Below are 922,746 nucleotides of genomic sequence, written 5' to 3'. Positions count from 1 at the left end.
CCGCATAACGGAGTTTTATCTAGTTGGCAATTGAGTGAAAATTTGGCTGATCTCATGCCTAATAAAATAATGAATAGGTAGTACTTACAAAAAACTTTATATTTTTCGGTAAATTAACTATTCTAAACACATGCAAAAACGTCATATAACTATTTGTTGTGTACTGCTTTTCATAATAGGGGCATTATTTTTGATGCGTCCTATGATTGTTCCGTGTCTAATATCTGTTTTTGTTGCACATCTATTTAACCCGCTAGTAACCAAGTTTGAAAAATATAGAATACCGCGTTCATGTTCTGTAGTTTTTATAACACTTGCCTTATTGATAGCTTTTATATTAGTTATTACATTTGTTTTACCTATTATATATTTTCAAATTACTTTAATATTAAATTTCTTAGTAAATAAGATACCTTCATTAAAGCTTAAAGTGATTCCTTCTGTGCTAGAATTTCTTAATATAAAAACTGAAGATAGTTTATTTGATCATTTGTCTAAAAATCTAGTAGAAAATTACAGTGATTATATATCTTATTTTATAAATGCTCTTAGCATGGGCAGTAATCTTATAATTCAAGTGCTAAATTCAAGCTTTAATTTGATTTACATGGTATCATTAATAGCTATTACGCTTGTGGTGTTTTTTTATGTATTACGTGATTGGCCTGCAATTGTAGAAAAGGCTAATAAACTAATTCCCATTCTTTACAGAGAAAAAGCTGCAGGTTATTTTTCCAAAGTAGATTTCATTATATCTAATTACCTAAGGGGACAGTTAAACGTATGTATAATCATGATGATCTTTTACTCCGTGGGCCTTAGCATAATTGGGCTGAAGCATTCTGTAGCTATTGGAATTTTATCAGGAATATTAACATTTATACCCTATATAGGGCCATTATTATACACTATTATCGGATTTTTGAGCGCCATTACTCAATTTAGTGGATGGTTTGAAAGTGCTGCTGTCTTGCTATTATTTAGTGTTGGTCAATTAATAGATTCAAGCATATTAGTGCCTTTATTAATAGGAAAAAAAGTTCATATACATCCAACTATCATTATTTTAGGAGTTGTCATATGCACCTCATATTTTGGATTTATAGGTATATTATTTTTTATTCCAATAATAGCAATGTTCAGTGTATTAGTAGAATATGTAGTCAATAAATATTTTGAAAGTGAGCTTTATAAAAATGGCTAATTAGTTCACGATAAAAAAAGGATCTCTGATACATTTGAGAGATGGTGCGACCTGAAAGTCTTCGGTCATATTGTTTAAAAGGAGAGGAATTCATTCAGAAAGAAACTGAAAGGATTCTAAAACTTATTAAACCAGATGTTTTGCCGTCTGAGTCTACGCATCAGTGCGAATCGGGCAACCGGTTGGTGCCAAGCGATGCGGACAATGAACCTCCTCTTGAAAAAGAAGATGCTCAATCGTGAGAGGGGCATAAACTGCAAGCATCATGTGGTTGGAGGGCTAGGCTAGTGGTATGGTGAACGTAAGTGAAGCTTTATAAGTACCGATACGATGAAAGAGCTAAAGATGCTGATAAGCTCTGACCAAAAGGTAATGTGGATAAGTTACATTTTTCATTTCTAGATGTACGCAAATAATAACTCCACCGGTATAGAGAAGCCACCTAACCCACTGTTGTATGACTGGAGAAACAGGGTAAGCCTGTATTTTCGCCTACATGGCAAGCAAACCGCAAGGAATGCTGATGGAAGTGCAGGTAAAGGAGAATGGAGAAAGCGAATGCCATTTTGTAACGAAATGGATAGAATTTGTAACATTAATTCGCGTGAAAACGAGCAGACTTCCATTTGGTCCCTCGTGACAAGAAACTTTGTTAACCACTTAAGGTAGGAAAGCAGATGATTACAAGTAAACCTGTAAGTGCATCTACCGAAAGCTTTGAAGCATGGAAGCAATTGCCATGGAAGAAATGCCAGAAAGTTATTGTGAGGCTACAAAGACGTATTGTTAAGGCTGTCCAAGAAGGAAGATGGGGTAAGGTAAAAGCTTTACAACATCTTCTCACACGCTCTTTTAGCGGAAAAGCTTTGGCTGTTAAGAGAGTAACTGAAAACCAAGGAAAAACCACAGCAGGTGTAGATCGTCAACTATGGTCAACTTGCAATGCTAAATTTCAAGGAATAAAGCTGTTAAAACAAAGAGGATATAAACCTTCTCCGCTCAAACGAATTTATATCAGTAAATCTAATGGCAAAAGAAGGCCTCTCGGTATACCCACGATAAAAGATAGAGCGATGCAAGCATTATATCTGTTTGCTCTGGAACCGATAGCTGAAACGATCAGTGATCGTCACTCCTATGGCTTTAGACCTAAAAGATCCTGCGCGGATGCTATTGCTGCTTGTCACTTATTACTGGCAAGACGCAATCGACCACAATGGATACTAGAAGGTGATATCAAAGGGTGCTTTGACAACATTAACCATGAATGGCTTATGAAGCATATTCCTATGGAAAAGAAAATTCTTCATAGATGGTTAAAAGCTGGTTTCCTAGAATCGAAAACTCTGTATCCCACAACTGCTGGCACTCCGCAAGGAAGTATAATTTCTCCAATACTAGCTAACTTTACCTTAGATGGTCTTGAACAGTTATTAGAAAGTCGCTTTGGTAAATTAGGTAGCAAAAGAAGAGGAAAAATCAGAAGTGGAGTGAATGTAATCAGGTACGCAGACGACTGTGCGCCGTAGAAACACGGAAAGTGTTGAAGCTGTGCAGTAGATGAGGGAGGGCCCCTCGGAGCCGGTTTGCAAGAGCAGGCTTCAAACAGCCATAAGCTGCTTTGGTAAAGAGCTAAGGTAGTGAGCGTTATGGAAAAGGCACAATTATGTGTCATGTATGAAATAGAGAGACGAACGCAAGTGAACCACTGATGAAGTGTCGAAAGCGTAGAGACGACGTCAAAACCAGGGGGTAGTCGTTAACCTGGGATGAATCTACTGGGAGCTTGTTTACTGGGTAGGTGGCGTCCGGCATAAAAGTGGCGTGAATCTATTTTAGGCTATTGCATGGAACTACGGGAACCTGTCGTTTCGATGAAAAGGGAGAAGTCCAAAGAGCTGATCTCTGAGGATGAGAGTACCGATGCGAAAAACAGGGGCGGATTAGCTCGTAGTAGCGAAGAAGTTTCTGTAATGGAAATGGAGTGAAGGGGCTAAGTTATTTAGTTTTAATTATTTATCAACCGAAAGGGAGGAGTTAATGAATAAAACAAAGTCTTTTGATATACCGAAGCAACTTATTTGGAGAGCTTATAAACAAGTATCGAAAAATAAAGGTGCAGCAGGTGTAGATGAGGTCTCGATAACAAAGTTTGAAGAAAATCTAAAGGATAATCTATACAAATTATGGAATCGGATGTCATCCGGAAGTTATTTTCCAGAGCCGGTAAAAGCTGTTGCGATACCAAAAGATACAGGAGGGCAAAGAATTTTATGTGTGCCTTCAGTATTCGACAGAATAGCGCAAACAGCAGCTACAATGTATCTTGAGCCGTTAGTAGAACCGAAATTTCACGAAGATTCATATGGTTATAGACCAAATAAGTCTGCGCTGGATGCGGTATACACAGCACGGAAGAGATGTTGGAAAAATGATTGGACGGTAGATCTTGATATATCTGGATTTTTCGACAATCTGGACCACGATTTAGCACTGCAGGCTATCAAGAAACACACAGACTGCAAATGGGTCATACTGTATGTTGAGAGGTGGATGAAAGCCCCCATTCAGCAAGCAGATGGCAGTAGGGTAACAAGGGATAAAGGAGTTCCGCAAGGAGGTTCAATAAGCCCAATCATTTCAAGCATATTTATGCACCATGCGTTTGATATGTGGATGAAACAAAATTATCCAACAGTACCATTTGAAAGATATGTAGATGATGCGATAGTGCACTGCAGAACTAAAAGACAGGCAGGATTTATGAAAGTAATGATTGAAGAAAGATTGGCTAAGTGTAAATTGAAGTTACATCCTGAAAAGACACAGATTGTGTACAGTAAGGATGATGATAGAAAAGAACAATTTCCTAAACAAAGCTTTGATTTTCTAGGTTATACTTTTAGACCTAGAGTAGCAAAGAATAAGATGAGGAATTATTTCATCTCATTTCTACCTGCAATTAGTAACAAAGCCAAGAAGAAGATCAAGAAAACCATAAAGTCATGGAGAATACATCGGATTACATGGACCACACTAGAGGAAATATCGAAGAAGATAGATCCAATAGTCAGAGGCTGGTTTCAGTACTATGGCAGGTTTTATAAATCAGAGATGTATCCATCTCTTAGAAATATAGAGAGATACCTCATAAGATGGGTCAGGACAAAATATAAGAAACTTCGTGATCACGGAAGACTAGCAAAGCAATTTCTAGGAAAAGTGAGAAAGAGGTCTCCAAGTATTTTCTATCATTGGACACTTGGGTTAGGATCAAAAGGCTAAATAATGGGAGCTGTATAAGCCGAGAGGTTTCCGTGCAGTTCTGCGAGAGACTGGTGGGGAAGCTCCGCCGGTCTACTCTCCTTATTATTTCAGGTTTCACACATGAAGTACTGGAAAAGGAAGTTAAGCCTTTAGTATCATCTTTTCTTCATGAGCGAGGTTTAATTCTGTCAGAAGAGAAGACAAAGATTACATCTATTACAACAGGGTTTGACTTTCTTGGTTGTAATGTACGTAGATATAATAAGAAGTTAATTATTAAACCTTCGAAAGAAAGTATTAAAAGACTTCTTAATAAAGCACGTACATTGATAAAAGCAAATATAGCGAACACTCAGGCTATAGTAATTAAGTCACTCAACTCTCTACTGAGAGGATGGGGAAATTACTATCACCATGTGTGTGCTAAAAAAGCGTTTAGAAAGATCGACAATGAAATTTGGCATAGTTTATGGAAATGGGCAAAGAAAAGACATCCTCGTAAAGGATTACGTTGGATAAAGAATCGTTACTTCAAAGTAATGGGTCAACGCCAATGGGTTTTTGCTGCACCCATATGCAAGAACAAACCAAAAGAGATACGGTATTTAAGACTGCTTAAGCTGATTGATATACCTATCAGACGACATGTTAAAATCAGAGCGGATGCAAATCCCCTTGACTTAAAATGGAAAAAGTATTTTGATGAGAGAGTGAAACGAACAAGAATGTTAGCAAGCTCCTTTTCAAGAGAAGGTTCTCTACTGTTGGTGTCACCATTAAGAATGATGTTTCCTGAGGAATCATGAAGGACAAGCCGGTTCTAGAAAAGAAGAACTTAGATAAGGGGCTCAAGCGTAGTGTGGGGAAACCTGCATGCTGCGTTTCTAAGGGAGGGGGTAGTAGTAATACTGCTTCCTTACCTGACCAAGTAAATTTTTATGCAAAAATTATTATCAAAAAGTAGTAATGTAAGAGGCTTTACGTGCAATTAAATTTATTTAACAATAATCAAGTTGATTATTGTTGGCAAAATTATATCACCTTAGATGAAAATAAGCACGTATATAACTCAATAGTTAATGATTTATCTTGGAAATGCCTGATTCTTTTTGGACCTAACAGCTCTGGGAAAACTCACCTTGCTCATATCTGGCAATCAAAAAACGATGCTATTTTCATTGATGTAAATAATTTTGTAAGCGAAATGAGGTACAGCGATGCGTTTATTTTAGAAGATGTACAAAACATTAAAGATGAGGAAATGTTGTTACATTGTTATAATTACATGAAAGAAAATGATAAGAGACTGCTAATTACTTCTTCGATTTTACCGAAAAAGCTTAACTTCAAACTAAAAGATTTAAGCTCGCGAATATTATCAACTATCAGCGTAAAAATTTTACCTGCAAGCGAAGAATTATTAAGAATTATGCTAATAAAACAATTTTCAGATAAACAGTTAAAAATTGATCTAAAGGTAATTGATTATATTCTAGCAAGAATAGAACGTTCTTTCCACAGCATTAATAAAGTTATAGAAAAAATAGATAATGAATCTATAGGATCAAATGTAACCATTCCTTTTATTAACACTTTATTAAAAAAAAGTGCAAATTGATTCCTTTTTTTGTAAGGTATTTATTACATATATTAAAAATTTATTAATACCCATACAATAATGAAGTTGAAATCACTATTTCTTTATGTTAAAATTATAATAAATACTATGATATAATAAGAATAAACAGACATAGCTAAGGGAAATTTTATACGATAGTAAAACTTACTTTACAGGATGTTTTTTATAGACTCAATGTGATAATTGAAATATGGTAAAAATAAGATCAAATTTAAAAAAAAGGTTAAAACAAAGGTTTGTAGTACTTACTTTATTGATAAATGCTTTGTTTATCTCATATTTTCTTATAAAAAACACAAAAAATACTTTCAATCAAATTATAGTCAAAGAAATAAATATAGGAGCTGATAATGAAAAATAAACAACCACAAAATAAAAAAGAGAATCTTTACATCACGTATTACATAGATGCTTTGGTTTCTGAAAAATCCTCTACACAAAATACTTTGGAAAGTTATCGTTCAGATTTACACCAACTTGAAAAATTTTTATTAGAAGGAGGCACTACCTTAGTTGGTGCAAGTAAAGCTAATATTAAAGATTATGTAAACTTTTTACGTACACAAAAGAAATATAAAACTAGTTCTATATCAAGAAAAATATCTGCTATCAAAAATTTCTATAAGTGCCTATTTAATGATGGAATAATAGATTTTAATCCAGCACCGGCTAATGATAATGAATTAAGAAATCCAAAGGTTTCCCGTCCTTTGCCTAAGTATTTAAGTGTTCAAGAAATATTTTTGCTCATGGAAACAGTAAAAAAATCAGCAAGCGGATCGAATAAAGAGATAAGCAGTAAAAGGCTATGTGCAATTTTAGATATTCTTTACTCTTCCGGGATGCGTGTTTCTGAACTAATTAATATGAAGTTATGTGAAGTATTACATTTAGTAAACGGTAATGGTAAAGAAGGCTATATAATAATAAAGGGAAAAAGTAGCAGAGAAAGGCAAATCCTTTTTAATGAGCAAGCATTGCAAAGTCTTAAAAATTATTTATCAATTCGTGACAATCTGCTTCCTAACAACAAAAAATCTGATTGGCTATTCCCAGGTGATAAACCTAATAAACCCATTACAAGGCAAAGAGTTGGTCAATTAATAAAGGAATTAGCAAGAAAGTGCGATATTGATGAAAATAAAATCTCTCCACATGTGATTAGGCATTCTCTTGCTACCCATCTACTGAATAGCGGAGCAAATATTGTGCTGATACAAAAAATTCTTGGCCATACTAATCTTTCTACAACACAAATATATACTCATATTGCTAATGAAAAGTTAAAGGACAAATTAGCTGATTCTCATCCTATTACTCAGATGATCAATAATTAAACTTATTGCTTTTAGTTTTGTAGTAAAGTTAAATTCAAATAAGTTTACGTGTGTTTGTGATTGCAAGTTTATTGTTTAATTTACTCCTTATATTATGGGAAGTATTCTATACTTTAATTACTCTCCCTGTAATTTTCTTTCCTGAGTGTGTAATAACCATTTTCCTTGTTTGCTCGGTGAGAGTTGTATTATTCATGTTGCGTTTATTATGTGGCATTAAATATGAAGTGAGGGGAATGGAAAACATTCCTAAGCAACCTTTTATAATTGCATCTAAACACCAATCTCCATTTGAAACATTTATTTTTATACTACTCTTTAGAAAAGCAGTTTTTATTTTAAAACGTGAATTGAAATGGATTCCATTCATTGGTTTACATCTTATAGCGCTGAAAATGATTTTTATTAACCGTTCAGATGGTATCAGTTCTATACGCCATATAATTAAACTAGCAAAAATGCATATAAAAGAAAATAGAAGCATAATAATATTTCCTGAAGGCACAAGAACGACTATAAACCAAAATATAAAATATCAATCGGGTATTGCTGCTTTATATAGCGTATTATCTGTTCCTGTGTTACCGATTGCTTTAAACACTGGTTTGTTTTGGCCAAAAAGCATACTTTCTCTGAGAAAGAATCCCGGAAAGGCGGTAATAGAAATATTACCTCCCATATATCCTGGGTTAAACAAAAATGAATTCTTGCAAAGTTTAGAAAAAATCATTGAAGAAAGAAGTAGTAGATTAATTGCAGAAAAAACTGATATTGCAAATTAACAAAAAAACTTTATAATTAAAAGAAAAGTACAGGTATTAATATATGGCAAATCATAAGAGTGCTAAAAAAATGATGAAGGTAATAGCAAAGCGTACTTTAGTAAATAAGATGCGAAAAAGCAAAACTCGTACTGCTATTAGAAGATTAGTTGATATAATCAAGTCTGGTGACAAAGAGAATGTTGTCTTGGCATTTCGGAATGCTGAATCCAATTTACACAAATGTGTAAATAAAGGTGTCATTCATAGGAATACTGCTGCACGTAAAATAAGTCGCTTAAATGCAAAAGTAAAAGCATTGATGACCGCTTAATACGGTTAATGTAAAGTTAACTGTATTAATATATACTTTTCAGTTTGTATATTCTGTATAAAATTAAGTAGCTCAAGTGATGGATAAAAAAGCATTATTGGAACTAAGTAATGGGTCAAAAATTGATCTGCCCGTATTAAGTGGAACAGTAGGTCCTGACGTGTTAAATATTAAGGATTTATATAAGACGACAGGATTATTCACTTATGATCCGGGGTTTGTTTCCACAGCTTCATGCTCTTCCACAATTACATTCATTGATGGAGATGAAGGAGTTCTTAAGTATAGGGGACATGATATAGCTGATTTGGCAGAGAATAATAGTTTTACTGCTGTGATTTATTTATTGCTCTATGGTGAACTACCCAGTTCAGAGCAACACAAAAAATTTCTTCTCAAAATACAAGAATCATCCAAAGTATCAGAGCAAGTTACAAATGTAATCAAAGCATTTCCAAAAACTGCTCACCCTATGTCGATTTTAGTTGCATGTTTTGCAAATTTGTCAGCATCTTACCATGAAACACATGGCAACAATGTCAATGGTGAAGATTTAGATTTTGGAATTTCTGCAATAGCACAAGTTCCTGCAATTGTTGCAATGATTTATAGACATATCAACAATCAGGAATTCACAAATGCTAATAATAAATTAAGTTATAGTGAGAATTTCTTAAATATGATATTTGGCAGTGCTGTTAATAATACCCTTTTTGTAAAAGCTCTGGATAAAATATTTACTCTCCATGCTGATCATGAACAGAATGCTTCTACAGCAGCTGTCAGATTGGTAGGGTCAGCTGGTTCTAATCTATTTGCAAGCCTGTCTGCAGGAGTTGCTACACTTTGGGGTCCAGCACACGGTGGAGCTAATGAGGCAGTTATAAATATGCTAAAAGAGATAGAGCAAAGTGGAGATGTAGATAGATTCATTGAGAAAGCTAAAGATGATAAAGATCCATTTAAGCTAATGGGATTTGGACATCGTGTTTATAAAAACTATGATCCGCGCGCGCTTATATTAAAGGATGCTTGTCATGAGATTTTAAGCAAACTAGAGCAAAACAATGAATTACTTGAAATTGCAAAAAAACTTGAAGAAATAGCTTTAAAGGATGAGTATTTTATTACACGTAAGTTGTATCCAAATGTTGATTTTTATTCAGGTATAATAATGAATGCTATCGGTATCCCTTCAAGTATGTTTACACCCATTTTTGCACTTGCAAGAACCACTGGTTGGGTTGCCCAGTGGTATGAAATGGTAAACGATAAAGAAACCAAGATTTGTAGGCCAAGGCAGCTCTACCTTGGCAAATAACCTTTCATTCACAATTCATCTTTGAATAGCCTAATTTCCTTTAGCTATAAAATACAGCAAGATGATTTTTTACTAGTTGATGTCTGCTTTTTTGCAGAACATTGGTCAGGCTGTGATATAGAAGGTTGGTTAAATGTTGTTTTGGGCTTATTAAAAGAAGATCGTGCTGAAGATCGTGCTGAAGAAGGGCCAAAGCCACTATCTTTAGCCGAAGCATCATCCCCACCTTTACCTTCACCATAGTAGTCAGGCCTAAGGAATTTGCTTGTGTTTCCATTATGTGATTTACCTATAACTGAATTCTTAGGTGAACCAGCAAAACCACTATCTGCACTTGGTCCATCCGTCCCTACTTTTTCTTCAGAAGGGGCAAGAGTTTGTGGTTTCATAGCTGGCACACGCGCAGGATCAATGGACAGTTTATAATCCTTATTGATTACAGAGCTCTCCATGATCTTATCCATCACACAGTAAGCAATGTCTGGGTTACGAAAGTCTATTGCATATATTTGTTCGGCACCATATGTTGGAAGACCTCTTTCTGCAATATCATCTTTTACATCACGCAATACTTTTGTACCACCAAACACCTTATTATTAATATGATCAACTTCTTTTTCATTTAAAAACTCTATGTAATTACCACAATCAATAACAGGAGCCAAAATTGAATACTCATCTTTACTTTCTTTGTGAGAAGTATGCCACATAGAATCAATTGGTAGGTGCGGTAGTGCCTTACAAATAAAATCAACAACTGCGAGCTTCAGAGTGTCATTCATTTCATCCTCGGTACTTGAAACTTCCAAATCACGACACTTCGAGGATGCTTTATGCTTTGCTATATCTTTAATGAGCTTAGGATTATCAAAAATGCTTTTCTTTAGATATACATAATTTCCTTTCTCTTCTAAAAAATCCTTAGTTTTTTTAGGACCATTTTCATAACCTGTTATCCTCGATGAGAGCAAATCTACAAAAGAACGTTGCAAATTTCTATCAACACACTCCGCACCATATAGATAAGATCCCTTATCAAAGACTTCATCAATTATATTATAATCTACATGATTTTCTATCTCCTCCTCTATATCATCTGATAGATCCTCACAACCTAGTTCCGATTTTTTGTCTTCTTTTTTTTGCTCTTTAATAAGATCTGTTGTAAATCGCGCAAGTTCATTAGCTAGCAAAAACTTTAGATTAGAAACCACCTCTTTTCTCATTGGCACCAAAAATTTATTACCTACAGTCGATTTTCCTTGATCAAAGTTAAAAGGAAAAAACTTTGTATAAAAATTATCATCAAGAATACTTTCATCCGGACAAAATCTTTGTATTATTTTTTCTTTCATACTGCTCAGGTACTTTATGCGTCGATCAAGAGTCATATTATCATCAAACGAGATAACAATATGATCATCCTTTACAGTAAAATTAGTAACAACAGCATTACTGAAACGAAGAATACTATTAAACGCTTTTACTAATTCTTGATTTATTTTACTTTTATTAGGCATAACTCCACCTCTCTAATTAATTAACATAATTACTTGCCACCCATACTGCTGCTCTGACCACTCTTACTACTACTGGATTGATTTTGTTTCATTCGCTCTTGTTCACGCTTAATCCTATCGCTGAAATTATCTATTCTCTTTGGATCTAAATCTTTTTTATAAATCCTTGTTCTCCCTGAATCAGGTACTTTTTTATTTGGATCATTATTACCATCCATATTAGCCTCCGAATTAAATTATTATGTAATGAGTATATTAAGAATCAATTATCAGCACAAGCAGTTTTTTAACATAAATTTTATTCACCATTTTTATACTCCTGGATTCCAGACTGGGATGACAAGAGAGAGCTACTTGTCCGCCATGTCATTCCAGCACTTGATGCTGGAATCTAGAAGAAAAATGGATCCTAAACTGGAATGACAACTTTTTTAAACTAAGTTTTCTGGATCCCAGTGTCAGCTACTTGGATGACAACGGAGGGGCCACTTGCATGACAGCCTTTTAAAATTGGTTGACACCTTTTTGGTACACAACCTTTGGTGCATTATGCACTCAAGACAATGTCATTCCAGCACTTCCTCTCTTGTCATTCAAGTAGCCTCTTTGGTATCAAAGAATAGCCTCTTTGGTGTCATCAAGTAGCTCCTTTAATGTCATTCCAGTGCTTGACACTGGAATCTAGTAAATTTATTTATTATATATGAAAAGTTATTATATTTATATACTTGCAAGTGAACGCAATGGAACCCTATATACAGGTATAACATCAAATTTGACTAAACGAATTTGGGAACACAAAAGCAAAGCCATCTCTGGTTTCACGTCAAAGTACAATGTTTGTAAACTAGTCTATTTTGAAGAATTTCAAGAGATAAACTTAGCAATTAGTAGAGAAAAACTCCTAAAAAGCTGGCAGAGAAAATGGAAAATAAACTTAATTGAAAAAACAAATCAAGAATGGAAAGATTTATATGATGAAATTGTGTCTGGATGACAGTGTCTGAGTACACAACTGTACGAACATTGTAATATGGCGCATCGTTGGCACTGGCTTCCATTCAAGACGGTGTCATTCCAGTCTGGAATCTAGAAGAGAAAATGGATCCTAAACTGAAATAACAACTCTTTTAAACTAAGTTCTCTGGATCCCAGTGTCACGCACTGGGATGACAAGAGAGGAGGTAATGGGATGACATCAAAGGAGGCACTGGAATGAAAATGAAGGGCTACCTGAATGACAGACCGGTTTTCATTCAAATTTTATTCAAGACGATGTCATTCCAGCGCGTGACGCTGGAATCTAGAAGAGAAAATGGATCCTAGACTGAAATGACAACTTTTTTAAACTAAGTTCCTGGATCCCAGTGTCAAGCACTGGGATGACAAGAGAGGAGGCACTGAGATGACAACAAAGGGGCCACTTGAAGACAAGAGAGAGCTACTTGTCCGCCATGTCATTCCAGCACTTGATGCTGGAATCCAGATAAAAAACCAGTCTGGAATGACAAAAAAAAGAGAGAACCTTTACACACCTCTCTCTTTGACTGAAGAAGCATGGTTTTCAACTCTCACATCATCAGTTAATCCTCCTGGCAATTCCACAGCAGCATTAGACTTTTGCTGATCACCAAGCTTTCTCTCGCATGAAGATCCATTTAGCTCGTTTCTCTTTGTTATCCTTGTATCATCACTACATTTTTGTCTTTTAACTCTCCTGTGTTCCTTTCGCTCTGGAGCGGGTGGACAGACAGCTAATTTTGGTTTTTCATTTTTCTCTTCTTTTGCTTCTTTCTTTTCTTTATTCATTTTTTCCAGTTTTTGTACTTCACTATTTTTGTGACTTATAACAGGTTTAGGTAGAGTGTCTACTAATTTTTCTACAGGCTTTGGTAAAATAGCACGTTCTTGCTTATTCAGAGTGATTGGCATTGGAACTTGAGATGAAAAATTAAATAGGGAAATTGGTGTGATTTCATTCACTTTTGTTTCCATTTCTTGACGAACTTCTTTTGATTCTGTTTTTTCTGCTTTTTTGTCTCTTTTTTCCTCAGTTACATCTTGCTCTACTACTGCTGCTAAATCAACTGCAAAAATTTCTGCAAACATTGCAATGACTGAGCCCACGAGAAAAGTTTGAAGCTTCAATTTTAAATTTTGCAACGCTTGCAAACGTTCGAGTATTGCTATTTCTTCTTCAGGAGATAACTCACCGCTGAGTAATTTCTCCTGCAATTCTTTTATCTCTTTGTCTAGCCTTTTATCCCAACTTAAATCTAAATCTTTTTTGAAGATCTTTTTAACTAATTCCTTAAGCTTATCACGCAAAAACTTAATTATCGAAAGAAGCAGATTTTTCTCTTTCTTCTCCTTGAGCATTTTGTAGACTTTCGGATCTACATTTACTTCAAAAAGATTAAAGAGGGATTCAAAGAAATTTGCGAATACCCCTTGATTATCATCAGTAAAGTAATCCTCATTATCTTGTATCTGTAGCTCTACTTGAGATAATGTTTCATCAATGCAACTCGCAGCCTGACGCTCAAGCTCTATTCTCTTGAGCTCAGCTTTCCTAGCAAGCTCCTCCATGAATCCTTTTAATTCATTGAGCTTCTGCTCTGCAGAGAGATCTTGCTCTCTGATTCGATTAATGTAGATTGAGCTACCGTCCTCTTCGTTGTTATTGATTAAAAAATTTTTCATTGCTTTTTCTCCATTAATTGAATTACTGTTTCTATAATTGTTTAGAAGGCTTTTTACCATTTTATCTTAAGTCTATAAAATACAATAACTCAATCTTATAATATGAAGTATTTAATAAGTATTAATCTTAAAAAATATCAATAAATTATTGATATTTTTACATTCATACTATATACAGCCTAGCATATATTACGTAATTTTTCAAGAACATATTCACTATAACAGAAGACTTTCTTATTTGCCTCTAAAACACCTGCAAATCATATAATAAAAGAATATTATAATGTTTAATGTAATACTATACAATGTTATAAAATATAGTATAATACTAGCATACCACTGAATTAATGCTGAGATATTCCCTTGCTTGATCAGTTAAAACACGTCCTCTTGGTGTGCGCTTTACAAAACTGACCTTGATTAAATAAGGTTCTACTGTTTCTTCAATATTGCCAACATCTTCAGATAGTGCAATAGATATGGTGTCAATTCCAACAGGTCCTGAGGTGTTAAACAAAAATCTCAGATAATCCATATCTAATTTATTTAGTCCCATTTTATCTATACCCAATTTTGATAGTGCAGAACCGGCAATTTCACAGGTAATTTTTTTATCATCTTTTACTTCAACAAAATCTCTTATTCTTCTGAGTAATCTCAAAGCAATTCTTGGAGTACCACGGGCGCGGCAGGCAATTTCCTGCACAGCATCCTTTTCGATTTCAGCACAAAGAACTCTTGCACCTCTTTTTATAATATCAACCAGTTCCTCAAAAGAATAAAACTCAAGATGCAGGGGAATACCAAAACGATCCCTCAGCGGTGCAGAAAGCAGTCCAAGCCGTGTTGTTGCCCCAATCAGTGTAAATGGTGGTAAATCTATTCTTAAAGTTCTGGTAGATGGGCCCTCACCTACTAGTATATCTAGGCAAAAATCTTCCATAGCAGTATATAAAACTTCCTCAATGCTACGATTTAATCTATGAATCTCATCGATAAATAGAACATCTTTTGCATTTAAAGTAGTGAGCACTGCAGCTAAGTCCCCAGCTTTACTAAGCAATGGACCAGAAGTTGCACGAAAGCTAACCCTTAACTCCTTAGAGACAATTTGTGCTAAAGTTGTTTTACCAAGCCCTGGAGGACCATAGAGCAATACGTGATCCAAAGCTTCAGCTCTCGTCTGTGCAGCATTTATAAACACTTTTAAATTTTGTATTAAGTCTTTTTGCCCGACAAAATCATCAAGTTGCTCAGGCCGGATATTTAAATTACGTACATCTTCAGAGTATTCCTTACTACATGATATTGACTTCATATTGTTTTAAGCGCCATACGAATAATATCTTTAGTGTCCAAGTTTGGTGATTCATCTTCTATTTTTTTTATTGTATCATAAGCTTTTGTTCTTTCATATCCAAGATTGATCAAAGCTGAAAGAGCATCTTCACTAATTGAGTGAAAATGATTGTTATTTATCTCTAATTTACTTACTTTGCCATTCAGCTCAGTAATAATTCGATTTATGAGTTTCAGGCCAAGTCCACTCACCTTAAGTGCTAGTTTATCCTCATTTATAATTGCCAAAAACAGTTGCTCTGGAGTTAATTTGCTCAAAATTGACATTGCGGTTTTATAGCTGACACCGCTCACTTTAACTAATAAACGCAGACACTGCTGTTCTTCTTTACTTATAAAGCCATATAGCTGAGTAACGTTTTCTCTGCTATTTGCATAAGTGTCGATAAGTAATTTTACTCTACTTCCAATCGAACAAGCACTTAAAGTTTTGGCTGAAAGATATACTATGTAGCCAACATCATTCACATTCAGGATTATGTGATCGCTACACACCTCATCAACTATTCCTCTTAGATTTCCTATCATTTCTAGTACTTTATAAAATTCAGTTTAAATGCTCCTGAATCTTAGGTCAAGCAAACGAACATTATAGAAGTAGTTCCAGTTTCAATCATTGCAGACAAGTTTGCAGGAAATCTATTTTAATATGTTATTCCAGATCATTATGTAATTGAACCACAAGTTACTCCGATAGAAATAGAATTGCAGTCTCCTAACTTAGCTAAGTAATAGAAATTTCTATCTTTGGTGAAATAAAGGTAATTGTTTACTGTTTGCGAAAATATTTGCATAATTTAAGTAACATTACTTGATAAGAATTAACTATGGAGCTTAATAAGATTGCAGCATCGATTTTACTTTCTGGATTAATAATTATGATAGTTAGTAATGTAGTTGATATGCTCTACAACCCAGAGGATTATAAAATTGAACACCAAACAATAGTAGCAGCCAGCAATGAGCCTCAACAAAAGATTGAACAAGTGGCACTTGATATTGGAGAGCTCATGCAGAATGCTAGCTTTGAAAAAGGCAAGTCAGCAGCAAAAAAATGTATAGCTTGTCATAGTTTTGAGAAAGGTGGAATGAATAAAGTGGGGCCAAACTTATGGAACGTGGTTGGAAATAAAAAGGCCCATCTTGGCAGCTCATTCAATTACTCAAAAGCACTACTTGAAAAAGGTGGGAAATGGGAGTATGAGGAGTTATTTGCTTTTTTAAAAAATCCAAAAGCCTACATAAAAGGTACACGTATGGCATTTGCAGGCATTTCCAATCCACAAGAGATTGCAGATCTAGTCAGCTATTTGCGTTCGATGAGCGATAGTCCGGTTGCCTTGCCAAAGTAGTATGAATTATTGTAAATTACTCGATGGAAGTAATGGCCATATAGCATATCGAAAGCTACAAGGAAAGAAGGCTTCTATAGTTTTTTTTAGTGGTTTTGCATCCAATATGGATGGAACTAAAGCAACTGCCGTTTACAAATTTTGCCAAGAAAATGATATAGCACTTGTGCTCTTTGATTATTTTGGCCATGGTAATTCAAGCGGTGATTTTGCTGATTATACAATAAGTGATTGGCAAAAAAATTGTGCTAAAGTGATAAGTGAATTAACTAGCAATAAACAAATAATTATAGGTTCAAGTATGGGAGGATGGCTGATGCTGCTCACTGCTCTTCAATTTCCAGAAAAAATTGCAGCATTAATCGGCATATCGTCTGCTCCTGATTTTACTGAAGATTTGATATTCAAGCAATTGTCAGGCAAGCAAAAAGAAGAACTAGGTTCTAAAGGTGTAATAGATTTTACTTCGGAGCATTGTGCATACAAAATAACTAAAAATCTGATCGAAGACGGTAGAAAGAACCTTCTTTTAAACAGAGAAGCAATAGATATAAACTGTCCTGTGCGCTTATTGCATAGCATTAATGATAAAGATGTTCCTTATCAAACTTCATTGAATTTAGCTGAAAAAATTAAGTCAACAGACGTTGAAGTACACTTAATAAAATCAGCAGAACACAACATGTCTGATAATCATTCACTGAAAATTTTATTTAAGACCATCAGAGAATTTTTGCCAGGAGAAATATATAATTGAAGTAATTCAGATGTGTTTGTCGTAAGAGCTGCAGTTATAGCTTCAACAGTAGGCACTATTCTTGATCACCTCAACATTTTCTCTTGGCAATTCTTTAATAAATCGAGAAGTGCTCATTGGTTGCCACTGATTATTAATTTCCCTCCTATCTGCACATGAAATGATCAACCTTTCTTTTGCTCTAGTTATGCCAACATATGCAAGTCTTCTCTCTTCTTCCAAAGCTTTACCACTTTTATCTTCAAAAGATCTTTGATGAGGAAATAATCCTTCTTCCCAACCAGGTAAAAACACGCACGGGAATTCAAGCCCTTTAGCCGCATGAAGAGTCATAACATATACAGTGTCATCGCTATTCATATTATCCACTTCCATCACCAAACTAATATGCTCCAAGAAGGTTATAGTGCTGTCAAAATTCTTCAAAGATGAAATGAGCTCTTTAACATTTTCTATTCGCGCTAAACCCGTCACTCCTTCATTCTCAAGCATTTCCATATATCCTGATTGATTTGCTACGATTTTAACAAATTTATGCAGTGGTTTTACGCTTACTATTTCTTCCCAAGCTTTAATTTTATTTAAAAAATCATTTAGTGAGAGTTTAATTCTTTCGGTTACTTGATCACTATTAACCAATATTTTTGCTGCCTCAAAAAAAGAAATTTTGTTATCCTGAGCAGTCGTGTATATTTTCTTTAGAGTTGTAGCTCCTATGCTTCTTTTTGGACGATTTACGATCCTTTCAAAAGCGAGATCATCATTATTATTTGTAACAAGCCTCAAATATGCAATTATATCCCTTACTTCTTGACGTTCGTAGAATTTTACGCCACTTATAATCTTATAGGGAATTGAATATTTTATAAAATACTCTTCGAGAACTCTAGTTTGAAAAGTAGCCCTGACGAGCACTGCAATATCACTAAATCTGTATTTATTGAGTTTTAATATCTGTTCGCTTATGAACCTTGCTTCAGCCTTTCCGTCCCACAATTTGATTAGATTTACCTTTTCGCCTTCAATGTTTGTTGTCCACAATTTTTTTTCTAAGCGAGTCTTATTGTGATTGATCACATATGATGCAGTTGCAATTATGTGGGATGTTGACCTGTAGTTACACTCCAGTTTAACGGTTTTTGCATTTTTAAAATCATCGGAAAATTTCAAAATATTTTCAACTTCTGCACCACGCCAACTGTATATCGACTGGTCATCATCTCCTACACAGCAAATATTTGAATGCTCTTTTGCAAGGTATTTTAGCCAAAGATATTGTATTGCATTTGTATCTTGATACTCATCTACCATGACATACTTAAACTTGTTTTGGTAGTAGGACAGAACCTCGGTCTTTTTATTAAAAAGTTGTATGTTATATAACAATAAGTCACCAAAATCAACAGAGTTAAGGAATTTTAACCTTTCCTGATACTGGTAATAGACTTTAAGTGCAGTTACGTAAACTGGCCTAAATGATTGAACATCTTCCACTTCAGACGGCAATAAGCACTTCTCTTTCCATTGCTGAATAATATTCATAATGGTCTTATATTTTTCTGATAGGTAATCAGGATTTATTTCATTGATAATATTTTTTATTACCTGTAATTGGTCATCCACACCAATGATTGTAAAATTGGGGTTTAAGCCCACAATTTCTGCGTGCATGCGCAAAATTTTTGCTGCAATTGCATGGAAAGTGCCAAGCCATGGTATGTTTGTGCCCGTTAGCTCAAGTACCCTTGATACCATCTCATTTGCTGCTTTATTTGTAAATGTAACTGCTAATATCTCATCAGAATAAGCGTGAACGTTTCTAATTATGTGTGCTATTCTTGAAGTAATCGTTCTTGTTTTTCCGGTTCCGGCTCCTGCCAGTATCAAAACTGGCCCATTTATGTTAGTTACAGCTAATTGCTGTTCTGGATTTAACAGTGAGAGATAATCGTTCATTGAAGCTCTATAGATTATAACTTTATAAAGTTAAACCTATGATCCAAATATTGTAAAGGTCTTATTGAACATAACATTCAACTCATTCAAGTACTAGATATTTAAGCGTAGATCTATCTTGTTGGGGTAGCTTCAAGTGTATGGTGAGTAACAACAACTTGATTTGAGATATTGGCATCAAAACTTCTGCTTGTTTGATGAATAGGTGGAGTTTGAAATGGCTTAGGCTTACGATTCAGTTCCTTCATCTTTATTTCCTCAGCTTTAATAGGAAGTTTTTCTGGAACATAGAAGTTATGAATTTCAGCTCGTTCAGTGAAATTTTCATATGTTGCTTTCAACCAAGCTCCAATATCATATATAAAACCATATGCTTTTTCTTTAAATTCTATCAATGATCTACTGAAACTTGCTAATGTGTTATTAAAGTAAATTGTCATATAGTCTCTTGTGGTGTATTGATAACCTTCTCCATTTAATCTGCTATTTTGTGCGTTAGAACTATTGTTGCTTTTGAAGTAACCAAATATGTTGTACATTTTGAGCTACCGCTGACTATTAATATACATACATTATATATTAATAAATCAAGATTGTCAAGAGTGTTTATTGCATTACTGAGGAGTTGAAGCTTGTAGTACGATATTTTCAAATCTTTAATATAGTATTGACTTTACAGCAACAATTACCTTAAGTTAGTAACTATTGTTGCAGTTAAAGTATCGATGCCTTTTTTCTTTTATTTTTTTGCAATTCTCAGCATTTTATCTGCTGTATGCGTAATTAGTGTAAGAAATCCTGTGCATGCAGTATTATTTTTAATTTTCACCTTCGTTAACTCTGCAGTTCTTTTCATTCTCCTTGGAGCTGAGTTCATTGCTATGATGGTGATGATAGTATACATCGGTGCGGTTGCAGTGTTGTTCCTCTTTGTAGTTATGATGCTCGATATTGACTACATAAGGTTGCGCCAGGGTTTTGCGAAGCATTTCACTCCTGGTGCTATATTATGTGTTGTGTTTTTTCTGATTATCAGTTTTGTAATCCGCAGCTCAACGCTGAATATAAGTAATGTTATAAACTATAATGCCAATAACGTGAAAGCTATCGGTAATTTGCTCTACACTGACTACATGTACGCTTTTCATCTTTCTGGTATTCTGCTGCTTGTTGCAATTGTTGGTGCAATTGCTATTACTTTGCAGGACAAGAAAAAAGGAGTTAAAAAACAGAATGTATTAAACCAATTGACACAATCTTCATCTGTAAAATTGGTTAAGGCTAAATTTGGAAAAGGAGTAGAATGGAAATAGGATTAAATCATTTTTTGATAGTTGCTGCTATTTTGTTCACTATTGGAGTGTGTGGTATTTTCATCAACCGTAAGAGCATAATCAATATACTGTTATCAATAGAAATATTATTGCTGGCGATTAACATCAATTTAGTTGCTTTTTCTGCCTTTATGAATGATATAGTTGGGCAAATTTTTGTGATGTTTGTGTTGACTGTTGCGGCAGCAGAGTCAGGAGTTGGGCTTGCAATATTGGTTGTATATTATAGAAGTCGTGGCAATATAGATGTTGAACAAGCGAACTTAATGAAAGAATGAAAGTATGATGGATATACTGAAATTAATAGTATTTTTGCCACTCTTTGGTTCGCTATTTGCAGCACTTTTTAGAAAAAGTCAGTTAGTTACAACGGCGGGGATTGGAATATCTGCAGTTTTATCTTGGTATGTTTTTCTCACCTTCTCTGAAAATTATCACTTGAGTTTGTTTCCTCTATTTTCATTAAGTGTATTAAAAGTAAATTGGGCAATTAGTGTGGATGCTCTCTCATCCTTAATGCTTATTGTTATTACCACCGTTTCACTAGTAGTCCACCTCTATTCTATCGGTTATATGGAGCATGACAAAGGGAAGTCGAGGTTTTTTTCTTACCTATCGCTGTTTACGTTTTGCATGATTGTGCTGGTTGTAAGCGATAATTTCGTGCAGCTTTTTTTTGGCTGGGAAGGGGTTGGCCTGTGTTCTTATTTACTCATAGGATTTTGGTTGCAAAAATATTCTGCAAATAATGCAGCAATTAAAGCATTTGTTGTGAATAGGGTAGGAGACTTTGCACTATTGATTGGAATCTTTCTTATTTATTATACATTTCACTCTTTGAATTTTACTGAAGTTTTTGATACAACTGATCTTCTTGGCACGCAGAACATTAGGGCATTCTGCTGTGAATTCAAAGTAACTCATATAATATGCATATTACTTTTTATTGGCTGTATGGGTAAATCTGCACAGCTTGGTTTACATGTTTGGTTGCCAGATGCAATGGAAGGGCCAACCCCTGTTTCTGCACTCATTCACGCAGCAACGATGGTAACAGCAGGTATATTTTTAGTAGCAAAATGTTCTCCATTATTTGAGCTATCAAATGTGGCACGAGAATTAATAGTTATTGTTGGGGCACTTACTGCTTTCTTTGCAGCTACGGTTGCGATTACTCAGAACGATATAAAAAAAATAATTGCTTATTCAACCTGCAGTCAACTTGGTTATATGTTCATGGCATGTGGGCTTTCTGCTTACAATGTTGCTATTTTTCATTTAATGACACACGCTTTTTTTAAAGCTCTACTATTTCTTGGTGCTGGCAATGTAATTCATGCGATGCATCATGAGCAAAGCATTCAGAAAATGGGAAATTGCTGGAAGAAAATCCCTTGCACTTATACTCTCATGTGGATTGGATCTCTTGCGCTTTCTGGAATATTTCCATTTGCAGGTTTTTACTCAAAGGATTTGATAATTGAACATGCTTATAGCACGGATAGCTTTGCTTTTGTAATAAGCTTAGTTGTTGCATTCTTCACAGCGTTTTACTCTTGGAGGTTATTGCTTCTTGTGTTCCACAGCCAAAAACAAAGTAAAATTAATATACATGAGGCACCAAAGATTATGCTTATACCATTACTGATACTCGCTTTTGGATCAGTATTTTCTGGAATATGGGGAGCAAATATTTTGAACATAACTAGTAATGCGTTTTGGAAATCAAGTTTAGTAGTTATTGATGGGCATGGAGTTCATAATTTCTTTATAAAACTACTGCCAACCTTAGCAAGCCTAAGTGGAATAGCACTTGCGTGCCTAATTTACCAATATCAAGTAATTAGGCAAATTAAGAGTAAATTTTTACTTAAGTTTTTGCAGAATAAATGGTACTTTGATGAGGTGTATGAGTTTGTTATAATTGCACCGATAAGGTTTATATCTAGGCTTCTATGGAAGTTTGATGTTAAGGCTATTGATTCATTTGGACCAAATGGTGTTGTAAGGTTGGTTAATGAATGTTCAAAAAGTTCTATAAAGTTACAAACTGGTTATATATTTGATTATGCATTTATTATGTTTGTTACTTTAATAATCGGTGTTTTATATATTATTGGAATTAAATAGAAGGTGTTGTTACTTAGTATATTCTTGCTTCCACTGATAGGAGCGTTGATTTTATCCTCGATCAGGATTAATCATCAATCTATACACCTAAAATTCCTTGCCCTATTTTTTGCTATACTTCCATTTTTGCTTAGCATTGTAGCTTGTATAGAATTTGATTATAACAATGCGGACTTTCAGTTTGTCAGCTATCCAATCAAGAATGTAGGAATAGGGATAGATGGTATATCGTTGCTTTTCCTTCTGCTTACAACTTTCTTGTTTGTAATTTGTATACTCTATAACTGCAAAATGAGTTATACGACCCTAAAAGCCTATATGGCATTATTTCTACTGCTTGAGAGTTTTGTAGTCGGTTTTTTCGTTTCACTGAATGCTATAAGCTTTTATGTGTTTTTTGAAGCTGTTTTAATACCAATGTTCTTTATTATTGGCATTTGGGGAGGGAAGCAAAGGATATATGCGACGTTTAAGTTATTTCTTTATACATTAACTGGCTCATTATTATTTCTGCTTGGATTGGTGTATATCTATAGTACTTTTGGGACGTTTAATATACAAAAATTAGCTACATTAGTGCCAAGCCTTGATCTTGAAGTGCAGTCATTGCTGTGGATTACATTTTTTATTTCTTTTGCAATAAAAGTACCTATGTTTCCATTTCACACTTGGCTTCCTGATGCGCATGTGCAATCACCAACTTCTGGATCTGTGATTTTAGCTGGCTTGCTTATTAAAATGGGGGGATATGGATTTTTAAGGTTTTCTATTCCAATGCTTCCTCAGGCAAGTTTGTATTTTTCAAATTTCGTTGTTGTGCTGAGCATTATTGCGGTGATATATGCTTCTCTAGTTGCGTTTGCTCAAGATGATATAAAGAAGTTAATAGCTTATTCTTCAATAGCACATATGGGGATCGTTACTGCTGGCCTCTTTTCATTTTGTGAGGAAGGAGTACTGGGTAGCATATTTCAAATGATTAGTCATGGCCTTATTTCTGCTGCTTTATTTTTATGTGTTGGAATGCTATATACTCGAACTGGAACTTTGGAGATTGCAAAATATTTTGGCATAGTAAACACAATGCCAAAATTTGGTTTTATGTTCATTTTATTTTCAATGGCTTCAATAGGGCTACCTGGAACATCTGGGTTCGCAGGTGAGTTTTTGGCTATGGTTGGAATGTTTAAGAGCATAGGGTTTTTTACAGGATTTATCGCACTTGGCACTATTTTAAGCGCAGTTTATATGCTGAATTTATGTAAGCAAATAATATGGGGGGTTAGCTATTCTAAATTATTAAATAACCGTTTGGATAGCATAGAATTTTCTGTCTTAATTCTGCTTGCAGTGTTTGTTATTTTGCTTGGATTTTACCCAACCCTTGCACTGAATTATTTGAAGCCATGTATGGCAAATTTGTTAGTCAAATATAATGCGCTATGAATTATATACAGATATTGCCGGAAATGTTCTCTATTATCTCCTCGTTAGTGTTGCTACTGCTTGGGATTATATTTAACCGCAGAACTATCAACTTATTAGCACTTGGCTGCACAGTGGTAACTTTGATTATTTTAATTCTTTCGGCAGAAAACAATGAAATTTTTCTCTTTAATTCGTTGTTAAAACTCAATTTATACATCAGGTCAGCCCAAGGGTTAATTCTCAGCACAGGAATTTTAATACTTTTGATGCTGAATTTATCAAAATATGACTATAAATATGAATTTTCAATACTGATTCTTTTTGCGCTATTTGGCATGATAACTTTGGTTTCAGCAAATAGTCTGATTTCTTTTTATTTAGCTTTTGAGTTGATGAGTATATCTTTGTATGTTCTTGCGAGCTTTAATAAAGATTCAGCTTATTCATGTGAAGCAGGAGTGAAATATTTTACACTTAGTGCACTATCTTCCTGCATTATGCTATATGGAATGTCGCTGCTTTATGGATATACAGGACAAGTCAATTTCTCTGAGCTCGGTTCATTCTTGCAAAACCATCAGATAACTTATGGAATAGTTTTTGGGTTAGTTTTTATCCTTATTGGTTTGTGTTTCAAGCTTGCTATTGCTCCTTTTCATATGTGGGCTCCAGATGTCTATCAAGGTGCACCTACCATAGTAACTGCGTTTTTTTCTACGGCCCCAAAAGCTGCACTTGTAACATTTTTAATTCGATTGATGAATGAAGAGTTAGTAAATGTAAAAAGTTATGTTCAGCCTATTTTCTTATACGTTTCAGCATTGTCTGTGCTTATCTCAGCTTTTGGGGCCTTACGTCAGCAAAACTTAAAAAGGCTGCTTGCTTACAGTTCAATTGGTCACATTGGTTTTATATTTGCTTCACTTTCTATTTTTACACAAGCAGGAACAGATAGTGCCTTAATGTATTTGGTGATATATATCATCACAAGCATAGGGCTATTCTCATATCTCGTACAAATTGACGATGACGATTGTGATATTGCAAATTTATCTGGTATAGGGAATAAACACCCAATTGTAGCATGTCATCTTTCTGTACTGTTACTCTCGATGTCGGGAATACCTCCACTTGCAGGTTTTATCGCTAAATTTTTTATATTCAAAAGTTTAATAAATTCTGGCTTTATCAGCCTGTCTTTGATTCTTGTAACAGCGAGTGTGATATCATGCTACTATTATTTAAATATCATGAAAGTTATGTATTTTGATAAAGCTAGTGGTAATAAGGTTGCTTATTCTAAGGGTCTATTCATTATCACTTCAGTGGCTTCACTGATCAATCTCGTTCTTTTCTTGTATGTAGAAGATCTTGACTCACTCATTAAACTAAAGGGCTGACAAGGTGATCCTTGAAGGTTTTCATATTCATCATTACAAAGAAGTTCCAAGTACTAATAAAGAAGCATTGGGTTTAATTGAGAAAGGGATATCAAATGAAACTGTCATTATTGCTGATAAACAAACAGAAGGTAGGGGACGCACTGGAAAAAGCTGGATTTCTCCAGAGGGTAATCTCTATGCGAGTTTGATAATTAACCAAGAAACGGATGTCAGCAAATTGACAGAATTGACTTTTGTGACTGCTCTTGCTGTTGGAAATACTTTATTATCGTTAAATTTCTTGAATAATCAAACCCACTGCGGTGTCATTCCAGTGCGTGACACTGGAATCCATACTTTTTCTTCTGGATCCCAGTGTCAAAGCACTGGGATGACAAGAGATCAATTCATAAACGATCTCAATCTTCAACATAAATGGCCAAATGACATTCTAATCGATGGCAAGAAAATAAGCGGAATATTGGTTGAAAAAAAATCCAATTCAAATTGGCTCATTATAGGAATTGGAATTAATGTCAATCATGCGCCACTTCCAGGCACAACGTGCATTAGCAATTACGGTGAATCTGTGTCTAACATGGATCTATTAAAGGAATTAATAATAAATTTTAATAAGCTAAGAAAGCAATGGCTATTTGATGGGTTTTATGCTATAAGAGAAATGTGGTTAAAAAAAGCATTCAAAATGAATGAGCAAATCAGTGTAAAGTTAGCTGACAAATTGTATGAAGGAATTTTTGCTGATATAGATAAAAGTGGTAAATTGGTGTTGCAGCAAAAGGATGGAAGCTTAATTTATTTTGATGCAGGTGAGTTATTTATTGGCAGTGCATTATGAATACATATGTAATTTTTGCTTACCTTATTAGTTTCATACTGATTGGTGGAAATTTGATTTTTACCGTTTCTTGCTATACTAAAAGTAAAAAAATTCTAGAAAGCCTGAAAGATAATAATGAAGAAGAAACATAAGCGATTACTTATAACTTCAGGAATTTTCTGCTTTTTAAGTTGTGCAGTTTTTTTTATTTTAACAACGCTCAAAGAAAATATCTCATTTTTCTATACAGTAAGTGAGGCAATAGTTTTACCAAATAATCAAAAGCCAATCCGTGTTGGTGGAATGATTGTTGAAAATAGCGTGATACGGAGCGAAAGCGAAGTAATTTTTCAGATGACAGATTTTAATAAGAGCGTTATGGTGAAATATCAGGGAATACTTCCACCAATGTTTTCAGAAAAAAGTGGTGTTGTTGTACAAGGTAAAATGTTTGATAATGGTACCTTTCTTGCAGATACGGTGTTTGCAAAACATGATGAGAACTATAAGCCGAAAGTCCTAAAATAGATTTCCTAATTCAGTTGTATTGAAATGGTATGTGAAAGAAAGCAACAGCCTGCTAGCAAGCTGTTACTTTCCTAACTACCACAATATATCAGAGTGAGTTGGTGCTTCCCATTCTACGTCATTATGGTCAATTATTGCTGCTTTTAATCCTTCAACTTCGCCCCTTAGGTGATCAAGTTCTTCTGCCCATGTTCTATAGTTTTGATTATTATCAATAAATCCATCCTGCTGAATTAACTTATTCAAATGAGATAAACCTTCGGCCAAGTGTTGGTTCATATCAATAAACTCTCCTCTAAGTTGTGCTATGTTCTCCATAATTGAGACACGCAAGCCCGAAACAAACTTCTCGTTTAAATCGCAGACTAACTTATCCATAACTTGATAGACGTAATGAATTGTTGCAATTTTATCTTCAATGTCCTCAAAGTTTGTGGGCTTAACTTCAACTTCTATATTGTCTATTTCTTTAAAGTTGAAATCGCTCATTTGGTTTATTGCTTCAAAGTTATTTTCGCTTTCTTGTTTACTATTATTCATGCTAACTCCTATAAAATTTTAAAATCAACTCAGCTACATTGAAATGGTATGTGAAAAGAGGTAACAGCCTGCTAGCAAGCTGCTACCTTTTTTATTAAAGCAATCCGTTCTCTTCGCCAGTAAATGCAGGAGCTCCTCCAATCTCTGGTATATCATCAAGTCTAGTCTGAAGATCTTTAAGTTTATCGTCTATCTCGCTTGTCTTTGCGCCTATGTTTTCTATAGTTAATGACAGTGGTGTTACTACGCCATTTGTAATCGCCTCACTTATATCGCCGTTATATTTATTAATACTTTTCATCAGACCATCATAAAAATTTTTAAGATTCTTAACGCTTATCGTGATTGCCGGTATAGCATTAATCTCTTCTTCTTTCATGACCTTGGTTATATCAATCCCATCCGGTTTGCTTTTAGTAGTAATCTTCTTTATTTCTGGTGTTACAAAATCTGGTTTATTAAACGCCGGCTTCTGAAGTTGTAATGTACTATTTAATTCAACTCCTTCACTAGAATATAATTTTGTACTTTTACTCATAATAGTTACCTCCTATAAAAAAACTACTTATCTTTATAAATCACTACTATACAAATAACAGTGAGTCATTATTAATGTCTACTATTGTGAAGTCTGGGGCCTGTCCAATTTCTGGCATATCATCCTTGATTTGCTTGAGCATCTCCTTGATTTCCTCGTTATGTTTATTCTGTTCTTCAAGTTTCTCTTTCAATGCATCAATAATAGCATTGGACTGATCTTTACTGCTAAGATCACCAATCACAGACATGACTTTCTCGTGAGGCAATTTGTGAATAATATCTTTCAGCTCTCCTGCACCTAAATTATCCAAAAGTTCTTTAAACTGCTCATTAGACATATTGCGAGCAAAAGCTTGAAGTTTGTCTGGGTTGTCAGCTAAAGACTTAATGATAATCTGAATCTTATTAGAATCAGTTAAATCTCGAGCTACTATTGCAAGTTTATCGTGGTCTAGTTTATTAATTAAATTATGTAACCTATCTCCTTCTAAAGTGTGTACTAGGGCTGGAAGTTGCTCAGACCACAATTCCTTGGAAAGAATGGTCAAATGGTGCTCATCTAAATCTTTTGCTAATTCTACAAGCTGATAATCGTCTATATTATTGATAAGTGCCTTGAACTGATCGACTTTTAAATGAGGTAAAATTTCTCTTACTTGCTCTGGATTTAATTCTCTCACTAGGGCTCCAAGCTGATCATCATTTAAAATAGGAATAATTATTTGTAATTTTTCTGGATTTAGTTCATAAGCAAGAATATGTAATTGGTGATTGGTTAAATGACTCACCAAAGTTTTCCATTGATTATCTGTTAAGTGCTTTACTAAGTTCTCTATTTGGACTTCACTAAGAGTATGGGTAAGAGTTTCTAACTGATCTTCTGTTAGTCCCCCAACAAAAATTTTAGCAAACACCTTTGATAGTATTATATTCTCTGGTATTTTAGATAATATATTTTTTACTGTTTCTTCACTGACGTCCAGCCCAATATATTGTAATGCCTGATTGTCAGGTGAATTAACAATATTTCCTTGATAATCTGAGAAATAATATTTATAAGTATCAGACAATTCTTCCTGTGTTACATAAATGTACTTAGATCTCTCAGATTTAATATCATTACGCAAAGTACCAGAACAACCTTCTTCGCAGTCTACAAAGTACGATTTCATTGATAGCTTGACTAACATATCATTACAATATACAAATGCACAACTGTTTTTTGTATAACATGGTTTATCTCTAGAAAAACTACCTTTCAAAGTATTTCCCTCTTCGTTCCTTATGCAATAAAAGGTATCTCCAAGGATGTTATTGCCGCATAATCTTATTGGTAATTCTATCGTTTCATCTTCTTTTCCCAGTTGCACAAGCTTAACTTTTTTAACCGATTGAAAAAGAGAAAATTCAGGCCAATAGACGTTGTTACCAAATCCTTTTGATAATTCCTCTCCGGGTACCATCTTAAAAACGCGTTTCTTGCTACTCATAAGTATTTCCTAATCAACTTAATTATAGCTATTCTAACATTTATTGATTAATTTATTGTTAAGTTAGTATATATCAGAATTATAATAACACACATTACTTGCATAAAGAAAAGTTATAGAAAGAGGGATTTTTTAGGAAACTAGTATAAAACACTCCTAGATTAAAATAAGCTGACTTTATGATACGCTAGAACCTATATTGGTGGAGGCAAGCGGGATCGAACCGCTGACCTTCTGCGTGCAAAACAGATGCTCTACCAGCTGAGCTATGCCCCCAATTCTTGCTTAAAGCATAAATCACTCACGCTGAAATGCAAGAAATATTTATTTGTGAGGCTATTGCTAAATAGTGCACAAATTCTGCATTTATGTATAATTCTCTATCTTTTTAGAGTTGTACGTCAGCTTTACCAAAATGAATCTTTGAATTAACAAGAAGTTTTCCTTCAAAAATTTTTAATTAAATTATCACTAATGCAGTACATTATGTAATTTATTTAACCACACATGAAAATTTTAGTTTGATTAAAACGGATAAAAACTATATTACTGTTTAGTGTAGCTGAAAAATAAAATGATCCCGTAGCTCAGCCGGTAGAGCAACTGACTTTTAATCAGTGGGTCACGCGTTCGAATCGCGTCGGGATCACTTAGAATCTTAAAAGCATGCTAAAAGAACAGGATAAAATATTCATAAACTTAAATGGTAAAGAAACACCACTACTTGAAGGTGCAAAAAAACGTGGTAGTTGGCAAAAAACAAAGGAATTACTGGATTTAGGATCAGAAAAAATCATTGATGAAGTAAAGAAATCTGGCTTGAGAGGTCGAGGGGGTGCAGGATTTTCTACTGGCCTTAAGTGGAGCTTTATGCCTAAAAATCCTTTAAAAGCGTATTTAGTAGTCAATGCAGATGAGTCAGAACCTGGTACGTGTAAAGATAGAGATATATTACGATATGAGCCACATAAGTTACTTGAGGGAATTCTTCTAGCTGGCAGAGCGATCAGCGCATCAGTTGCATATATTTATATCAGGGGTGAATTTTATAATGAATATTTAGTTCTAAAAAAGGCACTTGAGGAAGCCTATAAAGAAAACTTAATTGGAAAAAATGCCTGCAAATCAGGTTATGATCTTGATGTGTTTATCCATAGGGGTGCAGGAGCTTACATATGTGGGGAAGAAACAGCTCAACTCGAATCCATTGAAGGAAAAAAGGGCTTTCCTCGCATGAAACCTCCATTTCCTGCAGGTGTTGGACTTTTTGGTTGTCCAACTACAATAAACAATGTTGAAACTATAGCCATGGTTCCAGATATTCTAAATCGCGGAGGAGAGTGGTTTGCATCTCTTGGTAAACCAAATAATACTGGCACTAAGGTCTTTTGCATTTCAGGGCATGTAAATAATCCATGTAATGTTGAAGAAGAGCTCGGAATTTCACTGCGTGAATTAATTGAAAAATACGCAGGTGGAGTGAGAGGAGGTTGGGATAATTTACTTGCTGTAATACCTGGTGGGTCTTCAGTCCCACTAATTCCAAAATCTATATGTGATACTATTGAAATGGATTTTGATTCATTAAGGGCTGCACAATCAGGGCTTGGTACTGCTGCTGTAATAGTGATGGATAAATCAACTGACATAATAGCTGCAATAGAAAGATTATCACATTTCTATATGCATGAGTCCTGCGGACAATGTACACCATGCCGTGAAGGCACTGGATGGATGTGGAGGATTATGAGAAGAATGGTAGCAGGAAATATTAAACCTGGTGAAGTAGATAAGCTACTTGACCTTACAACTCAAATAGAAGGGCATACAATTTGTGCACTTGGCGATGCTGCAGCTTGGCCAGTTCAAGGATTAATCAGACATTTTCGTCATATAATTGAAGAGAGGATAGTAACTTAACTTATACTTTTAAATGATTTTACTACTTAGCAGCTAAAGTTAAAGAATATTGATTTCCTTCCCTTTTAGGTGCTAATTCTACTTTTGCAATATCTTCAGCGTCTCTAATTAGCCGTTCTAATTTTTTCAGTCCAACTTCAGTGTTTACAAGCTCTCTCCCTCTAAATCTCATTGTGACTTTAATTCTATGTCCATGCACAAGAAAATCCCTTGCTTGACGCAATTTTGTTTCGTAGTCGTGATCACCAATATTAGGACCCAGTTTAATTTCTTTTATAGTTAATGTTTTTTGTTTCTTTTTTGCTTCACTTGCCTTCTTTTTTATATCATACTTTTGTTTGCTATAGTCCAGAATTTTACATACTGGAGGAGTTGAATCAGGTGCGATTTCTACCAAGTCTAAATTAACACTTTGTGCAACTTCCAAAGCTTTTTCTATTGGAACAATTCCGACCATTTCACCACTATGATCAACTAAGCGTACCTCCTTAGCTGTGATGAGTTCATTAATTCTGTTTTTATTGTTCTTTTTGACTTGCAAATTTTAGCTCCATTAATTCAAATTAATAATCTTTAACAGCAATTCAGTAGCATTCTCCAAAGAAAAAGACTCCTGTTTTTCCGATCCTAAATTTCTCACTGACACAGTTTTATTTGTAACTTCATTTTTGCCTATGATCCATAATATAGGTACCTTACTTGAACTATGCAAACGTATCTTATAGCTAATTTTTTCATTGGTCAAATCAGTTTTGATTCTCACACCTTGTTCTTTTAAAACGTTGCTGATTTCTGTAGCATAACCGTCAGACTCATTTGTAATGGTCAGAATAGCAAGCTGTGTTGGAGCAAGCCAAACTGGAAATTTTCCTGCATAATTTTCTATTAAAATTCCAATAAAACGCTCAAAAGTTCCAAGAATTGCCCTATGTAACATGACAGGGTGATGCTTGTGCCCGTCTGTTCCTATATAAAAAGCTCCAAGCCGCTCCGGTAAAATAAAATCAACTTGCAACGTTCCACATTGCCAATTTCTACCTATTGCATCTTTCAAAATAAACTCTAACTTTGGACCATAAAATGCACCTTCACCAGGATTAAGTTCATAACTAAGCCCTGCTTCTTTAACTGCTTCAAGCAGTGCTCTTTCAGCTCTATCCCACACTTCATCATTACCTGATCTAGTATCTGGACGGTCTGAAAATTTCACAGAAATTTCATTGAACCCAAGTTCTGAATATACTTCTTTTAAAAGGTCACAAAACTTTACAGTTTCAGAATTCACTTGTTTTTCCATACAAAAAATATGTGCATCGTCTTGCGTAAAACCACGCACTCGCATCAGTCCATGCAATGAGCCTGAGCTTTCATTTCTATGGCATGTGCCAAACTCTGCCATACGTATCGGTAAATCACGATAGCTTCTGATGTGAGAATTAAAAATCTGCACATGACAAGGGCAATTCATGGGTTTTATTGCTAGCTTTTTACTTTCAGATTCATCAATAATGAACATATTTTCACGAAACTTATCCCAATGTCCCGATTTTTCCCACAGCTCTTTGCTTACTAAAATAGGGGTTTTCACCTCAAAGTAGCCATTGTTCATTAACTTTTTTCTGATGTAAGACTCAAGAACATTATATAAAGTATATCCCTGTTCATGCCAAAAAATCTGCCCAACAGCTTCCTCTTGAATGTGAAATAAGTCCATATCCTTAGCAATTTTGCGGTGGTCGCGTTTTTCTGCTTCCTCCAGACGTTTAAGATAAGTATTTAATTCATCCTTATTTCTCCACGCGGTGCCATATATTCTTTGCAACATTGGGCCCTTAGAATCGCCACGCCAGTATGCACCTGCTACTTTCATAAGTTTAAACGCTTTAACTCTGCCAGTTGATGGTGAGTGCGGACCACGACATAGGTCTACAAAGTTGCCTTGTTTATAAACAGTTAGGTTTTCGTTTTCTGGTATTGATGAGACAATATCAACCTTGTATCTTTCACCTATATCACTAAAGAAATCAATTGCCTGCTTACGAGTCCAAACTTCTCGGACGAATCTGTGGTTACTTTTTATAATTTCCTTCATTTTTTTTTCTATTGCAGCAAGATCGTCCGTGGTAAAGGTACGATCTGTAGCAAAATCATAGTAGAAACCATCTTGAATTGTTGGCCCGATAGTAATCTGAGTATTAGGAAAGAGCTCTTTTACTGCCTGCGCCATTATATGAGCAGCATCATGCCTTATTATATCTAAACCCGCTTCGTCACTCAGTTGTATTACCTCTATCTCTGTATCAGATTCAATTTCACGTGAGAGATCATACAACTCACCATTTACCTTAAAGGCAATTGCTTCTCTCAAAGCATCCGGTTGTAATATATCAAAGCCAGTGACTCTACCACTGTATTCTTTTACTTTTTGTTCGGCTAAAAAGGTAACTTTTATCATTCATTAGACCTTTTATCATCCCAGTGCTTGACACTGGGATCCATGTTTCTTTCTTTTCTACATTCCAGCGCCACGCGCTGGAATGACACCAAAAGGTGAGCTACTGATCTTTCAGTTAAATAACAGTTGTACAAGAGATCTATTACATACTTGCTGTAAGAAATTTTAATTGTTGACATACCTAGTTAATAATACGGCCTATTCTTTTTTAACCTGAGTGCAATTGCTTCTTCCCAAACTTCACCATTACGCAATAGCTTTTCTTTATTGTACATTAGCTCCTCTCTTGTTTCAGTAGCAAATTCAAAGTTAGGACCCTCCACAATTGCATCAACTGGACATGCTTCTTGACAAAGTCCGCAATATATGCATTTTGTCATGTCAATATCATAGCGTGTGGTGCGGCGACTACCGTCTTCTCTTTCCTCTGCTTCAATAACTATTGCTTGAGCAGGGCAGATAACTTCGCATAACTTACAAGCTATGCATCGTTCTTCACCATTTGGATACCTACGCAGCGCATGCTCACCACGAAACCTTAGACTTAAAGGGCCCTTCTCCATAGGATACCTCAAAGTAACCTTTGGTTTGAACATATATTTTAATGTAATAACAAACCCTTTAATTAACTCTACAGAAGACCAATACCAAGCTAATTTCTTGAGCATAATATTTAAAACTTGTGTCAGTCATTATAAATCATATTATCAGTTTTCAAAATAAATATTTTCATCTGGATGACTTTTGTAGTTTTTCTATACAATATATTTACTAATACTGCATTAATATGAATAAGTAATATAAGCAAAAATTTTTTAGATTAGGTATTTCGATTTCTTAAATTGCTAAGTAGTTTATATAAATAATGACAAACACAAATGAAACTATTTTTGCTTTGTCGACCGTATTTGGTAAGTCAGGAGTTGCAGTAATCAGAATTTCAGGCAACTACACCCTTAAAGCTTTAAATCATTTTCATATTAAGAAAAAAATCAAACCAAGATTTGCTACTTTAGTTGATCTATATGATGATTCCAATCAATTGATAGATAATGGAATAATCATCTATTTCCCTGCTCCAAACAGTTTCACTGGCGAGGATGTTATAGAGTTACAAGTGCATGGAAGCAAGGCCGTCATAAAAATCATCTTGGAGAAATTATCAAAAATTTTCGTTATGGCCAGGCCTGGAGAATTCTCACTTAGGGCTTTTCTAAATGGTAAATTTGACTTAACGCAAATAGAAGGAATTGCAGACTTAATTGATGCTGAAACGAAAATGCAAGCTAAACAAGCGATTAAGCAAATATCAGGAGAATTGGAGAGACTATACAGCAATTGGAGGCAAAGATTAATAACGATACAATCCAAAATCGAAGCATATATAGACTTTCCAGAGGACATTTGGGCAGAAAAAAGTGAATTGGAAAAAATTAATAATGAAGTGCAATCTCTCGTGCAGTTGATACAAGAGCATTTAAATGATAATAGACGGGGCGAAAGGTTGCGTGAGGGTTTACATATTGTAATAACTGGTGAACCAAATGTCGGTAAATCAACTCTGTTTAATTTCTTAGCCAAGCGTGATATTGCTATTGTTTCTGAATATGCAGGCACAACAAGAGATATACTTGAAGCTCATATTGACATTGGGGGATACCCAATCATTCTCTCTGATACTGCTGGAATTCGTGAGAGTTCAGATCCAATAGAATCAGAAGGTATAAGTCGAGCGAAAAAAAGGTCTTTTGAAGCTGATTTAAGAATAGAACTATTTCCTTTTGAACAGCGTCATAATATCAATTGCAACGTTGTAAATAGCGATACTATTTATGTATTGAGCAAAGCTGACGATGCAATTAATGACAGAAATATACTGATTGGCGGTGTAGATTTTCTACCTATTTCTATTTTAAAGGGAATAGGTACAAACAAGTTGATCTCTCTCATAAAAAAGAAGGCAGAGGAAAAATTTGGGCATGATAGAGACACTCCTGTGATTACTCGGCAAAGACATAGGAGTCACATGCAGAAAGCACTGGAACATTTACAACGTTTTAATATCGATAATCCAATTGAGTTGATATCTGAAGACTTGAGGCTTGCTGCATTTGAACTTGGTGCAGTGATTGGAATTATTAATGTTGAGGAAATATTGGATAGTGTGTTTAGTAGCTTTTGTGTAGGCAAGTAAGATTTTTATAGATTGCTTGAAATTAAATATTGTGGTAAAAAAGAGGTGGACGGATGGCCGAGCGGTTTAAGGCACCAGTCTTGAAAACTGACGTACGGAAACGTACCATGGGTTCGAATCCCATTCCGTCCGCACTTACTTCTCAGATTTAAAATGTTAGTTAATTTTTAGAGCTTATTTAGATGGTTCATAACGCTGGAAATCTTATCTAATCTAGCCACATCTTTTAAAAATACATCCCTTTGTAAATTGACCTTGTTAGCAAAGAAAGCTAATATCTATAAATAGATCACCATCTGAATATGGAAACCGATATAGTAATAATAGGTGCAGGGCCTATTGGAATATTCACTGCTTTTCAAGCGGGAATGCTTGATATGAGATGTCATGTAATAGATGTTTTGGATCAAGCAGGAGGACAATGCACAGCTCTTTACTCAGAAAAGCCAATATATGATATACCTGGTTATCCTGTAATTACTGCCCAAAAATTAATTGAGCAGTTAATGGAGCAAGCTTCACCGTTTGAGCCTGTTTACCATTTAAGTCAAAAAGTGGAAAAGATTTCAAATAACGAAGGTGAAAACTTTACTATCATAACGAACATAGGTACAGAGGTAAAATGCAAAGCCGTTATCATTGCTGCAGGTAACGGAATGTTTGAACCTAACCGTCCACCCTTAAGTGGTATATTAGAATATGAAAATAAATCTGTATTTTATAGTGTAAATAAAATTTCTGATTTTCAGGACAAAACTATAGTCATTGCAGGGGGGGGTGATTCTGCGGCTGATTGGACTGTAGAACTTTCTAAAGTTGCGAAGAAAATTTATGTGATACATAGGAGAAAGGAATTTCGCTGCACTCCTGAAACTAGAAATAAATTAGAATCACTTGAAAATGACGGAAAGATAGAACTGGTAGTGCCATATCAATTACACGAACTAGCAGGAGGTAATGGGCAGTTGAGAGCAGTGATAGTAAAAAACATTGCCTCTAAGGAAGAAAGAGAAATATCCGCTGATTTTTTGCTGCCATTTTTTGGATTATCAATGAATCTTGGTCCAATAAACAATTGGGGTATAGAGTTAGAACATGGCCGCATAATTGTCGACCCAGCTACACTTAGAACCAGTAGAGATAGAATATATGCAATCGGAGATATAGCTACTTATCCAGACAAACTAAAATTGATACTAAATGGTTTTGCTGAGAGCGCCATGGCTTGTTATCACATATACAAAGTAATTCACAATTCTCCAGTTAATTTTCAATATTCAACTTCAAAGGGAATTCATCGAAATTAAAGAGTAAAGAGATCCATGAACCTGCATGCAGTTATCTCAAGCATAAGGGAATACAAACGAAAAAGATTACTTTACAAATTTCCCCAACTCCCTTATCATATCAATAAGAGTATTTATCCTTGTTTTTAATCTCTGCAGATTTAACAACAAAATTCAGTAAAAAACTCAGGTATATATTGGCAGATTACATAAAATTATAGCGGCTGCATGTCTTTTTTATTTTTTCTACATTCAGCCAAAATGCGCTTTAAATAAGCGTTAGCACATTATTACAATGCCAATTTACATTATTATAGGGTCAAAACTCGTTACACGGGGATTCTTTTGCCTTTTTTCTTCATTTGGTGAATTTCTTAATACTTGTAACTAAAGCTTCAGGCCAGCACTTGATGCTGGAATCCAGAAATCTTTTGAGCACAAAAGTTATGCTAGGTTTTGTTGGTAAGAAACCAGTGTCAGCTACTCGGATGACACCAAAGGGGCACTTGGATAGAGGCTACTTGAATAACACCATCATAAGGTGAACCAGTGTCAAGCACTGGAATGACAAGGAAAGGGCTACTTGGATGACAAGAAAAAGGACGCTGATATGACACCAAAGAGGCTGACACCACCATAAAGTAAATTCCACTAACACTATAGGAGACTAACATGAACTTTTTAAAATTTATCGAACTATGCTTTCAAACGGTGATGCCGGGATGTGAGTATAACAATTATCAGTATATAAAAATCATAGCAGACAGGCTTGAAGCAGCAAGTGTTGGTGAAGTGAAGCGAATAATATTCAATATGCCTCCGCGCTCGATGAAGTCTATGTGCGTGAGTGTTGCATGGCCCGCATGGATACTTGGTAATCAGCCAACCGCAAGAATAATAGTTGCAAGCTATTCTCAGCGGCTTAGCGAAAAGCATTCGCTTGACACCAGGTGCGTGATGCAGTCTAGTTGGTATAGAGTGCTATTTCCAGAGGCAGAACTATGCAAAGACCAGAACACTAAATATAAATTTCAAACAGTGCAGAGAGGATGTAGGATTGCAACATCTGTTGGTGGAACACTGACTGGTGAAGGTGGAGATTTTATCGTCGTGGATGATCCACTGAGTTCCTCTCAAGCTTTGAGCGAGACGTTTAGAAAACGTGCCACAAACTGGTTCGATCAGACTCTAATAACCAGGCTTAATGACAGGAAAAAAGGAGTTATCGTTGTTGTAATGCACAGACTACATCAAGAGGATTTGACTGGGCATCTTCTCTCCAAGCCGAAAAATATATGGCATCATGTTTGTTTGCCAATGATTTCTGAAAATAAGGAAATTATCTATTCAATCAAAAGATCAATTCTCCCTTCTCCTGTTCCTATTATTCAAGTAACTACAAATGAGTGCAAAAGCTCAACAGGCGCTACATCTTCAAGGATTTTATACTTAAAAAAGGAAGGTCAGCTGCTATATCCCCTAGATGTAGGAGAAATTGAAATGATAAAGGCTGAACTTGGGAGTTACGCTTTTGCTGCTCAATATCAACAAAATCCTCTGCCGCTTTCAAGTGGTATAATTAAGCAAGAATGGTTGAAACGCTATAGAAATTTTCCTGACAATCTCTCACATATAACTCAGAGCTGGGATACTGCAGTTTCAACAAACGATTCTAGCGGCTTTAGTGTCTGCACCACCTGGACAAAGGTGAATAATAAGTTTTATTTACTCGATGTATACCGTGCGAAGCTTGAGTATCCAAAACTTAAAGAACAAGTTCTATCACTAGCTGCAAGGTGGAAGCCACACGCAATTTTAATCGAAGCAAAAACAAGCGGTCAACAATTGATTCAAGAGCTAAAGACAATACCTGTTATTGAGATAGTGCCGCATAACAGTAAAATCGCTCGATTCCACCAGATTGTTCCGATAATAGAATCCGGCAAGGTTTTTCTGCCGCATCAAGCAATATGGCTCAGCGATTTTGAGTATGAAATTTTAATGTTCCCAGAAACCCGCCACGACGATCAAGTAGACAGCACTGTGCAATACCTTCAGTGGATGAGAGATAGTAGCTTCAGGGTTGCAGCTATACGAACATTGTGATTCAAGAGGCAATAATTTGCTACCCACAATTTCGATTATAAGCTCATTTAAAATAAATATTGATTTCTTATTTTAATTATTTAAAAATTAAATAAATTATTTAAGATTAGGGTAAAAATTATGACAATAAATTATCAGCAGTGGCGGGAAATATTAAGTACGGTTAATAGTGATAATAAATTAGATAAAAGGAACGTAATTGAAAAAGTAAAAGAAGAGCTAAAGGCAAGCAATGAAGAGGTATTTAAACAGTGGGAAGAGAGTAATTTTTATGTAAATTATAAATTTGAAGTTGGAGATAATGAATTCACATTATTACATTTAACTGCTAAGTTAGGCTATACGAGCTTGACAAAGGCTTTAATAGTAACAAAAGGGATAGATGTTAATATAAAAGATAAAAATAAAAAGACACCTTTACATTTAGCTGCTGAAAATGGTTATAAATAGGTAGTAGATGCTCTGTTGGAAAAAGATGAAATCAGGATTAATGAACAAGAAGATAAGGAGGGATGGACTCCTTTACATTTAGCTCTTATAATTGGCCATGCAGACGTGGTAGAATCTCTCGTAAGAAACGGTGCGGATGTTAATATAAAAGATGACTATAGAGTGACACCTTCATCTTTGGCTATTCAAAGAGATTATGTATTTACTCCGCCAAAAAAACGTGAAGGCTCCTATGTTAATGTGAAAAATCATGCTAGAACTGCTTCTAGGAATTTAGCTAAAGAGGAAAAACAACGCACATCAGCAATTGTGAAAGGTTTTTTTGCCGGTAGTGCAACTGCATTATCAGGTGTTTTAATAGCGAAAGCACTTTCTGCAACTGGAATAGTTACAGCTGAGTCAAAACCCTCTACACCAATAGCAGTGGTTGCAGTTATAGCAACAGGACTAGCAGTTGGTGGTGCTACATATATGATGTTAAAGCCCAGTACTAAAGTTGATGGAGTAGCAGTCTTAATGGATGGGCGTCAAGAAGCTGCTAGCACTAGTAGGGTTACCTAGCGCGTATTCGACCTAGCTGCATAAACTACTGATCATAGAAAATGACATTACAGGGACACTGGAATAACGTAGGAGAGAGCGCTGACAACTTTCGTTTAGGCAAGATTATATCTTGAAAAAATTAAGCTTTAGTGCTACTAAATATTGTAACTTCTATGCTGAAACCTGACTATGAATATGGAAAAAATACGCAATGCTAAAATAAAATTACCAATATTTCTCGATTATCAATCTACTACTAAAGTAGATCCTCGTGTTTTGGAGGTGATGATACCTTATTTTGGTGAGTTTAGTAATGCACACTCTCGTAGTCATTCATTTGGTTGGACAGCTGAGGAAGCAGTAGAAAAAGCAAGGAAGCACATTGCTGATTTAGTGAATGCAGACAGCAAAGAAATCGTCTTTACCTCGGGTGCAACCGAATCAAATAACATGGCTATCAAAGGTGTTGCTCATTTTTATAAGAATAAGGGAAATCATATAATAACTGTCTGCACGGAGCATAAGTGCGTTTTAGATTCTTGTCGACATCTGGAAAATGAAGGCTTTAAAGTTACATATTTGTCCGTTAAGCAAAACGGAATTATAGATTTGTTGAAACTTGAGGAGGCAATCACTGATAAAACAATTCTGATTTCAGTGATGATGGCAAATAATGAGATCGGAGTAATGCAACCTGTCAAAGAAATTGGTGCAATGTGTAGAAAGCATAATATATTTTTTCATACAGACGCTGCTCAAAGCTTTGGAAAAGTTCCAATAGACGTAAATGAAATGAACATTGATCTTATGAGCCTTTCTAGCCATAAAATTTATGGACCTATGGGAATAGGTGCATTATATGTCCGTAGAAAAAATCCTCGTGTTAGGTTGACGCCACTAATTAGTGGTGGTGGACAGGAGAGAGGCATGCGCTCTGGAACAGTTCCTACTCCCCTTGCAGTTGGTTTTGGTGAAGCGGCACGTATCGCTAAAGAAGAAATGGAAATAGAAGCAAGCAAATTAGAAGAGTTGAGAGATATTTTGTACAACAAAATAAAAGAGGCATTTCCTGATGTTGTTTTAAATGGTGACTACGAAAATAGGATTCCAGGTAACCTTAACTTAAGTTTTCCTTATGTTGAGGGTGAGTCTCTTATCATGGCAATCAAGGATTTAGCAGTAAGCTCTGGTTCTGCATGCACATCTGCATCCCTTGAGCCTTCTTATGTTATAAGATCACTAAACAATGGCCACGATCTTGAGCATTCATCAATTAGATTTGGCCTTGGCCGATTTACAACTAAAGATGAAGTTCTATATGCAGCAGATCTTGTTACTAAAAATGTTGGACGGCTAAGAGAAATGAGCCCACTTTTGGAAATGGTACAAGAGGGAATAGATTTAAGCACCGTAAAATGGGATTCTCATTGAAGAATAAGACGTTAACCATTAGCAGAGTGATGGTTGTCTAAGCTCTTTCTATGGGTGAAATCGGAAACTTAGCTTTAAGTTCTTTGTAGATGCCACGGAACTAAGTAGCAATCCTATACATATTAAGCTCGCAGCAGTTGTGCTTCCGCCATAGGATAGAAATGGAAGTGGGTCACCTATTATAGGTAAAAGGCCTATTGTCATTCCAATGTTTATAAAGAAATGAGCACCAAAAAAGGCGAAAACCCCGATAGATATTAACTTAGAAAAATAATTTTTTGACCTGTAAGCGATAGAGAATATTATAGCGAGGAATGTGGTATAGAGTAAAATCAAAGTTATGCTGCCTAAAAAACCCCATTCCTCACTCAGTACCGCAAAAGCAAAATCTGTGCGTTTCTCTGGCAAAAATCCAAGTTGAGTTTGACTCCCATTAACAAATCCCTTACCAAATAAACCTCCTGAACCAATAGCTATTTGAGATTGCTGTGCATTATAACCTATTCCAAGTGGATCTACTGATGAATCCAAAAATGATAATATCCTTTGCTTGTGATAAGGGCGCAAAAAAGGCCAAATAGCTGGTATTGCGAAAATGCCAAGCGCTCCAAAAATTATTAAATGAGGTCTTTCCATTATTGCTGTGAATATAATTGATGCTCCTATAAACAATATTATTACAGCTGTTCCTAAATTAGGTTGCTTCAATACAAGGAATACAGGTAAGAAAATAATTATAAGTGGCTTAAATAAACTTTGAAATTTCATCATTTTATACACACTTTGTTTATTAAAATAACGAGCAAGTGCAAGTATTAAGCCCACTTTTACAAATTCTGATGGTTGTAAACTAATTGACCCAATTCTTATCCATCTCGTTGCACCCATTATATGCGAGCCAAAAAAATTTACTGCTAACAGCGCAATTACTGCTGCTATGTAAAAAAAATAAGCGTGCTTCAAATAAAAATCTAGCTCTATAAATGACATAGCTATAGCAAGCAAAAAGAAGAAAGAGAATATGACCAATTGGTGAATTGCAAATGGAGCCCACTTTCCTCCAGCAGAAGAATATTGCACAACAATGCCAACGCAAAACAGAGCTATTACGTTAATGACTAATAATAAGTGAATCTTCTTCAGCTTATCCACAGCAAAAACTTTACAGACTTTGAGATACAATAAAACATAAGAAAATCAAAAAGCAAATTTATTAATTACCAACCGAATTGGACTACTATATATCCCAGTTATTACCGTTAAAATTGCCATAAATAATAGACAAAAGAGCATAAGCAATGGTACCTCATTAAGTGTCATTCCAGCGTTTGATGCTGTACTGTTTTCAAAATATATTTTCTCAACCATTCTCCACATATATATTAGTGCAAGAAAAGAGCCAGCAGCAAAAACTGCAAGGGAAATCCATGCATGAGATTCGATAATTGCTTTCATCATATACCACTTACTTACAAAGCCATTTGTCAAAGGTACACCGATTAATGCGAAACTAAGTAGAGTAAATGCAAGTGTTGTATAGGGCATTGACTTTTTTAGTCCTGATAAATTTTCTATTTTTGTCATACCAAACTTATAAGAAATACACCCTGCAGTCATGAATAAAGACGTTTTTATCATGCTATGATTTACTATGTGAAGAACTACTGAAAACAAACCTGCTTTTGAATTTAAACCCAGCATTAAAATTATATAGCCAATCTGACTGATACTGGAGTGAGCAAACAGTCTTTTTATATCTTTTTCGATCATTGCAGATATTGATCCAAATACAACAGCACAAAGCGCAAGGATGATCATCACGTTGCTTAGTGGTAAGAAAAAATTTTGCTGAAAAACAGTGTAAAAGATTCTAATAAAAACATATATCATCACTTTGGTTACTGTACCTGAAAAAAATATGCTAATGAAGCTAGGTGCTTCACTATATGCGTTAACCAGCCATCTGCTGAGTGGAAACAGTGCCATTTTGATTGAGAGACCAACAAAAATGAATAATGTACCAAGTCTTATGATGTTATTATCGTATAATGGTACTATTCTTTCAGCCATGTCAGACATGTTGAGCGTTCCGGTCATAGAGTATAAAAGGCCGATGCCAAACAAGTAAAATGTTGCTCCTACAGTACCACTAATGAGGTATTCAAATGCTGCAACTAAAGCTTTCTTATCCCTTCCCATTGAAACTAAAACATAAGAAGAAAGAGATGAAATTTCTAAAAAGACATAAAGGTTGAATATATCGTTTGTTACTAAAATTCCAAGTAATCCACTCAAGCACAGTAAAAATAGAGAATAAAAACCAATGATTTTGTTTTTGCTAATCTCTTTTTCATTAATATGAAAGCTATAAAGCACACTAATCAGCGCTATAAAATTCACCAAAGTTAGAATCAAGGAGTTCAATATGTCGATTCTCAACTCTATTCCGTATGGAGGAGCCCAATCTCCAAGATAATAAGTTATAATTTCACCATTGTATGTTTTCACTAGCAACATTAATGAAATAAAGAAAGTAGCTGCCGTTGTAAAAAAAGAGATAAACCAGGACACCTTATGTTTCCTGGTAAGAAAGCAGAACATCGATGCAATTATTGGTATAATAACTTGTAGAATTGGTAATTGCATTAAACTGTTGTTAATACATCGTTAAAGTATTAGTATATATAATACTTTTTGTTTTAATACCTTTATGTTATCTAAAATTTATAATGCAGTAACAAACTTATTAAGGAGAAAAGGTAAACTTATAGGTAGGGATGAAAACGTAAATTCTTACTATGAGTCAAGTAAAGGGAAAAGATGGGTAATATATGGTAATGTTTCTGAGCCCACAACAATTCCTCCAGAATGGCATATATGGCTGCATTATACTAATAATGAAGTACCAGTTAATAATAACAAAAGAAAAACTCCTAATTTAACAGGTACGAAAGGTGCATACTACCCAAATCAAAAGGTGAAAAACTACTATGAAAGCTGGAATCCTAATAATTAAAGATGCGAAGGTCAAATATACTTGAAATAATTGCTGGATCATTTGTATTAATTTTCACTATTTTTCTTGTCTTCTTCGCTATTAATAAGCTATCTTACATAAAGAGAAATTATAAGGATTGCTATAAAATACATGGCCTTTTTACTGATGCTAACGGTGTAGGGGTTGGTGATAGTGTCAAGATCTCTGGTGTAGAAATCGGAAGCATAACTGGTGTATCACTTGACAAAGCTACCTACATAGCACGAATCGATATGTGCATAAGCAGAGACATAAAGTTGCCAATTGATAGCTCAGCTCTAATCGCTAGTAGTGGAGTTGTTGGTAGTAAATTTGTTAATATATTACCTGGTGCAGATCCTAAATTAATTTCACACGGTGGTAAAATAGCGCATACTCAAGCTGAAGCAAATATGGGTGGAATAGTGGATAAAATTATTGGCATGTTTACAAAGTGAGAATAAGAACACATAAGCCAACTTGGCCTATGTACAATTAAGGGATTTTTCTATCAATAGCTTGAAGTTGTTCAGCGTTTGAATTATCAAGATTTCTGCTAGGTTTTACATTCCTAATAATCTCAACAAATGCTTGTACTTTCAGTATAGGAGTGTTTTTTTTACGTACTTAGGGAAGTGTTAAATAAACTGTATCAAACCGAGAAGTAATAATAAAATAGAAACAAAAAATGGAGGTTTGACAATGAGTCAAGCAAACAGAACTACCGGTTTGGTAGACTATAAAGAATTAGAAACAAATATCTTATCGTCTATACGAGAAGGAAGACCATTGACGGAAAGAGATGGTGCATTAACACCGTTTGTAAAAAGGCTACTGGAATCGAGTCTGGAAGGTGAAATAAAAAATCACTTGTCGGCTAAAAGCGAAGAAAATAACCGAAGAAATTGAAGAAATTCAAAGACTTTACGGACAAGTGTAGGTTCATTTGAGTTATTGACACCAAGGGATAGGGAAGGAAGCTTTGAGCCACAAGTAGTCAGAAAAAGGCAAACAACCGAACTTGAAGCAAAGGTTTTAAGTATATGCCAGTGGCATGGTATATAGAGATATAGCGTCGCATGTAGAAAAGATATAAAATATCTGTAGCAGAGATATCAAGTATTACTGATAAATTATTGCCTGTAATCAATGAGTGGCGTAGTCGTCCACTGCAATCAGTGTATCCAATAGTGTTTATGTTTTTTAAGGTCAAAGAAGACAGGCATTGCGTAAGTAAATACATGTAGAATATATTAGCAGAATGAAAGGAAAGAAGTTTTAGGTTTTTATATAGCAGAAAGTGAGGGAGCTAACTTTTGGCTAGGGATGTTAAATGACTTAAAAGAGAAAGGAGTAGAAGATATCCTGATTGTATGTGTAGATGGGCTAAAAGCTTTCCTACAGCAATAAACAGTGTATTTCCTAAAGCAGAAATACAACTATGTATTGTACATCAGATAAGAAATTCACTGAAATATGCATCGAGCAAAGATGTGAAAATTTTCATGAATGATTTGAAAAAAATATACCGTGCTGCAAGTAGAGAAACTGCCGAAAATTATTTGCTTGAGCTAGAGGAAAAATGGTGAGAAAAATATATAGCTCTTCTCATAATAGTGGAAACAGGATAAAATAGAGACTTAGGGTAATAAGAAGGTAAAAGTGCCAGCAGCATACAGTTATGACTTAGGGAAAAAAGCCATGAAGGAGAGAGTAAAACAGCAGTAGCAAAGAGGTTCAAAATCGGTAGAGTGACATTGTACAAATGGGAGAAAAGGCGGAAAGAAACAGGAATCGAAGAAACTGGGAAATAGAGGCTATAATCATAAAATCACCGATTGGAATGCATTTGTAGAATTTATAAAAAAGCACGGCGGTAAAACACAATCAGAGGTGGCCAAACTCTGGGGCAATATAAGTCGTCAAACGATTCATAGAGCTCTAAAAAAATTTGGATTTACACGCAAAAAAAGATTTATGGATATGAAGAAAGAAACGAAGAAAAACGAGCTGAATTTCTGAAAGTCATATCGGCAGAGTCCCCTAAAAATTTGGTATATATTGATGAATCTGGTATAGACAATACAGAAGATTACCCATACGGATATTGCAGAAAGGGAGAGAGGTTTCATGCACTAAAATCAGGCAAGAAAACTCAGAGAGTTAGCATGATTGCATCTTTAAATAAGGGAAAAATCGTTGCACCTATGACGTTTGAAGGCTATTGTGATACAGAGGTTTTTAATGGCTGGTTCGAGCAATTTCTGGCACCAACTTTATAGCCTGGACAAACAGTGATTTTAGATAATGCAACTTTTCATAAGTCTAAAAAGATTGTCGAATTTGCCAAAAGGGTTGGTGCAGACATTCTGTATCTGCCTCCATATTCTCCAGATTTCAATAAAATTGAGCATCATTGGTTTGCTATAAAAAACAGAGCCAGGAAAAACATTCCTCTTTTTAAATCTTTTCGTCAAGCTGTCGATTCTGCTTTTCTTCATTTGTTTCCACTATTATGAGAACAGCTATACTTTAGTTTTGGGAAAATAATTGGGAAAATCTGTCTAGTTATTTTAAATATTCCGGCCCTGTAAGAAAATTAATTTATACCACAAATCCTATTGAAGGGTTACATAGACAGATCAGAAAATTTACTAAAACTAAGGGCTCATTTACTAGCACAAATGCCTTCTATGAACAGGTATATTGTGCTATAAAAAAGTTAGGAGAAAAATGGGCTATGCCTATACATGATTGGGCTTTGACTATGTCTCAACTTGATATCTTTTTTTCTTGTAGGGTTGAATTAAAAATGCGGCTTGACACAGTTTATTTAACACTCCCTTTTTGAAAGTTACAGATCGCTAAAAATATTTAAACAACTAATTTTTATAACTTTATACCAAAAAAACTATTCCCACCTTAATTATCAAACAGTAACGTATAGAACTACAAACTTTTGTATATTAAGAAATTGTTTAAATTGCATACCTGGCTACTATGTCTCCTACTTCCAAGATAAAGTACCTTTCACTAAAAAATATTGAATTTAATTTTTGTAATCACTTAAGTCTAGTATTATTTTGTTAATGTATCGTTCATTTGCATCCTTGATGATAAATTTTATACCATTTTTATATCTTATAACTTCATCTACAGAAGGTACCTTACCAGCAATTGAAAGAACCAAACCACTAAGTGTGGCATAATGCTCTTCAGAGTCACACAACTCTATTTTTAGATTTTCCTCTATATCCTTTATAAGGGCCCTTGCCGATATTTCAAACTTATTTTGAGATAATTCAGTAATGGTGTGTTCTGAATTTACCTCATTCTCGTTATCAATATTTGGTATCAATTCTTCTATAAGATCATTTATCGAAATTAAACCATCAGTTCCGCCATATTCATCCAGTACAATAGCTAAATATGACTTGGAAGATTTCATTCTAACAAAAAGATTTGTTGCTTTCATTGAGGCTGGGACAAATATTACATTTTGTATAATATTTCTCAGATTAAAATCTTTATTCTTATTGAAAATGATATCTTTTACGTAAAAAAAGCCTATTACGTTGTCAAAGTTATTCTTATAAGTTGGTATCTTAGCATGGTAAGTGTTTTTCACCTTCTTTATTACCTCATCCTTGCTCGATTCAATGTCTATTGCACATATCTCCTTACGTGGAGTCATTATATCCATGATACTACAATCACGGAATTTTAATAGACTATTAAGTATGTCAAGACCTGACAGATCACCCATTAATGCCTCAGTCGCACATTTTTTTAACACAGAAGTTTTGTTGAAGAGAAAGAAAAAAATTTTGTATGCTATTTTTTCTACTAAAGTTCTTTTCTTATTCAATTTATTCCCTTTAATGGTGAAAATATCTTTAGATAAGGTCTATCAAGAAAACTGTTATTAAATGTTTAATAAGCATGTGAATAATGTCAAATTAATTTGTGAATTATTTGTTAATATAAAATACTAACAATTGATCAACAACTTTCTCAACGACATATACATAATTGTGTAACAATACATGATAGTAAAGTATTTTCCGTAAAAGAAAATTACTAACATTATAAATATCTTACTTATACACATAAATTACAAGGCAAAATCAATAGTATATAGAAGTTATTAACATATTTATCCACAAGTTAAGTAACAATAATTTTTACTGAATTTTAAGTTAATAACAATTTATTGATAGAACTATTATTACTACTATACTTTAGTATAGAAAAAAGTAGATAAAATAGATTGGAAAGCAACAAACCAGCGATAGTAAGAATTATTAAGCAGAATAAGCCAAATGAAAAAGTACCTATTTGGTTAATGCGCCAGGCTGGTAGATCTCTTCCTGAGTATCGCAAAGCCGTAGAAAAAACGAGTAATTTCATGGAGATATGCTATAGCATAGATTTAGTGGTAGAGCTGACGCTACAGCCAATAAAAAGATTTGATATGGACGCAGCCATAATTTTTTCAGACATTTTAATAATAGCTGACGTTTTAGGTTGTGATGTGAATTTTGTTCGCGGTGTGGGTCCAATAATAAAACCTGTGAAAAGCTCTGAGGAGTTAAAAAATTCACAAGAATTTGAAACTAAAACCTTTCCAATCTTAAATGCCATCAGGAAAGTAAGAAGCCAATTATCAGAGGAAAAGTCCCTTATAGGCTTTGCTGGAGGGCCGTGGACGGTAGCTTCCTACATCATAGAGGGTGGTAGTAGTAAAACTTTTTCTAAAGTATTACATTTCTGTTCCCTAGAACTAGAAGAAGTAATTAAAAAAATAACAGAAGCGACAATTATTTATCTAATCAAACAGATAGAGTTTGGAGCAGATGTTATTCAGTTATTCGACAGCAATGCTGGTATATTGCAGGGAGAACTGTTTGAAAGGTATGTAATCAAGCCAACAAAGGAAATTGTTTCAGCAATAAAGAATAAGTTTCCTGATTTTCCTATAATAGGTTTTCCACGCTCTGCTGGAAATCTTTATAAGGATTACTATGAGAAAACAGGTGTATCTGCAGTAAGTATAGATTATAATGTTCCAATAGAATGGGCGAAAGCAAATCTAAAAATTCCTCTGCAAGGGAACCTTAATCCTAGTCTTTTGGCCTACAATAAGGCAGAAGCAATTGAAGAAGCAAAGCGTATAATAGATTGTTTTAGAGGGTTACCTTTTATATTTAATCTTGGACATGGAGTGCTTCCTGATACTCCGGTTGAAAATATTGCTGCATTAGTGGACCTAGTAAGAAACTACTAAAACTCTTGTATGAAAAGCCTTTATGAGGGTGGAATGAAAACCTTACTTGACAAATCTTTACACTTTCCTTATTATGGCAATAAGAGTATTTATCCTTGTTTTTGGGCTCAACGACAAAATTCAGTAAAAAAACTCAGATATCTATTGGCAGGTTACAAAAAATTATAGCGGCTGCATGTCTTTTTTATTTTTTCTACATTCAGCCAAATCGCGCTTATTTTAAGCGTTAGCACATTATTACAATGCCAATTTACATTATTATAGGGTCAAAACTCGCTATACGGGGATTTATTTGCCTTTTTAAATTTATTAAGCTTTTTAATATCTATAGTTAATATATTTAAGAGTACAAAAATACCAACCTTTATGTAAAATAATAAAACTTCTAGCTTTTTTGTTGTGTAGAGTTTATCATTTTTATTTAACTTTAGTGAGATTATGTCAGACCTTGCAAAGAGGATGTCTCTGATAAAACCATCGCCTACAATCGCTGTGACCGATAAGGCAAACAGATTAAAAAGCGAAGGAAAGAAAATTTGCGTTTTAGCTGCGGGAGAGCCGGATTTTGACACTCCAGATCATATAAAAAAGGCAGCTATTCAATCGATAAATGAAGGCAAAACTAAATATACTGCTGTTGATGGAACGCGTGAGCTTAAAGAGGCGATAATCAATAAGTTAAAAAGGGATAACATTCTAGAATACACACTTAGCCAAATCTGTGTTGGTGCTGGTGCTAAGCAGGTGTTATTCAATTTGTTCATGGCAACAATTAACCCTGGGGATGAAGCTATAATACCAGCTCCTTATTGGGTTTCATATGTTGATATGGTAAGTCTTTTTGGCGGACTGCCAGTTGTTGTAGGGTGCAAACAAAACTTTAAGCTGATACCGGAGTTACTGGAAAGCAATATAACTGAGAAAACTAAGTGGTTAATTCTCAACTCACCAAATAATCCAGCAGGAATTGTCTATACATATGATGAATTGAAAAGCATAGCGCAAGTATTGCTTAAACATCCACATGTGAATGTTGTTACAGATGATATTTATGAGCACATAGTATACGACGAAAAGTTTTTTACCATTGCTCAGGTTGAGCCAAAACTTTATGATAGAGTTTTTGTGGTCAATGGAGTATCAAAAGCCTATGCAATGACTGGCTGGAGAATAGGTTATATTGCAGGTAGGAGTGATATAGTAAAAGCTATTTCTACACTGCAGTCTCAAAGTACTTCTAACCCAAATTCAATAGCACAAGCAGCAGCAGTTGAAGCGTTAAACGGTGATCATAGTTTTTTGAAAGAAAGAACAAAAATCTTTAAGGATCGTAGAGATTTTGTAGTAAAAAAGCTAAATTCTGCTTCAGGATTGTCAGCATCTATTCCACAAGGTGCATTCTATTTGTTTGTCGCATGTGAAGGTTTATTGGGTAAGAGCACGAAAAGTGGTAAAGTAATAAATAGTGATCTTGATTTTGCTGAATATTTGTTGGAAGACCATTTAGTTGCTGTTGTTCCAGGAATTGCGTTTGGTCTGAAAAATTTTATCAGAATTTCTTATGCAACCTCTCAGGAACAATTAGAAATTGGATGTAATAGTATTATTAAAGCATGTGAAATGCTAAGTTAACTTTTTAATATTCTTATGTATAATATTTCAGTAAGATAGAGTTGATTTATGGCGTGGGTATATTTGCTATTAGCTGGTTTGGTTGAAATAATATGGACCACAGCACTGAAATATAGCAATGGCTTTACTCGTGTTATACCTGTAGTAATTATTTTAGTTAGCGGTTCTGTAAGTCTTTACTGGCTATCGTTAGCAATGAAGTCTATCCCCCTTGGAACATCTTATGCAGTTTGGACTGGTATAGGCTCTATAGGTGCAGCGATAATAGGAATAATGTTTTTTAATGACCCAGTAAATTTTGGGCGTTTATTTTCCCTTGCTTTGGTAGTGCTGGGTATTATAGGATTAAAAGTATTTTCCAATTAGGAAAAGTTAAGTACGTCTATTTTACCATCTCAGGACTTTCTACTAAAGTTGCCTTGGATTTTTCGGTTCTTGAAGAGGGCATTCCTATTGATTTAGCAAGTACCTTTCTGATGTTCAATGTTTCATTTTTCTCATTTTGTTGAATTAAGTTAATATCGTTTATTTTATTCATTAAATCTTTTCCTTCCTTTAAAATTTTTAAATCGCTTTCGTTGATATGATGTTCATTTTTAAATTCTGCAACGATTTCTTTCTTCTTTGGATGAGTATTCAGAAATTCTAATATCTGGTGTTTAGCAACAGCTTGAATAAATTTCTTATCGTGAAATATTGAATTGTTATGTAGTTCTTCTAGGCTTTTATCATATTGTTTTGCTTCGTTTACAGTAAGTTTTATTATTTCTTCTGTGCTACTTAAAAGTTCCCTGTATAACTTGTCGTATCTATTGCCTGTGTGTGCGGCAAATGTTTGTTCAATGTATTTTGTTATGTAGTTTTGTAGCGTATTGTCTATTGTACCTATGTTCATTCACTCACCTTGCTTTTATATTATATTTTACACACAAAAAGGTTAATATTTAGTTAACTACAGCGTTTCTGATACTGAATTTCATTAAAAATTATATTATTTAAAGTATAATCGGTATCACGAAATAAAAGCGTAAGTAAAATGAATTTTGTAACAAAACTAAAACTTATAGTAAAAAAAATAAAGCTTAAGATGAACAAGGGTAAAATTATAAAAATCCTTATCATCTGTGGTATAATTTTTTTCATATACCTTATCCATGAACCAGTTATAGATATGCTAAAAGGTCTCTTTTAAGAAAGATACTCGGATTAGAGTAGCTATTTACAAAAGTGTTGCTCCTTGCTGATAAAATACCTATAATTCTGTTTTTTAGGTAATATTAGGATTGCAGAGAAACTTTTTCATATGGTTGCTAGCATCACTATTTTATGCATACCAGTATATATTGCGTGTAATTCCAAATATAATCGCGCCTGAATTAATAACAAAATTTAACATAAGTATTACAGATGTTGGTCAATTTGGTGGGCTATATTATATAGGCTATACGCTTGCTCACATACCTGTTGGTCTTGCCCTTGATAGATTTGGGCCAAAGTTTGTTTTACCTGCGTGTATTGTCTTAACATTTGCTGGAACATTGCCGCTAATATGCTTTGATCAGTGGTATTACTCAATACTTGGTAGAATGATTGTTGGAGTTGGGTCATCTGCTTCAGCAATTGGGCTTTTCAAAGTTGCAAGCATGTATTTTTCACAAGAAAAATCAGCAAGGATGGCTAGCTTATCTATAATAATAGGGTTACTGGGAGCTATTTATGGTGGATTACCTCTAGACTTCTTGCTCAATAAATTTGGTTGGAATTATGTTATATACACTTTCTCAGCGTTTGGTTGCTTGCTCGCCCTACTTTTATTCTTAATAACGCCAAATTCTAACATAGAGGAGAGTAGAAATGACAACATACTTCAAGATTTAAAAACTGTACTTTTCAATAAACATATCATTCTAATCAGCTTTTTTGGGGGCTTGATGGTTGGGCCACTAGAAGGTTTTGCTGATGGTTGGGCAAAAGCGTTCTTATGTGAAGCATATCAAATGACCGGAGATTTGGCATCTTCACTTTCCTCTCTCATGTTTATAGGTATGGGAGCTGGATCATTCTTTCTCGCTTATTTACTGGAGAAGTATCCAGACAAACATTACGAGGTGATTATTGCGTGTTCTTTTGCAATGATCGCTAGCTTCCTCTTGCTTTTTACACAATTTGGCGGTTTATATATTGCATTACCTACACTTCTTGTTATCGGCTTTGCATCTGGGTATCAGGTAATTACTATTTACAAGGCAATAAGTTATGTAAACAATAACTTGGTAGGCTTAGCCACAGCTGTATCAAACATGATAGTTATGGTTTTTGGCTATTTTTTTCATACTGGAATTGCAAAAATAATAGACTTATGTTGGAATGGAACGGTAATACAAGGAAATCCTGTGTATGGTACTGAGTTACTAGTAAAAGCAATATCAATTATTCCTGTATGTTTGCTTTTGGCTGTTTTTGGATTTATGTGGTTAAGGAAAAGGTCTTATGACAATTGCTTCAGAAAGGATTTGTAACTCTGAAAATAATTTAAAGTCTTGTGATAATGAAGTTTATCTCTCTATAGAGAAGGAACTGCAGCGTCAAAGATCGCAGTTGCAATTGATTGCATCGGAGAATTTTGCAAGTAAAGCAGTGATGGAAGCACAGGGTTCTTTTCTGACTAATAAATATGCAGAAGGTTATCCTGGTAAAAGATATTACTGTGGCTGTGAGTATGTAGATGAAGTTGAAAATCTGGCTATAGAAAGGCTTTGTAAGCTGTTTAATGTTAAATTTGCAAATGTTCAACCTCACTCTGGTTCTCAGGCAAATCAAGCAGTGTTTGCTTCACTACTTACTCCGGGTGATACAATACTTGGATTGTCACTGAACTGCGGTGGACATTTAACTCATGGTGCAGCACCAAACCTTTCTGGTAAGTGGTTTAAGTCGATTCAGTATACAGTTAATAGAGACACTTACCTGCTTGATATGGATGAGGTGGAAAGGCTAGCGCTGGAGCATAAACCAAAATTAATTATTGCTGGTGCTTCTGCTTATCCAAGAAAAATAGATTTCGAGCGCTTTCGTGAAATTGCGAATAAAGTTGGTGCATATCTGCTTGCAGATATTGCTCACTATTCAGGGCTTATTGCTGCAGGTTGTTACCCATCACCTGCTGAATATGCGCATATTATAACTTCTACAACTCACAAGACTCTACGTGGTCCTCGTGGTGGAGTGGTAATGACAAATGATGAAGCGTTACATAAAAAAATTCAGTCTGCAGTTTTTCCAGGATTGCAAGGTGGGCCACTTATGCATGTGATAGCTGCAAAAGCTGTTGCATTTAAGGAAGCATTAGCGCCAGAGTTTAAAACTTATAGTAAAAAAGTTGTAGAAAATGCGAAAGTGTTAGCTCAAGCGCTGCAAGGGCATGGGCTGAACATTATAACCGGTGGCACTGACTCTCATATAGTGCTAGTTGATTTAAGATCACGGAAATTGACTGGAAAAGACGTTGTGAATAGCCTTGAAAGAGCTGGCATTATCTGCAATAAAAACTCCGTGCCGTTTGACACAGAAAAACCAACCATTACTTCAGGGCTCCGTTTTGGTACCGCTGCTGAGACAACACGCGGACTTGAGAAAAAAGATTTTAAAGAGATAGCTGATCTGATAAATGAAATAATTCAGGGATTAATTGATGGAAATAGCCCTGATGTTGAAAAAGCAGTGAAAAATAAAGTTGAAAGTATTTGTAGTAATTTTCCTATTTATTAATTTATTTAGCATTGGAATTTCCTTCCTTTACTTTGGATTAAACTATTGTATAGTGATTTTATAGCTCTTTAATTTTATGATAAATGTACCTAGCATAGAGAGTTGTGATTTTCACAATAAAAATGTTCTGCTCAGGGTTGACTTCAATGTTCCTATAAAAAATGGAAGAATTTGTGATGCCACTCGTATTTTGAGAGCGCTACCTACCATTCAGTATTTGGCAAATGCGGGTGCAAAAGTTATTGTTATCTCACATTTTGGGCGTCCAAAAGCCAAAGACAGTAACTTATCGCTAAAAAACGTAGTTGAAACTTTATCGCGGCTGCTAAGCAAAGAAGTGAAATTTATTGATGATTGTATTGGTGAGAGAGTACAAAGAGCAATAAATGCGATGGATGGAGGAGATATAATATTACTAGAGAATCTGAGGTTTTATAAAGAAGAAGAGCAGAATGATTCAAATTTTGCTAAACAATTAGCATCTCTAGCAGATATATATATAAATGATGCGTTTTCTTGCTCTCACAGAGCTCACGCTTCTATTTCACGCATTACGGAATTTTTACCTTCTTATGCAGGATTTTGCTTGCAAGATGAGCTAAAGTATCTTGAGCAAGCTATATCGTTTGACGCTAAACCTATTACTGCGATAGTTGGTGGAGCTAAAATATCAACTAAAATAAAAATGCTTATAAAGCTAGCAGAAAAGGTTGATTACCTTATTCTGGGCGGCGCAATTGCTAATAATTTTTTGTTATTTAATAAAGTTAATGTAGGCAAGTCTTTTTTTCAAGATGGCGTTGATGATCTTCTGCACGATATTGTTGAGACGGCAAATAAAAACAATTGCAAAATAGTTGTGCCAGAAGACGTTTTGGTTGCAGTAAATTCTGATTATAGCACTGGCGTTTTAAGAAAAACCGAATCCGTTTTGGATGATGATATAATTTTAGATATCGGACCTCAAACTTTAAGCACAATAAGCGGTATAATAGCAAGCAGTAAAACTCTGCTGTGGAACGGACCTATTGGTGTTTTTGAACATTCAGCTTTTGCAAATGGTACAGTAGAGGTGATGAGAGTAGTAAGTGATTTGACACACGAAGGAAAATTAACCAGTGTAATAGGAGGAGGAGATAGTCTATCTGCAATAAATACTGCAGGTCTTGCCGATAAAGATTTTACATATATTTCAACTGGTGGGGGAGCGTTTTTAAGTTGGCTAAGTGGTGATGAGATGCCAGGACTGCGATCAACATTAGATTAAAACTTTTTTAAGTTGTTGCTTATACCCTAGCTTCTTTATGAATATGATTATGTCGAAAATAGCTAAGTTAATCTTGTGCTTAATAATACCAGTAATAGGATTTGTTTTTTACATTAAGGAGCATTATCTCAATGATGCAAATTCACAAATTGGCTTTGAGCCGTTTTTCAAAACAGATTCTTCAGATCCAGACTATATTCCACCACTTCCAGAGTTGACTGATTTTGATAGAGGAGTGTTAAGGGTTTGTGGAGATTGGGGAACACAGCCTGATGAAGAAGATTTCAGAATTTTGCTTGATTGTCCGCAGCATCAAGAAGTGGTGAAAAGGATATACGATAAGCTTGATCATCAGGTGATTACACCTAGTGCAGACTTGGGGTTGTTTAAAGATGAATTGACTAAGATTTGGTTTACAAATAGCGGAGTTGAGAAAGAAACTATAGGATTTGGACATATTTTTTGTGGTGAACCAGATAGATTGGGACTTGGTGGTATGCATTTTGTAGGTAGATATGTTGAAGCTCAAGAAAATAAGTGGGCGGGTGCAATTTGGGGTAATAAATCTCTGTGCAATAAATTAGATATTAAGCCACCTGTTTACACGTTTGGAATGAAATACTTAGGTAAGGGTGGAGAAGTAAAAGTTAAGTGCCCAAATGGGTATGCACATAACCTTCATGCTGATGATATTTTAGTTTCTGCAACTAAGGCGTTTAAGGAATTGGGAGAAGATGGAATGTGTCTGTATAAAATGGAAGATGCCAATTATCAATCAGTGTTTGTGAGAAAGAATGACGCTATACTCACATTCTATCCTGACTTAACACCAAAATGTAATGATAAGAGTATTAATTGTAGCTGTAGCAAGTCTTGATTGGCTGAAAAAAAGTAAACATTTTATGTGTGTTATGCTAATTTAGTTATATTAAGGGCAATTTGTAGAGCTACATGAAACTTATAGTAAAAAAATGTTTGTCTGTTTTATTTCTGTTGCTGCTTGTAGCGCCTCTTTTATATGGACAACAATCTTGTTTAAGTGATATTGAGAACGATTTTCAAGATTTGAAAACATCATTAAAAAATCCAATATTTTTAGATCCTGCACCGAGTTTAAATTATGATGATAGAGAAGGCAAAAAAGTGTTGATGGTGGTGGTGCACCATACCGAATCACCAACATTAAAAAGTACAAAATACGCATTAAATTCTTCAGGGATATCAGTACAGCTTATTGTTGATAGAGATGGTAGCATTACTCTGATGGTTCCACTTGAAAAACGAGCATGGCATGCTGGTATAAGTTATGCGAAAGTTCAAGTAGATAATGTGGTTGAAGAGCTACGAAAACTGAATGATTATTCTATAGGTATAGAGATTGTAAACACAGGGCTTGAGCCTTTTCCAGAAGAGCAAATGAAATCTGTCAAAGATCTGATTTTGTACCTCATGAAGCGCTTTAAGATTAGAAAAGATATGATATTTAGTCACGCTGAGATAGGCACTATAGTGTACAACTCAGCAATTGAAGGTTACGCAATGCGTAAGCCTGATCCACATAAGTTATTTGATTGGGAGTTATTAGAGAAAAGTGGTATTGGATTGCATATAGGTGATAGAATCAGTCCTCAAGACGCAGAACAAAAAGTAAATGAGGTTTTGTATAAGGTAGGTGATAAGAGTGAAAATATTTTGAAATTAAAAAAAAGGTTAAACGGTTTTTTTTATAAAATACTGCCTTGGAATGATAGGGAAGGTAATATGATTTTTCCTGACAATAATGCTAATTACTCAAATGAGTTTGATGAGAATTTTGCGTGGGTTATTAATCAGTTTTCAATGCATCATTTGCCGAAAGAGATTAGAAAAGACTTGCCTCTAAAATTAGAACAGGAAGATATTTTGCCTGAATTTTTAAGCGAATATGGCAATTGTATTTTCAACAGATTCACATCTTTTAATAATAAAATTGAATCAAGTTTACAACCACCATTTTTGAATGAAGAGGATTACAAGCATTTATTATCTTCTCTTGCAGAATATGAAAATAGTATTTCTTCTAGTGCATTTGCTACGCTCATGTACAAGATTAAGCTATATTACGACTCTTATCTAAGGTATAATATAAGATCCTCGCTTTATATTCCATTTAAGCTTAATTCATTTGAGAAGCTAGATGTTTTAAAGAATGAAATATTGTCTTTTAAGTCTATAAGCCCTCAAAAGGCTATAGAAGTTTCGAATTTAATTAATGGATTTAGGTCAGAAGTTTTATCTGATTTCCAAAACTTTGAGAAGCAGTGGTTTCAAGAATTTAAGGACACTTGGAAACAAAAATTTATACCGAATATGGAAAGGCAAATGTCTTGGACTGCGCTACATGAAACTGTGTTGGAATATTTAGAAGAGGCGAAGAAAGAAGTCTAATGAGTATTACGATGGCAAGATGAATGGGCAGAGAAAAATAAAGGCACATGTATCTGGAAGGATACAAAAATTTCTAAATGAGGATTAATATAGTATTGGGATGACAGAGTTTAAAAAATAAGTTACTTTTTTTATTTTTGGTAAAAAGTAGTCTATGGGTATTAAAATTGCACCTTCTATACTTTCAGCAGACTTTGCAAAATTAGGAGAGGAAGTAAAAAGAATTAGCGACTTGAATGTAGATTATATACACATAGACGTTATGGATGGAAATTTTGTTCCAAATATTACAATAGGTCCGAATGTTATCTCTGCGATACGTAAATATAGCAATCTTCCTTTTGATGTACACTTAATGATTAAATCTCCTGGTAACCATATTGAAAGTTTTATAAATGCTGGTGCTGATATTATCACTATACATGCAGAAGCAGAGATACATCTTGAGAGGCTAGTAAGAAAGATAAAATCATACAAAGACATAAATCATACAAAAAAAACAATACAAGTTGGAGTTTCAATTGTTCCTTCAACTTCTCCAAGCGTGCTTGAATATATAATACATGAGCTAGATATTGTACTAATTATGACAGTCAATCCTGGATTTGGAGGACAGGAGTTTATTCATTCGCAGTTGAGTAAGATATCTACCGTGAGGAAAATGATACAGAACCGTAATCTTAAAACACAAGTTTCAGTAGATGGTGGAGTTAACTTTTCTAACGCAGCTGATATAATAAAAGCAGGTGCAAATATATTAGTTGCTGGATCAGCAATATTTAAAGCTGAAGACATGAAAAAGGCTGTAAACGATCTTAAAAATCTTTCGTTATAACCCTACAGATAACACAAACCATTTTTGTTATCTTGTCAGTTTTAAAAATTCCTATTATCCCAGTGTTTCGACACTGAGATAATAGAAAGTAAGTTCAACCTCAATAGAAACCTGATGACGAGTCATTATTACCAAATTTTGGTCTGCTTCTATTACTAAAACCAGAACGAGGACGAGTAGGTCTATTACTATGATAATTATCTTCAGGTTTTTTATTAAACGAGTTGTTATAATAATTATCCCTATTATTTAAACCATCTCTCCTTTCTTCATTGTAAAGCTTACCTTCAAAAAATTCACCTGTTTCTTGATCAACACGACGTCTTGATAATTTTGGACATCCACCTTTTTCAAAGTCAATTATCAAAGCTTTGAAGGTATCACCCTGTTTAAGTATATCCTCAATGGACTCTACATGTTGATTAGCTACCTCGCTTATATGCATTTTTCCTTTTCTTCCATTAAGAAGTTCTAGCTCTACAATAGACTTCTCTATCTTTACAACTTTAGCATCAATTATAGAACCTTGTTCTAGCTCTGTTATTGAATCAATCATCATATTCTTTGCAGCTTCAGCTTCAGTACTACTAATGGCAAAAACAGAAACTTTACCGTCATCCCCTATTTCAATTTTTGCATTACTTCTTTCACATACACTGCGTATATTTTTTCCTTTAGTACCAATAGCTGCAGAAATTTTATCTTTATCTATATAAAACGATAACACTCTTGGTACATGATCTTTTATATCCTTACGATGTTCTGAAATTACTGCATTCATTTTTTCTAAGATATGTAATCTTCCGACTTTTGCTTGTTCTAAAGATTTTTCAACAATTTCAAAGCTTATACCAGGAATTTTCATATCCATCTGCAGTGCTGTAATCCCTTCGCTAGTTCCTGCTACTTTGAAGTCCATATCACCAAGATAGTCTTCATCGCCCAGTATATCAGAAAGTATTATATGCTCATTTTTGTCTTTGATGAGACCCATAGCAATTCCTGCAACGGGAGCCTTTATTGGCACACCTGTATCCATTAATGCAATGGAAGTTCCACAAACTGTTGCCATAGAAGAAGAACCATCAGATTCCATAATCTCAGATACTACCCTTATTGTATAAGGAAATTCAGATTTATCAGGTAAAACAGGATGAATTGCTTTCCAAGCAAGTTTACCATGACCAATTTCTCTCCTTCCTGGTGCGCGTATAGCAGAAGCCTCTCCAACAGCAAATGGAGGAAAATTATAATGCAACATAAAATGTTCACGTCTATCCCCTTCAATGTCATCCACAATTTGCTCATCTTGTGTAGTACCAAGAGCAGTAACAACTAGTGCCTGAGTGCTACCCCTTGTAAATAGCGCAGAACCGTGAGTCTTGGGTAGAATGTCAGCCTCAATTTCTATCTGGCGTATTTCATCATACTTACGGCTGTCTATTCTCACACTTTTCCTTCTAATCATTTCACGCACTAAAGATCTTTCAAAGCTTTTTACTGCATAAGTAATTAACTTTTCGTCTTTTCCAGCCTCTTTAAGAGTATTCAATATATTATTCCTGACTACTTCTAGAGCTTGGACTCGCTCTTGTTTTACTGTTTTTGAATATGCTTCTTCAAAGTCTTTTCGATATTTTTCAAGTTCTTGAGTTATATCTGATATATCAACAGGAGCAAAGCTTTCAGGTTTATTGCCAACTGTATCAGCAAATTCTTTTATGAGCTTAATAACAGGTTGAAGGTGTTCATGACCAAATTTTATTGCGTTTAAAACATTTTCTTCAGAGAGCTCTTTGACTTCCGATTCGACCATTAAGATCGAATTTTCATCACCAGACAAAAACAGATCCAAGTTGCTCGCTTTCATCTCTTGAACGGAAGGATTGAGTATATAATTGTTATTTTCATCACAACCGACCATGACTCCAGCTATAGTAAAGTGGAAAGGAACACCAGAAATTGCAAGAGCTGCGACGGTACCTATCAATGCTGGTACTTCAGGAGAATTGACCGTATCGTAAGTTAACAGATTACATACTACACTAATTTCATCATGAAAACCTTCAGGAAATAACGGCCTTATACTTCTATCTATTACTCTTGAAATTAAAGTTTCTCTATCAGATGGTTTTCCTTCTCTTTTAAAAAAACCACCAGGAATCTTACCCATGGCATAACTTTTTGCAATAAACTGCACATTTAAAGGGAGAAAATCAACACTTTCTTCCTTCTTTTTTCGTACAACAGTGACTAAGATAGAAGTATCTCCATAATTTACAACTACTGAACCATCAGCTTGACGTGCTATTTTCCCAGTTTCTAAAGATAAGGTACGCCCCTCCCAATCTATAGATTTTTTTATAATTTCAAACATACAAAATTCCTCGATTATTTTCTAATGCCTAACTTCTCTATTAACTCTTGATAGGCTTCATTACCAAATTTACGTTTTATATAATTTAAGTGCTTGCGCCTTCTACCTATCAATATAAGTAAACCGCGCTTAGAATTATGGTCATGCTTATGCGCTTTAAAATGCTCAGTTAAATTACTGATCCTCTCGGTTAAAATTGCACACTGTACAAAAGATGAACCTGTATCATCTTCTTTAATTGCATATGTACTAATCAAACTTTTTTTCTTTTGGGATGTTATTGACATCTAAACCTCATTTCAAAATATTAAAAACACGAATAGGCTTCACATAACCATGAGTAAAACTGCAAATTGCAATAGGTACATTACCCACTATCGTACAAAAAATATCATAATTCTTTAAATTACGCAAGTTATTTAATATAATTTCTTGACCTTTTCTGATTTTCTCCGCTTCCTCTAAGGAAATTTCAACTTTGAACATCGATTTTAAAGCCGATTCAATGGGGATGATGAAACTTTTTGTATTACCTCCATCATCTTCTGCCATCCCACCTCCCTCTGTCATCCCAGTGTCAAGCACTGGGATCAAGCTTATTGCATCACGAACATTGTTTTTGACATATGCTCCTAGAATCTTTTGTCCATTACATGATTTGTAAGTATTTGTATCCAGTGTCAAGCACTGGGGAGAGTAAGTTGTTGTGTTTTTTTTAGTAAGTTGCTCAATTGTCACTGATTCATCTTCCTTAAAATCACCTACCATCGTTCTTCTTAATTTTGTAATGTGTCCAAAGCAATTTAATGTGACTCCAAGATCTCTTGCAATTGATCTTACATATACACCGCTACCGCAGATCATAGAAAAATCAGCACTATTATTTATAGTGTCCAAGAATATCAGCTTCAGTTCATGTATTTTGACTTGTCGAGGTTTTATATTTACCTTTTGCCCACTTCTTGCTAATTTATATGCTCTTGCTCCCTTGATTTTCACTGCTGAAAATTGAGGAGGAGTTTGTGTTATCTCACCAATAAAATCCTTAATCGCACAGTTTATTTGGTTATATTCGGGTTTTATATCGCTAGTTCTAATGATATCACCACCCAAATCATCCGTAGTTGTTTGTTTTCCCCATTTTATTGTGAAATTGTATGCCTTTAAGTCACAAGATAAATACGGTATAGTTTTTGTTGCTTCACCAAGAGCGATCGGTAATATACCTGAAGCCAAAGGATCAAGTGTTCCCAAATGTCCGGCTTTTTTTATTCCAAAAATCCTTTTAATTTGAGTTACAGCTTGTGCAGAACTCATTCCTGTTGGTTTATCAAGATTCAGCCAGCCATTTACCATGTATCAATCTTACATAATTAGTAACAATTTAGAAAGTAGATAAAATATTAAGTTGTTAATAAAAATGCTTGACTAGTGTGCATTGTTAATATACAATTAACTTTTTATTAACCTTAATTAAGGAAGAAGTAATTATGACTACTATATGGAAATTGAAAAATATAGCACCCATAACAAAAATGAGTATTGAAAGTACAGTTGCAACTGCATCTTTAGCAGCAGCAATAACAACATTATTGATTGCTACTAAAGTAATTGCTGGACCTGCGTCTTTAGCACTTATTGCTAGCCCTGCTGGAATTGCAGTTCTGTTCATTGTCGCTGTATATTTTGCCGCAGCAGCTTATGCTTCATATCAGCAAATGCATAAGAATGAAGAAATAGGAGTGAATGTTAAAGATACAGATTTCTTTGTTCTTCTTGTTGATATGGTAAAGAGTGGTGAAGTTGTTGAAGAAACAACTAAAGACGAAAGTTAGCAGGATGTTAAGCAATTACATCTGAAACTTTCAAAAGATGATTATGAAGCATTAACAAATGGTAAAAATGTTGGTGATGAAGTAACTCTGAATGTGTTGCTAAAAAATAAATCAGTTGAAGTTAAATTTAAACACGTTGCTGTTGCTGACGATAATTATAAAGTACAATTAACTAGCGTAGATGGTGAAGGTCAGCTTGCTGAAATGAAAGGAAAGTTAGCTATGGCTCCTGATTCTAAGTCATTAACAGTTGCGGTAGGTGATAAAGATCTTGAAGCTTTAAAGAATGAAGTTCAAGCTAAATTAGGAGAGGTTGCAGTAAATGCAGCTCTATCAAAAATTGCTCAGAAGTAAGCAGTTTTAAATCGAGAAAAAAAGAGGTAGAGTTATCTCTACTTCTTTTCTCTATCATTTAGGTACGTAAGATCTATCCCACACCTCAACTACATCCTCACTGAACTCTATTATCTTTACTTTTTTGAATTTATGGCAGTTGTTTATGGATTGAATCCCTAGATCTCCTATAAAAGGAGTGGCATCATTGCCTAGAATTTTACCACTGCGACAGATTATTAATCTATCAATCAAATTATGCTTTAATAGCTCTGTAATTAATATTCCTCCACCTTCAACTAATAACCTTGTTATGCCAATTTCTGAAACAAGTTTTGATGCCATGTCTTTTAGGCAGACTTTATCGATAATGTCAGGCTCCGATGTCATTCCAGCGCGTGACCAGTTTTCATTATGCAATTGCTTGAAGTTTTCTGGATCCCAGTGTCTGGGCACTGGGATGACAGGAGAAGGTATTGGAATGACAGGAGAGTGTGTTGGGGTAACATCTGGAATAACAGGAGGTTTGTGATTTGAATTGACTATCAAATAATTAATGTTTTTTATTTTTTTCTCTATTTCTCTGTTTGTAATCACCCAAGTTGTTATTTTGTCTGCAGTTTTTGCAATATTATGCTCTTCCTTCAATTTCCCTTGGCTATCGATAATTAGCCTTATTGGCGACCTGTCTTCGAGTCCTGGTAATCTGCAAGTTAAGAGAGGATCGTCATTGATAAGGGTACTACTGCCAATCATAATTGCATCATATTTTGCTCTGAGCTCATGTACCCAATTTCTCGTATCTTCACTTGTTATCCATTTGCTATCACCTGTAAATGTTGCGATTTTTCCGTCAAGAGTTGTTGCGATTTTGCAAGCTATGAATGGTCTATGAAATTCTTTAGTGGTGAAAAAACCGACATTCAATACTTCTGCCTCTTTTTGCATAATACCTTGCTCAACTTCAATTCCTGCTTCTTTCAGAGCTTTAATTCCTCCACCTGAAACTCTACTATCTGGATCAATTGCTGCAATTACTACTCTTTTTATTCCTGATTTTATGATTTCTGCAGTGCAAGGTTCTGTAACTCCAAAGTGGCAGCATGGTTCAAGAGTGACGTACATAGTTGCACCATGAGTTAAATCTTTAGCATTTTGCAAAGCAACTACTTCTGCATGTGGGCGCCCACCAATTCCTGTGTAGCCTTCACCGATCACCATACCGTCTTTTACAATGACACATCCAACAGTGGGATTTGGTGCAACACTTCCAAGACTTTTTTCTGCAAGTTTTAATGCGATCGACATGAAATAATCTTCAGTCATTAGAAAGAAGTCATTTCGTATGAGGTATCAAAAATTCTTCTGTGCTCGTGTATGGCAAATCTATCTGTCATACCTGAGATATAATCACATATTATTACTGAACGCTGAGATTCACAAGCAAGTTTGTTCCACTCTGTGGGTAATAACCTTGGGTTTTCATAAAAACATTGAAAAAGCTCCTGTACTATACGTTTTGCTTTGTTCATTGTTCTGGCCAGTTTATAACTTCTGTATATTTTTTCCATGTTGAATTTTTTCATCTCTTTTGTGGCATTTGCAACTTCTGGTGAAAATGTGACTAGCATATTATTCAAGCTCCTTACATCTTCTACGCTTTTTATTTTGTAGTCTTTAATATTTCTTTCAGTCTGAAAAACGACATCATTTATCATAATTCCTATAGTTCTACTCAGTGATTCATGTATGAGTTTGCTTTGAGCCAATTCTGAATGTTCGCTTTTTACTTCTTTGAACATTTTGCCAATTAAAGGAACATCGAGCAAATCTGCGATGGTTACTAAATTTGCCCTGAGTGCATCATCAAGATCATGCACACTGTAAGCGATGTCATCAGCAATCGAAGCAACTTGTGCTTCAATGCTTGAAAATTCTTCAAGCTTTAGATCATATTTTTCATTGCATTCTAATAACAGCTGATTATTTGTTTGAGATACCGCATTTTGACCGAGTAAAGGACCGTTATGCTTTGCAACGCCTTCAATCACTTCCCAACTTAGATTCATACCATCAAAATCAGCATGTTTTTGTTCAAGATAAGTTAAAATCCTTATAGCTTGAACATTATGATCAAACTCATACTTCTCCTTATCAACTTGAACTAGAGCATTCTCACCTGTGTGACCAAATGGAGGATGACCAAGGTCATGTGCAAGCGCTATGCATTCGGTGATGTCCTCATCTAATCTGAGCCTGCGTGCGATGGATCTTGCAATTTGTGCAACTTCAAGGCTATGAGTTAGCCGAGTACGATAGTAATCATGCTCATAATTGATAAAAACTTGTGTTTTGTACCCCAATTTCCTAAACGCATTAGAGTGAATAATGCGGTCCCTATCACGCTGAAAGCAGCTGCGATTTTCATCTTCTGGCTCTTTAAAATTTCTTCCTTTTGTTTTATTTGGAAAGCACGCGTAACTTAATAGAAAATTATTGTTTGACATGTAAAATTTCTACTATAATAGGTTATCAATAATGAACGGTGGTTGTTATGTCAACAGATTACAATATTAGCTTAACTGACAATGCATTAAGGAAAATCCACTCCCTTGTAGAACAGGAAGGAGATGAGAGTTCTGTTTTGCGGGTTGCAGTTTCAGGTGGTGGATGCTCTGGCTTCAAGTATAATTTTCTTATGGATCAAATAAATAAGAAGATGTCTTTGGGTGACGATTTTGACGATGATGAAGACGACGATTTTGACGGTGACGAAGATAGCGAGGATTATAGAAGCCACTCCAGTTTTAGTGAAAAAGGTAAAGATATAGTAATTAATGATGAGAATGGAAACCCTGTGTTAATGGTTGATAATTGTTCAGCGAAATTTTTAAATAATTCAACTATAGATTATACTGAAGATCTAAGTGGTTCTGGTTTTCAAATCAAGAATGCTCTCGCTAAGTCTCGATGTGGGTGTGGTAACAGTTTCTCGGTCTAATTCTCCCTCCTGGATCTTTTTATAATATGGACAGTGATGTAGCACTAGAGCTAGCTTCTGTGAGTAAGAGCTTCAAAAAAAGTCCTGCTATTGTAGAAGATATCAATCTGAGTCTTACAAGAGGGCAAGTAGTTGCATTGATCGGCAGTTCAGGATCAGGAAAAACAACTATATTGCAAATTGCAGGCCTATTGGATAAGCCAACTTTAGGTGTAGTGACAATAGATGGAGTAAATTGTACGCAAGCCAGCAATAAATATAAAACTCATGTAAGAAGAAATTTTCTTAGCTTTGTTTATCAATTTCACTATTTATTACAAGAGTTATCAGTGTTGGAAAACGTTATGCTTCCTCAGCTTATTGCAAGAAGAAGCAAAGCTGAAGCAAAAAAAAAATCGCAAGCAATATTGGAAAAATTTGGTTTGGAAAGTAAAGCAAGTAGTATGGTATCTGAAATTTCTGGTGGAGAAAGGCAGAGGGTTGCAATTGCAAGAAGCATTGTAAACTCTCCAAAGCTTTTACTTGCAGATGAGCCAACGGGAAATTTAGACCCAACAAATTCTTTGAATGTATTTTTGCTGTTACATTCATATGTAAAGGAAAATAACAGCTCTATGCTTATAGTAACACACAACTATATCCTTGCAGAAAAAGCAGATCACATTTTTCAGTTAAAAAACCGATCATTAGTAAAGCTGTAAATGGAAGAAACAAGTACAATACAAAGCTACCTATAACTTGTACTTATTTAACCAATGGTCATTAACGGAGTATAATTCGCATGAAATGCTTTCATTATTTTTTATACACGGACTCTTTAACTTACGCTGTTTACTTAGAAAGCATCCTGACAGCATAAACATTGCTAAAACGAGAAATAATAATTGCCTAAACATAACAAGACTTTTTTTATTTATATTAATACGTTCATTTCTCTCATTTGTAAAGTTAGGCATATTCTTTTACCCTTATCTCTTTTTTAACTTTTTTGGAGGAAGTGACTGCACTGTTTAAGCGTAGTTTTATATAATTATCTATAATTTGAGCTACTTCCTCTTCTTTATCCCTTAAAAAGTGGTTAGTATCGTCTACTATATGGTATTCCATATGGTTATTTTTTACCGAATTTATTAACCTTTGTGCTAATTCTGTTACATCGCTTTCTTCTGAAATTGTATCATTATTACTTTGTATTATAAGTCCAGGAACTGGGCAAGGAGAGAGAAAAGAGAAATCGTACTTAGTTGCTGGAAGAGAAAGGGCAACAAAACTTACTATCTCTGGACGGCGCATTGTCAACTGCATAGCTACCCATGATCCAAAAGAAAAACCGACTATCCAAATTGGAACGTTGTTAGAGTTATGCTCCTGAAGCCAATCAATAGCTACTGCAGCATCAGTTAATTCTCCTATACCCTTATCAAAAGTTCCGGTAGATTTTCCGACACCACGAAAATTAATTGTCAATGCAGAAAAGTTATTATCGATAAAAGATTCATATATAGTATGTATAATCTTACTATCCATACTACCACCATATTGAGGGTGATGATGTAAAATTAGCACAACTGGTGCATTGGTATCTTTGCTTTGATGATATCTACCTTCTATCTTTTTTGTTGCATTATTTAAAAAGACTTCTACCATGATTGCTCCTAATAAAAACCTGTTTTGACAGGGCTTGATAATGTAAATTATTTATTAATTATGTATTAATTTCACTGTTTTTGCAATAAATTTTTTATCGTGTTAAAGTTAACATACATAATTGGTTAATGGTAAGTGACAAATAAGCCTGTGAGTTTATTCTCTCTGGAAGAAAGTAGTTGCGTGTATGCTGATTATAATGCAACTGCTCCAGTGAGTAAAAATGTAAAAAAAAGTATACTTGAGATTTTGTCAAAACAAACACTAAATCCATCATCTCTGCATAAAAGAGGACAAGAAGCGAGGAAGATTCTTAAAGAGGTAAGAGATAACGTACGTGATGCTCTTAGCATTCCAGATGATAAAGAAATAGTTTTTACGTCTGGTGCAACTGAAGCAAACAACCTCGTCATGAGAGGAATGAAAGGCTATCTGCATGTAATTTCAGCTACAGAGCATCCTTCAATTCTTAATTCTGCATGTAATCCACATATAATACCCGTTAATCAAGAGGGTATTGTTGACTTTTTAGAGCTAGAGAAAATTCTAAGCGAACTTGAAGGGAATAAAGTAATAATTTCAGTGATGATGGCTAATAACGAAACTGGAGTTATCCAGCCTGTTAAGGAAATAGCTAAAATAGCACATAAATTCGGGGCAATCTGTCACACTGACGCTGCTCAAAGTGTTGGGAAAATCAAAGTAAATATGGAAGATTTAGGAGTGGATTTACTTACTTTATCTGCTCACAAATTTGGTGGTATAGCAGGTAGTGGAGTTTTAATATTTGACAAAAAGCTTGTAATAGAACCTACTATAATAGGTGGTGGGCAAGAAAGAGGATTGCGTGGTGGTACAGAAAACATTGTTGCAATTGCAGGTCTTTCTGCTGCATTGCAAAACATTCCAGATCTTCTATCAAAAATGAATGAAGTGGAGAAGCTGCGTGATCAATTGGAGTGTGAATTATTAAGTCTTGTCAGTGATATCAAGATCTTTGGCAGAAATTCTGAAAGATTGCCAAATACAAGTTTTATTTATATGCCGAGGGTAAAGAATGATCTGCAGCTCATGCATTTTGACTTAAATAATATTGCAGTCAGCAATGGTTCTGCATGCTCTTCTGGAAAAGTTGGGCCTTCTCATGTTTTGCTTGCAATGGGAGCAACAAAAGAGCAAGCAGAATGTTCAATTAGAATCAGTATAGGTCCGGAGGTTAAACCGCGAGACATAGAAAAAATAGTGGATTGTTGGTATAGTATCTATAAGAAGAATGCTTTAGTAAATGCAAAAACTACTTTCACCATTCCCCTTAAATCATGATAGAGGGAATGGTGAAAGTAATTTCTATTGCCAGAGGTTGTTATAATAGTTAAATGCTGCTGAAAACCGATTTGCTTATAGTTATGGAAGAAATTCTCTAATTGCATACCACACCATTCAATTGTAGTATGTCATTTTATACTTGATAAAAACGCTGTATTGTATTATAATATATCATCAAGAGATAATAAGGAGTTACATATGTCTTATATGAAAAACGAACAGGATATTCGCTCTCAGGGCGTTTATTATAGTGCTGGACTCAGGAGTTACCTAACTAAAGTATACAATTATATGGCTTTAGCTTTAGGTGTTACAGGGCTTGTTGCGTTTTTAACAGTGTTTTCTGGTCTTTTCCAGGTGATTTATTCCAATCCTGTTCTATCGCTTGTGGTAATGCTATCTCCAGTTGCATTGGTGTTTTATATGTCTTTTAGGCTTCAACACCTAAGTGCTCAGTCAACACTTACTGTATTTTTTCTATTCTCAGTTTTAATGGGAATTTCTTTATCTCATATTTTTATAATTTATACTGCAGAAAATATAGCGAGAGCATTTTTCATTACATCGATCATGTTTGGTTCTATGGCTTTATATGGTAATACTACAAAAAAAGATCTTACCAGCATGGGTTCTTTTTTGATTATGGGAATCTGGGGGTTAATCATTGCATCTATAGTTAATCTGTTTCTTGGAAGCAGTCCTCTCTATTTTGCAATATCGTTTGTATCAGTGATAGTGTTTACTTTAATGACCGCATACGATGCTCAGAGAATCAAAGATGTTTATTATAGATATAATGATGGCTCAGAAGTTGCAACTACTAAGCTGGCAATACTTGGTGCAACTAATCTTTACTTTGACTTCATCAATATATTCCTCAATTTACTCAGGTTACTTAACTTGTTCAACAATAAGGATTAGATGATTTCCTTTTTAAGGGGAAACAATAAAAGTTCTATAGTTTTCCTCCTAATATCTTTAGTGGTATTGATGCTGTGTCTTGCATATGCTTCAGTACCGTTGTATAGCATCTTTTGTAAAGCTACTGGATATGGTGGCACAACGAGAAAAGTAACTAATGCAACAATAAATGCAACTGACCAAAAAATCAGGGTTCACCTTAATGCTGATATAATATCAGGTCTGCCTTGGGAATTTAAATCAGAAACTAACTACATCGATACAAATATAGGGCAACAAAGTTTAGTATTTTATTATGCAAAAAATTTATCTGATCAGCCTTCTTTTGGAATGGCAGTGTATAATGTCACACCTTTTAAAGCAGGTAAATATTTCAATAAAGTTGCATGCTTTTGTTTTGAAGAGCAAATGCTGCTACCAAAACAAAAAGCGGCTATGCCCGTATCCTTTTACGTAGACCCTGAAATAATGCGTGACAATAGTACAAAAGATTTAAGTGAAATAACACTATCATATACGTTTTTTAAGCTTAAATAACAAACCTTTTCCTATTGTAATCCGAACAAGGTTGTACGATACATCTATTGAATTGAGCAGGAGCTCTTATTTGCTTTTTGCACACTGACTACTTGTGTTTCAGTGTTCGTTGTTGCTAATTCCCATCCTTCATTATTTGCTTCACAAGCATTCCAACATTGAGCCAACTCCTTATTATTTTTTACAGAATCTGGTATTTCTATGTTGGGTTTTTTTTCTAATGTATGCTCAATTAGAATTTTACAGCAATCCTTGGATTTCGTTGACTTATCTCTACCATATAATTTAGCAACATAGTCTAAAGCGGTATTTCCACCATAGTTTTCATTTGGGTTATCATTTACTCCCGCTTTTATGAGAGCTTTTAATATATCTGGAGAACGAGCCAAAACGCAGGCATGTAAATATCCTTTTTCATTTTGCACATTAGCTCCTGCTTTTATTAAAACTTGCGCTAAATTTGTTAAAGTGTATAATTTATAATTAATGGCAATAGAAAAAAGACTATCTATTGGAAAGCCATCATAATCTTTCAAGTCAAATTGGTGATTAATATCAAATCCTTTTTTTTCCCAAGAAGTATATAAATATTTACAATAATCTCTTTTTTTATCTGATTTTTGTATTCTATATTCTAACCTTTCTTTTATTTTTTTTATTACATTGTTAACATCCAAATCATTATCTTCATCCACTTTGCACAACACATTGAATAAAACACCATAAAGCCAAATTTCTCTGTTCATGATAATTTGTGCCTCAAAACTATTAACAATACGCTTATGTAGTGTATAAACTCTAAATAACATTTTGCAAAAATATTAATTGCTAGATAACATAATTAAAGTTTTTGTCTTACATTTATCATGGTTAGAGCTATACAAATTAAAAAAACTGGGGGGCCAGAAGTATTAGAATTTGTAGATAAGAGCATAGGTGAGCCAAAAGATGAGGAAGTCTTAATACGTCATACAACTATCGGCTTAAATCGTTATGATTTAGAACACAGAAAAGGTACACGCAAAATTAAAGATCTGCCATCAGTACTTGGAGTAGAGGCAGTAGGAGTTGTTGAAAAGCTTGGTAAAAAAATTAGTGATGGACTTAAGGTTGGAGATAGAGTTGGATATTGCACAGCTCCTCCAGGGGCATATTGTGAAAAGCGCATTGTACACCAGAAATATTTGATAAAAATTCCGAATGATATACCTGATGAAGTTGCTGCTGCAGTATTGTTTAAAGGTATGACAGCTCACTATTTAGTTAATCAATCTTATAAAATCAGGCCTGGTGCTTTTGTACTAGTTCATGGAGCTAATGGTGGTTTGGGGCAAATAATATGCCAATGGGCAAAGGATAAAAAAGGTATAGTGATAGGTTCTATAAGCTCTGACGAAAAAATGAAGATAGCTTTACAAAGTGGCTGCACATACGCAATAAACTACAATGATAAAGACTTCGTTTCTAAAATCATGGAGATTACGAAAAATAGAGGAGTAGGTGCAGTGTATGACCCTATAGGTTACGCTACAAGCAAGCTCTCTTTTGAATCTTTAGGTAAGTTTGGCATATATGTTTCCTATGGGCAGATATCAGGTAATGCTCCTATTAATTTCTCTTTACTTAGTTCGCGTTCGTTATTTGCAGCTGGAACTTCGATATATCACTACAAGCACAATAGACTTACGTTAGTGCTTACTGCAATGGAAATTTTTGAAATGATAAGAAAAAAACTTTTAATTGTACGAATTAATAAAAAATATAAATTTGATGAAATAATAGAGGCTCATCGTGACATGGAAAATAGAAAAGTAAGTGGGCTAAATATTATCAAAGTTTCTTAAATAACTTAGTAACCTAAAATAATTATTCATTAAGTCATATCAACAAGAATTTCACATGGTTAATTTTCTTTTTGGGAGAGTTAAAAGCATACAGCTGTAGCTAAACTGACTGAGATTTTTATACCGGACTAGTTTGAAAAACTTGTCATTCTGCTACTCGTTAGTGGCGTGGTAATGCAATGTTTTATCTATAGATATTATGTTCACAGTAGTTTCAAAAGAAGCTAAGTAAATAAGTTATATTTCAAATTAGATTTGGTGTCACATCTAACATTATAAGTATTATCACTTCAATAGTATATGGAGCTGTTATTTTTCTTTTAAATGAATGCTTTTTTCTGTTTTACAATAGTTTTAGAGTTGAGGTTATAGTACTTAGAAAGTTTACATTGCTTTATGAATTGTCTCTGTTGTTCTGATATATCCAGTAATCATAAGTTCTCCTTTAATGGCATTTTGTTCTCATATTTTATATACCATTACACTCTGGGACCATACATATAAGGCTAAAGTGTGCTGAAAGTCAATTAAAATTACTTAATAAATTGACTATATAAACTAAAAATGCTATTATTATATTATTAATTTTAAATGGGGGTAAATATTATGGGCTATACAAGAACACAACTAAAACAGGCAAGGCAAGCAAAAAGTAACCTAGAAAAGAAAATTGAATCAAAACTGGAACTAGGATTAGTAATATTAACAGGAGGAGTAGTAGTAACACTAATACTAGGAATGGCAGCTGGTACCGGGGCTCTTGCAGGTTTAGCTCTAAGTTATGTTAACTTGCCACCTCTCATTGCAGGTGGAATCATTGGTTCTGCAATGTTATTAGTAGGCTTAATCAAGGCTTGTTTTTTCTCAAAAACTACAAATCTCAATTATATACCAAAAGGCATGTCCGAAAAACATGAACAAATTTTGAGAGAATATAGCAACAGCACTGAATATAAAATTAAAAATTATGCACATACTATCAGTAGTATTGGTGTTTCTTTTGGAGTTGGAGCAGGACTAGTTGCTCTTGGTTTTACATCACCAGCAGCTATAGGTGCTTTAACTTTTGTAGTGAGTGTGATTGCTTGTATTCCTTTAAATTTCTTAATTGATAAAGTAATTGAGAGCTTTTTTCCAGAAGGAAATAAACAGCCAGGTAGCTCAGTTGATAGCGATGTGAAAATTGTTGATGGGGAGATATACAAAGGAAATAAACAGTCAGGTAGCTCAGTTGATAGCGATGTGAAGATTGTTGATGGGTATATGTACAGGAGAGTATTTTAAGAAACGATAGATAGAAGTTTTTGAAGAGGATTTAGCCCATTTTTTTGTGTTAAGTATAATTGAATTATCCGCTCAAGTCCTAATCCTGCATAGCTAGTTGATTTTCCCATCCAAGAATCATTTTATTAGCTTGCCTTAATGTTTCAACAGAAGGCAAGTCTTCTGTGCTGAGTGGTAGGCGGACAGTTTTGTGTTCTATAAGCCCAATGTCATGCAAGAGTGCTTTAGTAGGTATTGGATTGCTGGCAGTAAATAGAGTTTTGCAAGCTTGTTGCCAACTGTCTGCCTGAGGGTTCTCGCCACTCATGCATTGCTTAACATATTCATGTACTACACGTGGCCAAACATTGGCAGCAACAGAAACCAGACCAGCCGCACCCTTAGCAGCCATATCGGGTATCATATTATCATCTCCGCAAAAGACCTCAATATTTGGTGCAACTTTCTTATACTGAGTTAAAGTATCAACGGTGCCACTTGAATCTTTGATAGCCCAAAATTTTTCGTGGCTGGATAAGTTGCGTACAGTTTCAGCGTGAAGACTCACTCCTGCTCTTGATGGAATATTGTAAAGCATGGCTGGCACATGTGCTTTTTCAAGCAGCTTTTCAAACCATAAAGTTTGCCCCATGATTCCAGGCTTTGCATAAATGGGAGTTGTCATTAGATAGCCATGAATAGGCATACCCTTGCAAAAATCAAGCCATTCAAGAGTCTGATATAGATTCACTCCTGGTACACCAATTATAATTTTCGTATTTAATTTTAGCTCACATACAAATTCAACTAATGTGCGCTTTTCAGAATCAGTAAGTGATAAGCTTTCACCTGTGCTACCTAGCAACACTACACCATTTTCAGTTTCAGCTTGCATTGTTAGTAAACGCTGCAAGCTTTGGTAATCTATACTATCTCCACTGCAATTAAAAGGAGTAACACAAGCAGTCCATAAAAATGTAGATTTCAATTGAAGTTATTAAAATGGTATTTCATCATCGATTAGTTCGTCTTTTATATCGTTGTCAAAACTTCCGTGTTTATCTTTTTGTTCTGTTTCATTTTGTTTGTATTCACTTGGCTTGTAATCAGAGTTTGACATACTGTTTCGTGAATCTAAAAGGGTAAGGGCACTATTAAAGTTATATAGCACCACCTCTGTCGTATACCTTTCGCTACCATTTTGGTCAGTCCATTTTCTAGTTCTCAGAGAACCTTCAACGTAAACTTTACTACCTTTGCGCGCAAAATCCTTAACAATTTTTACTAATCCTTCACTAAAAATTACAATATTATGCCATTCTGTCTTTTCAGAGCGCGTACCAGAAAATTTGTCAGTCCAACTTTCAGACGTGGCTATTGAAAAACTTGCCATCTCTTTTCCATTTTGTGTAGTCCTAATTTCAGGATCTTTTCCTAGATTACCAACTAATATGACTTTATTTATAGTACCACTAGACATAATTATGCTTTAAAATAAATCTCTTTATTATCTTATGTGAGAGTATTATTGTCAAATTTAATTAAAAACGCGCTTGGAGGGATTCGAACCCGCGACCTTTGCCTCCGGAGGGCAACGCTCTATCCAACTGAGCTACAAGCGCAGATGTATTAGATTATTTAATAGATAAACTATCTAAATCAAATTTTTGTTCTGGATAAAGCGTAAACATAATACCTCCATGTCCAAAATGTACATTTTTAGAATTGCTTATCCGTTCTTTTGTTATCTTTTGGTTTACAGCCCATGAAAAAGTTACATAATTTTCAGTTACTGAGTGCACTTTTAAATCCTTAGTATTTATAAACAACTTTCCATTTACCCATATTTTCCATGTATCGGGGGAAAAGTATAAAATTGAATCTAAACTGACTACTTTACAATTGAAATTTTCTTCCTCTGTAACTCCTGAAGACTGTAAGTTAAACTTTTCCATCTCACTAACTATTCTATTAACCTGCTCTTCATCAAAAAAAATGCTTTTTATGCTACCATATTGCGATAAAGTACTCTCTGCTGCCTCTTTTATTATATCGTCTCGATCTATATAATAATTGTTGATAAAAAAACACTCCTTCGCACGCAAATTTGCTATATCAATGAAGTCATTTATTTCTTGATTTCCAACTTTTAAAATACTTTTTAAGTACTTCTTTTCTATAATCATTCCATCATTAGAATGATGACAGACCATTTCATCATTGCCTTGTCTTTCTATATATACACATAAATTTTCACTATTTAACCCTAATATTTTATGCTCAATAAAATCTTCATTACTAATATGCTGTTGGCAAGAATATTTTTTACAAATCCCTATATTTTCTACAAGATCTTCGCAATTGCAATATGCACTAACATTAAAAAACAGCAGCGTAAAAATAAAAAACAACTTTATATTCATCTACTTAATATGGTATACCAATCAAAAACTATACTAGCTCTCACTATCTCTATCATATTACCACTTAAAATCTGGTTTATAACTTTAGCATCTATATTTCTCTGCTTATTCAAGGTAAGAGATCTGATCATAACATAACCAGGAAGATTTGGAATAGACTGTAGAAATAAAAAAATATGCTTATCGCTAATTGAGCTTAAACTTAGAACCACTTCACTTCTTATTACTTTTGTATGTTCACTTTTATTGTGGAGTTCAGCTTCTTCAGGTATAGAAATTGATATTTCAGGTTCTAACATGTAGTGTTTTTTATATAGCTTGTTAAGCTCAAAATTTAAATTTGTAATGTATCTGCTACTATGTAAATTTGAAGAAGAAATTCTTTTCCATAAATCTAGGTTTTTATTTAGAACGACTTCTTTCTTTTGAATTTCAATGATCTGTAAATTAATAGAGCGTATTTCTTCAGCTGCAGTTTGATTTTTATTATAAACCTTTTTGTTATAGATAATAAAACACGTTGATAACCCTATTAATACAACAGATAACAATAAGTAATATATGCACTGAATTGTAGCTTTTCTTTTTAGTTGAGAGATAGTCATCAATCTACATTGCCTCTCCTATTTCAACATCAATAGATAGATTTTTCTCTTTAGTAGTAGGTAAGCTAGAAATACTAATATCATGAGTACGGAAATTATCGTTTAAATTTTTCTGTAGTTTCTCGTATTGATAAGAAATGTCTTTACCAGATTGAAAATTAAACCTTAAAGTTGTGGTAATATAACTTTTTGCCTCATTATAATTCCACTCAAATAATTGAAGCTCTACATCTGGTACTTTTAGCTTTTCTACATACTTAACTTGTGTGAGAGGAGAGTACTCTATTTTTGATAAAATATTATTGATATTAATAAAATCGTAAACTTCATCTATCTTTTTTACATTATAGCTTTGGCTAAGTTTTATTAGTTTGTTATTTAAAGCACTCCGCTTTGCAGATAAATTATCAGCAATATTAAAATTCGAATACAAATTCCGCAAACAAAAGGTGTTAATTACAATTAAAGTCAAAAGGAGGTATAGAAAAATCCGAGGAGAGTTTAAATAAAGGTAATTGAATAGATAAAATTCTTTAGTTTCTTTTGTATTAAAAACATCTGTTGGCTTATTCTTAAAGCTGTGAAACAAAATTGTAGTATCACAAAAGCTATCTTTTTCGCTTATAGCTAATTCTGCCCCCAATAGTTTACCCAGCTCATATGGAGTCAATATGTTCACACTATTCTCTGAAAAATTTATAACTGATAAACTAGATTTAATAGCTTCTGATACTATAATGCAGAGGTCGACAGGGTCATTTTTTTCAAATCCAAACTTAGTTAAAGATTGAATTGTATTTTTCACTTCCTGATATATTTCACCAGCAATGATTCCTGGTAAATTATCATTAGTAAATGGTATTAAACGTGTAAATATCATTTTGTTCTCTTTAAGAACCACTTGTCTATAGCCACCTGTTTTAGTTGCAGCAACTATAATTTTCCAGTTACTAGGATCTTTGTGTAGAATCTTTTTTGCTATACTGACTAGTTCTATAGGAAACATTAATATTCCTTTAAAGTTAGAGCCTATTTCAACAAACACGTCCAACCAATATTCTATTAAATGATTTGCTTTTGATGAAACAAATAGATACCACCAGTTTTGATTAAATTTATTCGGCTTTTCGACCAAGAGAATAGAATTTATATCGTTATTATGAGCAAAATGCTCTACTTTTGTTTTTGCTGATAGATAAGCACTAATCCTATTTACTCTTGGGATAGACTGTAGCAAATAGTTCTGATCAGTGTGATTGAGAACCAGATATAAGGGTGCTTTTTTATCTGATGAAAGACATGAAATTAAGTCAGAAACAGCTTTATTATTTTTGTCCTTAGCAAAATATCTTTTATTTAAAGTATCATTTTTAAAATATAGTAACATTGTGCCTTCTTTTCCTATAGAAAGCATAAACTTACTTTTGGGTTTTGACCCAAACATATTAACAAAGTGTATACTCATCTAGAATTAAAAAGGTAATTTATTGAAATTCATTAAACATTAGATGACAATATTACTTATATTATAAGTTTTTGATAAAATTAGTAGTAATATTAACCCTTTTGTATGATGAAGGTTTTTTATATTTGTGCTAGACACAACTTAACCTGACAAACGAGGATTAATTATATCTCAGCTTGATATTTTATTCTCCAACAGACTGAAAATTGAATTAAGCTAAAGACTTGATTTGACGCACGTTGTTGCACATTACCATTTAGTATACTTGAACTGAACATTTTCAGTGAATCCATCTGGCATGACTGAAACTTTTGTATTCATATTTATTTTTAAGTAATTTACTAGCTCATCAACTAATATATCAGGAGCAGAAGCACCTGCAGTAATTCCTATTTTTTCTGCGCCCTGCAACCAATTTTTGTTCATACATTTATAATTATCAATCAAATAGGCTCTTTTTCCTGTGGAAATGCACAGGTCTAATAAACGGTTTGAATTTGAACTGTTTTTGCTTCCTACAATTAACACTACGTCTGTAATTTTAGCCAATTTTTTAACAGCGTTCTGCCTATTTTGTGTTGCATAGCATATATCTTTTAAGTCGGGGCCTGTAATGCTTGGAAATCTGAGCTTCAGTGTAGCAATAATTTCTTTGGTATCGTCAATACTTAACGTGGTTTGTGTTACATAAGATAAATTATCTGGATCTTTGATTTGTAAATTGTATACGTCTTGCATAGTTTGCACTAGAGATATAGGATTACTTACTCTTCCTATAATTCCTTTAACTTCTGGATGATTTTCATGTCCAATTAGAATTAATTCTTTACCACTATCCTCATACCTTTTTGCCTCTTTATGTACTTTGCTAACTAATGGACATGTTGCATCAATCACTTGAACACCCTTTCTTTTTGCCTCATCCTCTATACTTTTCGACACTCCATGTGCACTGAAGATCAATATTCCTCTATTGTCTTTAATGTCTTCTATGCTGCTTACAAAAACCACTCCTTGTTTCTTAAAGCCCTCTACTATATATTTATTATGAACGATTTCGTGTAGTACATAAACTTGGCGTTCATTTTTGTATTTCTCTAAAGTGATTGCTAATATGTCTACAGCTCTTTTAACACCTGCACAGAAACCGCGTGGTTCAGCTAAGATAATCTCCATTTTTTAAGTAAGTATGTAAACATTGCTAAAAAGTAAGCTCCGCTCACTATGTTTCATATCATGACTGCTTTACTATAATTTCAAATTTATCATTACCAAGATTCTTATTAATATACCAGGAACCGTCATCTTTAATTACAAATTCGGGACTCTTGAGGTCTCTTTTTATTGTCTTTCCATCTTGGCCATCCATAGCAATATGGATATCGAATGTAACGATGTCTATATTTACCATGGCTTTTTTCCCACTGTGTGAATTTAGACTAAACTTGCCCAACATGACATCATTAATACTCACTTCTCCTGCATAAGTATCACACTGACCATCTACACAACACTCACTTTCAATATAAAAAAGATCTGACATATTTATATCTATAAAAAAAAGAACTAAACTTACATACTAAATATAGCTTATCATTAATAAGCAATTACAGATTACTTTGGCTACAACAATAATGCAACAGACATAATTAATTGTATAAGAAACTACACTTTAGAGAAATGGTTGTTTGGTTTTTTTATTAATTTTTTTCACCATACTGTCAATCATGTGTTTTATTCCTTGATATACAGAGTGTGTACTTTCATCACTACGCATATAAGCAGAGCAGGAAAATATATTATGCTTTTCGTCTTCTATTGATAGCTTTGTATCGCATGTTATATGTTCGCCGCCGAGCTTCTCTATCAACTGGTCTTTGTCGTCTCCTATAGTTACCTTAATCTTACTTTCTTCTTTACCTATTTTGCTACTTAAAATTAAAACAATAATGGCTGGAGATATACATATAGTTCCTATTGGCTTTTTTGCAACAAAGAACTCTGAGACTAATCTTTCAAACTCAGGCATTACTGTTTTATTTTCAGCTAAGTCAGATAAATTTTTCGCAACTCCATATCCACCAGGTACGACTAGCATGTCAAAATTTTCAGCTTTAGCTTCTCTTAGGTCATATATCTCACCTCTTGCGATTCTTGCTGCTTCTACAAGTACATTCCTTTTTTCTTTTACCGCCTCTTTTGTTTTGTGATCCATAACTTGTGTGATATTGATATCAGGTGCAAAACATTTAACATCCACTTCCTGCTGATCAAGCACAAGCAAACTTAAAACTGCTTCTCTCACCTCTGTGCCGTCGAGGTGGCCGCATCCTGATAAAACCACAGCGGCTCTTAATTTTTTCTCACCCATAAAATACCTTGATTTCATATAATCTAGGTATTGTAATACAAATTCCATATTTGGAAAGGAGTAATTATTTTATGTTAATTATAATATAATTAATAATTAGTATATATAATTAGGCATATTTATAATTGATGGGAATTGAATATGGTACAAGGTGGTGCAGTAGATACTGGTAACAGCGAGTACCTTGCTCAAGGTATATTTGAAATTATTCAAGGAGATAAAGCTTTACAGGAAGAAGCAAGAAAGTTTTTGGATCAAAATGAAGATCTGAAAAATTTAGATTCAATTAAAAAGGCAGACATAATCAGTTTATTAGAAAATGAGAAAAGCGAAAAATTTTTTACAGCTGTGTCAAAAAAATTATCAGGAAGAGAAAAATTCAAAAAACTAGCTGAGCAAGTTGGTAAAAATCTAGTAATGGAGGAAAAACTTGAAGCTTTAGGCAACCAACTGTTAGTTCAAGGAGTTATAAGTGGAGCAGCATTTACAACATTGACAGGTGCATTAGTAGGTACATTAGCAATAGGGGGAGTGGCTGGTGCATTGTTGGGTGGTGGAATAGCGTTGTTAGGGCTTTTAGCAATAGCGGCTATAGCTGCTATTGGTTATGCCATATATCAGCATAGAGATGAAATAAAAGAAAATGCAGATAAAAGTATTGGTAAAGTAAAAAAGGGTGCAATTAAATGCGGAAAAGCAGTGAAAAGTTTTGTGAAAGATGTGATCGATGAATTGACTTGGGAAAAGATTAACTTCTCTAGATTAGAGAAAGAGTTCATTGATGATATGGTATACCCTGAAAACGCTGAAAAATCAAAAGAGGCCCAGAATAAAATAAGGATCATAAAAATGCTTAAAAATGAAGAGCAACGATCTGCTATACAAGAGTTAGTAAAGAATGGAAATATTCAAAATTTTTCAGAAGCTGATATGATCAGACTTCTGGAAAAAGGCCTCAGTACTCATGAGGAAGATATGCAGAAATTGCTAAATTTGATGGAAGATTTTCTACCTGCAATTATGGACAGTGGTAATAATAAAATAGAGAAAGTGGAAAAAATAGTTGGTGATAAAGTTAAACAAATGGAGCCAAATTCTGAAGTGAAGAATCCAAGTTCTGAACGAGTTAGTGAAGAAAGGAAAGGAGTGAATTGATACATTTGAAGAGCGTTTTAATGTATCTGTCTATCTTATTTTGCCACCCTGCTAAGCGGACACAAAAAATTACTTCCGCATATTTTAAATCTCATTATAATGACAATTAGAGATATCTTTAGAGCTCAAAAATTTATCTTTGTCTGCAGACTTTTTCTATTAAACAACAAAAAAATGTAGCGTATCCTCTTCAGCGTATGTGGGTGCACACACACATACTTAATTTCTGTCGTATGTGCACTGCATTTTTTCTAATCTTTTTTTCACAGGGGGATTTTATGTTCAGAATTCCAGATATTTGACCTTTACTTTAGCTAATAAAAACCAACTGGTACCTGCGGTTTTTATAGCTACGTTTCTCAAACAAGTTTCAAATGAATAGATTTCTTGCATAACTGGAATTTAAAAGTTGATGTCATTCTAGCGCGTGACACTAGAATCCAGTCCTTTTGTGCAAAAAACGTTGTAAAGTAACTTAGTTGGATCCCAGTGTCAGCTACTCTGATGACAAGACAGGTTTCAATATTTGCATGCATCTGAACAGATAAGCAATTACTATCAGAAAGAGGGAGACTATGCTACTCCTTTCTATCCACTTTTTTGAGCAATCCACTTCTACATCTAACACACATCTCAGTGATTATAATATCCAATTTTTGATCATGTTTTTCTACAGGTAAATTTTTACAATATTGCTTCTCATAGGCTACACCTATAAATATTTTTCCAAGTGGCCGTAATTTTTTTATCATTTCATCATACCAACCACCGCCAAAACCTAACCTATTAAAATGATCATCAAAAGCAATAACAGGAGTAATGATTGTATCGGGGATTATATCTTCATCTGCTTTATTCCATTCCTCAAATTTTAATAACTTATTTTTATTAGGAATTGCTACTTTATATCCTAAATCGAGTAAATGATGCATCAAAGGCACAACATTAATTTCTCCGTCTGTTGGAATGTACGCTGCTATTGTTTTACCTTTAACGTAGCTTAAGTTCTGATTAAAGAGATTAATAAGGGAACTTGCTGCATAACTGGAATAACTTTCATCAACATCTTTTCTTATGGTTCTATATTGCTTCCTTAGTTCCTCTTTGTGCTGTTTAGTGTCTTTGAACATGTTCTATCCATTTTGCAGTGAGCTTTTCTTGTAAACTATTTTGCTTCAAGCGCTCACTTAAAAAATCAAAGTCAACAAGCTCCATATCCTGGTCTTGATTACTGCAACTATAAACAAAACTTATTTCTCCTGTTTCCTTATTTATGTGTTGCTGAATACATTGAGCGCAGATTTCTTTCATCATGCACTGCATAGGAGAGTTAACTGATGATATTGCTATGTGTTTTGGTTTTAGATATGGCTTTAAAATTGTTTTTCTAGCTTCATTTATAGCTTTCATCATTTTATCAGAACCAATAGTGATGATTTTATCTATAGTGTTTAAATTAATAGTAATTTTACCTAACTTTCCTTGCTGATATGAGATTATTGCATCAACTATATTACCATGAAAGGATTTATCCTGTTCTCTGCTTGTTTCTATCAATCCTTCTTCACATGCCCAAATTACTGCACTTGATGCACGTTCTATCAGTGCTCGTTTAAATACATCACTTAATTTTTTATAGCCAGCGAAATATAAAACCTTATGATTGTTTTCAAGACATGCCTTCCCTATCGAAAATAACACTGCATTTCCAACTCCACCGCCAATGAGCATTATATTCTTCATAAACTTTTTATGGGGTAGAAAACCTCTCTAACTTCAATTAAACTGATAACTAACAGCTGCATTTTTACGCATATTATCCAATAACAGGTTGCTTTGTATCATAATCTTTTGTTGATACATTTCCTGTTTGATTGCTTCTATATCCATTGCATTATTTTTGATATCACATAACATCATCAACTTTGCAGTGCTATTTTCTCTTAATTCTACTATTTCATTCATATTTGTTTTACTAAATAAAATCTGTAAATCAGGATTTAAATTTCGCATTTTTATTTCAAACTCTTTTACGCTTGGCAACTTGAAATCATCTGCTAACTTGTCAAAATTTAAACAACTGACCTTTTGCTCCTTAAAACTAGAGAGTAAACTTTCTGAACCTTCAACTACAACCTGTTTCAGTTTTAAAGTACTTTTCAGCAGTGTATGATCGAGCTGTACCTTATCTATGACTTTTATAACAGAGTAACCTTCGCTTAAACTAACCGGACCTGCTACATCACTGATTTCTAATCCTTCCAAAACGTCCTTGAGTTTACCTTTTAGCTGACTTAAATTAACGGTTGCTTTGCTCATCTTTATTGAAGATTCTGGATTATTACTGGTACGTAATTTTTTTACTAAGTCTTCAGCTATCTTCTGATCGGGAATTATGAACTCCTGAAACGTAATAAGGTAATCAGACTTCTCTTTTTGCTTTCTTGCATCATCCACTTCTTGATCGCTGATATTAATAAGCGGTACAACTCCTACTTCAATAATCTTGTTCCACAGCAGCTGACACTTTATTTGTTTTTTTAGGGTATTGAGATCTATATTATGCTTTTTTACGTATTGATCAACTTCATCAGCCTTAAGTTTTAAACTTTGAGTTAAGAATAACGTGACAGCATTATTTAACTCCTCGTTACTCAATTCTATATTCATCTTCTGTGCTTCGCTGACAATGATAATTTCGTCTATTAACTGTCTTAGAATTTGAGATTTTACCTCTTTTTGATTAATCTTCTGAGTGCCAAGCAATGAATTTATGAAGTTTATACGTCTTTCGATATCTAAATTTGAAATTGGCTCACCATTTACATCTGCAACAATTTCAATCTCAGTTGCAAGTAACCTAAGCGGCAGCATTATTAATATCAAAATTAGTATTTTATGCATATAAAATTATTTAGCTAATAACTAATTCTATAATAAATACTGAATAAACGCTAGCTAACTTTTTAATAATTAAAAAAGAGGGTGAAATTACTGTAATGAATACCTAAACAATAATATACGGAAGGAGAGGGATTCGAACCCTCGATACGACTTTTCAATCGTATAACGGTTTAGCAAACCGCCGCCTTCAGCCGCTCGGCCACCCTTCCAAATTATTACTATAATATCAAGACCTTTACTGCCTGTCTAATGCTTTTAATTGCAATATTTGTATCTGTCCAGATGCATGCAAATATTGAAACCTGTCTTGTCATCAGAGTAGCTGACACTGGGATCCAACCAAGTTACTTTACAACGTTTTTTGTGCGAAAGGACTGGATCCCAGTGTCAAGCACTGGGATGACACCATTTGTTGTAAACTCACTTTTACTCTATGGTTATACTACCTTACCGCTATCCTGAACGGATACCAATATTTACCCATTAAAAACAACAACATTTTTCCGAATAACTGTAATTTAAGGCTAAATCAACGCAAACTAATTTCTACTTTTTTCAATGATTTCTTTTGCTTTTTCCACATTAGCCCATTCTCCAACTGTCACCGTTTTTCCCTTTTCTAAATCTTTATAATGAGAAAAGAAATGAGCTATTTTATCTAGTAAGTTTTTAGATAAATCAGAATAGTTTTTTATATTGTCATAATAGCTATCAACACTGGAGATAGGTACAGCTAATATTTTTTCATCCTCTCCTTTCTCGTCTTTGGTAAGTAATGCACCTACTGGACGCACCGATATCAAAACTCCAGGCGCTAAAGGAAATTGAGTTAGCACCAAAACATCCGCAGGGTCACCATCACCTGCGCAGGTATTTGGTATAAACCCATAATTGCAAGGATAAGTCATTGAGGTAGACAAAAATCTGTCAACTTGTAACAACCCAAGCTCTTTATTAAATTCATACTTTACAGGCTCAGCATTTGCACTTATTTCAATTACTACATTTATTTCATCTGGTTTTGTTGTTACTTTGCTTAAATCCATGGATTACCTCGTTATTCAAGAGAAGATATTATATAGCATACACTTTAAAAGTGCTACATTTATCATTCATAAGTAGAGATTCATGATTGAATAGGACCATTTGCAAAACTGTTAATAGTTGTATCATTGATCGTTGAATGTGGCGGTTCTTGAGGTGATTTTAGTAGTTGAAATAAAGCATATACTATTACGATAGTAAGTACTGCAGCAACTATGAAATTGATGAGATTATTTTGTGGCAAAATATTTGTTATTGAGTTGAATAACTTTTGCTCCATAAAGAAATAATCAGCAGTATATAATCCAATAGACAATATAAACATACCTAAAGCTAATTTACAAAATGTGTTTTTATGATTTTTGTTTTTTTTGTTACTGATACTAGAGTTTAGTCTGCATTCACTTTGTGGCACTGAGTAATACGTATTCTCAGGGTTTGTTACTAATTGTTCAAATGCATCACTATTTTGGTTTTTTAGTAGTTGCTCTAGAGTACGTTTGATATTTTTAGGATATAGAGAATCTTGACTGTCTTGCTCTCTTGCAGCTGTAAATGTCCCGTTCAATTCACTTATACCTCTATAATTAAGTGTATACTTGGTGAATCCATTTCTATACGGTAACTCAATTTTTCTTAATACCTTTATTAACTGTAAGATGTAACTGTAATACAGTGGTGTGTTGATTACTCTAGCTTTCTCATTAATATATTGATTGAGTGATAAAATATCTCCATTTCCAGTACATGTAGAAAATATACCATAACTAGAAAATAGTAATGCTATGTCTTTATCTATTTTTATACTGTGAATCGAGTAATAATGATTTATTACCTCTTTACATAAGCTAAACTCTTTATCAAATTCATTTGCATAGCTTATTTTGAGTAACTTTTTAATATTATTGAGTACTTGTTTCTCAAAGTCATCATTATTGTTAAATAGAGCTTCACCTTTCGGATTTGCTAGAATATTAAAAAGCTTTAGTTTTTTTTGATCTTCTGTCAATTCTACTTGATCTACAATTTCCCTTAGCAGTTTCTTCGAAGTGTCACAAAGAGTAGGTATTTTTTTACTTTCAACTGCAGCATATATTTTATCAATTACTTCTTGAGTATTGAACTGAGCATTTTCTGCAAGAACTCTATAAGCTTGAACATAAATTAAAAACAATCCTTGTAGACTAAATTTTAAGTTAAAATATTTATCTAATGGCTCTTGTTCTTTTTTATTAATGAATTCGAATAGACCTATATGATTTCTGTAATCCATGCAATGATGTAAGTCAGCATGTTGAAAACTGCCCAAACGAATAAATGCGGCTTCTAGTAAATTGCCCTTACCAACAATTTTTATTAACTCTTCAACTTCTTTAACCATCCCTCTAGTCCACAATATAATAATTATCTTTATAGTATAAAGAATATAGGATAAAACAGCAATAAATTTTATTGTATGTTTACATTCTGCATTAAAAAATTAAACCACCAAGTTAGGAGCATATCCAACCTCCACCTATAACTTGTTCGCCCTTATATGCTACACAGGCTTGACCTGGACTGATGCCAAAGTAATCGTCGTTTAAAATTACACAGGCTTTGTTCTTTTCGTCAGTTGAATATATTGTCGCTAAGCTTCCTGCATGTGATGACCTAAGCTTCACAGTTACTTCCATGCCTTCTTTTGGTTGTTCTAACCAATTTAACTCTTTGACCAATATCTTTTTTTGCATTAGAGCATTGATCGGGCCTACTACAACTTCATTATTTTCTGTATTAATTTTTATCACGTAAAGAGGCTCATTGTGTGCGATGCAGAGGCCTCTTCTCTGTCCCACTGTAAAATTTACTATGCCGCTGTGCTCACCTAGCACTTTTCCATGAATATCTACTATTTTACCTTTCTGCACAGATTGTGGAGCTAATTTAGCTATTGTTTTACTATAGCTTTCGGAAACAAAGCATATATCTTGACTATCCGGCTTTTCAGAAATTTGTAAGCCAAAATACTTTGCTAATTTTCTTATATCACTTTTATAGAACCCACCTAATGGAAATCGCAAAAGCTTTAACTGCTCCTCAGTAGTTGCAAACAAAAAATAACTTTGATCTTTACTTTTATCAATACTTCTGCACAACTTTACCTCACCATTTTCTTCTAATCTTCTTACGTAATGTCCTGTTACGAGTACATCCGCACCAAGATTTTTTGTAACTTGCAATAGATCGCGAAATTTTACTGTTTGGTTACACCTTACGCACGGTATGGGAGTTTCTCCACGCATATAGGTATTTGCAAAATCCTCTATTACTTCCTTTTTGAATATTTCCTCGTAGTTTAAAATATAGTGGGGAAAGCCAACACTTTCAGCCACGTATTTGGCATCATAAATATCCTGTCCAGCGCAGCATGCACCCTTTCTCGCATTACCATCACTGCCATAGAGCTGAAGAGTCACACCTATCACTTCGTACCCAAGGTTATACAGCAGTGCTGCAGCAACGGAGCTATCAACTCCCCCGGACATTGCAACAATAGCCTTAGTTTGATGCGGAGCTTTATCTTTTAATAAAGGTTCAATTTCAAATTCTTTTAGCATATAATTTATAAACACAAACCTGTGTCAAGCACTGGAATCCAGTTTCTATTACACAATTTCATCGAAACAGCATACTTATTTGTAGTCAAGTTCCAGTGTCAAGCGCTGGGATGACACCCCTTCCTGCTGGAAGTTGCCTTTAAATTACTTGGTGCGTGACACTGGGATCTCATTTATATTACATAATTCCATCAAAACAATTCGATCTTCAAAAACAATTTAATCTTGCTTGAATAAAACATGGCCAAAATAGTCCATGTTTTCAAGTACTTTTCCGCTACCCAGGGCAACACAACAAAGTGGATCATCTGCAACACGAACTGGTAATTTTGTTGTTTCACTAATAACTTTACTCAAGTTGCGCAATAACCCACCTCCACCAGATAAAATTATTCCTCTATCAACTATATCAGAAGAAAGTTCGGGTGGAGTACTCTCCAGTGCAGTTCTAATAGCAGAAATTATCTGATGTACAGGCTCTATTAGGCTCTCTGCAACTTGATATTCTGATAAAAGCATTTCTTTTGGCATACCACTCACTAAATCCCTGCCTTTAATTATCATTCCCTCTTTGTTGTTTTCAACTGGCAGACTGGCTGAACCGACGTTTTTCTTAATTTTTTCAGCAGTTGTTTCGCCAATCAATAACTTATGATTTTCACGAATGTATGACTTTATTGCCTCATCCATAATATCACCACCTACTCTGGCAGAACGTGAATAAACAATTCCACCTAAAGAAATAATTGCAACTTCAGTTGTACCACCTCCTATGTCAACAATCATAGAACCTTCAGGTTCGGTAACTGGAAGTCCAGCCCCAATTGCTGCAGCCATTGGTTCTTCAATTAAGAATACTTCATTTGCACCAGCACTTTCTGCTGCATCTTGTATAGCACGCCTTTCAACTGGGGTAGATCCAGATGGAACACATATGATAATATTAGGCTTATTAACAGTGAATCTTGTGTTTGCGCTGCGTATGAAATATTTTAACATTTCTTCCGCGCTTTTAAAATCAGCAATAACTCCGTCTTTCAAGGGCCTTATCGCTTCTATTTCTCCAGGTGTTTTTCCGAGCATCATCTTAGCTTTTTTGCCAAAAGCATAAGGAACGTAACTTCCTTTTTCTTTTACTCTTGCTACAACTGAGGGTTCATCAAGCACTATCCCCTGACTTTTCTGATAAACTAAAGTATTTGCAGTACCAAGATCTATAGCAATATCGCTAGCAAATAAACCTTTGAAAGTAAAAAAATTTCTGATTAAATTCTGAACAAAACTCATACACAACTCAAGAAAACCATTTATTGAGACAAATTATACTTTTCAGATAAGTAACTAGTGTAGCACTCAATATCTAAATCCCTACCTGTTACCTTTTTTAGCTGTTCCAAAAAGCCATAATTTGCACTATATACATTTTTAGAGAACCAATCGATAAGTAAACTGAAATCTCCTTTTACTATAGAATCTAAAAATTCGTAATGATTTTTCTTAATGAAAGAAAAAAACTGCACAGCAGCGATTAACGCTATGACTTTAATAGGAAAGTAGCCTATAACACCACTTATCCAATACTCATCTTGAAAATAAGTGTCTAGCTCATTTTTAGCTTTTACTGAAATCTTGTAATGCTTCATACCTTCCAGCCATTTATCGTGTAGATCTTTAACTTCTAACGTACCATTTATTAGATCTTGTTCTAATTTAGTTCTTAGCATAATGTGAGCCAATAAACTAAATTCATCCGCATTCTTCAAAAAAGATGAAAGATTTACTTTATTGAAAATCAAATACAAATTTTCAACACTACTATTAATTTTGCCTTTTGTAGAAAGTTTCTCCTTTATGTGTGGTTGAATGAACTCAATAAATTCTCTCGATGTTCCAATGATCTTTTCCATGAATAACCCTTGAGTTTCATACATAATATGTTTTGTAATTGAGCTCTTTATAGAATTTTGCGCTAAACATTTTTGATGAATTGCATAACCAGTATGCCGTAAAAGTAAAAATAAACCATAACAAAGGTCAGATTCATCATAATCGATAGAATCGTAATAAGAAATGGAAATCTCATTTGGTGTAACACTCATTTGCTGTAAGAATAAGGAACCAAGTTCAATCTGTCTCTGAACCGTAACTTTTTGTATATTAGTAACCTTATCCTTCTTCTGCTTTTGAGTTACTTTCTCTACATTTTCACTAAAAAATTTACCTAGCTTAGGAAATATTTCCTTTATGTTCTTTTCTGTGATATTAGAGTCATAGTCAGCAAGCAATGACTCATAGTTTGAGCGCTTTAATTGCTGCGATTTTATAGAAGCTGCTTCACGAGTAAGCTTAATTAGGTTAGTAAAGCATTCTTTCAGCTTTTCTAAGTTACTAATTTCAGAATTAGTTAGCCTCCATAAGTTTTGGCATTCAATCTTAGCTTTGGACAAAGATTTTACTAAATCAACAGGAATAGCACTGCTGCTTTTGTGTATCCCCTCTATTAACTTTAGCTGCTGAATATTAGCACTCTTTTTATTCCTAAGAGCATTCGCTAATGATTCCTTTATTGCATCATGAGAGATAATTTCATGTCTGATTTCCTCTAGAAGACACATTTGTTCAACTTTGTCCTCTACATTCAATTGGCTTTTGCTTAGTAGTTTTAGTGTGTTTTCGATATTCCTTACCTTATGTAATACTTCCTCTAAAAACTTATAAGATTCCATTTTTATCATTGCTTTGAAACATCTGCTTAATATCGTAATAGATTAATAATAAAGTTAAAAGTATATTTGCTTAAAGTACAATAAAAAATTGTATTTTATTCTTTTATTGTACCTCATTGCTAAGAACTGAGCATCTTATCAGAAAATTAATTATAAGATTGTAAAGAAAACATTTAGTATTTTATTTCCCTTGACTCTATTCTAGTATAGAGGGATTATTAGTACTAAAATTAAAATTACGCACTATATTTTAAATTTATGGAGGTTTAGTGATGTGGAGTAGACTGATTATAATGTGTTGTTTTTGTTTACTGCTTACTGGTGTAAGTTCTTGCCCTAAAAAAGGAGTAAATACGACAAATAAAATGAATGCTGTTGTTAAGCAGATAGGTGATAAAAGAGTTTTCTTTGGTTATGATGAATCTAGTATCGGTGAAGTGAGTGCAGATGCATTACTTGACGTGATGGAAGTGTTACAAAATAATCCTGACGCAAAGGTCACTTTAACTGGTCATACTGACAATCGTGGTTCTCACGAGTATAATCTTGCACTAGGAGCTAGAAGAGCAGATGCAGCTAAAAAATTTATGGTCAGCTGTACACCTTATCTAGAAAATAGAATAAAAACTGCTTCTAAAGGTGAAACTGAGCCTTTGGTTAATGTAAAAGATGATTCTAGAAATTCCAAATATGAAAAAGAGCATGCTAAAAATCGTAGAGTGGAATTTTCATTTTCTGGAATAAAGAAGTAGTTTCTTGCATTAAAACCTGGATCCCAGTGTCAAGCACTGGGATGACAAAAGAGAGCAATTCCGCTGCTTGTTAGCGGGATCTATATATACCACAAATAAGTCGCTGTATGACGTAGAGACTATCTGGCCATCAAGAAACATAATGAAATTAGAGTTATTATTTCAAAATATAGCTAATAGCTTTGCTTTCCATAACCAAATCGCAGTTGCAGTATCAGGTGGTGTAGATAGTATAGTCTTACTGCATTTAATGACTAACTGGGCAAAAAAAAACAAGCTTTCACTTCCTATAGCATTAACAGTAAATCATGGGTTACGTTCAGAGTCTCAAAAAGAAGCTGATTTTGTTATAAGTTATGCAAAAGAACTTGGAGCAAAGGAATCGTTCATATTAAATTGGGAGAAGCAAAATATTAAAGGTAATATTCAGTTACAGGCACGAAAAGCACGATATAAGTTACTAGCAGAGTGGTGTAAAAACAATAATGTTAAATGTTTGCTCGTTGCTCATCACAAAGATGATCAAGCAGAAACGTTCTTATTAAGATTGGAGCGAGGTAGTGGAGTAGATGGATTATCATCAATGGATTACAAATCTTTCTTAAATGGTATTTATATATTTAGGCCGTTGTTAAATTTTAGTCGTAGTGAAATAGAAAAGTACGCTAATCTTCACCGGTTAAAATGGATCGAAGATAGAAGCAATTATGACTTAAAATACAGACGAACTTTATACCGTAACTTACTTAAAGCAAGTGACAATCAAGAGATTTTAACAGAGCGAATATGCCTCACAGCCCTTCATATGAAAAGAGCTGCAAAAGCGTTGATGCACTACACACGCCTTGCACTTAATGACTGCGTTAATATTCATGATCTTGGTTATATTGAAATTAAACTAGATGAACTTTATAAACTGCCAGAGGAAATAGCTTTAAGACTTCTTCTTTATTCTATAATGGCAATTGTCAACAAGCACTATAAACCAAGGTACCGTAGCCTTATCGCAATATTTAATAGAATATTGCAACAAAATAGTGATGTTAATTGCACACTCTATGGATGCAAAATAAGAAAATATGGAGAAAGTATTCTGATAATGAGAGAATCGTCAAAGATACAGGAAATTACTGTACACTTACCATTAAATGGTTCTATTGAATGGGATAACAGGTTTAGCTGCACAATATTTGGAGATCAGGAGTGTTCAGTAACTATTGCTCCACTAAAGAAAACACAAAAAATCCCTGAATTTCTAAAAAATTATGATTATTGCTCTGAAGTTTACTATTCTTTGCCTACAGTACAAAAAGATGGAAAGATGCTTGCTTATCCTGATGTAAATTATAACGGAAAAAATACCGATGATGATAAGGTTCGATTCATTATTAATAGCACGATAAAACAAAATTTGGTAAGCTTGATTAGTATTTAATTAGAAATGTAAATGAAAAAATTTTTAGAAGGCTTATTGATCTGGTTAGTGATTATTGTTCTTATTTCAGTTGCTTATATTCAATTTAGCGGAAGTATAGGTAAGAGTAAAACAACCATACCTTTTTCAGAATTTTTAACTAGACTAGAAGATAATGATATAGAAAATATTACAATAAGAAACCAAAGCATCGAAGGGAAGTTTAGGGATGGGTCAGCCTTTAACTCAAGTGGTGTTATATATAGTGACTTAATAAAAAGTTTGCATGATAGGAAAGTGAAGTTCTCCTTTTCAATTGGAGACTCTGCAATAGGTATAATTGGTGGATTACTTATTCAATGGGTTCCGACGCTTATCTTTATCGGTTTATTACTTTTCCTTTTTAAACAAACGCAAGCAGGAGGTAATAGAACTATAAGCTTTGGCAAATCAAAAGCTAGGCTTATGACTACTGGAAAAAAAGTGACATTTGATGATGTTGCTGGGATTGATGAAGCAAAAGAAGAGTTGGTTGAAATTGTTGATTTTCTTAAACAAAGGCAAAAATTTCAAGTGTTAGGTGGGAAGATACCAAAAGGATGTCTTTTAATTGGTTCCCCTGGAACTGGTAAAACTCTACTTGCTCGTGCAATTGCAGGTGAAGCTAATGTACCGTTTTTTAGTATTTCTGGATCTGATTTCGTTGAAATGTTTGTCGGTGTTGGTGCAAGCCGTGTCCGGGATATGTTTGATCAAGGCAAGAAAAATGCTCCTTGTATAATTTTCATAGACGAAATAGATGCAGTAGGTAGGCATCGCGGCATTGGTCTTGGTGGCGGTAACGACGAAAGGGAACAAACATTAAACCAGTTACTGGTTGAGATGGATGGTTTCGAGCCTAATGAAGGTGTGATAATAGTTGCTGCAACTAACCGTCCAGACGTCCTAGATCCAGCACTACTTAGACCTGGTCGTTTTGACCGACAGATTACTATTTCTTTACCTGATATAAATGGGCGTGAGAGAATATTAAATACGCATATAAAGAAAATATCGATAGCACCAGATGTAAACGTAAAAACAGTTGCGAGGGGAACGCCAGGTTTTTCAGGGGCTGATCTAGCAAATTTAGTGAATGAGTCTGCGCTTATTGCTGCAAGAAGAAATAAGAAAATTGTTACCATGGATGATTTTGAGTATGCACGTGATAAAGTGATGATGGGCATGGAAAGAAGGTCCTTAGTCATTACAGAAGAAGAAAAAAAGCTTACTGCTTACCATGAAGCTGGTCATGCAGTAGTTGCAGTTAATATGCCTGCTTCTGATCCTATACACAAAGCAACAATTATTCCACGTGGTAGAGCACTCGGTTTAGTTATGAGACTACCAGAAACAGATAGAGTGTCCCTCACAAGAGAAAAGATGCTAGCAGATATAACTGTTGCAATGGGTGGACGTGTGGCAGAAGAGCTAATTTTTGGCTATGATAAAGTCACAAGCGGCGCATCTTCAGATATAAAACTAGCATCAGATTTATCACGTGCTATGGTGACAAAATGGGGAATGAGTGACAAAATAGGGCCAATATATCACAATCGTGAACAAATCACACATGATTCTGAGACAATTTCTGAAGATACGTTAAGACTTATAGATGAGGAAATAAAGAAAGTTGTATTTTCTTGCTATGAAAAAGCAAAAGACATTTTAACCAAGCGTAGGAAAGACTTGGAGCTCATTGCTGAAAATCTACTGGAGTTTGAAACTTTAACAGGAGATGAAATAAGAGACATATTAAGTGGAAAAAAAATTGTTAGAAATGAAAATGAAGGTAAGGAAGAGGTAAGGAGATCCTCTCTCTAATCAGATCTGGCTTTATTTAACCGCTAAAACAAAAATTTTTAATTAATTAGCTTAAGTTATAAGATCATAGTTAAGCCGATGTATTTTATAAATGGACTTTTTTGAACATTCTTCCAATTTTTTTCTAAATAACTCTTTGCCTATTTAAATAAGTATGTTCAGTATTAGAGCTTTCCAGACCGCTACTAGGAGAAAGATTAGGTTCTTGACCTTTAAACATCTCTATTAGCTTTAATACAGGAGCAGTTCCTGCTACAATAGCTCCTATAACAGCAGTAGCACCCATGATGAGAAGAATCGGTTCTGCAGTGGTGATTACACAAAGCTCAATACATAAACCAGCAATGACCATATCAACCATTATACCAATGAAAGCACCTACAATTATGGATGAAACTACACCAATTAATTCTCCTATTTTTGAACTAAGTGGTACTTCTCTTTCACGTCTAATACGCCTAATATAGCGTGACCTCATTTGTCCTCTCATTATTACATTTTCATCCCTGTTTCCAAAGAGATTCAATGACGCTTCTCTTTCTCTAATAAAATTTGGCCGCATTTGTTGTTCTCTTGCCCTTCTTCGCTCTCTCATTATTATGTTTTCCTCAAAGAGGTTTAGTGGTACTTCTCTCTCACCTCTAATTCTAACATGATTTAGCTGTGCTTGTTCTACTAATAACCTTATTGTACTTTTTATTTCATTTAGCGGTGCTCTTCCTCCAATATCCTTAATTGCCTTCTCAAATTTTAATAGCGACTTGTTATTTAGTCTGACATTATTCTGAGAATCACAAACAATAACCCAATCTAAAATTGGCTTTTTTTGACCACCATACTCTATATAATCATTAATGTGTTCCTTTAGTTTTTTAATTATCTCTACTGCTCTTGTTTCCATAGCTTCTATGGCGCTATCTTCACTTTCTATGAGTATATTGAAAACAATTCCTAATAACTCCTGTTGTAAATCCTTTCCTTCTTTAATATTCATAATTAGCCTCAACTTTTATATGCTATTTTGCCAAAATAATTTTACCAAATAAGTAATATATATACAATAATTCTCGTTTAAAAATTTTTTTACATTGGCTTATCTCAGTTATGTTTTAGGATGTAAAAGCTTCTTACTTTAATAATTTATTAAAGTAAACCATATATGGATTGCTATTTAGGAGCAGCTGTTGTACTTTAATCAGAAAGTACAGTAATGTAAGAAGGAGGTACTTTATGTCTTTAAAAAATGAAATTTCTGAATTGATAGAGCAACAGCTTGGCATTAAATATCATGACAATTGCTTAGCTTACACTATCCATAATTCGGCTGCAGGTGAAATATCCGATTCTATTGCTCTTTGCATAGTTGGCTGTGGCGATTGTGAGATTAAGTATCAAGGTATTGCTAATTCATTTAACATAACGAAAGAAGAAATTAACCAAAGTAATATAGAAAGCATAAAAAATAAGATAGAAAGTGAAGCTAGAAAAGAAGGTAGTGAATTTTCCGAGTTGATTTCTAGAATGGATCAATCGCTGAAAGAACAAAGTGAAAAGTCTATTATACAGATTTTAAATTCATCTGCTGAAGAGATGTTAAGGAGTTTTTGTGGTAGTTCTATACAGAGAACAGATGATAAAGAAGTTAGTCTGTCCTCTGCTTCACATGAAGAGCCTGCTACAGAAGATTCGGAAACTACTATTAATTCTGATCTTTTATCAATTTAACCAGCTCCTCATATAAATTTTTTCTGTACCCAAGCTATATGTTTGTGAGAGGATAGTAAGCACTACATTTTTCTATTTCCATTATAACAGATTCGTCTATTTTCATGATGATCTTACTATTTGTACTCTGTCTAGGACTAAGCAATAGAAATAGTAGGATAACAGTAGTCAACCAAGATTCCAGCATCACGTACTAGGATGATATAAGTATCATAATTTACGATTAGATTGACATAGGGTAAAGAGTAAATTAAAAATTAAATAGATCTTTTAATGCAGAATAAATGCCTATAGAAATATTGATGCCCGCTCTTTCCCCAACAATGAGTAAAACTGGAGGGAAAATTGTAAAGTGGTGTAAAAAAGAACAAGATAAAGTTGAAATAGGTGATGTAATCGCTGAAATTGAGACTGATAAAGCCATAATGGAGTTTGAATCTGTCGATGAAGGAGTTTTGGCAAAAATTTTAGTGTCGGAAGGAACAAGTGGCGTGCCTGTAAATCAACTGATAGCTCTAATGTTAGAGGAAGGGGAAGATAAAAGCGCACTTGATTTAGCTTCTGCCATCAATACCAAGGTTGAGAAGGAGGTTGAAGCCGATTTTTCAGTATCATCCAACCCTTCGATTTCATCTAGCTCTTCAATGTCATCCCAGTGCGTGACACTGGGATCTAAAAAAGAGGATAGAGCAACAGAAAATAGAATAAAAGTAAGCCCCTTAGCTAAAAAAATAGCTCAAAATGAAGGTGTTGATATAAAGCGATTAAAAGGTACAGGTCCATATGGTCGTATCATCAAAGCTGATGTATTAGAATTTTTAGATCAAACTAAAAGCTATGAGAGATTTGAGGAAAATACAACAGTTGAAGTAAGTAATATGCGCCAAGTGATAGCGCAGCGCCTAGTTGAATCTAAGCAAAATATTCCACACTTTTATTTAACTGTAGACTGCCACGTTGATAAGCTAATATCGCTCAAAAATGAGGTTAATTCAGCAAATGAGAACAATAAAGTAACAATTAATGACTTAATTATAAAAGCTGTGGCTTTCAGCATGAAAAAATTTCCTGACATAAACTCATCGTGGATAGATACTAAGATAGTAAAATATTCAAATATAGATATCTCAATTGCTGTAGCGCTTGAGGATGGACTTATTACTCCTATAGTAAAAAATGCTGATGAAAAAAGTGTTTTATCTATATCAAAAGAAGTGAAAGATTTAGTAAATAGAGCACGATCTGGAAAATTAAGGCCTGAAGAATTTCAAGGAGGAGGGTTTACCATTTCTAATTTAGGCATGTTTGGTATAAAAACTTTCAGTGCTATAATCAATCCACCACAGTCTTGCATTATGGCTGTCGGCGCATCTAAAAAACAACCAGTTGTCATAAGTGAAAAAATAGAGATAGCAGAGGTAATGACAGTTACTCTCTCTGTTGACCACAGAGCAGTTGATGGAGCACTCGGAGCAAAATTTTTAAATGCCTTTAAGTACTATATAGAAAACCCTACGGTGATGCTTCTTGAGCCTTTATTATTATAATAAAATTAATACCTCTTAGTTTATACTTTTATTAGTTAATAGGTTTAGAGGTAAAATATGACTTATAAAAAGATAGAAAAACGTAGTATATCTTTTGATGCTACAAAATCAAAATTTTCAAACGATAGGTTTCAAATAGATTCCTCATCTAATGAGTCAATAGATACCATTGGTAAAAAATTTAAGTATGAAGTGAAACTTCCAGGTGTTATTCACACTACAACAAGAAAAAATAATGTTGGAAGCGGATTAAATGAGTTGGATCTAAGAAAGAAAAATGAAAACTCTTTCAAGACACCAATAAAGAATATTGAAGAATCAGATAGTAAGAGAAACCAAAGTCATTTGCTGTTTCAGGAGGACTCATTTCCAGAACTACCAGCATGTGCATATAAGCCAGCACTGCTGCCAAAACCATCAAAAGAAAAAATAAAGGAAGCTGTAGATAAAATGCGCAATAATAGAAAAGCTCATAATTCTGCAAGTGTTGAAAATGGTGTTAGTTCAGACAGGTTCAAAGTGCGCCCGTTCTTATGTAGTGATATAGATGGATATGTAGCTCCTGACAAACGTGACCGTAATCTAGAAAGGTGTAGGGTTACACATGATAGCAGTAAGCTTGAAGCACAAATGGAAAGAAAGCATGGGTTTCAATCAGATCCAAGTGTTAAGCATGTAAAGGCTGATACTGTAGTATGTTCTATTACTAAAGGTCATGACAAAAAAGGCGTTAAATCTGATGTCTCATATACACAAGAGCCTACATCAGAAATGTCTAAGGTTAATGTGAGAGAATTAGCAAATAGGTTCCGTGGCTAATCATTATTGGATTTTTCGAATAACAATTGCTTAAGATTTTATAAACTGTGCATATAGTACTCTATAAGAGAAAGAGAGGTGTGACAACTTCTCTCTTTCTTAACCACTTGCTGAAGAACGTTTATCTTCTGTGGCATCTGGTGATGGAGCAACTAATCTACTCAAAATCTCATCTTTTGGTCCCATAGCATAAATAACCCCATCTGACATGACGATCACTGTATTGACTACAGATAGTAGCTGTAGCTTATGAGTGATGATAACAGTGGTAGTATTTTGCTCTCTTGCAACATTGATTGCATTAATCAAGCGCGCCTCTCCATTACTGTCTAAGTTAGCATTCGGTTCATCAAGCACTAAAAGCTTAGTATTACCATAAAAAGCCCTTGCAAGTCCAAGAAGCTGTTTTTGGCCACCAGAGAGTATTACTCCTCCAGGTCCTCCTATTGTTGTATCATACCCATTTGGTAAGCTCAGTATTAATTCATGTATTCCTGCAATTTTTGCTGCTTTGATTATTTCTTCAGGATTTGGATCTGGTCTCATGCGGGCAATATTAGCTTTAACGCTCGTGTTAAATAACTCAATATCTTGAGGTAAGTAACCAACATAATTACCAAAGTTCTCTCGATTCCAAGTATATACATCAGCGCCATCTAGTCTGACTACACCTGATATGGGTTTCCAAACACCAACGGTTAGTTTTGCAATGGTCGACTTACCAGAAGCACTTGCACCAATAACACCAACAACATCCCCTGGTTCTATTAAAAATGATATTCCTTTTACTGTTGGCTTATTACTCCCATAAGGAGTAAAGAATACTCTATCAAATTCCAACTTCCCTTCAGGCTCTGGTAGAGCCATAGTTTGCTCTCTTTTTGGTGATGTTAGGATAAGTCTTTGCAGCCTGCCATATGACATTTTGGCTTGATTTAAAAATTTCCAAGTATGAACTGCTGCATCAAATGGAGCCAATACTCTACCCATCAAAATTGAGGCAGCAATGATACTACCAGCAGTTTTGTGAGCTGTGATTGCGAGTAATGCACCTGTTCCAATTACTGAAATTTGGAGAGTCGAGCGTAAAAACTTAGTAATCCCAGTAATCACATTAGAACGATTCTGCGCTGTAACTTGCATTGCACGATTTTGATCATTCCGTTTACACCAATCAGAAACTATAAATTCTGACATACCCATAGCTTCAACCACCTCTGCATTTCGTGTTGCAACATCTATAGCATTAATATTACGTATAGTTTCTTCATTGGTTTCTCTCAATATACGCTTAGTAGCAAGTTCATTCCATACTGCCATTGAAACTAATATAATAATTCCGGCAATAGCTATAAACCCTGTAGAGGTATGTATCATAAAGATCACAACAAGGTAAATTAGCGACCATGGAGTATCGAACAGTGAAAATATACCATTTCCTGTAATGAAATTTTTTATTACTCCAAGATCTCGTATTGCTTCACCACTTGAAGTTGAGCTTTGTACTGATGTTAACCTGATTGACCTTACTATTAGATCTGGTGTTGCAGTTTTATCAATCCAATCACCAATTTTAGCCATAGCTAAATATCGACAAGTTTCAAGCATTGCAGAACATGCAAACGCAGATAAAGTAATAATCGTCAGCATAACTAGTGTTGACACACTCTCGCTCGATATCACTCGATCAAGTACCTGAGAGGTATAAAGTGGCAAAAATAACATTAACGCATTAATCCCTGAGCTAAACCAGAAAATGAACCAAAACGCACTCTTGCACTTCTCTAGACAAGTATATAGTATACTTTGCTTTAATTCCTTTTTTATTGACGGAGTGATTTCCACAATCTTCCTTTTATTTAATTATATGTACCATATATAGTTTTTATTTCAAAAGTATTAACAGTTATTGCCTTACCATATCATTAATGTAATAAAATATTAATGATATGCGAATATAAACTTTTTCATGGAAATTTAGCAAGGCTATCTAATTTCTTCTCTACTATAACCTTATACGATAGCCTTGCCAATTGTTCTACGTTTTTCTTATCTACTACTCAATGACAGTTCTTACTATCACTCCTCTGAAAGTTGATGCTATCAGAGTCAGTGACTACAATCTGCATCTATTTTCCTCTTTCTATATGATCAGGAAGTATTACATATTCCAATGATCTAGCTGTAATTGCTCTTTTTCTCACACAAGATGGACTTGAATATACCCTTGGTCTATATCTTTCGAATTTAAAACAGTCAACAGTAATCCCCTCCTCAAAGTTAGAAAGTATTAGAGATGGAGATTTACTAACTTCCTTATCACTCACAGGATTATTTGCACTACCATAACTCACATGACGCGCTGCACTATGATTGTTACCACACTCTTCTCTTGAGGTTGAACTGCTTGGATTAAAAGGAGTCGAAAATATTGAATACCCATTGGTATCACCAAATCGTTTTATCAACCCACAGTTTTCTTCATTCATTTTTGTAATATTCTCGTGATTAGCACCTTCTGATAAGCTTGATGAAGCGATAAGATCTTCTTTTTTCTTACTAAAGATATTGCCTATTTTTAGCTTAGTTGCAACATTCTTGAATTTGTTTTTCGGAGCTTTTGGTTTAATTTCTGAATTCTCATTTATAGTAATTACACATGATGGATTATCTAACTTGTCCATTGTATTTTGTACTCTACTGTTGCGTCTTGAACACAGACTAAGTTTTGCTGTTAAATCATTCAAAACAGGTGAACTTTTTTTACCTTCTAAAGACTTATTCGAACATAGTAGTGCACTACCACCCCTACTCATTTTCTGAGGAGAAATATTGAGTTTGTCTTTACTCTCTAATCTAGTTTCATGCGTAAACTTGTAAAGTTCATTTTCCAATCGTGAAATATCTTCTGCATTCTTTATTAATAGTTCCAATATTGAGTTGTATTCCTCCAAATCATGATCCCCTACTTTTGTCTTAGCTAACTTTCCTGTAGCCTCTTCAATTCTGTTCATTTTTTCAGTATAGTTTTCTATCTTACGTTTAACAGGTTCTTTTTGAAGGCCAATCACTAAGTTGTATAAGATAAGTAAAAATGATATCGAAGAAAATGCAATGGAAATCCAGGTAGGAATTTCTTCCTTTTCAGATTCTGCATTATTATACTTAATGCAAACAGAAATAATCACACTTGATATTGACATGGCCAGATTATAGTAGTCTAGAAGCTTTTTGCTTCTTTCTTGATCTTCCATGTTAAGTTTATCATATTTCCTTTTTTTGTTTTCCCTTATTTCATAAAAGAAATCTAAAAATAACCTCAAGATATTTGTGTCACCATGTTTAAAAGCATAATCTAAAGCTGTTTTTTTTGCATTATCCTTTATATCAAAATTTATCTTTTCATTTAAAGTTTTCTCTCCGGTGCTGATTGTTAGGTAGAATAAGGCTTTAATAGCTTTTTCCCTTAAGTGCTCATTTTGTTTACGCTTTTCTAAAACTAACTTTTTCAAAAATTGACCTTGCTTAAAATCCTCATTTATAGTTTTTTCAAAATCATTATCACTCATTACAAGATAGTGTAATGCTGTTCTTCCAGATTTAGATACAACATTTAACATTTTCTTATTATAGGGGTAATGATTATCTTTCATAAAATATTCTATTAACTCAGCATTAAGGCTCATGGCAGCTAAATGTAGAGGTATAAGCCCTTGACTGTTTGTGTTAAAAAGTGGTACTGTGTTCCTAATAGTTGACTTAGCAATACTTTCAATAACATACTGAGAGAATTCTATGTCGTTGGCAAGAGCAGCCATGTGTAACGGTGTATTGTCATTTTCATCATATAACACTTTGATGCTAGCAGCCACCTTTTTACCTACAAGTTCTTTTGACACAAATTCAAGACATTCCTTATTGCCGCTCAAAATAGCTGCAAATAACAACTTTTTTTGTGTATTTTGTTCTAAAAAAATACCCTTTGGGCTTTTTTTTACCAAATACTTAACGCATTCTACTCTTCCACTGAGGATAGATAAGTGTAGTAAAGTTTGTCCATCCTTATTTTTCTTACTTAATATTTCTCCCACTCTCTCTTTTTTAAAAAGGTGCTCAAGGCATGATTTATTACCAACACGTGCTGCCATATGAAAGACGGTGTCACCGTTGCTATTCTCACGCAAAACCTCTTGATAAACGTCAAATTTCTTCTCTTCCAACTTTTTTTCTATCATGCTTAAAAACGATAAATCAAGTTGGGCAGCAAAATGTAAAGGGGTGTTTCCTTCATTATTACTCTTATTTACTTGCATGCTTCTGTCTATTAATAGACTCACACATTTTTTTCTTAGTTCTGTTTCTGTATTACTCGATAGAGCTAAGTGTAGGGCCATATTTCCTTTGTGTGTTTCTGTGCTTAAATCGTAATCAGGAAATTTCTTGAGTAAAGATGTTAGACAATCATACTTCCCGTACATTGCAGCTAAATGTACAAGATCTCTTCCATAATCACCTTTGGATTGAAGTATGCTATTTCCTATATTTTCATAAAATAGGTCTATACAATATGAATTACCATGTATAATAGCAATATGTAAGGGGGTGTTACCTTGTTTATTCTGAACAATTTTTGCACCTGATTGAGTAAACAATTTCATTAGCTGGTTATTTCCATGTTTTGCAGCTATATGCAATGGGGTGTTACCATCTACATTTTCTTGATTAATTTCACTTTTTAGTCTACCTAAAAATTTTAGATGCTCTATAAGAAAATTTATGGCATTTTCTTGAGTTTCTGAGTTACCTACAATCTTATGAAAAGGATTCTCATTATATTTATTTTTTAAAAATTGTACTTGATTATCAATGAAGAATTTTATGCACTCAGCATTTCCAGATTGCACAGCATAGTGTAATGCGTTATTTCCATATTTATCTGTTTTAATTTTCTCCCTATCAAAAATTCCTTTTGCTGTCAATATTTCTTTTAAATATTCTAGGAGGTTAGGACTTCCGCTTCTGGCAGCATAGTGTAACTCGGTTTTATTATTGGTAGTGCAACTAAAATCTGCTTCATTTTCTATGAGAATTTTCAAGCATTCTTTATTGCCAGATTTAGCCGCATAGTGTAGTGGTGTTTTACCATCTCTATCTTTATTCCTTACTGCTTCTTTAATGTCAAAATTAGAATTTTCTATCACAAAACATAAAATATCTTCTTTACCCGACTCAGCTAAATAATGTAGAAGTGTTTTATCATTACTATCTGCAAAATTCTCCAATTTTATAATCAATTCTCTGCCCATACTAAGAATTAGAGATACAGCTATTTCAACATGAATATCATAATTCCTATTTTTCTTTTGTCCTTTCCTAATTCTTTCAATAGCCACTGTTAATAGCGAAGAACCATCATTACTTATTATATTCCATCCATCTTGACGAAATTTTTCAGCTAATGAATCACTTATATTTTCTGCTAAAATCCTGCTTTTTATACAATCAAGATTATTAGTACATATATTATAGTTTTCTTCTTGAGTTACTTTATTAATATAATCATATATGATTATTAGGTCTTGCTTATTGACTTTATCTTCTGAATTGCCTTGTAATGAAGAGAGGTCTATCTCACTAATTGCTCTGGCCATAACAACGTTTCCCGCAACAAATAAACCTGAACTGAGTGTCTTTGCGCTTGTACTAGATTTAGCTTTGAAAACACTAATAACTGTGTCAAATTTATTTTTGAACATACTGTACCTCATAAATAATAATGCCGGTAAGGCTTTAGTAGATACCACTGTAATTTTTAAGCCTACAAAAATTCACCAGCGGCCGCATTATATAGTAGATAATTTTTTGTGCTAGTAATATTTTTCTAATTCCCACTTTGGCCTTGGTGCAAAGTCAAGAGAGTCTACATAGCTTCTCTGTAACCTTTCAATTCCTGTCCATCCAACCATCACTGCATTGTCTGTACATAAATTGCTTGGAGGAGAAAGCACGTTCAAGTCTATGTGCTTTTTTAATCTCTCTTTCAGGAAATTATTTGCTGCAACTCCACCAGTAATTACAAAATCATTGATTTTAATATTTAAAGATACAGCGATACCAATAGCATTTCTGACTCTATCGAGTAATATGTCGCTAATACACTCTTGAAACGAAGCACACATATCACACACATCCTGTTCACTCATTACAAATTCTCGTGCTAAGTTTTTTACCGCTGTTTTAATTCCAGAAAATGAAAGGTCACATCCAGAACGTTTTATCATTGCTCTTGGCAGCTTAAATCTCATACCATCACCTTTTTTAGCTAACTCTTCAATTAATGGACCTCCCGGATAGCTTAGACCCAGCGTTTTAGCGACTTTGTCAAATGCTTCTCCTAATGAGTCATCAAGCGTTTCTCCAAGTTTGATGTATTTACCTACATCCTGTGCAATTAAAAATTGGCAGTGACCACCTGATATCAGCAGGACTAAAAACGGAAATTCAACCTCATATAGTAGCCTAACAACTAACGCATGTGCTTCTAAGTGATTAACTGCAATAAACGGTTTTTGTGTTACGTGTGCAATTGCTTTAGCCATCATTGTACCAATTATTAATCCACCTATGAGTCCTGGTCCTGATGTTGCTGCAATTGCATCTAGATCACAAAAGTTAAGGTTAGATTTTTCCATAGCACTTTTTATTAAACCACTTAAATGCTTCATATGAGCACGTGATGCTATTTCAGGAATCACTCCACCGCACTTTTTGTGCTCTACCTGAGAAAGAATTTCGTTAGCAAGCACTTGCTTATCACTATTTACAATCGCAACTGCAGTTTCATCGCAACTTGTTTCAATCGCTAAAATGGTTTTCATATATATTTGAACTCTTTAAATTGCGAGAACTATAACTTGAAATGTTGAAGAAGTGAACTTTGTTCTGCTGAGCTAATTATCATCTTCAAATATAGAACCAATTTTTTTGCTTCCAGGAGAAAATTTATTAGTCCAACTGCTTTGTACTTTGTTTATATCTTTAAAAGCAGTTTTATCGCTATATTCCTTTACTTCTTTATCTATTCTCTCCATTATTTGTAGATCCAGGTAGCTCTTTTTCCATTGGTTAGTAGCAAGAAATACTCTGTTTAAATCTTGAGTGCGAATTAGATATTCTTTATCTTTAGGATAAACTTCCTGAGCCCAAGCAAACAGCTCAAAATAGCGTGCGAATAACTCAGACGCACGTGATTTTGGAGTTTGGTAAACTTGTATCTCCTTAAATATAATTTGACCAATAATTTTTTGTACCAGAATATTTGACTGCTTTAAGTTCTGCTCAATATCCTGATAAACTTTATAGAGAAATTCTTGCTCTAAGCTTAAGTTCAGTTCATTTTCAACCATATGTGAAAGTTCATGTACTATGATGTAAGGATTTGACCTTCTTAGCACAATAACATACTTATTTAAACCAGAAGAACGAATTGTCTTACACACTCCCTCTTCCATATCCACTAATCCTTCTTGATATATTTCAAACGAGAGTCTAGTTTGCTTTATTATTGACAAAGTGAGGTTTAATGTATTTCTAAACTTCTCAAATTGATAGAGATATTTGACATATTGTATTACGTTTTCACTATTTCCTACTTGAGTTGCTTGTTTTATTAAGTTCCTGATTAGCATGCTTCATTATTAAAGGAATTTTCTTTATGCTCAAGAATTATAAAGTGTTTTCAGGAAGTATAGCTAAAAAAGTTTAATTTACTTACATTCCGCTACTTATTATTAGCCAAGAGGTATCACGTCAGTATGACTTAGGAATGTACTAGATATAAAAGTGCAATATCAAATATATTTTACTAAAAATCAATCAACTTTTCACATGTTTGCTCTTCATAAAAGAAGCTCAATGTTATCGTAGTACCAAGTTTTGCTTCACTTTGAATGTTGAAAGTCCCACCCATTAACTCTACTAATTTCTTGCTTAGAGGTAATCCGATACCTGTGCCTTCGTTTCTATATCCCGAATCTGCTTGGCCAAAAACGGACATAACTTTATATATGTCCTGCTGCATTATCCCTATTCCATTATCATGAAACTCAATAGTTAATAAATTTTTTTCTATATTCTCTTTAATAATCATTCTTATTAAACCACCTTGAGGAGTGAACTTGATAGCATTTGATAACAAATTTATTATAACTTGCTTCATTCTTTTGGGATCGGCGATAACTAATAATTGTTTATCAGATATCTCTTTCTTTAAACTAATCCCTGTTTCTTTTAGTTTAGGTGATAACATTTTTAAGCACGAATCTATTATCTTATTCAGATTAAACTTCACTTTCTCTACTGTTAAACTACTTGATTCAGCTTTAGAAAAATCGAGCACATCATTAATCAAAGCAAGTAAATGTGTACCAGCATTATATATATCGTCTACGTATTCCTTGTATTTAGAGTGATCTACCGAACCTAAAGTTTCATTTTTGATCAACTTTGCAAATCCAATAATAGCATTAAGAGGTGTACGCAACTCATGTGTAACACTTGCAAAAAATTTTATCTTATTTGCATTTTCTTGCTCTAATGCCTCTTTAACCCTTTGTAATTCAATATTAGTTTTATGCTGCTTGGCTAGCATTTGGGTATTGGAAAAGTGCAAATAAAGCATTATTAGTATTAAGATAACCAGTAATAAGCCCATTAATATTGAAAATAGACTATATACCATAATATAAGAGTCATTATAGCTTTGAATGATCTTCAAAAAAAATGAAGGCTTAATGTCATCTTCATGAAATATAGGGAAAGTAGAAGTTAATGTATTTCCTGTAGCGTAAAATATTTCTTGATTGCTTAGCAATTTATCAATTTCATCATTTGTAAGCAACTGCTCATAGTCATGACCTTGAGTATTAAAATTACTGAAAATTACTCTGGCATTTTGATCATACAGTATTAAGCTAAAATTTCTTACTTTGCTTACTGATTGTAACAATTCAGCACGCAATTTTACCAACTGGTTTATGTAATCAAAACTGTTATATTTAATATGATGTTTTTCTATTAGTAAATAATGATATTTTTTTATTATACTATTTTCCAATAGATCTTTTAAGTTTGCATTTGAATTACGGTAAAAAGAAAGAAAATTATTCTTTAATGAATAACTGCGGTATATTGTGCCCAATAAAACCACAAAAATTAATAAGAATAGCGAGATAATTTTTGTATATCTATTTGTTTTTAGTGTAGTAAAAATTAATTTACTTAATTTATACATATTCTTCTCATTGTGAAATAACGTCTTTTATGGTATTAATAAAAAATTAGCATATCATACTTTTATGACAATTTCTCCTATCTTGCCAGTTTATTCTCCTATTAACATAAATTTTTCTTATGGCAAAGGTATTTACTTGTATGATATCGATAATAAGCGCTATATAGATTTTCACTCTGGAATAGCTGTTAGCAGTTTAGGTCATGCCAACCCACGATTAACTGATGTCCTAAAATTACAAGGAGAAAAACTATGGCATATATCAAATACCTATAATATATCTACTGCCAACAAATTTGCAGAAAATTTAATAAACAACAGCTTTGCTAATACTGTATTTTTTGCAAATTCTGGATCAGAAGCAGTGGAATGTGGACTTAAAATCGCTAGGGCCTATCAAAATGGAAAAGGTAATAAAAATCGCTATAGAATTCTAACATTTCATGGTGCATTTCATGGAAGGACATTTTTAACTTGTGCAACAAACGATAGACAGAAATTTTCTGAATTACTGAATCCTTATATTGACTGGTGTGATAACATAGAGCCCAATATTGAGAGTGTAAAGAAAGCAATTTCTAATGGCATAGGTGTTATATTAATAGAACCAATACAGGGACAAGGTGGTATTAAAGTAATGAGTGAAGTCTTCATGAAAGAGCTAAGAGAACTATGTAACGAAAACGACATACTGCTATTTTTTGATTGCGTTCAGTGCGGTGCTGGCAGGACAGGAAAGTTATTTGCATCTGAACACATAGGAATTAAGCCTGACATATGTGCTCTTGCAAAAGGAATAGGAGGAGGTTTCCCTCTGGGGGCTTGTCTTGCAACTGAAAAGGTTGCTAAGTACATGGCGGTCGGTATGCATGGTTCTACTTTTGGTGGTAATCCACTTGCAACTTCAGTAGGTAATGCTGTATTGGATGAATTGCTCGGCCCTGGCTTCTTAGAAAATGTTGAAGTTAGAGGTAAGTCTTTAAAAAACAAACTAGAGGACTTAGCAAGCAAGTTTCCAATGATAGAAGAAGTGAGAGGAAAAGGGTTGATGCTAGGAATAAAAGTAAAAATGAATAACCAAAAATTTGCAGAAGAGCTAAGTCACCGTGGTTTACTCACTGTTGGAGTAACATCAGATAACGTTGTAAGAATCTTGCCTCCACTCATTATCACTGAAAAAGAGATTGATGAAGGCATTGAAATCCTCACTCAGTATTTATCTGAAAAGTTCTAGTTAAAAACTAAACCTTCCTGCTCACTAGTTGTTGGCTGTATCAAAATTGCAGATAAAGCAGTAGATACAACTTTATCAGCTACTTCATTTGTACACTTTGCCTTTTCCTGTTCTCTTATCAGTGTAAGCTCATTTATATCACTTAGTGAGTCAAATTTTGTTATATCCTCAAATATAAACGATTGCACGATGTCTTTCGGAATATTGAGAAAAGCCGAGTTACCAAGCGATAATGTTATATCTAACAAACTTTTCATTGAGCCGTTTCTCAAAACACATTTAGACAGTTCTCCTAAAAGAATTGGCACTCCAAAAATAAAAAATGCTCCTCTCACTAAATAGGTCGTTATTTCACATAACAATGCACCACACAAAAGTGCTAGTGGTCCAAATACTATAAAACCACAAAGTAAAGGCAATGGCATGTTCTCGCCTAATGATATTTTACCTATAAGGATCATAGAAGCCCAAAACCCAACGAATAGCATAGCTTCACCTAAGTATATCCTTTCTTTAGAGCGTTTGCTAAAGTTTTCATTACATAACTTACGAAGATCATTATTAACCCTTGCTCTAAAAATAGTATGGCTATTTTCTAACTGTGGTACCGACTTCACCTTTGTAAGCAAGGGAGTTCGATCATAGCGCTTTACTCCATGACGCCACTTATGGCACCTTACAATTTCATTAATTACCATACTAATTCGATCATTGATCTTGCATAATTTGCTTTCTTGATATAAATCTCCTTGATAATACTTTTCTCTAAATTTCACACAGTCTAATTTCTTTAAATCAGATAAAAAATCTTTAATTTCTTGTGCCATTTTATCAGTATCACCTCTGTAGCCTACAGCTTTCAAAATTGCTGCTAAGTGTTCATTTTCAATTTGAGCAATTGTTCTATCTAATGCACGTATATATTGCTTGGATTGAAAATATGAGATGATTTTTTCTTTACATCTATCCTCATTGCCTTCGTACAAACTATTTCTTTTGAAACTGCTGTCATGTTCTTTGGCAATTTCTAATGCATGGACCAATACATTTTGCGCCTTCACACTACTTTCACAGTGACAGTTTCTTATTATGTGTACATACGCTCTTGCACTGGTATCTCCAGATTTATCTATATTGTACGCTTTAGCCAAAAAGACTAAATAGTCAAACCCTGCCCAAAGATAATACATTACCTTTGTTATAGCACTCCCCACAGAAAATAAAGCTGAGCGTGTGCAAGATAATTTACCGTTGTTTTTAATTCTGTTCTCATATGAACGAAGGTATGCCTCTGTACTTTTTAAAATCCTATGTAAATCTTGTTCTGTCTTTTTGACATCAAAATCATTTATATCATGAACTTTTTCATACGTTTCTTTTATCAAATCACTAGAAAACTTCTTCAGAGGTGAATCATCAATATTTCCTAATGCATCAATATTTTTACTAATATAGATTTCTATTTTTCTTCCAAGTTCTTCTCCCATTCTATTTTTTAGCAACTTATTGTATTTATTAGTAGCTGGAAACAAAACTTTCTGACAAAATTTCTGTGGTTCCTTTTTAAAATTTGCTAAGATCTTATTCACAAATAGCTCAACTTCTTCACCTGCAGCAGCGAAAAACCATGATTGTCTGCTCTCATTACGTTCTCTATTTCTTCCAAGATTCTGTAGGGCTTCAGATGGATTATTGAACTGACTAACCGAATCTGCAAATATTGATGCAACATGATTATATTCACTATCAAATCCACGACCTTTCGATCCATCTATAACCGTTGTCAACGCATATTTAGCCAATGAATCAAAATCTCTTTTTTCATAATCACAATAAAGAGTTCGATATCCACCTATCTGATTACGTATTATCGCTGAAAAGAGTCTGTTTTCTCCAATATCAAGATCATTTTTCCCAATTCCTGCAAAGATACATTTATTTTGTTTGCAGAAATCAATGAGACTATGTAGTATACCTTCCTCTCTTTCCATGAGGTCATGGAGCTCTTTGCTTAAGCGCCAATTATCAACTATTAAGCTGCATTGCTCATTATCACTTTTACTCAGTGCTTCAATTACTGTCTTTATTTGCAGTAAGAGCTCATCTCTAGCAAATTGCTCACTAAAGCCTTTTTCCTCTAGGTAGCTTATAATATTATTATCATTAGTGGTGCTAACATTCTTTTTAACATCTTCTATCAATCCAATCAAACCTTCTCTTCTTTTTTTATCTAAGGTAATATTATCACACTTCATTAAATATAAGAGAGTAAGATCGATCATTGAATGCATTACTCTATATTTTAGATATTCAGCAGTACTACTGAAATCCACCTTTTCTTTTAATTCAGATATCTGCTCTTCTGTCAAACTAGGATGTTGCTTTTTAACGCAGCTTATAAAGTTCGCTTCGCGTAACTTGAGCCTATAGTCTTGATAAGAAATCCCTTCAGGCTGAAATTTATTATACACTTCATAACGTGTACTACCTTCATATACTAAATTATCTCTACCCTGCAACGCAAAGTTAAGATTAACTATACTATTTACATCATCAGCTAAAAGCAGAGCACTTTCTCCAATTGGGCTTTGCACATTCCATCTTATAGAAGTTAATAAATCATCGGTATCAACAAGCTTATTGTAATTAAAAACTTCTTCGCTCTCTTCAACATATTCATAAGCTGGGCTCGATTTTTCTCTAGTAAATAAGCTACGCACGTTAGCAAGAAATCTAGAAAGCAGTTCTTTTGACTCTACACCAGTTGCTTTAGTTAGTACCCACCAAATTGGCAACATTACTATACCAAATATAAACATAGAAATTGTATAATATAAGTTTCCAATCAAAGCAGAATACAGCCAATAATCTGAAGTTAGACCAATTACAGCAGCAACATTACTATTTATAACAGGAAATAATGTAATCATAGGTATTATAGTAACAGCAATATTCACTACAAATGCTAGAGTGAAATTTGTTCTCCTATTGGTTTTTGCAATAACACTTGCTGTTTCGATGGCGTTTGCAATACAACGTCTACTCAATCTTGTCGGGCTGATAACTTTTCCGCATCTATTTAAAATCCTTCTCTTTGGTGTTGCAGTGAGGTAAGTCGTAGGATATTTCTCATCAAGCTTGCACATGTTCTCAAAATCCTGCTGCTTATTAATACTGTCTGCTTCATCAACACTAATCCACAACTTGGTATTTTGGTCTTTTAATTTCCGATCATTTTCTTGCTGTAATAGCAGGTCATGTGTTATTATAATTATTGTAGGTTCAGTTTCCTGCAGTGCATTTTTAATTTCCTCAGCAGTTTTGGGTGTCCTAATGTTTACAGTAAATGCACTACTCATCATTTTTTTAGCTTGGTTTACTAGATCACTGTTTGGTACTGCAACCAGATGATGAAATCCTGCTTGGGTTAGTACATGACTCAGTATTCCAATGTCGTAAGTCTTACCAAATCCAGTTTCTGCATCGATCATAACATTACAGTTAGTAGTAGAAGGGTTGCGTAGATGTTCTAATACCCCTTCAACAACAGGTTTACGACGTGCTACTATTATAGATTCCTTTGTATCATCAAGTTTTATAGATTCACCTTTTAGCTTGCAGTTGATTTTTTCTAAGCTACTTATAATACTTTGCCTTTCTTGATTACTGATAGAACTCACACATTACCCGCTATAATTATTACAATATTAATTGTATGTTAATTCAGTAAATTGTCAATTCTATGGACAAAAAGCTGATTTCAACTATCATATTAATATGAATATATGCCTCGGAATAATTACTTCTCCCCATGGAATCAAAGGAGCTGTTAAGATAAAAACCTTTACTGAAAAGCCCGAAAATATTTTCCTATATGGTGAACTAATAAGCGGAAGTGAAAATTATAAAATAAGCTTGGTGTCTGTTGTCAGTAATAATTTAGTAATAGCAACAATTAGCGGTGTGAATTCCCGTAATGAAGCAGAGCTTTTAAGAAATAAAAAGTTATATATAGAAAGAGATAAGCTACCACAGTTAAATGATGAGGATGAATTTTACCAAGATGATCTTGTGAATATGGAAGTAAGACTAGAGAGTAATGAATTATATGGCTATGTGAAGTCTGTGAATAATTTCGGCTCGGGGGATATATTAGAAATTTTGGTTATCAGCACAAAAAAAAACATTATGTTATCTTTTACTAAAGAAGTATTTCCATACATCAACATGAAGGAAAGGTATATAGTAATCAACATGCCAGAATTCATTGGCCAATAAAAATTTTGATATTTGTATAAAGTTATTTATAATAATCAGACCAAATTAAAAGTGTAATTATGGCAGAAAGGGCTAATGATATCAGGCCAGGTCAGGTACTAGAACATAACGGTGGATTGTTTTCGGTTATAAGTATTATGCATACTCAACCTGGTAAGGGTGGTGCATATATACAAGCTGAAATGAAAAATATCCAAACAGGAGCAAAGTACTATGAGAGGTTTCGCTCTGATGCAACAATCAGAAGGGCAATTTTAGATGAAGAGGAATATGTTTATCTCTTTACTGAAGGGAATATCGTAAATCTTATGCATCCAAGTAATTACGAGCAGATTGTTATAAATTTAGACTTATTAGGAGAAAAGAAGTCTTATTTGCAAGATAATATGAAAATTAAAGTAGTAACTTATCAAGATAAAATAATTTCTGCACATGTGCCTGATCACGTTACACTAACTGTAAAAGAAACAGAGTCTGTTATCAAAGGGCAGACTGTTACTGCTTCTTATAAGCCTGCAATTTTGGAAAACGGAATACGCGTTAACGTGCCTCAATTTATAAAAGAAGGTGATAAAATTGTAGTACATACTCCTGATAACAGCTATTACGAAAGAGTGAAAGAGTAAATGGCAATTTCATCACCACGAATCAATGTGATGCTTGATTCTGTACGCAGTGCCTCCAAGCAGCTTATACGTGATTTTAATGAATTGCAAATTTCAAGCGTTAAGTCAGCAGACTTTATCAATAAAACTTATTCAAAATCCAAGCAACTTATATACGATTGCTTGAAAAACTACAACCAGAACTATGACTTTATTTTTGAAGACGATGTGGGCCAAGATCTAAAAGACGGCGGTTATACTTGGTTTATTATGCCTATAGAAGGCAAGGAAAACCTTTTTAGTTGTATGGTTTATTTTGCAGTATCAGTTTGTCTCATTCATAAAAACAGAGTTGTAGCAGCTGTGATTGATGCTCCAGCGCTTAGAGAAACTTTCTGGGCAGAGGAAAAGAAAGGAGCTTTTCTTGAAGATTTCAAATCTCGCCATGTAAAAATGCGGATGAAAGCTCGTGAAGGGGGAATAATAGACATAAGTGGTAATTTGTTAAATAAATTACCACTTGACAATAATAATCTACGCTCCCTTGGCTCAACGGTACTAGGTTTTGCATATCTTGCTGCCGGAAGATACAATGGAATAATTTACTCTGGAATTAATAAATATAAAACTTCACTCGGTAGGCTTTTTCTGCAAGAAAGCGGTGGGAGATTAAGGGAAGATAACGCGCTTGTCATTGCTGGAGATATAAACTAAAGTTCATTCAAAAGAGCAAAAGTCACGTAGTGAAAATAATAAATGGTCTTACCTACCCCTCATTGCAGCAGGGTGGCAAAATAAGATAGACGAGAAAAGACAACTATAGGAACAAATAGGTGTCATTCCAGCACGTGACACTAGAATCCAGATTGTTTAGACTGGATCCTATGGTCAAGCCATAGGATGACAAAAGAGTAAACTTTACCTGTGTGAGCTATAGATCCCAGTGTTAGCTACTTTCATGACAAGAAATAAAGCACTGATTTTGTACATTAACCATGCTTTTAAATAGATACCTTATTCTTGGCAACTTTAAACTCAACAACAGACACAAACAGATAATTTCTCAAAAACTTTTACAAGAGATTTTGTTAAATGCTCTATCATTTCATTTGTATGGTAAGGCGTAGGAGTAATACGGAAGCGCTCAGTCCCCTTTGAAACTGTTGGGTAATTTATATGTTGTACATATATTCCATACTCATCAAATAACAATTTTGATGCTTTTTTGGACAACTCAGGATTGCCAATTATGATTGGAATTATATGAGTTTCTGTTTGCATAAAATTCACTCCTGCATTTCTCAGTGAGTCTTTTACTTTCTCAACCACCTGCTTCTGCTTTTCTCTTTCAATGTTGCTTGATTTTAGATGCTCAACGCTTGCCTTTGCTGCTGCTGCTAAAACGGGCGACATAGCAGTAGTAAAAATAAATCCTGGGGCTGAACTTCTTATTACATCCACCAAGCTCTTTGAAGACGCTATATATCCACCCATCACTCCAAAAGCCTTTGATAATGTACCCTGAATAACAGTTATTCTATCCATCAAACCTTCTCTTTCTGCAATTCCGCCACCGCGCGGTCCATACATGCCAACTGCGTGTACCTCATCCAAATAGGTAATTGCATTATACTGATCTGCTAGATCACATATCGCTTCAAGCGGTGCTACATCACCATCCATTGAGTATACAGATTCAAGTGCTATTATTTTCGGCGTTTTTATATCTATAGACTTTAGCAACTGCTCTAAGTGATCAACATCATTATGCCTAAATATGTGCTTCGGTCTTTTTCCTGATTTTATACCTTCTATCATTGAAGAATGGTTTTTCTCATCTGAAAAAATTACCACGCCCGGAATAACAGACGATAAAGTACTAAGTGTAGTTTGGTTGGCAAGATAGCCACAAGCAAAAGTTAAAGCAGCTTCTTTTTGATGCAAGTCAGCCAAAGATTTCTCGAGCTCAACAACTTCCTTTGTTGTACCTGATATATTTCTTGTTCCTCCAGCACCAACAGATGAATTTTGAATAGCAGCAATGACACTATCGTTTTGTGACATTCCCAGATAATTATTACTGCACCAGACAATAACCTCTCTATTTCTTTCATAATCCATAATATAGGGAAGTTTGCCAGGTAATGACGCAAAATGCGTAAATTCACGATAGCGCCCTTCTTCTTTTATATCTTTGATTTTATTTAAGAATATTTTTTCGTAGTCTACCAAGTTTTTATCTATTAACAATCAATATAATTATAATAAATTATTAAATGATAGACTACTATATTTATTACTTAGACTGACATTCTTCTGTCTGCATAACCTTTGTGACCTGATTATCCTCAACTAAGCTTTTAGGCCTATAGCAGTACGTAATTGTAGCTGCAATAAGACAACAAACTGCAACTGCTATTCCTATTGCTAACATTTCCAAGTAAACTGCAACAGCTGCTCCTAAGGCAATAACAGTTATTGCAAGCGCAGAAGCAGCTACGACATACTTTTTTGTGTTTTGTGGATCATTCTTTGAATTGCTTGGTACGGTTGCTGAATAGCCTAAAGATGACATAAATTCCAAAAATCCCTTATTTCCTCGCTTTTTTGCCATATCTAAAGAGCTTCCTTTCAAAAGAGTATCTGATGGTTTATTAATAATTGGATCGTTTTCTAAATACGGGCTTGTACCATTGTCTATTAGCAATTTTGCAGATTTTTTATGCCCTTCATTTATTTTTCGATTATAAGCTATAACATGTAGCGCAGTACCAATATCCCTACTTTGTGTATTAACATACTTTTTTTTATCTTTTGCTGCACCTATCAAAATGGCAACTACATCAGAATGACCATTATCAGCAGCTAAGTGCAATGCAGTTTCACCATTATGATGTTGTAAATAAAGATCTGCCTTTTTTTTTAAAAGTAATTCCACCATTGCCGAATTACCTTCTGCAGAAGCATACATCAAAGGAGTAAGATTATATCGTTCTTTAGCATCAACTGTTGCGCCACGCTCTATTAGCAATTCTGCAACATCTGAATGTCCACTATATGCTGCTTCATGTAAAGGAGTTACTCTGCTGCCTGTACTGCTTACTGAATTAACATTTGCGTCATTATCAAGTAAAAGCTTCACAAAATCTTTATGACCACTCTTGGCAGCTAAATGAAGTGCAGTGTCACCACCTACTTTTGTTTTTGATTTAATCTCAATATTTGCACCACATTCTAGTAAATGCCTGCCAAGCTCAACATTACCTTTTTGTGCTGCAACGTGTAAATGAATAAATCCATCATTATCATAATCTGTGAAACGTTCATTAATATCGTCTAGTAAACTTTCCCTACCAGCTTTTAATTCCTCAGAAATGATAAGTGTTACTTTACCATTTTCATACTCTACTTCACCATTATGAAATTTAAGTGTGAACTCTAAAATAGCATCAACCCTGCATATTTCCCTATTTGTATCAAGTTTCCTGACAGGCATACTTGGACAATACTGAACATTGAGAGAACCTTGGCTATTATATACAATACTTATCTTTCTATCATTGGCATGAGGCAAGATTAGTTTATGCTTAGAGAATATAGGAGAGAGCTGCATTAACAAAGAGCCATCATACCCAGCTTGATTGCAACTAGTAATTAACTCTTCCAGTATATAGTCATTTGGAACCTCTGCTTTAGCATGTTTAAAAATTTCCGTAAAAACATACTTTGCAAACAGACGTTTATCATCTCCCTCATTATATTTATCATATAACCCTTTAATGAAACTATTATCTATAGTGCGATCATTGATTACAAAAAAATCCGTTCTATATAGGTCTTGATAAGCTGTGTTACCAGACTTTACATCTTCATTATTCTCATCTGCCTTTACTTGACCCAGCAGAGATTGTGTTAGCTGAAATTCTAACGTAGTTACTGCACTAGATTTAGTATCAGAATTATTAACGCCAGATTCCTCTTGACTTTCATTACCTGAATCCTCAGAACGACGGCGCTCTTTTTCCTCTCGTTCTAAAATTTCAAACCCTTCTTCAGTTCCCGAATCCCTAGAATCTGATTTCTTTAAAATTTTGTTTGATTCCTGTGATACAAAATCTGAACCTAACATGTTTTTCCTCACTAATTAGTAGCTAAGCTAAGTGTAGCATTAAATGGCAATTTTGTCAACTTAGCAAGCATCTCTTCGTAGTCTACCAAGTTTTTATCTATTAATAATCAATATAATTATAATAAATTATTAAATAATAGACTACTATATTTAGTATACAGACCTTTCCTTGAACACAATCTCTGCAGGCTCACCATTCTCAATTAAGCTTTTAGGTCTACAGCAGTATGTAACTGTAGCTGCAATAAGACAACAAGCTGCAACTGCTATTCCTACCGCTAACATTTCCAAGTAAACTGCAACAGCCACCCCTGAAACAATACCGGCTATTGCAAGCGCAGAAGCAGCTACAACATACTTCTTTGTATTTTGTGGATTTTTTTTGAGGCCACTTTTGCTGCTTTGCTCATTAATTCTTGGCAATTCTGTTTTTGGCTGTCCATTTCCGTTAGCAACTTGTTCTACATGCTCAGTAGGTTGATTAACGTTAATATCATTATTAACATCTTCAATTTCAATCGAAAGAAATTCATCTTCATCATCACTTGTTAATTCTACTCTTAAAGTACAAGGAACAGAATTACTAGAAACAGTACCATTAGCTGTTGCTTCAGCTTCCACTGTGTCAATTACAGATATTCTTGTTTCATGACCTTCTTCACTAATTTTTTCAAATGGAGAATTACTATTAGAGTCTGAGGAAGTTCCGGCAGAGCAATCACTTTTATTACCTTCAAGTTTAGAAAAATCATCCTCCTCAGAACTCAGTGATGGTGAGCTTTCTTTAGACTCTACCAAAGGAGCTTCTTGGCTACTTGCAGCAGCTGCTACATTGTTGTCTACTGGTAATGTAGCAGCAGTGTGCTTGAGCTCATTTTCAAGAAATAGTATTATTTGTTCAAGAGCCTCTTTTTGCTCACCCTCTTCCAAATTTGTAATTTTGTCATTTGCTTGGTCCAAGAGCTTCTGTACAGTAGGTTCATATGTGCTGACTTCTAATTTCTTTAATAAATGTATCAAACGAGTAAGATTGATTCTATCGACAGCATTAGACAATTTTTCTCCTATAATTTTTTCATTTCCAGGCATTTTACCCTCCTCACAATTATTACCTATAGCTTCTTCTATTGAAGCCTCTTCATTATTCATAATATTCTCTACTTTATCAACAATGTTTCTTTGCGGCTGTTGATTATCAATATTTTTGGATTCTGGATCTTTTTTAATATTTAAATGCAAAGGTGTTTTATCATCTAAACCTTCAAGAAATTTTGTGATTTTTGATTCACTAGAAGATTTTTCCCTGTTTTCTTCCCTTACCAAATATAAACTTTTCGTTCCTACCAGATCTAAAGCTGTTTTGCCATCTCTATCTTGAATGTTCCAATCAGCTCCCTTGTTTACAAGTAATTTTACTATTTCAAATTTATCATGGTAAGCAGCCCAATGTAAAGCTGTTCTGCCATGCCTCTCATCTTGAATATCAATCTCAGCGCCATTTCCAATAAGCAAGCCCATTAATTCTAAATTATTACGTGCCACAGCCCAATGCAAAGGTGCATGCCCTGAATTGTCTATACTATTAATATCAGCAATTTTATGATTAATAATAGTCTTTGCTACATCTATAAAATCTTGTTGTATAGCATAGTGCAAAAATTTTTCTGACATATCAGAAACTCTAGACCTGGCTTCAGTATCTTTAAATTTATCTAATACCGCTTTCACGCATTCTTGATTACGAATAGACAACGCCCTTCGAAGTTTTTCACATATGCTATGCCAAGGTAGAATAGTACTTCGATTTTTTTCCAAATCTTCTAATAAAAGCTTAGTATAGCGCTGTCCACCAACACCAATAAGTAGCCTATCGAGACCTTCATCTTGCGTAAATAATATACTTTTATGCGTTTCTGCATACCTTTCCACAAGTGTGTCATCAGCTGCAATGGCTAGTAGTGAAAGCTCTTTTACTGAATAATTATAATAACCATTTGTTTCATCATAGCTATTATTCAACAGCACATTGTGCATATGATCAGTCAAATTAAGCTGTTGAGAGCAAAAATCCTTCAAATTACCACAATTTAAATCAGTAATAAATCTATCGCTTTCCTCTATATTATTTATAGTTTTATCTAAATCTGCATAATCACCATAATTTTTTGCTTTATTTATAACGTCTATTAATCCATCAAAGGTTAAATTTTTAGGGGTAATGGTAAATTCTTCTTCATTATGCCTTGGTTCTATATTAACCTGATCTTGAGGCCAAAATAACTCTGTTGCTACAACTGCTGTAACTTCTGCAACACCTACCAATACATTCGCAACATTACCTAAAATGCCTGGATCAGTAACTACTTTGTTTGCTACTTCACTACTATCAGATGAACTCTCAGTAATAGACAAGTCTTCAGCAGCAAATGACTTAGGTCCTTCATTCATATTTTTCTCAAGAGTCTCTGTAATTCTATTATCCTCATCTTCGAAATGCCTATTTATTTCATCTAACAAACTTTTGCCATCAACTTTGTAATTCTCTAATTGTTCAGGAATAGCAAGTGTTACTTTGCCGTTTTCATACTCTACCTTACTATCTCGAAACTTAAGGGTGAACTCTAAAATAGCATCAACCCTGCATATTTCCTTATTTGTATCAAGTTCTCTAACAGGCATACTTGGACAATACTGAATATTGAGAGAACCTTGGCTATTATATACAATACTTATCTTTCTATCGTTGGCATGAGGCAAGCTTAGTTTATGCTTAGAGAATATAGGAGAGAGCTGCATTAACAAAGAGCCATCATACCCAGCCTGATTGCAATTAGTAATTAACTCTTCTAATATATTGTCATTTGGAGTTTCTGCCTTAGCATATTTAAACATTTCTGTGAAAACTTGCTTAGCAAACAGGCGGTAATTTGCATTTTCACTCGAAATTAAGTGATTGTGCTGGCAATATAACTCGTGAACATACGCTTTGCTTATTGTTTGCCCATTAATTACAAAATCCATTCTTTCCAAATCAAGTTGTGCTTGCTTGCCAGAATTTGCATTCCTATTATTCTCACCTGCCTTTACTTGACTTAGCAAAGATTGTGTTAGCTGAAATTCCAATTCAATTGCTCTGTTAGTATTTTGTCCTTCCTCAACCTCTGAACAATTGCCTGAATCTCCAGAATGACGATGCTCCTTAATTTCTTCTTGTTCTAAAACTTCAAATTCTTCTTCAGCACCTGAATCTCTGGAATGGCGACGCTCCCTTTCTTCTGCAGTATCTACTGCTGGCGGCATGAGCCCACCAAGTAAATTCCACCCCATGTTTTACCCCCTAATTATTAGCTAAACTAAGTATAGCATTAAATAGAAATTTTGCCAAGCAAGTTATTGAGCCTTTTAGCAAATAGACTTACGTCTTCCATCTCTTCACCTTCCACTATACAAGCTTGATAGAACAATAAGTAAATCATATCTCCAAGTGTTGGATTTTCACCATTTTTAGCGTGAGATTCCATTATGTTTCTTATCAAAGGATGCTTAATGTTAATTTCAAGTACTTTTGGCGTGCGGTAATTTAGCTGCTTCTGTTCACGTAAAAAACGCTCCATACGGAGGTCCATAGTTCCTTCATCAACTGCTAGACACACAGGACTATCGGTTAATTTCTTAGAGATCTTTACACTTTTTACTAAGCTTCCAAGAACCTTGGTGAAGTATTCGAGTATAGAATCCGCGTTTTCTTCGCTTTTGTTTTCATCTGATTTATTTTCTTCATCTTTCTTGCTTTCTTCTGAAGAAAATTTTTCTAAATCAACATCAGCGCGGGTCACAGACTTAAATTTTTGATCTTTATATTCATGAATCACGCTAGTCCAGAAATCATCAACTGGATCAACAAATAGAAGCACTTCCAATCCTTTGCTGACGAATCCCTCAAGTTGTGGACTGTTTTTTACTGAATCGAGACTATTACCTGTGAGATAGTAGATATGTTCCTGTTCAGGCTTCATTCTGCTTATATAATCATCAATGCTAACTAGCTTACCATCACTGGTGCTATGAAATCTGCAAATGGAAAGCAATGCTTCTCTTTCATCAGTTGGCATAGCTTCGCAAAGACCTTCTTTTAACACCGCACCAAAATTGCCCCAGAATTTTGTATATTCCTCTAAATTCTCTTTTGCTTTTTTGCCGAGCTCTGATATTATGCGCTTAGTTAAAGATTTCCTAATCTGCTCAACTACACGATTATTTTGCAGTGTTTCTCTGCTGATATTGAGAGGCAAATCCGGTGAATCAACCACACCTTTCAAAAAACGCAAGTACTGCGGTATAATCTGCACATTATCTTCAGTGATAAACACTTTATTTACATACAATTTTACAGAGCAGCGTCTATCTGGATGAAATAAATCAAAAGGCTTGATAGAAGGAACATAAAGCAAGTTCGTATACTCTATTGCACCTTCATTTTTATTATGAAATATCATCCAAGGCTCACCGCCCACATGTGCAACACCACGGAAGAAGTCGTTGTGCTCTTCTGGAGTAACGTCATTTTTTGGCTTAGTCCAAATTGCAGCTTTGCTATTTAATTTTTCACTTTTTCCTTCTTCATTTACAAACTCAACGGGAAAATTTATGTGGTCAGAGTAAGTAGTAACGATGTTTTCAATACGGAATTTGTCTAAAAATTCGCTTTCTTCAGGACGCATGATGAGCGTAATTTTTGTGCCACGAGAGATTTGACCATCTAATTTGCTGATTGAATACTCTCCATCTCCTTTAGATTTCCACACCCAAGACTCTTCTTCTCCGGCTTTCCTTGATTCTACTATAACTTCTGAAGCAACCATGAAGCTTGAATAAAAACCAACACCAAACTTTCCAATCAGCTCTACAGCTTGGCTCGAATCTTTATTATTCTTAATTGCATCCAAGAATTTTTGCGTACCAGAACTTGCAATCGTGCCAAGATTATCTATTAAATCCTGTCTGTTCATTCCAATTCCATTATCGGTTATATACAGCTCATTCTTATCTTTACTGGAGCTAATAGTAATCTTCAACTCATCACTTGAATCTAATAAATCAGCATTTAATTGTGATTCATAGCGCAATTTATCACATGCATCTGATGCATTTGATATTAACTCACGCAAGAAAATATCCTTATTAGTATAAAGTGAATGAATTACTATATTTAGTACTTTGCCTACTTCAGCGTCAAATTTTAAACTTTCAGTTTCTTGTATGTTGTGCATTTTGAGCTCCATTATTAGCCTACTAATCTAATAATTTAAGTATTGCACTGCGATCTTTCAAGGTCACACATGCTAAAATTTATGTGGGCCAACTTATGGTTCCAATGCTAAACTGGAATAAGTACAACCATTGTGTCATGCAAATTAAGAAGAAAGTGCTAGAATATAATATCTCTTATTTGCTTCAAAGATTTGTTAGTCTTTGATTCTTTTTTTTTAAAAGTAGTCTCAAGAGAGATTTTAAGCTTTTTCCATTCTTCTTGACCATTTGGCATTAAATCACTCTCAATCTTCTCCAGTACTTTCTGAGGTGATGAATATAATTCCTCGTACAAATCAGTGTTTACTGACTGTAGTATTACTAAAAATGTAAATAAATTCGGATCAAGTAATTCTTCTTTTGCATGGTTCAAAAAACATAGCTTTATTCTTCTTATACAGTATTGTATTGCCTGCAGTGATAATGAGAAGCTTTCTGCATAAAATATAAAGCTATCTATAATTAAGCTCTTTGATTTTTTCGGTAATTCAGAACTTTCAAACAGTTTTCTTATAAACTGCTCTGTTGGCTGTTTTGGCAAATGCAAAGAGAGATCAGTAAAAGATTTTAGGCTAAAATTTGGTCCAAGTATTGTGCTAATTGCTCTTTGCACATTACTCTTATCTTGGCTAACAGAGATAATGAAAACCAGTCCCTCAACATCAAGCATGTACTTTATGGATTCTAAAAAATCGACAATGAATTTAGGGCGACATATATCAAGATCATCCACCATTATATAAATGTTTTTGTCTTTCCTGATTTTATTAACCACATCTGCTAGTTGTATTTTAAAATCTCTAATGTTCTCTTTTCTCCTTTGGAGAAGATTTAACTCACCCAAGACAAAACCAATGTCTTTCTTATCAGCCTCTTTTGCAGCATCGAGAAATACTGAAAGCATAGCAAGTGGAGATTTACTGATCAGCTTTCCTAATGTATTGAGAGAAAATAGTTCTTGGTTTATGTTTTTGAACTGCTGTATAACACTCCTTTTTACTTTGTATGATGCGAATAGATCCTCAAACAGGAAATGCAAAAAAGAAGGTAATGGTTGATCTAGCGCACTAATATCCCATGCGCTGTAATAAGCTGCAATTTCATTTTGCTGCTCTAGATCCTTTACCCATTCTTTCAAAAAAAACGTCTTACCCCATTTATCATATCCTTCTAAGGATACAATAGAAAAAGACTTACCAATTGTCTTGATTATAGAACTAAATTTACTTGCAACTTGTTTATAGCCTAAGCAATCATTCTCCCAAGTTATTACCTTAGGTAATTGCTCGTCTTCTTTTTTTCTGAATCTTACTAATGATATAAGTTTTTTAAAGCACATAAGATCCTTATGCTATATTTTACTATAGTATCTTATAAGTTAAGGGTCCAGACAATCATTTGCTTAGTAATCCATGTTTTTCTAACACATTAATAGAAATGTTTTTCAAGCTACTTACAGGATCAAGCACACCACATGGATCATATGTGATAGTTTTTATTCCTGTTTTTTCTTCTATGCATCTTTCCATGTATTGCACGTAATTTTGTGTAAGATCGTCTATTACTTCCTGTGTTTCCTTTAAACTTTTACAATCTTTGAATTCAGTTACTAGTTGCTCAATTCCACTTTCATAGAGTCCAGAATAGTTTTGAATTATAAAACTCCTGTTTTTAATAGCTTTTTGTATTAAAGGAAACATCCCGTTTATATAAGCTAAGCTTCCTGCATCCAAACTGATATCTATTGTTAACTTTCCTTTTTCCTTCCATAAGTCTATTTTTTCCTCCATGATTTTCCTACTATCACAAGTTTTTATTAATTCTATTAGTGCAGAATTACCATACTTATCAGATACCCAGTCACTATGCACAAAGTTTTTATACACCAGCATTAATGGAAATATAAAGCTTAGGTTATCAATATATCGAACATATTCGTCTTGATTTAATTTTCTTATTATTTTGCTGAAATTAGGTTTAATAATAATATCCTTATATCGAGCATATTCGTATTCGTCTAGATTGAATTTTCTTGTTATTTCGCTGAAATTGAAATAAGGCTTAATAATAATATCCTCATATCGAGCATATTCGTCTTGATTTAATTCTCTTATTATTTTGCTGAAATCAGGATCCTTATATCGAGCATATTCGTCTTGATTTAATTCTCTTATTATTTTGCTGAAATCAGGTTTAATAATAATATCCTTTAATAAATCTGTATTGTGAAAATTAATATCGCTTTTTGTTAAGAGTAGATCATTTGATTTAAAATCAAACTCTTTTAATTTTTTCACTTCTAAATTAGGCACTTGTAGTCCTAAGTCAATCTTTATATCCTTTAATATGTATCCAATTCGTTTACTATCTGCGTATTCTTTGTTAAATAGCGCAATGAAATCAAGAGCGATTGATCTTGATTTTTTGATTAACCAACTATAAGTATCACGTACTCCATCTAGTACAAAAGTTAACATAACCCCTCATTTTTAAATACCATATTTAAATGTATAATATTTTCAATTAGCAAGCAAGTTTCTAGGCTGAAGTATGTTACAGTATTTTTAAAGTATGTTGCTCAGAAGAAATGGAATATTATTTAATATCCTGTCTTGAAGTAAGCGCTATCTTCAGAGTCCCTTCATCTAGGTAGTCAATTTCTCCACCTATCGGTATACCACAAGCAAGGCGCGATATTTTTACATTCGAATTCTTTAGCAATTCAATTATATATTGCGCAGTAACTTGGCCTTCTAATGTCGGATTGATTGCAATAATGACCTCTTCAATTTTAAATTCTGTAACTCTTTTGGGAATGTTATCAAGATTCAGTTCTTTTGGACCTATGCCATTTATTGCTGATAGCCTTCCACCCAAAACATGATACATACCTGAATATATATTCCCTTTTTCAAATGCCCATAGATCACCCAATTCTTCTACTACACACATTAACTTGGTGTCACGCTTTGGGTTAGTACAAATAGAACACGGCGATTTAGTATCTAGGTTTCCACAAATTTTGCACTCTATTATAAGATCCGCTAGCTCTCTAATCAAAGATGCAAGCGGTAGCATGACTTTCTCTTTATTTTGGAGCAAATGTATAACTAATCTTCGTGATGATGATGGACCTAAACTTGGCAATTTAGAAAAAGCATGAACTAAATTCTTTATATTAATGTTCATTTAATAAATTCAGGATATAGTTTATAAAATGATAACATCAAACCTTTCGTAAAGAAAGCTTAGTTTGATTGGCTATGAAAAAGATTTCCCACTTTTTTTAGAACTGTCTTGAAAAAATTAATGTAATCACAATCTACTGTAACCTAACTCTGATTCAGGTATAACTGAAATTATCTCACACATTTGCGTAGTTACTACGGTACTTCTTTTTTGAAAATGACGTAATTTATTTTTCAACATATTTCTTTCTTCTACATAACTGTCTGACTCTTTATTCAAACTAGAATTTTTTTCTTCATACTTGGAAAGTATTGTATCGATCAAATAATTAAAAAATAATATTAGACCTGTAGTGTTGGCAAGCAATGCAAGAGAATAATATAACATATCTTCACTCACTTCTTCATTTATTATGTCATGGGAATTTCTATACATTCTAAAACAAGAGCCGAAGGCTGCTAAGCATACACAAGTAAGTTTTGTTTTGTTTAGGACGCACTTAATTCGTGCTAGTTTTTTATTATTATCTTCTAATTTTATACGCAACTCACTAATTTTACTACTATAGTGCTGAATAAACAATTCTATGGCCTCTTTGTTATTAGCATAATTATATGCTTTGTAAGATTCCTTATCTATGAGTTCAGTATCTATATCCTTTGATTTGAGAAGCTCTTTGATTGCTTCATTTTTGTTAAGAAGCATAGCTTCGTGTAGAGGTGTGTACTCATTTTCAACATCTTTTCTTCTGTTAATATTTTCACGAGTTAAGTAGTTAAAAAGAGCTGAAATGCATTCTGAATTATTGCTTTCAATAGCCAGAGTAATTGCATCTTTTCCATCCTTGTTATTAGTATTAATAACTTTGAAAAGCGGCTTTTCATTCTCTTGCTTATGTTCAAAATATTTGCGTTTGTAAAACTCACTTGAACAGTATGGTTCCTTAAGAATACACAAAAGTTTTTCTACAAAACAAGTACGATTTCTTTTTATAGCTACATGTAAAGGTGTGTCATGATTCTCCTCGTCTTGCAACAATAAGACATCATACAAATAACCCTCTTTATATAAAAAATTAATCTCTTGATCAAAAGAGATATCTTCTTCTCCTTTACAGATATTTAGTAGCCGTAACCCTATACTTTCTGTAGTACTGTAATCAATTGCAGAGCTACGTTGCACTTTAGATTGATAAAGGGTTACGTCCATACTATTCCTACCTTTAAACAACCCAGCTATACCTCTAAATATTACAGCTATACCTGATTCACTCCGAGCAGCACAAGGTGTTTCATCTGGAATGTTAATCTCAACATTTTCACTAGAAAAAAGTTCTAAAACATGCGAGTTGCTTTTTCTACTGGAAAAAGGCACATCGTTCCTTTTATCTTTAATCTCAGCACTCTTTGCATTCAAAGAATTTAGAGAGTTAGCTAAACAATCAAGATCTGTAGCATTTTTAGACTCAAGGTCTTCTGCTTGAAAATTTGCTGCAGTGTTTATTTCACCTTTCATATTTCTTTTTTTACAGAAGTTGCATTTCAGGTAGGGTATCTCATCTTTAAAATTTTTCAACTCTATTTAAATTTTTTTAAAATAGTTTTTGATAAAAATACTTATGAAACTAACTTCTGTGTTAATTTTTTAGAAGATTTTATAGCTAAAAAATTACTTCCGCATATTTTAAATCTGATTACAATTACAGTTAGAGATATTTATTGAGCTCAAAAATCTATCTCCGTCTGCAGACTTTTTTATTAAACTCATTAAAAAATGTAGCGTATCCTCTTCAGAGCATATCTGTCGTATGTTCACTGCATTTTTTCTAATCTTTTTTATACAGGGGGATCTTATGTTCAGAATTCCAGATACTTGACCTTTAATTTAGCTAATAAAAACCAACTGGTACCTGCGGTTTTTATAGCTACGTTTTCTCAAATAAGTTTTAAATGAATAGATTTCTTGCATAATAAGATGTCATCCCAGTGCTTGACACTGGAATCCAATAAGAAAAATGCGCTGGAACTTTCGAATTCCAGTTATGCAAGAAATCTAATGTTAAAAAACTCACAGTTATCCTAGTACTGCTTTATTATCTGCAGTCTTTTCATGCTCGACAGAAGAGAGTTGAGGATTAACAGCTTCTTCTATTAATTTAGCCTGTTTATAGTCTTGACTTAGGAAATATATAGCCACTCCAACTGCTATTCCAGCAACAAGAGCAGATACTGCGAGTGCGCATAATATAATAGTCATTGAAGGGACTAAAGCACCACCAACACCGAGTCCAATGCCAAGAAAAACGCCAGGTATAATGCCAATCAAACTATTACATCTAGCACTTTCTTTTTTCGATTGAGCTTGGTCTTGCATGTATTTAATGAGTGCTTCTCTTGTTTTTTCTTCTTGAGCTAAATCTAATGGCATTTTGTCTTCTTTATTCCTTATCAAAGAATTTGCGCCATGTTTCAAAAGGGCTTCTATTGCCTCAGTGTTATTACTTATAACAGCTTGGTGTAATAATGTATTTTTACTACTTTGATCTTGAAAATTTATCAATTTGTAGAAATAGAAATACTGAGGAGTAATAAACCTATTCACAGTTTCATCTAAAATCTTCATCACGTCTTGAAATGATAATTTCTCTTTTTTCTCAGATATTGCACTATCGTGTTCAATACAGTAGTGCAAAATAAGATACACCATATCTTTTCTTATATCTACAGCATCCTCTATAGATAAAGCTGATTTAAATAACTCCTTGTCAATAGGTATTTTGATATTTTTATTAAGGAATTCCTTCAATTCTGTAATTTTTTCGTTATGCCTTATCCCTTTCCTACAGACGATTTCAAGTAAAGTATTCATACCATCTCCTTATTCTAGTTATATCAATAATATAATAAACTCTAATAAAAGTCAAATCATTGATTAAAAAATTAATATAATTAATTCTGTGAATGTCAAATAAATTCAAATAACATCAAAAAAAACTCACAGGGTCAACATCTATTGTTACTGCAATATTTGAATTCAAGTTGTAATTTTTAATCCAATGTTTCAGCTTTTTCTTTATGAATAGACTATGTTTACTATGTATCTTTAGTAACACTCTATAACGATATTTATTGTTTAAAAAATTTATTGCTGCTGGTGATGGGCCAAAAATTTCGAGTTCTTTTTTTCTAGTCACGCACTGGAATGACAACGCAGAAGGAATAGTAGCTGAACATTGATCATGCAAAAAGCTTGTTATCTCACTTGCTGCTTTCTGCGTTGCAAATTGATCCTTACCGAAAACTATAAGCGCTATTAATCTACTAAATGGTGGCATTTTAGCTTTGCGTCTTGACTCAAGTTCAATTTCATAAAACAAATCCCTTTTTTGCTGCTGCAATGCTTTTATTATCAAACTTTCAGGATTATTAGTTTGCACTATTACCGTTCCTTTTTCGTTGAACCTCCCAGATCTACCGGCAACTTGATGCAATAATTGATACGTCTTTTCTGCTGCCCTGAGGTCAGAATTTTCAAGGCCTAAATCTGCGTTTATCACTCCAACCAAAGTTAACTTAGGGAAATTATGCCCTTTAGCAATCACTTGTGTACCGATTATAATATTCACTTCTTCTTTGAGCACTGAGTCAATTACGCTACCAAGCGACTTCTGGTCGCTGCTAATAATCGCAGTCTTTGCGTTTGGTAATAGTTTTACTATCTCTTCAAGTAACCTCTCAATTCCTATACCACAAAGGGATAATGACTGCTCACTTTGACAATTCGAGCATTTTTCTGGAAGTTTTGATTGGTAAGAACAATGGTGACACAAAAGGACGTTCTTTTTCTTGTGGTACGTAAGCCATACAGTGCAATTTGAGCAGGAAATTTTATATCCACATTTTTTACAAACTGCAAGTTGCGCATACCCCCTGCGGTTTAGAAAGAGCATAACTTGCTGTTTTTTCTCTATGGTTTGTTTTATCCCTTCGAAAAGCTCATTTGAAATCCATTGTTTATTATTCACTACTTTTATGTGCGGCAACTCTGCACCACCGAATCGTTCGGTTAGCTTTACATGGTTGTAATTCCCTTTTTTAACATGATAAATTGTTTCAAGCAGCGGAGTAGCGGATGATAAAATAATCGGAATATTTTCGAGTTTGGCTAAGATAATTGCCATATCTCGAGCATTATATATAATTCCTTGTTCCTGTTTAAAGGATGAGTCATGCTCTTCATCAACGATGATCAATTTTAGGTTCTTATAAGGCAAAAAAAGTGATGACCTTGCCCCAATAATGATCTGCGCACTTCCATTTGCTATATTGAGCCAATTATTTCGGCGAGCTTTTGGAGTAAGTCCTGAATGCCACTCAGCTATATTTCCAGATATCTGACTGTGAACACGATTTACCAATTGTGAAGTTAGAACAATTTCTGGCAGAAGGATAAGGACTTGTGCATTACCCTCTTCTGGTGTTATTCCAGTGTGTAACCTTTTGGTGTTTGAACATTTGCAGGTAGTTTTAGTAGTAGATGATGTCATTCCAGTGCTTGACACTGGAATCCAGTCTTTATCGTACAACTGCTTAGTGTACTGATTTGAAATTAAGTTCCAGTGTCGGGGCACTGGCTTTTTGGTAAAAATTACTCTTATATTGTAACATTCGTCTAGTTGTGTATTGAACGCTGGAATGACATAACGTTTATTTTTGAAAGTAAATTGCATAGCAAATGGTGTCATGCAAGTAGTTGACACTGGAATCCAGTTTTTTGATTGAAAATGTTGTATAGTGTGCTGTTTACAATCAATTTTACTGGATCCCAGTGTCGGGGCACTGGGATGACAAAAGAAGGGGGTACCGGAATGACACCATAGGATGGAGTGACACCTTTTTGGTAGACAATGTTCGTAAATACTATAATTCTTAATTAACTGTGCAATCACAGAGAGATAAACTTCCGTTTTTCCAGACCCGGTTTCACCGTCAAGCAAAGTCACTGAATACTCATTCAAATTACTTATTATCTTATTGCGAGCTGCTTGCTGCTCAGGGCTTAATTGGCAATCTATTTCACTTATTTCCTGCTTTTGCTTAGTGAAAACTAACTTATCTATCTGATTTACCTTTAATACTCCTCCCATTATTACTTTGGCAAGCATACCGATAGGTATTACATTATACTGCGCAACCCACTCTGCAAATTCGATCAGTTTTGGTCTGATACTCGGTAACTCGATCTTTTGTTCAATGCATTTTAATTCTCGATCACTCTTGCCGCTATATTTCCAAACTATTCCAATCAAACGCTTTCTGCCAAACGGCACCACTACGTAATCTCCAATTGAAACTTCAGTATCTTCCTCAACTGCATATGAAAATAGCTGATCAATTGGAAGTGGCAGTAATACGTCAACTGTTTTTGTCATAAGTTAGCGCTGTTTTTAGATACATAGAGAAGCCTTAATGCTTTTTTCATAGTACACAATTTATAATCATAAATATTAGAAATGTGAGGAAATTCTGTATGTTTAGCGATAAAATAGTCCTAGACTTTGAAATAGAAAAAGGTGACCGAATAGATCGGTGTTACTTCTCTACACGCATCAAACTTACAGATAAGAGCAAGAGTTTTCTATGTGAAAAGCTCGGTAAACCTAACAATTTAGATGATTACTTTAATCTTAATCCTGAGAATTTTTATATTTATTACAACAAATATAGTGGGCACTATGGTATAAATGAGCTGTATGTCAGAGATAATAATGGTAGATATTTAGCTACTAAACTTCCACTTGATCAGAGCGGATTTTCGATAGAGTTATCATTCGACGAGGTGAATTATGGCTTTTATCCTATGTATGCAATCTATAACCCCACTCAATATGACAAAAAGCAGGAAAAGAGCTTTGAAGATAATGGTGAATTGCAGCCGTTTGTGTCAATTGTATTGGATTACTTTCTAAATGGCTTAACCGTTCAAGATATGTTTTTGCAAATACAAAATGAGCTTGTTGAAAAAGAAACAAAATTAGAAGAAGACAGAAGAAAAGCAGAGGAAGAATTAAATAAAAAGAATGAAAAGTTAAGGGAACTCATAGAAAATGATGAGATTAAAGTACTTAAAGTAATAAAAGGCCATAGTATTGGGAATGGATGTTCAGCGGCAATTTTGCAGCTTGATGGTGATCTTGATGCAAGTAAGTACTACATAGCAGAGTATGAAGGCAATGAATACTTACATTGCACGAGCTCTGGTTATGACATACTGCTTGACCAGAGCGATTTATTTTTTGTTCTCAATAGCAGCTCTTATCTTGAACTTGAAAGCGGTTTCTACTCAATACCTGCTGGCAACTATGCTAAATATCTCGATACTAAGAATCTGCTTTTTCGCGATGATCAACTATCTAAGCAGTTATGCAAAAACAAGGTAAAGGCTGAATCTACAGTTAACGCATTTTTCTCAAGACTTATTTATAGTGAAAATTTTTAAGAGGTGAATATGAAATTTAAAACAAATTCTGAATATGATAAATCAAAAAATTTAGATTTAGATGCTAAAGACTCTGCAGGCTATGCTGCTCTACATAAAGCTGTTTTTAGTAGGCGTTTCGATGAGGTCAAACTGTTAATAGATAAAGGCGCTAGAGTGGACGTGGAAGATAAACATAAGCTCACTCCACTTTTTTATGCTGTTATGAATAATGATGAGAAAATGATAAAATTTCTAGTCGAAATAGGTAATGCCGATGTTAACCTGGGTAAATATAATAATCCTCTTGGCATGGCTATTTCACTTGGACGTATGGAATTAGCAGAATATTTGATAGACAAAGGTGCAGATATAAACCGACAAGACAGTATCGGCAGAACCTTTCTGCATAAAGCTGCTGAAGATGGAAATTTAGCTGCAGTGAAATTTTTAGTAGAAAAAGGTGCTAGGCTTGATGTTTTAGATAAATGGAATGATACTCCTCTTCATGTTGCTGCAAATGTAAAAGTCAATAAAGGTCATACAGAAGTAGTAGATTATTTAATAAAAAACGGTGCAGATATAAATCTTACTCATAACTACACTCCGATACACCTAGCTATTACACGTGGAAATTTAGATATGGTGAAATGTCTGATAGATAATGGTGCTGATCTTTATATTAAAAGAGCATGCGATGGTACACCTCTTACTTATGCTAAACAGCAAGGGCAAGTGGAAATAGTAAATTACATGGATGGTGTAATGTCAAACCTTTCACGTAGCAAAACTGTATCCCTTGATAACACTAATATAAATATCAAGTATGACTTAGCTGCCAATAAGCTAGATACAATAGAAAAAAGCATTAAAGATGCTGTACGAGACTTTAAGGGTGCTTTTAATACCTCTGACCATGATATAAGGATCAATACTTATGTATTCAACACTCAAAATGAGTTTAAAGAGTACTTGAAAAAAGTTGGATTCGATGCTGGCGACGGTGTTAATGGCTACACAAGAATGATCGATCTAAATAAGGGAAATGCTGCTGACGTTTATGTCTACCTAGATAGTAAAGGGAATTTAAATCAACATACGTTAGAGCACGAGATAGGGCATGCAATGCACTTTGCAAATCTTGGTCTAAGCTATATCTTGCCAAAAGCAATGCACGAAGCTATTGCTAACTATGTTGCTGGTTTAGAAAATGGCAAACACATTAATGATCACGGAGATAAAGAAGCTTTAATTGCAATAAAAAATAAGAATCTTAAACTAGATGAGATATTACGTAATGATTATCAAGGAAATCACTACTATTCAGAAGCAGAGCAAGTAGTAAAGTTTCTTGAAAATAAACACCCGGACTTAATTGATAATTTACTAAAGAGCCTCTCCACTTATAAGAGATATCATGATAGGGATCAAGGTAAGAAATTAGTTGAGGATTTTTTGACTGAGCTGAAAGGTTATGATCAAGAATTTAAACAATGGGTTAAGGCTGAGCTGAGTGGTGAACAACATATGGAATATAATGTTGTTGAATCTAACAGTGTTGAAAGTTCAACAAGCCAACAAAGTGCAGGCAAGGGTCTATATGGTTATAGCCCAGTACATAATGTAAGTGGTGATAAAACCAAGATAGAAAGTGTCAGTAGAGAAGATTCTATGCAACCTGCTAAAAAAGTGAGTGAAGACGAACAAGGAAAAGCTGTTACAACAAAAGTTATGAAGTATAATAAACAGCCTTTCTTAAAGGTGAATATTGATGACAATAATGTAGAAAACACTATAGGAAAAGTAAACGAGATAAATAAGGTAACAGGTGCGACGAGTTTACATTTTGCTGCTTCATTGGGAGATTTAAGCAAAGTAGCAATGCTACTAAAACACAATTCATATACTGATACAAGAGACCATAATGGACAAACGCCACTACATTATGCCATTCAGTCAGGAAATACGGAAGTAGCAAAATATCTTATTGATCATGGAGCAAATCTTAATGTTCATGACAATTATTATCAGAAAACTAATACTAAATATGTGTATTATAAGACACCTTTACACTATGCTATTGAGTCTGGAAATATAGAGATAGCTAAATACTTAATAGATCGTGGTGCAAATCCTAATATTCAAGATGCTTATTCCAAAACGCCATTATACAGTGCTATTTATTCAGGTAATACAGAAATAGTGAAGTATCTATTAGATCATAACGCAGATCCTAATAGTAAAAGTTATTATACTTTTCCGTTACTTGCTGCTATTAAGCTAGGGAATGCGGAAATAGTTAAGAGTTTAATTGAGCATGGCGCAGATCTTGGTATCAAAAACACGTCAGCTCAAACACTGCTGCACTATGCAATTGAGCTAAAACATACGGAAATTGCTAAATACTTAATAGATCGTGGTATAGATGTTGATACCCGTGATATTAGCTCTGGTAAATCTCCACTACATTTTGCCATGTACATGAAAAATATGGAAGTAGTTAAATATCTCATAGAGCATAATGCGGATATTGATATTCAGGATAGCTACGGCTTAACACCTTTGCATCTTGCTGTTGATCTTGGGAATAAGAAGATGATAGAGCAGTTAGTTGAAAAAGGTGCGAATATTAATGCTCAGGATAATGATGGTTGGACACCTTTAGTTCATGCAGTGAGGCATGGAAAGTTAGATACAATAGAATATCTAATAAAAAACAAAGCTGACGTTGACGTTGTAGGCAAAGATGGCAGGACACTTGTTGAACATGCTGAGTTATGGGCAGAAGAGAAAGGACTAGCAAGAGATGTAATAGATAGCAAAGGCGGTAATGATTCTTATTATCGTGAGCTTTCAAAAGAAGCTGCAACTTGGGAAAAAGCTGGAAAGGATATGCTTAGCTATCTCAAAAAAATTACTATGCAAGAAGAAGAATCTAACGATATAGACCAAATGCCAGCAGATCAACCTGCGAGTGAAGAAAGGAGTAAAAGATCGATAAGAGGAGACGAAGAGAAGCAAGAGGAAACAATTGTTATAGATAATGTGAAACAACATCCTTTAAAAATCAAAGTGGGTGAGGCTGTTGAAATAGGGAAATATAAGGTAGAACTGCAAGTTACGTATGATGATGTAAGAAATTTTTATGACACTATACGTGGTAAATATCATGATGGTAGTGGATACAATTATGAGCAAGTAATGGTTTTGTACAATGAAATTGTTAGGCCAGCATCACAGCATCATGATGAACCATTTACTCTTGCTGAGTCCTATATTGCAGATGGGCATCTATTTATTAAAAATCAAGATTTTGGAATTTTGAATGATTTTAATGAGATGTTCTATAAAAGTGATGAGTTTATGTAATGTAAAAGGTGGATGAGAATTAATTGATATAAGGAATTAGATCTTTCACTGTCATCCCAGTGTTTCTTTCCCCTGCCATTCCGGCGTTTCCTTCTCCTGTCATCCCAGTCTGGGATCCAGTGTTCATATAATCTCATCACAAACGTTTATTTTAATTTTAGACCAATACCCAATTTAGAATCAAAATTCCTAGATTCCAGTGTCAAGCACTGGAATCTACTATGTAATTTACTTTTTTATATAATAAATAATATTAATTTATTAATTGACAGGTGGCGTGGGTTATACTATTATTAAGATATATAGTTAATATCTTAATAATCAATATGCCAAAACATGTTAATCGCATTGCTCAATCTATTGTATTAAAAGTCTATACTGATAAGGAACATCCTAGAGTTAAAGTGTTTTATAAAACTGAAGATAGAGAAGATGGACAAGTTGAAACAAGACTCTCAAAACAGGAAATTGCGGAGTTTTTAAATCAATTTGCCAATAAAGGAAAGCACCAAATTTCTATCAGTAAAAATGTAGAACAAGGTATAATTAAAGATATAGAAGGTATACGTAGAGAAAATGGTAGATATGTATACAAAGCACCGGATTTATCAGCTGAAGAACAATATAATAAATTATTTGAAAGTGAGAAAGCTATTCAATTTAATTTGAATACTTTTATGTCAGATAGTATATCTAAAATTGTACAATTAAAAGATAGATTTGAAGAAATTTTAGGTTTTTCTCTCGAAAGAGGGTTATGTCACTCATTAAATTACTTTGTTACTTTTCTAAAATTAGAGAATAGGCAAGATTTTGTTGGATTTCTCGAGTCTGATAATATTATATCTGAACAAGATTTTATGAATTATATTGATGGAAAAAAAGAACAAACGAAAAAGTTATTAATGATGCAGTTTTTATCGCAATTCTTACCTATTCTTGATATTCAGAGCATTGAAAAGCGAGAAGGAGATCCATTTTATTATGATGAGATAATATATAAGCAATTATGTAACGATCTATCTTCAACAAAAGTATGGGTCTATACTAACCAAGAACAAATCAAACGTTTCTTAAATGATGTGAAGATAGGATGCTACTTAGAATTTAGTTATTTTTGCTATGCTTGTAATGAAGAAGATGTCATTGAGGATGAGGGGCATTCTATGTTGGTGTATAAAGCAGAGAATGATAAATACATATTTTTTGACCCTAATAAAGGAGCGGTTGGCTTTTGTCCTGATACAGGAGCTGCTAATTTTACATTAGAGGAAGTTTGTAGGGTAATGGAACTTGCTGTAAACCATTATTCATATGATATGTATGTTGAAAATTTTGCAGATTATTGCGAAGTTCATATTGGACTTAGAAATGCAACACTGATTTCAAAGAAAGCTGAAAAACTTTATGAAACAACAGAAAGAACAAATTCAAAAATAATTGATATATCAGTTGATAAAGGTATGAATAAATTGTTGCTCACACCTGCAAGTCTGTGAAAGGACATAACTCGATCTTTTTGGCTATTTACCAAGTATAGACATCAGCTCATTCCATTCTCTTTTACCAATGCCACTTTCTTCTCTCGCAACATTTTCTCCTTTTATTAGCTTGCGAATTATTTCAAGACCAGTTTTTGAAATACAGGCTGATTTTAAGGAGTATTCAATGAAAGCATTATAGGCCAGCGGGACCCATTTCTTTACTATGTCCAACATAACTTCTGCATAGACTCTAATTTCATATTGGGCGTGCTGATCAGCTCTAAGCCTTAAAAAGTGAAGAAGGTTGTGTAAATCTATTTTCCAATAAAACTGAGTATAGTAATTAAGTGTTAGATTAGTTCGGGCAATTTCCCTTGCAAGGCCCTGTTCAATAAATTTCTCATAATGAGAATATACTAAATTAGAATCATTTATTAGAGAATCTATTATTTCTTTTGAAGTACTTGAGTCAAAAGCTTCACCGCTGCCTTGTTTATTATTATCAGATTGTTTTGCAACCTGTTCTGGTATATAAAATTCATTATCAAGTATCGAATACCTTCCGGAATATTCATTCACATTTGCAGTTCTGTGTCTTATCCACTGTCTTGCAATAAAAATTGGAAGTTTCACGTGAAACTTAATTTCACACATTTCAAATGGAGTTGTATGATGATGCCTCATCAAATACTTTATAAGCGCTTCATCTTGATTTATCTGTTTCGTTCCTTTTCCATAAGAAACGCGAGCAGCTTGAACTATGGCGCTATCAGAGCCCATATAATCAATTACTCGAACAAATCCATGATCTAATACCTTATGTTCTTCGTATAGAATGTCATCTATTTCTTTTACTGTAGTTCGCTTAGTTGTCTCATTCATAATATATCCTCAAGATGAAACGAAAATATCAGCCCCGCATGAATTGAGTTTTTCGTGCATTGCCTCATATCCTCTCCATAAATGATGTGAGTTATTTATTGTAGTTTCTCCTTTAGCTACCAAAGAAGCGAGAATTAAAGCTGCTGTTGACCTTAAGTCATTAGCATGCAGATTAGCTCCAGATAAGCTCTTTATTCCACTTATAGTAGCTTTATTTTTTTCGATGCTGATATTAGCACCTAATTTTCTTAGCTCATTTGCATGTGCAAATCTACTTTCAAAAACGTTCTCTTCAATGATTGATATTCCACCTGCAATTGACATAGCAGACATTAGTTGTGGTTGCATATCACTGGGAAAGTTGGGATATGGATTTGTTGCAACGTGAGCAGATTTAATAGAGCCATTTTTTCTAGAAATAATAATACCATCATCATGTAACTCAACTCTGGCTCCTATAGTCTTCAATTCATTTGCAATACATTCTATATCAGACAAACTTACTCCTTCTAACTTTAGCTCGCCGTCGGTAATGATAGCAGCCAAAGCATAAGTACCGGCCTCTATGCGATCTGGTATTATTTTATGCTCACACCCATTTAATGCTTCAACACCTTCTATTGTGATTTTTGTATTATTAACTTCAATATTGGCACCCATAATCTTCAGAAACTCTATTAAATCAAGAACTTCCGGCTCCGTTGCGGCATTGTTTATTGTTGTTACTCCTTCTGCAAGTGTTGCTGACATGATTATGTTTTCTGTTGCGCCAACACTTACTTTTTCAAATGTTATTTCTTTGCCTTGCAATTTTCCCTTTGTTGTTGCAGTTATATTACAGCTATCAATTTCAATTTTAGCTCCCATTGCTTCAAGTGCCTTGATATGAATGTCAACAGGACGTTTTCCAATATTACATCCACCAGGAAATACTGTTGAAACTCTACCAAATCTGCTGAGCATTGGACCTAGCATTAAAAAAGATGCTCGCAGTCTGCTTGCAATTTCATGTGATATTAAATGGTTATTGATATTGCTACAGTCAATTTCCAAAGTATGATTTGCTTTATAGTCTTTATTGCATATAAAATTTACTTCTGCACCAAGACTCTTAAGCAGCTCAGACATCAAATGCACGTCAATTAAATCAGGTACGTTATGCAAAGTTATTGAAGAATTACTAAACAAGCTTGCCGCCATTATTGGCAAGACTGCATTCTTTGAACCATTAATCTTGATTTTTCCAATCAAGGGCTTATGGTTACTTCTTACTAATATTTTATGCATTTAATCAAGCGATAGAACTTATCAAGTAAGTATAATAGGTTAGCGGTAAAAGGCAAAATTTTGCTTTTTCTTCTTCAGTCATTCGAGTAGCTGACACTGGGATCCATTTCTTCATCATCATCAAAATGTTATATTTCAACATTACTTTTATGCTGACCAATTTAACTGGATTCCAGTTGGCTTTGTTGCATCGCTATCTACGGCGGATTAAAGATAAAAAAGATGAAGAATATCAGTAGCTTATTATTCTAGCATTTATAGTAAGGACGGTCAGTGAATATCTAAATTTGAGTAAAAGAAATTTTACTACCATTCACTAATCTAGCTAAAATTCAAGAATTTCAATGCTTTAGCTATTTTAAGTAGAATTAAATTTACTAATACAAACAATAAATTACTATTCTTAAATTTGATCAGATTGACTGCAAAAAAAATAAGATTTTCAATAAGTTGCTTGTATAGTTAGCCTTTCATAGGTAGCGATGCAACAAAGCCATTCCAGTTTCAGCTACTCGAATGACATTTTCGTAGTCGATTCAAAATAGCATAATTAACTACACCTTTCCAAAGATGAGAGACGCGTTGGTACCACCAAAACCAAATGAATTAGAAAGCGCATATTGAATTTTATGCTCTTGAGCTTTAAGTGGTACAAAATTTAAATCACACCCTTCTGAAGGTTTGTGTAGGTTTAAAGTTGGTGGAACAATTCCATTGTTTAATGCAAGGATACTAAATATTGCTTCAACACTTCCTGCGGCACCAAGTAAATGTCCTATAGAAGATTTAGTCGAGGAAACAGGTATTTTATAGGCATAGTCACCGAATAACTGCTTCATTGCTATTACTTCAACTTTATCCCCAAGTTTTGTTGAAGTTCCATGTGCATTGATATACCCAATTTGACTTGGGCTTACTTGTGCACTCCTTAAAGCAAGTTCCATTGCCTTAAGTGCGCCTCTTCCTTCTGGATGTGGTGCTGTAATGTGGTGCGCATCTCCTGTGAGTCCATATCCAGTGAGTTCTGCATATATTTTTGCTTCCCTTTTTTTTGCATGTTCATATTCTTCCAGAACTAATATACCGGCCCCTTCGCCCATGACAAATCCATCGCGTTCTTCGTCCCATGGCCTTGAGGCCTCTTCAGGCTTATCATTGAATTTAGTTGATAGCGCCTTCATCGATGCAAAACCTGCAATTCCAACTCTGCATAACGCACTTTCTGCTCCGCCTGCAATCATAATGTCAGCTTCACCGAGTTTTATAGCTCTTGCTGAGTTTATAATCGCATGCGCACCTGTTGCACATGCAGTAACCGCTGAGTCATTTGGACCTATAAATTCGTATTTAATAGAAATATGACCAGATATCAAATTTATTAGACTTGCAGGAACAAAAAATGGGCTAACACGTCTAGGCCCCTTCTCCTGCATGGTAATTACATTTTCCTGAATTGATGGAAGACCACCTATACCAGAACCAATAGCTACACCTATTCGCTCTTTATTAATATTTTTATTTTCCAAAATTAGTGAATCTTCTACTGCCTGAACAGCTGCTGCAATTCCGTAGTGAATAAAACGATCTGTTCTTTTTAGGTCTTTTTCAGAAATATAATCTAGCGGATTAAAACAGCTTTCAGCGTTGTAGGATACCTGTCCTGCAACCCTGCAAGCAAGATCAGAAGAGTTGAACCTATCTGTACTGATTGCTTTTATGCCAGATTTACCTTCTTTCAGCTTTAACCAGGTGTTATTAACATCTGCTGCTAGTGGAGTAATTAAGCCAACACCGGTAACTACTACTCTTTTGCTCATTCAACATCAATTGTTTGCTTTGTTTACTACATATTCAACTATCTGTTCCATAGTTTCCATTTTTTGCGCATCTTCATCAGGAATCTCTATACCAAATTCTTCTTCAGCTGCCATGATTATTTCAACTGCATCTAAACTATCTGTGCCATGGTCTGAAAGCTTTGAAGAACTACTAAATCCCTCTACATCCTTACTGATGTGCTCTAGTATAATCTTCTTTACTTTTTCTTCTATATCTTCCCTAGTGCTTTTTGCCAATTCGCTCATTTCTTACTAAAAAATAACCTATTCTCTGATGTTATAAGAAATTTTGATGTTTGCAATAGCTTTTATGATTATATAAACTATTAAAAACTTCCTATCTCTTAGCACTCGATAGTTAATAAATTTAAAAATGCTAGACGAAACAACAAAAAATTTGCTTGTTGTAGAAGTGAATAAGCTCTTACCTGAAAATAGCGAGAATAAACTTATATCAGCTATGCGTTATGTACTTCTTGCTCCTGCAAAACATATACGTTCTTTTTTAGTTATAGCATCTTCGTCGATATTCAACATAAAGGTTGAAAAAGCAATAACAGCAGCAGCAGCAATTGAATTTATTCATGCTTACTCCCTAATTCACGATGATCTGCCATGTATGGATAACAGTGACACTCGAAGAGGCCAGCCAAGCTGCCACAAAAAATTTGGTGAAGCAACAGCAGTACTGGCCGGAGATGCATTACTTACCCTGGCTTTTGAGGTATTATCTTTGTTAAATTGTGAGATCATAAAAGTGCTCTCTCAAGCAATAGGAATGAAGGGAATGGTGGGAGGGCAGATTTTAGATATAGGTGCAGATTTTGACAAAATAAAAGAAATTCATTTGATGAAAACTGCAAAACTATTTGCAGCTTCATGTGAAATAGGGGCTATAATAGGAGGCGCTACAGACAAGGAGCGGGAAGCATTATATAACTATGGAATAAATCTAGGGCTTATTTTTCAAGCCAAGGATGATATCGAAGATTATGAGCAAGATAAAACAAACAATTTAATGTCCGTGCTTGGAAAAAATGAAATGGAAAACTATATAGATAGTCTCTTTAAACAGGCCTCAGATAATTTAAGTACGCTTTCAGGGAATACTAGTGACTTATATGATTTATTGAATCAAGTAAAAAAAGATGGTTAGAAAAATTATATTACAAATGTTTATCTCTGTAGTAATGATTCTCACTTTAGCTTCTGCTTTTATAATTACGATTGTTTATATAAACAAAGATAAACCAGAGAAAAGGGAAAAGCTTTACGAAATAAATGCTACACATGGTGGTTTGACACAGATGATAGCAAGTTATTTGGTCAGGCCGATACTTGAATCAGCTCTTGATCGTTATATTGAAAAGCATGGGTTAGCAGAATATTTAGAAGAAATAACACAGCAAAAAGAAGAAGAGATGATAAACTTTTATGAAATTACTGAAGGTAGTGGCAGTAAAGTTTTCTGTGGCCAAGAAGTTCTGCTACAAATGTACAAAGTCTCCAACAACCTAGCAACGCTACTTCCGACTGATGTCAATTTGAAAATAGGTCAGGATTACTTAAAAGAAGTGAGTTTAGGGGTAATAGGTATGAAAGAAGGCGGAGAGCGTGTAGTTACTATTGCTGCTGATGACAACAAAATGAGTTTTAACTCTTATTACATCAAACTGATTGAAGTAAAAGATAAATATCCCGATTCAGTAAATAACCTGATGATTTTTAATGACTTAATTAACAAAACTGGAAAGCGAGTAAAATGTGGCGATGAGATATCAGTTCAATATAGCATAAAGAGACATAATGGTGAGTATATAATCAAAGATCAAATAGTGCAGTTTAAGGTTGGTGACAAAAAAATACCACTTGCTATAGAACTTGGAGTTGTGGGAATGAGGGCTGGTAATAAAAGAACAGTTCTTTCTCCACCTGATCTTTTAACTGGTATATTAATAAAAGAAATAGATTTTGATGAAGAAAATATCTCAATAATTGATTTAAGCTTGAATTCTACTATTGAAAAATAGCTTAAAGAATTACGAAGTAAGAAAAAATAAAACCTCTTGAATGCTCTATATTACTTAAAGCAGGCTTCCTCTAAAGTATAAATTTAGATAAATCAAGCTGTTTTGAAATTGACTCTAGTTTATCTCTTACATATTTGCTATCTATAACAAATTTTTCACTATTTTTTTCAGAAGCGATAAAACTTATTTCATCCAAAAGCTTCTCCATGACAGTATGAAGTCTTCTTGCACCTATATTTTCCACTTCTCTATTAACTGTAAATGCTATTTCAGCTATAGTCTCTATACCATCATCAGTAAACTCAAGTGTTACATTTTCCGTTTTCATTAACGCTATATACTGTTTTAACAAACTAGATTCTGGTTCCTTTAATATTTTTATTAGATCCTCTTGAGTAAGCGCCTTAAGTTCCACTCTAATTGGCAATCTACCCTGTAATTCTGGTAAAAGATCAGATGGCTTAGATAAGTGAAAAGCACCAGATGCAATAAATAATATATAGTCTGTTTTTACGGGTCCATACTTAGTTGAAACAGTTGTTCCCTCAAGTAATGGTAACAGATCGCGCTGCACTCCTTCTCTGTTGACTTCACCTTTTATTTCTGTACGTGCTGCAATTTTATCTATTTCATCTAAAAACACTATGCCTTCATTGCTAACAAGATCAATCGCTTCTTTGATTATCTTGTCTTCATCCATTAACCTTTCGCTTTCTTCATTAATCAATATTTCACGTGCTTCTTTCACTTTAACTGTAATAGTTTTTGTTTTTTTGCTCCCATTAAACATCTTGCCCACGATTTCTGTTACGTTCATCACACCAATTTGCCCACCTGGCATGCCAGGTATATCAAAAGTGGGTAGCATACCCTTGCTCTCCCTGACGTTAATAGAAACTTCTCCATCTTCAAATTCCTTATTTCTCAGTCTTTCTCTGAAAACTTTTTTGCTTTCCTCGGTTGCATCTTCACCAACCATGGAGTTGACTATTATCTTTTCAGCCAAACCTAAAGCTTTTTTAGTTAAGGCTTTACGTGCTTTTTCCTTAACTAAAACTATTGCTGCATCAACTAAATCACGTATTATCGAGTCAACATCACGTCCAACATATCCTATTTCAGTAAATTTCGTTGCTTCAACTTTTATAAAAGGTGCACCAGCAAGCTTTGCTAAACGGCGAGCTATTTCAGTTTTACCAACTCCCGTATGGCCTATCATGAGTATATTCTTAGGTATAATCTCTTCACGTAGTGGAAGTGGGACTTTATTTCGACGCCAACGATTTCTGAGTGCAATAGCAACAGCGCGCTTTGCATCATTCTGCCCGATTATAAATCTGTCTAATTCTTTAACTATCTTCTGTGGTGGTAGATCATCTAATAAAGCTTGTGAGCTTTGAATGCTGCTACTTCCTGTACCTTCATTTTCATAGAGGCTATTTTTCTCATTATAGTCATCATTATTATCAAATTGACCTACTACAGATTGACTAGAAAAATTAGCACACAAAGTTCTTGACATATTACTCCTCTATTTTTTCGATAATTAGATTATGGTTTGTATAAACACATATATCGGCAGCTATCTTCATAGCCTTTTTTGCAATCTCCTCTATTGATATTCCTTCAACGTCAATCAAAGCTTTTGCTGCAGATAAAGCAAAATTTCCTCCAGAGCCAATGGCTGCAATGCCATCTTCAGGTTCAAGAACATCACCCGTTCCTGTAATGACCAATGAAATGGACTTGTCTGCCACGATCATCATAGCTTCTAATTTTCTTAGATATTTATCCATTCTCCAGTCTTTTGCAAGTTCAACACATGCCCTCATTAACTGTCCTGGGTGCTTATCAAGTTTAGATTCTAGCCTTTCGAAGAGAGTAAATGCATCAGCTGTTGCTCCAGCAAAACCGGCAATTACGGAATCACCAGAAAGACGCCTAACTTTTTTTGCTCCAGATTTTATAACGGTATGGCCTAGCGAGACTTGCCCATCACCTATTACTACTACATTTTTGTCTCTTCTAATTGACAGTATAGTAGTACCATACATTTTACTGCTGTCATGATGAATCATTTTTTTGTTATTTTAATTCGTGATATTATATTAAGATTATAACTTATAATATAGTACTTTTCTTATAACATTTAAAGTGTAGATGCAAAACATAATTCATCCAAATCTGGAAAAAGATATAAATAATTGGTTCGAAACAAAATTTAATGGTTTTACATTACCATTTTATAGCTCCATAGATCTTAGGAATTCAGGCTACAAAATTGCCCCAGTGGACGCTAATTTATTTCCTGCAGGGTTCAACAATCTAAGTGAGACATCAAGAGCAACAGCAGCAAAACTAATAAAAAGTTATTTTGAAACAAAACAATATAAAAAGACTCTTATAATACCGGAGAATTACACACGAAATAAAATGTATATAGAAAACGTATTTGTTATAGAGAAAGTACTGCAACTCGCAGGTTTTGAAACTAGAATTGGCCTCTTTCATAATGAAACGTACAATTTAATAGAACAGTATGAAACTGTTGTGAAAGAAAACTCTTTGCTGAAGACAACTTCAGGATTTGTGCCTGATGTGATTATACTGAACCGTGATATGACTAGCCACATTCCAGACACGCTAGAAAACGTAAAACAAGAGATAGTGCCAAGTCCATTATATGGCTGGCACAGTAGGCAGAAATTTCAATATTTTGAAATCTATCAAAAATTAGTGTCCGAATTTTGTGGCGAATTTAAAATGGACCCATGGCTTATTTCTGTGCTTACAGAAAGCTGTAATGGAGTTGACTTTAATGATGATTCATCACTAGGAGCAGTAGCGACTAAAGTTGACCAAATATTATCTCTAGTGCAAAAAAAATATGAGGAATATGAAATAAAAACACAACCTTACGTTTTTATCAAAGCAAGCAATGGCACATATGGAATGGGCATTATAACAGCAACAAGTGGAAAGGAAATATTAAATCTCAATAAAAAAAAGCGTCATAAAATGAAAAAGATAAAAGAAGGAATAGCAATCAATAGTGTTATTATACAAGAAGGTGTACCAACTATTGACATATTTAAAAGTAGTTCTGCAGAACCGCTAATATACTATATAGGAGATACTCCAACATGTTACTTATACCGATGTAATAGCAGGAAAGATGTATATTCTAGCTTGAATTCCACTGACTGTGAATTTTATGATATCAGCCAAGAAAATAAAACTTTGCCACTTTGGAATATTGTTAGCAAATTAGCAGTGCTAGCATTGGCAGTAGAAATTAAGTCTTTTCATCTCTAATAATTAATTTCTACAATGCTGCCATTATGCTGAATATGGTGAGCGTCATCAAGTCCAGTAGAAGGATCAGTACAATTATTAGGTTGATTGACAAACTTATCGATGTTTGATACTAGATATGCTATACTTAGTATCAAACTAACCGTAACAGTTAAGTTGAAATTATAGATTATGCCACCACCCAAGTCTATCGGTATAGTTGCAATTTCCATTCTTTTTAATATGAAGCTTAACAAGCCCAATGACAAAGTGAATGTGCTAAACATAACATTCTTCTTGCATTTAGCAAGCTCAGCTTCACATTTCGTAAGTTCGTCATCACCCTTTTTGTATTTTTTACATGCTTCTTGATATTTTTTATGCACTTCCTTATATTCTTCGCACTTATAATAACAGCTTACGAATTCTGAAAATAGAAATAGAACTGCTGATGTTAAGCTAATATAACTTATTACATCCTTGTTGTTTCTAGCTAAGAAATGAATGATTTTTGCCTGCATCAATATTCCTATGATACAGCTTGCCAAGTACGCTGAGTTACCTACAACCTGTATTGGTTTTTCAGGTTTATTTTCCTCTTCACCATTCGCAGGTTTCTTAGATTTATATCCAGCTAAATTGAGACCAAAATGAAGAGCAAATATTATTGATGTTGGTAGTTTTATGAACTTAGAAATATCTAATATAGTACAAATATTGGATCTGTTGTTATCAATAAACTCGCAACAGAATTGCAATGAAATTTTACACAATATGCCTGTTAAACCTACTGCAATACAATACATCTTTCTAATATCATGATTGTGAACATCATGTATACTTTCTATAAATGTATTTGGCTTACCTTTTGGCATAAGTAGATAATAAAATAATAACTTTTTAATATTATACTATAAAAATCTAAAAAGAAAAGTGGTATAAATCAGTACTTTGAGAGTGATCTAAACATAAATCGGCCAAGCACTTGATAAATAAGAGATCAGTACTGAGAGTTGGTACGCGAAAGTAATATCCGTCTTTGATAATTGCTTTATACTCTATATCAAGTTCAACCAGTGTTTCAGAATGCTCAGAAACAAAAGATATAGGTGATAAAACTACAGGTATATTATCGTCTTTCGCGCGTGATAGCTCACTTTCAGTGCTAGGCTCCAACCATTTTACAGGGCCAACCTTACTCTGATAACATATTCCCCAATCAAGATCTTCAATATTCAATTTTTTTACTATTAATTTTACTGTTTTTTCTATCTGTGAAGCGTAAGGGTCGCCTTTTTTAATGATACTAAGAGGTAAGCTATGAGCCGAGAATAGGACTCTTGGCTTACCGATTTTGCTAGCTAATTTATAATATTTAGACGTCAGATTAACATGAGCTTCAATAAAGTCTTCATTGTCATAATAATGGTGAATTGTTTTTGTGTTACATTCCAGTTTGGCATTTTTTTGCCAATTCTCGATGGATGATAGAGTTGTGGTGGTTGAATATTGCGGATATAGTGGTAACAGAATGATTTCGTCAGGGTCGAATTGCTTTACGCTTTTAACAACTTCATCAGCAAATGGATGCCAATAACGCATGCAGATGAATATCTTATATACATGGTTTCCATTTTCATTTAATTTTAGTTCTAAAGCATCAGCTTGTGCTTTCGTATTCTCCAAGATTGGCGATTTACCTCCAATGTGCTCGTATATTTCTTGTGCAGTACTTTCTCGCCTTTTGGAGATAAACTTTGCTAAAAGGAAGCGAAAAGGATTTGGTAGATTTATTATTCTTTTATCGTAAAAAAGATTAAATAAGAAAGGACGGACCGCACTTAGTGAATCAGGTCCGCCTAGGTTAAATAAGATTACTGCCTTCTTCACTGACAGCACCTTTCTTCAGGTTTGCCTATAAAATCAGCTACACACTCATCAAGTTTAGTTACAGGCACTAAATTTCTCACACTAGCATACAATAGATGGCCAGATCTCTTCACGTTACTCTGTGTAGATACAAAGTTTCTATCAAAAACCACATCAACACAAAAACTTGGCACTGCTTCAAAAAGTTCAACAGCAGCCAAAGATATCATTATGCAGCTTTGTAGAGCCTTCAGAAAAATCGTAAGGGGAAAAAGTAAAACCCTAACAAAGAGAGAGGGAGGAATTTCACTCATTAGTTGTCCTGGATTAGGAGAATTATACTCAATATGCTGTCTGTTTTTATCAAAGATAGGAAATTTTATAATGTCTTTCTTAAATTCCTGCTCTATTTGTTTCTCGGTATAATTTTCATTATTAGTCATTTTTTTCAATAACTTTTCACGCAAGTAAAAGGTTCTCACAACAAAACATGTTGCAACCATCAGTGCAGCACATATAAGCGCACAATGCATGAGGTTCATCCCACCTATCATAGATGGTAATGCAAGACAAACAAATGGCACTATGATAGCCATTTCGAAAAATGGAATAGTATTCCTTTTTATTGCAAAAACAGCGCCTTCTTTTAATTTTGTATTATTGTGTAAGCTATACTCTAAATAACTCAAAAATGCCAAATTAAAAGTTAAAAATCCTTTTGTCCCACAAAAAATTGATGACTTGAATTGATTAACCCATTCTTTAGCAGTAAGTGTAGTTTCAATTGATTGTTTAACATTAGGATCGACTGGTTTGTTGTTTTTTTTATTACAACACCCCATAAAACACCTCCTTGATGGTTTATTCTTAACTATAAGTGAAAAATTGCTTTTATCAAATCAAAGTTTATAATAAAATAAATCTATAAATATACGATCTTAACATAAGGAAATAATATGGCAATTGAGAGAACACTTTCAATATTAAAACCTGATGCAGTAAAAAATAATATTACAGGCAGTATAAATTCTTACATTGAAAAATCTGGACTAAAAATTATAGCACAAAGAATGATGATGCTGACAAAAAAACAAGCAGAGCTGTTTTATGAAATTCATAAGGATAGGCCTTTTTTTGGAGAGTTGGTGGAATTTATGACTTCTGGGTCTGTGATAGTTCAAGTTTTAATCGGTGAAAATGCAGTCAGTAAATACAGACAAATCATGGGTGCTACAGATCCAAAACAGGCAGATAAAGGTACAATTAGGGGTGATTTTGCTAATGATATTAGTGAAAATAGAGTGCATGGTTCTGATAGTCTAGAGAATGCTCGTAGGGAAATAGCTTTCTTTTTTGCTGAATGTGAATTGGTATAGCTTTACTTTTCTATACAGAATTAGACCTTCTAGGCTTTATGTTGAACTACGGAATATTAACTAAACTTTTAGTTATGAAGAAAAAGCTTTATGTCAATTTCATGAATAGCATAGATAATATTTAAAATGGATCATGTTGTTAATGCTTATAATAGATCTGAAGCTTCTATAGTTAGAGGAGAAGGATTATATCTCTTTGACAAGGATGGTAAAAAATATTTAGACTTTGCTGCGGGAATTTCTACAACCTCCCTAGGCCATTGTCATCCATACATTACAGACAAACTGAAAGAGCAATTAAGCTCATTGTGGCACTGCTCTAATATTTTCACTATTCCTGAGCAGGAAAGGCTTGCTCAGCGTTTAACAGAACTTACCTTTGCCGATAAAGTTTTTTTCTGCTCAAGTGGACTTGAAGCAACAGAAGCTGCAATTAAATTTATTCGCCGCTATTTCTACTTAAATGGACAAGAAAAGCGCAGTCACATCATTACAATTGAAGGAGGTTTTCATGGCCGCAGTATTGCTGCAATTTCAGCTGGGGGAAATGAAAAATCACGCGAAGGTTTTGCTCCACTCCTTTCTGGTTTTGATAAAGTTCCAAGAAATAACATTGAAGCATTAGAAAAGAAAATCAATAGCGAAACAGCTGCCATATTTTTAGAGCCCATACAAAGTGAAGGCGGAGTACATCCATTGGACGTAGAGTATCTTAAAAAAGTAAGAGAGATAACAAAAGCTCAAGGAATAATTTTATGCTTTGATGAAGTGCAATGCGGATATGGACGAATTGGCTCTCTATTTTACTATCAAAATATAGGAGTTGAACCTGATATGCTCACTTGTGCGAAGGCTATGGGTAATGGATTTCCTCTGGCTGCATGTTTAGTAAAAGATTATATAGCAGAAGCAATCACTCCAGGAACTCATGGGTCAACTTATGGAGGTAATCCACTTGCTATGACTGTTGGTAATGCAGTACTCGATATAATGCTAAAGGAAGGCTTTTTTGACCATGTTAAGAAGGTCAGTAAATATTTAAAAGAAAAGTTGTTGCCTTTGACTGAAGAATTTCCGAAGATCATTTCAGAAGTTCGTGGGGAGGGTTTATTGATAGGGATAGAGCTTAGAGTACCTTTGGCTGATAAAATTGTTAAACAATCTCTTGACAAAGGCTTAATAATGACTAATATTTTAAATAATAAGGTAATAAGAATAACTCCTCCACTTGTTGTTGAGAGTATGCATGTGAATGCAGTGTGTGATATATTTCATGATTTATTTTTTTATATTAAAGATATATAGACTTGCAAATGCTTCTTACAACATATAAAATCAACTCTGTTTCTATATCGCAATAACATCATACTTTAATGGATTGGTTATTGATTTCAGTATTGTCAGCAATTTTCTTCTTGTTGATCTTATCGTTTTTGTTTTCAGGAGCAGAAATAGGGTTAACCTCAATTAGCCGCTCCCGAGTTAATAAACTAAAGCTAGATGGCAATAAAAGAGCTAAGATAATAGACCGCTTGTTGAATACAAAAGAATTAACAATAGGAACAATATTACTGTGCAATACAATTATTAACATTACTTGTTCCGCTTTATTTACAGCAATATTTATACATTTCTTTGAAAGTGAAGGCATCTTTCTTTCAACATTCATGATGACGTTTTGTATTTTGCTATTTTGTGAAGTTTTACCAAAAACTTACGCCATGCAAAATCCTGAAAAATTTACATTGCTTTCTTCTTATTTTATGCTGTTTTTTGTCAAGATTCTTTCTCCATTGACATTAGGCATTCAGTTTATTGTCAATCTCATTCTGAAGTTATGTGGGCTTCATAAGAATAGGGAGGTAATATCTGCAGCAGATGCAATGCGTAACATGATTACTCTTCATCGCAGTGAAGGAACTATGTTACAACAGGATTTAGATATGCTAAGTAGTATACTTGATTTGGCTGAGACAGAAATATCACAGATTATGACTCACAGGAGAAGCTTATTTTCTCTTGATATAGATCGAAACAAAGAGGATTTAATAAGAGAGATTTTAACCAGTAGCCATAGCAGAGTACCTTTATGGCAAAAAGAACCAGATAATATTGTTGGAGTGGTTCACGTGAAAAATCTAATAAATGCCTTGCGTGAAAAGGATAATAAAATAGAGATTGCCAAAGTTATGTCAAAGCCTTGGTTTATACCAGAAAGTACGCCACTCAGTGTACAACTTCACAACTTCCGTAAAAACAGGAAACACCTTGCATTTGTTATTGATGAGTATGGAGCACTACAGGGAATCGTAACTCTTGAGGATATACTGGAAGAAATAGTTGGAGAAATTTCAGATGAACATGATTTGATCACAGAGAATTTTATAAAAAAGATATCCGATAATATGTATCACATAGAAGGAAAATCTACTATTAGGGATATTAATAGACAGTTACATTGGGATCTTCCTGATGAAGAAGCTACAACTCTAGCAGGTATGATTGTAAACGAGATAGAGCGCATTCCTGAAGAAAATGAAGAGTTTTCCATGTACGGTTTTTACTTTAAGATTTTAAAAAAAGATAAAAATATTATTACTATGATTGAAGTACAAGTAAAAACTGATAATACTGTAGTAGCAATTAATTAGTTGGGTTCTATGGAAGATACAGTAAAAATAACGGCTGAAGATTTGAAGAGCTATATAGAGAGAATCGAAAAACTTGAACAAGAAAAGAGGGATGTGCAAGATCACATTCGTGATGTATATGCAAAAGCTGCAGATGAAGGTTGGGATATAAAAGTGATGAAACAGATTATTAGGCTAAGAAAGATGGATGATGATGACAGGGAGGAACAGGAAATATTACTTGATACCTACAAACGTGCATTGGGAATGAATTACGAAGGTGAATAGTAGGATTGTAATTGGAATAAGTGGAGCATCTGGTTCTATTTACGGTGTACGGATTCTAGAGGCACTAAAAAATACCAATCATGAAACTCATTTAGTGATCAGCAGTGCTGGAAAAATAACTATAGCTCATGAGATTAAAGAAAAACTTGAAGATATTATATCGCTTGCAGATTTTTACTATTCTGAGGAAAAAATAGGAGAAAAAATAGCAAGCGGCTCGTTTAAAACCTCAGGTATGGTTATTGCTCCATGTTCTATGAAAACAATGTCTGAAATAGCATCGGGGGTGACTTCCAATCTATTAACAAGGGCTGCAGATGTAACTCTAAAAGAAAGAAGAAAATTAGTTCTTATGGTGCGAGAATCTCCACTACATCTTGGACATCTACGAAATATCTTAAAACTAACGGAGATGGGAGCAATTATTGCTCCGCCGATGCCTGCTTTTTATATTAAACCAAAATCTTTGGATGATATTGTAAATCATTCTGTTGGTAAAGTATTGAATTTATTTGATATTGCATTACCTGACTTCAAGGAGTGGCAAGGAAATGTCAATTATTATTAACGGTAAAAAAATAGCAAATGATCTCTGTGAGGAGCTATCAAAAAAAATTGATATTTTAAAGAAAGAGTATAATGTTTTTCCTTGTCTTAAAGTAATTCTTGTGGGTAGCAATCCAGCAAGTCAGGTCTACGTTCGTAATAAACAAAGAAAAGCAGAATTAATAGGCATAAGTTCTGAAACTATTGTTTTGCCTGATAGTATCTCAGAAGACGAATTGATTGAAAAAGTTAATACATTAAATGAAGATTCATCTGTGCATGGAATTTTAGTGCAGTTACCTTTACCAAAGCACATCAGTGCAAGCAGAATAATTAATACAGTAAGTGTTGAAAAAGATGTAGATGGCTTTCATGATGAAAATGTTGGCAGGTTAGTTAAAGGTGAAAAAAATTGTCTGATACCTTGTACTCCCAAAGGTTCTTTGCATTTAATTAAGTCAGTTGAAAATAATCTGTCCGGTAAAAATGCGGTAATCATTGGCAGATCAAATATTGTGGGTAAGCCAATGTTTCACCTATTGTTGCAAGAAAATTGCACTGTTACCATCTTGCATTCACAAAGTAGGGATTTAGCTGATTATTGCTCTAAGGCGGATATAGTAGTTGCAGCAGTTGGAAAGCCAAATTTTGTTCAATCAGATTGGATAAAAAAAGGTGCAATAGTGATTGATGTTGGCATAAATAGCATTAACATAGGAAGTCAAAGTAAGCTTGTGGGTGATGTTGACTTTGAGGGAGTAAAAGAAAAAGTCAAAGCTATTACTCCAGTGCCTGGTGGAGTTGGCCCGATGACAATAGCATTTCTTATGATCAACACTTTAGTTGCTGCTTGCTTACAGAAGGGAGTTGATCCTTCTGATTTTATTGCTTAAGGTTTAGCTTAATGTTAGCATAAACAGAATACCTTTGCAAATAGCACATATATAGCACCAAGCATACAACTGTGTATAGGGATTCAAAGTGTTCATAGCTTAAAAATTATAACGTATACCTACTTCTATGATTGCATCTGGTTTTTTCATCGGTGGTTTAAAGCCACTTAATTGACCGCTTGCAGCAATAGCAACTGTGCCAATTATCTGCGGAATAATTTCACAATCAACACCTAACTTTACTTTATAGGCAATAGTACCCAGTATTTTATCTAGTGTTTCATTTTGACCTGCGGCTGCGGCTACAGTTGCAGCTGAATTTGGAGTGTTAACTGCATTTGTATCCTCACCAAGACCAAAAGATGGCAATATTCGAATATATCCACCCAGTCCTATACTAGCATATAATTTAATGGGATCAATTTCAAGATCAGGATAGTAAAGGTAATTTGCCAATAAACTAGCTCCTACTTTTCTTTTTGCTTTATCAGTTATATCACTTATGTCAGCAAGAACCTCAAGTTCAAACTTAGAATTTTGGTTATGATGATAACCAAAAACAACGCTAGGTTTCAATTGAAAGCTTTCACCCCATCGAGTTCCAAAGTTTAAACCTACATAACCTACATAGTACTGATCTTCGTACTGATCTTCATATCGATCTTCGTATTGATCTTCACAATGATCTTTGTGTTGATCTTCATACTGATCTTTGTACTGGTCTTCATACCGATCTTTGTACTGATCTTCTAACTCACTTGTACCATTACTAGCTGTACTTGCTAAAGCAATCAACACAGCGAACACTTTCATCGTTCTCATATAATTCATACACATTACTTCCTTAAAACAGACTGGAATAAGTGTTCAAACATGCTAGCAGCAAGTTTTGAGCATTGCTTATGGTTACACCTAAACATGTACACAATGCCATCCAGCATTAAAAACTATAACGTACTCCTACTTCCAGCATAATATCCGGTACTGTCATTGCTTTTAAACCACTCAGTTGCCCGCCTACGGTTAAAGCAGCTGTACCAACTATCTGTGGAGCAACTTCATAATCAACACCAACCTTCAGTTTGTACGAAATAGCACCCAGTATTTTATCTAGTGTTTCACTTTGAGTATCAGCTGAACTTATAACTTCAGTTTTAGGGTTAGATTCTGCACTTTCAGGTTTAGGTGGTTTATTTTCAGCTGTACCAGAGCCAAAAGGTATTACTTGGAGATATCCACCTAAACCTCCACTGACATATAGTTTCACAGGATCAATGTCAACGTCAGGATAATAACGGTAATTAGCTAATAAACTAGCTCCCATTTTCTTATCTTCTGCACCAAACATATCACTTACGTCAGTGAGAATCTCAAGTTCAAACTTAGAGCTTTTATCATAATTATAACCAAAAACTAAGCCAGGTTTTATTTTTAAGCCAGCACCCCATCCACCACCAAAGTTTAAACCTGCGTAGTACTGCTCTTTTGCACTATTACTAGCTGCTTTATTACTAGCTGCACCTGCTAGAGATGAAGTGAGCAACACAGCTAAAACACACAATCCTTTTATTTTCATATAACTACCCATACAAAAAAATATATAATGCACAAGTATATATCCTTTATATTAAAAAAGATATAACCTCATATCAAAAAAAGTATACCTACGAAATTAGCGACATGCTACTCAAAATTTTTATATAACTATGTTTACTATCTTATTTGGTACAGCATATATAGTGCGAATTTTGCTTTGATCGATTTTGTTAGATACAGAATCTGTTGCTATTTTCTTCAATTTTTCTTGAGGTAAATCAGTTGCCACTTCAATGGTCGCACGTAACTTTCCATTGATCTGCACTGCTACAGTCACCATATTATCAATTAGTAGTGATTCATCAGCTTGTGGCCAAGGCTTTAGATATAGCATGCCTTCACCTCCTATTTCTTGCCATAAATTTTCAGCCAGGTGTGGCATGAATGGCTCAATTACTCTGATTAGTATGCATATACCTTCATCAATAAGAGATTTTCCAGTTTTTACGTCTATTTCAGCTATTAAATTTGTCATTTCACGAAACTTTGCTACCACACAGTTTAATCTGCAGTTTTCCAAGTCATCTGTAAGTCCGTGTAAGAGTTTGTGGATTTTTTTTCTGTACTCTAGGAGTTTACCTACAATGTTTTCATTATCATAGTGTATGTTTACGGTCCTAAGTTGCACTACCATACGCCACAATTTATTTATGTAGCGAAAACAACCTTCCACTCCATCATCAGACCATTCCATATCTTTTTCCGGAGGAGTGTCAGATAATACAAACAAACGAGCAGTATCAGCACCGTATTTTTCTATGATAAAGTTTGGGTCAACTGTATTCTTCTTTGACTTACTCATCTTTTCGACTTTTCCAACTTGGATCTTAGCACCCTTCGCAATCAACTCTTTTGCTTCTTCGGGAAAGAGCCATTTGCCATTCTCATCTTTATAAGTTATATGGCAGACCATTCCTTGAGTGATTAAAGTAGAGAAAGGCTCTTTAACGTCAAAATAGCCACATTTAGTTAAAGCACGGCAGAAAAACCTTGAGTAAAGCAAATGTAGAATTGCATGTTCTATTCCACCTATGTAATAATCAACAGGCATAAAACGATTACAAGTATCTTTATTAATCGATTTATTTTCACTGCAAAATGCAGCAAAATACCAAGAAGATTCAAAAAAAGTGTCAAATGTATCAGTTTCACGTTCTGCTTGCTTTCCGCACTTTGGACAATCAACAAATTTCCAGGTTGGGTGCTTATCCAGGGGATTACCACCACTTGTAAATTCTACATCCGTTGGTAGAACAACAGGGAGGTCTTTTTCTGGAACTGGAACAATTCCACAATCTTTACAATGTATAATAGGTATAGGACATCCCCAATAACGTTGCCTTGAAATTCCCCAATCGTGTAGACGATAGTTTATTGTTTTCTTACCTATTCCTTTTTCTTCAAGTTTTTTTATGATTACTTTTTTTGCCTCATTAATCATTAGTCCGTTTAAGAATTCAGAATTGAACATCACTCCATCACCGAAGTACGGTTCTTTTAAGATCTCTGTGCTCTCTTCACAAACTACAGGAATAATCGGTAAACCATACTTCTGTGCAAATTCAAAATCACGCTGATCATGTGCAGGGCAACCAAAAATCGCACCTTCTCCATACTCCATCAACACAAAATTCGCTATATAAAGTGGTAATTCTTTATCAAGAAATGGGTGTTTTACGTTTAATCCAGTGTAAATTCCTATTTTTTCATCATTCTCCCCCTTTGCCTTCATATTACCAATAAAGTCTCTTATTTCTTTGTCCTTAAGGTCTTGTACAATAGGGTGCTCTGCTCCTACTGCAAGAAAAGAAGCTCCAAATAAAGTATGAGGAGAAGTTGTAAAAATCTTTAACTTCTTATTCAAGCCAAATATTTCAAAATCTATAGTTGCCCCTTCAGATTTTCCTATCCAGCGCTCTTGCATAGTTTTGACTTTTTCTGGCCAATTTTTTAAACTTTGCAAACAATGAAGCAAATCTTCAGCAAAATCAGTAATCTTTAAAAACCATTGGAATAACTTACGTTTTTCAACAACTGCACCTGATCGCCATCCTTTTCCATCAACCACTTGCTCATTTGCAAGCACTGTTTGGTCCACTGGATCCCAATTAACCCACGACTCTTTTCGATAGGCAAGACCATGCTTTAAAAAATCCAGAAAAAATTTCTGTTCGTGTTTGTAATAATCAGGCTCACATGTGGAGAGCTCACGATCCCAATTGTATGAAAGACCTATAGATTTTAGCTGCGTGCGCATATTATCTATATTATCTTGTGTCCATGCTGCAGGGTTAATGTTATTGTCCCTTGCTGCATTTTCAGCTGGTAATCCAAACGCATCCCAGCCAATTGGGTGCAAAACCTCAAATCCACGAGCTCTCTTGTAACGTGCTATAACATCTCCTATTGCATAGTTACGCAGGTGCCCCATATGAATCTTACCAGATGGATATGGAAACATTTCCAACACGTAACATTTCTTCTTTTTACTATCTTTGCTTACAGAAAAATCCCACTTATTTTGGTAGAATTTTTCAACGTTTTTAAAATCATATTTCATAAATTCAATCACAGTTTATATGTACTAAAGGATCGACTGCTTGACCATTATGTCTTATTGTGAAACACATCTGCGGATCTTTATCTTGTGTGCTTGATTTACCTGCAGATCCAATTACTTGACCTTGTTTTACTTTATCACCAATTTCAACTTGTATGTTTTTTAAATAGGAGTACATAGTCATGTAATTATCTTTATGTTCCACTATAATTAAATTTCCGTACCACCTCAGGCCTTTGCCTACGTATATTACTTTGCCAGGTGCAGAAGCAATAACCTTTGTTCCACTTTGAGCAGTAATTTTTATGCCATCTTGACATATTTTATCAGAAGAGGTAACTGCACCTTTAACCGGTATTACAAATTTACACATGCTTTGTGCATTATTGTTATATACCTTATCTACAAAGGCTTTTCTACTTTCTTTTCGCAGCGAAGAATCAACATTTTCTTTAATCAAATTATACTCCCTTGTGTACTCTAGGTCTCTTTTCCCATAAAATTCTTCGCCTTTAAGTAGTACAGGTGCAGGTTTTTGCAGGCCACAGCTTATCAGTATTGCTGATAATATAAAGAACAAGGCTATACGACACATACACTTATCTCTAGATATATCAACTTTCACAAAACTTTATAGTGTTTTTCGTCTATTTATTACTTTCTTCATTTATTTTATCAGTCAAATAGTCTCTTAAATCGGTAAGTTCTTTCAACAAATTTCTTGAATAATGATCAATTCTTACATCGTTACCAAATTCCTTTTGTACTCCTTTTATTGTATATCCTTTGTCATATAGCATATATTTTATTTTCTTTATTGCCTCTATACACTTATGATCATATAGTCTTCTTCCCTTCCGTTTTATGGGTTTAATTTGATGGAATTGACTTTCCCAGAATCTTAAAACATGCTGCTCCAAATGTAGTTCTTCAGCTACTTCTCCAATTGTGTAAAATAATTTTTCCTTATTCATCGGTTGTTTATTAATTTCTTCATCATTTTTGAAGGTCTAAAAGAAATTGATTTTCTCGCTTTAATTACTACCCTTTCCGATGTCTTTGGTATATTTCCTGGTCTTTCTTTCTTGTTTTTAACCAAAAATGTTCCAAATGAAGATATTTTTACTATTCCATCCTTTGCTAAGCTCGTTTTTATCTCATCCAATATGTCATCTATTATTGCAATAGAGTCTTCTTTCGATAATCCAATTTCCTGGTTTATACATTCAGCTATTGTTGCCTTAGTTACTGTTGTGTCTTTTGTTGTCATAATTTATTACAGTATGTTAATATAATATAACAATCGACTCAAGATTCAGCTACTTTATTTTTATAGTATGTTTCTTTTGTAGCATAATTAAAAATACTAGCAAATGTTAACATTGCAAATATTGTGAAAAGCGCCATTTGATGATCTGAAAAAAGTGCTAAAATTGACACTAAAATTCCACTCATAACAAACATAAATCCATTGATAATGGATGATGATGTGCTAATATACTTCTGCTCAACAATCTCACTACCAACAGTAAAATTAAGCATATGTCCTCCTGCAAAAAAACCAAACATTAACATACAAAAGTATATAATATGAACTGTTAAATTACCGCATAGTAAAATAATAGCTGAAATACTTTGCAATGTGGCAAAAGCAGAGATTACGTGCCTTCTATTTTTAAATAGATTTGAGATTAGATCTGCAATTGGAGCACCAACTGCAAGACCAAGCCACAATATTGCAGTTGCCACACCTAACTCCATTGTATTGAGTTCTAAGTTGCTTAGTAACCTTGGTGCCCACAGCATATTAAGCGCTAAAAATGTTCCAAAAGTAATAGCACCCACTATTGAGGTTATCCAGATATCTCTTAATTTTAGCACTGTTAGTACAGAACATATTACTGTTTTTATAGAGCTCTTTATTGTGTATTCCCCCAAATTTTTTTTTGAAAGTCCTTTCGGATAAAAAAACATAAGTACGAATATCGATACGCCAAATAATATTACGCATACAATAAGATTTTTCCAATCTGCACCTTCGGCAAGCAAGCTAGAGAAGCACATTTGAATCATCAAAGCAGAAAGACTTGAAATTGTCTGCACTAGTGAGAACATCAGTCCAAATTGAGTAAGGGGAAAATATGTGCTACTTACATGAGCAGCGCCAACAAAACCAAACGATGCTCCAATTGCGATCAAAAATTGAGATAAAATTAAATGGGCAAAATTGTCACTCTTGATAAGGACAAAAAAACCAAAGAGCATGATTGACAATGAGAAAAAATAAATTTTTTTGCTGGAAAAAACATTAAACATTGCCCCACTAAAAAATTGTGAGATAGCAAAAGTCCAAGTATATGCTGAATTAGCTAGTGCAACTTGCGCAATCGTGAGCCCAAGTTCTTTTTCAAGATTCACGCTTATAAAGGTGTAGATTATCTGCATATTGCTGAATACAACAATCAAGTTACTGATTAGCCAAATGAACCAAGCTTTATTTTCCATAAGATTTTTTATAAATAGTCCATTGATAATAAACCTCTTTTAGGCTCTGATTATTGTTAAAACAGTTGCAATTATAGTATGATATAAAAGCTATGAAACAACAAATTTGTTGTGAGATTTAATTTGTTAGAGTCTGTACATAATCTCAAGAAAGAAATAAGTTCAACAATCATTACCTATAAGATAAAAGGTGAAAATCTGAAATTATCATGAACTGGCTCATTTTTCTGCCACTTAGATGATGTTTTTTCAAATTGTTGATAAATCAAAGTCAGTTTAGCTATTAATTATTCATCTTTTTTCTAATTATGCAGTGGATCTATTATTAAACCTTTCAATAATACTTTTTATTTTTGCTGCCTCTTCAAACTCTAAATTTTCAGCATGCTTCAACATTTGCTTTTTCAAACTATTTAGATCATCCTTGCTAAAATTCTCAATCACCACTTTTTCCTGTAAAGTATTTGATATAGGCTTTATTATAGTTTTTGGTACAATATTATGCAGTGTATTATGCTCTGTCTGTTTCTTTCTTCTCCTTTCAGTTTCTTTCAGTGCACGATCCATAGAATTAGTAATTTTGTCTGCATATAAAATTACTCTGCCTTCAACATTTCGTGCAGCACGACCTATCGTTTGAATGAGCGAAGTCTCTGATCGTAAAAACCCTTCTTTGTCAGCATCTAAAATTGCAACCAATCCACACTCGGGAATATCAAGACCTTCCCGCAACAAGTTAACGCCAACAAGAACATCTATTTCTTTAGATCTTAATTTGCATATAATTTCAATTCTTTCCAGTGCACCAATATCTGAATGTAGGTAAGTTACTTTCATACTGAGCTCACTCATATGCTCAGCTAGCTTTTCAGCCATTTTTTTTGTCAATGTGGTAATTAGAATACAAAATCCTTTTTTTATTGTTACTTGCGCCTCGTGAATCACATCATCAACCTGACTCTCTGTTGGTTTTATGGTGCAGATGGGATCTGTCAGTCCTGTTGGGCGGATAACTTGCTCTATAAATGCGTGATTAGTCTTTTCTAATTCATATTTTCCTGGAGTAGCCGAAACGTAAATAGTCTGTGGCCGTATTGCCTCCCACTCTTCCAATTTTAATGGACGGTTATCAAAAGCAGAAGGTAGCCTAAAACCATAATCTATCAATTTCTTTTTACGTGCTTCATTACCGCTATACATTGCACCTATCTGGGGAACGGTTACATGGCTTTCATCAACAAATAAAATTACATCTTTAGGTAAATACTCAAACAATGTAGGCGGTGGATCTCCGGCTTTCATTCCGTAAAGATAACGCGAATAATTTTCAATACCTTTACACACTCCCGTTGCCATCATCATTTCAATATCAAAATTAGTACGCTGCTCAAGGCGTTTTGCTTCAACAATTTTGTTCTGTGAATAGTAATAATCCAGGCGTTCATGTAGTTCTTTTTTAATCAATTGAACTGCTTGCAAAAGAGTCTCACGTGATGTAGTGTAATAGCTATTTGGAAAAATGGTGACTGTATCTATGCATCTGATAATATTGCTGTTCATGGCATCAATCTCAGAAATTTCCTCTATTTCATCACCAAACAATGATAAACGCCAAGCTTTATTTTCATAATAGGCAGGAAATATATCAATAATATCGCCGCGCACTCTGAAATATCCTCGCTCAAATCTGACATCAGAACGTTTATATTGGAGATTAACTAAATTATTCAGAAAGTCATTAACATGAATCTTATCTCCAGCACTTAAAGTCAAGGTCATGCTGAGATAGCTCTCAGGCGAACCAAGACCATATATACAAGAAACACTCGCAACTACAATCGTGTCCCTACGCTCCAAAAGAGAGCATATAGCAGAATAGCGTAGCATATCAATTCTTTCATTTATTAAAGAGTCTTTTTCAATATAAGTGTCTGTTTGTGGCGAATAAGCCTCAGGCTGATAATAATCATAATAAGAAATGAAGTATCCAACAGCATTGTGAGGGAAAAATCCTCTCATCTCCTCGTAAAGCTGCGCCGCTAAAGTTTTATTATGTGCCATAATTAATGCAGGCCTGTTTGTTCTTGCAATAACATTTGCCATAGTGAAGGTTTTTCCAGAACCAGTAACTCCAAGCAAAACCTGATCTCTTTTATTACTATTTAACCCTGCAACTAAGTTGTCTATTGCCTGTGGTTGATCTCCAGCTGGCTGAAAATGTGTAACTATTTGAAATTCCATACCTTTATATTTTCATAATGTATTTATTACTATACAATACATTTGCTAGTGTAAATAAGGTATGAAAGAATGAACATAAAAAACTCTATTTTTTCTTTTTATAGAGACTGCTCCAAATCCTGTTGTTGGTTAATACAAAAAACACCGTCAAAATTATAAAATATGTCACTATTTTTAGCCCAAGTTTATGTCGGCGCTCCAGTTCTGGCTCTGCTGCCCATTGTAAGAAATTTACCACATCATATGCCATATTTTCAACTGTGGCTTGCCTTGTACCATCATATTCTACCATTCCTTCAGAGAGTGGTGGGGCCATAGCTAACCTGCCTGTTGAAAAATATGGATTAAAATATAAACCGTTCTCATCATGTTCACCGTTTTGATAACCAATTAGTAGTGAATAGACATAATTTGCACCATCATGTCTTGCTTTGACAATTAATGATAAGTCCGGTGGAATTGCTCCATTGTTGCTTGCTGCAGCTGCTTCTTTTGTATCAAAAGGTGCAATAAAATAATCCGAAGACACTCCCGGCCTATCAAACATTTCACCCAAATCATTCGGACCATCTTTAACTTGGTAAGAGGCTGCAATTTGTTTTACATCCTCTTCAGAAAAACCAACATCTTGCAAATTACGAAACGCTATTCTATTCATTGAATGGCAAGCAGCACAGACTTCCTTGTATACTTTATAGCCACGCTGAATTGACTCTCTATCGAAAGATCCAGTAATTCCATCAAAACTCCAGTCGATTTTCTTATTTGGTAAAGGTTTAAACTCCTCTGCAGACAAAGAATTAGTGAGAAGTAATATACAAAATACAGCAACTTTAATCAACAGCATCACTTCATCTCCGGAACGGAATCGCTTATTGTTTTCGGTAATTTTTTTGGTTTCTCATACTTACTAAGTAAAGGTAAAACTATCACAAAATATGAAAAATAATAAAGAGTTGAGAGCCTACTTAAAGTAATGTAAGGCTCCTTAATTTCTTGTCCCCCAAGCCAGGCAAGAAATGCAAAATTTATTGCAAAAACCCAAAAAAATTTCTTAAATAATGGGCGATAAGCACCACTTTTAACCTTTGATTTATCAAGCCAAGGCAAAAGAAACCACACTAAAATAGATCCAAACATGGTAAGTACACCAATAAGTTTATTTGGAATTGAACGCAGCATCGCATAAAAAGGTAAGAAATACCACTCTGGCACTATATGTACTGGAGTTACCATAGGATCAGCCTCTATATAATTATCAGGATGCCCAAGATAATTAGGGGCATAAAAAACAAATGCAAATAAAATTATAAAAAATAAACCAAAAGTTATGCAGTCCTTTGCTATATAGTAAGGGTAAAAAGGAATGGTATCCTTATCTGACCTGACTTCTATTCCACTTGGATTATTAGAGCCAAACCTATGCAGAGCAACAACATGCAACATAGCTAAAGCGATAATAATGAAAGGCATAAGATAATGCAGCGCAAAAAAACGATTGAGCGTTGGATTATCAACAGAGAAACTTCCCCATAGCCATATAACTATTTTATCACCAATTAAAGGTATAGCCGAGAATAAAGTAGTTATAACTGTTGCACCCCAAAAACTCATTTGTCCCCATGGAAGAACATATCCCATAAAGGCAGTTGCCATCATTGCAAAAAATATAAATATGCCAATAAACCATACCATTTCTCGCGGTCTCTTATAAGATCCGTAATATAATCCACGCATGATATGAACATAGACCACCATAAAGAAGAGTGACGCCCCAACAGCATGAGTATAGCGTATTAGCCATCCGTAACTTACGTCACGCATTATACGCTCCACGCTATTAAACGCGTAATCAACATGCGGAGTATAGTGCATAGCAAGAAATATACCTGTTATTATTTGTAAAATCAGCGCTATACCAGCCAAAGAACCAAAATTCCAAGCATAATTTAAATTTTTTGGTACTTGATAAGAAGCAATATGTTTTAGAAAAGAAAATATAGGCAGTCTATATTCTATCCAACCTAATATACCTTTTTCTTCTATTATTTCTTTTTTGCTATCATTTTCCATAACGTAAAGTTTTTTTCATCTTAACTCATTACTTATTGTAACAACTTACTTACAACGCACAATAAAAAGTTTAATTTAAATAATAGATTTCACGAAAACAAGCACTCAAGTCTGAGTGCTTGTTTTAACTGATTTAGAGGGACTTTTGATGACATACACCTTTAGATATTGTTGAATTGCTTAATGAACTTCGAGGACATTGATAAAGTTTTTCACAATTACTAAGTGCCATCTTGACATTTCTTTCTATAGCACTAACCTTTCTTTCTTTAATTTGCTCCAATGTCAAAAGCGAATTATCCAGTGGCATTGAATATCTTTCCCCTGTGAATTTACTGATTGCTATAGCAGTTAGCAGAATTGCTCCATTACAATCAACTTGTGAAGAACCAATTGAGCTTCCAGTTGAATGTGCAATAGATTGCTGTGCAGGAGGTAAAGCAGGGGTACTCTGAAATAAGCTACTGAGTGCAGCAGTTGTTGAAGTTCCCATCCAACTAAATACACTATTAATAAAAGAAGAAGGTCTTACTGCACTACTTGGTGCAAGAGTAGTATCACCTGGGTTTACATTGGCACTCTCTGCTTCTGCAACAATCTCTTTTATCGTTTTACCGGGATAAAATAACTTAACATAATCTGATGGTGTCTCGTTCCTTATATCCTTAACATTATCAATATCAGCACCACTATCGTATAACAGCTTCATTGTTTTTGGACGTTTTAAACTAATAGCCAAATATATAGGTGTGTGCCCCCGTCTGTTTTGAACATTGACGTCAGCATGATATTCAATAAGAAGCTCTACTATTTTTTGGTAATCTTTCTGAATGGCAATATGTAGACACGAATCTTGTGAAGAATCATTAAAATCAAATTTGCCATCTGGACTAGCACCATGTTTAAGTAGGACCTCTACTTTTTCCGAACTATTTTTATCTATAGCCCAGCCTATAAGAGTACGTTTTTCACCAGCATATGAAAAATAACCACTAATGCTAGCCTTTTTATCGATTAGAAGCTCTATCATTTTTTTGGTGCCCTTTGTAACAGCATAGTATATAGGAGGCACACGAAAAAAGTCCTCAATATTAACATCTGCACCATTCTCAATTAAAAACCTCATCATTTCTAAATCTTGTTTACTAACAGCAATCGATAAAGGTGAGTTACCATTTCTATCTTTAGAGTTAATAACATTAGTAGTATGTGTCTTTCCTTCTCTAATATACTCCTCAGCTTTTTGAAAATCACGTTCCTTTACTGCAGAACGTAACCCATCTCTCCATTTTTCAACTTCTGTTTTTGTAACCATAACCCTCCTAAAGGATAAAATTTTTGCCCTTATACCACATAATTTGGGCATATGCTAGTGAAATTTATATGTAAAATTAAAAAAAATTTACAACGTAAGAGATTGTTATTTGATCACGTGCTACATTTAGTTTTTGTACAAAACACCATAAGCCTCCTTAGTTTGCTTAAATTGCTTAGCAGCTTATTCTCAACATATAAGAGCTTTAACTTAAAGAGGATTATACGAAAACAAGCACTCAAGTCTGAGTGCTTGTTTTAACTGATTTAGAGGGACTTTTGATGACATACACCTTTAGATATTGTTGAATTGCTTAATGAACTTCGAGGACATTGATAAAGTTTTTTACACTTACTAAGTGCTGTCTCGAAGTTTTTTTCTATAGTGTTAAGATTTCTTTCTCTAATTTCTTCTATTGTGAGAAGTGAATTGTCCAGTGTCCTTGAATATTTTTTTCCTGTGAACTTACTTATTGCTGCAGAAGTTAGCAGAATTATTCCATTACAATCAACTTGTGAAGAACTAATTGGGCTACGATCTAAGTGGTCAACAGATTGCTGTGCAGGAGGTAAAGCAGGAGCACTGCTGAATAAGTTGCTGAGTGTGGCAGTGGTTACCCAACTAAATATACTATTGATAGAAGAAGAAGGTTTTACTGCACCGCTTGTGATGCTGCTAGCTTCTTTAAAATCTGCTCTGGTAGGAGTGGAGGAAGAGTTCACTGTGCTACTTGCCAAGTTTTTGGTATTACTAACTTCCAATTCTATCTTAATTGCTTTGGTAGGGGATAATTGAAGACTCGCTGCACTACTTACAAAATCTGTGCTGTCGTTAGCGTCTTTAATACCTGCTTTTATAGAAGTTAATTTTGCTTCACAGTCAGCTTCAGTAGAACTGCTCAATACAGATTCTATTTTTTGAATTTCACTACTACTACATTCATCTTTTCTAGCATTTCCAACAACATCTAATGCTGTTTTGCCATACTGACTTTGAATACTAGCATCAGCACCCTTGCAGAGTAGGAGTTTTACCATATTTAAATGACAGTGGTCAGATGCTAAGTACAGAGGTGTAAAGCCTTTATAATTTGTAGCATTGATGTTAGCATCACGATCAAGTAAAAACTTTGCTATTTCTAGTTTATCATGTCTAGCAGCAATGTGCAAGGGAGTACTCAAATATCGATTACTAATAGTAGTATTAACATCAGCACCGCTGTTACATAAAAACTCTAATATCTTTAAATTACCCAAGAGAGTAGCATGATGTATAGGTTTCATATAGTATCTTTCATAATTCAAAACTTCATTTTTTATTTGTTCATACTCTATCTCTTTAATACATTCTTTAACTTTCTGAAAATCACCTCTGCTTATAGCAGAAACTAATTTTCTTCCTAAAATCTCAATTATTTTTTGTTTTTCCATCAAATACCTCCTAAAAGAGAATCTCCCGGGTTTATATCATGCAACTTAATATGTGCAAGCAAAATTTACAGAGAAAAATTTCAATAGTTAAAAATTAGGTCTTCAGCAACCTACCACGTTAACTTTTGTACAAAATATGCTGAGCTTCATTATTCAAATTTCTTTGCTCTTAATAAGAAGCAATCTGCTTTAGAAAAGGAAATAAGGGATAAGTTTTGTAAATAAGCACTCGAATTAGAGTGCTTAGTTTAACTGATTTAGAGGTGCTTTTGATGATGCACGCCTTTAGATATTGTGAAGTTGCTCAGTGAGCTTTCAGGATACTGATGAAGCTTGTCACACTTGCTAAGTGCCATCTTGACATCTCTTTCTAGAGAATTAAGTTTTCTTTCTTTAACCTGTCTTATCGTTAAAAGTGAATCATCCAGTGGCATTGAATATCTTTTCCCTGTGAACTTACTTATTGCTACAGCAGTTAGCAGAATTATTCCATTACAATCAACTTGTGAAGAACCAATTGAGCTTCCAGTTGAATGTGCAATAGATTGCTGTGCAGGAGGTAAAGCAGGGGTACTTTGAAATAGGCTACTGAGTACAGCAGTAATTGAAGTTCTCACATAACTAAACATACTATTAATAAAAGAAGAAGGTTTTACTGCGCTGCTTAACGCATTTGTACTATTATCATGATAGCTAAAGTAATTCCTAGCTTCTATTACCTTAGGATTTGCTCTAGAAGCTAATGTCTGACAATTAACTTCTTTATCAGCACATTTTAATGTAGATATTATTTTTTGCCTTGTATTACTAGTACATATAGATTTTGGATCATCTCCAACAACATCTAGTGGTATTCTACCACCCGCATCTCTTATATAAGTATTAGCATCATGCTTGATAAGAAGTTCCACCATTGCCACTTGGCAATGGAAAGACGCTAAGTGCAAAGGCACCTTACCCGTTATATCTTGCAAATTGATCTTAGCATAACGACTAAGTAGAAGCTGTCCTGCATCTTCTCTGCCATATTCAGCAGCAACGTGCAATGCAACTCTCAAGCTTTCACTACTAGCAGCATTAACATTGGCGCCGTTATTAACCAAAAACCTCAATATCTTTAAGCTATTTTCTTTCACAGCAAAACTTATAGGTTTCATACCGTATTTTTCACCAATAAAAATCTGCTTTCTTAGGTTCATGTACACTGCACTTCTGATACATATGTTAGCTTTTAGAAGACTATGCTCTTTTATGGCAATAAATAACTCATTTACAAAGTTCTCAGTTTTTATCCGTTTTTGCATCCCTTGCATCAAATATCTCCTAAAAGACAACGTTCCCGATTTTGTATCACACAATTTGATATATACAAGCAAAATTTACAGAGAAAAATTTCAATAGTTAAAAATTAGGTCTTCAGCAATCTATCACGTAACTTTTTTGCAAAATATTTTAAGCCCCTAATTCATAATTTTTATTACTTGATAATAAGCAATCTGCTTTAGAAGAGGAAATAAGGGATAAGTTTTGTAAATAAGCACTCGAATTAGAGAGCTTATTTTAACTGATTTGAAGGGACTTTTGATGCATACTTTTAGATATCGTTAAATTGCTTAATGAACTTTCAGGACATTGATAAAGTTTTTCACAACTACTAATTGCCGTCTCGAGTTTTTTTTCTATAATATCAAGTTTTGTCAGAGGTGGATTGTCCAGTAGTCTTGAATACTTTTTCCCTGTGAACTTTTTGACCACTACATCAACTAGTAGAGCTGTTGCATTAAAATCAACTTGTGAAGAACCAATTGGGCTACCAGCTAAGTGATCAACAAATTGCTGTGCAGGAAGTAAAGTAGGAGCACTGCTGAATAAGCCATTGAGTGTGGCAGTGGTTACCCAACTAAATATACTATTAATAAAAGAAAAAGGTTTTACTGCACTGCTTGGTGCAGGATTTGGAGTATCACCAGCTTCCAATCCTATCTTAGTATTTGCCCTGGTGGAGGTTGAGAAAGGGTTTGCTATACTACTTGCTGCATCTGGAGTATCACCAGCTTCTAACTCTAATTTAGTATTTATTCTAGCAGAAAGTAATAGTTCTGTACAATTATTTTTATGAAATCTTAACACAGCTAAGAATATTTTTTCTATGTCACAGCCATCACTGCAAAGACTTTCATAACCAGGGATAACCTCAAATGCCGTTTTGCCATTTGCATTTTTAATATTAATAGTGTTATTATTGAGCAGAAGATTCGCGATATCTAATCGACAATAAAAAAAGGCTAAGTGTAAAGCTGTAAAACCTTGCATTACTTGGGAAGTGGTACTACTAGTACAATGATATATCATTTCTTTTATTTCTGCTTTTCTATTCATGGCAGTAACGTACGAGTAAGGAACAAGACATCCATCACTAACAGCATTAATATTAGCATTATTTTTAAGCAAAAACCGCACTATCTCTAAGCTACCTCTATAAACAGCAAGATGTATAGGTGCCATACCATCTTTTTTACCATTAATAATCTCTTTTTCTTTATTTATATATCTTGCCTTTTTAACATATCTTTTAACTTTATTAATATTAAGCTCATCTATAGCCGCAAATAAATTCTTTCTCAATCTCTCAAGTTTTTTCATCAAATACCTCCTAAAGAATAATGTTTCCGGTTTTATATCATGCAACTTAATATGTACAAGCAAAATTTACAGAGAAAACAATAGTTAAAATTAGGTCTTCATCAACCTATCACGTGCTGCGTTTAACTTTTGTGCAAAATATTCCGAGCCTCCCTTGTCTGGATGGACCAGTTTCATTAAATTTTGGTATGCCTTATTGATTTCATTTTGGCTTGCCTCGGAATTCAGCCCCAGTATTTTTAATGCTTCATCTTTGGACATATTATCACCAGTGTAATTTTTGGTGTAACTTTTACTGCTGTTAAATTCGTTCAAAAACTTACTTAATATAGAGTGCATCATAAAACTTATGTTATTTCTCTTTGCCAAAAAGAGAAAAAATACAACAACGCTAGGTAAAACAAACGTGATTATTGTGAATATCAAAAAAAGGAAGAAGATGAATGACATGTATATTTTTTTATCATTTTATGATTAAATAGTAACAATTATAATTGTCATGGTAAATAACATGTTTATCCAGATTGAAGAAACACCAAACCCAAACACGCTGAAATTTCTTCCTGGTTTTGAAATTCTGAGCGAAGGAGAAACAGCTGATTTTTCAAATGCAGATGAAATAAAGAACTCCAAACTAGCAGTAAATCTTTTTCAAATAGAACATGTTGTAAGAGTATTTTTTGGTCATGATTTTATTTCGGTAACAAAATCAGATAGAATGAATTGGGATATAGTAAAGGTGAAAATTTTAACTACAATTATGGATCACTTTACTTCTGGTGGAAAAGCATTTGATAAAGAAGGAGTAAGTGATAATAAAATGCTAGAGGAAGAATTCTTTAATGAAAATGATATAGAAATTGTAAATAGAATAAAAGAATTGATGGAAAGTTATATTAAACCTGCAGTTGCTCAAGATGGTGGTGATATCAAGTTCCGTGGCTATAAAGACGGAATAGTTTACGTTGAACTGCAAGGAGCTTGCTCTGGGTGCCCAAGTGCTGCAATTACCTTAAAACAAGGAGTGCAGAATATGCTAAGCTATCACATACCAGAAGTTTCAGGTATAGAGACTATGCTATGACTAATCAAACAGTTAGAGGAACAAAAGATCTCCTGTTTGATGAATGGTACAAGTTTAAACACATAGAGCAAACAGCAAGCAGAATCTCAAGTTTATACGGCTTTTTACCTGTTCAAACTCCGATATTTGAATACACAGAAGTCTTTACAAAGACTTTAGGTGATAGCTCAGATATTATCACTAAAGAGATGTATACTTTTATTGATAAAGGGGGAAAGAGCATAACTCTGCGTCCTGAGTTCACTGCAGCTATTGTTAGGTTACTCATTGAAAAAAAACTACAAGCGCCGATAAAATTATTTTCAATAGGGCCTGCATTTCGCTATGAAAGACCGCAAAAGGGAAGACAAAGGCAATTTCATCAGATAAATTTTGAGGTTTTTGGCATAGAAGATCCAAAAGCTGATATTGAATTGATATCACTCGCTCAGCACTTACTAACTGAATTTGGCATCAATAAAAATGTAAAGCTGGAAATCAACTCTCTGGGTGATAGTGAAACAATAACTCAGTATAGAGAAGCTTTGATATCGTATTTAAAAAAGTTTCAAAATGACCTATCAGAAGATAGTCAAAATAGATTGATTAAAAACCCACTCAGAATATTAGACTCTAAGGATAAGACAGATAAAGAAATAATCTCTGACGCACCAAAAATCAGTGATTATTATACAAAAGAATCTTCATATTTCTTTGACCAGGTGTTAAATGGACTGCAAGCTCTTGGCATACCTTACACTGTAAATAGCAAATTAGTTCGAGGTCTAGACTATTATTGTCACACAGTATTTGAATTTGTCACAGAAGATTTAGGTGCACAAGGAGCAGTTTTTGCCGGTGGAAGATACGATAATCTAGTATCTTCAGTAGGTGGAAAACACACTCCAGCAATAGGATTTGCAGGGGGGATTGAGCGTATAATGGAATTAATCAACTATGCTGAAAAAAAAGAGAGGCCTATTTATATAATTCCAATCGGTGGAGAAGCTGAAGAACATGCTCTAACACTTGCAAGTGAATTACGCAGAAATGGTTTATATGTGATTTACGAATATAGTGGAACTCTAAAAACCCGAATGAAAAAAGCAAATCAAGCAAATGCAAAAGTTGTATTAATCTTTGGTGATGAAGAGCTAAGCAGTAAAACTTTAAAAATTAAAAATATGGACACGGGTGAAGAAAAAATGATTGCTCGCGATAAAACCGTAGAAAATATCTAATCAGAAGCAATAGGAGTGTTAGCTATAGAAGAAAATTCCTCTGCACAAGAATTTTTCATAGCATTTAATATATCATAATCTGTAAAATCTAATTTTATCGGTGTAATAGTAATAAAACCTCCTTTTATTTTATCTACACTACCACTGCCTGAGTGTTCCCGAGACCAATTTAAGCTCAAAGAACCATTTAAATTTTCAGTAAAAGTTAAATCACCATCAATGTTATATTCACCTTGTTCAGCAAATTCGACCCCTTTCACTTTTTCTGTAGCAGGAAAATTTATACTCATCACTATATCTTTAGGCCAACCAACTTTCATTAGCTTGGCAATAACCTTTGGTGCAAAAATCTTTGTATTGTTCCAGTCTATTTTATCATGATAAACTTGGCTCAGCGCAATAGAAGGTATAGATCTTGCAGCACCTTCCATTGCAGCACCGATTGTGCCTGAATAACAAATATCATCGCCGACATTTGATCCAATATTTACTCCAGATAATATTAAGTCTGGTTTTTTATTCATAATTTTATTTAACGCGATAATGACACAATCTGCGGGAGTACCAGACACACTAAACTCCCTTTCACTATGTTGACTTATTTTAATAAATTGCTTTACTGGATAGTCAAGAGACCTTGCAGCTCCACTCCTATCAGCATCTGGCGCCACTATCCATACTTCCGATGCAAAATTTTGTGCAATTTCTTTAAGTAATCTTATTCCTTCACTTTCAAAACCATCATCATTTGTTATCAATATTATCATATGTAACACTCAGCTATCAAAGTATACTGATGAGATTTCTTTGCATAATTACTAACTGTAACAAAAAAGCCCACTACAAATCAATAAGAAAAATTAAGAGATTAAGCAGCAGAAAATCTTGCCATGCCCCCTATAAATGCTTTCACTTTTTCAAGATAAGTAGATGGTTCTGCAGGAACTTCTATCTCGTCTATCTTACAAGATATTGCTGCATCTATGACTTCACCTGTTATTAATTCCCTTAGCTTTTGTTTTATCTGTCCTCTACGAATATGTTCTCCATAGTCATTATAAAACTTCACATATAACTCTTTAAATACAAATTCTTTTATAGCACTTCTCATATGAGAAATTCCATCCTTTACTTCATCATTTGCATTGCTCAAATCCACTTCAGAACCTAGCGAATATAAGTCATCAAAATTTTCTTTTAAAATTTTTATTTTAAAGTAGTGCTTATCTACAGATCTCTCAAGAAATCTTTTAGTAGCATTACCGGCCAATTCTCCTATTATCTGAGGCTCTAGTTGAGCTGCAAAATTATTTTCTGCTTCAAGGCCACTTAATGCATAAATGATACGATTAAGCATTCCAGGGCCACACTGGCGATTACTTTCCTCAAAACGAACCAGCAATATGGATTTCAACAGCTCTACATCTGCATTTTGCTTTGTTGCTGCAATTAAAACTAGATTTATGGCCTGTGTTAATGTCAGTCCGGTTTTGGAATCTACCCACCTTACCCATTCTCCTTCTCTATAATTATCTACCTTCAAATAAGGCGCTATCAGTTCTTTCTGCTGATTTGTCAAACCGCCTATATAGTTTTTAAACTCTTCATCCAGCTCATTTGACGGAGTCCCATATTCTTCCTTTAATTTTTTGGCACACTCAATAACACTTTGCTCAAAACTTCTAGTATGAACATTCTGATTACCAGTACCTACATCACTTACATTAAACAAAAAGCTCATTTGCTTTACACTTAAACCCAGAGGCGAGAAGAGCTTTATTAATGGATACTTTATTAACTCAAGAAGCGCTACAGGGATCAATAATATAGTATTGATAAGCACTAAACATATTCTAAGACCGAGCGCTCTACTCTCTGATAACATTCTACTAAGTTCTGATATCTTTGATGCACAATACAAAAATGGTAATTGAATGTAGTATATTGAGTATATAGAAAAAAATAAAATCTTATCTTTTAACCCTACTGTTGGATCATTATATACTTCAGAAAAAATGTTATCATCACTATTTTCATTTTTGAAAGACTGATAGCTGCTTGTAATTTTTTCTGTAAAAATAGAACAGAGCTTATGCAGTCCGTAGCATGAAACGCCAACAGCTAAAAAAATTGCAAGTGTTCCAAAAACAGCTAACACCTCACTTGAAGTTTTGGCAAGAAGGAATGCATAAAGCGCATCAATAAAGATCTCAAGTAAGTAGTCAAATAAAAAAATTGCTCCAATAGCAGCACCAACTAATAGAACATACCCACAAACAACCAAAAATGTTTTTAACCTCGGATTCATAAACCACTTCTTAATAACCTATTAATATACTTCTCATTATATGCTTAAATTAAAAAAATGCAAATTTTTATACAAAAAAGATCAATTGAAATTTTCGAGCTTCAGCTATATTGTTAATATATTCAGATAAAAATTAAACATTGTCGTGTCAAATAAAATAGGCTTTTTGGCTATTTTCGCCTTGGTGATCAGTAGCCAAATCGGCTCTGGAATTTTTATGCTCCCAATTAGCCTTGCGCCATACGGCGCTTATAGCCTCATAAGCTGGATTATATCAGGATTTGGTGCTATATCTCTTGCTTTAGTTTTTGCTTCACTCTGCGCAAAATTTCCAGAAACGGGTGGTCCTCATATTTATGTGAAACATGCCTTTGGCTCTACAGCAGCTTTTTTTGTTGGCTGGACATATTGGGTAAGCTCGTGGGTAAGCTCAACAGCTGTGACAATTGCAAGTATCGGTTATTTAGCCCCGCTTTTTCATAATGATATACAAGATATACGTTTGCTTTTAGAAATAACATTAATTTTAGCTATCATGCTAATAAACTTAAGAGGGGTAACTACTGCTGGGCATGTTGAGCTTTTGCTGACCATTGTTAAAATTATTGCACTTCTCGCAATACCTATCGCAGGGTTGTTTTTCTTTGATAAAAATAATTTTATTGTAAGCGAGGAAGTATCAAACTTTACAATATCACAAACTCTTGCTCGTTCTACACTCCTTACTCTATGGTGTTTTATTGGACTTGAATCAGCAACGGCACCTGCAGGATATGTCAATAATCCAGCTAAGACAATACCAAGAGCTATAGTGCTTGGAACAGTCTGTGTTGCTGTGATATATTTCATCAATAGTCTTTCAATTATGGGATTGATAAGTGGTAATGAACTAGCTAGTTCAAAAGCACCATATGTTGATGCGATAAAAATTATGTTTCCAGGTAATTGGCATTTAATTATTTCTGTTGTTGCCTTTATCGTTTCTGTAAGTAATTTAAATGCTTGGTTTTTAGCTGATGGACAGGTCACCTTAGGCCTTGCAAAAGACAAGTTAATGCCGCAATTTTTTGGCAAAAAAAATAAGCATGATGCTCCATTATGGGGAATAATACTCAGTACTTTGGGGGTGTTAGGTTTACTTATCCTAACGTCAAACAAAAGTTTTGCTGAGCAAGTAACTTCAATAATTGATATCTCTGTGGTGTCATTTTTGTTTATCTACTTAGCATGTAGCCTTGCTTTTCTCAAAGTTAATATACAAGACAAAAGCTACTGCAAATTTTTAATTGGAGGTGTGGCTGTATCTTTTTGCTGTTGGGTAATATACGAGACTTCTATAAAAACATTGTTAATATCAAGTCTATTCCCTTTAAGCGGAACACTTATTTATCTACTTTGGTATCATAAACTAAAAACTTAACTTAAATTTTTTATTTGCTAAAATTCTTAAGCTATACTACTGGCTTACATTAATAGAATTAAGAGGTATTGTGTCAAATAAAATAGGTTTTTGGGCTGTTTTTGCTTTAGTCATTAGTAGTCAGATCGGCTCTGGGGTTTTTATGCTTCCAATTAGCCTTGCTCCATATGGCGCTTATAGCCTTATAAGTTGGATGATATCAGGAGCTGGTGCTGTGTCTCTTGCGCTAGTTTTTGCTACGCTATGTGCAAAGTTTCCAGAAACAGGAGGTCCTCACGTTTATGTGAAACATACTTTTGGTTCTACCGCAGCGTTCTTTGTTGGTTGGACATATTGGGTAATCTCATGGGTTAGTACAACAGCTTTAATAGTTGTGGGTGTTGGCTATCTTACACCATTTTTCCATGAAGATATCAAAAGTATGCGTTTATTTTTAGAGCTGTTGTTATTTACAATCATTACATTAATAAATTTAAGGGGAATAGCTACTGCAGGGCACGTTGAGTTTCTGCTCACGGTTGTGAAGGTTGCTGTATTGCTTGCAATACCTGTAGCAGCGTTGTTTTTTTTCGATAGAAATAATTTTATCATAAGTGAAGAAATATTAAGTCTTACAACATCGCAAATTCTTGCCCGCTCTACACTCCTTACTTTATGGTGTTTTATTGGACTTGAATTGGCAACAGCACCTGCAGGGTCAGTTGATAATCCAGCTAAAACTATACCAAAAGCTGTGGTGCTTGGCACAGTTTGTGTTGCTGTTATATATTTTATCAACAATTTTGCAATTATGGGATTGATCAATGGCAACAATTTAGCAAGTTCAAGAGCACCATATGTTGATGCGATAAAAATTATGTTTTCTGGTAATTGGCATTTAATTGTTTCTATAGTTGCATTCATTTTTTGTGTTGGCAGTCTAAACGCTTGGGTTTTATCTAGTGGACAAGTTGCTTTTGGTCTTGCAGAAGATAGACTAATGCCAAAATTCTTTGCTAAAAGGAACAAGCATGGCTCTCCTTTTTGGGGAATAACAGTTAGTTCAATTGGAACTGCAATTTTACTAATTCTCACTTCAAACAACAATTTTGCCCAGCAGATTACGTCGATTATTGACTTTTCTGTAATTTCATTTTTGTTCGTTTATCTTGCGTGCTGTTTTGCCTTTCTAAAGGTTATTATACAGGAGAGGAGTTGTTATAAGCTTTTAATTGGTAGCATAGCAACAACCTTTTGTTGTTGGGTGATATTAGAAACCCCTGTAGGTACTCTGCTGATTTCGAGCCTGTTCACTGCAAGTGGCATACCCATTTATTTATTTTGGTACTGCAAAACTTCTGTGCAACAAATTCAGTAGTGAGAGATACACTTTAAATGGTTAATATTTATGGGCCAAGATTTTTTTTCTCTTTATCTACTTGTTCAATATTACCATTCTCAAGTTTGCTACCTACTTCTTCTGTGCGTTTATTATCTATGTAGATCTCATTTTTTGCTTTATTAGAAAGACCTATTTGCGATTGCAGTTTTTTATACTCTTCTTTTTCAGGCGTGAAAATTTTCACTAAAAATCTTCCTATTATTGGTATTGAACTTAAAAAATCTCTTAATCCAAAAGATTCTTGCTTCTTGTTTGAAAGATGCTGGTCTATCTTAGAAATTTTCACACCATACTTTTTATCATCAAAATTTATCGCTGGCTTGCTTTTTTTCGAAAGAACATTTTGAATCTCTAATCTATTGACTTTTTCAGGCTTTTGAAATGCAGATACTGCAGGTTTGACCTTAGTGTCATCATGTTTTTTACTCATTTCATTCTACCATGCAATATTATTAGTGTCTTATAATTATAACTAAATTATGGTTAATTGCAAGGTAAAAATATTAAAGTAATTGTAAATTTTATCAGTAAAAATATAATATAGCTTTAAAATCAGAGGTTTATTTATATGGGATGTAAGATTGCAGTTATTGGAGCAACAGGAAGAGTAGGATATGAGGTATTGACCATGCTTGCTGAGTTTCAAAAAGAGGGAAAATTTTCGATAGATTCTGTTGTTGCTTTTGCATCGAAAAAATCAAAGGGAAAAAAGGTAAGTTTCGGCGATGAAGAATTAACTGTCTTAGACCTTGAGAACTACGATTTTGTTGGAATTAATATAGCAATTTTCTGTGCTGGGTCTCATGTTTCCGAGAGATACGTACCGATTGCAACTGAAGCTGGATGTATTGTCGTAGATAATACCTCTCGTTTTAGGATGAAAGAAGGCGTGCCACTAGTTATTCCAGAGATCAACAAAGATAAAATTACGGAGTATAAAAACCATAACATAATATCTAATCCAAACTGTACTACAATACAAATGTTGCTGGCATTACATTTATTACACCAAAAAGCAAAAATAAAGAGAATCGTTGCTTCAACTTATCAATCAACTTCTGGTGTAGGTAAAGCAGCAATGGATGAGCTTTACAATCAGACAAAAAAAATCTTTATGAATGAAGCTAAAAAACCTGAAATATTTCCTAAGCAAATAGCATTTAATTGCATTCCTCATATAGGAGAGTTCATGGAAGATGGTTCTACAAAAGAGGAGTGGAAAATGCAAGAGGAGGCAAAAAAAATTTTAGAAGAGGATATAAAAGTAACTGCAACTTGTGTCCGAGTACCTGTTCTTGTTGGTCATGCTATAGCAGTAAATGTAGAATTTGATCAGCATATAACTGAAGAAGAAGCTCGTGAAATGCTCAGTGAAGACGATGGAGTTTTAGTGCAAGATAAGCGCGAAGATGGTGGATATATGACTCAGGTTGATGTTGTGCAAGAGGATGCCGTATACATATCGCGTATTAGACAAGACGATACCGTTAAACACGGATTAAATATGTGGATAGTAGCTGATAATCTACGCAAAGGTGCAGCACTAAATATAGTGCAGATCTTGGAGATCTTGATCAAAGAGCATTTATAGCTCAATAACTTAAATCTATATTGACATGTCCCATTTTACGCTTGTCCCTAACCTCTTTTTTCCCATATATGGTTAAACTAGCTTTTTCGTTGCTCAAATATTTGTGAGAATTATATATATCATTACCTATTATATTTTTTGTCATGCAAGGAAAGCGTAATACTACTTCCTGCATAGATAGACCGCATATTATCCTAACTAGCTGCTCGAATTGACTAACGTTGCATGCATCCAAGCTCCAGTGGCAAGAATTGTGGGGTCTTGGGGCCAGTTCATTAACTAGTAATTCATGATTTTGAGTGATGAAAAATTCAATAGCTAGAATTCCTACTATATCAAGTGCAGTTGCTATTTTCTCTGCAGTTTTTTGTACCTCTTGGGCTAATTTATTATCTATTTTAGCTGGTGCTATTGAAGTATTAAGTATTCCGTCAACGTGGTGATTCTCTGCTATAGGAAAAAAAGCTACTTTACCGTTTTTATCTCTTGCAACGACTATTGAAACCTCTTTCAGTAAATCAACACTTGCTTCAAGAATGTACTCTTTATTCCAATCGAAGGAAGCAAATTGCTTCAGTTCAGAATCATTTTCAATCACATATTGTCCTTTTCCATCATAACCCATTTCTGTTGTTTTTAGCCTCACTGGATAGCTAAAAGTTTCACTACTTTCTAGTAGCTGATTATAATTTTGTATACTTTTGTAATCAGCAGTTTTTATGCTTAAATCTCTAATAAAATCTTTCTCTCTCAGCCTATTTTGCGAAATGTGTAACGCCTTTTTACCTGGATAAAAATCTGTATGCTGCGACACAATATCAATTGCACTACATGGAATATTTTCAGACTCAATAGTGACTAAATCCACACTCTGTGCAAAAGATTCAAGTGCCCTCTTATCACAGAAGTCTGCTATTGTTAAATCATCAGCAACAGAACAAGCTGGATCGTTTTTAGTACTGGCAAAAATATGCGTTTTGTGCCCAAGTTTTATTGCAGCGATAGCAGTCATTTTACCTAATTGCCCACTTCCTATTATTCCTATCACTTTTTTATCCAGTGGATCTGTTTTGTTCATCATGTAGATTAATATTTCCTAGTTAGAGTACGATAATATGCTTGGAAAATCTATGAAAAAAGTGTATAATTGAAGTGTGTTAAACTTTTATCATGAACACTTTACGATGACCATGAAATACACACTTATTACTAATTCTGTTGAAGTTACAGTTTTGCCAATTTACATTGAAGAGCAATCCATTCCTTATGAAAATTGTTACGTATGGATGTATAATGTTAAGATAAAAAACAAAAGCTCATCAACCATTCAATTATTAAGTCGCTATTGGCAAATAATAGATCATAAGGGGAAAATAAATGAAATTGCCGGAGTTGGTGTTATTGGAGAACAACCTGTAATAAAATCTGGAGAGGTATTCAAATATACAAGTGGAACATACTTAAATACACCATCAGGAATAATGCAGGGTAAATATGAATTTCTGAACGAAGAGAGCATAAAAACCTTTGATGTTATGGTACCACCCTTTTCCTTAGATAGTCCATACGTTAACACTAGACCTCATTGATCATCAAGATAGTGTATTTGTTTAAGTGCATCTGAAACCAGTGCTTCTTGTTTTGTCATTTAAGCTTCCATAATGTCATCCGAGTAGCTGATACTGAGATCCAACTAAGTTGATAAACACGAAAGCACTGACCATTTGCTTCTATAGTTGTCTTTTTTCGTCTATCTTATTTTGTTACTCTGCTGAACAGATGCAAAATAGTTTATTTTTGATTCTTATCATCAAGTGTGAATAAGATTATTGTAGAGGTTAAACCTATAATAACTATCATTAACGAAAATGGGGCAGCTTCTCTGTAACGCTCATCGCTGACAAGTTCATATACTCTAGTTGATATAGTTTCAAAATTAAATGGTCTGATAATTAGTGTTGCCGTGAGTTCTTTTACCGTATCCATAAACACGAGCAGAAATCCCGATAGTATACTTTTCTTGATAAGGGGAATATGAATATTCAGGCAAGTGGAAATAGGCCCATGACCCATAGTATATGCAGTCCATTCAATTTCATTTGGTGTTTTTTTGAGTCCCGAATCTATCGCCTTGAAAGATATAGCAAAAAAACGAAATAAATATGAGTAAACTAATGCGCCAATAGTTCCTACCAAGCTAATTTCTACAATATATTGAGTAATGAAAGAAGATATTCTGCTTAAAAACATTATTATGCTAATTGCAATAATTGCATTTGGAATTGCATATCCAAGAGAAATGAGACGTGCTATATTGCTTATTAGCTTATTTTTACGTGCTGTATATCCAATAATTATTGCAATGCTGATCGAGATTAGCGCGGTAATAAATGATAAACTAATACTGTTTGTTATTATATTGTAAAATCTTGCTTCGTATATGAAAAAGCCTTTCTCTATGCTCCAATATATAAGTGGAATCATTGGTAAAATAAAGCCTATTAATATCGGCAATAAACACATAAGATAAGAAAAGATCAACGATATAGAACCGTTTATACTACGTTTATTGTGATAATCTGCATTAGTATTGATTGAAGAGTAAGATATTTCTCTTTTTTGTAGTTTTTTCTCGATAACTATTAGTGTTGCAACGAAAATCAGTTCTGCAACTGCCAAAACAGTAGTTGAATATTTGTCATGCAGTAAAAACCAAGTACGGTATATTCCCGTCGTGAAAGTATCGATAGCAAGAAACTGTGGTGTGCCGAAATCTGTAATTACTTCCATTAGTACCAAGGATAACCCAGCTATAATTGATGGACGTATGGAGGGTATGATGACAGAAAACAGACTCTGTAATGAGGAGAACCCAAGTGTTGATGCAATAGTGACTGAGTTACTAACGCTCTTTAGACTTGAGCGGACCAACATATAAACGTATGGATATAGACTAAATCCCATTACTAATATTCCACCACCTAGGGATTTGATCTCGGGAAACCAATAGTCACCTTTGCCCAATTGAAAAGTATCTCTTAACAAGCTCTGAATCGGACCTGAAAACTCTAACGTGTTTACATAAACAAACGATACTATATATCCAGGAATTGATATCGGAAAGAATAAGGCAATCTCAAAAATTCTACTTCCGGGAAACGAAAAAAATGTAGTAAGCCAAGCTGGAATTACTCCAAATATAAAGGATATTAACCCTACTCCTACCATCAAAATTAACGTATTGAGTATATATTCAGGAAAAAGTCTACTAATTACCCATCCAGAGTTTGCTGATTCTGTAAATAGAATCGATATTAACGATAGTATAGGGCAGACAAATAATACACTTACTAAAAACAAGAATATATTTTTAAATACTCTCAGAAACATTAACTTGAATCTATATTTGATATTAAAATGTTATATGCAAAAACTAAAGATATCCAGTAATTAACAGCCGTCCTATTGAATATCTTCATAATTTTATATATTATGTTTTAAATCGATAAACTAATTAATTATGAGTTTTGTCATTGCAACTTTCTATCATTTTGTAAAACTCTCTAATTATTATGACATGAAAGATGAAATAAAAGTTGCATGCGACAACGTTGAATTAAAAGGCACTATACTCCTTGCAGAAGAGGGTATTAATGCAACCGTATCTGGTGAAAGAAACGCGATTGATAAAATATTAGATTTTCTACGTTCTGATTATAGACTAAGGGACCTTACATGGAAAGAGAGTGCAGCAGAATATCAACCATTTAGTAAGATGAAAGTGAGATTAAAAAGAGAAATTGTGAATCTTGGTGTAAGTAATCTTGATACTTCCGTTAGAGGTCATTACATTGATCCAGATTATTGGGATGATTTTATCTCTCAACCTGATGTTTTAGTGATAGACACACGAAATGATTACGAAGTAAAACTAGGCAAGTTTAAAAATGCAATCAATCCACATACTCAGCGTTTTCGAGATTTTCCTCAGTGGGCAGAGTCTTTCTCTGAGAGTAAAAATCTGAAAGTGGCTATGTACTGCACTGGTGGAATCAGATGTGAGAAATCTACAGCATATATGAAAAGCCTTGGATTTAACGATGTTTATCACCTTAAAGGCGGTATTCTTTCCTACCTTGAAAAAACTCACAACAAAAGTGGTAATTGGGAAGGCGAGTGTTTTGTTTTTGATGATAGAATTGCTGTTGATCACTCACTTGCCCCGAGTGATAAAATAAAATGCATATTCTGCTCAAGTAAAGTTTCAACTGATGAGCTGAAATCAGTTTCACGTGGCCAGGTAGTTTGCTCTGATTGTAAATCTTTAAGTATTGAAAGAAATTCAGAATACAACACGAACCTTTAACGACTTATTTCTCTTTGCATATTTGTAACCTTAATTTTATCAAGGCATTTACCTACAACATAGCCCGCTCCAGCTCCAAGTAATGCACCAACTATAGCAAATGCAATCAACACTACACCAGAAACACCGATAAGAGTTAAAGTTTCTTGCCCTAAATAACATGCTGCAACTAGACCAGCAACTAAACCAATTGCTGCACCTATACACCTAAGTTTCATATTATTACTAATATTGTAACCTCTTCTATGCTTTAGGCTATGACTAGTATTGTTACTTATCCAATCAAAGATTTCGACATTTGGGTTTTTGTCCATAAAATCGATAAGCTCACCTATTGTTTTGTTACGCAAACTATCTAAAAATATAACTTTATCTTCTACATTTTGTTCAAATACATTTTGTTTACGTGTCATTTATTTTTCCATACTATTAGAATATATTTTTATTACACTTAATGTCTTAATAGTTGGTAAATTCCCATATAAGAATAAGTAGATAATCTTACCACTATAGGTGGGACTAAAGCGCGATAAGATTAAATTCCTGAAAAATGTTGGTAAGAAGAGCTTTTCCAAAAACAATAAAGTTAAGAGTTGAAGAGATAGTAAAAGAGCGACTTACAGTTAATCCAATTGATTTTGGTGAATCGTTTTGTTACAAACTCAAAGGATACAGAAGACTGAGAACTGGCGATTATCGTATCATGTAAATGCTGCAAAGTATGAAGTGTTTCAATAAAACACAGAAAAGACATTTATGAATCCTAGATTAATATCCTTCCAGTATTAACTTACTGTAACCTTTCCGGTTGATCGACTGCGATTCTTTGCAACGTTTATCTCTAATCCGTTATTAGCATCGATTTTATAGTCTGTAGAATAGTAAAATTATAGGGGTATAGTCAAAAAATGAGTTATTTTTGAGCTGAGCAAAGCCGCCTAAGGTGAAGAGGAAGAAGGGCTGTATAATGTATATTTAATGTTTATATTTATTTTTTATAAATATCACATCTATGTCCTATCTCTGTGATAGTTACTATTTGTTCTAATTGATTTACTCTATAAATTATACGGTATTCACCAACTCTTAGTCTTCTATGTCCTTTTAGGTTATGATGTAATGGTTCACCGAGGTTTATTGGATCAACTGTAAGACGTTCTTTTATAGCCTTTTGGATTCTTAACCTTATTGTTTTTTGAAGGTTTGGTAAATCTCTCTCAACAACACTTTTGAGAGACTTAACTTTATAATGCTCTAATCCCACTTAATATCTTCAAAATCGACTGTTTCTGCACCTTCAACATCACGCTCATCAGAAATTTTAGACACTAAAAAGTCTTCAATTTCAAGCTCGATTGCTTCTTTAAGTAGTTTTTCTGCTAATGCTTGAGCAGGTTGCTTAGTAAGTTCAGATAATTTAGCAAGATGCTGTAAGGTTTCTTTACTGAAAGCTAAATTAGCGTTTGCCATAAGTTTTACCGAGTTCTACCACTGCATAATTATACAATATTTTCCTAAAATTTTCAATAAAGTAAACGAAGTAATTATGCTAATCTAAATATTGGGATAATATTAACATATAAGTACTATCTTAGCGTTAGTTTTTTAATTAAGGAGTATATTATGGTTGAAGACCCTTTTTGTCATATAAATCAGACTTGCCACGAATACTGTGAAATGAAATTCATTGAGGAAAAATCTCAGTGCAATGACCTCTGTGATTTTATCTTTCCAATTTCTGAAACTTGTTCACCATCTGAAGTTGTGGATCAATTAGTATCTATTTAACAAAAAAGTGTCAGTATATTTTTTAATAAAGAATTATATTGACAGATTATGGTAGGTTGAGTATAAACGGGTATTAACTTTTGCTGAGGTTAGGGAGAAATGACACAGACTAAGTATAGTATTGCAAGACATTATTAGTAATAGGGATCAGCAGCTGGCTACTGGATTGTATTTCTATTACTCTTCGTCATCAAAAATCAAGAAGGCTCTGCAACTTGATAACTCTATTCTTTTATTGACGTAGATGACTCTGAAAAATTGCGAAGCTGAAGTGCTAATGCTATATCCCTTAAAGAACAAAACCTATGTTATACTAGAAATAATGTGCGGAAAAGGGGGGATTCGAACCCCCGACATATTTTCATATGTGCACGCTTTCCAAGCGTGTGCTTTAGACCGCTCAGCCACCTTTCCATACTTATTCATAATATTAAAAATTATGCTGCTAAACAACTGGTATATATGGTTCGCCACGGAAATTCACAGTATTGTTAAACTTGTTTTTGCACGTTAAAAACGCTTTATCACAACCTGCAAGTATCGAATATTTATCTCCGGTAGAAATTTGATATGGAGGAGAAGCAAATAATGTAACTACTTTATTTTTGTATTCTTTAACTACAACTTCAAATGTTGCTGAACTAAACACTCCGTGCTTATAATATCCATCACTTTCGATTAAATTAGTGTCTTCAAATCTTCTTTCATCTATCACTTTAGTAATTGTGCTCATTCTACTAAACTTTTTAGCATCAGCTTTACATCTATCATCGCAAAATTGTGCCCTGCATACAGGAGAATATAGCTCTGTTATGCTTCTCTCAAGCTTTGTCGCAAGACCTCTAATTTCAGCGATAAACCTCCCACTATTTAATGTTACTTTACCAAAAGTTCCTGCATGCAAATTCATAATTCCCTGACTCAAATCTTTATAATTCACAAGAAATATTTCAATATTTGCAAAGTCATACCTTCCTGATAAAACATCTTTTTCTTTAATATCGGTACTATTTAATATTCCTTCAATTTCTAGATTATCAGTTCTCAAATCGCTATTTAATATTATGCTACTAGCTGTAAACCCACTTGAAGATTTATAGAGTATATTATTGACATTTAAATCTTCGTCATAGTCGGTAAATCCCATTACTTTCCCACCTACAAGTGTTAATTTCCAGCAAGTAGCGATGGTAAGTAATTCTCCAGCTAAATGGTTTTTTAATTTGGTTTGCATAGTTGCCTCTTATAAATAATGGCATACCTGCATTTAGCTACACTTGTTTTTTCAAATCTCTATAAAAATTTTCGTGTGGAGCAAATGCAAGAAGTGTTAATATGTTATTTTGTTCGTTGTGAATATAGGCTAATAATGTCAGTTGATTAAAAATAGAGAATTTATACACGCGAACACCTGCAAGATCGCCTGACTTTAGCTCTCCAATATATGGGTTACCTTGAATTTGTTTGATGGCTTCTTCAAGTTTGGGTAGTTGATTATTGTGCAGCTTCTTCATTGACCGCTTAAAAGTGTTGGTGAGAAGAATCTTCAAAATTTTGTGGACTTATACTCCTCAACATTACCTGACTTGATATCCTCAATGCCTGAAAGGATTTCTTTGATAATATTATAGCTTAGCTCAGGGTTATCTTCAACAATCTGACCAATCTTAGCCCAATGCTCGATTTGTTGCGGTACAGAACGATTTTGCAATACGGAATGAGACTGCACTATCTTCTCAAATTCCCCATCAAGATTTACTGTTATACTCATTAGATTATTACTTCCTAGTTTTAGCTATTATATCATATATTGGAAATTTTTTCAACATTTTGAAAGTGCATAGTGAAAACACACACCACATTCAAGCTGTGGTGTGTATTGTTAAATAACTAGAAAGAAAACTTCACACCAGTTAGTAGAAGAATTCCTTTGTTAGAAGGTAAATCAGTACCTTTTTGATCTTGCAGTGCACCTTTTTCATCAGTTCTAAAGTAGTGAAGAGCTGCATAAGGAACAAACTTGCTCTTATTGCAAGAAGATAGATCATATTGAACACCAAGTGCAACATCATGAAGCATATCTTTATCGCTCATTCTGCTACCAAAGTATGTCAAGCTTGTGTAGATATTATCATATTGATAACCAGCACCTGCAGTCCAATACATGGTATCCTTGTCATTAAATTGCTTTAAGCCATCTTTTCTAACATCATCATTAGTATCTTTATATTCTTTTGAAGCAGGATCGAGTTCCTTGATACTCTTAGGTTGACCAGATTTGCCTAAATATGCAAAAGAAGCAGCGAATTTTACACTTTGATCTTCATCAATCTTATAATCAGCGCTTGCACCTAAATTCATACCTGCTAGGTTATTGTATTCTATGAACTCATTATAAAGGTGCTTATCTTTACTTGGCTCTTTTGCCAAGCCAAACTCACCAACTACGGAAGTTTTAACTTTTATATTATGTTTACTAAAGTCATATTCATATGACGCACCAGCACTTATTATATGCTGGTAATCTGGTCCAACATGTCTTAACGTTTCCTCATTCTTTACCCCTGTTACCTTATTACTTGAATCTTTGAGGAAATCTGGAGCTATTTCTTTTACAACGGATAAACCACTATCGTAGCGAGGTGAGTAGCTAAGACCAAATCTTGCACCCATATAATTTGGTGAGTAGTAAGCAGCTCTAAATGGCAATGTGGTCATAACCTCTTTGTTGTATTTTCCTGCCATACGGAAGGAGAGTTTTTCGCTCTCGCTCGAGAAGCTTTCAGTGTAAAGACGTGGTGTTACGTAAAATGGGAAGTTTGCAGCACTTCCTTCTAAGTTTACTTTTCTGAACCAGTCACTATCTGCAGCTCCATCAACAGTTGCAATTCTTGTTGCATCAAGTCTCATCAGAGACTCAGGACCAAACTGATAGCCAAGTTTCAGATCACCATATTTTGAATTCAAAAACACATGTGCACTTCTACCTCTTGCAGCATTCACGCCTTGTGAAGCTCCTTTACCTTCAGTAACTGGAACATGGAATTGTACATCGGCACCATAACGAAGACCAATATCCTCATTTTTATTTTCAGCTCTTAAGTGCAATATTGCATCTGAAATCATGCCCATGTTTTCACTGTAATCACCAATATTCCCTATCCCTTTAGGAAATATTGGATTTGCTCCTTTTATACTATCTGGAGTATTGTTAAAATAATCTGTAGATTTACCTGGCATAACATTATAATGGTTATAGCCACTTAGCCCATGGTTACCATAACCTTGAGAATCAACAACGCCACCGAAAGTTATTCTTAAACCATCCCCTTGATTGGTATTGATAATATCAATACCACCAACTGAAACAACAGGACTTGCCTTACCTTTTTCCTCTGTATTGCTGTTAACAACTTTTACATCCTTTTTTATATCTTTAGCTTCAATTTTAGCATTCTTAGTTTTAGAACCCTTAATTTTTGACTTTTCTACATTAGAATTTTTAGTGCTTAGAGCTTTCGCTTTTGAATCCTCTATAAGCTTTGCTTTTTTCTCTTTTGCTAGCCTAATTTCATCTTTTTTCTTTTGTTTTGCTACTAATTTTAACTCTTCTTTTTTCTTCTTTTGTTCAGCTGCTAATTTTAACTCCTCTTTTTTCTTCTGCTCAGCTGCTAATCTTAGTTCTTCTTTTTTCTTAAGCTCCTCGGCTTTTTTTCTTGGATCAGCATTACATATCCTGTCCATTTTTTCTTTTAGTTTCTTATTTGACGTCTTCATCACTTCCATCTTTCCAGAAGTTTTGATTGACTCGTTACTCTCTTGCTTTTTTACTTCCTTCATACTCTCGTCAGAAAAGTCAGCAGCAAAGCCACTGAAAGAACATAAAGTCAATAGAGAAGCTAGAGCAGTTCTAGTATAAATAGATTTTTTCATGAAGTGCCCCCAAAAAATTTTAAAATCATAACATAAATAGTATAAAGGTGTTGAAAATCCAACTTAAAGCAACCTTATAGCGAAAATAAAGGTAAAATGCAATACTTTAAAAGCAACTTTCTTAATACGCTCAACGTGTATATTAACCAAAATTTAGTACAGAGGTTTGCTTGTTAGTGTATTATAACTCTATACTTATTCTATGGAAGTAAAATTTACTCAAAGTAAAAGCATAAAAAGATTAAATCATTAATATAAATTGTTGACAATAATATTAATTTGTATTATAGTTGGTAGATTATTGTTTTATTTTTGATAGATTAGGGTACTTATGGATTTTAGTTTTTTACGCAATTGGTTTAGCACTACAGGTGCTGCTACAGGCTCAGAGCCAGGTAATACTGAACAGCCAGACTCTATTTCAGTAGATGATGGCAAATACGAGATGAAAGAATATGACGATGAATTTGAGATCATTGAAGATTATGAATTTATAAATCGTGCTGATCCAAATGAGCCATGTTCTTTACCTTCTGACTATAAAATAGATGAAAGTATTGTAAAAATTGCAGGATTTGATAGAGAGAAATTATTAGAAATGGGTAATTTCTGCAAGATAAGCTATGGCGATGATGATGGTAAATTAAGTAAAAAAAGATGTAACAACCTAGCTCAAAGAGTATACAAAACTGAATTTGAAATTGTAGAAGATTTTGAAATTGTTCCATCTACTGAAAAAATGTATAAAACTAGAGCTGAACTCATCAGCGAAGGTTATGAAATTATTCCATTTGGTAATAGCTTTGAAAAAGATGCTGGTCACGTTTTTATAAAAGGTAAAGAAATAACAATAGCCTACCATGGTACTCGTCTGAGCCAGAGTTTTAATGATGGAATTACTGATATAAATGTACTTTTTGCTACTTCGGAATTTTTACCTGAAGGTGGAAGAATTCATTGTGGTTTCTATAATTCATTTATGGATTCATGGCCTAATCTGTATGGCATTTTGAAATCTCATGCTGAAAAACAGGGATCAGAAATCAAGGATTTTAAAATTAATCTCACAGGTCACAGTATGGGAGGAGCTATTGCTAAGATAGCTGCTTTATGCCTCAATAAAACAGAAGGAGCTGAAGATGTTCATGTTGCAACTTTTGGTGATCCACGAGTTTTTGATCTTACTGCTAGTGAATTTTATAATGATGTTCTTCAAGAAAAAACCATTAGAGTAACTCAACATAGACAAGACCCAGTACCAGCGGTATCACCTGGTATTTGTGGTTATGCTCATGTAGGTGCACAATTGAGAATATCAGTACCTGAAGGATATTTTGTTCATCAAATAGATGGTTATCATGAAGCCATTAAAATAATGGATGAAAAAGATTTCCGATCGAACAATAACGTTTCTCTCTTTTATTACCCTTCGAGAATATTAAGTCGAATTAACTGTGCAGTTTTAGGTAATGCTCAATATTATGCTGCTAATTTAGGTAATTATATTCTTGGTGGACAAAATTTTTTCGAGAAAGTAAAAAAGGAATACCAAGATAAAAACTTAGAAAATTTTTCTCAGCTTGAACAAGCAGAAGTTAAGCAGATGGCATATCAAAATGTCTCTTCTACTATAAGGAGTTTATAACTACTATATGGAGAAGTTATTAGATTGCTCTGTAGTATCTATTCATTTAAATTCAATATAAAAATTTTCACCAGAAGTTATTTTCCATTCTTCTTTAAATTTCTTTAGGTGTTCTTTTTTTTCGCATTCTAAAAGCAGTTCTTCTATGCTCTTATTATAGCTTTCTGTAGTAATTCTTCCTTGATGATGCATAAACCTCAAATAAATCAAATAAGTGTTAATCACATCTGTTTCACAATAATCGCGAATCTCTTGTATTTTGCCACTATCATATAAGTCCATAACTTGTGAACCATCAACTCCAATCTTACCGGGAAGATTAAATGCTGCGCAAACTTCGTTCATCTTCATTCTTGCAGAAGCTCCAAAATCAGAGAGAGATTCAAGCAAATCACAATGCCAATCACTACTGTACCTCTGATTGTAACTATTCCACTTATCGCCAGCTTTGTGAAAATATTCTGCTTGAGTGCCATGAACCATAGCACGGTACTTCAGTACCGGTATATCAAAAGTGCGTCCATTGAACGAAACTAGTCTTGGCTTTTTCTCTGATATGTAGTTAAAAAATCCCTTTACTAGCTCTTTTTCATTGGAGTTTACTGCGCCTCCAGATCTTATTTCTTGTAGTGTGAACACTTCATAACCGCTCTGGCGTGTTATGTTACAAAGTAAAAAACTAATAACTACAACAAGGTGGAAGGGCTGACGCAGAAAAGAGTTTTGCCCGTTTGTTATTTCAAGATGATATTTTGTTAATGCATCCCTTTTCTCTTCCACACTGCTATTGTCATCAATATCCAGCAAATTCTTGCAGGAATTTACATCTGGTATAGTTTCAATATCAAATACCAACAAAGAATTAAGCATTACTTATATATTCCTCAGGGCGATCAGTCCAAGGTCGCACTTTTACGAACAAAAAGAGATGAACTTTACACTCAAATAACTTTTCCAATTCTGTGCGCGCCTCGATATTAATTTTTTTTATGCTACTGCCGTCTTTTCCTAGCACTATTTTCTTATGATTATCTTTCAATACAAATATGATCTGTTTTATGACTAAACTCTTATCTTTTTTTTCCTCAAATTGTTCAGTTATAACAGCTGTAGAGTATGGCAATTCTTCACGTAGGTTCAAGAATAACTTTTCTCTCGTAATTTCCGCTGATAAAAAATCAGCTGAGGAATCAGTTATTTGATCTTTTTCATAAAACCAAGGGCCTATCGGTGCAATTTCAGACAAGTAACTAGTCAGATCAGAAAGTCCATCATTCTTCAGTGCCGAGATCGTAAAAATTTTTTCAAACTTATAAAGCAAATTTAGGTGCTCATGTGCCATCTTGAGCTCTGATTTCTTTACTAAATCAGTTTTATTGATAACCAAAATGCATCTGCCTTTTGTGCGCTCCAGTCGTGCAAATATCGTTTTTATTCTTTCTATATTTTTTAGGTAATTGTTTACATCAACAAGCAATAAAGTAATGTCACTATCCTTAACTGCTCCCCATGCAGATTTGACTAAAGCTTTTTCAAGATTTGTTTCTGCTGAAAACACTCCCGGAGAGTCAGTAAAAACAATTTGCGCATTGTTGCATATAGCAACACCCCTTACCTGTGTCCTTGTTGTCTGCACTTTAGGGGTGACAATTGCAATTTTCTTGCCTACGATGCTGTTAATTAGCGTTGACTTTCCAGCATTTGGCAAACCAGCTATCGTTACAAATAAGCATTTTTCTTCTTTCACAAAGGAAATTATAAAGAAAACTAAATGCTAACGTCAATTGATTATTTTGCAGGTAGATTGCACTCTTCCTCTTTTGAAGAAAAACGCTCAACTATAGGTGATATAATATAATCATTCACTTTTTCAGCTATTGGTTCAATAACACAAAATGTTACAAATACCCCTGCGATTACTGCTATGGGTGCTATCACCGCACCTGCTAAAGCTGCTGATCCCATTCCAAGCATTGCACCAGGGAAAACAGCAGTTGCAGCTGCAGCAAGACCAACTCCAGTTGCAAAGCTTGCAGCACATGAACAAGCACCAATAAAAAAACTTTCTTTGGAAAATTTTTCATTATAAATAAATTTACATGCAAGTAAGGCTGCCGAAACCGCAGCAATAATTCCACCCATTACTAAAGGTGATAAAGCTGTAAAACTGAGTCCCAAACCTGTAAGTGCTCCTATTGATGTAGCTATACCTAAGGCAAATAACATTGGTTTAGTCTTGTTGTCCATATAATCCTCCTAAATAATAATTTTCTAAAAAGCTTTTAGCTACTTTTAGTATAGCTGAACTAGTTGAATAGGGGAAGGAAATTTTTTATGTTAAAATTAAAGAGCGGGAGAAGGGGTTCGAACCCTCGACCTCAACCTTGGCAAGGTTGCGCTCTACCAACTGAGCTACTCCCGCAGTTAAATTCTGCTTAGATTCTACTTCTAATTATAGGTACATATTACAATTTGTAAACCCTACATGCATGAAAATCATGAGAGCCAATTTTCTATGATCTTTTCGTATACTTAAAACTCATTTTTGATTATTGTATGTGTCATAAAACATATTAAATTTATGAGAATATTTATATATAAGGACGACCTGCCAGCCAGTGCAATACCGAATGATATAAAATCTATAGCTGTTGATACAGAGGCAATGGGGCTACTGCATAGCAGAGATAGATTATGCCTTGTTCAGCTCTCTTTCAATGATGGCAACGCTCACTTAGTTCAATTCAAAAACGATTATACAGCTCCAAATTTGAGAAAAATATTAGAGGATAAAAATATAACCAAAATATTTCACTTTGCGCGATTTGATGTGAGTATAATACATTACTACCTTCAAACTTGGTCACTGCCTTGCTATTGCACGAAAATAGCCTCACGTTTAGTTCGCACCTACACAGATAATCATAGCTTAAAAGAGTTGTGCTTAGAACTACTTGATATAAAATTAAATAAGCAACAACAATCTTCTGATTGGGGAAATGAAAATTTAACAGACAAGCAAAAAAGTTATGCTGCATCTGATGTTTTATATCTCCATAAAATAAAGGAAAAGCTAGATTTAATGCTAGAACGTGAAAATAGAAAAGAATTAGCCGAAAAGTGCTTTGAATTTCTTCCTACTCGTATTGAGCTAGATTCAATGGGTTGGGGGAGTGTAGATATCTTTAATCATCATATGTAATCACTTCACTTGAATCCAGAAAAATTTAGTTGATCAGCTGTTAATTGATACGCTATATTTATAAAAATTTAGGTATTTTATGAGTGATGATATTAAAGCGGTAAATGATCAAAATTTCGAATCTGAAGTTGCTAACCACAAAGGATTTGTGCTGGTAGATTTTTGGGCAGAATGGTGTGGACCATGCAAAAGTCTGATGCCACGTATCGAGCAGTTAGCCAAGGATAGAAAAGACAAGATCAAAATCTGTAAGTTTGACATAGATGGAGAAACTGAGGTGCCAAGTAAGTATGGAGTTCAATCTATACCTACTTTAATCATATTTCAAGATGGTAAGGAAATTGCACGCAAAATTGGCGCAATAAATGATTTACACAGTTGGGTTGATAGTGAAATAAGCGAGTAGACAAATTTCCTTTTGCGTGTATTATAGGTGTTGATAAAAGGGATTGTAGCTCAGTCGGTTAGAGCAGTTCGCTCATAACGAATTGGTCGTAGGTTCGAGTCCTACCAATCCCACCACTATTGATACAATTGCAAGGCCTACTCTCTTAGATAAGCTTTTTGCCTTATTAAAGTACTTGGTTGTTAGTGTTTGAAAACTCCATGATATTAGATTTCTTGCATAACTGGAATTCAAAAGTTCCAGCGCGGTTTTCTTATTGGATCTCAGCTAGGATGACGCCTGGTTATGAAAGAAATCTATTGTCAAAAAAAATTACTTCCGCGTATTTTGAATCTGATTATAATGACAATTAGAGATATTTTAAGAGCTCAAATTTGTCTGCAGACTTTCAATTAATCTTTCAATAAAAAGCGTGCTCTTCAGCTTATATCTGTCGTGTGTGCGCTGCATTTTTTTCTAATCTTTTTATACAGGAGGATTTTATGTCCAGAATTCCAGATATTTGACCTTTACCTTAGCTAATAACAGGCGCCTGTGGTTTTTATAAAGAAAGTGTAGGAAAGAACCAAAAACTTTTTCGAGGCATAAATTTGCCATGTATACCTAAAAAGTAATTATATTAGCATAATGTTCATACTTATATGCTAATATTAATATTATTAAAATTGAAGAATATTATGGAACAACAAGCATCAAACAAAGAGAAAGGGATTGAATTTAGATATAATCAATGTAATCAGAAATGCCATTCCTACAAAACAAAATGGACAGACCAAGAATGCCTAGATAAATGCTATGAGAAGTACGTTTCTAAACTTTATCCACAAATTAGTGAGAAATTATTAGCTAGTGAAAACAATCTCTATGATGAAAGCGAAAAATTATTGCTTATAGCAAATGAAATACACAATCAAGATGCAATGTTTTTTTAATCACAAAAGAAACACTTATTTCAATATTTGAAGAGATGTTAGCTTTTTAGATATATTCTGACTTATTGAATAATTCTTTAAATTGGTAAAATACTGTTTCTTTTCCTCTATTTCTTTTTCACTATTCTTTCCACATATCGCTTCTGTTTTTATCTCTGGTTGTTTCTCTTGATTGAGAGAGCCCTTCTTTTCAAAATAATTATCTGTGAATTCTAAAAAGAGTGAAATCAGCTCAGGAAGATTGTATTTGTGTTCACTTGATGAGCACAATTCTGTAATCGAAGAAAAGTGAATATCATCTGCCTTAATAGGTAGTAACGATAGAAACTTATTCCAGCATTTTCTCATTATTCCAACTTCAGATTCAAGGTTTTTTATTTTAGCTAAATCGGTATGCTCCATGAAAAACTCTTTGTATTGCTCAAAACCTTCAAAAGTTTCTTTTTTTTGGTAGTTTTTTTCCTATGACTTTTTTCTATGTCAGCAATTTTAGTACCTATATTTGCCTGCTTACTAATAAAGCCATCGTTCTCTAAGTTAAAACAAATTGTGTATGGAGTAATGTCGTTTACTATTGTGTGTGGCTTAAAGTGCCAACCAAAGCATTTGAGTATGAATTTTATTATAGGAGGAAATAGCCATTTAGGTTTTGATATGTGTAGTAATTTCACTACAAGTTTTTTGAATGAGCTAAAGGATTTATTGATAACGCATCTTAAATGAACATTGTCATCTTTTTTAAACTTTTTATAAACCTCTGCAGCTATTGGTCCTCCAGCACAGCTTCCATACAGTACTATTGTCTGGGTGAATGCCTTGCTTTAGAAGATCTGAAATGACTGCAATTCCTGCATTTACTCGATTTTGACCGTTTAAAGAATGACCTTTGCTTTTTCCAGAACCAGGAAAATTAATAAGGTGAACATCCATACCTGCTTCAGCTGCCCAATTCCATTCACTTTTGTCTTCATCTGGCTCTTTTTCAAAAGTATATGTAAGCCCTGGAAAGTAAACTATATGCTTTTTCTTTCTGCTATCTGCACTGCTCTTCGAGTTTGACATCACTATCTTTTGAATTCGCATTCCATTTTGAACTTCTACGAACTCTTCCCTAATTTTTATTGTATTTTCTTCTGTTACTTTCATTTTGCGTTTTTCACTATATTGATTTAATAATACATGAAATTTTAGAAAAAATCAATTTTACTAAAAAATTAACTTATAGCGTATCTATCTTTATATTTATTGGAATTAAAGTAGTAGTGAGAAATGCCTCTTGACATTTGATAAACCTAAACGTAGCCTAAAACAATTTACTGTTTATTTATGACATTTGTTCAATCACTTAATAATCAATTAGATAGTTTACACTTATTAAAACACCCGTTTTACGAGTCATGGAATGAAGGTAGCTTAAGCCTGCAGGCTCTGCAAACCTACGCTAAGGAATATTATCACCATGTTGCTGCTTTTCCTCGTTATATCAGCGGTATACATTCCTTGTGTCCGAATTTGAAAATGCGGCAAGTTTTACTTGGTAATTTAATAGAGGAAGAACAAGGCGACGAGAATCACCCAGAATTATGGCAGCGTTTTGCTGAAGGACTGGGAGTAGCACGATCTCAACTTCTTGAGGATGCACAGGTTAAGGAGACACGAGAATTAGTTGACGGTTACTTTGATATTGTAAGATCAGGTTTTGTAGAAGGTCTTGGAGCTCTGTACGCTTATGAACGTCAAACTCCAGAGGTTTCTAAATCTAAAATTGAAGGTCTAAAAAAACACTATTCAATAAATGATGAGCGTCCTCTCAAATTTTTTACTGTTCATATGGAAGCTGATGAGTGGCATTCTGAAGAATGTGCAAACCTTATTGCAGATTTAAGCGAAGAAGAGCAAGAGAAAGTCATACAAGGCGCTAAGAAAGGAGCAAAACTCTTATGGGGTTTTCTTGACGGCATGATACGTTTGTCATTAAACTCAGTGAATGCCTGCATGTAATCTTCTTATATCTGATCTGCGGCTTTGGGTTGATTTAGGATGTAGCGCAGAAGAGAAGTTCTCTCCCCAATTGGTGAGTATTGATATTGATCTCACTTTTAAATCTCCTCCTTCAGGGCTTACAACTGATCAACTTAAAGATACTATCTGCTATTTGGAAGTAGTGCAAAATATTCAATCTCTTGTTCAGGGCAAGCAATTTAATTTAATCGAGCATTTAACTCATGAGATATACAGAGCCATTAATAACCTTTTGCTGCGAAAGAAGCATATTATTTCTTCTGTCAGGGTGACTACTCACAAAATCGCACCACCAGTTCCAGGTGTGCATGGGGGCGTTTTCTTTACTTACTGTAATGAATTGCAAGAATGATCTATATTTCTATTGGATCAAATATAGGGAATCGCCTTTCCCATTTACAAAGAGCTACTGAGTTACTAAAGAAGCGCTATTTAAAAGACTTAAAGTCTTCGATCATTCTAGAAACTAAGGCTATTTTACCAAATGGTGCTCCACCTGATTGGAACAAGCCATTTCTTAACATGATTGTCTATGGAAGTTGTTCTTCTTCTCCTGAGGAGCTACTAAAAGGCTTAAAACAAATTGAATGTGACATTGGTCGTCCACAAGTCTACGAAAAATGGGCACCTCGTGTTATTGATTTAGATATTTTGTTATGGGATGATCTAACGCTTGATATACCTGACCTTAAAATTCCTCACCCAGAATTAGTAAATAGACCATTTTTGCTCCACTTGATGGCAATGGTTAACAAAACCTTTGCTTTCAATGTTCAAGACTGTTTTTCAAAGAGTTTTACGCTTTCACCAAAGCTTATGGGTATCGTCAATATTACCCCTGATTCATTTTCAGATGGTGGTCTTTATTATGATGCGAATCGAGCAACCAAGCAGGCATTGCAGCTGGTATCAGATGGTGCAAGCATAGTTGATCTTGGAGCTCAATCAACAAGGCCTGGAGCTTCAATAAAGACGCCAGAAGAAGAGTATGAACGTCTAAAACCAGTACTTGATAATCTTAGCGACTATATGAAAAATGGTGATATTGAAGTCAGCATTGATAGTTTTTGGCCAGACATTATTTTAAACGTTTTGAAGCACTACAATATTGCCTGGGTAAATGATCAGAAGGGAGATCTGAGTAGTAATACCTTAAAAGAAGTTGCTAGCAGTGGGTGTAGTGTCGTTATTATGCATTCACTTTCGATACCACCACATAAGGACAATATTATTCCACATGATATTGACCCAATTGATATCATAAATAATTGGGCAGAGGAGAGCATTAATAGGTTACTTGACCTTGGTTTTGATGAAAATTCAATAATTATTGATCCTGGTATTGGTTTTGGCAAATCTATGTATCAGAATATTCAGATTTTACGCAGTATAGAAACTTTACAAAATTTTGGCTGCAAGGTTTTAGTTGGCCATTCCAGAAAGTCATTTATTTCCTCTTTTTCCATAGAATCTCCCTCCAATAGAGATTTAGAAACAATTGCTATATCTGCTATACTGCAAAATAAGGTTGATTTCCTTAGAGTGCATAATGTACGCGACCACATGAGATTTTTTGTAGCCCAAGCTGTCTTAAAGTGATGAAGATTATTGGAATTATGGCTGTTGACCCTAATGGGGTAATTGGAATAAATAATGATTTGCCCTGGCGTTATCCAAGTGAGTTTAAACATTTTTGTCAAGTAACCGACAAGCAAGTTATTGTGATGGGAAGAAAGACATTTGAAACCGTGCCTCAGAGTATACTAAAGAATCGTACACCTATTGTTTTCTCCCGTAACAAGTGTTTTAATAGAGGCCCAAAATGTACTGTTGTCTCTTCCATGCAAGAATTTCTGTCAATTCAAAGTAGTTCTCAAGTCTTTGTGATTGGTGGGGCACAAATAGTACACCTTTTTTTAGAGCATAACCTAATCTCAGAATTTATTATGACTGAAATGCATAAAACTTATAAAGGTGATACGTATTTCAATTTAGCACTCCTTGATCAGTGGAATAAAACTATTCTCACTAAAACTAAAGACTATACTATATGCAATTGTGTCCGTTCAGCAGAGTAGTAAAATAAGGTAGGCGAGAAAAGACAACTATCAGTGCATGACACTGGCTCCTTTATGATGGTCAGTGCCCAGAAACTGGCATCCAGTTAAATTTATGGATCTCAGTGTTAGCTACTTAAATAAGAGGGGAGAGCTACTAAATGACATCTTCAATTTCTGTACAGCTACATCGCAAGAAAGGAAGCACTGGCTTTCACATTAGCAAATTCCCTGAATAGATGAATACAATTTAATGCATAATGAAGTGTGACCTTAGCCAAAAAAAAAGCAGCAAAAAAGTTAACGCGTTCTAGACGTAACTTTACTAAGTACCATTTCTCTTAATTCTTCAGTCAGTGTGCCACTATCCAAAACACTGTTATGAGGATCATCTCCATATATAAACAGATCATCACGAATCTTAATCGGATTACCATTTAATAATTGATCACCTCTTATCGCATTTACCAATTGTGCAGGCAGTGGTATTAATGTGTCTCTTGCGTGATTAATAATTACTATTGGCGTTTTTTCATTTTGTGACTTTTGCAAATTATCTGCTATATCAAAGTCTAAAGCGAAGGCTTTTAGTATTCTTTTTAGTAGGAATAAAGGCAGTATACTCAAAATTTTCGTTTGAGGCATTGGAAAATGCTCTATTGCTGTATGAAAAGAACTAAAAGTGCTAGTGAAGACGATTCCTCCAAGTTTAACATCTCTATTCGCAAAATGCCTTGATACTTCCGATGCAACTGCTCCTCCAAAAGAATGACCGAAAAGTATAATATTTTCGGGTTTTACACCTTGATATATTAGTTGATCAATTTGCTCTATTGAAGACTTGAATAACTTTTGATCCTTATTTAGAAACGGAATCATGAGTAGGAATATAGATAAAAAAACACAAGCTGAAGCTGATAAGACTGCCAATCCAGCTGTTCTAGCTGTTATTGGATTAGTGAGCAGTATGACAGTAGGTGGCAATATTGATGCTAGTAAGCATACGAAGCTGGTTAAGGCATAAGTTACTATAATTTTGAAATGCAGCCGGGTATTTGTGTGCATGAGTGTGAAAATTAGGTATATCATGGTGGTGCATGAGCTCAGATTGCATATCTTTACAGAATGTAGTTGCATTTTTATAATTATCCCCTAACCCATGAAAGAATATAAGATGTATTTCTTTTTCTTTAGTGTTAGGCATTATTTTCACTATTAAATATTTTCAATTATATACTATTCTTATAATTTTGTTGAGCTTTTTCTATGTTAACTAGTGAACCGGCAATCTTAAAATGCTTGCAAGATCTACTTACATCAAGGTGCATGAGTTTTTTTTGTATCCGTTCATCAGAGTAGTAAAATAAGAAAAAGAGAAAAGAAGACTAAATGAATTTCATCCGAGTAGCTGATACTGGCATCTATATAAAGACAATCTAATGCACTCATTTAAAGTGAAGTTTTCTGGATCCCAGTGTCTAGGCACTGGGATGACAAGAAAAGAGTTGACTTGAATGACACCGAATAGGTATTGGGACAGAGGCTACTTGAATAATATTTTACCATGTCATTCCAGCACTTGATGCTGGAATCCAGAAGTTTTTTGAGCACAAAAGTCATGCTAAGTTTTTGTTGTTAAGAAAGGCTGGATAGCTACTTGCATGACATCATTTGTTACTGTGTTTTTGTCTATCTTATTTTGCTACCCTACTGAACGAATACACAAAATCTAACTTTTTTCTATACAACCAGCCAGGTCAAGAAAGGTGAATCTATCTCTTGTTGCAAATGTAAGATTGACTACCTTGCAATATTGCTCTTTGTTCCAATTAAGATGCTCCGGTAAGTACGGAATTGATAGATCTTCAAATACTTTCTGCAGGTGTTTTGCAGATAGTAAATTTTGCTTAATTAAACTAGAAATATTACTCCATTCTTTGTAAATAATCTCTTGAATTTTTTGCTGCATAATTTGCTTCTGCTTTAGAATTTTTATAAATTCGGTATTACCAAAGCACTGAGTTATATGTTTTACATCTAAAGTGATCGGTTTGGTAATCGGGTTTTGTATTGACAATATCTCCTCTTGCAAGTTAGCCATAGTAATCGTCGTAACAGCAATTTTTTCGCCATGTAACGAGGAGGAATAATCTTTTGTTACCGTCTCCATTGCATGAGCTATCATATGTTCTCCTTGGCTTGCAGAGTAGCTGCCTTTTGACATCACCATTCCAAGTCCTGAAATCAATAAGGCTTCCATAAGTAATAAAACTACTCTTTTATCTTTTTTAGCAAGTGCCAAGTGTTCTCTGAGCAAAATTTCCTCCAGATTGCGAACAAGTTTAAAGGGGAGTTCATTATATTCTGTGCCAAGTAATAGATGAGATAATAGCCAATCGGCTTGTACTGTTGAACGGCAGATGAAATCTGCAAATCCACTTAATGTGAGGCGTGGTGGTGCGTTGGCAATTATATCGTTATCAATGTATATTGCCTTTGGAAGATGTGCTCCGAACGATTTTTTATATCCATCAACTAATATTGAAGCGTTTGCAGAGCTATACCCATTCATGGAAGCGGCTGTTGGGAACGATATATAATCTTTTTTCTCGAGGTAGCTTGCATATTTGCAGATATCATTAACAGTGCCACTACCAAATGCAACCATTAAGTCACTATCTTTTGCTTTATTTCTAACTAGGTTTACAGTTTGGAGGGAAGCAGCGCTGTTCAGTCTATTTGGTGTCATCCAAGTAGCGTGACACTGCGATCCATCATAGTCACGCGCTGGAATGACAGGTGTGGCTGGAATAATTAAATGAGAAACTTTATTAAGTATGTTTTTGTTTAAAAGTTTTGCTGTATTTTCATCTGCAATCAGAAAAATGTCATTTCCATATTGTCTACATATTTCATAGATATTATCAGCAACTTCCCTAATAAGAACTTGTTCTGTGTGCTGTAATATTTGTTTTAAATATCGCATAGAATGTTTACAATACGGTAATGTTAGTATTTCAAGATTGATATGAAGATTGACCCTGTAGAACTAACTAAGAAATTAATTTCTTTTAAAAGTATAACACCAAAAGACGATGGGGCAATAGAGCATATAGCAGCCATTCTTAAGAAAAGTGGTTTTGAATGTGAGATTTTAGAGTTTGGTGATAAAGTTAAAAATCTTTATGCGAAATATATAAATGGAGTACCAAACTTGTGTTTTGCTGGACATGTTGATGTTGTACCACCAGGTGAGTTAAAAGATTGGATATCTGATCCATTTAAGCCAGAAGTTAGAAATGGAATGCTATACGGAAGAGGAGCAGCTGATATGAAAGGCGGAGTAGCTGCATTTATTGCTGCTATCGTAGATTCAGTTGCAGGTAAGTTTCGATTCAGTGGTTCAATCAGTGCATTGATTACCGGTGCTGAAGAAAGCACGGAAGAACATGGAACAAAGGCCGTTTTGGAATGGATGAAAAGTAAGCAAAAAAAGATAGATTTTTGTATAGTTGGAGAACCAACGAGTAGTGAGAAATTAGGTGATACCATAAAAATAGGTAGAAGAGGTTCTGCAACATTTAAATTGATTTGCCATGGTAAACAAGGGCACGTTGCCTACCCAGATCTAGCAGATAATCCAATATATAAAATGGTATCGATACTAAGTAAGATAAAAGATACCACTTTTGATACTGGTAATAAATACTTTCAGCCTTCACATTGCGAAATTACTACTATCGACGTTGGAAATAATACTAATAATCTAATACCTAGTTCAATAGCAGCAGGTTTTAATGTTCGATATAACAATACACAAACACCGGACGTTTTATATAAGATGATTGATGCAATATGCACCAATGTGACTAACGATTATAAACTGTCTATGCAGAGCAGCAGGGACGTTTTTCTCTCTACTCCTGATAGAAATACTGATATTATGCTTGATGCGATAAATAAAATTACCGGTATTGATGCTGTGCTGAGTACAAATGGTGGCACATCTGATGCTGCGTTTATTAAAGATATTTGTCCAGTAATTGAATTTGGTATGATCAACAAAACCGCACATCAGGTAAATGAATGCGTATCAATAGACGATATACATAAATTAACAGCTATATATAAGGAGTTTATAAAAAATTATTTTTACCCCACTAATAAAATATTAAACCAAATCAATGTAATTGGTAATACGCCTGATGGTCCATTATTAGCTTGAGGTGCAGTTGCATAGAGAAGAAACTTACTAGACACATTTTACCAACCCCTTATTATAATATTAAGGGTATTTTTGACTCAAAACTTGTCTTTGATCTGTGCGAGCTTAATAACAAAAATTCAGTAGAAAGCTTATTGGCGAAAATTATCTGTTCAGCAGAGTGACAAAATAAGATAGACAAAAAGGGTGTAAGAACAAATAGTGTCATGCAACACTGGCTTTTGTACACAAAACGTTGTAAAGCGCTTTTGTCAACCTGGATCCCAGCTCGGATAACAAGAAAAGAAGCACTGGTTTCACATAGATCTGAACAGATATAATTTCTTAAACATTTATAGCTCACATAAAACCCGGTCTGACTGTCATAAAGGCTACTCGCTTCAGCAAGACAACTTTCGCACTACTTCAAATTCTAATTTTCAACTTAAAGAGGTACATAATGTCAAATAACTTCAATTTCAAAGAATTTTTTCACCATCACGAAGCAAATAGCACTTTAGATGATATACAAAGGTACTGCATACTGTGGCAATCAGTGATATCACAGGCAATGATTGATGCAGCAAGTAACTGTAAAAAAACAGAAAGCTTGGTAGAGAAACGTAAAGCAATTTCCTGGCTATCAGACTTCAGTCAAGATTTTGTTGAAACATGTATACTGGCTGATTGCGATCCATTATACGTAAAAAACAAAATACAGCCAATTCTAAAAAAGATAAAGCCCTTTTAATGAGGTTTACCCCTCTCACCAAGAAAAATATCATTTAATCTTTTTTCTATAGCTTCATCTATATCTTGGATTAATAGCTGCTTTATCATATTCACTTTCCGTTCTGCCTCTTGAAGATTATTGTTACCGTAACTGTTCTTATTACTATAACCATAACTACTGCCATTTGGTTTATTACTCATTTTTCTTCTTGTGCTGAGTATCTGAACTATCTTCTCCTTGAAAAAAGACTTCCAGCCTGTGCCAGAAAATAATTTGTAGAGAAAATGCGGAGTAAGAAACGCTACTAATATTCTAATAGAAACTCCATAACCCAAATCATCTCTATTTTCATAATACCATTTTAAATATTGATACAAATGGTAAAATGCATTTTTGAAAGAGCTAAACTCTACAGCATACCAAAAGCCACTGGTGAGAAACATGAGCATAATGCTCGATGTATAAAGATACAGAGTGAAAAGAAATAGCTTGACAACTATATCTTTCAAGCTGCCCAGTATATAATTAAATAACCTTAATTTATAAAAAAGTGATATCATTTCACGCACACTTTAATAAAGCTGGGGTGGAAGGATTCGAACCTTCGCGTGGCGGTATCAAAAACCGCTGCCTTACCACTTGGCTACACCCCAATATTGTTTATATCAATAACATTATTAACCCAATTAGTAAAAGATTTATTCGCTTTTCCTATGGGTATTATCACAACGGCTGGTTGATCATAAGAATGCATTGCCTCGATTTTTTCTACAATCTTATCAGTCTGATCATTCCTGCTCTTCATAATTGCCACTATTTCACAATTACTATTAATTTTACCTTCCCATAAATACAGAGAATTTACTTCGGGAAATATATTTACACATGCAATTAACTTCTCGTTTAACAATTCTTCAGAAATAGTCTTAGCCTCTTTCAGGTTTGAAAAAGTTATATAGACTAAAACTAAGTTGCTCATTAATCGCTACATAAATGCATTTTTACTATACTCTACTTAGATTTATTCATCAAGAGAAAATAGGAGAGACCTCTTCAGTGCTTGACACATAGAAATTGAAGATGTCATTTAGTAGCTCTCCCCTTGTCATCCCAGTAGTTCTCCTCTTGTCATGCAAGTAGCTATCCAGCCTTTCTTAACAACAAAAACTTAGCATGACTTTTGTGCTCAAAAAACTTCTGGATTCCAGCGGGCTTTGTTGCACAGCTCTTCGGATAGTGGGTAATGTATAATAAATTCATGAAGCTATATCAAACTTAGCCATGCCTATTTCAGTAAATTTGTTAAGCAAATAACACTTGAGTAGCAGTTCCTTCTCACGATTAATCTCAGATTTATTCCTAAAACTAAATCCAAATATTTGCTTCAGTCGCGAGAAAAAACTTTCTATATAAGATCTCTTCCAATAATTTATCTCTTTTTTCCACCTCTTCATACCATCTTCATCATATGACTTTATGAGCTTGATTGTAGAATTTCTCTCATTCATATAATCCAACTTTGGATGCTCTACTGCATTATTTTGCGGAGGAATCCTTGTCTTTATGTCAAGCTCATCGCACAGTTTGTATAACTTCTTTCGATCTATCTGCATATATCGTGCTTATGTTATACTTGGTATCCACTCTTTCAATAAGATCACAGGCTCCATAGTGGTCGGAATAAACTCCACTACTGTATTTTGCAGCTATAACTTTTTTACTACCTATCTCTAGCATTACATCTTGTTTGCTCATAGCGGCGATACTTTCTATCTGTACCATTTGCCTTACTATGGCCTGGAATATTATTGTAGATGCTGATACCTGTACTATCTATAGCAATTTCAATATCTTCCATATCGTTCTTATCAACTCTGCAGTCGTTGATTTTGATATTAAGCTTTTTAAACCTTCTTGAAGCCTGCGAATAGCTGATAATTTGCAAAATTTTCCCTATTTGCTCAAGATATTTCTCTATAAATCCCACTGTTTGCCTAAGACCAATCCTGAATAGATAGGTTATTATGTGAATTAGAATCACTACTTTGTCGCTGTAGACATTGTTGCCACCTGCTACTTTTGGACTATTTTCGTACCAATTTTCAATGGCATCGTTGATATAATGAAAAACATTTCCCCTTTCTTGAAGAAATTTGTTATATTCATTGCAGTTACTGACTTTCATTCTTATTGGCATATTTTTCCTTTGTCGGCTAAATATCTATTTTATAACAAATTCCATCAGTAACTGCCTGTTCTTTCCTTGAGTGGTGCAACAAAGCCATTCCAGCATCAAGTGCTGGAATGACATGGTGAAATATTATTCAAGTAGCCTCTGTCCCAGTGCCTATTCGGTGTCATTCAAGTCAACTCTTTTCATCCCAGTGCCTAGACACTGGGATCCAGAAAACTTCACTTTAAATGAGTGCATTAGATTGTCTTTATATAGATGTCAGTGTCAGCTACTCGGATGAAATTCATTTAGTTGTCTTTTCTCATCTACCTTACCACTTTCTTGAACGGATACCATTAGCCATTCCCCTGAATAGATACAACAAATGTTGTATCTTTATCACTTCACATACATTATTCCATATACTATATGAACAACTGAAAAAAGACTTCAGTTAATTGACAATGAATCACGTTATTTTGTCAAATGCGCTGCTATCGCCAAACCATAGCTTAGCTTGAGTGGCTGAGGAGGGATTTGAACCCCCGACCAAGAGATTATGATCCTCCTGCTCTACCACTGAGCTACTCAGCCTCATTAAAAACCTTGCTATATATATGATCTACATGCTTCGTATAATACTTCAAATCAAACAAAGATTCAAGTTTTTTAGAGTTAATAACTTCAAGTAAGGATTTATCTTGTTTCAGTTCGGCCAGAAAATCACTATTGTTTTGTTTCACTTTCATTGCATTGCTCTGAACAATTTTATACGCCTCTTCCCTCGCCAAACCACTATTTACCAACTCGAGTAATACTCGTTGTGAAAAAACCAAGCCTTTTGAAGAATTTAAGTTCTTTTCAATATTTTCCTTATTGATCACCAATTTATCTATCAAATCTGTTAATCGTACTAAAGCAAAATCCATTGCTATACAAGCATCAGGAGCAATGCACCTTTCCACAGACGAGTGCGATATATCTCGTTCGTGCCATAATGCAACATTTTCTAATGCAGGAAAAACGTAGCTGCGTACTAAGCGTGAGAGCCCAGTCAAATTCTCACTTAAAATAGGATTACACTTATGCGGCATAGCAGAACTTCCCTTCTGTCCAGTGGAAAAATATTCAGAGATTTCGCCGACTTCAGTTCTTTGCAAATGACGAATCTCAATTGCAATATTTTCTATTGAGCTTGCAATTACTCCCAAAATTGAAAAGAACATGGCATGTCTATCACGAGGGATGACTTGAGACGATATGGTTTCAGGTATGAGTCCCATTTCTTTCGCTACATACTCTTCAACAAATGGATTAATATTTGTAAAATTACCTACTGCACCTGATATTTTACAAATTGAGATCTCTTTTTGCGCGCTAATTAATCTCTGATAATTGCGTTTAAATTCAGCATAAAATCTAGCAAATTTTAATCCAAGAGTTATTGGTTCTGCATGCATTCCATGACTGCGCCCAACACAAACAATATCTTTATAGTCCTCAGCTTTTTTTTTCAATACTATAAGTAAATTTTTTAGATTCTTGAGTAAAATATCACATGACTCTTTCAACTGCACTGCAAAGCATGTATCTAAAACATCAGAACTTGTCATTCCGTAATGGAGATAACGAACGTCAACTCCCGCTTTTTCAGCAATATATGTCAAAAAGGCTATAACATCATGTTTTACAATGGATTCAATTTCGTTAATACGCTCAATATCAAATTCAATAGCACCAGAGAGCTTTTCAGCAACATCATTTGGAATAACTTTTAATTTTGCTTGAGCTTCACATGCTAATTTTTCTATTTTGAGCCATATGTTGAACTTATTTTTTTCTTCCCAAATAGAAGAGATTTCTTTGCGGCTATAGCGTGGAATCATTTTTGATTTATTCCAATAATGGTGTCATTCCAGTGTCATGCACTGGAATGACATGAGGGGAGCACTGGGATGATACCAGCTTAGCAATGGAAGACATTTCTTTACGACTATAACAAGGGATCATCTTTGATCAGCTATCATCAGCATCAGTAGCTTCTTTACTCGCATCTTGCTCTGCCTCTTGTTGCTCAGATTTCTGATTTTGCAACTTTGCTTGCCTTAATTCATGTGCATCTTTCTCAGATCTGACAACGTATATAGTAATTGGCACTATCACTTTACTATGTAATTCTATATTCACTTGATACTCGCCCAAATTTTTGATGCTTATTCCACCCAAAGATAAACTATGATGACTTATATCATATCCTTCTTGTAATAAAGTTTTTGCAATTTCACGTGTGGTTACAGAGCCAAAAATCTTTCCATCCTCTGAAGCTTGCTTTATTAATATAATAAATTTATCATGCAGTGATGATGCAAGCACTTTTGCTGCATTTAATTTTTTGGTATTTTCTTCTTCCAATAATAAACGCTGTTCCTCTAACTTTATTAAATTTTCCTTAGTGGCTTTCATCGCCTTTTTTTGTGGAAAAAGAAAATTACGTGCATAACCTGGCTTAACTTTGACAACTTCACCAAGCTTACCTAAAGTTGTTATATTTTCCTTTAAAATTATTAACATAAATTACCTAACTTTTTTAGTACAGTAAGGAGCAAGAGCTAAAAAGCGTGCTCTTATAATTGCTAAGCGCAACTTTCTTTGTTTTCTTGCGCACACACCTGTTAACCTTCTAGGTAATATTCTACCATAGTCAGAGGTGAATTTGGACAATAAATCTATATTCTTATAGTCTATGTCCTCATCTTTAGATGCAGCAAGAGGACAGACCTTAGGACGCCTAAAGCCAGTTCTGTTATTTACAGACACGTAAGAATTATTAAAACTATTTCGTCTTTTCATCATTATGCACTTTTCTCCTCAATTTGTTTATCCATCATGTAAGATTTACCTTTAAAAAACTCATTAACCCGTACAGACAAGTGGCGAATAATATTCTCATTCAGTTTTACTCTACGCTCAAATTCATCCATAATGCTTGAAGTAAAACTTATACACATCATACAGTAATGACCACTTTTCATCTTATTTATTGGGTATGCAAAATCCAATAGACCCCAATATTCATATTTTATCAATCCTGAAGCTTCAATATTTTTCAAAAGCACTTCCAGCGTTTTATTCAATTGATTTGAGTCTACTATTTTAAAACTTTTTAAAACCTCTTGAAGGGGCTTTATTAGATGTTGTGAAATATTTTCCTTAAAAGCATTTACTACATTATAGATAAATGCACTTTTAATGTTAGCTCCTGGAAGGTCCATAAAATTTTGTTTTATTCCCGTATCACTTAGTTCATTTTTCAATTCTTTATCGATTCTTGACTTTATTTCTTTTAAATTTGAAAAATCTTCTTCCAATTCAACCCACAAAATTTTTGTCAGAGTTTCCAAAAAATCAGAGTAAACAATCAGACTTTTTTTAATGCTTTCGGTACTTGCCTCTAGCTCTTGTTTTGTAACTGTGCTATGTTCTCTTTCTATGAGACCTTTAACCTCCTGAGAAATAACATCTGCTTTAATATTTTTCAACAAAATAGCCAATTCTTGGACCATTTCTTCTACTTCTTGCTGCAATAAGTTCGGTTGTGCTATAAAAGTAAATTCATAGAGATTCACTATATCTTCCTTTAATATCAATTAAACACTTTAATTATATAAAACTTTTTTATATAAGCAAGTTATTTGTATTAATTTCTACGTCTTCAATCCAACTTAAGTGAGATATTTCATAAATAGCTTTGGGGGTGATTGAATATGTACCTGGCAACAAGATGCTGACTTTATGTTTTTCGAGAAGAAACTTTAGCATTATTTTGGTTTTGCCTCCATTTTTCAACACTGCATTCAACTCCTCAGCAACTTTTTGCGAATCTGAACATACAGCAGTTAAAACTAATCCTTTCATTAGAGAAGTAACCTTTTCTGTAAATTCAGATATGTCCTTTCCTGATAGTCTCGTTGTGTTTTCTGAAATTTCAAGATCAATTATCACAAATGCTCCAGGTGAAAATAGATTCCTTTTTTCTTCTATTATTTCATTATTGTAGAATGCTATTTCAGAAACATTGTGGGGATCAGAAAGTGTTAGTATAACAAATCTTCCACGTTCTGAGGTTCTCATACGCACATTTAATATTACACCAGCAGTTTTTATCGTTTTACTCTCTCCGATAAACCCAATATTTAATTTTTTCAAGAGAGTTCTAAACTTTTCAAGTGGATGATTAGTTAAGTAAAATCCCAATGAAAATAACTCATGCTCTAATTTTTCCTCTTCATTAAAATCTTCCACGTTCTCAAGTTTTGGCTTCAGAATATCAAGATGACCAAATAAAGCAGCTTGATTTGACTGCCTATTTTTATTTGCAAAGTAAATCAATGTGTCTATTGACTCGTATAACTGCTTTCTATTTTTGTGCACACTATCGAATGTTCCAGATTTAATTAAACTTTCTAATGCCCTTTTATTTATTATATGCCCCAAATTTTGAATGAATTCCCATATGTCCTTATAAGAACTTGAGCGTGCATTTACTATTCCTTCTGCTATAGCAAAACCAACATTACGCAAAGCAGCAATTCCGTAGCGTATGTGCTCACCCCCTATTGAAAATTCAGCCTTAGATTTGCTGATATCAGGCGAAAGAACAGCAACTCCACTGAATTTTGCAGCATGATAAAACAAATTCAGTTTGTCTCTATCATCAATGTTGAGATTCATCAAGGCCGTAAAAAATTCTAGCGGGTAGTTAGCCTTAAGGTAAGCTGTTTGGTAAGATATAATCGCATATGCTGCAGCGTGGGATTTATTAAATCCATAACCAGCAAATTTTGCAACAAGATCAAAAATATAACTTGCCCTGTCGTAATCAACACCGTTTTTTGTTGCTCCTTGAACAAAAAGTTCACGTTGTTTATCCATCTCTGCCTTAATTTTCTTACCCATGGCACGTCTGAGTAAATCCGCCTCTGCTAAGCTATATCCAGAGAGAATACGCGCTATTTCCATTACCTGTTCTTGGTAGATTATTACTCCGAATGTTTCTTTTAACACCTCCTCAAGCAATGGATGAATGTAATCTGGCTTTTCAAGTCCATGCTTTCTTGCAACATAAGTTGGAATGTTATCCATAGGCCCTGGGCGATAAAGAGAAATTAAAGCGATGATATCTTCAATGCAGTCTGGCTTTAGTTTTATTAAAGCTTCTCTCATTCCCGAACTTTCAAGCTGAAACACTCCGATTGAATCACCTCTTGAGAGCATTTCATAGGTTCTTTGATCAATCAAAGAAACTGAGGAAATATCAAATTTTTTTTTATCACGATTAATTAAACGACATACATGATCTATTAGTGTTAGCGTACCAAGTCCAAGAAAATCAAATTTTATTAACCCAGCTTTCTCTACATATTTCATGCTGTATTGAGTGATTGGCAGAGCCGAATTTGGATCATAATAGACGGGAACAAAATTTTCTAATTTTTGATCGCATATTACAATTCCAGCAGCATGAGTTGAAACGTGACGATATATTCCTTCGAGCTTTAGAGATATATCAAGAAGTTTGGCAATTACTTCATCACTATCCCTTTCTTTCTGAAGATTTTGATCAAACTCTATCGCTTGCGATAAAGTTACAGGATTTACTGGATTAAATGGAACCATTTTAGATATTTTATCCACTTGAGAGTAAGGCATTTGCAATACTCTACCAACATCACGCAATACTGCCCTTGCTTGCAATTTTCCAAAAGTGATTATTTGAGCAACATAACCGTACTTTTTCTGAACATAATCAATAACCAGGTCCCTTTTCTCTTGGCAGAAATCGATATCAAAGTCAGGCATCGATACACGATCAGGATTTAAAAATCTTTCAAAGATCAGACCAAATTTTATTGGATCAAGATCTGTAATCTGCAAGCTCCAAGCAACAATTGATCCAGCACCAGAACCTCTTCCCGGTCCAACTGGAATGCCATTTGCTTTGCTCCAACGAATGAAATCAGAAACTATCAAAAAGTAGCCAGCGTAGTTCATCGAAGTTATTACGCTTAGTTCGTAATTCAGCCGATCGTAGTATTGTTTAAGGTCTATGTCCGTTTCATTTGCAATGCGGAATTCTAATCCTGCAACTGCCTGCTCCCTCAGTTCTTCATTCTCAGTTTTATTTTCTCGACAAGGAAATTTAGGCAAGATAGGCTGCCTGCTTCTTGGCATGTAAGAGCACCGCTTAGCTATCACTAAAGTGTTATAAATTGCTTCGGGAATGTCGCTGAACAGTTCCTCCATTTCTGCCACAGATTTGAAGTAATGCTCGGTAGTTAACTTCTTTCTGTTATTCTCCAGGGCATAACTGCCCTCCGATATGCACGTTAATATATCATAAGCTTCATAATCAGATCTATTTGAAAAAAACACATCATTCGTTGCCACTAGTGGTATATTGCGCTGATAAGCAAAATCTATTAAAGCTTCTTCAAGCTCTAGCTCTTTATTCAGCCCATGACGCTGCAATTCAACATATAAATGACCATCGAATGCTGAAAGCAGTTTTTCAACCGTTTCTTTGTCTTGCTCCAATAACAGTTGAGCCAAACATCCACCAGTTAAGGCGATTAGACCTGTATTAAAACTTAATAGCTCATCAAAATCAACGTAGGGAATATCGCTGCTATTTTTGCGCTTTTTAAAAGACTCACTCACCAAAGTGACTAAATTAGTGTACCCTTGTTCATTTTTTGCAAGTAGGAGTATTGATAAATTTTGTTCTAAGTGTCGAACGATAATATTGCATCCTACTATTAGCTGTATTCCCTTATTTGCTGCATATTCTGCAAATTCAAGTGAGCCAAATAAGTTGCCTGAATCAGTAACTGCAACTGCCGGCATTTTGTTCTGCAAACAAAGACCAATCAGCTCCTCAATTTTAACCGAACTTTCAAGCAGAGAATAAACGCTATGAACACGTAAGTGTATGAACATAAAAAATTTTAGATTAGCAATAGTTAAGGATAACATTAATTTACTTATAAGGATATGCAATAGAGTCAACTTGACAAACCTCATCAGTCTTCTTATCATGACAATAAGAGTATTTATCCTTGTTTTTAATCTCTGCAGATTTAACAACAAAAATTCAGTAAAAAACTCAGGTATATATTGGCAGATTACATAAAATTATAGCGGCTGCATGTCTTTTTTATTTTTTCTACATTCAGCCAAAACGCGCTTTAAATAAGCGTTAGCACATTATTACAATGCCGATTTACATTATTATAGGGTTAAAACTCACTACTGGGGGATTCTTTTGCCTTTTTTTGCTTGGTAAATTTCTTAATATTTTTGATTGGTTAGGAGTTCTATAGAGATGTCATTTCAGTGCTTCTTATTACCTGTTCTGGATCCCAGTGTCAGCTACTTGGATGACACTGAAGGGGTTACTCGAATGACAAGAATAAGGAGTACTGGGATGACAAGAAAGCACTGGTTTCATATGCACCTGATAAAAAAGATGATGTCATGCAAGTAGCTGACACTGGCATCCAGTTTTTTTGTGCAATTCCGTCAAAAAAAGCGCTTTCGTGTTTACCAACTTAGTTAGATTCCAGTGTCAAGCTACTCGGATGACACCAAAGAGGCTATTTGAATCTAATTTACTATTCACAATCCCGGTTATTAGCTTATTTGAGTTGACTTTTCATCATAATTATGTAATAATTAAACATATTGTTTAATATTGAAGGTAGAATTATGACAGGAGGATATGAGTCACTGGAAAAAGTACTGAGGACGATTGAGGTTAAGGAAGGCTTAAATAAAGATAATATAATTGAGGAAATAAAAACAGAACTAGAAAAACAGGATCAAGGTCTATATCAAGAGTGGAAGAAAGGTAAATTTGATGTAAATTATGTATTTTATATTCCCGCATATGAAAAATTGACGTTATTAATGATAGCTGCTAAGAATGTTCACGTAGATGTAGTAAAGGTTTTACTCGAAAAAGGAGCAAATGTTGATGAGAAAGGTTGGCGTGATGCGACTCCTTTGCATTTCGCTGCTAGGAATGGTCACGTAGATATAGTAAACCTTTTACTAGAAAAAGGAGCAAATGTTAACGCAGTAGATATTGAAGGGTGGACTCCTTTAAATGTCGCTGCTTTTCATGGTCGAGCAAATATAGTAAAGGTTTTACTCGAAAAAGGAGCAAATGTTGATGAGAAAGGTTGGCGTGATGCGACTCCTTTGCATTTCGCTGCTGGGAATGGTCACAAAAAGACAGTAGAGGTTTTAATCCAAGAAGAAGCAAATGTTAATGCAGTAGATATTGAAGGGTGGACTCCTTTAAATGTCGCTGCTCTTCATGGTCGAGCAAATATAGTAGAGGTTTTACTCGAAAAAGGAGCACATGTTAATGCAGTAAATAGTGAAAGGAGGACTCCTTTACATTTAGCTGCTGGGAATGGTCACGTAGATATAGTAAACCTTTTACTAGAAAAAGGAGCAAATGTTAATGAGAAAGGTTGGCGTGATGCGACTCCTTTGCATTTCGCTGCTAGGAATGGTCACGCAAGTGTAGTAGAGGTTTTACTCGAAAAAGGAGCACATGTTAATGCAGTAAATAGTGAAAGTAGGACTCCTTTACATTTAGCTGCTGGGAATGGTCACGTAGATATAGTAAACCTTTTACTAGAAAAAGGAGCAAATGTTAACGCAGTAGATCGATATGGAAAGACTCCTTTAGATTATGCTGAAGGTTATGCTAAGAATCAAGACGTAGTAAAAGCTCTATTAGACGCAAGAGGAGGTTCTTTTGTGAAAGCACGTAATAAGGCAATGATTGCTGGTGGAGTGAATACATTATTAGGCACTGCTATAGCAGTGGCACTTTTTACAACTGGAACAATTACAGCTCAGTTGATACCTATCGTTATAGCAGTGGTTGCAGTTACAGCAGCAGCACTGGTAGTTGGTTGTGCTACATATGAATTACTAAAGCCTAGTACTAAAGTTGATGGAGCAGAAAAACCAATTGTCAACTCAATAAATGAACAGCAGGAAGTTACTAGCATTTCTTCATATTAGAGCGCGTGACGCAGGTTCCTGGATCCCAGTACTGGGATGACAATGAAGGGGCTGCTTGAATAACAACGAAGGGTTATTTGGATAATAGCCGTACTTGATCTGGATCCCAGTGTCTAGGCACTGGGATGACAAGGGGGGATACTAGGATGACAACGAAGGTGCTGGAATGAAAGGAGTGTGAGATAAAGCTACTTGTATAACTGTTGCACATCCATAAACTCTTTCTCGTCTTGCATGCTGATGATAGTGTGAGTGTTGAGAGGTAAAGGGTCATTTCTATGTCCATGTCCTACCCCTTTTATTGTAAATACTGGAAAGTTAACACTTTTTGCAAACCTTTCTTTTACAATTTCAACAAGATTATCATTATAACAGTTAACAAAGTCACCGAATATTACTGCATCTACTCCATCAAAAATATGAGCTTGTTTTAGGTGATCTAGACTTCGCTCAATTGAATATGGATAAACTTTTATGTCTTCTAAAAATAGAATTTTGTTTTTTGCGTTTATTTGCCAAGCAGTTCCTATGCTATTTTCAACCAAAGTCATATTACCACCGATGATTTTAGACTCTAATTTGCCATTTTTTAGTCTAATGCCATTGTCGATCATTTTTAGGTTATCAAATCTGATAGAGTTGCGTTGCTTAAGAATTAACTCTTTTAATTTTTCAACAGAGGTTTCAGCAACAGAGTTATTTACTATCATTTCCAACATGGTACCGTGAAGAGTTTGCCAGTCATATTTAACTTGCAGATAAATATGTAAAGCAGTGATATCACTATAGCCTATAAGAATTTTTTTGTTTTGAGCAATTCTTTCTTTTTTATCATTGGGTAACTTTTCTAGATAGGGAATTAGCCGAGAAGCCCCTTCTCCTCCTCTGATACACCAAATTATTTTGCTATCATCAGTGAGCGCATTAACCAAATCATTCGCTCTAAACTCATCAGAGTTAGAATAAAATGGGTTGTCATTACTGTATATTTTCTCCGAAATGTGAGGATTAAAACCCAAAGTTTTTACGGATTCTTTTATAGTGGGCAGATCCGATTCTTTTCCCTTCGAAGAAGGAGCAATAATATCAACTTGATTTGCAGGATTAGTGAGTAAAAGGCATAGAAAATAAAGAATAAAGGAATACATTAAAATATCTTATGAAACTCTTGCTTTAATATATCATCTAATTCGCAAAGAGAAACTTTTACTCCTAGTTTTTCCATTGATGTAACGCCGTAATCTTTTAGTCCACAAGGAATAATACCCTCATAGTGGGAAAGGTTTGGAGAGACATTAAGCGCTATGCCGTGATAAGTTACCCATTTTCTCAAGCGAATGCCAAAAGCTGCTATTTTTTCTTCTACTCCGTTGTTGTTCACCCAAATGCCTATTCTATCTTCCTTAAATTCCCCAAGTATATTAAAGTGTTTTAAAACATTTATGATCCAATTACTTAGGTCTCTGATATATAGTTTTATGTCACATTTGTTTCTTTTTTTAAGATTTAGCATTAAATATATAATGCGCTGCCCTGGTCCGTGATATGTATATTTACCACCCCTACCTGTTTTATATATAGGAAATAATTTTTCAATAATGTCATCATCTGTTGCACCGATTCCTGCTGTGTAAAGTGGAGGGTGCTGGAGCAGCCATACTAGCTCATCAGACAAATTATTGTAAATTTGTTGAATTTTTGCTTCCATGAATTTTATAGCATGGTTATAATCAGTAAATTGGTTAGAGATTAGCCATTCTGTCATGTTCTATTTCTTTAGGTCTATCAATGTCATTCCAGCGCTTGACACTGGAATCCAGAAATTTAATTGTAGATAGCACACTGAACTGGTGAGCATAGTTGCTTTACGCTAAAAGGAACGTATTTGACTAAATTGTATAAAAAGATGGATCCTAGTGTCAAGCTACTTGGATGACAAATATGGGCTACTTGAATGGCACTATCGCAAACGAACTAGTGTCAGCTACTCAGATGATATCATTCTTGTAACACCAATTGATATAATTCAACTATAATTTTAATCTTTTAACAAATTTAATTTTTCAGGAGGCACATATGAATTTTAACATTTTTCAAAGAAAGAAAAGCAGTGAATACTCTGCTTTGCAACTAATGATGGAACCAAGTTGGAGTAGGCGTGATTATGTAAGTTTTGCTGAGGAAGGTTACATAAAAAATGTTATTGCCTTTCGAGCAATTAATATGATCGCAAGTGCTGCATCTTCGGTACCTTTTATTCTCTGCCAGCTTACTGACCAGGGAAAATCACAACTAAAAGCACATCCGTTACTGAAGTTACTTTATTCTCCTAATCCAATGACATCAAAATCAGAATTTATTGAGGGGATTGTAACTTATCGGTTAGTTAATGGCAATTCTTATGTATTGATGATTGAGGCGCAGAACAAACCAACAGAGCTTTATCTTCTGCGCCCTGATAGGGTTGAAATTATTCCAGGGAGAAGTAACGTTCCTTATGCCTATCGTTATACCGTAAATAACAACAGTTATGACTTTAAAGTTGATAAATTGACTGGGCGTTCAACAGTACTGCATCTTAAAACCTTTAACCCTTTGAATGATTGGTATGGACTTTCACCAATTGAGGCAGCTGCATATAGTATAGATCAGCATAATCAGGCTGGTGCTTGGAATCAGGCAATGCTGCAAAATGGAGCAAGACCAAGTGGTGCAATAGTTGTGAAATCAGAAAAGGATGGAAGCGTTGGAAACTTAAGTCAAGAGCAGTACCAACGCTTAAAAGCGCAGATAAATGATCATTACTCAGGTCCTGTCAACGCTGGAAGACCGATATTACTTGAAGGAGGTTTAGAGTGGAAGGAAATGAGCTTATCACCGAGGGATATGGATTTTATTGAGTCAAAACATAGCTCAGCTCGTGATATTGCGCTAGCTTTTGGCGTTCCGCCGCAGTTGCTTGGCATACCGGGTGATAACACTTACAGTAATTTAGTTGAAGCACGTCTTTCCCTTTGGGAACAGACGATTTTACCAACGCTAGAAAATATTATCTGTCACCTGAATTCTTGGCTAGTGCCCAAGTTTGGCAAAGATTTATGTTTGTCATATGATAAAGACGCGATAGAAATTCTAATGGAGAAAAGACAAAAGATGTGGAAATACGTGCAAAACGCAAGCTTCATGACGCTCAATGAAAAAAGAGAAGCTTTTGGCTTGCAACCGTTACCCGGTGGTGATAAGTTGAATTGATGTTTATATAGTATAGATATTTATACTAAGCTGTAAGAAATTAGAGGTATTTTATGTATCAAGAACAAGAAAATTCAGTAAGTAATTCTCGATTGACTCTTCCTCATATGGAATTATCGTTGAGAGCCAAACAAGATACTAATCCAACAGATAATGAAGGTCTTGTCCCTTTACATTATGCTGCTTGCGGAAATCGCTTAGAGCAAGTGAAATTATTGCTTAAAAACGGAGCAAATGTTAATGCATTGGATAATTATGGTTTTACTCCTTTACATTATGCTGCTTCCATAAATTGTAAAGAGGAGGTGGAATTATTGCTTAAAAACGGAGCAGATATTGATGTAAGAAATCATTTCGGTGCTACTCCTTTATATTTAGCTGTTCAGGGAGGCCATGAGAATGTGGTAAAATTATTGCTTAAAAACGGAGCAAATATTAATATAGCAGATAATTCTAGCAAGACTGTTTTACATTTATCTGTTCTCAAAGGCCACACAGAGATAACAAAGTTATTGCTTGGAGATATGGAGACTCCAAGTACAAGCTGCATCGATATAAGCATTGAAGAGTTACAAGTAACTAGTAAGTCTTATTATTAGAGGGTAGATGAAGTTTACTATCTCCTAAATCGTATCTGTTCAGATTCATGTGAAATCAGTCCTTTTTTTCTTGTCATGAAAGTAGCTGACACTGGGATCCAGTTTGACGAAAGCGCTCTACAACGTTTTTTGTGAAAAAGCCAGTGTCAGGCACTGACCATTTGTTGCTACGTTTTTGTCTATCTTATTTTGCCACCCTGCTGAACGGATACCCTAAATCATGTAGCTAAATGAGTTAACTATTTTTCTTGCTAACTAAGGTGTTGTAAATTTGGTCTACATCAAAACTCATCTTAGGGCACCAAATAGGGCCATCTAAGTGTGCCTCGATATAAAGAGGACTATTATGATTTGGTAGTATGAAAAAGAGTCTGAATATAGAAGTTAAGGAGAACTTAGATAAGATTAAATTAGAAGAGATAGAACCTGATGCTTGATCGATACTAAACTGTGAACTAGTTGAACATACACCACTGTTAATACTTACTTTTCCATTAATATTTTCAAAAAGCGTACTGCCATTATATATATCAACGTAAGCAAGCTTGGAAATTTCAGGTTTATTCTTACTGCTTAACAACTTAGTGATGAATGAATTAAAATCCACATTTGTAAACTCTATTTTCTGTGCTTGAAAGTTTACATTTCCTGATAAGTTACTAGCCCAATCATCAAAGCTTGTCCCTTGAGTTTTGATTTCACCACTTAAGCTTATCTTGCCATTTATGTTATTAACTCCTATAACTTCCTTGGTGTCCAAATTTGCAATAGAAAATTTTATGTGAATTGAGCCTGCTTTTAGATAACCCTGAAAAAACATTTGTCCATGTTCTAGTATGTAACTTATCTTTTTGATAGTGATAGTGCTGTTTCTTATCACTGTATCCAAGTTAAAATCTTTTAAGACGTTTTGCCCAATTTTAAATTCTGTAGTTTTGATTTGCACGTTTGCATCAAAATCTCCTTTCTCATCTAAAAAATTAAGCTGCTTTGTTGACCATTGAATTTGATTTATTTCATTTCTTGAGTTTCTTTTTACCTCTAATAGTTTTGGTAATTTAAAGATATTTCCATTAAATTTATTACCTGTAAGGTTTACGTCTAATAAAGGCTTAGTGTATTTTTGATCCACTAATATTTTTACACTACCGGTAATGTCGAAATTTTCTCCGAATAACTTTATTTTATCTGCAACTAGCTTGTTCTCTTGTATTTTTAATGAAAAATCCAAATCTTCAATTTTTGTACCATTGAATATAGAATCTTTAACACTAGTTCTTATATTTACATCATATTTAATATTTTTCAGCCATTGCACTTTGCTGAATAATGAATAATCATATTTATCTATATTAATGTTATGTATGCTAAATTTACTATCGATCATATTGTGTTTTTTTGTGTGATTTACCTTAATTGATCCTTGCCAAGATTCTTTGTTATTTAGCAATCTGATATCTGAAAGAGATAATATTCTAGGTGCTAAATATAGTTTAGAACTTGCTGTAAATTGACTTTTCTCTCTTTCTTGCATCTTGATAGAAGGTAAAATATGTGAAATGAACGACTCACCCTTTATCAATATATCACCATTAAATTCAGACAAGTTGCCATTGTTTGAAACTTTTCCTGATAAGCGAGATATATTATTGGTTCCAGGAAACTGAAGAAGAGTATCAACGTTTATTTCGCCATTAGCAAATTTTAGCGTAGCATGAAATTTGTCCAATATCCTGTTTTGATATTGAATATTTGAAGCTTCCATATTAAAATCCAAGCTCAGGTTCTTTGGCACAACCTCTCTAAAAGATTCTAAAAGACCCTTCATATCTGTTGTTTTGTGTGAGCCGTTTTTTAGGTCGACTTTACTAAAACTAATATTGATATTAGTATGATCACTTTTTCTATCATTTTGTATTATACCAGTGCCTTGCATGCTTTTGGACTCAATTTTTAAATTAGTTGCCGTAAACTCGCTTTCATTGAGATTGATATTGGATGATATCTCAATATTTTCGCTGGGAATCACATAAGAAAGGAAGCTAAGATTAATGATTTTTGCCAAGCCGCTCATAGAATCAGAATTATTATTAATCGTCAATACTAAATTGCCCTTGAGCTCTTCTTGATTTCTATTACCTTTAAATAGCAAATTTGCAAAATTTGAATCAACACTAATGTGTACATTATTTTTTGTGACATTAACCTTTCCAGAAAAATCGTAATTGTTGTCACCAATCTGTACTTCACCAAAAAACTGCTTATTTTTTTTTATAGCAACTTCCTTGATATTAATAGTATCGGCGTTAAAACTTATTTGGCTGTCCTTTATTAATATATCAACTATATTATCATTGGCTTTCGTATTTATAATATTAAGTAAATTTTCTTTGTTGCTTTTCATGCCCAAAAATGAGATTGACTTTGGTTGCAATGAAAATGAAAACAACGATGGCCTTATTTCAATTTTTTTTGCACTAATTAAATCTGATAATTTTTGCTCCTTGTTTTTGTTGTATTGTACATATACATTGTGAATAGTAAGTTTTGGAGTAATGAGCGAAACTTCAATTTTTCCTCCAACATGTACTTTAGCATCATACGTCTTCTCTAACTCTTTTACGATATATTCTCTGTAGCCACTCCAATCCTTAAAAGTTGCAGCAACGTGCATGAGAATTAATAGCAACGAGATTGATAATATGGAGTATAAAGAAAGTTTCATAATAGACCTCTCATTCCAGCATCCCTTCTCTTCTTGTCATCCCAGTTTGGGATCCAGGAAATTTGATTAGACATTAAGTTAATTAGCAAAAAAGTAGCTATTCTTATGTTAAAGCACAGCATTTTTACATGAGAAGCTGGTCTGATGAGCACTGGGTTCCCAGTGGAAATTGCTCTCAAACCACAACACTTATACAGTTGTGTGTGTGACACTGTGATCCAGTGTGACTTAAATAAGGTTTTCCAGATTATATAATCAACAAAATTTCTGGATCCCAGTGCTTGACACTGGGATGACAGGAATAGGTTATGGGATGAAAGAAGTGGATATTGGAATAGTAGCTGAAATGACATATAGCAATACAAAGGGTGTAATTTACACATATTTCAAATTATTCAAATTTCCTCTAAAAATCAGGTAAAGAGTGCTAGAATAAATAATAACACTCAAAGCTATTAAAGTTACTAAATAAACAATACGAGCTAGCCCTCTATCGAAAAACAACCCTGCTGATAAGTAATTAGAGAGATAAAGAACTATTGACATAACCAATGTTGCAGTGAGAATTTTTACAATATTTAGTAATAATGCTTGGCTAAGCTTATACATCTTATTTATTGTTAAATAATTAATCAATAAAATAGAATTTATCCAAGTGGAAATGGAAGTAGCAATAGCAATTCCTATATGTTGGTATTTGTTCATTAATAGGAGATTTAGTATTACGTTAATTCCAAGGCACGTTAATGAGAACATAGTTGGTATTTTTAGCTTTCCCCTAGCAAAGAATGTGGGTAGCAATACTTTATTTATAATAAATGCGGGTAAAGAAAGAGAAAATGCTACTAATGTAGGAACAGTTTGCTGCACTGCATAATAATCAAATCGGCCGTAAGAAAAAAGCGTAAGTAAAATCATGTCAGGAATAATGATAAAAGCAGCAGTTATTGGCATAATTAATATTAACCCTATATTAAGGGCCTTGTTCTGTATTTTGACTATATTCTCAGTATCATTTATTCGTTTTGAAATCATAGGAAGAAGTACTGTACCAATTGCAGTGCCAATTACTCCTTGCGGTAGTTGATTTAGTCTATCGGCATAATATATATAAGAAACTGCATTTGGTATAAAACTCGCCATGATTGTGTCAATCCATACACTTATTTGTATTACACAATTGTTGATAATTGCAGGTATTACACGCTTGAAAAACAACTTCACTTCGTTACTTAATTCTAAACTAAAAGAAAAGAAAGCCTTTAATTTGTATGCACTAAATATTATTAAAAGTAGCTGCAAAATCCCTCCAATCAGGACGGCTATAGAAAGGTTATGAGCCGGTGTTTCAATGTAAGGTAAAAACAAACTGATGATTAAACAGAGGTTCAAAATGATTGGTGAAATAGCTGTTGAAGCAAAATGCTGTTTTACTTGCAACATTCCACCAATAAGTGATGCGATTGACACGAAGATTATGTAGGGCATCATAATTTTCGACAAAGTTACAGTAAAGGTAAATTTATTTTGGTCAAATCCAGGAGTGAAGATTTTGATCATGTAAGGGAAGAAGGTTTGTGTGATAAGGCAAAAAATTACTAGAATAATAAACGTAATGGATATTACACTACTTGCGAAATTAAATGCCTTTTTATTATCATATGACTCTGCAGAGTATAATGGTATGAATGAGGTAGTAAATGCTCCCTCTGCAAAAAACGATCGAAATAAATTAGCAAAGCGAAACGAGGAAAAGAATATATCTGCAAGAGAAGTTGCACCAATAACCGTAGCAATCAATACATCTCTTATTAGCCCTAAAATTCTTGAAATAGCTGTAAAAAAACTAAATGTGAAAATACTTTTAAACATATCACGATTTCAATACGATTAACTATAATGCTAAAAGCATAAATGAAAATGTTTATTCGCTAAACTTAAAACTCTATGCAAAAGTAGGTAGCTTAAATAATTAATTGACTATTTATGCTTGTGTGTTAGAAATTTTATACCTTGGCGGGCGTAGCTCAGTTGGTAGAGCGTCAGTTTGTGGTACTGAATGTCGCCAGTTCGATCCTGGTCGCTCGCCCCACTAAAAATTTCCACTTTACATAAATATAAACATTAGATATTTTTGCACGTCCGTTAGCATTCCTTGTTGCTTTAGTATTTAGATGGCGGAGGGGAAGTTTGCGATTTAGAGTAAAAATGATGCCTATTAATTAGTGAGAGGGATTGTATGTATATTTGTTTGTTAGCTTATAGTATAGTGTCAGCACTAGGAATATTAGCTTGGTGGTTGAGTTTTGACACTTCATCACCTTTAGCCATAGGTGCAATTGCTGGTTCTATGGCTCTAGCATTGATTGCGGTTTTGCACGTAGGATGTTTGCTATATAAGTTTTGCAAAAGAGATCCTATTGAGGAAGATCATGGAAAAATAGCAATTTTTTTGGGTATGGCTATACCTATAAGTACTATGATTGGGGCAGTGCTTAATGCAAGTGTGATTGCTGTTCTTCCTAACCCAGTAGTAACAGTGATTATCTTAGTAAGTGCAATAACAGGGCTAATAGCAACAATTATGGGGGTTTATGTAGCCACATCTTTAGTGCATTGTGCAGATGAAGCAGCAATTACATTTGCAGCAAGTGCAACTTCGATTACAGATTCTACATTTGTTAGAATATCTCAGGAAGAAGAAGTGGATGAGCGTATTACCTCTCCTACAGTTGAAAAAGTTTCTTCTGTAAAAGAGACGATAATTTGAGCTAAGTTAGTTTGTAACACTGGAATCTGTAAAATTTGACATCAATCACTGATAGTTGGAATATTATAGATTAGGAATTACTCAAGAAGATGCATAAGTACGACGTAGTGGTAGTAGGTGGCGGTCATGCCGGGTGTGAAGCAGCTACAGCTGCAGCACGTCTTGGTGCAAGCACGCTACTTATAACTCACAAAATTTCAACTATAGGAGAGATGTCTTGTAATCCAGCAATTGGAGGAGTTGCAAAGGGTGTTGTAGTTAGAGAAGTAGACGCCCTTGATGGAATAATGGGGAGAGCTATCGACCGAGCAAGCATACACTCGGTCGTTTTAAATGGCAGCAGAGGCGCAGCAGTATGGGGCCCACGTGCACAAGCAGACCGAAAATTATACAAAAAAGCAATACAGGAAATTATTCTAAATTATAACAACTTGACAGTAAAAGAAGAGTCAGTTGACGATTTTCTTATCGAAAGTGATAGCAATGGAGAATCTTATATAAAAGCTGTAATAACAGACTCAGGTGAACGTATACTGACAAGCAGAGTTGTTTTGACTACAGGGACTTTTTTACGTGGTGTGATTCATATAGGAGAGCAAACAACTCCTTCTGGAAGAATAGGAGATAAACCTGCAATAGAGCTTGCAAACACGCTAAAGAAGTATGATTTTAAACTGGGCAGGTTACGTACCGGAACTCCACCGAGGCTTGATCGTGGCACTATAAACTGGTCGGTATTACAAGAACAAGTGGGTGACAATCCACCTACACCATTTTCTTATCTTACAGAGAAAATTAACCAGCCTCAGGTTTCATGTTTTATTACTCATACTAATGAACATACACACAGAGTAATTCGAGAGAATCTTCACAGATCAGCTTCTTCATATTTAGATAACGTTATTGCACCAAGATACTGCCCATCAATTGAAACTAAAGTTAAAAAATTTGCAGAAAAAAATAATCACCAAATATTTCTAGAACCAGAAGGGATTGATGATAACACTATATATCCAAATGGAATTTCAAATTCATTGCCCATCGAAGTGCAGTATGAAATGATAAAGAGTATAAAAGGGCTTGAAAATGCAGAAATATTAAGACCTGGATATGCAGTTGAATACGATTATATCGATCCACGAGAGCTATTTCATACTCTCGAAACTAAGAAAGTTAAAGGACTATATTTTGCTGGTCAAATTAATGGTACCACTGGATATGAAGAAGCAGCTGGGCAGGGAATTATTGCCGGAATCAATGCAGCACTCTCTTTATCTCAAAAAAGTTTTGTTCTTCATCGTACAGACTCATATATCGGTGTAATGATAGACGACTTGGTCACTAAGGGAATTACCGAGCCTTACAGATTATTTACCTCGCGTGCAGAATATAGACTGGCAATCAGGTCAGATAATGCAGATAGAAGATTGACACAAAAAGGTTATGACATCTCTCTTGTGTCGCATGAGAGATACTCTGTTTTGCAGGGTAAACTTAAATCCATTAAGCAACTTGAGGAGAAATTAGAGAGCCTAACAATTACTCCTGAGCAGCTCAGGTCCTATGGCATTAAAATATCTTATGATGGAATAAGAAAAACAGCATTAGATTTGCTCGGTTATCCAAATATTGACTGGAATAAATTACGAGAAATATGGCCAGAGTTAAACATGGGTTCCAGTGTCAGCTACTTGCATAACGCCAAAGCACCTCTTCCTGTCATCCAAGTAGCTGACACTGGGATCCAGTACTTGAATGATGATGGAATGGATGCAGTTGACACTGAAAAAAATGTAGATTCCAGCGTCATGTGCTGGAATAACACTATAACTGATAGCATAGCCAAGAATGAAATATATGAAGCAGTTGCAATTGAAGCAAAATACAAGCCTTATTTAGTAAGACAAGAAGCAGATATGAAGTTTCTACAAGAGGAAGTTAATACTCAAATTCCAACTAATTTCAACTACTCACAGATTAAAGGCTTGTCAACTGAAGTGATAGAAAAGTTGCAGTCAATAAAGCCAGCAACAATTGGTATTGCGAAGCAAATACAAGGTATCACTCCAGCAGCGATAGTTAGCATATTAGTGTACCTTAGGAATAAGAAAACGAAAATAGCTGCTAATTCTGCGTAACATGTCAAAAATCGAAGAATTTCGCTCTTTTATGCACGAAATAAATGTTGATACATTTATGTTGAATACTAAAGACGAGTATTTAAATGAATATTCAAAAGAGTTAGCAGAGTTATGTGGCTTCACGGGAACAAATGGGCTACTTATCGTTACAAAGAGTAATAAGTGCCCATTTTTTACAGATGGACGCTATATCACACAAGCTCGCAGTCAGCTCGATCAGGGCAGTTTTCGAGTATATAATATACAAGAAGAGGATCCACACAAATGGGTAAAAGCAAACTTAACATTGACTACCTCACTGGGTTACTATCCGCAATATTTTACTATGAAGGACATAAGAAAATATGAAGGCATTTGTAAACTAGTACCATACTTAATTAAAAAAGATAGTAGTCATAAAGCACAAACAATAGTCTCACATGTATCTGGTGAGAGTGGTAAGGATAAATGTGAAAGAGTAGCTAAAAACATAGAGGCTGAAGCAGTGCTTCTGACTGATCCAAATTCAATTTCGTGGTTATTAAATTTAAGAAATGAAAGTTCTGAATATACTCCTTGTATATTGGGTCGTGCTATATTGTATAAAAATGCCAATGTTGATTTATTTATTCAAGATAAAGAACATTCAACTATAGAAGCAAATTTTGATAACCATATAAATGTTTTTGATATTAGTGAGCTAGAAAATTCACTACATAAGTTAAATTTGGTGGTGATAGATCCAAGCACGACTCCAATGAGCATTATGAATGCAATAGATCCCTTGTATAACCATTATTTAAATGAAAAATCAGCTTCGGTGTCATTCCAGTGCTTGACCAGAAATAAAAAAGCATGGATCCCAGTGTCAAGCACTGGGATGACAATAAGTAATGAAAGAGGTCTAATAGAAAATAAGCAGATAATTGAGAAGGAGGATCCTTGTTTGATTCACAAAGCAGTAAAAAATCAAACTGAAATAACTGGAGCTATAAGTGCGCACATCAAAGATGGAGTAGCAGTTATAAATTTTCTATATTGGCTTGAAAACAATATTGACAGTGAAATTACTGAGCTTGAAGCTGAAGAAAAAGTTTTAGAATACAGAAAAGAGCAGAATTTGTTTAAGCAACCGAGTTTTCCAACAATTTCAGCATTCAACGAGAATGGAGCAATCATTCATTACCGTGCAAGCAATAAGACAAATAAAGTCATTCAAGAAGATGGGCTGTATTTAATTGACTCTGGTGGTCAGTACCTTGATGGCACAACCGATGTTACAAGAACTATAGCAATTGGTAGTCCAACCAATGAGCAACGAGCTCACTACACAATAGTATTAAAAGCTCACATTGCGATAGCAAGTGCGGTCTTTCCTTCTGGCACTACTGGTGGAGAATTGGACATATTAGCGCGTATACATTTATGGAAATTTGGAATGGATTACATGCACGGTACAGGACATGGAGTAGGAAGTTACCTTTCGGTACACGAAGGACCGCAAGCAATATCAAGAGGAAATAAAGTGGAACTCATTCCAGGCATGATACTTTCTAACGAGCCTGGTTATTATATTCCAGGAAAGTATGGAATAAGAATTGAGAATCTGGTGTATATTGAAAGGCGAGAAAACGTCTTTTTAAGCTTTAAACAATTGACCTCTGTTCCTTATGATAAAAAGCTAATAGATATACAAATGCTTACTGAAGATGAAGTTAAATGGATAAATAGCTATCACCAATTTGTTTATAAAAATATAGAAAATGGCATAAAAGATAAGGAATGGTTAAAGAGAGTATGTGAACCTTTAAAATAGTTAATTTGTCATTTAATCAAGTATTAATATAGTTGTTCTTGTATTGTTTTTAATTAAAAACAATATATAATATTAGTTTCAAATAGGTGTAATTATGACAGATAAAGTGCAAGATGATGAATTTATGAAGCAGTACATGGATACTTGCAAAGAGCAAATAGAAAAATTGGCAAGCGACCCTAATTTGCTTCAACAGACCTTAAAGCCATTCATGCAAATGTCTCAGCAACTTATGGCTGGCGGTATGCTAGAAGGAAATATGCCTAGCATGATACCTGATATGGGTGGTATGGATATCAACAAGATGATTGCTCAGATGAAGGAAATGTATGATTACATAAAGAGTAATCACAAAGAGCTCATGAGAAAAGATGCTTCACAAATTCAAGAGCTTGATGATTCCAGCAGAAGATTGAGAGGCTTGGTCAAGAAATTGATAGAGAAAGTTGAAGCTAAGTAGTATTTATTCATATCAAAGAGCTATAGCAGTAGTGAGGTCTTGTTCCTCAAATTTAGTATTACCATAGAGTTAAATATAAACATAAAGGGATGAAGAGATGATTGAACTTAAAAGCCAAGAAATTTGCCCAAATGGAAATAAGAAAAATTTGATTATTTTTTTTCATGGTTGGGGCTCAAGTGGCGATAATTTCGTGCATCTTGCTAAAGTTATGAGCAAGTTTTTGCCTGATTCATGTTTTGTGGTACCGAATGCTCCGTTTGAGAGGGAAATAGGTGATGGTTATCAGTGGTTTAGTTTAGAGGATCGTAGTGAAGAAGCACTATATAATGGGGTGAAAAATGCTGCATCAATTGTAAATCATTTTATTGATACAAAATTAAAGGAGCTTAATTTAAAAGATACTCAGCTTTCTTTAGTTGGATTTTCTCAAGGGGCAATGCTTGCAATACATGTGGCTCTTACCCGGCTTCAGTCTTGTGCATCGGTTGTTGCATATTCTGGTAGGTTTCTTTCACCTTCAAAAATTGCACCGGAGATCAAATCAAAACCCAGCATATGTGTTATTCATGGTGAAGCTGATGATGTGGTACCTTTTTCTTCCCTTGATTTAGCGGTTAAAGCTCTGAAAGAAAATGGAGTAAACGCTCAAGGATACCCAATTCATGGATTAGGCCATATTATTAATGAAGAAGGAATAAGGTTAGGGGTTGAGTTTATCAAGAAAAATTTTGGAAATTAATTTCCATGCACTTGTTTTGCTTTGGTTACGGATATGTAGCTAAATTTCTATCGAAAAAATTGCTAAATTTAGGCTGGAAAGTTAACGGTACATCAAGAAATAAAGATATACAACTTTTTGATTATGAAAAGGTTGATCAAGATCTGCTTAAAAGCGTAACACATGTTTTAGTTTCTATTCCTCCAGACGGCGATGATGTTATGGAGAGATACGGTCATTGTCTGGAGAATATTAAATGGCTTGGTTATCTGTCTGCAACTAATGTTTATGGTGACCACTGTGGTAATTGGGTGAATGAGGAATCTGAAACAAAGCCTATAGAAATTAGAGGAGAAAAGCGCCTTGAGTCTGAAAAGAAGTGGCTAAGTAGCAAATTGCCTGTACATATTTTTCGTTTGGCTGGGATATATGGTCCTGGTAGAAATGCGCTAATTGACCTGCAGCTTGGCAAAGCAAGAAATGTGAAAAAAATTTTTTCTCGTGTTCATGTTGAAGATATATCGAATATTTTATTTTCTTCCATGCAAAATATAAAGCCTTATGAGATATACAATTGTGCAGATGATTTACCTGCTACGCAATCTGAAGTGGTCACGTATGCAGCCGAGCTTCTCAATATTAGCCCTCCAGAGCCAGTTGAGATCTCTTCCGTACCAAATTACGCACGGGGTTTTTATTTAGGGTCAAAAAAAGTAAGCAATACTAAAATTAAAAAAGACCTTGGTGTCTCTCTAGTTTATCCTGATTACAAGGTGGGTTTAAAGAGTTTGTATATATTAGAATAGAGAAAATAGATTGCCAGATGCAAAAATTTTTCTTGAATGTTCCTTGTTTTGATGTAGTACCACTAGGCATACTATTATATAGAGGTAAATATGTTCAGCACTCAATCGCTCCCGGTTGAAAATATTCTATTACATCAAGCCGCTTATAATGGTAACATAAATGAAGTTAGGTTATTACTTAATGTAAAAACTGATATCAATATCAAGGATAAAAAAGGATTTACAGCCTTGCATTTTGCTGTTTATTCAGGACATTTAGACGTAGTAAAGTTACTAATCAGTAAAGAAGCTAATATTCATGCAAGAACTACTAAAGGCAGTACAGTTTTACACTTTGCTGTTGTAGCTAAAAGCAAAGCTATAGTAGAGGAGTTAATTAAAGCGGGAGCTGATCCCAATATAAAAGACTGTACTGATGGTAAGACACCTTTACATATTGCTGCTCAAAATGGACTTGTAGAAGTTGTAAAGGTGTTACTTAATACTCAAGAAATTGAGATTGATGCTAAAGACAATGAATTTGGTATAACAGCTCTGTACTTAGCCTCTCAGAACGGACATACTGAAATAGTTGAACTATTAATTAGCACAAAAAATGCTGATGTTAACATAGTAGATAAAAAAAATAATGTCACACCCTTGTATCTAGCTGCTCAGAATGGGCATGCAGCAGTAGTTAAGTTGCTTCTTGATAATGGTGCTAAAGTCAATGGCTGTGATACCAGTATGAATCCTTTGTGTGTAGCTATTGATAATGGCCATGACGAGGTAGCTCAATTATTACTTAGTGTAGAAGGGGTGGATGTCAATATTGGCAATCAGCTTGGCAATACACCTCTACATATAGCAGCTATGAAAGGTAATGAAAAAATGGCAAGATTACTGCTAGAAAAAGGTGCTGATCCTAATATTAAAAACCTTTCAGGAGATACTTCCTTACAAGCTGCTGAATACGTAAGAAAAATTAGCTGGCATGATAATCCTCCAAATGTACAAGGAGGATTCTTCGTGTTAGTTGGCTCGAATGGAATATATTCATTTCAGCAATTTTATGAGCAAAAAAAAATTATGGAGCTTTTGGTACAACATATAAAGGACAGCAGACCTAGCTCATCAGTAGATGAAATTGACGTATCTGTTCAGCAGAGTAGCAAAATAAGATAGATGAGAAAACTAGTTTGTGACATTGGTGTCCAGTTAAATTTACATGGATTCCAGTGTCAGCTACTCGAATGACATTATGGAAGCTGTGATGACAAGGAAGGAAGCACTAGAAAGAAATGGGTGTCACGCACTGGGATGACATTATGGGAACTGAGATACAAGAAAAGAAACACTGGTTTGACATGCATCTGTCTCAGTGATGTAAATTCGACTTTACCCCATTTGCAACCATCAGGGTTCTTTGACTATAGACCTAACAATTCTTTTCTAATTTCTTCTTTAATTGTATCAATAATCTTTTTATCAAGTTTATTTATTAAGGAATCATCAATACCTGTGATGTCATCTGGATTTTGTATCATTTTTTCAATAGCATCATCTATTTTTTTTACTCTTTTTTCATTAATTTCCTCAAATATAGGTTTAATTTTCACATAACCAGGAGCGCCCTTGCTATAACTTTTGCTGCTTTCGTTGATACAACCACCAGCACCATATGTTTTATTCACGTAGTTTTTACTACATTTTGTTACATCTTTATACCCAATCTCACCATTTTCTATATATGCTATTTTATTATCTTTACTAGAGTTTAGCTTGTCCCCTTTCTTAATTTCTTCTTTTAATTTTAAACTTTGTTCATGAATTATTGTATCTTTGTAATTCTTTCCCCCATAGGTTCTGTATGTACCTCCGCCTGCAACAGTAATTAAATCTTTACAAATTGTTTCTGAAGAGTCTCTGCACATTTTTATTAAAGTTGGTCCCCCATCCTTGTTAGATTTATCATTTTCTTGTCCACCACCTCCTTCTGTTACTTTTACTTTAATATATGGATAACTAGGGTTGACTCTCAGTTTAGCTTTAATGTAATCACCTGGCATTCCTAGTCTACTTACAGTAGACTGAGCTTTACCATCTATATGACCAGCTTCACCACCTCCCCATGCTTCTATTTCAACGTAATCATACATTGACAGATCATCTGTAGAGCCATCTCCAAGCTCATAAAGTTTTTGATCCCTGTTTTCAATAATCTGCTTCTTATGTTTCAATTGTGCTATTATTATTTCACGTAATCTCTTTTTTAAACCCTCTAAATCGAACCTACACAATTTATCAGCATAAAAAACTTCTGTTCTATTTGCTTTAATCGGTTGATTTTTTAATTGTGTGCACTTTTGTATTTCACCTTTCTCGTTTTTTACTGTTTTACCATCCTTATCCTTGCAATCCACTTCCTCATATCTTAAGTAAAATAGTTTATCATTCTTATCTACATACTGTGTTGAGCGACTACATACTCCATCAAAGCAGAGGCAACCATCATCACCGTGATTACAGTTTTTTTCTTCATACTTTCCATCTGTTAACTCATATACTATTTTGCATTTGTCACAATTTTGTTTTGTATCTACCTCTTTATCCTCTTTTGCCATGCAGTTATCTCTAGACTTATTTTCAGCAGGAATGGAAATATATCCTTTTTTATTAAATATTATTTCATTCAGTGCATCTTGTGGCTTTGCTAAAACATCAACTAATTCAATAATTCCCCCTTTTTTGCAAGGAAAATAATAAGATTGATTTGATTCTTTCGAGTAAACAGTATTGTGTTTAGCATAGCTTGCTCTCATTGACTTCAGTGATATTAGCTCACTTCCTTTTTCAAGAACGAATTCCTCCGGTTCTGGCTGCCAACCAGAAAGGCATAGCATTTTACTTTTAGGATTTTCTTTATATTTTATTTCTACTTTTGGATATCCTGAGCCATCTAGTTTGCACTTACCATTCTGAAGCTCTTTACATTCTGTTTCAATATCGGGAACATATCCATATTTTTCTAGAACTTCAAATTGCGAATTATTTTTTAATATACCTTCTATTATGTTATCGATATCGCTTTTACTGTTACTGCTATCAGTTGTTTTTGCCACTATTGCTGGCTTTACTACTTTTAAAGGTAGATGGCCAACATATGTAGGAGAATTTTTATTAACATAAAAAGTACAGATGCCATTACTGTGAGTTCCACGTGCGTCATAAGTACAAACGTTCTCACTCATCTTCATTTTTACTTTTAGCGTATTTTCGCCTTTACCCTCATTAGGCTTTGGTATGCTCACTTCTTCAATCTTTGGAGCAGGTGGCGCTGGGAAGCAGCGAGCAGGAAATTGTAATTTTCTTTCGGACTCTTCTTCCTCAGTACCATAGTATTCAGCGCAGAGCTGACCTTTTTTTCTATAGGTTTTGAGATAATGGATAGTATCTTTAATAGTAAATGGATAAATTGGAGTATTCTCACTATTTGAAAAACCGCGCGGAAAAGGTAGCTCCCTTCTTTCTTTCAGCTCACCAATAATGACTCCAACTCTTGGATGGAAATAATCATTTTCTTCATTTGTTATAGGAACAATTCTAACTTGTGGAGGTGACATTGCAAGTTGTTCACAAAATGGAGGGGGGCCAGGTGCAAGTGGTACAGGAGCACATTTTATCTTTTGCTTTCCTTTATTCCATGATGAACAAGTATCACAAACGTTTTCCATATCCCCTGGACGGAAAATATTTTCTCCCTGAAGCACTCTTGAAAACCATGCAGAACTACCCATACAAGCGCCTTTTTGGCTACAAGCACATATTTTAGGAGACTTAGCAAACTTCGTTTTTTCTTCATCAGTAACATTGTCTGCCCATTCCCACTCAAGACTATCTGCTATTTTTGCATTAACAGATGTTTTATCTCCTTCCCAATCAATAAACACTGCTGCAGAGACTCCACCTCCTGTATCTTGTGTACCATATATCTGGCGGCAGGATGTTCCACTAGGTAATATATAACAATTATCTTTTCCTTCATAATCACAGACTTGAATCTTTGGATTAAAATAACCATCAATTCCTTGGTCTTTTACTTGTCTTACTGTAATATATTGGTATAGCTTTTCATCAACTTTAAAACTACCTTTAGTACCAAAAGTAAAAATTGCTAAAAAACCCTCCAAAGCTTTTTTGCCTCCAGCTTCAAGTGTAGTATTACTCTCTACAAGAGGCGGACAATCAGCATATCCTTGATAAGAAAGACAAAATATCAAGGAGAATATCAATAAAAAATTAAGCTTTACATTTTTCATAGAACGCCGGTAACCACTTACTCACTTTTTCGCCTTTTTCCTTTATTGCTTCATACATATACTTTATAGTCTCTTTATTAGCTGAAAGTACATGTATTTCTTTCATATTCTTCAAATCTAGATTTAAAGTTACTAAACCTTTGTATTGCTTTATCAAAAATAAACCTTCCTGTGTTGGTGTTTGCAAAATAACATTCAGTTCCTCTTTCGACAGAGAAAATGCTTTCATGTATAACCTGTTTGCATTTATGTTCGGCATCAGGATTCTCGTATCGACATGCTTATCTAAATATTGAGTAAACTTGCTAGCAAATGCTAGGTTTAAGTTTTCAGTACTTAGAATTACTACAACATTTAACTTTGTCATTCTTTGCATCCAGTCGTCAAACTCTCCCTCTGTAGGAAAAATATTACTTATCTCCCATGCTTCATCCAAAACAAGTATTGCAGGTGAGCCATCACATTTTGCTTCGAAAGAGTATAAGAAATAGTAAAGTATCACGGACATACATTCTTTTTGCTTAGTGAGATTTGCAGTATTGAGGGATATAGTTTTTGTTCCCCAGTCAATGTCTGACTCATCACCATCTTGGAATAAGTAAGCAAATTCACCTTCACCACACCATTTACTTATTTTGCCTCCAAGAAGTAAAAGCACTTCAGAAATTTGAGAAATAGATCGCGATTCTCTTGGTATAGCAAATATAGAATCTACAATTTTTTTTGTCTTTTCTTCTACGTCTACCAAACTTGCATCTGCAACCATCCTTTTGATCAATTCAACAAGCATATTGCGATTAGAAGCACTATCTTCAATGTTCAGTGGGTTAAATTTTAGACTTTTATCTTTATATTTTGGATCAATTATGTAATATTGGCCGCTTACTGCTTTAGTAAATATTATTGATTTTCCAGTATTATCCAATATAACAATCCTAGGGTTAAATTTTCTTGATTCCGAAAGTAAGAAATTGATCAGTGAGGTTCTACCTGAATTTGGAGCTCCAAGTATTGTGGTATGACCATTATTTTTCTTTCCATGAAAGTTAAAAAAGTAAGGACTGCCTTTTTTTGAAAAAAAAACTGTTACTGCTTCTTTCCATCTTCCTCCTTTTAACGTACCTGATGTAAAATCATGCAACATAGCAAAGCTGCAAGCATATTTTTCTAATATATTTTTTGGTTGTGTAACAAAAGCAAAGTTTCCAGGAAGCTGTGCCCAAAAATGATTTTCCATGTGCAGATCAGTCCTAAACATCATCAACCCGATTAACGACATTACAGAGGATAAATCACTGATATTTTTAGCTAACCTATTCTTATCATCTGCAAAGATTGTAACAATAATTTTCTGTTGACAAAAATCCATAGCAGAAATTTTTTCAAGCTCTATTATTTCATTTATTCCTGAGTTTTGAAGTAAGGTATTGTCCTCACTGATTTGCAGTATATTAATTTGTTTTTTGAATTCTTTTACTGCTTTATTATTACTAGTAAATATTATTATTTCTGTGATGATAAGCTCAGAGTCAAGTTGCAAACACCTATCTATATTTTCTAAGGGGATTTCTCGATATTCCTTTATGCAAAAAATAGAACCAAACTTCTGTTGACCTTCAAACGATGTTTGAAATTTATTGAAACCAAAAGCTACTTTTAAATTTTTAACATGCTGCGATAGATCCCTTTCACATATTGGATAATCTTTGTGCGTTAATGTAATAATGTAATGGAGAAATTCCATCATTTGAGAATATATTTTGCCTTCACTAGACCTAAGGCCCAGTTTTTTAGCTCCAAAAGGTTCTAAATCTTTTTGAATCAGGTCAGTTATTTTTTGTAATTCTTGATGATTTTTTTGTAAAAATAACTTGTGCCTATTCTTTATCCTGCCAAAAAAAAATGCATTATTAATATGTTTGCCAAAATCACTAAGTAACACCACAATGTATAACTCATTTATATACTGTAGTTTACTATCAACTAGTTTATTAAACCACGTTGAGTGTAGCTGATCGGAAAAGTCTGAAGTTTTATTCCACTGTAAGCTCAGTTTATTGCGCTTACGGACAGTGTGAATCCAAACGGTAAAATATAAACTCTTGATATTTTTTGATATACTTTTTCTAATTTCAGTTCTAAGATCACCATAGTTATCAACTGAAGAATAGTCTTCTAATTTGATTATTTTTAATAATTCCCCCTGTTTTGTTAGTATAGTTTCTTCATCGTAGTGGCAAGCATAAGGGATAAAATCTAAATTAATACTTTCTAGTAACGCTAAATTGTTCTTTTTTTCAGAATTAGATCTAGTGGCTGGTACTTTTGGTTGCATACAATATCATGCGTATTCAATAAAAAGATAATAAAGAATCATCTATCTTACTTAATCCTTATCTTCTTTTTTGTTATTGGATTGTAACTGTATGTCCTTTGCAAAGTTGAATTTTTCTTTCAGGTAATCTGTTGCCTTTTCTGTGCTTCCAAACATCATGATCAGTACGCCAAATATTATCATGAAAAAAATTAGGCCTCTGAACACTACTGCAAGTATCACTGTAGCTATACATAACCCTATAATTGTCGAAGGATTCATATTTTCTACAGTATCTTTAACTGAAAATGAAGAAATAAGTTCTTTCAACGTTCCTGGTATATTTTTCAATTCATCACTTGCTTTGCTAGAACATGACATGAAGATAAAACTTAACAGGGCTACAATAGCAAAAACTCTACCCAATTGAATACGCATCAGCTAAATACCTTTAAGATACTCCTCAAATGTAACAATTTTTACATCAATAGGCAAGAACCGAATTCACTTGCTCACCATAAGTAACTCATATTTAACTTTTATCACCGTGTTAGCTCTTTATTATCAACAAGAGGACTCACACTAATGGATGTCAATTTACTTGACAGAAAGTTTGAACACAATTCAGCAGCAGCTGCTGTAGCAAACACCGCAGCCACCACAAACAGTCCTGCTCCTACTAATCCTGATGTCATTGCTCCTGCAACAATGCACCCTATTGCTAAGAGAGCAGAACTTGTTACAAGTGCGACGTGAAGATTTTTGTTTTTACTATTATTTTCATAATTATTGGATTGCATTGTATCTTTTACCTTACTGCCTGTCACTGAGATCACACAATGAGGCCCTTCTTCAGTCTTCTTATAATGTTTAGAAGGGGATATTCTTCCGCTTGGGCCTTTGGGCCTTGTTTTGTTCGGATGTGCTAATTTTGTTTTTCCTTCATCTTCTAGTTGCAAACTATTATCTTTCTCAGCAGGGTTTAATTTTAAGTGTACACTTTCCTCAGATGAAATGCTTGTTACTGAAGTTAAGCTGTTCCTTCTGCTACTTGATGCCAAGCTAGATGAATTTATTCCACTATCTAAGTCACTGCTACTACTGAGTTTAGAAGTATTTGCACCGCTTGGCACTTCTACAGCATTCACAGTTATATTAGGCTTTTCATTTTTTAAATCTTTACTATCAATCGAAAGATCAGATTGACTATTCAATTGTGATTGTGCGATCTCCTTTCTTGCTTGCGATTGTTTTGATGTAGGATGTGCTGAAGCACCATAATAACCTGAATTTCTCAAGGTATTGTATTTTCCAGGGGTTCCTTTTCCACTTACACCCTTAGCTAAAGAATCCTTTTCCAGAGGATTAATACCTGAATTTTTGGGAATTTCAACTTCACCAGAAAGACTTTTTTTGTTAAATAGTTCCATAGTATTATTTTGTCTATTTGCTTGATTACTTCTAAGACTTTTCTGATTTTGAATAGTGCTACTAGAATGATCTTTGTCACTACTTTTATTAGTAATCCCTGTAATCTCTAAAATTATTTCTAATATTTTTCCTCTTCTTGTTGGTGATCTTTGTGATGATTTTTCTTCATTGTTAAGTACTGAAGATTTCATTAATTCCTCTGACTCTATCACTTTTGTTTTCAATGCTGGAAGGAAGTTGTCAATATAATATTTATAATATTCTTCTTGTTTTCTCAATGACTTTTCTAATTCAATTAATACGTTGGGATCAGCTCCTTTGTTAAACAACTCTATGCATTTTGCGATAGTTCCATCTCCCTTTTTTAGATTTTCATGATTATGTCTTTTTTTTGTGACCTTTTTGTATATATTGGTGAACAGTTTACGATCTTCTTCATTACTCAAAGATTGAATAAGCTCTTCTATTTGATAAGGTAAATCATTACTTCTAGATTTTTTTAAAGTACCTAGCATAACATTCCTCTCATACAAATAAAATGTATGAATACCTCTTTAGCGTTAATTTTACATTAAAACTGGGCAGTTATGCCTTATTACGGATAATTATAGCAATTTGCTAACTATTTTCTTTGCTGATTACTGATTTTGCATTTCAACATAATTGCTTGCCTGTTGAACTAGCATATCTATTACTTCTTTTACAGGCTTTTCTCTATCAACCATGCCAACACTTTGACCGGCCATTAAAGATCCTGTTTCAACATCTCCATCAATTACTGCCCTTCTTAAAGCTCCAGCCCAGAACTTTTCTATTTCAAGCTGCCCATTTTCTTTTGAGATCTTTCCATTTTGATATTTATCGATAATGTCTCTTTGATGCTTCATAAAATCATCACTTGCTTTGTTAACTATAGCTCTTACTGGAATTACAGGGAAATCAGCACTAATCTGCACAGAAGATACAGCATTACGCGCAGCTGATTTGATGAATACTTCTTTAAAATTTTTGTGAGCGATTGACTCATTCGTGCAGACAAATAATGTACCTATTTGACAGCCACTTGCTCCCATTTCTAGGTAGTTCACTATCATTTCACCTCTTCCTATTCCACCTGCAACAAACACCGGTGTTTTCTCATTTTTAAAATGAGGTAATATCTCCTGTGCGAGAACAGAAGTGCTAACAGGACCGATATGTCCTCCTGCTTCCATACCTTCTATTATTAACGCATCTACTCCCATTTTTACTAACCTTTTCGCGAGGCTTAATGCTGGTGCAAAACACATAACTTCAATGCCCGCACTCTTGATTTTTTCTATATTAGGCTTCGTTGGTAGTCCACCTGCAAGCACTATATGGCTTACTTTCGTTTCAATGCACACATCTATCAACTCACTCAACTTTGGGTGCATAGTAATTAGATTCACACCAAATGGTTTGTTAGTTAATTTCTGTGTCTCTATGATTTCTTTTTTCAGTAAGTCTGGAAACATTGCACCGCAAGCAATCACGCCAAATCCACCAGCATTTGAGATTGCTGAAACTAAATTTCTCTCTGAAACCCAGCTCATAGCGCCACCCATTATGGCAAACTCACTACCGAGAAAATTTGTTCCTTTTTTCCAGAGGCTACTTAACATATAACCTATATCATACGTTTAAAAATGTTTTGTTTATCTATAAATGTGTGTTTTAAAGCACCAATTATATGCAAGGCTATAAAGAGTATCATAAAATATGCAAGTATCGAGTGTAACTGATTAGCTGCACTAGCTAGATCTGCATTATGGTTAATTAATAAAGGGATATGAAAAAAATATTTGATCTCTTTGCTAGAAGCAGAAGACATGACATAACCAGATAGTGGCATTAGCACCATCAAAGCATATAAACCAAAGTGTATCGTTTTGCTCGCATTGATTACAAATCGAGAAAAATTGGCTGGTAATGGCGGAACATAAGTAAAGACGCGAAAAAATATACGTACTATAATTAATCCAAGAACGGTGATACCACAAGCCTTATGAACAGCGTATATGCTGAATTTAATTTCACTGCTAATCGGCAAATTTTTCATGTATAGTCCAGAACAAAGCATGCCAATAATAAAAGCAGACATTAACCAATGAATGATCCTTAAACCTAAACTATATTTATTGTCTTTCATTAATTTTGATTACTCTAAAGTAGAATTTATATAGTAGAAAAACTATTTCTCAATCAAAATTATCTATACATAATTTCGCTGCCTTGATCAACATAAGTGCAATAATTGTATGTGACACATAAACATTGTCTATCAGATCATGAAGAAGTGGTGAAGTTTTTGAGAGTTTTTCTATTGTAACGATGAGTTATAGCTTGTACAAGAAGCCTATTGACTTTAAGCACATTTTACCCTATACAATTCCAATACCTTAAGCTACCAAAGCATGCCTGATCTAAAGACAATGATGCTAAATTTTGGTCCTCAGCACCCAGCTGCACATGGGGTGCTACGACTTGTTTTAGAGATGGATGGTGAAGTGATCGAGAGAGCAGATCCCCATATTGGGCTTTTGCACCGTGGCACTGAAAAATTGATAGAACATAAAACATATCTTCAAGCTCTGCCTTATTTTGACCGCCTTGATTATGTGTCGCCAATGTCACAAGAGCATGCATATTCGTTGTGTGTAGAGAAATTGTTGCAATGTGAAATTCCAATTAGAGCAAAATATTTGCGTGTTTTGTTTTGTGAGCTGACAAGAATACTAAATCATTTACTAAATATCTCTTCTCAAGCACTTGATGTTGGGGCGATGACTCCTCTTTTATGGCTCTTTGAAGAGAGAGAAAAAATACTCGAGTTCTATGAAAGGGCCTCAGGTGCAAGATTTCACGCAGCTTATATAAGGCCAGGTGGACTTGCAGCAGATATCCCAGAAGGTTTGATTGAAGATATTGCAAAATTTATAGAGCAATTTCCAAAGTATATAGATGATGTTGATGAACTTTTAACGGAAAATAGGATATGGAAGCAACGCACTGTAGGAATTAGTGAAATATCAATAAAACAGGCGCTTGATTGGGGCTTTAGTGGACCAATGCTCCGTGCTGCTGGACTTGCTTGGGACTTGCGAAAAAGCCAGCCATATGAGATATATGATCAGTTAGATTTTGATATACCTATCGGCCAAAATGGTGACTGTTATGATCGTTATTTAGTAAGAATGGCAGAGATTAGGCAGTCTGTTAGCTTGGTGAAGCAATGCATAGAGAAGATGCCTGAAGGGTCAATAAAAACTGAAGATAGAAAAATTTCTCCACCGCCAAGAGCAGAAATGAAAGAATCCATGGAGGCTATGATTCATCATTTTAAGCTTTATTCAGAAGGATATCATGTGCCAGAAGGTGAGGCTTATGTGGCTGTTGAAGCGCCAAAAGGCGAGTTTGGAGTATATATAGTTTCAGATGGTACCAATAGACCTTATAGATGTCGAATAAGAGCACCTGGCTTTGCGCATTTACAGGCCTTAGATTTCATGGCAAAAGGACACATGCTTGCTGACATTGCAGCAATTATCGGTTCACTCGATATAGTCTTTGGTGAGATTGATAGGTAATTATTGTAAAATAGTAACTCAACTAATGGTCAATACATCCTCTATTAAAAACTGCACAAATTCATTGCCATTCCAGTAATTCATAGAGATTTTACCCAAAATGGCTTTAACATTACCCTGCATAATAGCAGAGCCAAGCTCAGTATTTGCACAGCGAAACGCAATAGCTTTGACCATAACATTATCGTCAGCAATAAAACATTTTATATGGTCAACTCCTATAACTTCCGGCTTTCTTATCTTTGCTCCTTGAATGATGAATCTCGGTTCAGGATTGCCAACACCAAATGGCTCTAAGCGTTGCAATTGATTCCACAAGGATAAGTTTATTGCTTTAGCTGTTACTATACCATCAGCCTTTATGATTTTGTCATTTGTAGAGTTTGCAAATCTTTCAGTAAAGAAATCATGTAGATCACTTATTTTATCTTCTTCAATCGAAAATCCTGCTGCCATACTGTGACCACCACCTTCAATGATTAGGTTGGTAAATTTTGCAGAAAGAACCGCAGCACCAATATCTACTCCAGAAATTGACCTACAGCTTGCTTTTCCTATTCCATTGTTTAAAGATATCACTATCGTTGGTAAGTGAAACTGCTCTTTTAGTCTTGATGCAATGATACCAATTATTCCCTGGTGCCAATTACCACTTACCATTATAAAATTTACACCTAAGTGGGCAAAATTTTCCGCTTGTGTTGTGGCTTCCAAAATAGCCTCATTTTCTAGCATTTTTCTTGCATTATTCAAATCTATTAGTTTTAGCGCGATTGAATGTGCATCATCATCATCATCGGTGGAAAGCAACCTTGCACCGAGCGATGCTTCTCCAATTCTTCCTCCGGCATTTATACATGGCCCAATACTAAACCCTAATCGCGAAACACTTGGTTTTTCAAGGATTCCCAAAGCGTCAAACAAAACACGTAAGCCAACATTTTTTCTTGCTGACATAACTTTTAATCCTTGTAAAACAAAAGCCCTATTTAGGCCTGTAATCTGCATAACATCGCAAACAGTTCCAAGAGCAACCAAATCCAGTAGATCAAATAAATCTGGTTCTTTTTTGTTGGTAAAAAATCCTTGCTCACGTAGGCTTCTATTAAGAGCAACAATTAGCAGAAATGACACTCCAACTGCTGCAAGATTAGTATAAGGAGAGCTCTCATCAAGGCGGTTGGGATTAACAACTGCTGCAGCACTTGGTAATTTTTCTGTACCAAGGTGATGATCGACAACTATAATATCAAGTCCAAAGACCTTTGCCTCTTCTATCGGTTGATATGCAAGCGTACCGCAATCAACAGAAATACATAAATCAATACCATTCTTTTTAAGTTGTAATAAAGCATCTGTGTTCAATCCATAGCCCTCATCAACACGATCTGGAATATAGATTATAGAGTGTGTTCCAATCGCTCTTAGGTACCTATTAATCAATGCTGATGACGTTGCACCATCAACATCGTAATCACCAAATATTGCAATATTCTCATTATTGTTTATTGCTTTTATTATGTGAGAAACAGCTTTATCCATATCAAGGAGGTGAAAGGGATCTGGTAATAGCGATCTGATTAGTGGGTGTAAGAAGTCATGTGCATTTTCTATGTTAACACCACGAGCAACTAATATTCTTGCTAATATTTCTGGCAACTCAAATCTCTGTATAAGAGTAAAAATCTCCCTTTGATCTGCTTCTTGTAACTTCCACAGTGCATTTGTTATGCTGCGTTTTTCAATATCAAGTAGCATATTTTTTGTAAATAAAACTACTTTACCAGAACTTTTACGCTTGTTCTATAATTGTGTTAGACTTCTGTATAACCTAAAGAAAGATATAGGAGAGTGTCACTCGAAAGGAATCACATTTATTTTGACAAAGAGCATCTGTAAAATCTGATACTTCTTCTTGCATAACATGCTCTTTAATTAGTATTATATCTATATTAGCATATAAGTGTGAATATTATATTAGTGTAATTACTTTTTGGTATACATAACAAATTTATGCCTGGAAACAGTTTTTGGTTACTCAAACCTTTTCTACCTTTATTTCATATTCTTTAAAGTATTTTTTGCACTTTCTTTATAAAAACCATAGGTACCAATCGGTTTTTAGCTTAAGAATAAAGGTTAAGTATCTGGAATTCTGGACATAAAATCCTCCTGAAAGATTAGAAAGAAAATGCAGCGCACATACAACAGAATTTGAACACGTGCTGAAGAAGATACACTACGTTTTTTTTTGAAAAATTGACTGAAAAGTCTGCAGACGAAGATAGATTTTTGAGCTCTTAAAATACCTCTACTGTTAGAGTAAGGAAAGCGAGAAGGTTTGTCAAGCAATCTTTATTGGCTGTTGTACTAGAATTCAGTTTTTCGTATAATTTGCTAGAATTTGTGTGAAGAATTTTAAATATGAAAGGCCTATATATTAAAACTTACGGCTGTCAGATGAACGTTTATGACTCCATTTTAATGGAGAATATAGTTAAGCCTTTAGGGTTCAACGTTGTTAGTGATGCAGAACAAGCTGATTTGGTGATATTAAATACTTGTCATATTAGAGAAAAGGCAGCAGAAAAGCTTTACTCAGAGCTTGGAAGAATCCATTCATCACAAAAAAATAAGGAAATGACCATAGTGGTGGCTGGATGTGTAGCGCAAGCAGAGGGAGAAGAAGTGTTCAGAAGGGCTCCTTTTGTTGATATTGTTGTTGGTCCGCAGAGTATTCCTGCTTTACCGGAGTTGATAGTCAAAGCAAGCAGAAGTAAAGGTCATGTAATAAATACTGATTTTCCAGAAGTTGCAAAGTTTGATAAATTGCCGGATGAATGCTATGGCAATAGCCAGGGGTCTTCTGCGTTTCTTGCCATACAAGAAGGTTGTGATAAATTTTGTACGTTTTGTGTGGTACCATATACACGCGGGGCTGAGTATTCACGACCAGTAAATGAAATATTTCGTGAAGCATTGAATTTGGTTAAAAACGGAGCAAAGGAAATTACTTTACTTGGTCAGAACGTCAATGCTTATCATGGAGAGTGCGAAGGAGAGGTGTGGGATTTAGGAAAATTAATTAGTCACATTGCTAAAATTGAAAAGCTAGAAAGAATCCGCTACACAACTTCTCATCCAAGAGATATGCACGAATCTCTCTACTTGGTACATGCGGAGGAATCAAAACTCATGCCGTTTGTTCACCTACCTGTGCAGTCAGGTTCGAATAAAATATTGCATGCAATGAACAGGAAACACACTGCAGAGGAGTATTTGGGAATAATAGACAGATTGCGCAAATTGAAACCTGAAATCGAATTTTCTTCTGATTTTATTGTTGGTTTTCCTGGAGAAACTGAAAAAGATTTTGAGGAAACTATGAAGTTAGTAGAAAAAGTAAAGTACGCTCAGGCTTATAGTTTTAAATATAGCCCAAGGCCAGGAACGCCAGGGGCGGAAAGAAAAGATCAAGTACCAGAAGAGGTTAAAACAGAGCGTCTTCTTCGTTTACAGGAATTAATTAGCAAGCAACAACTTGAATTTAATCAGAGTATGATAGGAAAAACTATTCCTGTTCTATTCAGTGATAAAAAAGGTAAACACCAAAATCAAATTATTGGTAAAAGCCCATACATGCAATCAGTATGCGTTGATGACCCTGACGATAAATACAAAGATAAAATAGTAAATGTAAGGATATTGGAAGCTCGGCAAAATAGTTTGTTGGGATGCGCTGCCTAATTAGAGAAAAGTGCTCCTATGCTCTCATGTAGAAGCACTTTGTGTGTTTTTATAAGTTTATAAGCTATCTAGATTTAATCCTTAAAGGACTACAACTCTCTGTTACGCAATCATATGAGACTTGATATAATAGATTTGCGGGATTTTTTTTCTTTTCCCACTGATAGTGTACTTTTTCAACCTTTCCAGAATTATTATATTCATAAGAAAGCGATCTCCAAATAACGCTGCTTTTACTATTATTTTTGTTAGCATCGTGAAATTTCTGATAAGGCCAACTGTTATTGTCTTTATTCATCTTTAACTTAAGTAAATAAGTCTGATTTATTAATATGCTGTATAATAATGTCAACACCTATCAATGTTTATAGAAACAGAGTTTTTGGATTTGTAATTTTCCAGAAAGCTCTATATTCTTTGATTTTATCCAGTTAAAATGAATATGAAGTATTATCCTGATACAAGCAGCAGTCCTGATTTTTCATTGCTAGAAAAGGAAATCATAAAATTTTGGCAGGAAAATAAAATTTTTGAGCAGTCAGTCGAGAAACGTTCCAAGGATCATTGTTTTGTATTTTATGATGGGCCTCCGTTTGCAAATGGACTTCCGCATTACGGACACTTGCTTACTGGTTTTATAAAAGATGCATTTGCAAGATATCAAACTATGCTGCAAAAAAGGGTTGAACGCAGATTTGGTTGGGATTGCCATGGGCTACCGGCTGAGATGGGCGCGGAAAAGGAACTTAGAATATCTGGTAGAACTGAGATAGAGAAATTTGGCATTGAAAAATTCAATAATCATTGCCGTACTTCTGTGATGAAATTTTCATCAGAATGGGAGAAGTATGTAAATAGACAAGCAAGATGGGTAGATTTTCACAATGACTATAAGACTATGGATAAGTCATTCATGGAGTCGGTCATGTGGGCATTTAAGCAGCTTTATGATAAAGGTCTGGTGTATGAATCAATACGCGTTGTTCCCTATAGCTGGGCGTGCGAAACTCCACTCTCTAATTTTGAAACAAGGCTTGATAATGCATATAGAGAAAAAATTAGCAAAGCTGTAACTGTTGCTTTTGAACTTTTAGAAAATCCAAAGCAATTTAAACAAAAATGTAGATTACTTGCTTGGACTACAACGCCTTGGACGTTGCCGAGCAATCTTGCACTGGCAGTAGGGGAGGATATTGAGTATTGTATGGTGTTAGTAAATGGTGAAGTCTGCATCTTTGCTGAAAGTTATTTAGAGAAATTTGTCAGCCACTGTGAACAAAGCAATATTCAATATGAAAACTGTAATACAAAACTTAAAGCGAGTGATCTTGCAGGTCTTCCTTATAAACCACTGTTTGATTACTTTAAAGATACAAAAAATGCGTTCCGTGTTTTCATTGCTGATTATGTTACAGGAGAAGATGGTACTGGTGTTGTGCACACTGCTCCTGGATTTGGTGAAGAAGATTTTTACCTTTGCCAAAGCCATGATATTCGAGCTGTTTGTCCAATTGATAACGGTGGGAAATTTACTGCAGAAGTTTCAGATTTAACAGGAGTTCATGTTTTTGATGCCAATGATACAGTAATCAAGAAATTAAAAAGGCAGGGGAGCTGGTTTAAAACTGAGCAATATATTCACAATTATCCACACTGCTGGAGAACTGACACTCCTTTAATCTACCGCACTATGCCTTCTTGGTATGTTGCCGTTACAAAATTCAAAAGCAGAATGGTAGAGCTAAATAAGAGAGTTAATTGGATACCAAACCACATTAGAGATGGTCAATTTGGAAAATGGCTTGAAGGAGCGCGCGACTGGTCTATTTCACGCAATCGATTCTGGGGTACTCCAATTCCTGTGTGGAAATCAGACGATGCAAAATATCCAAGAGTGGATGTGTATGGCTCAATAGCAGAACTAGAGCGAGACTTTAATGTTAAGATAGATGACTTGCACAGACCGTTTATCGATACTTTGACGAGACCAAATCCTGATGATCCAACAGGAAAATCAGTTATGCGTCGTGTGCCTGATGTGTTTGATTGTTGGTTTGAGTCTGGCTCGATGCCGTTCGCGCAAGTTCACTATCCGTTTGAAAATAAAGAATGGTTCGAGAAAAATTTCCCTGCGGATTTTATCACTGAATATATAGCACAAACAAGAGGATGGTTCTATACGCTTTTTGTGCTTTCCACTGCTTTATTTGATAGTGAGCCATTTAAGAATTGCATATGCCACGGTGTGGTTCTTGATGTGAAAGGTCAGAAATTATCCAAGCGTTTAAATAATTATGCAGATCCAATGGAGGTTTTTGACAAATGTGGTTCTGATGCGCTGCGTTTTCTTATGCTATCTGGTTCCATTGTTTGCGGTGGTAATTTACTACTCGACAAAGAAGGAAAATCGATACGAGATATTCTGAAGGACGTAATAAAACCTATTTGGAATAGTTATCACTTTTTTACCATGTATGCAAATGCAGATGGAATTAGAGCTGAGGTTTGTAAAGATTATCAGAGTACCATTGATCGCTACATGATTTCCAAATGTTTTGAAGCTGTGGAAAGTATACAAGCTTCTATGAACAACTATAATTCCCAAGAGGCTTGTAAAACCCTGATGAATTTCTTTGAAGTGTTAAATAATTGGTATATTCGTCGTAGTCGTGAGCGTTTTTGGAAAAATGATTTAGATCAAGACAAAACTGATGCTTATAATGTTCTATACACAGTTTTTTATTACATACTACGGGCTGCAGCTCCTTTGTTGCCACTCATAACAGAGACTATATGGCAAGGGCTTGAGTACAAAGAAACATCTGTTCATTTGGCTGATTTTCCACAATCAGATAGATATGACAGTGAACTCATTGCCAAGATGGATTTGGTAAGAGAGATATGTAACTCTGCATTATCCATCAGAAATACGTTTAACATGCGCATCAGGCAGCCACTTGGCAGTATGACCATTTATCATAGGTCTTCCTGCGATTTCCTTAAAAATGAATATCAAGAGATAATAAGAGATGAGGTGAATGTAAAAGAACTAGAAATAGTAAGTGATTTGAAAGAAGTTGCGTCACTAGAGCTAAAACTAAATTTTCCGCTACTTGGTAAGAAGGTTGCAGATAAAATCAAGAAACTAGTTCAATATGTCAAAGAAGAAAAGTGGAGACAAATTGAGAATGAGCAAATATTTCTGGGAGATGAAACAGAGAGCTATACTATAGAAAAAGGTGAGTATGAACTATTATTAAAAGCAAATAGTGAATATTCTTCTGTATTTGATAACAATAAAGGGATTGTTGTTCTGAGTACTGAGCTCAATGATGAACTAATTCTAGAAGGACTCGCGAGAGATGTTGTGAGGCTTATTCAAGAAACTAGAAAACAAGCTGATTTCCATATATCAGATAGAATCAGAGTAATAATTAAAGCAGAAGATGAGAAAATTAAGGAAGCAATAACTACATGGAATAAATATATAAAAGAACAGACCCTTGCCTTATCTTTGGATACTAATAAAGAGATCGAGGCCGATTTCTATTCTAAAGAATATCAAGATTTGATAGTTGGTATTAAGTTAATAAAGTTGCAAAGTTAGTAATATTTATGATATACTGAGACTGCTTTAGGTAGGTTTGTAGTATGAATCAGATTGTTGCAGATGATTGTAAAGAAATTGTTGATTTAAATAACAATAATGATGATTTAGATAAAGTACAATCTATTTCCAATGTTGCTTTGGAAGAGGAAGAAGAGTTTTTTGATGCTATGGAAGATGTTTCTAATGTAGAAGAAGGGAATGATTTAGGTGTTGTTACTTCAGAAGAGAGAGAATTTATTTCTGATTTAGAGGAAGTGGAAGAATTCTTTGATAGCAAGGCTGCTACTTTTGATATTCCACTCAGTATATTTCATTATAAAGATTACAACTCTGACTTTTTTACTTCCTGGTATAATATATCAAGCGAAATATTTAGGGAAATAAATAGAGCTTGCCCAGAAAAGAAAGTGTTAAATTTAGCTCTATCAGTTTTAGTACTTCCTTATATTGTTTTTACTGCAATGGGGTTAGTCATATATAGTAGATTTAAAGCAGACAGCAAGACACAAGCTGATGTAGGTGAAGATAAGACAAAAAAGAGTGAAACAGGTGTGCCAAAAAGATTGGCATATGGCGCTCTTGCTGCAATGGCAATTTTTGTTAATGTGACTGTGCTTGTAGCCTTAATCGTTCCTGCAACAGTTGCTTTGGCTACTTTTTATCTTTTAAATAGAGAGTTATCTCACTCTTTAGTTACTGCTCTTAAAATAAGTATGGGGCAGTATTCTAATAAGCACCAAAATATAGAGGTATCTTTTCATGAGAAGGGAAATCCTGGACCAAATATTGCGTGGGATATGGAAATAAAATTTCCACCACAATTTAAACGATTACTTAGAGACTTATGTGAGAATGAAAATAATCAGTGGTTTAGTGTAACGAGGGATTCGGAGCATAACATTGTACTGAAATTGTCAACTAACATCAATTTAAAAAATGGTCTTAAGCCATTGCGTAATGAAATCAAGGATATACTTGCAACTTCCATTCAAGGATGCGCAAGAACTATGGAAGAGCTGGTGAAGCTAGAAAAGAAAGAGATTACATATGATAAGCTGAAGGAATTGTTAAGCGAGTTCAGGTTGAAAGTGGTGAGTAGCATAGATTCTAAGTTGACAACTCACTTAATAGAAAATGCTTATCAAGTTGCTTTTATACAAGCAATTAAGTTTCAGCAAAATAGACGGGGAAAAGATTTTGCACTGGAGGATGAGCTAAAAAATACTTTAGTGAAACAGAAATTAGAAAGTCAAGGTAAGGAATTACCAAATGAGAAAGAAGTGATAATCAAAGATTTGAGAGAAGCAGGAGCAAAAGTACCAGATATCTTAGAAGATAGTGAATTTCCTGTATTTAAAGCAAAATGGAAACAGCTTATAAAAGAAGGGAAAATAGCTGAAAGGACAATCATTGATGTTTATAAAGAGAAGTATCGTGAAGAAACAGAAACAGCTCTAAATAGTGCTAAAAAAGAGATTGAGAATTTAAGAAAGGCAGGGCATGAAAGGTATCACAGTGTACGTCAAGAATTAGAAAAAATGTCTGATGATAAAGAGGGAAATAACTCAATAAATGATGATTTAAAAAGGAAATTAGAGGATCTTTTTAAGTTCGAGTATAATGATCAAGAAGTTGAGCAAAAGCTAATAAAATCAGTAATGAAAAAAGCAAAGGGTGAGTTAGGCCTGTTAGGAATACTAAGCTTAATAGACCAGTTTCGAGATTTAGAAGAGGAGATAAAAGGTCCTTTGAATGTGGAAAGTTTAGAAGAAGCTTCAGGTAAAGTGAATGCTTTTATAGCAAAGATGTATTTAGAAATAACGAAACGTAAAACGCAAGATTTGTTTAAAAGTCAAGCAAAGGGTATAGAGAATTCATGTAAGTTATTAGAAAGGGAGGCACCAGATCTAGTAGAAAAGATTAATTCACATCGAGTGAGAATTGAAAAATACTTAAAAAGACCTGAAAAACCTATGCTATTGAGAAAAATAATAGAAGGGAGTAAGGATTTAAATAAGTACTTAAAAGATGAGCAAGAGAGAAGAGGAGAAAAGCATCCAAATACAAAGCTAGTACAGAAGCACTTAGAAAATAACAAAGAAATTCTAAAAACATTAGAACAGTTGAAATTGGAAGAAAAAGGATTATTGATAAATGAAAAAACAATAAATGATTATAGAGAAGAACTAGAATCTCGTGAAAAAATAAAATTTGCAATAATAGAAGATGATTTACTGAAGGCGTTCGAGCATGAAATTTTTAACGAAGAAGCAATTAAGAAGTTACTAGAGAGAGCAGAACTTGAGTACTATTTGGCAGAAAAGTGCATAAAAAGTCCTGTGATTAAGACAAAAGACAATATCAAACATTTTTGTCAAGATTTATTGTCTCCTTTAATAAATAGGTTGGTGGAAAATATAGTAAATAATGTACCAAAAAGTGATAAGAGTTCATGGCTGCAGCCTATAAAAGCTATTAGGACAGGCTTGGGATATATTCAAACAGGTCTTGCCGTTGCAATGCGTGGGGATAAGAGCACAGAAGGAAAAGCGTTGAGTGTGGCACATGATACTCATAAGGAAGTAGAAACATTTCTTCAACATTTTCAATCAAGTTATGAGGAAGTAGGAGTTTTTTTGGGTAATTTATTTTCTGATGATGGAACGACATTTAAAAATGATGTATGGCCTAAAGTAGAAGAGCATTTGCATGGAATGTGGGATAGGTTTTTCAAGGATATTGAATTCAAGATAGGAAATAAATTGGATGAAGTAAACGTGACACAGCAAAATCAGGAAACGGCGATTATGGCTTAATGATGAGCTCTCAAAGTTCCTTCAGTATTTTCACACACTAAGTTGACTATCATATTTGATTCTTTTTGGATTTCCTCTTCAGTTAAAGTGTGAGTTGGAGAGCAGAAAGTAACTGAAAATGCTATAGACATCTTATTCGATTCTATATTGTTTCCATGATATACATCAAATATCAAAACTTCTGTGATGAGCTCTGAGCTTTTTTTCACCATATTGATTATACTGCCTGCTGCTACATCTTTATTTACAATGAATGCAAAGTCGCGTTTTACACTTTGATATTTATAATCGATAAATTTTTTTCTACTTATAGGTAAATTTTCGATATTTTCTAATATCAACTCAAAGCCTACAATTTTTTGTTTGATGTTAAAAAAATCCAATATACTCGGATGCAATTCTCCAAAATAACCAACTATTTTACTTCTAAAAGATAAGGAGCCTGATTTTCCTGGGTGATAATATTCTTTTTCTGCTCTCTCTATTGCTAAATTATCACAATTGACATTAAAAAGTTCCAAAGCTGTTATGAGGTCAGCCTTTGCGTCAAAAATATCTATTTTTCTATCAGTGTTATAGTGGTTTTTCGGCGAATTATTTCCTGATCTAATTCCACTTAAAACGTACTTAGACTGAGCCTCACCATTATAAATTGGTCCAATTTCAAAAATTGCGAGATCAGATATCCCGTGAGCAATATTATCTGCAGTGACTTGCAACAAATTTGGTATGACACTTGGCCTCATTATATTGAAGTTATTATTAAATGGATTGTCGATAATGAATAACTTATTCAAGTAACCAAACTTTTCAGCTATTGATTCACTCATAAAAGACCAAGTTATCACTTCATGAAATCCTCTGCTTGTCATTAAAATGCGCAAATCATCTTGTGTCTCTTCTTCTACTGTAACGTCTTCTGCTAGTTGCTCTTCCTTTATTTTATCATAGCCGTATATTCTTACTGCCTCTTCAACTAGGTCAGCAGGTATTTTTATGTCTGGTCTCCAGCTTGGTACTTGTATATTCCAATTACCTTCGGTTTTTTTATCGATACTAAACCCTAGCTTTGTTAAAATATCGAATAGCTCATTAGGTGATGCAGATACACTTCCAAGTTTGTTTGCATCTTGATAATCAAAATTTATCTTGGTATCAGCCTTATTCAAATTGCCAGCAGACACTATGCTTGACACTTCTCCGCCACATAAATCCAAAATCATTTTGGCTGCAAGATTGAGTCCATCAAGGGTAAATTCAGGGTCAATTGAACGTGCAAATCTGTAACTTGAGTCTGTGGAGATGCCTAGCTGCCTTGAAGATTTAGTGATGGAGATGGGGTCAAACCAAGCAGACTCTAAAAAGATATCAGTAGTTTTAAGTGTACATTCGCTATACTTGCTGCCCATAATTCCAGCAATTCCATGAACATTTTTATCATCAGAAATAACGCTTATGTCTTTGTTTAATAAGTACTCTTTATCATTTAAACCAATAAATTTTTCTTCATCATTTGCTTTGCGTACTATGAGCTCTCCTTCTATTTTTTTTGCATCATACGCGTGCATCGGGCGCCCGAAAGATATCATAATGTAATTAGTAATATCAACTATTGCAGAAATGGAGCGCATTCCTATCGATTCCAATTTATCTTTTAGCCATTTTGGACTCTCTTTATTTTTTACATTAGTGATATATACTCCACTAATAAAACTCTCCCCATCGATGACTTTGACGTTTATTAGTGAGTTCATAGAAGCGGTAAGTTGTGGAATGATTAAAGTCTTTAACGTTCCAATTCCAGTTGCTGCTAGATCACGTGCTATTCCATAAACACCTAAGCAATCTCCACGGTTTGGAGTGATGTTTATGTCAATTACAGGATCGCAATTGAAAAATTTATCTCCTGTTTTATAATCATCAGAAAGCTCGATTATTCCTTCACTTTCATCTTGAGTCAGCGAAAGCTCAGAGGCAGAGCAGAGCATCCCTTCACTTAGCACTCCTCTTATTTTTGTAGGCTTAATTGTAAAGTTGCTTTCTGGCAATGTGCTACCAAGAGATGCAAGTACAGTCTTCATGCCTTCTTTAACATTTTTTGCTCCGCAGACTATCTGCAGAACTTTACTTCCATCATTTACTCTACATAATTTTAATTTATCAGCATTTGGATGAGGTGCGACTTCTAATACTTCTGCAACAACAAACCCGGCCAATCTGGAATTGTCGATCACATTCTCTACTTCCAACCCTATGTGAGTTAATTTATCAGTAATTTCCTCTAAACTAGCATTGGTTTCTAAGTACTCTAATAACCAAGATAATGTGAACTTCATTTATTTAACAGAAAATAAAAAAGTTATTGTAATGTAAAATATAATGATTTTAAAGCTTGTTGTAGTGAGTAGCTTCTCTAATTGTAAAAAACGAAGGAGAAGCCTACTTTTTCTACAAAGAAAGAATTTTCTTTATATCACCTTTGCAGTCCATTTCCATGCAGAGTTGAATGTTCATATTGTGATCATCTATATGGAAATTATAAATGTAAGCATCACCAGTGAAATTTCCTATAACATCATGGCTTTCATTTAGCATTTCACCTGCCATGTGGAAAAGACCAGTGTCTGAGTTAGAAGAATAATCTGTAAACTTGATGTACCCGTTACCACATTCCTGTTCTAAATTTAAAGGTGGATTAGTAAAATCTATTTCGTTCATAATTGCCTCATATTAAAATTAAATTATAGTTAAAATAAGATGTTAAGTCAAGAATTTAGAATAAGATTGGTAGCTGACTATAATTTGCATTTTAATTGTATATTTTGTTAATATATTAATGCTATAATAATACAGAGCTCCTTATGTTAATTCTTGACTTTATTTTATAAAATTTATACTTTATTTACTGCTGCAGTTTAAGTATACAGGGTCAAAATGGCGTTAAATCCGCTAGAACAATTTAAAGTATATACAATAATAGAACTACCAAAATTATTTGGGTATGACATAAACTTTACCAACTCATCTCTTTTTATGATGATCTCGGTGATATTAATGGTACTGTTTTTGCTCCTTGGAATAAGAAAAGGTGCAGTAATACCAGGATATTTGCAAGCTGCAGTTGAATATGTATATGATTTTGTTGTTTCAATAATAGAAAGTAACACTGGAAGCAAAGGTTTGGAGCACATTCCTTTGATATTTACAGTATTTATTTTCATTTTATCGTGTAATTTAGTTGGTGTTCTTCCTTATAGTTTCACAGTTACAAGTCATGTGATAGTTACCTTCGCTTTATCAATGGTGGTTTTTACTTATATAACGATTGTTGGGTTTAAAGAAAGAGGAGTAGAATTTTTACGCATATTGCTACCAAAAGGAACTCCTTCGTGGCTTGCACCTATAATCATCATTATTAAATTATTTGCTTATTTAGTAAGACCGATTAGTTTATCAATAAGGCTTGCAGCAAATATGATTGCGGGTCATACAATCATCAAAGTGATAGCAGGATTCGTCATAAATATGAACATATTTTTTACACCTGCACCTTTTTTGTTTATAATTGCACTAATAGGATTTGAAGTATTTGTTGCAGTTTTGCAAGCTTATATATTTACTATATTAACATGTGTATATTTGTCAGATGCAGTAAAGTAATTGACTTCCTTGCAGAATATTTTACAATTATATTATAAAGAAATAGTTAAAGGTAATATATGGATTTAGTGGCTTTAAAATTTATAGCAATTGGTTTGGCTGTATTTGGAATGCTCGGTGCTGGTTTAGGTATAGCTAATATCTTCTCTGCTATGTTAAATGGGATTGCGAGAAATCCTGAGTCAGAAGGTAAAATGAAAAGTTACGTTTATATTGGTGCTGCCATGGTTGAAATCATGGGGTTGCTTGCGTTTGTACTTGCAATGTTATTAATATTTGCTGCTTAACAGATGCCACAGCTTGATGTTTCAACTTTCTCTTCTCAAATTTTTTGGTTTTTAATTTTTTTCTCTTCACTTTTTTTTGTAGTCAGTTGTTTGTTTTTACCGAAGTTAGATGAAATAATAAGCACTAGAAGTAAAGAAGTGTTAGATTCATTTAATAGTTCTATTCACCTTTTAAGACTTACAGAAGAGCAAATTGCCAAGTATAATGCAGCTTTAAATCAAGCTAGAGTACGGGCAAAAAAAATCATAGATGATGCATTTGCTCAAGTAGAAGAAATGAGAGCGAATGTTAAGGATATATTGGAAGAGGAAGACAAGAAGATGATTAAACTTGTTGAAGAAAAGGTAGTACAATTTAAATCTAAGTATATTAGTGAATTAAAACAAATGGCTACTAGTATTGCTTTGATTTACTATACTAAGTTAACTAATTCTGAGATTGAAGAGGAATTTGTTGCTGACTTGGTGTCAAAAGAATTTTAGGGTTTTTATGTCTACATTACTAGTTATAAGCCTTGCTTTTTTAGTAGGTTTTATCCTCTCATATAAATTGTTAAGGAAGGTAATAAAAAACGCGCTTAACAATAAACGTAACAAAAGCAAGTTTTCAAGTGAAGAAACTGAAAAATTCAGAAAAGATATGTTGGAGTATTACAAAAAATCTTCTGAAAAATACAAAAGATTAGATGCAGAAGTTAACAAAATGATGAATGAAGCACTTGATAAGGCTAATAGTATTATTAAGCATAATAGACAGCAACTCGATCAAACGTTAGATGAAAATTCCCATTCTAATTTGAAGAAAGTTACTGACCAAGTTGAAAAAGCTCTTGGGGATTTACAAGCTAACACAGCGAGTATAGCTGCTGATGCTGTAAAAAAAATAATGCATGAACGTAAAGATGATAAGCGTAGTAGTGAGGTTATATCTTCGTTTTCACGTGACTTGAGCAAAAAGTTGCATTAAGTTTAATGCCTGTACTTCAAACTGATAATGTAGAAAAAATTAAATTTGATTCTAGTTTATGCAAAGAACAAGAGAAACTTTTCTACTATAGGTTTAATATAATTCCTTGGCAAAAATTAAATGATACTACTTTTTTTATGGTTGAAGACATAAGCCAAGATATCAACCTTTGGGTCGAATCTCATTACGGTATTGAATATGTATTGATAAAAGTAGATAGCAAACAGATTTTAAATCTTCTTAACTCACACTTTGGTATTTCAGAATTCGCAAGTAACTACTTATATTATAAGAATCCTAATTTTTCAGCTAAAAGCATTAGGCTCAGTTCAATCTTTTTTTCCTCTTTCTTTGTTATGATTTCGACTTTAACACTGACAAAAAAATATGCATATTTTGCTTTGGTGTTGATATTTATAATCGGATGTTCTAGTTCTTTATTCAAATTTGTAACTAAAATTTTTGGCTTGCGTAAAATTTCTAACCAAAAAGCAGATTATGATAAGATGAATGAACCTATATATACTATTTTATTGCCTGCTTTTAAAGAGAATGCGGTTATAAAGCAATTGATTAAGAGCATTGAAAGTTTGGATTATCCAAAATCAAAATTAGATGTAAAGCTTGTGATAGAGAGCGATGATCAAGAAATGTTGGCAGCTATAGAAAAATGCACTTTACCACAGTATTTTGAAGTAATAAAAGTGCCTCATTCTCTGCCTAGAACAAAAGCTAAGTCATGCAATTATGCTATGAGCTTTGCTAGAGGAAAGTATGTGGTAATATATGATGCAGATGACAAGCCAGATCCGTTGCAGTTAAAAAAAGCACTAATTGAATTTAATAAGGGCGACGAAAAGTTGGCTTGTGTACAGGCGAAATTAAATTACTATAACTTTGGTTGCAATTTTCTTACAAAATTCTTTTCTCTTGAGTATATGAACTGGTTTCAATATTTTTTGCCTGGATTTCAAAAAATGAACATGCCAATACCTTTGGGTGGTAGCAGTAACCATTTTTCAGTGGAAATTTTAAAGAAAGTGCTTTTTTGGGATGCTTACAATGTCACTGAAGACGCTGACCTTGGTTTGAGACTTGCGCAAATGGGATATAAAACCAGGATTATTGATTCAGAAACATTGGAAGAATCACCAACTACTGTGTTTGCTTGGATCAAACAAAGAGCACGCTGGATTAAAGGTTATATGCAAACTTATATCGTTCATTTAAAAAATATAAAATTACTTTTTAAGCACACTGGGCTTAAGGGAGTTTTGCTATTAAACCTTTTTGTTGGTTCCTCAGCTTTTATATTTTTCACGACTCCTTTTTTGTTACTTTCATTGGTGCTGACTCAAATTTTGAATGAATTATTCTTATATTATTTTATAATAGTATACGGTATTAACTTGATTTTTTTGATAATAGCTATCAGACAACAAAAAATGCCTTTTTATTTTTATATAGTATCAATATTTTTTCCCGTCTATAGTCTACTACATAGCGTTGCAGCTTTTCTCGCTTTGTGGGAATTTGTTATTCACCCTCAGCAATGGAATAAAACTCAGCATGGATTATGGAAGCAAAACCTGTAGCTATTTGGCTTTTTCTCTGCTCTCTCATGGTGATTTGCATGGTGGGAATTGGTGGATTTACCAGACTTTCAAAAGCAGGATTGTCAATCACGGAATGGAAACCAATTACCGGAACATTGCCACCGCTGAGTGAACAAGACTGGCTAAAAGAAAAATCAAAATATGAAGCTACACCTGAATATAAAGCATTTAATTATGGTATGAGTATGGAAGAGTTTCGCACCATATACTTAATAGAATATGTGCACAGGTTAATTGCAAGGCTGACAGGTTTAGTTTTTATCTTACCATTTATATACTTTACACTAAAAAAAAGAATACCTAAAAATGCAGTAATAAGGTTATCTACAGCACTATTATTTGGAATTTTACAAGCTTTTGCCGGTTGGTATATGGTTAAAAGCGGTTTGGTATCTAATCCTCATGTTAGTCACTATAAGCTCGCACTTCACTTACTGCTTGCGTTGGTTATCTTTGCATTATTGTCATATCAATTTTTTGATTACCAAATCAAACCAAAACAGATAATTAAAATTAATAGCAACATTACATGTTACATATGGATAATTTTAATCCTAGTGACAGTACAAATAATCTTCGGTGCATTTGTTGCAGGGCTAAATGCTGGTTTAATTTATAATACCTTTCCACTAATGGATGGACAAATTGTTCCGGAAGATTTATTTTACTTACAGCCTGCTTGGCTAAATATCTTTGAAAATAGAGTAACAGTGCAATTCATACACCGGGCATTGGCATTGCTGATATTAGTTCTGACAGCAATACTCACAATAAAAAATGCCAGTATAAAACCATTATATGTTATGCTATTCTCCGTCATCATTCAGGTAATTCTAGGAATAGTCACTTTGTTGCTGCATATACCAATGGCTATTGCTATAGCCCATCAAATGTTTTCATTTATCTTATTTGGATCAGGTTTATACTGCTTGCGTTATTTAAGAAATCAGATCTAATACCAAATCACCAGCATGTATATTTTTTCCTTCTTTAACAGGGATATTTTTTATCACCATTTCTGATTCAGCACATATTATATTTTCCATTTTCATTGCCTCCACAACAAAGAGAGGTTGTCCTACCTCTACCTGATCTCCAGCATTGACGTGTAATTTAACCAATAAACCGGATATTGGAGATTTTACAGCGTCTACTGAAATCCCTTCTGTTTTGTTGTTTAGCATTAATTTGCTTAGTTCAGCTACATGAGGTTTCAATACACAACATTTAGCTTTCATACCTGCGTGTCTTATAAAGTATTTGCTACCTTGCCTTTCTATTTTAAGTGCTATATTGGTATCATCATTAATTGTGATATATAGTAATCTGTAACTTGATTTCCACTTACCTACCACGGAGTATTTATTGTGGTTATATACTGTTGTTAATGTGTTATCTTGATACTTTGCATTTACGGAGTACTCATTGTCATCTATTTTCACTATGAATGCTTCATCTGTTGACTTACTGTAATACTTTCCCTCATTTTCTAAGTGAACATACAGTGCAGCAAAAATAAATATTTTAATATATTCCTCTGTGATAAAATCGCCTTGAAACCCACTAGGATAATGGTCTGGAATGAATCTTGTGTGGAGTTTTGCTGCAATAAAGTTTGGATGATGGAAAATGGATTCTAGAAATTCTATATTATTTGTTACTCCTTCTATATAACATTCAGACAATGCTTTTTGCATTCTGCTGATTGCTTCTATTCTATCTTTTCCATAGGTTATAATTTTTGCAATCATTGAGTCGTAGAACATGCTGATTTCTGAACCGCTAGCTACTCCATCATCTATTCTTACATCATCTGGTTTGTCGTAATATTTGATTCTTCCGCTGGAAGGAAAAAATCTCTTTGATGGATCTTCAGCGCAAATTCTGCTTTCTATTGCAGAGCCAATAAGTTTAATATCATTCTGACCAAATCTTAATTTTTCTCCGCAAGAAATTCTGATCATCTCTTCCACTATATCTATTCCAGTGACAAATTCTGTTACTGGATGCTCAACTTGTAATCTCGTATTTACCTCAAGAAAATAGAAGTTTTGGTTCTTATCTACAACAAACTCGACAGTACCTGCTGAAAAATAATCAACTTGCTTTGCCAAAGAAACACATTGAGCATACATTTTTTGTCTTACTTCTTCACTAATAAATGGGCTTGGTGTTTCTTCTATTATTTTCTGGTTATTCCTCTGTACCGAGCACTCTCTCTCCCCAAGACACACTATATTGCCGTATTTATCTGCTATGATTTGTATTTCAATGTGTCTTGGCAGCTCTATATATTTCTCTATAAAAATACTGCCATCTTTAAAACTTTTCTCTGCTTCATTTGTTGCTGATGTAAATGCTAGTTCAATTTCTTTTTTGGAATATACAATTCGCATTCCTTTGCCACCACCACCTGATGCAGCTTTGAGCATAACGGGAAAACCAATCTCTTCAGCAACGATGGCTGCGTGGGCAGCATCTTCGATCTTACCCATATATCCTGGCACTACATTTACTCCAGCTTTTCTTGCCTCTTCTTTTGCCGTTATTTTATTGGCTGTAACTTCTATTGTTTCTGCACTTGGACCAATGAAATCTATGTTATGTTTTTCCAGAGCACGGGGAAAATCTGGATTTTCTGCTAAAAACCCATAGCCAGGATGAACCGCCTCGGCACCTGTTTCAACTGCTACTTCGCATATTTTTTCGATATTTAAGTAACTAAGATAAGCAGGCGAAGGGCCAATGTGCCTTGACTCATCTGCTTGCTTTACATGCACAGAATTTGCATCTGCATCTGAGTACACAGACACACAAGATATGCCCATCTTGTGCGCAGTTTTGATTATTCTGCAGGCAATCTCCCCTCTGTTCGCTACTAAAATCTTACTATACTTCTTTCTTATCATCTTATAAGTATACTTTCTTAAGTTAAGAAAGTAAATTTCTATATTACTACCTGCAAATACTTCACACTGGGGCTAAACCACTATCTAAAAGTTGCATAACATCAGGATCTGTCACTATAGTACTTTCGTTATAGAGGCCATATACTTCATTACATGCCTTAAATAACAGATATGAAGATCCTCCAGAAGCTATTGTTGCTATTGAAGCCAATGCAAGAGATTGAGAAGCCGAAAATAGAAGATACAAAGATACACACATAGCGGTAGCACACACTATAGCTCCTACTATATATAAGCATATATGAAACTTCTTATTACATATAAAGCCACATTTTATATCTGCAATTTGCTTAACTTCCTTCTGCTCTGAAGGATCCAAGAAGTAAAGAGGTGATACTGCCTTATTATCCTTAATATAGCTTTTATCGAGGAGTGCTTCCTTAATATATTTCTTATTATTCTTAAGTTCCTTTTCTAATCTTTTTACTTCTTCCCAGTCTTTTGCTTTTTCAACCTCAACCCTGGTACTTTCTTCTAAATCCTTTATGATCTTCTGTAACGCAGATAATAGAAACCCTTTACTTGCTGCTATATGAAATGGGTTTCCATTTTCATCAATTCTATGCTTAGCTACACAAGCAACTCTTTCCTTGCAAGAATCGACAAATTTATCCACATTCCCTTTTCTTGCAATTTCAAATAAATTATCCATATATACACCTCACTGCATTCACTAATATTAAATTATACAATGCAGTTTGTTAAAAATAAATGTAAATTGATCTTTCAAATTTACTATAGTTCCACGTTGTTGCAAGTACAAATTTTAGTTATCATCGGTTACGTTATCACAATAGACAAATATGCCAGGTATAGTCACTAGATTCGCTCCATCACCAACAGGATTTTTACATATTGGAGGAGCTCGCACAGCTTTGTTTAATTGGCTCTATGCGCAGCGTCATGGTGGCCAGTTTTTACTAAGGATTGAGGATACCGACAGAAAACGTTCAACACAGGAAGCAATTGATGCAATAATAGATGGGTTAAAATGGCTTGGAATAAGCTATGATGGAGAAATAGTATATCAATCAAAAAGAATAGATAGACATATTGAAGTTGCAAATCTTTTAGTTGAAAAGGGTAGGGCGTATCATTGTTACTGCCCCGAGAATGAAGTTGCGGAGAAGAAAATAAGAGCAAGGGAAGAAGGAAAAATATATAAGCATAAGTGTACTCATTCAACATCAAATGCAGAGCCTGTTGTTCGCTTCAAAGTGCCAGACTCAGAAGATATTGTTGTTGACGATAAAATATACGGCCAAGTTACAATAAGTAGCGACCAGCTTGATGACATAGTAATCTTGCGCTCTGACAATACTCCAACATATATTTTTGCTGTAGTGGTTGATGACCATGATGCTGGAATAACCGATATTATACGTGGCTCTGATCATCTCACTAATACCTTCAAGCAATTACTAATATACCAAGCTCTTGATTTTGATGTCCCACGCTTTGCACACGTACCGCTTATTCATGGAGAAGACGGGAATAAGTTATCTAAAAGGCATGGTGCAACAAGTGTTTGCGATTATGAAAAGATGGGAATATTGCCACAGGCAATGCGTAATTACTTGCTAAGACTTGGCTGGAGTCATGGCAACGATGAGATTATTAGCGATGAGCAAGCAATAGAGTGGTTTAATTTAGAAAGCATCGGTCGCTCACCTGCACGGCTCGATTTCAAAAAACTGGAGCATTTGAATAACCACTATATTAGTAATATGAGCAATGAAGATATTCTGACTCTAATGCTTAGAGAAAATACTCTAACTGACAAAAAAAAGGGCTATTTACTGCAGGGACTGACAGAGCTGAAAAAAAGAGCAAACTATTTGACCGAATTATTGGACTTAGCAAAATTTTATATTCAAGTTGATTTTAGTGAAGAAGCTCAGCAAATTGTCAAATCTAACCTCAATGTAATTAAGTTACTTGCATCATTTCTTTCGAGTGTAGGTAGTGAAGATTGGAATAAGAATTTTTTATCTTCTCAGATTAAGGAATTTTCAAAATTACATAATATAAAAATGAGCGATATATACCACTCATTACGCGCCCCAATAACTGGAATAATGGATGCGCCTGGAATCATCGATATCATGGTAATTCTTGGTAAAGATGAGTGTATAAAAAGATTGCAAGCAATTTAAATAAAAAATTACTTGACAGACTCTGGTGGCTTCATTATAGTGGAGAATGAAGATTTTTTAGGATCCAAAATCTATCTTCACCTGCAGGTTTTTTCACCAAATAATCAAATTTCAGCAAAAAATATATAAGTTTATTTTTGCTAGCTCTTTATTCATATAGGAGGGTTTATGTCTAGAATTCCTGATACTTGACTTTTATTTTTAAGTTAAAAAAACAATTGGCGCCTATGGTTTTCACATTAAATCATTTTAAATTGTTAAAGTTAATACGGCCTTTTTTTATTGGTATTTTTTTCATATTTTACATATCTGTTCAGCAAAGTGGCAAAAAAGACAAGTAAATGAGTATCATGAAAGTAGCTTACACGTAGCTGTAGGAATATTCATTTTTTAAGGTAAATTAAACAGCAAATATTGTCATTCAAGTAGCTATTCCAGCTTCTATAATGTCATGCCAGTGCTCGACACTGGCATCGAGCAAAATTTATCACAAACAAGACAACATTTTCAATTAAAAAATCAGTGTCTGGGTGCTAAGATGACACCTTCATAAGGGAGCCAGCATCAGCTACTTTCATGACACTCATTTAGTTGTCTTTTCTCGTTTACCTTATTTTGCCACTCTGCTGAACAGATATTAAAATAGCAAGCCTCAAGGTCAGAAGCCTGCTATTACTTACTGATTACTTTACATCAATTTTCTTGATGTGTTTCTCTGATTTAGGTATGGTTACATGCAATACCCCATCTAAAAAGTCGGCAGATACCTTATCTTGCTCTACATTTGTTGGAAGTTGAATAGATCTATAGAAAGAACCATAGTACCTTTCTTTGTGGTAAAACTGCTTATCTTTTGATTCATTATCACATGTTTTTTCACCCTTCACTATTAAGTTATCGCCAGATATACTAATGTCTATGCTTTCTTTAGGAATACCTGGTAACTCTAATGATAGGCAATAGCTTTCCTTTGTTTCATAAAGGTCACAAACTGGTAGTAGGCTACTGCCTCTTTTAGAAAGCTCTGGGTTCCATCCTGTAAAGAAGCTATCAAATATGTCATCAACGGCTCTTTGTAACCCTCTTACACTAAAATTATCACGATTATTGTTTTTATTTAAATGAACTATATTACTCATGTTGTACCTCCTTTTACTAATACATGCACTACATAATCATTCCACTTATTAATTTCAATCCTAAATCTAAAATTTTTTAGATGCGAAAAATTTTCCCCGTTTACTATAACTTGATTATGAGAAAAAATCTTATTTGGATTACCACGAGTAGTTCTATAAACTAGATTAACTGTAAAAAAGGGCAAGTGTATGCAAATTTATTACTTCTCTTTCCACTTCCACAATCAAACAATTTTGAATATTTCTTATTTGACTTGTCAACAATGAGAATTAGTATAACTGCTAGCTCCGTCTTTCAGCTATGGCATTAAACAATGACATGCATAAGATCTAATAATATGTATAATTTATAAATAATTTTTGAGGTAAATTGTGAAATTGGGCGTTAATATTGATCACGTTGCAACCCTTCGCAACGCACGTGGAGCTTCTTATCCAGATCCATTAAAAGCAGCAAAAATAGCTATTAATGCTGGAGCAGATTTTCTCACCGTACACTTACGAGAAGACAGAAGGCATATCAGAGATGAGGATGTATTCAATCTAAAACAAAACATTAGCACTGAGTTAAATCTTGAAATCGCAGCTACGGAAGAAATGCTCAAAATAGCAAAAGAAGTAAAACCCTACTCGATTTGTATAGTACCAGAAAAAAGAGAAGAATTAACAACCGAAGGTGGCCTGAATATCGTGAATATGCACAGTAAACTTTCTGGTATAATAGAGGAAATGCATAGCTTTGACATAAAAGTCTCACTGTTTATCGATCCAAATATTAATCAACTAAAATATCTTGAGAAGCTAGAAAGAAAGCCTGACATAATAGAAATTCACACGGGGGATTACTGTGATAATCCATCAGAGGAAAAATTAAAACTTATTACTAACTCTGCAGAATACATTAATAATCTAGGAATAGAATGCCACGCAGGACATGGCATAAATTATAAACACGCTAAAGAAATAAAAAAGATACCTCACATCTCAGCTCTTAATATAGGCCATTCTTTAATCAGCGAGGCTATATTTCATGGCTTACATAGTGTAACTAAAAAGATGAAAATGACAATATCTAAGTAGATAATACTTTTTGCTTGCTATTTAAAATACTTAAAAGAGTTTGGCTTATTTTAAATTTTACCCTTGTCTTTTCAGGAACGGTCATAATCTCACCATTTTGAGGATTACGGCATTTTCTCTCCTTATTTATAACAGTAGAGAATGTACCTATTCCATGTAGACGTATTTCGCCTTTGCGACTTAGCTGATCCTTTATCATTTCCATAAACATGTCATGAACATTACTTAAATCAGATTTTGTTATGTCTATATTCTGACTAACACAATCTTGTTTTAGTCGGTTTATTATATCTTCTTTACTCATAAATTACCTTAATATTGAAAAATCACATAAATAGCATATTATGCTAATGCTAATAGTCAACTAAATTTACTCTAAAAATAGGAAACATCATAAGCTTTACACAAATATTTATACAATATTTACAAAAAACATCACTATCTCTTAGAAAACTGACATTTTTTCCGAGCTTTATGTTGACCATATTTCTTACGCTCAACAACACGTGAATCTCTAGTTAGGAATCCACCCTTACGTAATATAGAGTGTAGATCTTGACTTATACTACTTAAAGCTCTGCTTATTCCATGAGCTAAGGCACCTGCTTGGCCAGATAGTCCTCCACCTTTTACAGTTGCAAACACATCATACCTATCTAACATAGAAGTTACTATGAATGGCGCTTTAATCATTTGACACACTGATTCTCTTTTAAAATAAGAAATTAAATCATCTTTTTTATTAACACTAAATTTTCCACTTCCTGGCTTTATCCATACTCTTGCTACAGATTCTTTCCTTCGACCTGTGGCATATGAACGACCAAGTGAGTCAATCATTGCCTTTTTTGGCTGATCATTATTATTTATTTTCACTTTTTACTCCATTATTTCTTATTTTTACGATTTAAAGAGGCAAAATCTATTTTTTCAGGTTGCTGTCCTTGATGCTTATGTTCTGAACCAGAATAAACATACAAATTTTCAAACCGTCTACGTGCCATAGGACCATCATCAAGCATTCTTTTTACTGCCATTTTTATCACACGCTCAGGGAATTTGCCATTTAAAATATTATCTGGAGTAGTTTTCTTTAAACCACCAGAATAACCTGTATGCCTATAGTAGATTTTATCTTTAAGTTTCTTTCCGGTAAAATGTACCTTTTCTGCATTAACAATAATTACATTATCTCCACAATCCATATGAGGTGTGTATTCAGGCTTATGCTTTCCACGCAATAGCGCTGCTACAAACGCTGCAAGCCTTCCTACTACTAATCCTTCTGCATCTATAACAAGCCATTTTTTATCGACTTGTTTCTCTTTTAAGAAAAAAGTTTTCATATATCAATACATAACAGTAGATTATGATACACTGAGTTGCTTGATAGTGTCAACAACATTAGTTACAACATTAGTTATTGATTATTAAAGTAATTTATGCTAATAACTTAAACAACATGCTAGAAAGCAAAATGTTTCGATTGATTATTATACTTATAATTGCTTTTGGTACTATAGGTTGCTATGCAATCGATTTGGAAGAAGCCATAAGCAAAGCTATCAAAAACAGCTCAAAAATAAAGTCTCAGTTTTACCAATATAAGAGTGCTGAAAAACAGCTGAAATCTTCTGGATTGGCTGGATTTTTACCTGACATTAATTTACAATATAATTTCGATAGTAATTTTAATATTATTAACGATCGACAAAACTCTGGAAAGCGTCTAACATTAAGCCAAAGAATAATAGACGGTGGGGGCACTTTTGCTACATTTAGCCGATCAAGTCATCTTCTTAAAGCAGCAAAAATTAGATTTCAGCAGTCAAAGCAAGAAGTTGCACTCAGCGCTGTGAAAGCATATGTTAATGTTTTACAAAAGGCAGAAATATTAAAACTGAGAGAACATAAAGAACGTGTTTCTTTAGAACATTTGTCAGCTATGAAAAAACGCTTTTCTCTTGGAGAAGTTACTAATGCTGAGGTTTTATTCGCAAAAGCAAAATTTTCATCTTCTATATCCAAAAGAGTTGATGCTGAAGGTGAATTAAAGCTCGCTAATATTGCTTACTATCATTTAATTGGTGAAGATGCTGATAATCTTCACGAGACTAATGGTAAACTACCTTCTATACCAGAATTAAATGAATGTTTACAATTAGCAAAAACTAATAACTTGTCCCTAAAAGCAGCAGTTTATCAAAAAAGAGCAGCCGGAATGGAAGTGATCGCTGAAACTTCCAAGTGGCTTCCTTCTTTGAATCTAAGCGCAAGTAAAAATTTTGGAAAGGACAATATAAAATTGGACACGTTACTAGAAAATGTGAATGTTGTCTTTACTCTTGATATTCCGATCTTTAAAAGAGGAGTTAATGTTTTTGGTGTTAGTAGAGCTAAAATGGATGCAAAACAATCCACTTACGATTATTACGAAGCAGTAAAAAATATAGAACAAGCAGTTATAAATGCTTGGAATAACGTGCTGACAGCAAAAGCTATTATTAAAGCAAGTCAAGAAGCAGAAAAAGCAGCAGCTTTAGCATTGGAAGGAGTTGCGCAAGAAGTAAACTTAAATTTAAAGAGCACAATTGATCTTTTGGATACTGAAGATGAACTATTTAAAGCACGTTCCGATCTAATTCAGGCAAAAAGCAATTATGTAATTAGTGTTTACAACTTGCTTTTTATGATAAATAGTATAAACCTTTAAATTTAATGGTATGAGCGATAATCAATCTGTAAAAGATATACTAGAAGATATAAAAAAAGCTATATCGGGTAAAAATCCAAGTGGTGATAGAGCAGAAATAATAGATGAAGATGATGACGTATTATGCCTTGAAGAGGAGTACCCAGAAGACATCGAAGAAAAAGAAAATAGTGAAGAAGAGAATAATTGCCAAAGTGAGAAAATGAATAACCAATTTAATAGTTACAACTCAGAAGAGAAAAATTTGTATGATAATATCCAAATGAGTAATAACAAAGTGAGCTATCAAGAACAAAGTAACGAGCATTTAGTTTTAAAAGAAAATATGGAGGAAATTAAAACATTGCTTGAAAAGATGCAAAGCGAACTACGGCATAAACAACAAAAAAGAGCGGATCTTACTGTTGAAGAATTAGTTGTATCTCTTTTAAAACCTCAGCTTTCAGAGTGGCTGAATAAGTATCTACATGCATTGGTAAAAGAAGTAGTTGAAAAAGAGCTCAAAGATATAATCAATAATAAGTAGGTTATTAGTATAAAGACCAGAGTAAAAACAGCTAGAGGTAGAAAGTTATCTTCAACAAGATGGCTACATCGCCATTTGAATGATCAGTATGTGCAAAAAACCAATAAGGACGGTTATAGATCGCGCTCGGCATATAAGTTAATAGAAATAGACGATAAATTTAAACTACTCCAACAAGGGCAAAAAATTATTGATCTTGGCGCTTTTCCTGGTGGATGGTCACAAGTTGCATCTAAGAAAGGAGCGAGTGTGATTGCTGTTGACATAAAACCAATAAACGCAATTAGTGGAGTAGAGTGTATACAGTGTGATATTATCAGCGAACTTGAAATTTTAAGAGAAAAATTCAAGGATCACAAATTTGATGTAATTTTATCTGATATGGCACCAGAATCTTGCGGTTTAAAATCGTTAGATCATATCAGAATTATGCTTTTATGCGAAGCAGCGCTCAATTTTGCAAAGCATTTTTTGAATCATGATGGCAAATTTGTAGTAAAAATTTTTCAAGGAGAGTCTGATAAAGATTTCTGCAATGAGCTAAAAAAAATGTTTAAAACAGTAAGATACTTCAAACCAAAGTCAAGTAGATCTGAATCTACAGAAATGTATTTAGTAAGTTTAGGCTTTATTGGTGGCAACTATTCTGTATAGCAGGTACTTACAGAAATGTTGACGAATCTTATCCTATTAAACTGAAGATTAATAACGCTCGCACAAAAGCCCCTTTTTCTTGTTTAAATATTTATGATAATTAATTAAACTCTTGACTTTATTGCTTAAGTATATGATAATTAAAGTATATTATTATTATAGGAGAATTTTATATGTATTTAGCATGGTTGAAAAAGATATTAAGTACAGTAAATCGTGAAAATGATTTGAATGGTAATAACATAGTTGAAAAAATAAAAGAGCGAATAGAAAAAAGAGACCTATCTACTTATGAAGAATGGAGGAAAGAAAGTTTTAATATAAATTATAAATTTAGTGTTTATGATTATTATGACAAAAAAGGATTAACATTATTAAATGTAGCATGTCTATATAATCAAAAAAATGTAGTAAAAGCTCTATTAGAAGTAAAAGGTATAAATGTTGATTTTCAAGATGGATCTGGAAAAACTCCTTTGTATATAGCTTTTGATAAAGGTCATCACAAGATAGTAAGAGCTCTATTAAAAGCCGGTGCTGATCCTTTAGTAAAAAGTCGTTGTAACAAAAATTTGGCAGAAATATTTACTAAAAAAGCAATTGGGAAAGCAGTAGACTTGGGTGCTCATATATTTATTATTGCATCTTGTATAGCTGCTATAGTAGTTACTTATGCATATTTTTTTGGTGTGTCATTATCAGTAGGTGCTATGGCTGGGATAGCTGTGGCTGCTGCTGTACTCACAGGACTTGTTGCTGGTGGTATTACGTATGAAGTGTATAAGCCTTGTGATGAGTTAAAGGACGCTATTGCAAAAGAAATATCAAAGCTTAGTCAGAATAGTGCAGTGGACGATAGTAAGCCTGATTGTAATCCTGGACACGCTTACTGACACCAATAAAAGGTGTTATAAATAATGTAAAAAGTTTTTGCGCTATTTAAGGAAGAAGTCTCTTCTTCCTTTTTTTCCAATTTTTTATTTAGCAAGGTATCTAGATACCTTGCTTAACACCAAAACAGAATTAAGGTTTAAACATCCTAGGTGTATTAACATTCATTTTGAAGACAGCAAATGGTGTCATCCCAGCGCCCTCTTTCTTGTTATTCCAGTACTGGGATTCAGAAAACTGACCAGGTTGGTCACGCGCTGGCTCTCTAAAATTACTTTAGCTACAAATATTAAGAAATTTACTAAATAAAAAAAGACAAAAGAATCCCCGTATAGCGAGTTTTAATAATGTAAATTGATAATGTGCTAACAAGCGCGATTTGGCTGAATGTAGAAAAAATAAAAAAAGCTGCTATAATTTTATGTAATTTGCCAATAAACACCTGAATTTTGTCGTTGAGCCCAAAAACAAGGATAAATACCTCTATCAGTATAATAAGGAAAGTGGGAAGGTTTGTCAAGTAATAAAACTAGAGGGCTCAAATGAAAGAAGGTAAACTCTAAAGTGTACGTTCAGTAGCACTTTCTATAAGAGAGATTGTATTATCTATCCCATAAAGCTTTATAAAAGATCCCATTCTAGGACCGGTTTTTTGGCCAAGCAGCGTTTCATATAGCAACTGAAACCAATCGCGTAAGTTATTGTAATTATGTTTTTTTCCGATGGAGAAAACCTGAGATTGAATCTCTTCAGCAGTGGCTGTAATAGGCAGGGAATGTAGGTTGTTCTTTAAATCTAGTAACGCTTCTTTCTCTTTTTCGTTTGAAGCTTTATACGCTTTTGTTGGCTTGATAAAGTCGTGATAATACCTAACTGCAAAATCCGAAAGCCTATCTAGCATTTTGTTGCTTTCTGGTGTAACGTTTGGTGCATAAGTTGATATAAAACCCCAAAGAATCTCTTTATTTTCAGCATTACAAGCTGCTGCCAGGTTTAAAAGTAACGAAAAATTTATGCCTGAAGTTTCTACGTTTGGAACTTTACCCTGGTGGATGTGCCATACAGGGCTATTTACATCCTTTTCTTCACTCTCATTGTAACGCTTAGCAAACTCTAAATATTCATCAGTTGATTTTGGTATCACATCAAAATATAAACGTTTAGCTTTTTTAGGACTCTGAAAGATGTATAACGCTAAACTCTCTGTGGGTGCGTAAGTTAGCCACTCCTCGATCGAAATACCATTTCCTTTTGATTTTGATATCTTCTTTCCTTCTTTATCAAGAAATAACTCATAGCAAAACAGAAGCGGTGGCTTTTCTCCAAGTATTTTACATATTTGACTTGAAAGCACAGCAGATGGTGTTAAATCTTTTCCATGAGCTTCATAATTGACTCCAAATGCAGCCCACCTCATCCCCCAATCAGGTTTCCATTGCAGTTTACATTTTCCTTTTGTCACTGGAACTTCTATTTTTCCCCCGTTTGGGTCTTCATACGTGATTGTTCCTTTATCTGTATTTGTTTCAATTACTGGAACTTGTAAAACTTGGGAAGTTTTTGGGCATATCGGCAAGAATGGACTATAGGTTTGCTGCCTTTCTTCCCGAAATGATGGAAGCATTACGTCCATCACTTTATCATAATTTTTCAGCAGGAGTAAAAGTTTTTCATCGTAAACGCCAGATTTATAACACTCTGTTGCACTCCTAAATTCGTATTCAAATCCAAACAAATCAAGAAATTTACACAACAACGAATTCATGTGATGACCATAACTCTCATGAGTGCCAAATGGGTCAGGTATCATGGTTAATGGCTTGTTCAGATTCTCTCTTAGCATTTCCTGATTTGGTACATTATCTGGTATTTTTCGCAAACCATCCATATCGTCGGAAACTGCAATGATTTTGGTTTTTATACTAGGAGCTATTTTTTTTAGAGCGTTTGCAATAACTGTGGTACGAAAAACTTCCCCAAAAGTACCAATATGTGGTAAACCCGAGGGACCATAACCAGTCTCAAATATTATCTCTTTTTTATTAGGGAATTCTTGTAGTATTTTTTCTGCTTCTTGAAATGGCCAGCTTATAATCATTGAATTTAAATTAATTATCTTACCTAAAGTGCTATTCATTTCAATAGATTTTTAATTAATGATGTAGTATTAGTGTTAGAGCTCTTATTAGAAGGTTAAAGATATGTCTACTGGCAGCATACAAACGAATCAATTATTTAAAGGTCTTACAAGACCTGCAATGCTCTTTGGTGTGAGTTATATGTTTGCAATATTAAACGTTCTAATTTGCATGCTAATTTTCATTAATACAAATGATCTTAGAGTAATTCTCCTGATGTTACCAGGTATACATGGACTTGGCTATATAGCTTCTGCAAAGGAACCGTTGTTTATTGAGTTATTTATGGTAAAGTTGGGAAAATGTTCCAAATGTTTAAATCGGTTTTATCATGGAGCCAATTCTTATGACATTACTTGATGTTATGCAATGTTGAGATTTAGAGCTATTCAATCAAAGAATAAATCTATTCTAAGTAGAGAGGTTCACGCTGCCGAATTTATACCTTATTCTTGCTATTGGAATAGTACAACCTTGATAACAAAGCAGAATTGGTTAGTTAAATTTATAAAATTAAATGGCTTTGCGTTTGAAACGGCCGATGATGAAGACTTGGTGATACAAAATAATATCAGAAATCAGATGCTAAGAAGCATTTCATCTCCAGCATTTAGTTTGTACTTTCATACCATCAGACGTAAGAAAAATATTTTTTCTGATGAATTTGCAAATCAGAGTTTACCAAATTTTTTTGCTAACCATGTAAATCTAAAATGGAGAGAAAAACACGCAACTAGGCAATCTTTTATTAATGATTTATACATTACGATTATTCGTAGGGCAGATACAAAGGGAGTAGAATTTTTATCACATCTACTGAAAAAATTTGGGCATGTAACTTCAAAACATGCTTGGGAAAGTGATATGCGTGATACCTATGAAGATTTAGAGGAAACGACAAATCGTATAGTAACAAGCCTTAGGAATTATTCGCCTAAAGTCCTTGGAGTAAAAGAAACTCCAAACGGACTGTTTTGTGAAATAATGGAGTTTCTGTCTAGAGTTGTAAATTGTGGCTTTGTTACAAATACGCTTTTTCCACTAAAAACTGAAATATCAAGATACTTACCAGTTCATAGGTTATTTTTTGGCCATAAGATGATACAGGTTGTGACTCATAATGAAAGTAAATATGCTGGAATAGTTAGTATCAAAGAATATGGAAATAATACTTCCGCAGGAATGCTTGATTCTTTTTTACAACTTCCTTATGAATTTATTATCACGCAGTCTTTTCAATTTACAAATAGGCAAATGGCAATTGCGAAAATGCAGATACAGCAAAATCGTATGATACAATCTGCAGATAAAGCTATTTCTCAAATAGCAGAAATTTCTCATGCGCTTGATGATGCAATGAGTGGTAAAATTGCGTTTGGTGAACACCATTTAACTATCTTATGTATAGAAAAAAGCCCTAAATCATTGGACAATGTTTTATCATTGGTTGAATCGGAGCTTTCTAATTGTGGTGTTTATCCTGTTCGTGAGAGGGTTAATTTAGAACCAGCATTTTGGGCGCAAATTCCTGGTAATTTTGATTATATAGTAAGAAAAGGTACAATAAGTAGTCTTAATTTGGCCGGTTTTGCATCTCAACATAATTATCCTACTGGTAAAAAATTCAATAACCACTGGGGAGATGCTGTTACAGTTTTTGATACAACATCTGGCACTCCATTTTTCTTCAACTTTCATATAAGGGATGTTGGACATACTATGATAATTGGGCCAACAGGTGCTGGCAAAACTGTTTTAATGAATTTTTTATGTGCTCAAGCAATGAAATTTTCTCCAAGAATATTCTTTTTTGATAAAGATCGCGGTGCAGAAATTTTTTTAAGAGCACTTGGTGGTATCTATACTATAATAGAACCAAGAACTAAGACAAATTTTAATCCTCTGCAACTTGACGATACTCCTGATAATAAAACATTTTTGATGGAATGGATAAAATCTTTAATTTTAGTGTACAACGATAAATTCACTTCAGAAGATATTGCTAGAATTAATGATGCAATTGAGGGAAATTTTAAATTAAAAAAAGAAGACAGATTTTTGAGAAATCTTGTACCATTTTTAGGACTTGCGGGCCCTGATACTCTAGCTGGAGCAATATCTATGTGGCATGATGATGGCTCTCATGCTGCAATATTTGATAATAAAGAAGATTTGCTAGATTTTTCAAAAGCAAGAGTGTTTGGCTTTGAAATGGCTAGCTTGCTAAAAGATCCTGTTGCTCTTGGGCCGGTCTTGATTTATTTGTTTCATAGGATTAGTATATCGCTTGATGGCACTCCATCTATTATTGTTCTTGATGAAGCATGGGCGTTAATAGATAATCCAGTTTTTGCACCTAAGATAAAAGACTGGTTGAAAGTGCTGAGAAAGTTAAATGCTTTTGTGGTTTTTGCTACTCAGAGTGTTGAAGATGCAAGTAAAAGTGCTATTAGTGATACGCTTGTACAGCAGACAGCAACACAAATTTTTTTGCCAAATCTGAAAGCTACTAGTGTCTATCGAGATGTTTTTATGTTAACTGAACGTGAGTACATACTGATCAAACACACAGATCCAAGTACTAGATTCTTTTTAGTAAAGCAGGGAGTTAATGCTGTAGTAGCTAGAATAGATCTGAAAGATTTGGATGATGTGGTCAACGTGTTATCTGGACGTGCGGAAAGTGTTCTATTGTTATATGATATACTGAAAGAAGTCGGAGATGATCCAAAGATGTGGTTGCCTGTGTTTTATCAAAAGGTGAAAAATGTTTAAAACTAAACTGTCATTACTGTTAGTTGCGATATTTTTGTTAAATATAGATTTTTTGCTCTCGTATCCAGTGTTTGCAGATACAGTAAGTGGTACTGACAAAACGGAATTTGTTAGCAGATTTAATTCTACTGGCAGCTTTAGTCGTGCTTCTAATCCTGACTGTAAGGCGTTTGAAACAGCTGCAGCAGTTGCTGGGATAGCAATTGCTATTGGTGCAATATTTACTGGTATTGTTTTGATTGTCTCTTCTGCTGGTTTATTTACTGCTCTTGTTATCGTTGGAATGATAGCTGCAATTGTTGGGGTTTGGAAGGCGATAGGAGGACTTGTTGTTTGTGAGCATAGTTTTGTTAAACACCCAGTTGCACGTGATCATGATGGAAAGTATAAAGACTTCGAATTCTCAAAATCAGAATACTCAAAATATTCAGATTGCACAAATAAGAATTATCAAAAGGAAGATGAATATTTTAAATGTTTTGATGGGGCAAATGGATCAATAGAAGTAGGTAGAAAAATAGAGAAGGGCATTTTAAACTCCATACCTGACCAAAATACTGGTGGTTATTACTGGCCAAAAAACGGTGTGCAATACAGTGAATATATAGAAGTATGCCATAGAAATCCTTTAACATTTAGCAGATTGTTTTGGTTAGATACATCAATAAAAGCAGACTTTGATGTTAGAGAGAAGGACACTGGATATGAAGGTGGGTCATGGTCTCCAAAAGTTGATGGTGATCTGGAATGTAAAGTTCTTAAAGCAGGACAAAGCGAAACCATACATGGGTCAACATTCAAGGCAGTAAAAAAAATGGACAGATTGTGTGTGGAGCTGGCAAGTGTGAGAATGCTTGGTATCAAAATGACTCCTTGGCCGCAAGGGGTTGATATGGGATGCACAGAATTGCCACCTGACCCACTTGCTCCTATGTGTGAAAAATCTGTGATGATATTCAAAAATAAAGATGGTACAGGTAAATATGAGGAAGATCTTAATGATTCTAAAAATAAGGACAAAGATTACAAAACTATTATAAGGGAAAAGAAAGGAGAGGGAAAAATTTTTGTAGGTTATAATAATGCCAGTTGTTTTAGCCAGTATGTCTCTGAAGCTTGCTACAATCAAGCGGGAAGTAAGTCATTATCTCCTATTCCTATAACTTCTATGATAGTGCAATGTATTAAGGAGTCGTTAGATAATTTAGTGGCAGGTATTGATTCAAGTGGTAACTTACTTACAGACAAAAATGGACATGCTAAGGGTAGTTTTTTGTCTGTAGCACAAAAAAGACTGAAGAACACTGTTACTGCTATCTTAATTTTAGCTTTGATATTGTTCTCTATAAAAGTTATGTCTGGTGGAGTGCGTAGTCCGCAAGAAATGTACATGTTGATCATTAAATTCGCTTTAGTGATTTACTTTACGACAGGTAGCACTATGTCTCATTATTACGGGGAATTAACAAAACTTTCGAACGGCTTATCAGAAATAGTGCTTAAAGCTTCATCTGAGAGTAAAAATATATGTAATTATGAGGCAGGTAAAGATTATGAATACGATCGTGCAGGGCAGAAGGTATCCTACAGTTATCTTGCACCTTGGGATAGGCTTGATTGCAGAATTTTATTTTATTTAGGTGCCCCTTTAGATGGAATTGGTGGCAAAATTGGTACTGGAGGTGTTGCAACGTTAGCGGTCTTGCTTGGCGCTGCTCCTGTCTTGTTAGTTGCAGGTTCGGTGATTGGTATTATTTTCGCTGGTGGACAAATTTTAGTAGCTCTTGTCTGTATATTTATGGCCATTTTGATGATGATGGTTATTTTATGGATGTGCTATGTATTTATCTTATCTTTAGTTGCGCTTAGTGTAATTATCATCTTATCGCCTTTATTCATTCCTATGGTTTTGTTTCAACATACTAAAGGATATTTTGATGGTTGGCTAAAAGAGTTAATTACCTACAGTTTATACCCAGTTATCCTCTTTGCATTTCTATCTTTTATGTTCATAGCATGTGATAAAATCTATTTTAAAAATTTAAATTTTAAACTGGACGAGTCATATAAAAATGAACAACCAGACAAGTCATATGAAAAGAAACAAGCAGAAATCTCATATAGTAAGAAAAAACAGTGGTTTAAATTGAAAGATGGGGAATGTGATAAAAATGAAACTACTCTCGCATGTATGATGCAAAATTATAGCTTTAAAAAGAGCAGCATACTTGGTCTATTCGACTTTAGATACATGGAGTTTGGCAGCTCTCTAATCGGAGAATTATTAAAATTGTGTTTAGTATTATTCCTCTTTTACCACTTTTTAAACGTTCTTCCCGGCATGGCTGCTGAGCTTGCTGGTAATCACAGAGCAGCACTTGGTTCAGGTAGCACTCCTGCACAAATGGTGAATAAAGCTTTATCTGCTGCCAAAGCTGCTGCTGGAGGTGCTGGTCAAGTTGCTGCTGCGGCTGTAAATAAGGCAAGAGGGGCTATTGGAGGAGGTGGAGATGATAATAAGGGATCGGGATCTTCCTCTAGTGAATCTATAAAATCAGGTGGAGAGTGAGCGCAGGTGAGTAACAGATGTTTGAACATTTGAGCAACCAAAATTTGGTTAAGCTATGCATAAGTTTTGTGATACTCTTTTTATTATCTGGGTGCGGGTGTATTAAGCCAGAAGATTCATCAGGCTTGCGTGAGAAATTGGATATAGTGTCAACAGAGCAGAAATGGGTTGATTCTGGAGTCTATATTTCGGATAAAATAAAAGTAACAGAGATTAATATAGTACCTAATAAGGTTAATTTTTGTTCGCAATATAAAGATTTTGCAATTGAACCTGGAGTAAGAAACGTTACATTACCGTTTGCGCTTAAAGCTGGCGATGCGATAAGCTTTAGTGTTGTTGGAAGTAAAATGTGTAAAAACAATAATGGCATGGTCACCTGCAAAAAAATTGACGAAAATTGCAGTGAAGGGGAAAAGGAGTATTTTTCACATGTTTTAAATCAAGAGAAGTGTCAAGGTGAAATATGTCCTAATAAATATGAAATAGGCAATGCACAATGGTTAAATGGAAAAGAGTACTGGTCTTCAGAATTAGATCAAAGTGAAAGAGAGGAAATTAGAAATGTCATCGACTCTATAAAACAGCAAGGGGAAAATGTAGACTGTAGCAAGCTTTCAGAGAGCAGTGCAAGTAAGATAGATACGCGCATTTTAAATTTACTCTGTGGACGTATATGTAAATTTTCTTTCGGCAGCGGAGAAAAAGGTTGCGTATATATTGAATACAATAGTATAGAAGGTGAGATATTCAATACTTTAAATTCTAGAGGTGAATCTGTTATTGCTGAAATTATTGATAACGTATTAAAGGAAAAACGGGTAAAAACTGACATTACACTATTACGTGTTCACATGGATAATGAGGAATTTGAACACATTCCAGGAGGCGGTATATGTATTAACTGTGATCATAAGATAGATCGTAACCATCCAAAACCAGAGTTAACTTTTAGTTTAGGTGATGGTAAGGGCAAGGGTGGTTTCAATATAAGAGTAACGAAGAACCATAGTCTAAAAAACAACTTATATATACATGTTTCTGATAAGTTTCCTGAGCACAATCCTGGTGAAATTCTGGGGGATATACCTGTGGATATCAGTGAAGTTCATAATACTGAGTATATGGAAAGATTAAAAGAAAAGCTAAAAGACAAGAGTGGCACTATATATTACGGAATAAGAGATCATGGCTGTGATTATAAGAAAAATGAGGGTCAGTTTAGTATTAATCTTACAACTAAAGAGCCACCTGTAAGAACTTTTAGTGCGATATATAATTTTTTTGATGAAAAAGTAAAAACTGCATTTTTCGGTTCTAGCTACAAAGACACTAACGCGATTCACTCTGATACTAGCCCTGTGAAGTCTCTTTATCAAAGTTTTGTAGCATCAAATAGAACAAATACCATCAGATCTACAATAGTGTCGTTATTAGTATTATATATAGTTTTATACACCCTTTATTACTTTTTTGGATTGTCTCATGCTTCTATATATGAATTTTTAATTATATGTGTAAAGATAGGAGTTATTACCCAATTGCTGAACGATAACAGTTGGAGTTTTTTTTATAACAATGCATTTTCTATTTTTGTTAATGCTCCAAAACAGTTAATAGAAATAGCAAATTTCAGAGGTACAACATCAAATGTTTTTGAATTTCTTGATTTACCGCTCAATAGGTTTTTATCAGCACACTCAGTGTTACTAATAGTATCTCTTATATTCTCCGGTCCTTTGGGTATTGTATCGTTTTGCTTGGTGATTTGGGGTTTGATAACAGTGAGCTTATCGATGTTTAACGCCTTATTTTCTTTTATCACATCTATAGCAATAGTTGCATTATTGCTTTCCTTGGCGCCTCTTTTTATTATTTGCCTTCTATTTGGATATACTAGACAGATGTTTCACAATTGGGTCAAAAATTTAGCAAGATTTGCAATTCATCCGGTAGTGCTTTTAATTTTTATATCATTAATAAGCCAGGTTATGGATTATATTGTGTATTCGGTCTTTAATTTTGAGGTCTGTCCTACATGTATACTTAATCTTAACTTAAAGATTTTTAATCCTTGTATTATTTATGGTTATGCTTCCAAACATGCACCTAATATCACCGCTATGATGGCTTTTGTGATTTTGGGACATGCTATGAAAGCTTTAGTTGAGGCATCTTCAACAATATCTGATTCGTTGTTTGGTGTTTATGTGGCAAGCGAACCAGGAAGGCAATATCAGCAAAGCTTAATGGGAACAGTAGGTTTAGATGAACAAAGTATCCAAAGAAGAGCAGGTCAGCAATCTGGTACACCAAGTCGAAGACCTCAAATACCACAATCAGCTCAAAGATCAGCACCTAAAATACCGACAAACACAGGAAATCAATGATGAGCAGAAAATCATTATTATTGATACTATGTCTTGTAATTACTGGCTGCACAATGGATTGTGTTGAACCTGGGCTGCAGAGCAGAAATACTAGTGTCAGTATAGATGTTCCAGTTCGTGAAGCTGGCGAAGGAGTTAAAATTCATTGGGTTGATTCTGGTCAAGTAATTAGCAAGGATGAGAAAATCAAATTTACTCTTGGTGGGTCAGTAAATTTTTGTCCTCTTAAAGAAGGGAAAAATCCAAAGAGAGTACTTGTGCCCGCTGTATTTTGTGCTAATGATTTAATACCAAATTACAGTAATAAGTTAACTGATAATGCTAGTCTTGATGAACGAGAAATATGTGGGGATATAGGCTTTGGAAATAATGAATTCTATAGCAATAGACGTTATGTAGATACTGGAATTAAAGCAAATCCTGGTGATAAGTTAAGCTTTAGCTTAGTTCCCAGAGAGATAACGATTGATTATGACAATCCACAAGGAAAAGGTATCAGTTTTGATGATAATTGCTATAGAACTGAAAAAGGGGATGAAAAAGATAGAGCTACAATAAGAGACATGCTAAACGGAGGAAAGTTCTTTTGTGGAGAAAGTGGTAAAAGAACTGTAGTAGAATTTCCGCCGCTGAATAAAGAAGAAATGAATAAAAGAAGAGTGCTAGTTGGCAATGGCTACACTCCATATGATAATAAGGTACATTTTAATAAGGATTATATTCAAAATTCATGGATAAATGGTGCGTTGTTAGATCTACGACGAACTAAAATAGGACTGAATGAATTATGTAATGGGAAAAGGTGTGATTTTAATGAGCTGAACAAATACAGTTCTTATGAACTTAATTGTTACTATCAGAATATATGTTACAACGCAAAAGGTATAGGGGAGAATTGCGTCTCTTCTATAAGGTATGAGAAGTATGATAAAGGAAATACATGTGACATGTATTCTCACCTTAAACGTATTGAGGATGAACTAAAAAAGATTGAAGAAAATAAGAGGGATTCTAAGCAGATTGACATTAATTTAATATCAAATTCTAAATTAAACTTCAAAGAGGACAGAGGAGATATTTCTTGGGCCGAAGCTCTTGTTGCAAAAATTGGCGATTTTGATGATCAGGATATTGCTAAAGGTATTCAATGTTTTCCAAATGAGAAAGGTGCGAAAGGAGATAATGTATGTTCACAGATTAATTATAAATTTGAAGATTACTCTCTGAGATTAAATCATGATTATAAAATAAAAGGTATAACACCTGGTAGTAGTGTGATGCTTGCTATAGCAAGTAATGGCAACTACCAACTTCATAGAGGTGGATATCATGTTGAAGTAACTAGATCATGTAACTTTGATGGTGGTAAAAAATTGTATGTGTACTTAGGTGATAATCCGCCAAGGGATCCATCTGCTCGAAAGACTAATGATTTCAAAAAAGTAAAGAGGTTGGATAAAATAACAGAGGATAATGTAGACTATTACATAATAGATGGAAGTCATTTGGTAAATGAAGAGTCTAAGAAAATATATTTTGGTATTAATGTAGAAAACGTAGAGAAAGATGATATTACGGACAAAGATAGCAAATATTATGAAGATAACAAATACACAGTAAATTTATTTTTAAAAAGAAAAATAAACGATTTTATTTCATCAACTGTAAACAAGATTTTTGATTTCATAACAGACGGGAGTGAAGACGGAATTAAAATTCCATATGAAGGATATAGAAAGGGGCTTCTACAAGGAATAAGAGCTTTGCTTATTCTATACGTTATATTTACTGTTGTTGGCTATATGCTTGGAACAATACAATTAAGTAAATTCGATTTTATTATAAGAATATTCAAAATAGCATTTATAGCTTTTGCTTTTAGTGATAGAAGTTGGGAATTCTTTGGTACAACTTTGTCTGGGCTTTTTGTTAAGGGTAGCATTTATTTAGTTGATAGTTTTTCTGGCTATATAGGAGAAGGAGGTAAAAAATTTGCATTCTTAGATTTAACAGCCGGAGTATTATTTACAGGAGAAACATGGCTGAAATTTTTATCTTTAATGCTATCAGGACCTTTTGGCTTTATTGCATTTTTGGCAATACTTTATGCTACTTTTGTGTTTTTAAGATGCATTATTAGTGCTACGTTTAAGTATGTAATATCTACTGTTTTAGTGGCATTTTTATTGTCATTGGCACCTTTATTTATCGTATTTATTCTATTTCAACAAACTAAAACATTATTTGATAATTGGATAAAAACGCTGGCTCATGTTTCATTGCAACCAGTCATTTTATTTTCATCCTTGTCTCTTTTAAACCAGTTAATGTATTCAGTTCTATACAACCTCACAAATTTTTCTGCATGCTATCAATGCTTAATTAGTGTAAATTTTTTATCGTATGATCTGTGTCTTATGAAATCAATATTACCTCTTGGGTATAGTCCTGGTACTAGTGTTGATGTTGCGCTCAGTACTGGAGAAAGGGCTGGTGGGCACTTTGCAGCATTACCTATAGATCTAATCCAGGCATTTATATATCTCATCATTGCTAGTGCAATGGAAGCTTTTGTTTCTATATCAGAAACTATGGCGCAGGCGTTGTTCAGCTCTGGTTATGGAGTTGCTCAAAGTGTTAGTCATATTTCTAGGAGCGCATCACAAGCTATGCTGTCAACTGTTGGCCTTGATGATAGAACCCAAAATATGATACATAACATCAAGCAGGGAATGAGTAAAGATCGTAGCAAAATTGAAGCTAAATTGCCTGATACACCAAAGCAAGCAGATGGGAAAGGGAGTGCTGGCAGAGAAATGAGCAAATCTGAAACACTAAGCCAGCCAGATAAGCAAAAGGATTCTGATAAAACAAAAGGACAAGTCAAGGAAGATTGATGAGATATATGGAGTAACTAATTAAAAAGATATTTGAAGTAAGGTTTTAGAAATTTATTCTGTATTGGAAAAAGTTTAGGTATGCAATCACGCTTAGGCAAATGTTGGTTTAGGTTATTAATTTTGGTAATCTGTGTTCTGGTTACAGGTTGTAGTAAGAATGATATGCCTTTTCCAAGATGTATATCTGCTGATTATTTTGGTCCTGAACCCATTGCAATTGGTGCTCATTTTCCAATCGGTCATGATGCGTTTTTTCCAGAAGGTGAAAGTGGAGAACCTATTGATCCTGAAACCGGAGAAATCAATTATGGTTTTCACCCTAATCAAGTAGTGAAGTGGAAGGATACCGGCCTTGAAACCAATGGAGATAGTTTAGTAGTACGAGTAAATGGTGCATGGACATCTTGGAGCAATAGTAATAAGAAGAAATCTCAAAGTAGTTATAGTTTGGAAAGTTTGGAGCAGTTAAAATATGCAACCAAATTTGAAAGAGGGAAAGGTGACAACAGTCTGCCTGACTTTCACTTAGTTTGTAATGATTATAAACCTAGCATACAAAAATTTTCAAGTAAGCCTAAAGAAAGTTGCACTGTAAAGTGCAAGTGCATTAATGAAGATGATAGCGCAAATACAGTATCACGTGGTGCTCCATGTTGGTTTACTAACGGCCATGGTGCTTATCTTTTATTTAAAAGGCCTAGCGATTCTAGTCCTAACGAAAATTTAAAATCCATGCGTAACCCTGAGTCTCCTACTGTACATCTAGGTTACAATTCCGTAGCGGAAGATGGAAGTGGGCTTTTTACTTTAGACAGAGATAACACCACATTACAGGACAGGAGTTGTAATACGGTGAGGTTAGAAAAAGGATGGAAAATATATGTAAAGATATTAGATAGATATTATCTAGATAATGCAGGTGGCTACTCTTTTGAATTTTTGAGCGGAGTGCAGAAACCAAGTAACTTTGGATTTTTTGATTACATTTATAACTATCTAAAATGTGTATTATTGATTAACGAAAATTGTAAAAAGCATTTTGATAGCAATGATCCTGCAGCTGCACAGGCGATGTTCGAAAATATAGCTGAAAAAAGTACGAGCTTTCACAATTTTGTTCTTTCCTTGCTTGTTCTATTTATAGTGATTTCATCGCTTCTTTATCTTTTTGGAATGATAAGAGAAACTAAGCATGATATGCTCATCAGAATGATGAAAATCACTCTAGTAATAGTGCTTATATCTCCTGGAAGTTTTAGATTTTTCTATGATCATTTTCTTGTTTTATTTGTTAAAGGTCTTGAACAATTGATAAGCATAATTACTAATTTTGCTCCCAACATGAACACCGGAGGTAATTCAAACGTTGCTCAAGGAAATGAAGCTAAATTGTTTAGCTTCATGGAGGATATGTTTAATAAGTTTTTTGCTTACTCTGTTTGGAAAAAGTTTGCAGCATTTTTACATTATCAAATGTGGGCAAGTCTCCTTATGATACCGGCAATTTTTATAGGGATTGTCTTATATTTCCTGCTGTGTATGTATGCTTACATAATATTCCTTTCTGGTTTTATGGGTATAGCTTTTCTTGTAGCTATAATGCCGCTATTCCTAATCTCTATTTTATTTTCACCACTGAAAAGTCTATTTGAGGGTTGGATAAAATTCTGTATTAGTTTCTGTTTGCAATCAATTATGATATTTACCCTGCTGTCATTACTTGCTGCGATGATAATGAATACCTTTTATAAACAGTTAGGCTTTACTGTGTGCTATAATAAATGGCTTGAAATAAAGTTATGTGCTCCAAAATGGGTATTTGGTGGTTTTTGTATAATTGATAAAGAATACTTTAGCTGGACTCCAGGGCAAATTTTTGTACCTTATGCTATTGGAGAGGCTTCTACATTGAACGTAGATAAGAATATAGAAGGTATAGAAAAACTAAGCAGAATAGGTGGTACAGTAAAGTTTACTGGTGGCGCTGGATATATCCCTCTTCCACCAGATTACATTAATAAAGGTTTTCGTTATATAGATTATCCTTTCTTTAATCCAATTCCTGGAACTAAAGATAATCCAGCAGACCACTATATTGCGGAAAGTGATATGATAGTTAGTAATGGCTGTAGTGCAAAAGATCTAGTACGCTTAACAAATAGTTTATCTCATGCATCAGAGAGGGCTGACATTATATTACTGATCAACAATATAGAGAAAAGGATAGGTGATGTTAGTGAAATAATAAAACGCTACTGTCAAGATATAAATAAATGCAATAGTTATAGGGAAATAATTAATGAAATAAGATCTTTAGTGCGGAGTGCGATAAAAAAACAAGGTTGTAGAATACTGAAACTTCATGATTTATATAAGGATCCCAACAGTGAATACTGTCAGAAATGTAAAGATTGTGAGGATTGCAAAAATTATAAAGAAAATAGTGATTACCAAAGGGTGCAAGACATACAGAGAGGTTATTTAATCAACGCAGGAGAGATCTTTGTATTGTTCTTGCTTTCGTTTTTGATGTTTTCTTTGAAGGAGTTTGTACAACAGATGGGCTCAAGCATTGCCGGTGGTGGGTTTGGTGTTTACAATATATCTAGTATGTATCAAGCATCACCTGTGACTGGTTTAATGCAGGGATTAAAACAACAGATGCAAGATAAAATTGGTGGAGGGCTAGAGTCTTTAGGTAATTGGGCTACTCATGTACCGGACAGATTAGCTGGAGGTACAGCTAATTTGCTAGGTAGAATACCAGGAGTTGGGGGTGTGCTGAAATATGCTATTAATGTGCCACGTAAGCTTGTAGGTGCTACTATTGAAGCAACAAAATTTGCAACATCACCTAAAAATGATGTTGATAAGCTTGAGGAAAAAATCTACAGGGCGTTTGGAATTGATAAAGAAGATATTGCACATAGAAGAATTGATAAATATTTAGAATATTATAAAGGATATGTAGGATCACATTTGGGCTATACAATAGAAGATGCTATGAAGTTTACTTGGGAACATGGTCTCGACTCTATAGGAATTAACCCTGCTACAGGAGAAAAGGATGGTTACCAGCATAATCTACTCTATAGAGCAAAAACATATAGACGGGAATTTCTTGAGAAGCTTCATGACTACACTATTGGCCGCAAGAGAGAACCAGAAGAAGATGAATCATCAAAAGAAAATAAGCCTAATCAATCAAATCGAAAATTAGGTACGGAACCAGAAACCCTAAAAAACACTACAGAAGCTATACGTGCCGGAGAAGATAGAGAGCGTCAAGATAATGAAAGGAATGAGAACATAGAGAATGATGAAGAATCGTAATTTCAAAGGGCTAAGTTATTATGGTCTTCAGCAAGACGAAGATGGTAATATCAAGTTAAACGATTACAATGATGTTTTAAATGCGCGCAGAGCGAGGGTAGATTTGTTACTAGATAGCACTAAGCAAGGTGATGTTAGTCTTTCAAAGCTAAATAAAGCTCTGAATGAGAGACTTATAGATGATAAAGGGCTATCGTCAGAATTTGACAAAGAAGACAAAGAAATTGCACAGAAGGAGCTTAAGATGTTCTCTATTTTAGACGATCTTGATAATCTTGCAAACATTGAAAGTGAAGATCTATTAGAGGTTAGTTTGTTACTATCAGATCTTAGTTTTATAGAGAGAAATATTGTGTTGAATGCCGATCAGAGTTCTGATCTAATAGGGTTCAAAAGTCTATTTATAGAAAAAAAAGCATCTGGTGAGGAATATAGTGATGAAGAGTGTCACAATTTCCTCGATAGTATAGAGAAAATCAATACTTTAATTAAGTTAGAGTTAGAAAGTAGAATTGAAGGGATGGGTCATGATGAAAAAAACAACCATGATGATTTACAAGACGAGATTGGTCGTGCAATCAGTATAGAAAATAAATCAAAGAAAAGCGATTGATCTTGCGTTCCTCCACAAGCAACCTTCTTTCTATTAGACTGCTGAAGCTATGTTGACATTAAATGTGTATTATAAATAATTAGTTAACTTCGAACTTGTTTTATATGTTACGTGTTATTGCGGGTAAATATCGTGGAAGAAAAATAACTACAGGCAAGAATTTAGCTGCACGGCCCACTATGAGTAGTGTCCGAGAAGCAATATTTAGTATACTTTCTTCAAGAAAACCTATTTATAACCTAAATGTACTTGATTTATTCTGCGGAAGTGGCTCTTTTTCATTTGAAGCACTTTCTCGAGGTGCTAAACATGCATTCATGGTAGATTCAGATTATTACAATTTGCAACTGCCTAAAAAAACAGCAGAAGATTTTGGAATTACGAACGATATCACGTTAATTTGTTGCAATGCTAACGGATTACCAAGACCTATTTCAAAGTGCGATATAGTTTTTATGGACCCACCTTATAATATCAATCTGGTTAACTCAACTTTAGACGAGTTAGCTCACTCAGGCTGGTTAAATGATGATGCGTTAATAATTCTAGAAATGAGGAAAAATGAAGGTTTTGAGTGCAATAAAAACTTCAATATAATTGTGGAGCGTACCTACGGTATTGCAAAAATAATTTTTCTTTCTTCACTCACTTGAATTTCTTTTGTAAACATCTATAGCTAAGCTAAGTAAGATTTTTCCGAGGACTGAAAGAAAAAATCAATTCGTTTTGGTGGGAATACGGTGTGTAACAGCAAATCAATACGAGTTGATATACTAGAAGAAGCAGTATGGAAAGAAATGAAGATGGTACTCAAAGAACCAGAGGCAATGACTAAGGAATATCAGCTCAGACTCGTAAAACATGAAAGTACGCAAGCAAAGGATTAACTTGAAAAGCGTGCAAGTAAAATAGAACAAGGTATAGAAAAATTAGCTTATGTATATGCAAGGGGTCATATAACGAAGGAAAAGTATGACTTAGAAGTTGAGAGCATGGAAAAGGAGTTAAAGGAATCAGAGATCAAAGGGAAGAAGCTATCGATGAAAAGAGTCTACAGAGAGAATTAGATTTTATCACAAACAGTGTAGAAAGTTTTTCCTCTGAGAGAGCTTAATCAAGCAGACTATGAAACTAAACTTGATATAATAAGAAAGTTAGTTCAACGCATTGAAATTGACGATGATAACGTACATATAGTGTTTCGATTGAAAGAACTTACTCTCGAAAGGCAAAAAAAAGTGTTCAACATTGTATCGGGATGCCAGTGTCAGCTACTTGCATGACATCCTCTTGCTTCTATAGGTGTCTTTATCTCGTCTACTTTATTTTGCCACACAGATACAATGGTTTCACATGCACTTGGTAGGCTATCTATTTTGACAAAGAAGGACTACCAACACCTTCAGCGTTTGCATCACTAAACTTACTTGCTACTTTATCAATAGTCCAAACGAGTGGCGTAACAACGAGCGCAGCAGCCCAAATAACAGCACTAACAACATAACTCAAAACTGTGTTAACAAACTGAGCTAATGCACTACTATGGACACGTGCCTTACCTGACAACATGGATGAATAATCTATCAACGATTTTGTACTGTACTTAAGATCACAACCATCTGTTACTTTCGCTAACCCTTTTGCCGGCCAATATGATAGATACGCCAATGCTAGATATAAAGGTTGTAGGGCTATATTAGCTAATGTATAAGTAGTAAGATAAGTCAGAGAATGACACCTCAAACTACCAAAAGCTACATTTTTCACTGGCTCAATAACACTATTAATATAATAAACGGACTTATAGAAACTATTTTGTGGAACTTCGTTACCTTCAACGCTTTTTCTAGGAATATCTCCGAACTTAGCATATCTACTAAAATTCTTGAATAAACTTGACATATTACCCCTCTAAAAATAAAAAATAATTACCTTGTCAGTATAGTTCATTTTAGAATAACTGCAATAAACATCTTACAAATTATGTGTTGCGCAAAAGCACATATTAACATACCATCGAAAATAAAGAGGTCAGCATGAGTTTTACTTTACCTGAGTTGCCATATGATAAAGCAGCTTTAGAACCTTACATATCTGCAAATACATTGAATTTTCATTATGATAAGCACCATAAGGGATATTTAAATAAACTCAACGAACTGGTTGAAAACACAGATTATCAACATATGGAAATTGAGGAATTAGTAACGAAAGTTCATGGAAATAATAATACAGTTCCTATTTTTAACAATGTAGCACAAGTTTGGAATCACACTTTTTATTGGAATTCAATGAAAAAAAATGGTGGTGGTAAACCTAAAGATGATGGTCTTCTAGCAAAAAAAATTCAAGATGATATTGGTGGCTTTGACAAATTTTGTGAAGAATTTTCAAATTATGGAGTAAGCCAATTTGGTAGTGGATGGGTGTGGTTAGTGCTTGAAAAAGGAAAACTCAAAATCACTAAAACTCCAAATGCGGATCTACCGCTAATTTATGGCCAGGTGCCACTACTTACTATGGATGTATGGGAGCATGCATACTATTTGGATTGCCAAAATCGCAGAATTGACTACATAAAAGTTTTTCTTGATCATTTGATCAATTGGGATTTTGTAGAAGAGAATTTAAAGAAGAATATATAAGATGAATATACCACAAGTAACAAAACTAGATAATGGTCTGCGCATAATAACTGAGAGAGTGCATGAAGTTGATTCCGTAGCTTTAAATATACGAGTTGGTGTTGGCAGTAGAGCTGAAAGTGCAAGTCAAAATGGAATATCTCATTTCCTAGAGCACATGGCTTTCAAAGGAACAAAGACAAGAACTGCTTTTGAAATTGCAAAAGCTTTTGACGATATAGGTGGAGCCTTCAATGCCTGCACCGGTAGAGAAAGCACCAGTTATTATGCAAAGGTTCTTAAAAAAGATATAAAAACTGGCATTGATATATTAATAGATATATTAATGAATTCTACATTTCCAGAGGATGAATTGGAACGCGAAAAGGGTGTTGTAATACAAGAGATTTTTCAAACTAATGATTCACCGAGCGATATCATTTTTGATAAGTATTTTGAAGCAGCTTATAAAGATCAACCATTTGGTAGGTCAATCTTGGGTACGCAAGATACTGTTAAATCTTTTACTCGAGCTAATCTAGATAACTATATAAATGAGCATTACTTTGGCGAGAACATTATATTTGCTGTTGCAGGAAATGTTGAACATGAGGAGGTTGTTCAATTAATCAAAGACTTTCTCTCAAAGATTCATTCAAAAGAGCTAAAAAAAAGCGAGAATGCAAGTTATACCGGTGGTGAGTATTTAGAACATCGTAAATTAGATCAAGTACATTTATTAATTGGTCTACCTAGTGTTTCTCGTGATGATAATAGATATCACACATTCAAAGTTCTTGATGCCATACTGGGAAGCGGAATGTCATCACGCCTATTCCAGGAAGTAAGAGAAAAGCAGGGGCTTGCTTATTCCATTTACTCATTTAACTCTAGTTATGCTGATACAGGAATGCTTTCGATTTTTGCTGGTACAGATAGCAGTAATCTAGATAAGCTTTTGAAAGCCATAACGACAGAGTTGAAGAAATTGTCCACAGACGATCTGAAGGAAGAAGAAGTAAATAGAGTAAAAGAGCGAGTAAAATCCCAAATTTTAATGTCACGCGAAAGTGTTAGCTCGCGTGCTGAAACGTTAGGACACTACTACGGTAACTATAATAAATACATCAGTAAAAACGAATTAATAGAAAAAATTAGTGCTGTTACTATTTACGATATAAAAAAAGCAGCAGAAGAATTGCTATCTCAGCATGAAAGAATTACTTTAGCTGCGATTGGAGAAATTAATTCATTGCCAAGTTACGATAAAGTGGTTTCTATGCTTAGTGTACTTTAATTATGTTGCTTATGCTCACTAAAAAGTTCAATGAATGGTTGCAAAATCCTTTCTATAAAAAGTTTGCTTTCTGGTTCATCGCATATACCACTAATCATTTTATTGAAAGTTTTTTCGCTGTTTTGTAAAAATAAATAGCTTTCTACTGATTGCACAATAGACAAGGCAGTTAAAATTCCTCCTATCACTAAACAAGAAGCTATAGCAGGTACGGTACCCACTGCAATTCCAGTTGCGATTAATGATAAACCAGCTAAGAGTGTAAAGGCTGAAACGCAAAACGCTATTTGATGTTTTTCTTTATTTTTAACCATAAATGCCTCACAAAAATTATATTTCTAGTATATCCGTATATATAATGTACTGTCAAGTTTTTAAAGAAGATTAAAAAATGCAACGCACATGTGCAAAATATGAACTAGGTATATAATTCACAATGCAGCGGTATTTCACTAATCCAATTATTTTTTTCCTGATCTAGCCTATCATTCAATATTGCTTGTCTTATTGATTCCATCAACTTATTCATGAAGAAAACATTGTGAATGGTAACGAGTGTATAAGCCAGCAACTCTTTAGCTTTCAGTAGATGGTGTATATAAGCTCTTGAATGTTTTCTGCAGGTAAAGCACAAACAATCACTCTCAATTGGGTTATCATCTAGTTCGAATCGTTGATTTCGCAAATTAATATGCTCTTTGCACTTTGAAGAAATAGAATCTCTATTTTTTACTTTAACAAGCGCGCCACCATGTCTTGCGAGGCGAGTTGGATGCACGCAATCAAATGTATCAACTCCAAGCTCTACTCCACGAAAAATGTCTACAATTCCACCAATACCAAGCAAATGAGTAGGCCTATCTTTTTTTAAATGTTCCATAGTAAAGGAAACTACATCATACATCTGCTCTTTACTTTGACCAAGTGATCCACCTATTGCTTGACCAAAAAATGGCAAATCGTTGATAAAATCACAACTTTCTCTACGCAAATCTTGATACACTCCGCCTTGACTAATTCCATAAAGCACCTGTTTGCCATTATTATTTTTTTCAAATTCATTTAAAGAACGTTCAGCCCATCTATGGCTCATGAGCATCGATTTCCTTGTGTACTCCTTGCTGACGTGAAATGGAGTACATTCATCTAAAACTAAGATTAAATCTGCACCTAATTTTTGTTGAATTTGTATCGACTTTTCAGGAGTTAGACAATAAGTTTTACCATTTATGTAAGAACGAAAAATTGCCCCATCCTCGTTAATTTTGATCAGAGTTTTTTGTTTCTGTCTTACTCCCTTTATCTCTTCTGAAACTGATCCGTGTCCTAAACTAAATATCTGGTATCCACCAGAATCAGTGACCATTGGCCCACTCCATCCCATCATCTTGTGCAAGCCACCAAGCTTTGCCACAGTATCCTCTCCCGGTTGGAGCATTAGGTGATAGGTGTTGGAAAGTATTATCTGAGTACCTGCTTCTCTGATTCTCTCGATATCTGCAGCTTTAATAGCAGCTTTGGTTGCACAAAATATAAATGCTGGTGTTTCTATACTTCCATTTGGAGTTTTGATCGTTCCAACTCTTGCAGAACCTGATTGCTTAGTTATCCTAAACGAGAACTTTTCCATCTATTTACTTGAAAGTTCTGCTATGATATTTTCCACTTTTTCAGGAGTGAGGTTTTCATAAAAGTCATTATTGATCTGCACCACAGGGGCATTAACGCATGCACCAAGACATTCAACTTCCTTTAAAGTAAATAGATTATCTTTAGTAGTTTCACCGATATTGATTCCTAGTTTCTTTTTAAAGGTATTTAACACTTCTTCGCTATTGCACAACCAGCAAGGAGTTGTTCTACAAATTTGTATGAGATATTTACCTACTGGTTTTAAATTATACATGGTATAAAAATTTGCCACTTCATACACGCGAATATGTGGAATATGAAGCATGTCAGCAACGTAGCGCATGGCAGATTCAGGAACCCATCCGCATTGTTCTTGAACCAGGTATAGTAAAGGCATGACGGCACTACCTTCTCTACCTTTAGGATACATCTCTATAGACTTTTTCGCTTTTCTGAGGTTGTCTGATGTAAAACTAAACTGCTCTTCTTTCTCTTTCATCTAATAAAGTTCGTGTAAATCTCAACAAATTATACTTGAAGAGTTAACAATTGCAATTGTTGGTTTTTTGAGCTCTACAATATTATATCTGTAGAGTGGGTGCATTCAATTTGTGAATTCTTTACTGCTACTCATTTTCCATATTTCGCTTTGCAGATTATAAAGGTATTAATTTCTTAATTTTAGTTAAAATTTTATTGACGTTACATATAGAAATAATCATAATAGCGTTTTATTAAAATTTTAAATATAATTATGTCTATATTAAGTAGATTATTTAGAGTTAATACAACTACACTGAAAGTTAAAGAAGCGATAGGTTTTAACCCAGTAAACGTAGGGTTGATTGAAGGAAATGGAGTTACTTATGGACTCAGCTATCAAGATAACGGCAATGGAAGCAGTAGAGTAAAGTTACTTATTAGTCCATTATATCAATCGAAAACATACGAGTGTGATACATGTGTCAACGTAGCAAATGAATTCAAGGGCCAATTATCTCCCACACTAATAGAAAATTCAGCTGAAGTAGATAAAGTTGGAGTTATTTTTCCTACAGAAGAAACTAACAAAGAAAGAAAGTGCATCAAAGGCTTAACATTCAACACTTACGAAATCAAGCATTCAACTAATGCTCCCTTAGTTGAATACGTAGGAAAAGTAAAATTATACAAGAACATTGATATAAATAATCTTGCAAATGAAGACAATAGTTACTTTCAACCAAAAGCAGTAAAAGTTGATCATGGTAATATTGTTGTAATTGCTCATAACTTAAAGGATCAAGCTTTAGTTTCTTGGTATTTACAATCAGACACGAATGGAAAATTTAAGATTCTGCGTGAAAAAAACGGTCTTACAGAAAGAAAATTATTCAAATTTGATAATCCAGGGCAATTAGTACTAGATGAAAATACGATGCTTTATGCACAGATGAGCAAAGAGATTATTGGGAAGCCAGAAGTAAGAACAAATATCTTTAAATTCGACTTGATTGACGTGGCTCAGAAGCTGAAAGATAGAAAAGAAGATGAATGTTTGCTTAAGAAAAATTGTCAAATAGATAAAGCATCATTTATTATCTCTAATCCAGGTGAAATAAATTTTCTACAGTACGTAAAACGAACTGAAGGCGATGATCAGGTTGCTTTTCTTGCGAAAAAACAATCTTCTAATACGCAAGAATTGCATTTAGCAAGGCTTGCTAAGAAAGGACCAAAATCAAATTTTACTGTTTGTGAATGTGAAGATCCTATAGAACAATTGTATGTTAAAGACAATGGCCAAGGAGGTTTTATCGTCACTGCGGTAAGTGGAGAGAGTATTATAACTTTTAATAGAGAGAGCTCTGGAAAATCTTCTGAAGCAACGATAATACCGACAAGCAGTATCAAAGCTCTCAGTGATTTTGTTAATATCATTAACGGCCAATTGATGCCTAGTATTATTTCCAGCAGTACTGTGGCTCCTATAACTGTTACAGAGACGGTTGTGACTTCTAAGAAAACGACGACTGCTGCAATTACTAGCACAACAGAAACCGACACTGTAAAGACTACCAAATTAACAACAGAAGCATCAACTATCATTGTACCAACTTCCACAATGAGTAAATCTTCAACAGAGTCAACAACTCAGGCAAGTACAGTAACAGTGGAATCAACAACAGTAGCATCAACTACCAATGCACCTACTTCTACAACGAGTAGGCCTTCAACAGAGTCAACAACTCAGGCAAGTACAGTAACAGTGGAGTCAACAACAGTAGCAAAAATAACTACTGCTCCACAAACAACCACGGTTGCTACAACGTCAACTAGTGCACCGATAGTAACTTCAGAAACTGAGACAAGTACTGTAAAATCTACAGCAGCGACTGTTGAGTCAACTTTTACAGCAAGCAGTACTACGATGAGTAAGCCTTTAACAGAATTAACAACTAAGATGAGTACGTCATCAGAACCAACAACAGTAGCTGAAACTATTGCGACCTCACAAGCGACTATGATTACTACAATGCCAACTAATGTGACAACAACAAACTCAGAGGCAACTATACAAACAGTATCCACTATATCAAATACTGGAACAAAGGTAACAACTCCTCTGTTCACTACAACTTTACTTCCTCAAACTACTCCTTCACCACAGCCCGCTCAGCTTGCTATAGAGTCTAATAGGGCAGGAATGATAGGTGGGTCTTTGGTTGGAGCGATAATAAGTATTGCTGGAATTATAGGATTCATAACATACAAATATGTTAAGGGTCGTAATTCTGCCCCTGTGTTAGAACTAACTAATTTCAATGATAGAAGGCGATCATCTTCAAGTGGCAATAGCGATGAAGAAATTTTTATCGCTAATAACAGAATGAGACATATATCTATGCGAACTATGGATCAATCTGAAACAGTGCTAAACAGTATATCGGTGGAGAGTAGTAGTCGGTCAAGAAGTAGCTCATCGTCTTCAAGCGGTGGACCAGGATCTTGACTGACTGAGCTAGAGTCTAAAAGTGAAAAAAGCTTATCTTGGGATAGCGATGATGTACCGGAATATCACCTTTAGCTATTTGTCTGAATGTTTTTAGTATGTAGACTGTTAGGAAATTTTCTTTTGCTTTTATGATTTTAATGTTAAAGTATAATTCCTAGGTGCAATAAGTAGCTGCTGTTGTGTGATAAACACAGCAGAGGAAAGTCCGAGCTCCAAGAAAAGGTAGTGACGGGTAACGCCCGCCGGAGGTAACTCCAGTTATAGGGCTACAGAAAATTACCGCCTAAATATTATTAGGTAAGGGTGAAAAGGTGTGGTAAGAGCACACCATAACAATGGCAACATTGGTAGTCAAGTAACCAACACTAGGAGCAAGATTAAATAGAAGTAGATTTTATGTTTTTCTCATATCTACTCGGGTAAATCGCACGAAGTAAATGGTAACATTTACTCCAGATAAATAGCTACATAAACAGAACTCGGCTTATATTTCACCTAGGCAATACATGAATGTCAGCCATACTATGTAAATGTATCAAACATTTCACATACCCTGTACGCTCAATTTGACCACCTATATTCCTTTTACTTCTTGGCTTATCTCTTTATTTTATTGTCCCAAATTTGGGAGAAAAACCCTGGACTTGAAGTCCATCCTTTTAAGAATATAATTTTAAGGTGAAAAATCTGAAAGAATGTGGAATATTATAGAAAAAGCAGTCACTCTGTATATATATCACATAGTGTGGATAACAAAATATCGATATCCAGTACTAGTTGGAGATATTGGACAGAAAGCTAAAGAAGTTGTACAAGAAGTATGTGCAAATAATCAAGTAGAAATTATCAGAGGTAGAGTTGCGTCAAGTCATGTACACGTATACGTTTCTGTACCCCCATACTTAAGTATTAGTAAGTTAGTGCAGTTAATAAAAGGAAAAAGTTCCAGAAAAATCCAGCAAAACTTTCCAGAGCTAAAAAAGAGATATTGGGTTGTGGGCAGTAGGCTAGTTTGTCAGGACTAGCGGAAATGTAACTGACGAAATGATAAAAAATTATATTGAAAATCACTCTAAAAAAGAAGATAAATTTGGTGACTTTCAAGTCGAAAGTTAGCATTCTATGCTCTCTCTCAATCTTTGGATTTTAATCCATAGTGGTTGAATTCCTTTTGAACTTAACAAAGCTTGAATTTTAACCGAGCTTTTCCTTTAACTAGTCATTCTCTATCTCTAAAGCCTTACTTTCTTACCTATAACTTTTTAGCTCCGCTTCCAACTTTTCTATCTTTTGTTGCAAATCTTTGTAAAGTTCTAAAAGACTGACCACGTTACCTCACTTTTAGGATTAGTTTTTATCTTACTAAATCTACCTTTTCGCTTCTTCAATCAACAAGTAAATAAAGCATTTCATGCGCTGTCCTTGACTTGTTCTGCTTGATAGTCACTACTGCTTTCGCTTATATTAACACTAGAGTATTCTTCATCGTCAACATACTCTTTTAGAACATATCCTCTACCCCAAACGGTTTCTATGTGGCTTATTCCGTCATTTGCACTTTCAAGTTTTTTACGTAATTTACACATAAAAACATCAACTATTTTGTTGTCTGAAGGTTCGTCCAAGCCATTGTAAAGATGGTTTAAAAACATTTCTTTTGTCAACACTGCTCCTTTACGCAATGCCAGCAATTCTATCATGGAATACTCTTTGTTAGTAAGGTGAACTGTTTTGCCTTTTACCTCAACAATCCTGTGATCAAAATTGATATTCATATTACCAATCTTTATCACTGATTCGGGATGGCCTTTAGTACGTCGGACTATGGCCTTAATTCGAGCTAATAATTCGCTCTTGTGAAATGGCTTGGTTAAGTAATCGTCGGCACCATACCCAAGTCCTTTAGCTTTATGGTTGGCAGCGGAGATACACGAAAGTATTAAAACAGGAACTTTGATTTTTGCACTTCTTAATCTTAAAAGTATATCATATCCATCAATATCACCAGGCAGGTGTATATCTAGAATAACTAGATCGTAACAGTCTCCACCCGAGGAAACCATATTATTGTTATAATCTTGTGCAGAAGTAACAACGTCGCAAAAATGTCCATCAGAAGTTAAGGCATTAACTACAGTCCTTGCACTTACTTGATCATCTTCAATTAATAATATACGCATATTTTACACCCCATAAATAATTTATAATTTTAGTAATATATATAACCAAGGAAAGTAACAAATCAAATTTTTATTAATGAATAATAGAAATTACACTTATTAATTAATAGTTAATGTGTCGTTCCAAAATTATACAAATAGATCTAAAATACAGTAGATATACTATAATAATACTATTTTTAGTAAATATTGAATAGAAGCTATTTTTATTAAAAGAATACTTAGGTTAATAGATATTTAAACTATTTTATACTTTTATGTTATATTTTTAATTTACTTATTCTACAGTTTTAAATTATAAGTAATACTTTCAGGAATATTGAGTGGTAATATCAGTTTTAGGTGCTGGCGCATGGGGTACAGCAATTGCGATTTCATTAAGTGGTAAGAAAAATGTAATTTTGTGGACTCGCAATAAGGCCATATTTGAATCAATTAAAGAGAAAAGAGAAAGTGACAAGCTACCTGATTGTCCAATTTCTGATAATGTATCAGTAAAATTAGCTATTGAAGATGCAGTGAATGCTTCAGTAATAATTCTAGCTGTTCCCACTCAGTCTCTAAGGGAGATATGTCATCAATTGAATGATTGTAACCTAAAAAAAAATGTAGCAATAATTTTGGCTTGTAAGGGAATAGAAAAATCTACATTAAAATTACCTAGTGAAGTAGTCAATGAAGTTTTACCTAATAATCCTCTTGCTGTTTTTTCTGGTCCTAGCTTTGCTATAGAAGTTGCAAGAAAATTACCATATTCGATGGTTCTTGCATGTCAAAATGAAGTATTAGGTTTAAAATTAGTATCAGAGCTACAGCAAGAAAATATTAAATTGTACCTTAGTAGCGATGTTATAGGAATACAGGTTTGTGCAGCGTTAAAGAATGTTTTTGCTATAGCATGTGGGGTTGTTCTAGGTAGGTTTGGGTTTAATGCTCATGCAGCATTAATTACGAAAAGTATGAGTGAAATTAAGGCTTTATACTCAGCAAAAGTTGGTGACGGCAATGTAGATATAAATACACTACTTGGACCAGCATGCTTAGGCGATTTGGTTGTGACATGCACATCATTAAATTCAAGAAATCTATCTTTTGGATCTAAAGTAGCTAATAGTAATGGTTCTAGTGCTCAGCAGATTTTATCAGAAGGTAAGTCGGTAATTGAAGGTTTTAACACTGCTAAGTCTGCATTTGATTTAGCAGAAAAGCTAAAGATAAAAATGCCCATATGTGAAGCGATCTATAGATTGCTATATGAAAATACTTCTATAGAAGATACTATTTCTGTTCTTGTAAATTAGTTTTATATTTCGGTATATTGTGAAATTTTTATATAAATTAATATCAACATGGTGGCTATCTGGCACGGTAAAACACATGCCAGGTACTATAGGCAGCTTGGCTGCTTACCCAATTGTTCCTATATTACTCAATGACAGAATTTTAGGTACAGCAATTATTTTTTTTTTATTCTTAGTTGGATTATGGTCTACAGGCAATTATATACAACATTACAAAGCTCCGCATGATCCAAAAGAGGTAGTAATTGATGAAGTAGTTGGTCAGTTGCTGACAGTACTTCTAGTTTCAATATTATTAGAACAAGAAATGAATAGCTCTGTATTGTTGGTGTGCTTTTTCTCCTTTAGGTTTTTTGATATAATAAAAGTGTGGCCTATAAATTTGATTGATAAAAATACAAAAGGTCCTTTAGGTATTATGCTAGATGATGTTGTAGCTGCAATTTTAGCCTTTGTTTTTATAGGAGCCTTTTATTGTTTATTGTTGGTTTATGCAGAATAAAAAAATTTGTTATTCAAGCTTAATTATTCAGAACCTAAAGGATTATATACTTTATGCAACGAATTTGTCCAAGTGGGAAATACATGACGAATTTGATAATGTTATATTTACAGTAAATGGTACCAGAGAATCGTTATTTAATTTTGTGTTTTGTGAAGATCAATGTACTGAGCTTTCCATATGCAGAACTCTAGATTATCTCAAAGCACGAAATATAGAAGCAACATGGATAATAAGTCCACGTATAAAAATAGGGGGTATTTTAGAAAAATGCGAAATAAAACACGTTAGCACACCAAAAAAAGTTTTACTCAATATAAAAGATTATTTTTTGCCTGATGATGCTGTTCCAAATTTGAAGTTCAATGTTGTAAATAGTAGTGAGCTCTTAGAGCAATTAGATTTACACACTTCTAAAATTTTTTATCACAGAATTAGTATTGTTAGCACATTTTTTCGCCAATTATCGAATTATGATGATAAGAGCTCAAGGTTAAGATTTTTTCTTGTAATGCTAAATAACGAAATTGTTGGAACATGCGGTCTTTATATTCAAGACAGCATAGCTGGTTTTTATAGCGATGGAGTTTTACCAATTTACAGGGGTCGTGGAATAGGAACTCAAATGGTTCTAGAAAGAATAAAGATAGCTAGGCAATTTGAATGCAAATACATAGTAGCACATTGCATGAAACCTTCTGTAAACCTTTATAAGAGATTAGGCTTTAGGGTATTGGGCAATCTTCACTTATATACCTCTTCAGTACAATCTCTTTGCTGAGAGGTTATAAATTTTTATATTTGTTTTAGAATACTATGTTTTTTTTGTATGAAATAGTTTTACTACTAATTCTAGTATTCTTCTTTTTCTCATATTCTAAATTAAAAATTAGTAATAAAATTAAGGACTTACAACATCAAAATGTTATCATAAATAATTTAATAGATACTGTAAATGATGGATTTTATATTTGGGACGCAAAAAAACGTATAGAAAAATTTTCTCCCAATTTACTAATTTTGCTTAATACTGTTTTTTATTCATTTAATGAGTTTGTAAATTTTTTTGAGCAATCAGAAAGCTTAATTAAAAGTTTTGCTGAGGCAAAGGAAATAAATAAATCTTTTACTCTAGATTTAAAGTCAAAAGACAGTGAGGTTTATTGCACATGTTATGGTAAAAGCATAATAGATTATTCTAATAATGTGATTGGTGTGTTGTTGTGGATAAGAAATATCTCCGATTATAAGATAAAAGCTAATGAACTTGAGTTAGAAAATAGTAAGCTTATGCGAGAATTGGAGAACTATAAAAAAATTTTTGACTCTTTACCATTTCCAATACTGAAGCACAATAAGAATAAAAAAGTAAGGTTTTATAACTTATTTTATGATAAATATATAGGCAGCTCTAAAAAATTTACTGTTGCGAGTGGCTCCTATAACGTAAAACCAGGAGAGTGTGTAATAACTTACAAGAACGAACCTAAGGTTTTTAATTTTGTTGAAGTTCCAGTGCAAAATTCTAATAGCATAGTAATGTATGGAAAAGATATTAGTGATGAAAAAAAATTACATACTGAGCTAAGCAATTGTTTAGCTGCACAAGAAAGTTTGCTTGAGAAGCTATCGATTGCTGTAGCGATATATAGTAAGAATCAAAAGCTAAAATTTTATAATAATGCTTTTATAAAAACTTTTCAGTTTGATCCAAAATTTTTGGAGTCTTATCCAACTTATCACGAGATTATGCTTCACCTATTTGAATCTAAAAAGCTTTTAGGAAAAAAGGATTTTCAAACTATTAATAATCAAAGACATGAGTTGTTTAAAAGATTACTGGAATCATATGGTGAAACAATACATTTCATGAATGGAAGAACGTTTAGAGTATTAACAATACCCTATGCTTCAGAGGGTCTACTATTTTCTTACGAAGAGTGCCAGAAATAACACTCAAATTCCTTCTCTCTCTACCATAAGCTGTTTTACTTTCGCTATCGCTTTTGCTGGGTTAAGCCCTTTCGGGCAGGTTTTTGTACAATTCATTATTGTATGACAACGATACAACTTAAATGGGTCGTTTAAAGAAGCAAGTCTTTCTTCTTTCTTATTATCACGACTGTCAGCAATCCATCTATAAGCTTGCAGTAATACCGCTGGCCCTAAAAATTTATCACCATTCCACCAATAGCTTGGGCAACCAGTCGAACAGCAAGCACATAGTATACAATCAGACAGACCATCCAATTTTTTTCTATCTTCAGGAGATTGAAAGTATTCTTTATTTTGTAAGGCAGATTTATCTGTTTGTAACCAAGGTTTAATCGATTTGTATTGCTCATAAAATTGGCTTAGATCTGGAACTAGATCCTTTACTATATACATATGAGGTAGTGGATATATTTTTACTTCACCTTTTATATCATGTATAGATTTAGTGCATGCAAGAGTGTTGGTACCATCAATATTCATTGCACAAGATCCGCATATTCCTTCTCTGCAAGAGCGTCTAAAAGTTAAGGTTGAATCTATTTCATCCTTTATTTTTATTAATGCATCAAGTACCATAGGGCCACAATTATCCATATCGATAAAAAATGTGTCTATTCTTGGATTTTTATCATCATCAGCAGACCAACGATAAATTTGAAATCTTCTAATATTTTTTGCTCCAGTAGGAGTAGGATAAACCTTGCCCTTTTTATTAACTTTAGAATTTTTTGGTAAAGAAAACTGAACCATATTGCTTACCTTTTACAGCTAAAACCCCTTTTTTGTAAATAACATATTTTGGTATTATCTACCATACTTTTCCTTTTCAAATTCAAGCAAAGCTAAAATCTTGCTCTCTAAACTTTTCATTATAATTTCTTCATCTTCTTTTTGATGATCATAGCCAAGTAAATGCAGCAATCCATGAACTAACATGTGTGCAGTGTGAGTGAGGATAGATATACAGTACTCATGAGACTCTCTTTCTATTGTATCTACTGCAATTGCTATGTCTCCTAGATCACATTCACTAGATAACTGTTCGCATGGAAATGATAGTACATTAGTTGGCTTATCTATTTCTCTAAACTTAAGATTAAGTTGATGTAGCAAGTTATCATCAGCGAGAGCTATTGATATATTTGGTTTATAATGATCTATTTTTAATTCTTTTAGAGAAGCATTAATAATATTTAATACAAAACTCTGTGGGTCCTTCGTAATACTATGCCACCTCTTATCAAGAATGCTCACTTCTAACATTCGCTCATCCTTATTATTTCATTCCACTCAGTCTCTAAAACTGGAGAAACTGATAAACGTGATTGTTTTAATATAACCATATTTTTCAAAAGTGGGTTTTGTTTTATACTGTTTAACGTCACTTGGTTACTTAAAGGTTTCAAAAATTTTACATTCACTAGTCCAAATTTGGAATTATAAACATGATAATACTCCTTTAATACTTCAACTATTCCAAGTATAACTCTCTCTTTACCTGTATGATAAAAAAATGCAAGATCGCCTAATTTCATAGCTCTCATGTAATTTTGAGCTTGATAATTGCATACACCATTCCACTGCGTCACCTGCTCCTTTCCCATTTTTTGCCACGAGTATTCACTTGGTTCTGACTTTAGTAGCCAAAATTGCATTATTTTTTTCTTCTTAAATAAGCTGGTATATCATAAACATTGCTGCCCCACTTAACTCTTTCATTTGTTTGCTCAGTTGAAGCATATTCTTTTGTTTCTGATATTGGAATTTGATTATAAGGCCATTTAAAATTTTTTTCCTCTGCTGGGATCTTGTTTTGATTAACAGATGAATTGTCGTTACAGCTATCAATGCCAGTTGCAAGAACAGAAACTCTAACTCTTCCTTCCATCGCCTGATCAAAAGTAGCACCAAATATTATATTTGCATTTTCATCCACTTCTTCACGCACTCTATTTGCTGCAGAATCAACTTCAAATAGAGTCATATCTCCACCACCAGTAATATTAATCAATATTCCTTGTGCACCTTTCATTGATACATTGTCAAGCAATGGATTAGATATCGCAGCCTCTGCAGCACTAATTGCCCTATCTTCTCCTTCTGCCTCTCCAGTACCAATCATTGCTTTACCCATCTCACTCATTACTGTTTCTATATCAGCAAAATCAAGATTAATCAGTCCTGGCATGATCATCAAATCAGTTACTCCTCTTATGCCAATATGTAGAACATTATCGGCGAGTTGAAATGCGTCAGCAAATGTAGTTTTCTCGTTAGCAATTCTAAATAAATTTTGATTGGGAATGACAATAAGTGTATCTACGTATTTTTGCAACTCTTCAAGTCCAAGCTCTGCAATGCGCATACGTCGCACACCTTCAAAACCGAACGGCTTAGTTACAACTCCAACAGTCAGTATCTTTTTTTCTTTTGCTCCTTTATCTTTAACTACCGCTCTTGCTTCTCTGGCTGCTTTTGCAATTACCGGTGCAGCACCTGTTCCAGTACCACCACCCATCCCTGCTGTGATAAAGAGCATATGGCTATCTTTTATATGCTCCATAATTTCATCAATTGATTCTTCTGCTGCACCTTTACCAACATCAGGCAAAGCACCAGCACCAAGGCCCTTAGTTAAGTTAATACCAAGTTGAATTTTTTTATCACATAATGACTTCTCTAACGCTTGAGCATCGGTATTTGCTACAACAAAATTTACTCCTTGTAAATTGGATTGAATCATGTTGTTCACAGCATTTCCACCAGCACCACCCACTCCCACAACGGTAATCCTTGGGTGCAATATGGGTAATTCTGGTAAACTAAGGTCAATTGACATTTAAATTTTACTCAAATATTAGTGAATTCACTTGATAACAAGTTACTGCTTTTTTAACAATATGCAAACATTTTTCATTTTGACATACGCAAACAGTAAACAAGATTTACTTATTCTTAACATTGTTAATCAGTAGGTATAATAATTGCAGACCTTCAAACAACACTATTTAAGATGCAAAAAAACAGAAAGTACTTGTAAGTAAAAAAGGACAGAAGCCTGTCCTTTTTGTTGAAAGCATAATTTATACAGAGAGGCGCTTCACCAAGCAAGTCATTTGTTTAAGTTCATTAATCTTAGTCTCTGGTTGTGTATTCTCTTTGTTTACTTTTGCTGCTATTTTGTCGATGTCGCCATTGAGGGCTTTAATTTCCTCTGATTTACCACTGTTTTTATATGCAAGCACAGGTGCAGTTATTAAAGCTGCTACTGCAGCAAGAACTACCAAACTAGCAATGAGTGGATGAGCAACTGCAAATGCAGACATTGCAGTAATAGCAGGACTAACAAGTGTTGCAGCTTTTGTTCCAACTGTACCAACAAAGGTTGCATAAGCTGGACTTAAGAGATAAGCAGCCGTAAGCGCCACCACTGAAAGTGTAACAAGAGCAATTGCACCTGTTCTCCCTTTATTATGCATAGCGTACTGACCAGCTCCATTAGCAGCACCTGGAATTCCCCAGTATTTTTCAGCTTTTTCGTATCCTTGTGCAATAGCATGAGGAAAGCTATTCCCACTCTGATATTTATATTTTGTCCATTTCATAACTCTACTCCTAAAATATTAAAATTTCACTAATGGTAGTATATGGCAAAAAAAAGCTGCCCGTCAAGTAAATTAATTTATTTATACATTCTTATTCTGTAATTCAGCGCTTCTGAGATGTGTGCTCTTTTTATTTCCTCACTTTTCGCAAGATCTGCAATGGTTCTTGCGACTCTTAATACACGTGTATAGCCTCGATTGGAAATGTAATTTTCTTTCAGTACGTATTTTAGCAATTCTAACCCTTCCTGATCTGGTTCAGTGAATTTATTTAATGCTTCACCACTGACTTCTGCATTGCAACGAATATTAAATTTACTATAACGCTCAGTTTGAATTTTCCTCGCTGCTATCACCCTTCCTCTTATAGCCTCGGTACTTTCTCCCTCCACAGAGATTTCAGGAGAAAGTATGCTAACATTTGGCATTTCAATGCATATGTCTATTCTATCAAGCAAAGGTCCTGATATTTTATTTCTATAATCTGTGCCGCATTTTGGAGCTTTATTGCACGATCTGCTTACATCACCTAAATAACCGCACCTGCAGGGATTCATTGCAGCTATAAGTTGAAAATTAGCTGGATAAGTAATGTGAGCATTTGCCCTTGCGATAGTTACTTTTCTATCTTCAAGTGGTTGACGTAGAGAATCAAGTACAAGCCTTGGAAATTCAGGTAGCTCATCAAGAAATAACACACCATTGTGAGCCATGGTGATTTCCCCAGGCTTTGCATTTTTTCCTCCTCCTATCATCGCTGGCATGGAGCATGAATGATGAGGTTCACGAAAGGGACGAGTTACTTTAAATGTTTCGTTACCGGCTTTTGTTATGCTAGAGATAATATTAACATCAATCATCTCCTGCTCAGTCAAATCAGGTAATAGCCCTATAAATCGCTTAGCAAGCATTGATTTTCCAGTACCAGGAGGTCCAACAAGAAGCATATTGTGTCCACCTGCTGCTGCAATTTCAGCTGCTCTTTTTGCAACAACTTGACCTTTAATATCCTTTATATCTGGAACTGAATTTTTTTCTTTGGGTGCAGCGCTATAGTTAAAAGTTACCGGCTGAATTAACTGCTCACCCTTAAAATGTCTGATAATATCGGTTAATTTCTCTATAGCTAGAATAGAAACATTCTTTACCCATGAAGCTTCTATTCCATTTCCCCTTGGGCAAATTACTCCTTTATTTGACTGTTTTGCATTGATTGCTGTTGGAAGTACTCCTGAGATTGGTATGACTCTGCTGTCTAGTGCAAGCTCGCCCATAATTATATAAGACTGAACTTTTTCAACTGGTATCACATTCATTACAACAAGTAATCCAACAGCAATAGCTAAGTCATAATGACTACCTTCTTTAAGCAAATCCGCAGGGGAAAGATTAACCGTAATCCTTTTTGGAGGTAACAGAAGATTGATTGAATTTAACGCTGCTCTGATACGCTCTCTGGATTCTGCAACAGTTTTATCCGGCAGTCCAACAATATTAAAAGCTGGAATACCATTTGCCATGTGAATTTGTGCATTAATATTTACTGTGCTGGTTCCCTGAAGAGCAACGGTATTTATATTTGCAATCATACTATATTATATAAAGTTATTAATATAATATATTGACAAAGTAACGAAGTAAACAGTAGCTGCTAAAAGTGGTTTAATTTAGCAAAAAAGTGTAGTACTCTATCACTTTGCTGATTATATATGTTTATAAGAATAATCGCTTTTCTTTTGCTATATTCAAGCGCAGTTTTCTGTAGTGATTGTAACTTTAACTTACCATATCGTGGGCTCAGTTGTGATTTGGATCTATCATATAGAAATTTAAGTAATATAAAGAAATTATTGAATAACAAAGATAAGTTCGTTGCACTTACGTTTGATGATGGACCGTCTTATAATAGAGCAGGAGATATTATTAATATTCTGGAGAGCAATGAAACAAAAGCGACATTTTTTGTGCTTGGTGAGCGTATAAATAAAAAAACATCTGAAATAGTAAACAAAATCCATAAAGCAGGTCATGAATTAGGTAATCATTCTTGGTCGCATAGGAAGTTGACATCACTTTCAAGTGAGGAGCAATTGCAAGAACTGGAAAAGACAAATGTGGCAATTAAAAATGCAACAGAACAGAATGTAAAATGGTTTCGTCCACCATATGGATGTCATAACGATAATTTGATCAAAAATACTAATCGATTAAATATGTATTCCATATTATGGACAGTTGATTCTCTGGACTGGCAAGGCGATAAATCAGAAATTCTGGTTGAAAGAGTTTTAAGCAATGTACATAATGGAGCGATTATATTGTTCCATGATCACGATAACAAATCAAATACAGTTGAAGCTTTACCTCAGATTATTGAAATACTAAAAAAATCGGGTTACAAACTTGTTACCTTAAGTGAGTGGGAAGAAAGGGTTTGTGATGTAGTGAAAGCTAGAAATGTGCCAATAAAAGGAGGATGAGTGCGTTCTAAAGGAATTCTATGTGGACAAAAAACAAGGTCTTCAACCGTAGGTTATTCATATTAGGTGGTATTCAGCTTACTATTTCTGCTATTTTTAGTTGTAGGTTGTATACTTTACAAGTACGAGATAGACAAAAATATGAAGTGCTATCCAATAATAATAGGATAAAAGTTGTTACTATTGTGCCTAAACGAGGCAGGATTTTGGATAGGAATAGCGTTGAACTTGCAGTAAACAAAATTTCGTATATTGTTTTGTTTGATGGGCAAAAAACCTTTACTAGGGAAGTTGATTTGCAGATGTTATCAGAAATTAAACCTGATGCAACAAAATCATCAGATACAAAAGTAACTGCTCTTTATAAACGTTATTACCCGTTTGGTTCGATATGTTCTCATATAATCGGATATACAAAAAGACAGCAAGACATAAATGAAGCAGGGGTTAGTGGAATTGAATATACATATGATCATGTATTAAAAGGCAAGACCGGAAAATCTGAGCAGGAAATAAATTCTAAGAAGCGTATCATGAGAGAGTTATCTAGCATACCGCAGCAAGACGGACAAGATATACAGCTGACAATTGATGTTGATTTACAGAAGAAAATTGCAGAGATATTTAAAGACCACCAAGGTTCCACAGTGGTAATTGATGTAAATAACGGAGAAATTTTAGCATTATATAATTCACCTTCTTACGATAATAATCTTTTCACTAGCAGATTATCAAATGAAACTTGGAAAAATTTAAACAATTCTTCATTACCGCTTGTAAACCGTGCATTATCATATCAAATTCCACCTGGTTCAATATTTAAAATAATAGATGCGCTTGCGGGTTTAAAAGATGGAATAATAACACCAGAAGAAAAGTTCTCGTGTAGGGGATATATGAAAATAGGTGAACGAAAATTTCGTTGCCTAAAAAGCAAAGTCCATGGATATGTATCTTTAAACGAGGCAATGGCCTTCTCATGCAACACTTACTTTTATAATATAGGAAAAAAAATAAATGTAGATTCTCTACTAGAAATGGCTAGCAAATTTGGTATAGGAAGTGGACCATTAATTGGAATGTTTAAGGAAGAAGCCCCGGGATTGTTGCCTGATGTGGATTGGCGTGCACGCAAGCTATATTCAGAGTGGTATTTAGGTGATACCATTAACTTAGTTATAGGACAAGGGTATTTACTTACAACGCCATTACAGCTTGCGGTTCTTGCAGCGAGGGTTGCAACAGGAAAGGAGGTAATTCCCCACATTGAGATGAGTAAACCAGGGCAAGACTTTCTTGATATTGATGTGAATCATGAGCATCTTAGTGTGGTTCGAAAAGCTATGTTTGACGTGGTGAATTCTAACTATAGAAAAGGACTAGGCAGTATACAAATTGCTGGCAAAACCGGTACACCAGAGATAAACTCTAAAGGTGAAAGTCATAAATTGTTTATCGCTTATGGCCCCTACCATGATCCGCGCTATGCAATCTCAGTGTTTATAGAACATGGCAAAACTCCACGCCAAGATGTTGCAATTGCTAGTGAGATATTGCAATATATGCTTGAAAAATGAACTTATGAAATTGCCATATATGTTACTTGTAATTTATATATTCAAATCAGAGCTTTGAGGTTAAAAAAAAAGAAACGCAAATTGCATAAACCTTTTCAATTTAGTGCTTTAATGTTTCTAACGCAGAGAAGGTACTATCTTTATTTTCTATGGAGGAAGGTAGACTATTTTGATTATCACCATCAATTGAAGTAATAGGGCGAGTTAAAGCAATTTTTATAACTTCATCAATATTCTTAGCAAAAATTACGTTGACCCCTTCTTTAATATTTGCGGGAATCTCCTGCATATCTTTCTCATTTTCACTTGGTATAATCACAGTTTTGATTGATCCTCTTAGCGCAGCAAGCAATTTTTCTCTCAAGCCCCCGATAGCCAAAACTCTACCGCGCAATGTTACTTCGCCTGTCATAGCAACACTTTTGTTAACTGATATATTTGTCATGAGAGAAACAATAGACGTACATACTGCACTGCCAGCAGAGGGACCATCTTTTGGCACAGCACCTTCAGGTACATGCAAATGTATATCATTATTTTGGAATTTTTCGGGCTTTATACCGAAAAATAAACAATTTGATCGCACATAACTATACGCAGCTTTTATAGACTCTTGCATAACTTCTCCAAGCTTTCCTGTATATTTTATCTCCCCCTTACCAGGAATTAGGACTGACTCTATCATCAAAATATCACCACCTGTTTCAGTATAGGCAAGACCAGTTACTATCCCTACCAAACTCTCATTTTCTGCAATGCCAAAGGTATACTTACGTACCCCTAGATAATCTTGTAAATTACCAATCTCTACGGATATTTTCTTATTTTTATCAGTTAATATTGCTTTAACTGCTTTTCTCATGAGTTTTGCAAGTTCCCTTTCCATGCTTCGCACGCCGCTTTCACGTGTATATAAACGTATCAACTCGTATAATGCTTCATTGGTTATTTCCCACTCCTTCTGATGCAAACCATGCTCTTTTTTTAATTTTGGAATAAGGTGATGTGTAGCAATACTGATCTTCTCGTCTTCGGTATACCCAGATAATTGTATAATTTCCATCCTATCACGCAAAGGATGCGGTAAATTTAAGCTATTTGCTGTGGCTACAAACATTACACTTGAAAGATCAAACTCAACTTCCAAGTAATGATCTGTAAAATGTTTATTGTGCTCAGTATCCAAAACCTCAAGTAATGCAGATGCAGGATCACCACGCGAATCAGAACCCATCTTATCTATTTCATCAAGCAGGAAAAGTGGGTTGCATGAATTAGCTTTTTTCATGTGTTGAATGATTTTACCAGGCATTGAGCCAATATAAGTTTTCCTGTGTCCTCGTATTTCAGACTCATCACGTATACCACCAAGAGATATGCGAACAAAATCTCTTCCTACTGCTTTTGCCATAGACTTAGCTAAAGAAGTTTTACCAACACCAGGTGGTCCAACTAAGCAAAGTATAGGACCCTTTATCTCTTTTACTCTCTTTAATACTGCTAAAAATTCTATTATTCTATCTTTTACTTTCTCTATGCCATAATGATTTTCATCTAAGATTTTTTTAGCCGCATTTAAGTTAATTTTTGCATCTTTGTACTTTCCCCATGGCAAATCAAGCAACCAATGCAAGTAACTAGATATAACTGTTGCTTCAGGAGAAATGGGATTCATTTTCTTATATCTCTTTAAGTCAGTTATGGCTTTCTCTTTTGCTTCCTCAGAAAGCTTTGTTTCATTTATCTTTTTTTCAAATTCATTGAGTATATTCCCTTCATCTCCATTTTCAAACTCACCTAATTCTTTCTGTATAGCTTTTAATTGCTCATTAAGGTAGTAAACTTTTTGAGTACTTTCAACCTGTGATTTAATTGTCTTATACAAGCGGTTTTGTGCACTCAAAATACTTATTTCTCTCTCAATAAGAGCAAAAACTTTTTTTAAACGCTCTTTTGGGTTATAAACTTCAAGTATGTTTTGCTTGTCTGATACCTTTATATTTAAGTACGAAGCTATCATATCTACAATTTGATTAACCTCTTTAACTTGATCAATGGGGTCAATAATAATCTCGGGCCGACTTTTCTTGCTTAGTTTACACCAATTGTCAAATGCATCTATAACAGAACGCCTTAAAGCTTCTAAATCAATATTATCTTCATTTTCTCCATACTCATAATGACCATCTAACGCTACTCTGGCCTTTAACAAAGTGTGAGAGCTAATATATTCTATAACTCTTCCCCTTCTTACCCCATGAATCATGACTTTTACTGCATTGTCAGGCAGTTTTATTAATGGTTGTATAATGTTTGCTAACACACCTACTTCATAAAGATTCTCTGGCTCTGGATTATCAATAGAACCATCTTTTTGTGCTATGAGAAAAATCTCGTTTTGGTGACTACTGCTACTTATTGCATACTCTAGTGCATGAACAGATTTTTCTCTACCTACGAATAAAGGCAACATTATATTTGGAAAAATTACTACATCTCTTAGAGGTAATACTGGTAATACAGTAGAATTAAAGTTTACAGCACGTCCAATACTCATAATATATGCCTCAAATTAATCATTAACCGTTATAACACTACCCTTATTATTATGATTAATCGTCACTTTGCCTAATTCTACCATTTTCTTAGTAACCGTTATAGTGCTACCTTCAAAACCTCCGTTGCCGGATATATACATAACATCAAGCAAAAGTGACTCTAAGATAGCACGTAACATCCTTGCACCTGTTTTATAGCTTATAGCTTTTTTAGCAATAGCTGATATTGCTTCATCTGAAAACTCAAGGTTTACTTTACTAAATGCAAGCAATGCTTTATATTGTTTTACTAGCGCATTTCTTGGCTCTGTCAACACATGTATTAAATCTTCGTGATCCAGCTCATCTAGAACAGCAGTTATTGGAACCCGTCCTACAAATTCGGGTATCAAACCGAATTTGATTAAGTCCTCAGGTTGAGCATCGCGTAAAGCATTTTTTTTCTTTTGTGCTTTAGACTGACTTATATCTGCTCCAAAGCCAACTGATGTTCCCTTTTTTCTTGCCTCAATAATTTTATTTAGGCCTTCAAAAGCTCCTCCACAAATAAATAGTATGTTACTAGTGTCTACTTGTATAAACTCTTGTTGCGGGTGTTTTCGCCCTCCTTGTGGAGGAACATAAGCAACCGTACCTTCCATGATTTTTAGTAGAGCTTGTTGGACCCCTTCACCTGAAACATCACGGGTTATTGAAGCGCTTTCAGACTTTCTTGTGATCTTGTCTATTTCATCGATAAACACTATACCATGCTGTGCCTTTGCAACATCATAATTTGCAGCTTGTAATAGACGTGACAACACGCTTTCTACATCATCACCTACATAACCTGCCTCAGTCAAAGTTGTCGCATCGGCCATAGCAAATGGCACATCTGAAACTTTAGCAAGTGTTTTTGCTAGCAAAGTCTTACCAGAACCAGTAGGGCCAATAAGCATTATATTTGACTTCTCAATTTCAATATCACTTATAGAATGAAGTTGCACCATGGATTGACAATGGTTATACATAGCCACAGATAAAACGTGTTGCGCATGTTCCTGACCTACAACATGCTTACTAAGAAAATTTTTTATATCTTCAGGTTTCTTTAGTAATAGCTTCATATCAGATATATGATCTGAATTAAAAGCTCTCTCTTTCTTTTGACTTATTGCTTTATGGGATAACTCTATGCATTCATTACAAATGAACACCTTTAAACCATCTGAAGAGTTAGTAATCAACTTATCTACTTCGTTTTGTGCCTTGTTACAAAAAGAACAGTAGTGTAAATCATTATTGTTATCCATTAAACTACCTTTTGTTTAACTTTAATATTTTCAATCTTCATATCTTTACGCTCAGCTATTACTCTGTCAATTAAGCCAATTTTCATTGCTTCTTCAGGATCCATGAATTTATCTCTTTCCATCATTTCTTCAATTTTTTTTAGTGAATTTCCAGTATGTTTTTCATAAATTTGATTTAATTTTTTCTTAACTCGCAAAATTTCATTAGCATGTATTTCTATATCAGTTGCTTGCCCATGATAACCACCAGATGGCTGATGTATCATAATTCTTGAATGAGGTAGCGAGTAACGTTTACCCTCCGCACCAGCTGTAAGCAACAAAGAACCCATAGATGCAGCTTGACCTATACACAAAGTTGAAACGTCTGGATTTATATACTGCATTGTATCGTAGATCGACAAACCAGCAGTTACAACACCACCTGGTGAGTTAATATACATACAAATGTCTTTATCGGGATTTTCCGATTCTAAAAATAAAAGCTGTGCTACTATTACGCTGGCCATGTTGTCTTCAATAGGGCCAGTTACGAAAATTATTCTTTCTTTTACTAGCCTTGAATATATGTCATAAGCCCGCTCACCGCGACTAGTTTGTTCAACTACAATTGGTATAAGAGTCATACCTTTTCCTATCAAATATTATCAAATAATTCCTTTAATTCTTTCACAGAAACAATCTGTTCTTCTTTACTAGCTTTTTCTATCATATAATCCGTCACTTTATACTCAAGCGCTTGCCCTCTAACTAATTCCTGAAATTGTCCATCTGATTTAAAATGTTTAAATACCCTGTCAAATGATACATCTTTACTGACATATTGATTTACAATAACATTCATAATATCACTTTGAGTTAATGATATTTCATGTTCTTTACTGAACTCCATGAATAGCATTGCAAGCTTTACGCGTCTTTCAGCTTCTTTACACGAATCATCTTTAGCATTCAACTCTCTTTCCACTCTCTGCTGTTCCTGTTTTACTACTTCTATAGGCAAATCAAAACTATAACTAGCATCCAAACAATCAAATAGCTCTTTCTTAATTAAGAGATCTTCCATTTCTTTACACTGATTATCAATTACTTCTTTTACATGATCTATTAGCGAAGAATGATCTTCAAAACCAATTCTCCTAGCTATTTCATTATCACTTTGCAAATCTTTGGCAATCTGAATGTCATTAACTCGAACAGAAAAAGCAGCCTCCTGTCCCGCAAGGGAAATTACCTGGTAATCTTCAGGAAATCTCAACTTAAAGCTTTTTGTTTCCCCTTTTTTCATGCCAATTAATTGATCTTCAAAACCATTTATAAATGTTCCAGATCCTAAATTAACAGTAAAATTTTTGCCACTTCCACCTTGAAAGAGCTTATTTCTAATTCGCCCTTCAAAGTCAATTATCAGTTTATCCTCGTTTTTTGCTTGATAAGAAGCATCATCAACAGAGACAAAGTTAGGAAATTTTGTTTTTATAGAATCAATAAATTCTTTTATGTCTCCCTCTTTGATTTTTGCCTTAACTTTCTTCAAATTTATTTTATCAAGATCTATTACTGGCACTTTTGGCATCGATTCAAAAGATAATTTGTACAGAAAGTCACCTTTTTTATCCTTTTTATCAAGGTTTGGTAATGACATAATATCAACCTTAGGATGGATGTGAGACTTAACTTCGATTTTTTTCATTAAATCACTTGAGCAATAGTCAATCGTATCGTTTATCACATATTCCAAAGCTTCGTTTTTATAATTTGTAATAACAAGATCGTAAGGCATCTTTCCTGATCTAAATCCAGGAAATTTTGCATTCTTCGCTATTTCTTGTAATCTAGAGTTTATCTTTTGTTCTATATAATCACTACTAACTGTGATTTCATACTCATACTTTAGTTTATCTATACTAAGTTCCTTATAGGTATATATATTACTTAATGTATCTGCTTCGACTGCATTTTGAGGTATATTACTAGACATTACAACCTGTTATCAATATTTTATTTATGTTTTAATAAAGCCATTTTACCAGAATTTAAGTTAAATACAATCCTTAAGAACAGGTTCTTATACAAACAAAAGTGTACTTAGTGATTATAAATTTTCTCTTAAAACCTGAGTTACATGACTTTAAGTGCGGATAGAGGGACTTGAACCCCCACGAGCAAGCTCACCAGGACCTAAACCTGGCACGTCTACCAATTTCGCCATATCCGCAAGAGCCCTTCATTAACTTATAGATAACCACTTCTGTCATCTTATGCAATTTAAAGATTAGATTTTAGTACCACAGACTGAACTTATAATACTGGTTAACTCCACTATGAGTCTAAGCCTAAATTACTTTAACTAACACTATTAAGATAAGTACTGTCTTAGAAATATTCAAGGCTTATTCAATTTATAGTATTTACACAATAAAAAAAGCTTATTAATATTCTTTAATTAAGGCTCTAAACTCTGGAAATTAATAATGAGATTAATAGCAAGCTTCTTACTCGCAATTTTTCTGATTACACAGAGTGGCTGTACGACTCTTGTAAGTGGTATAGTGGTAACAGCAACTGCAGCGGCTACAGCAATAACAATGCAAGATAAATCCTTGGGAAACATTATTGATGATACAACTATAGTAATAAGAATCAATAAGGGACTCTTAAAACACGGACTGTTCTCATCTATAAAAGTTAAAGTGAGTGAAGGAAGAGTATTACTCATTGGAAATGTTGATAATCATGAAAAGCAACTCACAGCAGAGAAAATAGCTTGGCAGCAAAAAGAGATTAAAGAAGTGATAAATGAAATAAGAGTCACACCAATTAAAATGACTTCTATGCTAGATGTTACTGTAGATGGTATGATAACAGCAGAGATAAGCACGAGGCTTCTGGGAAAAAGAAATATTAAATCAATTAATTATAGCGTTAATACAGTTGATAGAGTCGTTTATTTGATGGGTATAGCTCAAAATAAGGCGGAATTAAAAGCTGTAATAGCAATTGCAAGAAAAGTAAAAGGAGTAAAGCAAGTTGTAAGCTATGTGAGATATAGACATAGCAAATTGCGTCATTGATGAAAATTTACTTGAGTGTTAGTACCATGTAGCTAAGCCATAAAACTCCTTTACAAATTTCGTCAGTTCACTCTTATGGTATGTATAACAATGCTACAGAAAATAATATCATAGAATTCAATAGAATAATTCCTAGAAAATCTCTACATACTAAAAAAAGTAAAATGCTATTTAACACTCCCAAGCTTAAGAATAAATAGCAAACATCTATATCTCGTGCGATATGGCGTTTTATTCCTGAGATTTTTTTACCAGCGTCATAGCCTTTTTCTTCATCAGTGTCTGCGTTCTTTACACTCTGAGTGTCAATTATGCAAAAGCTGATTTTTTCTTTCCAAACATTGTTTTGTCGGACCACACTAACTATTTTTTTTAACATGCACTCCAAAATACTTTTTTTTATTTCCTTTTACTTTTTCACTCCATTTTTGAAATAATCATAACAATTGCGCTGTTTTGGGAAACTCTTTTGGTAGCATCCTCCACTGATAACCACTTTTTAGGGCGTACAACACTCCGCAAAATATATTCATACAAATCAAGTTTTCTTGGTTTTGTTTTTTCCACAAGACTCCAGATCTGGTGAAATAATCTCAAACTTCTCTCGACTTATGTCACTTGGGTATACACTCCTCATATATCCTAATTTATACACTCTATTTCTTACTTTATGCCTTTCTTGAGATTATGAACAGGTTCTTAGAAAGCTAGCGTTCTACTAGTCATGTTCTTTATCTTGCTTTACAACAATGCATCTTTTCATTCCAGCCAAGTCGTATACGTATTCCTGAAAAGCCAGTCCATATAAGGGTATTATTTTGTCAATATTGCTCTGATCTTCGCCTATTTCCAGTATCGCAAACCCATCTTTTTTAAGGCACTTTTTCAATATTGGAAAAATACTCAGGTAACAGCTCAATCCATCGATACCACCATCAAGAGCAATTCTTGGCTCTTTTTGCACTTCAGCTTGCAGATTTTTTAACTTACTTCTTTTAATATATGGAGGATTGCTTATTATAAGATCAAATAAATCTCTACATTCTGTCCACGAATTTGGAAATATTTTAGCTCTGTTGAGAAGATTATGTTTCTTTGTGTTCTGGCAGGTAATTTTGTATGCTTCCAGGCTTTTTTCAAAACCAACTCCAATAGCATATTCATACTCACTAAGTATGGAGATCAACAAACAGCCTGTGCCTGTGCCAAAATCTGCAATTTTTATTTTTTGCTTCTTATTTTGGTAATATTTTAACACTGTTGAAATTACTGTCTCACTATCTGGTCTTGGATCTAGAACATGTTGGTTAACTATAAAATTTTTACTCCAGAATTCACGATTACCTATTATTTGCGATATTGGATATCTTTCTGCTCTTTTTTTTGTTAATTTCCAGAATAGAAGCTCTTTGTTTCTTGGTACCTGATTGGTGTGATTCATGATTGTGAATGATCTTTCTACTCCAAGTACGTACTGCATGATGATTTCACAATCCAAATGTGGTGATTCAATTCTATGTGATGATAGTAGCTTTGACCCTTCTTTAATTAAAGCGCTGATTGTTTTCATTATTCTAAAAACGTGTTCCTTGTATGCAAGAACAGCAAAATTGAGTATAGAATTTTGAACTTAGGGTAGCTGCATTAAATCTAAGTGTCAAGAGTAGGATTGTAAAAATCATCTGGCTTTACTGGTAATTCGGTTAGTATTTTTGCATTAATGTTAGAAACTCTTGGCTCTATTATAAGGATTATTTTCTGCATATTCTTTGATAGCCATCACAGTATATTACTTGTTCCATATCTATATTAATTCGACCACAGCAAGTGATAATTTCTTAATATTAAAACCAATATGCGCTTTAGCATATAATTATCAGTAGCTTTCAAAGCAATTGGGCTGAGATTATTAGAGTAGTAATGTTTATTTTTATATTGACTATTGAGGTTTATTATTTTATAACTAAGACTTAGTTATTTTCAGAGTTTTAAATTTACAGTATATGCCTACGATAAATCAATTAATATGTAAGGGTAGATCAGGGTTAACTCGCAAGAAGAAGGTGCCAGCTTTGGGAAAATGCAATCCTCAAAGAAGGGGTGTTTGCACTAAGGTATATACTACAACTCCTAGAAAGCCTAACTCAGCACTACGTAAGGTAGCTAGAGTAAAGATTAGTGGATACGGTGAAGTGACGGCTTATATACCTGGCGAAGGTCATAATTTACAAGAGCATTCCGTTGTTTTAATACGTGGTGGGCGAGTTAAGGATTTGCCGGGTGTACGTTATCACATAATAAGAGGTGCTCTTGATCTACGTGGTGTGCAAAATCGAAAGAAAGCCCGTTCGAAATATGGTGTAAAGAAATCTGGTTAAAAATTTATGGCACGTCGTAATAAAGCAAAAAAAAGAACAAGCCCTGACTCTCGTTATGGTAGTGTCTTGCTTATGCGTTTTATTAATATAATTATGAAATGTGGTAAAAAGTCTATTGCAGAAAAGATTGCTTATAGTGCTTTGTCCTTAGCTGAAAAGAAAATAGGCAAAGATGCCTTATCAATTTTTGAAACAGCAGTAGAAAATGTTACCCCTTCTATAGAAGTACGCTCTCGGCGTATTGGTGGTGCAACTTATCAAGTCCCTGTTGAAATTCGTCAAGATAGAGCAATTTCTTTGGCATTAAGGTGGATTGCTAGAGCAACTTCTGCTGCTCGCAAAAAGAGTGGTAGAACTACTGTTTATTGTTTGCAGTCTGAAATATTAGATGCTTATAATAAATGTGGTGGTGCATTTAAGATGTGTGAAGAAAAGTATAAAATGGCTGAAGCTAATAAGGCATTTTCTCATCTTCGTTTTTAATATTAGCTGATTGATTGTGGTATGGAAGTTTTAATATCTAGGTATAGAAATATAGGAATAATGGCTCATATAGATGCTGGCAAGACCACCACAACAGAGCGTATTTTATTTTATACTGGTAAACAAAATAGGATTGGTGAAGTGCACGATGGTGCGGCTTCTATGGATTGGATGGAGCAAGAGAAGGAGCGTGGCATTACAATTACCTCTGCTGCAACAACATGTTTTTGGAATGATCATAGGATTAATATAATAGATACTCCTGGTCATGTTGATTTCACTATTGAGGTTGAGAGATCTTTGAGGGTTTTGGATGGTGCAGTTGCTGTATTTGATGGAGTTGCTGGAGTTGAGCCTCAGTCTGAAACGGTTTGGCGTCAAGCTGATAAATATACCGTTCCTCGTATCTGCTTTGTTAATAAAATGGATAGAATAGGGGCAAATTTTTATCGATGTATCGATATGATAAAAACGAAGCTTGGCGCATCACCTTTAGTTATTCAGTTGCCAATAGGAAGTGAGAAAGATTTTAAAGGCATAATCGATCTTATTTCTATGAAAGCTATTATATGGCAAGAAGAAACATTAGGCGCTAAATTTTCTTATGAAGATATTCCTTCTGATTTGCTTGATAAGGCTCAAGAGTATCGAAATCTTTTATTAGATGCTGCAGCTGAAATGGATGATGAGGCGATAAATACTTACTTTGAATCTAACGATCTGCCAATTGATTTGTTGAAAAAGTGTGTGAGAAGCGGGACCATTAAAGGAAAATTTGTCCCTGTATTATGTGGGTCAGCTTTTAAAAACAAAGGCGTGCAATCACTTTTAGATGGTGTGGTTGATTTTTTACCCTCTCCTATTGATGTTGATGTAATTATTGGAACTGATCCTAAAGATTCAGAAAAGAAAATTGAGATCAAACCTTCAGAAAAAGAGAAATTCGTTGCTCTTGCGTTTAAAGTGATGACGGATAAATTTGTAGGTAGCTTGACGTTTATTCGTATTTATTCCGGTAAGTTAAAATCTAAATCTGCTGTGTTAAATGCTGGAAAGAATGAGACTGAAGGAATTGGTAGAATGTTGCTTATGCATGCAAATAACAGAGAAGATATAAACGAAGCTAAAGTTGGTGATATAGTTGCCTTAGTTGGATTAAAGAAAACAATTACTGGTGATACTTTATGTTCATCTGATTTTCCTATACTATTAGAGCGTATGGAATTTCCTGATCCTGTTATTGAAATTGCTATAGAACCGAAAACCACCTCAGATCAGGAAAAATTAGGTGTTGCTTTGAATAGATTGGTTGCAGAAGATCCTTCTTTAAGGATGTCAGTAAATGCGGAGAGTGGGCAGACTATATTGAAAGGTATGGGTGAGCTGCATCTTGAGATTATTATTGATAGAATGAAGCGCGAGTTTAATGTTGAAGCTAACGTTGGTGCGCCTCAAGTTGCATATCGTGAAACTATCACTAAATCTGTTGAAATTGATTACACTCATAAAAAACAATCAGGTGGTGCTGGTCAGTTTGCTAAAGTTAAAATAAAATTCGAACCTCTTGAGCCTGGTTTTGGCTTTCAGTTTGAAAGTAAAATTGTAGGCGGTGCTATTCCAAAAGAGTATATACCTGGAGTGCAAAATGGCTTAGAGTTGATAAAAGAAGGTGGTATAATTTCTGGCTTTCCATTGATTGATTTTAAGGCTACTCTTCTTGATGGTGCTTTTCATGATGTTGATTCTAGTCCTTTGGCTTTTGAACTTGCTGCTAAAGGTGCTTTTAAGGAAATGGCAAATAAAGCTGGTCCAAAAATGCTAGAACCTATAATGAAAGTGGAAATCATTACTCCTGAAGAATATATGGGTGATGTTATGGGTGATATAAATAGTAGAAGAGGCAGTGTTGTTGATATGCTGGATTTAGGTAATAATAGCAAAATAATTACTGCTTCGGTTCCTCTTGCAAATATGTTTGGTTATATAAATGTTTTGCGTTCTATATCTCAGGGAAGAGCTCAGTATAGTATGCATTTTTCTTGTTATGAACAAGTGCCACAATATGTGGTTGATGAGTTAAAGTTAAAGTATAATTAAAGGTTAGTAATTATGACAGCGATAGTAGAAGCATTTGGAAAGCCGCATGTAAACGTGGGAACGATAGGACATGTGGATCATGGGAAGACAACGTTAACAGCGGCGATAACAAAGCATTATGGTAATTTTGTAGCATATGATCAAATAGATAAAGCGCCAGAAGAAAGAAAGAGAGGTATAACAATAGCAACAGCGCATGTTGAATATCAAACAGAAAAGAGACACTATGCACACGTTGATTGCCCTGGACATGCTGATTATGTAAAGAATATGATAGTAGGTGCAGCACAGATGGATGCAGCGATATTGGTAGTGTCAGGGGTTGATGGGCCGATGCCACAAACGAGAGAGCATATATTGCTGGCAAAACAGGTGGGTGTTGGATATATCGTGGTATATATAAATAAAGCTGATGTTGCTGATGCTGATATGATAGATTTGGTAGAGATGGAAGTGAGAGAGTTGCTGAGTAAGTATGGATTTCCAGGTGATGAAGTGCCTATGATAGTTGGGTCTGCGTTAAAAGCATTAGAGGATGATAGTAGTGAGTATGGAAAGAAATCAATAGATAAATTGATGGAGAAGTTAGATGAGTATGTGGCAGTACCTCCAAGGCCTATAGATTTGCCGTTTTTGTTGCCAATAGAAGATGTATTTTCAATATCGGGCCGAGGGACGGTAGTAACAGGAAGAATAGAGAAGGGGGAGATAAAGACAGGGGATGAGATAGAGATAATAGGTCTGAAAGCGACGCAAAAGACGATATGTACTGGTGTTGAGATGTTTAAGAAGTTGCTAGATAAGGGAAGTGCAGGACTCAATGTAGGAATACTACTAAGAGGAACAAAGAGAGAAGAAGTGGAGAGAGGGCAAGTATTGGCAAAACCAGGGACAATAACCCCGCATAAGAAATTTAATGCGGAGGTGTATATATTGAAGAAAGAAGAAGGAGGAAGGCATACACCATTTTTTGGAAATTATCAGCCACAGTTTTATTTAAGGACAACGGATGTAACTGGGAGCATAAAATTGCTAGATGGAAAGGAGATGGTAATGCCAGGGGACAATGTAAGTATAGAAGTGGAGTTGCAAGTACCAATAGCAATGGATAAAGGATTACGTTTTGCGATAAGAGAAGGTGGTAGAACTGTTGGTTCTGGCGTTGTTTCGGAAATTTTAGAGTAAACTTTGAATTATAGGAGTGTAGCTCAATTGGTAGAGCGCTGGTCTCCAAAACCAGAGGTTGTAGGTTCAATTCCTATCGCTCCTGCATTAATATTATGGTAGAAATGTTAAAAAACCTGTATGTTTTTTTTTGCGATATAAAGCAAGAAATAAGGAGAATTGCTTGGATAAAAAAACAGCAGGTATTGTCATCTTTGTTTATTGTAATAACTGTTATATTATGCTTTTCGATTTTCTTTTGCTTCGTAGATTTTATGTCTCTTTACGTAATTAAGACTTTATTTGGAATTATTTATGGAATATAAGTATAAATGGTATATCATTAAAGTCGATTACGGGTATGAGAAGGATATATGCGAGTTGGCAACCAATACTGTTTACTTTAAGGAGGTGTTTATTCCTTATCAGACAGTATGTGATGTAAAATCTGATATAAAAGAGTTATGTGAAGTATATATATGTATGCATCTGTGTGATGAAAGCAAAAATATTTTGAATCAAATGACTGGGTTTTGTGGTGATGAGTCTGGTCATTTTGAGATGATTTCAGATGATGAGGTAATTTTAAAACGTAAGGAATTTAATAGATATAAGTGGTACATTTTAAGAGTTGCCTCTAATTATGAAGAGAAAGTGCGCCAATATATATTAGAAAATTCTATGAGATTGAATATTAATAATTATTTTAATAGGGTTTTTATTCCTTGTGAAGAATTAAGTGAGATGGATTTAAAATCTAAAAAAAATGCTAAACGAAGGAAGTCCTTTCCTGGTTATGTCTTTTTATACATGAATTTATGCGATGAGGTATTAAATTTTATTAATAATATACCAAAATCTCTTAAGGTTTATGGATTTTTGAAAAATGGTAATGTTCCAAAGGTGATTGAGGATAATGAGATTCGCTCAATGTGTAGTGCGCTTTACAATGCTCAAGAAACGAAAAAGTTGAGTTATGGTTATGAGAAAGGTGAAAAAGTAAAAATTAATGATGGTCTTTTTCAAAATTTTACTGGTAAGGTAGATATGGTAAATGATGAGAAAAAAATTATTAATATTGAAGTATCAATCTTAGGTAAGCCAACAATAATAGAGCTTGATTTGGCTCAAGTAGAGAAAATAGAGGATTAATTATGAGTAATGTAGTTGCTAAGATTAACTTGCTTATGGAAGCTGGAAAAGCAGTTCCAGGACCGAAAATTGCTTCAGTACTTGGCCCGCGTGGTATACCTGTTCCTAAATTTTGTGAAGCTTTTAATAAAGCTACTAGCGCTGCTAACGCTAGTTATAAAGTAGGTGATTTAGTAACAGTGAGAATTTCCATAAAGGATGATCGCTCTCATGATTTTACTGTCAGCGGTCCGCCTGTGGCTTATTTGCTTAAGCAGGAAGCTAAATTAAGTAAAGGTTCTGGTAATTCTGGTAAAGAATTAGTGGCTAAATTATCTATGTCTGCTATCATTAAAGTGGCAAAGTGTAAGATGGTTGATATGAAAGTGGATAATGAAGATTCAGCAGTGAAGATGGTTATAGGCACTGCAAAATCTATGGGTATAGAAGTTGTGGAAGGTTAGGTAAATGAGTACATATAATGATGATTCTAAGCGGTGTTTGGAGAAGATTGTTGAGTCTGCTTCAGCAAAATTTAATGAATCAGTTGATATCGCAGTCAATTTAGGTGTAGATTCACGTAAATCTGAAGAGCAGGTGCGTGGTACAGTAGTGTTGCCTAAAGGTATCGGGAAGAATATTAAAGTAGCTGTTTTTGCTCAAGATAAACATTTATTAGAAGCTGAAAAAGCTGGTGCTGATATTACAGGAGGAGAAGATTTAATTGAAGAGATAAAAAAAGGTAGAAAGTTGAATGTTGATTGGTGCATCACTACTCCTGATTTCATGGCAAAAATCACTCCTATTGCAAAAGTATTGGGTGCTAAAGGGCTGATGCCTAACCCTAAATTTGGTACTGTGACTTCTAACATTGCGGAAGCTACTAAAACCATTAAGTCTGGTCAAATAAAATTCAGGACGGATAAAAATGGGGTTATTCATGGTAAATTAGGAAGTATTAAATTTGATATTGATGATTTGCTGGAAAATTTAAAAGCCTTTCTTAAAGTAATTAGAGACAATAAACCTGCTTCTGTGAAAGGAGTTTACTTTAAAAGCGTTTTTTTAAATTCAACTATGGGTAAAGCTCATAAAATAAACAAAGTAGAAGATATAATTTAAGGGAGCGAAATTGTGAAGCGTAAAGATAAGGATGAATTTATACAAAACATAATGAATGTGTTTGTAAATAATGATTTCTTAATATTGGTAAATTTCAAGTCTATGAATGTTAGCAATTCATTAATTCTTAGGAATAGTCTAAAATCTGTAATGGGTGGGATGTTAGTAGTTAAAAATACTCTAGCTTGCTTGGCTTTGGAAAGGACTGGTAAATTTTCTTATTTATCAGGTAAATTTTCTGGTTCTGTTGCTATTATATATTCTAGTGCTATAGTAGAAGCTGCAAAGTTAATAGTTGATTTTATTAATGCTAACAAAGAAAAAATGTCTGTGATTTGTGCGGCTCATATAAATGAATTGTTAACAGTGGAAGATGTTAACAAATTGGCTAAGCTTCCCTCTCTGGATGAATTGCGTGTTAAAATTATGCGTTTAATATCTTATGATATTCCTGCTCGGTTAGCATTGTCTATTAATTCATCTTCTATGAGGCTTATGAGAGTTTTGGATTACTATAGTTCTAAAAAATAAATTTGTTGTTAAATAAGGTGGTCAGTATGAATAATGTAACAAGTGATTTGGTTGATAAAATATTATCTTTAAATCTATTAGAAGCTTCTGAACTTGTAAAAGTTCTAGAAGAAAAAATAGGGTTGCCTAGTGGTTCTTTTCTTGGTGGAGCTGTTGGTGCTGGGGTGCCTATTAGTGATAATGCTAATGCTCCTGTTGCTCAAGAAAAAGCTGAATATAAAGTTGTAATCAAAGAGATTGATGCAAGCAAAAAAATAGGAGTGATTAAAGCTATTAGAGAAGTTAATTCTACATTGAATTTAAAAGAAGCGAAAGAATTAGTTGAGTCTTTACCCAAAGATTTGACTGCTAATGTTTCTAAAGACGAAGCAGAAAAAATAAAGCAAAAACTTATTGAAGCAGGAGCAACTAAAGTTGAGCTTGAATAAAATGTTAGTATATTAATTTTATGTTGATATAGCTCTTTTAATTAGTGAAGGTATTTTAATGGTTGATTCTTCTTATATGTGTGCTTCTAGTGCTTTTGTTCCTAGAGTTTCTTATTCCAGGTCGATTGATTTAAAAGATTCTTTGTTGGATTTGGTTAAAGTCCAAAAGGGGTCATATAATTCCTTTACTCCTAATAATGAGAGTAATGAAAGACTTGAAGCTATCTTTCATACAATTTTTCCAATATCTGATCCTTTGCATAGGGCTACTATCGAATTTTTGAATTGTAGGGTAGATGATCTTAAGTATAGTGAATCTGAATGTATAAAACGTGGTATAACTTTTTCTGCTCAGGTTATTGCTTCTATACGTCTTGTTATTATGCAGGATGGTGTTTCTCTTGAAAAATATCAAGAGATTAAAAAAGATGATGATCATTCTAAGCTTGCAACTGTTATAAAATCTGCTGAAGAGCAGGAGGTTCGCTTTTGTGAACTGCCTATGATGACTGATAAAGGTACTTTCATCATCAATGGCGTAGAGAAAGTTATCGTTTCACAAATGCATAGATCTCCTGGAGTGTTTTTTGATAGTGATAGGGGAAAAACTTACAATTCTGGCAAATTGATCTATTCTGCTAGAGTTATTCCTTATAGAGGTTCTTGGCTTGATATTGAGTTTGATGTTAAAGATCATTTGTATTTTCGTATTGATAGAAAGAGAAAGTTGCCAATATCAGTTTTATTAAAGGCTTTGGGCTTATCAAATAATGACATACTTAATAAATTTTATGAAAAAATAGAGTATATAAAACATAAAAGTGGCTGGAGAGTACCTTTTTCCCCTGATAAATTCAAGGGAGTGAGGCTTCCTTTTGATTTAAAGAATGTTGAAGGCAATGTGTTACTTAAAGCCAATGTTCGTATTACTTCAAAATTAGCTAAAAATCTATATGATAACGGATTGAAAGAGTATCTAATTCCTTATGATTCTATATGTGGTTTATTTCTTGCAGAAGATTTAATAGATAGTGCTAGTTCTACAAAAGTCTTATCTGCTGGTGAATCTATAAAATTAGAGGATATAAAAAAGCTTGAATTATTATCTATAGATAAAATATCAGTGTTGAACATAGATAATGTTTCTGTTGGACCTTACATATTAAACACACTTTTCTTAGATGAAAACATGTCTTATGAGAACGCTCTATATGAAATATATAAGGTTTTGCGTCCTGGTGAAGTTCCTATTTTAAAGATAGTAGAGGAGTTTTTTCGTAATCTTTTCTTCAGTTCGGAATATTATGATTTGTCTAACATTGGTAGATTAAAACTTAACTCTTGCCTTGGGTTAAATTATGAGGAAAATTTAACTACTTTAACACATGAAGACATTATTGAAATTATAAGAAAAATAGTATTGTTACGTGATGGTCAAGGATCTGTAGATGATATTGATCATTTAGCAAATAGAAGAGTCCGTTCAGTTGGAGAGTTTATAGAAAATCAATTTAGAACTGGATTATTAAAATTGGGACGGGCAGTAGTTGATTCTATGTCTACTTCTAGTTTAGATAAAGTCTCTCCATCTGATTTTATAAATCCAAAAGTGTTAACCAATGTCTTAAGAGATTTTTTCAACTCTTCCCAATTATCTCAATTTATGGATCAGACTAATCCATTATCTGAAATAACACATAAAAGAAGGTTGTCAGCGTTAGGTCCTGGTGGTTTAACAAGAGAGAGGGCGGGATTTGAAGTGCGTGATGTTCATCCAACTCATTACGGAAGAATTTGCCCTATTGAAACTCCTGAGGGGCAGAATATAGGCTTAATTAATAGCTTAGCTATATACGCTCGTATTAATAAATATGGGTTCATTGAAAGTCCTTATAGGAAAGTAGTTAATAAGGTTGTTACTGATCAAATTGAGTATCTGTCTGCTATAGATGAAGGTTTATATTATATAGCCGATACCAGCGCAAAGCTTGATGAGAACAACTGCTTTGTTGATGATATGTTATACTGTAGGTATGCTGGTACCTTTGTAATGGTAAATAGTAATCAAGTAAGTTACATTGATTTATCTCCTAAGCAGGTAATATCGGTTGCTGCTTCTTTAATTCCATTTTTAGAAAATGATGATGCTAATAGAGCGTTAATGGGTTCAAATATGCAGCGTCAAGCTGTACCTTTATTGAAGCCTACTGCTCCTTTGGTTGCTACTGGTATGGAATCTTTCGTAGCTTCTGGCTCTGGTGCTGTAGTTTTAGCAAAACGTGGTGGCATAGTTGACAGCTCAGATAGTAACTCTATAGTTATACGTGCTTTTGACAAAGGAGGAATTAACTACTTGGATGTAGATATTTATCATCTAAGAAAATTTCAGCGTTCTAACCATAATACTTGTATTAACCAGAAACCACTGGTGCATGTAGGTGATTGTGTTAAGGAAGGTGATGTGATAGCTGATGGTCCTGCTATTAATAACGGTGAATTGGCACTTGGCCAAAACTTGCTAGTCGCTTTTATGTCTTGGCAAGGTTATAATTTTGAAGACTCAATCATTATTTCTAGTGAAGTTGTTAAAAAAGATCTATTTACTTCTATTCATATAGAAGAATTTGAATGTGTTGTACATGACACTCCTTTAGGGTCGGAAAAAATAACTCGTGCCATACCCGGTGTTAATGAAGAAAATCTTTATCACTTGGATGATAGTGGTATAGTAAAGGTTGGTACAAGAGTTGGTCCAGGTTATATTTTGGTGGGGAAAGTTACACCTAAGCATTCTCTTTCATTGCCTCCTGAGACAAAATTGTTAATGACAATTTTTGGTGAAAAGTCATTTGATTGTGTGGATTCCTCTTTATATACATCTCCAGATATTGAAGGGATAGTGATTGATGTGCAGGTCTTTACACGCAGAGGGGAAGAAGAAAACGAAAGGGCGTTTCTTATTAAACAAAAAGAGGCAAACGACTTTGAGAAAGAACGAGACCATATAATCAATGTTATTAATCAATATTTCTATGATGAATTAAGAAAAATTCTTATTAATTCTGGCTCTCAAGATCGAGAAAGTATTAATTTTATTGAACGTGAGGGATGGTGGGATATAGGATTGAAAAACCAATCTATTTCTAAGCAAGTTGAGAGCTTAAAAAAAGATTTTGATGAAAAAGTATCACATGCGATAGCAAACTTTAAGCGAAAAGTAGAAAAATTGCATGAAGGCTATGATCTGCCTCAAGGTGTGTCGATGTCAGTAAAAGTTTTTATTGCTGTAAAACATAGTTTGCAGCCAGGGGATAAAATGGCTGGTAGACATGGAAATAAAGGTGTGATTTCTCGAGTTGTTCCAGTAGAAGATATGCCTTATTTAGAAGATGGTACTCCTATTGATATTATTCTTAACCCTCTTGGCGTTCCTTCGCGAATGAATGTAGGTCAAATATTGGAAACGCATGTAGGTTGGGCTTGTAAAAAATTAGGAGAAAAAGTAGGCAATATTCTTGATGAGATCAATAAAATCAAACGTGCTTTTTGTGAGGCAATTAGATCTCTCAGTGATGATGATTTTGAAAAATTTGCAGCATTATATCTTGATAATAAAAAATTTGAGGATATTAATGATGATGAAATAACGGCTTCTATTTTAGATACGCCTAATAAGGATGAATTAAATAATGAATTGACTACATTAGTAGAGAATTATTTCAACTCTTGTAAAGATGCACACAGTAGTTTACGTCACTTCCTGATTGAGGTTTATAGTTGTGGCAGTAATTTATCTATTTGTAATAACATTCGCGATATTAATGATAATCACCTCATTGAATTTGCGTATAAGTTGCGTGATGGCATTCCTGTTACTGCACCTGTATTTGAAGGTCCAAAAGATGAACAAATAGTAAAGCTATTTGAACTTGCTGGATTGGATAACTCTGGGCAAGTTGTATTATATGATGGTTGCTCGGGTGAGAAGTTTGATCGCAAAGTTACAGTTGGTTACATGTACATGCTTAAGTTGCATCACTTAGTAGATGGTAAAATTCATGCGCGTTCAGTAGGACCTTATAGCTTAGTTACTCAACAACCTCTTGGAGGAAAGTCTCATTTTGGTGGTCAGCGTTTTGGTGAAATGGAATGTTGGGCATTGCAAGCCTATGGTGCTGCTTACACTTTGCAGGAAATGTTAACTGTGAAGTCTGATGATATTAATGGCAGGGTTAAGATTTATGAATCGGTAATAAAAGGTGACAGTAACTTTGAATGTGGAATTCCTGAATCCTTTAATGTCATGATAAAAGAGTTGCGTTCCTTGTGTTTTAATGTGGATTTGAAGCAAAATGACATAGTAATTGAAGATATATCTCATACTAACATCGCGCAATCTTTTAATGAGGTTAGCATTTCCATTGCTAGCCCTGAAAGTATTAAACGTATGTCTTATGGAGAGATAACAGATGTTTCAACTGCAAACTACCGTACATTCAAAGTTGAGAAAGGTGGATTATTTTGTCCTAAAATTTTTGGTCCTGTCAATGATGATGAATGTTTATGTGGAAAGTACAAAAAAAGAAGACATAGGGGCCGTATATGCGAAAAATGTGGAGTAGAAGTTACATCTTCTAAAGTAAGAAGAGAAAGAATGGGTCATATAGAGCTTGCATCTCCTGTTGCTCATATATGGTTTTTGAAGTCACTTCCTTCAAGAATTGGAGCATTATTAGATATGTCTCTTAGAGATATCGAAAGTATTTTGTATAGTGATAATTATGTTGTAATAGATCCTCTTGTTTCCTCTTTTGAAAAAGGTGAAATTATTAGTGAGAAAGCTTATAATGAAGCTAAAGATAGCTATGGGGTCGATAGCTTTATAGCTATGCAAGGTGTTGAAGCTATAAGAGAATTGCTAATACGCCTTGATTTACATGAAATTAGGAAGAATTTAAGACAGGAGTTAGAGTCTGTTGCTTCTGAAATGAGAAGAAAGAAAATTATAAAGAGATTACGTATTGTTGAAAATTTTATCAAGTCTGGAAACAGACCTGAGTGGATGATACTTACAGCTATACCTATTTTACCACCTGACTTGCGTCCCTTGGTATCGCTTGAAAGTGGTCGACCTGCAGTTTCTGATTTAAATCATCATTATAGAACTATTATTAATCGAAATAATAGATTGAGAAAATTGTTAAGTTTAAATCCTCCTGAGATTATGATTCGTAATGAGAAAAGAATGTTACAAGAGGCAGTTGATTCTCTTTTTGATAATAGTCGTCGTAATGCTCTGGTAAATAAAGCTGGCGCTACTGGATATAAAAAGTCTATTAGCGATATGCTGAAAGGAAAGCAAGGTCGTTTCCGTCAGAATCTTTTAGGAAAAAGGGTAGATTATTCTGGACGTTCTGTAATAGTTGTTGGTCCAACTTTGAAACTAAATCAGTGTGGATTACCGAAAAGAATGGCTCTTGAGCTATTCAAGCCTTTTGTTTACTCAAGGCTTAAAATATATGGAATGGCTCCAACTATTAAATTTGCTAGTAAGTTAATAAGAGCAGAAAAGCCAGAAGTTTGGGATATGCTTGAAGAAGTAATAAAAGAGCATCCTGTTTTGCTAAATAGAGCGCCTACGCTACATAGGCTTGGTATTCAGGCTTTTGAGCCAGTCCTTATTGAAGGTAAAGCAATACAGCTTCATCCACTTGTTTGTACAGCATTTAACGCTGACTTTGATGGTGATCAAATGGCAGTACATGTGCCAATTTCATTGGAAGCTCAACTTGAAGCTAGAGTGTTGATGATGTCAATTAATAACGTTTTAAGTCCTTCTAATGGAAGACCGATTATAGTTCCTAGTAAAGATATAGTGCTTGGTATATACTACCTAACTTTACAGCAACTTAAGAAGGATGATTTACCACTTTTTTGTGCTTTTTGTGAAGTTGAGCATTCCTTAAACAACGGTACTCTGCATATTCATTCTCATATAAAGTACAAAATGGAACACATCAATAGCGATGGAAACATTCAGTATAAAACTATTTGTACAACTCCTGGACGTTTAATATTATGGCAGATTTTTCCTAAACATGAGAATCTAAGCTTCGATTTAATAAATCAGGTATTAACAGTTAAGGAAATAACTAGTATTGTTGATTTAGTATATCGTAGCTGCGGTCAAAGTGCTACAGTGGTATTTTCTGATAAATTGATGACACTTGGCTTTGAGTATGCTACATTTTCTGGTACTTCTTTTAGTCGTTGCGATATGGTCATACCTGAAACTAAAGCTACACACGTTGATTATACAAGGGGTGAAATTAAGAAATTTTCTGCACAGTATCAAGACGGACTAATCACTAAAAGTGAGAGGTATAATAAAGTTATAGATGAGTGGTCTAAGTGCACAGATATAATAGCGAATGATATGTTAAAAGCGATATCTCTGTATGATGAAAATAGTAAGTACAATTCAATATATATGATGGTTAGCTCCGGTGCAAGAGGTTCTACTTCCCAGATGAAGCAGTTAGCAGGAATGCGAGGGTTAATGACCAAACCTTCTGGTGAAATTATAGAAACACCTATAATTTCTAATTTTCGCGAAGGATTAAATGTATTTGAATACTTTAATTCTACTCACGGTGCGCGTAAAGGTTTAGCTGATACTGCACTTAAAACTGCAAACTCTGGATACTTAACTCGTCGCTTGGTTGATGTATCTCAAAATTGCATAGTTACAAAACATGACTGTAAAACGAAAAATGGCCTTATTGTAAGAGCTATAGTTGAAGGTAGTACTATAGTTGCATCTCTAGAGAGTGTTGTACTGGGTAGAACAGCTGCAAATGATATATATAACCCAGTAACCAAAGAGTTATTATTAAAAGCAGGGGAACTAATTGATGAAGGTAAAGTAAAGCAAATCAACATTGCAGGTCTTGATGTTATAAAAATTAGATCGCCTTTAACTTGTGAAATAAGTCCTGGTGTGTGTTCTTTGTGTTATGGAAGAGACCTTGCAACTGGTAAAATTGTTTCAATAGGTGAAGCAGTTGGTGTTATCGCTGCTCAATCTGTTGGAGAGCCAGGTACTCAGTTAACGATGCGTACTTTCCATATAGGTGGGGTAATGACTAGAGGTGTTGAATCCTCAAATATTATAGCTTCTATTAATGCTAGAATAAAATTAAACAATAGTAATATAATTATAGATAAAAACGGAAATAAAATTGTGATAAGCCGTTCCTGTGAAGTCGTTTTAATTGATAGCCTTGGTAGTGAAAAATTGAAGCACAGTGTGCCTTATGGTGCTAAACTTTATGTAAATGAGGGTGAGTTAGTAAAAATTGGTGATAAAGTTGCGGAATGGGATCCGTATACACTACCTATTATTACGGAAAAGAGTGGTACAATATCTTACCAGGATTTAAAAGATGGAATTTCAATCACTGAAGTGATGGATGAATCTACAGGGATATCAAATAGAGTAGTAAAAGATTGGAAATTGTACTCTGGTGTAGCTAATTTACGTCCTCGTATTGCACTGCTTGATGATAATGAAAAAGTAATAACACTTTCAAGTGGTGTGGAAGCATGTTACTTTATACCAGTTGGTGCAGTGCTTAATGTACAGGATGGCCAAAAGGTTCATGCAGGTGATGTTATCACAAGAACGCCGAGAGAGTCGGTTAGAACTCGTGATATTACTGGTGGCTTGCCTAAGGTTATAGAATTATTTGAAGCACGTCGTCCTAAAGAGCATGCTATCGTTAGTGAAATAGATGGCTATGTAATGTTCTCTGAAAAAGACCGTAGAGGAAAACGCAGTATAGTAATTAAACCTGTAGATAAGCAAGCTTCTCCAGTTGAGTATTTAGTATCAAGAAGTAAGCATGTAATAGTTAATGAAGGTGATTTTGTGCGTAAAGGTGATTTATTGATGGATGGCGATCCTGATCTTCATGATATTCTACGTGTGCTTGGGTTAGAAGCGTTAGCACACTATATGATTTCTGAAATACAGCAAGTTTATAGATTGCAAGGTGTGCGCATAGATAACAAGCATTTAGAAGTGATCTTAAAGCAAATGCTACAAAAAGTAGAAATTACCGATCCTGGTGATACTATGTACTTAATTGGAGAAAATATTGACAGGCTGGAAATTGATAGAGAAAATGATGCTATGAATAACTCTGGAAAACGACCTGCTCATTATCTTCCTATTCTGCAGGGAATTACTAGAGCAAGCCTTGAAACTAATTCCTTTATTTCTGCTGCCTCTTTCCAAGAAACAACAAAAGTACTTACGGAAGCAGCATTTTGCGGAAAGAGTGATCCTTTGAGTGGGTTAAAAGAAAATGTTATAGTAGGAAGGTTAATTCCTGCTGGTACGGGTCTGATTATGAATAAGGTGAAAGCACTTTCGCTTTGTGAAAATATAGATAAATATGAAAAATATTTTGATATTGAGACTTATGACGAAAAATTGCTGAGTGATAATAGTTATCAATTACATTCTGATGAAGAAGAGAGTGTGGTGGCATCGCACTATGATCAGTCAAATTGAATATATCTAATGAGGTAGTATGTTTAATCTGTTTTTAACTAAAAAAATCGATTATATTTTCTTTCACCTCTGTGCTGTCTATTATGTTATTTACTCTTACACGAAATTCAGATGAGTTTTGAAGCCCGCTACTGTACCATCCTATATGTTTGCGGGCCATCTTTATTCCTGTATCGCTTCCATAGTACTCAAGAATACTGTCATAATGCTTGAGTATTATGCTTAATCTCTCTGAGGCTGTTGGCTCAGAAACTTTATTTCCACTCAAAAAGTTTATTGCTTGATTAATCAGCCAAGGTTTGCCGTAAGCACCACGACCTATCATTACTCCATCTGCCCCAGATTCTTTAAGTGCACTTTGAACATCATTCAAACTCTTAATATCTCCATTTACTATAACTGGAATTTTTACCTGCTCTTTAACATTTCTAACGAATTTCCAATCTGCTTGACCATTATAAAGCTGTGCCCTTGTCCTTCCATGTACAGTAATCATCTTTGCTCCCAAATCTTCTGCAATTTTTGCCAAGCGCGGAGCATTACGATTTTCGTCATTCCATCCAGTACGCATTTTTACTGTAACTGGCACACTCACTGCCTTGACTACAGCTTCTATTATCTCAGCAGCCTTTTTTTCATCACGCATAAGTGCTGACCCTGCGTAACCGTTTACAACTTTTTTAACTGGACAACCAAAATTTATATCTATGATTTTTGCACCCATGCCCTCATTTAACTTTGCAGCTTCCGCCATAACATCAGGCTCACAACCAGCAAGTTGTACAGCGGTTAGTTCATCGACTTTTGCTTTTTGCATGCTCTGGCGAGTTTGCATGATCATAGCTCTGCTTGCAATCATTTCTGAGACTAGCAAACTTGCACCAAGTTTCTTTACAATACTCCTAAATGGATAGTCAGTCACTCCAGACATTGGTGCTAAAATAACTGGAGAATCAATCGTCAAACTTCCTATTTGTAGGGACATAGGCTTTCTAGTCGCTAGAAAATGCATTTTTAACACTATTACAAGCTGCTATTATAACATCTTGCACAAATGAATTTGCTTTCTCTATAAGAGAAGGCTCTACCTCTACCACCTCGCACCTCTCATAATGACCAGGCGTTAAGTATATCGTTTCTTGTTTTTTATCACCCCACAACTCGTCATTTAATTTATAACTCTCACGATTAAATATCTGATTTAGTTGATCATCATTTATCATTTGTAGATTTGGCTCAAACTTTTTTTGCTCCTCGCTGTTGTTATCTTTATAGTAAACATTAATTTCAATATTAGCTAAAGAAGCTAATATACTAATTTCTTCAATAAAAATAAAATAACTTTGACTTTTTATTGCTTCAAGATAAGCTTGATAGAGTTCAGGTTTGTTAAGGAATGATTGTGTAATAAATTCGCTATTATACTGGGTATTGTATTCATTTTCACCAAGGCCATAAAGAGCTTCTGCATATTCTTTTAAATTATGTATAGCTTGATCGCGTGATATATTAAGTTTACTAACAGCTTTACTCACTAACTTTTCTACATTATCTTCAGCATTTTTAATTTCCTTATTCATTTGTTCAACCAACTTCCTTATTTTATCAGACTTACCAGTTAAATCGCCTGGCTTATTTAAAAACATATTAAAAACCTTTTCTAGCTGCTCCTTTAAAGGAGTTGGCATACTTGAATCACCTAAAGATTTAAATTGACTTAAAAATTTGTTCCATTCCATTCTCATATCTTGTGCTCTTTCAGCCTTATATTGACCGGAGCTGCTATCACCAAACACTGCATGAAAAAAGCAGTTTCCATCACCTGTAGTATTATATCGAACAATTTTTGTTTGTTTAGGTTGCTCACTTTCTATTGAGCCCATACTCACACCACTATCTGTAGATGGAGAATAGGAATTTCTACGTACCCTCTGATCCGAATCATTTGTTTGTCTTGATATAGTATCTAGTCCACTATCCAGTGATTTACTTCTTGTGAATTTTTGCTCTTTTGGACTCTTTTCTTCCTTTACAGTTCCTTTTTCATCAACATAACCTTTTACCAAGTAAAATAAAGGTTCAATAACCATCTTGTATGTCGCTGCAAGCACTATTCCCATTAAGATCCAAGCTATAGGGTTGGAGATGAGCATAGCAAGTGGTAAGGTTAAGAGGAAAGATCCCATTATTAATCCCAAACAGCCAATGGTAAATGTAGTCGCCAAATATATACAAAAAGCGTAGACAGCAAATCTTCCACTAGCCTTAAGTTTAGTGAAGTGAGTACTCTCTTTAGATTTATTGTATCTTTCTATGATGGCTAACATATTATATTTTACGTTTATCAATTCTAGCAAATTATGAAGGTAAAATCAATATTAGCATTTATATGTAAAAATATTGAGCATTCAAAGCTTTTGAAGTAGAGTAATGATGTTAGTAATAGCACAACATATGCATGATATAGAACATATACGCAAAAACCCTAAAGGATTTGAAAAAGCAATAAAAAGCAGAGGGGTGAAAGAATTTACTACAGAAGAAATATTAGAGATTGACCATAAAAAAAGATCACTGACTACTAAATTGCAAGCTTTAAATAAGCAACGAAACGAGGTCACGGAAGAAATAAAGAGGCTTAAAATGAACAAAAGCCCATGTGAAGAACAAGTAAAGTTATCAAAAAGCATCACAAGTGAGATAGAGACAATCAGCCTCAAGGAGCAAACAGAAAAAAATAAGTTAGTGGATATTTTATCTAACTTACCAAATATTTCTGCACAAAATGTACCAACAGGTGAAGATGAGAGCTCCAACGTAGAAATCAGAAAATATGGAAAGAGAAGAAAATTTGATTTTACACCAAAATTTCATTATGAACTCGGAGAAAGGTTAGGCTTGATGGATTTTGAACAAGCAGCAAAAATTTCTGGATCAAGGTTTACAATACTAAAAGGACAGTTAGCTAAGCTTGGACGAGCATTAATAAATTTTATGCTGGAAACACATGTTAATGAATTTGGTTATACTGAAGTGCATCATCCAGTTTTAGTAAAGGATAGGGCGATGTATAATGTTGGTCAACTACCAAAATTTTTTGATGATTCATATTTAACTACCGATAAATTAAGATTAATTCCCACAAGTGAAGTAGTTTTAACAAATTTAGTTGCTGACAAAATAATAGAAGAAAAAGAACTGCCTATTCGTTTTACTGCATATTCAGAATGTTTTCGTAAAGAAGCTGGTAGCGCAGGACGAGATACAAGAGGTATGATAAGGCAACACCAATTTGGTAAAGTGGAGTTGGTAAGCATCACAACTGAAGACCAGTCAAATGATGAGCTTGAACGCATGACAAATGCTGCTGAGGAAATATTAAAAAAATTAGAACTACCGTATAGAATAATGCTGCTTTGTAGTGGTGATATGGGCTTTGCTGCACAAAAGACTTATGATATAGAGGTATGGTTACCTGAGCAAAATAAGTACAGAGAAATATCAAGCTGCTCAAATTGCGGTACGTTCCAGGCAAGAAGAATGAATACTAAATACTTCTTAGAAACTGACAGAAAAACAAAAAAATACGTTCACACTTTAAACGGCTCAGCTTTAGCCATAGGAAGAACAATTGTTGCCATAATGGAGAATTATCAAAATTCCGATGGGTCAGTTACAATACCAAACGTGTTGCAAAGATACATGAGTAATGATACTGTTATAAGCAAACAATAATTTTGACATATAGAAAAGCGAGGAAATAAAGATGAAGGTTCTGGTTATAGGTTCTGGTGGGCGTGAGCATGCTTTACTTTGGGCTTTAAAGAAGTCTCCTACCTTGACTAAGTTATATGTTACTCCTGGTCGCCCGGCCATGGAAAATTTTGGAGTTCTTGTGAATATAAATATTCAAGATTCAGTGGATGTTACACAATTTTGCAAGAAAGAAAATATAGAGCTAGTGATTATTGGTCCAGAGCAACCGATAATTAATGGACTTGCTGATGATTTAGCTGCAGAGGGAATAAATGTTTTTGCTCCAAGTCAAGCAGCTGCAAAACTTGAGGCATCAAAGTCTTTTACGAAGGAACTATGTAAACAGTATGGTATACCAACTGCAAAGTATGAGCGTTTTATTGATGAAAGGTTAGCTAAAAATTTTGTCCGTAGTAATAAAATAAAATTTCCGCTTGTAATTAAAGCAAATGGAATTGCAGCAGGGAAAGGCGTCATAATATGCCACACAGAAAATGAAGCTTTTTCAGCAATAGATTCAATGCTAGTGGAGAAAAATCTTGGTGAGTCAGGTGAAGAAATAATCATAGAAGAGTTTTTAATTGGAGAGGAAGTAAGTTTTTTTGCTCTTATTGATGGGTTGAAGGTAGTAACCCTTGGGTGTGCAAAAGATTACAAGAGAGTTGGTGAAAATAACGAGGGACAAAATACTGGAGGCATGGGGTCATACTCATCACCTTCGATTATAAGTAAGGAGATGGAGCAAAAAATTATCCAAAAAATAATATATCCTACAATTCAAGCACTGACTAACATGGGAACATCCTATAAAGGCGTACTCTTTGCTGGTTTAATGATTTGCAAAGATAGTCCAAAGCTTCTTGAGTATAATGTTAGGTTTGGGGATCCGGAAATACAATCTATTTTACCTAGACTTGATCCAAATTGTGATTTGTTAAAGTTGATGTTGTCAGTTGCAGAAGGCAAGTTAAATACAAAAATGGTGGAGTTTAATCACAAAACTACAGTTTGTGTAGTTGTTGCAAGTAAAGGCTATCCTGGTGATTATCAAAAAGGAGAGGTAATTAAAGGATTGGATAAAATTGAAAACATTCCTGGTGTGCTAGTTTTTCATGCTGGTACTAAGTTGGATGAAAGTGGTAATTGGATTTCCGATGGCGGAAGGGTGCTAAATATAGTAGGAGAAGGAAATACTGTGGAAGAAGCTAAAAGTAAAGTGTACTCAGCGTTAAATTTTCTAGAATGGTCAGGTGGGTTCTTCAGGTATGATATTGGTAGTTAATTTAGCTCATGCAGAAACGAAAAAAGTCACTTTGCAAGCAGTAAACTAAAGAAAAACATGATATCTGTTCAGATTCATGTGAAACCAGTGCTTCTTTTCTTGTCATGAAAGTAGCTGACACTGGGATCCAGGTTGATGAAAGCACACTAGCATAGAAAGTGGTTACAACGTTTTCGATGAGATTATATGGAAAACTGGATTCCAGTGTCAAGCACTGGAATGACACCGTCTATTATGCAAATTACCTGCTAATTGCAATGTTCGTACAGATGTGGGTCACGCGCTGGAATAACACCCTTGGTGATAACAACTAAAGAAAAACATCAACTAGGTTTATAGTCTATCACTACTGTTTTTGCAATTTTGTCATTAAGGAACTGTTTATGCTTATCAAATGTTGCAAACAATATGATAATAATTGGTAAAATTATAAATAGACTAGAAATACTCAATATTGTATAAAAAATTATAAAATATAACACTCCAAAAGTTCCTGTTCTGATTATTGTTTGTGTTATAGTGATTTTTTCAAGTGTATTTTTGTCTTTTATATGCATACGAAGCAATAATTGTCCCGGAGTTCCGCCGAATTCTATTATCGTAAATGCATAAAATGCTAATGCCAATATTAGCGCTGTTACATTAAGAATTGTTGCGTTGTCTGAAATTATTTTAACCGCATTGGGTGTTAAAGAACCTAAGGTACATCCAACGTTAAATCCAATAAAATACTTTATCGCCGTTAATAAAATATGATCAAACGCAAATGCAAAAATGCGTCTCGTAACTCTTGCATAGCTTATTTTAGTATCCATATAACCCCACCCGCATTACTAACTGACATAAGAACATGTTATTAAATAACTGTAAATATGTCAACTTGTACAGTACTAGCTGCTTGTGCCACTATATTATTTGAATTAACATTAAATCATTTACAGTTAAGGAAGTTATGTCAACATCAGTCACAGTTGCGTATGGTGATGGTATCGGACCAGAAATTATGGAAGCGGTGCTATCGATATTGCGTGAAGCGAAAGCAAAGATTTCAGTAGATATTATTGAAATAGGAGAGTGTGTTTATAGTAAAGAATGGTCTCACGGCATTTCTCCAAGTGGTTGGGAATCTATCGAAAGGACAAAGATATTACTCAAATCTCCAACAACAACCCCTCAAGGTAAAGGGCACAAAAGCTTAAACGTTGCACTCAGAAAGAACTTAGGGCTGTATGCAAACATTAGACCATGCATTTCGTATCACCCTGTTATAGAAAATAAATTCGATAAATTTGATGTTGTTGTAATACGCGAAAATGAAGAGGACGTTTACACCGGAATAGAGCATAGGCTCACTGGTGACTCGTACCAATGCACTAAAATTATTACTAGATCTGGCTCAGAAAAAATATGCAGGTATGCTTTTGAATATGCGAAAAAACATAACAGAAAGAAAGTAACTTGCCTGACTAAAGACAACATAATGAAAATGACTGACGGCGCTTTTCATGCAGCGTTTGATCGTATTGCAAAAGAATATCCGGATATAAAGGCGGAACATTATATAGTTGATATTGGAATGGCACGTGTTGCCACAGAACCCGAGAATTTCGATGTTATAGTAACTGAAAATCTATATGGCGACATATTATCAGACATAGTAGCACAAACCTCAGGTTCTGTAGGGCTTGCAGGAAGTAGCAATATAGGTAATGAATATGCAATGTTTGAAGCGGTTCACGGCTCTGCTCCTGATATTGCAGGAAAAAATATAGCTAATCCTTCTGGTCTTTTAAATGCCGCAGTACATATGTTGGTCTATATTGGTCAAGTGAGTACTGCAAAACTAATCTACGATGCATGGCTCAAGACTTTGGAAGATGGAGTACATACCGCTGATTTATATAAGGAGAAAAAGAGTAAACAAAAGGTTGGAACAAAAGAATTTGCAAAAGCTGTTATAGATAATCTAGGGAAAAAACCCACAACGTTATCTGAGCTTATAATTAGCAGTGATTCGGATAGTAAAATAAATAAAGTACAAGACAATTACGAACAAGATTACAAAGTTAAAAAGCTAGTGGGTAGTGATATAACGCTTGCTTGGGACAAATCCAACAATTTTGATCAAATAGTTAGGTTATTTGAATCGAGTAATCTGAAAATGATAGCAATATACTCAAAAGGACTTGCAATTTGGCCAGGAGGCTCAAAGTCTTCAAGTGACCAAATAATCTGCAGGTTTATTGCAAATAATGAAATTACAAATAGTGATGTGAATAACTTGCTAATCAAATTTGAGGAACACAATTTTGATGTGGTGAGAATGGATAAGTTGTATTTGTATGATGGGAAAGAGGGTTTCTTCTCTTAGTGGTTGCTTGATATTTTTATGCTTGTGTGAAACATTAAATATATTATACTAATAGCATCGTGTATTTATGTGAGGTGTAGTAATGAGTCAACATTTTAAGTTAACTGGTCAGGAGTTTTATGATAGTAATGGTCTGTTTAACGTACTAGAGATAAAAGCTGAACAAATTGTAGGTAAAGATTATCAAGCTCTTAGCAAGTTTCTGAAAAAACAATATAATAAATTGATACTTGTAAACCATCCTGACAAAGGTGGAAACAAAAATAGATTTGATCAGATTTATAAAGCTTATCAAGAGCTAAAAAAGTACATTAAACCTTTGGAGTCAGGAAATCCTTGTGTTAAAGTCAGCGTTGATGCTGAAAGTAATGGACGTTTAACGGCAAGAGAGTTTCACTATAGGAGAAAGTTGTTTAACGAGCTAAAAATCAGTGAGGAAGAAGCTGTAGGTAAAGATTTTGATGGGTTGATTGCTATACTAAAAAGAAATGATTGTTCGTTTGGAGAAGACCTAAAAAGCTATAATGAACTTCAGGCTCAAATAGAGAGGATTTTGCTAAATCCAAATTTAGATAATTTTCAGAGGAGTGTACAAAGTGCAAAGTTAATGCAAGAGTTATATCAATATATAGCAAAGCCAAGCATACAATTATTCAATTATATTTCTCCTCTAAAGGAAAAAAAGAACCTAGTAGATGAGGATAAAAAAGAATTAGCGTTAAGATTTATAGAACGTAAAAATGCCTTACTATTTATTCGGACTCTTAGTGTTCTACCCTTAGGCCTGTTAACTACAGTTACTATAGGTTGCTATTTTTCATGGTGGATCATAGCATTTAACATCGCTATTAGTAGAGCCTCTGGTTTATTAGTGAATTATTATATGGAAAAGTATAAAAATTCAGAAATTTCTACTGATGAATTCATGAGTAAAATGAGCTATATCGAGCTAAGTAGTAAGCTTCTTATCAACTATCCTTTAGCTGCTTTTTCTGTTTATTTAGTTACAATAAATTTCATTGCTAATGGATTAACTGTTGGTGGAGCTGTACTTGGTCCACTATTGTTATTGGCAGTATTAATTGAAATGTTAGCTCCTGTTTTCTCAAAAGGCTGTGAAATATATGCTGACAAGCACACAAAAGATTTACTAGAAGAGGATCCAAGAGATAGAGTGCAAAAGGAGACTGATCTGTTAGGACGGTATGATCCACGAAGGCTATTAATGCCGATAATTATGCCTCTTGTTAGAAAGTGTTTTGCAGAAGTGGCAAGCAAATTTGCTGAGAGGAATTTTGATGAGGTAAAAACTGATATGTCTGATGTTAATACTGAAGGACTATCTAATCCTCAAGCAATTGAATTTGCACAGCAAACAGTATAGTATAAGCTTTTAGCTCTATGCATGGACTCAAAAAAAGTAGAATTAATATTTGAAAAATTTCAACAGTCAAATCCTGCGCCAAAAATAGAGCTAAATTATACCAATCATTTTACGTTATTAGTTGCAATAGTTCTGTCAGCGCGGACGACCGATATAAGTGTTAATAAAATTACAAAGGAGCTATTTAGTATCGCTGATACGCCAGAAAAGATGTTGAATCTTGGGCAAAGTGAGCTGAGAAAATGCATAAGCAGTATTGGTTTATATAATTCCAAAGCAAAAAATATAATCGGGCTCAGCAAAATATTGATTGAGAGGTACAATAGCAAAGTGCCTACTAATTTCGATGATTTGGTATCTTTACCAGGGGTTGGGAGAAAGAGCGCTAATGTGTTCTTAAATTCAGGGCTTGGTATTCCAACATTGGCAGTTGATACTCACGTTTTTAGAGTGAGCAATAGAGTTGGGCTTGTGAAAGAAAAAGATGTACTTAAAACAGAGCAGTCTCTTTTGAATGTAGTGCCAAAAAAATACCTACTTTATGCTCATCATTGGCTAGTTTTACACGGTAGATACATTTGCAAGGCACAAAAACCTTTGTGTGAAGCGTGCACAATTCATGATTTATGTGAGTTTGAATGCAAGAGGTATAAAGTCTAGCACAACACTTCGATATTTCTTACTTTTATCATCCAAGTAGCTGATCTCTATGATGGTGTCAACCGAGTAGCTTACACTGGGATGGCTTTGTTGCATCGCTTATCGGATAGTGGGTAAAGCATAAAAAATTCATGAAACTACCTAAAACTTAGCCATGCCAATATCAGTAAATTTATTGAGTAAGTAACATTTTATTAGCAACTCTTTTTCTCGATTTACTTCAGATCTATTTCTAAAACTAAACCCAAATATTTGCTTTAATCTTGAAAAAAATCCTTCAATATATGACCTTTTTCCATAAACTGCTTCCTTCTTCCACTCTTTCACACCGTCTTTACCACATAATCTAATGGCAGCATTCCTTTCAGCCATATAATCCAATTTTGTATGCTCCGCTGCACGATTTTTCGGTAAAATTTTGTCTTTATATCATATTTTTTGCACAATTTATAAAGCTTGATAGGCTCTGTCTGCATATAATGCTTTTATAGCATGCTGAAAGCTGAGCAAGTCGCAAGCACCATAATGGTCGGAGTAGGCACCATTGCTATATTGTGCAGCTATAGCTTTTTTACTATTTATACTCAATATTACGTGTAGCTTTCTTGTTTGCTCATAGCGGCGATACTTTCTATCTGTACCATTTGCCTTACTATGGCCTGGAATATTATTGTAGATGCTGATACCTGTACTATCTATAGCAATTTCAATATCTTCCATATTGTTTTTATCAACTCTGCAATCATTGATCTTAATATTGAAACCTTCTTGAAGCCTGCGAATAGCTAATGACTGCTAACTACTTGCTGCAAATATCCTTTTATAAACCCTACCGTTTGTCTTAAGCCAATTCTAAAGAGACTAGCGACTATATGCACTAAAATCACAACTTTATTACTATAAATATAATTTCCACCTCGCATTTTGGGGCTATTTTCGTACCAATTTTCTATTGCCTCATTAATAAAATGAAAAATATTTCCTCTTTCTTGCAGAAATCTGTTATATCCATGGCAGTTACTGACTCTCATTTTTTGTGACATATTTTTCTTTCGTAGGTTAAATGCCTGTTTTATAGTGAATTTCGTCAGTAACTTCCAGTTCTTTTTATCTGAGCTATGCAACAAAGCCCACTGGAATCCAGTCTTTCTTACCAACAAAAACTTAGAATAACTTTTGTTCTTAAAAAATTTCTAGATTCCAGACTCATGTTTCAATGTTAAACAAGGTACAATAGAATTGAGTAGGGTAATTTCTAGGGAATTATTATATTCTAGAAAAAGTAAAATGTCATCCAGATAGGCTAATGTACAAGGTAAGCTGAATGTCTATAAGGAAAAACAGCAAGGCATTTTAGGATTTGCTATAAATCGCATCAGGAGCTCAAGAGTACAGCTTACAATTACAGATAGGTATAGTTGAGTTTAAAGTAACTACATAAATTTACTACAATTTTCATACCTATAAGCTGCTATGCAACAAAGCCCTGTGTGGGTATAATTTTGACAGGATACAAAGCTTAATGGAGAAAGTTACGAACATCAGTGAAAAACATGGCAATTTTATTCTCATTTGCAGCTGCTATCACGTTTTGATCTTTCAATGAGCCACCTGGCTGAATTATAGCTGTAATTCCATGCTTTGCACTTTCTACTATACTATCTGGAAATGGAAAAAATGCATCTGAAGCAAGCGCTGCGCCTTTACATTTTTCACCTGCTTTTTTTACTGCAATATTCACACTATCTATTCTGCTTGTTTGTCCTGCACCGATGCCAATAGCACAACCGTCTTTTGCTATCACTATTGCATTGGATTTTACATGTTTACATATTTTCCAAGCAAAAATAAGATCTTCCTTCTCTTTTTTTGTTGTAGTGCATTCTGTCACTCGGTTTATTTCTTCTACTTTTACTGTATGGTTATTATTTTCTTGCACTAAGAACCCGCCAACAACATTTTTGATTTGATATTTTGCATTTTGCTGAAGAGATTGATGAATAATCACTCTTAAATTTTTCTTTTTTTGTAAAATTTTTAGTGCCTCTTTGTTTACCGATGGTGCTATCACCACTTCCAAAAATATCTCGTTTAATTTCTCTGCTAGCTTGAAATCTATCTCCCGATTGAAAGCAACTATTCCACCAAAACTGCTTATTTCATCACATGATAGAGCTTTTTCATATGCTTTTAAAGCACTATCACTAACAGCAGCGCCACATGGATTATTGTGCTTTATTATCACTGCTGCAGGTTCTTGAAACTCAGAAATTATGTTAAGTGCAGACTCTATGTCGACTATATTATTATAGCTCAACTCTTTTCCATGTATTTTCTCCAGTGGATACTTGCTAAATTGATTGCTATAAAATGCAGCTTTTTGATGAGGATTTTCACCATATCTGAGTCCTTGTGCTTTACATCCATATAAAGTAAAAAACTCTGGTAACTCATTGCTTTTACCCTGTGATAAAAACCAATTGTAAATATTAGAATCATACTGTGCAGTCAGAGCAAATGCTTTAGTTGCTAGATGTTTTCTATATTCTAATGTTGTCTGATTGTTATTTTTGATCATCTCAGCTTTCAGTGTTTCGTAATCTTGAATGCTAGAAATCACTGAAGTGAAATGAAAGTTTTTTGCTGTAGCTCTAATTAATGCTACTCCACCTATATCTATTTGTTCTATGATTTGCTTCTCACTTGAGTTGCTATTAACCGTTTTCCAAAATGGATATAAGTTAGTTATAAGCAGATCTATCGGCTTAATTTCTAGATTCTGCATTTCCTTTTCGTGCCTTTTTCGATCACAGAGTATTCCTCCATGAATTTTAGGATGTAAAGTTTTCACTCTGCCATCTAGTATTTCTGGAAATTGTGTGTAATCTGAAACTTCTTGCGTTTTTATTCCCGCACCTGATAGCACTTTATAAGTATTCCCTGTTGAGAGAATTTCTATTTGTTGCTGCATCAAAAACGATGCAAGTTCAATTATATTTGTCTTATCGTATACTGATATTAAAGCTCTTTTAATTTTCATATGGAAGGTTTCTTAAGATTATATCTAAGAAAAGAAAATTTGTCTATATATAGCTACTACGTCATACCACTGCGGTATCTCGTTGTAGATTCCGCTAACAAGCACATAGCTGTACGAACATTGTGATACAAGAGATCAAGAAAGATGTCATCCCAGTCCCCAGGCACTGGGATCCAGAAAACTTCACTTTAAATGAGCACACCAGGTAATAGAAACTGGATTCCAGTGTCAAGCACTGACCATCTACTACTCAAATTACCTGCAAATTGCAATGTTCGTACACCAAAACGCGGTATCTCGTTGTAGATTCCGCTAACAAGCAGCGGAATACCAAATTGTAGAAGTTGCTTTAGCTCTCCTCACTCTCCTTTCAAAGTAGTCTATTCTATAAATTTTTTTGTTAAACTTGATTTTAAGCCACGAACAAAATCTTTAATATCGCAAGGATTTCTTCCTTCCATTTGTACAACTTTAGGAATTAAAGTACCACCTTTTAAACTTATATGCATATTATCATTAATGATCTCACCTTGTCCTGAAGTGAAGGCTTCAAATTCAGCATCAAGTATCTTGATACGTTTATTCTCTACCTTAATGAATGCTTTTGGATAAAATGCTTTAACCTTTCTATAAGCAATTTCACAGGCGTCACTTGCGTAAATTTTATAGTCTTTTACTTTGTCAGCATAACACGCATCGTTATCGCTCTGTTTTAAGGGAACTTGCTTTTCAATTTCGTTTAGTACTTTCAGCAGTAAATCACTACCTAATTCAGACAATTTATCATACAACGTCTTATAATTATCGCTTTTTTCAATAAGAAATTTTTTCTGTTTTAAAATAGGGCCAGAATCTAATCCTTCATCTAGCTGCATAATGCTAACTCCGGTTTCTTGATCTCCGGCTAAAATTGTGTGCTGTATCGGAGCTGCACCGCGCCACCTAGGCAGTAATGATGGATGAATATTAATACAACCATATTTGGGAATATTTAAAATTTCTTTTGGAAGTATCAATCCATACGCAGCAACAACTGCAACGTCTGGCTTAAAATTTCCAAACTTTTCTTGCTCTATCGAAGATTTTAAAGAGGCAGGAGTACATACCTCTATGTCACTTTTTTCAGCAACGATGTGTACTGGGGATTTTGTTAACCTCTGCCCACGTCCAGAAGGTTTTGGAGCTTTGGTATATACTGCTACTATTTCACTCTGTAATTTCAATAGTAAGTTTAACGCACCAACAGCAAACTCCGGTGACCCCATGAAAATAATTCTCATGGTGTTTTTGCTTTAAGCTAACTTACTATTTACAATTTCTATTAATTTAGCAAAATCATCCTTATGATTAACAGCCATCTCAGCAAGAATTTTCCTATTTAAATCAATTTCAGCAAGTTTAAGACCATGCATAAATCTACCGTAAGTAAGTCCATGTTCTCTTACTGCTGCATTAATACGTATTATCCACAAACCACGAAAATCACGCTTGCGATTTCTTCTGTCTCTATAAGCATACTGTAGTGCTTTTTCAACCCTTTGTAATGCAATTCTATAACAATTTTTTGCCCGTCCTCTATAACCCTTTGCTAATTTTAATACCTTTTTATGACGAGCATGAGTAGCGGTTCCACGCTTTATCCGAGCCATTTTTATCTTACCTCCATTTTATTAAATACCATAAGGCATATAAAGTTTAACTATACGCGAGTCAGATTTATTGAGAATCGTTGTACCGCGTTGATTACGAATATTAGATTTACTTCTTTTTACCATGCCATGTCTCTTACCTGACTGAGTAGAGATGACTTTACCCTTAGCTGTAAGGTGAAAGCGCTTTTTGACAGAAGATTTTGTTTTTAATTTTATTTTCGTCATATTCTAAACAAATTTATAAACACCACTATTTAGTTCTTTATTAGTAATTAAGTATGAGTATAGATAATTTTATTAAAGAATCAAATTAAAATTGTATTTTAAAGCAGCTTGAATGTAATCACACCCAGTATATGTGTTATACCTTCTTCATTCCCAATTGGTAGCAATACTTGCCTTATTTTAACACTTTCACTTTCTTCCTCTTCGTTAATTGAGCATTTACTCTCTATTACAGTCTCAAGTTTATCAATAACTGCATCTATTTTATATAACCGCAAAAATGGTGCATCAATTGCATACTTATCATCGATGTACATCTTTTTTTCAAAACCATAGAATTCAATAGCTTTTTCTCCTGCATTTTCACAAATATAACCTCGATCTTTAACTTCAATGATAAAACAATGCTGCCATGACTCCATGATTTCTGCAGTGTCTATTTCATGTCTTTCTGGCCATTCTCTATCTGATCCTTTTATATCACTCCAATGTTGAGTAACTATATTCACTATTCTTCTTTCTTTGCCTGCATAATTTTCCATTCGAAATTCCACATATAAAACACAGATATGAGGTAAATTTATCGTGAATGTATTGATTTTTTCTTACTAAAGGATGTAGATTATTGAAAATTCTCATCCTGTTTACACAACAGGTAATGATAAATTAAGTATAATAATTAGAGCATAAAAATTATTAAATGAGGAAACTGTAAAAAAATAATAAAAAAATTCTATTTTTGCAATATTTTGGCTAACGAATAGAATTAGTTCCACTTTCTAAAGTTATTCCACTTAATAAATAACTAGATGGAGTTTCTTCCTGAGCACTACTATGGCTTTTATTTTTTCTATTATAAAACCAACATTTAAATGGTACAGCTGCTACCAAAGCTACTGTTACTGCTAACATACCTACTGTGAACACTATATTATTTTTCTCGTTTGAAGGTGTTTCCAATAATTTAAACTCTCTCAAGTTTGTATCATGAATCATAGGATTACCCAAAATATTCGTCGTATTTTGAACACTTTCTATATTTCGCATTGTAATTCCATTGCTAGCGTTTGATTTTTTCATTTCTTCCATTACTTGTTTTAAGTTTGGTAGTTCTGCTGTTGTATTTTCAATATCACCAGCTTCCAGCTTTTGCAAGTTCTCATTACTCAAAAACTCTTTGAGATACTTTTCATAAAACTCTTTGGCATTATATCTTTTATAACTTCGTATTTTTCCACTCTTGAGATCAGAAACAATATCATCAATCATCACTTTTGGATTTTCTGCATGCACTATTTCTCCTTCAGCAACAAGAATACGATAAGATGTATCGTCAAGCATACATACATACTTAAGTTTTAAATCACCTCCTCCCAATAGAAAATATATTGTTCTGTTTTGTTCTACATCTCGCAATTCTGATTCAATACTAATCCATCTATTCCTTTTTTCCTTATTGATTGATCTTTTTTTTCCTACAGTATTTTTAAATCTTCTTGACATATATGACCCCCAAGCTGACCAATATTTCCTTATGTATAAAAGATAAATTATTTAAGTCCACATCTTTTCACTAAGATTTTTATATTTTTATTATACTAAATAATACATATATTAATATCTGAATTTCTCATTGCAATTTATTATACCTTAGTAAAAACGATATAAAATTAGAGAAAGAGTTATAAAATTTTTTGTAAGACAGGAAAATTTCTTCTCCTTTGGTTCCAGAGCATATAAGTGCTGTAAGAGCTAAGTTGATGGCACTGTTGTGCCATCAAACTCTGGAATCTTACTCGACACTAATCTGAGAAGATAGATGTGCTACCGATGTAGCATTGCTGAGCAAAGATTCTATTTCTGATGTAGATCCGGAATGCTCAAGTTGAGCTTGTTCAGGAAGGTTTTTCATCGCTTTTTCAACATCGTAGCTACCTTCCCTATTTTTTCTATGCCATACAAAGTATCCTAATCCTGCAAAAGCTACTGCTAGCACTCCACCAAATATACCACCAGCAATCCCTGCTATTCCTATATACTGTCCTCCATTTATTTCGGGTAATTTAGGCCCTTCCACATCTGTGCTATTAAATATAGAATGATCTAACACTTCTTGTGAATTACTATCAAAACGGGAAACACTACTTATATCTTCAGGAGTAATTCCATAACTAGCATTTGATTCTTCTATTTCATTTATTACGTCATTAATCTCTTTAGTAGTTACTTTGCTTGATGCAAAATCGAATTCTTGTTTTGTTAAAGAAGCTGATTCGATAGTTACATCTTCCTGCATCTGATAATCAATTTCTTCAGTAGTAGATTCTCTCAATTGGCTATTTTCATCAGTTCTTTCTTTTAGCTTTTTTGAACTATCCTTACCCAATTCATCTACAAGGTTTTTTAGATATATTTTCTTAAATTCTCTATAATTATATTCTTTACTTTTTTCTATTTCTCCACTCTTAAGACCTAAAATAATTCCATCTATTGTCGATTCACGAATTGCTTGAGGAATGTCTATTGAATTTACTATTCCTGTAACCAAGCCTATCTCAGCTGCTCTAGAAGATATAGAGAGGTCTTTTACTGTTAAATTCTCTCCTTTAATTAAAAATTCTACTCTTCTGTTTTGTTTTATACTTTCCAAGTCAGATACAATTCTAATTGTTGGACCATCCATCTCCTGCTTATTTGTTGTTTCTCTCTTTCGCATGCTATTCTTAGTGTTTTGGAATTTTTTTGGCATTTCACACTCCTTAAATTAATTAACAAAAATATTATTTGAATTAACAAATACTTCTCTATGTTAGTGGATAAAATATTTAAACCTATATCTTTTTATTAAAATTTTTATGTAAAAGTTACTTTTATTATACTAAGTAATGTATATATTAATATTTAGATTGATAAATTGATTTTACTTCTGTTACAACTTATTATGCATAGATAACCTCAGTAAAAACGATGAAGCTAAACGAAATTAGAGAAAGATTTATAAAATTTTTTGTAAATAATAATCACGAGCAAGTTCCTTCTTCTCCTTTGATTCCAGAGCATGATCCAACACTCATGTTTACAAATGCTGGTATGGTACAGTTCAAAAACATCTTTACCGGCACGCAAAAAACTGAAATGAAACGTGCCGTCTCAAGTCAAAAGTGTCTCAGAGCAGGTGGTAAACACAATGATCTTGAAAATGTTGGCTATACATCTCGGCATCACACATTTTTTGAAATGCTCGGAAATTTTAGCTTTGGTGATTACTTTAAAGAAACTGCGATAGAATTTGCGTGGAAATTTATTACTGAAGAATTGTCTCTTGATAAAAACAGACTATCCATAACTGTTTACCACACTGATGATGAAGCATATGAAATTTGGCGTAAGATAAGTGGCTTTTCAGATGATAAAATCATAAGAATCACAACAGATGATAACTTTTGGAGCATGGGCAATACTGGTCCATGTGGCCCATGTTCTGAAATCTTTTACGATCATGGAAATTCCGCTTTACATGAAGACGACAGAATTGTTGAAATTTGGAACCTGGTGTTCATGGAATTTAATAAAGATGAAGAAGGTAATTTACAAAAATTACCAAAAAAATGCATCGATACCGGAATGGGCCTTGAAAGAATAGCAGCTGTTATGCAGAACGTTCATGATAACTATGATATTGACCTATTTTCTGCTCTGGTAAGTAAATCGCAAGAGTACTGTGGAAATACGGAAAATAAAGTAGCTCATAAGATTATCGCAGATCACCTTCGTGCAGCTGCATTTCTCATCGCAGAAGGAGTGCTTCCTGGAAATGAAGGAAGAAATTATGTACTACGCAGATTGATCAGGAGAGCAGCACGTTATATCCACCTACTTGGATATAATGATTCTCTATTGAACCTTGTTTTTCCTGCACTCATAGATGGCACAAGTTTGGCTTATATGGGAGATGCTTATCCAGAGCTAATCAGAGTTAAAAGCTTAATAGAAACAACGTTAAAATCAGAGGAAGAAAACTTTAAAGACACTTTAATGAAAGGCATTAATCTCTTGGACAAATTCACTGCAGATTTAAAATCAGGTGACACTCTATCTGGAGAATCAGCATTCAAACTATATGACACTTATGGATTTCCTTTGGATATCACACTTGATATTTTGAAAGAAAGGAAAATAAATTTTGACCAAAAAGGTTTTGATAATGCAATGAAAGAGCAAAAAGAAAGAGCACGTGCTAATTGGACTGGATCTGGTGAAAAATCTGTTGAACAAGTATGGTTTAATTTAATCGATCAGTTTGGCAAAACGGAATTTGTTGGTTATGAACGTGATGAAGTAAAGGATGCAACAGTACTCGCAATAATTTCCTCTAAAAATGAAGTAATTGATTCTGCAAAAGAAGGAGAAAAGATAACTATTATACTTGATAAAACACCTTTTTATGGAGAGTCAGGTGGACAGGTGGGAGATACTGGAAATTTTATAAAGTCTGATGGAAGTACGTTAACAGTGGAAAATACCAACAAGATTAACGACCTATATTTACACAGATGTATAGTTGAATCTGGTTCAGTTCGTAAAGGTGACACAGTTACAGCTAGTATTAATAAAAAAAGAAGACAAGACTTAAGAAGAAATCATTCAGCTACACATCTTCTACACTTTGCACTCAGAAAAATCTTAGGTGATCACGTTACTCAAAAAGGTTCTCTAGTCGCACCAAATAGACTAAGATTTGACTTTAGTCACAATAAGCCAGTCACTCAGGATCAGCTGTCTTCAGTAGAAGATATAGTAAACTCTCTAATCAGAGAAAATCTTTCTACGTCCACAAAAGTTCAAGGTATGGATGAGGCAATAGACGAAGGAGCGATGGCCTTATTTGGTGAAAAATATGGTGATAATGTTAGGGTTGTAAAAATTGGAGATTCAAAAGAATTATGTGGTGGTACACACGTGGAGCGTACCGGAGAAATTGGTTTTTTTAAGATAGCAGCAGAATGTTCCGTTGCATCTCGAGTAAGAAGAATTGAAGCTTTAACCGGTCAAGAAGCAATTAATTATGTACGCAATAACGAAATTAGCTTAAAAAAAGTTGCAGAATGCGTAAAAGCACCAGTAAATGAAATAATAAGTCGACTCAGTATTTTAAGCCAGGAGCGCAAAGAATTTGAAGTCAAAATAAAAAATCTTTATAAAAAGCTTATCAGTGTAGAAACTGTAAAAAGTACCGAAATAAATGGAATAAATTTCGTAAGCCACACTTTCAATAACGTTCCAGGAAGTATAATAAGGGAATTTGCTCTACAGCAACAAAAACCGAAAACTGTAATAGCCTTCATGGTAATAGAAAAGGATAAAACAGTTTTGATTGTTAAAGTAAGTAAAGATTTAACTAATAAGATCAATGCAAAAGAGCTAGTATCTACTTTAACCAGAAGGGATTGCGGTGGAAATGCCGAACTTGCCCAAACAGGCTGTGATAACAATAAAATAGATGATGCCATTACAGCAATCCATAGCAAAATAACAGCTTGCAAAAACTAATACACCCTACTACCTCGATATCTTTTAACCGTAAACGAAGGTATTATGCAAATAGGGGTAGAGAAGACTTAACTGTCAAATGAGCATATCAGGTAATAAGAACTAGATTACAGCTCCATGCACTGGAATGATATCTAGGTCTAAAGTCTACATAAAAATCGTTTACAATCGGCGTTCAATGTGATAAGTTGAAAGCAGTTTATTCCTCGGTAGCTCAGTGGTAGAGCAGTTGGCTGTTAACCAATTGGTCGCTGGTTCGAATCCGGCCCGGGGAGCATTGTTTTATACAATCTGTACACCCCATTTTTAGCCCAGAGTTCACTATCTTTTCTCTTTCTCTTAAACAGACAAAACGTGTGAAGTTATATAGCTTTAAAGCCTTTACTGTCAAAATGCAAAGACGTCTGTACCTCACTTAGCTTGCTATCCGGCTCCTCTCCTATTTTTCTTTTATTACATTTCCTTTTTAATTGAGGAAGGACATTTTTTGGCAATGTTTCATCAATACTGCAATAATTGTAAATGAGCGAAGTAAGACGCACCAAATTTCCACTCGCCAAAGTCTGTACATCTCTGTAATTAATGCTGTTATCATATACTTTAAGTGTAATAAGATTTTTAAGGTTTCCACTTGCTGCTAAAGCCTCTGCACCTTCATTACTGATTTCATTCCATCCTAAACTCAGTAAAATAAGCTTTTGAAGGTTTCCACTTGCTAAAGCTTTTGCCCCCCTATCGCCAATTTTATTATCATATAATTTAAGCTCAGTAAGACTTGTAAGATTTCCACTGGCTAAAGCCTCTACACCTTCATCACCAATTTCGTTTCCTCCTAAATCAAGCGAAGTAAGATTTATAAGATTCCCGCTTGCTAAAATCTTTGCACCTTCTGTACCAACACAATTGCAACTCAGATCAAGTGAAGTAAGATGTGCAAGCTTAGCTAGTTCTTTTATACCTTCATAATTAATTTTTGAATATCGTAAAATAAGTCTTGTAATGTTTGTATTGCTTTTTAAAAAGTTTACTAATCTATCAACATTAATTATAGCACCTGATGTTGCTAAAGTATTACCTTTTATATATTGGCTAGAGCTCATTTAACCTCACTATTAAAGCTATGCAAGTGTTTTAGTAAACACTTCAGCAACTGTCAATCACTTTAATAAAATATTTTATGAAAAAACTCATATACTATTGCCTCTACGCAGCTTTTTCTATCTCCTACTTTAACACAAAAGTTGTGAGAAGAGTTTATTTTTGGTATCATCGAGGGTTTTCGATGTTAATTTTTATATGAACTTTAAATCAGTCGTTTTATGTATATTAGATGGCTGGGGTAATGGAATAGAAAATAGTAAATACAACGCTATTAGCAATTCAAATCCACCTTGTTGGCAACATATTAGCTCTAATTATCCAAAGTGCAGTTTATCTGCCTGTGGAACTGATGTTGGATTACCAGAAGGCCAAATAGGCAATTCAGAAGTTGGCCATATGAATATTGGCAGTGGTAGAGTGGTAATGCAAAGCCTTCAGCGTATTAATCAAGAAATCGAAACGATAGAAAATAATGCAAATCTACAGAATTTTATTAATGATCTAAAAAGTAAGAATGGCATATGCCATATAATGGGATTGATATCAGATGGCGGTGTTCATTCGCATCAAAAGCACATTTCATCTTTAGCAAACAAAATATCACAGCACGGAATTAAAGTTGTAATACACGCATTTTTAGATGGCAGAGACACACTGCCAAATTCAGGGAAAAGATGCATTCAAGAATTTACAGAAAGCATAAAGGAAAATGATATAAGAATCTCCACTATCTCTGGGCGTTATTATGCTATGGACCGTGATAATAGGTGGGAAAGAACAATTGAAGCTTATGAAGCCATCGCATTTGCAAAGGTGCCTCGTTATGATGATGCAGTATCGCTTATTGATGAAAATTACCAAAATAATATAACCGATGAATTTATCAGGCCCGCAATAATAGGAGATTATCAAGGTATAAAACCAGAAGATGGATTGCTATTGGCTAACTTTCGTGCTGATCGAATGATACAATTGGCAAGTATTTTGCTAGGCAAAACAGATTACGCTAAGGTAGCAAAATTTTCTTCAATTTTAAGTATGATGCAATATAAAGCGGACTTAAAAATCCCTTATCTCTTTCCTCCTGAATCTTTTGCCAACACTTTGGGACAGATAATAGAAGACAATAAATTACGGCAACTGCGCATTGCTGAAACTGAGAAATACGCGCATGTGACTTTCTTTTTTAATTGTGGAAGAGAAGAACCTTTTTCTGGTGAAGAAAGAATACTCATTCCTTCACCAAAAGTTAAAACTTATGACCTGCAGCCTGAAATGTCAGCCTTTGAGCTCACAGAAGAGCTTGTAAAAAAAATTTATTCTCAAGAATTTGCGCTGATAGTTGTAAACTACGCTAACCCTGATATGGTGGGACACACAGGTAATATAAAAGCGGCCGAGCAAGCTGTGCTCGCTGTAGATGATTGCCTTGCAAAAGTACTCAGCGTTGTCAAAGAAGTGGGTAATACTGCACTCATTGTTACAGCAGACCATGGTAATGTGGAATGTATGTTCGATGAAGAAAATAACACACCTCACACAGCGCACACTCTAAATAAAGTGCCATTTATTATATCTTGTGAAAATTTAAAACTGAGAGATGGAAAATTATCTGATATTGCTCCTACTATTTTACAGCTACTTGGACTCAAAAAGCCAAACGAGATGACAGGTAGTTCGTTGATTGTATAATTTTTCGTATTACTCTCTATTCACAACTGTTGTAGTTTGAGACACCGGAAGGGTGCTATTCAAACAGCCCCTTGTCGTTCCAGTAGCTCTTTCGGTATTATTCAAGTAGCCTATTCGGTGTCATCCCAGTGCCAAGCACTGGGATGACACCATCATAAAGGAACTAGTGTTAGCTACTTGAATGATATTACATAGATATGCTTTAACTTAACCCAACTTTTAAATTTTTCGCTGTTAGTACTAATGATTCATCAAAAAAGCTATTAATATCACCAATACTATCTATATTTTTCACACTGATAGACTGATCAATTCTTTTAACTAGATTAGATAAAACTTTGTTAGGGCCAACTTCAACAAACTTATTAGTGCCATGGCTTGTCATATATAAAACCATCTCTCTCCATCTTACTCTACTTACAACTTGCTTAGCGAGCAAAGCTCTTATGATCTCTGGATCACTTTCTTCCTTAGCTGTAACGTTTGATACAAAAGGAATCGAAGGGCGAGTTATGTTGATGCTTTTTAAAAATTCCAGAAGTTTTTCATCAGCAGGTTTCATAAAAGATGAATGAAAAGGCCCACTAACTTGTAATTTTATCATTTTCTTGACACTTGAGTTTTTGAATAAATCAGGTAAGACCTCAAGAGCCTCTGCAGTACCACTCACCACTACCTGCCCACCACCATTATCGTTTGCAATTTCACAATCAATTTGAGCTGATTTTAATATACCTTCTACTTCACTTATTTCTGCTCCAAGTAGAGCAAACATTCCACCTTTGCATTTTAGTGAAGCTTCATGCATTGCTTCGCTACGAACTTTTAGCAACTTGACTGCAGACTCAAGCGTCAATGCCCCTGCAGCACACAGCGCTGTATACTCGCCAACTGAATGCCCACAAACATACTGAACGCTGTAAAGAGATTCACCAAATACGTGCTTCATAACACGTAGCGTTGCAATTGACACTGCCATTATAGCTGGCTGAGCGTTTTCCGTGATGGTTAATTTCTCAATAGGGCCATTGAAAATCAAATGAGACAGCTTTCTACCCAATATGTCATCTACTTCATCAAATACGTTCCTTGCAACTGAAAATTCATCATATAAGCTCTTTCCCATTCCTACAAATTGGGAGCCCTGACCAGGAAAAGCAAAAATCATAAAAAGTTTTTCATTCTTCATTGATAATACTACTTTATTTATTTTTTGTCAATATTTCACAATAATGATTGACCAAATGAACCAGATTCACTAAAATCTTAGCTGGTAAGAAATTTGTAAGAACAATGGCAGAAATCGACTATCACAAAGTTACTATAGTTATGACAGATGGTCAAGAGTTTGAAACTTATTCCACTTATGGAAAAGAAGGTCAAAGAATAAAGCTTGATAGAGATCCTCTTACTCATCCTGCATGGACTGGAAGTTTGACAAGCGGTTCAGGGGAGAAGGATAGTAAAATAGCTAAGTTTAATGATAAATACGGGAGTCTTTTTTAGTTCCTCCCCTCTTTATTTAACATGTATAAATATAAAAATGTAGGCTATATTGCTTCTTCGCTACCCAAGTCTCAGGAAGTATCTAAACTACTACAGAAACTCAATTTTATCAATATAGCAGAAGCAGGTAAGCATGAAGTTGATCTGCTGATAGTTGTTGGTGGTGATGGTTTTATGCTACGCACTCTGCACAACTACGTCATAGGAAATAAAGATATACATGTGTATGGAATAAATACCGGTAACGTCGGATTTTTGATGAATAAATGCTTTGAAGATCTAATTGATCATATAGAACATGCAGTTCCTACTCAGCTAACTTTACTAAAAATGGAAGCCAAAGACATAAATGGCAAAAAACACCATTACATCTCAGTAAATGAAGTGTATGTCTTTAGAAATGCAAATCAAATAGTGGAGATGAATATTACCATTAATGATAAGCTAAAAGTAGAAAAATTCAGAGGAGATGGAATTATATTGTCTACCCCAACAGGTAGCACTGCATATAACTTCTCTGCCGGTGGGCCAATCTTACCACTTAATTCAAATTTACTTGCACTGACTTCCATTAATAGCTACTACCCAAGGCGTTGGAATGGAGCGCTAATCTCAAATGATACAATAGTGCAAATTGATATCAATGATGTGAAAAATCGTCCAGCACTTGTAGTATCAGATTACAAGGAATTTCACGACATATCGCAGGTAAAAATACAGAAAGATCACGAAAATACAGTCACTCTACTTTTTGACAAAGATTGCCCTTTGAATGAAAGGATCTTTGATCAGCAGTTCTTATACTAATATTTATTCTTAAATTAGTATTCACTATATCTTAATAACTATAGCGTAATCAACATAACATTGTAATTAATTTTGGAGCGAATATGCCTGGATCAGCAAACGTAGGAAACGTCAGAATAACTGAAAGAGGTGGAATAGAACAAACAATTCCACCACAACCACAACCTCGCAAAACAACGAAACAAACAAATGGTGAAAATGAAATTTTACAACATACAAGTTCGGCTAGCGAATCAAGTTCTTATGAAGAAAGGCAAGAAGAATCGAATGTGAACAGTTCAGAACCTCTTTATGCATCCATAGAGCAAAATACAGAATCTCCAAAAAAGAGTTCAGATAGTGTATCAGTTAGCAGATCACCTTCTCAAGAAACAGTATACAGCGAACCTTGGAATAGTCAAAAAACATTAGAAAATTTAAAAGAAAGAGTGAAGGCAAATCCAACTCCTCCACCATCATATCACACAAATGGCTCTGAAGAATCTTTCCTTGGAGATAATAAAAAGACAAACAGATTTTTACAGAAAGTAAAATATACGATGCAAAAGAAGAAAGTTACAATGCCTTTCGTAGGTCTTATTACGGCATGTTGTATTACGTCAATCGTTTTAGCTGTGAAGCAAAGAGAATTCATTGGATTCATCGGCAGCATAAATCCTGTTACTATATTTGTCGGAGTATTAGCGTCTTGTTTAGCCTTGGGAATTATGTGGGAATTTATGCAAGCAGTACGTACTAAGGAGCACAAGATCACAAAAAGAGATACTCAAGAAGTTTTAGATGAGATATCAAATACACTTTCAAAAGACGAGGAATGCATCAAATCTTTGGTATTAAAATATAGCAACGGTAATCGTGTTTACTTTACGTTTCACTCTCTTCCAGAAAAAGCAAAAAGTAATCCGAACATCGTAGAACTTACAGGCCAGCCAATCTATTACAAGAGTAAAGTAAATTCATTAATCAATGATAGAATATGGCTTCCTATCTTAGGAACAGTTCTTATTACTGGAAACATAACCTTCCCTTTAGCACTTTATTCAACAGGTGGTTTGAGCAACATAGTAAGTTCATACACAAATCCTACTATTTACTGGCCAATCGTTGCAATTTCAGGCACTCTACTGCTTTTCACTTTAGCTTGCACAATTCATCATTGGAGCAAAACTGATTTTAAAGATTACTTGTTATTAGATACAAAAGATGCTAGTAGTGGAAAGCCCAATGAAACAGCTATTAGAACTATCAAAAAGAGTGAAGAAAAGATTAGTTCAAAATTGTTACAAGTAGTTGCTGAACGATGTGGCCATCCAGATATTACTTATATTATTAATTAAATCTGGCTCGTACTTCTTTTTATCGCTATTCCAGTACTGTAACTGCAACGTTTTGAAGATTTACACTTGCTAAGACCTTGCTATTTTGATAGCTTGAGATGATGACAAGGAAGGGGTTTGTTTATGAAAAAAGGTTTAATATTTATATCTTTAGTAGCGGCTTTATTGATAGTCGTTAATTTTTTATATAAAAATAGCGGAATTGATGATTCACAAGTAGTAAACGTTTATTCATCTCGTAAAGAAGAATTAGTACATAGTTTGTTTGATGATTTTACAAAAACCACTGGCATCAAGGTACGTTATATCATTGACGATTATTCCCAATTGCTTTCACGCATGGAAAATGGTGGTGAAGCTGATTTGTTTTTAACTGCAGATGCAGTGAATTTGATTTTAGCCAAAAAAAGAGGGCTCTTATCTCAAGTGGATTCAGAGACTCTAAAAAATGCCATACCTGCAAAATTTAGAGATAATGAAGATTATTGGTTTGGTCTCACAAAAAGAGCTAGAATATTGGTTTACAATAAAGAATCAGTAGATCCTAAGGAATTAAGTACCTATGAAGATTTAGCGAATGAAAAATGGAAAGGGAAAATATTAGTACGCTCTTCCACAAGTCCATATAACCGATCATTGATCGCTTTTATGATTGCAAAAAATGGTTTTGAAAAAACAAAAGAATGGGTGAGTGGAATTGTAAGCAACATGGCAAGAAAACCAAGCGGTGGTGACACAGATCAAATTTATGCTGTAGCCGCTGGTGAAGGCAATGTTGCAATAGTAAATAGCTACTACTTTGCAAGAATCCTTTCATCAGAAAATAAAAAGAATATCACAGAAAAGTTAGGAGCTTTCTTTCCGAGTGATGGTGTAATGGTGAATATTAGTGGTGCAGCAGTAACAAAAAACGCAAAACACAGAGAAAATGCCATAGCTTTATTGGAGTTTTTTGTAAGCAAACAGGCTCAAGAGCTATATGCTAAAAAAAATCAAGAATATCCTATTGTTGAAGGTATTGAAACTTCTGATGTGTTAAAATCTTGGGGAAATTACCTACAAAGTACTCTGCCTATAAGTGAGCTTGAGGAGCATCTCTTTGAGGCTGTTATGATAGCAGATGAATGTAAGTGGAAATAAAATTTTATAGCTTCCTTCTACTTTACTTTACAGTTGTGTAATTGAAATTAAGAAAGTAGAATAAGCTCAAAAAAGGAGCTATGGACAAGAGAAGGAATTTATTAAATATCTCAGACCTCACAATCGGTGATGTAGAAAATATAACTAAATTAGCCAACCAATACCTTGAAGAAAAAGTTGAAAATAGTCATGTTCTGAAAAATAAAATAGTCATAAACCTATTCTTTGAAGATTCAACACGTACGCTCGCATCTTTTGAAATAGCAGCAAAAAGCCTTGGAGCAAATGTTATAACTTTACCAATAAAATCTTCTTCTATTAACAAAGGGGAAGATCTAAAAGATATGATAAAAACACTAAATGCAATGAATCCTGACTATATGATAATCAGACATAAAAGTAGTGGTATTATTAATACATTGGCAAAGCATGTCAACTGCTCGCTAATCAACGCAGGCGATGGAAGCAGTGAACATCCAACGCAAGCTCTTGCAGATTATCTTGTAATTATCAATCATAAAAAGCAAATAAAAAACCTCAAAATTGTTATATGTGGAGATATTTTGCACAGTAGAGTTGCAAGATCAAATATAAGATTGCTAAAAATGTTTGGAGCAAAAATAAGCTTAGTTGCACCACCAGCTTTGATGTGTAAACATTTTTCTGAAGTAGATTCACTTCATTATTCATTAACTGAAGGTATAAAGGATGCTGATGTAATTATGCTCTTGAGGTTGCAGAAAGAGCGCATGAATAATAATTCTTCAGAAAAAGAATATTTTCATTTGTATGGACTTGATGCACAAAAACTATCGCATGCAAAACCCGATGCAATTGTTATGCACCCAGGACCAATAAATAGAGGTATCGAAATTAGCAATGATATAGCAGATTGTGTTATTTTACAGCAAGTAAAGTTTGGATTAGCAACGCGTAAGGCAGTACTGCACTATTTAATAAATGTTTAAGTTAAAAATTAATGTTTAAGGAATTTTAGACATAATGACCCTCCTATAAAGAAAAGATTTAGAAAAATATAACACACCTTATGACAGAAATTAAGCGTACGTGTACGCACTGAAGTAGACTGTGCTATATTTTTTTATTGAGAGATTAGTTGAAAAGTCTGCAGACTTGAATAAGGTGAATTTCGAGCTCTAAAATACCCTCATTTTCACTAATAATAATCAAACTACAAAATGTGTCAAGTAATTTTTGCACTTAATTTAGCAAATATTTATTTGCTAAAAATACTATAAACGCAAAGTGATAGATGTCATGAAAGTAGCCTGACACTGGCATCGAGTTAAATTTGCAAGTATAAAAGTTATGCTAAAATATAACGTTTCTGATAATGATAGAAACCAGTGTCAGCTACTTAGATGACACCGTTTAGTACGCAAATTACCACAATGTTCATACAGCTGTATACTGATTTCTTTAATGTCCGTACAGTTGTATGTCAGCTACTCAAATGACAATTTCAAATAAAACCTAGATAAAAGAGAAAAATAAATTTTTACATAATCATACTTGTACAATAACTAAAGCACTTTTTACTGTAGATTAATCATTTGATTATAGTATCATTTTAATTAAGCCTATATTTGCAATGTTTATGAAATATAAAGCATTCTTCATACTATTAATTGTTATATCTAACCTGCTTGCTGCAGAACAGCCTGAAGAAAATAAAAATGAAAGCAGTATAAATCAAGAAGACGTATCGAAAAGCAACACTGATGCTGAAAAAACTTCTCCGCTTCTGAGCGAACTCAAAGAAATCACAGACCCAACAAATGTAATCAATGAAGAAGTACCTTCAAGTAATCAAACAAACCTACAGTCTGAAGAGGAGACTAATATAAAAGATACCAAAGCTCTAACAAGTCCTTTATCAGAAGAAAAAAAAGAAGAACCTGAAGAGAAGAAAATCAGTCACAATAATCAAACAAACCTACAGCCTGAAGAGGAGATTAGCAAAAAAGACACCGAACTTTCAACAAGCCAATTAACAGAGAAAAAGAAAGAAGAACAGCCTGACAATATAACACCTGTGAACAAAAAAAATGAAAAAAGCGAAAAATGGACAAAGCTAAACAAAGAAATAAAAAAACATAAAAGCAAGTCTATATATAAAAGACAATATGATAGCCTAAATGAGCACCTTCCTAAAACTATATTTACTGATGATTACAGTAAGCAATTTTTTTACTGCATCAAGAAGGGCAACTTAATTTGTCTAAGAGGAGTAATAAATAAGCTAGAAAAAATTGGATTAACAATTCAAGAAATACTAAGATTTAGAAATAAATTGGGTGATACTCCTCTAATTTATGCAGTGAAACAAGGTCAAATAGACACAGTTCGCTTTCTCTTATTACAAGGTGCTGATCCTAGAGTAGTTGATAATAATTTTAAGTCCCCTATCGACATAGCAATTGAGAAAAAGAAGATCGATATAATAAATGCAATTGCTGAAATGATGCCATACCTTTTAGAGGATAAAGAAATAAACAATGAAGAAGACTCAGAGATGTATAACTTTGCTATAAAAACAAAAGAAAGTACCTGCGATGCAAAAGATAATTAGACTTTTGATATTAATTTTAGTTGGTCATTTATGCTATGGAGATGATGCAATCAATGATTTTTTAAGTGCTCTGCACGATGTAAAATACATATCTTACAATACAAAAGATTTTGCTAAATTTTTAGTACAGTGTAATAAAGCCAGCATACCACAAGATTTTAAGAAAGGTTTTGGTCCTAATTTAAATGGTGCTAATTTTAGTCAATTGTATTTAAGCAAATCTATTTTTGATGGAGTAAGTTTAATTGGTGCCGATTTTTCTAACACCGATTTATCAGATGTGTCTTTTATCGATGTTGATTTGCGTGGTGCCAATTTTTCCAATGCTAATTTACATGGCGTTAAAATAAAAGGCACAAATTTAAGTTTTTCAAAATTTGCTTCTACAAATTTAACAGATATCATATTTGATCAGTCTAATATCAGTTATGCTGATTTTATCAATTCTAATCTCAACAAAGTAAGTATGCGTAATATAATTGGTTTGCATACCAAGTTTTTGAATGTAAAAATGAATTTCTCCAATTTATCAAACTCAAGTGCAAGCTACATCAATTTTAGTGATAGTGAAATAAACGACACTGTTATGCAGAAAAATAATTTCGACAACGCAAGTTTCTTTGGAGTGGATGCACATAAGCTCAAGGTACAATTTTCTTCATTAAAAAATGCTAACATATATGGTGCAGAAATAAAAAAATCGGATTTTACAGGTAGCAATCTTTCAAACGCCTATTTTAATTCTTCCATTATAGTCAACAGTAATTTCGAAAAAGCCAATTTAAGCAATTCACAAATTTCCTATGTGAAAGGGGATAATTCAAACTTCATTAAATCTATACTAAATGGTTCCAAGATAAAACATGCATATGTTTTCGAAGCAGACCTTCAGGATGCTGATTTATCTAATATTGATTTTAGTTTTAGTGAATTGTATAAAGTTAATACCTATAACGCTAACATTTGTCATGGAAAGTTTCATAATACTAAAGTTGTGAATTCTGACATGAGTGGTTCGTTCTTTGATCATTCATTGTTTACCTCTGCAAAAATAGAAGATTCAGATCTTTCTAGAACTTCAATTTATAAGACAAAAATTAAAGACTCTCAAATTTATAATAGTACTCTTTCCCACCATAATATGGATTCGAGTGAGATAGAAAATTCAATATTCTTCAAATTATTAGCTGATAATTCGAGCTGGTCTAAGTCAAAAGTCACTAATTCAAACTTTATTGAAAGTGATTTCAAATCCTCCGTGTTTTATGATAATGCCTTTAGAAAGACTAGTTTTTTTCTTAGCAATTTGAATAATTCAACAGTGAGTGATGTCTCTTTCCTCTCTTCAAGCATATATAAAAGTTCAATTGCTGATATTCATTTAACAGATTGCAAATTTGATAATTCAATTATGATTGACAATCAGGGACAGAGCAAAATTACAGGTCTAGAGAGTGCTATAACTTCAATTAAAGATCTGCAAGAGAAAATATCGCAGGGTGAAAAATTTGATGTAAATTATTCTTACTTTGAGTTTAAAGATATGAATTTAGAAAATGCTATTTTTTCTAATTCAATATTAAGCAGAGCAAAGTTTGTAAACGTTAATTTGAATAAGGCAAATCTTGAAAAAGCCGATTTACGTTATACTGTCTTTGATAATTCCTCTCTTATTGATGCCAATTTATCAAATTCTAATTTAGAGGGCTCTAGTCTTTTAAACTTTGATTTAAAAAATACAAAGTCTTAAAAAAGCTCTATAATGTACTTGTTAAATAAAGAAAAATGACCGTAAAAAATGAGGGCATACTACTGATTCTATCCTCTCCTTCTGGAGCTGGAAAAACTACTATATCAGAAAAATTACTTGAGCAATCAACTGATTTAGTTATGTCTGTTTCTATGACTACACGCAAACCTCGTCCCGGTGAAGTAAACGGAAAAGACTATTTTTTCGTTACTGAAGAAAAGTTTCACGAACTATGTAAGGCTGGTCAAATGCTTGAATATGCCAAAGTTTTTGAGAATTTTTACGGTATACCAAAAGATTTTATAGAACAAAACCTGAGCAGTGGAATAAGTGTTTTACTGAATATAGATTGGCAAGGAGCATTTCATTTGTTTGAAATCTTAAGAGAAAAAGTTGTAAGTGTTTTTATACTACCTCCCTCAATGGAAGAGCTTAGACTGCGTCTACAAAGGCGTAATAGTGATGATGAAATTGAAATAGAGCGTAGATTAGCCGAAGCGCAAAAAGAGATAAGTAAAAGTAATAAATATGATTACGTAATAATTAATGATAATCTTGATAAAAGCGTAGAAGAGATAAAATCAATACTAAGTAAAGGAATGCTTAAAAAATTAGAAGAAAAATCAAGTTTGAAAGATCTATAAAAATATTTGTTTATCTCTTTTAGCAGCATTCACGTTTCACAGTTTAGCCACATTTATTATTTTTTAAGATAAAATAGTTAAAATAGTAGACAAGTGCTAAAGTGGGGATTTGACTATGACAATAGATTTTCTAATAGAAACTAGTTTTCTGCCTTTTCACCTATATTTCGATAACATCTAGCTCAATTTAAAAGTTTAATACAATTCGTTAACGCCAAATAGCTTTTAATATTGAGGTTTTAATATGAGTATAGATTCAAGTGTATTAGTTAGTAATGCAAATAAACTAGACAAATGTATAAACAAAAATGAAAAACAAGATAAAAAAGACAAGCAATTGTATAATATTATAGAGAGAAAGGTAAAAAAAGAAAAACATAAGCATGAAAAACCAAGAAGTCGAGATGGAACACTCAAGGAATGTAAAAGGTTATTTAAGGAAGGCGCTAGTCCTGAAGTATTAACTAAATTAGAAGAATCGCTTAGAGAACAGGAAAAATATCACAGATATTATGTCCAATGTTTCCTTCCAGTGCTAGGTGAAGTAATAGAACGATCGAAAAGAATATCAAATGAAACAAAAAAACAAGTAATTTCTGAAGTCACTAAAAGTTGTTTTAGTAGGTACAGCGAACAAGACAGTGGCTACGGTAGCGATTTTGAAGATGAAATAAACGGAATATCAGATTCTGATAGCGATTTTGAAGATGGAATAAACGGAATATCGGATTCTGATAATGACGTTCAATTACTAAATGCAATCCAAAATGGAAACAACAGGAAATTTAGAAAATACCTAAAAGATTGCACAAATATCAGTGGCATAACAGATGAAAAAGTAAATAATATTTTACACCTTATTGCATCGCTCAAAAAGAAACAAAAGCTTAAGTTTCTAGATACCTTGATAAAAATAGCTAACGAGAAAAATTTAGTACAACTTGTTGATAGTGAAAATCAAGAAGGAAAGACTCCTTTTCAGGTAGCACTAATTAACAAGATAATAAAAGGGAAACATGATTCTCACACAATCCAAGATAACGATAACACACTTAAGTTTCTTGCAAAATTGTTAAAGTATGGAGCCAAGCTAAGCTTACCTACAGAGGATTTAGAAAAATTATCTAAAAAGCAAAATGAATACTATCTTAAATTTTTAGAGAAATTGGCTGAGCGAAAACCAGAAATAAAAACAAAAGTTGAAGAAGTTATAGCCCATACCATAAATACTCCAGATAGTAATGATAATTATCAATTACATTTAGCAATTAAAAATAAAGATGAGAAATCCTTTAAGGAGTTATTGCAAAAAGGAGCAGATATTAGCCTGAAAGATACAGATGGTAATAATGCTTTACATCTAATAGTTTTAGAATTAAAGCAAAAACGAAAGTTTGAATTTTCAAATATAATATTAAATGTAAGTAAGGAGGAAGAAAAAGAGTATCTTAAAGCACAGTTTAAAAAAGCTATAAATGCTGAAAATACAGCAAAACAAACACCTCTTTATTATTTATTCCAGCATATAAAAGAAAAAAATGAGGATCGATCATGTACAGATAAAAAATTTGAAAAAACAAATAGATATAAAGCCTTAGAGTTATTTCTCCAAAATAGTGCAGACATTACTGCTCAAGACAAAGAGGGTAATAATGCTTTGCACTATATTGCTTCGCTAAAAGGAGAACAAAAGGTTGCATGCTTGGAGTTGATTTCCAGTTTAGTAAAAGAAAAAGAAATATCTGAAGATCAGTTAGGTAAGGCCATAAAGGCCATTAACGAAGAAGGAAGAACACCGCTACAAGTATCATTAACAAAAAAAGCAGAAAAAGGCAACCACCTTTCGCAAATGAAAACAATTTTTGATCTAGGGAAAAAGTACGACAATACAACAAAGTTTTGTGCAAAGCTGCTAGAAATAGGTGCTGATTCCCGTTCTCTGAAACTAAAAGATCGAGAATTTCATACTGAAAAATATTATTGCACTTTACGTAATTTAGAAAATTACTCAAAAACTCCACAAGAAGGAAAGGTAAAAGCTAAAGAACTAAGGAAAAAACTTGAAAAAAAATATAACGTTAGAACTTTTTCAAAAAAATGTCAGCATATTCTACACAAAACAGGAGATGGCCTAAAAGCTGCATGGAAATGCATTGATCCGGGCAGGAGAGCTAGTGTATTGTTAGCAATCACAGTAGCAACTACTATTATTACAATGGTAACACTTTCTTGCTTCCAAGGACAAATTGCAATTGGAGCAGCGTTACCCATCATAGCTATAACAGGAGTGGTGTGTCTGATATTCACTTTGGAACTTAGCGGCATTAGGAAGTCTGTTAAGGAATTAACCAACGATAAGCAAAGCCGTAAAGATGATCACCTAGCTGCAAAACAACCTGAAAATATTACTGAACAACAAAATTTAGCTAACAACTCAGCAGAGCAAGAAGTACAAAGATCGTCAAATCAATCGGAGCATAAAGAAAGCCCAGCTACTCAAATGAGCTATGTATCAATACTACGTCAATTTATAAATAAACCAGATGGGTTAACTAATAAATTCTCTTTTCCGGGGCGATGAAATCAATCTCATCGCTCAGAGTTTTTTCAGCAACTTTTTTATAGTCAATTTCTACACTAACTTGGCTTTTCTCTTCTTTAAGCCATGCTATAGTATGCTTCATCCAGTTTTTATCATCACGTTCAGGGAAATCTTCACGAGCATGAGCACCCCTGCTTTCCTCGCGATTAGCTGCGCATTCCATGGTAATAACTGCTTGTGGAATCATATTGGCAAGCTCCAGAGCTTCAACCAAATCACTATTCCATATCATACTACGATCTTCAACTGCAATGTTAGGCATCATTTTTGCTACTTCTTTTATAGCTTTTTTACCTTCCTCTAAAACTTCAGCAACACGGAATACCGATGCATATTTCTGCATAGTGTGCTGCATTTCACTTCGTATTTTTGCTACTTTGAACTCTCCGGAAGCAAATCTCATTTTATTAAATCTATCTACTATCCAGTCTGTGCAGTCTGAATGCAATTTTTTATGTGGTGTATCAGGTTTCAATTTTTCTTTTGCCCTAAGCGCGGCAGCTCTACCAAAAACCACAAGATCAAGAAGCGAGTTGGAACCTAGTCGATTTGCACCATGTACAGAAACACATGCTGCCTCTCCTATTGCAAATAATCCTTCTACCACTTCTTCTTTACCTTTTTGCAACGTGATCACTTCCCCATGATAGTTGGTCGGAATACCGCCCATGTTGTAGTGAACAGTTGGAATAACAGGTATCGGATCTTTAGTAACATCAACTCCTGCAAAGGTTTTTGCTGTTTCACTAATACCTGGCAATCTGAGTTTGATCACTTCCGGATCAAGATGCGATATATTCAAGTACATGTGATCTTTCTTTGGCCCAACTCCCCTTCCCTCTCTAATTTCAATTGTCATTGCTCGACTTACTACATCACGAGAAGCCAAATCTTTTGCCTTTGGCGCATAACGTTCCATAAACTTCTCACCCTGAGAATTAACGAGGTACCCACCTTCACCGCGGCATCCTTCCGTCATCAAGCACCCTGAGCCATATATTCCTGTTGGATGAAATTGCACAAACTCCATATCTTCAAGTGGCAACCCAGCTCTTACCACCATGCCATTACCATCACCTGTGCAGGTGTGTGCACTTGTTGCAGAAAAATAAACACGTCCATAACCACCTGTTGCTATTACCACAGAATGTGCACGAAATCTATGCAACGTACCATCACACAGCGACCAAGCTATCACCCCACAGCATGTCCCTTTGTCCATAATCAAATCGATTACAAAATATTCGACAAAAAATTCAGCGTTAAATTTAAGACATTGCTGATATAGAGTATGAAGAATTGCATGCCCAGTTTTATCTGCTGCTGCACAAGTACGCTGAGCCGATTTTCCTTTACCAAAGTGAGTTGTCATTCCACCAAAGGCACGCTGATATATTTTTCCATCTTCCGTACGAGAAAAGGGTACACCAAAATTTTCAAGTTCAATCACAGCTTTGGCAGCATTTTTACACATATACTCTATTGCATCTTGATCGCCAAGCCAGTCTGAACCTTTTATTGTGTCATACGCATGCCAGCGCCAATCATCTTCAGCAATGTTGCTCAAGGCTGCACTAATTCCGCCTTGTGCTGCAACTGTATGACTCCGTGTAGGGAAAATCTTAGAAATACAGGCAACTGAAAAATTAGTTGCAGCCATTCCAAGTGTTGCTCTAAGCCCTGCTCCACCTGCACCTACTATCACCACATCATACTCATGCTCTATGATTTCATACGCTGACTTATCCATATCCACTTATTTTATCATCACAGGCTTATAATATCACAGAAGTAGAAAAAATCTATACAAGTTTTCTGGATGTAAGCTTCTGAAACAAATCTATAGTAAACGATGTAATAACAATCATAGGGCGTCATGAAAGTAGCTGAAATTGGAATGACACTATCATAAAGGAATAAGTGTAGTTATTTGCATAACATTGATGACTTATGCCTATTTAATTAGATCTAAAATTAGATAGAAAAAGGTAATCTTGATAAAACTCATTTACAACAAGTTCTCTCGCACTTGAATTTTCCGTTTGCACTTTTTTGTATCCTAATTTATGGCTTATTGAATCTTTATATGAACTAACTGCTTTATATATCTTACTTACCTCTCCTGGAAAGATACCACCAACAATTATAACGCATAACCCTGCAACTGTTGCAAAAGCTAGAGTTAAACTTTGCCTCCAGTTAGCTTTTTTTTCTTGTATACCAGCAGGGCACAATTCACTTGACATTTCTTTTAGATACTCATGCCACATGTGATTGCAGTTTGTACATTTCACTTTTCTTCCAGATTCACCTATTTGCCCACGAGATACTAAGTAAGTTTTAGTACAATTATGACACTGTATTTTCATAGTGCTTACGTATAAAATAATATAAATTTGATATCAATATGTATATAATAAATGAAAAATTTGCAACTAAAAAATTACAAGATGAGATAGAAAATATTTGGAAAGATAAAGAAAAACTTAACGACTATAATCTAAAACACGAAGCAAGATTAATAATCAAAGAGGTAATTGAGTTACTTGACAGTGGTAAAATTAGAGTAGCAGAAAAGCTATCAAGTGGAGAATGGATAGTACATAAGTGGATAAAGCAGTCAATATTATTACATTTCCTCACTGAGGAAAGCAAAATAATAGACAACACCAATTGCTGGTTTGACAAAATCGGTAGTAAGTTTAGTGAATGGAATGAAGAAAAATTTTACCATTCAAAAATTAGAGCAGTTCCTGGATGTTTTGTCCGCCAATCTGCTTACATAGGTAAAAATGTTGTTCTAATGCCAAGCTTTATCAACGTTGGTGCATACATTGATTCTGGCACAATAATAGACACTTGGTCAACAGTTGGTAGTTGTGCACAAATAGGAAAAAATTGCCATATTTCCGGTGGAGTGGGAATAGGCGGAGTTCTTGAGCCCATTCAAGCTTCTCCAGTCATTATAGAAGATAATTGCTTCATTGGAGCGCGCAGTGAGGTAGCCGAAGGTGTTATAATAAGAGAAGGATCAGTCCTTAGTATGGGGGTGTTTATTGGAGCATCAACAAAAATTATTGACAGAGAAACAAGCAAGATATTTTATGGTGAAGTACCACCTTACTCTGTAGTTGTACCAGGATCTACTCCACCTAAAAACAACATTTCAACCTATTGCGCAGTTATAGTAAAAAAAGTGGACGAGAAGACGAGATCAAAAACTTCTATAAATGAAATATTGAGAATCTAACTACTTACCGTCACTTTTTTTATCATTATTACTAACTATAGTAATGGCATATGCGCATAATTCTGGAAAAGAGATCCCGTTTTCTTGAGACAGCTTGTATAATTTTTGCAAACTTTCTTTAACTTTATTAGGAATGTTTCCTCCACGCTCCTTTGCAAGCCATGAATCTTGATGGTGAATTGGATGAGTATCACCCTTTGGATTTCCTATATATACTGCAAAAGGTGCATTCTGTCCTTTGAAATCACACTGTACAGTAAATTTTTTTATAGACTCAACCATTTAAAGACCTCTACTTTTCTTTTTAACCGATTTTATAGAAGATACAAGAGGTGGTTTTTTGATAAAATCTTGCCTATTAAACACACTTTCTTTGCCTTCTAAAGCTCGACGAACATCGGCTCTGCTTAGCTGTGACTCTTTTGCTACCCTCATTCCATGCTTTACCATAATATTAGTATATGCTAACACTTTTTTTACTAACTCTAGATCACCATTCAACATTTGAACCAATGCTTGAAATACCTCCGCTAAAGTTAATCCATCAGCACTTACAACCTTATTTTCTACAAAATTGATAGCTTCTTTAAATTTATATTCAATACCATCATCTTGAGGTATAAGGGTAACATAATCCGTATCTTGATTGTCCATAACCAAAGGAATACTACTCATATGTTTTTAAACTTATATTATATATATAAATACTCCACTATTTTATAGTATGGCACGCTATAGTTAAATGTTTATTAATAATATGCTCACTTATATACACGAATTAATTGATAAAAGCCAAGGATCAATATCTATCAGTGATTTTATGAACGCTGCTCTATATCATAAAGAGTACGGCTATTACATGAATAAATTACCACTTGGCAAAGATGGTGACTTCATTACTGCACCTGAAATTAGTCAGCTATTTGGTGAAACAATTGCAGTGTGGATAATGAATACATGGGAAAAATTAGGAAAGCCATCAAAATTTTCTCTAGTTGAACTTGGACCAGGTAAAGGAACACTCATTCATGATGTAATAAGAGTCACCAAAAAATATAGCTGTTTTTTTAGCTCAATGGACATTCATCTAGTTGAGATAAGCCCTATTTTACAGAAAATACAAAAGGAAAAATTAAAGGGATTAGATATTAATTGGCACACAGATGTCGACAACTTACCAAATCAGCCAACTATTTTTTTTGCAAATGAGTTATTTGACGCCCTTCCAATTGACCAATTTATTTATCGTGATGGGCAGTGGTATGAAAATAGAGTAATAAAACAAGATGATGGCAGTCTTTCATTGTCACTCCAGTGCTTAACCAGACCAAAAACTGGATTCCAGACTGGAATGACAGGGGGGTTCAATGGTGCAGTAGTGGAAGTATGCCTAGCCGGAATCGAAATATTAAAGAAACTTGAGAATAAGATAGTCAATAACGGAGGAGCTGCCCTGATTATAGATTATGGTTATGTATATCCTGAATATAAGAGCACTTTGCAATCGATAAGGCAGCATCAGTATGCTAATTTTCTTGAAAATATTGGTAACAGTGATATTACTGCACTTGTAAACTTTCAAGCGTTAAAAGATTCATTAAAACACTTAAATTGTGAGATTTTAACTCAAAGAGAATTTTTATATTTGTTTGGTATAAAGGAAAGAGCGCAAGCTTTAATGGAAAATGCAAGTAATGAACAGAAGAATAAGATCTTCAGTGAATTTTTAAGGTTAACTGAAAATATGGGTACTCTCTTTAAGGTAATGCTGATTCACCATTTGTAGTCTTGTGTAGTTCTTATGTTAAACATACAAATACTAAAAAATTTACAGAATAAAAAAGGTAAAAAAAACGTATCTGTTCAGCAGAGTAGCAAAATAAGATAGACAGATAAGACTATCATAGGAACAAATAGGTGTCATGAAAGTAGCTGACACTGGCACGACAACAAAAAAGTTACTCAAATGACACCCTTTTGATGCACAATTTTTGGTGCATCACGTACTGATTTTCATCCAAGACGATGTCATGCAAGTAGCTGACACTGGCATCCAGCCTTTTCGCGCAAAAAACGTTGTAAAGTGTTTAGTTGGATCCCAGCTGGTTGGTTATGCAAGAAATCTATTGTCAAAAAAAATTACTTCCGCATATTTTGAATCTGATTATAATGACAATTAGAGATATTTTAAGAGCTCAAAATCTATCTTTGTCTGCAGACTTTCAGTTAACTTTTCAATAAAAAACGTAGCGTATCTTTTTCAGCGGTCTGTCATATGTTCGCTGCATTTTTTTCTAATCTTTTTATACAGGAGGATTTTATGTCCAGAATTCCAGATACTTGACCTTTACTTTAGCTAATAACAGGCGCCTGTGATTTTTATAAAGAAAGTGTAGGAAAAACTGTTTCCAGGCATAAATTTGCCATGTATACCTAAAAAGTAATTATATTAGCATAATATTCATACTTATATGCCAATATTAATATTCTTTGAATGGAATACGAAATTAATGTTGAAAAAATATGTACCAAAAAATTTATGTGGGATCTATGCCGAAGCTCAAATTGCATGACACCATTTATTTTTATGGTTTTGTCTATTTTATTTTGCCACTCTGCTAAACGGATACATTTAATTCCATTTTTATCGAGCAGATAATTGTCATATATTAGCTTAGTTCTCCTGTTATACTTAAATATAAATCAGCATAGCCCTAATTTTTTTATATATTTTACTTCTTTCTCTATATTTAATAATAGGCTTGAAAATAAATGGTAAACCTATAATTGTTAAGCTTAGAGCTAGGATTGAAAGTACACAAAAGGCTTTGTGTTTACTATGTAGCTCTTTCAAGTAAAGCATCAAAAACCTACAAAATTTTTTGTAATTTTCTTCAATATTTTTTTTGCTATGAGCCTTGTCAATAAACATATCTATTGCAGTATAATCATTACTACAATTAATTGCCCCTTTTTCTATTAATAGCTGAGCTATATCAAAATAATCCTTTTGAATAGTAAGATGCAGAGGTGTAAAACCTTGTTGATCACAAATATTCATATTGGCTTTTACTGCTAACAACATTCTTACAATTTCTATATGACCTTTTTTAGCTGCAAGTAGCAGAGGAGTTCTGTTGCATCTAGTTACGGCATTAACGTTTACCTTAAGCTCCAATAAGAACTTAACTGCTTTAGTATCACCATTATAGCTAGCTTTATGTAATCTGGTGTTACCGCTACAATCTTGGTCATCTGCTTCTATTCCCTTTGAAACAAGAAATGTTACCATTTGCCTATTATTATGCTCAATAGCGCAATCCAGTGCATCAAAACCATGTTTATTTTTTGTGCAAATAAACTCTTTTAACTTAGCTTTTGCTTGCTTTACAATAAGCTTTACCAGTTGCATTTTGTTGTTATATGCTGCTAGAAAAAGCGTAGTATTATTTTCTGCATCTTTTGCTTCTATGTTTGCACCTTTCTTTATCAGATATTCTATAATCTCTGCTCTACTTTCATAATGTGTAGTACATTGATAAATGGTCAAAAATAAAGGAGTACGAAAGTTGTTATCTTCACATTCAAGATTTGCTCCGCTATCAATTAAAATCTGGACGCTCTTTTTAGAACCGTATAATGAAGCTATGTGAAGAGGAGTATAGCCTTCCTCAGCATCTTTTTCATTAATTTTTGCGCCTTTTGTTATTAAAAAATCCATTAATTCTGTATCATCTTGTAGTGTAGCAAGGTGAAGTGGAGTAAATCCATTTTTATCTCTAGAATTAATTGTCAGTTGATTAACAAGAAGTTTAGCAATTTTTTTGTGTCCATGCATAATAGCATAATGCAGTGGATTTCTATTTTCGTTGTCCACAACATTAAAGTCAGCTTCGTGTTCTAATAATGATTTTACTCCAACTAAATCGCCTTCTTTTGTAAACTTATGTAAGAGAGTGACTCCGCTTACATCTTTTGAGTTAATATCAAATCCACTTTCTACCAATTGATGTATGTCTTCCTCACACGCCATACCATTTTAATTAAACCCTTTTCGCATTAACAATACTCCCACTTAATTAAGTTTGAATGAATCTGTAAGAGAGATATAAACGTTAGGGAGATTTGTGATAAATAGTAAGAAAAAGAACAGAAAGTCAAAATCTATCTAACACAATTAAAATCACTATTTTACCCGCTTTCTCTGTACTCTATCTCTACTTTTGCATTTACATTCGCTGAATCACTTTCCTGCTTTACAATAAAGCAGCTCCATATGTTTTCTATGCACTTTTATTAAGCATTTTGCTCAAATTTGCAAAATTCACAATATTGTTCAACAACTCCATCTTACTATCCACTTGCTCATTCTCAACCTTTTTAGATTTAAGATCTTTAAGTACATTATTGAAATCATCCATGTTCACTGTCACTTTTAGCTCTTCATCTTCTGACTCTTCTTCGCAAATCTGATCTACAGCATGAAGTTTTGCTTCATTTACCAAATTTTCTAGATCAGCTCCTGAAAAACCATTAGTTTCTTCTGCAAGTTTTGCTAGATTTACATCTGGTTCCATTGGCACTTTCTCCGTATAAAGACCCAATATTTTTTCACGTAGGCTTTTATCTGGTAAAATAATTTCAATATGTTTAGAGAGGCGACCTGATCTAATTACTGCTTCATCTAAACTTTCTAGACGATTAGTTGCAGCAATGACTGTCACGCCTTCTATAGGATTAAAACCATCAAGTTCATGTAAAAACTGATTTACAATTCGGTTGCGTTCTTCGTCATTGTATGCATTATTATTACTACGTTTTGTACAAACAGCATCTATTTCATCTATAAAGACTATGCAAGGAGCATTTTCTCTCGCTTTTGCAAAAAGATCTTTTATGTAATGTGCGCTTTGTCCAGCATATTTTTGCATACATTCAGATCCAGAAACGCTAATAAATTTAGCATTAGCTTCACATGCAATTGCACGAGCAATAAGAGTTTTACCATTTCCAGGTCGACCATATAAAATATAGCCTGTTGGCATTTTGCAACTTAGCATTTCAAGAGCTTTCTTCTTCTTCTCTGATATATGACCACAAATCATTTTTAACTCTTTTCTTACTTCATCTGAAACAATAACACCATCAAGTGTTACTTTTTTCTGCTTGTCTGGATCAACTATCTCTATTCTAGAAGAGCCTTTTATTGCACAAACAAGATCATTTAATTCTTTTGAGTGCGTTGCTTTATTAACCGATTTTTTTTCATCACTCACTTCTTCAATATTTATTATGTTTGAATCTTGCTCGTTTTTAATCTCATTTTCAGCATCCAATTCAGCCGCTTTGTACGTAATATATTTAGCTATAGATGCAAATGCATACAAAATACTTACACACAATAACACCTTTAATACAGGCACATCAGGTACAATTAAATTAACCGCAACAATTGATGTTGCCATAGCAGCACCTAACAACAACATTGAGCCAAAAACGATATAACCTTGAATTTTCGCTTTTTTCAGCTGCATTAAGTATCCAGAGCCATTAGGATGCTTGAATGCATAAATATTCACTGGAGTTTTACCATAAAAATTCTTTAACCAAGGATCTGCATTTTTTCTTATTAGAATTGATATTGTTTTTCTACTTCCATTATCTGCAGCATAATGCAAAGGGGTATTGCCCTCTTTATCCATTACATTAACACTTATTCCTTTATTTAAGAAAAATTCTACTACTTCAACATGACCATTTTCAGCAGCTAAATGTAAAGGAATCTTCTCGCGCTTACTATCTTTCTTATTAACATCAGCTCCTCCTGCTACCAGGACTTTTGCTACGTTTTCAAAGCCACCTCTAGCAGCTACGTGCAACAATGTAAGTTCTTGACTAAATAAATGATTTACATCAAATTCAACTTTCTTCCACTCTTCATGTAGATCTTGATTCTGTTTCTTTAGTTCTTCTTCTATTTCCTGAATTATATTATCTTCATTTAAATCTGTCTTATCGTTAATTATACTCAGTACTTCTGCTAGTAATTGATCACTTGTCATAATCTCATCTTTAATCTTAAATGATATATTTAATTATTATATAACTAAAATAAAAATTCAATATTTATTTTAAACAAGGTAATAATTGGATTGTGAATAGCAAATTAGATCCAAGTAGCCCCATCTCACACTACTGTCATCCCAGTGCCTAGACACCAGCCTTTCTTACCAACAAAAACTTAGCATAACTTTTGTTCTCAAAAAATTTCTGGATTCCAGTGTCAAGCACTGATCTTCAATCTCCGTACATCTCTGCGTCACGCACTGAAATGACACCCTGAAGCTTTAGCTATAAATATTAAGCAAGCAAAAAAAGGCAAAAGAAGCCTCATGGAGATAGTTGCTCCACTCTTTTTACTTGATGCTGCTCAAGCAGGTCACTTGGATGTAGTAAAATACTTAGTAGAAATAGCAAACGCAGGTGTTAATTATGTAGTTAGTACTCTTAGTCTACCTCATTTTGACTATGAAAAAAACTGCTCTTGGAAAAACTGCTCTAATGTTTGCTGCTAAAAGTAGTCATTTTGTATAGTTTTATCCAACTCAGACGTAGTTTAACCTAAAATCCATTACTAATTAATTTATCCTTTGCAGTTGTAATAAGGTCTATAAACTACTGCAAATCCAAATTTCTATTTGATCTTACATTCTTATTGTAATAACCTCTATGGATCACACAGCATTAGTCGTGTATCTTAACAGATACTTTTGTACATGGATCAGCTTTATGTGTATCAATTCTGTCTACTTCAAGTTTCCAGCAAAACTACTTTTTAATGTATTGCTTTCAATCAAGTTCTTTGTTAAGCTCACTGTTAGTGGATGTTCAATTATCTTAACATAAAAATCAAGGCAGCTTTAGGTATAAATACGAGTAACTCGTATAAGTAAAGAGGCTATAAGAAGCTTCTTACCATTCTATTCAAACGGGTTTTAAACTTTTGAAATGTCATGACATTGTTGATACGTTTGTCAAGAAACGACAGGGTATCTGCAAAATCTTCTGAATAATCATTGATAAAAAAAAGTATCGTACTTAAGTACACTCCAGCTAATATTGCTCTTTTTGTATAGTAGTTAAAATCTGTTGATTGATCATGAATGCCATACCAAATCGCGCTAACAGTTCTGTACAAGAGTTTACTAGAAAAATATGTATTTTGGGGTAATATAGAGAATGATAAAACATTTTTTAAAAACTCTCTGTAATTTTGTAACTTAGCATAGTTTGAAAGGCGTATTTGGACAGCTAACTTTATCCGCTCTCTTACCTTCATATCTTCTAAATTGGAATTCCAAAGTTCAGTTTCCATTGAGCTATTTAAGTCCTCTGCTATGTACTCCAAAGCACTATATATTCCATTCTGAAATTTACAAAAACTATTGGCTAGGTTAAGGTTCGTGCACACTTTCAATAAGGTTGCATCACTTATTCCTTCAAATGGAATAACCTTAATCAGCTCATCTACTATTAACTTTTGTTCCATACAATATTATACTAAACATCACATATAATTGTACCTGAGATTTGCAAACATTCTGCAAAATGCTTCACCGCGCTCTTCAAAATTTTTCCACTGATCAAAAGAAGAACATGCAGGAGAAAGTAATATCGCTACTTCTTCTTTGCTATTTATGGCCTCTTCAAAAGCCAGTTTAAATGCGTTTTCTAGATTATAGCACTTCATATAATCTATTTTGTTCTCCATAATGTTTGCAAAAACTTCAGTTGATTCTCCAATAAGAAAAGCTTTTCTAATCTTGGTGAAATGCTTGCTTAATGATTCTATTCCGCCTTTTTTGCTTTTTCCGCCAACAATCCAATATATGTTTTTATAAGATAAAATTGCCTTTTCGGTCGATTCTGCATTGGTTGCTTTGCTATCGTTGATAAAAAGTACATTATGTATTTTGCCAAGAAATTCATTTCTGTGTCTTAGCCCTGGAAAGGATTTGATTTCATTGACAATAGTGCTGCTATCTACTCCAAGTAACTTGCACACAGCGTGTGCAGCTACTATATTTTCTACATTGGATACTAGGTTTACTTTCATATCACTCATTGATAAGTTGTGATTCTCTAGTTTTAGCGAGATCTCCTGAATCTCAGCACTCCTTTTGTCATCCAAGTAGCTGACACTGGGATCCAGATAATTTCGATCTATACCAGTAATCTGTTCACTATAATCAAGCAAATTGTTATCTGCCAATGATATTAGATCTCTTGCACTACCCTCTGTCATCTGGGTAGTTGGCAATGGTTTTTCTTTTCTGGTCACGCGCTGGAATGACACCAGGGAATATGTTACTGAAATTGGAATTTTGTTCCCAGTGAATTTATTGAATACATCAGCGGTAATTTTGTTATCACATCCTATCACGGCAATCTTGCTACTGTTTATCAGTTTTAATTTAGTTGCTATGTAGTTATTCATACTTCCATGTCTATCTATGTGGTCTGGTGTGATGTTTAGCAATACAGAAATGTCTACATTAATTTTATTTATTAGCTCCAATTGAAAAGAGGAGAATTCAATTACATAAATTTCTGCATCTCTTTCTAAATCCAAAATAGGCACACCTAAATTCCCGCCAATAGCTACTTTTTTCCCTGTGGATTTTAATATGTGCCCTATTAGTGACGTGGTGGTTGATTTGCCATTTGTTCCTGTAATGCCTATAACCTTCTGATTTGTAGTTTTAGTTTCAAGAAATAGCTCAATGTCTGATTTTATTTTGCAGTCAAAGCTTCTTGCAAGTTTTACTACCCAATGCGTTGGTATTGGCACTCCAGGGCTCAAAATTAGTGTGCTTATCTCATGCCAATTATACTCATTGGGATGAGTAAAGTTACACTCTTTATATATCTTTTTTGCATTTGCTATTTGCTCTTTATTATCATCCCATGCATATATTTTTGCACTGCTTTTTGTTAGAGCATTAATAACGGACAAACCAGTTTTACCAAGGCCGAAAACCGCAACACTTTGATTTTTGTATTTGTTTAGTTGCACTTCTAGATAACTTATGCGAACCATTTTATAAAGATATAATACAAATTATAATGACTTCTTCCATAGTTTTTGGCAGTGCTTAACTTTATTGTCATAACCTTAGCCAATAGAAAACTCCTTGACACATTTTGCCAGCTCCCTTGCCATGACAATAAGAGTATTTATCCTTTAGAATTAATTAAGAGAAAGTTTTTTCTCGACTTGTTGTATAATTTGATAAAAGTGATCAAAATCTAAGCTTGCACTACCAATTAAAACTCCCAATAGATTTGGAATACTGAGCAAGTTTCCTATATTTTCTGAGCTGACTGAGCCACCATATATAATGTGTTTTTTACCAGTACACAATTTTATTATCTCTATCACCTCAGCAATTGCGTCATTATTTGGCACATTTCCTGTTCCTATTGCCCATATCGGTTCGTATGCTATGGTATATTCACCTTGTGTTGGCAAACGGTTTTTGCATTGATATTCTATTACTTCTTTTGTTTTTTTATTTTTATAATCTTCTGAGTTTTCACCTACACAGATGATTGGGTGTAATCCTGATTCTATTGCTGTTTTCGATTTAAGTTTTATTTCACTATCTTTTTCATGAGCCCTTTCAGAATGTCCAAGTATTACGTAACTACATCCTAGTTCCTTCAACATTCCTGCACTAATTTCACCTGTGTAAGAACCGAACTCTTTATGATGGCAATTCTGTCCTCCTATTTTAATATTGTTGTTCAACTCTATATTGCTTGGAAATGATGTAAAAGGAGGGCAAATTACTAATTTAGAGGTAATTTCGTTGCTCTTGTTGTTAAGTTTGCCTATAAAGTTAACAAATGAAGAACGTGTTCCATTCATTTTCCAATTTGCTACTATTAAAAAAGACATCAATTTTTCTTATATGAATGAGAGTGCCGGCTGTCGGACTTGAACTGACAACCTACTGATTACAAGTCAGTTGCTCTACCAATTGAGCTAAGCCGGCATTAAATACACTGACAATATACAATTATTGATGAATTTTCGTCAACTAATTTTTAAAATACTGCATACTAAGATCATATGAAAAAATTTTTACTGAAGCCAAAAAAGAGTCTAGGGCAAAATTTTATTTTATCGAATGAGATAATAAAAAGAATAGTTGCCTTAGCTGGTAGCCTGAAAGATTTTAATGTTATTGAAATTGGTCCTGGGTATGGTGCGTTAACAAGAGAAATATTGGCATATAATCCAAAGTTTCTACTTTCTATAGAAAAAGATAGTAGTTTAGTGAAACATCACGAACAATTGCTAAATGAGCATCAGGGAAAATATAGAATTATAGAAGCAGATGCACTTAATGTTGTAGAAAAAGAGCTGGTAGAATGTCCAGTCAAAGTCATTGCTAACTTGCCTTACAATATCTCAGTAGCGTTATTTTTAAAGTGGTTAAATAATATAAAATTTTTTACGAATTTGACGTTAATGTTCCAAAAGGAGGTAGCAGAGCGTATTACAGCAGAACCTAATTCTAAAGATTATGGTTCCCTATCAGTGCTAAGCCAGTTACTATGCGACATAAAAAAGGAATTTGATATTGAACCTAAGGAATTTTTTCCAAGACCAAAAGTATATTCTTCAGTAATTACAGTAAAACCTTTACCCACTCCAAGATTTGCAGTAAATTTAGAAACCTTAACAAAGCTAACACGTGCTGTGTTCGCTCAAAGAAGAAAGATGCTGAGAAATAGCTTGCAAAGTATAACTAGTGATGTCTCAACTACTCTTGAGAATGCTAAACTGAGTGGAGACGAACGTCCAGAAAGCTTAACTATTGAGCAGTTCTGTTTGCTAGCAAATAATATAATTATGCGATAAATATATTAGGAGCTACATACCTCTTCTATCCTATTTTGATCTAAAAATAGCTGGAGCCAGGCTAATTTTGCAAAAGCTCTATTGCAATTTCATTAATTGGCGTATAAGCTTTAAATAAAGCATATGAAAAAAATGGAAGCTTGTTATTCGTTTGACGATGTACTTCTCTTACCGGCCTATTCTGATGTATTGCCTCGTGATGCAGACACAAGAACTTATCTAACAAATAATATAGAACTAAATATCCCTCTCATATCCTCTGCAATGGACACTGTCACTGAATCAGGCTTTGCAATAGCTATTGCCCAACATGGTGGAATAGGTTGCATACATAAGAATTTATCAATAGATGAACAAGTGTTAGAAGTAAGAAGGGTGAAAAAATATGAAAGCTGGATCGTGTATAACCCAATTACAATTTCCCCAGATAAAACAGTTGCAGAAGCAGTTTCATTAATGAGAGAGTATAATTATTCCGGCATTCCTGTAGTTGATCAACGCAAGTTAGTGGGAATTTTAACTAATCGAGATGTGAGGTTTATTGAAGACCAGAACATGAATATAAAAGTTTCCGAGGTAATGACAAAAGATAAGTTAGTAACAGTTCGAGAGCAGGCAGTAAATAGCGCCTCAGCAATGAAATTGTTGCATGCAAATAGAATAGAGAAGCTTTTGGTTGTTGATGAAAATTCTTGTTGCATAGGTCTAATCACAGTTAAAGACATCGAAAAATACAATAGATATCCAAATTCATGTAAAGACAGTAAAGGTCGACTCAGAGTTGCCGCTGCAATTGGTACTGGTAAAAAAGACGGTATAGAAAGATGTGAAGCTTTGGTCGAAGAAGAAGTTGATGTGGTTATTGTAGATACCGCTCACGGTCATTCCGAGAACGTTATCAGCACTATTAAGGAAATAAAAAAGATGTATCCGAATACGCAATTAATCGGCGGAAATATTACAACAAAGGAGGCTGCTGAAGCGTTGATTGATGCTGGTGTTGATGCAGTGAAAGTTGGAATAGGGCCAGGATCAATTTGTACTACCAGAATAGTTACAGGCGTTGGTATGCCACAATTCTCTGCGATCAAGAATATTGCAGAGGTTTGTAAAACAAAAAACGTCAGACTAATTGCTGATGGTGGAATAAAATATTCGGGAGATGTTGCAAAAGCTATTGCAGCTGGTGCTGATACTGTGATGATAGGTTCAATCTTTGCTGGTACTGAGGAAAGCCCAGGTGAGATTATCATGTATAAGGGTAGAGCATATAAGGAATATCGAGGAATGGGATCTATTAGTGCAATGAAACGAGGGTCAGCTAGCCGTTATTTTCAAGATTCAAAACTTGATTTAGTCCCACAAGGAGTAGAAGCAAGAGTTCCTTTTAAAGGTCCAGCTTCAGGAGTGATCTGTCAGTTAATTGGTGGGTTGCAAGCTGCAATGGGTTACACTGGCAACCGTAATATAGAAGAGATGAAAAAAAACTGCAAATTTGTCACTATTACTTCATCAGGGTTAAGAGAAAGTCATGCTCATGATATAATCATTACACAGGAAGCTCCAAATTACGCTTACCAAGCATCTAATTTATCATCTGATTCAGAGTAAATACAATCCCCTTTTGAGTGGGTCATTTCAACACTGGTACACAATTGATATTAATATTAAGAGTCAAAAAGATGTCATCTAAGTGGCTGACACTGGAAAATCGATTGTAAATAAACTGACTACATAAAATTTTTGATCAAAATCAGTGCTATAAGTTGGAATAGCAACTTAAGGTAGATTGCCAGCTTAATATATTTTGATAAATCCAAATTATTTTAGCTATAAGAGAGCTTTGCTTTTTTGCTCCATCAGAATTGGCTTACTTTTAGTGATTCATGGAGTTAAAAAAGTCAGCATTGCTCTTTGTTAAAAGTAATTTGTCACGTAAAAACTCCATTGCTTCAACAGATCCCATAGGGTTAAGTATCCTACGCAATACCCATATTTTATTTAGTATGGCCTTATCAACTAATAGCTCTTCCTTCCTTGTTCCGGATTTTGTAATATCAATAGCAGGGAATATACGTTTATCAGCAAGTTTTCTATCTAGTATAATTTCAGCATTACCTGTGCCTTTAAACTCTTCAAAAATAACATCATCCATTTTTGAACCAGTTTCTATAAGGGCTGTAGCGATGATTGTCAAAGAACCACCATTTTCAATATTACGAGCTGCTCCAAAAAAGCGTTTTGGTCTTTGCAGCGCATTTGAATCTACACCGCCGGTTAGAACCTTTCCAGACGAAGGAATGACTGCATTATAAGCACGTGCAAGACGAGTTATAGAATCAAGCAAAATCACTACATCTTTTTTGTGTTCAACCATTCTTTTAGCTTTTTCTATTACTATTTCAGCAAGTTGGACATGACGGTAGGCAGGTTCATCAAATGTAGAGCTTACCACTTCACCCTTTACAGAGCGTATCATATCTGTCACCTCTTCGGGTCTTTCATCTATAAGTAATACTATTAGTTCTATTTCAGGATGATTTGTAGCTATAGAGTGAGCCATTTGCTGAAGCAATATCGTTTTTCCTGTACGAGGTGGAGCAACTATCAATGCTCTTTGTCCTTTTCCAAGAGGTGTAACTATATCTACAGCACGCATGTTTATATCTTTTTTATTATCTCCGCTACTGTTGTTTTCAAGGATGAGGCTTTTTTCAGGATAAAGCGGAAGCAAATTATCAAAATGTACGTACTTTCTTAATTCACTGATTTCAGTAGAGTTTATACTGTGAACCTTAGTTAAAGTAAAATATCTTTCCTTATCACCAGGTGGCCTTATTTCTCCACATGCCATATCTCCTGTACGTAAATTAAACTTCTTTATTTGGCCATTGGAAATATAAACATCATCGGTACTTGGAGCATAATTTGCACTTGATGAACGTAAGAAACCAAAACCATCAGGCAATATTTCCACTACTCCACTTCCTGTGGTTATGCCTCCTTCTTCACTCATTTTCTTCATTAAACTGAATATCATTTCCTGTTTTAGCATCCTGCCATTGCCTTTACCACTAGTTGAAATTTTTCTTTCTTCAGCTAGCTCTAACAATTCTTCTGCTGTTTTCTCTTTCAATTCGCTCAGGTCCAATGTTTTCTTGTTTTTTTCAGCACCTTCACTGGTCATTTGTTTTACTGCGTCAGCATTATGAATTTGTTCGCTTTTTTCAGGTTGACCTACAACCCCTTCTTTTGCTAAGACATCTTCATTGATTGTTGTCATAATCCTCCAAAAATTTTAATTGATGCTTACTAACCTAAAACGTGAATATAAAACAATAAATTAGGCTGAGCTAGTTTTCAGTGCGTATTTAGACTTAATTATTATTAAACTAGATACTTTACTTGCATTATACTGATAAAAACTAACAAGTCAAGTCAATTTAATATTAACAAAGTACAAGAATTTGAGAATCATCAATAGCTATTATTTATATTTTTTAATCTTTGTTTCTTCTCTTCTTCTACTTTCGCTTTTTCTACTTCCGCTTCTAAATTTTCCTGGCTACATAAACCAAGTAGTACAGGATCTTGAGGTTTGATATTGAGTATGTTATGATGAGATCTATCTCTTACCTGCTCAACTGTGTAATTTGTTGTACCAACTAGCTTAGCTATTACATTATTGTTCAAGATAGGAAATTTTTTTACCAAATAATAAATCGCATTAGGTTTATCTCTACGCCTTGCTGTGGAAGCAAAGGCAAGAAAGCTAATCGTCTTTGCCCTTTTTTTCATATTTTTTATAATCAAATTTGGTACACGATTTGGATTTTTTTTGCAATTATCGATTTCTTTTTCAGTAATTATTTCAGAAATAATAGGGTCATACTTTTCAACTTCTATTTCCTCATCAGCTATGTCTTGTACTTTTTCAAGGGATAACTTGCAACATTGTGCTATTTGATCAAAAGTTAAGCTAGTGTTATCAACCAACCAAGCAGCTACTTGCATGAGAAATTGTTCATTTCTATCTTTATTGTCTTTAGAAGATTCCATTGACATCGAAAAAACATCTCCCATTTTAATATTCCTTTGCTGTTATAGAAATAAAATATAAACCATTAAAACTAAAAAAGCATTAACTTTGTCATCCAATGGCTTTTTGGTTTATATTTCTTATCTCTTAGAACCTGTTCATAATCTTTTGAAGAGGAAAGAAGCAAAAGCAAATTTGTAGGCTAGTATTAAATTTACGCTCGCAATTTTTCCAAAGTCGCCTACATTTTTCCAACCAGGCAAAAGAAGATCTCTCAACAACCCATCTTTTTGGCAATACAGCAAAGGTGCTTCACCTCAACAGTTGCACCAATAGTTACTTTTATCTGTGTTGCAAAATTTTCTCCAGTGTAGCCTGCATCAACCAGTATGTTTTTAACTTCAGAGAGACTTTCTTTAGCATTTTTAACCATTGTCAAAGCACTGCTACGATCAGTTATTTCTGCCGTTGTTATATGAATTGCGTGTGTCAAACCTTGTGTATCAACTGCGATATGACGCTTTATTACTGAAATTTTCTTGCCAGCATCATAACCTTTTTCTTCAGCAGTATCGGTATTTTTTACACTTTGGGCATCAATGATGCAGAAGCTTGTTTTGGTATTTCGACCACTGTTCTCTCCAACCAATTTTTTTAAAGACAATTTCTAGAACATTTTCTCTATCTTCATTCGTTTTTTTACTCCATTTCTTGAAGTAATCGTAAAAATTTCGCCATCTTGGAAACTCTTTTGGAAGCATTCGCCATTGACAGCCACTTTTTAGTACATAAAGCACACCACAAAATAACTCATATAAACCTAATCTTCTTGGCTTTGTTTTCTTTCGCACGCTTTCTAAAATTAGTCTAATCTTTTCGAATTTTTCACAACTTATGTCACTTGGATATGTATTCCTCATACTTTACCTCATGTCAACTATACCTCATCTTACCATATTCAGAGATCACTTACAGGCTCTTAGGTTAATATAAGCTTCCATTCAATTTAATACACTACAATATTACATATATTAGCTAATTTGTTAATAGATTTACAAATATTAAATTATTGCTATTCTAAATTTAAGTGTTAGTTAACTAAGTTTACAATGAGTATTAGAAATTTTTTTACCAAGGCAATCGTTCTCCTTTTAGTTTGCTTATTAATCTTTATGGGGATTGGCAATCTTTTATCAAATGATGATGAAAGGAAAGAATTAGCTAAAGTAGGAAAGGAAGTTATAACATCAGATGAATATAAATTACTATATCAAAATTATAAAAAGCAAATTTCTGGATCTGATGTAAGTAAAGAACAAGTAAAAAAGCTGAAATATGATTTACTTAACGCACTTATAGAGCAAAAACTATTGTTTAACCTAATTAGCGAACTTGGATTAAAAGTTGGAGAAGAATCTATCAAAAGCCACATAAAAAATACCAAGTACTTTCAGGACGATAAAGGAGAATTTGACCATAATAAATTCCATCAAACTCTAAATAGCCTGCATATAACAGAAAAGGAATATATAGAAAAACTAGAGAAAATCCTGCCTGCAATGATGTTCATGACTTCGTTATTTAAAGATAATTATCCGGTAACTTTTGGTGAGAGTGTTGATGAGCAGATATACAAAAATCGCTACCAAACTAGAGTAGTTGATATTGTTAAAATAACTGAGAATGCAATTACAGACGTTCCTGAACCAGATGATCAAGCCTTACTTGATTTGTATGAAAGAAATAAGTCCAATTTTTATTACCCTGAGTATCGAACTGCGCAATACATTTCTCTGGATCAAAAATATTTTGAAGATCAAATCAGAATTTCAGATGAAGAGGTTGATAGTATAATAGAACATCAGGAACTTAAAAATCAAAGAGACATATTCAATGTGATATTTCCTACCAAAGAAAAAGCTGAAATAGCAAGAAGAGCACTTGAAGAAAGTAAAGCAAGCTTTGAACAAATAATAGAAGAGTTTAATAAAGTGAAACTCGATGAAACCAGAGTAAATAATATAACTAAGGATTTCTTACCTGAAAATATGAGAGAAAAGGTATTTGCTCTCAAAACAGGTGAAGTAAGTGAAGTTTTAACAAGCAATTTTGGATGGCACGTAATAAAGGTAGAAAGCATACATCAAATCTCTGATGAAGACTTGGTTGATTTAAAAAAAGACATAAGGTCAGTTTTAACCAATCAAAAGTCTTTTGAAAAAGTCAATGATTTCATAAATCAAGTGAATTATAAGATATACAATGGTGCAACGATTGAAGAAATCTCCAATAATTACAATTTACCTATACAAACCATTGGTCCAGTAGATGCTAGTGGGAAAGACCAAAGTGGTAATGAAGTAGGAAATTCCAGTGATTTCATTTCTTTCATTTTTTCACGCGAGAAAGATCAGAAGAGTTATTTTAAGGGTGTTGGAGATACTGTTGTTGGTGTGAAAATCAGTGATATCGTTCCTCCTAAATTGCAAAATTTTGAAGAAAGTAGGGAATCAGCCATAAAGCTTTGGCGTAGTGAATTTATAAAAGAAAGAATGTTTAAAATGGGACAAGAAGTAGCAGTTCAACTAAGAGAAAAGACAGATTTGGAAGAAATGCAAGGTATAAAATTGGTTAAAGGCCAGCAAATACAACGCAATGAACAAAACTACCCTTTTTCTTTCATAGAAGAGATTTTCAATATGAAAACAACTAATTCGGTAACAGATCCTATTCAATACAATAATGAAATTATAATAGGCGTTCTAAAAGAAATGCATTCATCAAATGGTAAATTAAACATGCTTGATACCGGAAAACGTGTGATGATATCGCTAAAGGAACAGTTAATTAGCTATCTAAAATCAAAGTATAGAGTAGAAGTTAATCATGCTATGATTGATGATATATAAAAAAGTTTATTATCTTCCTTTTATGAGTGATTGGAGGGGGCTATATTGTATTTTTAGGTAAAAGAGGTACAATTAGTTTGACTTTAGCTGTTTATTGTATTTAAATTGTAATTAATATATGAATAAAGGTTGACATGGCAGTTAAAATAAGGTTAGCAAGGTTTGGGGCAAAGAAACGTCCTTTTTATAGGATAGTTGTAGCCGATTCACGAGCACCAAGAGATGGGCGCTTTATTGAGAGAATAGGACAATATGATCCAATGTTGCCAAAAGACAATAAAAATCGTGTTGTGGTAAAAGCTGATAGATTAAAACATTGGCTAAGTGTAGGAGCGCAAGCAACTGAAAGGGTAATGTGGTTCATTAAAAAAGGCATAGTAGATTTAGAAACAGAATCGAAAAAAATAGAAAAGAAAAAAGTTGAGAAAGTACAAGGGCAAGAAGCATAAGTCCTATTAAATGCTAAACACTGATTTAACAAAAAGTAGTAAATTAGATGATATTGTATCTTCTGATTTATTGGCTATGAATGACTTTATCTTCAAAAATGTCAATGATGAAGGTACTAAGCTTGCTACCGATATTACATCTCATCTTATTAATTCAGGAGGAAAAAAGATAAGGCCTAAGCTCATTTTTATTATTTGTAAAATGCTGAATTACTCTGGAGAGAGTAGGATCAACATTGCTGCATCGGTAGAATTTATACACAACGCTACTTTACTTCATGATGATGTGCTTGATGAAAGTAAGGCACGCCATGGAGTTGCAACAGCAAATAAAATTTGGGGGAATAAATCAAGCATTTTAGTTGGTGATCTATTATTGACCTTAGCATTTAGATGGCTTATAGAATGTGGGAATTTAAGTGTTCTCTCTATTTTATCTAAGGCATCTAATTTGCTTGTCAAGGGTGAGATAAAGCAGATGACAACGCGTTTTGACCCTAACACAATTAGGAAAAATTATTTTAATATCATTGGAGAAAAGACAGCATCTTTATTTTCTGCATGCTGCGAGGCTGCATCAGTAGTATCTGGAGCCACAAGTGACGAAACAGAGAGGCTAAGGAATTTCGGGTTTAATTTTGGTATGGCATTCCAAATAATTGATGACGTGCTAGATTATACTGCTAATCAAGGCACTTTAGGAAAGCAACTTGGAAAAGATTTCTTTGAAGGTAAAGTTACTTTACCTTCTATTATAGCATATGAAAAAGGCAGCCCATCAGAACAAAAATTCTGGGAGAAATCTTTTTCTTCAGCTAGACACAATTTTGACCAAGCATTACAATATATTAATCATCATAATGCCATTCATGTTTCTATGGAAGAAGCTAAACACTATATTAATATGGCGCAAAGTAATATTGATACTTTTTCTGATTCTCTTTATAAAACTGCTTTGATTGACTTTTTAAATGCAAGCATAGAAAGACAAGGATAGCTAACGCTTGATATTTTTAGATTGATTGTTATATATTTATTGAGTTTGTAAGGGTGAATGATATGTCAGATAGTAATAAAGAGAAAAAAAAGAAATTTGCAGATATGGTCAGTAAACGAAAAGGGGATGATCAAGAAGATCAGCAAACAGGTGATTTAAGTGAAGAGCTTAATATATTAAAAGAACGTGCAGTTCAGCTTGAAGATCATTTACGTCGCGCTGTTGCGGATAATGAAAACGTTAAACGTATAATGCAAAAGCAAATTAGCGATGCAAGTGATTATGCAGTCACAAAATTTGCACGTGATATGATCGACTCTTGTGACAATTTAAAAAAAGCAATGGAAAACTTGAAAGATGATGATCCTATTCATGAAGGAATAAAAGTGGCGCACCAAAAGATTGTGAGTGATCTAAAAAAACATGGAATAGAAGAAATAGATCCAATAGGTAACTCTTTTGACAGCAATTTACATCAAGCTGTTGTGGAAAGAGAAGATAATGAAAAAGAGCCTGGCACTATTGTAGAAGTACTACAAACTGGTTATACCATTAAAAATAGGTTGCTTCGTCCTGCAATGGTTATTCTTTCTAAAAAATCTGCTGATTGCGAAAGTAACTAATAAAACACTCAAGGTATGGAAGAAGTTGTCTTCTCAGGTATTCAGCCAAGTGGAGTATTACACTTGGGCAATTATCTTGGTGCAATTAAGCAGTGGATAGGCTTGCAGGATAAATATAAATCTCTTTTTTGTGTTGTTGATCTGCATGCAATCACAGCAAATAAGCTTCCCGCAAATGAATTAAAAAATAATATTTTTAAAGCAGCAGCAACTTATATTGCATGTGGAATAGATCCGGAAAAGTCGATTATTTTCAATCAATCCGCAGTTAGTGGTCATGCAGAATTGGGCTGGCTGCTAGGGTGCTATACACCAATTGGTTGGCTTAATCGTATGACTCAATTTAAAGATAAGGCTGGAAGCGATAGACAAAAAGCTTCTCTTGGGTTATATAGCTACCCAGTACTTATGGCTGCGGATATATTGCTGTATCAAACTAAATATGTTCCTGTTGGCGATGATCAAAAACAGCATTTAGAACTTGCACGTGATATTGCATCAGCTTTTAACAATCATTATAAATGTAGTCATTTCATCATACCTGAAATCTTAACTTTGGATTGCACATCAAGAATAATGAGCTTAAGAGATGGAGCAAGCAAGATGAGCAAATCTGATTCTTCAGAATACTCATGCATTAACCTTGACGATACAGATGACTTGATTGTCAAGAAAATAGAAAAAGCAAAAACAGATTCAATTCTAGGCTTTGATTTTGCTACTTTAAAGTGCCGTCCAGAAGTAAACAATTTGGTAAACATTTATTCAGTGCTTAGTGATTTAAATGTGGAAAAAGTGTGTGAAGAAGTGAATAAACATGATATGAAACACTTTAAAAAAGAGTTAGCTGACTTAATCATCAGTGTTATATCACCCATACGTGAGAAGTTGAACGGTCTTTTGAAGGATCAGCTCCATTTACATAAAATATTAAAAGAAGGTACAGAAAAAGCAGCAGAGATTGCAAATAACAATATAAAAAAGATCAAGGATATTATAGGGTTTGTTCAATAGGTTACAACTATTTCTTCCCATGGCTTTCAAATCGTGCAGCTATTTTCTTTACACTAACATGAGTGAGAAGAGGTTTTTTACTAACCGGAAGTTTAGAATCGGACTTTGCTGTTATGGGGTTCATTTTAGATCTTTTATTTCCTACCGGAAATGAGTGAGATTGGGAGGCAGTTTCTTGCGATGGTGCAGGATCTTTCTTCATACCGATATCTGCTTGTGTTGCAGGGGTGGCTTTGCTCTTAGCAACTTGATTTTGCTCAAACTTTCCTACTATTGACTTTACTCTACCGTCCTTCTTGCTATTTACTTTTTCTTTTATAATAACCGCTTTTACTTCTGATGATGCTTTATCAGCAGATTTTTTCAGGATTGGTTTACTTTCAGCTGATTTTTGCGAAGTCACTTCTACTATTATTGGTTTCGTGCTCACTTGTTGATCAACAATATCTAGCCTTTTAGGATTTGACAGTATTTCAGATTTATCTTCTTTAGTTTCTTGCTTAATTTCTTGATTGGTAGCGTTTAGCGCTGGTGGCTCTGGAGCCTGTCTCTTTTTATATCCTCTTCTTGTTCCTGCATTTTTCTTAGGTTTCGTTTTGTGAGTTGGCTCCTTTTTAGCTAACTTTGAGTCTTCCGAATCTTTTGTTGAAGATTTACTACTTTTCTCTTGATAATTTGATATTTCCTCATTTCCAGACTCTTCACTTAATGAACTTTCATAGCCTGAATCTTCAGGAGATACATTCTCTATTTCTGGTTTAAAGTGTACCTTTTTTGAGGCAGTAGGAGGTGGCGGAGGTGCCGTTGTTGGCCGTTTTATTTTCTTCATACCTGATTTTCCTGCCGGCTGTTTTCCTTTTTGCAGCTTAGGAGTATCTTCCTTCTGCTTTGATGTCGTTTTATTTTCCGTGCTTACTTCGTATGATTTATGTTCTTTATTGCCTTTTCCACTCTGTTTCGAATCTAAAATTTCTTTAAGTCCTTTCTTGAATAGATTAATTGTACTTAAAATATTTGTGTATTCGGCTGCTTTTTCTATAGTGAAACCTGATAATTCATCACCAACAAAATTTTTTATGTCATTATCATTAGTTGGAATATCTTTTCCCAAGACTCTATCTAATATCCCTTTTAATGTTCCAATAAAACCGAGTGGCTTTGTGCTCAAAGGTTCTACATAATTATTCAAGTCGCTATATATAACAAATTTGGCTACATCTTTTGCGTTGTTTGTAAAATTCTTCAGAGCTTGAGATAAATCTTTCAGTGTTTCATCATATTGTTCATTAATTTTTTTTGTATCCTTCAGCTTTATGACTCTTATCAAAGAATTGAGATTTTTATCATAATTGTCACTTTTAAATAGATCACTCATACCAATTACTGTTTATCGTTTACTTAAATATAAATTCAAAGTATTAAGACCGAGTAAATGTTATATGACTTATCCTCTGACTCATAAACGCTTGCGTTCCTTAATGTGCAAAAAATTTCAATAATCTTCAATCAGCAATAGTATAGAAATCCAAAAAACAAGTAGCTAACACTGGAATCTAGGAATTATGATTGGGCACAAGTTGATGAGTATAGTTGTTTTATGTTGAAATACAGCATTTATGGAAAGATTAGATGTCAGTCTAGAATGACACCCTTTCTGGAAAACTCGGATTACAGTGTTTGTATAACTTAATAATTAGAAACTAAAGGAGTTCTTTTTTAAAAAACTTAAGTTATACTTATAAGTATTTGATATCTTTTGTAGTGATTATGTCGAATTTAAGCTGCCTTTATGGCGATAATGTCGAATTTGTGGAAGAAATTTATAGCCGTTACTTGCAAGGCGATAAATCAATTGGAGAAGATTGGCACAGAATTTTTTCGAGCAATTTAGAAGTTAATAAAGCAGAACCCTGCAGGGCACAGAATGAAGCTAAGGTAGATGTTGATGATTTAGCAAATTTTTTCAGATTTTATGGTCACTTTTTTGCAGACTTAAATCCATTATCACCGCATGTAAATAAGGAAATAGATTATCAAAAATACTTGAATCTTTCTCCTACAAGTGACACTAGAATCTACAGAGATATTTACTGCAAGAATATCGGTTTTGAATTTATGCATATTTCCTCTTATGAGGAAAGAGTTTGGCTGCAGGAGAAAATTGAAAATCAGGTCTATACGCTAAGCCCTCAGGATAAAAAAGAAATACTAAGGCACTTGATTGAATCTGAGATGTTCGAGCAATTTCTCCATATGAAATTTCCTGGATATAAGCGTTTTTCTATCGAAGGTGGGGAGTCAGCCATTGTTGCAATTGAAAGAGTTATTAGTGATTCTGCAGCTTTTGGTATTGAAGAAATAGTTCTTGGTATGGCCCACCGAGGACGGCTCAATGTTCTAACCAAAGTGATGGGAAAAGATTATGCGGCAATGCTGTCTGAATTTCAAGGCAACCTTGCATATCCAAGTGGTCTTGAGGTGTCTGGTGATGTCAAATATCACCTTGGTTACTCTTCTGATCGAGCACTTGCTGGTGGTAAAAAAATACACTTAAGTTTATGTCCTAACCCATCTCACCTTGAGGCGGTAAATCCGGTTCTAGCTGGAAGAGTAAGAGCAAAACAAAATACGAGATCTGTGCTTGGCATATCAATTCATGGTGATGCAGCTTTTATCGGGCAGGGAGTGGTTGCTGAAACCCTGACTTTGAGCAACATTGAAGGTTATAAAGTTGGTGGTATCGTGCATATTGTCATTAATAACCAAGTTGGTTTTACTGCAAATCCTAATTGTGCACGCTCATCTTTTTATTGCACTGATGTAGCAAAATCAATAGAAGCTCCAATATTTCATGTTAATGGAGATAATCCAGAAGCTGTGAGTTTTGTTGCGAATTTGGCAATGGAGTATGTGCAGAAATTTAAAAAGGATGTGGTGATTGACATAATATGCTACCGCAAATATGGCCATAATGAAGGCGATGAGCCAAATTTTACTCAGCCACTTATGTATAAAGCAATATCAAAGCATAAAACTCCAGGCACGCTGTACGAAGAGAAGCTGACTGCAGAGAAAGTGCTAGGTAGCGATGAAGTAAGTAAATTACGCAGCGAATTTAGAACAAGATTGGATAAAAGCCTTACTGAGTCAACGACTTATACTCCGAAGAAAGCTGACTGGTTTGATGGAGTGTGGTTAAAACTCAGGAGAGCAAAGTTGAACGATTTGAGTGAATATTATACGGACTCTGGTGTTTCACCAGATGAGCTAAAAAAATTGGGTGTACACATAAATAGCAATATTCCAAGTAGTTTTAATCTCAATAATAAAGTCAGAAGAATACTTGATGGCAGAATAGACAGTATAAATTCCGGTAGCAACATAGACTGGGCAACTGGTGAAAGTCTTGCATTCGCGTCATTGCTTAAAGAAGGAATAGGAGTGCGCTTGTCAGGACAAGATTCTGGTCGCGGTACCTTCTCGCACCGTCATTCAAGACTTGTTGATCAAGTAACAGAAGAAACGTTTATTCCACTGAACAACATAAGTGAGAAGCAAGCTCGCTTTGAAGTTATAGATAGCGCACTATCTGAGTATGCTGTGATGGGTTTTGAATATGGATATAGCCTTGATTCTCCTTATTCACTTGTGCTCTGGGAAGGGCAGTTTGGTGATTTTGCAAATGGCGCGCAAATTATGATCGACCAATTTATCTCATCTGCAGAAACAAAGTGGTTGCGGTCAAGTGGTCTAGTTCTACTTTTGCCTCATGGTTATGAAGGGCAGGGGCCTGAGCATAGTTCTGCTCGTATAGAGAGGTTTTTGCAGCTCTGTGCAGAGGATAATATGCAGGTGGTTAATTGCTCTACTCCTGCGAATTATTTTCATGCTTTACGCCGACAAATTAATCGAGATTTTCGTAAGCCTTTAGTGGTGTTTACACCTAAATCACTATTGCGTCATAAAAGCGCAGTTTCTAACCTTTCTGACTTTGAAGGAAAATTTCTTACGGTAATTCCAGAGTGTAGAACAGGTTTAGTTGCAAGTGATAAAATACGTAAAGTTGTAATATGTAGTGGTAAAGTTTATTACGACATAATTGAAATGCTTGAAGCACAAAAAATAAACGATATAGCAGTAGTGCGTTTAGAACAATTTTATCCATTCCCGGCCGATAAACTAAACAATGAACTCGAAAAATATAAGAACGCTGAAATTATATGGTGTCAAGAGGAACCAAAAAATATGGGAGGATGGTTCTTTGTCAACCCATTGATAGAAGAGGTATTGTCTGGCCTCAATGCTCAAGCAAAAAGACCTAAGTGCATTGCAAGACCTGCTGCTGCATCTCCTGCATGTGGTTATGCTAATATCCATGCTCAGCAACAAGCAGAAATTTTGAAGCAAGTTGCGCAGGTACAACTGTACAAACACTGAGCGGCTTCAAGCAGACTTATTAATTAGACTCTAGCACTTAGATAACTTACAACAATCAAACCTTTTATATACTTATACAAATATAAAAAGACTTTTATTTTTTTATAAAAGTATAATATTTATTAACATTTTCATTTATTTTTCTTAATATAGTTAATATAGTTAATATTAATATTAACTATATTAAGATATATATGAAGACAGAAATATTTGAGAGGCTAATAGGGCAAACTAGACTACGCAGCGATAGCAAGGCTAAAATCATACGGTTAAATAGAGACAAAAAGGCTTTTATAGATGAGGATAAAAAGTCTATCGAATTAGCTGAGGCTATTTTTGCAGAAAATAATATGTTTCGTTTTCGTAAACCAGGTCCTGCTACGGATTACATTTTGCACAAACTAATAAATGATAGAAAGCTTCTCGAGGAAATGAAAGATAGAGGTACAAGTATAATACGTCTTTTTTCTTTGCTATCAATGTATCGTGGTCTTCCTAAGTGCTATGTTGTGAGAAAAGAAGGGTGTATTACTGAGTTTGGAATACTTACTTATATTGACGAATGTTTAGAATCAGTACCTTTAGAAGACTTTATACTTATTGAGTCTGCTTCGTACCTAGAGTACATTTTGTTTGAGAATGATGATATTAGAAATAGGTTAGCTGAAGATTTGACTGAAGATAAAACAAAATTAGATATTTTCGTAAATGGAATTTTAGCAATAAATAGCTCGGATTTAGTATTATCTTGTATCAACACAATCGAGGCTTTTAATGAGGAAGCTAGAAATTTTGTCAATCACATACAGAAAACCAATAGGATGGACTACCTCTTTAAGGAAAATGGTACAACACTTGTAAAGTTAGTTCTAAAAGAATTATTAAAACTTTCTATTTTACAAGAAAGAGAAAACACTACATTAGAATTTCCTCAAATTTCGAGTGTGGAACATTGTAATGGGCGATAGACTTTAAAATGTGCAAGGCTCATTTAAATATGAGCCTCAGTATCGCTTAACTTTTATGGAGCATACTTTAACTTTATTTCACTTCCACCAAGGGAATATTGTTCCAGCTATTGCTGCCATAGTTATCAATAGAAGCGTTTAGGTAATCTGTATCAAATCGTACTGGTACATCAAATTCGAAGCTTGCGGTGATTATTGTGCCTTTTGCTGGTGGTTTCATAAATGCTATTTCTCCAGTTGAATAATTCACTGAATATTTTTCTGTCTTTTCACCATCTAGGTAAATTTTTATTGTATCATGCACTGGCTTTTTAATAGTTCGTATATGCTTGTCTTTTCCACTTATGTAAGTTTTCATCAGTTGAAAGATCGTTTTTTTATCGTCTCCTATGCCAATTTCTTGATTGATAACTGTAAAGTCTGACCAATCCTTAAAACGAAATCCTATTGCTTTACCTTTTCGTGCCTGAAAAAATGTTATGAGTTCTGTTAGCTGCTCGTTTGACCTGACTCCATAAGCTATGTTATACCTGGCACGTGCACGAGACCAATTGATATTGCGCTGCTCACAACCATTATGAGTTGTTACAACGTCAGTCGAAAATTCCGGTCCTCCAGTAGAGCCATAAGATATATTTTCTGGAAATCTAATTTCTGTAAATGACATATGTCCTCCTGTAAAAATAAAATTGAGTTGATATAGATGAAGTAGGAAAGATCTTAAATTTTTGAAGCTGCTTTATCAATCAGGCTATAAATTTTAAATCCCGTTTCTTCTAAAAAAGTAAAGGTGTTGTTTTCTCCTACCTTACCTTTCAGTTCGTTAATGTCTTGATGACTCTGCGTTAACTGATATGCACAAATACATGCAACAACTAAAGCCACTCCAGCAAAACATGCTAAAGGCATTGGTTGAGTAAAAACAGCAGCTATAGCAGATGCTGTGAATGCTATAGCTGTTATTACAGCAGCTATGCTATAAATAGCTTCTCTTCTGTAACTATTGATTAATTTCTTTTCTATTTCCTCTTGTTGTGTTTCTTGCCCTTGTTGATGAGAAATAGTAATTACTGTATCTGTATGAATTGGCTCACTAGCGCTGGTATTAATTCTCTCTTTTTGTGTTTCATGATCTTGCACAATTGCTGATTTGCTAGTTCTGATATTATATTGTTCTTCTTGCTCTGATTGATCAGAAGCAGAAGCTTCTGTAACCTCACCAAAGATTTCTTCATTAGAAACTGATTGATTTTCTGTTATATCAGAAGGGATTTTGCTAAGAAGTGGCACAAAATGCCTCATGTAATTCACTACTCCTACAGTTTTTTTGCTACTATCTATCTCTAGTTGATTGAGATTTATATCTTGTATAAAAACTTCTGGATCATCATCATGTCCTGTAATTTTAGTTACCGTAACTTTTTGACTATCTTCCTCTATTGAATAAATATAAAGTTCCACTTTGTACTTGTCGCATATCATTCTCCCTTCAATCTCTGGACGACCCCATATAGCTAGAGAATTAGTTTCTGTAGACATATTTTTAATGTTGTTTAGATATTTAGAAAAAGACTTGGAATTATCTGGCTTAATAGTAACTTTTTCTCCTTTTTCTTTTCCATCTTCGCTTATTTCTTCTTCATCTTCGCTTATTTCTTCTTCTTTATCTTTACTTGTTTCATATTCGTTATAGTCTTCTAGTAACAAATCATTATCTGTGCCATATCTACTTTTCAAAATCTCTAAAATCTTCCCTTCTCTATCTTCACAATATTCCTCTAGTAACCAGCTGAAAAACTCCTCTTCTGTATATTTGGTTATTATTTCTTCATCTTTACACCAGTCTGTTTGTGCAGATATGCCTTTTTCATCTTCGCTATTTCTTTCCTTCGCTATTACTTTGCTATCCAAATTTCCTTCACCTACAAAATATCCTCCTTCTTCAGCATCTCCTGTTATTTTTTTATAAACCCACGAATTTGCATTTGCTCTAGCATAATTTTCACAATCTTCTCTTAATGATTTTGCGGTAAAACGATGACCAGGTTTTATATTTAGCTCATTCAATCCTTGAGCCACGGAGTCAAAAAAGCAATCTCCTTCTGATATAGAAGCTCCTATTTTTAGCTTTTCAGGATAAGCTCTCTTTAGCTCATTCAATAAACTACTTCTTTTTGTTTTTTGTGCCCGAAATTTATAAACTAGTCTTTCTAGCCTTTGAGAATAAAAAGAGTCTAGATTCTTAAATAAAAATTGACTTAATTTTGTGCTTTTTTCGACTTGCCGAAAAAGAGCAATTGGTTTTCTGTTGAAATTTTTCATGTTATAACTCCAAAATAATGATTGTATTTTAATAGATTAATCAGCCTAGGAAGGCTAATTACTTAAGGTCGTGCTGTGTTGCAAGCAAACATCACCTACTTTTCTTGAACTAATATGTAGCCTATACATATTGTTACTTACTATATCTTAACTATACTTAAACTCTCTTATGCTGTCAAGCAGGGAATTTATTAATCTTTTAACTCATCCACTTTTTTGCGTAGCACATTTAAATCAGTTGCTCCTACAAAAAGACTATCTCCAATTATCAAAAAAGGTGTACCGCCTACTCCTAAATTCCTTACTAAAAGTTTGCTGTTGTTTATCATTTGCTCAATTTTGTCTGCATTATTTTTCATAGAGTTATTAAAATCGTTCTCGTTAATCCCTATATTTTTCACTATACCTAATATAGTTTTATCTGAAAATTCTCCTCTGTGATCTAGTGCAGCATAGTGAAAATCTAAGTACTTTTCTTTATCGATAAAATAAGTTGCTAAAGCACCTTTTGCTGCCTTTAAAGAATTGTTACCAAGTATTGGAGCATCTCTAAAGATATACTTAATTTTGCCATCATTGATCAATTGTTTTACATCGTTCTTTATAGCTTTGCAATATCCACAAGAATAGTCAAAAAAACCTACAGCTATGATATTGCTATTTTCATTTCCTGAGTAAGGATAAGTGGAGTCGAATATTTCATTTTTATGCTGAGAAATTTTATTTTTGGTTGCATTAGCATAACTATTTTTAGCTGACTCTTCCTGGAGAGCTTTTAGAACTCTATCAAAATTTTTACTGATGTAATTATCCAATCTCTCACCTATATAATCATCATTTAAGTTCTGACTGCGGTGTGAAAGCCAATTGTTTATTACTGGTAAACTTGCTACTGCAAGTATAAAAATCAATAAAAATGGTATCTTAGACATATACTTAGTTAAAGAATACAAATATTAAAGAAATGCTTAATGTTAAAACATTTTTATCAAGAAATGCAAACTTTATAAAATGAAATTTAAGATATTTTTGTAAAGTTCATCATAAGATTTGGTGATGAAAAATTTTGCAGAGTAAGGCATTTATAAAGATTTAGATAGTCTTTACCACTATTTCTAGCAAATTGTAAGCAAAAAAGTTGATTATCTTGTAATCGCTGCATATAATATCGGTAAGCGCGTCGCTAAGTAATATGAACACACTAAGTCTTACATTTCCGATAGTGTTGTTCGGATATAATAGAATGATTTTTCAATAAATGTAAGTAAAAAATGAGGTTTTTAAAAGCTGTCTTTAACTTAGCAATGTTAGCATTTTTTGTAGCTTCGACAGCTGAAGCAAGGTGGAGTAAGTACGAAGATGCTTCTGTTGAGGTTAAGTTTTCTAATGTTAACATTAATGTTAATAGAGATGGTACCTACGAAACGGAAGTAGAACTACAAGCAAAAATACTCAAGGAGTCTGGGCGTGATAGATTTTCTCTGTATAGTTTAATCTACAATGATGATAGTGCAGATTTGACTGTTTTAGAAGCTAAAACAGCTTATAACGGAGAGGAATATATAGTCACTGAAGACATGATAGAGGATAAACCGCTAGCTAGTCCTAGTAAAGGCTTCGATCAGCTAAGGCAAGTAACTATATCGTTTCCTAAAATAGAAATTGGTACAGAAGTATATTTAAGGTATAAACAAGTTAACAAAAAGGTTCCTGTTGATAACTTTTATGGCTTGAGCTTTTCTTATCATGGGGATTATTTACAAGCAGAAAATACTAAAATCAATTCTGAATTACCCCTGGAGATTAAAGTTAATGATCCAAGAGAAGTATTAGAAATCGCTGAGGAAAAAAATGATGATATACACTCTATAAGCATTGCTTTAAAGAAAGCAGTTTATGAAAACACAACAAATGAACCACATAATGGAATATTGAACATAAAACACAACACTTGGGTATCACTTTCAAGCTTATCTGAATGGGAGGATTTAGCTAAAAAATTAGCTCCTGGATATCATAGCGTTATCAATCAGCCGCTTCCTGCAACTTTTGAAGCTATAGCAGAATTTGCTGACAATGAGAGTACCGATGAGGAGAAAATTAATGCAGTCACTTCTTTATTGAATGAAAAAGTTCAGTACATGGGAGACTGGCGTACAGTGTCAGGAAAATTTTTTCCGAGAGATTTGGAGAAAATTGCTGATTCTCAAGTCGGGGATTGCAAAGACTTTTCTGCTAGCACGGCTGCTATTCTGCAAAAACTTGGTTATAAAGTTCAACCTATTTTAGTTATGAGAGGAACTACTAGCACTTCTAATCCTGAAGCATTACCTAATATGGGTAATTTTAATCATGTGATGCTCAAAGTAACAAATAGAGATGGAAAAATATATTGGATCGATCCAACTAATACCGTCAGTATGGCACAGGGTATTTTTCCAGACATTGCTGATAGGAACGCTCTAGTACTCGATTCTGAGGAAGCAGATTACATAAAGATTCCTGCTGTACAAGGTGAAAATTCAAAAGTGATATCCCATAGTGAATTAACTATAGAAGATAATGTTGTAAATGAATATGGCCAGCTTACCGTGCAAGGGGAAGCAGCCTTAGGCTTAACAGGGGTTGGATTGTATTATTCAAATGAGCAATTAAGGGATTCTGTTTTTCGTATGATTAGTGGAGTATATCTTGATGAAGAAGAAAAGAAGTTCTTAGAATTGCCTGACCTTACTTTACGTAATGTAGAAGATCTTACAATCAAATATGAGTTTCAGCAAAAAAATAAGATTTTTAAGACAAATCTAGGACCTGCTTTGAATTTAGGAGATAATTGGCTTAATGATGTTGTCAATACAGCTTCTGACCAAGTGTCAGATCTTTTTATTGGTGTTCCTAAAACTAAGGAAAGCCATATGATAATAAAAGATATCAAAATTAAAAATTGTGAAAATTTGAATTTTGAAATAAATTCTCCTTGGTTATATGTAAATAGGTTCTGTAAATATCAAAATGATGGAACCGAATTTAGCAATTTAATAACCATAAAGAAAAGCTTTATTACCAATGAAGAATTAAAGACTGCTGAATATAAAAACTTAAAAAGCGAATTGGAGAATAATTTTTCTAGAGCCTCTATAATAATAAGTGAATGAGTTGTGCTGGGAAAAGCACTTCTTAAAAGGCTTAAAATTTTTAAAATATGTACAATAACTTACGCGACTTCATCAGAGCATTAGAAGAAAAAAAAGATCTAATTAGAATTAAAAAAGAAGTTTCAACTATTCTTGAAATGACAGAAATTCATCGTAGGGTTTTGTCAAACAAGGGACCAGCTATCATCTTTGAAAATGTTGTCACAGAAAATGGCAAAAATTCAATTCCCGTTTTAGTGAATTTATTTGGTACTATTGAGAGAATTGCATTCGGACTTGGTATAAATTCTGATGAATTAAGGGATCTGGGTAAACTTCTAGCATTTTTGCGATCACCTGAGCCACCAAAAACCTTCAAAGATGCTGTGAAAATGTTTCCTCTACTAAAAGTTGTATTGTCGATGCGGAGCAAAGTTGTGAGCAAAGCCCCATGTCAAGAGGTGGTGCTAACTGGGGATGAGGTGGATCTTAGTTTGCTACCTATTCAGACATGCTGGCCAAACGAGCCTGCACCGCTTATCACTTGGCCACTTGTGGTAACAAAAGGACCAACAGCAGACAAGCAAGATAATTTCAATCTTGGAATATATCGTATGCAGGTTGTGAATAAAAAAACGACTCTCATGCGCTGGCTTGCACATCGTGGTGGTGCAGGTCACCATAAACGGTGGAAGGAGAGGGGACAAAATATGAAGTTTCCTGCGGCTGCTGTGATTGGTAGCGATCCTGCAACAATTATTGCTGCGGTAACTCCGGTGCCGGAGACTTTATCAGAATACCAATTTGCCGGGCTGCTGCGAAAAAAACCACTTGAGCTTGTAAATTGTAAAACTATTCCTCTTCAGGTTCCAGCTCATGCTGAGATCGTTCTGGAAGGATATGTAAGTTTAGATAAGTATAGAGATGAAGGGCCATACGGAGACCATACCGGTTACTATAATGCTGTTGAACAGTTTCCTGAGTTTAACATTACTGCAATTACAATGCGCAAAGATCCAATTTATCTCAGCACTTTCACTGGCAAGCCACCAGATGAACCATCAATTCTTGGTGAAGCACTCAACGAAATTTTTGTGCCGATTCTTATCAATCAGTTTCCGGAGATAGTAGATTTTTATCTGCCTCCAGAAGGTTGTTCATATAGAATAGCGGTAGTATCGATAAAAAAGGCTTATCCAGGGCATGCAAAAAGAATTGTTATGGGCATACTCTCTTTTCTCAAACAGTTTTTATATACCAAATTTATCATAGTTGTTGATGATGATATAAATATACGTGATTGGAAGGAAGTGATGTGGGCAATGTCAACAAGAATGGACCCTGTGCGTGATACAATTACGATAGAGAATGCCCCAATTGATTATTTAGATTTTGCTTCCCCTGAAAGTGGTCTCGGAGGTAAAATAGGGTTTGATGCAACAAACAAACTTCCACCTGAAACCAAACGAGAATGGGGAAGAAAAATTGAAATGAGCGAGGAAATAATAAAGAAAGTTACAGAGAAGTGGAAGGAATATGGGTTGACAGATGATTGAGATATGATGTAGACTACCGCCGTGTATTTAGGTGTGGTTTGTGAGGCTTTTATATCTTTTATTTTTGTCGGCATGTTTTTCTCTGTATTACTATGTGGGTCCTACATTCTCGCCTTGCCCAAAAGCAACAGTTTGCTTCTCACCTGAAGAAGACTGTGCTGTACCGATAATCAGCGAGATAGACCAATCTAAAGAATCTATCTTAGTTCAAGAATATACATTTACTCTTGGAACAGTTGCAAAATCTTTGATTAACGCCAAAGAGCGTGGTGTTGATGTTAAAGTCGTCTTAGATAAATCACAACTCCATTCAAAATATAGTGTCATAAGCGAATTGTTTTCAAATGGAATACCGATTTGGATCGATAATAAGCCAAAAATTGCTCATAATAAGGTAATAATTGTTGATAATCAAAAAGTCATCACAGGATCGTTTAACCTCAGTAAGACAGCTGAAAAGGGAAACGCTGAAAATTTATTAATTATTGAAAATTATCCTGAATTAGTCCAGCAGTATGTGAAGAACTGGGAAATACGAATGTCACAATCCTATCAATATGCTCCCTAGATACTTGATATCAAAAAAAGTCTTTTTATTGATAGATTTAATTTCTTGTGATATAATAAATTAAAAGGTTTTAAGGGGTAGGTAATGGATTACATAAATGATGCTGCTGATAGTTACGCTGCCATTCATGATTTTTTTCAAAATAATGGTGTTGGAGATTACAAAGTTCAATGCAATTATGGTGGTGTACCGTATGCTACTGACAAATATGTACATTCTGGAGACAAATTTTGGAGCAATAATTTTATAGACTCACATTTTGGAAGGGAAATAAAAATGTATCCTCAAAGTGAGCTTTTAGCTAAAGAGTATGCTGGTAATACACTACCGGTTTCAATATCACTAGACAAGGATCTAATAAAAATAAAAGAATGTCAGAAAAAAACTAAATTTGTAGAACTAGAAGGGGAATCAGGTGATATAGTATATGATAAGCAAAAGCATATAAAGTGCTACACGACAAAGTTATCATATGACGATGTTTCTGTTCATAATAAAAACGAAGTTTCAATACTGAATATTAGATATGATGTGCCAAACGATCCAAGATACAGTTTAAACATAGCCTTCACAAAGGTTAATGATAATAAACCAGGGTTTTGGCAAAAGTTTAAAAATATGTTTTAATAGAGTAGCTTCTAAATCAAGGGGATTTTGTTGAAAAATGAATATCTACTTAATAATGAATTTGGTCAGTAGCTACTAAGTTTGTTTCATAGCTATGCAACAAAAGGTTTGTGCCCTCACGTTTATTCTCTGCAACACGAAAAGTTCGTACAGTTGTACATGCTATGTAGTAGATAAACTTCTACTATATTTTTTTATTCAACTTACCTCTTGTCTATTGAATAGATTTTGTATTAAACCTAAAATTCAACGCACCTAAATATATAAGCATTCCCAACAAAATCATAGGTATAGAAAGCAACTGTCCCATAGTTAAATTGAACCATAAATAGCCAATTTGATAGTCTGGCTCGCGGAAAAATTCAACCATAAAACGTGCTACTCCATACAACATAACTGCAACTCCAGTTGTTGCACCATAATACAATCTCATTTTGTTCAAGTAAAATAGTGAATTTACAACTACGAAAAGTAGCGCTCCTTCAAAAAATGCCTCATAAAGTTGGCTTGGATGGCGCAATAAATTATCACCACTTTCTGGAAATACCATACCCCACGGCATAGTTGTAACCCTGCCAAATAACTCTCCATTTATAAAATTACCTATGCGGCCTAGAAGTAAACCTATCGGAACTCCACAAGAAATTAGATCCAGTGTGTAAAATATAGGAATGTTATGTCTTCTACAGGAGATTATTACTGCAAGCAAAACTCCTATAGCACCGCCATGAAATGACATACCTCCTTCCCAGGTCTTTAGTATTTCGATAGGATTGCTTATATAGAGAACTGGATCATATATCAATACGTACCCAAGCCTACCTCCAAGGATAATGCCTATAATAACGGCTGTTAATAACGAATCGTAAAAATTCTTAGTAAATATTTTTTGATTGTCTAGCTTATGTAAATACCAATATGCAAAAACTATACCCAAAACATATGCTAAAGAGTACCAATATATAGAAACAGGACCGATGCTAAAAATAACTGGACTTAAAGACATATTTTACTACAAATTATTCTTAGACAATCTACTTTTCTCACGTTCCCACTCTCTCTGCTTTATGGTTGCTCTCTTATCATAGAGTTTTTTTCCTTTCACAATGGCAATTTTAGTTTTTGCCAACCCTTTATCATTAAAATAGATAGAAAGTGGCACAACAGTTATTCCAGAGGTTTTGATTTGACCAATTAGCTTATTTATCTCTTTTTTATGCAAAAGCAATTTTCGTTCTCTTTTTGGCTTGTGATTCTTTTGGTTTGCAGCTTTATACTCTGCGATATGCATATTGTTTAGCCATATTTCACCTTTTTTTTCAGTAACGTAAGCATCAGAAATGTTTGCTTTTCTTTCCCTTAGTGATTTCACTTCACTACTTAAGAGGATCATACCTGCTTCAAATTCTTCTAAGATAAAGTATTCAAACCTTGCTTTTCTATTTTCTGCAATAACTTCCATATCTAAAGATATCTTTAAGCTTCAATATATTACAGAACTTTTGGTTTAATTCATAACAAAACAATTATCTCAGTAAATGCAAGTTTGGTTAAAAAAGCTCCAATCTTCCTGCAAGTGTAATTTGTTCCACTCTTCCTACTGCCATTTCAGCCCTAGGACTAGCATTACCTGACAAAGAACTTATCACATCTTTGCAGCCCCATTCAATAGCAAAGTGTAAAGGAGCATATCTATTATTGTTCTGTTTACTAACATATGCCCCACTTTCAATTAAAATATCTCTTATACTTTCATGATCGCTAGCAAAATGCAAAGGAGTGCGTCCACAACTATCCCACACATTAACACATGCTCCATGTTCAATCAGAGTTCTTACTATGTTTTCATTATCACTTTCAGCAGCAAAATGCAAGGGAGTGCTTCTATAATTATCCCACGCATCGACGTATGCTCCGTGTTCAATTAGAGCTATTACTATGTTCTCATAGCCACTCTTAGTAGCAAAATGTAGAGGAGTGTGTCCATCATTGTTCTGCGCGTTAACATCTGCTCCACATGCAATTAGAGCTCTTACTACACTTTCATTCCCACCTTCGGCAGCAAGATGTAAAGGTGTACATACATCATTGTCCCACGCATTAACATTTGCTCCACTTTCAATTAAAATATCTAATATGCCTTTGTGGTTCCATTCAGCAGCAAAATGTAAAGGAGTGCATCCATCGCTGTCCCATGCATCAACATATGCTCCATATTCAATTAGAGCTATTACTATGTTCTCATAGCCACTCTTAGCAGCAAAATGCAACAATGTAGTTTCTACAGGATCTAGATCACTATGTGTAGTGAATATATGATTGATATTAAATCCACTATCTTCCCACCTCCGTAAATCAATTCTTTCTAATTTTATTTTTATTCGTTCAACTATGTTGTTCTTGCTTAAACCTGAAGTATCATTTATTTCTTCAAGCATTTTTAGAAAATCATCAAGCGTCATAATCTCCACTACTTATTAAAATAACTTGGTTATTATGTTCTTTGACACAAAAATCAAGAACTTTTTATTTTTCTAAAAAATCATTTAAGTTATACTCCAAATCATGAAAGTCAGGCAAAATATTAAGTTTTTTTCTCTATCATTTGTGATTTTGTCTTCTCTATGGATTACATTGTCTGGTTATTTTGAGCCTTTTTTTATTCTCTGTGGAGTATTTTCTTCTGTGTTCACATTGATTATCTTTAAAAGGTTAATTGATGCTGAAAGTGCCCTTAGTCAAATTCTAAATGATAGTGGTAGGCTGTCACTTTATCAGCTTATAAGTTATATACCTTGGCTAATTTACCAAATTATTTTTTCAAGTATTTATGTAACAAAAAAGGTGCTACGATTCAAATCTACAGTTGAGCCAATTGTTATTGTAAGAGAATGCATAGGACATAATGATCAGACCATTGCATTATTTGCTAACTCGGTTACGATTACTCCTGGAACTTTAACTATCAATGTTGAAAAGAAGCAGAAAACATATTTATCTACCATATGTTTGATAGATAAAGATCTTGAAAGTGGCATTTCTGAAATAGAAGGTAAAGTCTTAAAAATGCTACACCTAGTTAAGTAATTGCTTTAAATAAGTTAACAGCGTCTCTGTATTCTCTTCTTAGGCTTTCAAGCATTTCTTTTGGAAGGCTATCAATAACAGTAGAACATAAATAATTGTACAAATCTTCTAGCCTTGATATGTTATTTTTCTTCTTGCTGTTGAATTTGTACGGAAAAATGCCCTCCATAATTTCAATATCAACAACCTTATTTAAAAATGCATTTTCACTTGTTATGCTTATTCTTGTAAGTATAGTATTAATTTCAGGTTCATTACTCGTATAAATATCTGATAATTCTGCCATTTTAATGACGTATAAAGTTACTACTTTTGATAAACAATTATCAGAATATTCACAATTTTTTATTACCTCCCACTGAGTAACCTGAGACTTGCTTGTTTTTGCATTGCTTGGTAATTTATTCATTGAATTTTCTCCATTTAATTCAGTGTAGTAAATTATACTAATACTTTGTTAAATAAATAATAACGCAGCCATAAAAATATGCATTTATTTACCATAAATTGTATAATATTCCTAAAATGAAATGTTAAAGTTACTTCAAACTGAATGATTTCTTTAATTCCATGTTATTCAGCAGTGTAAAATATTGCTACACAATAGTATTTATTCTAAAATAAACTTTCCTTTTGAGCTATTTTATTAATATCCATTCTTACGGCTGCACTAAAATGAAAAAGATAAAACTCGGAATACTAATTTCAGGTAGAGGATCAAACATGCAGGCTTTAATAGAAGCATGTCAAGATCAGAATTTCCCTGCTGAAACTGTGTGTGTTATCACAAATAATAGTGAAGCTGGAGGCCTTAAAATAGCAAAGCAAGCAGGAGTTTCAGCGTTTGTTGTTGAAGATAAGCCACTTGATACTGATAAAATTCATGAAATACTTGTTCAACATAAGGTTGATTTAATTTGCCTTGCAGGGTTTATGAGAATTATAAAGGCCAATTTCCTGAATAAATGGCATAACAAAGTTATAAATATTCATCCCTCTTTACTTCCGTCATTTAAGGGCCTAAATGCTCAGGAGCAAGCTCTGAAAGCGGGTGTAAAAATTACAGGATGTACTGTGCATTATGTTACTCCTGAAATTGATGCTGGAGCCATAATCGCTCAAGCTACTGTTCCAGTGTTACCAAATGATGATGTTCACAGTCTCTCAGAGCGCATTCTAGCTGAAGAGCATAAGTGTTATGTAAAAGCAGTAAGATCAATAGTAGAAGGTATTAACTATTGACCTTGAGCGTTTCTTCCAACTTCAACAAAAAATAAATTTTCAGGATTCAGTAAAGAACTTGCCAGCTTGTTTACTTTTTCCAATTGAACATCATTAATGATATTTGCATAATTATTTATATGGTTAATATCACGATCATCTATCTGCATACTATCCAGTAACGTTGCTGTATTCGCATTATTGGATAGAAAAGAGAAGATAAGGTTATTTACTAAACTGGTTTTTGCATCCTTGAATAATTGTTCGTCAATTCCTTCCTCTTTTATTCTGCTAAATGTATCTTTTACTGCTGATATAGCTTTGCTAGCAGTGGAACTATCAGTACTCATAAATCCAGATATAATATTTCCATGCTTATTAGGAACATTACGTGCACTAACACCATAAGTAATACCTAGATTTTGTCTCAACTCTTTCATCAGTATTGAGTTTAGACTCATACCACCAAGCGCATTAATCAAAACACTAGCATTATAGTAATTAGGGTCTTCATATGCTATGCCTTTTTGAGCAAAAAGTATTACACTCTGTGGTATATCCATAAAAACGCTCTTACTTTCTGCAGGCCCAAATTCATTTTTTACAGATACCTTCCTAACTTTCGATCTTTTTGATGGTAACTTAGATAAATATTTATCGAGCAGCGTACTAACTTCTTCTTTTGTTGCACAACCAACAATACTAATAACGATATTATCCTTAGTAAAACTACGCTTTATGTATGTTAAAACATCGTCTCTAGTAATGTTCATTATAGTGTCTAGAGTTCCATATGGATCTCTTGAGTAAGGATGTTTTTTGAACAACAATGTATCTAACTCTTTTGCAGCAATAAAATAAGGGTCTTTTTCAAAATTATTAAAGTTTACTTTGGCTTTTTCGAATACTCTATTTAACCCCTCAGGATCAACTTTAGGGCGCATTATAGCATCACTCAGTAGTGAAATTGCATCCTCTAGATTCTCAGATAAAGTGTTTAATGAAACCCTAAATGCTTCTAAACTAGCAGTAAAATTTAAACTAATTCCTTTATCCTCAAGCTTTTTCGCAAAATCTTTGGCATCATTTTTTCCTGCTCCTTCTTGAATTACAAGAGAAGTAAACCAAGCAAGCCCCTGCTTTTCTGCACTTTCATACACACAACCTGCATCTTTGAATGATATATTAAGTGAAACTTTTGGTAGATCATGGTTTTCAACAAATAAAAACTTAAATCCTTTATTAGTAGTAACCTCCTCTATATTTAAGTGACTGCTTGCTTGCAAATTAAAGCCTAGACAGAAAAAAAATAGAAATACATATTTACTTATCTTCATTATTACCTCCTTTTGGTAGCAAACGACCAACTAATTTATTAGTAGAAAAGATAGCGTGAACTTTATTATTTACATCCTCTAGATTGACATCATTAATTTTGCTATATGAAATGTCTATTTCATCAAGTGGAATACCTAGTGCTAGACGTGGTATATAAAACATTGCTATATTAGTTAAATCAGATAGATTATCAAGCTGTGCTGCTTTGTATTTAGACTTTGTACTTTGCAACTCTTCACTTGTTATTCCTTCAGAGTTAAAGTGATTAATAGAATTTTCTAACTCTCTTGCAACAGCATCCAAATTCACCCCGCTTTTTGGAGTTACCCGAATCTCAATGTAACCATTACTAAAAGCTAAGCTATTATAATAAGCAAACACTTCTACTGCTACATTCTTATCTAGAACTAAATCTTTATATAGCTTACTAGACTTGCCATTCCCCAAAACATCAACTGCCAAATCAACAGGAAAAGTTTCACTTATTTGCTCAAATAAAGGAACACTATAGCGAAAGTATAAAACTGGCTCTTTTACTTCAGTGCTTTCTAAAATTACCGATATATCTGCATTATGTATTGAATCTTGGTTCGGATAATGCTTCACTACAGGCTCAGCTTTAATTGCACCATATTTTTCCTTTGCTAATCCCACTACTTCTTCAAATTCTACATCACCAACAACGAGCAGTATAGCATTACCTGGATGATAATAGTTATCATGAAACCTTGTTATGTCATCTTGATTGTAAGTTTTAATATCGCTCTCCCAACCAATAACAGACCTACCATAACCATTACGATAAAATGCACTGTTCATTTCCTCCCATAGTAAAGCTTCAGGATTATTATCAAATCTCATCTTTCTTTCTTCTAATACGATATTTTTTTCTCTATCTATTTTGTCTTGAGTAACATCAAAATTGCCCATTCTATCTGCTTCAATTTCCATTGCTAGTGGTAAATCTTTTTTGAGAACTAATTCGTAGTAGCAGGTGTATTCTTTAGTGGTAAAAGCATTAAATTGGGCCCCAATGCTGCCCAAAGTGGATTCTATGTCTTTAAATTTTCCTGTAGTTTCAAACATTAAGTGTTCAAAGTAGTGAGCCAATCCTGCTTTGCCAATTGGGTCATCCATTCCCCCAACTTTATATATTATTGCATGAAAAACAGCTGGAATTCGGTGATTAGGTACTACATAAACATCCAATCCGTTACTGAGCTTAGCATGCTTTATGATTTCAGCTTCCAAAGAAATCGGACAAATGAAAAAAAACACAGATAGTATAAAAAAACTAAAGAATTTGCGAAGCATTATTTCATTCCTCATTTTGCTTAGAGATAGACCTATCATATATATACCACTTATATAACAATGTACACATTCCACAAACTATAGATAGATCTGCTAAATTAAAGGCTGGCCAATACCAATCATTGATATGAAAATATATGAAATCATATACAGCGCCCCAATAGATTCTATCAATTACATTTCCGATCGCTCCACCAATCATCAGAGAAAAACTAAGGTAAATTGACTTATCATTAGATTTATATATCAAGTATGCAAGTATACCAATTATTAATATTGAACATGCCGAAAAAAAGAAGCTGCCATGCGGCAGAGTACTACACATTCCAAAGCTAATTCCTGAATTCCAAACTTCAACTAATTTCATAAAACTAGTAATCTCGATTGACTCCCCCTCATCAATCAATGAGTTTATATACAATTTACTTGTTTGATCGAATGATACTATAATCAATATAATAACTAAACATATCCTTTTCATAAGTTTATCTTTAACTGGTAAGCCTTCATTATATCAAGGTCTATCTGTTTTGTTAACTCGTTAATACTATGGAATTTTTTTTCTGCCCTAATAAATTTTAAAAGTTGTATGTCAACCTTAAAATTGTATACATTTTCGTTGAAGTCAAATATATGCATTTCTACTATAGGTTTTTTTAAGTCCTTAAATGTAGGTCTCATACCAATGTTGACTACTCCATATAGCCAACTTGAACTATTTTCAGAAAATGCAACTTTGGCGTAATATGTACCAAGCTTAGGTTTTATCATGTAATCTTCTATCGGAATGTTTATGGTTGGAAACCCTATTTCTCTACCTCTACATGCACCTTTTGTTACAATACCAGAAACTTGATAAGACCTACCAAGCAATTTATTAGCAATTTCTATTTCGCCTTTTTGTAAACACTCTCTGATTGAGGAAGAAGAGCAAATTTTTCTATCGATTATCAATGGCTCTAATTTAGTTAAAGAATATTCATACATCTGAGAATATTTTTCTAGAGTTAATATGTTACCCAATCGTTTGTGACCAAAAGTACAACTTTCTCCAACAGTTATATGTTTAGCACCATACTTCTTTACCAAAATCTTACCAATGAAGTCATCGCAGCTAACCTCAGAAAAACCTCTATTAAAATTAATAATATACAAGTAATCTATACCATAGCTGCTGATTAGTTCCTTTTTTTGTTCTTGGTCTATTAACCTAAAATTGTTCCTACTAAATAAAACAGTTGATGGGTGAGGCTCAAAAGTTAAAACTGCAGAGGGTAATCCTCTTTCTTGTGCTACCTTCTTTAGATTGGAAATTGCAAACTTATGTCCTAAATGAACGCCATCGAAATTTCCGAAAGTTAGTGCCACATTATCTTTTATCCCTTGCTCACAGTTGTAAATAATTTTCATACAATTTGATATTTTATATATATTTTTTATATATAATAGTTGTATTTTATGAACTATGGAGATAAATCGTGAAAAACACTAAAGGAAAAGTTGTAATATATGTGAAGAAGTACTGCCCATTCTGCAAGAAAGCAAAAGAGTTATTGGATGAAAAAGGTGTGAAATACGAAGAAATTGATGTACTTAGAAACTCGGATTTGTTTGACGGTATAAAATCAAAATATAACGTCAGGACAGTTCCACAAATTTTTATTACTGATGAAAATGGTGATTATGTACATCATATTGCTGGATGTGACAAATTGATGGATCTTGAAAAAGAAGGAAAGTTGGATAATATGTTAAATAACAATGAAGATAGCATTAATGCAACAGCTTACACAAGCGGCAGTGATGAACACGAGGGATGTAATATAATACATAATGAAGATTTTATGTGATTTTTTTGTCTTACTGTTGCTGGCATACCCACTTTAAACAATTTTTAATGAATTAAAAATACAATTCATCTAGTGAGTTTTTTTAGTGGGAAAAAATGATAAAAAATATTATAATTGTTGGCAAAAACTTAATTAGTATTGAATTAATTAACAAACAAGATTTAGAGAGTTTCATCAAGATTTTCACAGTGCTTGATAAGCATATAGCAGCTAAAACTCTTTTTACAGAAGAAGTGACAATAGAGTATAAACAACACAATTGCATAGAAGTTGTTGAATTGATAAAAGATACAGGTTTTACATATCATGATGTTGAGAATGTGTTAAATCACCTAAGTAATCATGGAATGAAAGTACCAAGTAGCGTTATAGCAAGCACCCTTTCTTCTTCATACAATCACGCACTTGAGTCTAAGGATGTAGCATTTGCCTGTTCTAAAGGGTTGCCACAATTTTACATCAGGGTAAATAAGAATACCTTTATAATGACTCCTATAAGTGAAGAGAATCTGGAATTGAATTCGCAAAATAGCAAAATGCTTATAGAGTCATTAAAGAGCGAAAAAAGCACTTATGATTGCATAGTGGAAGAAAATATCATCAAAGTTATAGTGCATTCTGAAATACATCAGGCTATAAACTCGATTATAAAATCACTGATAAAGTCTTGCCTTTTAGCAAGAGATGAAGAAGAAAAATTCAAAGAGAAATTGAGACAACTTGCTTTTAAAGATCAAGCTTTCGTTGAGTATTCTAGCATCAAAACCATTCATAGATATCCGAATAACCATCCTCTGAGAAAGCATGAAAGTGTTATTAAAGATATAGAAAATATTTTATGTGATTTCATAATAAATGAGAACAGCGGGTTTGCTATAGAGCGGTTAAATAGACTGGGCTCAGAAGTCTCTCCAAATACTCCAAGAATCATCACTAAAACTATAGATAAGCTTGTTAAGTTTCACTAAAATGTTGTTGGAATGGTTTTAGCCAATGTCTACATATATCTGATTTTTACTGATTGAGTGGAGCAATTGAGCTGCTCTCTGTCATCCCAGCGTTTAACACTGGGATGATTTCGTTGTATGGTATCTTATATAGTGTTTTACAAATTCACATAGCTATTTCAAATTTACCCATATCAATGTCAGTAAATTTATTGAGAAAATATCACTTAGTTCTTTAAATTTATGTTTTTGAATATATATTAATCATTTATTTTCAAAGCCTCAATAAAAGCATTTTGTGGGATGTTTATGTTTCCTACAGAATGCAATCTTTTCTTACCTTTCTTCTGCTTTTCAAGCAGCTTCATCCTTCGTGTAACGTCTCCACCATAGAGCTTGGCTGTTACATCTTTTCTATACGGGTTAATCGTTTCTCTAGCAATAATTTTTCCGCCTACTGCCGCTTGAATCGCGATTTTATATTGCTGGCGTGGTATCAAGTCTTTCAAACGTGCACATATTTCACGGCCTCTTTTTTCTGCCCTGCTTTTATGAACAATGCAGGCTAACGCATCCACAGGTTCTCCATTAACTAAAAAACTTAATTTATCTATCTGACTTTCCTGATAATCGGATATTTCCCAATCTAAACTTGCATATCCCTTGGAAATTGATTTTAGTCTATCGTAAAAATCAAAAACAACCTCAGACAGCGGTAATTTATACTTCAGTAGTGCTGTTGTCGTATTACCAACATAAGATAAATCCTGCTGTTCTCCTCTCCTCTCTTCACACAGAGATAGAATCTCTCCTAAATATTGATCAGGTACCATTATAGTTGCAGTGATCCACGGTTCTTCCACTATTTCAATTTTTGTAGGGTCTGGCATATCGCTTGGGTTATGGATATTTAAAACTTTACCATTTTGTGTTTCAACTTTATATATAACACTCGGTGCAGTTGCTGTTAGATCTAAATCAAATTCTCTTTCGAGTCTTTCTTGAATGACTTCAAGATGTAGCATTCCTAAGAAACCGCAACGAAATCCATAACCTAGGGCATTTGACGTTTCAGCATCAAATGTAAAACTAGCATCATTTAAATGTAATTTTTCTAGTGCTTCCCTTAAATATTTAAAATCATCTGTGTTATTGGGAAAAATACTGCAAAATACTACAGGATGTACTTCTTTAAAGCCAGGTAATGCCTTGTTGCACGGCCTTTTCTCTTCAGTAATAGTGTCTCCTACTTTGCAGTCAGCTACTTCTTTCATTGAAGCAGTTATAAAACCAACTTCACCTGCTGAAAGTTCACCAGTCATAACTTTTTTAGGAGTGAAAATACCGATATTATCGACCTGATATGTAGCATTATTAGACATCATAACGATTCTCATGCCTTTTTTTAGTACTCCATTTTTAACTCGCACTAAAATTACTACTCCTAGGTAAGGATCATACCAACTATCAACTAAAATTGCTTGCAGTGGAGCATTTGTATCACCTTGAGGAGCGGGAAGTTTTGTCACTATAGCTTCAAGTACATCCTTTATCCCAAGACCAGTTTTTGCCGATATCAAAATTGACTCAGTTGCATCAATTCCGATTACCTCTTCAATCTGAAGCTTTATCCTTTCTGGATCTGCAGCAGGAAGATCGACTTTATTAAGCACAACTATTATCTCATGATTATTGTCAATTGCCTTGTAGACATTTGCCAGGGTCTGAGCTTCAACTCCTTGGCTGCTATCTACTACCAAAAGTGAGCCTTCACATGCGGCTAAGCTTCGGCTGACTTCATATGAAAAGTCAACATGACCTGGTGTGTCCATGAGGTTGAGGCAATATTTATTACCATTATTTGCAGTGTAATTGAGTCTTACCGTTTGTGCTTTGATTGTGATTCCGCGTTCACGCTCTATATCCATTGAGTCAAGTACCTGATTGGTCATTTCCCTTGTCTCAAGACCGTTACATTCTTCTATCAAACGATCAGCAAGAGTTGACTTCCCATGATCTATATGTGCTATTATTGCAAAATTTCTTATATTGTTCATAGATCTACTTATTTAAGTAGATCTATTTTACATTTTAAGTATTACAAGAGCAATTACTTATCTTCCTTTTTGCTGAAAACATTAAGCTGGCGTCTGTACTGGTCGGAAGTATTCAGTAGTTGATGGTTGACTCAGTTTGCTACTTGCCTCATTCTTTTCCTGCTTGCATGTTTTTACTGCATCAGCAAGGCTTAGGTAATCATTACCAACTTTAATTCTTACATCTTTATTTTTTTCTAAATCCGCATCAGTTGGTCTATCACTTATTATTCTAATACTACCATCACTGTTAGCACCTAATGTAATGCTAAATTCTTTTCCGTCTACATACCAGTTAAACTTTATTCCATATTGAGCTGCAGTACCTAAATTATAATATCTAACCCCCTCATGTATGTAGCCACTGATAGGTTCTTTTTGATCTCCACTTGAAAGAAGAAAACCGGCAATATTGTTTTCTTTACAAAATTCACTATTTAAAAATTCGCTTATTTTAATATCTGTGCTTTTATTGTCTTCTTTTAGCTTAATTGTTGCATAAAGAAGATTTTTATCCCCATGCTTTGTAATTGATACCGCATCAATAGTGCCGCTTTCTATGTACTCGCTAAACTTTTCTTCAATTTTCTTTTCTAATTCTTTTTGCCTTTCTGCACTTTGTTGTTGCATTTTTTCTAACTCTTCTTTCATTTTTTTCTGAAGTGATGTAATTTGATTAAGTTCTTCTTCACTCCGGTTAACACTATTAAGCAACTTTAAAGCTTCTACTATTATACTTAAATTTTCATAAGCTACTACAACATCATACTTGTCACTTAAAGGCTCATTATTAGCTAAAGAGTGTTTAAAGCTATCCCAACACTCGTGTTGAACAATAAAACCTGCTCCTATAAGCTTTTCTTTTATGTTTTTCTCTTGATCAGGATGTTTTTTAATTAGCTCCAGGCTTTCTTTAATATCATTAACTAAATTATCAGATACAGGCGACTTTACTATCGACTTGCTCTGTATTGACTCATCTAGTTCTTTTATGATATCTTGAAGCTTTTCCAAAACCATACATTTTACCTCATAAAACTATTTAATATTATATACATAAACATTAGGGAATGTTAGCACTTTCTATATGCTTGCGCACTTCCTATTATTCCTTTAACATAGCTGACACTTTTTTTGAATGAGAAATCACTTTATTAATCATATAATTCTCATGATTGTTATCTATTTTAGGCAGCTCATACAGATAATTCACCATTATTCCGGCTGACTGACTAATGCCTTTTTCAGAAGTATCAGCCATCCAGTTGATTTGTTTGATTGATGCACCATTGCTTAAATGAAAGTGTGCTACTGGATCATAAGCACCTCCACCACTGCTTTTAACCTTTAGCAAATAATGTGCACAAAGTTTCAGTAGGGACTGTTTTTCGCATTCAACGTTAGTTTTTATGCTTTCTAAAATTTCTGCACTTGATTGTTTTATATTAAGCTTACCTAATAAAGCTACGTCTTGATTTTTTAGCCATTTTGTAAATCCAGGAACTGGAGAAAGAGTTGCATACACTTTCACGCTTTTAAATTCCTGGGATAGTTTTTCTACGACTCTCTTTATTAAAAAGTTACCGAGGCTAATTCCAGATAAACCAGTTTGAGTGTTTGATATTGAATAGAATATAGCAGTACTTGCACTGCTTGGGTCACTTGAAGGAACTGACTCGTCCAAAACGTGTTGAATACTATCTGCAATCTCATTCATCAATGCAACCTCTACAAAAATTAAAGGTTCATTTGGTATTTTGTAATGAAAGAAAGCAAAACAGAGATGATCAGAATCTAGTCTGTTTTTTAAGTCACCCCAAGAGGAAATTTTATGTACAGCTTCATATTTTATAAGTTTTTCCAACAATGATGCAGGTGAATCCCAGGTGATTTGATGAAGATCAAGTAGATCAACATCAACCAAAGTACAAAGTATACTTTTTAATTCGTTTTCTAGTGGACTTAGACTTTTATATTGATTCTTCAGCTTGAGTACATCAGAACGCATATCAACAATAAACTTAAGGCCCTCCGGTAAGGAGATAAACTGCTTCAATATTTTAGAGCGTGGTGATTCAAGGACTTTTATTAAGTCTTGTTCAAACTTATAGCTCGACTCAGAATCTTGATTTTTCTTATATACTTTCATTTCTTCATCTATTTTCGTTTTATCCGGATTGAACTTTTCTGCCAGGGTTTGTAAAAATTTTATTTGACCTGCCTCTGATAAACTCAAGTACAAATTACCAAGAGATACGGTGTTCTTACGTGCTGAGACTTCACCCCCCTTTGGGTTTAAGCATTCGTTCATCTTCAAGACTAAACTATCGACATCGCGACTACTACTTAAATCAGGGCCAATATTGCCAACCCATGACCTTACAGCATCTGCTACTTCACCTAATATTTTAAAAAATCCCTTTGTTGCTTTCTTATCTTCAACTTTTACTATATCAGTTTTTGCTAATGATTCTTTTGTCATATGTTCCTTTTATCGTGTATCTATCTTAATTTAAAGAAAAATCTTAGTCTATAAAGAAGGCATATATTTTCATGGTACAACTATTTTACAATCTATTTAAAATTTTCGTAAAGAGAGTTAGATTTTTAATTTCATTATTTCTCTTACAAAAGTACTTTTATTATAAAAATGCCCTTTTGCCTCTTTCTTTTCCGGGTAAGGCTGATTTTTTAATTACCTAGTCGAAGTTACTTAATTTTTACACATCTATTGTAAAGTACAAAATCTGACTTTGGAATGAAAATGCTAGCTGATGCTTGGACTTTATTGATAATTACGCTACTTGAAACTATACTTGGTATAGACAATTTAATCTTTATTTCTCTAGCAATAGATAAGGTGCCAAATCTGCTGAGAGAAAGAGCCCGCCTTATAGGTTTTGGCTTAGCGCTATTGATGCGTTTTGTAATACTATTTTTTACATCATATATACTATCAATGCAAAAGCCTATATTTCACGCTGTATCGCTAGATATCTCAGTAAAGGATTTACTTATGATTGCAGGAGGGTTATTCCTTATTGTTAAAAGTTCTATAGAGTTATGGAGCGAAATTTTTGTACATAAGGAGAACAAAACAAAGGCAAATGTTAAATCACAATTTTTTTTAGTTGTGCTACAAATTATATTAATAGACTTAGTTTTTTCGGTTGATTCAATATTAACTGCCATAGCATTAACTCACAATATGATAATCATTGCCATAGCATTTACATTTTCCATATTAGCGATGCTATTTTCATCAAATTATACCGCTCAGGTAATAAAATCCAACCCAAGCTTAAAAGTAATTGCCATTCTATTTATTTTACTCGTCGGTGTATATCTAACACTTGAAGGGCTTCACATAGAACTACCAAAAGCATATTTGTATTCTTCATTTATGTTTGCAGTGCTTGTGGAAGCTATAAGCAAAATAAAGACAATGCGGCCTTGAAATTATTTTGCACAAGGCAAAAGTCTAATTTTTATTCCGGTGTGTGACGAATATCTGTACGAACATTTCGATGTCATCCGAGTAGCTGACACTGGTTCTTTTTTTCTGGATTCCAGCGTTACGCGCTGGAATGACATTAAATAGTTTTCCTTAAAATTTGAGTTATGCAACCAGCCTCTTTGGTGTGATTCGAGTAGCTGAAACTGGAATGAAATTATTGCTACTCCCACTCAATAGTTGCTGGTGGCTTGGAAGTTAAATCATACACAACTCGATTTACTCCGGAAACTTTGTTAACAATTATACTACTGACGTCTTGCAAAAACCTCCAAAATACTAACGAATGTTGATCTTTATTTTCAAATGGAAATGCATCAGCTGTCATGCCATCAGATGAAGTCACAGCCCTTAAAGCGCAAACATATCCGTATGTACGATTATCTCCCATAACTCCCACAGTTTTTACTGGTAACAGTACAGCAAAAGCCTGCCATATTTTATCATACAGATCATAATTTTTCATTGTGTTGATATATATTTCATCTACTTCTTGCAATATTCGTACCTTTTCTTCATCAACCTCACCTATGATCCTCACTGCAAGTCCAGGCCCAGGAAATGGATGTTGAAATATTATCTCATCTGAAAGCCCAATTTCTTTGCCAAGCAGCCTTACTTCATCTTTAAAGAGATAGCGTAAAGGTTCTACTAGTTTCAGATTCATTTTTTCTGGCAACCCACCAACATTGTGATGAGATTTAATTGTACTAGTGTTTCCTGAAGCGTGCCCTGATTCAACTACATCAGAGTAAATGGTGCCTTGCATTAAAAAATCCACATCACCTATTTTTTTTGCCTCTTCTTCAAATACTTCGATAAAAGTATTGCCGATAATTTTTCGCTTTTCTTCCGGATCAGTTATTCCCTTTAACCTACTTAAAAACAAGTTTGATTTATCAACGTAATTTATTGGAATTTCTTTTAACATAGCAGTGGTCTGGCTCTTACGCAATAACCCAGTATCGATAAAAATACAGTTTAATTGTTTTCCTATAGCTTTGTGTGTAAGAACTGCTGCAACACTTGAATCAACCCCCCCACTTACTGCAGCAATTACTTTTTTCTCCCCCACTAAGTTTTGAATTTTTTCCTTCTGTTTTTCAACGAATGACTTCATTGTCCAATCTCTCTCACAATTTGCAATATCTAAGAAATTAGAGAGAAGTTTACTACCATTTGTCGTAGGCTTAACTTCAGGATGGAACTGAGTACAGTAAATCTTCCGCTGTTCGTTGGCAATTATTGCGATTGTTTGATTTATTATACCTGAGGCAATAGCAGTAAATCCTTGCGGTATAGTTTCGACACTGTCTGCATGGTTCATTAGCACATCGACTTCGGAATTAACGTTCCAAGTATCCTTTATAATTGGGGATTCTTTTAGTATCTTGATTTTAGTTTTGCCAAATTCCTGATTGAATTCTTTTCTTACCTTTGCCCCGAAATAATGACAAATGAGTTGCTGTCCATAACATATTCCAAGTATAGGAGTGTTTATTGTTTCGTTAAGTTTTATAATTTTATGTGCTACTTCACTTACTTCAGAGCAATTGTCATTTACAGATTGCGGTCCTCCAGAAAAAATAAATCCATTGAATTTTGATACTGTTTCGAAATCGATATTGCTTGGAAATATTTCACAGTAAACGCCCATTTCCCTGATTTGTCTTGCAATAAGCTGTGTAAACTGTGAACCAAAATCAATAACGGCAATTGCTGACAATGTGCTCCTCCATATTATTTAAAGCAATATTTGATAATAAAGAAAACAATAAAGTAAGTAAACTAAGACCTGTTTAAAAACTTTAATATATGACTAAAGTAACTTAAATTTACTGCAACAGATTTATGATTAAGCTGTCTTAATTATCATTCTGATACTCTCTTCTTATCATAATAGCAACCCCAACATCTTTCCTTAAGTTGATGCCATTGCCTGAACGGATACGTTTAATATATATATAAATTCCTATCTTTTATATCTAATAAACCAAGTGTTGGTACGATTGTTGCTTTCAGGAAGATGACGGTTTCTACTGTCTTAGCCAGTTTTTTTGACTTTTGATGCAATAAGTTTTGGTTATCTTTTCTATGCTCTATAAGCCCACCAATTACCATAACTTCGCCGCTCTTAATTTTTAACGTAGAGTGCATTTCTCTGGTTTCAATAATTGGAATGTCACTATTTAATTTCATTTTATTCTGTTGTGCGACATATTCTATATTTGGGTCTTTAGTGTAATTGTTAATTCTTGATAAGGTTGGGTGTATATCCATAAATATTTCGTTAGTATCAATGTTAATGCTTGGGTGGATTATTAACACCACACCTATTGGAGTGCTATTCATCTTGGTAATTAAGGCATGATTGGAGTTTCCGGTATCTTTCTGTATATCGGAAGTAAAATAGATATGGTTTTTAGTAAATGAAATCATTGCTTGCTGATTATTTATAGCATGTACTCTAGGGCTTGAAATTACGGTTGAAGTGCCAAACTTGTCTAAAGTTTTTACTAAATTTTCTAAATCAGAGTTCATTACCAGGCTAGTAATGGAACTATCTTGATTTGTTATAGATTTTGTTTCATTATGCAAATCATTTAAGTTGATACCAGAAAGGTATTTATCGTCTAATACAACTTCAACTATTTTGGCCTCGATCATTACTTGAGAAGACGCCAATTTCTTAACTTTATTAATATATTCTTCAACAGCTTTGTGAATATCTTTTCTAGCATTTAGAATAATGACACCAGCTTCTCTGTTGGATGAAAGAAATTCACCATCATCCACTCCATTAACATCCATTATTGCATTTAAGCCTTTTTCTAATGAACTCCATAAGTCACTGCTATATTGAGACTTTCTAACATTCCTGTCAGCATCGCTGCTTGTAACATTGCCACTAACGACAAAATTGCTTTGAGCAGAGTGTTGAATATTGATGAAGTCTACGTAATAATTTTGTGCATATGGCAAATCTTGTTCAATTCTAATTACACCATTATTCATTGAGTAACGCAATTTGGCGCTGTTGGCTATATTCTGAATTACTTCGTTTATGTTCTTATCTTTTAGCTTTAAAATAATATTACCTGATATTTTGGGATCTATGTCTAAGTTAACGTCAGAAAGTTTTCCTATCTCAATCAGTAAATCCTTTACTGGTACTTTTTCATCAACATTAATCGAAAGAAACTGATTACTGGTTGTAAGATCGGGAAACTCTACCGGTAAAGGTATCATTTCTGGTATTGCTGGTTCGTTATTCTTCAAAGGAGTATTATATTGTTGCAACGAATAATCGTGCTTATAATTGTCTATATTAACAGAATTTTGCTTGTTAGGTAGATGTGTACAAGAAATAATGAAAAGGAGTATTAAACATTTTAAAATAGCCATGAGGGCAGCATACAAATCTATACTAATAGTTTTCTATAAAAATGTTAAAAATGTATTTAATTGTATCCGTTCAGGGGAGTGGTTTAAGAAATGATAGATAGGAGATTATGAAAAGGGTTTAGCCGCATGGAAGTGGGATGAAAAGAAGCACTGGTTTCACATGCGTCTGAACAGACACCATTTTACAGCATTTTAAATTTGTCCTGTGCAATGTTTGTACAGTTGCGATAAAAATTACTTGACAAATTTTGACAGCTTTGTTATTTTGATAGTGAAGATATTCTAGAGCTCGAAATCTATCTTCGTCTGCAGACTTTTCAACTTCATTAATTTATAATCTCTAGTTAAAGTATATTGTACTTATGTATAGATAACTTCTATCATAGCTATATACATTTTTCTGAGTTTTTTTGTATTACTTAGGAGGATCATCATGTTTAAAATCATGGATTACGCATATCATTGACATAAATGCCTTAAAAGGACAGATGGTACCTACGTCCTCTTTATATAGATTATGTATTTGTTCAGATACGACTAAATTGTGTCTAGTGTAGAAAAAATTAGACAAATTCAGCCTTATATAGAACCAAATTCAACGGAAGTAAAATTATCCTCATTTCCATAATAGTAAGGATTTGCTTCTTGCGTATTATTAACAGCAGTTTTTAATAGTACTTCCTTATCATTATTCCATGCAACTTTCTCCATAATTGGAATATAATCCTTACACTTTTGATTATCTTCACAATCCTTGATTTTACCATCATCATTTAGATAACGCTTCAATGCATCATAGTATACTTTAGTGTTATTACCCTCTTTATCTATCATTTGTCCTAAGGTATTAACAAGTATCAATGGTGCAACTTGTTTTGCTTTTACAACACTTGTTTCACTGGACTCTCTAAAAAGATTAGGACATGCTCCTCTGGAAAAAAAGCTCTTGTTGAATTCTGGATTACTACGGTAAACGTTCGGGTAACAGAAACTCTTAATCTCTTCTTCTTGACACGCTAACTCTATTTGATCATCCACACATTTTTCACATTCTATATTACCAAGCCAGGATATTGAATTAAGATCCTCTGTAAAGGCAAATTTAAAATTTACTGCACCATAATTACCATTTGCTCCCTCTTCTATATATTTTGCAATCTTAGGATTACTGTACATCTCAGGATATAATTCCTTTAGTAAATCAGATGAACTAAAACCTTGACAACCTATCTTATTATCAACTTTATAAAAATGAGAATACGGCCCACAATTTTCATACTTGGAACAATCTGAGGTTACTTTTCGAGATGTAATTTCTCCATTTTCATTCTCTCCTTCATCAGTAACAGGTTCGCCCGTATCAATTTCACCTTCTCTATCGGTAACAGGTTTATCTATACCACTTCCTTTTTTACATTCTTCAGCTATTTTTTATACCACTCAGTCTCTGCTGATGATTGCTCTACATTTTAATTTCCGTAGCTGTTCACAACATTACACTCTGGAACTATATACCTAATATCGCATGCTGATTTCTCTCTTTATCTTCTGCAAATTAATTAAATGAAGGGCATTAAGTATCCACACTACTAAGAAAAGTGTGGTACAAAATATAAACATTGCAATGAGTGGCAGCAGTAAAGAACCTTCTATTGCTACTCCACCTTTTCTAAAAATACTTGCTGGCTGATGAAGAGTAGACCATAAATTCACAGAAAATTTTACTATGGGAATATTTATAGCACTAAAAATGGCAAATACTGCTGATGATTTCTCTGCTCTTGCTTGATTATCAAAAGCGCTCCACAATGAAAGATAACCAACATACAGAAAAAACAAAATCAGCATTGAAGTAAGCCTTGCATCCCATACCCACCAAGTACCCCATGTTCCTTTTCCCCAGATGCTACCTGTGATTAAGCATATTGCCGAAAAGACTGTCCCTGCAGGAGCAGCGGCATGTGCTAAGACACTAGCAACACTATTGTTCCATACCAACGAAATGAAACTGAGTGATGCAATGAGTCCGTATATTCCAAGAGCAAGCCATGCAGAAGGCACATGAAGATACATAATTCGTACAATTTCTCCTTGTTTATAATCTCCTGGGGAGAAGAATAATGCCAAGAACATTCCAATTAAAAAACATGCGAAACAAATAACCCCAAGCCAAGGTAGAGCTTTTTTAGCAAAAGAAGTGAAATTTGTAGGCTTTAATAAAAACATTCGTTTTGAGAATAATTGTGTTAAGAATTTATCAATTAGTTTGAGTTTTATCAACAAGATAGTTTTTCTATATTTACGTAGTATAATAAATTAGCACAATTTCAGTAGCAGATTGCTTGCTATTATTTTTAGTATAACGTTGATGACCCTTAAAAAGCTTAACCTACACTTAGTGTCAGATTCAAGTGGTGAAACTGTTATATCAGTTGCAAAATCAGCTCTGAAACACTTTCGTTCTGTAGAAACGATCGAATATGTTTGGTCTTTCGTAAAAGGAGAAGAGCAGATTGACAAAATTTTAGAGGAAATTAATAGAAAAAGTGATGAGCATAATTTTGTTATATGCACTATTACTAATGATGAGCTAAGAAAATATCTAAAAAATAATTGTATAAAGCTAAAAATTCCCTACAGAGCGATATTATCACACATTATTAGGGAAATCTCATCCTATCTTGAAATTGAAAAAGACGAAAAACTTGACTTACATGCTGAGATAAATAACGAATATTTTCAGCGCATTGAGGCAATAAACTATACCATTAATCATGATGATGGACAAAATATTCAAGATATTGATAAAGCCGATATAATTTTGGTTGGAGTTTCACGCACATCAAAATCTCCCACCAGTATGTATTTAGCTTACCGAGGCTATAAAGTTGCAAATGTTCCTTTTGTTAGCGAGATACCCTTTTACGTCGACTTAGCAAAATTAAAAAATAAACTGACTATAGGAGTAACAATAGACGTAAGAAGGCTAATAGAAATACGCAAAAATAGACTGACTTCAATTAATAATGAAGGTAATAATATATATGCTGACCCTAGAAAAGTAGAAAAGGAAATTAAAGAAGCAGAGGAGTTCTTTAAGCAAAATAACTGGCCAATTATTGATGTCACGCAAAGGTCAATCGAAGAAGTATCAGCAACAATTATACAGTATTTTAATAAAATGTGAAAAATTTATCAATTGACTAACTCTCTGTCAGTGATCATAATGTAAGGTAATTCTATTCTTACTGTAGATATGAAAGTTAAAGGGTCACTAAAATCTCATCGTAACAGAGATAAAAATTGTAAAGTTGTGAAAAGGGGTGGTAAGGTTTATATTATAAATAAGGTAAAGCCAAGATGTAAAGCGCGTCAAGGTTCTTAGCTTTTTGTTTTCCTTTTTATGTCATATGTTTTTCATATGGAAGCATGGTTAGAAAGAAACAAAAATTGTTGCATAGCACTGCCCATTTCTTCTCTTACATTATATTTTGGTATTAACATGATTACAGGCAGACGTGGCTTGTTAACATTAATTAACTTAAAAAAAAAGAAATTAATTACGTGCGTCAACAAGTCCATGAATTTTAGTTCCACCCTAAGCCCTCTTGAGAATTTTTTCTATATATAGGCTGAGCATGAATGACATCTGATCATCAATTATGCAAATCTTGTTGTGCATACTTAAGTCATTTTGCCAAAATTCCCTTTTTGCATCACCTTTTAAACCTCTTGTGTATATTTCTGTAATTGTGGTAAATTTTTGATCATTGGCAGCCACTTCTCCACACTGCTTCCATACATATTCTCAACTTCTTCTCGCTTTTACTGTGTATTCCTTTTGTGCTCTTTAAAACGGTACCTTCTATATATATATTTATTGTCATTAGGCTAATTTACCGCTTTTTTTCCATTTTTATACTTCCTTCCCTTGATTAATTTGACCTGCTAACATTTTGTTTACAGGGCCTGCTATTAACTCTGCACAATTTATTCTTATGGTAAAAACTTCTTCTTCACTCTTATTTTTCCTTAACTTGACGCATATGGTTTGTTAAATACTCCCGTCTGTCAAGGAATTTCTACTCATGAAGGTTATGGCTTGGAAGATTACTGAAATTTTGAAAAATGTAGTCTACTTCTATATTCAAATATATCAAGCAGTAATTCAAAATTAGCTATTGTACCTTTTGCACTATTATATGCAAGGTTGAGCAATTCTCTGTCCTCATATAAATCAGCAAATTTAAACTCCATGCACCCTGATTGTTTTGTGCCTAGAATATCTCCGCTACCCCTCAGCATCATATCCTTTTCAGCAATATAAAATCCATCTTGTGACTCACACATAATCTTTAACTTTGAATACGAACTTTTACTGAGATTGTCATATAACAGTACACAAAAAGACGGTTTATTTCCTCGTCCTACTCTACCTCTTAACTGATGTAATTGCGATAACCCAAACTGTTCTGCATTCTCTATAATCATAATAGTTGCATCTGGTACATCTATGCCAACTTCTATCACAGTGGTTGCAACAAGCAGAGAAAATTCATTTCTCTTGAAGGAAAACATCACTTGATCTTTCTGCTCTTGAGTTAGTTTTCCGTGTATTATTCCAACTCTATCAAAAAATGTCTTTTGTAGTTCCTGAAAGCGCATTTCTGCTGCGGCAATATTGAGTTCTTCGTTTTCTTCTATGTATGGACAAATCCAATATGCTTTTTCGCCTCTATTTATAGCATCTTTCAGTCTTTGAATAATATCTGACACTTTTTTAACGTTCATAATAACGGTTTTTATTGGCAATCTAGATTTTGGTTTTTCCCTTAAAATAGAACATTCAACATCACCATACATAGCTTGCTGCAAGGTTCTTGGAATGGGAGTTGCAGTAACAAAAAGTATATCGGTATTTTCTCCTTTTCCTACCAACCGATTCCTCTGTATCACTCCAAATCGCTGTTGTTCGTCTATGACTGCGAGTCCTAAATTTTTAAATGTAACGTTGGCTTGAAATAATGCATGAGTACCAATTACTATATTTAAAATACCACTTGCAAGTTCGTTCATAATAATCTTTCTTTCCTTGCGCGCAGTTTTACCGGTAAGCAAAGCAACTTTTATATCAGTACAAGATAGAGCTTCTTCGATCCAATTATAATGTTGCTCAGCCAAGATAGTAGTTGGTGCCATTAGAGCTACTTGCATGTTATTTTCTACCACATTCAGCATCGCAAAGAGTGCAACTACAGTTTTGCCACTCCCAACGTCACCTTGCAGCAGACTTACCATGCGGTATCTGGATTTTTGTCTTTCTGAGATTTCATCTATCGCTCGAATTTGATCATTTGTTAATTGGAACGGTAATTCATTTAAGACCTGCTCTTTGTATTTACTCAATATTATAAATTCTTTTCCCTCTTTTTTTACATGATTTTCCCTTGCAAGCTTTAGTGCCAACTGGTACGCAAATAGCTCATCATAAGCAAGTCTTTCTCTGCAAACTTCTGCTTCTGCGAGTGAGCTCGGTCTGTGCAATCTTATGATGCTTTCTTTCCAATTCAGCCATTTCTTTTGCTTGATTAATGTTTCATCTATCCACTCTGGCAAATCAGGCAAATCTTTTAGATTAGAACTTATTATGTTTCTAATGCTCTTGTTAGTAATACCGCGACATAATTGGTAAATTGGCTCTATGCAGGCTATTTCTTTAAATTGATTGATATCAGATAACATATAATCTGGGTGAGTAATTTGCCAATGTTCGGCAAACTTTTCAAGTTTACCACTGATTACTATATCTGTTCCAACTGGAAATAATTTATACAAATATTTAACTGAGTAATTAAAAAAAACTATAAATAAATACTGACTTTCACTTTCAACGATTATTTTATATGGCCTACCTCTAACGGTGGGGCGCTGGTGCTCATACACTTTTGCCATAAAAGTTGTAAATTCTCCCACTTGAGCATCAGGTAGTGATTTACTTCTATCCACATAGCTGAGCGGCCTATAAAACAGCAAGTCCATTACTCTGTCTCCACCGCAAAGTTTAGGCAATATTGCGGAATGAAACCTTGGTATATTCTCAATTTTACTATTTAGAAAAGTCAGCACACTTGACTGCTCATCAACATTCATACTGTGTAAAACCGTTTATTCATAATAGAGCCTTACTAAAATCCTGTCACCCTATTATGACTGTCTATGTTAAGTATATTATTGACATATTAACTATTTTTATGTATTATTATACTATAAGCAATTCATATCAAAGTATTAACAATGAACAACTCTACACAGGAAAAAAATGAAAATCCAGTCGTTACACTAAAAGCTCAGGCAGAAAAGTTTGATTTTAGCAAATTAAGAGCTGGTAAAGAGAATGTGGGAGCAAACTCTGGAAAACAGATGTATGACGATTTTCGAAGAATGAGGTTTGTTATTAACAAAAAGGATATAGATCAAGATTTTATTAAGCAATTATATGAAAGACATGCTGGTTTAATTGAAAATGACGAAAATGGAGAAAAGAATTATCGCCAATTTGCAAAAGAAGTTTTTCAGGAAATGTTTAAATATGCTGAAGCTCAAATCCCAAGTAATTCCATTTTGGAAGAGCTAATCACTCATTGTAATCAAGCAGGATATGTGGGTCCGTTAATGGGAAATGATGGATCTTTAACTACAATAAGCCTTAAACATGGATTAAGTTTTAGATCTATTGATTATATAATACATATTAATTGTGATAATAATAATCACGCAGCAATTACAGTTAAAGAACCAATTTCTGCATGTGTTACAGAAAAGCCAGAAGAAGAGTTATGTAAGTTGGGTAGCTCACTGGAATTTACACTTGAATCTCAAGATGGGAAAGATGATGTAGTATATCAAGATGGCAAATTGTCACTTACTGTACCTCGAAAATTGAGAGATTATAAAACTGATGGCATAAGTTTATTTGATATTATTAAAGAATATTTCTACAAATTCTGCGAGAAGTTAGGGTTCAAGTTTGAAGTAGAAATAGAGCATGATTTAGGTGATCCGATGAGCTACCTCGAAGAGGTAGCTCTGCCCATTCATAGCAATGAACACAAAAATACACCCTAAAACTAACAATTAAAATATCTCAAGTTCTGTTAGCTTATTTGCATAGTCAGTTGTACTAGACGCAACTTAATCTGACAGAAAAACTAATATCAATCTCTATGTTTGATGCTACTAATATTTTTCTAAAAAGCAATATGCTTGCTATCAAGAAAAGTCTGCATAGCAATATTTACCTAAATGAGGCCTTGTCTCAATTCCTAAATATAGCTGTGATTTTCTGGTTTATCATAGCCCATATCAGTCAAAATGCGCGATAATAGCACCATCAAAGAAAGATATATTAAAAAGATTAGCGGCAGTAATTGCAGTTTTCTCTGTTTGCCATAGCAACTCTTGAGTAGGTATCAATAATAATGATAATCTATATATCTGCTATAAAACCTCGAGATCCGTAGAATAGGGCTGACTAAGGTTCTCATACATTCCTGTATGCTGAGAACATAAAAGCTCTTTTGATTCTATTCCTAAATCCTCAAGTATTTGCTCCTGTTCAGCTATAAGTTCTAATAGCCCTGTTCCACTTTCACTTACTTCACTTCGTTCAAGACACATAAGTTCTGTTAACTCTGCTATGTCTTCTCTAGAAAGCTGATTTTTTTCAGAAAAAGTTGCTTCACTCATATGGTCCTCTTTTTGATATAAAGAGTATTTTATACAAGAGAATAACTAAAATAATCTAAACTCTTGTGTCATATTTGTAGCTTGGTGTAGTTATATGGTACATTTCAGATAAGAGTACTGATTATCTAATTGTAGGAGAAGACCTAGTCAAAATATAAAAAAGCAGTGGAATTGGGGGTGGTAAATTCAGAAGTGTCTGAATAACTGTGTGAACTAAGTTCGGAGGAGAATAGTATCAAGAAAGGAGAAAATTATATGGTCTTACCTTTATTGATGTATTAATTGAGAAGAGTTCTTAAAAGTTAATGTTTTGTTAGTTGTTTCATACTAAAATAGGCATATATAAATAATTAGGAGAATGTTATGCGGTCTAATTCCAATTCACTTAATAAATACGGATATGTATCTGATGCAAATGGATTGTCTCACCAACAAATGGGAATGTATGATGATTTAGGGAGATATGAAGTTGCTGATGAAGATATGATGTACCAAAAAAACTATGGTATTATTGGTGATAGTTTAAAAAAAATAACAAATCTGACTGGAGATACAGCAAAGAGTATAGCAGATTACCTTATTAAACCTGTTAGTGATCAGGTTGCAAAGCAAATCGTTGTTCCATTAGGAACGGAGATTATAAGTAAAATTGTCGTACCTATTACAAAGAAAGTTGCAGAACAAAATCAAGACATGATAAAAGAGCTAACAGATAAACTCATGGTTCGCGTGGAAGATTTTGCTCGGTTACAAATAGAAAAATTAAAAGAAGACGTAAAGCAAGAGATAACATCAATACCAGGTAAAGTTTTAGAGAAGATAAAACCTTCTTCATGGCTTCCATGGAAAGCAGAAAGTTTGGATGAAGCTTATTCTGACACTTATGTACCAAATGATATAGATGAATTTGCATGGTAGAGCTTCAAGGTTTAGCAAAATGTTTTTTGGTTTATATTCGCTTGAGGTTAACATCATTGGCCTTAAGCTTTTTTTAATGCTAAATGATCTTACTGTATATCTACAAATTCTTCCTGTGATTTTCAACTCTAGAGGTTATGCTTAAATTATAATATCTACCAAAAAAATAGTCATTTTGCTTGGATATTTGATATAATTTAGATCTATTAAAGCAAAAGCATGAATGAAGTAATAACATTTGGTTGTCGTCTAAATTTCTACGAGAGTGAGTTAATCAAAGAAGCATTAAAAAAAGCAAAGAGAGAAAATGTTGTTGTAGTGCATAGCTGTGCAGTGACAAACGAAGCAGAACGCCAAGTGAAGCAAAAAATACGTAAGATCTATAAAAACGACCCAAGTAAAGAAATTATCGTAGTTGGCTGTGCCGTTCAATTAGATCCTAAATCATATAGTGATATTCCTGGTGTAAGTAAAGTGCTAGGTAATCAAGACAAGCTAAGAGCTGAAAATTATCTACTAAATAATGATGAAATCTTAGTCAGTGATAACCAAGTAGAACCTATTCTCATTAATGGATTTGAAGATAAATCAAGGGCATTTATTGAAATTCAAAATGGTTGTAATCATAGTTGTACATTTTGCTCAATTACTGAGGCAAGAGGAAATAATCGATCTGTGCCAGTAAACAATATTATAGAGCAAATTAAGATTTTTATAGAAAATGGGTATCAAGAAGTGGTGTTTACAGGTGTTGATATTACTGATTTTGGTACAGATTTGTTTGGTAAGCAATCACTCAGTTCAATGATTAGAAGAGTTTTAAAGGATATACCACAGTTAAAGAGACTAAGACTTTCCTCTATTGATGTTGCTGAAGTTGATGATGAACTAATGGATTTAATAGCTAATGAGTCAAGACTTATGCCTCACTTACACTTGAGTCTACAGTCTGGTAATAATTTAATACTAAAGAGAATGAAACGTCGTCACAATAGAGAACAAGTGATAGAATTTTATCATAAAATGAAGAGCTTAAGACCTAATATAGCATTTGGCGCTGATATTATTGCTGGATTTCCAACAGAAACTGATGAAATGTTTCAGGATACAGTTGATTTACTGAAAAAAATAAATGTAGTTTATCTACATGCTTTTCCATATTCAGAGCGGAAAAACACACCTGCTGCACGGATGCCACAAATACCAGAGAATGTACGTAAAGAACGAGTAAAGCATCTAAGAGAAATAAATAAAGAAATGATGAGCAGTTTTTATCAATCTTTGCTCGGCACTGAGCAAAGCGTTTTGGTTGAGCAGAATAATATTGGTAGAACAGAAAATTTTGCATTAATAAAACTTACATCAAGAGTTCAAGCTAAAAGTATTGTGAAAGCTCATGTTAAAGGAATAGAAAATAATTGTTTAATTGGAAATATTATTTCTTAATTTTTGTACATTAAAGGAATATATGATATAGTAGTTATACTATAAGTGATAATTCATTTATGATAATTAGAATATCTATTGCTTTATTTTTCATCTTCATTCCGTGTGTCTATTTTTTTATTACTTATATCAGTAACAATACACACATTGAGCAAGTACAACCGTTAAAATTAGAAACAGATAATAATGAAAGTGTAATACGTTCTGAAGAGGTTGCTGAAAGAGAAATACCAATAAAATATCAAGAACTTAAAAGTAGTTCACCTTCTATTTTCCAAGCAGCTGGTCAGAAAAATATGTTGCCACGTATTACAGATCAAGCTGAACCTACAAAGGCAAAATCAAAAAAACTTGATTTCTATGTTAGTGCTAACGGTGGTAAGATATACAATGATAATTCAGAAACATTTGTAAAGGGTATAAAGGCAATAGGAGAAAGGTTTATTAATTTAATCAATACAGCTAATCCTAATCTTTCTTTGCAAGAAAAAGTAGTATCATTGTTTATCAAAGCGGGATTAGTGGATGAAATTCAGAGTATAGAGAAATTTAACGGCAAAATTGATTTCCAGTGGCTTAGGAGCGTATCTTTAGGTTACTATGCTGGGGAAAATGGCCGAGTTGATTTTGAAGCTATGTATTCTACAGCCAATATTAAAGATAGTAATTCTCCTCCGGTATTTGAGAAATCAGCAAGCGTGTTTGCATTTTTATTAAACTTCTATTATAACTCCAGCATTCAAGATACACAATTTGCTCCGTATATTGGTCTTGGTATAGGGCCAACAGTTTTTAGATTAAAAAAGATTAATGGGTCACCAGAAAATTCAATGCCACTGAATGTTCCTTGGTTTGCTTATCAAATAAAGCTTGGTGTTGACTACTCAATAATCCCAGAAGTTAAAACCTTTTTCGGCTATCGTTACTTTAGTATCCCAATACCTATTGCAGATGATATATCCACTCATAATATTGAAGTTGGTTTGATGTTTAATTTTTAGTAATAATATCTTTTCAATTCTAATATCCTGATTTCCATTCAGAAATTTGATAAATCTATCCATATCTTTAATCTTATGGCCATATCCTTTGTGATAGCCTGAAGATGGTTTCTGTTTCTTTTTTCCTTTTCTTCCACAAATATATTGGTTTTATGCTCACTAAATTGGTGAGCATGTTACAACGTTTTTGACGACGAAAAGACTGGATAGCTACTTTCATGACAACCATTTAGTTGTCTTTTCTCGTCTATCTTATTTTGTCACTCTGCTGAACAGATACTAAAGTACTAGCTTTTGTGGGTTGATGCACAATTCTATCAGAAGTTTTGTGACTATAATTGCAGAAAACATCGAGCATAAAACTCCTATCGATAAAGTGATAGAAAATCCTCTAATTGCTCCGCTACCAATAATGAACATTATTCCTGAAGCAATTAGTGTAGTGAGGTTTGAATCAAGAATTGTTTTTATTGCGTTTTTAAATCCTTCTTCAATGGCACGAGCTGTTCTTTTTCCTGCTCTTATTTCTTCGCGGATGCGTTCAAATATTAAAACATTTGCATCCACTGACATGCCAACAGTTAGCGCAATTCCAGCAATTCCAGGGAGAGTAAGAGTTGCTTCAAGTAAGGTAAGAATGAGTAGTATAGAGATTACATTAAAAACGAGTGCAACAGACGCTAATAAGCCTAATTTGCCGTAAGTAATGATTATAGATAAACCAACTGCTATGATAGAGATTATTGCTGCAATTTCTCCTGCTTTTATTGACTCTTCTCCAAGGCTTGGACCAATGTTTTTTTCTTCAATTATTTTAAGTGGTGCAGGTAGTGCACCTGATTTTAAAAGTATTGCAAGTTCACTCGCTTGTTTTTCAGTGAAATTACCGCTAATTTCTCCCTCTCCATTTAGAATAGGTTCACGTATTGTTGGTACAGTTAAGACTGTGTTATCTAAAACAATTGCAAAAGGCTTTCCTACATTTTCTTTAGTAATTTTTGCAAATTTTTTACTTGCTATGCTGTCGAATTTGAAATGTACTGTTGGTTTACCTAAATTGCCAAATCTAACTGATGCGTTAACTAATGAATCACCGCCTATTTCAGTTTTGCGGAATATCGGGTAGGAATTACCCAAAGAATCCTTGAGCATAATCGTAGTGTCATGATCGATATCTTGCATTTTAGCTACATTGGTGTTTGCCAAATGGAAGGCCAGCTTGGCTGTTTTGCCAAGCAGAGATTTTATCTGCTGAGTGTCTTCTACTCCAGGAACTTGGACTAATATCTTATTTTGTCCTTGTTTTTGCACACTTACTTCCTTAGTACCAAGCTTATCTAAGCGTCTTTGAACATTAACTATTGACTCTGAAACTACTTCATTGATTAATGAATTCTTATAATGCGGTTTATATGAAATGAAAATTGCAGTATTTTTTCTACTCAATTCTAAATTTTGGTTTATTTTATGTATTAACGTTGAAACTTTTTTGTAATCATCAATATTATTTAAAGTTACAACCACTTGTTTATCGTTTTTTGCGCTAAATTCAATCTTTTGTGTTAACAGACCTTCTTTTATTTCATCGGTTAGCATGCTTAGTTTCTCTTTGAAGTAAAAATCTAAGTCTACATTTAGAAGCAGAGATGATCCACCTTTCAGGTCAAGCCCTAAATTTATTCTCTTTTTTGAGGTAAAGAACTTATTATCAATAAAATTTGGCAGTATTATATATAAGGACAGCAAAAAAATTAGTAACACTGAAAGAGATTTAACTATTATCTTGTTTGGCATAAATTTAAACTATATTAGTGCATTGTAGACCGAATAGTTGCTAATCACAAGCACCTAAAAGATTAGGACCGCCTAAAGCCCTGATCTATAATTGATGGTCTGCGTTTGTTTTTCTAAAATATCATTATAAATCCATGAATGAGGTTCAGAGGTAGCTTTAAGATTCTCTATTTGTTTATTTTTTCTAATGCTATCAATCGGAAGGTAAATGCATAAACCAAGTATTGAGAAAGTAACTATGGTAGCTGGTATGTGAATAGCAAGAAATTCACTATAACTTGGATCTTTCCAACCGAGAGGACTAGATAGAGAAGGATGAGAGGAAAATCTGGGAATTGCTACTACTGCACTTAATGCTGTTAGAATAATAGCGACAGTAGTACATACAAGAGGTAAAATATTCTTTTTATTAAATCTGCCATTAGAATCTTTTAAAATATCAAACATACATACTCCTAGATTACTAAATGTTCGTGATACTAAGGGCTAATTGTAAAATGTTCAATAACTAAATTGGAGATAATAAAAAATGGGCATAGAATATAGACATATAATATGAAGGATATATGCTAGTTAAAATAGGTACGAGAGGAAGCGACCTTGCGCTCATCCAAGCTTTGGAAGCAAAACAAAGATTATTAGAGTCTTTTCCTAATCTATCCGTTGAGATCATTAAAATCAAAACTTCTGGTGATAAGTATGTTAATGTAAATCTTGCTGAAATAGGAGGTAAAGGACTGTTCCTCAGGGAGATTGAGGCTGAATTACTCAAAAATAATATAGATATGGCGATTCATTCGCTAAAAGATGTACCTGCGTTTTTCTCGAAGGACTTAACAATTCCTTGTGTTTTAGAGAGGCTAAGTCCATGTGATGTATTTATTTCTCATAAATATAAGAGCCTAAAAACTTTGCCACAGCAGGCTACAATTGCAACTTCTTCAATAAGAAGAAAAGTTCAGCTGTTAAATCTCAGGCCAGACTTAAATGTAGTGCCACTGCGTGGAAATGTGACAACTAGACTGCAAAATCAGAATTTTGATGGAATGATTTTAGCTGAAGCAGGGCTGATAAGATTAAAAAAATATCACTTAATTACAGAGGTATTGCCACCAAAAGTCATGTTAAGCGCAGTAGGGCAGGGGACAATTTGCATTCAATGCCGAAAGAATGATATAAAAGTTATCGATCTTTTAGAGAAAATTAATAATAATATGTCTTTTATAAGGGCAAAATCAGAGCGCAGTTTCATGAAGACAGTAAATGGTTCATGCTTTACACCGCTTGCAGCTTTAGCAGAATATGTGAGTGAAAACATGCTACATCTTTATTGTATGTTAGCGGGCGAGAGAGTTATATACTTTACTGAACGCACTTCGTTTGTAGAAGATGCAGAAAAAATGGGTATGGATGCAGGATTAGAGTTAAAATCAAAATGCTTATAAGCTTACCTAAAGTATGTGGAATCTACCGTTATAATGTTTCAATGTCTAAAATGACTTGGTTAAATGTTGGTGGCCAAGCTGATGTACTATTTAAGCCACGTGACATTGAAGATCTAATGTGCTTGATAAAAGATGCGGAGTTACCAATTAGCGTTATCGGTGCAACATCCAACATAATAATTCGAGATAGTGGCATTCGAGGAATAACGGTGAAATTAGGTAAGGAATTTGCGTATATTAAATGTAAAGATAATAGCTCCATAGTTGCAGGTGGTGCTGCACTGCTTAGTAACCTTGCCTACTTTGCAGGGGAACAGCAAATTAGTGGGCTTGAGTTTCTTGCTGGAATTCCAGGAACAGTTGGCGGTGGAATAGAAATGAATGCAGGTGCATATGGTAGTGATATTGCGAGTGTTGTAAAATTTATAAGGGCAGTGAATCTAGAAGATGGAAATTTATATGAATTCTCCAGCGAAGAAATGGGATATTTTTATCGTGGACATAGTCTAAAAGGCAGGTGGATTTTTATTGAAGCTGAATTTAAAGGAGTAAGTTCAGAGTATGAGCTTATATTGCAAAGATTGAAAGAAGTTATTGATAAAAAAAATAAAAGTCAACCAGTAAGAGGAAAAACTGCTGGTTGTATATTCAAAAATCCAATAGGCTGCAAGGCATGGAAACTGATTGATGAATCTGGCTGCCGAGGATTAGATAATGGTGTAGCTAAAATTTCTAAGAAACATTGTAATTTTCTACTCAATTACAATAATGCAACTGCACTTGACTTAGAAAACCTTGGCAACAGAGTAAAAGATGCAGTAAAAGATAAATTTAACATTGAACTTGAGTGGGAGATAAGGGTTTTGGGTAGGTAACTTCTAACCTTCTCTAATATGACCTATTTCAATTGAGTACACTTCAATTTAAGTCCAAGGTACACTATTTTGCGAGGATAATTTATGCTTCCTTTGAAGAAAAGCATTCTTTTATTTTTTCAATTACCGGCTCTATAATGTAGTGATTTATTTTCTTAATCATAGGTTCTACAATCATATTTCCAACAATAAGGCCTGTAATTGGGGCAATAATTCCTATTGTCGCACCCATCAAAACTGCTGATCCTGTATTTAACATTACACCAGGAAAAATAGCACCTATAGCTGCACCAAGACCAATCCCGATTGCAGTGCTAGTAACGCCCATACAAAATATAGGGAAAATGCATTCTCGATTTACTTTATCTTCCTTATAATCACAATATGTAAGGTATGCGATAGATAATATTGTAGAAACAGCAGCAATAATTCCACCTATAATGGAAGGTGATAAAATTGCGAAACTTGGACCAAGACCTACAAGCACTCCTATTGAAATATTCATTCCCATTAATATTCCAACAAGGATTAACTCTTCTTTAGTTTTTTTATCCATACCCCTCCTTAACACTTAATTAATAATAAAATGTTACTCATCTTTACTTAACCTGTAAAGTTATCTTAACCTAATTTCAAAAATTATTGTATAATATCATTTTGAGGTTTTATTTTCAATGCGCAAACTTGCAATACTCTTTTCTATACTGTTTGCGGTAATTGCTTACTATTTAAACAATGAAATAATATTTGAAATAGCAAAGCTATTTAGCGATATATTCATCAGTCTGTTGAAATTGATTAGCTTACCTTTAGTTTTTCTATCTATAGTGTCCACAATTTCAGGGCTTAAAGACTCAATTGAAATTAAAGTATTACTTAAGAAGACGCTGTTTTACACGCTGTTTACAACAATTGTAGCTGCATTTGTTGCGTTATCTTTCTATTTATTCATAGACCCAGTAAGAAAAAATTTCATAAGCAACACAATAGAAAGTGTGAGTGACAGCAATCACAATTACTTTTCATACTTAAAATCACTCATTCCATCAAATTTTGTGCAAGTTTTTCTTGAAAATAACGTTATTGGCAGCATATTGATTGCTTTTTTGATGGGTGGAGCTATTATTTCGCTCTCAAAAGAAAAACAGGATATATTACACCAAATATTCTCTGCACTGTTTGATACACTTCTTAAAATTGCTCAAGGGTTGTTAAAGTTTATTCCTCTTGCTGTATGGTCTTTTATCACATGTTTTTTATACGAGTTAAAAGGTGGCAGCGAATTCCATAGTCTTTTTTGGTATTTTGCTTGCATAATGTCTGCAAATTTCGTGCAAGCATTTGTGATTTTACCACTACTCATGTGGTATAAAGGTATATCACCAATTCAGACGCTAAGGGGAGTTATGCCGGCACTCATACTGGCATTTTTTTCTAAATCATCCAGTGCGACACTACCGACAACCATAGACTGTGTGCAAAATCAGCTAAAAGTGCCAAAGAAATTGTCATCTTTTATTCTACCAATATGTACAACTATCAATATGAATGCGTGTGCTGCATTTATTTTAATCACAGTGATGTTTGTTGCGGAGATGAATGGGCACACATTTTCCTTAAGTGAGATGTTCATATGGATTTTCTTAGCTACAGGAGCTGCAATTGGCAACGCTGGAGTGCCGATGGGGTGCTATTTTATGGCAACTAGTTATTTGGTATCAATGAACGTTCCTTTGTACATTATGGGGCTGATTTTACCTATTTATACAATCATTGATATGTTTGAAACTGCAATAAATGTTTGGTCTGATGTCTGTGTAACGCAGATAATTAATAAAGAATGTAAAACTTAGAATGATACTAGACAATCCGATAATAAAAGAGTTTGAAGAGGCTGGTGCGATTTTGCACGGACATTTTGTACTCTCGTCAGGGCTGCACAGCAACACTTACATACAATGCGCTAAAATTTTTGAAAATCCAAGCAGAGCAATGAAGGTTTGTGAGCTATTGGCAAATAAAATAAGAAAAGAGCTTGTTGAACCCATAGACTTAATACTATCTCCTGCAATTGGTGGAATAATTGTGGGTTATGAGATTGGTAGACAGCTTGGAATCCGAACAATATTTTGCGAACGTGTTAATGGTAAATTTGAATTACGCCGTGGATTTGAGATTAAACAAGGTGAGAAAATCTTACTAATTGAAGATGTGATTACCACAGGTAAATCTTCACTTGAAGCAGTAAAATGTGGAGAAGAGAAGGGAGGTAAAGTTGTTGCTGAAGCTTCTTTGATAAAGAGAAGTAGTGAGACAAAACTACCTTTTTCTGTTATATCTTTGATTGAACTAAACATTCAAAACTATAGCGAGAAAGAACTGCCAAGTGAATTAAAACAATTACCTATAATGAAACCTGGAAGTAGAGAATATTTAACAAAGTAATTCTATATATGGCTCAAGTGGTTCAGTAACTTTTACGTGTTATATTTTTTTCACCAAAGTTAGATATTACAGTTTATTTTCCCTGTATTCGTTCAGCAGAATGGCAAAATAAGATAGACAAATAAAGATATAAAGTAAAACAATAATAGGTGTCATTCCAGCGCGTGACGATGGAATCCAGAAAGGAACAATGGATCCCAGTGTCTGAGCACTGGGATGACAAGGTAGGAAGCACTGGGATGAAACCTTTTTGCTTCAATATTTTGCACAGTAGCCATGCAACTTGACAAATACTTTTCTCTTGATTTAGCTAAGGTTTTTATGAATTTTGCCCATAAAAACCCTGTTATAACTAAAAATACACTAAATCTTGGTTTGCACATGTTTCATCTTGTGCAGCAAAAGACAATAACTTTGCGCTCTCAAGGAAACTTTTTGCACTAGCTTCTAAGAGATCAGATTTTACTTCTGTAAGTTCACATTTAATCTGATCTATTTTCCCATTCAAATTTTTATGTGCATCTTCGATTAATTTATTCATTTCATCTTCTAAAAGTGTACTTACTTCTTTACTTTGTGTAGTGACAAGATCATTTATTTTGCTTGTAATTTCAGGTTTTATAAGGCTTTCAATTTTTTCTTCAGTGTATTTTTTTACTGCTTCTTCTACCTGAGTTTTTATTTCTGGCTTTAGCAGATCTGCAACTTCTGGTCCTACTTTTTTCACTGCTTGTTCAGCTGCATTTTTTGCTGCTTTTTCAGCATTTGCTTCTGCTGACTTTACTGTTTTATCAATTGAAGTCGATATTTTTTTTTCTATTTGATTAGCTTTTTCGGTAGCTATTTTGTTAGCTTTCTCTTCAGCTAAAGTTAGCATTTTTCCTTCTATTTTTTTTACTTCATCTTGAGCTGCTTTTCTAGCTTCTAGTTTTAAATCGTTACCCATTTTAGGTATTACTTGTTCTGCTGCTTTTTTTGCTGCTTTATCTATGCCCAACCATTCTCCTAATTTACCACTCACACCATATGCTAAAGTTTCAGAACTCAATTGACCTTCTGAATTTTGTGGCTGGTTCCTGTGTACTTTCCATACTGTATTCTGTGTGTCGTAACTTGGTTGATCGTTCCAATTTTTGTAATTGTGTTTTACCATAATATACTCCTTTTTTTTAAAAATAATTCCAATATTAGCATATGAATATGAACTTTATGTTAATATTCATATAACTGGTTTTCAGTTTAGTAGTATAAATTTGTAACACCTTTTAAAAAAATTCATGACTTGGTTATAAAGAGCATTATATTGGTATCATGACTAACTTGGAAAAGATGAGAGAAAAACTGCAGAACCAAATTAATTATCATAATATCTTATATTATCAAAAAAGTAAGCCAGAGATAAGTGATGCTGAATATGATGAACTGAAAAAAAAGTTAGCTGCGATAGAGCCAGAAGCTTATGCAACACAAGATAGTGTTGGTGCTCCGCCTGATGAGAGATTTTCTAAGGTGGAACATCAAGAACCTATGCTTTCTCTTGAGAATGCTTATGATGAGCAAGGTGTAGAAAAATTTTTGTCTAAAATAAAGAGATTTTTAATTGCAGATGAAATAGAGATATTATGTGAGCCAAAAATTGATGGATTGTCATTTTCTGCAATTTATGAAGATGGGAAATTTGTTAAAGCTGCAACTCGAGGTGACGGTTTTGTAGGAGAGGATGTAACCCACAATGTTGCAACAATAAAAGGCTTTCCTAAGTTTTTACAAGATGTGCAAGAAAGACTAGAAGTAAGGGGTGAAATATATATCAGTAACAGCGACTTTTTAAAGTTAAATGAAAATAATGAATTCGCTAATCCTCGAAATGCAGCTGCTGGTTCTTTAAAGCAATTGAATGCGAACATTACAGCAAAAAGGCCTCTTAGATATTTTGCTTATTCTTTAATTGGTGGAATAGAGAAAAGTCAAAGTGAGATACTAGAAAAGCTTGAGAAATTTGGTTTTTGCGTAAATGAGCATCGTTCCTTAGCAAGTAGTTTGAATGGAATGCTAAAGTTCTATAACGAGATCTATGATTATCGTTATAACTTGGATTATGATATCGATGGGATAGTCTATAAAGTGAATGATTTGGTGCTACAAAGTCGTCTGGGAAGTACAAACAAAGCGCCACGCTCAGCGCTTGCATATAAATTTTCTGCGGTTTATGCAAAGACAAAGTTAAATAAAATATTTATACAGGTGGGTAGAACGGGGGTTTTAACTCCAGTTGCAGATTTGGTACCAGTCAATATTGGCGGAGTACTAGTTAGCAGAGCAAGTCTACATAACCAAGATGAGATAAAACGTAAAGACATAAGAGAAGGAGATGTTGTAACAATTAAAAGAGCTGGAGATGTAATTCCTCAAATTGTCAAAGTAGATGAAGGTTCTCGTCATGCAAATATGCCTGAATTTGTGTTTCCTGACATATGTCCTGAATGTGGTAGTAAAGTGCAGATTGAAGGAGTTGCAGTAAGATGTCCTAAAGAATTTAATTGCAAGGCTCAAATAGTAGAAAAACTAAAACATTTTGTGTCAAAAGATGCATTTGACATTGTTGGCCTTGGTGAAAAACAAATAAAGTTTTTTTATGACCTGGAACTAATAAGACAAATTCCAGACATTTTTATTTTAGAGGAAAGATTAAAAGAGTTTTCCTTAAAAGAGCATCATGGTTGGGGCGAGAAGTCAATAGCTAATCTATTAAGTGCTATACAAAACAGAAGAGTAATCACTCTAGATAGGTTCATATTTTCTTTGGGTATCAGATTTATCGGCCAAGTTGCAGCAGAATTGCTCGCAAATTATTATGTATCTTATGATAACTGGTATAATTCGATGTCATCAAATGATGTTGAGTTGGTAGGTATAGATGGTATAGGAGAAAAAGTAGCTGAATCTTTAAAATCGTTTTTTTCTCAGGAACGTAACATTAAAATGTTAAATGATCTTACTGCATATCTGCAAATTCTTCCCGTGAGCTCCAACTCTAGCGATTCTTTTTTGAATAACAAAATTATAGTGTTTACTGGTAAGCTACGTGCTATGAGCAGAGGGGAGGCAAAAGTAAGAGCTAAAGTTTTAGGGGCAAAGATCAGTTCAAGCCTTTCTACTAAAACTGACTATTTAATTGCAGGAGAAGATCCAGGTTCAAAATATAAAAAAGCAATGGAATTGGGTGTGGAAATTTTAGATGAAGAACAGTGGAACAAATTGTGCTAAACACAACTTAATCTGACGGGAATGAATTAACTGATAGAAGAATTGAAAACTAATATCAGACTCTTATTTAATACAATTGAACACTCCTTGCTCTTTATAAACAGTTATGCAACAAAGCAAGTTAAATAGCTAAGCACCCCTCTAATATATGATTTCTCTTTAACTTTTTCTAAATATGGACTAGGTAATTCTTCCTTATCTACAGATTCGAAATCATCTTTCTCAAGAAACAACTCATGTATTATTTGTGCTAGTATCATAAAGTCTTTCTTTTTAGGGGACTGAACAAAGCCTGGATATTGCTCATCATGTGCAGTTTTTTCATAAACAGATTGAATGAAAGTAGATATTCTTTTTTCTAATTTTCTCAAATTTTCTACCAATTGCTTTTCCCCTGGTAAAGGTATTTGAAGCTTTTTTTGCTTTAACACCTCCTTTTCTGATATGTGACCAGAATCGTTAATAAACTTACGTGTTATTTGCTCTAACCTTTCCAAGTCTATTTCTGTATTATAATAAGAAAGAGCTGGATAATTTTCATCTTGGCACAGCTTATTATGATAATCAGAAGCTTCAATAAACTTATTTACTATTTCTTTTAATTCTTGTAAATCATTTAGCTTTTGATTGAAATCAAGATATTTTTTCAACTCCATCCACCACTCATATTTAGCAGATTTTTCTTGTTTTTCTATTTTATTTTCTAGCTCTTCTACTACTTTGCTATCTGCAAATGCTTTTATATATATTTCTTGAATAACAGAACAGAAATTTTTTTTAGAGAACTGTCCTGTATATATATAATTAATGGTCTGAAGACGCTCATTTTTTATCGAGTATGTTAGTATATTAACTAAACTCTTTAAAAGAACTTGCTGCCCTTCCGGATTGTTTTTTATATTCTTTTCAACTAAGTTCAACATTTTTTTTATCAGTCGTTTATTATCAATTAATGAGACTATAGCCAAAATTGTTTCGATCTGCCCTACTTTTCTACTAATGATCTGATTAAGATTTTTTTCATTGAGCTTGGCAATATCATTGCTTACAAGTATAAAGGCATTTTTATATATTTCCCGAATAATTGAGAATTGTGAATCAGGGTACTCGCGCCTATTTCTAGTAGATTTTTGTGTAAAATGTTCGTATAGGTTTGTAACAATTGAAACATCTGGTTTATTTATAGCTTCCCTTAAAGAAAGAACTAACATTTTCTTTAAGTTAGCTTGTTTATCTATATCAATTAAAAGTCTAGGATCACTTTCTACAGCTAATATCTTTTTCCACCATAAAGTCATAACTTTTTTATTAAAATAATATAGCTTAATTATTAACTATATCTATGAGAAAATCAAGAATTATGTATTTTTTTATATTTTATATAGGATTATTAATATTCACTTTAGTTTCAGAAACATACTGCAAATTAGAATCATAAAAATCTTTAATGTTCATTTTTCCAAAAACGCAAAAAAAGTACCTACCTTTATGAAAACAAGCCTATAAAAATATGGTTGTAAAAATGGAAGCCTAAAATCATTGCAACAAAGTTAGGCAAATTGGTTCATATGTAAATTTAGTGAAAGTAAACCAATATAGCTGATTTCATGGTATAGCAAAATCACTATATTGAAAAGTTTATATGGTACACCAATTGATTCTAAAAAAAATGTTTTCACACTAACTGGTTTTGGGTGCTGGAAGTGACCAAATTACTTAAGTTGTTTAATACTGAATGAGTATAAATTTATTTTCTTCTACTAATCGTACATGGCCCAGAGTGGACAAATGGGAAGATTATACTATTAAAGATCTATAATATTAGAGCTCTGCCTAAAAAGTAAATTCATTAACTTTTATTCCACAACTTTGCAGTATTACTTATTTAATGATGAGATAAGAATTACGTATTAATAAATAATATAGGTTAATATAATAATAGAAATATTGACATATTAATAATATTATTATACTCTTAATATAATTAAGTAATTAAGAGAAGTTATGAGTATTGTATTGTTTTATGAGAAGTTTAATGATGAGGCTTTAGATAATGGGGAGAGTAGACCGGCGGAACTTCCCCACCAGTCTCTCGCAGAACTGTGCATGAACCTCTCAGCTCACACAGCTCCCATTATTTAGCCTTTTGATCCTTGTCCTAGTTCCCAGTGGTAGAAAATATTTGGAGACCTTTTTCTCACCTTTCCTAGAAATTGGCTCGCTAGTCTTCCATGAGCTCGAAGTTTCTTATATTTTTTCCTAGCCCACTTTATTAGGTATCTCTCTATATTTCTGAGAGTTGGATGCATCTCTGATTTATAAAACCTGCCATAATACTGAAACCAGCCTCTGACTATGGGATTTACTTTCTTTGATATCTCCTCCATGGTTGTAGATGTTTGCCTGTGTATTTTCCATGATTTTATAGCTTGGTGGATCTTTTTCTTGGCTTTGTTGCTAATTGCAGGCATAAATAAGACTCTATAACCCTTAACTTTGTTCTTTGCTAACCTAGGTCTAAAAGTGTAGCCTAGAAAATCAAAGCTTTGTTTGGGAAATTCGCCCTTCCTGTAGTGGTCCTTACAGTACACTATTTGTGTCTTCTCAGGATGTAGTTTTAGCTTATACTCAGCCAATCTTTTTCCGATCATTACCTTGATAAATTCCGCCTGCTTCTGAGTTTTGCAGTGTACTATCGCGTCGTCTACATACCTCTCAAATGGCATGGTTGGATAGTTTTGTCTCATCCACATATCAAATACATGATGCATAAATATGTTCGAAATTATAGGGCTTATCGAACCTCCTTGCGGAACTCCTTTATCCCTAACTACCTTACTACCATCTGCTTGCTGAATAGGGACTTTCATCCACCGTTCAACGTACAGTATGACCCATTTGCAGTCTGTATGCTTCTTGATTGCTTCCAATGCTAACTCGTGATCCAAATTGTCGAAAAATCCAGATATATCCAGATCTACCGTCCAATCATTCTTCCAGCATCTCTTGCAAGTCGTACTTACCGCGTCCAGTGCAGATTTGTTTGGTCTATAGCCATACGAATCTTCATGAAACTTCTGGTCTACCAACGGCTCAAGATACATTGTGGCAGCTGTTTGTGCTATCCTATCTGTTACTGAAGGGATGCCTAATATTCTCTCTCCTCCTGTAGCTTTTGGTATTACAACAGCTTTTACTGGCTCTGGAAAATAACTTCCGGATGACATCTGATTCCATAATTTGTATAGATTATCTTTTAGATTTTCCTCAAACTTTGTTATCGAGACCCCATCTACACCTGCCGCTCCTTTATTTTTCGATACTTGTTTATAAGCTTTCCAAATAAGTTGCTTTGGTATATCAAAAGACTTTGTTTTATTCATTAACTCCTCCCTTTCGGTTGATAAATAATTAAAACTAAATAACTCAGCCCCTTCGCTCCATTTCCATTACAGAAACTTCTTCACTACTACGAGCTGATCCGTCCCTGTTTTTCGCATCGGTACTCTCACCCTCAGAGATCAGCTCTTTGGATTTCTCCCTTATCATCGAAACGACAGGTTCCCGCAGTTCCACACAATAGCCTGAAATAGATTCATGCCACCTCTATGCCGGACGCCACCTACCCAGTAAACAAGCTCCCGATAGGTTTATCCCAAGTGAATTCTACGCACCTGGTTTTGACATCATCGCATTAAGTTTCGACACGTGTTCAGTGGTTCACTTTCGTTCATCTCTCTATTTCACACATGACACATAATTGTGCCTTTTCCATAACGCTCACTACCTTGGCTCTTTACCAAAGCAGCTTATGGTTGTTTGAAGCCTGCTCTTGTAAACTGGCTTCAAGGGGCCCACCCTCATCTGTTGCGTAGCTTTTGCACTCAGCTTGTTCTTTTCTGAACAGTCTTTGTGTCTCTACGGCACACTAGAATTCTTTAAAAGCTTCTTCTTGATTTGAATCCCTACTCTTTAAACACACAAACATATCAATATCGTGATTAAAATCTCGAGCATATCCTTTGGCAAGCCCACCAAAAATAAAAGCAAACTTTAAATTTGTTCCAAAGATACTACTTACCTTAAATTTAAATTTGTCAGATATTTCAGGAATAATAGACTGTATTTTAAAAAAGTTTTCTATTTTTTACACCTCCAAAAATTTACACATTACGTAAGCATCAACATAGGTATTATTTATTTTAGCATCTTTTTTTAGTGTTCCTTCTAACTTAAAGCCCAATTTTTTATATAACTTTATTGCCCTAATGTTAGTATGAAATACTTGTAACATTATCTTTTCACACTTTAATTTTAGGCATCTGTTTATAACTTGTTCTATCATGGTTGTACCTATTCCTTTTCCCCAATATTTTTTCTTTACAGTTAACCCTAGAGTGAAAACATGGCTAGAACGCCTTCCATTAGAAATACAAGTGCTTTCACCAACAATGTTACCTGACTTATCCTTTGCTACAAGCATTACCCCATTTTTGTTCCGTAACACACTCTCTATAAAGTCCTTCTCTTCTTCAGTACTATAATGAAATTCATCTTGCTTAAATGAAAGGTTATCAGTTTCTCCTCCTACTTCATTAAGATACTCAACTAGTTTCTCAGAATCCTCCGGCATTGTATGAGATACCGTAAACTTAAAGCACATAACGCTAGTTAAAAATTTTAATATACATAATCTATTTACTTAATCAACAGAATAAAGTGACCTTACTCAAAGTAACGATTTGGAATATCATCAGCCCCAGAGCCAGTAAAAGCGAGCAGTGGACTTGAAAAGAGTACTATTTCAATAAGCCTTTGCGAGAGTAGCGTTGTTCTGTAATAAGTTGAATCTGAGGTAATAGGCATCAGTACCCCCTAGTGCGAAAATAATTTTGTACTTCTTTGAACTCTTCTTCGAAGTCATTTGGCACATTGCTATGCTGGTAATTAGTTGGTATCGCAGTTGCTTTACTACTTTTGTGTAGCCCCTCTTTTAAGCTGCCCACTTCTTCTTTAAATTTAGACAGTGGCTTACTACGCAGTTCCTCTGCTAACTTACCATCTTTGGCAATGTCAGCTATCTTTTTAACAAAAGAAGTCTTATTTTTGCCTTTTGCTATCTGCTCGTTGATATAGCGAACTTTGCTGACAGTGAGTGTATCGCAAAAATCTTGTAGATCCTGATAATCTTCACCATTTAGAACTTTTTCAGCAAACTGCTCATTGGCTTTTACCATCTCTAGAGTTTGACGATCATCATCGCTGATCGTATGCCCCTTGGCTATCGCCTCATCAAGAATGCTTTTTGTTTTTTCTACACTTTCTGCATAGAAATCATCATTAATTTCATTATTTATTTCATTCATGTTTTTCTCCTATTTAAAATTTTATTTCATATTAGTACCTAATGTAGTAGTCATAATTTTTGTCATTAATAGTTGGAACATTGAACATCGTTGTTCCCTTGTTGTTAATGTCACTTGCAATCATATCTGCGAGCTCTTCTGGTGTTGTCTCCTTGGTTGCTTTGATTTCTCTAAATTCTCTGGCAGTAACATCAGTTGGTGCTTTTCCTTCGCCACCCACACTCCACCAAATAACCATATCAAAATTGTTACCAGTATTTAAATTGTCATAAGTTTTAAGACCGATAAAGTCTCCTGCTTTCACTTCTTTAAATTTGATCACATAGAGGCATCTCTGCGTGAACAGCGCTTTATGCTGCATAGCGTAGGTTATCACCGAGTTTTTCTCAGCAAATAGCACATTTGGCTTTCCTGGTGTTCTTGCCTCCTCCGCTTTTTGCTTGTAAATAACATGATTACCCCATGATTTTACTAATAGGTTTTGAGAATTATTATTACGAAGTTTAATCTCATATGGCTCAAAGGAAGAAACAAGATATGAACCACATATTGTAGACATCGAATCTACATGCCACGGTGAAAACAAAAAATAATTTTGTGATTTACCGTAATAATACTTATCTCTTCCTTGATAAGGTTCTTGGAAAAAAGTAGCACTGATTGACGGTATCACTAAAGGAAAAGCAATATCATAAACTCTTCTGTTAAAATAAACTGGATTATAAAGAGAACGTGGACCATAAGACTCAAGATAATCAAGATTTATAGTTAAATAAAAAAATCCTTTTTTAACAGAGTAATTTGCCTTAGTCTTTTTAGTTACTACATCAATACCCTTCTTGTAAGTTATAATACCTTCTTGGTATTTTTTATAAATCATAGAAGATTTATATACAGACTGAAAATAACCTGAAAGATTAATCTGAGAATCCGCAAATCTTAACTCTCTCACACCATCACCAGTCACTACAAAATCATTACTTAGATAACCAGTACTAATATCAAACGAATGGCAACAAGTAGTAACATTTTCTGCTGCAACATACTGAAAATCATAGTTCACAGCCTCATTAGCATGAAACGTAGTCTCCAGCCACAGATGACCAATATCGTCACCTTCTGGCTCTCCATTCACTGTTCCTTTTCCATCAAAAGCAACTTTAACTTTATTGTTTAGAACAAACCTTTTAATGTACTCACTGGAGATCGCATTAAACCAATTTGGAATATCCTTGGTTTGCAGCATATCAAATGTCACTGGTGCATGATCGAGCTTCTCATAGAGCCTTTTGTATTCAATGCCGAGCGGACTCATTTCTCTTGAATCAAGGGTGCGACCATCGCACTTGAGAAGATTTATTTTTCCCTCATCAACTTTTGCCCCTTTTGGATAGGAAACTAGTTCACCGATATTATCAACAAACTTAAGACCATCAATTGCAAAAACTAGCTCATTGTAATTGTTATCAATGCTGTATTTATTTGCTTTAAACGACGAGAATAATAAATGAGATTTTGCCAAATCAGAATTTTCTGTTGGATATTTAAAATCAATAGCTGAAATTGGCGCTGAAACTTCTGCGCAATAAAAGTTCGTTGCTTTAAAATTAAATGTCCGATCTTTCGGCAATAAAAACTTCAACGTCAAACTCTGATCATCACCAATATCAGAAGGGATGACAAAGTCAATTAAATTTAAACGAGTGTCATAAACTTTTGGTGAATCAGAATCAATTAAAAATTCATCCACTATATGAGATTTAGGCGGTGTTGACGACTTTGCACCAAAATCACGAACTGCTATTAATTTAACAACTAGATTATCACCACCTTTCCAAGCATAGAACTTGAGCCTAAATGTTCCGGAAATTGCATTCCACAAAGCATTAGAATGCTTAAATACTATCGCTTTCTCAAGAGGCGAATTTTTCTCATTAGGCTTTTCACAAATAACATTTAAATAAAAACGAGGATTGCCTTCATTGATGCGTTCAGCTTCAGTAATGTCCTTAATGAAAACCCTATCGACATCAGTTCTATCCTGCATCGCAACTGAATCAGCATAAGTTCTTACAAACTGCCATGAAAGTCCAGCAATTGGCACTTGTGAAAACAGAGGTGAAACATAGCCAGGTCCCTGCCCTCGATCATCAATTTGCAGACCAATATTAAACTGCCCATCGATAAACAAATTATCAGATATTATAGCGCTAGTCGAATCAGCGCTGCGCTGCTCCTGAAAGTAAGGTAGATCAGTAAAAACAATCTCAGGAGCTGCAGCATTGCCGTAACAGCACTTCAGCTCTACGATGTAACGATCTTCGGGGTCATCTACGTCAACGAAATAGTAGAGTTTGTGGGGCAATGCACCATTTTCATCAAGTTGCAGAGGATTTGGTGCTGGTACGACATTTCCTGCTTGGTTTTTGTAATAGGCATGACGAAGAGTTGTGGGGCTTTTCTTGTCATAGAAATACATCCAGTAGCCAGCGGCTGGCATACCTTCCCTATTCCTAATAATGTCTTGCAATACTATACTTAGTATTAACTTCTGTGTCATTTCTCCCGAGCATCAGCAAAAGCCAATGACTCTGTATACTCAACCTACCATAATCTGTCAATATAATTCTTTATTGAAAATTTCATGAAAATGTTGTATAATCGTGCAGTAGTAGAAATCGGTAAACTTATGACTGATTCAGGTCTTAATATTAGTGAAAAAGTTTTAAAAAACCTTGCTCGTCTAGCTAAAGTAAAAAATCAATCAGTTCAAGAACTAGCAGAGCAATTCATACAAGAAGCAATTGAAAATGAAGAAGATATGGCAATAGCCAAACTCGCTATTCAACGCGACACTCGAAATGCAAAATTCATCAGGCATGAAGATATCAACTGGTGATAAGTATTTAATCTGCTATGAAGAAAATGTAGTTCACAAAGACATTCCAAACCTTCCAAAGACAATATGGTCAAGGATAAAAGAAATTGTAAAAGAGCGTCTTGCGCTTTCTCCTGAAAAGGCAGGAGATCCCTTGCTCGGTGAGTTCAAAGGACATCGTAGAATACGATCTGGTGATTATCGTTTGGTTTACAGGATAAGTAAATTAGAACGTACGGTAATAATTACTGCAATAGAGCATAGAGAATACATCTATAAAAGTTAGAACCTTCCTATAAGCATAGTATATTTAATTATACAGCCCTTCTTCCTGATCCATTCTTCACCTTAGGCGGCTTTGCTCAGCTCAAAAATAACTATTTTTTTGGGTACCCCCCACTATAAGTTATATTATATTATTTATATATAATATAATATAACTCATTGGGAGAGGCGACGAAAACAAGATCTTGAGTTTGAGGAGCCTCAGGTTTTAGGTGAAGAATGGATCAGGAAGGAGGGCTCAGGGTCGATGAGGACGTAAGGCCAATATTTGATTATCTCAAAGACTACAGAGACTACATCGATAAACGGCTAGCAAACCCCGACGAAATAGAGGGAATAACAACAGGAATAAAGGAGCTTACAGGTGGCTTCAAGGAAGGAGAGCTCTCTGTGCTTGCAGCACGCACTTCAATTGGTAAGACCTCAATAGCACTACACATGGCTCTAGAGGCCGCAAAGCTCTTAAATGACCACGAATATGTCTGCTTCTTCTCGCTTGAGATGTCAGCCAATCAACTCATCAACAGAATAATCAGCATCAAAGTCAATGAGACAGTCAACACTATCATTAAAAACAAGAATATGGAGCTTCTGTACCAAGGATTGAGTGAGCTTGCTTTCTTAAATCTCCTTGTCGATAGTTCAGGAAGTATGGATTTAAATGTGCTGAGGAGAAAGATCGCATCAATCTGTGATAAACACAGCATCAAATGCATCTACATTGACTACTTGCAACTGCTTAGAGGATCAGGAAGAACAGAGAACAGAACGCTTGAAGTGACAGAAATCAGCAGAACATTAAAGAACATCGCTAAAGACTTTGCAGTTCCTGTTGTCGCGCTATCACAAATTAGTCGCAGAGTAGAAGAAAGGCAAAACAAAAGACCGCAATTAGCAGACCTAAGAGAGTCAGGGAGCATCGAACAAGACGCTGACATAGTTTTGCTGCTCTACAGAGACAGCTACTATAAAATAGGCTCCAATAACGAACTGGAGATAAACGTTGCAAAGAACAGAAGTGGCTCAACCGGCAAAGTTACAGTTCCTTATCAAGTTAATACTGGTAGGATATTAATCTAGGATTCGTAAATGTCTTTCCTGTGTTTTATTGAAACAATGGTTACTTCATATTTTGCAGCATTTACATGATACATAATACGATAATCGCCAGTTCTTATTCTTCTGTGTCCTTTGAGTTTGTAACGCAACGATTCACCAAGATCAATTGGGTTAACTGTAAGGCGTTCTTTTACTATTTCTTCAATTCTTAACTTTATTGTTTTTGGAAGAGCTGGTAGATCTTTCTTACTAACATTTTTTAGGAACTTAATCTTATAGCGCTTTAGTCCCACTTGACGTCTTTTAGATCAACTGTTTCTGCACCTGGAACATTAAGTTCAGCAGCACGTTCAATTAATATTTTATCTTCCTCATTTTCAATTGCTTCTTGCATCAGCTCCTCTACTAGCTTTTTAACGGGCTTGTTTCTTATTTTAGCCAGCCCAGCAAGACACTCTGAAATTTCACTGTTGAAAGTTACGTTGATTCCTGAATCCGCCATAAGTTTTACCGAAGTTTATCAGTAATTATACAACATTTTCCTGAATTTTTCAATAAAGATCTCTCCTAAACTTAGAAGAGATCTTTGACTTATAATAAATCTGATAACTTTGTTTGCTTATAAACAACACTTCTGTGCTTTATTGAAACAATAATTACTTTGTATTCTATAACGTCCACACGATAGACAATGCGGTAATCATCAACTCTTACCCTTCTGTGTCCTTTGAAGTTACCATATAACGGTTTACCAAATTTCATTGGATCAACTGCCAGTCGCTCTTCTATGGCTTTTATGATACTTGACCTTATTTCTTTTGAGATGCGTGGAAGATCTTTCTTAAGAATATTTTTTGAATAGATAATATCGTATTTGAGCTTATGCTCCATCTTTTAGAACTGTATTCCAGTCTATGTCCTTACTTCTAATCATATCCATATCTGGAGTATCACATTCATCAACAATTTGAGATAGTGCAATATCTTCCACTTCGTCAATCGCTCTTCTAATTAACTTTTCTGCTAATTCTTGAACAGGTTTCTTAGTAGCTTTAGCTAAATCAGCAAGACACCCTGAGGTTTCATGACTGAAAGTTACATTAATCCTTGAATCCGCCATAAGTTTTACCGAAGTTTATCAGTAATTATACAACATTTTCCTGAATTTTTCAATAAAGATCTCTCCTAAACTTAGAAGAGATCTTTATGGTTAAACTACTTTGATTTGCTCGAAGTCTGTAAAGCAAAGTATGTGCTTGAATTCACGAACGAAGAAGGTAATGAACCCCCTAACTGTTCTAGCTCTCTCAGAGAAAGCTTCCCTTCCATAACAAACCTTGCGTTTTTCTCTTCCTGTGTCTCAGAAATTTTTTGATTATACTTTGAACACGAGGTACTCTCATCATTTCTTTTAAAATCTTTCATAATTAAACCCTTAAAGCTATAAAGAATACTAAACTAGTATACAGTAAAACATAATACTTTGGCAAGTTACTATCCCAGTTGATTTAGTGTTTTCTCAGATATTAAACCTTTTTTAAGTAATAATGTATTTTTCACTTCTCTTAAATCTGTAGAAGGACCTCCAAGTTGATCCACAACTTCTGAAATATCCCATTTAGTCGGATCTGGCATATGCGGTAAAAGCCTTCCCCATGAACCTCCTAATTGCTCTAACTCTTTTTCAGGATATTTTTCCTGCTGCACCTGTGAGCCCAATTCTTTAAGTGCAAACCTTGCCTCTGGACTTTTTGCTATAAAATCCTCTACTTTATTAGCTCCTTCAGATAAAAGCTTTACCTCCTCAGAACTTTCTTGTTGCAATTGTGACGCTAACGCTTCATACAAAGGCTTTGCTTTACCTTGAGGACCTAATATTACCTCTGTATTTGCTTGCAACTGTTCTTCAGTAATACCATTTCTTTCAATAAACTCGACAGGCTTGTCAGAATGAATAAGAACTTTGATCTTACATTCTTTTCCTTCAACTTCCCAATTTATAGTCATTTCATATGAATCATGAGCTACCTCATATATTCTTGTTCCATCCTCACAAAGGGACAAACGTATTCCTCTCGTTTTATTATCGTCAGGAGAGCAAAGAGTAACTGTTGTAATACCTAGTTCATTGCATGATTTACCACTCAAAAAGTCTAGCAAGTTGATTTCTTTTTTACCTTCAAACCACTCAAGCCTTATGGAAGGAAAAGCAACTCCATTTTCATCTACATGTTGTTCAAGACATAAAAATTTTAGTTTTAAACCGCTATCTTTTATTTTTCTTAATACTTCTTTTTTTGTTTCATCTGTAACAAATCCCGTAATTATAGGACGTTTACGATAATTCATATCATACAATTTGCCATTGCCCAGCATATCAACATGAAAATAACCAGAAGAAAATTTCTCCTACGAATCCTTATCTGAAAAGTGATAGCCATGTGTATTACCAGGAATAAAGTCACTTACAGAATTTCTACTAAAACCCTTATCAAGAAAAAGTGGAACTAAAGTTTCCCCAAACTTCTTTTTACTTGACCAAATTGATTTTCTTAAAGCATTTAACATACTAACCCCCGTATTTAATGCCACAATAAATTTATTATGACATTACGGAATATGCTAAGTCAACCCTTTAACTTTAAATTTTTATGATAAATAACGAAAAATTAATATTCTTTACATGGTATAGAATATGCTATAGCATACCATTTCTAGTAGAAATCAAGCTTAAAATTTAAGGGAATTTGTGTAAAGGGCACCTCTGCCCTTTACACTCATTTTATTTTTTAGTAGAATTCAAGCGCCAACAAAAAAAACTACTAACATCCTATGAAAGGAAATCAAAATAAAGAGTACCAAAACGAAAAAAAGAGTCAAGCAAAAAAAAGCTTGACTTCGCATCATTATGTCTATCACAACTTCAGCATACGAGGAAGCATTCACATAGTTAATGTAAACAGCAAGCATGTGCAGGCGCAAATAGGCTCTAGAAGGCGAATAAAAGCGCGAGAGAAGTCAATTGAGCGCAAACTTCCGACGAGAACTTTCGACGATGAAACGCGTCTCACTGGCAGTGAACTACTGCAAGTTTTAAAAAACAAGGAAGTGAGATGGTTTAAAAATGGCACTTCTGTTCCTCCGGAACATAGTACTTATCTTTTAGAGGCTTTTAGTCCACACAAAGCAAAGAAAATTTTTTCCAGTTCAGCGCAAAAAGCGGCGGAAAAATACTTTGTCAGAGTAGTAAAAGAGAAGTTTCGCGATTTAAAAACATCGAAAGCACCGGATGTGCTCGCAATTAGAGAGAAAGCAATAGAAAAAGTTCTGAAGAAGTTCAAGAATCACTGTGAATTTATATCAATAAAGGTATATATTTGTAATTTATTCATCACCTTCGATGAACATCTCTACAGCAAGATGAGCATGAAAGAAAAAGTGGACCACCACATAGATTTGATAATAAAAAACACAAGTGAAGAGAGAGAGGAAGAGCTGCTGAAGAAAGGAGTAGCGCCAGAGGAAGTATATCAAATATTCAGAACGGTCCAGGGATCGAATCTGTATCGCATCAGGCTGCTGAGCGAGCGAGGAGGAGCTTCTCTTGAGATATACATCAGGAAAGAGCTGCAGCGCCGGCTAAAACTTCTTTTCAACAGGTTCAAAGATAGAATGATCAAAATAGGTGTCGACACGGAGAAAGACTTTTTCTTGATCGCGCGCCGGCATTTTTCGTTTTTATTCACGAAGAAATACGTCAAAAACAGAAAGAAAGTAATGAGGGAGGTAGAATATATACTATCTTGCCTTAGAGAAAATCCGTTTGATGTTCTGAAAGATTACGACAAACTCTGCGAGCTACAAGGAGTTGGGCCACCTGGATAAAAACTAAAAATGGTAAAGTTTCGCCCTGAAGTGCCCCCCTTTATGCTTAATTGAAAAAAACAACGAAAAGTGCGACAATTATATTAGTTTTAGTATTAGGAAATTGTTTTTACTTAAAAAATAGTAGAATAAAATCCTTTCATTTTTCTTTAATTTTAAAAAAGTTATTCACAATACAATATGTAAAAGCTTATATTATAGTTTTTATAGTATATTCTTATTAAAGAAGTCGAAAGTACCCCTATATTATCACTATAAAGGAAGAAAGAGTTATAGAGAGGTTATTCACAGTTTAAGTACTTTCTTATTGCTTCTACTATGATAGCAGTGCTACTAGTTTTAGTTTCAAATGCTATTTTTCTTAATTCCTGATGCAAATTAAGCGGCAATCTTACCGTAAGTCTATGCGTTTGCTCCATTTTTTTTATGAAAGCATTTGCCCATTGATCATCCCTTGTACAACCTATCGTAGAGTTACTAGGAGTTTCATCCAATCTGCTTTCTGAAACCTTGGGAATCCTTTTAGACATTAACTTGGACATTTAAAACCTCTTTGTAAACAGACTCCATTTCCTCAATTGCCTTTGTATCGGCTGGTTTATACTCAACAATAGCCATACCTTTGCCAGAAGCACGCCGAACTGCAACTCGTTCACTTAAGAAATTATCACACCTCGTTAGGTTATCAAAATCACTTAAGAAATCATCACAGTCTTCGATTTCTTTTTTAGCTGTAACTGGATTAGTACTCACTCTATTAAGTAACACTTTTGCGCTTAGATTCCCTGGAACACTAGCAACCAAGTTGCTCAGAGTTTCAAATGTCCACATATCAAACTCAGAAGGAACAATAGGAAATATAGCTAAGTCAGCTAATGACAAAGCAGCTCTTAACGCTTCATTATCAGCACCACCTGCGTCAACAACAATATCTTGATATTTCGACTGTAAGGCTCGTAATTCATTTCTAATTACCGTACCAACATTAATCGTTCGTTTGTCTAGGACCTTTTGACTACTGCTAACTCTTAGTAAATCACTATTCTCATCTCGACGAGAAGCCCACAGAGTAGCTGTTCTTTGAGGATCAATATCATAGAGAAGAACATCCACTTTTTTGATAACACGCATCGTTGTTATATTTGTAGCTATGGTTGTTTTTCCACAACCACCTTTTTGACCACCAACAACTATCAACATAGAAGACCTTCGAACTTTAATCTCACTATGATGTCAATGTGTCAATGTGTCAGTATGTCAGTATGTCAGTATGTCAGTATGTCAGTATGTCAGTATGTCACAAAGAAGAAAAAGAGGATTATTCACTGAATAATCAACAATTCTGTGAATAACTAAAGATCACAAACACTCAAACAAGAAAAAGGTGCTTTTGCTCGAGTGTTTTTAGCACCGTTCTCCAAAAACGTCTTAACTACCTGTCTACTTTTTCTGGGTAAGGTTAGTGTTTAAAAAGGAATTTCGTTTAACGATGTAACATTTTTTTATTCTGATAGGGCAGCATTAAATAATGTATCATTTTCTATAGAGGTCGGCCAATCAGTATCAATTGTTGGACCATCTGATAGTGGAAAGAGCACCATTTTAAAGCTTTTGCTCCGTTTTTACGATCCAAGTAAAGGCAGCATTACTGCAGGATTACTATCGATGGGCATGACATCAAATCAATTGCGCTAAATGACCTCCGGTCATTGTTTGGTTTAGTACCACAAGATCACATGATGTTTTCTTGTTCAAGAATGGAAAATATACTATATGGTAAACCTGATGCTGAATATGAAAAAGCAAGGCAAGCAGCTGTCAGTGCGTATACGATGGACTGTATACAAAATTGGTGAAGACACAGTAGAAATTGAAAGGAAGTCTCTGTTGGCTGGTATATTATATCTGACATTCTAATTATTATTTTTTTTACCAAATTATTCTATAATAAGAATATATTATTTTAGGAGATTATTATGTACTACAATTACCTACCTAATATGGGACACTGTGGCTTCCCTGGGGTTATTCCACAATACCATCACCTCCCTTGCTGTGAGCCATCTTCTACCATTGTTAACATAAATATACCGCCTTGTCCGGGTGGTGAACCTGAACCTGAACCTCTTAATCTCGATTCTCTTACAATAGGAGTTGACAAAAATGGTGAGATGAGAAATACTTCTACTGGTGAACTTACTGGATTAAAACTTAAAGACTGTATCGAAACTATAAGTTCAGCTAAACACAATCTTAAAATTGATGGAAAGGGTAAACTCGAAGGAAAATGTGAAGAGGATAGATGTCAAAAATGCGTAGATGCAATCAATTCCGCCGTAATAGAGACAAAAAAAGAAAATGAAGAGAAAGTAGATAAAGACCAAGAAACTCCAAATCCAGAAAATCTGTACTTTATGGATGCACAAATACCGGTAGAAGATAATATTGCAATTATCTTCTAGAGGTATATTACAGAGGTGGATATTCATTTCACCTCTGCTTGTAATTAATTTTTGACAATCAAAATTTATTAATTGAGGTGCACAATGAAAAAAAATAACTTTTCTTATTTATTTCAGCAAAATAAGAACTATATAAATTATTGGCCATTTGGAGTACATGACACTTACAATACTCCACTGATAATCAACATTTTCAGGAGAGAAAATAATGAAGATTACAGAAACAATAAAGATATTAAGAAAAACAAAATACAAGAGAAAATAAAGAATAAGATAGACCCTAAACATGGTAAAGGCAGTGATGGTGACAAGGATAGCTATGATAAAGAGGGTTATGATAAGAATGGCTATAATAAAGAGGGTTATGATAAGAATGGCTATAATAAAGAGGGTTATGACAACGGTGGCTATAATAAAGAGGGTTATGATAAAGAGGGTTATGACAAGGGTGGCTATAATAAAGATGGTTATGACAAGGGTGGCTATAATAAAGATGGCTATAATAAAGATGGCTATAATAAAGATGGTTATGATAAAGAGGGTTATGATAAAGATGGTTATGATGAAGATGGTTATGATGAAGATGGTTATGATAAAGAGGGTTATGACAGGGGTGGCTATAATAAAGAGGGTTATGATGAAGATGGATACAATAGAAGAGGTTATGATAAAGAGGGTTATGATAAGAATGGATGCACTAAGAATAATCAGTGCAGAGGACATAGTGATTTCACTTCTGATGAGTCAGAGGTATTAAATACTCCTGAGAATATTGGGAAAGAGTTCCCTTATAGTGTTGTTGATAGTCAAAAAGAGATTTCTTTTTACTATAATTGCAGTAATGACCTAGTGTGATACTTTATCGATTTCACATTGAAGAAATGGCATTTTTTTGAAAAAAGATAGGTAACATAAAATGTCTTTATAAATGTTTTATGGCTTTATATAGATAATTATGTTTGTAATTGTTAATTAATTTTGTAGTTTATCCAGAAAGTAATACTATGTTGAAAAATTATCCTAATAAATATAGCAGAGGTGATGCTTGTTGTCTGCCATTTGGAGTATGTGATATGCCAGTAGTGGTTAATATTTCCGAAGAAGAATGTAAAAGAAACAGTAGGTATAGATGTGATAATGAATGTATTGAGCATGAACTGGAGAAGAAAATAAAGCGAGAAGTAAAGAATCAGATAAGTCATAAACAGAAAGACAACAGATGTATAGGTGACTACGACGAGGATGGCTTCAATAGAAAAGGTTACGACAGGAATGGCTTTGACAGAAAGGGCTACGATGAGGATGGCTTTAATAGAAAAGGTTACGACAGGAATGGCTTTGACAGAAAGGGCTACGATGAGGATGGCCTTGATAGAAAAGGCTACGACAGGAATGGCTTTGATAGAAAAGGCTACGATGAGGATGGCTTTAATAGAAAAGGTTACGACAGGAATGGCTACGATAAGGATGGCTTTAATAGAAAAGGTTACGACAGGAGTGGCTTTGACAGAAAGGGCTACGATGAGGATGGCTTTGATAGAAAAGGTTACGACAGGAATGGCTTTGACAGAAAGGGCTACGATGAGGATGGCTTTGATAGAAAAGGCTACGATGAGGATGGCTTCAATAGAAAAGGTTACGACAGGAATGGCTTTGACAGAAAGGGCTACGATGAGGATGGCTTTGATAGAAAAGGCTACGATGAGGATGGCTTCAATAGAAAAGGTTACGACAGGAATGGCTTTGACAAAAAGGGCTACGATGAGGATGGCTTTGATAGAAAAGGTTACGACAGGAATGGCTTTGACAGAAAGGGCTACGATGAGGATGGCTTTGATAGAAAAGGTTACGACAAGGATGGCTACGACAGGGATGGGTACGATAAGGATGGCTTTAATAGAAAAGGCTACGACAAGGATGGCTACGACAGGGATGGGTACGATAAGGATGGCTTTAATAGAAAAGGCTACGACAAGGATGGCTACGACAGGGATGGGTACGATAAGGATGGCTTTAATAGAAAAGGCTACGACAAGGATGGCTACGATAGGAAAGGTCACAACAAGGATGACTTTGATAGGAAAGGCTACGACAAGGATGGCTACGATAGGGATGGGTACGATAAGGATGGCTTTAATAGAAAAGGCTACGACAAGGATGGGTACGATAAGGATGGCTTTAATAGAAAAGGCTACGACAAGGATGGCTACGATAGGAAAGGTCACAACAAGGATGACTTTGATAGGAAAGGCTACGACAAGGATGGCTACGATAGGGATGGGTACGATAAGGATGGCTTTAATAGAAAAGGCTACGACAAGGATGGCTACGATAGGGATGGGTACGATAAGGATGGCTTTAATAGAAAAGGCTACGACAAGGATGGCTACGATAGGAAAGGTCACAACAAGGATGACTTTGATAGGAAAGGCTACGACAAGGATGGCTACGATAGGGATGGGTACGATAAGGATGGCTTTAATAGAAAAGGCTACGACAAGGATGGCTACGATAGGAAAGGTCACAACAAGGATGACTTTGATAGGAAAGGCTACGACAAGGATGGCTACGATAGGGATGGGTACGATAAGGATGGCTTTAATAGAAAAGGCTACGACAAGGATGGCTACGATAGGGATGGGTACGATAAGGATGGCTTTAATAGAAAAGGCTACGACAAGGATGGGTACGATAAGGATGGCTTTAATAGAAAAGGCTACGATAAGGATGGCTTTGATAAAAAAGGCTATGATAAAAATGGCAAGAAAAAAGATGATAACATTAATGATGATGGAGATACAAAAGTCATAGAAGGTATACTTATTACTAAGGAGCATGCTGATCCTAAAAACTGCGGGATTCATGCTTCAAAATATGAGTCAGAAAGTGGTGGCCATATTGGTAAGGTTGCTTGGTTTACAAGAGATCTTTTGAAACAATTTTTCCCTGATTTAATGAACAACGAGAAGATCATGAGTCATTTTAGTCAAGGAAGCCCGAACCAATATCATGCAGAAAATTTTGGTATAACTTTTTGGTGTGAAGAGAATCAAGAATGTGGAAAAAATATAAACTTTACGTTTGCTCAACCTAGTAACATGTGGTGTAATAAAGCAGGTGGAAGAGGAAATGCTGGTTTACGATGTCGAGATGAGATTCAAGACATCAAGAAAAGTGCTTGTTGTCCAACTGCTTTACCTTACAGCAGTCCTATTAATAGTGAAAACTTTTTTCTGAATGAAAAGTGTCCTAATTTGATTTTAGATCTTCCGTTAGCAAAATTAAAGGAGTGTGCAGGTAAAAATATAGTTGCAAAACTAGAGGCACCAATGGTTATCACTGATAAAACAAATTCTATAATAGATAAAAATGGTTACAAGGTTGCTGACTATAATTATTTTACGCTAAAGGATCATCTAAATTATAAAGGTAAGATAAAAAACTCAACCGGTAAGTCTCCTGAGATGTTAGCAAAAACTGAAGAGACTTTAGATAGGAGTCTGTGGACTTCTGATAAGGAAGTAAAGCTGAAAATACCTAATTTACTATCTTACTCTCCTGGTGCCAATGATAATCAAGATGAGACTTTCTTTTACTATGACAATGGGGATAATTCTTTTTCTGCTAATATGTATTAGACACAACTTAATCTGACAGATAAGATGTATTAGACACAACTTATCTGTGTGATTCATATAGGTTATTACAATAAAAATGTAAGATCAAATAGAAATTTGTACTTGTGATAGTTTATATACCTTATTACAATTATGGTGGGAAGTATATCAACAAGAAAAGCCGCAAGTAAATGGACTCTAAAGTTAAGCTACGCCTGAATTGGGTAAACCTATATAAAAAATTAGGTCATGCAGGAAGAGTATGTCAGCACTATAATATTTCACGCTTTACCTTACGCAAATGGTGTAAACGTTACAAGGAGTTTGGTGAAAAAGGATTAGAAAATCTTAGTAGCAGGCCTAAAACCTCACCTTTACAAAAAACCAATATATCTAGTGATCAACTTATTCTCCACTTAAGAAAAACTAGAAAATTAGGAGCAAGACGTATTCAAACTGAATTGAAACGTTTACATGATCTCTCTTTTTCATTGGCTACTATACACAAAGTTTTCAAAAAATATGATGTAAGTCTTTTACGTATTAAACGTCATTACCGCAAACAAATAAAGCGTTACAACTGTAAAGTACCAGGAGAGCGTATACAGATGGATGTATGCAAAATAGCTTCTGGACTTTATCAGTATACCGCTATAGATGATTGTACACGTTATAAAGTTGTTACATTGTACCCAAGACGTACTGCAGAAAACACTCTAGATTTTCTTGAACAACTAAGAGAAAAAATGCCATTTCATTGTCAAAGAATTCAAACCGATAGAGGACAGGAATTTTTTGCTTATGGGGTGCAAGAATATTTGAAAAAATGGAAAATCAAATTTCGTCCTATCAAGCCATTTTCCCCGCATTTAAACGGTAAAGTGGAAAGAGCTCAGCGTACAGATTTAGATGAATTTTACAGTAGTGTTAACATCAAGGATCCTGACCTACAAATTAAACTCAGAGATTGGGAAAACCATTATAATAGACAACGTCCTCATAGCTCTCTTCAAGGGAAAACTCCATGGGAAAAATATAAAGAGCTAGAAAGTACAATTCCTTGTTTAAGTGAAGTGCAAAAAAATTACATTCCGTCAAAGGAGCCTTTTGTCATGCAAAATTACAAGCATGATCAAAGATTAAAGTCAATTCAAAAACACAACGTTACTTAACTATTTAAAATTCAGACTTAATCTGACAAATCAGTTGTTATGACCTATATGAATCACACAAGTAAGCCCTATACCCCATGCCACTAGCGTATGTGCTTAAAACCTTTGCTTCAAGTTCCGGATGTAAGCTTGTTTGCCTTTTTTTCACTATTTGTGGTTCAAAACTTCCTTCTCTGTCTCTTGGTGTCAATAGTTCAAATGAACCTGCGCTTGTCTTCAAAGTCTTGCCATTCCTCCCGTTTCTACGATTGTTTTCTTCACTTCCAGCAGATAAATGATGTTCTATTTCACCCTCTAGACTAGCTTCAAGCAGCCTTTTTATAAATGGCGTTAATGCTCCCTCCTTTCCTGTCAACGGTCTTCCTTCTCGTATAGACGACAGGATATTTGTTTCCAACTCTTTATAATCTACCAATCCGTTAGTTCTGTTTACTATTTTCTGACTCATTTTGGCTTTGTTGCATGGCTCAAGTAAAAAAAACTGGAAGTTACTGACAGAAATCATTATAAAACAGGTATTTAACCACCAATATGCCAGTCAAAATGAAGGTCAGTAACTGCTACGAATATAACAAATTTCTTCAAAAAAGAGGAAATGTTTTTCATTTTGTTAATCAAGCCATAGAAAATTGGTATGAAAATAGTCCAAAAGTTGCAGGTGGCAATAACATTTATAGTGATAAAGTTGTAATTTTGATACATATAGTAGTCCATTTTTTTAGGATTGGCTTAAGACAAGCAGTTGGTTTCGTAAAAGGTTGTATAGAGCAAATGGGAAAAGACCTCAAAGTCATTAGCTATACTCAAGCTTCTAGAAGATTCAAAAAGCTTAACTTGAAAATTGATGATTGTAGAATTGATAAAAATGGTATGGAAAACATTGAAATAGCTATAGATAGCACCAGTATTTGTATCTATAACAACACCCATCAACGTAATAAAGAAAATGCAAAAGTAAGAAAATATAATGGATATGATCAAGTAAGAAAGTTACATATTATTTTAAGTATAAATAATAAAAAAGTTATAGATATGAAGTACACTAATGGTACTACACTTGATTATCATGCGATATGTTAAAGGGAACAGTAGATAAATATAATATTTCATCTGTTCGCGCAGATGCAGCTTATGATAAAGCTAGTATGTATAAAGTGTGTAAAGGACATAATATAAAACCAATCATTCGACCAATAAAAGGTGCGAAAATCTATGAGAAAATTGATTATCAATTAGAAAGAAATAGCAACATTAATGTGATTAAATTATGTGAAAACTATGAGAACGGTATAAAGAAATGGACACAAGAAACAAAATATGGACTAAGATCCTTTGTTGAATGTTTTTTCTATAGGTTGAAAAAAACGTTTGGGTTTAGTCTCAAGAATAAATCTGAAATAAATCGTGAAAAAGAATTACTAATTAAGTGCTATTTGCTTATTCAACCACTATGGATTAAAATCCAAAGATTGAGAGAGAGCATAGAATGCTAACTTTCGACTTGAAAGTCACCAAATTTATCTTCTTTTTTAGAGTGATTTTCAATATAATTTTTTATCATTTCGTCAGTTACATTTCCGCTAGTCCTGACAAAGTAGCCTACTGCCCACAACCCAATATCTCTTTTTTAGCTCTGGAAAGTTTTGCTGGATTTTTCTGGAACTTTTTCCTTTTATTAACTGCACTAACTTACTAATACTTAAGTATGGGGGTACAGAAACGTATACGTGTACATGACTTGACGCAACTCTACCTCTGATAATTTCTACTTGATTATTTGCACATACTTCTTGTACAACTTCTTTAGCTTTCTGTCCAATATCTCCAACTAGTACTGGATATCGATATTTTGTTATCCACACTATGTGATATATATACAGAGTGACTGCTTTTTCTATAATATTCCACATTCTTTCAGATTTTTCACCTTAAAATTATATTCTTAAAAGGATGGACTTCAAGTCCAGGGTTTTTCTCCCAAATTTGGGACAATAAATTTACTGATATAGGTATGGCTAAGTTCGAATTAGCTGCATGAATTTACTGTACCTACCTGCCTTATCAGGAGCTATGCAACAAAGCCACTCATTTTCAAACCTCCATTTTTTTATATCAATTTATTACTTTTTTTCGATTTGACACACTTTTTTGAACATTCCCTAGTGCATCAAATAAGGAACTCTCTGAAATACGTATCGAGCAAAAGTTTTCATGAATGATTTGAAAAAAATATACCGTGCTACAAGTAAAGAAATTGCAGAAAATTATTTGCTTGAGCTAGAGGAAAAATGGAGCGAAAAGTATCCATTAGTTGTGAAATCTTGGCAGAACAATTGGGAAAGTTTATCCGGTTACTTCAAGTATTCAGGTCCTGTTAGAAGGCTAATTTATACCACTAATCCCATCGAGGGGCTACACAGGCAAATTAGGAAATTTACCAAGAACAAGGGCGCATTCACCAGCATAAATGCCTTGTACAAGCTGGTATATTGTGCTATAAGAAAGGTGGAGGAAAAATGGACGATGCCTGTACATGATTGGGCATTATCTATATCTCAACTCTATATTTTTTTCCCTAGTAGATTAAAAATTGAGTTGAACTAAAAATTCGGTTTGACACACTTTTTTGAACATTCCCTTTTTCTATCAAATTTTTCGTCCTTGCAGATTTATAAAAGCTCGCATTGTCGAGAACAATAGTCTGTCCAGGTTTAAATACAGGAACAAGTACATTTTCTACATAAGCATCAAAAATCTCGCTGTTGCAGTAGCCATCAATTATCCATGGTGCTTTAACTTTTCCTTCATTCAGTGCTCCAATCATGCTTACCCTCTTTCTTTTAAACCCTGGGCAAATAACCTCTTGACTCTTTGAGACTACCCATATTCATAAAATTCATTGTCCTCTATTCCAGACTCATCTATGTATATCAAGTTTTCTTTCTTCTACTTTTTTTATGAACTCTTTGCGTTTCTCTTTCTCGATAAAGAAAAGTTTTTTTATATGTATAGTTTACTTTGCTAAGGTAGTTATATACTGTGCTTCTACACATATTACAAAATTCTTCAATTATCTTTTCAATTCTAATATCCATCCAGAAATTTGATAAATCTATCCATATCTTTAATCTTATGGCCATATCCTTTGTGATAGCCTGAAGATGGTTTCTGTTTCTTCTTTCCTTTTCCTCCACAAATATATTGTTTTTATGCTCACTTTGAATATTTGACTGATTTTTTTATCGTCATTGTTTTTTTATCGACTACTTTGAAAACACGTTCTTTCAGATCCTCACTATATGGACTTGGCATCTTCTTCTTTCTCATTACTTATTATACCATTATAACCAATTTTGCCATATAGCTAAACCTTTCTTGGGTTAGCTATAGATGATAAAATATTTGATTCTAGTTCTTTATAGTCTACTAATCCGGTAGTTCTATTTGCTTGACTCATTTCAAACCTTCATTTTTTATATCAATTTATTACTTTTCTTTTCGGCTTGACACACTTTTTTGAACGTTCCCCACTTTTTCTATCAACTTTTCAAATTCTTCTACAGTTAAGCCTGTTATATTACGAAAATTTCTTGGGTGTTTCTTTATATTGTAGTAACTAAAGCTCATTTTTTTACCTTACTCTATCTGCTTATTCCTCTTCTACCTCTCTCCCATCATTTTATCATTACCTTTTGCAGCAGGTCTATTGATGCATGAGTCTGGAATCTAGGAATTCTGATTATATATTAAGTTAGTAAGTATAAAAGTTATGTAAAAATACAACGTTTTTAGTGAGATTACGGAAAGCCAGCGTCACACGCTGGAATGACATCTTTCTTGGTGGACTCAAACCATAATGTTTGTACGGTTGTGGACTTATAACTAAAGCAATCTAGAAAATTAATGATATTTTATTCCCCGGAGAACGCTCTATTTTGTTTTCCAACTCTAGTTCTAAAAGAGCCATTAGAGCTATGTTGGCAGAAAGTCCGCTTGCTAATATAAGTTCATCTATATCAACAGGTACAGAGTTAATATGATCAACTATAACATATTTTGCCTGTTGCAATTTTTCTTGTTTTTGGTTAACAGCATAGTGCTCAACATTAAATAGGTTTTTTTGCTGCGGAGGTAAACTAAACCTAATACTCTCTATTATGTCATCAGCGGATTCGATAAGCTTAGCACCGTTTTTAATTAAATAATTACTACCACTACAGCGTGAATCTAGAGGGAAACCAGAAACTGCAAATACCTCTCTCCCTTGATTTAAAGCAAAATCTGCTGTTATTAGAGAGCCAGAACGTTTCGATGCTTCAATCACTACAACACCCAGCGATAGACCAGATATAATTCGATTCCTTTGAGGAAAATACTGAGGTTTTGGTTTAGTAGCAAATGGAAGCTCAGTCATTACTAATCCGCCATTTTCAGTAATTTTTTTGTATAGATCAAAATTTTCTCTTGGGTATACTACGTCAATTCCGCTTGCTGTAACAGCAATAGTGGGGTAATTTTTGTATATTACACTGTTTGCTGCAGTATCAATCCCTCTTGCAAGCCCAGAAATTATGATGAAACCAGCTTGGCTTAAATCGAGTGCCAACTTATTGGCAAAATTTCTTCCATTCATTGAAGAATTACGTCCACCGATTATTGCAATTATCTCACGACTTAATAATGATACATCACCAAGTGTAGTTATTACAGGAGGAAAACCAGAGATATTCCTTAAAATGTCAGGGTAATCTGGATCACATGCTGGTGTTATTTTAGCTCCAATTTTTTCTGCATTCTTAATTTCTTCTCGTGCATTTTGAATTCCATAATCCTTGTTAGTCAACTTATTAAGATATTTAAGCACTTCATATAGCGACCCACATGCTCTAAGTATACTAAAGAACTTTACTGGTCCCACAGTTCTAGCCAAGCTTAGCCATATTTCTAATTCTTCGTTATTTAATTTATTTATCTTCATAAAAGGCTTGAATTTCTTATCAATTTAGTGTACCCAAGATAATGTAAATATACAGTGTTTTATGACGCATTTTGTTACAGATAAATGCATAAAATGTAAATATACAGACTGTGTGGAAGTATGTCCAGTTGACTGCTTTTATGAAGGTAAAAATATGCTCGTGATTAACCCAGATGAGTGTATTGATTGTGGAGTGTGTATACCTGAATGTCCAGTAGATGCAATTGTAACTGATGATTCCATAAAAGATATTCTAGAGCTAGATGAAGGCTTACTGAATAATGAACAAAAAATCTTTAAATCATTTTACAATATAAACGTAGAATATTCGCAAAAATGGCCAAACATTACAGCTAAAAAGCAACCCCTAGATACAGCAGAAGAGTATAAAGAAAAAAAGGATAAGACAGCTTATTTTGATGAAAATTTAGGGTCATAGAGTACAAAAATAGACTTACATTTTTTTGATTAAATAGACATTGAATTGTAAGCGTCTATTTCATCTGCCATAGACGATAATTGTGCACTCTCAAAACGGAGATTGTTTGCAATATCTATTAATTTCTCACTAATTTGTGAACGAGGTTCAGGCACTGGAAAGAAAACGTCACATCTAGCCTTGCATAGAGGTTTGTCTGTTTCATTGAACGCCTCTTCACAGTTTTTGTGGCAAATATGAGATAGGTTACGTGCCTGAAACGTTAATGAATTCGAGTTTTGTGTAAGTATAACCATAATATACTCCTAAATTAAAAAACTAACGCCACGGTAGCATTTATGTGTTAATAAAATTGTAATATTTATATCAGCATAATTACTTTCCAGATAAGTTTACTTTATTGAAAATTTCAGGAAAATATTGTACAATTACTCATGAACTTTGGTAAAACTTACGGCAAACGCTAATGTATCTTTCAGTAAAAAAACCTTACAGCATTTTGCTAAGCTAGTTGAGTTTACTAAGCAGCCCACTCAAGAATTAGCAGAAAGACTATTTAATAGATCATGAAATGGAACTATCTGTAGTTGCTGATCAATATGACATTGAAGGTGTAGAAACAGTTGATTACAAAGATGTAAAGTGGAAATCAAGTGGATTACAAAATTAAATTTTTAAAGAATATTACTGAAAAAGATCTTCCAGTTTTACTTGCAATCTGGTGTCTGATCATAAAGGAACCAGTTTGCATGACACCATCTGCAAGTTTCAATATCTGTACAGCTGTGGAATTTTTCAAAGCGTTTTTTCTATTGAAGATAAAAGTATCTTTTATATATGATATATAGCAAAATATTAGGGTGCTTATGGTTCCAAATATAGCAATTTTAAGTGGTGGATTTTCTTGCGAAAGAGAAATATCGCTTATGAGCGGAAAAGCAGTAAAGAAGGCGCTTGATAGCCTTTCATATAATGCAATAGAAATAGATGTTGATAGCAACATTGCTCAAAAGCTTAAAAAAACTAATCCCGCTCTTGCTTTTATTGCCCTACATGGACCTTATGGTGAAGATGGCTGTATTCAAGGTTTACTGGAGATTTTAGGTATAAAATATACACACTCAGAAGTTATGGCTTCGGCTGTTGCTATGAATAAAGTGATGTCAAAGCATATATTCCATTCTCTTAATATCGACACTCCAAGAGGCTATGTAATTAGTCGAGAAGATGTGCTAAAAAATAATATTAAAGTTGATTATCCGTACGTCTTAAAACCGATTAACGAAGGCTCAAGCATTGGAGTACACATGATTTTCTCACATGAGGATTACTTAGAGCTGAAAAATAATAGTTCTACTATAATGGAAAAGATGATCATAGAAGAATACATACCGGGTATAGAGTTACATACTGCTGTATTACTGAATGAAGCAATTGGCACTATGGAAATACGACCGAAAAATAAATTCTATGATTATGAAGCAAAGTATACAGATGGATTTGCAGAACATATATTTCCTGCTGAAATTCCTAACAACATATATAGAATAACCTTGGAACACGCGTTAAAAGTTCATCAATTTTTAGGATGTAAAACTGTTTCCCGCTCAGACTTCCGTTATAATCCCCAAAATAACACTTTAAAAATGCTTGAGGTTAATACACATCCTGGCTTTACTGAATTGTCGTTAGTACCAGAAATTGCAAAATTGACAAGAGGAATTGATTTTAATGAATTAGTCAAAATTATTGTCGAAGACAGTTTACACCACAGGAATATTAGAGATCAAGCCGATGTTGAACAATGTTACTAGAAGCCAAAGAAGTTTTTTGCGCAAGTGCGCTCTTGTTATTATCACTGCACTTTTTCTCACATTAGTACTTTATAGTTCACTTGATAAAATAACAAATCGATTCAATTACTACTTTACTTGGTGTAACAATCGCTTATCGAGCTTATTACTTAGCAATGGATTTTTAATCGACAAAGTAACCGTTACTGGAAACAAATTTACAAATGAAAAGGACATTCTAAGTTTAGTAGATAGAACGCAACCTATCATGTATGTATCACTCTCAAAACTAACAGATAATATACAATCTGTAAGCAAATGGATAAAATATGTAAAAATTTATAGAATTTTACCTAATACCTTACACATTGATGTAGATGAACATACACCTTTCGCTCTTTGGAAAGATGATAACAGAACTTCAGTAATTGATTCTGAAGGTAAAGTGATCGTAAATGACTACCCGATAGATAACCTCGTTGTAATTAAAGGACAAAATTCGTTATCAAATCTAAAATTCATTAAAGATATACTAGAGAGAAAAACTCAATTAAGTGATCATATTTCTTCTTGTATTTATGTAGGAAATAGAAGATGGAATATCATACTCGATGACAGTTCCACAGTAAAATTGCCTGAAGATAATCCTTATAGCGCATGGGATTATTTAAGCCACTTGCAAAATACAACCGACTTTACTTTTAGCAATTGGAGCATAATTGATATGCGTGTTGCTGATAAGATCTTTGTGAAGAAGTGATCTGCTCGGTGCTCCTTTTCATTTCATGCAAGTAGCCCTTTCTCTGTCATCCGAGTAGCTTAAAACTGGAATCCAGATTGCAAGTAATTGATTAGGTTGGGTGAGTATGGGTTTTGCATTATAGAAGGAAGCATTAACCATTACTAAACAAAAAGCCTTGATCTGGAGTAGAATGTTTTAAAACAGAAACATCACAAAGATCTCCCTTAGACTGAGAATTTTCTTTAGCCTTTTTAAGTCGTTCAAATATTTCAGTGTCTGTACCTATATTCTTCCCAGCATAATCATATAAAAGATCTAATAACTTTTCACCAGCTTTAATAGCAATTTCAACAGTAGTATTTTCATCATTACCATCTGGAGAATAGTTTAAGCTTGGTTTGAAACCATGTTTATTTTTTGATTCCAGTAATTCTTCTATCTCTACGAGCAATTCATCTAGCTTACCTGTATTCTTTTCATTTGCCGCTTCTTTTACCTTATTAAACAACTCACCATCTTGAACTCTTTTTATAACACATTTTCTTTTATCTCCTTCACTTTTAACGGATTTGAGATCTATACAACCAACATTAATATTTGGGTCAGCAAGCAGAAGGTCAGCCACTTTGAAATGTCTAAACTTTAGTGCGAATAACAAAGAAGTACTACCTGCCTTATCCTTAGCATTAATATCAGCTCCATGATTCAGAAGAAGTGTAACTACATCATAGTGACCATTTTGTGCTGCTATATGTAAAGGAGAATAACCATTAGTCATAGCAACATCAATATCAGCTTCATTATCGAGAAGAAGTTTAACTACATTGTAGTGACCATTTTCTGCTGCCACATGTAAGGGCGTACAACCTTCCTTATCATCATTACCAACAATAGCTTCATGTTCCAGAAGAAGTTTAACTACATCATAGTGACCATTTTGTGCTGCCATATGTAAAGGAGACCGACCATTAGTCATAGCAACATCAATATCAGCTTCATTATCCAGAAGAAGTTTAACTATATTGTAGTGACCATTTTCTGCTGCCAAATGTAAAGGAGAATAACCATCAATCATAGCAACGTTAATCTCAGCTCCATTACTCAGCAGAGATTCAACTATTTCATAGCAGCCAATTTGTGCTGCCACATGTAAAGGAGTAAAATTCTTGTTCCTAGCATGAACATTAACTCCTTTCTCAATTAACCGTTTAGCCATTTTCAAATTACCATTTGCTAAAGCTGAAAATAATCCATTTGTATTTTTCTCTAATCTTTTTGATTCCTTTGCGTCATTTAAATCCTGTTTATACCTTTCATTCTGAGGCTTTTTGCTATTGTGTTTTCTATTAGTACTATCTTCTAAAGAAAGCTGTGGTTTTACCTCTTGAACTTGATGATATTTTTTAGCTTTCTTCTTTTTGTTTTTATTATGTCTACTTTCTTTACTCTGAGGTTTGCTAATATCATCTCCTTCATGTTCTGAGTTTTGTGAAGACCTAGAACTTATATCAATCCCTAACACTGAATTTGTATGCTTGTTCTTATCTAAGATCTGATCCTCTTCATGATACCCCTTAGCTCTCAATACATTCATAATCTCTTCAGCATATTCTTTTTTTCCTTCTTGCAAATTTCTTGCTATAAGTTCTGCTTGCTCTATGTTTCCTTTCTCTATTAACTCTAGTGCCCTATTTCTCCATTCTTCAAGACTCGATTTCTCTTGCTCAATATTTACATTACCTTCTTCCCTTGGCTCTATTATTTTTAATAAATTACTTTTATCATCCATAATATAGAGATTAACAGCAGCACGAGTAACTCCAACATACAGAGCGTTCATATAAAATTTATATTTCTCCAAAGACTTATCTTTCTTATCCTTATTTCTTGAAGTGTTAACTTCCTTTTCGTTATATGAATCACGAATTCTGTTAATAGTATTATCTATCTCCCCCTCACTTTTATTTGGACATGCTATATTCCATATTTCATTATAAGCTTTACATGATGTAAACTTGTAAAGAATCACATTTTCAAATTCCAAGCCTTTGGCTTCATGTATATTAAACACAAGTGGAGTATCAAACAATTTACGAGCATCTTCTTTGCTTTCATCATCCAGAACTAAAACAGCACAATTTACAGATTCATTTATTTTTTTTGCTATTTCTTCTTTTTTATCATCAATAATAAAGCCAACGTTCCCTTTGTTCTTAGTTTCACTCTTCATTAGAAAAGCGTTGTCTACTGTTATTTTATCTTCTGAAGCAAAACAATAATTCTTAAGATGTAGTATACGATTGGCTAATTCAATAACTTGCTGGCTATTTCGATAATTCTTTTCAAGAGTACAAACTGATAATTCTTTATCTGTAGTATTTTTATGGAGAAAAGACTTTAATTTGGATAAAGAGAAAAAACTAGGATGTATTACTTGATTAACATCGCCACATAATAAGAATTTGTCCTTACTTTCATCTTTCAAACTTCTCAATATTAAGCCTAACGTGCTTTCGGTTAAATCTTGAACTTCATCTACAACAATCGAATCATACATTCCTTCTGCAATACACTTATATGCAACAAGATTAGGATCATAATACTCTGAATCTTTTTCTATAGACTCCCTGTACTCTTTAAAAAAATCATAAACACTATTCCTTTCATCTACAGAAAACATAGATTGTCTGTCTCCTAATTCAGCATATCTATCTTTTCCATCTTCTTCCAATAAGCCTCCTCCACCTATCACAGCTGTAAATTCTTCGAATATTTTATCTCCGTCTTTTTTATACTTTTTAAATTTACTTTTCTTGCACATTTCATTGAACCATGAAAAAAACTTACTTCTATTGATTGGCTTCTTTCTTTTTATATCTTCTGCTTGCTTTTCAAGAAACTCATGAAGAGATAAGAAATCAATTTCTTCTGGAGCAGCAATCTTGAACTCATCATCGTAGTATTCGTATTCAAGTAACTTTTTCGATTCTTTTACAAGATTTTCGGATTTGGTAATATATAGAATTTTTCCTCCCTCAAACTTCTCTTTTATCCTTTTTAGGCTCTCTAAAGCCACTGATGTCTTTCCACTTCCAGCAGCTCCATTGATAACTAAAGGTAATTTAACCCTTTCAACTATATCTTCTTGCTTTGCACTAAAAGTAATAAATTTACCGAGATAACTAACTTGTGGAGCATCTTCAATCTCCAATGTACTTACATTATCAGAAATTTCTTCATTGTTTTTATCTACTATTTCTATGTTTTTTACTTTTTCTCTATTTGTTAAAAATTTAGACTTATGATAATCATGATTCAGAATTACTTCTAAAATAACAAAAGCATCTTTGTTATCAATCTTTATACCTGTAAAGAGTAATCTGTCACTATCACTTAATTTAGCTCGAAAATATTCAATATTCCCATCACCTTTTATTAACTTTATATTCCCTTGGCTTGTACTGTTATTTTCCTCTAAATCTTTAATTATTTCATTAAACTTTCCCCTTAAAGGAGTTTTAGTGTGCCGTAGAGACACAAAGACTGTTCAGAAAAGAACAAGCTGAGTGCAAAAGCTACGCAACAGATGAGGGTGGGCCCCTTGAAGCCAGTTTACAAGAGCAGGCTTCAAACAACCATAAGCTGCTTTGGTAAAGAGCCAAGGTAGTGAGCGTTATGGAAAAGGCACAATTATGTGTCATGTGTGAAATAGAGAGATGAACGAAAGTGAACCACTGAACACGTGTCGAAACTTAATGCGATGATGTCAAAACCAGGTGCGTAGAATTCACTTGGGATAAACCTATCGGGAGCTTGTTTACTGGGTAGGTGGCGTCCGGCATAGAGGTGGCATGAATCTATTTCAGGCTATTGTGTGGAACTGCGGGAACCTGTCGTTTCGATGATAAGGGAGAAATCCAAAGAGCTGATCTCTGAGGGTGAGAGTACCGATGCGAAAAACAGGGACGGATCAGCTCGTAGTAGTGAAGAAGTTTCTGTAATGGAAATGGAGCGAAGGGGCTGAGTTATTTAGTTTTAATTATTTATCAACCGAAAGGGAGGAGTTAATGAATAAAACAAAGTCTTTTGATATACCAAAGCAACTTATTTGGAAAGCTTATAAACAAGTATCGAAAAATAAAGGAGCGGCAGGTGTAGATGGGGTCTCGATAACAAAGTTTGAGGAAAATCTAAAAGATAATCTATACAAATTATGGAATCAGATGTCATCCGGAAGTTATTTTCCAGAGCCAGTAAAAGCTGTTGTAATACCAAAAGCTACAGGAGGAGAGAGAATATTAGGCATCCCTTCAGTAACAGATAGGATAGCACAAACAGCTGCCACAATGTATCTTGAGCCGTTGGTAGACCAGAAGTTTCATGAAGATTCGTATGGCTATAGACCAAACAAATCTGCACTGGACGCGGTAAGTACGACTTGCAAGAGATGCTGGAAGAATGATTGGACGGTAGATCTGGATATATCTGGATTTTTCGACAATTTGGATCACGAGTTAGCATTGGAAGCAATCAAGAAGCATACAGACTGCAAATGGGTCATACTGTACGTTGAACGGTGGATGAAAGTCCCTATTCAGCAAGCAGATGGTAGTAAGGTAGTTAGGGATAAAGGAGTTCCGCAAGGAGGTTCGATAAGCCCTATAATTTCGAACATATTTATGCATCATGTATTTGATATGTGGATGAGACAAAACTATCCAACCATGCCATTTGAGAGGTATGTAGACGACGCGATAGTACACTGCAAAACTCAGAAGCAGGCGGAATTTATCAAGGTAATGATCGGAAAAAGATTGGCTGAGTATAAGCTAAAACTACATCCTGAGAAGACACAAATAGTGTACTGTAAGGACCACTACAGGAAGGGCGAATTTCCCAAACAAAGCTTTGATTTTCTAGGCTACACTTTTAGACCTAGGTTAGCAAAGAACAAAGTTAAGGGTTATAGAGTCTTATTTATGCCTGCAATTAGCAACAAAGCCAAGAAAAAGATCCACCAAGCTATAAAATCATGGAAAATACACAGGCAAACATCTACAACCATGGAGGAGATATCAAAGAAAGTAAATCCCATAGTCAGAGGCTGGTTTCAGTATTATGGCAGGTTTTATAAATCAGAGATGCATCCAACTCTCAGAAATATAGAGAGATACCTAATAAAGTGGGCTAGGAAAAAATATAAGAAACTTCGAGCTCATGGAAGACTAGCGAGCCAATTTCTAGGAAAGGTGAGAAAAAGGTCTCCAAATATTTTCTACCACTGGGAACTAGGACAAGGATCAAAAGGCTAAATAATGGGAGCTGTGTGAGCTGAGAGGTTCATGCACAGTTCTGCGAGAGACTGGTGGGGAAGTTCCGCCGGTCTACTCTCCGGAGGAGAAATAGATCCTAATAATTTAGCAGAATTTAGAAATCGAAATGTGAAGAGCGATAAATCTACTATAGCAAAAGCATTAACAGGAGATTCTAGAGAAGAACACTTATTTGTACTTAAACAAGAATTTGAATTATACAACATTTATCAAGGAAAAATAGCAGAGTGTGATAGAGATATCGAAGGTCATTACAAAACATTCGAAACAAAATCTAGTAAAAATAAACAATATAGTGAAATGAAGAGTAAGTCGAAAAATAAACCAAATTTTGCTGCACATGCAGAATTATATAGAATAACAGGCATAGATTTTACTAAAATTCCTGGGCTTGATGTATCCACTGTACAAACTATTCTCTCAGAAGTTGGTTTTAATGCTAAAAAATGGTCATCAGAGAAGCAATTTACTTCTTGGTTAGGGTTATGTCCATCTAACAGAATCACAGGAGAAAAAGTGTTTAGGACAAGAACTCGTGCAGTTGTTAGCCGTGCCGCAAATGCCTTTCGAATTGCAGCTTAGTGTGTATTGAGAAGCAAAAGTGCAATAGGTGCATATAGCAGAAGGTTAAAAAAAAAGGCTAGGAACCCCAGTTATGGAAGGAGTTGAAGAGCTATCTTGTACCAGCTTGTTAATACACTTGACAATGACTGCAGTTTATGCTATAATAAGAATTCTCTGTTCATTAATAGAGGGATTGTAAAAAATGATGGAAATAGAACTTAATAAATATGTTAATAGTAATACCTTAGACTTAAATAATCTACATATACACATGGAGAAGTTAATAAACTTTTTACAAGAGAATTCAAACATTACAAGCCTCATCTTACACAACTGTTATATTGATGCTGAGGGCGCAGGAGTTTTAAATGAAACATTAAATAATGTTATCGCTCCGAATCTTACTGAGTGTAAAGTAACTTCTAGCATTATAGGTGATCAAGGTTCAATAGCAATCACTAAATTATTAGAGAATGGTAACTTTCCAAATCTTGTTAAGCTTGATTTAATTTCTAATGATATAAGCCCTGATGGTGGAATGGAATTTATAAATGCGCTAAAGAATGGTAGTTTTTCAAATATTACTGAGTTTAATTTACTTTCTGACAGTATCTGCGATAAAGCTATAGTAGCTTTACAGGAATCATTGAACAACAATAAGCTTCCAAATCTTGTTCAGTTTAATTTCCCCTTTAATCCTAAAAGTAATGAAAGCATAGAAACGTCAAGCGAACATCTATTCACTGACAGCTGTAATAGTTTAGACTTAATCTGACAGGCAAACAAAGTAAGATAAAAATATAAACAAGTTTTAAAGGAGTGTCAGATATGAGTACAACACAAGAAAAAATACTAAAACCAAAGTTGGGATTGCTAGAACTTGCAAAGCAATTAGGAAATGTATCACAGGCGTGTAAAGTAATGGGATATTCAAGGGATACATTTTATAGATTCAAAGAACTATATGAAAATGGAGGAGAAGAAGCGCTGCATGAGATAAGCAAGAAAAAAACACTTATGGCAAACAGAGTCTCTGAAGACATGGAAAACGCTAATTCTGGAGGCTTTGTTGCATAGCACTGATAGGGATGTAAGTCACAGTGAATTTAGGTGTATTAGACACAACTTAATCTGACAGATAAGAATTAACTGACAGAAGAATTGAGGTAGTTAAAACTAATATCAGTCTCTTGTTTCATGCTACTAATATGTGTGATTCATATAGGTCATAACAACTGATTTGTCAGATTAAGTCTGAATTTTAAATAGTTAAGTAACGTTGTGTTTTTGAATTGACTTTAATCTTTGATCATGCTTGTAATTTTGCATGACAAAAGGCTCCTTTGACGGAATGTAATTTTTTTGCACTTCACTTAAACAAGGAATTGTACTTTCTAGCTCTTTATATTTTTCCCATGGAGTTTTCCCTTGAAGAGAGCTATGAGGACGTTGTCTATTATAATGGTTTTCCCAATCTCTGAGTTTAATTTGTAGGTCAGGATCCTTGATGTTAACACTACTGTAAAATTCATCTAAATCTGTACGCTGAGCTCTTTCCACTTTACCGTTTAAATGCGGGGAAAATGGCTTGATAGGACGAAATTTGATTTTCCATTTTTTCAAATATTCTTGCACCCCATAAGCAAAAAATTCCTGTCCTCTATCGGTTTGAATTCTTTGACAATGAAATGGCATTTTTTCTCTTAGTTGTTCAAGAAAATCTAGAGTGTTTTCTGCAGTACGTCTTGGGTACAATGTAACAACTTTATAACGTGTACAATCATCTATAGCGGTATACTGATAAAGTCCAGAAGCTATTTTGCATACATCCATCTGTATACGCTCTCCTGGTACTTTACAGTTGTAACGCTTTATTTGTTTGCGGTAATGACGTTTAATACGTAAAAGACTTACATCATATTTTTTGAAAACTTTGTGTATAGTAGCCAATGAAAAAGAGAGATCATGTAAACGTTTCAATTCAGTTTGAATACGTCTTGCTCCTAATTTTCTAGTTTTTCTTAAGTGGAGAATAAGTTGATCACTAGATATATTGGTTTTTTGTAAAGGTGAGGTTTTAGGCCTGCTACTAAGATTTTCTAATCCTTTTTCACCAAACTCCTTGTAACGTTTACACCATTTGCGTAAGGTAAAGCGTGAAATATTATAGTGCTGACATACTCTTCCTGCATGACCTAATTTTTTATATAGGTTTACCCAATTCAGGCGTAGCTTAACTTTAGAGTCCATTTACTTGCGGCTTTTCTTGTTGATATACTTCCCACCATAATTGTAATAAGGTATATAAACTATCACAAGTACAAATTTCTATTTGATCTTACATTTTTATTGTAATAACCTATATGAATCACACACCTTAATTGATGAATAAATCGGTTGTGCGAGTAGGAGATTATTGTGCAGAAGCAACACTACATTTTTGCGTTAGTGGCAGTAACAATGTTTTTGTAAATGGTAAGCCAGTTTGCCGAAAAGGAGATAATTTTACAGAAGGTAGAGTATTAACTGAAGGATCAAAAACAGTGTTTGCAAATGGGTTTGGAGTGGGAAGAGTTGGTGATATGGTTTCTTGTGGTTCCAAGGTGATCAGTGGTAGCAGTAACATTTTTTCAGGATAAAATATGCTATACTTATCAAAAATAAAGTTATGAATATGGATATAACTACTAGCCTATTAGGAGACATTAGTAATTTAATAGATAGAGCAAAAAATCATCTTTCTGTTCAATTCAATTCTACTCTAGTATTGTTAAACTGGGAAATTGGCTCTAGAATTGATCAAGATATTCTAAAGCACAAACGTGCAGATTATGGGAAGCAAATCATCTCCCAACTTGCAAAAGAACTTCAGATTAAATATGGACGTGGTTTTGATAGAGCGTCATTATTTCGTATGGTGCAATTTTCTAAATTCTTTTCTGATCAAGAAATTGTCGCGACACTGTCACAACAATTGAGTTGGTCACATTTTGTAGAAATTATTGCAATTTCTGATGAGCTGAAGCGTAATTATTATATAGAAATGTGTCGTATTGAAAGGTGGAGTGTTAGGGCACTACGTAGTAAAATCGATACTATGTTGTATGAACGTACAGCGCTAGCAAAAAAACCTGAAGAGTTTATAAGAAGGAGTATAAAAAATTTACGTGAAGAAAATATGTTAGCACCAGAATTCATTTTTCATGACCCATACTTCCTTAGCTTCATGGAATTGCCATCAAGTTATAGTGAGACTGATCTAGAAAATACAATCTTGGATGAATTGACAAAATTTTTACAAGAGTTTGGAAATGATTTTTGTTTTGTAACACGTCAAAAAAGGATGAGTACTAAAACAACTGACAGGTATTTGGACCTGCTATTTTTTCACAGAGGATTAAAACGCCTTATAGCAATAGAACTAAAAATAGGTCGCTTTGAACCAGCTTATAAAGGACAGATGGAATGGTATTTAAATTGGTTAGATAAAAATGAACGAAAAGCAGGTGAAGAAAAACCGTTAGGGATTATTTTATGTGCTGATAAGGATCAAGAGGATATAGAATATCTTGAACTCGAAGGCTCTAATATTCATGTTGCACAGTATTTAACACAGCTTCCTTCTAAAGAAATTCTTGAAAAGAAGTTGAGAAAGGCTATTTCTATAGCACGTGAAAAACATGCAAGTATTAAGTCAAATCCATGAAAAATATATGAAAGGAATGGATGCTAAAACAGGGAAAGAATTAGAGGGAATAGAGCACTTAAAGCAATCGATAATTGATATACTGACCACTCCTATTAACAGTAGAATTATGAGGAGAAGTTATGGTTCAAGGCTATTTGAATTAGTAGATAAGCCAATAAATAAAGATTTAACACTTGAGATATATGCGGCAACTGCAGAAGCTTTGGAAAAATGGGAAAAGAGGTTTAAGTTAGAAAAAGTAAAAATGACAGAGGTGAAAGAAGGAAAAGTAACGCTTGACCTAGAAGGATTATACGTACCAAGTGGGAAAAACATTCGCTTTGATGGAATGGTTATATAAGTATGCAGTTGCCAAATATTGTAGAAAAGCTAAGTTTCGAGGAAATATTTTCCAGAATGAAGGAGGAGTTAGTGTGTAGAGATGAAACCTTTTCAGCGTTAGTAGAATCCGATCCAGCAATAAAGATTCTGGAGGTAGCAGCATGGCGAGAACTTTTACTCAGACAAAGGATGAACGAAGCAGTAAAGAGCAATTTACTAAAATTTGCAACGGGAGAAGATCTTGATAATTTAGCTGAGTTTTATGGAGTGGAGAGGCAGAAAGAAGAAGAGGACGAACGATTTAGAAAAAGAATTAAAGCAAAGATAGCAGGTTGGTCAACAGGAGGAAGTAAGGAATATTATAAATATCATGCACTGTCAGCAGATAGTAGAGTAAAAGATGCACTAGTGGAATCAACTATACCAGGGAAAGTACAAATTTCAATCTTATCAACACAATTATCCACAACTGGCATAGTGTCAGAAGAGCTACTAGAAATTGTAAAAAAGCAGGTTACTAGAGATGATATAAGGGTTTTAACCGATACAGTAACAGTGATAGGTTGCAATATTACGGAAATAGATATTCACAGCAGAATGAGCATAAGTCCTATAATATCAGAGGAAGAAATCAAGAAGCAGTTCATCAAGAAGTTTGAAGCAAGTAGAAGGTTGGGATGGAGTGTAACAAGATCGTGGATAATAGCGAATCTATTTGTAGAGGGTGTAGAAAATGTGGAATTAATTGAGCCAAGAGAGGATGTTGTGGTGCTAGGTAACGAGTGTGCAAATTTGAGAAATTTAAAGATTGAGTTGAATTAATGTTACTGCCACCAAATGCAACAAAACAAGAAAAAGCGCTAGTAGATGCAACAGATTATAGGGTTGATCCAAGCTGTATAAGAGGGTTTAAATTTAGATTAGAAGAAAGAATATTACCTTGGCTAATTGAGGAATATGAATTGGGGGAAATACTACGCTGGGTAAAAGACAAAAGAAAAGCTGTAGTAGAAGGAGTGAAATTTCAAAGACTGAGAGGAACCCCAGAATCACTCAAAATAGCACTAAAGTGGGCAAATATAGAAGATATTACAATTATCGAAGAACCACCTGGAAAGCACTTCTTTGAGCTGCAGATAGGTATAAAAGATGTTCCAAATGACTTTTTTGTAGATGCAGTAGTAGAACTTGCAAAGCTGTCATTGCCTGCAAGATCCAGATTGATGAGGATTTTTAACGATTATTATAATGCGCAGAGATTTATATTAGATGAGAGTTTATTTGGAGATCTTCTTTCTGACTATTCAGGGGTAAAAATAGAAAAAGATGGACCAGTGTTATCATTTGGAAGAGTAAATTTTTTCAGGTCTAGTGGTCCAGTTATTAGGATTATAGAAAACTATCTACGCGATCATTATGAACGAGCTTTAAGCAATGATATATATCGGTTGGATGTAGCAGTGCTTGGAGAAACCGAGCCTCACACAAAGAATTATAACAGTATTTATGAAAGAAATCATTTGTGGTACAACTTAAAAGCACTATATCCATTACCACAGAGTTTATTACCATCGATTAAATTTGCAAAAGCGCAGATTGTACTGTCAGATAGCTGGAAATTAGGAGAAATAAATAGCTGTTTTCCGGTTGGTAGAATAGAAGAAGAAGGAAATAAATTTGTATTGGGAAACGATAAACTTTCAGGGCAACGTTGGAATTTAAAACACAAGCCAATTTTAGAAAGATTCAGTATTATCCATCGTTACAAAGTAGAAAATTATACAGATCAGAAGGTCAGAAAATATGTTTTAGCAGAACACAACATTTACTATAAAAACGACTTATATTCAGAGCAAAAAGACTCAATACACGAATTAGAAAAGCACATTTTAGTGTTTTACCCGGGAGTACTGAAATGGCACGAACATCGACATTTGCACAGAAGTTGGAAAAATAGTCAAGCAATATGTGTAATAAGTTAAATACTTATATTTAGATCCTCATATATTATATTAATAATAGTTTAAAGTGTATGAAATAAAAAGAAAAGGACTTGCTTTTTTATGCTAAAACGGACATGACTTGAATAGCAGCAGGTAAATATAAGAAATTTATCTAACGCTAGAAAAGCTAATTTTGTGAGGTAAGTATGAAGTTTAGCAAAGAAAAGAGAGAATCTTTTAGTAAGTTTTTTAAAGAAGTATCAAGTAATGGGTTTAAAAACATTAATAAAAGAAATGAAGAAGGAGAGACGATATTACACCAAGCAGTAGAAATCTCCAATTACAAAACAGTGAGGTTATTAATAGAAAAAGGAGCAGATGTTAATGCAAGAGATAAAAATGGTTATACACCTCTGCACTGTGCAGTATTCGCAAAAAGTTTAGAAAATGTAAAAGTGCTGCTAAGGGAAGGAGCGGAAGTAAATGCCACTCAATATGTCAGTGGATGTACGCCACTCCACTCTGCGTGCAAAATAGGAGGAGCAAAAGTTGAAATAATAAAAGAGCTAGTAAAAGCAGGAGCTGAGGTTAATCAACTGAATAAATATGGTGCAACACCAATGTATTACATTTGGGAAAGTGAAAAGTATCGTCTATGTGATAGCAAAGAGAGTGAAGAGGCGAGTAAATTTCTGAGAGAACAAGGAGGAATAACAAAAAGTAGAGAACTGACGTGCTATGGAATAGAGGGGCTAGTGGGAGAAATAGCAGACATGTTGAATGGGAGTTATTTACCAGAGTTAAAAATAATAGAGATAGAAGAAATAAGGAAGAGAGACAAATCGCTAATAAAGAAAGAATGTCAAAATTTAGCAAGCAAGATAATCAGCCAAGTGAATGAAATGATAGATGAGGTAGAAAATGTAGTAGGAAGAAAGGCTTAAAAAGGGGACTTGATTTTAAAGAAAAGGTGAGGTGGATTATGTTAAAGCTTGGCAAATTTAATAAGTCAGCAGAAGAATTATTAGAGAACTCACATGAAAATATTTATGCAAGAGACGAGAAGGAACTGCATTATGCAATAGACGCAAAAACAGTGAGTTTATTAGTTGAAAAAGGAGTGAATGTGAATGCAGCAGATGTGAAAGGATACACAGCACTGCACCTAGCGGTAACGGAGAAACATCTAGAAATCGTGAGAGAATTGATAAAATCAGGAGCAGAAGTAAATGCTGAGGAATATGGAAATAAATGCATACCTCTACACCTTGCGTGCATGGTAGGAGAAAAAGAAATAGTGGAGGAGCTAGTAAAAGCAGGAGCAGAAATAGAGCAAGCAGATAAATTTGGAATGACAGGGATGGATTATGCGAAAACCAGTAAAGAAGTAACTGAAGTATTGAAGAAAGAAATAGACAGAATTGAGAAGCTATTTGAACAAATAGAACCTTCTATGAGAGGCTGAAAATATGGGAAGAGAAACAGAAAAGAAAGTAATGAATTTAGAGAGAAAACCTTTGAGTGAGCTGAGAAAAACGTGGAAGAAGGTATTTGGGGAAGAGGCACCTAAACATTCAAAGAAATATCTGATACCTAGATTAGCATATAGAATGCAGGAGGAAGCGTATGGAAAAATGTCAAGAAAAGGAGCAAAAAGACTAGAGTATCTGGCAGATCGGCTAGAGAAGGGAAAAAGAATAAGTAGCGATAAACTGCCAGTAGCAGGAACAGAGCTAATATTAGAGAGAGGGGAAGAAACGCATGCGGTAATGGTAACAGACAAGGGTTTAATCTACAGAGAAGAATTTTTCACATCATTATCAGCAGTAGCCGGAAAAATAATGGGAATGAGCTACAACGGACCTTTATTATTTGGAATGCGTGATAAAAATGGAAGTTGAAAATGCTAAAAGAAGTAAGGTGTGCGATATATACAAGAAAATCAAATGAGGATGGGCTAGAACAAAAGTTTAATAGCCTTGATGCCCAGCGAGTAGCATGTGAAAAGTACATAAAGAGCAGAGAAGGCTGGGTAGCATTGGCCAAAAGGTACGATGATGGAGGCTTCTCAGGAAAGAACTTAGAAAGACCAGCAATAAAGGAATTATTTGAAGATGTTAAAGGAGGAGAGATAGACTGTGTAGTGGTATATACGCTCGATAGGCTCTCAAGAGAAACAAAAGACAGCATCGAAGTTACATCATTTTTTAGAAGACATAGAGTAAATTTTGTAGCAGTAACGCAGATATTTGATAATAATACGCCAATGGGAAAGTTCGTACAAACGGTGTTATCAGGAGCAGCACAGCTAGAAAGAGAGATGATAGTAGAGAGAGTAAAAAATAAAATAGCAACATCAAAAGAACACGGACTATGGATGGGGGGAACTTTGCCGCTTGGATATGATGTAAAAGATAAAGAATTAATAATAAATGAAAAAGAAGCAAAGGTGGTAAGGTATATATTTGAGAGATATTTGGAGCTGAATTCAATGGCAGAGTTAGCAAGAGAGCTAAATAGTCAAGGTTACAGAACAAAATTAAATATCTTTAAAAAAGCGACGGTAAGGAGAATAATAACAAATCCAATATACATGGGAAAAATAAGGCATTATGAGAAACAGTATAAAGGAAAGCATGAAGCAATAATAGAAGAAGAAAACTGGCAAAAAGCGCAAGAATTAATAAAGAATCAGCCATATCAAGGGAAAAAATATGAAGAGGCACTACTAAAGGGGATAATCAAGTGCAAGAGCTGTGACGTAAATATGACACTGACATACTCAAAAAAAGAAAATAAAAGATATCGATATTACATATGTAACAATCACTTAAGGGGAAAAGGTTGTGAATCAATAAACAGAACTATAGTAGCTGGGGAAATAGAAAAAGAAGTGATGAAAAGAGCCGAATGCTTATATGGGGATGGAGAAAATTTAAGCTTCAGAGAACAGAAAGAAGCAATGAAAAAATTAATAAAGGGAGTAATGGTAAAAGAAGATGGAATAGAAGTGAGTTCAGAGGATAAGATAGAATTTATACCGATATGGTTAAAAAAGAAAGGAAACAAATGTACAGTAATAGAGCCAGAAGGTAAAACAAATAATGCGTTACTCAAAGCAGTGGTAAGAGCTCACCTATGGAAACGACAACTGGAGGTAGGAAAATATAGAAGTGTGAAGGAGCTGAGCACTAAAATTAAGATAAGCATGAGAAGAATACAGCAAATTTTAAGGTTAAATTATTTAGCACCAAAAATTAAAGAAGACATAGTAAATGGGAGACAGCCAAGTAATTTGCGGTTAGTTGATTTAAGGGAAATACCGATGCTGTGGAGTGAACAGTTGAAAAAGTTCTACGGTTAAATTACGCACATTAGATACAACAAATTTTAATAGAGATTATGAAAAAGATAAGGAAAGCTATTGCTAGAAAATTCAAAAATTGGAAGGGTTCAAAGATACAAGAGCCAAGTATTTCTAGCAGTGCAGACATAGAGCAGCAGCCCACTGTTGTAACAGCCAAAACTACTACAACTAAAAGTGAAAAAGTGCTTCAAGATACTATCGGTAATATCGAGACACCGGCTGACGCATATGAAAATAGTAATAAAAGTAGTCTTACAGAACATAAACCATGCGAAAACAGTAATGCAATAGCTACAGAGGACAAAGATATCGCTGCCTCAATAGAAAAGCTTGATAATACTGGAATATGCGAAAAAAATGAAACTGCTGTAACAGAAACTGACATACAAGAACCAAATGCTTCCAACAGCCTTTCTTCTGCTGCATGTTTCGATAATGGATCTAGCAAAGAAAATACTGCAGACAAAAAAGAAAAACTATCAATGCAACAAAGACGAGCAATCCTGGCTGGTGTTGTTGGTGCAGTGTTATTGGCAAGCGGTGTTGCATTATATATCATGAAAATGCCTGTAGTAGCAGCGGTTGTGGGAATAGCTGGATTGGTGTGGATGGGTTTCGCGCTGTATAATATCATAAATCCCAACACCAAGCTCGAGAAAGTAGAAAGTGTGGAGCAGTCTATTGTTGAGTCTTCTTTGAATCCAACATAAAAGGGTATACTTGAAAAATCATAAGCATTGAAATAACTTTTTTAGAAATTATCTTAAGCTGTTAACTTAATAGCACCATAAGATCTTGAGCATTCCCAACGGAAAACAAGAAAGGAAGGTAAAAGGTGTTCCTCCCTTCTGCTTGGGCTTTTGTTAGCAGGCTCTTTCAGATGCTTGTTGGTTAATTACTTCTGAGTCAGGTTTATCTAGCTTATCACTAGGCCTTGATACTAAATATGTAATACCACCAGCAATAACTCCTATTACTAACGCAACTGCTACAGCTATACCAATTAAAGCCAATATTGGTAATGCAACACCAGCAGCAAAAAGTCCACCACCAACTGCTAATGCGGCTATAGCAACACAAACACTACCAGCTTTTACTGCTTTGCCAATTATGTGGTTAGTTTCTGCCTCTTTTAAAAGCTGTATTATATTTTTATCTTCAGCTAGCTGTTTCGGAGTGTAACCTGCTTTATCCTTTATTAAAGGATTAGCCCCTTTTTCTAATAGAGTTGTTACTACATCTTTATGGCCATTTCGAGCAGCTATATGTAAAGGAGTCCATCCACCAGCGTGTTTCTCATTAACATTAGCCCCTTTTTCTAATAGAGTTGTTACTACATCTTTATGGCCATTGTGAGCAGCTATATATAAAGGAGTCCATCCACCAGCGTGTTTCTCATTAACATTAGCCCCTTCTTCTAATAGAGTTGTTACTACATCTTTATGGCCATTTCGAGCAGCTATATGTAAAGGAGTCCATCCATCATCTTCTTTCTCATTAACATTAGCCCCTTCTTCTAATAGAGTTGTTACTACATCTTTATGGCCATTTCGAGCAGCTATATGTAAAGGAGTCCATCCATCATCTTCTTTCTCATTAACATTAGCCCCTTCTTCTAATAGAGTTGTTACTACATCTTTATGGCCATTGTAAGCAGCTATATGTAAAGGAGTCCATCCACCAGCGTGTTTCTCATTAACATTAGCCCCTTTTTCTAATAGAGTTGTTACTACATCTTTATGGCCATTGTGAGCAGCTATATATAAAGGAGTCCATCCATCATCTTCTTTCTCATTAACATTAGCCCCTTCTTCTAATAGAGTTGTTACTACATCTTTATGGCCATTGTAAGCAGCTATATGTAAAGGAGTCCATCCACCAGCGTGTTTCTCATTAACATTAGCCCCTTTTTCTAATAGAGTTGTTACTACATCTTTATGGCCATTGTGAGCAGCTATATGTAAAGGAGTCCATCCACCAGCGTGTTTCTCATTAACATTAGCCCCTTCTTCTAATAGAGTTGTTACTACATCTTTATGGCCATTGTAAGCAGCAAAATGCAGCAACGTATATTCTTCATCAGTTTGGCCATTGTCTGTGGTTATGGTGAATGGGTGATTTATATCAAAGCCTTTCTGTTCCCACTCTTGATATGTACCTTCATCTTGCTCTCTTAATTTCGCCTTTATTTTTTTAAGTATATCATCCTCATTTGAGTTGTTGAGTTTTACTGTATTTAATATTTCGTCCCACCATTTTAACGTTAAAGTCATAGTTTCCTCATATCACAAAATAACATAATTTAATATTACATACTTTAAGTAAGAAAGTCAAGATTTGTATATTTCTTCACATTTTATATAATGTTATTACTAGTTACTTTAGTTTACTATAGCTTGATTCATGTAGAAACATACTAAAAATTAGCGTCATAAAAATCTTGAATGTTTACTTTTTCAAAAAACAGTACATATATTTGTGAGAACAAGCCACATAAATATAGGGTTACGAAAATGAAGGTTTAGAATTATTCCAACAAAGCCCAGCAAATTAGTTCATATATAAATGTGGCGAAAGTAGGCTAACATAGGTGATTTTAGCGTATAATAAAATTACCATGTAAAAAAGTTCGAACGAGTCAAGTGGTAGACCAACGCATCCCAAAACAAACTTGTTCTCGCGTATGCTAATTGTGGTTATTAGAAACAGCTAGATCACTTAAATTTTTAACACTAATTAGTTTTAAATTAACACAAAATTTATGATAATTTTCTACTTTAAATAGATAAAGTTTTTCTCCCGTTATCCTTCTCAAACTCTACTGAGAAATTTACTTGATGCAGAGTGCTGTTGTAACGATACATCCGTCACTTTTGTAGTACTTAACATACTTGCAATTCCCATACGTCCAGTTTCTCTAGCAAGATCTAAAGGTGTTTTGCCATTATTATCTTTAACTTGAGTATTGGCACCTCTATTAATTAGAAACCTTGCAGTGATTTCTTTAAAATACCCATCAACACCAGCAGTATAGTGTAGCGGAGTCAAACCATTTGCATCAATTTCATTAATGCTTACTCCCTTATTTAAGAATAGCTCTATAACATTAGGGGTTGTTCGTCCTCCTCCGCGAGCGGCAAGATGTATAGGCTTTTGACCATCAACAGTTTGAGCATGAATATCAGCCCCTTCATCTATTAGCAGTTTTACAGCCTCCAATTCAGCATGTTTAGCAGCATAATGTAGCGGAGTTAACCCATTTGTATCAGTATCATTAATACTTACTCCGCTGCTTAAGAAGCACTTTACAATATTAGCAGTATTAGCAGTTTTGTATCCTCCGCGGGCAGCAAGATGTATAGGTTTTTGACCCTTAATGGTTTTAGCATGAATATTAGCTCCTTTATTAATTAGAAACTTTGTAAGATCTAAGTGATCAAATCGAGCAGCATAGTGTAGTGGGGTTAAACCATTTTTATTGGTATTTTCAATGCTTACTCCCTTACTTAAGAACAAATCTATAATATTTACGTGCCCTGCGTAAGCAGCAAGATGTATAGGCTCGTGACCATAAGTATTATTAGCATAAATATTAGCCCCTTTATCAATTAGAAATTTTGCTATATCTAATTTATCCTCAGATGCAGCATAGTGTAATGTGGTTCTACCAATTTCATCAGCATCATTAACACTCACTCCCTTGCTTAATAAGAACTCCACAATATTTTTATGACCTCCAATGATAGCACTATGTATGGGTTTTTTGCCACCAATTCCATCCTTAAAATTAATGTTAGCTCCTTTGCCTACAAGAAACTTTACAGTATCTAACTGACCATACCTAGCAGCAAAGTGTAATGGTGTACTGTCATTACTGTTAACATCATCAATATTCATTTTTTTGCTTAAAAAAAACTCTATAATATTATTACGACCAAACTTGGCAGCTGAATGCATAGGCTTTCTGCCACTTACATCTCTAATGTAAAGACTTGCTCCATTTCTAACAAGCTCTTTAACCTTACTAAGGTTATTTTGTTCTATTGCATTATGCATAAACCCTCCCAAAACATTATACTACTACTAAAATAATAAAATAAAGCAAGATGTTTTTGAAATAGCAAAGCCAATATCTTTCGCTTCATTTTTTTGCTCATAAATTTAATATCTCCTCACGCTGACTTTTCCTTGATTCTTGTACTTTATCTGCCCAAGTTTTAGATGTACTATGAGATTGACTAGGTTTTCCATACCTTTCAAAATACCCCTGCTCAATAGCATCATAAACCGAATATCCACCAAGTAAACAATTCTTACCTAATTTTTCTCCACAATTTTTTAATTGCTCTAGCAGATCTTGATTATTTACTTCTACCCTTATTTGACCTTCATTTTGCTTATCAGGATATAATCTAACTTCTAACTCTCCCTGACTGGTAGGGAAAGTTAACACTATATCACTATTATCTGCAAGGTTAGTGTAATTCCTTATACCATTTTCTGTTATAATATCCACCTCGCTTTTTCCGATCTTTATTATATTTCTACGATATTCCACCTCTTCCTGATTTAGTTCTAGATCTCTTACTACACCTGTAATCATTGCAACATTTATTGTACTGTTCTCTGAATATTCTAAGTAAAAAACAGCATTATCCACCCTTGAATCATTCAGCCTACCATTGGTGGCACTTCTCGCAACCTTAATAAATTTATGAGAATTATCGATGTACTCCGTATAAGCACCGAAGATATTATCTTTATGATGCTTAAATTCTAATTCCAGCTTGTCAATTACATCAATACTATTTCTATTGCGGAAAATTGCTCCTCTTGATACCAAGCTACACACCATGTCACTAGCAACTTCAGGATTTCTTTTCAACTTACTTAACTCGCCAATTCTTTTTAGAGTCCAATCTGCTAGACTATACCAATTAGATGCAATAGGGTCTCCTGGAGAACAGTCTTTGTTAAAATTTAGCTGCACTCCAGATCTGATGGCCTTATCTATAACTTTTGCTAGTTTGTCCATATCTTCAGCCTTAGATACCATATTAAAATATTCATCTAATTTTCTCTGTTGATTTAACGTTAAATTATGGAATAAACCAAAATCATGTTCTGCTTTTGCTGTTGAACGAGAAACATCGTATGATGCTCCTGCTTTCAAAAATAAGTTTCTTATTTCTACACCAATAGCTTCATTAACATCAGAGATACCTGCATTACTATAACAAATAATATCAGCGTATTTAAGAAATGACGCTCCTAGAATACTTAATACCACTTTTAGGTCTGGGTTACTCTTATGTTCATCTAAAAACTTTTTTACAAGCTCTTTTAATTTATTTAAGGCAAAAAAATCTGAATGATTGAACCAAATGTTGCATAATTCTTGTTTCAATTCCTTTTGTTCTTTAGTTAAAAGGAGCTCTGCCACATTGTAATGACCATTATCGATTGCAACCTGTTGTGGAGTTTTTCCTTGTTTATCACATATATTTGCTCCCCGAAGTAGTGAGCTTACACCTTTACTATTACCAATAGCAGCAGCATAGTGCAAAGGCGTCTCTCCTGCGATGTTTTTTGCGTTGGGATCTGCTCCTGCTGCCAAGAGTAAACTTACAGCTTGATCTTCCTGATTGCGACCTACTTCATGTATATGAGCCCCTGAAACCGCATGCAGTACTGTTGCATAAGATTCCCCTCTTTATAAGGTTAAGAACAACTTTTAGATCCGGATTGCTTTTATTATTTTTTAAAAATTCTTCAAGCTCATAAACATTATCATAATCAAAGGGAACACTTTCATCATACCAGTCTAGATACTTTAAAATATTTAGCAGCTCTTTGTTTAACTTCTTTCCACTTTCTGTAAGATCATGATCTTCCGTAAACCAAACGCAAACTTGTTGACGTAGTGAACTTCTACTATCCATTAAAGATGGTGGTACATTATCTTTAAGTGTCGGCATAGTCATTTGAGTATACCAAGAATCACCCTGATTGTATATTTCATCTATCTCACTCTCTGAGTATCCTCGCTTTCTTAAGGTTTCTAACGGATCATTACACAGAACTTGTGATAGATGTTCTGATTTAATTAACTCATATTCATCATCAAATAGTTCATCTGTTTCAAAATACTCTTGCTCAAGATTTAATTTATAAAAATACTCTTGCTCAGGATTTAATTCATAATTTAGTTCTTGTGCGTTAGTTTGTTTATTACCCACTGGCAAGATATGTTCCACAGATTCTTTAACCCCAACCATACTCCCCTCCTAGTATAGATAAATAATATATTGTATATAATATATAACATGAGTCAAGCTAATTTCAACATAATATTTTTATTATTTTGCAATGTTTGAGTTTTCATAGAAGATCAGCAGTCCATATGGCAAAAGTAGGCCAATTCTGCGTTATGCTGGATTACTACAAAGAAGAGCTTGTTGTGTATACTTAATCATTTGGATGAAGCCTGCAACGTTGTAGAATGCTTAGCAGTAGATATACCAGAAAGTGTACTCTTAACAATAGCCCATTTACCTACATTAGAATCCTTTTGCTTCTCTTTACTAATTTTTTCATTCCATTCCAAATCAAGAGAAGTAAGATTTGAAAGCTTACCATCTTTTAATGCTTCACTTAAAGCTTTTACACCTTCAGCACCAATTTCATTCCATCCCAAATCAAGAGAAGTAAGATTTGAAAGCTTACCATCTTTTAATGCTTCACTTAAAGCTTTTACACCTTCAGCACCAATTTCATTCCATCCCAAATCAAGAGAAGTAAGATTTGGAAGCTTACCATCTTTTAATGCTTCACTTAAAGCTTTTGCACCTTCAGCACCAATTTTGCTACCCCTTAAATTAAGAGAAGTAAGATTTGTAAGATTGCCGTTAGCTAAAGCTTTTACACCTTTATAATCAATTTCATTTCTTATCAAATGAAGAGAAGTAAGATTTGGAAGCTTAGCTAATTTTTTCAGATCTTCAGCACCAATTTTATTCCTTACCACATAAGAAGGAGCAAGATCTGGAAGCTTAGATAAAACTTTTGCACATTCAACACCAATTTTATTCATCAAATGAGCTGATTCCTTTGCGCTTTTATCATCGATTTTTACCTCTTGTAAACTAAGTTTAGTAATATTTGTTCTATTTTGTAAAAAGCGTACCAATTTACTTATATTTATTTTAGTACCTATTATGATTAAAGAATTACCTCTAACATACTGGTCAAGAGTCATTCCAAAATCAAGAGAAGTAAGATTTGGAAGCTTACCACTCTTTGATGCTTCACTTAAGGCTTTTGCACCTTTATCACCAATCTTGCTACCCTTTAAATTAAGAGAAGTAAGATTTGTAAGATTCCCGTTAGCTAAAGCTTTTGCACCTTTATCACCAATTGTATCCCACTTCAAATCAAGAGAAGTAAGCTTTGTAAGATTGCCCTTGGCTAAAGCTTTTGCACCTTTGGCACCAATTTCATTCCCTACCAAAGTAAGCGAAGTAAGATTTGTAAGATTGCCGTTAGCTAAAGCTTTTGCACCTTTATCACCAATTGTATCCCATTTCAAATCAAAAGAAGTAAGGTTTGTAAGATTCCCGTTAGCTAAAGCTTCTGCACCTTTGGCACCAATTGTATTAAGTTCCAAATGAAGAGAAGTAAGGTTTGTAAGCTTAGCTAATTCTCTTGCATCTTCAGCACCAACCCTTGCGCTTTTTAAACTAAGTTTTGTAATGTCTGTTCTACTTTGTAGAAAGCTTACTAGCTCGTTTATATTGATTATAGCACTTGATACTACTAAAGCGTTGCCATTCACATATTGGCTAAAATCCTTTTGCTTCTCTTTACTAACTTCATCATAACCTACAACTGCACCAGCCTCTTGCTGCTTTGCTCTTTGTATAAATTTGTTGAAAGATTCTATAGATACTGGCTCTAAGGAAAACCTTCTATTTAAAGTATCTCTAGATGGCGTAGTTGCCCATTTTTTATTCTCTATTAAATGAAGAGAAGTAAGACTTGTACACTTAGTTAAAGCTTCTGTACCTTCATCACCAATTTTATTCCCTACCAAACTAAGAGAAGCAAGATTTGGAAACTTACCCTTCTTTAATGCTTTCCTTAAAGCGGTTGCACCTATATAACCAATTTTATTCCGTTCCAAATGAAGAGAAGTAAGATTTGTAAGATTGCCTTTAGCTAAAGCTTCTGCACCTTCATCACCAATTTTATTCCCTACCAAACTAAGAGAAGTAAGATTTGTAAGATTGCCGTTAGCTAAAGCTTTTGCACCTCTATGATCAATTCCATTCACCATCAAATGAAGAGAAGTAAGATTTGTAAGATTGCTGTTAGCTAAAGCTTTTGCACCTTCAGCGCCAATTGTATTCAATTTCAAATGAAGAGAAGTAAGGTTTGTAAGATTGCCGTTAGCTAAAGCTTTTGCACCTATATAACCAATTTCATTCCATCCTAAAGCAAGAGAAGTAAGCTTTGTAAGATTGCCCTTAGCTAAAGCCTTTGCACCTTCATTACCAATTTCATTCCATTCTAAATGAAGAAAAGTAAGATTTGTGAGATTGCCTTTAGCTAAAGCTTCTGCACCTTTAACACCAATTTCATTCCCTACCAAAGTAAACGAAGTAAGATTTGAAAGCTTAGCTAAAGCTCTTGCACCTATATAACCAATTTCATTCCCTACCAAAGTAAGCGAAGTAAGGTTTGTAAGCTTAGCTAAAGCCTTTGCACCTTCATTACCAATTTTATTCCATTCCAAATGAAGAGAAGTAAGATTTATAAGATTGCCGTTAGCTAAAGCTTTTGCACCTTCATTACCAATTTTATTCCATTCCAGATGAAGAGAAGTAAGATTTAAAAGATTAGCATTAGCTAAAGTTTTTGCACCTTCATCACCAATATCTAAATCGACTAGAGAAAGCTTTTTAATGTGTGTATTATTTTGTAAAAAGCTTACCAATCTTTCTATGTCCACTACAGTACCTTTAGCATTTATTCTTAAAGAATCATCTTGAACGAATTGATCAAAATCCATTTTATCCTCACACAACATTACATAACTTATATTAATACTATTATTAGGATAGAAAACCATAAATCAACTACTTTTTTAAAAAATATTTTCAGCAAAAACATTATGCTAATTAGCTTCACAAAAGATTGTATTGTTTACTTTTTCCAAAAATCACAAAAAAGTGAGGGTTTGCAAAGCTAATTGACAGGGTTTGAAAATATGTCTATTAAACTATTAGTTTTTTATGGTATATACAGTGTTTGTTTTATTCATAAATGAGGGGTAACTATGCCAAATACTTCAAAACCTTCCTCTTCTTCCAAGGGAGATGAAGCATCTAAGCCGGTCAAAAAAAGGCAAAAATCTTCCAAAACATCTGCTAAAGAAACTGGAAGTAAATCTACTGATAGATGTGAACCACCAGTTGTAAGTTCTGCAGAAGCAGAAGGAGAACGTTGGTATGAGTTATTAAAAGAAAAAATAGGTTTTGATGTTAATGCGAAAAAGTGGATGGAAGAACATCCAGAGCTAGCTTACGAAAATAAGTCTGAACTACTAATAAGGCTAGCATGCGAAGTATGTTTAGCTAAAAATACAGAATATGATCCAAAAAATGAAAATGAAGAGCAGAATAATAAATATATAAGATTTGATACGCAAAGGATATTTGCATTATTTGAAGTGGCTAATCCTCTGATAGATCCTTCAGATCGAAAGAATTTCGTGGAATTTATCTGTCAAAAGGGTAACGTGCAGTTATTGGAAATGATTTGTAAGCAAGAGAGTAAGGATCTAAAGGAAGGATGTAAGGTAGAAAGGCAATATAAATGGCAAGGAACTTTTACTGGCTATTCAAAACTAATAGACTTATTGCAATATGTAATTGACAATCGATGCTCTCCAGAAATAGTACTATGTCTTGCAGAAAAATTTTATGGATATGCACATATTTTCTGGAATGGAAAACAGTACCTTGATAGCTTCCGATTTCAACAGATGAAAGGAAGATTTAATTACCAAGATTCAGTTGTAAAAGAGCTTTTAAAGCAAGCAATTAAACTAGGTTACAAAGATGCAGTATTGGTAATGTTAAGTGGTGATATTTATCACTCTATTCGCTTAATGAAATGGAAAATATTTAAAGAGAAGCCAGAATTTCTTGCAGCCTACAATATGATAAAAGAAACAGTAGCAGATGTAATAAATTCATCGGTGGAAAGTTGCAAAGATTATGTGCTAAATTTATTAGACCAAGGAATAAAGGGAGAATTGCACAAAATGAGCAAAGAAGATCTCATACACCAACTAGAATATCTAGGAAAAGAGGTGAGAGACAAAGCTAAGATAAGCAAAAAAAAATTAGTGAAAACGCTAGAGGAACTAGGAGAGAAAAAGGGGGAAGTAATACTAAGATCAACTATAGTGGGTGCTTTAATATCAACATTATTTTTTAAATATCAGGATAAAGTGATGAAAGGCGAGCCGTTTACATTAAAAGTCACAAAAGGAGAGAAGAGTAGAAAAGGAAAAATACTTGATGAATTAAATGAAAAGATAAAGATAGGGAATGGAAAGTCTATAGAGGATATAGTATTAGAATTAATCAGACAATTGCACTTAGGTAATCATATAAAAAGTCACTGGTTCTTCAGAGAAGTGTTAGTAAAAGTTGTTAGTGAGAATTTAGATAAGTTAAAGGCAGTTTGTGCTGCTATCTGTAAAGAGCCAATGCAAGAATTGCTAAGGGGTGAAGAAATTCATGAAAATGTGACTCATGTTTTACAGTTTTTTGGTGTTGAAGTATTAACTAATCAAATTGTAAAGTCAGAAATTCCAAGTAGTTGTGCTAGTATTGCTGATCAATTTACGGAAGATATAAATGTCTATTCTAAAAAAGAAGCAAAAGAGGATTGTAGTAGTGATGAACTAGCTTTTAGTGGATTAACAAGAAAGATTATACGTGATCTTGAGGAAAAGCAGGATCTCACAGATGAAGAAAAAAAGGCCTTAATATCTAAGGTATTAAGTGAGATAAAAAAGGGGATCAATATTCTTGATGATAAGACTGCGGTTAAGATAGATATAAAAGATATATTTCTAAGCTTTGAGCTTATTAATAGTAAAATAGAAAAGGAACGAAAAAGAGAAATTGTAGAATTTATCTGTCAAAAGGGTAATGTGCAGTTATTGGAAATGATTTGTAAACAAGAAAATTCAAAAAAAATGATAAAAATACAGTACAAATGGCAAGGAATTTTCACTGGCTATTCAAAACTAATAGACTTATTGCAATATGTAATTGATAATCGATGTTCTCAAGAAATAGTGCTGTGTATTGTAAAAAAAGTATATGGATGCGCACATATTTTTTATAATGGAGAGCAGTATCTTGAACCTGTTGTTGTAGCAAATATGAAAAGAAACTTTAATTACCAAGATTCAGATATAAAAGATCTTTTAAAGCAAGTAATAAAATTGGGTTACAAAGATGCAGTATCAGTAATGTTAGCTGGTGATATTTATCACTCTATTCGCTTAATAAAATGGCAAAGATTCCAAGAGGAGCAAGAATTTATTGAAGCCTATGATATGATAAAAGAAACAGTAGCAGATTTAATAAGTTCGTGGGTAGAAAACGAAGAAAGTTGCAAAGATTCTTTACTAAATTTATTAGACCAAGGAATAAAGATAGAGATGAAGAAAATGAGCAGAAAAGATCTAGTATATCAACTAGAATATCTAGGAGAAGAGGTGGAAAAAGAAACCGCAAGAAGAAAAGAAAGATTAGTGCAAGAGTTAAAGAAATTAGGAAAGGAAAAAGGAGAAGTAAGACTAGGATCAATTATAGTGGGTGCTTTAATATCGACATTATTTTTTCGGTATCAAGATAAAGCGATAAAAGGCAGGCCTTTTACACTGAACAATACGCTTGTAGATAATAATAGAAAAGAAAAAATTTGTGGTGAATTAAAGATAAGTAATGGAAAGTCTATAGACAGCACAATGTTAGAATTAGTCAAATTATTGCACTTAGGCAATCATATAGCTAATAACTGGTTCTTTAGAGAAGTGTTAGCAAAGGTTGTGAATGAGAATTTAGATAAGTTAAAGGCAGTTTGTGCTGCTATATGTAAAGAGCCAATGGAAAAATTGCTAGAGGGTGAGAAAGTTCATGAAAATGTGGTTGATGTTTTACAGTTTTTTGGTGTTGAAAAAGATTTTTTACTAGAAAAAAGTATACCAGGAAATAGTGATGATGCATTAGTTAGGAATTCACAAGGCGTTGAAGAGACTTTAAGCAATAGGTCAGAGAAAAGTATTAGTTCATCAAGTCGACAATCATCTGCTGATCATGATCCACAAAGCAGTACAGTACCTATAAGTCAAGGAGGAAAATCTATACCTTCTGCCGCATCAAAAAAGAGCTGTTCTGCATCAAATCTACCTAGTTCAAGAGTGGCAGAAAAAAATAATGAAGGTGTTATGCAAAATAATTGTGTACAAGGTGGAAATCCTTGTTATAGTATAAATGTGGGTCAGGGGTCTTACTACCCAAATATACGAAATGATTTTATAGGAGGCAGAATGCATGGATCGAATCAATGGGAAGCTATATTAGCTGGTGGTTCTAAGAGGAAAATAAAGAAGTCATCTGATGATAAGTTACCAAAAATTAGTTACTTCAAAGATGCTCATTACGAAAGGTATAGAAAAGAATTACTACGTAGGATACTTGATTACAATCAATTGATTGATAGTCTTGCGATACCAGAGGAAAGTTCAGATAAAAAAATGGGTGACTTATCATTGGATAGTTCATTAGACATTTCAAGTATCTTAATGGATCAGTCAAATATTTCAATGGATCAATCTGACTTTGATGATGTTATTCAAGATTACGTTAGAGGAGTTGAGAAAAAAAGGGCAAGAAAGTGTAGGTAAGGATAAAATTTGTGAGGCGGCGAAGCAGCAACTCCCACATGCAATGTATGCACATGCAATAATAAAGTTCAAGGAAGTTATGGAAGGTAGTACCACTAATCAGCAAGAGCTGATCAAGGAAGCTGTCAAATATATGAATAATTCAGGGAAGTGTTTTTTCCCCTTGAGTAGTTTTGTACTTGGAATGATGGAGTTACACAATATAGAAACTTATGGCAGCTTGATTCAAAGTGAATCAGGAAAGTCATGGAAAATGCATTTTGCTGATGTCTTGCTGGCTACTGAAGGAACCAATTTTAGAGTTGGGATTGAAGCTTCCAGGGTCTTGAGTTGTATTGGATTAAGTAACCCGATTTTTTTTAAGCCAACTGAGTACTTAAATACAATGGGAGAAAAGAAAGCAATAAAAGAATTAGAATGGATGCTCCAGTATGTAAAATATGAGTTGGCGAGAGACATAGTATCAAATGAAAAAAATTCTCATACCGCACAATATCTGCTTCGAGAATTATCTTTAAGTGGTTTTGTTGATGCGAAATTTTTGTATGCGGTTGCATTGCTCAGCAATGAACTTGAAGAAATCAAAAAGGAAAAAAAAGTTTGTGATCTTCTTGAATCCGTTAGTCTTGAGCATCAAGAAGCAAAGCTTCTCTTGGGGATATTGCCTTTTAGAAAGGGATATGAATCTGTTAAGAGTAATTATTTTGATTATTTAAAAGAGTATGTAAATGTAACATGTGATAATAAGGATTTAAAGAAAACCCGTCTCAAAGAAAAGTTATCTATTTTTGTTGCTTATGAATATATTAACCGCTACAGTCCTTATGTACCATATAACGAACAAGAGGCTAGAAATATTTTGAAGATGAATGGTTACACTTTGGAATTGGACAAGTTAGAAAAAATAATACAAGAACGCAAAGCACCGTCTAAAAACGTATTACCTGATGTAGTAGAAACATTAAAAGGTGTCTATTCTATGTTTAAACAAGAGGATAATAGTAAGTCGTATATTCAACAATTATTACCTGTGCTAAAAGAGCTATATAAGGAATTAAAAGGTAGCAAAATAACTATTCAACAATCGGAAAGACTATCATCTATACTACAACAACTAAAGAGCGTATCCTTTCTTAAGGAGGAGGGTTTTTCTCTAATACAGCAACTATGTTATAATTTAAAAAAAGAAGTTAAAAAACAATCAAGTAGTAGTTTTAAAGAAAAAATATTGCCACTAATAGTAGATCTAGACGAAGGAGTGTTTTTAATAATGCAAGAGCAACGCAAAGTGAATGCTGATGTACAAAAAAGACGTACTTATAGTTTCTCATCTACCAGTACTACTAAACCAATTACTAGACGATATTCGACTGCTACAACAGTACCGAATAGGAGTGAAGGTGTGTCTGGCATTTTTACGTGTCCTTCAACTCCATCTTCAAAGGTAAAGAGATTGTCTTTGACACGAACAACGAGTAGTCCAGAGCTACCGTCTGTAATACGAGCTCAGAGTACGCGGCTTGATTTTGGAACTACGCTACCAGGAGATGATGATGTATTCTCAGGTTGCAAATTACCTTTCATTGTGAAGTGTATATATGATAATCTAGACGATCCTGAGTTTCTAAATGACATATTTAATTTGGCAGTAGACCATTGCGAGAAATATGAATACGATAAGGCTCTTCCCCTCTATCGTCAAGTACTTGAGAAAAGAGAAAAATGGCTAAAGTATGATAATTTCAATATTATAATGGTTCATCATAATATAGCACTGACGCTTTACGGACTAAAGAGAGAAGATGAGGCTTTAGAAATTTTTAGTGAAATGCTTTGCAAGTTAGGCAGGGATAGTTATCATACTAAAGCAATTAAGAATAATATTAAAGTGATATTAAATCAAGAGGATGAAAGATATTTCATGCAACTTGAGGAAGAACAAGAGCAAGTAAGGTCTAATTTCTCAGAGTCTGCATCAAGTCATTTTCAAAACACATCAACAGTAGATAACGATAAGGGCAGTTGTGGTTCAAGTTTGAGTTCATCATCTGGCTTCGATAGTGGTCTTTCTACTTTCTTAGATAGGCAGAGTATTAGTAAGAGAGGTAAGTCAGGTTCTAAATTGAGTAACTTATCCACTAGAACGGAACAAGAGCAAAGCTCGGGTAGTTCAAAACAAAATGTTTCTGAAGTGACAAAATCGAACAAGAGTAGTATTGGAGAAGTATTATGTTGGGATAACAGTACATCTGAATCCAGCCAATCGTTTTTGCGTAGTAGATCAGTCAGTGGTAAGCTTAGCGCTACAGGTATGTCTGGCTCTCGTCCCTCTAGTAGTCTAGATAATTTAGAAACAGAAAAGCATACAGCTTCTTCTAGAAGTATAGGAAAGAGGTAGATAAAAAAAGTATATTTCTACAACAGATCAATCTATATCTCCACGAGAAGCACAGGGATATGCGTTGAATATTATACAGAAATTTGAGAAAGTGTTGAATGAAACAGCCATTAAATCAGGTATATCAGTAACAAATCTAAACTTTGATCCTGTGGCAGTACAATCAGCTATAATTGGGCAAATGATAAGTAAAGAATTTTCTGAAATACCAAAAACTCTATATTCATTTGCAAAAGAAGCTTGTCCAGAATTTAAACAAACTGATAAGTTTCTAGCTCATTTAAGAAGCAATTTAAAAGAGGAAAAAGAAACAGTACTGCTACAACAGAAAGTAGAAAAGCCTTCTAAAGATTTGAGTCAGGAAGTTTTAAGAAGAGTAGAGTTATCTAAAAAGCCTGATACTTTCTTAATGGAACATAAGTAGTTAGAGGAATAAGCAGAGCGGTAAATTGAGGTAGTTATGTGGTCTTTTCTGCCTGTAACTGTTTGATCTCATCGGAAGAAAGACCTGTGGTTTGTGATATGATGTCAGTAGAGACTCCAGCACTAAGTAGATTTTTAGCCACAGCTATTTTAGCTTGTTGTTCACCCTCTTCCCTACCTTTTTCCGTACCAATTTTAATACCTTCCGCTTTACCTTTTTCATGGCCGATTTGGATGCCTTCTTGTCTACCTTTTTCTTGACCAACTTTAAGACCCTCATCAAATTTTTGAGCAAAAGCAGCTACCTCATCCATTATGCGTTTCTTCATTTGTTCATATGCTAGTAACTCTTCTTCTGACCAATTAAACTTATTCATCTCTTCATAAGCTCGTTTTATTATTACGTCACTACCAACTATCTTATCTAGATCCTCTTCCCTTGTTTCTCCTGCATAGCGAAAAAAGTAACACCATTTTTCTACTATATTTTCTAGTTGATCTTCTTTTGTCTTTGTAAATTTTGGCAGTTCTATGAATACGAAGTAAAAATCCTTTAAGTCATGTTCAAAGCTATTTTGATCTAAAATGACATGATTAGATTTGTACTCAGCCTTATCTGGAAAAATAATACAATCAGCAACAGCAATAAAGATAATTTCTTTAAGGTTATGATAATCATCACCTTGATCAGCTTGACTTGAGTAGGCTTTAGCAGCATAATACTGAGCACGCTTTTCGAAGCCTTTGGTCTTAGTAAACTGCATTTCTATGATGTATCTTGAACCTTGAGAGTCTTTACAAAGAACATCGACAATACTTTGCTTTTTAGCGGCAATTTCAGGGTCTAAAATGGTAGCTAAGAATTCAACATCGTGAATAGCAGCTAAGCCAGTAAAGCCTAAAATATCGTTCAAGAAATGAATGAGAATATCTTTATTCTTCTCGGTGCCAAATATTCTTTTAAAAGCATAATCATTGCGTGCATCAAGAAATTTAGAAAAAGCCATGACGAACTAACCTAGAAAGCATTAATAATTATACACAATTGTGAAGAAATATTCAACTAAAATGCAAACATTTTGTATATCTTTATTTGGTAGTATTAACCTGTATAATATTTATGGCAAACATCTCAATAAGGTATCAGATAGCACAAAAAGTAAGGAGCTGGAGGTTAAAGCGAGGTTATACTCAAAAAGATTTAGCGGGAAAAATTGGCGTAACGTATCAAATAGTACTACAATATGAAAAAGGAACACGAAAAATTTCAATTGAGAAGTTGTACGCTATAGCAGAGGCTTTATCGATTGGTATTATAGATCTTATTCCTGTATCGAATGAGAAAATCTGCATTAAAAATAAGGAAGAAGAGATACTATATTTAATAAGAAAATATAAAAAGATTAACGATCAGGAGTTACGTAAGATGTTTTGTTTGCTAACCAAATTTGTTCAGGTTGGTGAGAAAAGTAGTAAAAAAGCAGAGAAAGTAAAAATTGCAAAGGGTCTGGTTAAAGCAGAAATTTCTGTTGATGTTGTTTCACAAGCAATAGGCCTCCCTGCTGATGAATGTGTTGAAGAAAAAGTTGGTTCTATCTACTACCAAATAGGGAAGAAGATAAAAGAGTGGAGGGCAGTGCGGGAGTATACTCAAGAAGATTTAGCAAAGAAAATGGGTACAACACGCCACGAAATAAGTAACTATGAGCAAGGAAGGGTTGCTGTTCCACTTGATAAATTATATGGAATAGCAGAAACATTATCAATTAGTATTACAGATCTGCTAATAGAAGAAGATGAGATAGTAGAAAATGAATTACCGAATTTAATTGAAGAATACAGAAAGATTGAAAGCCAAGAATTACGTAATACATTAATAAAATCGTTGTTTGAAGGCATACGGATTTGCGAGGAGAAAGTAAAAAGAGCGGAAAAAGTAAAAATTGCGAAAGACTTAGTAAAAAAAGGAATTTCTATCAATATTATTTTAAAAACAATAGGCATCTCTTTAGACGAAATTCAACAAATTTAAGTAAAAAAATCAGTATCTATTAACATCTTTACTTTTTGATGAAAAAATAAGTAAAAAAGATTGAAAAATTGATTTGACTTCACTCGGAAGCTATGGCTCTATGCCAATGCTGATAAAAAAACAGCAGTAAATATTAAAAAAAAGTTTGTTGTTAGTGAAGGGTAAATTATATGAATAAAAGTAAAGAAGAAATAGAATTCAGAATATTAGAAAGCAAAGGCAAAGCACTACTTGATCGTGAAATAATGGAAACGTTTCTAAGTGCAGTACATGAAAGGCCGCAAGCTCAAGAAATTGCTAAAAATCTGGTGAATAGCTATACGGGAGTAGGAAGGATTTTAGGTAGAGAAATGGATGACCTGAAAGTTATAGAAGGAGTGACTGATTCTGCAGTAGCAATGATTATGTGTATTAAGGAAACACTAGAAAGGGTACTGAGAGAAAAGCTCAAAAGTGAGCCAATAATGGACTTACAAGGGCTAGTAGAGTACTTAAACGTAAGTATAGGCCACTCAGAAAGGGAATGTGTAAAAATACTATACTTGAATAAGAGGCGCCAACTAATTGGAGAAGAATCCTATATTGGTGAAATGGAAAAAGCACCAGTATACATAAAGGAAATTATAAGAAAAGCATTAATAAAGAATGCAACATTAGTAATAATGTCACACAACCATCCTGGAGGAAGCTTAGAGCCGTCAGAAGAAGATCAAGCAGTAACGAAGAGCTTAGCAGCAGCATGTAGTACTGTAAGCGTAAAATTGTTTGACCATATTATCATCACAAGTGGAGGCTATTTCAGCTTTCGAGAAAACGGATTGTTATAGTAGAAAGTATTTGCAAATCTACTCACTATAATTTATAATGAGTAGTAGAGTGTATAACAACTATACACTTAGAAAGTATATTTAATAGCGGAGGCTAATATGGGTAATAAGATAATTGTACCTTTTGATGACAAAAAAGGAGGTGTTTACGAGTTAAACGTTGATCTTGATAAATTATCAAAAGGTGAGATGTTAAATGCTATTGTAGGAATTGGTCGTACTAGCCAGCAGCCTACTTTTGTAAGCAAAATTAATAAGGCTAAAAAGCTTGGAGAAGTGCCCTTTCCTAATAGAGACGTTCAAACCAACTACGGAAAAGGGCTCGACTACATATATGGTACAAAACCTTTAAATGATCAAGCAGAAGATTTAAATCCATTTACTTCAGCATTAAAAAAAATAAAGCCAAGTGCAAGCGAAAGCAAAGAATTGAGCTGGTTTAAAAGTGCTGTAGTAGAGGCAAAAAACGTAAATGAATTGCACAAAGTTATAGACAAAGTAATAACTTCTGGAGCAAGGCTAAATGCATGTAATGATGGGGAATGGAGTTTTGCAGAATATCTAGTATTAGGTACACATTTTCATAAATTTGATAAGGCTGATCGTAAAAAGCTAATACGTAAATTAATGCTAAGCGGTGCAGAGTTTCATGATACTTTATTGGAGAATAAACTGATAGGTGAAATCTATAATGAGCTACAACCAGAAGTTCAGCCACAGATAGATGAGAGACTAGAAGAACTAGAGAAAGCTGGCGAAAGTGCTGTGCAAGAAGGAGAATTAATAGATGTTGAGATAGATAATACAACATCGTATATAGAATTTTCTAAGGATAGCAAGGTAGAGGTAGCCAAAATACTGAGAGAGTTAGGAAGTAATATTTTAAAAATTGGCAATGATGCAGTTGAAGTTAAAAGTGAAAAGGGAGGTATAAGAAACTATACTGATATATCAGATGGTAGCTCTATCATGTTAGAATTTCCTACGAGCATTGGTAAGCTAAATATTATATTGTACCATGATGTAAAAAAATATGATCAAGTACAATTGAGAGTAGAAAACAAGGAAATGTGGGCTGAGTTACAAAAAAGAGGCGAAGAGATAGGAAAGAATTGTCTTTTTGCTGGAGTAAAGCTTAAAGAAGCGGTAGAAAGAGGTAGTTTCACTAGATGTGGCATATGGAGTGAAAAGTATGCTATAAAAGAGATTAGCAATGATGAAGTATTGTCTTCATGGGTAAATAGGGTATTTGGAGGTAGTAAAGAAACCTTTAGGGAGCTTTAATTCATTTATTTTAAGGTTCCAGAGTTTACTGGAGCCTTTGAGCTATAGTAGAAAATATTATATATATGGTTTTTTGCGTGGAAAAAAGTCTAGACTGTGAAGTAGGGGAAAAAGTGAAAAATTGGAGGTTAGAGAGAGGTTATACTCAGAAGGATTTAGCGGAGAAAATTGGTGTAAAGTACTGGGTAATACTGCAATATGAGAAAGGGAACCGTAGAATTTCAATCGAAAGGTTGTACGCTATAGCAGAAGCATTGTCAGTAAGTATCACTGATCTCATTCCTGCATCAAAGGAGAAAATCGGCTTTAAGAATGAGGAAGGAGAAATATTAAATCTAGTAAGAGAATATAAAAAGATTAATGATCAGGAGTTACGTAGAATGTTTTGTTTGCTAACCAAATTTGCTCAAGTTAGTGAGAAAAGTAGTAGAAAATCGGAAAAAATAAAAATTGCAAATGGTCTGGTTAAAGCAGGAATTTCTGTTGATGTTGTTGCAAAAACAATCGGTCTCTCTGCTGATGAATGTGTTGAAGAAAAAGTTGGTTCTATATACTGCCAAATAGGAAAAAAGATAAAAGAATGGAGGCTAGTGAGAGAGTATACTCAAAAGGACTTAGCAGAGAGAATGAGTACAACACGTGACGAAATAAGCAACTATGAACAAGGACGTGTGGCTATTCCACTGGAAAAATTGTATGCAATAGCGGAAACATTATCGATTAATATTACAGATCTACTAATAGAAGAAGATGAAGGTAGTAGAGTAGAAAATGAGCTACCTGATTTGATTAAAGAATACAAAGAAATTGAGAGCCAAGAACTACGTAATGCACTAATAAAATCTTTGTTTGAAGGCATACGGATTTGTGAAGAAAAAGTGAGGAAAGCGGAAAGAATCAAAGTTGCAAGAGATCTAGTAAAAGGGGGAATTTCTATTGATATTATTTTGCAAGCGGTAGGTTTACCTGTTGATATAGTTTTAGATGGGTAGCTCGTGAAAAAATTATAGCAATAAAGTTTTTTTCTTAAAAGGAGGTATATGTGTTTGTTTCTGCAAGCAATGTTAGTTATGGAATAGGGCAAAAAATAGAAAATTGTAGGTTAATGCGAGGTCATACTCAAATAGGATTAGCAGGTCAAGTAGGTTTAACATACCAAGAAGTGAACAGCTATGAGAATGGTTATACTCCTATTCCAATTGGAGTACTATATGTAATAGCAAGAGTATTATCAGTTAATGCTGTAGATCTATTACCTAAACCAATAACAGTAAGAGAGTATAAAGATGAAGACGAAGAAATACTCTATCTAACGAAAATATACGAGAATCAAAAGTTAGGTAAGATAGTACCTTCATTAGTCAGGTTTGTTTATATTAGTGAAAAAATTGATCAAGAAGAGGCTAGGTTAGATATAGCAAAAAATCTAGTTAAAGAAGGAGTGTCAGTTGACATAATTTCCCAGGCAACGGGTTTATCTATTTACGAGTATGATAGTACAGAGAGAGAAATCTGCACTGATTCTATATATTACAGAATAGGAGAAAGAATAAGAGAATGGAGATTGATAAAAAGGTATACTCAGGAAGATTTAGCAAACAAAGTTGGTTTAACACTCAAGGAAATACACGAGTATGAAAGAGGCTATACTGCTATAACATTTGACAAATTATATCAAATAGCAGAAGGATTATCAGTGAATATTAAAGTTCTGCTGCCTAAAACAAATGAAGATAGTGAACTACTTAATTTACTAAGAAAAACTGAAGAGCAAGAACTAGTGAAGAAATTTTTATCTAGGGATATGAAGAATAGCAAAGAGAAAGTTAAAAAAACAGAAAAGATCAAGGTTGCGAAAAATCTAGCAAAGGCAGGTGTTGCTATTGATATTATTGTGCGAGCAAGTGGCCTAACTGCTGATGAGTGTGAAAATTGAATTGTGTTAAAGACGGTTGGGAGTGTTAAATAATATATTAAGATATAAGCAAAAATAGTTATATATTTAACACTTCTATGCAGAATTTCTCTATCACTTTCTGATTATCCTCTATCATTGCCTTTGCCTCCTCCTGCAGAGATTTGATATTTTTTGATGTAATATTATCCATGTCAGGTGATGCTATTTTCAATTGCGATTGTATGCGTATATATTTATCAGCTATAACTTGATTAAGTTGATAGTTCACTGCATCTAAACTTGAAGCAAACATCACATTTAACAAAGGTTTTATCCAGCCTATTTTTCCAAATCTCTTTGAATTGGCATACTCTATGCTTCTGTCTGTTCTTCCAGTACCTATCGATAACAGTACAATATCATCATTTGGAAATAACCTCTTACCACTTGCATATGCACAAGCCGCTGGATTATTGGCAAAAACCCCTCCATCCACTAATACCATTTCCTTTTGGTTAATTTTAAGATATTTCGGTGCAAAGTAAGTAGGTGCTGCAGTTGTAGCTCGTAATGCATCTTTCAATTTGATAAAATTTCTATCTTCTCTCCAGCTCTTAAAAAAGAAAGGACGGTTGTTATGAATATCGTAACTCGTAATCAACACATTACTTAAAGTATTTTTAAGGATATCATCGCCAAAATATTTATCCAGTACAAATTCAATATTTTTATGTGGGTATTGTGCACAATTAAACCAAGATAATATTGATCGCCTAAAGAATGAAGACTTAAAAATATATGGTCCATATTCCCGATAGAACTCGACTAAATCATTAGCAGAATATTGAGGTTTATCTTTTTTACATAATCCAGCAATAACAATTCCACCGGTTGAGGTCCCTGCAATAAGATCAAAGATTTCAGCTATAGGCCTTCTTGCTCTCTTCTCTATTTCTGCTAATATTATCGCTGGTATTATGCCTCTTATGCCTCCGCCGTCAACGGATAAAATGTATTTAATCAATTGTAAATTTAGGTAAAGATATTAAGATTTAATTTTTCCGCTTAAAACCTGCAATTTAAACTCATCTAATTCTTCAGAGAGATTTTTTACCCTTTCCTCAAGTACAAGAACCTTCTCCATTAAACCATATTCAATAAGTTTATCGTGAAATTGTACCCTTGAGTCTAGCTTGGATAACCACCATATGAATGCTACTGTTTGTATTAATAACGTGATAATTACTGTAATTGGGATTTTTTGATTTTTCATAATTTGTGTTATTGAAAATTTGTACTGCGTGTTGTGAGAAAATAACTATAATTTTATTGCTCTGACTTATATTGCTTTTCCGCCTGATCAAGCAGGTCTATAATTTCTCTGTAAGGTTTATCTCTATAATAAAATGATCTTTTAAATGCTCTAGCTCTTGGAGTTTGTTCTTTCCAACCTCTAATATAAGGGTTGGCTCCTCTCTTCAACAAAAGTTTTACAACTTCTAATTGACCACCGTCAGCAGCACCAAGTAGTGCTAAGCTAATATTTATATCTACTCCTTCATCTAATAGAAATGTAACAATTTCTAAGCATCCTTTCTCTGAAACATAATATAATGCCTTTTCACTAATACTTGAATCACTTCTACTTTTTTTTACTAATGATTTCACAGTTTCTAAGTCACAGTTCTTAGCTGCTACTTCTAACATTTTTTGATACTCCTCAGCAGCCTTGGGTTTTTGATAGTAATACGTAATAACAACACATACTATGACCACTATAAACCACAATGTAGCTTGTTTCTTGCTCATGTTCGGCATTTTTTTTGCATTAAATCAACAATGTACTTATTTTCTCTTAAACATAATTACTCAAAGAAGCTGATAATGTAGTACGATATCCTGAGCTATTTAAAATATGTTCTGCTCTATCAATTACCCATTCACCATCTATATCCTGATTGAACCCTACAAGATTAAGTTTTGCCTCTGCACATAACTCTGGATTACCTGGTATTGTCATCTCTAGATTCTCATTGTTACGCTGTAGTTGTTTAAATCTGGCATTTGCAGAGCTTAAAGCTGATTCTGCATTTGAGTAAACTGTTTGTATAGCGTAACTTGGTTCACCGCTACCTACTCTTTCCGATATAGTCTCTCCCTTTTCATAGTTATGCCATTTCGCTACTACTGAATTGTATTTATCACGTACAGTAAAATGCACTTTCCAATTAATTGTATCTTGAGGTCTAATAGTTGTCGTTCCTAAAGCTTTTCCCGTTGCTGACTTTGCTGCACCTTTTGGAATAAACAATATATACCCTCCTGCCAGTTTTGCCATGGCTTCGCGCTCTATAGCTATTCTAGTCAACAAACTTATATCGCTCTCTTCAGTTTGGTCAATATGTAGTATTAATATGTCTTTAAATTCCTCAGCAACTTTGTATCCATATCCATGTTTATTTGCTATTTCCTTGACTAAATTACCTAACGTAATCTGGTGCCATTCTCTGGATACTTTTTCCTTTAGCGATATCATCAAATTTGTTGCATGAGCTTTGATTATTAAGGTTTTTGGTGGACTTTGTACTGTAATTTCATTGACTCTATATATACCTATGGGTAGTACCTCTGTTTCTCTATATCCCAAAGCAATCTTTAGCTCTTTTGGAACTTTTATGTTATCATCCCTGTAATCGACACATATTTCAGCTATATCTTCTATAGTCCCTGATTCATCAGTAACATGCATTGACACCAAGCGGTCTTTTGCTAATTCATACCCTTCAATGATAAACTCTGGTTGCATCTTACCCCCAAATCTTCAAGGTTGATTTCTGTAGAGGTTTCTCAATTATAGGCAGCTTAATTTTCAGTCCTGCCGGTAAAAAACTTCCATATTCCGCAATTCCAGGGTTTTCTTCTAATACTATTTCTACTGCTCCTGAAGTAAATCCATAGTGCTTCCAGCAAATATAGTCTAACATATCATTTTCTTTTGCTAAGTAATATATAGTCATGAATAACGCTTCAAACTTAAACTGAATTCAACTTTTTTTGGCAATCCACAAGAGAAAAATGATGTTTGCTTTTCTTCAAAGCGAGTAATTACAAATTGCCCCAAAACATTTCCCATGCTATCAACTAAAGTGTGAGGTTTTTCTGCCTCTTTTATATTCTTTAATTGATCTAATCCATTATGAAGATAAATTACTCCTTCTAAATCTATATTTTCTGCTCCCTGGCCAATATTCTGTAGTAATTGCTTACCAATACACTCAACCACACTCCAACGCTTCTCTTTGCTATATTTCAAACTTATCGGAGTAAATTTATATGGACCAAGGGATAGCATCAGTAAATGGGATCTACCGTATCGAACATAACATCACGTGATTTTTCTCTTATTCTTTTTATTACTTCATCTGCAAGATTACGAATATCTTGATTTGGCTCTGCTTTAATGCTGATAGTGTAATTATTAGTGATGTTCTGAGTTTGATTCATAGTTTTCTGTTCTTTGTTTTCAAATTTACTCGTTGCAAAATCTGCAAATATCCTATCATTTTCTGTGGATTTTTTTTCCTCAATAAGGCTTTTGATTCTGAAATTATTCTGATTTCTCTTGGAAAATTCTTTAATTATACTGTTACTTAGCAAAGGATTTCCACTGTTGAGAATATTACTCTTTAGGGGAGTATGTACTGCTTTTACTTCAGTTTTTCTTTTTTCAAACTCTTTCAGTGGGCTATTCCCTAATACTTTTCCAAATACACTTTCCCCTATCCATGAAAAAGCTTCTTCTATGGGTTTTATTATCGATTTTATATACTGCCAAAAGTTAGAGAAAAAGTCTTTTACCTTTTGCCAGTTAGTTATAACAAGAGCTGCACCAGTAACAAGACCTGCTATCAAAAATCCAATCGGGTTACTCATTACAGCAAGTGTTATTGCTCTTAGTCCTGTGATTACTGTTGGTAGAGCTGATGACAGTAGAGGAAAAGCTTTCATTGCTAAGCTCAGAGTTGCAGCTTTTAAAAAACTTAGTCCAGTAATTACTGCTGGAATAGCATACGTTGATAATGATATTAATGCTGGCTTCAGTATTCCATGCAAAAAAACCGAGAAAGCAAGCATTCCACCTCTAACTAAATTCCATGCATAACCACCGCTTACTACTAGAACTTTAAGACCTATTAGTGCTGCTATGGTACTCATTATTCCTGTAGTAATAACTGGAAATTTTTCTGCAAATCGAGCTATGGGGTTAGTTATCTCTCTTAAAAGACTACTTACCGATTTTAAAGGAGGTAGCATTACTGAGCCCAAATTCATTCCTACTTCTGCTATTGCATTTCTCAGTAATCGTAAATTATTTGCTGTGGTTGCTGCACGATTGTTAAATTCTTTTTGCATGGATTTTTCAAATTCTTTTTCGTCAGCTACATGAGTTATAGCCTCTTTAAAATTTTTTAGGCTTCCAACTAGTAACGCAACGTCATCCTGATATTCTTGACCAAAGAGGTTGAGAAGAATTTGAGAACGTTCCTGTTTATCTACTTTCTCCAGAGTTTCAAAAAAATAAAGTAGTGCGCCTTGACTATTTTCACCAATCCTTTGTACCATTTCTTCTGCAGCTATTCCCATGCCTTCTAATGCTGTTTTGAACTCTTTGCTCTGTCCCTCAGCAGTCTGGAGTTTACTAAGTAGAGCGTTTATTGCAGTTGCTGCTTTTGCTGGTTGTTTACCTAAGCTAATAAAGGCATTTACTAAACTACTTGTTTCCTTAATACCAAAGCCAAACTGGTTTGCAGTACCACCAACTATTGCTAGAGCTTCAACCATATCTTTTGCTTTAGCAGCAGTCTTGTCTGATAAGTGATTTATAATGTCACCCACCCACTCCATCCTGTCTACATCTATTCCATAGATATTGGCAAGTTTAGCTATGGAATCACCTGCCTGCTCTGCAGACATATCAAATGCTGTGGACATTTTAGCCACTGTTGTCGTAAACTTAATCAGATCATCTTTTTTTACACCAAGTTGTCCACCACTTGCAGCAATTTGAGCTAACCCTGCAGCCGACAGTGGTATCGTACGGGATAGTTCCTTTAATGTCTGACCAAATTCTGCGGCTCCTTGATTGTGAGCTGCCTCATCCTCAGCAAATTGCACTACTTTCTTAACATCAGCCATAGCACTTTCAAAATCAATTGCAACTTTAATTGGTGCTGCAAACGAAAGACCTAGCCCAATAGTCTCTATAATTTGTGACTTAAAATGTGCTTTGCTTGCTAAAAAACTTTGGTGACTACGTATTGCAGATCCAAGCTTACCATACTTACCTTTTAATACTTCAATAGAAGAGCCAAGTTTATGTTGGTCACTTACTAAGTACTTAATATTTCTTCCACTTTTTCTTACTTCTTCATTAAATGAATGCAAAGCATCTCTCTTTTTCAAATATGCTTCTTTTGCTTTTATTGCGGAGGTTTTGGCCTTGTCAAATTCTGCTTTTAAAGTTTTGCTCGGTTTCTCTATTGCCTTCATTTGTTTAGCTAAAGATTTTACTTGATCTTCAAAGCCTTTCCATGACCTCTTGCTAGTCAAAACATCATGACCTAACTGCTTAAACTTTGATACTGATTTTAAAGATGAGTCAAGCTTTCTTATATTCTCACCAAGATGAGTAAGTTGACTGCTACTTCCTTTTATTACAGTACTGAAACTGCCATCTAGGACTGCTCCAATTTTTATAGATAACGTTGACATTGTACCTTCCTCGCTGCTTTATGCCATAAGATAAATTCACTGATTTCCATATCAAGCAAAGGCTCAATTCCACTACCAATAATAGAACTGAGCTCGATTACTTCTGACCTCAAGTTTTTTGGATAATTGGTGAAAAAAAATCCTTTAATACCTCTTGTACTTTTACATAATCAGCAATATCTAACTCTTCAATTGCTTCTTTTGCAACTGATGTTAGATTGGCAGTCAAAGTTACTTCCTTACTTAAATCACTACCACTAAGTCTCTCAATAGCAAGATAGTCTCTAACTTTTGGACGTCTAACGGTAAGTTCTGAAACAGAAATTCCATCAATTGTTATTGGATTATCAAGTTTTACTGTTGTCATACTTTCTCCTAAAAAATAAAATTCTAAAATCTTTTTAAAACTAAACCTAAATACCTAAAACCGTTTGCAGCAAGGCCATTTGATCAACACCATTTATCTTTCTAATCATATTTTCAGCATCGATTTCTATTAATTCATTACCACCTATAGTAAGTTTATAGTAATGAGCAGCTACAGTACACTTCAGCGTTGCTTTTTCAGCAGGTTTCCAGCTACCAAAATCAAATTCTCTGAATATGCCCCTTAAATTGATTATTACTCCTTCAATATCATTGCTACCACTTCCTTGCATTCCTCCACGGAGCGTCAAAGATACTGAATTTCCATTTATCAACCCAAATAGCCTAAAGAGTTCTGTATCGTATTCAGAAAAAGTGAAATCTGCTTCAAGCTTTTCCATGCCCATGTCAATATTTATTGGAATATCCATACCACCAGCTCTGTATTCCTCTGTTTTTATGGTAAGTTTTGGCAAGGTTATTTCATCTATTTTTCCTGCATAACCACGACCATCAACAAATACATTAAAATTCTTTAAAATCTTTGGTAGCATCTTTCTTCCCTTAATAAAATTTACGATATTTTACTATTCACCAACCGTGAACGAAAAGTAATCTGCTCAGCCGGATATGGTGGTGTAAACTCAAAGTCAAAGTATACTTTTCCACTTGCAATGTTTGTTGGTGTATTGAGTTCTGGAGTTGCGTAACATTTTCCACTGATAATTGCTCCTTGCGCTTTTAAACTTGCAAGGTAAGAATTCACCCCCTCAATCACATCATCTATATAAGTTTTGGTAATATTGCGATCAACTGCCCATAAATGAGCTCGAAGTAAACTATCATTAATTAAATCTGCAGTCCTTCTCACTGACAGAAAAGCCCATTTTGAGTCATTTGAACATGTTCTATTTCCCCAAAGCCTATAGCCATTTTGATGAATTATCGTTGTTACTTCATTTTCATTTAAATGGTTTGCTCTACAATTTGTATTACCGAGCGTAAAAGCAATAGGCCTGCTTGTTCCAACAATACCATTTATCTCTTTATTTGAAGGTGAATGCCAGAAGCCTTGTTCGCTGTCTATTTTAGCTATTAAACCAGCTACAAATGGACTCGATGGCAAGATTTTTTCTTTTCCTTCAATAAATAACTTAATCCATGGGTCAACTACGTAAACTCTTGAGCTACCTACACTTTTTCTCCATTTTATTGCTTCTTCATCATTAGTATTTGGTCCGTCTGCAACAATAATTGCTCTTAATTTTTCTGCTATGGAAATTAAAGCACTCACTACTGGATTTACTCCATCTATTTCAGGTAACTGATGAGTAAACTGAGGTGCAATTAATATTCTTGGCGCAACATGAACTATGCTTTCACTGCTGAGAAATGCCTCAATTCCCTGATATTCTCCGGTTTCTTTATCAACACCGCCAATTATATTCTTCAGCGTCTCTTCTTCTTTTAATTTTGGATCACTGTTTTCACTTTCTTTAACTCGAATTACTACTACTGTTGCACCAACTTGTGTAAAGATAGAGCTTACTGCTTGTGGAAGGGTACCTGTTTTACCAAGCTTCGCAGCCTCTTTTAAGCTTCCTGCAATTAACACTGGCTTATTCAGTGGAAATTTTTGCTCATCTGCTTCAGGAGCAGTACCAATTACACCTATCACTGATGATTTAGCTGTACGTACTGTCTTTGCTCCTGAGGTTACCTCAATAACATTTACTCCGTGTAAAAATTCTTCAGCCATTTCTTTGTATTTTTTTCCTGAAATCATCGAGCAAAGTCTGTAGCTCATTTTCACTTTTGGCTTCTGCAATTTTCTTCTTGGTAATGTCTTCCAACTCTTCACATTTAATTATTTCTTTTACTGCTTTTTTTACTTTTTCTTCAATTATTCTTGCCATTTCGATAATTGTAATACCACGGACTTTTGCTAAAGGCTCTATAATTTCTTTATCCTTTTCATCTATAGATTCTGGTGCTGCTAGAATGCTTTTTGCGGCTTCCGCTTGAATCTCATAAGATTTAGCTTTTTGGTGAGAATAACCTGCATATTGGTGAGTATGATTATCATAATAGAAACGCATACTATCAAATGCACAAAGCTTCGCATTATCCAGTAACTCCTTTTGTATATCTTCTTTAGTACGCTGAGCAATTTCTCCTCCTTCTGTTAAACAATAGCTTTTTTGCCAATCAAAATCTTCTGGTGCTTCATACCAATCATTTCCAGTTGGCTTACTTTCAAGCGTTGTTGTTTCTACTTGTTTGTTATGTTCAAATCTAATATAAATTGGCATTGGTTTTCTCCGTTTTCTAGTATCAATTCCAAATTTTATGAGTGGCATCTAATCCTGGGCATTGCCAAGCTCTTAGCGTTCTCTCTACGTCCACCTCAAGTCCTGTGGTGAGAAAATTGCTACGTATGTTATAAATTCCCCACTGAATAAATTGACCATAGGTATATACATTACCTGAGAGCACACCTTCACTAACTTTTGTTCTGGAATATAAATAAGATGATGTGTAAAGTAATATTGCAACTGTTTTTCCTGCTGGAATCTCTACATTACCAGATCCAGCTAATTTGCTATCAGAACTCGTGTATTGGTAAACATTTTTCCATATTATTCTTGAAATTCTTGATTTATTAGAATTAGTATTATCTGGTGTTCCCACAAATAATCCTGCACCTCCATACTCCGTACTCGAATACGATGATCCAACAAACTCTATAGTTTTATTTATGTTCACATTCGTTGTATTTTTTATAAATACTACTCCAAGTGCAGCATATGGGTAATAGTATATCTCATCATAACTACCCGAAAAACTTTTTGTGTATAACTCTCCGTAAATAAATGTTCCCTTACTTCCCTCTATAAAACTTAGTTGTCTTGGCCGATAAAAACTAACGTAATCTGTATCGTATGTATGGCTACCTGCTAGTAATTGCAACATATAGTCGGTTTTACTACTCCACTTTCCAAGCTCTGTCGTAAAAGTTCCGTGGCCAAAATAATTATTTTTTCTGCCAAGTACACCAAATAAGAAAGGTAATGACCCTGGTTCAACCATGTTGCGCTTTCTTATTTCATTTATAAGAGACGCTTTTAACTGTTCATCCCGAGTTTTTACCTCATTAGAGATGTTTTCAATTCGAGTTTCTATTTCTCCTATAATTGATGAGCCAGGTGGTACATTATTAACAGCACGAAAATCTTCTACTAAACCTTTAAGACCATCTTTATGACTGTTACTAATACTATTTATTGCTGCAATATTTGCATTCTTTCTCGTATCAAGTAGCGATAAATTTGTTGTTCCTTTTTCATCAATTCTCTTTAATAACTGCTTCTCTGATTCAGAGATCACTGCTAAAGAACTAGCTTTTTTATTATCCAGATCAGTTAAGTGTTTTTTTGCACTATCAAGAAGCTCTTTTAGCTTACCATCAGTCATCTGTACAATTTCAGAAACTGCACTTTTGTCGACTATTGATTCCAATGCTTTAGCAAGATATGCTAATTGATCTGGAGTACTGTTTTCTGCCAAATCCTTAAGTCTTTTTTGTAGTGCATCAATTATTTCTTTTATTGTGGTCATTTGTACAACGTTGGAAATAGCTTTTTTATCTGCTATCAATTCCAGCGATTTTGCAAGATATGCCAATTGATCAGGTGTGCTATTTGCTGCTAAATCCTTTATCCTTTGGTATATTGCTTCTTTCATTCCCAAAAATTTAAAAAAGTCTCAAAATTAAACCGCTCAAAATTACTCTTAAGTTGATTATGCTCATCTTCTCTTTCGGTAATATCTTCATCTATTTTTTCTATAGCTCTGCGAATACGTACTACATCTTCCACTGCAATATTTTCTGGATGTGGTAGTGTATATCCTCGTTTGCTTTGGTCATTTGGCATTGATTCAAGTAATAATCACTCGCAAATTTTTGACTTTAGGACGATAGACAACTGTTCCACTTAAAACCAATTTTATCCTTGTCTCATTGCCATTAAAGTTTGTCAGTATGTGTACTCTCTCTACCCAATTTTCTCCAATTGGTTTTCCTGCTGTTAAATCTACTAATTGCCATCCTTTAGCGCTTTGTTCCACATATGATTTTACATCTGCAGTACCAGGTATTAATGCATCATACGTTATGGTAATTTTAGTGTTAGCTCCTGCGGTAATGCTCCTCGTGACATAATCTCCTTCTTCCCCTATATTTCCCAGAACTAGCTGTAACCCAGGATATAGCACTGGACTTTTTTCTCGCCCTCCTTTTAGGCTTGCTTTTACCGTTAGCTCTCCAGATAATCTTTCACGCAGTGCAAGTGGCAAATTATCAGACAAAAAGTTCTCTTTTCCCTCTTCATCTGTTAAGATAAATTCTACATTGGTATCAAATGCTACTTCTTCGACGTTCGTCAAAACAATTAAATCTGAAGTATTGTTTGCTGTCACTTTGCCCAGATCAACAACATGAGAAACTTCGTTAAATTTTGCAGCTAGTAATCGAAACGTTAAATCTAAGTTCTGATGTGGAGTCCAGGTACTTGCATTGCTTGATGAAAGTAATACTCCTACTTGATATGGCTGGCTTGTTACCCAACGGCTATTTACTGCATCATATTTGCCAAGTTCTGCTATTTTTACTGCTGTGTCTGCATCATCAGTGAGTAGCACTATTGCATATTCTTGTCCTGCATGGCAAAACACTGGTGACCAAGTAATACGTGTTGCTGTGCCATCTATCTTTATATCTTTTGGCTCAATATAACTTTCAGCAATGACAGTCTGCGAGGGCATGCCCACTGCTGTTTCTCTAATCTGCACAACAACACGTTTTTTGCCGTTATTTACAAACCATAACTCTAGACCTCCTATGTGTCTGCTCTCATTTAAAGTAAATGTTTGCGCTAAAGGATCAACTCTTCTTGCTGCGATCACTCTTCTTCTTTCTTCTATAGTAATAGTTTTTTTACCAGTATAAGTTGCCTCTCCATAGCTTCCTTTATCCCCATAAAACTGTACTAATTTAGTACCGGCTGGAATGTTTGCTGGTACTTTCACCTTTCCCTTTAATTTTCCCTGGTTGTTAGCTCTTTTTTCCACTTTTTTTTCCTCTATGCCATAGGTATAATAGAAATGCCATCAAATTTTATTTCCTTAAGCTTTTCATCTGGCTCAAAACCTTCAATTTCAAAATTCTGTACTGCTTCTCTCATAAATTCAGTTTCGTATGAAGTACTTGACAGCAGCTCTGTCGTTTCTTTAACATTAAATACTCTTGTTACTGGACTTTTCCAATTTGTTTTTACCTCCGTCCAGTGATCTATATTTTTATTTAGAGTAATTTGTGCCGGTACTGGATCAAAAGCTTGGTATGGATTGATCTTTTCTCCTTTAGTCTGTAAAAGCTGCTCCAGTACCGGTTCAAGTTCATACGGCAAAAGATATCTTTCCCCACCTTTTTCAATATCTGCAACTTCTACATCTATTGGCAGAACTAGCTCTCTATTTACTATTGCTGCAGACTGCGAAATTCCTTGATCACGCATATCATCATCAAAGAATGAATCAACAAATACTCCTTTTTTGGTGGTAGGTTCTCTTGAATTTGCATCATTGCGTAGACGTTCCTCTGCAACCAGCGCATAAAGATCATTTATTCCTTTTTTCATTGCTTCAAGCTCATTCATCGGTACAGCATGAATAGCATTATTCACTATTTTTACCCCTTCGCCTTTTTTCCACGTCTGATAAATGTAGCAGAGCAAAAGTTGTCCGCTAGGTGCTTTAGGTATCGATGGTTGCCAAGGGTGAGCTATGCCTTTTATCCTTCTTATTGCGCCTTTTGCATCTATAGTAATTAAATCATAGCGGGGCATTTTCCAGGTGTAATCAATCAGAACCAAGCTGTTATCAACTGCTCCTCTTACTTTACATCCTTCTTCACTTATATCTTCAGGACTTACATGAGTGCGAGAGCGGTAGGTTATCAGGTAACTACTTCCAGGAGATGGTTCTTTTCCTGGTAATGACCAATCAACGTTTCCTGCGTTTAATTTGTAATCTATACTATTTTCATAAATAACATTGCCTTGTTTAACTTGAATAATCTCAAGTACTGCAGAGTCAGGTATCGGATCAACAGCTCCTGAGTATGAACCATGAGTAACAGTAGTGGTTTTCTGAACAGTTATATCTACTTTTTTAATTTCACTTATTGGAAAATCATTAACCTTCAGTTCCATTACTCTTTGGCTATTTGGCTGAAAAGTGTGTGGTTCTGATTCAACTGATTTTATGTCTGGATCTTCATCAAAGGAAACACGAATACTGTGAGGTAACTCAATTTCATAACCATCAACATGAGCTTTGCCCTCATTAATCACAAATATTTCTTTTTTACCCTTTTTTACCCCTTCTTCTCCCTTTTCTTCTTTGTGGAGGAACATCACTTCTAGCCCATTTACGACGTAGGAACCATTGGCTTCTTTGTCATAACGAGCAAGAGCAGTAGTTACTATATTTGCTTGTGGTGGCGGTGAATGTTCTATTAATACTCCATTTTCAATATTGTAAATTGGATAAAATTCTCCTTCAGCATTACTAGTCATACCTTCAGATTGATAACCCCAAATGGTGGAAACTTTAAGTCTTGCAGCTCCTACTTCCTGATAGTTTCTTGTACCAATAGCAGGATCACGAAGATTTTCATCCTCAAGTTCTGTAATGGTAGATTCTACGTAATAAATACCTATGCGAACTGTGGTACTTAGTGGAATAGTAAATTCTTCTTTTTCAACTTTTCTAACCGCTCCACGAAGATAGATTTTTCCTGATTCAAGCGTAACTTTACCAGTTTCTGCGTCTATAATACAATTACTTCCTGTTATAACATCACCATCACGAAATATTGCATCGCCTATGCCTTTGAGCTTTGAAAGAGCATATTCTTGCGTCTCGTTTAATTCTGCAGACTGTAGACCTCTTCCAGCAAGAAATAAGCTTTTCTCATATTCTTTGTCAGGATTAAAGCGGTTATAATAGCTATTTAAGGTCATCTTTTTTCTCTTTTTCTAAAATGTCACTACAAACGAAAAAGTTTCCCTGGTTGCTGAAGTCCTAATGAGCGGTACTGTATGTTCTAAAAGCAGCAAAATTCCAGGATTTTCCACGTCTTTTGGCTCAAAATATCTCTGTCCTTCAGGTAATTCTTCTTTTACTTTAGTACCAACCATAACCCCTAATTCCCTTATCACTTGATTTGCTGCGTCCGTGAAATCGAAAGTGAATTTGAGAAAAAGATTATTGGTTGGTACATTTGAGGACCTAAACCTTCCAGAAGGAGTTACAAGTTCGCCGTTTTCATCACCTATGCAGAATAGAACCTCGTCTGCAGTACGTCTGCCAAGTTCATTGAGTAGTTTTTGAGAAGTAATAGGCTCCGGTGGTGTGCTTTGAACGTACTCTATAGTAACTGTACTATTCTCTACAATAGAGCTGTTTTCCGTGCGCTGAATAACACCAGTACTGCTATCAACTGTATAGTCAACACTTGGCTGATGCATTGTTTGTCCTGTAACAACCTTCACATCTTTAACAGGTTGATGATCAAGTTTTATTTCACCATTAACGAAAGTTTTTTCAACTTTGTAACTGCTTTCCCAAGTAGAATCTCCAGAACCCCAAGCAAGATGTAGAGATTGCTCTTTTATACTTGCTGCTATTGCTGCTCGACCTGATTGTGTGAGTATTGACATTTGAAAGTTTGGCTCCTGTATTATATATATACACGGTTGCTCAACAATTCGTCCAAACAATATAAAAAAAGTTAAAATAATTTTAAGGTAGCTTTTGAAAACCAACTAAATCATAGAACTCTGTTTCAGTAAGATTTTTGAAAATCAGCCAGCCTTCCCATTAGCTTTTAAATTTCAGCAATTCACTTTCAATTTTCATATAAGCAGTCTGTCTTATTTAATTTTAGAGAAGTCTTATTTGATCTATTAATAAAATAATTATTGTCTTATTCTATTTTTCATAATAGACAAATTACTCTTATTTAAATTCTGCAGGGTCTCGAAAGAAGAATTAGTAATAAATCTTTGATTATTCGAGGTTTTTATGAAATCTAAAAATTCTTTTTCAGGCGTTGATCCGATAATTGTTAAATATATAAAGTACTATGCTAGCTGTCTTAATCATACTAACTGTTTTATTGATAGGAGTCTTGAAGATATAGAGCTGGAACTTTTTTGTGAGGTTTGGCCTTGCCTTAGTCTGTATGATAAAACAAGAAGTAGCTTTAATACTTTTGTTGCTAATTTAACTAGACGTCGTGCTCGTAACCTCTTGCGTAACCAACTATGCACTAAACGTCAGATTAACTTTGGTATTGATGATAACATACCAGATTCTAAATATCTTGAAGATGATATAATGGTATACATTGACGTAAAAAATATAATCTCAAAATTACCGAAATCTCATAGAAAACTATGTGAGCTGCTTAAGGTTTCTACTATTACTGAAGCTGCAAAAATAACAGGTATACCAAAAACAACTGTCTACAACATTTTAAGGCAAATACGCGATAAATTTTCATCTTTAAAATGAGATTTGCTCGATAAGTTTTGGACGAATTACCTAGGTCACCGTGTATATATATCTGAGTGATTAAACCAGGAGAAAAATGAAAATAATTGATAGAGATGAACGAATGAAGACACAAACAGGAGCAAAAATTGTGATCTTTGGTCCTTATGGAATTGGTAAAACTAGTTTACTTAAAACTCTCGATGAAGCAACAACACTTTGCCTTGATTTTGAAGCAGGACTTCTAGCTGTACAAGACTGGAAAGGAGATTCAACTGAGATTCGCACTTGGAATGAGGCCAGAGACATTGCTTGTCTTATTGGTAAACCTAATCCTGCATTAAGGTCTGATCAGGCGTATAGTCAAAAACACTATGAGCATGTCTGTAGCAAATATAAAGATCTTCTTTCTGAGGTTTCTAAATACCAATGCATCTTTGTCGATAGTATAACCGTTGCTTCACGTTTATGTCTATTATGGGCAAGGATGCAACCTGAGTGTTTTTCTGATAGATCGGGAAAAGAAGACAAAAGAGCTGCTTACGGGTTACTCGCACAAGAGATGATGGCTTGGCTCAATCAATTTCAACACATCAGAGATAAAGACATCATCATAGTTGGCACATTAGGTCAATATCTTGATGACTGCAATCGTCCAACTTGGCTACCTCAATGTGAAGGTGCTAAAACCGCAAGTGAAATTCCAGGTATTGTTGACGAAGTAATCAGTATGGTTGGAATCAAGAAAGATGATGGTACAGAGGTTCGTTCATTTGTCTGTCAGACGATTAATTCTTGGGGATACCCTGCTAAAGATCGAAGTGGTTGTCTTAACATGGTTGAAGAACCGCATCTTGGTAGATTACTTGCGAAAATTAAAGCCAAAACCTTGGCTTCTGTTGCCTAATTTTAAAAGGAGTAATATGGAACAAAGCTTTTTCAATATCGGTCAAAAAATTCCTTTTTTCAGCGTAAAGGAGTATTTAAGTGATCAAACGCCAATACCAGAAGATATAATCTCACCAAGAATTTTGACAAAAAGAGGTCTATTGGTACTGGGTGGCCCACCTAAAATTGGCAAAAGTGACTTTTTGATCTCTTGGCTTATTCATATGGCAGCTGGAGTTTCATTTTTGGGTATGACTCCAAGCAAACCTATGAAAATTTTCTATCTGCAAACTGAAATTGAATATGAATATATGAAAGAACGTTTGCAACAACTTCAACTGGATAACGAACTTTTGAATATAGCTGCCAATAACTTAATCATTACACCAAGAGTACAATTATCTTTCAGCAGTGAAGAAATAGATGAAATTAAAAATGTTATTAAAGAGCGTTTTAAACCTGATATTATTGCAATCGATCCTCTTCGTAACATTTTTAACTCAAGTGAATATGGCAATGAAAATGACAACAGCGCTATGCTATTCTTTTTGCAAAAAACGCTTGAAAGACTGAGGAACATTATTAATCCAGATGCAGGTATAATCCTCACTCACCACACAAAAAAACTGTCCAAAAAGATGCTGGAAGAAGATCCATTTCAAGGCCTAAGCGGTGCTGGATCTTTACGTGGATTTTATAGCACTGGCATGGTGATGTTTGCTCATGATGAAGAAAGCACTACCCGTCAAATAGTGTTTGAGCTGCGAAATGGTGAACGTGTGGCAAGCAAGCTTGTCGATAAGATAAATGGTCATTGGAAGGTTGTAGACCAATGGAGTTGATTCTTTTTTTTACTTAATTTATAGGGAACAATATGCTAACAGATTTTTTAACTGATTTTAATAACGCAAAACTGCAGAGCAATTTAATACCGAAAGGTACAATAGTCAAGGTAAAAATGGCAATAAAGCCTGGAGGTTATGAAAATTGGTTCACTAAAAGCTATGCTACCGGCAGCATCTATTTAAACGCTGAATTTACCGTCACTGAAGGTCAATATGCAAAACGTAAGATTTTTCAAGTAATTGGTATTAAAAGTGGCAAAGCAAGCGTTGAAGGAGAAGATACTTGGGGAGAATCTGGTCGTTCTATGCTTAGAAGCATTTTGGAGTCAGCACGAAATATTCATGCACATGACACTTCAGAGAAAGCGGTTACTGCTAGAAAAATCAACTCTATAGCTGATTTTAACGGGTTAGAGTTTACTGCAAAAGTTGGTATTGAATCTGATCGGTATGGAGAAAAAAACAAGATTGCTACTGTTATTACTCCAGAACAATCTGAAGTTGATTGGTTGCCATTTTGAAGTACGACGAAGAGAAGCTCTGGATTGCTGTAATTGAGAGAGCTATCAAAGATGCAGCAGGAAAAAATCTAGAGCTAAAGAAAGAAGCAATAAAATGGTTTGATTCAGAGTCTTTTGAAACTGTTTGTGAGCTAGCTAATCTCAGCTCTAAACGTATGAAGAGTATGTATGGGGGTTTTATGCAGAGAAAGGAAATAAAAGGATTATTGATTGATAATATTAAGAAGTGTGTACCTTACCTAATTCCAAACGGTAATTTTTATCGAGAGAGGACTTATGTTGGCAATTGTGATGGGGATACGATTACAGTTAAAATAGTGGGTAAAGAAGCTGGAAATTGGCGTAATTTTACTAAAGGAATCAGTGGTGATATCATTGATCTTTGGACTTTAGTGAAAGGTGATATAAATTCCACTAAGAAGTGGTTAAATACTAAAGAAAACACAACAGAACATAAAATTACATCGTTTTTAGCAAGGCATTACTTAAATGATAAATCACCAATGCCAAAAGATATAATAGGCCCAAGAATTCTAACTCCAAGTGGTCTTTTGGTCATAGGTGGAACTCCAAAAATAGGGAAAAGTAATTTTCTACTTTCCATGTTAGTACATTTAGCTGCTGGAGTATCATTTCTTGGTATGAAGCCTGCAAAGCCACTTAAGATATTCTATCTACAGAATGAAATGGAATATGATTACATAAGAGAGCGCTTACAGAAGCTAAGAATCAGCAAGAAAATCCTTGATGAAGGAACAGAAAACTTAGTTATTACTAAAAAAGTACAGTTAACTTTGAATGTGGAAAAAATAAAAGAAATTATGTCGGAAAATCTCGATGTAAAAACAGTTGATCTTATAGTGATAGACTCTCTTTTTGATTATAGGAGTATGATCTCTTTTCTGCAAAATAGTATTGATGAACTACGCTCTATCACTAATCCTATGGCTGGAGTAATAGTTACACATTACACCAAAAAAGTGTCAACAACCACGTTAAAAAAGAATCCATTTCAAGCATTGAGTGGTGCTAATGTTTTAAGAAGTTTATATACATCTGGAATAATGATATTTAGGCCAGAAAGGAATACTCTGCAATTGATGTACGAACTTAAAAACGGCAAACCAATACCAACAAAATTCATAAATATGGTTAACGGACGCTGGATAGCTACAGCTTAACCAAATTTCTAAACTTTAAACATATTGGAGATTTTATGGATATCTATTGTGATTTTAATACTGTGCCTTCCAAAAAAAATGGAAGTTCTAAATTATCAGAAGAGAAAGAACAGCTAAAAGATCAACTTTTACTAAATATCAGATCTTGTCTTTCATACCTATTACCAAGAGGGATTTTTCGTGGTGATAAGTTTTATGTAGGCAATATACAAGGTGATAAAGGCAAGAGTCTAGTAGTAGAATTAAGTGGCAGTGAAGCTGGCCTATGGCATGATTTTGCAACAGGAGAAGGTGGTGACATTATCGACCTTTGGGCGGGAGTAAATAGAAAAAGTACAAGAATAGAGTTTCCTGAAGTAATGGCTTCTATAGCTGAGTGGCTTGGAAAAAAACATGCTAGGAAATATAAAAGTATCGAATATCTAGAACAATTTTTAACATGCAGTTGGAACTACTACGATGAAAACAATCAAGTTATTGTCATAGTCAACCGTTATGATCTTCCCGAAGGAAAAGAATATCGTCCTTTTGATGTGAAAAAATCTATTTTTACTGCACCAGAAGTAAGGCCTCTATACAACATTCCAGAAATCTTAAAGTCTGATAAAGTTATTCTGGTTGAAGGAGAAAAATGTGCAGAAGCGCTGATAAAACAAGGTATTACAGCAACAACAGCAATGTCTGGAGCAAATGCACTTATTGAGAAAACAGATTGGACTCCACTTAAAGGTAAAAATATTATTATTTGGCCAGATAATGATGAACCAGGTAAAAAGTATGCTGAAAATGTTAAAAAAAAGCTTTTAGAGATCGGAGTTGCATCACTTATTGTTCTTAATATTCCACAAAATAAACCAAAAGGCTGGGATGCTGCTGATTGTGTGTTAGAAGGAATAAGAGCTTCTGAGTTTATTGAAAGGAGGTTAAAGAAAAATGCTCAATTCAATATTTTAGATTGGAATCTCAGCCGTTATTTAGGTGAAGTACCAACACAAAGATTCCTAGTTGAAGGGTTATTTCCTTTAGGCGTTACTTCAATAATAGCTGCTATGGGAGATACAGGCAAAGGAATGCTGCTACTTGATTTAGCTCTCAAAGTTGCAAGTGATATAGATCAGATCTGTGGTTTTGGTTCGCTTGTAAAAGAGCACGGATCAGTGGTAATTTTTTCAGCAGAAGATGATGCAGATGAGATACATCGTCGCTTAGAACGTCTTGATCCTGAAGGTAATAGAGCAAAGTACCAGGATCGTGTATTTATTGTACCTATGCCAAACACAGGAGGACCATTTTCTATAATAAAAACCAATACGCGTGGTAAATGTCCTGAAACTTCAGAAAAATTTGAAGGTATTAGTGAACAATTAAATGCGATTGAAAATTTAAAATTGATTATTTTTGATCCATTAGTATCGTTTGTTCATGCTGATATAAATTCAGATCCAGAACTTGGGTGGTATTCAACAGGATTGCTTGCAAGTTTAGCAACTGAAACAGGAGCTACTGTAATTGCTGCACATCATATGAGAAAACCTAAATGTGGATCAATTACAACCGTAGAACAAGCAAGAGATGCAATAAGAGGTACAACTGCACTTGTTGATGGAGTTAGATGCTCTTTTGCATTATGGCCTGCACCAGTAGAACATCAAAATTCAGTGTGTAATACACTAAAGCTTGAAAGAACTCATAGTACAATTTATCAGGGAGCAGTGGTTAAGTCCAATGGGGCAGCAGACAGAAGTGTAAGAACTTATTTGCGTTCACCAACAGGCTTGCTAGAAGACATATCTGAACAAATTAATGCTATTAAGTCCTCTGATAAAGAGTTAAAAAATATACTTATTCACTACATTAAACTTTCAGCCCACGAAGGCCATCCATTTACGCATACAGGTGGTCCTGGAATTTTCAAACAACGTCATAAATTACCACCTATGTTTCATAATGTTAGCAGACATAAACTTGAACGTTTAGTACAGAGTTTACTAAATGACAATAGGGTAGTAAAAGGTATGGCTGCAGATTCAAAAGAAGATAAGTGGCTTGATGTTCCAACTGGTCCTTTTGCAAGGGGTGAAGGTAAATTTAAGCTAGGTGCAGGGAAATTCAAAGTTGCTAATAGTCTTTAAAAACAGTTTACAGCCATGCTTCTGTGACAGCATAAATCTGCTATAATAAAAGGTTTTTAGGGTTTTAAGAGGATTACAGACTTGAAAAAACTTTTATTTGAAAAATGGGTCATACAAAAAGCATTTAAGCCAAATTGGGAATACAAATTCCGCAACTATAGGCAAGCTTGATGTGTTTCATTACTTTGGTTAAGCCGATCTGAGTTTTATAGTTTCCGTGATTTCCGGCAAAATTTCAAAATAAAGAAACAAAAATATAATACACCTAAACTATTGAAATTCCTTATTTTTATTCATTCAATATCTATAAGATTTTATCTTTCCAGTTCCAAAAGACTTAATAAATCAGATCACCCTAAAACCTGCCACAGTAGCTAGCTTTCCACTTTCCGAAAATCTTATATATTATTATAATATGTAAATAATACTATACATATATATATACTAATAATAAATAATAATAGGAAATAATAATAAACAATATGAAAGTATAATGAATTAATAAGGTTAAAAAGTAATACCTAGGTAATGAAAAAAAAGAAGTTAAGGGAATTGGAAAAGTTTTAAAATATTCATAAGTACAAGAAATATCCTTTAATGCGGGTTTAAAATGATTCTACCACTTTAGGGTACAATTATACCACTGAGACCTAAATTGCTCATGCAGGATAGCTTAAAACTCAATTACGAGGCATTTCTTTTGCTTTAAACTTTAATCTTTGTAAAAGAAATCCTTGTCTAGCCTATCACGTTTTTTATTCGTTGTAAAATATTTTTTCAAAATAATAAACCAGATAAACGGCAAAGAACAGAAGCGACTGCGAGACGGAATGCTTTGTGTTGAAGGCCTTGTTTTCCTTTTCTACCTTACTATAAACTACTGATTAAAGATACAAAAGTAAAAAGAAGCAAATACAGTGTTTTAAAGCATTTTATGAGTTTAGGTTTGTGTGTTTCTATCTTATACTAAAGAGCCTCTATAATACCGCTAAAAATGCGAATAAAAGGCATACAAACTCTATATGAATGTAATCCATTATAAGAGATGAATAAGTTAGAGTTTTGAGATTAACTCAAGTAAATTGCTACAAAAAACGTCCTGTAGACTTAGCAGCACCTAAAGAAAGTATAAAAGGATTGAGACGATAACCATGGTCTTTGCAAGAATATCCTGGCCAGCCAATGTTTTCAATAACGTCGTTACAATTTGCACCAAGCTCTTTGGATAAAATTTCTTTTATTGCTTTAATCATTCTATTTAGTGGCCTTCTAATCTTGTACTCTAAATTGTGAATTTCTGAATTAAAACCCAAGTGCTCTCCTAGTTGATTGATATTAAGGAACTTATATTTTTCTGCTGGCAATCCGCTTTTGAAATCTTGCCAAAACTGAGCTAACAAAACGTGCATAATACCAAGGCGTGCTACTGAATGCTTACTGATAATTTGAATGTTATTTATGTAGATTGAGTTATTTATAATATGCAAATGTAGTATCTTAGGCTGAGATAGCTCAGTGGATGGAACGAGCAACATTTATTAACTTATTATGTTTAATAAACTTATTATAGTATATTTTCAATAAAAAAGTAGAATTTTTTGGACGAATTTTGAAGTTACCGTGTATATATATTATGTACACACTACAACGTACCTCTAATTTCTAGTAATGTCAATCTTAACACTCGACCTCGGCAAACAAACTGGCTGGGCAATTCTGACAGATGGAGTAATTGAAAGTGGAAGCAAAAGTTTTCATGGTAGTCGTTTCAGTGGAGGTGGTATGTGCTTCTTGAATTTTCGTAATTGGCTCAATTCTTTGAAAGACATTTCTGCAGTGTATTTTGAGGAAGTAAGAAGACACTTAGGAACTGATGCAGCGCATTGCTACGGCGGTTTTCTTGCCGTTCTCTCTGCCTGGTGTGAGGAGAACAGTATTCCCTACCAAGGTGTTAATGTTAAAACTATAAAACGCTTTATAGCAGGCAAAGGCAATGCAAGTAAGAGTGAAGTTATTGAAGCGATACGTGAAAAAGGTTTTGTACCTAGAGATGATAATGAGGGGGATGCTTTGGCATTAATGTTCTATATTAGTAAAGATTTTAACACGTTAAAAAGCCCATAGAAAATGGGTCCTTTCGGCCAGGCTAGAGGGTTTGGTAGGGTTGACCCCAGGCCTTCTTTAGCGTCAGAGATATTTTGAATATTAACTTTTTAATTATTAAGATATGAATTTAGCAATCCACTACTATCCTGTTGAAAACCTCGTCGAATATAAGCGTAATCCTCGTAAAAATGATGACGTAGTAAATAGAATGTGTGCTTCTATTCGGGAATTTGGCTTTCGTATACCAATAGTTGCAAAAAGCGATGGAACTGTGGTTGATGGTCATTTAAGACTTAAAGCAGCAAGAAAACTTGGTATGGAAAGTATACCAGTGGTTTTAAGTGATAATTTAAATGAACCACAAATTAAAGCTTTTCGATTACTGGCCAATCAATCAGCTAATTGGGCAAAGTGGGATGATGAGCTTTTGAAGGTGGAAATTCAAGAACTAGAAGATTTACAGTTTGACCTTAAAATGACTGGATTTGAATTAGAAAAAGTTCAACATTTCCTTGATGATTTAGATAGTGAAAAAGAAGATCTTTCTGACTTAGCTGTTGATGACAAAAAGGTAACAAAACCAGGTGATCTTTGGATTTTAGGTGATCATCGAATCTATTGTGGTGATAGCTCTGTAGTTGAATCATATAAAGCGCTGTTAGATGATAAAATGGCAGACATTACTGTATGTGATCCTCCGTATAACGTTGATTATGGCGCTAGTCAAGAAAGAGAGGACAAAAAGATACTAAACGATAATCAAGGTGAAAAGTACGAGCTTTTTCTCTATGACATCTGTTCCCATATTTTAGCATATACGAAAGGTGCAATTTACATCTGCATATCATCATCAGAGTTTTCAACGTTGCAAAAAGCATTTGAGGAGGCAGGAGGAAAATGGTCAACATTTATCATTTGGGCAAAGAATCATTTTACGCTAGGAAGATCAGATTATCAAAGACAATACGAAGCAATGCTCTACGGTTGGAAAAGCGGTAATAAACGTGAGTGGCATGGAGGTAGAAATCAAAGCGATCTGTGGTTTTATGATAAGCCAACGCACAATACACTACATCCAACGATGAAGCCAGTAGAATTAATGGAAAGAGCAATAGTTAATAGCAGTAGACCAGGAGACATAGTACTTGATCCATTTAGCGGTTCTGGCAGCACACTAATTGCATGCGAGAGAACAGGAAGAATCTGCAGAACAATAGAGCTAGATTCAAAATTTGTAGATGTAACCATAAAGCGTTGGCAAGTATACACGGGAAGAGATGCCATTTTAGCCAGTACTGGTAAAACCTTTTCAGAGATTCAAGAAGAAAATTCGTAGAAAAGAGGCAAAGGAGGAAAAGAGTGGAAAAAATCACACAAACAGAATGGGCAAGAGAGATAGGAGTATCAAAGCAATACGTCTGTTATTTAGTAAAAAAAGGAATAATTGAGTTGGAGGATGGTTTAATCAATAGAGAACAAGCAAATGAAGCAGTGGCAACAATACGAGATCCAAGTCAGCCACTTAGGAGGAAAAATCCAGAAAACGAAAATACAAGTAACCTCTCCACAATGTTGCTTAAAACTCGAATAAAAAATGAAATGGAACGAGGTAAACTTCTTGAGGCGAAGGCTAAGGCTGAGATAGGAGAACTTGTCTCAGTAGAAGAAGTAAAAACTGAAGCATTTAATGTAGCAAGAGTTGTCCGTAATAATTTGCTTAATATTCCAAATAGAGTTTCAGCACTACTTGCATCACTGAGTGATACTGAAAAGATTCATATGGCGCTAACTGAAGAGATTACAAACTCGCTTGAAGAATTATCTAACACTAAATTTTAAATATAAAATGTCTGCTCACTTAAGTTTAGAATTAATAAAGTGCCTCATTAATCAACCTGGATTAGATGTTAATGTTAGAGGATTAAATGGCAAGACACCACTACATTGCGCTATAGAATTTGACGAATTAAGCATGGTGGATTTGTTACTAACAAAGAAGAATATTAATCCTTTTGTTGAAGACAATGAAGGCAAAACCTCTTTAGATTATGCAAAAGAAGGTGAAAAGACAAGGATATTAGAGGCATTAGTCAATAATAAATATGGCTCTGAGGAAGATAGCTTACTTCATTTAGCTGCAATGATAGGTGAAGTTAATGCAGTTAGATATTTGATAGGAAAAGGTATTGACGTTAATATACGAAATGCTCTGCATCATACGCCATTACATTTGGCAGCTGGTATTGGACATGTAGAAGTTGTAAAGATTTTAGTAAGAGAAGGAAATGCTGAAATAGATGTCTTTGATGCACGAAATCAGACACCAATGCACTATGCAGTTAATAATAAAAAGTTGGAGATAGTAAAGTTACTGCTGAAGCTTGGAGCAGATGTAAATAGCACGCGCATGGGACAAAACTCAATGAAATTGTCGCCTGTGCATATAGCTGTAAGTAATACTAATTATGATGAAAGAGACTTATGTCTTGATATCCTCAAATCCTTAATAAAGGAGCCTAATGCTCAAGTCAATTTGCAAGACTATGAAAATAAAACACCACTACATTATGCTGAAAGACTTAAAACAATAGAAGTTTTACTAACGCGAGAAGATATAGATCCATTGGTAAAAGACGATAGCGGCAAGACACCATTTGATTACGCTAAACCTGAGATAAAGAAGGCTTTGATAAGTAATAAATACGGTTCTGAAAAGAATAGTCTACTCCATTTAGCTGCACAAAGAGGAGAAATTGAGATTGTAGAGTCTATTTTAAAAGAAGAAATTGATATTGACGTTTCAAATAATAAAGGTCTATCACCGATTTACCTTGCTGCAGAAAAAGGGCATTTACATGTAGTAAAGTTACTGCTGAAAAAAGGGGCAAATTACACACCTGTTTTGCATTTAGCAATCAAGTCAAATAATTTAGAGTTACTTAAAGCTTTGTTTAAAGAAAAGAACGTCAAATTACCAGACGAAAGGAGAGTATCTGTAATAAATTCACCAGTTTATTGTGCTCTGAATAGGTGTATAGAACATAGAGAAGTAAAAGTAAGAAAATACAATAATGTGATCTGCATTTTTACTTCAGTAAGTGCAGTAGCAATGGCAGCATATATAGGGTTAACAGCAACAACAATAAGCAGTGCAATCATTTTTGCAACAATAACAGGGGTATTTGCGCTTATTATAGCACTAATGATAAGTGAGATGAGCAAAAGATATATAGAAAAAGAGTTTCAGAAAAAGATGTTTATGGAATTGGAGGAGTGTGGAGGAATAAACTCTACTGTTAACAATATTGAGATAGAACCAATTATGAGTAAATGCAGACAATGATATACGCTAGAGCTTTTTCTGAAGGTTTAAAACCAGATCCAGAGCTTAAAGTATCAGAGTGGGCAAATGAGTATCGAGTTTTAGCGCCAACTGCAGCGTCAGAGCCAGGTAAATGGAGAACGGAAAGAACTCCTTATTTAAAAGAAATCATGGATTCACTATCTCCTTCTTCACCGGCTGAAAAAGTAGTATTCATGAAAGGAGCGCAGATTGGGGGAACAGAAGCTGGCAACAATTGGATTGGCTATATCATCGATCAAACACCAGGACCAATGCTAGTAGTACAGCCAACAGTCGAAATGGGAAAACGTTGGTCGAAGGGAAGATTTGCACCGTTGATAGAGAGTACACCATGTTTAAAGAGTAAAGTAAAAGACCCAAGATCAAGAGACTCAGGCAATACTGTACAAAGTAAGGAGTTTCCAGGTGGAATAGTAGTAATAACTGGAGCGAATAGCAGTGTAGGACTTAGATCCATGCCAGTAAAATATCTCTTTCTTGATGAAATAGATGCCTATCCAGGAGATTCAGGAGGAGAAGGAGATCCAGTGCTGCTCAGTATTGCCCGAACTAATACATTTGCAAGGCGAAAGATTTTTTTAGTGTCAACACCAACGATTCATGGAATAAGCAGAATTGAAAAGGAATTTGAAGCAACAGATAAGAGATATTTTTTTGTACCATGTCCATATTGTAATTACTATCAAGTTCTAAAATGGTCACAAATAAAATGGGAAAATAACGATTCGAAAACAGCACATTATGTCTGCACTGAATGTAGCGGCAAAATAGAAAATCATCAAAAGACAGAGATGCTTGAGCGTGGAGAATGGAGACCTACTAATAGAGTAAAAGGTGAGAAAAAAGGATTTCATCTTTCAAGTCTTTATAGTCCAGTTGGCTGGTATAGTTGGCAACAAGCAGTAGAAGATTTTCTCCATGCCAAAGAAAGTGAACAATTACTGAAAGTTTGGATAAATACAACGCTTGGAGAAACCTGGGTAGACAAAGGAGAAGTACCGGACTGGAAGCAATTATTTAACAGGAGAGAATCTTATCAAATTGGCACAGTACCAAAGGGTGAAGTAGTTCTCACAGCAGGAGTAGATGTACAAAAAGATCGGTTAGAAGTAGAAGTTGTAGCATGGGGAAAAAGCCGCGAAAGTTGGTCAATAGACTACCGAGTATTTGAAGGAGATACTGGGAGTGGGGAAGTATGGGGAAAGCTTTCGGAGCTTCTGAGTCATCATTTTATCGGTGAAAATGGGCTTGAATATATGATAAGTATGATGGCAGTAGATGCAGGATATGCAACACAAGAAGTATACAATTGGGTAAGAGGTCATCAAGGATCTGGAAGAGTAATGGCAGTCAAAGGTGTAAATAAAGCACTAGTGCCGCTTAGCAGCCCAAGTAGAGTTGATATAACAGTTGGTGGTCAAAAGCTAAAGAGAGGAATAAAGCTCTGGCCAGTAGGAGTATCGATATTAAAGTCAGAGCTTTTTCAACTACTTAATGTTTTAAAAAACGGGGAAAAAGAAAAAGTGCCAGCAGGATATTGTCATTTTCCTGAGTATGCACCTGAATATTTTAAGCAACTAACGGCAGAGCAATTAGTCAGTAAAGTAGTGAAAGGATATACCAAACAAGAGTGGCAAAAGGTAAGAGAAAGAAATGAGGTACTAGATTGCCGAATTTATGCGAGAGCAGCATCTATTGCGCTTGGGATCGATCGTTGGCCAGAGAGTAAATGGAATAGTTTAAGTGGGAAAATGGAAAGTAAAAAGCCTAAAAAAGTAAGACAGAGTAAGTGGTTGGAAAATGTATAACGAAGAGTATTTGTTTCAAGTTGAACAAGCAATAAAAAAACTGCAAAACGGAGAGCGAGTAGTATCAATTGCATATGGTGACCATGTGGTGAGATATGCTGAAGTTCAGATAAATGATTTACTAAACTTAAGACAACGTATTAAAGCTGAGCTAAAGATTGTTGGAATGAAACCGAAGAGAAAGATTGTTTTTTCAACGAGTAAGGGAATTGACAAAATTAATTAAAAATGTAATACTATATAGTAGAAATTTTATAACTATAGGAGTTACATGAATATTAAAGAATTACAAGAAGAATTAGTTGGAAAAGTTGCGTTGATTCCTACGGAAAATGATAGAGCTAGTGTTAAAAGAGCACTAGAGATTGTCAATGAGGTAAAAGATCATATTAACGATATCATTGTTTTTGGTGATCAGCGGCTTACAGCTTTAGATTATGTGATTATTGCTGACAGCCAAGGTAGTAATCCAAAAATAAGTGAAAGGCCAAGAATAGGTAATAGAGCATTAAAAGAGCTAGAAGATGCTATTAGAAATATTGGAGGAAAAACATCAGAGGAGCTAGGGCTGGTACGAAACGTCCCCTATAGTCGAGAAGAATTTTTAAGTGCTTCAGAACGAGCATTACAAATTCTTGAAGAGGTACAGAGAGATTCAAATGGTCGAATAGTAAAAGAAACAATTCGTAATTTGGCTCATTCTGCCCTATTTGCAGGTTCGCTCTACCTAGTCTATACATCTGGAAATTATAATGATGAAGAGTTTTCAATGTCTAGGTATTTAACAGGTATATTTGGAATAGGAGTTTTTACTATGTTGCAAGTATCACAGATCATGAGTTGTTTAAGAGAGCTCACTCTTGGTCAACAGGAGAGACAACCTTTTATGAATTTAGAAAACGCCACTGTGCAACCTAATATAGAAGAAAGGAGTCTATCTTAAATTTAAGTGTACTTCTGGTAAAAATTAAATAGAGATGTGCTTGTATAGGAACTGCTTGAATAAATAACAGGTGTTGATAGCTTATTGACTGGATTTTCTAGCAGTTCACTGTAGTTACAAATAGTGCAACAATCTGTTGCGTAGTTAACAATCTAAATGTTACTAAAATCATTCAAACAATTATTCAACAAACCAAAGATAAAAAGCTCAGCATGGGATGCAGCAGGCTCAGGAAGAAGATTTTTTCACTTTCAACCAGAGTTAGGAAGTATAAACAATTTGCTGTCTCAAAACCTTGAAACTTTACGTAGTCGATCACGTGATATGGTAAGAAAAAATCCGTATGCAGCAAATATCATTGATACAATAGTGAGTAACTCTATTGGAACAGGAATAAAACCACAATCAAAAGCAAGGGATGGAGAATTTCGAAAGAAGGTGCAAGAATTATGGCTAAAATGGACAGATGAAGCAGACAGTAGCGGAGTAAGTGATTTTTATGGATTACAAGCTCTAGTATGCAGAAGTATGATAGAGGGAGGAGAATGTTTTGTACGTTTAAGAACGAGAAAGCTGGAAGATAGATTTTCTGTACCATTACAACTGCAAGTACTTGAGTCTGAACATTTAGATAATAAAACAAATCAAACTTTAGGAAATGGTAATGTAATAAGAAACGGGATTGAGTTTAACAGGCTTGGGCAAAGAGAGGCATATTACTTATTTAGAGAACATCCAGGAGAAGGCTCATTTGGAGAATCAGTGAGAGTACCAGCAAATGATGTTTTACATATTTATAGACCATTAAGACCTGGGCAAATCAGAGGGGAGCCTTGGCTTTCTAATATACTGCTGAAGCTTTATGAGCTTGATCAATATGATGATGCAGAATTAGTGAGAAAAAAGACAGCAGCAATGTTTGCTGGATTTATTACGAGACTCGATCCAGAAGCAAATATCATGGGAGAAGGTGAAGCAAGTGAGCAAGGAGTAGCACTATCTGGCCTGGAACCTGGAACAATGCAGCTTTTAGACCCAGGAGAAGACATAAAATTTTCAGAGCCATCAGATGTTGGAGGAAGTTATGAAGCATTCATGAGACAGCAACTGAGGGCAATAGCAATAGGTACAGGAATAACATATGAGCAACTAACAGGAGATTTAACGGGCGTTAATTATTCATCAATCAGAGCTGGATTAATAGAGTTTCGTCGTCGATGTGCTATGCTGCAACACAACATTATAGTATTTCAATTTTGCAGACCAGTATGGAGTAGATGGCTAGAATTAGCAGTGCTTTGTGGAGAACTGAGTATAGATGAAAAAGTAGTAAAAGCAGCGAAAGAAGAAGTAAAATGGATACCGCAGGGATTTGATTGGGTGGATCCGCTAAAAGATCAGCAAGCACAGCAAATGGCAGTAAGGAATGGCTTCAAAAGTCGAGCAGAGGTAGTATCAGAAATGGGTTACGATGTAGAAGAAATTGACCAAGAAATAGCAGAAGATCAAAAGCGTGCTGATTCTCTCAACCTTTTCTTTGATTCTGATGTCAGGACACAAACAAAATAAGTCTCGTTTACTTTATGGAAATTTTACAAACCAACTGGCTATGTAGGCCGATGATGATAGAGCAAAAAAGCTTTGACCTGTTGTCACTATATAACGGAAAACAACCTATCTTGAAAAATATAAAACATGCAGTAAATCAGAATATAGAAAAAACAGCAGTAATAGCAATACATGGAATTTTGACCAAAAAACCAGGGGCTTTTGACGATTTTCTGGGAATGACATCATATGAGAAAATTCAAGAAGAAATAGAAGAAGCATTATCAAACAAAGATATAGAAACTATTCTGCTTGATATAGATAGCTCCGGAGGAGAGGTAAACGGTATATTTGACCTAGCTGACTTTATTTATGAATCAAGAGCAAAAAAGAGGATAATAGCGATAGCAAATGATGATGCATACTCTGCTGCATATGCTATAGCCTCTAGCGCTGAGAAGGTATTTGTGAGCAGAACTTCTGGTGTTGGCAGTATAGGAGTAATAGCAAGTCATATAGATCAAAGTGGGTTTGATGAAAAATGTGGAATAAAATACACAACTATTTTTACAGGCAAGAGAAAGAATGATTTAAATCCACATGAGCCTATTAACTCTGAAGGTTTAAAAAGTTTGAGAGAGGAAATAGATCGTTTATATGAGATGTTCGTCCAGCTAATAGCACGGAATCGAAATCTTTCTATAGAAGCAATCAAATCAACGGAAGCAGGGCTATATTTTGGGGAGAAAGCAGTAGAAATAGGCCTTGCAGACGGAATGACAATTCTTTCATCTATTAATAAAAACAGGAGTATTACTATGAATGAACAAACTACAACTGACCTAGAAACTGATAATTTAACTAATAAAATCAAAAATGACAGTTATCATGCTGAAGTTCTTGAATTAATACGTTTATGCAACTTATCACGAATGCCAGAGAAAATAGGAGAATTTATAGAGCAGAATGTTAGCAGCAAACAAGCACAAGAAATATTAATGTCGATACTTGCAGAACGAACAATGAAGACTGAAATTTTAAGCACATTACCACAGAATTCGTCAGAAGATTTAATGATGCAGGTAGCAAGAAGTCGTGCACAATCTGGCATTTAGAATATTCATAGTATAACAAGAGTAAAAAATAAAGGGGAAAAGCAGAATGAGTACTATAACAGAACAAAATAACCTTGGGGATCTTCTGAAATACGAAGTTTCAAATCTATATTCAAGAGACCAAATAACAGTAGCTAAAGGTCAAAATCTTAAGCTTGGTGCAGTAGTTGCCAAAAAGACGGAAGATGGTTTTATTAGAGTCCTTAATCCCACTGGAACAGACGGCACACAAACAGCAATAGGTGCAATAGTAAGTGATGTAAATGCGACAGAAAATGCCAAAGCAGTAATTATTACTCGTGGTGCAATACTAGCAGATCATGCAGTTGTGTGGCCAGCAAATATCACTGAAGAGCAGAAAGCTGCAGCAATAAAGCAACTTGAAGCACGAGGGATCATTGTCCGCAAGGGAATTTAACTAAAATTAATAGGAAAAAAAGGAGAGAAAAAATGCAAAATCCATTTACAAATACAGCATTTAGCATGACGGCACTAACAAATGCGATGAATATATTGCCGATAAATTATGGACGTGTTGAAAATCTAAATTTGTTTCCAAGTAGGTCAGTAAGATTTCGACATATTACCATAGAAGAACACAACGGAGTATTAAGTTTACTGCCAACACAAGTTCCAGGAGCACCAGCAACAGTAGGAAAACGCGGCAAAAGAAAGGTAAGAACATTTACGGTTCCGCATATTCCACATGATGATGTAGTGCTGCCAGAGGAAGTACAAGGAATAAGGGCATTTGGATCAGAAAGTGAACTTAAAGCGTTGGCAGATGTAATAACTGATCATTTGCAGCTAATGAGAAACAAACATGCAATAACGTTAGAGCATTTGCGTATGGGAGCGCTGAAAGGAATCATTCTTGATGCTGACGGATCAGAATTATTAAATCTGTACAACGAATTTGAAATAACACCAAAAGTAGTAAATTTTGCCCTTGGAATAGCAACAACCGATGTAAAGCGTAAGTGTCTGGAAGTATTGCGGCATATTGAGGATAACTTAAGTGGTGAATATATGACAGGAATTCATGCCTTGGTAAGTCCTGAGTTTTTTGATGCACTAACTTCTCATGCTAAAGTAAAAGAAGCATATGAGAGATGGCAAGAAGGAGCAGCGCTGAGAAATGATATGAGGTCAGGATTTACGTTCTGTGGAATAACGTTTGAGGAATATAGAGGGCAAGCAACCGACCCTGAAGGAACCGTGAGAAGATTTATAGAAAGAGATACAGGTCACTGTTTTCCACTAGGAACAGCGAGCACATTTACAACATATTTTGCACCAGCAGATTTTAATGAAACAGTAAATACTCTTGGACAGCCACTATATGCAAAACAAGAACCAAGGAGATTTGATAGAGGAACTGATTTACATACGCAGTCGAATCCATTGCCAATGTGCCACCGTCCGTCCGTTTTGGTAAAAATAGTAACAACATAGTAGAGCCCTCACGTAGAAAACTCTACTTATGGTTTTAATATGTGTTGAGTATGCTAAAAAAATATAAGGATGCAATATATTTTTAGAAGCTTTTAGAAGTGAATTTGAATGAATAGAAATGGTATGCAGGAAAATGTAAAGAGGTTATTGAAAGATTGTCTTATCCATTTAGGGGAGATAGCTTTATATGAGTCAAAGGATAAGTCATATATGGTACAGGTATTAAAGCAAGAGACAGATAAATTATACGAGATTGGTGAAGGGCAATTTGTGGGGGAGATGTTGATTTTGGAGGTGAGTGTCTTTGATATATTAAAGCCAATGGTAGGAGATATCTTCGTTATTGGTAACTGTAAGTATAAGGTGCACTCACCACCACTTAGAGATAAATCTGGAATGATCTGGCGAATCGAAGCATCTGGGGTGTAAATGTCTATTCATATAGAAGTTAATAGTATAGAAAGTGTAAATGCTAAAAGAGGAAAAATAGAATTAGCAATGGTAAAGGCACTAAACAAAACGGCATTATGGTTAAAAGCGCAAGCAGCTAAGGAAATCAGTGAGGAAAAGAAGATAAAATTAAGTTTGATAAGAAAGAGATTAAGAATTTTTAAGGCGAAAACTAGCAGATTAGAAGTGTTAATTAGAGCAAATCTCTATGACATTAGAGCATCGGCAATTGGCAAAATACAAAAAACAAGAAGAGGATCGAAAGTAGGAAAGCATGAGTTTATAGGAGGATTTGCAGCAGTTATGCCAAAAGGAAATAGCGGTATTTTTAAACGTGAAGGAAGAGCAGCATTGCCAATACAAGAAGTAAAGCTACCAGTGAAACCAGAAGGCTCAAGAATAATAAAAGACCTTGTTAATTATGAGAGTGAGAGAGAGTTTGAGAAATACTTTAAGCATGAGCTAAACTATATTTTAAAGATATGACAAAGTTCTGGATAGATTTACATCAAACAATTTGCAGCACACTGAAGGAAGAAATACCGTCTATACAGACATGTGAAATTTATCCATCGATAAGAAAAGAATTATTAGCGCCAGCGTTATTTGTAGAGCTTGTGAGTTTAGAATCGGGAAAAGATCCAGGAACAGAAGAATTAGCATTGAAAGCCAGGTTTGAAGCGAGGATTGTCGTTGATGGAACAGTCGAGGATTCCTCGGTAGTTGTTAGAACACTAGCTGCTGAGGTTGCGAGAGTAGTAAATAAGAATACTTGGAATATGAAAAATATTTCACCAGGTGAATTTATATCTGCAGAAATTGACGGATTTAGGCCAGAATTGGATGCTTATCTTGTGTGGCTAGTTGAATGGTTTCATGAGGTACACGTGGGTAAATCAGTATGGTCAACTGGCATAATGCCACATGTTATTGAGATAGGTGAAGTGCATGTTAGACCATAGTTTTGCAATTTCAGAGCTAAATAGAAAATTAGCGAATATTATCCGTATTGGATTGGTGAAAGAAGTAGATTATGAAAAAGCAAAAGTAAGAGTTAAAATAGGAGAATTTTTAACAGATTGGTTGCCATGGATAACGAGCAAAGCAGGAAAAGATAGAAATTGGTCTCCGCCAGATATTGATGAGCAAGTAGTTATACTTTCCCCGCTGGGAGAATTATCTTTAGGAGTAGTACTTCCTGGAATATATCAACACAAGTACTCTGCACCAGAAAATAAAAAAGAGGTGAGTAGCTTAACATTTCAAGATGGAACAAAGTTGTCATACGATAAAGATAAACATCATTTAGAGATTGAAGTAGTAGACAAAATAACACTGAAAGCTGGGAGATCGAGCATAGAGATGACGAAGAGAGAAATACAACTGAAAGCAGATAGAATAGAACTTAATTAATTGGAAAAATGAATAAATCAGTTGTACGAGTAGGAGATTATTGTGTAGAAGTAACACCGCATTTTTGCATTAGTGGAAGTAACAATGTTTTTGTAAATGGTAAGCCAATGTGCAGACAAGGAGACAGTTTTAGTGAAGGAGGAGCATTAACTGAAGGATCAAAAACAGTGTTTTCAAATGGTCTTGGTATAGGAAGAGTAGGAGATATAGTTTCATGTGGGTTTAAAGTAATAAAAGGCAGTGAAAGCGTCTTTGCAAAATAGAAATGAAGGGTATGGATGCTAAAACAGGAAAGACGTTAGAAGGAATAGAGCACTTAAAGCAGTCGATAATTGATATACTGACCACTCCAGTAAACAGTAGAATAATGAGGAGAGATTATGGCTCAAGATTATTTGAATTGGTGGATAAGCCAATAAATAGAGATTTAACTTTGGAAATCTATGCAGCAACAGCAGAAGCACTGGGGAAATTTGAGAAGAGATTTAAGTTAGAAAAAGTAAAGATTGCTGAAGCTAAAGAAGGAAAAATGACTCTTGTACTTGAAGGTATGTATCTTTCAGAAGGCAAATTCATAGGTATTAGTGGAGTAGTTGTTTAGAAATGCAGACATCTAATATTATTGAAAAACTAAGCTATGAGGAAATCTTTTCCAGAATGAAGGAGGAGTTAGTGTGTAGAGATGAAACCTTTTCAGCGTTAGTAGAATCCGATCCAGCAATAAAGATTCTGGAGGTAGCAGCATGGCGAGAACTTCTGCTCAGAGAAAGAATAAACGAAGCAATAAAAAGTAATTTATTTAAATTTGCGACAGGAGAAGATCTTGATAATTTGGCTGAATTTTATGGAGTAGAGAGGCAGAAAGAAGAAGAGGATGAACGATTTAGAAAAAGAATTAAAGCAAAGATATTTGGCTGGAGAACAGGAGGAAATTATCGGTATTATGCACTCTCAGCAGATACGAGAGTTAAAGATGCATTAGTAGAATCTCTGGTACCAGGAAGTGTACGAATTTCCATATTATCCACAACACTGCCAGAAGAATTACTAGAAATTGTCAGAAATCAGCTAAACAGGGAGGATGTGAGGATTTTAACAGATACAATAGAAGTGGTAAGTTGCAATATTATAGAAATAGTTATTCACAGTAAAGTTAGCATTAAAAGACCAGATATTATTGAAACAGTGAAGAAGAAATTTATCGAAAAGTTTGAAGCAAGCAAAAGACTCGGATGGAGTATTACAAGATCATGGATTATAGCAAATTTGTTCGTAGAAGGAGTGGAAAACGTGGAATTAATAGAGCCAAGAGAGGATGTTGTGGTACTGGGTAATGAGTGTGCAGTGCTTGGCTACATCAAGTTAGATAGGATTTAAAACGTATTTTTTTGCTTTGTGGAATCATAAAAGTTTCACCAGTGAGAGGATTATGTGCAATAAGTGGTTTAAGGTTTACTGGATAAAAATGACCAATGTTATGCAGACGAAAAGATTCTCCTTCTCCTAGCTGTTGCAACTTATTTTTTAAGGTATTAACAATATAGTCAAATATCAAAGAAAGTATTTTTAATACCGAGAATATCTTTGTTTTTTATCAGTTCTGCAATGATCTCTTGCTTACTCATATGTTATCTAAATAAAAGAAAGTTAAAGCAACGTGAAAGAAAAGACAAATGAAAAGTTTATTACCGCCAAACGCAACAAAGCAAGAGCAAGCACTGGTTGATGCAATAGATTATAAGGTTGATCCAAGCTGTATCAAAGGATTTAAGTTTAATCTTAAAGAAGAAACATTGCCGTGGTTGATTGAGGAATATGAATTGGGGGAAATTCTACGCTGGGTAAAAGATAAAAGAAGAGCTATAGTAGAAGGAGTAAAATTTCAGCGTTTAAGAGGAACCCCAGCATCACTCAAAATAGCACTAAAGTGGGCAAATATAGAAGATATTACAATCATTGAGGAGCCACCTGGAAAACATTTTTTTGAACTGCAGATAGGGATAAGGGATGTTCCAAATAACTTTTTTGTGGATGCAGTAGTAGAACTTGCAAAACTATCGTTACCAGCAAGATCGCGGCTAATGAGGATTTTCAATGATCACTATAACGTTGATAGGTTTATTTTAGATGAAAGTTTATTCGGCAGCTTATTGTCAGACTATTCAGGTAGAAAAGTTGAAAAAGATGGACCAGTGTTGTCATTTGGTAGAAAGAACGCATTTGAGCTAAAAATCTTAAATCCAAGTTTTAAGTTTAGTACTTTTCGTGTTCATTATGAGCAAGCATTTAGTAATGATGTATATCGGTTAGATGTGGCAGTACTTGGAGAAACAGAGCCTCACACAAAGGATTACAAAGGCATCTATGAAAGAAGTCATCAGTGGTACAACTTAAAAGCACTATATCCACTACCACAGAGTTTATTACCAGAAATAAAGTTTGCGAAAGCGCAAGTTATATTATCGGACAGTTGGAATTTGGGAGAAATAAATGGGTGCTTTCCAGTAAGTAGCGTAGAAGAAAAAGGAAATAAATTTTTACTAGGGGATAGCAAATTATCTGAAGAACTGTGGAACTTAAAGTATAAGCCAATTTTAGAAAGGTTTAGCGTTACTCACCACTACAAGGTAGAAGATTTTACCAACCAGAAAGTTATAAGATTTGGTTTAGCAGAACACAACGTTTACTATAAAAATGATTTGGATTCAGAGCAAAAAGACTCAATACACGAATTAGAAAAGCACATTTTAGTATTTTATCCAGGAGTACTGAAATGGCACGAACATCGACATTTGAACAGAAGTTGGAAAAGTAGTCAAGTTATATCTATAATAAGTTAAGTACTTATATTTAGATCCTCATATATTATATTAATAATAGGTTAAAATGTATGAAATAAAAAGAAAAGGACTTGCTTTCTCATGCTAAAAAGGACATGACTTGAATAGCAGCAGGTAAATATAAGAAATTTGTCTGGCGCTAGAAAAGCTAATTTTGTGAGGTATGAAATGAGTTTTAGCAAGAGTAAGTTTTTTAAAGAAGTATCAAGTAACGGATTTAAAGACATTAATAAAAGAAATGAAGAAGGAGAGACGATCTTGCATCAAGCATCTGATTACAAAACAGTGAGATTATTAATAAAAAAAGGAGCAGAGGTAAATGCAAGAGATAAAAATGGTTATACACCTCTACACTGTGCAGTATTCGCAAAGAGTTTAGAAAATGTAAAAGTGCTGCTAAGGTCGGGAGCAGAAGTAAATGCCACTCAATATGTCACTGGATGTACGCCACTCCACTCTGCGTGCAAGATGGGAGGAGCAGGAGTTGAAATAATAAAAGAGCTGGTAAAGGCTGGAGCTGAAGTTAATCAACTGAATAAGTACGGCGCAACGCCAATGTATTACATCTGGGAAAGTGAAAAGTATCGTCTATGTGATAGCAAAGAGAGTGAAAAGGCGAGTAAATTTTTGAGAGAAAAAGGAGGAATAACAAAAAGTAGAGAACTGACGTGCTATGGAATAGAGAGGATAGTGGGAGAAATAGCAGACATGCTGAATGGGAGCTATATGCCGGAGCTAAAAATAATAGAGATAGAAGAAATAAGAAAGAGAGACAAATCACTAATAAAGGAAGAATGTGAAAATTTAGCAAGCAAAATAATGAGCCAAGTAAATGAGATGATAGATGAGGTGGTGAAAAGGAGGGCTTAGAAAAGGGATTAAAATTCAAAGAAAAGGTGAGGTAGGTCATGAGTAAAAAAGGAAAAGAGGAGTCACTATTAGAGAACTCATATAAAAATATTTATGCAAGAGACGAGAATGGAAGGACAGTTTTACATTATGCAGTAGACGCAAAAACAGTGAGGTTATTAGTTGAAAAAGGAGTGAATGTGAATGCAGCAGATGTAGAAGGATACACAGCACTGCACCTAGCGGTAACGGAGAAACGTCTAGAAATCGTGAGGGAATTGATAAAATCAGGAGCAGACGTAAATGCTGAGGAATATGGAAATAAATGCATACCTCTACACCTTGCGTGCATGGTAGGTGAAAAAGAAATAGTGGAGGAGCTGGTAAAAGCTGGAGGAGAAATAGAACAAGAGGATGAATGTGGGATGACAGCAATAGATTATGCAAAAAATAGTAAAGAAGTAACTGAAGTATTGAAAAAAGAAACGGACAGAATTGAAAAGTTATTTGAACAAATAGAACCTTCTATGAGAGGCTGAAAATATGGAAAGAGAAACAGAAAAGAAAGTAATGAATTTAGAGAGAAAACCTTTGGGTGAGCTGAGAAAAACGTGGAAGAAGGTATTTGGGGAAGAGGCACCTAAACACTCAAAGAAATATCTGATACCGAGATTAGCTTATAGAATGCAGGAAAAAGCATATGGAGAAATGTCAAGAAAAGGAGCAAAAAGACTAGAGTATCTGGCAGATCGACTAGAGAAGGGAAAAAGAATAAGTAGTGACAAACTTCCAGTAGCAGGAACAGAGCTAATATTAGAGAGAGGGGAAGAAACGCATGCGGTAATGGTAACAGACAAGGGTTTAATCTACAAAGAAGAGTTTTATACATCATTGTCAGCAGTGGCAGGAAAAATAATGGGAATGAGTTACAATGGGCCGCTTCTATTTGGAATGAGAGATAAGGAGAAAGAATGCTGAAAGAGGTAAGATGTGCGATATATACTAGGAAGTCAAATGAAGATGGTCTAGAACAAAAGTTTAACAGTCTTGATGCTCAGCGAGTAGCATGTGAAAAATACATAAAGAGCAGAGAAGGCTGGGTAGCATTGGCAAAAAGGTACGATGATGGAGGTTTCTCAGGAAAGAATTTAGAAAGACCAGCGATAAAGGGATTATTTGAAGATGTAAAAACAGGAGAAGTAGATTGTGTGGTAGTATATACGCTAGACAGGTTATCAAGGGAAACAAAAGACAGCATTGAAGTAACATCATTTTTTAGAAGGCACCGAGTAAATTTTGTAGCAGTAACGCAAATATTTGACAATAATACGCCAATGGGAAAGTTTGTACAAACAGTGTTATCAGGAGCAGCACAACTAGAAAGAGAGATGATTGTAGAGAGAGTAAAAAATAAAATAGCAACATCAAAAGAGCAAGGTTTATGGATGGGTGGAACTTTGCCATTTGGGTATGATGTAAAAGATAAGGAATTAATAATAAATGAAAAAGAAGCAAAAATAGTAAGGCATATATTTGAAAGATATTTGGAGCTGAAGTCAATGGCAGAGTTGGCAAGGGAGTTAAATAGTCAAGGATACCGGACAAAATCAGATATCTTTAAAAAAGCAACGGTAAGGAGAATAATAACAAATCCAATATATATGGGAAAAATCAAACATTATGAAAAAGAGTATGAAGGAAAGCACGATGCAATAATAGAAGAAGAAAAATGGCAAAAAGCACAAGAATTAATAAAGAATCAGCCATATAGAAAAGCAAAATATGAGGAAGCACTGCTAAAGGGAATAATTAGGTGCAAGAGCTGCGGTGTAAATATGACACTGACATATGCAAAAAAGGAGGATAAGAGATATCGATATTACGTATGCAACAATCATTTAAGGGGAAAAGGTTGTGAATCAGAAAACCGAAATGTAATAGCAGGAGAAGTCGAAAAAGAAGTAATGAGGAAAACAGAGCAGCTATATGAAAATTGGCAAGACAAGACCGAAGAAAAATGGGAAAATTTAAATTTTGGAAAGCAGAAAGAAATAGTGAAAAAGTTAATAAAGGGAGTAATGGTGAAAGAAGATGGAATAGAAGCAAGTTCAGAGAATAAGATAGAATTTATACCGATATGGCTGAAAAAGAAAGGAAATAAATGCACAGTAGTAGAACCAGAAGGAAAAACAAATAATGCGCTACTGAAAGCAGTGGTAAGAGCCTACCTGTGGAAACGGCAACTAGAAGAGGGAAAGTATAGAAGTGTTAAAGAGATGAGTGCCAAAATTAATATAGGTACAAGACGTATACAGCAAATTTTGAGATTAAATTATTTAGCTCCAAAAATAAAGGAAGACATAGTAAATGGGAGACAGCCAAGAGATTTGAAGCTAGCTTATTTAAGAGAAGTACCAATGTTATGGAGTGACCAACTGGAGAAGTTTTACGGCTTAGAATCTTAATTTACAAAAGCAATAGGCAATGGAAAAGACTATGTGCCAGAAAACCAATACTTTAAAACAAAGAATTAAGGTAAACTATTTTTACAGGAACTGATACTTAATTATGTAATAAAAACAGTGATAATCTTAAACATACATATGAAACGATTCCAGAACTCCAAAGTTATTGCGTAAGAGATAAATGTTCCTGATAGCCCTTCTCCCGCTGAATCATGTGGTGGGTCTGATAAAGGAAATTCTGTAGGTATCACAAAAGTCAATTCAATCAAACACAAAAGGCTATACCTATAAAAGAATAAACATCAAGAGAGAAAAATAATTTCTTTAGAAGAATCTCTAAATTATTAAGTTAACACTTATCCCCCTACTATTTCTTCTCACCTTGAGAGTATAGTTTATACCTCAAAAAATCTTACTTTGAAGATACATCAATTTTTTTACCCTCCAAGACCTTTCTTTTGTTTACTAATTTTAGTTGACTTCATTAACACACTACTATTTCTTTCGAAGCTCCCATCTTTTGCAGCTGGTCTAAACTATCGATTGGCCTCATAAGAGTAGATGGGACACCTGATTTTTTCACTACAAAATTTGATTGTTTAATAGTTTCAGCTGACTCTATAAGTATTCTACCGTTTCTTTCAAAACCTTTATCGTTAACAGCTTGTAGAACACTTTTTCCTCCTAAAAAGCAGCTTTCTCCTAGACTTGATTTATCTTTTAATTTGTTAAACTTCTCCTGGTTCTCTCCATCAAGCTTTACTTTTATTATATTACTATCACTAGGATACAGATGAATACTAATCTCGCCTACTTCAGTGGTAAAGGACATTTCAATGCTATCTCCTAAGACATCTGTATAATTTCTTTTTCCTCCTATATTTTCAACTCTTACTATACTCTCTCCAATCTGTAGGATGCTACTTTCTATACTAAAGTTTTCATTCACCTTACTATTCATAACCTTTCCAACTTCAACAATACTGTTTTTTGGCCACCTAAAAAGAACAAGATTGTTATCTACTTCTACTTTCAGATCATCATCTTGAACTTGTTCATTCTTATTTATTAAACCTTCATATGCGATACTTTTCAGTTTGTCCTTAATTTTTTTACACTCTGTAAAAATAGGCTCATCACTTCCCCACATAGTTTCACCTATCATTCTATTATTGTAAAAATCAGACTCTATTTTTGCACCTGCTAATAGTAGCTTATTGACAATATTGAATAAAGGTTCTAAAGCCTCTTCCCACTCATCTATTGCCTCTTCCCCATTGTCCTTATAACGTGATATAGTAGTAGGAGTTATACGCATAACACTGCTAGCATTAGCAATGTCAATTATTTTTTTAAATATAAAATTCGACACACTACGTTCATAGTGATCACAGCGTAAATTTAGCTTTATTTTTCTTTTCAAATGTTCATCTATTAAACGTTCCATCTTTTCTAGAGTGACCTTTGCAGAACTTTCGTATCTATTTTCATGAAACTCTTTCATTATACTTTCCATCTTGTCATGAAATTCATCAATCGAAACTTTTTCGCTCTCAGTTAACAGATTTGCTAAATTCATTAAAATTGAGTTCTCTGGAATAAAAGAACTTTCAACAACAGTATTGTTGTCTTCAACAACGAACTCATGCCAGTCATCAGTTTGTTCTTGATCTAACAATGATGGACTAGACTCCAGAGTTTGCCAGCCAAAATGTTTTGTATGCTGTTCTTCAGCAGCTAACTGACCAAGTGGCTTTTTTTCATAAACTTGCTTAGTCTCTAAAATATGTCCTAACACCATATTCCCTCAATCTATAAATACATTATGTACAATAATTAGCATAAATAAAAGCTAATGCAAGCATAATTTTTCTAATACCAATTTCCGTATTGTTTCTATTATCATGTAAAAATTCTTCAAGAGGTTCAGTATTATCAAATGAACCACAGTTAGAAGCTAAACATTTTAGAGCACTAAGTAACTTCTTGTTTAAATTTTTTTGACTTGGCGTAAGGTCATGATCTAGAGCAAACCAAACACAAATCTGTTCACTTAATCCAAGTTTGCTATCTATCAAAGATAATGGTTCATTATAGTTTCTGACTGATGGTAAGTCTCCTGAGTACCACATATCATTCATCAGCTCATTTAATAAATGCTCTTTAGATGATAGATGTTCTATAATTGATTCATATTCAAAATCAGATGGCTCTGGTTTGGATTTTGGTTTTAGTAGATTGATAATAGATTTTACTATCCCAGTAGACTCACCCATACTTATCCCTCTAAGCTAAGATATATGATACATTGTATGCGATATGTAACATTAAGTCAATAACCATAATCTTTTTACTACTCACGTCGTTAAGCTTTTGTGAAGTTTTTATGGTGAGTAATATAAGATCTTTAGACAATCAAGCAGTGTAGCATTTACCCTACAGTACGGCTTGTTGTCTGTTTTGAATTTGTTACTATCTCACACCAACTATTTTTTTTCTTTTCATTAGATAAGGTAATTTTTTCAGAAGATTGACGTAGTGTTTCATGTTTTTCAAAATATCCTCGTTTAATCGCATCATGTACTGAATATCCACCAAGTAAGCAATTTTCTCCTATTTCTTCCTTATCTTTTAATTGATCAAGTTTCTTCTTGTCATCGTCACTTATCTTTACTTCAATTTTATTGTTGTCTTTATCACTAGAACGTAGATGAATACTAATCTTTCCTACTTCAGTAGTAAAAGACATTTCAATGCCACCTTCTAAAACGTCTGTATAATTTCTTTTTCCTCCTACATTTTCAACTCTTACTATACTCTTTCCAACATGAAATATATGATGTCTAAAACTTAAATCTTTCACTTTTGGATTATTTATAACTTTTGCAACCTCAACAGTGCTATCTTGCGAATATTTTACATAAAAATATCCATTATCCATTTCTACGTGTAAAGCTTTGCCTTGGGCACTACTGTTTATAATACCTTCATCTGCTACACTTTTTAGCTTGTTATCAATTTCTTCACATTCTGCAAAAATCTCATAACTGAACCCATAAGTTGCATACAATAACTTATCATCATAAAAGGAACTGCATTTTACTCTTCCACCTTTTAATAGTAAATTACTCATGATATTGCGTATAATACCTATATTTTTATCATCTGATACACCCTCGTAGGCAGGAATATCTCTTATTCCCTTAGAAACTAAACTTGTTATAGTCTCACTATCGTCTGATAAACTCTCATAAGGTGGTAATCCCTTATGCTGTCGTATTCTATCAGGGATATTTCTTATTTCCTTAAAAATTAAACTTGTTATAGTATACTTATCATCGTTATATTTTGAATTGAGTCTTATCCCTTTTTGCAAATATTTATTTGTTATGCACTCTATACGCTCTAAAGCAGTGTTTGTAAAATTTTCATGCTTATCCCTATAACCTTGATCATTTTTTGTTACTACATCTTTTAACTCTTTACGAAATTCATCAATTAGACTTCTCTCACTTTCAGTCAGTAGTAGATCTAACTTAATTAAAGCAGAGTCTCTTGGACTAATAGGGTAATTTTTCCAATATAAATCACTATCATCAGTTTCACTCTGATACGACAATGTATGTTTTACACATGTGTCAACAGCCTCCCTAGTTTCATGTCTCTGATCAAGGTCATAACATTCCGAACGATTACTTATTCCTTGAACAAACAAACTATAATCATCTAAATCTGTTATGTCATCTTCAGGCGTTGGTCCCTCATTGCTATTACACTCAATTTTTGAATGCCATGGCTCAGTATTTAATTCCTCTCCTAGCTTTTGTTCACTGATAGATTCTACAACATATTTTACTGACTCTGTAACCATACTACCTCCTAGCCTAAATATAGAATATATTATGTACAATATATAATATTGGTCAAGCTAATTTCAACACAATCTTTTTACTACTCATATTTTTGTTAAGTTTTTATGGTGAGTAACAATGGAGTATATAGAGAGGTTAAAAGTTGCTTATGACTCCAAATTCGAGCTAATTTTACTATAAATCAACATGGTTAAGACCTATACTTGATATCACTACTATAAGAGCATGATGAATTATACTTTAAAGGAGTACGGAAACTGCTGAAGCTTATACAGTAACCTGCGGAGCCACTTCAGCAGAATAAACAAACACATGCCAGTATTAGTAGAGAATTATTTATAAGTCAACTAACTTTTTCAAAAAATATTTTAGTGAAGATACCATGCTAGCTAGTGTTATAAAGAATTGAATTATTGACTCTTCCTAAGATTGCAAAAAGGGTCGTATATTTGTGAGAACAAGCCGCGTAAAAATAAGGTTATAAAAATAGAAGATTTAAATTATTTTTATAAGCTTAGGCAAAATAGTTCGTATGTAGATATGGATGAAATGGGCTAATATGGGTAGTTTTAGCGTATAGTAAAATTATTATATTAAAAAGTTCGTATGGTACACATGGTAGACCAATGCATTCCAAAGAAAACACTTCTCACGGCCCTTGGTTTTGGTTGCTGGAAATGGTTATTTTATTTAAGTTCTTAGTAAAAAACATTAATAAATCAACATTACTCCACTTGCAAATGTATAGAATGCAATTCTTTTTATTAACACTTGTATAGAAATATTCCAAACTTCCCTATAACTTTTTCTGGCTAAGGTAACTACGTTCTACAGTAAATATTGGACATATACAGCGCATCTTACGTTTAAATTATCTGACACCCCAAAAGTTAAGAAAGACATTTTGAATGGAACACAATCATGCCATCTTAAACTAGCCGACTTAAAGAAGATACATCTGTCATAGAGCAAGCAATTTGAGATTTTTTATAGTCAAGGGATCGTTATTTGTTGGAGCAACATCAACTATGGTACTATATGACCACTCAACATAAAACCGCTGCAAAACTATATAGAATTTACAAACCCATTACTAGTGATATGGTAGGAAAACGAAATTAGTATAGTACTCCCTACCACACACTTATAAGGCCTTAACAAAACATTGAATTTTACTACTTACCCTTAGAACTACCTGCAGAATTAACCTGAACTATATTAAGGGCTTCTGTTATTTTAGTAGATACTCCATCTTTTTCAAGATCTATATCTTCCATTTTTTTTAATTTCTCTTGTTTATCTTTTAACAAATCATTCAGATTCTTGTGCATAGTGTCATCTCTTTCCAAAGACCCTCTTGCCATTACTATTGCACCTGTCAGTACTTCACATTCTTTTATTTTTAATTCTTTATAGCTATCCCTACTTTTGAACTTTTCATTATGAATTGCATCAAGAAGAGTGACAATATTATCAAATTTACCTTCAAGAATATACTCTCTCATTAATGATTTTTCTGCCTCATAAAAAGCAGTTCTTGATGTTTTACCACCTCTTATTTGGTCGTCACCTTTCATTAGGTTATTTTCCACCCATTGTGTAATCAAGTCAGGGTTATTATTATTCACTGCATCACATAAGAAATCTGAGTGTGCTTCTTCAAATGCCATCTGTAAATTACTTTTACGTTTTTTCATATAACCTCCTATATGTATATGTTCCTTAACGCCTTCTCCTTTTAAGAGTTGCTCAATATTAGTGACAACTCCTTCTTTTGGTAGTGCTGTAATATCACTTCCATCGATACCACCTTCCCCTGGCAGTTTTTTAGTGTGACTTTCATCTACAATGATACTGCTTGCTTCAGAAAAAGACTGATTTTGTTCTTGATATTTTTCAAGTGTTCGATTTACCCAATCATCATTTAGTACTTCTCCAATTCTTTCGTGAAATGGCGCATTAATATAGTCTTGCTGTACTAAATTTATAAAAGAATTTAGTACCTCTTGCATTCCATTTCCTAATCCTTCTTCCACTGCACTTTCCATAAAACCATCCTTCAAGTACCTGTATGGCACTAGATGAATAATAACATGAGAAACAATTTTACTAGATAGTATTTTTCCTATTAATTTATTAGCCATTCCTGAACGAAATATTGCTTTATCATTATAACCTTTTGCTTCATTTATTTTTAACCTTCTATATTCATCTCCTTCTTGTACTAAATATTCTGCTTCTCTTATACCACCAGCAGAAGGATATACTTTGATAGCATCCCCTGCCTCTCTTCTTGGCGCTAATACTCTTTTTTCCAACGGTTTAAAATCAAATACTTCATACAAATGTTTTGCTACATGATTATAAAGAACATCATTTAGATTATTTTTATTAATCTTCCCATTATAATTACCTAAATCTTGACTATGTGTTCTAATAGTAGAATTACACTTTTCATTATAATCATCCAAATATTTCTTACTTTCTTTTTCATTGATATTATATGAAGTAGTTTTTAGTAAAGAATTTAAAACACTCAACACACATGCTGTTCTCTTTACTATATATCCTTCATTATTCACAATTCTAATACGAAGATTATAATCTCCGACTATCTCTTGAGTGATTTCGTCATGTAGCAATACACTAAACACCTTTGCTTTAGGTTCTTTTGCATCGTTTTGGCTCTCATATAAACGAATTTCTTCTGATAGAGTATTACCTTCTTCAGGAAAAGCAGCATGTATGTCTTGATTAAACATAGTTAATATTATTCTGGCAACTCCCTCACACATTATTGTAACAGTGTTTATATCTTCTGCAGCTAATCCATCAGTTAGATAATCAATTCCATGACTTATGTATTTTCTAAGTCTTGCATTAAAACCAGTGCGAGCTTTTTTTATTTCTTCTTCTGTAAAAATTTTTTCTTTGTTAATGGTTTCGATAATCTCTTTATCGTATATTAAGTGATATCTATTGCGTTGTCCTTTTTTAGTTTTAGTCGTGAGTTTAAATTTATTATGTTCATCAGAAGAAATAATATTATTTTGTCGAAGTTGATCATACTGTCCTTCTGTCAAACACAAACCTTCTCTGCTTATTATTAGTGGAGTCATAACTTGTTCTACCATGTTTTTCACATGTAATATGTAGCCACCTTTTTCTTTTACTTTCACCGCACTTTCAATAGCACTCTTTATCGAAGAATATGGTATAACATGACGCATTTGCTTTGTAGAACTTCCCAATACCTTTGGACGTCCTACTACAGCGATTTTAGTATCATCTTTACTATCAACTATAATATCTACTAGCACATCAGGGCTCATCTCTATTTTAAGCAGATCTTCTAAAAACTTATACGCGTAAGCCTTATCATGTCCTCTAGGTATATTTCTTCGGGCAATTGGTGTAGAGGTATGTGGAGGAGAAAAAAGACCATGTGAACCTAAGCTTCCACTTAATGTTACAAATCTATTACATACATATGGATTTTTCATCTTTCTAGTAAATTCTTGTTTTTTAGAAAACGACCTACAGACTAATTCTCTCTCATTTCCTTTCTTCTCCCCCATAAACATTTTGTACTCTTTAAATGCAAATGATTGCTTAACCTCTTCAGTACTGTTACTAGGTAGTTCTTTTTCTACCAACGCCCTCTCTCTTTCACTGAATCTTGAGCCACGACTGTTGACCATATGAGAAACAGTGTAGCATCTTACAATTCGTTGATCACGTGAATCTTTTCTATTAGTTAGAACAGCAAACTTTAAATTTCTTTCTTCGATGTCATTTTGATTGTTACCTAAATAAATTTCTCTGCTGCCTGCAAAAATATTAGCAAAATGGAAAGATTCGCCAAGGTAACCTTCAATCTTTTTTTCAAGATCATTAAGAGACTTATTACTTCCTCTGTCGTTTTGTTTTCTCAATACTGGCTCAAAGTGACCAGTGCCTTGATTGACTAAACGTATAGTATCACTAGCATCGTAATCATAAGGATCCAAACCACGATCATGGACTCCTTCACTATCTACTAAAACATAATTACATTTGTCTGCACCTTTCTGCATTTCTGCGACATACAATTTTACACCATAATGCCCACAAAGTATCCTACCTTCAATGTCAGAATCACCCCATACTTTACTCTCACAAATCTCTCTTACATATTGATCTATATTTTCAAAATTTCCTTTATCAGGATTATTATGCTCTACAAGTTTTCCCTTAATAGCATTGCGAAACCAATTGTAACTTTCATCTGATGGATTACCTAATGCTTTTGATGCAAAATCTTTACACACTCCACGCAATGCTTTGACAGTTACATCTATACTCTTTGTTTCTTCTAGTCCTTGCCTGAATGAATCAAAGAAACAATCTCCTCCAGCAGCTGCTTTTCCTGCACGAAAGCCTGAAGGCAAACTTGACTCATTTTCTTGCATAAACACCCTCACAAATAAACATACAAAACTTACTTCAACCAATACAACAGCGAAACCACTATCATACAGTCAACACCACGATTAATTAATTGCTTCTAATACTGTAAGCCACTTACTTATAAAGGCATGATATCAACTATGCTTTTATTGTCAAAAATTATTTGACTCAAACAAGGATAAAAATTTTATTTAGGTTTATATCTTTTATAAAAGTGTAACTGTGGATAAGTTCTCTAATTGCATGAAAATCAATAATATTTTTTTTGTATCATGAAAAATATTTTTTGATGTAAAATTCAGCTCTAATACAACCTTTTATTTACTAAAGCATCGTATTATCTTATTCAATCAAAAGGTATCAATTCAAGCAACTGCATTAAGTTAAGGAAAGATTGTCTAATATAGCAAAATTTAAAATAGGTGTTTTATTTGTTACATTTATTTTTTAGAGCATTTTTACCTAGAGTAATCTATATAACCACTAACCTTATTAATTACTATCTAAAGTAGTTTTTCCATCCCATTTTTTCTTTATGCTACTTTCCCTTAACTTGATATATATGCTTTTTTAAATATTTCCGTATTAATCCTTTAATTTTCGGATCTCATCTAAAGAGAGGCCAGTGATTTCAGCGATAACATCAATAGAGACACCGGCCTTGAGTGAGTTTTTTGCAACTTCAATTTTACCTTCAATTTTACCTTTTTGATGGCCGATTTGGATGCCTTCTTGTCTACCTTCTTGTCTACCTTTTTCTTGACCTACTTTAAGACCCTCATCAAATTTTTGGGCTAAAGCAGCTACCTCATCCATTATGCGTTTTTTCATTTGTTCATATGCTAGTAACTCTTCTTCTGACCAATTAAACTTATTCATCTCTTCATAAGCTCGTTTTATTATTACGTCACTACCAACTATTTTATCTAGATCCTCTTCCCTTGTTTCTCCTGCATAGCGAAAAAAGTAACACCATTTTTCTACTATATTTTCTAGTTGGTCTTCTTTTGTCTTTGTAAATTTTGGTAGTTCTATGAATACAAAGTAAAAATCCTTTAAGTCATGTTCAAAGCTATTTTGATCTAAAATGACATGATTAGATTTGTACTCAGTCTTATCTGGAAAAATAATACAATCAGCAACAGCAATAAAGATAATTTCTTTAAGGTTATGATAATCATCACCTTGATCAGCTTGACTTGAGTAGGCTTTAGCAGCGTAATATTGAGCACGCTTCTCAAAACCTTTAGTTTTAGTGAACTGCATCTCTATAATGTATCTTGAACCTTGAGAGTCTTTACAAAGAACATCGACAATACTCTGCTTTTTAGCGGCAATCTCAGGATCCAAAATGGTAGCTAAGAATTCAACATCGTGAATAGCAGCTAAGCCAGTAAAGCCTAAAATATCGTTCAAGAAATGAATGAGAATATCTTTATTCTTCTCGGTGCCAAATATTCTTTTAAAGGCATAATCATTGCGTGCATCAAGAAACTTCGAAAGAGCCATGAGAAAGTAAGATAAAAAGCATTAATTATTATACACAATTGTGAGGAAATGTTCAATCTTTTTATTGTTTTAAATGTGTTGATGAAAAAACGTCTGTCAGAGATCATCTGAGAATTGCATTTAAGGCTTTAGATGAAAGAGGGGATATCATCTTTTTATAGTTGCCTTATAAAAGGCCTTAAAACCCCAGCAAATGAATTGATGAGCTATTAAGAGCTTAAAAATATTTATTTTCAGTGTGAGAGACTAACCTCCTAATAAAAATAAGAGCCTAAAAGCTCAATTACGATTTACCTAACATCGTGAGGACAGGTTTGTCAATCTCTCACACCTTATATTTTAAAATATTCAAAAAATAATATCAACATATTTTGGTAGCAAATTTACGTTGAATCTATATCCTGTAAGTATGGGCGAAAAAAAGAAGGTTATAATATATACAGATGGAGCATGTTCTGGAAATCCAGGGCCTGGTGGATGGGCAGCCGTGGTAATGTATGAAAATAAAAGTGTCTTTATCAAAAAACGTATCTCTGGAGGTGAAGAGAACACAACAAATAACAAGATGGAGCTAAAGGCTGTAATTAATGGGCTAAAGATGTTAAAAATTTCCTGCAGAGTTATTGTACACACTGATAGTCAGTATATTAAACAAGGTATAACAGGATGGATCAACAAGTGGAAAACAAATGGTTGGAAGACAGCTGATAAAAAGCCAGTAAAGAACAGGGAATTATGGCAGGAGCTAGATGAAGTTGCTTTACAGCATGATGTTAATTGGAAGTGGGTTAGAGCTCACAGTGGTAATACCTATAATGAAGAGGCAGATAGACTTGCTAGAAAGGAATCTAAAAAGCTAAAATATAGAGATTGTGAGATCAAGAAATCACAAAAAAATAGAGGGAGCTCTAAGTTTCATAGATTGGAGGGAGTGTTATGGCAATAATTCTTTTAGACACAAAAACTATAAACCGTATAGCAGCAGGAGAGGTAATAGAAAGGCCAGCGAGTGTAGTAAAGGAATTAGTAGAAAATGCAATAGATGCTGGAAGTTCAGAAATAGAGATTAAAATAGAAAGTGGTGGACGTAACCTTATAACTGTGATAGATGATGGAAATGGAATAGAAAAGAACGATCTGGAACTAGCACTTATGAGGCATGCCACTTCAAAATTAAGTGATAGTGAGTTAATAGAGATCAGACATCTTGGCTTTAGAGGGGAGGCTCTGCCTTCAATTGCAGCAGTAAGCAGAATGAAATTATCATCCAAGGCAAGTGGAGCAAAGGAAGCATGGTCTATAAGATATGAGGGAGGAGAAAAAATAAGAGAGATTACCCCTTGTTCTTTGTTGCAAGGTACATATATTGAAATTCGTGACTTATTTTTTGCGACTCCAAATAGACTAAAATTTCTAAAAACCGAAAGAGCAGAAACACAAAGTATTGTTGATATTGTGAATAACTTAGCGATGATTAATTATAGTATTGGGTTTACTCTCACTTCTGGTAATAAGAAGCTCTTAAAATATGTTAAGCAAACTTCGCTGTTCAACAGATTATGTGAAATAGAAGAAGAATTTCAAAGCAATTCACTGGAAGTTAAAGAGGAAGAAGAAGGCATCAAACTTAAGGGACACATCTGTAAACCTAATGTCAATCGTGGCAACTCAACTCAGATTTATACGTTTGTTAATGGAAGGCCAATAAAAGACAATTTACTTGTTGGTGCAATTAGATATGCGTATCACGATTTTATTCCAAACAATAGGTATCCTTTTGCAGTGTTGCATTTAGAAGTACCATATGACCAAGTAGATGTAAATGTGCATCCAAATAAATCGGAAGTAAGATTTCAAAATAAGAGGTTAATATATGAAATAGTGAGAAGAGGGCTAATAAAAGCGTTGTCAATGAGAATAGATACCTCTTCAGTGAGTGATATTGATGGATCTAGGTGTCAAGGTATTGGAGAAGAACTGGGTGGTTCGCCTTTTGATGTTAGTGAAAGTCAAAGGAATAATGAGCGTGTTAATAATGGAAAAAGCAGAGAAGTAAAGGGTCAAAAAGAATTTTACGAAAGGAGGCCAAATCTTTTAGAAAATCGTCTAATGAAAGAATTCAATGCACCAGATGAAAGAAGGCAAAGCTTACCAGAAACGTTTAAATGTGGAGAATCTCCACCCCAAAAGGGAACGATGGTTTTAGAAAGGAAGCAAATTGATTTAATAGCGGATCATCCTCTAGGATATGCACGCTGTCAGGTCTACAATACTTACATTATTGCTGAGGCTAAAGGCGAATTAATTATAGTAGACCAGCACGCAGCTCATGAGAGGTTGATCTATGAGTGCTTAAAACAAAAATCAAGCATAAAAAGGCAAAAGCTTCTTCTTCCTGAAATAGTCGAGATTAAAAACCAAGCAGGAATGGAGATGGTTGAAATGTATAAAGATAAGCTTTTCGAAATGGGTTTTGGTATTGAAATAGAATCAGAAGATAAAGTAAGGGTGAAAGAAATACCTGCAATTTTAGGAACAATAAATGTGAAAGAGATAGTGATGAATATAGTTGATAGATTAATGGAGATAGGAGATACGCTACCTATAGAAGAAAAAGTGAACAAGATACTAGCTACCATTGCGTGCCATGGGTCAATTAGAGCTGGGAGGGCAATGAAGTTGGAGGAGATGAATGAGTTGATGAGACAAATGGAGGAAACACCTTATGCTGGGCAATGCAATCACGGAAGACCAACGTATATAGAAATGAAACTAAGTGATATAGAAAAATTGTTTGAAAGGAGATGAGTTCAGTTTGTCAAAAAGGTTCCCAATTAAGTATACGTAACAGCTCTTCTGGTTATGGAGTATAAAATGTGAAAAAAGAGAATAAATGCTCTAATTTTTTAGATTACAAAGTAATAGGACAGGAAGTAAGAAATCGTAGGTTAGCAAAGGGATATACTCAAAAAGATTTAGCAAAAAAAATCGATACAACATATCAGGTAATACTGCAATATGAAAAAGGAACACGCAGAATTTCAATTAAGAAGTTATATGAATTAGCAGAAGCATTATCAACAACTGCTAGAGATCTAGCTTGCGGACAAGAAGTATCAAATGAGGAAAAGTACGAGGGAGAAGAGGTATTAAATCTAGTAAGAAGACATAGAGAGATTAAGGATCAAGAATTACGCGAAACGTTTTATTTATTAACTAAATTCATCCGTATTAGTGAGGAAGAAAGTGGAAAGGCGGTAAAAATAGAAGTAGCAAAGGGTTTAGTTAAGGAAGGAGTTTCTACTCATGTTATCTCTCGAACAACTAATTTATCTATTGGTGAATATGATAATGATGAAAAAAAAATTTCTATTCCGTATAAAGTAGGTCGAAGAATAAAAGAATGGAGGTTGAGAAGAGGATACACACAAGAAGATTTAGCAAGTAAAGTGGGCATAATAAATCAAAGAATATATGAATATGAACAAGGACGAGCTGGTGTTTCACTTGAAATGTTAGATGAAATAGCAAAGGTACTATTAATTAATATTACAGATCTGCTTCCAGAAACAGCAGAAAATGAAAATAGTGAAGTGGAACTATCAAGGTTAATAGAAGAATATAAAAAGATTAAAAGCCAAGAACTACGTAATGTACTAATAAAATCTCTGTTTGAAAGCATACAAATTTGCGAAGAAAAAGTGAAAAGAGCAGAAAAGATCAAAATTGCAAAAGACTTAGTAAAAAAAGGAATTTCTATCAATATTATTTTAAAAACAGTAGGCATCTCTTTAGACGAAATTCAACAAATTTAAAATAAAAAAATCAGCATCTATTAATATCTTTACTTTTTAATGAAAAAATAAGTAAAAAAGATTGAGAAATTGATTTGACTTCACTCGAAAGCTATGGCTCTATGCCAATGCTGATAAAAAACAGCAGTAAATATTTAAAAAAAGTTTGTTGTTAGTGAAGGGTAAATTATATGAATAAAAGTAAAGAAGAAATCGAATTCAGAATATTAGAAAGCAAAGGCAAAGCACTACTTGATCGTGAAATAATGGAAACGTTTCTAAGTGCAGTACATGAAAGGCCGCAGGCTCAGGAAATTGCTAAAAATCTGGTGAATACTTATACGGGAGTAGGAAGGATTTTAGGTAGAGAAATGGATGACCTGAAAGTTATAGAAGGAGTGACTGATTCTGCAGTAGCAATGATTATGTGTGTTAAGGAAACACTAGAAAGGGTACTGAGAGAAAAACTCAAGAGTGAGCCAATAATGGACTTACAAGGGCTAGTAGAGTACTTAAACGTAAGTATAGGCCACTCAGAAAGGGAATGTGTAAAAATACTGTATTTGAATAAGAGGCGCCAATTAATCGGAGAAGAATCTTATATTGGTGAAATGGAAAAAGCACCGGTGTATATAAAGGAGATTATAAAAAAAGCATTAATAAAAAATGCAACATCAATAATAATGTCACACAACCACCCTGGAGGGAGCTTAGAGCCGTCAGAAGAAGATCAAGCAGTAACGAAGAGCTTAGCAGCAGCATGTAGTACTGTAAGCGTAAAATTGTTTGACCATATTATCATCACAAGTGGAGGCTATTTCAGCTTTCGAGAAAACGGATTGTTATAGTAGAAAGTATTTGCAAATCTACTCACTATAATTTATAATGAGTAATAGAATGTATAATAACAAAGTTTTTGAAAAGTATTTTTAATAGTGAGGATAATATGGGTAATAAGATAATTGTACCTTTTGATGATCAAGAAGGAGGTACTTACGAGTTAAACATTGATCTTGATAGATTATCAAAAGGTGAGATGTTAAATGCTATTGTAGGAATTGGTCGTACTAAAGAGCAGTCTACTTTTGTAAGTAAAATTAATAAGGCTAAAAAGCTTGGAGAGGTGCCTTTTCCTAGCAAAAACGTTCGCGAAAACAAAATCAACTACGGAAAAGGACTTGATTATATATATGGCACAAAACCTGTAAGCGATCAAGCAGATTATCCAGAAGTGTTAAACCCATTTGCTTCAAATTTGCAAAAAATAAAACCAAGTGCAAGCGAAAGTGAAAAGTTGAGCTGGTTTAAGAGTGCTGTGGTAGAGGCAAAGAACATAAATGAATTGAACAAGGTTATAAGTCAAGTACTAGCTGCTGGAGCAAGGCTAAATGCATATAATGATGGGGAATGGAGTTTTGCAGAACATGTAGTATTAGGTACACATTTTCATAAATTAGAAAAAAGTGATCGAAAAAAGATAATGCGTAAATTAATGCTAAGCGGTGCAGAGTTTCATGATACTCTACTACAGAATAAACTGATAGGTGAAATCTATAATGAGCTACAACCAGAAGTTCAGCCACAGATAGATGAGAGACTAGAAGAACTAGAGAAAGCTGGCGAAAATGCTATGCAAGAAGGAGAATTAATAGATGTTGAGATAGATAATACAACATCGTATATAGAATTTTCTGGGAATAGTAAGGTAGAGGTAGCTAAAATACTGAGAGAGTTAGGAAGTAATATTTTAAAAATTGGTAATGATGCAGTTGAGGTTAAAAGTGAGAAGGGAGGTATAAGAAACTATACCGATATTTCAGATGGCAGCTCTGTCATGTTAGAATTTCCTACAAGCATTGGTAAGCTAAATATTATATTGTACCACGATGTAAAAAAATATGATCAAGTACAAGTAAGAGTAGAAAATAAGGAAATATGGTCTAAATTACAAGAAAGAGGAGAAGAAATTGGAAAAAATTGCCTTTTCGGGGGAGTAAAACTTAAAGAAGCAATAGAGAGAGGTAGTTTCACTAGATGTGGCATATGGAGTGAAAAGTATGCTATAAAAGAGATTAGTAATGATGAAGTATTGTCTCCGTGGGTAAATAGGATACGTGAAGGTAGTAAAGAAACTTTTAGAAAACTTTAATGTGTCTACAGTCAACTTTAAGGTTCCAGAGGTTTTTTCTTACCATTATATCTGGAGCCTTAACAAAATTGAGCTATAGTAGAAAATATTATACGCATGGTTGTTTTCGTGGAAAAAAGTCTAGATTGTGAAGTAGGGGAAAAAGTGAAAAATTGGAGGTTAGAGAGAGGTCATACTCAGAAGGATTTAGCGAGGAAAATTGGTGTAAAGTACTGGGTGATACTACAATATGAAAAAGGGAATCGTAGAATTTCAATTGAAAGGTTGTACGCTATAGCGGAAGCATTGTCAGTAAGTATTGTGGATCTAATTCCTGTATCAAGTGAGAAAATTTGCCTTGAAAATGAAGAAGAAGAGATACTCAATCTGGTAAGAAAATATAAAAAGATTAACGATAAAGAGCTACGTAAAATGTTTTGTTTACTAACCAAATTTGTCCAAGTTAGTGAAAAAAGTAGTAGGAAAGCAGAGAAAGTAAAAATTGCAAAGGGCTTGATTAAAGCAGGGGTTTCTGTTGATATTGTTGCGAAAACAATTGGTCTCTCTGCTGATGAATGTATTGAAGAAAAGGTTGGTTCTATCTACTACCAAATAGGAAAGAAGATAAAAGAATGGAGGCTAGTGAGAGAGTATACTCAAAAAGATTTAGCAGAGAAAATGAATACAACCCGTCACGAAATAAGCAACTATGAACAAGGAAGGACTGCTGTTCCACTTGATAAATTATATGGAATAGCAAAGGTGTTATCAATTAACATTATGGACCTACTTGAACTCACAGGAGATGAGATAGAAAATGAGCTACCTGATTTGATTAAAGAATACAAAGAAATTGAGAGCCAAGAACTACGCAATGCACTAATAAGATCTTTATTTGAAGGCATAAGGATTTGTGAGGAGAAAGTGAGAGAGATAGAAAGGATTAAAGTTGCAAAGGATCTAGTAAAAGGTGGAATTTCTATTGATATTATTTTGCAAGCGGTAGGTTTACCTGTTGATGTAGTTTTAGATGGGTAGCTCATGAAAAAATTATAGCAATAAAGTTTTTTTCTTAAATGGGGGTATATGTGTTTGTTTCTGCAAGCAATGTTAGCTATGGAATAGGGCAAAGAATAGAAAATTGTAGGTTAATGCGAGGTCATACTCAAATAGGATTAGCAGGTCAAATAGGTTTAACATACCAAGAAGTAAACAGTTATGAAAATGGATATAGCCCTATTCCAATTGAAGTACTATATGTAATAGCAAGAGTATTATCAGTTGATGTTGTAGATTTATTACCTGAATCAGTAATAGTAAGGGAAGACAGCTATGAAGACGAGGAAATACTCTATCTAACAAAAATATACGAGAATCAAAAGTTAGGCAAAATAGTACCTTCATTAGTCAGGTTTGTTCATATTAGTGAAAAAATTAATCAAGAAGAAGCAAGATTAGAGGTAGCAAAAAATCTAGTAAAAGAAGGAGTTTCAGTTGACATAATTTCCCAAGCAACCGGCCTATCTATTTACGAGTATGATAATACAGAGAAAGAAGTCTGCACTGATTCTATATACTACAGAGTAGGGCAAAGAATAAGAGAATGGAGATTGATAAAAAGGTATACTCAAAAAGATTTAGCAAACAAAGTTGGTTTAACACTCAAGGAAATACACGAGTATGAAATAGGATACACTGCCATATCATTTGATAAATTATATCAAATAGCAGAAGGATTATCAGTGAATATTAAAGTTCTGCTACCTAAAACAAATGAAGATAGTGAACTACTTAATTTACTAAGAAAAACTGAAGAGCAAGAATTAGTGAAGAAATTTTTATCTAGGGATATGAAGAATAGCAAAGAGAAAGTTAAAAAAACAGAAAAGATCAAGGTTGCGAAAAATCTAGTGAAGGCAGGTGTTTCTAATGATGTTATTTTGCGAGCAAGTGGCCTAACTGCTGATGAGTTGGGTGAGTGTGAAAATTGAATGTCTTTAAGATATAAGTAAAGTTAGTTAATGATTTAACCAGTAGAATTTGCTAACCAACTTTTTTGGCTCAGTTGAATTTTGCTTGGTATAAATTAAGATATGAAATCGCAAAGTTTATCTATTAATTTCTGGTTGTCCTCTATCATTGCATTTGCCTCTTGCTGAAGAGATTTGATATTTTTGAGTGTAATATTGTCCATCTCAGTCGATGCTACTTTCAATTGCGATTGTATTCTTATATATTTATCGTCTATTACTTGTTCTAGTTGATAATCAACGCAATCCAATCCAGAGGCAAACATCACATTCAGTAGTGGCTTGATCCACCCTATTTTGCCAAATTTCCTTGAGTTAGCATACTTTATACTTCTATCTGTTCCACCAGTGCCTATTGATAGCAGTATAATCTCATCATTTGGAAATAACCTCTTACCACTTGCATATGCACAAGCCGCTGGATTATTGGCAAACACTCCACCATCTATCAATACTCTCTCTGTTTGGCTAATTTTCAGACGTTTTGGTGTGAAGTACGTTGGAGCAGCTGTTGTAGCTCTGAGTGCATCTTTCAACTTAATGTTTTTTTCTTTCCAACTTTTGAAGAAAAATTCACAACTATTGTGAATGTCATAACTGGTGAGTAGTAGATTACTCGCAACATCGGCCATAGTACTTTCACCAAAGTATTTGTTGAGAATAAATTCCATATTTCTATATGAGTACTGAGAACCACTCAGCCAAGAAGCAATTGATTTTCTCCAAAATGATGATTGAAAGATATATGCTCCATACTCTTGGTAAAGTTCAACCAAATCATTGGCAGAGTATTGAAGTTTATTGCTTTTACAAAGTCCAGCAACAATAATCCCACCGGTTGAGGTTCCTGCCATTAAATCAAAAATCTGGGAAATTGGCTTTTTTGTCCTAGATTCAATTTCTGCTAGAATAATGGCAGGTATTATCCCTCTAATGCCACCTCCATCTACAGATAAAATGTACTTTGTCACTGTAAAATTTATTTGTGTTTGTGAATAGCTTCAAGTTCGTTGACTTCTTCAGTGAGGTTTTTCACTCTCTCTTCAAGTCGATAGACTATTTCGATTAGTTCTTGGTTTTTTTCTATAAATTTATCATGGATGTGTACACGTAAGTCAAGTTTTGCCAACCACCATATGAATCCTACAGTCTGTAGAACTATTGTTATTATTACCGCTATTGGGATTTTTTGCTTTTTCATGTGAAAGTATTAATCTATTATGGATGGTTTTGGGAGTTTATATAGAGATCATAAAAAACTTACAGCTTTAGTGATTTCTTTATGTTATCGGTTCTCTGCTTCTGCAAGTAGCTTTATTATTTGATCGTAGGGCTTGTCTTTGTTTTGCCTTGATTCTATTACAGCTACATCTCGAGGGTTTTTTCCACTTCTATCTCTAACATTAGGATTTGCACCTCTTTCCAGTAAAAAACTCACTACTTCTAAGTGCCCTTCTAATGCAGCAAAATGTAATGCTGTCCATCTTTCATTTTCACCTAATGCACTAATGTCAGCTCCTTGGTATACTAAAAATTTAGTAACTTTCAAGCATCCTGAATCAGATGCATGATGTAATGCTGTTAATTTAGGAACTCGTGTGTTAACACTTAATAAATTTTCTACTGAAAACTTTACTACATCTAAGTTACAATTTTGAGAAGCAATGCGTAGTATCGTTTTATAATTACCTTCAGCTTTTGCCTTCATGTAGGAATAGGTAGCAATAATACATACTATTACTGTTATAAGCCACCAAAAATGCAGCTTGTTTTTTGTATCTTGACCCAATTTATCCATATTCAACATCTTTTTAATATTAAATAGATCATTTACTCATTTTTTATTAACATTACTTACTCAAAGATGCTGACAACATAGTAAGGTAACCTGAGCTATTTAAAGTATGCTCCGCTCTATTAACTATCCATTTACCATCTACCGCTTGATTAAAACCTATAAGATTAAGTTTAGCTTCTGCAAATAACTCTGGATTACCAGGCATAGTTATATCTAAAGCTTCATTGTTACGCTTCAATTGTTTCAACTTGGCATTTGCTGCACTTAATGCTGACTCTGCATTTGGATAGATTTCTAGCATAATATAACTTGGCTCGCCACTACCAACTGTTTCTTTAATAGTCTCACCCTTTTCATAGCTATGCCATTTTGCTACTACTGAATTATACTTATCACGTACAGTAAAATGCACTTTCCAATTAATTGTGTCTTGAGGTCTAATAGTCGTTGTTCCTAAAGCTTTTCCTGTGGCTGATTTTGCCATGTTTTTTGAAATAAATAATATGTACCCACCAGCTAATTTTGCCATTGCTTCACGCTCTGTTGCGATCTTTGTTAACAGACTTATATCACTTTCATCTACCTGATTAATATGGGGTATTAATACATTCTTAAATTCCTCAGCGACTTTGTATCCATATCCATGTTTTTGGGCTATTTCTTTTACTAAGTTTTCTATGGTAATTTGGCGCCATTCTTTTGATACTTTTGCCTTCAAAGATATTCTTAAATTTGTTGCATGAGCTTTGATTAGTAGAGTCTTAGGTGGGCCTTGTATCGTAACTTCGTTGACTGTATATACACCCATTGGAAAGATTCCCGTTTCCTTATAACCTAGTGCTATGTTCAATTCATTTGGAATTTCTACATTTTCATTGCCATGATCAATACATACCTCTGCAACATCATCTATAGTACCAGATTCGTCGGTAAGATGCACCGATATTACATGATCTTTTATTCCTTCAATGCTAAATTCAGGTTTCATTTATTCCCACACTTTTAACTTCGACTTTTTTAATTGCTCTTGTATTGTAGGTAACCTGATCTTTAATCCTGCAGGCAAAAAACTTCCATAATCTGCAAGTCCAGGGTTTTCCTCCAATACTATTTCTACTGCTCCAGAGCTATATCCATAGTGTTTAAAACATATGTAATCTAACATTTCATTTTCTCGGACTACATAATATACTGTCATGCATAACGCCTTAAACTTAAGCTAAATTCAACCTTTTTTGGTAATCCACAGGGAAAATACGACGTTTGCTTTTCTTCTAACCGCACAATAACAAATCTTCCCAAAACATTCCCTAAATTGTCTACTAAGATACTTGGTTCATGATTTTTCTCAGTTTCTTTCATACTTTTTAATTGATTTAAATCATTCAGATTATGGAAATAAATTATTCCTTCTAAGTCTATATTTTCTGTACCTTGGCCAATATTTTGTAATGAAGGTATTTTACCAATAGACTCAATTGTACTCCAACGATTTTCTTTACTATACCTTACACTTGTTGGAGAAAGCTTATGTTGACCAAGTGATAGCATTAGTAAATTTGCTCTATTGAATCAAATAAAACATCACGAGATTTTTCCCTTATTCTTTTTATTACTGCATCAGCAAGACTACGTACATCTTGGTTAGGTTCTGCTTTTATACTTATATTAAATGTAAAAGTTTGATTGAAAATTTTTTGTTCACACTTTTCACAGTCTTTTAAAACTTTCTCTGAATTATCTGCTACAGAACTTTTTTCTGTAATCACACTTTCAATATTCGTTCTACTATTCGAAATTCTACTAAAAGCATTATTATTCAATAAAGGATTTCCTTTACTAAAAACATTATTTTCACTAGTTGCACTGCCTATTTTTGCTTCTACTGGTTTCTCTAATGCTTTTATTGGACTATCATTAAAAAATTTTCCTATACCAATCCAATTTTCTATAGATTTTGTAATTGATTTCCAGAGACTTGAAAAAAAGTCCTTTACCTTTTGCCAATTAGCAATTACAAGCGCTGCACCAACTGATAGTCCAGCAATAGCAGCTCCTATAGGATTGGTTAGCGTTAAAGCTTTCAGTCCCATGATTACTGCTGGAATTACTCGCGCTGATAACGAAGTTAATACTGGCAAAAGTGTTCCCTGCAAAATAGCCTTAAAAGTTAGTATTCCACCTCCAGCCAATGCAAATGCATAACCAAAACCTACCACTGCAATCTTGCCAATAATAAGAGCTGAAATTATGCTCATAACTCCTGTAGTTAAAATTGGACACTTCTCTGCGAACCAAGCTATACCTGTAGATATTGACCTCAAAATCTTACTTATCCAATTTAAAGGAGGTAGCATAACTGACCCTAAGTTCATTCCTAGCTCTGCTATTGTATTTTTAAGTAGCTGCAAATTATTTGCTGTAGTACTTGCACGGTTATTAAATTCCTTTTGCATAGATTTGTTATACTTTTCTTTATCAGCCACAAAATCTATTGCTTTTTTATATTCTTCCAAACTTCCAACTATTAATGCAATATCATCTTGATATTCTTGACCAAAGAGATTGAGAAGGATTTGTGAACGTTCCTGTCTATCTACTTTTTCTAGAGTTTCAAAAAAATAAAGTAGAGCGTTTTGCCCGTTTTCAGCAACCTTTTGTGACATTTCCTCTGCAGCGATACCTATCGATTCCAATGCTGCTTTGAACTCTTTTCCTTGCCCTTCAGCAGTTTGAAGTTTAGAAAGCAGAGCATTGATAGCAGTTGCTGCTTTTTCAGGTTGTTTACCTAAACTAACGAAGGCATTTACTAAACTACTTGTCTGATTAATATCTAAACCAAATTGTTTTGCATTACCACCCACTCTAGCAAGTGCTTCAATCATATCGTTTGCCTTAGCTGCAGTATTATCTGATAGGTAATTTATAACATCACCAACTCCTTCCATCTTCTCTACTGCAATTCCATAAATGTTAGCGAGTTTAGCTATGGAATCACCAGCTTGTTCAGCAGACATATCAAATGCTGTGGCCATTTTAGCTACTGTTGTGGTAAATTCAAGTAGCTTACCTTTGTTGATACCAAGCTGTCCACCACTTGCAGCTATTTGTGCTAACTCTGAAGCTGATAATGGTATTTCACGGGATAATTTCTTCAATTTTTGAGCAAATTCTTCGGCTTCATTTGTTCCATCCTTGAAATTTACTACCTTTTTAACATCAGCCATAGCACTTTCAAAGTCAATCGCAACTTTAATTGGTGCTGCAAGTGAAAGACCTAGTCCTATAGTTTCCATTACTTGTGATCTATAATGCGCTTTTTTTGCCAAAGCATTTCGCTGTTTTTGTATTACAGATCCTAATTTACTGTATTTTCCTTTTAGTACTTCAATAGATGAACCAAGTTTAGTTTGATCTCTCACTAAAGATTTGACATCCTTTCCACTTTTCCTGATTTCTTCATTTAATGTGTGAAGTGCATCTCTCTTTTTGATATAAGCCTCTTTTGCTTTTGATGCTGATGCTTTCAATTTTTCGAATTCATTTCTCAGTGCTTTGCTTGGCTCTTTTTTTTCCTTCTTCTCTTTAGCAATTGCTGCAGCTGATTCTTTTGCTTTCTTCTCCGCTTCCTTCCAATTCTTCATTGCTTCAAGGGCATCATAATTTAGTTGCTTAAATTTGGAAACAGATTTCATTGACGAATCAAGCTGCCTTATACTATCACCCAGCTTAGAAAGCTTTGCTGCACTACCTGTCATTGCATTATTAAAACTTCCATCTAACGTCGCACCTATTTTTATTGAAAGCATTGACATTTTTTTGCTACTCCTTTACTTATTTCTACCCATGATAAAAATTCATTTACATCCATATTAGTAATCTGCTCAATTCCACTTCCTGAAATAGAACTGAGTAGTAATACATTATACTTTAAGTTCTCTGTTCCAGCGGTGACAAAAAATCTTTTAGCACCTTTTGTATTTCTACATAATCTTTAATACATAAATCCTCAACTGCTTCTTTTGGCACGGATGTTAGATTAGCAATTAAAGCTACTTCTTTCAAGGCTTCTCCTTCTATACGTTCTATAGCAAGTAAATCTCTTACTTTAGGTTCGCGCATCGATAACTCTGAGACAGAAATTCCATCAACTGTAATTGGGTTGTTTAGTGTTATAGTTTTCATAAAATTCTCCTAAAAAATAAAATATTTTTACACTTTTAAAGTTATTTTAATATGCTTCTCCTTAAAAAATAAAATTTCAAATAAGTTTTCATATTCCTAAAACCGTTTGCAGCAAGGCCATTTGATCAACACCATTTATCTTTCTTATCATATTTTCAGCATCGATCTCTATCAGCTCATTGCCACCTATCGTAAGTTTATAATAATGAGCAGCTACAGTGCATTTTAGAGTGGCTTTTTCAGCAGGTTTCCAGCTACCAAAATCAAATTCTTTGAATATGCCTCTAAGGTTGATAATTACTCCTTCAACCTCATTGCTACCACTACCTTGCATTCCTCCACGGAGCGTTAAAGATACTGAGTTTCCATCTATCAAGCCAAAAAGTCTAAATAGTTCTGAATCATACTCAGCGAAAGTAAAGTCTGCTTCAAGTTTCTCCATTCCCATGTCAATGCTTACTGGAATATCCATACCACCAGCTCTATACTCTTCCGTTTTTATGGTAAGCTTTGGTAGAGTAATTTCCTCTATTTTTCCTGCATAGCCCCTTCCATCTACAAAGACATTAAAGTTTCTCAATATTTTTGGCAGCATTTTCTTTTTTTCATTTATAAAATTTCATTATTTACAAGACGAGAGCGAAATGTTATCTGCTCCGCTGGATATGGTGGTGTAAATTCAAAGTCAAAGAATACTTTTCCACTTGCAATATTTGCTGGAGTATTAAGTTCCGGAGTTGCATAGCACTTTCCACTTAAAATTGCTCCTTGTGCTTTTAAGTTTGCCAGATAGGAATTCACCCCCTCAATTACATCATCTATATAAGTTTTGGTAATATTGCGATCAACTGCCCATAAATGAGCTCGAAGTAAACTATCATTGATTAAATCTGCAGTCCTTCTCACTGATAAAAAAGCCCATTTTGAGTCATTTGAACATGTTCTATTTCCCCAAAGCCTGTAGCCATTTTGATGAATTATCGTTGTTACTTCATTTTCATTTAAATGGTTTGCTCTACAATTTGTATTACCGAGCGTAAAATCAATAGGCCTGCTTGTTCCAACAATACCATTTATCTCTTTATTTGAAGGTGAATGCCAAAATCCTTGCTCGCTATCTACTTTTGCTATTAAACCAGCTACAAATGGACTCGATGGCAAGATTTTTTCTTTTCCTTCAATAAATAACTTAATCCATGGGTCAACTACGTAAACTCTTGAGCTGCCTACACTTTTTCTCCATTTTATTGCTTCTTCATCATTGGTATTTGGACCATCTGCTACTATTATGCTTCTTAGCTTTTCTGCTACTCCTATCAAAGCTGCTACTACTGGGTTTTTAGATTCAGGCAATTGATGAGTAAACTGAGGCGCAATTAATATTCTTGGGGCAACATGAATTATACTTTCACTGCTGAGGAATGCCTCTATTCCCTGATATTCTCCAGTTTCTTCGTCAACTCCTCCAATTATATTCTTTAGCGTCTCTTCTTCTTTTAATTTTGGATCGCTGTTTTCACTTTCTTTAACTCGAATAACTACTACTGTTGCACCGATTTGGGAAAATATTCCATTTACTGCAGAAGGTAAACTGCCACTCTTTCCGAGCTTTGCTGCTTCCTTTAAGCTTCCTGCAACTAACACTGGTTTATTTAGCGGAAATTTTTGCTCATCTGCTTCAGGTGCAGTACCAATTACACCTATCACTGATGATTTAGCTGTACGTACTGTCTTTGCTCCTGAGGTTACCTCAATAACATTTACTCCATGTAAAAATTCTTCAGCCATTTCTTTGTATTTTTTTCCTGAAATCATCTAGCAAAGTCTGTAGCTCATTTTCACTTTTGGCTTCTTCAATTTTCTTCTTGGTAATGTCTTCCAACTCTTCACATTTAATTATTGCTTTTACTGCTTTTTTCACTTTTTCCTCAATTATTCTTGCCATTTCAATAACTGTAATACCACGGACTTTTGCTAAAGGTTCTATAATTGCTGCATCTTTTTCATCCTGGTCTGCTAGAATGCTTTTCGCGGCTTTTGCTTGAATCTCATACGACTTAGCCTTTTGATGAGAGTGCCCTGAGAATCTACTAGTAAAGTTATTAAAATGAGTACGAATATTGTCAAATGCACAAAGCTTAGCATTATCCAGTAACTCCTTTTGTATATCTTCTTGATTCCGCTGAGCAATTTCTCCTCCTTCTGTTAAACAATAACTTTTTTGCCAATCAAAATTCTTTGGCGCTTCGTACCAATCATTTCCAGTTGGCTTATTTTCAAGTACTGTTACCTCTATCTGTTTGTTATTTTCAAATCTAATATAAATTGGCATTCTTTGTTACCTCCAAATCTCATACGTGTTAGATAATCCTGGACATTGCCAAGCTTTTAGCGTTCTCTCCACATCTACCTCAAGCCCTGTGGTTAGAAAATTGCTACGTATGTTATATATTCCCCACTGAATAAATTGACCATAGTTGTGTACATAATTTGATGCAAGCATACCTTGACTGACTTGTGTTCTGGAATACAGATAAGATGATGTGTAAAGTAATATTGCAACTGTTTTTCCTGCTGGAATCTCCACATTACCAGATCCGGCTAACTTGCTATCAGAACTCGTGTATTGGTAAACATTTTTCCATACTATTTTTGAAATACTTGATTTATTAGAATTAGTGTTATCAGGAGTTCCCACAAATAATCCTGCTCCCCCATACTCCGTACTAGAATACGATGATCCAACAAATTCTATTGTCTTATTTATGTTCACATTGGTTGTATTTTTTACAAATACTACTCCAAGTGCAGCATACGGATAATAGTATATCTCATCATAACTACCAGAAAAACTTTTTGTGCATAACTCTCCGTAAATAAATGTTCCTTTACTTCCCTCTATAAAACTGAGTTGTCTTGGCCGATAAAAACTAACGTAATCTGTATTGTACGTATGGCTACCTGCTAGTAGTTGTAACATATAGTCAGTTTTTGTTATATCACTACTCCACTTTCCAAGCTCTGTCGTAAAAGTTCCGTGGCCAAAATAATTATTTTTTCTGCCAAGTACACCAAATAAGAAAGGTAATGACCCTGGTTCAACCATGTTGCGCTTTCTTATTTCATTTATAAGAGACACTTTTAACTGTTCATCCCGAGTTTTTACCTCATTTATCAGGGATGTTTTTAATTGGTTATCACGAGTTTCTATTTCCCCAATAATTGATGAGCCAGATGGTACATTATTAACAGCACGAAAATCTTCTACTAAACCTTTAAGACCATCTTTATGACTATTACTAATGCTATTTATTGCTTCAATATTGGCATTCTTTCTCGTATCAAGTAGCGATAAATTTGTTGTTCCTTTTTCATCAATTCTCTTTAATAACTGCTTCTCTGATTCAGAGATCACTGCTAAAGAACTAGCTTTTTTATTATCCAGATCAGTTAAGTGTTTTTTTGCACTATCAAGAAGTTCTTTTAGCTTACCATCAGTCATCTGTACAATTTCAGAAACTGCACTTTTGTCGACTATTGATTCCAATGCTTTAGCAAGATATGCTAATTGATCTGGTGTACTGTTTGCTGCTAAATCCTTAAGCCTCTTTTGTAGTGCATCAATTATCTCTTTTATCTCAGTCATCTGCACAATGTCAGCAATAGCTTTTTTATCTGCTATCAATTCCAGCGATTTTGCAAGATATGCCAGTTGATCAGGTGTGCTGTTTGCTGCTAAATCCTTTATCCTTTGGTATATTGCTTCTTTCATTTCCAAAAATCTAAAAAAGTCTCAAAATTAAACCGCTCAAAATTACTCTTAAGTTGATTATGCTCATCTTCTCTTTCGGTAATATCTGCATCTATTTTCTTAATTGTGGTACGGATACGAACAACATCTTGCACAGCAATGTTTTCTGGATGAGGCAAAGAGTATCCTCTACTTGTTTTATCATCTGACATTCTGCTAAGTGATAATGATTCGTAGATTTTTGACTTTTGGACGATAGACAACCGTTCCACTTAAAACCAATTTTATCCTTGTATCATTACCATTAAAATTTGATAGCACATGAGTTCTCTCTACCAAATTTTCTCCAATTGGTTTTCCTGATGTTAAATTTACTAATTGCCAATCCACGTTTTTTTGTACATATGCTTTAACATCTGCAGTGCCAGGTATCAGCGCATCATATGTTATGGTAATCTTAGTGTTAGCTCCTGCTGTAATGCTTCTTGTAACATAATCTCCGAACTCTGAAAGATTACCCAGAACTAGCTGTAACCCAGGATAGAGAACAGGACTTTTTTCTCGCCCTCCTTTTAGGCTTGCTTTTACCGTTAATTCCCCATTTATTCTTTCACGCAGTGCAAGCGGCAAATTATCAGACAAAAAGTTTTCTCTTCCCTCTTCATCTGTTAAGATAAATTCTACATTGGTATCAAATGCTACTTTTTCGACGTTCGTCAAAACAATTAAATCTGATACGTTATTTGCAGTAACCTTGCCAAGATCAATAATGTGAGAAACTTCGCTAAATTTTGCAGCCAAAAGCCGAAACGTTAAGTCTAAGTTCTGATGTGGAGTCCAAGTACTTGCGTTGCTAGATGAAAGTAATACTCCTACTTGATATGGCTGACTTGTTACCCAACGGCTATTTACTGCATCATATTTGCCAAGTTCTGCTATCTTTACTGCAGTACCAGGATCATCAGTAAGCAGTACTATTGAATACTCCTCTCCTGCATGGCAAAACACTGGTGACCACTCTATACGTGTTGCTGTGCCATCTATCTTTATATCTTTTGGCTCAATATAACTTTCAGCAATGACAGTCTGCGAGGGCATTCCCACTGCTGTTTCTCTGATCTGCACAACAACACGTTTTTTGCCGCTATTTGTGAACCATAAGTTTAGGCCTCCTATGTGTCTGCTCTCATTTAAAGTAAATGTTTGGGCTAAAGGGTCAATTCTTCTTGCTGCGATAACTCTTCTTCTTTCTTCTATGGTAATTGTTTTTTTACCAGTATAAGTTGCTTCTCCATAACTGCCTTTATCACCGTAAAACTGTACTAATTTAGTACCTGCTGGAATGTTTGCTGGCACTTTCACCTTTCCCTTTAATTTTCCCTGGTTGTTAGCTGTGAGCATATTTTTACCTCTTACGCAGTGGGCTGAATGAAGATATCATCGAACTTTACCTCCTTGAGCTTTTCACCTGGCTCAAAACCTTCAATTTCAAAATCCTGTACTGCTTCTCTCATAAATTCAGTTTCGTGTGTTCTGCTTGACAATAGCTCTGTAGTTTCCATAATATTAAAACCTCTTGTCACTGGACTTTTCCAATTAGTGGTAATCTCCGTCCAGTGGTCGATGTTTTTATTTAGGGTAACTTTTGCTGGGACTGGATCAAAAGCTTGATACGGATTAATTTTAGCCTCACTGGTCTGTAAAAGCTGCTCCAATACCGGCTCAAGTTCATACGGCAAAAGATATCTTTCTCTACCTTTTTCAATATCTGCAACTTCTACATCTATTGGCAGAACTAGCTCTCTATTTACTATTGCTGCAGACTGCGAAATTCCTTGATCGCGCATATCATCATCAAAGAATGAATCAACAAATACTCCTTTTTTGGTAGTAGGTTCTCTTGAATTTGCATCATTGCGTAGACGTTCCTCTGCAACCAGCGCATAAAGATCATTTATTCCTTTTTTCATTGCTTCAAGCTCATTCATCGGTACAGCATGAATAGCATTATTCACTATTTTCACCCCTTCTTTTTCTCCGTTTTTCCATGTCTGATGAATGTAGCAGAGCAAAAGTTGTCCGCTAGGTGCTTTAGGCATTGATGGTCGCCAAGGGTGAGCTATACCTTTTATTCTCCTTACTACTCCTTTGCTATCGATAGTAATTAAATCATAGCGGGGCATTTTCCAGGTGTAATCAATCAAAACCAAGCTGTTATCAACTGCTCCTTTTACTTTGCATCCCTGTTCACTTATATCTTCAGGGCTTACATGAGTACGACAGCGGTAAGTTATTTGATAACTACTTCCAGGAGCTGGCTCTTTACTTGGTAATGACCAATCAACGTTTCCTGCATTTAACTTATAGTCTATACTATTTTCATAAATAACATTGCCTTGTTTAATTTGAATAATTTCAAGTACTGCAGAGTCAGGTATCGGATCAATGGCTCCTGAATATGAACCGTGAGTAATGGTAATAGTTTTTTGAACAGTTATATCTACTTTTTTGATTTCACTTATTGGAAAATCATTCACCTTCAGTTCCATTACTCTTTGGCTATTTGGCTGAAAAGTATGTGGTTCTGATTCAACTGATTTTATATCTGGATCTTCATCAAAAGAAACACGAATACTGTGAGGAAGTTCAATCTCATAGCCATCAACATGAGCTTTGCCCTCATTAATTACAAATATTTTTTTTCCTCCTTCCCCCTCTTCCTTTTGCAGGAACATTACTTCAAGACCATTTACAACGTAGGAACCATTTGCTTCTTTGTCATAACGAGCAAGAGCAGTAGTTACTATGTTTGCTTGTGGAGGTGGTGAATGTTCTATTAATACTCCATTTTCAATGTTATAGATTGGATAAAACTCTCCTTCAGAAAAACGTGGAGAAAGACCTTCTGCTTGATAACCCCAAATGGTGGAAACTTTAAGTCTTGCAGCTCCTACTTCCTGATAGTTTCTTGTACCAACAGCAGGATCACGAAGGTTTTCATCCTCAAGTTCTGTAATGGTAGATTCTACATAATAAACACCTATGCGAACTATAGTACTCAGTGGAATAACAAACTCTTTTGCCTCTACTTTTCTCACCGCTCCACGAAGATAGATTTTTCCTGACTCAAGTGTAACTTTACCAGTTTCTCTATCTATAATACAATTGCTTCCTGTTATAACATCGCCATCACGAAATATTGCATCGCCTATGCCTTTAAGCTTAGAGAGAGCATATTCTTGCGTCTCGTTTAATTCTGCAGACTGTAGACCTCTTCCTGCTAGAAACAAGCTTTTTTCGTATTCTTTGTCAGGATTAAAGCGGTTATAATAGCTATTTAAGGTCATCTTTTTTCTCTTTTTCTAAAATGTCACTACAAACGAAAAAGTTTCCCTGGTTGCTGAAGTCCTAATGAGCGGTACTGTATGTTCTAAAACTAATAAGATCCCTGGGTCTTCTATATCTTGTGGTTCAAAATATCTCTGTCCTTCAGGTAATCCTTCTTTTATTTTAGTACCAACCATAACCCCTAATTCCCGTATAACTTGATTTGCTGCGTCCGTGAAATCGAAAGTAAATTTAAGGTATAAATTATTGGTTGGTACATTTGAGGACCTAAACCTCCCTGTTGGAGTCAAAAGCTCTCCATTCTCATCACCTGTGCAAAAAAGAACTTCATCTGCAGTACGTCTACCAAGCTCATTGAGCAGTTTTTCAGAAGTTATCAGCTCTGGTGGTGTGCTTTCAGTATACTCTATAGTAACTGCACTATTTGCCGTGATAGAGCTATTTTCCGTACGTTTTATTACACCACTACTGCTATCAACTATATTTGGCTGATAAGTTGTTTGTCCTGTAAAAACCCTTACATCTTTAATAGTATGGTGATCTAGAGCTATTTCATCCTCAACAAAAACTTTTTCGACTTGATGACTACTTTCCCAATTGGCATCACCACTGCCCCAAGCAAGATGTATAGGCTGTTCTTTTATACTTGCCGCTATTGCTGCTCTTCCTGACTGTGTGAGTATTGACATGTTTGCCCCTCTTACTATATATATACCGGATTTCTCACAGGTTTTTCCGGAAAAAATGAAAATTTTTTTTGAAGTGCATTTCTATGCTTAAATATTCTTTTATCTTAAGAAACCAGAACTACTTTTTTCTTTCAAGAATATCAAAACAATGCTTTTTGGCATATTGAAAATTAAAGCTCACAAACAGTTTCAAAAGACTCCGAATTTAACCATTTTATCGCTTCTTCTTTCAGTTTTACGTTTTTTCCTGCTGCATCTTTGATAGCTCTCTCAATTACAGCAATCCAGTTCGTCGTACTTCAAAATGGCAACCAATCAACTTCAGATTGTTCTGGAGTAATAACCGTAGCAATCTTGTTCTTTTCTCCATACTGATCAGCTTCAATACCAACTTTTGCTGTAAACTCTAACCCGTTAAAATCAGCTATAGAGTTGATTTTTCTAGCAGTAACTGCTTTCTCTGAAGTGTCATGTGCATGAATATTTCGTGCTGACTCCAAAATGCTTCTAAGCATAGAACGACCAGATTCTCCCCAGATGTCTTCTTCACCTTCTGCTTTGCCACTTTTTATACCAATTACTTGAAAAATCTTGCGTTTTGCATATGGACCTTCAGTGACAGTAAATTCAGCGTTTAAATAGATGCTGCCAGTAGTGTAGCTTTTAGTGAACCAATTTTCATAACCACCAGGTTTAATGGCCATTTTGACTTTTACCGTTGTCCCTTTTGGTATTAAATTACTTTGTAATTTTGCAGTATTAAAATCAGTTAAAAAATCTGATAACATATTGTCCTCCTATAAATTAAGTGAAAAAAAGAATCAACTCCATTGGTCTACAACCTTCCAACGACCATTTATCTTATCGACAAGCTTGCTTGCCACACGTTCACCATTTCGCAGCTCAAACACTATTTGACGGGTAGTGCTTTCTTCATCATGAGCAAACATCACCATGCCAGTGCTATAAAATCCACGTAAAGATCCAGCACCGCTTAGGCCTTGAAATGGATCTTCTTCCAGCATCTTTTTGGACAGTTTTTTTGTGTGGTGAGTGAGTATTATGCCCGAATCTGGATTGATAACATTTCTCAGTCTTTCAAGCGTTTTTTGCAAAAAGAATAGCATAGCGCTGTTGTCATTTTCATTACCATATTCACTTGAGTTGAAGATGTTGCGAAGAGGATCGATGGCAATAATATCAGGTTTGAAACGCTCTTTGACAACATTTTTAATTTCATCTATTTCTTCACTGCTAAATGATAATTGCACTCTTGGCGTGATAATTAAGTTATTGGCAGCTATGTCCAAAAGCTCTTTATTCAGTTGAAGTTGTTGCAACCGTTCTTTCATATATTCATACTCAATTTCAGTTTGCATGTAGAAGATTTTCAAAGGTCTATTTGGTGTCATACCGAGAAATGATCTACCAGCAGCCATGTAAACAAGCCAAGAGATCAAAAAGTCACTTTTGCCGATTTTAGGTGGGCCACCCAGCACCAATAGACCTCTTTTTGTTAAAATCCTTGGTGAAATTATATCTTCTGGTATTGGCGATTGATCACTTAAATATTCCTTTACGCTATAAAAAGGGATTTTTTGACCGATGTTGAAAAAGCTTTGTTCCATATTACTCCTTTTAAAATTAGGCAACAGAAGCCAAGGTTTTGGCTTTAATTTTCGCAAATAATCTACCAAGATGCGGTTCTTCAACCATATCAAGGCAGCCACTGCGATCTTTAGCAGGGTATCCCCAAGTATTAATAGTCTGACAGACAAATGAGCGAACCTCTGTGCCATCATCTTTCTTGATTCCAACCATGCTAATTACTTCATCAACTATCCCTGGAATCTCACTAGCAGTTTTTGCTCCTTCACATTGAGGCAGCCATGTTGGACGGTTGCTGTCATCAAGATATTGACCTAATGTGCCAACTATGATGATGTCTTTATCTCTGATATGTTGAAACTGATTGAGCCAAGCCATCATTTCTTGAGCAAGTAATCCATAGGCAGCTCTTTTGTCTTCTTTTCCCGATCTATCAGAAAAACACTCAGGTTGCATTCTTGCCCATAAAAGACATAAACGTGATGCAACAGTTATACTATCAATGAAAATACATCGATATTTAGAAACTTCAGAAAGAAGATCTTTGTACTTGCCAGATACATGTTCATAGTGCTTTTGACTATATGCTTGGTCAGATTTTAACGCAGGATTAGGACCACCTATGAGACATGCGATATCTCTTGCCTCATTCCAAGTACGAATACTTACAGAATCCCCTTGCCAATCTTGAACAGCTAAAAGTCCTGCTTCAAAATCGAGACAAAGTGTTGTTGATTCATCGAGGGTTTTAAGTAGGCTAGTCTTGCCAATTCCATAAGGTCCAAAGATTACTATCTTCACACCTGTGACAATTTTCGCTCTTTCTTTGCTGTTTATTATTTTCATATTTTCCCTCCTTATAGTTAGAAATCTCGTTTTAGGTATGTTTTAAGGTGGGAAAACTCTTTGCGTAACTTGTTGATTGTGTCGTAGAGAGTTGATTTTGGTATACCAGTCCTTCTGGAAATTTCACAAATGCTGTGATCTTCTGCCAATAGTTTACATATTTTTCTTAACTCTCTAGGTAACTTTGCAATTGCTTCATTTACGTCAATGCGTACTGCGGAGCTATATTCAAGACTTTCATCGCTCTCTTCGTATAAAGCTTCATCAACAAAATTAATGGTACGTTTTTTACATAGTTCTTTCTCTTTTAAATTAAGAGCACGGCATTTAACGTACTGTTTTATAAAATGTCCTTCAAGTTCATTAAGGCCAGGCAAACAGTCAAGTAAAAGATCTTGCTCAATATCTTCAATTTCTTTATAAGCAAAAGCTTTTCCTCTCTTCAGAAGTTTAGCATAGTGTCGTATGTGTTTAACAACTTTTGGATTAATACCAGTATAGGAATTTTTAGAATGCATATTTTCTCCCTCTAATTAAGAAATGATTAAAGTGTTAATTGTGATAAACCCAAGTATTTGGATTTTCTACAGGAATTACGCTGCCATAATGCGGTGATTTGTAGTGTGTAGGTAGTAACCTGTGATAGACTGTAACCTTTTTGTTCTTCTCTGGATCAAGTATTTTTTGCCCAAATTCCATACCTTCAACGCAAAGTACTCCGTATTTGTTTCTTGCAGCATTTTTGCCTTCTTTGTTGAATTTAACGTAGCCTTTGGTAGCAAGAACATCGAGACGATCACGTATAGAATGTGTACTGCCAAGACCTTCTTTATTTTCAAATGCCTGACAAAACTGATTAATTGTATAAACATGACCCTTACGTCCTTCTGCAAATATTAAGTCCAAGATGATGTCATATCTGCGAGAACGTTCGGCATCTAGTTTTTCACCATAGTCTTTATTTATTAACCTTTGTGACTCAGCGTCAACTTCGTACCAATGACCATTAATTTTATCAACAAATTTTGGCATAACAGAATTTCCATTACGTAACTCAAACATTAGTTGACGATAGCTGTTCTTCTCATCAGGCCTAAACATGATCATTCCAGTGGTATAGAATCCTCGTAAGCTGCTAGCGCCACTAAAACTTTGAAATGGATCTTCTTCTAATAGTTTCTTTTGCATTTTCTTTGTATGGTGCACAAGAATAACTCCAGCATCTGGATTGATTAGAGAACGCAGTTTTTCAACTCTCTCCTGGAGAAAGAAAATCATGGCATTATTATCATTTTCGTTACCGTATTCATCAGCATCAAAAACGTTACGCAATGGATCTACCGCTATGATATCAATGGTGTTTAGGTCAAAGTTTCTTTCTGCTTCAGTTACGATATCTTTAATGCCATTTTCATTTAAAAGCAGCTTAGTCTGTGGTGTAATAACTAAATTGTTTGCAGCAAGTTTAATAAGTTCTTCACTAAGTTTCATCTGTTGCAACCGTTCACGCATATAGTGGTAACCGATTTCAGTCTGAAGGTAGAAGATTCTTAAGGGCCTCTTTGGCACCATATCAAAAAATGGAGTTCCAGATGCCATATGAAAAAGCCAAGAAATAAGAAAGTCACTTTTTCCCACTTTAGGCGCGCCAGCAAAAACTAAAAGACCACTAGGAGTTAAAACTCTAGGAGCAATTATGTCTTCTGGCATTGGTGATTTGTCATTTAGGTACTGCAATACAGGAAATGAAGTAACGTTTTTTGTATATGGGAGAGAAACAGTTGAGGTTAAAAATCTTTTTACGTCTACTCCTTCTTTAATACAATCAGCAGCATCCCAAGCTTTTGGTTTATCTTGTGAAATTTTAAGAATAGAAAGCGATGCAACGCCTATATCTAAAAGCTTCTTTGCAACATTTTCAGCATATTTCTGACCTGAACTATCGTTGTCTGGCCATATGGTTATGTGTTTACTTTTTAGTGGAGCCCAATCTGTTTTATTTACAGGTGAATTTGCTCCAAACATCATTGTTGTGGCTGTTATGCCCTTACTGATTAAACTTTCAGCACATTTTTCACCTTCAACGAAAACAATTTTATCGGATTTAATTATACCTGGAACATTGTACAAAGGCCTTGGATCTGGAGCAGTACTACTTGAGTTTTTTACATCAAAACAGCTATATCGTTTTTTCCCTGAAGTGCTATCATAACGGTAAATTTTAGCTATTACTTGATTATTTTCATCATGATAGTCCCAACATGCTATTAAATGTTCTGAAAATTCTTCTTTATGGTTTGTTGAGTGACCAAGCCATTTTTCTATATCTTCTATGGTCTCAAGAAACTTAGTCTGACTAGTAACATCCCACCAGAGATTAAGTATATCTCCGCCTTCACCAGTAGCAAAATCGTGCCATAATCCGGCTCTTTCTCCTCTTGTTTCTACTACTAAACTTTTCCCTTTATCTCCTCTAATATTACCAACATAGAACTTACCACCGTGGAAAGTACCATTTGGTAATAAGTAGGATAAAGATGATTCTATTCTTGAGAGTAGTTCTGCTTTTACTTCTGCTGCTCTTTCAAATAAAGTTTGCTTGTCATGCATATTGTTTTCTCCTGTTAAAATAAGCTATGTTTGTTGACAGAATGTCTCTGCTACATAGCTCATGATGATGTTCTTAAAGGCTGGTAATTTAAAATACAGTTATAAATGGGTAGAGAGATGTCTCTGTACCTTTTACTATAGTAATACCGGATTTCTCATAGGTTTTTCCGGAAGAGTGGAGAAATTTTTTTCAAGCGTAAGTTGACACTGTCCATATTTACCCTAAATATTTACAATTCAGAAGACCAGGTCTGCTAGGTCTTACTATAGTAAGTTCAACAAAATTACAAAAACTGTTCACTTTTTAGAAAATTTTGCACAACTCCGTTCTCTTATCTTTCATATTCCCCTGTAGTATATATACACGTTCAATTTCAAATTCGTCCGAAAAACTACAAAAATATATAGGCAACACTAAAAAAGTTCTCTTCTGTAGAGGTAAATGGTGGTATTGAAAATTTAACTCTGCTCTCAACTTACACTCCTCAAAAAAATTACAAAATTTAATTTCATTTTAACTTTAAACAAAAAGGCCGCCTATAAGTTGCATCTGCATTATGTTGCAAAATATACTATACTTTGCTTATGAGAATAACCAAATAAGCCATCCTTTTTTCTCTTCCATAACAGATATATACTAGAAATGCAGTCCAAAATATGAATTGCTCTAAAATTTTTTTCATTACGATTTTGCTATTAAACTTTAATAGAGCTTAACGTGTTTACAATATACCCAGGGGAGAGATTTTCCGTCCATAAGAAGTAGCCATAAAAATGCTGTATTAGTAAAACTATTCATAATAATTATTTGTGAATTAAGTACTTTAGATTCGAGATTACATAGATTTTTGGCAGTTTTAGCCATTTTAGATTGGAAAATGAAATCTCCTAAAAGGAAAAACACGGCTATATTAAAGGGTTAAGAGTAATTTAAGTTTGAAATTCAAAAAAACTTCTTAATTGCTTTAAAAGCTAGGATTATAGAGGGTTTTTGAGTGTAGCCCAGTTTCAGGTAAAACCTTATATATTATATATATAATAAATAATAATATATAATAATAGAACATATAGGATATGTACCTTTCATAATACCTACCTAAATATTATTAACGCGCTTAAGTGTTTAATTTATTACTTTTTTAATTTTTAAATAACAAGTTAAGCAAAAAAACATGAACTGTAATAAGTTTATTATAATATAAACCTTAACCCGGTGGCCGTCTGCTCAACTGAAATGGTTTTCAAAAAGGCTAATATACCGTCCATTTAAATTTTTAACCGAAATATAAAAGTCATTTAAAAAATAAACTCAAGTGGCAACTAACCGGTTTTTTAAAGCCGCCTATAACCTACTCTAACTACTTATGCATACAGGTGGACCAGCTGCATTTCATGATATTAGTAGACATAAACCGAGTTATTGTAAGATAATTAAAGGTATCACTAAACTTTAATAGCCTTTAAAAATAGCTAAAGGTAACATTTTTATGGTAAATCCCTAATCTACTACTGTGGCCTATTCTTCAAAGTAAGGTTTTAAGGAGTAAAAAGCCGTTCTGAGTTTTCCAGCAAAATTTCAAAATAAGGAAATAGAAATATAATACACTTAAACCATTGAAATTCTGCATTTTTATCCATTTAATACCTATAAGACGTTATTTTTCCATTTCCAAAAGACTTAATGAATCAGATCGCCCTAAACAAAAATACAACACAGGGACAAAAATATGAAAAACCTACTATTGCATTTTGGATAACCTGAAAAAGATAAATGCTTACAAAAGACAAGATGGCTAATAATAGCGTTTTAAAGAGACTCTAGTGTGCCGTAGAGACACAAAGACTGTTCAGAAAAGAACAAGCTGAGTGCAAAAGCTACGCAACAGATGAGGGTGGGCCCCTTGAAGCCAGTTTACAAGAGCAGGCTTCAAACAACCATAAGCTGCTTTGGTAAAGAGCCAAGGTAGTGAGCGTTATGGAAAAGGCACAATTATGTGTCATGTGTGAAATAGAGAGATGAACGAAAGTGAACCACTGAACACGTGTCGAAACTTAATGCGATGATGTCAAAACCAGGTGCGTAGAATTCACTTGGGATAAACCTATCGGGAGCTTGTTTACTGGGTAGGTGGCGTCCGGCATAGAGGTGGCATGAATCTATTTCAGGCTATTGTGTGGAACTGCGGGAACCTGTCGTTTCGATGATAAGGGAGAAATCCAAAGAGCTGATCTCTGAGGGTGAGAGTACCGATGCGAAAAACAGGGACGGATCAGCTCGTAGTAGTGAAGAAGTTTCTGTAATGGAAATGGAGCGAAGGGGCTGAGTTATTTAGTTTTAATTATTTATCAACCGAAAGGGAGGAGTTAATGAATAAAACAAAGTCTTTTGATATACCAAAGCAACTTATTTGGAAAGCTTATAAACAAGTATCGAAAAATAAAGGAGCGGCAGGTGTAGATGGGGTCTCGATAACAAAGTTTGAGGAAAATCTAAAAGATAATCTATACAAATTATGGAATCAGATGTCATCCGGAAGTTATTTTCCAGAGCCAGTAAAAGCTGTTGTAATACCAAAAGCTACAGGAGGAGAGAGAATATTAGGCATCCCTTCAGTAACAGATAGGATAGCACAAACAGCTGCCACAATGTATCTTGAGCCGTTGGTAGACCAGAAGTTTCATGAAGATTCGTATGGCTATAGACCAAACAAATCTGCACTGGACGCGGTAAGTACGACTTGCAAGAGATGCTGGAAGAATGATTGGACGGTAGATCTGGATATATCTGGATTTTTCGACAATTTGGATCACGAGTTAGCATTGGAAGCAATCAAGAAGCATACAGACTGCAAATGGGTCATACTGTACGTTGAACGGTGGATGAAAGTCCCTATTCAGCAAGCAGATGGTAGTAAGGTAGTTAGGGATAAAGGAGTTCCGCAAGGAGGTTCGATAAGCCCTATAATTTCGAACATATTTATGCATCATGTATTTGATATGTGGATGAGACAAAACTATCCAACCATGCCATTTGAGAGGTATGTAGACGACGCGATAGTACACTGCAAAACTCAGAAGCAGGCGGAATTTATCAAGGTAATGATCGGAAAAAGATTGGCTGAGTATAAGCTAAAACTACATCCTGAGAAGACACAAATAGTGTACTGTAAGGACCACTACAGGAAGGGCGAATTTCCCAAACAAAGCTTTGATTTTCTAGGCTACACTTTTAGACCTAGGTTAGCAAAGAACAAAGTTAAGGGTTATAGAGTCTTATTTATGCCTGCAATTAGCAACAAAGCCAAGAAAAAGATCCACCAAGCTATAAAATCATGGAAAATACACAGGCAAACATCTACAACCATGGAGGAGATATCAAAGAAAGTAAATCCCATAGTCAGAGGCTGGTTTCAGTATTATGGCAGGTTTTATAAATCAGAGATGCATCCAACTCTCAGAAATATAGAGAGATACCTAATAAAGTGGGCTAGGAAAAAATATAAGAAACTTCGAGCTCATGGAAGACTAGCGAGCCAATTTCTAGGAAAGGTGAGAAAAAGGTCTCCAAATATTTTCTACCACTGGGAACTAGGACAAGGATCAAAAGGCTAAATAATGGGAGCTGTGTGAGCTGAGAGGTTCATGCACAGTTCTGCGAGAGACTGGTGGGGAAGTTCCGCCGGTCTACTCTCCCGACTTCAGGGTACAATTGTACAATCAGAACCTAAGTTACTCATGTAAGGCAGCTCAAAACCCGGTTAAGAGTCATTTTTAAATTATTTCTTACCTTAAACTTTTACTTGCTATAAAAAAGCCTTACTCTAGTCTATCACGTTTTTTATTTGTTGTAAAATATTTTTTCAAAAAAGTGGACGATCTTTTAAATCGGCGCAATAAAAGCTGGTTATTTTAGATAATCTCTATAAATAAATTGTAGGTGAAGTTAAAGAAAAAAAGTTTTGCCATAAACATAAGCTATGGAGCTCGTAAACTGCTTAAAATGGAGATAAAGATCTAAATTTATTTATTTACGTCTCCAATTTCATCGCGTACAATGGAGACAAAGATTTATGTTTTCACTATTTATTGGCAGATAGGGCTTTCTAAAGGGTGGGTCACCCCCCTTGAAATTAAAACAAAAGGTGGTAGACAAGATGTCAAACACAGATAACTCAACTACAAGCTGGTCTTTGTTGTAGTTATTTTCTCACCTGCTTTAATTAATTCATCAAAATCAGATTCATACTCTATATAGCCTTTCTTATAATAGTCCGAATGCGATAAGATATGTGTTAGCAGGCCAAATGTTGTTTTTTTACATTTTTAAGATAAGAAGTGGATAGCTGAACTTGTTTTTTATACAGCATTTCTTATATTGATCAAATCTTTCAATTGATTATTGCTAAATTCTGTAATCCAACTTTCACCGCTACTTATAGTTAAGTTTGCTAACTCTTTCTTGCTTTGAATCATCTCATCAATACGCTCTTCAAAAGTACCTGTTGAAAGTAGCCTGTACACCATAACATTACGTTCTTGTCCAATACGGTACGCTCTATCTGTTGCTTGTGCTTCCACTGCTGGATTCCACCATAAATCGTAATGTATTACATGGTTTGCTGCTGTTAAATTAAGCCCTGTTCCACCAGCTTTTAAAGATACTATGAGAATATTTGATCGAAATGAGTTTTCAAAATCATTAACCATTTTGTCTCGTGCTTTACGGGATAAACTTCCATGCAAAAATGGCACTTTTGATTCAAACTTTTCTTCAAGTAGCCTAGCTATAATCTCACCCATTTCAGTGTATTGAGTAAATATCAATGATTTTTCTGCAAGCTCACTAATTCCTATCAATATCTCTTCTAGCATCTGCATCTTTCCTGACTGTTCAATACTTGCACGCTTTTTCTTGCCAAAATGCGATGGATGGTTACAAACTTGCTTTAAAGCATTGATAAGCTTAAGAATTAGACCCTTACGTTCAATTCCTTCACTCCTTTCTATCTTTTTCATAGTTGTGTTAACTACTTCTTGATAAAGTGCTGTTTGCTCTGGAGTTAGAGAACAATAACGATTATTTTCAATTTTATCTGGTAGATCCTCTATAATGCTTTTATCACTTTTTACCCTACGTAGCATAAAGGGATGAGTAACTTTCATGAACCTCTCTAGACAAACTTTATCTCTCGCTTTTTCAATTGGCGTTGCAAAACGAGTTTTAAATTCCTTAGGAGTACCAAGGTAATATTTATTAGTAAAATCAAAAATACTCCAATATTCTAGTAGCCTATTTTCAACAGGTGTACCACTCATAGCTATTTTATTTTTTGCTGCAATAGCTTTTATAGCTTTACTCTGTTCACTATGGGGATTCTTTATATTTTGGGCTTCATCAATCACGAGCAAAAACCATCCTACTCTGTTAAGCTCTTTTTTATCACGACGTGCAAGACCATAGGATGTGAGAGCTACATCATAATCATTTGCCAATTCTCGATTTTGTCCATGATAGATAAAAAGCTTTAATTCTGGTGCAAAACGTTCCATCTCTCGTTGCCAATTGCTTAATATGCTTGTTGGTGCTACTATCAAGACTTTATCTTCATCTAAAAATCCTGCATTCTTACAGTATAAAATGGCTGCAATAACTTGTAGTGTTTTACCAAGACCCATGTCATCAGCAATTATACTACCAAACCCCGTCTCTATGTTCTGCACAAGCCAACTAAATCCACGTTTTTGATATGGACGTAACTGTGCTGTTAGGTTACTTGGTACATCAACAGGTACATAAGTGTTAAGCTTTTCAAATAGGCTTTTAATCTGCTGATCAAGTCCTACCTTTGCTCCATCTAGTTCACCTCCTAAAGCAGCTTGCATCAGCTCTGCTTGACTCAAGCGTTCAGGTAACTTATCAAATTTTTTCAGTAGAGCTTCTACCTCCTTATCATCCAAAAGCACATATTGGTCTATAATCTTTATAAGTCCACGAGAATCTTTCAGTAGCTTTTTAAATTCTGTAATGCTTATCTCTTTATCACCTATCGCTATTTTCCAATCAAACTTCAATAATTTCTCAAGCGTTAAGAAACTTTTCCGATCTTCTTCAATTTTGCCTTTAGCAGATAAATTAAGACTCAACTTTGGCTTTAGGATTTTTTCCAGTGATTTCGGTAAGATAACTATAACGCCAATTGCTTTTAACACCGGCAAGATATTTAAAAACAATGGTGCAAAATCATCTAAGCTAAACAGTAATCTACTGCTGTCGTCAATCGATCTTTCTAGCTCAGGTATGTATTCGGACAGCATTCCCATATCAGATAAAATGCTCAGTTTTGTGCTGCAGTTAGACAATGCTTTTTTCAGCTTTATTATCGATTTTCCATCATCTAAAGATACCTGTATATCAAGTTCAAATCTTTCATAATAATCTTTTACCATTAAGTAAAGTTTGTATGGTTTATCTGTTAAATAAAGCCGTGATAACCAGAGATTAATTGCTTGAGGTATTTCTCTGTTGCTAAACTCACTAAACTTGTATGCTGATCCAGTAAAAAATAATGCAAAGATGTGCTTGTCTCTATACTTATCCATCGATGAAGGAAAGGTATTCTTTTCTCTATACTTATCAAGTGCTGCAGGAAAATTATTTGCCATGTATCCCAAAAGGATTAAAGAAATTGCAATATTAACCTGTTCTTCAGGCTCTATAGAAGTTTTCTGATATTGAATTAGTAGAGGTGGACACATAGATGATATTTTTCTATGAATTTCTTTAACTGATTCATTAAACAACGCAGGGATCCACCTAATTATAAATTCTCCTCTTTTATTTTGTAGTATTTGTGGTACTAGTGCTGATTTTTCCATGAGCATACGTGCAAACTGTGAAATCATATGCATGAAGCGAAGCTCAGGATTAAGCTTATGCAGTAATGAAATAGGAATATCGTTTAAAAATTGTGCTATATTCCTCGAAACACTTTCGCTAAGCATAAATGAATTAGCTATACCATTGCTTACTTGAATAACTTGGTATTGGTCATTGATAAATAATTGAAATGTTTGCCAGTGTTCAATACTTCCCCATTTGCTAGTAAACAATTCTTCTTCCGATAGCTTTTTCTTGGAAGAGTAGAAAAAATAATCTGATTTCCCCGTAGGATATTTTTGCCAATGCTTGTAAGCTGTTTGCAGAATACTGTGAAAATTTTTTTCAAAAAAGAGTGGATTATTCGTCAAGATATTTTCGATACAGCTGGCAAGGTTAGGAATAGTCGATAGATCAATATCATTTAAGGTTACTTGGTCATATACTTTAACTTTAGAAGACGATTTAAATAGATCATTAATTTTTAGAATACTTTGAATGTTTTCTAATTTTCCATTTCCAAAATCATCAATCAGCGACAACAAGTCACAATTATGAATATTGAAAATTACGAAAGGGTTTTTATCAATTTCTGCAGCAATAAGATAAATTACAGCAGCAATATGTTTACAAGGCATAGCCCAATCAGGACAATTGCAACTTGCGTTCATTTCTTCCCAATTCGAAGGAAATAATTTAATACCTGAGTCGTTAAGCTTATCAAACAAAAGTGTTGGTAATTGTCTATTTATTAATTTAGGCAATATAGAGGGCGAATTTTCAATAATACAACGGATAGCTGATGAATTTAATTCATTGAGTGTTATTTTAACTTTATATGGATGAGATCTTGAACCACTAACTTTGGCTGTAATTGTATTGCCGTTGATTTGAATACCAAAAGCTCGACCAGTATTAGCATAAGTTCTACCACGTGAAAGGCGGTTATCGTAATCAACTTCACTGAAAGATTGAAGCCATTTCTTACCCCACCATGTTCTCCCGTAAATAGACATTATATATATTTTAGCCTAAATAAACTCAAGTAATCTAACATAAATCACTACAAAATGCCAAGAAAACAACAGAAAAGGCAATATGAACCCCTTTTTTTTCTACAGTCTCTTCATTTTTTGTGATTAAAAATTATTTTAACTTTTTTTTAGAAAATCCCGGAAAAAGTAGTAAGAAATCCGGTATATATATAATAGAAGGGTATTGTTTCAACGAGGTTAGTTTACCTCCATGCGCTTCAACACAAAAGTTTCAAATAAATGTCAATCCTAACACTGGACCTCGGCAAACAAACGGGCTGGGCAATTCTAACAGATGGAATAATTGAAAGTGGGAGCAAAAGTTTTCATGGTAGCCGTTTCAGTGGAGGTGGAATGTGTTTCTTAAACTTTCGTAATTGGCTTAATTCTTTGAAAGACATTTCTGCAGTGTATTTTGAGGAAGTAAGAAGACACTTAGGAACTGATGCTGCTCATTGCTACGGTGGTTTTCTTGCCGTTCTATCTGCTTGGTGTGAAGAGAACAATATTCCCTACCAAGGTGTTAATGTTAAAACTATAAAACGCTTTATAGCAGGCAAAGGCAATGCAAGTAAGAGTGAAGTTATTGAAGCGATACGTGAAAAAGGTTTTTCACCTAGAGATGATAATCAAGCAGATGCTTTAGCTTTGATGTTCTATGTTATGGAAAGATATTAATAAGCTCATAAAAAGTGGGTCCTTTCGGCCATACTGGCGGGTTTGGTGGTGCTGACCCCAGGCCTTCTTTAGCGTCAGAGATATTTTGAATATTAACTTTTTAATTAGTACAGTAATTATATGAATTTAGCAATCCACTACTATCCTACTCAAAATCTGGTCGAATATGAGCGTAATCCACGTAAGAATGATGACGTAGTAAATAGAATGTGTGCTTCAATCAGGGAATTCGGCTTTCGTATACCAATAGTTGCAAAAAGCGATGGAACTGTGGTTGATGGTCATTTAAGACTTAAAGCAGCAAGAAAACTTGGTATGGAGAGTATTCCAGTGGTCTTAAGTGATAATTTAAATGAACCACAAACTAAAGCTTTTCGGTTACTGGCAAATCAATCAGCTAATTGGGCAAAGTGGGATGATGATCTTTTAAAGGTAGAAATTCAAGAGTTAGAAGATTTGCAGTTTGATCTTAAAATGACTGGATTTGAATTAGAAAAAGTTCAACGGTTTCTTGATGATTTAGATGGTGAAGAAGAAGATCTTTCTGACTTAGTTGTTGATGACAAAAAAGTAACAAAACCTGGTGATCTTTGGATTTTAGGTGATCATAGAATCTATTGTGGTGATAGCTCTGTAGTTGAATCATATAAAGCGCTGTTAGATGATAAAATGGCAGACATTACTGTTTGTGATCCTCCATATAACGTTGATTATGGTAGCAGTCAAGAAAGAGAGGATAAAAAGATACTAAACGATAATCAAGGTGAAAAGTACGAACTTTTTCTCTACGATATCTGTTCCCATATTTTAGCATATACGAAAGGTGCAATTTACATTTGCATATCATCATCAGAGTTTTCAACGTTGCAAAAAGCATTTGAGGAAGCGGGAGGAAAATGGTCAACATTTATCATTTGGGCAAAGAGTCACTTTACGCTAGGAAGGTCTGATTATCAAAGACAATACGAAGCAATGCTCTATGGATGGAAAAGGGGCAATAAACGTGAGTGGCATGGGGGTAGAAATCAAAGTGATCTGTGGTTTTATGATAAGCCAACACATAATACACTACATCCAACGATGAAGCCAGTAGAGCTAATGGAGAGAGCAATAGTAAACAGCAGCAGATCAGGAGACATAGTACTTGATCCATTTAGCGGTTCTGGAAGTACACTGATTGCATGTGAGAGAACAGGAAGAATTTGCAGAACAATAGAGCTAGATTCAAAATTTGTAGATGTAACCATAAAACGTTGGCAAGTATACACGGGAAGAGATGCAATTTTAGCCGGTACTGGCAAAACCTTTTCAGAGATTCAAGAAGAAAATTCGTAGATAAAGAGACACAAAAGAGAGAAGAGAAAAAAAAGTGGAAAAGATAACACAAACAGAATGGGCAAGAGAACAAGGATTTTCAAAGCAATATGTCTGTTATTTAGTAAAGAAAGGAATAGTTGAGCTGGAGGATGGACTCATTGACCGAGAACAAGCAAACAGGGCTATAGAAACAATAAGAGATCCAAGTCAACCACTGAGGAGAAAAAACTATTCAGAAAGCGGAGAAAAACTTTCCACGATGTTGCTAAAAACTAGAATAAAAAATGAAATGGAACGTGGTAAATTGCTTGAGGCAAAAGCTAAGGCTGAAATAGGAGAACTTGTAGCAGTAGAGGAAGTAAAGCGCGATGCATTTAACGTAGCAAGAGTTGTCCGTAATAATTTGCTTAATATTCCAAATAGAGTTTCAGCACTGCTTGCATCACTGAGTGACACTGAAAAGATTCATATGGCGCTAACTGAAGAGATTACAAACTCATTACAAGAATTATCTAATACTAAATTTCAAATATAAAAAAGATTTTGAATATAAAATGGCTGATAACCTAAGTTTGGAGTTAATAAAGTGCCTCATTAATCAACCAGGGGTAGATATAAACATTAGAGGATCAAACGGAAAAACCCCACTACATTGCGCTATAGAGTTTGATGAATTAAGTATGGTAGATCTGTTACTCACGAAAAAGAACATTAATCCTTTTGTAGAAGATAATGATGGTAAAACATCTCTTGATTACGCCAAAGAAGGGAAAAAAGCAGAAATATTACAAGCGCTAATTAATAACAAGTACGGGTCAGAACAAGATAGCTTACTTCATTTAGCTGCAATGATAGGTGAAATTAATGCAGTTAGATATTTGATAGGAAAAGGTATTGACGTTAATGTACGAAATACTTTGCATCATACTCCATTACATCTAGCAGCAGGAATAGGACATGCAGAAGTTGTAAAGATTTTGATAAGAGAAGGAAATGCTGAAATCGAGGTTTTTGATGCACGAAATCAGACACCGATGCACTATGCAGTTAACAACAAAAAATTGGAGATAGTAAAGTTATTACTGGAGCTAGGAGCAGATGTAAATAGCGCACGTGTAGGACAAAACTCGATGAAATTATCACCTGTGCATATAGCTGTAAGTAATACTAATTACGATGAAAGAGATTTGTGTCTTCAAATGCTTAATAAAGGAGCCTAATGCTCAAGTCAATTTGCAGGACTACGAAAATAAAACACCACTACATTATGCTGAAAGACTGAAAACAATAGAAGTTTTACTAACGCGAGAAGATATAGACCCTCTGGTAAAAGACGATAGCGGCAAGACACCATTTGATTACGCTAAACCTGAGATAAAGAAGGCTTTGATGAGTAATAAATACGGTTCTGAAAAGAATAGTCTACTACATTTAGCTGCACAAAGAGGAGAAATTGAGATTGTAGAATCTATTTTAAAGGAAGAAATCGATATTGATATTGTAAATAATAAAGGTCTATCACCGATTTACCTTGCTGCAGAAAAAGGACATTTACATGTAGTAAAATTACTACTGAAAAAAGGAGCAAATTATACACCTGTTTTGCACTTAGCAATCAAATCAAATAATTTGGAGTTACTTAAAGTTTTATTTACTGAAAAAAATGGTGCATTGCTCTGCAGAGATACCGTTATCAATTTTCCAACCCTTCATAATAAATATATAGCACAGAGAGAAATAGCAGATAAAAGGATGAAAAAACATAATAATATTATCTGCATCTGTATTACAGTTAGCGCAGTAGTAATGGCAGCATATATAGGTTTAACAGCAACAACAATAAGCAGTGCAATCATTTTTGCAACAACAACAGGGATATTTGCGATTATTATAGCACTAATGATAAGTGAGATGAGCAGAAGATATATAGAAAACAAATTTCAGAAAAAGATGTTTATGGAGATGGAGAAGTGTAGTTCTATTGTTGAGGAGTGTAGTTCTATTGTTAATGATGTTGAGATAGAACCAGTTATGAGTAGATGCAGACAATGATATACGCCACATCTTTTTCTGAAGGTTTAAGACCAGATCCAGAGCTTAAGGTGTCAGAGTGGGCAAATGAGTATCGAGTTTTAGCGCCAACTGCAGCATCAGAGCCAGGTAAATGGAGAACAGAAAGAACTCCTTATTTAAAAGAAATCATGGATTCACTTTCTCCGTCCTCGCCAGTAGAAAAAGTAGTATTCATGAAAGGAGCGCAGATTGGAGGAACAGAAGCAGGTAACAATTGGATAGGCTATATCATCGATCAAACACCAGGTCCAATGCTAGTTGTGCAGCCTACAGTTGAAATGGGAAAGCGTTGGTCGAAGGGAAGATTTGCACCACTGATTGAAAGTACACCATGTTTAAAAAGTAAAGTAAAAGACCCAAGGTCAAGAGACTCAGGCAACACTGTACAAAGTAAGGAATTTCCAGGTGGAATTGTAGTAATAACAGGTGCAAATAGCAGTGTAGGACTTCGCTCTATGCCAGTAAAATACCTCTTTCTTGATGAAATAGATGCATATCCAGGAGACTCAGGAGGAGAAGGAGATCCAGTACTGCTCAGCATAGCTCGTACCAATACATTTGCACGGCGAAAGATCTTTTTAGTATCAACGCCAACGATTCATGGAATAAGCAGAATTGAGAAAGAATTTGAAGCAACAGATAAGAGATATTTTTTTGTACCATGTCCGCATTGTAATTATTACCAAATATTAAAATGGTCACAAATAAAATGGGAAGATAAAAATCCAAATACAGCACACTATATATGTATAGAATGTGGTGAAAAGATAGAAAATCATCAAAAGACAGAGATGCTTGAGCGTGGAGAATGGAGGCCTACTAATAGAGTAAAAGGTGAGAAAAAAGGATTTCATCTTTCAAGTCTTTATAGTCCAGTAGGCTGGTATAGCTGGACTCAAGCAGTAGAAGATTTTCTTCATGCAAAAGAAAGTGAACAATTACTGAAGGTTTGGATAAATACTACACTTGGAGAAACCTGGGTAGATAAAGGAGAAGTACCAGACTGGAAGCAATTATTTAACAGGAGAGAATTTTTTCCCGTAGGCACAGTACCTAGGAGAGAAGTGGTGCTTACTGCAGGAGTAGATGTCCAAAAAGATCGTTTAGAAGTAGAAGTTGTAGCATGGGGAAAAAGCCGCGAAAGTTGGTCAATAGAATACCGAGTATTTGAAGGTGATACTGGAAGAGGAGAAGTATGGGGAAAACTCTCTGAGCTCTTAAATCATCATTTTATCGGTGAAAATGGTCTTGAATACATGATAAGTATGATGGCGGTTGATGCTGGGTATGCGACACAAGAAGTATACAACTGGGTAAGAGGTCATCAAGGCTCTGGAAGAGTGATGGCAGTGAAAGGTGTAAATAAAGCGCTAGTACCACTTGGCAGCCCAAGTAGAGTAGATATAACAGTTGGTGGGCAAAAGCTGAAAAGAGGAATAAAGCTCTGGCCAGTGGGAGTATCGATATTAAAATCAGAGCTTTTTCAGCTACTTAATATTTTAAAAGAAGGTGAAGAAGCTCCAGCAGGATACTGTCATTTTCCGGAGTATGCACCTGAATATTTTAAGCAGCTAACGGCAGAGCAATTAGTCAGTAAGGTAGTAAAAGGATACACCAAACAAGAGTGGCAAAAGGTAAGAGAAAGAAATGAAGTACTAGATTGCCGAATTTATGCGAGAGCAGCATCTATTGCACTTGGAATTGATCGTTGGCCAGAGAGTAAATGGAATAGTTTGAGTGGAAAAACGGAAAGCAAAAAGCCTAAAAAAGTAAGACAGAGTAAGTGGCTGGAAAATGTATAACGAAGAGTATTTGTTTCAAGTTGAACAAGCAATAAAGAAGCTGCAAAGCGGAGAGCGAGTAGTATCAATTGCATATGGTGACCATGTTGTGAGATATGCTGAAGTGCAAATAAACGATCTTTTAAACTTAAGACAAAGAATCAAGGCTGAGCTCAAGGTTGAAGGTCAAAAACCAAAAAGAAAGATTGTTATTTCAACGAATAAAGGAGTGGTATGAGAAGTTGCATGGTAGAAAATGGATACCCAGATTTTCTAGAGCATTTGAGGTATATGATAGCTACCGCTACACCAGGTATGCTTATAAATGCAGTAATAGATTTGTCGCACTGGAATGAAAACATAAATTTTAAATTAGCAAAAGAAGATGGAATATTGGGAGTTATTCATAAAGCAACCCAGGGGCTAAAATACATAGATCCAACTTATACAGAAAGAAGGAAAGCCGCTGAAAAAGAGGAATTGCTTTGGGGTGCATACCATTTTGGTGTCGGGGAAAAAAGCGGCAAAGACCAAGCTGAGCATTTTCTCGAAACAATTGGTGATAGTTCAAATATATTGTTAGCCCTTGACATTGAGGAAAACAAAGATGGAAAAAGCATAATGCCAAAACAAGCAGAGGACTTTGTAAATAGGGTCTATTTAGTAACCGGACGTTTGCCGTTAATTTATGGAAGCCCTAGTTTTCTCAAGGATTTTGCCACCCCAACTTTAACAGAATGTCCACTATGGTTAGCAAAATGGGGAACAAAACTGACATTACCAATAGGATGGAGGAACTGGACTCTATGGCAATATACCGACGGTCAAACAGGAGCAAAGCCGCATGAAGTAGAAGGAATCGGAAAATGTGACAGAAATAAATTTAACGGAACTTTGAAAGAATTAAGAGAATTTTGGTTATCAGGATGTTAAAAACCTTCAAACAATTATTTGGCAAGCCAAAAATCAAAAGTTCTGCATGGGATGCAGCAGGCTCAGGAAGAAGGGTAATGTATTGGCAAGGAGAAGCAGGAAGCATAAATAATTTGCTTTCTCAAAGCCTTGAGCACTTGCGTAGTCGATCACGTGACATGGTGAGAAAAAATCCTTACGCTGCAAATATAATTGATACGATAGTAAGCAACTCTATTGGAACAGGAATAAAACCACAATCAAAAGCAAGAGATGGGGAATTTCGAAAGAAAGTTCAGGAATTATGGCTAAATTGGACAGACGAAGCAGATAGCTGTGGAATAAGTGATTTTTATGGATTACAAGCTCTAGTATGCAGAAGTATGATAGAGGGAGGAGAATGTTTTGTACGTTTAAGAACGAGAAAGCTGGAAGATAGATTTTCTGTGCCATTACAACTGCAAGTACTTGAGTCTGAACATTTAGACAATAAAACAAATCAAACTTTAGCAAATGGTAATGTAATAAGAAACGGGATTGAGTTCAATAGACTTGGGCAAAGAGAAGCTTATTACCTTTTTAGAGAACACCCTGGTGAGAGTACTTTTGGTGAGTCTGTAAGAGTACCAGCAAATGATGTTTTACATATTTATAAACCCTTAAGACCTGGGCAAATTAGAGGAGAACCGTGGCTTTCCAATGTACTTTTGAAACTTTATGAACTTGATCAATATGATGATGCAGAACTCGTTCGAAAGAAAACTGCAGCGATGTTTGCTGGATTTATTACCAGACTTGATCCAGAAGCAAATATCATGGGAGAAGGTGAAAGTAATGAGCAAGGAGTAGCACTATCAGGTTTAGAGCCAGGAACTATGCAGCTTTTAGACCCAGGAGAAGACATAAAATTTTCAGAGCCATCTGATGTTGGAGGAAGTTATGAAGCATTCATGAGACAGCAGCTGAGAGCTATTGCAATAGGCACAGGAATAACATATGAGCAACTAACAGGAGATTTAACAGGTGTTAATTATTCATCAATCAGAGCGGGATTAATAGAGTTTCGTCGTCGATGTGCTATGCTGCAACACAACATTATGGTATTTCAATTTTGCAGACCAGTATGGAATAGATGGCTAGAGTTAGCAGTACTGTGTGGAGAACTCTGTATAGATGAAAAAGTGGCAAAAGCAGCGAAAGAAGAAGTAAAATGGATACCACAGGGATTTGATTGGGTGGATCCACTGAAAGACCAGCAAGCACAGCAAATGGCAGTAAGAAATGGATTTAAGAGTCGATCGGAAGTAGTATCAGAAATGGGTTACGATGTTGAAGAAATTGACCAAGAAATAGCAGAAGATCAAAAGCGTTCTGATTCTCTCAACCTTTTCTTTGATTCTGATGTCAGGACACAAACAAAATAAATCTCGTTTACTTTATGGAAATTTTACAAACCAACTGGCTATCTAGGCCGATGATGATAGAGCAAAAAAGCTTTGACCTGTTGTCACTATATAACGGAAAACAACCTATCTTTAAAAACGTAAAACACTATGTAAAGAACAATATAGAAAAGACAGCAATAATACCAATACATGGAATTTTAACCAAAAAACCAGGAGCTTTTGACGATTTTCTGGGAATGACATCATATGAGAAAATTCAAGAAGAAATAGAAGAAGCATCATCAAACAAAGATATAGAAACTATTCTGCTTGATATAGATAGTCCAGGCGGAGAAGTAAACGGTTTATTCGACTTGGCTGATTTTATTTACGAATCAAGAGCAAAAAAGAGAATTGTGGCAATAGCAAATGATGATGCGTACTCTGCTGCATATGCTATAGCTTCAAGTGCTGAAAAGGTATTTGTGAGCAGAACTTCTGGTGTTGGCAGTATAGGAGTAATAGCAAGTCATATAGATCAAAGTAGGTTTGATGAAAAGCAAGGAATAAAATACACAACTATTTTTGCAGGCAAGAGAAAGAATGATTTAAATCCACATGAACCTATAAGTTTAGAAAGCTTAAAAAGTTTAGAGGAGGAAGTAAATCGCTTATATGAAATTCTGACTGAACTTATAGCACGAAACAGAGGACTTTCTGTACAAGCAATAAAAAATACTGAAGCAGGTCTATATTTTGGTGAGAAAGCAGTAGAAATAGGTCTTGCAGATGGAGTTACAACATTTTTTGAATTTATTAACAAAGGAGAAAATACTATGAATAAACAAACTACAACTGACCTAGAAACTGATAATTTAACTAAGTATCGTACTGAAGTTGTTGAATTAATACGTTTATGTAACTTATCACGAATGCCAGAGAAAATAGGAGAATTTATTGAGCAGGGTGTAAGTATTGAGCAAGCAAGGGAAGTTTTAATGGAATTACTTGCAGAGAGAACGAAGAAGACAGAGATACTGAGTGCAATACCACAGAATTCAGGAGAAGATTTGATGATGCAAGTAGCAAGAAGTCGTGCGCAATCTGGCATTTAGAATATTCGTAGTATAACAAAAGTAGAAAATAAAGGAGAAAAGCAAAATGAGTACTATAACCGAACAAAATAATCTAGGTGACCTATTAAAATATGAGGCATCAAGTCTATATTCAAGAGATCAGATAACAGTAGCCAAGGGACAAAATCTTAAACTTGGTACAGTAGTGGCTCTCGATAAAGATAACATGATTAAGATAATAAATCCAACTGCCACAGATGGTACACAAACAGCGATAGGTGTGATAATAAGCGATGTAAACGCAAAGGAAAATACCAAAGCAGTAATTATTACTCGTGGTGCAATGCTAGCAGATCATGCAGTGGTGTGGCCAGCAAATATCACTGAAGAGCAGAAAGCTGCAGCAATAAAGCAACTTGAAGCACGAGGGATCATTGTCCGCAAGGGAGTGTAACTTAAATTAATAAGGAGAAAAAGAATGCAAAATCCATTTACAAATACAGCATTTAGTATGACGGCACTAACAAATGCGATGAATATATTGCCGATAAATTATGGACGGGTTGAAAATTTAAACTTGTTTCCAAGTAGGTCAGTAAGATTTAGACATATTACCATAGAAGAGCAAAACGGAGTATTAAGTTTACTACCAACGCAGTTACCCGGAGCACCAGCAACAGTAGGAAAACGCGGCAAAAGAAAGGTAAGAACATTTACAATTCCACATATTCCACATGATGATGTAGTTTTACCTGAAGAAGTTCAAGGAATCCGTGCTTTTGGCTCAGAAAACGAACTTGTAGCGTTTGCCGATGTAATTACAGATCACTTGCAAACAATGAGAAACAAACATGCAATCACGCTAGAACATCTTCGTATGGGAGCTTTAAAGGGAATAATTTTAGATGCAGATGGGTCTGAATTACTTAACCTATATACAGAATTTGGTATTACAGCAAAAACAGTAAACTTTGCTCTTGGCACAGCAACAACGGATGTAAAGCGTAAGTGTATGGAAGTACTAAGGCATATTGAAGATAATTTAAGTGGCGAGTATATGGAAAGAGTACATGCTCTGGTAAGTCCTGAATTTTTTGATGCATTAACCTCTCACCAAAAAGTAAAAGAAGCATACGAAAGATTGTAAGTTAAAAATGTGATATAAAAGAGATAAGAGGGAAAGATAACCCTACTCACTATAGGAATAGGGCTATCACGGGCGTGTGCGACCGAATGAAAGTTGGTATTACAACCGTAGCCATCAAGGTAAACTAGCCCCATCTCTCGATACGTTTGAATAGTTGCATGGGACATATGTATGCACCCGTTTACAATCTTAAATTAATTAAACTATCGAGGTTATTTATTATGATTACATCTTATCAAAATTTCATTGGCATTGATATCGGAAAATTTAAAAATGTTGCTGCAGCTTATAACCAAAGGAGAGCTATCAAGTTTGACAATGATGCTACTGGTTGGCAACAGTTGTTTCAAAAATTTTCAGATATCCTACCTAATTCTCTAGTAACTTTAGAAAACACTGGAAAATATGAGCTTGGCTTAGCACATTTTCTTGTTGATAAGAATGTTGCTGTACATCGAGCTAATACTCGTAAAGTAAAAAGTTTTATCATATCACATGGAACTTTAGCAAAGACAGATCAATCAGATGCAAGAGCCCTTGCTCAATATGGTTTTGAACGCTATAGTGCTCTATCTCTATTTGTGCGTATGTCAAAAGAACAAACCGCCTTAGTTGCACTCTGTCAACGTCGTGATGACATTACGCAAATGAGAACTCAAGAGAAATGTAGGCTTGCAGCACCTGAAAACGACTATATAAAGGAAAGTTGCCAAAAAACAATAGACTTTTTTACCAGTCAGATAAATGAGTTCAACGATGCCATACAAAGAATTATTGATAAAAATCCAGAGTTACAAAAGCGTCAAAAAATCTTGAGAACAGTGCCAGGAATAGGTCTCAAGTTATCACAAGTTTTTGTGTGTCTAATGCCAGAACTTGGCCACCTAAACAAAAAAGAAGTTGCAAGTCTTGCTGGAGTTGCTCCACATCCAAAAGAAAGCGGTAAAACTATTGGTTATCGAAGGATAACAGGTGGTAGAAGCAACGTTCGTGCAAAGCTTTTCACAGCTGCTATGGCTGCTGCAAGATCTAAATCTGCACTTGGTGCTTTTTATTCTGATCTTATTGGTAGAGGTAAAAAGAAGATGGTAGCTATAACAGCTCTAATGCGAAAAATCATAGTAATTGCCAATGCAAGACTTAAAGAAGCAATTAATATGAAATAAAAAAAATCTGTATAGAAAATAGGTTAACGAATATGTGCGTCTACACACATTTAAAGCACATATTCGTTAACCATAAAATCTAAGCAGTGCTTGCTGTTTGATATAAATTTCTTTCTGTATAAACTAGGGTTTTTGTTGCCAAAATACATTTTTCAATTGAATAAAAATACAAAATTATCAACAAATGAGACTAAATTCAAAAAATTTTAAAAAACATAGTTGATGGCAGGAGGGAGCAGCACTTCGAGACGATATGAGATCAGGATTTACGTTTTGTGGTATAACATTTGAGGAATATAGAGGACAAGCAACTGACCCTGAAGGAACCGTGAGAAGATTTATTGAGAAAGATACAGGGCACTGTTTTCCACTAGGAACAGCAAGCACATTTACAACATATTTTGCACCAGCAGATTTTAATGAGACAGTAAATACACTAGGAAAACCACTTTATGCAAAACAAGAGCCAAGGAGGTTTGATAGAGGGACTGATTTGCATACACAGTCGAACCCTCTGCCAATGTGCCACCGCCCGGCCGTTTTGGTCAAGGTCGTTGCAACATAAAAATACTGATAGAGCAACAAAAAGGCAGTTAGTATTCTATCAGCATATAGCGTACTGATGAAAACTTAATGAATAAAATAGAAGAATGCAAGAGAGTATTAAGCGATTATTTAAAGATTGTCTTATCCATTTAGGGGAGTTAGCTTTATATGAGTCAAAGAATAAGTCATATATGGTACAGGTATTAAAGCAACAGCCAGATAAATTATACGAGATTGGTGAAGGACAATTTGTGGAAGAAACTTTAGCGTTAGAAGTAAGTGCGTTTGATGGTGCGTCCAGAGAAGGTAAGTATGTTCAGTAGGAGTCAAACCTACCAGGATAAGAGTCGGAGTCCTGTAGCTTGGGTAGCAGTATGGAGGGAAACCAAGATACTGAAGCCTACCGACAACGTTATCGTAAGGATAAAGGCGAGTTATCGGGCCATAACGGAAGTGAACACATAGGTGGCCTCGAAAACACAGTACTGAAGGCCGAACCAGCCGTCAAATGGTGAAGGCAGTACAGAAGGTTGAAAAACGACTGATACAACTGTTCTACTTCAGCGGGGTGATAGTGATGGCACGATAACAAGGACATACAAAACAACTGGAGAAGCCCTCCTCATCCCAAGGAGAAATATCTTGGAGAGGTAGGTTCTATAACTGGAAACAGGAAATGAACCGAAGATGAAAGGGTGGCGGATGGGTGCGTAGTAGCGAAGAAGTGAGGTAATGCTCATGGAGCAAAGGTACCCTACTAGTAGAAATCTTTTAACAAAAGGGAGGTAAAGGTAAAATGATAAAAATGCCAATAAAATTACAAGACCTGAGAAGAAAGATATATACCAAAGCGAAGGCAGAACCGGAATGGCGATTCTGGGGAATCTATGTTCATGTTTGCAAAATGGAAACACTGAAAGAAGCCTACAAGCTAACAAAGAGGAGTAATGGGGCACCAGGAATTGACAGAGTGACATTCGAATTGATAGAAGCAGAAGGCTTAGAAAAGTATCTCCAACAAATAAGATATGAACTAATAACCAAGACCTATAGCCCAAATAGGAACCGGAGAAAGGAAATACCAAAAGCTGGGGGAAAACTCAGAGCATTGAACATACCCTGCATCCGTGATAGAATAGTGCAAAGTGCACTAAAGCTAATAATTGAACCAATATTCGAATCTGACTTTCAGGACGGATCATATGGATATAGACCTAAGAGAAAAGCGCATGAAGCAATAAAAAGGGTAGAGAAAGCAGCAATCAAAGACAATACAAAAGCTATTGACATAGATCTGAAATCCTACTTTGATAATGTGCGACATCATATTCTTATGGAAAAGATTGCCAAGAGAATAAATGATAAAGAAATCATGCACTTGATCAAGCTAATCCTCAAGATGGGAGGAAAACGAGGAATAGCGCAAGGATCAACGATTTCGCCGTTATTGAGCAATATATACCTCAATGAGGTAGATAAAATGCTAGAGAAAGCAAAAGAGGTGACCAAAGAAGGAAAATATCAACATATAGAATACGCAAGATGGGCAGACGATTTAGTAATACTGATAGATAGACACCCAAAATGGGAATGGCTGGAAAAGTCAGTATACAAAAGGTTACAAGAGGAATTAGCAAAAATAGAAGTAGAAGTAAATGAAGAAAAGACAAAAGTTGTTAACCTAAAAGAAGGGGAAAAGTTCAGCTTTCTAGGATTCAATTTTCGAGAGAAAATTACAAAACAAGGAAAATGGACGGTAGAAACAACACCACAGATGAAAGCACGAACAAACCTACTTCACAAGTTGAAGGAAGTATTTCGTTGGCATAAATCGCAACCAATAGAGAGAGTGATTCATATCATTAATCCGATATTGAGAGGGTGGATAAACTATTTTAGGATTGGAAACTCAAGTCGAAGCTTTCACTACGTGAAGCATTGGGTAGAGAAGAAAATAAGACGCAATTTAATGAAAGCCAGAAAAGCAAGAAAAGGATTTGGCTGGAAGAGGTGGAGTAGAGAATGGATATATAAAACCCTGGGTCTATATTCGGACTACAGAATAAGATATTACATTCCGAAAGCATCACCAGCACAATATGTTATAAATTTTGGTAAAGAATCTACTAGGAAAGCGTAGTGCGGGAAAACTGCATGCTGCGTTTGATGAGGCGGGAGCTGGAAACGTGAATATGGGAATTTTGGATTGAGGCCCAACATGAAAATAATGGATCAGCCACCAAACCCTAAAGAGGCGCGCCAGTTCTCGACCCTACTGTTAAAGCCAATAGTAGGAGATGTTTTTGTTATAGGTGATCGAAGATATAAAGTACACTCACCGCCACTTAGAGACAAGTCTGGAATAACGTGGAAAATAAAAGCGTCTGGGGTGTAAAATGTCTATTCATATAGAAGTTGAGGTAATAGAAAGTGTAAATGCTAAAAGAAGAAAAGTAGAATTAGCAACGGTAAAGGCATTAAACAAAACGGCACTATGGTTAAAAGCGCAAGCAGCTAAGGAAATTAGTGAGGAAAAGAAGATAAAATTGACGTTAATGAGAAGAAGGCTAAGAATTTTTAAGGCGAAAACTAGCAGATTAGAAGTGTTAATTAGAGCAAATCTCTATGACATTAGAGCATCGGCAATTGGCAAAATACAAAAAACAAGAAGAGGATCGAAAGTAGGAAAGCATGAGTTTATAGGAGGATTTGCAGCAGTTATGCCAAAAGGAAATAGCGGTATGTTTAAACGTGAAGGAAGAGCAGCATTGCCAATAAAGGAAGTTAAATTGTCACTCGAACCTGAGGCTTCAAGGATAGTAGGGAATCTTGTTAATTATGAAGTTGAGAAAGTCTTTACAAAATTTTTTGAACGTGAATTGAGCTATAAAGGATGAATTTGAAAGATTTACATGATAAAATTTGTACCACGCTGAAGAGAGAAATACCAGCAATTCAAACTTGTGAAATTTATCCATCGATAAGAAAAGAATTATTAGCGCCAGCGTTATTTGTAGAGCTTGTGAGTTTAGAATCGGGAAAAGATCCAGGAACAGAGGAATTAGCACTGAAAGCAAGATTTGAAGCACGAATTGTGATTGATAGCACAATAGAAAATGCCCCTATTATTGTCAGAACATTAGCAGCAGAAGTAGCAAGAGTAGTGAATAAAAATACTTGGAACGTGGAAAATGTTTCACCAGGAGAATTTATCTCTGCGGAAATTGACGGATTTAGGCCAGAATTAGATGCGTATCTCGTGTGGATGGTTGAATGGGTGCATACAATACACGTAGGACGATCTATTTGGAAAGAAGGAAAATTTATGCCACACAAAATAGAAATCGGTGAAATAAATGTTAGAAAATAATTTTGCAATTTCGGAACTACAGAGGAAAGTGGCCAACATTGTTCGTATAGGAGTTGTAAAAGAAATAGATTATGAAAAAGCAAAAGTAAGAGTTAAAATAGGAGAATTTTTAACAGATTATTTACCATGGATAACGAGCAAAGCAGGAAAAGATAGAGATTGGTCTCCACCAGATATCGGTGAACAGGTTATGATATTTTCTCCTCTTGGCGAATTATCGTTAGGAGTGGTGTTAGGAGGGATATACCAGGAAAAATACCCTGCATCAGAGAATAAAAAAGAGGTGAGTAGCTTAACATTTCAAGATGGAACAAAGTTGTCATACGATAAAGATAAACATCATTTAGAGATTGAAGTAGTAGATAAAATAACACTGAAAGCTGGAGAATCGAGTATAGAAATGACAAAAGAAAGAATAAAACTTAAGGGAAGGAGAATAGATCTAAACTAGCATATGGGTAAAGCAATCGTTTGTGTAGGGGATAATTGTACAGGAATACCGGTTCATGTTTGTATGAGTGGAAGTGAAGACGTATTTGTAAATAGTAGATCTGTGTGTCGTAGGGGTGATATCTTGACTATAGGGGAGACACTAACGCAAGGGTCAAACAGCGTATTTGTGAACGGTATGGGAGTAACAAGAACAGGAGACTTGGTATCGTGTAGTTTTAAAGTGATAGGTGTTAGCAAAAATGTATTTGCAGAATGAGAGGCATGAATGCTAGCACGGGAAAGGAATTGGAAGGAATAGAACATTTAAAACAATCAATTACTGATATTTTAACCACTCCTATTGGATCACGTATTATGAGAAGAGAGTATGGTTCTCGATTATTTGAATTAGTAGATAAGCCAATAAATAGAGATTTAACTTTGGAAATCTATGCAGCAACAGCAGAAGCACTGGGGAAATTTGAGAAGAGATTTAAGTTAGAAAAAGTAAAGATTGCTGAAGCTAAAGAAGGAAAAATGACTCTTGTACTTGAAGGTATGTATCTTTCAGAAGGCAAATTCATAGGTATTAGTGGAATAGTTGTTTAGAAATGCAGACATCTAATATTATTGAAAAACTAAGCTATGAGGAAATATTTTCGAGAATGAAAGAAGAGTTAGTAAATCGAGACACAAGTTTTACAGCATTAGTTGAAAGTGATCCAGCGATAAAGATTCTGGAGGTGGCAGCATGGAGAGAGTTGTTACTCAGAGAAAGAATAAATGAAGCAGTAAAGAGTAACTTACTTAAATTTGCGACAGGAGAAGATCTTGATAATTTGGCTGAGTTTTATGGAGCAGAGAGGCAAGATGGAGAAGAAGATGAACGCTTCAGAAAAAGAATCAAGGCAAGAATAGTTGGCTCAAGCACAGGAGGGAGTAAAGAGCATTATCGGTTTCAAGCACTCTCAGCAGATAGTAGAGTAAAAGATGCACTAGTAGAATCACCTATACCAGGAAAAGTACAAATTTCAATCTTATCAACACAATTATCCACAACTGGCATAGTGTTAGAAGAGCTACTTGAAATTGTAAGAAAGCAAGTTACTAGAGATGATATAAGGGTTTTAACCGATACAGTAAAAGTGATGGGTTGCAATATTACGGAAATAGATATTCACAGCAGAATGAGCATGAGTCCTGTAATATCAGAGGAAGAAATCAAGAAGCAGTTTATTAAGAAGTTTGAATTAGCAAAAAGATTAGGGTGGAGTGTGACAAGATCTTGGATAATAGCGAATTTATTTGTAGATGGTGTAGAAAACGTAGAATTAATCGAGCCAAAAGAGGATGTTGTGGTTCTGGGAAATGAATGTGCAAATTTGAGAAATTTAAAGATTGAGTAATGTTACTGCCACCAAATGCAACAAGGCAGGAAAGAGCGCTAGTAGATGCGATAGATTATAAAGTAGATCCAAACTGTATCAGAGGATTTAAGTTTAGTCTTAAAGAAGAAACATTGCCGTGGATAATAGAAGAATATGGTTTAGAAGAGATACTGCGTTGGGTAAAAGATAGAAGAAAAGCCGTAGTAGAAGGAGTAAAATTTCAAAGACTACGTGGAACCCCAGCATCACTCAAAATAGCACTCAAGTGGGCAAATATAGAAGATATTACAATTATTGAAGAGCCACCCGGTAAACATTTTTTCGAGTTGCAAATAGGAATAAAGGATGTTCCAAATGACTTTTTTGTGGATGCAGTAGTAGAACTTGCAAAACTATCATTACCAGCAAGATCAAGGCTAATGAGGATTTTCAATGATCACTACAATGTTGACAGGTTTATTTTAGATGAAAGCTTTTTTGGAAGTTTGTTGTCGGATTACTCAGGTAGAAAAGTTGAAAAAGATGGGCCAGTGTTATCGTTTGGAAGAATAAATTTTTTCAGGTCTAGTGGTCCAGTTATTAGGATTATAGAAAACTATCTACGCGATCATTATGAACGAGCTTTAAGCAATGATATATATCGCCTAGATGTAGCAATCCTTGGAGAAACCGAGCCTCACACAAGGGATTATAAAGGCATCTATGAAAGAGATCATTTGTGGTACAACTTAAAAGCACTATATCCATTACCACAGAGTTTATTACCATCGATTAAATTTGCAAAAGCGCAGATAGTATTATCAGACAGTTGTGATTTAGGAGACATAAATACGTGCTTTCCAGTTAGTAGCGTAGAAGAAAGAGGAAATAAATTTGTATTGGGAAGCGATAAACTTTCAGGGCAGCATTGGAGTTTAAAACACAAGCCAATTTTAGAAAGGTTTAGCGTTACTCACCACTACAAAATAGAAAACTATACAGATCAGAAGATTACAAAATATGGTTTAGCAGAACACAATATTAAGTATGAAAACGATTTAGATTCAGACCAAAAAGATTCGATACATGAATTAGAAAATTACATTTTAGTATTTTACCCAGGAGTACTGAAGTGGCACGAACATCGACATTTGCACAGAAGTTGGAAAAATAGTCAAGTAATATGTCTAATAAGTTAAGTACTTATATTTAGATCCTCATATATTATATTAATAATAGGTTAAAATGTATGAAATAAAAAGAAAAGGACTTGCTTTCTTATGCTAAAACGGACATGACTTGAATAGCAGCAGGTAAATATAAGAAATTTGTCTGGCGCTAGAAAAGCTAATTTTGTGAGGTATGAAATGAGTTTTAGCAAGAGTAAGTTTTTTAAAGAAGTATCAAGTAACGATATTAATAAAAGAAATGAAGAAGGAGAGACGATCTTGCATCAAGCAGTAGAAATCTCTGATTACAAAACAGTGAGATTATTAATAAAAAAAGGAGCAGAGGTAAATGCAAGAGATAAAAATGGTTATACGCCACTACACTGTGCAGTATTTGCGAAAAGCTTAGAAAATGTAAAAGTGCTGCTAAGGTCGGGAGCAGAAGTAAATGTCACTCAATATGTCAGTGGATGTACGCCACTCCACTCTGCGTGCAAAATAGGAGGAGTTGAAATAATAAAAGAGCTAGTAAAAGCGGGAGCTGAAGTTAATCAACTGAATAAGTACGGTGCAACACCAATGTATTACATCTGGGAAAGTAAAAAGTATCGTCTATGTGATAGCAAAGAGAGTGAAGAGGCGAGTAAATTTCTGAGAGAACAAGGAGGAATAACAAAAAGTAGAGAACTGACGTGCTATGGAATAGAGAGGCTAGTGGGAGAAATAGCAGACATGTTGAATGGGAGTTATTTGCCGGAGTTAAAAATAATAGAGATAGAAGAAATAAGGAAGAGAGACAAATCGCTAATAAAGAAAGAATGTCAAAATTTAGCAAGCAAGATAATGAGCCAAGTGAACGAAATGATAGATGAGGTAGCGAAAAGGAAGGTTTAAAAGAGGGATTTAAATTTAAAGAAAAGGTGAGGTGGATTATGTTAAAGCTTGGCAAATTTAATAAGTCAGCAAAAGAATTATTAGAGAACTCATATGAAAATATTTATGAAAGAGACAGAACAGCTCTACATTATGCAATAGACGCAAAAACAGTGAGGTTATTAGTCGAAAAAGGAGCGAATGTGAATGCAGCAGATGTAGAAGGACACACAGCACTGCACCTAGCGGTAACGGAGAAACGTCTAGAAATCGTGAGGGAATTGATAAAATCAGGAGGGAATGTAAATGCGGAAGAATATGGAAATAAATGCACACCGCTGCACCTTGCATGCATGATAGGCGAAAAAGAGATAGTGAAAGAATTAGTGAAGGCTGGAGGAGAAATAGAACAAGCGGATAAATTTGGAATGACAGCAATGGATTATGCGAAAAACAGTAAGGAGATCACTGAAATATTGAAGAAAGAAATAGACAGAATTGAAAAGCTATTTATGAAGGGCTAAAAATATGGAGAAAGAAATAGAAAAGAAAGTAATGAATTTAGAGAGAAAACCTTTGGGTGAGCTGAGAAAAATGTGGAAGAAGGTATTTGGGGAAGAGGCGCCTAGATACTCAAAGAAATATCTGATACCAAGATTAGCTTATAGAATGCAGGAAAAAGCGTATGGAGAAATGTCAAGAAAGGGGACAAAAAGACTAGAGTATCTGGCAGATCGGCTAGAGAAGGGAAAAAGAATAAGTAGTGACAAACTGCCAGTAGAGGGAACAGAGCTAATATTAGAAAGAGGAGAAAAGACACATGCAGTAATGGTAACAGATAAGGGTTTAATCTACAGAGAAGAATTTTTTACGTCATTGTCAGCAGTAGCCGGAAAAATAATGGGAATGAGTTACAATGGACCTTTATTATTTGGAATGCGTGATAAAAATGGAAGTTGAAAATGCTAAAAGAAGTAAGATGTGCAATATATACGAGAAAATCAAATGAAGATGGTCTAGAACAAAAATTTAATAGTCTTGATGCGCAACGTGTAGCATGTGAAAAGTACATAAAGAGCAGAGAAGGCTGGGTAGCATTGGCAAAAAGGTACGATGATGGTGGATATTCAGGGAAAAATTTAGAAAGACCAGCAATAAAGGAATTATTTGAAGATGTGAAAGCAGGGGAAGTAGATTGTGTAATAGTATATACGCTAGATAGGCTCTCAAGAGAAACAAAAGACAGCATAGAAGTTACATCATTTTTTAGAAGGCATCGAGTAAATTTTGTAGCAGTAACACAGATATTTGACAATAATACGCCAATGGGAAAATTTGTACAAACAGTATTGTCAGGAGCAGCACAACTAGAAAGAGAAATGATAGTAGAGAGAGTAAAAAACAAAATAGCAACATCAAAGGAGCAGGGATTGTGGATGGGTGGAACTTTGCCGCTTGGATATGATGTAAAAGATAAAGAATTAATAATAAATGAGAAAGAAGCGAAAATAGTAGGGCACATATTTGAAAGATATTTGGAGCTGAAGTCAATGGCAGAACTAGCAAGGGAATTGAATAGTCAAGGTTACAGAACGAAATCAGATATCTTTAAAAAGGCAACGGTGAGAAGAATAATAACAAATCCAATATATACGGGAAAAATCAGACATTATGAGAAAGAGTATGAAGGAAAACATGAAGCAATAATAGAGGAAGAAAAGTGGCAAAAAGCGCAGGAATTGATAAAGAATCAGCCATATAGAAAAGCAAAATATGAAGAAGCTCTGCTAAAGGGAATAATTAAGTGCAAGAGCTGTGGTGTAAATATGACACTGACATATGCAAAAAAGGAGAATAAGAGATATCGATATTACGTATGCAACAATCATTTAAGGGGAAAAGGTTGTGAATCAGAAAACCGAAATGTAATAGCAGGAGAAGTAGAAAAAGAAGTGATGAAGAGAGCTGAACAGCTATATGAAAATTGGACAGAAAAAGCAGAAGAATGGAAAAATTTAAGTTTTGGAAAGCAGAAAGAAGTAGTGAAGAAGTTAATAAAGGGAGTGATGGTAAAAGGAGAGGTGATAGAGGTGAGTTCAGAGAATAAGGTAGAATTTATACCAATAAAAAAGAAAGGAAACAAATGCACATTAATCGAACCAGAAGGAAAAACAAATAATGCGTTACTGAAAGCAGTGGTAAGAGCCCATTCGTGGAAACGGCAACTAGAAGAAGGTAAATACGCAAATATAAAAGAGCTGAGTACCAAAATTAATATAGGTACAAGACGTATACAGCAAATTTTGAGGTTGAACTATTTAGCACCAGAAATTAAAGAAGATATAGTAAGTGGAAGACAGCCAAGAGGTTTGAAGTTAGTGGAATTGAGAGAAATACCGATGCTGTGGAGTGAGCAGATGGAGAAGTTTTACGGGTTTAAGCAAGCTGTCTGCCAGTAAAAAATAAGATAATTTCTTTAAAAGAAGCTATAAATTATTAACTAAATACTCAAATCCCCTGCCATTTTCCCCTTAATTTAAGCTTATAAAACTTTTAGCATTCCAGAGAAATCCTTACCTATTAAGAATTTAATAAACTATCCAAAATAACGACAAAGAGGACACATAATATTACATACCATAACAAAAGCCTCTTTTCTGACCTCCCACATTAAAACTGTATACCATACAGATACACTTTCAAGTTTGGTATGGGAGGTACAGTAACTATTTATTTCCACATTCCAGTCTTGTTACCACTGATTTTCACTTCATCCATGTCAGTGTTAGGATCTCTAAGATCTTCTTCAGCCTGTTGTATAGATCTTATAATCATGTTCTCATCTATGTTATTCAACCTCATCGACTGTTCTCTTGGTGACAAAAGATTTTCATGAATTGGTTGCTTATGTTGTGTTTTGTTAAACAGACCAGTGGCTAGAATGCCTAGCATGATTGTGTTATTTACTACAGTAGTATTTATTTCCGGTACGGCTGTAACAGTAGTATTATCATGCCCTCTAGAAGTAAGTAGAGCTGGAGCTTCTGTAGAACCCTTAACCCAATTGACAATACTGCTCATCCATAATGGTAGCTTACTTGTCCCATTTATGGGCTGACTCAAGTCTTTAGATTCAATACTACGGCGGTTACGACTAGCACTTAAACCTCGTAGATATTCATCAATGTTGCTCTTCTTTACAAGGTCTAAAGGTGTTTTATTATCATCGTTTTTAGCATTAACATCAGCCCCTTTCTCTACAAGGTATCTCACTACATCTAAGCGGCCATTGTTAGCGGCGTTATGTAAAGCTGTGTTTCCATAGCTATCTTTAGCATTAATATCAGTACCATTTTCTATAAGATACTTCACCATATCTAAATTACCATTCATAGCGGATGAGAGCAAAGCTCTATTGCAATGCCCTTCTCGAACGTTAATATCAACTACTGACTCTATAAGATATTTTACTACATCTAAGTGACCTTTTTCAGCAGCTAAATGTAAAGGTGCATCTCTATATACATTCCTAGCATCTAAGTCAGCCCCTTTTTTTACAAGATATTCTACTACATCCAAGTGACCTTTTGCAGCAGCTAAATGTAAAGGAGTGTAGCCATAATCACTTTTAGCAGCCATTAAATCAGTGTTTTCTACAAGATATTCTACTACATCCAAGTGACCTTTTTCAGCAGCTACGTGTAAAGGAGTGTAGCCAACATTATTTTTAGAATAAATATAAGCTCTTTTTCCCATAAGATACTTTACTATATCTAAGTGACCACATCCAGCAGCTAAATGTAAAGGTGTATCACCATATCTATTTTGATCGCTAACATAAGTACGTTCTTTTTCCACAAAATATTTTACCATACCTAAATCACCTAGCGCAGCGGCTGAGTGTAAAGATACGTATCTATACCTGTCCGCAGCGCACTTTCCATCTGTAACACGTGGCGCTTCTGTAACTTGTTGTACTTCTGTCGTAACATGCTGTCCTTCCGTAGTATGTTGCCCTTCTGTAGCCTGTGGTACTTCTGTAACTTGCTGCACTCTCTCCGCAAGATATCCAACTATATCTAAGTGACCTTTCTGAGCAGCCCTTTGCATAGGAGTTTTGCCATTACTATCAGTAGCTTTTGGGTTAGCGCCCTTCTCTATAAGGTATTTTACTATATCTAAGTGACCTTTTGCAGCAGCCAAGTGAAGAGGAGTGCTATAACCCCATCCGCCTTGATAAACATCAACATCAGCCCCTTTTTCTATAAGGTATTTTACTATATCTAAATTACCTTGCTTAGCAGCCAAATGCAGAGGTGTGTAGCCCATTTCATTTTGAGCACCAATGTCAGCCCCTTTATCTAATAAAAACTTTGCTATATCTAAAAGACCTCTCCTAGCAGCTATATGCAAAGGTGTTTTACCATGATTATCTTTAGTATTTATATCAGCTCCTTTATTAATGTACTCTTTAACCTCATTAAGATTAGATCGTTTTACAGCATTAATTAGCTCTAAGTTAAGCTGTTCTAGAGACATCACTGTTTGGCTATTTTGAGTAGTAGCCCCCTGTGACGTTCTGTTGTAAATAAGTTGATCTTCATAACCATCAAAATAATCTGCAGCCTCGCCTACTATTTCCCGATCTCTCTCCCTATTCTTCTTCGTATTCCACCTATTCCGTACACGCTGTTTATTTAAACCTTTCTTACCTTTTTTACTTCGCTTTGAACGACTAAGTTTAACTGTATCATCTATTAGCCCACTTACCCCTACATCACTAATTTTATCACTAAGACTTTTTTGCTTTAAAGTGCTAGACCGTAACAACTGAATGGTATTATCTCTTGTAGCTGTGCCACCAGTTGACTGTTGCTGACCTATACCCATTTCACCCTCCCTTAAGTGTAACTAAAAAATTACCCCCACTATAAAACTAAATGATTGTAAACAATTTATGTAAATACTAAGTATAGCCTTACTTGTAACGCAGATATTTTTAATGTCAACAATTTTTTTTGACAAATTCCACATGGATTAGAAAATTGATTTTATTGCAAGAAATCACGTAGTTTATTTGGCATTGAAAGAATCACATCAACCACAGTAGGCATGTAACGTACAGCAAGGAGAAAAATTATCTTGAAGATTTGTGATATATTGCCACTGTCTTTGCAATTTTATCATGAAAAAACTGTTTACGTTGATCAGATATTGCACACATAAAAATTAGCATTATGGTCATAAGGATTAAATCTGGTAAAGGATCAAACCACCATTCATAAGCAAACATAACAGAAAATCTCCTCATAATGAATATGGATGAGCAAATCACTTCAAACGAAACGCACCGGATTATTGCTTGTGTTAGAGTGACATTTTCAATTGTATCTGCATCTTTTATACGAATACGGCACAGCAATTGTCCTGGAGTGCCACCAAATCTTTTCACCATTAATACTTCTAAAAGAATTGATAGCAAAATACGTAAACACATGATCAATACTTTAAATTTAAAGGGTAAAAAAGTCATTTCTGCAAGAAAAAAAACAAAGACTAAAAGAGTTCCCTTAATAATGAAATGATCAATAATATATGCTATAGCGCGTCTAGTGATCCCCACATATACACAGTTTAATTTTGGATAGCATTCTTCAGATCTATAATCCATTACTACTGTTTTTGCAATTTTATCGTAGAAAAACTGCTTACGTTGATCAAATATTACAGGCACAAGTATTAGGATCAATATTGGTAAAATTAAAAACCACTCATAAGTATCAAAAAATACAAACAAAAACGTCTTGAAAGTGCTTCTTATTACTACTTGCATAAAAGCAATATTTTTCAGTGTGGTTGCATCCTTTATGTATATACCAAATAGTAATTTTCCTGGAGTCCAACCAAGTTTTGTTATCATTAATACTTCTAATGCTATATATACTAAATCTTCCAATAATATATCTAAGTCTTCTAATATTTCATATCGCTCTGATATAAGGTCTGTATCAGTATCAGTATCAGTATCAGGAAAGATATAATTAAAAAAGTTAGTAAAAGATTCTTCTGGTAATATAAATGAAATTAATAAAAAAAAGAAAGAACAGCAGACTAGGAATATTGCTTGGTCAACTAAATACGCTGCAATACGTTTAGTAACTTTTGCATAGTTCATTCTAACACCCATTTGTGTACCCAACACCATTATCTAATGTTATTATGTTAGTGCTTAAATAATAGTAAAATTGCTGCTGGTTGAAAGCATGAAAAATATTTACATTCATATAGAGAACATGGGTTCCTTTAGCATCACAACAAATTGAATTATTTACTTCCTCCAAAAGACATAAAAAATGATCGTGTATTTGTGAGAACGCGTTGTGTAAAAATGGGGTTATAAAAGTAAAAGCTTGAAATTATTTGCACCGAAGCTAGGTAAATTAGTTCATATGTGAATTTAGCTGAAGTAGGCTATTATAGCTGGTTTTGCGGTATAGTAAAATTACTATATAGAAAAGTTCGCACGTATCGTTTGGTAGTCCAATCCATACCAAAAAAACTTGTTCTCACCGCACTTGGTTTTGAGCGCTGAAAATGGTTGATTTACTTGAGATATTAATAATATAGTTTACTGAATTAATAGTAATTCATTTGAGAATAAAAAGAAAAATTTATGATAATTTTACATTTCAAATCGATATTGTTCTTTTTATAAAAAATATTCCTATACTGCGCAAGGTCAAGTTTTAACCACATCAATTTTTCTTTCAAATTAAATCTTATCTTTTACAATGGGTCTTACGTTTAAATTATTTGATACCCAAAATTAAGGAAGCCATTTTAAACGGCACACAACCTCAGCATCTAAAACTAGCTGATTTGAAGGAAATATCACTCTCATGAGAGGAGCAAATGAAGGTGCTTTACGGACAAGAGTCTTAATAATAGTCTTCTATATTATTGTTAATAAACACCACCATAAAATATCTTACTATTACCCACAAATAAAAACATAGTATTGTATTTACTCAAATAATTTAATTTTATTAACCTGAAAGCTTATTGGATTAAAATTATTAAACTAAGAGTTATAATTTTAGCAACTAAAAGCTGTAAATTGCACCATATAAACAGTTATTTCAAGCAAAAGTTATGCCATTAAGAGCTACGCAACAAACATTTATATTTGTGGGTAATAGTAAGATAAAATATGCAGAAACAACCTAGAAGACCGATTACAACCAATGCGTAAATATAGAGTAAAGAAAACTTCATCCACCTATTAACTTCTACCTACTACCTCTACTATTGCTATGGTTATAAACTCTACTCACTCCATCAATTTTATCTAATGCAGACTGCGGGTTACCAAAATCAATTGATATCACTCTTTCTCCGCCTAATTGTAATGCTCCTCCACCTCCACGCTGTGGGTATTGGAGTCCTAAAAATTGTAATAGTAATGGATCAATTTCATGTTGAATTCCTGGATGATCTTGAATCAGTCTACCCCTAGGAGAAGATAGAGGATCATTTTGGAATAATTGTGAAATATTTCTTCTCCGATTTTTAAAGTATTGTTCATTTCTTTGAGATTGTCTAGTGTCATTTCCAATGCCTACACTAAGAAGACCACGTATATAACCTATAATACCCTCACCTTTCTCTCCAAAGTTATTATTTCCCTGTAAAGCTTGATCAATAGCTTGGTTAATATCCCTAGCATTTTCGTATACCCATATGCCACAATTATGGCCATCTGTTTGCTGATGAACGGAAACATTATGGACATTATCATCGTTAATATCACATTCTCTTAAAGCTCCTCGAATATTATTGTCAATACCACTATCTGGACCAAGTGAATCAGCATAATACCCATAATAATTTCCATTTTGGTGTACAATAACTAATGTAACCCAATGACGATTACCTACATTAATAATAGCAATTAATCTATCTTTTTCACCCGAATCTACTTTTTGTTTAAAGTTAGCTATGTGACTACTTAATAAGCCCCTACCTGTTGGATCATTTTGATTTCCATCGACTCCTACTGAAGTTATTGTAAAATCATGACGATTATTAGTTGGATTAGATCGATCATCATAGAAAGTATATTGTTGTGCAGCGAAAAACATGTCATGAGTTTGTAGCCAATAACGATAATTTTGATTATCTGTTGCAAAGTCTAGTGCAAGTAGATCATGCACATCTTCTATCTCACGAGCGTTGTTTCTACGAAGGATAGCATTTATTTGTTGTAATATTCCTTGTGCTGTAGGAGTACCACCTCCCCTTATTCTTGACTTTAATGTTTCTATTACCTGTGCTCTAGTACCTTGCAAGTAACTAAACGGAACATGTAGATTGTCGCCTATATCAAGCAAAAAAATCGAATTTTGTCCTGGTGCTTTTTCTTCGTAAAAACGCCTAAAGTTTTCACGAGTCTGATCTGATAATAGACCTTCTGGTGGATTCTCATCAATAACACTTTCAGGTCCCACTAATCCTCCTGGTCTTGAACCGCGAACATGACGATCAAGCTTGTGTACATACTCTTCTCTTCCTATCCCTTCTGGGAAAAGTATAAGATTACCTGCTTCGCGTGCATCTCTATTAAACACAATAGGAAACAAAACCACCTCATTTCCAGAAGTAATAGGTATAAATCCTCTGTGTTGTTTCTTAAGTCTTCCGATTTCTTGTCTCGCATCATTTTGCTGTTGTCCTACTTCTTCTGCATTATTAGCAAGTCTTAACACATATCCAATTGGGTGAGTATCTAGGTCATTCTCTCTAGGTTGTCTTAATAATAAAAGATCTAATCTCTGTTCTGTAATTCTTGTGAGTATTACCCTTTCTCCTTCTTCTTCCTGCCCCCTTTTTAAACTATATGTTTGACCAACTTTATACATAGCAAGCACTTTATAAGGATTATCACTAGCATAAAATGTACCATGTAGTATAGAACGGAACTTATCCTCACTATTAACATTTATTGTATCCACAAGCGGCATCAATGCTCCAGAGATCTCTTGAAATAATCCTCTATGCTGAGCTATATTTTTCCAGCCATCATTCACAACTTGATTTAAAGTATTATGTACATTTTCAGTATTGGGCACTTGTACAAGATCACCAGCAAGAAAATTATTTGCATTATTATTTTGGTAATCGTGATATAAACCAAGGTCATTTGGTAGATCAATATCTAGTTCAAGTTGATTATTAAGTGTGCATGAAACTTCCCACACATGAACATCATTTCCATTAACATTAAGAGTCTGTAAATTGATGGCTCCTTGTTGTTGCGCATCGTGAGCTCTAATATGAAGTATAACTATATCAGAACCTTCAGCATGAAAGACCATAGTTAAACATCTTAAACCCTCATCACCATGTCTAAATATGTACTTTGTTATAGGTGCTTCGTCTTCCTCTTCTAGTTCTAAAGGGTGCCTATCAAAAGCACTACTTCCAAAAGCAAAGCCAGTTATGCAATCAAATATTCTATTATAATTCTCTGCATTTCTTGGTATTTCAGCAGGAAGATGGTGAAGCAAGAAATCTCTAACATTTTCTCTAATGCCTTCATTCTCCAAACACTCAAATAATCTTTGTACTAAAGGAAATCTATCCTGTTGAAGTTCTACTGTATCAACACTAAAAGGATCTAGATCTAAATTAAAATTTAATCCAACACAGACAGTATTTCTTGATTCAGTATGGATAGGTATAAATGAAGAAGTGTGTAACCTTCCAGCGTAGCCTATGGCACAGTTTAATGTAACATCTGACGGTGTGTCAAATATAGCAAGATTAATAACAATAGGAATATTTTCTCTTTCTGCTTGATGACGTACAAGAAATGCAACATGTGTGTTTCTAGGAGATAAATCAAGATCGATGCCTATTGTATAGCGATGACTAAAATTTGCTAAGAAACCTAATAAAAACCCGTGACCCTCAAATCTTTGATTGCGATTTTCAATATTATTTTCCAGTACTTGTCTGTAATTATTATAGATGTCAGTTATGTATGGCAAAATTTCTCTGCGTATTCTATCTCTTACATCTTGTCTTCTATCACTCGCTAGCATTTCCATAAAATTATCAATTCCTTGTTGACCCTGTGCTACTTGCGCAAAATTGACCAACCTACCAAGTTGTCTACGCTGATTTTGATTGAGTTGTCTTCCTTCTATTTCCTTAATTGTTAGTCTGTGATCTCCTAAGAGCCGTCTAATAAGATTGATTTCAGATGCTGAATATTTGGCAAATTTATCCCTACCTTGACGATCTTTTTCACGAATTACCTCGAATACCGTTGCAATTGCCTCTCCCTGACTCTTGCCCTTTCCGTGCATGCATACTTTGTATTGCTCAAAATTTAGGTCTTCTTCCCTTAAATTTGGATTTTGCCGTCTAATCTCTTGTACTAGAGCATTTCTCTCCCTTGTACTGAACCTCAACCCATCACTATTAGGACGATCAGAAATACTGTAGCATCTGACAACTTGCTGTCCGTCACGATAAACAGCAACTTTTAGGTTTGCCGTATTTCGATTTTCACCATTACGTGGATTAACACCATGGTTATCAAAACGAAAATAGACTCTCTCATTTGCATTTAAGATATTAGCATCATGTGCAGTAGAAAACATACTAAAAAAGAATACAGGAAGGAAACGACCTGCACTTACATGATACAAGAAAGATGGACATTGATCTAAAAAAGATTCAAATCCTTGTCTGAATCCTTCAAGATCTCCATCCACCAAACTCCTAATAAGTCCATCACCATTACTCATACAAAATACCCCTTATTTACTACGACCAGAAACACCAAGAGTTCATAAGTGGATTACTTATTACCACTAAGCGTAAAGACGCTTTTTTTCTTATAAGAAGAAACACCACTTACACTAGGAGTTCCAAGCTCAGACTGCGGACTATCATCAACTGGCAAAGTTGTTTTCTTACTACCATGAGCTTTAGATCGTGATCGCAAATTACTGCAAGGACCATCACCTACAGGACCAGGTGGTAAAATTGTTTTCTCTAACTCAGAGAATAATTCTTCTGCAAACAGACCGTAATCTACATTTACTCTTTTACCTTCCCTACCGCATAATCTAAGGTCTCTTATTATTAGTTTTTTAAAGAGCTCAAACTTTTCAGGAAAGCAATCTTTGGCAAATGACATCATATCTAATATTTCTTTTTTCTCTATTTCTTTTTCTTCATCAGTCTTATAAATGTCTTCTCGTCTCCAATTGACTATTAACTCTGCAAATACACCACTTGTAGGAACTGTATAATTAGAAGTATTAACAGCAGCTTTTCTGTATTGATACAAGCTACCACATTCCCAAAATTCCATAATAAGAGATCTAGCTTGAACATTTGATTCAGGATTTTTCAACATCACATCTGAAAGAGAGGAAAGAAAAAGCTCATAGTCTCGCTGTGAGAATATTTTGTCCGAACAGTCTCCTCTTGCTGAAACTTCTTTATAACACCAGCACTGTACCAAATCATGAACCGTATCAAAAAAACATGACTCTATTAATTCAGCAAAAAGGGAATATACTCCTTTATCTTTCTGTGATAATTTCTGTAAAAGAGTATCTTTATCGACTATCTTATTTACACAAAAATCTAAAATAGGGGCGTCTTTCTCAACAGATTGAACGCGAGAAAGAGCAAGAATAGCTTCTGTGAGCTTCTTTTCCTTATCTTCTTCTTTTAAATGATTATAAAAATACTCTACCCCTTCACTCCACTTAAGTTTTACAGCACTGTCAAAACCTTCTACTGCATCATACTTCTTTAATTCCCCAGATTCTCTATCGATCCAGAAATCAAATACAGGACCTTTCCTCTTTATGCTATCTAGTAACGAGTTTCGTACGTATTTGCCAAATTCAGTTTCAGTTTTACCATCAAATGCACCAGGAGGAAACTTGTTCCTATAAGATTCAAATCTTTTTTGAAAGAGAGGATGAATTTTATCCACTACACAGTAACTACAAGCCATCTCATATTTGCGAAGTGGATTATCTATTCCACCTATTTTTTCTTCAGTAAACCTTTGACCTAAAGCAGCATTATCCAACCTTACACCTGACCAGCAACCTTCATCTTGAAATACATTGTGCAAAAACTTCAACTTATCACCCTTAAAGTATTTTATGTGCTCCATAAAGTTATCTTGAAGGACTCCCACCCATCTCTTGATAGCTGACTTCCTCCCGGCAACAACTGCTGGATCTGGATGTTTAATAGCTTCCTGTAATTTTTTGGACATCGTAGCCCGAAGCTCTTTCTGTGTTGGCATTATCCCCCCTATTAAGTATTAACAGTGTCATGTAAAAAAGGCATTATACAGAAATTAGAATGGATTGCAATATTAAAATTACCAGAATAGAGGGTTTAATAAAAAAACGTTATGGCTAAAACTTCTTTTCTTGAATTTTCTCAATATAATCAACAGAAAGACCAGTAGTTTGAGTTATAATGTCAATAGAAACTCCTGCTTTAAGTAGATTCTTTGCAACCTCAATTTTCTCTGCTTTTCTGCCTTTTTCATGGCCGATTTGGATGCCTTCTTGTCTACCTTTTTGAGTGGCATCATCGAGTTTTTGAGCGAGGACAGCCTGTTCATCACGAATACGCTTTATCTCTTGTTCATAGGCTATAAATTCTTTTTCTGACCAGTTGAACCTATTTAATTCATCATATGCTAGCTTTATTATCGGAGCTTCTGCTGCTATCTTTTTTAGATCTTCTTCAGTTGTATCTTCTGCGTATTTAAAAAAGAAACACCATCTCTCTGTAGTATTCTCTAATTGCTCTACCTTATTTTTTGTAAATTTAGGCAACTCAATAAAGACAAATTGTAAATCTTTCAAGTAATGCCCATTGGTTTTGATATCGCGTATATTATGAGTAGAAATATAGTCAACTTCTTCAGGCAGAAGGTTACAATTGGAAATAGCAATAAAGAAGACTTTCTGAAGATGAATGTAATTACCAGATTTATCTAATTGCCGAGAGTAAGCTTTAGCAGCATAAAGTTGAGCACGTTTCTCAAAGCCTTTATCACGAGCGAGTTGCATTTCGATAACAAATCTATTACCAATAGAGTCTTTGCAAAGAACATCAACAATGCTTTGTTTGTCAGAGGCAATTTCAGGATCCATAATGGTACTAAGGAATTCAATTTCCATTATTTGATCAGAAGTAGAAAAACCTAAGATATCGTTGAGGAAGTGAATTAAGATATTTTTATTCTTTTCAGAGCCAAAGATACGGCGAAATGCGACATCATTCTTGGGATCCAGAAACTTCGAGAGAGCCATAGCAAGAGTACCTAAAAAGCATTAATAATTATACACAATTCTGAAGAAATATTCAACTAAAATGCAAACATAGAAGTTTTTGTATATCTTTGTTTGGTAGTATTAACATGTATAATATTTATGGCAAACATCTCAATAAGGTATCAGATAGCACAAAAAGTAAGGAACTGGAGGTTAAAGCGAGGATATACTCAAAAAGATTTAGCGAAGAAAGTCAGTGTAACGTATCAAGTAGTACTACAATATGAAAAAGGAACACGTAAAATTTCGATTGAAAAGTTGTATGCTATAGCAGAGATATTGTCGATTGGTATTGTAGACCTAATTCCTGTATCAAATGAAAAAATCTGTTTTGAAGATAAGGGAGAGGAAATATTAAATCTAGTAAGAAAATATAAAACGATTAATGATCAAGAGTTGCGCAAGGTGTTTTACTTGCTAACAAAATTTACCCGAGTTGGTGAGAAAAGTAGTAAAAAAGCAGAGAAAGTAAAAATTGCAAAGGGCCTGGTTAAAGCAGGGATTTCTGTTGATATTGTTTCACAAGCAATTGGCCTCTCTGCTGATGAATGTGTTGAAGAAAAAATAGGTTCTATATACTGCAAAATAGGAAAGAAGATAAAAGAATGGAGACTAGTGCGGGAATATACTCAGAAGGATTTAGCAAAGAAAATGAGTACAACACGTGACGAAATAAGCAATTATGAGCAAGGAAGAGTTGCTGTTCCACTTGATAAATTATATGCAATAGCAGAAACATTATCGATTAGTATTACAGATCTTCTAATAGAGGAAGGTAGTAAAGTAGAAAATGAATTACCGAATTTAATTGAAGAATACAAAAAGATTGAAAGCCAAGAACTACGTAATGTACTAATAAAATCTATGTTTAAAAGCATACAAATTTGTGAGGAGAAAATTAGAGAAGAAGAAAGAATCAAAATTGCAAAGAACTTAGTTAAAAAAGGAATTTCTACCGATATTATTTTGCAAATAACAGGCCTCTCTTTAGGCGAAATTCAACAAATTTAAGTAAAAAAATCAGTATCTATTAACATCTTTACTTTTTAATGAAAAAATAAGTAAAAAAGATTGAAAAATTGATTTGACTTCACTCGGAAGCTATGGCTCTATGCCAATGCTGATAAAAAAACAGCAGTAAATATTTAAAAAAAGTTTGTTGTTAGTGAAGGGTAAATTATATGAATAAAAGTAAAGAAGAAATAGAATTCAGAATATTAGAAAGCAAAGGCAAAGCACTACTTGATCGTGAAATAATGGAAACGTTTCTAAGTGCAGTACATGAAAGGCCGCAAGCTCAAGAAATTGCTAAAAATCTGGTGAATACTTATACGGGAGTAGGAAGGATTTTAGGCCGAGAAATGGATGACCTGAAAGTCATAGAAGGAGTAACTGATTCTTCAATAGCAATGATTATGTGCGTTAAGGAAACACTAGAAAGGGTACTGAGAGAAAAGCTCAAAAGTGAGCCAATAATGGACTTACAAGGGCTAGTAGAGTACTTAAACGTAAGTATAGGCCACTCAGAAAGGGAATGTGTAAAAATACTGTACTTGAATAAAAGGCGTCAACTAATTGGAGAAGAATCCTATATTGGTGAAATGGAAAAAGCACCAGTATACATAAAGGAAATTACAAGAAAAGCATTAATAAAGAATGCAACATTAGTAATAATGTCACACAACCACCCTGGGGGAAGTTTAGAACCTTCAGAAGAAGATCAAGAAGTAACAAAGAGCTTAGCAGCAGCATGTAGTACTGTAAGCGTTAGATTATTTGATCATATTATCATTACAAGTGGGGGTTATTTTAGCTTTCGAGAAAACGGATTGTTATAGCAGAAAGTATTTGCAAATCTGCTCACTATAATTTATAATGAGTAATATAATGTATAATAACAAAGTTTATTGTACACTTAAAAAGTATTTTTAATATGAGGTTTATATGACTAGTAAAGATCAGAATAAAAAGACTAATGTTAATCACAAGAAAATATTTGGTGCTCTTGAAAGCGTTGATATAGAGCAGTCTAAATTTGTGAGTAAAATTAATAGCCAGAAGGAGATAAAACTGGAAGATACAATGCCTTTCCCTAGCAGAAACGTTCAAATCAACTACGGAAAAGGACTTGATTATATATATGGCACAAAACCTGTAAGTGATCAAGAAGATAAAAATCCATTTGCCTCAGCTTTGCAAAAAATAAAGCCAAATACAGAGAAGCTGAGCTGGTTTAAGAGTTCTATAGTAGAGGCAAAAAACGTAAATGAATTGCACAAAGTTATAGACAAAGTACTAGCTTCTGGAGCAAGGCTAAATGCATGTAATGATGGAGAATGGAGCTTCGCGGAATATGTGATACTGGGCACACATTTTCATAAATTTGATAAGGCTGATCGTAAAAAGCTAATACGTAAATTAATGCTAAGTGGTGCAGAGTTTCATGATACTCTACTGCAGAATAAACTGATAGGTGAAATCTATAATGAGCTACAGCCAGAAGTTCAGCCACAGATAGATAAGCAACTAGAAGAGCTAGAGGAAGCTGGCGAAAATGCTGTGCAAGAAGGAGAATTAATAGATGTTGAGATAGATAATACAACATCGTATATAGAATTTTCTGGGAATAGTAAGGTAGAGGTAGCCAAAATACTGGAAGCAAACAGAAAGTTAGGAAGTAATATCTTAAAAATTGGTAATGATGCAGTTGAAGTTAAAAGTGAGAAGGGAGGTATAAGAAACTATACCGATATTTCAGATGGCAGCTCTATCATGTTAGAATTTCCTACAAGCATTGGTAAGCTAAATATTATATTGTACCAAGAGGCAGATCAGGTGCAAGTGAGAGTAGAAAATAAGGAAATGTGGGCTGAGTTACAAAAAAGAGGCGAAGAAATAGGAAAAAACTGTCTCTTTGGAGGAGTGAAACTTAAAGAAGCGGTAGAAAGAGGTAGTTTCACTAGATGTGGCATATGGAGTGAAAAGCAGAAGGAAGTAAGTGAAAAATTGTTTTCATGGGCAGACAAAGTACGTGAAAATAGTAAAGAAACTTGTAGGGCACTTTAATTTAAAGGTTCCAGAGTCTGGCTATTATATCTGGAGCCTTTGAGCTATAATAGAAAATATTATATGCAAGGTTCTTTTTGTGGAAAAAAGTCTAGATTATAAAGTGGGAGAAAAATTAAAAAGCTGGAGGTTAGAGCGAGGGTACACTCAGAAAGATTTAGCAGAGAAAATTGGTGTAAAATACTGGGTGATATTGCAATATGAGAAAGGGAATCGTAGAGTTCCAATTGAAAGGTTGTATGCTATAACTGAGGCACTATCAATCAGTATTACGGATCTTATTCCTGTATCAAAAAGCTGTCTTGAAGATGAAGAAGAAATATTAAATCTAGTAAGAGAATATAAAAAGATTAACGATCAGGAGTTACGTAAGATGTTTTGTTTGCTAACCAAATTTGTCCAAGTTAGTGAGAAAAGTAGTAGAAAATCGGAAAAAATAAAAATTGCAAAGAGTCTGGTTAAAGCAGGAGTTTCTGTTGATATTGTTGCAAAAACAATTGGTCTGTCTGCTGATGAATGTGTTGAAGAAAAAGTTGGTTCTATCTACTACCAAATAGGCAAAAAGATAAAGGAATGGAGACTAGTGAGAGAGTATACTCAAAAGGATTTAGCGGAGAAAATGAGTACAACACGTGACGAAATAAGCAACTATGAACAAGGACGCGTAGCTACTCCACTGGGAAAATTATATGAGATAGCAGAAACATTATCGATTAGTATTACAGATCTACTAACAGAGGAAGATGAAGGTAGTAAAGTGGAAAATGAGCTACCGAATTTGATTAAAGAATACAAAGAAATTGAGAGCCAAGAACTACGTCATGCACTAATAAAATCTTTGTTTGAAGGGATACGTATTTGTGAGGAGAAAGTGAGAGAGATAGAAAGGATTAAAGTTGCAAAGGATCTAGTAAAAGGGGGAATTTCTATTGATACTATTTTGCAAGCGGTAGGTTTATCTATTGATATGGTTTTAGATGGATAGCTCGTAAAAAAATTATAGCAATAAAGTTTTTTTCTTAAATGGAGGATAAATGTTTGTTTCTGCAAGCAATGTTAGTTACGGAATAGGGCAAAGAATAGAAAATTGTAGGTTAATGCGAGGGCATACTCAAATAGGATTAGCAAGTCAAATAGGTTTAACATACCAAGAAGTAAACAGCTATGAAGATGGGTATATTCCTATTCCAATTGAAGTACTATATATAATAGCAAGAGTATTATCAGTTGACGTTGTAGATTTATTACCTGAACCAGTAATAGTAAGGGAAGACAGCTATGAAGACGAGGAAATACTCTATCTAACGAAAATATACGAGAATCAAAAGTTAGGCAAAATAGTACCTTCATTAGTCAGGTTTGTTCATATTAGCGAAAAAATTAATCAAGAAGAGGCAAGGTTGGAAATAGCAAAAAATCTAGTGAAAGAAGGGGTTTCAGTTGACATAATTTCCCAAGCAACCGGCTTATCTATTTACGAGTATGATAATACAGAGAAAGAAGTCTGCACTGATTCTATATACTACAGAATAGGGCAAAGAATAAGAGAATGGAGATTGATAAAAAGGTATACTCAGAAAGATTTAGCAAACAAAGTTGGTTTAACACTCAAGGAAATACACGAGTATGAAATAGGATACACTGCCATATCATTTGACAAATTATATCAAATAGCAGAAGGATTATCAGTGAATATTAAAGTTCTGCTGCCTAAAACAAATGAAGATAGTGAACTACTTAATTTACTAAGAAAAACTGAAGAGCAAGAATTAGTGAAGAAATTTTTATCTAGGGATATGAAGAATAGCAAAGAGAAAGTTAAAAAAACAGAAAAGATCAAGGTTGCGAAAAATCTAGTGAAGGCGGGTGTTTCTACTGATGTTATTTTGCGAGCAAGTGGCCTAACTGCTGATGAGTGTGAAAATTGAATTGTGTTTAAGATACAAGTAAAAATAGTCAATATATTAACCATTCTAAATCCTTGTTTAGCTAACTCAACTGAAGCATTTTCATAAAGTTTTGCTGCTAATTCGTGTTGTTTGATAAACTTCAAATTTAATGCTTTTAAAATTGATGCTGAAAACACATATTGCTAATGCTAGCAGAGGAGCTAGTTGGTAAAATCGCCACAGCCGTCAGTACTCCCGATTACTTTTCCTGATAATGTGATAGTATTCGCAAGTATTATCATATATTACAAAAAAATCAGTTAGCATTTCTGTTTATTAAAATTATGCAATAAAGCTGCATTTTATATAACACTTCTCAAATTATTTCTACTAAATATTTATGAATATGGTTAAACAGTAGATAGAAGAAACCTTTTCTATTATTGATCTTTTGTACAGTAAAGTTATCTCATAAAATATTAAATTTGGAGTTTTATGGATCACAGACTAAGAGCTTATTTGCTTGGAGTTACCTGGTTTATACTCAGTTTACTTAGTAGTGTAGTTAATGATACTATATCAAAGTGTCTCGGTTTACACCTTCAAAGTTTTAAGATAATCTTTTTCCGTTTTTTATTTAGCACTATTACTCTTATACCTTTTATATTTTACTATGGAATAGGAGTTTGTAAAACAAGTCGAATATCTATTCAAATAACTAGAGGTGCATTGTTGTTTTGTGGAATGACCTTATGGACCTATGGGTTGACTATTTGCCCAATAGTAACTGCAACAATTATAGGTTTCTCAATACCATTATTTGTTATGCTTCTTGCAATTCCTTTTCTGGAAGAAAATATAATTTGGCAAAGATGGGTAGTAGCTGTCATTGGTTTTATTGGTATTGCTATTACTACTAAAGCTTATAGTGAGGATTTTAATCCTAAAATTCTTATTTTTATTGTATCCGCATTAATCTTCGCTATACTAGATGTACTTAATAAGAAGCTTGTAATGAAGGAGACAATAATAAGTATATTATTTTACTCAGCTCTAACAACAACAATTTTTTCCACTCCATCTTTGTTATTTTATTGGCATATGCCTTCCTTGTTGGAGTTAGTATTACTGCTGATTTTAGGAATAAGTTCAAACCTAATTCTGTTCTTCATGTTAAAAGCTTTTGCTCTTACTGATGCTACTGCACTTGCACCTTATAGATACATAGAGCTAATAATTTCTGCAATAGTAGCATACGTTATATTTAATGAATTACCTGATAAAAGTGCTTTATATGGTACTTTGATATTAATACCATCAACCTTATTTATAGCTTATTCGGAAGGTAAGGCAATTAAGAAAAATAATGTAACAACAAAAGTTTATAATTGTTAATGGTATTTATTTTAGATGCTAAGCTATATTTTTAAGGTGATAATAAAATGCACATAACTATTATAGGAGTAGGGTATGTAGGCTTAGTATCTGGTACAATGTTATCGGAGCAGGGCCATAAAGTTGATTGCATTGACATAAATACTGAGAAGATTGAACTTTTGAAATCAGGGAAAATTCCCTTATATGAACCTGGATTAGCAGATTATTTAGAGAATAATATAAAGTCACAAAGGATAAGATTTTTTGATTCGTATTCTCAAATAAATCCCAATACAGAAGTAGTATTTGTAACTGTAGATACTCCATCAGACTCCCTAGGAAATGCAAATTTAAAGAATGTATATAATGCAGTAAGTGAAGTTTCTGAGAGGGTTAATCAAGATTGCTTAATAGTGATAAAGTCAACTATTCCTCCTGGTACTGCAGAAAATATACATAATTATTTATCTAATAAGGGCTATAACTTTGATTTGGGAGTTAATCCAGAGTTTCTCAAGCAAGGCTCTGCAGTATCAGATTTTTTATACCCAGATAGGATAATAATAGGAGTAAAAACTAAGCTAGCTAGGGCAAAACTAGAAGTTATATATAGATCATTTATAGATAAGAATATTCCGTTAATAGTCACTGATACAGTTACTGCTGAAATGATTAAATATGCTTCTAATGCCTTTCTAGCAACAAAGGTTGCTTTTATCAATGAGATGGCAGGTTTATGTGAGCTATTAGGAGCAGACATTGACCTTTTAGCTAACAGTATGGGAATGGACCATAGAATAGGTAAGGAATTTCTCAAAGCTGGTCCAGGATTTGGAGGATCATGTTTTCCTAAAGATTTGTCAGCTTTAATAAGGCTTGCTGAAGACCACAATGTTAAGCTACAAATTTTAAATTCAGTTAAAGAATCTAACTATAATCATATAACAAACATTGCTAAAAAGGTAGAATATGTATTAAATGGAGTCCAAAATAAAAAAATAGCAATATGGGGGCTAACTTTTAAGTCTGGTACTGATGATGTAAGAAATAGCCCAGCTATAGACGTTGCAAAATTGCTAGTGAATAACAAGGCTAAAATTACTGCATATGATCCAATGGGGATGGATAATGCTAGGCAAGTTCTAAAGGATATAGAGTACGCGGACAGCGCTATAGGAGCTGCAAGAGACGCGGAAGCCTTATTATTATTAACGGAGTGGAAAGAATTTAAAAATCAAGATTTTGCAAGTTTAAAGAGTATTATGGCTGCACCTAATATTTTTGATTTCCGTAATTTATTAGATAGCGAGCTATTACTAAGATATGGTTACCATATTTATTCCTTGGGTAAAAAATCTATCTACAAAGTTTAACTGTTGAGAAATTTTTTTTACACCGCTTTACTTAGTTTTTTAAGATCTTTGCTTGATAGTATGGAAAAGCAAACGAGTGCAACAACAGAGCAAATGGAAAAAAATGAAAACATAATACTGTTACCACAGTGCTTAACAAGTACTCCTAAGAGCACGCATGAAAATATTGAACTTGCAATATACCCAAATAATCCTGTTAAGCTTACAATTGCACATACATTATTTTGTGGAGCAATTTCTACAGCTATAACACCTGTCAGTACTTGCACTCCAAATATAAAGAATCCTGATAAGATTGCACCAAGGTTCATAAGAATTATGTTTTGACCAAAGTTCATTGCAATAAAAGTGAGTGCTATACCCAACATATAAAGTGATGCCAGCAAGCTTCTATTTTGAAAGAAGTACATATCACTAATTCTTCCTGTTATTAAAGTTCCAAGGATTCCACCTAAATCATATACGCCTGTTATTAGTGAGGATTGTACAAGAGAAATTTGTAATTTATTCTTTAAAATTATAGGAAACCAAAAGAAGATTCCCATTTTTATAATATAAGCACAAAAAGTAGCACAACATAGAAACCATATGGAACTTGTTACCTTGATACCTATTTGAGATTTCTGCACCTTATAATAGGTAGTAAAGTTGGCACTTTCTTTGTAATATGCTTTTAATATTATATAAATTCCAAAAAGTAAGCATAAGAGACCAGAGTACAAAAATGCACTTTTTGCATCATATATTTTAATTATACTTGGTAATACAATTAAAGTAATACAAGAACCAAGTTGCTGAGATGCGCTCATAACTCCCCATGATGATGCAATTGAAGAGATGCTAGAGTTTGTAACCATAAACTTGGTAATAGCTGGCCAACCTAACCCTTGTGTCCAAGCTAATAATATTAATGTTAACAGTAATAAAGTTAGATTATTATATGATAAAGTTATACCAATGGTTAATAATCCAGTTGCAATATTGCATAGCCCAAACATAAATAATGGATTATTTTTGGAGTCCATGATTATTCCATTAACAAATTTTGATACTCCATAAAAAAAAGAAAAGCAGGCAAAAAAATAGCTTAATTTTACATGGTCAGTATCTATTAACAGTGGTAGAGCAATTGGTATACTTTGTCTTGATAAATAAAGCAGCATATATCCACAGAAGAATAGTAAATATTGAAAGAAGACAAAGTTCACACCTATTCCCAAATAGCTCTATGCAGATGCTAGCATAATACTATATTGGTATAATATTGTTTGACAAGAAGTTTGCAAACAATTAGTGCAGAAAATTACTTAGTATCTTTCTTATAGCAGATACAGTAGTATTAATATCTTCATAGCTTATATCTCTATGTGTTATAGCTCTGATTTTACCTTTGATGTTAGCCATTCTAATTCCATAATTTGTAACTAGTACGTTTATTAATTCTTGAGTAGATATACAATTAGTACGTAATGAAAAATACGCTATATTAGTTTTGTATAGGTCGATATCAATTATAACTTGATCTATGGAGTCTAGGCCTTCTATAAGGTGCTGCATCTTTTTATGATCTTCCTCTAAACAATTTATATTATTATGTAAAGCATATAAACATGCAGCTGAAATAATGCCAGCTTGGTGCATACCTCCGCCAATTTGAAACTTATAGTACCAAGCTTTTTCAATAAACTCTTCACTTCCAAGCAATATTGCGCCCATTGGAGCACCTAATCCTTTACTAAAATCAATGAATACCGAATCAAAATAACTTGCATACTCTTTTGGAGATATTTTAGTATGAGCACAAGCGTTGAACAGTCTTGCTCCATCTAAATGAGTGAATACGTCATTCTCTTTGCAGAGACTTGAGATCTCTTGAATATATTCTAAAGGCCACACAGCTCCACCACCAAAATTTGTCGTTTGTTCGATAGAAACAAGCCCAACTCTCGGAATATTTCTTAAACTAGGACGAGTAATAAACTCAACAATTTGTTCTCCAGTAAATATTCCTCTCGTACCTTTGATGGGCAAAGGAGTGGCATGTGCCTGGGCTGCGATCAAGCCAGATTGTACTATGAGCGGATGTGAAGTTTCATCAAGCAGCAAGTAATCACCAGGTCTTTGAATGTGTACTTTATAAGCAATGACATTGGACATCGTTCCTGAAATCAAAAAGATTCCTGCAGGTTTACCTAATATTTTACATGCGGTTGCCACTAATTCGTTCACAGTTGGATCTTCACATGCAGCTTCGTTTCCAACTTTTGCTTTAGCCATCGCTTCCCTCATTTTAGCTGAAGGGTCAGTGTTTGAATCGCTAAAGAAATCTATTTTTATTCTCATATTAAATTTAACACAACTTCCTTTATAATTTCAGCAGCTTTCATGATGTCTGTTTCCTTTGTGCCAAGATGGGTAACTGCTCTTATATGAGACTCGAGCCAAGGAAAAAGCAATAAACCATAAGCTTGGCACTTACTCAAGAAAACCTCATTAGTTACATTTAGTGCTTTTATACTAAAGCTTACTATATTAGTTTCTGGATAAGGTAGTACCAGTTTTATGTGTGGAATTTCTTTAATCTTATCTGCAAACAATTTAGCGAGCTTATTATCTTCTTTAAGCCTAGAGATATTATTCTGTAGTACGTATTTTGCTGCATTAGCACAATACCCTATCTGATGATAACCACTACCTAGCCAAACCTGTAGCTTTTTAGCCCTTTCAATTATCTCTCTTTTACCCATAAGCATTGAACCAAAAGGAGCGCCAAGTCCTTTAGTAAAAGAAAAGCTCATTGTATCCACATATTTAGCATAATCTGCTAAAGCAATATTTGTTTCGATATGAGCATTAAATATTCTTGCACCGTCTAAATGAAGATTTACATTGTGAGCTTTTAAAAAGTGATATAACTCGACTTGTTTTTCAAAAGGATAAATTTTACCATTAAACCCATTTATACTATTTTCTATAGAAACAAGACTCACCTGAGCAAAAATTTTATACCTCGGCTTAGAATTAATAGCATATTCTACTTCATCAACATCTAAGATTCCGCTATTATTTCTAATACAATTAAATACGATATTATTTACTTTTGCATTGCCTGCACTATCGAAAAAATTAATGTGATAATTATAATTAGTTATTAGTTCATCACCAGGACTTGTTTGAATGGCAATGGCTAATCTATTTGCAAGCATACCGCTGGTTACAAATAATGCTTCTTCTACTTTGAATAATTGTTTGCAATATTCTGATAAGTCATTACAGCTTTTGTCTTCACCATAAGCAAAATCTCCAACAGTTGCATTACTTATTGCATGTATAACGTTGGAGCTCTGCAGAGTTGTAGTGTCACTTCTCAGATCAATAATTTTTTCCATCTTATTTCTTGCCATTCAAACAACCAATTTGAGCATTCCAAAGTTCCTTGTAAAGACCTTGCTTAGAAACTAATTCAGCGTGTTTACCATCTTGGACAATTTTTCCTTTGTTAAATACTATAATTCGGTCCATGTGTAAAAGTGTAGAAATACGGTGTGCTATAGTAATCGTAGTTTTATTTTTCATCAATTTGAATAAACTCATTTGAATTGTTTTTTCTGTTATAGAATCTAACTGACTAGTTGGTTCATCGAGAAATAATATTGGAGCGTTTTTTAAAAATGCCCTGGCTATTATTATTCTTTGTCTTTCTCCTCCAGATAGCTTGATGCCTTTTTCTCCAACTGTAGTTCCATATTGATCTGGTAGAGTCATAATGAAATCGTGAATACCAGCCAGCTTTGCAGCTCTCATTATTTCTTCGATAGTAGATTGAAGTTTACCATATATGATGTTTGCTAAAATAGTATCATGAAATAACAATGGGTCTTGAGGTATTACAGATATTTGTTGCCTCAAAGAACTCTGTGTAACTTCTGATACTATTTGATTATCAATCTGTATATTACCTTTTTTAACATCAAATAGCCTTAGAATTAAGTTTATAAAAGTAGATTTACCACCTCCAGAATAACCAACTAGACCTACCTTTTCGCAAGGATTAATGGTAACTGAGAAATCTTGAAATAATGGCTCCTGACCTTCATAAGAAAAAGAAACATTGTTAAACGTTATTCTTCCACTTAATAAATTTAATTCTTTAGCATTTTCCTTATCTTGAATTTCTGGTACGGTAGTCAAGATTGGCAATGCATCTGAAACTTTGCCGAAATGAGTAGAAAATTGGGTAAGATTCCTAGTTAGATGGTTAAGAAACTCTATAATCGATATATTAATTCCAAGTACAAGAACAATATCTCCTATTGCGATTTTGTTCAATTGATAATCATGAATTAAAAAATACAAGTTTACTGCTTGGAGTATATCAAATGAATAGCCGTATATAAACCAAAGCCAAAAGTATGCCCATTGTAATTTTCTCTCTGCAATAGTTCTTTTCTTGCATATTTGAAAAAATTTGTGTCTCTCATGTGCTTGCTGAGAAAATAACCTTACTGATATAACATTTAAAATACTATCTGCTATACTAGCTATTACCTGTGAATTTTGTTTAGAGTAATTATCAGCTAATTCAGTAAGCACACGAAAGCTGAAAATCGAGACTAAAATAAAAATGCTTACCCAAGTGAATGTAGCGATTGCAAACTTTATGTTTACTAATGATAAGGTATAAATAGCTAAGACTAATGCTATACTGTAACCGAAAAAACAATCTATAAGCAATCTTATTAACTCTATCACACTATCCATTAAGCTACTGACCTTATGTACTAAGCTTCCAGATAAATTGTTCTGATAATAGGAATGGTCTTGTTGGAGTAGCCTACAAAAAGATATATCAGCTATCTTTTGACGCATTAAGGTAAACATTTGAATGTCAACAAAATAGCCATAGAATCTAAAAGCAGTAGTGATAAGTAATGCCATACCAAGATAAGCGCTTACAGGTAATAAAAGATTTTCAATTACATTACCTTCCTGATATTTTACAGCTGTATCTAGAATATTTTTTACTAAATACTTTCTAAAAGACAAATCAACAGCTACCACCAGGGCAACTAAAGACATTATAAGTACATTAAGTTTGAATTTAGATGCTATATTCAAGATGAACATCAATACACATTTGAAGCTATCAACTCTACTTCTGTTCATTTATAATGCTAGCTCCACTACGTTGACTTTTTTATTGAGAAATACAAGTAGTGAAAACCATAAATTTTTGTATATTTTTCCTGAGATGTCTCCAGCATCATGTAGTGCTGATGCTCGATTCAGAATAAGTAGCTTATATAAATCTCGCTTAGCCTCAGTAGTGTCGATCTCAGAAATATTTGTAGTTGTGTCTGTAATAAAGGCTAACCAGCTCTTGATAAGTTCTTCCATGTTTTTTACTTTTATACTTTCCTGGTAGCAAAATAATGACAAGCATTCTCTCAGTATAGATTCTGTTAACCCACCACAATTGAGTATACCAAAAACTGAAGGCTGAGGTTTTGGCACATAGGGAAGATCTTGATCTTTTACAATCCACCTTGTTACATAAGCAAATCTATCTTTAGCATCTGTATTCTTATCACTACCATGCCATAACCGTGAATCAAAAACTATCGCATCTCCTGCTGAAATAGGTAGTGACTTAATTTTGTAATTTTCCCGATTACTTGAGTACTGATCAAAAAAATATGGGTACCAAAAATCAACTAAAGGCTGTATTTCCCATTTATGACTGTTTTCTATAATTTGCAGTGCACCTGAAGTTTCACTTACATTATTCAAAGCTAACCAAACAGAAAAGTGGTAAGGATCATTGAAACTATAGGAGATGTCTTGGTGAAAGGGAACTGCATCTATTAAATCAGCAGTTTTACATATAACATTTGATTTTTTCTGCAGTATCTGACACTGAAGTGACTTTTCAAGGTAATTTTTAATAATTTCATCTAATGCTTGAGAGATAATTCTAGTTACTTGAGATGACGTGCCCCATCTGCCGGTACAGTTTAAGTAGTCAGAAGTTGAAACACTTAGTTCTTGGGATAGCTTTGATATCTTATTTGTTATATCACTTAAAGACTGAGTTATTAGCTCTAAAGGAACCAGATTTTTGATAATAAAAAAACCATTTTTTTGTAATGTTTCCATATGATTAACACCTGACATCAATAACTGATAAGTAATCTGTTAAAGGTATAACAGCAAAAATTTTGAATCCTTTTACTTGTTTGAGTATTTTTTCCCAATTGCTTAATGTTCTTAGTTTACCTCCTGTTTCAACCATTACATTAATATCTACAGAGCCTCCATCTGGAGAGCGGTAATCTAAAATAGTTTCTATCAATAAAATACGAGATATTCCTTTGACCAATTTTAAATAAGATAATACTTTATCATCATCATAATGCTGTAGAAAGCGGCAAAAGACACCTAATTCATAATTTGTAGCTGATAGTTCTTCCTGAGTTATAAGTTTGACTTTTAAATTTTCTACTAACTGTCTTGGCACTTTATGTTCGTTATATAGGCCTATGGAACCTTTATTGTGTATATCAGAATAAGCAAGAAATAAAGAGTGTACACCAAATAGCAATATATTCTTAGCATCATCTATATTAATTCTAGAATTAAACTCTTTAGTATCAAACCTAGAATATCCTAGTAATGCTTGGTAAAATGCTATTTTCTTATCTTCTGATGCTTCTCTTTCCTTAAAAGATTCAAATGAAGAGATAGACTTCTGTTTTAGTATATCGGCCATCTTTAACCAATTCTTTTCAGCGGCAACTCTTGCCCACATTGTTGCTGCTTTTGGCAAAAATGGTATTTCCTTAAAACACTTACCTTTTGATGATAGTTTCCATAAGTCCTCGTCCTTATCGTAATCAATAAACCCTATTTCCCACAACGCCCTTAACAGCCTTTCTAGATTTGGTACGATAATGTTTAACTTTTTAGATAAAAACGGCACAGTTGCAGGTAAAATATTTAACAAATCAAGTTCAATAGCAACGCTTGTTAGGTAAGTTTTCCAAAAGGCTGAAAGTTCTGCAGAAATCCTATGCACTTGAGATTCTTTACCTAAATCAAAAATACTAAACTTTACATTTCCGGTAATATCGATTTGTCCTAACACACCTTCAAAAGTTTCAACTTTTGCCATCCCATTATAAAATGCTTCTACCATTTTAAATCTCTGCTGGTAAACAGGATCACCATTAATATCTATATGAAACCAACCATGTTGATCTTCTGCAATAGAATACCCTTTATGAAAAACATTAAGTTTTTTATACCATTTATTATGTACTAACTTTCCATGATGATTAATATGTGTAGCTTTACCATCCTTATAGACTACAGCGATACCATCCTTAAAATCTCCAACATAATCATATTCCTCCTGATAAATCCTGTTGCCATTTAAATTAATATGAAAACATTTATCATGTCTTCTAACTACACAAATATCTTCCTGATAATTTCCAATCCATTGATACGACTGTTTGTATACTCTACATCCAGATGAATCAATATGGTAACACCCTGTATCATCTTCTACGGCCGCTCTATTAAAGTAGAATCCAAAAGTTTTTAGAAATCTATGATGATAAACTGCTTCTCCTCTTACATTGATATGATAAGCACCTGTCTGATCATAAACCGGTGCAAGACCGGGCTCATGAAATTTACCAACCTTTATAAACCTATCTTCATACAAAGGATTTCCTAGTAATTCGTGAAAACTCTCACACGGTGAAATTTTAATAGATTTAAGATTATCTTTGATTAATTGATCAAAGGTTTTCTCATGTTGCATGTTTTGCATAATTTGTAATTTAAATAATTCTTTTGTAAGCTTAGGTACTCACTACTCTGCCATATTTCCTCGAGTTTAACCTCATTAACATTACCAAAATTTCCTAATGTCTTACGGAGTTCATCTGGAGCACAGCAAGGACTAAACTTTCCTTCATTGTTTATCCATGCTTCTTTACCTAAAAATGGGCATTGACCACCTGGAGCCAAATCCTTAATACCTTCTTGAGAAAGAATTGTAAAATTTTCTAATTTTATCTTTTTACCATTTGGTAATAGCATATTATCTCTAAGCTCATATAACCTTCTCACCTCTGTATTCCATCTACTAATTGCTAACTCATCTCTTCTCATAGATAGATCCTTAATTTCCTCAAAATGTGCCCAAAGATGATGTCCTTTAACTCTATCTATGCCATTTTTTATGGCCATCTTAACTATGTCATAGAGTTCATGTAAATTACTTTCCAAAAATGTTAATTGTAAAGTAACGGTACACCTTTCACCTGTATCGCTAAAGTATTTATCTCTAACTTCAAGGAAAGTTTTTAAATTTTCTGTCACTACTTCCCATTTTGAACCTTTCATGATTCTTTCATGAGTTTCTTTAGTTGCCCCATTCCAGGAAATCTTAACATCAGATAAAATTGGTACCAATAGTTCAGCCCATTTTCTAGCTCCTTTAATGGGAAAAGAACCATTGGTTGTGAGGTTAAGCTTAAGGCCGAACTCATGGCACAAATTGATTATTTCATCAAAGCTTTTATACATTAAAGGCTCACCCATAGTAGAAGGAATGATTTCCCTTAAAGGTGTGCCAGCTGCTTCCTTAATTACTTTTCTGATAGTTTCTATCGACAGTATCTTAGGTTTTATTCCTTTAGCTTTCTTCTCTTCTTTAACTTTGCTGTATGGTGAAAAACATTCGCACATTATACAAGCAAAATTGCAGTAATCTGGATTAGTATCAAAAGTAATTCTCCAAGGACCAGGTTTCACAGCTACTGATTTGCCTTTCTTTTCAATAGCATTACGGTAAATCTTGTTAAGTTTCTCAGTATGCTCACCTATAGAAGGTATATTTCCATTTTTAGTATAAGGATAGCCTTTTTGGGTAAGTTTATTGTATAACTCCTGATTTGTAGATAGGACTTGCATTTTTTCTGACAAACTACTTGCATCTCTGTGCTTAAATAATAGTCCATCTCTTACATATTCTGCCATACCACCATAATCGGCTGTTATAACTGGTATTCTAAGTTGCTGTGCTTCATGTATTACTAACGGTGAATTTTCACCCCAAATTGAAGGAACGACTATTGCATCAACTTTATTAAATACGTCAGTAACTATATTCTTATTATCATAACTTCCCATCCACTCTATTCTTTCTTTAACAACAGGTGAAAACTGATCGGCAATCGCTTTTAAAGCTTTAGTTTCTTCTCTTGCTGCTCCCCAAATTCTAAGTTTTGCTTTAGATGATAAGTGAGAAAAAGCTTTCAATAATAGATCAACACCTTTTTCGGGAGTATGAGTACCAATATAACCGAAAATAAACTCTTTTTCTTGTACTCTATTTCTATTCTTAAGACGATTGAGATCAAAACCATAATCAAGATAAGAAATTTTGTTTATCGGAACATAAAAATCCTGAGTAAATTTATCCATCAAGAATTTCGATGGGGAAATAAAGTAATCTATATAGTCTATTATTTTCCTTGTGTGCTTCATTCTAGTTGCAACCCATTGTTCCCAATAATTTAGGTCTGAATTCAGGAATTCTTCATCTCCTGTAAAATATCCCTTGTAACATTGGGTTGCACATTTTTGATCCTTTTGTCCATCACAAAGCTGTAATAAATCTTCAGAATTGCGTTGAATAAACCTTCCTCTTGGACACATTAACCAAAAGTCATGTAGCGTAAAAATTGTAGGTATATTTTCTTTAAAAGCAATTTCTGGTAAAGTAATTGATAGATGATTAAGATGACCAAAATGTATAAGATCTGGCTGAAAGTTATCTATTACTCTTTTAAATTTTATATCTACTTCTTCATTAATAAATTTATAACGATATTTAGCTATGGGTATATTAATTAAATGCAGTAAGATTCGAGAATCACTACGATCTAGGACTGTAGTGTAATAAAAATCAGGTAAAAAGCTATTTTCATACCTAGTAAATACTTGTACCTCATTGTTATTTGCTAGTTCATGAGCAAGAGTTTGGCTGTAAACCTCTGAACCAGCGCTATAATAAGGAGGGTAACCATGAATAACTTTTAATATTTTCATATATTACCATATCTATATTGTTAGGATACTCTTGTATATTGTTTTGTAGACTTTTTATAAAATTGCTTAATCCTACTTCTAATGAATGCTTTGGAGACCAACCAAGTAGCTCTTTAGCTCTAGTAAAATCACCATGGAACTTAGTTACGTCAAAATTTCTTGGAGGATAAAAATCAATTCTAGAATCACTTTTCGTGACTTTTAATATTGTTTTTGCTAAGTTTTCTAAAGTACATGGGCTATTAGTAGTAAGATGAATAGCAGGAAGAGAAGATTTTTCACTTTGTAAATATTTAACAGTTAAGCATATACCCTCTATAACATCATCCAAGTAGGTAAAATCAAAAACACATTCTTTACCTTCTATTTTAATTGGATCACCTCTTAATGCATTAATACAGAGTGCGGGAATTACTCTACTGTTATGATCTAGTAAACCACCGTATACATTTGAAAAGCGTAATATTGCTACATTAAAATCTTTTAAACTTGTTATTTGCTTCTCAATAAATGCTTTACCTTTGGCATAATTATTTATTGGATCGATACTAGCAGATTCTGTAACCGGCAGTTCCTTCTGCTCTCCATAGACTTCCCTACTACTTGCATATATAAACCATGGTTTATTTGGAAGTGACTTACATAACCCTAAAAACTGCATTGTACCATCAACATTAATTTTTTTACACAGTTCAGGATAAAGTTCACCATGTATAACTCGAGAAATTGCAGCCAGATGAATAATTCCTGTACACTTAGCAAGTAGTGGTACTATATCTTCTGAAAAAAAACTGAGTGGATTGTTGCGAAACCTAATATCACAGCTTATTACTTCATGGCCCTGGTTTTCTAACTTTTTCACCAAGGTTGACCCTATCAAACCTGCAGCACCTGTTATTAATATCCCCATGTATACCCTCTCACTACAAATAGGAAAATTTGTCGTACCAATTATCTTACAAGTAAGAATCAAAAGGTATTATAAAACCAGTATAAAACAAATGTCAACTTAAATTAATGAATAAAAAAATGTAGTTATGAAAGAAAAGTTGGCTGCCTTCTTTCTTGAAAATAGTGTTCGGCTTTAATCAAATCCTCTTTATTATTTACTCCCATTGCTTCTCTTTCATCAGAAACTACATAACCTACACTCAAGTTATTGTTTGCTGCAATGGGCACTATATCATTAAGACAATATTCATTGGTCGAATTATTGAATTTTATTTCTTTTACTAAGGTAAAGAGATCTTTAGCATATAAAGCCATTATTCCAGAGTTTGCAAGAAGCATTTTATCTCCATTTTTTAGGATTTTTTGAACATTTCCGTAATTATCAATTACTAATCTTCCATATTGTTCATCTTGACTATTGAATCCAAGAAGAACTAAATTATTATACTTTAAACAATCAGTCATTTTCATAACTGTATCGCTAGATATAAAAGGAGTGTCTCCATACTGTATTAAAACTATGTCTTGATCAGATAACTCCTCCAGATTTTCTAGAGCAATTTTAACTGCAGTGCCAGTGCCTGTAATATCTTCTTGAATTATTAGTTTTATATTGTATTGATCGATTATACTTTTTAGAGTATCAAAGTTTTCTAAATCTTTTAGAAGGGAGTTGTTAACAACAATTGATAAGCTTTTTAGACTCAGCGATTTTGCATTAGAAATTATATGTTCTAAAAGAGTAAGATTTCCCACTTGGTGCAACGCTTTTGAATATTCAGAATTCATTCTACTGCTCTTTCCTGCTGCTAATATTATCAAAATTTTACTCATACATAATTCAGGAATTGATTAGGTAGTAAGTTAATTTATAATTAGTAAGATGTAAAGTCCACTTTGATTTTCTAGAGGAAAATAACTACCATCGAACAGACAAAATTCGTTAAATTAGCATCTGTAGTAATTCTTAAGTAAAATTTTAGAAAGAGACGCCCCATAGTTATAATTGAGTGTGTGCTACTTTCAAGTATGGTTTTTATTGATGAAACCTCTTAGACCACTCTGTTTGAAATAAGGTAACTACTGCTTAATTCACCAAAAAGCCTGTAATTAAGTTCTAAAGCGAGTGTGTCCAACCCAATCGATTGTATCTCTTTAGCGTCTGTAATGCCCTTTAAAATTTGAATAAAATGTACTTATACTAATTCTATTAGTATAAAATAAACTTGCACATGATTTTATCGTCATTTTTATTCATTGTAAAGAAAATTTTGTATGAAGGTTTTTTAGAAAACTCACTTGCCCCTCTTAAATGCTCTCAACATCCTGAAAATTTGAATAAAAGTAATTGCTATTTTCAGAAACTTTTTGAAAAATTACCACAAAACATCTAAATCTTTAATAGGCAAGACCGCACCATTTGCTTGTAGATAGTAATGTGTTGGCTTTATTAACTTGTGCTCTACTTTATCTCCTACTGAAACTTTAAATTCCATATCCTGCACACAAAGAAATCCATATTTAGAATTGGTCCCATATCCTGCAGCATTACGAAAGAATTTAATCTGTCCAAGAGTTGCAAGATTATTTATTCTTTCTCTAATATTGCGCTCACTGCCAAGCCCCTCTTCTCCTTCAAAACGCTTTGCAAATTGTCCAGCAGTATAAATATTACCTTGATATGCGCTACTGCGAATTAAATTCAAGATAACCTCATGTTTTCTCATCCGTTCTAAATCCAACTTTTTACTATATTGATCTCTGATTATTGGTTCTGAATTTAAAACTGAATTGTCATGTACAAATGCCCCATTTTTCCAGTAAAGTGTCATTTGCCCGTTATTGCACTGCGAATAGTTAGATTTTTTGCGCGATAAAATTCTCTCATCAGGAGAAGCATTAGCTTTATCTGGTCTAGTCAAATACCAACGAGACCTTACTGTATTATTCCATGCTGTTGAACCGCCTGTGCCAGTTTTACGTATTATTCCCGCATCAGAAGGGTGGGCAAGTAATAAAACAGCTCCTTTTATTGCTTGAGCTATTCGACCACAACAACCTTGAATAAATTGTCTCACATGAGAACGGTCGTTTTCATTTCCTCCAAATAGGTCTGCTGCTGTATCTAATATCACAAGCTTCGGCTGAAACGATTCAATATCCTCAAGTAACTCTTGAAAGTACGTAGTTAATTGACCAGTATCTTTGTTATTAAAAACCATAAGTTGATTATTGTGCCCTGCTCGTGACCATAAGCCAACATTATCCTGAAAATCAGAAGATTCCATACCTGATTGATAAAATTCATTTATTGCGCATTGCCGACGCCAAAGTTCTTCTTCATCATCTTCACAGAACACACCATATGTCTTTATTTTTTCCAGATCTATTCCAAGCCAAGGTTTACCAAAAGCAGCGGCTGTCATTAATTGTTGAGCAAGGAGAGATTTTCCAACACCACCATCACCATAAAGAGCTGTAACACTTCCTACAGGGAGCCAATCCTTAATAACCCACTTTCTTTCTGGAGGGATATTGGTCCAAACTGTAGTATCAATTCTTTTTGACTTTCTTGAAGAATAAGGGCTTTTGTTGTTAAGGATAAATTCTTCAACGTTCATTCCTTCTAGCACACTATCTGCAGCATCCCAAGATTTTGGCTTATCTTGAGGAATCTTGAGAATAGAAAGTGATGCAACTCCAAAACCAGAAAGCTTTTTTGCGGCTTCTTGAGCATAATCTTTTCCAGGATCATCGTTATCTGGCCATATAATAATGTGTTTACCTTTAAGTGGAGTCCAATCAGTTTTCTCAATAGGTGCTTTTGCTCCAAACATTGCTGTTGTTGCAGTGATCCCTTGTTCTATGAGTAGCTCAGCACATTTTTCCCCTTCTACCAATATCACTCTATCAGATTTAGTGATGCCTGGAATGTTATACAGAGGCCTGATCTCAGGTGCAGTAAAGGTAGATTTTTTAGCATCAAATGGTTGATAACTTTTTCCTGAAGCAGTATCATAACGATATTTGCTGGCAATCAACTGATTATCCTGATCGAGATAGTCCCATTGAGTTATTCTCTTTTGCTCTTTAGTAGGTCGCTTGTTACATCCTATCCATTCACTTATCGAAGAAATTACTTCAACAAATTCTATTTTAGCGTTTTTCCCATGTGCAGCTGCCCAAAGATCAATAATGTCACCACCGTCCCCAGTTGCAAAATCAATCCATAATCCGACCTTGCCATACGCTAATTCAACTTTGAGGCTTTTGCCTTTATTACCTTGTACATCACCTATCTGAAATTTGTCACCATGAAAAGTTCCTCTTGGAAATAAATAAGAAAGGCATGATCTGATGTTTAATAATAGTTGTCTTTTTATTTCTTCTACATCAAATTGTTCTAATGGTTCTAAATGTGAGACAGCGTCGTTAAAATCATAATTTAAAGTATTTTTTTCTTTGACATCAGTTAAAAAATCTTGTACCATAGGTTGAAGCTCCTTTTAAAGTTAAGTGTTTGAAAGGTTTTTGAGCAAGGCTGTATTGGTTGCGGTCTTGTTCTCTTATCATGAAGTAAAAAATGTAGTAGGTGGTTCTCTTGGCAAAGCTTGAAAAATATATTAATAAGTGAAGGAAGTCAGTTCAGGTTTACAGTAAAGGTAAGATTGAAGGCTCTTAGAGTTTTCTTTCTTTTAAGACAAAATACTCTAATATAATTCTACAATATTTTCCTCACTATGTCAACTTCCTATTAAATAATCATAATGCTTCTATTTTGTCACATTGATATATTACATATTTATAGTATGTAATATATATTATATATAAGGAAATTTGCCATTTAACATTTTGGTTAAACCTCCACATATACGCAGCTTTGGAGCCGATTGGCAATTTTGCCAAATGAAATTTTATTTGCCATTTGAAATTCTCTTAAGGTATTGATTTTCTTGTATTTCTCTTTGTAAGTTCATCTGGTTATTTGGTAGGTTTGCCAAATGATTTGCATTTTGAAGCTTACTTTAATAAGTAAATATACCTATATGCTAGAAAATTTATAACAGTTGCTTACTGCATAAACTAAGTTCACTTATTAACATAACTCAAGAGATGCTTATATTTCTGTACCATTGACTATAGTATACCGGATCCCTTATCGATCTTTCCGGAAGTGAGGGAAATTTTTCCAAAACACGTTTACTCCTTATTATAAAAACATCTGACTTTAAACTTACACTATTTCCTTACTATATATGTTCACAAAAATTCTAAAAACTGTTCACTTTTTTAAAAAATTTTGCACAACTCCGCTTTCATACTCCACTAAATGACCTACTTTTCTAACGACTAAAAATGCAGTCCGAAATATGATTTGCTCTAAAAATTTTTCATTGAAATTACAAAAATGAACAGGTAACGCAAATTCTGTAAAGGACAATGGTGGTATTGAAAATTTAGCTCTGCTCTCAACTTACACTCCTCAAAAAAATTACAAAATTTAATTTCATTTTAACTTTAAACAAAAAGGCCACCTATAAGTTGCATCTGCATTATGTTGCAAAATATACTATACTTTCCTTATGAGACACTTACATAATCAAATAAGCTATCTACTACTTTTCTTCTCCTCCATAACAGATATATACTGTAAATGTGGTTTGAAATATGAATTGCTCTAAAATTTTTTTTATTACGATTTTTCTATTAAACTTTAATAGAGCTTAACGTGTTTACAATATACCCAGGTGAGAGATTTTCCGTCTATAAGAGGTAGCCGTAAAAATGCTATATTAGTAAAACTATTAATAATAATTATTTGTGAATTAAGTACTTTAGATTCGAGATTATATAGACTTTTGGCAGTTTAAGCCATTTTAGATTGGAAAATGAAATCTCATTAAGCTGAGAAGTGGGCTACTGTAGGGGAGTTTAACATAATTTAAGGTTACAAGTCAAGCAAACTACTATAATATCATAAAAGGCTGTTCCTTGGCTGATTTTGAGTGTTTCTTAGTTTAGAGAAAAACCCTATTATTATAAATAATAAAAATAAGGTATATAATAATACCCTATTTATATTTTATATTTTTCATTCTTATTTATTCTTTAATTTTTTAACTCTTATAGATAGCTCTCTAAAAAAAAAGGATTTGAGACAGGAAACGTTAAATTCTTTTTAAAAAATTTTCTTTACAAGGCATGAAAACCGTGTTAAACTTATATGTAAGTTTCTTTCGTGATAGTAAGATTAATTAAAATACCTTTTAGTTGAGTTTAGAGTTGTTTTATAAGCGATCTTTAATCAGGGGAGTATTTTTTTGCTTAAAAGTTGTGGCTAGCTTTAAAACATAGGTTTTCTCCTTTAGTTATTAAATTTCTGCTTTGCTTATAATATAAATGTCCTAACAATTAAATTACAATATGTATTCCGTTCAAGATTTCAGCCAATTTATTGAGTATTCCGGAAAAAGAGGATATGATTTGTTTGTTCTTTAGGCATAGGTGTCTAAAATTACAGAAATGAATCATTTTTTTCTATTGAGCTTTTTCTGCATCTAAAACTTATGTACCGCTTAAAATGGAGACAAAGATCAAAATTTATTTATTTACGTCTCTAATTTTATCTCGTATAATGGAGACAAAGATTTATGTTTTCACTATTTATTGGCAGATAGGGCTTTCTAAAGGGTGGTTCACCCCCCTTGAAATTAAAACAAAAGCAAGATGTCAAACACAGATAGCTCAACTACAAGCTGGTTTTTGTTGTAGTTATTTTCTCACTTTCTTTACTTGCTTTAATTAATTCATCAAAGTCAGATTCATGTAATTTATCTTGTATAACTCTATACTTTTCGTATTCTCCTTCAGCTAGAGCTTTTGCAACTTCAGCACTCAGCATCTTTAAGTACTTCATAATCATTGAACAATAGAAATGCATCCAACTTTTCAACCCAATTCTGCATTTTCATTAGCCGATGCTTTCTTGCTTGAAGTTCTGCATAATCTAGATACATTGAGACAATGTGATTTAGTTCACTTAATTCTTTTTCAGTCAAGTAGTTTTTTGCAACACTTACATCACTCTTATGAATTTTATTACCTAGACCATCTTTCCAAGTAGTTAGTCCCATATGTGGTTTTTTATGATCAACTCGATAGCTCTGCTGCAGTCAAGCCGTAAATCGCCCAATATAATTTATTCTGTACTTTTGCATAAAATTGTTTTGTTATTTCTGAATTTGGATCATAGTCTGCAGAGCATTCAGCATAAATGTCGGTAATCTTCTGGTAAAACCTACGTTCGGATGCTCCTGATTTTTTCAAGTAATTCATTGAAGTAGTCTTTGCCAAACTTTAGGCCGTTTTTTAGCCGTTCGCTATCTAATGCAAATCCTTTGATGATGAAATCTCTCAAAATTTTTGTAGCCCATACTCTGAAAGATGTAGCCTTTTTAGAATTAACTCGATAACCAATAGCTATCCAAATTATAAAATTGTGTAGGGTACTGTTTACCATCTTCAGCAGTATTCCGGGAAATCCGGATAACTGAATCTTTATCTAACTCTTGACTAGCAAATATGTTCTGTAAATGCTCACTAATTGTTCTAATATTAACATCAAACAACTCCGCCATTCTTTTTTGTGTAAGCCAAATGTTTTCATCTCGATACAAAACATCAATTCTCACGTCTCCATCTGGAGTTGTATATAATAAAATTTCGTTTTCATTTATTATCATATCTACTCTACCTTACTTCAAGTAGCATATAGGTTATTTGTAAAAAAGACAAGCAACTGTAAAACTCTAAAAATAGAGAACTATCTACTTTATTCTTTAGCTGGTGAGCAGTTTTGAAATTATTTTAACTTTTTTTTTAGAAAATCCCGGAAAAAGTAGTAAGAAATCCGGTATATATATAATAGAAGGGCATTGTTTCAACGAGGTTAGTTTACCTCTATACGCTTCAAACACAAAGAAAATGTCAATCCTAACACTCGACCTTGGCAAGCAAACGGGCTGGGCAATTCTAACAGATGGAGTAATTGAAAGTGGAAGCAAAAGTTTTCATGGTAGTCGTTTCAGTGGAGGTGGCATGGTATTTCTAAATTTTCGTAAGTGGTTGAATGAAATGAAAGAAAAATTTCCAAGTATTGAAACAGTTTATTTTGAGGAAGTAAGAAGACACCTTGGAACTGATGCAGCGCATTGTTATGGTGGTTTTCTTGCAGTTCTCTCTGCTTGGTGTGAAGAGAATCATATTCCCTATCAGAGTGTTCCTGTTAAGACTATAAAACGCTTTATAACAGGCAAAGGCAATGCAAGTAAGAGTGAAGTTATTGAAGCGATACGTGAAAAAGGTTTTTCACCTAGAGATGATAATCAAGCAGATGCTTTAGCTTTGATGTTCTATGTTATGGAAAGATATTAATAAGCTCATAAAAAGTGGGTCCTTTCGGCCATAATGGCGGGTTTGGTGGTGCTGACCCCAGGCCTTTTCTAGTGTCAGAGATATTTTGAATATTAACTTTTTAATTATTAAGATATGAATTTAGCAATCCACTACTATCCTGTTGAAAACCTCGTCGAATATAAGCGTAATCCTCGTAAAAATGATGACGTAGTAAACAGAATGTGTGCTTCAATCAGGGAATTCGGCTTTCGTATACCAATAGTTGCAAAAAGCGATGGCACTGTGGTTGATGGTCATTTAAGACTTAAAGCAGCAAGAAAACTTGGTATGGAGAGTATTCCTGTGGTTTTAAGTGATAATTTAAATGAACCACAAACTAAAGCTTTTCGATTACTGGCAAATCAATCAGCTAACTGGGCAAAGTGGGATGATGAGCTTTTAAAAGTGGAAATTCAAGAGTTAGAAGATTTACAGTTTGATCTTAAAATGACTGGATTTGAATTAGAAAAAGTTCAAAACTTTCTTGATGATTTAGACAGTGAAAAAGAAGATCTTTCTGACTTAGTTGTTGATGACAAAAAAGTAGAAATAACAAAACCAGGGGATTTATGGATTTTAGGTGATCATCGAATCTATTGTGGTGATAGCTCTTTAGTTGAATCATATAAAGCGGTATTAGACAATAAAATGGCAGATATTACCGTATGTGATCCTCCATATAACGTTGATTACGGTAGCAGTCAGGAAAGAGAAGATAAAAAAATACTAAACGATAATCAAGGTGAAAAGTACGAACTTTTTCTCTACTACATCTGTTCCAATATTTTAGCATATACGAAAGGAGCAATTTACATCTGCATATCATCATCAGAGTTTTCGACGTTGCAAAAAGCATTTGAAGAAGCAGGTGGTCGTTGGTCAACATTTATCATTTGGGCAAAGAATCACTTTACGCTAGGAAGATCAGATTATCAAAGACAATACGAAGCAATGCTCTATGGATGGAAAAGCGGCAATAAACGTGAGTGGCATGGAGGAAGAAATCAAAGTGATCTGTGGTTTTATGATAAGCCAATACATAACTCACTACATCCAACGATGAAGCCAGTAGAGCTAATGGAGAGAGCAATAGTAAACAGCAGTAGATCTGGAGACATAGTACTTGATCCATTTAGCGGTTCTGGCAGCACACTGATTGCATGTGAGAGAACAGGAAGAATTTGTAGAACAATAGAGCTAGATTCAAAATTTGTAGATGTAACCATAAAACGTTGGCAAGTATACACGGGAAGAGATGCCATTTTAGCCGATACTGGTAAAACTTTTGCAGAAATTCAAGAAGGAAATTCGTAAAAAGGGGCAAAAAAAGTGGAAAAAATAACACAAACAGAGTGGGCAAGGGAGATAGGAGTATCAAAGCAATATGTCTGTTATTTAGTAAAAAAAGGAATAGTTGAGCTGGAGGATGGACTCATTGACCGAGAACAAGCAAACAGGGCTATAGAAACAATAAGAGATCCAAGTCAGCCACTGAGGAGAAAAAATCCAGAAAACGAAAATACAAGTAACCTTTCCACAATGTTGCTTAAAACTCGAATAAAAAATGAAATGGAACGAGGTAAACTACTTGAGGCGAAAGCTAAGGCTGAGATAGGAGAACTTGTAGCAGTAGAGGAAGTAAAGCGCGATGCATTTAATGTAGCAAGAGTTGTCCGTAATAATTTGCTTAATATTCCAAATAGGGTTTCAGCACTGCTTGCATCACTGAGTGACACTGAAAAGATTCATAAGACGCTAACTGAAGAGATTACAAACTCACTTGAAGAATTATCTAACGCTAAATTTTAATAATGTCTGCTAAGTTAAGTTTAGAATTAATAGAGTGTCTCATTAATCAGCCAGGAGTAGATGTAAACGTTAGAGGATTAAATGGAAGGACACCGCTGCATTATGCAGTAGAAATTAACGAGCTTAGTATGGTTGCACTCTTACTGAACAGGAAAAATATTAATCCACTGATCGCTGATGATGATGGTAAAAGTGCGCTTTCTTGTGCAAGAGAAGAAATATTACAAGCACTAATCAATCATAAATATGGATCAGAGGGAGATAGCTTACTTCACTTAGCTGCGATGTTGAATGAAGCAAATGCTGTAAGGTTTTTACTCAACAAAGGAGTTAATGTTAATGAGCAGAATGCTTTACTACATACACCATTACACTTAGCGGCAGGAGCTGGACATGAAGAAATAGTAGAAATTTTAATTAGAGAAGGAAACGCGGATAAGGATGTTCTTGACGTGAGAAATCATGCAGCAATTCATTATGCAGTGAACAACAAGAAGCTAGAAGTAGTAAAATTACTTTCAAATCTTGGTGCGAATGTCAATATAGCTGGTAGCGGCAGAAATGCAATGAAATTATCTTCTTTGCACGTAGCTATAAGTAGTAGTAATTACGACGAAAGGGACTTATGTTTAGATATTGTAAGATGCTTAATAAATGTTCCTAATGCTGGGGTTAATTTACAAGATTATGAAAATAAAACACCTCTACATTACGCTGAAAGACTTAAAACAATAGAAGTTTTACTAACTCGAGAAGATATAGATCCTTTAATTAAGGATGATAATGGCAAGACACCATTTTGTTATGCAAAAGAAGCAAATAGATTAGATATAGTAAAGATTTTAGCAAGTAATAGATACGGAGCTGATAAAAACAGTTTGCTTCATTTAGCTGCCAGAAAAGGATATGAAGACCTAATAGACGGTATTCTTGGTGAAGGAGTTGAAATAGATGCTGTAGATGAGAGTGGAAAAACGGGAATTTATGTTGCTGCAAAGCATGGTCACTTTAACGTAGTAAAGTTGTTGCTAAAGAGAGGAGCAGATGCCACGGATGTTTTTCAGTATGCAATAATAACGAACAACGCAAAATTAATAAAATTACTGAGCAAAGAGAAGGAAATAGTGTTATTTGGAAGACAGAAGAACTTTCCAACATTTCATTTATTGAGCAATAAATATTTTGAAGAAAGGAAAATAGCAGACAAAAAAATAAAGAAATATACCAATATCATCTGTGTCACTATAACAATATGCGCAATAGCGATAGTAGGAATTTACCCTAACATTATAGCTGCGGTAATGGTGGGAATAGTTGCGCTCATAGCTGCAATAACAATGAGTAATTTAACTCAGAAGTACATAGAAGAAGCACTTGAAAAGAAAATGTTTATTGAACTCGAAAGTGAGAAAACAAGTGAGTGCAGTTCTATTTTAAGTGATGTTGAAGTATCATCTAATGATGGTGAAGAGGTAGCAATATGATATACGCTACATCTTTTTCTGAAGGTTTAAGACCAGATCCAGAGCTTAAAGTATCAGAGTGGGCAAATGAGTATCGAGTTTTAGCAGCAACTGCAGCATCAGAGCCAGGAAAATGGAGAACAGAGAGAACTCCTTATTTAAAAGAAATCATGGATTCACTTTCTCCGTCCTCACCAGCAGAAAAAGTAGTATTCATGAAAGGAGCGCAGATTGGAGGAACAGAAGCTGGCAACAATTGGATTGGCTATATCATCGATCAAACACCAGGACCAATGCTAGTAGTACAGCCAACAGTTGAAATGGGAAAGCGTTGGTCAAAAGGAAGATTTGCGCCACTGATTGAAAGTACACCATGTTTAAAAAGTAAAGTAAAAGACCAAAGATCAAGAGATTCAGGCAATACTGTACAAAGTAAGGAGTTTCCAGGTGGAATAGTAGTAATAACCGGAGCAAATAGCAGTGTAGCACTGAGATCTATGCCAGTAAAATATCTCTTTCTTGATGAAATAGATGCCTACCCAGGAGATTCAGGAGGAGAAGGAGATCCAGTTTTACTCAGCATAGCCCGAACTAATACATTTGCACGGAGAAAGATTTTTTTAGTATCAACACCAACGATTCATGGAATAAGCAGAATTGAGAAGGAATTTGAAGCAACAGATAAGAGATACTTTTTTGTACCATGTCCACATTGTAATTACTATCAAGTTCTGAAATGGTCACAAATAAAATGGGAAAACAACGACTCAAGAACAGCACATTATGTCTGCACTGAATGTAGCGGCAAAATAGAAAATCATCAAAAGACAGAGATGCTAGAACGTGGAGAATGGAGAGCTACAGAGGCAAAAGAAGGGGAGAAAAAAGGATTTCATCTTTCAAGTCTTTATAGTCCAGTTGGGTGGTATAGTTGGCAACAAGCAGTAGAGGATTTTCTGCATGCAAAGGAAAGTGAACAATTACTGAAAGTTTGGATCAACACAACGCTTGGAGAAACCTGGGTAGATAAGGGAGAAGTACCAGACTGGAAGCAATTATTCAACAGAAGAGAATTTTTTCAGATTGGCACAGTACCAAAAGGCTAAGTAGTTCTCACAGCAGGAGTAGATGTCCAAAAAGATCGTTTAGAAGTAGAAGTTGTAGCATGGGGAAAAAGCCGCGAAAGTTGGTCAATAGACTACCGAGTATTTGAAGGTGATACTGGAAGAGGAGAAGTATGGGGAAAGCTTTCAGAGTTACTCAATCATCATTTTATCGGTGAAAATGGGCTTGAATACATGATAAGCATGATGGCGGTTGATGCAGGGTATGCAACACAAGAAGTATACAATTGGGTAAGAGGTCATCAAGGCTCTGGAAGAGTAATGGCAGTTAAAGGTGTAAATAAAGCCCTAGTGCCACTTAGCAGCCCAAGTAGAGTTGATATAACAGTTGGTGGTCAAAAGCTAAAAAGAGGAATAAAGCTCTGGCCAGTAGGAGTATCGATATTAAAGTCAGAGCTTTTTCAGCTACTTAATATTTTAAAAGAAGAAGAGAAAGTGCCAGCAGGATATTGTCATTTTCCCGAGTATGCACCTGAGTATTTTAAGCAGCTAACGGCAGAGCAATTAGTCAGCAAGGTAGTAAAAGGATACACCAAACAAGAGTGGCAAAAAGTAAGAGAAAGAAATGAAGTACTAGATTGCCGAATTTATGCGAGAGCAGCATCTATTGCGCTTGGAATCGATCGTTGGCCAGAGAGTAAATGGAATAGTTTGAGTGGAAAAATAGAAAGTAAAAAACCTAAGAAAGTAAGACAGAGTAAGTGGCTGGAAAATGTATAACGAAGAGTATTTAGTTCAAGTCGAAGAAGCGATAAAGAAGCTGCAAAACGGAGAGCGAGTAGTATCAATTGCATATGGTGACCATGTAGTGAGATATGCTGAAGTTCAGATAAATGATTTACTAAACTTAAGACAACGTATTAAAGCTGAGCTAAAGATTGTTGGAATGAAACCGAAGAGAAAGATTGTTTTTTCAACGAGTAAAGGGATCATATAATGATAAAAATCGTTAAAAGGAACCGTATGACAAAAATTATAGCAAAAGAATATACAGAATTTTTAGAGCAGCTCAAAGAACAGATTGCTACTAGTCGTTATAAAGCAGCACTAGCAGTAAATAGCAAACTCATTGTGCTTTATCACTATATTGGTACAGAGATCTTAAGGCGCCAAAAAGAACATGGTTGGGGTGCTAAAATCATAGATCAGCTAAGTAAGGATTTGAGAAGCGCATTTCCAGAAATGAAGGGATTTAGTGCTAGGAATCTTACTTATATGCGTCAATTTGCTGCAGAATATCAAGATACTGAATTTACGCAGCAGGTTGCTGCACAATTGCCTTGGTTTCATATTGTAGTTATTTTAGATAAAGTAAAAGATCCAAAAGAAAGACTATTTTATTTTCAAAAAGCTATAGAGCACGGTTGGTCACGTAGTATAATGGTGATGCAAATCGAACGTGAATTGCACAAACGTCAAGGAAAAGCTGTTACTAACTTCAAAGATAAGTTACCTTCTCCCCAGTCAGATTTAGCACATTATACATTAAAAGATCCATATATTTTTGATTTTTTGAGTATAGGAGATGACGCTCATGAAAGAGAAGTAGAAAAAGGTCTTGTAGGCCATGTAGAGAAGTTTTTGCTTGAGCTAGGGGAAGGATTTGCATTTGTAGGTAGGCAATTTCATTTAGATGTTGGTGATGAAGACTTCTTTGTCGATCTATTATTCTACCATCTAAAATTACGTTGTTTTATAGTAATTGAATTGAAAGATAATAAGTTTAAACCAGAATACGCCGGTAAAATGAATTTCTACCTTTCAGCAGTAGATGACTTGCTAAAACACGAGACAGATCAACCATCTGTAGGGTTGATTTTATGTAAATCTAAAAATGATGTACTAGCAAAATACACTCTAAAAGATATGACAAAACCAATAGGACTAGCAGAATACCGAATAACTGAAAGTCTACCAGAGAATATAAAGACAGCTTTACCAACAGTAGAAGAGCTAGAGGCTGAGTTATCAAAAATTTCAGATAAGGAGAAGTAATGCTACTCAAATCATTCAAACAACTATTTAGTAAGCCAAAAATCAAAAGTTCAGCGTGGGATGCATCAGGTTCAGGAAGAAGATTTTTTCACTTTCAACCAGAGTTAGGAAGTATAAACAATTTGCTGTCTCAAAACCTTGAAACTTTACGTAGTAGATCACGTGATATGGTGAGAAAAAATCCTTACGCTGCAAATATAATTGATACGATAGTAAGTAACTCTATTGGAACAGGAATAAAACCACAATCAAAAGCAAGAGATGGAGAATTTCGAAAGAAGGTGCAAGAATTATGGCTAAGATGGACAGATGAAGCAGACAGTAACGGAGTAAGTGATTTTTATGGATTACAAGCTCTAGTATGCAGAAGTATGATAGAGGGAGGAGAATGTTTTGTACGTTTAAGAACGAGAAAGCTGGAAGATAGATTTTCTGTACCATTACAACTGCAAGTACTTGAGTCTGAACATTTAGATAATAAAACAAATCAAACTTTAGGAAATGGTAATGTAATAAGAAACGGGATTGAGTTTAACAGGCTTGGGCAAAGAGAAGCATATTACCTATTTAAAGAACACCCTGGTGAAGGCTCGTTTGGTGAATCAGTGAGAGTACCAGCAAATGATGTTTTACATATTTATAGACCTTTAAGACCTGGGCAAATCAGAGGGGAGCCTTGGCTTTCTAATATACTGCTGAAGCTTTATGAGCTTGATCAATATGATGATGCAGAGCTGGTGAGAAAGAAAACTGCAGCAATGTTTGCAGGGTTTATTACAAGACTTGATCCTGAAGCAAATATTTTAGGAGAAAGTGAAAGTAATGAGCAAGGAGTAGCATTATCAGGTTTAGAGCCAGGAACAATGCAGCTTTTAGACCCAGGAGAAGACATAAAATTTTCAGAGCCATCAGATGTTGGAGGAAGTTATGAAGCATTCATGAGACAGCAACTGAGGGCAATAGCAATAGGTACAGGAATAACATATGAGCAGCTAACAGGAGATTTAACAGGTGTTAATTATTCATCCATTCGAGCAGGATTAATAGAGTTTCGTCGTCGATGTGCTATGCTGCAACATAACATTATGGTATTTCAATTTTGCAGACCAGTATGGAGTAAATGGCTAGAGTTAGCAGTACTTTGTGGAGAACTGAGTATAGATGAAAAAGTAGTAAAAGCAGCGAAAGAAGAAGTAAAATGGATACCACAGGGATTTGATTGGGTAGATCCACTGAAAGACCAGCAAGCACAGCAAATGGCGGTAAGAAATGGCTTCAAGAGTCGCTCAGAAGTAGTATCAGAAATGGGTTACGATGTAGAAGAAATTGACCAAGAAATAGCAGAAGATCAAAAGCGTGCTGATTCTTTCAACCTTCTCTTTGATTCTGATGTCAGGACACAAACAAAATAAATCTCATTTACATTATGAAAATTTTACAAACCAACTGGCTATGTAGGCCGATGATGATAGAGCAAAAAAGCTTTGACCTGTTGTCACTATATAACGGAAAACAACCTATCTTTAAAAATATAAAACATGCAGTAAATCAGAATATAGAAAAAACAGCAGTAATAGCAATACATGGAATTTTGACCAAAAAACCAGGGGCTTTTGACGATTTTCTGGGAATGACATCATATGAGAAAATTCAAGAAGAAATAGAAGAAGCATTATCAAACAAAGATATAGAAACTATTCTGCTTGATATAGATAGCCCCGGAGGAGAGGTAAACGGTATATTTGACCTAGCTGACTTTATTTATGAATCAAGAGCAAAAAAGAGGATAATAGCGATAGCAAATGATGATGCATACTCTGCTGCATATGCTATAGCCTCTAGCGCTGAGAAGGTATTTGTGAGCAGAACTTCTGGTATTGGCAGTATAGGAGTAATAGCAAGTCATATAGATCAAAGTGGGTTTGATGAAAAACAGGGAATAAAATATACCACAGTATTTGCAGGAAGTAGAAAAAATGATTTAAATCCACATGAGCCAATGACGTCTGAAAGTCTGGAAAGCTTACAAAAAGAAGTAGACCGACTATATGAAATGTTTGTGCAGCTAATAGCGAGGAACAGAGGTCTTTCAATTGAAAAGATTCGATCAACGGAAGCAGGGCTATATTTTGGGGAGAAAGCAGTAGAGATAGGTCTTGCAGACGGAATTACAATTCTTTCATCTATTAATAAAAACAGGAGTATTACTATGAATGAACGAACTACAACTGACCTAGAAACTGATAATTTAACTAAGTATCGTAATGAAGTTCTTGAATTAATACGTTTATGTAACTTATCACGAATGCCAGAGAAAATAGGAGAATTTATTGAGCAAAGCGTAAGTGTTGAGCAGGCAAGGGAGGTTTTAATGGAGTTACTTGCAGAGAGAACGAAAAAGACAGAGATACTGAGTGCAATACCACAGAATTCAGGAGAGGAGTTGATGATGCAAGTAGCTAAAGCTAGAGCACAATCAAGTATTTAAGTTTTTTTATAACCGCCTGGTACAACAACTACAAACATGGCGGTAAACTAAAGGGAAAAAAGGAGAAAAGAAAATATGACATGTATAACTGAACAAAATAATCTATCAGACGTCATTGGCTCATGGTGACTTATTAAAGTATGAGGCATCAAGTCTATATTCAAGAGATCAAATAACAGTAGCTAAAGGTCAAAATCTTAAGCTTGGTACAGTAGTTGCCAAAAAGACGGAAGATGGTTTTATTAGAGTCCTTAATCCCACTGGAACAGACGGCACACAAACAGCAATAGGTGCAATATTAAGTGATGTAAATGCGACAGAAAATGCCAAAGCAGTAATTATTACTCGTGGTGCAATACTAGCAGATCATGCAGTTGTGTGGCCAGCAAATATCACTGAAGAACAGAAAGCTGAAGCAATAAAGCAACTTGAAGCACGAGGGATCATTATCCGCAAGGGAGTTTAACTAAAATTAATAAGGAGAAAAAGAATGCAAAATCCATTTACAAATACAGCATTTAGCATGACGGCACTAACAAATGCGATGAATATATTGCCGATAAATTATGGACGAGTTGAAAATTTAAATTTGTTTCCAAGTAGGTCAGTAAGATTTAGACATATTACCATAGAAGAACACAACGGAGTATTAAGTTTATTACCAACACAAATACCAGGAGCACCAGCAACAGTAGGAAAAAGAGGAAAAAGAAAGGTAAGAACGTTTACGATTCCGCACATTCCGCATGATGATGTAGTGCTGCCAGAAGAAGTACAAGGAATAAGGGCATTTGGATCAGAGAGTGAACTTAAAGCGCTTGCAGATGTAATAACTGATCATTTGCAATCAATGAGAAACAAACATGCAATAACATTAGAGCATTTGCGAATGGGAGCGCTGAAGGGAATTATTCTTGATGCTGATGGGTCAGAATTATTAAATCTGTACAACGAATTTGAAATAACACCAAAAGTAGTAAATTTTGCACTAGGAACTGCAACAACTGATGTAAAGCGTAAGTGTATGGAAGTACTCCGGCATATAGAAGATAATCTAAGTGGTGAATATATGACAGGAGTACATGCCTTGGTAAGCCCTGAATTTTTTGATGCATTAACTTCGCATAGTAAAGTGAAAGAAGCATATGAAAGATTGTAAGTTAAAAATGTGATATAAAAGAGATAAGAGGGAAAGATAACCCTACTCACTATAGGAATAGGGCTATCACGGGCGTGTGCGACCGAATGAAAGTTGGTATTACAACCGTAGCCATCAAGGTAAACTAGCCCCATCTCTCGATACGTTTGAATAGTTGCATGGGACATATGTATGCACCCGTTTACAATCTTAAATTAATTAAACTATCGAGGTTATTTATTATGATTACATCTTATCAAAATTTCATTGGCATTGATATCGGAAAATTTAAAAATGTTGCTGCAGCTTATAACCAAAGGAGAGCTATCAAGTTTGACAATGATGCTACTGGTTGGCAACAGTTGTTTCAAAAATTTTCAGATATCCTACCTAATTCTCTAGTAACTTTAGAAAACACTGGAAAATATGAGCTTGGCTTAGCACATTTTCTTGTTGATAAGAATGTTGCTGTACATCGAGCTAATACTCGTAAAGTAAAAAGTTTTATCATATCACATGGAACTTTAGCAAAGACAGATCAATCAGATGCAAGAGCCCTTGCTCAATATGGTTTTGAACGCTATAGTGCTCTATCTCTATTTGTGCGTATGTCAAAAGAACAAACCGCCTTAGTTGCACTCTGTCAACGTCGTGATGACATTACGCAAATGAGAACTCAAGAGAAATGTAGGCTTGCAGCACCTGAAAACGACTATATAAAGGAAAGTTGCCAAAAAACAATAGACTTTTTTACCAGTCAGATAAATGAGTTCAACGATGCCATACAAAGAATTATTGATAAAAATCCAGAGTTACAAAAGCGTCAAAAAATCTTGAGAACAGTGCCAGGAATAGGTCTCAAGTTATCACAAGTTTTTGTGTGTCTAATGCCAGAACTTGGCCACCTAAACAAAAAAGAAGTTGCAAGTCTTGCTGGAGTTGCTCCACATCCAAAAGAAAGCGGTAAAACTATTGGTTATCGAAGGATAACAGGTGGTAGAAGCAACGTTCGTGCAAAGCTTTTCACAGCTGCTATGGCTGCTGCAAGATCTAAATCTGCACTTGGTGCTTTTTATTCTGATCTTATTGGTAGAGGTAAAAAGAAGATGGTAGCTATAACAGCTCTAATGCGAAAAATCATAGTAATTGCCAATGCAAGACTTAAAGAAGCAATTAATATGAAATAAAAAAAATCTGTATAGAAAATAGGTTAACGAATATGTGCGTCTACACACATTTAAAGCACATATTCGTTAACCATAAAATCTAAGCAGTGCTTGCTGTTTGATATAAATTTCTTTCTGTATAAACTAGGGTTTTTGTTGCCAAAATACATTTTTCAATTGAATAAAAATACAAAATTATCAACAAATGAGACTAAATTCAAAAAATTTTAAAAAACATAGTTGATGGCAAGAAGGAGCAGCGCTAAGAAACGATATGAGATCAGGATTTACGTTCTGTGGCATAACATTTGAGGAGTATAGAGGGCAAGCAACTGACCCTGAAGGAACCGTGAGAAGATTTATTGAGAAAGATACAGGGCACTGTTTTCCAGTAGGAACAGCAAGCACATTTACGACATATTTTGCACCAGCAGATTTTAATGAAACAGTAAATACTCTTGGACAGCCACTATATGCAAAGCAAGAACCAAGGAGGTTTGATAGAGGGACTGATTTACATACGCAGTCAAATCCTCTGCCAATGTGCCATAGACCAGGGGTATTAGTAAAAGTCGCTATAGCATAACATACTGGTAGAGTAATTACAAGTTGGTGAGGCACAGAACGACTCTACCGGTATGCGCTTTCTTAGCATGTAAAGGTTAGTATATCAAAAAGAAATATGCAAGAGAATATTAAGCGATTATTAGAAGATTGTTTTGCCCATTTAGGAGAAGTGGCTTTGTATAAATCAAAGGATAAGTCATACATGGTACAAGTATTAAAGCAACAGCCAGATAAATTATACGAGATTGGTGAAGGACAATTTGTGGAAGAAACTTTAGCGTTAGAAGTAAGTGCGTTTGATGGTGCGTCCAGAGAAGGTAAGTATGTTCAGTAGGAGTCAAACCTACCAGGATAAGAGTCGGAGTCCTGTAGCTTGGGTAGCAGTATGGAGGGAAACCAAGATACTGAAGCCTACCGACAACGTTATCGTAAGGATAAAGGCGAGTTATCGGGCCATAACGGAAGTGAACACATAGGTGGCCTCGAAAACACAGTACTGAAGGCCGAACCAGCCGTCAAATGGTGAAGGCAGTACAGAAGGTTGAAAAACGACTGATACAACTGTTCTACTTCAGCGGGGTGATAGTGATGGCACGATAACAAGGACATACAAAACAACTGGAGAAGCCCTCCTCATCCCAAGGAGAAATATCTTGGAGAGGTAGGTTCTATAACTGGAAACAGGAAATGAACCGAAGATGAAAGGGTGGCGGATGGGTGCGTAGTAGCGAAGAAGTGAGGTAATGCTCATGGAGCAAAGGTACCCTACTAGTAGAAATCTTTTAACAAAAGGGAGGTAAAGGTAAAATGATAAAAATGCCAATAAAATTACAAGACCTGAGAAGAAAGATATATACCAAAGCGAAGGCAGAACCGGAATGGCGATTCTGGGGAATCTATGTTCATGTTTGCAAAATGGAAACACTGAAAGAAGCCTACAAGCTAACAAAGAGGAGTAATGGGGCACCAGGAATTGACAGAGTGACATTCGAATTGATAGAAGCAGAAGGCTTAGAAAAGTATCTCCAACAAATAAGATATGAACTAATAACCAAGACCTATAGCCCAAATAGGAACCGGAGAAAGGAAATACCAAAAGCTGGGGGAAAACTCAGAGCATTGAACATACCCTGCATCCGTGATAGAATAGTGCAAAGTGCACTAAAGCTAATAATTGAACCAATATTCGAATCTGACTTTCAGGACGGATCATATGGATATAGACCTAAGAGAAAAGCGCATGAAGCAATAAAAAGGGTAGAGAAAGCAGCAATCAAAGACAATACAAAAGCTATTGACATAGATCTGAAATCCTACTTTGATAATGTGCGACATCATATTCTTATGGAAAAGATTGCCAAGAGAATAAATGATAAAGAAATCATGCACTTGATCAAGCTAATCCTCAAGATGGGAGGAAAACGAGGAATAGCGCAAGGATCAACGATTTCGCCGTTATTGAGCAATATATACCTCAATGAGGTAGATAAAATGCTAGAGAAAGCAAAAGAGGTGACCAAAGAAGGAAAATATCAACATATAGAATACGCAAGATGGGCAGACGATTTAGTAATACTGATAGATAGACACCCAAAATGGGAATGGCTGGAAAAGTCAGTATACAAAAGGTTACAAGAGGAATTAGCAAAAATAGAAGTAGAAGTAAATGAAGAAAAGACAAAAGTTGTTAACCTAAAAGAAGGGGAAAAGTTCAGCTTTCTAGGATTCAATTTTCGAGAGAAAATTACAAAACAAGGAAAATGGACGGTAGAAACAACACCACAGATGAAAGCACGAACAAACCTACTTCACAAGTTGAAGGAAGTATTTCGTTGGCATAAATCGCAACCAATAGAGAGAGTGATTCATATCATTAATCCGATATTGAGAGGGTGGATAAACTATTTTAGGATTGGAAACTCAAGTCGAAGCTTTCACTACGTGAAGCATTGGGTAGAGAAGAAAATAAGACGCAATTTAATGAAAGCCAGAAAAGCAAGAAAAGGATTTGGCTGGAAGAGGTGGAGTAGAGAATGGATATATAAAACCCTGGGTCTATATTCGGACTACAGAATAAGATATTACATTCCGAAAGCATCACCAGCACAATATGTTATAAATTTTGGTAAAGAATCTACTAGGAAAGCGTAGTGCGGGAAAACTGCATGCTGCGTTTGATGAGGCGGGAGCTGGAAACGTGAATATGGGAATTTTGGATTGAGGCCCAACATGAAAATAATGGATCAGCCACCAAACCCTAAAGAGGCGCGCCAGTTCTCGACCCTACTGTTAAGGCCAATAGTAGGAGATGTTTTTGTTATAGGTGATCGAAGATATAAAGTACACTCACCGCCACTTAGAGACAAGTCTGGAATAACGTGGAAAATAAAAGCGTCTGGGGTGTAAAATGTCTGTTCATATAGAAGTTGAGGTAATAGAAAATGTAAATGCTAAAAGAAGAAAAGTAGAATTAGCAACGGTAAAGGCATTAAACAAAACGGCACTATGGTTAAAAGCGCAAGCAGCTAAGGAAATCAGTGAGGAAAAGCAGATAAAATTAAGTTTGATAAGAAAGAGATTAAGAATTTTTAAGGCGAAAACTAGCAGATTAGAAGTGTCAATTAGAGCAAATCTCTATGACATTAGAGCATCGACAATTGGCAAAATACAAAAAACAAGAAGAGGATCGAAAGTAGGAAAGCATGAGTTTATAGGAGGATTTGCAGCAGTTATGCCAAAAGGAAATAGCGGTATGTTTAAACGTGAAGGAAGGGCAGCATTGCCAATAAAGGAAGTTAAGTTGCCACTAGAACCTGAGGCTTCAAGGATAATAGGGAATCTTGTTAATTATGAAGTTGAAAAGGTATTTGAAAAATATTTTATACATTACATGAGTTAAATTATATGCATGACAAAGTTCTGGAAAGATTTACATCAAGAAATTTGCACTAAGTTAAAGGAAGAAATATCAGCAATACAGACATGTGAAATTTATCCAGCAATAAGAAAAGAATTAGTAGCACCGGCAGTATTTGTGGAACTTAGCAGCTTTGAAAAAGGACATGATCCTGGAACAGAAGAATTAGCCTTGAAAGCCAGGTTTGAAGCAAGGATTGTAGTTGATGGAACAGTCGAGGATTCCTCGTTAGTTGTCAGGTCATTAGCAACAGAAGTAGCAAGAGTAGTAAATAAAAATACTTGGAATGTGAAAAATGTTTCACCAGGAGAATTTATCTCTGCAGAAGTTGACGGATTTAGGCCAGAGTTAGATGCGTATTTAGTGTGGTTGATTGAGTGGGTGCATACAATACACGTAGGGCGATCTATTTGGAAAGAAGGAAAATTTATGCCACACAAAATAGAAATCGGTGAAATAAATGTTAGAAAATAATTTTGCAATTTCGGAACTACAGAGGAAAATGGCCAACATTGTTCGTATAGGAGTTGTAAAAGAAATAGATTATGAAAAAGCAAAAGTAAGAGTTAAAATAGGAGAATTTTTAACAGATTATTTACCATGGATAACGAGCAAAGCAGGAAAAGATAGAGATTGGTCTCCACCAGATATCGGTGAACAGGTTATGATATTTTCTCCTCTTGGCGAATTATCGTTAGGAGTGGTGTTAGGAGGGATATACCAGGAAAAATACCCTGCATCAGAGAATAAAAAAGAGGTGAGTAGCTTAACATTTCAAGATGGAACAAAGTTGTCATACGATAAAGATAAACATCATTTAGAGATTGAAGTAGTAGATAAAATAACACTGAAAGCTGGAGAATCGAGTATAGAAATGACAAAAGAAAGAATAAAACTTAAGGGAAGGAGAATAGATCTAAACTAGCATATGGGTAAAGCAATCGTTTGTGTAGGGGATAATTGTACAGGAATACCGGTTCATGTTTGTATGAGTGGAAGTGAAGACGTATTTGTAAATAGTAGATCTGTGTGTCGTAGGGGTGATATCTTGACTATAGGGGAGACACTAACGCAAGGGTCAAACAGCGTATTTGTGAACGGTATGGGAGTAACAAGAACAGGAGACTTGGTATCGTGTAGTTTTAAAGTGATAGGTGTTAGCAAAAATGTATTTGCAGAATGAGAGGCATGAATGCTAGCACGGGAAAGGAATTGGAAGGAATAGAGCACTTAAAGCAATCTGTCGTAGATATTTTAACTACCCCTATTAATAGCAGAGTAATGAGGAGAGATTATGGGTCAAGATTATTTGAATTAGTAGATAAGCCAATAAATAGAGATTTAACTTTGGAAATCTATGCAGCAACAGCAGAAGCACTGGAAAAATGGGAAAAAAGATTTAAGTTAGAAAAAGTAAAAATAACAGAAGTGAAAGAAGGAAAAGTAACGTTTGACCTAGAAGGATTGTACTTACCAAGTGGAAAAAATATTCGCTTTGATGGAGTTGTGGTATAAAGATGGAGCAGCCTAACATTATTGAGCCACTGAACTTCGAAGAAATTCTGTCTCGGATGAGGGAAGAATTGGTGAAGCGTGACGCAAGTTTTACAGCATTAGTTGAAAGTGATCCAGCGATAAAGATTCTGGAGGTAGCAGCATGGCGAGAACTTTTACTCAGACAAAGGATAAACGAAGCTGTAAAGGGTAATTTACTGAAATTTGCAACGGGAGAAGATCTTGATAATTTGGCTGAGTTTTATGGAGTGGAAAGACAAAAAGAAGAAGAGGACGAAAGATTTAGAAAGAGGGTAAAAGCAAAAATAGTGGGCTCAAGCACGTGTGGAAGCAAAGAACACTATCGATATCATGCACTGTCAGCAGATAGTAGAGTAAAAGATGCACTAGTGGAATCAACTATACCAGGGAAAGTACAAATTTCAATCTTATCAACACAATTATCCACAACTGGCATAGTGTCAGAAGAGCTACTAGAAATTGTAAAAAAGCAGGTTACTAGAGATGATATAAGGGTTTTAACAGATACGATAACAGTAATTGGTTGCAATATTACGGAAATAGATATTCACAGCAGAATGAGCATAAGTCCTGTAATATCGAAGGAGGAAATCAAGAAGCAGTTTATTGAGAAGTTTGAAGCAAATAGAAGGCTGGGATGGAATGTTACAAGATCATGGATAATAGCCAATTTATTTGTAGATGGTGTAGAAAACGTAGAATTAATCGAGCCAAAAGAGGATGTTGTAGTATTGGGGAATGAGTGTGCTGCCTTAAGAAATTTAAAGATTGAGTTGAATTAATGTTACTGCCACCAAATGCAACAAAACAAGAAAAAGCGCTAGTAGATGCAACAGATTATAGGGTTGATCCAATCAGGATAAGAGGGTTTAAATTTAGATTAGAAGAAAGAATATTACCTTGGTTAATCGAAGAATATGGCCTAGAAGAAATTCTACGCTGGGCAAAAGACAAAAGAAGAGCGATAAAAGAAGGGGTAGAATTTCGGCGTTTAAGAGGAACCCCAGAATCACTCAAAATAGCACTAAAGTGGGCAAATATAGAAGATATTACAATCATTGAGGAGCCACCTGGAAAACATTTTTTTGAACTGCAGATAGGGATAAGGGATGTTCCAAATAACTTTTTTGTGGATGCAGTAGTAGAACTTGCAAAACTATCGTTACCAGCAAGATCGCGGCTAATGAGGATTTTCAATGATCACTATAACGTTGATAGGTTTATTTTAGATGAAAGTTTATTTGGAAGTTTGTTATCAGACTACTCTGGTATAAAAGTTGAAAAAAATGGGCCAGTGTTATCGTTTGGAAGAATAAATTTTTTCAGTTCTAGAGGTCCGTTAGTAGAGATTGTAGACAACTATTTAAGAGAGCATTATGAACAAGCATTTAGTAATGACATATATCGGTTGAATGTAGCAGTGCTTGGGGAAACAGAGCCTCACACAAAGGATTACAAAGGCATTTATGAAAGAAGTCATCAGTGGTATAACTTAAAAGCCCTGTATCCTCTAACTCAAAGCTTATTACCATCGATTAAATTTGCAAAAGCGCAGATTGTACTGTCAGATAGCTGGAAATTAGGAGAAATAAATAGCTGTTTTCCAGTTGGTAGAATAGAAGAAGAAGGAAATAAATTTGTATTGGGAAACGATAAACTTTCAGGGCAACGTTGGAATTTAAAACACAAGCCAATTTTAGAAAGGTTTAGCGTTACTCACCACTACAAAATAGAAAACTATACAGATCAGAAGATTACAAAATATGGTTTGGCAGAACACAACGTTTACTATAAAAATGATTTGGATTCAGAGCAAAAAGACTCAATACACGAATTAGAAAATTACATTTTAGTATTTTACCCAGGAGTACTGAAGTGGCACGAACATAGACATTTGCACAGAAGTTGGAAAAATAGTCAAGTAATATGTCTAATAAGTTAAGTACTTATATTTAGATCCTCATATATTATATTAATAATAGGTAAAAGTGTATGAAATAAAAAGAAAAGGACTTGCTTTCTCATGCTAAAACGGACATGACTTGAATAGCAGCAGGTAAACATAAGAAATTTATCTGGCGCTGGAAAAGCTAATTTTGTGAGGTAAGTATGAAGTTTAGCAAGAGTAAGTTTTTTAAAGAAGTATCAAATAACGGGTTTAAAAACATTAATAAAAAAAATGAAGAAGGAGAGACGATCTTGCACCAAGCAGTAGAAATCTCCGATTACAAAACAGTGAGATTATTAATAAAAAAAGGAGCAGAGGTTAATGCAAGAGACAAAAATGGTTATACACCTCTGCACTGTGCAGTATTCGCAAAAAGTTTAGAAAATGTAAAAGTGCTACTAAGGGAAGGAGCAGAAGTAAATGCCACTCAATATGTCACTGGATGTACGCCACTCCACTCTGCATGCAAAATAGGAGGAGTTGAAATAATAAAAGAGCTAGTAAAAGCAGGAGCTGAGGTTAATCAACTGAATAAATATGGTGCAACACCAATGTATTACATTTGGGAAAGTGAAAAGTATCGTCTATGTGATAGCAAAGAGAGTGAAAAGGCGAGCAAATTTCTGAGAGAAAAAGGTGGAGTAACAAAAAGTAGAGAACTGACATGCTATGGAATAGAGAGGCTAGTGGGAGAAATAGCAGACATGTTGAATGGGAGTTATTTACCAGAGCTAAAAATAATAGAGATAGGAGAAATAAGGAAGAAAGATAAGTCACTAATAAAGGAAGAATGTAAAAATTTAGCAAGCGAGATAATGAGCCAAGTAAACGAAATGATAGATGAGGTGGTGAGAAGGAAAGCTTAAAAAAAAGGTCAAAGAAAAGGTGAGGTAAATTATGTTAAAGCTTGGCAAATTTAATAAGTCAGCAAAAGAATTATTAGAGAACTCATATGAAAATATTTATGAAAGAGACAAGAAGGAAAGAACAGCTCTGCATTATGCAGTAGACGCAAAAACAGTGAAGTTGTTAGTTGAAAAAGGAGTGAATGTGAATGCAGCAGATGTGAAAGGATACACAGCACTGCACCTAGCGGTAACGGAGAAACGTCTAGAAATCGTGAGAGAATTGATAAAATCAGGAGGGAATGTAAATGCGGAAGAATATGGAAATAAATGCACACCGCTGCACCTTGCATGCATGATAGGCGAAAAAGAGATAGTGAAAGAATTAGTGAAGGCTGGAGGAGAAATAGAACAAGCGGATAAATTTGGAATGACAGCAATGGATTATGCGAAAAACAGTAAAGAGATCACTGAAATATTGAAGAAAGAAATAGACAGAATTGAAAAGCTATTTATGAAGGGCTAAAAATATGGAGAAAGAAATAGAAAAGAAAGTAATGAATTTAGAGAGAAAACCTTTGGGTGAGCTGAGAAAAATGTGGAAGAAGGTATTTGGGGAAGAGGCACCTAAACATTCAAAGAAATATCTGATACTGAGACTAGCATATAGAATGCAGGAGGAAGCGTATGGAGAAATGTCAAGAAAGGGGACAAAAAGACTAGAGTATCTGGCAGATCGGCTAGAGAAGGGAAAAAGAATAAGTAGCGATAAATTACCAGTAGAAGGGACAGAGCTAATATTAGAGAGAGGGGAAGAAACGCATGCGGTAATGGTAACAGATAAGGGTTTAATCTACAGAGAAGAATTTTTTACGTCATTGTCAGCAGTAGCAGGGAAAATAATGGGAATGAGCTACAACGGGCCGCTTCTATTTGGAATGAGAGATAAGGAGAAAGAATGCTGAAAGAGGTAAGATGCGCGATATATACAAGAAAATCAAATGAAGATGGTCTAGAACAAAAGTTTAATAGTTTAGATGCGCAGCGAGTAGCATGTGAAAAGTACATAAAGAGCAGAGAAGGCTGGGTAGCATTGGCCAAAAGGTACGATGATGGAGGTTTCTCAGGAAAGAACTTAGAAAGACCAGCGATAAAGGAATTATTTGAAGATGTCAAAGGAGGAGAGATAGACTGTGTAGTGGTATATACGCTCGATAGGCTCTCAAGAGAAACAAAAGATAGTATAGAAGTGACATCATTTTTTAGAAGGCATAGAGTAAATTTTATAGCAGTAACGCAGATATTTGACAATAATACGCCAATGGGAAAGTTCGTACAAACGGTGTTATCAGGAGCAGCACAACTAGAAAGAGAAATGATAGTAGAAAGGGTAAAAAATAAAATAGCAACATCAAAGGAACAAGGTTTATGGATGGGAGGAACTTTGCCGCTTGGATATGATGTAAAAGATAAAGAATTAATAATAAATGAGAAAGAAGCAAAGACGGTGAAACATATATTTGAGAGGTATATGGAGCTGAGATCAATGGCAGAATTGGCAAGGGAGTTAAACAGAGAAGGTTATAGAACAAAATCAGATATCTTTAAAAAAGCGACAGTAAGGAGAATAGTAACAAATCCAATATATGTGGGAAAAATCAGACATTATGAGAAAGAGTATGAGGGAAAGCACGATGCGATAATAGAAGAGGAAAAATGGCAAAAAGCACAAGAATTGATAAAGAATCAACCATATAGAAAGGCGAAATACGAGGAAGCGTTGCTAAAGGGAATAATTAAGTGCAAGAGCTGTGGTGTAAATATGACACTAACGTATGCAAAAAAAGAAAATAAAAGGTACCGATATTACGTGTGCAATAACCATTTAAGGGGAAAAGGTTGTGAATCAATAAACAGAACTATAGTAGCGGGAGAGGTGGAAAAAGAAGTGATGAAAAGAGCCGAATGCTTATATGGGGATGGAGAAAATTTAAGCTTCAGAGAACAGAAAGAAGCAATGAAAAAATTAATAAAGGGAGTAATGGTAAAAGAAGATGGAATAGAAGTGAGTTCAGAGGATAAGGTGGAATTTATACCAATAAAAAAGAAAGGAAACAAATGTACAGTAGTAGAGCCAGAAGGAAAAACAAATAATGTACTACTGAAAGCAGTGGTAAGAGCTCATTTGTGGAAACGGCAACTAGAAGAGGGAAAATACGAAAGTGTGAAGGAGCTGAGTGCCAAAATTAATATAGGTACAAGACGTATACAGCAAATTTTGAGGTTGAACTATTTAGCACCAAAGATTAAAGAAGACATAGTAAATGGGAGACAGCCAAGAGATTTGAAATTAGTTGATTTGAGAGAAATACCGATGCTGTGGAGTGAGCAATTGGAGAAATTTTACGGCTCAGCGTCGTAACGTTTATAAAAACAACAATATGAAAAAACATCGAAAAAAGTATGTACCAGAAAATTAAAAAAGGTTATTGCAAAAGGAGCTACTACAAAGGGCCACACAAAAAGATGTTGAAATTGATATAGAAGAGCAAATAAATGTTACAAAATCAATTATGTAAAAATATCAATATAAGTGATGAAGATTTTAGCATATCGGACACAACAGTGATAGAAAATGTATCCAATTTTAGCTGCATATTTTAATAGTAAACCTGGAGTATAAAAGGCAGCTCAGCCAATTGTATGTTCCATATCCTCATTTTGTAGCCAGCTTAAAAACAATATAAAAGAGTATTCTTAGAAGACATTGGTACAATTTCCTTAATCTATAAATTATAGTAGTTTGTATTTAAATAATAATCGGGAGTGTTAAACAAACTGTGTCAAACCAAGAAATGATGTATTTTAGTTAATATAAAAACGGAGGTTTTACACATGAGTGAAAAAATAGCAAATAACTATGTTGGGTTAGTAAATTATCAAGAGTTAGAGTCAAATATCCTGTCATCTATACGAGAAGGTAGGCCACTTACCGGAAGAGATGGTACCATTGATAAAGAAGCTGCTAGAGGCAAGTTTAGAAGGTGAAATGGAGAGCCATCTATCAAATAATAGGAACGAAGAAAACAATCGCAGAAACGGCAAAAACTCAAAGACTTTACGAACAAGTATTCGAGCTGCTAACACCAAGAGATAGAGAAGGAAGTTTTGAGCCACAAATAGTCAAAAAAAGACAAACAAGCCTGCATTCTGAACTTGAAACAAAGATCTTGAGCATGTTTGCCAGCGGTATGGGATATAGAGACATAATGTCACACGTCGAAGAAATTTATGACAATAAGGTATCGGTTGCTGAAATATCCAGTATTACTGATAAATTATTGCCAGTGATTAACGAATGGCGCAGTCGTCCTTTACAGGCAGTTTATCCGATAGTTTTTATGGTTCTTTAAAGTAAAAGAGGACGGACGATGTGTAAGCAAGTGCATGTATAATATATTGGGCATAGATCAGAATGGCAGAAAAGAGGTATTAGGCTTCTATTTGGCTGAAAGCGAAGTTCTGGTTAGGTGTGCTAAACGACCTCAAGGAAAGAGGTGTAGAAGATATTCTAATAGCCTGTGTTAAAAAGTTTTCCTACAGCTATAAACAGCGTCTTTCCTAATACAGAAATGTATAGTGCATCAGATACGCAATTCATTGAAGTATGTGGCTAGCAAAGATACAAAGAGCTTTTTAAGTGATTTGAAGAGGGTATATCAAGCACCAAGCAAGGAAATTGCTGAGAATTATCTACTAGAACTGGATGAAAAATGGGCCCTACGGTTATAAAATCGTGGCAGAGTAACTGGGAAAATTTGTCTAGTTATTTCAAGTATTCTGATCCAATGAGGAGAGTAATTTACACCACTAATCCAATTGAGGGGTTGCATAGACAAATTAGGCAAGACCAAGGGCTCATTTACCAGTATAAATGCTTTGTACAAGCTGGTATATTGTGCTATAAAAAAGGTGGAAGAAAAGTGCTGTACGTATTAACTATGTCCCAGCTCGACATTTTCTTTCCTGATAGATTGAAAATTGAGTTGAATTAAAATGTGGTTTGACACAGTTTATTTAACACTCCCTAATAATCTTCAACTTTTTTAGCAAATTAATCTACCTAGAAACTTCTCTCCTAGGATCAGAAGTCCTTCTTAACTCTTCACGTTCTGTCCATTTGTTGTTAGACTCGCTTATTACTTCAGGACGCATTAATCCACCAGATCTAACAAAAAAACCTCGGTTTATAGCTTCAATAACTGATAAACCTCCCAATAAGCAATTTTGTCCTATTTCTTCATTATAACTTTCTATGTCCTCCAGTAGATCTTCATCACTCACTTCTACTCTTATCAAGTTTTTATTTGTTTCATGAGGATATAATCTAACTTCTAATTCTCCCAAACTAGTATAGAAAGTTAATACCACATCACTACCTTCTGTAAGATCTACATAATTTCTTTTTTCTCCTCTATTATCAATTTTTACTGTACTTTTTCCTATTTTTAATATGTGAACTCTGAGTCCTCGATCTATTATTTCTTGATTGGCTATGATTTTTATGGGTTCAATTATACTAGTTTGTGGATATCTTATATAAAAGTAGATATTATCAATCTCTACTTCTAATTTGTCTTGAGTTTGCTCGCTCTTGTTTACAACACACTCATATGCTATACCCTTTAACTTTTTTTTCATTTCTTTATACTGTTCAATGAGATATTCATCAAATTGTTTATAAGAATTGTTATCTATAAAAGCAGTGGTCGAATATCTTATCCTATCATGATAAAAGAGGCTCTCTTTTACTTTTCCTCCTTTTTGTAATAAACCATGAGCAATCTCTCTTATGATATCCAAGTTGTAGTAATCTTCTTCATCATCGTCAGAAGAATCATAGGGCTTCATTTCAGGAGCTACAGTGCGGGAATTTATAAATACAATATTATCGAGAACACCTGCGATTTCTTTAAATATTAAATTTACTATAACCTCACCATCATTATCACAGTATGAGTTTATTCTTATCCCTCTCTCTAAATATTTATCCGTTATGGATTTAATATATTCTAAAGCACTTTTTGTATTAGCTTTGCTTTTAGCATCTTGCATTTCTTTATAAAACTCACTAATCAGCTTCCTTTCATTTTCAATTAAAGTTACTTCTTGCTCAATTAAGAGTGAACTTTCTTCAAAGAAAAAGGTTTGCTGACTATCATCTTTTGTTTGGTATGGATCATCTTCTAACTGTGAGTGCGTGTTACTAAAATTATGATTGTTTAGATCTTGCAACACAAATTCAGCGCATTCTTGAGCAAGCTTTTTATTTTTTATATCATATTCATCTGTATTTTCCGCTTTACCTTCAAGGATTTTTTTGTCATCACTTCTGTCTTGCCAATAGTTAATTACTAATGGCCCTTGATTTTGATGTACTAAGTCGTTAGAATTCTCTTTACTATTTAATTTAACCTCACTCATATATATGTGTATTACTTACCTACCTATTAAAGTGTATTATAATACATATATAAATCAATAAATTTATATTAGACCTCTTTCATAACTCATATGGATAATTCCAATTTTTTTTTGCCTCTCTATTGATATTTCTGTTCCATCTACTATCCATAACCTGATACTCTACATTCGAATCTAATAGCTCTTTTTCTTCCAGAAGTGTAAATGTTTTATTAACGTATCCTCAATCCAACCGATAACAGGCACTTTAGCTTATTCCATACCAATATGAAATATGTCACGCAAATATTCTAGCGCCATTAACAAACATGCATTGTTTATTTGGTTTTCCTCCTCTTGCCTTTTTCTTACTCCATTAAAATTTCTGTTATTTTTTCGAATGTTTTTCTTTTTACTTCTGTTAATCTTCGAAACTCCTCTTCATCTAGGTTACTTATTTGTTCAAATTTCATACCTTCACTAATATTACTTTTGGTATTATTTCCTCAGTTATGCAAGAAGTCTAATCTATGCCTGTTTTACTTCATCATCTAAAAATTCTTAATTTTTGTTGATTTTTTAATGAACAGACTTAGTATGATAAAGAGAATAAAAGATAGGAGGCATGTATCATGAAAATATTTGTCATATATGTTGGAGGTAAAACTGAAACCTCTTTAATCGAGCTACATGATATATTTTTTGTAGTAGCAGAAAAGATCGAAGATACTTATGAAGAAGTAAAAGCAAAATGGTGGGGTGTAAAAAAAGGTTTCCATATTGATGCTTGGGGTATATTAGAAAGTGCTGAAGATTATAATATTACCTTAACGAGACAACCTACCCACGTTGAAGAAAAGCTTTATTTTGTCAACCTTGGTGGTTACGATAGTAAAAAATTTACGGAGTTGCATAAAAATGTATTTGTTATTGCAAAGAATGAATCGAAAGCTAAAGTGAAAGCACTACGCCAAATACTTAATTGGGAATCACATCATAAGGATTACCTGTATGAAGTTGAAAATTGTTGCTGTGTGAACAACGTTACAGAGAATAAAGAACTTTATATTCACTTAGAAAAGACAGATAAACCTAAAGAATTTGAATTTACCTGTAAATATACACCATTATCTAATTAGTATTGCTATAATAGCGTAAAGAATTCTGTCCATAAAAAATCTATTTCAATTGTTTCCTAGCTTGATTGATTAAACAGTGTAATACTACAGAAGAAAAATTCATCATACTCCAAAAATCATAAGCATCGGAATAACTTTTTTAGAAATTATCTTAAGTTATTAACTTAACAAGGCATTCCATACAAAAAAACACGAAAGGAAGGTAAAAGATGACCCTCCCTTCTGCTTGACTGTAAAGCTTTTGTTAACAAACTTCTGGAACCACTTGCTGTTTAGCTATTTCTGAGTCAGGGTTATCTAGCTTATCACTAGGATTAAATACTAAATATATAATACCACTAGCAATAGTTTCTATTATTAAAAACGTAGCTACTGCAGCTATAGCCAATATTGATAATTCAACACCGGCAGCAAAACATCCACCACTAACTACTAATGCAGCTATAAAACCATAAACACTACCAATCATTATTGATCTATTAATAGTTTTTACTGTGTCTTTCTGAGGATATTTGTCACTATTCTCTCTTTTGGATATATTACTTTCAATTTTAAAAGTATCTTTCATACCTTCATTATTAGCTATATTTTCTTCAGCTTTAGGTATGCTACTTTCGGGCGCTAAAGGCTGTTTATCACTTTTGTGACTACTAGATACGTTCTTTGTAAGTATTTCTAGCCAACCATCAATTTTAGTTTTTTGCTCTTCATTCTGCTCTTGATTTTTTAATGTTTCTAAAATCTTCTTAAGTTTTGTATGATCATATTCTTCTATACCAACAAAAACTTCTTCTAACACACTATTATCTTGAGCTACATCTAAAATAACTTTGATTATTTCCTCAAAATCATTGAAATTCATAGCATAGGCAAGGGGTGTTAGATTATACTCTATACCATTTGATAACTTTTGAGTTATACTTGCATTAGTAAGAACTTGCTGTAAATCCTGCTTTGAAACGTCTTTAAGAATAGAAAAAATATCCTCTTGTTTTTCTATTGCAGTCTTTAACTTATCATATAATTCTTTTTGCTTTCCTGTTAAATCTTTATACTGTGGCATATCAAGCTCTTCTATTAAAAATAATAATATACTTTAATTATCAAATATTTTAATAAAAAAGTCAAGATTTTATATAAGATTATTAATAGCCACTTTAGATTGATTAGTATAGAAACATACTAAAAATTAGCGCCATAAAAATCTTGAATGTTTACTTTTTAAAAAACATAAAAAAGATCGTATATTTTTGAGAACTTTTTACGTAAAAGCGGTGTTATGAAAATAAAAGTTTGAAATCTTTGCAACAAAGCTAAGCAAATTAGTTCGTATGTAAATATGGCTGAAACAAGCTAATATAGCTGACTTTGCAATGTAGTAAAATTACTATAAATAAAAGTTCGTATGGCACACTTGGTAGTCCAATCCATACCAAAAAAACTTGTTCTCACCGCACTTGGTTTTGAGCGCTGAAAATGGTTGATTTACTTGAGATATTAATAATATAGTTTACTGAATTAATAGTAATTCATTTGAGAATAAAAAGAAAAATTTATGATAATTTTACATTTCAAATCGATATTGTTCTTTTTATAAAAAATATTCCTATACTGCGCAAGGTCAAGTTTTAACCACATCAATTTTTCTTTCAAATTAAATCTTATCTTTTACAATGGGTCTTACGTTTAAATTATTTGATACCCAAAATTAAGGAAGCCATTTTAAACGGCACACAACCTCAGCATCTAAAACTAGCTGATTTGAAGGAAATATCACTCTCATGAGAGGAGCAAATGAAGGTGCTTTACGGACAAGAGTCTTAATAATAGTCTTCTATATTATTGTTAATAAACACCACCATAAAATATCTTACTATTACCCACAAATAAAAACATAGTATTGTATTTACTCAAATAATTTAATTTTATTAACCTGAAAGCTTATTGGATTAAAATTATTAAACTAAGAGTTATAATTTTAGCAACTAAAAGCTGTAAATTGCACCATATAAACAGTTATTTCAAGCAAAAGTTATGCCATTAAGAGCTACGCAACAAACATTTATATTTGTGGGTAATAGTAAGATAAAATATGCAGAAACAACCTAGAAGACCGATTACAACCAATGCGTAAATATAGAGTAAAGAAAACTTCATCCACCTATTAACTTCTACCTACTACCTCTACTATTGCTATGGTTATAAACTCTACTCACTCCATCAATTTTATCTAATGCAGACTGCGGGTTACCAAAATCAATTGATATCACTCTTTCTCCGCCTAATTGTAATGCTCCTCCACCTCCACGCTGTGGGTATTGGAGTCCTAAAAATTGTAATAGTAATGGATCAATTTCATGTTGAATTCCTGGATGATCTTGAATCAGTCTACCCCTAGGAGAAGATAGAGGATCATTTTGGAATAATTGTGAAATATTTCTTCTCCGATTTTTAAAGTATTGTTCATTTCTTTGAGATTGTCTAGTGTCATTTCCAATGCCTACACTAAGAAGACCACGTATATAACCTATAATACCCTCACCTTTCTCTCCAAAGTTATTATTTCCCTGTAAAGCTTGATCAATAGCTTGGTTAATATCCCTAGCATTTTCGTATACCCATATGCCACAATTATGGCCATCTGTTTGCTGATGAACGGAAACATTATGGACATTATCATCGTTAATATCACATTCTCTTAAAGCTCCTCGAATATTATTGTCAATACCACTATCTGGACCAAGTGAATCAGCATAATACCCATAATAATTTCCATTTTGGTGTACAATAACTAATGTAACCCAATGACGATTACCTACATTAATAATAGCAATTAATCTATCTTTTTCACCCGAATCTACTTTTTGTTTAAAGTTAGCTATGTGACTACTTAATAAGCCCCTACCTGTTGGATCATTTTGATTTCCATCGACTCCTACTGAAGTTATTGTAAAATCATGACGATTATTAGTTGGATTAGATCGATCATCATAGAAAGTATATTGTTGTGCAGCGAAAAACATGTCATGAGTTTGTAGCCAATAACGATAATTTTGATTATCTGTTGCAAAGTCTAGTGCAAGTAGATCATGCACATCTTCTATCTCACGAGCGTTGTTTCTACGAAGGATAGCATTTATTTGTTGTAATATTCCTTGTGCTGTAGGAGTACCACCTCCCCTTATTCTTGACTTTAATGTTTCTATTACCTGTGCTCTAGTACCTTGCAAGTAACTAAACGGAACATGTAGATTGTCGCCTATATCAAGCAAAAAAATCGAATTTTGTCCTGGTGCTTTTTCTTCGTAAAAACGCCTAAAGTTTTCACGAGTCTGATCTGATAATAGACCTTCTGGTGGATTCTCATCAATAACACTTTCAGGTCCCACTAATCCTCCTGGTCTTGAACCGCGAACATGACGATCAAGCTTGTGTACATACTCTTCTCTTCCTATCCCTTCTGGGAAAAGTATAAGATTACCTGCTTCGCGTGCATCTCTATTAAACACAATAGGAAACAAAACCACCTCATTTCCAGAAGTAATAGGTATAAATCCTCTGTGTTGTTTCTTAAGTCTTCCGATTTCTTGTCTCGCATCATTTTGCTGTTGTCCTACTTCTTCTGCATTATTAGCAAGTCTTAACACATATCCAATTGGGTGAGTATCTAGGTCATTCTCTCTAGGTTGTCTTAATAATAAAAGATCTAATCTCTGTTCTGTAATTCTTGTGAGTATTACCCTTTCTCCTTCTTCTTCCTGCCCCCTTTTTAAACTATATGTTTGACCAACTTTATACATAGCAAGCACTTTATAAGGATTATCACTAGCATAAAATGTACCATGTAGTATAGAACGGAACTTATCCTCACTATTAACATTTATTGTATCCACAAGCGGCATCAATGCTCCAGAGATCTCTTGAAATAATCCTCTATGCTGAGCTATATTTTTCCAGCCATCATTCACAACTTGATTTAAAGTATTATGTACATTTTCAGTATTGGGCACTTGTACAAGATCACCAGCAAGAAAATTATTTGCATTATTATTTTGGTAATCGTGATATAAACCAAGGTCATTTGGTAGATCAATATCTAGTTCAAGTTGATTATTAAGTGTGCATGAAACTTCCCACACATGAACATCATTTCCATTAACATTAAGAGTCTGTAAATTGATGGCTCCTTGTTGTTGCGCATCGTGAGCTCTAATATGAAGTATAACTATATCAGAACCTTCAGCATGAAAGACCATAGTTAAACATCTTAAACCCTCATCACCATGTCTAAATATGTACTTTGTTATAGGTGCTTCGTCTTCCTCTTCTAGTTCTAAAGGGTGCCTATCAAAAGCACTACTTCCAAAAGCAAAGCCAGTTATGCAATCAAATATTCTATTATAATTCTCTGCATTTCTTGGTATTTCAGCAGGAAGATGGTGAAGCAAGAAATCTCTAACATTTTCTCTAATGCCTTCATTCTCCAAACACTCAAATAATCTTTGTACTAAAGGAAATCTATCCTGTTGAAGTTCTACTGTATCAACACTAAAAGGATCTAGATCTAAATTAAAATTTAATCCAACACAGACAGTATTTCTTGATTCAGTATGGATAGGTATAAATGAAGAAGTGTGTAACCTTCCAGCGTAGCCTATGGCACAGTTTAATGTAACATCTGACGGTGTGTCAAATATAGCAAGATTAATAACAATAGGAATATTTTCTCTTTCTGCTTGATGACGTACAAGAAATGCAACATGTGTGTTTCTAGGAGATAAATCAAGATCGATGCCTATTGTATAGCGATGACTAAAATTTGCTAAGAAACCTAATAAAAACCCGTGACCCTCAAATCTTTGATTGCGATTTTCAATATTATTTTCCAGTACTTGTCTGTAATTATTATAGATGTCAGTTATGTATGGCAAAATTTCTCTGCGTATTCTATCTCTTACATCTTGTCTTCTATCACTCGCTAGCATTTCCATAAAATTATCAATTCCTTGTTGACCCTGTGCTACTTGCGCAAAATTGACCAACCTACCAAGTTGTCTACGCTGATTTTGATTGAGTTGTCTTCCTTCTATTTCCTTAATTGTTAGTCTGTGATCTCCTAAGAGCCGTCTAATAAGATTGATTTCAGATGCTGAATATTTGGCAAATTTATCCCTACCTTGACGATCTTTTTCACGAATTACCTCGAATACCGTTGCAATTGCCTCTCCCTGACTCTTGCCCTTTCCGTGCATGCATACTTTGTATTGCTCAAAATTTAGGTCTTCTTCCCTTAAATTTGGATTTTGCCGTCTAATCTCTTGTACTAGAGCATTTCTCTCCCTTGTACTGAACCTCAACCCATCACTATTAGGACGATCAGAAATACTGTAGCATCTGACAACTTGCTGTCCGTCACGATAAACAGCAACTTTTAGGTTTGCCGTATTTCGATTTTCACCATTACGTGGATTAACACCATGGTTATCAAAACGAAAATAGACTCTCTCATTTGCATTTAAGATATTAGCATCATGTGCAGTAGAAAACATACTAAAAAAGAATACAGGAAGGAAACGACCTGCACTTACATGATACAAGAAAGATGGACATTGATCTAAAAAAGATTCAAATCCTTGTCTGAATCCTTCAAGATCTCCATCCACCAAACTCCTAATAAGTCCATCACCATTACTCATACAAAATACCCCTTATTTACTACGACCAGAAACACCAAGAGTTCATAAGTGGATTACTTATTACCACTAAGCGTAAAGACGCTTTTTTTCTTATAAGAAGAAACACCACTTACACTAGGAGTTCCAAGCTCAGACTGCGGACTATCATCAACTGGCAAAGTTGTTTTCTTACTACCATGAGCTTTAGATCGTGATCGCAAATTACTGCAAGGACCATCACCTACAGGACCAGGTGGTAAAATTGTTTTCTCTAACTCAGAGAATAATTCTTCTGCAAACAGACCGTAATCTACATTTACTCTTTTACCTTCCCTACCGCATAATCTAAGGTCTCTTATTATTAGTTTTTTAAAGAGCTCAAACTTTTCAGGAAAGCAATCTTTGGCAAATGACATCATATCTAATATTTCTTTTTTCTCTATTTCTTTTTCTTCATCAGTCTTATAAATGTCTTCTCGTCTCCAATTGACTATTAACTCTGCAAATACACCACTTGTAGGAACTGTATAATTAGAAGTATTAACAGCAGCTTTTCTGTATTGATACAAGCTACCACATTCCCAAAATTCCATAATAAGAGATCTAGCTTGAACATTTGATTCAGGATTTTTCAACATCACATCTGAAAGAGAGGAAAGAAAAAGCTCATAGTCTCGCTGTGAGAATATTTTGTCCGAACAGTCTCCTCTTGCTGAAACTTCTTTATAACACCAGCACTGTACCAAATCATGAACCGTATCAAAAAAACATGACTCTATTAATTCAGCAAAAAGGGAATATACTCCTTTATCTTTCTGTGATAATTTCTGTAAAAGAGTATCTTTATCGACTATCTTATTTACACAAAAATCTAAAATAGGGGCGTCTTTCTCAACAGATTGAACGCGAGAAAGAGCAAGAATAGCTTCTGTGAGCTTCTTTTCCTTATCTTCTTCTTTTAAATGATTATAAAAATACTCTACCCCTTCACTCCACTTAAGTTTTACAGCACTGTCAAAACCTTCTACTGCATCATACTTCTTTAATTCCCCAGATTCTCTATCGATCCAGAAATCAAATACAGGACCTTTCCTCTTTATGCTATCTAGTAACGAGTTTCGTACGTATTTGCCAAATTCAGTTTCAGTTTTACCATCAAATGCACCAGGAGGAAACTTGTTCCTATAAGATTCAAATCTTTTTTGAAAGAGAGGATGAATTTTATCCACTACACAGTAACTACAAGCCATCTCATATTTGCGAAGTGGATTATCTATTCCACCTATTTTTTCTTCAGTAAACCTTTGACCTAAAGCAGCATTATCCAACCTTACACCTGACCAGCAACCTTCATCTTGAAATACATTGTGCAAAAACTTCAACTTATCACCCTTAAAGTATTTTATGTGCTCCATAAAGTTATCTTGAAGGACTCCCACCCATCTCTTGATAGCTGACTTCCTCCCGGCAACAACTGCTGGATCTGGATGTTTAATAGCTTCCTGTAATTTTTTGGACATCGTAGCCCGAAGCTCTTTCTGTGTTGGCATTATCCCCCCTATTAAGTATTAACAGTGTCATGTAAAAAAGGCATTATACAGAAATTAGAATGGATTGCAATATTAAAATTACCAGAATAGAGGGTTTAATAAAAAAACGTTATGGCTAAAACTTCTTTTCTTGAATTTTCTCAATATAATCAACAGAAAGACCAGTAGTTTGAGTTATAATGTCAATAGAAACTCCTGCTTTAAGTAGATTCTTTGCAACCTCAATTTTCTCTGCTTTTCTGCCTTTTTCATGGCCGATTTGGATGCCTTCTTGTCTACCTTTTTGAGTGGCATCATCGAGTTTTTGAGCGAGGACAGCCTGTTCATCACGAATACGCTTTATCTCTTGTTCATAGGCTATAAATTCTTTTTCTGACCAGTTGAACCTATTTAATTCATCATATGCTAGCTTTATTATCGGAGCTTCTGCTGCTATCTTTTTTAGATCTTCTTCAGTTGTATCTTCTGCGTATTTAAAAAAGAAACACCATCTCTCTGTAGTATTCTCTAATTGCTCTACCTTATTTTTTGTAAATTTAGGCAACTCAATAAAGACAAATTGTAAATCTTTCAAGTAATGCCCATTGGTTTTGATATCGCGTATATTATGAGTAGAAATATAGTCAACTTCTTCAGGCAGAAGGTTACAATTGGAAATAGCAATAAAGAAGACTTTCTGAAGATGAATGTAATTACCAGATTTATCTAATTGCCGAGAGTAAGCTTTAGCAGCATAAAGTTGAGCACGTTTCTCAAAGCCTTTATCACGAGCGAGTTGCATTTCGATAACAAATCTATTACCAATAGAGTCTTTGCAAAGAACATCAACAATGCTTTGTTTGTCAGAGGCAATTTCAGGATCCATAATGGTACTAAGGAATTCAATTTCCATTATTTGATCAGAAGTAGAAAAACCTAAGATATCGTTGAGGAAGTGAATTAAGATATTTTTATTCTTTTCAGAGCCAAAGATACGGCGAAATGCGACATCATTCTTGGGATCCAGAAACTTCGAGAGAGCCATAGCAAGAGTACCTAAAAAGCATTAATAATTATACACAATTCTGAAGAAATATTCAACTAAAATGCAAACATAGAAGTTTTTGTATATCTTTGTTTGGTAGTATTAACATGTATAATATTTATGGCAAACATCTCAATAAGGTATCAGATAGCACAAAAAGTAAGGAACTGGAGGTTAAAGCGAGGATATACTCAAAAAGATTTAGCGAAGAAAGTCAGTGTAACGTATCAAGTAGTACTACAATATGAAAAAGGAACACGTAAAATTTCGATTGAAAAGTTGTATGCTATAGCAGAGATATTGTCGATTGGTATTGTAGACCTAATTCCTGTATCAAATGAAAAAATCTGTTTTGAAGATAAGGGAGAGGAAATATTAAATCTAGTAAGAAAATATAAAACGATTAATGATCAAGAGTTGCGCAAGGTGTTTTACTTGCTAACAAAATTTACCCGAGTTGGTGAGAAAAGTAGTAAAAAAGCAGAGAAAGTAAAAATTGCAAAGGGCCTGGTTAAAGCAGGGATTTCTGTTGATATTGTTTCACAAGCAATTGGCCTCTCTGCTGATGAATGTGTTGAAGAAAAAATAGGTTCTATATACTGCAAAATAGGAAAGAAGATAAAAGAATGGAGACTAGTGCGGGAATATACTCAGAAGGATTTAGCAAAGAAAATGAGTACAACACGTGACGAAATAAGCAATTATGAGCAAGGAAGAGTTGCTGTTCCACTTGATAAATTATATGCAATAGCAGAAACATTATCGATTAGTATTACAGATCTTCTAATAGAGGAAGGTAGTAAAGTAGAAAATGAATTACCGAATTTAATTGAAGAATACAAAAAGATTGAAAGCCAAGAACTACGTAATGTACTAATAAAATCTATGTTTAAAAGCATACAAATTTGTGAGGAGAAAATTAGAGAAGAAGAAAGAATCAAAATTGCAAAGAACTTAGTTAAAAAAGGAATTTCTACCGATATTATTTTGCAAATAACAGGCCTCTCTTTAGGCGAAATTCAACAAATTTAAGTAAAAAAATCAGTATCTATTAACATCTTTACTTTTTAATGAAAAAATAAGTAAAAAAGATTGAAAAATTGATTTGACTTCACTCGGAAGCTATGGCTCTATGCCAATGCTGATAAAAAAACAGCAGTAAATATTTAAAAAAAGTTTGTTGTTAGTGAAGGGTAAATTATATGAATAAAAGTAAAGAAGAAATAGAATTCAGAATATTAGAAAGCAAAGGCAAAGCACTACTTGATCGTGAAATAATGGAAACGTTTCTAAGTGCAGTACATGAAAGGCCGCAAGCTCAAGAAATTGCTAAAAATCTGGTGAATACTTATACGGGAGTAGGAAGGATTTTAGGCCGAGAAATGGATGACCTGAAAGTCATAGAAGGAGTAACTGATTCTTCAATAGCAATGATTATGTGCGTTAAGGAAACACTAGAAAGGGTACTGAGAGAAAAGCTCAAAAGTGAGCCAATAATGGACTTACAAGGGCTAGTAGAGTACTTAAACGTAAGTATAGGCCACTCAGAAAGGGAATGTGTAAAAATACTGTACTTGAATAAAAGGCGTCAACTAATTGGAGAAGAATCCTATATTGGTGAAATGGAAAAAGCACCAGTATACATAAAGGAAATTACAAGAAAAGCATTAATAAAGAATGCAACATTAGTAATAATGTCACACAACCACCCTGGGGGAAGTTTAGAACCTTCAGAAGAAGATCAAGAAGTAACAAAGAGCTTAGCAGCAGCATGTAGTACTGTAAGCGTTAGATTATTTGATCATATTATCATTACAAGTGGGGGTTATTTTAGCTTTCGAGAAAACGGATTGTTATAGCAGAAAGTATTTGCAAATCTGCTCACTATAATTTATAATGAGTAATATAATGTATAATAACAAAGTTTATTGTACACTTAAAAAGTATTTTTAATATGAGGTTTATATGACTAGTAAAGATCAGAATAAAAAGACTAATGTTAATCACAAGAAAATATTTGGTGCTCTTGAAAGCGTTGATATAGAGCAGTCTAAATTTGTGAGTAAAATTAATAGCCAGAAGGAGATAAAACTGGAAGATACAATGCCTTTCCCTAGCAGAAACGTTCAAATCAACTACGGAAAAGGACTTGATTATATATATGGCACAAAACCTGTAAGTGATCAAGAAGATAAAAATCCATTTGCCTCAGCTTTGCAAAAAATAAAGCCAAATACAGAGAAGCTGAGCTGGTTTAAGAGTTCTATAGTAGAGGCAAAAAACGTAAATGAATTGCACAAAGTTATAGACAAAGTACTAGCTTCTGGAGCAAGGCTAAATGCATGTAATGATGGAGAATGGAGCTTCGCGGAATATGTGATACTGGGCACACATTTTCATAAATTTGATAAGGCTGATCGTAAAAAGCTAATACGTAAATTAATGCTAAGTGGTGCAGAGTTTCATGATACTCTACTGCAGAATAAACTGATAGGTGAAATCTATAATGAGCTACAGCCAGAAGTTCAGCCACAGATAGATAAGCAACTAGAAGAGCTAGAGGAAGCTGGCGAAAATGCTGTGCAAGAAGGAGAATTAATAGATGTTGAGATAGATAATACAACATCGTATATAGAATTTTCTGGGAATAGTAAGGTAGAGGTAGCCAAAATACTGGAAGCAAACAGAAAGTTAGGAAGTAATATCTTAAAAATTGGTAATGATGCAGTTGAAGTTAAAAGTGAGAAGGGAGGTATAAGAAACTATACCGATATTTCAGATGGCAGCTCTATCATGTTAGAATTTCCTACAAGCATTGGTAAGCTAAATATTATATTGTACCAAGAGGCAGATCAGGTGCAAGTGAGAGTAGAAAATAAGGAAATGTGGGCTGAGTTACAAAAAAGAGGCGAAGAAATAGGAAAAAACTGTCTCTTTGGAGGAGTGAAACTTAAAGAAGCGGTAGAAAGAGGTAGTTTCACTAGATGTGGCATATGGAGTGAAAAGCAGAAGGAAGTAAGTGAAAAATTGTTTTCATGGGCAGACAAAGTACGTGAAAATAGTAAAGAAACTTGTAGGGCACTTTAATTTAAAGGTTCCAGAGTCTGGCTATTATATCTGGAGCCTTTGAGCTATAATAGAAAATATTATATGCAAGGTTCTTTTTGTGGAAAAAAGTCTAGATTATAAAGTGGGAGAAAAATTAAAAAGCTGGAGGTTAGAGCGAGGGTACACTCAGAAAGATTTAGCAGAGAAAATTGGTGTAAAATACTGGGTGATATTGCAATATGAGAAAGGGAATCGTAGAGTTCCAATTGAAAGGTTGTATGCTATAACTGAGGCACTATCAATCAGTATTACGGATCTTATTCCTGTATCAAAAAGCTGTCTTGAAGATGAAGAAGAAATATTAAATCTAGTAAGAGAATATAAAAAGATTAACGATCAGGAGTTACGTAAGATGTTTTGTTTGCTAACCAAATTTGTCCAAGTTAGTGAGAAAAGTAGTAGAAAATCGGAAAAAATAAAAATTGCAAAGAGTCTGGTTAAAGCAGGAGTTTCTGTTGATATTGTTGCAAAAACAATTGGTCTGTCTGCTGATGAATGTGTTGAAGAAAAAGTTGGTTCTATCTACTACCAAATAGGCAAAAAGATAAAGGAATGGAGACTAGTGAGAGAGTATACTCAAAAGGATTTAGCGGAGAAAATGAGTACAACACGTGACGAAATAAGCAACTATGAACAAGGACGCGTAGCTACTCCACTGGGAAAATTATATGAGATAGCAGAAACATTATCGATTAGTATTACAGATCTACTAACAGAGGAAGATGAAGGTAGTAAAGTGGAAAATGAGCTACCGAATTTGATTAAAGAATACAAAGAAATTGAGAGCCAAGAACTACGTCATGCACTAATAAAATCTTTGTTTGAAGGGATACGTATTTGTGAGGAGAAAGTGAGAGAGATAGAAAGGATTAAAGTTGCAAAGGATCTAGTAAAAGGGGGAATTTCTATTGATACTATTTTGCAAGCGGTAGGTTTATCTATTGATATGGTTTTAGATGGATAGCTCGTAAAAAAATTATAGCAATAAAGTTTTTTTCTTAAATGGAGGATAAATGTTTGTTTCTGCAAGCAATGTTAGTTACGGAATAGGGCAAAGAATAGAAAATTGTAGGTTAATGCGAGGGCATACTCAAATAGGATTAGCAAGTCAAATAGGTTTAACATACCAAGAAGTAAACAGCTATGAAGATGGGTATATTCCTATTCCAATTGAAGTACTATATATAATAGCAAGAGTATTATCAGTTGACGTTGTAGATTTATTACCTGAACCAGTAATAGTAAGGGAAGACAGCTATGAAGACGAGGAAATACTCTATCTAACGAAAATATACGAGAATCAAAAGTTAGGCAAAATAGTACCTTCATTAGTCAGGTTTGTTCATATTAGCGAAAAAATTAATCAAGAAGAGGCAAGGTTGGAAATAGCAAAAAATCTAGTGAAAGAAGGGGTTTCAGTTGACATAATTTCCCAAGCAACCGGCTTATCTATTTACGAGTATGATAATACAGAGAAAGAAGTCTGCACTGATTCTATATACTACAGAATAGGGCAAAGAATAAGAGAATGGAGATTGATAAAAAGGTATACTCAGAAAGATTTAGCAAACAAAGTTGGTTTAACACTCAAGGAAATACACGAGTATGAAATAGGATACACTGCCATATCATTTGACAAATTATATCAAATAGCAGAAGGATTATCAGTGAATATTAAAGTTCTGCTGCCTAAAACAAATGAAGATAGTGAACTACTTAATTTACTAAGAAAAACTGAAGAGCAAGAATTAGTGAAGAAATTTTTATCTAGGGATATGAAGAATAGCAAAGAGAAAGTTAAAAAAACAGAAAAGATCAAGGTTGCGAAAAATCTAGTGAAGGCGGGTGTTTCTACTGATGTTATTTTGCGAGCAAGTGGCCTAACTGCTGATGAGTGTGAAAATTGAATTGTGTTTAAGATACAAGTAAAAATAGTCAATATATTAACCATTCTAAATCCTTGTTTAGCTAACTCAACTGAAGCATTTTCATAAAGTTTTGCTGCTAATTCGTGTTGTTTGATAAACTTCAAATTTAATGCTTTTAAAATTGATGCTGAAAACACATATTGCTAATGCTAGCAGAGGAGCTAGTTGGTAAAATCGCCACAGCCGTCAGTACTCCCGATTACTTTTCCTGATAATGTGATAGTATTCGCAAGTATTATCATATATTACAAAAAAATCAGTTAGCATTTCTGTTTATTAAAATTATGCAATAAAGCTGCATTTTATATAACACTTCTCAAATTATTTCTACTAAATATTTATGAATATGGTTAAACAGTAGATAGAAGAAACCTTTTCTATTATTGATCTTTTGTACAGTAAAGTTATCTCATAAAATATTAAATTTGGAGTTTTATGGATCACAGACTAAGAGCTTATTTGCTTGGAGTTACCTGGTTTATACTCAGTTTACTTAGTAGTGTAGTTAATGATACTATATCAAAGTGTCTCGGTTTACACCTTCAAAGTTTTAAGATAATCTTTTTCCGTTTTTTATTTAGCACTATTACTCTTATACCTTTTATATTTTACTATGGAATAGGAGTTTGTAAAACAAGTCGAATATCTATTCAAATAACTAGAGGTGCATTGTTGTTTTGTGGAATGACCTTATGGACCTATGGGTTGACTATTTGCCCAATAGTAACTGCAACAATTATAGGTTTCTCAATACCATTATTTGTTATGCTTCTTGCAATTCCTTTTCTGGAAGAAAATATAATTTGGCAAAGATGGGTAGTAGCTGTCATTGGTTTTATTGGTATTGCTATTACTACTAAAGCTTATAGTGAGGATTTTAATCCTAAAATTCTTATTTTTATTGTATCCGCATTAATCTTCGCTATACTAGATGTACTTAATAAGAAGCTTGTAATGAAGGAGACAATAATAAGTATATTATTTTACTCAGCTCTAACAACAACAATTTTTTCCACTCCATCTTTGTTATTTTATTGGCATATGCCTTCCTTGTTGGAGTTAGTATTACTGCTGATTTTAGGAATAAGTTCAAACCTAATTCTGTTCTTCATGTTAAAAGCTTTTGCTCTTACTGATGCTACTGCACTTGCACCTTATAGATACATAGAGCTAATAATTTCTGCAATAGTAGCATACGTTATATTTAATGAATTACCTGATAAAAGTGCTTTATATGGTACTTTGATATTAATACCATCAACCTTATTTATAGCTTATTCGGAAGGTAAGGCAATTAAGAAAAATAATGTAACAACAAAAGTTTATAATTGTTAATGGTATTTATTTTAGATGCTAAGCTATATTTTTAAGGTGATAATAAAATGCACATAACTATTATAGGAGTAGGGTATGTAGGCTTAGTATCTGGTACAATGTTATCGGAGCAGGGCCATAAAGTTGATTGCATTGACATAAATACTGAGAAGATTGAACTTTTGAAATCAGGGAAAATTCCCTTATATGAACCTGGATTAGCAGATTATTTAGAGAATAATATAAAGTCACAAAGGATAAGATTTTTTGATTCGTATTCTCAAATAAATCCCAATACAGAAGTAGTATTTGTAACTGTAGATACTCCATCAGACTCCCTAGGAAATGCAAATTTAAAGAATGTATATAATGCAGTAAGTGAAGTTTCTGAGAGGGTTAATCAAGATTGCTTAATAGTGATAAAGTCAACTATTCCTCCTGGTACTGCAGAAAATATACATAATTATTTATCTAATAAGGGCTATAACTTTGATTTGGGAGTTAATCCAGAGTTTCTCAAGCAAGGCTCTGCAGTATCAGATTTTTTATACCCAGATAGGATAATAATAGGAGTAAAAACTAAGCTAGCTAGGGCAAAACTAGAAGTTATATATAGATCATTTATAGATAAGAATATTCCGTTAATAGTCACTGATACAGTTACTGCTGAAATGATTAAATATGCTTCTAATGCCTTTCTAGCAACAAAGGTTGCTTTTATCAATGAGATGGCAGGTTTATGTGAGCTATTAGGAGCAGACATTGACCTTTTAGCTAACAGTATGGGAATGGACCATAGAATAGGTAAGGAATTTCTCAAAGCTGGTCCAGGATTTGGAGGATCATGTTTTCCTAAAGATTTGTCAGCTTTAATAAGGCTTGCTGAAGACCACAATGTTAAGCTACAAATTTTAAATTCAGTTAAAGAATCTAACTATAATCATATAACAAACATTGCTAAAAAGGTAGAATATGTATTAAATGGAGTCCAAAATAAAAAAATAGCAATATGGGGGCTAACTTTTAAGTCTGGTACTGATGATGTAAGAAATAGCCCAGCTATAGACGTTGCAAAATTGCTAGTGAATAACAAGGCTAAAATTACTGCATATGATCCAATGGGGATGGATAATGCTAGGCAAGTTCTAAAGGATATAGAGTACGCGGACAGCGCTATAGGAGCTGCAAGAGACGCGGAAGCCTTATTATTATTAACGGAGTGGAAAGAATTTAAAAATCAAGATTTTGCAAGTTTAAAGAGTATTATGGCTGCACCTAATATTTTTGATTTCCGTAATTTATTAGATAGCGAGCTATTACTAAGATATGGTTACCATATTTATTCCTTGGGTAAAAAATCTATCTACAAAGTTTAACTGTTGAGAAATTTTTTTTACACCGCTTTACTTAGTTTTTTAAGATCTTTGCTTGATAGTATGGAAAAGCAAACGAGTGCAACAACAGAGCAAATGGAAAAAAATGAAAACATAATACTGTTACCACAGTGCTTAACAAGTACTCCTAAGAGCACGCATGAAAATATTGAACTTGCAATATACCCAAATAATCCTGTTAAGCTTACAATTGCACATACATTATTTTGTGGAGCAATTTCTACAGCTATAACACCTGTCAGTACTTGCACTCCAAATATAAAGAATCCTGATAAGATTGCACCAAGGTTCATAAGAATTATGTTTTGACCAAAGTTCATTGCAATAAAAGTGAGTGCTATACCCAACATATAAAGTGATGCCAGCAAGCTTCTATTTTGAAAGAAGTACATATCACTAATTCTTCCTGTTATTAAAGTTCCAAGGATTCCACCTAAATCATATACGCCTGTTATTAGTGAGGATTGTACAAGAGAAATTTGTAATTTATTCTTTAAAATTATAGGAAACCAAAAGAAGATTCCCATTTTTATAATATAAGCACAAAAAGTAGCACAACATAGAAACCATATGGAACTTGTTACCTTGATACCTATTTGAGATTTCTGCACCTTATAATAGGTAGTAAAGTTGGCACTTTCTTTGTAATATGCTTTTAATATTATATAAATTCCAAAAAGTAAGCATAAGAGACCAGAGTACAAAAATGCACTTTTTGCATCATATATTTTAATTATACTTGGTAATACAATTAAAGTAATACAAGAACCAAGTTGCTGAGATGCGCTCATAACTCCCCATGATGATGCAATTGAAGAGATGCTAGAGTTTGTAACCATAAACTTGGTAATAGCTGGCCAACCTAACCCTTGTGTCCAAGCTAATAATATTAATGTTAACAGTAATAAAGTTAGATTATTATATGATAAAGTTATACCAATGGTTAATAATCCAGTTGCAATATTGCATAGCCCAAACATAAATAATGGATTATTTTTGGAGTCCATGATTATTCCATTAACAAATTTTGATACTCCATAAAAAAAAGAAAAGCAGGCAAAAAAATAGCTTAATTTTACATGGTCAGTATCTATTAACAGTGGTAGAGCAATTGGTATACTTTGTCTTGATAAATAAAGCAGCATATATCCACAGAAGAATAGTAAATATTGAAAGAAGACAAAGTTCACACCTATTCCCAAATAGCTCTATGCAGATGCTAGCATAATACTATATTGGTATAATATTGTTTGACAAGAAGTTTGCAAACAATTAGTGCAGAAAATTACTTAGTATCTTTCTTATAGCAGATACAGTAGTATTAATATCTTCATAGCTTATATCTCTATGTGTTATAGCTCTGATTTTACCTTTGATGTTAGCCATTCTAATTCCATAATTTGTAACTAGTACGTTTATTAATTCTTGAGTAGATATACAATTAGTACGTAATGAAAAATACGCTATATTAGTTTTGTATAGGTCGATATCAATTATAACTTGATCTATGGAGTCTAGGCCTTCTATAAGGTGCTGCATCTTTTTATGATCTTCCTCTAAACAATTTATATTATTATGTAAAGCATATAAACATGCAGCTGAAATAATGCCAGCTTGGTGCATACCTCCGCCAATTTGAAACTTATAGTACCAAGCTTTTTCAATAAACTCTTCACTTCCAAGCAATATTGCGCCCATTGGAGCACCTAATCCTTTACTAAAATCAATGAATACCGAATCAAAATAACTTGCATACTCTTTTGGAGATATTTTAGTATGAGCACAAGCGTTGAACAGTCTTGCTCCATCTAAATGAGTGAATACGTCATTCTCTTTGCAGAGACTTGAGATCTCTTGAATATATTCTAAAGGCCACACAGCTCCACCACCAAAATTTGTCGTTTGTTCGATAGAAACAAGCCCAACTCTCGGAATATTTCTTAAACTAGGACGAGTAATAAACTCAACAATTTGTTCTCCAGTAAATATTCCTCTCGTACCTTTGATGGGCAAAGGAGTGGCATGTGCCTGGGCTGCGATCAAGCCAGATTGTACTATGAGCGGATGTGAAGTTTCATCAAGCAGCAAGTAATCACCAGGTCTTTGAATGTGTACTTTATAAGCAATGACATTGGACATCGTTCCTGAAATCAAAAAGATTCCTGCAGGTTTACCTAATATTTTACATGCGGTTGCCACTAATTCGTTCACAGTTGGATCTTCACATGCAGCTTCGTTTCCAACTTTTGCTTTAGCCATCGCTTCCCTCATTTTAGCTGAAGGGTCAGTGTTTGAATCGCTAAAGAAATCTATTTTTATTCTCATATTAAATTTAACACAACTTCCTTTATAATTTCAGCAGCTTTCATGATGTCTGTTTCCTTTGTGCCAAGATGGGTAACTGCTCTTATATGAGACTCGAGCCAAGGAAAAAGCAATAAACCATAAGCTTGGCACTTACTCAAGAAAACCTCATTAGTTACATTTAGTGCTTTTATACTAAAGCTTACTATATTAGTTTCTGGATAAGGTAGTACCAGTTTTATGTGTGGAATTTCTTTAATCTTATCTGCAAACAATTTAGCGAGCTTATTATCTTCTTTAAGCCTAGAGATATTATTCTGTAGTACGTATTTTGCTGCATTAGCACAATACCCTATCTGATGATAACCACTACCTAGCCAAACCTGTAGCTTTTTAGCCCTTTCAATTATCTCTCTTTTACCCATAAGCATTGAACCAAAAGGAGCGCCAAGTCCTTTAGTAAAAGAAAAGCTCATTGTATCCACATATTTAGCATAATCTGCTAAAGCAATATTTGTTTCGATATGAGCATTAAATATTCTTGCACCGTCTAAATGAAGATTTACATTGTGAGCTTTTAAAAAGTGATATAACTCGACTTGTTTTTCAAAAGGATAAATTTTACCATTAAACCCATTTATACTATTTTCTATAGAAACAAGACTCACCTGAGCAAAAATTTTATACCTCGGCTTAGAATTAATAGCATATTCTACTTCATCAACATCTAAGATTCCGCTATTATTTCTAATACAATTAAATACGATATTATTTACTTTTGCATTGCCTGCACTATCGAAAAAATTAATGTGATAATTATAATTAGTTATTAGTTCATCACCAGGACTTGTTTGAATGGCAATGGCTAATCTATTTGCAAGCATACCGCTGGTTACAAATAATGCTTCTTCTACTTTGAATAATTGTTTGCAATATTCTGATAAGTCATTACAGCTTTTGTCTTCACCATAAGCAAAATCTCCAACAGTTGCATTACTTATTGCATGTATAACGTTGGAGCTCTGCAGAGTTGTAGTGTCACTTCTCAGATCAATAATTTTTTCCATCTTATTTCTTGCCATTCAAACAACCAATTTGAGCATTCCAAAGTTCCTTGTAAAGACCTTGCTTAGAAACTAATTCAGCGTGTTTACCATCTTGGACAATTTTTCCTTTGTTAAATACTATAATTCGGTCCATGTGTAAAAGTGTAGAAATACGGTGTGCTATAGTAATCGTAGTTTTATTTTTCATCAATTTGAATAAACTCATTTGAATTGTTTTTTCTGTTATAGAATCTAACTGACTAGTTGGTTCATCGAGAAATAATATTGGAGCGTTTTTTAAAAATGCCCTGGCTATTATTATTCTTTGTCTTTCTCCTCCAGATAGCTTGATGCCTTTTTCTCCAACTGTAGTTCCATATTGATCTGGTAGAGTCATAATGAAATCGTGAATACCAGCCAGCTTTGCAGCTCTCATTATTTCTTCGATAGTAGATTGAAGTTTACCATATATGATGTTTGCTAAAATAGTATCATGAAATAACAATGGGTCTTGAGGTATTACAGATATTTGTTGCCTCAAAGAACTCTGTGTAACTTCTGATACTATTTGATTATCAATCTGTATATTACCTTTTTTAACATCAAATAGCCTTAGAATTAAGTTTATAAAAGTAGATTTACCACCTCCAGAATAACCAACTAGACCTACCTTTTCGCAAGGATTAATGGTAACTGAGAAATCTTGAAATAATGGCTCCTGACCTTCATAAGAAAAAGAAACATTGTTAAACGTTATTCTTCCACTTAATAAATTTAATTCTTTAGCATTTTCCTTATCTTGAATTTCTGGTACGGTAGTCAAGATTGGCAATGCATCTGAAACTTTGCCGAAATGAGTAGAAAATTGGGTAAGATTCCTAGTTAGATGGTTAAGAAACTCTATAATCGATATATTAATTCCAAGTACAAGAACAATATCTCCTATTGCGATTTTGTTCAATTGATAATCATGAATTAAAAAATACAAGTTTACTGCTTGGAGTATATCAAATGAATAGCCGTATATAAACCAAAGCCAAAAGTATGCCCATTGTAATTTTCTCTCTGCAATAGTTCTTTTCTTGCATATTTGAAAAAATTTGTGTCTCTCATGTGCTTGCTGAGAAAATAACCTTACTGATATAACATTTAAAATACTATCTGCTATACTAGCTATTACCTGTGAATTTTGTTTAGAGTAATTATCAGCTAATTCAGTAAGCACACGAAAGCTGAAAATCGAGACTAAAATAAAAATGCTTACCCAAGTGAATGTAGCGATTGCAAACTTTATGTTTACTAATGATAAGGTATAAATAGCTAAGACTAATGCTATACTGTAACCGAAAAAACAATCTATAAGCAATCTTATTAACTCTATCACACTATCCATTAAGCTACTGACCTTATGTACTAAGCTTCCAGATAAATTGTTCTGATAATAGGAATGGTCTTGTTGGAGTAGCCTACAAAAAGATATATCAGCTATCTTTTGACGCATTAAGGTAAACATTTGAATGTCAACAAAATAGCCATAGAATCTAAAAGCAGTAGTGATAAGTAATGCCATACCAAGATAAGCGCTTACAGGTAATAAAAGATTTTCAATTACATTACCTTCCTGATATTTTACAGCTGTATCTAGAATATTTTTTACTAAATACTTTCTAAAAGACAAATCAACAGCTACCACCAGGGCAACTAAAGACATTATAAGTACATTAAGTTTGAATTTAGATGCTATATTCAAGATGAACATCAATACACATTTGAAGCTATCAACTCTACTTCTGTTCATTTATAATGCTAGCTCCACTACGTTGACTTTTTTATTGAGAAATACAAGTAGTGAAAACCATAAATTTTTGTATATTTTTCCTGAGATGTCTCCAGCATCATGTAGTGCTGATGCTCGATTCAGAATAAGTAGCTTATATAAATCTCGCTTAGCCTCAGTAGTGTCGATCTCAGAAATATTTGTAGTTGTGTCTGTAATAAAGGCTAACCAGCTCTTGATAAGTTCTTCCATGTTTTTTACTTTTATACTTTCCTGGTAGCAAAATAATGACAAGCATTCTCTCAGTATAGATTCTGTTAACCCACCACAATTGAGTATACCAAAAACTGAAGGCTGAGGTTTTGGCACATAGGGAAGATCTTGATCTTTTACAATCCACCTTGTTACATAAGCAAATCTATCTTTAGCATCTGTATTCTTATCACTACCATGCCATAACCGTGAATCAAAAACTATCGCATCTCCTGCTGAAATAGGTAGTGACTTAATTTTGTAATTTTCCCGATTACTTGAGTACTGATCAAAAAAATATGGGTACCAAAAATCAACTAAAGGCTGTATTTCCCATTTATGACTGTTTTCTATAATTTGCAGTGCACCTGAAGTTTCACTTACATTATTCAAAGCTAACCAAACAGAAAAGTGGTAAGGATCATTGAAACTATAGGAGATGTCTTGGTGAAAGGGAACTGCATCTATTAAATCAGCAGTTTTACATATAACATTTGATTTTTTCTGCAGTATCTGACACTGAAGTGACTTTTCAAGGTAATTTTTAATAATTTCATCTAATGCTTGAGAGATAATTCTAGTTACTTGAGATGACGTGCCCCATCTGCCGGTACAGTTTAAGTAGTCAGAAGTTGAAACACTTAGTTCTTGGGATAGCTTTGATATCTTATTTGTTATATCACTTAAAGACTGAGTTATTAGCTCTAAAGGAACCAGATTTTTGATAATAAAAAAACCATTTTTTTGTAATGTTTCCATATGATTAACACCTGACATCAATAACTGATAAGTAATCTGTTAAAGGTATAACAGCAAAAATTTTGAATCCTTTTACTTGTTTGAGTATTTTTTCCCAATTGCTTAATGTTCTTAGTTTACCTCCTGTTTCAACCATTACATTAATATCTACAGAGCCTCCATCTGGAGAGCGGTAATCTAAAATAGTTTCTATCAATAAAATACGAGATATTCCTTTGACCAATTTTAAATAAGATAATACTTTATCATCATCATAATGCTGTAGAAAGCGGCAAAAGACACCTAATTCATAATTTGTAGCTGATAGTTCTTCCTGAGTTATAAGTTTGACTTTTAAATTTTCTACTAACTGTCTTGGCACTTTATGTTCGTTATATAGGCCTATGGAACCTTTATTGTGTATATCAGAATAAGCAAGAAATAAAGAGTGTACACCAAATAGCAATATATTCTTAGCATCATCTATATTAATTCTAGAATTAAACTCTTTAGTATCAAACCTAGAATATCCTAGTAATGCTTGGTAAAATGCTATTTTCTTATCTTCTGATGCTTCTCTTTCCTTAAAAGATTCAAATGAAGAGATAGACTTCTGTTTTAGTATATCGGCCATCTTTAACCAATTCTTTTCAGCGGCAACTCTTGCCCACATTGTTGCTGCTTTTGGCAAAAATGGTATTTCCTTAAAACACTTACCTTTTGATGATAGTTTCCATAAGTCCTCGTCCTTATCGTAATCAATAAACCCTATTTCCCACAACGCCCTTAACAGCCTTTCTAGATTTGGTACGATAATGTTTAACTTTTTAGATAAAAACGGCACAGTTGCAGGTAAAATATTTAACAAATCAAGTTCAATAGCAACGCTTGTTAGGTAAGTTTTCCAAAAGGCTGAAAGTTCTGCAGAAATCCTATGCACTTGAGATTCTTTACCTAAATCAAAAATACTAAACTTTACATTTCCGGTAATATCGATTTGTCCTAACACACCTTCAAAAGTTTCAACTTTTGCCATCCCATTATAAAATGCTTCTACCATTTTAAATCTCTGCTGGTAAACAGGATCACCATTAATATCTATATGAAACCAACCATGTTGATCTTCTGCAATAGAATACCCTTTATGAAAAACATTAAGTTTTTTATACCATTTATTATGTACTAACTTTCCATGATGATTAATATGTGTAGCTTTACCATCCTTATAGACTACAGCGATACCATCCTTAAAATCTCCAACATAATCATATTCCTCCTGATAAATCCTGTTGCCATTTAAATTAATATGAAAACATTTATCATGTCTTCTAACTACACAAATATCTTCCTGATAATTTCCAATCCATTGATACGACTGTTTGTATACTCTACATCCAGATGAATCAATATGGTAACACCCTGTATCATCTTCTACGGCCGCTCTATTAAAGTAGAATCCAAAAGTTTTTAGAAATCTATGATGATAAACTGCTTCTCCTCTTACATTGATATGATAAGCACCTGTCTGATCATAAACCGGTGCAAGACCGGGCTCATGAAATTTACCAACCTTTATAAACCTATCTTCATACAAAGGATTTCCTAGTAATTCGTGAAAACTCTCACACGGTGAAATTTTAATAGATTTAAGATTATCTTTGATTAATTGATCAAAGGTTTTCTCATGTTGCATGTTTTGCATAATTTGTAATTTAAATAATTCTTTTGTAAGCTTAGGTACTCACTACTCTGCCATATTTCCTCGAGTTTAACCTCATTAACATTACCAAAATTTCCTAATGTCTTACGGAGTTCATCTGGAGCACAGCAAGGACTAAACTTTCCTTCATTGTTTATCCATGCTTCTTTACCTAAAAATGGGCATTGACCACCTGGAGCCAAATCCTTAATACCTTCTTGAGAAAGAATTGTAAAATTTTCTAATTTTATCTTTTTACCATTTGGTAATAGCATATTATCTCTAAGCTCATATAACCTTCTCACCTCTGTATTCCATCTACTAATTGCTAACTCATCTCTTCTCATAGATAGATCCTTAATTTCCTCAAAATGTGCCCAAAGATGATGTCCTTTAACTCTATCTATGCCATTTTTTATGGCCATCTTAACTATGTCATAGAGTTCATGTAAATTACTTTCCAAAAATGTTAATTGTAAAGTAACGGTACACCTTTCACCTGTATCGCTAAAGTATTTATCTCTAACTTCAAGGAAAGTTTTTAAATTTTCTGTCACTACTTCCCATTTTGAACCTTTCATGATTCTTTCATGAGTTTCTTTAGTTGCCCCATTCCAGGAAATCTTAACATCAGATAAAATTGGTACCAATAGTTCAGCCCATTTTCTAGCTCCTTTAATGGGAAAAGAACCATTGGTTGTGAGGTTAAGCTTAAGGCCGAACTCATGGCACAAATTGATTATTTCATCAAAGCTTTTATACATTAAAGGCTCACCCATAGTAGAAGGAATGATTTCCCTTAAAGGTGTGCCAGCTGCTTCCTTAATTACTTTTCTGATAGTTTCTATCGACAGTATCTTAGGTTTTATTCCTTTAGCTTTCTTCTCTTCTTTAACTTTGCTGTATGGTGAAAAACATTCGCACATTATACAAGCAAAATTGCAGTAATCTGGATTAGTATCAAAAGTAATTCTCCAAGGACCAGGTTTCACAGCTACTGATTTGCCTTTCTTTTCAATAGCATTACGGTAAATCTTGTTAAGTTTCTCAGTATGCTCACCTATAGAAGGTATATTTCCATTTTTAGTATAAGGATAGCCTTTTTGGGTAAGTTTATTGTATAACTCCTGATTTGTAGATAGGACTTGCATTTTTTCTGACAAACTACTTGCATCTCTGTGCTTAAATAATAGTCCATCTCTTACATATTCTGCCATACCACCATAATCGGCTGTTATAACTGGTATTCTAAGTTGCTGTGCTTCATGTATTACTAACGGTGAATTTTCACCCCAAATTGAAGGAACGACTATTGCATCAACTTTATTAAATACGTCAGTAACTATATTCTTATTATCATAACTTCCCATCCACTCTATTCTTTCTTTAACAACAGGTGAAAACTGATCGGCAATCGCTTTTAAAGCTTTAGTTTCTTCTCTTGCTGCTCCCCAAATTCTAAGTTTTGCTTTAGATGATAAGTGAGAAAAAGCTTTCAATAATAGATCAACACCTTTTTCGGGAGTATGAGTACCAATATAACCGAAAATAAACTCTTTTTCTTGTACTCTATTTCTATTCTTAAGACGATTGAGATCAAAACCATAATCAAGATAAGAAATTTTGTTTATCGGAACATAAAAATCCTGAGTAAATTTATCCATCAAGAATTTCGATGGGGAAATAAAGTAATCTATATAGTCTATTATTTTCCTTGTGTGCTTCATTCTAGTTGCAACCCATTGTTCCCAATAATTTAGGTCTGAATTCAGGAATTCTTCATCTCCTGTAAAATATCCCTTGTAACATTGGGTTGCACATTTTTGATCCTTTTGTCCATCACAAAGCTGTAATAAATCTTCAGAATTGCGTTGAATAAACCTTCCTCTTGGACACATTAACCAAAAGTCATGTAGCGTAAAAATTGTAGGTATATTTTCTTTAAAAGCAATTTCTGGTAAAGTAATTGATAGATGATTAAGATGACCAAAATGTATAAGATCTGGCTGAAAGTTATCTATTACTCTTTTAAATTTTATATCTACTTCTTCATTAATAAATTTATAACGATATTTAGCTATGGGTATATTAATTAAATGCAGTAAGATTCGAGAATCACTACGATCTAGGACTGTAGTGTAATAAAAATCAGGTAAAAAGCTATTTTCATACCTAGTAAATACTTGTACCTCATTGTTATTTGCTAGTTCATGAGCAAGAGTTTGGCTGTAAACCTCTGAACCAGCGCTATAATAAGGAGGGTAACCATGAATAACTTTTAATATTTTCATATATTACCATATCTATATTGTTAGGATACTCTTGTATATTGTTTTGTAGACTTTTTATAAAATTGCTTAATCCTACTTCTAATGAATGCTTTGGAGACCAACCAAGTAGCTCTTTAGCTCTAGTAAAATCACCATGGAACTTAGTTACGTCAAAATTTCTTGGAGGATAAAAATCAATTCTAGAATCACTTTTCGTGACTTTTAATATTGTTTTTGCTAAGTTTTCTAAAGTACATGGGCTATTAGTAGTAAGATGAATAGCAGGAAGAGAAGATTTTTCACTTTGTAAATATTTAACAGTTAAGCATATACCCTCTATAACATCATCCAAGTAGGTAAAATCAAAAACACATTCTTTACCTTCTATTTTAATTGGATCACCTCTTAATGCATTAATACAGAGTGCGGGAATTACTCTACTGTTATGATCTAGTAAACCACCGTATACATTTGAAAAGCGTAATATTGCTACATTAAAATCTTTTAAACTTGTTATTTGCTTCTCAATAAATGCTTTACCTTTGGCATAATTATTTATTGGATCGATACTAGCAGATTCTGTAACCGGCAGTTCCTTCTGCTCTCCATAGACTTCCCTACTACTTGCATATATAAACCATGGTTTATTTGGAAGTGACTTACATAACCCTAAAAACTGCATTGTACCATCAACATTAATTTTTTTACACAGTTCAGGATAAAGTTCACCATGTATAACTCGAGAAATTGCAGCCAGATGAATAATTCCTGTACACTTAGCAAGTAGTGGTACTATATCTTCTGAAAAAAAACTGAGTGGATTGTTGCGAAACCTAATATCACAGCTTATTACTTCATGGCCCTGGTTTTCTAACTTTTTCACCAAGGTTGACCCTATCAAACCTGCAGCACCTGTTATTAATATCCCCATGTATACCCTCTCACTACAAATAGGAAAATTTGTCGTACCAATTATCTTACAAGTAAGAATCAAAAGGTATTATAAAACCAGTATAAAACAAATGTCAACTTAAATTAATGAATAAAAAAATGTAGTTATGAAAGAAAAGTTGGCTGCCTTCTTTCTTGAAAATAGTGTTCGGCTTTAATCAAATCCTCTTTATTATTTACTCCCATTGCTTCTCTTTCATCAGAAACTACATAACCTACACTCAAGTTATTGTTTGCTGCAATGGGCACTATATCATTAAGACAATATTCATTGGTCGAATTATTGAATTTTATTTCTTTTACTAAGGTAAAGAGATCTTTAGCATATAAAGCCATTATTCCAGAGTTTGCAAGAAGCATTTTATCTCCATTTTTTAGGATTTTTTGAACATTTCCGTAATTATCAATTACTAATCTTCCATATTGTTCATCTTGACTATTGAATCCAAGAAGAACTAAATTATTATACTTTAAACAATCAGTCATTTTCATAACTGTATCGCTAGATATAAAAGGAGTGTCTCCATACTGTATTAAAACTATGTCTTGATCAGATAACTCCTCCAGATTTTCTAGAGCAATTTTAACTGCAGTGCCAGTGCCTGTAATATCTTCTTGAATTATTAGTTTTATATTGTATTGATCGATTATACTTTTTAGAGTATCAAAGTTTTCTAAATCTTTTAGAAGGGAGTTGTTAACAACAATTGATAAGCTTTTTAGACTCAGCGATTTTGCATTAGAAATTATATGTTCTAAAAGAGTAAGATTTCCCACTTGGTGCAACGCTTTTGAATATTCAGAATTCATTCTACTGCTCTTTCCTGCTGCTAATATTATCAAAATTTTACTCATACATAATTCAGGAATTGATTAGGTAGTAAGTTAATTTATAATTAGTAAGATGTAAAGTCCACTTTGATTTTCTAGAGGAAAATAACTACCATCGAACAGACAAAATTCGTTAAATTAGCATCTGTAGTAATTCTTAAGTAAAATTTTAGAAAGAGACGCCCCATAGTTATAATTGAGTGTGTGCTACTTTCAAGTATGGTTTTTATTGATGAAACCTCTTAGACCACTCTGTTTGAAATAAGGTAACTACTGCTTAATTCACCAAAAAGCCTGTAATTAAGTTCTAAAGCGAGTGTGTCCAACCCAATCGATTGTATCTCTTTAGCGTCTGTAATGCCCTTTAAAATTTGAATAAAATGTACTTATACTAATTCTATTAGTATAAAATAAACTTGCACATGATTTTATCGTCATTTTTATTCATTGTAAAGAAAATTTTGTATGAAGGTTTTTTAGAAAACTCACTTGCCCCTCTTAAATGCTCTCAACATCCTGAAAATTTGAATAAAAGTAATTGCTATTTTCAGAAACTTTTTGAAAAATTACCACAAAACATCTAAATCTTTAATAGGCAAGACCGCACCATTTGCTTGTAGATAGTAATGTGTTGGCTTTATTAACTTGTGCTCTACTTTATCTCCTACTGAAACTTTAAATTCCATATCCTGCACACAAAGAAATCCATATTTAGAATTGGTCCCATATCCTGCAGCATTACGAAAGAATTTAATCTGTCCAAGAGTTGCAAGATTATTTATTCTTTCTCTAATATTGCGCTCACTGCCAAGCCCCTCTTCTCCTTCAAAACGCTTTGCAAATTGTCCAGCAGTATAAATATTACCTTGATATGCGCTACTGCGAATTAAATTCAAGATAACCTCATGTTTTCTCATCCGTTCTAAATCCAACTTTTTACTATATTGATCTCTGATTATTGGTTCTGAATTTAAAACTGAATTGTCATGTACAAATGCCCCATTTTTCCAGTAAAGTGTCATTTGCCCGTTATTGCACTGCGAATAGTTAGATTTTTTGCGCGATAAAATTCTCTCATCAGGAGAAGCATTAGCTTTATCTGGTCTAGTCAAATACCAACGAGACCTTACTGTATTATTCCATGCTGTTGAACCGCCTGTGCCAGTTTTACGTATTATTCCCGCATCAGAAGGGTGGGCAAGTAATAAAACAGCTCCTTTTATTGCTTGAGCTATTCGACCACAACAACCTTGAATAAATTGTCTCACATGAGAACGGTCGTTTTCATTTCCTCCAAATAGGTCTGCTGCTGTATCTAATATCACAAGCTTCGGCTGAAACGATTCAATATCCTCAAGTAACTCTTGAAAGTACGTAGTTAATTGACCAGTATCTTTGTTATTAAAAACCATAAGTTGATTATTGTGCCCTGCTCGTGACCATAAGCCAACATTATCCTGAAAATCAGAAGATTCCATACCTGATTGATAAAATTCATTTATTGCGCATTGCCGACGCCAAAGTTCTTCTTCATCATCTTCACAGAACACACCATATGTCTTTATTTTTTCCAGATCTATTCCAAGCCAAGGTTTACCAAAAGCAGCGGCTGTCATTAATTGTTGAGCAAGGAGAGATTTTCCAACACCACCATCACCATAAAGAGCTGTAACACTTCCTACAGGGAGCCAATCCTTAATAACCCACTTTCTTTCTGGAGGGATATTGGTCCAAACTGTAGTATCAATTCTTTTTGACTTTCTTGAAGAATAAGGGCTTTTGTTGTTAAGGATAAATTCTTCAACGTTCATTCCTTCTAGCACACTATCTGCAGCATCCCAAGATTTTGGCTTATCTTGAGGAATCTTGAGAATAGAAAGTGATGCAACTCCAAAACCAGAAAGCTTTTTTGCGGCTTCTTGAGCATAATCTTTTCCAGGATCATCGTTATCTGGCCATATAATAATGTGTTTACCTTTAAGTGGAGTCCAATCAGTTTTCTCAATAGGTGCTTTTGCTCCAAACATTGCTGTTGTTGCAGTGATCCCTTGTTCTATGAGTAGCTCAGCACATTTTTCCCCTTCTACCAATATCACTCTATCAGATTTAGTGATGCCTGGAATGTTATACAGAGGCCTGATCTCAGGTGCAGTAAAGGTAGATTTTTTAGCATCAAATGGTTGATAACTTTTTCCTGAAGCAGTATCATAACGATATTTGCTGGCAATCAACTGATTATCCTGATCGAGATAGTCCCATTGAGTTATTCTCTTTTGCTCTTTAGTAGGTCGCTTGTTACATCCTATCCATTCACTTATCGAAGAAATTACTTCAACAAATTCTATTTTAGCGTTTTTCCCATGTGCAGCTGCCCAAAGATCAATAATGTCACCACCGTCCCCAGTTGCAAAATCAATCCATAATCCGACCTTGCCATACGCTAATTCAACTTTGAGGCTTTTGCCTTTATTACCTTGTACATCACCTATCTGAAATTTGTCACCATGAAAAGTTCCTCTTGGAAATAAATAAGAAAGGCATGATCTGATGTTTAATAATAGTTGTCTTTTTATTTCTTCTACATCAAATTGTTCTAATGGTTCTAAATGTGAGACAGCGTCGTTAAAATCATAATTTAAAGTATTTTTTTCTTTGACATCAGTTAAAAAATCTTGTACCATAGGTTGAAGCTCCTTTTAAAGTTAAGTGTTTGAAAGGTTTTTGAGCAAGGCTGTATTGGTTGCGGTCTTGTTCTCTTATCATGAAGTAAAAAATGTAGTAGGTGGTTCTCTTGGCAAAGCTTGAAAAATATATTAATAAGTGAAGGAAGTCAGTTCAGGTTTACAGTAAAGGTAAGATTGAAGGCTCTTAGAGTTTTCTTTCTTTTAAGACAAAATACTCTAATATAATTCTACAATATTTTCCTCACTATGTCAACTTCCTATTAAATAATCATAATGCTTCTATTTTGTCACATTGATATATTACATATTTATAGTATGTAATATATATTATATATAAGGAAATTTGCCATTTAACATTTTGGTTAAACCTCCACATATACGCAGCTTTGGAGCCGATTGGCAATTTTGCCAAATGAAATTTTATTTGCCATTTGAAATTCTCTTAAGGTATTGATTTTCTTGTATTTCTCTTTGTAAGTTCATCTGGTTATTTGGTAGGTTTGCCAAATGATTTGCATTTTGAAGCTTACTTTAATAAGTAAATATACCTATATGCTAGAAAATTTATAACAGTTGCTTACTGCATAAACTAAGTTCACTTATTAACATAACTCAAGAGATGCTTATATTTCTGTACCATTGACTATAGTATACCGGATCCCTTATCGATCTTTCCGGAAGTGAGGGAAATTTTTCCAAAACACGTTTACTCCTTATTATAAAAACATCTGACTTTAAACTTACACTATTTCCTTACTATATATGTTCACAAAAATTCTAAAAACTGTTCACTTTTTTAAAAAATTTTGCACAACTCCGCTTTCATACTCCACTAAATGACCTACTTTTCTAACGACTAAAAATGCAGTCCGAAATATGATTTGCTCTAAAAATTTTTCATTGAAATTACAAAAATGAACAGGTAACGCAAATTCTGTAAAGGACAATGGTGGTATTGAAAATTTAGCTCTGCTCTCAACTTACACTCCTCAAAAAAATTACAAAATTTAATTTCATTTTAACTTTAAACAAAAAGGCCACCTATAAGTTGCATCTGCATTATGTTGCAAAATATACTATACTTTCCTTATGAGACACTTACATAATCAAATAAGCTATCTACTACTTTTCTTCTCCTCCATAACAGATATATACTGTAAATGTGGTTTGAAATATGAATTGCTCTAAAATTTTTTTTATTACGATTTTTCTATTAAACTTTAATAGAGCTTAACGTGTTTACAATATACCCAGGTGAGAGATTTTCCGTCTATAAGAGGTAGCCGTAAAAATGCTATATTAGTAAAACTATTAATAATAATTATTTGTGAATTAAGTACTTTAGATTCGAGATTATATAGACTTTTGGCAGTTTAAGCCATTTTAGATTGGAAAATGAAATCTCATTAAGCTGAGAAGTGGGCTACTGTAGGGGAGTTTAACATAATTTAAGGTTACAAGTCAAGCAAACTACTATAATATCATAAAAGGCTGTTCCTTGGCTGATTTTGAGTGTTTCTTAGTTTAGAGAAAAACCCTATTATTATAAATAATAAAAATAAGGTATATAATAATACCCTATTTATATTTTATATTTTTCATTCTTATTTATTCTTTAATTTTTTAACTCTTATAGATAGCTCTCTAAAAAAAAAGGATTTGAGACAGGAAACGTTAAATTCTTTTTAAAAAATTTTCTTTACAAGGCATGAAAACCGTGTTAAACTTATATGTAAGTTTCTTTCGTGATAGTAAGATTAATTAAAATACCTTTTAGTTGAGTTTAGAGTTGTTTTATAAGCGATCTTTAATCAGGGGAGTATTTTTTTGCTTAAAAGTTGTGGCTAGCTTTAAAACATAGGTTTTCTCCTTTAGTTATTAAATTTCTGCTTTGCTTATAATATAAATGTCCTAACAATTAAATTACAATATGTATTCCGTTCAAGATTTCAGCCAATTTATTGAGTATTCCGGAAAAAGAGGATATGATTTGTTTGTTCTTTAGGCATAGGTGTCTAAAATTACAGAAATGAATCATTTTTTTCTATTGAGCTTTTTCTGCATCTAAAACTTATGTACCGCTTAAAATGGAGACAAAGATCAAAATTTATTTATTTACGTCTCTAATTTTATCTCGTATAATGGAGACAAAGATTTATGTTTTCACTATTTATTGGCAGATAGGGCTTTCTAAAGGGTGGTTCACCCCCCTTGAAATTAAAACAAAAGCAAGATGTCAAACACAGATAGCTCAACTACAAGCTGGTTTTTGTTGTAGTTATTTTCTCACTTTCTTTACTTGCTTTAATTAATTCATCAAAGTCAGATTCATGTAATTTATCTTGTATAACTCTATACTTTTCGTATTCTCCTTCAGCTAGAGCTTTTGCAACTTCAGCACTCAGCATCTTTAAGTACTTCATAATCATTGAACAATAGAAATGCATCCAACTTTTCAACCCAATTCTGCATTTTCATTAGCCGATGCTTTCTTGCTTGAAGTTCTGCATAATCTAGATACATTGAGACAATGTGATTTAGTTCACTTAATTCTTTTTCAGTCAAGTAGTTTTTTGCAACACTTACATCACTCTTATGAATTTTATTACCTAGACCATCTTTCCAAGTAGTTAGTCCCATATGTGGTTTTTTATGATCAACTCGATAGCTCTGCTGCAGTCAAGCCGTAAATCGCCCAATATAATTTATTCTGTACTTTTGCATAAAATTGTTTTGTTATTTCTGAATTTGGATCATAGTCTGCAGAGCATTCAGCATAAATGTCGGTAATCTTCTGGTAAAACCTACGTTCGGATGCTCCTGATTTTTTCAAGTAATTCATTGAAGTAGTCTTTGCCAAACTTTAGGCCGTTTTTTAGCCGTTCGCTATCTAATGCAAATCCTTTGATGATGAAATCTCTCAAAATTTTTGTAGCCCATACTCTGAAAGATGTAGCCTTTTTAGAATTAACTCGATAACCAATAGCTATCCAAATTATAAAATTGTGTAGGGTACTGTTTACCATCTTCAGCAGTATTCCGGGAAATCCGGATAACTGAATCTTTATCTAACTCTTGACTAGCAAATATGTTCTGTAAATGCTCACTAATTGTTCTAATATTAACATCAAACAACTCCGCCATTCTTTTTTGTGTAAGCCAAATGTTTTCATCTCGATACAAAACATCAATTCTCACGTCTCCATCTGGAGTTGTATATAATAAAATTTCGTTTTCATTTATTATCATATCTACTCTACCTTACTTCAAGTAGCATATAGGTTATTTGTAAAAAAGACAAGCAACTGTAAAACTCTAAAAATAGAGAACTATCTACTTTATTCTTTAGCTGGTGAGCAGTTTTGAAATTATTTTAACTTTTTTTTTAGAAAATCCCGGAAAAAGTAGTAAGAAATCCGGTATATATATAATAGAAGGGCATTGTTTCAACGAGGTTAGTTTACCTCTATACGCTTCAAACACAAAGAAAATGTCAATCCTAACACTCGACCTTGGCAAGCAAACGGGCTGGGCAATTCTAACAGATGGAGTAATTGAAAGTGGAAGCAAAAGTTTTCATGGTAGTCGTTTCAGTGGAGGTGGCATGGTATTTCTAAATTTTCGTAAGTGGTTGAATGAAATGAAAGAAAAATTTCCAAGTATTGAAACAGTTTATTTTGAGGAAGTAAGAAGACACCTTGGAACTGATGCAGCGCATTGTTATGGTGGTTTTCTTGCAGTTCTCTCTGCTTGGTGTGAAGAGAATCATATTCCCTATCAGAGTGTTCCTGTTAAGACTATAAAACGCTTTATAACAGGCAAAGGCAATGCAAGTAAGAGTGAAGTTATTGAAGCGATACGTGAAAAAGGTTTTTCACCTAGAGATGATAATCAAGCAGATGCTTTAGCTTTGATGTTCTATGTTATGGAAAGATATTAATAAGCTCATAAAAAGTGGGTCCTTTCGGCCATAATGGCGGGTTTGGTGGTGCTGACCCCAGGCCTTTTCTAGTGTCAGAGATATTTTGAATATTAACTTTTTAATTATTAAGATATGAATTTAGCAATCCACTACTATCCTGTTGAAAACCTCGTCGAATATAAGCGTAATCCTCGTAAAAATGATGACGTAGTAAACAGAATGTGTGCTTCAATCAGGGAATTCGGCTTTCGTATACCAATAGTTGCAAAAAGCGATGGCACTGTGGTTGATGGTCATTTAAGACTTAAAGCAGCAAGAAAACTTGGTATGGAGAGTATTCCTGTGGTTTTAAGTGATAATTTAAATGAACCACAAACTAAAGCTTTTCGATTACTGGCAAATCAATCAGCTAACTGGGCAAAGTGGGATGATGAGCTTTTAAAAGTGGAAATTCAAGAGTTAGAAGATTTACAGTTTGATCTTAAAATGACTGGATTTGAATTAGAAAAAGTTCAAAACTTTCTTGATGATTTAGACAGTGAAAAAGAAGATCTTTCTGACTTAGTTGTTGATGACAAAAAAGTAGAAATAACAAAACCAGGGGATTTATGGATTTTAGGTGATCATCGAATCTATTGTGGTGATAGCTCTTTAGTTGAATCATATAAAGCGGTATTAGACAATAAAATGGCAGATATTACCGTATGTGATCCTCCATATAACGTTGATTACGGTAGCAGTCAGGAAAGAGAAGATAAAAAAATACTAAACGATAATCAAGGTGAAAAGTACGAACTTTTTCTCTACTACATCTGTTCCAATATTTTAGCATATACGAAAGGAGCAATTTACATCTGCATATCATCATCAGAGTTTTCGACGTTGCAAAAAGCATTTGAAGAAGCAGGTGGTCGTTGGTCAACATTTATCATTTGGGCAAAGAATCACTTTACGCTAGGAAGATCAGATTATCAAAGACAATACGAAGCAATGCTCTATGGATGGAAAAGCGGCAATAAACGTGAGTGGCATGGAGGAAGAAATCAAAGTGATCTGTGGTTTTATGATAAGCCAATACATAACTCACTACATCCAACGATGAAGCCAGTAGAGCTAATGGAGAGAGCAATAGTAAACAGCAGTAGATCTGGAGACATAGTACTTGATCCATTTAGCGGTTCTGGCAGCACACTGATTGCATGTGAGAGAACAGGAAGAATTTGTAGAACAATAGAGCTAGATTCAAAATTTGTAGATGTAACCATAAAACGTTGGCAAGTATACACGGGAAGAGATGCCATTTTAGCCGATACTGGTAAAACTTTTGCAGAAATTCAAGAAGGAAATTCGTAAAAAGGGGCAAAAAAAGTGGAAAAAATAACACAAACAGAGTGGGCAAGGGAGATAGGAGTATCAAAGCAATATGTCTGTTATTTAGTAAAAAAAGGAATAGTTGAGCTGGAGGATGGACTCATTGACCGAGAACAAGCAAACAGGGCTATAGAAACAATAAGAGATCCAAGTCAGCCACTGAGGAGAAAAAATCCAGAAAACGAAAATACAAGTAACCTTTCCACAATGTTGCTTAAAACTCGAATAAAAAATGAAATGGAACGAGGTAAACTACTTGAGGCGAAAGCTAAGGCTGAGATAGGAGAACTTGTAGCAGTAGAGGAAGTAAAGCGCGATGCATTTAATGTAGCAAGAGTTGTCCGTAATAATTTGCTTAATATTCCAAATAGGGTTTCAGCACTGCTTGCATCACTGAGTGACACTGAAAAGATTCATAAGACGCTAACTGAAGAGATTACAAACTCACTTGAAGAATTATCTAACGCTAAATTTTAATAATGTCTGCTAAGTTAAGTTTAGAATTAATAGAGTGTCTCATTAATCAGCCAGGAGTAGATGTAAACGTTAGAGGATTAAATGGAAGGACACCGCTGCATTATGCAGTAGAAATTAACGAGCTTAGTATGGTTGCACTCTTACTGAACAGGAAAAATATTAATCCACTGATCGCTGATGATGATGGTAAAAGTGCGCTTTCTTGTGCAAGAGAAGAAATATTACAAGCACTAATCAATCATAAATATGGATCAGAGGGAGATAGCTTACTTCACTTAGCTGCGATGTTGAATGAAGCAAATGCTGTAAGGTTTTTACTCAACAAAGGAGTTAATGTTAATGAGCAGAATGCTTTACTACATACACCATTACACTTAGCGGCAGGAGCTGGACATGAAGAAATAGTAGAAATTTTAATTAGAGAAGGAAACGCGGATAAGGATGTTCTTGACGTGAGAAATCATGCAGCAATTCATTATGCAGTGAACAACAAGAAGCTAGAAGTAGTAAAATTACTTTCAAATCTTGGTGCGAATGTCAATATAGCTGGTAGCGGCAGAAATGCAATGAAATTATCTTCTTTGCACGTAGCTATAAGTAGTAGTAATTACGACGAAAGGGACTTATGTTTAGATATTGTAAGATGCTTAATAAATGTTCCTAATGCTGGGGTTAATTTACAAGATTATGAAAATAAAACACCTCTACATTACGCTGAAAGACTTAAAACAATAGAAGTTTTACTAACTCGAGAAGATATAGATCCTTTAATTAAGGATGATAATGGCAAGACACCATTTTGTTATGCAAAAGAAGCAAATAGATTAGATATAGTAAAGATTTTAGCAAGTAATAGATACGGAGCTGATAAAAACAGTTTGCTTCATTTAGCTGCCAGAAAAGGATATGAAGACCTAATAGACGGTATTCTTGGTGAAGGAGTTGAAATAGATGCTGTAGATGAGAGTGGAAAAACGGGAATTTATGTTGCTGCAAAGCATGGTCACTTTAACGTAGTAAAGTTGTTGCTAAAGAGAGGAGCAGATGCCACGGATGTTTTTCAGTATGCAATAATAACGAACAACGCAAAATTAATAAAATTACTGAGCAAAGAGAAGGAAATAGTGTTATTTGGAAGACAGAAGAACTTTCCAACATTTCATTTATTGAGCAATAAATATTTTGAAGAAAGGAAAATAGCAGACAAAAAAATAAAGAAATATACCAATATCATCTGTGTCACTATAACAATATGCGCAATAGCGATAGTAGGAATTTACCCTAACATTATAGCTGCGGTAATGGTGGGAATAGTTGCGCTCATAGCTGCAATAACAATGAGTAATTTAACTCAGAAGTACATAGAAGAAGCACTTGAAAAGAAAATGTTTATTGAACTCGAAAGTGAGAAAACAAGTGAGTGCAGTTCTATTTTAAGTGATGTTGAAGTATCATCTAATGATGGTGAAGAGGTAGCAATATGATATACGCTACATCTTTTTCTGAAGGTTTAAGACCAGATCCAGAGCTTAAAGTATCAGAGTGGGCAAATGAGTATCGAGTTTTAGCAGCAACTGCAGCATCAGAGCCAGGAAAATGGAGAACAGAGAGAACTCCTTATTTAAAAGAAATCATGGATTCACTTTCTCCGTCCTCACCAGCAGAAAAAGTAGTATTCATGAAAGGAGCGCAGATTGGAGGAACAGAAGCTGGCAACAATTGGATTGGCTATATCATCGATCAAACACCAGGACCAATGCTAGTAGTACAGCCAACAGTTGAAATGGGAAAGCGTTGGTCAAAAGGAAGATTTGCGCCACTGATTGAAAGTACACCATGTTTAAAAAGTAAAGTAAAAGACCAAAGATCAAGAGATTCAGGCAATACTGTACAAAGTAAGGAGTTTCCAGGTGGAATAGTAGTAATAACCGGAGCAAATAGCAGTGTAGCACTGAGATCTATGCCAGTAAAATATCTCTTTCTTGATGAAATAGATGCCTACCCAGGAGATTCAGGAGGAGAAGGAGATCCAGTTTTACTCAGCATAGCCCGAACTAATACATTTGCACGGAGAAAGATTTTTTTAGTATCAACACCAACGATTCATGGAATAAGCAGAATTGAGAAGGAATTTGAAGCAACAGATAAGAGATACTTTTTTGTACCATGTCCACATTGTAATTACTATCAAGTTCTGAAATGGTCACAAATAAAATGGGAAAACAACGACTCAAGAACAGCACATTATGTCTGCACTGAATGTAGCGGCAAAATAGAAAATCATCAAAAGACAGAGATGCTAGAACGTGGAGAATGGAGAGCTACAGAGGCAAAAGAAGGGGAGAAAAAAGGATTTCATCTTTCAAGTCTTTATAGTCCAGTTGGGTGGTATAGTTGGCAACAAGCAGTAGAGGATTTTCTGCATGCAAAGGAAAGTGAACAATTACTGAAAGTTTGGATCAACACAACGCTTGGAGAAACCTGGGTAGATAAGGGAGAAGTACCAGACTGGAAGCAATTATTCAACAGAAGAGAATTTTTTCAGATTGGCACAGTACCAAAAGGCTAAGTAGTTCTCACAGCAGGAGTAGATGTCCAAAAAGATCGTTTAGAAGTAGAAGTTGTAGCATGGGGAAAAAGCCGCGAAAGTTGGTCAATAGACTACCGAGTATTTGAAGGTGATACTGGAAGAGGAGAAGTATGGGGAAAGCTTTCAGAGTTACTCAATCATCATTTTATCGGTGAAAATGGGCTTGAATACATGATAAGCATGATGGCGGTTGATGCAGGGTATGCAACACAAGAAGTATACAATTGGGTAAGAGGTCATCAAGGCTCTGGAAGAGTAATGGCAGTTAAAGGTGTAAATAAAGCCCTAGTGCCACTTAGCAGCCCAAGTAGAGTTGATATAACAGTTGGTGGTCAAAAGCTAAAAAGAGGAATAAAGCTCTGGCCAGTAGGAGTATCGATATTAAAGTCAGAGCTTTTTCAGCTACTTAATATTTTAAAAGAAGAAGAGAAAGTGCCAGCAGGATATTGTCATTTTCCCGAGTATGCACCTGAGTATTTTAAGCAGCTAACGGCAGAGCAATTAGTCAGCAAGGTAGTAAAAGGATACACCAAACAAGAGTGGCAAAAAGTAAGAGAAAGAAATGAAGTACTAGATTGCCGAATTTATGCGAGAGCAGCATCTATTGCGCTTGGAATCGATCGTTGGCCAGAGAGTAAATGGAATAGTTTGAGTGGAAAAATAGAAAGTAAAAAACCTAAGAAAGTAAGACAGAGTAAGTGGCTGGAAAATGTATAACGAAGAGTATTTAGTTCAAGTCGAAGAAGCGATAAAGAAGCTGCAAAACGGAGAGCGAGTAGTATCAATTGCATATGGTGACCATGTAGTGAGATATGCTGAAGTTCAGATAAATGATTTACTAAACTTAAGACAACGTATTAAAGCTGAGCTAAAGATTGTTGGAATGAAACCGAAGAGAAAGATTGTTTTTTCAACGAGTAAAGGGATCATATAATGATAAAAATCGTTAAAAGGAACCGTATGACAAAAATTATAGCAAAAGAATATACAGAATTTTTAGAGCAGCTCAAAGAACAGATTGCTACTAGTCGTTATAAAGCAGCACTAGCAGTAAATAGCAAACTCATTGTGCTTTATCACTATATTGGTACAGAGATCTTAAGGCGCCAAAAAGAACATGGTTGGGGTGCTAAAATCATAGATCAGCTAAGTAAGGATTTGAGAAGCGCATTTCCAGAAATGAAGGGATTTAGTGCTAGGAATCTTACTTATATGCGTCAATTTGCTGCAGAATATCAAGATACTGAATTTACGCAGCAGGTTGCTGCACAATTGCCTTGGTTTCATATTGTAGTTATTTTAGATAAAGTAAAAGATCCAAAAGAAAGACTATTTTATTTTCAAAAAGCTATAGAGCACGGTTGGTCACGTAGTATAATGGTGATGCAAATCGAACGTGAATTGCACAAACGTCAAGGAAAAGCTGTTACTAACTTCAAAGATAAGTTACCTTCTCCCCAGTCAGATTTAGCACATTATACATTAAAAGATCCATATATTTTTGATTTTTTGAGTATAGGAGATGACGCTCATGAAAGAGAAGTAGAAAAAGGTCTTGTAGGCCATGTAGAGAAGTTTTTGCTTGAGCTAGGGGAAGGATTTGCATTTGTAGGTAGGCAATTTCATTTAGATGTTGGTGATGAAGACTTCTTTGTCGATCTATTATTCTACCATCTAAAATTACGTTGTTTTATAGTAATTGAATTGAAAGATAATAAGTTTAAACCAGAATACGCCGGTAAAATGAATTTCTACCTTTCAGCAGTAGATGACTTGCTAAAACACGAGACAGATCAACCATCTGTAGGGTTGATTTTATGTAAATCTAAAAATGATGTACTAGCAAAATACACTCTAAAAGATATGACAAAACCAATAGGACTAGCAGAATACCGAATAACTGAAAGTCTACCAGAGAATATAAAGACAGCTTTACCAACAGTAGAAGAGCTAGAGGCTGAGTTATCAAAAATTTCAGATAAGGAGAAGTAATGCTACTCAAATCATTCAAACAACTATTTAGTAAGCCAAAAATCAAAAGTTCAGCGTGGGATGCATCAGGTTCAGGAAGAAGATTTTTTCACTTTCAACCAGAGTTAGGAAGTATAAACAATTTGCTGTCTCAAAACCTTGAAACTTTACGTAGTAGATCACGTGATATGGTGAGAAAAAATCCTTACGCTGCAAATATAATTGATACGATAGTAAGTAACTCTATTGGAACAGGAATAAAACCACAATCAAAAGCAAGAGATGGAGAATTTCGAAAGAAGGTGCAAGAATTATGGCTAAGATGGACAGATGAAGCAGACAGTAACGGAGTAAGTGATTTTTATGGATTACAAGCTCTAGTATGCAGAAGTATGATAGAGGGAGGAGAATGTTTTGTACGTTTAAGAACGAGAAAGCTGGAAGATAGATTTTCTGTACCATTACAACTGCAAGTACTTGAGTCTGAACATTTAGATAATAAAACAAATCAAACTTTAGGAAATGGTAATGTAATAAGAAACGGGATTGAGTTTAACAGGCTTGGGCAAAGAGAAGCATATTACCTATTTAAAGAACACCCTGGTGAAGGCTCGTTTGGTGAATCAGTGAGAGTACCAGCAAATGATGTTTTACATATTTATAGACCTTTAAGACCTGGGCAAATCAGAGGGGAGCCTTGGCTTTCTAATATACTGCTGAAGCTTTATGAGCTTGATCAATATGATGATGCAGAGCTGGTGAGAAAGAAAACTGCAGCAATGTTTGCAGGGTTTATTACAAGACTTGATCCTGAAGCAAATATTTTAGGAGAAAGTGAAAGTAATGAGCAAGGAGTAGCATTATCAGGTTTAGAGCCAGGAACAATGCAGCTTTTAGACCCAGGAGAAGACATAAAATTTTCAGAGCCATCAGATGTTGGAGGAAGTTATGAAGCATTCATGAGACAGCAACTGAGGGCAATAGCAATAGGTACAGGAATAACATATGAGCAGCTAACAGGAGATTTAACAGGTGTTAATTATTCATCCATTCGAGCAGGATTAATAGAGTTTCGTCGTCGATGTGCTATGCTGCAACATAACATTATGGTATTTCAATTTTGCAGACCAGTATGGAGTAAATGGCTAGAGTTAGCAGTACTTTGTGGAGAACTGAGTATAGATGAAAAAGTAGTAAAAGCAGCGAAAGAAGAAGTAAAATGGATACCACAGGGATTTGATTGGGTAGATCCACTGAAAGACCAGCAAGCACAGCAAATGGCGGTAAGAAATGGCTTCAAGAGTCGCTCAGAAGTAGTATCAGAAATGGGTTACGATGTAGAAGAAATTGACCAAGAAATAGCAGAAGATCAAAAGCGTGCTGATTCTTTCAACCTTCTCTTTGATTCTGATGTCAGGACACAAACAAAATAAATCTCATTTACATTATGAAAATTTTACAAACCAACTGGCTATGTAGGCCGATGATGATAGAGCAAAAAAGCTTTGACCTGTTGTCACTATATAACGGAAAACAACCTATCTTTAAAAATATAAAACATGCAGTAAATCAGAATATAGAAAAAACAGCAGTAATAGCAATACATGGAATTTTGACCAAAAAACCAGGGGCTTTTGACGATTTTCTGGGAATGACATCATATGAGAAAATTCAAGAAGAAATAGAAGAAGCATTATCAAACAAAGATATAGAAACTATTCTGCTTGATATAGATAGCCCCGGAGGAGAGGTAAACGGTATATTTGACCTAGCTGACTTTATTTATGAATCAAGAGCAAAAAAGAGGATAATAGCGATAGCAAATGATGATGCATACTCTGCTGCATATGCTATAGCCTCTAGCGCTGAGAAGGTATTTGTGAGCAGAACTTCTGGTATTGGCAGTATAGGAGTAATAGCAAGTCATATAGATCAAAGTGGGTTTGATGAAAAACAGGGAATAAAATATACCACAGTATTTGCAGGAAGTAGAAAAAATGATTTAAATCCACATGAGCCAATGACGTCTGAAAGTCTGGAAAGCTTACAAAAAGAAGTAGACCGACTATATGAAATGTTTGTGCAGCTAATAGCGAGGAACAGAGGTCTTTCAATTGAAAAGATTCGATCAACGGAAGCAGGGCTATATTTTGGGGAGAAAGCAGTAGAGATAGGTCTTGCAGACGGAATTACAATTCTTTCATCTATTAATAAAAACAGGAGTATTACTATGAATGAACGAACTACAACTGACCTAGAAACTGATAATTTAACTAAGTATCGTAATGAAGTTCTTGAATTAATACGTTTATGTAACTTATCACGAATGCCAGAGAAAATAGGAGAATTTATTGAGCAAAGCGTAAGTGTTGAGCAGGCAAGGGAGGTTTTAATGGAGTTACTTGCAGAGAGAACGAAAAAGACAGAGATACTGAGTGCAATACCACAGAATTCAGGAGAGGAGTTGATGATGCAAGTAGCTAAAGCTAGAGCACAATCAAGTATTTAAGTTTTTTTATAACCGCCTGGTACAACAACTACAAACATGGCGGTAAACTAAAGGGAAAAAAGGAGAAAAGAAAATATGACATGTATAACTGAACAAAATAATCTATCAGACGTCATTGGCTCATGGTGACTTATTAAAGTATGAGGCATCAAGTCTATATTCAAGAGATCAAATAACAGTAGCTAAAGGTCAAAATCTTAAGCTTGGTACAGTAGTTGCCAAAAAGACGGAAGATGGTTTTATTAGAGTCCTTAATCCCACTGGAACAGACGGCACACAAACAGCAATAGGTGCAATATTAAGTGATGTAAATGCGACAGAAAATGCCAAAGCAGTAATTATTACTCGTGGTGCAATACTAGCAGATCATGCAGTTGTGTGGCCAGCAAATATCACTGAAGAACAGAAAGCTGAAGCAATAAAGCAACTTGAAGCACGAGGGATCATTATCCGCAAGGGAGTTTAACTAAAATTAATAAGGAGAAAAAGAATGCAAAATCCATTTACAAATACAGCATTTAGCATGACGGCACTAACAAATGCGATGAATATATTGCCGATAAATTATGGACGAGTTGAAAATTTAAATTTGTTTCCAAGTAGGTCAGTAAGATTTAGACATATTACCATAGAAGAACACAACGGAGTATTAAGTTTATTACCAACACAAATACCAGGAGCACCAGCAACAGTAGGAAAAAGAGGAAAAAGAAAGGTAAGAACGTTTACGATTCCGCACATTCCGCATGATGATGTAGTGCTGCCAGAAGAAGTACAAGGAATAAGGGCATTTGGATCAGAGAGTGAACTTAAAGCGCTTGCAGATGTAATAACTGATCATTTGCAATCAATGAGAAACAAACATGCAATAACATTAGAGCATTTGCGAATGGGAGCGCTGAAGGGAATTATTCTTGATGCTGATGGGTCAGAATTATTAAATCTGTACAACGAATTTGAAATAACACCAAAAGTAGTAAATTTTGCACTAGGAACTGCAACAACTGATGTAAAGCGTAAGTGTATGGAAGTACTCCGGCATATAGAAGATAATCTAAGTGGTGAATATATGACAGGAGTACATGCCTTGGTAAGCCCTGAATTTTTTGATGCATTAACTTCGCATAGTAAAGTGAAAGAAGCATATGAAAGATTGTAAGTTAAAAATGTGATATAAAAGAGATAAGAGGGAAAGATAACCCTACTCACTATAGGAATAGGGCTATCACGGGCGTGTGCGACCGAATGAAAGTTGGTATTACAACCGTAGCCATCAAGGTAAACTAGCCCCATCTCTCGATACGTTTGAATAGTTGCATGGGACATATGTATGCACCCGTTTACAATCTTAAATTAATTAAACTATCGAGGTTATTTATTATGATTACATCTTATCAAAATTTCATTGGCATTGATATCGGAAAATTTAAAAATGTTGCTGCAGCTTATAACCAAAGGAGAGCTATCAAGTTTGACAATGATGCTACTGGTTGGCAACAGTTGTTTCAAAAATTTTCAGATATCCTACCTAATTCTCTAGTAACTTTAGAAAACACTGGAAAATATGAGCTTGGCTTAGCACATTTTCTTGTTGATAAGAATGTTGCTGTACATCGAGCTAATACTCGTAAAGTAAAAAGTTTTATCATATCACATGGAACTTTAGCAAAGACAGATCAATCAGATGCAAGAGCCCTTGCTCAATATGGTTTTGAACGCTATAGTGCTCTATCTCTATTTGTGCGTATGTCAAAAGAACAAACCGCCTTAGTTGCACTCTGTCAACGTCGTGATGACATTACGCAAATGAGAACTCAAGAGAAATGTAGGCTTGCAGCACCTGAAAACGACTATATAAAGGAAAGTTGCCAAAAAACAATAGACTTTTTTACCAGTCAGATAAATGAGTTCAACGATGCCATACAAAGAATTATTGATAAAAATCCAGAGTTACAAAAGCGTCAAAAAATCTTGAGAACAGTGCCAGGAATAGGTCTCAAGTTATCACAAGTTTTTGTGTGTCTAATGCCAGAACTTGGCCACCTAAACAAAAAAGAAGTTGCAAGTCTTGCTGGAGTTGCTCCACATCCAAAAGAAAGCGGTAAAACTATTGGTTATCGAAGGATAACAGGTGGTAGAAGCAACGTTCGTGCAAAGCTTTTCACAGCTGCTATGGCTGCTGCAAGATCTAAATCTGCACTTGGTGCTTTTTATTCTGATCTTATTGGTAGAGGTAAAAAGAAGATGGTAGCTATAACAGCTCTAATGCGAAAAATCATAGTAATTGCCAATGCAAGACTTAAAGAAGCAATTAATATGAAATAAAAAAAATCTGTATAGAAAATAGGTTAACGAATATGTGCGTCTACACACATTTAAAGCACATATTCGTTAACCATAAAATCTAAGCAGTGCTTGCTGTTTGATATAAATTTCTTTCTGTATAAACTAGGGTTTTTGTTGCCAAAATACATTTTTCAATTGAATAAAAATACAAAATTATCAACAAATGAGACTAAATTCAAAAAATTTTAAAAAACATAGTTGATGGCAAGAAGGAGCAGCGCTAAGAAACGATATGAGATCAGGATTTACGTTCTGTGGCATAACATTTGAGGAGTATAGAGGGCAAGCAACTGACCCTGAAGGAACCGTGAGAAGATTTATTGAGAAAGATACAGGGCACTGTTTTCCAGTAGGAACAGCAAGCACATTTACGACATATTTTGCACCAGCAGATTTTAATGAAACAGTAAATACTCTTGGACAGCCACTATATGCAAAGCAAGAACCAAGGAGGTTTGATAGAGGGACTGATTTACATACGCAGTCAAATCCTCTGCCAATGTGCCATAGACCAGGGGTATTAGTAAAAGTCGCTATAGCATAACATACTGGTAGAGTAATTACAAGTTGGTGAGGCACAGAACGACTCTACCGGTATGCGCTTTCTTAGCATGTAAAGGTTAGTATATCAAAAAGAAATATGCAAGAGAATATTAAGCGATTATTAGAAGATTGTTTTGCCCATTTAGGAGAAGTGGCTTTGTATAAATCAAAGGATAAGTCATACATGGTACAAGTATTAAAGCAACAGCCAGATAAATTATACGAGATTGGTGAAGGACAATTTGTGGAAGAAACTTTAGCGTTAGAAGTAAGTGCGTTTGATGGTGCGTCCAGAGAAGGTAAGTATGTTCAGTAGGAGTCAAACCTACCAGGATAAGAGTCGGAGTCCTGTAGCTTGGGTAGCAGTATGGAGGGAAACCAAGATACTGAAGCCTACCGACAACGTTATCGTAAGGATAAAGGCGAGTTATCGGGCCATAACGGAAGTGAACACATAGGTGGCCTCGAAAACACAGTACTGAAGGCCGAACCAGCCGTCAAATGGTGAAGGCAGTACAGAAGGTTGAAAAACGACTGATACAACTGTTCTACTTCAGCGGGGTGATAGTGATGGCACGATAACAAGGACATACAAAACAACTGGAGAAGCCCTCCTCATCCCAAGGAGAAATATCTTGGAGAGGTAGGTTCTATAACTGGAAACAGGAAATGAACCGAAGATGAAAGGGTGGCGGATGGGTGCGTAGTAGCGAAGAAGTGAGGTAATGCTCATGGAGCAAAGGTACCCTACTAGTAGAAATCTTTTAACAAAAGGGAGGTAAAGGTAAAATGATAAAAATGCCAATAAAATTACAAGACCTGAGAAGAAAGATATATACCAAAGCGAAGGCAGAACCGGAATGGCGATTCTGGGGAATCTATGTTCATGTTTGCAAAATGGAAACACTGAAAGAAGCCTACAAGCTAACAAAGAGGAGTAATGGGGCACCAGGAATTGACAGAGTGACATTCGAATTGATAGAAGCAGAAGGCTTAGAAAAGTATCTCCAACAAATAAGATATGAACTAATAACCAAGACCTATAGCCCAAATAGGAACCGGAGAAAGGAAATACCAAAAGCTGGGGGAAAACTCAGAGCATTGAACATACCCTGCATCCGTGATAGAATAGTGCAAAGTGCACTAAAGCTAATAATTGAACCAATATTCGAATCTGACTTTCAGGACGGATCATATGGATATAGACCTAAGAGAAAAGCGCATGAAGCAATAAAAAGGGTAGAGAAAGCAGCAATCAAAGACAATACAAAAGCTATTGACATAGATCTGAAATCCTACTTTGATAATGTGCGACATCATATTCTTATGGAAAAGATTGCCAAGAGAATAAATGATAAAGAAATCATGCACTTGATCAAGCTAATCCTCAAGATGGGAGGAAAACGAGGAATAGCGCAAGGATCAACGATTTCGCCGTTATTGAGCAATATATACCTCAATGAGGTAGATAAAATGCTAGAGAAAGCAAAAGAGGTGACCAAAGAAGGAAAATATCAACATATAGAATACGCAAGATGGGCAGACGATTTAGTAATACTGATAGATAGACACCCAAAATGGGAATGGCTGGAAAAGTCAGTATACAAAAGGTTACAAGAGGAATTAGCAAAAATAGAAGTAGAAGTAAATGAAGAAAAGACAAAAGTTGTTAACCTAAAAGAAGGGGAAAAGTTCAGCTTTCTAGGATTCAATTTTCGAGAGAAAATTACAAAACAAGGAAAATGGACGGTAGAAACAACACCACAGATGAAAGCACGAACAAACCTACTTCACAAGTTGAAGGAAGTATTTCGTTGGCATAAATCGCAACCAATAGAGAGAGTGATTCATATCATTAATCCGATATTGAGAGGGTGGATAAACTATTTTAGGATTGGAAACTCAAGTCGAAGCTTTCACTACGTGAAGCATTGGGTAGAGAAGAAAATAAGACGCAATTTAATGAAAGCCAGAAAAGCAAGAAAAGGATTTGGCTGGAAGAGGTGGAGTAGAGAATGGATATATAAAACCCTGGGTCTATATTCGGACTACAGAATAAGATATTACATTCCGAAAGCATCACCAGCACAATATGTTATAAATTTTGGTAAAGAATCTACTAGGAAAGCGTAGTGCGGGAAAACTGCATGCTGCGTTTGATGAGGCGGGAGCTGGAAACGTGAATATGGGAATTTTGGATTGAGGCCCAACATGAAAATAATGGATCAGCCACCAAACCCTAAAGAGGCGCGCCAGTTCTCGACCCTACTGTTAAGGCCAATAGTAGGAGATGTTTTTGTTATAGGTGATCGAAGATATAAAGTACACTCACCGCCACTTAGAGACAAGTCTGGAATAACGTGGAAAATAAAAGCGTCTGGGGTGTAAAATGTCTGTTCATATAGAAGTTGAGGTAATAGAAAATGTAAATGCTAAAAGAAGAAAAGTAGAATTAGCAACGGTAAAGGCATTAAACAAAACGGCACTATGGTTAAAAGCGCAAGCAGCTAAGGAAATCAGTGAGGAAAAGCAGATAAAATTAAGTTTGATAAGAAAGAGATTAAGAATTTTTAAGGCGAAAACTAGCAGATTAGAAGTGTCAATTAGAGCAAATCTCTATGACATTAGAGCATCGACAATTGGCAAAATACAAAAAACAAGAAGAGGATCGAAAGTAGGAAAGCATGAGTTTATAGGAGGATTTGCAGCAGTTATGCCAAAAGGAAATAGCGGTATGTTTAAACGTGAAGGAAGGGCAGCATTGCCAATAAAGGAAGTTAAGTTGCCACTAGAACCTGAGGCTTCAAGGATAATAGGGAATCTTGTTAATTATGAAGTTGAAAAGGTATTTGAAAAATATTTTATACATTACATGAGTTAAATTATATGCATGACAAAGTTCTGGAAAGATTTACATCAAGAAATTTGCACTAAGTTAAAGGAAGAAATATCAGCAATACAGACATGTGAAATTTATCCAGCAATAAGAAAAGAATTAGTAGCACCGGCAGTATTTGTGGAACTTAGCAGCTTTGAAAAAGGACATGATCCTGGAACAGAAGAATTAGCCTTGAAAGCCAGGTTTGAAGCAAGGATTGTAGTTGATGGAACAGTCGAGGATTCCTCGTTAGTTGTCAGGTCATTAGCAACAGAAGTAGCAAGAGTAGTAAATAAAAATACTTGGAATGTGAAAAATGTTTCACCAGGAGAATTTATCTCTGCAGAAGTTGACGGATTTAGGCCAGAGTTAGATGCGTATTTAGTGTGGTTGATTGAGTGGGTGCATACAATACACGTAGGGCGATCTATTTGGAAAGAAGGAAAATTTATGCCACACAAAATAGAAATCGGTGAAATAAATGTTAGAAAATAATTTTGCAATTTCGGAACTACAGAGGAAAATGGCCAACATTGTTCGTATAGGAGTTGTAAAAGAAATAGATTATGAAAAAGCAAAAGTAAGAGTTAAAATAGGAGAATTTTTAACAGATTATTTACCATGGATAACGAGCAAAGCAGGAAAAGATAGAGATTGGTCTCCACCAGATATCGGTGAACAGGTTATGATATTTTCTCCTCTTGGCGAATTATCGTTAGGAGTGGTGTTAGGAGGGATATACCAGGAAAAATACCCTGCATCAGAGAATAAAAAAGAGGTGAGTAGCTTAACATTTCAAGATGGAACAAAGTTGTCATACGATAAAGATAAACATCATTTAGAGATTGAAGTAGTAGATAAAATAACACTGAAAGCTGGAGAATCGAGTATAGAAATGACAAAAGAAAGAATAAAACTTAAGGGAAGGAGAATAGATCTAAACTAGCATATGGGTAAAGCAATCGTTTGTGTAGGGGATAATTGTACAGGAATACCGGTTCATGTTTGTATGAGTGGAAGTGAAGACGTATTTGTAAATAGTAGATCTGTGTGTCGTAGGGGTGATATCTTGACTATAGGGGAGACACTAACGCAAGGGTCAAACAGCGTATTTGTGAACGGTATGGGAGTAACAAGAACAGGAGACTTGGTATCGTGTAGTTTTAAAGTGATAGGTGTTAGCAAAAATGTATTTGCAGAATGAGAGGCATGAATGCTAGCACGGGAAAGGAATTGGAAGGAATAGAGCACTTAAAGCAATCTGTCGTAGATATTTTAACTACCCCTATTAATAGCAGAGTAATGAGGAGAGATTATGGGTCAAGATTATTTGAATTAGTAGATAAGCCAATAAATAGAGATTTAACTTTGGAAATCTATGCAGCAACAGCAGAAGCACTGGAAAAATGGGAAAAAAGATTTAAGTTAGAAAAAGTAAAAATAACAGAAGTGAAAGAAGGAAAAGTAACGTTTGACCTAGAAGGATTGTACTTACCAAGTGGAAAAAATATTCGCTTTGATGGAGTTGTGGTATAAAGATGGAGCAGCCTAACATTATTGAGCCACTGAACTTCGAAGAAATTCTGTCTCGGATGAGGGAAGAATTGGTGAAGCGTGACGCAAGTTTTACAGCATTAGTTGAAAGTGATCCAGCGATAAAGATTCTGGAGGTAGCAGCATGGCGAGAACTTTTACTCAGACAAAGGATAAACGAAGCTGTAAAGGGTAATTTACTGAAATTTGCAACGGGAGAAGATCTTGATAATTTGGCTGAGTTTTATGGAGTGGAAAGACAAAAAGAAGAAGAGGACGAAAGATTTAGAAAGAGGGTAAAAGCAAAAATAGTGGGCTCAAGCACGTGTGGAAGCAAAGAACACTATCGATATCATGCACTGTCAGCAGATAGTAGAGTAAAAGATGCACTAGTGGAATCAACTATACCAGGGAAAGTACAAATTTCAATCTTATCAACACAATTATCCACAACTGGCATAGTGTCAGAAGAGCTACTAGAAATTGTAAAAAAGCAGGTTACTAGAGATGATATAAGGGTTTTAACAGATACGATAACAGTAATTGGTTGCAATATTACGGAAATAGATATTCACAGCAGAATGAGCATAAGTCCTGTAATATCGAAGGAGGAAATCAAGAAGCAGTTTATTGAGAAGTTTGAAGCAAATAGAAGGCTGGGATGGAATGTTACAAGATCATGGATAATAGCCAATTTATTTGTAGATGGTGTAGAAAACGTAGAATTAATCGAGCCAAAAGAGGATGTTGTAGTATTGGGGAATGAGTGTGCTGCCTTAAGAAATTTAAAGATTGAGTTGAATTAATGTTACTGCCACCAAATGCAACAAAACAAGAAAAAGCGCTAGTAGATGCAACAGATTATAGGGTTGATCCAATCAGGATAAGAGGGTTTAAATTTAGATTAGAAGAAAGAATATTACCTTGGTTAATCGAAGAATATGGCCTAGAAGAAATTCTACGCTGGGCAAAAGACAAAAGAAGAGCGATAAAAGAAGGGGTAGAATTTCGGCGTTTAAGAGGAACCCCAGAATCACTCAAAATAGCACTAAAGTGGGCAAATATAGAAGATATTACAATCATTGAGGAGCCACCTGGAAAACATTTTTTTGAACTGCAGATAGGGATAAGGGATGTTCCAAATAACTTTTTTGTGGATGCAGTAGTAGAACTTGCAAAACTATCGTTACCAGCAAGATCGCGGCTAATGAGGATTTTCAATGATCACTATAACGTTGATAGGTTTATTTTAGATGAAAGTTTATTTGGAAGTTTGTTATCAGACTACTCTGGTATAAAAGTTGAAAAAAATGGGCCAGTGTTATCGTTTGGAAGAATAAATTTTTTCAGTTCTAGAGGTCCGTTAGTAGAGATTGTAGACAACTATTTAAGAGAGCATTATGAACAAGCATTTAGTAATGACATATATCGGTTGAATGTAGCAGTGCTTGGGGAAACAGAGCCTCACACAAAGGATTACAAAGGCATTTATGAAAGAAGTCATCAGTGGTATAACTTAAAAGCCCTGTATCCTCTAACTCAAAGCTTATTACCATCGATTAAATTTGCAAAAGCGCAGATTGTACTGTCAGATAGCTGGAAATTAGGAGAAATAAATAGCTGTTTTCCAGTTGGTAGAATAGAAGAAGAAGGAAATAAATTTGTATTGGGAAACGATAAACTTTCAGGGCAACGTTGGAATTTAAAACACAAGCCAATTTTAGAAAGGTTTAGCGTTACTCACCACTACAAAATAGAAAACTATACAGATCAGAAGATTACAAAATATGGTTTGGCAGAACACAACGTTTACTATAAAAATGATTTGGATTCAGAGCAAAAAGACTCAATACACGAATTAGAAAATTACATTTTAGTATTTTACCCAGGAGTACTGAAGTGGCACGAACATAGACATTTGCACAGAAGTTGGAAAAATAGTCAAGTAATATGTCTAATAAGTTAAGTACTTATATTTAGATCCTCATATATTATATTAATAATAGGTAAAAGTGTATGAAATAAAAAGAAAAGGACTTGCTTTCTCATGCTAAAACGGACATGACTTGAATAGCAGCAGGTAAACATAAGAAATTTATCTGGCGCTGGAAAAGCTAATTTTGTGAGGTAAGTATGAAGTTTAGCAAGAGTAAGTTTTTTAAAGAAGTATCAAATAACGGGTTTAAAAACATTAATAAAAAAAATGAAGAAGGAGAGACGATCTTGCACCAAGCAGTAGAAATCTCCGATTACAAAACAGTGAGATTATTAATAAAAAAAGGAGCAGAGGTTAATGCAAGAGACAAAAATGGTTATACACCTCTGCACTGTGCAGTATTCGCAAAAAGTTTAGAAAATGTAAAAGTGCTACTAAGGGAAGGAGCAGAAGTAAATGCCACTCAATATGTCACTGGATGTACGCCACTCCACTCTGCATGCAAAATAGGAGGAGTTGAAATAATAAAAGAGCTAGTAAAAGCAGGAGCTGAGGTTAATCAACTGAATAAATATGGTGCAACACCAATGTATTACATTTGGGAAAGTGAAAAGTATCGTCTATGTGATAGCAAAGAGAGTGAAAAGGCGAGCAAATTTCTGAGAGAAAAAGGTGGAGTAACAAAAAGTAGAGAACTGACATGCTATGGAATAGAGAGGCTAGTGGGAGAAATAGCAGACATGTTGAATGGGAGTTATTTACCAGAGCTAAAAATAATAGAGATAGGAGAAATAAGGAAGAAAGATAAGTCACTAATAAAGGAAGAATGTAAAAATTTAGCAAGCGAGATAATGAGCCAAGTAAACGAAATGATAGATGAGGTGGTGAGAAGGAAAGCTTAAAAAAAAGGTCAAAGAAAAGGTGAGGTAAATTATGTTAAAGCTTGGCAAATTTAATAAGTCAGCAAAAGAATTATTAGAGAACTCATATGAAAATATTTATGAAAGAGACAAGAAGGAAAGAACAGCTCTGCATTATGCAGTAGACGCAAAAACAGTGAAGTTGTTAGTTGAAAAAGGAGTGAATGTGAATGCAGCAGATGTGAAAGGATACACAGCACTGCACCTAGCGGTAACGGAGAAACGTCTAGAAATCGTGAGAGAATTGATAAAATCAGGAGGGAATGTAAATGCGGAAGAATATGGAAATAAATGCACACCGCTGCACCTTGCATGCATGATAGGCGAAAAAGAGATAGTGAAAGAATTAGTGAAGGCTGGAGGAGAAATAGAACAAGCGGATAAATTTGGAATGACAGCAATGGATTATGCGAAAAACAGTAAAGAGATCACTGAAATATTGAAGAAAGAAATAGACAGAATTGAAAAGCTATTTATGAAGGGCTAAAAATATGGAGAAAGAAATAGAAAAGAAAGTAATGAATTTAGAGAGAAAACCTTTGGGTGAGCTGAGAAAAATGTGGAAGAAGGTATTTGGGGAAGAGGCACCTAAACATTCAAAGAAATATCTGATACTGAGACTAGCATATAGAATGCAGGAGGAAGCGTATGGAGAAATGTCAAGAAAGGGGACAAAAAGACTAGAGTATCTGGCAGATCGGCTAGAGAAGGGAAAAAGAATAAGTAGCGATAAATTACCAGTAGAAGGGACAGAGCTAATATTAGAGAGAGGGGAAGAAACGCATGCGGTAATGGTAACAGATAAGGGTTTAATCTACAGAGAAGAATTTTTTACGTCATTGTCAGCAGTAGCAGGGAAAATAATGGGAATGAGCTACAACGGGCCGCTTCTATTTGGAATGAGAGATAAGGAGAAAGAATGCTGAAAGAGGTAAGATGCGCGATATATACAAGAAAATCAAATGAAGATGGTCTAGAACAAAAGTTTAATAGTTTAGATGCGCAGCGAGTAGCATGTGAAAAGTACATAAAGAGCAGAGAAGGCTGGGTAGCATTGGCCAAAAGGTACGATGATGGAGGTTTCTCAGGAAAGAACTTAGAAAGACCAGCGATAAAGGAATTATTTGAAGATGTCAAAGGAGGAGAGATAGACTGTGTAGTGGTATATACGCTCGATAGGCTCTCAAGAGAAACAAAAGATAGTATAGAAGTGACATCATTTTTTAGAAGGCATAGAGTAAATTTTATAGCAGTAACGCAGATATTTGACAATAATACGCCAATGGGAAAGTTCGTACAAACGGTGTTATCAGGAGCAGCACAACTAGAAAGAGAAATGATAGTAGAAAGGGTAAAAAATAAAATAGCAACATCAAAGGAACAAGGTTTATGGATGGGAGGAACTTTGCCGCTTGGATATGATGTAAAAGATAAAGAATTAATAATAAATGAGAAAGAAGCAAAGACGGTGAAACATATATTTGAGAGGTATATGGAGCTGAGATCAATGGCAGAATTGGCAAGGGAGTTAAACAGAGAAGGTTATAGAACAAAATCAGATATCTTTAAAAAAGCGACAGTAAGGAGAATAGTAACAAATCCAATATATGTGGGAAAAATCAGACATTATGAGAAAGAGTATGAGGGAAAGCACGATGCGATAATAGAAGAGGAAAAATGGCAAAAAGCACAAGAATTGATAAAGAATCAACCATATAGAAAGGCGAAATACGAGGAAGCGTTGCTAAAGGGAATAATTAAGTGCAAGAGCTGTGGTGTAAATATGACACTAACGTATGCAAAAAAAGAAAATAAAAGGTACCGATATTACGTGTGCAATAACCATTTAAGGGGAAAAGGTTGTGAATCAATAAACAGAACTATAGTAGCGGGAGAGGTGGAAAAAGAAGTGATGAAAAGAGCCGAATGCTTATATGGGGATGGAGAAAATTTAAGCTTCAGAGAACAGAAAGAAGCAATGAAAAAATTAATAAAGGGAGTAATGGTAAAAGAAGATGGAATAGAAGTGAGTTCAGAGGATAAGGTGGAATTTATACCAATAAAAAAGAAAGGAAACAAATGTACAGTAGTAGAGCCAGAAGGAAAAACAAATAATGTACTACTGAAAGCAGTGGTAAGAGCTCATTTGTGGAAACGGCAACTAGAAGAGGGAAAATACGAAAGTGTGAAGGAGCTGAGTGCCAAAATTAATATAGGTACAAGACGTATACAGCAAATTTTGAGGTTGAACTATTTAGCACCAAAGATTAAAGAAGACATAGTAAATGGGAGACAGCCAAGAGATTTGAAATTAGTTGATTTGAGAGAAATACCGATGCTGTGGAGTGAGCAATTGGAGAAATTTTACGGCTCAGCGTCGTAACGTTTATAAAAACAACAATATGAAAAAACATCGAAAAAAGTATGTACCAGAAAATTAAAAAAGGTTATTGCAAAAGGAGCTACTACAAAGGGCCACACAAAAAGATGTTGAAATTGATATAGAAGAGCAAATAAATGTTACAAAATCAATTATGTAAAAATATCAATATAAGTGATGAAGATTTTAGCATATCGGACACAACAGTGATAGAAAATGTATCCAATTTTAGCTGCATATTTTAATAGTAAACCTGGAGTATAAAAGGCAGCTCAGCCAATTGTATGTTCCATATCCTCATTTTGTAGCCAGCTTAAAAACAATATAAAAGAGTATTCTTAGAAGACATTGGTACAATTTCCTTAATCTATAAATTATAGTAGTTTGTATTTAAATAATAATCGGGAGTGTTAAACAAACTGTGTCAAACCAAGAAATGATGTATTTTAGTTAATATAAAAACGGAGGTTTTACACATGAGTGAAAAAATAGCAAATAACTATGTTGGGTTAGTAAATTATCAAGAGTTAGAGTCAAATATCCTGTCATCTATACGAGAAGGTAGGCCACTTACCGGAAGAGATGGTACCATTGATAAAGAAGCTGCTAGAGGCAAGTTTAGAAGGTGAAATGGAGAGCCATCTATCAAATAATAGGAACGAAGAAAACAATCGCAGAAACGGCAAAAACTCAAAGACTTTACGAACAAGTATTCGAGCTGCTAACACCAAGAGATAGAGAAGGAAGTTTTGAGCCACAAATAGTCAAAAAAAGACAAACAAGCCTGCATTCTGAACTTGAAACAAAGATCTTGAGCATGTTTGCCAGCGGTATGGGATATAGAGACATAATGTCACACGTCGAAGAAATTTATGACAATAAGGTATCGGTTGCTGAAATATCCAGTATTACTGATAAATTATTGCCAGTGATTAACGAATGGCGCAGTCGTCCTTTACAGGCAGTTTATCCGATAGTTTTTATGGTTCTTTAAAGTAAAAGAGGACGGACGATGTGTAAGCAAGTGCATGTATAATATATTGGGCATAGATCAGAATGGCAGAAAAGAGGTATTAGGCTTCTATTTGGCTGAAAGCGAAGTTCTGGTTAGGTGTGCTAAACGACCTCAAGGAAAGAGGTGTAGAAGATATTCTAATAGCCTGTGTTAAAAAGTTTTCCTACAGCTATAAACAGCGTCTTTCCTAATACAGAAATGTATAGTGCATCAGATACGCAATTCATTGAAGTATGTGGCTAGCAAAGATACAAAGAGCTTTTTAAGTGATTTGAAGAGGGTATATCAAGCACCAAGCAAGGAAATTGCTGAGAATTATCTACTAGAACTGGATGAAAAATGGGCCCTACGGTTATAAAATCGTGGCAGAGTAACTGGGAAAATTTGTCTAGTTATTTCAAGTATTCTGATCCAATGAGGAGAGTAATTTACACCACTAATCCAATTGAGGGGTTGCATAGACAAATTAGGCAAGACCAAGGGCTCATTTACCAGTATAAATGCTTTGTACAAGCTGGTATATTGTGCTATAAAAAAGGTGGAAGAAAAGTGCTGTACGTATTAACTATGTCCCAGCTCGACATTTTCTTTCCTGATAGATTGAAAATTGAGTTGAATTAAAATGTGGTTTGACACAGTTTATTTAACACTCCCTAATAATCTTCAACTTTTTTAGCAAATTAATCTACCTAGAAACTTCTCTCCTAGGATCAGAAGTCCTTCTTAACTCTTCACGTTCTGTCCATTTGTTGTTAGACTCGCTTATTACTTCAGGACGCATTAATCCACCAGATCTAACAAAAAAACCTCGGTTTATAGCTTCAATAACTGATAAACCTCCCAATAAGCAATTTTGTCCTATTTCTTCATTATAACTTTCTATGTCCTCCAGTAGATCTTCATCACTCACTTCTACTCTTATCAAGTTTTTATTTGTTTCATGAGGATATAATCTAACTTCTAATTCTCCCAAACTAGTATAGAAAGTTAATACCACATCACTACCTTCTGTAAGATCTACATAATTTCTTTTTTCTCCTCTATTATCAATTTTTACTGTACTTTTTCCTATTTTTAATATGTGAACTCTGAGTCCTCGATCTATTATTTCTTGATTGGCTATGATTTTTATGGGTTCAATTATACTAGTTTGTGGATATCTTATATAAAAGTAGATATTATCAATCTCTACTTCTAATTTGTCTTGAGTTTGCTCGCTCTTGTTTACAACACACTCATATGCTATACCCTTTAACTTTTTTTTCATTTCTTTATACTGTTCAATGAGATATTCATCAAATTGTTTATAAGAATTGTTATCTATAAAAGCAGTGGTCGAATATCTTATCCTATCATGATAAAAGAGGCTCTCTTTTACTTTTCCTCCTTTTTGTAATAAACCATGAGCAATCTCTCTTATGATATCCAAGTTGTAGTAATCTTCTTCATCATCGTCAGAAGAATCATAGGGCTTCATTTCAGGAGCTACAGTGCGGGAATTTATAAATACAATATTATCGAGAACACCTGCGATTTCTTTAAATATTAAATTTACTATAACCTCACCATCATTATCACAGTATGAGTTTATTCTTATCCCTCTCTCTAAATATTTATCCGTTATGGATTTAATATATTCTAAAGCACTTTTTGTATTAGCTTTGCTTTTAGCATCTTGCATTTCTTTATAAAACTCACTAATCAGCTTCCTTTCATTTTCAATTAAAGTTACTTCTTGCTCAATTAAGAGTGAACTTTCTTCAAAGAAAAAGGTTTGCTGACTATCATCTTTTGTTTGGTATGGATCATCTTCTAACTGTGAGTGCGTGTTACTAAAATTATGATTGTTTAGATCTTGCAACACAAATTCAGCGCATTCTTGAGCAAGCTTTTTATTTTTTATATCATATTCATCTGTATTTTCCGCTTTACCTTCAAGGATTTTTTTGTCATCACTTCTGTCTTGCCAATAGTTAATTACTAATGGCCCTTGATTTTGATGTACTAAGTCGTTAGAATTCTCTTTACTATTTAATTTAACCTCACTCATATATATGTGTATTACTTACCTACCTATTAAAGTGTATTATAATACATATATAAATCAATAAATTTATATTAGACCTCTTTCATAACTCATATGGATAATTCCAATTTTTTTTTGCCTCTCTATTGATATTTCTGTTCCATCTACTATCCATAACCTGATACTCTACATTCGAATCTAATAGCTCTTTTTCTTCCAGAAGTGTAAATGTTTTATTAACGTATCCTCAATCCAACCGATAACAGGCACTTTAGCTTATTCCATACCAATATGAAATATGTCACGCAAATATTCTAGCGCCATTAACAAACATGCATTGTTTATTTGGTTTTCCTCCTCTTGCCTTTTTCTTACTCCATTAAAATTTCTGTTATTTTTTCGAATGTTTTTCTTTTTACTTCTGTTAATCTTCGAAACTCCTCTTCATCTAGGTTACTTATTTGTTCAAATTTCATACCTTCACTAATATTACTTTTGGTATTATTTCCTCAGTTATGCAAGAAGTCTAATCTATGCCTGTTTTACTTCATCATCTAAAAATTCTTAATTTTTGTTGATTTTTTAATGAACAGACTTAGTATGATAAAGAGAATAAAAGATAGGAGGCATGTATCATGAAAATATTTGTCATATATGTTGGAGGTAAAACTGAAACCTCTTTAATCGAGCTACATGATATATTTTTTGTAGTAGCAGAAAAGATCGAAGATACTTATGAAGAAGTAAAAGCAAAATGGTGGGGTGTAAAAAAAGGTTTCCATATTGATGCTTGGGGTATATTAGAAAGTGCTGAAGATTATAATATTACCTTAACGAGACAACCTACCCACGTTGAAGAAAAGCTTTATTTTGTCAACCTTGGTGGTTACGATAGTAAAAAATTTACGGAGTTGCATAAAAATGTATTTGTTATTGCAAAGAATGAATCGAAAGCTAAAGTGAAAGCACTACGCCAAATACTTAATTGGGAATCACATCATAAGGATTACCTGTATGAAGTTGAAAATTGTTGCTGTGTGAACAACGTTACAGAGAATAAAGAACTTTATATTCACTTAGAAAAGACAGATAAACCTAAAGAATTTGAATTTACCTGTAAATATACACCATTATCTAATTAGTATTGCTATAATAGCGTAAAGAATTCTGTCCATAAAAAATCTATTTCAATTGTTTCCTAGCTTGATTGATTAAACAGTGTAATACTACAGAAGAAAAATTCATCATACTCCAAAAATCATAAGCATCGGAATAACTTTTTTAGAAATTATCTTAAGTTATTAACTTAACAAGGCATTCCATACAAAAAAACACGAAAGGAAGGTAAAAGATGACCCTCCCTTCTGCTTGACTGTAAAGCTTTTGTTAACAAACTTCTGGAACCACTTGCTGTTTAGCTATTTCTGAGTCAGGGTTATCTAGCTTATCACTAGGATTAAATACTAAATATATAATACCACTAGCAATAGTTTCTATTATTAAAAACGTAGCTACTGCAGCTATAGCCAATATTGATAATTCAACACCGGCAGCAAAACATCCACCACTAACTACTAATGCAGCTATAAAACCATAAACACTACCAATCATTATTGATCTATTAATAGTTTTTACTGTGTCTTTCTGAGGATATTTGTCACTATTCTCTCTTTTGGATATATTACTTTCAATTTTAAAAGTATCTTTCATACCTTCATTATTAGCTATATTTTCTTCAGCTTTAGGTATGCTACTTTCGGGCGCTAAAGGCTGTTTATCACTTTTGTGACTACTAGATACGTTCTTTGTAAGTATTTCTAGCCAACCATCAATTTTAGTTTTTTGCTCTTCATTCTGCTCTTGATTTTTTAATGTTTCTAAAATCTTCTTAAGTTTTGTATGATCATATTCTTCTATACCAACAAAAACTTCTTCTAACACACTATTATCTTGAGCTACATCTAAAATAACTTTGATTATTTCCTCAAAATCATTGAAATTCATAGCATAGGCAAGGGGTGTTAGATTATACTCTATACCATTTGATAACTTTTGAGTTATACTTGCATTAGTAAGAACTTGCTGTAAATCCTGCTTTGAAACGTCTTTAAGAATAGAAAAAATATCCTCTTGTTTTTCTATTGCAGTCTTTAACTTATCATATAATTCTTTTTGCTTTCCTGTTAAATCTTTATACTGTGGCATATCAAGCTCTTCTATTAAAAATAATAATATACTTTAATTATCAAATATTTTAATAAAAAAGTCAAGATTTTATATAAGATTATTAATAGCCACTTTAGATTGATTAGTATAGAAACATACTAAAAATTAGCGCCATAAAAATCTTGAATGTTTACTTTTTAAAAAACATAAAAAAGATCGTATATTTTTGAGAACTTTTTACGTAAAAGCGGTGTTATGAAAATAAAAGTTTGAAATCTTTGCAACAAAGCTAAGCAAATTAGTTCGTATGTAAATATGGCTGAAACAAGCTAATATAGCTGACTTTGCAATGTAGTAAAATTACTATAAATAAAAGTTCGTATGGCACACTTGGTAGACCAACCCATCCCAAAAAAACTTGTTCTCGCGTATGCTGATTGTGGTTATTAGAAACAGCTAGATCACTTAAATTTTTAACACTAATTAGTTTTAAATTAACACAAAATTTATGATAATTTTCTACTTTAAATAGATAAAGTTTTTCTCCCGTTATCCTTCTCAAACTCTACTGAGAAATTTACTTGATCCAGAGTGCTGGTGTAATGATACATCCGTCACTTTTGTAGTACTTAACATACTTGCAATTCCCATACGTCCAGTTTCTCTAGCAAGATCTAAAGGTGTTTTGCCATTATTATCTTTAACTTGAGTATTGGCACCTCTATTAATTAGAAACCTTGCAGTGATTTCTTTAAAATACCCATCAACACCAGCAGTATAGTGTAGCGGAGTCAAACCATTTGCATCAATTTCATTAATGCTTACTCCCTTATTTAAGAATAGCTCTATAATATTAGGAGTTGTGCGTCCTCCTCCGCGAGCGGCAAGATGTATAGGCTTTTGACCATCAACAGTTTGAGCATGAATATCAGCCCCTTCATCTATTAGCAGTTTTACAGCCTCCAATTCAGCATGTTTAGCAGCATAATGTAGCGGAGTTAACCCATTTGTATCAGTATCATTAATACTTACTCCGCTGCTTAAGAAGCACTTTACAATATTAGCAGTATTAGCAGTTTTGTATCCTCCGCGGGCAGCAAGATGTATAGGTTTTTGACCCTTAATGGTTTTAGCATGAATATTAGCTCCTTTATTAAGTAGAAATTTTGTAAGATCTAAGTGATCAAATCGAGCAGCATAGTGTAGTGGGGTTAAACCATTTTTATCGGTATTTTCAATGCTTACTCCCTTACTCAAGAACAAATCTATAATATTTACGCGCCCTGCGTAAGCAGCAAGATGTATAGGCTCTTGACCACAAGTATTATTAGCATAAATATTAGCCCCTTTATCAATTAGAAATTTTGCCACTTCTAATTTATTCTCGGATGCAGCATAGTGTAATGTGGTCCTACCAATTTCATCAGCATCATTAACACTCACTCCCTTGCTTAATAAGAACTCCACAATATTTTTATGACCTCCAATGATAGCATCATGTATAGGTTTTCTGCCACCAATGCTATTCTTAAAATTAATGTTAGCTCCTTTGCCTACAAGAAACTTTACAGTATCTAACTGACCATATCCAGCAGCAAAGTGTAGTGGTGTACTGTCATTACTGTTAACATCATCAATACTTACTTTTTTGCTTAACAAAAACTCTATAATATTATTACGACCAAACTTGGCAGCTGAATGCATAGGCTTTCTGCCACTTACATCTCTAGTGTGAATACTTGCTCCATTTCTAACAAGCTCTTTAACCTTACTAAGGTTGTTTTGTTCTATTGCATTATGCATAAATCCTCCCAAAATATTATACTACTACTAAAATAATAAAATAAAGCAAGATGTTTTTGAAATAGCAAAGCCAATATCTTTCGCTTCATTTTTTGCTCATAAATTTAATATCTCCTCACGCTGACTTTTCCTTGATTCTTGTACTTTATCTGCCCAAGTTTTAGATGTACTATGAGATTGACTAGGTTTTCCATACCTTTTAAAATACCCCTGCTCAATAGCATCATAAACCGAATATCCACCAAGTAAACAATTCTTACCTAATTTTTCTCCACAATTTTTTAATTGCTCTAGCAGATCTTGATTATTTACTTCTACCCTTATTTGACCTTCATTTTGCTTATCAGGATATAATCTAACTTCTAACTCTCCCTGACTGGTAGGGAAAGTTAACACTATATCACTATTATCTGCAAGGTTAGTGTAATTCCTTATACCATTTTCTGTTATAATATCCACCTCGCTTTTTCCGATCTTTATTATACTTCTTCTATATCCTACCTCTTTCTGATTTAGCTCTAGATCTCTTACTTTATCTGTGATCATTGCAACATTTATTGTGCTATCTTTTGAATATTCCAAATAAAGAACAGAGTTATCCATTCTTACATCATTCAGCTTATTATTGGCTGCACTTCTTGCAATTTTAACAAGTTTATAAGCATTATCGACGTAGCTCGCATAAGCATCAAAGATATTATTTTTATGATACTTAAATTCTAATTCCAGTTCGTTAATTACATTAATACTATTTTCATTATACAATACTGCCCCTGCTGATACCAAATTATACACTATATCACTAGCAACTTCAGAATTCCTTTTTAACTTATTTAACTCACCAATTCTTTTTATCACATAATCTGTGAAACTATACCAGTTACATGCAATAGGGTCTTCTGGAGAAAAGTCTTTGTTAAAATTTAGCCGCACTCCAGATCTGATTGCCTCATCTACAACTTTTTCTAGTTTGTCCATATCTTCAGCTTTAGATACCCTGTCTAAAAAATCATCTAATTTTTTCTTTTGATCTGGCATTAAATGGTGCCATAAAACGAGGGGACGTTTTTCCTCTGCTATGCAATGAGGTACATCACATGATGCACCTGCCTTCAAAAATAAGTCTCTTATTTCTGCACCAATAGCTTCATTAACATCAGAAATACCTGCGTTACAATAACAAATATCATCAGCGTATTTAAGAAATAACGCTCCCCAAATATTTAATACCACTTTTAGGTCTAGGTTACTCTTATGTTCATCTAAAAACTTTTTTACAAGCTCTTTTAATTTATTTAAGGCAAAAAAATCTGAATGATTGAACCAAATGTTGCATAATTCTTGTTTCAATTCCTCTTGTTCTTTAGTTAAAAGAAGCCCTGCCACATTGTAATGACCATTATCAATTGCAACCTGTTGTGGAGTTTTTCCTTGTCTATCACATATATTTGGATTAGCACCTCCCCGAAGTAGTGAGCTTACACCTTTACTATTACCACTAGCAGCAGCATAGTGCAAAGGCGTCTCTCCTTCGATGTTTTTTGTGTTGGGATCTGCTCCTGCTGCCAAGAGCAAACTTACAGCTTGATCTTCCTGATTGCGACCCACTTCATATATATGAGCCCCTGAAACCGCATGCAGTACTGTTGCATCAGATTCCCCTCTTTTAAGGTTAAGAACAACTTTTAGATCCGGATTGCTTTTATTATTTTTTAAAAATTCTTCAAGCTCATAAACACCACCATTATCATAATCAAAGGGAACACTTTCATCATACCAGTCTAGATACTTTAAAATATTTAGTAGCTCTTTGTTTAACTCCTCTTCACTTTCTGTAAGTTTATGTTCTTCAGTAAACCAAACACACACTTGTTTACGTAATGAATCTCGACTATCCATCAAAGATGGTGGCACCATATTATAACTTTCAAATGGCGAAATGACTGTTTGAGTCCACCAAGAATCACCCTGATTGTATATTTCATCTATCTCACTCTCTGAGTATCCTCGCTTTCTTAAGGTTTCTAACGGATCATTACACAGAACTTGTGATAGATGTTCTGATTTAATTAACTCATATTCATCATCAAATAGTTCATCTGTTTCAAAATACTCTTGCTCAAGATTTAATTTATAAAAATACTCTTGCTCAGGATTTAATTCATAATTTAGTTCTTGTGCGTTAGTTTGTTTATTACCCACTGGCAAGATATGTTCCACAGATTCTTTAACCCCAACCATACTCCCCTCCTAGTATAGATAAATAATATATTGTATATAATATATAACATGAGTCAAGCTAATTTCAACATAATATTTTTATTATTTTGCAATGTTTGAGTTTTCATAGAAGATCAGCAGTCCATATGGCAAAAGTAGGCCAATTCTGCGTTATGCTGGATTACTACAAAGAAGAGCTTGTTGTGTATACTTAATCATTTGGATGAAGCCTGCAACGTTGTAGAATGCTTAGCAGTAGATATACCAGAAAGTGTACTCTTAACAATAGCCCATTTACCTACATTAGAATCCTTTTGCTTCTCTTTACTAATTTTTTCATTCCATTCCAAATCAAGAGAAGTAAGATTTGAAAGCTTACCATCTTTTAATGCTTCACTTAAAGCTTTTACACCTTCAGCACCAATTTCATTCCATCCCAAATCAAGAGAAGTAAGATTTGGAAGCTTACCATCTTTTAATGCTTCACTTAAAGCTTTTGCACCTTCAGCACCAATTTCATTCCATCCCAAATCAAGAGAAGTAAGATTTGGAAGCTTACCATCTTTTAATGCTTCACTTAAAGCTTTTGCACCTTCAGCACCAATTTCATTCCATCCCAAATCAAGAGAAGTAAGATTTGGAAGCTTACCATCTTTTAATGCTTCACTTAAAGCTTTTGCACCTTCAGCACCAATTTCATTCCATCCCAAATCAAGAGAAGTAAGATTTGGAAGCTTACCATCTTTTAATGCTTCACTTAAAGCTTTTGCACCTTCAGCACCAATTTTGCTACCCCTTAAATTAAGAGAAGTAAGCTTTGTAAGATTGCCGTTAGCTAAAGCTTTTACACCTTTATAATCAATTTCATTTCCTATCAAATGAAGAGAAGTAAGATTTGGAAGCTTAGCTAATTTTTTCAGATCTTCAGCACCAATTTTATTCCTTACCACATAAGAAGGAGCAAGATCTGGAAGCTTAGATAAAACTTTTGCACATTCAACACCAATTTTATTCATCAAATGAGCTGATTCCTTTGCGCTTTTATCATCGATTTTTACCTCTTGTAAACTAAGTTTAGTAATATTTGTTCTATTTTGTAAAAAGCGTACCAATTTACTTATATTTATTTTAGTACCTATTATGATTAAAGAATTACCTCTAACATGCTGGTCAAGAGTCATTCCAAAATCAAGAGAAGTAAGATTTGGAAGCTTACCACTCTTTGATGCTTCACTTAAGGCTTTTGCACCTTTATCACCAATCTTGCTACCCTTTAAATTAAGCGAAGTAAGATTTGTAAGATTCCCGTTAGCTAAAGCTTTTGCACCTTTATCACCAATTGTATCCCATTTCAAATCAAGAGAAGTAAGATTTGTAAGATTGCCCTTGGCTAAAGCTTTTGCACCTTTGGCACCAATTCTATTCCCTATCAAACTAAGAGAAGTAAGATTTGTAAGATTCCCGTTAGCTAAAGCTTTTGCACCTTTATCACCAATTGTATCCCATTTCAAATCAAAAGAAGTAAGGTTTGTAAGATTGCCGTTAGCTAAAGCTTTTGCACCTTTGGCACCAATTGTATTAAGTTCCAAATGAAGAGAAGTAAGGTTTGTAAGCTTAGCTAATTCTCTTGCATCTTCAGCACCAACCCTTGCGCTTTTTAAACTAAGTTTTGTAATGTCTGTTCTACTTTGTAGAAAGCTTACTAGCTCGTTTATATTGATTATAGCACTTGATACTACTAAAGCGTTGCCATTCACATATTGGCTAAAATCCTTTTGCTTCTCTTTACTAACTTCATCATAACCTACAACTGCACCAGCCTCTTGCTGCTTTGCTCTTTGTATAAATTTGTTGAAAGATTCTATAGATACTGGCTCTAAGGAAAACCTTCTATTTAAAGTATCTCTAGATGGCGTAGTTGCCCATTTTTTATTCTCTATTAAATGAAGAGAAGTAAGACTTGTACACTTAGTTAAAGCTTCTGTACCTTCATCACCAATTTTATTCCCTACCAAACTAAGAGAAGCAAGATTTGGAAACTTACCCTTCTTTAATGCTTTCCTTAAAGCGGTTGCACCTATATAACCAATTTTATTCCGTTCCAAATGAAGAGAAGTAAGATTTGTAAGATTGCCTTTAGCTAAAGCTTCTGCACCTTCATCACCAATTTTATTCCCTACCAAACTAAGAGAAGTAAGATTTGTAAGATTGCCGTTAGCTAAAGCTTTTGCACCTCTATGATCAATTCCATTCACCATCAAATGAAGAGAAGTAAGATTTGTAAGATTGCTGTTAGCTAAAGCTTTTGCACCTTCAGCGCCAATTGTATTCAATTTCAAATGAAGAGAAGTAAGGTTTGTAAGATTGCCTTTAGCTAAAGCTTTTACACCTATATAACCAATTTCATTCCATCCTAAAGCAAGAGAAGTAAGATTTGTAAGATTGCCGTTAGCTAAAGCCTTTGCACCTTCATCACCAATTTTATTACATTCTAAATGAAGAAAAGTAAGATTTGTGAGATTGCCTTTAGCTAAAGCTTCTGCACCTTTAACACCAATTTCATTCCCTACCAAAGTAAACGAAGTAAGATTTGAAAGCTTAGCTAAAGCTCTTGCACCTATATAACCAATTTCATTCCCTACCAAAGTAAGAGAAGTAAGATTTGTAAGATTGCCGTTAGCTAAAGCCTTTGCACCTTTATCACCAATTCTATTCCATTTTAGATGGAGAGAAGTAAGGTTTGTAAGATTGCCGTTAGCTAAAGCTTTTGCACCTTCATTACCAATTTTATTCCATTCCAGATGGAGAGAAGTAAGATTTATAAGATTAGCATTAGCTAATTCTCTTACACCTTCATCGCCAATATCTGAACTGGCTAGAGAAAGCTTTTTAATGTGTGTATTATTTTGTAAAAAGCTTACCAATCTTTCTATGTCCACTACAGTACCTTTAGTATTCATTATTAAGGAATCACCTTTAACATATTGGTCAAAATTCATTTTATCCTCCATTCAACATTACATAATAAATATACTTGTGCTAATACTATTATTAGGATAGAAAACCATAAATCAACCACTTTTTTAAAAAATATTTTCAGCAAAAACATCATGCTAATTAGCTTCACAAAAGATTTTATTGTTTACTTTTTCCAAAAATCACAAAAAAGTGAGGGTTTGCAAAGCTAATTGACAGGGTTTGAAAATATGTCTATTAAACTATTAGTTTTTTATGGTATATACAGTGTTTTTTATTCATAGATATAAGGGGTAACTATGCCAAATACTTCAAAACCTTCCTCTTCTTCCAAGGGAGATGAAGCATCTAAGCCGGTCAAAAAAAGGCAAAAATCTTCCAAGAAATCTGCTAAAGAAACTGGAAGTAAATCTACTGATAGATGTGAACCACTAGCTACAAGTTCTGCAAAAGTGGTTGCGGAAGGAGAACGTTGGTATGAGTTATTAAAAGAAAAAATAGGTTTAGATATTAATGCAAAAAAGTGGATGAAAGAACATCCAGAGTTGGCTTCCCAAAATAAGTCTGAACTACTAATAAGGCTAGCATACGAACTATGTTTAGCTAAAAATACAGAATATGATCCAGAAAACGAAAATGAAGAACAGGATAATAAATACGCAAAGTTTGATGCAAAAAGGATATTTGCATTATTTGAAGTGGCTAATGATCTAATAGAGCAATCAGATCGTAAGAATTTCGTGGAATTTGTATGTCAAAAGGGTAACGTGCAGTTATTGGAAATGATTTGTCAAAGAGAGGAGAAGGATAAAGGAGACAAGAAGTTAGAAAGGCAATACAAATGGAAAGGAACTTTTACTGGTTATTCAAAACCAATAGACTTATTACAATATGTACTTAAGCAGCCATGTCCTCCTGAAATAGTACTATGTATTGCAAAAAAAATATATAGAAGAGCACATATTTTGTGTAATGGAGAACAATATCTTGGTAGCAAACAAGCTGCAAGGATAAAAGGAAACTTGCATTATGCTGTACAAGATTCAAAAGAGGTTTTAAAGCAAGCAATAAAATTAGGTTACAAAGATACAGTATCAGTAATATTAAGTGGTGATATTTATCATTGTATTCGCTTCATGAGATGGAAAGTGTTTCAAGAGAAGCAAGAATTTCGTGAAGCCTACAATATGATAAAAGAAACAGTAGCAGATGTAATAAGTTCATGGGTGGAAGATAAACAATCTTACAAAAGTTCTATACAAGATTTGTTAGATCAAGGAATAGAGAAAGATATGAAAAAAATGAGCAGTGAAGATCTCGTATATCAACTAGAATATCTAGGAAAAAAGGTAATAAATAAAAACAGGATTAGCAAAGAAAAACTCATGAACGAGCTAGAGGAACTAAGAAAGGAAAAAGGAGAAGTAAAACTAAGACCAACTATATTAGGTGCTTTAATATCAACGTTGTTTTTTAAGCATCAAGATGAAGCGATAAAAGGCGAGTCATTTACACTAAAAAACACAAGAGTGGAGAAGAGCGAAAAAGAAAAGAAACTTAATGAATTAAATCAAAAGATAAATAGTGGAGAACGTATAGACGGCATAGTATTAGAGTTAATCAAATCATTGAACTTAGGTTCTCATTTGTCTAGTAACTGGTTCTTTAGAGAAGTGTTAGCAAAAGTTGTGAATGAGAATTTAGATCAGTTAAAGGCAGTTTGTGCTGCTATATGTAAAGAGCCAATGGAAGAATTACTAAAGGGTGAAGAAATTCATGAAAATGTGATTGATGTTTTACAGTTTTTTGATGTTGAAATATTATCCAGTCAAATTACAACGTCAGAAATTCCAAGTAGTTGTTGTTTAGCTAGTATTAGTGATCACTTTATGAGGGATGTAAATGAGATGTCCTCTGAGAAAAAAGCAAAAGAGGATTGTAGTAGTGATGAACTAGCTTTTAGTGGATTGACGAGAAGAACTATACTTGATCTCAAGCAAAAGAAGGGTGAAGGAGGACCTACAGATGAAGAAAAAGAGGATTTAATATCTAAGGCAGTGAGTGAGATAAAAAAAGGAATCAATATTCTTGCTGTTGGTAGTAAGACTTGTGTAGATGTAGAAGATACATTTAAACACTTTGAGCTTATTAACGACGAAATAACAAAAGAGAAGCGTAAAGAAATTGTAGAACTTGTATGTCAAAGGGGTAACGTACAGTTACTGGAAATGATTTGTCAAAAAGAGGAGAAAAATAAAGGAAAAAATATAGTAGAGAGTCAATACAAATGGAAAGGAACTTTTACTGGTTATTCAAAACCAATAGACTTATTACAATATGTACTTAAGCAGCCATGTCCTCCTGAAATAGTACTATGTATTGCAAAAAAAATATATAGAAGAGCACATATTTTGTGTAATGGAGAACAGTACCTTGATAAAAGCCGAGTTGTGCAGATGAAAAAAAACTTTGATTACCAAGATTCAGTTATAAAAGAGTTTTTAAAGAAAGCAATTAAATTGGGTTACAAAGATACAGTATCAGTAATGTTAAGTGGTGATATTTATCATTGTATTCGCTTCATGAGATGGAAAGTGTTTCAAGAGAAGCAAGAATTTCGTGAAGCCTACAATATGATAAAAGAAACAGTAGCAGATGTAATAAGTTCATGGGTGGAAGATAAACAATCTTACAAAAGTTCTATACAAGATTTGTTAGATCAAGGAATAGAGAAAGATATGAAAAAAATGAGCAGTGAAGATCTCGTATATCAACTAGAATATCTAGGAAAAAAGGTAATAAATAAAAACAGGATTAGCAAAGAAAAACTCATGAACGAGCTAGAGGAACTAAGAAAGGAAAAAGGAGAAGTAAAACTAAGACCAACTATATTAGGTGCTTTAATATCAACGTTGTTTTTTAAGCATCAAGATGAAGCGATAAAAGGCGAGTCATTTACACTAAAAAACACAACACAGGATAAGAGTATAAAAGAAAAGAAACTTAATGAATTAAATCAAAAGATAAATAGTGGAGAATCTATAAACGGCACAGTATTAGGATTAATCCAATTATTGAACTTAGGTAGTCATGTGAGTAATAACTGGTTCTTTAGAGAAGTGTTAGCAAAGGTTGTGAATGAGAATTTAGATAAGTTAAAAGCAGTTTGTGCTGCTATATGTAAAGAGCCAATGGAAGAATTGCTAAAGGGTGAGGAAGTTCATGAAGATGTGATTGATGTTTTACAGTTTTTTGGTGTGGAAAAAGATTTTTTACTAGAAAAAAGTATACCAGGAAATAGTGATGATACATTAGTTAGGAATTCACAAAGCGTTGTAGAGACTGTAAGCAATAGATCAGAGAAGAGTATTAGTTCATCAAGTCGACAATCATCTGCTGATCATGATCCACAAAGCAGTACAGTACCTATAAGTCAAGGAGGAAAATCTATACCTTCTGCCGCATCAAAAAAGAGCTGTTCTGCATCAAATCTACCTAGTTCAAGAGTGGCAGAAAAAAATAATGAAGGTGTTATGCAAAATAATTGTGTACAAGGTGGAAATCCTTGTTATAGTATAAATGTGGGTCAGGGGTCTTACTACCCAAATATACGAAATGATTTTATAGGAGGCAGAATGCATGGATCGAATCAATGGGAAGCTATATTAGCTGGTGGTTCTAAGAGGAAAATAAAGAAGTCATCTGATGATAAGTTACCAAAAATTAGTTACTTCAAAGATGCTCATTACGAAAGGTATAGAAAAGAATTACTACGTAGGATACTTGATTACAATCAATTGATTGATAGTCTTGCGATACCAGAGGAAAGTTCAGATAAAAAAATGGGTGACTTATCATTGGATAGTTCATTAGACATTTCAAGTATCTTAATGGATCAGTCAAATATTTCAATGGATCAATCTGACTTTGATGATGTTATTCAAGATTACGTTAGAGGAGTTGAGATGTTAAAAAAAGGGCAAGAAAGTGTAGGTAAGGATAAAATTTGTGAGGCGGCGAAGCAGCAACTCCCACATGCAATGTATGCACATGCAATAATAAAGTTCAAGGAAGTTATGGAAGGTAGTACCACTAATCAGCAAGAGCTGATCAAGGAAGCTGTCAAATATATGAATAATTCAGGGAAGTGTTTTTTCCCCTTGAGTAGTTTTGTACTTGGAATGATGGAGTTACACAATATAGAAACTTATGGCAGCTTGATTCAAAGTGAATCAGGAAAGTCATGGAAAATGCATTTTGCTGATGTCTTGCTGGCTACTGAAGGAACCAATTTTAGAGTTGGGATTGAAGCTTCCAGGGTCTTGAGTTGTATTGGATTAAGTAACCCGATTTTTTTTAAGCCAACTGAGTACTTAAATACAATGGGAGAAAAGAAAGCAATAAAAGAATTAGAATGGATGCTCCAGTATGTAAAATATGAGTTGGCGAGAGACATAGTATCAAATGAAAAAAATTCTCATACCGCACAATATCTGCTTCGAGAATTATCTTTAAGTGGTTTTGTTGATGCGAAATTTTTGTATGCGGTTGCATTGCTCAGCAATGAACTTGAAGAAATCAAAAAGGAAAAAAAAGTTTGTGATCTTCTTGAATCCGTTAGTCTTGAGCATCAAGAAGCAAAGCTTCTCTTGGGGATATTGCCTTTTAGAAAGGGATATGAATCTGTTAAGAGTAATTATTTTGATTATTTAAAAGAGTATGTAAATGTAACATGTGATAATAAGGATTTAAAGAAAACCCGTCTCAAAGAAAAGTTATCTATTTTTGTTGCTTATGAATATATTAACCGCTACAGTCCTTATGTACCATATAACGAACAAGAGGCTAGAAATATTTTGAAGATGAATGGTTACACTTTGGAATTGGACAAGTTAGAAAAAATAATACAAGAACGCAAAGCACCGTCTAAAAACGTATTACCTGATGTAGTAGAAACATTAAAAGGTGTCTATTCTATGTTTAAACAAGAGGATAATAGTAAGTCGTATATTCAACAATTATTACCTGTGCTAAAAGAGCTATATAAGGAATTAAAAGGTAGCAAAATAACTATTCAACAATCGGAAAGACTATCATCTATACTACAACAACTAAAGAGCGTATCCTTTCTTAAGGAGGAGGGTTTTTCTCTAATACAGCAACTATGTTATAATTTAAAAAAAGAAGTTAAAAAACAATCAAGTAGTAGTTTTAAAGAAAAAATATTGCCACTAATAGTAGATCTAGACGAAGGAGTGTTTTTAATAATGCAAGAGCAACGCAAAGTGAATGCTGATGTACAAAAAAGACGTACTTATAGTTTCTCATCTACCAGTACTACTAAACCAATTACTAGACGATATTCGACTGCTACAACAGTACCGAATAGGAGTGAAGGTGTGTCTGGCATTTTTACGTGTCCTTCAACTCCATCTTCAAAGGTAAAGAGATTGTCTTTGACACGAACAACGAGTAGTCCAGAGCTACCGTCTGTAATACGAGCTCAGAGTACGCGGCTTGATTTTGGAACTACGCTACCAGGAGATGATGATGTATTCTCAGGTTGCAAATTACCTTTCATTGTGAAGTGTATATATGATAATCTAGACGATCCTGAGTTTCTAAATGACATATTTAATTTGGCAGTAGACCATTGCGAGAAATATGAATACGATAAGGCTCTTCCCCTCTATCGTCAAGTACTTGAGAAAAGAGAAAAATGGCTAAAGTATGATAATTTCAATATTATAATGGTTCATCATAATATAGCACTGACGCTTTACGGACTAAAGAGAGAAGATGAGGCTTTAGAAATTTTTAGTGAAATGCTTTGCAAGTTAGGCAGGGATAGTTATCATACTAAAGCAATTAAGAATAATATTAAAGTGATATTAAATCAAGAGGATGAAAGATATTTCATGCAACTTGAGGAAGAACAAGAGCAAGTAAGGTCTAATTTCTCAGAGTCTGCATCAAGTCATTTTCAAAACACATCAACAGTAGATAACGATAAGGGCAGTTGTGGTTCAAGTTTGAGTTCATCATCTGGCTTCGATAGTGGTCTTTTTACTTTCTCAGATAGGCAGAGTATTAGTAAGAGAGGTAAGTCAGGTTCTAAATTGAGTAACTTATCCACTAGAACGGAACAAGAGCAAAGCTCGGGTAGTTCAAAACAAAATGTTTCTGAAGTGACAAAATCGAACAAGAGTAGTATTGGAGAAGTATTATGTTGGGATAACAGTACATCTGAATCCAGCCAATCGTTTTTGCGTAGTAGATCAGTCAGTGGTAAGCTTAGCGCTACAGGTATGTCTAGCTCTCTTCCCTCTACTAATATGGATAATTTACAAACAGAAAAGCATAGAATATTACAAAGGGATTTGAGAAAGTAGTAGAGCAAGCTGCAAGGGATAGCAAAATATCAACGCATCGATTGGATATTGATTTTATGGAAATACAGAAAGAAGTTACAGGAAAAATCATGAGTGGTAAATTTGATGAGATTTCAGGGATTTTAAAATCGTATGTAGAGAAAGCATGTCCTGATGAGGAAGCTGGTAAATTAAGTCCGAAAAAATTTGAAAAGTTTATAGCTCAATTTAATAAGGGGCCGCGAAATCAATCAATAGAGCAGGTATTACACAATGGAGATGATACATTAGAAGTTGATGGTGTAAAGCAAATGAGTTTAGAGCCTCAAAGTTATTTAAGAAATGCTTCAGTTCAAGGCCATTTGACTCGGGATAAGGTTAAATTAATTTCTTAATCTCATCTACCGAAAGGCCAGTGATTTCAGCGATAACATCAATAGAGACACCGGCCTTAAGTGAGTTTTTGGCAACTTCGATTTTTTCTTCTTGTCTACCTTCTTGTCTACCTTTGTGAGTAGCATCATCGAGTTTTTGAGCAAGGATAGCCTTTTCATCAAGAATACGCTTAATTTCTTGTTCATAGGCAATAAATTCTTTTTCTGACCAGTTGAACCTATTTAGTTCTTCATATGCTCTTTTAATTATTAGATCACTTCCTATTATTCTCTCTAGCTCTTCTTCACTAGTTTCGTCTGCATATCTAAAGAAGTAGACCCATTTTTCAACTATACTTGAAAGCTGATCTTCTTTGGTTTTTGGAAATTTAGGCAACTCAATAAATATAAAGTAAAAATCTTTTAGATCATGTTCATTAGTATCTTCATCGCGAATAGTATGCTTTGATTTGTACTCAGACTTGTCAGGGAATAAAATACAATCTGCTATAGCAATAAAGATAATTTCCTTAAGGTCATGGTATTGATCACCTTTATCAGACTGTCTTGAGTAAGCTTTAGCAGCATAGTATTGTGCACGTTTTTCAAAGCCCTTAGTTTTAGCGACCTGCATTTCAACTATGACTTGCAGCCCATTTTCATCTCTACAAAGAACATCAACAATGCTTTGTTTTTTAGAAGCAATATCAGGGTCTTGAATAGTACTTAAAAACTCTATATCCTGTATTGCGTTTTTTCCAGCAAAGCCGAGAATATCATTAAGAAAGTGAATAAGGATATCTTTATTTTTTTCAGTGCCAAAGATGCGCTTGAACGATATATCATTTTTTGGATCGAGAAACTTAGAAAGAGCCATGAGAAAGTAAGATAAAAAGCATTAATAATTATACACAATTGTGAAGAAATATTCAACTAAAATTCAAACATAGAAAGAAGTATCCCTTTTGTATATCTTTATTTGGTAGTATTAACCTGTATAATATTTATGGCAAATATCTCAATAAGGCATCAGATAGCACAAAAAGTAAGAAATCGTAGATTAGCAAAGGGGTATACTCAAAAAGATTTAGCAAAAAAAATCGGAACAACATATCAGGTAATACTGCAATATGAAAAAGGAACACGCAGAATTTCAATTAAGAAGTTATATGAATTAGCAGAAGCATTATCAACAACTGCTAGAGATCTAGCTTGCATACAAGAAGTATCAAATGAAAAAAGGTATGAGGAAGAGGAGGTACTAAATCTAGTAAGAAGACATAAAGAGATTAAGGATCAAGAATTACGTGAAACGTTTTATTTATTAACTAAATTCATCCGTATTAGTGAGGAAGAAAGTGGAAAGGCGGTAAAAATAGAAGTAGCAAAGGGTTTGGTTAAGGAAGGAGTTTCTGCTCATGTTATCTCTCAAACGACCAGTTTATCTATTGATGAATATGATGAAAAAAAAATTTCTATTCCGTATAAAGTAGGTCGAAGAATAAAAGAATGGAGGTTGAGAAGAGGATACACACAAGAAGATTTAGCAAGTAAAGTGGGCATAATAAATCAAAGAATATATGAATATGAACAAGGACGATCTGCTGTTTCACTTGAAATGTTAGATGAAATAGCAAAGGTACTATTAATTAATATTACAGATCTGCTTCCAGAAACAAGAGAAAATGAGAATAGTGAAGTGGAACTATCAAGGTTAATAAAAGAATACAAAAAGATTAAAAGCCAAGAATTACGTCATGTACTAATAAAATCTCTGTTTGAAAGCATACAAGTTTGCAAAGAGAAAGTGGAGAGAGTAGAAAGGATGAAAATTGCAAAGAATTTAGTTAAGGAAGGAATTTCTATCAATATTATTTTAAAAACAGTAGGTATCTCTTTAGACGAAATTCAACAAATTTAAAATAAAAAAATCAGTATCTATTAACATTTTTACTTTTTGATGAAAAAATAAGTAAAAAAGATTTAAAAATTGATTTGACTTCACTCAAAAGCTATGGCTTTATGCCAATGCTGATAAAAAACAGCAGTAAATAATTAAAAATATTTTGTTATTAGTGAAGGGTAATTTTTATGAATAATAAGAAAGATCGTAGAGAAGAAATAGAATTCAGAGCATTAGAAAGCAACGGTAAAGCACTACTTGATCGTGAAGTAATAGAAACGTTTCTAAGTGCAGTGCATGACAGGGAAGAAGCTCGAATTATTGCTAGAAAGCTAATAGATAATTTTGGAATAGGAGGAGTTTTAGGCCAGGAAATAGATGACTTGAAAACTATAGAAGGGATAACCGACTCTACAGTAGCAGTAATTTTATGCCTAAAGGAAGCTGCAAAGAGGGTACCAAGAGAAGAGTTAAAGAAAGGACCTGTAATGGATAACTTGGAAACCATCGTAAAATATTTAAGGGTGAGTATTGGTTATTCAGAGGAGGAAAAGATGAAAATAATATATTTTGATCAAAAGTGCCGTTTAAAGGGGGAAGAAGTGTTCACTGGTACAGTGGATAAGGTACCTTTTTACATAAGAGAAGTAACAAGAAAGGCATTAATAAGAAAAGCGACGTCAATAATAATATCGCATAACCACCCAGAAGGAAGGTTAAAGCCATCTGATGAGGATGAAGCTGTAACTAAAGACTTGGCTAAAGCTTGTCAGACTATAGGGATTAGGTTACTGGATCACATTATCATCACAAGTGTTGGGTATTTTAGCTTTAAAGAGCAAGGACTGTTATAAAGCAGATATTTGAAGATTTTCATGAGTTGTTTAACTACTTGAATGAAGAAAGTATTTGCAAGTGCATTAATCATTGCTTACAATTAATGAGAAAGTATATATTAAATTAATAATAAAGTAATAAAGTCGGTTATAGACTTAGTTAAATATATTTAATAGCGGAGGCTAATATGAGTAATAAAATAATTGTACCTTTTTATGATCAAGAAGGAGGTACTTACGAGTTAAACATTGATCTTGATAGATTATCAAAAGGTGAGGTGTTAAATGCTATTGTAGGAATTGGTCGTACTAAGGAGCAATCCACCTTTGTAAGCAAAATTAATAAGGCTAAAAAGCCTGAGGAAATAGCACCTTTCCCTGGTAGAGAAGTTCGCGAAAACAAAATCAACTGTGGGAAAGGATTTGACTATGTTTATGGCACAAAACCTGCAAGTGATCAAGAAGATAAAAATCCATTTACCTCTGCCTTGCAAAAAATAAAGCCAAGTATAAGCGAAAGTGAAAAGTTGAGCTGGTTTAAGAGTGGAGTGGTAAAAGCAAAAACCCCAAAAGAGATGAACAAAGTTATAGATGAAGTAATAGGTGATGGAACAAGGCTAAATGCATGTAATGATGGGGAATGGAGTTTCTCAGAGTATGTAGTATTAGGTACACATTTTCATAAATTTGATAAGGTTGATCGTAAAAAGCTAATACGTAAATTAATGTTAAGCGGTGCAGAGTTTCATGATACTCTACTACAGAATAAACTGATAGGTGAAATCTATGATGAGCTACAACCAGAAGTTCAGCCACAGATAGATAAGCAACTAGAAGAACTAGAAAAAGCTGGCGAAAGTGCTGTTCAAGAAGGATCCTTAATAGATCTCGAGATAGACAATACAACATCATATATAGAATTTTCTGATAATAGCAAGGTAGAGGTAGCCAAAATACTGGAAGCAAACAGAAAGTTAGGAAGTAATATTTTAAAAATTGGTAATGATGCAGTTGAGGTTAAAAGCGAGAAGGGAGGTATAAGAAACTATATCGATATGTCAGATGAAAGCTCTATTATATTACAATTTCCTACAAGCATTGGTCAGCTAAATATTATATTGTACCACGATGTAAAAAAATATGATCAAGTACAAGTCAGAGTAGAAAACAAGGAAATGTGGTCTAAATTACAAGAAAGAGGAGAAGAAATAGGAAAAAATTGTCTTTTTGGAGGAGTGAAACTTCAAGAAGCAGTAGAGAAAGGTAATTTCACTAGATGTGGCATATGGAATGAAAAGTATGCTATAAAAGAGGTTAGCAATAATGAAGTATTGTCTCCGTGGGTAAATAGAATACGTGCAGGTAGTAAAGAAACCTTTAGAGAACTTTAATGTGTCTATAGCCAACTGTAAGGTTCCAGAGGTTTTTTCTTACCGTTATATCTGAGCTATAGTAGAAAATATTATATATGGTTCTTTGTATGGAAAAAAGTCTAGACTATGAAGTAGGGCAAAAAGTGAAAAGTTGGAGGTTAGAGAGAGGGTATACTCAGAAGGATTTAGCGGAGAAGGTTGGTGTAAAGTACTGGGCAATACTGCAATATGAAAAAGGGAGTCGTAAAATTCCAATTAAGAAATTATATGCTATAGCAGAAGCGTTATCAGTAAATGTTAAAGGTCTAGTTTGTGGAGAGATGCTACCAAATGAAAAAAGATATTTTGAAGATGAAGAAATATTAAATTTAGTAAAGGGGTATAAGGATAAAGAATTAAGCGAGGTATTTTATTTATTAATCAAATTTATTCGTTTGAGTGAGGAAAGAAGCAGAAAAGCGGTAAAAATGGAAGTAGCAAGGGGTTTGATGAAAGTAGGAGTTTCTGCTCATGTTATCTCTCGAACAACTAACTTATCTATTGGTGAGTATGAGGAGAACAAAATTCCCATTCCATACAAAGTAGGGCAAAGGATAAAAGAGTGGAGATTGATACGAGGATATACACAAAAAGATTTAGCGAATAAAGTTGGCATAACAAATCAAGGAATATACGAATATGAACAAGGGAGAGCTGCTGTCTCACTTGAAATGTTAGATGAAATAGCAAAGGTATTATCAATCAGTATCATAGATCTACTTCCCGAATCAGATGAAGATAGTGAAGTGGAAGAAAAGCTATCAAACTTGATAGAAGAATACAAAAAGATTGAGAGTCGGGAATTACGAAATGTGCTAATCAAGTCTTTATTTGAAGGTATACATGTTTGTAAAGAAAAGGTCAGAGAGGAAAAGAAGATTGAAGTTGCAAGGAATTTAGTGAAAGAAGGAATTGCTGTTGATATTATCTTGCAAACGACAGGCTTATCAAATTATATGATTGAGAAATTTTTGTGATTTCATAAAAACTTAGCCAATAGTGGATTTTTTGTGATAGAATATATGTTTGCTTCTGTAGGAAAAACAGCTTTTAGAGGATTTATCTATGATAATTCAGAGCATGTTGGCTCAGTAAGCTACGAGCTAGGGAAAAAAATAGAAGGTTGTAGGATAGTACAAGGGTATACTCAGGCAAAATTAGCAAGAAAAATTGGTTTAACACATAAGGAAATACATAACTTTGAACTAGGGTGCAAGGCTATTACAATCAAAGAATCGTATATAATAGCAGGAGCATTGTCAGTTAATGTTATAGATCTACTTCCAGAACCAACAGTACTAAGAGAAAACAGTTGGTATGAAGATGAGGATAAAGAAATAGTCTATCTAACAAAAATACATAGAGAAATTAAGGATCAGGAATTACGCAAGAAGCTGTATCCATTAGTAAGGTTTGTATATATTAGCGAGAAAATTAGTCAAGAAGAAGCAAAAATAGAAGTAGCAAAGAATCTAGTGAAAGAAGGAGTTTCAGTTGATATTATTTCCCAAGTGACTCGCTTATCTACTTACGAATATGATGATATAGAGAAAGAAATTTGTACTGATTCTATACTCTACAAAGTGGGGAAAAGGATAAAAGAGCAGAGATTAATACGGGAATACACTCAGGAGGACTTGGCAAATAAAATCGGTTCAACACCTAAAGAAATACACGACTATGAACGAGGATATACAGACATTCCAATTGAAATATTATATAAGATAGCAAAAACATTATCAGTTAACATTAAAGCTCTTGGACTAACAGAATATGAAAATGAGCCAGTTTTGAGGTTTGTAGGTAAATGCGAAAAAATTGAGGATCAAGAATTACTGGATACGGTAGCCAGATCTTTATCTGAAGGAATGCAAACTGGTAAAGAAAAGGTTAAAAAAGCAGAGAAAATCAAGATTGCAAAAGATCTAGTTAAGGAAGGTGTTGCTATTGATATTATTGTGCGAGCAAGTGGCCTAACTGCTGATGAGTTGGGTGAGTGTGAAAATTGAATGTCTTTAAGATATAAGTAAAGTTAGTTAATGATTTAACCAGTAGAATTTGCTAACCAACTTTTTTGGCTCAGTTGAATTTTGCTTGGTATAAATTAAGATATGAAATCGCAAAGTTTATCTATTAATTTCTGGTTGTCCTCTATCATTGCATTTGCCTCTTGCTGAAGAGATTTGATATTTTTGAGTGTAATATTGTCCATCTCAGTCGATGCTACTTTCAATTGCGATTGTATTCTTATATATTTATCGTCTATTACTTGTTCTAGTTGATAATCAACGCAATCCAATCCAGAGGCAAACATCACATTCAGTAGTGGCTTGATCCACCCTATTTTGCCAAATTTCCTTGAGTTAGCATACTTTATACTTCTATCTGTTCCACCAGTGCCTATTGATAGCAGTATAATCTCATCATTTGGAAATAACCTCTTACCACTTGCATATGCACAAGCCGCTGGATTATTGGCAAACACCCCTCCATCCACTAATACCATTTCCTTGTGGTTGACTTTTAAATATTTAGGTGCAAAGTAAGTAGGTGCTGCAGTTGCTGCTCTTAATACATCCCTTAATTTAATAAAATTTCTATCCTCTTTCCAGCTTTTGAAAAAAAATGGGTAGTTATTGTGAATATCGTAACTCGTAATCAACACATTACTTAAAGTGTTTTTAAAGACATCATCGCCAAAATATTTATGAAGTACATACTCAATATTTTTATGTGGGTATTGTGTACAGTTAAACCAAGATAATATTGATCGCCTGAAGAATGAAGATTTAAAAATATATGACCCGTATTCTTGGTAAAACTCAACTAAATCATTGGCTGAATATTGAGGTTTATCTTTTTTACATAATCCTGCCACAACAATCCCACCGGTTGAAGTACCAGCCATTAGATCAAAGATTTCAGCTACTCTCTTTCTTGTTCTTTTTTCTATTTCTGCTAGAATGATGGCTGGTATTATGCCCCTTATGCCTCCACCATCTACTGAAAGGATATATTTAGTCATGTTTAGATATTTATTAATTTTATTAACTAGTTCTCTTTTATCAGGTTGTGTTTCTTGTCCAAGTACTACTGTATGTTTCACTCCTAGAGAAAATTGCACCAATCTAATAATTGATTCCGTAGAGCATGCTAAAGGGTCTGTATTGGTTCAAGCATATTCATTTACTTCTAAATCTATTGCAAAGTCGCTAATCGAAGCTAAGGAACGTGGTGTTGATATTAAGGTTATCCTAGATGAATCACAAACTAGTTCAAAACATAGTGTAATTAACGAATTATTTGAGCACAAAATCCCGATATGGATTGACTTTAAACCCGCTATTGCTCATAGCAAGGTAATTATTATTGATGATCAAAAAGTCATAACTGGATCATTTAACTTTTCAGATGCCGCTCAGCAAAGAAATGCTGAAAATCTACTGATTATAACAGGGGATCCTCCACTAGTTGAGCAATATGTTGAAAATTGGAGAGATCGTCAATTGCAATCTAGGCCTTATACGCCATTAATAGAAAATTGATTACCCACATTTTAAGTTGCTAGCTTTAAAATCATCCAGTTCTTCAGAAAGATTTTTTACCCTTTCCTCAAGTACTAACACTTTTTCCATTAAACCATATTCAATAAGTTTATCGTGAAGCTGTACCCTTGAGTCTAGCTTGGACAACCACCATATGAATCCTACAGTCTGTAGAACTATTGTTATTATTAACGCTATTGGGATTTTTTGCTTTTTCATGTGAAAGTATTAATCTATTATGGATAGTTTGAGGATTTATATAGAGATCATAGAAAACTTACAGCTTTAGTGATTACTTTTTGTTGATTCGTATTGATCCTCTGCTTTAGCAAGTAGCTTTATGATTTTATCGTAATGTTTGTTATTTTTATTGTGTCGCGATTCCACTACAGCCATATTTCTAGGTCTTCTTCCGTCTTGGGCTGTAGCTGTAGGATTTGCTCCTTTGCTTAGTAAAAACTCAACGATTTCCAAATGTCCCTTATCTGCTGCATGGTGCAAAGCTGTCCATCCCATATACCCACCTGTAGCATTTATATTTGCTTTTTCTTTCACTAAAAACTCAACAATTCTTAGACACCCAGAATCAGATGCATGATGTAATGCTGTTAACTTATTAATCTGTACGCTAGTATCTAACAAATTTTCTACTGAGAATTTAACAATCTCTAAGTTACAATTTTCAGATGCAATTTGTAATATTGTTTTATAATTATCTGTAGCTTTTGCTTTCATATAGCAATAAGTAATAATAACACATACTACTGTTACTATAAACCACCAAAAATGTAGCTTATTTCTTGAGTCTCTATTCATATTCAATACCTTTTTCAATATTAAACATTTGTTTTACTGATTTTTCTTTAACGTTGATGCTGATAACACAGTGCGATAACCTGAACTATCTAACACATGTTCTGCTCTGTCGATTACCCATTCACCATCTATGTCTTGATGAAATCCTAACAAGCTAAGTTTTGCCTCTGCAAATAGTTCTGGATTACCAGGCATAATGACATCCAATACTGCATTATTTCGCTTTAATTGTTTTAACTTAGCATTTGCTACACTTAATGCTGATTCTACATTAGAGTAAAGCGTTTGTATAGTATAACTTGGACTACCAGAACCAGCTATTTCTGATATAGTTTCACCTTTTTCATAGCTATGCCATTTTGCAATTACTGAGTTGTACCTACTCACGGTAAAGTGAACCTTCCAATTTATTGTGTCTTGAGGTCTAATAGCTGTTGTTCCTAAAGCTTTTCCAGTTGCCGACTTTGCTTTGCCTTTTGGAATAAAGAGTATATATCCGCCAGCTAGTTTTGCCATTGCTTCGCGTTCTATTGCTATTTTTGTTAGTAAACTTATATCACTTTCTTCTGTTTGGTTAATATGTGGAATCAACACATTTTCAAATTCTTCTGCAACTCTGCACCCATATCCGTGTTTTTCTGCTATTTCATTAACCAAGTTACCTAGAGTAATTTGATGCCATTCTTTAGATACTTTTTCCTTTAATGATAGTCTTAAATTTGTTGCATGAGCTTTGATTAGTAGAGTCTTAGGTGGACTTTGTATTGTAACTTCGTTGACTGTATATATGCCCATTGGTAAGACTCCAGTTTCTCTGTAACCTAGAGCGATATTTAATTCATTCGGAACATCTGTGTTTTCATCCCTATAATCAACATGTACTTCAACTACATCATCTATAGTTCCAGATTCATCTGTAAGGCGCAATGATATAACTCTATCTCTAATTGATTCACATTTATCTATTATAAAATCTGGCTGCATTTATTCCCATACTTTTAATTTTGACTTTTGTAGAGGTTTTTCTGTTACAGGCAATTTAATTTTTAGTCCTACCGGTAAAAAACTTCCATGTTCTGCAAGGCCTGGATTTTTAAGCAATACTTCCTCCACTATTCCATCGGTAAATCCATAATGTTTCCAGCAAATCAGATCTAGCATTTCTCCTTCTTTAGTTAAGTAATATATAGTCATCTATAGCTCTTCAAACTCAAACTAAATTCAACTTTTCTTGGTAGTCCATTAGGTAAAAAATACATCTGCTTTTCTTCTAACCTAGTAATTACGAATTGTCCTAAAATATTACCTAGACTATCTACTAAAACATGCGGTTTTTCAGCTTCTTTCGTATTCTTTAATTGATTTACTCTGTTGAGAATATTAAGGTAAATAACTCCTTCTATATCTACATTTTCCACTCCTCGACCAATATTTTGTAGTGACGGCATTTTATCGATACATTCAATTACACTCCAACGATTTTCTTTACTATACTTCAAACTTATCGGAGTAAATTTATATGGACCAAGAGATAACACAAATAAAAAATTTTTAAAAACATAGTTGATCAATAAAACGTCTCTACTGTATCAAATAAAACATCACGTGATTTTTCTCTTATCCTTTTTATTACTTCATCTGCAAGACTACGAACATCTTGATTTGGCTCTGCTTTAATGCTGATAGTGTAATTATTAGTGATGTTCTGAGTTTTATTTTGTTCTTTATTTTCAAATTTACTCCTTCCAAAATCTGCAAATATCTTATCATTATCGCTCTCTGTAAACTTTTTCTCCTCAATAAGGCTTTTGATTCTGAAATTATTCTGATTTCTCTTGGAAAATTCTTTAATTATACTGTTACTTAGCAAAGGATTTCCACTGTTGAGAATATTACTCTTTAGGGGACTATGTACTGCTTTTACTTCAGTTTTTCTTTTTTCAAACTCTTTCAGTGGGCTATTCCCTAATACTTTTCCAAATACACTTTCCCCTATCCATGAAAAAGCTTCTTCTATGGGTTTTATTATCGATTTCCAAAAGCTAGAGAAAAAGTCTTTCACCTTTTGCCAGTTAGTGATAACAAGAGCTGCGCCAGTAACAAGTCCAGCAATTAAAAGCCCTATAGGATTACTCATTACAGCAAGCGTTATTGCTCTTAGTCCTGTTACTACTGCAGGAAAAACTGTAGCTGATAAAAATGAAAATACTCCAAGTAGGTTTGCTTTCAGACCAAAAATCGTACTTCCTAGCAATGTAAATCCGTATCCTAGTCCTACTGCTGCAATTTTTAAACTTATCAAAGCTGCTACAGTACCCATGATCGTCGTGGTTAAAGTTGGATATTTTTCTGCAAAAGAAGCTATATGCTCTGTTATTGTTTTCAAACTTCCAGCTACATAATTCAAGGTAGGTAACATTACTGACCCTAGATTCATGCCAGCTTCAACTATTGCATTTTTAAGTAATTGTAATTTATTAGCTGTAGTGTCTGCACGATTTTTGAATTCTTCTTGCAGAGAGCTTCCGTACTTTTCTGTATTAGCCAGTAACTTTATTGCATCCTCATACTTATTAAAACTTCCAGCTAATAATGCAATATCATCTTGATATTCCTGACCGAAAAGTTTCATCAGGATTGTAGAACGTTCCTGATTATCCATTTTCTTTAGAGTTTGAAAAAAGTGAAGTAGTGCTTCTTCTCCGCTTTCACTGATCCTTTGTACCATTTCTTCCGCGGTTATGCCCATTTCTTCTAGTGCTGCTTTGAATTCTTTTCCTTGACCTTCAGCAGTTTGAAGTTTGCTAAGCAGTGCATTTATAGCAGTTGCAGCTTTTGCTGGTTGTTTACCTAAACTAATAAAAGCATTTACTAAGCTGCTTGTTTGTTCAAACTTTAATCCAAACTGCTTTGCAGTACCACCAACTATTGCTAGAGCTTCAACCATATCTTTTGCTTTAGCAGCAGTGTTATCTGATAAGTGGTTGATTACATTACCAACATGCTCCATTTCACTAACATCAATTCCATAAACGTTAGAAAGTTTAGCTATGGAATCACCTGCTTGCTCTGCAGACATATCAAATGCTGTAGACATTTTTGCTACTGTTTCTGTAAACTTAAAAAGATCTTCTTTCTTGATACCAAGTTGACCACCGCTTGCAGCTATTTGTGCTAATTCTGCGGCTGATAATGGTATTGTTCTTGACATTTCCTTTAACCCTTCAGCAAATTTAGTTACTTCATCTTTTTTATTATCAAACTTTACTACCTTCTTAACATCAGCCATAGCCGATTCAAAATCAATCGCAACTTTAACTGGAGCTGCAAGCGAAAGACCTAGCCCAATAGTCTCTATAATTTGTGACTTAAAATGTGCTTTACTTGCTAAAAAACTTTGGTGACTACGTATTGCAGACCCAAGCTTACCATACTTACCTTTTAGCACTTCAATAGAAGAACCAAGTTTATATTGATCACTTACTAATGACTTAATATTTCTTCCACTTTTTCTTACTTCTTCATTAAATGAATGTAAAGCATCTCTCTTTTTTAAGTATGCTTCTTTTGCTTTTGTTGCGGAGGTTTTGGCCTTGTCAAACTCTGCTTTTAAAGTTTTGCTTGGTTTCTCTATTGCTTTCATTTGTTTAGCTAAAGATTTTACTTGATCTTCAAAGCCCTTCCACGACCTCCTGCTGGTCAAAACATCATGACCTAACTGTTTAAACTTTGATACTGACTTTAAAGATGAATCAAGCTTTCTTATATTCTCACCAAGACGAGTAAGTTGACTGCTACTTCCTTTTATTACAGTATTAAAACTGCCATCTAAGACTGCTCCGATTTTTATAGATAACGTTGACATTTAGACCTCTTTGCTGTTTCTTCCCATAAGATAAATTCGTTAAATTCCATATCAAGAATGTGCTCAACTCCACCACCTATGATAGAGCTAAGCACGAGTACTTCTAATCTCAAGTCTTTTGAATAATTGGTGAAAAAAAATCCTTTAATACCTCTTGAATTTTCACATAATCAGCAATATCTAACTCTTCAATTGCTTCTTTTGCAACTGATGTCAGGTTGGCAGTCAAAGTCACTTCCTTATTTAGGTCACTACCATTAATGCGTTCTATTGCCAAATAGTCTCTAACTTTTGGACGTCTAATGGTAAGTTCTGAAACAGAAATTCCATCAACTGTTATTGGGTTATTAAGTGTTATAGCTTGCATGTTCCTCCTTAAAAAGTTAATTAAATAAAAGTCTATATCGGCTTTTACATAACTAATTTTTTTTACTATAGTTTTTGTGTTTGATTAACGATCCTTCATACTAAATTTCTCAATATAAAGATGATAGTAGGGTTTATTTTTCCTCAACTTGAATTAATTCTTGAACTTCATCGACAGAAAGACCTGTACACTTGACAATAGTGCTAATATCAACATTATTAGTCAACATCGCTTTTGCAACTTCAATCTTTCCTTCAATCTTTCCTTCAATCTTTCCTTCAATCTTTCCTTCAATCTTTCCTTCAATCTTTCCTTCTTTTTGGCATCATCAAGTTTTTGAGCAAGGACAGCCTGTTCATCACGAATACGCTTGGTCTCCTGTTCATATGCTATAAACTCTTTTTCTGACCAGTTAAACCTGTTTAGCTCTTCGTACGCTTTTTTGATTATTACGTCACTTCCTGTTATTCTTTCCAATTCTTCTTCACTTGTTTCATCAGCGTACTTAAAAAAATACACCCACTTCTCAACTATATTTGAAAGCTGATCTTCTTTAGTTTTGGAAAATTTAGGCAATTCAATAAATACAAAATAAAAATCTTTTAGATCATGTTCATTAGTATCTTCATCGCGAATAGTGTGCTTTGATTTATACTCGGACTTATCAGGAAACAGTATACAATCTGCTATAGCAATAAAGATAATTTCCTTAAGGTCATGGTATTGATCACCTTTATCTGCTTGTCTTGAATAGGCTTTAGCAGCGTAATATTGGGCACGTTTTTCAAAGCCTTTGGTTTTAGCAACCTGCATCTCAATTATCCATTGTACTCCTGTTGAATCTTTACATAGCACATCAACAATACTTTGTTTTTTAGCGGCAATTTCAGGATCTTGAATAGTACTTAAAAACTCTATATCCTGTATTGCATTTTTGCCAGTAAAGCTCAAAATATCATTGAGGAAGTGAATGAGGATGTCTTTATTCTTTTCAGTACCAAAGATACGGCGAAATGCTATATCATTTTTAGGGTCGAGAAATTTAGATAAAGCCATAGCACAAATGCTTAAAAAACATTAATAATTATACAGTATTATCAGTAATTTTTCAATAAAAAAGTGGTTATATGAAAAGGCATCCATCTATTCCATTAAATCCCTAAAATCGTTTGCAGCAAGGCCATTTGATCAACACCGTTTATCTTTCTTATCATATTTTCAGCATCGATCTCTATCAGTTCATTACCACCTATAGTAAGTTTATAGTAATGAGCAGCTACAGTACACTTCAGCGTTGCTTTTTCAGCAGGTTTCCAGCTACCAAAGTCAAATTCTTTGAATATGCCTCTAAGGTTGATAATTACTCCTTCAACCTCATTGCTGCCACTGCCTTGTAATCCGCCCCTTAGCGTCAAAGCTACTGAATTTCCATCTATCAAACCAAAAAGTCTAAAAAGTTCTGAATCATATTCTGCAAAAGTAAAATCTGCTTCAAGCTTTTCCATGCCCATGTCAATATTTATTGGAATATCCATACCACCAGCTCTATATTCTTCAGTTTTTATGGTAAGCTTCGGTAAGGTTATTTCATCTATTTTTCCTGCATAACCCCGACCATCTACGAATACATTAAAATTCTTTAAAATCTTCGGTAACATCTCTTTCTCCCATTTTTATAATATTGTACCACTCACAAGATGTGACCTGAAAGTAATCTGTTCTGCCGGATATGGTGGTGTAAACTCGAAGTCAAAATACACTTTCCCGCTTGCAATGTTTGCCGGTGTATTGAGCTCTGGAGTTGCGTAACATTTTCCGCTAATAATCGCTCCTTGTACTTTTAAATTGGCCAAATAAGAATTCACCCCCTCAATTACATCATCTATATAAGTTTTGGTGATATTGCGATCAACTGCCCATAAATGAGCTCGAAGTAAACTATCATTGATTAAATCTGCAGTCCTTCTCACTGACAAAAAAGCCCATTTTGAGTCATTTGAACATGTTCTATTTCCCCAAAGCCTGTAGCCATTTTGATGAATTATCGTTGTTACTTCATTTTCATTTAAGTGGTTTGCTCTGCAATTTGTATTACCGAGCGTAAAATCAATAGGCCTGCTTGTTCCAATAATACCATTTATCTCTTTATTTGAAGGTGAGTGCCAAAATCCTTGTTCGCTATCTACTTTTGCTATTAAACCAGCTACAAATGGGCTTGCTGGCAAGATTTCTTCTTCAATAAGTACCTTCACCCATGGATCAACTACGTAAACTCTTGAGCTGCCTACACTTTTTCTCCACTTGATTGCTTCTTCATCATTGGTATTTGGACCATCTGCTACTATTATAGCTCTTAATTTTTCTGCTATAGAAATTAATGCTGCAACCACTGGATTTTTGCCATCTTCTGGTAGTTGGTGAGTAAATTGAGGCGCAATGAGTATTCTTGGCGCAACATGAACTATGCTTTCACTGCTGAGAAATGCCTCAATTCCCTGATATTCTCCAGTTTCTTCGTCAACTCTACCAATTATATTCTTCAGCGTCTCTTCTTCTTTTAATTTTGGATCACTTTCTTCAACTCGAATAACTACTACTGTTGCACCAATTTGGGAAAATACTCCATTTACTGCTGAAAAAAGAGTCCCCTTTTTGCCAAGTTTTACCGCTTCTTTTAAGCTTCCTGCTATCAGTACTGGTTTATTTAGTGGAAACTTTTGCCCGTCAGCATCAGGTGCAGTACCAATTACTCCAATTACCGATGATTTAGCTGTTCGTACTGTCCTCGCTCCTGAGGTAACCTCGATAACATTTACCCCATGTAAAAATTGTTCTGTCATTTTTTGCTTTTTCCCCTTTAGCTTTCTAAAACCTTTTGCATTTTTTGCTTAAAATCGTTGAGTAAACTCTGCAACTCTTCTTTATCCCTGACTTCCTTAATTTTCTTCTTGGCTAAATCTTCAAGCTCTTCACATTTAATTATTGCTTTTACTGCTTTTTTCACTTTTTCCTCAATTATTCTTGCCATTTCAATAACTGTAATACCACGGACTTTTGCTAATGGTTCTATAATTTCTGTATCCTTTTCATCTATAGATTCTGGTGCTGCTAGAATGCTTTTTGCGGCTTCCGCTTGAATCTCATAAGATTTAGCTTTTTGGTGAGAATGACCTGCATATTGGTGAGTATGATTATCATAATAGAAACGCATACTATCAAATGCACAAAGCTTCGCATTATCCAGTAACTCCTTTTGTATATCTTCTTTAGTACGCTGAGCAATTTTTCCTCCTTCTGTTAAACAATAGCTTTTTTGCCAATCAAAATCTTCTGGTGCTTCATACCAATCATTTTCAGTTGGCTTGCTTTCAAGTGTTGTTGTTTCTACTTGTTTATCATTTTCAAATCTAATGTAGATAGACATTGTTTGTTACCTCCAAATCTCATACGTGTTAGATAATCCTGGACATTGCCAAGCTTTTAGCGTTCTCTCCACATCTACTTCAAGTCCTGTAGTTAGAACATTGCTACGTATGTTATAAATCCCCCACTGAATAAATTGACCATAGTTGTGTACATAATTTGATGCAAGCATACCTTGACTAACTTGTGTTCTGGAATACAGATAAGATGATGTGTAAAGTAATATTGCAACTGTTTTTCCTGCTGGAATCTCCACATTACCAGATCCGGCTAACTTGCTATCAGAACTCGTGTATTGGTAAACATTTTTCCATACTATTTTTGAAATACTTGATTTATTAGAATTAGTGTTATCAGGAGTTCCCACAAATAATCCTGCTCCCCCATACTCTGTACTCGAGTACGATGATCCAACAAATTCCATTGTCTTATTTATGTTCACATTGGTTGTATTTTTTACAAATACTACTCCAAGTGCAGCATACGGGTAATAGTATATCTCATCATAACTACCTGAAAAACTTTTTGTGCATAACTCTCCGTAAATAAATGTTCCTTTACTTCCCTCTATAAAACTTAGTTGTCTTGGCCGATAAAAACTAACGTAATCTGTATTGTACGTATGGCTACCTGCTAGTAGTTGTAACATATAGTCAGTTTTTGTTATATCACTACTCCACTTTCCAAGCTCTGTCGTAAAAGTTCCGTGGCCAAAATAATTATTTTTTCTGCCAAGTACACCAAATAAGAAAGGTAATGACCCTGGTTCAACCATGTTGCGCTTTCTTATTTCATTTATAAGAGACGCTTTTAACTGTTCATCCCGAGTTTTTACCTCATTAGAGATGTTTTCAATTCGAGTTTCTATTTCTCCTATAATTGATGAGCCAGATGGTACATTATTAACAGCACGAAAATCTTCTACTAAACCTTTAAGACCATCTTTATGACTATTACTAATGCTATTTATTGCTGCAATATTGGCATTCTTTCTCGTATCAAGTAGCGATAAATTTGTTGTTCCTTTTTCATCAATTCTCTTTAATAACTGCTTCTCTGATTCAGAGATCACTGCTAAAGAACTAGCTTTTTTATTATCCAGATCAGTTAAGTGTTTTTTTGCACTATCAAGAAGTTCTTTTAGCTTACCATCAGTCATCTGTACAATTTCAGAAACTGCACTTTTGTCGACTATTGATTCCAATGCTTTAGCAAGATATGCTAATTGATCTGGTGTACTGTTTGCTACTAAATCCTTAAGTCTTTTTTGTAGTGCATCAATTATCTCTTTTACCTCAGTCATCTGCACAATGTCAGCAATAGCTTTTTTATCTGCTATCAATTCCAGCGATTTTGCAAGATATGCCAGTTGATCAGGTGTGCTATTTGCTGCTAAATCCTTTATCCTTTGGTATATTGCTTCTTTCATTCCCAAAAATTTAAAAAAGTCTCAAAATTAAACCGCTCAAAATTACTCTTAAGTTGATTATGCTCATCTTCTCTTTCGGTAATATCTTCATCTATTTTTTCTATAGCTCTGCGAATACGTACTACATCTTCCACTGCAATATTTTCTGGATGTGGTAGTGTATATCCTCGTTTGCTTTGGTCATTTGGCATTGATTCAAGTAATAATCACTCGCAAATTTTTGACTTTAGGACGATAGACAACTGTTCCACTTAAAACCAATTTTATCCTTGTCTCATTGCCATTAAAGTTTGTCAGTATGTGTACTCTCTCTACCCAATTTTCTCCAATTGGTTTTCCTGATGTTAAATTTACTAATTGCCAATCCACATTTTTTTGCACATATGCTTTTACATCTGCAGTGCCAGGTATTAGCGCATCATATGTTATGGTGATCTTGGTGTTAGCTCCTGCTGTAATGCTTCTTGTAACATAATCTCCTTTTTCCCCTATATTACCTATAACTAGCTGTAACCCAGGATATAGCACTGGACTTTTTTCTTTTGACCCTTTTAAATTTGCCTTTACTGTTAGCTCTCCAGATAATCTTTCACGCAGTGCGAGCGGTAAATTATCAGACAAAAAGTTTTCTCTTCCCTCTTCATCTGTTAAGATAAATTCTACATTGGTATCAAATGCTACTTTTTCGACGTTCGTCAAAACAATTAAATCTGATACATTATTTACAGTAACTTTGCCCAGGTCAACAACATGAGAAACTTCACTAAATTTTGCAGCTAGTAGTCGAAACGTTAAATCTAAATTTTGATGTGGAGTCCAGGTGCTTGCATTGCTAGATGACAGTAATACTCCTACTTGATATGGCTGACTTGTTACCCAACGGCTATTTACTGCATCATATTTGCCAAGTTCTGCTATTTTGACTGTTGTCTCTGAATCATCGGTAAGTAAAACTATTGCATATTCTTGTCCTGCATGGCAAAACACTGGTGACCAAGTAATACGTGTTGCTGTGCCATCTATCTTTATATCTTTTGGCTCAATATAACTTTCAGCAATGACAGTCTGCGAGGGCATGCCCACTGCTGTTTCTCTAATCTGCACAACAACACGTTTTTTGCCGTTATTTACAAACCATAACTCTAGACCTCCTATGTGTCTGCTCTCATTTAAAGTAAATGTTTGCGCTAAAGGATCAACTCTTCTTGCTGCGATCACTCTTCTTCTTTCTTCTATAGTAATAGTTTTTTTACCAGTATAAGTTGCCTCTCCATAGCTTCCTTTATCCCCATAAAACTGTACTAATTTAGTACCTGCTGGAATGTTTGCTGGTACTTTCACCTTTCCCTTTAATTTTCCCTGGTTGTTAGCTCTTTTTTCCACTTTTTTTTCCTCTATGCCATAGGTATAATAGAAATGCCATCAAATTTTATTTCCTTAAGCTTTTCATCTGGCTCAAAACCTTCAATTTCAAAATTCTGTACTGCTTCTCTCATAAATTCAGTTTCGTATGAAGTACTTGACAGCAGCTCTGTCGTTTCTTTAACATTAAATACTCTTGTTACTGGACTTTTCCAATTCGTGGTAACCTCTGTCCAGTGGTCAATGTTTTTATTTAGAGTAATTTGTGCCGGAACTGGATCAAAAGCTTGATATGGATTGATCTTTTCTCCTTTGGTCTGTGAAAGCTGCTCCAGTACCGGTTCAAGTTCATACGGCAAAAGATATCTTTCCCCACCTTTTTCAATATCTGCAACTTCTACATCTATTGGCAGAACTAGCTCTCTATTTACTATTGCTGCAGACTGCGAAATTCCTTGATCACGCATATCATCATCAAAGAATGAATCAACAAATACTCCTTTTTTGGTGGTAGGTTCTCTTGAATTTGCATCATTGCGTAGACGTTCCTCTGCAACCAGCGCATAAAGATCATTTATTCCTTTTTTCATTGCTTCAAGCTCATTCATCGGTACAGCATGAATAGCATTATTCACTATTTTTACCCCTTCTTTTTCTCCGTTTTTCCATGTCTGATGAATGTAGCAGAGCAAAAGTTGTCCGCTAGGCGCTTTAGGCATCGATGGTCGCCAAGAGTGGGAAATTCCTTTTATTCTTCTTACCACCCCTTTGCTATCGATAGTAATTAAATCAAAGCGGGGCATTTTCCAGGTGTAATCAACCAGAACCAAGCTATTATCAACTGCTCCTTTCACTTTACATCCCTTTTCATTTATATCTTCAGGGCTTACATGAGTGCGGCAGCGATAGGTTATTAGGTAACTACTCCCAGGAGCTGGTTCTTTGCCAGGTAATGACCAATCGACGTTTCCTGCATTTAACTTATAGTCTATACTATTTTCATAAATAACATTGCCTTGTTTAACTTGAATAATCTCAAGTACTGCAGAGTCAGGTATTGGATCAACAGCTCCTGAATATGAACCGTGAGTAACAGTAATAGTTTTCTGAACAGTGATATCTACTTTTTTAATTTCACTTATTGGAAAATCATTAACCTTCAGTTCCATTACTCTTTGGCTATTTGGCTGAAAAGTATGTGGTTCTGATTCAACTGATTTTATATCCGGATCTTCATCAAAAGAAACACGAATACTGTGAGGAAGTTCAATCTCATAGCCATCAACATGAGCTTTGCCCTCATTAATCACAAATATTTTTTTTCCTCCTTCTCCCTCTTCCTTTTGCAGGAACATTACTTCAAGACCATTTACGACGTAGGAACCATTTGCCTCTTTGTCATAACGAGCAAGAGCGGTAGTTACTATATTTGCTTGTGGTGGAGGTGAATGTTCTATTAATACTCCATTTTCAATATTGTAAATTGGGTAAAATTCGCCATTTGTAGAGTTAACAGTAACACTTTCTACTTGGTATCCCCAAATGGTGGAAACTTTAAGCCTTGCTGCTCCTACTTCCTGATAATTTCTTGTACCAATTGCAGGATCACGAAGGTTTTCATCCTCAAGTTCTGTAATGGTAGATTCTACATAATAAACACCTATGCGAACTATAGTACTCAGTGGAATAGTAAATTCTTCTTTTTCGACTTTTCTAACTGCTCCACGAAGATAGATTTTTCCTGATTCAAGCGTAACTTTACCAGTTTCTCTATCTATAATACAATTGCTTCCTGTTATAACATCACCATCACGAAATATTGCATCGCCTATGCCTTTAAGCTTAGAGAGAGCATACTCCTGAGTCTCGTTTAATTCTGCTGACTGTAGACCTCTTCCTGCAAGAAACAAGCTTTTTTCGTATTCTTTATCAGGATTAAAGCGGTTATAATAGGCGTTTAAAGTCATTTTGTTTCAAAAAGTTACAACAAATGAAAAAGTTTCCCGAGTTGCAGATGTTCTGATAAGTGGTACGGTATGTTCCAAAACCAATAAAATCCCATGGTCTTCTATATCTTGAGGTTCAAAATATCTCTGTCCTTCAGGTAATTCTTTTTTTACTTTAGTACCAACCATAACCCCTAGCTCTCTGATTACTCGATTTGCTGCATCCGTGAAATCGAAAGTGAATTTGAGAAAAAGATTATTGGTTGGTACATCAGAAGGCCTAAACCTTCCAGAAGGAGTTATAAGTTCGCCGTTTTCATCACCTGTGCAGAATAGCACTTCATCTGCAGTACGTCTGCCAAATTCATTCAAGAGCTTTATAGAATTTATAGGTTCAGGTGGTGTGCTTTGAATGTACTCTATGGTAACTTTATCACTTACTGGAATAGAGCTATTTTCCGTACGTTTAATTACACCAGTACTGCTATCAACTGTATAGTCAACACTTGGCTGATGCATTGTTTGTCCTGTAACAACCTTCACATCTTTAACAGGTTGATGATCAAGTTTTATTTCACCCTTAACGAAAGTTTTTTCTACTTTATGGCTACTTCCAGAGCTTCCATCACCACTTCCCCAAGCAAGATGGATAGATTGCTTTTTTATGCTGGCTGCTATTGCTGCTCTGCCTGATTGCGTTAGAATTGACATTATCTGTTTTCAACCCTCCTATTATATATAATCGCTTTTTCTCTTCAATTTGTTCAATTTTTTTTTATTATTTTTTTATGGTAGTATTGACGCAACTGTTTAATATACTACAGTTGTCATAATATTTTTTCTTTTGGACAATGATTGCCAATCAAGAATTCTGGGAAGATGATCTTGAAGTTCCTGCTACTGAGTTACTATTGAGTTTTCAAAATCCTGATTTGTGCAAAAGTTGGATTAACTCTCTTAATAATAAGCAATTAAATGTTATTCTTAAACAACACTTCAATTATCAACAGCATTTGTTTGATAATAGTCCTTATTATGACTATAGGTCAGTTCAGCAAAAGCGTAAATTCCTTATCGACAGCAACCTTGATTATTTACCTAATTATTATTTAATCAGCTACTTTAGCCGTTTGAAGTCTGATTCAGCCATAATTGAGATAGCAAAGCCTATATTGAGTGGCGATGTAAAATATGATAAAAAATCTATACTATTTACTCTCTTTCTTATTGACCATAACTTGCTGAAGCACGTCTTTCTTTTTAATAAAGTTCAAAAAAGAAGTTTTTCATCATTTATTTTAAATAATCCTCCAAGACAAAGACAGAGCTCATTTAAAGATTTTTTGTCGAAAGAGGTACTGCGAGAGATATTAACTCAACATGATTCTCTAGCAAATGACAACTTTGAAAGTAAGTTCAAAGGTTTTTTTTACTACCAAGACCGCATTTACTTATTTATACGTCGTGCTAGTGATTCAGACCTGGTACTTAGCTCAAACCAAGTAATACACGGTTACAAACCTGACTGGATTATTCTTGACTTCTCTTTAAATAGCAATCAGGTAAATTTGTGTACTAAAAACCTCAAACGTGGCTTAGAAATAGCAAACAGCATTGCCAGTCGATATTTTCAACGTGAATGCTCATTTATTAATCTACGTAATCAGAATAAAGTTGCCCAAGTGCGTACATTCTTGACTGACTGTGTACATGAATTAATAAAAGACATCAAATTAATTGAATTAAAGTTTACGTCACCTGAACCAAGCACTTATTTTACATTAAACACAAATTCCATAGAAAAGTGGTTAAAGGTGTTAGAGCCTTCAATTGGCAGTATAATCTACAATATTAGTCTTGTTCAACATATAAAGGTGATATTTAGAAACAAAAAAGTTACTCTATCTTTTCATGCCAATACAGACTATATAGCGATCAATTATTCAGAACACGTACTTGATAAAAAAGAACGTGAAGATTTTAAGTTAATGTTTTCCAATACTTATGGACTTACCATTCTGTCAAAAGCAAAATCCAACTTTCTACAGGCAAATAGTTACTAATCTGCTACGGTGGAGTGACTCTTATGATACACCTAGCAGAGATTATTTAGAAGTTGCACAATACCTGTCAAGTCTTGGGTTTGTAAATTTAAGAGAATATTACTTTATAATCTGTGCTAATGATGAAGATGAGTTTGATTTTCATGTAATAAATCCTTTCTGCAACAATAGATTAGAAATTGTCAGCGATTATGATGAAGATTATGATAACCCAATAATGTGTGACCTCTGTGAACGTGATATTTTACCTGATACTTATAAAAAACAGCGTTACTTTTCTTTAGAGGTAAAAGTTAATCATTTGAAAGTTATAGAATGGTTTGAAAAGCAATTAGCAAGTTTAAAGATTACTTGTAATAAAGTAGCAACCGGAGTTTATTATGTTATTGTTGACACAAGCCTTATCAGCTTAATTATTCCCGAATGCTGTCCTGATAACTCATACTCTGCTGTGGATAAGTTAAAAACCACCCCTACTGCTTTAATAACTTTTAATAAGGAGAGTCTTAAGCCACCACTGAATCTACACATTGTTCCTATAGCAGATCTAATTTGCGAAGATCAAAGTTTAAATGAAGTATTGCATCAAACAGTAGAAAAAGGAGTACCAGAATTATTACCTAATGTTTCTTTTCAGGCATTCAATTGCTATTCTTACATTCCATTGCAACAGACTAAGTCTACTCCAGCAGAAAAGACTTTTCAGCTCCATATTAAAGGCAATGACATTTGTGTTAATGGTATAGGAGTTATCGAAACACAGTCAAAGTCTGGAAGAATATTTTTTATTTTCTTAGATCAATTTTTTCATGACTTTAAAAGTGGAATTTCTCCAGAGCAATACAAAACTTTAAACGTTGGAGAAATTGCAAATCGCTTAGAAAACATTCACGATGTTGAACAACAAATTCGCAAACCAATAAATAGAATGCAAAAAACTATAGCAGAGAAATTGGCTATAACTTTAGGTTTAAATGTCAAAAAAGACGATATTATTCAAACTCTGCCATGGTCAGGGATAGGTACTAAGGAATATGGCTACAGGCTTAATCCTTTTACTATTGTTCTTAAAAAATGAGTGTTATTAAATATCTCTCCTCGTTAAATGCTCAGCCATCAACTATGTTTTTTAAAATTTTTTGAATTTAGTCTCATTTGTTGATAATTTTGTATTTTTATTCAATTGAAAAATGTATTTTGGCAACAAAAACCCTAGTTTATACAGAAAGAAATTTATATCAAACAGCAAGCACTGCTTAGATTTTATGGTTAACGAATATGTGCTTTAAATGTGTGTAGACGCACATATTCGTTAACCTATTTTCTATACAGATTTTTTTTATTTCATATTAATTGCTTCTTTAAGTCTTGCATTGGCAATTACTATGATTTTTCGCATTAGAGCTGTTATAGCTACCATCTTCTTTTTACCTCTACCAATAAGATCAGAATAAAAAGCACCAAGTGCAGATTTAGATCTTGCAGCAGCCATAGCAGCTGTGAAAAGCTTTGCACGAACGTTGCTTCTACCACCTGTTATCCTTCGATAACCAATAGTTTTACCGCTTTCTTTTGGATGTGGAGCAACTCCAGCAAGACTTGCAACTTCTTTTTTGTTTAGGTGGCCAAGTTCTGGCATTAGACACACAAAAACTTGTGATAACTTGAGACCTATTCCTGGCACTGTTCTCAAGATTTTTTGACGCTTTTGTAACTCTGGATTTTTATCAATAATTCTTTGTATGGCATCGTTGAACTCATTTATCTGACTGGTAAAAAAGTCTATTGTTTTTTGGCAACTTTCCTTTATATAGTCGTTTTCAGGTGCTGCAAGCCTACATTTCTCTTGAGTTCTCATTTGCGTAATGTCATCACGACGTTGACAGAGTGCAACTAAGGCGGTTTGTTCTTTTGACATACGCACAAATAGAGATAGAGCACTATAGCGTTCAAAACCATATTGAGCAAGGGCTCTTGCATCTGATTGATCTGTCTTTGCTAAAGTTCCATGTGATATGATAAAACTTTTTACTTTACGAGTATTAGCTCGATGTACAGCAACATTCTTATCAACAAGAAAATGTGCTAAGCCAAGCTCATATTTTCCAGTGTTTTCTAAAGTTACTAGAGAATTAGGTAGGATATCTGAAAATTTTTGAAACAACTGTTGCCAACCAGTAGCATCATTGTCAAACTTGATAGCTCTCCTTTGGTTATAAGCTGCAGCAACATTTTTAAATTTTCCGATATCAATGCCAATGAAATTTTGATAAGATGTAATCATAATAAATAACCTCGATAGTTTAATTAATTTAAGATTGTAAACGGGTGCATACATATGTCCCATGCAACTATTCAAACGTATCGAGAGATGGGGCTAGTTTACCTTGATGGCTACGGTTGTAATACCAACTTTCATTCGGTCGCACACGCCCGTGATAGCCCTATTCCTATAGTGAGTAGGGTTATCTTTCCCTCTTATCTCTTTTATATCACATTTTTAACTTACAACTTTCATAACTTTTACGCGCTCTGGTATTTCTTTTTCATAGAATTTAATATAACCTGAAGCAACTAATGCGTTAACATATCTACGAATGGAATGACAACTCTTCAAACCAAATGTATCTTCAAATAAATAGCAAAATTGGCTTTTAGTATAAAATTTTCCCTTAGCTGCTCTCTCATTAATTAACCGTAAAATGATGTCATAACTTTTTTTTCGACGTTGTTTTACAGTTGGTTTTTCTGATACAGTTTGCCAACTGTCATTTACTTTTTCGATCTGCATAGGTAAAATAGATTTACCATTTCTAAGTTCAAATATCAATTGACGAGTATTTTGTTCTCCGTTTGGCTTGATCATCATTATCCCTGAAGTATAAAAACTTCTTAAAGCCGATGCTCCGCTAAAGTTTTGAAATGGTTCCTCTACTAATGACTTTTTCGATACCTTGTTAGTATTGTGCGTTAAAATGATTCCACAACTAGGGTTTGTTATAGACCTCAATTTTTCAACTCTATCTTTTAAAAAACAAAACATCGAGCTATTACTATTTTCTCCTTTATATTGATTGAAATCAAAAACACCACGTAGTGTATCTATAGCAATGATATCAACTGTTTTAACGTCTAGTCTCTCTGCTATAATATCTTTTACTTCTTCTACTCCTTGAGAATTCAAAAGTAAGCTTGTTTTTGGTGTAATAATTAAATTTTTTGATATTAATTCTAGAGATTTATCATCAAATTTCAATTGTTGTAGCCGTTCCTTAATGTAGGGATATTCAAGATCAGTTTGAAGATAAAAGATCTTTAATGGTCTAATTGGAACCATACTCAAAAACGGTAGTCCCGCTGACAGATGTGCTAACCAAGAAAGCAGTAGATCAGTCTTGCCAACCTTTGGAGCTCCTCCAAGTAGTAAAAGTCCTCCAGGAGTAAGAATTCTCGGTAAAATTATATCCTCTGGTGATGGAGATTTATCATTTAGATAATGACTAGCAGGAAATGCTTTTTTCTCAGATAATACACTTAAACTTTCACGGTTCTCAGATGATATACCTAAACTTTCAGGATTCTCACAGGACATACCTAAATTGTCTAGTTCCACTGCTACTTTTTTAACATATTGTTCATCTTTTTCCGGCCAAATTATTATATGCTTATCTGTTAGCATAGACCAATCCGTTTTCTCAATATCATCATCTATTGCAGTTGTTGCTGTAAAACCTCTCTTTATTAAACTATCAGCACGGTTTTCACCTTTAACTATAATCACTTCATCAGACTTAATAATACCGGGAATGTTATATAATGGCTTCAGACCATTCCTAGAGGTTCTTAGATTCCATATATGTCTATAATTGTTTTTATACAAATAAACATAAGCTATAGCCTCATTATTTTTATCAAGGTAGCTATATTTTGCTATTATACGCTCACTAAGCCACTTGGTTATAAGGCTGGTAATCTCAGAAAAATCAGTTTTATTGGTTATTATGCTCCAGAGTTCAATAATATCTCCGTTAGTTTTCTTATCACAGTTATACCAAGTGCCAGTTTGCTTACCTTCTGCCACTACCATCAAGTGGTCTTTATTAATATTTCCAGAATAGAACCCATAACCAAATTTACCACCAGGCAATAAGTAAGACAGACACTCTTTAATATTGTGAGCCAATAACATTTTTATCTCTTGTCTTGATTCAGTAATGCAAAACTCCATGTAACCTCCGATTAATTTACTATAAAAATAGTTGCAATTTATTTAGAATGGTATCCAATCAGCGTCTGAATTTTTCTCTTGTTCAGGAGTAATGACCGTAGCAATTCTGTTCCTATCTCCATAGGTATTATTAGCCTCAATGCCTACTTTTGCTGTGAACTCCAGGCCGTTTAAATCTGCAATTGAGTTGATTTTTCGCGCAAGAACTGCTTTTTCTGATGTGTCATTTGTATGAATATTACGAGCTGACTCTAAAATACTGCGAATCATAGAACGTCCAGATTCTCCCCAAGTATCTTCTTTACCTTCTGATTTGCCACTTTTAATACCAATTATTTGGTAAATCTTACATTTTGCGTATGGACCTTCAATGACGGTAAATTCAGCGTTTAAATAGATGCTGCCAGTATCATAGCTTTTAGTGAACCAATTTTCGTAACCACCAGGCTTAATTGCCATTTTTACCTTGACTATTGTACCTTTAGGTATTAAACTACTCTGTAGTTTTGCATTATTGAAATCAGTTAAAAAATCTTGCAGCATAAGTTGCCCCCTATATATCAATTGATTTTTAAAAAAAGCTCAGTTATTCCATTGATCAAGAAGCTGCCAGCTACCGTTGATCTTATCGATAAGTTTATTTGGCACACGTTTACCATTGCGTAGCTCAAGTACTATTTGACGTCTGGTACTTTCCTCATCATAAGCAACCATCACCATGCCAGTAGTGTAAAATCCCCTGAGAGATCCAGCACCACTTAAGCCCTGAAATGGATCTTCTTCGAGCATTTTCTTGGATAATTTTTTCGTGTGATGCGTTAATATTATTCCAGCATTTGGGTTAATAGCATTACGTAGTTTTTCAAGAGTTTTTTGCAGAAAGAATAGCATAGCGCTATTATCGTTTTCATTGCCATACTCACTACTAAAGATGTTGCGCAGAGGGTCCACTGCCAAAATATCAGGCTTAAAGCGTTCCTTCGCAATTTCTTTTATGTAATTTATTTCTTCATGGCAAAATGATAAATGCACTTTTGGCGTAATTATTAGGTTATTAGCAGCTATTGCCAAAAGTTCTGGATCAAGTTGAAGACATTGCAAACGTTCCTTCATATATTCGTATTCAATTTCAGTTTGCATGTAGAAGATTTTCAAAGGTCTACTTGGAGTCATACCAAGAAAAGAAACACCTGCAGCCATATGGACAAGCCAAGAGATCAAAAAGTCACTTTTACCTATTTTAGGAGGGCCACCTAGAACCAATAAACTTCTCTGAGTTAAAATTCTTGGTGAGACGATGTCTTTCGGTATAGGTGATTGGTCATTCAAATATTCTTTCATACTGAAAAAGGGAATCTTTTGACCAGTAGTTAAAAAGTCTTGTAACATATGTAACCTCCAAAAGTTAGTTGTGTGGCATAAATTGAGTAGAAGTAGAAAAGGTTTTAGTTTTGATTTTTGTAAGTAATTTACCTAAATGCGGCTCTTCAACCATATCAAGGCAACCACTACGATCTTTAGCAGGATATCCCCAAGAATTAATAGTATGGCAAACAAAGGAACGTACCTCTGTACCATCATCCTTCTTGATGCTTACCATGCTAATTACTTCATCAACAATACCAGGTATTTCACTGGCAGTTTTAGCTCCTTCGCATTGTGGTAGCCAAGTTGGGCGATTGAAGTCATCTAAATATTGACCTAACGTACCAACTGTAATGATATCTTTATTGGGAATATGTTGAAACTGATTGAGCCAAGCCATCATTTCTTGAGCAAGTAACCCGTATGCAGCTCTCATGTCTTGTTTGCCATTTCTGTCAGAGAAAGCTTCTGGTTGCATTTTTGCCCATAAAAGACATAACCGCGAGGCTACTGTAATACTGTCGATAAAAATACAGCTATATTTAGAGAATTCTAGATCTTTGTACTTACTGAATACATGCTCATAGTGTCTTTGACTATATGCTGAATCAGATTTTAATGCAGGATTAGGTCCACCAATTAGGCAGGCAATATCGCGAGCTTGATTCCAGGTACGAATACTTATAGAATCCCCTTGCCAATCTTGAACAGCAAGTAGCCCAGCTTCAAAATCAAGACAAAGTGTCGGTTCATTCAAAGTTTTAAGCAGACTGGTCTTACCAATTCCATATGGTCCGAAGATTACTATCTTCACACCTGTTACCATTTTTACTCTTTGTTCACTATTTATTATTTTTAAAGTCATAGTTTTATTACCCCTTCATAATATGTAATCGCAAAATGACGACGATTTGTTCAAAAATTTTCATAAATATATTTTGAGATGAGCAAGTTTAGCGCGTATTTGTTCTCTAATGTCATAGATGGTTGTTCTAGATATTCCATGTATTTCTGCGATTTCAGAGATACTATGAGATTCAAGCTGATAACAAATGTCCTGCCAGAGCTTTGGTAGTTTTGAAATTGCTTCGTTTATATCAACACTAGCTGCTACTTTATCTGCAAAATTACTATTTTCATCAATAACATCATCCAAGTCAGTAATATCAACAAATGCTACGCCTGCTTTACTACCACGTTTAGCACAGGATTGTTTGCGTAGAAGGCTTATTGCATGGTTTTTTATGACACTATGAATAAATGCATTTCTACCACTTTCTTCACCATTATACTGGCTTAAATCAGACCAAGTTTCACATAAGAGCTGCTGCTTTATATCTTCAATATCAGAATTAACACAGCATTTATAAGATTTAATTTGTCTAGCACGTTTTCGTATTTGTTTAATGATTGAAGGATCAATACCAGGATATTTATTTTTAGATTGCATATAGCACTCCATGAAAGATTGAAAGGAATAAGGATGAAGGGTTTTAACCTCACTTTGTACGGCATGGGAAAAATTCGTTCCCCCATATGAAAAAATAAAACTATTGATATTCTGGCCTTTTTTCTTGAAGCATCCCCCATGTGAAAAATTTGTTCAGACATGGTTCGGTGAAAAGAAGAAAAATAGGTTGATCCAATAAGATTTCTACTAAAGAATTAAAGATTTTATAAAACTTTTTTAACCCTATAAAGAAAGGTGAATTTTTTTGTCAGGCTTGTAAGAAATTTCTTTACAAACAACAAGCGTTATTGCATAGAGGTGGTATAATTCATTACAGAATCGTCTTGAAACGCAATTGAAGGTCATTTTATTTTTTTCTAAGCATTTGTTTAACCGCTTCTTTCTGGAGCATCTAAAATTCATAGTCCTCTATAATAATTATACCGGATTAGTCACAACTTTTTCCGGAAATTTTTCAAAAAAAGTTTAAATAATTTTAAAATTGGTTCGATAAAGCTCATCAAAAAGACAAAAATGATTAGGCCTTTTAAATCTACTAAAGACTTTGATTTTAAAACTCAGCATGTTTATCCTTCCACTGTTTGTTAGGTTTTTTATGTTCTTTCAAGTTAATTCAGCTTTAAAAAAAATTTCTTTATAACTAAAATAAAACATGATAAAGTTGGGTAGGAATCTTTTGCGAAGTTAAAATGTAGTGTTAATTGCCTTTTAATCGGTTTTAATGTGGTTTATAAGCGTTCTTTAGTTCAAGGTAGTATAATTGACCTTAAAGTCGTAGAATCTTTTAAAAACGCTATTGTGAGCCATTTGTTCTTTTTTATTCAATTTAAATATCTTAGTAATATTTTTGTAGTCTTTTTACTTTCATTAACATTTTATACTGTTTGTAATTTACTATTATTTATTATTACTTTTATTTATTACTCATATATATTATATAATAATATAAGGGTTTTAGGAACGTAGAATCAGCCATAATGGCCAACTTTAGAGGGGTGCTTTCTAGGAACACTTTTAGGAATAGAGAGTATAAAGTTTAGGTTTCTAGAGGTATTTTTCATTCCTTAATTTCTGATTACTGATTCAGTAACGCAGGAATAGGAACATAATTCAATTATTAGTGGTATGATTTTTTATATATTCTATCAACTTCTAGTTGAAGTTATAATATATAATGTATTCCAATGCTTGTAATAAAAAAATAGGGTAAACCCTCAGATGCTTGAAGAGCTTACCCGTAATTTTATCTACAACTAATTTTGTTATTGGAAAGACAAATAGAACATATTATGAATTTGCTTAAACTCTTCAATTATAGTCAAAAAGGGCTGTTTCTAATTTGTCTTGTTAGCAATGAGATTTGGTATAATACCTTCAGCTCCATGAATAAATTTTCCAACACCACGAGCAAAAGGGCCTTCTCTAACATCAAGCCATTTATCTTCTCTCGAGCCTGTAGACATTCCTTTTACTAACTTCTTTGTTTGTAGAAGTTCTTGTACTATACGCTCTAGTCTATCTCTCCCTAGACCATGAAGAATATCAGGTAATCTGTGCCGTTGTTTGTATACTCCTGTATTTCCTGTATGAGTGAATGGATGCCCTGCAACAGCAGATCTTGCAATTGCATCAACAAGATACATTTTAAGGTCTTTTTCACTAGCATTTTTACCTTTTAGTTGCACTGTTATATCTTCTAATAGCCCTGTTTCTTGGTTTCTCAGGTAAGTACGTACAGTTCGGTCAGCTAAACCATTTGCCTTAACAACTGCTCCATAAAATAACGCATTCTGTCTTGGAGCTTCTCCTATTGATTGAAAGATCTCTGGCTTAGCTGTACCTTCTACTGGCCAAAAAGCATATGAGCATCTGACACCATTAACAAGAGCAGATGTGCCTCTAATTGCATCACGTGCTTGTTCAGCAGTTAATATAGGCTTTTCTCCTTTTGGTTTTCTCAGATGATGAGCAGTAACTATCGAAGCTCCGGTACTACATGCTAAATCAGACAATAAACACATTAGATAATCTCCTACAGCAGGATCAGCATTTATGTCTGCATGAATAAACGATGCAAGAGGATCAAACACAACTAATTTCAGATCTTTAATTTTATCAAGTTGTTTTATTATAGACTCAAATTCAGGCGAAACTTCAATAATTTTACCACGAATACTTCTCAGTATTGTCAGTGATCCTCTTACGTTTGGTAGTGGTACTATAAACAGCTTATCTTTAAATTTTAATCTTTTACATTCAGGATCAAGACGTTCAAGCCGACGGTGTACCTCGCCTGCATCATCTTCTGCTGAAAAGATTACTACTGATCCATGTTCAGTAACAGGTGAACCAAAACCACATATCTGATCTGTGTCACTTGCAACCTTAAGCGCCAAATCGAGGAGTAGCATACCCTTACCTGTATCTCCCATAGCAGCTACTATTGAAGTAACACCCAAGGGAAATATTCCTTCAACAAGAAACTTTTGCTCTGGTACTGGACCTACAAAACGATCTGCACTCCAGTCTAAAATGTTCAGTGGTGGTCTAATAATTACCTTTTTCAAGTTATTTTCAATGAAGTCAGAAACATTTGTGTTTTCTTGTACATAGTCCGCAGCATCCCAACCTTTTGGTTTACCTTCTGGAATTTTGACTATAGAAAGCGATGCAATACCTAAGCTGAGAAGTTTTGTAGTAGCATTTTCAGCATATTGTTTACCAGGCTCATCGTTATCCGGCCAAATAACAATATGCTTGCCTTTAAGTTGTGACCAGTCAGTTTTGTCCGCATCTGCATTTGCTCCAGACATTGTGGTTGTTGCAGTAATTCCTTTTTCTATTAGTGCTTCTGCGCATTTTTCACCTTCAACAAGAATGATTTTATCAGACTTCAAAATACCAGGGATATTGTATAGTGGTCTTGTATCAGGTGCTTTATAACTCAACGTTTTAACATTAAAAGGCTTGTATACTTTTTTCTTTCCAGGAAAATCAGAACGGTAAACTTTTACAATCACCTGACCATTTTCATCATAATAATTCCAACTGTAGGTAATAAATTTCTCAAAGTCTTCGTCAATGTATTGCTTCTCTGTATATTTTTTGTTATACCCAAGCCACTCAGCTATAGAAGCCATTATCTCATGAAATTCTGTTTTGGAGTGTACTTCTGCCCAAAGATCAATAATATCACCACCTTGATTTGTTGCAAAATCTTTCCAAAGCCCAGCTTTACTACCAGTTAATTCTACTACTAAACTTTTTCCTCGATTACCATGTACATCACCTACATAAAACCTATTACCATGAAAAACCCCATTTGGTAGCAAGTAAGAAAGACAAGATCTGAGATCGGCCAGAAGCCTTAATTTTATGTTCGCTGTTTCTTCTGATGATGGTAGATAACTTTGTGAAATAGTATTGTTGAAATCGCATGAAATATTCATAAATTCTCCATTAAAACTTATCAGGGATTTTTTCTGTTTCCTCATAAGTAATTAATCGCAAAATGAAATGAATTTGTTCAGCGTAATTTGAAAAAACATAAAAAATAATATTTTTTTGAACATTCTGTGAAGTTTTTGCGATATATATTAGTAGAGGGGTATGAAAGTTTGAAACTCGTAATTTTCACTCCCACTATTTTCAAGAGGTAACTTAAGTGTCCATGTTATTGCTTAGGCTACCTCCAAACAAATATCTTACAGAATGTCAATACTAACACTAGATTTAGGGAAACAAACCGGATGGGCTATTCTACATGATGGAATAGTTCAAAGTGGCAGTGAGAGTTTTCATACTAGTCGTTTTAGTGGAGGTGGCATGGTATTTCTAAATTTTCGTAAGTGGTTGAATGAAATGAAAGAAAAATTTCCAAGTATTGAAACAGTTTATTTTGAGGAAGTGAGAAGACACCTTGGAACTGATGCAGCGCATTGTTATGGTGGTTTTCTTGCAGTTCTCTCTGCTTGGTGTGAAGAGAATCATATTCCCTATCAGAGTGTTCCTGTTAAGACTATAAAACGCTTTATCACAGGCAAAGGCAATGCAAGTAAGAGTGAAGTTATTGAAGCGATACGTGAAAAAGGTTTTTCACCTAGAGATGATAATCAAGCAGATGCTTTAGCTTTGATGTTCTATGTTATGGAAAAATATTAACAAGACGAAAAATCCATAAAAAGTGGGTCCTTTCGGCCATAATGGCGGGTTTGGTGGGTTTGACCTCAGGCCTTCTTTAGCGTCAGAGATATTTTGAATATTAACTTTTTAATTATTAAGATATGAATTTAGCAATCCACTACTATCCTGTTGAAAACCTCGTCGAATATAAGCGTAATCCTCGTAAAAATGATGATGTAGTAAACAGAATGTGTGCTTCAATCAGGGAATTCGGCTTTCGTATTCCAATAGTTGCAAAAAGTGATGGTACTGTGGTTGATGGTCATTTAAGACTTAAAGCAGCAAGAAAACTTGGTATGGAAAGTATTCCAGTGGTCTTAAGTGATAATCTAAATGAACCACAAACCAAAGCTTTTCGATTACTGGCAAATCAATCAGCTAATTGGGCAAAGTGGGATGATGATCTTTTGAAGGTGGAAATTCAAGAATTAGAAGATTTACAATTTGATCTTAAAATGACTGGATTTGAATTAGAAAAAGTTCAAAACTTTCTTGATGATTTAGATGGTGAAGAAGAAGATCTTTCTGACTTAGTTGTTGATGACAAAAAAGTAGAAATAACAAAACCAGGTGATCTTTGGATTTTAGGTGATCATCGAATCTATTGTGGTGATAGCTCTGTAGTTGAATCATATAAAGCGCTGTTAGATGATAAAATGGCAGACATTACTGTTTGTGATCCTCCATATAACGTTGATTATGGTAGTAGTCAAGAGAGAGAAGATAAAAAAATATTAAATGATAATCAAGGTGAAAAGTACGAACTTTTTCTCTATGACATCTGTTCCAATATTTTAGCATACACCAAAGGTGCGATTTATATCTGTATATCATCATCAGAGTTTTCAACGTTGCAAAAAGCATTTGAGGAAGCGGGAGGAAAATGGTCAACATTTATTATTTGGGCAAAGAATCATTTTACGCTAGGCAGGTCTGATTATCAAAGACAATACGAAGCAATGCTCTATGGATGGAAGAGTGGCAATAAACGTGAGTGGCATGGCGGTAGAAATCAAAGTGATCTGTGGTTTTATGATAAGCCAACGCACAATACATTACATCCAACGATGAAGCCAGTAGAGCTAATGGAGAGAGCAATAGTAAACAGCAGCAGACCAGGAGACATAGTACTTGATCCATTTAGTGGCTCTGGCAGCACACTGATTGCATGTGAGAGAACAGGAAGAATTTGCAGAACAATAGAGCTAGATTCAAAATTTGTAGATGTAACCATAAAACGTTGGCAAATATATACCGGAAGAGATGCCATTTTAGCCAGTACTGGTAAAACTTTTGCAGAAATTCAAGAAGAAAATTCGTAAAAAGGAGCAAAAAGAGTGGAAAAAATCACACAAACAGAATGGGCAAGAGAGATAGGAGTATCAAAGCAATATGTCTGTTATTTAGTAAAAAAAGGAATAGTTGAGCTGGAGGATGGACTCATTGACCGAGAACAAGCAAACAGGGCTATAGAAACAATAAGAGATCCAAGTCAGCCACTTAGGAGGAAAAATCCAGAAAATACAAATAACCTTTCTACAATGTTGCTAAAAACGCGAATAAAAAATGAGATGGAGCGGGGTAGATTATTGGAGGCAAAAGCAAAAGCTGAGATTGGTGAACTTGTAGCAGTAGAGGAAGTAAAGCGCGATGCATTTAATGTAGCAAGAGTTGTCCGTAATAATTTGCTTAATATTCCAAATAGGGTTTCAGCACTGCTTGCATCACTGAGTGACACTGAAAAGATTCATAAGACGCTAACTGAAGAGATTACAAACTCACTTGAAGAATTATCTAACGCTAAATTTTAATAATGTCTGCTAAGTTAAGTTTAGAATTAATAAAGTGTCTCATTAATCAGCCAGGAGTAGATGTAAACGTTAGAGGATTAAATGGAAGGACACCGCTGCATTATGCAGTAGAAATTAACGAGCTTAGTATGGTTGCACTCTTACTGAACAGGAAAAATATTAATCCACTGATCGCTGATGATGATGGTAAAAGTGCGCTTTCTTGTGCAAGAGAAGAAATATTACAAGCACTAATCAATCATAAATATGGATCAGAGGGAGATAGCTTGCTTCACTTAGCTGCGATGTTGAATGAAGCAAATGCTGTAAGATTTTTACTTAACAAAGGAGTTAATGTTAATGAGCAGAATGCTTTACTACATACACCATTACACTTAGCGGCAGGAGCTGGACATGAAGAAATAGTAGAAATTTTAATTAGAGAAGGAAACGCGGATAAGGATGTTCTTGACGTGAGAAATCATGCAGCAATGCATTATGCAGTGAACAACAAGAAGCTAGAAGTAGTAAAATTACTTTCAAATCTTGGTGCGAATGTCAATATAGCTGGTAGCGGCAGAAATGCAATGAAATTATCTTCTTTGCACGTAGCTATAAGTAGTAGTAATTACGACGAAAGGGACTTATGTTTAGATATTGTAAGATGCTTAATAAATGTTCCTAATGCTGGGGTTAATTTACAAGATTATGAAAATAAAACACCTCTACATTACGCTGAAAGACTTAAAACAATAGAAGTTTTACTAACTCGAGAAGATATAGATCCTTTAATTAAGGATGATAATGGCAAGACACCATTTTGTTATGCAAAAGAAGCAAATAGATTAGATATAGTAAAGATTTTAGCAAGTAATAGATACGGAGCTGATAAAAACAGTTTGCTTCATTTAGCTGCCAGAAAAGGATATGAAGACCTAATAGACGGTATTCTTGGTGAAGGAGTTGAAATAGATGCTGTAGATGAGAGTGGAAAAACGGGAATTTATGTTGCTGCAAAGCATGGTCACTTTAACGTAGTAAAGTTGTTGCTAAAGAGAGGAGCAGATGCCACGGATGTTTTTCAGTATGCAATAATAACGAACAATGCAAAATTAATAGAACTACTGAGTAAAGAGAAAGAAATAGTGTTATTTGGAAGACAGAAGAACTTTCCAACATTTCATTTATTGAGCAATAAATATTTTGAAGAAAGGAAAATAGCAGACAAAAAAATAAAGAAATATACCAATATCATCTGTGTCACTATAACAATATGCGCAATAGCGATAGTAGGAATTTACCCTAACATTATAGCTGCGGTAATGGTGGGAATAGTTGCGCTCATAGCTGCAATAATAATGAGTAATTTAATTCAGAAGTATATAGAAGAAGCACTTGAAAAGAAAATGTTTATTGAACTCGAAAGTGAGAAAACAAGTGAGTGCAGTTCTATTTTAAGTGATGTTGAAGTATCATCTAATGATGGTGAAGAGCTAGCAATATGATATACGCTACATCTTTTTCTGAAGGTTTAAGGCCAGATCCGCACCTTAAAGTATCAGAGTGGGCGAATGAGTATCGAGTTTTAGCGCCAACTGCAGCATCAGAGCCAGGAAAATGGAGAACAGAAAGAACTCCTTATTTAAAAGAAATCATGGATTCACTTTCTCCATCTTCACCTGCAGAAAAAGTAGTATTCATGAAAGGAGCGCAGATTGGGGGAACAGAAGCTGGCAACAATTGGATTGGCTATATCATCGATCAAACACCAGGTCCAATGCTGGTAGTACAGCCAACAGTTGAAATGGGAAAACGTTGGTCGAAGGGAAGATTTGCACCGTTAATAGAGAGTACACCATGTTTAAAAAGTAAAGTAAAAGACCCAAGGTCAAGAGATTCAGGGAATACTGTACAAAGTAAGGAGTTTCCAGGTGGAATAGTAGTAATAACTGGAGCAAATAGCAGTGTAGGCCTCCGATCTATGCCAGTAAAATATCTCTTTCTTGATGAGATAGATGCGTATCCAGGAGATTCAGGAGGTGAAGGAGATCCAGTACTGCTCAGTATTGCTCGAACTAATACATTTGCACGGCGAAAGATTTTTTTAGTTTCAACACCAACGATTCATGGAATCAGCAGAATTGAGAAGGAATTTGAAGCAACAGATAAGAGATACTTTTTTGTTCCATGTCCGCATTGTAATTACTATCAAGTTCTGAAATGGTCACAAATTAAATGGGAAGATAAAAATCCAAATACAGCACACTATATATGTATAGAATGTGGTAAAAAGATAGAAAATCATCAAAAGACAGAGATGCTGGAACGTGGAGAATGGAGAGCTACTAATAGAGTAAAAGGTGAGAAAAAAGGATTTCATCTTTCAAGTCTTTATAGCCCAGTTGGCTGGTATAGTTGGCAACAAGCAGTAGAAGATTTTTTACATGCAAAAGAAAGTGAACAATTACTAAAAGTATGGATAAATACCACTTTAGGAGAAACCTGGGTAGATAAAGGAGAAGTGCCAGATTGGAAGCAATTATTTAACAGGAGAGAATTTTTTCCCGTAGGCACAGTACCTAGGAGAGAAGTGGTGCTTACAGCAGGAGTAGATGTACAAAAAGATCGCTTAGAAGTAGAAGTTGTAGCATGGGGAAAAGGCAGAGAAAATTGGTCAATAGATTACCGAGTATTTGAAGGTGATACTGGAAGAGGAGAAGTATGGGGAAAGCTTTCGGAGCTCCTCAATCATCATTTTATTGGTGAAAATGGGCTTGAATATATGATAAGCATGATGGCAGTGGATGCAGGGTATGCAACGCAGGAAGTTTACAACTGGGTAAGAGGTCATCAAGGATCTGGAAGAGTAATGGCAGTCAAAGGTGTAAATAAAGCCCTAGTGCCACTGAGCAGCCCAAGTAGAGTAGATATAACAGTTGGTGGTCAAAAGCTAAAAAGAGGAATAAAGCTCTGGCCAGTAGGAGTATCGATATTAAAGTCAGAGCTTTTTCAGCTACTTAATATTTTAAAAGAAGAAGAGGGAAAAGCTCTACCTGGATATTGTCATTTTCCTGAGTATGCACCCGAATATTTTAAGCAGTTAACGGCAGAGCAATTAGTCAGCAAAGTGGTGAAAGGATACACCAAACAAGAGTGGCAAAAGGTAAGAGAAAGAAATGAAGTACTAGATTGCCGAGTTTACGCAAGAGCAGCATCGATAGCACTGGGAATAGACAGATGGCCAGAGAGTAAATGGAATAGTTTAAGTGAAAAACCAGAAAGTAAAAAACCTAAAAAAGTAAGACAGAGTAAGTGGCTTGGTAATCAAAATGTACAGTGAAAAATATTTAACTCAAGTTGAGAAAGCAATTCAAAAACTGCAAAGCGGAGAAAGAGTTGTCTCAATTGCATATGGTGACCATGTTGTGCGGTACGGGGAAGTTCAAATAAAGGATTTATTGGATCTCAGGCAACGAATAAAAGCGGGGTTAAAAGTTGCAGGCATGAGGCCAAAGAGGAAAATTGTTTTTTCAACGAGTAAAGGAATTTTATAAATGCTGCTCAAAACCTTCAAGCAATTATTTAACAAACCAAAGATAAAAAGCTCAGCGTGGGATGCAGCAGGCTCAGGAAGAAGATTTTTTCACTTTCAACCAGAGTTAGGAAGCATAAATAATTTACTTTCTCAGAGCCTTGGGCACTTACGTAGCCGCTCTCGGGATATGGTAAGAAAAAATCCATATGCAGCAAATATAATTGATACAATAGTAAGTAACTCTATTGGAATAGGAATAAAACCGCAATCAAAAGCAAGAGATGGAGAATTTCGGAAAAAGGTGCAAGAATTATGGCTGAAATGGACAGATGAAGCAGACAGTAGCGGAGTAAGTGATTTTTATGGATTACAAGCTCTAGTATGCAGAAGTATGATAGAAGGTGGAGAGTGTTTTATACGCCTCCGACATCGAAAACTCGAAGATGGATTTTCTGTACCATTGCAACTTCAAGTATTAGAATCAGAACATTTAGATAACAAAAGCAATCAGACTCTTGCAAATGGCAATATTATTCGTAGTGGTATTGAATTTAACCGACTTGGTCAAAGAGAAGCATATTACCTATTTAAAGAACACCCTGGTGAAGGCTCGTTTGGTGAATCAGTGAGAGTGCCAGCAAATGATGTTTTACATATTTATAGACCATTAAGACCTGGGCAAATCAGAGGAGAGCCTTGGCTTTCTAATATACTGCTGAAGCTTTATGAGCTTGATCAATATGATGATGCAGAGCTGGTGAGAAAGAAAACTGCAGCAATGTTTGCTGGATTTATTACGAGACTCGATCCAGAAGCAAATATCATGGGAGAAGGTGAAGCAAGTGAGCAAGGAGTAGCACTATCTGGCCTGGAACCTGGAACAATGCAGCTTTTAGACCCAGGAGAGGACATAAAATTTTCAGAGCCATCAGATGTTGGAGGAAGTTATGAAGCATTCATGAGACAGCAGCTGAGGGCAATAGCAATAGGTACAGGGATAACATATGAGCAACTAACAGGAGATTTAACAGGCGTTAATTATTCATCAATCAGAGCTGGATTAATAGAGTTTCGTCGTCGATGCGCTATGCTGCAACATAACATTATGGTATTCCAGTTTTGCAGACCAGTATGGAGTAGATGGCTAGAGTTAGCAGTACTTTCTGGAGAACTCTGTATAGATGAAAAAGTAGTAAAAGCAGCGAAAGAAGAAGTAAAATGGATACCACAGGGATTTGATTGGGTGGATCCACTGAAAGACCAGCAAGCACAGCAAATGGCAGTAAGGAATGGATTTAAGAGTCGATCGGAAGTAGTATCAGAAATGGGTTACGATGTTGAAGAAATTGACCAAGAAATAGCAGAAGATCAAAAGCGTTCTGATTCTCTCAACCTTTTCTTTGATTCTGATGTCAGGACACAAACAAAATAAATCTCGTTTACTTTATGGAAATTTTACAAACCAACTGGCTATCTAGGCCGATGATGATAGAGCAAAAAAGCTTTGACCTGTTGTCACTATATAACGGAAAACAACCTATCTTTAAAAACGTAAAACACTATGTAAAGAACAATATAGAAAAGACAGCAATAATACCAATACATGGAATTTTAACCAAAAAACCAGGAGCTTTTGACGATTTTCTGGGAATGACATCATATGAGAAAATTCAAGAAGAAATAGAAGAAGCATCATCAAACAAAGATATAGAAACTATTCTGCTTGATATAGATAGTCCAGGCGGAGAAGTAAACGGTTTATTCGACTTGGCTGATTTTATTTACGAATCAAGAGCAAAAAAGAGAATTGTGGCAATAGCAAATGATGATGCGTACTCTGCTGCATATGCTATAGCTTCAAGTGCTGAAAAGGTATTTGTGAGCAGAACTTCTGGTGTTGGCAGTATAGGAGTAATAGCAAGTCATATAGATCAAAGTAGGTTTGATGAAAAGCAAGGAATAAAATACACAACTATTTTTGCAGGCAAGAGAAAGAATGATTTAAATCCACATGAACCTATAAGTTTAGAAAGCTTAAAAAGTTTAGAGGAGGAAGTAAATCGCTTATATGAAATTCTGACTGAACTTATAGCACGAAACAGAGGACTTTCTGTACAAGCAATAAAAAATACTGAAGCAGGTCTATATTTTGGTGAGAAAGCAGTAGAAATAGGTCTTGCAGATGGAGTTACAACATTTTTTGAATTTATTAACAAAGGAGAAAATACTATGAATAAACAAACTACAACTGACCTAGAAACTGATAATTTAACTAAGTATCGTACTGAAGTTGTTGAATTAATACGTTTATGTAACTTATCACGAATGCCAGAGAAAATAGGAGAATTTATTGAGCAGGGTGTAAGTATTGAGCAAGCAAGGGAAGTTTTAATGGAATTACTTGCAGAGAGAACGAAGAAGACAGAGATACTGAGTGCAATACCACAGAATTCAGGAGAAGATTTGATGATGCAAGTAGCAAGAAGTCGTGCGCAATCTGGCATTTAGAATATTCGTAGTATAACAAAAGTAGAAAATAAAGGAGAAAAGCAAAATGAGTACTATAACCGAACAAAATAATCTAGGTGACCTATTAAAATATGAGGCATCAAGTCTATATTCAAGAGATCAGATAACAGTAGCCAAGGGACAAAATCTTAAACTTGGTACAGTAGTGGCTCTCGATAAAGATAACATGATTAAGATAATAAATCCAACTGCCACAGATGGTACACAAACAGCGATAGGTGTGATAATAAGCGATGTAAACGCAAAGGAAAATACCAAAGCAGTAATTATTACTCGTGGTGCAATGCTAGCAGATCATGCAGTGGTGTGGCCAGCAAATATCACTGAAGAGCAGAAAGCTGCAGCAATAAAGCAACTTGAAGCACGAGGGATCATTGTCCGCAAGGGAGTGTAACTTAAATTAATAAGGAGAAAAAGAATGCAAAATCCATTTACAAATACAGCATTTAGTATGACGGCACTAACAAATGCGATGAATATATTGCCGATAAATTATGGACGGGTTGAAAATTTAAACTTGTTTCCAAGTAGGTCAGTAAGATTTAGACATATTACCATAGAAGAGCAAAACGGAGTATTAAGTTTACTACCAACGCAGTTACCCGGAGCACCAGCAACAGTAGGAAAACGCGGCAAAAGAAAGGTAAGAACATTTACAATTCCACATATTCCACATGATGATGTAGTTTTACCTGAAGAAGTTCAAGGAATCCGTGCTTTTGGCTCAGAAAACGAACTTGTAGCGTTTGCCGATGTAATTACAGATCACTTGCAAACAATGAGAAACAAACATGCAATCACGCTAGAACATCTTCGTATGGGAGCTTTAAAGGGAATAATTTTAGATGCAGATGGGTCTGAATTACTTAACCTATATACAGAATTTGGTATTACAGCAAAAACAGTAAACTTTGCTCTTGGCACAGCAACAACGGATGTAAAGCGTAAGTGTATGGAAGTACTAAGGCATATTGAAGATAATTTAAGTGGCGAGTATATGGAAAGAGTACATGCTCTGGTAAGTCCTGAATTTTTTGATGCATTAACCTCTCACCAAAAAGTAAAAGAAGCATACGAAAGATTGTAAGTTAAAAATGTGATATAAAAGAGATAAGAGGGAAAGATAACCCTACTCACTATAGGAATAGGGCTATCACGGGCGTGTGCGACCGAATGAAAGTTGGTATTACAACCGTAGCCATCAAGGTAAACTAGCCCCATCTCTCGATACGTTTGAATAGTTGCATGGGACATATGTATGCACCCGTTTACAATCTTAAATTAATTAAACTATCGAGGTTATTTATTATGATTACATCTTATCAAAATTTCATTGGCATTGATATCGGAAAATTTAAAAATGTTGCTGCAGCTTATAACCAAAGGAGAGCTATCAAGTTTGACAATGATGCTACTGGTTGGCAACAGTTGTTTCAAAAATTTTCAGATATCCTACCTAATTCTCTAGTAACTTTAGAAAACACTGGAAAATATGAGCTTGGCTTAGCACATTTTCTTGTTGATAAGAATGTTGCTGTACATCGAGCTAATACTCGTAAAGTAAAAAGTTTTATCATATCACATGGAACTTTAGCAAAGACAGATCAATCAGATGCAAGAGCCCTTGCTCAATATGGTTTTGAACGCTATAGTGCTCTATCTCTATTTGTGCGTATGTCAAAAGAACAAACCGCCTTAGTTGCACTCTGTCAACGTCGTGATGACATTACGCAAATGAGAACTCAAGAGAAATGTAGGCTTGCAGCACCTGAAAACGACTATATAAAGGAAAGTTGCCAAAAAACAATAGACTTTTTTACCAGTCAGATAAATGAGTTCAACGATGCCATACAAAGAATTATTGATAAAAATCCAGAGTTACAAAAGCGTCAAAAAATCTTGAGAACAGTGCCAGGAATAGGTCTCAAGTTATCACAAGTTTTTGTGTGTCTAATGCCAGAACTTGGCCACCTAAACAAAAAAGAAGTTGCAAGTCTTGCTGGAGTTGCTCCACATCCAAAAGAAAGCGGTAAAACTATTGGTTATCGAAGGATAACAGGTGGTAGAAGCAACGTTCGTGCAAAGCTTTTCACAGCTGCTATGGCTGCTGCAAGATCTAAATCTGCACTTGGTGCTTTTTATTCTGATCTTATTGGTAGAGGTAAAAAGAAGATGGTAGCTATAACAGCTCTAATGCGAAAAATCATAGTAATTGCCAATGCAAGACTTAAAGAAGCAATTAATATGAAATAAAAAAAATCTGTATAGAAAATAGGTTAACGAATATGTGCGTCTACACACATTTAAAGCACATATTCGTTAACCATAAAATCTAAGCAGTGCTTGCTGTTTGATATAAATTTCTTTCTGTATAAACTAGGGTTTTTGTTGCCAAAATACATTTTTCAATTGAATAAAAATACAAAATTATCAACAAATGAGACTAAATTCAAAAAATTTTAAAAAACATAGTTGATGGCAGGAGGGAGCAGCACTTCGAGACGATATGAGATCAGGATTTACGTTTTGTGGTATAACATTTGAGGAATATAGAGGACAAGCAACTGACCCTGAAGGAACCGTGAGAAGATTTATTGAGAAAGATACAGGGCACTGTTTTCCACTAGGAACAGCAAGCACATTTACAACATATTTTGCACCAGCAGATTTTAATGAGACAGTAAATACACTAGGAAAACCACTTTATGCAAAACAAGAGCCAAGGAGGTTTGATAGAGGGACTGATTTGCATACACAGTCGAACCCTCTGCCAATGTGCCACCGCCCGGCCGTTTTGGTCAAGGTCGTTGCAACATAAAAATACTGATAGAGCAACAAAAAGGCAGTTAGTATTCTATCAGCATATAGCGTACTGATGAAAACTTAATGAATAAAATAGAAGAATGCAAGAGAGTATTAAGCGATTATTTAAAGATTGTCTTATCCATTTAGGGGAGTTAGCTTTATATGAGTCAAAGAATAAGTCATATATGGTACAGGTATTAAAGCAACAGCCAGATAAATTATACGAGATTGGTGAAGGACAATTTGTGGAAGAAACTTTAGCGTTAGAAGTAAGTGCGTTTGATGGTGCGTCCAGAGAAGGTAAGTATGTTCAGTAGGAGTCAAACCTACCAGGATAAGAGTCGGAGTCCTGTAGCTTGGGTAGCAGTATGGAGGGAAACCAAGATACTGAAGCCTACCGACAACGTTATCGTAAGGATAAAGGCGAGTTATCGGGCCATAACGGAAGTGAACACATAGGTGGCCTCGAAAACACAGTACTGAAGGCCGAACCAGCCGTCAAATGGTGAAGGCAGTACAGAAGGTTGAAAAACGACTGATACAACTGTTCTACTTCAGCGGGGTGATAGTGATGGCACGATAACAAGGACATACAAAACAACTGGAGAAGCCCTCCTCATCCCAAGGAGAAATATCTTGGAGAGGTAGGTTCTATAACTGGAAACAGGAAATGAACCGAAGATGAAAGGGTGGCGGATGGGTGCGTAGTAGCGAAGAAGTGAGGTAATGCTCATGGAGCAAAGGTACCCTACTAGTAGAAATCTTTTAACAAAAGGGAGGTAAAGGTAAAATGATAAAAATGCCAATAAAATTACAAGACCTGAGAAGAAAGATATATACCAAAGCGAAGGCAGAACCGGAATGGCGATTCTGGGGAATCTATGTTCATGTTTGCAAAATGGAAACACTGAAAGAAGCCTACAAGCTAACAAAGAGGAGTAATGGGGCACCAGGAATTGACAGAGTGACATTCGAATTGATAGAAGCAGAAGGCTTAGAAAAGTATCTCCAACAAATAAGATATGAACTAATAACCAAGACCTATAGCCCAAATAGGAACCGGAGAAAGGAAATACCAAAAGCTGGGGGAAAACTCAGAGCATTGAACATACCCTGCATCCGTGATAGAATAGTGCAAAGTGCACTAAAGCTAATAATTGAACCAATATTCGAATCTGACTTTCAGGACGGATCATATGGATATAGACCTAAGAGAAAAGCGCATGAAGCAATAAAAAGGGTAGAGAAAGCAGCAATCAAAGACAATACAAAAGCTATTGACATAGATCTGAAATCCTACTTTGATAATGTGCGACATCATATTCTTATGGAAAAGATTGCCAAGAGAATAAATGATAAAGAAATCATGCACTTGATCAAGCTAATCCTCAAGATGGGAGGAAAACGAGGAATAGCGCAAGGATCAACGATTTCGCCGTTATTGAGCAATATATACCTCAATGAGGTAGATAAAATGCTAGAGAAAGCAAAAGAGGTGACCAAAGAAGGAAAATATCAACATATAGAATACGCAAGATGGGCAGACGATTTAGTAATACTGATAGATAGACACCCAAAATGGGAATGGCTGGAAAAGTCAGTATACAAAAGGTTACAAGAGGAATTAGCAAAAATAGAAGTAGAAGTAAATGAAGAAAAGACAAAAGTTGTTAACCTAAAAGAAGGGGAAAAGTTCAGCTTTCTAGGATTCAATTTTCGAGAGAAAATTACAAAACAAGGAAAATGGACGGTAGAAACAACACCACAGATGAAAGCACGAACAAACCTACTTCACAAGTTGAAGGAAGTATTTCGTTGGCATAAATCGCAACCAATAGAGAGAGTGATTCATATCATTAATCCGATATTGAGAGGGTGGATAAACTATTTTAGGATTGGAAACTCAAGTCGAAGCTTTCACTACGTGAAGCATTGGGTAGAGAAGAAAATAAGACGCAATTTAATGAAAGCCAGAAAAGCAAGAAAAGGATTTGGCTGGAAGAGGTGGAGTAGAGAATGGATATATAAAACCCTGGGTCTATATTCGGACTACAGAATAAGATATTACATTCCGAAAGCATCACCAGCACAATATGTTATAAATTTTGGTAAAGAATCTACTAGGAAAGCGTAGTGCGGGAAAACTGCATGCTGCGTTTGATGAGGCGGGAGCTGGAAACGTGAATATGGGAATTTTGGATTGAGGCCCAACATGAAAATAATGGATCAGCCACCAAACCCTAAAGAGGCGCGCCAGTTCTCGACCCTACTGTTAAAGCCAATAGTAGGAGATGTTTTTGTTATAGGTGATCGAAGATATAAAGTACACTCACCGCCACTTAGAGACAAGTCTGGAATAACGTGGAAAATAAAAGCGTCTGGGGTGTAAAATGTCTATTCATATAGAAGTTGAGGTAATAGAAAGTGTAAATGCTAAAAGAAGAAAAGTAGAATTAGCAACGGTAAAGGCATTAAACAAAACGGCACTATGGTTAAAAGCGCAAGCAGCTAAGGAAATTAGTGAGGAAAAGAAGATAAAATTGACGTTAATGAGAAGAAGGCTAAGAATTTTTAAGGCGAAAACTAGCAGATTAGAAGTGTTAATTAGAGCAAATCTCTATGACATTAGAGCATCGACAATTGGTAAAATACAAAAAACAAGAAGAGGATCGAAAGTAGGAAAGCATGAGTTTATAGGAGGATTTGCAGCAGTTATGCCAAAAGGAAATAGCGGTATTTTTAAGCGTGAAGGAAGAACAGCATTACCAATAAAGGAAATTAAGTTGCTACTAGAACCAGAGGCTTCAAGGATAATAGGTAATCTTGTTAATTATGAAGTTGAAAAGGTATTTGAAAAATTCTTCCACCGCGAATTAAGTTACATTACATCTATATGAATTGGCAAGATTTACATAAAGCAATTTGCACTAAGTTAAAAGAAGAAATATCAGCAATTCAAACTTGTGATATTTATCCATCGATAAGAAAAGAATTATTAGCGCCAGCGTTATTTGTAGAGCTTGTGAGTTTAGAATCGGGAAAAGATCCAGGAACAGAGGAATTAGCACTGAAAGCAAGATTTGAAGCACGAATTGTGATTGATAGCACAATAGAAAATGCAGCTATTATTGTCAGAACATTAGCAGCAGAAGTAGCAAGAGTAGTAAATAAAAATACTTGGAATGTGGAAAATGTTTCACCAGGAGAATTTATATCTGCGGAAATTGACGGATTTAGACCCGAATTAGATGCGTATTTGGTGTGGTTGGTTGAGTGGAGTCATCAGCTTCATTTAGGTAAATCGATATGGACAGAAAATACGATTAAGCCACATACGATTACAATAGGAGAAAATGTTAGAGAGTAATTTTGCTATTTCAGAGCTGCAAAGAAAGTTAGCAAACATTGTACGAATAGGAATTGTAAAAGAAATAGATTATGAAAAAGCAAAAGTAAGAGTGAAAATAGGAGAATTTTTAACAGATTGGTTGCCGTGGATAACAAGTAAAGCAGGAAAAGATAGAGATTGGTGTCCGCCAGATATTGATGAGCAAGTAGTTATACTTTCCCCGCTGGGAGAATTATCTTTAGGAGTAGTACTTCCTGGAATATATCAACAAAAGTACTCTGCTCCAGAAAATAAAAAAGAGGTGAGTAGCTTAACATTTCAAGATGGAACAAAGTTGTCATACGATAAAGATAAACATCATTTAGAGATTGAAGTAGTAGACAAAATAACACTGAAAGCTGGGGAATCAAGTATAGAAATGACAAAAAGTGGAATAAAATTGAAGGCAGATAAAATAAACCTTAATTGATGAATAAATCGGTTGTGCGAGTAGGAGATCATTGTGCAGAAGCAACACCACATTTTTGCATTAGCGGCAGTAATAATGTTTTTGTGAATGGTAAACCAGTTTGCCGAAAAGGAGATAATTTTACAGAAAGTAGAGTATTAACTGAAGGGTCAAAAACAGTGTTTACAAATGGGTATGGTATAGGAAGAGTTGGAGATTCAATATCTTGTGGTTCTAAAGTAATGAGTGGTAGTAATAATGTTTTTTCAGGATAAAAATAAACCATCTGTTATACTTACAAAAAGTAAGGTTATGAACATGGATATAACTACTAGCCTATTAGGAGACGTTAGTAATTTAATAGATAGAGCAAAGAATCATCTTTCTGTTCAATTCAACTCTACTCTAGTATTGCTAAACTGGCAAATTGGCTCCAGAATTGACCAAGATATTCTAAAGCACAAACGCGCAGATTATGGGAAGCAAATCATCTCCCAACTTGCAAAAGAACTTCAGATTAAATATGGACGTGGGTTTGATAGAGCGTCATTATTTCGTATGGTGCAATTTTCTAAATTCTTTCCTGATCAAGAGATTGTCGCGACACTGTCACAACAATTGAGTTGGTCACATTTTGTAGAAATTATTGCAATTTCTGATGAGCTGAAGCGTAATTATTATATAGAAATGTGTCGTATTGAAAGGTGGAGTGTTAGGGCACTACGTAGTAAAATCGATACTATGTTGTATGAACGTACAGCACTAGCAAAAAAACCTGAAGATTTCATAAGAAGGAGTATAAAAAATTTACGTGAAGAAAATATGTTAGCACCAGAATTCATTTTTCATGACCCATACTTCCTTAGCTTCATGGAATTGCCATCAAGTTATAGTGAGACTGATCTAGAAAATACAATCTTGGATGAATTGACAAAATTTTTACAAGAGTTTGGGAATGATTTTTGTTTTGTAACACGTCAAAAAAGGATGAGTACTAAAACAACTGACAGGTATTTGGACCTGCTATTTTTTCACAGAGGATTAAAACGCCTTATAGCAATAGAGCTAAAAATAGGCCGTTTTGAACCAGCTTATAAAGGACAGATGGAATGGTATTTAAATTGGTTAGATAAAAATGAACGAAAAGCAGGTGAAGAAAAACCGTTAGGGATTATTTTATGTGCTGATAAGGATCAAGAGGATATAGAATATCTTGAACTCGAAGGCTCTAATATTCATGTTGCACAGTATTTAACACAGCTTCCTTCTAAAGAAATTCTTGAAAAGAAGTTGAGAAAGGCTATTTCTATAGCACGTGAAAAACATGCAAGTATTCAGTCAGAGCCATGAAAAATATATGCGAGGAATGGATGCTAAAACAGGAAAAGCATTAGAAGGAATAGAGCACTTAAAGCAGTCGATAATTGATATACTGACCACTCCTATTAACAGTAGAGTAATGAGAAGAGATTATGGTTCTCGATTATTTGAATTAGTAGATAAGCCAATAAATAGAGATTTAACTTTGGAAATCTATGCAGCAACAGCAGAAGCACTGGGGAAATTTGAGAAGAGATTTAAGTTAGAAAAAGTAAAGATTGCTGAAGCTAAAGAAGGAAAAATGACTCTTGTACTTGAAGGTATGTATCTTTCAGAAGGCAAATTCATAGGTATTAGTGGAGTAGTTGTTTAAAAATGCAGCAGCCTGAATCACTGAACTTCGAAGAGATTTTTGCTCGGATGAAAGAAGAATTAATAAGTCGAGATAAAAGTTTTACAGCACTAATTGAAAGTGACCCAGCGATGAAGATTTTAGAAGTAGCAGCATGGCGAGAACTTTTGCTTAGAGAAAGAATAAACGAAGCAATAAAAAGTAATGTACTGAAGTTTGCAAGGGGAGAAGATCTTGATAATTTAGCTGAGTTTTATGTTGTAGAAAGAGAAAAAGGGGAAGATGATGAACGATTTAGAAAAAGAATTAAAGCAAAGATAGCAGGTTGGTCAACAGGAGGAAGTAAGGAATATTATAAATATCATGCACTGTCAGCAGATAGTAGAGTAAAAGATGCACTAGTGGAATCAACTATACCAGGGAAAGTACAAATTTCAATCTTATCAACACAATTATCCACAACTGGCATAGCGTTAGAAGAGCTACTTGAAATTGTAAAAAAGCAGGTTACTAGAGATGATATAAGGGTTTTAACAGATACAGTAACAGTAGTTGGTTGCAATATTATGGAAATAGATATTCACAGCAGAATGAGCATAAGTCCTTTAATATCAGAAGAAGAAATCAAGAAGCAGTTTATTGAAAGGTTTGAATTAGCAAAAAGATTAGGGTGGAGTGTGACAAGATCTTGGATAATAGCGAATTTATTTGTAGATGGTGTAGAAAATGTGGAATTAATCGAGCCAAAAGAGGATGTTGTGGTACTGGGGAATGAGTGTGCAAATTTGCGAAATTTAAAATGCTATTGCCACTAAACGCAACAAAACAAGAAAAAGCATTGGTAGATGCGATAGATTATAAAGTAGATCCAAACTGTATCAGAGGATTTAAGTTTAGTCTTAAAGAAGAAACATTGCCGTGGATAATAGAAGAATATGGTTTAGAAGAGATACTGCGTTGGGTAAAAGATAGAAGAAAAGCCGTAGTAGAAGGAGTAAAATTTCAAAGACTACGTGGAACCCCAGCATCACTCAAAATAGCACTCAAGTGGGCAAATATAGAAGATATTACAATTATTGAAGAGCCACCCGGTAAACATTTTTTCGAGTTGCAAATAGGAATAAAGGATGTTCCAAATGACTTTTTTGTGGATGCAGTAGTAGAACTTGCAAAACTATCATTACCAGCAAGATCAAGGCTAATGAGGATTTTCAATGATCACTACAATGTTGACAGGTTTATTTTAGATGAAAGCTTTTTTGGAAGTTTGTTGTCGGATTACTCAGGTAGAAAAGTTGAAAAAGATGGGCCAGTGTTATCGTTTGGAAGAATAAATTTTTTCAGGTCTAGTGGTCCAGTTATTAGGATTATAGAAAACTATCTACGCGATCATTATGAACGAGCTTTAAGCAATGATATATATCGCCTAGATGTAGCAATCCTTGGAGAAACCGAGCCTCACACAAAGAATTATAACGGTATTTATGAAAGAAATCATTTGTGGTACAATTTAAAAGCACTATATCCATTACCACAGAGCTTATTGCCAGAAATAAAGTTTGCAAAAGCGCAGATAGTATTATCAAACAGTTGGGATTTAGGAGACATAAATACGTGCTTTCCAGTTAGTAGCGTAGAAGAAAGAGGAAATAAATTTGTATTGGGAAGCGATAAACTTTCAGGGCAACATTGGAGTTTAAAACACAAGCCAATTTTAGAAAGATTCAGTATTATCCATCGTTACAAAGTAGAAAATTATACAGATCAGAAGGTCAGAAAATATGTTTTAGCAGAACACAACATTTACTATAAAAACGACTTATATTCAGAGCAAAAAGACTCAATACACGAATTAGAAAAGCACATTTTAGTGTTTTACCCGGGAGTACTGAAATGGCACGAACATCGACATTTGCACAGAAGTTGGAAAAATAGTCAAGCAATATGTATAATAAGTTAAATACTTATATTTAGATCCTCATATATTATATTAATAATAGTTTAAAGTGTATGAAATAAAAAGAAAAGGACTTGCTTTCTCATGCTAAAACGGACATGACTTGAATAGCAGCAGGTAAACATAAGAAATTTATCTGGCGCTAGAAAAGCTAATTTTGTGAGGTATGAAATGAGTTTTAGCAAGAGTAAGTTTTTTAAAGAAGTATCAAGTAAAGATATTAATAAAAGAAATGAAGAAGGAGAGACGATCTTGCATCAAGCAGTAGAAATCTCCGATTACAAAACAGTGAGGTTCTTAATAAAGAAAGGAGCAGAGGTAAATGCAAGAGATAAAAATGGTTATACACCTCTACACTGTGCAGTATTCGCAAAGAGTTTAGAAAATGTAAAAGTGCTGCTAAGGGAAGGAGCAGAAGTAAATGCTACTCAATATGTCACTGGATGTACGCCACTGCACTCTGCGTGCAAAGGAGCAGGAGTTGAAATAATAAAAGAGCTAGTAAAAGCAGGAGCTGAGGTTAATCAACTGAATAAGTATGGCGCAACGCCAATGTATTACATCTGGGAAAGTGAAAAGTATCGTCTATGTGATAGCAAAGGGAGTGAAAAGGCAAGTAAATTTTTGAGAGAAAAAGGAGGAGTAACAAAAAGTAGAGAACTGACATGCTATGAAATAGAGAGGCTAGTGGGAGAAATAGCAGACATGTTGAATGGGAGTTATTTACCGGAGCTAAAAATAATAGAGATAGGAGAAATAAGGAAGAGAGACAAATCACTAATAAAGGAAGAATGTGAAAATTTAGCAAGCAAAATAATAAGCCAAGTAAGTGAAATGATAGATGAGGTGGTGAAAAGGAGGGCTTAAAATTCAAAAAAAGGTGAGGTAGGTTATGAGTAAAAAAGGAAAAGAGGAGTCACTATTAGAGAACTCATTTAAAAATATTTATGCAAGAGACAAGAAGGAAAGAACAGCTCTGCATTATGCAGTAGACGCAAAAACAGTGAAGTTGTTAGTTGAAAAAGGAGTGAATGTGAATGCAGCAGATGTGAAAGGATACACAGCACTGCACCTAGCGGTAACGGAGAAACGTCTAGAAATCGTGAGAGAATTGATAAAATCAGGAGCAGAAGTAAATGCTGAGGAATATGGAAATAAATGCATACCTCTACACCTTGCGTGCATGGTAGGAGAAAAAGAAATAGTGGAGGAGCTAGTAAAAGCAGGAGCAGAAATAGAGCAAGCAGATAAATTTGGAATGACAGGGATGGATTATGCGAAAAACAGCAAAGAGATAACTGAAATATTGAAGAAAGAAACAGACAGAATTGAAAAGTTATTTGAGAAATTATAAAAGGCTAAAAATATGGAGGAAGAAATAGCAAGAAAGGTAAAAGGTTTGGAGAAAAAAACATTGGAAGAGCTGAGGAAAATATGGAAGAAGGTATATGGAGAAGAAGCGCCTAGATACTCAAAGAAATACCTGATACCAAGATTAGCATATAGAATACAGGAGGAAGCATATGGAGAAATGTCAAGAAAAGGAGCAAAAAGACTAGAGTATCTGGCAGATCGGCTAGAGAAGGGAAAAAGAATAAGTAGTGACAAATTACCAGTAGCAGGAACAGAGTTGATACTAGAGAGAGGAGAAGAGACGCATGCGGTAATGGTGACAGATAAGGGTTTAATCTATAGAGAAGAATTTTTTACGTCATTATCAGCAGTAGCCGGAAAAATAATGGGAATGAGCTACAACGGACCTTTATTATTTGGAATGCGTGATAAAAATGGAAGTTGAAAATGCTAAAAGAAGTAAGGTGTGCGATATATACAAGAAAATCAAATGAGGATGGGCTAGAACAAAAGTTTAATAGCCTTGATGCCCAGCGAGTAGCATGTGAAAAGTACATAAAGAGCAAAGAAGGCTGGGTAGCATTGGCAAAAAGGTACGATGATGGCGGATATTCAGGAAAAAACTTAGAAAGACCAGCAATAAAGGAGTTATTTGAAGATGTTAAAGGAGGAGAAGTAGATTGTGTAATAGTATATACGCTAGATAGGCTCTCAAGAGAAACAAAAGACAGCATAGAAGTGACATCATTTTTTAGAAGGCATCGAGTAAATTTTATAGCAGTAACACAAATATTTGACAATAATACGCCAATGGGAAAATTTGTACAAACGGTATTGTCAGGAGCAGCACAACTAGAAAGAGAAATGATAGTAGAGAGAGTAAAAAATAAAATAGCAACATCAAAGGAGCAGGGGTTATGGATGGGTGGAACTGTGCCACTTGGGTATGATGTAAAAGATAAGGAATTAATAATAAATGGAAAAGAAGCAAAGACGGTAAAACATATATTTGAGAGGTATATGGAGCTAAAATCAATGGCAGAATTGGCAAGGGAGTTAAATAGTCAAGGTTACAGAACGAAAGCAAGGTTTGATATCTTTAAAAAAGCAACGGTGAGGAGAATAATAACAAATCCAATATATATGGGAAAAATACGGCATTATGAGAAAGAGTATGAGGGAAAGCATGAAGCAATAATAAAAGAGGAAAAATGGCAAAAAGCACAAGAATTGATAAAGAATCAACCATATAGAAAAGCAAAATATGAGGAAGCACTGCTAAAGGGAATAATAAAGTGCAAGAGCTGTGATGTAAATATGACGCTGACATACTCAAAAAAAGAGAACAAAAGGTATAGATATTACGTATGTAACAATCATTTAAGGGGAAAGGGTTGTGAATCAGTAAATCGAAATGTAGTAGCAGGAGAAGTGGAAAAAGAAGTAATGAGGAAGACAGAGAAGCTATATGAAAAATGGGAAGAAAAAGCGGAAGAGTGGAAAAATTTAAGTTTTGGAAAGCAGAAAGAAGTAGTAAAAAAGTTAATAAAGGGAGTAATGGTAAAAGAAGATGGAATAGAGGTGAGCTCAGAGGATAAGGTGGAATTTATACCAATAAAAAAGAAAGGAAACAAATGCACAGTAGTAGAGCCAGAGGGGAAAACAAACAATGCATTACTGAAAGCAGTGGTGAGGGCTCACCTATGGAAACGTCAGCTAGAGGAAGGAAAATACGCAAATATAAAAGAGCTGAGTGCTAAAGTTAATATAGGTACAAGACGTATACAACAAATTTTAAGATTAAATTATTTAGCACCAAAAATTAAAGAAGATATAGTAAATGGGAGGCAGCCAAGGGGTTTGAGGTTAGTGGATTTAAGAGAAATACCGATGCTGTGGAGCGAGCAAATAGAAAAATTTTATGGATTAGCGATGTAACGTTTATAAAAGTAACAAGAAGAGATGACAATGAAAAAAGAAAATATTTCAGTTTATTACTGAAAAATAAGAAACACTACAAAAGAGCTGCTATAGAGATTTTTATTAAAATTTAGCTCAAAATTAATTAAAAGTTTATGCAAAAAAAATTGTTGATTTGTGGTTTAATGATAGTTAAGGTATGCTATATTGTATAGCTAGAGAGGTAGTATGCCTAATTTTTTTGACAAGCAATTTAGTGAACGGGTAAAAGAAGCGATAGATAGAAATGATCCTAAGTTACTGCAGATATTATTGAGCACTAAATATTGTCAATTATGGGAAGATTGGCTTACTCACTCCATACTTTCTTATAAAGTTATTGGAATAACTCAAACTTTAAAATATCAGTTGCCTATTAATATAATTGCTGCACAAAAACAAGTTTTAGACAAAAACTTCGGCCGTCTTATACATGGCAGGTTACCGACCAGAAGTAACATTGCACAGCCTGATGAACTTTTAGATGTAAGAGCGAGTAATTATGATGTAGAAAAAGTAAATAAAGAATTAGAAAATGTGGAGCGGGAAATACTAGAAAGATATAAGGGTTTTAAGCATGAAACTGTAGAAAATAAATATCAAGTATTCAACGTGCAAGACATGTTTGATCCAGCAGGAAGATTTGTTTATTCTTATGATGGCGATGATTATACAGAAGGGAATAAGTATTTAAAGGAAATTACTGAAGCATTTAAGAGCCATCTTGCTTTGCAGCCAGTATTAAAGTTAGATGTATCCGATCATTATAATAAAGTATATGGTGATATGTATACAAAGATTACTCAAGAATATCAGTTGAGAATTAGAAATGGTCAGGCAATTCGTCTTTTATATGAAGGTAATGAATCACTAGTAAAAAAGCTTGATGGTTTAAGGGATGGTGATGATAAATTAAGGTCGATATTAACCAGTATTAGTAAAGAAGTAGTGAATGGAATACGTAATGGTGAATTTATTGAGGAAGTTTATGATAAACTAATTGATAACGTACTCAATGCTGCAATTGAGGAAGGACATCATCCTTTATATCAAGAATGCAACAACACGGAAGGAGATAAGGAGCAAAAGATTGGAATAATAAAAGAAAGAATAAAGGAACAGGTCAAGAAAAACAATAGGCATGAACTTTTGAAAGAGTATATGGAATATGCTGCTGATAAAGATCAACCTAGTATGCATATCATCAGTGTGTTGATAGTCAATGGTGCATCTTTATTAGCAAGTTGTGTTATAGATCCGAGCACAAATCAATCAATTACAATAAAGGAGAGGTTGCAAGGATTGGGGGGAGAATATAAAGCTCTAATAGATAAATCGATTTTTACAGTAATGAGAAAGGTTCATAAATTGCTATTTGATTTTTCGATTGTAGGAAAGGAAGAAGTAGATTTACTTAAACTAGTATCAGAAACTCCTTCTGAGGACGGGTCTTTTGTAAAAAGTGGGGAGAAGGTGCCATTACTAAATGAGATAGGTGGTCAGGGTGAAAGAGAGTTTATGAGTCTATTGAAAACTTGCGTAGAAAATATTAATACTCGTAATACTTCATTTTTCGGTTCAATTGTAGAATTTTTTGTAGGTAAAGCTGAGCCATCTGAAAAAGATCGTGAAGAGGCATATGCCAAACTTTATGAGTGTATTGAGGTTGGTTACTTAGCAATAAGAACAGGATGTGACAGAGTAATAGTGGATTATATAAATGAGATAGAAGAGGAAGCAAGAAAATCTAACAATCCATATCTGAAGAAGTTGTATAAGAACTTTCTTACGCTTTTATATGATTATAATGACCTGCCTAAATCAATGTATATTGCTAGGTTTTGTAGATATATTTCCCGTACAATAACCTGGAGTCCAGCATGGGAGGAAATATTAACAGGACCTGATTATCGTACAGATGTAGGAGAATGGTCAAAAAACAAGTTTGAAGAGGTAGAAAAAGCAGAGAGACATGAAGAGAGTGTAAGACTAGCAGAGTCGGGAGCTAGGGAGAGAGCACTAGAGCAAAGTATTGAACAGTCAGATCAAGCGAGACAAAGGGCAGAGCAAAGGGCAGAACAAGAAGCTCAAAGGTCAGCTAAACTTGAAGAGATGTTGAGAAGAATGGGAGTCGATCCAGGTACTGCTTTGGATGATGTGAATGTAAGCCAAGGTGCAAGTGCAGGAATTGAGAGAAATTAATGGAACCAATTTTTCCTGAATATACATTTGGTAGTGTTAGTTTACCTTTATGGCAAAACAATATAATTAGACGTTTTTCTGAACATAGAAAATATCGGGTACTTTTGTGGGAGTTTGGTCCTACTTTATTTGAGCATTTATGCAAACAAAAGGGTTTTGATTCTAAGGTACTACTACAAAAGAATAAAAATGGTGAGGTATCAGAAAATGAATACCTGATGTTACTTGAAGCATTTGGTGAAATGAGAGTTTATTGGTGGTGGCCATGGAGCAAAAAAATCAAAGATGTTGAGCTAACTAAAGAACAGTGTGAAAGAGCGATAAATTACGATAGCTACTCTTTTTTGCAGAGATTAGTGCTTAGTGTATTTACAAATGTGATAGTACATCAATGGCATATTGTTCAATATGGATATATTTATAATTATCAACAGCTAACAAAGGAGGGATACATGCTAGATGCTGGAAAAGATATGGGAAAAAAAATGTTAGGAGCAGGAGCTACGGCATTAGGTGCAGGAGTAACAATATGTGTAGCAGGAATTATAGCTGCAGGTTCTTCTTATCTTGCTGGTAGACATACTGCAGAAGTAGGAACGCTAGCAATAGCAGATAAGTTTAGTAATCTGATTAGAGCAGTTATTTTAAGTAATAACATTGATAATGATTCTAATGCAACTTTAAATGAAGTACTGGAATCATTTGAATTAAAATGGTTACTGATGAATCTTGATATAAGCCTGAAAGATGTAGAAGTGGGTAAAAAGAGCAAAGAAGAACATAATAGATATGCTAAGGATAGAATTAATGATGTTAAGAGACTATCGTTAAAGTATCATCCAGATGTGCAAGCAGGTATACAAAATGCAAATAGTATGCAACAGAGAATTAATGCAATACTGAAAGCACTAAATAATGTACATGATTATGTAATGAAAGAAAAGCAAGGGTATGGTTACATATATAGATTATTTGGAGAAATTTCAGTCAATCTAATTAATAGCGGTCAAGATTTATTTAAGATAATCAATATAGCTGCATGTAATAAGTTGCATTATATAGCGTATTGGGAAGAAGGAAGGTTAATGGAATCAAGGAATCAATATTTGGAAGAAGTAAGAGAACACTATATAAAGCCATTAAAAAATAACTTAGGTTTTGTGAAAAAGATACTTGATGAGGAAATGTCTATAAGAGAAGCAAGAAACATTCTTGACTCAACAAAAGAGATAAGAAAGAAATTTGAACAACGTAATGAAGAGTATCAAAAATTCTATGAAGAGATTTGGATAGAAAATCTAAAATCGTTAAGTAAGGAATGTAAAAATTGTAAAGAGTTGGAGATAATAAAATTGGAAGTGGGTAAGTTATTAAAAGAAGGTGAAACACAATATAAAATATTAAAGAGTCACAAAAAAGATAAAGTACAACCTGACGAAATATTTGTAGAGCCAATATTGGAGTATTCTGATTTGATAAATTCATACTACAAATTGATAATAAAATTGTGTGAGAATATAGAAAGTTGTTTCTGTTGGGATAATAGTGATTTTTTTGAGCAACAGAAATTTGTGTTAGGAGCAGATGAAACTGAATTTACTGAAATAAGTAAGGAGTATATAAAAAAGCTCTCGTGTCAGGAATTATTCAAATTTGCAAACCTTATGGTAAATTATTATTATAATAAGGAAAATGGCAAAGGGTTACAAGAGGTGGTAGGTCAGTATTACAACGGTGGCAATCCAAAAAGGAGAGAAATAGGAAGTATATCAGTTTTTGCGCTAAATCAGTTAACAGAGTTGCTTGAAAAAAAGTTTGAGAAAAAAGAAACCTTTTTTGAAAAAGAAAAGAAAAGAACAAAAAAAGCAATAGAAGAATCAAATGATATAAGGAGGCGCATAGAAGAAATAGAAGTTAGAATTAGAGCATTAGAGCAAAGTAGAGAACAGTCAATTCAGGCAAGACAAAGGGCAGAGCAAACGGCAGAACAAGAAGCTCAAAAGGCAACAAAATTTGAAGAAATGTTAAGAAGAATGGGGGTAGATCCAGAAACTGTTTTAGATGATGTGAATGTAAGCCAAGGTGCAAGTGTAGGAATTGGGAAAGGTAGTGGGGCTGGTGTATAAGTTTTTTGAGTAGTTTTTTCAAGTATGCAAGAGAGAGCACTAGGTAGGAGATACAAGCTTTTTTATTGGTTGAATATTTTCAAAAGGTTCTCTCATTTAGCATCACAAAAAATTCAATTATTGACTCTTTCTAAAATTACAAAAAAGATCGTATATTTTTGAGAACTTTTTACGTAAAAGCGGTGTTATGAAAATAAAAGTTTGAAATCTTTGCAACAAAATTAGGCAAACCAGTTCGTATGTAGATATGGATAAAATGGGCTAATATGGCTAATTTTAGCGTTATAGTAAAGTTACTATATTAAAAAGTTCGTATGGGTCAAGTGGTAGACCAATCCATCCCAAAGAAAAGTCTTCTCACGGGTAGCAGTATTGGTTGCTGGAAATGGTTGTAGTGATATGTGAAATTGTTTTAGTTTTTGTTAAATTAGTATTTAGAAATAGAAAAAGTACATTGTAGTAAAAGAATAGACGTGTTTTTACAAGCACTGGCTTTAGTTTTAAAAAAATATTAAAACATGAAAAAAGTTCTTGTTCTGCTAGATTTCTTTAGCTATAGTCGAGTTTAACATAATAAATACATGGGGTATTGAGTCAGATGCATTGTATTGTGTACATCATTCAGAAAGCAATCCTGGCTTTTTTAAGAATATATCTAGTTTAGTAAGAAATCAAAAGAAAAGCACACTGTTACTCAGCAATCAAAGTTACTTGAAATTAACTTAAGGTTTCTACAGCAAATTGTTTTGGTACAGCTGTATAAGAATCAAATGTTGAAACCAATCTTTAGAAAAGAGGTTTACGACAAAATCATCAAAATATGAATATTAAAATATAGGGGGCTTTATGTTAGGTAAAGAAAATACAAAGGAACAAGTAATAGATAATCAATCTAGGTTAATAAGAATGCAAAAAGAAGACACACTACTATCTAGCAGTCAGCAAATATTAAAGCTGCCAGAAGGTTTTACAATAGGAAAAGCAATTGGAGGAGGAGATTGTTTCTTTGATGCAGTTGCACAGGGACTTAAGCAATTAAATCCTGGAACAAACTTTACTGTGAAATCTTTGAGAGAAGTTTGTAGGAAGCAAGCTTTAATTAGTCAAGAAATGAAAGAAAAGATTATAGCAGATGCTAGAAACCGTGAAGATTCTACAGTAATACTCCCAGAGCCTGGTATTAATGATGATGAATTATGGAAGACTTATTTGATTGGTATAGAATACAGTATTGAAGATATAGAAAAAATGCAGAGGGACAATAAAGACGTGTTTTTATCGTTAACTGATTTAAAGTATGGAAGTACGTTGCAGATTCCTATATGGGGTAGGCCTGAAATTGAGGGAAGTATGATTTGTAATGAATATAATATTAAGCTGCATGTTATTGAAGATCTTCATATATGTGGATGGTCAGGGTATCTTATTGATGAGTTAACATCCAAACCTGTAAGTACAGATTATAATGAAAAAAATACTATACATATAATAAATAAAGGAGGTTTCCATTTTGAGCCAATCTTGAGCGAGACACTATTAATAAGAGAGTTTACTAATATTATAGAGGATTCTAGTATTCTAGAAGATAGAAAGCTTGAAAAGCTGAAAAGTTTTTTTAAGGTATATCCGAGTCTAAACGTTAATTTTCGAGTGAATCAATGCAGTGATACACCGCTGCATATTGCTGTTTGCCTGGGAGAGTTAACAATTGTCAGATTTTTGCTAAAGATAGGAGCGCAAGTTGATGTTTTAGATGGAGAGGGAAAGACTCCTATAGATATTGCTAAAGATAATAACAGAAAAGATATCGCTAAGATACTGCAACCACTTATTTCATATGAAGAAGTTGATGTACCGGGAGATGGCAGCTGCTTATTTTGGTCTGTTGCTTTAGCTTACTTAGCTCCCGTAAAATTTGATGATTATGCCTTTCATGAAAGGTTTAAAGAATTATTTGCGAGCGACCATGATGTACATTCAATTCAAAGGCTAATGCAAAGTAATGCAAATATTTATGAAGATAGTGTAATGAAGCAATTAGTAACGAAGACATTTCGTTGTGAGGTTGCTGATGCAGTATGTTTCAGCCAAAGAAGATTTGAAAATAAGGTTGAAATTATGGATCTTTTTGAGAGTCACAGTGGAAGTTATTTTACAGGAGGTACCTTTAAAAAAGAGTTTGAACATGAATTCGGTGCTGAAAAAATTAAGCAGTATAATATTGATATTAGTAAACTCCAACCCAATTTTTTTGATGAAAATGCAGTAAAGGAAATTTGTACTGAACTTAATAAGATAAAAAAACGTAATCAAGTTCAAGAATTTGTATTTGACACATACTTAAAGTGCATGGAACTTACTGGAGTTTGGGGTGGAAAGCATGAAATAAATTCAATGTCTGATCTACTAAATACAGCGATAATAGTGTCTCAGAAAGATTCAAAAGATCTTATATACAATGAAGAGAAAAAATACTGTAATAAAATACACTTATCCTACAAAGGAGGTAATCATTATCAATTTTATCAAGTAGAGTATTCGAATTTGATGAAGTTTGTTCTGAGTTTCATTCAATCATTTGAAACGAGGATCATTATATATGATGTGCTTGCGAGTATGCTGAGAGAGGGGAACAGAATATTTTTTGATGGAATGAACACTAATAGATCTGTGCGGAGTATTTTTGGATGTTCAATACATACAGATGACTTGGCAATGTTTGGTATGAGGGCATCTTTGAGAACAGGTAATGTAATAAAAGCGACAAAAAATTTTATTAATCTATCAGACTTAATAGAAACATTTAATGAATATAAACTGGGCTTTAGAAAAATATTAGTAGATGCTGGATGCAATATTTTTCAAAGTTTTGAAATGCAGTTTGAGAAAATAGGCTTTGATCATGTTTCAAAGATAGCAGATGACATTGTAGATAAGATCATCGAATATTATATTCAGAAAGAATACAAGGGAGATTTGAGCAAGCTAGGGATAGCTGAAACCCTTGTTCTAAATACATATTTGCAAGAGGTGTCTGCGCAGTATGGAGAAATAAGTTATAACCTTAAAGATTTATATGAAAATATCGGAATTGCAGAAGGAAGTGAAGGCTCTTTTATATATTATAGAAAAAGAAGTGAAGATAAATCTAGTCAGTATGGTTATCGCCGTTCCCTTATGGGTGAAAAGTCGAAAAGAACATATGAGACAAGATATATTAGAGTAGAAACCACAAACGTAGAACTTGAAAATTATGTGTATACCTTAGACGCTTTAGGCCTACAAGACTTTAAGGCTAAAGTGGAGAAGGTATTTTATATTGTCAATGAAGAAATTCAAATGCCAAGCAAAAAAGTAATTGAGGATCTTATAGTAAAAATTAAATCTCATATTGAACGAGAGGTAAGCGTTTTAAGCGAGTATATCTTACTTTTCTGTCAAGGATGCAAACAAAGTTTAGATATGAATATGAGATACTTAGTTGAAGGAGAAGGAATAAGGAAAGGCAAAAAGATAATAGAAAGGGCTGGAAAAAATAGTGATGTTATATATTCGATGGAAAACAATTTAAAAACAATTCCAAATTTATCTTATTATCTAAAAGTAAAAGAAGCATTTGTAAAGCATGCTGAAACAGTCGCTCAAGACTATAGCAACCTACTTGAATCAGAGCATGATAATGCAGCAAGATCTAGGAGTTTTCGGTCTAGTATAAAAAGATTATCAAATGTAAAAAAATTAGGATTTCTATTTGGTAAAATGAATTTTCAGGATGTATGTGATCCAGTAGAAGAATTCACTGGAAGGCAAGAACAAATAGATGAGATATATACAAAATTGCAGGGGGGAGCGGTAGTAATAGTAGGTCCATCTGGTATTGGTAAAACTCAATTAGCTAGAAAGTTTGTTGAAGAAAACAAAGGAGCTTATCTTCATGCCTATGAGGTGAGTACTCAAGATATATTATCCATAGAAAGTTCTTTTGCTTCCTTTACCCGAGATAGGTTAGCCATGTTTATGGAAGGAGGAGTAGGAAATAAAGAAAAGAAAAAATGCCTATTCCTTTTTCAGGGAGTTAAAAAAGAAGATCTAGAGAGGATTTTAAAGATCAGAGGTCAAAGAGGTGGTTTTGATTGCCTGTTTACTTCTTCTGATCAAGATTATCAAGATATAGCAGAAGTATCTTTAGATAGTCTTGAAGAAAAAGAAGCTGTACAACTTGTCAAAATAATTTTAGAGATGGCAGATAGATCGCAAGATGAACAAATAAAAGCGCTCATAAGAAAACTAAAATGTTTTCCATTGGCTATAAATCTAGCAGCAGCATGTATTAAAAACAAAGGATCAAGCTCTTTGAGCGAAGCATTTGGAATTTTTGAATATTTAATAGAATACGAAAGGTTTAATCAGAAATTTCCACGAAACACTGGACAAAATGAATACGATAGAATATTGCAAATAACATTACTAATCTCGATGGAAACAATAGAAAAGATGAGTTCTGGAGAGAAAATTCTAAAAATTTTAAGTATTATGGCTTATTTTGATCATAGTGCAATTGATCCCAGTTTATTTCTTACCTGGATTAGATATGAGGATGGACTATACTCCATTTTCGAATTGCTAGAGCAGTATTCCATAATTTATGTAGAAGGATCAGATAAATACAAGGTTTACATTATGCATGAATCGGTCAAAAAAGTAGTGCGTTCATGGCTTAGCATAGATGAGGAAAAACACATATTAAGTTGTGTCATAGAACTGGTATCTGAAGCTGAAGGAGGATTTTTAGATGTAGTGCATCTCTTATCCTTGTTTGATCATAGTCAAAAATATGACTATCTAATAGAAGAAAATAAGAATTTTCCTTGTTTAGTTTTGAGTAGCTTAAATGAGTTACATGAGTACAAAAAAGTTATCAATCTCACGTCACAATTATATCAATTACTTGCTGTAGATGATAGATATTCAAGATTAATTAAATATGAGTTTGCCTGCGCGCAAGCTGGTTTGGGACTATACGATAGAGCGTTAAAAATCTTTCTGGATTTAAAAAAACTCGAGAAGGTAAATGATACATTTCCTTCTCTTACTTTGGATAAAAAAATACTTTCTACTTATCTCAAACAAAAAAATTATAAAGAAGCATTGTCATACGTTAAATACAATAACTTTATAGTCAATAGTTTATATGGAGAAGACATCATGGAACTTATGGAAGAACATCTAGATATAGCAGTTATTATAGCTGAAGTATTTGTGATGCAAAAAAGATATACTGATGCATTTACAACTTTGTACTATGTAAGACGACTGAGAGATGAAATTTTCCTTAAAATAGGTGATTTTTACTCCGATGATGATCCTTATCTTTATCCTTCCGAGATGTATGAACTTTATAATTTAGATACAAAATATATCTATGCCCTAGCATATTTCTTTATGGTTCAAGAAAGAAAAAAAGTAACTATAAATGAAGGAGAGTTATCACATAAAGAGGATTTACCTCGTGAATTGAGTATACAAGCTTTATTTAGGAATCTACAAGATGTTCTAATAAATCAAGAAGGTAGTCAGTACTTACAACCTGCTCCTTATTTTGTTGAAATAGAAGTAGAAAAAGTCATTCAGAGGGAATTAAGAGAAAAAACATTGCGATATTTTGAGGAAGTACTGAAGCTACAAAAAAATTATGGATTTTTAGATAATCATCCTAACGTACTATCTGTGAAGTTTTATATAGCTGTTTTACATAGCTGCTTAGGGGATAAGGAAAAAGCATTACAAGAACTCCAACAATTGCAAGAATTACAGGAGAAAGTGATAGGAGTAAATCATCCTGACACTTTAGGAACTGTAAATGCTATACAAGAATTATTTACTGAAGGTGAAGACAAGTTAACATATTTAAGAAATGAGATAGAAAAAAGAGAATCGCTCTTACAATTTGAAAAATCTGATTTGAATGCTAAGGGTGTCTCAATTTTAAAAGAGCTTTATGTAGAAAAAAATAGCGAAAGTTCTTCTTCAGTATCAAGTGAAGAATTACTGCTAGAAAACAAAAGTTTTCTAGACACAGAGAGTACAAAAACTAAAAGGAGAAAAATGGATAATCAGCAGCAAGTCTCAGAGTTGCAAGATTGTACTTTATCAGGCTCAGTGAAGGGTCAGTGTATATCACCTAAAAGAAGAAATTTGGAAAATATGAGAGTGACATCTCTAGGTGTTCAGAAGACTGTAAATCTATCACTAGACAGAGAAGGGTCACTCATTGAGCTGAAATATAAACTGAATCATTATGACGATCAAATACAAAGATTTATACAATGGGAAAATAGCAATTTGAAAAAGTCACAGCGGCCAATATCTTCACTTAACAGCATTACTATAGAACCTACGGATAATAAGAGCCTGAGAGGAGTTACTTCTGCTGGTCAAGTTGCTTAATTTTATCTGTGTGATTCATATAGGTCATAACAACTGATTTGTCAGATTAAGTCTGAATTTTAAATAGTTAAGTAACGTTGTGTTTTTGAATTGACTTTAATCTTTGATCATGCTTGTAATTTTGCATGACAAAAGGCTCCTTTGACGGAATGTAATTTTTTTGCACTTCACTTAAACAAGGAATTGTACTTTCTAGCTCTTTATATTTTTCCCATGGAGTTTTCCCTTGAAGAGAGCTATGAGGACGTTGTCTATTATAATGGTTTTCCCAATCTCTGAGTTTAATTTGTAGGTCAGGATCCTTGATGTTAACACTACTGTAAAATTCATCTAAATCTGTACGCTGAGCTCTTTCCACTTTACCGTTTAAATGCGGGGAAAATGGCTTGATAGGACGAAATTTGATTTTCCATTTTTTCAAATATTCTTGCACCCCATAAGCAAAAAATTCCTGTCCTCTATCGGTTTGAATTCTTTGACAATGAAATGGCATTTTTTCTCTTAGTTGTTCAAGAAAATCTAGAGTGTTTTCTGCAGTACGTCTTGGGTACAATGTAACAACTTTATAACGTGTACAATCATCTATAGCGGTATACTGATAAAGTCCAGAAGCTATTTTGCATACATCCATCTGTATACGCTCTCCTGGTACTTTACAGTTGTAACGCTTTATTTGTTTGCGGTAATGACGTTTAATACGTAAAAGACTTACATCATATTTTTTGAAAACTTTGTGTATAGTAGCCAATGAAAAAGAGAGATCATGTAAACGTTTCAATTCAGTTTGAATACGTCTTGCTCCTAATTTTCTAGTTTTTCTTAAGTGGAGAATAAGTTGATCACTAGATATATTGGTTTTTTGTAAAGGTGAGGTTTTAGGCCTGCTACTAAGATTTTCTAATCCTTTTTCACCAAACTCCTTGTAACGTTTACACCATTTGCGTAAGGTAAAGCGTGAAATATTATAGTGCTGACATACTCTTCCTGCATGACCTAATTTTTTATATAGGTTTACCCAATTCAGGCGTAGCTTAACTTTAGAGTCCATTTACTTGCGGCTTTTCTTGTTGATATACTTCCCACCATAATTGTAATAAGGTATATAAACTATCACAAGTACAAATTTCTATTTGATCTTACATTTTTATTGTAATAACCTATATGAATCACACAAATAAGCATTGTTCAGGAAATGTGAAAATATTAGATTTCTTGTCATTCCAGTTTCTGCTCCTGTCATTCCAGTACTGGAATCTACCGTCTTAAGCGTCAAGATAAAAACTATTGTTTTTTACCATGGCATTTAAACAAATAATGATTTTTCTTATGACAGCAACTAATGCAACTTTAGTGGCTTTGCCAGAAGCAACTAAGCACTGATAAAGAGCTTTCATTTTCCTGTTATGACGCATTGCGACCACAGCAGACATGTATAATGCTTTTCGAGCATAAAACCTGCCACCTATGATTTGAGCTTTGCTTACCTCTTCCGCTTTCATTAGTTTTTGGTGCAACTCCAATTAGACAGGCTATTTCTTTATTATCTAATCTACCAAGCTCAGGTACTTCTATGAGTAGGATACTCGCAATTTTGCGTCCAATACCTTTATAGCTAGTTAGAAGTTTGCTTTTTTCCTTCAAACCAGGGTCAGAGTCTATTATGTCTTCTATGTCTTGCCTAACTTGCTCTAATTGTTTTTTGGCAAATTCTATCTGCTTTACTATATATTTTCTGGCTTTTCCTGTCACATTATGTAAACGACACATATTTGCATCGCTTAGATTACGCTCAATTGCTCTTAGTTCTTTTAGTTCTTCTTGTTTTTGTGAAACTATACATTCTACTACCTCATCGTTTTTTGTGATAAATTCAGCATACTTTTCTAGCAATTTTGCATCTAATTTGTCTGTTTTTGCAAAATGGTTACAAGCTTTCGCAAACGCATATACCCGGTTTGGGTGAGCTCTATGAACAACTATACTATGTTCTTGTAACAATTTTACGACAAGTTTTTCATAACCGCCTGTTTACACATAATTCAACAAATATATTAACTATTTTTGACTTTATAAACTCAGATATAGCTTTTTCTGCATTTTCTATACGCTGATGTTTATTGTTGATTGAAATATCAAGTGTCTCTTTTGAAACATCAATACCCATAAAAACTGTTCTAGCCATTTTTGCACCTATAAATTATAATCAAATAACAATATAAATGATGTACAGGATTGTGATTCGATCTTTTAGGTCCCCCTACCGTTCGTACTACATTTTTTAAGCAAGGAGTGTACCGAGATTCCTACGATTTCTATCAATCCAATTGACAGCTTGCTCATTATAGCGTTGCAACTTTGATTTAATATACAATCCAATAGTAAGAGGCTAGTATCAGTACTATGGCAGGTTTTACCAATCGGAGGTGTATAAACCTCTTAACAATGTAGAGCAACATCTAGAAAAGTGGACAAGAAAGAAATATCCGAAACTTGGAAAAAGACTAGCAAGGCAACTTCTAGGAAAAATAAAAGAAGAGAATCCAAAGACTTTCTACCACTGGACATTAGGGTTAGGTCAAAAGGCTGAATAATGGAAGCTGTATAAATCGAGAGATTTACGTACAGTTTTGCGAGAGACTGACTGGGGAAGTTCTGCCGGTCTACTCTCCAAGATTTCACTTAATTCTACCAAGAGAAGCAGTACCTAATTCTTTCGCTTTGAATCTTTTATCTTTGCTTAGTAAGGGAAATGAGCTGGCTTTACCTATTATATTAAAATACCTTTCTTGCAGAACTGTATTTAAAGATTTTGGTCAAAAACTACAGGCTAAAATGGATCAAGATATAAAAGAACAAAACGATTCTAAAATTTCTCAGGAGATTGAGTTATGCAAAAAAGACATTTTAAATCTTCTCAATGGTGGTAAATCAGTATTAGACGTTCAATTGAAGCAGCGGTATAAAAAATACTATTCGTTAATAGATAATGAGATTGAAGAGTTAAAGACTCAAATTTTAAAAGAACTAGAAGATTATATTAGCAATACTAACGTTAATAAAATGTATCGAAGCCTTAATAATAAAAAGAAAAACGAAAAATCATTAAAAGAAGTAGCGTTAGGATCTTGTTCATTGGGTGGAATTTGCTTGTTAATATTTTTTTCACTTGACTTTTTATTTTTTTAGCAACAACCATTGACCCACCTGCTCATATGAGTATGTATAAAGTAAAGGTTTTTAGGTGTATAGGAGCTTCACCTTTAGTTTTTGCATCATTAGCACTCACAGTAGCAGGTGTAGCTTACTTAACAAGTTGTTATCTAAATCATAGTTTTACAAAAGAAATACAAGACTATATAGAGCAACCAGTAAAATGTATGGATAAGGCAACTAATAATAAAGAATCAGACAATTTTCCTTCTGACAATTATGAAAAAGTACAACCTTCAGCACCGCTTGAGGAACTACTACCTTCATACGAGGAATCGTGTTCATCACCACCGTCATACGAAGAATCGTGTCACAGTAGTTTAGGTTATATTCAACCATCTAATCCAATACAGCAAAATCAGTTGTTGTGATGAAGGTATTAAAGAAAACAAGCAAAATTACATTTGTAATTTTGCTTCCTTTATCATCACTTAGAAATAGCTGGTTATGTTATGCTTGCCTATACTTGATTAAGTATATCAATAGGTAAATAAATCTTAATACAACTTTATTATACTGGTAAATACATTTTATAGAATGAAAGCATGGAAGATTTTATAACGGCAAGAAGGAAAGATGATGCTGTGATATCTGTTTCTCAGGATAATGAGAAAAAAAACGTGTTAATCTTGGGACTCAATCAAGCAGCAAGGAATTTATTAAAATGTGAAGAAGGGAATTTACTTAATAAGCCGTTAATCAATATTTTAAGTGCAAGAGCAGCTGAAGATATGAAAAGCTATTTGGAGTATACTGAAGATGGGCGCGATTTGCCCGATATATTGCCAAAAGTGATAGGCTTTTCTTTAATCGACGCTAAAGGAGAAGATATAAAAACAAAGGTAAAAGTTTTTCGCACAACGCAATTTACTAATAGCAAGATTAATTATGAGCTATTGATACGTGACATTAGCCTGTTTCATAAGCTAGCAATGTTTAGGGATAAATATCTGATGGGTAAGAAATATAAAAAACACAACTTGTTTGATATACCAGACAATGATTCAACGATTTTGGAGTTATATGTCATATTGAATTTTGCCTTTGAATATCAAATTAATGCAGTTATAGGAATAATAGGTTTAAACAGCAGTTGTAATAAGGAAAATGATACACTAAAAATTATCATAGAACATTTTTATAAAAATTGCCGTAGTGATGATTTTTTAGGATGTATTGATGAGAATAAGGTACTTTTTATTTTGATGAACTGTGATGCAAATAACACATCTAAAATAGTTAATCGTATACATTCTTCCATTAACAAGCAGTTATTAAAGCGAAAACTATCAAGCATATCAATTATTTATGGAAATATAATTCAAAAACATAGTGTGAAGAATGCTTAAACGCTTTTGTCATTAATTGGTTTGTAGTATCTAAGTTCTACACAATATAAGGATTGTTTTTTATTTCTGTTAAGCTTATATTAAGAATTTAAGCTTACCTATGAGGTTACTAATCACACTATTTTTATCATTACTTGTGGGAGGAAGTGCTAACGCTAGGGTAATTCTGGATAAGGAGATGTTTTATGTAGAACTAGATGGAAAAGTAGATTTAAGATTTGGCTACGCTTTCAATAAAGATTCTTTTAGCTCTACAAAAGACAAGACCTCAAGCTATTCAGACCTGCGCTTTCTTTATTTGCAGCAAGTTTATCCAAATACACAAATGGGGTTTAATGTTAAGGTAGGAGTTTCTGGTATTGCAAACTTAAAGGCACTAGACATAGAAAAGTTAGAAATGGAGAAGTGGTATTTTATCATAAAGAACCAGGAATTTGGATCAATTGAATATGGTAAAGGAAGTTTAGTTAGTCAGAGTATGTTAATTAACACTTCAAAAATTTACACAGCTGCCGGAGGAATAAATGGTCATTGGACAAATTACTCAAATTTGCGCGGTAATGAAAAAAAAGATAATGATCCTGGGTATGATAAAGATGAGGTATTTTGGGTAAAACCCAATATTTACAGCGACTATAATGGACTAGAGCTGAAGTTAAAACAACCAACGATAAACTATATTTCTCCTGAAATCTATAACTTTCAACTTGGACTCAGTTATGTTCCAGGAAAAAATAATTTGCAATATAACAATCTAATAGCCGCTGGTCTTTCCTATAAAAATGGCTTATCAGATGAAATAAATTTTACTACTGCTTTTACTGGTGAGTTTGCAAGAGAAAATTTAACTGATTGCTCGGATGGTACTTCTGAAAATTATAAATGCCGTAATCAATTGCTACACTGGAATTTTGGCTTGAAGCTAAAACTTTTTGAACTTGATTGCATTTTTTCGTACGGTAATGGCGGTAAATCTGGTGAGAAACGTAGTCCTGAAACAAGTAATATGAATTATATAAATGCAGGTGTTGCTTATCATTCTGATTCTCGTAAAGTGAGCTTAACATATTTTAGTAGTAGCAGGGATATTGTAGGCAAAGGTACAAACGAATTAACATCACAGGCTTTCAGTCTTGAATATCCATTAGCTCTTGGCACTTCATACTACTTCGATATTGTAAAATTTAGTACCAAAGAACCTGAAATCGAAAGTAATAACTCCGGGTATGTGCTTTTGGCTGGGCTGAAGCTAAGTTTTTAATGAAATAACCGGTTTGTAAGTGTTGTAATGTGGTAAATAGTAAGCAATGAGAGTAAAATCGAGTTGTTAATATATGTGCTATTTGATATGATAAAAATAACTATTATATAAGATTTTTAATAAAAAGACATTATGTCACTAATCCAAGTGTAGGCGATTATTAATTAGTAAACCAAATCCTTCACAAAAGAGTACCTCATTTGATTCTCTTTTTTCTTTTTTATATATAGAAAAATTAGATAGTATTGTGAGTGCGGTTTTTTCTGTATTCTGATGCTTCTCAATTCTATAGTTCTCGGGTTAAATTTTCTTTTTTTACTGTTATTTCTCTTTTTCGTCGTAAAAAAGAATAGAAAGCTAAGTGAGGAGAAAGCAAATCTTGAACTTAAATTAGAGCGTGAGCTTCAAGAGGCAAAGCGAACTTTACTGAATAAGGATGAAGAGATAGTTGGGTTGAAAGTCAAAAAAGCAGAGCTTGAAGTAATTCTAGTGTGCCGTAGAGACACAAAGACTGTTCAGAAAAGAACAAGCTGAGTGCAAAAGCTACGCAACAGATGAGGGTGGGCCCCTTGAAGCCAGTTTACAAGAGCAGGCTTCAAACAACCATAAGCTGCTTTGGTAAAGAGCCAAGGTAGTGAGCGTTATGGAAAAGGCACAATTATGTGTCATGTGTGAAATAGAGAGATGAACGAAAGTGAACCACTGAACACGTGTCGAAACTTAATGCGATGATGTCAAAACCAGGTGCGTAGAATTCACTTGGGATAAACCTATCGGGAGCTTGTTTACTGGGTAGGTGGCGTCCGGCATAGAGGTGGCATGAATCTATTTCAGGCTATTGTGTGGAACTGCGGGAACCTGTCGTTTCGATGATAAGGGAGAAATCCAAAGAGCTGATCTCTGAGGGTGAGAGTACCGATGCGAAAAACAGGGACGGATCAGCTCGTAGTAGTGAAGAAGTTTCTGTAATGGAAATGGAGCGAAGGGGCTGAGTTATTTAGTTTTAATTATTTATCAACCGAAAGGGAGGAGTTAATGAATAAAACAAAGTCTTTTGATATACCAAAGCAACTTATTTGGAAAGCTTATAAACAAGTATCGAAAAATAAAGGAGCGGCAGGTGTAGATGGGGTCTCGATAACAAAGTTTGAGGAAAATCTAAAAGATAATCTATACAAATTATGGAATCAGATGTCATCCGGAAGTTATTTTCCAGAGCCAGTAAAAGCTGTTGTAATACCAAAAGCTACAGGAGGAGAGAGAATATTAGGCATCCCTTCAGTAACAGATAGGATAGCACAAACAGCTGCCACAATGTATCTTGAGCCGTTGGTAGACCAGAAGTTTCATGAAGATTCGTATGGCTATAGACCAAACAAATCTGCACTGGACGCGGTAAGTACGACTTGCAAGAGATGCTGGAAGAATGATTGGACGGTAGATCTGGATATATCTGGATTTTTCGACAATTTGGATCACGAGTTAGCATTGGAAGCAATCAAGAAGCATACAGACTGCAAATGGGTCATACTGTACGTTGAACGGTGGATGAAAGTCCCTATTCAGCAAGCAGATGGTAGTAAGGTAGTTAGGGATAAAGGAGTTCCGCAAGGAGGTTCGATAAGCCCTATAATTTCGAACATATTTATGCATCATGTATTTGATATGTGGATGAGACAAAACTATCCAACCATGCCATTTGAGAGGTATGTAGACGACGCGATAGTACACTGCAAAACTCAGAAGCAGGCGGAATTTATCAAGGTAATGATCGGAAAAAGATTGGCTGAGTATAAGCTAAAACTACATCCTGAGAAGACACAAATAGTGTACTGTAAGGACCACTACAGGAAGGGCGAATTTCCCAAACAAAGCTTTGATTTTCTAGGCTACACTTTTAGACCTAGGTTAGCAAAGAACAAAGTTAAGGGTTATAGAGTCTTATTTATGCCTGCAATTAGCAACAAAGCCAAGAAAAAGATCCACCAAGCTATAAAATCATGGAAAATACACAGGCAAACATCTACAACCATGGAGGAGATATCAAAGAAAGTAAATCCCATAGTCAGAGGCTGGTTTCAGTATTATGGCAGGTTTTATAAATCAGAGATGCATCCAACTCTCAGAAATATAGAGAGATACCTAATAAAGTGGGCTAGGAAAAAATATAAGAAACTTCGAGCTCATGGAAGACTAGCGAGCCAATTTCTAGGAAAGGTGAGAAAAAGGTCTCCAAATATTTTCTACCACTGGGAACTAGGACAAGGATCAAAAGGCTAAATAATGGGAGCTGTGTGAGCTGAGAGGTTCATGCACAGTTCTGCGAGAGACTGGTGGGGAAGTTCCGCCGGTCTACTCTCCCAAAAAGAGCGTGAGGAAAAGAAAAAGGAAATAGAATTACTGACAAAAGCAGAGGAGAGGCTTACAAACACTTTTAAAGCTCTCTCTCTTGATGCTTTGCAGGTAAACAACAATAATTTTCTGAATTTAGCGAAGGAAGTAATCGATAGTAAGCTAAAAGAAACAGAAAGTGATTTCAAAAAAAGGCAAGCAACGATCAACGAAGTTGTCACTCCAATAAAAGAAAAGTTAGAAAAATTCGATAGTGAAATACGTGACCTAGAGAAGGAGAGGGTAGGGGCCTATGAAGGTTTAAGGGAGCAAATTGGAGCATTAATGAGTCAAACTTCTAGCCTTGCTAACGCCCTGAGGAAGCCTCACATTAGGGGAAAATGGGGTGAAATGCAGCTAAAAAGAGTAGTAGAAATGGCGGGAATGATTGAATATTGCGATTTTTTGACTCAAGCTTCAGTAATTGATAAAAATGAGGACAATTTGTTGCGTCCTGATTTGATAATAAAAATGCCATCAGGAAAGCAAATAATAATAGATGCTAAAGTACCACTTGATTCTTACATGGATGCTATGTCGCAAAATGATTTACAGATACAAAAGGAAAAATTGAAGAATCATTCTCTGGCAATAAAAAAACATATAAATGATCTAGGCAGAAAGGAATATTGGAACCAATTTGAAAATACGCCAGAGCTTGTGGTACTTTTTTTAACAGGAGAAGGGGTTTTCAGTGCAGCACTAGAATGTGAACCAGCTTTGATAGAAATTGGAATAGAAAAAAAAGTAATTATTGCAACACCAATCACTTTAATCGCGCTACTTAGGGCAGTAGCCTATGGATGGAAGCAAGAGATGATAGCTGAAAATGCAAAGAAAATAAGTGAACTAGGCCATATTTTATATGAGCGAATCTGCACAATGGGCGAAAATTTTGATAATTTACGCAGAAGCTTAAAAAGTGCTGTTGATCATTACAATAAAACTGCTGGTTCGCTTGAGGCAAGAGTGTTTCCTGCTGCCCGAGAATTCAATAAGCTTGGTATACATGCAAAAAATAAAGAACTCACTGCTGCAAAAGAGTTGGAATCTTTACCACGCAGTTTACATGCTGAGAGGTTGAAAGTAGATTAGTATTTCAGGTCTCCTTAACTTACATTTGCTGATTAAAACAACTTTCTAAAAATTTTTTTTATATAGCTCAATTTCTGCACATCATTTGCTGTATAAACAGGTATAGTTTGTTGCTCAGTACCAGGTATTTCTACAAAAATTTTGCCCACTTCTTGACCTTTTTTAATTGGTGCGGGTACCATATCTTTATACTCAATACGCACTTTAATTTTATCATGTAATCTGCGGTTATAAGTTATGGTAACATCGTTTGCAACTGTAACGGGCACCTTTTTATCTTTTCCATAAACAATATTTATTTCTTCAACTACGCTATCCTTAGCAAATATTTTCTTGGTATTAAAATGATTTAAGGAATATTGTATTAGTCTTTTTGCTTCCTCTATTCGCTCTTTCTCGGTATCCAAACCATTCACAACAGCAAAAATTCTCCTATCGTTCCGTTTTGCAGATACTATAATTCCATAACCACCAGCACTTGTATGACCTGTCTTTAGACCATCAACTCCAATATCATGGAAAAGTAAAAGATTTTTATTTTTTTGTACAATATCGTTATATGTCAAATATTGTTCAGAGAATAGATCATAGTATTCAGGAAAATCAGTAAAAATCCTTTTTGCCAGTGTTACCAAGTCTTTTGCGCTCATAAAATGGTTTTCATCTGGCCACCCGCTTGAGTTAACAAAATGACTATCATTAAGATTTAAATCTTGTGCAACTTCATTCATTTCAGCAACAAAATTCTCTTCTGATCCTGCGATACCCTCGGCTAGCGCTATGCATGCATCATTACCTGAGGCAATTGTAATTCCTTCAAGTAGTTCTTTTACCGTAACAAATTGACCTTCTTTCAAAAACATAGAAGAGCCTTTCCTTTCCCATGCTTTTCTACTTACTCGAAATTTATCTTCCATTTTTATTATTCCAGCTTTTAGATAGTCAAAAGCTACATATAAAGTCATTAACTTACTCATTGAAGATGGGGCCATTTTTTCCCTGGAATTGTGTTCAAAAATGAACGAGTCTGAAGCTAAATCTAAGACAATTGCTTGCTTTGCTTTGGTTCTAAACTGATATGAGTATGAGTAAAAAGGAAATATAAAAATTAATAGCAAAGTTACTAATTTGCTTAACATATTTATAATTTTAAATTTATAGTGTACTAATTAATAGTATGATTTTGCACGAGCATTTCAATAGATCTCTCGCATAAAACTTCCTTGACAAACTGCGCCAGCCCCCTTATTATGACAATAAGAGTATTTATCCTTGTTTTCGATCCGCGCGGGTTCAACAACAAAAATTCAGTAAAACACTCAGATATTTATTGGCAAATTACATAAAAATTATAGCGGCTGCATGTCTTTTTTATTTTTTCTACATTCAGCCAAAACGCGCTTATTTTAAGCGTTAGCACATTATTACAGCGCCAATTTACATTATTATAGGGTCAAAACTCGTTACACGGGGATTTTTTTGCCTTTTTTTTTCGCTTGGTAAATTTCTTAACATTTACAGCTAAAGCTTCAGGCCAGCACTTGATGCTGGAAATTTTTTGAGCACAAAAGTTATGCTAGGTTTTTGTTGGTAAGAAACCAGTGTCAAGCACTGGGATGACATAGAAGGAGCACTGGGATGATATATAGAAGGGACACTGGGATGAGGCTACTTGAATGACAAGAAGGAGGGAGCAGGGGATGACAAGAGAGGGGCTACTTTCATTTGCTGTCTTCAAAAATTTACAATTATGCTTCATGTGTTTTATTAAATATTTTACTTAAAAATTCAATTTCTTATTATAAGAGATAAGCAATTCATGAATAATGAAAGATTACAAAAAAGGTCATAGAAAGCGCCTAAGAGAGAGAATTATTTTAGATAACGGACAATCATTGCTTGATTATGAGATTTTAGAACACATTTTATATTCAGCATATAGTAGAATCGATGTAAAGCCAGTAGCAAAGAGTTTGATAGAAAATTTGGGCAGTTTAAATAAAGTTTTTAATGCCGATTTAGAAGCACTGCAAAATATTGAAGGAGTTAATAATGCAGCCATATCTGCTATCTTTTGTGTGAAACAGGCTTTTGTTCGTTCTGCACGAGAAGAAATAAAGGACCTACCTATAATCAATAACTGGGAAAATTTGCTTGATTATTTAAAAGTAAGTATAGGAAGCCTTAATAAAGAAAATTTTCGCGTCATCTATATGAATAAAAGATATCGTCTAATAGCGGAAGATCTGCAGAACTTTGGTACAGTAGATCAAACTCCTATTTACGTTAGAGAGATCATAAGACGCGCTCTTTTGATTGGCTCAACATCGATTGTAATATCCCACAATCACCCAAGTGGAGATATACAGCCTTCAAGTAGCGATATGTTTCTCACTAGACAGCTTGCAGAAGCTTGCAAAAGCATAGGAATAGAATTAATAGATCATATTATTATCACATTTAGTAGCTATTTTAGTTTCAAGGAAAATAGGCTTTTATTAGAGTAGATCTAAAATTGCTTTTGCCATTTTTCTTATTATGAAAGTAAAGCTATACATGAGGTGGTTGCCAGTGGAACAAAAATTTTCCTTCTGGAAGACAATGTGTGATTTAGGTAGTGGCAAATTGAAAGAAATACATGGTATTTGCCACTATTAGAAATCTCCTATTTTGATAAGACTTATGAGGTCTTTATTGGTTTTTTGAATTTTGTTGAAGCACTCACATGCTTACTCTAATATTTTGTTCACAGAGCCTAGTTAGCTCAATTTCAACGTTGATTTGTGAAGCTCTGAGTTCTGTTAGGGGATTTTCTGGTTGAATATCTAGCTTATTCTGTATGTTCGATAAACAAATTAAAGCCGAATCAAAAATTTCATCATACTGCTCTGCTTCATGCACACAATTGATTATTTCCTTAAATTTTTCCACATCTTGCGGCGTATCTTTTAATATTGCTCTTATTTGTTTTAGGTTTTGACGAATTTTTTCCTGATATCCAGCAATTCTCTCTTGATATATATCAATCATTTTTTGACATGAGGTGCCTCTAAATGGGTGTTCTGCTTTTTCCTTTATGTAGGAGCTCTGAAAATTTTTGCAACTAAGGACTGCTTCTCTACATTTTTTTATGTCACTAATTATACTGGTTATTGACTTACTTGCTTTCTCATGTTCTTCTTTTTTGATTATACATTCATCCTTTGTTTGGCTCATTTTATCATACAGATTTCTGCATTCTTTATATGATACCAGCGGTTGTAGTATTCCTTCCTCTACACCTTTATTATAAAAATTCTTCAACTCATCGCTTGATAGTATTCGTATAGCATCTTCCCTTTTACCTTGTGATTTAGGATACTTTTTGTTCAGTGAACTAATATAATTTAATAGGAAACTCTTAGTTAAATCTTCCTTTTTAACTTCTGATAATTTTTCTAGTGTTTCTATATATTTCAAAGTTTCCGCAAAAAGCTGTGCACCAGATGTAGCAAATCCTGGCAGTGGTTTGCTCTGCGCCTTATAAAAATCGGTTTGTAAAAAATCTTCGGCTTGTTTTTTTATTACTGAAAGTTCATTGAAGGCTTTTTCTGGATTGATTTTTTTTAAAATACTAGTAGCTTTTTTAATCGCTCTTTCTCTCTTTTTATTATCTTGTTTTTCGTTTAAGATTAAGCTTTCAGCTTCAGTAAAAGCATTGCCTTGGGCACTTTTGGCAATATTACAAACAACGTTTTTTACAACTTGCTTAGTTGCTACATAATCTATTTCCTTTGTAAAGCAATCAATAAATAGCTGCCAAATTTTTTTGTTAACGGACTTACTTGTCTTATGTTCTAAATCTTCTACATCTTTGAATCCTAAAATAGTATAGAGATTTTTTTCAATTATTGGTTCAGCATGTTGTTTTGCCACTTTACCTTTTATATTGAATAGAAATTCACTAATCTTAGTTGTGCCCATAATATTACCTCACAATATTAATGTTATATAATATAAAGTATAAAAGCTTAATGCTTAATTTTTACTTACTATTAATATAATTGAAGATTAACTTTGTTCCTATATTAAAACTTTAACTCCCAATTTATTATTAGTAATATCATTATATGAATCTTATGCCTGAATTTGGGAATATATTGTTATTGGTAGCCTGTTTGTTATCTTTAACGTATTTGTTTCTACCGTTTAGTTCTTACCGATTCGTCTCCTCTGCCATATTTTTTTGTGTGTCAGCATCAATGGCTATTTTGATCTACTGCCACATTAAAAATGATTTCTCACTTGAAAACGTATATTACCACTCACACACAACAAAACCTTTAATCTATAAGATTTGTGGTGTTTGGGGAAATAAAGAAGGGTCTATGTTGCTTTGGACCTTAGTGCTTGTCATGTATTTATTACTAATGGATATTTATATACCTTCTGTCATCCCAGTGCTTGACTACTTGGATCCAGACAATTTAATTGCAAATGAGTACATCAAATGGCAGTGTAATAAAAACTGGATTCCAGTGTCAGCTACTTGCATGACACCAGAACGAACTAATGGTAGTAAATTAAAAAAAATATCTCTTATCACCCAAGGCTTGATTTGCTTTTGTTTTTTACTGTTCACTTTACTTGAATCCAGCCCCTTCACTAAAATGCCAGGCATTGAAACAGATGGACTGGGTTTTAATCCGATATTGCAGGATATAGGCCTTGCTATTCATCCACCGGTATTATATTTGGGGTACCTTGGATTTAGCATTCCTTTTTCGCTCTCTATAGCTGGATTAATTTTAAATACTGAAGGAAATGTTTGGGCTAAAATTGTCAGGCCTTGGGTACTTATTTCTTGGTCGCTGCTCACTTTGGGCATCAGCTTGGGTAGCTGGTGGGCATATCGTGAACTCGGTTGGGGTGGATTTTGGTTCTGGGATCCAGTGGAAAACGTTTCTTTGATGCCTTGGCTAATTGCAGTGGCGCTGACACATTTGTTGCTCGTTGTACGAAATTTCAATACTTTAAGGAATTTCGCTATTTTACTTACGCTTACAACTTTTATATTGAGTGTGACTGGAACATTTCTAGTCCGCTCAGGAATACTTACCTCAGTGCACACGTTTGCAGATGACCCAAGATATGGACTGTATATATTAGCTCTACTTGGTGTAATTACAGTCAGTAGCTTAGTAATATTTGTAGTGTTTACGAGAAAGAATCACACATCTTTCCAGTATTCGATATTGGAATCTGAAAAGAAATCTGCTACTCAAGTGACAGAAGGTAGAAGATTCTTTTCACGCCTTACGATGATGCTGATGAACAATTTATTATTCATCACTGCCTTTTTCATCGTGTTCGTTGGCACTTTATACCCTACAGTGCTTGAGTATTTAACCGGTGAATTAATTTCAGTTGGAGCACCATATTACAATTCTTTATTTAACTCTATTGCACTAGCTATTCTAGTACTCACCATGATAGGGCAATACTGCAGTTGGCAGGGAAATAGTCTATTGCCAATATTCCGTGAATATAGATTTTCATTTTGTAGTGCTGCAGCTATTTTGCCGTTTATCTTTCACATGGAGCTAATGATTGTGCTATCAATTACCATCTCCATAGCATTATTAATCTTTGTTTTAGAAGCATATAGTAAAAGAATTTGTTTATTTAAGGTAGCATTTGGTGAATCAATTTTATTAGCAAGAAGAGTTTCTAAGTCCTACTATGGAATGATGCTTGCTCATGCTGGAGTGGCAATTCTAGTGCTTGGTATATCTTATTCCGTTGGTTGGCAGGAGAAAAAAGAAAACTACTTGGGAATAGGAGACAGCATAACAGTCAATAAATTTAAAGTTACTTTACGAAATATTGAGCTAATAAAAGAAAAAAATTTCCATGCAGTGAGGGGTACAATGGATATCAGGAATTTGCTGAATAATAAGATATTAGGTGAAGTAACTCCTGAATATAGATTTTACCTTGCGGAAGGTCAGAAAAATGTTGAAAGCAGTATCTACCACAATTTATTTTCTGATATTTATGTTGTAATTGGAGAGATTGATAAGAGTAAGAGCAAAATCGCAGCTAAAGTGCACTATAAACCTGGAATGTCTATAATCTGGCTAGGATCCTTTCTTATCGCTTTTGGCTCGCTCCTTGCTGCTTTGCCTTCTACCAAAAAAGTAGTTCCTTCAGTATCATAAAGTTTGCATTTTTTGGCAATTTAAACTTAAGCTAAGCAACACTAACCTCGCTAGCGAATTTTCTCTGTGTTCTGTTGTACAATAGGAAATAAAGATATATTTTCTAATGAAGAACTTACATGATATATGGAATCTACTTCCTCAGGCCTTTTAAAATATCCCTGCTTAATAGCGTCGTAGACAGAAGAACCACCAAGCAAGCAGTTCTCACCTAACTCTTCTTTATAATTTTTAAACTTTTCCAATATTTCCTCCTTGTTACTCACTTCTACTATAATTTTTTCTTCATCTTGCACATCAGAATACAATCTAGCATCTACTTTTCCCAAATCAGTATGAAAAGTCAGTACTATATTACCTATAAGGTCAGTATAATTTCTTACCCCACCTTCCGTTAAAATTTCTATCTCGCTTTCACCGATTGCTATCACGTCTCTTCGAAATTCTGTGCTTTCATCTGTTCCATTTATGATTTTTGCAACCTCGACTATACTATTCTTTGAGTATTTCAAGCAGAAAGTGAAGTTGTCCATTTTTGCCTCTTTTACCTTACCAGTAGTTGCGTTTTTTGCAGCTTCCAAAAACCTTAGAGAATAATGTATATAGCTTTTACGTGCTTCTTTCAGATTATCTTTGTGGTCTTTAAACTTCTCTAGTTTATCAATTACAATTATACTACTTAGAGTTTCAAGTACTGCACCTCTTTTTACCAAATTACATACTATGCGACTAGCAACTTCTATGTCCCTTTCAACTTGAAAAATCTTTAATTCACTAATTCTTCTTATTACATAATCTGTAAAATTATACTTATTCTCATAAGTATTTTCATATATATTTCCCTCACAAGTAAGATTGAACCTTACCCTAGATTTTATAGCTTCATTTACAACCTGTTCTAGCTGATTTATGTCTTGAACTTCATCTAATTTACAAAAATATTTACCTGGATCTTGCTCATCTAGTATAAAATCATTCCCCCATAGATTTACACTTTTGCGCAAATACTTTTTTCCATTATAGTCAGCTTGTGTTTTGTTACGAAAAGTTCCATAAATAACATCATCAGTTAAAAAGCACTCTTTAATATTAAGGTGGGGGTTATTAACTGCAAATTCTATTGGGGTTTTACCTTTTTTATCCTTTATATCAAGATTAGCTCCTTTCCTTAGAAGCAATTTGATAATTGTATCACAATGACCAGAACGAGTAGCATAATGCAAAGGCGTCCTTCCTGTGTCGTCCTTTTCATTAGGATCAGCACCTGAATTCAACAGTAAATCTATGCATTCTTCTGAATTGCTACATTCCATACTTGATAGAATATGCAGTATTGTCAGTTTAGATTCTCCTCTTTTAAGGTTGAGAATGGTTTTTAGATCTTGATTACTTTTATGATCTAGTAAAAATTTTTTAATTTTTTCAACATCGTTCTTATAATCCTTATAAGTAACATGTGGAAAGTCTTTAAAAGTACTTAAGAATTTTTTATTCAATTCCTTCTGACTCTCTGTTAAGTTGGACATGTCAACAAGCCACGTAGATATCAGCTTGCCAAATGCACTTCTTTCGACAACATCCGTTAAGGAGCAGTCATTGCGAAGTAGCAACGAGTATTTAATCAATTCATATTCATCATCTTCTTGTTGCTGTGTTTCTTCTGCTTTCTTAGAGTGCTTAAAATCATTTTTTATTAATTCAATCAAAAGCTTTAATGTGTTAAAACTTTTATGTCCCAATAAAGGATCTGCTTTGTTTTCAAGTAGAATTCTTGCTATTTCTGAATAGCCATTTCTAATAGCCCAGCATAACGGAGTACGCCCGTATTCATCCGCTACGTCAACATTAGCCCTTTTCTCTAATAGGAGTTCTACTATTTCTTCATGTCCATTGATAGTAGCACAATGCAAAGGAGTACACCCATTTTGATTTACTGCATCAACATTAGCCCCCTTGTCTAATATGAGTTCTACTATCTCTTTATTTTCATTGTGAGCAGCACAATGCAAAGGAGTAAACCCATTTTGATCTGCTACATTAACATTAACCCCGTTTGCTATGAGAATCTCTACCACTCCTATACTGCTACTTGCAGCAGCAAAGTGTAAAGTATTCCATCCATCTTGATCTGCTGTATTAACATTACCCCCTTTTTTTATTAAAAGCTCTGCTATCTTTACAAGATCATTTCTAGCAGCTATATGTAACAATGTACTTTGATCATCGAATGTATAATTTATGTTAAATCCATTATCTTGCCACTTTTTATACGTGTCTGGATCTTCTTTTTCCAATTCCTCTTTTACCCTTTCGATTATATTGTTCTCATTTAAGTCACTTATTGTCCTTAATATTTTTAACAACCGTTCATATTCCATAATTCTACCTCAAACTATTTGTTTTTGTACTATAGCTAAAAAAAATTATTGATCCATAATAAAATAACCAACACCAGAGTAAGCGGTTTGCTGCTAACATATTTAAAAATGTTATGAACTTAATAAGAGAAAAAAATACCCCTGTAATGGAGCAATATTTGAACCTGAAAGCTCAATACAAGGATCATCTGCTATTTTATAGGCTAGGAGATTTTTATGAATTGTTTTTCGATGATGCTATTAAAGCTGCGAAATTGCTGAATATAGTGCTAACCAAGAGGGGCAATTCAAATGGGCAAGAAATACCAATGTGTGGAGTGCCAGCACACAGTAGCGAATCTTACCTACACAAGCTAATAGATTTAGGATTCAAAGTAGCAATCTGTGACCAATTAGAAACTGCTGATGAAGCAAAAAAGAGGGGCTATAAATCCATAGTAAAGCGTGATGTAGTGCGAGTTGTAACTCCAGGTACAATTATAGAAGATTCACTACTGGAGGATAAAAGCAATAATTATCTCGCATCCATAGTTGAACAAAATGACGAATATGCTATTAGTTGGCTTGAATTATCGACGGGAAAATTTTTTCACACTTTAACGAGTTTGAAAGCTCTAGATAGTGATTTATTGCGTATATCACCAAGAGAATTATTAATTTCTGAAAAATTCACTGAGGATGAAAAAATTAGATCGATGTTAAAAAATTATAAAATATCAATTACGCAACACGCACAGAGCTTTTTTGAGTATAGTAAATCTCACAGAACATTATGCGAGTTTTATAAAATCAGGGAACTTGGGAGTATAGGAAATTTCAGCAAAGTAGAAATCATGGCGTGTGGTGCACTGCTTGAATATGTCAGAGTAACGCAAAGGGGCTCCATTCCAAGGCTTGAATTCCCAAAAACCTATAAGCAACAAAATTTCATGCTTATTGATGCTTCAGCAAGGAGAAATCTTGAGTTGTTTTCAACTCAATTTGGTGAAAAGAAAGGTTCACTAATTTCAGTTATTGATCATACAGTTACAGCTTCTGGTGGACGCCTGCTCAAACAAATGCTCGCTTCACCCCTTGCTTGCTCTAAGGCAATTAATTTGAGGCTCAGCACCGCTCAATTTTTTGTAAATAATCATGATTCACGCAGAAAAATACGAGAGATATTATCTAACATTCCGGATATTGAAAGGTCTTTATCGCGCTTAATACTAGGGCGTGGTTCACCAAAGGATATGAACCTATTGAAAATAGGCCTAGGAAAGACTTTAGAATTGTCTGAGTTTCTGTCTACCTTGCATAATTATTGTTTAAGTGAAAAATCAGAAATTAACTCTCAGATGTCATTCCAGTGCTTGACCAGAGAAAAGGAACCAGTTCAGGTGATAAGTAGTGACGAGAGTGAACTAAGCACAATACATAAAAGTCTTGGTAATCATAAAGATCTATTCGAGCTTCTAAACAGCGCTATACTTGATAACAACCTCAGTTCCGTAAAAGAAGGAGGATTTATCAATCCAAAATACAACTCAGAATTATCTGAGTTATCTTATATATTGAACAACAGTAACAAGTTGGTAACTAAGCTCCGTGAATCTTATCGCGACCTAACTGGCATTGCTGCACTCAAAATATTACACAACAATATACTTGGTTATTACGTTGAAGTGTCGGCAAATCACAAAATAACTTCGGATATATTTATTCATAGACAAAGCTTAGCAAATAGCATGCGCTACACTACTAATGAATTGAAAGAACTAGAAAATAAAATTCTTACGGCACGTGATGCTGCAATCGGCTTAGAAATGAAAATTTTTAGTGAACTGTGTAGTGAAGTCGCTAAAGAATCTGAAAAAATTGCTCTTGCTGCAAATGCTTTGGCAAAACTTGATATTAGAACCGCGTTTGCAGAGCTTGCAGTGCAAAATAATTACGTAAAACCCATCATTGATGACAGCAAAGAGTTCAATATCTGTAGCGGAAGACATCCAGTGGTTGAAGTTAACGATAAATTCATTGCAAATAGCATCAATTTAGCTGGTATACATCTAATTACTGGTCCTAATATGGCTGGAAAAAGCACTTTTTTGAGGCAAAACGCTCTCATTGCAGTTTTAGCTCACATGGGGTCATTTGTGCCAGCAGAGAGTGCGCATATTGGAGTGATTGACAAGATATTTAGCAGGGTTGGTGCAACAGATAATATAACAGCTGGTTATTCTACCTTCATGGTAGAGATGATCGAAACAGCAACGATAGTAAATCAGGCAACAGATCGTTCCTTGGTGATACTTGATGAAATTGGTAGGGGCACAGGAGTGTATGATGGATTATCTATTGCACAGGCAGTGATTGAACATATTCACAATGTAAATAAGTGCCGCGCCATTTTTGCAACTCATTATCATGAATTGACTAAAGTAGGTGAATACTTAGAAAATGTGAAATGTTTTTGTATGAAAATAAAAGAATGGAAAGGAGAAGTCATCTTTTTACATGAAGTAATTGAAGGCATTGCAGATGAGTCATATGGAATACATGTAGCAAAACTTGCTGGTTTTCCTGATTCTGTTTTAAACAGAGCAAGAGAAGTATTTGAGGAGCTAAAGGCTTGAGGAAAGTAACATTATATTACTCCACAATTATGGATTTTAGCAATCTATGGCGCTTTAATTTTAGTCAGCTTTCTGAGTAACTGAATTAACGTAGCATTGATCGATTGCTACATTAGTCAAGATTCCAATTCCACCACCTACAACTGCACCTACAGCTCCTAATGCTAGTTGAGTACCAATTCCAGCAGAAGACCCAATGATTAATGGAGCAAGAAAATATAATGCTAAAGCGCAAGTTATTGCAGCTACACTTATAACAGCCAGCTTTCTCGGACAAAAATTTTCTGGTGCCTCAGCACTAGATATAAATGATGATTTTACTAGATTTTTTCTACTTTCATGATCTAAAAAGCCACTCACTGTTCTCATTATAGGACGGGTAGAGCCGTCACCAGTCAAGTCAATTCTATCTTCCACTATATCATGAAGCTCTTTAACTTGAGCTTTATATTCATCCCAATAGTTTGATAACTCTTGTTGGTCATTGAGAAGATCTGGTTTATTTGAAGTTGTTAACCAGTGTGAGTCATGTTTCAAAATATATCGAATTGTAGCTTTCCCTATATCTATATGCCCTTCAGTAATTGCATACTTTAAAACACCTTCTGCTTTTTCCCTTCCAACATTAAGATCAGCACCAGCTTTTATCAATAATTCTACTATCTTTGGAGAATTATGAAATATAGCAATATCTAAAGGGACCATCTCATTACAATCTTTGATATTTAAGTTTGCTTTGTGTTCTATTAAATAACTTATAAATTTTAAGGTTTTATCAGATTTTTGATCGTCTATGTCTTTATGTCTGTAATATATTCTAATTGCAAAATTCAACGCAGTTTGACCCTTTAACGCACTACCACCAATAATTAAGTTCTGATAGCTTTTTACCTCTTGATTTATTAAGTTAACATCCGCACCGTTTTCTATTAAAGCCTTAGCTCCTTCGAAATTGCCTTGTGCAGTTTGCAGATGAAGTAAGTAACGACCAAGATGATCAGTTGCATTAGGATTTGCACCTTGTTCAATCAAATACCTTGCAATTTTATCATTAAATTTGTGATCATAAGTTGCAGATTCTAGTGGCTCAGGATTTTGCGATAACTCATCTTTAGCTATTAAGCTGTTAATCTGACAGATTGATTTTACTGACTCTAAATCTCTTCTTTTAACTGCCTTTGTGACTGCAGCGCTAAAGCTTATACCCTTTTCTATTAGATATTCGGCCATTTTGTTATTAGTAGAACACTTTAATAAATTTGTACCGCTTTGGGAATTAACCTCAGTGACAACATCTCGAATAATGGAACTATTTTCCTCAAAAATTGACTTTACTTTTTCTAAATCATTTTTGGTGACAGTATCAACAAGATCTTTTATTACAGCATTCACCCTCTCTTTTTTAGCTAAAATTTCTTTTAATTCTTCAGGGTTCATAAATACACCTCAACACACATAATAAAAAAGTATATCTAAATCAGAATTGCTTGTAAAGGATCTTTAGATATTATCTTGCCCAAAGGTTAATTTATTTTATAATCTTTTTGTATTCTAGAAATTTCAATTAAATGAACTGTTATAAAACTCACGAGTGTAATGAATTAAGGAAGAATGATGTAGAAAAGGAAGTTACTCTCTCTGGGTGGCTGTACCGTAAACGTGACCATGGTAACCTAATCTTTGTTGATTTAAGAGATTTTCATGGGATTACTCAGTTGGTATTCAATAACGATAAAGATTTTTTTGATGAAATTTCGAATTTAAAATCAGAAAGTGTGATTACTGTCACAGGAATAGTCAAAGCTAGAACTGAAGATACGGTAAATAGCTCTATTTCCACAGGAGAAATTGAAGTTATAGTTAGTAATTTACAAGTTGAATCTGAAGTTGAGTTCCACTGTGATGAAGAAATAGCAAAAGAAGAAAGGAGTATATTAGCAAGTATCGCCGGTGAGCAAGAATACCCAGAAAACATGAGATTTAAATATCGTTTTCTTGATTTAAGACGTGAAAAGGTTCGTAATAACATTATTCTACGTTCACAGATCATTTCAGAGCTCAGGAGGCTCATGATAGAGCAAGGATTCTTAGATATTCAAACTCCCATACTTACTGCCTCTTCTCCTGAAGGAGCACGTGATTATTTAGTGCCAAGCAGACTAAATCCTGGTAAATTCTATGCATTACCACAAGCTCCACAGATTTTTAAGCAGTTGCTTATGGTTTCAGGGTTTGATAAATATTTTCAAATTGCACCTTGTTTTCGTGATGAGGACGCAAGGGCTGACCGTTCTCCTGGGGAGTTTTATCAGCTAGATCTTGAAATGTCTTTTGTAACTCAAGAAGATATATTTCAGGTTATTGAATCTACCTTATATAAAGTGTTTGCCAAATTTTCTCGCAAATCAGTTGATAAAGATTTTCCACGTATTACATACAAAGAAGCAATGCTCAAATATGGATCTGATAAGCCAGATCTGCGTAATCCATTATTAATCAGCGATGTTACAGAGATTTTCCGTGATTCAGAGTTCAATATTTTCAAAAGCAATATCGAGCGAGGTATGGTAGTCAGAGCCATCCCTGCTCCTAAAACAGCAGAGGAACCACGCAGTTTTTTTGATAAAAAAATAGAACATGCGCAAAAAGAATTCGGTGCTAAAGGTCTTGGATATATAACGTTTGATAAAGATGGCATCGCAAAAGGGCCAATTGCTAAATTCCTCGATGACAATAGGCTAAATTCCATAAAAGAAATAACGAATGTAAAGCCCGGAGATAGTGTATTTTTTGCTTCTGATAAGGAAAATGAAGCAGCAACAATTGCAGGGAAAGTGCGCACTCTTTTAGGTTCAGAATTGGGATTAATAGATGACGATATCTTCAAATTCTGTTGGATTATTGATTTTCCATATTTTGTATATGACGATAAGAGCAAAAAAATAGATTTCTTTCACAACCCATTCTCTATGCCACATGGTGGCTTGAAAGATTTAGAAGAAAAAGATCCGCTGGATATCCTTGCTTACCAATATGATCTTGTTTGCAATGGAATAGAGCTGTCAAGTGGAGCAATTCGTAATAACAAACTGAATATTATGTACAGAGCTTTTGCCATTGCAGGCTACAGTAAAGAGGAAGTTGATACAAAATTTGGCGCGCTTGTGCGTGCATTCAGGTTTGGAGCGCCACCTCATGGTGGAATAGCGCCAGGGGTTGATAGAATGGTTATGCTACTTGCAGATGAGCCGAATATTCGTGAAGTAATCTGTTTTCCTATGAATCAGCAAGGAGAAGATGTTCTAATGGGCGCTCCTTCTAAAGTAGATGATAAGCATTTACGTGAGTTGTCTTTAAAGGTTGTTGAATAAAGTTGTATATAACTTGAGTTTAGGTGGGGAAAAAACAAGAATATTGAATTCTGTTAAAGTAGTGCTAGGCCCTAGCACTACTTTATAGTTTTAGGATATCAAAAAGTTTGGTCTAGCGGGACTTGGCCCTCTATTCCGTTTACTTCTCCTTGAGAGGTGTAATTCCAATAAGTATAGTTTTTACCCGCATCCTTCCAATCTTTAGGTAATTCAGGCTCCGATCTTCCTCTCCAATCAGCAACCCATAATGGGTAGTGAGAAAAATTATGTTCTTCTTGTGTATAGTAATCATTCCACGTTTTTGGTGAAGCATATACAATTGGACTGTATCCTTTTTCATTCAATTGAGTCAATAAAGAATGAAGTTTTTCGGCTCTCTGTGTGTTAGTGTGTTTTGTAGGATCATCACATTTTGTTGTTCTTCCTTCGCAAATACCAGTTGTAGCACTAACAGCTAACTTATTTGTACCTGGCTCAAAATTAGCTTTTTTAAGTTCGTTAACTATGTTATTCAACTGACCTTCAGGTGTTGAGGTCATCCTAAATACGTGATATGCCCCAGCTTGCACATTATTATCTTTCATACTTTGAAAATTTTGTCCAAATTTAGTGTCTTGAAAAGTTTCTCCCTCAGTTGCTTTGGCAAATGCAAACCTTACCTCATCCTTTGCAACTTTCAACCAATCAATCTCTCCATTCCAATGAGATACGTCTATACCTTTTTCACTCATACTAACCTCATAATTACAATAAATGTTGAATATAGAATATAATAGTGAAAATTTAATGAATATCTTGTGAGCATATTGTAAACAATTTTATACTAAAACAGTTACAAAGTTCTAAACTACAATCTATAGACAAAAATACTTGTTATTAGTAAGTTAAATTATAGTGAGTTAAAAATTATGAGCGATATTCAAAAAGCAATACTATCAAGTATAATCTGCAATATGATTATATGGTATGAAATAACTCTGTTTGGAGTTTTGACGCATATAATAAGTGACGTTTTTTTTTCATCAGAAAGCGACTACATAAAAAAAATCAAATTCCTTGGCAGTTTTGCAATTGGCTTTGGATTTAGACCACTTGGTGCGTTTATTTTTGGTTACATTGGAGATAAGTATGGCAGGAGGAAAATTTTACTGACTTCCGTAATATTAGCTTCGATATCGTCTACTGCAATTGCGGTTATACCTAGCTTTAGAGAAATAGGAATATTTTCTCCTATACTGCTTCTGTTTTGTAGGATAGTACAAGGAATGGCAGCAGGTGGAGAAACAAGTGTTAACTCTGCTTTTTTAATAGAGCATTCAAGCGATAAAAAAAATCTAGGATTCTTAGGGAGCATGAAAGCGTTTAGTGGTGCTCTCGGTTCTATCACATGCTTTGTAATGATAGCTATTTGCAAAAAGTTTACAGGTGAAAATTATGAAATTTGGGGCTGGAGGTTGCCCTTCTATTTCTGCTTCATTATGGGCATAATAGGCTTTTTAACAAGATATATAATGGAAGAGAGCTTAGCATATAAAATTCATGATCAAAATAGAAGCTTATCTGATTCTCCATTTTTAGAATTAATCAAAACCTACAAAAAAGCATTTATATTAGCAATTGGGCTTGGTATCGCTCAAAATGCAATCGTTTATTCGGTAATAATGTTTTATAACATATCTGTAAAAGCGCTTACTCTGTCAGGTATTGATATTAAAAATGTAGTAAGGATTATAGTTGAAATTACATTTGGAACGTCCGCAGTGCTATTTGCAATACTGTCTGATAAAATTGGAAGAAAAAATGTAATGATTCCTACATTAGTAGCTCTAGCTTGCGCCGGTTTGCCGGTACTTTCGCTATTATCAAATGATAACCACTATATTGTCACGCTCTCTTTTCTGTTGATAAGTGTGCCGATAGGTGCATCTTTTGGAATATATAATTCTCTTGCCTGCGAGTTATTTCCAACAAAAGTTAGGTGCACCGGCTTTAGCCTCGCACATAACATATCTGCAGGTATTTTTGGCGGCCTTTCTCCATCGATATGCATGTGGCTTATAGAAAAAACCGAAACAAAACTTGCCGCAGGGATTTACCTTACTGTTTGTGCATTGATTAGCCTAATATCTGTACTTCAAATTAAAGCCAAAGACAAAAAAATTGATTGGTGAAATCGCTTTAGTCAAAAGATAGCGCTTCAATAGATTTTTCGATATGTTTAGGGACAGGAGCAGTAATAGTGACTTCTTTATTATTTGGCAATTTTAAAGACAAAGAATATGAATGTAGGTGAATCTGATTTGCTACTCCATCAATAAAAGCTTTTTTACCGCCATATTTACCGTCACCAAGAATAGGACAATTTATATGAGCTAAATGTGCACGTAATTGATGAGTTCTGCCAGTAATTGGTTGTAATTTTAAATAAGCAACATTATGTTTTAACCTTGCTATAATTAAAAAATGCGTAGTGGCATTTTGAGGTGAATCTTCATCAACGACTACTTTTTCTTGCCCTGAAATATATTTTTTCACCAACGGATAGTCTATTGTTCCATTATCTTTGCTCGGTATACCAAAAGTTAATGCTAGGTAAGTTTTTTTTATCCTCCGTCCTTTAAATTCTTCCATAAGGTATTTGGCAACGCTGGCATTGCGTGCGAATATTATTACTCCGCTTGTATCCCTATCCAGCCTGTGAACAATTTTAAATATTTCTCTCTCTCTTATTTGGTCAAGTAAATCACTAATGCTAATTTTTACCTTTATGCCGCCTTGAACAATGACCCCTGCGGGTTTGTTTATAGCTAGTATATATTCGTCTTCATATAATATGTTCTCTCTTAGTAGATTCACTAACTTTTCATTATATTTGCAGTCAGAATTAGTGTTCTCAATATAGTCTAAGTATCTTATCATTATAGTTTGCCCAGAGCTTACCCTATCGCTGGATTTTGCCGTGCAATTATCAACCTTGATTAATCCTTTCCTTAAAGACTTCTCAATTGCAGATTGTTTCAAATTGGGAAAAATTCTTCTAATGTACCTATCGAGCCTAACATTATTGTCTTCTACTAATATGGTTTTGATACCTTCTGACATCTTACTTATAAAAATTTTATTGTGTAAACTAAAATCTAACATACCTAATGTACTTCTCAGTTTCAGCTACTTGCATCGAGTGCTACGTGCTGGAATTTAGAGGATTATTTAACTATTTATAACGGCTTCATATTTTCCTACAGCTGAGTAAAGTGGTAACAATGATAGTTTCTCGATCATAGAGAGGTGAGTATTAGGCTCTTTAGTACTAGGGCCTTGACACGCTTCAGTGTTAGGCCCTAACTTCATACACTCAATGCCGTTAGCTAAAGATGTTACTCTTCTTACATTAACATTTTTAGTGCGATATGACCACCTGCAAGGACTATGTAATATTTGTTCTTTTACTCCATCCATTTCAGCTGAACACGCTTTAGTGTTAGTCTCTAACTGCACACATTTAATGTGGTCAGTTATAAATGCTACTCCTTTTTCATTAAGTTTAGCGTTATACTGTAATTGTTCAATTTGATTAGCTTGATCTCTTATCATACGTTCAAAGCTGATAGATAGATTATGTGATTCTATTTCTCTCAACATATGTGATTCTATGTGTTGCACTGTCATTAATTTTTTGTTTCTGAGTATACTTGATTCTAAGTTAAGCCGCGTAAGTATATCTAGTGCTCTTTGTTCTGCTTCCACTAGAAGATTACTTATGCCTTGATGTTCAGCTAAATCTCTTACAGTTTCACCACAGTGATCAGGCAATAAAGTACTTGCGCCATAACATAGTAAAGTCATTACTACTATCCAGTGTCTATGTTCGAAAGCATAAGCTAAAGGAGATTGCCCTGAGCTATCCTGTGCATTAACATTTGCTCCATATAAAATTAAGGTCCTTACTACTTCCGCATGGCCACCTTTGGCAGCTTTATGTAAAGCAGTTGATTCTAAATCGTCACGTGCATTAGCATTTATTCCAGATTCTAATAGAGCATGTACCATTAGTGTATCACCATGTCCGGCAGCACAACGTAAAAACTCAGCTACCATCAATTTCATCACATCCTTCCATATTCCAAGTTGTGTTATAGTAGTTACTGCTTCTAGATAATTATATGGACAAATAGAAAGTAATATTTTCTGTGGATCATTTGTCTCAATACTTGCTCCATGGGCTATTAGATAATTCATTACTTTTCTATTGCCTTTTGTGGCAGCACAATTAAAAGGAGTCCATCCCCATGCATCCTTATGGTTAACATTTGCTTCATAGTTTATTAAGAGCTCTACTGCTTCCACATTATCATTCGTAGCAGCAATATGTAAGGGAGATCGCCCAATTAACTTATCCTCTATATCAACACTTGCTCTATATCGTGATGTGGCCTGTAATAGGATCTCTAATATTAATGTATTATTCTTTGCAGCAGCCCAATATAAAGGACTCCATCCAAATACATCTACTATCTCAATATTTTCAACAATATTCTTATCATTTTTTATTATACAATTCACCATTGCTTCATCAACATTTGCAACAGCAATATGTAAAGGAGTAAGTTTAAGCGCTCCATTCTTCTTAACATCTGCTCCATTCTCCATTAAGTACTTTGCTACTTCTTCATGGCCATTATCGGCAGCCTTATATAAAGCAGTCAATCTCGCTAGATCCTCTGCATTAACATCTGCATTATTTTTTACTAAGATTTTTGTTATTTCTATATCGCCATTTACAGCTGGCTGATATAAAGTAGTTCGTTGAGATGAATCCAACTGATTAACATTTGCCCCTTTTTCTATTAGCTTGCGTGCTACTTCTGTGTTCCTATCTTCAACAGCCCAATGTAAAGCAGTCCATTCGGAAAACGGACTTGGTGCATTAATATCGATTCCTTTTACTTTAAGCATAGCATTTATTAAATTGTTCAGCTTAAAATCAATAGCTAAATACAATAACGTGTATGAAAAGCGTTCATGCAAACAATCTACTTTAAACCAATGATTTACATCAAACTTATTTTTCTCCCACTCTCTATACACATTTTTACTTGCTCTCTTTAGTGCCTTTAGTGTCTCTAATATCTTTCCTACATCTAGCATCACTGGTACCTTTTCTGAGATCTTTCGTGCATTTAGCACATCCTCTAGCGCCACTGCTTTTGATTCTTCTGATGTCTCTTGTACACCTAACCTTTTTAGCATTCTTTTTACCATCTGTTGAGCATTTGATACCCTTGACTCCTTTAGTATCTTTTTTGCTTCTTCTTTTGTCTGCGGTACATTTACCACCTTTAGTCTCTTTTTTAATGGCTCTTGTGTCTCTTGTACTCTTGGAATCTTGCTTGGTACTTCTAATCCATGCGATATCTCTTCTAACATTCTTAATATTTCTGCTTGCCCTAGTATCTTTACTTCCTTTAATAGCTCTTTTATTCTTTCAATTACATTGTCTTCACTTAAATTTACCTCTTGATCAATTACACCTAATATTATGTTCCACTGTTCATATGTCATTACCATGGCTTTACCTCATACTATAGAGTATTTTTTGATGCTATATATTATGGTAGAATAGTCAACGCATTTTCCATAGCGTAACTTGAGAGTCTAAAAGGACTGTTATTAACTTACAGAAAACCAAGCTTGCCTGAAATCACTTAATTGATTATAATCATAGCTTTTAAGGCAGTAAAATGACAGCTTTTTTTCCTTTGGTTATTTTTTTAATCTTATACCTTGGAAGTGGTGTCTATTTTTTCTTTATTGGAATTGATAATCCGCTTCGCCAAGTTTCACCGGTAATTTGCCTACTACCGGCGCTATTTTTTGCTGTTGCATGCAGTGCAGGTAAAATTCAACGTCACATCGATACTGTCATCGAGGGTATGGGCGATAAAAACACCCTTACTATGTGTTTAACTTTTCTATTTTCTGGAGCATTTTCTGTGGTGACTCAATCAATTGGTAGTGCAGATACTGTTGCTGATTTAATTCTCAAATTCCTTCCAGCAAGATTACTACTGCCTGGAGTATTTTTGGCTTCCGCTTTTATATCAACTGCAATTGGTACGTCTATGGGAGTTGTTGTATTAATGGTACCAATAGCTGTTAACTTAGCAAAAAATGGGGCTTTTGGTCTTGAAATAGGAACTGCAACTGTAGTTGGAGGTGCCGTATTTGGTGATAATCTTTCAATGATATCTGACACTACTATTGCATCTGTTTCTTCACAGGGGGCCACGATAAAGGATAAACTTAAAGTGAATTCTAAAGTAGCATTTGTTGCCAGCATTATAACGCTTGTCTATCTGGCAATTATGGCAGATAGTACAAAAATTATTCCTACATCAAATTTAGATTATTTATCAGTAATAAAGATTATTCCTTATATTTCTTTAATAATCATGGGGTTATTTGAAGTTACTACTTTAGTAACAATAACTATAAATATAATTGTTGCTAGTGTATTAGGGATGGCTTTTTTTGACTATACTATCATTCAACTCTCTCATGACATATATGACGGTTTCAAAAAAGTAAACGAGATAGTGATATTTGCTCTATTTATTGGCGGATTGAGTCATATAATGTACAAGCAGGGTCAAAAGGCATTACACAAACTTATCGATGAAAGCAATATCACAAAAACTAAAGCTGAATTTGTAATAGCGGGCATAGCATCTATGTTTACTGTTTTAGTTGCTAATAATACCATTGCTATTTTATTAAGTGGCGATATTGCAAAAAGGCTCGCGCAAAAGCATAATATTCCGTCATACCGTAGTGCATACTTGTTAGACATTTTTGCTTGCGTTACAAAAGGCATTTTGCCTTATGGTTCCCAGCTGCTGCTAGCAGGTAGCATTGCTTCTGTCTCACCTATTTCTTTGTTAACACAAGTTTATTACTGCTTTATTTTAGCAGCAGTTACAGTAGGTGAAATAATCATCAATGGCAGACGTTGCGCGGCTACAACTTAATGTACGAAGATTTCTCTTCATATTACATTTTTGTGCCCATAAGAAACGAGTTGCCATTTTCATCAGCTACTTGGATAATAGATATATTCACAAAATTGTTCCATTTTTCTCAATAGATTTTGGTTTTCTTTTCCCCTTATTAGCAGAGCATAAAACTTAGCTTTTTAATAAATCTCATTTTAACTCCAATACACTAACTATGAAACAATCTATATTGCCATCAAAAACGGAATTTATATTGCCAACTTCATGTCCAGTCCTTAAATCCTTTACCATTTGATATGGATGCATAACATACGATCTGATCTGACTGCCCCAACCTATATCGCATTTCTTGCCATATTCTTCGGCCATTTTCTGTTCTTTTTTTTCCAATTCAATTTGATATAAACGTCCTTTAAGTAGTTTAAGTGCTTCATCTTTATTTTTATGTTGAGAACGACCATTTTGGCATTGAGCTACAACGCCTGTTGGAATATGCGTAATACGTACCGCGCTTTCAGTCTTATTGACATGCTGACCACCTGCTCCAGAAGCACGGTAAGTGTCGATCTTTAAATCCTTTTCATCCACAACAATATCTATTGAATCTTCAATCACTGGAGTTACTCCTACACTTGCAAAACTGGTATGACGTTTACCATTTGCATCAAATGGTGATATTCTAACCAATCTATGAACTCCACTTTCGCTTTTTGCCCACCCGTAAGCTTTTTCTCCGATGATCTTTATTGTTGTAGATTTTATACCAACTGCATCACCATCTAATTTTTCTACAACTTCAACTTTAAAATTGTGATAAATTTCTGCCCATCTTGTATACATGCGCATGAGCATCTCAGTCCAATCATTGCTCTCTGTTCCACCGGCTCCTGAGTGGATTTCTAAAAAGCAGTTATTGTTATCTGCTTCACCAGTAAATAAGGATTCTGTCTCTTTAAGTTTGATTAATTTCTCTAGCTTTACTAACTCACCTTTAACTTCAGAAAAAAATTCTTCATCATTCTCATCAATAGCAGATTTCATCAAGCTGATAGAATCGTTGTAATCGCTTTCTAGCTTTGAAAACGATTCTATTTCATGCTTAATTTTAGAGCGTTCTTTTAAAATCTCTTGTGCTTTTTGATTATCTTGCCACAGATTATCATTCGACGCTTGAGAATCCAGCTCTTCAAGACGCAACTTCAATTTTTCTATGTCAAAGACACCTCCTGATAAGAGAAATACTTTTATTTAAGCCTTGAAAGTATTCAAGGATTTCTGGATGGGTTTTCATTATACTTTAGACTTTAATATATTTATTATCACTAACAATAACAGCAAACAAAATAGAAATTTAACCATATAATAGTTAATTCAAAATAATTTTATTATACTTGAATGTTCAATAAAATCAAGTGTGTATATTTATTAAAAAAATAAGGTAAAGTAATGAATATTAAAACAAGTTCTCATTATGGTTTAGACAAAAAGGCTATTGATGATTTAATAGAGTCTCTCGATAATCAAGAATTAGAGAATGTTCGTAATATTGTAAAAACGATAGATAGCGTTCAGTTAGCTTATTTTTTATCTACTTCGATCAATGATCACAGGGAGAAATTAGTTAATATCCTCGATCAACATTTGTTAAGTGATGCCTTAGTACATGTAGTACCAGATTTACAAGTAGAGATCATAGAAATATTGGGAATAGAAAATACAGCAAAGTTACTAATGCTTCTTGATATAGAAGACATAGTAGCTATAGTGAAAGATTTAGATAGAAAGTCTATAGAAAATATACTTAACTACTTACCCAATGCAACTCAAAAATTAGTAGAGGAATTGTTATCATACCCAGAAGAAAGTGCAGGAAGGTTGATACATAAAAATATGGTTATAGCTCCATATTATTGGACGATAAATCAGCTAATGGAATTCTTGCGCAACTATAAAAAAATACCAGAAACATTTTATCAAATTTTCATCATTAACTCAAAATTAGAACCCATAGGCATTTTCAACTTAAATAAGGTAATATCTCACTCAGGAGAAACAATAATAAAAGAGATAATGAGTCAAGATATAAAAATAATTAAAACTGGAATGGACCAAGAAGAAGTAGCAAGAATATTTAAAGATTACTCTCTATTATCAGCTCCAGTAGTAAATAAGAATGGTAAAATTATAGGTGTAATCCTTATTGAAGATGTAATCAAAATTGTTCAACAAGAAGCAGAAGAGGATGTGCTTAAAATAAGCGGTGTATCTTCTAAATCTGATATAAATGCCCCTATACATAAAACTATAATTAAAAGACTACCTTGGTTACTGTTTAACCTCTTAGCTGCAACAATATGTTCTATAGTAGTTGGCTTTTTCGATAACGTAATACAAAGTTTTATAGTACTGCCAATAATTATGCCAATCATTGCATCGATGAGCGGAAATGCAGGATCCCAAACAGTAACACTAACTATCCGGGCAATCGCAACAAAATATCTAACTGAGCAAAATGCAAAAAGAATACTGATGAAAGAATTTTTAATAGGTCTTATAAATGGAGTGATTTTATCTACAATTTCGCTCGTAGTATTAGCAATAAGGTTCCATAGTTTAAAAGTAGAGATCATTTTCGTAGTTTCCATGATTGCAATGTCGATCATTGCAACATTTATCGGCACTTTTATTCCTATAATGCTTCATCGTTTAAGATCCGATCCTGCTGTTTCGTCTTCAATCTTAACATCAGCAACAACTGATATTCTCTCAGCTCTTATATTTTTTGGTCTAGCCACGATCTTTTTATTAAATAGCTGAATCTTGCTATATAAAAATTGCTTTACAAGCTTTAACTGCCACGTTATCATTACTCACAGGTGCATTGAAGAAGAAAAATAACAGTCGATAAAGAAGTAAAAGTACATGAAACTGAGCTGCTTTAGTTTTAAAATAAAAACTAAAATAAGATGCTAAAGTATGCAAAAAAATTCTTGCTTTGCTAGATCTTTTTAGCTACAATGCAGTCTAACGTAATGAAAACATGAGGTGTGAGTCAGATGCATTGTATTATGTATATCACTCAGAAAGCAATTCTCGATTTTTTAAGAATATATCTAATTTAGTCAGAAGTCAAAAGAAAAGCACACTGTTACTCAGCAATTAAAGTTACCTAGGATTACCGTAAGGTTTCTACAGTAAATTTGTAGAGCAGTTTAGTACAGCTGTATAAGAATCAAATGAATTAGATATTAAAACCAATCTTCAGAAAAGAGATTTACGGTAAAATAATCAAGTATGAATATTAAAATATAGGGGGTTTTATGTTAGGTAAAGGAAATAAAGGAGAACGAGTAGCAGATGATCGAATTGATTATGTAGATGATGAGTCAACAATAGGAGCAAAAGGAGGTCTTGATCATGAAGATAGATTATCTAGTGGAGAACTTCAGTGTGGACCAAGTCAAGAGAGTCTTGGAGTAACAAGATCTTCATCTATAAGCAGCGGTAGTGTATGGTATAGCGCATCGAATGATACAGCCAATGTTATAAGTCTTACAGATAATGAAGTAGTGGAAAAAGCAACTTTTTTTGTTAAGACTTTTGTTAAAGAATTCGAGGAAAAATTATCTAAATATTTTGAGGAGGCAGAACCAGATTCAAATATACAAAAAATAAGTAAAGTTTCAGCCAGCTTTAATTCTATTTTGAATAATACTATTCCAGCAAGTCCACTAAAATTATTTAGTGTTAAAGTTAATGAGAGTATCAATTATTGTGTTATAGGAAAACAGCATAAGAAAAGAGCGAAAAATATTTTTACAATAATTATACCTTGCTACAAAGCTGAAATGAGAGAGATTTTAGTAAAAGCTGGCTTAGAAATTTTTCACAGGTTTGAGGAACCATTCATAAAGGTTGTAGATATCAATCCCTCTTTTTATCATAGGAGAGTTAAGAAGTTAGCAATAGATGCTGTACATAGAACAATGAATTACCTTTTAACTTCTGAGGAACAAGACTTTTCTGTTGATCTTATAACACAAGGTGTTGTTCTAGATAAGTCAAAAAAGAAAGGATATTTTACGCGTCCTGGATATGAAATAAAAGATGAGCAAGGTGGTGAAAGTTTAGTAACCTCAGAATTGTATGAATGGGTAGGAATAAAGAAAAAAGAAGAAGATGAAACTGTTAATTATTATCAATATAATTCTGAGGAACATAATCTAGAGGAATATAGATGTGCTGAAAAATACGGCTATCGGCTTCCCTTTGAATGGGAGTTAAGAAAGTGGGAAGAGGTAAAACAAAAGTATGTATCCATTAAAGCACCCATAGAAGGATATGTGTATATTTTAAATGATGAAAAAAAAGAAGAATTAGCTCGTTTTATATTAAAGGAGATTAATGGACAAGATCCTGTGAAAAGGAAAGATATAGAAGATGTAAAAGAACATCTTAGAAAACAAGATGAAGATAGGCGTCAATTTTCCTATAGTTTTGGCAAGACACCAGAAAATTTCATTGAAAGAAAAGAGGTGGTAAAAAATTTGAACCTAAGGTTACACAGTAGTAGTCAAGAAGTAAAAATGTCACGAGTAGTCTTAATTAGTGGGAAGTCTGGAATAGGGAAAAGCGAACTTGCTAGAGGCTATGGGTTTAGTGAAAGGCGTAAGGGTACTTGGGCAAGGATTATGTGGATAGATGCCTCGTCATATAACAAGCTTTCAAATTCATTTCATGGGTTGGCTGAAAGGTTAGGGATTTCTAGAAAAAGTGAGCAAAGGAGAGAGAGAAACATTAAATCTATTGTCGAGGATGTATATGAGTATCTTCAAGACACAAAAAGTTTGTTTGTTTTCGATGATGCTAGTAGTTATAAGGAGATTGAAAATTTTTTGCCATCAAGCTTTCCTGTTTTTTCTAATAGAGAAAAACCTTACGTTTTAATTACTTCTCCTAACAAGAATTGGAAAGAAGAAATAGAAGATATAGAAGAAATAAAGTTGGGTAATTTAAAAAAAGAAGAAGCCGAGGAATTTACTCGAAAAGCCTTAGGGGAAGATGAATCACAAGGTAAATCTATATCAGAGTTAATAGAAGAGTTTAATTGTTTTCCATTAGATTTGAAAGCAGCAACATCATGCATTAAACAAAAAGGTCTTAGTATTAGAGAATATCTGGAGGAATATAGAGTAGCTCAGCAATCAAAAACTGATTTTTTGGAGACACAAGTTGTTAATAAAAAATCTTTTAAAGCTTTGAAGGTTAACATTGATAAAATAAAAGAAGAAAAAAATGTTGGACAGCAAGCATATGTTATTTTAGTATTCATGGCTTACCTGGACCCTAATCAAATTAATACAAAAGAAATTTTTTTCAAGAGGGAATCAAAAGAAAATCAACAAAGGGTTTTGAATGCACTTGATCTACTTAATCAGTTCTCATTGATTGGATTAGAGAAAGGGATAGCAAAAATTCATCAAGAAGTACAAAAAATTATAAGGTTAGAGCAAAGAAAAGAAAAAAGAGAAGAAGAATTTTTAAGAAAAATAATGACATCATTGATGAATAATAACTGTAAAAATGTAAGCCATATCATATCCATTTGGAATTATGCAAGTGAATATAAAAAGTTAGTTAATGAATTTATTGAATCTGATTATTATGGAATGAATATCTTACATTTTCTGGCCATAGATGATAATGAAGAAGTTATTAAGCTTATATTCGAGAATGTAGATCTAAGTAAATTAAGTAAAATTGTTAATATCGGTGATAAAGATGGATCTACTCCTTTAGAATATGCTGTTATATATGGTCATTTAGCGTTAGTTAAATACTTTATAGGAAAAGGGGCTAATTTTAAGGTAAGTGATGACCCGAGCCTTACCCTTTTAGACTGTGCTGCTCTCCATAATCGACTAGAAATAGTTAGGTATTTTATTGATAACGAACATTTTCAGTTTGATAGTACTGTTTTATACTATGCTATTGAAAATAATTGCTTAGAGGTCGTTAGATACTTTATAGAGGAAGAAGAGATTTGTATAAATTTACAAGATGGAGAAGGTAAAGGTTATTTGCACTATGCTGTTGAACATAATTCCTTGGAGATTTTTGAGTACCTTCTAGCGTACGGGGCTACAGTAGATTTACAGGATGAGGATGGTATGACTCCTTTGCATTTTGCTGCTAAAAATGGTAGATTAAGCATGCTTAAATCCCTTATAAAGAAAAAAGCTGTAATAGAGGTACCGAACAAAGATGCTATGACTCCTTTGCATTTTGCTGCTATATATGGTTACCTAGGAATTGTTCGCTACCTTGTAGGTCATGGAGCTGGTATAAATCTAAAGGATAAGAATGGTATGACTCCTTTGCATTTTGCTGCTATGTATGGTTACCTAGGAATTGTTCGCTACCTTGTAGAGCATGGAGCTGATATAAATTTACAGAATGAAGATCATATGACTCCTTTGCACCTTGCTGATATATATGGTCACTCAAGCACTGTTCGCTACCTTGTAATGAATAACGTTAATACGAATCTAGAGGATATTAGTAATAATATTCCTCAGAACTACGATGTTAAGTTTCATTGCTACGACAGCGCTAGGTGCCTTTTTTCTTTAGAACAAGGAGCTAATGTGAAACTTGAACTCAACGATGATTTGTACCATTATACTACCAATTATTACCCAAGTAGTATTTGTTGCTATCAACCTCAATCTACTGTGTACTCAGCTCCATACTTAAAAACACAATCACATAAAAGAAACCTAGAGACATTTGATGAACATACACTACCTAAAAAAAGAAAATTAAAAAATATAAGTGAAGCATTGCAATTTGAAGATAAAAGCATAGTTAACTTAACTCATAGGTCACCTATATCTTCATTTAACAGCGTCTCTGTACAACCTGCAAACAAGGACTTAAGACTATAATTTTACAGTAAGCTATTTAATTTTATGAGGGGAATTTCAAAAAAACAGAGAAATAAAGTAATAAATTGATATAAATTCGCGTAGAACAAGTGGTAGATCAACACATTCCAAGAAAAACACTTCTCACGTCTCTTGATTTTGAGCGCTGGAAATGGTTATTTTATTGTCCCAAACTTGGGACAATAAAATAGCCTAAAGATACAATATCTATAAAAGTTACTTGTATTATCGATTTCATTTACTAATATATAATAAAATCTAATATGATCTTAAATTTAAATATAAAATAAGTAATTAACTTTATGGTGAAGGTAATAGATTATCTCAGGACAGATTCACAAGCAGTTAAGTTAGATAGGGAAGAAAAATCTTTTCAATTTAAAAATAGAATAAGACGTCAATATAACCCTAATGATATTAATGTTGCCAAGTTGTTTCTTGCGATACGTGAGCATAGAACGGATAATCCTCAGCTAAATAAGATTAGTGAAATTGAAGGGTTACTTACTCAAGTAGAAAATATTAATGATATTGATCTCAATGATGGTGGTAATACACCACTACATGTTGCTGTAAGCAAAAATCATCAAGACATTGTTGAACTTCTTTTGAATGTGTCTGGTATAGACCCAAATATTAAAAATAATCAAGGTAAAACTCCACTAGATATTGCTAAGCAACAAAATAAGGGAGAGATTATTAGGACTCTAGAAGAACATTTAAAAAAATTTTCTGATCAAGTAAAAGGACTTTCTGCACAGGAGGAGGAAGTACATGAAAAGCTAAGAAAGTTTGTTGAAGATTTTGTTTTTATTTATGAACGCTCTTTATCAGAGTACTATAAGAGACTAGAAAATCAAAGAGGAAAGCAAGGTAAATGGGCTGATTTTGTTAATATGATAATATATATAGGAAAAGGTGGAACAGAACAAGGAGAAGCGGAATCAAAAGTAATTCCTCTTATTGGAATTAACATTCTTCGAGCAACAATATCCAGCATTGGTAGTAGTTATAATAGAGCAGAGCTTAAAAAGCTGATAGATCAATTGTATATATTTAAAAAGGATCCAATCAAAGTCAGGGAAGAGTTAGTAAAATCTGGTATTGAAATCTTTCAAAGTTTTGAGAGCCAATTTATACAAGTAACAGCAGAAGGAAGTTGGCGGAGAGCAATGACAAAATTAGCAGAAGATGCTGTGAATAGAGTGGTTGATTACTATAGAAAAAATACTGAAAAAGAGCTTTGTGCTTCCTCAATTACTGAGGGTATTATTTTTGGAAAATCAAAAAGATATAAACAAACCTACACTGGTGTTCCTCATATTAAGCTAGGACATACTTTAGAAAGTAAAAATTCATGGAATACTGCAGAAATATTTGATAAAGCGGGATTAGTAACGATAAAGAGCGATGGTCGTGCTGATAAATACTATAGGAGAATAGACGGAAAGAGTGATACTAGCAAATATGGCTATCGTCTTCTTTTGAAGTGGGAGTTGGAAAATAAAATAAAAAAATTCATGAAAGAATACAGTGAAGAAAATCCTCCCAGAGAAGAGTATAGGTATGTTTTAAAGTCAGATGGGAAAACAAATGAAGAATGGGAAGATGAATTATTGAATGAGATTAATAAGCAAGATCCGAAGTTAGTCGAAGAGAGGTTACTAAGCAAATTCAAAGGAGAAATGGAACAGGAAGCTGAAAAAAACTTCAATGAATTAGAGGATTATATAGGTAAGAATTTTAATGAGTTATCAGGTTACATAGAAAGTAATCAAAATGAGATTAAGGGAGTCTTTGATGAATTAATGAGGGTTCTGTCGCATCTATAAATCCTGGTATGTAACATTTGTAGGAAAGTAGAAAAGAAGTGATATGATCATCTAAAAAAAAGCAAAGATGTTTCGTATTAGTTCAAAATTATTGCCATATTTCAAAGGATTTAGCTTTTCAGCAGATGTTATCTGTATATATGAAATGTAGATTCTCTTTGAGCTATCGAGATTTGGAAGAAATGCTGAGTATAAGGGGAGCAAAATGCTACGTTACAAAGGTGGGTTATCACCACTGATAGATGAAGCGGTAAGGAAAAGGAAGAAGCAGGTTGGCAGTAGCTGGAGAGACCTACGTTAAATTAAACGGCAAATGGGTTTATCTATACAGAGCACTATTGGTAATACTGTAGACTTTCTGTTGTGTGCTCGTAGAGACAAGTCTGCGGCACTTGCGTTCTTTCGTAAAGCCTTTAGAGAGAATAACCTTCCTGAGAAAGTAGTAATTGATAAAAGCGGCAGTAATACTGCTGCTCTTGATGATTTGAATACAGAAATTTCTGAAGATTGTAGAATCATGGTTTTTCAAATAAAATATCTAAATAATATTGTCGAACAAGATCATAGATTTATCAAAAAACGAATAAAGCCAATGCTTGGTTTTAAGAGCTTCCACTCCGCAAAGATTACCATTACCGGCATAGAAAATATTCGTATGATTCAAAAAAGACAAATTATCGGGGCTAATGATAATGTTTCTACTTTTGAGAATTTTGCTATGCTAATTGCTCTATAACTCCCATAATCCCAGTTTAACGATCTTCTTGTACCACAATTTATAGATGCGACAGAACCTTTATCAATTACTACTTTCTCAGGAAGGTTATTCTCTCTAAAGGCTTTACGAAAGAACGCAAGTGCCGCAGACTTGTCTCTACGAGCACACAACAGAAAGTCTACAGTATTACCAATAGTGCTCTGTATAGATAAACCCATTTGCCGTTTAATTTAACGTAGGTCTCTCCAGCTACTGCCAACCTGCTTCTTCCTTTTCCTTACCGCTTCATCTATCAGTGGTGATAACCCACCTTTGTAACGTAGCATTTTGCTCCCCTTATACTCAGCATTTCTTCCAAATCTCGATAGCTCAAAGAGAATCTACATTTCATATAACATTATTATCTCTGCTGAAAAGCTAAATCCTTTGAAATATGGCAATAATTTTGAACTAATACGAAACATCTTTGCTTTTTTTTAGATGATCATATCACTTCTTTTCTACTTTCCTACAAATGTTACATACCAGGATTTATAGATGCGACAGAACCAAATTATCTTCTTAAGTTTTTGTTATTCACAGGTTCTAAAGCAACGCTATCAAATGAATACGCGGGCATCTCACTATTTATATTAATCATGCTCTTCGTTCTATCAGCAAGACCTTCAAATTGCATTGACATGTCAGATGGTGGATTCTGACTACTTTGAAGCAATTGTATATTTGATGCATTTTCTTCAAATGTTGCACTTATATTTTCTAATTTTCTTTTTTTAGGCTCGTTTAAATGCGCAGATCTCCTCTGTTGTCTTTCATGCAAAAAATTCTTGAGTTTAACTTTCACATTAACTTCTTTTCGCACTAAAGAAGAATATTCAGTAAGGTAGCAAGCAATATCTGGGCGGCCAATGATAATAGTAAGAGCATAAAATAAAGGACTCATACCACCTTCGTCCTGTAGATTTATATCAGCCCCTTTCTCTATAAGGTACTTAACACTATCTAAGTGAGCATATATGACAGCAAGGTGTAAAGGACTCACACCTTTTTTATTCTGTAGATTTACATTAGCCCCCTTTCCTACAAGATAGTCAATAATACCTGAGTGACCATATATGACAGCAAAGTGCAAAGGACTCATACCATCTTTGTCCTTTTCATTTACATTAGCTCCCTCTCCTACAAGATAGTCAATAACATTTAAATGACCACATACGGCAGCAAAGTGCAAAAGACTTATACTACCTTTGTTCCGTGGATCTACTATAGTTCTTTGCATTATAAGGTACTTAACACTGTCTAAGTGATCATGCATGGCAAGATGGCACACAGAACTCATACAATTTTTATCATATGGATTCGCATTCATAATAAACAGCTTTTTCTTTATAAGGTATTTAGCAATATTTAATCTAACACTTTCAGCAGCATGGCAAAAAGGACTCATATAATCTTTATCCTGTAGATTTACATTGGCACCTTTCTCTACAAGGTAGATAACAATATCTAAACGACCATTTTGAGTAGCAAAATACAAAGGACTCATACCATTTTTATCACATAGATTTATATCAGCTCGTCCTTCCTCTACAAGGTATTTAACAATATCTAACCGATTCTCCTCAATAGCAAAATGTAAAGGCCCTGCACTTTCATCCTGTAGATTTACATTGGCCTCTTTTTCTACAAGATATTTAACAATATCTATATTACCACTGATAACAGCATAGTGTAAAGGAGTACCACTCTCTCCACTCAACTTATCAACTTCCCAATATTTATTGTCAATAAAATGCTTAACTACTTCTAATTGACCAGATAGAGCAGCCCAGTGTAAAGGGCTAAGGTCGCGATTACCTCCATCCAAATCACTTCCTTTCTCTATAAAGCATTTAACTATCTTTAAGTGACCATGCATAGCAGCACAGTCTAAAGGAGTAAATTTCATTTTATCAACAGCATTAACAATTTTACTTAATTTATTTGGATCTACTTTCTTTAATATACGTTTAATAACTTTCTCATTACCATCTTTGGCTAGTAAATGTAAGATAGTACTTCCATCATAAAGAGAATCAATAAATTCATTAACTAACCTGTAATATTTACTTGCATGACTCCAAACAGATATAGCGTGATTTGCATTTGTAAGGCAAAATGATGTCATAATCTCTCTTAAAATTTCTTCTTCTGTTCCTGCTTGTTCTTTCTCTAATCTTATTGTTTTTTGTACTCCCATATGAACTCTTGCTATTGATTCCTCTAACTCAATCACTGAGAACTTATCAAGTAGATTAAGTGCATCCAAAACCTTTTGCTGATCGTTTTCTGATTTCTTCTGGAGAAAAATTTCTGCTGTATTAATTTGATCAGAACTCAAGTAAGCCATAGAGACTAAAATATCATGCGATTGTTGTCCAATATCTTTTTCTTCTTTTATTTTGTCAAAGTTGACCTTCAAAGTCGTAAATAATTCTGGAGAGATATCTTGTTTCTTCAGACAATCAAGATTTGATTCTTTCATTACTTTACTATAGCATTCTAGGTATTGACTAATACTAATATTTTCTTCTTTAATGTATTTTGTTGCTTCTTTCAAAGCTAATGGAAAATAATTTAACACCTTTGCTAAGTTTACCATCTCGTCAATCTGTAAGTGTGAGTTATCATCTATTCCTAAGGTTTTTTCAATAAACATCAAGGCTTCTGCTGAAGAAAATCCTTTATCCAAATTTATCTTTTCTATCTCTTCTTTCCAATCCTTATTGCGAGAAGTAATTAAGATGTAAGGCTGTTTTCCACCAAAAATGAAACCATAAGGCGGTAAAAATTTTTTAATCTCCTCATATTGATTGGCGTTGTCAAAAATAAAATAACTTTCCACATCTTGAAGTTTCTCATATACATTATCAACAATAGATTCAATTCTTTTCTTTTGAACATCATTGTAATCTACTTGCTCTCTACCTTCCATACCAGAATTTATTTTTTGTATACCTTGATAACCTTCTGTAGGAATTCCTAATTTTTTAGCTAAACTATAAAATGAATTTGAAAGAGTGCTACATGATTTGGCATTTATCCATATAACGTTACCTTTACTCTTTATATTATGCGCATAACTTTTAGCTAGTTCACTTTTTCCTACTCCATAGCCTCCATGAATTAAGACCATTCGTGGTATTTCTTCTTGTTTTTCAATGTCTAACTTCTCGTTTAACATCTTTAACATATTTCCTCTTTCTACAAAGAATTGTGGTAAATGGTCCAAATTAAAGAAAAACGGACGTACACTTTCCTCTTTTTTTGTTTGGAAATTCTTGATCTTTTCATACAGTTCTTCTATATCTTTTTTTTTCGTTGGATCGTTTCCATTAATCTCTTTTAATATATTATCAGCCAATTCTTTCTTTTTTTTCTCATTTAAAATATGCACATACTCTTCTTCTTTAGGTAAGTTAACAAGCCTATACTTTTTGTCTACCTCCCACCACTTTTCTAATTCCCATGTAAAAGGAAGTCTATATCCATATTTTTCAGCATTATCATGTTTCCTCAACTGATAATATTCAGTAGTATCATAATTTACTTTTTTTATTCCTACTCCTGTATATAATTCTGGGGTTATCCAAATTTTACCACTTTGCTTATCTTTCACTTTATATCCAGACTGAAATGCTTCTGACTTAAAAAGTTTCGCTGGTTTTTTTAAAACTTGCTTAGCAAATGTTCTCGCTTTTGATTCACCTAAAACAACACCTTTTGTTATAAGATCAACGGAAAATTCTTCTTTCTCACTATTAGCTGAAATATAATTTATTATTCTAGATACAGCATCTATTGCTAACTTCCCAATCCCCCTCTTCCAAGACAATTGATCAGTCTCTAAAATCTTAGTGAATTGCCTCTCAAAACTTTGAAAAATTTCCAAACTAGCATCTACTAAAATCTCTCTTGTGCTACCTTCTAAAGGCATAACTGTTGAAGAAACACTTTTTGCTCCTTTCTTATGCTCTTTTGCAGAAAGATAACCTATCATTTCAATTGCTTTATCAGGAATTACTCGCATACCTGGTGGAATAGCACTCTTTATAGTTGAATCAACCAGACCTAATATTTTACCTGTTTTTTTTATTTTTGAACCTGGTTTTACTTCTTCAGAGTATTGAAATAGTTTTTTTTCGAATTCTTTAACAAAAGTCTTAACAAAAAAAGTTGCTCTTTTCACTATTTCATCATCTGTAAGACCTATATCCTCTACCGTTAACCTACAATCAATCAATGCACTATACCATGTACTACTGCTGCTTATAGATGAAGCTTTTGTTACTCTAGGACTATCTTGACTTCGTTCATGCTGAAGTTCTTCATCAGATAATCTGTCTTCATAATCAACTGTTGCTTCCATTATTGACTCATCAGGCAACACCTCTATACCAGGGCTAGATTCTTTATAATCTTCACAGTCCATTTGATTGTCTGGCATATTCTTTCCGGAAACTTGTTGAAAGTACACGGACTTACTATCCGATTTTTTTTCATTAACCATGGTATCATAGCAATGAGGTAATATTTGCTCCCTTAAGATTGGCTCAAAATGCCCACCTCCTTTATTTATTATATGTATAGTATTTCCTTCACTATAATCTACGTAATCTGTAGATCTAGATGCTAGTCCATCAACAAGCTGGCTTGACCATCCTGCGTGGGGAAAATTTTCAATAATATGTAGCTTAGTCTCATATTCACTACAAATCATTCTTCCCTCAATATCAGACCTACCCCATATAGGAACCTGTAACGTACTTCCATACTTTAAGTTAGTTAACGATTTATATAAATGTGGGTCTTGAGTTTCCATATCTTCAGCAGTGTATTCTATACTAGCCAAGTAAGCATTCCATAATTCATCATCATCAATACCAGGCTCTGGAGGTACTACTGTAGAATCTCCACGGTTTCTAGCATCTGCTATAATCTTTTCTTTCATTTCTTGACTACTTAAAGCTTGCTTCTTACAAACTTCTCTCAAAGATTTCACAGTAAAGTTTGTTCCAGGCTTTAATTGATTAAGTCCTTGCGCAACTGCATCAAAGAAACAATCTCCTTCTCCAATTGCTTCCCCGATTGTAAAACCTTCTGGCAAATCTAAACCAATAGGTATTTGTTGACTACTAGATGGTAGTGTATCTTTTTTTTGCTCTCTTATTAACTCAGATCGATTAACTGCTTGTTTAAAATAATTTACAGAATTCAATGTCTTTAACACAATACTCCCACATATTTATTACGTAAAATGTAACTTTATTGTGAATAGTAAAGATCTAACAAGGCAAGAGTTTTTTGCATGTTTTAGCATTTTATTATAGTTTGTGTTTTTAAAACTAAAGCCAGTGCTTGCAGAAACACTTCTGTTTTTTTACTGCAATGTGCTCTTTGCATTTCTAAATAAATTAACACTCACTTAATCTCACATGTCATTAAAAATTTAAATAATATAGTCATTTCCAGCAACCAAAACCAAGGGTTCTGTCGCATCTATAAATTGTGGTACAAGAAGATCGTTAAACTGGGATTATGGGAGTTATAGAGCAATTAGCATAGCAAAATTCTCAAAAGTAGAAACATTATCATTAGCCCCGATAATTTGTCTTTTTTGAATCATACGAATATTTTCTATGCCGGTAATGGTAATCTTTGCGGAGTGGAAGCTCTTAAAACCAAGCATTGGCTTTATTCGTTTTTTGATAAATCTATGATCTTGTTCGACAATATTATTTAGATATTTTATTTGAAAAACCATGATTCTACAATCTTCAGAAATTTCTGTATTCAAATCATCAAGAGCAGCAGTATTACTGCCGCTTTTATCAATTACTACTTTCTCAGGAAGGTTATTCTCTCTAAAGGCTTTACGAAAGAACGCAAGTGCCGCAGACTTGTCTCTACGAGCACACAACAGAAAGTCTACAGTATTACCAATAGTGCTCTGTATAGATAAACCCATTTGCCGTTTAATTTAACGTAGGTCTCTCCAGCTACTGCCAACCTGCTTCTTCCTTTTCCTTACCGCTTCATCTATCAGTGGTGATAACCCACCTTTGTAACGTAGCATTTTGCTCCCCTTATACTCAGCATTTCTTCCAAATCTCGATAGCTCAAAGAGAATCTACATTTCATATATACAGATAACATCTGCTGAAAAGCTAAATCCTTTGAAATATGGCAATAATTTTGAACTAATACGAAACATCTTTGCTTTTTTTTAGATGATCATATCACTTCTTTTCTACTTTCCTACAAATGTTACATACCAGGATTTATAGATGCGACAGAACCAAAGCAAAGCCTCAAGGCTCTTTAGCTATGTCCAGCATACTAAATGCTCTAAAGGAGGAAGATGCACCTATAATCTTTAATCAGTTGCTTCAAGAGAATAAAGAGTTTGCTTTCAATACACTCGATTGTATTCCGCCCACAACTAATTTATTTACAACTCTATTTAGTGCATTAGATAAAAATCAATATATAGAGCATGTAAAAGCAAAGCATAAAGGCTCTTTAGCTATGTCCGGCATACTAAATGCTCTAAAGAAGGAAGATGCACCTATAATCTTTAATCAGTTGCCTAAAGAGTTTGCTTTCAATACACTCGATTATATTGATCCCCAATATACTTTATTTAAAACTCTATTTAATCAACTGAATCCTAAGGAAAAAGAAGAGTATAGAGTACATTTGAAGACAAAATCAACTGCCAAAGCTAAGCTTGTCCTAAAGAATTTTTATTTAAATAATCAAGAGAGTGTAAACAATTTAAGCACTGAAAACTCCAATGAACCGTTAGTACAAAACAGAGATGATTTGCCAGCAGCACATTTCTCTCCTATATCTCGTGCATTCGAGGAAACAGCTGTTGAATATCCATTTAATACTAGACCAGAATTTTCTTCTTACAAAGAGGATCAATCATGTAGCCAAACAGTAATTTTATTTCCGGGTTTTGCTGAATTCCATAATCAATTCCGCAATACTGTAACAGAAAATTTGACAGTTAGTAGTAGTTTAACATCGAATGAGAATATATCAGATAGCCTAGAAGGTGAGCAACTATCCCCAGAGTATTATAACTATTTGATAAATGGAGTAGTTGACCTGCAATCCTCAATTGTGGATGATTTGCCAGAGTTAACTATAACTCCTGCATTCGAGGAAACAGTTGTTGAACATCCATTTGATAGTAGACCAGACTTTTCTTATGAAAATGAACCGTTAGTACACAAAAGAAAGAGAGATGATCTGAATGAATTTTCAGACTTGCAAATTGAAGAAAATTTCTTTTCAAGCTCTATTACATTGGAGCAAACAATTGCTGAATATGAGTTTGATGTTAGTGATCAAATACCAGACTTTTCTCATGAAGTGGAGCCACCAGCAAAGCGCCAATGCATATCAGTACCTCCATTTGAGGGTTTTGGTGAACTTCATAATCAATTCCGCAATATAGTACCAGAAAATTCGACAGGTAGTAGCAGTTTAACGTCGAATGAGAATATATCAGATAGCCTGGAAAGTGAGGTAAATTCTCAATCAGAGCCAGATTCTCGGGTAAATGAAGAACTATCATTAACTAATCTACAACTCTTCATATTTGATAGACCAGGTGATTTGGAAGAGATAAATATAGATCAACCAAGAAGATTCCAGACCACAATAACTAGTACCCGGAGATAAAAATAAGGAGAAAGGTATCTGTTCAGGGTAGGAGTGAAACAAGGTAGACAAGATGATCTAAAAGACTAATCATAGAATAGCTGTGAGGTAATATACATTCTTAAATGGAACATCAGTAGTTAGAGGAATAAGCAGAGCGGTAAATCAAGGAAACTATGTGGTCTTTTCTGCCTGTAACTGCTTGATCTCATCAGGAGAAAAACCTGTAGTTTGTGATATGATGTCAGTAGAGACGCCAGCTTTAAGTAGATTTTTAGCCACTGCTATTTTAGCCTGTTTTTCGCCCTTTTCTTCACCGATTAGGATGCCTTCTTGTCTACCTTTTTGAGTAGCATCATCGAGTTTTTGTTCCAGGATAGCAGCTTCTTTCTGTAAATCCATTACCCTTTCTTCATAAGCTACAAGATCCTTCTCATTCCAATGAAACTTATCTAACTCATCATATGCTAGCTTTATTATTGGTGATTTTTCTGCTATTTTTCTTAAATCTTCATCAGTTGTTTCTTCTGCATATTTAAAGAAAAATAGCCAACGATCTACTACATTTTCTAGCTGCTCTTCTTTACTTTTGGGAAATTTTGGCAACTCAATGAAAATAAATTGAAAATCTTTTAAGTCATGCTCATTAGTTTTTTCATCTCTTATGGTATGGCTAGATATATAATCAAGCTTATCAGGAAATAAATTACAATTGGAAATAGCAATAAAGAAAACCTTCTTTAAATCAATATACTTACCACCTTTATCAGCCTGTCTTGAATAAGCCTTAGCAGCGTAAAGTTGAGCGCGTTTTTCAAATCCTTTATCACGAGCGAGTTGCATCTCAATCACGTACCTTGCCCCAGTAGAATCCCTGCACAGGACATCAACAATACTCTGCTTATCAGAAGCAATTTCAGGGTCCATAATGGTGCTAAGGAATTCAACTTCTTGTATAGTATTTATTTCAGTAAACCCCAAAATATCATTCAAAAAGTGAATAAGGATATTCTTATTTTTTTCAGTACCGAATATTTTTTTAAATGTTAAGTCTAATTTTGGATCGAGAAACTTCGAAAGAGCCATGAGAAAGTAAGATAAAAAGCATTAATTATTATACACAATTGTGAAGAAATATTCAACTAAAATGCAAACATAGAAGTTTTTGTATATCTTTATTTGATAGTATTAACCTATATAATATTTATGGCAAATATCTCGATAAGGTATCAGATAGCACAAAAAGTAAGGAGCTGGAGGTTAAAGCGAGGTTATACTCAAAAAGATTTAGCGGGAAAAATTGGCGTAACGTATCAAATAGTACTACAATATGAAAAAGGAACACGTAAAATTTCGATTGAAAAGTTGTATGCTATAGCAGAGATATTGTCGATTGGTATTATAGACCTAATTCCTGTATCAAATGAAAAAATCTGTTTTGAAGATGAGGGAGAGGAAATATTAAATCTAGTAAGAAAATATAAAACGATTAATGATCAAGAGTTGCGCAAGGTGTTTTACTTGCTAGCAAAATTTACCCGAGTTGGTGAGAAAAGTAGTAAAAAAACGGAGAGAATAAAAATTGCAAAAGGTCTGGTTAAAGCAGGAGTTTCTGTTGATACTGTTTCAAAAACAATTGGTCTGTCTGCTGATGAATGTGTTGAAGAAAAAGGAGGTTCTATTTACTGCCAAATAGGAAAGAAGATAAAAGAATGGAGGCTAGTGAGAGAGTATACTCAAAAGGATTTGGCTGAGAAAATGGATACAACACGTGATGAAATAAGCAACTATGAACAAGGACGTGTAGCTATTCCACTGGAAAAATTATATGCAATAGCAGAAACATTATCAATTAGCATTACAGATCTGCTAATAGAGGAAGGTAGTAAAGTAGAAAATGAACTACCGAATTTAATTGAAGAATACAAAAAGATTGAAAGCCAAGAACTACGTAATGTACTAATAAAATCTATGTTTAAAAGCATACAAATTTGTGAGGAGAAAATTAGAGAAGAAGAAAGAATCAAAATTGCAAAGAACTTAGTTAAAAAAGGAATTTCTACCGATATTATTTTGCAAATAACAGGCCTCTCTTTAGGCAAAATTCAACAAGTTTAAAATAAAGAAATCACTATATATTAATATCTTCACCTATTCATGAAAAAATAAGTAAAAAAGATTGAAAAATTGATTTGACTTCACTCGGAAGCTATGGCTCTATGCCAATGCTGATAAAAAAACAGCAGTAAATATTAAAAAAAAGTTTGTTGTTAGTGAAGGGTAAATTATATGAATAAAAGTAAAGAAGAAATAGAATTCAGAATATTAGAAAGCAAAGGCAAAGCACTACTTGATCGCGAAATAATGGAAACATTTTTAAGTGCAGTGCATGAAAGGCCACAAGCTCAAGAAATTGCTAAAAATCTGGTGAATACTTATACGGGAGTAGGAAGGATTTTAGGCCGAGAAATGGATGACCTGAAAGTTATAGAAGGAGTAACTGATTCTGCAGTAGCAATGATTATGTGTGTTAAGGAAACACTAGAAAGGGTACTGAGAGAAAAGCTCAAAAGTGAGCCAATAATGGACTTACAAGGGCTAGTAGAGTACTTAAACGTAAGTATAGGACACTCAGAAAGGGAATGTGTAAAAATACTGTACTTGAATAACAGGCGCCAATTAATCGGAGAAGAACTCTATATTGGTGAAATGGAAAAAGCACCGGTGTACATAAAGGAAATTATAAGAAAAGCATTAATAAAGAATGCAACATTCATAATAATGTCACATAACCACCCTGGGGGAAGTTTAGAACCATCAGAAGAAGATCAAGAAGTAACGAAGAGCTTAGCAGCAGCATGTAGTACTGTAAGCGTAAAATTGTTTGACCATATTATCATCACAAGTGGAGGCTATTTCAGCTTTCGAGAGAACGGATTGTTATAGTAGAAAGTATTTGCAAATCTACTCACTATAATTTATAATGAGTAATAGAATGTATAAACTAAGATTTATATACTTAAAAAGTATTTTTAATATGGGGGTTATATGACTAGTAAAGACAAGTTATTGAAGAAAATATTTGGTGCTCTTGAAGGCGTTGATATAAAGCAGTCTAAGTTTGTGAGCAAAATTGATAATCAGAAGGAGATAAAACCGGAAGATACAATGCCTTTCCCTAGCAGAAACGTTCACGAAAACAAAATCAACTATGGAAAAGGACTTGACTACATATATGGCACAAAACCTTTGAGTAATCAAGCAGATTATCCAGAAGGGTTGAATCCATTTGCTTCAGCTTTGCAAAAAATAAAGCCAAGTGCAGAAAAGTTGAGCTGGCTTAAAAGTGCTGTGGTAAGAGCAAAAAGTCCAAATGAACTGCACAAGGCTGTAGACGAAGCGCTAGCTGCTGGAGCAAGGCTAAATGCATGTAATGATGGGGAATGGAGTTTTGCAGAATATGTAGTATTAGGTACACATTTTCACAGATTAGAAAAAAGTGATCGAAAAAAGCTAATACGTAAATTAATGCTAAGCGGTGCAGAGTTTCATGATACTTTACTGCAGAATAAACTGATAGGTGAAATCTATAATGAGCTACAGCCAGAAGTTCAGCCACAGATAGATAAGCAACTAGAAGAGCTAGAGGAAGCTGGCGAAAATGCTGTGCAAGAAGGAGAATTAATAGATGTTGAGATAGACAATACAACATCGTATATAGAATTTTCTGATAATAGCAAGGTAGAGGTAGCCAAAATACTGAGAGAGTTAGGAAGTAATATTTTAAAAATTGGCAATGATGCAGTTGAGGTTAAAAGTGAGAAGGGAGGTATAAGAAACTATATCGATATGTCAGATGAAAGCTCTATTATATTAGAGTTTCCTACGAGCATTGGTAAGCTAAATGTTATATTGTACCACGATGTAAAAAAATATGATCAAGTACAAGTCAGAGTAGAAAACAAGGAAATGTGGGCTGAGTTACAAAAAAGAGGCGAAGAAATTGGAAAAAATTGCCTCTTTGGGGGAGTGAAGCTTAAGGAAGTGGTAGAAAGAGGTAATTTCACTAGATGTGGCATATGGAATGAAAAGTATGCTATAAAAGAGATTAGCAATGATGAAGTATTGTCTTCATGGGTAAATAGGGTATGTGGAGGTAGTAAAGAAACCTTTAGGGAACTTTAATGCGTCTACAGCAAACTTTAAGGTTCCAGAGTTTTTTTCTACCGTTATATCTGAGCTATAGTAGAAAATATTATATGTATGGTTCTTTGTATGAAAAAAAGTCTAGACTGTGAGGTAGGGCAAAAAGTAAAAAATTGGAGGTTAGAGCGAGGGTACACTCAGAAAGATTTAGCAGAGAAACTTGGTGTAAAGTACTGGGTAATACTGCAATATGAAAAAGGGAACCGTAGAATTTCAATTGAAAGGTTGTACGCTATAGCGGAAGCATTGTCAGTAAGTATTGTGGATCTTATTCCTGTATCAAAAAGTTGTCTTGAAGATGAAGAAGAAATATTAAATCTAGTAAGAGAATATAAAAAGATTAATGATCAGGAGTTACGTAAGATGTTTTGTTTATTAACCCAATTTGTCCAAGTTAGTGAAAAAAGTAGTAGGAAAGCAGAGAAAGTAAAAATTGCAAAGGGTTTGGTTGAAGCAGGAGTTTCTGTTGATACTGTTTCAAAAACAATTGGTCTGTCTGCTGATGAATGTGTTGAAGAAAAAACGGGTTCTATCTACTACCAAATAGGAAAAAAGATGAAAGAATGGAGGGTATTACGGGAGTATACTCAAAAGGATTTGGCTGAGAAAATGGATACAACACGTGACGAAATAAGCAACTATGAACAAGGACGTGTAGCTACTCCACTGGGGAAATTATATGAGATAGCAGAGGTATTATCGATTAATATTACGGATCTACTAATAGATGAAGGTAGTAGAGTAGAAAATGAGCTACCTGATTTGATTAAAGAATACAAAGAAATTGAGAGCCAAGAACTACGTAATGCATTAATAAAATCTTTGTTTGAAAGCATACAAATTTGCGAAGAGAAAGTGAGAGAGGTAGAAAGGATTAAAGTTGGAAGGGATTTAGTAAAAGGGGGAATTCCTATTGATATTATTTTGCAAATAATCTGCTGATCAAATTGGATGAAAATTTATTTCTAAATAAGGTATATATGTTTGTTTCTGTAAGAGATGTTAGTCCTATAAGTTACAAAATAGGGCAAAAAATGGAAAATAGCAGGTTAATGCGAGGGCATACTCAAATAGAATTAGCAAGTAAAATAGGTTTAACATACCAAGAAGTGAGCAGCTATGAAAATGGGTATATTCCTATTCCAATTGAAGTACTATATGTAATAGCAAGAGTATTGTCAGTTAATGCTGTAGATCTATTACCTAAACCAATAACAGTAAGAGAGTATAAAGATGAAGACGAAGAAATACTCTATCTAACAAAAATATACGAGAATCAAAAGTTAGGCAAAATAGTACCTTCATTAGTCAGATTCGTTCATATTAGCGAAAAAATTAATCAAGAAGAGGCAAGGTTGGAAATAGCAAAAAATCTAGTGAAAGAAGGGGTTTCTACTGATGTTATTTCCCAGGCAACGGGTTTATCTATTTACGAGTATGATAATACAGAGAAAGAAGTCTGCACTGATTCTATATACTACAGAGTAGGGCAAAGAATAAGAGAATGGAGATTGATAAAAAGGTATACTCAGAAAGATTTAGCAAACAAAGTTGGTTTAACACTCAAGGAAATACACGAGTATGAAATAGGATACACTGCCATATCATTTGATAAATTATATCAAATAGCAGAAGGATTATCAGTGAATATTAAAGTTCTGCTACCTAAAATAAATGAAGATAGTGAACTACTTAATTTACTAAGAAAAACTGAAGAGCAAGAATTAGTGAAGAAATTTTTATCTAGGGATATGAAGAATAGCAAAGAGAAAGTAAAAAAAACAGAAAAGATCAAGGTTGCGAAAAATCTAGTGAAGGCAGGTGTTTCTAATGATGTTATTTTGCGAGCAAGTGGCCTAACTGCTGATGAGTGTGAAAATTGAATTGTATTAAACAATATATTAAGATATAAGTAAAAATAGTTATATATTTAATATTTCTATACAGAATTTCTCTATCACTTTCTGATTATCCTCTATCATTGCATTTGCTTCTTGCTGAAGAGATTTGATATTTTTTGATGTAATATTATCCATGTCAGGTGATGCTATTTTTAATTGCGATTGTATTCGTATATATTTATCACCTATAACTTGATTAAGTTGATAGTTTACTGCATCTAAACTTGAAGCAAACATCACATTCAGTAGTGGCTTGATCCATCCTATTTTTCCAAATCTCCTTGAATTAGCTATGCTTCTATCTGTTCTTCCAGTACCTATCGATAACAGTACAATATCATCATTTGGAAACAATTTCTTACCACTTGCATATGCACAAGCCGCTGGATTATTGGCAAACACCCCTCCATCCACTAATACCATTTCCTTTTGGTTGATTTTAAGATATTTAGGTACAAAGTAAGTAGGTGCTGCAGTTGTAGCTCGTAATGCATCTTTCAATTTGATAAAATTTCTATCTTCTCTCCAGCTTTTAAAGAAGAAGGGATAATTGTTCTTAATATCGTAGCTTGTAAGCATTAAATTACTTGTTGCATCTGCAAGAGTAGAATCACCAAAATATCTATTCAGAACGCATTCAATATTTTTGCATGAATACTGTGCACAATTTAGCCAGGAAAATATTGATCTTCTGAAAAATGAAGACTTAAAGATATGTGGCCCGTCTTTCTGATAGAGATCAACTAAGTCGAGAGCAGAGTATTGTTTATTACATAATCCGGCAACGATAATACCACCTGTAGAAGTTCCGACCATTAAGTCAAACATTTGAGAGATTGGCTTTTTTGTTCTATACTCTATTTCAGCTAGAACAATAGCAGGTATAATACCTCTTATGCCTCCACCGTCGACTGAAAGAATATATTTGGCCATGTTTAGATATTTATTGATTTTTTTAACTTGTTTGCTTTTATCAGGTTGTGTTTCTTGTCCAAGTACTACTGTATGTTTCACTCCTAGAGAAAATTGCACCAACCTAATAATTGATTCCGTGGATCATGCTAAAAAATCCGTGTTGGTTCAGGCATACCAATTTACCTCAAAGCCTATTGCTGAATCCTTAGTTCAAGCTAAAAAGCGTGGAGTTGATGTCATGGTTATTCTCGACGGATCGCAAGTTAGCTCAAAGTATAGTGTTATCAATGAGCTGTTTGAGCAAAAAATCCCAATTTGGGTAGACTTTAAACCAGCGATTGCTCATAGTAAAATAATGATTATTGATGATAACAAAATAATAACTGGCTCTTTTAATTTCACCTATGCAGCTGAATCAAGAAATGCTGAGAATCTACTGATTATAACAGGGGATCCTCAATTAGTTGAGCAATACATCGAAAACTGGAAGGATCGTCAATCTCAATCTGATCCTTATACACCAAAAGTAGAAGAATAATTACTTTAAATCAGCTTTAAGTTCATCCAATTCCTCAGAAAGATTTTTTACCCGTTCTTCCAGACAATATACCGTAACAGCCAATCCATTGTTCTGCTCTATAAATTTATCATGCATGTGTACCCGTAAATCCAGCTTGGCAAGCCACCAAATTGCTGCTATGGTCTGTATTACCATCGTTATTATTACTGCTAGTGGGATTTTTTGATTTTGCATAAATGTGAATTTATTATGAATAATTGTTGATGATAGCTTACTTTTCAGATTTATATTGATCCTCCACTTTAGCAAGTAGCTTAATGATTTCCCTGTAAGGTTTATCTTTATTGTGCCGCGATCTTAATACAGCAACTTTCCTTGGTGTTTTTCCATCTTTATTTCTGATTGTAGGATTTGCACCTTTCTCCAATAAAAACCTTATGATCTCTAAATCTCCTCGATATGCAGCATTGTGAAGTGCTGTACTTCCATACCCGTTTATAATATTTACATTAATTCCTTTGTCTATCAAAAACTTGACAACTTCTAAGCATCCTTCTCCTGCAGCATAATGTAGTGTAGTAAGTTTAGAAATTTGCGTATCTACATCTAATAAATTTTTTACTGAAAACTTTACAATTTCTAAGTTACAATTTTCAGATGCAATCCGCAGTATTGTTTTATAATTATCTGTAGCTTTTGCTTTCATATAGCAATAGGTAATAATAACAAATACTACTGTTACTATAAACCACCAAAAGTGTAGCTTATTTCTTGAGTCTCTATTCATATTCAATACTTTTTTCAACATTAAACATTTGGTTTACTGATTTTTTCTTAACGTTGATGCTGATAATCCAGTGCGATAACCTGAACTATCTAACACATGTTCTGCTCTGTCAATTATCCATTCACCGTCTATATCTTGATGAAACCCTAACAAGCTAAGTTTCGCCTCTGCAAATAGTTCTGGATTACCAGGCATAGTGATATCCAATACTGCATTATTTCGCTTTAGTTGTTTTAACTTAGCATTTGCTGCACTTAGTGCTGATTCTACATTAGAGTAAAGCGTTTGTATGGTATAACTTGGACTACCAGAGCCAACTGTTTCTGATATAGTTTCACCCTTTTCATAGCTATGCCATTTTGCAACCACTGAGTTGTACCTACTCACGGTAAAATGCACTTTCCAATTTATCGTGTCTTGAGGTCTAATAGCTGTTGTTCCTAAAGCTTTTCCAGTTGCTGATTTGGCTTTGCCTTTTGGAATAAAAAGTATATATCCGCCAGCTAGCTTTGCCATTGCCTCGTATTCTATTGCTATTTTTGTTAATAAACTTATATCACTTTCTTCTATTTGGTTAATATGTGGAATCAACACATTTTCAAATTCTTCTGCAACTCTGCATCCATATCCGTGCTTTTCTGCTATTTCCTTAACCAAGTTACCTAGAGTAATTTGATGCCATTCTTTAGATACTTTCTCCTTTAATGATAATTTTAAGTTTGTTGCATGAGCTTTTATAAGTAAAGTCTTAGGTGGGTTCTGCACCGTAATCTCATTAACTGTATATATACCCATAGGTATCACTCCGGTTTCTCTGTAACCCAAAGCGATATTTAATTCATTCGGAATATTTAAGTTTTCATCTCTGTAATCAATGCACACTTCAACTACATCGTCTATTGTCCCAGATTCATCGGTAAGGCGCAATGATATAATTCTATCTTTAATTGATTCACATTTATCTATTATAAAATCTGGTTGCATTTATTCCCAGACCTTTAATTTTGACTTTTGTACTGTTTTCTGAATAACAGGAAGCTTTATCTTTAATCCTGCAGGCAAAAAGCTTCCGTATTCTGCCAAACCTAAGTTCTCTGCTAGTACTAATTCTACTACTCCATCCGTAAATCCGTAATGCTTCCAGCAAATCAGGTCTAGCATTTCTCCTTCTTTGGTTAAGTAATATATAGTCATCTATAGCTCTTCAAACTCAGACTAAATTCAACTTTTCTTGGTAGTCCATTAGGTAAAAAATACATCTGCTTTTCTTCTAAACTGGTAATTACGAATTGTCCTAAAATATTACCTAAATTATCTACTAGAACATGTGGCTTTTCAGCTTTTTTCATATTCTTTAATTGATTTAGCCTGTTGAGATTATGCAGATAAATCGTTCCTTCTAAATCTATATTTTCTGCACCTTGACCGATATTTTGCAATAATGGCATATTTTCAATACACTCAATTGTGCTCCAACGATTCTCTCTATTATACTTTAAACTTCTTGGAACAAATTTATACGGGCCAAGAGACAACATTTTAATAAACAGGGTCTATGGTATCAAACAGAACATCACGTGATTTTTCTCTTATCCTTTTTATTACTTCATCAGCAAGGCTACGAACATCTTGATTTGGTGCTGCTTGTACACTTATGTTGAAATAATTATGTTGAGTTTGGTTAAAAGTTTTATTTTCATATTTGCTTTTTACGTACTCTTTTAGATTGAGATCTTTCTCATCTGCTATAGATTTCTTTTCTGCGATAGCATGTTTAATTTTAACATTATTCCAGCTATTTTTAGAAATTCCTTTCATCACACCATTATTTGATAAAAGATTCCCATTATTAAAAACACTATTTTTAGAAAGTACATTGCTAGCTTCTCCATCAACTAACGAAATAACAGTTTTTCTCTTCTCAAATTCTTTTATTGGACTATTTTCTGACACTTTCCCAAATATGCTACTAACTGTATTTCCCATCCATGAAAAAGCCTCTCCTATCGGTTTTATGATTGATTTCCAAAAACTAGCAAAGAATTCCTTCACTTTTTGCCAGTTAGTGATAACAAGTGCTGCACCAGTGACAAGTCCAGTAATTAAAAGCCCTATAGGATTACTCATTACAGCAAGCGTTACTGCTCTTAGTCCTGTTACTACTGCAGGAAAAACTGTAGCTGATAAAAATGAAAAAGTTGCGATTATTTTTGCTCTTAAACCGAGAACTGTACTTGCTAAAAAAGCGAACCCATAACCTAAGCCCACTACTAAGATTTTTAAACTTATTAAAGCTGCTATAGTTCCCATGATTGCTGTAGTTAAAGTTGGGTATTTTTCTGCAAATAAGGCTATGCTCCTAGTTTTTTCTTGTAAAAATTCAGCTATAGATTTTAAAGTAGGCAGCATCACTGAGCCCAGATTCATACCAACTTCAGCTATTGCATTGCGAAGGAGCCGTAGTTTATTGGCTGTAGTATCTGCACGATTTTTAAACTCATCTTGCAGAGAATTGTTGTACTCTTCTTTGTTAGCTAGCAGCTTTATTGCATCCTTGTACTTACTAAAACTTCCAGCTAATAATGCAATATCATCTTGATATTCCTGACCGAAAAGTTTCATAAGGATTGTAGAACGCTCCTGGTTATCCATTTTCTTTAGAGTTTGAAAGAAGTAAAGTAGTGCTTCTTCCCCATTTTCACTTATCCTTTGTACCATTTCTTCTGCGGCTATGCCCATTTCTTCTAGTGCTGCCTTAAACTCTTTTCCTTGACCTTCAGCAGTTTGAAGCTTAGAAAGTAAAGCATTTATAGCAGTTGCAGCTTTCGCTGGTTGTTTGCCTAAGCTAATGAAAGCATTTACTAAACTGCTTGTTTGTTCAAACTTTAATCCAAACTGCTTTGCAGTACCACCAACTATTGCTAGAGCTTCAACCATATCTTTTGCTTTAGCAGCAGTGTTATCTGATAAGTGGTTGATTACATTACCAACGTGCTCCATTTCACTAACATCAATTCCATAAACGTTAGAGAGTTTAGCTATGGAATCACCTGCTTGCTCTGCAGACATATCAAATGCTGTAGACATTTTTGCCACCGTTTCTGTAAATTTGAAAAGATCTTCTTTTTTGATACCAAGTTGACCACCGCTTGCAGCTATTTGTGCCAGTTCTGCGGCTGATAATGGTACAGTACGTGACATCTCTTTTAACTTTTTTGCAAATTTATCAGCTTCCTTTGTCTTTTCATCAAAATCAACTACTTTTGTAACATCAGCCATAGCACTTTCAAAGTCAATAGCAACTTTAATTGGTGCTGCAAGTGAAAGCCCTAGTCCAATAGTCTCTATAATTTGTGACTTAAAATGTGCTTTACTTGCTAAAAAACTTTGGTGACTACGTATTGCAGACCCAAGCTTACCATACTTACCTTTTAATACTTCAATAGAAGAGCCAAGTTTATGTTGGTCACTTACTAAGTACTTAATATTTCTTCCACTTTTTCTTACTTCTTCATTAAATGAATGCAAAGCATCTCTCTTTTTCAAATATGCTTCTTTTGCTTTTATTGCGGAGGTTTTGGCCTTGTCAAATTCTGCTTTTAAAGTTTTGCTCGGTTTCTCTATTGCCTTCATTTGTTTAGCTAAAGATTTTACTTGATCTTCAAAGCCTTTCCATGACCTCTTGCTAGTCAAAACATCATGACCTAACTGCTTAAACTTTGATACTGATTTTAAAGATGAGTCAAGCTTTCTTATATTCTCACCAAGATGAGTAAGTTGACTGCTACTTCCTTTTATTACAGTACTGAAACTGCCATCTAGGACTGCTCCAATTTTTATAGATAACGTTGACATTGTACCTTCCTCGCTGCTTCATGCCATAGAATAAATTCATTAATTTCCATATCAAGCAAAGGCTCAATTCCACTACCAATAATAGAACTGAGCTCGATTACTTCTGACCTCAAGTTTTTTGGATAATCGGTGAAAAAAAATCCTTTAATACCTCTTGTACTTTTACATAATCAGCAATATCTAACTCTTCAATTGCTTCTTTTGCAACTGATGTCAAATTGGCAGTCAAAGTTACTTCCTTACTTAGATCACTACCATTAAGTCTCTCAATAGCTATATAATCTCTAACTTTTGGACGTCTAATGGTAAGCTCTGAGATAGAAATACCATCAACTGTTATTGGATTATCAAGTTTTACTGTTGTCATACTTTCTCCTAAAAAATAAAATTCTAAAATCTTTTTAAAACTAAACCTAAATACCTAAAACCGTTTGCAGCAAGGCCATTTGATCCACACCATTTATCTTTCTAATCATATTTTCAGCGTCGATCTCTATCAGTTCATTACCACCTATCGTAAGTTTATAGTAATGGGCAGCTACAGTGCATTTTAGAGTGGCTTTTTCAGCAGGTTTCCAGCTACCAAAATCAAATTCTTTGAATATGCCTCTGAGGTTGATAATTACTCCTTCAATATCATTGCTACCACTTCCTTGCATTCCTCCACGGAGCGTCAAAGATACTGAGTTTCCATCTATCAAGCCAAAAAGTCTAAATAGTTCTGAATCATACTCAGCGAAAGTAAAGTCTGCTTCAAGCTTTTCCATGCCCATGTCAATATTTATTGGGATATCCATACCACCAGCACGGTACTCCTCTGTTTTTATGGTAAGCTTCGGCAAAGTTATTTCATCTATTTTCCCTGCATAGCCTCTACCATCAACAAATACGTTAAAATTTCTCAGTATTTTCGGTAACATTTTTCCTCTTTCTCCCCTTTTTATAATATTGTACCACTCACGAGGTGTGACCTAAAAGTAATCTGTTCAGCTGGATATGATGGTGTAAACTCAAAGTCAAAATATACTTTTCCGCTTGCAATATTTATAGGTGTATTGAGCTCTGGTGTTGCATAACATTTTCCGCTGATAATAGCTCCTTGCGCTTTTAAATTTGCCAGGTAAGAATTCACCCCCTCAATCACATCATCTATATAAGTTTTGGTGATATTGCGATCAACTGCCCAGAGATGAGCCCTAAGTAGGCTGTCATTAATAAGGTCTGCAGTCCTTCTCACTGATAAAAAAGCCCATTTTGAGTCATCTGAACATGTTCTATTGCCCCAAAGCCTATAGCCACTTTGATGAATTATCGTTGTTACTTCATTTTCATTCAAGTGGTTTGCTCTACAATTTATATTACCGAGCGTAAAATCAATAGGCCTGCTTGTTCCAACAATACCATTTATCTCTTTATTTGAAGGTGAGTGCCAGAAGCCTTGCTCGCTGTCTATCTTAGCTATTAAACCAGCTACAAATGGACTCGATGGCAAGATTTCTTCTTTTCCTTCAATAAGTACCTTCACCCATGGATCAACTACGTAAACTCTTGAGCTGCCTACACTTTTTCTCCATTTTATTGCTTCTTCATCATTAGTATTTGGCCCATCTGCTACTATTATGCTTCTCAGCTTTTCTGCTACTCCTATCAAAGCTGCTACTACTGGGTTTTTAGGATTTTCAGATTCAGGCAATTGATGAGTAAACTGAGGTGCAATTAATATTCTTGGAGCAACATGGACTATACTTTCACTGCTGAGGAACGCCTCTATTCCCTGATATTCTCCAGTTTCTTCGTTAACTCCACCAATTATATTCTTCAGCGTCTCTTCTTCTTTTAATTTTGGATCACTGTTTTCACTTTCTTCAACTCGAATAACTACTACTGTTGCACCAATTTGGGAAAATACTCCATTTACTGCTGAAAAAAGAGTTCCACTCCTTCCAAGTTTTGCTGCTTGTTTTAAACTTCCTGCTATTAATACTGGTTTATTTAGTGGAAACTTTTGCTCGTCAGCTTCAGGTGCAGTACCGATTACACCTATCACTGATGATTTAGCTGTACGTACTGCCCTTGTTCCAGAGGTTACCTCTATAACGTTTACTCCGTGCAAAAATTCTTCAGCCATTTCTTTGTATTTTTTTCCTAAAATCATCGAGCAAAGTCTTTAGCTCATTTTCACTCTTGGCTTCTTCAATCTTTCTTTTGGCTAAATTTTCAAGCTCTTCACATTTAATTATTGCTTTTACTGCTTTTTTCACTTTTTCCTCAATTATTCTTGCCATTTCAATAACCGTAATACCACGGACTTTTGCTAAAGGTTCTATAATTTCTTTATCCTTTTCATCTTGGTCTGCTAGAATGCTTTTTGCGGCTTTCGCTTGTATCGCATACGACTTAGACTTCTGGTGAGAATGTCCTGTGTATTGGTTAGTATAGTTATCATAATAAGCACGAAGATTAGAAAGTGCAGAAAATTTCGCATTTTGTAATAACTCCAATTCAATATCCTCTTGATTCCGCTGAGCAATTTTGCCTCCTTCTGTTAAACAATAACTTTTTTGCCAATCAAAATCTTTTGGCGCTTCATACCAATTTTTACCTTTTGGCTTGCTTTCAAGTATTGTTGTTTCTACTTGTTTATCATTTTCAAATCTAATGTAGATAGACATTGTTTGTTACCTCCAAATCTCATGCGTGTTAGATAATCCTGGACATTGCCAAGCCCTTAGCGTTCTCTCTACATCTATCTCAAGCCCCGTGGTGAGAAAATTGCTGCGAAAATTATATATTCCCCACTGAATAAATTGACCATAGATTGTGCTATACGTGTTCTCACTTGCAAAGAACTCAGGTGTCTCACCAACTCTTTCACCTTCTGAGTGAAGATTAGATGACGTATAAAGTAACACTGTAACGGTTTTTCCTGCTGGAATGAGTATGTTACCTGATGCAATAAATTCAGGACTGTTAATTTCATGCTGGTAAATACGTGTCCAAGTAATTCTCGAAATCTCTGACTTCCTTGTATTAGTTTTATCAGGTGTACCTATAAATAATCCTGCTCCTCCATAATTAACTTCATCTTTATACCACATTGCAGATCCAACAAAGTTTAGAGTTTTACTTATATCTACATTGCTTGTGTTTTTTACGAATATTACTCCCAGTGCAGCATAAGGGTATTTCAGCATATTGAATTGCTCAGAAAATCCATCATACATAAATCTTGGGTATGATTCTCCATAGATAAATGTACCTTTGCTTCCCTCTAAAAAACTGAGTTGTCTTGGCCGATAAAAACTAACATAGCTTGTATCATATGTGTGAGTACCTGCTAGTAGTTGTAGCATATAGTCTGTTTTTGTTACATCACTACTCCACTGACCAAGCTCAGTTGTAAAAGTTCCGTGGCCAAAGTAATTATTTTTTCTACTTAGTACACCAAATAAAAAAGGTAATGCTCCAGGTTCAATCATATGACGATTTCTTACTTCTTTCATGATTGATGAGCCACTTGGTACATCATTAACAGTACGGAAGTTATTCACTAAACCTTTAAGACCATCTTTATGATCATTGCCAACACTATTTATTGCTGCAATATTGGCATTCTTTCTCGTATCAAGTAGCGATAAATTTGTTGTTCCTTTTTCATCAATTCTCTTTAATAACTGCTTCTCTGATTCAGAGATCACTGCTAAAGAACTAGCTTTTTTATTATCCAGATCAGTTAAGTGTTTTTTTGCACTATCAAGAAGTTCTTTTAGCTTACCATCTGTCATCTGCACAATTTCAGAAACTGCACTTTTGTCGACTATTGATTCCAATGCTTTAGCAAGATATGCTAATTGATCTGGTGTACTGTTTTCTGCTAAATCCTTAAGCCTCTTTTGTAGTGCATCAATTATCTCTTTTATTTTAGCCATTTGCACAATATCAGAAATAGCTTTTTTACCTATCATCGATTCTAATGATTTAGCAAGGTACGCTAATTGATCAGGTGTGCTATTTGCTGCTAAATCTTTAATTCTTTGATGCAATGCATCTATGGCTTCGTTAGCAATGGTCATTCCAAAAATTCAAAAAAGTCTCAAAATTCAGTCGTTCAGATGCTTTTTTAAGCTGATTGTGCTCATTCTCTCTTTTAGCGATATCTTCATCTATTTTCTCAATTGTAGTACGGATACGTACCACATCTTGAACTGCAATATTTTCTGGATGAGGCAGTGGATATCCTCGTTTGGTTTGGTCATTTGGCATTGGTTTATGTGACAATAATTCTCAAATTTTTGACTTTAGGACGATAAACAACCGTTCCACTTAAAACCAATTTTATCCTTGTCTCATTAGCATTAAAGTTTGTCAGTACATGAGTTCTCTCCACCCAGCTTTCTCCAATTGGTTTTCCTGATGTTAAATTTACTAATTGCCAATCCACATTTTTTTGCACATATGCTTTTACATCTGCAGTGCCAGGTATCAGCGCATCATACGTTATGGTGATTTTAGTGTTAGCTCCTGCTGTAATGCTTCTAGTTACATAATCTCCTTTTTCCCCTATATTACCCATAACTAGCTGTAACCCAGGATATAGCACTGGACTTTTTTCTTTTGACCCTTTTAAATTTGCCTTTACTGTTAGCTCTCCAGATAATCTTTCACGCAGTGCGAGTGGTAAATTATCAGACAGAAAGTTTTCTTTTCCCTCTTCATCTGTTAAGATAAATTCCACATTGGTATCAAATGCTACTTTTTCGACGTTCGTCAAAACAATTAAATCTGAAGTATTGGTTGCTGTAACTTTGCCAAGATCAATAACATGAGAATTTTCGCTAAATTTTGCAGCTAGTAGTCGAAACGTTAAATCTAAATTTTGATGTGGAGTCCAGGTGCTTGCATTGCTTGATGACAGTAATACTCCTACTTGATATGGCTGGCTTGTTACCCAACGGCTATTTACTGCATCATATTTGCCAAGTTCTGCTATTTTTACTGCAGTATCTGCATCATCAGTAAGTAGTACTATTGCATACTCCTCTTCTGCATGGCAAAACACTGGTGACCACTCTATACGTGTTGCTGTGCCATCTATCTTTATATCTTTTGGCTCAATATAACTTTCAGCAATGACAGTCTGCGAGGGCATTCCCACTGCTGTTTCTCTAATCTGCACAACAACACGTTTTTTGCCGCTATTTGTGAACCATAAGTTTAGGCCTCCTATGTGTCTGCTCTCATTTAAAGTAAATGTTTGGGCTAAAGGGTCAATTCTTCTTGCTGCGATAACTCTTCTTCTCTCTTCTATGGTAATAGTTTTTTTACCAGTATAAGTTGTCTCTCCATAGCTTCCTTTATCCCCATAAAATTGTACTAATTTAGTACCTGCTGGAATATTAGCAGGAACGGTAAATCTTCCTTTTAATTTTCCCTGGTTGTTAGCTGTGAGCATATTTTTACCTCTTACGCAGTAGGCTGAATGAAGATACCATCGAACTTCACCTCCTTGAGCTTTTCATTTGGCTCAAAACCTTCGATCTCAAAATTCTGTACTGCTTCTCGCATAAATTCAGTTTCATAAGAATTACTTGACAATAGCTCTGTTGTTTCTCTAGTATTAAACACTCTAGTTACTGGACTTTTCCAATTCGTGGTAACCTCTGTCCAGTGGTCAATGTTTTTATTTAGAGTAATTTGTGCCGGGACTGGATCAAAAGCTTGATATGGATTGATCTTTTCTCCTTTGGTCTGTAAAAGCTGCTCCAGTACCGGTTCAAGTTCATACGGCAACAAATAAGTTTTTTCTCCTCCATCAATATCAGCAATAGTTACATCTATTGGTAAAATTAGTTCCTTGTTTACTATCGCTGCAGACTGCGAAATTCCTTGATCGCGCATATCATCATCAAAGAATGAATCAACAAATACTCCTTTTTTGGTGGTAGGTTCTCTTGAATTTGCATCACTGCGTAGACGTTCCTCTGCAACCAGCGCATAAAGATCATTTATTCCTTTTTTCATTGCTTCAAGCTCATTCATCGGTACAGCATGAATAGCATTATTCACTATTTTTACCCCTTCTTTTTCTCCGTTTTTCCATGTCTGATGAATGTAGCAGAGCAAAAGTTGTCCGCTAGGTGCTTTAGGCATTGATGGTCGCCAAGGGTGAGCTATACCTTTTATTCTCCTTACTGCTCCTTTGCTATCGATAGTAATTAAATCATAGCGTGGCATTTTCCAGGTGTAATCAATCAGAACCAAGCTGTTATCAACTGCTCCTTTTACTTTACATCCCTCTTCGCTTATATCTTCAGGGCTTATATGAGTGCGGCAGCGATAAGTTATTTGGTAACTACTTCCAGGAGCTGGTTCTTTACCAGGTAATGACCAATCAACGTTTCCTGCGTTTAGTTTGTAATCTATACTATTTTCATAAATAACATTGCCTTGTTTAACTTGAATAATCTCAAGTACTGCAGAGTCAGGTATCGGATCAATAGCTCCAGAATATGAACCGTGAGTAACAGTAATGGTTTTTTGAACAGTTATATCTACTTTTTTAATTTCACTTATTGGAAAATCATTAACCTTCAGTTCCATTACTCTTTGGCTATTTGGCTGAAAAGTATGTGGTTCTGATTCAACTGATTTTATATCCGGATCTTCATCAAAAGAAACACGAATACTGTGAGGAAGTTCAATCTCATAGCCATCAACATGAGCTTTGCCCTCATTAATCACAAATATTTTTTTTCCTCCTTCTCTCTCTTCCTTTTGCAGGAACATTACTTCAAGACCATTTACGACGTAGGAACCATTTGCTTCTTTATCATAACGAGCAAGAGCTGTAGTTACTATGTTTGCTTGTGGTGGCGGTGAATTTTCTATTAATACTCCATTTTCAATGTTATAAATTGGATAAAATTCTCCTGAAGCATTAGTAGTCACACCCTCAGCTTGATAACTCCAAGTGGTGGAAACTTTAAGCCTTGCAGCGCCTACTTCTTGATAATTACGTGTACCAACAGCAGGATCACGAAGGTTTTCATCCTCAAGTTCTGTAATCGTAGATTCTACATAATAAACACCTATGCGAACTGTGGTACTCAGTGGAATAACAAATTCTTCTTTTTCGACTTTTCTAACTGCACCGCGCAGATAGATTTTTCCTCCCTCAAGTGTAGCTTTACCAGTGTCTCTATCTATAATACAGTTGCTTCCTGTTATAACATCACCATCACGAAATATTGCATCACCTATGCCTTTAAGCTTAGAAAGAGCATACTCCTGAGTCTCATTTAATTCTGCTGACTGTAGACCTCTTCCTGCAAGAAACAAGCTTTTTTCGTATTCTTTGTCAGGATTAAAGCGGTTATAATAACTATTTAAGGTCATCTTTTTTCTCTTTTTCTAAAATGTCACTACAAACGAAAAAGTTTCCCGAGTTGCTGCAGTTCTGATAAGTGGTACGGTGTGTTCTAAAACTAACAAAATTCCCGGATTTTCCACGTCTTTTGGTTCAAAATATCTCTGTCCTCTAGGTAATTCTTTTTTTACTTTAGTACCAACTATAACCCCAAGCTCCCTGATAACTTGATTTGCTGCATCCGTGAAATCGAAAGTAAATTTAAGGTACAAATTATTGGTTGGTACATTTGAGGGCCTAAACCTTCCAGAAGGAGTTATAAGTTCGCCGTTTTCATCACCTGTACAGAATAGCACTTCGTCTGCAGTACGTCTGCCAAGTTCATTCAAGAGCTTTATAGAATTTATAGGTTCAGGTGGTGTGCTTTCAGTATACTGTACAGTAACTTTATCACTTACTGGAATAGAGCTATTTTCCGTACGTTTTATTAGACCAGTACTACTATCAACTGTATAGTCAACACTTGGCTGATAAGTTGTTTGTCCGATAAAAACTTTTACGTCTTTAATGGGATGGTGATCTAGGGCTATTTCATCCTCAACAAAAACTTTTTCGACTTGATGACTACTTTCCCAATTGGCATCACCACTGCCCCAAGCAAGATGTATTGGTTGCTCTTTTATGCTGGCTGCTATTGCTGCTCTTCCTGACTCTGTGAGTATTGACATTTCCCTTCTTACGCAGACCTATTACTTAATATATACATTTTTCATTGTTGTATGTTTAAGTGAAAGAAAAATATTTTTATCGATTTGTTTTCTTAAATCTTTGTTATAATTTTTACCGTTGACTAGTTTTTGAATTATGTTAAATGTAGCGTATTATATTATACATAATATATGGTTAATCTTTATCCTAGTAGAGAATTCTGGGAGAGTAGTTTGGAAATGCCAGTAGATCATTGGCTACCTAGCTTTCAAGATGAAGAAATACGTAAAAATTGGCTTAATTCTCTTTCAGGTAGACAACTAAATGTTATTTTTCAGTATTCCTTTACACATAAGCAAAATGGCCAATTATTTGAATTTCAGAAACATGACGATATTTCAGTTCAAGAACAACGCAAAATTCTTATAGGTTGCTCAGACTCTTTGTTCAGCTATTATCTACTTAGCCACTTCAACCATTCTAAACTTGAGTCTGCTGTTGTTGAAGTAGCAAGGTCTGTTTTGACTGAAGAGTTGATCACAAACTTTCTATGTAAAAATAACAAACATGATAAAAAATCCTTAATTTTTGTTTTATTCCATAGTGACCCAGAATTAATCAAATGTGTTTACCACTTTGATAAAGTACAAAAGAGAGGATTTTCATCTTTTACTTTACAGAACTCTCCAAGGCAGATGAAAACTCCATTTAAAAACTTTATATCAAAAGAAGTTACTTACCGATTACTAAAAGAATACGATGCTGAAAAAGATGATGGCTTTGAAACTCAACTACAAGGTTTTTTCTATCATCAAAATCGTATATATGTGTTTATACGTCGAGCTAGCGATAAGGACTTACTTTTTAATTCAAATCGTATTATCCATGGATATAGACCAAGTTGGATTATTCTGGATTTTTCATTGCACGGTAATCAAGTAAACCTGTGTGCTAAGAATTTTAATGAAAGCCTAAAAATAGCAAATAGTATCGTAAGTAATTATTTTGAATGTGAATGCTTATTTATCGACATGAAAGACCAGAATTGTACACTTCTTGTTGCAACATTCTTGAAATCTTCCATAGAAGGTACTGATCCTAATATTTGTCTATTTGAGGTAAAATTTCGTTCAACTCAGCTCAAGAAAGACACGTACTTAGTTGTAGTGACTAATCCAGTTAACTCAATTGCTCGAGAGTTACAAATTCTAAAACTAACAATTGAACAAGATAATTCACTTGTTGAATCTATTCGTATTGTATTTCAAGAGAAGAAAGTAACTCTGTTCTTTAAAAGAAATGAACATTATACTATTATTTATTACTCAGAGCACATACTTAATAAAAAAGAGCGTGAAGATTTTAAATCATTAATGAAAGAAACCTATGGACTTACAATCCTCCCAAAAGCAAGCTGTTGCAGATATTCTGAGATCTCATGACTCTTGGATTGATCCTAGTAAAGCCTATCTAGAAGCTGCATTGTGGTTGTCTGACCTCAGCTTTATTAAGCTAAAAGAAGTTGATTTTGTTATTTGCTCCCGCATAGAAGACCATCTAGATTGGCCTAACGTATTCTACCCAGACTGTAATAATGAAATTCCTATTAGTCGAGATTTTGATGAAGAGTGTGATGACATGATTTGTGAAGATTGTTGTCGCTACATTTTACCAAATACACATCAAAAACAACGATTTCACCTACTATCAACCAATCTTAACTTAGAAAAAATTGCAAGTTGGTTCGAGGATTTATTAAGCGGCTCAAGATTAATCTGGCGAAGAGCAGCAGAAGGAGTTTATCACATAAGCAGCCAAAGTAGTATAGTAAGCGTAATTATTCTTGACCTTTGCACTGATGCAGTACATTTAACCGTAGATAAACTGAGAATTCAGCCCAATATTCTAATTACCGTAAGAGAAGATGTACCAAACTTGCCATTAGTTTTACCTATTGTAAAAATGTCTGATCTTTTTTGTGAGCATAAAACTTTAAATGAAATACTTTGTGAAGCAGCTATACCAGAATTAATTGCTAATGTTTCTACGCAAATATTTCCCATTATTTCACTAAAGGAAGTCAAGCCTAAATCACCAAAAAAGGTTCTACAACTAAAGTTTTCACATGGTGTAGTTTACATTAATGATATTGAAGTAGTAAATAAACGAGCTACATTGTGTATTAGTATTTTTCGCGTTTTATTCAAACAATTCCTTAATGATTTTGAAAATGATGTACCGTTAGAGAAACATATACCCCTTAGCATTGAAAAAATAGCAGACCGTTTAACTTTTCATTCTGAAATTACAGATTTAGAACAACAAATAAGATATCCTCTGAATAAAATGCAAAGAACGATAAAAGAAAAACTAGCCAATCAATTGGGATTAAGCATTAAACGTGATGATGTTATTCAAACCATTGGTTGGCCAGAATTAACTTGTAAAGAACACGGTTATCGTCTTAATCCCTTTACTCTTATGTTAAAAAGGTAAATTTCTGCTTCGCCTCTTGTATTTCCTTATTCTCAGTTAAACACACAAATGTATCTGGTTCATTCATTACACCAAATTCCGAAAAACCTTCTTCTTTAAACCCTATTCTTTTGCATACTAAATACCGCAAACTTGTGAATACCAACTGCCATTAACCTTACTGATAAACTTTGTTGGCAAGGACTGACCATTTTTTGACTCAAACATCAATTGGCGAATACTTTCCTCTTCAATTGGTTTTAACATGAGCATACCAGAAGTATAAACATTTCTTAAACTACTTGCACCACTTAAACTTTGAAAAGGATTTTCCTTAGGAAGCTTTTTATTAACATTGTGAGTTAAGATCACTCCTGCACTTGGATTAATTGTAGAACGTAACTTTTCGACTTTTTCCTGCAAAAAGGAATACATAACATTGTTGTCATTTTCATTTTTATAGTTAAAGACATTGCGTAAAGAGTCAATAACGATAACATCTACCTCTGCTGGGTTGAAAAATTGTTTTACGGTATTATAAACTTTACTCTCGTCAAGTAGTAAATTAGTATCAGATGTAATAGCAAAGTTATTGGCAACTAAGTCCAAAAGTTTGCTGTCAATCTTAAGTTGTTGTAGTCTCTCACGCATATAGTGATAGCCAACATCAGTTTGTAGATAAAAGATTTTTAGAGGTTTTACTGGTACCATATCAAAAAATGGAACACCTGCTGACATATTAGCGAGCCAAGAAATCAAAAAATCAGTTTTTCCCACTTTAGGAGTACCACCAAATACTAATAATCCACCTGGTATTAAGATTCTTGGGGAAATTATATCTTTTGGTATTGGTGACTTATCGTTTAAATACTGCTTTACAGAAAAAGCTGAGATGTTTTCTTTTACTACTGGATTGGCTGATATTAACAGCTGGTTTATATCTATTTCTTCTACAATAGCATCAAGAGCACTCCATCCACTCTTTTTACCTTCTGGGATGTTTAGAATAGAGTACTTTAGATTACTCAGCTTATTAGCTATTTTTTCAGCATACTGTTTACCTGCTTCATTATTGTCTGGCCAAATGATGATCTGCTTTCCATTGAGAGGTGAAAAGTCTGTCTGATCAATTGAGTCAAACATTACTGTTGTTGCTGTGATACCATGATTTGTTAATTTTTCAGCACATTTTTCGCCTTTTACTATAACTACTCTGTCTGATTTTATGATTTCAGGAATGTTGAAAAGAGGCCTTGAATCACTACTGCGCGTTTTAGTATTCCAAGCATAATAACTGTTATCATTATAAAGATAGACATAAATAATGTCTTTGCCGTTTTCATCACGGTAAATGAATCTTTCAGCATTGAGCCATTTTGATATTAAGCCAATAACGTCAAAAAGTTTAGTTTTACCAGTAACAAATGCCCAAAGACTGATGATATCTCCACTTTTACCGGTAACTAGGCTAGACCAATTTCCTGCCTTCATGTCGACTACGATTTGGTCCTTTTGTAGATCAGCAATACAAAACTTCTTTTTATAGAATCTTCCATTAGGAAAAAGATGAGAAATGCATGCTTTAATATTATGAAGTAGCAGTGATCTAATTCCTAAAACATCTTCAGAATCTTTCCACAAAAAGTTTTCTGTAATACTCCAAAAATCCATATATCCCCCATATTTATTTTTTTACTTTTAAATTTTTTAATTCCAATTAACTGTTGCCTTCATAAAACTCGCGTAACTACCATATTCTGGAGTAATCACTGAGATGATCTTATTTTTTTCACCATATCCACTAGTTTCCGTACCAATCTTAACTAAACATTCCAGGCCATTTAGTTCTGAAATGGATTTAATTTTACGGGCAAGATTTGCTTCTTCTCGATCATCATGAGGATAGATATTGCGAGCTGATTCCAAAATACTCCTAATCATCGAACGACCCATTTCTCCCCAGACATCTTCTCCATTTTCGTTGAGTCTACTTCCTTGAATACCAAAGATTTGATAGATCTTACGTTTTGAGTATGGTCCTTCTACCACAGTAAATTCGAGATTTAAGTAAATGCTGCCAGTATTTTTACTTTTCGTGAGTAAGCCATTTGGTTCATGGCCTCCAGGACAAATTTTAACCAATACTTTTACTATGGTACCCGCTGGTATTAAACTACTTCTTGGTTTAGCAGTATTAAAATCAGTTAAAAACTCTGTTAGCATATTGTTCCCCATAAATTAAGTAAAAAAAAGAATCAGCTGCTCCATTGGTCTACAAGCTTCCAACGGCCATTTATCTTATCGACAAGCTTGCTTGCCACACGTTCACCATTACGCAGTTCAAATACTATCTGACGTACAGTACTTTCTTCATCATGAGAAAACATCACCATGCCAGTACTATAAAATCCCCTCAAAGAACCAGCACCGCTTAAACCCTGAAATGGATCTTCTTCCAGCATCTTTTTCGATAATTTTTTTGTATGATGAGTGAGTACAATACAAGCATCTGGATTGACAGCACTGCGCAGCTTTTCAAGAGTCTTTTGCAGAAAAAACAGCATAGCACTATTATCATTTTCATTTCCATACTCGCTGCTAAAGATGTTACGTAATGGATCTATGGCCAAAACATCAGGTTTAAAGCGTTCATTCACAATTTCCTTAATTTCACTCATTTCATCATGATTAAATGATAAGTGCACCTTTGGCGTAATGATTAAGTTGTTAGCAGCTATATCCAAAAGTTCCTCATCAAGCTGAAGTTGTTGCAAACGTTCTTTCATATATTCATATTCAATTTCAGTTTGCATGTAGAAAATTTTCAAAGGTCTATTTGGTGTCATACCGAGAAATGATCTACCAGCAGCCATGTAAACAAGCCAAGAGATCAAAAAGTCGCTTTTGCCAATCTTAGGAGGGCCACCAAATACTAACAAACCTCTTTTAGTTAGAATTCTTGGTGAGATTATATCCTCTGGTATTGGCGTTTGATCATTCAAGTATTCTTTCACACTGAAAAAGGGAATTTTTTGACCGATATTGAAAAAGCTTTGTTCCATATTACTCCTTTTAAAATTAAATTTAGGCAACAGAAGCCAAGGTTTTGGCTTTAATTTTCGCAAGTAATTTACCCAAATGAGGTTCTTCAACCATATTCAGGCAGCCACTGCGATCTTTAGCAGGGTATCCCCAAGTATTAATAGTCTGACAGACAAATGAGCGAACCTCTGTACCATCATCTTTCTTAATTCCAACCATACTGATTACTTCATCAACTATCCCAGGAATTTCACTAGCAGTTTTAGCACCTTCACATTGAGGTAGCCAAGTTGGACGATTGCAGTCATCAAGATATTGACCTAATGTTCCAACTATTATGATGTCTTTATCTCTGATATGTTGAAACTGATTGAGCCAAGCCATCATCTCTTGAGCAAGCAACCCATAAGCAGCTCTTTTATCTTCTTTTCCTGATCTATCAGAAAAAGCTTCAGGTTGCATTCTTGCCCATAATAGACATAAACGTGAGGCAACGGTTATACTATCTACAAAGATGCATCGGTATTTAGAAACTTCAGAAAGAAGATCTTTATACTTGCCAGATACATGTTCATGGTGTCTTTGGCTGTATGCTTGATCAGATTTTAGTGCAGGGTTTGGCCCACCAATAAGACAAGCAATATCTCTGGCCTCATTCCAAGTGCGCATATTGATAGAATCCCCTTTCCAGTCTTGTACAGCTAAAAGTCCTGCTTCAAAATCAAGACAAAGTGTTGGTTCATTCAAAGTTTTAAGCAGACTGGTTTTGCCGATTCCATAAGGTCCAAAGATTACTAACTTTACACCTGTTACTATTTTTACCCTTTCTTTGCTGTTTATTATTTTTAAAGTCATATATCGCGGCCCTCCTATAAGAGTTATACTAGAACTGTTACTTGTTGTTTGATTTGCTAAAAAAAAATTTTTATGTGCCGTCTTATTCGTTGCAAAGTGTTATAAACTGTTGTGCGTGGTATTCCATTTATTTCAGCTATTTCTGGAACACTGAAAAATTCCAGTTGTCTGCATAGTACTTGCCATTCTTGGGGTAGTGTTGAGATAACATCGTTCACATCAATACGAGTTGTGATTTCAGTGATAAAACGACATCTATCATCAACTACTTCATGTAGATCATCAGGATCAACATAGAATATACCTTGTCTGCCACCACGTTTTTTACAGAGTTGCTTATTGATTAAATTAATAGCTCTACACTTAACAAGTTGACATACAAAGGTAGAAAAAGAGCTTCTACTTTCGTCATACTTCTCAATAGCAGGCCAAATCATACAGAAAAGTTCTTGCTCAATATCTTCAAGACTTTCATGCGCAAAACACTTTAAGTTCTTTATACATTTTGCGTAATGTCTAACGTACTTGACAATTATGGGATCAATTCCTGAGTAAGAATTCTTTGATTTCATTGAAGCTCCTTGAATAACTAACTGTCAAGGATGACCTTTATAGACGGTTAATTGCAGGTTCAGAGAAATTTAAATAATTGTGGTACGATTTTTAACCTATTGATATTCGCTTGCTTTTTTTTGAGAATAATTGCGGTAGCATTTAAAATAATGTCGATGTAAACATTAGCCTTCAAAACTTGAATAACTCTTATATAAGGTTATTTGTGGTTTTATTATGAATATCGATTCTAAATCTTTAAATGATAAAACAGAACTATTGCTTAACATAAGATCTTGCCTTTTCTACCTTTTGCCAAGAGGAACTTTTCGTGGTGATAAGTTTTACGTAGGTGATGTGCATGGTAACAAAGGAAAAAGTCTGGTAGTAGAATTAAGTGGCAGTAGAGCTGGGTTATGGAATGATTTTGCAACTGGAGAAGGTGGTGACATTATCGACCTTTGGGCAGCTGTGCATAGAAAGAATGCAAGGACAGAGTTTCCTGAGGTAATAGCTTCAATAAGTGAATGGCTCGGAAATAATAAAAAATACAGAGAGAAACAATATGTTGATGAAGACTTCGAGAAATTTATTACCCACAGTTGGAATTATTATGATGAAAATGGCCAGGTAATTGTAAAAGTTTACCGTTCTGATCCTCCAGGAAAGAAAAAAGTATACAAGCCTTTTGATGTCAAACAATCTAAGTTTGCAGCACCAGAGATAAGGCCACTCTACAACATTCCAGAAATCTTAAAGTCTGATAAAGTTATTCTGGTTGAAGGAGAAAAATGTGCAGAAGCGCTGATAGAACAAGGAATTGTAGCTACAACAACAATGTCTGGAGCAAACGCAGATGTTGATAAAACAGACTGGTCGCCCCTAAAGGGTAAACATATTATTATATGGCCAGATAATGATGAAGCAGGTAATAAATACGCAAAAAATGCTGAAAAAAAGCTTTTAGAGATCGGAGTTGAATCACTTGTTATTCTTAATATTCCACAAAATAAAACAAAAGGCTGGGATGCTGCTGAGTGTGTGTTAGAAGGAATAAGAGCTTCTGAGTTTATTGAAAGGAGGTTAAAGAAAAATGATAAACTCAATATTTTAGATTGGAATCTCAGCCGTTATTTAGGTGAAGTACCAACACAAAAGTTCCTAGTTGAAGGGTTATTTCCTTTAGGCGTTACTTCAATAGTAGCTGCTATGGGAGATACAGGCAAAGGAATGCTACTACTTGATTTAGCTCTCAAAGTTGCAAGTGATACAGATCAGATCTGTGGTTTTGGTTCGCTTGTAAAAGAGCACGGATCAGTGGTAATTTTTTCAGCAGAAGATGATGCAGATGAGATACATCGTCGCTTAGAACGTCTTGATCCTGAAGGTAATAGAGCAAAGTACCAGGATCGTGTATTTATTGTACCTATGCCAAACACAGGAGGACCATTTTCTATAATAAAAACCAATACGCGTGGTAAATGTCCTGAAACTTCAGAAAAATTTGAAGGTATTAGCGAACAATTAAATGCAATTGAAAATTTAAAACTGATTATTTTTGATCCATTAGTATCGTTTGTTCATGCTGATATAAATTCAGATCCAGAACTTGGGTGGTATTCAACAGGATTGCTTGCAAGTTTGGCAACTGAAACAGGAGCGACTGTAATTGCTGCACATCATATGAGAAAACCTAAATGTGGATCAATTACAACCGTAGAACAAGCAAGAGATGCAATAAGAGGTACAACTGCACTTGTTGATGGAGTTAGATGCTCTTTTGCATTATGGCCTGCACCAGTAGAGCATCAAAATTCAGTGTGTAATACACTAAAGCTTGAAAGAACTCATAGTAAAATTTATCAGGGAGCAGTGGTTAAGTCCAATGGGGCAGCAGACAGAAGTGTAAGAACTTATTTGCGTTCATCAACAGGCTTACTAGAAGATATATCTGAACAAATTAATGCTATTAAGTCCTCTGATGAAGAGTTAAAAAATATACTTATTCACTACATTAAACTTTCAGCCCACGAAGGCCATCCATTTACGCATACAGGTGGTCCTGGAGTTTTCAAGCAACGGCATAAATTACCACCCATGTTTCATAATGCTAGCAGACATAAACTTGAACGTTTAGTACAGAGTTTGCTAAATGAAAATAAGATAGTAAAAGGTATGGCTGCAGATTCAAAAGAAGATAAGTGGCTTGATGTTCCAACTGGTCCTTTTGCAAGAGGTGAAGGTAAATTTAAGCTGGGTGCAGGGAAATTCAAAGTTGCTAATAGTCTTTAAAAACAGTTTACAGCCATCAGCATAAATCTGCTATAATAAAAGGTTAATTACAAACTTGAAAAAACTTTTATTTAAAAAATGGGTCATACAAAAAGCATTTAAGCCAAACTGGGAATACAAATTTCGCAACTATAGGCAAGCTTGATGTATTTCATTACTTTGGCTAGGCCGATCTGAGTTTTATAGTTTCCGTGATTTCCGGCAAAATTTCAAAATAAGGAAACAGAAATATAATACACCTAAACCATTGAAATTCAGTATTTTTATCCATTTAATATCTATAAGACTTTATCTTTCCATTTCCAAAAGACTTAATGAATCAGATCGCCCTAGAACCCGCTACAGTAGCTAGCTTTCCACTTTCCGAAAATCTTATATATTATTATAATATGTAAATAACACTATACATATATATATACTAATAACAAATAATAATAAACAATATGAAAATATAATGAGGTTAACTAGAATTAAAGTAATGCTTAGGGAGTGAAGAAAAAAGAAGTTAGGGAAACTGGAAAGGTCTTAAAATATTCATAAATACAAGAAATAGCTTTTAATGCGGATTTAGAACGATTCTATGACTTTGGGGTACAATTTACCACCAAGACCTAAGTTACTTACGGGAGAGTAGACCGGCGGAACTTCCCCACCAGTCTCTCGCAGAACTGTGCATGAACCTCTCAGCTCACACAGCTCCCATTATTTAGCCTTTTGATCCTTGTCCTAGTTCCCAGTGGTAGAAAATATTTGGAGACCTTTTTCTCACCTTTCCTAGAAATTGGCTCGCTAGTCTTCCATGAGCTCGAAGTTTCTTATATTTTTTCCTAGCCCACTTTATTAGGTATCTCTCTATATTTCTGAGAGTTGGATGCATCTCTGATTTATAAAACCTGCCATAATACTGAAACCAGCCTCTGACTATGGGATTTACTTTCTTTGATATCTCCTCCATGGTTGTAGATGTTTGCCTGTGTATTTTCCATGATTTTATAGCTTGGTGGATCTTTTTCTTGGCTTTGTTGCTAATTGCAGGCATAAATAAGACTCTATAACCCTTAACTTTGTTCTTTGCTAACCTAGGTCTAAAAGTGTAGCCTAGAAAATCAAAGCTTTGTTTGGGAAATTCGCCCTTCCTGTAGTGGTCCTTACAGTACACTATTTGTGTCTTCTCAGGATGTAGTTTTAGCTTATACTCAGCCAATCTTTTTCCGATCATTACCTTGATAAATTCCGCCTGCTTCTGAGTTTTGCAGTGTACTATCGCGTCGTCTACATACCTCTCAAATGGCATGGTTGGATAGTTTTGTCTCATCCACATATCAAATACATGATGCATAAATATGTTCGAAATTATAGGGCTTATCGAACCTCCTTGCGGAACTCCTTTATCCCTAACTACCTTACTACCATCTGCTTGCTGAATAGGGACTTTCATCCACCGTTCAACGTACAGTATGACCCATTTGCAGTCTGTATGCTTCTTGATTGCTTCCAATGCTAACTCGTGATCCAAATTGTCGAAAAATCCAGATATATCCAGATCTACCGTCCAATCATTCTTCCAGCATCTCTTGCAAGTCGTACTTACCGCGTCCAGTGCAGATTTGTTTGGTCTATAGCCATACGAATCTTCATGAAACTTCTGGTCTACCAACGGCTCAAGATACATTGTGGCAGCTGTTTGTGCTATCCTATCTGTTACTGAAGGGATGCCTAATATTCTCTCTCCTCCTGTAGCTTTTGGTATTACAACAGCTTTTACTGGCTCTGGAAAATAACTTCCGGATGACATCTGATTCCATAATTTGTATAGATTATCTTTTAGATTTTCCTCAAACTTTGTTATCGAGACCCCATCTACACCTGCCGCTCCTTTATTTTTCGATACTTGTTTATAAGCTTTCCAAATAAGTTGCTTTGGTATATCAAAAGACTTTGTTTTATTCATTAACTCCTCCCTTTCGGTTGATAAATAATTAAAACTAAATAACTCAGCCCCTTCGCTCCATTTCCATTACAGAAACTTCTTCACTACTACGAGCTGATCCGTCCCTGTTTTTCGCATCGGTACTCTCACCCTCAGAGATCAGCTCTTTGGATTTCTCCCTTATCATCGAAACGACAGGTTCCCGCAGTTCCACACAATAGCCTGAAATAGATTCATGCCACCTCTATGCCGGACGCCACCTACCCAGTAAACAAGCTCCCGATAGGTTTATCCCAAGTGAATTCTACGCACCTGGTTTTGACATCATCGCATTAAGTTTCGACACGTGTTCAGTGGTTCACTTTCGTTCATCTCTCTATTTCACACATGACACATAATTGTGCCTTTTCCATAACGCTCACTACCTTGGCTCTTTACCAAAGCAGCTTATGGTTGTTTGAAGCCTGCTCTTGTAAACTGGCTTCAAGGGGCCCACCCTCATCTGTTGCGTAGCTTTTGCACTCAGCTTGTTCTTTTCTGAACAGTCTTTGTGTCTCTACGGCACACTAGAATAGCTTAAAACTCAATTAAGAGGCATTTCTAAATTGTTTTTTACTTTTATGAAATTTAGCTCTAAGTTTTTACACTTTTTTGATCAAGACTTTTCTTTTCTTCCACCAATTTATCAAAGTCTGACTTATATGACTTATCCTGTGTTTTTCTAAATACCTCATATTCTTTTGTAGCTAGGGCAATTGCTACTTCATGAGAGGTTTTGCCATAATTCTGTAATATATCTTGCTCATTAAATCTTAAAAATGCATCGAGTTTCTCTTTCCAATCCTTCATATACATTACTTTACCCCTGGCAGCTTGAAACTCTGCGTAATCTATATACATATTTACTATTCTGTTTAGCTGAGCAATTTCATTTTTATCTAAATAGTTTTTTGCTACTTGCGTGTCAGAAAGAAAGATTTTTCCCTTAGGCCCCTTACGCCAATTTGTTAATCCCATATTAGGTTTACTTCTATCCACTCTGTTAGCAATAATTTCTGCTGCTGTATTTCCAGTAATAGCAAAATGCAATTTATTCTGCACTATAGCAAAGAAATTTTTTGTTTCAGTTGAACAGCTTGCATAGTCTACTGAAGTTGCATAAATGTCTGTGATTTTCTGATAAGCCATACGCTCACTTGCACGAATTTCTCTAATTTCTTCAAGCAACTCATCAAAAAACCGAGTGTCAAATCTAGAGCCATTTTTAAATCTATTGCTATCAATCACGAAACCTTTGAAAATATACTTCTTTAGCTTATCAGTTGCCCATGTGCGAAAAGCAGCACCACGCTCTGAATTGACACGATAACCAACTGATATCACAGCCTCTAAATTGTAGAAAACCACATCACGTTTTACTTCTCTTTCTCCCTCTTTTTGAACTATCGAGGATTCCTCGGTAGTTGAGTTTTTATCTAGTTCTTTACATAGATAAATGTTTTTTAGGTGCAATGAAATATTATCAGTTGAACAGCCAAATAACTCAGCCATATGTTTCTGAGTAAGCCATAGATTTTCATTTTCAAATCTAACTTCAATACATACCTTTCCATCATCTGTTTCATAGAATAAAATTTCATTATGATTCCTGTTCATACACTTCCTTTAACACCCTTTGAAAAGCAAATAAAAAGTACTACTAATGATTAGATTGATATAAGTAAACTTACTCGTAAGTTTAACATTTTTTTTATTCATTGTAAAGAAAAAATTTATATGAAGGAGAAAACTCACTTTGCAACAGCTTTCATAAGTTCCTTGTATCTCTCATCTTTTTTTATTGAGTGTTCCCAGAAAACCTTTAAATTAGCTGATAGCAAGAGAAACAAAGTGTTTGCTAAGTTGCGTAATTGAGAAGAAATAACTTAACTCAAACAAAAAAAATTTAGTGCAAATCAAATTTCCAACCTCATTTCTAGTATATATCTGTTAAGAGGTAGTTGAAAGAGCTACTATAACGTAGACAACCTTAATCCATATACTTCTTAGGAGTAGCACATGATTCTCGAATTTCCGTTGTTGGCCAACAAAAAAACTATAAACCGCTTTTTGATAGTACGTTCGAGGAACCAGACGATATTTTGGAATCAGTGCTACTTATAGTTTTAAATAATGTCAATCCTAACACTGGACCTCGGTAAACAGACAGGCTGGGCAATTCTAACAGATGGAGTAATTGAAAGTGGGAGCAAAAGTTTTCATGGTAGCCGTTTTAGCGGAGGTGGCATGTGCTTCTTGAATTTTCGTAATTGGCTCAATTCTTTGAAAGACATTTCTGCAGTGTATTTTGAGGAAGTGAGAAGACATCTAGGAACTGATGCAGCGCATTGCTATGGCGGTTTTCTCGCAGTTCTGTCTGCTTGGTGTGAAGAGAACAATATTCCCTACCAAGGTGTTAATGTTAAAACTATCAAACGCTTTATAGCAGGCAAAGGCAATGCAAGTAAGAGTGAAGTTATTGAAGCGATACGTGAAAAAAGTTTTTCACCTAGAGATGATAATGAGGCCGATGCTTTGGCATTAATGTTCTATATTAGTAAAGATATTAATAAGACGAAAAATCCATAAAAAGTGGGTCCTTTCAGCCAGAATGGCGGATTTGGTGGGTCAGACCCCAGGCCTTCTTTAGCGTCAGAGATATTTTGAATATTAACTTTTTAATTATTAAGATATGAATTTAGCAATCCACTACTATCCTACTCGAAACCTAGTTGAATATGATCGTAATCCACGTAAAAATGACGATGTGGTCAACAGAATGTGTGCTTCAATCAGGGAATTCGGCTTTCGTATTCCAATAGTTGCAAAAAGCGATGGAACTGTGGTTGATGGTCATTTAAGACTTAAAGCAGCAAGAAAACTTGGTATGGAGAGTATTCCAGTGGTCTTAAGTGATAATTTAAATGAACCACAAACCAAAGCTTTTCGATTACTGGCAAATCAATCAGCTAATTGGGCAAAGTGGGATGATGATCTTTTGAAGGTGGAAATTCAAGAATTAGAAGATTTGCAGTTTGACCTAAAAATGACAGGATTTGAGCTAGAAAAAGTTCAAAACTTTCTTGATGATTTAGATGGTGAAGAAGAAGATCTTTCTGACTTAGTTGTTGATGACAAAAAGGTAGAAATAACAAAGCCAGGTGATCTTTGGATTTTAGGTGATCATAGAATCTATTGTGGTGATAGCTCTGTAGTTGAATCATATAAAGCGCTGTTAGATGATAAAATGGCAGATATTACTGTTTGTGATCCTCCATATAACGTTGATTATGGTAATAGCCAAGATAAAAAGATACTAAATGATAATCAAGGTGAAAAGTATGAGCTTTTTCTCTATGATATTTGTACTCATATTTTAGCATATACGAAAGGAGCAATTTACATCTGCATATCATCATCAGAGTTTTCAACGTTGCAAAAAGCATTTGAGGAGGCAGGAGGAAAATGGTCAACATTTATCATTTGGGCAAAGAATCATTTTACACTAGGCAGGTCTGATTATCAAAGACAATACGAAGCAATGCTCTATGGATGGAAAAGGGGCAATAAACGTGAGTGGCATGGCGGTAGAAATCAAAGTGATCTATGGTTTTATGATAAGCCAATACATAACTCACTGCACCCAACAATGAAGCCAGTAGAGCTAATGGAGAAAGCAATAGTTAATAGCAGCAGACCTGGGGATACTGTACTTGATCCATTTAGCGGTTCTGGAAGTACGCTGATTGCATGTGAGAGAACAGGAAGAATTTGCAGAACAATAGAGCTAGATTCAAAATTTGTAGATGTAACCATAAAACGTTGGCAAGTATATACCGGAAGAGATGCCATTTTAGCCAGTACTGGTAAAACTTTTGCAGAAATTCAAGAAGAAAATTCGTAAAAAAGAGCAAAAAGAGAGGAGGAAAAGAGTGGAAAAAATCACGCAGACGGAATGGGCAAGAGAGATAGGAGTATCAAAGCAATATGTCTGTTATTTAGTAAAAAAAGGAATAGTTGAGTTGGAGGATGGTTTGATCAATAGAGAACAAGCAAATGAAGCGGTGGCAGCAATAAGAGATCCAAGTCAGCCACTGAGGAGGAAAAATCCAGAAAACGAAAATACAAATAACCTTTCTACAATGTTGCTAAAAACGCGAATAAAAAATGAGATGGAACGTGGTAAACTGCTTGAGGCAAAAGCTAAGGCTGAGATTGGTGAACTTGTAGCAGTAGAGGAAGTAAAGCGCGATGCATTTAATGTAGCAAGAGTTGTCCGTAATAATTTGCTTAATATTCCAAATAGGGTTTCAGCACTGCTTGCATCACTGAGTGACACTGAAAAGATTCATAAGACGCTAACTGAAGAGATTACAAACTCACTTGAAGAATTATCTAACGCTAAATTTTAATAATGTCTGCTAAGTTAAGTTTAGAATTAATAGAGTGTCTCATTAATCAGCCAGGAGTAGATGTAAACGTTAGAGGATTAAATGGAAGGACACCGCTGCATTATGCAGTAGAAATTAACGAGCTTAGTATGGTTGCACTCTTACTGAACAGGAAAAATATTAATCCACTGATCGCTGATGATGATGGTAAAAGTGCGCTTTCTTGTGCAAGAGAAGAAATATTACAAGCACTAATCAATCATAAATATGGATCAGAGGGAGATAGCTTACTTCACTTAGCTGCGATGTTGAATGAAGCAAATGCTGTAAGGTTTTTACTCAACAAAGGAGTTAATGTTAATGAGCAGAATGCTTTACTACATACACCATTACACTTAGCGGCAGGAGCTGGACATGAAGAAATAGTAGAAATTTTAATTAGAGAAGGAAACGCGGATAAGGATGTTCTTGACGTGAGAAATCATGCAGCAATTCATTATGCAGTGAACAACAAGAAGCTAGAAGTAGTAAAATTACTTTCAAATCTTGGTGCGAATGTCAATATAGCTGGTAGCGGCAGAAATGCAATGAAATTATCTTCTTTGCACGTAGCTATAAGTAGTAGTAATTACGACGAAAGGGACTTATGTTTAGATATTGTAAGATGCTTAATAAATGTTCCTAATGCTGGGGTTAATTTACAAGATTATGAAAATAAAACACCTCTACATTACGCTGAAAGACTTAAAACAATAGAAGTTTTACTAACTCGAGAAGATATAGATCCTTTAATTAAGGATGATAATGGCAAGACACCATTTTGTTATGCAAAAGAAGCAAATAGATTAGATATAGTAAAGATTTTAGCAAGTAATAGATACGGAGCTGATAAAAACAGTTTGCTTCATTTAGCTGCCAGAAAAGGATATGAAGACCTAATAGACGGTATTCTTGGTGAAGGAGTTGAAATAGATGCTGTAGATGAGAGTGGAAAAACGGGAATTTATGTTGCTGCAAAGCATGGTCACTTTAACGTAGTAAAGTTGTTGCTAAAGAGAGGAGCAGATGCCACGGATGTTTTTCAGTATGCAATAATAACGAACAACGCAAAATTAATAAAATTACTGAGCAAAGAGAAGGAAATAGTGTTATTTGGAAGACAGAAGAACTTTCCAACATTTCATTTATTGAGCAATAAATATTTTGAAGAAAGGAAAATAGCAGACAAAAAAATAAAGAAATATACCAATATCATCTGTGTCACTATAACAATATGCGCAATAGCGATAGTAGGAATTTACCCTAACATTATAGCTGCGGTAATGGTGGGAATAGTTGCGCTCATAGCTGCAATAACAATGAGTAATTTAACTCAGAAGTACATAGAAGAAGCACTTGAAAAGAAAATGTTTATTGAACTCGAAAGTGAGAAAACAAGTGAGTGCAGTTCTATTTTAAGTGATGTTGAAGTATCATCTAATGATGGTGAAGAGGTAGCAATATGATATACGCTACATCTTTTTCTGAAGGTTTAAGACCAGATCCAGAGCTTAAAGTATCAGAGTGGGCAAATGAGTATCGAGTTTTAGCAGCAACTGCAGCATCAGAGCCAGGAAAATGGAGAACAGAGAGAACTCCTTATTTAAAAGAAATCATGGATTCACTATCTCCGTCCTCACCAGCAGAAAAAGTAGTATTCATGAAAGGAGCACAGATTGGAGGAACAGAAGCAGGAAATAATTGGATTGGCTATATCATCGATCAAACGCCAGGGCCAATGCTAGTAGTACAGCCAACAGTTGAAATGGGAAAGCGTTGGTCAAAAGGAAGATTTGCGCCACTTATTGAAAGTACACCATGTTTAAAAAGTAAAGTAAAAGACCCAAGATCAAGAGATTCAGGAAATACTGTACAAAGTAAGGAATTTCCAGGTGGAATAGTAGTAATAACTGGAGCAAATAGCAGTGTAGGACTCCGATCTATGCCAGTAAAATACCTCTTTCTTGATGAAATAGACGCCTATCCAGGAGATTCAGGTGGTGAAGGAGATCCAGTGCTGCTCAGTATTGCTCGAACTAATACATTTGCAAGGCGAAAGATTTTTTTAGTATCAACACCAACGATTCATGGAATAAGCAGAATTGAGAAGGAATTTGAAGCAACAGATAAGAGATATTTTTTTGTACCATGTCCATATTGTAATTACTATCAAGTTCTAAAATGGTCACAAATAAAATGGGAAGATAAAAATCCAAATACAGCACACTATATGTGTATAGAATGTGGTGAAAAGATAGAAAATCATCAAAAGACAGAGATGCTTGAGCGTGGAGAATGGAGGCCTACTAATAGAGTAAAAGGTGAGAAAAAAGGATTTCATCTTTCAAGTCTTTATAGCCCGGTTGGCTGGTATAGTTGGCAACAAGCAGTAGAAGATTTTCTCCATGCAAAGGAAAGTGAACAATTACTGAAAGTTTGGATAAATACTACGCTTGGAGAAACCTGGGTAGATAAAGGAGAAGTACCAGACTGGAAGCAATTATTTAACAGAAGAGAATTTTTTCCCGTAGGCACAGTACCAAAAGGCGAAGTAGTTCTCACAGCAGGAGTAGATGTCCAAAAAGATCGTTTAGAAGTAGAAGTTGTAGCATGGGGAAAAAGTCGTGAAAGTTGGTCAATAGACTACCGAGTATTTGAAGGAGATACAGGAAGTAGAGAAGTATGGAAAAAGCTTTCGGAGCTCCTCAATCATCATTTTATCGGTGAAAATGGGCTTGAATATATGATAAGCATGATGGCGGTAGATGCTGGATATGCAACGCAAGAAGTATACAACTGGGTAAGAGGTCATCAAGGATCTGGAAGAGTAATGGCAGTCAAAGGTGTAAATAAAGCACTAGTGCCACTGAGCAGCCCAAGTAGAGTAGATATAACAGTTGGTGGTCAAAAGCTAAAAAGAGGAATAAAGCTCTGGCCAGTAGGAGTATCGATATTAAAGTCAGAGCTTTTTCAATTACTTAATATTTTGAAAGAAGAAGAGGGAAAAGCTCTACCTGGATATTGTCATTTTCCCGAGTATGCACCTGAATATTTTAAACAGCTAACAGCAGAGCAATTAGTCAGCAAGGTAGTAAAAGGATACACCAAACAAGAGTGGCAAAAGGTAAGAGAAAGAAATGAAGTACTAGATTGCCGAGTTTACGCAAGAGCAGCATCGATAGCACTGGGAATAGACAGATGGCCAGAGAGTAAATGGAATAGTTTAAGTGAAAAACCAGAAAGTAAAAAACCTAAAAAAGTAAGACAGAGTAAGTGGCTTGGTAATCAAAATGTACAGTGAAAAATATTTAACTCAAGTTGAGAAAGCAATTCAAAAACTGCAAAGCGGAGAAAGAGTTGTCTCAATTGCATATGGTGACCATGTTGTGCGGTACGGGGAAGTTCAAATAAAGGATTTATTGGATCTCAGGCAACGAATAAAAGCGGGGTTAAAAGTTGCAGGCATGAGGCCAAAGAGGAAAATTGTTTTTTCAACGAGTAAAGGAATTTTATAAATGCTGCTCAAAACCTTCAAGCAATTATTTAACAAACCAAAGATAAAAAGCTCAGCGTGGGATGCAGCAGGCTCAGGAAGAAGATTTTTTCACTTTCAACCAGAGTTAGGAAGCATAAATAATTTACTTTCTCAGAGCCTTGGGCACTTACGTAGCCGCTCTCGGGATATGGTAAGAAAAAATCCATATGCAGCAAATATAATTGATACAATAGTAAGTAACTCTATTGGAATAGGAATAAAACCGCAATCAAAAGCAAGAGATGGAGAATTTCGGAAAAAGGTGCAAGAATTATGGCTGAAATGGACAGATGAAGCAGACAGTAGCGGAGTAAGTGATTTTTATGGATTACAAGCTCTAGTATGCAGAAGTATGATAGAAGGTGGAGAGTGTTTTATACGCCTCCGACATCGAAAACTCGAAGATGGATTTTCTGTACCATTGCAACTTCAAGTATTAGAATCAGAACATTTAGATAACAAAAGCAATCAGACTCTTGCAAATGGCAATATTATTCGTAGTGGTATTGAATTTAACCGACTTGGTCAAAGAGAAGCATATTACCTATTTAAAGAACACCCTGGTGAAGGCTCGTTTGGTGAATCAGTGAGAGTGCCAGCAAATGATGTTTTACATATTTATAGACCATTAAGACCTGGGCAAATCAGAGGAGAGCCTTGGCTTTCTAATATACTGCTGAAGCTTTATGAGCTTGATCAATATGATGATGCAGAGCTGGTGAGAAAGAAAACTGCAGCAATGTTTGCTGGATTTATTACGAGACTCGATCCAGAAGCAAATATCATGGGAGAAGGTGAAGCAAGTGAGCAAGGAGTAGCACTATCTGGCCTGGAACCTGGAACAATGCAGCTTTTAGACCCAGGAGAGGACATAAAATTTTCAGAGCCATCAGCAGTTGTGTTAAAAGTCAATAGAAAAAATGAAAAAATTTCACCTAGTGGGTTGGTGTATTCAGAATTTATGAAGCGGTTTATTAACATAAGAGAGGCTAAATGTTACTAAAATCACTAAAACAACTATTCAACAAATTACCAAAAACCAAGAGCTTGGCTTGGGATGGAGCAGGTTATGGAAGAAGGCTAATGTATTGGCATCCAGAGAGAGGTAGCATAAATAGCTTACTTTCTAATAGCCTTGAAACATTACGCAGCCGCTCTCGTGATATGGTGAGAAAAAATCCTTACGCTGAAAATATTATCGATACGATAGTGAGTAATTGCGTTGGGACAGGAATAAAGCCGCAATCAAAAGCAAAAGATGCTGAATTAAAAAAGAAAGTCCAGGAATTGTGGCTTCATTGGACCGATGAAGCAGATAGCAATGGAGTTAGTGATTTCTACGGACTACAAGCTCTAGTATGCAGAGGTATGATTGAAGGCGGGGAATGTTTTGTACGCCTCAGAAACCGTAAACCTGAAGATGGTCTTTCTGTGCCATTGCAGCTACAAGCGCTTGAGTCAGAACATTTAGACAACAAAACCAATCAAACACTTGCAAATGGTAATATTATTCGAAATGGTATTGAGTTCAATAGACTTGGGCAAAGAGAAGCATATTACCTTTTTAGAGAGCATCCAGGAGAAAGCATAATTGGAGAATCAGTTCGTGTGCCAGCAAGTGATGTACTTCATATTTATAAACCACAAAGACCTGGGCAAATAAGAGGAGAACCATGGCTTTCTAACGTACTTTTGAAACTTTACGAACTTGATCAATATGACGATGCAGAGCTAGTTAGAAAGAAAACTGCGGCAATGTTTGCGGGATTTATTACACGACTTGATCCTGAAGCAAATATTATGGGAGAGAGTGAATCAAATGAGCATGGAGTTGCGTTATCAGGACTTGAACCAGGAACTATGCAACTTTTAGATCCAGGTGAGGATATTAAATTTTCAGAACCATCTGATGTTGGTGGAAGCTATGAGGCCTTTATGAGACAGCAGCTTAGAGCAATTGCTATTGGTATAGGAATTACCTACGAACAGCTTACAGGGGATTTAACCAATGTCAATTATTCATCTATTAGGGCAGGATTGATAGAGTTTCGTCGTCGTTGCTCTATGTTACAACATAATATCATGGTATTCCAATTTTGTAGGCCTATATGGAATAGATGGATTGAACTTGCACTTTTATCTGGGAAAATTTTTGCAAACGATGAGCAGACATTAAAAGAAGTAAAATGGATACCGCAGGGATTTGATTGGGTGGATCCTTTAAAAGATCAACAAGCACAGCAAATGGCAGTAAGAAATGGATTTAAGAGTCGATCGGAAGTAGTATCAGAAATGGGTTACGATGTAGAAGAAATTGATCAAGAAATAGCAGAAGATCAAAAGCGTGCTAATTCTTTTGGACTTTGTTTCGATTCTGATGTTAACCATAAAAGGGAAGGAAGGTGATGTGGATAAATAAGCCAATAATGGTAGAGAGAAGAAGCTTTGAACTACTATCATTATATAACAGCAAACAACCTATCTTTAAGAACTCAAAGTATTTTCATATAAACCCAAAAGGAATAGCAATAATACGTATTTATGGAGTTTTGACTAAAAAAACAGAAGCTTTTGATCATATTTTAGACATGACTTCGTATGAAAATATTCATGAAGAGATAGAGAGTGCTTTAGAAGATAAAAGCATAGAGATGATTCTACTTGACATAGACAGTCCAGGAGGGGAAGTAAACGGTGTCTTTGACCTAGCTGATTTTATTTATGAATCAAGAGCAAAAAAGAGAATTATTGCAATAGCAAATGATGATGCATATTCTGCTGCATATGCTATAGCCTCTAGCGCTGAGAAGGTATTTGTGAGCAGAACTTCTGGTGTTGGCAGTATTGGAGTAATAGCAAGTCATATAGATCAAAGTAGGTTTGATGAAAAGCAAGGTATTAAGTACACTACAATCTTTGCTGGTAGTCGAAAGAATGATTTAAACCCACATGAGCCAATGACGTCTGAAAGTCTGGGAAGCTTACAAAAAGAAGTAGACCGACTATATGAAATGTTTTTGCAGCTAATAGCAAGGAACAGAGGTCTTTCAATTGAAAAGATTCGATCAACAGAAGCAGGGCTATATTTTGGGGAGAAAGCAGTAGAAATAGATCTTGCAGATGGAGTTACAACATTTTTTGAATTTATCAATAATCATAGGAGTGTTAGTATGACAACTAATGAGTTAACTGAGGAAGGCTACGAGAACTGTCGTAGAGAAATTTTAGAGATAATAAGATTATGTAATATATCAAAGATGCCAGAAAAGATAGGAGAATTTATTGAGCAGGGCGTAAGTGTTGAGCAAGCACGGGAAGTTTTAATGGAACTGCTAGCAGAGCGAACGAAGAAGACAGAAATACTGAGTGCAATACCACAGAATTCTCCGGAAGATTTGATGATGCAGGTAGCAAGAAGTCGTAGGAGTTAAAGTATTTTTATAACCGCCGCGTACAATAACTACAAACATGGCGGTAAAACTAAAGGAAAAAAAGGAGAAAAGAAAATATGACATGTATAACCGAACAAAATAATCTAGGTGACTTATTAAAGTATGAGGCATCAAGTCTATATTCAAGAGATCAAATAACAGTAGCAAAAGGGCAGAACCTAAAGCTTGGTACAGTAGTGGCTCTCGATAAAGATAGCATGGTTAAGATAATAAATCCAACTGCCACAGATGGTACACAAACAGCAATAGGTGCAATAGTAAGTGATGTAAATGCGACAGAAAATGCTAAAGCAGTAATTATTACTCGTGTTGCAATGCTAGCTGATCGTGCGGTTGTGTGGCCAGCAAATATCACTGAAGAGCAGAAAAATGCAGCAATAAAGCAACTTGAAGGACGAGGGATCATTATCCGCAAGGGAGCTTAAAAAAACTATTAAAAATACAAAAGGGGGAAAAGAAAAAATGCAAAATCCATTTACAAATACAGCATTTAGTATGACGGCACTAACAAATGCGATGAATATATTGCCGATAAATTATGGACGAATTGAAAATTTAAATTTATTTCCAAGTAGGTCAGTAAGATTTCGACATATTACCATAGAAGAGCAAAACGGAATATTAAGTTTACTACCAACGCAAGTTCCAGGAGCACCAGCAACAGTAGGAAAAAGAGGAAAAAGAAAGGTAAGAACGTTTACGATTCCGCACATTCCGCATGATGATGTAGTGCTGCCAGAAGAAGTACAAGGAATAAGGGCATTTGGATCAGAGAGTGAACTTAAAGCGCTGGCAGATGTAATAACCGATCATTTGCAATTGATGAGAAACAAACATGCAATAACATTAGAGCATTTGCGAATGGGAGCGCTAAAAGGAATAATTTTAGATGCTGATGGGTCAGAATTATTAAATCTGTACAACGAATTTGAAATCACACCAAAAGTAGTAAATTTTGCACTAGGAACTGCAACAACTGATGTAAAACGTAAGTGTCTGGAAGTACTCCGGCATATAGAAGATAATCTAAGTGGTGAATATATGACAGGAGTTCATGCCTTAGTAAGCCCTGAGTTTTTTGATGCATTAACTTCGCATAGTAAAGTGAAAGAAGCATATGAGAGATGGCAAGAAGGAGCAGCACTAAGGAACGATATGAGATCAGGATTTACGTTTTGTGGCATCACATTTGAAGAATATAGAGGGCAAGCAACTGACCCTGAAGGAACGGTGAGAAGATTTATTGAGAAAGATACAGGGCACTGTTTTCCAGTAGGAACAGCGAGCACATTTACAACATATTTTGCACCAGCAGATTTTAATGAAACAGTAAATACACTAGGACAGCCACTTTATGCAAAACAAGAGCCAAGAAGATTTGATAGAGGGACTGATTTGCATACGCAGTCAAACCCTCTGCCAATGTGCCACCGCCCGGCCGTTTTGGTCAAGGTCGTTGCAATATAACAATACTGATAGAGCAACAAAAAGGCAGTTAGTACTCTATCAGCATATACCTTATTAGCGTACTGATGAAAACTTAATGAATAAAATAGAAGAATGCAAGAGAGTATTAAGAGATTATTTAAAGATTGTTTTGCCCATCTAGGAGAAGTAGCTTTGTATGAGTCGAAAAATAAGGCATACATGGTACAAGTATTAAAGCAACAGCCAGATAAATTATACGAGATTGGTGAAGGACAATTTGTGGGGGAGATGTTGATTTTGGAGGTGAGTGTCTTTGATATATTAAAGCCAATGGTAGGAGATATCTTCGTTATTGGTAACTGTAAGTATAAGGTGCACTCACCACCACTTAGAGATAAATCTGGAATGATCTGGCGAATCGAAGCATCTGGGGTATAGAATGTCTATTCATATAGAAGTTAATAGTAATAAGGTAATAGAAAGTGTAAACGCTAAAAGAAGAAAAATAGAATTAGCAATAGTGAGTGCATTAAACAGAACGGCACTATGGTTAAAAGCGCAAGCAGCTAAGGAAATTAGTGAGGAAAAGAAAAGTTTGATAAGAAAGAGATTAAGAATTTTTAAGGCGAAAACTAGCAGATTAGAAGTGTTAATTAGAGCAAATCTCTATGACATTAGAGCATCGGCAATTGGCAAAATACAAAAAACAAGAAGAGGATCGAAAGTAGGAAAGCATGAGTTTATAGGAGGATTTGCAGCAGTTATGCCAAAAGGAAATAGCGGTATTTTTAAGCGTGAAGGAAGAACAGCCCTGCCAATAAAGGAAATTAAGTTGCCACTAGAACCTGAGGCTTCAAGGATAATAGGAAATCTTGTTAATTATGAGGTTGAGGAAGTATTTACAAAATTTTTTGAACGTGAATTGAGCTATAAAGGATGAATTTGAAAGATTTACATCAAGCAATTTGCAGCACACTGAAGGAAGAAATACCGGCTATACAGACATGTGAAATTTATCCAGCAATAAGGAAAGAACTGTTAGCACCAGCGGTTTTTGTGGAACTTAGCAGTCTTGAAAAAGGACATGATCCAGGAACAGAAGAATTAGCGTTGAAAGCAAGATTTGAAGCACGAATTGTGATTGATAGCACAATAGAAAATGCATCTATTATGGTCAGAACATTAGCTGCTGAGGTTGCGAGAGTAGTAAATAAAAATACTTGGAACGTGAAAAATGTTTCACCAGGAGAATTTATATCAGGAGGAGGAGATGACTTTAGACCAGAGCTCGATGCATATTTAGTGTGGATGGTTGAATGGGTGCATACAATACACGTAGGGCGATCTATTTGGAAAGAAGGAAAATTTATGCCACACAAAATAGAAATCGGTGAAATAAATGTTAGAAAATAATTTTGCAATTTCGGAACTACAGAGGAAACTGGCCAACATTGTTCGTATAGGAGTTGTAAAAGAAATAGATTATGAAAAAGCAAAAGTAAGAGTTAAAATAGGAGATATTGTAACAGATTATCTGCCATGGATAACAAGTAAAGCAGGAAAAGATAGAGATTGGTCTCCGCCAGATATTGATGGACAGGTTATGGTATTTTCTCCTCTTGGTGAACTATCATTAGGAGTGGTGTTAGCAGGAATATATCAGGAAAAATACCCTGCACCAGAGAATAAAAAAGAAATAAATAGTGTAAAATTTCAAGATGGGACAAGATTATTATATGATAAAGAGAAGCATAATTTAGAGATTGAAGTAGTAGACAAAATAACACTTAAGGCTGGGGGATCAAGTATAGAAATGACAAAAAGTGGAATAAAACTGAAAGCAGAAAGGATCGACTTAAATTGAACAAAGGAATAGTGAGGTTAGGAGACTACTGTGGAGAAGCTATACCACATTTCTGCATTAGCGGCAGTAACAATGTTTTTGTAAATGGTAAGCAAATTTGCAGGCAAGGAGATAGTTTTAGTGAAGGAAAAATATTAATAGAAGGATCTAAAACAGTATTTGCCAATGGGTTTGGTATAGGAAGAGTAGGAGATATAGTTTCATGTGGGTTTAAAGTAATTAGAGGGAGTTCTGATGTTTTTACAGAGCCAGTATGAAGGGAATGAGCAAAGAAACAGGTAAAGAACTAGAGGGTTTAGAACACTTAAAGCAATCAATAATTGATATACTGACCACTCCTATTAACAGTAGAATTATGAGGAGAAGTTATGGTTCAAGGCTATTTGAATTAGTAGATAAGCCAATAAATAAAGATTTAACACTTGAGATATATGCGGCAACTGCAGAAGCTTTGGAAAAATGGGAAAAGAGGTTTAAGTTAGAAAAAGTAAAAGTTGAAGGAGTAAAAGAAGGGAGAGTAACATTGAATTTAGAAGGTGTCTATCTTTCAGAAGGTAAGTTCATAAATATTAATGA

At 34.4% G+C, this 922,746-nt stretch carries 799 protein-coding genes, 15 tRNA genes, 1 other RNA gene and 41 pseudogenes (2 of these 856 running past the window's edge); 472 read left to right on the top strand and 384 right to left on the bottom strand.

Features of this window, described 5'->3' with window-relative positions; all coding sequences use genetic code 11:
• The 11 genes from ABWU65_RS04555 to ABWU65_RS04505 all read left to right on the top strand — a co-directional run.
• Positions 1–81 carry the 3' portion of an alpha/beta hydrolase gene (locus ABWU65_RS04555; protein ID WP_052264976.1) on the top strand. 486 nt of this gene lie to the left of the window's left edge, so only the last 81 of its 567 coding nucleotides appear in the window; its start codon lies beyond the left edge, outside the window; its stop codon occupies positions 79–81.
• 49 nt (positions 82–130) lie between these two features.
• Positions 131–1,204, top strand: coding sequence for an AI-2E family transporter (locus tag ABWU65_RS04550; protein WP_353280367.1), 1,074 nt, complete (start codon positions 131–133; stop codon positions 1,202–1,204).
• 677 nt (positions 1,205–1,881) lie between these two features.
• Positions 1,882–2,733, top strand: coding sequence for a reverse transcriptase domain-containing protein (locus tag ABWU65_RS04545; protein ID WP_410541920.1), 852 nt, complete (start codon positions 1,882–1,884; stop codon positions 2,731–2,733).
• A gap of 511 nt (positions 2,734–3,244) precedes the next feature.
• Positions 3,245–4,489, top strand: coding sequence for a group II intron reverse transcriptase/maturase (ltrA, locus tag ABWU65_RS04540; protein ID WP_007302363.1), 1,245 nt, complete (start codon positions 3,245–3,247; stop codon positions 4,487–4,489).
• 53 nt (positions 4,490–4,542) lie between these two features.
• Positions 4,543–5,277 carry a group II intron maturase-specific domain-containing protein gene (locus tag ABWU65_RS04535; RefSeq protein ID WP_265025203.1) on the top strand — a complete coding sequence of 245 codons (735 nt, stop codon included), beginning with the start codon at positions 4,543–4,545 and terminating at the stop codon, positions 5,275–5,277.
• Positions 5,274–5,435 (top strand): hypothetical protein, encoded by a 162-nt coding sequence (locus tag ABWU65_RS04530; protein ID WP_012481963.1) that lies wholly within the window; start codon positions 5,274–5,276, stop codon positions 5,433–5,435. Before ABWU65_RS04535 ends, ABWU65_RS04530 begins: the two co-directional genes overlap by 4 nt.
• A gap of 18 nt (positions 5,436–5,453) precedes the next feature.
• Positions 5,454–6,089 (top strand): DnaA ATPase domain-containing protein, encoded by a 636-nt coding sequence (locus ABWU65_RS04525; protein ID WP_007302365.1) that lies wholly within the window; start codon positions 5,454–5,456, stop codon positions 6,087–6,089.
• A 371-nt stretch (positions 6,090–6,460) separates the two neighbouring features.
• Complete coding sequence (locus ABWU65_RS04520) at positions 6,461–7,447, top strand: site-specific tyrosine recombinase (protein WP_007302367.1); 987 nt, start codon at positions 6,461–6,463, stop codon at positions 7,445–7,447.
• Positions 7,448–7,503: 56 nt separating this feature from the next.
• Entirely contained in the window at positions 7,504–8,229 is a 726-nt protein-coding gene (locus ABWU65_RS04515) for a lysophospholipid acyltransferase family protein (protein ID WP_012481964.1), read from the top strand.
• A 43-nt stretch (positions 8,230–8,272) separates the two neighbouring features.
• On the top strand, positions 8,273–8,542 hold the full coding sequence (rpsT, locus tag ABWU65_RS04510) for a 30S ribosomal protein S20 (RefSeq protein WP_007302369.1): 270 nt from the start codon (positions 8,273–8,275) through the stop codon (positions 8,540–8,542).
• 79 nt (positions 8,543–8,621) lie between these two features.
• Positions 8,622–9,863 carry a citrate synthase gene (locus ABWU65_RS04505; RefSeq protein WP_007302370.1) on the top strand — a complete coding sequence of 414 codons (1,242 nt, stop codon included), beginning with the start codon at positions 8,622–8,624 and terminating at the stop codon, positions 9,861–9,863.
• 44 nt (positions 9,864–9,907) lie between these two features.
• Here the strand turns inward: ABWU65_RS04505 and ABWU65_RS04500 are convergent, their stop codons facing one another.
• Positions 9,908–11,383 (bottom strand): hypothetical protein, encoded by a 1,476-nt coding sequence (locus ABWU65_RS04500; RefSeq protein ID WP_353280366.1) that lies wholly within the window; start codon positions 11,381–11,383, stop codon positions 9,908–9,910.
• Between the two features lie 29 nt (positions 11,384–11,412).
• A complete protein-coding gene (locus ABWU65_RS04495) occupies positions 11,413–11,601 on the bottom strand; it encodes a hypothetical protein (protein WP_264336132.1) in 189 nt (62 codons plus the stop codon).
• Positions 11,602–12,086: 485 nt separating this feature from the next.
• Here ABWU65_RS04495 and ABWU65_RS04490 point away from each other — a divergent pair, with 485 nt between their 5' ends.
• Complete coding sequence (locus ABWU65_RS04490) at positions 12,087–12,380, top strand: GIY-YIG nuclease family protein (RefSeq protein WP_139686762.1); 294 nt, start codon at positions 12,087–12,089, stop codon at positions 12,378–12,380.
• A 530-nt stretch (positions 12,381–12,910) separates the two neighbouring features.
• Here the strand turns inward: ABWU65_RS04490 and ABWU65_RS04485 are convergent.
• The 3 genes from ABWU65_RS04485 to ruvA form a co-directional block, all read right to left on the bottom strand.
• On the bottom strand, positions 12,911–14,146 hold the full coding sequence (locus tag ABWU65_RS04485) for a hypothetical protein (RefSeq protein WP_353280364.1): 1,236 nt from the start codon (positions 14,144–14,146) through the stop codon (positions 12,911–12,913).
• Between the two features lie 268 nt (positions 14,147–14,414).
• Positions 14,415–15,404, bottom strand: coding sequence for a Holliday junction branch migration DNA helicase RuvB (gene ruvB / locus ABWU65_RS04480; RefSeq protein WP_007302374.1), 990 nt, complete (start codon positions 15,402–15,404; stop codon positions 14,415–14,417).
• On the bottom strand, positions 15,401–15,973 hold the full coding sequence (gene ruvA, locus ABWU65_RS04475) for a Holliday junction branch migration protein RuvA (RefSeq protein ID WP_007302375.1): 573 nt from the start codon (positions 15,971–15,973) through the stop codon (positions 15,401–15,403). The genes ruvB and ruvA overlap by 4 nt, the downstream gene beginning before the upstream one ends.
• Positions 15,974–16,272: 299 nt before the next feature.
• On the opposite strand from ruvA, the gene ABWU65_RS04470 reads away from it, so the two are divergent.
• Positions 16,273–16,797 carry a c-type cytochrome gene (locus ABWU65_RS04470; RefSeq protein ID WP_007302376.1) on the top strand — a complete coding sequence of 175 codons (525 nt, stop codon included), beginning with the start codon at positions 16,273–16,275 and terminating at the stop codon, positions 16,795–16,797.
• A gap of 1 nt (position 16,798) precedes the next feature.
• Positions 16,799–17,554 carry an alpha/beta hydrolase gene (locus ABWU65_RS04465; protein WP_007302377.1) on the top strand — a complete coding sequence of 252 codons (756 nt, stop codon included), beginning with the start codon at positions 16,799–16,801 and terminating at the stop codon, positions 17,552–17,554.
• A 42-nt stretch (positions 17,555–17,596) separates the two neighbouring features.
• Here ABWU65_RS04465 and ABWU65_RS04460 read toward each other — a convergent pair whose 3' ends face one another.
• Together ABWU65_RS04460 and ABWU65_RS04455 are read right to left on the bottom strand one after the other, a co-directional pair.
• Positions 17,597–19,510 carry an ATP-dependent helicase gene (locus tag ABWU65_RS04460; protein ID WP_353280362.1) on the bottom strand — a complete coding sequence of 638 codons (1,914 nt, stop codon included), beginning with the start codon at positions 19,508–19,510 and terminating at the stop codon, positions 17,597–17,599.
• A 113-nt stretch (positions 19,511–19,623) separates the two neighbouring features.
• On the bottom strand, positions 19,624–20,049 hold the full coding sequence (locus tag ABWU65_RS04455; protein WP_052265004.1) for a hypothetical protein: 426 nt from the start codon (positions 20,047–20,049) through the stop codon (positions 19,624–19,626).
• Between the two features lie 186 nt (positions 20,050–20,235).
• Between ABWU65_RS04455 and ABWU65_RS04450 the strand changes: the two genes are divergently transcribed.
• Genes ABWU65_RS04450 through ccmE form a run of 8 tightly spaced genes read left to right on the top strand, consistent with a single transcriptional unit; the run spans position 20,236 to position 27,153 of the window.
• Complete coding sequence (locus ABWU65_RS04450; protein WP_353280360.1) at positions 20,236–20,823, top strand: NADH-quinone oxidoreductase subunit J; 588 nt, start codon at positions 20,236–20,238, stop codon at positions 20,821–20,823.
• The gene (gene nuoK / locus ABWU65_RS04445; protein ID WP_019236815.1) at positions 20,814–21,122 is read left to right on the top strand and encodes an NADH-quinone oxidoreductase subunit NuoK; all 309 of its coding nucleotides are present in this window, start codon (positions 20,814–20,816) and stop codon (positions 21,120–21,122) included. The genes ABWU65_RS04450 and nuoK overlap by 10 nt, the downstream gene beginning before the upstream one ends.
• 4 nt (positions 21,123–21,126) lie before the next feature.
• Positions 21,127–22,974 carry an NADH-quinone oxidoreductase subunit L gene (nuoL, locus tag ABWU65_RS04440; protein WP_353280358.1) on the top strand — a complete coding sequence of 616 codons (1,848 nt, stop codon included), beginning with the start codon at positions 21,127–21,129 and terminating at the stop codon, positions 22,972–22,974.
• 3 nt (positions 22,975–22,977) lie between these two features.
• A complete protein-coding gene (locus ABWU65_RS04435) occupies positions 22,978–24,420 on the top strand; it encodes a NuoM family protein (protein ID WP_012481967.1) in 1,443 nt (480 codons plus the stop codon).
• Positions 24,417–25,802: an NADH-quinone oxidoreductase subunit N gene (locus tag ABWU65_RS04430; RefSeq protein WP_353280356.1), complete on the top strand. Its 1,386-nt coding sequence runs from the start codon at positions 24,417–24,419 to the stop codon at positions 25,800–25,802. The genes ABWU65_RS04435 and ABWU65_RS04430 overlap by 4 nt, the downstream gene beginning before the upstream one ends.
• Positions 25,803–25,806: 4 nt before the next feature.
• Positions 25,807–26,643 (top strand): biotin--[acetyl-CoA-carboxylase] ligase, encoded by an 837-nt coding sequence (locus ABWU65_RS04425; RefSeq protein WP_353280354.1) that lies wholly within the window; start codon positions 25,807–25,809, stop codon positions 26,641–26,643.
• Entirely contained in the window at positions 26,640–26,777 is a 138-nt protein-coding gene (locus ABWU65_RS04420; protein ID WP_007302385.1) for a hypothetical protein, read from the top strand. Before ABWU65_RS04425 ends, ABWU65_RS04420 begins: the two co-directional genes overlap by 4 nt.
• Positions 26,761–27,153, top strand: coding sequence for a cytochrome c maturation protein CcmE (gene ccmE, locus ABWU65_RS04415; protein ID WP_012481969.1), 393 nt, complete (start codon positions 26,761–26,763; stop codon positions 27,151–27,153). The genes ABWU65_RS04420 and ccmE overlap by 17 nt, the downstream gene beginning before the upstream one ends.
• 75 nt (positions 27,154–27,228) lie before the next feature.
• Here ccmE and ABWU65_RS04410 read toward each other — a convergent pair whose 3' ends face one another.
• The 4 genes from ABWU65_RS04410 to ABWU65_RS04395 all read right to left on the bottom strand — a co-directional run bounded on the left by ABWU65_RS04410 (position 27,229) and on the right by ABWU65_RS04395 (position 29,999).
• The gene (locus ABWU65_RS04410) at positions 27,229–27,693 is read right to left on the bottom strand and encodes a hypothetical protein (RefSeq protein WP_007302387.1); all 465 of its coding nucleotides are present in this window, start codon (positions 27,691–27,693) and stop codon (positions 27,229–27,231) included.
• A gap of 94 nt (positions 27,694–27,787) precedes the next feature.
• A complete protein-coding gene (locus ABWU65_RS04405) occupies positions 27,788–28,231 on the bottom strand; it encodes a hypothetical protein (protein ID WP_007302388.1) in 444 nt (147 codons plus the stop codon).
• Between the two features lie 46 nt (positions 28,232–28,277).
• Positions 28,278–29,723 carry an MgtE intracellular N domain protein gene (locus tag ABWU65_RS04400; RefSeq protein ID WP_353280352.1) on the bottom strand — a complete coding sequence of 482 codons (1,446 nt, stop codon included), beginning with the start codon at positions 29,721–29,723 and terminating at the stop codon, positions 28,278–28,280.
• 200 nt (positions 29,724–29,923) lie between these two features.
• A tRNA-Ala gene (locus ABWU65_RS04395) sits at positions 29,924–29,999 on the bottom strand.
• Between the two features lie 300 nt (positions 30,000–30,299).
• Between ABWU65_RS04395 and ABWU65_RS04390 the strand changes: the two genes are divergently transcribed.
• Together ABWU65_RS04390 and nuoF are read left to right on the top strand one after the other, a co-directional pair.
• Positions 30,300–30,372, top strand: a tRNA-Lys gene (locus tag ABWU65_RS04390).
• Positions 30,373–30,389: 17 nt separating this feature from the next.
• Positions 30,390–31,643 carry an NADH-quinone oxidoreductase subunit NuoF gene (gene nuoF, locus ABWU65_RS04385; protein ID WP_007302390.1) on the top strand — a complete coding sequence of 418 codons (1,254 nt, stop codon included), beginning with the start codon at positions 30,390–30,392 and terminating at the stop codon, positions 31,641–31,643.
• A 22-nt stretch (positions 31,644–31,665) separates the two neighbouring features.
• Here the strand turns inward: nuoF and infC are convergent, their stop codons facing one another.
• The 3 genes from infC to nuoI all read right to left on the bottom strand — a co-directional run bounded on the left by infC (position 31,666) and on the right by nuoI (position 34,766).
• Entirely contained in the window at positions 31,666–32,184 is a 519-nt protein-coding gene (gene infC, locus ABWU65_RS04380; RefSeq protein ID WP_007302391.1) for a translation initiation factor IF-3, read from the bottom strand.
• Between the two features lie 12 nt (positions 32,185–32,196).
• Complete coding sequence (gene thrS / locus ABWU65_RS04375) at positions 32,197–34,098, bottom strand: threonine--tRNA ligase (RefSeq protein ID WP_007302392.1); 1,902 nt, start codon at positions 34,096–34,098, stop codon at positions 32,197–32,199.
• A gap of 185 nt (positions 34,099–34,283) precedes the next feature.
• Positions 34,284–34,766 carry an NADH-quinone oxidoreductase subunit NuoI gene (gene nuoI, locus ABWU65_RS04370; RefSeq protein WP_353280350.1) on the bottom strand — a complete coding sequence of 161 codons (483 nt, stop codon included), beginning with the start codon at positions 34,764–34,766 and terminating at the stop codon, positions 34,284–34,286.
• Positions 34,767–34,963: 197 nt separating this feature from the next.
• On the opposite strand from nuoI, the gene mnmE reads away from it, so the two are divergent.
• The 7 genes from mnmE to ABWU65_RS04335 all read left to right on the top strand — a co-directional run bounded on the left by mnmE (position 34,964) and on the right by ABWU65_RS04335 (position 42,108).
• A complete protein-coding gene (gene mnmE / locus ABWU65_RS04365; RefSeq protein ID WP_143689258.1) occupies positions 34,964–36,292 on the top strand; it encodes a tRNA uridine-5-carboxymethylaminomethyl(34) synthesis GTPase MnmE in 1,329 nt (442 codons plus the stop codon).
• A 47-nt stretch (positions 36,293–36,339) separates the two neighbouring features.
• Positions 36,340–36,424: transfer RNA gene (locus ABWU65_RS04360), tRNA-Ser, on the top strand.
• A 170-nt stretch (positions 36,425–36,594) separates the two neighbouring features.
• On the top strand, positions 36,595–37,599 hold the full coding sequence (locus tag ABWU65_RS04355) for an NAD(P)/FAD-dependent oxidoreductase (RefSeq protein ID WP_007302395.1): 1,005 nt from the start codon (positions 36,595–36,597) through the stop codon (positions 37,597–37,599).
• Between the two features lie 651 nt (positions 37,600–38,250).
• Complete coding sequence (gene terL, locus ABWU65_RS04350; protein WP_353280348.1) at positions 38,251–39,684, top strand: phage terminase large subunit; 1,434 nt, start codon at positions 38,251–38,253, stop codon at positions 39,682–39,684.
• 120 nt (positions 39,685–39,804) lie between these two features.
• Positions 39,805–40,134 carry an ankyrin repeat domain-containing protein gene (locus tag ABWU65_RS04345; RefSeq protein WP_353280347.1) on the top strand — a complete coding sequence of 110 codons (330 nt, stop codon included), beginning with the start codon at positions 39,805–39,807 and terminating at the stop codon, positions 40,132–40,134.
• 12 nt (positions 40,135–40,146) lie between these two features.
• Positions 40,147–40,695, top strand: a complete 549-nt coding sequence (locus ABWU65_RS04340) for an ankyrin repeat domain-containing protein (RefSeq protein WP_353280641.1) — start codon at positions 40,147–40,149, stop codon at positions 40,693–40,695.
• Between the two features lie 171 nt (positions 40,696–40,866).
• Positions 40,867–42,108 carry an IscS subfamily cysteine desulfurase gene (locus ABWU65_RS04335; protein WP_007302400.1) on the top strand — a complete coding sequence of 414 codons (1,242 nt, stop codon included), beginning with the start codon at positions 40,867–40,869 and terminating at the stop codon, positions 42,106–42,108.
• A 48-nt stretch (positions 42,109–42,156) separates the two neighbouring features.
• Here ABWU65_RS04335 and rodA read toward each other — a convergent pair whose 3' ends face one another.
• On the bottom strand, positions 42,157–43,260 hold the full coding sequence (gene rodA / locus ABWU65_RS04330) for a rod shape-determining protein RodA (protein ID WP_007302401.1): 1,104 nt from the start codon (positions 43,258–43,260) through the stop codon (positions 42,157–42,159).
• Positions 43,261–43,305: 45 nt separating this feature from the next.
• Complete coding sequence (locus ABWU65_RS04325; RefSeq protein WP_007302402.1) at positions 43,306–44,754, bottom strand: proton-conducting transporter membrane subunit; 1,449 nt, start codon at positions 44,752–44,754, stop codon at positions 43,306–43,308.
• Between the two features lie 64 nt (positions 44,755–44,818).
• On the opposite strand from ABWU65_RS04325, the gene ABWU65_RS04320 reads away from it, so the two are divergent.
• The 5 genes and pseudogenes from ABWU65_RS04320 to ABWU65_RS04300 form a co-directional block, all read left to right on the top strand.
• Positions 44,819–45,124: an NADH-ubiquinone oxidoreductase subunit NDUFA12 family protein gene (locus ABWU65_RS04320; RefSeq protein WP_007302403.1), complete on the top strand. Its 306-nt coding sequence runs from the start codon at positions 44,819–44,821 to the stop codon at positions 45,122–45,124.
• 2 nt (positions 45,125–45,126) lie between these two features.
• A complete protein-coding gene (gene mlaD, locus ABWU65_RS04315; RefSeq protein WP_007302404.1) occupies positions 45,127–45,582 on the top strand; it encodes an outer membrane lipid asymmetry maintenance protein MlaD in 456 nt (151 codons plus the stop codon).
• 244 nt (positions 45,583–45,826) lie between these two features.
• Positions 45,827–46,710: pseudogene (locus ABWU65_RS04310) on the top strand (IS256 family transposase); the annotation flags it as partial.
• 76 nt (positions 46,711–46,786) lie between these two features.
• Positions 46,787–47,643 (top strand): annotated as a pseudogene (locus ABWU65_RS04305) (IS630 family transposase).
• Positions 47,644–47,663: 20 nt separating this feature from the next.
• Positions 47,664–47,975: pseudogene (locus ABWU65_RS04300) on the top strand (transposase); the annotation flags it as partial.
• Between the two features lie 198 nt (positions 47,976–48,173).
• Here ABWU65_RS04300 and ABWU65_RS04295 read toward each other — a convergent pair.
• Positions 48,174–48,992 (bottom strand): transporter associated domain-containing protein, encoded by an 819-nt coding sequence (locus tag ABWU65_RS04295; protein ID WP_007302250.1) that lies wholly within the window; start codon positions 48,990–48,992, stop codon positions 48,174–48,176.
• A gap of 402 nt (positions 48,993–49,394) precedes the next feature.
• Here ABWU65_RS04295 and hemE point away from each other — a divergent pair, with 402 nt between their 5' ends.
• From hemE to ABWU65_RS04280, 3 genes are all read left to right on the top strand, one after another.
• A complete protein-coding gene (gene hemE / locus ABWU65_RS04290; protein ID WP_007302249.1) occupies positions 49,395–50,411 on the top strand; it encodes a uroporphyrinogen decarboxylase in 1,017 nt (338 codons plus the stop codon).
• A gap of 438 nt (positions 50,412–50,849) precedes the next feature.
• A complete protein-coding gene (locus tag ABWU65_RS04285) occupies positions 50,850–52,043 on the top strand; it encodes a pyridoxal phosphate-dependent aminotransferase (protein ID WP_052264894.1) in 1,194 nt (397 codons plus the stop codon).
• Positions 52,044–52,091: 48 nt separating this feature from the next.
• The gene (locus ABWU65_RS04280; RefSeq protein ID WP_010403511.1) at positions 52,092–52,409 is read left to right on the top strand and encodes a DMT family transporter; all 318 of its coding nucleotides are present in this window, start codon (positions 52,092–52,094) and stop codon (positions 52,407–52,409) included.
• A gap of 16 nt (positions 52,410–52,425) precedes the next feature.
• Here the strand turns inward: ABWU65_RS04280 and ABWU65_RS04275 are convergent, their stop codons facing one another.
• Positions 52,426–52,938: a hypothetical protein gene (locus tag ABWU65_RS04275; RefSeq protein WP_017531946.1), complete on the bottom strand. Its 513-nt coding sequence runs from the start codon at positions 52,936–52,938 to the stop codon at positions 52,426–52,428.
• Positions 52,939–53,326: 388 nt separating this feature from the next.
• Here ABWU65_RS04275 and ABWU65_RS04270 point away from each other — a divergent pair, with 388 nt between their 5' ends.
• From ABWU65_RS04270 to rpe, 6 genes are all read left to right on the top strand, one after another.
• Positions 53,327–54,562, top strand: a complete 1,236-nt coding sequence (locus tag ABWU65_RS04270; RefSeq protein WP_007302244.1) for an MFS transporter — start codon at positions 53,327–53,329, stop codon at positions 54,560–54,562.
• Positions 54,534–55,811, top strand: a complete 1,278-nt coding sequence (glyA, locus tag ABWU65_RS04265; RefSeq protein WP_353280345.1) for a serine hydroxymethyltransferase — start codon at positions 54,534–54,536, stop codon at positions 55,809–55,811. Before ABWU65_RS04270 ends, glyA begins: the two co-directional genes overlap by 29 nt.
• A 79-nt stretch (positions 55,812–55,890) precedes the next feature.
• Complete coding sequence (locus tag ABWU65_RS04260) at positions 55,891–57,078, top strand: phosphoglycerate kinase (RefSeq protein ID WP_265025439.1); 1,188 nt, start codon at positions 55,891–55,893, stop codon at positions 57,076–57,078.
• Between the two features lie 37 nt (positions 57,079–57,115).
• Entirely contained in the window at positions 57,116–57,955 is an 840-nt protein-coding gene (locus ABWU65_RS04255) for an EndoU domain-containing protein (RefSeq protein ID WP_265025223.1), read from the top strand.
• Between the two features lie 74 nt (positions 57,956–58,029).
• Positions 58,030–59,505 (top strand): N-acetylmuramoyl-L-alanine amidase, encoded by a 1,476-nt coding sequence (locus tag ABWU65_RS04250; protein ID WP_353280343.1) that lies wholly within the window; start codon positions 58,030–58,032, stop codon positions 59,503–59,505.
• 154 nt (positions 59,506–59,659) lie between these two features.
• Complete coding sequence (gene rpe, locus ABWU65_RS04245) at positions 59,660–60,340, top strand: ribulose-phosphate 3-epimerase (protein ID WP_353280342.1); 681 nt, start codon at positions 59,660–59,662, stop codon at positions 60,338–60,340.
• A 100-nt stretch (positions 60,341–60,440) separates the two neighbouring features.
• Here rpe and pnp read toward each other — a convergent pair whose 3' ends face one another.
• From pnp to truB, 3 genes are read right to left on the bottom strand one after another with little or no spacing between them, the layout of a single operon-like run.
• Positions 60,441–62,717, bottom strand: a complete 2,277-nt coding sequence (gene pnp, locus ABWU65_RS04240; RefSeq protein ID WP_012481924.1) for a polyribonucleotide nucleotidyltransferase — start codon at positions 62,715–62,717, stop codon at positions 60,441–60,443.
• 14 nt (positions 62,718–62,731) lie between these two features.
• Complete coding sequence (gene rpsO / locus ABWU65_RS04235; RefSeq protein ID WP_007302237.1) at positions 62,732–63,004, bottom strand: 30S ribosomal protein S15; 273 nt, start codon at positions 63,002–63,004, stop codon at positions 62,732–62,734.
• A 7-nt stretch (positions 63,005–63,011) separates the two neighbouring features.
• Positions 63,012–64,073 carry a tRNA pseudouridine(55) synthase TruB gene (gene truB, locus ABWU65_RS04230; RefSeq protein WP_265024849.1) on the bottom strand — a complete coding sequence of 354 codons (1,062 nt, stop codon included), beginning with the start codon at positions 64,071–64,073 and terminating at the stop codon, positions 63,012–63,014.
• Positions 64,074–64,207: 134 nt separating this feature from the next.
• On the opposite strand from truB, the gene ABWU65_RS04225 reads away from it, so the two are divergent.
• Together ABWU65_RS04225 and ABWU65_RS04220 are read left to right on the top strand one after the other, a co-directional pair.
• Positions 64,208–64,552, top strand: a complete 345-nt coding sequence (locus ABWU65_RS04225; RefSeq protein WP_353280340.1) for a hypothetical protein — start codon at positions 64,208–64,210, stop codon at positions 64,550–64,552.
• Between the two features lie 93 nt (positions 64,553–64,645).
• A complete protein-coding gene (locus ABWU65_RS04220) occupies positions 64,646–64,906 on the top strand; it encodes a hypothetical protein (RefSeq protein ID WP_353280339.1) in 261 nt (86 codons plus the stop codon).
• Between the two features lie 54 nt (positions 64,907–64,960).
• Here the strand turns inward: ABWU65_RS04220 and ribD are convergent, their stop codons facing one another.
• A complete protein-coding gene (gene ribD / locus ABWU65_RS04215) occupies positions 64,961–66,211 on the bottom strand; it encodes a bifunctional diaminohydroxyphosphoribosylaminopyrimidine deaminase/5-amino-6-(5-phosphoribosylamino)uracil reductase RibD (protein WP_353280337.1) in 1,251 nt (416 codons plus the stop codon).
• The gene (locus ABWU65_RS04210) at positions 66,211–67,392 is read right to left on the bottom strand and encodes a deoxyguanosinetriphosphate triphosphohydrolase (protein WP_353280336.1); all 1,182 of its coding nucleotides are present in this window, start codon (positions 67,390–67,392) and stop codon (positions 66,211–66,213) included. The genes ribD and ABWU65_RS04210 overlap by 1 nt, the downstream gene beginning before the upstream one ends.
• Before the next feature lie 47 nt (positions 67,393–67,439).
• On the opposite strand from ABWU65_RS04210, the gene ABWU65_RS04205 reads away from it, so the two are divergent.
• Together ABWU65_RS04205 and ABWU65_RS04200 are read left to right on the top strand one after the other, a co-directional pair.
• Positions 67,440–67,886, top strand: coding sequence for a HesB/IscA family protein (locus tag ABWU65_RS04205; RefSeq protein WP_264685536.1), 447 nt, complete (start codon positions 67,440–67,442; stop codon positions 67,884–67,886).
• Positions 67,887–67,912: 26 nt separating this feature from the next.
• Positions 67,913–68,587, top strand: a complete 675-nt coding sequence (locus ABWU65_RS04200; RefSeq protein ID WP_019236789.1) for an ABC transporter ATP-binding protein — start codon at positions 67,913–67,915, stop codon at positions 68,585–68,587.
• Between the two features lie 247 nt (positions 68,588–68,834).
• On the opposite strand, the gene ABWU65_RS04195 is transcribed toward ABWU65_RS04200, so the two are convergent.
• Positions 68,835–69,533, bottom strand: a complete 699-nt coding sequence (locus tag ABWU65_RS04195; protein WP_353280335.1) for an alpha/beta hydrolase — start codon at positions 69,531–69,533, stop codon at positions 68,835–68,837.
• 135 nt (positions 69,534–69,668) lie between these two features.
• Between ABWU65_RS04195 and ABWU65_RS04190 the strand changes: the two genes are divergently transcribed.
• The 3 genes from ABWU65_RS04190 (at position 69,669) to ABWU65_RS04180 (ending at position 72,317) form a co-directional block, all read left to right on the top strand.
• On the top strand, positions 69,669–70,856 hold the full coding sequence (locus tag ABWU65_RS04190) for a cysteine desulfurase family protein (protein WP_007302229.1): 1,188 nt from the start codon (positions 69,669–69,671) through the stop codon (positions 70,854–70,856).
• Between the two features lie 201 nt (positions 70,857–71,057).
• Positions 71,058–71,780: a Bax inhibitor-1/YccA family protein gene (locus ABWU65_RS04185; protein ID WP_007302228.1), complete on the top strand. Its 723-nt coding sequence runs from the start codon at positions 71,058–71,060 to the stop codon at positions 71,778–71,780.
• Positions 71,781–72,317: a cytochrome c oxidase assembly protein gene (locus ABWU65_RS04180; RefSeq protein WP_010407017.1), complete on the top strand. Its 537-nt coding sequence runs from the start codon at positions 71,781–71,783 to the stop codon at positions 72,315–72,317.
• A 44-nt stretch (positions 72,318–72,361) separates the two neighbouring features.
• On the opposite strand, the gene ABWU65_RS04175 is transcribed toward ABWU65_RS04180, so the two are convergent.
• Positions 72,362–73,126, bottom strand: coding sequence for an ankyrin repeat domain-containing protein (locus tag ABWU65_RS04175; protein WP_265024852.1), 765 nt, complete (start codon positions 73,124–73,126; stop codon positions 72,362–72,364).
• Positions 73,127–73,183: 57 nt separating this feature from the next.
• On the opposite strand from ABWU65_RS04175, the gene ABWU65_RS04170 reads away from it, so the two are divergent.
• Positions 73,184–74,161, top strand: coding sequence for a quinone oxidoreductase family protein (locus ABWU65_RS04170; protein ID WP_007302226.1), 978 nt, complete (start codon positions 73,184–73,186; stop codon positions 74,159–74,161).
• 606 nt (positions 74,162–74,767) lie between these two features.
• Positions 74,768–75,445: a hypothetical protein gene (locus tag ABWU65_RS04165; protein ID WP_353280334.1), complete on the top strand. Its 678-nt coding sequence runs from the start codon at positions 74,768–74,770 to the stop codon at positions 75,443–75,445.
• A 79-nt stretch (positions 75,446–75,524) separates the two neighbouring features.
• On the opposite strand, the gene dapA is transcribed toward ABWU65_RS04165, so the two are convergent.
• From dapA to elbB, 9 genes are all read right to left on the bottom strand, one after another.
• On the bottom strand, positions 75,525–76,412 hold the full coding sequence (dapA, locus tag ABWU65_RS04160; protein WP_353280333.1) for a 4-hydroxy-tetrahydrodipicolinate synthase: 888 nt from the start codon (positions 76,410–76,412) through the stop codon (positions 75,525–75,527).
• 9 nt (positions 76,413–76,421) lie between these two features.
• Positions 76,422–76,904: a single-stranded DNA-binding protein gene (ssb, locus tag ABWU65_RS04155; RefSeq protein WP_006014313.1), complete on the bottom strand. Its 483-nt coding sequence runs from the start codon at positions 76,902–76,904 to the stop codon at positions 76,422–76,424.
• A gap of 68 nt (positions 76,905–76,972) precedes the next feature.
• Positions 76,973–77,046: transfer RNA gene (locus ABWU65_RS04150), tRNA-Arg, on the bottom strand.
• A 12-nt stretch (positions 77,047–77,058) separates the two neighbouring features.
• Entirely contained in the window at positions 77,059–77,847 is a 789-nt protein-coding gene (locus tag ABWU65_RS04145; RefSeq protein WP_052264933.1) for a hypothetical protein, read from the bottom strand.
• Positions 77,844–78,452 (bottom strand): hypothetical protein, encoded by a 609-nt coding sequence (locus ABWU65_RS04140; protein ID WP_007302223.1) that lies wholly within the window; start codon positions 78,450–78,452, stop codon positions 77,844–77,846. The genes ABWU65_RS04145 and ABWU65_RS04140 overlap by 4 nt, the downstream gene beginning before the upstream one ends.
• A 4-nt stretch (positions 78,453–78,456) precedes the next feature.
• A complete protein-coding gene (locus ABWU65_RS04135; protein WP_019236785.1) occupies positions 78,457–79,896 on the bottom strand; it encodes a hypothetical protein in 1,440 nt (479 codons plus the stop codon).
• Positions 79,897–80,166: 270 nt separating this feature from the next.
• Positions 80,167–81,093: a 4-hydroxy-3-methylbut-2-enyl diphosphate reductase gene (gene ispH / locus ABWU65_RS04130; RefSeq protein WP_007302221.1), complete on the bottom strand. Its 927-nt coding sequence runs from the start codon at positions 81,091–81,093 to the stop codon at positions 80,167–80,169.
• Between the two features lie 58 nt (positions 81,094–81,151).
• On the bottom strand, positions 81,152–81,460 hold the full coding sequence (locus ABWU65_RS04125) for a hypothetical protein (RefSeq protein ID WP_007302220.1): 309 nt from the start codon (positions 81,458–81,460) through the stop codon (positions 81,152–81,154).
• A 129-nt stretch (positions 81,461–81,589) separates the two neighbouring features.
• Positions 81,590–82,288: an isoprenoid biosynthesis glyoxalase ElbB gene (elbB, locus tag ABWU65_RS04120; RefSeq protein ID WP_007302219.1), complete on the bottom strand. Its 699-nt coding sequence runs from the start codon at positions 82,286–82,288 to the stop codon at positions 81,590–81,592.
• Positions 82,289–82,429: 141 nt separating this feature from the next.
• Here elbB and ABWU65_RS04115 point away from each other — a divergent pair, with 141 nt between their 5' ends.
• Entirely contained in the window at positions 82,430–83,443 is a 1,014-nt protein-coding gene (locus tag ABWU65_RS04115; protein WP_007302218.1) for a hypothetical protein, read from the top strand.
• 578 nt (positions 83,444–84,021) lie between these two features.
• Here the strand turns inward: ABWU65_RS04115 and ABWU65_RS04110 are convergent.
• From ABWU65_RS04110 to ABWU65_RS04070, 9 genes are all read right to left on the bottom strand, one after another.
• Positions 84,022–84,573 carry a 5-formyltetrahydrofolate cyclo-ligase gene (locus tag ABWU65_RS04110; RefSeq protein WP_007302216.1) on the bottom strand — a complete coding sequence of 184 codons (552 nt, stop codon included), beginning with the start codon at positions 84,571–84,573 and terminating at the stop codon, positions 84,022–84,024.
• Positions 84,557–85,186 carry a hypothetical protein gene (locus ABWU65_RS04105; RefSeq protein ID WP_007302215.1) on the bottom strand — a complete coding sequence of 210 codons (630 nt, stop codon included), beginning with the start codon at positions 85,184–85,186 and terminating at the stop codon, positions 84,557–84,559. Before ABWU65_RS04105 ends, ABWU65_RS04110 begins: the two co-directional genes overlap by 17 nt.
• 33 nt (positions 85,187–85,219) lie before the next feature.
• A complete protein-coding gene (locus ABWU65_RS04100) occupies positions 85,220–86,347 on the bottom strand; it encodes a SurA N-terminal domain-containing protein (RefSeq protein ID WP_012481918.1) in 1,128 nt (375 codons plus the stop codon).
• Between the two features lie 118 nt (positions 86,348–86,465).
• Positions 86,466–86,556, bottom strand: a tRNA-Ser gene (locus tag ABWU65_RS04095).
• 330 nt (positions 86,557–86,886) lie between these two features.
• Entirely contained in the window at positions 86,887–87,393 is a 507-nt protein-coding gene (gene ppa / locus ABWU65_RS04090) for an inorganic diphosphatase (protein WP_019236780.1), read from the bottom strand.
• 80 nt (positions 87,394–87,473) lie between these two features.
• Positions 87,474–88,772: a hypothetical protein gene (locus ABWU65_RS04085; RefSeq protein WP_019236779.1), complete on the bottom strand. Its 1,299-nt coding sequence runs from the start codon at positions 88,770–88,772 to the stop codon at positions 87,474–87,476.
• A 112-nt stretch (positions 88,773–88,884) separates the two neighbouring features.
• Complete coding sequence (gene mnmA / locus ABWU65_RS04080) at positions 88,885–89,991, bottom strand: tRNA 2-thiouridine(34) synthase MnmA (protein WP_019236778.1); 1,107 nt, start codon at positions 89,989–89,991, stop codon at positions 88,885–88,887.
• Between the two features lie 219 nt (positions 89,992–90,210).
• Positions 90,211–91,278, bottom strand: coding sequence for a rod shape-determining protein (locus ABWU65_RS04075; protein ID WP_064085834.1), 1,068 nt, complete (start codon positions 91,276–91,278; stop codon positions 90,211–90,213).
• A gap of 20 nt (positions 91,279–91,298) precedes the next feature.
• Positions 91,299–92,717 carry a carboxypeptidase gene (locus tag ABWU65_RS04070; RefSeq protein ID WP_214303181.1) on the bottom strand — a complete coding sequence of 473 codons (1,419 nt, stop codon included), beginning with the start codon at positions 92,715–92,717 and terminating at the stop codon, positions 91,299–91,301.
• A 272-nt stretch (positions 92,718–92,989) separates the two neighbouring features.
• On the opposite strand from ABWU65_RS04070, the gene ABWU65_RS04065 reads away from it, so the two are divergent.
• The 3 genes from ABWU65_RS04065 (at position 92,990) to ftsH (ending at position 96,746) form a co-directional block, all read left to right on the top strand.
• On the top strand, positions 92,990–93,469 hold the full coding sequence (locus ABWU65_RS04065; RefSeq protein ID WP_017532347.1) for an OmpA family protein: 480 nt from the start codon (positions 92,990–92,992) through the stop codon (positions 93,467–93,469).
• A 142-nt stretch (positions 93,470–93,611) separates the two neighbouring features.
• On the top strand, positions 93,612–94,904 hold the full coding sequence (gene tilS / locus ABWU65_RS04060; protein WP_149168712.1) for a tRNA lysidine(34) synthetase TilS: 1,293 nt from the start codon (positions 93,612–93,614) through the stop codon (positions 94,902–94,904).
• 12 nt (positions 94,905–94,916) lie between these two features.
• Positions 94,917–96,746 (top strand): ATP-dependent zinc metalloprotease FtsH, encoded by a 1,830-nt coding sequence (gene ftsH, locus ABWU65_RS04055; protein WP_353280332.1) that lies wholly within the window; start codon positions 94,917–94,919, stop codon positions 96,744–96,746.
• Between the two features lie 124 nt (positions 96,747–96,870).
• Here ftsH and ABWU65_RS04050 read toward each other — a convergent pair whose 3' ends face one another.
• Complete coding sequence (locus tag ABWU65_RS04050) at positions 96,871–97,740, bottom strand: hypothetical protein (protein WP_353280331.1); 870 nt, start codon at positions 97,738–97,740, stop codon at positions 96,871–96,873.
• A gap of 236 nt (positions 97,741–97,976) precedes the next feature.
• Here ABWU65_RS04050 and ABWU65_RS04045 point away from each other — a divergent pair, with 236 nt between their 5' ends.
• The 3 genes from ABWU65_RS04045 (at position 97,977) to ABWU65_RS04035 (ending at position 100,837) form a co-directional block, all read left to right on the top strand.
• Complete coding sequence (locus tag ABWU65_RS04045; RefSeq protein ID WP_019236773.1) at positions 97,977–98,471, top strand: hypothetical protein; 495 nt, start codon at positions 97,977–97,979, stop codon at positions 98,469–98,471.
• A gap of 284 nt (positions 98,472–98,755) precedes the next feature.
• Positions 98,756–100,018 (top strand): pyruvate dehydrogenase complex dihydrolipoamide acetyltransferase, encoded by a 1,263-nt coding sequence (locus ABWU65_RS04040; protein WP_139686792.1) that lies wholly within the window; start codon positions 98,756–98,758, stop codon positions 100,016–100,018.
• A 57-nt stretch (positions 100,019–100,075) separates the two neighbouring features.
• A complete protein-coding gene (locus tag ABWU65_RS04035) occupies positions 100,076–100,837 on the top strand; it encodes a hypothetical protein (protein WP_007302202.1) in 762 nt (253 codons plus the stop codon).
• A gap of 99 nt (positions 100,838–100,936) precedes the next feature.
• Here ABWU65_RS04035 and ABWU65_RS04030 read toward each other — a convergent pair whose 3' ends face one another.
• From ABWU65_RS04030 to ABWU65_RS04010, 5 genes are all read right to left on the bottom strand, one after another.
• Complete coding sequence (locus ABWU65_RS04030) at positions 100,937–102,682, bottom strand: type I secretion system permease/ATPase (RefSeq protein WP_007302201.1); 1,746 nt, start codon at positions 102,680–102,682, stop codon at positions 100,937–100,939.
• Positions 102,683–102,966: 284 nt separating this feature from the next.
• A complete protein-coding gene (locus ABWU65_RS04025; protein WP_353280330.1) occupies positions 102,967–106,593 on the bottom strand; it encodes an ankyrin repeat domain-containing protein in 3,627 nt (1,208 codons plus the stop codon).
• Positions 106,594–106,704: 111 nt separating this feature from the next.
• Positions 106,705–107,715 (bottom strand): tRNA (adenosine(37)-N6)-threonylcarbamoyltransferase complex transferase subunit TsaD, encoded by a 1,011-nt coding sequence (gene tsaD / locus ABWU65_RS04020; RefSeq protein ID WP_007302199.1) that lies wholly within the window; start codon positions 107,713–107,715, stop codon positions 106,705–106,707.
• A gap of 72 nt (positions 107,716–107,787) precedes the next feature.
• Positions 107,788–108,525 (bottom strand): hypothetical protein, encoded by a 738-nt coding sequence (locus ABWU65_RS04015; protein ID WP_012481913.1) that lies wholly within the window; start codon positions 108,523–108,525, stop codon positions 107,788–107,790.
• A 176-nt stretch (positions 108,526–108,701) separates the two neighbouring features.
• Entirely contained in the window at positions 108,702–110,129 is a 1,428-nt protein-coding gene (locus ABWU65_RS04010; protein WP_010403276.1) for a sensor histidine kinase, read from the bottom strand.
• Positions 110,130–110,193: 64 nt separating this feature from the next.
• Between ABWU65_RS04010 and ABWU65_RS04005 the strand changes: the two genes are divergently transcribed.
• Positions 110,194–111,363 carry an aspartate aminotransferase family protein gene (locus ABWU65_RS04005; protein WP_052264687.1) on the top strand — a complete coding sequence of 390 codons (1,170 nt, stop codon included), beginning with the start codon at positions 110,194–110,196 and terminating at the stop codon, positions 111,361–111,363.
• On the opposite strand, the gene ABWU65_RS04000 is transcribed toward ABWU65_RS04005, so the two are convergent.
• Positions 111,360–115,043 carry a DEAD/DEAH box helicase gene (locus tag ABWU65_RS04000; protein ID WP_353280329.1) on the bottom strand — a complete coding sequence of 1,228 codons (3,684 nt, stop codon included), beginning with the start codon at positions 115,041–115,043 and terminating at the stop codon, positions 111,360–111,362. The two genes, ABWU65_RS04005 and ABWU65_RS04000, sit on opposite strands and share 4 nt — an antisense overlap.
• A gap of 97 nt (positions 115,044–115,140) precedes the next feature.
• Here ABWU65_RS04000 and rimM point away from each other — a divergent pair, with 97 nt between their 5' ends.
• The 3 genes from rimM to ABWU65_RS03985 are packed head-to-tail and all read left to right on the top strand — an operon-like array spanning position 115,141 to position 116,960.
• Positions 115,141–115,641, top strand: a complete 501-nt coding sequence (gene rimM, locus ABWU65_RS03995) for a ribosome maturation factor RimM (protein ID WP_019236768.1) — start codon at positions 115,141–115,143, stop codon at positions 115,639–115,641.
• 59 nt (positions 115,642–115,700) lie between these two features.
• Positions 115,701–116,267 (top strand): elongation factor P, encoded by a 567-nt coding sequence (gene efp / locus ABWU65_RS03990; protein ID WP_149168706.1) that lies wholly within the window; start codon positions 115,701–115,703, stop codon positions 116,265–116,267.
• Complete coding sequence (locus ABWU65_RS03985) at positions 116,268–116,960, top strand: inositol monophosphatase family protein (protein ID WP_007302192.1); 693 nt, start codon at positions 116,268–116,270, stop codon at positions 116,958–116,960.
• A 321-nt stretch (positions 116,961–117,281) separates the two neighbouring features.
• Here the strand turns inward: ABWU65_RS03985 and hemA are convergent, their stop codons facing one another.
• The 10 genes from hemA to priA all read right to left on the bottom strand — a co-directional run bounded on the left by hemA (position 117,282) and on the right by priA (position 134,305).
• Positions 117,282–118,478, bottom strand: coding sequence for a 5-aminolevulinate synthase (gene hemA / locus ABWU65_RS03980; RefSeq protein WP_353280639.1), 1,197 nt, complete (start codon positions 118,476–118,478; stop codon positions 117,282–117,284).
• Between the two features lie 64 nt (positions 118,479–118,542).
• On the bottom strand, positions 118,543–120,375 hold the full coding sequence (locus ABWU65_RS03975; protein WP_264685542.1) for an ankyrin repeat domain-containing protein: 1,833 nt from the start codon (positions 120,373–120,375) through the stop codon (positions 118,543–118,545).
• Between the two features lie 150 nt (positions 120,376–120,525).
• Complete coding sequence (locus ABWU65_RS03970) at positions 120,526–123,702, bottom strand: ankyrin repeat domain-containing protein (protein WP_353280328.1); 3,177 nt, start codon at positions 123,700–123,702, stop codon at positions 120,526–120,528.
• Positions 123,703–123,740: 38 nt separating this feature from the next.
• Positions 123,741–125,645, bottom strand: coding sequence for a molecular chaperone HtpG (gene htpG / locus ABWU65_RS03965; protein WP_353280327.1), 1,905 nt, complete (start codon positions 125,643–125,645; stop codon positions 123,741–123,743).
• 158 nt (positions 125,646–125,803) lie between these two features.
• A complete protein-coding gene (locus ABWU65_RS03960; protein WP_007302186.1) occupies positions 125,804–127,024 on the bottom strand; it encodes a P-loop NTPase fold protein in 1,221 nt (406 codons plus the stop codon).
• A 55-nt stretch (positions 127,025–127,079) separates the two neighbouring features.
• Positions 127,080–128,162 (bottom strand): hypothetical protein, encoded by a 1,083-nt coding sequence (locus tag ABWU65_RS03955; RefSeq protein WP_007302185.1) that lies wholly within the window; start codon positions 128,160–128,162, stop codon positions 127,080–127,082.
• A 118-nt stretch (positions 128,163–128,280) separates the two neighbouring features.
• Positions 128,281–128,868 carry a recombination mediator RecR gene (gene recR, locus ABWU65_RS03950; RefSeq protein ID WP_264685039.1) on the bottom strand — a complete coding sequence of 196 codons (588 nt, stop codon included), beginning with the start codon at positions 128,866–128,868 and terminating at the stop codon, positions 128,281–128,283.
• Between the two features lie 132 nt (positions 128,869–129,000).
• A complete protein-coding gene (locus ABWU65_RS03945) occupies positions 129,001–130,389 on the bottom strand; it encodes an ankyrin repeat domain-containing protein (RefSeq protein ID WP_007302183.1) in 1,389 nt (462 codons plus the stop codon).
• A 558-nt stretch (positions 130,390–130,947) separates the two neighbouring features.
• Positions 130,948–131,742, bottom strand: coding sequence for a hypothetical protein (locus tag ABWU65_RS03940; protein ID WP_353280326.1), 795 nt, complete (start codon positions 131,740–131,742; stop codon positions 130,948–130,950).
• A 115-nt stretch (positions 131,743–131,857) separates the two neighbouring features.
• Positions 131,858–134,305, bottom strand: a complete 2,448-nt coding sequence (gene priA / locus ABWU65_RS03935; protein WP_264685546.1) for a primosomal protein N' — start codon at positions 134,303–134,305, stop codon at positions 131,858–131,860.
• A gap of 98 nt (positions 134,306–134,403) precedes the next feature.
• Between priA and ABWU65_RS03920 the strand changes: the two genes are divergently transcribed.
• The 3 genes from ABWU65_RS03920 to ABWU65_RS03910 all read left to right on the top strand — a co-directional run bounded on the left by ABWU65_RS03920 (position 134,404) and on the right by ABWU65_RS03910 (position 140,219).
• Positions 134,404–135,372: a hypothetical protein gene (locus ABWU65_RS03920; RefSeq protein WP_264685547.1), complete on the top strand. Its 969-nt coding sequence runs from the start codon at positions 134,404–134,406 to the stop codon at positions 135,370–135,372.
• Between the two features lie 9 nt (positions 135,373–135,381).
• Positions 135,382–138,720 carry an ankyrin repeat domain-containing protein gene (locus tag ABWU65_RS03915; RefSeq protein ID WP_262986315.1) on the top strand — a complete coding sequence of 1,113 codons (3,339 nt, stop codon included), beginning with the start codon at positions 135,382–135,384 and terminating at the stop codon, positions 138,718–138,720.
• Positions 138,721–139,046: 326 nt separating this feature from the next.
• Positions 139,047–140,219, top strand: coding sequence for a hypothetical protein (locus ABWU65_RS03910; protein ID WP_264685548.1), 1,173 nt, complete (start codon positions 139,047–139,049; stop codon positions 140,217–140,219).
• Between the two features lie 24 nt (positions 140,220–140,243).
• Here the strand turns inward: ABWU65_RS03910 and thyX are convergent, their stop codons facing one another.
• From thyX to acpP, 4 genes are all read right to left on the bottom strand, one after another.
• Positions 140,244–141,086: an FAD-dependent thymidylate synthase gene (thyX, locus tag ABWU65_RS03905; RefSeq protein ID WP_007302176.1), complete on the bottom strand. Its 843-nt coding sequence runs from the start codon at positions 141,084–141,086 to the stop codon at positions 140,244–140,246.
• 9 nt (positions 141,087–141,095) lie between these two features.
• Positions 141,096–142,373 carry a UDP-N-acetylglucosamine 1-carboxyvinyltransferase gene (murA, locus tag ABWU65_RS03900; RefSeq protein WP_012481905.1) on the bottom strand — a complete coding sequence of 426 codons (1,278 nt, stop codon included), beginning with the start codon at positions 142,371–142,373 and terminating at the stop codon, positions 141,096–141,098.
• 554 nt (positions 142,374–142,927) lie between these two features.
• Complete coding sequence (fabF, locus tag ABWU65_RS03895; RefSeq protein ID WP_019236756.1) at positions 142,928–144,190, bottom strand: beta-ketoacyl-ACP synthase II; 1,263 nt, start codon at positions 144,188–144,190, stop codon at positions 142,928–142,930.
• A 6-nt stretch (positions 144,191–144,196) separates the two neighbouring features.
• A complete protein-coding gene (gene acpP, locus ABWU65_RS03890; protein WP_064085853.1) occupies positions 144,197–144,457 on the bottom strand; it encodes an acyl carrier protein in 261 nt (86 codons plus the stop codon).
• 127 nt (positions 144,458–144,584) lie between these two features.
• On the opposite strand from acpP, the gene ABWU65_RS03885 reads away from it, so the two are divergent.
• Together ABWU65_RS03885 and ABWU65_RS03880 are read left to right on the top strand one after the other, a co-directional pair.
• The gene (locus tag ABWU65_RS03885; RefSeq protein WP_006014603.1) at positions 144,585–145,367 is read left to right on the top strand and encodes a polyprenyl synthetase family protein; all 783 of its coding nucleotides are present in this window, start codon (positions 144,585–144,587) and stop codon (positions 145,365–145,367) included.
• Positions 145,360–146,241 (top strand): FKBP-type peptidyl-prolyl cis-trans isomerase, encoded by an 882-nt coding sequence (locus ABWU65_RS03880; protein WP_007302172.1) that lies wholly within the window; start codon positions 145,360–145,362, stop codon positions 146,239–146,241. Before ABWU65_RS03885 ends, ABWU65_RS03880 begins: the two co-directional genes overlap by 8 nt.
• A 70-nt stretch (positions 146,242–146,311) precedes the next feature.
• Here ABWU65_RS03880 and hslU read toward each other — a convergent pair whose 3' ends face one another.
• Positions 146,312–147,763, bottom strand: coding sequence for an ATP-dependent protease ATPase subunit HslU (gene hslU / locus ABWU65_RS03875; RefSeq protein ID WP_010406444.1), 1,452 nt, complete (start codon positions 147,761–147,763; stop codon positions 146,312–146,314).
• Between the two features lies 1 nt (position 147,764).
• Positions 147,765–148,319, bottom strand: a complete 555-nt coding sequence (gene hslV, locus ABWU65_RS03870) for an ATP-dependent protease subunit HslV (RefSeq protein ID WP_010406442.1) — start codon at positions 148,317–148,319, stop codon at positions 147,765–147,767.
• A gap of 82 nt (positions 148,320–148,401) precedes the next feature.
• On the opposite strand from hslV, the gene gshA reads away from it, so the two are divergent.
• Positions 148,402–149,556, top strand: a complete 1,155-nt coding sequence (gene gshA, locus ABWU65_RS03865) for a glutamate--cysteine ligase (RefSeq protein ID WP_264375135.1) — start codon at positions 148,402–148,404, stop codon at positions 149,554–149,556.
• Here the strand turns inward: gshA and ABWU65_RS03860 are convergent.
• Genes ABWU65_RS03860 through ABWU65_RS03850 form a run of 3 tightly spaced genes read right to left on the bottom strand, consistent with a single transcriptional unit; the run spans position 149,553 to position 152,246 of the window.
• Positions 149,553–150,410 carry a hypothetical protein gene (locus ABWU65_RS03860; protein WP_353280325.1) on the bottom strand — a complete coding sequence of 286 codons (858 nt, stop codon included), beginning with the start codon at positions 150,408–150,410 and terminating at the stop codon, positions 149,553–149,555. The genes gshA and ABWU65_RS03860 overlap by 4 nt on opposite strands.
• 46 nt (positions 150,411–150,456) lie before the next feature.
• On the bottom strand, positions 150,457–151,425 hold the full coding sequence (gene hemH / locus ABWU65_RS03855; RefSeq protein ID WP_019236749.1) for a ferrochelatase: 969 nt from the start codon (positions 151,423–151,425) through the stop codon (positions 150,457–150,459).
• Positions 151,422–152,246, bottom strand: a complete 825-nt coding sequence (locus ABWU65_RS03850) for a hypothetical protein (RefSeq protein WP_353280324.1) — start codon at positions 152,244–152,246, stop codon at positions 151,422–151,424. The genes hemH and ABWU65_RS03850 overlap by 4 nt, the downstream gene beginning before the upstream one ends.
• A 114-nt stretch (positions 152,247–152,360) precedes the next feature.
• On the opposite strand from ABWU65_RS03850, the gene ndk reads away from it, so the two are divergent.
• From ndk to folD, 6 genes are all read left to right on the top strand, one after another.
• Positions 152,361–152,780: a nucleoside-diphosphate kinase gene (gene ndk / locus ABWU65_RS03845; protein ID WP_254229270.1), complete on the top strand. Its 420-nt coding sequence runs from the start codon at positions 152,361–152,363 to the stop codon at positions 152,778–152,780.
• A 126-nt stretch (positions 152,781–152,906) separates the two neighbouring features.
• Complete coding sequence (locus ABWU65_RS03840; RefSeq protein ID WP_254229269.1) at positions 152,907–154,085, top strand: aspartate aminotransferase family protein; 1,179 nt, start codon at positions 152,907–152,909, stop codon at positions 154,083–154,085.
• Between the two features lie 68 nt (positions 154,086–154,153).
• Positions 154,154–155,431 carry an HlyC/CorC family transporter gene (locus ABWU65_RS03835; RefSeq protein WP_026097245.1) on the top strand — a complete coding sequence of 426 codons (1,278 nt, stop codon included), beginning with the start codon at positions 154,154–154,156 and terminating at the stop codon, positions 155,429–155,431.
• A gap of 9 nt (positions 155,432–155,440) precedes the next feature.
• Positions 155,441–155,698, top strand: coding sequence for a DUF2312 domain-containing protein (locus tag ABWU65_RS03830; RefSeq protein WP_006014634.1), 258 nt, complete (start codon positions 155,441–155,443; stop codon positions 155,696–155,698).
• The gene (locus tag ABWU65_RS03825) at positions 155,691–156,266 is read left to right on the top strand and encodes a UbiX family flavin prenyltransferase (RefSeq protein WP_353280323.1); all 576 of its coding nucleotides are present in this window, start codon (positions 155,691–155,693) and stop codon (positions 156,264–156,266) included. The genes ABWU65_RS03830 and ABWU65_RS03825 overlap by 8 nt, the downstream gene beginning before the upstream one ends.
• Positions 156,250–157,137 (top strand): bifunctional methylenetetrahydrofolate dehydrogenase/methenyltetrahydrofolate cyclohydrolase FolD, encoded by an 888-nt coding sequence (gene folD, locus ABWU65_RS03820; protein WP_052264712.1) that lies wholly within the window; start codon positions 156,250–156,252, stop codon positions 157,135–157,137. The genes ABWU65_RS03825 and folD overlap by 17 nt, the downstream gene beginning before the upstream one ends.
• A 99-nt stretch (positions 157,138–157,236) precedes the next feature.
• Here folD and ABWU65_RS03815 read toward each other — a convergent pair whose 3' ends face one another.
• From ABWU65_RS03815 to ABWU65_RS03745, 15 genes are all read right to left on the bottom strand, one after another.
• Positions 157,237–157,974 carry a hypothetical protein gene (locus ABWU65_RS03815; RefSeq protein ID WP_052264711.1) on the bottom strand — a complete coding sequence of 246 codons (738 nt, stop codon included), beginning with the start codon at positions 157,972–157,974 and terminating at the stop codon, positions 157,237–157,239.
• Between the two features lie 103 nt (positions 157,975–158,077).
• Positions 158,078–158,713: a hypothetical protein gene (locus ABWU65_RS03810; RefSeq protein WP_052264729.1), complete on the bottom strand. Its 636-nt coding sequence runs from the start codon at positions 158,711–158,713 to the stop codon at positions 158,078–158,080.
• 120 nt (positions 158,714–158,833) lie between these two features.
• Positions 158,834–161,293, bottom strand: coding sequence for a leucine--tRNA ligase (leuS, locus tag ABWU65_RS03805; RefSeq protein WP_265024871.1), 2,460 nt, complete (start codon positions 161,291–161,293; stop codon positions 158,834–158,836).
• A 4-nt stretch (positions 161,294–161,297) separates the two neighbouring features.
• Complete coding sequence (locus tag ABWU65_RS03800; protein ID WP_026097241.1) at positions 161,298–161,888, bottom strand: murein hydrolase activator EnvC family protein; 591 nt, start codon at positions 161,886–161,888, stop codon at positions 161,298–161,300.
• Positions 161,889–161,940: 52 nt separating this feature from the next.
• On the bottom strand, positions 161,941–162,267 hold the full coding sequence (locus tag ABWU65_RS03795) for a MerR family transcriptional regulator (RefSeq protein WP_012481900.1): 327 nt from the start codon (positions 162,265–162,267) through the stop codon (positions 161,941–161,943).
• Entirely contained in the window at positions 162,264–162,563 is a 300-nt protein-coding gene (locus ABWU65_RS03790) for an integration host factor subunit alpha (RefSeq protein WP_007302154.1), read from the bottom strand. Before ABWU65_RS03790 ends, ABWU65_RS03795 begins: the two co-directional genes overlap by 4 nt.
• A gap of 38 nt (positions 162,564–162,601) precedes the next feature.
• Complete coding sequence (locus ABWU65_RS03785; protein ID WP_254229426.1) at positions 162,602–163,798, bottom strand: MFS transporter; 1,197 nt, start codon at positions 163,796–163,798, stop codon at positions 162,602–162,604.
• A 306-nt stretch (positions 163,799–164,104) separates the two neighbouring features.
• Positions 164,105–166,039 (bottom strand): excinuclease ABC subunit UvrB, encoded by a 1,935-nt coding sequence (uvrB, locus tag ABWU65_RS03780; RefSeq protein WP_007302152.1) that lies wholly within the window; start codon positions 166,037–166,039, stop codon positions 164,105–164,107.
• 85 nt (positions 166,040–166,124) lie between these two features.
• Positions 166,125–166,886, bottom strand: a complete 762-nt coding sequence (locus tag ABWU65_RS03775; RefSeq protein WP_353280322.1) for a cytochrome c1 — start codon at positions 166,884–166,886, stop codon at positions 166,125–166,127.
• Complete coding sequence (locus tag ABWU65_RS03770; protein ID WP_353280321.1) at positions 166,886–168,112, bottom strand: cytochrome b; 1,227 nt, start codon at positions 168,110–168,112, stop codon at positions 166,886–166,888. The genes ABWU65_RS03775 and ABWU65_RS03770 overlap by 1 nt, the downstream gene beginning before the upstream one ends.
• A gap of 133 nt (positions 168,113–168,245) precedes the next feature.
• Positions 168,246–169,427 (bottom strand): ankyrin repeat domain-containing protein, encoded by a 1,182-nt coding sequence (locus ABWU65_RS03765; RefSeq protein ID WP_353280320.1) that lies wholly within the window; start codon positions 169,425–169,427, stop codon positions 168,246–168,248.
• A 266-nt stretch (positions 169,428–169,693) separates the two neighbouring features.
• On the bottom strand, positions 169,694–170,857 hold the full coding sequence (locus tag ABWU65_RS03760) for an ankyrin repeat domain-containing protein (RefSeq protein ID WP_353280319.1): 1,164 nt from the start codon (positions 170,855–170,857) through the stop codon (positions 169,694–169,696).
• A 257-nt stretch (positions 170,858–171,114) separates the two neighbouring features.
• On the bottom strand, positions 171,115–172,170 hold the full coding sequence (locus tag ABWU65_RS03755; protein WP_353280318.1) for an ankyrin repeat domain-containing protein: 1,056 nt from the start codon (positions 172,168–172,170) through the stop codon (positions 171,115–171,117).
• Positions 172,171–172,417: 247 nt separating this feature from the next.
• On the bottom strand, positions 172,418–173,500 hold the full coding sequence (locus ABWU65_RS03750; RefSeq protein ID WP_007302146.1) for an ankyrin repeat domain-containing protein: 1,083 nt from the start codon (positions 173,498–173,500) through the stop codon (positions 172,418–172,420).
• Between the two features lie 90 nt (positions 173,501–173,590).
• Entirely contained in the window at positions 173,591–173,842 is a 252-nt protein-coding gene (locus ABWU65_RS03745) for a J domain-containing protein (RefSeq protein ID WP_230440382.1), read from the bottom strand.
• A 169-nt stretch (positions 173,843–174,011) separates the two neighbouring features.
• On the opposite strand from ABWU65_RS03745, the gene ABWU65_RS03740 reads away from it, so the two are divergent.
• Both ABWU65_RS03740 and hisS read left to right on the top strand, forming a co-directional pair.
• On the top strand, positions 174,012–174,584 hold the full coding sequence (locus ABWU65_RS03740) for a NifU family protein (protein WP_353280635.1): 573 nt from the start codon (positions 174,012–174,014) through the stop codon (positions 174,582–174,584).
• Positions 174,581–175,804: a histidine--tRNA ligase gene (gene hisS / locus ABWU65_RS03735; protein WP_007302144.1), complete on the top strand. Its 1,224-nt coding sequence runs from the start codon at positions 174,581–174,583 to the stop codon at positions 175,802–175,804. The genes ABWU65_RS03740 and hisS overlap by 4 nt, the downstream gene beginning before the upstream one ends.
• Here the strand turns inward: hisS and surE are convergent.
• Complete coding sequence (surE, locus tag ABWU65_RS03730) at positions 175,801–176,571, bottom strand: 5'/3'-nucleotidase SurE (protein ID WP_007302143.1); 771 nt, start codon at positions 176,569–176,571, stop codon at positions 175,801–175,803. The two genes, hisS and surE, sit on opposite strands and share 4 nt — an antisense overlap.
• Before the next feature lie 101 nt (positions 176,572–176,672).
• Positions 176,673–178,112: a hypothetical protein gene (locus ABWU65_RS03725; protein ID WP_353280317.1), complete on the bottom strand. Its 1,440-nt coding sequence runs from the start codon at positions 178,110–178,112 to the stop codon at positions 176,673–176,675.
• Positions 178,113–178,257: 145 nt separating this feature from the next.
• Between ABWU65_RS03725 and ABWU65_RS03720 the strand changes: the two genes are divergently transcribed.
• Together ABWU65_RS03720 and ABWU65_RS03715 are read left to right on the top strand one after the other, a co-directional pair.
• Positions 178,258–179,532 carry an APC family permease gene (locus ABWU65_RS03720; RefSeq protein ID WP_149168685.1) on the top strand — a complete coding sequence of 425 codons (1,275 nt, stop codon included), beginning with the start codon at positions 178,258–178,260 and terminating at the stop codon, positions 179,530–179,532.
• Between the two features lie 70 nt (positions 179,533–179,602).
• Positions 179,603–180,889: an APC family permease gene (locus ABWU65_RS03715; RefSeq protein WP_007302140.1), complete on the top strand. Its 1,287-nt coding sequence runs from the start codon at positions 179,603–179,605 to the stop codon at positions 180,887–180,889.
• Between the two features lie 28 nt (positions 180,890–180,917).
• Here ABWU65_RS03715 and ABWU65_RS03710 read toward each other — a convergent pair whose 3' ends face one another.
• A complete protein-coding gene (locus tag ABWU65_RS03710) occupies positions 180,918–181,343 on the bottom strand; it encodes a hypothetical protein (protein ID WP_007302139.1) in 426 nt (141 codons plus the stop codon).
• A 138-nt stretch (positions 181,344–181,481) separates the two neighbouring features.
• Here ABWU65_RS03710 and ABWU65_RS03705 point away from each other — a divergent pair, with 138 nt between their 5' ends.
• Positions 181,482–182,504: an aspartate-semialdehyde dehydrogenase gene (locus ABWU65_RS03705; protein ID WP_019236731.1), complete on the top strand. Its 1,023-nt coding sequence runs from the start codon at positions 181,482–181,484 to the stop codon at positions 182,502–182,504.
• 1 nt (position 182,505) lies between these two features.
• Here the strand turns inward: ABWU65_RS03705 and ABWU65_RS03700 are convergent, their stop codons facing one another.
• The gene (locus tag ABWU65_RS03700; RefSeq protein ID WP_353280633.1) at positions 182,506–183,582 is read right to left on the bottom strand and encodes a 5-(carboxyamino)imidazole ribonucleotide synthase; all 1,077 of its coding nucleotides are present in this window, start codon (positions 183,580–183,582) and stop codon (positions 182,506–182,508) included.
• Positions 183,583–183,688: 106 nt separating this feature from the next.
• On the opposite strand from ABWU65_RS03700, the gene apaG reads away from it, so the two are divergent.
• The gene (apaG, locus tag ABWU65_RS03695) at positions 183,689–184,093 is read left to right on the top strand and encodes a Co2+/Mg2+ efflux protein ApaG (protein ID WP_012481895.1); all 405 of its coding nucleotides are present in this window, start codon (positions 183,689–183,691) and stop codon (positions 184,091–184,093) included.
• 202 nt (positions 184,094–184,295) lie between these two features.
• Here the strand turns inward: apaG and ABWU65_RS03690 are convergent, their stop codons facing one another.
• Positions 184,296–185,894, bottom strand: coding sequence for an ABC transporter permease (locus ABWU65_RS03690; protein WP_353280316.1), 1,599 nt, complete (start codon positions 185,892–185,894; stop codon positions 184,296–184,298).
• Positions 185,895–186,024: 130 nt separating this feature from the next.
• Here ABWU65_RS03690 and ABWU65_RS03685 point away from each other — a divergent pair, with 130 nt between their 5' ends.
• Positions 186,025–186,870, top strand: a complete 846-nt coding sequence (locus ABWU65_RS03685) for a rhodanese-related sulfurtransferase (protein WP_254229390.1) — start codon at positions 186,025–186,027, stop codon at positions 186,868–186,870.
• Here the strand turns inward: ABWU65_RS03685 and ABWU65_RS03680 are convergent.
• Positions 186,867–187,283 (bottom strand): hypothetical protein, encoded by a 417-nt coding sequence (locus ABWU65_RS03680; RefSeq protein WP_254229391.1) that lies wholly within the window; start codon positions 187,281–187,283, stop codon positions 186,867–186,869. The genes ABWU65_RS03685 and ABWU65_RS03680 overlap by 4 nt on opposite strands.
• A gap of 137 nt (positions 187,284–187,420) precedes the next feature.
• Between ABWU65_RS03680 and ABWU65_RS03675 the strand changes: the two genes are divergently transcribed.
• The gene (locus ABWU65_RS03675) at positions 187,421–187,579 is read left to right on the top strand and encodes a type II toxin-antitoxin system RelE family toxin (RefSeq protein ID WP_019236727.1); all 159 of its coding nucleotides are present in this window, start codon (positions 187,421–187,423) and stop codon (positions 187,577–187,579) included.
• 279 nt (positions 187,580–187,858) lie between these two features.
• Here the strand turns inward: ABWU65_RS03675 and ABWU65_RS03670 are convergent, their stop codons facing one another.
• Positions 187,859–188,134 (bottom strand): type II toxin-antitoxin system RelE family toxin, encoded by a 276-nt coding sequence (locus ABWU65_RS03670; protein ID WP_064085396.1) that lies wholly within the window; start codon positions 188,132–188,134, stop codon positions 187,859–187,861.
• The gene (locus tag ABWU65_RS03665; RefSeq protein WP_064085397.1) at positions 188,125–188,340 is read right to left on the bottom strand and encodes a hypothetical protein; all 216 of its coding nucleotides are present in this window, start codon (positions 188,338–188,340) and stop codon (positions 188,125–188,127) included. Before ABWU65_RS03665 ends, ABWU65_RS03670 begins: the two co-directional genes overlap by 10 nt.
• Before the next feature lie 153 nt (positions 188,341–188,493).
• On the opposite strand from ABWU65_RS03665, the gene ABWU65_RS03660 reads away from it, so the two are divergent.
• Positions 188,494–188,658: a hypothetical protein gene (locus ABWU65_RS03660; RefSeq protein ID WP_264376034.1), complete on the top strand. Its 165-nt coding sequence runs from the start codon at positions 188,494–188,496 to the stop codon at positions 188,656–188,658.
• 327 nt (positions 188,659–188,985) lie between these two features.
• Here ABWU65_RS03660 and ABWU65_RS03655 read toward each other — a convergent pair.
• The 5 genes from ABWU65_RS03655 to ABWU65_RS03635 all read right to left on the bottom strand — a co-directional run bounded on the left by ABWU65_RS03655 (position 188,986) and on the right by ABWU65_RS03635 (position 192,591).
• Positions 188,986–189,072, bottom strand: a tRNA-Ser gene (locus tag ABWU65_RS03655).
• A 31-nt stretch (positions 189,073–189,103) separates the two neighbouring features.
• Positions 189,104–189,892, bottom strand: a complete 789-nt coding sequence (locus tag ABWU65_RS03650) for a DUF2163 domain-containing protein (RefSeq protein WP_353280315.1) — start codon at positions 189,890–189,892, stop codon at positions 189,104–189,106.
• A gap of 37 nt (positions 189,893–189,929) precedes the next feature.
• Positions 189,930–190,208, bottom strand: coding sequence for a type II toxin-antitoxin system RelE/ParE family toxin (locus ABWU65_RS03645; protein WP_127463812.1), 279 nt, complete (start codon positions 190,206–190,208; stop codon positions 189,930–189,932).
• On the bottom strand, positions 190,205–190,429 hold the full coding sequence (locus ABWU65_RS03640) for a TA system antitoxin ParD family protein (protein WP_127463811.1): 225 nt from the start codon (positions 190,427–190,429) through the stop codon (positions 190,205–190,207). Before ABWU65_RS03640 ends, ABWU65_RS03645 begins: the two co-directional genes overlap by 4 nt.
• A gap of 119 nt (positions 190,430–190,548) precedes the next feature.
• Positions 190,549–192,591, bottom strand: coding sequence for a porin (locus ABWU65_RS03635; RefSeq protein WP_353280314.1), 2,043 nt, complete (start codon positions 192,589–192,591; stop codon positions 190,549–190,551).
• 331 nt (positions 192,592–192,922) lie between these two features.
• Here ABWU65_RS03635 and ABWU65_RS03630 point away from each other — a divergent pair, with 331 nt between their 5' ends.
• Positions 192,923–194,236 carry a lipase family protein gene (locus ABWU65_RS03630; protein WP_353280313.1) on the top strand — a complete coding sequence of 438 codons (1,314 nt, stop codon included), beginning with the start codon at positions 192,923–192,925 and terminating at the stop codon, positions 194,234–194,236.
• 42 nt (positions 194,237–194,278) lie between these two features.
• Here the strand turns inward: ABWU65_RS03630 and ABWU65_RS03625 are convergent, their stop codons facing one another.
• From ABWU65_RS03625 to ABWU65_RS03610, 4 genes are all read right to left on the bottom strand, one after another.
• Positions 194,279–195,106 (bottom strand): 3'-5' exonuclease, encoded by an 828-nt coding sequence (locus ABWU65_RS03625; RefSeq protein ID WP_353280312.1) that lies wholly within the window; start codon positions 195,104–195,106, stop codon positions 194,279–194,281.
• On the bottom strand, positions 195,099–195,983 hold the full coding sequence (gene era / locus ABWU65_RS03620) for a GTPase Era (RefSeq protein ID WP_007302123.1): 885 nt from the start codon (positions 195,981–195,983) through the stop codon (positions 195,099–195,101). The genes ABWU65_RS03625 and era overlap by 8 nt, the downstream gene beginning before the upstream one ends.
• A gap of 41 nt (positions 195,984–196,024) precedes the next feature.
• Positions 196,025–196,483, bottom strand: coding sequence for a hypothetical protein (locus ABWU65_RS03615; protein ID WP_007302122.1), 459 nt, complete (start codon positions 196,481–196,483; stop codon positions 196,025–196,027).
• A 102-nt stretch (positions 196,484–196,585) separates the two neighbouring features.
• A tRNA-Gly gene (locus ABWU65_RS03610) sits at positions 196,586–196,658 on the bottom strand.
• A 159-nt stretch (positions 196,659–196,817) separates the two neighbouring features.
• Here ABWU65_RS03610 and ABWU65_RS03605 point away from each other — a divergent pair.
• The 4 genes from ABWU65_RS03605 (at position 196,818) to ABWU65_RS03590 (ending at position 198,776) form a co-directional block, all read left to right on the top strand.
• Positions 196,818–197,438, top strand: a complete 621-nt coding sequence (locus tag ABWU65_RS03605; RefSeq protein ID WP_149168681.1) for a ribonuclease D — start codon at positions 196,818–196,820, stop codon at positions 197,436–197,438.
• Between the two features lie 79 nt (positions 197,439–197,517).
• On the top strand, positions 197,518–197,844 hold the full coding sequence (trxA, locus tag ABWU65_RS03600) for a thioredoxin (protein ID WP_064085368.1): 327 nt from the start codon (positions 197,518–197,520) through the stop codon (positions 197,842–197,844).
• Between the two features lie 39 nt (positions 197,845–197,883).
• Positions 197,884–197,960 (top strand) — tRNA-Ile (locus tag ABWU65_RS03595).
• 525 nt (positions 197,961–198,485) lie between these two features.
• The gene (locus tag ABWU65_RS03590; protein ID WP_353280311.1) at positions 198,486–198,776 is read left to right on the top strand and encodes a hypothetical protein; all 291 of its coding nucleotides are present in this window, start codon (positions 198,486–198,488) and stop codon (positions 198,774–198,776) included.
• A gap of 15 nt (positions 198,777–198,791) precedes the next feature.
• Here ABWU65_RS03590 and ABWU65_RS03585 read toward each other — a convergent pair whose 3' ends face one another.
• Positions 198,792–199,178 (bottom strand): hypothetical protein, encoded by a 387-nt coding sequence (locus tag ABWU65_RS03585; protein WP_353280310.1) that lies wholly within the window; start codon positions 199,176–199,178, stop codon positions 198,792–198,794.
• A 345-nt stretch (positions 199,179–199,523) separates the two neighbouring features.
• Positions 199,524–199,922 (bottom strand): hypothetical protein, encoded by a 399-nt coding sequence (locus ABWU65_RS03580; RefSeq protein WP_007302116.1) that lies wholly within the window; start codon positions 199,920–199,922, stop codon positions 199,524–199,526.
• A gap of 180 nt (positions 199,923–200,102) precedes the next feature.
• Here ABWU65_RS03580 and ABWU65_RS03575 point away from each other — a divergent pair, with 180 nt between their 5' ends.
• From ABWU65_RS03575 to ABWU65_RS03560, 4 genes are read left to right on the top strand one after another with little or no spacing between them, the layout of a single operon-like run.
• Positions 200,103–200,777 carry a CADD family putative folate metabolism protein gene (locus ABWU65_RS03575; RefSeq protein ID WP_353280309.1) on the top strand — a complete coding sequence of 225 codons (675 nt, stop codon included), beginning with the start codon at positions 200,103–200,105 and terminating at the stop codon, positions 200,775–200,777.
• Positions 200,764–201,150: a dihydroneopterin aldolase gene (locus ABWU65_RS03570; protein ID WP_353280308.1), complete on the top strand. Its 387-nt coding sequence runs from the start codon at positions 200,764–200,766 to the stop codon at positions 201,148–201,150. The genes ABWU65_RS03575 and ABWU65_RS03570 overlap by 14 nt, the downstream gene beginning before the upstream one ends.
• Positions 201,147–202,397: a dihydropteroate synthase gene (folP, locus tag ABWU65_RS03565; protein ID WP_353280307.1), complete on the top strand. Its 1,251-nt coding sequence runs from the start codon at positions 201,147–201,149 to the stop codon at positions 202,395–202,397. The genes ABWU65_RS03570 and folP overlap by 4 nt, the downstream gene beginning before the upstream one ends.
• Positions 202,397–202,876 carry a dihydrofolate reductase gene (locus ABWU65_RS03560; protein ID WP_007302111.1) on the top strand — a complete coding sequence of 160 codons (480 nt, stop codon included), beginning with the start codon at positions 202,397–202,399 and terminating at the stop codon, positions 202,874–202,876. The genes folP and ABWU65_RS03560 overlap by 1 nt, the downstream gene beginning before the upstream one ends.
• A gap of 279 nt (positions 202,877–203,155) precedes the next feature.
• Here ABWU65_RS03560 and ABWU65_RS03555 read toward each other — a convergent pair whose 3' ends face one another.
• Positions 203,156–203,734 carry an alpha/beta hydrolase gene (locus tag ABWU65_RS03555; protein ID WP_007302110.1) on the bottom strand — a complete coding sequence of 193 codons (579 nt, stop codon included), beginning with the start codon at positions 203,732–203,734 and terminating at the stop codon, positions 203,156–203,158.
• Here ABWU65_RS03555 and ABWU65_RS03550 point away from each other — a divergent pair.
• Complete coding sequence (locus ABWU65_RS03550; RefSeq protein WP_179943643.1) at positions 203,733–203,879, top strand: hypothetical protein; 147 nt, start codon at positions 203,733–203,735, stop codon at positions 203,877–203,879. The two genes, ABWU65_RS03555 and ABWU65_RS03550, sit on opposite strands and share 2 nt — an antisense overlap.
• A 705-nt stretch (positions 203,880–204,584) precedes the next feature.
• Here ABWU65_RS03550 and ABWU65_RS03540 read toward each other — a convergent pair.
• Entirely contained in the window at positions 204,585–205,841 is a 1,257-nt protein-coding gene (locus ABWU65_RS03540; RefSeq protein ID WP_353280306.1) for an iron-containing alcohol dehydrogenase, read from the bottom strand.
• 42 nt (positions 205,842–205,883) lie between these two features.
• Here ABWU65_RS03540 and dapE point away from each other — a divergent pair, with 42 nt between their 5' ends.
• Positions 205,884–207,080 carry a succinyl-diaminopimelate desuccinylase gene (gene dapE / locus ABWU65_RS03535; protein WP_019236715.1) on the top strand — a complete coding sequence of 399 codons (1,197 nt, stop codon included), beginning with the start codon at positions 205,884–205,886 and terminating at the stop codon, positions 207,078–207,080.
• Between the two features lie 439 nt (positions 207,081–207,519).
• The gene (locus tag ABWU65_RS03530; RefSeq protein ID WP_007301973.1) at positions 207,520–207,810 is read left to right on the top strand and encodes a hypothetical protein; all 291 of its coding nucleotides are present in this window, start codon (positions 207,520–207,522) and stop codon (positions 207,808–207,810) included.
• Here ABWU65_RS03530 and ABWU65_RS03525 read toward each other — a convergent pair.
• The 11 genes from ABWU65_RS03525 to dnaE all read right to left on the bottom strand — a co-directional run bounded on the left by ABWU65_RS03525 (position 207,807) and on the right by dnaE (position 216,961).
• On the bottom strand, positions 207,807–208,235 hold the full coding sequence (locus tag ABWU65_RS03525; protein ID WP_227738357.1) for a hypothetical protein: 429 nt from the start codon (positions 208,233–208,235) through the stop codon (positions 207,807–207,809). The two genes, ABWU65_RS03530 and ABWU65_RS03525, sit on opposite strands and share 4 nt — an antisense overlap.
• Before the next feature lie 138 nt (positions 208,236–208,373).
• A tRNA-Gln gene (locus tag ABWU65_RS03520) sits at positions 208,374–208,445 on the bottom strand.
• A complete protein-coding gene (gene cutA, locus ABWU65_RS03515; protein ID WP_082241857.1) occupies positions 208,436–208,771 on the bottom strand; it encodes a divalent-cation tolerance protein CutA in 336 nt (111 codons plus the stop codon). The genes ABWU65_RS03520 and cutA overlap by 10 nt, the downstream gene beginning before the upstream one ends.
• 277 nt (positions 208,772–209,048) lie before the next feature.
• Positions 209,049–209,405, bottom strand: coding sequence for a transposase (locus tag ABWU65_RS03510; RefSeq protein ID WP_007301972.1), 357 nt, complete (start codon positions 209,403–209,405; stop codon positions 209,049–209,051).
• Positions 209,406–209,512: 107 nt separating this feature from the next.
• A complete protein-coding gene (locus ABWU65_RS03505; protein ID WP_019236989.1) occupies positions 209,513–209,989 on the bottom strand; it encodes a transposase in 477 nt (158 codons plus the stop codon).
• Between the two features lie 498 nt (positions 209,990–210,487).
• Positions 210,488–210,559 (bottom strand) — tRNA-Met (locus ABWU65_RS03495).
• Positions 210,550–211,851: an adenylosuccinate lyase gene (gene purB / locus ABWU65_RS03490; RefSeq protein ID WP_007302075.1), complete on the bottom strand. Its 1,302-nt coding sequence runs from the start codon at positions 211,849–211,851 to the stop codon at positions 210,550–210,552. The genes ABWU65_RS03495 and purB overlap by 10 nt, the downstream gene beginning before the upstream one ends.
• Positions 211,852–211,981: 130 nt before the next feature.
• Positions 211,982–212,536, bottom strand: a complete 555-nt coding sequence (gene rplI / locus ABWU65_RS03485) for a 50S ribosomal protein L9 (protein ID WP_019236699.1) — start codon at positions 212,534–212,536, stop codon at positions 211,982–211,984.
• A gap of 3 nt (positions 212,537–212,539) precedes the next feature.
• Positions 212,540–212,818 carry a 30S ribosomal protein S18 gene (gene rpsR, locus ABWU65_RS03480; RefSeq protein ID WP_015587948.1) on the bottom strand — a complete coding sequence of 93 codons (279 nt, stop codon included), beginning with the start codon at positions 212,816–212,818 and terminating at the stop codon, positions 212,540–212,542.
• Positions 212,818–213,591: a 30S ribosomal protein S6 gene (gene rpsF, locus ABWU65_RS03475; RefSeq protein ID WP_012481875.1), complete on the bottom strand. Its 774-nt coding sequence runs from the start codon at positions 213,589–213,591 to the stop codon at positions 212,818–212,820. The genes rpsR and rpsF overlap by 1 nt, the downstream gene beginning before the upstream one ends.
• A 49-nt stretch (positions 213,592–213,640) precedes the next feature.
• The gene (gene dnaE, locus ABWU65_RS03470; RefSeq protein WP_012481876.1) at positions 213,641–216,961 is read right to left on the bottom strand and encodes a DNA polymerase III subunit alpha; all 3,321 of its coding nucleotides are present in this window, start codon (positions 216,959–216,961) and stop codon (positions 213,641–213,643) included.
• A gap of 768 nt (positions 216,962–217,729) precedes the next feature.
• Between dnaE and ABWU65_RS03465 the strand changes: the two genes are divergently transcribed.
• On the top strand, positions 217,730–219,064 hold the full coding sequence (locus tag ABWU65_RS03465; RefSeq protein ID WP_353280305.1) for an ankyrin repeat domain-containing protein: 1,335 nt from the start codon (positions 217,730–217,732) through the stop codon (positions 219,062–219,064).
• Positions 219,065–219,252: 188 nt separating this feature from the next.
• Here the strand turns inward: ABWU65_RS03465 and ABWU65_RS03460 are convergent, their stop codons facing one another.
• Positions 219,253–220,212, bottom strand: a complete 960-nt coding sequence (locus ABWU65_RS03460; protein ID WP_052264793.1) for an LD-carboxypeptidase — start codon at positions 220,210–220,212, stop codon at positions 219,253–219,255.
• Positions 220,212–220,829, bottom strand: coding sequence for a lipoyl(octanoyl) transferase LipB (gene lipB, locus ABWU65_RS03455; protein WP_052264792.1), 618 nt, complete (start codon positions 220,827–220,829; stop codon positions 220,212–220,214). Before lipB ends, ABWU65_RS03460 begins: the two co-directional genes overlap by 1 nt.
• Positions 220,830–221,140: 311 nt before the next feature.
• Here lipB and ABWU65_RS03450 point away from each other — a divergent pair, with 311 nt between their 5' ends.
• Entirely contained in the window at positions 221,141–222,316 is a 1,176-nt protein-coding gene (locus ABWU65_RS03450; protein WP_353280304.1) for a phage portal protein, read from the top strand.
• A 53-nt stretch (positions 222,317–222,369) separates the two neighbouring features.
• Complete coding sequence (locus ABWU65_RS03445) at positions 222,370–222,915, top strand: ankyrin repeat domain-containing protein (protein ID WP_007302070.1); 546 nt, start codon at positions 222,370–222,372, stop codon at positions 222,913–222,915.
• A 235-nt stretch (positions 222,916–223,150) separates the two neighbouring features.
• On the opposite strand, the gene ABWU65_RS03440 is transcribed toward ABWU65_RS03445, so the two are convergent.
• Both ABWU65_RS03440 and murJ read right to left on the bottom strand, forming a co-directional pair.
• Positions 223,151–225,640, bottom strand: a complete 2,490-nt coding sequence (locus ABWU65_RS03440; RefSeq protein WP_264685563.1) for an AsmA-like C-terminal region-containing protein — start codon at positions 225,638–225,640, stop codon at positions 223,151–223,153.
• Positions 225,641–226,015: 375 nt separating this feature from the next.
• The gene (gene murJ, locus ABWU65_RS03435; RefSeq protein WP_007302067.1) at positions 226,016–227,512 is read right to left on the bottom strand and encodes a murein biosynthesis integral membrane protein MurJ; all 1,497 of its coding nucleotides are present in this window, start codon (positions 227,510–227,512) and stop codon (positions 226,016–226,018) included.
• Positions 227,513–227,656: 144 nt separating this feature from the next.
• Here murJ and ABWU65_RS03430 point away from each other — a divergent pair.
• The 8 genes from ABWU65_RS03430 (at position 227,657) to ABWU65_RS03395 (ending at position 235,497) form a co-directional block, all read left to right on the top strand.
• A tRNA-His gene (locus tag ABWU65_RS03430) sits at positions 227,657–227,732 on the top strand.
• 147 nt (positions 227,733–227,879) lie between these two features.
• Complete coding sequence (locus ABWU65_RS03425) at positions 227,880–228,410, top strand: hypothetical protein (protein WP_007302066.1); 531 nt, start codon at positions 227,880–227,882, stop codon at positions 228,408–228,410.
• Between the two features lie 89 nt (positions 228,411–228,499).
• On the top strand, positions 228,500–230,548 hold the full coding sequence (gene mnmG / locus ABWU65_RS03420; RefSeq protein WP_007302065.1) for a tRNA uridine-5-carboxymethylaminomethyl(34) synthesis enzyme MnmG: 2,049 nt from the start codon (positions 228,500–228,502) through the stop codon (positions 230,546–230,548).
• Position 230,549: 1 nt separating this feature from the next.
• Complete coding sequence (locus ABWU65_RS03415; protein ID WP_052264809.1) at positions 230,550–232,346, top strand: aminopeptidase P family protein; 1,797 nt, start codon at positions 230,550–230,552, stop codon at positions 232,344–232,346.
• A gap of 94 nt (positions 232,347–232,440) precedes the next feature.
• Positions 232,441–232,806 (top strand): hypothetical protein, encoded by a 366-nt coding sequence (locus ABWU65_RS03410; RefSeq protein ID WP_006014880.1) that lies wholly within the window; start codon positions 232,441–232,443, stop codon positions 232,804–232,806.
• 97 nt (positions 232,807–232,903) lie between these two features.
• Positions 232,904–233,548: an alpha/beta hydrolase gene (locus ABWU65_RS03405; protein WP_052264810.1), complete on the top strand. Its 645-nt coding sequence runs from the start codon at positions 232,904–232,906 to the stop codon at positions 233,546–233,548.
• Between the two features lie 5 nt (positions 233,549–233,553).
• Complete coding sequence (locus tag ABWU65_RS03400; RefSeq protein WP_007302062.1) at positions 233,554–234,333, top strand: SDR family oxidoreductase; 780 nt, start codon at positions 233,554–233,556, stop codon at positions 234,331–234,333.
• Positions 234,334–234,423: 90 nt separating this feature from the next.
• Positions 234,424–235,497 (top strand): ankyrin repeat domain-containing protein, encoded by a 1,074-nt coding sequence (locus tag ABWU65_RS03395; protein WP_007302061.1) that lies wholly within the window; start codon positions 234,424–234,426, stop codon positions 235,495–235,497.
• A gap of 245 nt (positions 235,498–235,742) precedes the next feature.
• Here ABWU65_RS03395 and ABWU65_RS03390 read toward each other — a convergent pair whose 3' ends face one another.
• The 6 genes from ABWU65_RS03390 to ABWU65_RS03365 form a co-directional block, all read right to left on the bottom strand.
• Positions 235,743–238,631 carry a hypothetical protein gene (locus tag ABWU65_RS03390; RefSeq protein ID WP_353280303.1) on the bottom strand — a complete coding sequence of 963 codons (2,889 nt, stop codon included), beginning with the start codon at positions 238,629–238,631 and terminating at the stop codon, positions 235,743–235,745.
• Complete coding sequence (locus ABWU65_RS03385; RefSeq protein ID WP_007302059.1) at positions 238,612–240,966, bottom strand: type VI secretion protein; 2,355 nt, start codon at positions 240,964–240,966, stop codon at positions 238,612–238,614. The genes ABWU65_RS03390 and ABWU65_RS03385 overlap by 20 nt, the downstream gene beginning before the upstream one ends.
• Positions 240,967–241,017: 51 nt before the next feature.
• Positions 241,018–241,383 (bottom strand): hypothetical protein, encoded by a 366-nt coding sequence (locus ABWU65_RS03380; protein WP_007302058.1) that lies wholly within the window; start codon positions 241,381–241,383, stop codon positions 241,018–241,020.
• 104 nt (positions 241,384–241,487) lie between these two features.
• Positions 241,488–242,891, bottom strand: a complete 1,404-nt coding sequence (locus tag ABWU65_RS03375; RefSeq protein WP_353280302.1) for a DUF350 domain-containing protein — start codon at positions 242,889–242,891, stop codon at positions 241,488–241,490.
• 123 nt (positions 242,892–243,014) lie between these two features.
• On the bottom strand, positions 243,015–244,019 hold the full coding sequence (locus ABWU65_RS03370) for an NAD(P)H-dependent flavin oxidoreductase (protein ID WP_264376611.1): 1,005 nt from the start codon (positions 244,017–244,019) through the stop codon (positions 243,015–243,017).
• Positions 244,020–244,024: 5 nt separating this feature from the next.
• Complete coding sequence (locus tag ABWU65_RS03365; RefSeq protein WP_007302055.1) at positions 244,025–244,546, bottom strand: cytochrome b; 522 nt, start codon at positions 244,544–244,546, stop codon at positions 244,025–244,027.
• Between the two features lie 265 nt (positions 244,547–244,811).
• Here ABWU65_RS03365 and ABWU65_RS03360 point away from each other — a divergent pair, with 265 nt between their 5' ends.
• A complete protein-coding gene (locus ABWU65_RS03360; protein ID WP_265024885.1) occupies positions 244,812–245,984 on the top strand; it encodes an NADH-quinone oxidoreductase subunit D in 1,173 nt (390 codons plus the stop codon).
• An 18-nt stretch (positions 245,985–246,002) separates the two neighbouring features.
• On the opposite strand, the gene recJ is transcribed toward ABWU65_RS03360, so the two are convergent.
• Complete coding sequence (gene recJ, locus ABWU65_RS03355; RefSeq protein WP_149168653.1) at positions 246,003–247,742, bottom strand: single-stranded-DNA-specific exonuclease RecJ; 1,740 nt, start codon at positions 247,740–247,742, stop codon at positions 246,003–246,005.
• 666 nt (positions 247,743–248,408) lie between these two features.
• Between recJ and miaB the strand changes: the two genes are divergently transcribed.
• The gene (miaB, locus tag ABWU65_RS03350; RefSeq protein ID WP_012481870.1) at positions 248,409–249,731 is read left to right on the top strand and encodes a tRNA (N6-isopentenyl adenosine(37)-C2)-methylthiotransferase MiaB; all 1,323 of its coding nucleotides are present in this window, start codon (positions 248,409–248,411) and stop codon (positions 249,729–249,731) included.
• Between the two features lie 64 nt (positions 249,732–249,795).
• Here miaB and ABWU65_RS03345 read toward each other — a convergent pair whose 3' ends face one another.
• Positions 249,796–250,029 carry a hypothetical protein gene (locus ABWU65_RS03345; RefSeq protein ID WP_010402600.1) on the bottom strand — a complete coding sequence of 78 codons (234 nt, stop codon included), beginning with the start codon at positions 250,027–250,029 and terminating at the stop codon, positions 249,796–249,798.
• A gap of 138 nt (positions 250,030–250,167) precedes the next feature.
• Between ABWU65_RS03345 and ileS the strand changes: the two genes are divergently transcribed.
• Positions 250,168–253,338, top strand: coding sequence for an isoleucine--tRNA ligase (gene ileS, locus ABWU65_RS03340; protein WP_353280301.1), 3,171 nt, complete (start codon positions 250,168–250,170; stop codon positions 253,336–253,338).
• Positions 253,339–253,382: 44 nt separating this feature from the next.
• Positions 253,383–256,157: a hypothetical protein gene (locus tag ABWU65_RS03335; protein ID WP_353280300.1), complete on the top strand. Its 2,775-nt coding sequence runs from the start codon at positions 253,383–253,385 to the stop codon at positions 256,155–256,157.
• Here the strand turns inward: ABWU65_RS03335 and pheT are convergent.
• On the bottom strand, positions 256,154–258,493 hold the full coding sequence (pheT, locus tag ABWU65_RS03330; protein ID WP_007302049.1) for a phenylalanine--tRNA ligase subunit beta: 2,340 nt from the start codon (positions 258,491–258,493) through the stop codon (positions 256,154–256,156). The genes ABWU65_RS03335 and pheT overlap by 4 nt on opposite strands.
• Positions 258,494–258,605: 112 nt before the next feature.
• Complete coding sequence (locus ABWU65_RS03325) at positions 258,606–258,875, bottom strand: hypothetical protein (protein ID WP_010402566.1); 270 nt, start codon at positions 258,873–258,875, stop codon at positions 258,606–258,608.
• Positions 258,876–259,091: 216 nt separating this feature from the next.
• On the opposite strand from ABWU65_RS03325, the gene ABWU65_RS03320 reads away from it, so the two are divergent.
• The 6 genes from ABWU65_RS03320 to ABWU65_RS03295 are packed head-to-tail and all read left to right on the top strand — an operon-like array spanning position 259,092 to position 263,643.
• Positions 259,092–259,817 (top strand): F0F1 ATP synthase subunit A, encoded by a 726-nt coding sequence (locus ABWU65_RS03320; RefSeq protein ID WP_007302047.1) that lies wholly within the window; start codon positions 259,092–259,094, stop codon positions 259,815–259,817.
• Positions 259,818–259,876: 59 nt separating this feature from the next.
• A complete protein-coding gene (locus tag ABWU65_RS03315; RefSeq protein ID WP_006014985.1) occupies positions 259,877–260,104 on the top strand; it encodes a F0F1 ATP synthase subunit C in 228 nt (75 codons plus the stop codon).
• 3 nt (positions 260,105–260,107) lie between these two features.
• Positions 260,108–260,587, top strand: coding sequence for an ATP synthase F0 subunit B (locus tag ABWU65_RS03310; protein ID WP_007302046.1), 480 nt, complete (start codon positions 260,108–260,110; stop codon positions 260,585–260,587).
• Between the two features lie 7 nt (positions 260,588–260,594).
• A complete protein-coding gene (locus ABWU65_RS03305; protein WP_265025300.1) occupies positions 260,595–261,071 on the top strand; it encodes a hypothetical protein in 477 nt (158 codons plus the stop codon).
• A gap of 5 nt (positions 261,072–261,076) precedes the next feature.
• A complete protein-coding gene (locus ABWU65_RS03300) occupies positions 261,077–262,666 on the top strand; it encodes a glycosyltransferase family 2 protein (protein WP_052264898.1) in 1,590 nt (529 codons plus the stop codon).
• Positions 262,648–263,643 (top strand): COX15/CtaA family protein, encoded by a 996-nt coding sequence (locus ABWU65_RS03295; RefSeq protein WP_012481867.1) that lies wholly within the window; start codon positions 262,648–262,650, stop codon positions 263,641–263,643. Before ABWU65_RS03300 ends, ABWU65_RS03295 begins: the two co-directional genes overlap by 19 nt.
• Here the strand turns inward: ABWU65_RS03295 and ABWU65_RS03290 are convergent.
• A complete protein-coding gene (locus ABWU65_RS03290; RefSeq protein ID WP_012481866.1) occupies positions 263,626–265,596 on the bottom strand; it encodes an acetyl-CoA carboxylase biotin carboxylase subunit in 1,971 nt (656 codons plus the stop codon). The genes ABWU65_RS03295 and ABWU65_RS03290 overlap by 18 nt on opposite strands.
• 61 nt (positions 265,597–265,657) lie before the next feature.
• Positions 265,658–266,308 (bottom strand): ankyrin repeat domain-containing protein, encoded by a 651-nt coding sequence (locus ABWU65_RS03285; RefSeq protein ID WP_214303233.1) that lies wholly within the window; start codon positions 266,306–266,308, stop codon positions 265,658–265,660.
• 151 nt (positions 266,309–266,459) lie between these two features.
• Between ABWU65_RS03285 and gltX the strand changes: the two genes are divergently transcribed.
• Positions 266,460–267,812, top strand: a complete 1,353-nt coding sequence (gene gltX / locus ABWU65_RS03280) for a glutamate--tRNA ligase (RefSeq protein ID WP_149168645.1) — start codon at positions 266,460–266,462, stop codon at positions 267,810–267,812.
• 683 nt (positions 267,813–268,495) lie between these two features.
• Here gltX and ABWU65_RS03275 read toward each other — a convergent pair.
• Entirely contained in the window at positions 268,496–268,951 is a 456-nt protein-coding gene (locus ABWU65_RS03275) for an Hsp20/alpha crystallin family protein (protein ID WP_353280299.1), read from the bottom strand.
• Between the two features lie 372 nt (positions 268,952–269,323).
• On the opposite strand from ABWU65_RS03275, the gene ABWU65_RS03270 reads away from it, so the two are divergent.
• Positions 269,324–270,031 (top strand): pyridoxine 5'-phosphate synthase, encoded by a 708-nt coding sequence (locus ABWU65_RS03270; protein ID WP_007302038.1) that lies wholly within the window; start codon positions 269,324–269,326, stop codon positions 270,029–270,031.
• On the opposite strand, the gene ABWU65_RS03265 is transcribed toward ABWU65_RS03270, so the two are convergent.
• From ABWU65_RS03265 to rplM, 3 genes are all read right to left on the bottom strand, one after another.
• Positions 270,024–270,335 (bottom strand): HU family DNA-binding protein, encoded by a 312-nt coding sequence (locus ABWU65_RS03265; protein ID WP_007302037.1) that lies wholly within the window; start codon positions 270,333–270,335, stop codon positions 270,024–270,026. The genes ABWU65_RS03270 and ABWU65_RS03265 overlap by 8 nt on opposite strands.
• A gap of 134 nt (positions 270,336–270,469) precedes the next feature.
• On the bottom strand, positions 270,470–270,871 hold the full coding sequence (rpsI, locus tag ABWU65_RS03260; protein WP_052264863.1) for a 30S ribosomal protein S9: 402 nt from the start codon (positions 270,869–270,871) through the stop codon (positions 270,470–270,472).
• A gap of 47 nt (positions 270,872–270,918) precedes the next feature.
• Complete coding sequence (rplM, locus tag ABWU65_RS03255) at positions 270,919–271,377, bottom strand: 50S ribosomal protein L13 (protein ID WP_006014941.1); 459 nt, start codon at positions 271,375–271,377, stop codon at positions 270,919–270,921.
• A 116-nt stretch (positions 271,378–271,493) separates the two neighbouring features.
• Here rplM and ABWU65_RS03250 point away from each other — a divergent pair, with 116 nt between their 5' ends.
• The 4 genes from ABWU65_RS03250 (at position 271,494) to ABWU65_RS03235 (ending at position 274,817) form a co-directional block, all read left to right on the top strand.
• Positions 271,494–272,744 (top strand): TolC family protein, encoded by a 1,251-nt coding sequence (locus ABWU65_RS03250; protein ID WP_019236672.1) that lies wholly within the window; start codon positions 271,494–271,496, stop codon positions 272,742–272,744.
• A gap of 10 nt (positions 272,745–272,754) precedes the next feature.
• A complete protein-coding gene (locus ABWU65_RS03245) occupies positions 272,755–273,270 on the top strand; it encodes a PopZ family protein (RefSeq protein WP_007302034.1) in 516 nt (171 codons plus the stop codon).
• 75 nt (positions 273,271–273,345) lie between these two features.
• Positions 273,346–273,924, top strand: coding sequence for an RlmE family RNA methyltransferase (locus ABWU65_RS03240; protein ID WP_007302033.1), 579 nt, complete (start codon positions 273,346–273,348; stop codon positions 273,922–273,924).
• Positions 273,925–274,097: 173 nt separating this feature from the next.
• Positions 274,098–274,817 (top strand): ankyrin repeat domain-containing protein, encoded by a 720-nt coding sequence (locus ABWU65_RS03235; protein WP_353280298.1) that lies wholly within the window; start codon positions 274,098–274,100, stop codon positions 274,815–274,817.
• Positions 274,818–275,374: 557 nt separating this feature from the next.
• Here ABWU65_RS03235 and ABWU65_RS03230 read toward each other — a convergent pair.
• Complete coding sequence (locus ABWU65_RS03230; protein WP_353280297.1) at positions 275,375–276,952, bottom strand: lysine--tRNA ligase; 1,578 nt, start codon at positions 276,950–276,952, stop codon at positions 275,375–275,377.
• A gap of 64 nt (positions 276,953–277,016) precedes the next feature.
• On the opposite strand from ABWU65_RS03230, the gene ABWU65_RS03225 reads away from it, so the two are divergent.
• The 9 genes from ABWU65_RS03225 to ABWU65_RS03185 all read left to right on the top strand — a co-directional run bounded on the left by ABWU65_RS03225 (position 277,017) and on the right by ABWU65_RS03185 (position 292,420).
• Positions 277,017–277,313, top strand: a complete 297-nt coding sequence (locus tag ABWU65_RS03225; protein ID WP_006015054.1) for a type IV secretion system protein VirB3 — start codon at positions 277,017–277,019, stop codon at positions 277,311–277,313.
• A gap of 9 nt (positions 277,314–277,322) precedes the next feature.
• The gene (locus ABWU65_RS03220) at positions 277,323–279,728 is read left to right on the top strand and encodes a VirB4 family type IV secretion/conjugal transfer ATPase (protein WP_353280296.1); all 2,406 of its coding nucleotides are present in this window, start codon (positions 277,323–277,325) and stop codon (positions 279,726–279,728) included.
• Entirely contained in the window at positions 279,721–282,297 is a 2,577-nt protein-coding gene (locus ABWU65_RS03215; protein WP_264684946.1) for a type IV secretion system protein, read from the top strand. Before ABWU65_RS03220 ends, ABWU65_RS03215 begins: the two co-directional genes overlap by 8 nt.
• Before the next feature lie 17 nt (positions 282,298–282,314).
• Positions 282,315–284,687 (top strand): type IV secretion system protein, encoded by a 2,373-nt coding sequence (locus ABWU65_RS03210; RefSeq protein WP_052264801.1) that lies wholly within the window; start codon positions 282,315–282,317, stop codon positions 284,685–284,687.
• On the top strand, positions 284,684–287,584 hold the full coding sequence (locus tag ABWU65_RS03205) for a type IV secretion system protein (protein WP_353280295.1): 2,901 nt from the start codon (positions 284,684–284,686) through the stop codon (positions 287,582–287,584). The genes ABWU65_RS03210 and ABWU65_RS03205 overlap by 4 nt, the downstream gene beginning before the upstream one ends.
• An 81-nt stretch (positions 287,585–287,665) precedes the next feature.
• Positions 287,666–290,920: a type IV secretion system protein gene (locus ABWU65_RS03200; RefSeq protein ID WP_214303239.1), complete on the top strand. Its 3,255-nt coding sequence runs from the start codon at positions 287,666–287,668 to the stop codon at positions 290,918–290,920.
• Entirely contained in the window at positions 290,904–291,533 is a 630-nt protein-coding gene (locus ABWU65_RS03195) for a hypothetical protein (protein WP_064085846.1), read from the top strand. The genes ABWU65_RS03200 and ABWU65_RS03195 overlap by 17 nt, the downstream gene beginning before the upstream one ends.
• Before the next feature lie 104 nt (positions 291,534–291,637).
• The gene (gene rsmD, locus ABWU65_RS03190; protein WP_019236665.1) at positions 291,638–292,186 is read left to right on the top strand and encodes a 16S rRNA (guanine(966)-N(2))-methyltransferase RsmD; all 549 of its coding nucleotides are present in this window, start codon (positions 291,638–291,640) and stop codon (positions 292,184–292,186) included.
• 87 nt (positions 292,187–292,273) lie between these two features.
• The gene (locus ABWU65_RS03185; RefSeq protein ID WP_164819305.1) at positions 292,274–292,420 is read left to right on the top strand and encodes a hypothetical protein; all 147 of its coding nucleotides are present in this window, start codon (positions 292,274–292,276) and stop codon (positions 292,418–292,420) included.
• A 484-nt stretch (positions 292,421–292,904) separates the two neighbouring features.
• Here ABWU65_RS03185 and ABWU65_RS03180 read toward each other — a convergent pair whose 3' ends face one another.
• Positions 292,905–293,435: a hypothetical protein gene (locus ABWU65_RS03180; RefSeq protein ID WP_214303240.1), complete on the bottom strand. Its 531-nt coding sequence runs from the start codon at positions 293,433–293,435 to the stop codon at positions 292,905–292,907.
• Positions 293,436–293,569: 134 nt separating this feature from the next.
• Between ABWU65_RS03180 and ABWU65_RS03175 the strand changes: the two genes are divergently transcribed.
• Complete coding sequence (locus tag ABWU65_RS03175; protein WP_007302021.1) at positions 293,570–294,178, top strand: superoxide dismutase; 609 nt, start codon at positions 293,570–293,572, stop codon at positions 294,176–294,178.
• A gap of 1 nt (position 294,179) precedes the next feature.
• Positions 294,180–295,454, top strand: a complete 1,275-nt coding sequence (locus ABWU65_RS03170) for a M16 family metallopeptidase (protein WP_064085407.1) — start codon at positions 294,180–294,182, stop codon at positions 295,452–295,454.
• On the opposite strand, the gene ABWU65_RS03165 is transcribed toward ABWU65_RS03170, so the two are convergent.
• The 3 genes from ABWU65_RS03165 to nuoE all read right to left on the bottom strand — a co-directional run bounded on the left by ABWU65_RS03165 (position 295,451) and on the right by nuoE (position 297,585).
• On the bottom strand, positions 295,451–295,768 hold the full coding sequence (locus ABWU65_RS03165) for a hypothetical protein (protein ID WP_010402415.1): 318 nt from the start codon (positions 295,766–295,768) through the stop codon (positions 295,451–295,453). The genes ABWU65_RS03170 and ABWU65_RS03165 overlap by 4 nt on opposite strands.
• Positions 295,769–295,872: 104 nt before the next feature.
• A complete protein-coding gene (tgt, locus tag ABWU65_RS03160; protein ID WP_353280294.1) occupies positions 295,873–297,084 on the bottom strand; it encodes a tRNA guanosine(34) transglycosylase Tgt in 1,212 nt (403 codons plus the stop codon).
• On the bottom strand, positions 297,085–297,585 hold the full coding sequence (nuoE, locus tag ABWU65_RS03155) for an NADH-quinone oxidoreductase subunit NuoE (RefSeq protein WP_007302017.1): 501 nt from the start codon (positions 297,583–297,585) through the stop codon (positions 297,085–297,087). It abuts the gene before it with no gap.
• Between the two features lie 255 nt (positions 297,586–297,840).
• Here nuoE and ABWU65_RS03150 point away from each other — a divergent pair, with 255 nt between their 5' ends.
• The 3 genes and pseudogenes from ABWU65_RS03150 (at position 297,841) to tnpA (ABWU65_RS03140) (ending at position 301,197) form a co-directional block, all read left to right on the top strand.
• The gene (locus ABWU65_RS03150; protein WP_353280293.1) at positions 297,841–300,078 is read left to right on the top strand and encodes a hypothetical protein; all 2,238 of its coding nucleotides are present in this window, start codon (positions 297,841–297,843) and stop codon (positions 300,076–300,078) included.
• A gap of 157 nt (positions 300,079–300,235) precedes the next feature.
• Positions 300,236–300,584: RNase P RNA component class A (rnpB, locus tag ABWU65_RS03145), an RNA gene on the top strand.
• A gap of 194 nt (positions 300,585–300,778) precedes the next feature.
• Positions 300,779–301,197 (top strand): annotated as a pseudogene (tnpA, locus tag ABWU65_RS03140) (IS200/IS605 family transposase).
• Between the two features lie 293 nt (positions 301,198–301,490).
• On the opposite strand, the gene ABWU65_RS03135 reads toward tnpA (ABWU65_RS03140), so the two are convergent.
• The gene (locus ABWU65_RS03135; RefSeq protein ID WP_007302014.1) at positions 301,491–302,261 is read right to left on the bottom strand and encodes a response regulator transcription factor; all 771 of its coding nucleotides are present in this window, start codon (positions 302,259–302,261) and stop codon (positions 301,491–301,493) included.
• Between the two features lie 323 nt (positions 302,262–302,584).
• Between ABWU65_RS03135 and ABWU65_RS03130 the strand changes: the two genes are divergently transcribed.
• Genes ABWU65_RS03130 through ABWU65_RS03115 form a run of 4 tightly spaced genes read left to right on the top strand, consistent with a single transcriptional unit; the run spans position 302,585 to position 306,017 of the window.
• Positions 302,585–303,562: an NAD(P)H-dependent glycerol-3-phosphate dehydrogenase gene (locus ABWU65_RS03130; protein ID WP_007302013.1), complete on the top strand. Its 978-nt coding sequence runs from the start codon at positions 302,585–302,587 to the stop codon at positions 303,560–303,562.
• Positions 303,563–303,581: 19 nt separating this feature from the next.
• On the top strand, positions 303,582–304,064 hold the full coding sequence (locus ABWU65_RS03125; RefSeq protein ID WP_029237689.1) for a phosphatidylglycerophosphatase A: 483 nt from the start codon (positions 303,582–303,584) through the stop codon (positions 304,062–304,064).
• Complete coding sequence (locus ABWU65_RS03120; RefSeq protein ID WP_064085647.1) at positions 304,054–304,845, top strand: GNAT family N-acetyltransferase; 792 nt, start codon at positions 304,054–304,056, stop codon at positions 304,843–304,845. The genes ABWU65_RS03125 and ABWU65_RS03120 overlap by 11 nt, the downstream gene beginning before the upstream one ends.
• A 35-nt stretch (positions 304,846–304,880) precedes the next feature.
• Complete coding sequence (locus tag ABWU65_RS03115; protein WP_019236658.1) at positions 304,881–306,017, top strand: hypothetical protein; 1,137 nt, start codon at positions 304,881–304,883, stop codon at positions 306,015–306,017.
• A 3-nt stretch (positions 306,018–306,020) separates the two neighbouring features.
• On the opposite strand, the gene ABWU65_RS03110 is transcribed toward ABWU65_RS03115, so the two are convergent.
• From ABWU65_RS03110 to ABWU65_RS03085, 6 genes are all read right to left on the bottom strand, one after another.
• Entirely contained in the window at positions 306,021–306,809 is a 789-nt protein-coding gene (locus tag ABWU65_RS03110) for a succinate dehydrogenase iron-sulfur subunit (protein WP_019236657.1), read from the bottom strand.
• Positions 306,810–306,863: 54 nt separating this feature from the next.
• On the bottom strand, positions 306,864–307,322 hold the full coding sequence (ybeY, locus tag ABWU65_RS03105) for an rRNA maturation RNase YbeY (RefSeq protein ID WP_007302008.1): 459 nt from the start codon (positions 307,320–307,322) through the stop codon (positions 306,864–306,866).
• Entirely contained in the window at positions 307,316–307,714 is a 399-nt protein-coding gene (locus ABWU65_RS03100; protein WP_019236656.1) for an EVE domain-containing protein, read from the bottom strand. The genes ybeY and ABWU65_RS03100 overlap by 7 nt, the downstream gene beginning before the upstream one ends.
• Positions 307,714–308,898 carry a cell division protein FtsZ gene (gene ftsZ, locus ABWU65_RS03095; RefSeq protein WP_214303261.1) on the bottom strand — a complete coding sequence of 395 codons (1,185 nt, stop codon included), beginning with the start codon at positions 308,896–308,898 and terminating at the stop codon, positions 307,714–307,716. The genes ABWU65_RS03100 and ftsZ overlap by 1 nt, the downstream gene beginning before the upstream one ends.
• Before the next feature lie 244 nt (positions 308,899–309,142).
• A complete protein-coding gene (locus ABWU65_RS03090) occupies positions 309,143–309,664 on the bottom strand; it encodes a hypothetical protein (RefSeq protein ID WP_353280292.1) in 522 nt (173 codons plus the stop codon).
• Between the two features lie 77 nt (positions 309,665–309,741).
• Positions 309,742–311,253 (bottom strand): YifB family Mg chelatase-like AAA ATPase, encoded by a 1,512-nt coding sequence (locus tag ABWU65_RS03085; RefSeq protein ID WP_353280291.1) that lies wholly within the window; start codon positions 311,251–311,253, stop codon positions 309,742–309,744.
• 120 nt (positions 311,254–311,373) lie between these two features.
• Between ABWU65_RS03085 and ABWU65_RS03080 the strand changes: the two genes are divergently transcribed.
• Positions 311,374–312,144 (top strand): polysaccharide deacetylase family protein, encoded by a 771-nt coding sequence (locus tag ABWU65_RS03080; protein ID WP_353280290.1) that lies wholly within the window; start codon positions 311,374–311,376, stop codon positions 312,142–312,144.
• A gap of 20 nt (positions 312,145–312,164) precedes the next feature.
• Positions 312,165–313,721, top strand: a complete 1,557-nt coding sequence (locus tag ABWU65_RS03075; RefSeq protein ID WP_353280289.1) for a penicillin-binding transpeptidase domain-containing protein — start codon at positions 312,165–312,167, stop codon at positions 313,719–313,721.
• A gap of 100 nt (positions 313,722–313,821) precedes the next feature.
• Here the strand turns inward: ABWU65_RS03075 and lon are convergent, their stop codons facing one another.
• The 5 genes from lon to ABWU65_RS03050 all read right to left on the bottom strand — a co-directional run bounded on the left by lon (position 313,822) and on the right by ABWU65_RS03050 (position 319,789).
• Positions 313,822–316,278 carry an endopeptidase La gene (lon, locus tag ABWU65_RS03070; protein WP_353280288.1) on the bottom strand — a complete coding sequence of 819 codons (2,457 nt, stop codon included), beginning with the start codon at positions 316,276–316,278 and terminating at the stop codon, positions 313,822–313,824.
• 15 nt (positions 316,279–316,293) lie between these two features.
• Positions 316,294–317,571, bottom strand: a complete 1,278-nt coding sequence (clpX, locus tag ABWU65_RS03065) for an ATP-dependent Clp protease ATP-binding subunit ClpX (protein ID WP_353280287.1) — start codon at positions 317,569–317,571, stop codon at positions 316,294–316,296.
• Complete coding sequence (clpP, locus tag ABWU65_RS03060) at positions 317,571–318,197, bottom strand: ATP-dependent Clp endopeptidase proteolytic subunit ClpP (protein ID WP_353280286.1); 627 nt, start codon at positions 318,195–318,197, stop codon at positions 317,571–317,573. Before clpP ends, clpX begins: the two co-directional genes overlap by 1 nt.
• 11 nt (positions 318,198–318,208) lie before the next feature.
• Positions 318,209–319,552, bottom strand: coding sequence for a trigger factor (gene tig / locus ABWU65_RS03055; RefSeq protein ID WP_353280285.1), 1,344 nt, complete (start codon positions 319,550–319,552; stop codon positions 318,209–318,211).
• 155 nt (positions 319,553–319,707) lie between these two features.
• Positions 319,708–319,789 (bottom strand) — tRNA-Leu (locus ABWU65_RS03050).
• Positions 319,790–320,045: 256 nt separating this feature from the next.
• On the opposite strand from ABWU65_RS03050, the gene ABWU65_RS03045 reads away from it, so the two are divergent.
• Complete coding sequence (locus ABWU65_RS03045) at positions 320,046–320,645, top strand: BON domain-containing protein (RefSeq protein ID WP_019236651.1); 600 nt, start codon at positions 320,046–320,048, stop codon at positions 320,643–320,645.
• Positions 320,646–320,856: 211 nt separating this feature from the next.
• On the opposite strand, the pseudogene ABWU65_RS03040 reads toward ABWU65_RS03045, so the two are convergent.
• Both ABWU65_RS03040 and prmC read right to left on the bottom strand, forming a co-directional pair.
• Positions 320,857–321,282: pseudogene (locus ABWU65_RS03040) on the bottom strand (transposase); the annotation flags it as partial.
• Positions 321,283–321,363: 81 nt separating this feature from the next.
• Complete coding sequence (prmC, locus tag ABWU65_RS03035) at positions 321,364–322,215, bottom strand: peptide chain release factor N(5)-glutamine methyltransferase (protein ID WP_019236648.1); 852 nt, start codon at positions 322,213–322,215, stop codon at positions 321,364–321,366.
• Positions 322,216–322,648: 433 nt separating this feature from the next.
• Here prmC and rpsL point away from each other — a divergent pair, with 433 nt between their 5' ends.
• The 12 genes from rpsL to ABWU65_RS02975 all read left to right on the top strand — a co-directional run bounded on the left by rpsL (position 322,649) and on the right by ABWU65_RS02975 (position 338,557).
• A complete protein-coding gene (gene rpsL / locus ABWU65_RS03030; protein ID WP_010406837.1) occupies positions 322,649–323,023 on the top strand; it encodes a 30S ribosomal protein S12 in 375 nt (124 codons plus the stop codon).
• Between the two features lie 6 nt (positions 323,024–323,029).
• Positions 323,030–323,506 carry a 30S ribosomal protein S7 gene (gene rpsG, locus ABWU65_RS03025; RefSeq protein WP_006014699.1) on the top strand — a complete coding sequence of 159 codons (477 nt, stop codon included), beginning with the start codon at positions 323,030–323,032 and terminating at the stop codon, positions 323,504–323,506.
• Between the two features lie 21 nt (positions 323,507–323,527).
• Complete coding sequence (gene fusA / locus ABWU65_RS03020) at positions 323,528–325,603, top strand: elongation factor G (RefSeq protein WP_006014698.1); 2,076 nt, start codon at positions 323,528–323,530, stop codon at positions 325,601–325,603.
• 12 nt (positions 325,604–325,615) lie between these two features.
• The gene (gene tuf / locus ABWU65_RS03015; RefSeq protein WP_007301992.1) at positions 325,616–326,788 is read left to right on the top strand and encodes an elongation factor Tu; all 1,173 of its coding nucleotides are present in this window, start codon (positions 325,616–325,618) and stop codon (positions 326,786–326,788) included.
• A 12-nt stretch (positions 326,789–326,800) separates the two neighbouring features.
• Positions 326,801–326,873, top strand: a tRNA-Trp gene (locus tag ABWU65_RS03010).
• Positions 326,874–326,883: 10 nt separating this feature from the next.
• Positions 326,884–327,093 (top strand): preprotein translocase subunit SecE, encoded by a 210-nt coding sequence (gene secE, locus ABWU65_RS03005; RefSeq protein ID WP_012481857.1) that lies wholly within the window; start codon positions 326,884–326,886, stop codon positions 327,091–327,093.
• Positions 327,083–327,919: a transcription termination/antitermination protein NusG gene (nusG, locus tag ABWU65_RS03000; protein ID WP_010406831.1), complete on the top strand. Its 837-nt coding sequence runs from the start codon at positions 327,083–327,085 to the stop codon at positions 327,917–327,919. The genes secE and nusG overlap by 11 nt, the downstream gene beginning before the upstream one ends.
• Positions 327,920–327,921: 2 nt before the next feature.
• Positions 327,922–328,362 carry a 50S ribosomal protein L11 gene (locus ABWU65_RS02995; RefSeq protein WP_010406829.1) on the top strand — a complete coding sequence of 147 codons (441 nt, stop codon included), beginning with the start codon at positions 327,922–327,924 and terminating at the stop codon, positions 328,360–328,362.
• 4 nt (positions 328,363–328,366) lie between these two features.
• Entirely contained in the window at positions 328,367–329,020 is a 654-nt protein-coding gene (gene rplA / locus ABWU65_RS02990) for a 50S ribosomal protein L1 (protein ID WP_019236646.1), read from the top strand.
• A gap of 12 nt (positions 329,021–329,032) precedes the next feature.
• A complete protein-coding gene (gene rplJ / locus ABWU65_RS02985) occupies positions 329,033–329,551 on the top strand; it encodes a 50S ribosomal protein L10 (RefSeq protein ID WP_007301987.1) in 519 nt (172 codons plus the stop codon).
• Positions 329,552–329,577: 26 nt separating this feature from the next.
• A complete protein-coding gene (gene rplL, locus ABWU65_RS02980; RefSeq protein WP_007301986.1) occupies positions 329,578–329,979 on the top strand; it encodes a 50S ribosomal protein L7/L12 in 402 nt (133 codons plus the stop codon).
• Positions 329,980–330,037: 58 nt separating this feature from the next.
• A complete protein-coding gene (locus ABWU65_RS02975) occupies positions 330,038–338,557 on the top strand; it encodes a DNA-directed RNA polymerase subunit beta/beta' (RefSeq protein ID WP_353280284.1) in 8,520 nt (2,839 codons plus the stop codon).
• Positions 338,558–338,591: 34 nt separating this feature from the next.
• On the opposite strand, the gene dusB is transcribed toward ABWU65_RS02975, so the two are convergent.
• Together dusB and ABWU65_RS02965 are read right to left on the bottom strand one after the other, a co-directional pair.
• Entirely contained in the window at positions 338,592–339,542 is a 951-nt protein-coding gene (gene dusB, locus ABWU65_RS02970) for a tRNA dihydrouridine synthase DusB (RefSeq protein ID WP_010402373.1), read from the bottom strand.
• Between the two features lie 7 nt (positions 339,543–339,549).
• Positions 339,550–340,677, bottom strand: a complete 1,128-nt coding sequence (locus ABWU65_RS02965) for a hypothetical protein (protein ID WP_019236643.1) — start codon at positions 340,675–340,677, stop codon at positions 339,550–339,552.
• 334 nt (positions 340,678–341,011) lie between these two features.
• Here ABWU65_RS02965 and serS point away from each other — a divergent pair, with 334 nt between their 5' ends.
• Together serS and purD are read left to right on the top strand one after the other, a co-directional pair.
• Positions 341,012–342,292, top strand: a complete 1,281-nt coding sequence (gene serS, locus ABWU65_RS02960; protein WP_264376964.1) for a serine--tRNA ligase — start codon at positions 341,012–341,014, stop codon at positions 342,290–342,292.
• A gap of 31 nt (positions 342,293–342,323) precedes the next feature.
• Positions 342,324–343,595, top strand: a complete 1,272-nt coding sequence (purD, locus tag ABWU65_RS02955) for a phosphoribosylamine--glycine ligase (RefSeq protein ID WP_353280283.1) — start codon at positions 342,324–342,326, stop codon at positions 343,593–343,595.
• A 323-nt stretch (positions 343,596–343,918) separates the two neighbouring features.
• Here the strand turns inward: purD and ABWU65_RS02950 are convergent, their stop codons facing one another.
• The gene (locus ABWU65_RS02950; RefSeq protein WP_026097229.1) at positions 343,919–344,410 is read right to left on the bottom strand and encodes an RDD family protein; all 492 of its coding nucleotides are present in this window, start codon (positions 344,408–344,410) and stop codon (positions 343,919–343,921) included.
• 137 nt (positions 344,411–344,547) lie between these two features.
• On the opposite strand from ABWU65_RS02950, the gene icd reads away from it, so the two are divergent.
• From icd to nth, 3 genes are all read left to right on the top strand, one after another.
• Complete coding sequence (icd, locus tag ABWU65_RS02945) at positions 344,548–345,966, top strand: isocitrate dehydrogenase (RefSeq protein WP_264376920.1); 1,419 nt, start codon at positions 344,548–344,550, stop codon at positions 345,964–345,966.
• Between the two features lie 82 nt (positions 345,967–346,048).
• Positions 346,049–347,350 (top strand): molecular chaperone DnaJ, encoded by a 1,302-nt coding sequence (locus ABWU65_RS02940; RefSeq protein WP_213864012.1) that lies wholly within the window; start codon positions 346,049–346,051, stop codon positions 347,348–347,350.
• A 21-nt stretch (positions 347,351–347,371) separates the two neighbouring features.
• Positions 347,372–348,010, top strand: coding sequence for an endonuclease III (gene nth / locus ABWU65_RS02935; RefSeq protein ID WP_007301977.1), 639 nt, complete (start codon positions 347,372–347,374; stop codon positions 348,008–348,010).
• 141 nt (positions 348,011–348,151) lie between these two features.
• On the opposite strand, the gene ABWU65_RS02930 is transcribed toward nth, so the two are convergent.
• The 4 genes from ABWU65_RS02930 to purH all read right to left on the bottom strand — a co-directional run bounded on the left by ABWU65_RS02930 (position 348,152) and on the right by purH (position 351,050).
• A complete protein-coding gene (locus ABWU65_RS02930; protein WP_019078687.1) occupies positions 348,152–348,382 on the bottom strand; it encodes a hypothetical protein in 231 nt (76 codons plus the stop codon).
• A gap of 75 nt (positions 348,383–348,457) precedes the next feature.
• On the bottom strand, positions 348,458–348,730 hold the full coding sequence (locus tag ABWU65_RS02925; protein WP_353280282.1) for a transposase: 273 nt from the start codon (positions 348,728–348,730) through the stop codon (positions 348,458–348,460).
• Between the two features lie 65 nt (positions 348,731–348,795).
• Complete coding sequence (locus tag ABWU65_RS02920) at positions 348,796–349,053, bottom strand: transposase (RefSeq protein ID WP_012481854.1); 258 nt, start codon at positions 349,051–349,053, stop codon at positions 348,796–348,798.
• A gap of 476 nt (positions 349,054–349,529) precedes the next feature.
• Positions 349,530–351,050: a bifunctional phosphoribosylaminoimidazolecarboxamide formyltransferase/IMP cyclohydrolase gene (gene purH / locus ABWU65_RS02915; RefSeq protein ID WP_353280281.1), complete on the bottom strand. Its 1,521-nt coding sequence runs from the start codon at positions 351,048–351,050 to the stop codon at positions 349,530–349,532.
• Positions 351,051–351,154: 104 nt separating this feature from the next.
• On the opposite strand from purH, the pseudogene ABWU65_RS02910 reads away from it, so the two are divergent.
• Positions 351,155–351,287: pseudogene (locus ABWU65_RS02910) on the top strand (WPE palindromic element domain-containing protein); the annotation flags it as partial.
• A 143-nt stretch (positions 351,288–351,430) separates the two neighbouring features.
• Here the strand turns inward: ABWU65_RS02910 and fmt are convergent.
• The 6 genes from fmt to ABWU65_RS02880 all read right to left on the bottom strand — a co-directional run bounded on the left by fmt (position 351,431) and on the right by ABWU65_RS02880 (position 355,676).
• Entirely contained in the window at positions 351,431–352,330 is a 900-nt protein-coding gene (gene fmt / locus ABWU65_RS02905; protein ID WP_064085375.1) for a methionyl-tRNA formyltransferase, read from the bottom strand.
• Positions 352,331–352,342: 12 nt separating this feature from the next.
• Entirely contained in the window at positions 352,343–352,699 is a 357-nt protein-coding gene (gene rplT / locus ABWU65_RS02900) for a 50S ribosomal protein L20 (protein WP_353280280.1), read from the bottom strand.
• Between the two features lie 21 nt (positions 352,700–352,720).
• Complete coding sequence (gene rpmI, locus ABWU65_RS02895) at positions 352,721–352,927, bottom strand: 50S ribosomal protein L35 (RefSeq protein WP_006013548.1); 207 nt, start codon at positions 352,925–352,927, stop codon at positions 352,721–352,723.
• 98 nt (positions 352,928–353,025) lie between these two features.
• Positions 353,026–353,469, bottom strand: coding sequence for a PAS domain-containing protein (locus ABWU65_RS02890; RefSeq protein WP_019236701.1), 444 nt, complete (start codon positions 353,467–353,469; stop codon positions 353,026–353,028).
• 211 nt (positions 353,470–353,680) lie between these two features.
• Positions 353,681–354,430, bottom strand: coding sequence for a hypothetical protein (locus ABWU65_RS02885; protein WP_353280279.1), 750 nt, complete (start codon positions 354,428–354,430; stop codon positions 353,681–353,683).
• 289 nt (positions 354,431–354,719) lie between these two features.
• Positions 354,720–355,676 carry a hypothetical protein gene (locus ABWU65_RS02880; RefSeq protein WP_007302084.1) on the bottom strand — a complete coding sequence of 319 codons (957 nt, stop codon included), beginning with the start codon at positions 355,674–355,676 and terminating at the stop codon, positions 354,720–354,722.
• A gap of 218 nt (positions 355,677–355,894) precedes the next feature.
• On the opposite strand from ABWU65_RS02880, the gene alaS reads away from it, so the two are divergent.
• Both alaS and ABWU65_RS02870 read left to right on the top strand, forming a co-directional pair.
• Positions 355,895–358,477, top strand: a complete 2,583-nt coding sequence (alaS, locus tag ABWU65_RS02875; RefSeq protein WP_353280278.1) for an alanine--tRNA ligase — start codon at positions 355,895–355,897, stop codon at positions 358,475–358,477.
• Between the two features lie 203 nt (positions 358,478–358,680).
• Positions 358,681–358,752, top strand: a tRNA-Asn gene (locus ABWU65_RS02870).
• An 87-nt stretch (positions 358,753–358,839) separates the two neighbouring features.
• Here ABWU65_RS02870 and ABWU65_RS02865 read toward each other — a convergent pair.
• Positions 358,840–359,577 carry a hypothetical protein gene (locus ABWU65_RS02865; RefSeq protein WP_007302086.1) on the bottom strand — a complete coding sequence of 246 codons (738 nt, stop codon included), beginning with the start codon at positions 359,575–359,577 and terminating at the stop codon, positions 358,840–358,842.
• 196 nt (positions 359,578–359,773) lie between these two features.
• Between ABWU65_RS02865 and gpmI the strand changes: the two genes are divergently transcribed.
• Positions 359,774–361,270, top strand: coding sequence for a 2,3-bisphosphoglycerate-independent phosphoglycerate mutase (gene gpmI, locus ABWU65_RS02860; RefSeq protein WP_353280277.1), 1,497 nt, complete (start codon positions 359,774–359,776; stop codon positions 361,268–361,270).
• A 202-nt stretch (positions 361,271–361,472) separates the two neighbouring features.
• Here gpmI and fabD read toward each other — a convergent pair whose 3' ends face one another.
• Entirely contained in the window at positions 361,473–362,438 is a 966-nt protein-coding gene (gene fabD / locus ABWU65_RS02855; RefSeq protein WP_179951429.1) for an ACP S-malonyltransferase, read from the bottom strand.
• 125 nt (positions 362,439–362,563) lie between these two features.
• On the opposite strand from fabD, the gene rpmE reads away from it, so the two are divergent.
• The 9 genes from rpmE to ABWU65_RS02810 all read left to right on the top strand — a co-directional run bounded on the left by rpmE (position 362,564) and on the right by ABWU65_RS02810 (position 373,628).
• A complete protein-coding gene (rpmE, locus tag ABWU65_RS02850) occupies positions 362,564–362,776 on the top strand; it encodes a 50S ribosomal protein L31 (RefSeq protein WP_006013575.1) in 213 nt (70 codons plus the stop codon).
• A 21-nt stretch (positions 362,777–362,797) separates the two neighbouring features.
• Positions 362,798–363,583 carry an NAD kinase gene (locus ABWU65_RS02845; protein ID WP_264685559.1) on the top strand — a complete coding sequence of 262 codons (786 nt, stop codon included), beginning with the start codon at positions 362,798–362,800 and terminating at the stop codon, positions 363,581–363,583.
• 83 nt (positions 363,584–363,666) lie between these two features.
• Complete coding sequence (locus ABWU65_RS02840) at positions 363,667–364,920, top strand: hypothetical protein (protein WP_353280276.1); 1,254 nt, start codon at positions 363,667–363,669, stop codon at positions 364,918–364,920.
• Positions 364,921–365,043: 123 nt separating this feature from the next.
• Positions 365,044–366,060, top strand: a complete 1,017-nt coding sequence (locus tag ABWU65_RS02835) for an extracellular solute-binding protein (RefSeq protein ID WP_353280275.1) — start codon at positions 365,044–365,046, stop codon at positions 366,058–366,060.
• 80 nt (positions 366,061–366,140) lie between these two features.
• Positions 366,141–367,028 carry an aspartate carbamoyltransferase catalytic subunit gene (locus ABWU65_RS02830; protein ID WP_353280274.1) on the top strand — a complete coding sequence of 296 codons (888 nt, stop codon included), beginning with the start codon at positions 366,141–366,143 and terminating at the stop codon, positions 367,026–367,028.
• Between the two features lie 650 nt (positions 367,029–367,678).
• Positions 367,679–368,653: an ankyrin repeat domain-containing protein gene (locus tag ABWU65_RS02825; protein ID WP_029237557.1), complete on the top strand. Its 975-nt coding sequence runs from the start codon at positions 367,679–367,681 to the stop codon at positions 368,651–368,653.
• Positions 368,637–370,403, top strand: a complete 1,767-nt coding sequence (locus ABWU65_RS02820; protein WP_012481880.1) for a pentapeptide repeat-containing protein — start codon at positions 368,637–368,639, stop codon at positions 370,401–370,403. The genes ABWU65_RS02825 and ABWU65_RS02820 overlap by 17 nt, the downstream gene beginning before the upstream one ends.
• Before the next feature lie 35 nt (positions 370,404–370,438).
• Positions 370,439–371,047 (top strand): guanylate kinase, encoded by a 609-nt coding sequence (gene gmk, locus ABWU65_RS02815; RefSeq protein WP_007302097.1) that lies wholly within the window; start codon positions 370,439–370,441, stop codon positions 371,045–371,047.
• A gap of 244 nt (positions 371,048–371,291) precedes the next feature.
• Entirely contained in the window at positions 371,292–373,628 is a 2,337-nt protein-coding gene (locus ABWU65_RS02810; RefSeq protein ID WP_353280273.1) for an ankyrin repeat domain-containing protein, read from the top strand.
• Here ABWU65_RS02810 and sdhA read toward each other — a convergent pair.
• Both sdhA and ABWU65_RS02800 read right to left on the bottom strand, forming a co-directional pair.
• Positions 373,600–375,399 carry a succinate dehydrogenase flavoprotein subunit gene (gene sdhA, locus ABWU65_RS02805; protein WP_019236712.1) on the bottom strand — a complete coding sequence of 600 codons (1,800 nt, stop codon included), beginning with the start codon at positions 375,397–375,399 and terminating at the stop codon, positions 373,600–373,602. The two genes, ABWU65_RS02810 and sdhA, sit on opposite strands and share 29 nt — an antisense overlap.
• Before the next feature lie 208 nt (positions 375,400–375,607).
• A complete protein-coding gene (locus ABWU65_RS02800; protein ID WP_007302100.1) occupies positions 375,608–376,018 on the bottom strand; it encodes a zinc-ribbon domain-containing protein in 411 nt (136 codons plus the stop codon).
• Between the two features lie 38 nt (positions 376,019–376,056).
• On the opposite strand from ABWU65_RS02800, the gene dapD reads away from it, so the two are divergent.
• Complete coding sequence (gene dapD, locus ABWU65_RS02795; RefSeq protein WP_052264857.1) at positions 376,057–376,899, top strand: 2,3,4,5-tetrahydropyridine-2,6-dicarboxylate N-succinyltransferase; 843 nt, start codon at positions 376,057–376,059, stop codon at positions 376,897–376,899.
• Here the strand turns inward: dapD and ABWU65_RS02790 are convergent, their stop codons facing one another.
• The gene (locus ABWU65_RS02790; protein WP_052264858.1) at positions 376,900–377,181 is read right to left on the bottom strand and encodes a DUF2610 domain-containing protein; all 282 of its coding nucleotides are present in this window, start codon (positions 377,179–377,181) and stop codon (positions 376,900–376,902) included.
• Positions 377,182–377,574: a hypothetical protein gene (locus ABWU65_RS02785; RefSeq protein WP_007302103.1), complete on the bottom strand. Its 393-nt coding sequence runs from the start codon at positions 377,572–377,574 to the stop codon at positions 377,182–377,184.
• A gap of 82 nt (positions 377,575–377,656) precedes the next feature.
• Here ABWU65_RS02785 and ABWU65_RS02780 point away from each other — a divergent pair, with 82 nt between their 5' ends.
• The gene (locus tag ABWU65_RS02780) at positions 377,657–378,685 is read left to right on the top strand and encodes a class I SAM-dependent methyltransferase (RefSeq protein ID WP_353280272.1); all 1,029 of its coding nucleotides are present in this window, start codon (positions 377,657–377,659) and stop codon (positions 378,683–378,685) included.
• Positions 378,686–379,591: 906 nt separating this feature from the next.
• Here ABWU65_RS02780 and ABWU65_RS02775 read toward each other — a convergent pair.
• Both ABWU65_RS02775 and ABWU65_RS02770 read right to left on the bottom strand, forming a co-directional pair.
• Positions 379,592–380,932 (bottom strand): ankyrin repeat domain-containing protein, encoded by a 1,341-nt coding sequence (locus tag ABWU65_RS02775; RefSeq protein WP_353280271.1) that lies wholly within the window; start codon positions 380,930–380,932, stop codon positions 379,592–379,594.
• Positions 380,933–381,182: 250 nt separating this feature from the next.
• Positions 381,183–382,961, bottom strand: a complete 1,779-nt coding sequence (locus tag ABWU65_RS02770) for an ankyrin repeat domain-containing protein (protein ID WP_353280270.1) — start codon at positions 382,959–382,961, stop codon at positions 381,183–381,185.
• A 330-nt stretch (positions 382,962–383,291) separates the two neighbouring features.
• Between ABWU65_RS02770 and ABWU65_RS02765 the strand changes: the two genes are divergently transcribed.
• A complete protein-coding gene (locus ABWU65_RS02765) occupies positions 383,292–383,474 on the top strand; it encodes a hypothetical protein (protein WP_007301971.1) in 183 nt (60 codons plus the stop codon).
• 383 nt (positions 383,475–383,857) lie between these two features.
• Here ABWU65_RS02765 and ABWU65_RS02760 read toward each other — a convergent pair whose 3' ends face one another.
• The 4 genes from ABWU65_RS02760 to ABWU65_RS02745 form a co-directional block, all read right to left on the bottom strand.
• A complete protein-coding gene (locus ABWU65_RS02760; protein ID WP_353280269.1) occupies positions 383,858–384,448 on the bottom strand; it encodes a COQ9 family protein in 591 nt (196 codons plus the stop codon).
• Positions 384,449–384,466: 18 nt separating this feature from the next.
• The gene (locus tag ABWU65_RS02755) at positions 384,467–385,999 is read right to left on the bottom strand and encodes a Mur ligase family protein (protein WP_353280268.1); all 1,533 of its coding nucleotides are present in this window, start codon (positions 385,997–385,999) and stop codon (positions 384,467–384,469) included.
• Positions 386,000–386,149: 150 nt separating this feature from the next.
• A complete protein-coding gene (locus tag ABWU65_RS02750; protein WP_052264645.1) occupies positions 386,150–386,860 on the bottom strand; it encodes a triosephosphate isomerase in 711 nt (236 codons plus the stop codon).
• Positions 386,861–386,884: 24 nt separating this feature from the next.
• Positions 386,885–386,957: transfer RNA gene (locus ABWU65_RS02745), tRNA-Thr, on the bottom strand.
• 77 nt (positions 386,958–387,034) lie between these two features.
• Between ABWU65_RS02745 and rsmA the strand changes: the two genes are divergently transcribed.
• Both rsmA and guaB read left to right on the top strand, forming a co-directional pair.
• Positions 387,035–387,829 carry a 16S rRNA (adenine(1518)-N(6)/adenine(1519)-N(6))-dimethyltransferase RsmA gene (rsmA, locus tag ABWU65_RS02740; protein WP_019236635.1) on the top strand — a complete coding sequence of 265 codons (795 nt, stop codon included), beginning with the start codon at positions 387,035–387,037 and terminating at the stop codon, positions 387,827–387,829.
• Positions 387,830–387,952: 123 nt separating this feature from the next.
• A complete protein-coding gene (guaB, locus tag ABWU65_RS02735; RefSeq protein WP_012481851.1) occupies positions 387,953–389,440 on the top strand; it encodes an IMP dehydrogenase in 1,488 nt (495 codons plus the stop codon).
• Positions 389,441–389,705: 265 nt separating this feature from the next.
• Here guaB and rho read toward each other — a convergent pair whose 3' ends face one another.
• From rho to ABWU65_RS02720, 3 genes and pseudogenes are all read right to left on the bottom strand, one after another.
• Entirely contained in the window at positions 389,706–391,112 is a 1,407-nt protein-coding gene (gene rho / locus ABWU65_RS02730) for a transcription termination factor Rho (protein WP_213863781.1), read from the bottom strand.
• 194 nt (positions 391,113–391,306) lie between these two features.
• The gene (locus ABWU65_RS02725; protein WP_007301964.1) at positions 391,307–391,912 is read right to left on the bottom strand and encodes a cell cycle transcriptional regulator TrcR; all 606 of its coding nucleotides are present in this window, start codon (positions 391,910–391,912) and stop codon (positions 391,307–391,309) included.
• Positions 391,913–392,015: 103 nt separating this feature from the next.
• Positions 392,016–392,788 (bottom strand): annotated as a pseudogene (locus tag ABWU65_RS02720) (IS5 family transposase).
• A 189-nt stretch (positions 392,789–392,977) separates the two neighbouring features.
• On the opposite strand from ABWU65_RS02720, the gene ABWU65_RS02715 reads away from it, so the two are divergent.
• From ABWU65_RS02715 to trpS, 5 genes are all read left to right on the top strand, one after another.
• The gene (locus ABWU65_RS02715; protein WP_353280267.1) at positions 392,978–394,777 is read left to right on the top strand and encodes a peptidylprolyl isomerase; all 1,800 of its coding nucleotides are present in this window, start codon (positions 392,978–392,980) and stop codon (positions 394,775–394,777) included.
• A gap of 134 nt (positions 394,778–394,911) precedes the next feature.
• Positions 394,912–395,226 (top strand): 30S ribosomal protein S16, encoded by a 315-nt coding sequence (gene rpsP, locus ABWU65_RS02710; protein ID WP_006015540.1) that lies wholly within the window; start codon positions 394,912–394,914, stop codon positions 395,224–395,226.
• Positions 395,227–395,236: 10 nt separating this feature from the next.
• Positions 395,237–396,223, top strand: coding sequence for a polyprenyl synthetase family protein (locus ABWU65_RS02705; RefSeq protein ID WP_064085383.1), 987 nt, complete (start codon positions 395,237–395,239; stop codon positions 396,221–396,223).
• 62 nt (positions 396,224–396,285) lie between these two features.
• A complete protein-coding gene (locus ABWU65_RS02700) occupies positions 396,286–396,846 on the top strand; it encodes a nucleotide exchange factor GrpE (RefSeq protein ID WP_010402249.1) in 561 nt (186 codons plus the stop codon).
• Positions 396,847–396,861: 15 nt separating this feature from the next.
• Positions 396,862–397,860 carry a tryptophan--tRNA ligase gene (gene trpS / locus ABWU65_RS02695; RefSeq protein ID WP_064085384.1) on the top strand — a complete coding sequence of 333 codons (999 nt, stop codon included), beginning with the start codon at positions 396,862–396,864 and terminating at the stop codon, positions 397,858–397,860.
• A gap of 7 nt (positions 397,861–397,867) precedes the next feature.
• Here the strand turns inward: trpS and ABWU65_RS02690 are convergent, their stop codons facing one another.
• Positions 397,868–399,235, bottom strand: coding sequence for a hypothetical protein (locus ABWU65_RS02690; RefSeq protein WP_007301958.1), 1,368 nt, complete (start codon positions 399,233–399,235; stop codon positions 397,868–397,870).
• 392 nt (positions 399,236–399,627) lie between these two features.
• Here ABWU65_RS02690 and ABWU65_RS02685 point away from each other — a divergent pair, with 392 nt between their 5' ends.
• A complete protein-coding gene (locus ABWU65_RS02685) occupies positions 399,628–402,297 on the top strand; it encodes a 2-oxoglutarate dehydrogenase E1 component (protein ID WP_007301957.1) in 2,670 nt (889 codons plus the stop codon).
• 194 nt (positions 402,298–402,491) lie between these two features.
• A complete protein-coding gene (locus ABWU65_RS02680; protein WP_213863778.1) occupies positions 402,492–403,265 on the top strand; it encodes a hypothetical protein in 774 nt (257 codons plus the stop codon).
• Positions 403,266–403,338: 73 nt separating this feature from the next.
• On the opposite strand, the gene ABWU65_RS02675 is transcribed toward ABWU65_RS02680, so the two are convergent.
• The 3 genes from ABWU65_RS02675 to ABWU65_RS02665 form a co-directional block, all read right to left on the bottom strand.
• Positions 403,339–403,932: a TIGR02217 family protein gene (locus ABWU65_RS02675; RefSeq protein WP_019236629.1), complete on the bottom strand. Its 594-nt coding sequence runs from the start codon at positions 403,930–403,932 to the stop codon at positions 403,339–403,341.
• A 53-nt stretch (positions 403,933–403,985) separates the two neighbouring features.
• A complete protein-coding gene (locus tag ABWU65_RS02670) occupies positions 403,986–405,587 on the bottom strand; it encodes a hypothetical protein (protein ID WP_353280266.1) in 1,602 nt (533 codons plus the stop codon).
• Positions 405,588–405,778: 191 nt separating this feature from the next.
• On the bottom strand, positions 405,779–406,519 hold the full coding sequence (locus ABWU65_RS02665) for a DsbA family protein (RefSeq protein WP_052264650.1): 741 nt from the start codon (positions 406,517–406,519) through the stop codon (positions 405,779–405,781).
• Between the two features lie 339 nt (positions 406,520–406,858).
• Here ABWU65_RS02665 and ABWU65_RS02660 point away from each other — a divergent pair, with 339 nt between their 5' ends.
• The 4 genes from ABWU65_RS02660 (at position 406,859) to ABWU65_RS02645 (ending at position 411,472) form a co-directional block, all read left to right on the top strand.
• Entirely contained in the window at positions 406,859–408,742 is a 1,884-nt protein-coding gene (locus tag ABWU65_RS02660; RefSeq protein ID WP_007301951.1) for a DUF3857 domain-containing protein, read from the top strand.
• A gap of 47 nt (positions 408,743–408,789) precedes the next feature.
• Positions 408,790–410,277 carry a UbiD family decarboxylase gene (locus tag ABWU65_RS02655; RefSeq protein ID WP_007301950.1) on the top strand — a complete coding sequence of 496 codons (1,488 nt, stop codon included), beginning with the start codon at positions 408,790–408,792 and terminating at the stop codon, positions 410,275–410,277.
• Between the two features lie 40 nt (positions 410,278–410,317).
• Positions 410,318–410,845: a phospholipase D family protein gene (locus ABWU65_RS02650; RefSeq protein WP_007301949.1), complete on the top strand. Its 528-nt coding sequence runs from the start codon at positions 410,318–410,320 to the stop codon at positions 410,843–410,845.
• Between the two features lie 84 nt (positions 410,846–410,929).
• Positions 410,930–411,472: a hypothetical protein gene (locus ABWU65_RS02645; RefSeq protein WP_007301948.1), complete on the top strand. Its 543-nt coding sequence runs from the start codon at positions 410,930–410,932 to the stop codon at positions 411,470–411,472.
• A gap of 214 nt (positions 411,473–411,686) precedes the next feature.
• Here ABWU65_RS02645 and lgt read toward each other — a convergent pair whose 3' ends face one another.
• From lgt to ABWU65_RS02630, 3 genes are all read right to left on the bottom strand, one after another.
• Entirely contained in the window at positions 411,687–412,478 is a 792-nt protein-coding gene (gene lgt, locus ABWU65_RS02640; RefSeq protein ID WP_007301947.1) for a prolipoprotein diacylglyceryl transferase, read from the bottom strand.
• Between the two features lie 6 nt (positions 412,479–412,484).
• The gene (gene smpB, locus ABWU65_RS02635; RefSeq protein WP_007301946.1) at positions 412,485–412,934 is read right to left on the bottom strand and encodes an SsrA-binding protein SmpB; all 450 of its coding nucleotides are present in this window, start codon (positions 412,932–412,934) and stop codon (positions 412,485–412,487) included.
• Between the two features lie 88 nt (positions 412,935–413,022).
• Positions 413,023–413,934 carry an ankyrin repeat domain-containing protein gene (locus tag ABWU65_RS02630; RefSeq protein WP_007301945.1) on the bottom strand — a complete coding sequence of 304 codons (912 nt, stop codon included), beginning with the start codon at positions 413,932–413,934 and terminating at the stop codon, positions 413,023–413,025.
• Between the two features lie 103 nt (positions 413,935–414,037).
• Here ABWU65_RS02630 and ABWU65_RS02625 point away from each other — a divergent pair, with 103 nt between their 5' ends.
• Complete coding sequence (locus ABWU65_RS02625) at positions 414,038–414,559, top strand: Na+/H+ antiporter subunit E (protein WP_353280265.1); 522 nt, start codon at positions 414,038–414,040, stop codon at positions 414,557–414,559.
• Here ABWU65_RS02625 and ABWU65_RS02620 read toward each other — a convergent pair.
• Positions 414,552–414,968, bottom strand: coding sequence for a hypothetical protein (locus tag ABWU65_RS02620; RefSeq protein WP_007301944.1), 417 nt, complete (start codon positions 414,966–414,968; stop codon positions 414,552–414,554). The two genes, ABWU65_RS02625 and ABWU65_RS02620, sit on opposite strands and share 8 nt — an antisense overlap.
• A 266-nt stretch (positions 414,969–415,234) precedes the next feature.
• On the opposite strand from ABWU65_RS02620, the gene purN reads away from it, so the two are divergent.
• A complete protein-coding gene (purN, locus tag ABWU65_RS02615) occupies positions 415,235–415,801 on the top strand; it encodes a phosphoribosylglycinamide formyltransferase (RefSeq protein ID WP_007301943.1) in 567 nt (188 codons plus the stop codon).
• On the opposite strand, the gene ABWU65_RS02610 is transcribed toward purN, so the two are convergent.
• Genes ABWU65_RS02610 through ribF form a run of 4 tightly spaced genes read right to left on the bottom strand, consistent with a single transcriptional unit; the run spans position 415,795 to position 419,842 of the window.
• Positions 415,795–417,117 carry a M16 family metallopeptidase gene (locus tag ABWU65_RS02610; protein WP_353280264.1) on the bottom strand — a complete coding sequence of 441 codons (1,323 nt, stop codon included), beginning with the start codon at positions 417,115–417,117 and terminating at the stop codon, positions 415,795–415,797. The two genes, purN and ABWU65_RS02610, sit on opposite strands and share 7 nt — an antisense overlap.
• Positions 417,104–418,432 carry a M16 family metallopeptidase gene (locus tag ABWU65_RS02605; protein WP_012481845.1) on the bottom strand — a complete coding sequence of 443 codons (1,329 nt, stop codon included), beginning with the start codon at positions 418,430–418,432 and terminating at the stop codon, positions 417,104–417,106. Before ABWU65_RS02605 ends, ABWU65_RS02610 begins: the two co-directional genes overlap by 14 nt.
• Positions 418,433–418,436: 4 nt before the next feature.
• Complete coding sequence (gene lspA, locus ABWU65_RS02600; RefSeq protein ID WP_007301940.1) at positions 418,437–418,913, bottom strand: signal peptidase II; 477 nt, start codon at positions 418,911–418,913, stop codon at positions 418,437–418,439.
• Positions 418,910–419,842, bottom strand: coding sequence for a riboflavin biosynthesis protein RibF (gene ribF, locus ABWU65_RS02595; RefSeq protein WP_353280263.1), 933 nt, complete (start codon positions 419,840–419,842; stop codon positions 418,910–418,912). The genes lspA and ribF overlap by 4 nt, the downstream gene beginning before the upstream one ends.
• Positions 419,843–419,910: 68 nt before the next feature.
• Here ribF and ABWU65_RS02590 point away from each other — a divergent pair, with 68 nt between their 5' ends.
• Together ABWU65_RS02590 and ABWU65_RS02585 are read left to right on the top strand one after the other, a co-directional pair.
• Positions 419,911–420,282: a glutaredoxin gene (locus ABWU65_RS02590; RefSeq protein ID WP_006015443.1), complete on the top strand. Its 372-nt coding sequence runs from the start codon at positions 419,911–419,913 to the stop codon at positions 420,280–420,282.
• Positions 420,283–420,377: 95 nt separating this feature from the next.
• Positions 420,378–421,250, top strand: coding sequence for a hypothetical protein (locus tag ABWU65_RS02585; RefSeq protein ID WP_353280262.1), 873 nt, complete (start codon positions 420,378–420,380; stop codon positions 421,248–421,250).
• Between the two features lie 239 nt (positions 421,251–421,489).
• Here ABWU65_RS02585 and lepA read toward each other — a convergent pair whose 3' ends face one another.
• From lepA to ABWU65_RS02570, 3 genes are all read right to left on the bottom strand, one after another.
• A complete protein-coding gene (gene lepA, locus ABWU65_RS02580) occupies positions 421,490–423,286 on the bottom strand; it encodes a translation elongation factor 4 (RefSeq protein WP_353280261.1) in 1,797 nt (598 codons plus the stop codon).
• Positions 423,287–423,367: 81 nt separating this feature from the next.
• A complete protein-coding gene (locus ABWU65_RS02575; RefSeq protein ID WP_264375881.1) occupies positions 423,368–424,345 on the bottom strand; it encodes a hypothetical protein in 978 nt (325 codons plus the stop codon).
• 85 nt (positions 424,346–424,430) lie between these two features.
• The gene (locus ABWU65_RS02570) at positions 424,431–425,807 is read right to left on the bottom strand and encodes a malonyl-CoA decarboxylase (protein WP_353280260.1); all 1,377 of its coding nucleotides are present in this window, start codon (positions 425,805–425,807) and stop codon (positions 424,431–424,433) included.
• A 282-nt stretch (positions 425,808–426,089) separates the two neighbouring features.
• Here ABWU65_RS02570 and ABWU65_RS02565 point away from each other — a divergent pair, with 282 nt between their 5' ends.
• A complete protein-coding gene (locus tag ABWU65_RS02565; protein WP_026097226.1) occupies positions 426,090–426,782 on the top strand; it encodes a TerC family protein in 693 nt (230 codons plus the stop codon).
• 220 nt (positions 426,783–427,002) lie between these two features.
• Here the strand turns inward: ABWU65_RS02565 and guaA are convergent, their stop codons facing one another.
• From guaA to ccmC, 4 genes are all read right to left on the bottom strand, one after another.
• Positions 427,003–428,565, bottom strand: coding sequence for a glutamine-hydrolyzing GMP synthase (gene guaA, locus ABWU65_RS02560; RefSeq protein WP_139686404.1), 1,563 nt, complete (start codon positions 428,563–428,565; stop codon positions 427,003–427,005).
• Between the two features lie 227 nt (positions 428,566–428,792).
• Positions 428,793–430,244, bottom strand: coding sequence for a type II secretion system protein GspD (locus ABWU65_RS02555; RefSeq protein WP_353280259.1), 1,452 nt, complete (start codon positions 430,242–430,244; stop codon positions 428,793–428,795).
• 579 nt (positions 430,245–430,823) lie between these two features.
• Complete coding sequence (locus ABWU65_RS02550; RefSeq protein ID WP_353280258.1) at positions 430,824–431,420, bottom strand: hypothetical protein; 597 nt, start codon at positions 431,418–431,420, stop codon at positions 430,824–430,826.
• A gap of 339 nt (positions 431,421–431,759) precedes the next feature.
• Complete coding sequence (gene ccmC / locus ABWU65_RS02545; RefSeq protein WP_264375876.1) at positions 431,760–432,470, bottom strand: heme ABC transporter permease CcmC; 711 nt, start codon at positions 432,468–432,470, stop codon at positions 431,760–431,762.
• A gap of 142 nt (positions 432,471–432,612) precedes the next feature.
• Between ccmC and ABWU65_RS02540 the strand changes: the two genes are divergently transcribed.
• Together ABWU65_RS02540 and ykgO are read left to right on the top strand one after the other, a co-directional pair.
• Complete coding sequence (locus tag ABWU65_RS02540) at positions 432,613–433,431, top strand: pyruvate, water dikinase regulatory protein (protein ID WP_264375245.1); 819 nt, start codon at positions 432,613–432,615, stop codon at positions 433,429–433,431.
• Positions 433,432–433,500: 69 nt separating this feature from the next.
• Positions 433,501–433,629: a type B 50S ribosomal protein L36 gene (gene ykgO / locus ABWU65_RS02535; protein ID WP_006015378.1), complete on the top strand. Its 129-nt coding sequence runs from the start codon at positions 433,501–433,503 to the stop codon at positions 433,627–433,629.
• Positions 433,630–433,842: 213 nt separating this feature from the next.
• On the opposite strand, the gene ABWU65_RS02530 is transcribed toward ykgO, so the two are convergent.
• Both ABWU65_RS02530 and recG read right to left on the bottom strand, forming a co-directional pair.
• Positions 433,843–434,025 (bottom strand): hypothetical protein, encoded by a 183-nt coding sequence (locus tag ABWU65_RS02530; protein WP_353280257.1) that lies wholly within the window; start codon positions 434,023–434,025, stop codon positions 433,843–433,845.
• Positions 434,026–434,354: 329 nt separating this feature from the next.
• Complete coding sequence (gene recG, locus ABWU65_RS02525) at positions 434,355–436,394, bottom strand: ATP-dependent DNA helicase RecG (protein WP_265042147.1); 2,040 nt, start codon at positions 436,392–436,394, stop codon at positions 434,355–434,357.
• A 144-nt stretch (positions 436,395–436,538) separates the two neighbouring features.
• On the opposite strand from recG, the gene ABWU65_RS02520 reads away from it, so the two are divergent.
• On the top strand, positions 436,539–437,369 hold the full coding sequence (locus tag ABWU65_RS02520) for a hypothetical protein (protein WP_353280256.1): 831 nt from the start codon (positions 436,539–436,541) through the stop codon (positions 437,367–437,369).
• A 372-nt stretch (positions 437,370–437,741) separates the two neighbouring features.
• Here the strand turns inward: ABWU65_RS02520 and ABWU65_RS02515 are convergent, their stop codons facing one another.
• Positions 437,742–437,990 (bottom strand): hypothetical protein, encoded by a 249-nt coding sequence (locus ABWU65_RS02515; protein WP_007301923.1) that lies wholly within the window; start codon positions 437,988–437,990, stop codon positions 437,742–437,744.
• A 363-nt stretch (positions 437,991–438,353) separates the two neighbouring features.
• Here ABWU65_RS02515 and ABWU65_RS02510 point away from each other — a divergent pair, with 363 nt between their 5' ends.
• From ABWU65_RS02510 to ABWU65_RS02500, 3 genes are all read left to right on the top strand, one after another.
• Positions 438,354–438,908, top strand: a complete 555-nt coding sequence (locus ABWU65_RS02510) for a hypothetical protein (protein WP_264377991.1) — start codon at positions 438,354–438,356, stop codon at positions 438,906–438,908.
• A 219-nt stretch (positions 438,909–439,127) separates the two neighbouring features.
• The gene (mtaB, locus tag ABWU65_RS02505; RefSeq protein WP_010402133.1) at positions 439,128–440,354 is read left to right on the top strand and encodes a tRNA (N(6)-L-threonylcarbamoyladenosine(37)-C(2))-methylthiotransferase MtaB; all 1,227 of its coding nucleotides are present in this window, start codon (positions 439,128–439,130) and stop codon (positions 440,352–440,354) included.
• Between the two features lie 59 nt (positions 440,355–440,413).
• Entirely contained in the window at positions 440,414–441,355 is a 942-nt protein-coding gene (locus ABWU65_RS02500; protein ID WP_213863769.1) for a P44/Msp2 family outer membrane protein, read from the top strand.
• 279 nt (positions 441,356–441,634) lie between these two features.
• On the opposite strand, the gene secD is transcribed toward ABWU65_RS02500, so the two are convergent.
• On the bottom strand, positions 441,635–443,149 hold the full coding sequence (gene secD / locus ABWU65_RS02495; RefSeq protein ID WP_264685588.1) for a protein translocase subunit SecD: 1,515 nt from the start codon (positions 443,147–443,149) through the stop codon (positions 441,635–441,637).
• Between the two features lie 72 nt (positions 443,150–443,221).
• On the bottom strand, positions 443,222–443,596 hold the full coding sequence (locus tag ABWU65_RS02490; protein ID WP_007301917.1) for a hypothetical protein: 375 nt from the start codon (positions 443,594–443,596) through the stop codon (positions 443,222–443,224).
• Positions 443,597–443,715: 119 nt separating this feature from the next.
• On the opposite strand from ABWU65_RS02490, the gene hemC reads away from it, so the two are divergent.
• Both hemC and murB read left to right on the top strand, forming a co-directional pair.
• Positions 443,716–444,594 (top strand): hydroxymethylbilane synthase, encoded by an 879-nt coding sequence (gene hemC, locus ABWU65_RS02485; protein ID WP_353280255.1) that lies wholly within the window; start codon positions 443,716–443,718, stop codon positions 444,592–444,594.
• Positions 444,585–445,469, top strand: coding sequence for a UDP-N-acetylmuramate dehydrogenase (gene murB / locus ABWU65_RS02480; protein WP_012481841.1), 885 nt, complete (start codon positions 444,585–444,587; stop codon positions 445,467–445,469). Before hemC ends, murB begins: the two co-directional genes overlap by 10 nt.
• A gap of 82 nt (positions 445,470–445,551) precedes the next feature.
• On the opposite strand, the gene ABWU65_RS02475 is transcribed toward murB, so the two are convergent.
• The gene (locus ABWU65_RS02475) at positions 445,552–446,025 is read right to left on the bottom strand and encodes a glycine zipper family protein (protein WP_007301914.1); all 474 of its coding nucleotides are present in this window, start codon (positions 446,023–446,025) and stop codon (positions 445,552–445,554) included.
• Positions 446,026–446,143: 118 nt separating this feature from the next.
• Between ABWU65_RS02475 and ABWU65_RS02470 the strand changes: the two genes are divergently transcribed.
• Both ABWU65_RS02470 and pyrE read left to right on the top strand, forming a co-directional pair.
• The gene (locus ABWU65_RS02470; protein WP_353280254.1) at positions 446,144–447,322 is read left to right on the top strand and encodes a dicarboxylate/amino acid:cation symporter; all 1,179 of its coding nucleotides are present in this window, start codon (positions 446,144–446,146) and stop codon (positions 447,320–447,322) included.
• Between the two features lies 1 nt (position 447,323).
• A complete protein-coding gene (gene pyrE, locus ABWU65_RS02465; protein ID WP_353280253.1) occupies positions 447,324–447,914 on the top strand; it encodes an orotate phosphoribosyltransferase in 591 nt (196 codons plus the stop codon).
• 352 nt (positions 447,915–448,266) lie between these two features.
• On the opposite strand, the gene ABWU65_RS02460 is transcribed toward pyrE, so the two are convergent.
• Entirely contained in the window at positions 448,267–449,067 is an 801-nt protein-coding gene (locus ABWU65_RS02460; protein ID WP_353280252.1) for a hypothetical protein, read from the bottom strand.
• A gap of 158 nt (positions 449,068–449,225) precedes the next feature.
• Between ABWU65_RS02460 and ligA the strand changes: the two genes are divergently transcribed.
• The gene (gene ligA / locus ABWU65_RS02455; protein WP_353280251.1) at positions 449,226–451,181 is read left to right on the top strand and encodes an NAD-dependent DNA ligase LigA; all 1,956 of its coding nucleotides are present in this window, start codon (positions 449,226–449,228) and stop codon (positions 451,179–451,181) included.
• A gap of 104 nt (positions 451,182–451,285) precedes the next feature.
• Here ligA and ABWU65_RS02450 read toward each other — a convergent pair whose 3' ends face one another.
• The 7 genes from ABWU65_RS02450 to ABWU65_RS02420 all read right to left on the bottom strand — a co-directional run bounded on the left by ABWU65_RS02450 (position 451,286) and on the right by ABWU65_RS02420 (position 459,107).
• Positions 451,286–452,479: a hypothetical protein gene (locus ABWU65_RS02450; protein WP_353280250.1), complete on the bottom strand. Its 1,194-nt coding sequence runs from the start codon at positions 452,477–452,479 to the stop codon at positions 451,286–451,288.
• A gap of 840 nt (positions 452,480–453,319) precedes the next feature.
• Positions 453,320–454,564, bottom strand: a complete 1,245-nt coding sequence (gene ltrA, locus ABWU65_RS02445; protein WP_353280030.1) for a group II intron reverse transcriptase/maturase — start codon at positions 454,562–454,564, stop codon at positions 453,320–453,322.
• 43 nt (positions 454,565–454,607) lie between these two features.
• Entirely contained in the window at positions 454,608–454,730 is a 123-nt protein-coding gene (locus tag ABWU65_RS02440) for a hypothetical protein (RefSeq protein ID WP_262986403.1), read from the bottom strand.
• Positions 454,731–455,328: 598 nt separating this feature from the next.
• A complete protein-coding gene (locus ABWU65_RS02435; RefSeq protein ID WP_353280249.1) occupies positions 455,329–455,814 on the bottom strand; it encodes a GNAT family N-acetyltransferase in 486 nt (161 codons plus the stop codon).
• A gap of 92 nt (positions 455,815–455,906) precedes the next feature.
• Complete coding sequence (locus ABWU65_RS02430) at positions 455,907–456,047, bottom strand: hypothetical protein (protein ID WP_341816005.1); 141 nt, start codon at positions 456,045–456,047, stop codon at positions 455,907–455,909.
• The gene (locus ABWU65_RS02425; RefSeq protein ID WP_353280248.1) at positions 456,047–456,547 is read right to left on the bottom strand and encodes a hypothetical protein; all 501 of its coding nucleotides are present in this window, start codon (positions 456,545–456,547) and stop codon (positions 456,047–456,049) included. Before ABWU65_RS02425 ends, ABWU65_RS02430 begins: the two co-directional genes overlap by 1 nt.
• A gap of 31 nt (positions 456,548–456,578) precedes the next feature.
• Positions 456,579–459,107 (bottom strand): hypothetical protein, encoded by a 2,529-nt coding sequence (locus tag ABWU65_RS02420; protein WP_353280247.1) that lies wholly within the window; start codon positions 459,105–459,107, stop codon positions 456,579–456,581.
• 90 nt (positions 459,108–459,197) lie between these two features.
• On the opposite strand from ABWU65_RS02420, the gene ABWU65_RS02415 reads away from it, so the two are divergent.
• From ABWU65_RS02415 to ABWU65_RS02405, 3 genes are all read left to right on the top strand, one after another.
• Positions 459,198–459,446, top strand: a complete 249-nt coding sequence (locus tag ABWU65_RS02415) for a DUF6290 family protein (protein WP_353280246.1) — start codon at positions 459,198–459,200, stop codon at positions 459,444–459,446.
• Positions 459,427–459,711, top strand: coding sequence for a type II toxin-antitoxin system RelE family toxin (locus ABWU65_RS02410; protein ID WP_353280245.1), 285 nt, complete (start codon positions 459,427–459,429; stop codon positions 459,709–459,711). The genes ABWU65_RS02415 and ABWU65_RS02410 overlap by 20 nt, the downstream gene beginning before the upstream one ends.
• 218 nt (positions 459,712–459,929) lie before the next feature.
• Positions 459,930–460,790 (top strand): replicative DNA helicase, encoded by an 861-nt coding sequence (locus ABWU65_RS02405; protein ID WP_353280244.1) that lies wholly within the window; start codon positions 459,930–459,932, stop codon positions 460,788–460,790.
• On the opposite strand, the gene ABWU65_RS02400 is transcribed toward ABWU65_RS02405, so the two are convergent.
• From ABWU65_RS02400 to ABWU65_RS02370, 7 genes are all read right to left on the bottom strand, one after another.
• Positions 460,787–461,062: a type II toxin-antitoxin system RelE family toxin gene (locus ABWU65_RS02400; protein WP_353280243.1), complete on the bottom strand. Its 276-nt coding sequence runs from the start codon at positions 461,060–461,062 to the stop codon at positions 460,787–460,789. The genes ABWU65_RS02405 and ABWU65_RS02400 overlap by 4 nt on opposite strands.
• Positions 461,053–461,271: a hypothetical protein gene (locus ABWU65_RS02395; RefSeq protein WP_006011986.1), complete on the bottom strand. Its 219-nt coding sequence runs from the start codon at positions 461,269–461,271 to the stop codon at positions 461,053–461,055. The genes ABWU65_RS02400 and ABWU65_RS02395 overlap by 10 nt, the downstream gene beginning before the upstream one ends.
• Positions 461,272–461,360: 89 nt before the next feature.
• A complete protein-coding gene (locus ABWU65_RS02390) occupies positions 461,361–461,660 on the bottom strand; it encodes a type II toxin-antitoxin system RelE family toxin (protein ID WP_349967877.1) in 300 nt (99 codons plus the stop codon).
• Positions 461,650–461,889, bottom strand: coding sequence for a hypothetical protein (locus ABWU65_RS02385; RefSeq protein ID WP_353280240.1), 240 nt, complete (start codon positions 461,887–461,889; stop codon positions 461,650–461,652). Before ABWU65_RS02385 ends, ABWU65_RS02390 begins: the two co-directional genes overlap by 11 nt.
• Positions 461,890–461,984: 95 nt before the next feature.
• The gene (locus ABWU65_RS02380; protein WP_353280238.1) at positions 461,985–462,194 is read right to left on the bottom strand and encodes a hypothetical protein; all 210 of its coding nucleotides are present in this window, start codon (positions 462,192–462,194) and stop codon (positions 461,985–461,987) included.
• A 69-nt stretch (positions 462,195–462,263) separates the two neighbouring features.
• Positions 462,264–463,118: a hypothetical protein gene (locus tag ABWU65_RS02375; protein ID WP_353280237.1), complete on the bottom strand. Its 855-nt coding sequence runs from the start codon at positions 463,116–463,118 to the stop codon at positions 462,264–462,266.
• Positions 463,119–463,178: 60 nt separating this feature from the next.
• A complete protein-coding gene (locus ABWU65_RS02370) occupies positions 463,179–463,337 on the bottom strand; it encodes a hypothetical protein (RefSeq protein ID WP_353280235.1) in 159 nt (52 codons plus the stop codon).
• A 264-nt stretch (positions 463,338–463,601) separates the two neighbouring features.
• On the opposite strand from ABWU65_RS02370, the gene ABWU65_RS02365 reads away from it, so the two are divergent.
• A complete protein-coding gene (locus tag ABWU65_RS02365; protein ID WP_353280234.1) occupies positions 463,602–464,654 on the top strand; it encodes a hypothetical protein in 1,053 nt (350 codons plus the stop codon).
• A 281-nt stretch (positions 464,655–464,935) separates the two neighbouring features.
• On the opposite strand, the gene ABWU65_RS02360 is transcribed toward ABWU65_RS02365, so the two are convergent.
• Positions 464,936–465,196, bottom strand: a complete 261-nt coding sequence (locus tag ABWU65_RS02360) for a hypothetical protein (protein ID WP_353280233.1) — start codon at positions 465,194–465,196, stop codon at positions 464,936–464,938.
• Positions 465,177–465,854, bottom strand: coding sequence for an AAA family ATPase (locus tag ABWU65_RS02355; protein ID WP_353280231.1), 678 nt, complete (start codon positions 465,852–465,854; stop codon positions 465,177–465,179). Before ABWU65_RS02355 ends, ABWU65_RS02360 begins: the two co-directional genes overlap by 20 nt.
• A 270-nt stretch (positions 465,855–466,124) precedes the next feature.
• On the opposite strand from ABWU65_RS02355, the pseudogene ABWU65_RS02350 reads away from it, so the two are divergent.
• The 5 genes and pseudogenes from ABWU65_RS02350 to ABWU65_RS02330 form a co-directional block, all read left to right on the top strand.
• A pseudogene (locus ABWU65_RS02350) lies at positions 466,125–466,498 on the top strand (ATP-binding cassette domain-containing protein); the annotation flags it as partial.
• A gap of 132 nt (positions 466,499–466,630) precedes the next feature.
• Positions 466,631–467,116, top strand: coding sequence for a hypothetical protein (locus ABWU65_RS02345; protein WP_353280229.1), 486 nt, complete (start codon positions 466,631–466,633; stop codon positions 467,114–467,116).
• 84 nt (positions 467,117–467,200) lie between these two features.
• Positions 467,201–467,971 (top strand): hypothetical protein, encoded by a 771-nt coding sequence (locus ABWU65_RS02340; protein ID WP_353280227.1) that lies wholly within the window; start codon positions 467,201–467,203, stop codon positions 467,969–467,971.
• Between the two features lie 149 nt (positions 467,972–468,120).
• Positions 468,121–470,754 (top strand): hypothetical protein, encoded by a 2,634-nt coding sequence (locus tag ABWU65_RS02335; RefSeq protein ID WP_353280225.1) that lies wholly within the window; start codon positions 468,121–468,123, stop codon positions 470,752–470,754.
• A gap of 170 nt (positions 470,755–470,924) precedes the next feature.
• Positions 470,925–471,905 carry an IS481 family transposase gene (locus ABWU65_RS02330; RefSeq protein WP_019078870.1) on the top strand — a complete coding sequence of 327 codons (981 nt, stop codon included), beginning with the start codon at positions 470,925–470,927 and terminating at the stop codon, positions 471,903–471,905.
• A gap of 67 nt (positions 471,906–471,972) precedes the next feature.
• Here the strand turns inward: ABWU65_RS02330 and ABWU65_RS02325 are convergent.
• Positions 471,973–472,353: pseudogene (locus ABWU65_RS02325) on the bottom strand (transposase); the annotation flags it as partial.
• Positions 472,354–472,436: 83 nt separating this feature from the next.
• Between ABWU65_RS02325 and ABWU65_RS02320 the strand changes: the two are divergent.
• Together ABWU65_RS02320 and ABWU65_RS02315 are read left to right on the top strand one after the other, a co-directional pair.
• Positions 472,437–472,985, top strand: a complete 549-nt coding sequence (locus tag ABWU65_RS02320; RefSeq protein ID WP_264684984.1) for a transposase — start codon at positions 472,437–472,439, stop codon at positions 472,983–472,985.
• Positions 472,979–473,398, top strand: coding sequence for a transposase (locus tag ABWU65_RS02315; protein ID WP_264684983.1), 420 nt, complete (start codon positions 472,979–472,981; stop codon positions 473,396–473,398). Before ABWU65_RS02320 ends, ABWU65_RS02315 begins: the two co-directional genes overlap by 7 nt.
• Here the strand turns inward: ABWU65_RS02315 and tnpA (ABWU65_RS02310) are convergent.
• Positions 473,395–473,813: pseudogene (gene tnpA / locus ABWU65_RS02310) on the bottom strand (IS200/IS605 family transposase). The gene ABWU65_RS02315 and the pseudogene tnpA (ABWU65_RS02310) sit on opposite strands and share 4 nt — an antisense overlap.
• A gap of 251 nt (positions 473,814–474,064) precedes the next feature.
• Here tnpA (ABWU65_RS02310) and ABWU65_RS02305 point away from each other — a divergent pair.
• Positions 474,065–474,509 (top strand): annotated as a pseudogene (locus ABWU65_RS02305) (transposase); the annotation flags it as partial.
• Here the strand turns inward: ABWU65_RS02305 and ABWU65_RS02300 are convergent.
• The 3 genes from ABWU65_RS02300 to dprA all read right to left on the bottom strand — a co-directional run bounded on the left by ABWU65_RS02300 (position 474,481) and on the right by dprA (position 476,883).
• Positions 474,481–474,762, bottom strand: coding sequence for a transposase (locus tag ABWU65_RS02300; protein WP_264685029.1), 282 nt, complete (start codon positions 474,760–474,762; stop codon positions 474,481–474,483). The pseudogene ABWU65_RS02305 and the gene ABWU65_RS02300 sit on opposite strands and share 29 nt — an antisense overlap.
• 629 nt (positions 474,763–475,391) lie before the next feature.
• Entirely contained in the window at positions 475,392–475,532 is a 141-nt protein-coding gene (locus ABWU65_RS02295) for a hypothetical protein (protein ID WP_019078789.1), read from the bottom strand.
• 265 nt (positions 475,533–475,797) lie between these two features.
• Positions 475,798–476,883, bottom strand: coding sequence for a DNA-processing protein DprA (gene dprA / locus ABWU65_RS02290; protein ID WP_007302781.1), 1,086 nt, complete (start codon positions 476,881–476,883; stop codon positions 475,798–475,800).
• Positions 476,884–476,944: 61 nt separating this feature from the next.
• On the opposite strand from dprA, the gene ABWU65_RS02285 reads away from it, so the two are divergent.
• From ABWU65_RS02285 to ABWU65_RS02275, 3 genes are all read left to right on the top strand, one after another.
• Positions 476,945–477,322: a ferredoxin family protein gene (locus ABWU65_RS02285; protein ID WP_254229739.1), complete on the top strand. Its 378-nt coding sequence runs from the start codon at positions 476,945–476,947 to the stop codon at positions 477,320–477,322.
• 860 nt (positions 477,323–478,182) lie between these two features.
• Entirely contained in the window at positions 478,183–479,136 is a 954-nt protein-coding gene (locus tag ABWU65_RS02280; protein ID WP_012481821.1) for a D-alanine--D-alanine ligase, read from the top strand.
• Positions 479,117–479,875, top strand: coding sequence for a cell division protein FtsQ/DivIB (locus tag ABWU65_RS02275; protein WP_007302888.1), 759 nt, complete (start codon positions 479,117–479,119; stop codon positions 479,873–479,875). The genes ABWU65_RS02280 and ABWU65_RS02275 overlap by 20 nt, the downstream gene beginning before the upstream one ends.
• A gap of 133 nt (positions 479,876–480,008) precedes the next feature.
• On the opposite strand, the gene ABWU65_RS02270 is transcribed toward ABWU65_RS02275, so the two are convergent.
• Positions 480,009–483,395: an ankyrin repeat domain-containing protein gene (locus tag ABWU65_RS02270; protein WP_353280223.1), complete on the bottom strand. Its 3,387-nt coding sequence runs from the start codon at positions 483,393–483,395 to the stop codon at positions 480,009–480,011.
• Between the two features lie 363 nt (positions 483,396–483,758).
• Here ABWU65_RS02270 and ABWU65_RS02265 point away from each other — a divergent pair, with 363 nt between their 5' ends.
• The 5 genes and pseudogenes from ABWU65_RS02265 to ABWU65_RS02245 all read left to right on the top strand — a co-directional run.
• Positions 483,759–483,881: a hypothetical protein gene (locus ABWU65_RS02265; RefSeq protein ID WP_262986403.1), complete on the top strand. Its 123-nt coding sequence runs from the start codon at positions 483,759–483,761 to the stop codon at positions 483,879–483,881.
• A gap of 43 nt (positions 483,882–483,924) precedes the next feature.
• Positions 483,925–485,169, top strand: coding sequence for a group II intron reverse transcriptase/maturase (gene ltrA / locus ABWU65_RS02260; RefSeq protein ID WP_353280030.1), 1,245 nt, complete (start codon positions 483,925–483,927; stop codon positions 485,167–485,169).
• Positions 485,170–485,253: 84 nt separating this feature from the next.
• Positions 485,254–485,841: pseudogene (locus ABWU65_RS02255) on the top strand (transposase); the annotation flags it as partial.
• Positions 485,842–485,959: 118 nt separating this feature from the next.
• On the top strand, positions 485,960–486,529 hold the full coding sequence (locus tag ABWU65_RS02250; protein WP_353280221.1) for a hypothetical protein: 570 nt from the start codon (positions 485,960–485,962) through the stop codon (positions 486,527–486,529).
• A gap of 53 nt (positions 486,530–486,582) precedes the next feature.
• Positions 486,583–486,807: pseudogene (locus ABWU65_RS02245) on the top strand (helix-turn-helix domain-containing protein); the annotation flags it as partial.
• A gap of 216 nt (positions 486,808–487,023) precedes the next feature.
• On the opposite strand, the gene ABWU65_RS02240 reads toward ABWU65_RS02245, so the two are convergent.
• Positions 487,024–488,004, bottom strand: a complete 981-nt coding sequence (locus ABWU65_RS02240) for an IS481 family transposase (protein ID WP_019078870.1) — start codon at positions 488,002–488,004, stop codon at positions 487,024–487,026.
• 134 nt (positions 488,005–488,138) lie between these two features.
• Here ABWU65_RS02240 and ABWU65_RS02235 point away from each other — a divergent pair, with 134 nt between their 5' ends.
• From ABWU65_RS02235 to ABWU65_RS02190, 10 genes are all read left to right on the top strand, one after another.
• Positions 488,139–488,393, top strand: coding sequence for a PAAR domain-containing protein (locus tag ABWU65_RS02235; RefSeq protein ID WP_264376894.1), 255 nt, complete (start codon positions 488,139–488,141; stop codon positions 488,391–488,393).
• A gap of 29 nt (positions 488,394–488,422) precedes the next feature.
• On the top strand, positions 488,423–489,460 hold the full coding sequence (locus tag ABWU65_RS02230) for a YhcG family protein (protein WP_353280220.1): 1,038 nt from the start codon (positions 488,423–488,425) through the stop codon (positions 489,458–489,460).
• A gap of 7 nt (positions 489,461–489,467) precedes the next feature.
• A complete protein-coding gene (locus ABWU65_RS02225) occupies positions 489,468–489,803 on the top strand; it encodes a GPW/gp25 family protein (protein WP_353280630.1) in 336 nt (111 codons plus the stop codon).
• A 2-nt stretch (positions 489,804–489,805) separates the two neighbouring features.
• Positions 489,806–490,606, top strand: coding sequence for a baseplate J/gp47 family protein (locus tag ABWU65_RS02220; RefSeq protein ID WP_353280218.1), 801 nt, complete (start codon positions 489,806–489,808; stop codon positions 490,604–490,606).
• Positions 490,606–491,766: a phage tail protein gene (locus ABWU65_RS02215; RefSeq protein ID WP_353280216.1), complete on the top strand. Its 1,161-nt coding sequence runs from the start codon at positions 490,606–490,608 to the stop codon at positions 491,764–491,766. Before ABWU65_RS02220 ends, ABWU65_RS02215 begins: the two co-directional genes overlap by 1 nt.
• A gap of 167 nt (positions 491,767–491,933) precedes the next feature.
• Positions 491,934–492,671 (top strand): ankyrin repeat domain-containing protein, encoded by a 738-nt coding sequence (locus tag ABWU65_RS02210; RefSeq protein WP_353280215.1) that lies wholly within the window; start codon positions 491,934–491,936, stop codon positions 492,669–492,671.
• 38 nt (positions 492,672–492,709) lie between these two features.
• Entirely contained in the window at positions 492,710–493,192 is a 483-nt protein-coding gene (locus ABWU65_RS02205) for an ankyrin repeat domain-containing protein (RefSeq protein ID WP_353280214.1), read from the top strand.
• Positions 493,193–493,196: 4 nt separating this feature from the next.
• Positions 493,197–493,628: a DUF2924 domain-containing protein gene (locus ABWU65_RS02200; protein WP_353280212.1), complete on the top strand. Its 432-nt coding sequence runs from the start codon at positions 493,197–493,199 to the stop codon at positions 493,626–493,628.
• A 2-nt stretch (positions 493,629–493,630) separates the two neighbouring features.
• Entirely contained in the window at positions 493,631–495,091 is a 1,461-nt protein-coding gene (locus ABWU65_RS02195; protein WP_353280211.1) for a recombinase family protein, read from the top strand.
• 38 nt (positions 495,092–495,129) lie between these two features.
• Entirely contained in the window at positions 495,130–495,804 is a 675-nt protein-coding gene (locus ABWU65_RS02190; protein WP_353280209.1) for a hypothetical protein, read from the top strand.
• A gap of 153 nt (positions 495,805–495,957) precedes the next feature.
• Here ABWU65_RS02190 and ABWU65_RS02185 read toward each other — a convergent pair whose 3' ends face one another.
• The 5 genes from ABWU65_RS02185 to ABWU65_RS02165 all read right to left on the bottom strand — a co-directional run bounded on the left by ABWU65_RS02185 (position 495,958) and on the right by ABWU65_RS02165 (position 504,164).
• Positions 495,958–497,367: an ankyrin repeat domain-containing protein gene (locus ABWU65_RS02185; RefSeq protein ID WP_353280207.1), complete on the bottom strand. Its 1,410-nt coding sequence runs from the start codon at positions 497,365–497,367 to the stop codon at positions 495,958–495,960.
• A 538-nt stretch (positions 497,368–497,905) separates the two neighbouring features.
• Positions 497,906–499,150, bottom strand: a complete 1,245-nt coding sequence (locus ABWU65_RS02180) for an ankyrin repeat domain-containing protein (protein WP_353280206.1) — start codon at positions 499,148–499,150, stop codon at positions 497,906–497,908.
• Between the two features lie 97 nt (positions 499,151–499,247).
• A complete protein-coding gene (locus ABWU65_RS02175) occupies positions 499,248–500,711 on the bottom strand; it encodes an ankyrin repeat domain-containing protein (RefSeq protein ID WP_410541917.1) in 1,464 nt (487 codons plus the stop codon).
• 40 nt (positions 500,712–500,751) lie between these two features.
• Positions 500,752–501,372 carry a hypothetical protein gene (locus ABWU65_RS02170; RefSeq protein ID WP_353280205.1) on the bottom strand — a complete coding sequence of 207 codons (621 nt, stop codon included), beginning with the start codon at positions 501,370–501,372 and terminating at the stop codon, positions 500,752–500,754.
• A 194-nt stretch (positions 501,373–501,566) separates the two neighbouring features.
• Positions 501,567–504,164 carry a hypothetical protein gene (locus ABWU65_RS02165; protein ID WP_353280204.1) on the bottom strand — a complete coding sequence of 866 codons (2,598 nt, stop codon included), beginning with the start codon at positions 504,162–504,164 and terminating at the stop codon, positions 501,567–501,569.
• Between the two features lie 267 nt (positions 504,165–504,431).
• Here ABWU65_RS02165 and ABWU65_RS02160 point away from each other — a divergent pair, with 267 nt between their 5' ends.
• From ABWU65_RS02160 to ABWU65_RS02150, 3 genes are all read left to right on the top strand, one after another.
• Positions 504,432–508,085, top strand: coding sequence for a hypothetical protein (locus ABWU65_RS02160; RefSeq protein ID WP_353280203.1), 3,654 nt, complete (start codon positions 504,432–504,434; stop codon positions 508,083–508,085).
• Positions 508,024–510,483 carry a tetratricopeptide repeat protein gene (locus tag ABWU65_RS02155; protein ID WP_353280201.1) on the top strand — a complete coding sequence of 820 codons (2,460 nt, stop codon included), beginning with the start codon at positions 508,024–508,026 and terminating at the stop codon, positions 510,481–510,483. Before ABWU65_RS02160 ends, ABWU65_RS02155 begins: the two co-directional genes overlap by 62 nt.
• 64 nt (positions 510,484–510,547) lie before the next feature.
• Positions 510,548–510,907 (top strand): hypothetical protein, encoded by a 360-nt coding sequence (locus ABWU65_RS02150; protein WP_353280200.1) that lies wholly within the window; start codon positions 510,548–510,550, stop codon positions 510,905–510,907.
• A 34-nt stretch (positions 510,908–510,941) separates the two neighbouring features.
• Here ABWU65_RS02150 and ABWU65_RS02145 read toward each other — a convergent pair whose 3' ends face one another.
• Positions 510,942–511,913: an Rpn family recombination-promoting nuclease/putative transposase gene (locus ABWU65_RS02145; protein ID WP_353280198.1), complete on the bottom strand. Its 972-nt coding sequence runs from the start codon at positions 511,911–511,913 to the stop codon at positions 510,942–510,944.
• 113 nt (positions 511,914–512,026) lie between these two features.
• On the opposite strand from ABWU65_RS02145, the gene ABWU65_RS02140 reads away from it, so the two are divergent.
• From ABWU65_RS02140 to ABWU65_RS02120, 5 genes are all read left to right on the top strand, one after another.
• On the top strand, positions 512,027–512,938 hold the full coding sequence (locus ABWU65_RS02140; RefSeq protein ID WP_353280196.1) for a helix-turn-helix domain-containing protein: 912 nt from the start codon (positions 512,027–512,029) through the stop codon (positions 512,936–512,938).
• Positions 512,939–513,108: 170 nt separating this feature from the next.
• Positions 513,109–513,765 carry a RadC family protein gene (locus ABWU65_RS02135; RefSeq protein ID WP_353280195.1) on the top strand — a complete coding sequence of 219 codons (657 nt, stop codon included), beginning with the start codon at positions 513,109–513,111 and terminating at the stop codon, positions 513,763–513,765.
• 99 nt (positions 513,766–513,864) lie between these two features.
• Entirely contained in the window at positions 513,865–515,049 is a 1,185-nt protein-coding gene (locus ABWU65_RS02130) for a hypothetical protein (RefSeq protein ID WP_353280193.1), read from the top strand.
• 65 nt (positions 515,050–515,114) lie between these two features.
• Positions 515,115–516,041, top strand: a complete 927-nt coding sequence (locus ABWU65_RS02125; RefSeq protein ID WP_353280191.1) for a helix-turn-helix domain-containing protein — start codon at positions 515,115–515,117, stop codon at positions 516,039–516,041.
• Positions 516,042–516,091: 50 nt separating this feature from the next.
• On the top strand, positions 516,092–516,985 hold the full coding sequence (locus tag ABWU65_RS02120) for a helix-turn-helix domain-containing protein (RefSeq protein ID WP_353280189.1): 894 nt from the start codon (positions 516,092–516,094) through the stop codon (positions 516,983–516,985).
• 58 nt (positions 516,986–517,043) lie between these two features.
• On the opposite strand, the gene ABWU65_RS02115 is transcribed toward ABWU65_RS02120, so the two are convergent.
• The 16 genes from ABWU65_RS02115 to ABWU65_RS02040 all read right to left on the bottom strand — a co-directional run bounded on the left by ABWU65_RS02115 (position 517,044) and on the right by ABWU65_RS02040 (position 530,868).
• A complete protein-coding gene (locus ABWU65_RS02115; protein ID WP_353280187.1) occupies positions 517,044–517,970 on the bottom strand; it encodes a patatin-like phospholipase family protein in 927 nt (308 codons plus the stop codon).
• Between the two features lie 21 nt (positions 517,971–517,991).
• Positions 517,992–518,219 (bottom strand): hypothetical protein, encoded by a 228-nt coding sequence (locus ABWU65_RS02110; protein ID WP_253303110.1) that lies wholly within the window; start codon positions 518,217–518,219, stop codon positions 517,992–517,994.
• 53 nt (positions 518,220–518,272) lie between these two features.
• Entirely contained in the window at positions 518,273–518,755 is a 483-nt protein-coding gene (locus ABWU65_RS02105) for an ankyrin repeat domain-containing protein (RefSeq protein WP_353278928.1), read from the bottom strand.
• 46 nt (positions 518,756–518,801) lie between these two features.
• Positions 518,802–519,752 (bottom strand): phage late control D family protein, encoded by a 951-nt coding sequence (locus ABWU65_RS02100; RefSeq protein ID WP_253303112.1) that lies wholly within the window; start codon positions 519,750–519,752, stop codon positions 518,802–518,804.
• Between the two features lies 1 nt (position 519,753).
• Positions 519,754–519,963 (bottom strand): tail protein X, encoded by a 210-nt coding sequence (locus ABWU65_RS02095; protein ID WP_353280185.1) that lies wholly within the window; start codon positions 519,961–519,963, stop codon positions 519,754–519,756.
• Positions 519,960–520,298 (bottom strand): phage tail protein, encoded by a 339-nt coding sequence (locus tag ABWU65_RS02090; protein ID WP_265035237.1) that lies wholly within the window; start codon positions 520,296–520,298, stop codon positions 519,960–519,962. The genes ABWU65_RS02095 and ABWU65_RS02090 overlap by 4 nt, the downstream gene beginning before the upstream one ends.
• Positions 520,298–522,718: a phage tail tape measure protein gene (locus tag ABWU65_RS02085; protein ID WP_353280184.1), complete on the bottom strand. Its 2,421-nt coding sequence runs from the start codon at positions 522,716–522,718 to the stop codon at positions 520,298–520,300. The genes ABWU65_RS02090 and ABWU65_RS02085 overlap by 1 nt, the downstream gene beginning before the upstream one ends.
• A 109-nt stretch (positions 522,719–522,827) precedes the next feature.
• Positions 522,828–523,085 carry a phage tail assembly protein gene (locus tag ABWU65_RS02080; RefSeq protein WP_353280182.1) on the bottom strand — a complete coding sequence of 86 codons (258 nt, stop codon included), beginning with the start codon at positions 523,083–523,085 and terminating at the stop codon, positions 522,828–522,830.
• A 46-nt stretch (positions 523,086–523,131) separates the two neighbouring features.
• The gene (locus ABWU65_RS02075) at positions 523,132–523,638 is read right to left on the bottom strand and encodes a phage major tail tube protein (protein WP_353280181.1); all 507 of its coding nucleotides are present in this window, start codon (positions 523,636–523,638) and stop codon (positions 523,132–523,134) included.
• A gap of 20 nt (positions 523,639–523,658) precedes the next feature.
• Entirely contained in the window at positions 523,659–524,843 is a 1,185-nt protein-coding gene (locus ABWU65_RS02070) for a phage tail sheath subtilisin-like domain-containing protein (RefSeq protein WP_353280626.1), read from the bottom strand.
• Entirely contained in the window at positions 524,836–525,396 is a 561-nt protein-coding gene (locus ABWU65_RS02065; RefSeq protein WP_353280180.1) for a hypothetical protein, read from the bottom strand. Before ABWU65_RS02065 ends, ABWU65_RS02070 begins: the two co-directional genes overlap by 8 nt.
• Positions 525,397–525,418: 22 nt before the next feature.
• Complete coding sequence (locus tag ABWU65_RS02060; RefSeq protein ID WP_353280178.1) at positions 525,419–526,828, bottom strand: hypothetical protein; 1,410 nt, start codon at positions 526,826–526,828, stop codon at positions 525,419–525,421.
• A complete protein-coding gene (locus tag ABWU65_RS02055; RefSeq protein ID WP_264735741.1) occupies positions 526,825–527,019 on the bottom strand; it encodes a hypothetical protein in 195 nt (64 codons plus the stop codon). The genes ABWU65_RS02060 and ABWU65_RS02055 overlap by 4 nt, the downstream gene beginning before the upstream one ends.
• Positions 527,020–527,023: 4 nt before the next feature.
• Positions 527,024–528,214: a hypothetical protein gene (locus ABWU65_RS02050; RefSeq protein ID WP_353280177.1), complete on the bottom strand. Its 1,191-nt coding sequence runs from the start codon at positions 528,212–528,214 to the stop codon at positions 527,024–527,026.
• An 11-nt stretch (positions 528,215–528,225) separates the two neighbouring features.
• A complete protein-coding gene (locus ABWU65_RS02045) occupies positions 528,226–530,169 on the bottom strand; it encodes a DUF4815 domain-containing protein (protein WP_353280175.1) in 1,944 nt (647 codons plus the stop codon).
• Positions 530,170–530,184: 15 nt separating this feature from the next.
• Positions 530,185–530,868, bottom strand: a complete 684-nt coding sequence (locus ABWU65_RS02040; RefSeq protein WP_264685939.1) for a hypothetical protein — start codon at positions 530,866–530,868, stop codon at positions 530,185–530,187.
• A 364-nt stretch (positions 530,869–531,232) separates the two neighbouring features.
• On the opposite strand from ABWU65_RS02040, the gene ABWU65_RS02035 reads away from it, so the two are divergent.
• The 6 genes from ABWU65_RS02035 (at position 531,233) to ABWU65_RS02010 (ending at position 537,270) form a co-directional block, all read left to right on the top strand.
• Entirely contained in the window at positions 531,233–531,724 is a 492-nt protein-coding gene (locus ABWU65_RS02035; protein ID WP_264374869.1) for a sigma-70 family RNA polymerase sigma factor, read from the top strand.
• 76 nt (positions 531,725–531,800) lie between these two features.
• Entirely contained in the window at positions 531,801–532,610 is an 810-nt protein-coding gene (locus tag ABWU65_RS02030) for an ATP-binding protein (RefSeq protein ID WP_262986573.1), read from the top strand.
• 16 nt (positions 532,611–532,626) lie between these two features.
• The gene (locus ABWU65_RS02025) at positions 532,627–533,433 is read left to right on the top strand and encodes a helicase RepA family protein (protein WP_262986572.1); all 807 of its coding nucleotides are present in this window, start codon (positions 532,627–532,629) and stop codon (positions 533,431–533,433) included.
• 32 nt (positions 533,434–533,465) lie between these two features.
• On the top strand, positions 533,466–533,957 hold the full coding sequence (locus ABWU65_RS02020; protein ID WP_265017116.1) for a hypothetical protein: 492 nt from the start codon (positions 533,466–533,468) through the stop codon (positions 533,955–533,957).
• Positions 533,942–535,138 carry a helicase RepA family protein gene (locus tag ABWU65_RS02015; protein WP_265017117.1) on the top strand — a complete coding sequence of 399 codons (1,197 nt, stop codon included), beginning with the start codon at positions 533,942–533,944 and terminating at the stop codon, positions 535,136–535,138. The genes ABWU65_RS02020 and ABWU65_RS02015 overlap by 16 nt, the downstream gene beginning before the upstream one ends.
• Before the next feature lie 35 nt (positions 535,139–535,173).
• Positions 535,174–537,270, top strand: coding sequence for an AAA family ATPase (locus ABWU65_RS02010; RefSeq protein ID WP_353280171.1), 2,097 nt, complete (start codon positions 535,174–535,176; stop codon positions 537,268–537,270).
• A gap of 1,085 nt (positions 537,271–538,355) precedes the next feature.
• On the opposite strand, the gene ABWU65_RS02005 is transcribed toward ABWU65_RS02010, so the two are convergent.
• Positions 538,356–538,805 carry a hypothetical protein gene (locus ABWU65_RS02005; RefSeq protein WP_211908246.1) on the bottom strand — a complete coding sequence of 150 codons (450 nt, stop codon included), beginning with the start codon at positions 538,803–538,805 and terminating at the stop codon, positions 538,356–538,358.
• Positions 538,806–538,938: 133 nt separating this feature from the next.
• Here ABWU65_RS02005 and ABWU65_RS02000 point away from each other — a divergent pair, with 133 nt between their 5' ends.
• The 18 genes from ABWU65_RS02000 (at position 538,939) to ABWU65_RS01915 (ending at position 552,849) form a co-directional block, all read left to right on the top strand.
• Positions 538,939–539,394, top strand: a complete 456-nt coding sequence (locus ABWU65_RS02000) for a Holliday junction resolvase (protein ID WP_353280169.1) — start codon at positions 538,939–538,941, stop codon at positions 539,392–539,394.
• A 103-nt stretch (positions 539,395–539,497) separates the two neighbouring features.
• On the top strand, positions 539,498–540,712 hold the full coding sequence (locus ABWU65_RS01995) for a DNA modification methylase (RefSeq protein ID WP_353280168.1): 1,215 nt from the start codon (positions 539,498–539,500) through the stop codon (positions 540,710–540,712).
• Between the two features lie 23 nt (positions 540,713–540,735).
• Entirely contained in the window at positions 540,736–541,215 is a 480-nt protein-coding gene (locus ABWU65_RS01990) for a hypothetical protein (protein WP_353280166.1), read from the top strand.
• A 7-nt stretch (positions 541,216–541,222) separates the two neighbouring features.
• Positions 541,223–542,719, top strand: coding sequence for an ankyrin repeat domain-containing protein (locus ABWU65_RS01985; protein WP_353272097.1), 1,497 nt, complete (start codon positions 541,223–541,225; stop codon positions 542,717–542,719).
• Positions 542,716–544,548: a phage terminase large subunit family protein gene (locus ABWU65_RS01980; RefSeq protein ID WP_353280164.1), complete on the top strand. Its 1,833-nt coding sequence runs from the start codon at positions 542,716–542,718 to the stop codon at positions 544,546–544,548. Before ABWU65_RS01985 ends, ABWU65_RS01980 begins: the two co-directional genes overlap by 4 nt.
• Positions 544,541–544,774, top strand: coding sequence for a gpW family head-tail joining protein (locus ABWU65_RS01975; protein WP_353280163.1), 234 nt, complete (start codon positions 544,541–544,543; stop codon positions 544,772–544,774). The genes ABWU65_RS01980 and ABWU65_RS01975 overlap by 8 nt, the downstream gene beginning before the upstream one ends.
• Positions 544,775–544,819: 45 nt before the next feature.
• Positions 544,820–545,491 carry a hypothetical protein gene (locus ABWU65_RS01970; RefSeq protein WP_353280161.1) on the top strand — a complete coding sequence of 224 codons (672 nt, stop codon included), beginning with the start codon at positions 544,820–544,822 and terminating at the stop codon, positions 545,489–545,491.
• A gap of 156 nt (positions 545,492–545,647) precedes the next feature.
• Entirely contained in the window at positions 545,648–547,060 is a 1,413-nt protein-coding gene (locus ABWU65_RS01965) for a phage portal protein (protein WP_353280159.1), read from the top strand.
• Positions 547,061–547,074: 14 nt separating this feature from the next.
• Positions 547,075–548,154, top strand: coding sequence for a S49 family peptidase (locus tag ABWU65_RS01960; RefSeq protein WP_264687030.1), 1,080 nt, complete (start codon positions 547,075–547,077; stop codon positions 548,152–548,154).
• 46 nt (positions 548,155–548,200) lie between these two features.
• Positions 548,201–548,572: a head decoration protein gene (locus tag ABWU65_RS01955; RefSeq protein ID WP_353280157.1), complete on the top strand. Its 372-nt coding sequence runs from the start codon at positions 548,201–548,203 to the stop codon at positions 548,570–548,572.
• A gap of 32 nt (positions 548,573–548,604) precedes the next feature.
• Complete coding sequence (locus ABWU65_RS01950; RefSeq protein ID WP_353280155.1) at positions 548,605–549,609, top strand: major capsid protein; 1,005 nt, start codon at positions 548,605–548,607, stop codon at positions 549,607–549,609.
• A gap of 123 nt (positions 549,610–549,732) precedes the next feature.
• The gene (locus ABWU65_RS01945) at positions 549,733–550,038 is read left to right on the top strand and encodes a hypothetical protein (protein WP_353280624.1); all 306 of its coding nucleotides are present in this window, start codon (positions 549,733–549,735) and stop codon (positions 550,036–550,038) included.
• Entirely contained in the window at positions 550,039–550,545 is a 507-nt protein-coding gene (locus ABWU65_RS01940) for a phage tail protein (protein ID WP_353280154.1), read from the top strand.
• Positions 550,542–551,021: a hypothetical protein gene (locus tag ABWU65_RS01935; RefSeq protein ID WP_353280152.1), complete on the top strand. Its 480-nt coding sequence runs from the start codon at positions 550,542–550,544 to the stop codon at positions 551,019–551,021. The genes ABWU65_RS01940 and ABWU65_RS01935 overlap by 4 nt, the downstream gene beginning before the upstream one ends.
• Positions 551,008–551,472, top strand: a complete 465-nt coding sequence (locus ABWU65_RS01930; RefSeq protein ID WP_353280151.1) for a phage baseplate assembly protein V — start codon at positions 551,008–551,010, stop codon at positions 551,470–551,472. The genes ABWU65_RS01935 and ABWU65_RS01930 overlap by 14 nt, the downstream gene beginning before the upstream one ends.
• 8 nt (positions 551,473–551,480) lie before the next feature.
• Entirely contained in the window at positions 551,481–551,735 is a 255-nt protein-coding gene (locus tag ABWU65_RS01925) for a PAAR domain-containing protein (protein WP_353280150.1), read from the top strand.
• A 2-nt stretch (positions 551,736–551,737) separates the two neighbouring features.
• Positions 551,738–552,073, top strand: a complete 336-nt coding sequence (locus tag ABWU65_RS01920) for a GPW/gp25 family protein (protein WP_353280149.1) — start codon at positions 551,738–551,740, stop codon at positions 552,071–552,073.
• A gap of 2 nt (positions 552,074–552,075) precedes the next feature.
• Entirely contained in the window at positions 552,076–552,849 is a 774-nt protein-coding gene (locus ABWU65_RS01915; RefSeq protein WP_353280148.1) for a baseplate J/gp47 family protein, read from the top strand.
• Here ABWU65_RS01915 and ABWU65_RS01910 read toward each other — a convergent pair.
• Positions 552,830–552,988, bottom strand: a complete 159-nt coding sequence (locus ABWU65_RS01910) for an HU family DNA-binding protein (RefSeq protein ID WP_353280623.1) — start codon at positions 552,986–552,988, stop codon at positions 552,830–552,832. The two genes, ABWU65_RS01915 and ABWU65_RS01910, sit on opposite strands and share 20 nt — an antisense overlap.
• 157 nt (positions 552,989–553,145) lie before the next feature.
• Here ABWU65_RS01910 and ABWU65_RS01905 point away from each other — a divergent pair, with 157 nt between their 5' ends.
• From ABWU65_RS01905 to ABWU65_RS01885, 5 genes are all read left to right on the top strand, one after another.
• On the top strand, positions 553,146–554,312 hold the full coding sequence (locus ABWU65_RS01905; RefSeq protein WP_353280146.1) for a phage tail protein: 1,167 nt from the start codon (positions 553,146–553,148) through the stop codon (positions 554,310–554,312).
• Positions 554,313–554,480: 168 nt separating this feature from the next.
• Positions 554,481–555,182 (top strand): ankyrin repeat domain-containing protein, encoded by a 702-nt coding sequence (locus tag ABWU65_RS01900; RefSeq protein WP_353280145.1) that lies wholly within the window; start codon positions 554,481–554,483, stop codon positions 555,180–555,182.
• 38 nt (positions 555,183–555,220) lie between these two features.
• Positions 555,221–555,700, top strand: coding sequence for an ankyrin repeat domain-containing protein (locus tag ABWU65_RS01895; protein ID WP_353280143.1), 480 nt, complete (start codon positions 555,221–555,223; stop codon positions 555,698–555,700).
• Between the two features lie 4 nt (positions 555,701–555,704).
• On the top strand, positions 555,705–556,139 hold the full coding sequence (locus tag ABWU65_RS01890; RefSeq protein ID WP_353280141.1) for a DUF2924 domain-containing protein: 435 nt from the start codon (positions 555,705–555,707) through the stop codon (positions 556,137–556,139).
• Positions 556,133–557,626 carry a recombinase family protein gene (locus tag ABWU65_RS01885; protein WP_353280139.1) on the top strand — a complete coding sequence of 498 codons (1,494 nt, stop codon included), beginning with the start codon at positions 556,133–556,135 and terminating at the stop codon, positions 557,624–557,626. The genes ABWU65_RS01890 and ABWU65_RS01885 overlap by 7 nt, the downstream gene beginning before the upstream one ends.
• A 484-nt stretch (positions 557,627–558,110) precedes the next feature.
• On the opposite strand, the gene ABWU65_RS01880 is transcribed toward ABWU65_RS01885, so the two are convergent.
• The 5 genes from ABWU65_RS01880 to ABWU65_RS01860 form a co-directional block, all read right to left on the bottom strand.
• A complete protein-coding gene (locus ABWU65_RS01880) occupies positions 558,111–559,427 on the bottom strand; it encodes a hypothetical protein (RefSeq protein WP_353280137.1) in 1,317 nt (438 codons plus the stop codon).
• Positions 559,428–559,449: 22 nt separating this feature from the next.
• Positions 559,450–559,902 carry a hypothetical protein gene (locus ABWU65_RS01875; protein WP_353280136.1) on the bottom strand — a complete coding sequence of 151 codons (453 nt, stop codon included), beginning with the start codon at positions 559,900–559,902 and terminating at the stop codon, positions 559,450–559,452.
• Between the two features lie 155 nt (positions 559,903–560,057).
• A complete protein-coding gene (locus tag ABWU65_RS01870; RefSeq protein WP_264720027.1) occupies positions 560,058–561,497 on the bottom strand; it encodes a hypothetical protein in 1,440 nt (479 codons plus the stop codon).
• 1,176 nt (positions 561,498–562,673) lie between these two features.
• Positions 562,674–565,949, bottom strand: coding sequence for a hypothetical protein (locus ABWU65_RS01865; protein WP_353280134.1), 3,276 nt, complete (start codon positions 565,947–565,949; stop codon positions 562,674–562,676).
• 583 nt (positions 565,950–566,532) lie between these two features.
• Entirely contained in the window at positions 566,533–567,456 is a 924-nt protein-coding gene (locus ABWU65_RS01860) for an Rpn family recombination-promoting nuclease/putative transposase (RefSeq protein ID WP_019236486.1), read from the bottom strand.
• Between the two features lie 409 nt (positions 567,457–567,865).
• Here ABWU65_RS01860 and rnhA point away from each other — a divergent pair.
• The 7 genes and pseudogenes from rnhA to ABWU65_RS01825 all read left to right on the top strand — a co-directional run.
• Positions 567,866–568,312: pseudogene (gene rnhA, locus ABWU65_RS01855) on the top strand (ribonuclease HI); the annotation flags it as partial.
• Between the two features lie 80 nt (positions 568,313–568,392).
• Complete coding sequence (mutL, locus tag ABWU65_RS01850; RefSeq protein ID WP_264685427.1) at positions 568,393–570,264, top strand: DNA mismatch repair endonuclease MutL; 1,872 nt, start codon at positions 568,393–568,395, stop codon at positions 570,262–570,264.
• 68 nt (positions 570,265–570,332) lie between these two features.
• Positions 570,333–571,271, top strand: coding sequence for a helix-turn-helix domain-containing protein (locus ABWU65_RS01845; protein WP_264685428.1), 939 nt, complete (start codon positions 570,333–570,335; stop codon positions 571,269–571,271).
• 170 nt (positions 571,272–571,441) lie between these two features.
• Positions 571,442–572,098, top strand: coding sequence for a RadC family protein (locus ABWU65_RS01840; protein ID WP_264336146.1), 657 nt, complete (start codon positions 571,442–571,444; stop codon positions 572,096–572,098).
• 98 nt (positions 572,099–572,196) lie between these two features.
• Positions 572,197–573,399: a hypothetical protein gene (locus tag ABWU65_RS01835; RefSeq protein ID WP_264336147.1), complete on the top strand. Its 1,203-nt coding sequence runs from the start codon at positions 572,197–572,199 to the stop codon at positions 573,397–573,399.
• Between the two features lie 96 nt (positions 573,400–573,495).
• On the top strand, positions 573,496–574,416 hold the full coding sequence (locus ABWU65_RS01830; RefSeq protein WP_019236456.1) for a helix-turn-helix domain-containing protein: 921 nt from the start codon (positions 573,496–573,498) through the stop codon (positions 574,414–574,416).
• 38 nt (positions 574,417–574,454) lie between these two features.
• A complete protein-coding gene (locus tag ABWU65_RS01825; RefSeq protein WP_405197082.1) occupies positions 574,455–575,369 on the top strand; it encodes a helix-turn-helix domain-containing protein in 915 nt (304 codons plus the stop codon).
• 95 nt (positions 575,370–575,464) lie between these two features.
• Here the strand turns inward: ABWU65_RS01825 and ABWU65_RS01820 are convergent, their stop codons facing one another.
• The 21 genes from ABWU65_RS01820 to ABWU65_RS01720 all read right to left on the bottom strand — a co-directional run bounded on the left by ABWU65_RS01820 (position 575,465) and on the right by ABWU65_RS01720 (position 594,243).
• Positions 575,465–576,379, bottom strand: coding sequence for a patatin-like phospholipase family protein (locus tag ABWU65_RS01820; RefSeq protein ID WP_019236454.1), 915 nt, complete (start codon positions 576,377–576,379; stop codon positions 575,465–575,467).
• Between the two features lie 8 nt (positions 576,380–576,387).
• Positions 576,388–576,609: a hypothetical protein gene (locus ABWU65_RS01815; protein ID WP_019236453.1), complete on the bottom strand. Its 222-nt coding sequence runs from the start codon at positions 576,607–576,609 to the stop codon at positions 576,388–576,390.
• Between the two features lie 84 nt (positions 576,610–576,693).
• Positions 576,694–577,206 (bottom strand): ankyrin repeat domain-containing protein, encoded by a 513-nt coding sequence (locus tag ABWU65_RS01810; protein WP_019236452.1) that lies wholly within the window; start codon positions 577,204–577,206, stop codon positions 576,694–576,696.
• Between the two features lie 52 nt (positions 577,207–577,258).
• Entirely contained in the window at positions 577,259–578,194 is a 936-nt protein-coding gene (locus ABWU65_RS01805; protein ID WP_019236451.1) for a phage late control D family protein, read from the bottom strand.
• Positions 578,195–578,404 (bottom strand): tail protein X, encoded by a 210-nt coding sequence (locus ABWU65_RS01800; protein WP_019236450.1) that lies wholly within the window; start codon positions 578,402–578,404, stop codon positions 578,195–578,197.
• The gene (locus ABWU65_RS01795) at positions 578,401–578,757 is read right to left on the bottom strand and encodes a phage tail protein (protein WP_019236449.1); all 357 of its coding nucleotides are present in this window, start codon (positions 578,755–578,757) and stop codon (positions 578,401–578,403) included. The genes ABWU65_RS01800 and ABWU65_RS01795 overlap by 4 nt, the downstream gene beginning before the upstream one ends.
• Complete coding sequence (locus tag ABWU65_RS01790) at positions 578,757–581,021, bottom strand: phage tail tape measure protein (RefSeq protein ID WP_019236448.1); 2,265 nt, start codon at positions 581,019–581,021, stop codon at positions 578,757–578,759. Before ABWU65_RS01790 ends, ABWU65_RS01795 begins: the two co-directional genes overlap by 1 nt.
• Positions 581,022–581,136: 115 nt before the next feature.
• Positions 581,137–581,391 carry a phage tail assembly protein gene (locus tag ABWU65_RS01785; RefSeq protein WP_019236447.1) on the bottom strand — a complete coding sequence of 85 codons (255 nt, stop codon included), beginning with the start codon at positions 581,389–581,391 and terminating at the stop codon, positions 581,137–581,139.
• A gap of 88 nt (positions 581,392–581,479) precedes the next feature.
• A complete protein-coding gene (locus ABWU65_RS01780) occupies positions 581,480–581,986 on the bottom strand; it encodes a phage major tail tube protein (RefSeq protein ID WP_019236446.1) in 507 nt (168 codons plus the stop codon).
• A 14-nt stretch (positions 581,987–582,000) separates the two neighbouring features.
• Positions 582,001–583,179: a phage tail sheath subtilisin-like domain-containing protein gene (locus tag ABWU65_RS01775; RefSeq protein WP_026097205.1), complete on the bottom strand. Its 1,179-nt coding sequence runs from the start codon at positions 583,177–583,179 to the stop codon at positions 582,001–582,003.
• Positions 583,172–583,723, bottom strand: a complete 552-nt coding sequence (locus ABWU65_RS01770) for a hypothetical protein (protein WP_019236444.1) — start codon at positions 583,721–583,723, stop codon at positions 583,172–583,174. The genes ABWU65_RS01775 and ABWU65_RS01770 overlap by 8 nt, the downstream gene beginning before the upstream one ends.
• Before the next feature lie 6 nt (positions 583,724–583,729).
• A complete protein-coding gene (locus ABWU65_RS01765) occupies positions 583,730–585,163 on the bottom strand; it encodes a hypothetical protein (protein ID WP_264685429.1) in 1,434 nt (477 codons plus the stop codon).
• Positions 585,160–585,354, bottom strand: a complete 195-nt coding sequence (locus tag ABWU65_RS01760; protein WP_096097256.1) for a hypothetical protein — start codon at positions 585,352–585,354, stop codon at positions 585,160–585,162. Before ABWU65_RS01760 ends, ABWU65_RS01765 begins: the two co-directional genes overlap by 4 nt.
• Before the next feature lie 4 nt (positions 585,355–585,358).
• Entirely contained in the window at positions 585,359–586,543 is a 1,185-nt protein-coding gene (locus tag ABWU65_RS01755; protein WP_096097255.1) for a hypothetical protein, read from the bottom strand.
• Between the two features lie 11 nt (positions 586,544–586,554).
• Entirely contained in the window at positions 586,555–588,489 is a 1,935-nt protein-coding gene (locus ABWU65_RS01750; protein ID WP_264685430.1) for a DUF4815 domain-containing protein, read from the bottom strand.
• Positions 588,490–588,504: 15 nt separating this feature from the next.
• Entirely contained in the window at positions 588,505–589,179 is a 675-nt protein-coding gene (locus ABWU65_RS01745) for a hypothetical protein (protein ID WP_264685431.1), read from the bottom strand.
• Between the two features lie 299 nt (positions 589,180–589,478).
• Positions 589,479–589,967, bottom strand: a complete 489-nt coding sequence (locus tag ABWU65_RS01740; protein ID WP_264685432.1) for a hypothetical protein — start codon at positions 589,965–589,967, stop codon at positions 589,479–589,481.
• A 33-nt stretch (positions 589,968–590,000) separates the two neighbouring features.
• A complete protein-coding gene (locus tag ABWU65_RS01735; protein ID WP_264685433.1) occupies positions 590,001–590,807 on the bottom strand; it encodes a helicase RepA family protein in 807 nt (268 codons plus the stop codon).
• Positions 590,808–590,823: 16 nt separating this feature from the next.
• Positions 590,824–591,633 carry an ATP-binding protein gene (locus ABWU65_RS01730; protein WP_264685434.1) on the bottom strand — a complete coding sequence of 270 codons (810 nt, stop codon included), beginning with the start codon at positions 591,631–591,633 and terminating at the stop codon, positions 590,824–590,826.
• A 17-nt stretch (positions 591,634–591,650) separates the two neighbouring features.
• Complete coding sequence (locus tag ABWU65_RS01725) at positions 591,651–592,151, bottom strand: sigma-70 family RNA polymerase sigma factor (protein ID WP_264685435.1); 501 nt, start codon at positions 592,149–592,151, stop codon at positions 591,651–591,653.
• A 34-nt stretch (positions 592,152–592,185) separates the two neighbouring features.
• Positions 592,186–594,243, bottom strand: coding sequence for an AAA family ATPase (locus ABWU65_RS01720; RefSeq protein ID WP_264685436.1), 2,058 nt, complete (start codon positions 594,241–594,243; stop codon positions 592,186–592,188).
• Between the two features lie 2,201 nt (positions 594,244–596,444).
• Between ABWU65_RS01720 and ABWU65_RS01715 the strand changes: the two genes are divergently transcribed.
• Both ABWU65_RS01715 and ltrA (ABWU65_RS01710) read left to right on the top strand, forming a co-directional pair.
• Positions 596,445–596,567 carry a hypothetical protein gene (locus ABWU65_RS01715; RefSeq protein WP_262986403.1) on the top strand — a complete coding sequence of 41 codons (123 nt, stop codon included), beginning with the start codon at positions 596,445–596,447 and terminating at the stop codon, positions 596,565–596,567.
• Between the two features lie 43 nt (positions 596,568–596,610).
• Positions 596,611–597,855, top strand: coding sequence for a group II intron reverse transcriptase/maturase (gene ltrA, locus ABWU65_RS01710; protein ID WP_353280030.1), 1,245 nt, complete (start codon positions 596,611–596,613; stop codon positions 597,853–597,855).
• Positions 597,856–598,599: 744 nt separating this feature from the next.
• Here the strand turns inward: ltrA (ABWU65_RS01710) and ABWU65_RS01705 are convergent.
• Positions 598,600–602,136, bottom strand: coding sequence for a DEAD/DEAH box helicase (locus tag ABWU65_RS01705; RefSeq protein WP_264685437.1), 3,537 nt, complete (start codon positions 602,134–602,136; stop codon positions 598,600–598,602).
• A gap of 258 nt (positions 602,137–602,394) precedes the next feature.
• On the opposite strand from ABWU65_RS01705, the gene ABWU65_RS01700 reads away from it, so the two are divergent.
• The 27 genes and pseudogenes from ABWU65_RS01700 to ABWU65_RS01570 all read left to right on the top strand — a co-directional run bounded on the left by ABWU65_RS01700 (position 602,395) and on the right by ABWU65_RS01570 (position 623,905).
• On the top strand, positions 602,395–602,832 hold the full coding sequence (locus ABWU65_RS01700) for a Holliday junction resolvase (RefSeq protein ID WP_264685438.1): 438 nt from the start codon (positions 602,395–602,397) through the stop codon (positions 602,830–602,832).
• Positions 602,833–602,952: 120 nt separating this feature from the next.
• A complete protein-coding gene (locus ABWU65_RS01695) occupies positions 602,953–604,167 on the top strand; it encodes a DNA modification methylase (RefSeq protein WP_264689991.1) in 1,215 nt (404 codons plus the stop codon).
• 34 nt (positions 604,168–604,201) lie between these two features.
• On the top strand, positions 604,202–604,684 hold the full coding sequence (locus ABWU65_RS01690; RefSeq protein ID WP_264685439.1) for a hypothetical protein: 483 nt from the start codon (positions 604,202–604,204) through the stop codon (positions 604,682–604,684).
• 19 nt (positions 604,685–604,703) lie between these two features.
• Positions 604,704–606,201, top strand: a pseudogene (locus tag ABWU65_RS01685) (ankyrin repeat domain-containing protein).
• Positions 606,198–608,024: a phage terminase large subunit family protein gene (locus ABWU65_RS01680; RefSeq protein ID WP_264685440.1), complete on the top strand. Its 1,827-nt coding sequence runs from the start codon at positions 606,198–606,200 to the stop codon at positions 608,022–608,024. The pseudogene ABWU65_RS01685 and the gene ABWU65_RS01680 overlap by 4 nt, the downstream one beginning before the upstream one ends.
• Entirely contained in the window at positions 608,017–608,241 is a 225-nt protein-coding gene (locus ABWU65_RS01675) for a gpW family protein (RefSeq protein WP_230609214.1), read from the top strand. Before ABWU65_RS01680 ends, ABWU65_RS01675 begins: the two co-directional genes overlap by 8 nt.
• Entirely contained in the window at positions 608,238–608,936 is a 699-nt protein-coding gene (locus ABWU65_RS01670) for a glycoside hydrolase family 25 protein (protein ID WP_264685441.1), read from the top strand. The genes ABWU65_RS01675 and ABWU65_RS01670 overlap by 4 nt, the downstream gene beginning before the upstream one ends.
• Positions 608,930–610,339 carry a phage portal protein gene (locus ABWU65_RS01665; protein WP_264685442.1) on the top strand — a complete coding sequence of 470 codons (1,410 nt, stop codon included), beginning with the start codon at positions 608,930–608,932 and terminating at the stop codon, positions 610,337–610,339. The genes ABWU65_RS01670 and ABWU65_RS01665 overlap by 7 nt, the downstream gene beginning before the upstream one ends.
• A 14-nt stretch (positions 610,340–610,353) precedes the next feature.
• On the top strand, positions 610,354–611,415 hold the full coding sequence (locus ABWU65_RS01660; RefSeq protein ID WP_264685443.1) for a S49 family peptidase: 1,062 nt from the start codon (positions 610,354–610,356) through the stop codon (positions 611,413–611,415).
• 46 nt (positions 611,416–611,461) lie between these two features.
• Positions 611,462–611,830 carry a head decoration protein gene (locus ABWU65_RS01655; protein WP_172758369.1) on the top strand — a complete coding sequence of 123 codons (369 nt, stop codon included), beginning with the start codon at positions 611,462–611,464 and terminating at the stop codon, positions 611,828–611,830.
• A 24-nt stretch (positions 611,831–611,854) separates the two neighbouring features.
• A pseudogene (locus tag ABWU65_RS01650) lies at positions 611,855–612,517 on the top strand (major capsid protein); the annotation flags it as partial.
• Positions 612,518–612,744: 227 nt separating this feature from the next.
• Complete coding sequence (locus tag ABWU65_RS01645) at positions 612,745–613,689, top strand: IS110 family transposase (RefSeq protein ID WP_353279985.1); 945 nt, start codon at positions 612,745–612,747, stop codon at positions 613,687–613,689.
• Positions 613,690–613,912: 223 nt separating this feature from the next.
• A pseudogene (locus tag ABWU65_RS01640) lies at positions 613,913–614,254 on the top strand (major capsid protein); the annotation flags it as partial.
• A gap of 85 nt (positions 614,255–614,339) precedes the next feature.
• Positions 614,340–614,525 (top strand): annotated as a pseudogene (locus ABWU65_RS01635) (hypothetical protein); the annotation flags it as partial.
• A gap of 506 nt (positions 614,526–615,031) precedes the next feature.
• Positions 615,032–616,375 (top strand): group II intron reverse transcriptase/maturase, encoded by a 1,344-nt coding sequence (ltrA, locus tag ABWU65_RS01630; RefSeq protein ID WP_264374788.1) that lies wholly within the window; start codon positions 615,032–615,034, stop codon positions 616,373–616,375.
• Positions 616,376–616,453: 78 nt separating this feature from the next.
• The gene (locus ABWU65_RS01625; protein ID WP_264376337.1) at positions 616,454–616,630 is read left to right on the top strand and encodes a hypothetical protein; all 177 of its coding nucleotides are present in this window, start codon (positions 616,454–616,456) and stop codon (positions 616,628–616,630) included.
• A 1-nt stretch (position 616,631) separates the two neighbouring features.
• A complete protein-coding gene (locus ABWU65_RS01620; RefSeq protein WP_264336177.1) occupies positions 616,632–617,132 on the top strand; it encodes a phage tail protein in 501 nt (166 codons plus the stop codon).
• Positions 617,129–617,605 (top strand): hypothetical protein, encoded by a 477-nt coding sequence (locus ABWU65_RS01615; protein WP_264336176.1) that lies wholly within the window; start codon positions 617,129–617,131, stop codon positions 617,603–617,605. The genes ABWU65_RS01620 and ABWU65_RS01615 overlap by 4 nt, the downstream gene beginning before the upstream one ends.
• Positions 617,592–618,056 (top strand): phage baseplate assembly protein V, encoded by a 465-nt coding sequence (locus ABWU65_RS01610; protein WP_214303501.1) that lies wholly within the window; start codon positions 617,592–617,594, stop codon positions 618,054–618,056. Before ABWU65_RS01615 ends, ABWU65_RS01610 begins: the two co-directional genes overlap by 14 nt.
• Before the next feature lie 3 nt (positions 618,057–618,059).
• Positions 618,060–618,314 carry a PAAR domain-containing protein gene (locus tag ABWU65_RS01605; RefSeq protein ID WP_015587734.1) on the top strand — a complete coding sequence of 85 codons (255 nt, stop codon included), beginning with the start codon at positions 618,060–618,062 and terminating at the stop codon, positions 618,312–618,314.
• Complete coding sequence (locus ABWU65_RS01600; protein WP_264336175.1) at positions 618,311–618,646, top strand: GPW/gp25 family protein; 336 nt, start codon at positions 618,311–618,313, stop codon at positions 618,644–618,646. The genes ABWU65_RS01605 and ABWU65_RS01600 overlap by 4 nt, the downstream gene beginning before the upstream one ends.
• 2 nt (positions 618,647–618,648) lie before the next feature.
• Positions 618,649–619,443, top strand: coding sequence for a baseplate J/gp47 family protein (locus ABWU65_RS01595; protein ID WP_264685446.1), 795 nt, complete (start codon positions 618,649–618,651; stop codon positions 619,441–619,443).
• Entirely contained in the window at positions 619,443–620,603 is a 1,161-nt protein-coding gene (locus ABWU65_RS01590; protein WP_264685447.1) for a phage tail protein, read from the top strand. The genes ABWU65_RS01595 and ABWU65_RS01590 overlap by 1 nt, the downstream gene beginning before the upstream one ends.
• Positions 620,604–620,771: 168 nt before the next feature.
• On the top strand, positions 620,772–621,467 hold the full coding sequence (locus ABWU65_RS01585) for an ankyrin repeat domain-containing protein (RefSeq protein WP_353280124.1): 696 nt from the start codon (positions 620,772–620,774) through the stop codon (positions 621,465–621,467).
• Positions 621,468–621,505: 38 nt separating this feature from the next.
• A complete protein-coding gene (locus ABWU65_RS01580; RefSeq protein ID WP_264685449.1) occupies positions 621,506–621,970 on the top strand; it encodes an ankyrin repeat domain-containing protein in 465 nt (154 codons plus the stop codon).
• Between the two features lie 4 nt (positions 621,971–621,974).
• Positions 621,975–622,406: a DUF2924 domain-containing protein gene (locus tag ABWU65_RS01575; RefSeq protein WP_264685450.1), complete on the top strand. Its 432-nt coding sequence runs from the start codon at positions 621,975–621,977 to the stop codon at positions 622,404–622,406.
• Positions 622,407–622,408: 2 nt separating this feature from the next.
• Complete coding sequence (locus ABWU65_RS01570) at positions 622,409–623,905, top strand: recombinase family protein (RefSeq protein ID WP_353280121.1); 1,497 nt, start codon at positions 622,409–622,411, stop codon at positions 623,903–623,905.
• Positions 623,906–624,176: 271 nt separating this feature from the next.
• On the opposite strand, the gene ABWU65_RS01565 is transcribed toward ABWU65_RS01570, so the two are convergent.
• The 5 genes from ABWU65_RS01565 to ABWU65_RS01545 all read right to left on the bottom strand — a co-directional run bounded on the left by ABWU65_RS01565 (position 624,177) and on the right by ABWU65_RS01545 (position 634,813).
• Positions 624,177–626,336 carry an ankyrin repeat domain-containing protein gene (locus ABWU65_RS01565; RefSeq protein ID WP_353280006.1) on the bottom strand — a complete coding sequence of 720 codons (2,160 nt, stop codon included), beginning with the start codon at positions 626,334–626,336 and terminating at the stop codon, positions 624,177–624,179.
• Between the two features lie 247 nt (positions 626,337–626,583).
• Entirely contained in the window at positions 626,584–627,621 is a 1,038-nt protein-coding gene (locus tag ABWU65_RS01560; protein ID WP_353280005.1) for an RDD family protein, read from the bottom strand.
• 1,114 nt (positions 627,622–628,735) lie between these two features.
• Positions 628,736–632,260, bottom strand: coding sequence for a cytoplasmic incompatibility factor CifB (locus ABWU65_RS01555; protein WP_019236548.1), 3,525 nt, complete (start codon positions 632,258–632,260; stop codon positions 628,736–628,738).
• Positions 632,261–632,313: 53 nt separating this feature from the next.
• Positions 632,314–633,789, bottom strand: coding sequence for a hypothetical protein (locus ABWU65_RS01550; protein ID WP_019236549.1), 1,476 nt, complete (start codon positions 633,787–633,789; stop codon positions 632,314–632,316).
• Between the two features lie 115 nt (positions 633,790–633,904).
• Positions 633,905–634,813, bottom strand: a complete 909-nt coding sequence (locus ABWU65_RS01545; protein ID WP_019236550.1) for an Rpn family recombination-promoting nuclease/putative transposase — start codon at positions 634,811–634,813, stop codon at positions 633,905–633,907.
• 120 nt (positions 634,814–634,933) lie between these two features.
• Here ABWU65_RS01545 and ABWU65_RS01540 point away from each other — a divergent pair, with 120 nt between their 5' ends.
• The 7 genes from ABWU65_RS01540 to ABWU65_RS01510 all read left to right on the top strand — a co-directional run bounded on the left by ABWU65_RS01540 (position 634,934) and on the right by ABWU65_RS01510 (position 642,539).
• Positions 634,934–635,845, top strand: a complete 912-nt coding sequence (locus ABWU65_RS01540; RefSeq protein ID WP_264336145.1) for a helix-turn-helix domain-containing protein — start codon at positions 634,934–634,936, stop codon at positions 635,843–635,845.
• Positions 635,846–636,015: 170 nt separating this feature from the next.
• Entirely contained in the window at positions 636,016–636,672 is a 657-nt protein-coding gene (locus tag ABWU65_RS01535) for a RadC family protein (protein ID WP_264377317.1), read from the top strand.
• A gap of 106 nt (positions 636,673–636,778) precedes the next feature.
• The gene (locus ABWU65_RS01530; RefSeq protein WP_019236553.1) at positions 636,779–637,900 is read left to right on the top strand and encodes a hypothetical protein; all 1,122 of its coding nucleotides are present in this window, start codon (positions 636,779–636,781) and stop codon (positions 637,898–637,900) included.
• 79 nt (positions 637,901–637,979) lie between these two features.
• On the top strand, positions 637,980–638,885 hold the full coding sequence (locus ABWU65_RS01525) for a helix-turn-helix domain-containing protein (RefSeq protein ID WP_019236554.1): 906 nt from the start codon (positions 637,980–637,982) through the stop codon (positions 638,883–638,885).
• A 49-nt stretch (positions 638,886–638,934) separates the two neighbouring features.
• On the top strand, positions 638,935–639,828 hold the full coding sequence (locus tag ABWU65_RS01520) for a helix-turn-helix domain-containing protein (RefSeq protein WP_250120255.1): 894 nt from the start codon (positions 638,935–638,937) through the stop codon (positions 639,826–639,828).
• 456 nt (positions 639,829–640,284) lie between these two features.
• Complete coding sequence (locus tag ABWU65_RS01515) at positions 640,285–641,184, top strand: DMT family transporter (RefSeq protein WP_019236555.1); 900 nt, start codon at positions 640,285–640,287, stop codon at positions 641,182–641,184.
• Positions 641,185–641,231: 47 nt separating this feature from the next.
• Complete coding sequence (locus tag ABWU65_RS01510; RefSeq protein WP_019236556.1) at positions 641,232–642,539, top strand: UDP-glucose dehydrogenase family protein; 1,308 nt, start codon at positions 641,232–641,234, stop codon at positions 642,537–642,539.
• A gap of 17 nt (positions 642,540–642,556) precedes the next feature.
• On the opposite strand, the gene ABWU65_RS01505 is transcribed toward ABWU65_RS01510, so the two are convergent.
• From ABWU65_RS01505 to ABWU65_RS01455, 11 genes and pseudogenes are all read right to left on the bottom strand, one after another.
• Complete coding sequence (locus ABWU65_RS01505) at positions 642,557–643,702, bottom strand: MFS transporter (RefSeq protein WP_264686281.1); 1,146 nt, start codon at positions 643,700–643,702, stop codon at positions 642,557–642,559.
• Positions 643,703–643,829: 127 nt separating this feature from the next.
• Positions 643,830–644,882: a threonine aldolase family protein gene (locus ABWU65_RS01500; protein WP_226079613.1), complete on the bottom strand. Its 1,053-nt coding sequence runs from the start codon at positions 644,880–644,882 to the stop codon at positions 643,830–643,832.
• Positions 644,879–645,928, bottom strand: a complete 1,050-nt coding sequence (locus tag ABWU65_RS01495; protein WP_026097216.1) for a threonine aldolase family protein — start codon at positions 645,926–645,928, stop codon at positions 644,879–644,881. The genes ABWU65_RS01500 and ABWU65_RS01495 overlap by 4 nt, the downstream gene beginning before the upstream one ends.
• A 1-nt stretch (position 645,929) precedes the next feature.
• Positions 645,930–647,705: an ABC transporter ATP-binding protein gene (locus tag ABWU65_RS01490; RefSeq protein WP_019236560.1), complete on the bottom strand. Its 1,776-nt coding sequence runs from the start codon at positions 647,703–647,705 to the stop codon at positions 645,930–645,932.
• Positions 647,706–648,695 (bottom strand): phytanoyl-CoA dioxygenase family protein, encoded by a 990-nt coding sequence (locus ABWU65_RS01485; RefSeq protein ID WP_026097217.1) that lies wholly within the window; start codon positions 648,693–648,695, stop codon positions 647,706–647,708.
• A 4-nt stretch (positions 648,696–648,699) separates the two neighbouring features.
• Entirely contained in the window at positions 648,700–650,376 is a 1,677-nt protein-coding gene (locus ABWU65_RS01480; protein ID WP_353280118.1) for a WG repeat-containing protein, read from the bottom strand.
• Positions 650,337–652,664, bottom strand: coding sequence for a glycosyltransferase (locus tag ABWU65_RS01475; RefSeq protein ID WP_353280116.1), 2,328 nt, complete (start codon positions 652,662–652,664; stop codon positions 650,337–650,339). Before ABWU65_RS01475 ends, ABWU65_RS01480 begins: the two co-directional genes overlap by 40 nt.
• The gene (locus ABWU65_RS01470) at positions 652,621–653,574 is read right to left on the bottom strand and encodes an NAD-dependent epimerase/dehydratase family protein (protein WP_264376250.1); all 954 of its coding nucleotides are present in this window, start codon (positions 653,572–653,574) and stop codon (positions 652,621–652,623) included. Before ABWU65_RS01470 ends, ABWU65_RS01475 begins: the two co-directional genes overlap by 44 nt.
• Before the next feature lie 125 nt (positions 653,575–653,699).
• A complete protein-coding gene (locus ABWU65_RS01465; RefSeq protein ID WP_264686213.1) occupies positions 653,700–654,449 on the bottom strand; it encodes an NTP transferase domain-containing protein in 750 nt (249 codons plus the stop codon).
• A gap of 542 nt (positions 654,450–654,991) precedes the next feature.
• Complete coding sequence (locus tag ABWU65_RS01460) at positions 654,992–657,106, bottom strand: AAA family ATPase (RefSeq protein WP_019236567.1); 2,115 nt, start codon at positions 657,104–657,106, stop codon at positions 654,992–654,994.
• A 2,258-nt stretch (positions 657,107–659,364) separates the two neighbouring features.
• A pseudogene (locus ABWU65_RS01455) lies at positions 659,365–660,358 on the bottom strand (virulence RhuM family protein).
• A gap of 241 nt (positions 660,359–660,599) precedes the next feature.
• Between ABWU65_RS01455 and ABWU65_RS01450 the strand changes: the two are divergent.
• The 30 genes and pseudogenes from ABWU65_RS01450 (at position 660,600) to ABWU65_RS01305 (ending at position 684,121) form a co-directional block, all read left to right on the top strand.
• Entirely contained in the window at positions 660,600–661,049 is a 450-nt protein-coding gene (locus ABWU65_RS01450; RefSeq protein WP_026097221.1) for a crossover junction endodeoxyribonuclease RuvC, read from the top strand.
• 114 nt (positions 661,050–661,163) lie between these two features.
• Positions 661,164–662,384 (top strand): DNA modification methylase, encoded by a 1,221-nt coding sequence (locus ABWU65_RS01445; RefSeq protein ID WP_264377320.1) that lies wholly within the window; start codon positions 661,164–661,166, stop codon positions 662,382–662,384.
• Positions 662,385–662,399: 15 nt separating this feature from the next.
• Entirely contained in the window at positions 662,400–662,879 is a 480-nt protein-coding gene (locus tag ABWU65_RS01440; protein ID WP_353280114.1) for a hypothetical protein, read from the top strand.
• 2 nt (positions 662,880–662,881) lie between these two features.
• Positions 662,882–664,363 carry an ankyrin repeat domain-containing protein gene (locus ABWU65_RS01435; RefSeq protein WP_353280024.1) on the top strand — a complete coding sequence of 494 codons (1,482 nt, stop codon included), beginning with the start codon at positions 662,882–662,884 and terminating at the stop codon, positions 664,361–664,363.
• Positions 664,360–666,186, top strand: a pseudogene (locus ABWU65_RS01430) (phage terminase large subunit family protein). Before ABWU65_RS01435 ends, ABWU65_RS01430 begins: the two are co-directional and overlap by 4 nt.
• Positions 666,179–666,403, top strand: coding sequence for a gpW family head-tail joining protein (locus ABWU65_RS01425; RefSeq protein WP_007302777.1), 225 nt, complete (start codon positions 666,179–666,181; stop codon positions 666,401–666,403). The pseudogene ABWU65_RS01430 and the gene ABWU65_RS01425 overlap by 8 nt, the downstream one beginning before the upstream one ends.
• A 26-nt stretch (positions 666,404–666,429) precedes the next feature.
• Positions 666,430–667,461: a YhcG family protein gene (locus ABWU65_RS01420; RefSeq protein ID WP_214303338.1), complete on the top strand. Its 1,032-nt coding sequence runs from the start codon at positions 666,430–666,432 to the stop codon at positions 667,459–667,461.
• Positions 667,461–668,873, top strand: a complete 1,413-nt coding sequence (locus ABWU65_RS01415) for a phage portal protein (RefSeq protein ID WP_264685422.1) — start codon at positions 667,461–667,463, stop codon at positions 668,871–668,873. Before ABWU65_RS01420 ends, ABWU65_RS01415 begins: the two co-directional genes overlap by 1 nt.
• A 14-nt stretch (positions 668,874–668,887) precedes the next feature.
• Positions 668,888–669,949, top strand: a complete 1,062-nt coding sequence (locus ABWU65_RS01410; protein ID WP_264685423.1) for a S49 family peptidase — start codon at positions 668,888–668,890, stop codon at positions 669,947–669,949.
• 75 nt (positions 669,950–670,024) lie between these two features.
• Positions 670,025–670,415, top strand: a pseudogene (locus ABWU65_RS01405) (head decoration protein).
• A gap of 24 nt (positions 670,416–670,439) precedes the next feature.
• A pseudogene (locus tag ABWU65_RS01400) lies at positions 670,440–671,102 on the top strand (major capsid protein); the annotation flags it as partial.
• 227 nt (positions 671,103–671,329) lie between these two features.
• The gene (locus ABWU65_RS01395) at positions 671,330–672,274 is read left to right on the top strand and encodes an IS110 family transposase (RefSeq protein WP_353279985.1); all 945 of its coding nucleotides are present in this window, start codon (positions 671,330–671,332) and stop codon (positions 672,272–672,274) included.
• Positions 672,275–672,497: 223 nt separating this feature from the next.
• Positions 672,498–672,839: pseudogene (locus ABWU65_RS01390) on the top strand (major capsid protein); the annotation flags it as partial.
• 96 nt (positions 672,840–672,935) lie between these two features.
• Positions 672,936–673,121, top strand: a pseudogene (locus ABWU65_RS01385) (hypothetical protein); the annotation flags it as partial.
• Positions 673,122–673,627: 506 nt separating this feature from the next.
• Positions 673,628–674,971 (top strand): group II intron reverse transcriptase/maturase, encoded by a 1,344-nt coding sequence (ltrA, locus tag ABWU65_RS01380; RefSeq protein ID WP_264374788.1) that lies wholly within the window; start codon positions 673,628–673,630, stop codon positions 674,969–674,971.
• Positions 674,972–675,049: 78 nt separating this feature from the next.
• On the top strand, positions 675,050–675,226 hold the full coding sequence (locus tag ABWU65_RS01375; RefSeq protein WP_264374814.1) for a hypothetical protein: 177 nt from the start codon (positions 675,050–675,052) through the stop codon (positions 675,224–675,226).
• 1 nt (position 675,227) lies between these two features.
• The gene (locus ABWU65_RS01370; protein WP_264377325.1) at positions 675,228–675,719 is read left to right on the top strand and encodes a phage tail protein; all 492 of its coding nucleotides are present in this window, start codon (positions 675,228–675,230) and stop codon (positions 675,717–675,719) included.
• A 9-nt stretch (positions 675,720–675,728) separates the two neighbouring features.
• Complete coding sequence (locus ABWU65_RS01365; RefSeq protein ID WP_019236987.1) at positions 675,729–676,211, top strand: hypothetical protein; 483 nt, start codon at positions 675,729–675,731, stop codon at positions 676,209–676,211.
• Complete coding sequence (locus tag ABWU65_RS01360) at positions 676,198–676,662, top strand: phage baseplate assembly protein V (RefSeq protein ID WP_264685667.1); 465 nt, start codon at positions 676,198–676,200, stop codon at positions 676,660–676,662. The genes ABWU65_RS01365 and ABWU65_RS01360 overlap by 14 nt, the downstream gene beginning before the upstream one ends.
• 3 nt (positions 676,663–676,665) lie before the next feature.
• Positions 676,666–676,920, top strand: coding sequence for a PAAR domain-containing protein (locus tag ABWU65_RS01355; protein ID WP_015587734.1), 255 nt, complete (start codon positions 676,666–676,668; stop codon positions 676,918–676,920).
• On the top strand, positions 676,917–677,252 hold the full coding sequence (locus ABWU65_RS01350; protein ID WP_264377328.1) for a GPW/gp25 family protein: 336 nt from the start codon (positions 676,917–676,919) through the stop codon (positions 677,250–677,252). Before ABWU65_RS01355 ends, ABWU65_RS01350 begins: the two co-directional genes overlap by 4 nt.
• A 2-nt stretch (positions 677,253–677,254) precedes the next feature.
• A complete protein-coding gene (locus ABWU65_RS01345; protein ID WP_019236497.1) occupies positions 677,255–678,055 on the top strand; it encodes a baseplate J/gp47 family protein in 801 nt (266 codons plus the stop codon).
• A complete protein-coding gene (locus ABWU65_RS01340; protein ID WP_019236496.1) occupies positions 678,055–679,215 on the top strand; it encodes a phage tail protein in 1,161 nt (386 codons plus the stop codon). The genes ABWU65_RS01345 and ABWU65_RS01340 overlap by 1 nt, the downstream gene beginning before the upstream one ends.
• Before the next feature lie 167 nt (positions 679,216–679,382).
• Positions 679,383–680,087 carry an ankyrin repeat domain-containing protein gene (locus tag ABWU65_RS01335; protein ID WP_019236495.1) on the top strand — a complete coding sequence of 235 codons (705 nt, stop codon included), beginning with the start codon at positions 679,383–679,385 and terminating at the stop codon, positions 680,085–680,087.
• 31 nt (positions 680,088–680,118) lie between these two features.
• Positions 680,119–680,592 (top strand): ankyrin repeat domain-containing protein, encoded by a 474-nt coding sequence (locus ABWU65_RS01330; RefSeq protein ID WP_353280112.1) that lies wholly within the window; start codon positions 680,119–680,121, stop codon positions 680,590–680,592.
• A 4-nt stretch (positions 680,593–680,596) separates the two neighbouring features.
• Positions 680,597–681,031 carry a DUF2924 domain-containing protein gene (locus ABWU65_RS01325; RefSeq protein WP_264685592.1) on the top strand — a complete coding sequence of 145 codons (435 nt, stop codon included), beginning with the start codon at positions 680,597–680,599 and terminating at the stop codon, positions 681,029–681,031.
• A complete protein-coding gene (locus ABWU65_RS01320; protein WP_264377332.1) occupies positions 681,025–682,488 on the top strand; it encodes a recombinase family protein in 1,464 nt (487 codons plus the stop codon). Before ABWU65_RS01325 ends, ABWU65_RS01320 begins: the two co-directional genes overlap by 7 nt.
• 473 nt (positions 682,489–682,961) lie before the next feature.
• The gene (locus ABWU65_RS01315; protein WP_019236491.1) at positions 682,962–683,114 is read left to right on the top strand and encodes a hypothetical protein; all 153 of its coding nucleotides are present in this window, start codon (positions 682,962–682,964) and stop codon (positions 683,112–683,114) included.
• The gene (locus tag ABWU65_RS01310; RefSeq protein WP_350224514.1) at positions 683,111–683,479 is read left to right on the top strand and encodes a transposase; all 369 of its coding nucleotides are present in this window, start codon (positions 683,111–683,113) and stop codon (positions 683,477–683,479) included. The genes ABWU65_RS01315 and ABWU65_RS01310 overlap by 4 nt, the downstream gene beginning before the upstream one ends.
• Positions 683,480–683,513: 34 nt before the next feature.
• A pseudogene (locus tag ABWU65_RS01305) lies at positions 683,514–684,121 on the top strand (transposase).
• A 64-nt stretch (positions 684,122–684,185) separates the two neighbouring features.
• Here the strand turns inward: ABWU65_RS01305 and ABWU65_RS01300 are convergent.
• Entirely contained in the window at positions 684,186–685,550 is a 1,365-nt protein-coding gene (locus ABWU65_RS01300; RefSeq protein ID WP_019236490.1) for a hypothetical protein, read from the bottom strand.
• 611 nt (positions 685,551–686,161) lie between these two features.
• Here ABWU65_RS01300 and ABWU65_RS01295 point away from each other — a divergent pair.
• Complete coding sequence (locus tag ABWU65_RS01295; RefSeq protein WP_019236488.1) at positions 686,162–686,668, top strand: DUF1543 domain-containing protein; 507 nt, start codon at positions 686,162–686,164, stop codon at positions 686,666–686,668.
• 244 nt (positions 686,669–686,912) lie between these two features.
• On the opposite strand, the gene ABWU65_RS01290 is transcribed toward ABWU65_RS01295, so the two are convergent.
• From ABWU65_RS01290 to ABWU65_RS01275, 4 genes are all read right to left on the bottom strand, one after another.
• Positions 686,913–687,731 carry a hypothetical protein gene (locus ABWU65_RS01290; RefSeq protein WP_019236487.1) on the bottom strand — a complete coding sequence of 273 codons (819 nt, stop codon included), beginning with the start codon at positions 687,729–687,731 and terminating at the stop codon, positions 686,913–686,915.
• 1,108 nt (positions 687,732–688,839) lie between these two features.
• Positions 688,840–692,364 (bottom strand): cytoplasmic incompatibility factor CifB, encoded by a 3,525-nt coding sequence (locus tag ABWU65_RS01285; RefSeq protein WP_019236548.1) that lies wholly within the window; start codon positions 692,362–692,364, stop codon positions 688,840–688,842.
• A gap of 53 nt (positions 692,365–692,417) precedes the next feature.
• Positions 692,418–693,893, bottom strand: a complete 1,476-nt coding sequence (locus ABWU65_RS01280) for a hypothetical protein (RefSeq protein ID WP_019236549.1) — start codon at positions 693,891–693,893, stop codon at positions 692,418–692,420.
• Positions 693,894–694,008: 115 nt separating this feature from the next.
• Complete coding sequence (locus ABWU65_RS01275; protein WP_019236550.1) at positions 694,009–694,917, bottom strand: Rpn family recombination-promoting nuclease/putative transposase; 909 nt, start codon at positions 694,915–694,917, stop codon at positions 694,009–694,011.
• Between the two features lie 120 nt (positions 694,918–695,037).
• Here ABWU65_RS01275 and ABWU65_RS01270 point away from each other — a divergent pair, with 120 nt between their 5' ends.
• From ABWU65_RS01270 to ABWU65_RS01240, 7 genes are all read left to right on the top strand, one after another.
• Positions 695,038–695,949 carry a helix-turn-helix domain-containing protein gene (locus ABWU65_RS01270; RefSeq protein ID WP_264336145.1) on the top strand — a complete coding sequence of 304 codons (912 nt, stop codon included), beginning with the start codon at positions 695,038–695,040 and terminating at the stop codon, positions 695,947–695,949.
• 170 nt (positions 695,950–696,119) lie between these two features.
• Entirely contained in the window at positions 696,120–696,776 is a 657-nt protein-coding gene (locus ABWU65_RS01265) for a RadC family protein (protein WP_264377317.1), read from the top strand.
• A gap of 106 nt (positions 696,777–696,882) precedes the next feature.
• Positions 696,883–698,004 (top strand): hypothetical protein, encoded by a 1,122-nt coding sequence (locus ABWU65_RS01260; RefSeq protein ID WP_019236553.1) that lies wholly within the window; start codon positions 696,883–696,885, stop codon positions 698,002–698,004.
• A 79-nt stretch (positions 698,005–698,083) separates the two neighbouring features.
• A complete protein-coding gene (locus tag ABWU65_RS01255; protein WP_019236554.1) occupies positions 698,084–698,989 on the top strand; it encodes a helix-turn-helix domain-containing protein in 906 nt (301 codons plus the stop codon).
• A 49-nt stretch (positions 698,990–699,038) separates the two neighbouring features.
• Positions 699,039–699,932, top strand: a complete 894-nt coding sequence (locus ABWU65_RS01250) for a helix-turn-helix domain-containing protein (RefSeq protein WP_250120255.1) — start codon at positions 699,039–699,041, stop codon at positions 699,930–699,932.
• Positions 699,933–700,388: 456 nt separating this feature from the next.
• Positions 700,389–701,288 carry a DMT family transporter gene (locus ABWU65_RS01245; protein ID WP_019236555.1) on the top strand — a complete coding sequence of 300 codons (900 nt, stop codon included), beginning with the start codon at positions 700,389–700,391 and terminating at the stop codon, positions 701,286–701,288.
• 47 nt (positions 701,289–701,335) lie between these two features.
• A complete protein-coding gene (locus ABWU65_RS01240) occupies positions 701,336–702,643 on the top strand; it encodes a UDP-glucose dehydrogenase family protein (protein ID WP_019236556.1) in 1,308 nt (435 codons plus the stop codon).
• A 17-nt stretch (positions 702,644–702,660) separates the two neighbouring features.
• On the opposite strand, the gene ABWU65_RS01235 is transcribed toward ABWU65_RS01240, so the two are convergent.
• The 11 genes and pseudogenes from ABWU65_RS01235 to ABWU65_RS01185 all read right to left on the bottom strand — a co-directional run bounded on the left by ABWU65_RS01235 (position 702,661) and on the right by ABWU65_RS01185 (position 720,462).
• A complete protein-coding gene (locus tag ABWU65_RS01235) occupies positions 702,661–703,806 on the bottom strand; it encodes an MFS transporter (protein ID WP_264686281.1) in 1,146 nt (381 codons plus the stop codon).
• Positions 703,807–703,933: 127 nt separating this feature from the next.
• Positions 703,934–704,986 carry a threonine aldolase family protein gene (locus ABWU65_RS01230; protein ID WP_226079613.1) on the bottom strand — a complete coding sequence of 351 codons (1,053 nt, stop codon included), beginning with the start codon at positions 704,984–704,986 and terminating at the stop codon, positions 703,934–703,936.
• Complete coding sequence (locus ABWU65_RS01225) at positions 704,983–706,032, bottom strand: threonine aldolase family protein (protein ID WP_026097216.1); 1,050 nt, start codon at positions 706,030–706,032, stop codon at positions 704,983–704,985. The genes ABWU65_RS01230 and ABWU65_RS01225 overlap by 4 nt, the downstream gene beginning before the upstream one ends.
• A 1-nt stretch (position 706,033) precedes the next feature.
• Positions 706,034–707,809 (bottom strand): ABC transporter ATP-binding protein, encoded by a 1,776-nt coding sequence (locus tag ABWU65_RS01220; protein ID WP_019236560.1) that lies wholly within the window; start codon positions 707,807–707,809, stop codon positions 706,034–706,036.
• Positions 707,810–708,799 (bottom strand): phytanoyl-CoA dioxygenase family protein, encoded by a 990-nt coding sequence (locus ABWU65_RS01215; protein ID WP_026097217.1) that lies wholly within the window; start codon positions 708,797–708,799, stop codon positions 707,810–707,812.
• A 4-nt stretch (positions 708,800–708,803) separates the two neighbouring features.
• Complete coding sequence (locus tag ABWU65_RS01210; RefSeq protein ID WP_353280118.1) at positions 708,804–710,480, bottom strand: WG repeat-containing protein; 1,677 nt, start codon at positions 710,478–710,480, stop codon at positions 708,804–708,806.
• Positions 710,441–712,768 (bottom strand): glycosyltransferase, encoded by a 2,328-nt coding sequence (locus ABWU65_RS01205; protein WP_353280116.1) that lies wholly within the window; start codon positions 712,766–712,768, stop codon positions 710,441–710,443. The genes ABWU65_RS01210 and ABWU65_RS01205 overlap by 40 nt, the downstream gene beginning before the upstream one ends.
• Complete coding sequence (locus ABWU65_RS01200; protein WP_264376250.1) at positions 712,725–713,678, bottom strand: NAD-dependent epimerase/dehydratase family protein; 954 nt, start codon at positions 713,676–713,678, stop codon at positions 712,725–712,727. The genes ABWU65_RS01205 and ABWU65_RS01200 overlap by 44 nt, the downstream gene beginning before the upstream one ends.
• A 125-nt stretch (positions 713,679–713,803) precedes the next feature.
• Entirely contained in the window at positions 713,804–714,553 is a 750-nt protein-coding gene (locus ABWU65_RS01195) for an NTP transferase domain-containing protein (RefSeq protein WP_264686213.1), read from the bottom strand.
• 542 nt (positions 714,554–715,095) lie between these two features.
• Positions 715,096–717,210 carry an AAA family ATPase gene (locus ABWU65_RS01190; RefSeq protein WP_019236567.1) on the bottom strand — a complete coding sequence of 705 codons (2,115 nt, stop codon included), beginning with the start codon at positions 717,208–717,210 and terminating at the stop codon, positions 715,096–715,098.
• A gap of 2,258 nt (positions 717,211–719,468) precedes the next feature.
• Positions 719,469–720,462, bottom strand: a pseudogene (locus ABWU65_RS01185) (virulence RhuM family protein).
• A gap of 241 nt (positions 720,463–720,703) precedes the next feature.
• Here ABWU65_RS01185 and ABWU65_RS01180 point away from each other — a divergent pair.
• From ABWU65_RS01180 to ABWU65_RS01035, 30 genes and pseudogenes are all read left to right on the top strand, one after another.
• Positions 720,704–721,153, top strand: a complete 450-nt coding sequence (locus ABWU65_RS01180; RefSeq protein ID WP_026097221.1) for a crossover junction endodeoxyribonuclease RuvC — start codon at positions 720,704–720,706, stop codon at positions 721,151–721,153.
• Positions 721,154–721,267: 114 nt separating this feature from the next.
• Positions 721,268–722,488: a DNA modification methylase gene (locus ABWU65_RS01175; RefSeq protein WP_264377320.1), complete on the top strand. Its 1,221-nt coding sequence runs from the start codon at positions 721,268–721,270 to the stop codon at positions 722,486–722,488.
• Between the two features lie 15 nt (positions 722,489–722,503).
• Positions 722,504–722,983, top strand: coding sequence for a hypothetical protein (locus ABWU65_RS01170; protein WP_353280114.1), 480 nt, complete (start codon positions 722,504–722,506; stop codon positions 722,981–722,983).
• 2 nt (positions 722,984–722,985) lie between these two features.
• On the top strand, positions 722,986–724,467 hold the full coding sequence (locus tag ABWU65_RS01165) for an ankyrin repeat domain-containing protein (RefSeq protein ID WP_353280024.1): 1,482 nt from the start codon (positions 722,986–722,988) through the stop codon (positions 724,465–724,467).
• Positions 724,464–726,290 (top strand): annotated as a pseudogene (locus ABWU65_RS01160) (phage terminase large subunit family protein). Before ABWU65_RS01165 ends, ABWU65_RS01160 begins: the two are co-directional and overlap by 4 nt.
• Positions 726,283–726,507, top strand: coding sequence for a gpW family head-tail joining protein (locus ABWU65_RS01155; protein WP_007302777.1), 225 nt, complete (start codon positions 726,283–726,285; stop codon positions 726,505–726,507). The pseudogene ABWU65_RS01160 and the gene ABWU65_RS01155 overlap by 8 nt, the downstream one beginning before the upstream one ends.
• Before the next feature lie 26 nt (positions 726,508–726,533).
• Positions 726,534–727,565 carry a YhcG family protein gene (locus ABWU65_RS01150; RefSeq protein WP_214303338.1) on the top strand — a complete coding sequence of 344 codons (1,032 nt, stop codon included), beginning with the start codon at positions 726,534–726,536 and terminating at the stop codon, positions 727,563–727,565.
• A complete protein-coding gene (locus ABWU65_RS01145) occupies positions 727,565–728,977 on the top strand; it encodes a phage portal protein (RefSeq protein ID WP_264685422.1) in 1,413 nt (470 codons plus the stop codon). Before ABWU65_RS01150 ends, ABWU65_RS01145 begins: the two co-directional genes overlap by 1 nt.
• A gap of 14 nt (positions 728,978–728,991) precedes the next feature.
• Complete coding sequence (locus ABWU65_RS01140; RefSeq protein ID WP_264685423.1) at positions 728,992–730,053, top strand: S49 family peptidase; 1,062 nt, start codon at positions 728,992–728,994, stop codon at positions 730,051–730,053.
• 75 nt (positions 730,054–730,128) lie between these two features.
• Positions 730,129–730,519, top strand: a pseudogene (locus tag ABWU65_RS01135) (head decoration protein).
• A gap of 24 nt (positions 730,520–730,543) precedes the next feature.
• Positions 730,544–731,206 (top strand): annotated as a pseudogene (locus ABWU65_RS01130) (major capsid protein); the annotation flags it as partial.
• A 227-nt stretch (positions 731,207–731,433) separates the two neighbouring features.
• Entirely contained in the window at positions 731,434–732,378 is a 945-nt protein-coding gene (locus tag ABWU65_RS01125) for an IS110 family transposase (protein ID WP_353279985.1), read from the top strand.
• A 223-nt stretch (positions 732,379–732,601) separates the two neighbouring features.
• Positions 732,602–732,943 (top strand): annotated as a pseudogene (locus tag ABWU65_RS01120) (major capsid protein); the annotation flags it as partial.
• Between the two features lie 96 nt (positions 732,944–733,039).
• Positions 733,040–733,225: pseudogene (locus tag ABWU65_RS01115) on the top strand (hypothetical protein); the annotation flags it as partial.
• 506 nt (positions 733,226–733,731) lie between these two features.
• Positions 733,732–735,075: a group II intron reverse transcriptase/maturase gene (ltrA, locus tag ABWU65_RS01110; protein WP_264374788.1), complete on the top strand. Its 1,344-nt coding sequence runs from the start codon at positions 733,732–733,734 to the stop codon at positions 735,073–735,075.
• A 78-nt stretch (positions 735,076–735,153) separates the two neighbouring features.
• Positions 735,154–735,330, top strand: coding sequence for a hypothetical protein (locus ABWU65_RS01105; RefSeq protein WP_264374814.1), 177 nt, complete (start codon positions 735,154–735,156; stop codon positions 735,328–735,330).
• Between the two features lies 1 nt (position 735,331).
• Complete coding sequence (locus ABWU65_RS01100; RefSeq protein ID WP_264377325.1) at positions 735,332–735,823, top strand: phage tail protein; 492 nt, start codon at positions 735,332–735,334, stop codon at positions 735,821–735,823.
• A gap of 9 nt (positions 735,824–735,832) precedes the next feature.
• Entirely contained in the window at positions 735,833–736,315 is a 483-nt protein-coding gene (locus ABWU65_RS01095) for a hypothetical protein (RefSeq protein WP_019236987.1), read from the top strand.
• A complete protein-coding gene (locus tag ABWU65_RS01090; RefSeq protein ID WP_264685667.1) occupies positions 736,302–736,766 on the top strand; it encodes a phage baseplate assembly protein V in 465 nt (154 codons plus the stop codon). Before ABWU65_RS01095 ends, ABWU65_RS01090 begins: the two co-directional genes overlap by 14 nt.
• Positions 736,767–736,769: 3 nt before the next feature.
• Complete coding sequence (locus tag ABWU65_RS01085) at positions 736,770–737,024, top strand: PAAR domain-containing protein (RefSeq protein ID WP_015587734.1); 255 nt, start codon at positions 736,770–736,772, stop codon at positions 737,022–737,024.
• The gene (locus ABWU65_RS01080; RefSeq protein ID WP_264377328.1) at positions 737,021–737,356 is read left to right on the top strand and encodes a GPW/gp25 family protein; all 336 of its coding nucleotides are present in this window, start codon (positions 737,021–737,023) and stop codon (positions 737,354–737,356) included. The genes ABWU65_RS01085 and ABWU65_RS01080 overlap by 4 nt, the downstream gene beginning before the upstream one ends.
• A 2-nt stretch (positions 737,357–737,358) precedes the next feature.
• Entirely contained in the window at positions 737,359–738,159 is an 801-nt protein-coding gene (locus ABWU65_RS01075) for a baseplate J/gp47 family protein (protein ID WP_019236497.1), read from the top strand.
• On the top strand, positions 738,159–739,319 hold the full coding sequence (locus ABWU65_RS01070; RefSeq protein ID WP_019236496.1) for a phage tail protein: 1,161 nt from the start codon (positions 738,159–738,161) through the stop codon (positions 739,317–739,319). The genes ABWU65_RS01075 and ABWU65_RS01070 overlap by 1 nt, the downstream gene beginning before the upstream one ends.
• 167 nt (positions 739,320–739,486) lie before the next feature.
• The gene (locus ABWU65_RS01065) at positions 739,487–740,191 is read left to right on the top strand and encodes an ankyrin repeat domain-containing protein (RefSeq protein WP_019236495.1); all 705 of its coding nucleotides are present in this window, start codon (positions 739,487–739,489) and stop codon (positions 740,189–740,191) included.
• A gap of 31 nt (positions 740,192–740,222) precedes the next feature.
• Positions 740,223–740,696: an ankyrin repeat domain-containing protein gene (locus tag ABWU65_RS01060; protein WP_353280112.1), complete on the top strand. Its 474-nt coding sequence runs from the start codon at positions 740,223–740,225 to the stop codon at positions 740,694–740,696.
• A gap of 4 nt (positions 740,697–740,700) precedes the next feature.
• Positions 740,701–741,135, top strand: a complete 435-nt coding sequence (locus tag ABWU65_RS01055) for a DUF2924 domain-containing protein (protein WP_264685592.1) — start codon at positions 740,701–740,703, stop codon at positions 741,133–741,135.
• Entirely contained in the window at positions 741,129–742,592 is a 1,464-nt protein-coding gene (locus ABWU65_RS01050; protein ID WP_264377332.1) for a recombinase family protein, read from the top strand. The genes ABWU65_RS01055 and ABWU65_RS01050 overlap by 7 nt, the downstream gene beginning before the upstream one ends.
• Before the next feature lie 473 nt (positions 742,593–743,065).
• Positions 743,066–743,218 carry a hypothetical protein gene (locus ABWU65_RS01045; RefSeq protein ID WP_019236491.1) on the top strand — a complete coding sequence of 51 codons (153 nt, stop codon included), beginning with the start codon at positions 743,066–743,068 and terminating at the stop codon, positions 743,216–743,218.
• On the top strand, positions 743,215–743,583 hold the full coding sequence (locus ABWU65_RS01040) for a transposase (protein ID WP_350224514.1): 369 nt from the start codon (positions 743,215–743,217) through the stop codon (positions 743,581–743,583). The genes ABWU65_RS01045 and ABWU65_RS01040 overlap by 4 nt, the downstream gene beginning before the upstream one ends.
• A gap of 34 nt (positions 743,584–743,617) precedes the next feature.
• A pseudogene (locus ABWU65_RS01035) lies at positions 743,618–744,225 on the top strand (transposase).
• 64 nt (positions 744,226–744,289) lie between these two features.
• On the opposite strand, the gene ABWU65_RS01030 reads toward ABWU65_RS01035, so the two are convergent.
• Positions 744,290–745,654 carry a hypothetical protein gene (locus ABWU65_RS01030; protein ID WP_019236490.1) on the bottom strand — a complete coding sequence of 455 codons (1,365 nt, stop codon included), beginning with the start codon at positions 745,652–745,654 and terminating at the stop codon, positions 744,290–744,292.
• A 611-nt stretch (positions 745,655–746,265) separates the two neighbouring features.
• Between ABWU65_RS01030 and ABWU65_RS01025 the strand changes: the two genes are divergently transcribed.
• Positions 746,266–746,772, top strand: a complete 507-nt coding sequence (locus ABWU65_RS01025) for a DUF1543 domain-containing protein (RefSeq protein ID WP_019236488.1) — start codon at positions 746,266–746,268, stop codon at positions 746,770–746,772.
• 244 nt (positions 746,773–747,016) lie between these two features.
• Here ABWU65_RS01025 and ABWU65_RS01020 read toward each other — a convergent pair whose 3' ends face one another.
• The 4 genes from ABWU65_RS01020 to ABWU65_RS01005 form a co-directional block, all read right to left on the bottom strand.
• Positions 747,017–747,835: a hypothetical protein gene (locus ABWU65_RS01020; RefSeq protein ID WP_019236487.1), complete on the bottom strand. Its 819-nt coding sequence runs from the start codon at positions 747,833–747,835 to the stop codon at positions 747,017–747,019.
• A gap of 519 nt (positions 747,836–748,354) precedes the next feature.
• Entirely contained in the window at positions 748,355–749,599 is a 1,245-nt protein-coding gene (locus tag ABWU65_RS01015; protein WP_353280004.1) for an ankyrin repeat domain-containing protein, read from the bottom strand.
• A gap of 96 nt (positions 749,600–749,695) precedes the next feature.
• On the bottom strand, positions 749,696–751,840 hold the full coding sequence (locus tag ABWU65_RS01010; RefSeq protein WP_353280003.1) for an ankyrin repeat domain-containing protein: 2,145 nt from the start codon (positions 751,838–751,840) through the stop codon (positions 749,696–749,698).
• Positions 751,841–752,034: 194 nt separating this feature from the next.
• The gene (locus ABWU65_RS01005) at positions 752,035–754,818 is read right to left on the bottom strand and encodes a hypothetical protein (protein WP_353280002.1); all 2,784 of its coding nucleotides are present in this window, start codon (positions 754,816–754,818) and stop codon (positions 752,035–752,037) included.
• Between the two features lie 276 nt (positions 754,819–755,094).
• Between ABWU65_RS01005 and ABWU65_RS01000 the strand changes: the two genes are divergently transcribed.
• Together ABWU65_RS01000 and ABWU65_RS00995 are read left to right on the top strand one after the other, a co-directional pair.
• Entirely contained in the window at positions 755,095–761,187 is a 6,093-nt protein-coding gene (locus ABWU65_RS01000) for a tetratricopeptide repeat protein (protein ID WP_353280001.1), read from the top strand.
• Positions 761,163–761,561: a latrotoxin-related protein gene (locus ABWU65_RS00995; RefSeq protein ID WP_353280619.1), complete on the top strand. Its 399-nt coding sequence runs from the start codon at positions 761,163–761,165 to the stop codon at positions 761,559–761,561. Before ABWU65_RS01000 ends, ABWU65_RS00995 begins: the two co-directional genes overlap by 25 nt.
• Here ABWU65_RS00995 and ABWU65_RS00990 read toward each other — a convergent pair.
• Positions 761,545–762,417, bottom strand: a complete 873-nt coding sequence (locus ABWU65_RS00990) for an Rpn family recombination-promoting nuclease/putative transposase (protein ID WP_353280000.1) — start codon at positions 762,415–762,417, stop codon at positions 761,545–761,547. The genes ABWU65_RS00995 and ABWU65_RS00990 overlap by 17 nt on opposite strands.
• Positions 762,418–762,546: 129 nt before the next feature.
• Here ABWU65_RS00990 and ABWU65_RS00985 point away from each other — a divergent pair, with 129 nt between their 5' ends.
• From ABWU65_RS00985 to ABWU65_RS00965, 5 genes are all read left to right on the top strand, one after another.
• On the top strand, positions 762,547–763,461 hold the full coding sequence (locus ABWU65_RS00985; RefSeq protein ID WP_353279999.1) for a helix-turn-helix domain-containing protein: 915 nt from the start codon (positions 762,547–762,549) through the stop codon (positions 763,459–763,461).
• A gap of 170 nt (positions 763,462–763,631) precedes the next feature.
• The gene (locus ABWU65_RS00980) at positions 763,632–764,297 is read left to right on the top strand and encodes a RadC family protein (protein ID WP_143688756.1); all 666 of its coding nucleotides are present in this window, start codon (positions 763,632–763,634) and stop codon (positions 764,295–764,297) included.
• 170 nt (positions 764,298–764,467) lie between these two features.
• The gene (locus tag ABWU65_RS00975; RefSeq protein ID WP_353279998.1) at positions 764,468–765,670 is read left to right on the top strand and encodes a hypothetical protein; all 1,203 of its coding nucleotides are present in this window, start codon (positions 764,468–764,470) and stop codon (positions 765,668–765,670) included.
• An 89-nt stretch (positions 765,671–765,759) separates the two neighbouring features.
• Positions 765,760–766,668, top strand: a complete 909-nt coding sequence (locus ABWU65_RS00970; RefSeq protein ID WP_341823998.1) for a helix-turn-helix domain-containing protein — start codon at positions 765,760–765,762, stop codon at positions 766,666–766,668.
• A 45-nt stretch (positions 766,669–766,713) separates the two neighbouring features.
• Complete coding sequence (locus tag ABWU65_RS00965; RefSeq protein ID WP_353279997.1) at positions 766,714–767,700, top strand: helix-turn-helix domain-containing protein; 987 nt, start codon at positions 766,714–766,716, stop codon at positions 767,698–767,700.
• 95 nt (positions 767,701–767,795) lie between these two features.
• Here the strand turns inward: ABWU65_RS00965 and ABWU65_RS00960 are convergent, their stop codons facing one another.
• Entirely contained in the window at positions 767,796–768,716 is a 921-nt protein-coding gene (locus ABWU65_RS00960; protein ID WP_353279996.1) for a patatin-like phospholipase family protein, read from the bottom strand.
• Here ABWU65_RS00960 and ABWU65_RS00955 point away from each other — a divergent pair.
• Positions 768,715–769,236, top strand: a complete 522-nt coding sequence (locus tag ABWU65_RS00955; RefSeq protein WP_353279995.1) for a phospholipase D family protein — start codon at positions 768,715–768,717, stop codon at positions 769,234–769,236. The genes ABWU65_RS00960 and ABWU65_RS00955 overlap by 2 nt on opposite strands.
• Here the strand turns inward: ABWU65_RS00955 and ABWU65_RS00950 are convergent, their stop codons facing one another.
• The 16 genes and pseudogenes from ABWU65_RS00950 to ABWU65_RS00875 all read right to left on the bottom strand — a co-directional run bounded on the left by ABWU65_RS00950 (position 769,237) and on the right by ABWU65_RS00875 (position 783,155).
• Positions 769,237–769,455 (bottom strand): hypothetical protein, encoded by a 219-nt coding sequence (locus ABWU65_RS00950; protein ID WP_353279994.1) that lies wholly within the window; start codon positions 769,453–769,455, stop codon positions 769,237–769,239. It lies immediately after the preceding gene.
• A 66-nt stretch (positions 769,456–769,521) separates the two neighbouring features.
• Complete coding sequence (locus tag ABWU65_RS00945) at positions 769,522–770,052, bottom strand: ankyrin repeat domain-containing protein (protein ID WP_230609188.1); 531 nt, start codon at positions 770,050–770,052, stop codon at positions 769,522–769,524.
• Positions 770,053–770,085: 33 nt separating this feature from the next.
• Positions 770,086–771,036: a phage tail protein gene (locus ABWU65_RS00940; RefSeq protein WP_353279993.1), complete on the bottom strand. Its 951-nt coding sequence runs from the start codon at positions 771,034–771,036 to the stop codon at positions 770,086–770,088.
• Complete coding sequence (locus ABWU65_RS00935; protein WP_064085527.1) at positions 771,037–771,246, bottom strand: tail protein X; 210 nt, start codon at positions 771,244–771,246, stop codon at positions 771,037–771,039.
• Positions 771,243–771,590, bottom strand: a complete 348-nt coding sequence (locus ABWU65_RS00930) for a phage tail protein (protein WP_309166947.1) — start codon at positions 771,588–771,590, stop codon at positions 771,243–771,245. The genes ABWU65_RS00935 and ABWU65_RS00930 overlap by 4 nt, the downstream gene beginning before the upstream one ends.
• A gap of 29 nt (positions 771,591–771,619) precedes the next feature.
• Positions 771,620–773,917, bottom strand: coding sequence for a phage tail tape measure protein (locus ABWU65_RS00925; protein WP_353279992.1), 2,298 nt, complete (start codon positions 773,915–773,917; stop codon positions 771,620–771,622).
• 109 nt (positions 773,918–774,026) lie between these two features.
• Positions 774,027–774,284, bottom strand: a complete 258-nt coding sequence (locus ABWU65_RS00920) for a phage tail assembly protein (protein ID WP_017532593.1) — start codon at positions 774,282–774,284, stop codon at positions 774,027–774,029.
• 133 nt (positions 774,285–774,417) lie between these two features.
• A pseudogene (locus ABWU65_RS00915) lies at positions 774,418–775,340 on the bottom strand (Rpn family recombination-promoting nuclease/putative transposase).
• A gap of 95 nt (positions 775,341–775,435) precedes the next feature.
• Positions 775,436–775,942 carry a phage major tail tube protein gene (locus tag ABWU65_RS00910; protein ID WP_353279991.1) on the bottom strand — a complete coding sequence of 169 codons (507 nt, stop codon included), beginning with the start codon at positions 775,940–775,942 and terminating at the stop codon, positions 775,436–775,438.
• Positions 775,943–775,957: 15 nt separating this feature from the next.
• A complete protein-coding gene (locus tag ABWU65_RS00905; RefSeq protein ID WP_353279990.1) occupies positions 775,958–777,124 on the bottom strand; it encodes a phage tail sheath subtilisin-like domain-containing protein in 1,167 nt (388 codons plus the stop codon).
• Between the two features lie 17 nt (positions 777,125–777,141).
• A complete protein-coding gene (locus ABWU65_RS00900) occupies positions 777,142–777,708 on the bottom strand; it encodes a hypothetical protein (protein ID WP_353279989.1) in 567 nt (188 codons plus the stop codon).
• Positions 777,709–777,714: 6 nt separating this feature from the next.
• A complete protein-coding gene (locus tag ABWU65_RS00895; protein ID WP_353279988.1) occupies positions 777,715–779,136 on the bottom strand; it encodes a hypothetical protein in 1,422 nt (473 codons plus the stop codon).
• On the bottom strand, positions 779,133–779,327 hold the full coding sequence (locus ABWU65_RS00890; protein WP_264735741.1) for a hypothetical protein: 195 nt from the start codon (positions 779,325–779,327) through the stop codon (positions 779,133–779,135). Before ABWU65_RS00890 ends, ABWU65_RS00895 begins: the two co-directional genes overlap by 4 nt.
• 4 nt (positions 779,328–779,331) lie before the next feature.
• Positions 779,332–780,519, bottom strand: coding sequence for a hypothetical protein (locus ABWU65_RS00885; protein WP_353279987.1), 1,188 nt, complete (start codon positions 780,517–780,519; stop codon positions 779,332–779,334).
• 11 nt (positions 780,520–780,530) lie between these two features.
• Positions 780,531–782,465: a DUF4815 domain-containing protein gene (locus ABWU65_RS00880; protein ID WP_353279986.1), complete on the bottom strand. Its 1,935-nt coding sequence runs from the start codon at positions 782,463–782,465 to the stop codon at positions 780,531–780,533.
• Between the two features lie 6 nt (positions 782,466–782,471).
• Complete coding sequence (locus ABWU65_RS00875) at positions 782,472–783,155, bottom strand: hypothetical protein (protein ID WP_264336571.1); 684 nt, start codon at positions 783,153–783,155, stop codon at positions 782,472–782,474.
• A gap of 140 nt (positions 783,156–783,295) precedes the next feature.
• Here ABWU65_RS00875 and ABWU65_RS00870 point away from each other — a divergent pair, with 140 nt between their 5' ends.
• A complete protein-coding gene (locus tag ABWU65_RS00870) occupies positions 783,296–784,507 on the top strand; it encodes a hypothetical protein (RefSeq protein ID WP_007301877.1) in 1,212 nt (403 codons plus the stop codon).
• Complete coding sequence (locus ABWU65_RS00865) at positions 784,449–785,585, top strand: hypothetical protein (protein ID WP_007303017.1); 1,137 nt, start codon at positions 784,449–784,451, stop codon at positions 785,583–785,585. Before ABWU65_RS00870 ends, ABWU65_RS00865 begins: the two co-directional genes overlap by 59 nt.
• A 261-nt stretch (positions 785,586–785,846) precedes the next feature.
• Here ABWU65_RS00865 and ABWU65_RS00860 read toward each other — a convergent pair whose 3' ends face one another.
• The 7 genes from ABWU65_RS00860 to ABWU65_RS00830 all read right to left on the bottom strand — a co-directional run bounded on the left by ABWU65_RS00860 (position 785,847) and on the right by ABWU65_RS00830 (position 795,020).
• Positions 785,847–786,791 carry an IS110 family transposase gene (locus tag ABWU65_RS00860; RefSeq protein ID WP_353279985.1) on the bottom strand — a complete coding sequence of 315 codons (945 nt, stop codon included), beginning with the start codon at positions 786,789–786,791 and terminating at the stop codon, positions 785,847–785,849.
• Positions 786,792–787,007: 216 nt separating this feature from the next.
• The gene (locus ABWU65_RS00855; RefSeq protein ID WP_353280109.1) at positions 787,008–788,735 is read right to left on the bottom strand and encodes an AAA family ATPase; all 1,728 of its coding nucleotides are present in this window, start codon (positions 788,733–788,735) and stop codon (positions 787,008–787,010) included.
• Positions 788,736–788,777: 42 nt separating this feature from the next.
• Complete coding sequence (locus ABWU65_RS00850) at positions 788,778–789,278, bottom strand: hypothetical protein (protein ID WP_007301871.1); 501 nt, start codon at positions 789,276–789,278, stop codon at positions 788,778–788,780.
• Positions 789,279–789,317: 39 nt separating this feature from the next.
• On the bottom strand, positions 789,318–790,124 hold the full coding sequence (locus ABWU65_RS00845) for an AAA family ATPase (RefSeq protein ID WP_353280107.1): 807 nt from the start codon (positions 790,122–790,124) through the stop codon (positions 789,318–789,320).
• A gap of 16 nt (positions 790,125–790,140) precedes the next feature.
• The gene (locus ABWU65_RS00840) at positions 790,141–790,965 is read right to left on the bottom strand and encodes an ATP-binding protein (RefSeq protein WP_012482039.1); all 825 of its coding nucleotides are present in this window, start codon (positions 790,963–790,965) and stop codon (positions 790,141–790,143) included.
• Between the two features lie 60 nt (positions 790,966–791,025).
• Complete coding sequence (locus ABWU65_RS00835; protein ID WP_007301868.1) at positions 791,026–791,550, bottom strand: sigma-70 family RNA polymerase sigma factor; 525 nt, start codon at positions 791,548–791,550, stop codon at positions 791,026–791,028.
• 1,355 nt (positions 791,551–792,905) lie between these two features.
• The gene (locus tag ABWU65_RS00830; RefSeq protein ID WP_370397693.1) at positions 792,906–795,020 is read right to left on the bottom strand and encodes an AAA family ATPase; all 2,115 of its coding nucleotides are present in this window, start codon (positions 795,018–795,020) and stop codon (positions 792,906–792,908) included.
• 262 nt (positions 795,021–795,282) lie between these two features.
• Between ABWU65_RS00830 and ABWU65_RS00825 the strand changes: the two genes are divergently transcribed.
• The 30 genes and pseudogenes from ABWU65_RS00825 to ABWU65_RS00680 all read left to right on the top strand — a co-directional run bounded on the left by ABWU65_RS00825 (position 795,283) and on the right by ABWU65_RS00680 (position 827,925).
• The gene (locus ABWU65_RS00825) at positions 795,283–795,732 is read left to right on the top strand and encodes a crossover junction endodeoxyribonuclease RuvC (RefSeq protein ID WP_353279979.1); all 450 of its coding nucleotides are present in this window, start codon (positions 795,283–795,285) and stop codon (positions 795,730–795,732) included.
• 122 nt (positions 795,733–795,854) lie between these two features.
• Positions 795,855–797,075, top strand: a complete 1,221-nt coding sequence (locus tag ABWU65_RS00820) for a DNA modification methylase (RefSeq protein WP_353279980.1) — start codon at positions 795,855–795,857, stop codon at positions 797,073–797,075.
• Between the two features lie 15 nt (positions 797,076–797,090).
• Positions 797,091–797,564, top strand: coding sequence for a hypothetical protein (locus tag ABWU65_RS00815; protein ID WP_353279981.1), 474 nt, complete (start codon positions 797,091–797,093; stop codon positions 797,562–797,564).
• A 2-nt stretch (positions 797,565–797,566) separates the two neighbouring features.
• On the top strand, positions 797,567–799,048 hold the full coding sequence (locus ABWU65_RS00810) for an ankyrin repeat domain-containing protein (RefSeq protein ID WP_353279982.1): 1,482 nt from the start codon (positions 797,567–797,569) through the stop codon (positions 799,046–799,048).
• Positions 799,045–800,883, top strand: a complete 1,839-nt coding sequence (locus ABWU65_RS00805) for a phage terminase large subunit family protein (protein ID WP_353279983.1) — start codon at positions 799,045–799,047, stop codon at positions 800,881–800,883. Before ABWU65_RS00810 ends, ABWU65_RS00805 begins: the two co-directional genes overlap by 4 nt.
• Positions 800,873–801,097 (top strand): gpW family protein, encoded by a 225-nt coding sequence (locus ABWU65_RS00800; RefSeq protein WP_264687029.1) that lies wholly within the window; start codon positions 800,873–800,875, stop codon positions 801,095–801,097. The genes ABWU65_RS00805 and ABWU65_RS00800 overlap by 11 nt, the downstream gene beginning before the upstream one ends.
• The gene (locus ABWU65_RS00795) at positions 801,098–802,510 is read left to right on the top strand and encodes a phage portal protein (protein WP_353279984.1); all 1,413 of its coding nucleotides are present in this window, start codon (positions 801,098–801,100) and stop codon (positions 802,508–802,510) included.
• 14 nt (positions 802,511–802,524) lie between these two features.
• Positions 802,525–803,586, top strand: coding sequence for a S49 family peptidase (locus ABWU65_RS00790; RefSeq protein ID WP_264685443.1), 1,062 nt, complete (start codon positions 802,525–802,527; stop codon positions 803,584–803,586).
• 46 nt (positions 803,587–803,632) lie between these two features.
• Positions 803,633–804,001, top strand: a complete 369-nt coding sequence (locus ABWU65_RS00785) for a head decoration protein (protein WP_172758369.1) — start codon at positions 803,633–803,635, stop codon at positions 803,999–804,001.
• Positions 804,002–804,025: 24 nt separating this feature from the next.
• Positions 804,026–804,688, top strand: a pseudogene (locus tag ABWU65_RS00780) (major capsid protein); the annotation flags it as partial.
• A gap of 227 nt (positions 804,689–804,915) precedes the next feature.
• Complete coding sequence (locus ABWU65_RS00775) at positions 804,916–805,860, top strand: IS110 family transposase (protein ID WP_353279985.1); 945 nt, start codon at positions 804,916–804,918, stop codon at positions 805,858–805,860.
• Positions 805,861–806,083: 223 nt separating this feature from the next.
• Positions 806,084–806,425, top strand: a pseudogene (locus ABWU65_RS00770) (major capsid protein); the annotation flags it as partial.
• 85 nt (positions 806,426–806,510) lie between these two features.
• A pseudogene (locus ABWU65_RS00765) lies at positions 806,511–806,696 on the top strand (hypothetical protein); the annotation flags it as partial.
• A gap of 506 nt (positions 806,697–807,202) precedes the next feature.
• Positions 807,203–808,546 carry a group II intron reverse transcriptase/maturase gene (ltrA, locus tag ABWU65_RS00760; RefSeq protein WP_264374788.1) on the top strand — a complete coding sequence of 448 codons (1,344 nt, stop codon included), beginning with the start codon at positions 807,203–807,205 and terminating at the stop codon, positions 808,544–808,546.
• Positions 808,547–808,624: 78 nt separating this feature from the next.
• Positions 808,625–808,801 (top strand): hypothetical protein, encoded by a 177-nt coding sequence (locus ABWU65_RS00755; RefSeq protein WP_264376337.1) that lies wholly within the window; start codon positions 808,625–808,627, stop codon positions 808,799–808,801.
• 1 nt (position 808,802) lies between these two features.
• The gene (locus ABWU65_RS00750) at positions 808,803–809,309 is read left to right on the top strand and encodes a phage tail protein (protein ID WP_353280104.1); all 507 of its coding nucleotides are present in this window, start codon (positions 808,803–808,805) and stop codon (positions 809,307–809,309) included.
• Positions 809,306–809,779, top strand: a complete 474-nt coding sequence (locus ABWU65_RS00745) for a hypothetical protein (RefSeq protein ID WP_253303090.1) — start codon at positions 809,306–809,308, stop codon at positions 809,777–809,779. The genes ABWU65_RS00750 and ABWU65_RS00745 overlap by 4 nt, the downstream gene beginning before the upstream one ends.
• Positions 809,766–810,230: a phage baseplate assembly protein V gene (locus ABWU65_RS00740; protein ID WP_353280102.1), complete on the top strand. Its 465-nt coding sequence runs from the start codon at positions 809,766–809,768 to the stop codon at positions 810,228–810,230. Before ABWU65_RS00745 ends, ABWU65_RS00740 begins: the two co-directional genes overlap by 14 nt.
• A complete protein-coding gene (locus ABWU65_RS00735) occupies positions 810,230–810,484 on the top strand; it encodes a PAAR domain-containing protein (protein WP_063630987.1) in 255 nt (84 codons plus the stop codon). The genes ABWU65_RS00740 and ABWU65_RS00735 overlap by 1 nt, the downstream gene beginning before the upstream one ends.
• Before the next feature lie 37 nt (positions 810,485–810,521).
• Complete coding sequence (locus tag ABWU65_RS00730) at positions 810,522–811,559, top strand: YhcG family protein (RefSeq protein WP_353280100.1); 1,038 nt, start codon at positions 810,522–810,524, stop codon at positions 811,557–811,559.
• A gap of 7 nt (positions 811,560–811,566) precedes the next feature.
• Positions 811,567–811,902, top strand: a complete 336-nt coding sequence (locus ABWU65_RS00725) for a GPW/gp25 family protein (protein WP_353278945.1) — start codon at positions 811,567–811,569, stop codon at positions 811,900–811,902.
• Positions 811,903–811,904: 2 nt separating this feature from the next.
• Positions 811,905–812,696 (top strand): baseplate J/gp47 family protein, encoded by a 792-nt coding sequence (locus ABWU65_RS00720; RefSeq protein WP_353278841.1) that lies wholly within the window; start codon positions 811,905–811,907, stop codon positions 812,694–812,696.
• Positions 812,681–813,841 (top strand): phage tail protein, encoded by a 1,161-nt coding sequence (locus tag ABWU65_RS00715; protein WP_353280098.1) that lies wholly within the window; start codon positions 812,681–812,683, stop codon positions 813,839–813,841. The genes ABWU65_RS00720 and ABWU65_RS00715 overlap by 16 nt, the downstream gene beginning before the upstream one ends.
• A gap of 168 nt (positions 813,842–814,009) precedes the next feature.
• Positions 814,010–814,705: an ankyrin repeat domain-containing protein gene (locus tag ABWU65_RS00710; RefSeq protein WP_353280096.1), complete on the top strand. Its 696-nt coding sequence runs from the start codon at positions 814,010–814,012 to the stop codon at positions 814,703–814,705.
• A 25-nt stretch (positions 814,706–814,730) separates the two neighbouring features.
• On the top strand, positions 814,731–815,192 hold the full coding sequence (locus ABWU65_RS00705; RefSeq protein ID WP_353280095.1) for an ankyrin repeat domain-containing protein: 462 nt from the start codon (positions 814,731–814,733) through the stop codon (positions 815,190–815,192).
• Between the two features lie 12 nt (positions 815,193–815,204).
• Positions 815,205–815,636, top strand: a complete 432-nt coding sequence (locus tag ABWU65_RS00700; protein WP_353280094.1) for a DUF2924 domain-containing protein — start codon at positions 815,205–815,207, stop codon at positions 815,634–815,636.
• 2 nt (positions 815,637–815,638) lie between these two features.
• Entirely contained in the window at positions 815,639–817,129 is a 1,491-nt protein-coding gene (locus ABWU65_RS00695) for a recombinase family protein (protein WP_353280093.1), read from the top strand.
• 210 nt (positions 817,130–817,339) lie between these two features.
• Positions 817,340–819,352 (top strand): hypothetical protein, encoded by a 2,013-nt coding sequence (locus ABWU65_RS00690; RefSeq protein ID WP_353280091.1) that lies wholly within the window; start codon positions 817,340–817,342, stop codon positions 819,350–819,352.
• A complete protein-coding gene (locus ABWU65_RS00685) occupies positions 819,352–821,478 on the top strand; it encodes a hypothetical protein (protein ID WP_353280089.1) in 2,127 nt (708 codons plus the stop codon). The genes ABWU65_RS00690 and ABWU65_RS00685 overlap by 1 nt, the downstream gene beginning before the upstream one ends.
• Positions 821,479–822,324: 846 nt before the next feature.
• Positions 822,325–827,925: an ankyrin repeat domain-containing protein gene (locus ABWU65_RS00680; RefSeq protein ID WP_353280087.1), complete on the top strand. Its 5,601-nt coding sequence runs from the start codon at positions 822,325–822,327 to the stop codon at positions 827,923–827,925.
• Between the two features lie 67 nt (positions 827,926–827,992).
• On the opposite strand, the gene ABWU65_RS00675 is transcribed toward ABWU65_RS00680, so the two are convergent.
• From ABWU65_RS00675 to ABWU65_RS00660, 3 genes are all read right to left on the bottom strand, one after another.
• Positions 827,993–828,973, bottom strand: a complete 981-nt coding sequence (locus tag ABWU65_RS00675) for an IS481 family transposase (protein ID WP_019078870.1) — start codon at positions 828,971–828,973, stop codon at positions 827,993–827,995.
• Between the two features lie 353 nt (positions 828,974–829,326).
• Positions 829,327–829,923, bottom strand: coding sequence for a transposase (locus ABWU65_RS00665; protein ID WP_264685011.1), 597 nt, complete (start codon positions 829,921–829,923; stop codon positions 829,327–829,329).
• Positions 829,924–829,939: 16 nt separating this feature from the next.
• Positions 829,940–830,107, bottom strand: coding sequence for a hypothetical protein (locus tag ABWU65_RS00660; RefSeq protein WP_214249406.1), 168 nt, complete (start codon positions 830,105–830,107; stop codon positions 829,940–829,942).
• A gap of 536 nt (positions 830,108–830,643) precedes the next feature.
• Between ABWU65_RS00660 and ABWU65_RS00655 the strand changes: the two genes are divergently transcribed.
• The 8 genes and pseudogenes from ABWU65_RS00655 to ABWU65_RS00620 all read left to right on the top strand — a co-directional run bounded on the left by ABWU65_RS00655 (position 830,644) and on the right by ABWU65_RS00620 (position 837,231).
• Complete coding sequence (locus ABWU65_RS00655; RefSeq protein ID WP_353280083.1) at positions 830,644–831,111, top strand: hypothetical protein; 468 nt, start codon at positions 830,644–830,646, stop codon at positions 831,109–831,111.
• A gap of 32 nt (positions 831,112–831,143) precedes the next feature.
• A complete protein-coding gene (locus ABWU65_RS00650) occupies positions 831,144–831,506 on the top strand; it encodes a hypothetical protein (protein ID WP_265016910.1) in 363 nt (120 codons plus the stop codon).
• 174 nt (positions 831,507–831,680) lie between these two features.
• On the top strand, positions 831,681–832,484 hold the full coding sequence (locus tag ABWU65_RS00645) for a hypothetical protein (RefSeq protein WP_264685015.1): 804 nt from the start codon (positions 831,681–831,683) through the stop codon (positions 832,482–832,484).
• Positions 832,485–832,584: 100 nt separating this feature from the next.
• Positions 832,585–833,745, top strand: coding sequence for a porin (locus ABWU65_RS00640; protein WP_265025370.1), 1,161 nt, complete (start codon positions 832,585–832,587; stop codon positions 833,743–833,745).
• A 273-nt stretch (positions 833,746–834,018) separates the two neighbouring features.
• A pseudogene (locus ABWU65_RS00635) lies at positions 834,019–834,255 on the top strand (DNA recombination protein RmuC); the annotation flags it as partial.
• Positions 834,256–834,614: 359 nt separating this feature from the next.
• Positions 834,615–834,737 carry a hypothetical protein gene (locus ABWU65_RS00630; RefSeq protein WP_262986403.1) on the top strand — a complete coding sequence of 41 codons (123 nt, stop codon included), beginning with the start codon at positions 834,615–834,617 and terminating at the stop codon, positions 834,735–834,737.
• A 43-nt stretch (positions 834,738–834,780) separates the two neighbouring features.
• The gene (ltrA, locus tag ABWU65_RS00625) at positions 834,781–836,025 is read left to right on the top strand and encodes a group II intron reverse transcriptase/maturase (RefSeq protein ID WP_353280030.1); all 1,245 of its coding nucleotides are present in this window, start codon (positions 834,781–834,783) and stop codon (positions 836,023–836,025) included.
• 30 nt (positions 836,026–836,055) lie between these two features.
• A complete protein-coding gene (locus tag ABWU65_RS00620; RefSeq protein WP_353280079.1) occupies positions 836,056–837,231 on the top strand; it encodes a DNA recombination protein RmuC in 1,176 nt (391 codons plus the stop codon).
• Between the two features lie 32 nt (positions 837,232–837,263).
• Here ABWU65_RS00620 and ABWU65_RS00615 read toward each other — a convergent pair whose 3' ends face one another.
• Positions 837,264–838,370 carry a D-alanyl-D-alanine carboxypeptidase family protein gene (locus ABWU65_RS00615; RefSeq protein ID WP_012482049.1) on the bottom strand — a complete coding sequence of 369 codons (1,107 nt, stop codon included), beginning with the start codon at positions 838,368–838,370 and terminating at the stop codon, positions 837,264–837,266.
• A gap of 687 nt (positions 838,371–839,057) precedes the next feature.
• Between ABWU65_RS00615 and radC the strand changes: the two genes are divergently transcribed.
• Complete coding sequence (radC, locus tag ABWU65_RS00610; protein ID WP_019078756.1) at positions 839,058–839,738, top strand: RadC family protein; 681 nt, start codon at positions 839,058–839,060, stop codon at positions 839,736–839,738.
• Positions 839,739–839,952: 214 nt separating this feature from the next.
• Here radC and ABWU65_RS00605 read toward each other — a convergent pair whose 3' ends face one another.
• Entirely contained in the window at positions 839,953–841,194 is a 1,242-nt protein-coding gene (locus ABWU65_RS00605) for a hypothetical protein (protein ID WP_353280077.1), read from the bottom strand.
• A gap of 146 nt (positions 841,195–841,340) precedes the next feature.
• On the opposite strand from ABWU65_RS00605, the gene ABWU65_RS00600 reads away from it, so the two are divergent.
• Positions 841,341–843,431: a heme lyase CcmF/NrfE family subunit gene (locus ABWU65_RS00600; protein WP_007302894.1), complete on the top strand. Its 2,091-nt coding sequence runs from the start codon at positions 841,341–841,343 to the stop codon at positions 843,429–843,431.
• Positions 843,432–843,481: 50 nt separating this feature from the next.
• Here ABWU65_RS00600 and ABWU65_RS00595 read toward each other — a convergent pair whose 3' ends face one another.
• Complete coding sequence (locus ABWU65_RS00595; protein WP_353280075.1) at positions 843,482–845,809, bottom strand: ankyrin repeat domain-containing protein; 2,328 nt, start codon at positions 845,807–845,809, stop codon at positions 843,482–843,484.
• Between the two features lie 113 nt (positions 845,810–845,922).
• Here ABWU65_RS00595 and mutS point away from each other — a divergent pair, with 113 nt between their 5' ends.
• Entirely contained in the window at positions 845,923–848,424 is a 2,502-nt protein-coding gene (gene mutS / locus ABWU65_RS00590) for a DNA mismatch repair protein MutS (RefSeq protein WP_353280074.1), read from the top strand.
• A 60-nt stretch (positions 848,425–848,484) separates the two neighbouring features.
• Here mutS and ABWU65_RS00585 read toward each other — a convergent pair whose 3' ends face one another.
• Positions 848,485–849,861, bottom strand: a complete 1,377-nt coding sequence (locus ABWU65_RS00585; protein ID WP_353280072.1) for an ankyrin repeat domain-containing protein — start codon at positions 849,859–849,861, stop codon at positions 848,485–848,487.
• Between the two features lie 131 nt (positions 849,862–849,992).
• Between ABWU65_RS00585 and aspS the strand changes: the two genes are divergently transcribed.
• The gene (aspS, locus tag ABWU65_RS00580; protein ID WP_012481816.1) at positions 849,993–851,795 is read left to right on the top strand and encodes an aspartate--tRNA ligase; all 1,803 of its coding nucleotides are present in this window, start codon (positions 849,993–849,995) and stop codon (positions 851,793–851,795) included.
• 98 nt (positions 851,796–851,893) lie between these two features.
• Here the strand turns inward: aspS and ABWU65_RS00575 are convergent, their stop codons facing one another.
• Positions 851,894–852,526 carry a glycoside hydrolase family 25 protein gene (locus ABWU65_RS00575; protein ID WP_007302899.1) on the bottom strand — a complete coding sequence of 211 codons (633 nt, stop codon included), beginning with the start codon at positions 852,524–852,526 and terminating at the stop codon, positions 851,894–851,896.
• A 177-nt stretch (positions 852,527–852,703) separates the two neighbouring features.
• Between ABWU65_RS00575 and ABWU65_RS00570 the strand changes: the two genes are divergently transcribed.
• Complete coding sequence (locus ABWU65_RS00570) at positions 852,704–853,966, top strand: MFS transporter (RefSeq protein ID WP_264685419.1); 1,263 nt, start codon at positions 852,704–852,706, stop codon at positions 853,964–853,966.
• A gap of 7 nt (positions 853,967–853,973) precedes the next feature.
• Here the strand turns inward: ABWU65_RS00570 and ABWU65_RS00565 are convergent, their stop codons facing one another.
• The gene (locus ABWU65_RS00565; RefSeq protein ID WP_007302901.1) at positions 853,974–854,897 is read right to left on the bottom strand and encodes an RluA family pseudouridine synthase; all 924 of its coding nucleotides are present in this window, start codon (positions 854,895–854,897) and stop codon (positions 853,974–853,976) included.
• Between the two features lie 108 nt (positions 854,898–855,005).
• The gene (locus tag ABWU65_RS00560; protein WP_353280070.1) at positions 855,006–857,357 is read right to left on the bottom strand and encodes an ankyrin repeat domain-containing protein; all 2,352 of its coding nucleotides are present in this window, start codon (positions 857,355–857,357) and stop codon (positions 855,006–855,008) included.
• 179 nt (positions 857,358–857,536) lie between these two features.
• On the opposite strand from ABWU65_RS00560, the gene ABWU65_RS00555 reads away from it, so the two are divergent.
• On the top strand, positions 857,537–858,823 hold the full coding sequence (locus tag ABWU65_RS00555) for a Na+/H+ antiporter NhaC family protein (protein WP_052264662.1): 1,287 nt from the start codon (positions 857,537–857,539) through the stop codon (positions 858,821–858,823).
• Positions 858,824–858,997: 174 nt separating this feature from the next.
• On the opposite strand, the gene prfB is transcribed toward ABWU65_RS00555, so the two are convergent.
• A protein-coding gene (gene prfB, locus ABWU65_RS00550; RefSeq protein WP_230440360.1) for a peptide chain release factor 2 occupies positions 858,998–860,099 on the bottom strand; the annotation gives its coding sequence in 2 pieces (ribosomal slippage) (positions 858,998–860,032 and positions 860,034–860,099; 1,101 coding nt in all).
• Between the two features lie 155 nt (positions 860,100–860,254).
• On the opposite strand from prfB, the gene mgtE reads away from it, so the two are divergent.
• From mgtE to ABWU65_RS00530, 4 genes and pseudogenes are all read left to right on the top strand, one after another.
• A complete protein-coding gene (gene mgtE / locus ABWU65_RS00545) occupies positions 860,255–861,625 on the top strand; it encodes a magnesium transporter (RefSeq protein ID WP_007302783.1) in 1,371 nt (456 codons plus the stop codon).
• A gap of 503 nt (positions 861,626–862,128) precedes the next feature.
• Positions 862,129–865,755 (top strand): ankyrin repeat domain-containing protein, encoded by a 3,627-nt coding sequence (locus ABWU65_RS00540; RefSeq protein WP_353280068.1) that lies wholly within the window; start codon positions 862,129–862,131, stop codon positions 865,753–865,755.
• A 302-nt stretch (positions 865,756–866,057) separates the two neighbouring features.
• Positions 866,058–867,587, top strand: a complete 1,530-nt coding sequence (locus ABWU65_RS00535) for an ankyrin repeat domain-containing protein (protein ID WP_353280066.1) — start codon at positions 866,058–866,060, stop codon at positions 867,585–867,587.
• Between the two features lie 67 nt (positions 867,588–867,654).
• A pseudogene (locus ABWU65_RS00530) lies at positions 867,655–868,323 on the top strand (IS6 family transposase).
• 59 nt (positions 868,324–868,382) lie between these two features.
• On the opposite strand, the pseudogene ABWU65_RS00525 reads toward ABWU65_RS00530, so the two are convergent.
• From ABWU65_RS00525 to ABWU65_RS00515, 3 genes and pseudogenes are all read right to left on the bottom strand, one after another.
• A pseudogene (locus ABWU65_RS00525) lies at positions 868,383–868,769 on the bottom strand (IS6 family transposase); the annotation flags it as partial.
• An 89-nt stretch (positions 868,770–868,858) separates the two neighbouring features.
• Positions 868,859–873,574: an ankyrin repeat domain-containing protein gene (locus tag ABWU65_RS00520; RefSeq protein ID WP_353280064.1), complete on the bottom strand. Its 4,716-nt coding sequence runs from the start codon at positions 873,572–873,574 to the stop codon at positions 868,859–868,861.
• Positions 873,575–873,889: 315 nt separating this feature from the next.
• Positions 873,890–874,558: pseudogene (locus tag ABWU65_RS00515) on the bottom strand (IS6 family transposase).
• Between the two features lie 113 nt (positions 874,559–874,671).
• On the opposite strand from ABWU65_RS00515, the gene ABWU65_RS00510 reads away from it, so the two are divergent.
• Complete coding sequence (locus ABWU65_RS00510; protein WP_353280063.1) at positions 874,672–876,039, top strand: hypothetical protein; 1,368 nt, start codon at positions 874,672–874,674, stop codon at positions 876,037–876,039.
• A 153-nt stretch (positions 876,040–876,192) separates the two neighbouring features.
• On the opposite strand, the gene ABWU65_RS00505 is transcribed toward ABWU65_RS00510, so the two are convergent.
• Positions 876,193–877,104, bottom strand: a complete 912-nt coding sequence (locus tag ABWU65_RS00505; protein ID WP_353280061.1) for an Rpn family recombination-promoting nuclease/putative transposase — start codon at positions 877,102–877,104, stop codon at positions 876,193–876,195.
• Between the two features lie 120 nt (positions 877,105–877,224).
• Between ABWU65_RS00505 and ABWU65_RS00500 the strand changes: the two genes are divergently transcribed.
• The 5 genes from ABWU65_RS00500 (at position 877,225) to ABWU65_RS00480 (ending at position 882,107) form a co-directional block, all read left to right on the top strand.
• Positions 877,225–878,136 carry a helix-turn-helix domain-containing protein gene (locus ABWU65_RS00500; RefSeq protein WP_353280060.1) on the top strand — a complete coding sequence of 304 codons (912 nt, stop codon included), beginning with the start codon at positions 877,225–877,227 and terminating at the stop codon, positions 878,134–878,136.
• Positions 878,137–878,307: 171 nt separating this feature from the next.
• Positions 878,308–878,964 carry a RadC family protein gene (locus tag ABWU65_RS00495; protein ID WP_353280058.1) on the top strand — a complete coding sequence of 219 codons (657 nt, stop codon included), beginning with the start codon at positions 878,308–878,310 and terminating at the stop codon, positions 878,962–878,964.
• A gap of 102 nt (positions 878,965–879,066) precedes the next feature.
• Positions 879,067–880,203, top strand: a complete 1,137-nt coding sequence (locus tag ABWU65_RS00490; RefSeq protein ID WP_265023062.1) for a hypothetical protein — start codon at positions 879,067–879,069, stop codon at positions 880,201–880,203.
• A 78-nt stretch (positions 880,204–880,281) separates the two neighbouring features.
• A complete protein-coding gene (locus ABWU65_RS00485; protein WP_353280057.1) occupies positions 880,282–881,166 on the top strand; it encodes a helix-turn-helix domain-containing protein in 885 nt (294 codons plus the stop codon).
• 38 nt (positions 881,167–881,204) lie between these two features.
• Positions 881,205–882,107 carry a helix-turn-helix domain-containing protein gene (locus ABWU65_RS00480; protein ID WP_353280055.1) on the top strand — a complete coding sequence of 301 codons (903 nt, stop codon included), beginning with the start codon at positions 881,205–881,207 and terminating at the stop codon, positions 882,105–882,107.
• Positions 882,108–882,146: 39 nt separating this feature from the next.
• On the opposite strand, the gene ABWU65_RS00475 is transcribed toward ABWU65_RS00480, so the two are convergent.
• Complete coding sequence (locus ABWU65_RS00475) at positions 882,147–883,058, bottom strand: patatin-like phospholipase family protein (protein WP_226080810.1); 912 nt, start codon at positions 883,056–883,058, stop codon at positions 882,147–882,149.
• Here ABWU65_RS00475 and ABWU65_RS00470 point away from each other — a divergent pair.
• Complete coding sequence (locus ABWU65_RS00470; RefSeq protein WP_226080808.1) at positions 883,057–883,578, top strand: phospholipase D family protein; 522 nt, start codon at positions 883,057–883,059, stop codon at positions 883,576–883,578. The two genes, ABWU65_RS00475 and ABWU65_RS00470, sit on opposite strands and share 2 nt — an antisense overlap.
• On the opposite strand, the gene ABWU65_RS00465 is transcribed toward ABWU65_RS00470, so the two are convergent.
• From ABWU65_RS00465 to ABWU65_RS00395, 15 genes are all read right to left on the bottom strand, one after another.
• A complete protein-coding gene (locus ABWU65_RS00465) occupies positions 883,579–883,794 on the bottom strand; it encodes a hypothetical protein (protein WP_226080806.1) in 216 nt (71 codons plus the stop codon).
• A gap of 37 nt (positions 883,795–883,831) precedes the next feature.
• Entirely contained in the window at positions 883,832–884,347 is a 516-nt protein-coding gene (locus tag ABWU65_RS00460; RefSeq protein WP_353280053.1) for an ankyrin repeat domain-containing protein, read from the bottom strand.
• A gap of 33 nt (positions 884,348–884,380) precedes the next feature.
• Positions 884,381–885,331 (bottom strand): phage tail protein, encoded by a 951-nt coding sequence (locus tag ABWU65_RS00455; protein ID WP_353280051.1) that lies wholly within the window; start codon positions 885,329–885,331, stop codon positions 884,381–884,383.
• Positions 885,332–885,541 carry a tail protein X gene (locus ABWU65_RS00450; RefSeq protein ID WP_226080802.1) on the bottom strand — a complete coding sequence of 70 codons (210 nt, stop codon included), beginning with the start codon at positions 885,539–885,541 and terminating at the stop codon, positions 885,332–885,334.
• Positions 885,538–885,885: a phage tail protein gene (locus ABWU65_RS00445; RefSeq protein ID WP_226080801.1), complete on the bottom strand. Its 348-nt coding sequence runs from the start codon at positions 885,883–885,885 to the stop codon at positions 885,538–885,540. Before ABWU65_RS00445 ends, ABWU65_RS00450 begins: the two co-directional genes overlap by 4 nt.
• Before the next feature lies 1 nt (position 885,886).
• On the bottom strand, positions 885,887–888,202 hold the full coding sequence (locus ABWU65_RS00440) for a phage tail tape measure protein (protein WP_353280049.1): 2,316 nt from the start codon (positions 888,200–888,202) through the stop codon (positions 885,887–885,889).
• A 109-nt stretch (positions 888,203–888,311) separates the two neighbouring features.
• Complete coding sequence (locus tag ABWU65_RS00435; RefSeq protein ID WP_253303115.1) at positions 888,312–888,569, bottom strand: phage tail assembly protein; 258 nt, start codon at positions 888,567–888,569, stop codon at positions 888,312–888,314.
• A 46-nt stretch (positions 888,570–888,615) separates the two neighbouring features.
• Entirely contained in the window at positions 888,616–889,122 is a 507-nt protein-coding gene (locus ABWU65_RS00430; RefSeq protein WP_253303116.1) for a phage major tail tube protein, read from the bottom strand.
• 20 nt (positions 889,123–889,142) lie between these two features.
• Complete coding sequence (locus ABWU65_RS00425) at positions 889,143–890,330, bottom strand: phage tail sheath subtilisin-like domain-containing protein (protein ID WP_353280621.1); 1,188 nt, start codon at positions 890,328–890,330, stop codon at positions 889,143–889,145.
• Positions 890,323–890,874, bottom strand: a complete 552-nt coding sequence (locus tag ABWU65_RS00420) for a hypothetical protein (RefSeq protein WP_253303117.1) — start codon at positions 890,872–890,874, stop codon at positions 890,323–890,325. Before ABWU65_RS00420 ends, ABWU65_RS00425 begins: the two co-directional genes overlap by 8 nt.
• A 6-nt stretch (positions 890,875–890,880) precedes the next feature.
• Entirely contained in the window at positions 890,881–892,275 is a 1,395-nt protein-coding gene (locus ABWU65_RS00415; RefSeq protein WP_353280046.1) for a hypothetical protein, read from the bottom strand.
• Positions 892,262–892,465: a hypothetical protein gene (locus tag ABWU65_RS00410; RefSeq protein ID WP_353280045.1), complete on the bottom strand. Its 204-nt coding sequence runs from the start codon at positions 892,463–892,465 to the stop codon at positions 892,262–892,264. The genes ABWU65_RS00415 and ABWU65_RS00410 overlap by 14 nt, the downstream gene beginning before the upstream one ends.
• Before the next feature lie 4 nt (positions 892,466–892,469).
• Entirely contained in the window at positions 892,470–893,654 is a 1,185-nt protein-coding gene (locus ABWU65_RS00405; RefSeq protein WP_353280043.1) for a hypothetical protein, read from the bottom strand.
• 11 nt (positions 893,655–893,665) lie between these two features.
• Complete coding sequence (locus tag ABWU65_RS00400) at positions 893,666–895,597, bottom strand: DUF4815 domain-containing protein (RefSeq protein WP_353280041.1); 1,932 nt, start codon at positions 895,595–895,597, stop codon at positions 893,666–893,668.
• Positions 895,598–895,612: 15 nt separating this feature from the next.
• Positions 895,613–896,296, bottom strand: coding sequence for a hypothetical protein (locus ABWU65_RS00395; RefSeq protein WP_353280039.1), 684 nt, complete (start codon positions 896,294–896,296; stop codon positions 895,613–895,615).
• 171 nt (positions 896,297–896,467) lie between these two features.
• On the opposite strand from ABWU65_RS00395, the gene ABWU65_RS00390 reads away from it, so the two are divergent.
• Positions 896,468–897,718, top strand: coding sequence for a hypothetical protein (locus ABWU65_RS00390; protein ID WP_353280038.1), 1,251 nt, complete (start codon positions 896,468–896,470; stop codon positions 897,716–897,718).
• Positions 897,663–898,772 carry a hypothetical protein gene (locus ABWU65_RS00385; protein ID WP_264685616.1) on the top strand — a complete coding sequence of 370 codons (1,110 nt, stop codon included), beginning with the start codon at positions 897,663–897,665 and terminating at the stop codon, positions 898,770–898,772. Before ABWU65_RS00390 ends, ABWU65_RS00385 begins: the two co-directional genes overlap by 56 nt.
• 117 nt (positions 898,773–898,889) lie before the next feature.
• Here the strand turns inward: ABWU65_RS00385 and ABWU65_RS00380 are convergent, their stop codons facing one another.
• From ABWU65_RS00380 to ABWU65_RS00360, 5 genes are read right to left on the bottom strand one after another with little or no spacing between them, the layout of a single operon-like run.
• Complete coding sequence (locus ABWU65_RS00380; protein WP_264685617.1) at positions 898,890–900,422, bottom strand: AAA family ATPase; 1,533 nt, start codon at positions 900,420–900,422, stop codon at positions 898,890–898,892.
• A gap of 36 nt (positions 900,423–900,458) precedes the next feature.
• A complete protein-coding gene (locus tag ABWU65_RS00375; protein WP_353280620.1) occupies positions 900,459–900,974 on the bottom strand; it encodes a hypothetical protein in 516 nt (171 codons plus the stop codon).
• A gap of 32 nt (positions 900,975–901,006) precedes the next feature.
• Positions 901,007–901,813, bottom strand: coding sequence for an AAA family ATPase (locus ABWU65_RS00370; RefSeq protein WP_353280036.1), 807 nt, complete (start codon positions 901,811–901,813; stop codon positions 901,007–901,009).
• 22 nt (positions 901,814–901,835) lie between these two features.
• Positions 901,836–902,648 (bottom strand): ATP-binding protein, encoded by an 813-nt coding sequence (locus ABWU65_RS00365; RefSeq protein ID WP_353280034.1) that lies wholly within the window; start codon positions 902,646–902,648, stop codon positions 901,836–901,838.
• Positions 902,649–902,704: 56 nt separating this feature from the next.
• Complete coding sequence (locus tag ABWU65_RS00360) at positions 902,705–903,220, bottom strand: RNA polymerase sigma factor (protein ID WP_353280032.1); 516 nt, start codon at positions 903,218–903,220, stop codon at positions 902,705–902,707.
• Positions 903,221–903,437: 217 nt separating this feature from the next.
• On the opposite strand from ABWU65_RS00360, the gene ABWU65_RS00355 reads away from it, so the two are divergent.
• Positions 903,438–905,492, top strand: coding sequence for an AAA family ATPase (locus ABWU65_RS00355; RefSeq protein ID WP_353280031.1), 2,055 nt, complete (start codon positions 903,438–903,440; stop codon positions 905,490–905,492).
• A 706-nt stretch (positions 905,493–906,198) separates the two neighbouring features.
• On the opposite strand, the gene ltrA (ABWU65_RS00350) is transcribed toward ABWU65_RS00355, so the two are convergent.
• The 3 genes from ltrA (ABWU65_RS00350) to ABWU65_RS00340 all read right to left on the bottom strand — a co-directional run bounded on the left by ltrA (ABWU65_RS00350) (position 906,199) and on the right by ABWU65_RS00340 (position 909,078).
• Positions 906,199–907,443, bottom strand: a complete 1,245-nt coding sequence (gene ltrA, locus ABWU65_RS00350; RefSeq protein ID WP_353280030.1) for a group II intron reverse transcriptase/maturase — start codon at positions 907,441–907,443, stop codon at positions 906,199–906,201.
• Positions 907,444–907,486: 43 nt separating this feature from the next.
• A complete protein-coding gene (locus ABWU65_RS00345; protein ID WP_262986403.1) occupies positions 907,487–907,609 on the bottom strand; it encodes a hypothetical protein in 123 nt (40 codons plus the stop codon).
• Positions 907,610–908,055: 446 nt separating this feature from the next.
• On the bottom strand, positions 908,056–909,078 hold the full coding sequence (locus ABWU65_RS00340; protein ID WP_172758862.1) for a virulence RhuM family protein: 1,023 nt from the start codon (positions 909,076–909,078) through the stop codon (positions 908,056–908,058).
• 516 nt (positions 909,079–909,594) lie between these two features.
• Between ABWU65_RS00340 and ABWU65_RS00335 the strand changes: the two genes are divergently transcribed.
• The 17 genes and pseudogenes from ABWU65_RS00335 to ABWU65_RS00255 form a co-directional block, all read left to right on the top strand.
• Positions 909,595–910,050, top strand: coding sequence for a crossover junction endodeoxyribonuclease RuvC (locus ABWU65_RS00335; RefSeq protein WP_226080673.1), 456 nt, complete (start codon positions 909,595–909,597; stop codon positions 910,048–910,050).
• 103 nt (positions 910,051–910,153) lie between these two features.
• On the top strand, positions 910,154–911,365 hold the full coding sequence (locus tag ABWU65_RS00330) for a DNA modification methylase (protein ID WP_353280027.1): 1,212 nt from the start codon (positions 910,154–910,156) through the stop codon (positions 911,363–911,365).
• A gap of 28 nt (positions 911,366–911,393) precedes the next feature.
• Entirely contained in the window at positions 911,394–911,873 is a 480-nt protein-coding gene (locus tag ABWU65_RS00325) for a hypothetical protein (RefSeq protein ID WP_353280026.1), read from the top strand.
• 2 nt (positions 911,874–911,875) lie between these two features.
• The gene (locus ABWU65_RS00320; protein ID WP_353280024.1) at positions 911,876–913,357 is read left to right on the top strand and encodes an ankyrin repeat domain-containing protein; all 1,482 of its coding nucleotides are present in this window, start codon (positions 911,876–911,878) and stop codon (positions 913,355–913,357) included.
• Positions 913,354–915,192: a phage terminase large subunit family protein gene (locus ABWU65_RS00315; protein ID WP_353280022.1), complete on the top strand. Its 1,839-nt coding sequence runs from the start codon at positions 913,354–913,356 to the stop codon at positions 915,190–915,192. The genes ABWU65_RS00320 and ABWU65_RS00315 overlap by 4 nt, the downstream gene beginning before the upstream one ends.
• Entirely contained in the window at positions 915,182–915,406 is a 225-nt protein-coding gene (locus ABWU65_RS00310; protein WP_264687029.1) for a gpW family protein, read from the top strand. The genes ABWU65_RS00315 and ABWU65_RS00310 overlap by 11 nt, the downstream gene beginning before the upstream one ends.
• Positions 915,407–916,324 (top strand): annotated as a pseudogene (locus tag ABWU65_RS00305) (phage portal protein); the annotation flags it as partial.
• A gap of 95 nt (positions 916,325–916,419) precedes the next feature.
• The gene (locus ABWU65_RS00300; RefSeq protein ID WP_353280021.1) at positions 916,420–917,832 is read left to right on the top strand and encodes a phage portal protein; all 1,413 of its coding nucleotides are present in this window, start codon (positions 916,420–916,422) and stop codon (positions 917,830–917,832) included.
• Positions 917,832–918,857, top strand: coding sequence for a S49 family peptidase (locus tag ABWU65_RS00295; protein WP_353280020.1), 1,026 nt, complete (start codon positions 917,832–917,834; stop codon positions 918,855–918,857). Before ABWU65_RS00300 ends, ABWU65_RS00295 begins: the two co-directional genes overlap by 1 nt.
• A 77-nt stretch (positions 918,858–918,934) precedes the next feature.
• Positions 918,935–919,303 (top strand): head decoration protein, encoded by a 369-nt coding sequence (locus ABWU65_RS00290; protein WP_353280019.1) that lies wholly within the window; start codon positions 918,935–918,937, stop codon positions 919,301–919,303.
• 37 nt (positions 919,304–919,340) lie between these two features.
• Entirely contained in the window at positions 919,341–920,345 is a 1,005-nt protein-coding gene (locus ABWU65_RS00285; RefSeq protein WP_353280018.1) for a major capsid protein, read from the top strand.
• 93 nt (positions 920,346–920,438) lie between these two features.
• Entirely contained in the window at positions 920,439–920,744 is a 306-nt protein-coding gene (locus ABWU65_RS00280) for a hypothetical protein (protein ID WP_353280017.1), read from the top strand.
• Between the two features lies 1 nt (position 920,745).
• Positions 920,746–921,246, top strand: a complete 501-nt coding sequence (locus ABWU65_RS00275) for a phage tail protein (RefSeq protein WP_353280016.1) — start codon at positions 920,746–920,748, stop codon at positions 921,244–921,246.
• Positions 921,243–921,719 carry a hypothetical protein gene (locus ABWU65_RS00270; protein WP_353280015.1) on the top strand — a complete coding sequence of 159 codons (477 nt, stop codon included), beginning with the start codon at positions 921,243–921,245 and terminating at the stop codon, positions 921,717–921,719. The genes ABWU65_RS00275 and ABWU65_RS00270 overlap by 4 nt, the downstream gene beginning before the upstream one ends.
• Positions 921,706–922,170: a phage baseplate assembly protein V gene (locus tag ABWU65_RS00265; RefSeq protein WP_353280014.1), complete on the top strand. Its 465-nt coding sequence runs from the start codon at positions 921,706–921,708 to the stop codon at positions 922,168–922,170. Before ABWU65_RS00270 ends, ABWU65_RS00265 begins: the two co-directional genes overlap by 14 nt.
• Complete coding sequence (locus ABWU65_RS00260) at positions 922,167–922,427, top strand: PAAR domain-containing protein (RefSeq protein ID WP_172758482.1); 261 nt, start codon at positions 922,167–922,169, stop codon at positions 922,425–922,427. The genes ABWU65_RS00265 and ABWU65_RS00260 overlap by 4 nt, the downstream gene beginning before the upstream one ends.
• Positions 922,424–922,746, top strand: partial view of a GPW/gp25 family protein gene (locus ABWU65_RS00255; RefSeq protein ID WP_353280013.1) — the 5' portion only. 13 nt of this gene lie beyond the right edge of the window; 323 of the gene's 336 nt are visible here — the first part of the coding sequence; its start codon is at positions 922,424–922,426; its stop codon lies beyond the right edge, outside the window. Before ABWU65_RS00260 ends, ABWU65_RS00255 begins: the two co-directional genes overlap by 4 nt.

Origin of the sequence: Wolbachia endosymbiont (group B) of Silvanus unidentatus, from assembly GCF_964028615.1 — a bacterium.
In the GTDB taxonomy this organism is placed as follows: Bacteria; Pseudomonadota; Alphaproteobacteria; order Rickettsiales; family Anaplasmataceae; genus Wolbachia.
Note: the sequence above shows the minus strand (reverse complement) of the source record. Positions and strands in the feature narration are given on the sequence as shown.

What these genes read in the sequence shown, in the direction of transcription:
- ABWU65_RS04070 (WP_214303181.1), bottom strand. Translation starts at nt 92,717, where the DNA reads ATGGAATCTTATAAGTTTTTAGAGGAAGTATTACATAAGGTAAGGAAT.
- ruvA (WP_007302375.1), bottom strand. Translation starts at nt 15,973, where the DNA reads ATGATAGGAAATCTAAGAGGAATAGTTGATGAGGTGTGTAGCGATCAC.
- ABWU65_RS01205 (WP_353280116.1), bottom strand. Translation starts at nt 712,768, where the DNA reads ATGAAAATATTAAAAGTTATTCATGGTTACCCTCCTTATTATAGCGCT.
- mtaB (WP_010402133.1), top strand. Translation starts at nt 439,128, where the DNA reads ATGAATGAAGTAATAACATTTGGTTGTCGTCTAAATTTCTACGAGAGT.
- elbB (WP_007302219.1), bottom strand. Translation starts at nt 82,288, where the DNA reads ATGGGTGAGAAAAAATTAAGAGCCGCTGTGGTTTTATCAGGATGCGGC.
- ABWU65_RS02965 (WP_019236643.1), bottom strand. Translation starts at nt 340,677, where the DNA reads ATGGGAATAGTGCTTGCAGCGACATACAAGATGGTTATTGAACCTTTA.
- cutA (WP_082241857.1), bottom strand. Translation starts at nt 208,771, where the DNA reads ATGAGCAACTTAGTTTTAGTCTATATAACTTTTTCAAACCTGAAAGAG.
- ABWU65_RS01665 (WP_264685442.1), top strand. Translation starts at nt 608,930, where the DNA reads ATGTTAAAAACCTTCAAACAATTATTTGGCAAGCCAAAAATCAAAAGT.
- ABWU65_RS02340 (WP_353280227.1), top strand. Translation starts at nt 467,201, where the DNA reads ATGAAAAAAAATAACTTTTCTTATTTATTTCAGCAAAATAAGAACTAT.
- efp (WP_149168706.1), top strand. Translation starts at nt 115,701, where the DNA reads ATGGCAGAAAGGGCTAATGATATCAGGCCAGGTCAGGTACTAGAACAT.
- ABWU65_RS03120 (WP_064085647.1), top strand. Translation starts at nt 304,054, where the DNA reads ATGCAGAATAAAAAAATTTGTTATTCAAGCTTAATTATTCAGAACCTA.
- ABWU65_RS01830 (WP_019236456.1), top strand. Translation starts at nt 573,496, where the DNA reads ATGGTTGTTTTCGTGGAAAAAAGTCTAGATTGTGAAGTAGGGGAAAAA.
- ABWU65_RS02370 (WP_353280235.1), bottom strand. Translation starts at nt 463,337, where the DNA reads ATGTTAAATGCTTTAAGAAAATCAATTTGGTCAAGTAAAAAGAAGTTT.
- ABWU65_RS00720 (WP_353278841.1), top strand. Translation starts at nt 811,905, where the DNA reads ATGCAGCAGCCTGAATCACTGAACTTCGAAGAGATTTTTGCTCGGATG.
- trpS (WP_064085384.1), top strand. Translation starts at nt 396,862, where the DNA reads ATGGAAGAAGTTGTCTTCTCAGGTATTCAGCCAAGTGGAGTATTACAC.
- ABWU65_RS01225 (WP_026097216.1), bottom strand. Translation starts at nt 706,032, where the DNA reads ATGGAAAAAATTATTGATCTGAGAAGTGACACTACAACTCTGCAGAGC.
- ABWU65_RS04210 (WP_353280336.1), bottom strand. Translation starts at nt 67,392, where the DNA reads ATGTCAAACAATAATTTTCTATTAAGTTACGCGTGCTTTCCAAATAAA.
- ABWU65_RS01590 (WP_264685447.1), top strand. Translation starts at nt 619,443, where the DNA reads ATGTTACTGCCACCAAATGCAACAAGGCAGGAAAGAGCGCTAGTAGAT.
- ABWU65_RS03450 (WP_353280304.1), top strand. Translation starts at nt 221,141, where the DNA reads ATGAATTTTAACATTTTTCAAAGAAAGAAAAGCAGTGAATACTCTGCT.
- ABWU65_RS03540 (WP_353280306.1), bottom strand. Translation starts at nt 205,841, where the DNA reads ATGCGATATTTAAAACAAATATTACAGCACACAGAACAAGTTCTTATT.
- ABWU65_RS03685 (WP_254229390.1), top strand. Translation starts at nt 186,025, where the DNA reads ATGAGTTTTGTCATTGCAACTTTCTATCATTTTGTAAAACTCTCTAAT.
- ABWU65_RS03090 (WP_353280292.1), bottom strand. Translation starts at nt 309,664, where the DNA reads ATGAAATGGACAAAATATAAATATCAGAGTGGGAATAGCTTTCCTCAT.
- ABWU65_RS02145 (WP_353280198.1), bottom strand. Translation starts at nt 511,913, where the DNA reads ATGGCTTTTTCTAAATTTCTTGATGCACGCAATGATTATGCTTTTAAA.
- ABWU65_RS01840 (WP_264336146.1), top strand. Translation starts at nt 571,442, where the DNA reads ATGAATAAAAGTAAAGAAGAAATCGAATTCAGAATATTAGAAAGCAAA.
- ABWU65_RS00805 (WP_353279983.1), top strand. Translation starts at nt 799,045, where the DNA reads ATGATATACGCTACATCTTTTTCTGAAGGTTTAAGGCCAGATCCGCAC.
- ABWU65_RS02555 (WP_353280259.1), bottom strand. Translation starts at nt 430,244, where the DNA reads ATGGCTATTTTAAAATGTTTAATACTCCTTTTCATTATTTCTTGTACA.
- ABWU65_RS03310 (WP_007302046.1), top strand. Translation starts at nt 260,108, where the DNA reads ATGCCACAGCTTGATGTTTCAACTTTCTCTTCTCAAATTTTTTGGTTT.
- ABWU65_RS00855 (WP_353280109.1), bottom strand. Translation starts at nt 788,735, where the DNA reads ATGGAGTTTTGCATTACTGAATCAAGACAAGAGATAAAAATGTTATTG.
- ABWU65_RS02200 (WP_353280212.1), top strand. Translation starts at nt 493,197, where the DNA reads ATGGGAAGAGAAACAGAAAAGAAAGTAATGAATTTAGAGAGAAAACCT.
- pnp (WP_012481924.1), bottom strand. Translation starts at nt 62,717, where the DNA reads ATGTTTGAAATTATAAAAAAATCTATAGATTGGGAGGGGCGTACCTTA.
- ABWU65_RS03305 (WP_265025300.1), top strand. Translation starts at nt 260,595, where the DNA reads ATGTCTACATTACTAGTTATAAGCCTTGCTTTTTTAGTAGGTTTTATC.
- ABWU65_RS03590 (WP_353280311.1), top strand. Translation starts at nt 198,486, where the DNA reads ATGCTAATATTAATATTATTAAAATTGAAGAATATTATGGAACAACAA.
- ABWU65_RS02190 (WP_353280209.1), top strand. Translation starts at nt 495,130, where the DNA reads ATGAAAAAGATAAGGAAAGCTATTGCTAGAAAATTCAAAAATTGGAAG.
- nuoL (WP_353280358.1), top strand. Translation starts at nt 21,127, where the DNA reads ATGATGGATATACTGAAATTAATAGTATTTTTGCCACTCTTTGGTTCG.
- ABWU65_RS02425 (WP_353280248.1), bottom strand. Translation starts at nt 456,547, where the DNA reads ATGAATGAAATAAATAATGAAATTAATGATGATTTCTATGCAGAAAGT.
- ABWU65_RS02025 (WP_262986572.1), top strand. Translation starts at nt 532,627, where the DNA reads ATGGAACAAAGCTTTTTCAATATCGGTCAAAAAATTCCTTTTTTCAGC.
- ABWU65_RS01280 (WP_019236549.1), bottom strand. Translation starts at nt 693,893, where the DNA reads ATGCCAACACAGAAAGAGCTTCGGGCTACGATGTCCAAAAAATTACAG.
- ABWU65_RS01875 (WP_353280136.1), bottom strand. Translation starts at nt 559,902, where the DNA reads ATGGGTGAGTCTACTGGGATAGTAAAATCTATTATCAATCTACTAAAA.
- ltrA (WP_353280030.1), top strand. Translation starts at nt 483,925, where the DNA reads ATGAATAAAACAAAGTCTTTTGATATACCAAAGCAACTTATTTGGAAA.
- ABWU65_RS00660 (WP_214249406.1), bottom strand. Translation starts at nt 830,107, where the DNA reads ATGGCTAGAACAGTTTTTATGGGTATTGATGTTTCAAAAGAGACACTT.
- ABWU65_RS03580 (WP_007302116.1), bottom strand. Translation starts at nt 199,922, where the DNA reads ATGAAAGTAACAGAAGAAAATACAATAAAAATTAGGGAAGAGTTCGTA.
- ABWU65_RS02565 (WP_026097226.1), top strand. Translation starts at nt 426,090, where the DNA reads ATGCTAGCTGATGCTTGGACTTTATTGATAATTACGCTACTTGAAACT.
- ABWU65_RS01270 (WP_264336145.1), top strand. Translation starts at nt 695,038, where the DNA reads ATGGCAAACATCTCAATAAGGTATCAGATAGCACAAAAAGTAAGGAAC.
- ABWU65_RS02375 (WP_353280237.1), bottom strand. Translation starts at nt 463,118, where the DNA reads ATGAATTATCGTAAACGTCCTATAATTACGGGATTTGTTACAGATGAA.
- ABWU65_RS02890 (WP_019236701.1), bottom strand. Translation starts at nt 353,469, where the DNA reads ATGGAAAATTATGCAGGCAAAGAAAGAAGAATAGTGAATATAGTTACT.
- ABWU65_RS00790 (WP_264685443.1), top strand. Translation starts at nt 802,525, where the DNA reads ATGGAAATTTTACAAACCAACTGGCTATCTAGGCCGATGATGATAGAG.
- ltrA (WP_264374788.1), top strand. Translation starts at nt 673,628, where the DNA reads ATGATAAAAATGCCAATAAAATTACAAGACCTGAGAAGAAAGATATAT.
- ABWU65_RS00420 (WP_253303117.1), bottom strand. Translation starts at nt 890,874, where the DNA reads ATGTCTATCTACATTAGATTTGAAAATGATAAACAAGTAGAAACAACA.
- nuoF (WP_007302390.1), top strand. Translation starts at nt 30,390, where the DNA reads ATGCTAAAAGAACAGGATAAAATATTCATAAACTTAAATGGTAAAGAA.
- priA (WP_264685546.1), bottom strand. Translation starts at nt 134,305, where the DNA reads ATGACAAAAACAGTTGACGTATTACTGCCACTTCCAATTGATCAGCTA.
- ABWU65_RS03690 (WP_353280316.1), bottom strand. Translation starts at nt 185,894, where the DNA reads ATGTTTCTGAGAGTATTTAAAAATATATTCTTGTTTTTAGTAAGTGTA.
- ABWU65_RS00895 (WP_353279988.1), bottom strand. Translation starts at nt 779,136, where the DNA reads ATGAAAGAAGCAATATACCAAAGGATAAAGGATTTAGCAGCAAATAGC.
- ABWU65_RS00865 (WP_007303017.1), top strand. Translation starts at nt 784,449, where the DNA reads ATGGACTTACCATTCTGTCAAAAGCAAAATCCAACTTTCTACAGGCAA.
- ABWU65_RS02005 (WP_211908246.1), bottom strand. Translation starts at nt 538,805, where the DNA reads ATGTTGCTCGTTCCATCCACTGAGCTATCTCAGCCTAAGATACTACAT.
- ABWU65_RS02125 (WP_353280191.1), top strand. Translation starts at nt 515,115, where the DNA reads ATGGTTTTTTGCGTGGAAAAAAGTCTAGACTGTGAAGTAGGGGAAAAA.
- ABWU65_RS01395 (WP_353279985.1), top strand. Translation starts at nt 671,330, where the DNA reads ATGATTACATCTTATCAAAATTTCATTGGCATTGATATCGGAAAATTT.
- ABWU65_RS01770 (WP_019236444.1), bottom strand. Translation starts at nt 583,723, where the DNA reads ATGCCAATTTATATTAGATTTGAAAATAACAAACAGATAGAGGTAACA.
- ABWU65_RS00640 (WP_265025370.1), top strand. Translation starts at nt 832,585, where the DNA reads ATGAGGTTACTAATCACACTATTTTTATCATTACTTGTGGGAGGAAGT.
- ABWU65_RS03170 (WP_064085407.1), top strand. Translation starts at nt 294,180, where the DNA reads ATGAATATACCACAAGTAACAAAACTAGATAATGGTCTGCGCATAATA.
- ABWU65_RS00905 (WP_353279990.1), bottom strand. Translation starts at nt 777,124, where the DNA reads ATGACAGAACAATTTTTACATGGGGTAAATGTTATCGAGGTTACCTCA.
- ABWU65_RS02205 (WP_353280214.1), top strand. Translation starts at nt 492,710, where the DNA reads ATGTTAAAGCTTGGCAAATTTAATAAGTCAGCAGAAGAATTATTAGAG.
- ABWU65_RS02940 (WP_213864012.1), top strand. Translation starts at nt 346,049, where the DNA reads ATGAGTCAACATTTTAAGTTAACTGGTCAGGAGTTTTATGATAGTAAT.
- ABWU65_RS02365 (WP_353280234.1), top strand. Translation starts at nt 463,602, where the DNA reads ATGAAAGGAAATCAAAATAAAGAGTACCAAAACGAAAAAAAGAGTCAA.
- ABWU65_RS02570 (WP_353280260.1), bottom strand. Translation starts at nt 425,807, where the DNA reads ATGACAAAAGAATCATTAGCAAAAACTGATATAGTAAAAGTTGAAGAT.
- ABWU65_RS04110 (WP_007302216.1), bottom strand. Translation starts at nt 84,573, where the DNA reads ATGTTCAAAGACACTAAACAGCACAAAGAGGAACTAAGGAAGCAATAT.
- mnmE (WP_143689258.1), top strand. Translation starts at nt 34,964, where the DNA reads ATGACAAACACAAATGAAACTATTTTTGCTTTGTCGACCGTATTTGGT.
- ABWU65_RS00710 (WP_353280096.1), top strand. Translation starts at nt 814,010, where the DNA reads ATGAGTTTTAGCAAGAGTAAGTTTTTTAAAGAAGTATCAAGTAAAGAT.
- ABWU65_RS01010 (WP_353280003.1), bottom strand. Translation starts at nt 751,840, where the DNA reads ATGGTTGGGGTTAAAGAATCTGTGGAACATATCTTGCCAGTGGGTAAT.
- ABWU65_RS03810 (WP_052264729.1), bottom strand. Translation starts at nt 158,713, where the DNA reads ATGAAAATAAAAGGATTGTGTGTTTTAGCTGTGTTGCTCACTTCATCT.
- ABWU65_RS03175 (WP_007302021.1), top strand. Translation starts at nt 293,570, where the DNA reads ATGAGTTTTACTTTACCTGAGTTGCCATATGATAAAGCAGCTTTAGAA.
- ABWU65_RS02500 (WP_213863769.1), top strand. Translation starts at nt 440,414, where the DNA reads ATGATAATTAGAATATCTATTGCTTTATTTTTCATCTTCATTCCGTGT.
- ABWU65_RS01410 (WP_264685423.1), top strand. Translation starts at nt 668,888, where the DNA reads ATGAAAATTTTACAAACCAACTGGCTATGTAGGCCGATGATGATAGAG.
- ABWU65_RS02830 (WP_353280274.1), top strand. Translation starts at nt 366,141, where the DNA reads ATGGACAAGAGAAGGAATTTATTAAATATCTCAGACCTCACAATCGGT.
- ABWU65_RS01730 (WP_264685434.1), bottom strand. Translation starts at nt 591,633, where the DNA reads ATGAAAATAATAAACAGCAAAGAAAGAGCGAAAATTGTCACAGGTGTG.
- ABWU65_RS01655 (WP_172758369.1), top strand. Translation starts at nt 611,462, where the DNA reads ATGAGTACTATAACCGAACAAAATAATCTAGGTGACCTATTAAAATAT.
- ABWU65_RS00310 (WP_264687029.1), top strand. Translation starts at nt 915,182, where the DNA reads ATGTACAGTGAAAAATATTTAACTCAAGTTGAGAAAGCAATTCAAAAA.
- ABWU65_RS01740 (WP_264685432.1), bottom strand. Translation starts at nt 589,967, where the DNA reads ATGTTATCAGATTTTTTAACTGATTTTAATACTGCAAAATTACAAAGT.
- ABWU65_RS04520 (WP_007302367.1), top strand. Translation starts at nt 6,461, where the DNA reads ATGAAAAATAAACAACCACAAAATAAAAAAGAGAATCTTTACATCACG.
- ABWU65_RS01285 (WP_019236548.1), bottom strand. Translation starts at nt 692,364, where the DNA reads ATGAGTAATGGTGATGGACTTATTAGGAGTTTGGTGGATGGAGATCTT.
- ABWU65_RS02355 (WP_353280231.1), bottom strand. Translation starts at nt 465,854, where the DNA reads ATGTTGATAGTTGTTGGTGGTCAAAAAGGTGGTTGTGGAAAAACAACC.
- ABWU65_RS02950 (WP_026097229.1), bottom strand. Translation starts at nt 344,410, where the DNA reads ATGGATACTAAAATAAGCTATGCAAGAGTTACGAGACGCATTTTTGCA.
- ABWU65_RS02000 (WP_353280169.1), top strand. Translation starts at nt 538,939, where the DNA reads ATGTCAATCTTAACACTCGACCTCGGCAAACAAACTGGCTGGGCAATT.
- ABWU65_RS03445 (WP_007302070.1), top strand. Translation starts at nt 222,370, where the DNA reads ATGTATCAAGAACAAGAAAATTCAGTAAGTAATTCTCGATTGACTCTT.
- ABWU65_RS03195 (WP_064085846.1), top strand. Translation starts at nt 290,904, where the DNA reads ATGATGAAGAATCGTAATTTCAAAGGGCTAAGTTATTATGGTCTTCAG.
- ABWU65_RS02630 (WP_007301945.1), bottom strand. Translation starts at nt 413,934, where the DNA reads ATGACGCTTGATGATTTTCTAAAAATGCTTGAAGAAATAAATGATACT.
- ABWU65_RS02770 (WP_353280270.1), bottom strand. Translation starts at nt 382,961, where the DNA reads ATGACAAGTGATCAATTACTAGCAGAAGTACTGAGTATAATTAACGAT.
- ABWU65_RS00845 (WP_353280107.1), bottom strand. Translation starts at nt 790,124, where the DNA reads ATGTTACAAGACTTTTTAACTACTGGTCAAAAGATTCCCTTTTTCAGT.
- ABWU65_RS04450 (WP_353280360.1), top strand. Translation starts at nt 20,236, where the DNA reads ATGCCTTTTTTCTTTTATTTTTTTGCAATTCTCAGCATTTTATCTGCT.
- purD (WP_353280283.1), top strand. Translation starts at nt 342,324, where the DNA reads ATGAAGGTTCTGGTTATAGGTTCTGGTGGGCGTGAGCATGCTTTACTT.
- ccmE (WP_012481969.1), top strand. Translation starts at nt 26,761, where the DNA reads ATGAAGAAGAAACATAAGCGATTACTTATAACTTCAGGAATTTTCTGC.
- ABWU65_RS04460 (WP_353280362.1), bottom strand. Translation starts at nt 19,510, where the DNA reads ATGAACGATTATCTCTCACTGTTAAATCCAGAACAGCAATTAGCTGTA.
- fabD (WP_179951429.1), bottom strand. Translation starts at nt 362,438, where the DNA reads ATGATTTTTGCTTTTCCTGGTCAGGGCTCCCAATTTGTAGGAATGGGA.
- ABWU65_RS01470 (WP_264376250.1), bottom strand. Translation starts at nt 653,574, where the DNA reads ATGGGGATATTAATAACAGGTGCTGCAGGTTTGATAGGGTCAACCTTG.
- ABWU65_RS04100 (WP_012481918.1), bottom strand. Translation starts at nt 86,347, where the DNA reads ATGCATAAAATACTAATTTTGATATTAATAATGCTGCCGCTTAGGTTA.
- ABWU65_RS02490 (WP_007301917.1), bottom strand. Translation starts at nt 443,596, where the DNA reads ATGTTTGATATTTTAAAAGATTCTAATGGCAGATTTAATAAAAAGAAT.
- secE (WP_012481857.1), top strand. Translation starts at nt 326,884, where the DNA reads ATGGTAGAAATGTTAAAAAACCTGTATGTTTTTTTTTGCGATATAAAG.
- ABWU65_RS01415 (WP_264685422.1), top strand. Translation starts at nt 667,461, where the DNA reads ATGCTACTCAAATCATTCAAACAACTATTTAGTAAGCCAAAAATCAAA.
- ABWU65_RS01360 (WP_264685667.1), top strand. Translation starts at nt 676,198, where the DNA reads ATGTTAGAAAATAATTTTGCAATTTCGGAACTACAGAGGAAAATGGCC.
- ABWU65_RS02625 (WP_353280265.1), top strand. Translation starts at nt 414,038, where the DNA reads ATGAAAGTCAGGCAAAATATTAAGTTTTTTTCTCTATCATTTGTGATT.
- tsaD (WP_007302199.1), bottom strand. Translation starts at nt 107,715, where the DNA reads ATGAAAACCATTTTAGCGATTGAAACAAGTTGCGATGAAACTGCAGTT.
- ABWU65_RS02225 (WP_353280630.1), top strand. Translation starts at nt 489,468, where the DNA reads ATGAAAGGAATGGATGCTAAAACAGGGAAAGAATTAGAGGGAATAGAG.
- ABWU65_RS03225 (WP_006015054.1), top strand. Translation starts at nt 277,017, where the DNA reads ATGTCTACTGGCAGCATACAAACGAATCAATTATTTAAAGGTCTTACA.
- ABWU65_RS01515 (WP_019236555.1), top strand. Translation starts at nt 640,285, where the DNA reads ATGGATCACAGACTAAGAGCTTATTTGCTTGGAGTTACCTGGTTTATA.
- ABWU65_RS02685 (WP_007301957.1), top strand. Translation starts at nt 399,628, where the DNA reads ATGTCGAATTTAAGCTGCCTTTATGGCGATAATGTCGAATTTGTGGAA.
- ABWU65_RS03360 (WP_265024885.1), top strand. Translation starts at nt 244,812, where the DNA reads ATGCCTGATCTAAAGACAATGATGCTAAATTTTGGTCCTCAGCACCCA.
- ABWU65_RS03630 (WP_353280313.1), top strand. Translation starts at nt 192,923, where the DNA reads ATGGATTTTAGTTTTTTACGCAATTGGTTTAGCACTACAGGTGCTGCT.
- ABWU65_RS02825 (WP_029237557.1), top strand. Translation starts at nt 367,679, where the DNA reads ATGAAATATAAAGCATTCTTCATACTATTAATTGTTATATCTAACCTG.
- ABWU65_RS02550 (WP_353280258.1), bottom strand. Translation starts at nt 431,420, where the DNA reads ATGTACAGTAATCCTAAGATTGCAAAATATATAGAAGAGGGAGCAAAT.
- ABWU65_RS01025 (WP_019236488.1), top strand. Translation starts at nt 746,266, where the DNA reads ATGAAAATATTTGTCATATATGTTGGAGGTAAAACTGAAACCTCTTTA.
- ltrA (WP_264374788.1), top strand. Translation starts at nt 807,203, where the DNA reads ATGATAAAAATGCCAATAAAATTACAAGACCTGAGAAGAAAGATATAT.
- ABWU65_RS01530 (WP_019236553.1), top strand. Translation starts at nt 636,779, where the DNA reads ATGACTAGTAAAGATCAGAATAAAAAGACTAATGTTAATCACAAGAAA.
- acpP (WP_064085853.1), bottom strand. Translation starts at nt 144,457, where the DNA reads ATGAGCGAATTGGCAAAAAGCACTAGGGAAGATATAGAAGAAAAAGTA.
- ABWU65_RS01865 (WP_353280134.1), bottom strand. Translation starts at nt 565,949, where the DNA reads ATGCAAGAAAATGAGTCAAGTTTGCCTTCAGGCTTTCGTGCAGGAAAA.
- ABWU65_RS03290 (WP_012481866.1), bottom strand. Translation starts at nt 265,596, where the DNA reads ATGATAAGAAAGAAGTATAGTAAGATTTTAGTAGCGAACAGAGGGGAG.
- ABWU65_RS01765 (WP_264685429.1), bottom strand. Translation starts at nt 585,163, where the DNA reads ATGAAAGAAGCAATATACCAAAGGATAAAGGATTTAGCAGCAAACAGC.
- ABWU65_RS02415 (WP_353280246.1), top strand. Translation starts at nt 459,198, where the DNA reads ATGTTGTATAATCGTGCAGTAGTAGAAATCGGTAAACTTATGACTGAT.
- nusG (WP_010406831.1), top strand. Translation starts at nt 327,083, where the DNA reads ATGGAATATAAGTATAAATGGTATATCATTAAAGTCGATTACGGGTAT.
- ABWU65_RS02655 (WP_007301950.1), top strand. Translation starts at nt 408,790, where the DNA reads ATGTACAATAACTTACGCGACTTCATCAGAGCATTAGAAGAAAAAAAA.
- ABWU65_RS04495 (WP_264336132.1), bottom strand. Translation starts at nt 11,601, where the DNA reads ATGGATGGTAATAATGATCCAAATAAAAAAGTACCTGATTCAGGGAGA.
- ABWU65_RS01355 (WP_015587734.1), top strand. Translation starts at nt 676,666, where the DNA reads ATGGGTAAAGCAATCGTTTGTGTAGGGGATAATTGTACAGGAATACCG.
- ABWU65_RS01465 (WP_264686213.1), bottom strand. Translation starts at nt 654,449, where the DNA reads ATGAGTAAAATTTTGATAATATTAGCAGCAGGAAAGAGCAGTAGAATG.
- ABWU65_RS02575 (WP_264375881.1), bottom strand. Translation starts at nt 424,345, where the DNA reads ATGGTTTTGGAAAAGCTTCAAGATATCATAAAAGAACTAGATGAGTCA.
- ABWU65_RS02660 (WP_007301951.1), top strand. Translation starts at nt 406,859, where the DNA reads ATGAGGTTTTTAAAAGCTGTCTTTAACTTAGCAATGTTAGCATTTTTT.
- miaB (WP_012481870.1), top strand. Translation starts at nt 248,409, where the DNA reads ATGAAAGGCCTATATATTAAAACTTACGGCTGTCAGATGAACGTTTAT.
- ileS (WP_353280301.1), top strand. Translation starts at nt 250,168, where the DNA reads ATGAATATGAAGTATTATCCTGATACAAGCAGCAGTCCTGATTTTTCA.
- ABWU65_RS02475 (WP_007301914.1), bottom strand. Translation starts at nt 446,025, where the DNA reads ATGGATAAAAAAACTAAAGAAGAGTTAATCCTTGTTGGAATATTAATG.
- rpsT (WP_007302369.1), top strand. Translation starts at nt 8,273, where the DNA reads ATGGCAAATCATAAGAGTGCTAAAAAAATGATGAAGGTAATAGCAAAG.
- ABWU65_RS01340 (WP_019236496.1), top strand. Translation starts at nt 678,055, where the DNA reads ATGTTACTGCCACCAAATGCAACAAAACAAGAAAAAGCGCTAGTAGAT.
- ABWU65_RS01955 (WP_353280157.1), top strand. Translation starts at nt 548,201, where the DNA reads ATGAGTACTATAACAGAACAAAATAACCTTGGGGATCTTCTGAAATAC.
- clpX (WP_353280287.1), bottom strand. Translation starts at nt 317,571, where the DNA reads ATGGATAACAATAATGATTTACACTACTGTTCTTTTTGTAACAAGGCA.
- ABWU65_RS01105 (WP_264374814.1), top strand. Translation starts at nt 735,154, where the DNA reads ATGAAAATAATGGATCAGCCACCAAACCCTAAAGAGGCGCGCCAGTTC.
- ABWU65_RS00750 (WP_353280104.1), top strand. Translation starts at nt 808,803, where the DNA reads ATGTCTATTCATATAGAAGTTGAGGTAATAGAAAGTGTAAATGCTAAA.
- ABWU65_RS01055 (WP_264685592.1), top strand. Translation starts at nt 740,701, where the DNA reads ATGGAGAAAGAAATAGAAAAGAAAGTAATGAATTTAGAGAGAAAACCT.
- ABWU65_RS01365 (WP_019236987.1), top strand. Translation starts at nt 675,729, where the DNA reads ATGACAAAGTTCTGGAAAGATTTACATCAAGAAATTTGCACTAAGTTA.
- ABWU65_RS03375 (WP_353280302.1), bottom strand. Translation starts at nt 242,891, where the DNA reads ATGCTAGGTACTTTAAAAAAATCTAGAAGTAATGATTTACCTTATCAA.
- ABWU65_RS03320 (WP_007302047.1), top strand. Translation starts at nt 259,092, where the DNA reads ATGGCGTTAAATCCGCTAGAACAATTTAAAGTATATACAATAATAGAA.
- ltrA (WP_007302363.1), top strand. Translation starts at nt 3,245, where the DNA reads ATGAATAAAACAAAGTCTTTTGATATACCGAAGCAACTTATTTGGAGA.
- ABWU65_RS00265 (WP_353280014.1), top strand. Translation starts at nt 921,706, where the DNA reads ATGTTAGAAAATAATTTTGCAATTTCGGAACTACAGAGGAAACTGGCC.
- ABWU65_RS00465 (WP_226080806.1), bottom strand. Translation starts at nt 883,794, where the DNA reads ATGCAAAATCAAAAAATCCCACTAGCAGTAATAATAACGATGGTAATA.
- ABWU65_RS02975 (WP_353280284.1), top strand. Translation starts at nt 330,038, where the DNA reads ATGGTTGATTCTTCTTATATGTGTGCTTCTAGTGCTTTTGTTCCTAGA.
- ABWU65_RS00940 (WP_353279993.1), bottom strand. Translation starts at nt 771,036, where the DNA reads ATGCAGCCAGATTTTATAATAGATAAATGTGAATCAATTAGAGATAGA.
- ABWU65_RS00495 (WP_353280058.1), top strand. Translation starts at nt 878,308, where the DNA reads ATGAATAAAAGTAAAGAAGAAATAGAATTCAGAATATTAGAAAGCAAA.
- ABWU65_RS03380 (WP_007302058.1), bottom strand. Translation starts at nt 241,383, where the DNA reads ATGCGTATTCAATTGGGTAGAGTTTTTGCTATTGTAGCCCTGTTAAGT.
- ABWU65_RS04465 (WP_007302377.1), top strand. Translation starts at nt 16,799, where the DNA reads ATGAATTATTGTAAATTACTCGATGGAAGTAATGGCCATATAGCATAT.
- ABWU65_RS03415 (WP_052264809.1), top strand. Translation starts at nt 230,550, where the DNA reads ATGTCAAAAATCGAAGAATTTCGCTCTTTTATGCACGAAATAAATGTT.
- ABWU65_RS03790 (WP_007302154.1), bottom strand. Translation starts at nt 162,563, where the DNA reads ATGACAACAAAAGACACAACAGTAACTAAGGCAACAATAGCTGAATGT.
- ppa (WP_019236780.1), bottom strand. Translation starts at nt 87,393, where the DNA reads ATGGATTTAAGCAAAGTAACAACAAAACCAGATGAAATAAATGTAGTA.
- ruvB (WP_007302374.1), bottom strand. Translation starts at nt 15,404, where the DNA reads ATGAAGTCAATATCATGTAGTAAGGAATACTCTGAAGATGTACGTAAT.
- ABWU65_RS03840 (WP_254229269.1), top strand. Translation starts at nt 152,907, where the DNA reads ATGGATCATGTTGTTAATGCTTATAATAGATCTGAAGCTTCTATAGTT.
- ABWU65_RS01800 (WP_019236450.1), bottom strand. Translation starts at nt 578,404, where the DNA reads ATGACAGTATATTATGTAGTCCGAGAAAATGAAATGTTAGATTACATA.
- fmt (WP_064085375.1), bottom strand. Translation starts at nt 352,330, where the DNA reads ATGAGAATTATTTTCATGGGGTCACCGGAGTTTGCTGTTGGTGCGTTA.
- ABWU65_RS01795 (WP_019236449.1), bottom strand. Translation starts at nt 578,757, where the DNA reads ATGCTATCACTTGGTCAACATAAGCTTTCTCCAACAAGTGTAAGGTAT.
- ABWU65_RS03910 (WP_264685548.1), top strand. Translation starts at nt 139,047, where the DNA reads ATGCCAAAACATGTTAATCGCATTGCTCAATCTATTGTATTAAAAGTC.
- ABWU65_RS03970 (WP_353280328.1), bottom strand. Translation starts at nt 123,702, where the DNA reads ATGGGGTGGAATTTACTTGGTGGGCTCATGCCGCCAGCAGTAGATACT.
- ABWU65_RS01915 (WP_353280148.1), top strand. Translation starts at nt 552,076, where the DNA reads ATGCAGACATCTAATATTATTGAAAAACTAAGCTATGAGGAAATCTTT.
- ABWU65_RS02165 (WP_353280204.1), bottom strand. Translation starts at nt 504,164, where the DNA reads ATGGATTTTGATCAATTCGTTCAAGATGATTCTTTAAGAATAAATGCT.
- ABWU65_RS02360 (WP_353280233.1), bottom strand. Translation starts at nt 465,196, where the DNA reads ATGTCCAAGTTAATGTCTAAAAGGATTCCCAAGGTTTCAGAAAGCAGA.
- rpe (WP_353280342.1), top strand. Translation starts at nt 59,660, where the DNA reads ATGGGTATTAAAATTGCACCTTCTATACTTTCAGCAGACTTTGCAAAA.
- ABWU65_RS03760 (WP_353280319.1), bottom strand. Translation starts at nt 170,857, where the DNA reads ATGGAAAAACAAAAAATAATTGAGATTTTAGGAAGAAAATTAGTTTCT.
- ABWU65_RS01680 (WP_264685440.1), top strand. Translation starts at nt 606,198, where the DNA reads ATGATATACGCCACATCTTTTTCTGAAGGTTTAAGACCAGATCCAGAG.
- surE (WP_007302143.1), bottom strand. Translation starts at nt 176,571, where the DNA reads ATGATAATATTGATAACAAATGATGATGGTTTTGAAAGTGAAGGAATA.
- ABWU65_RS03100 (WP_019236656.1), bottom strand. Translation starts at nt 307,714, where the DNA reads ATGCAATTTTGGCTACTAAAGTCAGAACCAAGTGAATACTCGTGGCAA.
- ltrA (WP_353280030.1), top strand. Translation starts at nt 834,781, where the DNA reads ATGAATAAAACAAAGTCTTTTGATATACCAAAGCAACTTATTTGGAAA.
- ABWU65_RS02835 (WP_353280275.1), top strand. Translation starts at nt 365,044, where the DNA reads ATGAAAAAAGGTTTAATATTTATATCTTTAGTAGCGGCTTTATTGATA.
- ABWU65_RS03860 (WP_353280325.1), bottom strand. Translation starts at nt 150,410, where the DNA reads ATGCCAAAAGGTAAGCCAAATACATTTATAGAAAGTATACATGATGTT.
- ABWU65_RS02845 (WP_264685559.1), top strand. Translation starts at nt 362,798, where the DNA reads ATGTATAAATATAAAAATGTAGGCTATATTGCTTCTTCGCTACCCAAG.
- ABWU65_RS01860 (WP_019236486.1), bottom strand. Translation starts at nt 567,456, where the DNA reads ATGGCTCTTTCGAAGTTTCTTGATGCACGCAATGATTATGCCTTTAAA.
- ABWU65_RS01100 (WP_264377325.1), top strand. Translation starts at nt 735,332, where the DNA reads ATGTCTGTTCATATAGAAGTTGAGGTAATAGAAAATGTAAATGCTAAA.
- aspS (WP_012481816.1), top strand. Translation starts at nt 849,993, where the DNA reads ATGAACTGTTATAAAACTCACGAGTGTAATGAATTAAGGAAGAATGAT.
- ABWU65_RS02610 (WP_353280264.1), bottom strand. Translation starts at nt 417,117, where the DNA reads ATGAAGATAAGTAAATATGTATTTCTATTTTTTTTCTGTCTAGGCTTT.
- ABWU65_RS02800 (WP_007302100.1), bottom strand. Translation starts at nt 376,018, where the DNA reads ATGAAAATACAGTGTCATAATTGTACTAAAACTTACTTAGTATCTCGT.
- ABWU65_RS00390 (WP_353280038.1), top strand. Translation starts at nt 896,468, where the DNA reads ATGGTTAATCTTTATCCTAGTAGAGAATTCTGGGAGAGTAGTTTGGAA.
- ABWU65_RS00650 (WP_265016910.1), top strand. Translation starts at nt 831,144, where the DNA reads ATGTATAAAGTAAAGGTTTTTAGGTGTATAGGAGCTTCACCTTTAGTT.
- ABWU65_RS02540 (WP_264375245.1), top strand. Translation starts at nt 432,613, where the DNA reads ATGACCCTTAAAAAGCTTAACCTACACTTAGTGTCAGATTCAAGTGGT.
- ABWU65_RS02765 (WP_007301971.1), top strand. Translation starts at nt 383,292, where the DNA reads ATGGAGATAGTTGCTCCACTCTTTTTACTTGATGCTGCTCAAGCAGGT.
- ABWU65_RS02470 (WP_353280254.1), top strand. Translation starts at nt 446,144, where the DNA reads ATGCGCAAACTTGCAATACTCTTTTCTATACTGTTTGCGGTAATTGCT.
- ABWU65_RS04455 (WP_052265004.1), bottom strand. Translation starts at nt 20,049, where the DNA reads ATGTACAACATATTTGGTTACTTCAAAAGCAACAATAGTTCTAACGCA.
- ABWU65_RS00425 (WP_353280621.1), bottom strand. Translation starts at nt 890,330, where the DNA reads ATGGCTGAAGAATTTTTGCACGGAGTAAACGTTATAGAGGTAACCTCT.
- ABWU65_RS03680 (WP_254229391.1), bottom strand. Translation starts at nt 187,283, where the DNA reads ATGACACGTAAACAAAATGTATTTGAACAAAATGTAGAAGATAAAGTT.
- ABWU65_RS04065 (WP_017532347.1), top strand. Translation starts at nt 92,990, where the DNA reads ATGTGGAGTAGACTGATTATAATGTGTTGTTTTTGTTTACTGCTTACT.
- ABWU65_RS02435 (WP_353280249.1), bottom strand. Translation starts at nt 455,814, where the DNA reads ATGCCGGAGGATTCTGAGAAACTAGTTGAGTATCTTAATGAAGTAGGA.
- ABWU65_RS03665 (WP_064085397.1), bottom strand. Translation starts at nt 188,340, where the DNA reads ATGGCAAACGCTAATTTAGCTTTCAGTAAAGAAACCTTACAGCATCTT.
- ABWU65_RS00595 (WP_353280075.1), bottom strand. Translation starts at nt 845,809, where the DNA reads ATGGAATATGAACGGTTGTTAAAAATATTAAGGACAATAAGTGACTTA.
- ABWU65_RS01600 (WP_264336175.1), top strand. Translation starts at nt 618,311, where the DNA reads ATGAGAGGCATGAATGCTAGCACGGGAAAGGAATTGGAAGGAATAGAA.
- ABWU65_RS01335 (WP_019236495.1), top strand. Translation starts at nt 679,383, where the DNA reads ATGAAGTTTAGCAAGAGTAAGTTTTTTAAAGAAGTATCAAATAACGGG.
- ABWU65_RS02690 (WP_007301958.1), bottom strand. Translation starts at nt 399,235, where the DNA reads ATGAGTGATCTATTTAAAAGTGACAATTATGATAAAAATCTCAATTCT.
- ABWU65_RS01075 (WP_019236497.1), top strand. Translation starts at nt 737,359, where the DNA reads ATGGAGCAGCCTAACATTATTGAGCCACTGAACTTCGAAGAAATTCTG.
- ABWU65_RS00410 (WP_353280045.1), bottom strand. Translation starts at nt 892,465, where the DNA reads ATGCCAAATGACCAAACCAAACGAGGATATCCACTGCCTCATCCAGAA.
- ABWU65_RS00415 (WP_353280046.1), bottom strand. Translation starts at nt 892,275, where the DNA reads ATGACCATTGCTAACGAAGCCATAGATGCATTGCATCAAAGAATTAAA.
- ABWU65_RS01870 (WP_264720027.1), bottom strand. Translation starts at nt 561,497, where the DNA reads ATGGTTACAGAGTCAGTAAAATATGTTGTAGAATCTATCAGTGAACAA.
- ABWU65_RS00275 (WP_353280016.1), top strand. Translation starts at nt 920,746, where the DNA reads ATGTCTATTCATATAGAAGTTAATAGTAATAAGGTAATAGAAAGTGTA.
- ABWU65_RS02715 (WP_353280267.1), top strand. Translation starts at nt 392,978, where the DNA reads ATGAGTATTAGAAATTTTTTTACCAAGGCAATCGTTCTCCTTTTAGTT.
- ABWU65_RS01140 (WP_264685423.1), top strand. Translation starts at nt 728,992, where the DNA reads ATGAAAATTTTACAAACCAACTGGCTATGTAGGCCGATGATGATAGAG.
- ABWU65_RS01595 (WP_264685446.1), top strand. Translation starts at nt 618,649, where the DNA reads ATGCAGACATCTAATATTATTGAAAAACTAAGCTATGAGGAAATATTT.
- ABWU65_RS04355 (WP_007302395.1), top strand. Translation starts at nt 36,595, where the DNA reads ATGGAAACCGATATAGTAATAATAGGTGCAGGGCCTATTGGAATATTC.
- ABWU65_RS03510 (WP_007301972.1), bottom strand. Translation starts at nt 209,405, where the DNA reads ATGCAGATAGATCGAAAGAAGTTATACAAACTGTGCGATGAGCTTGAC.
- ABWU65_RS04320 (WP_007302403.1), top strand. Translation starts at nt 44,819, where the DNA reads ATGTTATCTAAAATTTATAATGCAGTAACAAACTTATTAAGGAGAAAA.
- ABWU65_RS00500 (WP_353280060.1), top strand. Translation starts at nt 877,225, where the DNA reads ATGGCAAATATCTCGATAAGGTATCAGATAGCACAAAAAGTAAGGAGC.
- ABWU65_RS00345 (WP_262986403.1), bottom strand. Translation starts at nt 907,609, where the DNA reads ATGATAAGGGAGAAATCCAAAGAGCTGATCTCTGAGGGTGAGAGTACC.
- ABWU65_RS03945 (WP_007302183.1), bottom strand. Translation starts at nt 130,389, where the DNA reads ATGAAAGGTGAAATAAACACTGCAGCAAATTTTCAAGCAGAAGACCTT.
- ABWU65_RS02620 (WP_007301944.1), bottom strand. Translation starts at nt 414,968, where the DNA reads ATGAATAAATTACCAAGCAATGCAAAAACAAGCAAGTCTCAGGTTACT.
- ABWU65_RS01970 (WP_353280161.1), top strand. Translation starts at nt 544,820, where the DNA reads ATGAATATTAAAGAATTACAAGAAGAATTAGTTGGAAAAGTTGCGTTG.
- ABWU65_RS02320 (WP_264684984.1), top strand. Translation starts at nt 472,437, where the DNA reads ATGCCAGTCAAAATGAAGGTCAGTAACTGCTACGAATATAACAAATTT.
- icd (WP_264376920.1), top strand. Translation starts at nt 344,548, where the DNA reads ATGTCAACATCAGTCACAGTTGCGTATGGTGATGGTATCGGACCAGAA.
- tig (WP_353280285.1), bottom strand. Translation starts at nt 319,552, where the DNA reads ATGTCTAGTAATATACCTCAAAATGCAGTCGAAGCAGATACATTAAGT.
- ABWU65_RS04500 (WP_353280366.1), bottom strand. Translation starts at nt 11,383, where the DNA reads ATGCCTAATAAAAGTAAAATAAATCAAGAATTAGTAAAAGCGTTTAAT.
- ABWU65_RS01375 (WP_264374814.1), top strand. Translation starts at nt 675,050, where the DNA reads ATGAAAATAATGGATCAGCCACCAAACCCTAAAGAGGCGCGCCAGTTC.
- ABWU65_RS02040 (WP_264685939.1), bottom strand. Translation starts at nt 530,868, where the DNA reads ATGTCAATACTCACACAATCAGGTCGAGCAGCAATAGCAGCAAGTATA.
- ribF (WP_353280263.1), bottom strand. Translation starts at nt 419,842, where the DNA reads ATGAAAATTATTTACAACTGTGAGCAAGGGATAAAAGATAATGTGGCA.
- ABWU65_RS01435 (WP_353280024.1), top strand. Translation starts at nt 662,882, where the DNA reads ATGTCTGCTAAGTTAAGTTTAGAATTAATAGAGTGTCTCATTAATCAG.
- ABWU65_RS01695 (WP_264689991.1), top strand. Translation starts at nt 602,953, where the DNA reads ATGAATTTAGCAATCCACTACTATCCTACTCAAAATCTGGTCGAATAT.
- ABWU65_RS00825 (WP_353279979.1), top strand. Translation starts at nt 795,283, where the DNA reads ATGTCAATACTAACACTAGATTTAGGGAAACAAACCGGATGGGCTATT.
- ABWU65_RS00605 (WP_353280077.1), bottom strand. Translation starts at nt 841,194, where the DNA reads ATGGGCACAACTAAGATTAGTGAATTTCTATTCAATATAAAAGGTAAA.
- ABWU65_RS02775 (WP_353280271.1), bottom strand. Translation starts at nt 380,932, where the DNA reads ATGGCGTGTGAGGAAGACATACATCAATTGGTAGAAAGTGGATTTGAT.
- rho (WP_213863781.1), bottom strand. Translation starts at nt 391,112, where the DNA reads ATGACAACAATCAATGAAGATGTCTTAGCAAAAGAAGGGGTTGTAGGT.
- ABWU65_RS04010 (WP_010403276.1), bottom strand. Translation starts at nt 110,129, where the DNA reads ATGTATAAATTAAGTAAATTAATTTTTACTACACTAAAAACAAATAGA.
- ABWU65_RS01930 (WP_353280151.1), top strand. Translation starts at nt 551,008, where the DNA reads ATGTTAGACCATAGTTTTGCAATTTCAGAGCTAAATAGAAAATTAGCG.
- rimM (WP_019236768.1), top strand. Translation starts at nt 115,141, where the DNA reads ATGAATATATGCCTCGGAATAATTACTTCTCCCCATGGAATCAAAGGA.
- rsmD (WP_019236665.1), top strand. Translation starts at nt 291,638, where the DNA reads ATGTTACGTGTTATTGCGGGTAAATATCGTGGAAGAAAAATAACTACA.
- ABWU65_RS04005 (WP_052264687.1), top strand. Translation starts at nt 110,194, where the DNA reads ATGACAATTTCTCCTATCTTGCCAGTTTATTCTCCTATTAACATAAAT.
- ABWU65_RS02395 (WP_006011986.1), bottom strand. Translation starts at nt 461,271, where the DNA reads ATGGCGGATTCAGGAATCAACGTAACTTTCAACAGTGAAATTTCAGAG.
- ABWU65_RS01510 (WP_019236556.1), top strand. Translation starts at nt 641,232, where the DNA reads ATGCACATAACTATTATAGGAGTAGGGTATGTAGGCTTAGTATCTGGT.
- ABWU65_RS01330 (WP_353280112.1), top strand. Translation starts at nt 680,119, where the DNA reads ATGTTAAAGCTTGGCAAATTTAATAAGTCAGCAAAAGAATTATTAGAG.
- lipB (WP_052264792.1), bottom strand. Translation starts at nt 220,829, where the DNA reads ATGACAGAATGGCTAATCTCTAACCAATTTACTGATTATAACCATGCT.
- purH (WP_353280281.1), bottom strand. Translation starts at nt 351,050, where the DNA reads ATGAAAATTAAAAGAGCTTTAATATCAGTATACGATAAGACAAATATA.
- ABWU65_RS00890 (WP_264735741.1), bottom strand. Translation starts at nt 779,327, where the DNA reads ATGCCAAATGACCAAAGCAAACGAGGATATACACTACCACATCCAGAA.
- ABWU65_RS00565 (WP_007302901.1), bottom strand. Translation starts at nt 854,897, where the DNA reads ATGTCAGAAGGTATCAAAACCATATTAGTAGAAGACAATAATGTTAGG.
- ABWU65_RS04135 (WP_019236785.1), bottom strand. Translation starts at nt 79,896, where the DNA reads ATGTTTGGGTCAAAACCCAAAAGTAAGTTTATGCTTTCTATAGGAAAA.
- dnaE (WP_012481876.1), bottom strand. Translation starts at nt 216,961, where the DNA reads ATGTTCATACACTTACGTGTTCATAGCGTTTATTCTCTGCTTGAAAGT.
- ABWU65_RS01450 (WP_026097221.1), top strand. Translation starts at nt 660,600, where the DNA reads ATGTCAATCCTAACACTCGACCTTGGCAAGCAAACGGGCTGGGCAATT.
- ABWU65_RS00335 (WP_226080673.1), top strand. Translation starts at nt 909,595, where the DNA reads ATGTCAATCCTAACACTGGACCTCGGTAAACAGACAGGCTGGGCAATT.
- ABWU65_RS00285 (WP_353280018.1), top strand. Translation starts at nt 919,341, where the DNA reads ATGCAAAATCCATTTACAAATACAGCATTTAGTATGACGGCACTAACA.
- ABWU65_RS01555 (WP_019236548.1), bottom strand. Translation starts at nt 632,260, where the DNA reads ATGAGTAATGGTGATGGACTTATTAGGAGTTTGGTGGATGGAGATCTT.
- ABWU65_RS03835 (WP_026097245.1), top strand. Translation starts at nt 154,154, where the DNA reads ATGGATTGGTTATTGATTTCAGTATTGTCAGCAATTTTCTTCTTGTTG.
- ABWU65_RS01275 (WP_019236550.1), bottom strand. Translation starts at nt 694,917, where the DNA reads ATGGCTCTCTCGAAGTTTCTGGATCCCAAGAATGATGTCGCATTTCGC.
- purB (WP_007302075.1), bottom strand. Translation starts at nt 211,851, where the DNA reads ATGATTCCACGCTATAGCCGCAAAGAAATCTCTTCTATTTGGGAAGAA.
- guaB (WP_012481851.1), top strand. Translation starts at nt 387,953, where the DNA reads ATGAAAAAAATGGAAGCTTGTTATTCGTTTGACGATGTACTTCTCTTA.
- ABWU65_RS02790 (WP_052264858.1), bottom strand. Translation starts at nt 377,181, where the DNA reads ATGGTTGAGTCTATAAAAAAATTTACTGTACAGTGTGATTTCAAAGGA.
- ABWU65_RS02920 (WP_012481854.1), bottom strand. Translation starts at nt 349,053, where the DNA reads ATGTCACAAAAAATGAGAGTCAGTAACTGCCATGGATATAACAGATTT.
- ABWU65_RS01550 (WP_019236549.1), bottom strand. Translation starts at nt 633,789, where the DNA reads ATGCCAACACAGAAAGAGCTTCGGGCTACGATGTCCAAAAAATTACAG.
- ykgO (WP_006015378.1), top strand. Translation starts at nt 433,501, where the DNA reads ATGAAAGTTAAAGGGTCACTAAAATCTCATCGTAACAGAGATAAAAAT.
- ABWU65_RS04325 (WP_007302402.1), bottom strand. Translation starts at nt 44,754, where the DNA reads ATGCAATTACCAATTCTACAAGTTATTATACCAATAATTGCATCGATG.
- uvrB (WP_007302152.1), bottom strand. Translation starts at nt 166,039, where the DNA reads ATGGAATTTCAAATAGTTACACATTTTCAGCCAGCTGGAGATCAACCA.
- ABWU65_RS02700 (WP_010402249.1), top strand. Translation starts at nt 396,286, where the DNA reads ATGTCAGATAGTAATAAAGAGAAAAAAAAGAAATTTGCAGATATGGTC.
- ABWU65_RS01785 (WP_019236447.1), bottom strand. Translation starts at nt 581,391, where the DNA reads ATGAAAACTATAACACTAAACAACCCAATTACAGTTGATGGAATTTCT.
- ftsH (WP_353280332.1), top strand. Translation starts at nt 94,917, where the DNA reads ATGAAAAAATTTTTAGAAGGCTTATTGATCTGGTTAGTGATTATTGTT.
- ABWU65_RS01370 (WP_264377325.1), top strand. Translation starts at nt 675,228, where the DNA reads ATGTCTGTTCATATAGAAGTTGAGGTAATAGAAAATGTAAATGCTAAA.
- ABWU65_RS03615 (WP_007302122.1), bottom strand. Translation starts at nt 196,483, where the DNA reads ATGGACAACAAGACTAAACCAATGTTATTTGCCTTAGGTATAGCTACA.
- ABWU65_RS01700 (WP_264685438.1), top strand. Translation starts at nt 602,395, where the DNA reads ATGTCAATCCTAACACTGGACCTCGGCAAACAAACGGGCTGGGCAATT.
- fusA (WP_006014698.1), top strand. Translation starts at nt 323,528, where the DNA reads ATGGAAGTTTTAATATCTAGGTATAGAAATATAGGAATAATGGCTCAT.
- ABWU65_RS01060 (WP_353280112.1), top strand. Translation starts at nt 740,223, where the DNA reads ATGTTAAAGCTTGGCAAATTTAATAAGTCAGCAAAAGAATTATTAGAG.
- ABWU65_RS03465 (WP_353280305.1), top strand. Translation starts at nt 217,730, where the DNA reads ATGACAGGAGGATATGAGTCACTGGAAAAAGTACTGAGGACGATTGAG.
- ABWU65_RS02785 (WP_007302103.1), bottom strand. Translation starts at nt 377,574, where the DNA reads ATGAGTAGTATTCCTTTGGTTATGGACAATCAAGATACGGATTATGTT.
- dusB (WP_010402373.1), bottom strand. Translation starts at nt 339,542, where the DNA reads ATGTCCCTACAAATAGGAAGTTTGACGATTGATTCTCCAGTTATTTTA.
- ABWU65_RS00925 (WP_353279992.1), bottom strand. Translation starts at nt 773,917, where the DNA reads ATGTCAACGTTATCTATAAAAATCGGAGCAGTCTTAGATGGCAGTTTT.
- ABWU65_RS00735 (WP_063630987.1), top strand. Translation starts at nt 810,230, where the DNA reads ATGAATAAATCGGTTGTGCGAGTAGGAGATCATTGTGCAGAAGCAACA.
- ABWU65_RS01775 (WP_026097205.1), bottom strand. Translation starts at nt 583,179, where the DNA reads ATGGCTGAAGAATTTTTACATGGAGTAAATGTTATTGAGGTAACCTCA.
- mlaD (WP_007302404.1), top strand. Translation starts at nt 45,127, where the DNA reads ATGCGAAGGTCAAATATACTTGAAATAATTGCTGGATCATTTGTATTA.
- ltrA (WP_353280030.1), bottom strand. Translation starts at nt 454,564, where the DNA reads ATGAATAAAACAAAGTCTTTTGATATACCAAAGCAACTTATTTGGAAA.
- ABWU65_RS02450 (WP_353280250.1), bottom strand. Translation starts at nt 452,479, where the DNA reads ATGACTTTATGGTGGAAAAAGATATTAGCTGTAGAAAGTGATCCTAGA.
- ABWU65_RS03775 (WP_353280322.1), bottom strand. Translation starts at nt 166,886, where the DNA reads ATGCTGTTGATTAAAGTTGCTGTATTTTGTATATTACTTCTCACTAAT.
- murJ (WP_007302067.1), bottom strand. Translation starts at nt 227,512, where the DNA reads ATGTTTAAAAGTATTTTCACATTTAGTTTTTTTACAGCTATTTCAAGA.
- ABWU65_RS02075 (WP_353280181.1), bottom strand. Translation starts at nt 523,638, where the DNA reads ATGCTACCAAAGATTTTAAAGAATTTTAATGTATTTGTTGATGGTCGT.
- ABWU65_RS02065 (WP_353280180.1), bottom strand. Translation starts at nt 525,396, where the DNA reads ATGCCAATTTATATTAGATTTGAACATAACAAACAAGTAGAAACAACA.
- ABWU65_RS01175 (WP_264377320.1), top strand. Translation starts at nt 721,268, where the DNA reads ATGAATTTAGCAATCCACTACTATCCTGTTGAAAACCTCGTCGAATAT.
- ABWU65_RS02265 (WP_262986403.1), top strand. Translation starts at nt 483,759, where the DNA reads ATGATAAGGGAGAAATCCAAAGAGCTGATCTCTGAGGGTGAGAGTACC.
- ABWU65_RS02240 (WP_019078870.1), bottom strand. Translation starts at nt 488,004, where the DNA reads ATGGACTCTAAAGTTAAGCTACGCCTGAATTGGGTAAACCTATATAAA.
- ABWU65_RS01940 (WP_353280154.1), top strand. Translation starts at nt 550,039, where the DNA reads ATGTCTATTCATATAGAAGTTAATAGTATAGAAAGTGTAAATGCTAAA.
- ABWU65_RS03570 (WP_353280308.1), top strand. Translation starts at nt 200,764, where the DNA reads ATGCCTGCATGTAATCTTCTTATATCTGATCTGCGGCTTTGGGTTGAT.
- ABWU65_RS02760 (WP_353280269.1), bottom strand. Translation starts at nt 384,448, where the DNA reads ATGGAACAAAAGTTAATAGTAGATGAGCTGATTAAGGTTATTCCATTT.
- dapD (WP_052264857.1), top strand. Translation starts at nt 376,057, where the DNA reads ATGTATATAATAAATGAAAAATTTGCAACTAAAAAATTACAAGATGAG.
- rpsL (WP_010406837.1), top strand. Translation starts at nt 322,649, where the DNA reads ATGCCTACGATAAATCAATTAATATGTAAGGGTAGATCAGGGTTAACT.
- ABWU65_RS04195 (WP_353280335.1), bottom strand. Translation starts at nt 69,533, where the DNA reads ATGGTAGAAGTCTTTTTAAATAATGCAACAAAAAAGATAGAAGGTAGA.
- ABWU65_RS00535 (WP_353280066.1), top strand. Translation starts at nt 866,058, where the DNA reads ATGGTGAAGGTAATAGATTATCTCAGGACAGATTCACAAGCAGTTAAG.
- ABWU65_RS02185 (WP_353280207.1), bottom strand. Translation starts at nt 497,367, where the DNA reads ATGACTTTAACGTTAAAATGGTGGGACGAAATATTAAATACAGTAAAA.
- ABWU65_RS00395 (WP_353280039.1), bottom strand. Translation starts at nt 896,296, where the DNA reads ATGTCAATACTCACAGAGTCAGGAAGAGCAGCAATAGCAGCCAGCATA.
- ABWU65_RS01445 (WP_264377320.1), top strand. Translation starts at nt 661,164, where the DNA reads ATGAATTTAGCAATCCACTACTATCCTGTTGAAAACCTCGTCGAATAT.
- ABWU65_RS01610 (WP_214303501.1), top strand. Translation starts at nt 617,592, where the DNA reads ATGTTAGAAAATAATTTTGCAATTTCGGAACTACAGAGGAAAGTGGCC.
- ABWU65_RS02440 (WP_262986403.1), bottom strand. Translation starts at nt 454,730, where the DNA reads ATGATAAGGGAGAAATCCAAAGAGCTGATCTCTGAGGGTGAGAGTACC.
- ABWU65_RS04165 (WP_353280334.1), top strand. Translation starts at nt 74,768, where the DNA reads ATGGGCTATACAAGAACACAACTAAAACAGGCAAGGCAAGCAAAAAGT.
- ABWU65_RS01050 (WP_264377332.1), top strand. Translation starts at nt 741,129, where the DNA reads ATGCTGAAAGAGGTAAGATGCGCGATATATACAAGAAAATCAAATGAA.
- ABWU65_RS01760 (WP_096097256.1), bottom strand. Translation starts at nt 585,354, where the DNA reads ATGTCAGATGATAAAACAAGTAGAGGATACTCTTTGCCTCATCCAGAA.
- ABWU65_RS04115 (WP_007302218.1), top strand. Translation starts at nt 82,430, where the DNA reads ATGGTACAAGGTGGTGCAGTAGATACTGGTAACAGCGAGTACCTTGCT.
- ABWU65_RS00630 (WP_262986403.1), top strand. Translation starts at nt 834,615, where the DNA reads ATGATAAGGGAGAAATCCAAAGAGCTGATCTCTGAGGGTGAGAGTACC.
- ligA (WP_353280251.1), top strand. Translation starts at nt 449,226, where the DNA reads ATGACTAACTTGGAAAAGATGAGAGAAAAACTGCAGAACCAAATTAAT.
- dprA (WP_007302781.1), bottom strand. Translation starts at nt 476,883, where the DNA reads ATGAAGATAAATAAATTAAATAACGAAGAATTAGAAATATGGCTAAGC.
- ABWU65_RS04035 (WP_007302202.1), top strand. Translation starts at nt 100,076, where the DNA reads ATGACTTATAAAAAGATAGAAAAACGTAGTATATCTTTTGATGCTACA.
- ABWU65_RS00330 (WP_353280027.1), top strand. Translation starts at nt 910,154, where the DNA reads ATGAATTTAGCAATCCACTACTATCCTACTCGAAACCTAGTTGAATAT.
- ABWU65_RS00795 (WP_353279984.1), top strand. Translation starts at nt 801,098, where the DNA reads ATGCTGCTCAAAACCTTCAAGCAATTATTTAACAAACCAAAGATAAAA.
- ABWU65_RS01620 (WP_264336177.1), top strand. Translation starts at nt 616,632, where the DNA reads ATGTCTATTCATATAGAAGTTGAGGTAATAGAAAGTGTAAATGCTAAA.
- ABWU65_RS01180 (WP_026097221.1), top strand. Translation starts at nt 720,704, where the DNA reads ATGTCAATCCTAACACTCGACCTTGGCAAGCAAACGGGCTGGGCAATT.
- ABWU65_RS04205 (WP_264685536.1), top strand. Translation starts at nt 67,440, where the DNA reads ATGTCAACAGATTACAATATTAGCTTAACTGACAATGCATTAAGGAAA.
- ABWU65_RS01520 (WP_250120255.1), top strand. Translation starts at nt 638,935, where the DNA reads ATGTTTGTTTCTGCAAGCAATGTTAGTTACGGAATAGGGCAAAGAATA.
- lgt (WP_007301947.1), bottom strand. Translation starts at nt 412,478, where the DNA reads ATGTCTTTAAGTCCAGTTATTTTTAGCATCGGTCCTGTTTCTATATAT.
- ABWU65_RS01015 (WP_353280004.1), bottom strand. Translation starts at nt 749,599, where the DNA reads ATGCATAATGCAATAGAACAAAACAACCTTAGTAAGGTTAAAGAGCTT.
- ABWU65_RS00315 (WP_353280022.1), top strand. Translation starts at nt 913,354, where the DNA reads ATGATATACGCTACATCTTTTTCTGAAGGTTTAAGACCAGATCCAGAG.
- ABWU65_RS01545 (WP_019236550.1), bottom strand. Translation starts at nt 634,813, where the DNA reads ATGGCTCTCTCGAAGTTTCTGGATCCCAAGAATGATGTCGCATTTCGC.
- ABWU65_RS01085 (WP_015587734.1), top strand. Translation starts at nt 736,770, where the DNA reads ATGGGTAAAGCAATCGTTTGTGTAGGGGATAATTGTACAGGAATACCG.
- ABWU65_RS02755 (WP_353280268.1), bottom strand. Translation starts at nt 385,999, where the DNA reads ATGGTTCGCATAAGTTATCTAGAAGTGCAACTAAACAAATACAAAAAT.
- hslU (WP_010406444.1), bottom strand. Translation starts at nt 147,763, where the DNA reads ATGTCAAGAACTTTGTGTGCTAATTTTTCTAGTCAATCTGTAGTAGGT.
- ABWU65_RS01505 (WP_264686281.1), bottom strand. Translation starts at nt 643,702, where the DNA reads ATGCTGCTTTATTTATCAAGACAAAGTATACCAATTGCTCTACCACTG.
- ABWU65_RS01210 (WP_353280118.1), bottom strand. Translation starts at nt 710,480, where the DNA reads ATGCAAAACATGCAACATGAGAAAACCTTTGATCAATTAATCAAAGAT.
- mnmG (WP_007302065.1), top strand. Translation starts at nt 228,500, where the DNA reads ATGCATAAGTACGACGTAGTGGTAGTAGGTGGCGGTCATGCCGGGTGT.
- ABWU65_RS01230 (WP_226079613.1), bottom strand. Translation starts at nt 704,986, where the DNA reads ATGAGAATAAAAATAGATTTCTTTAGCGATTCAAACACTGACCCTTCA.
- ABWU65_RS01095 (WP_019236987.1), top strand. Translation starts at nt 735,833, where the DNA reads ATGACAAAGTTCTGGAAAGATTTACATCAAGAAATTTGCACTAAGTTA.
- ABWU65_RS00910 (WP_353279991.1), bottom strand. Translation starts at nt 775,942, where the DNA reads ATGTTACCGAAGATTTTAAAGAATTTTAATGTATTCGTAGATGGTCGG.
- ABWU65_RS00470 (WP_226080808.1), top strand. Translation starts at nt 883,057, where the DNA reads ATGTTTAGATATTTATTGATTTTTTTAACTTGTTTGCTTTTATCAGGT.
- ssb (WP_006014313.1), bottom strand. Translation starts at nt 76,904, where the DNA reads ATGTCTAGTGGTACTATAAATAAAGTCATATTAGTTGGTAATCTAGGA.
- ABWU65_RS03210 (WP_052264801.1), top strand. Translation starts at nt 282,315, where the DNA reads ATGTTTGAACATTTGAGCAACCAAAATTTGGTTAAGCTATGCATAAGT.
- ABWU65_RS02110 (WP_253303110.1), bottom strand. Translation starts at nt 518,219, where the DNA reads ATGAAAAATCAAAAAATCCCAATTACAGTAATTATCACGTTATTAATA.
- ABWU65_RS02095 (WP_353280185.1), bottom strand. Translation starts at nt 519,963, where the DNA reads ATGACTATATATTACTTAGCAAAAGAAAATGATATGTTAGACTATATT.
- ABWU65_RS01825 (WP_405197082.1), top strand. Translation starts at nt 574,455, where the DNA reads ATGGGGGTATATGTGTTTGTTTCTGCAAGCAATGTTAGCTATGGAATA.
- ABWU65_RS00785 (WP_172758369.1), top strand. Translation starts at nt 803,633, where the DNA reads ATGAGTACTATAACCGAACAAAATAATCTAGGTGACCTATTAAAATAT.
- ABWU65_RS00985 (WP_353279999.1), top strand. Translation starts at nt 762,547, where the DNA reads ATGGCAAATATCTCAATAAGGCATCAGATAGCACAAAAAGTAAGAAAT.
- ABWU65_RS04530 (WP_012481963.1), top strand. Translation starts at nt 5,274, where the DNA reads ATGAAGGACAAGCCGGTTCTAGAAAAGAAGAACTTAGATAAGGGGCTC.
- ABWU65_RS00475 (WP_226080810.1), bottom strand. Translation starts at nt 883,058, where the DNA reads ATGGCCAAATATATTCTTTCAGTCGACGGTGGAGGCATAAGAGGTATT.
- ABWU65_RS04405 (WP_007302388.1), bottom strand. Translation starts at nt 28,231, where the DNA reads ATGAGTAAAAGTACAAAATTATATTCTAGTGAAGGAGTTGAATTAAAT.
- ABWU65_RS02665 (WP_052264650.1), bottom strand. Translation starts at nt 406,519, where the DNA reads ATGTCTAAGATACCATTTTTATTGATTTTTATACTTGCAGTAGCAAGT.
- ABWU65_RS04185 (WP_007302228.1), top strand. Translation starts at nt 71,058, where the DNA reads ATGTCTTATATGAAAAACGAACAGGATATTCGCTCTCAGGGCGTTTAT.
- ABWU65_RS04345 (WP_353280347.1), top strand. Translation starts at nt 39,805, where the DNA reads ATGACAATAAATTATCAGCAGTGGCGGGAAATATTAAGTACGGTTAAT.
- ABWU65_RS03530 (WP_007301973.1), top strand. Translation starts at nt 207,520, where the DNA reads ATGTCAAATAACTTCAATTTCAAAGAATTTTTTCACCATCACGAAGCA.
- ABWU65_RS03285 (WP_214303233.1), bottom strand. Translation starts at nt 266,308, where the DNA reads ATGGATAATTTATTTGAAATTGCAAGAAAAGGGAATGTGGATAAATTT.
- ABWU65_RS03505 (WP_019236989.1), bottom strand. Translation starts at nt 209,989, where the DNA reads ATGCCAATAAGAATGAAAGTCAGTAACTGCAATGAATATAACAAATTT.
- ABWU65_RS00615 (WP_012482049.1), bottom strand. Translation starts at nt 838,370, where the DNA reads ATGTTAAGCAAATTAGTAACTTTGCTATTAATTTTTATATTTCCTTTT.
- ABWU65_RS00560 (WP_353280070.1), bottom strand. Translation starts at nt 857,357, where the DNA reads ATGACATATGAACAGTGGAACATAATATTAGGTGTAATTGATCAAGAG.
- ABWU65_RS03635 (WP_353280314.1), bottom strand. Translation starts at nt 192,591, where the DNA reads ATGAAAAAATCTATTTATACTAGAACTGCTCTAGCTTCTCTATTGACT.
- rplA (WP_019236646.1), top strand. Translation starts at nt 328,367, where the DNA reads ATGAGTACATATAATGATGATTCTAAGCGGTGTTTGGAGAAGATTGTT.
- ABWU65_RS02230 (WP_353280220.1), top strand. Translation starts at nt 488,423, where the DNA reads ATGAATATGGATATAACTACTAGCCTATTAGGAGACATTAGTAATTTA.
- ABWU65_RS01745 (WP_264685431.1), bottom strand. Translation starts at nt 589,179, where the DNA reads ATGTCAATACTCACACAGTCAGGAAGAGCAGCAATAGCGGCAAGTATA.
- ABWU65_RS00450 (WP_226080802.1), bottom strand. Translation starts at nt 885,541, where the DNA reads ATGACTATATATTACTTAACCAAAGAAGGAGAAATGCTAGACCTGATT.
- ABWU65_RS01260 (WP_019236553.1), top strand. Translation starts at nt 696,883, where the DNA reads ATGACTAGTAAAGATCAGAATAAAAAGACTAATGTTAATCACAAGAAA.
- ABWU65_RS00870 (WP_007301877.1), top strand. Translation starts at nt 783,296, where the DNA reads ATGATTGCCAATCAAGAATTCTGGGAAGATGATCTTGAAGTTCCTGCT.
- ABWU65_RS00920 (WP_017532593.1), bottom strand. Translation starts at nt 774,284, where the DNA reads ATGCAAGCTATAACACTTAATAACCCAATAACAGTTGATGGAATTTCT.
- ABWU65_RS03885 (WP_006014603.1), top strand. Translation starts at nt 144,585, where the DNA reads ATGCTAGACGAAACAACAAAAAATTTGCTTGTTGTAGAAGTGAATAAG.
- ABWU65_RS00730 (WP_353280100.1), top strand. Translation starts at nt 810,522, where the DNA reads ATGAACATGGATATAACTACTAGCCTATTAGGAGACGTTAGTAATTTA.
- ABWU65_RS02100 (WP_253303112.1), bottom strand. Translation starts at nt 519,752, where the DNA reads ATGCAACCAGAGTTTATCATTGAAGGGTATGAATTAGCAAAAGACCGC.
- ABWU65_RS01345 (WP_019236497.1), top strand. Translation starts at nt 677,255, where the DNA reads ATGGAGCAGCCTAACATTATTGAGCCACTGAACTTCGAAGAAATTCTG.
- hemC (WP_353280255.1), top strand. Translation starts at nt 443,716, where the DNA reads ATGCTAGTTAAAATAGGTACGAGAGGAAGCGACCTTGCGCTCATCCAA.
- htpG (WP_353280327.1), bottom strand. Translation starts at nt 125,645, where the DNA reads ATGCACAACATACAAGAAACTGAAAGTTTAAAATTTGACGCTGAAGTA.
- recJ (WP_149168653.1), bottom strand. Translation starts at nt 247,742, where the DNA reads ATGCTACTTGATATTGAAAAACGCAGCATAACAAATGCACTGTGGAAG.
- ABWU65_RS02865 (WP_007302086.1), bottom strand. Translation starts at nt 359,577, where the DNA reads ATGAGCTCTAGCCAATATATAAAAGGTAATACTTTAGCAACATCAGGT.
- ABWU65_RS03345 (WP_010402600.1), bottom strand. Translation starts at nt 250,029, where the DNA reads ATGAATAAAGACAATAACAGTTGGCCTTATCAGAAATTTCACGATGCT.
- ABWU65_RS00680 (WP_353280087.1), top strand. Translation starts at nt 822,325, where the DNA reads ATGTTAGGTAAAGAAAATACAAAGGAACAAGTAATAGATAATCAATCT.
- mgtE (WP_007302783.1), top strand. Translation starts at nt 860,255, where the DNA reads ATGAATATTAAAACAAGTTCTCATTATGGTTTAGACAAAAAGGCTATT.
- ABWU65_RS03915 (WP_262986315.1), top strand. Translation starts at nt 135,382, where the DNA reads ATGAAATTTAAAACAAATTCTGAATATGATAAATCAAAAAATTTAGAT.
- ABWU65_RS02160 (WP_353280203.1), top strand. Translation starts at nt 504,432, where the DNA reads ATGCCAAATACTTCAAAACCTTCCTCTTCTTCCAAGGGAGATGAAGCA.
- ABWU65_RS03850 (WP_353280324.1), bottom strand. Translation starts at nt 152,246, where the DNA reads ATGGGGTGTTGTAATAAAAAAAACAACAAACCAGTCGATCCTAATGTT.
- ABWU65_RS04550 (WP_353280367.1), top strand. Translation starts at nt 131, where the DNA reads ATGCAAAAACGTCATATAACTATTTGTTGTGTACTGCTTTTCATAATA.
- ABWU65_RS01605 (WP_015587734.1), top strand. Translation starts at nt 618,060, where the DNA reads ATGGGTAAAGCAATCGTTTGTGTAGGGGATAATTGTACAGGAATACCG.
- ABWU65_RS00505 (WP_353280061.1), bottom strand. Translation starts at nt 877,104, where the DNA reads ATGGCTCTTTCGAAGTTTCTCGATCCAAAATTAGACTTAACATTTAAA.
- ABWU65_RS03385 (WP_007302059.1), bottom strand. Translation starts at nt 240,966, where the DNA reads ATGCAACCAAAAGTACCAGCCACTAGATCTAATTCTGAAAAAAAGAAC.
- ABWU65_RS02020 (WP_265017116.1), top strand. Translation starts at nt 533,466, where the DNA reads ATGCTAACAGATTTTTTAACTGATTTTAATAACGCAAAACTGCAGAGC.
- ABWU65_RS01200 (WP_264376250.1), bottom strand. Translation starts at nt 713,678, where the DNA reads ATGGGGATATTAATAACAGGTGCTGCAGGTTTGATAGGGTCAACCTTG.
- sdhA (WP_019236712.1), bottom strand. Translation starts at nt 375,399, where the DNA reads ATGGATAAGTCAGCGTATGAAATCATAGAGCATGAGTATGATGTGGTG.
- ABWU65_RS03275 (WP_353280299.1), bottom strand. Translation starts at nt 268,951, where the DNA reads ATGAGTAATATAGTTCATTTAAATAAAAACAATAATCGTGATAATTTT.
- ABWU65_RS00705 (WP_353280095.1), top strand. Translation starts at nt 814,731, where the DNA reads ATGAGTAAAAAAGGAAAAGAGGAGTCACTATTAGAGAACTCATTTAAA.
- ABWU65_RS00810 (WP_353279982.1), top strand. Translation starts at nt 797,567, where the DNA reads ATGTCTGCTAAGTTAAGTTTAGAATTAATAAAGTGTCTCATTAATCAG.
- folP (WP_353280307.1), top strand. Translation starts at nt 201,147, where the DNA reads ATGATCTATATTTCTATTGGATCAAATATAGGGAATCGCCTTTCCCAT.
- ABWU65_RS02410 (WP_353280245.1), top strand. Translation starts at nt 459,427, where the DNA reads ATGAAGATATCAACTGGTGATAAGTATTTAATCTGCTATGAAGAAAAT.
- ABWU65_RS02215 (WP_353280216.1), top strand. Translation starts at nt 490,606, where the DNA reads ATGTTACTGCCACCAAATGCAACAAAACAAGAAAAAGCGCTAGTAGAT.
- ABWU65_RS01215 (WP_026097217.1), bottom strand. Translation starts at nt 708,799, where the DNA reads ATGGAAACATTACAAAAAAATGGTTTTTTTATTATCAAAAATCTGGTT.
- ABWU65_RS00360 (WP_353280032.1), bottom strand. Translation starts at nt 903,220, where the DNA reads ATGAAATCAAAGAATTCTTACTCAGGAATTGATCCCATAATTGTCAAG.
- terL (WP_353280348.1), top strand. Translation starts at nt 38,251, where the DNA reads ATGAACTTTTTAAAATTTATCGAACTATGCTTTCAAACGGTGATGCCG.
- ABWU65_RS02520 (WP_353280256.1), top strand. Translation starts at nt 436,539, where the DNA reads ATGAACAACTCTACACAGGAAAAAAATGAAAATCCAGTCGTTACACTA.
- ABWU65_RS00620 (WP_353280079.1), top strand. Translation starts at nt 836,056, where the DNA reads ATGCACAGTTCTGCGAGAGACTGGTGGGGAAGTTCCGCCGGTCTACTC.
- ABWU65_RS02030 (WP_262986573.1), top strand. Translation starts at nt 531,801, where the DNA reads ATGAAAATAATTGATAGAGATGAACGAATGAAGACACAAACAGGAGCA.
- ABWU65_RS01320 (WP_264377332.1), top strand. Translation starts at nt 681,025, where the DNA reads ATGCTGAAAGAGGTAAGATGCGCGATATATACAAGAAAATCAAATGAA.
- ABWU65_RS02510 (WP_264377991.1), top strand. Translation starts at nt 438,354, where the DNA reads ATGCGGTCTAATTCCAATTCACTTAATAAATACGGATATGTATCTGAT.
- rplI (WP_019236699.1), bottom strand. Translation starts at nt 212,536, where the DNA reads ATGTTAATAATTTTAAAGGAAAATATAACAACTTTAGGTAAGCTTGGT.
- ABWU65_RS00645 (WP_264685015.1), top strand. Translation starts at nt 831,681, where the DNA reads ATGGAAGATTTTATAACGGCAAGAAGGAAAGATGATGCTGTGATATCT.
- ABWU65_RS02390 (WP_349967877.1), bottom strand. Translation starts at nt 461,660, where the DNA reads ATGGAGCATAAGCTCAAATACGATATTATCTATTCAAAAAATATTCTT.
- ABWU65_RS02840 (WP_353280276.1), top strand. Translation starts at nt 363,667, where the DNA reads ATGCCTGGATCAGCAAACGTAGGAAACGTCAGAATAACTGAAAGAGGT.
- ABWU65_RS01125 (WP_353279985.1), top strand. Translation starts at nt 731,434, where the DNA reads ATGATTACATCTTATCAAAATTTCATTGGCATTGATATCGGAAAATTT.
- ABWU65_RS01960 (WP_264687030.1), top strand. Translation starts at nt 547,075, where the DNA reads ATGGAAATTTTACAAACCAACTGGCTATGTAGGCCGATGATGATAGAG.
- ABWU65_RS01315 (WP_019236491.1), top strand. Translation starts at nt 682,962, where the DNA reads ATGAGTGAAAAAATAGCAAATAACTATGTTGGGTTAGTAAATTATCAA.
- ABWU65_RS01195 (WP_264686213.1), bottom strand. Translation starts at nt 714,553, where the DNA reads ATGAGTAAAATTTTGATAATATTAGCAGCAGGAAAGAGCAGTAGAATG.
- ABWU65_RS01425 (WP_007302777.1), top strand. Translation starts at nt 666,179, where the DNA reads ATGTATAACGAAGAGTATTTAGTTCAAGTCGAAGAAGCGATAAAGAAG.
- ABWU65_RS01290 (WP_019236487.1), bottom strand. Translation starts at nt 687,731, where the DNA reads ATGCCACAGTATAAAGATTTAACAGGAAAGCAAAAAGAATTATATGAT.
- ABWU65_RS00950 (WP_353279994.1), bottom strand. Translation starts at nt 769,455, where the DNA reads ATGAAAAAGCAAAAAATCCCAATAGCGTTAATAATAACAATAGTTCTA.
- ABWU65_RS00850 (WP_007301871.1), bottom strand. Translation starts at nt 789,278, where the DNA reads ATGCTGCAAGATTTTTTAACTGATTTCAATAATGCAAAACTACAGAGT.
- rpsP (WP_006015540.1), top strand. Translation starts at nt 394,912, where the DNA reads ATGGCAGTTAAAATAAGGTTAGCAAGGTTTGGGGCAAAGAAACGTCCT.
- lepA (WP_353280261.1), bottom strand. Translation starts at nt 423,286, where the DNA reads ATGAACAATATAAGAAATTTTGCAATAATAGCACATATAGATCATGGG.
- ABWU65_RS01020 (WP_019236487.1), bottom strand. Translation starts at nt 747,835, where the DNA reads ATGCCACAGTATAAAGATTTAACAGGAAAGCAAAAAGAATTATATGAT.
- ABWU65_RS00725 (WP_353278945.1), top strand. Translation starts at nt 811,567, where the DNA reads ATGCGAGGAATGGATGCTAAAACAGGAAAAGCATTAGAAGGAATAGAG.
- ABWU65_RS02220 (WP_353280218.1), top strand. Translation starts at nt 489,806, where the DNA reads ATGCAGTTGCCAAATATTGTAGAAAAGCTAAGTTTCGAGGAAATATTT.
- ABWU65_RS04175 (WP_265024852.1), bottom strand. Translation starts at nt 73,126, where the DNA reads ATGTTATTTAGAGTTTATACACTACATAAGCGTATTGTTAATAGTTTT.
- ABWU65_RS02275 (WP_007302888.1), top strand. Translation starts at nt 479,117, where the DNA reads ATGTTGAACAATGTTACTAGAAGCCAAAGAAGTTTTTTGCGCAAGTGC.
- ABWU65_RS03335 (WP_353280300.1), top strand. Translation starts at nt 253,383, where the DNA reads ATGAATCAGATTGTTGCAGATGATTGTAAAGAAATTGTTGATTTAAAT.
- ABWU65_RS01535 (WP_264377317.1), top strand. Translation starts at nt 636,016, where the DNA reads ATGAATAAAAGTAAAGAAGAAATAGAATTCAGAATATTAGAAAGCAAA.
- ABWU65_RS03365 (WP_007302055.1), bottom strand. Translation starts at nt 244,546, where the DNA reads ATGAAAGACAATAAATATAGTTTAGGTTTAAGGATCATTCATTGGTTA.
- ABWU65_RS04200 (WP_019236789.1), top strand. Translation starts at nt 67,913, where the DNA reads ATGGACAGTGATGTAGCACTAGAGCTAGCTTCTGTGAGTAAGAGCTTC.
- ABWU65_RS00690 (WP_353280091.1), top strand. Translation starts at nt 817,340, where the DNA reads ATGCCTAATTTTTTTGACAAGCAATTTAGTGAACGGGTAAAAGAAGCG.
- ABWU65_RS01735 (WP_264685433.1), bottom strand. Translation starts at nt 590,807, where the DNA reads ATGGAACAAAGCTTTTTCAACATCGGTCAAAAAATCCCTTTTTATAGC.
- ABWU65_RS02135 (WP_353280195.1), top strand. Translation starts at nt 513,109, where the DNA reads ATGAATAAAAGTAAAGAAGAAATAGAATTCAGAATATTAGAAAGCAAA.
- ABWU65_RS03220 (WP_353280296.1), top strand. Translation starts at nt 277,323, where the DNA reads ATGTTGAGATTTAGAGCTATTCAATCAAAGAATAAATCTATTCTAAGT.
- ABWU65_RS04170 (WP_007302226.1), top strand. Translation starts at nt 73,184, where the DNA reads ATGGTTAGAGCTATACAAATTAAAAAAACTGGGGGGCCAGAAGTATTA.
- ABWU65_RS01790 (WP_019236448.1), bottom strand. Translation starts at nt 581,021, where the DNA reads ATGTCAATGCTTTCAATAAAAATAGGTGCGACGTTAGATGGAAGTTTT.
- ABWU65_RS01750 (WP_264685430.1), bottom strand. Translation starts at nt 588,489, where the DNA reads ATGACCTTAAATAGCTATTATAACCGCTTTAATCCTGACAAAGAATAC.
- ABWU65_RS01265 (WP_264377317.1), top strand. Translation starts at nt 696,120, where the DNA reads ATGAATAAAAGTAAAGAAGAAATAGAATTCAGAATATTAGAAAGCAAA.
- ABWU65_RS01495 (WP_026097216.1), bottom strand. Translation starts at nt 645,928, where the DNA reads ATGGAAAAAATTATTGATCTGAGAAGTGACACTACAACTCTGCAGAGC.
- ABWU65_RS03710 (WP_007302139.1), bottom strand. Translation starts at nt 181,343, where the DNA reads ATGAGTAAAAAACATGATGACACTAAGGTCAAACCTGCAGTATCTGCA.
- ABWU65_RS03765 (WP_353280320.1), bottom strand. Translation starts at nt 169,427, where the DNA reads ATGGTTACAAAAACAGAAGTTGAAAAATGGAGAGATGGGTTACGTTCT.
- pheT (WP_007302049.1), bottom strand. Translation starts at nt 258,493, where the DNA reads ATGAAGTTCACATTATCTTGGTTATTAGAGTACTTAGAAACCAATGCT.
- ABWU65_RS03235 (WP_353280298.1), top strand. Translation starts at nt 274,098, where the DNA reads ATGTATTTAGCATGGTTGAAAAAGATATTAAGTACAGTAAATCGTGAA.
- rpsI (WP_052264863.1), bottom strand. Translation starts at nt 270,871, where the DNA reads ATGATTGACTCACTTGGTCGTTCATATGCCACAGGTCGAAGGAAAGAA.
- ABWU65_RS02405 (WP_353280244.1), top strand. Translation starts at nt 459,930, where the DNA reads ATGGATCAGGAAGGAGGGCTCAGGGTCGATGAGGACGTAAGGCCAATA.
- ABWU65_RS03560 (WP_007302111.1), top strand. Translation starts at nt 202,397, where the DNA reads ATGAAGATTATTGGAATTATGGCTGTTGACCCTAATGGGGTAATTGGA.
- ABWU65_RS03815 (WP_052264711.1), bottom strand. Translation starts at nt 157,974, where the DNA reads ATGTGTATGAATTATATGAGAACGATGAAAGTGTTCGCTGTGTTGATT.
- ABWU65_RS03325 (WP_010402566.1), bottom strand. Translation starts at nt 258,875, where the DNA reads ATGAACGAAATAGATTTTACTAATCCACCTTTAAATTTAGAACAGGAA.
- ABWU65_RS02010 (WP_353280171.1), top strand. Translation starts at nt 535,174, where the DNA reads ATGGATATCTATTGTGATTTTAATACTGTGCCTTCCAAAAAAAATGGA.
- ABWU65_RS00830 (WP_370397693.1), bottom strand. Translation starts at nt 795,020, where the DNA reads ATGAATATTTCATGCGATTTCAACAATACTATTTCACAAAGTTATCTA.
- ABWU65_RS02170 (WP_353280205.1), bottom strand. Translation starts at nt 501,372, where the DNA reads ATGGTTGGGGTTAAAGAATCTGTGGAACATATCTTGCCAGTGGGTAAT.
- ABWU65_RS01220 (WP_019236560.1), bottom strand. Translation starts at nt 707,809, where the DNA reads ATGAACAGAAGTAGAGTTGATAGCTTCAAATGTGTATTGATGTTCATC.
- ABWU65_RS03705 (WP_019236731.1), top strand. Translation starts at nt 181,482, where the DNA reads ATGGGATGTAAGATTGCAGTTATTGGAGCAACAGGAAGAGTAGGATAT.
- ABWU65_RS03245 (WP_007302034.1), top strand. Translation starts at nt 272,755, where the DNA reads ATGAGCGATAATCAATCTGTAAAAGATATACTAGAAGATATAAAAAAA.
- ABWU65_RS01715 (WP_262986403.1), top strand. Translation starts at nt 596,445, where the DNA reads ATGATAAGGGAGAAATCCAAAGAGCTGATCTCTGAGGGTGAGAGTACC.
- ABWU65_RS03250 (WP_019236672.1), top strand. Translation starts at nt 271,494, where the DNA reads ATGCTAGAAAGCAAAATGTTTCGATTGATTATTATACTTATAATTGCT.
- ABWU65_RS04335 (WP_007302400.1), top strand. Translation starts at nt 40,867, where the DNA reads ATGAATATGGAAAAAATACGCAATGCTAAAATAAAATTACCAATATTT.
- ABWU65_RS01975 (WP_353280163.1), top strand. Translation starts at nt 544,541, where the DNA reads ATGTATAACGAAGAGTATTTGTTTCAAGTTGAACAAGCAATAAAAAAA.
- ABWU65_RS03955 (WP_007302185.1), bottom strand. Translation starts at nt 128,162, where the DNA reads ATGTTAACTTTTGTACTAGATGGAGTACGTGATACTTATAGTTGGTTA.
- ABWU65_RS02515 (WP_007301923.1), bottom strand. Translation starts at nt 437,990, where the DNA reads ATGAGTGAAGCAACTTTTTCTGAAAAAAATCAGCTTTCTAGAGAAGAC.
- ABWU65_RS03605 (WP_149168681.1), top strand. Translation starts at nt 196,818, where the DNA reads ATGAGAATATTTATATATAAGGACGACCTGCCAGCCAGTGCAATACCG.
- ABWU65_RS03640 (WP_127463811.1), bottom strand. Translation starts at nt 190,429, where the DNA reads ATGAGTATAACAGTAAATCTTGATGGGGAATTTGAGAAGATAGTGCAG.
- ABWU65_RS03985 (WP_007302192.1), top strand. Translation starts at nt 116,268, where the DNA reads ATGGCAATTTCATCACCACGAATCAATGTGATGCTTGATTCTGTACGC.
- ABWU65_RS03115 (WP_019236658.1), top strand. Translation starts at nt 304,881, where the DNA reads ATGTTTTTTTTGTATGAAATAGTTTTACTACTAATTCTAGTATTCTTC.
- ABWU65_RS00740 (WP_353280102.1), top strand. Translation starts at nt 809,766, where the DNA reads ATGTTAGAGAGTAATTTTGCTATTTCAGAGCTGCAAAGAAAGTTAGCA.
- nuoK (WP_019236815.1), top strand. Translation starts at nt 20,814, where the DNA reads ATGGAAATAGGATTAAATCATTTTTTGATAGTTGCTGCTATTTTGTTC.
- ABWU65_RS01575 (WP_264685450.1), top strand. Translation starts at nt 621,975, where the DNA reads ATGGAGAAAGAAATAGAAAAGAAAGTAATGAATTTAGAGAGAAAACCT.
- ABWU65_RS01725 (WP_264685435.1), bottom strand. Translation starts at nt 592,151, where the DNA reads ATGCATTCTAAAAATTCCTATACTGGTATTAATCCAAAAGTTGTTAAA.
- ABWU65_RS02090 (WP_265035237.1), bottom strand. Translation starts at nt 520,298, where the DNA reads ATGCTATCCCTTGGTCCATATAAATTTACTCCGATAAGTTTGAAATAT.
- secD (WP_264685588.1), bottom strand. Translation starts at nt 443,149, where the DNA reads ATGCCAAACAAGATAATAGTTAAATCTCTTTCAGTGTTACTAATTTTT.
- truB (WP_265024849.1), bottom strand. Translation starts at nt 64,073, where the DNA reads ATGGTAAATGGCTGGCTGAATCTTGATAAACCAACAGGAATGAGTTCT.
- ABWU65_RS03940 (WP_353280326.1), bottom strand. Translation starts at nt 131,742, where the DNA reads ATGAATACTTTACTTGAAATCGTCTGTAGGAAAGGGATAAGGCATAAC.
- ABWU65_RS01585 (WP_353280124.1), top strand. Translation starts at nt 620,772, where the DNA reads ATGAGTTTTAGCAAGAGTAAGTTTTTTAAAGAAGTATCAAGTAACGAT.
- ABWU65_RS00370 (WP_353280036.1), bottom strand. Translation starts at nt 901,813, where the DNA reads ATGGAACAAAGCTTTTTCAATATCGGTCAAAAAATTCCCTTTTTCAGT.
- ABWU65_RS03110 (WP_019236657.1), bottom strand. Translation starts at nt 306,809, where the DNA reads ATGGTTCAGTTTTCTTTACCAAAAAATTCTAAAGTTAATAAAAAGGGC.
- ABWU65_RS03460 (WP_052264793.1), bottom strand. Translation starts at nt 220,212, where the DNA reads ATGTATTCCTTTATTCTTTATTTTCTATGCCTTTTACTCACTAATCCT.
- ABWU65_RS00295 (WP_353280020.1), top strand. Translation starts at nt 917,832, where the DNA reads ATGTGGATAAATAAGCCAATAATGGTAGAGAGAAGAAGCTTTGAACTA.
- ABWU65_RS00840 (WP_012482039.1), bottom strand. Translation starts at nt 790,965, where the DNA reads ATGACTTTAAAAATAATAAATAGTGAACAAAGAGTAAAAATGGTAACA.
- ABWU65_RS03405 (WP_052264810.1), top strand. Translation starts at nt 232,904, where the DNA reads ATGATTGAACTTAAAAGCCAAGAAATTTGCCCAAATGGAAATAAGAAA.
- ABWU65_RS00945 (WP_230609188.1), bottom strand. Translation starts at nt 770,052, where the DNA reads ATGAATAGAGACTCAAGAAATAAGCTACATTTTTGGTGGTTTATAGTA.
- ABWU65_RS03075 (WP_353280289.1), top strand. Translation starts at nt 312,165, where the DNA reads ATGTGGACAAAAAACAAGGTCTTCAACCGTAGGTTATTCATATTAGGT.
- leuS (WP_265024871.1), bottom strand. Translation starts at nt 161,293, where the DNA reads ATGAAATATGATTTTAAAAACGTTGAAAAATTCTACCAAAATAAGTGG.
- ABWU65_RS01810 (WP_019236452.1), bottom strand. Translation starts at nt 577,206, where the DNA reads ATGGATAAATTGGGTCAAGATACAAAAAACAAGCTGCATTTTTGGTGG.
- ABWU65_RS03315 (WP_006014985.1), top strand. Translation starts at nt 259,877, where the DNA reads ATGGATTTAGTGGCTTTAAAATTTATAGCAATTGGTTTGGCTGTATTT.
- tgt (WP_353280294.1), bottom strand. Translation starts at nt 297,084, where the DNA reads ATGGAAAAGTTCTCGTTTAGGATAACTAAGCAATCAGGTTCTGCAAGA.
- ABWU65_RS00340 (WP_172758862.1), bottom strand. Translation starts at nt 909,078, where the DNA reads ATGAACAGGAATCATAATGAAATTTTATTCTATGAAACAGATGATGGA.
- ABWU65_RS01675 (WP_230609214.1), top strand. Translation starts at nt 608,017, where the DNA reads ATGTATAACGAAGAGTATTTGTTTCAAGTTGAACAAGCAATAAAGAAG.
- ABWU65_RS00405 (WP_353280043.1), bottom strand. Translation starts at nt 893,654, where the DNA reads ATGCTCACAGCTAACAACCAGGGAAAATTAAAAGGAAGATTTACCGTT.
- ABWU65_RS00685 (WP_353280089.1), top strand. Translation starts at nt 819,352, where the DNA reads ATGGAACCAATTTTTCCTGAATATACATTTGGTAGTGTTAGTTTACCT.
- ABWU65_RS00455 (WP_353280051.1), bottom strand. Translation starts at nt 885,331, where the DNA reads ATGCAACCAGATTTTATAATAGATAAATGTGAATCAATTAAAGATAGA.
- dapE (WP_019236715.1), top strand. Translation starts at nt 205,884, where the DNA reads ATGAAGATTGACCCTGTAGAACTAACTAAGAAATTAATTTCTTTTAAA.
- ABWU65_RS02885 (WP_353280279.1), bottom strand. Translation starts at nt 354,430, where the DNA reads ATGTCAAGAAGATTTAAAAATACTGTAGGAAAAAAAAGATCAATCAAT.
- ABWU65_RS02295 (WP_019078789.1), bottom strand. Translation starts at nt 475,532, where the DNA reads ATGAGCTTTAGTTACTACAATATAAAGAAACACCCAAGAAATTTTCGT.
- ABWU65_RS00960 (WP_353279996.1), bottom strand. Translation starts at nt 768,716, where the DNA reads ATGACTAAATATATCCTTTCAGTAGATGGTGGAGGCATAAGGGGCATA.
- ABWU65_RS01235 (WP_264686281.1), bottom strand. Translation starts at nt 703,806, where the DNA reads ATGCTGCTTTATTTATCAAGACAAAGTATACCAATTGCTCTACCACTG.
- ABWU65_RS00965 (WP_353279997.1), top strand. Translation starts at nt 766,714, where the DNA reads ATGTTTGCTTCTGTAGGAAAAACAGCTTTTAGAGGATTTATCTATGAT.
- radC (WP_019078756.1), top strand. Translation starts at nt 839,058, where the DNA reads ATGAAAGATTACAAAAAAGGTCATAGAAAGCGCCTAAGAGAGAGAATT.
- ABWU65_RS03650 (WP_353280315.1), bottom strand. Translation starts at nt 189,892, where the DNA reads ATGCAAACCAAATTAAAAAACCATTTAGCTGGAGAATTACTTACCATC.
- ftsZ (WP_214303261.1), bottom strand. Translation starts at nt 308,898, where the DNA reads ATGTCAATTGACCTTAGTTTACCAGAATTACCCATATTGCACCCAAGG.
- murB (WP_012481841.1), top strand. Translation starts at nt 444,585, where the DNA reads ATGCTTATAAGCTTACCTAAAGTATGTGGAATCTACCGTTATAATGTT.
- ABWU65_RS00385 (WP_264685616.1), top strand. Translation starts at nt 897,663, where the DNA reads ATGGACTTACAATCCTCCCAAAAGCAAGCTGTTGCAGATATTCTGAGA.
- ABWU65_RS01240 (WP_019236556.1), top strand. Translation starts at nt 701,336, where the DNA reads ATGCACATAACTATTATAGGAGTAGGGTATGTAGGCTTAGTATCTGGT.
- ABWU65_RS03165 (WP_010402415.1), bottom strand. Translation starts at nt 295,768, where the DNA reads ATGGTTAAAAATAAAGAAAAACATCAAATAGCGTTTTGCGTTTCAGCC.
- ABWU65_RS03700 (WP_353280633.1), bottom strand. Translation starts at nt 183,582, where the DNA reads ATGAACAAAACAGATCCACTGGATAAAAAAGTGATAGGAATAATAGGA.
- ABWU65_RS01005 (WP_353280002.1), bottom strand. Translation starts at nt 754,818, where the DNA reads ATGAATTTTGACCAATATGTTAAAGGTGATTCCTTAATAATGAATACT.
- ABWU65_RS04400 (WP_353280352.1), bottom strand. Translation starts at nt 29,723, where the DNA reads ATGAGTAGCAAGAAACGCGTTTTTAAGATGGTACCCGGAGAGGAATTA.
- ABWU65_RS01880 (WP_353280137.1), bottom strand. Translation starts at nt 559,427, where the DNA reads ATGGTGTTAGGACATATTTTAGAGACTAAGCAAGTTTATGAAAAAAAG.
- ABWU65_RS01920 (WP_353280149.1), top strand. Translation starts at nt 551,738, where the DNA reads ATGAAGGGTATGGATGCTAAAACAGGAAAGACGTTAGAAGGAATAGAG.
- ABWU65_RS02195 (WP_353280211.1), top strand. Translation starts at nt 493,631, where the DNA reads ATGCTAAAAGAAGTAAGGTGTGCGATATATACAAGAAAATCAAATGAG.
- fabF (WP_019236756.1), bottom strand. Translation starts at nt 144,190, where the DNA reads ATGAGCAAAAGAGTAGTAGTTACCGGTGTTGGCTTAATTACTCCACTA.
- ABWU65_RS01065 (WP_019236495.1), top strand. Translation starts at nt 739,487, where the DNA reads ATGAAGTTTAGCAAGAGTAAGTTTTTTAAAGAAGTATCAAATAACGGG.
- ABWU65_RS02420 (WP_353280247.1), bottom strand. Translation starts at nt 459,107, where the DNA reads ATGACACAGAAGTTAATACTAAGTATAGTATTGCAAGACATTATTAGG.
- ABWU65_RS01670 (WP_264685441.1), top strand. Translation starts at nt 608,238, where the DNA reads ATGAGAAGTTGCATGGTAGAAAATGGATACCCAGATTTTCTAGAGCAT.
- ABWU65_RS00585 (WP_353280072.1), bottom strand. Translation starts at nt 849,861, where the DNA reads ATGAACCCTGAAGAATTAAAAGAAATTTTAGCTAAAAAAGAGAGGGTG.
- ABWU65_RS01900 (WP_353280145.1), top strand. Translation starts at nt 554,481, where the DNA reads ATGAGTTTTAGCAAGAGTAAGTTTTTTAAAGAAGTATCAAGTAACGGA.
- ABWU65_RS03085 (WP_353280291.1), bottom strand. Translation starts at nt 311,253, where the DNA reads ATGATTGCAAATATAAATACCGTTGCTCTTCAGGGAACCAGCACAGTA.
- ABWU65_RS02705 (WP_064085383.1), top strand. Translation starts at nt 395,237, where the DNA reads ATGCTAAACACTGATTTAACAAAAAGTAGTAAATTAGATGATATTGTA.
- ABWU65_RS02670 (WP_353280266.1), bottom strand. Translation starts at nt 405,587, where the DNA reads ATGAAAAATTTCAACAGAAAACCAATTGCTCTTTTTCGGCAAGTCGAA.
- ABWU65_RS03745 (WP_230440382.1), bottom strand. Translation starts at nt 173,842, where the DNA reads ATGATGCACTCTATATTAAGTAAGTTTTTGAACGAATTTAACAGCAGT.
- ABWU65_RS01540 (WP_264336145.1), top strand. Translation starts at nt 634,934, where the DNA reads ATGGCAAACATCTCAATAAGGTATCAGATAGCACAAAAAGTAAGGAAC.
- ABWU65_RS02780 (WP_353280272.1), top strand. Translation starts at nt 377,657, where the DNA reads ATGCTCACTTATATACACGAATTAATTGATAAAAGCCAAGGATCAATA.
- ABWU65_RS00990 (WP_353280000.1), bottom strand. Translation starts at nt 762,417, where the DNA reads ATGGCTCTTTCTAAGTTTCTCGATCCAAAAAATGATATATCGTTCAAG.
- ABWU65_RS02045 (WP_353280175.1), bottom strand. Translation starts at nt 530,169, where the DNA reads ATGACCTTAAATAGCTATTATAACCGCTTTAATCCTGACAAAGAATAT.
- ABWU65_RS01755 (WP_096097255.1), bottom strand. Translation starts at nt 586,543, where the DNA reads ATGCTCACAGCTAACAACCAGGGAAAATTAAAGGGAAAGGTGAAAGTG.
- tilS (WP_149168712.1), top strand. Translation starts at nt 93,612, where the DNA reads ATGAAATTAGAGTTATTATTTCAAAATATAGCTAATAGCTTTGCTTTC.
- mutL (WP_264685427.1), top strand. Translation starts at nt 568,393, where the DNA reads ATGGCAATAATTCTTTTAGACACAAAAACTATAAACCGTATAGCAGCA.
- ABWU65_RS01070 (WP_019236496.1), top strand. Translation starts at nt 738,159, where the DNA reads ATGTTACTGCCACCAAATGCAACAAAACAAGAAAAAGCGCTAGTAGAT.
- ABWU65_RS01835 (WP_264336147.1), top strand. Translation starts at nt 572,197, where the DNA reads ATGGGTAATAAGATAATTGTACCTTTTGATGATCAAGAAGGAGGTACT.
- ABWU65_RS02330 (WP_019078870.1), top strand. Translation starts at nt 470,925, where the DNA reads ATGGACTCTAAAGTTAAGCTACGCCTGAATTGGGTAAACCTATATAAA.
- alaS (WP_353280278.1), top strand. Translation starts at nt 355,895, where the DNA reads ATGAAGCTAAACGAAATTAGAGAAAGATTTATAAAATTTTTTGTAAAT.
- ABWU65_RS01245 (WP_019236555.1), top strand. Translation starts at nt 700,389, where the DNA reads ATGGATCACAGACTAAGAGCTTATTTGCTTGGAGTTACCTGGTTTATA.
- ABWU65_RS02080 (WP_353280182.1), bottom strand. Translation starts at nt 523,085, where the DNA reads ATGACAACAGTAAAACTTGATAATCCAATAACAATTGATGGAATTTCT.
- ABWU65_RS00860 (WP_353279985.1), bottom strand. Translation starts at nt 786,791, where the DNA reads ATGATTACATCTTATCAAAATTTCATTGGCATTGATATCGGAAAATTT.
- ABWU65_RS00460 (WP_353280053.1), bottom strand. Translation starts at nt 884,347, where the DNA reads ATGAATAGAGACTCAAGAAATAAGCTACACTTTTGGTGGTTTATAGTA.
- ABWU65_RS00375 (WP_353280620.1), bottom strand. Translation starts at nt 900,974, where the DNA reads ATGCTAACAGAGTTTTTAACTGATTTTAATACTGCTAAACCAAGAAGT.
- ABWU65_RS03370 (WP_264376611.1), bottom strand. Translation starts at nt 244,019, where the DNA reads ATGTTAAGTAGCCTCTGGAAAAAAGGAACAAATTTTCTCGGTAGTGAG.
- ABWU65_RS02930 (WP_019078687.1), bottom strand. Translation starts at nt 348,382, where the DNA reads ATGGCTGAAAGGAATGCTGCCATTAGATTATGTGGTAAAGACGGTGTG.
- ABWU65_RS03660 (WP_264376034.1), top strand. Translation starts at nt 188,494, where the DNA reads ATGGTTGAAGACCCTTTTTGTCATATAAATCAGACTTGCCACGAATAC.
- ABWU65_RS00835 (WP_007301868.1), bottom strand. Translation starts at nt 791,550, where the DNA reads ATGCAATCTAAAAATAAATATCCTGGTATTGATCCTTCAATCATTAAA.
- ccmC (WP_264375876.1), bottom strand. Translation starts at nt 432,470, where the DNA reads ATGTTTTTATTAAAGCCTACAAATTTCACTTCTTTTGCTAAAAAAGCT.
- ABWU65_RS02380 (WP_353280238.1), bottom strand. Translation starts at nt 462,194, where the DNA reads ATGAAAGATTTTAAAAGAAATGATGAGAGTACCTCGTGTTCAAAGTAT.
- trxA (WP_064085368.1), top strand. Translation starts at nt 197,518, where the DNA reads ATGAGTGATGATATTAAAGCGGTAAATGATCAAAATTTCGAATCTGAA.
- ABWU65_RS01420 (WP_214303338.1), top strand. Translation starts at nt 666,430, where the DNA reads ATGACAAAAATTATAGCAAAAGAATATACAGAATTTTTAGAGCAGCTC.
- ABWU65_RS04545 (WP_410541920.1), top strand. Translation starts at nt 1,882, where the DNA reads ATGATTACAAGTAAACCTGTAAGTGCATCTACCGAAAGCTTTGAAGCA.
- ABWU65_RS00800 (WP_264687029.1), top strand. Translation starts at nt 800,873, where the DNA reads ATGTACAGTGAAAAATATTTAACTCAAGTTGAGAAAGCAATTCAAAAA.
- ABWU65_RS03585 (WP_353280310.1), bottom strand. Translation starts at nt 199,178, where the DNA reads ATGGAGCATACCGATTTAGCTAAAATAAAAAACCTTGAATCTGAAGTT.
- ABWU65_RS00935 (WP_064085527.1), bottom strand. Translation starts at nt 771,246, where the DNA reads ATGACTATATATTACTTAACTAAAGAAGGAGAAATGCTAGATCTGATT.
- rpsG (WP_006014699.1), top strand. Translation starts at nt 323,030, where the DNA reads ATGGCACGTCGTAATAAAGCAAAAAAAAGAACAAGCCCTGACTCTCGT.
- ABWU65_RS03750 (WP_007302146.1), bottom strand. Translation starts at nt 173,500, where the DNA reads ATGAAAAAACTTGAGAGATTGAGAAAGAATTTATTTGCGGCTATAGAT.
- ABWU65_RS01995 (WP_353280168.1), top strand. Translation starts at nt 539,498, where the DNA reads ATGAATTTAGCAATCCACTACTATCCTGTTGAAAACCTCGTCGAATAT.
- ABWU65_RS01570 (WP_353280121.1), top strand. Translation starts at nt 622,409, where the DNA reads ATGCTAAAAGAAGTAAGATGTGCAATATATACGAGAAAATCAAATGAA.
- purN (WP_007301943.1), top strand. Translation starts at nt 415,235, where the DNA reads ATGAAAAAGATAAAACTCGGAATACTAATTTCAGGTAGAGGATCAAAC.
- ABWU65_RS00675 (WP_019078870.1), bottom strand. Translation starts at nt 828,973, where the DNA reads ATGGACTCTAAAGTTAAGCTACGCCTGAATTGGGTAAACCTATATAAA.
- ABWU65_RS01815 (WP_019236453.1), bottom strand. Translation starts at nt 576,609, where the DNA reads ATGAAAAAGCAAAAAATCCCAATAGCGGTAATAATAACAATAGTTCTA.
- gshA (WP_264375135.1), top strand. Translation starts at nt 148,402, where the DNA reads ATGCAAAACATAATTCATCCAAATCTGGAAAAAGATATAAATAATTGG.
- ABWU65_RS01480 (WP_353280118.1), bottom strand. Translation starts at nt 650,376, where the DNA reads ATGCAAAACATGCAACATGAGAAAACCTTTGATCAATTAATCAAAGAT.
- ABWU65_RS01475 (WP_353280116.1), bottom strand. Translation starts at nt 652,664, where the DNA reads ATGAAAATATTAAAAGTTATTCATGGTTACCCTCCTTATTATAGCGCT.
- ABWU65_RS02335 (WP_353280225.1), top strand. Translation starts at nt 468,121, where the DNA reads ATGTTGAAAAATTATCCTAATAAATATAGCAGAGGTGATGCTTGTTGT.
- ABWU65_RS03770 (WP_353280321.1), bottom strand. Translation starts at nt 168,112, where the DNA reads ATGGAAAATGATAGCAAAAAAGAAATAATAGAAGAAAAAGGTATATTA.
- ABWU65_RS01460 (WP_019236567.1), bottom strand. Translation starts at nt 657,106, where the DNA reads ATGGTACAAGATTTTTTAACTGATGTCAAAGAAAAAAATACTTTAAAT.
- ABWU65_RS01030 (WP_019236490.1), bottom strand. Translation starts at nt 745,654, where the DNA reads ATGAGTGAGGTTAAATTAAATAGTAAAGAGAATTCTAACGACTTAGTA.
- ABWU65_RS01295 (WP_019236488.1), top strand. Translation starts at nt 686,162, where the DNA reads ATGAAAATATTTGTCATATATGTTGGAGGTAAAACTGAAACCTCTTTA.
- ABWU65_RS02035 (WP_264374869.1), top strand. Translation starts at nt 531,233, where the DNA reads ATGAAATCTAAAAATTCTTTTTCAGGCGTTGATCCGATAATTGTTAAA.
- ABWU65_RS00700 (WP_353280094.1), top strand. Translation starts at nt 815,205, where the DNA reads ATGGAGGAAGAAATAGCAAGAAAGGTAAAAGGTTTGGAGAAAAAAACA.
- ABWU65_RS03525 (WP_227738357.1), bottom strand. Translation starts at nt 208,235, where the DNA reads ATGTTTCTCACCAGTGGCTTTTGGTATGCTGTAGAGTTTAGCTCTTTC.
- ABWU65_RS00570 (WP_264685419.1), top strand. Translation starts at nt 852,704, where the DNA reads ATGAGCGATATTCAAAAAGCAATACTATCAAGTATAATCTGCAATATG.
- ABWU65_RS02585 (WP_353280262.1), top strand. Translation starts at nt 420,378, where the DNA reads ATGATAAAAAATATTATAATTGTTGGCAAAAACTTAATTAGTATTGAA.
- ABWU65_RS02605 (WP_012481845.1), bottom strand. Translation starts at nt 418,432, where the DNA reads ATGCTTCGCAAATTCTTTAGTTTTTTTATACTATCTGTGTTTTTTTTC.
- ABWU65_RS04105 (WP_007302215.1), bottom strand. Translation starts at nt 85,186, where the DNA reads ATGAAGAATATAATGCTCATTGGCGGTGGAGTTGGAAATGCAGTGTTA.
- ABWU65_RS00555 (WP_052264662.1), top strand. Translation starts at nt 857,537, where the DNA reads ATGACAGCTTTTTTTCCTTTGGTTATTTTTTTAATCTTATACCTTGGA.
- ABWU65_RS04040 (WP_139686792.1), top strand. Translation starts at nt 98,756, where the DNA reads ATGCCTATAGAAATATTGATGCCCGCTCTTTCCCCAACAATGAGTAAA.
- ltrA (WP_264374788.1), top strand. Translation starts at nt 733,732, where the DNA reads ATGATAAAAATGCCAATAAAATTACAAGACCTGAGAAGAAAGATATAT.
- ABWU65_RS00575 (WP_007302899.1), bottom strand. Translation starts at nt 852,526, where the DNA reads ATGAGTGAAAAAGGTATAGACGTATCTCATTGGAATGGAGAGATTGAT.
- ABWU65_RS01300 (WP_019236490.1), bottom strand. Translation starts at nt 685,550, where the DNA reads ATGAGTGAGGTTAAATTAAATAGTAAAGAGAATTCTAACGACTTAGTA.
- ABWU65_RS00280 (WP_353280017.1), top strand. Translation starts at nt 920,439, where the DNA reads ATGCAAGAGAGTATTAAGAGATTATTTAAAGATTGTTTTGCCCATCTA.
- ABWU65_RS00955 (WP_353279995.1), top strand. Translation starts at nt 768,715, where the DNA reads ATGTTTAGATATTTATTAATTTTATTAACTAGTTCTCTTTTATCAGGT.
- thrS (WP_007302392.1), bottom strand. Translation starts at nt 34,098, where the DNA reads ATGATAAAAGTTACCTTTTTAGCCGAACAAAAAGTAAAAGAATACAGT.
- ABWU65_RS03440 (WP_264685563.1), bottom strand. Translation starts at nt 225,640, where the DNA reads ATGAAACTTTCTTTATACTCCATATTATCAATCTCGTTGCTATTAATT.
- ABWU65_RS01645 (WP_353279985.1), top strand. Translation starts at nt 612,745, where the DNA reads ATGATTACATCTTATCAAAATTTCATTGGCATTGATATCGGAAAATTT.
- gltX (WP_149168645.1), top strand. Translation starts at nt 266,460, where the DNA reads ATGCCAGGTATAGTCACTAGATTCGCTCCATCACCAACAGGATTTTTA.
- ABWU65_RS04285 (WP_052264894.1), top strand. Translation starts at nt 50,850, where the DNA reads ATGTCAGACCTTGCAAAGAGGATGTCTCTGATAAAACCATCGCCTACA.
- ABWU65_RS02105 (WP_353278928.1), bottom strand. Translation starts at nt 518,755, where the DNA reads ATGAGCAAGAAACAAGCTACATTGTGGTTTATAGTGGTCATAGTATGT.
- ltrA (WP_353280030.1), bottom strand. Translation starts at nt 907,443, where the DNA reads ATGAATAAAACAAAGTCTTTTGATATACCAAAGCAACTTATTTGGAAA.
- thyX (WP_007302176.1), bottom strand. Translation starts at nt 141,086, where the DNA reads ATGAATGAGACAACTAAGCGAACTACAGTAAAAGAAATAGATGACATT.
- ABWU65_RS01090 (WP_264685667.1), top strand. Translation starts at nt 736,302, where the DNA reads ATGTTAGAAAATAATTTTGCAATTTCGGAACTACAGAGGAAAATGGCC.
- ABWU65_RS03295 (WP_012481867.1), top strand. Translation starts at nt 262,648, where the DNA reads ATGGAAGCAAAACCTGTAGCTATTTGGCTTTTTCTCTGCTCTCTCATG.
- mnmA (WP_019236778.1), bottom strand. Translation starts at nt 89,991, where the DNA reads ATGCTAAAAGAATTTGAAATTGAACCTTTATTAAAAGATAAAGCTCCG.
- ABWU65_RS03395 (WP_007302061.1), top strand. Translation starts at nt 234,424, where the DNA reads ATGTTCAGCACTCAATCGCTCCCGGTTGAAAATATTCTATTACATCAA.
- rsmA (WP_019236635.1), top strand. Translation starts at nt 387,035, where the DNA reads ATGAAAAAATTTTTACTGAAGCCAAAAAAGAGTCTAGGGCAAAATTTT.
- ABWU65_RS02210 (WP_353280215.1), top strand. Translation starts at nt 491,934, where the DNA reads ATGAAGTTTAGCAAAGAAAAGAGAGAATCTTTTAGTAAGTTTTTTAAA.
- ABWU65_RS00980 (WP_143688756.1), top strand. Translation starts at nt 763,632, where the DNA reads ATGAATAATAAGAAAGATCGTAGAGAAGAAATAGAATTCAGAGCATTA.
- ABWU65_RS03920 (WP_264685547.1), top strand. Translation starts at nt 134,404, where the DNA reads ATGTTTAGCGATAAAATAGTCCTAGACTTTGAAATAGAAAAAGGTGAC.
- ABWU65_RS04075 (WP_064085834.1), bottom strand. Translation starts at nt 91,278, where the DNA reads ATGAGTTTTGTTCAGAATTTAATCAGAAATTTTTTTACTTTCAAAGGT.
- ABWU65_RS01080 (WP_264377328.1), top strand. Translation starts at nt 737,021, where the DNA reads ATGAGAGGCATGAATGCTAGCACGGGAAAGGAATTGGAAGGAATAGAG.
- ABWU65_RS00695 (WP_353280093.1), top strand. Translation starts at nt 815,639, where the DNA reads ATGCTAAAAGAAGTAAGGTGTGCGATATATACAAGAAAATCAAATGAG.
- ABWU65_RS04145 (WP_052264933.1), bottom strand. Translation starts at nt 77,847, where the DNA reads ATGAATATAAAGTTGTTTTTTATTTTTACGCTGCTGTTTTTTAATGTT.
- ABWU65_RS01045 (WP_019236491.1), top strand. Translation starts at nt 743,066, where the DNA reads ATGAGTGAAAAAATAGCAAATAACTATGTTGGGTTAGTAAATTATCAA.
- ABWU65_RS00820 (WP_353279980.1), top strand. Translation starts at nt 795,855, where the DNA reads ATGAATTTAGCAATCCACTACTATCCTGTTGAAAACCTCGTCGAATAT.
- ABWU65_RS02070 (WP_353280626.1), bottom strand. Translation starts at nt 524,843, where the DNA reads ATGGCTGAAGAATTTTTACACGGAGTAAATGTTATTGAGGTAACCTCA.
- ABWU65_RS03975 (WP_264685542.1), bottom strand. Translation starts at nt 120,375, where the DNA reads ATGTTAGGTTCAGATTTTGTATCACAGGAATCAAACAAAATTTTAAAG.
- prmC (WP_019236648.1), bottom strand. Translation starts at nt 322,215, where the DNA reads ATGAAAACAATCAGCGCTTTAATTAAAGAAGGGTCAAAGCTACTATCA.
- ABWU65_RS04485 (WP_353280364.1), bottom strand. Translation starts at nt 14,146, where the DNA reads ATGGTAAAAAGCCTTCTAAACAATTATAGAAACAGTAATTCAATTAAT.
- ABWU65_RS01000 (WP_353280001.1), top strand. Translation starts at nt 755,095, where the DNA reads ATGCCAAATACTTCAAAACCTTCCTCTTCTTCCAAGGGAGATGAAGCA.
- ABWU65_RS01805 (WP_019236451.1), bottom strand. Translation starts at nt 578,194, where the DNA reads ATGAAACCTGAATTTAGCATTGAAGGAATAAAAGATCATGTAATATCG.
- ABWU65_RS00510 (WP_353280063.1), top strand. Translation starts at nt 874,672, where the DNA reads ATGTCCAGCATACTAAATGCTCTAAAGGAGGAAGATGCACCTATAATC.
- lon (WP_353280288.1), bottom strand. Translation starts at nt 316,278, where the DNA reads ATGAGTATTGGACGTGCTGTAAACTTTAATTCTACTGTATTACCAGTA.
- ABWU65_RS02820 (WP_012481880.1), top strand. Translation starts at nt 368,637, where the DNA reads ATGCAAAAGATAATTAGACTTTTGATATTAATTTTAGTTGGTCATTTA.
- ABWU65_RS00970 (WP_341823998.1), top strand. Translation starts at nt 765,760, where the DNA reads ATGGAAAAAAGTCTAGACTATGAAGTAGGGCAAAAAGTGAAAAGTTGG.
- rpmI (WP_006013548.1), bottom strand. Translation starts at nt 352,927, where the DNA reads ATGACGAAAATAAAATTAAAAACAAAATCTTCTGTCAAAAAGCGCTTT.
- ABWU65_RS02250 (WP_353280221.1), top strand. Translation starts at nt 485,960, where the DNA reads ATGGAAATAGAACTTAATAAATATGTTAATAGTAATACCTTAGACTTA.
- ABWU65_RS03800 (WP_026097241.1), bottom strand. Translation starts at nt 161,888, where the DNA reads ATGTGTCGTATAGCCTTGTTCTTTATATTATCAGCAATACTGATAAGC.
- ABWU65_RS00975 (WP_353279998.1), top strand. Translation starts at nt 764,468, where the DNA reads ATGAGTAATAAAATAATTGTACCTTTTTATGATCAAGAAGGAGGTACT.
- ABWU65_RS04250 (WP_353280343.1), top strand. Translation starts at nt 58,030, where the DNA reads ATGAAACTTATAGTAAAAAAATGTTTGTCTGTTTTATTTCTGTTGCTG.
- ABWU65_RS04490 (WP_139686762.1), top strand. Translation starts at nt 12,087, where the DNA reads ATGAAAAGTTATTATATTTATATACTTGCAAGTGAACGCAATGGAACC.
- ABWU65_RS01925 (WP_353280150.1), top strand. Translation starts at nt 551,481, where the DNA reads ATGAATAAATCAGTTGTACGAGTAGGAGATTATTGTGTAGAAGTAACA.
- ABWU65_RS02645 (WP_007301948.1), top strand. Translation starts at nt 410,930, where the DNA reads ATGGATTACATAAATGATGCTGCTGATAGTTACGCTGCCATTCATGAT.
- ltrA (WP_353280030.1), top strand. Translation starts at nt 596,611, where the DNA reads ATGAATAAAACAAAGTCTTTTGATATACCAAAGCAACTTATTTGGAAA.
- ABWU65_RS04280 (WP_010403511.1), top strand. Translation starts at nt 52,092, where the DNA reads ATGGCGTGGGTATATTTGCTATTAGCTGGTTTGGTTGAAATAATATGG.
- ABWU65_RS03960 (WP_007302186.1), bottom strand. Translation starts at nt 127,024, where the DNA reads ATGTGCTTTAAAAAACTTATATCATTAGTAAGATTCAGAAAAAAAGAA.
- ABWU65_RS03625 (WP_353280312.1), bottom strand. Translation starts at nt 195,106, where the DNA reads ATGCTTAATTCTTTGTTGGTATTTGATATTGAAACTATACCAGATGTA.
- folD (WP_052264712.1), top strand. Translation starts at nt 156,250, where the DNA reads ATGTCAATTATTATTAACGGTAAAAAAATAGCAAATGATCTCTGTGAG.
- ABWU65_RS01490 (WP_019236560.1), bottom strand. Translation starts at nt 647,705, where the DNA reads ATGAACAGAAGTAGAGTTGATAGCTTCAAATGTGTATTGATGTTCATC.
- ABWU65_RS03215 (WP_264684946.1), top strand. Translation starts at nt 279,721, where the DNA reads ATGTTTAAAACTAAACTGTCATTACTGTTAGTTGCGATATTTTTGTTA.
- rplT (WP_353280280.1), bottom strand. Translation starts at nt 352,699, where the DNA reads ATGGCTCGGATAAAGCGTGGAACCGCTACTCATGCTCGTCATAAAAAG.
- ABWU65_RS04505 (WP_007302370.1), top strand. Translation starts at nt 8,622, where the DNA reads ATGGATAAAAAAGCATTATTGGAACTAAGTAATGGGTCAAAAATTGAT.
- rpmE (WP_006013575.1), top strand. Translation starts at nt 362,564, where the DNA reads ATGGCAGAAATCGACTATCACAAAGTTACTATAGTTATGACAGATGGT.
- ABWU65_RS01705 (WP_264685437.1), bottom strand. Translation starts at nt 602,136, where the DNA reads ATGTCTATTTACGGGAGAACATGGTGGGGTAAGAAATGGCTTCAATCT.
- ABWU65_RS03785 (WP_254229426.1), bottom strand. Translation starts at nt 163,798, where the DNA reads ATGGAAAATAAAGCTTGGTTCATTTGGCTAATCAGTAACTTGATTGTT.
- ABWU65_RS00900 (WP_353279989.1), bottom strand. Translation starts at nt 777,708, where the DNA reads ATGTCTATCTACATTAGATTTGAAAATGATAAACAAGTAGAAACAACA.
- ABWU65_RS04430 (WP_353280356.1), top strand. Translation starts at nt 24,417, where the DNA reads ATGAATTATATACAGATATTGCCGGAAATGTTCTCTATTATCTCCTCG.
- ABWU65_RS01935 (WP_353280152.1), top strand. Translation starts at nt 550,542, where the DNA reads ATGACAAAGTTCTGGATAGATTTACATCAAACAATTTGCAGCACACTG.
- ABWU65_RS03425 (WP_007302066.1), top strand. Translation starts at nt 227,880, where the DNA reads ATGTATATTTGTTTGTTAGCTTATAGTATAGTGTCAGCACTAGGAATA.
- rpsR (WP_015587948.1), bottom strand. Translation starts at nt 212,818, where the DNA reads ATGATGAAAAGACGAAATAGTTTTAATAATTCTTACGTGTCTGTAAAT.
- ABWU65_RS02235 (WP_264376894.1), top strand. Translation starts at nt 488,139, where the DNA reads ATGAATAAATCGGTTGTGCGAGTAGGAGATTATTGTGCAGAAGCAACA.
- ABWU65_RS03205 (WP_353280295.1), top strand. Translation starts at nt 284,684, where the DNA reads ATGATGAGCAGAAAATCATTATTATTGATACTATGTCTTGTAATTACT.
- ispH (WP_007302221.1), bottom strand. Translation starts at nt 81,093, where the DNA reads ATGGAGATTATCTTAGCTGAACCACGCGGTTTCTGTGCAGGTGTTAAA.
- ABWU65_RS00485 (WP_353280057.1), top strand. Translation starts at nt 880,282, where the DNA reads ATGGTTCTTTGTATGAAAAAAAGTCTAGACTGTGAGGTAGGGCAAAAA.
- ABWU65_RS04225 (WP_353280340.1), top strand. Translation starts at nt 64,208, where the DNA reads ATGACTACTATATGGAAATTGAAAAATATAGCACCCATAACAAAAATG.
- ABWU65_RS01980 (WP_353280164.1), top strand. Translation starts at nt 542,716, where the DNA reads ATGATATACGCTAGAGCTTTTTCTGAAGGTTTAAAACCAGATCCAGAG.
- nth (WP_007301977.1), top strand. Translation starts at nt 347,372, where the DNA reads ATGGACTCAAAAAAAGTAGAATTAATATTTGAAAAATTTCAACAGTCA.
- ABWU65_RS03265 (WP_007302037.1), bottom strand. Translation starts at nt 270,335, where the DNA reads ATGAGTAAAGAAGATATAATAAACCGACTAAAACAAGATTGTGTTAGT.
- ABWU65_RS02385 (WP_353280240.1), bottom strand. Translation starts at nt 461,889, where the DNA reads ATGGCGGATTCAAGGATTAATGTAACTTTCAGTCATGAAACCTCAGGG.
- ABWU65_RS00440 (WP_353280049.1), bottom strand. Translation starts at nt 888,202, where the DNA reads ATGTCAACGTTATCTATAAAAATTGGAGCAGTCCTAGATGGCAGTTTC.
- ABWU65_RS00355 (WP_353280031.1), top strand. Translation starts at nt 903,438, where the DNA reads ATGAATATCGATTCTAAATCTTTAAATGATAAAACAGAACTATTGCTT.
- ABWU65_RS04410 (WP_007302387.1), bottom strand. Translation starts at nt 27,693, where the DNA reads ATGAATAATAGTAAACAAGAAAGCGAAAATAACTTTGAAGCAATAAAC.
- ABWU65_RS04125 (WP_007302220.1), bottom strand. Translation starts at nt 81,460, where the DNA reads ATGTCAGATCTTTTTTATATTGAAAGTGAGTGTTGTGTAGATGGTCAG.
- ABWU65_RS01950 (WP_353280155.1), top strand. Translation starts at nt 548,605, where the DNA reads ATGCAAAATCCATTTACAAATACAGCATTTAGCATGACGGCACTAACA.
- ndk (WP_254229270.1), top strand. Translation starts at nt 152,361, where the DNA reads ATGGCAATTGAGAGAACACTTTCAATATTAAAACCTGATGCAGTAAAA.
- gpmI (WP_353280277.1), top strand. Translation starts at nt 359,774, where the DNA reads ATGAACTTTAAATCAGTCGTTTTATGTATATTAGATGGCTGGGGTAAT.
- ABWU65_RS02995 (WP_010406829.1), top strand. Translation starts at nt 327,922, where the DNA reads ATGAGTAATGTAGTTGCTAAGATTAACTTGCTTATGGAAGCTGGAAAA.
- ABWU65_RS01500 (WP_226079613.1), bottom strand. Translation starts at nt 644,882, where the DNA reads ATGAGAATAAAAATAGATTTCTTTAGCGATTCAAACACTGACCCTTCA.
- ABWU65_RS03575 (WP_353280309.1), top strand. Translation starts at nt 200,103, where the DNA reads ATGACATTTGTTCAATCACTTAATAATCAATTAGATAGTTTACACTTA.
- ABWU65_RS04050 (WP_353280331.1), bottom strand. Translation starts at nt 97,740, where the DNA reads ATGAATATTAAAGAAGGAAAGGATTTACAACAGGAGTTATTAGGAATT.
- ABWU65_RS00290 (WP_353280019.1), top strand. Translation starts at nt 918,935, where the DNA reads ATGACATGTATAACCGAACAAAATAATCTAGGTGACTTATTAAAGTAT.
- ABWU65_RS01150 (WP_214303338.1), top strand. Translation starts at nt 726,534, where the DNA reads ATGACAAAAATTATAGCAAAAGAATATACAGAATTTTTAGAGCAGCTC.
- ABWU65_RS02315 (WP_264684983.1), top strand. Translation starts at nt 472,979, where the DNA reads ATGTTAAAGGGAACAGTAGATAAATATAATATTTCATCTGTTCGCGCA.
- clpP (WP_353280286.1), bottom strand. Translation starts at nt 318,197, where the DNA reads ATGACTCTTATACCAATTGTAGTTGAACAAACTAGTCGCGGTGAGCGG.
- ABWU65_RS03675 (WP_019236727.1), top strand. Translation starts at nt 187,421, where the DNA reads ATGTTGGTAAGAAGAGCTTTTCCAAAAACAATAAAGTTAAGAGTTGAA.
- ABWU65_RS00600 (WP_007302894.1), top strand. Translation starts at nt 841,341, where the DNA reads ATGAATCTTATGCCTGAATTTGGGAATATATTGTTATTGGTAGCCTGT.
- ABWU65_RS01190 (WP_019236567.1), bottom strand. Translation starts at nt 717,210, where the DNA reads ATGGTACAAGATTTTTTAACTGATGTCAAAGAAAAAAATACTTTAAAT.
- ABWU65_RS04015 (WP_012481913.1), bottom strand. Translation starts at nt 108,525, where the DNA reads ATGCTAATCAGGAACTTAATAAAACAAGCAACTCAAGTAGGAAATAGT.
- ABWU65_RS03400 (WP_007302062.1), top strand. Translation starts at nt 233,554, where the DNA reads ATGCACTTGTTTTGCTTTGGTTACGGATATGTAGCTAAATTTCTATCG.
- ABWU65_RS01250 (WP_250120255.1), top strand. Translation starts at nt 699,039, where the DNA reads ATGTTTGTTTCTGCAAGCAATGTTAGTTACGGAATAGGGCAAAGAATA.
- nuoI (WP_353280350.1), bottom strand. Translation starts at nt 34,766, where the DNA reads ATGCTCAAGAAATTAGCTTGGTATTGGTCTTCTGTAGAGTTAATTAAA.
- ABWU65_RS02155 (WP_353280201.1), top strand. Translation starts at nt 508,024, where the DNA reads ATGATGTTATTCAAGATTACGTTAGAGGAGTTGAGAAAAAAAGGGCAA.
- ABWU65_RS04255 (WP_265025223.1), top strand. Translation starts at nt 57,116, where the DNA reads ATGAATATGATTATGTCGAAAATAGCTAAGTTAATCTTGTGCTTAATA.
- ABWU65_RS01155 (WP_007302777.1), top strand. Translation starts at nt 726,283, where the DNA reads ATGTATAACGAAGAGTATTTAGTTCAAGTCGAAGAAGCGATAAAGAAG.
- ltrA (WP_264374788.1), top strand. Translation starts at nt 615,032, where the DNA reads ATGATAAAAATGCCAATAAAATTACAAGACCTGAGAAGAAAGATATAT.
- ABWU65_RS03300 (WP_052264898.1), top strand. Translation starts at nt 261,077, where the DNA reads ATGCCTGTACTTCAAACTGATAATGTAGAAAAAATTAAATTTGATTCT.
- ABWU65_RS02285 (WP_254229739.1), top strand. Translation starts at nt 476,945, where the DNA reads ATGACGCATTTTGTTACAGATAAATGCATAAAATGTAAATATACAGAC.
- ABWU65_RS01165 (WP_353280024.1), top strand. Translation starts at nt 722,986, where the DNA reads ATGTCTGCTAAGTTAAGTTTAGAATTAATAGAGTGTCTCATTAATCAG.
- ABWU65_RS01580 (WP_264685449.1), top strand. Translation starts at nt 621,506, where the DNA reads ATGTTAAAGCTTGGCAAATTTAATAAGTCAGCAAAAGAATTATTAGAG.
- rplM (WP_006014941.1), bottom strand. Translation starts at nt 271,377, where the DNA reads ATGAAAACTTTTTTCTTAAAAGAGAAACAAGTCGATAAAAAATGGCTT.
- ABWU65_RS01965 (WP_353280159.1), top strand. Translation starts at nt 545,648, where the DNA reads ATGTTACTAAAATCATTCAAACAATTATTCAACAAACCAAAGATAAAA.
- ABWU65_RS02680 (WP_213863778.1), top strand. Translation starts at nt 402,492, where the DNA reads ATGAAGACAGAAATATTTGAGAGGCTAATAGGGCAAACTAGACTACGC.
- ABWU65_RS03755 (WP_353280318.1), bottom strand. Translation starts at nt 172,170, where the DNA reads ATGCAAGGGATGCAAAAACGGATAAAAACTGAGAACTTTGTAAATGAG.
- hisS (WP_007302144.1), top strand. Translation starts at nt 174,581, where the DNA reads ATGACTAATCAAACAGTTAGAGGAACAAAAGATCTCCTGTTTGATGAA.
- lspA (WP_007301940.1), bottom strand. Translation starts at nt 418,913, where the DNA reads ATGAAAAGGATATGTTTAGTTATTATATTGATTATAGTATCATTCGAT.
- gmk (WP_007302097.1), top strand. Translation starts at nt 370,439, where the DNA reads ATGACCGTAAAAAATGAGGGCATACTACTGATTCTATCCTCTCCTTCT.
- ABWU65_RS01905 (WP_353280146.1), top strand. Translation starts at nt 553,146, where the DNA reads ATGAAAAGTTTATTACCGCCAAACGCAACAAAGCAAGAGCAAGCACTG.
- ABWU65_RS02925 (WP_353280282.1), bottom strand. Translation starts at nt 348,730, where the DNA reads ATGGAAGATATTGAAATTGCTATAGATAGTACAGGTATCAGCATCTAC.
- ABWU65_RS02725 (WP_007301964.1), bottom strand. Translation starts at nt 391,912, where the DNA reads ATGGGAGATGTTTTTTCGATGTCAATGGAATCTTCTAAAGACAATAAA.
- apaG (WP_012481895.1), top strand. Translation starts at nt 183,689, where the DNA reads ATGACCATGAAATACACACTTATTACTAATTCTGTTGAAGTTACAGTT.
- pyrE (WP_353280253.1), top strand. Translation starts at nt 447,324, where the DNA reads ATGATACTAGACAATCCGATAATAAAAGAGTTTGAAGAGGCTGGTGCG.
- ABWU65_RS03230 (WP_353280297.1), bottom strand. Translation starts at nt 276,952, where the DNA reads ATGAATAGCACTTTAGGTAAGATAATTAATTTAAATTCAATGATTATA.
- ABWU65_RS03725 (WP_353280317.1), bottom strand. Translation starts at nt 178,112, where the DNA reads ATGAATCCGAGGTTAAAAACATTTTTGGTTGTTTGTGGGTATGTTCTA.
- ABWU65_RS01350 (WP_264377328.1), top strand. Translation starts at nt 676,917, where the DNA reads ATGAGAGGCATGAATGCTAGCACGGGAAAGGAATTGGAAGGAATAGAG.
- ABWU65_RS03200 (WP_214303239.1), top strand. Translation starts at nt 287,666, where the DNA reads ATGCAATCACGCTTAGGCAAATGTTGGTTTAGGTTATTAATTTTGGTA.
- ABWU65_RS02750 (WP_052264645.1), bottom strand. Translation starts at nt 386,860, where the DNA reads ATGTCTTTTTTAATAGTAGCAAATTGGAAAATGAATGGAACACGTTCT.
- nuoE (WP_007302017.1), bottom strand. Translation starts at nt 297,585, where the DNA reads ATGAAAGAGAAAGAAGAGCAGTTTAGTTTTACATCAGACAACCTCAGA.
- ABWU65_RS00300 (WP_353280021.1), top strand. Translation starts at nt 916,420, where the DNA reads ATGTTACTAAAATCACTAAAACAACTATTCAACAAATTACCAAAAACC.
- ABWU65_RS03135 (WP_007302014.1), bottom strand. Translation starts at nt 302,261, where the DNA reads ATGCGTATATTATTAATTGAAGATGATCAAGTAAGTGCAAGGACTGTA.
- ABWU65_RS01985 (WP_353272097.1), top strand. Translation starts at nt 541,223, where the DNA reads ATGTCTGCTCACTTAAGTTTAGAATTAATAAAGTGCCTCATTAATCAA.
- ABWU65_RS01560 (WP_353280005.1), bottom strand. Translation starts at nt 627,621, where the DNA reads ATGAACTATGCAAAAGTTACTAAACGTATTGCAGCGTATTTAGTTGAC.
- ABWU65_RS01895 (WP_353280143.1), top strand. Translation starts at nt 555,221, where the DNA reads ATGAGTAAAAAAGGAAAAGAGGAGTCACTATTAGAGAACTCATATAAA.
- ABWU65_RS02810 (WP_353280273.1), top strand. Translation starts at nt 371,292, where the DNA reads ATGAGTATAGATTCAAGTGTATTAGTTAGTAATGCAAATAAACTAGAC.
- rpsO (WP_007302237.1), bottom strand. Translation starts at nt 63,004, where the DNA reads ATGTCAATAACATCCCAAAAGAAAAAAAGTTTGATTAGTACATATGCA.
- ABWU65_RS02055 (WP_264735741.1), bottom strand. Translation starts at nt 527,019, where the DNA reads ATGCCAAATGACCAAAGCAAACGAGGATATACACTACCACATCCAGAA.
- ABWU65_RS03390 (WP_353280303.1), bottom strand. Translation starts at nt 238,631, where the DNA reads ATGAAAAATGTAAAGCTTAATTTTTTATTGATATTCTCCTTGATATTT.
- serS (WP_264376964.1), top strand. Translation starts at nt 341,012, where the DNA reads ATGCATGATATAGAACATATACGCAAAAACCCTAAAGGATTTGAAAAA.
- ABWU65_RS03830 (WP_006014634.1), top strand. Translation starts at nt 155,441, where the DNA reads ATGGAAGATACAGTAAAAATAACGGCTGAAGATTTGAAGAGCTATATA.
- ABWU65_RS02180 (WP_353280206.1), bottom strand. Translation starts at nt 499,150, where the DNA reads ATGCATAATGCAATAGAACAAAATAACCTTAGTAAGGTTAAAGAGCTT.
- ABWU65_RS01660 (WP_264685443.1), top strand. Translation starts at nt 610,354, where the DNA reads ATGGAAATTTTACAAACCAACTGGCTATCTAGGCCGATGATGATAGAG.
- ABWU65_RS00715 (WP_353280098.1), top strand. Translation starts at nt 812,681, where the DNA reads ATGCTATTGCCACTAAACGCAACAAAACAAGAAAAAGCATTGGTAGAT.
- ABWU65_RS03880 (WP_007302172.1), top strand. Translation starts at nt 145,360, where the DNA reads ATGGTTAGAAAAATTATATTACAAATGTTTATCTCTGTAGTAATGATT.
- ABWU65_RS04180 (WP_010407017.1), top strand. Translation starts at nt 71,781, where the DNA reads ATGATTTCCTTTTTAAGGGGAAACAATAAAAGTTCTATAGTTTTCCTC.
- ABWU65_RS00445 (WP_226080801.1), bottom strand. Translation starts at nt 885,885, where the DNA reads ATGTTGTCTCTTGGCCCGTATAAATTTGTTCCAAGAAGTTTAAAGTAT.
- ABWU65_RS01625 (WP_264376337.1), top strand. Translation starts at nt 616,454, where the DNA reads ATGAAAATAATGGATCAGCCACCAAACCCTAAAGAGGCGCGCCAGTTC.
- ABWU65_RS00400 (WP_353280041.1), bottom strand. Translation starts at nt 895,597, where the DNA reads ATGACCTTAAATAGTTATTATAACCGCTTTAATCCTGACAAAGAATAC.
- ABWU65_RS00365 (WP_353280034.1), bottom strand. Translation starts at nt 902,648, where the DNA reads ATGACTTTAAAAATAATAAACAGCAAAGAAAGGGTAAAAATAGTAACA.
- ABWU65_RS01485 (WP_026097217.1), bottom strand. Translation starts at nt 648,695, where the DNA reads ATGGAAACATTACAAAAAAATGGTTTTTTTATTATCAAAAATCTGGTT.
- ABWU65_RS00430 (WP_253303116.1), bottom strand. Translation starts at nt 889,122, where the DNA reads ATGTTACCGAAAATACTGAGAAATTTTAACGTATTTGTTGATGGTAGA.
- ribD (WP_353280337.1), bottom strand. Translation starts at nt 66,211, where the DNA reads ATGACTGAAGATTATTTCATGTCGATCGCATTAAAACTTGCAGAAAAA.
- glyA (WP_353280345.1), top strand. Translation starts at nt 54,534, where the DNA reads ATGACAATTGCTTCAGAAAGGATTTGTAACTCTGAAAATAATTTAAAG.
- hslV (WP_010406442.1), bottom strand. Translation starts at nt 148,319, where the DNA reads ATGATTCATCATGACAGCAGTAAAATGTATGGTACTACTATACTGTCA.
- ABWU65_RS00880 (WP_353279986.1), bottom strand. Translation starts at nt 782,465, where the DNA reads ATGACTTTAAACGCCTATTATAACCGCTTTAATCCTGATAAAGAATAC.
- ABWU65_RS02880 (WP_007302084.1), bottom strand. Translation starts at nt 355,676, where the DNA reads ATGCCAAAAAAATTCCAAAACACTAAGAATAGCATGCGAAAGAGAGAA.
- ABWU65_RS01565 (WP_353280006.1), bottom strand. Translation starts at nt 626,336, where the DNA reads ATGGGTATAGGTCAGCAACAGTCAACTGGTGGCACAGCTACAAGAGAT.
- ABWU65_RS03180 (WP_214303240.1), bottom strand. Translation starts at nt 293,435, where the DNA reads ATGTCAAGTTTATTCAAGAATTTTAGTAGATATGCTAAGTTCGGAGAT.
- ABWU65_RS00755 (WP_264376337.1), top strand. Translation starts at nt 808,625, where the DNA reads ATGAAAATAATGGATCAGCCACCAAACCCTAAAGAGGCGCGCCAGTTC.
- ABWU65_RS03150 (WP_353280293.1), top strand. Translation starts at nt 297,841, where the DNA reads ATGTCTATATTAAGTAGATTATTTAGAGTTAATACAACTACACTGAAA.
- ABWU65_RS02060 (WP_353280178.1), bottom strand. Translation starts at nt 526,828, where the DNA reads ATGAAAGAAGCAATATACCAAAGGATAAAGGATTTAGCAGCAAATAGC.
- ABWU65_RS04025 (WP_353280330.1), bottom strand. Translation starts at nt 106,593, where the DNA reads ATGTTCAAAAATAAATTTGACACAGTTATTAGTGTTTTCAAAGCTAAA.
- ABWU65_RS04420 (WP_007302385.1), top strand. Translation starts at nt 26,640, where the DNA reads ATGAATACATATGTAATTTTTGCTTACCTTATTAGTTTCATACTGATT.
- ABWU65_RS01720 (WP_264685436.1), bottom strand. Translation starts at nt 594,243, where the DNA reads ATGCATGACAAGCAAACTTTATTTGAAAGAGCAGCAGAAGTAAAAGCA.
- ABWU65_RS00875 (WP_264336571.1), bottom strand. Translation starts at nt 783,155, where the DNA reads ATGTCAATTCTAACGCAATCAGGCAGAGCAGCAATAGCAGCCAGCATA.
- ABWU65_RS01885 (WP_353280139.1), top strand. Translation starts at nt 556,133, where the DNA reads ATGCTGAAAGAGGTAAGATGTGCGATATATACTAGGAAGTCAAATGAA.
- ABWU65_RS01945 (WP_353280624.1), top strand. Translation starts at nt 549,733, where the DNA reads ATGCAGGAAAATGTAAAGAGGTTATTGAAAGATTGTCTTATCCATTTA.
- ABWU65_RS04140 (WP_007302223.1), bottom strand. Translation starts at nt 78,452, where the DNA reads ATGACTATCTCTCAACTAAAAAGAAAAGCTACAATTCAGTGCATATAT.
- ABWU65_RS00775 (WP_353279985.1), top strand. Translation starts at nt 804,916, where the DNA reads ATGATTACATCTTATCAAAATTTCATTGGCATTGATATCGGAAAATTT.
- ABWU65_RS01325 (WP_264685592.1), top strand. Translation starts at nt 680,597, where the DNA reads ATGGAGAAAGAAATAGAAAAGAAAGTAATGAATTTAGAGAGAAAACCT.
- ABWU65_RS01890 (WP_353280141.1), top strand. Translation starts at nt 555,705, where the DNA reads ATGGAAAGAGAAACAGAAAAGAAAGTAATGAATTTAGAGAGAAAACCT.
- tuf (WP_007301992.1), top strand. Translation starts at nt 325,616, where the DNA reads ATGACAGCGATAGTAGAAGCATTTGGAAAGCCGCATGTAAACGTGGGA.
- mutS (WP_353280074.1), top strand. Translation starts at nt 845,923, where the DNA reads ATGAACTTAATAAGAGAAAAAAATACCCCTGTAATGGAGCAATATTTG.
- ABWU65_RS00480 (WP_353280055.1), top strand. Translation starts at nt 881,205, where the DNA reads ATGTTTGTTTCTGTAAGAGATGTTAGTCCTATAAGTTACAAAATAGGG.
- ABWU65_RS04470 (WP_007302376.1), top strand. Translation starts at nt 16,273, where the DNA reads ATGGAGCTTAATAAGATTGCAGCATCGATTTTACTTTCTGGATTAATA.
- ABWU65_RS03795 (WP_012481900.1), bottom strand. Translation starts at nt 162,267, where the DNA reads ATGAATAAGGAAAAATTATTTTACACAATTGGAGAAGTAGCTGAAGAA.
- ABWU65_RS03410 (WP_006014880.1), top strand. Translation starts at nt 232,441, where the DNA reads ATGACAGATAAAGTGCAAGATGATGAATTTATGAAGCAGTACATGGAT.
- ABWU65_RS03550 (WP_179943643.1), top strand. Translation starts at nt 203,733, where the DNA reads ATGAGTAGGAATATAGATAAAAAAACACAAGCTGAAGCTGATAAGACT.
- ABWU65_RS00540 (WP_353280068.1), top strand. Translation starts at nt 862,129, where the DNA reads ATGTTAGGTAAAGGAAATAAAGGAGAACGAGTAGCAGATGATCGAATT.
- murA (WP_012481905.1), bottom strand. Translation starts at nt 142,373, where the DNA reads ATGCATAAAATATTAGTAAGAAGTAACCATAAGCCCTTGATTGGAAAA.
- ABWU65_RS01780 (WP_019236446.1), bottom strand. Translation starts at nt 581,986, where the DNA reads ATGCTGCCAAAAATATTGAGAAACTTTAATGTCTTTGTAGATGGAAGG.
- ABWU65_RS03555 (WP_007302110.1), bottom strand. Translation starts at nt 203,734, where the DNA reads ATGATTCCGTTTCTAAATAAGGATCAAAAGTTATTCAAGTCTTCAATA.
- ABWU65_RS03740 (WP_353280635.1), top strand. Translation starts at nt 174,012, where the DNA reads ATGTTTATCCAGATTGAAGAAACACCAAACCCAAACACGCTGAAATTT.
- ABWU65_RS00380 (WP_264685617.1), bottom strand. Translation starts at nt 900,422, where the DNA reads ATGGATTTTTGGAGTATTACAGAAAACTTTTTGTGGAAAGATTCTGAA.
- ABWU65_RS02140 (WP_353280196.1), top strand. Translation starts at nt 512,027, where the DNA reads ATGGCAAACATCTCAATAAGGTATCAGATAGCACAAAAAGTAAGGAGC.
- ABWU65_RS00320 (WP_353280024.1), top strand. Translation starts at nt 911,876, where the DNA reads ATGTCTGCTAAGTTAAGTTTAGAATTAATAGAGTGTCTCATTAATCAG.
- recG (WP_265042147.1), bottom strand. Translation starts at nt 436,394, where the DNA reads ATGAATGTTGATGAGCAGTCAAGTGTGCTGACTTTTCTAAATAGTAAA.
- rplL (WP_007301986.1), top strand. Translation starts at nt 329,578, where the DNA reads ATGAATAATGTAACAAGTGATTTGGTTGATAAAATATTATCTTTAAAT.
- ABWU65_RS00270 (WP_353280015.1), top strand. Translation starts at nt 921,243, where the DNA reads ATGAATTTGAAAGATTTACATCAAGCAATTTGCAGCACACTGAAGGAA.
- ABWU65_RS01615 (WP_264336176.1), top strand. Translation starts at nt 617,129, where the DNA reads ATGAATTTGAAAGATTTACATGATAAAATTTGTACCACGCTGAAGAGA.
- ABWU65_RS02130 (WP_353280193.1), top strand. Translation starts at nt 513,865, where the DNA reads ATGGGTAATAAGATAATTGTACCTTTTGATGACAAAAAAGGAGGTGTT.
- ybeY (WP_007302008.1), bottom strand. Translation starts at nt 307,322, where the DNA reads ATGTTAGAAGTGAGCATTCTTGATAAGAGGTGGCATAGTATTACGAAG.
- ABWU65_RS00745 (WP_253303090.1), top strand. Translation starts at nt 809,306, where the DNA reads ATGAATTGGCAAGATTTACATAAAGCAATTTGCACTAAGTTAAAAGAA.
- ABWU65_RS00435 (WP_253303115.1), bottom strand. Translation starts at nt 888,569, where the DNA reads ATGACAACAGTAAAACTTGATAATCCAATAACAGTTGATGGTATTTCT.
- ABWU65_RS03080 (WP_353280290.1), top strand. Translation starts at nt 311,374, where the DNA reads ATGTTTATAAGAATAATCGCTTTTCTTTTGCTATATTCAAGCGCAGTT.
- ABWU65_RS02430 (WP_341816005.1), bottom strand. Translation starts at nt 456,047, where the DNA reads ATGCCTATTACCTCAGATTCAACTTATTACAGAACAACGCTACTCTCG.
- ABWU65_RS04085 (WP_019236779.1), bottom strand. Translation starts at nt 88,772, where the DNA reads ATGGTTAAAGAAGTTGAAGAGTTAATAAAAATTGTTGGTAAGGGCAAT.
- smpB (WP_007301946.1), bottom strand. Translation starts at nt 412,934, where the DNA reads ATGGAAGTTATTGCAGAAAATAGAAAAGCAAGGTTTGAATACTTTATC.
- ABWU65_RS02345 (WP_353280229.1), top strand. Translation starts at nt 466,631, where the DNA reads ATGTACTACAATTACCTACCTAATATGGGACACTGTGGCTTCCCTGGG.
- ABWU65_RS01145 (WP_264685422.1), top strand. Translation starts at nt 727,565, where the DNA reads ATGCTACTCAAATCATTCAAACAACTATTTAGTAAGCCAAAAATCAAA.
- ABWU65_RS04045 (WP_019236773.1), top strand. Translation starts at nt 97,977, where the DNA reads ATGTCTTTAAAAAATGAAATTTCTGAATTGATAGAGCAACAGCTTGGC.
- ABWU65_RS00490 (WP_265023062.1), top strand. Translation starts at nt 879,067, where the DNA reads ATGACTAGTAAAGACAAGTTATTGAAGAAAATATTTGGTGCTCTTGAA.
- ABWU65_RS03045 (WP_019236651.1), top strand. Translation starts at nt 320,046, where the DNA reads ATGAGATTAATAGCAAGCTTCTTACTCGCAATTTTTCTGATTACACAG.
- ABWU65_RS02460 (WP_353280252.1), bottom strand. Translation starts at nt 449,067, where the DNA reads ATGGTAAAACACAATTACAAAAATTGGAACGATCAACCAAGTTACGAC.
- ABWU65_RS02675 (WP_019236629.1), bottom strand. Translation starts at nt 403,932, where the DNA reads ATGTCATTTACAGAAATTAGATTTCCAGAAAATATATCTTATGGCTCT.
- ABWU65_RS02085 (WP_353280184.1), bottom strand. Translation starts at nt 522,718, where the DNA reads ATGTCAACGTTATCTATAAAAATTGGAGCAGTCCTAGATGGCAGTTTC.
- ABWU65_RS04275 (WP_017531946.1), bottom strand. Translation starts at nt 52,938, where the DNA reads ATGAACATAGGTACAATAGACAATACGCTACAAAACTACATAACAAAA.